General features: G+C 37.3%; 685 protein-coding genes, 34 tRNA genes, 18 rRNA genes, 1 other RNA gene, 5 pseudogenes, 8 riboswitches and 3 other annotated features (1 of these 754 cut by a window edge). Of the genes and pseudogenes, 561 read left to right on the top strand and 182 right to left on the bottom strand.

Annotated features, from left to right (window positions below):
* The first annotated feature begins 444 nt into the window (after nucleotides 1-444).
* The 11 genes from rpmH to DCE79_RS18345 all read left to right on the top strand — a co-directional run bounded on the left by rpmH (nucleotide 445) and on the right by DCE79_RS18345 (nucleotide 10,943).
* Nucleotides 445-579, top strand: a complete 135-nt coding sequence (gene rpmH, locus DCE79_RS18395; RefSeq protein ID WP_008408389.1) for a 50S ribosomal protein L34 — start codon at nucleotides 445-447, stop codon at nucleotides 577-579.
* 95 nt (nucleotides 580-674) lie between these two features.
* Entirely contained in the window at nucleotides 675-1,016 is a 342-nt protein-coding gene (gene rnpA, locus DCE79_RS18390) for a ribonuclease P protein component (RefSeq protein ID WP_108714386.1), read from the top strand.
* Between the two features lie 167 nt (nucleotides 1,017-1,183).
* Nucleotides 1,184-1,963 carry a membrane protein insertase YidC gene (gene yidC / locus DCE79_RS18385; protein ID WP_108714385.1) on the top strand — a complete coding sequence of 260 codons (780 nt, stop codon included), beginning with the start codon at nucleotides 1,184-1,186 and terminating at the stop codon, nucleotides 1,961-1,963.
* Entirely contained in the window at nucleotides 1,964-2,725 is a 762-nt protein-coding gene (jag, locus tag DCE79_RS18380) for an RNA-binding cell elongation regulator Jag/EloR (protein ID WP_108714384.1), read from the top strand.
* Nucleotides 2,726-2,917: 192 nt separating this feature from the next.
* A complete protein-coding gene (mnmE, locus tag DCE79_RS18375) occupies nucleotides 2,918-4,303 on the top strand; it encodes a tRNA uridine-5-carboxymethylaminomethyl(34) synthesis GTPase MnmE (RefSeq protein ID WP_108714383.1) in 1,386 nt (461 codons plus the stop codon).
* A gap of 85 nt (nucleotides 4,304-4,388) precedes the next feature.
* A complete protein-coding gene (mnmG, locus tag DCE79_RS18370; RefSeq protein ID WP_108714382.1) occupies nucleotides 4,389-6,287 on the top strand; it encodes a tRNA uridine-5-carboxymethylaminomethyl(34) synthesis enzyme MnmG in 1,899 nt (632 codons plus the stop codon).
* Between the two features lie 185 nt (nucleotides 6,288-6,472).
* A complete protein-coding gene (gene rsmG / locus DCE79_RS18365; protein WP_108714381.1) occupies nucleotides 6,473-7,189 on the top strand; it encodes a 16S rRNA (guanine(527)-N(7))-methyltransferase RsmG in 717 nt (238 codons plus the stop codon).
* 180 nt (nucleotides 7,190-7,369) lie between these two features.
* Complete coding sequence (gene noc / locus DCE79_RS18360) at nucleotides 7,370-8,281, top strand: nucleoid occlusion protein (protein ID WP_108714380.1); 912 nt, start codon at nucleotides 7,370-7,372, stop codon at nucleotides 8,279-8,281.
* A gap of 213 nt (nucleotides 8,282-8,494) precedes the next feature.
* Complete coding sequence (locus DCE79_RS18355) at nucleotides 8,495-9,256, top strand: ParA family protein (RefSeq protein ID WP_108714379.1); 762 nt, start codon at nucleotides 8,495-8,497, stop codon at nucleotides 9,254-9,256.
* Nucleotides 9,249-10,094 (top strand): ParB/RepB/Spo0J family partition protein, encoded by an 846-nt coding sequence (locus DCE79_RS18350; protein ID WP_108714378.1) that lies wholly within the window; start codon nucleotides 9,249-9,251, stop codon nucleotides 10,092-10,094. Before DCE79_RS18355 ends, DCE79_RS18350 begins: the two co-directional genes overlap by 8 nt.
* Nucleotides 10,095-10,235: 141 nt before the next feature.
* Nucleotides 10,236-10,943: a DUF554 domain-containing protein gene (locus DCE79_RS18345; protein WP_108714377.1), complete on the top strand. Its 708-nt coding sequence runs from the start codon at nucleotides 10,236-10,238 to the stop codon at nucleotides 10,941-10,943.
* Here DCE79_RS18345 and yyaC read toward each other — a convergent pair.
* Nucleotides 10,860-11,483 (bottom strand): spore protease YyaC, encoded by a 624-nt coding sequence (yyaC, locus tag DCE79_RS18340; protein ID WP_108714376.1) that lies wholly within the window; start codon nucleotides 11,481-11,483, stop codon nucleotides 10,860-10,862. The two genes, DCE79_RS18345 and yyaC, sit on opposite strands and share 84 nt — an antisense overlap.
* A 113-nt stretch (nucleotides 11,484-11,596) precedes the next feature.
* Between yyaC and DCE79_RS18335 the strand changes: the two genes are divergently transcribed.
* The 3 genes from DCE79_RS18335 to ychF all read left to right on the top strand — a co-directional run bounded on the left by DCE79_RS18335 (nucleotide 11,597) and on the right by ychF (nucleotide 13,892).
* Nucleotides 11,597-12,490, top strand: coding sequence for a mechanosensitive ion channel family protein (locus DCE79_RS18335; RefSeq protein WP_234417296.1), 894 nt, complete (start codon nucleotides 11,597-11,599; stop codon nucleotides 12,488-12,490).
* A gap of 3 nt (nucleotides 12,491-12,493) precedes the next feature.
* Nucleotides 12,494-12,691: a DUF951 domain-containing protein gene (locus DCE79_RS18330; protein WP_108714537.1), complete on the top strand. Its 198-nt coding sequence runs from the start codon at nucleotides 12,494-12,496 to the stop codon at nucleotides 12,689-12,691.
* A gap of 100 nt (nucleotides 12,692-12,791) precedes the next feature.
* Nucleotides 12,792-13,892, top strand: a complete 1,101-nt coding sequence (gene ychF, locus DCE79_RS18325) for a redox-regulated ATPase YchF (protein ID WP_108714374.1) — start codon at nucleotides 12,792-12,794, stop codon at nucleotides 13,890-13,892.
* 160 nt (nucleotides 13,893-14,052) lie between these two features.
* Here the strand turns inward: ychF and DCE79_RS18320 are convergent, their stop codons facing one another.
* On the bottom strand, nucleotides 14,053-14,592 hold the full coding sequence (locus tag DCE79_RS18320; protein ID WP_108714373.1) for a DUF3267 domain-containing protein: 540 nt from the start codon (nucleotides 14,590-14,592) through the stop codon (nucleotides 14,053-14,055).
* Between the two features lie 201 nt (nucleotides 14,593-14,793).
* Between DCE79_RS18320 and rpsF the strand changes: the two genes are divergently transcribed.
* From rpsF to DCE79_RS18225, 19 genes are all read left to right on the top strand, one after another.
* On the top strand, nucleotides 14,794-15,084 hold the full coding sequence (rpsF, locus tag DCE79_RS18315) for a 30S ribosomal protein S6 (protein WP_108714372.1): 291 nt from the start codon (nucleotides 14,794-14,796) through the stop codon (nucleotides 15,082-15,084).
* Nucleotides 15,085-15,124: 40 nt separating this feature from the next.
* On the top strand, nucleotides 15,125-15,685 hold the full coding sequence (gene ssb / locus DCE79_RS18310; RefSeq protein WP_108714371.1) for a single-stranded DNA-binding protein: 561 nt from the start codon (nucleotides 15,125-15,127) through the stop codon (nucleotides 15,683-15,685).
* A 43-nt stretch (nucleotides 15,686-15,728) separates the two neighbouring features.
* Nucleotides 15,729-15,968: a 30S ribosomal protein S18 gene (gene rpsR, locus DCE79_RS18305; protein WP_199912349.1), complete on the top strand. Its 240-nt coding sequence runs from the start codon at nucleotides 15,729-15,731 to the stop codon at nucleotides 15,966-15,968.
* 244 nt (nucleotides 15,969-16,212) lie between these two features.
* Nucleotides 16,213-17,160 (top strand): YybS family protein, encoded by a 948-nt coding sequence (locus DCE79_RS18300; RefSeq protein ID WP_108714369.1) that lies wholly within the window; start codon nucleotides 16,213-16,215, stop codon nucleotides 17,158-17,160.
* 13 nt (nucleotides 17,161-17,173) lie between these two features.
* Nucleotides 17,174-19,147, top strand: coding sequence for a DHH family phosphoesterase (locus DCE79_RS18295; protein ID WP_108714368.1), 1,974 nt, complete (start codon nucleotides 17,174-17,176; stop codon nucleotides 19,145-19,147).
* Nucleotides 19,144-19,590 (top strand): 50S ribosomal protein L9, encoded by a 447-nt coding sequence (gene rplI / locus DCE79_RS18290; RefSeq protein ID WP_108714367.1) that lies wholly within the window; start codon nucleotides 19,144-19,146, stop codon nucleotides 19,588-19,590. Before DCE79_RS18295 ends, rplI begins: the two co-directional genes overlap by 4 nt.
* A 12-nt stretch (nucleotides 19,591-19,602) precedes the next feature.
* On the top strand, nucleotides 19,603-20,955 hold the full coding sequence (gene dnaB / locus DCE79_RS18285; protein ID WP_108714366.1) for a replicative DNA helicase: 1,353 nt from the start codon (nucleotides 19,603-19,605) through the stop codon (nucleotides 20,953-20,955).
* A gap of 250 nt (nucleotides 20,956-21,205) precedes the next feature.
* Complete coding sequence (locus DCE79_RS18280) at nucleotides 21,206-22,492, top strand: adenylosuccinate synthase (protein WP_108714365.1); 1,287 nt, start codon at nucleotides 21,206-21,208, stop codon at nucleotides 22,490-22,492.
* A gap of 340 nt (nucleotides 22,493-22,832) precedes the next feature.
* Nucleotides 22,833-24,299 (top strand): M23 family metallopeptidase, encoded by a 1,467-nt coding sequence (locus DCE79_RS18275; protein WP_108714364.1) that lies wholly within the window; start codon nucleotides 22,833-22,835, stop codon nucleotides 24,297-24,299.
* Nucleotides 24,300-24,501: 202 nt separating this feature from the next.
* Nucleotides 24,502-25,212: a response regulator YycF gene (gene yycF, locus DCE79_RS18270; protein WP_108714363.1), complete on the top strand. Its 711-nt coding sequence runs from the start codon at nucleotides 24,502-24,504 to the stop codon at nucleotides 25,210-25,212.
* Nucleotides 25,213-25,217: 5 nt separating this feature from the next.
* Nucleotides 25,218-27,053 (top strand): cell wall metabolism sensor histidine kinase WalK, encoded by a 1,836-nt coding sequence (walK, locus tag DCE79_RS18265; RefSeq protein WP_108714362.1) that lies wholly within the window; start codon nucleotides 25,218-25,220, stop codon nucleotides 27,051-27,053.
* Nucleotides 27,050-28,384 (top strand): YycH family regulatory protein, encoded by a 1,335-nt coding sequence (locus tag DCE79_RS18260; RefSeq protein WP_108714361.1) that lies wholly within the window; start codon nucleotides 27,050-27,052, stop codon nucleotides 28,382-28,384. The genes walK and DCE79_RS18260 overlap by 4 nt, the downstream gene beginning before the upstream one ends.
* Nucleotides 28,371-29,198 carry a two-component system regulatory protein YycI gene (locus DCE79_RS18255; RefSeq protein ID WP_108714360.1) on the top strand — a complete coding sequence of 276 codons (828 nt, stop codon included), beginning with the start codon at nucleotides 28,371-28,373 and terminating at the stop codon, nucleotides 29,196-29,198. Before DCE79_RS18260 ends, DCE79_RS18255 begins: the two co-directional genes overlap by 14 nt.
* A gap of 12 nt (nucleotides 29,199-29,210) precedes the next feature.
* Complete coding sequence (locus tag DCE79_RS18250) at nucleotides 29,211-29,999, top strand: MBL fold metallo-hydrolase (RefSeq protein WP_108714359.1); 789 nt, start codon at nucleotides 29,211-29,213, stop codon at nucleotides 29,997-29,999.
* A 161-nt stretch (nucleotides 30,000-30,160) separates the two neighbouring features.
* The gene (locus DCE79_RS18245) at nucleotides 30,161-31,450 is read left to right on the top strand and encodes a S1C family serine protease (RefSeq protein WP_108714358.1); all 1,290 of its coding nucleotides are present in this window, start codon (nucleotides 30,161-30,163) and stop codon (nucleotides 31,448-31,450) included.
* Between the two features lie 161 nt (nucleotides 31,451-31,611).
* Nucleotides 31,612-31,776 (top strand): CxxH/CxxC protein, encoded by a 165-nt coding sequence (locus DCE79_RS18240; protein ID WP_108714357.1) that lies wholly within the window; start codon nucleotides 31,612-31,614, stop codon nucleotides 31,774-31,776.
* A 90-nt stretch (nucleotides 31,777-31,866) separates the two neighbouring features.
* Nucleotides 31,867-32,346 carry a 23S rRNA (pseudouridine(1915)-N(3))-methyltransferase RlmH gene (gene rlmH / locus DCE79_RS18235; RefSeq protein WP_108714356.1) on the top strand — a complete coding sequence of 160 codons (480 nt, stop codon included), beginning with the start codon at nucleotides 31,867-31,869 and terminating at the stop codon, nucleotides 32,344-32,346.
* Nucleotides 32,347-32,768: 422 nt separating this feature from the next.
* Nucleotides 32,769-33,071, top strand: a complete 303-nt coding sequence (locus tag DCE79_RS18230) for a DUF4212 domain-containing protein (RefSeq protein WP_108714355.1) — start codon at nucleotides 32,769-32,771, stop codon at nucleotides 33,069-33,071.
* A gap of 16 nt (nucleotides 33,072-33,087) precedes the next feature.
* Nucleotides 33,088-34,764, top strand: a complete 1,677-nt coding sequence (locus DCE79_RS18225; RefSeq protein ID WP_108714354.1) for a sodium:solute symporter family protein — start codon at nucleotides 33,088-33,090, stop codon at nucleotides 34,762-34,764.
* A 447-nt stretch (nucleotides 34,765-35,211) separates the two neighbouring features.
* Here DCE79_RS18225 and DCE79_RS18220 read toward each other — a convergent pair whose 3' ends face one another.
* Both DCE79_RS18220 and DCE79_RS18215 read right to left on the bottom strand, forming a co-directional pair.
* Nucleotides 35,212-35,919 (bottom strand): class I SAM-dependent methyltransferase, encoded by a 708-nt coding sequence (locus tag DCE79_RS18220; protein WP_108714536.1) that lies wholly within the window; start codon nucleotides 35,917-35,919, stop codon nucleotides 35,212-35,214.
* A gap of 182 nt (nucleotides 35,920-36,101) precedes the next feature.
* Nucleotides 36,102-36,758 (bottom strand): TVP38/TMEM64 family protein, encoded by a 657-nt coding sequence (locus DCE79_RS18215; RefSeq protein ID WP_108714353.1) that lies wholly within the window; start codon nucleotides 36,756-36,758, stop codon nucleotides 36,102-36,104.
* A 291-nt stretch (nucleotides 36,759-37,049) separates the two neighbouring features.
* Between DCE79_RS18215 and DCE79_RS18210 the strand changes: the two genes are divergently transcribed.
* A complete protein-coding gene (locus tag DCE79_RS18210) occupies nucleotides 37,050-37,586 on the top strand; it encodes an ECF transporter S component (RefSeq protein ID WP_108714352.1) in 537 nt (178 codons plus the stop codon).
* A 226-nt stretch (nucleotides 37,587-37,812) separates the two neighbouring features.
* Here DCE79_RS18210 and DCE79_RS18205 read toward each other — a convergent pair whose 3' ends face one another.
* The gene (locus DCE79_RS18205) at nucleotides 37,813-38,955 is read right to left on the bottom strand and encodes a YhgE/Pip domain-containing protein (RefSeq protein ID WP_108714351.1); all 1,143 of its coding nucleotides are present in this window, start codon (nucleotides 38,953-38,955) and stop codon (nucleotides 37,813-37,815) included.
* Nucleotides 38,956-39,084: 129 nt separating this feature from the next.
* On the opposite strand from DCE79_RS18205, the gene DCE79_RS18200 reads away from it, so the two are divergent.
* The 3 genes from DCE79_RS18200 (at nucleotide 39,085) to DCE79_RS18190 (ending at nucleotide 41,523) form a co-directional block, all read left to right on the top strand.
* Nucleotides 39,085-39,678, top strand: a complete 594-nt coding sequence (locus tag DCE79_RS18200; RefSeq protein WP_108714350.1) for a TetR/AcrR family transcriptional regulator — start codon at nucleotides 39,085-39,087, stop codon at nucleotides 39,676-39,678.
* 212 nt (nucleotides 39,679-39,890) lie between these two features.
* The gene (locus DCE79_RS18195) at nucleotides 39,891-40,973 is read left to right on the top strand and encodes a type III polyketide synthase (RefSeq protein ID WP_168214689.1); all 1,083 of its coding nucleotides are present in this window, start codon (nucleotides 39,891-39,893) and stop codon (nucleotides 40,971-40,973) included.
* Nucleotide 40,974: 1 nt separating this feature from the next.
* A complete protein-coding gene (locus DCE79_RS18190; RefSeq protein WP_108714349.1) occupies nucleotides 40,975-41,523 on the top strand; it encodes an isoprenylcysteine carboxyl methyltransferase family protein in 549 nt (182 codons plus the stop codon).
* Between the two features lie 30 nt (nucleotides 41,524-41,553).
* Here DCE79_RS18190 and DCE79_RS18185 read toward each other — a convergent pair whose 3' ends face one another.
* The 6 genes from DCE79_RS18185 to DCE79_RS18165 all read right to left on the bottom strand — a co-directional run bounded on the left by DCE79_RS18185 (nucleotide 41,554) and on the right by DCE79_RS18165 (nucleotide 46,404).
* Entirely contained in the window at nucleotides 41,554-42,669 is a 1,116-nt protein-coding gene (locus DCE79_RS18185; RefSeq protein WP_108714348.1) for an ABC transporter permease, read from the bottom strand.
* Nucleotides 42,666-43,547, bottom strand: coding sequence for an ABC transporter ATP-binding protein (locus DCE79_RS18180; RefSeq protein WP_108714347.1), 882 nt, complete (start codon nucleotides 43,545-43,547; stop codon nucleotides 42,666-42,668). Before DCE79_RS18180 ends, DCE79_RS18185 begins: the two co-directional genes overlap by 4 nt.
* On the bottom strand, nucleotides 43,544-44,785 hold the full coding sequence (locus tag DCE79_RS18175) for an ABC transporter permease subunit (protein WP_135841905.1): 1,242 nt from the start codon (nucleotides 44,783-44,785) through the stop codon (nucleotides 43,544-43,546). Before DCE79_RS18175 ends, DCE79_RS18180 begins: the two co-directional genes overlap by 4 nt.
* A 141-nt stretch (nucleotides 44,786-44,926) precedes the next feature.
* Nucleotides 44,927-45,250 carry a hypothetical protein gene (locus DCE79_RS18170; protein WP_108714345.1) on the bottom strand — a complete coding sequence of 108 codons (324 nt, stop codon included), beginning with the start codon at nucleotides 45,248-45,250 and terminating at the stop codon, nucleotides 44,927-44,929.
* Nucleotides 45,251-45,364: 114 nt separating this feature from the next.
* Nucleotides 45,365-45,523, bottom strand: coding sequence for a hypothetical protein (locus DCE79_RS18575; protein ID WP_159083124.1), 159 nt, complete (start codon nucleotides 45,521-45,523; stop codon nucleotides 45,365-45,367).
* Nucleotides 45,520-46,404: a helix-turn-helix domain-containing protein gene (locus DCE79_RS18165; protein ID WP_108714344.1), complete on the bottom strand. Its 885-nt coding sequence runs from the start codon at nucleotides 46,402-46,404 to the stop codon at nucleotides 45,520-45,522. Before DCE79_RS18165 ends, DCE79_RS18575 begins: the two co-directional genes overlap by 4 nt.
* A 223-nt stretch (nucleotides 46,405-46,627) precedes the next feature.
* Here DCE79_RS18165 and DCE79_RS18160 point away from each other — a divergent pair, with 223 nt between their 5' ends.
* Nucleotides 46,628-47,149, top strand: a complete 522-nt coding sequence (locus DCE79_RS18160; protein WP_108714343.1) for a hypothetical protein — start codon at nucleotides 46,628-46,630, stop codon at nucleotides 47,147-47,149.
* Nucleotides 47,150-47,244: 95 nt separating this feature from the next.
* A complete protein-coding gene (locus tag DCE79_RS18155) occupies nucleotides 47,245-47,901 on the top strand; it encodes a peptidylprolyl isomerase (protein ID WP_108714342.1) in 657 nt (218 codons plus the stop codon).
* 70 nt (nucleotides 47,902-47,971) lie between these two features.
* Here the strand turns inward: DCE79_RS18155 and DCE79_RS18150 are convergent, their stop codons facing one another.
* On the bottom strand, nucleotides 47,972-48,715 hold the full coding sequence (locus DCE79_RS18150) for a DUF2268 domain-containing putative Zn-dependent protease (RefSeq protein ID WP_108714341.1): 744 nt from the start codon (nucleotides 48,713-48,715) through the stop codon (nucleotides 47,972-47,974).
* Between the two features lie 105 nt (nucleotides 48,716-48,820).
* Here DCE79_RS18150 and DCE79_RS18145 point away from each other — a divergent pair, with 105 nt between their 5' ends.
* The gene (locus DCE79_RS18145) at nucleotides 48,821-49,072 is read left to right on the top strand and encodes a hypothetical protein (RefSeq protein WP_108714340.1); all 252 of its coding nucleotides are present in this window, start codon (nucleotides 48,821-48,823) and stop codon (nucleotides 49,070-49,072) included.
* A 64-nt stretch (nucleotides 49,073-49,136) separates the two neighbouring features.
* Here DCE79_RS18145 and DCE79_RS18140 read toward each other — a convergent pair whose 3' ends face one another.
* Nucleotides 49,137-49,988, bottom strand: coding sequence for a DegV family protein (locus tag DCE79_RS18140; RefSeq protein ID WP_108714339.1), 852 nt, complete (start codon nucleotides 49,986-49,988; stop codon nucleotides 49,137-49,139).
* A gap of 205 nt (nucleotides 49,989-50,193) precedes the next feature.
* Here DCE79_RS18140 and DCE79_RS18135 point away from each other — a divergent pair, with 205 nt between their 5' ends.
* From DCE79_RS18135 to DCE79_RS18090, 10 genes and pseudogenes are all read left to right on the top strand, one after another.
* Nucleotides 50,194-50,748, top strand: coding sequence for a cupin domain-containing protein (locus DCE79_RS18135; RefSeq protein WP_234417295.1), 555 nt, complete (start codon nucleotides 50,194-50,196; stop codon nucleotides 50,746-50,748).
* 296 nt (nucleotides 50,749-51,044) lie between these two features.
* Nucleotides 51,045-52,529 carry a malate:quinone oxidoreductase gene (locus DCE79_RS18130; protein WP_108714337.1) on the top strand — a complete coding sequence of 495 codons (1,485 nt, stop codon included), beginning with the start codon at nucleotides 51,045-51,047 and terminating at the stop codon, nucleotides 52,527-52,529.
* Between the two features lie 155 nt (nucleotides 52,530-52,684).
* A complete protein-coding gene (locus DCE79_RS18125) occupies nucleotides 52,685-53,155 on the top strand; it encodes a methylated-DNA--[protein]-cysteine S-methyltransferase (protein WP_108714336.1) in 471 nt (156 codons plus the stop codon).
* 167 nt (nucleotides 53,156-53,322) lie between these two features.
* On the top strand, nucleotides 53,323-53,922 hold the full coding sequence (locus DCE79_RS18120; RefSeq protein ID WP_108714335.1) for a class I SAM-dependent methyltransferase: 600 nt from the start codon (nucleotides 53,323-53,325) through the stop codon (nucleotides 53,920-53,922).
* A 257-nt stretch (nucleotides 53,923-54,179) separates the two neighbouring features.
* Entirely contained in the window at nucleotides 54,180-55,388 is a 1,209-nt protein-coding gene (locus DCE79_RS18115; RefSeq protein ID WP_108714334.1) for an ABC transporter substrate-binding protein, read from the top strand.
* A gap of 95 nt (nucleotides 55,389-55,483) precedes the next feature.
* On the top strand, nucleotides 55,484-56,359 hold the full coding sequence (locus DCE79_RS18110) for a branched-chain amino acid ABC transporter permease (protein WP_108714333.1): 876 nt from the start codon (nucleotides 55,484-55,486) through the stop codon (nucleotides 56,357-56,359).
* Nucleotides 56,360-56,368: 9 nt separating this feature from the next.
* On the top strand, nucleotides 56,369-57,307 hold the full coding sequence (locus tag DCE79_RS18105) for a branched-chain amino acid ABC transporter permease (RefSeq protein ID WP_108714332.1): 939 nt from the start codon (nucleotides 56,369-56,371) through the stop codon (nucleotides 57,305-57,307).
* Nucleotides 57,304-58,077: an ABC transporter ATP-binding protein gene (locus DCE79_RS18100; RefSeq protein WP_108714331.1), complete on the top strand. Its 774-nt coding sequence runs from the start codon at nucleotides 57,304-57,306 to the stop codon at nucleotides 58,075-58,077. Before DCE79_RS18105 ends, DCE79_RS18100 begins: the two co-directional genes overlap by 4 nt.
* 1 nt (nucleotide 58,078) lies before the next feature.
* Nucleotides 58,079-58,786, top strand: a complete 708-nt coding sequence (locus DCE79_RS18095) for an ABC transporter ATP-binding protein (RefSeq protein ID WP_108714330.1) — start codon at nucleotides 58,079-58,081, stop codon at nucleotides 58,784-58,786.
* A 119-nt stretch (nucleotides 58,787-58,905) separates the two neighbouring features.
* A pseudogene (locus DCE79_RS18090) lies at nucleotides 58,906-59,155 on the top strand (cupin domain-containing protein); the annotation flags it as partial.
* A 190-nt stretch (nucleotides 59,156-59,345) separates the two neighbouring features.
* Here the strand turns inward: DCE79_RS18090 and rluF are convergent.
* Complete coding sequence (rluF, locus tag DCE79_RS18085; protein WP_108714534.1) at nucleotides 59,346-60,050, bottom strand: 23S rRNA pseudouridine(2604) synthase RluF; 705 nt, start codon at nucleotides 60,048-60,050, stop codon at nucleotides 59,346-59,348.
* A gap of 281 nt (nucleotides 60,051-60,331) precedes the next feature.
* Between rluF and adh the strand changes: the two genes are divergently transcribed.
* From adh to DCE79_RS18065, 4 genes are all read left to right on the top strand, one after another.
* Nucleotides 60,332-61,876: an aldehyde dehydrogenase gene (gene adh / locus DCE79_RS18080; RefSeq protein WP_108714329.1), complete on the top strand. Its 1,545-nt coding sequence runs from the start codon at nucleotides 60,332-60,334 to the stop codon at nucleotides 61,874-61,876.
* 17 nt (nucleotides 61,877-61,893) lie between these two features.
* Entirely contained in the window at nucleotides 61,894-62,250 is a 357-nt protein-coding gene (locus DCE79_RS18075) for a DUF779 domain-containing protein (RefSeq protein ID WP_108714328.1), read from the top strand.
* Between the two features lie 250 nt (nucleotides 62,251-62,500).
* Nucleotides 62,501-63,928 carry an aldehyde dehydrogenase family protein gene (locus DCE79_RS18070; protein ID WP_108714533.1) on the top strand — a complete coding sequence of 476 codons (1,428 nt, stop codon included), beginning with the start codon at nucleotides 62,501-62,503 and terminating at the stop codon, nucleotides 63,926-63,928.
* A 59-nt stretch (nucleotides 63,929-63,987) separates the two neighbouring features.
* Complete coding sequence (locus DCE79_RS18065; RefSeq protein ID WP_108714327.1) at nucleotides 63,988-64,476, top strand: acyl-CoA thioesterase; 489 nt, start codon at nucleotides 63,988-63,990, stop codon at nucleotides 64,474-64,476.
* Nucleotides 64,477-64,530: 54 nt separating this feature from the next.
* Here DCE79_RS18065 and DCE79_RS18060 read toward each other — a convergent pair whose 3' ends face one another.
* Nucleotides 64,531-65,844 carry a globin-coupled sensor protein gene (locus DCE79_RS18060; RefSeq protein WP_108714326.1) on the bottom strand — a complete coding sequence of 438 codons (1,314 nt, stop codon included), beginning with the start codon at nucleotides 65,842-65,844 and terminating at the stop codon, nucleotides 64,531-64,533.
* Nucleotides 65,845-66,021: 177 nt separating this feature from the next.
* On the opposite strand from DCE79_RS18060, the gene DCE79_RS18055 reads away from it, so the two are divergent.
* The 7 genes from DCE79_RS18055 to radA all read left to right on the top strand — a co-directional run bounded on the left by DCE79_RS18055 (nucleotide 66,022) and on the right by radA (nucleotide 73,004).
* Entirely contained in the window at nucleotides 66,022-66,234 is a 213-nt protein-coding gene (locus DCE79_RS18055) for an acyltransferase (protein WP_108714325.1), read from the top strand.
* 205 nt (nucleotides 66,235-66,439) lie between these two features.
* Complete coding sequence (locus DCE79_RS18050) at nucleotides 66,440-66,745, top strand: magnetosome magnetite crystal formation protein family (RefSeq protein WP_108714324.1); 306 nt, start codon at nucleotides 66,440-66,442, stop codon at nucleotides 66,743-66,745.
* 196 nt (nucleotides 66,746-66,941) lie between these two features.
* Nucleotides 66,942-67,406 carry a CtsR family transcriptional regulator gene (locus DCE79_RS18045; RefSeq protein ID WP_108714323.1) on the top strand — a complete coding sequence of 155 codons (465 nt, stop codon included), beginning with the start codon at nucleotides 66,942-66,944 and terminating at the stop codon, nucleotides 67,404-67,406.
* 13 nt (nucleotides 67,407-67,419) lie between these two features.
* Nucleotides 67,420-67,962 (top strand): UvrB/UvrC motif-containing protein, encoded by a 543-nt coding sequence (locus DCE79_RS18040; protein ID WP_108714322.1) that lies wholly within the window; start codon nucleotides 67,420-67,422, stop codon nucleotides 67,960-67,962.
* Nucleotides 67,959-69,053: a protein-arginine kinase McsB gene (locus tag DCE79_RS18035; protein WP_108714321.1), complete on the top strand. Its 1,095-nt coding sequence runs from the start codon at nucleotides 67,959-67,961 to the stop codon at nucleotides 69,051-69,053. Before DCE79_RS18040 ends, DCE79_RS18035 begins: the two co-directional genes overlap by 4 nt.
* A complete protein-coding gene (locus DCE79_RS18030; RefSeq protein ID WP_108714320.1) occupies nucleotides 69,053-71,497 on the top strand; it encodes an ATP-dependent Clp protease ATP-binding subunit in 2,445 nt (814 codons plus the stop codon). The genes DCE79_RS18035 and DCE79_RS18030 overlap by 1 nt, the downstream gene beginning before the upstream one ends.
* Nucleotides 71,498-71,630: 133 nt before the next feature.
* Nucleotides 71,631-73,004, top strand: a complete 1,374-nt coding sequence (gene radA / locus DCE79_RS18025) for a DNA repair protein RadA (RefSeq protein WP_108714319.1) — start codon at nucleotides 71,631-71,633, stop codon at nucleotides 73,002-73,004.
* A gap of 102 nt (nucleotides 73,005-73,106) precedes the next feature.
* Here radA and DCE79_RS18020 read toward each other — a convergent pair.
* Nucleotides 73,107-73,429 (bottom strand): annotated as a pseudogene (locus DCE79_RS18020) (hypothetical protein); the annotation flags it as partial.
* Nucleotides 73,430-73,749: 320 nt separating this feature from the next.
* Between DCE79_RS18020 and DCE79_RS18015 the strand changes: the two are divergent.
* The 25 genes from DCE79_RS18015 to DCE79_RS17895 all read left to right on the top strand — a co-directional run bounded on the left by DCE79_RS18015 (nucleotide 73,750) and on the right by DCE79_RS17895 (nucleotide 101,498).
* Nucleotides 73,750-74,826: a PIN/TRAM domain-containing protein gene (locus DCE79_RS18015; RefSeq protein WP_108714318.1), complete on the top strand. Its 1,077-nt coding sequence runs from the start codon at nucleotides 73,750-73,752 to the stop codon at nucleotides 74,824-74,826.
* A 13-nt stretch (nucleotides 74,827-74,839) separates the two neighbouring features.
* Nucleotides 74,840-75,529: a 2-C-methyl-D-erythritol 4-phosphate cytidylyltransferase gene (gene ispD / locus DCE79_RS18010; RefSeq protein ID WP_108714317.1), complete on the top strand. Its 690-nt coding sequence runs from the start codon at nucleotides 74,840-74,842 to the stop codon at nucleotides 75,527-75,529.
* A 132-nt stretch (nucleotides 75,530-75,661) separates the two neighbouring features.
* Entirely contained in the window at nucleotides 75,662-76,138 is a 477-nt protein-coding gene (ispF, locus tag DCE79_RS18005) for a 2-C-methyl-D-erythritol 2,4-cyclodiphosphate synthase (protein WP_108714316.1), read from the top strand.
* A 121-nt stretch (nucleotides 76,139-76,259) separates the two neighbouring features.
* A complete protein-coding gene (gltX, locus tag DCE79_RS18000; protein WP_108714315.1) occupies nucleotides 76,260-77,720 on the top strand; it encodes a glutamate--tRNA ligase in 1,461 nt (486 codons plus the stop codon).
* Between the two features lie 61 nt (nucleotides 77,721-77,781).
* Nucleotides 77,782-78,007 (top strand) — a binding site (T-box leader).
* Nucleotides 78,008-78,108: 101 nt separating this feature from the next.
* Nucleotides 78,109-79,512, top strand: coding sequence for a cysteine--tRNA ligase (gene cysS / locus DCE79_RS17995; protein ID WP_108714314.1), 1,404 nt, complete (start codon nucleotides 78,109-78,111; stop codon nucleotides 79,510-79,512).
* Nucleotides 79,513-79,929, top strand: a complete 417-nt coding sequence (locus tag DCE79_RS17990; protein WP_108714313.1) for a Mini-ribonuclease 3 — start codon at nucleotides 79,513-79,515, stop codon at nucleotides 79,927-79,929. It abuts the gene before it with no gap.
* 1 nt (nucleotide 79,930) lies between these two features.
* Nucleotides 79,931-80,785, top strand: a complete 855-nt coding sequence (gene rlmB, locus DCE79_RS17985; protein ID WP_108714312.1) for a 23S rRNA (guanosine(2251)-2'-O)-methyltransferase RlmB — start codon at nucleotides 79,931-79,933, stop codon at nucleotides 80,783-80,785.
* A gap of 4 nt (nucleotides 80,786-80,789) precedes the next feature.
* Complete coding sequence (locus DCE79_RS17980) at nucleotides 80,790-81,302, top strand: NYN domain-containing protein (protein ID WP_108714311.1); 513 nt, start codon at nucleotides 80,790-80,792, stop codon at nucleotides 81,300-81,302.
* Between the two features lie 70 nt (nucleotides 81,303-81,372).
* Entirely contained in the window at nucleotides 81,373-82,020 is a 648-nt protein-coding gene (sigH, locus tag DCE79_RS17975; RefSeq protein WP_108714310.1) for an RNA polymerase sporulation sigma factor SigH, read from the top strand.
* A 78-nt stretch (nucleotides 82,021-82,098) separates the two neighbouring features.
* A complete protein-coding gene (rpmG, locus tag DCE79_RS17970) occupies nucleotides 82,099-82,245 on the top strand; it encodes a 50S ribosomal protein L33 (RefSeq protein WP_108714309.1) in 147 nt (48 codons plus the stop codon).
* Nucleotides 82,246-82,286: 41 nt separating this feature from the next.
* Nucleotides 82,287-82,472 (top strand): preprotein translocase subunit SecE, encoded by a 186-nt coding sequence (gene secE / locus DCE79_RS17965; RefSeq protein ID WP_108714308.1) that lies wholly within the window; start codon nucleotides 82,287-82,289, stop codon nucleotides 82,470-82,472.
* A gap of 180 nt (nucleotides 82,473-82,652) precedes the next feature.
* Complete coding sequence (nusG, locus tag DCE79_RS17960; protein ID WP_108714307.1) at nucleotides 82,653-83,192, top strand: transcription termination/antitermination protein NusG; 540 nt, start codon at nucleotides 82,653-82,655, stop codon at nucleotides 83,190-83,192.
* A 181-nt stretch (nucleotides 83,193-83,373) separates the two neighbouring features.
* Nucleotides 83,374-83,799 carry a 50S ribosomal protein L11 gene (gene rplK, locus DCE79_RS17955; protein WP_042478596.1) on the top strand — a complete coding sequence of 142 codons (426 nt, stop codon included), beginning with the start codon at nucleotides 83,374-83,376 and terminating at the stop codon, nucleotides 83,797-83,799.
* Nucleotides 83,800-83,932: 133 nt separating this feature from the next.
* Complete coding sequence (gene rplA, locus DCE79_RS17950; protein WP_108714305.1) at nucleotides 83,933-84,631, top strand: 50S ribosomal protein L1; 699 nt, start codon at nucleotides 83,933-83,935, stop codon at nucleotides 84,629-84,631.
* A 74-nt stretch (nucleotides 84,632-84,705) separates the two neighbouring features.
* Nucleotides 84,706-84,849: a sequence feature (ribosomal protein L10 leader region), on the top strand.
* A gap of 32 nt (nucleotides 84,850-84,881) precedes the next feature.
* A complete protein-coding gene (gene rplJ, locus DCE79_RS17945; protein WP_108714304.1) occupies nucleotides 84,882-85,382 on the top strand; it encodes a 50S ribosomal protein L10 in 501 nt (166 codons plus the stop codon).
* Nucleotides 85,383-85,455: 73 nt separating this feature from the next.
* Nucleotides 85,456-85,815 (top strand): 50S ribosomal protein L7/L12, encoded by a 360-nt coding sequence (gene rplL, locus DCE79_RS17940; RefSeq protein WP_108714303.1) that lies wholly within the window; start codon nucleotides 85,456-85,458, stop codon nucleotides 85,813-85,815.
* Between the two features lie 115 nt (nucleotides 85,816-85,930).
* Complete coding sequence (locus tag DCE79_RS17935) at nucleotides 85,931-86,533, top strand: class I SAM-dependent methyltransferase (RefSeq protein ID WP_108714302.1); 603 nt, start codon at nucleotides 85,931-85,933, stop codon at nucleotides 86,531-86,533.
* Between the two features lie 249 nt (nucleotides 86,534-86,782).
* Complete coding sequence (gene rpoB / locus DCE79_RS17930; protein ID WP_199912289.1) at nucleotides 86,783-90,349, top strand: DNA-directed RNA polymerase subunit beta; 3,567 nt, start codon at nucleotides 86,783-86,785, stop codon at nucleotides 90,347-90,349.
* Nucleotides 90,350-90,510: 161 nt separating this feature from the next.
* Entirely contained in the window at nucleotides 90,511-94,191 is a 3,681-nt protein-coding gene (gene rpoC, locus DCE79_RS17925) for a DNA-directed RNA polymerase subunit beta' (protein WP_108714300.1), read from the top strand.
* 181 nt (nucleotides 94,192-94,372) lie between these two features.
* A complete protein-coding gene (locus tag DCE79_RS17920) occupies nucleotides 94,373-94,624 on the top strand; it encodes a ribosomal L7Ae/L30e/S12e/Gadd45 family protein (protein ID WP_108714299.1) in 252 nt (83 codons plus the stop codon).
* Between the two features lie 101 nt (nucleotides 94,625-94,725).
* Complete coding sequence (rpsL, locus tag DCE79_RS17915) at nucleotides 94,726-95,145, top strand: 30S ribosomal protein S12 (RefSeq protein ID WP_108714298.1); 420 nt, start codon at nucleotides 94,726-94,728, stop codon at nucleotides 95,143-95,145.
* 41 nt (nucleotides 95,146-95,186) lie between these two features.
* A complete protein-coding gene (rpsG, locus tag DCE79_RS17910; RefSeq protein WP_108714297.1) occupies nucleotides 95,187-95,657 on the top strand; it encodes a 30S ribosomal protein S7 in 471 nt (156 codons plus the stop codon).
* A gap of 77 nt (nucleotides 95,658-95,734) precedes the next feature.
* The gene (fusA, locus tag DCE79_RS17905) at nucleotides 95,735-97,816 is read left to right on the top strand and encodes an elongation factor G (RefSeq protein WP_108714296.1); all 2,082 of its coding nucleotides are present in this window, start codon (nucleotides 95,735-95,737) and stop codon (nucleotides 97,814-97,816) included.
* 135 nt (nucleotides 97,817-97,951) lie between these two features.
* Complete coding sequence (tuf, locus tag DCE79_RS17900; RefSeq protein ID WP_108714295.1) at nucleotides 97,952-99,139, top strand: elongation factor Tu; 1,188 nt, start codon at nucleotides 97,952-97,954, stop codon at nucleotides 99,137-99,139.
* Nucleotides 99,140-99,320: 181 nt separating this feature from the next.
* The gene (locus DCE79_RS17895; protein ID WP_108714294.1) at nucleotides 99,321-101,498 is read left to right on the top strand and encodes a malate synthase G; all 2,178 of its coding nucleotides are present in this window, start codon (nucleotides 99,321-99,323) and stop codon (nucleotides 101,496-101,498) included.
* Between the two features lie 77 nt (nucleotides 101,499-101,575).
* Here DCE79_RS17895 and DCE79_RS17890 read toward each other — a convergent pair whose 3' ends face one another.
* The gene (locus tag DCE79_RS17890; protein WP_108714293.1) at nucleotides 101,576-102,463 is read right to left on the bottom strand and encodes a LysR family transcriptional regulator; all 888 of its coding nucleotides are present in this window, start codon (nucleotides 102,461-102,463) and stop codon (nucleotides 101,576-101,578) included.
* Between the two features lie 101 nt (nucleotides 102,464-102,564).
* Here DCE79_RS17890 and DCE79_RS17885 point away from each other — a divergent pair, with 101 nt between their 5' ends.
* From DCE79_RS17885 to rpsI, 40 genes are all read left to right on the top strand, one after another.
* Nucleotides 102,565-103,245 carry a response regulator transcription factor gene (locus DCE79_RS17885; protein ID WP_108714292.1) on the top strand — a complete coding sequence of 227 codons (681 nt, stop codon included), beginning with the start codon at nucleotides 102,565-102,567 and terminating at the stop codon, nucleotides 103,243-103,245.
* Nucleotides 103,242-104,210: a sensor histidine kinase gene (locus tag DCE79_RS17880; RefSeq protein ID WP_108714291.1), complete on the top strand. Its 969-nt coding sequence runs from the start codon at nucleotides 103,242-103,244 to the stop codon at nucleotides 104,208-104,210. The genes DCE79_RS17885 and DCE79_RS17880 overlap by 4 nt, the downstream gene beginning before the upstream one ends.
* A 114-nt stretch (nucleotides 104,211-104,324) precedes the next feature.
* Nucleotides 104,325-105,086, top strand: coding sequence for an ABC transporter ATP-binding protein (locus tag DCE79_RS17875; RefSeq protein ID WP_108714290.1), 762 nt, complete (start codon nucleotides 104,325-104,327; stop codon nucleotides 105,084-105,086).
* 31 nt (nucleotides 105,087-105,117) lie between these two features.
* Nucleotides 105,118-107,058: an ABC transporter permease gene (locus tag DCE79_RS17870; RefSeq protein WP_234417293.1), complete on the top strand. Its 1,941-nt coding sequence runs from the start codon at nucleotides 105,118-105,120 to the stop codon at nucleotides 107,056-107,058.
* Between the two features lie 126 nt (nucleotides 107,059-107,184).
* A complete protein-coding gene (locus DCE79_RS17865) occupies nucleotides 107,185-108,504 on the top strand; it encodes a Na+/H+ antiporter family protein (RefSeq protein ID WP_108714288.1) in 1,320 nt (439 codons plus the stop codon).
* A gap of 375 nt (nucleotides 108,505-108,879) precedes the next feature.
* Complete coding sequence (gene rpsJ / locus DCE79_RS17860) at nucleotides 108,880-109,188, top strand: 30S ribosomal protein S10 (protein ID WP_008406970.1); 309 nt, start codon at nucleotides 108,880-108,882, stop codon at nucleotides 109,186-109,188.
* Between the two features lie 51 nt (nucleotides 109,189-109,239).
* Complete coding sequence (gene rplC / locus DCE79_RS17855) at nucleotides 109,240-109,869, top strand: 50S ribosomal protein L3 (protein WP_108714287.1); 630 nt, start codon at nucleotides 109,240-109,242, stop codon at nucleotides 109,867-109,869.
* Between the two features lie 27 nt (nucleotides 109,870-109,896).
* On the top strand, nucleotides 109,897-110,520 hold the full coding sequence (gene rplD, locus DCE79_RS17850; protein WP_108714286.1) for a 50S ribosomal protein L4: 624 nt from the start codon (nucleotides 109,897-109,899) through the stop codon (nucleotides 110,518-110,520).
* Nucleotides 110,520-110,804, top strand: coding sequence for a 50S ribosomal protein L23 (gene rplW, locus DCE79_RS17845; RefSeq protein WP_008406966.1), 285 nt, complete (start codon nucleotides 110,520-110,522; stop codon nucleotides 110,802-110,804). Before rplD ends, rplW begins: the two co-directional genes overlap by 1 nt.
* A 39-nt stretch (nucleotides 110,805-110,843) precedes the next feature.
* Nucleotides 110,844-111,674, top strand: coding sequence for a 50S ribosomal protein L2 (gene rplB, locus DCE79_RS17840; protein ID WP_108714285.1), 831 nt, complete (start codon nucleotides 110,844-110,846; stop codon nucleotides 111,672-111,674).
* 60 nt (nucleotides 111,675-111,734) lie between these two features.
* On the top strand, nucleotides 111,735-112,013 hold the full coding sequence (gene rpsS, locus DCE79_RS17835) for a 30S ribosomal protein S19 (protein WP_108714284.1): 279 nt from the start codon (nucleotides 111,735-111,737) through the stop codon (nucleotides 112,011-112,013).
* A 22-nt stretch (nucleotides 112,014-112,035) separates the two neighbouring features.
* Entirely contained in the window at nucleotides 112,036-112,380 is a 345-nt protein-coding gene (gene rplV, locus DCE79_RS17830; protein ID WP_108714283.1) for a 50S ribosomal protein L22, read from the top strand.
* A gap of 3 nt (nucleotides 112,381-112,383) precedes the next feature.
* A complete protein-coding gene (gene rpsC, locus DCE79_RS17825; RefSeq protein ID WP_108714282.1) occupies nucleotides 112,384-113,040 on the top strand; it encodes a 30S ribosomal protein S3 in 657 nt (218 codons plus the stop codon).
* 1 nt (nucleotide 113,041) lies between these two features.
* Complete coding sequence (rplP, locus tag DCE79_RS17820; protein ID WP_108714281.1) at nucleotides 113,042-113,476, top strand: 50S ribosomal protein L16; 435 nt, start codon at nucleotides 113,042-113,044, stop codon at nucleotides 113,474-113,476.
* Nucleotides 113,466-113,666: a 50S ribosomal protein L29 gene (rpmC, locus tag DCE79_RS17815; RefSeq protein ID WP_108714280.1), complete on the top strand. Its 201-nt coding sequence runs from the start codon at nucleotides 113,466-113,468 to the stop codon at nucleotides 113,664-113,666. The genes rplP and rpmC overlap by 11 nt, the downstream gene beginning before the upstream one ends.
* Nucleotides 113,667-113,684: 18 nt before the next feature.
* Nucleotides 113,685-113,948 (top strand): 30S ribosomal protein S17, encoded by a 264-nt coding sequence (rpsQ, locus tag DCE79_RS17810; protein WP_108714279.1) that lies wholly within the window; start codon nucleotides 113,685-113,687, stop codon nucleotides 113,946-113,948.
* 47 nt (nucleotides 113,949-113,995) lie between these two features.
* On the top strand, nucleotides 113,996-114,364 hold the full coding sequence (gene rplN, locus DCE79_RS17805; RefSeq protein WP_108714278.1) for a 50S ribosomal protein L14: 369 nt from the start codon (nucleotides 113,996-113,998) through the stop codon (nucleotides 114,362-114,364).
* Between the two features lie 37 nt (nucleotides 114,365-114,401).
* Nucleotides 114,402-114,710 carry a 50S ribosomal protein L24 gene (rplX, locus tag DCE79_RS17800; RefSeq protein ID WP_108714277.1) on the top strand — a complete coding sequence of 103 codons (309 nt, stop codon included), beginning with the start codon at nucleotides 114,402-114,404 and terminating at the stop codon, nucleotides 114,708-114,710.
* A gap of 28 nt (nucleotides 114,711-114,738) precedes the next feature.
* On the top strand, nucleotides 114,739-115,278 hold the full coding sequence (rplE, locus tag DCE79_RS17795; RefSeq protein ID WP_108714276.1) for a 50S ribosomal protein L5: 540 nt from the start codon (nucleotides 114,739-114,741) through the stop codon (nucleotides 115,276-115,278).
* Between the two features lie 23 nt (nucleotides 115,279-115,301).
* Nucleotides 115,302-115,487, top strand: coding sequence for a type Z 30S ribosomal protein S14 (locus DCE79_RS17790; RefSeq protein WP_108714275.1), 186 nt, complete (start codon nucleotides 115,302-115,304; stop codon nucleotides 115,485-115,487).
* A gap of 30 nt (nucleotides 115,488-115,517) precedes the next feature.
* Nucleotides 115,518-115,916 carry a 30S ribosomal protein S8 gene (rpsH, locus tag DCE79_RS17785; RefSeq protein WP_108714274.1) on the top strand — a complete coding sequence of 133 codons (399 nt, stop codon included), beginning with the start codon at nucleotides 115,518-115,520 and terminating at the stop codon, nucleotides 115,914-115,916.
* A 31-nt stretch (nucleotides 115,917-115,947) separates the two neighbouring features.
* On the top strand, nucleotides 115,948-116,487 hold the full coding sequence (rplF, locus tag DCE79_RS17780; protein WP_108714273.1) for a 50S ribosomal protein L6: 540 nt from the start codon (nucleotides 115,948-115,950) through the stop codon (nucleotides 116,485-116,487).
* 41 nt (nucleotides 116,488-116,528) lie between these two features.
* Nucleotides 116,529-116,888, top strand: coding sequence for a 50S ribosomal protein L18 (rplR, locus tag DCE79_RS17775; protein WP_108714272.1), 360 nt, complete (start codon nucleotides 116,529-116,531; stop codon nucleotides 116,886-116,888).
* A 21-nt stretch (nucleotides 116,889-116,909) separates the two neighbouring features.
* Nucleotides 116,910-117,410, top strand: coding sequence for a 30S ribosomal protein S5 (gene rpsE / locus DCE79_RS17770; RefSeq protein ID WP_108714271.1), 501 nt, complete (start codon nucleotides 116,910-116,912; stop codon nucleotides 117,408-117,410).
* Between the two features lie 13 nt (nucleotides 117,411-117,423).
* Nucleotides 117,424-117,603 (top strand): 50S ribosomal protein L30, encoded by a 180-nt coding sequence (gene rpmD, locus DCE79_RS17765; protein ID WP_108714270.1) that lies wholly within the window; start codon nucleotides 117,424-117,426, stop codon nucleotides 117,601-117,603.
* 32 nt (nucleotides 117,604-117,635) lie between these two features.
* Nucleotides 117,636-118,076: a 50S ribosomal protein L15 gene (rplO, locus tag DCE79_RS17760; RefSeq protein ID WP_108714269.1), complete on the top strand. Its 441-nt coding sequence runs from the start codon at nucleotides 117,636-117,638 to the stop codon at nucleotides 118,074-118,076.
* Nucleotides 118,076-119,371, top strand: coding sequence for a preprotein translocase subunit SecY (gene secY, locus DCE79_RS17755; RefSeq protein WP_108714268.1), 1,296 nt, complete (start codon nucleotides 118,076-118,078; stop codon nucleotides 119,369-119,371). The genes rplO and secY overlap by 1 nt, the downstream gene beginning before the upstream one ends.
* 61 nt (nucleotides 119,372-119,432) lie before the next feature.
* Entirely contained in the window at nucleotides 119,433-120,086 is a 654-nt protein-coding gene (locus DCE79_RS17750) for an adenylate kinase (RefSeq protein ID WP_108714267.1), read from the top strand.
* Between the two features lie 422 nt (nucleotides 120,087-120,508).
* Nucleotides 120,509-120,727, top strand: coding sequence for a translation initiation factor IF-1 (infA, locus tag DCE79_RS17745; protein ID WP_016839390.1), 219 nt, complete (start codon nucleotides 120,509-120,511; stop codon nucleotides 120,725-120,727).
* Nucleotides 120,728-120,764: 37 nt separating this feature from the next.
* On the top strand, nucleotides 120,765-120,878 hold the full coding sequence (rpmJ, locus tag DCE79_RS17740) for a 50S ribosomal protein L36 (protein WP_000868344.1): 114 nt from the start codon (nucleotides 120,765-120,767) through the stop codon (nucleotides 120,876-120,878).
* A 24-nt stretch (nucleotides 120,879-120,902) separates the two neighbouring features.
* Nucleotides 120,903-121,268, top strand: a complete 366-nt coding sequence (gene rpsM / locus DCE79_RS17735) for a 30S ribosomal protein S13 (RefSeq protein WP_108714266.1) — start codon at nucleotides 120,903-120,905, stop codon at nucleotides 121,266-121,268.
* A gap of 26 nt (nucleotides 121,269-121,294) precedes the next feature.
* The gene (gene rpsK / locus DCE79_RS17730) at nucleotides 121,295-121,684 is read left to right on the top strand and encodes a 30S ribosomal protein S11 (protein ID WP_108714265.1); all 390 of its coding nucleotides are present in this window, start codon (nucleotides 121,295-121,297) and stop codon (nucleotides 121,682-121,684) included.
* 143 nt (nucleotides 121,685-121,827) lie between these two features.
* Nucleotides 121,828-122,772: a DNA-directed RNA polymerase subunit alpha gene (locus DCE79_RS17725; RefSeq protein ID WP_108714264.1), complete on the top strand. Its 945-nt coding sequence runs from the start codon at nucleotides 121,828-121,830 to the stop codon at nucleotides 122,770-122,772.
* Between the two features lie 55 nt (nucleotides 122,773-122,827).
* The gene (rplQ, locus tag DCE79_RS17720) at nucleotides 122,828-123,205 is read left to right on the top strand and encodes a 50S ribosomal protein L17 (RefSeq protein ID WP_108714263.1); all 378 of its coding nucleotides are present in this window, start codon (nucleotides 122,828-122,830) and stop codon (nucleotides 123,203-123,205) included.
* A gap of 533 nt (nucleotides 123,206-123,738) precedes the next feature.
* Nucleotides 123,739-124,584, top strand: a complete 846-nt coding sequence (locus DCE79_RS17715) for an energy-coupling factor ABC transporter ATP-binding protein (RefSeq protein ID WP_108714532.1) — start codon at nucleotides 123,739-123,741, stop codon at nucleotides 124,582-124,584.
* Entirely contained in the window at nucleotides 124,560-125,432 is an 873-nt protein-coding gene (locus DCE79_RS17710) for an energy-coupling factor ABC transporter ATP-binding protein (protein WP_108714262.1), read from the top strand. Before DCE79_RS17715 ends, DCE79_RS17710 begins: the two co-directional genes overlap by 25 nt.
* The gene (locus DCE79_RS17705) at nucleotides 125,429-126,226 is read left to right on the top strand and encodes an energy-coupling factor transporter transmembrane component T family protein (RefSeq protein WP_108714261.1); all 798 of its coding nucleotides are present in this window, start codon (nucleotides 125,429-125,431) and stop codon (nucleotides 126,224-126,226) included. Before DCE79_RS17710 ends, DCE79_RS17705 begins: the two co-directional genes overlap by 4 nt.
* 17 nt (nucleotides 126,227-126,243) lie before the next feature.
* Complete coding sequence (gene truA / locus DCE79_RS17700) at nucleotides 126,244-126,984, top strand: tRNA pseudouridine(38-40) synthase TruA (RefSeq protein WP_108714260.1); 741 nt, start codon at nucleotides 126,244-126,246, stop codon at nucleotides 126,982-126,984.
* 237 nt (nucleotides 126,985-127,221) lie between these two features.
* Nucleotides 127,222-127,659, top strand: a complete 438-nt coding sequence (gene rplM, locus DCE79_RS17695; RefSeq protein WP_108714259.1) for a 50S ribosomal protein L13 — start codon at nucleotides 127,222-127,224, stop codon at nucleotides 127,657-127,659.
* A gap of 29 nt (nucleotides 127,660-127,688) precedes the next feature.
* Nucleotides 127,689-128,081: a 30S ribosomal protein S9 gene (rpsI, locus tag DCE79_RS17690; RefSeq protein ID WP_108714258.1), complete on the top strand. Its 393-nt coding sequence runs from the start codon at nucleotides 127,689-127,691 to the stop codon at nucleotides 128,079-128,081.
* Nucleotides 128,082-128,153: 72 nt separating this feature from the next.
* On the opposite strand, the gene DCE79_RS17685 is transcribed toward rpsI, so the two are convergent.
* Complete coding sequence (locus DCE79_RS17685; RefSeq protein WP_108714257.1) at nucleotides 128,154-129,200, bottom strand: C45 family autoproteolytic acyltransferase/hydrolase; 1,047 nt, start codon at nucleotides 129,198-129,200, stop codon at nucleotides 128,154-128,156.
* 170 nt (nucleotides 129,201-129,370) lie between these two features.
* On the opposite strand from DCE79_RS17685, the gene DCE79_RS17680 reads away from it, so the two are divergent.
* The 5 genes from DCE79_RS17680 (at nucleotide 129,371) to DCE79_RS17660 (ending at nucleotide 135,125) form a co-directional block, all read left to right on the top strand.
* Complete coding sequence (locus tag DCE79_RS17680) at nucleotides 129,371-129,655, top strand: 2-keto-3-deoxygluconate kinase (RefSeq protein WP_108714256.1); 285 nt, start codon at nucleotides 129,371-129,373, stop codon at nucleotides 129,653-129,655.
* Nucleotides 129,656-129,688: 33 nt separating this feature from the next.
* A complete protein-coding gene (locus tag DCE79_RS17675; protein WP_108714255.1) occupies nucleotides 129,689-131,428 on the top strand; it encodes an ABC transporter ATP-binding protein in 1,740 nt (579 codons plus the stop codon).
* A gap of 22 nt (nucleotides 131,429-131,450) precedes the next feature.
* Complete coding sequence (locus DCE79_RS17670; RefSeq protein WP_199912346.1) at nucleotides 131,451-133,226, top strand: ABC transporter ATP-binding protein; 1,776 nt, start codon at nucleotides 131,451-131,453, stop codon at nucleotides 133,224-133,226.
* Between the two features lie 56 nt (nucleotides 133,227-133,282).
* Complete coding sequence (locus DCE79_RS17665) at nucleotides 133,283-133,996, top strand: N-acetylmuramoyl-L-alanine amidase (RefSeq protein ID WP_108714253.1); 714 nt, start codon at nucleotides 133,283-133,285, stop codon at nucleotides 133,994-133,996.
* 73 nt (nucleotides 133,997-134,069) lie between these two features.
* Nucleotides 134,070-135,125, top strand: a complete 1,056-nt coding sequence (locus DCE79_RS17660) for a P-loop NTPase (protein WP_108714252.1) — start codon at nucleotides 134,070-134,072, stop codon at nucleotides 135,123-135,125.
* A gap of 40 nt (nucleotides 135,126-135,165) precedes the next feature.
* Here the strand turns inward: DCE79_RS17660 and gerD are convergent, their stop codons facing one another.
* Nucleotides 135,166-135,777 (bottom strand): spore germination lipoprotein GerD, encoded by a 612-nt coding sequence (gene gerD, locus DCE79_RS17655; RefSeq protein ID WP_108714251.1) that lies wholly within the window; start codon nucleotides 135,775-135,777, stop codon nucleotides 135,166-135,168.
* A 146-nt stretch (nucleotides 135,778-135,923) separates the two neighbouring features.
* Here gerD and DCE79_RS17650 point away from each other — a divergent pair, with 146 nt between their 5' ends.
* Nucleotides 135,924-136,604: a KinB-signaling pathway activation protein gene (locus DCE79_RS17650; RefSeq protein ID WP_108714250.1), complete on the top strand. Its 681-nt coding sequence runs from the start codon at nucleotides 135,924-135,926 to the stop codon at nucleotides 136,602-136,604.
* A gap of 77 nt (nucleotides 136,605-136,681) precedes the next feature.
* Here DCE79_RS17650 and DCE79_RS17645 read toward each other — a convergent pair whose 3' ends face one another.
* Entirely contained in the window at nucleotides 136,682-137,326 is a 645-nt protein-coding gene (locus tag DCE79_RS17645; RefSeq protein ID WP_108714249.1) for a polysaccharide deacetylase family protein, read from the bottom strand.
* Between the two features lie 259 nt (nucleotides 137,327-137,585).
* On the opposite strand from DCE79_RS17645, the gene DCE79_RS17640 reads away from it, so the two are divergent.
* The 19 genes from DCE79_RS17640 to DCE79_RS17550 all read left to right on the top strand — a co-directional run bounded on the left by DCE79_RS17640 (nucleotide 137,586) and on the right by DCE79_RS17550 (nucleotide 154,779).
* A 16S ribosomal RNA gene (locus tag DCE79_RS17640) occupies nucleotides 137,586-139,138 on the top strand.
* Nucleotides 139,139-139,460: 322 nt separating this feature from the next.
* A 23S ribosomal RNA gene (locus DCE79_RS17635) occupies nucleotides 139,461-142,388 on the top strand.
* Between the two features lie 124 nt (nucleotides 142,389-142,512).
* A 5S ribosomal RNA gene (rrf, locus tag DCE79_RS17630) occupies nucleotides 142,513-142,628 on the top strand.
* The 16S, 23S and 5S rRNA genes sit together here, the layout of an rRNA operon.
* Nucleotides 142,629-143,471: 843 nt before the next feature.
* A tRNA-Asn gene (locus DCE79_RS17625) sits at nucleotides 143,472-143,547 on the top strand.
* 119 nt (nucleotides 143,548-143,666) lie between these two features.
* A tRNA-Glu gene (locus tag DCE79_RS17620) sits at nucleotides 143,667-143,741 on the top strand.
* A gap of 47 nt (nucleotides 143,742-143,788) precedes the next feature.
* Nucleotides 143,789-143,864: transfer RNA gene (locus DCE79_RS17615), tRNA-Val, on the top strand.
* Nucleotides 143,865-143,892: 28 nt separating this feature from the next.
* Nucleotides 143,893-143,976, top strand: a tRNA-Tyr gene (locus DCE79_RS17610).
* A gap of 13 nt (nucleotides 143,977-143,989) precedes the next feature.
* Nucleotides 143,990-144,064, top strand: a tRNA-Gln gene (locus DCE79_RS17605).
* A 14-nt stretch (nucleotides 144,065-144,078) separates the two neighbouring features.
* A tRNA-Lys gene (locus DCE79_RS17600) sits at nucleotides 144,079-144,151 on the top strand.
* A gap of 197 nt (nucleotides 144,152-144,348) precedes the next feature.
* Nucleotides 144,349-145,254, top strand: a complete 906-nt coding sequence (gene rocF / locus DCE79_RS17595; RefSeq protein WP_108714248.1) for an arginase — start codon at nucleotides 144,349-144,351, stop codon at nucleotides 145,252-145,254.
* Between the two features lie 155 nt (nucleotides 145,255-145,409).
* A complete protein-coding gene (gene sigW / locus DCE79_RS17590) occupies nucleotides 145,410-145,973 on the top strand; it encodes an RNA polymerase sigma factor SigW (protein WP_108714247.1) in 564 nt (187 codons plus the stop codon).
* 13 nt (nucleotides 145,974-145,986) lie between these two features.
* The gene (locus DCE79_RS17585) at nucleotides 145,987-146,598 is read left to right on the top strand and encodes a zf-HC2 domain-containing protein (protein WP_108714246.1); all 612 of its coding nucleotides are present in this window, start codon (nucleotides 145,987-145,989) and stop codon (nucleotides 146,596-146,598) included.
* Between the two features lie 238 nt (nucleotides 146,599-146,836).
* Nucleotides 146,837-147,673 (top strand): diadenylate cyclase CdaA, encoded by an 837-nt coding sequence (gene cdaA, locus DCE79_RS17580; protein WP_108714245.1) that lies wholly within the window; start codon nucleotides 146,837-146,839, stop codon nucleotides 147,671-147,673.
* Nucleotides 147,666-148,676, top strand: a complete 1,011-nt coding sequence (locus DCE79_RS17575) for a CdaR family protein (protein WP_108714244.1) — start codon at nucleotides 147,666-147,668, stop codon at nucleotides 148,674-148,676. Before cdaA ends, DCE79_RS17575 begins: the two co-directional genes overlap by 8 nt.
* A 93-nt stretch (nucleotides 148,677-148,769) precedes the next feature.
* Nucleotides 148,770-150,122, top strand: coding sequence for a phosphoglucosamine mutase (gene glmM / locus DCE79_RS17570; RefSeq protein ID WP_108714243.1), 1,353 nt, complete (start codon nucleotides 148,770-148,772; stop codon nucleotides 150,120-150,122).
* Nucleotides 150,123-150,267: 145 nt separating this feature from the next.
* Entirely contained in the window at nucleotides 150,268-150,792 is a 525-nt protein-coding gene (locus DCE79_RS17565; protein WP_108714242.1) for a type 1 glutamine amidotransferase domain-containing protein, read from the top strand.
* Between the two features lie 599 nt (nucleotides 150,793-151,391).
* Nucleotides 151,392-153,191: a glutamine--fructose-6-phosphate transaminase (isomerizing) gene (gene glmS / locus DCE79_RS17560; RefSeq protein ID WP_108714241.1), complete on the top strand. Its 1,800-nt coding sequence runs from the start codon at nucleotides 151,392-151,394 to the stop codon at nucleotides 153,189-153,191.
* 159 nt (nucleotides 153,192-153,350) lie between these two features.
* Nucleotides 153,351-153,848: a hypothetical protein gene (locus DCE79_RS17555; RefSeq protein WP_159083123.1), complete on the top strand. Its 498-nt coding sequence runs from the start codon at nucleotides 153,351-153,353 to the stop codon at nucleotides 153,846-153,848.
* A gap of 154 nt (nucleotides 153,849-154,002) precedes the next feature.
* Nucleotides 154,003-154,779, top strand: a complete 777-nt coding sequence (locus DCE79_RS17550; protein WP_108714239.1) for a GNAT family N-acetyltransferase — start codon at nucleotides 154,003-154,005, stop codon at nucleotides 154,777-154,779.
* Nucleotides 154,780-154,864: 85 nt separating this feature from the next.
* Here DCE79_RS17550 and DCE79_RS17545 read toward each other — a convergent pair whose 3' ends face one another.
* From DCE79_RS17545 to DCE79_RS17510, 8 genes are all read right to left on the bottom strand, one after another.
* Nucleotides 154,865-155,827: a threonine ammonia-lyase gene (locus DCE79_RS17545; RefSeq protein ID WP_108714238.1), complete on the bottom strand. Its 963-nt coding sequence runs from the start codon at nucleotides 155,825-155,827 to the stop codon at nucleotides 154,865-154,867.
* A gap of 11 nt (nucleotides 155,828-155,838) precedes the next feature.
* The gene (locus DCE79_RS17540) at nucleotides 155,839-156,303 is read right to left on the bottom strand and encodes a RidA family protein (protein ID WP_108714237.1); all 465 of its coding nucleotides are present in this window, start codon (nucleotides 156,301-156,303) and stop codon (nucleotides 155,839-155,841) included.
* Between the two features lie 90 nt (nucleotides 156,304-156,393).
* Nucleotides 156,394-156,912, bottom strand: coding sequence for an NUDIX hydrolase (locus DCE79_RS17535; protein ID WP_108714236.1), 519 nt, complete (start codon nucleotides 156,910-156,912; stop codon nucleotides 156,394-156,396).
* Complete coding sequence (locus tag DCE79_RS17530; RefSeq protein WP_234417292.1) at nucleotides 156,890-157,480, bottom strand: GNAT family N-acetyltransferase; 591 nt, start codon at nucleotides 157,478-157,480, stop codon at nucleotides 156,890-156,892. The genes DCE79_RS17535 and DCE79_RS17530 overlap by 23 nt, the downstream gene beginning before the upstream one ends.
* 295 nt (nucleotides 157,481-157,775) lie before the next feature.
* Complete coding sequence (locus tag DCE79_RS17525) at nucleotides 157,776-158,483, bottom strand: ABC transporter permease (protein ID WP_108714234.1); 708 nt, start codon at nucleotides 158,481-158,483, stop codon at nucleotides 157,776-157,778.
* A complete protein-coding gene (locus DCE79_RS17520; protein WP_108714233.1) occupies nucleotides 158,480-159,325 on the bottom strand; it encodes an ABC transporter ATP-binding protein in 846 nt (281 codons plus the stop codon). Before DCE79_RS17520 ends, DCE79_RS17525 begins: the two co-directional genes overlap by 4 nt.
* 139 nt (nucleotides 159,326-159,464) lie before the next feature.
* Nucleotides 159,465-160,394, bottom strand: a complete 930-nt coding sequence (locus DCE79_RS17515) for a LytTR family transcriptional regulator DNA-binding domain-containing protein (protein WP_108714232.1) — start codon at nucleotides 160,392-160,394, stop codon at nucleotides 159,465-159,467.
* A gap of 453 nt (nucleotides 160,395-160,847) precedes the next feature.
* Nucleotides 160,848-161,138, bottom strand: a complete 291-nt coding sequence (locus tag DCE79_RS17510; protein ID WP_108714231.1) for a hypothetical protein — start codon at nucleotides 161,136-161,138, stop codon at nucleotides 160,848-160,850.
* Between the two features lie 330 nt (nucleotides 161,139-161,468).
* Here DCE79_RS17510 and DCE79_RS17505 point away from each other — a divergent pair, with 330 nt between their 5' ends.
* Both DCE79_RS17505 and DCE79_RS17500 read left to right on the top strand, forming a co-directional pair.
* Nucleotides 161,469-162,332, top strand: a complete 864-nt coding sequence (locus DCE79_RS17505; RefSeq protein ID WP_108714230.1) for a helix-turn-helix domain-containing protein — start codon at nucleotides 161,469-161,471, stop codon at nucleotides 162,330-162,332.
* A gap of 284 nt (nucleotides 162,333-162,616) precedes the next feature.
* A complete protein-coding gene (locus DCE79_RS17500; RefSeq protein ID WP_108714229.1) occupies nucleotides 162,617-163,357 on the top strand; it encodes a hypothetical protein in 741 nt (246 codons plus the stop codon).
* 59 nt (nucleotides 163,358-163,416) lie between these two features.
* Here DCE79_RS17500 and DCE79_RS17495 read toward each other — a convergent pair whose 3' ends face one another.
* Together DCE79_RS17495 and DCE79_RS17490 are read right to left on the bottom strand one after the other, a co-directional pair.
* Nucleotides 163,417-163,956: a GNAT family N-acetyltransferase gene (locus tag DCE79_RS17495; protein WP_108714228.1), complete on the bottom strand. Its 540-nt coding sequence runs from the start codon at nucleotides 163,954-163,956 to the stop codon at nucleotides 163,417-163,419.
* Between the two features lie 160 nt (nucleotides 163,957-164,116).
* Nucleotides 164,117-164,569, bottom strand: a complete 453-nt coding sequence (locus tag DCE79_RS17490) for an NUDIX hydrolase (protein ID WP_108714227.1) — start codon at nucleotides 164,567-164,569, stop codon at nucleotides 164,117-164,119.
* Nucleotides 164,570-164,683: 114 nt separating this feature from the next.
* Between DCE79_RS17490 and DCE79_RS17485 the strand changes: the two genes are divergently transcribed.
* Nucleotides 164,684-165,178: a tetratricopeptide repeat protein gene (locus DCE79_RS17485; protein ID WP_108714226.1), complete on the top strand. Its 495-nt coding sequence runs from the start codon at nucleotides 164,684-164,686 to the stop codon at nucleotides 165,176-165,178.
* 52 nt (nucleotides 165,179-165,230) lie between these two features.
* Here the strand turns inward: DCE79_RS17485 and DCE79_RS17480 are convergent, their stop codons facing one another.
* Nucleotides 165,231-165,767, bottom strand: a complete 537-nt coding sequence (locus DCE79_RS17480) for a ribonuclease FAU-1 family protein (protein ID WP_108714225.1) — start codon at nucleotides 165,765-165,767, stop codon at nucleotides 165,231-165,233.
* A 77-nt stretch (nucleotides 165,768-165,844) separates the two neighbouring features.
* Between DCE79_RS17480 and DCE79_RS17475 the strand changes: the two genes are divergently transcribed.
* The 8 genes from DCE79_RS17475 to DCE79_RS17440 all read left to right on the top strand — a co-directional run bounded on the left by DCE79_RS17475 (nucleotide 165,845) and on the right by DCE79_RS17440 (nucleotide 170,877).
* Nucleotides 165,845-166,405, top strand: coding sequence for a GNAT family N-acetyltransferase (locus DCE79_RS17475; protein WP_108714224.1), 561 nt, complete (start codon nucleotides 165,845-165,847; stop codon nucleotides 166,403-166,405).
* Between the two features lie 23 nt (nucleotides 166,406-166,428).
* Complete coding sequence (locus DCE79_RS17470) at nucleotides 166,429-166,938, top strand: GNAT family N-acetyltransferase (protein WP_108714223.1); 510 nt, start codon at nucleotides 166,429-166,431, stop codon at nucleotides 166,936-166,938.
* A 97-nt stretch (nucleotides 166,939-167,035) separates the two neighbouring features.
* Nucleotides 167,036-167,575: a GNAT family N-acetyltransferase gene (locus DCE79_RS17465; RefSeq protein ID WP_108714222.1), complete on the top strand. Its 540-nt coding sequence runs from the start codon at nucleotides 167,036-167,038 to the stop codon at nucleotides 167,573-167,575.
* Between the two features lie 80 nt (nucleotides 167,576-167,655).
* Entirely contained in the window at nucleotides 167,656-168,045 is a 390-nt protein-coding gene (locus tag DCE79_RS17460; RefSeq protein ID WP_108714221.1) for an NUDIX hydrolase, read from the top strand.
* Nucleotides 168,046-168,096: 51 nt separating this feature from the next.
* Complete coding sequence (locus tag DCE79_RS17455) at nucleotides 168,097-168,567, top strand: DinB family protein (protein WP_108714220.1); 471 nt, start codon at nucleotides 168,097-168,099, stop codon at nucleotides 168,565-168,567.
* Nucleotides 168,568-168,609: 42 nt separating this feature from the next.
* Nucleotides 168,610-169,374, top strand: coding sequence for a phosphotransferase (locus tag DCE79_RS17450; RefSeq protein WP_108714219.1), 765 nt, complete (start codon nucleotides 168,610-168,612; stop codon nucleotides 169,372-169,374).
* 145 nt (nucleotides 169,375-169,519) lie between these two features.
* Nucleotides 169,520-169,840, top strand: a complete 321-nt coding sequence (locus DCE79_RS17445) for a PadR family transcriptional regulator (protein WP_108714218.1) — start codon at nucleotides 169,520-169,522, stop codon at nucleotides 169,838-169,840.
* Nucleotides 169,837-170,877 (top strand): DUF4097 family beta strand repeat-containing protein, encoded by a 1,041-nt coding sequence (locus DCE79_RS17440; RefSeq protein WP_108714217.1) that lies wholly within the window; start codon nucleotides 169,837-169,839, stop codon nucleotides 170,875-170,877. Before DCE79_RS17445 ends, DCE79_RS17440 begins: the two co-directional genes overlap by 4 nt.
* A gap of 162 nt (nucleotides 170,878-171,039) precedes the next feature.
* On the opposite strand, the gene DCE79_RS17435 is transcribed toward DCE79_RS17440, so the two are convergent.
* Nucleotides 171,040-171,441: a PH domain-containing protein gene (locus tag DCE79_RS17435; protein WP_234417291.1), complete on the bottom strand. Its 402-nt coding sequence runs from the start codon at nucleotides 171,439-171,441 to the stop codon at nucleotides 171,040-171,042.
* Nucleotides 171,442-171,553: 112 nt separating this feature from the next.
* Nucleotides 171,554-172,768, bottom strand: a complete 1,215-nt coding sequence (locus DCE79_RS17430) for an NAD(P)/FAD-dependent oxidoreductase (protein WP_108714216.1) — start codon at nucleotides 172,766-172,768, stop codon at nucleotides 171,554-171,556.
* 125 nt (nucleotides 172,769-172,893) lie between these two features.
* Between DCE79_RS17430 and DCE79_RS17425 the strand changes: the two genes are divergently transcribed.
* The 8 genes and pseudogenes from DCE79_RS17425 (at nucleotide 172,894) to DCE79_RS17395 (ending at nucleotide 178,823) form a co-directional block, all read left to right on the top strand.
* Nucleotides 172,894-173,547, top strand: coding sequence for a phospholipid phosphatase (locus DCE79_RS17425; RefSeq protein WP_108714215.1), 654 nt, complete (start codon nucleotides 172,894-172,896; stop codon nucleotides 173,545-173,547).
* 130 nt (nucleotides 173,548-173,677) lie between these two features.
* Nucleotides 173,678-174,034: a DUF4429 domain-containing protein gene (locus tag DCE79_RS17420; RefSeq protein WP_108714214.1), complete on the top strand. Its 357-nt coding sequence runs from the start codon at nucleotides 173,678-173,680 to the stop codon at nucleotides 174,032-174,034.
* Between the two features lie 136 nt (nucleotides 174,035-174,170).
* Nucleotides 174,171-174,308 (top strand): RNA polymerase sigma factor, encoded by a 138-nt coding sequence (locus DCE79_RS18820; protein ID WP_234417290.1) that lies wholly within the window; start codon nucleotides 174,171-174,173, stop codon nucleotides 174,306-174,308.
* 15 nt (nucleotides 174,309-174,323) lie between these two features.
* Nucleotides 174,324-174,683: pseudogene (locus DCE79_RS17415) on the top strand (sigma-70 family RNA polymerase sigma factor); the annotation flags it as partial.
* Nucleotides 174,676-175,806 (top strand): hypothetical protein, encoded by a 1,131-nt coding sequence (locus DCE79_RS17410; protein ID WP_108714213.1) that lies wholly within the window; start codon nucleotides 174,676-174,678, stop codon nucleotides 175,804-175,806. The pseudogene DCE79_RS17415 and the gene DCE79_RS17410, both read left to right, overlap by 8 nt.
* A gap of 120 nt (nucleotides 175,807-175,926) precedes the next feature.
* Nucleotides 175,927-176,556, top strand: a complete 630-nt coding sequence (locus DCE79_RS17405) for a nitroreductase family protein (RefSeq protein ID WP_108714212.1) — start codon at nucleotides 175,927-175,929, stop codon at nucleotides 176,554-176,556.
* A 167-nt stretch (nucleotides 176,557-176,723) separates the two neighbouring features.
* Nucleotides 176,724-176,882 (top strand): TetR/AcrR family transcriptional regulator C-terminal domain-containing protein, encoded by a 159-nt coding sequence (locus DCE79_RS17400; protein ID WP_199912288.1) that lies wholly within the window; start codon nucleotides 176,724-176,726, stop codon nucleotides 176,880-176,882.
* A gap of 318 nt (nucleotides 176,883-177,200) precedes the next feature.
* On the top strand, nucleotides 177,201-178,823 hold the full coding sequence (locus DCE79_RS17395) for an NlpC/P60 family protein (RefSeq protein ID WP_108714211.1): 1,623 nt from the start codon (nucleotides 177,201-177,203) through the stop codon (nucleotides 178,821-178,823).
* 83 nt (nucleotides 178,824-178,906) lie between these two features.
* Here the strand turns inward: DCE79_RS17395 and DCE79_RS17390 are convergent, their stop codons facing one another.
* The 4 genes from DCE79_RS17390 to DCE79_RS17375 are packed head-to-tail and all read right to left on the bottom strand — an operon-like array spanning nucleotide 178,907 to nucleotide 182,665.
* Nucleotides 178,907-180,106 (bottom strand): M20 family metallopeptidase, encoded by a 1,200-nt coding sequence (locus DCE79_RS17390; protein ID WP_108714210.1) that lies wholly within the window; start codon nucleotides 180,104-180,106, stop codon nucleotides 178,907-178,909.
* A gap of 13 nt (nucleotides 180,107-180,119) precedes the next feature.
* Nucleotides 180,120-180,974 carry a MetQ/NlpA family ABC transporter substrate-binding protein gene (locus DCE79_RS17385; RefSeq protein WP_108714209.1) on the bottom strand — a complete coding sequence of 285 codons (855 nt, stop codon included), beginning with the start codon at nucleotides 180,972-180,974 and terminating at the stop codon, nucleotides 180,120-180,122.
* Between the two features lie 13 nt (nucleotides 180,975-180,987).
* Nucleotides 180,988-181,650 (bottom strand): methionine ABC transporter permease, encoded by a 663-nt coding sequence (locus tag DCE79_RS17380; RefSeq protein ID WP_108714208.1) that lies wholly within the window; start codon nucleotides 181,648-181,650, stop codon nucleotides 180,988-180,990.
* On the bottom strand, nucleotides 181,640-182,665 hold the full coding sequence (locus DCE79_RS17375) for a methionine ABC transporter ATP-binding protein (RefSeq protein ID WP_108714207.1): 1,026 nt from the start codon (nucleotides 182,663-182,665) through the stop codon (nucleotides 181,640-181,642). Before DCE79_RS17375 ends, DCE79_RS17380 begins: the two co-directional genes overlap by 11 nt.
* Before the next feature lie 107 nt (nucleotides 182,666-182,772).
* Nucleotides 182,773-182,873, bottom strand: a riboswitch (SAM riboswitch).
* 224 nt (nucleotides 182,874-183,097) lie between these two features.
* On the opposite strand from DCE79_RS17375, the gene DCE79_RS17370 reads away from it, so the two are divergent.
* A complete protein-coding gene (locus tag DCE79_RS17370; RefSeq protein WP_108714206.1) occupies nucleotides 183,098-183,502 on the top strand; it encodes a DUF948 domain-containing protein in 405 nt (134 codons plus the stop codon).
* A 53-nt stretch (nucleotides 183,503-183,555) separates the two neighbouring features.
* Here DCE79_RS17370 and DCE79_RS17365 read toward each other — a convergent pair whose 3' ends face one another.
* Both DCE79_RS17365 and DCE79_RS17360 read right to left on the bottom strand, forming a co-directional pair.
* Nucleotides 183,556-183,825, bottom strand: coding sequence for a GNAT family N-acetyltransferase (locus DCE79_RS17365; protein ID WP_108714205.1), 270 nt, complete (start codon nucleotides 183,823-183,825; stop codon nucleotides 183,556-183,558).
* Nucleotides 183,813-184,052: a (4Fe-4S)-binding protein gene (locus DCE79_RS17360; RefSeq protein ID WP_369916789.1), complete on the bottom strand. Its 240-nt coding sequence runs from the start codon at nucleotides 184,050-184,052 to the stop codon at nucleotides 183,813-183,815. The genes DCE79_RS17365 and DCE79_RS17360 overlap by 13 nt, the downstream gene beginning before the upstream one ends.
* 398 nt (nucleotides 184,053-184,450) lie before the next feature.
* Here DCE79_RS17360 and DCE79_RS18880 point away from each other — a divergent pair, with 398 nt between their 5' ends.
* The 4 genes from DCE79_RS18880 (at nucleotide 184,451) to ahpF (ending at nucleotide 187,622) form a co-directional block, all read left to right on the top strand.
* Nucleotides 184,451-184,573 (top strand): hypothetical protein, encoded by a 123-nt coding sequence (locus DCE79_RS18880; RefSeq protein ID WP_255417957.1) that lies wholly within the window; start codon nucleotides 184,451-184,453, stop codon nucleotides 184,571-184,573.
* A gap of 15 nt (nucleotides 184,574-184,588) precedes the next feature.
* The gene (locus DCE79_RS18875; protein ID WP_255417956.1) at nucleotides 184,589-184,711 is read left to right on the top strand and encodes a hypothetical protein; all 123 of its coding nucleotides are present in this window, start codon (nucleotides 184,589-184,591) and stop codon (nucleotides 184,709-184,711) included.
* A gap of 564 nt (nucleotides 184,712-185,275) precedes the next feature.
* Nucleotides 185,276-185,839 (top strand): alkyl hydroperoxide reductase subunit C, encoded by a 564-nt coding sequence (ahpC, locus tag DCE79_RS17355; protein ID WP_108714204.1) that lies wholly within the window; start codon nucleotides 185,276-185,278, stop codon nucleotides 185,837-185,839.
* A gap of 229 nt (nucleotides 185,840-186,068) precedes the next feature.
* Nucleotides 186,069-187,622, top strand: coding sequence for an alkyl hydroperoxide reductase subunit F (gene ahpF, locus DCE79_RS17350; RefSeq protein ID WP_108714203.1), 1,554 nt, complete (start codon nucleotides 186,069-186,071; stop codon nucleotides 187,620-187,622).
* 94 nt (nucleotides 187,623-187,716) lie between these two features.
* Here ahpF and DCE79_RS17345 read toward each other — a convergent pair whose 3' ends face one another.
* Complete coding sequence (locus tag DCE79_RS17345; protein WP_108714202.1) at nucleotides 187,717-187,896, bottom strand: hypothetical protein; 180 nt, start codon at nucleotides 187,894-187,896, stop codon at nucleotides 187,717-187,719.
* Between the two features lie 158 nt (nucleotides 187,897-188,054).
* Nucleotides 188,055-188,239: riboswitch (cobalamin riboswitch) on the bottom strand.
* 216 nt (nucleotides 188,240-188,455) lie between these two features.
* Nucleotides 188,456-188,638: riboswitch (cobalamin riboswitch) on the bottom strand.
* Nucleotides 188,639-188,785: 147 nt separating this feature from the next.
* Here DCE79_RS17345 and DCE79_RS17340 point away from each other — a divergent pair.
* A complete protein-coding gene (locus tag DCE79_RS17340; RefSeq protein ID WP_108714201.1) occupies nucleotides 188,786-188,992 on the top strand; it encodes a hypothetical protein in 207 nt (68 codons plus the stop codon).
* Between the two features lie 275 nt (nucleotides 188,993-189,267).
* Here the strand turns inward: DCE79_RS17340 and DCE79_RS17335 are convergent, their stop codons facing one another.
* Nucleotides 189,268-190,140, bottom strand: a complete 873-nt coding sequence (locus DCE79_RS17335; protein WP_108714200.1) for a MerR family transcriptional regulator — start codon at nucleotides 190,138-190,140, stop codon at nucleotides 189,268-189,270.
* Between the two features lie 192 nt (nucleotides 190,141-190,332).
* Between DCE79_RS17335 and DCE79_RS17330 the strand changes: the two genes are divergently transcribed.
* The gene (locus DCE79_RS17330; protein WP_108714199.1) at nucleotides 190,333-192,531 is read left to right on the top strand and encodes an MMPL family transporter; all 2,199 of its coding nucleotides are present in this window, start codon (nucleotides 190,333-190,335) and stop codon (nucleotides 192,529-192,531) included.
* Nucleotides 192,532-192,606: 75 nt separating this feature from the next.
* Here the strand turns inward: DCE79_RS17330 and DCE79_RS17325 are convergent, their stop codons facing one another.
* On the bottom strand, nucleotides 192,607-194,346 hold the full coding sequence (locus DCE79_RS17325) for an ABC transporter ATP-binding protein (RefSeq protein ID WP_108714198.1): 1,740 nt from the start codon (nucleotides 194,344-194,346) through the stop codon (nucleotides 192,607-192,609).
* The gene (locus DCE79_RS17320; RefSeq protein WP_108714197.1) at nucleotides 194,343-196,085 is read right to left on the bottom strand and encodes an ABC transporter ATP-binding protein; all 1,743 of its coding nucleotides are present in this window, start codon (nucleotides 196,083-196,085) and stop codon (nucleotides 194,343-194,345) included. Before DCE79_RS17320 ends, DCE79_RS17325 begins: the two co-directional genes overlap by 4 nt.
* 540 nt (nucleotides 196,086-196,625) lie before the next feature.
* On the opposite strand from DCE79_RS17320, the gene DCE79_RS17315 reads away from it, so the two are divergent.
* The 6 genes from DCE79_RS17315 (at nucleotide 196,626) to DCE79_RS17290 (ending at nucleotide 201,235) form a co-directional block, all read left to right on the top strand.
* Nucleotides 196,626-197,195 carry a nucleoside/nucleotide kinase family protein gene (locus DCE79_RS17315; protein ID WP_108714196.1) on the top strand — a complete coding sequence of 190 codons (570 nt, stop codon included), beginning with the start codon at nucleotides 196,626-196,628 and terminating at the stop codon, nucleotides 197,193-197,195.
* Nucleotides 197,196-197,312: 117 nt separating this feature from the next.
* Nucleotides 197,313-197,789, top strand: coding sequence for a fructose-2,6-bisphosphatase (locus DCE79_RS17310; protein WP_108714195.1), 477 nt, complete (start codon nucleotides 197,313-197,315; stop codon nucleotides 197,787-197,789).
* 17 nt (nucleotides 197,790-197,806) lie between these two features.
* Nucleotides 197,807-199,387, top strand: coding sequence for an amidohydrolase (locus DCE79_RS17305; RefSeq protein WP_108714194.1), 1,581 nt, complete (start codon nucleotides 197,807-197,809; stop codon nucleotides 199,385-199,387).
* 30 nt (nucleotides 199,388-199,417) lie between these two features.
* Nucleotides 199,418-199,927, top strand: a complete 510-nt coding sequence (locus tag DCE79_RS17300) for a DNA-deoxyinosine glycosylase (RefSeq protein WP_108714193.1) — start codon at nucleotides 199,418-199,420, stop codon at nucleotides 199,925-199,927.
* 77 nt (nucleotides 199,928-200,004) lie between these two features.
* Nucleotides 200,005-200,475: a DinB family protein gene (locus tag DCE79_RS17295; protein WP_108714192.1), complete on the top strand. Its 471-nt coding sequence runs from the start codon at nucleotides 200,005-200,007 to the stop codon at nucleotides 200,473-200,475.
* A gap of 82 nt (nucleotides 200,476-200,557) precedes the next feature.
* Nucleotides 200,558-201,235 carry a DUF554 domain-containing protein gene (locus DCE79_RS17290; protein WP_108714191.1) on the top strand — a complete coding sequence of 226 codons (678 nt, stop codon included), beginning with the start codon at nucleotides 200,558-200,560 and terminating at the stop codon, nucleotides 201,233-201,235.
* Between the two features lie 38 nt (nucleotides 201,236-201,273).
* On the opposite strand, the gene DCE79_RS17285 is transcribed toward DCE79_RS17290, so the two are convergent.
* Nucleotides 201,274-202,044 carry a TSUP family transporter gene (locus DCE79_RS17285; protein WP_108714190.1) on the bottom strand — a complete coding sequence of 257 codons (771 nt, stop codon included), beginning with the start codon at nucleotides 202,042-202,044 and terminating at the stop codon, nucleotides 201,274-201,276.
* Nucleotides 202,045-202,186: 142 nt separating this feature from the next.
* Here DCE79_RS17285 and DCE79_RS17280 point away from each other — a divergent pair, with 142 nt between their 5' ends.
* The 7 genes from DCE79_RS17280 to DCE79_RS17250 all read left to right on the top strand — a co-directional run bounded on the left by DCE79_RS17280 (nucleotide 202,187) and on the right by DCE79_RS17250 (nucleotide 207,914).
* Complete coding sequence (locus DCE79_RS17280) at nucleotides 202,187-202,894, top strand: YjjG family noncanonical pyrimidine nucleotidase (RefSeq protein WP_108714530.1); 708 nt, start codon at nucleotides 202,187-202,189, stop codon at nucleotides 202,892-202,894.
* A 139-nt stretch (nucleotides 202,895-203,033) separates the two neighbouring features.
* Complete coding sequence (locus DCE79_RS17275) at nucleotides 203,034-203,705, top strand: nuclease-related domain-containing protein (protein ID WP_108714189.1); 672 nt, start codon at nucleotides 203,034-203,036, stop codon at nucleotides 203,703-203,705.
* A 152-nt stretch (nucleotides 203,706-203,857) separates the two neighbouring features.
* Complete coding sequence (locus DCE79_RS17270; RefSeq protein WP_234417289.1) at nucleotides 203,858-204,817, top strand: polysaccharide deacetylase family protein; 960 nt, start codon at nucleotides 203,858-203,860, stop codon at nucleotides 204,815-204,817.
* 95 nt (nucleotides 204,818-204,912) lie between these two features.
* Nucleotides 204,913-205,752 carry a putative RNA methyltransferase gene (locus tag DCE79_RS17265; protein ID WP_108714188.1) on the top strand — a complete coding sequence of 280 codons (840 nt, stop codon included), beginning with the start codon at nucleotides 204,913-204,915 and terminating at the stop codon, nucleotides 205,750-205,752.
* A 3-nt stretch (nucleotides 205,753-205,755) separates the two neighbouring features.
* On the top strand, nucleotides 205,756-206,640 hold the full coding sequence (locus DCE79_RS17260) for an NAD-dependent epimerase/dehydratase family protein (protein WP_108714187.1): 885 nt from the start codon (nucleotides 205,756-205,758) through the stop codon (nucleotides 206,638-206,640).
* A gap of 70 nt (nucleotides 206,641-206,710) precedes the next feature.
* Nucleotides 206,711-207,313: a lysophospholipid acyltransferase family protein gene (locus DCE79_RS17255; RefSeq protein WP_108714186.1), complete on the top strand. Its 603-nt coding sequence runs from the start codon at nucleotides 206,711-206,713 to the stop codon at nucleotides 207,311-207,313.
* Nucleotides 207,314-207,455: 142 nt separating this feature from the next.
* A complete protein-coding gene (locus DCE79_RS17250) occupies nucleotides 207,456-207,914 on the top strand; it encodes a low molecular weight protein-tyrosine-phosphatase (protein ID WP_108714185.1) in 459 nt (152 codons plus the stop codon).
* A 43-nt stretch (nucleotides 207,915-207,957) separates the two neighbouring features.
* Here DCE79_RS17250 and DCE79_RS17245 read toward each other — a convergent pair whose 3' ends face one another.
* Entirely contained in the window at nucleotides 207,958-209,304 is a 1,347-nt protein-coding gene (locus DCE79_RS17245) for a hypothetical protein (RefSeq protein WP_108714184.1), read from the bottom strand.
* Nucleotides 209,297-209,815, bottom strand: coding sequence for a sigma-70 family RNA polymerase sigma factor (locus DCE79_RS17240; protein WP_108714183.1), 519 nt, complete (start codon nucleotides 209,813-209,815; stop codon nucleotides 209,297-209,299). Before DCE79_RS17240 ends, DCE79_RS17245 begins: the two co-directional genes overlap by 8 nt.
* Before the next feature lie 218 nt (nucleotides 209,816-210,033).
* On the opposite strand from DCE79_RS17240, the gene DCE79_RS17235 reads away from it, so the two are divergent.
* The 8 genes from DCE79_RS17235 to DCE79_RS17200 all read left to right on the top strand — a co-directional run bounded on the left by DCE79_RS17235 (nucleotide 210,034) and on the right by DCE79_RS17200 (nucleotide 218,752).
* Complete coding sequence (locus DCE79_RS17235; protein ID WP_108714182.1) at nucleotides 210,034-210,891, top strand: KPN_02809 family neutral zinc metallopeptidase; 858 nt, start codon at nucleotides 210,034-210,036, stop codon at nucleotides 210,889-210,891.
* Between the two features lie 166 nt (nucleotides 210,892-211,057).
* Nucleotides 211,058-211,777 (top strand): YebC/PmpR family DNA-binding transcriptional regulator, encoded by a 720-nt coding sequence (locus DCE79_RS17230; RefSeq protein WP_108714181.1) that lies wholly within the window; start codon nucleotides 211,058-211,060, stop codon nucleotides 211,775-211,777.
* A 136-nt stretch (nucleotides 211,778-211,913) separates the two neighbouring features.
* Nucleotides 211,914-212,999 (top strand): methyl-accepting chemotaxis protein, encoded by a 1,086-nt coding sequence (locus DCE79_RS17225; protein WP_234417288.1) that lies wholly within the window; start codon nucleotides 211,914-211,916, stop codon nucleotides 212,997-212,999.
* A gap of 164 nt (nucleotides 213,000-213,163) precedes the next feature.
* Nucleotides 213,164-214,903 (top strand): methyl-accepting chemotaxis protein, encoded by a 1,740-nt coding sequence (locus tag DCE79_RS17220; RefSeq protein WP_108714179.1) that lies wholly within the window; start codon nucleotides 213,164-213,166, stop codon nucleotides 214,901-214,903.
* 121 nt (nucleotides 214,904-215,024) lie between these two features.
* Nucleotides 215,025-216,722 (top strand): M3 family oligoendopeptidase, encoded by a 1,698-nt coding sequence (locus DCE79_RS17215; protein ID WP_108714178.1) that lies wholly within the window; start codon nucleotides 215,025-215,027, stop codon nucleotides 216,720-216,722.
* 145 nt (nucleotides 216,723-216,867) lie between these two features.
* Nucleotides 216,868-217,947 carry an AI-2E family transporter gene (locus tag DCE79_RS17210; protein ID WP_108714177.1) on the top strand — a complete coding sequence of 360 codons (1,080 nt, stop codon included), beginning with the start codon at nucleotides 216,868-216,870 and terminating at the stop codon, nucleotides 217,945-217,947.
* A gap of 98 nt (nucleotides 217,948-218,045) precedes the next feature.
* Nucleotides 218,046-218,510 (top strand): hypothetical protein, encoded by a 465-nt coding sequence (locus tag DCE79_RS17205; RefSeq protein ID WP_108714176.1) that lies wholly within the window; start codon nucleotides 218,046-218,048, stop codon nucleotides 218,508-218,510.
* 20 nt (nucleotides 218,511-218,530) lie between these two features.
* Nucleotides 218,531-218,752 (top strand): hypothetical protein, encoded by a 222-nt coding sequence (locus DCE79_RS17200; RefSeq protein ID WP_108714175.1) that lies wholly within the window; start codon nucleotides 218,531-218,533, stop codon nucleotides 218,750-218,752.
* 110 nt (nucleotides 218,753-218,862) lie between these two features.
* On the opposite strand, the gene DCE79_RS17195 is transcribed toward DCE79_RS17200, so the two are convergent.
* The 3 genes from DCE79_RS17195 to DCE79_RS17185 form a co-directional block, all read right to left on the bottom strand.
* On the bottom strand, nucleotides 218,863-219,879 hold the full coding sequence (locus DCE79_RS17195; protein WP_108714174.1) for an inorganic phosphate transporter: 1,017 nt from the start codon (nucleotides 219,877-219,879) through the stop codon (nucleotides 218,863-218,865).
* 19 nt (nucleotides 219,880-219,898) lie between these two features.
* On the bottom strand, nucleotides 219,899-220,519 hold the full coding sequence (locus tag DCE79_RS17190) for a DUF47 domain-containing protein (RefSeq protein WP_108714173.1): 621 nt from the start codon (nucleotides 220,517-220,519) through the stop codon (nucleotides 219,899-219,901).
* A gap of 201 nt (nucleotides 220,520-220,720) precedes the next feature.
* Nucleotides 220,721-221,884 carry a class I SAM-dependent methyltransferase gene (locus DCE79_RS17185; protein ID WP_108714172.1) on the bottom strand — a complete coding sequence of 388 codons (1,164 nt, stop codon included), beginning with the start codon at nucleotides 221,882-221,884 and terminating at the stop codon, nucleotides 220,721-220,723.
* A 143-nt stretch (nucleotides 221,885-222,027) separates the two neighbouring features.
* Between DCE79_RS17185 and hflX the strand changes: the two genes are divergently transcribed.
* The 10 genes from hflX (at nucleotide 222,028) to DCE79_RS17135 (ending at nucleotide 232,671) form a co-directional block, all read left to right on the top strand.
* Entirely contained in the window at nucleotides 222,028-223,314 is a 1,287-nt protein-coding gene (gene hflX, locus DCE79_RS17180) for a GTPase HflX (RefSeq protein WP_108714171.1), read from the top strand.
* A 254-nt stretch (nucleotides 223,315-223,568) separates the two neighbouring features.
* Nucleotides 223,569-225,053, top strand: a complete 1,485-nt coding sequence (locus tag DCE79_RS17175; RefSeq protein ID WP_108714170.1) for a peptide MFS transporter — start codon at nucleotides 223,569-223,571, stop codon at nucleotides 225,051-225,053.
* A 260-nt stretch (nucleotides 225,054-225,313) separates the two neighbouring features.
* Complete coding sequence (locus DCE79_RS17170; protein ID WP_234417287.1) at nucleotides 225,314-226,192, top strand: GNAT family N-acetyltransferase; 879 nt, start codon at nucleotides 225,314-225,316, stop codon at nucleotides 226,190-226,192.
* A 70-nt stretch (nucleotides 226,193-226,262) separates the two neighbouring features.
* Nucleotides 226,263-227,372, top strand: a complete 1,110-nt coding sequence (menC, locus tag DCE79_RS17165; RefSeq protein WP_108714168.1) for an o-succinylbenzoate synthase — start codon at nucleotides 226,263-226,265, stop codon at nucleotides 227,370-227,372.
* Between the two features lie 241 nt (nucleotides 227,373-227,613).
* Nucleotides 227,614-228,570 carry an ABC transporter permease gene (locus DCE79_RS17160; protein ID WP_108714167.1) on the top strand — a complete coding sequence of 319 codons (957 nt, stop codon included), beginning with the start codon at nucleotides 227,614-227,616 and terminating at the stop codon, nucleotides 228,568-228,570.
* Nucleotides 228,557-229,513, top strand: coding sequence for an iron chelate uptake ABC transporter family permease subunit (locus tag DCE79_RS17155; protein ID WP_108714166.1), 957 nt, complete (start codon nucleotides 228,557-228,559; stop codon nucleotides 229,511-229,513). The genes DCE79_RS17160 and DCE79_RS17155 overlap by 14 nt, the downstream gene beginning before the upstream one ends.
* Nucleotides 229,510-230,277 carry an iron ABC transporter ATP-binding protein gene (locus DCE79_RS17150; protein ID WP_108714165.1) on the top strand — a complete coding sequence of 256 codons (768 nt, stop codon included), beginning with the start codon at nucleotides 229,510-229,512 and terminating at the stop codon, nucleotides 230,275-230,277. The genes DCE79_RS17155 and DCE79_RS17150 overlap by 4 nt, the downstream gene beginning before the upstream one ends.
* Before the next feature lie 178 nt (nucleotides 230,278-230,455).
* Complete coding sequence (locus DCE79_RS17145) at nucleotides 230,456-231,505, top strand: siderophore ABC transporter substrate-binding protein (RefSeq protein ID WP_108714164.1); 1,050 nt, start codon at nucleotides 230,456-230,458, stop codon at nucleotides 231,503-231,505.
* Nucleotides 231,506-231,636: 131 nt separating this feature from the next.
* Nucleotides 231,637-231,969: an antibiotic biosynthesis monooxygenase family protein gene (locus DCE79_RS17140; RefSeq protein ID WP_108714163.1), complete on the top strand. Its 333-nt coding sequence runs from the start codon at nucleotides 231,637-231,639 to the stop codon at nucleotides 231,967-231,969.
* Between the two features lie 90 nt (nucleotides 231,970-232,059).
* Nucleotides 232,060-232,671, top strand: coding sequence for a phosphatase PAP2 family protein (locus DCE79_RS17135; protein WP_369916788.1), 612 nt, complete (start codon nucleotides 232,060-232,062; stop codon nucleotides 232,669-232,671).
* A 74-nt stretch (nucleotides 232,672-232,745) separates the two neighbouring features.
* On the opposite strand, the gene DCE79_RS17130 is transcribed toward DCE79_RS17135, so the two are convergent.
* The 3 genes from DCE79_RS17130 to thrC all read right to left on the bottom strand — a co-directional run bounded on the left by DCE79_RS17130 (nucleotide 232,746) and on the right by thrC (nucleotide 235,467).
* Complete coding sequence (locus tag DCE79_RS17130) at nucleotides 232,746-233,393, bottom strand: NAD(P)-dependent oxidoreductase (RefSeq protein ID WP_108714161.1); 648 nt, start codon at nucleotides 233,391-233,393, stop codon at nucleotides 232,746-232,748.
* Between the two features lie 119 nt (nucleotides 233,394-233,512).
* Nucleotides 233,513-234,412, bottom strand: coding sequence for a homoserine kinase (gene thrB / locus DCE79_RS17125; protein ID WP_108714160.1), 900 nt, complete (start codon nucleotides 234,410-234,412; stop codon nucleotides 233,513-233,515).
* Nucleotides 234,409-235,467 (bottom strand): threonine synthase, encoded by a 1,059-nt coding sequence (gene thrC / locus DCE79_RS17120; RefSeq protein WP_108714159.1) that lies wholly within the window; start codon nucleotides 235,465-235,467, stop codon nucleotides 234,409-234,411. Before thrC ends, thrB begins: the two co-directional genes overlap by 4 nt.
* 213 nt (nucleotides 235,468-235,680) lie before the next feature.
* Between thrC and DCE79_RS17115 the strand changes: the two genes are divergently transcribed.
* On the top strand, nucleotides 235,681-236,913 hold the full coding sequence (locus DCE79_RS17115; protein ID WP_108714158.1) for an MFS transporter: 1,233 nt from the start codon (nucleotides 235,681-235,683) through the stop codon (nucleotides 236,911-236,913).
* Between the two features lie 330 nt (nucleotides 236,914-237,243).
* Entirely contained in the window at nucleotides 237,244-238,092 is an 849-nt protein-coding gene (locus tag DCE79_RS17110) for a MurR/RpiR family transcriptional regulator (RefSeq protein WP_108714157.1), read from the top strand.
* A 51-nt stretch (nucleotides 238,093-238,143) separates the two neighbouring features.
* Here DCE79_RS17110 and DCE79_RS17105 read toward each other — a convergent pair whose 3' ends face one another.
* Complete coding sequence (locus DCE79_RS17105) at nucleotides 238,144-238,929, bottom strand: GNAT family N-acetyltransferase (protein WP_108714156.1); 786 nt, start codon at nucleotides 238,927-238,929, stop codon at nucleotides 238,144-238,146.
* A 180-nt stretch (nucleotides 238,930-239,109) separates the two neighbouring features.
* Between DCE79_RS17105 and DCE79_RS17100 the strand changes: the two genes are divergently transcribed.
* Entirely contained in the window at nucleotides 239,110-240,036 is a 927-nt protein-coding gene (locus DCE79_RS17100; RefSeq protein WP_108714155.1) for a manganese-dependent inorganic pyrophosphatase, read from the top strand.
* Nucleotides 240,037-240,058: 22 nt separating this feature from the next.
* Here the strand turns inward: DCE79_RS17100 and DCE79_RS17095 are convergent, their stop codons facing one another.
* A complete protein-coding gene (locus DCE79_RS17095) occupies nucleotides 240,059-241,432 on the bottom strand; it encodes an FAD-dependent oxidoreductase (protein WP_108714154.1) in 1,374 nt (457 codons plus the stop codon).
* A gap of 117 nt (nucleotides 241,433-241,549) precedes the next feature.
* Between DCE79_RS17095 and DCE79_RS17090 the strand changes: the two genes are divergently transcribed.
* Nucleotides 241,550-242,254, top strand: coding sequence for a DsbA family oxidoreductase (locus DCE79_RS17090; RefSeq protein ID WP_108714153.1), 705 nt, complete (start codon nucleotides 241,550-241,552; stop codon nucleotides 242,252-242,254).
* 146 nt (nucleotides 242,255-242,400) lie between these two features.
* On the top strand, nucleotides 242,401-243,039 hold the full coding sequence (locus DCE79_RS17085) for an FMN-dependent NADH-azoreductase (RefSeq protein ID WP_108714152.1): 639 nt from the start codon (nucleotides 242,401-242,403) through the stop codon (nucleotides 243,037-243,039).
* Nucleotides 243,040-243,093: 54 nt separating this feature from the next.
* Here the strand turns inward: DCE79_RS17085 and DCE79_RS17080 are convergent, their stop codons facing one another.
* Nucleotides 243,094-243,618 carry a YceI family protein gene (locus tag DCE79_RS17080; protein ID WP_108714151.1) on the bottom strand — a complete coding sequence of 175 codons (525 nt, stop codon included), beginning with the start codon at nucleotides 243,616-243,618 and terminating at the stop codon, nucleotides 243,094-243,096.
* 183 nt (nucleotides 243,619-243,801) lie between these two features.
* On the opposite strand from DCE79_RS17080, the gene DCE79_RS17075 reads away from it, so the two are divergent.
* The 12 genes from DCE79_RS17075 to DCE79_RS17020 all read left to right on the top strand — a co-directional run bounded on the left by DCE79_RS17075 (nucleotide 243,802) and on the right by DCE79_RS17020 (nucleotide 255,000).
* The gene (locus DCE79_RS17075; protein WP_108714150.1) at nucleotides 243,802-244,107 is read left to right on the top strand and encodes a winged helix-turn-helix transcriptional regulator; all 306 of its coding nucleotides are present in this window, start codon (nucleotides 243,802-243,804) and stop codon (nucleotides 244,105-244,107) included.
* An 83-nt stretch (nucleotides 244,108-244,190) separates the two neighbouring features.
* On the top strand, nucleotides 244,191-245,102 hold the full coding sequence (gene murB, locus DCE79_RS17070; protein ID WP_108714528.1) for a UDP-N-acetylmuramate dehydrogenase: 912 nt from the start codon (nucleotides 244,191-244,193) through the stop codon (nucleotides 245,100-245,102).
* Nucleotides 245,103-245,180: 78 nt separating this feature from the next.
* Nucleotides 245,181-245,939: an exodeoxyribonuclease III gene (locus tag DCE79_RS17065; RefSeq protein WP_108714149.1), complete on the top strand. Its 759-nt coding sequence runs from the start codon at nucleotides 245,181-245,183 to the stop codon at nucleotides 245,937-245,939.
* A 92-nt stretch (nucleotides 245,940-246,031) separates the two neighbouring features.
* On the top strand, nucleotides 246,032-248,419 hold the full coding sequence (locus tag DCE79_RS17060; protein ID WP_108714148.1) for a penicillin acylase family protein: 2,388 nt from the start codon (nucleotides 246,032-246,034) through the stop codon (nucleotides 248,417-248,419).
* Between the two features lie 120 nt (nucleotides 248,420-248,539).
* A complete protein-coding gene (locus DCE79_RS17055; RefSeq protein ID WP_108714147.1) occupies nucleotides 248,540-248,884 on the top strand; it encodes an ArsR/SmtB family transcription factor in 345 nt (114 codons plus the stop codon).
* A gap of 5 nt (nucleotides 248,885-248,889) precedes the next feature.
* Entirely contained in the window at nucleotides 248,890-251,037 is a 2,148-nt protein-coding gene (locus DCE79_RS17050) for a heavy metal translocating P-type ATPase (RefSeq protein ID WP_108714146.1), read from the top strand.
* A 135-nt stretch (nucleotides 251,038-251,172) separates the two neighbouring features.
* Entirely contained in the window at nucleotides 251,173-251,451 is a 279-nt protein-coding gene (locus DCE79_RS17045; protein WP_108714145.1) for a late competence development ComFB family protein, read from the top strand.
* Between the two features lie 155 nt (nucleotides 251,452-251,606).
* Nucleotides 251,607-252,026: a transcriptional regulator MntR gene (gene mntR / locus DCE79_RS17040; protein WP_108714144.1), complete on the top strand. Its 420-nt coding sequence runs from the start codon at nucleotides 251,607-251,609 to the stop codon at nucleotides 252,024-252,026.
* Nucleotides 252,027-252,052: 26 nt separating this feature from the next.
* Nucleotides 252,053-252,910, top strand: a complete 858-nt coding sequence (locus DCE79_RS17035) for a CvfB family protein (protein WP_108714143.1) — start codon at nucleotides 252,053-252,055, stop codon at nucleotides 252,908-252,910.
* 156 nt (nucleotides 252,911-253,066) lie between these two features.
* The gene (locus DCE79_RS17030) at nucleotides 253,067-253,984 is read left to right on the top strand and encodes a DUF1002 domain-containing protein (RefSeq protein WP_108714142.1); all 918 of its coding nucleotides are present in this window, start codon (nucleotides 253,067-253,069) and stop codon (nucleotides 253,982-253,984) included.
* A 96-nt stretch (nucleotides 253,985-254,080) separates the two neighbouring features.
* Entirely contained in the window at nucleotides 254,081-254,362 is a 282-nt protein-coding gene (locus DCE79_RS17025) for a GNAT family N-acetyltransferase (RefSeq protein WP_108714141.1), read from the top strand.
* A gap of 317 nt (nucleotides 254,363-254,679) precedes the next feature.
* Nucleotides 254,680-255,000: a 3-oxoacyl-ACP reductase gene (locus tag DCE79_RS17020; RefSeq protein ID WP_108714140.1), complete on the top strand. Its 321-nt coding sequence runs from the start codon at nucleotides 254,680-254,682 to the stop codon at nucleotides 254,998-255,000.
* Nucleotides 255,001-255,058: 58 nt separating this feature from the next.
* On the opposite strand, the gene DCE79_RS17015 is transcribed toward DCE79_RS17020, so the two are convergent.
* The gene (locus DCE79_RS17015; protein WP_108714139.1) at nucleotides 255,059-256,579 is read right to left on the bottom strand and encodes a succinyl-CoA:acetate CoA-transferase ScpC; all 1,521 of its coding nucleotides are present in this window, start codon (nucleotides 256,577-256,579) and stop codon (nucleotides 255,059-255,061) included.
* 350 nt (nucleotides 256,580-256,929) lie between these two features.
* Complete coding sequence (locus DCE79_RS17010; protein ID WP_108714138.1) at nucleotides 256,930-257,580, bottom strand: LytTR family DNA-binding domain-containing protein; 651 nt, start codon at nucleotides 257,578-257,580, stop codon at nucleotides 256,930-256,932.
* Nucleotides 257,581-258,096: 516 nt separating this feature from the next.
* On the opposite strand from DCE79_RS17010, the gene DCE79_RS17005 reads away from it, so the two are divergent.
* The 3 genes from DCE79_RS17005 (at nucleotide 258,097) to DCE79_RS16995 (ending at nucleotide 260,312) form a co-directional block, all read left to right on the top strand.
* Nucleotides 258,097-258,891, top strand: a complete 795-nt coding sequence (locus DCE79_RS17005) for a helix-turn-helix transcriptional regulator (RefSeq protein ID WP_108714137.1) — start codon at nucleotides 258,097-258,099, stop codon at nucleotides 258,889-258,891.
* Between the two features lie 239 nt (nucleotides 258,892-259,130).
* Nucleotides 259,131-259,385 (top strand): hypothetical protein, encoded by a 255-nt coding sequence (locus DCE79_RS17000; RefSeq protein WP_108714136.1) that lies wholly within the window; start codon nucleotides 259,131-259,133, stop codon nucleotides 259,383-259,385.
* 51 nt (nucleotides 259,386-259,436) lie between these two features.
* A complete protein-coding gene (locus DCE79_RS16995) occupies nucleotides 259,437-260,312 on the top strand; it encodes a M15 family metallopeptidase (RefSeq protein ID WP_108714135.1) in 876 nt (291 codons plus the stop codon).
* Between the two features lie 50 nt (nucleotides 260,313-260,362).
* On the opposite strand, the gene cls is transcribed toward DCE79_RS16995, so the two are convergent.
* Together cls and DCE79_RS16985 are read right to left on the bottom strand one after the other, a co-directional pair.
* Complete coding sequence (cls, locus tag DCE79_RS16990; protein ID WP_199912344.1) at nucleotides 260,363-261,778, bottom strand: cardiolipin synthase; 1,416 nt, start codon at nucleotides 261,776-261,778, stop codon at nucleotides 260,363-260,365.
* Nucleotides 261,779-261,925: 147 nt separating this feature from the next.
* Nucleotides 261,926-262,729, bottom strand: coding sequence for a YwqG family protein (locus DCE79_RS16985; RefSeq protein WP_108714133.1), 804 nt, complete (start codon nucleotides 262,727-262,729; stop codon nucleotides 261,926-261,928).
* Nucleotides 262,730-263,229: 500 nt separating this feature from the next.
* On the opposite strand from DCE79_RS16985, the gene DCE79_RS18675 reads away from it, so the two are divergent.
* Nucleotides 263,230-263,367, top strand: a complete 138-nt coding sequence (locus DCE79_RS18675; RefSeq protein ID WP_168214699.1) for an Lmo0850 family protein — start codon at nucleotides 263,230-263,232, stop codon at nucleotides 263,365-263,367.
* A 44-nt stretch (nucleotides 263,368-263,411) separates the two neighbouring features.
* On the opposite strand, the gene DCE79_RS16980 is transcribed toward DCE79_RS18675, so the two are convergent.
* The gene (locus DCE79_RS16980; protein ID WP_108714132.1) at nucleotides 263,412-264,599 is read right to left on the bottom strand and encodes an FtsW/RodA/SpoVE family cell cycle protein; all 1,188 of its coding nucleotides are present in this window, start codon (nucleotides 264,597-264,599) and stop codon (nucleotides 263,412-263,414) included.
* A gap of 240 nt (nucleotides 264,600-264,839) precedes the next feature.
* On the opposite strand from DCE79_RS16980, the gene DCE79_RS16975 reads away from it, so the two are divergent.
* The 7 genes from DCE79_RS16975 to DCE79_RS16945 all read left to right on the top strand — a co-directional run bounded on the left by DCE79_RS16975 (nucleotide 264,840) and on the right by DCE79_RS16945 (nucleotide 273,031).
* Nucleotides 264,840-265,589: a hypothetical protein gene (locus tag DCE79_RS16975; RefSeq protein WP_108714131.1), complete on the top strand. Its 750-nt coding sequence runs from the start codon at nucleotides 264,840-264,842 to the stop codon at nucleotides 265,587-265,589.
* 110 nt (nucleotides 265,590-265,699) lie between these two features.
* Nucleotides 265,700-266,773 (top strand): D-alanine--D-alanine ligase, encoded by a 1,074-nt coding sequence (locus tag DCE79_RS16970; RefSeq protein ID WP_108714130.1) that lies wholly within the window; start codon nucleotides 265,700-265,702, stop codon nucleotides 266,771-266,773.
* Between the two features lie 12 nt (nucleotides 266,774-266,785).
* Nucleotides 266,786-268,156, top strand: coding sequence for a UDP-N-acetylmuramoyl-tripeptide--D-alanyl-D-alanine ligase (gene murF / locus DCE79_RS16965; protein ID WP_108714129.1), 1,371 nt, complete (start codon nucleotides 266,786-266,788; stop codon nucleotides 268,154-268,156).
* Nucleotides 268,157-268,261: 105 nt separating this feature from the next.
* Nucleotides 268,262-268,960, top strand: a complete 699-nt coding sequence (locus tag DCE79_RS16960; protein WP_108714128.1) for an alpha/beta hydrolase — start codon at nucleotides 268,262-268,264, stop codon at nucleotides 268,958-268,960.
* Between the two features lie 362 nt (nucleotides 268,961-269,322).
* Nucleotides 269,323-270,894 carry a degradosome RNA helicase CshA gene (locus DCE79_RS16955; RefSeq protein ID WP_108714127.1) on the top strand — a complete coding sequence of 524 codons (1,572 nt, stop codon included), beginning with the start codon at nucleotides 269,323-269,325 and terminating at the stop codon, nucleotides 270,892-270,894.
* A gap of 195 nt (nucleotides 270,895-271,089) precedes the next feature.
* Nucleotides 271,090-271,569, top strand: coding sequence for a PH domain-containing protein (locus DCE79_RS16950; protein WP_108714126.1), 480 nt, complete (start codon nucleotides 271,090-271,092; stop codon nucleotides 271,567-271,569).
* The gene (locus DCE79_RS16945) at nucleotides 271,562-273,031 is read left to right on the top strand and encodes a PH domain-containing protein (protein ID WP_108714125.1); all 1,470 of its coding nucleotides are present in this window, start codon (nucleotides 271,562-271,564) and stop codon (nucleotides 273,029-273,031) included. Before DCE79_RS16950 ends, DCE79_RS16945 begins: the two co-directional genes overlap by 8 nt.
* A 37-nt stretch (nucleotides 273,032-273,068) precedes the next feature.
* On the opposite strand, the gene DCE79_RS16940 is transcribed toward DCE79_RS16945, so the two are convergent.
* On the bottom strand, nucleotides 273,069-273,692 hold the full coding sequence (locus DCE79_RS16940; RefSeq protein WP_108714124.1) for a rhomboid family intramembrane serine protease: 624 nt from the start codon (nucleotides 273,690-273,692) through the stop codon (nucleotides 273,069-273,071).
* Nucleotides 273,693-273,783: 91 nt separating this feature from the next.
* Between DCE79_RS16940 and acpS the strand changes: the two genes are divergently transcribed.
* From acpS to DCE79_RS16795, 29 genes are all read left to right on the top strand, one after another.
* Nucleotides 273,784-274,137, top strand: a complete 354-nt coding sequence (acpS, locus tag DCE79_RS16935) for a holo-ACP synthase (protein ID WP_108714123.1) — start codon at nucleotides 273,784-273,786, stop codon at nucleotides 274,135-274,137.
* A gap of 66 nt (nucleotides 274,138-274,203) precedes the next feature.
* The gene (locus DCE79_RS16930) at nucleotides 274,204-275,205 is read left to right on the top strand and encodes a LolA family protein (RefSeq protein ID WP_108714122.1); all 1,002 of its coding nucleotides are present in this window, start codon (nucleotides 274,204-274,206) and stop codon (nucleotides 275,203-275,205) included.
* Between the two features lie 44 nt (nucleotides 275,206-275,249).
* Nucleotides 275,250-276,371, top strand: a complete 1,122-nt coding sequence (alr, locus tag DCE79_RS16925; RefSeq protein ID WP_108714121.1) for an alanine racemase — start codon at nucleotides 275,250-275,252, stop codon at nucleotides 276,369-276,371.
* 159 nt (nucleotides 276,372-276,530) lie between these two features.
* The gene (locus DCE79_RS16920) at nucleotides 276,531-276,821 is read left to right on the top strand and encodes a transcriptional regulator (protein WP_108714120.1); all 291 of its coding nucleotides are present in this window, start codon (nucleotides 276,531-276,533) and stop codon (nucleotides 276,819-276,821) included.
* 4 nt (nucleotides 276,822-276,825) lie between these two features.
* Complete coding sequence (locus DCE79_RS16915; RefSeq protein ID WP_108714119.1) at nucleotides 276,826-277,176, top strand: type II toxin-antitoxin system PemK/MazF family toxin; 351 nt, start codon at nucleotides 276,826-276,828, stop codon at nucleotides 277,174-277,176.
* A 321-nt stretch (nucleotides 277,177-277,497) separates the two neighbouring features.
* The gene (locus DCE79_RS16910) at nucleotides 277,498-277,896 is read left to right on the top strand and encodes an anti-sigma regulatory factor (protein ID WP_108714118.1); all 399 of its coding nucleotides are present in this window, start codon (nucleotides 277,498-277,500) and stop codon (nucleotides 277,894-277,896) included.
* Nucleotides 277,897-277,911: 15 nt separating this feature from the next.
* Nucleotides 277,912-278,907, top strand: coding sequence for a PP2C family protein-serine/threonine phosphatase (locus DCE79_RS16905; RefSeq protein WP_108714117.1), 996 nt, complete (start codon nucleotides 277,912-277,914; stop codon nucleotides 278,905-278,907).
* Between the two features lie 70 nt (nucleotides 278,908-278,977).
* Entirely contained in the window at nucleotides 278,978-279,310 is a 333-nt protein-coding gene (locus DCE79_RS16900; RefSeq protein WP_108714116.1) for an STAS domain-containing protein, read from the top strand.
* The gene (rsbW, locus tag DCE79_RS16895; RefSeq protein WP_108714115.1) at nucleotides 279,310-279,780 is read left to right on the top strand and encodes an anti-sigma B factor RsbW; all 471 of its coding nucleotides are present in this window, start codon (nucleotides 279,310-279,312) and stop codon (nucleotides 279,778-279,780) included. Before DCE79_RS16900 ends, rsbW begins: the two co-directional genes overlap by 1 nt.
* On the top strand, nucleotides 279,758-280,543 hold the full coding sequence (gene sigB / locus DCE79_RS16890) for an RNA polymerase sigma factor SigB (RefSeq protein ID WP_108714114.1): 786 nt from the start codon (nucleotides 279,758-279,760) through the stop codon (nucleotides 280,541-280,543). The genes rsbW and sigB overlap by 23 nt, the downstream gene beginning before the upstream one ends.
* A 119-nt stretch (nucleotides 280,544-280,662) precedes the next feature.
* Nucleotides 280,663-282,834, top strand: a complete 2,172-nt coding sequence (locus DCE79_RS16885; RefSeq protein ID WP_108714113.1) for a Tex family protein — start codon at nucleotides 280,663-280,665, stop codon at nucleotides 282,832-282,834.
* Between the two features lie 77 nt (nucleotides 282,835-282,911).
* A complete protein-coding gene (locus DCE79_RS16880) occupies nucleotides 282,912-283,382 on the top strand; it encodes a SprT family protein (protein ID WP_108714112.1) in 471 nt (156 codons plus the stop codon).
* A gap of 195 nt (nucleotides 283,383-283,577) precedes the next feature.
* Nucleotides 283,578-283,653 (top strand) — tRNA-Asn (locus tag DCE79_RS16875).
* Between the two features lie 6 nt (nucleotides 283,654-283,659).
* Nucleotides 283,660-283,734 (top strand) — tRNA-Glu (locus DCE79_RS16870).
* Nucleotides 283,735-283,758: 24 nt separating this feature from the next.
* Nucleotides 283,759-283,834, top strand: a tRNA-Asp gene (locus tag DCE79_RS16865).
* 4 nt (nucleotides 283,835-283,838) lie between these two features.
* Nucleotides 283,839-283,913 (top strand) — tRNA-Gln (locus DCE79_RS16860).
* 5 nt (nucleotides 283,914-283,918) lie between these two features.
* Nucleotides 283,919-283,994: transfer RNA gene (locus DCE79_RS16855), tRNA-Lys, on the top strand.
* 53 nt (nucleotides 283,995-284,047) lie between these two features.
* A tRNA-Leu gene (locus DCE79_RS16850) sits at nucleotides 284,048-284,133 on the top strand.
* Nucleotides 284,134-284,152: 19 nt separating this feature from the next.
* A tRNA-Gly gene (locus DCE79_RS16845) sits at nucleotides 284,153-284,226 on the top strand.
* A gap of 189 nt (nucleotides 284,227-284,415) precedes the next feature.
* A 16S ribosomal RNA gene (locus DCE79_RS16840) occupies nucleotides 284,416-285,971 on the top strand.
* 322 nt (nucleotides 285,972-286,293) lie between these two features.
* Nucleotides 286,294-289,221 (top strand): 23S ribosomal RNA (locus DCE79_RS16835).
* Between the two features lie 145 nt (nucleotides 289,222-289,366).
* Nucleotides 289,367-289,482, top strand: a 5S ribosomal RNA gene (gene rrf / locus DCE79_RS16830).
* A 190-nt stretch (nucleotides 289,483-289,672) separates the two neighbouring features.
* Nucleotides 289,673-289,748: transfer RNA gene (locus DCE79_RS16825), tRNA-Asp, on the top strand.
* A gap of 205 nt (nucleotides 289,749-289,953) precedes the next feature.
* Nucleotides 289,954-290,292 (top strand): hypothetical protein, encoded by a 339-nt coding sequence (locus DCE79_RS16820; protein WP_108714111.1) that lies wholly within the window; start codon nucleotides 289,954-289,956, stop codon nucleotides 290,290-290,292.
* 180 nt (nucleotides 290,293-290,472) lie between these two features.
* On the top strand, nucleotides 290,473-290,925 hold the full coding sequence (gene tsaE / locus DCE79_RS16815) for a tRNA (adenosine(37)-N6)-threonylcarbamoyltransferase complex ATPase subunit type 1 TsaE (protein WP_108714110.1): 453 nt from the start codon (nucleotides 290,473-290,475) through the stop codon (nucleotides 290,923-290,925).
* Nucleotides 290,922-291,626 carry a tRNA (adenosine(37)-N6)-threonylcarbamoyltransferase complex dimerization subunit type 1 TsaB gene (gene tsaB / locus DCE79_RS16810; protein WP_108714109.1) on the top strand — a complete coding sequence of 235 codons (705 nt, stop codon included), beginning with the start codon at nucleotides 290,922-290,924 and terminating at the stop codon, nucleotides 291,624-291,626. The genes tsaE and tsaB overlap by 4 nt, the downstream gene beginning before the upstream one ends.
* Nucleotides 291,626-292,069, top strand: a complete 444-nt coding sequence (gene rimI, locus DCE79_RS16805; protein ID WP_108714108.1) for a ribosomal protein S18-alanine N-acetyltransferase — start codon at nucleotides 291,626-291,628, stop codon at nucleotides 292,067-292,069. Before tsaB ends, rimI begins: the two co-directional genes overlap by 1 nt.
* Nucleotides 292,069-293,082, top strand: a complete 1,014-nt coding sequence (gene tsaD, locus DCE79_RS16800; RefSeq protein WP_108714107.1) for a tRNA (adenosine(37)-N6)-threonylcarbamoyltransferase complex transferase subunit TsaD — start codon at nucleotides 292,069-292,071, stop codon at nucleotides 293,080-293,082. Before rimI ends, tsaD begins: the two co-directional genes overlap by 1 nt.
* 570 nt (nucleotides 293,083-293,652) lie before the next feature.
* Nucleotides 293,653-294,039 (top strand): hypothetical protein, encoded by a 387-nt coding sequence (locus DCE79_RS16795; protein WP_108714106.1) that lies wholly within the window; start codon nucleotides 293,653-293,655, stop codon nucleotides 294,037-294,039.
* 41 nt (nucleotides 294,040-294,080) lie between these two features.
* On the opposite strand, the gene DCE79_RS16790 is transcribed toward DCE79_RS16795, so the two are convergent.
* Nucleotides 294,081-296,018 (bottom strand): ABC-F family ATP-binding cassette domain-containing protein, encoded by a 1,938-nt coding sequence (locus DCE79_RS16790; RefSeq protein ID WP_108714105.1) that lies wholly within the window; start codon nucleotides 296,016-296,018, stop codon nucleotides 294,081-294,083.
* A 129-nt stretch (nucleotides 296,019-296,147) separates the two neighbouring features.
* On the opposite strand from DCE79_RS16790, the gene DCE79_RS16785 reads away from it, so the two are divergent.
* From DCE79_RS16785 to tatC, 3 genes are all read left to right on the top strand, one after another.
* The gene (locus tag DCE79_RS16785) at nucleotides 296,148-296,780 is read left to right on the top strand and encodes a redox-sensing transcriptional repressor Rex (RefSeq protein WP_108714104.1); all 633 of its coding nucleotides are present in this window, start codon (nucleotides 296,148-296,150) and stop codon (nucleotides 296,778-296,780) included.
* 83 nt (nucleotides 296,781-296,863) lie between these two features.
* Nucleotides 296,864-297,091 carry a twin-arginine translocase TatA/TatE family subunit gene (locus DCE79_RS16780; RefSeq protein ID WP_108714103.1) on the top strand — a complete coding sequence of 76 codons (228 nt, stop codon included), beginning with the start codon at nucleotides 296,864-296,866 and terminating at the stop codon, nucleotides 297,089-297,091.
* A gap of 17 nt (nucleotides 297,092-297,108) precedes the next feature.
* Nucleotides 297,109-297,930 carry a twin-arginine translocase subunit TatC gene (tatC, locus tag DCE79_RS16775; RefSeq protein ID WP_108714102.1) on the top strand — a complete coding sequence of 274 codons (822 nt, stop codon included), beginning with the start codon at nucleotides 297,109-297,111 and terminating at the stop codon, nucleotides 297,928-297,930.
* Nucleotides 297,931-298,009: 79 nt separating this feature from the next.
* Here tatC and DCE79_RS16770 read toward each other — a convergent pair whose 3' ends face one another.
* Complete coding sequence (locus tag DCE79_RS16770; RefSeq protein WP_234417286.1) at nucleotides 298,010-298,654, bottom strand: CPBP family intramembrane glutamic endopeptidase; 645 nt, start codon at nucleotides 298,652-298,654, stop codon at nucleotides 298,010-298,012.
* A 272-nt stretch (nucleotides 298,655-298,926) separates the two neighbouring features.
* Here DCE79_RS16770 and groES point away from each other — a divergent pair, with 272 nt between their 5' ends.
* Together groES and groL are read left to right on the top strand one after the other, a co-directional pair.
* A complete protein-coding gene (groES, locus tag DCE79_RS16765; RefSeq protein WP_108714100.1) occupies nucleotides 298,927-299,211 on the top strand; it encodes a co-chaperone GroES in 285 nt (94 codons plus the stop codon).
* A gap of 118 nt (nucleotides 299,212-299,329) precedes the next feature.
* A complete protein-coding gene (gene groL, locus DCE79_RS16760) occupies nucleotides 299,330-300,961 on the top strand; it encodes a chaperonin GroEL (RefSeq protein WP_108714099.1) in 1,632 nt (543 codons plus the stop codon).
* Nucleotides 300,962-301,043: 82 nt separating this feature from the next.
* On the opposite strand, the gene DCE79_RS16755 is transcribed toward groL, so the two are convergent.
* Both DCE79_RS16755 and DCE79_RS19005 read right to left on the bottom strand, forming a co-directional pair.
* Entirely contained in the window at nucleotides 301,044-302,255 is a 1,212-nt protein-coding gene (locus tag DCE79_RS16755; RefSeq protein ID WP_108714098.1) for a site-specific integrase, read from the bottom strand.
* A 293-nt stretch (nucleotides 302,256-302,548) separates the two neighbouring features.
* Nucleotides 302,549-302,764: a recombinase family protein gene (locus DCE79_RS19005; protein ID WP_369916822.1), complete on the bottom strand. Its 216-nt coding sequence runs from the start codon at nucleotides 302,762-302,764 to the stop codon at nucleotides 302,549-302,551.
* A gap of 203 nt (nucleotides 302,765-302,967) precedes the next feature.
* On the opposite strand from DCE79_RS19005, the gene DCE79_RS16745 reads away from it, so the two are divergent.
* Nucleotides 302,968-303,432 carry a hypothetical protein gene (locus DCE79_RS16745; protein WP_108714097.1) on the top strand — a complete coding sequence of 155 codons (465 nt, stop codon included), beginning with the start codon at nucleotides 302,968-302,970 and terminating at the stop codon, nucleotides 303,430-303,432.
* Between the two features lie 460 nt (nucleotides 303,433-303,892).
* Here DCE79_RS16745 and DCE79_RS16740 read toward each other — a convergent pair whose 3' ends face one another.
* The 6 genes from DCE79_RS16740 to DCE79_RS16720 form a co-directional block, all read right to left on the bottom strand.
* Complete coding sequence (locus DCE79_RS16740) at nucleotides 303,893-305,107, bottom strand: site-specific integrase (RefSeq protein ID WP_108714096.1); 1,215 nt, start codon at nucleotides 305,105-305,107, stop codon at nucleotides 303,893-303,895.
* Between the two features lie 23 nt (nucleotides 305,108-305,130).
* Entirely contained in the window at nucleotides 305,131-305,349 is a 219-nt protein-coding gene (locus tag DCE79_RS16735; RefSeq protein WP_108714095.1) for a helix-turn-helix domain-containing protein, read from the bottom strand.
* Between the two features lie 381 nt (nucleotides 305,350-305,730).
* Entirely contained in the window at nucleotides 305,731-307,206 is a 1,476-nt protein-coding gene (locus tag DCE79_RS16730) for a recombinase family protein (protein ID WP_108714094.1), read from the bottom strand.
* Nucleotides 307,206-308,570, bottom strand: a complete 1,365-nt coding sequence (locus tag DCE79_RS16725) for a recombinase family protein (RefSeq protein ID WP_108714093.1) — start codon at nucleotides 308,568-308,570, stop codon at nucleotides 307,206-307,208. The genes DCE79_RS16730 and DCE79_RS16725 overlap by 1 nt, the downstream gene beginning before the upstream one ends.
* Before the next feature lie 2 nt (nucleotides 308,571-308,572).
* On the bottom strand, nucleotides 308,573-308,734 hold the full coding sequence (locus tag DCE79_RS18570; protein ID WP_159083122.1) for a hypothetical protein: 162 nt from the start codon (nucleotides 308,732-308,734) through the stop codon (nucleotides 308,573-308,575).
* A gap of 431 nt (nucleotides 308,735-309,165) precedes the next feature.
* The gene (locus DCE79_RS16720; protein ID WP_108714092.1) at nucleotides 309,166-309,939 is read right to left on the bottom strand and encodes a hypothetical protein; all 774 of its coding nucleotides are present in this window, start codon (nucleotides 309,937-309,939) and stop codon (nucleotides 309,166-309,168) included.
* A gap of 483 nt (nucleotides 309,940-310,422) precedes the next feature.
* Between DCE79_RS16720 and DCE79_RS16715 the strand changes: the two genes are divergently transcribed.
* The 5 genes from DCE79_RS16715 (at nucleotide 310,423) to DCE79_RS16695 (ending at nucleotide 314,993) form a co-directional block, all read left to right on the top strand.
* Complete coding sequence (locus DCE79_RS16715) at nucleotides 310,423-310,605, top strand: hypothetical protein (RefSeq protein WP_108714091.1); 183 nt, start codon at nucleotides 310,423-310,425, stop codon at nucleotides 310,603-310,605.
* Between the two features lie 72 nt (nucleotides 310,606-310,677).
* Nucleotides 310,678-310,902, top strand: a complete 225-nt coding sequence (locus tag DCE79_RS16710) for a DUF2188 domain-containing protein (protein WP_369916821.1) — start codon at nucleotides 310,678-310,680, stop codon at nucleotides 310,900-310,902.
* A 6-nt stretch (nucleotides 310,903-310,908) separates the two neighbouring features.
* Nucleotides 310,909-311,166, top strand: coding sequence for a DUF1883 domain-containing protein (locus tag DCE79_RS16705; RefSeq protein WP_108714089.1), 258 nt, complete (start codon nucleotides 310,909-310,911; stop codon nucleotides 311,164-311,166).
* Between the two features lie 59 nt (nucleotides 311,167-311,225).
* Nucleotides 311,226-312,272 carry a CHAT domain-containing protein gene (locus DCE79_RS18810; RefSeq protein WP_234417284.1) on the top strand — a complete coding sequence of 349 codons (1,047 nt, stop codon included), beginning with the start codon at nucleotides 311,226-311,228 and terminating at the stop codon, nucleotides 312,270-312,272.
* Nucleotides 312,273-312,893: 621 nt separating this feature from the next.
* Nucleotides 312,894-314,993 carry a hypothetical protein gene (locus DCE79_RS16695; protein WP_108714087.1) on the top strand — a complete coding sequence of 700 codons (2,100 nt, stop codon included), beginning with the start codon at nucleotides 312,894-312,896 and terminating at the stop codon, nucleotides 314,991-314,993.
* 760 nt (nucleotides 314,994-315,753) lie between these two features.
* Here the strand turns inward: DCE79_RS16695 and DCE79_RS18905 are convergent.
* Complete coding sequence (locus DCE79_RS18905; protein ID WP_304598429.1) at nucleotides 315,754-316,185, bottom strand: alpha/beta-type small acid-soluble spore protein; 432 nt, start codon at nucleotides 316,183-316,185, stop codon at nucleotides 315,754-315,756.
* Between the two features lie 555 nt (nucleotides 316,186-316,740).
* Between DCE79_RS18905 and DCE79_RS16685 the strand changes: the two genes are divergently transcribed.
* Complete coding sequence (locus tag DCE79_RS16685) at nucleotides 316,741-318,126, top strand: S-layer homology domain-containing protein (RefSeq protein ID WP_108714086.1); 1,386 nt, start codon at nucleotides 316,741-316,743, stop codon at nucleotides 318,124-318,126.
* Nucleotides 318,127-318,223: 97 nt separating this feature from the next.
* On the opposite strand, the gene DCE79_RS16680 is transcribed toward DCE79_RS16685, so the two are convergent.
* Entirely contained in the window at nucleotides 318,224-318,970 is a 747-nt protein-coding gene (locus DCE79_RS16680) for an alpha/beta hydrolase (RefSeq protein WP_108714085.1), read from the bottom strand.
* Between the two features lie 196 nt (nucleotides 318,971-319,166).
* Between DCE79_RS16680 and DCE79_RS16675 the strand changes: the two genes are divergently transcribed.
* From DCE79_RS16675 to DCE79_RS16625, 11 genes are all read left to right on the top strand, one after another.
* The gene (locus tag DCE79_RS16675) at nucleotides 319,167-320,069 is read left to right on the top strand and encodes a LysR family transcriptional regulator (protein ID WP_108714084.1); all 903 of its coding nucleotides are present in this window, start codon (nucleotides 319,167-319,169) and stop codon (nucleotides 320,067-320,069) included.
* Nucleotides 320,070-320,080: 11 nt separating this feature from the next.
* Nucleotides 320,081-320,926 (top strand): tetratricopeptide repeat protein, encoded by an 846-nt coding sequence (locus DCE79_RS16670; protein ID WP_108714083.1) that lies wholly within the window; start codon nucleotides 320,081-320,083, stop codon nucleotides 320,924-320,926.
* 10 nt (nucleotides 320,927-320,936) lie between these two features.
* Nucleotides 320,937-321,665, top strand: a complete 729-nt coding sequence (locus tag DCE79_RS16665) for an alpha/beta hydrolase (RefSeq protein WP_108714082.1) — start codon at nucleotides 320,937-320,939, stop codon at nucleotides 321,663-321,665.
* 593 nt (nucleotides 321,666-322,258) lie between these two features.
* On the top strand, nucleotides 322,259-323,554 hold the full coding sequence (locus DCE79_RS16660; RefSeq protein WP_108714081.1) for a globin-coupled sensor protein: 1,296 nt from the start codon (nucleotides 322,259-322,261) through the stop codon (nucleotides 323,552-323,554).
* A gap of 143 nt (nucleotides 323,555-323,697) precedes the next feature.
* Nucleotides 323,698-325,083 carry a protoporphyrinogen oxidase gene (hemG, locus tag DCE79_RS16655; RefSeq protein ID WP_108714080.1) on the top strand — a complete coding sequence of 462 codons (1,386 nt, stop codon included), beginning with the start codon at nucleotides 323,698-323,700 and terminating at the stop codon, nucleotides 325,081-325,083.
* Nucleotides 325,084-325,169: 86 nt separating this feature from the next.
* Nucleotides 325,170-325,269: riboswitch (SAM riboswitch) on the top strand.
* 101 nt (nucleotides 325,270-325,370) lie between these two features.
* Nucleotides 325,371-327,215, top strand: coding sequence for a bifunctional homocysteine S-methyltransferase/methylenetetrahydrofolate reductase (locus DCE79_RS16650; protein ID WP_108714079.1), 1,845 nt, complete (start codon nucleotides 325,371-325,373; stop codon nucleotides 327,213-327,215).
* A complete protein-coding gene (metH, locus tag DCE79_RS16645; protein WP_108714078.1) occupies nucleotides 327,208-330,639 on the top strand; it encodes a methionine synthase in 3,432 nt (1,143 codons plus the stop codon). The genes DCE79_RS16650 and metH overlap by 8 nt, the downstream gene beginning before the upstream one ends.
* Before the next feature lie 60 nt (nucleotides 330,640-330,699).
* A complete protein-coding gene (locus DCE79_RS16640; RefSeq protein WP_108714077.1) occupies nucleotides 330,700-331,215 on the top strand; it encodes a GNAT family N-acetyltransferase in 516 nt (171 codons plus the stop codon).
* A 125-nt stretch (nucleotides 331,216-331,340) separates the two neighbouring features.
* Nucleotides 331,341-332,381 (top strand): Delta(5) desaturase DesA, encoded by a 1,041-nt coding sequence (locus tag DCE79_RS16635; protein WP_108714076.1) that lies wholly within the window; start codon nucleotides 331,341-331,343, stop codon nucleotides 332,379-332,381.
* Between the two features lie 87 nt (nucleotides 332,382-332,468).
* Nucleotides 332,469-333,605 carry a sensor histidine kinase gene (locus tag DCE79_RS16630; protein ID WP_199912286.1) on the top strand — a complete coding sequence of 379 codons (1,137 nt, stop codon included), beginning with the start codon at nucleotides 332,469-332,471 and terminating at the stop codon, nucleotides 333,603-333,605.
* 1 nt (nucleotide 333,606) lies between these two features.
* On the top strand, nucleotides 333,607-334,212 hold the full coding sequence (locus tag DCE79_RS16625; protein ID WP_108714074.1) for a response regulator transcription factor: 606 nt from the start codon (nucleotides 333,607-333,609) through the stop codon (nucleotides 334,210-334,212).
* Between the two features lie 84 nt (nucleotides 334,213-334,296).
* Here the strand turns inward: DCE79_RS16625 and DCE79_RS16620 are convergent, their stop codons facing one another.
* The 3 genes from DCE79_RS16620 to DCE79_RS16610 form a co-directional block, all read right to left on the bottom strand.
* Nucleotides 334,297-335,268, bottom strand: coding sequence for a proline dehydrogenase family protein (locus tag DCE79_RS16620; protein WP_108714073.1), 972 nt, complete (start codon nucleotides 335,266-335,268; stop codon nucleotides 334,297-334,299).
* Nucleotides 335,269-335,576: 308 nt separating this feature from the next.
* A complete protein-coding gene (locus DCE79_RS16615) occupies nucleotides 335,577-336,884 on the bottom strand; it encodes an ammonium transporter (protein WP_108714072.1) in 1,308 nt (435 codons plus the stop codon).
* A 31-nt stretch (nucleotides 336,885-336,915) separates the two neighbouring features.
* Nucleotides 336,916-337,257, bottom strand: a complete 342-nt coding sequence (locus DCE79_RS16610) for a P-II family nitrogen regulator (RefSeq protein WP_108714071.1) — start codon at nucleotides 337,255-337,257, stop codon at nucleotides 336,916-336,918.
* Nucleotides 337,258-337,538: 281 nt separating this feature from the next.
* Between DCE79_RS16610 and DCE79_RS16605 the strand changes: the two genes are divergently transcribed.
* The 31 genes from DCE79_RS16605 (at nucleotide 337,539) to purD (ending at nucleotide 379,034) form a co-directional block, all read left to right on the top strand.
* On the top strand, nucleotides 337,539-339,008 hold the full coding sequence (locus DCE79_RS16605) for a nicotinate phosphoribosyltransferase (RefSeq protein WP_108714070.1): 1,470 nt from the start codon (nucleotides 337,539-337,541) through the stop codon (nucleotides 339,006-339,008).
* A gap of 12 nt (nucleotides 339,009-339,020) precedes the next feature.
* Nucleotides 339,021-339,848 carry an ammonia-dependent NAD(+) synthetase gene (gene nadE, locus DCE79_RS16600; RefSeq protein ID WP_108714069.1) on the top strand — a complete coding sequence of 276 codons (828 nt, stop codon included), beginning with the start codon at nucleotides 339,021-339,023 and terminating at the stop codon, nucleotides 339,846-339,848.
* Between the two features lie 176 nt (nucleotides 339,849-340,024).
* Nucleotides 340,025-340,363: a hypothetical protein gene (locus DCE79_RS16595; RefSeq protein ID WP_108714068.1), complete on the top strand. Its 339-nt coding sequence runs from the start codon at nucleotides 340,025-340,027 to the stop codon at nucleotides 340,361-340,363.
* Nucleotides 340,364-340,501: 138 nt separating this feature from the next.
* A complete protein-coding gene (locus DCE79_RS16590; protein WP_108714067.1) occupies nucleotides 340,502-341,446 on the top strand; it encodes an AAA family ATPase in 945 nt (314 codons plus the stop codon).
* On the top strand, nucleotides 341,443-342,615 hold the full coding sequence (locus tag DCE79_RS16585; protein ID WP_108714066.1) for a DUF58 domain-containing protein: 1,173 nt from the start codon (nucleotides 341,443-341,445) through the stop codon (nucleotides 342,613-342,615). The genes DCE79_RS16590 and DCE79_RS16585 overlap by 4 nt, the downstream gene beginning before the upstream one ends.
* Complete coding sequence (locus tag DCE79_RS16580; RefSeq protein WP_108714065.1) at nucleotides 342,615-344,759, top strand: DUF4129 domain-containing transglutaminase family protein; 2,145 nt, start codon at nucleotides 342,615-342,617, stop codon at nucleotides 344,757-344,759. The genes DCE79_RS16585 and DCE79_RS16580 overlap by 1 nt, the downstream gene beginning before the upstream one ends.
* 28 nt (nucleotides 344,760-344,787) lie before the next feature.
* A riboswitch (purine riboswitch) is annotated at nucleotides 344,788-344,889 on the top strand.
* A gap of 115 nt (nucleotides 344,890-345,004) precedes the next feature.
* On the top strand, nucleotides 345,005-346,558 hold the full coding sequence (guaA, locus tag DCE79_RS16575; RefSeq protein WP_108714525.1) for a glutamine-hydrolyzing GMP synthase: 1,554 nt from the start codon (nucleotides 345,005-345,007) through the stop codon (nucleotides 346,556-346,558).
* A 368-nt stretch (nucleotides 346,559-346,926) separates the two neighbouring features.
* Nucleotides 346,927-347,076, top strand: a complete 150-nt coding sequence (locus DCE79_RS18670; protein ID WP_108714064.1) for a hypothetical protein — start codon at nucleotides 346,927-346,929, stop codon at nucleotides 347,074-347,076.
* A 424-nt stretch (nucleotides 347,077-347,500) separates the two neighbouring features.
* A riboswitch (purine riboswitch) is annotated at nucleotides 347,501-347,602 on the top strand.
* 142 nt (nucleotides 347,603-347,744) lie between these two features.
* Entirely contained in the window at nucleotides 347,745-349,079 is a 1,335-nt protein-coding gene (locus DCE79_RS16565; protein ID WP_108714063.1) for an NCS2 family permease, read from the top strand.
* A 617-nt stretch (nucleotides 349,080-349,696) separates the two neighbouring features.
* A 16S ribosomal RNA gene (locus DCE79_RS16560) occupies nucleotides 349,697-351,249 on the top strand.
* A gap of 230 nt (nucleotides 351,250-351,479) precedes the next feature.
* Nucleotides 351,480-354,407 (top strand): 23S ribosomal RNA (locus DCE79_RS16555).
* A 124-nt stretch (nucleotides 354,408-354,531) separates the two neighbouring features.
* A 5S ribosomal RNA gene (gene rrf / locus DCE79_RS16550) occupies nucleotides 354,532-354,647 on the top strand.
* 230 nt (nucleotides 354,648-354,877) lie between these two features.
* Nucleotides 354,878-356,430, top strand: a 16S ribosomal RNA gene (locus DCE79_RS16545).
* A gap of 230 nt (nucleotides 356,431-356,660) precedes the next feature.
* Nucleotides 356,661-359,588, top strand: a 23S ribosomal RNA gene (locus DCE79_RS16540).
* A gap of 145 nt (nucleotides 359,589-359,733) precedes the next feature.
* Nucleotides 359,734-359,849 (top strand): 5S ribosomal RNA (rrf, locus tag DCE79_RS16535).
* 230 nt (nucleotides 359,850-360,079) lie between these two features.
* A 16S ribosomal RNA gene (locus DCE79_RS16530) occupies nucleotides 360,080-361,632 on the top strand.
* Nucleotides 361,633-361,862: 230 nt separating this feature from the next.
* Nucleotides 361,863-364,790, top strand: a 23S ribosomal RNA gene (locus tag DCE79_RS16525).
* A 145-nt stretch (nucleotides 364,791-364,935) separates the two neighbouring features.
* Nucleotides 364,936-365,051 (top strand): 5S ribosomal RNA (rrf, locus tag DCE79_RS16520).
* 237 nt (nucleotides 365,052-365,288) lie between these two features.
* On the top strand, nucleotides 365,289-365,477 hold the full coding sequence (locus DCE79_RS16515; protein WP_108714062.1) for an NETI motif-containing protein: 189 nt from the start codon (nucleotides 365,289-365,291) through the stop codon (nucleotides 365,475-365,477).
* A 98-nt stretch (nucleotides 365,478-365,575) separates the two neighbouring features.
* Nucleotides 365,576-365,675, top strand: a riboswitch (purine riboswitch).
* Nucleotides 365,676-365,840: 165 nt separating this feature from the next.
* Nucleotides 365,841-366,329 carry a 5-(carboxyamino)imidazole ribonucleotide mutase gene (purE, locus tag DCE79_RS16510; RefSeq protein ID WP_108714061.1) on the top strand — a complete coding sequence of 163 codons (489 nt, stop codon included), beginning with the start codon at nucleotides 365,841-365,843 and terminating at the stop codon, nucleotides 366,327-366,329.
* Nucleotides 366,326-367,465 (top strand): 5-(carboxyamino)imidazole ribonucleotide synthase, encoded by a 1,140-nt coding sequence (gene purK, locus DCE79_RS16505; protein ID WP_108714060.1) that lies wholly within the window; start codon nucleotides 366,326-366,328, stop codon nucleotides 367,463-367,465. The genes purE and purK overlap by 4 nt, the downstream gene beginning before the upstream one ends.
* Nucleotides 367,466-368,767: an adenylosuccinate lyase gene (purB, locus tag DCE79_RS16500; protein WP_108714059.1), complete on the top strand. Its 1,302-nt coding sequence runs from the start codon at nucleotides 367,466-367,468 to the stop codon at nucleotides 368,765-368,767. It begins immediately after the preceding gene.
* Between the two features lie 67 nt (nucleotides 368,768-368,834).
* A complete protein-coding gene (gene purC, locus DCE79_RS16495) occupies nucleotides 368,835-369,545 on the top strand; it encodes a phosphoribosylaminoimidazolesuccinocarboxamide synthase (protein WP_108714058.1) in 711 nt (236 codons plus the stop codon).
* Nucleotides 369,546-369,548: 3 nt separating this feature from the next.
* Nucleotides 369,549-369,794, top strand: coding sequence for a phosphoribosylformylglycinamidine synthase subunit PurS (gene purS / locus DCE79_RS16490; RefSeq protein WP_108714057.1), 246 nt, complete (start codon nucleotides 369,549-369,551; stop codon nucleotides 369,792-369,794).
* Nucleotides 369,795-369,797: 3 nt separating this feature from the next.
* Nucleotides 369,798-370,481 (top strand): phosphoribosylformylglycinamidine synthase subunit PurQ, encoded by a 684-nt coding sequence (purQ, locus tag DCE79_RS16485; protein WP_108714056.1) that lies wholly within the window; start codon nucleotides 369,798-369,800, stop codon nucleotides 370,479-370,481.
* The gene (gene purL / locus DCE79_RS16480; RefSeq protein ID WP_108714055.1) at nucleotides 370,468-372,699 is read left to right on the top strand and encodes a phosphoribosylformylglycinamidine synthase subunit PurL; all 2,232 of its coding nucleotides are present in this window, start codon (nucleotides 370,468-370,470) and stop codon (nucleotides 372,697-372,699) included. Before purQ ends, purL begins: the two co-directional genes overlap by 14 nt.
* Complete coding sequence (gene purF / locus DCE79_RS16475) at nucleotides 372,675-374,093, top strand: amidophosphoribosyltransferase (RefSeq protein WP_108714054.1); 1,419 nt, start codon at nucleotides 372,675-372,677, stop codon at nucleotides 374,091-374,093. The genes purL and purF overlap by 25 nt, the downstream gene beginning before the upstream one ends.
* Nucleotides 374,094-374,123: 30 nt before the next feature.
* Nucleotides 374,124-375,179 (top strand): phosphoribosylformylglycinamidine cyclo-ligase, encoded by a 1,056-nt coding sequence (gene purM / locus DCE79_RS16470; protein WP_108714053.1) that lies wholly within the window; start codon nucleotides 374,124-374,126, stop codon nucleotides 375,177-375,179.
* Nucleotides 375,179-375,745 (top strand): phosphoribosylglycinamide formyltransferase, encoded by a 567-nt coding sequence (gene purN / locus DCE79_RS16465; RefSeq protein ID WP_108714052.1) that lies wholly within the window; start codon nucleotides 375,179-375,181, stop codon nucleotides 375,743-375,745. The genes purM and purN overlap by 1 nt, the downstream gene beginning before the upstream one ends.
* A 66-nt stretch (nucleotides 375,746-375,811) precedes the next feature.
* A complete protein-coding gene (purH, locus tag DCE79_RS16460; protein ID WP_108714051.1) occupies nucleotides 375,812-377,347 on the top strand; it encodes a bifunctional phosphoribosylaminoimidazolecarboxamide formyltransferase/IMP cyclohydrolase in 1,536 nt (511 codons plus the stop codon).
* Between the two features lie 436 nt (nucleotides 377,348-377,783).
* Entirely contained in the window at nucleotides 377,784-379,034 is a 1,251-nt protein-coding gene (gene purD / locus DCE79_RS16455; protein ID WP_108714050.1) for a phosphoribosylamine--glycine ligase, read from the top strand.
* A 72-nt stretch (nucleotides 379,035-379,106) separates the two neighbouring features.
* Here purD and DCE79_RS16450 read toward each other — a convergent pair whose 3' ends face one another.
* From DCE79_RS16450 to DCE79_RS16435, 4 genes are all read right to left on the bottom strand, one after another.
* A complete protein-coding gene (locus tag DCE79_RS16450; protein ID WP_108714049.1) occupies nucleotides 379,107-379,943 on the bottom strand; it encodes a multidrug ABC transporter ATPase in 837 nt (278 codons plus the stop codon).
* Nucleotides 379,940-380,242, bottom strand: a complete 303-nt coding sequence (locus DCE79_RS16445) for a hypothetical protein (RefSeq protein ID WP_108714048.1) — start codon at nucleotides 380,240-380,242, stop codon at nucleotides 379,940-379,942. Before DCE79_RS16445 ends, DCE79_RS16450 begins: the two co-directional genes overlap by 4 nt.
* A gap of 2 nt (nucleotides 380,243-380,244) precedes the next feature.
* On the bottom strand, nucleotides 380,245-380,811 hold the full coding sequence (locus tag DCE79_RS16440) for a hypothetical protein (RefSeq protein ID WP_108714047.1): 567 nt from the start codon (nucleotides 380,809-380,811) through the stop codon (nucleotides 380,245-380,247).
* A 127-nt stretch (nucleotides 380,812-380,938) separates the two neighbouring features.
* Complete coding sequence (locus DCE79_RS16435; RefSeq protein ID WP_108714046.1) at nucleotides 380,939-381,574, bottom strand: BMQ_0737 family morphogenetic spore coat protein; 636 nt, start codon at nucleotides 381,572-381,574, stop codon at nucleotides 380,939-380,941.
* A gap of 241 nt (nucleotides 381,575-381,815) precedes the next feature.
* Between DCE79_RS16435 and DCE79_RS16430 the strand changes: the two genes are divergently transcribed.
* The 12 genes from DCE79_RS16430 (at nucleotide 381,816) to gatB (ending at nucleotide 396,774) form a co-directional block, all read left to right on the top strand.
* A complete protein-coding gene (locus tag DCE79_RS16430; protein ID WP_108714045.1) occupies nucleotides 381,816-382,772 on the top strand; it encodes a hypothetical protein in 957 nt (318 codons plus the stop codon).
* 173 nt (nucleotides 382,773-382,945) lie between these two features.
* A complete protein-coding gene (locus DCE79_RS16425) occupies nucleotides 382,946-383,566 on the top strand; it encodes an exosporium glycoprotein BclB-related protein (RefSeq protein ID WP_108714524.1) in 621 nt (206 codons plus the stop codon).
* A 267-nt stretch (nucleotides 383,567-383,833) separates the two neighbouring features.
* Nucleotides 383,834-385,564 (top strand): adenine deaminase C-terminal domain-containing protein, encoded by a 1,731-nt coding sequence (locus tag DCE79_RS16420; protein WP_108714044.1) that lies wholly within the window; start codon nucleotides 383,834-383,836, stop codon nucleotides 385,562-385,564.
* A gap of 26 nt (nucleotides 385,565-385,590) precedes the next feature.
* On the top strand, nucleotides 385,591-386,646 hold the full coding sequence (locus DCE79_RS16415; protein ID WP_108714043.1) for a DUF3048 domain-containing protein: 1,056 nt from the start codon (nucleotides 385,591-385,593) through the stop codon (nucleotides 386,644-386,646).
* A 19-nt stretch (nucleotides 386,647-386,665) separates the two neighbouring features.
* On the top strand, nucleotides 386,666-386,980 hold the full coding sequence (locus tag DCE79_RS16410; RefSeq protein WP_108714523.1) for a YerC/YecD family TrpR-related protein: 315 nt from the start codon (nucleotides 386,666-386,668) through the stop codon (nucleotides 386,978-386,980).
* 159 nt (nucleotides 386,981-387,139) lie between these two features.
* Complete coding sequence (locus tag DCE79_RS16405; RefSeq protein ID WP_108714042.1) at nucleotides 387,140-387,832, top strand: heptaprenylglyceryl phosphate synthase; 693 nt, start codon at nucleotides 387,140-387,142, stop codon at nucleotides 387,830-387,832.
* Between the two features lie 47 nt (nucleotides 387,833-387,879).
* Nucleotides 387,880-390,141 (top strand): DNA helicase PcrA, encoded by a 2,262-nt coding sequence (gene pcrA, locus DCE79_RS16400; RefSeq protein ID WP_108714041.1) that lies wholly within the window; start codon nucleotides 387,880-387,882, stop codon nucleotides 390,139-390,141.
* Between the two features lie 13 nt (nucleotides 390,142-390,154).
* Entirely contained in the window at nucleotides 390,155-392,152 is a 1,998-nt protein-coding gene (gene ligA, locus DCE79_RS16395; protein WP_108714040.1) for an NAD-dependent DNA ligase LigA, read from the top strand.
* A gap of 18 nt (nucleotides 392,153-392,170) precedes the next feature.
* Nucleotides 392,171-393,346: a CamS family sex pheromone protein gene (locus DCE79_RS16390; protein WP_108714039.1), complete on the top strand. Its 1,176-nt coding sequence runs from the start codon at nucleotides 392,171-392,173 to the stop codon at nucleotides 393,344-393,346.
* A gap of 196 nt (nucleotides 393,347-393,542) precedes the next feature.
* Nucleotides 393,543-393,833 (top strand): Asp-tRNA(Asn)/Glu-tRNA(Gln) amidotransferase subunit GatC, encoded by a 291-nt coding sequence (gene gatC / locus DCE79_RS16385; RefSeq protein ID WP_108714038.1) that lies wholly within the window; start codon nucleotides 393,543-393,545, stop codon nucleotides 393,831-393,833.
* 24 nt (nucleotides 393,834-393,857) lie between these two features.
* Nucleotides 393,858-395,321 carry an Asp-tRNA(Asn)/Glu-tRNA(Gln) amidotransferase subunit GatA gene (gene gatA / locus DCE79_RS16380; protein WP_108714037.1) on the top strand — a complete coding sequence of 488 codons (1,464 nt, stop codon included), beginning with the start codon at nucleotides 393,858-393,860 and terminating at the stop codon, nucleotides 395,319-395,321.
* Between the two features lies 1 nt (nucleotide 395,322).
* Nucleotides 395,323-396,774 carry an Asp-tRNA(Asn)/Glu-tRNA(Gln) amidotransferase subunit GatB gene (gene gatB / locus DCE79_RS16375; protein ID WP_108714036.1) on the top strand — a complete coding sequence of 484 codons (1,452 nt, stop codon included), beginning with the start codon at nucleotides 395,323-395,325 and terminating at the stop codon, nucleotides 396,772-396,774.
* A 195-nt stretch (nucleotides 396,775-396,969) separates the two neighbouring features.
* On the opposite strand, the gene putP is transcribed toward gatB, so the two are convergent.
* From putP to DCE79_RS16360, 3 genes are all read right to left on the bottom strand, one after another.
* Nucleotides 396,970-398,457 (bottom strand): sodium/proline symporter PutP, encoded by a 1,488-nt coding sequence (gene putP, locus DCE79_RS16370; protein ID WP_108714035.1) that lies wholly within the window; start codon nucleotides 398,455-398,457, stop codon nucleotides 396,970-396,972.
* A 107-nt stretch (nucleotides 398,458-398,564) separates the two neighbouring features.
* Nucleotides 398,565-399,539, bottom strand: coding sequence for a proline dehydrogenase family protein (locus tag DCE79_RS16365; protein WP_108714034.1), 975 nt, complete (start codon nucleotides 399,537-399,539; stop codon nucleotides 398,565-398,567).
* A 318-nt stretch (nucleotides 399,540-399,857) separates the two neighbouring features.
* A complete protein-coding gene (locus DCE79_RS16360) occupies nucleotides 399,858-401,153 on the bottom strand; it encodes an AAA-type ATPase lid domain-containing protein (RefSeq protein WP_108714033.1) in 1,296 nt (431 codons plus the stop codon).
* A gap of 167 nt (nucleotides 401,154-401,320) precedes the next feature.
* Between DCE79_RS16360 and pruA the strand changes: the two genes are divergently transcribed.
* A complete protein-coding gene (gene pruA, locus DCE79_RS16355; protein WP_108714032.1) occupies nucleotides 401,321-402,865 on the top strand; it encodes an L-glutamate gamma-semialdehyde dehydrogenase in 1,545 nt (514 codons plus the stop codon).
* Nucleotides 402,866-402,956: 91 nt separating this feature from the next.
* On the opposite strand, the gene DCE79_RS16350 is transcribed toward pruA, so the two are convergent.
* The 5 genes from DCE79_RS16350 to DCE79_RS16330 all read right to left on the bottom strand — a co-directional run bounded on the left by DCE79_RS16350 (nucleotide 402,957) and on the right by DCE79_RS16330 (nucleotide 408,555).
* Nucleotides 402,957-403,865, bottom strand: a complete 909-nt coding sequence (locus DCE79_RS16350) for an ABC transporter ATP-binding protein (RefSeq protein ID WP_108714522.1) — start codon at nucleotides 403,863-403,865, stop codon at nucleotides 402,957-402,959.
* A gap of 7 nt (nucleotides 403,866-403,872) precedes the next feature.
* On the bottom strand, nucleotides 403,873-404,919 hold the full coding sequence (locus tag DCE79_RS16345; RefSeq protein ID WP_108714031.1) for an ABC transporter ATP-binding protein: 1,047 nt from the start codon (nucleotides 404,917-404,919) through the stop codon (nucleotides 403,873-403,875).
* A 15-nt stretch (nucleotides 404,920-404,934) separates the two neighbouring features.
* A complete protein-coding gene (locus DCE79_RS16340; RefSeq protein WP_108714030.1) occupies nucleotides 404,935-405,867 on the bottom strand; it encodes an ABC transporter permease in 933 nt (310 codons plus the stop codon).
* Nucleotides 405,867-406,796 (bottom strand): ABC transporter permease, encoded by a 930-nt coding sequence (locus DCE79_RS16335; protein ID WP_108714029.1) that lies wholly within the window; start codon nucleotides 406,794-406,796, stop codon nucleotides 405,867-405,869. The genes DCE79_RS16340 and DCE79_RS16335 overlap by 1 nt, the downstream gene beginning before the upstream one ends.
* 139 nt (nucleotides 406,797-406,935) lie before the next feature.
* Nucleotides 406,936-408,555: a peptide ABC transporter substrate-binding protein gene (locus DCE79_RS16330; RefSeq protein ID WP_108714028.1), complete on the bottom strand. Its 1,620-nt coding sequence runs from the start codon at nucleotides 408,553-408,555 to the stop codon at nucleotides 406,936-406,938.
* Nucleotides 408,556-408,912: 357 nt separating this feature from the next.
* On the opposite strand from DCE79_RS16330, the gene DCE79_RS16325 reads away from it, so the two are divergent.
* From DCE79_RS16325 to DCE79_RS16310, 4 genes are all read left to right on the top strand, one after another.
* Nucleotides 408,913-409,470, top strand: coding sequence for a thioredoxin family protein (locus tag DCE79_RS16325; protein WP_108714027.1), 558 nt, complete (start codon nucleotides 408,913-408,915; stop codon nucleotides 409,468-409,470).
* 181 nt (nucleotides 409,471-409,651) lie between these two features.
* Nucleotides 409,652-410,578: a diacylglycerol kinase gene (locus tag DCE79_RS16320; RefSeq protein ID WP_108714026.1), complete on the top strand. Its 927-nt coding sequence runs from the start codon at nucleotides 409,652-409,654 to the stop codon at nucleotides 410,576-410,578.
* A gap of 125 nt (nucleotides 410,579-410,703) precedes the next feature.
* Nucleotides 410,704-412,047: a cytochrome ubiquinol oxidase subunit I gene (locus DCE79_RS16315; RefSeq protein WP_108714025.1), complete on the top strand. Its 1,344-nt coding sequence runs from the start codon at nucleotides 410,704-410,706 to the stop codon at nucleotides 412,045-412,047.
* On the top strand, nucleotides 412,044-413,069 hold the full coding sequence (locus DCE79_RS16310) for a cytochrome d ubiquinol oxidase subunit II (RefSeq protein ID WP_108714024.1): 1,026 nt from the start codon (nucleotides 412,044-412,046) through the stop codon (nucleotides 413,067-413,069). Before DCE79_RS16315 ends, DCE79_RS16310 begins: the two co-directional genes overlap by 4 nt.
* A 249-nt stretch (nucleotides 413,070-413,318) precedes the next feature.
* On the opposite strand, the gene DCE79_RS16305 is transcribed toward DCE79_RS16310, so the two are convergent.
* Entirely contained in the window at nucleotides 413,319-415,004 is a 1,686-nt protein-coding gene (locus tag DCE79_RS16305) for a methyl-accepting chemotaxis protein (protein ID WP_108714023.1), read from the bottom strand.
* A gap of 189 nt (nucleotides 415,005-415,193) precedes the next feature.
* Between DCE79_RS16305 and rlmD (DCE79_RS16300) the strand changes: the two genes are divergently transcribed.
* The 4 genes from rlmD (DCE79_RS16300) to DCE79_RS16285 all read left to right on the top strand — a co-directional run bounded on the left by rlmD (DCE79_RS16300) (nucleotide 415,194) and on the right by DCE79_RS16285 (nucleotide 420,737).
* Entirely contained in the window at nucleotides 415,194-416,558 is a 1,365-nt protein-coding gene (gene rlmD, locus DCE79_RS16300; protein WP_108714022.1) for a 23S rRNA (uracil(1939)-C(5))-methyltransferase RlmD, read from the top strand.
* A gap of 360 nt (nucleotides 416,559-416,918) precedes the next feature.
* Nucleotides 416,919-417,440 carry a hypothetical protein gene (locus DCE79_RS16295; protein WP_199912285.1) on the top strand — a complete coding sequence of 174 codons (522 nt, stop codon included), beginning with the start codon at nucleotides 416,919-416,921 and terminating at the stop codon, nucleotides 417,438-417,440.
* Between the two features lie 5 nt (nucleotides 417,441-417,445).
* Nucleotides 417,446-418,264 carry a hypothetical protein gene (locus tag DCE79_RS16290; RefSeq protein WP_108714021.1) on the top strand — a complete coding sequence of 273 codons (819 nt, stop codon included), beginning with the start codon at nucleotides 417,446-417,448 and terminating at the stop codon, nucleotides 418,262-418,264.
* A 697-nt stretch (nucleotides 418,265-418,961) separates the two neighbouring features.
* Nucleotides 418,962-420,737 carry an ATP-dependent nuclease gene (locus DCE79_RS16285; protein ID WP_108714020.1) on the top strand — a complete coding sequence of 592 codons (1,776 nt, stop codon included), beginning with the start codon at nucleotides 418,962-418,964 and terminating at the stop codon, nucleotides 420,735-420,737.
* Nucleotides 420,738-420,894: 157 nt separating this feature from the next.
* On the opposite strand, the gene DCE79_RS16280 is transcribed toward DCE79_RS16285, so the two are convergent.
* A complete protein-coding gene (locus DCE79_RS16280) occupies nucleotides 420,895-421,026 on the bottom strand; it encodes a zinc-binding dehydrogenase (protein ID WP_369916820.1) in 132 nt (43 codons plus the stop codon).
* Nucleotides 421,027-421,083: 57 nt separating this feature from the next.
* Here DCE79_RS16280 and DCE79_RS16275 point away from each other — a divergent pair.
* A protein-coding gene (locus DCE79_RS16275; RefSeq protein ID WP_234417283.1) for an IS3 family transposase occupies nucleotides 421,084-422,633 on the top strand; the annotation gives its coding sequence in 2 pieces (ribosomal slippage) (nucleotides 421,084-421,558 and nucleotides 421,558-422,633; 1,551 coding nt in all).
* A 52-nt stretch (nucleotides 422,634-422,685) separates the two neighbouring features.
* On the opposite strand, the gene DCE79_RS16270 is transcribed toward DCE79_RS16275, so the two are convergent.
* From DCE79_RS16270 to DCE79_RS18900, 3 genes are all read right to left on the bottom strand, one after another.
* Nucleotides 422,686-423,663: an NAD(P)-dependent alcohol dehydrogenase gene (locus tag DCE79_RS16270; protein ID WP_108714019.1), complete on the bottom strand. Its 978-nt coding sequence runs from the start codon at nucleotides 423,661-423,663 to the stop codon at nucleotides 422,686-422,688.
* A 220-nt stretch (nucleotides 423,664-423,883) separates the two neighbouring features.
* On the bottom strand, nucleotides 423,884-424,471 hold the full coding sequence (locus DCE79_RS16265) for a Crp/Fnr family transcriptional regulator (RefSeq protein WP_108714018.1): 588 nt from the start codon (nucleotides 424,469-424,471) through the stop codon (nucleotides 423,884-423,886).
* 525 nt (nucleotides 424,472-424,996) lie between these two features.
* Nucleotides 424,997-425,836 (bottom strand): methyl-accepting chemotaxis protein, encoded by an 840-nt coding sequence (locus DCE79_RS18900; protein WP_108714017.1) that lies wholly within the window; start codon nucleotides 425,834-425,836, stop codon nucleotides 424,997-424,999.
* A gap of 155 nt (nucleotides 425,837-425,991) precedes the next feature.
* Between DCE79_RS18900 and DCE79_RS16255 the strand changes: the two genes are divergently transcribed.
* Both DCE79_RS16255 and DCE79_RS18565 read left to right on the top strand, forming a co-directional pair.
* Complete coding sequence (locus DCE79_RS16255; RefSeq protein WP_108714016.1) at nucleotides 425,992-426,735, top strand: SDR family NAD(P)-dependent oxidoreductase; 744 nt, start codon at nucleotides 425,992-425,994, stop codon at nucleotides 426,733-426,735.
* A gap of 56 nt (nucleotides 426,736-426,791) precedes the next feature.
* Complete coding sequence (locus DCE79_RS18565; protein ID WP_159083121.1) at nucleotides 426,792-426,944, top strand: hypothetical protein; 153 nt, start codon at nucleotides 426,792-426,794, stop codon at nucleotides 426,942-426,944.
* Between the two features lie 127 nt (nucleotides 426,945-427,071).
* Here DCE79_RS18565 and DCE79_RS16250 read toward each other — a convergent pair whose 3' ends face one another.
* Entirely contained in the window at nucleotides 427,072-428,016 is a 945-nt protein-coding gene (locus DCE79_RS16250; RefSeq protein WP_108714015.1) for a DMT family transporter, read from the bottom strand.
* Nucleotides 428,017-428,105: 89 nt separating this feature from the next.
* Between DCE79_RS16250 and DCE79_RS16245 the strand changes: the two genes are divergently transcribed.
* From DCE79_RS16245 to DCE79_RS18560, 3 genes are all read left to right on the top strand, one after another.
* The gene (locus DCE79_RS16245) at nucleotides 428,106-429,014 is read left to right on the top strand and encodes a LysR family transcriptional regulator (protein WP_369916786.1); all 909 of its coding nucleotides are present in this window, start codon (nucleotides 428,106-428,108) and stop codon (nucleotides 429,012-429,014) included.
* A 175-nt stretch (nucleotides 429,015-429,189) separates the two neighbouring features.
* Nucleotides 429,190-429,261: transfer RNA gene (locus DCE79_RS16240), tRNA-Asn, on the top strand.
* Between the two features lie 126 nt (nucleotides 429,262-429,387).
* The gene (locus DCE79_RS18560; protein WP_159083120.1) at nucleotides 429,388-429,654 is read left to right on the top strand and encodes a hypothetical protein; all 267 of its coding nucleotides are present in this window, start codon (nucleotides 429,388-429,390) and stop codon (nucleotides 429,652-429,654) included.
* 379 nt (nucleotides 429,655-430,033) lie between these two features.
* Here DCE79_RS18560 and DCE79_RS16230 read toward each other — a convergent pair whose 3' ends face one another.
* Complete coding sequence (locus DCE79_RS16230) at nucleotides 430,034-430,663, bottom strand: nitroreductase family protein (RefSeq protein WP_108714013.1); 630 nt, start codon at nucleotides 430,661-430,663, stop codon at nucleotides 430,034-430,036.
* A 122-nt stretch (nucleotides 430,664-430,785) separates the two neighbouring features.
* On the bottom strand, nucleotides 430,786-431,472 hold the full coding sequence (locus tag DCE79_RS16225; RefSeq protein ID WP_108714012.1) for a type 1 glutamine amidotransferase domain-containing protein: 687 nt from the start codon (nucleotides 431,470-431,472) through the stop codon (nucleotides 430,786-430,788).
* A 74-nt stretch (nucleotides 431,473-431,546) separates the two neighbouring features.
* Here DCE79_RS16225 and DCE79_RS16220 point away from each other — a divergent pair, with 74 nt between their 5' ends.
* From DCE79_RS16220 to DCE79_RS16210, 3 genes are all read left to right on the top strand, one after another.
* Entirely contained in the window at nucleotides 431,547-431,891 is a 345-nt protein-coding gene (locus DCE79_RS16220; RefSeq protein ID WP_108714011.1) for a MerR family transcriptional regulator, read from the top strand.
* Between the two features lie 363 nt (nucleotides 431,892-432,254).
* The gene (locus tag DCE79_RS16215; protein WP_108714010.1) at nucleotides 432,255-433,625 is read left to right on the top strand and encodes an FAD-binding oxidoreductase; all 1,371 of its coding nucleotides are present in this window, start codon (nucleotides 432,255-432,257) and stop codon (nucleotides 433,623-433,625) included.
* 213 nt (nucleotides 433,626-433,838) lie between these two features.
* Nucleotides 433,839-434,336, top strand: coding sequence for a hypothetical protein (locus DCE79_RS16210; RefSeq protein ID WP_108714009.1), 498 nt, complete (start codon nucleotides 433,839-433,841; stop codon nucleotides 434,334-434,336).
* 386 nt (nucleotides 434,337-434,722) lie between these two features.
* On the opposite strand, the gene DCE79_RS16200 is transcribed toward DCE79_RS16210, so the two are convergent.
* Nucleotides 434,723-436,063: an amidohydrolase family protein gene (locus DCE79_RS16200; RefSeq protein ID WP_108714007.1), complete on the bottom strand. Its 1,341-nt coding sequence runs from the start codon at nucleotides 436,061-436,063 to the stop codon at nucleotides 434,723-434,725.
* Nucleotides 436,064-436,367: 304 nt separating this feature from the next.
* Here DCE79_RS16200 and DCE79_RS16195 point away from each other — a divergent pair, with 304 nt between their 5' ends.
* Nucleotides 436,368-437,204, top strand: a complete 837-nt coding sequence (locus DCE79_RS16195) for a hypothetical protein (protein ID WP_108714006.1) — start codon at nucleotides 436,368-436,370, stop codon at nucleotides 437,202-437,204.
* A gap of 185 nt (nucleotides 437,205-437,389) precedes the next feature.
* Here the strand turns inward: DCE79_RS16195 and DCE79_RS16190 are convergent, their stop codons facing one another.
* Entirely contained in the window at nucleotides 437,390-437,641 is a 252-nt protein-coding gene (locus tag DCE79_RS16190) for a hypothetical protein (RefSeq protein WP_108714005.1), read from the bottom strand.
* A gap of 259 nt (nucleotides 437,642-437,900) precedes the next feature.
* On the opposite strand from DCE79_RS16190, the pseudogene DCE79_RS18795 reads away from it, so the two are divergent.
* The 6 genes and pseudogenes from DCE79_RS18795 to DCE79_RS16160 form a co-directional block, all read left to right on the top strand.
* Nucleotides 437,901-438,038: pseudogene (locus DCE79_RS18795) on the top strand (cytochrome P450); the annotation flags it as partial.
* A 158-nt stretch (nucleotides 438,039-438,196) separates the two neighbouring features.
* Nucleotides 438,197-438,886, top strand: a complete 690-nt coding sequence (locus DCE79_RS16180) for a response regulator transcription factor (RefSeq protein WP_108714004.1) — start codon at nucleotides 438,197-438,199, stop codon at nucleotides 438,884-438,886.
* Complete coding sequence (locus DCE79_RS16175) at nucleotides 438,883-440,151, top strand: HAMP domain-containing sensor histidine kinase (protein WP_108714003.1); 1,269 nt, start codon at nucleotides 438,883-438,885, stop codon at nucleotides 440,149-440,151. The genes DCE79_RS16180 and DCE79_RS16175 overlap by 4 nt, the downstream gene beginning before the upstream one ends.
* Before the next feature lie 138 nt (nucleotides 440,152-440,289).
* The gene (locus DCE79_RS16170) at nucleotides 440,290-441,051 is read left to right on the top strand and encodes an ABC transporter ATP-binding protein (RefSeq protein ID WP_108714002.1); all 762 of its coding nucleotides are present in this window, start codon (nucleotides 440,290-440,292) and stop codon (nucleotides 441,049-441,051) included.
* Nucleotides 441,052-441,061: 10 nt separating this feature from the next.
* On the top strand, nucleotides 441,062-443,398 hold the full coding sequence (locus DCE79_RS16165) for an ABC transporter permease (RefSeq protein ID WP_108714519.1): 2,337 nt from the start codon (nucleotides 441,062-441,064) through the stop codon (nucleotides 443,396-443,398).
* Nucleotides 443,399-443,524: 126 nt separating this feature from the next.
* Nucleotides 443,525-443,701, top strand: a pseudogene (locus DCE79_RS16160) (cytochrome P450); the annotation flags it as partial.
* 302 nt (nucleotides 443,702-444,003) lie between these two features.
* On the opposite strand, the gene DCE79_RS16155 reads toward DCE79_RS16160, so the two are convergent.
* The 3 genes from DCE79_RS16155 to DCE79_RS16145 are packed head-to-tail and all read right to left on the bottom strand — an operon-like array spanning nucleotide 444,004 to nucleotide 447,873.
* Nucleotides 444,004-445,272 carry a Ger(x)C family spore germination protein gene (locus tag DCE79_RS16155; RefSeq protein WP_108714001.1) on the bottom strand — a complete coding sequence of 423 codons (1,269 nt, stop codon included), beginning with the start codon at nucleotides 445,270-445,272 and terminating at the stop codon, nucleotides 444,004-444,006.
* Entirely contained in the window at nucleotides 445,265-446,368 is a 1,104-nt protein-coding gene (locus DCE79_RS16150; RefSeq protein WP_108714000.1) for a GerAB/ArcD/ProY family transporter, read from the bottom strand. The genes DCE79_RS16155 and DCE79_RS16150 overlap by 8 nt, the downstream gene beginning before the upstream one ends.
* Nucleotides 446,365-447,873 carry a spore germination protein gene (locus DCE79_RS16145; RefSeq protein WP_108713999.1) on the bottom strand — a complete coding sequence of 503 codons (1,509 nt, stop codon included), beginning with the start codon at nucleotides 447,871-447,873 and terminating at the stop codon, nucleotides 446,365-446,367. Before DCE79_RS16145 ends, DCE79_RS16150 begins: the two co-directional genes overlap by 4 nt.
* Before the next feature lie 217 nt (nucleotides 447,874-448,090).
* Here DCE79_RS16145 and DCE79_RS16140 point away from each other — a divergent pair, with 217 nt between their 5' ends.
* The 4 genes from DCE79_RS16140 (at nucleotide 448,091) to DCE79_RS16125 (ending at nucleotide 452,347) form a co-directional block, all read left to right on the top strand.
* Nucleotides 448,091-448,894, top strand: coding sequence for a VanW family protein (locus DCE79_RS16140; protein ID WP_108713998.1), 804 nt, complete (start codon nucleotides 448,091-448,093; stop codon nucleotides 448,892-448,894).
* Nucleotides 448,895-449,123: 229 nt separating this feature from the next.
* Complete coding sequence (locus DCE79_RS16135) at nucleotides 449,124-450,029, top strand: NAD(P)/FAD-dependent oxidoreductase (RefSeq protein ID WP_108713997.1); 906 nt, start codon at nucleotides 449,124-449,126, stop codon at nucleotides 450,027-450,029.
* 156 nt (nucleotides 450,030-450,185) lie between these two features.
* Complete coding sequence (locus DCE79_RS16130) at nucleotides 450,186-451,301, top strand: TolB-like translocation protein (RefSeq protein WP_108713996.1); 1,116 nt, start codon at nucleotides 450,186-450,188, stop codon at nucleotides 451,299-451,301.
* A 194-nt stretch (nucleotides 451,302-451,495) separates the two neighbouring features.
* Entirely contained in the window at nucleotides 451,496-452,347 is an 852-nt protein-coding gene (locus DCE79_RS16125; RefSeq protein ID WP_108713995.1) for a DegV family protein, read from the top strand.
* A 299-nt stretch (nucleotides 452,348-452,646) separates the two neighbouring features.
* Here the strand turns inward: DCE79_RS16125 and DCE79_RS16120 are convergent, their stop codons facing one another.
* Entirely contained in the window at nucleotides 452,647-452,847 is a 201-nt protein-coding gene (locus DCE79_RS16120; RefSeq protein ID WP_108712406.1) for a cold-shock protein, read from the bottom strand.
* A 299-nt stretch (nucleotides 452,848-453,146) separates the two neighbouring features.
* Nucleotides 453,147-454,175, bottom strand: a complete 1,029-nt coding sequence (gene splB / locus DCE79_RS16115) for a spore photoproduct lyase (RefSeq protein ID WP_108713994.1) — start codon at nucleotides 454,173-454,175, stop codon at nucleotides 453,147-453,149.
* Nucleotides 454,176-455,062: 887 nt separating this feature from the next.
* Here splB and DCE79_RS16110 point away from each other — a divergent pair.
* Complete coding sequence (locus DCE79_RS16110) at nucleotides 455,063-455,917, top strand: malate synthase (protein WP_108713993.1); 855 nt, start codon at nucleotides 455,063-455,065, stop codon at nucleotides 455,915-455,917.
* 248 nt (nucleotides 455,918-456,165) lie between these two features.
* Complete coding sequence (locus DCE79_RS16105) at nucleotides 456,166-457,134, top strand: tRNA dihydrouridine synthase (RefSeq protein ID WP_108713992.1); 969 nt, start codon at nucleotides 456,166-456,168, stop codon at nucleotides 457,132-457,134.
* Nucleotides 457,135-457,316: 182 nt separating this feature from the next.
* Here the strand turns inward: DCE79_RS16105 and DCE79_RS16100 are convergent, their stop codons facing one another.
* Nucleotides 457,317-457,943 carry a cupin domain-containing protein gene (locus DCE79_RS16100; protein WP_108713991.1) on the bottom strand — a complete coding sequence of 209 codons (627 nt, stop codon included), beginning with the start codon at nucleotides 457,941-457,943 and terminating at the stop codon, nucleotides 457,317-457,319.
* A 176-nt stretch (nucleotides 457,944-458,119) separates the two neighbouring features.
* Here DCE79_RS16100 and DCE79_RS16095 point away from each other — a divergent pair, with 176 nt between their 5' ends.
* The 3 genes from DCE79_RS16095 to DCE79_RS16085 all read left to right on the top strand — a co-directional run bounded on the left by DCE79_RS16095 (nucleotide 458,120) and on the right by DCE79_RS16085 (nucleotide 460,228).
* Complete coding sequence (locus DCE79_RS16095) at nucleotides 458,120-459,400, top strand: MFS transporter (RefSeq protein WP_108713990.1); 1,281 nt, start codon at nucleotides 458,120-458,122, stop codon at nucleotides 459,398-459,400.
* Nucleotides 459,401-459,720: 320 nt separating this feature from the next.
* A complete protein-coding gene (locus tag DCE79_RS16090) occupies nucleotides 459,721-459,960 on the top strand; it encodes a hypothetical protein (protein ID WP_108713989.1) in 240 nt (79 codons plus the stop codon).
* A 31-nt stretch (nucleotides 459,961-459,991) separates the two neighbouring features.
* Nucleotides 459,992-460,228 carry a small acid-soluble spore protein Tlp gene (locus DCE79_RS16085; RefSeq protein ID WP_108713988.1) on the top strand — a complete coding sequence of 79 codons (237 nt, stop codon included), beginning with the start codon at nucleotides 459,992-459,994 and terminating at the stop codon, nucleotides 460,226-460,228.
* Between the two features lie 144 nt (nucleotides 460,229-460,372).
* Here the strand turns inward: DCE79_RS16085 and DCE79_RS16080 are convergent, their stop codons facing one another.
* On the bottom strand, nucleotides 460,373-460,603 hold the full coding sequence (locus DCE79_RS16080; RefSeq protein WP_108713987.1) for a DUF1540 domain-containing protein: 231 nt from the start codon (nucleotides 460,601-460,603) through the stop codon (nucleotides 460,373-460,375).
* 216 nt (nucleotides 460,604-460,819) lie between these two features.
* Between DCE79_RS16080 and DCE79_RS16075 the strand changes: the two genes are divergently transcribed.
* The 3 genes from DCE79_RS16075 (at nucleotide 460,820) to DCE79_RS16065 (ending at nucleotide 463,346) form a co-directional block, all read left to right on the top strand.
* A complete protein-coding gene (locus tag DCE79_RS16075) occupies nucleotides 460,820-461,386 on the top strand; it encodes a DUF4256 domain-containing protein (RefSeq protein WP_108713986.1) in 567 nt (188 codons plus the stop codon).
* A 98-nt stretch (nucleotides 461,387-461,484) separates the two neighbouring features.
* On the top strand, nucleotides 461,485-461,637 hold the full coding sequence (locus DCE79_RS16070) for a YpzG family protein (RefSeq protein WP_108713985.1): 153 nt from the start codon (nucleotides 461,485-461,487) through the stop codon (nucleotides 461,635-461,637).
* Between the two features lie 161 nt (nucleotides 461,638-461,798).
* Complete coding sequence (locus tag DCE79_RS16065; protein WP_108713984.1) at nucleotides 461,799-463,346, top strand: catalase; 1,548 nt, start codon at nucleotides 461,799-461,801, stop codon at nucleotides 463,344-463,346.
* A 43-nt stretch (nucleotides 463,347-463,389) separates the two neighbouring features.
* Here DCE79_RS16065 and DCE79_RS16060 read toward each other — a convergent pair whose 3' ends face one another.
* From DCE79_RS16060 to DCE79_RS16040, 5 genes are all read right to left on the bottom strand, one after another.
* Entirely contained in the window at nucleotides 463,390-464,295 is a 906-nt protein-coding gene (locus tag DCE79_RS16060) for an ABC transporter ATP-binding protein (protein ID WP_108713983.1), read from the bottom strand.
* Nucleotides 464,295-465,341 (bottom strand): ABC transporter ATP-binding protein, encoded by a 1,047-nt coding sequence (locus DCE79_RS16055; RefSeq protein WP_108713982.1) that lies wholly within the window; start codon nucleotides 465,339-465,341, stop codon nucleotides 464,295-464,297. Before DCE79_RS16055 ends, DCE79_RS16060 begins: the two co-directional genes overlap by 1 nt.
* Nucleotides 465,342-465,356: 15 nt before the next feature.
* On the bottom strand, nucleotides 465,357-466,292 hold the full coding sequence (locus DCE79_RS16050) for an ABC transporter permease (RefSeq protein WP_108713981.1): 936 nt from the start codon (nucleotides 466,290-466,292) through the stop codon (nucleotides 465,357-465,359).
* Nucleotides 466,292-467,221 carry an ABC transporter permease gene (locus DCE79_RS16045; protein ID WP_108713980.1) on the bottom strand — a complete coding sequence of 310 codons (930 nt, stop codon included), beginning with the start codon at nucleotides 467,219-467,221 and terminating at the stop codon, nucleotides 466,292-466,294. Before DCE79_RS16045 ends, DCE79_RS16050 begins: the two co-directional genes overlap by 1 nt.
* 127 nt (nucleotides 467,222-467,348) lie before the next feature.
* Nucleotides 467,349-469,019 (bottom strand): peptide ABC transporter substrate-binding protein, encoded by a 1,671-nt coding sequence (locus tag DCE79_RS16040; RefSeq protein ID WP_108713979.1) that lies wholly within the window; start codon nucleotides 469,017-469,019, stop codon nucleotides 467,349-467,351.
* Between the two features lie 458 nt (nucleotides 469,020-469,477).
* Between DCE79_RS16040 and DCE79_RS16035 the strand changes: the two genes are divergently transcribed.
* The 3 genes from DCE79_RS16035 (at nucleotide 469,478) to DCE79_RS16025 (ending at nucleotide 473,032) form a co-directional block, all read left to right on the top strand.
* Entirely contained in the window at nucleotides 469,478-469,996 is a 519-nt protein-coding gene (locus DCE79_RS16035) for a YehS family protein (protein WP_108713978.1), read from the top strand.
* Nucleotides 469,997-470,188: 192 nt separating this feature from the next.
* Nucleotides 470,189-471,085 (top strand): radical SAM/SPASM domain-containing protein, encoded by an 897-nt coding sequence (locus DCE79_RS16030; RefSeq protein WP_108713977.1) that lies wholly within the window; start codon nucleotides 470,189-470,191, stop codon nucleotides 471,083-471,085.
* 198 nt (nucleotides 471,086-471,283) lie between these two features.
* A complete protein-coding gene (locus DCE79_RS16025; RefSeq protein ID WP_108713976.1) occupies nucleotides 471,284-473,032 on the top strand; it encodes a methyl-accepting chemotaxis protein in 1,749 nt (582 codons plus the stop codon).
* Nucleotides 473,033-473,074: 42 nt separating this feature from the next.
* On the opposite strand, the gene DCE79_RS16020 is transcribed toward DCE79_RS16025, so the two are convergent.
* Complete coding sequence (locus DCE79_RS16020; protein WP_234417282.1) at nucleotides 473,075-473,572, bottom strand: metallophosphoesterase; 498 nt, start codon at nucleotides 473,570-473,572, stop codon at nucleotides 473,075-473,077.
* A gap of 320 nt (nucleotides 473,573-473,892) precedes the next feature.
* Here DCE79_RS16020 and DCE79_RS16015 point away from each other — a divergent pair, with 320 nt between their 5' ends.
* From DCE79_RS16015 to DCE79_RS15990, 6 genes are all read left to right on the top strand, one after another.
* Entirely contained in the window at nucleotides 473,893-475,029 is a 1,137-nt protein-coding gene (locus DCE79_RS16015; RefSeq protein WP_168214688.1) for an acyl-CoA dehydrogenase family protein, read from the top strand.
* A 27-nt stretch (nucleotides 475,030-475,056) separates the two neighbouring features.
* Nucleotides 475,057-476,238: an acetyl-CoA C-acetyltransferase gene (locus tag DCE79_RS16010; RefSeq protein ID WP_108713974.1), complete on the top strand. Its 1,182-nt coding sequence runs from the start codon at nucleotides 475,057-475,059 to the stop codon at nucleotides 476,236-476,238.
* 1,546 nt (nucleotides 476,239-477,784) lie between these two features.
* Nucleotides 477,785-479,020, top strand: a complete 1,236-nt coding sequence (locus DCE79_RS16005) for a DEAD/DEAH box helicase (RefSeq protein ID WP_108713973.1) — start codon at nucleotides 477,785-477,787, stop codon at nucleotides 479,018-479,020.
* A 3-nt stretch (nucleotides 479,021-479,023) separates the two neighbouring features.
* Nucleotides 479,024-480,253, top strand: coding sequence for an aminopeptidase (locus DCE79_RS16000; protein WP_108713972.1), 1,230 nt, complete (start codon nucleotides 479,024-479,026; stop codon nucleotides 480,251-480,253).
* A 162-nt stretch (nucleotides 480,254-480,415) separates the two neighbouring features.
* Nucleotides 480,416-481,579 carry an exonuclease SbcCD subunit D gene (locus tag DCE79_RS15995; RefSeq protein ID WP_108713971.1) on the top strand — a complete coding sequence of 388 codons (1,164 nt, stop codon included), beginning with the start codon at nucleotides 480,416-480,418 and terminating at the stop codon, nucleotides 481,577-481,579.
* 1 nt (nucleotide 481,580) lies between these two features.
* Nucleotides 481,581-484,634: an AAA family ATPase gene (locus tag DCE79_RS15990; RefSeq protein ID WP_108713970.1), complete on the top strand. Its 3,054-nt coding sequence runs from the start codon at nucleotides 481,581-481,583 to the stop codon at nucleotides 484,632-484,634.
* 241 nt (nucleotides 484,635-484,875) lie between these two features.
* Here DCE79_RS15990 and DCE79_RS15985 read toward each other — a convergent pair whose 3' ends face one another.
* Nucleotides 484,876-485,214, bottom strand: a complete 339-nt coding sequence (locus tag DCE79_RS15985; protein ID WP_159083119.1) for a magnetosome magnetite crystal formation protein family — start codon at nucleotides 485,212-485,214, stop codon at nucleotides 484,876-484,878.
* Nucleotides 485,215-485,345: 131 nt separating this feature from the next.
* Nucleotides 485,346-485,454: riboswitch (TPP riboswitch) on the top strand.
* 94 nt (nucleotides 485,455-485,548) lie between these two features.
* Between DCE79_RS15985 and thiT the strand changes: the two genes are divergently transcribed.
* The 4 genes from thiT (at nucleotide 485,549) to DCE79_RS15965 (ending at nucleotide 488,887) form a co-directional block, all read left to right on the top strand.
* Nucleotides 485,549-486,112 (top strand): energy-coupled thiamine transporter ThiT, encoded by a 564-nt coding sequence (gene thiT, locus DCE79_RS15980; RefSeq protein ID WP_108713968.1) that lies wholly within the window; start codon nucleotides 485,549-485,551, stop codon nucleotides 486,110-486,112.
* Between the two features lie 384 nt (nucleotides 486,113-486,496).
* Nucleotides 486,497-487,249, top strand: coding sequence for a type I methionyl aminopeptidase (map, locus tag DCE79_RS15975; RefSeq protein ID WP_108713967.1), 753 nt, complete (start codon nucleotides 486,497-486,499; stop codon nucleotides 487,247-487,249).
* Between the two features lie 170 nt (nucleotides 487,250-487,419).
* On the top strand, nucleotides 487,420-488,250 hold the full coding sequence (locus DCE79_RS15970; protein ID WP_108713966.1) for a polyphosphate kinase 2 family protein: 831 nt from the start codon (nucleotides 487,420-487,422) through the stop codon (nucleotides 488,248-488,250).
* A 79-nt stretch (nucleotides 488,251-488,329) separates the two neighbouring features.
* Complete coding sequence (locus tag DCE79_RS15965; RefSeq protein ID WP_108714518.1) at nucleotides 488,330-488,887, top strand: GNAT family N-acetyltransferase; 558 nt, start codon at nucleotides 488,330-488,332, stop codon at nucleotides 488,885-488,887.
* A gap of 53 nt (nucleotides 488,888-488,940) precedes the next feature.
* Here DCE79_RS15965 and DCE79_RS15960 read toward each other — a convergent pair whose 3' ends face one another.
* The 3 genes from DCE79_RS15960 to DCE79_RS15950 all read right to left on the bottom strand — a co-directional run bounded on the left by DCE79_RS15960 (nucleotide 488,941) and on the right by DCE79_RS15950 (nucleotide 491,321).
* Nucleotides 488,941-489,516 (bottom strand): beta-class carbonic anhydrase, encoded by a 576-nt coding sequence (locus DCE79_RS15960; RefSeq protein WP_108713965.1) that lies wholly within the window; start codon nucleotides 489,514-489,516, stop codon nucleotides 488,941-488,943.
* A 229-nt stretch (nucleotides 489,517-489,745) separates the two neighbouring features.
* Nucleotides 489,746-489,946: a hypothetical protein gene (locus DCE79_RS15955; protein ID WP_108713964.1), complete on the bottom strand. Its 201-nt coding sequence runs from the start codon at nucleotides 489,944-489,946 to the stop codon at nucleotides 489,746-489,748.
* 139 nt (nucleotides 489,947-490,085) lie between these two features.
* Nucleotides 490,086-491,321, bottom strand: coding sequence for an aminopeptidase (locus DCE79_RS15950; RefSeq protein ID WP_108713963.1), 1,236 nt, complete (start codon nucleotides 491,319-491,321; stop codon nucleotides 490,086-490,088).
* A 196-nt stretch (nucleotides 491,322-491,517) separates the two neighbouring features.
* On the opposite strand from DCE79_RS15950, the gene motA reads away from it, so the two are divergent.
* The 4 genes from motA to DCE79_RS15930 all read left to right on the top strand — a co-directional run bounded on the left by motA (nucleotide 491,518) and on the right by DCE79_RS15930 (nucleotide 495,243).
* The gene (gene motA, locus DCE79_RS15945) at nucleotides 491,518-492,318 is read left to right on the top strand and encodes a flagellar motor stator protein MotA (RefSeq protein WP_108713962.1); all 801 of its coding nucleotides are present in this window, start codon (nucleotides 491,518-491,520) and stop codon (nucleotides 492,316-492,318) included.
* Complete coding sequence (motB, locus tag DCE79_RS15940) at nucleotides 492,302-493,066, top strand: flagellar motor protein MotB (RefSeq protein WP_108713961.1); 765 nt, start codon at nucleotides 492,302-492,304, stop codon at nucleotides 493,064-493,066. Before motA ends, motB begins: the two co-directional genes overlap by 17 nt.
* Before the next feature lie 180 nt (nucleotides 493,067-493,246).
* Nucleotides 493,247-494,338, top strand: a complete 1,092-nt coding sequence (locus DCE79_RS15935; protein ID WP_108713960.1) for a carbohydrate kinase — start codon at nucleotides 493,247-493,249, stop codon at nucleotides 494,336-494,338.
* Nucleotides 494,335-495,243, top strand: a complete 909-nt coding sequence (locus DCE79_RS15930) for a pseudouridine-5'-phosphate glycosidase (RefSeq protein WP_108713959.1) — start codon at nucleotides 494,335-494,337, stop codon at nucleotides 495,241-495,243. Before DCE79_RS15935 ends, DCE79_RS15930 begins: the two co-directional genes overlap by 4 nt.
* A gap of 77 nt (nucleotides 495,244-495,320) precedes the next feature.
* On the opposite strand, the gene DCE79_RS15925 is transcribed toward DCE79_RS15930, so the two are convergent.
* Nucleotides 495,321-495,542: a DUF1128 domain-containing protein gene (locus DCE79_RS15925; protein ID WP_108713958.1), complete on the bottom strand. Its 222-nt coding sequence runs from the start codon at nucleotides 495,540-495,542 to the stop codon at nucleotides 495,321-495,323.
* Nucleotides 495,543-495,780: 238 nt separating this feature from the next.
* Between DCE79_RS15925 and DCE79_RS15920 the strand changes: the two genes are divergently transcribed.
* Nucleotides 495,781-496,110 (top strand): YtxH domain-containing protein, encoded by a 330-nt coding sequence (locus DCE79_RS15920; protein WP_108713957.1) that lies wholly within the window; start codon nucleotides 495,781-495,783, stop codon nucleotides 496,108-496,110.
* Nucleotides 496,111-496,134: 24 nt separating this feature from the next.
* Nucleotides 496,135-497,070: a YihY/virulence factor BrkB family protein gene (locus DCE79_RS15915; protein ID WP_108713956.1), complete on the top strand. Its 936-nt coding sequence runs from the start codon at nucleotides 496,135-496,137 to the stop codon at nucleotides 497,068-497,070.
* Between the two features lie 70 nt (nucleotides 497,071-497,140).
* Here the strand turns inward: DCE79_RS15915 and DCE79_RS15910 are convergent, their stop codons facing one another.
* Complete coding sequence (locus DCE79_RS15910; RefSeq protein WP_108713955.1) at nucleotides 497,141-499,045, bottom strand: heavy metal translocating P-type ATPase; 1,905 nt, start codon at nucleotides 499,043-499,045, stop codon at nucleotides 497,141-497,143.
* Nucleotides 499,046-499,255: 210 nt separating this feature from the next.
* On the opposite strand from DCE79_RS15910, the gene DCE79_RS15905 reads away from it, so the two are divergent.
* Entirely contained in the window at nucleotides 499,256-500,638 is a 1,383-nt protein-coding gene (locus DCE79_RS15905; protein WP_108713954.1) for an L-cystine transporter, read from the top strand.
* A gap of 613 nt (nucleotides 500,639-501,251) precedes the next feature.
* Here the strand turns inward: DCE79_RS15905 and DCE79_RS15895 are convergent.
* Nucleotides 501,252-502,790 (bottom strand): fumarate hydratase, encoded by a 1,539-nt coding sequence (locus DCE79_RS15895; RefSeq protein WP_108713952.1) that lies wholly within the window; start codon nucleotides 502,788-502,790, stop codon nucleotides 501,252-501,254.
* Between the two features lie 258 nt (nucleotides 502,791-503,048).
* Entirely contained in the window at nucleotides 503,049-503,237 is a 189-nt protein-coding gene (locus DCE79_RS15890; protein ID WP_108713951.1) for an SE1561 family protein, read from the bottom strand.
* 456 nt (nucleotides 503,238-503,693) lie between these two features.
* Here DCE79_RS15890 and DCE79_RS15885 point away from each other — a divergent pair, with 456 nt between their 5' ends.
* Nucleotides 503,694-504,854, top strand: a complete 1,161-nt coding sequence (locus tag DCE79_RS15885) for an MFS transporter (protein WP_108713950.1) — start codon at nucleotides 503,694-503,696, stop codon at nucleotides 504,852-504,854.
* Nucleotides 504,855-504,873: 19 nt separating this feature from the next.
* Here DCE79_RS15885 and DCE79_RS15880 read toward each other — a convergent pair whose 3' ends face one another.
* The 5 genes from DCE79_RS15880 to DCE79_RS15860 form a co-directional block, all read right to left on the bottom strand.
* A complete protein-coding gene (locus tag DCE79_RS15880; protein ID WP_108713949.1) occupies nucleotides 504,874-505,110 on the bottom strand; it encodes a carboxypeptidase in 237 nt (78 codons plus the stop codon).
* A gap of 99 nt (nucleotides 505,111-505,209) precedes the next feature.
* Entirely contained in the window at nucleotides 505,210-506,265 is a 1,056-nt protein-coding gene (locus DCE79_RS15875) for a 2,3-butanediol dehydrogenase (RefSeq protein WP_108713948.1), read from the bottom strand.
* A gap of 240 nt (nucleotides 506,266-506,505) precedes the next feature.
* The gene (rlmD, locus tag DCE79_RS15870; protein ID WP_108714517.1) at nucleotides 506,506-507,867 is read right to left on the bottom strand and encodes a 23S rRNA (uracil(1939)-C(5))-methyltransferase RlmD; all 1,362 of its coding nucleotides are present in this window, start codon (nucleotides 507,865-507,867) and stop codon (nucleotides 506,506-506,508) included.
* 139 nt (nucleotides 507,868-508,006) lie between these two features.
* Nucleotides 508,007-508,795 (bottom strand): polysaccharide deacetylase family protein, encoded by a 789-nt coding sequence (locus tag DCE79_RS15865; protein WP_108713947.1) that lies wholly within the window; start codon nucleotides 508,793-508,795, stop codon nucleotides 508,007-508,009.
* Nucleotides 508,796-508,846: 51 nt separating this feature from the next.
* Nucleotides 508,847-509,749 (bottom strand): TIGR01777 family oxidoreductase, encoded by a 903-nt coding sequence (locus DCE79_RS15860; RefSeq protein ID WP_108713946.1) that lies wholly within the window; start codon nucleotides 509,747-509,749, stop codon nucleotides 508,847-508,849.
* A gap of 106 nt (nucleotides 509,750-509,855) precedes the next feature.
* Here DCE79_RS15860 and recX point away from each other — a divergent pair, with 106 nt between their 5' ends.
* From recX to DCE79_RS15845, 3 genes are read left to right on the top strand one after another with little or no spacing between them, the layout of a single operon-like run.
* A complete protein-coding gene (gene recX, locus DCE79_RS15855; protein WP_108713945.1) occupies nucleotides 509,856-510,665 on the top strand; it encodes a recombination regulator RecX in 810 nt (269 codons plus the stop codon).
* The gene (locus DCE79_RS15850; RefSeq protein WP_108713944.1) at nucleotides 510,658-510,987 is read left to right on the top strand and encodes a YfhH family protein; all 330 of its coding nucleotides are present in this window, start codon (nucleotides 510,658-510,660) and stop codon (nucleotides 510,985-510,987) included. Before recX ends, DCE79_RS15850 begins: the two co-directional genes overlap by 8 nt.
* Nucleotide 510,988: 1 nt before the next feature.
* A complete protein-coding gene (locus tag DCE79_RS15845) occupies nucleotides 510,989-511,258 on the top strand; it encodes a YfhJ family protein (protein WP_108713943.1) in 270 nt (89 codons plus the stop codon).
* Nucleotides 511,259-511,307: 49 nt separating this feature from the next.
* Here DCE79_RS15845 and DCE79_RS15840 read toward each other — a convergent pair whose 3' ends face one another.
* Entirely contained in the window at nucleotides 511,308-512,297 is a 990-nt protein-coding gene (locus tag DCE79_RS15840; RefSeq protein WP_108713942.1) for a metal-dependent hydrolase, read from the bottom strand.
* 115 nt (nucleotides 512,298-512,412) lie between these two features.
* Between DCE79_RS15840 and mutY the strand changes: the two genes are divergently transcribed.
* The 14 genes from mutY to DCE79_RS15770 all read left to right on the top strand — a co-directional run bounded on the left by mutY (nucleotide 512,413) and on the right by DCE79_RS15770 (nucleotide 528,234).
* Complete coding sequence (gene mutY / locus DCE79_RS15835) at nucleotides 512,413-513,468, top strand: A/G-specific adenine glycosylase (RefSeq protein WP_108713941.1); 1,056 nt, start codon at nucleotides 512,413-512,415, stop codon at nucleotides 513,466-513,468.
* A gap of 82 nt (nucleotides 513,469-513,550) precedes the next feature.
* The gene (locus DCE79_RS15830) at nucleotides 513,551-513,775 is read left to right on the top strand and encodes a hypothetical protein (RefSeq protein ID WP_108713940.1); all 225 of its coding nucleotides are present in this window, start codon (nucleotides 513,551-513,553) and stop codon (nucleotides 513,773-513,775) included.
* A gap of 206 nt (nucleotides 513,776-513,981) precedes the next feature.
* Nucleotides 513,982-514,530 carry a nucleoside tri-diphosphate phosphatase gene (locus DCE79_RS15825; RefSeq protein ID WP_108713939.1) on the top strand — a complete coding sequence of 183 codons (549 nt, stop codon included), beginning with the start codon at nucleotides 513,982-513,984 and terminating at the stop codon, nucleotides 514,528-514,530.
* A 172-nt stretch (nucleotides 514,531-514,702) separates the two neighbouring features.
* Nucleotides 514,703-516,427 carry an ABC transporter ATP-binding protein gene (locus DCE79_RS15820; protein WP_199912283.1) on the top strand — a complete coding sequence of 575 codons (1,725 nt, stop codon included), beginning with the start codon at nucleotides 514,703-514,705 and terminating at the stop codon, nucleotides 516,425-516,427.
* 282 nt (nucleotides 516,428-516,709) lie between these two features.
* On the top strand, nucleotides 516,710-517,699 hold the full coding sequence (locus tag DCE79_RS15815) for an ABC transporter ATP-binding protein (protein ID WP_108713937.1): 990 nt from the start codon (nucleotides 516,710-516,712) through the stop codon (nucleotides 517,697-517,699).
* Nucleotides 517,696-518,679, top strand: coding sequence for an ABC transporter ATP-binding protein (locus DCE79_RS15810; protein WP_108713936.1), 984 nt, complete (start codon nucleotides 517,696-517,698; stop codon nucleotides 518,677-518,679). Before DCE79_RS15815 ends, DCE79_RS15810 begins: the two co-directional genes overlap by 4 nt.
* A 30-nt stretch (nucleotides 518,680-518,709) precedes the next feature.
* Nucleotides 518,710-520,302 carry an ABC transporter substrate-binding protein gene (locus DCE79_RS15805; RefSeq protein ID WP_108713935.1) on the top strand — a complete coding sequence of 531 codons (1,593 nt, stop codon included), beginning with the start codon at nucleotides 518,710-518,712 and terminating at the stop codon, nucleotides 520,300-520,302.
* Between the two features lie 73 nt (nucleotides 520,303-520,375).
* Nucleotides 520,376-521,380 (top strand): ABC transporter permease, encoded by a 1,005-nt coding sequence (locus DCE79_RS15800; RefSeq protein ID WP_108713934.1) that lies wholly within the window; start codon nucleotides 520,376-520,378, stop codon nucleotides 521,378-521,380.
* A 16-nt stretch (nucleotides 521,381-521,396) separates the two neighbouring features.
* The gene (locus DCE79_RS15795) at nucleotides 521,397-522,284 is read left to right on the top strand and encodes an ABC transporter permease (RefSeq protein ID WP_108713933.1); all 888 of its coding nucleotides are present in this window, start codon (nucleotides 521,397-521,399) and stop codon (nucleotides 522,282-522,284) included.
* A gap of 264 nt (nucleotides 522,285-522,548) precedes the next feature.
* Nucleotides 522,549-523,565 (top strand): ABC transporter ATP-binding protein, encoded by a 1,017-nt coding sequence (locus DCE79_RS15790; protein WP_108713932.1) that lies wholly within the window; start codon nucleotides 522,549-522,551, stop codon nucleotides 523,563-523,565.
* Nucleotides 523,540-524,520 (top strand): ABC transporter ATP-binding protein, encoded by a 981-nt coding sequence (locus DCE79_RS15785; RefSeq protein WP_108713931.1) that lies wholly within the window; start codon nucleotides 523,540-523,542, stop codon nucleotides 524,518-524,520. The genes DCE79_RS15790 and DCE79_RS15785 overlap by 26 nt, the downstream gene beginning before the upstream one ends.
* A 31-nt stretch (nucleotides 524,521-524,551) precedes the next feature.
* The gene (locus DCE79_RS15780) at nucleotides 524,552-526,195 is read left to right on the top strand and encodes an ABC transporter substrate-binding protein (protein WP_108713930.1); all 1,644 of its coding nucleotides are present in this window, start codon (nucleotides 524,552-524,554) and stop codon (nucleotides 526,193-526,195) included.
* A 124-nt stretch (nucleotides 526,196-526,319) separates the two neighbouring features.
* Nucleotides 526,320-527,324: an ABC transporter permease gene (locus DCE79_RS15775; RefSeq protein WP_108713929.1), complete on the top strand. Its 1,005-nt coding sequence runs from the start codon at nucleotides 526,320-526,322 to the stop codon at nucleotides 527,322-527,324.
* Nucleotides 527,325-527,340: 16 nt separating this feature from the next.
* Nucleotides 527,341-528,234 carry an ABC transporter permease gene (locus DCE79_RS15770; RefSeq protein WP_108713928.1) on the top strand — a complete coding sequence of 298 codons (894 nt, stop codon included), beginning with the start codon at nucleotides 527,341-527,343 and terminating at the stop codon, nucleotides 528,232-528,234.
* 41 nt (nucleotides 528,235-528,275) lie between these two features.
* Here the strand turns inward: DCE79_RS15770 and DCE79_RS15765 are convergent, their stop codons facing one another.
* Together DCE79_RS15765 and DCE79_RS15760 are read right to left on the bottom strand one after the other, a co-directional pair.
* Complete coding sequence (locus DCE79_RS15765; RefSeq protein WP_108713927.1) at nucleotides 528,276-529,358, bottom strand: FUSC family protein; 1,083 nt, start codon at nucleotides 529,356-529,358, stop codon at nucleotides 528,276-528,278.
* Nucleotides 529,359-529,431: 73 nt separating this feature from the next.
* Nucleotides 529,432-530,718 carry a glutamate-1-semialdehyde 2,1-aminomutase gene (locus tag DCE79_RS15760; RefSeq protein WP_108713926.1) on the bottom strand — a complete coding sequence of 429 codons (1,287 nt, stop codon included), beginning with the start codon at nucleotides 530,716-530,718 and terminating at the stop codon, nucleotides 529,432-529,434.
* Nucleotides 530,719-530,851: 133 nt separating this feature from the next.
* Here DCE79_RS15760 and bcp point away from each other — a divergent pair, with 133 nt between their 5' ends.
* From bcp to perR, 3 genes are all read left to right on the top strand, one after another.
* The gene (gene bcp, locus DCE79_RS15755; protein ID WP_108713925.1) at nucleotides 530,852-531,319 is read left to right on the top strand and encodes a thioredoxin-dependent thiol peroxidase; all 468 of its coding nucleotides are present in this window, start codon (nucleotides 530,852-530,854) and stop codon (nucleotides 531,317-531,319) included.
* 25 nt (nucleotides 531,320-531,344) lie between these two features.
* Nucleotides 531,345-532,292 (top strand): D-2-hydroxyacid dehydrogenase, encoded by a 948-nt coding sequence (locus DCE79_RS15750; RefSeq protein WP_108713924.1) that lies wholly within the window; start codon nucleotides 531,345-531,347, stop codon nucleotides 532,290-532,292.
* Between the two features lie 176 nt (nucleotides 532,293-532,468).
* Nucleotides 532,469-532,915 carry a peroxide-responsive transcriptional repressor PerR gene (perR, locus tag DCE79_RS15745; protein ID WP_108713923.1) on the top strand — a complete coding sequence of 149 codons (447 nt, stop codon included), beginning with the start codon at nucleotides 532,469-532,471 and terminating at the stop codon, nucleotides 532,913-532,915.
* Nucleotides 532,916-532,996: 81 nt separating this feature from the next.
* On the opposite strand, the gene DCE79_RS15740 is transcribed toward perR, so the two are convergent.
* Complete coding sequence (locus DCE79_RS15740; RefSeq protein WP_108713922.1) at nucleotides 532,997-533,344, bottom strand: YgzB family protein; 348 nt, start codon at nucleotides 533,342-533,344, stop codon at nucleotides 532,997-532,999.
* 267 nt (nucleotides 533,345-533,611) lie between these two features.
* On the opposite strand from DCE79_RS15740, the gene DCE79_RS15735 reads away from it, so the two are divergent.
* The 26 genes from DCE79_RS15735 to DCE79_RS15605 all read left to right on the top strand — a co-directional run bounded on the left by DCE79_RS15735 (nucleotide 533,612) and on the right by DCE79_RS15605 (nucleotide 545,599).
* Entirely contained in the window at nucleotides 533,612-534,505 is an 894-nt protein-coding gene (locus tag DCE79_RS15735; protein WP_108713921.1) for a nucleotidyltransferase-like protein, read from the top strand.
* 342 nt (nucleotides 534,506-534,847) lie between these two features.
* Nucleotides 534,848-536,400: ribosomal RNA gene (locus DCE79_RS15730) — 16S ribosomal RNA — on the top strand.
* A gap of 96 nt (nucleotides 536,401-536,496) precedes the next feature.
* Nucleotides 536,497-536,573: transfer RNA gene (locus tag DCE79_RS15725), tRNA-Ile, on the top strand.
* A 35-nt stretch (nucleotides 536,574-536,608) separates the two neighbouring features.
* A tRNA-Ala gene (locus DCE79_RS15720) sits at nucleotides 536,609-536,684 on the top strand.
* A 231-nt stretch (nucleotides 536,685-536,915) separates the two neighbouring features.
* Nucleotides 536,916-539,843 (top strand): 23S ribosomal RNA (locus DCE79_RS15715).
* A gap of 135 nt (nucleotides 539,844-539,978) precedes the next feature.
* Nucleotides 539,979-540,094, top strand: a 5S ribosomal RNA gene (gene rrf, locus DCE79_RS15710).
* 14 nt (nucleotides 540,095-540,108) lie between these two features.
* Nucleotides 540,109-540,184 (top strand) — tRNA-Asn (locus DCE79_RS15705).
* 10 nt (nucleotides 540,185-540,194) lie between these two features.
* Nucleotides 540,195-540,286, top strand: a tRNA-Ser gene (locus DCE79_RS15700).
* Between the two features lie 17 nt (nucleotides 540,287-540,303).
* Nucleotides 540,304-540,378, top strand: a tRNA-Glu gene (locus tag DCE79_RS15695).
* A 23-nt stretch (nucleotides 540,379-540,401) separates the two neighbouring features.
* A tRNA-Val gene (locus DCE79_RS15690) sits at nucleotides 540,402-540,477 on the top strand.
* A 22-nt stretch (nucleotides 540,478-540,499) separates the two neighbouring features.
* Nucleotides 540,500-540,574: transfer RNA gene (locus DCE79_RS15685), tRNA-Met, on the top strand.
* 4 nt (nucleotides 540,575-540,578) lie between these two features.
* Nucleotides 540,579-540,654: transfer RNA gene (locus DCE79_RS15680), tRNA-Asp, on the top strand.
* A gap of 21 nt (nucleotides 540,655-540,675) precedes the next feature.
* Nucleotides 540,676-540,751 (top strand) — tRNA-Phe (locus DCE79_RS15675).
* Nucleotides 540,752-540,774: 23 nt separating this feature from the next.
* Nucleotides 540,775-540,850: transfer RNA gene (locus DCE79_RS15670), tRNA-Thr, on the top strand.
* Nucleotides 540,851-540,856: 6 nt separating this feature from the next.
* Nucleotides 540,857-540,940, top strand: a tRNA-Tyr gene (locus DCE79_RS15665).
* Nucleotides 540,941-540,947: 7 nt separating this feature from the next.
* Nucleotides 540,948-541,021, top strand: a tRNA-Trp gene (locus DCE79_RS15660).
* Between the two features lie 28 nt (nucleotides 541,022-541,049).
* Nucleotides 541,050-541,125 (top strand) — tRNA-His (locus DCE79_RS15655).
* Nucleotides 541,126-541,170: 45 nt separating this feature from the next.
* Nucleotides 541,171-541,246: transfer RNA gene (locus DCE79_RS15650), tRNA-His, on the top strand.
* A 23-nt stretch (nucleotides 541,247-541,269) separates the two neighbouring features.
* Nucleotides 541,270-541,344 (top strand) — tRNA-Gln (locus tag DCE79_RS15645).
* A gap of 11 nt (nucleotides 541,345-541,355) precedes the next feature.
* Nucleotides 541,356-541,430 (top strand) — tRNA-Gly (locus tag DCE79_RS15640).
* Between the two features lie 6 nt (nucleotides 541,431-541,436).
* Nucleotides 541,437-541,510 (top strand) — tRNA-Cys (locus tag DCE79_RS15635).
* 49 nt (nucleotides 541,511-541,559) lie between these two features.
* Nucleotides 541,560-541,641: transfer RNA gene (locus tag DCE79_RS15630), tRNA-Leu, on the top strand.
* A gap of 540 nt (nucleotides 541,642-542,181) precedes the next feature.
* A complete protein-coding gene (locus DCE79_RS15625) occupies nucleotides 542,182-542,499 on the top strand; it encodes a hypothetical protein (protein ID WP_108713920.1) in 318 nt (105 codons plus the stop codon).
* A gap of 90 nt (nucleotides 542,500-542,589) precedes the next feature.
* Nucleotides 542,590-542,955: a hypothetical protein gene (locus DCE79_RS15620; RefSeq protein ID WP_108713919.1), complete on the top strand. Its 366-nt coding sequence runs from the start codon at nucleotides 542,590-542,592 to the stop codon at nucleotides 542,953-542,955.
* Nucleotides 542,956-543,768: 813 nt separating this feature from the next.
* The gene (gene nagB / locus DCE79_RS15610; RefSeq protein ID WP_108713917.1) at nucleotides 543,769-544,500 is read left to right on the top strand and encodes a glucosamine-6-phosphate deaminase; all 732 of its coding nucleotides are present in this window, start codon (nucleotides 543,769-543,771) and stop codon (nucleotides 544,498-544,500) included.
* A 187-nt stretch (nucleotides 544,501-544,687) separates the two neighbouring features.
* Nucleotides 544,688-545,599 (top strand): S66 peptidase family protein, encoded by a 912-nt coding sequence (locus DCE79_RS15605; RefSeq protein ID WP_108714516.1) that lies wholly within the window; start codon nucleotides 544,688-544,690, stop codon nucleotides 545,597-545,599.
* Between the two features lie 151 nt (nucleotides 545,600-545,750).
* Here the strand turns inward: DCE79_RS15605 and DCE79_RS15600 are convergent, their stop codons facing one another.
* Complete coding sequence (locus tag DCE79_RS15600) at nucleotides 545,751-546,440, bottom strand: B3/B4 domain-containing protein (protein ID WP_108713916.1); 690 nt, start codon at nucleotides 546,438-546,440, stop codon at nucleotides 545,751-545,753.
* Between the two features lie 229 nt (nucleotides 546,441-546,669).
* Between DCE79_RS15600 and queG the strand changes: the two genes are divergently transcribed.
* Nucleotides 546,670-547,803: a tRNA epoxyqueuosine(34) reductase QueG gene (gene queG, locus DCE79_RS15595; RefSeq protein ID WP_108713915.1), complete on the top strand. Its 1,134-nt coding sequence runs from the start codon at nucleotides 546,670-546,672 to the stop codon at nucleotides 547,801-547,803.
* 98 nt (nucleotides 547,804-547,901) lie between these two features.
* Nucleotides 547,902-548,375, top strand: a complete 474-nt coding sequence (gene trmL / locus DCE79_RS15590) for a tRNA (uridine(34)/cytosine(34)/5-carboxymethylaminomethyluridine(34)-2'-O)-methyltransferase TrmL (RefSeq protein ID WP_108714515.1) — start codon at nucleotides 547,902-547,904, stop codon at nucleotides 548,373-548,375.
* Nucleotides 548,376-548,429: 54 nt separating this feature from the next.
* Here trmL and DCE79_RS15585 read toward each other — a convergent pair whose 3' ends face one another.
* Nucleotides 548,430-549,317, bottom strand: coding sequence for a VOC family protein (locus DCE79_RS15585; RefSeq protein ID WP_108713914.1), 888 nt, complete (start codon nucleotides 549,315-549,317; stop codon nucleotides 548,430-548,432).
* 372 nt (nucleotides 549,318-549,689) lie between these two features.
* Between DCE79_RS15585 and DCE79_RS15580 the strand changes: the two genes are divergently transcribed.
* Nucleotides 549,690-549,866: a hypothetical protein gene (locus DCE79_RS15580; RefSeq protein WP_108713913.1), complete on the top strand. Its 177-nt coding sequence runs from the start codon at nucleotides 549,690-549,692 to the stop codon at nucleotides 549,864-549,866.
* A 43-nt stretch (nucleotides 549,867-549,909) separates the two neighbouring features.
* Here the strand turns inward: DCE79_RS15580 and DCE79_RS15575 are convergent, their stop codons facing one another.
* The gene (locus tag DCE79_RS15575) at nucleotides 549,910-551,529 is read right to left on the bottom strand and encodes a long-chain fatty acid--CoA ligase (protein ID WP_108713912.1); all 1,620 of its coding nucleotides are present in this window, start codon (nucleotides 551,527-551,529) and stop codon (nucleotides 549,910-549,912) included.
* Between the two features lie 243 nt (nucleotides 551,530-551,772).
* Between DCE79_RS15575 and DCE79_RS15570 the strand changes: the two genes are divergently transcribed.
* Both DCE79_RS15570 and DCE79_RS15565 read left to right on the top strand, forming a co-directional pair.
* Nucleotides 551,773-552,603 (top strand): aldo/keto reductase, encoded by an 831-nt coding sequence (locus tag DCE79_RS15570; RefSeq protein WP_108713911.1) that lies wholly within the window; start codon nucleotides 551,773-551,775, stop codon nucleotides 552,601-552,603.
* A 29-nt stretch (nucleotides 552,604-552,632) separates the two neighbouring features.
* Nucleotides 552,633-553,178 carry an acyl dehydratase gene (locus DCE79_RS15565; RefSeq protein ID WP_108713910.1) on the top strand — a complete coding sequence of 182 codons (546 nt, stop codon included), beginning with the start codon at nucleotides 552,633-552,635 and terminating at the stop codon, nucleotides 553,176-553,178.
* A 46-nt stretch (nucleotides 553,179-553,224) separates the two neighbouring features.
* On the opposite strand, the gene DCE79_RS15560 is transcribed toward DCE79_RS15565, so the two are convergent.
* The 3 genes from DCE79_RS15560 to DCE79_RS15550 are packed head-to-tail and all read right to left on the bottom strand — an operon-like array spanning nucleotide 553,225 to nucleotide 555,020.
* Nucleotides 553,225-554,064: an RluA family pseudouridine synthase gene (locus tag DCE79_RS15560; RefSeq protein ID WP_108713909.1), complete on the bottom strand. Its 840-nt coding sequence runs from the start codon at nucleotides 554,062-554,064 to the stop codon at nucleotides 553,225-553,227.
* Between the two features lie 59 nt (nucleotides 554,065-554,123).
* The gene (locus DCE79_RS15555; RefSeq protein ID WP_108713908.1) at nucleotides 554,124-554,594 is read right to left on the bottom strand and encodes a thioredoxin family protein; all 471 of its coding nucleotides are present in this window, start codon (nucleotides 554,592-554,594) and stop codon (nucleotides 554,124-554,126) included.
* On the bottom strand, nucleotides 554,595-555,020 hold the full coding sequence (locus DCE79_RS15550; protein ID WP_108713907.1) for a disulfide oxidoreductase: 426 nt from the start codon (nucleotides 555,018-555,020) through the stop codon (nucleotides 554,595-554,597).
* A gap of 130 nt (nucleotides 555,021-555,150) precedes the next feature.
* Here DCE79_RS15550 and DCE79_RS15545 point away from each other — a divergent pair, with 130 nt between their 5' ends.
* The 3 genes from DCE79_RS15545 to DCE79_RS15535 all read left to right on the top strand — a co-directional run bounded on the left by DCE79_RS15545 (nucleotide 555,151) and on the right by DCE79_RS15535 (nucleotide 558,598).
* A complete protein-coding gene (locus tag DCE79_RS15545) occupies nucleotides 555,151-556,692 on the top strand; it encodes a carbon-nitrogen hydrolase family protein (protein WP_108713906.1) in 1,542 nt (513 codons plus the stop codon).
* A 133-nt stretch (nucleotides 556,693-556,825) separates the two neighbouring features.
* Nucleotides 556,826-557,938 (top strand): GAF domain-containing sensor histidine kinase, encoded by a 1,113-nt coding sequence (locus DCE79_RS15540; protein WP_108713905.1) that lies wholly within the window; start codon nucleotides 556,826-556,828, stop codon nucleotides 557,936-557,938.
* 12 nt (nucleotides 557,939-557,950) lie between these two features.
* Nucleotides 557,951-558,598 carry a response regulator gene (locus tag DCE79_RS15535; RefSeq protein WP_108713904.1) on the top strand — a complete coding sequence of 216 codons (648 nt, stop codon included), beginning with the start codon at nucleotides 557,951-557,953 and terminating at the stop codon, nucleotides 558,596-558,598.
* A gap of 97 nt (nucleotides 558,599-558,695) precedes the next feature.
* On the opposite strand, the gene DCE79_RS15530 is transcribed toward DCE79_RS15535, so the two are convergent.
* Both DCE79_RS15530 and DCE79_RS15525 read right to left on the bottom strand, forming a co-directional pair.
* Nucleotides 558,696-560,006 carry a hemolysin family protein gene (locus DCE79_RS15530; RefSeq protein WP_199912338.1) on the bottom strand — a complete coding sequence of 437 codons (1,311 nt, stop codon included), beginning with the start codon at nucleotides 560,004-560,006 and terminating at the stop codon, nucleotides 558,696-558,698.
* A 500-nt stretch (nucleotides 560,007-560,506) separates the two neighbouring features.
* Complete coding sequence (locus DCE79_RS15525) at nucleotides 560,507-560,716, bottom strand: YheE family protein (RefSeq protein ID WP_108713902.1); 210 nt, start codon at nucleotides 560,714-560,716, stop codon at nucleotides 560,507-560,509.
* Nucleotides 560,717-560,824: 108 nt separating this feature from the next.
* Here DCE79_RS15525 and DCE79_RS15520 point away from each other — a divergent pair, with 108 nt between their 5' ends.
* Complete coding sequence (locus DCE79_RS15520; protein ID WP_108713901.1) at nucleotides 560,825-561,970, top strand: DUF445 domain-containing protein; 1,146 nt, start codon at nucleotides 560,825-560,827, stop codon at nucleotides 561,968-561,970.
* 23 nt (nucleotides 561,971-561,993) lie between these two features.
* Complete coding sequence (locus DCE79_RS15515; protein WP_108713900.1) at nucleotides 561,994-562,338, top strand: YlbF family regulator; 345 nt, start codon at nucleotides 561,994-561,996, stop codon at nucleotides 562,336-562,338.
* Nucleotides 562,339-562,373: 35 nt separating this feature from the next.
* Here the strand turns inward: DCE79_RS15515 and DCE79_RS15510 are convergent, their stop codons facing one another.
* Nucleotides 562,374-562,748 carry a hypothetical protein gene (locus DCE79_RS15510; protein WP_108713899.1) on the bottom strand — a complete coding sequence of 125 codons (375 nt, stop codon included), beginning with the start codon at nucleotides 562,746-562,748 and terminating at the stop codon, nucleotides 562,374-562,376.
* Nucleotides 562,749-563,211: 463 nt separating this feature from the next.
* Here DCE79_RS15510 and DCE79_RS15505 point away from each other — a divergent pair, with 463 nt between their 5' ends.
* From DCE79_RS15505 to DCE79_RS15495, 3 genes are all read left to right on the top strand, one after another.
* Nucleotides 563,212-563,478 carry a DUF3006 domain-containing protein gene (locus tag DCE79_RS15505; protein ID WP_234417280.1) on the top strand — a complete coding sequence of 89 codons (267 nt, stop codon included), beginning with the start codon at nucleotides 563,212-563,214 and terminating at the stop codon, nucleotides 563,476-563,478.
* A gap of 153 nt (nucleotides 563,479-563,631) precedes the next feature.
* Complete coding sequence (locus DCE79_RS15500; RefSeq protein WP_108713897.1) at nucleotides 563,632-564,420, top strand: HAD family hydrolase; 789 nt, start codon at nucleotides 563,632-563,634, stop codon at nucleotides 564,418-564,420.
* Between the two features lie 134 nt (nucleotides 564,421-564,554).
* On the top strand, nucleotides 564,555-564,929 hold the full coding sequence (locus DCE79_RS15495) for a DNA polymerase III subunit delta (RefSeq protein WP_108713896.1): 375 nt from the start codon (nucleotides 564,555-564,557) through the stop codon (nucleotides 564,927-564,929).
* Between the two features lie 35 nt (nucleotides 564,930-564,964).
* On the opposite strand, the gene DCE79_RS15490 is transcribed toward DCE79_RS15495, so the two are convergent.
* Together DCE79_RS15490 and serA are read right to left on the bottom strand one after the other, a co-directional pair.
* The gene (locus DCE79_RS15490) at nucleotides 564,965-566,224 is read right to left on the bottom strand and encodes a polysaccharide deacetylase family protein (RefSeq protein WP_108713895.1); all 1,260 of its coding nucleotides are present in this window, start codon (nucleotides 566,222-566,224) and stop codon (nucleotides 564,965-564,967) included.
* 228 nt (nucleotides 566,225-566,452) lie between these two features.
* Nucleotides 566,453-568,075, bottom strand: a complete 1,623-nt coding sequence (gene serA, locus DCE79_RS15485; protein WP_168214704.1) for a phosphoglycerate dehydrogenase — start codon at nucleotides 568,073-568,075, stop codon at nucleotides 566,453-566,455.
* 79 nt (nucleotides 568,076-568,154) lie between these two features.
* Nucleotides 568,155-568,399: a binding site (T-box leader), on the bottom strand.
* A gap of 375 nt (nucleotides 568,400-568,774) precedes the next feature.
* Here serA and DCE79_RS15480 point away from each other — a divergent pair.
* The 3 genes from DCE79_RS15480 to DCE79_RS15470 all read left to right on the top strand — a co-directional run bounded on the left by DCE79_RS15480 (nucleotide 568,775) and on the right by DCE79_RS15470 (nucleotide 572,643).
* Nucleotides 568,775-570,421 carry an FAD-binding dehydrogenase gene (locus tag DCE79_RS15480; RefSeq protein ID WP_108713893.1) on the top strand — a complete coding sequence of 549 codons (1,647 nt, stop codon included), beginning with the start codon at nucleotides 568,775-568,777 and terminating at the stop codon, nucleotides 570,419-570,421.
* 57 nt (nucleotides 570,422-570,478) lie between these two features.
* A complete protein-coding gene (locus tag DCE79_RS15475; protein ID WP_108713892.1) occupies nucleotides 570,479-571,261 on the top strand; it encodes an enoyl-CoA hydratase in 783 nt (260 codons plus the stop codon).
* A gap of 212 nt (nucleotides 571,262-571,473) precedes the next feature.
* Nucleotides 571,474-572,643, top strand: coding sequence for a hypothetical protein (locus DCE79_RS15470; RefSeq protein ID WP_108713891.1), 1,170 nt, complete (start codon nucleotides 571,474-571,476; stop codon nucleotides 572,641-572,643).
* Nucleotides 572,644-572,717: 74 nt separating this feature from the next.
* On the opposite strand, the gene DCE79_RS15465 is transcribed toward DCE79_RS15470, so the two are convergent.
* Nucleotides 572,718-572,903 carry a YhzD family protein gene (locus DCE79_RS15465; protein ID WP_108713890.1) on the bottom strand — a complete coding sequence of 62 codons (186 nt, stop codon included), beginning with the start codon at nucleotides 572,901-572,903 and terminating at the stop codon, nucleotides 572,718-572,720.
* 194 nt (nucleotides 572,904-573,097) lie between these two features.
* Between DCE79_RS15465 and yhaM the strand changes: the two genes are divergently transcribed.
* Nucleotides 573,098-574,036, top strand: a complete 939-nt coding sequence (yhaM, locus tag DCE79_RS15460; RefSeq protein ID WP_108713889.1) for a 3'-5' exoribonuclease YhaM — start codon at nucleotides 573,098-573,100, stop codon at nucleotides 574,034-574,036.
* A gap of 97 nt (nucleotides 574,037-574,133) precedes the next feature.
* Here yhaM and DCE79_RS15455 read toward each other — a convergent pair whose 3' ends face one another.
* Both DCE79_RS15455 and serC read right to left on the bottom strand, forming a co-directional pair.
* A complete protein-coding gene (locus tag DCE79_RS15455) occupies nucleotides 574,134-575,390 on the bottom strand; it encodes an MFS transporter (protein WP_108713888.1) in 1,257 nt (418 codons plus the stop codon).
* Between the two features lie 90 nt (nucleotides 575,391-575,480).
* Nucleotides 575,481-576,578, bottom strand: a complete 1,098-nt coding sequence (serC, locus tag DCE79_RS15450) for a 3-phosphoserine/phosphohydroxythreonine transaminase (RefSeq protein ID WP_108713887.1) — start codon at nucleotides 576,576-576,578, stop codon at nucleotides 575,481-575,483.
* A 299-nt stretch (nucleotides 576,579-576,877) separates the two neighbouring features.
* Here serC and DCE79_RS15445 point away from each other — a divergent pair, with 299 nt between their 5' ends.
* Both DCE79_RS15445 and DCE79_RS15440 read left to right on the top strand, forming a co-directional pair.
* On the top strand, nucleotides 576,878-577,648 hold the full coding sequence (locus DCE79_RS15445) for a formate/nitrite transporter family protein (protein ID WP_159083118.1): 771 nt from the start codon (nucleotides 576,878-576,880) through the stop codon (nucleotides 577,646-577,648).
* A gap of 120 nt (nucleotides 577,649-577,768) precedes the next feature.
* Entirely contained in the window at nucleotides 577,769-578,107 is a 339-nt protein-coding gene (locus DCE79_RS15440; RefSeq protein ID WP_108713885.1) for a zinc ribbon domain-containing protein YjdM, read from the top strand.
* A gap of 55 nt (nucleotides 578,108-578,162) precedes the next feature.
* Here DCE79_RS15440 and DCE79_RS15435 read toward each other — a convergent pair whose 3' ends face one another.
* Complete coding sequence (locus tag DCE79_RS15435) at nucleotides 578,163-579,038, bottom strand: peptidylprolyl isomerase (protein ID WP_108713884.1); 876 nt, start codon at nucleotides 579,036-579,038, stop codon at nucleotides 578,163-578,165.
* Nucleotides 579,039-579,180: 142 nt separating this feature from the next.
* On the opposite strand from DCE79_RS15435, the gene DCE79_RS15430 reads away from it, so the two are divergent.
* Nucleotides 579,181-579,300, top strand: a complete 120-nt coding sequence (locus tag DCE79_RS15430) for a YjcZ family sporulation protein (protein ID WP_108713883.1) — start codon at nucleotides 579,181-579,183, stop codon at nucleotides 579,298-579,300.
* A gap of 102 nt (nucleotides 579,301-579,402) precedes the next feature.
* On the opposite strand, the gene DCE79_RS15425 is transcribed toward DCE79_RS15430, so the two are convergent.
* The 6 genes from DCE79_RS15425 to DCE79_RS15400 form a co-directional block, all read right to left on the bottom strand.
* Nucleotides 579,403-579,588: a hypothetical protein gene (locus DCE79_RS15425; protein ID WP_108713882.1), complete on the bottom strand. Its 186-nt coding sequence runs from the start codon at nucleotides 579,586-579,588 to the stop codon at nucleotides 579,403-579,405.
* Nucleotides 579,589-579,624: 36 nt separating this feature from the next.
* Entirely contained in the window at nucleotides 579,625-580,173 is a 549-nt protein-coding gene (locus DCE79_RS15420; RefSeq protein WP_234417279.1) for a DUF3267 domain-containing protein, read from the bottom strand.
* A 182-nt stretch (nucleotides 580,174-580,355) separates the two neighbouring features.
* Nucleotides 580,356-580,919: an HTH-type transcriptional regulator Hpr gene (locus DCE79_RS15415; protein WP_199912337.1), complete on the bottom strand. Its 564-nt coding sequence runs from the start codon at nucleotides 580,917-580,919 to the stop codon at nucleotides 580,356-580,358.
* A 183-nt stretch (nucleotides 580,920-581,102) separates the two neighbouring features.
* Nucleotides 581,103-581,471 carry a YtxH domain-containing protein gene (locus DCE79_RS15410; protein ID WP_108713879.1) on the bottom strand — a complete coding sequence of 123 codons (369 nt, stop codon included), beginning with the start codon at nucleotides 581,469-581,471 and terminating at the stop codon, nucleotides 581,103-581,105.
* 184 nt (nucleotides 581,472-581,655) lie between these two features.
* Entirely contained in the window at nucleotides 581,656-582,189 is a 534-nt protein-coding gene (locus DCE79_RS15405; protein ID WP_108713878.1) for a tryptophan transporter, read from the bottom strand.
* Between the two features lie 137 nt (nucleotides 582,190-582,326).
* Complete coding sequence (locus DCE79_RS15400; RefSeq protein ID WP_108713877.1) at nucleotides 582,327-582,746, bottom strand: HIT family protein; 420 nt, start codon at nucleotides 582,744-582,746, stop codon at nucleotides 582,327-582,329.
* Nucleotides 582,747-582,924: 178 nt separating this feature from the next.
* On the opposite strand from DCE79_RS15400, the gene DCE79_RS15395 reads away from it, so the two are divergent.
* Entirely contained in the window at nucleotides 582,925-583,674 is a 750-nt protein-coding gene (locus tag DCE79_RS15395; RefSeq protein ID WP_108713876.1) for an ABC transporter ATP-binding protein, read from the top strand.
* Nucleotides 583,658-584,836 (top strand): ABC transporter permease, encoded by a 1,179-nt coding sequence (locus tag DCE79_RS15390; RefSeq protein WP_108713875.1) that lies wholly within the window; start codon nucleotides 583,658-583,660, stop codon nucleotides 584,834-584,836. The genes DCE79_RS15395 and DCE79_RS15390 overlap by 17 nt, the downstream gene beginning before the upstream one ends.
* Before the next feature lie 76 nt (nucleotides 584,837-584,912).
* Here DCE79_RS15390 and DCE79_RS15385 read toward each other — a convergent pair whose 3' ends face one another.
* From DCE79_RS15385 to DCE79_RS15375, 3 genes are all read right to left on the bottom strand, one after another.
* Nucleotides 584,913-585,440, bottom strand: coding sequence for a chromate transporter (locus tag DCE79_RS15385; RefSeq protein ID WP_108713874.1), 528 nt, complete (start codon nucleotides 585,438-585,440; stop codon nucleotides 584,913-584,915).
* Nucleotides 585,437-585,988: a chromate transporter gene (locus DCE79_RS15380; protein WP_108713873.1), complete on the bottom strand. Its 552-nt coding sequence runs from the start codon at nucleotides 585,986-585,988 to the stop codon at nucleotides 585,437-585,439. The genes DCE79_RS15385 and DCE79_RS15380 overlap by 4 nt, the downstream gene beginning before the upstream one ends.
* A 77-nt stretch (nucleotides 585,989-586,065) precedes the next feature.
* Entirely contained in the window at nucleotides 586,066-586,572 is a 507-nt protein-coding gene (locus DCE79_RS15375; protein WP_108713872.1) for an antibiotic biosynthesis monooxygenase family protein, read from the bottom strand.
* 210 nt (nucleotides 586,573-586,782) lie between these two features.
* Between DCE79_RS15375 and hemE the strand changes: the two genes are divergently transcribed.
* The 9 genes from hemE to DCE79_RS15330 all read left to right on the top strand — a co-directional run bounded on the left by hemE (nucleotide 586,783) and on the right by DCE79_RS15330 (nucleotide 597,277).
* The gene (hemE, locus tag DCE79_RS15370; protein WP_108713871.1) at nucleotides 586,783-587,835 is read left to right on the top strand and encodes a uroporphyrinogen decarboxylase; all 1,053 of its coding nucleotides are present in this window, start codon (nucleotides 586,783-586,785) and stop codon (nucleotides 587,833-587,835) included.
* A gap of 64 nt (nucleotides 587,836-587,899) precedes the next feature.
* Nucleotides 587,900-588,832, top strand: coding sequence for a ferrochelatase (gene hemH, locus DCE79_RS15365; protein WP_108713870.1), 933 nt, complete (start codon nucleotides 587,900-587,902; stop codon nucleotides 588,830-588,832).
* A gap of 14 nt (nucleotides 588,833-588,846) precedes the next feature.
* Nucleotides 588,847-590,280 carry a protoporphyrinogen oxidase gene (gene hemY, locus DCE79_RS15360; RefSeq protein WP_199912281.1) on the top strand — a complete coding sequence of 478 codons (1,434 nt, stop codon included), beginning with the start codon at nucleotides 588,847-588,849 and terminating at the stop codon, nucleotides 590,278-590,280.
* A 158-nt stretch (nucleotides 590,281-590,438) separates the two neighbouring features.
* Nucleotides 590,439-591,392 (top strand): YncE family protein, encoded by a 954-nt coding sequence (locus DCE79_RS15355; RefSeq protein WP_108713868.1) that lies wholly within the window; start codon nucleotides 590,439-590,441, stop codon nucleotides 591,390-591,392.
* Between the two features lie 3 nt (nucleotides 591,393-591,395).
* A complete protein-coding gene (locus DCE79_RS15350) occupies nucleotides 591,396-592,088 on the top strand; it encodes a response regulator transcription factor (RefSeq protein WP_108713867.1) in 693 nt (230 codons plus the stop codon).
* Nucleotides 592,085-593,479, top strand: coding sequence for a sensor histidine kinase (locus DCE79_RS15345; protein WP_108713866.1), 1,395 nt, complete (start codon nucleotides 592,085-592,087; stop codon nucleotides 593,477-593,479). Before DCE79_RS15350 ends, DCE79_RS15345 begins: the two co-directional genes overlap by 4 nt.
* Nucleotides 593,476-593,997: a FixH family protein gene (locus DCE79_RS15340; RefSeq protein ID WP_108713865.1), complete on the top strand. Its 522-nt coding sequence runs from the start codon at nucleotides 593,476-593,478 to the stop codon at nucleotides 593,995-593,997. Before DCE79_RS15345 ends, DCE79_RS15340 begins: the two co-directional genes overlap by 4 nt.
* Before the next feature lie 429 nt (nucleotides 593,998-594,426).
* Complete coding sequence (locus DCE79_RS15335) at nucleotides 594,427-595,002, top strand: TetR/AcrR family transcriptional regulator (protein WP_108713864.1); 576 nt, start codon at nucleotides 594,427-594,429, stop codon at nucleotides 595,000-595,002.
* Between the two features lie 85 nt (nucleotides 595,003-595,087).
* Nucleotides 595,088-597,277 carry a YhgE/Pip domain-containing protein gene (locus tag DCE79_RS15330; protein ID WP_108713863.1) on the top strand — a complete coding sequence of 730 codons (2,190 nt, stop codon included), beginning with the start codon at nucleotides 595,088-595,090 and terminating at the stop codon, nucleotides 597,275-597,277.
* A gap of 168 nt (nucleotides 597,278-597,445) precedes the next feature.
* Here DCE79_RS15330 and yhfH read toward each other — a convergent pair whose 3' ends face one another.
* Nucleotides 597,446-597,571, bottom strand: a complete 126-nt coding sequence (gene yhfH / locus DCE79_RS15325; RefSeq protein ID WP_108713862.1) for a protein YhfH — start codon at nucleotides 597,569-597,571, stop codon at nucleotides 597,446-597,448.
* 141 nt (nucleotides 597,572-597,712) lie between these two features.
* Here yhfH and DCE79_RS15320 point away from each other — a divergent pair, with 141 nt between their 5' ends.
* The 9 genes from DCE79_RS15320 (at nucleotide 597,713) to DCE79_RS15280 (ending at nucleotide 608,351) form a co-directional block, all read left to right on the top strand.
* Nucleotides 597,713-598,705, top strand: coding sequence for a lipoate--protein ligase (locus tag DCE79_RS15320; RefSeq protein ID WP_108713861.1), 993 nt, complete (start codon nucleotides 597,713-597,715; stop codon nucleotides 598,703-598,705).
* Nucleotides 598,706-598,865: 160 nt separating this feature from the next.
* Nucleotides 598,866-599,570, top strand: coding sequence for a response regulator transcription factor (locus DCE79_RS15315; protein ID WP_108713860.1), 705 nt, complete (start codon nucleotides 598,866-598,868; stop codon nucleotides 599,568-599,570).
* Nucleotides 599,570-600,553, top strand: coding sequence for a sensor histidine kinase (locus DCE79_RS15310; RefSeq protein WP_108713859.1), 984 nt, complete (start codon nucleotides 599,570-599,572; stop codon nucleotides 600,551-600,553). Before DCE79_RS15315 ends, DCE79_RS15310 begins: the two co-directional genes overlap by 1 nt.
* A 10-nt stretch (nucleotides 600,554-600,563) precedes the next feature.
* A complete protein-coding gene (locus tag DCE79_RS15305) occupies nucleotides 600,564-600,974 on the top strand; it encodes a hypothetical protein (protein ID WP_108713858.1) in 411 nt (136 codons plus the stop codon).
* Between the two features lie 25 nt (nucleotides 600,975-600,999).
* Nucleotides 601,000-601,773, top strand: coding sequence for an ABC transporter ATP-binding protein (locus DCE79_RS15300; RefSeq protein ID WP_108713857.1), 774 nt, complete (start codon nucleotides 601,000-601,002; stop codon nucleotides 601,771-601,773).
* A complete protein-coding gene (locus DCE79_RS15295) occupies nucleotides 601,745-603,679 on the top strand; it encodes an FtsX-like permease family protein (RefSeq protein WP_108713856.1) in 1,935 nt (644 codons plus the stop codon). The genes DCE79_RS15300 and DCE79_RS15295 overlap by 29 nt, the downstream gene beginning before the upstream one ends.
* Before the next feature lie 148 nt (nucleotides 603,680-603,827).
* The gene (locus DCE79_RS15290) at nucleotides 603,828-605,378 is read left to right on the top strand and encodes a fatty acid--CoA ligase family protein (RefSeq protein WP_108713855.1); all 1,551 of its coding nucleotides are present in this window, start codon (nucleotides 603,828-603,830) and stop codon (nucleotides 605,376-605,378) included.
* A 147-nt stretch (nucleotides 605,379-605,525) separates the two neighbouring features.
* The gene (locus DCE79_RS15285; RefSeq protein ID WP_108713854.1) at nucleotides 605,526-607,499 is read left to right on the top strand and encodes an alpha/beta hydrolase family protein; all 1,974 of its coding nucleotides are present in this window, start codon (nucleotides 605,526-605,528) and stop codon (nucleotides 607,497-607,499) included.
* A 210-nt stretch (nucleotides 607,500-607,709) separates the two neighbouring features.
* Complete coding sequence (locus DCE79_RS15280) at nucleotides 607,710-608,351, top strand: VTT domain-containing protein (RefSeq protein ID WP_108713853.1); 642 nt, start codon at nucleotides 607,710-607,712, stop codon at nucleotides 608,349-608,351.
* A gap of 51 nt (nucleotides 608,352-608,402) precedes the next feature.
* On the opposite strand, the gene DCE79_RS15275 is transcribed toward DCE79_RS15280, so the two are convergent.
* A complete protein-coding gene (locus DCE79_RS15275; protein ID WP_108713852.1) occupies nucleotides 608,403-609,179 on the bottom strand; it encodes an enoyl-CoA hydratase-related protein in 777 nt (258 codons plus the stop codon).
* 135 nt (nucleotides 609,180-609,314) lie between these two features.
* On the opposite strand from DCE79_RS15275, the gene DCE79_RS15270 reads away from it, so the two are divergent.
* The 21 genes from DCE79_RS15270 to DCE79_RS15170 all read left to right on the top strand — a co-directional run bounded on the left by DCE79_RS15270 (nucleotide 609,315) and on the right by DCE79_RS15170 (nucleotide 629,341).
* Nucleotides 609,315-610,553, top strand: coding sequence for an EAL and HDOD domain-containing protein (locus DCE79_RS15270; RefSeq protein ID WP_108713851.1), 1,239 nt, complete (start codon nucleotides 609,315-609,317; stop codon nucleotides 610,551-610,553).
* Between the two features lie 84 nt (nucleotides 610,554-610,637).
* A complete protein-coding gene (locus DCE79_RS15265) occupies nucleotides 610,638-611,501 on the top strand; it encodes a YitT family protein (RefSeq protein WP_108713850.1) in 864 nt (287 codons plus the stop codon).
* Between the two features lie 51 nt (nucleotides 611,502-611,552).
* Nucleotides 611,553-611,870 carry a cytochrome c551 gene (cccB, locus tag DCE79_RS15260; protein ID WP_108713849.1) on the top strand — a complete coding sequence of 106 codons (318 nt, stop codon included), beginning with the start codon at nucleotides 611,553-611,555 and terminating at the stop codon, nucleotides 611,868-611,870.
* A 145-nt stretch (nucleotides 611,871-612,015) separates the two neighbouring features.
* Complete coding sequence (gene hprK, locus DCE79_RS15255) at nucleotides 612,016-612,954, top strand: HPr(Ser) kinase/phosphatase (RefSeq protein WP_108713848.1); 939 nt, start codon at nucleotides 612,016-612,018, stop codon at nucleotides 612,952-612,954.
* 29 nt (nucleotides 612,955-612,983) lie between these two features.
* Nucleotides 612,984-613,850, top strand: a complete 867-nt coding sequence (lgt, locus tag DCE79_RS15250; RefSeq protein ID WP_108713847.1) for a prolipoprotein diacylglyceryl transferase — start codon at nucleotides 612,984-612,986, stop codon at nucleotides 613,848-613,850.
* 56 nt (nucleotides 613,851-613,906) lie between these two features.
* Complete coding sequence (gene ppaX, locus DCE79_RS15245) at nucleotides 613,907-614,548, top strand: pyrophosphatase PpaX (protein ID WP_108713846.1); 642 nt, start codon at nucleotides 613,907-613,909, stop codon at nucleotides 614,546-614,548.
* Nucleotides 614,549-614,550: 2 nt separating this feature from the next.
* Nucleotides 614,551-615,084 carry an acyltransferase gene (locus tag DCE79_RS15240; protein ID WP_108713845.1) on the top strand — a complete coding sequence of 178 codons (534 nt, stop codon included), beginning with the start codon at nucleotides 614,551-614,553 and terminating at the stop codon, nucleotides 615,082-615,084.
* Between the two features lie 1,919 nt (nucleotides 615,085-617,003).
* Nucleotides 617,004-618,164, top strand: coding sequence for an ATP phosphoribosyltransferase regulatory subunit (locus DCE79_RS15235; protein WP_108713844.1), 1,161 nt, complete (start codon nucleotides 617,004-617,006; stop codon nucleotides 618,162-618,164).
* A gap of 2 nt (nucleotides 618,165-618,166) precedes the next feature.
* Nucleotides 618,167-618,790 (top strand): ATP phosphoribosyltransferase, encoded by a 624-nt coding sequence (gene hisG, locus DCE79_RS15230; RefSeq protein WP_108713843.1) that lies wholly within the window; start codon nucleotides 618,167-618,169, stop codon nucleotides 618,788-618,790.
* Nucleotides 618,791-618,805: 15 nt separating this feature from the next.
* A complete protein-coding gene (gene hisD / locus DCE79_RS15225) occupies nucleotides 618,806-620,089 on the top strand; it encodes a histidinol dehydrogenase (protein ID WP_108713842.1) in 1,284 nt (427 codons plus the stop codon).
* Entirely contained in the window at nucleotides 620,089-620,679 is a 591-nt protein-coding gene (hisB, locus tag DCE79_RS15220; protein WP_108713841.1) for an imidazoleglycerol-phosphate dehydratase HisB, read from the top strand. Before hisD ends, hisB begins: the two co-directional genes overlap by 1 nt.
* Nucleotides 620,676-621,296 (top strand): imidazole glycerol phosphate synthase subunit HisH, encoded by a 621-nt coding sequence (gene hisH, locus DCE79_RS15215; RefSeq protein WP_108713840.1) that lies wholly within the window; start codon nucleotides 620,676-620,678, stop codon nucleotides 621,294-621,296. The genes hisB and hisH overlap by 4 nt, the downstream gene beginning before the upstream one ends.
* A complete protein-coding gene (hisF, locus tag DCE79_RS15210; RefSeq protein WP_108713839.1) occupies nucleotides 621,290-622,048 on the top strand; it encodes an imidazole glycerol phosphate synthase subunit HisF in 759 nt (252 codons plus the stop codon). Before hisH ends, hisF begins: the two co-directional genes overlap by 7 nt.
* On the top strand, nucleotides 622,045-622,668 hold the full coding sequence (gene hisIE / locus DCE79_RS15205; protein WP_108713838.1) for a bifunctional phosphoribosyl-AMP cyclohydrolase/phosphoribosyl-ATP diphosphatase HisIE: 624 nt from the start codon (nucleotides 622,045-622,047) through the stop codon (nucleotides 622,666-622,668). The genes hisF and hisIE overlap by 4 nt, the downstream gene beginning before the upstream one ends.
* A 164-nt stretch (nucleotides 622,669-622,832) precedes the next feature.
* A complete protein-coding gene (locus DCE79_RS15200) occupies nucleotides 622,833-624,353 on the top strand; it encodes a tetratricopeptide repeat protein (protein WP_108713837.1) in 1,521 nt (506 codons plus the stop codon).
* Between the two features lie 76 nt (nucleotides 624,354-624,429).
* Nucleotides 624,430-625,377 carry a thioredoxin-disulfide reductase gene (trxB, locus tag DCE79_RS15195; RefSeq protein WP_108713836.1) on the top strand — a complete coding sequence of 316 codons (948 nt, stop codon included), beginning with the start codon at nucleotides 624,430-624,432 and terminating at the stop codon, nucleotides 625,375-625,377.
* Between the two features lie 252 nt (nucleotides 625,378-625,629).
* Nucleotides 625,630-626,097 carry an NUDIX domain-containing protein gene (locus tag DCE79_RS15190; protein ID WP_108713835.1) on the top strand — a complete coding sequence of 156 codons (468 nt, stop codon included), beginning with the start codon at nucleotides 625,630-625,632 and terminating at the stop codon, nucleotides 626,095-626,097.
* 19 nt (nucleotides 626,098-626,116) lie between these two features.
* On the top strand, nucleotides 626,117-626,998 hold the full coding sequence (gene rapZ / locus DCE79_RS15185) for an RNase adapter RapZ (RefSeq protein ID WP_108713834.1): 882 nt from the start codon (nucleotides 626,117-626,119) through the stop codon (nucleotides 626,996-626,998).
* 4 nt (nucleotides 626,999-627,002) lie between these two features.
* A complete protein-coding gene (gene yvcK / locus DCE79_RS15180) occupies nucleotides 627,003-627,974 on the top strand; it encodes a gluconeogenesis factor YvcK family protein (protein ID WP_108713833.1) in 972 nt (323 codons plus the stop codon).
* Between the two features lie 52 nt (nucleotides 627,975-628,026).
* Nucleotides 628,027-628,974 carry a DNA-binding protein WhiA gene (whiA, locus tag DCE79_RS15175; protein ID WP_108713832.1) on the top strand — a complete coding sequence of 316 codons (948 nt, stop codon included), beginning with the start codon at nucleotides 628,027-628,029 and terminating at the stop codon, nucleotides 628,972-628,974.
* A gap of 109 nt (nucleotides 628,975-629,083) precedes the next feature.
* Complete coding sequence (locus tag DCE79_RS15170; RefSeq protein WP_108713831.1) at nucleotides 629,084-629,341, top strand: HPr family phosphocarrier protein; 258 nt, start codon at nucleotides 629,084-629,086, stop codon at nucleotides 629,339-629,341.
* A gap of 3,320 nt (nucleotides 629,342-632,661) precedes the next feature.
* Here the strand turns inward: DCE79_RS15170 and clpP are convergent.
* A complete protein-coding gene (clpP, locus tag DCE79_RS15165) occupies nucleotides 632,662-633,255 on the bottom strand; it encodes an ATP-dependent Clp endopeptidase proteolytic subunit ClpP (RefSeq protein ID WP_108713830.1) in 594 nt (197 codons plus the stop codon).
* 233 nt (nucleotides 633,256-633,488) lie between these two features.
* Between clpP and DCE79_RS15160 the strand changes: the two genes are divergently transcribed.
* From DCE79_RS15160 to DCE79_RS15125, 8 genes are all read left to right on the top strand, one after another.
* A tRNA-Arg gene (locus DCE79_RS15160) sits at nucleotides 633,489-633,563 on the top strand.
* Nucleotides 633,564-634,374: 811 nt separating this feature from the next.
* Nucleotides 634,375-635,076, top strand: a complete 702-nt coding sequence (locus tag DCE79_RS15155; protein WP_108713829.1) for an amino acid ABC transporter permease — start codon at nucleotides 634,375-634,377, stop codon at nucleotides 635,074-635,076.
* Nucleotides 635,077-635,799 (top strand): amino acid ABC transporter ATP-binding protein, encoded by a 723-nt coding sequence (locus DCE79_RS15150; RefSeq protein WP_108713828.1) that lies wholly within the window; start codon nucleotides 635,077-635,079, stop codon nucleotides 635,797-635,799.
* A gap of 151 nt (nucleotides 635,800-635,950) precedes the next feature.
* Nucleotides 635,951-636,736, top strand: a complete 786-nt coding sequence (locus tag DCE79_RS15145; RefSeq protein ID WP_108714514.1) for a basic amino acid ABC transporter substrate-binding protein — start codon at nucleotides 635,951-635,953, stop codon at nucleotides 636,734-636,736.
* A 230-nt stretch (nucleotides 636,737-636,966) separates the two neighbouring features.
* Complete coding sequence (locus DCE79_RS15140; RefSeq protein WP_108713827.1) at nucleotides 636,967-637,707, top strand: gluconate 2-dehydrogenase subunit 3 family protein; 741 nt, start codon at nucleotides 636,967-636,969, stop codon at nucleotides 637,705-637,707.
* Nucleotides 637,708-637,724: 17 nt separating this feature from the next.
* Complete coding sequence (locus DCE79_RS15135; protein WP_108713826.1) at nucleotides 637,725-639,449, top strand: GMC family oxidoreductase; 1,725 nt, start codon at nucleotides 637,725-637,727, stop codon at nucleotides 639,447-639,449.
* A 30-nt stretch (nucleotides 639,450-639,479) separates the two neighbouring features.
* Nucleotides 639,480-639,671 carry a twin-arginine translocase TatA/TatE family subunit gene (gene tatA, locus DCE79_RS15130; RefSeq protein WP_108713825.1) on the top strand — a complete coding sequence of 64 codons (192 nt, stop codon included), beginning with the start codon at nucleotides 639,480-639,482 and terminating at the stop codon, nucleotides 639,669-639,671.
* Between the two features lie 218 nt (nucleotides 639,672-639,889).
* Nucleotides 639,890-640,357: a nucleotide-binding protein gene (locus tag DCE79_RS15125; RefSeq protein WP_108713824.1), complete on the top strand. Its 468-nt coding sequence runs from the start codon at nucleotides 639,890-639,892 to the stop codon at nucleotides 640,355-640,357.
* A gap of 341 nt (nucleotides 640,358-640,698) precedes the next feature.
* Here DCE79_RS15125 and DCE79_RS15120 read toward each other — a convergent pair whose 3' ends face one another.
* Nucleotides 640,699-641,946, bottom strand: a complete 1,248-nt coding sequence (locus DCE79_RS15120) for a Zn-dependent hydrolase (RefSeq protein ID WP_108713823.1) — start codon at nucleotides 641,944-641,946, stop codon at nucleotides 640,699-640,701.
* A 131-nt stretch (nucleotides 641,947-642,077) separates the two neighbouring features.
* On the opposite strand from DCE79_RS15120, the gene DCE79_RS15115 reads away from it, so the two are divergent.
* From DCE79_RS15115 to DCE79_RS15080, 8 genes are all read left to right on the top strand, one after another.
* Entirely contained in the window at nucleotides 642,078-643,613 is a 1,536-nt protein-coding gene (locus DCE79_RS15115; protein ID WP_108713822.1) for a PucR family transcriptional regulator, read from the top strand.
* 624 nt (nucleotides 643,614-644,237) lie between these two features.
* Complete coding sequence (locus DCE79_RS15110) at nucleotides 644,238-645,593, top strand: aspartate aminotransferase family protein (protein WP_108713821.1); 1,356 nt, start codon at nucleotides 644,238-644,240, stop codon at nucleotides 645,591-645,593.
* A 17-nt stretch (nucleotides 645,594-645,610) separates the two neighbouring features.
* Nucleotides 645,611-647,128, top strand: a complete 1,518-nt coding sequence (locus tag DCE79_RS15105) for a CoA-acylating methylmalonate-semialdehyde dehydrogenase (RefSeq protein WP_108713820.1) — start codon at nucleotides 645,611-645,613, stop codon at nucleotides 647,126-647,128.
* A 352-nt stretch (nucleotides 647,129-647,480) separates the two neighbouring features.
* Nucleotides 647,481-648,878, top strand: coding sequence for a dihydropyrimidinase (gene hydA / locus DCE79_RS15100; protein ID WP_108713819.1), 1,398 nt, complete (start codon nucleotides 647,481-647,483; stop codon nucleotides 648,876-648,878).
* Between the two features lie 59 nt (nucleotides 648,879-648,937).
* The gene (locus DCE79_RS15095; RefSeq protein ID WP_108714513.1) at nucleotides 648,938-650,275 is read left to right on the top strand and encodes an NAD(P)-dependent oxidoreductase; all 1,338 of its coding nucleotides are present in this window, start codon (nucleotides 648,938-648,940) and stop codon (nucleotides 650,273-650,275) included.
* Nucleotides 650,276-650,286: 11 nt separating this feature from the next.
* Nucleotides 650,287-651,570, top strand: coding sequence for an NAD-dependent dihydropyrimidine dehydrogenase subunit PreA (gene preA, locus DCE79_RS15090; RefSeq protein WP_108713818.1), 1,284 nt, complete (start codon nucleotides 650,287-650,289; stop codon nucleotides 651,568-651,570).
* A 36-nt stretch (nucleotides 651,571-651,606) separates the two neighbouring features.
* Nucleotides 651,607-653,088, top strand: coding sequence for an NCS1 family transporter (locus tag DCE79_RS15085; protein ID WP_108713817.1), 1,482 nt, complete (start codon nucleotides 651,607-651,609; stop codon nucleotides 653,086-653,088).
* A 20-nt stretch (nucleotides 653,089-653,108) separates the two neighbouring features.
* A complete protein-coding gene (locus DCE79_RS15080) occupies nucleotides 653,109-653,321 on the top strand; it encodes a hypothetical protein (RefSeq protein WP_108713816.1) in 213 nt (70 codons plus the stop codon).
* A gap of 218 nt (nucleotides 653,322-653,539) precedes the next feature.
* Here DCE79_RS15080 and DCE79_RS15075 read toward each other — a convergent pair whose 3' ends face one another.
* The gene (locus DCE79_RS15075) at nucleotides 653,540-654,151 is read right to left on the bottom strand and encodes a spore coat protein (protein WP_108713815.1); all 612 of its coding nucleotides are present in this window, start codon (nucleotides 654,149-654,151) and stop codon (nucleotides 653,540-653,542) included.
* A gap of 100 nt (nucleotides 654,152-654,251) precedes the next feature.
* Between DCE79_RS15075 and DCE79_RS15070 the strand changes: the two genes are divergently transcribed.
* The 16 genes from DCE79_RS15070 to ssrA all read left to right on the top strand — a co-directional run bounded on the left by DCE79_RS15070 (nucleotide 654,252) and on the right by ssrA (nucleotide 670,795).
* Nucleotides 654,252-654,839, top strand: coding sequence for a LemA family protein (locus tag DCE79_RS15070; RefSeq protein WP_108713814.1), 588 nt, complete (start codon nucleotides 654,252-654,254; stop codon nucleotides 654,837-654,839).
* The gene (locus DCE79_RS15065) at nucleotides 654,839-655,630 is read left to right on the top strand and encodes a TPM domain-containing protein (protein ID WP_168214697.1); all 792 of its coding nucleotides are present in this window, start codon (nucleotides 654,839-654,841) and stop codon (nucleotides 655,628-655,630) included. Before DCE79_RS15070 ends, DCE79_RS15065 begins: the two co-directional genes overlap by 1 nt.
* A 116-nt stretch (nucleotides 655,631-655,746) precedes the next feature.
* A complete protein-coding gene (locus tag DCE79_RS15060) occupies nucleotides 655,747-655,980 on the top strand; it encodes a glutaredoxin family protein (RefSeq protein WP_108713813.1) in 234 nt (77 codons plus the stop codon).
* A 165-nt stretch (nucleotides 655,981-656,145) separates the two neighbouring features.
* On the top strand, nucleotides 656,146-657,180 hold the full coding sequence (locus DCE79_RS15055; RefSeq protein ID WP_108713812.1) for a sugar-binding transcriptional regulator: 1,035 nt from the start codon (nucleotides 656,146-656,148) through the stop codon (nucleotides 657,178-657,180).
* A gap of 62 nt (nucleotides 657,181-657,242) precedes the next feature.
* Nucleotides 657,243-658,256, top strand: a complete 1,014-nt coding sequence (gene gap / locus DCE79_RS15050; RefSeq protein ID WP_108713811.1) for a type I glyceraldehyde-3-phosphate dehydrogenase — start codon at nucleotides 657,243-657,245, stop codon at nucleotides 658,254-658,256.
* Between the two features lie 269 nt (nucleotides 658,257-658,525).
* The gene (gene pgk, locus DCE79_RS15045) at nucleotides 658,526-659,710 is read left to right on the top strand and encodes a phosphoglycerate kinase (RefSeq protein WP_108713810.1); all 1,185 of its coding nucleotides are present in this window, start codon (nucleotides 658,526-658,528) and stop codon (nucleotides 659,708-659,710) included.
* Between the two features lie 17 nt (nucleotides 659,711-659,727).
* Nucleotides 659,728-660,489 carry a triose-phosphate isomerase gene (gene tpiA / locus DCE79_RS15040; RefSeq protein WP_108713809.1) on the top strand — a complete coding sequence of 254 codons (762 nt, stop codon included), beginning with the start codon at nucleotides 659,728-659,730 and terminating at the stop codon, nucleotides 660,487-660,489.
* Nucleotides 660,482-662,023: a 2,3-bisphosphoglycerate-independent phosphoglycerate mutase gene (gene gpmI, locus DCE79_RS15035; protein WP_108713808.1), complete on the top strand. Its 1,542-nt coding sequence runs from the start codon at nucleotides 660,482-660,484 to the stop codon at nucleotides 662,021-662,023. The genes tpiA and gpmI overlap by 8 nt, the downstream gene beginning before the upstream one ends.
* A gap of 78 nt (nucleotides 662,024-662,101) precedes the next feature.
* Nucleotides 662,102-663,397: a phosphopyruvate hydratase gene (gene eno, locus DCE79_RS15030; RefSeq protein WP_108713807.1), complete on the top strand. Its 1,296-nt coding sequence runs from the start codon at nucleotides 662,102-662,104 to the stop codon at nucleotides 663,395-663,397.
* Between the two features lie 631 nt (nucleotides 663,398-664,028).
* Nucleotides 664,029-664,460, top strand: a complete 432-nt coding sequence (locus tag DCE79_RS15025) for a hypothetical protein (protein ID WP_108713806.1) — start codon at nucleotides 664,029-664,031, stop codon at nucleotides 664,458-664,460.
* Between the two features lie 1,035 nt (nucleotides 664,461-665,495).
* Nucleotides 665,496-665,723, top strand: coding sequence for a preprotein translocase subunit SecG (secG, locus tag DCE79_RS15020; protein ID WP_108713805.1), 228 nt, complete (start codon nucleotides 665,496-665,498; stop codon nucleotides 665,721-665,723).
* Nucleotides 665,724-665,878: 155 nt separating this feature from the next.
* A complete protein-coding gene (locus tag DCE79_RS15015) occupies nucleotides 665,879-666,625 on the top strand; it encodes an alpha/beta hydrolase (protein WP_108713804.1) in 747 nt (248 codons plus the stop codon).
* Between the two features lie 40 nt (nucleotides 666,626-666,665).
* Entirely contained in the window at nucleotides 666,666-669,083 is a 2,418-nt protein-coding gene (gene rnr, locus DCE79_RS15010) for a ribonuclease R (protein ID WP_108713803.1), read from the top strand.
* 141 nt (nucleotides 669,084-669,224) lie between these two features.
* A complete protein-coding gene (gene smpB / locus DCE79_RS15005; RefSeq protein WP_108713802.1) occupies nucleotides 669,225-669,689 on the top strand; it encodes an SsrA-binding protein SmpB in 465 nt (154 codons plus the stop codon).
* A 215-nt stretch (nucleotides 669,690-669,904) separates the two neighbouring features.
* Nucleotides 669,905-670,270 carry a helix-turn-helix domain-containing protein gene (locus DCE79_RS15000; protein ID WP_108713801.1) on the top strand — a complete coding sequence of 122 codons (366 nt, stop codon included), beginning with the start codon at nucleotides 669,905-669,907 and terminating at the stop codon, nucleotides 670,268-670,270.
* A 168-nt stretch (nucleotides 670,271-670,438) separates the two neighbouring features.
* Nucleotides 670,439-670,795, top strand: a transfer-messenger RNA (tmRNA) gene (gene ssrA / locus DCE79_RS14995).
* Nucleotides 670,796-670,927: 132 nt separating this feature from the next.
* Here ssrA and DCE79_RS14990 read toward each other — a convergent pair.
* Nucleotides 670,928-672,064, bottom strand: a complete 1,137-nt coding sequence (locus tag DCE79_RS14990; RefSeq protein WP_199912280.1) for a site-specific integrase — start codon at nucleotides 672,062-672,064, stop codon at nucleotides 670,928-670,930.
* Between the two features lie 389 nt (nucleotides 672,065-672,453).
* On the opposite strand from DCE79_RS14990, the gene DCE79_RS14985 reads away from it, so the two are divergent.
* Together DCE79_RS14985 and DCE79_RS14980 are read left to right on the top strand one after the other, a co-directional pair.
* On the top strand, nucleotides 672,454-672,873 hold the full coding sequence (locus DCE79_RS14985) for a nucleoside 2-deoxyribosyltransferase (RefSeq protein ID WP_108713800.1): 420 nt from the start codon (nucleotides 672,454-672,456) through the stop codon (nucleotides 672,871-672,873).
* 160 nt (nucleotides 672,874-673,033) lie between these two features.
* Nucleotides 673,034-673,231 (top strand): ATPase, encoded by a 198-nt coding sequence (locus DCE79_RS14980; protein WP_108713799.1) that lies wholly within the window; start codon nucleotides 673,034-673,036, stop codon nucleotides 673,229-673,231.
* Between the two features lie 355 nt (nucleotides 673,232-673,586).
* Here DCE79_RS14980 and DCE79_RS14975 read toward each other — a convergent pair whose 3' ends face one another.
* Complete coding sequence (locus tag DCE79_RS14975; protein WP_108713798.1) at nucleotides 673,587-673,748, bottom strand: tyrosine-type recombinase/integrase; 162 nt, start codon at nucleotides 673,746-673,748, stop codon at nucleotides 673,587-673,589.
* A gap of 228 nt (nucleotides 673,749-673,976) precedes the next feature.
* Between DCE79_RS14975 and DCE79_RS18870 the strand changes: the two genes are divergently transcribed.
* The 5 genes from DCE79_RS18870 to DCE79_RS14950 all read left to right on the top strand — a co-directional run bounded on the left by DCE79_RS18870 (nucleotide 673,977) and on the right by DCE79_RS14950 (nucleotide 677,932).
* On the top strand, nucleotides 673,977-674,099 hold the full coding sequence (locus tag DCE79_RS18870) for a hypothetical protein (RefSeq protein ID WP_016994791.1): 123 nt from the start codon (nucleotides 673,977-673,979) through the stop codon (nucleotides 674,097-674,099).
* Nucleotides 674,100-674,273: 174 nt separating this feature from the next.
* A complete protein-coding gene (locus tag DCE79_RS14970) occupies nucleotides 674,274-674,615 on the top strand; it encodes a hypothetical protein (RefSeq protein WP_108713797.1) in 342 nt (113 codons plus the stop codon).
* 214 nt (nucleotides 674,616-674,829) lie between these two features.
* Nucleotides 674,830-675,111 (top strand): hypothetical protein, encoded by a 282-nt coding sequence (locus DCE79_RS14965; protein ID WP_108713796.1) that lies wholly within the window; start codon nucleotides 674,830-674,832, stop codon nucleotides 675,109-675,111.
* 819 nt (nucleotides 675,112-675,930) lie between these two features.
* Nucleotides 675,931-677,064: a zinc-ribbon domain-containing protein gene (locus tag DCE79_RS14955; RefSeq protein WP_108713794.1), complete on the top strand. Its 1,134-nt coding sequence runs from the start codon at nucleotides 675,931-675,933 to the stop codon at nucleotides 677,062-677,064.
* 301 nt (nucleotides 677,065-677,365) lie between these two features.
* Nucleotides 677,366-677,932 (top strand): recombinase family protein, encoded by a 567-nt coding sequence (locus tag DCE79_RS14950; RefSeq protein WP_108714510.1) that lies wholly within the window; start codon nucleotides 677,366-677,368, stop codon nucleotides 677,930-677,932.
* Between the two features lie 290 nt (nucleotides 677,933-678,222).
* Here the strand turns inward: DCE79_RS14950 and DCE79_RS14945 are convergent, their stop codons facing one another.
* Both DCE79_RS14945 and DCE79_RS14940 read right to left on the bottom strand, forming a co-directional pair.
* Nucleotides 678,223-679,392, bottom strand: coding sequence for a tyrosine-type recombinase/integrase (locus tag DCE79_RS14945; protein WP_108713793.1), 1,170 nt, complete (start codon nucleotides 679,390-679,392; stop codon nucleotides 678,223-678,225).
* A 27-nt stretch (nucleotides 679,393-679,419) separates the two neighbouring features.
* Entirely contained in the window at nucleotides 679,420-679,806 is a 387-nt protein-coding gene (locus tag DCE79_RS14940; protein ID WP_108713792.1) for a helix-turn-helix domain-containing protein, read from the bottom strand.
* A 2,936-nt stretch (nucleotides 679,807-682,742) separates the two neighbouring features.
* Between DCE79_RS14940 and DCE79_RS14935 the strand changes: the two genes are divergently transcribed.
* From DCE79_RS14935 to DCE79_RS14880, 12 genes are all read left to right on the top strand, one after another.
* Entirely contained in the window at nucleotides 682,743-682,991 is a 249-nt protein-coding gene (locus DCE79_RS14935; RefSeq protein ID WP_234417278.1) for a TIGR04540 family protein, read from the top strand.
* 28 nt (nucleotides 682,992-683,019) lie between these two features.
* Complete coding sequence (locus DCE79_RS14930) at nucleotides 683,020-683,634, top strand: DUF1819 family protein (protein ID WP_108713790.1); 615 nt, start codon at nucleotides 683,020-683,022, stop codon at nucleotides 683,632-683,634.
* Nucleotides 683,627-684,193 (top strand): DUF1788 domain-containing protein, encoded by a 567-nt coding sequence (locus DCE79_RS14925; RefSeq protein WP_108713789.1) that lies wholly within the window; start codon nucleotides 683,627-683,629, stop codon nucleotides 684,191-684,193. The genes DCE79_RS14930 and DCE79_RS14925 overlap by 8 nt, the downstream gene beginning before the upstream one ends.
* An 18-nt stretch (nucleotides 684,194-684,211) precedes the next feature.
* Nucleotides 684,212-687,787, top strand: coding sequence for a BREX system P-loop protein BrxC (gene brxC, locus DCE79_RS14920; RefSeq protein ID WP_108713788.1), 3,576 nt, complete (start codon nucleotides 684,212-684,214; stop codon nucleotides 687,785-687,787).
* 13 nt (nucleotides 687,788-687,800) lie between these two features.
* Nucleotides 687,801-691,277, top strand: coding sequence for a BREX-1 system adenine-specific DNA-methyltransferase PglX (gene pglX, locus DCE79_RS14915; RefSeq protein WP_108713787.1), 3,477 nt, complete (start codon nucleotides 687,801-687,803; stop codon nucleotides 691,275-691,277).
* Between the two features lie 51 nt (nucleotides 691,278-691,328).
* The gene (locus DCE79_RS14910; RefSeq protein ID WP_135841908.1) at nucleotides 691,329-692,123 is read left to right on the top strand and encodes a DUF2971 domain-containing protein; all 795 of its coding nucleotides are present in this window, start codon (nucleotides 691,329-691,331) and stop codon (nucleotides 692,121-692,123) included.
* Between the two features lie 126 nt (nucleotides 692,124-692,249).
* Entirely contained in the window at nucleotides 692,250-693,086 is an 837-nt protein-coding gene (locus DCE79_RS14905) for an abortive infection family protein (RefSeq protein ID WP_108713785.1), read from the top strand.
* A 96-nt stretch (nucleotides 693,087-693,182) separates the two neighbouring features.
* On the top strand, nucleotides 693,183-695,741 hold the full coding sequence (gene pglZ / locus DCE79_RS14900; protein WP_108713784.1) for a BREX-1 system phosphatase PglZ type A: 2,559 nt from the start codon (nucleotides 693,183-693,185) through the stop codon (nucleotides 695,739-695,741).
* A gap of 15 nt (nucleotides 695,742-695,756) precedes the next feature.
* A complete protein-coding gene (gene brxL / locus DCE79_RS14895; protein ID WP_108713783.1) occupies nucleotides 695,757-697,802 on the top strand; it encodes a protease Lon-related BREX system protein BrxL in 2,046 nt (681 codons plus the stop codon).
* 123 nt (nucleotides 697,803-697,925) lie between these two features.
* On the top strand, nucleotides 697,926-699,695 hold the full coding sequence (locus DCE79_RS14890; protein ID WP_108713782.1) for a DUF262 domain-containing protein: 1,770 nt from the start codon (nucleotides 697,926-697,928) through the stop codon (nucleotides 699,693-699,695).
* Nucleotides 699,696-700,219: 524 nt separating this feature from the next.
* Nucleotides 700,220-701,143, top strand: a complete 924-nt coding sequence (locus DCE79_RS14885; protein ID WP_108713781.1) for a hypothetical protein — start codon at nucleotides 700,220-700,222, stop codon at nucleotides 701,141-701,143.
* 171 nt (nucleotides 701,144-701,314) lie between these two features.
* Nucleotides 701,315-703,885 carry a toll/interleukin-1 receptor domain-containing protein gene (locus tag DCE79_RS14880; protein ID WP_108713780.1) on the top strand — a complete coding sequence of 857 codons (2,571 nt, stop codon included), beginning with the start codon at nucleotides 701,315-701,317 and terminating at the stop codon, nucleotides 703,883-703,885.
* Nucleotides 703,886-704,639: 754 nt separating this feature from the next.
* Here DCE79_RS14880 and DCE79_RS14875 read toward each other — a convergent pair.
* The 4 genes from DCE79_RS14875 to DCE79_RS14860 form a co-directional block, all read right to left on the bottom strand.
* Entirely contained in the window at nucleotides 704,640-705,797 is a 1,158-nt protein-coding gene (locus tag DCE79_RS14875) for a tetratricopeptide repeat protein (RefSeq protein ID WP_108713779.1), read from the bottom strand.
* A gap of 304 nt (nucleotides 705,798-706,101) precedes the next feature.
* Complete coding sequence (locus DCE79_RS14870; RefSeq protein WP_108713778.1) at nucleotides 706,102-707,133, bottom strand: dipeptide epimerase; 1,032 nt, start codon at nucleotides 707,131-707,133, stop codon at nucleotides 706,102-706,104.
* Nucleotides 707,134-707,148: 15 nt separating this feature from the next.
* Nucleotides 707,149-708,309 carry a DUF819 family protein gene (locus DCE79_RS14865; protein ID WP_108713777.1) on the bottom strand — a complete coding sequence of 387 codons (1,161 nt, stop codon included), beginning with the start codon at nucleotides 708,307-708,309 and terminating at the stop codon, nucleotides 707,149-707,151.
* Between the two features lie 98 nt (nucleotides 708,310-708,407).
* On the bottom strand, nucleotides 708,408-708,734 hold the full coding sequence (locus DCE79_RS14860; protein WP_108713776.1) for a DUF3870 domain-containing protein: 327 nt from the start codon (nucleotides 708,732-708,734) through the stop codon (nucleotides 708,408-708,410).
* Nucleotides 708,735-709,123: 389 nt separating this feature from the next.
* On the opposite strand from DCE79_RS14860, the gene DCE79_RS14855 reads away from it, so the two are divergent.
* The 4 genes from DCE79_RS14855 (at nucleotide 709,124) to nadX (ending at nucleotide 714,574) form a co-directional block, all read left to right on the top strand.
* Nucleotides 709,124-709,525 (top strand): MFS transporter permease, encoded by a 402-nt coding sequence (locus DCE79_RS14855; protein ID WP_108713775.1) that lies wholly within the window; start codon nucleotides 709,124-709,126, stop codon nucleotides 709,523-709,525.
* A 283-nt stretch (nucleotides 709,526-709,808) separates the two neighbouring features.
* Nucleotides 709,809-712,037 carry a YcdB/YcdC domain-containing protein gene (locus tag DCE79_RS14850; RefSeq protein ID WP_108713774.1) on the top strand — a complete coding sequence of 743 codons (2,229 nt, stop codon included), beginning with the start codon at nucleotides 709,809-709,811 and terminating at the stop codon, nucleotides 712,035-712,037.
* Between the two features lie 363 nt (nucleotides 712,038-712,400).
* Nucleotides 712,401-713,627 (top strand): Fic family protein, encoded by a 1,227-nt coding sequence (locus tag DCE79_RS14845; protein ID WP_108713773.1) that lies wholly within the window; start codon nucleotides 712,401-712,403, stop codon nucleotides 713,625-713,627.
* A gap of 167 nt (nucleotides 713,628-713,794) precedes the next feature.
* On the top strand, nucleotides 713,795-714,574 hold the full coding sequence (gene nadX, locus DCE79_RS14840) for an aspartate dehydrogenase (RefSeq protein WP_108713772.1): 780 nt from the start codon (nucleotides 713,795-713,797) through the stop codon (nucleotides 714,572-714,574).
* 120 nt (nucleotides 714,575-714,694) lie between these two features.
* Here nadX and DCE79_RS14835 read toward each other — a convergent pair whose 3' ends face one another.
* The 4 genes from DCE79_RS14835 to selD form a co-directional block, all read right to left on the bottom strand.
* Nucleotides 714,695-716,485, bottom strand: coding sequence for a sensor domain-containing diguanylate cyclase (locus DCE79_RS14835; RefSeq protein WP_108713771.1), 1,791 nt, complete (start codon nucleotides 716,483-716,485; stop codon nucleotides 714,695-714,697).
* Nucleotides 716,486-716,700: 215 nt separating this feature from the next.
* On the bottom strand, nucleotides 716,701-716,901 hold the full coding sequence (locus tag DCE79_RS14830) for an alpha/beta-type small acid-soluble spore protein (RefSeq protein ID WP_108713770.1): 201 nt from the start codon (nucleotides 716,899-716,901) through the stop codon (nucleotides 716,701-716,703).
* 164 nt (nucleotides 716,902-717,065) lie between these two features.
* On the bottom strand, nucleotides 717,066-718,115 hold the full coding sequence (gene mnmH, locus DCE79_RS14825; protein ID WP_108713769.1) for a tRNA 2-selenouridine(34) synthase MnmH: 1,050 nt from the start codon (nucleotides 718,113-718,115) through the stop codon (nucleotides 717,066-717,068).
* 103 nt (nucleotides 718,116-718,218) lie between these two features.
* Nucleotides 718,219-719,268 (bottom strand): selenide, water dikinase SelD, encoded by a 1,050-nt coding sequence (gene selD / locus DCE79_RS14820; protein ID WP_108713768.1) that lies wholly within the window; start codon nucleotides 719,266-719,268, stop codon nucleotides 718,219-718,221.
* Between the two features lie 164 nt (nucleotides 719,269-719,432).
* On the opposite strand from selD, the gene DCE79_RS14815 reads away from it, so the two are divergent.
* Nucleotides 719,433-720,494: a permease gene (locus DCE79_RS14815; protein ID WP_108713767.1), complete on the top strand. Its 1,062-nt coding sequence runs from the start codon at nucleotides 719,433-719,435 to the stop codon at nucleotides 720,492-720,494.
* 117 nt (nucleotides 720,495-720,611) lie between these two features.
* On the opposite strand, the gene DCE79_RS14810 is transcribed toward DCE79_RS14815, so the two are convergent.
* From DCE79_RS14810 to DCE79_RS14785, 6 genes are all read right to left on the bottom strand, one after another.
* The gene (locus DCE79_RS14810; RefSeq protein WP_108713766.1) at nucleotides 720,612-721,127 is read right to left on the bottom strand and encodes a peroxiredoxin family protein; all 516 of its coding nucleotides are present in this window, start codon (nucleotides 721,125-721,127) and stop codon (nucleotides 720,612-720,614) included.
* Complete coding sequence (locus DCE79_RS14805; protein ID WP_108713765.1) at nucleotides 721,124-721,810, bottom strand: ABC transporter ATP-binding protein; 687 nt, start codon at nucleotides 721,808-721,810, stop codon at nucleotides 721,124-721,126. Before DCE79_RS14805 ends, DCE79_RS14810 begins: the two co-directional genes overlap by 4 nt.
* Nucleotides 721,807-722,607: an ABC transporter permease gene (locus DCE79_RS14800; RefSeq protein ID WP_108714509.1), complete on the bottom strand. Its 801-nt coding sequence runs from the start codon at nucleotides 722,605-722,607 to the stop codon at nucleotides 721,807-721,809. Before DCE79_RS14800 ends, DCE79_RS14805 begins: the two co-directional genes overlap by 4 nt.
* 8 nt (nucleotides 722,608-722,615) lie before the next feature.
* Nucleotides 722,616-723,074 (bottom strand): nitrous oxide reductase accessory protein NosL, encoded by a 459-nt coding sequence (locus DCE79_RS14795; protein ID WP_108713764.1) that lies wholly within the window; start codon nucleotides 723,072-723,074, stop codon nucleotides 722,616-722,618.
* The gene (locus tag DCE79_RS14790; RefSeq protein ID WP_159083117.1) at nucleotides 723,071-724,348 is read right to left on the bottom strand and encodes a right-handed parallel beta-helix repeat-containing protein; all 1,278 of its coding nucleotides are present in this window, start codon (nucleotides 724,346-724,348) and stop codon (nucleotides 723,071-723,073) included. The genes DCE79_RS14795 and DCE79_RS14790 overlap by 4 nt, the downstream gene beginning before the upstream one ends.
* Before the next feature lie 63 nt (nucleotides 724,349-724,411).
* Entirely contained in the window at nucleotides 724,412-725,062 is a 651-nt protein-coding gene (locus DCE79_RS14785; protein WP_108713762.1) for a nitrous oxide reductase accessory protein NosL, read from the bottom strand.
* 265 nt (nucleotides 725,063-725,327) lie between these two features.
* Here DCE79_RS14785 and DCE79_RS14780 point away from each other — a divergent pair, with 265 nt between their 5' ends.
* Both DCE79_RS14780 and DCE79_RS14775 read left to right on the top strand, forming a co-directional pair.
* Nucleotides 725,328-725,630, top strand: a complete 303-nt coding sequence (locus tag DCE79_RS14780; RefSeq protein WP_108713761.1) for an excinuclease — start codon at nucleotides 725,328-725,330, stop codon at nucleotides 725,628-725,630.
* Nucleotides 725,631-726,126: 496 nt separating this feature from the next.
* Nucleotides 726,127-726,738: a hypothetical protein gene (locus DCE79_RS14775; protein WP_159083116.1), complete on the top strand. Its 612-nt coding sequence runs from the start codon at nucleotides 726,127-726,129 to the stop codon at nucleotides 726,736-726,738.
* A gap of 99 nt (nucleotides 726,739-726,837) precedes the next feature.
* Here the strand turns inward: DCE79_RS14775 and DCE79_RS14770 are convergent, their stop codons facing one another.
* Nucleotides 726,838-727,197 carry a CotD family spore coat protein gene (locus tag DCE79_RS14770; protein ID WP_369916785.1) on the bottom strand — a complete coding sequence of 120 codons (360 nt, stop codon included), beginning with the start codon at nucleotides 727,195-727,197 and terminating at the stop codon, nucleotides 726,838-726,840.
* Between the two features lie 368 nt (nucleotides 727,198-727,565).
* Here DCE79_RS14770 and DCE79_RS14765 point away from each other — a divergent pair, with 368 nt between their 5' ends.
* The 5 genes from DCE79_RS14765 (at nucleotide 727,566) to DCE79_RS14745 (ending at nucleotide 732,214) form a co-directional block, all read left to right on the top strand.
* On the top strand, nucleotides 727,566-727,943 hold the full coding sequence (locus DCE79_RS14765) for a GntR family transcriptional regulator (protein WP_108713759.1): 378 nt from the start codon (nucleotides 727,566-727,568) through the stop codon (nucleotides 727,941-727,943).
* Nucleotides 727,936-728,625 carry an ABC transporter ATP-binding protein gene (locus tag DCE79_RS14760; protein WP_108713758.1) on the top strand — a complete coding sequence of 230 codons (690 nt, stop codon included), beginning with the start codon at nucleotides 727,936-727,938 and terminating at the stop codon, nucleotides 728,623-728,625. The genes DCE79_RS14765 and DCE79_RS14760 overlap by 8 nt, the downstream gene beginning before the upstream one ends.
* A gap of 140 nt (nucleotides 728,626-728,765) precedes the next feature.
* Nucleotides 728,766-729,446: a hypothetical protein gene (locus DCE79_RS14755; protein ID WP_234417277.1), complete on the top strand. Its 681-nt coding sequence runs from the start codon at nucleotides 728,766-728,768 to the stop codon at nucleotides 729,444-729,446.
* 14 nt (nucleotides 729,447-729,460) lie between these two features.
* A complete protein-coding gene (locus DCE79_RS14750; protein WP_108713756.1) occupies nucleotides 729,461-730,627 on the top strand; it encodes a hypothetical protein in 1,167 nt (388 codons plus the stop codon).
* Nucleotides 730,628-731,077: 450 nt separating this feature from the next.
* Nucleotides 731,078-732,214 carry a PP2C family protein-serine/threonine phosphatase gene (locus tag DCE79_RS14745; protein ID WP_108713755.1) on the top strand — a complete coding sequence of 379 codons (1,137 nt, stop codon included), beginning with the start codon at nucleotides 731,078-731,080 and terminating at the stop codon, nucleotides 732,212-732,214.
* Between the two features lie 259 nt (nucleotides 732,215-732,473).
* Here the strand turns inward: DCE79_RS14745 and DCE79_RS14740 are convergent, their stop codons facing one another.
* The 6 genes from DCE79_RS14740 to DCE79_RS14715 all read right to left on the bottom strand — a co-directional run bounded on the left by DCE79_RS14740 (nucleotide 732,474) and on the right by DCE79_RS14715 (nucleotide 738,496).
* Nucleotides 732,474-733,289 (bottom strand): CheR family methyltransferase, encoded by an 816-nt coding sequence (locus DCE79_RS14740; RefSeq protein WP_108713754.1) that lies wholly within the window; start codon nucleotides 733,287-733,289, stop codon nucleotides 732,474-732,476.
* Complete coding sequence (locus DCE79_RS14735) at nucleotides 733,282-735,987, bottom strand: ATP-binding protein (RefSeq protein WP_108713753.1); 2,706 nt, start codon at nucleotides 735,985-735,987, stop codon at nucleotides 733,282-733,284. The genes DCE79_RS14740 and DCE79_RS14735 overlap by 8 nt, the downstream gene beginning before the upstream one ends.
* Nucleotides 735,988-736,145: 158 nt before the next feature.
* A complete protein-coding gene (locus DCE79_RS14730; RefSeq protein WP_108713752.1) occupies nucleotides 736,146-736,715 on the bottom strand; it encodes a manganese catalase family protein in 570 nt (189 codons plus the stop codon).
* A gap of 29 nt (nucleotides 736,716-736,744) precedes the next feature.
* Complete coding sequence (locus DCE79_RS14725; RefSeq protein WP_108713751.1) at nucleotides 736,745-737,008, bottom strand: spore coat protein CotJB; 264 nt, start codon at nucleotides 737,006-737,008, stop codon at nucleotides 736,745-736,747.
* Complete coding sequence (locus DCE79_RS14720) at nucleotides 737,001-737,228, bottom strand: spore coat associated protein CotJA (protein WP_108713750.1); 228 nt, start codon at nucleotides 737,226-737,228, stop codon at nucleotides 737,001-737,003. The genes DCE79_RS14725 and DCE79_RS14720 overlap by 8 nt, the downstream gene beginning before the upstream one ends.
* A 95-nt stretch (nucleotides 737,229-737,323) precedes the next feature.
* Nucleotides 737,324-738,496, bottom strand: coding sequence for an endonuclease Q family protein (locus tag DCE79_RS14715; RefSeq protein WP_108713749.1), 1,173 nt, complete (start codon nucleotides 738,494-738,496; stop codon nucleotides 737,324-737,326).
* A 183-nt stretch (nucleotides 738,497-738,679) separates the two neighbouring features.
* Between DCE79_RS14715 and DCE79_RS14710 the strand changes: the two genes are divergently transcribed.
* Nucleotides 738,680-738,967: a hypothetical protein gene (locus DCE79_RS14710; protein ID WP_108713748.1), complete on the top strand. Its 288-nt coding sequence runs from the start codon at nucleotides 738,680-738,682 to the stop codon at nucleotides 738,965-738,967.
* Nucleotides 738,968-739,121: 154 nt separating this feature from the next.
* Nucleotides 739,122-739,509, top strand: partial view of a type VII toxin-antitoxin system MntA family adenylyltransferase antitoxin gene (locus DCE79_RS14705; RefSeq protein ID WP_108713747.1) — the 5' portion only. It continues 23 nt past the right edge of the window; the window shows 388 of its 411 coding nt (coding positions 1-388); it begins with the start codon at nucleotides 739,122-739,124; the stop codon falls past the right edge of the window.

The raw sequence follows: 739,509 nt of genomic DNA, 5'->3' as shown, positions 1-739,509 counted from the left end.
ATTAGAGTACGGTGGACATCTTTGTCCACAGATTATTAACAGTTGTGGATAATTTATTTCCCGAAAAAGAATTCCACAAAGTAAAACACAGTTATCGTATCAAAAAAAGTTAGGTTTTTCAATACTTAAACGATCTTATCCACATAAAGTTGAGTTATACACGTCAAAGTTGTCCACAGGGCGTGTGTTTGTGAAAAAGTTGTAGATAAGTGTTGTGGATAAAAAATTTTCAAAAAAAACTATTCACATGTTTAACAGAGCAATGAAATGAAATTGTGGATAAGTAGGAATGTCGCGTTTTTGATTTAAAATAGATAGGAAAAAGGAATGTTTGAAAGAAAAAATAACAGACCCATTGACAAAGAGGTAATTTTATTTATATAATGTCATGGTCTGTATGTAGAAATAGATATAGTAACACTTGAATTCAGGAGGTGTATATAAATGAAACGTACGTACCAACCTAAAAAACGTAAGCACAGCAAAGTACACGGTTTCCGCGCTCGCATGAGCACTAAAAACGGCCGCAACGTATTAGCTCGTCGTCGTAAAAAAGGAAGAAAAGTATTATCAGCATAAGTCCACTGAGCCACATCAGTGGTCTTTTTTTTCTTTTATGTAGTGAACGAAGCAAAAAAAGTACCAATGATTAGATGGAGCAGGTGAATGGATCAATGAATAAACGCCAACGTATTAAAAAAAATGAAGATTTTCAAAAGGTGTTTAAAAGGGGTAAGTCATTTGCGAATCGCCAATTTGTTGTTTATTGTTTAAAAAATGATCAACATGAAGCGTTTCGTATTGGCTTATCAGTGAGTAAAAAAGTTGGAAACGCGGTTACTCGTGTACGAGTGAAGCGTTATATTCGCCAAGCTTTTCTAGAGTTAAAAGATGAAGTAAGACAAGATATGGACTATGTTATCATCGCCCGAACACAGGCGGCCACATTAGATTTTCATGAAACGAAAAAGAGCTTGCAGCATGTATTAAAAGTTGCAAGAGTTTATAAAGGATAAAATAAATTCAACATAACTATAAAAGTTTACAGGTAACAAATTGTTCGATAGTTTGAAATAAAGAAAGAAGAAAATTCGAATTATCGAAACAATTTGTAGTGTAGAAATGGATACACATGGTAAACTGTTGTCATAAATTGAATAGGTGTTCTCTAGGAGGAAGAAGGTTGAAGAAGAAACATTGGATTATGCTGATGCTTGTTTCAGTAGTATTGCTACTTTCAGGTTGTTCGGAATTTAAAGAGCCAATTTCATCTGAAAGTGAAGGCTTTTGGAATGAATATATCGTTTGGCCATTAGTATCTTTTATCAAGCTTTTTGCTGATATGTTTGAAGGAAATGAAGCAAACTATGCATTTGCGATTATTATTGTTACGATTATTATTCGTTTAGTCATTTTACCTTTAACAATTAAGCAAGTTAAAAGCTCAAAAAAAATGCAAGAAATTCAGCCAAAATTAAAAGAGCTTCAAGCAAAATATAGCTCTAAAGATGCGGCAACTCAACAAAAATACCAGCAAGAAATGATGCAGTTAATGTCAGGTTCTGGTGTTAATCCATTAGCTGGATGTTTACCAATCTTTATTCAAATGCCGATTTTAATTGGTTTCTATCATGCTATTAGCCGCATGAATGTATCACCAGCATTTGAGTTAGGAACATTTTTATCGTTCCACTTAGCAGAGCCAAGTATCGTATTTGCAGTTATCGCGGGTCTTATTCAGTACGTAGTATTAATGACAGGTCCAGCAGTTGATAACCCACAAATGAAAATCATGATGTATATCATGCCATTATCGATTATTGGTTTCGGTAGTTTCTTACCAGCTGCGTTATCATTATATTGGATTGTCGGAAATATTGTTTCTGTATGTCAAAACCTTGCAATTTATAAACCTTGGAATAAAAATAAACCGGATGCTACCGATGCAGGAGGAGCGAAATAAGTGAAACAAACTACGCAAATAGGCGCAACAGTAGAAGAAGCGATCTCATTAGCGTTACAAAAGCTTGGCCATTCTCGTGAACAAGTTGATGTGGAAGTTTTACAAGAAGGTAAAAAAGGATTTTTAGGTTTCGGTACACGTAAAGCAGAAGTTCGTGTGACGGTAAAAGAAATTGTTCAACAAGTGAATGAACAACCATTTGAACAATCAGTTCCTGCAATGGAAGCGCTGGTTGTTGAAGCGGTTTTCGTGGATGAGCCTATTTTAACGAATGAAGATCAACCAATTCACCAAGAGCAACTAACACAGGTTGACCCGATTGAAGAAGCAAAATTGTATTTAACAAGTATTGCTTTAGAAATGGGTATTACAGATTTAGTAATTGACCATACGACAGATGGAAAAAATGTGGCTTTCAAACTTTCGAGCGAAAAAGCAGCACTATTAATTGGAAAGCGCGGTTATACATTAAACGCACTGCAACAATTAACACAGCTTATGCTCAATAAAACAGCAAAATCTTTTATGATTTTACAAATGGATGTAGAAGATTATCGTGAACGACGTCAAATTGCTTTAGAACAACTGGCAGCTCGTATGGCAGATAAAGCAATTCGTACGCGAAAAACAGTTACATTTGAACCAATGGCTTCTTATGAACGAAAAATTATTCATAATGCATTAGCAAATCGACTAGATATCGAAACGTATTCAGAAGGTATTGAACCGAATCGTTATTTAGTCATAGAGCCAGTAAGATAATCTATTTATTATTACAGACATAGTAAGCGACCTATTCATTTGGATAGGTCGCTTTTTATTCGTTTAGTATGCCTTTTGAAAAGTCGACATTACTTTAGATTTTACTGAAAATATGGTAATCTAAATCGTTAGAGAGTATAGAACGGTTGTGATTTATCCACATGTGGATAACACTGAAATAGGAGGATATAGATGGAATTTGATACGATTGCTGCGATATCCACACCAATGGGAGAAGGAGCTATTGCCATTGTTCGTTTAAGCGGAGATGAAGCAGTAGCAATTGCAGATAAAATATTTAAATCACCAACGAATAAAAAATTAACAGAAGTCGCGACGCATACAATTAACTATGGACATTTAATTGATCCTAAAACAGATGAAATTGTAGAAGAAGTCATGTTGTCGCTAATGCGCGGTCCAAAAACTTTTACTCGTGAAGATGTAGTAGAGATTAATTGTCACGGGGGGATTGTATCTGTCAATCGCGTTTTACAGCTTGTTTTACGTTCTGGAGCACGTTTAGCAGAGCCTGGAGAGTTTACGAAGCGTGCGTTTTTAAATGGACGTATTGATCTTTCACAAGCAGAAGCGGTAATGGATTTAATTCGTGCGAAAACAGATCGTGCGATGAATGTTGCGCTTGGTCAAATGGATGGGAAACTTTCAAGATTAATTGCATCTTTACGCCAAGCATTATTAGAGACTTTAGCGCAAGTAGAAGTTAATATAGATTATCCAGAATATGATGATGTGGAAGAAATGACGATACCAGTACTATTAGAAAAATGTGGCTGGGTTCGTGAAGAAATCATCAAATTATTACAAACTTCTTCACAAGGTAAAATTTTACGTGAGGGATTATCAACAGTTATTTTAGGACGCCCAAATGTAGGGAAATCGTCGCTTTTAAATAGTTTAGTACAAGAAAATAAAGCAATTGTTACAGATGTCGCAGGAACAACACGTGATATCATTGAAGAGTATGTAAATGTTCGTGGTGTGCCACTACGTTTAGTTGATACAGCTGGGATTCGAGAAACAGAGGATATCGTTGAGCGAATCGGTGTAGAACGTTCACGTGAAGCGTTAAAAGGTGCAGATTTAATCTTACTTGTTTTAAACTATGGTGAAGAATTAGTAGTAGAAGACGAACGCTTATTTGAGACGATTCAAGCGATGGATTACATTGTAGTTGTGAATAAGACAGATATCGAGCGTAAAATTGATTTAAATCGTGTCCATGAATTAGCGGGCAAACATCGTGTTGTAACAACGTCTTTAGTAAAAGAAGAGGGCGTTATTGAGCTTGAAGAAGCAATTGCTGCCTTATTCTTTGAAGGACAAGTAGAGGCAAATGATTTAACCTATGTTTCAAATGCACGTCATATTGCGTTATTACATCAAGCACAGGACGTGATTGAAGAGGCACTAGCGGCAGCAGAATCTGGTGTACCTGTAGACATGATTCAAATTGATGTGACACGCACATGGGAGATTCTTGGTGAAATTATTGGAGATACGGTGCAGGAAAGCTTAATTAATCAGCTCTTCTCACAATTCTGTTTAGGAAAATAATATATAATTGCTTTTTCATTCTAGTTCATCTTTATCAAGTTGGACTAGAATGAATAGATCGGTAAATCAGAAAGGATGAAAATACATGCCAACACAATATGAGGCAGGTAATTATGATGTAATTGTTGTCGGTTCTGGTCATGCCGGAGTTGAAGCCGCATATGCAGCTGCAAAAACTGGCGCAAAAACATTAATGCTCACAATCAACTTAGAATTAATTGCGTTTATGCCATGTAATCCATCTGTCGGAGGTCCTGCAAAAGGGATTGTAGTTCGTGAAATCGACGCATTAGGTGGACTTATGGGACGCGCAATTGATAAAACATATATTCAAATGCGTATGCTTAATACAGCGAAAGGTCCTGCGGTACGTGCATTACGCGCGCAAGCTGATAAACAGTTATACCAACGTGAAATGAAACGCTTATTAGAAGACGAACCAAATCTTCAAATTCGCCAAGCTATGGTGGAAGAATTAATTATTGAAGATGAAGAAGTAAAAGGTGTTATTACACAAGTTGGCGCCATTTACCGTGCGAATGCAGTTGTTTTAACGACTGGTACATTTTTACGCGGTGAAATCATTATTGGGGACTTAAAATACTCATCAGGTCCAAATAACCAACAGCCATCGATTAAATTAGCGGATAACTTAAAAGACTTAGGGTTTAATATGGTGCGCTTTAAAACTGGTACACCACCACGAGTGAATAGCCGTACGATTGATTATTCAAAAACTGAAATTCAACCTGGTGATGAAGAGCCACATGCATTTAGTTTTGAAACAACGGAATTTATTACAGATCAGCTTCCTTGCTGGTTAACATATACAAGTGAAAAAACACATGAAATTATTAATGAAAACTTACACCTTTCTCCGATGTTCTCTGGAATGATTAAAGGGACAGGTCCACGTTATTGCCCATCAATTGAGGATAAAATTACGCGCTTCGCTGATAAGCCGCGCCATCAAATTTTCCTTGAGCCAGAAGGTCGCGATACGCAAGAAGTTTACGTACAAGGATTCTCAACATCGCTTCCTGAACACGTACAACGTAAAATGGTTGCCTCAATTCCAGGATTAGAAAATGCTGAAATTATGCGTGCTGGCTATGCGATTGAATATGATGCCATTGTGCCAACGCAATTATGGCCAACACTTGAAACAAAGGCGATTAAAGGTCTTTATACTGCAGGTCAATTAAACGGGACTTCAGGTTATGAAGAAGCTGCTGGTCAAGGGTTAATGGCAGGTATGAATGCAGGCTTAAAAGTGCTAGGAAAAGAAGAAGTCATTCTTTCTCGTTCGGATGCCTATATTGGTGTATTAATCGATGACCTAGTAACGAAAGGTACAAACGAGCCGTACCGATTACTTACATCTCGTGCAGAATATCGCTTATTATTACGTCATGATAATGCTGATTTACGTGTAACAGACGTAGGTTACAAAGTGGGGTTAATTTCAGAAGAACGCTATGCGCGCTTTACGAAAAAACGCCAGCAAGTAGAAAATGAAATTGCACGTTTACGTGCAATTATCGTGAAACCAAACGAAAAAACACAAGAAACGGTACGCTCTGTAGGTGGTGCTGAACTAAAAGATGGTATTCGTGCTTCTGATTTTGTAAAACGTACAGAAATGACATATGACTTAGTTGCAAGTTTAATTGAACCAACAGAAGAGTCATTAAGTGAAGAAGTACGTGAACAAGTTGAAATCCAATTAAAATACGAAGGTTATATTCAAAAAGCTCTTCAACAAGTAGAAAAAATGAAAAAATTAGAGGATAAGAAAATCCCTGAAAATATTGATTATGATGCAATTGGTAGCTTAGCTTCTGAGGCATTGCAAAAATTGAAAAAAGTACGACCACTTTCAATTGCACAAGCATCACGTATTTCAGGTGTAAACCCTGCGGATATTTCAATTTTACTTGTCTATATTGAGCAAGGGAGAATCGCAAAAGTAAGTACCAATTAATACTGATGAGCGTCTTTTGAACAGTAAAGGCGCTCGTTCTTTTGACTTCTTTCAGCGGGTGTTTGGATGCACGCTGAAAGAAGCCAAAGCCTCTAACTGACCCACGTCCTGTGGGCCTAAGCGCAAAGCCAAATTTGGACGCAATTATGATTTGCGTAATTGATCTAGTAAAAAGGAGCGTTTTTATGAACGAAAAGCAGTTTATTGAAGCATTGAAGCAAAAGGGCATTGAGCTTTCAGAACAGCAAATCGCACAGTTTAAAAAATATTTTGAGCTATTAGTTGAGTGGAATGAAAAAATGAATTTAACAGCGATAACGGATTTGGAAGGTGTTTATTTAAAACACTTCTACGATTCAATCAGTGCATCATTTTACTTTGATTTTACAAAAGTAACACGAGTATGTGATGTTGGTGCTGGCGCAGGGTTCCCAAGTATTCCAATTAAAATTTGCTTCCCACATTTACAAATTACAATTGTTGATTCATTAAATAAACGTATTACATTTTTAAATCATTTAACGAATGAATTACAATTAGAAAATATGAATTTTGTGCATGCACGTGCAGAGGAATTCGGCCAAAATGCGGCTTATCGTGAAAAGTTTGATGTTGTGACAGCACGCGCGGTCGCTCGTCTTTCAGTCCTTTCTGAGCTATGTATCCCTCTTGCCAAAGAAGGCGGCTATTTTGTTGCGTTAAAAGCAGCAGCTGGGGCAGAAGAGATGAAGGATGCAGCAAAAGCCATTTCAACTTTAGGTGCAAAATTAAAAGAAGAATTTTCGTTCCATTTACCAGTAGAGGAAAGTGAACGCTCACTTTATGTTTTTGATAAAATAAAAACAACACCCAAGAAATATCCACGTAAACCAGGTGTTCCAAATAAAACACCCATTAAATAAGCAAATTTTCTTCTAGATAAAAACATAAATTATGAAATGTTTTCGTCTTTTGATGCATACATATTTATATTTATGTCTCTTTTATAAAATAACTGTTCAATCAACACTGTACATTTATGAGTGAATCATAAATAATATTTAATATGAGCTAGATAGTTTCTTAAAGGTGGTGCCACACGGATGAAAAGTACTTTTTCGCGTTTTTTCGGAGGCGGTGTAAAGCAAGAACAGGAGCAAGAACAAGAGCCAGAAGTGAAAAGTGAAGTAGAAGTAATGGAGAATATCTCAATGACTTCAGAAGAAGTAGTTAAAATTCCAATAGATAAAATCATTCCGAACCGTTATCAGCCACGTACAGTTTTTGATGATGAGAAGATTGAAGAATTAGCAAGAACGATTCATACGCACGGTATAATCCAACCAATTGTCATTCGTCCAATGAGTGATGGCTCTGGGAATTTTGAGATAATTGCGGGTGAACGTCGATACCGTGCGATGAAATCTCTACAATGGAAAGATGTTCCAGCAATTGTGCGTCATTTAAATGATCGTGAGACAGCTTCTATCGCATTGATTGAAAATCTTCAACGTGAAGAGTTAACCGCAATTGAAGAAGCACTTGCCTATCAGCAATTACTGGAGATGCACTCGCTCACACAAGAGGCACTTGCACAACGACTTGGAAAAGGACAATCAACAGTTGCGAATAAACTGCGATTATTAAAGCTTCCGCAATTTGTACAAGAAGCGATTTTAAGTCGTGAAATTACTGAACGTCATGCACGTGCACTAATTGCGATTAAAGATGAGCAACTGCAGCTGCAATTAATTGCAGCAACTAAGGAATATGATTGGAACGTAAGACAGCTTGAACAACAAATTCAATTAATTCTAAATCCAGAAGAGCCAGAAGTGAAAAAGCGTAAATCGAGCCGAAAAGCGATAAGTAAAGATGTTCGAATTGCCTTAAATACGATTAAGCAGTCACTGACAATGGTGACAAAAAGCGGAATCCATGTGAAAACAGAGGAAGAAGATACAGAGGATTACTATCAAATCACTGTAAAAATTCCGAAAAATAATAAAAAATAATTACCTGTAAAAACAAGGATTTATATACCTTCTATGCAATTAAAGCGTAGAAGGTTTTTTTGTCGGATTGAAAGAAGTTGAATTTTCATGCAACGTTTAGAGAGATTTTTTGATAAACTTAAAGTAGATTAAAGAAAACAGTAGAATATTTTTAAATCTTTTTGTGTTAATGATGATTCAACCTAAATTGAAGTGATGAAAGCAGGTGCGAATTTGGGACGTATTATAGCGATTACCAATCAAAAAGGTGGCGTTGGAAAAACAACGACATCCGTGAATTTAAGTGCATGTTTAGCTTTTTTAGGAAAGAAGGTCTTATTAATCGATATTGATCCACAAGGAAATGCCACGAGTGGTCTTGGGGTTCGAAAAGGTGATTTAGAAAGCTGTATTTATGATGTCATAATTAATGACGAAGATATTAAAGAGGTTATTCAACAAACGAATGTAGAAAACTTGTACATTGTACCAGCTACAATCTCATTGGCTGGTGCTGAAATTGAACTTGTTTCTACGATTTCACGTGAAGTTCGATTGAAAAAAGCATTACAAGAAGTGAAAAATAACTTTGATTTTATTATTATTGATTGTCCGCCATCTTTAGGATTATTGACGATTAATGCGTTGACTGCTGCGGATGCCTTAATCATCCCCGTACAGTGTGAATATTATGCGTTAGAAGGACTGAGTCAATTATTATCGACAGTCCGCCTCGTTCAAAAACATTTGAATAAAGAGTTAATGATTGATGGTGTGTTATTGACGATGCTTGATGCACGGACGAATTTAGGTATTCAAGTTATTGATGAAGTAAAACGTTATTTCCAGGATAAAGTATATCGTTCAATTATTCCGCGTAATGTCCGTTTAAGTGAGGCACCAAGCCATGGTAAGCCGATTATTTTGTATGATCCAAAGTCGCGCGGCGCTGAATTATATTTAGAGTTTGCAAGGGAAGTGATTAAAAATGGTTAAAGGATTAGGAAAAGGTATTGACGCTTTATTTCGTGAAGAGGCAGTACATAAAGAGGATCAAGTACAACAAATTGCGGTTGCCAAAATAATCGCTAACCCTTTTCAACCACGTAAAATTTTTGATGAAACAGCTATCGAAGAGTTATCGGCATCCATAAAGGAACACGGTATTATTCAACCGATTGTCGTTCGAAAAAAAGATAAGAAGTATGAAATCGTTGCAGGTGAACGACGCTACCGTGCAGCAAAACAGGCGGGTTTAACAGAAGTACCAGTTATCGTGAAAGATTTTGATGAGCAACAGATGATGGAAGTAGCGATTTTAGAAAACTTACAGCGTGAAGATTTAACGCCAATTGAAGAAGCAGAAGCATATAGTAATCTAATTAATAAGTTGAATTTCACACAAGATGATTTAGCAAAGCGTTTAGGGAAAAGTCGCCCACATATCGCGAATTTAATTCGATTACTACAATTGCCTGAGGATGTCCGTGAGCTTGTAAACAATGGAGAACTTTCAATGGGGCATGGTCGAGCACTACTTGGCTTAAAGAACAAGCGTCGCATTCCAGAAGTCGCAAATAAAGTAATGAGAGATCATTTAAATGTCCGCCAGCTTGAAAAATACATTCAAGATGTCAATGAAGAAGTTTCACGTGAAACAAAGAAAACAAAAAAAGATATTCACGTGCAAGCGACAGAATCTCAGCTACGTGAATATTTTGGAACACAAGTTCAAATTAAAAAAGCAAAGAATAAAGGGAAAATCGAAATTGAATTTTATTCGGAAGATGATTTATACCGCATTTTAGAAATTTTAAATATTGAGGAACAATAGGTGCATCGTTTAGGATGCCCTTTTTTACTATTTTCTGTGTTTTTATAAAGGAAGAATAGTTATTCTGTTTGCTAAAAGAGCGTGTTAAAATCAGTAGTATTATTTAAATCGCTTGCATAGTTAAAGAAAGAGGATGTCTTCATGGTATTACTTGGCTCATTTTTAAATGCATTATTCATTGTAATCGGAGCATTGTTAGGACGATTATTTAAAAATATACCAGAATCAATGCAACAAACGGTCATGTCGATTATTGGTTTAGTCGTAGCAGTTCTAGGTATCCAAATGGGAATAACAAGCAGTAACTTTATCATTATTGTTAGTAGCTTAGTAATTGGTACAGTCATTGGTGAATGGTTAGATTTAGAAGGTAAATTTAATCGTTTTGGTAAATGGATTGAGTCATTATTCGGTAAAAAAGCAAAGCAAGGCACGATAGCTGAAGGTTTTGTTACAGCAACTCTTATTTTTGTTATTGGTTCGATGGCAATTATCGGTGCACTAGATAGCGGACTTCGTAATGACCACGATGTGTTAATAACAAAAGGCATTATTGATGGCTTTTTAGCGATTATTTTGGCTTCTACTTTGGGAATTGGGGTATTGCTGTCAGCCGTAGTCGTCTTTTTATATCAAGGTGCAATTGCGCTATTTGCTGGTGTAATTAGTACGTATATTCCACAAGAAGCACTTGATTTATTTATAACTGAAATGACTGCAACAGGTGGTGTGATGATTTTAGCGATTGGTTTAAATATTACAGGATTAACGAAAATCCGCGTAGCCAATTTGCTGCCGGCGATTGTAATGGTCGGTATAATCGTTACGATTCTGTTTTCCTTTCAGTAAATGACGTTGCCATGCAAGTATTAAAGCACGTACGATTTTGTCACTCATTGAATACGTAACATGTAATCTCGTATTTTGTAAAACAGATGCCTCCATAAAACCACCAACATTTACAATGCCTTTAATCGATAAATTTCCGATAGGTGGCAATTGCTTTTTGACAGCCTTCCCAGGATGAAGTGGGCCTTGCTGGATTAAAATCGATCCAATGGCATTCACATCTCCTAAACAAGCATCAACAGCAACGATAAATGGGCTTTGAATTTCATTTTTTAATTGATCATGCCTTTCAATGATGTTTAGAGCATGAAGTGGCTGCTCTAAAGTACCCAAAACACGGAATGGAAACGAAAAGGTGTGTTGCAGTTGGCTACCGATAATGGGACCCAGGGCATCACCTGTGGAACGATCGGTACCAATGCAGCAAAATACGAGCGCATCATGCTGAAAGGGGATTAGGTCTAAAAAGAGACTACTTAGTTCCCAAACAGCGCTCGTTTGTTCATAGTGAATAGAATAACAGGATTGCGTATTATTCATTACAATTCAACTCCTTTAATAATGTAAGTAGATTACTCGAGAAATGTGGTAAAGTGCGCTATATTTATGCAGTATATTCAATTTGAAAGTTCGTTATACAAGAGGTGGAAATTTTGGAAGATAATTTAAGTAGTATCGCAACGACCGATATAAAGGGAATAGCTCGTTATACGTCAAAACTTTGGGATTACGTCACAAGCGTGAAATTTTGGGATATGATCTTTATTGCATCAGTTAAAATCTTAGCTATTTTAGTTATTTCTTATTTAGTTGTATTGATAGGTAAGAAAGTAATTCATCGTGTACTGATGTTACGCGTTCGAGACAATGAACGTCGTCAAATTACGATTGTAAAATTGCTTCAAAGTGTACTTAGCTATTTAGTTTACTTCTCGGCTATTATGGGGATTTTATCGGCTATTAATATACAAGTGGTTGGGTTACTTGCTGGGGCTGGGATTGCTTCAGTAGCCATCGCCTTTGGTGCACAAAGTTTAGTGAAGGATGTTATTACAGGATTTTTCATTATTTTAGAGGATCAATTTAGTGTTGGAGATTATGTAAAAATCAACACGGCTGAAGGAACTGTTATGGAAATTGGCCTGCGTACGACGAAAATTAAGGGGAGTACAGGGGAACAGTTTGTTTTACCAAATGGTACTATAACAGAAGTTATTAACTACTCGATTAATAATTCAAAAGCAATGATTGATATGCAAGTATCACTTGATGCAAATATTGAAAAAGTACAGAAGATTATTCAAGATTATTTAGATACATTGCCTTCATTATATGAAGAATTAGTAAATCCACCGTTATTTTTAGGTGTAACTAATACAACAAGTACAGAAGCAACGATCCGTATTACTGTTGAAACATTACCACTTCAGCAATATGCGATTTCTCGCATTATCCGAAAAGACGTAATCGATATTTTAACTCGAAGTGGTATTCCTTTAGCAGTACCAAAAATGATGTTCTATGAAAGAGATCAAGGGGGCGAATAGTTGATGGAAACAAAACAATATCTATTAAACGATGTTGTGGAAATGAAAAAACAACATCCTTGCGGCACAAATGAGTGGAAAATTATTCGACTTGGTGCAGATATTCGCATTAAATGTGAAGGCTGTGGACATAGTGTGCTGATTCCACGTCGTGAATTTGATAAGAAAATGAAAAAGGTGCTTCGATCAACAGAAGTGTAAATAAAAGTGGAGTTAGACTTTTATGCGAGTAATCAATATAATAGACAAGGTTATAGAATTTCAGAAAAAAATGCACTGAACATAGAAAGGTTGTGTCAAAATGGCATTAACAGCTGGTATCGTTGGTTTACCAAACGTCGGAAAATCAACTTTATTTAACGCAATTACAAAAGCAGGCGCACTTGCTGCCAACTATCCATTCGCAACAATTGAACCAAACGTAGGTAGCGTAACAGTTCCTGATGAGCGTTTAGATAAATTAACAGAGTTAGTAACTCCAAAGAAAACAGTTCCAACTACATTCGAATTCACAGACATTGCAGGGATCGTAAAAGGTGCCTCTACTGGTGAAGGTTTAGGAAATAAATTCTTATCTCACATCCGTGAAGTAGATGCAATTTGCCAAGTTGTACGCTGTTTTGAAGACGAGAATATCACACATGTTGCAGGTACAGTAGACCCAATCGACGATATCGAAGTCATTAACCTCGAGCTAATTTTAGCGGATATGGAATCTGTTGATAAACGTATCGCACGTGTTGTTAAAATGGCAAAACAAAAAGATAAAGAAGCAATGGTTGAAGAACCAATCTTAGTGAAGATTAAAGAAGCGTTAGAAGCTGAAAAACCTGCTCGTTCTGTTGATTTATCTGAAGACGAGAAAAAAGCAATTAAAGGTCTACACCTTTTAACAATTAAACCAATGCTTTATGTAGCAAATGTTTCAGAGGATGAAGTAGCAGATCCATCTGATAATGAGCATGTAAAAAAAGTTAGAGAATACGCAGCTGCAGAAGGTGCGCAAGTTATTACTATCTGTGCAAAAATTGAAGAAGAAATTTCTGAGTTAGATGATGATGAGAAAAAAGAATTCTTAAATGAATTAGGTATTCCTGAATCAGGCTTAGATCAATTAATTAAAGCGTCATACAGCCTACTTGGTTTAGCTACTTACTTCACTGCTGGTGTACAAGAAGTACGTGCTTGGACATTCCGTAAAGGGATGAAAGCACCTCAATGTGCAGGTATTATCCATACTGATTTCGAGCGCGGTTTCATCCGTGCAGAAACAGTTTCATTCGATGATTTAGTTGCATACGGTTCAAAACCAGCGGCTAAAGAAGCAGGACGTTTACGCCTTGAAGGTAAAGAATACGTAGTACAAGACGGCGATGTAATGGAATTCTTATTCAACGTTTAAAGTGAAACTTCAATCCGTGGTGCCGTATCTTCCACGGATTGTTAGCCTTTACGAATCGGACTTTTACAGGTATTCGATAGAGATCAACTACCTGTTACTGCTGGAAAAAAATAAAATCGATTTACTTTGGCGAATAGATCGCTCGAGTAAATCGATTTTTTTATTGAATATAAACATATAATTTGGGCTCTTTTGGATCATCTTTTACGGTTGCGTCATTTGGAAATTTTTTGAGTTCTTTGTACATATAAAAGTCACCAATTGCTCCAGCAATAAGTAAAGCGCCTAATATAACGAGTGTGAAATTATCGATTGAAAAGCCAATGATTGTTGGAATGACACCCGTTGTCCAAAATGGCAGTAACAAAGCCTTTTTCATGGCTGCATTTTTTAATGGTTTTTTCGTTGTGGCATAAGCAACTCCGAGTTGGAAGTTCACTCCATAATCAAGCTCCTTATATTTAACTTTACCAAATAACATAAAGCCGATTAAATGAAACACCTCATGCAGTATAATAAGGATACAATAGCCAATGAATACAAGTAATAGATCCCAAAGTGAAAAGTTTGCTTTAAAGCGTTGATGAATAAGTGCGTTACTTAGGATAAAAAGAATGAGTAGTAAAATTGTAAAAATAATATTGTCACGGGCTAATTTTTTCATGTTAAGTGCAATGGTAATCGGTATATTTGTTTCCATAGGCTACCTCCCGTTTATCTAATAAATCGTTTCTATCTATTAATGATTATAACAAAAGATGAGTAAATATTATAAGGTGAAGCTAGTTGCGTGGAATAGTTAATTGTGATACAATTCATTGATGTGAGTAATAGAAGTTACTTACTCCTTGCTCCCTACTTTGTTAGGAGAGCCCAAGTCCATAAGGAGGTGCAAACACAAATGAGAAAGTATGAAGTAATGTACGTAATCCGCCCAAACATTGAGGAAGATGCGAAAAAAGCTTTAGTAGAGCGTTTTAACGAAATCTTCACTTCAAATGGTGCAGAAATCGTAGAAGCAAAAGAGTGGGGTAAACGTCGTTTAGCTTACGAAATCAACGACTTCCGCGAAGGTTTCTACCAAATCGTGAAAGTTAACGCTGAAACTGCTGCTATCAACGAATTCACTCGTTTAGCTAACATCAGCGAAGACATCATCCGTCACATCGCAGTTCGCGAAGATGACAAATAATTTTTAAATTACAAATGCTGAAAAAAAGGAGGGTGTACTGATGATTAACCGTGTTGTATTAGTCGGAAGACTTACAAAGGATCCAGAGCTTCGTTATACACCGAGTGGCGTTCCAATGGCACGTTTTACAATTGCTGTAAATCGTACTTTTTCGAACCAATCGGGTGAACGCGAAGCAGATTTCATAGGTTGTATTGCTTGGAGAAAACAAGCTGAAAACTTAGCGAACTTCATGAAAAAAGGAAGTTTGATTGGTGTAGAGGGTCGTATTCAAACAGGTAGCTATGAAGGACAAGATGGGAAGCGTGTATATACGACAGATGTTGTTGCAGATGCTGTGCAGTTCTTAGAACCACGCGGAGGAGCAGGCACATCTCAAGGTATGCCAAACCAACAGTATGGTGGTGGACAAAATTATGGTGGGCAACCGTCATATAATAATCAACCAAACCAACAATTTGGGGGAGCACAACCACAGGAATCTTTTGGTTCTAATCAACAACCACCTCAAAATCAGCAAAATTATACACGTGTAGATGAAGATCCATTTGCGAATAGCAAAGGACCTATTGAAGTGTCTGAGGACGATTTACCGTTCTAAGCCTTCAATCATCTACTTATTAAAAATTAAAAGGAGGAACACGATAATGGCACCACGTCGCGGAGGCCGCAAACGCCGTAAAGTTTGCTACTTCACTTCAAACAACATTACGCACATCGACTACAAAGATGTAGATTTATTAAAAAAATTCATCTCTGAGCGCGGTAAAATTTTACCACGTCGCGTAACAGGTACTTCAGCTAAATACCAACGTAAACTTACAACTGCTATCAAAGTTTCACGTATTATGGCTTTATTACCATTCGTTGCAGAAGATAAATAAGAATTGGTTATTCAAAACCGATAAAAACGTACAAAATCTCTATGTAGATTTTGTACGTTTTTTTATTATAGATTTTAATGGCATTAAGGTGACGCTAGTTTGTTTGCCTATACAAAAATGGTACAATAGAATGGTGAGAAAAGTTTATTGTCGAAGAAAAAATAATTCGGTTGAATCGACAGATGAAAGAATAGCACATCATGTGTAACATGTTTTTGTAACAATAGATAAGGAAGGTTTCTCAATGCAAAATAATCAATCAAGGAACGTAGCACATGGGGCAATGATGGTTGCACTATTTACAGTATTAATGGCCATTGTTTTCTATGTACCAGTGGTGAATATCATTGCGATGCTTTTTGCACCATTACCTATTATTTGGTACAGTGCGACCCATGATAGAAAGTCTTCATTATTAGTGGCAATTATCGCCGTCATCGTTACTTTTTTTGTTGGTGGTTTACTCATCTTACCAGCCTCATTAATTTTTGCAGCGGCCGGTGTCATGATTGGTGATGCTCTCTTCAATAAGAAAAGTAAAGTTTATATGTTTTTATCTACAAGCGTTGTACTTTTAATTACATTTGCTATTCAATATGTAGCGTCTGTTCGTTTATTAGAAATTGATTTTATTAAAGAATCACTTGATTTAATGAGATCAAGCTACATAGATTCAATAAAAATAGCTGAAAAAATGTCAGGGCAAAATACATCGAAAGAAGTTATGGATAATATAAATAGCATGCTCGATACGCTTGAAACGACCATTCCTGCTTCTATTACGATGGCTGTATTATTATTATCATTAGTATTAATTACGGTAAATTTACCACTTTTAAAGCGTTTTAAAGTAGATGTGCCTAAGTTTGCAAAGTTTAGTGAATTACGCTTACCGCGAGCTGTCCTATGGTATTACTTAATTGCATTAACCATTAATTTATTTGTACAACCAGAGGCAGGTTCATCATTCGCAATGGCCATGTTAAATATCTCCATGATTTTATGGGTATTGTTAACAATACAAGGGATTTCGTTTATCCATTTTGCACTTGATGCATATAAACAACCAAGATTCCTTAAAGTATTATGTACATTAATTGCGATTCCGTTATATTCATTTGTAATTTTAATAGGTATTATTGATTTGGGCTTTAATGCCCGAGGATTTATTCAAGAAAAGAGTCAAAAATGAGGAGCTGATTAAAATGGGGATTTTTCGTAAAAGACCAATTCGTTATCCACTTTTAGCACTATTCATACTCGGAATAGTAGCAGCTATCCTTATTATGAATTGGAATGTATGGATCGGAATTGCCTATATTTTAGTTTTTGCATGCATCATTTATTATACGCTGAAGATAGAAGTAGTTACTTATTCAGAAACAGAAAAATATATTGAATCTTTGTCCTATCGCATGGAAAATGTAGGGGAAGAAGCTTTTTTAGAAATGCCTTTTGGGATTTTGATTATGAATGAAAAGTTTATGGTAGACTGGGCGAATCCGTTCATGTTGAAAGTATTAAAGGCTGAATCGTTAATTGGTCATGAAATTTATGCACTTTCAGAGGATTTACATGTATTTGTTAATCAAGATCAAAAAAACGAAATGACTTTAACCATCCATAATCGAAAATATCATGTATTTTATAAAAAGGAAGAAAGATTATTATACTTCTTTGATATAACGAAACAAGTGGAAATTGAAACAAAATATTTTGCCGATCGTACAGTACTAGGAATTTTATTCATTGATAATTATGATGAAATTACATCTGGTATGGATGACCAGGCACGCAGTTTAACAAATACAATGGTTACGTCCATTGTTAATGAATGGGCTGCCCATTACGATATGTACGCTAAGCGCTTTGCATCGGATCGCTTTGTCATTGTATTAAATGAATCAATTTTAGAACAACTTGAGCAAAAGCGTTTCTCCATTTTAGATGTGATGCGTGAACGAACGATGCAAAAGAATCTTTCGTTAACGTTAAGTATTGGGGTTGGTGCAGGTTCACAGTCATTATTAGAGCTTGGCCAGCTAGCTCAGTCGAGTCTTGACTTAGTATTAGGACGTGGAGGCGACCAAGTAGCAATTAAACAAGCGGATGGGAAAATTCGATTTTACGGAGGCAAAACAAATCCGGTTGAAAAACGAACGAGAGTACGTGCGCGTGTCATCTCGCATGCACTGCGTGATTTAATTCAAGATAGTGATCGTGTCTTTGTTATGGGACATAAAAATCCAGATATGGACTCTATTGGAGCGTCAGTAGGGGTACGTAAAATGGCCGCGATGAATGGAGTAGAAGGGTATATTGTTGTAAACTTTAATGAAGTTCGTGGCAGTGTCGGTCGATTAATGAAAGAGTTGGAAGATAAAACGGACTTTTATGATCGCTTCATTACACCTGAAGATGCGCTATCAAAAATGACTTCAAAATCATTAGTAGTTATTGTCGATACACATAAACCAAGTCTTGTTATTGACGACCGTTTGTTGAGTAAAACCGATAAAGTCATTGTGATTGACCACCACCGACGCGGGGAAGAATTTATTTCAAATCCTACACTTGTTTATATGGAGCCGTATGCTTCATCTACAGCAGAGCTAGTGACCGAGTTATTAGAATATCAGCCTAAAAATGAAAAGGTTGTCACGCTAGAAGCAACAGCACTTTTATCTGGTATTATAGTGGATACAAAAAGCTTTACATTACGAACAGGTTCTCGAACATTTGAGGCAGCTTCCTATTTACGTACATTAGGTGCCGATACCGTTCTTATTCAACGGTTATTAAAAGAAGATGTTGATACGTATGTTGCCCGTTCAAAAATAATACAAACGATACAATTTCCTCACAAAGGAATTGCAGTTGCAAACGGCGAAGATTCAAAAATATATGATTCTGTATTAATTGCACAAACAGCAGATATTTTACTGACACTAAAAGATGTTGGGGCTTCGTTTGTTATTGCACATCGTAGTGATGGGTTAATTGGAATTAGTGCACGTAGCTTAGGTGAAATCAATGTACAGCTCGTTATGGAAAAGCTTGGTGGTGGTGGGCATTTAACAAATGCGGCAGCACAAATCGAAGCAGGTTCGATTGACGAAGCTAGAAAATATTTAAATCAAGCAATTACTGAAGTAGTCGAAGGGAGTAAGGAATCATGAAAGTAGTATTTCTAAAAGATGTTAAAGGCTCAGCTAAAAAAGGTGATATTAAAGAAGTGGCAGAAGGATACGGCCGTAACTTTTTAATTAAAAATGGTTTTGCAAAAGAAGCAAATAACCAAGCAATAAGCGAATTACAAGGTCAAAAACGCTTAGAAGAAAAAAATACAGCGGCTGAATTACAAGCAGCAAAAGATTTAAAAGAACAATTAGAAGCAATCACAGTCGAAGTGAAAGCAAAATCAGGTGAAGGTGGCCGCCTATTTGGTTCAGTATCAACGAAGCAAATTGCGGACGCATTACAAAAGAAACATGGCTTTAAAGTCGACAAACGTAAAATGGAATGCAACGACGGAATCCGTTCACTGGGCTTTTCAAACGTTCCTGTAAAGTTACACCATAAAGTAAAGGCTACTTTAAAAGTACATGTAATTGAAGAATAAGGAGCGACAACGATGAACGAATCCATGATGGACCGCGTTCCTCCACATAATAATGAAGCCGAGCAATCGGTCATTGGCGCGATTTTCCTTGATCCACAAGCACTTATAACAGCATCTGAAATTGTTATTGCTGATGATTTTTATCATATTGCACATCAAAAGATTTTCCAAACGATGCTGAATTTAAGCGATAAAGGAAATGCGATAGATGTTGTCACTGTTACAGAAGAGTTATCAGCAAAGAAAGAGTTAGAAGATGTTGGAGGGCTTAGTTATTTAACGGAGCTTGCCAGTGCTGTTCCAACGGCTGCAAATATTGCACATTATGCAAAAATTGTGGAGGAAAAGGCACTTTTACGCAGACTGATTCGTGTTGCATCAAAAATTGCAGACGATGGGTATACGCGTGAAGACGAAGTAGAAATACTTTTAGCAGAAGCTGAAAAGAAAATGTTAGAAGTTTCTAACCGAAAAAATGCGGGAGACTTTAAGCACGTAAAAGATGTATTAGTTCAAACATTTGATAATATTGAGCAATTGCAATCACGTGACGGTGATGTGACAGGTATTCCAACAGGATTCCGAGATTTAGATAAGATGACAGCTGGGTTTCAACGTAATGATTTAATCATTGTTGCAGCCCGTCCATCCGTTGGTAAAACAGCTTTTGCACTGAATGTTGCACAAAGTGTAGCAGTAAAGGCTCGTGAAAATGTAGCCATCTTCTCACTGGAGATGGGTGCAGACCAACTTGTCATGCGTATGTTATGTGCTGAAGGGAATATTGATGCACAACGCTTACGTACAGGGGCATTAGAACCGGAAGATTGGAGCAAGCTGACCATGGCAATGGGAAGTTTATCAAATTCAGGTATTTATATTGATGACTCACCGGGCGTTCGTATGACGGATATTCGTGCAAAATGTAGACGACTAGCAAAAGAGCAAGGATTAGGAATGATTCTAATCGATTACTTACAGCTTATTTTAGGTAGTGGGAAACCAGGCGAAAACCGTCAGCAAGAAGTATCGGAAATTTCACGTTCGTTAAAAGGGTTAGCACGTGAATTAAAAGTACCTGTAATTGCCTTATCACAGCTTTCACGTGGTGTAGAGCAGCGCCAAGATAAGCGTCCGATGATGAGTGACTTACGTGAATCTGGTTCGATTGAGCAAGATGCTGATATCGTTGCCTTTTTATACCGTGATGACTACTACGATAAAGAATCGGAAAGCAAAGATATTATCGAAATTATCATTGCTAAGCAACGTAACGGTCCAACTGGTACGGTAAGTTTAGCCTTCCGAAAAGAGTATAATAAATTTTTAAATTTAGAATTTACCCCGCCACCTCGAGAAGAATAGCAATTAAACACGAACGATTTTTGAATCAATTTCAAAGATGTTCGTGTTTTTTGTTGACTTTTCTCTTTCAAAATTGTTAAAATGTTCATGGTTCATCGTAGAGGAGCTGTTTACAATCATTTTGAAATAGGTCCTTTGCGATGAAAAGACATAATCGCACGTTTTTTTAATTAATTTCAAAAGGAATAGAGAAAGTATCCTGTTGAGTTAGAAGGCTTAAAAGGGTATTTATCGTCGGAGGTGCTCAAATATGACAGCAGTAGTTGTAGTAGGTACACAGTGGGGAGACGAAGGAAAAGGGAAAATTACAGATTTCCTTTCTAAAAAAGCAGATGCCATTGCTCGTTTTGCAGGTGGAGATAACGCAGGTCACACGATTAAAATTGGCGAAGAAACATATAAGCTGCATTTAATTCCATCAGGTATTTTTTATTCAGATAAATTATCTGTAATTGGTAATGGTGTAGTCATTAATCCAAAATCAATCGTGACAGAGCTGAAGGGTTTACAAGCAAGAGGTGTGGATACATCAAATTTACGTATTTCAAACCGTGCACATGTGATTTTACCTTATCATATCCATCAAGACATCGTGGATGAAGCAAGCCGTGGCGATCAAAAAATTGGTACCACAGCAAAAGGCATTGGACCATGTTATCAAGATAAAGTAGGTCGAATTGGTATTCGTATAGCAGATTTATTGGATAAACCAACTTTTGAAAAAAAATTAAGTGCAAATTTAGAATTGAAAAATCGTCTTTTTACAAAGTTTTATGAAGTAGAGGGCCTAAATTTTGAAGATATTTTTGAAGAATATTATGCTTATGGTCAAGAAATTGCGAAGTATGTAACTGACACATCAAAGGTATTAAATGATGTAATTGATGAAGGCGGAAAGGTATTATTTGAAGGGGCACAAGGTATTATGCTAGATGTCGATCAAGGTACGTATCCATTCGTAACGTCTTCTAATCCAGTAGCAGGCGGAATTGCGATTGGATCAGGTGTTGGTCCAAATGTTGTTGAGCGTGTTGTTGGCGTGTGTAAAGCGTATACATCTCGTGTAGGGGACGGGCCATTCCCTTCAGAATTGCTTGATGAAATTGGTCATCAAATTCGTGAAGTAGGTCGCGAATATGGTACAACAACAGGACGTCCTCGTCGTGTGGGTTGGTTTGATGCAGTTGTCGTTCGTCACTCTCGTCGTGTGTCAGGAATTACAGATCTAGCACTTAACTCAATTGACGTATTATCAGGTCTTGAAACGGTTAAAATCTGTACTGCCTACAACTACAATGGTGAAGTAATCACAGAGTACCCAGCAAACTTAGAAATTATTGAAAAATGTGAGCCGATTTATGAAGAGCTACCAGGTTGGTCAGAAGATATTACAAGTATCCGTACATTAGAAGAACTCCCTGAAAATGCACGTAACTATGTGAATCGCGTTGTCGAACTAACAGGGATTAACTTAATGACATTCTCTGTAGGGCCAGCACGTGAGCAAACGAATATTGTGAATGATATTTGGGTATAAACCCATTATTAAAATTAAAAAAACAGAAGTATTGAATCTCAATACTTCTGTTTTTTTGTATGTAATTTCCCTCTCTATTGTAACCAAAAAAGAGAGGGAAATTACATTATTAAGCATAAAAAAACTAGAAATTGAATATAAAAAAAGAAAGTAGTACATGATAATGCTAGTAATAGTAAATATAACAATATTTTATAAAATAATACAATTTGATTACAAAAAGTAGCAAGTAGTTCATTTGAAACAAGAAATATGTTACATTAGCGTAGTGTGAATTTTAAATTAAAAGAATACTACACTTTTTTAAATAGATAAGATATTTTTTGGAAGGGGCTATATCATGAGTTCGAATAGCAACAAAATGGACTTGAAAAGTAAATTAAGTCTAAAGAGTCTTCACAATGGTAAATTACGATTAGCAACTATCTTTGCAGTAATTGTTTCGGCAGCGACATTCAATCTAGGTTTCGCTGAAGAAACAAATAAAGAGGAATTTAAAAAGATTTTTCACGTATATGTAGCAAACAATTATATGGGCGCTGTTGCAGATGAAGCAGCTGTTCAACAAATCGTTGACCAAAAAGAGCAAGCAGCAAGTGCGCAGTTTCAAAATTTAACCATCAGTGCAGAGACGGATATTAACATTATCCCTGAACAAGTATTTGAAGTAGATACAAATGAGCAATCAACATTAACGAAACTTCAAGAGACCATCACAGTTCAAGCGCAAGCCTATTCATTGAAAGTTGGAGACACTGTCATCGCATCACTGAAGGATCAGAATGATTTTGAAGCTGTAATTGATGGATTAAAGCTTCAATATGTTTCTCAAAGTCAATTAGCTGAATTAAAAGCAAGAACTTCTGAATCTCCTTTACCCGAATTAAAAGAAAAAGAAACACGATTGAAAGAAGTCCAATTGTCTGCAGATATTACAGGTGAACAGATTACAATTGACCCATCAGAGGTCATTACCGTTCAAGAAGCAATTCAAATGTTAAAAACAGGATCACATGAAACAGAAAGTTATGTTGTACAAGCTGGAGATGTGTTAGGTTCTATCGCCAATACACACGGCTTAACAACCGCACAATTATTACAGCTAAATCCTTCTATAACAGCTACTTCAGTTCTTCAAATTGGTCAGCAACTGAATATGACTGTAGAAAAACCTTTTGTTTCAGTAAAAGCAATCTATGAGAAAAAGACATTAGAGGAAATTGATTTCGTTAAAGTTGTAGAAGAGGACGAAACCATGCTTAAAGGCGAACACATCGTAAAACAAGAGGGTGCAAAAGGTAAAAAAGAAGCAACGTATGTATATATTGAAGAAAATGGAAAGCGTACATCAATTGTTGAAACCAATGAAAATGTACTTGTTGCTCCGGAAGATTTTGTTGTTGTAATCGGTACGAAAGTCATTCCATCTGTTGGTACAGGATCATTTGCATGGCCAGTAAACGGTGGGCATATTTCAAGTCAAATGGGGCATCGCTGGGGACGTACACATGAAGGAATTGATATTGCACGCCCTTCGGATTATACGATTAAAGCATCAGATAATGGTATTGTAAAAACAGCAGGAAAACACGCTACTTATGGAAACTATATTGTAATAGATCATAATAATGGTTATGAAACTGTTTATGCCCATTTATCAAAAATTGGCGTATCAGTCGGACAAGTAGTCGAACAAGGTACCGCGATTGGTGTAATGGGTTCAACAGGACGTTCAACAGGGACTCACTTGCATTTTGAAGTTCATAAAAACGGCTCAGTAATGAACCCGTTATCCTATTTAAATTAATCAAATTAGTGGGCAGACCAAGTTTATTTGGGCTGCCCATTTTTAATAGTTTAAGGTGAGACATAGATATTTCCCAGAAAATAATTGCGTGCAAATAGCTGTCTAATGCAACGAAACCTAAACCATGTTAGAGTATTAAGTAGATATAAAGAAAATAATCCGTTGATTTATATAGAATTCTAAATGAAATGAGGAAAGAATTATGGATAAAACGATTTTAGTTGTTGACGATGAAAAGCCAATTGCAGATATTTTACAGTTCAACTTAATTAAAGAAGGATACCGCGTGATTTGTGCCTATGATGGTGACGAGGCCCTTCAAAAAGTAGAAGAAGAACAGCCAGATTTAATGCTTTTAGACATTATGTTACCCAAGCGTGATGGTATGGAAGTATGCCGTGAAATACGCAAAAAATACGATTTTCCGATTATTATGCTGACAGCAAAAGGTTCTGAAATTGATAAAGTACTAGGGCTTGAAATGGGTGCAGATGATTATGTGACGAAGCCATTTAGTACGCGTGAGTTAATCGCTCGTGTGAAAGCAAATATGCGTCGATTAAATGTGCCAGCACAAGTTGAAGAAGCGCAAATTGAAACAAACGATATTGAGGTTGGTTCTTTAATCATTCAGCCAGATGCGTATTTAGTATTAAAACGTGATGAATCGATTGAATTAACGCATCGTGAGTTTGAATTAATTCATTATTTAGCGAAGCATATCGGTCAAGTAATGACGCGTGAACACTTATTACAAACGGTGTGGGGCTATGATTATTTCGGTGATGTGCGTACAGTAGATGTAACGATTCGCCGTTTACGTGAAAAAATTGAGGATAATCCAAGTCATCCGTTATGGATCGTGACAAGACGAGGAGTGGGCTATTACTTACGAAATCCTGAACAGGAGTAGAATCTATGCAGAAGGTAAGTTTTTTTAAATCGATCCATGTAAAGCTTGTACTCATTTACATGCTACTGATTATTATAGCTCTTCAAATAATAGGTATTTATTTTTCGAAGCAGTTAGAAGAAAATTTAAAGACGAGTTTCCAAGACTCAATTTTACAACGTATTGAATTAGTTAATTACAGTATACGTGAAGAAATGTTGAAGAAACTGGATGATTCAGCATACGAAATTGAAACGAGTTTGAGTGTTATTTTGAAGGAGTTTTCAAAAGAGGATATCAATGAAATTATCGTTATTAATAATCATAATCGAATTTTAGCCACTTCAGAAGACGAGAACCAATCACTTATTGGACACCGTGCAAATTATGAAATTATTCGTAAGGCGATTTCTTCAGAAACTTTACAGGATTCAATTTCTTTAGATAGTGAATCTGGGAAGCGCGTCTGGGTGTTAGCCGCACCAATTCGAGATACGGTTGGACCAAATGGAGAAATTTTAGGTGCCATTTATATTGAGTCCAATATAGAAAAAGTGTACGAGCAATTAAATGAAATTAACCGTATTTTCGCAGCAGGTATTGCGGTGTCTTTAGTTATTACAATTATTTTAGGGATTTTAGTTGCACGTACAATTACGCGTCCTATTTCAGATATGCGTAAGCAAGCACAGGCAATGTCAAAAGGAAACTATTCACGAAAAGTACGTGTGTATAGTACAGATGAAATCGGTCAACTGGCGATTGCGTTCAACCACTTAACCAATCGTTTACAAGAGGCACAATCGACGACAGAAGCCGAACGACGCAAGTTGGCTAGTGTATTAAGTAATATGACAGATGGTGTTATTGCAACGGACCGAAAAGGCAAAATTATTTTAATTAATGACCCAGCACTTAGCTTACTTCATGAAACGAGAGAATCAACATTAAATCGACCAATTGCATCGCTACTTGGTTTGGATCAAGAATATAGCTTTGAAGATTTGATTCATATGAAGGATTCGGTTAATTTGGATTTCAGTATGAATGATGCACCTTATGTGTTACGTGCAAACTTCTCTGTTATTCAGAAAGAAACGGGCTTTGTGAATGGGTTAATTACAGTGCTTCATGATATTACTGAACAGGAAAAAATTGATATGGAGCGACGAGAATTCGTAGCCAATGTATCGCATGAATTACGTACACCCCTTACAACAATGCGCAGTTATTTAGAAGCATTAGCTGATGGGGCATGGCGTGATGAAAATATTGCCCCAACGTTTTTAAATGTTACACAAACGGAAACTGAGCGCATGATTCGTCTTGTAAATGATTTATTGCAGCTATCAAAAATGGATAGCCAGGAATATGAATTAAGCATGGAATTTGTAGAATTCAATAAATTTTTCACACGTATAATTGATCGCTTTGAAATGTCAAAATCACAAAGTGTAGAATTTATTCGTTTATTGCCAGAAACAAGTTACTTTGTTGAAATTGATACCGATAAGCTGACACAAGTAATCGATAATATTATTTCAAATGCAATGAAATATTCGCCAGATGGTGGGAATATTCGATTTGGCTTTACTGTGCATGATAATATGCTACGCGTAATGATTTCAGATGATGGTATGGGGATTCCGAAAGAAAATGTCGGAAGGATTTTCGATCGTTTCTATCGTGTTGACCGTGCACGTGCTCGTTCTATGGGTGGTACAGGGTTAGGTCTTGCGATTGCGCGTGAAATGATTGAAGCACATGGCGGCAAGATTTGGGCAGAGAGTGAGGAAGGATATGGTACAACGATCTTCTTCACACTACCTTATGAACTTGATGAGACGGGGGATTGGGAATGAAATATATCGAACAAACGAAATCATTTCTATTAACATTCCTCGTTTTATTAAGTGTTACTCTAACGCTAATGATTTGGAGCTATAAGCCAGATTATGAATTGATTGAGGAATCAAAAGTAGAGGAAATCCTGATCGGTGAAACGAAGGAGTTAAAGGATGTTTTGAAGCCGTACCGTGCACTGTTTCGTCAGAACGATGAATATTATGGCACCGTATCAACCAATGTTATTAATAGCATTTATGATCAATTATCCACGATTCATACAAGCCAATTAAATTTAATTAATAGTGATTTAACAGATGCAGAAATAAATGAAATTTTGCGCATGAATAACCAAGTAACATTATTTTTTAATGAGGAAATACCAATTCAAATATTTGCGAACTTATTATCGATTAGTGATAAGGAAGTACCCGATGCAAGCTTTACACGACTGCTAGTGGATTGGTCAGGTATTGAAGCAAATGATCAAGTGCAATTGCTATTTTTAAATACGGAAAAACGAACTTTATTCCGTGCATCAGCGGATGTTCCGAATACGAAGCGCTTTTTAGCAGAAGTTACGGAGCCTGCTAAAACCTACAGCCCTTATACGGAAGTTGAGCGGGATTCGCTACTTTCACTTTATGTGACGCAAGATCCACTTAAGTCTACTAAATATACGTATTTCATCGATGAGACACATACAGATAAATTTAAAAATTTACTTTTCAGTGATCCAAATATTGTGAAAGGTAATATAGAAAGTGCACAATCAGAAAAGTATACAGATGGTACGTCATTAATGACAGTAGATAAGCAAAACCGAATTTTTAATTATGTGTATCCGCCAGCGGAAAGTATCGCACTGATTCCATCAGAGCGCCTATTATCGGATAGCTTTGACTTTGTGAATGATCATGGTGGATTTACAGTAGATTATCGCCTATCTACAATGAATATTGGAAAGCATATGACGGAGTATCAAATGTTTTTACATGGTTATCCAATTTATAGCAACATGACAATGACACGTATTGTAACAACGTGGGGAGAAAATCGTATTTTCCGTTATCGTCGCCCTTATTATTCAATTGAATCAAATGCGGATATTCCGAGTGAGCGGACTGTTAAACAATTATCATCTGGAACAGAAGTGATTGCAGGTCTTCAAAATGATAGTGAATCTTCATTTGAAGATATCGATGATCTCGTTGTTGGCTATTATTTAACACAAGATTTAGAGAAGGATCTCTTTTTATTAGAGCCAAGTTGGTTCATCATTTCAAATAATTCATGGACGCGCATTTTACCCGAGCATTTAGGGGGTATTGATAATGGATTGGAATAGAACAAAGACCATTTTTATTTGGGTATTTTTAATATTGAACATCTTTTTATACACACAATACTTAGAGAGTTATAATGAAGGAGAGAAGATTGAAGTTTTAGGAGAAAAAACGAAAATCGAATCTCAGTTGAAGGAAGATAATATTACGTATATTTCCTTACCTAACAACAACGACACGGCTTCTTATTACTCAGGACAAATTAAAAATTTCCAACCTTCTGAAGTACCCTATTTTGCAAATCAAAAGGCCACTATTGAAAATGACAGTAAGCTTGTTGTCACGATGGATAAGCCAGTGAAATTACAGGAAAACGGGTCTCGCGATCAATATACGGAATTTGTTTATAGCTATGTAAACAAAGGAGATTCGTATACGTTATGGAAATTGGATGAAGAAAAGCGTGAAGCAATATTTTTTCAAAAGGTTAACAACTTAACGCTTTATTATAATATGCGTGGCTATGTGAAAATTTATTGGAATGAAGACGGTCGTGTATATGCTTATGAGCAAACAATACTTGAAAAACACGAAAAATTAGAGAAACAAAAAACGTTAATGACACCGCTTCAAGTATTGCAAATTTTATATAGCAATAATCTATTAAAGCCAGATTCTCAAATATTAAAAATGAATCTAGGCTATTCTACAATTGTTCAATTAACACAAACACAAGTATTTGCCCCGACATGGGAAGTACGAGTTAACACAGCAGATAAAACAGAAGAGGTTCATTTTGTAAATGCAGTCGATGGAAAAATCGTCGATATTCAAAATGACTTAACCGAAGTTAAGGAAGAGGATCTCGAAAAGTAAGGAGTTTAAACGATGCGATTTAGCGTTTTAGCAAGTGGGAGTACTGGTAACGCGGTCTATGTTGAAAATGATCAGCATTCATTTTTAGTAGATGTCGGCTTAAGCGGGAAAAAGATGGAACAGCTGTTTGCTAACATTGATCGTGATATGAAAAATTTATCAGGCATTTTAGTAACACATGAGCATAGTGACCATATCAAAGGTTTAGGTGTTGTGGCGAGAAAATATAAGATCCCAATCTTTGCAAATGCAAAAACATGGGATGCGATGGAAGGTCATATCGGCAATATTCCGACTGATTTACGTTACCATTTCGACATGGAAACGGTTAAAACATTTGGTGGAATTGATATTCAATCATTTGCGGTATCACATGACGCGGTGGACCCAATGTTTTATACATTCAATGAAGATGGCCGCAAGCTTGCTGTTATTACCGATACAGGCTATGTAAGCGACCGAATGAAAGGATATATTGCCGCAGCGGATTCTTATGTATTTGAAAGTAATCATGATGTGAGCATGCTTCAAATGGGAAGATATCCATGGAGCATTAAACGCCGTATTTTATCTGATGTCGGTCACGTGTCAAATGAAGATGCAGCCGTTGCAATGAGCGATGTTGTGGCCGAAAAGCCAACACAAATCTACTTGTCCCATTTAAGTAAGGATAATAATATGAAAGAATTGGCGCGTATGAGTGTCACACAAACTTTAGAGTCTTGTGGCATCATTACAGGAGAATTCTTGCACTTACATGATACCGATGCAGAAGAGCCTACAGCGCTGGTGACAATTTAAAAAAGGGTATAAGAACTTTGCTAACTATAAAGCAAAGTTCTTTTTTTGTTGAAATTATAAAAAATTAAGTGATTTTTTAACGATGTTTTAAATGATTTTCATCTAATTTTAATGTTTTATGTGTATTCTAACAGTAAGAAAAGAATGAAAGGATGATGAATATGAGTTACTCTCCTGAAGATGAAAAAAAATCAGAGCAAGATCAACGCATGTTGGAATTTGAGGATCGTTTAAAACGTGAAGAAGAAGAAAAGCAAAAACGTCAAAATAAAAAGAATAAAGGTGGCAGTAAATTCGGTTACTTTATAACGGGATTAAGTGGTGTGATTGTAGGGGCATTATTATTGTGGCTGTTGTTACCATCCTTAGCAGACCAGCTACCAGGAGCTAATCAAGTATCGAGTAGTTCAAATCATTCAACAGGCTCAACGATTAGTCAAACGGCTACAGAAGTGACAACGGATGTCACAACCGCTGTGGAAAAGGCATCGAGCGCAGTTGTTGGAATTACAAACATACAAGAAGTAACAACAAACTTCTGGAACCAAAGCGCAGGTAAAGAACAACCGGTTGGTAGTGGTTCTGGTGTTGTTTACAAAGTAGATGGAGATCGTGCCTTTATCATTACGAATCATCACGTAGTCGAAGACGCAAAACAAATTGAAGTCACATTAGATGATGGCTCTAAAGCGGAGGCACAGCTAGTAGGTAGTGATATTTGGACAGACTTAGCCGTTATCTCGATTTCTAGTAAAGGAATTGATACGGTTGCACAGTTTGGTGATTCGGAAGTTTTAAAACAAGGTGAAACCGTGATTGCAATCGGGAATCCTTTAGGATTAGATTTTTATGGCTCAGTAACGACAGGTGTTATTTCAGGGAAAGATCGTTCGGTACCAGTAGATTTAAATGAAGATGGTGTAGAAGATTGGTCAACAGATGTACTACAAACAGATGCTGCGATTAACGCAGGTAATTCAGGTGGTGCACTTATTAATATCGCCGGTGAACTGGTTGGTATTAACTCAATGAAAATTGCAGAGTCTTCAGTTGAAGGGTTAGGATTTGCTATTCCAATCAATTCGGCGATTCCAGTAATCGAAGAATTAGAACAAAGTGGACAAGTACAACGTCCAACAATGGGTGTTTCATTGGTAGATTTATCAGAAGTGCCATCGTATTATCAACAACAAAATTTACAAATACCAGATGAAGTAACAAGTGGTGTTGTCATTTCACAAGTTGTTCGTGGGTCAGCAGCAGAAAAAGCAGGCTTACAACAATATGATGTCATTGTAGAAATGGATGGCAAAAAAATTGAAAATGCCATTGATCTTCGTAAACATTTATACAATGAAACAGAAATTGGTGATACACTTCAAATGAAGGTTTATCGACAAGGCCAATTAGTAGAAGCACATTTAGAGTTAGTACAAAACGCGGAATTATAGACTGTGGATAACTGAATGGCATTTAAAAATTAAGCACAACGGGTAGAGAAGAATAGGGCTTCTTTTCTACTCGTTTTCTGTTTGTTACAATGAATTGTGGATAACATCTTATAAATTGTGCATAAGTTTGTGGAAATTTCAGAAAAGAAAGAAGGATTAAAATGAAAAAATTTAGCTGTGAAACCCATATAGACCACGCTTTAGATGTGCATGTTGCAGAGACTGGAGATTTTCCAATGATGGATTTATTAACGGAAGAACAAAAGTTATCCACAGTTTGTTCTTATTGTGAAGAACAAGCAACATATATTGTATCAAGTAAATAACTTTACACAATATATGGGATTTACCTGTGGATATGTGTATAACATTTGTGGATAACTTGTTTGTAAATGGAATGTAAAGGTGGATAAGTTGTGAATATAACGGTTGTTTCGGTTGGAAAATTAAAAGAAAAGTATTTGAAAATGGGCATTGATGAATATGTAAAGCGTTTAGGTGGCTATGCAAAAGTAGATTTAATCGAAGTGCCTGATGAAAAAGCGCCTGAGCAATTAAGCGAGGCGGATATGGATATCGTCAAACGTAAAGAAGGGGAACGTATCCTTGCAAAAATTAATGACGGAACATATGTGATCGCCCTGGCGTTAGACGGTAAGATGAAGACCAGTGAAGAGATGGCTGCCGATTTAGATGCACTTATGACGTATGGGAAAAGTAAGATTGCCTTTGTTATTGGTGGTTCACTTGGGTTGCACGAAGATGTACTAAAACGCGCGGATGAAAAATTATGCTTTGGTAAGATGACATTACCACATCAGTTAATGAAGCTTGTGTTAGTAGAACAAATTTATCGTAGTTTCCGTATTATTAAAGGAGAACCGTATCATAAATAAACGCGGTTTTTATAAGAACCACCTAAAACGTTGAATTGCCATCGTTTTAGGTGGTTTTAATTTTATCAATCGTTGTTACATAGATGCTTGTCTAATTTAGTAAACCCTTCAAATCTCTTCGGAATCAATCGACGAGGAATTTTTTTATTTCATAGTCGTTTTATCTTGATTATTTCCAACATACATTAAAAAAACGTTGAGATTTTAGGAGGTGTTTAGTTGCTTCTGATATTTATCTTATTTACTATTTTCTGTCTTGTATATGCGCTAATAAAAAAACGTTTCATTGCGCTCACCTTTCCTGTGGCTGCACTAATTATTTTAATGATTGTCAAGGTAGTTTTGGTACCGCTTCCTTTAAAGGAAACGTTTCAGTTTATTTTTGATTTGAGGTAAATAATTTATGAAGAAAGGTGGTCCGTATGAAGAAGATTGATAAAAAAGTTGCTGATGCTTATTTCCGTGAGAAAAATAGGTACATGCTTGTTTATTTTGCTCTTTGGTTTCTTGTGTCTTATGTTGTGGTAGCGTTTGCAGACTCATTAACTGAATTTCAGTTATTGGGATTCCCATTCCACTATTTTATGGGAGCAATTGGAGCATTATTTACTTTCATTGTTTTACTGTTTGTTAATGCGATTGTCGGGGACAAAATTGATAAAAAATATGGGATTGATGATGAACGAAATAAAGAAATAGGTTCAAAAAATATGATGGAGCACTAATGGAAGGAGGCTGAATATGGATAGTCAATTTCTAGTATCACTGGTGATTATATTATGTACATTTGCTTTATATATTTGGATTGCCGTATATAATACGGCTAAGCAAACATCTGATTTCTATGTTGCTGGTCGTGGAATACCTCCTATTTTTAATGGGATGGCAATCGGGGCAGACTGGATGAGTGCAGCATCCTTTATCGGAATGGCTGGTACAATCATGTTACTGGGCTATGATGGATTAGCCTATATTATGGGGTGGACTGGCGGTTACTTATTTTTGACAATATTACTTGCACCTCAGCTTCGTAAATTCGGTCGCTTTACTGTACCTGAATTTATCGGAGACCGTTTTAATAGTAAGGCAGCTCTAATAATAGCTGCTATCTGTACAATTATTATAAGCTTCACGTATTCAATTGGACAGCTATCAGGTTCTGGTGTAGTAATCGGACGTCTCTTTGAAATTGATGCTAAAATAGGAACACTTATCGGTGTTGTGTTAATTGCATTTTATGCAGCATTCGGTGGGATGAAAGGTATTACTTGGACACAAGTAGCACAATATATTATTTTAATTATCGCCTATTTAGTACCTGTTATTTTTATGTCATTACATTTAACTAGTAATCCTTTACCGTGGATTTCCTATGGTGAAGTTTTAACAAAAATGGGAGAACTCGACCGAGAACTCGGAATTTCGGAATATTTTGCACCCTTTACAAACGGAACTAAGTGGCAGTTCTTAGCACTTATGTTTACATTAATGTGTGGTACAGCTGGACTTCCACATGTTATTGTACGTTTTTATACGGTAGGTACTATGAAGGCGGCTCGTTGGTCAGGTGCATGGGCATTAGTTTTTATCGGACTTTTATATTTTAGTGCACCAGCTTATGCAGCCTTTGCTCGTTTTATTTTAATGACGGAAGTCGCTGGTAGAAAAATTGCTGAGTTACCTGCGTGGACTCAATCATGGATTGATACAGGAAAATTAGGAATCGCCGATACGAATGGTGATGGCATTCTTCAATGGCTTGAACTTAAAATCGCCAACGATATTGTCGTAATGGCTACGCCTGAAATCGCAAATCTAGGTGTATTTGTTATTGGACTAGTGGCTGCAGGTGCAATGGCGGCTGCGCTATCTACAGCTGGTGGCTTAATGATTTCGATTTCTTCATCGTTTGCACATGATATTTATTACCGCATCATCAATCCACAAGCATCTGAAAAAAAACGCTTACTTGTAGGTCGTATTTCCATTGTCGTTGCAACACTACTAGCAGGACTTATTGCACTAAACCCACCTGGTGCCATTACACAAATCGTTGCATGGGCATTTGCGCTTGCTACCGGTACTTTCTTCCCTGCGCTCGTACTAGGAGTCTGGTGGAAACGTGCAAATGCAAAAGGAACTATGGCGGGCATGCTTGTTGGTTTAGCTGTGACACTTCTTTACATTTTTGGTGCGAAGTATGGTCACTTTACGATATTAGGTATTATCGATACAGGCGCTGGTGTTTTCGGGGCGATCGCTGCCTTCGCTACTAATATAATTGTGTCACTCTCAACACGTGCCCCTTCCCAAGAACTTCAGGACGCGGTTATAAACCTACGTTATCCAGAACAAATGGTTTATAAAGACGGTGAAGTTTATTTAATTGAAGATTCATCGAAAGATACAACGAATTAAGAGGGGGCAGTTTAATCCCCTTTTTTACAGAATTACTGGAATTTCAAAATGCCGAAACGTAGATTTAACAACGTTTCGGCATTTTTTCCTGCGTTAATTAATAGCCTTAAGAAACTTTATGGAAACAAAAAAAAGCAGCATCTCACGAGGAGATGCTGCGGTAGAATTCTTTGTTCCTAAAGAACTCTAGGGTTTGGCACCCAATAATGCTGATTTCGCAATCTTAAATGACCATTATTCGGTGTCAACAAGTATTAATGTTGTTTCTACTTATTCAATATAGCATAGTTATCTGTGAAATCCTAAATAATTATGTATTCTGTGTATAATCTTATTACGGGAAATCGTCCTATTACTAAAATAGAAACAAGGGTATTCAACATTGATTGAATATCCTTGTTCTAATATAACCGTATTATCTTTTCATCGGTTTAACTAACGCTCAACTTATTTTGTACATGAATAAATTCGAGAGTCCAAATAATTTAGATACTTAAAGGTCATCTCCAAATGTTTTTCCATGACTTCGTAAAATTCAGGCTCAATATCGTCTGAGAAGTGGTAATCAGGTTCTGAATCAGTAGATGTATCTTTTCGTATATGAACATGTTCAAAACCGGCCTGATTCAATAAGGCCACCCAATCTTTTTTCGTATTAAGGGAATCAAAACCATAGAATTGTTTGATTTCCTGTTCCTCTTTTTCTGTTAGTCGCTGAATCATCGTTAGTTCAATTGCAATGAACCGACCACCATTCTTTAATAACCGAAAGATTTCGTTAAGGGCTATAGGTTTATTTACAAAAGAAAGGACAGATTCAGAAATAATAAAATCAAAATGACGATCCGGTAACGGGATTTTTTCTATTGAGCCTTGAATTATTTTTACGGGTAAGTGATTTTTTTTCATTCTCCTTGTGGCCTTTGCCACCATTGTTGGGTTGACATCTATGCCAGTTACTTTTGCATCGTATCTATTAGCTAAATAAGCAGCAGTTTGGCCAGTACCACACCCTACATCTAAAATTTCAGAAGAATGATTAATGTTCTCCGACTTGAATATTTTCTTTGTTAAGTTAAGACCACCAGGGTGTGCACCGCCAATCCCAAACTTAGATAAGAATTCTAGATACTTGGAATTGTGAATTAGGATCACCTTCTTTATATGGTTTTTTATCCAGGCATTCGCATTCGTTGCATGAGAGCATCTAACAGAATCCAATACGCTGCTTATGTATAATATGAATTAAAAAAAGTAAGGTTCGAGAACGTGCTAAACTTTATCTCAAAGTAAGTGTGGTTAGTTGATTAATAAAAAAGAAGAACCCAAAACATTACTTACAATGTTTTGGGTGTTTTACATTTTTTCAGAAAGCGGATTACAAAAATGATGAGTAGAATGCCAATAATGACAAGGAATAGAAATTGATTGTGGTTTGAAATACTTAATACACTGAAAGAAGCTGAAGCTAAAACCAAACCATAAATCATATTACCAAGAGTGGTTGCAGAGACGAAGTGTGAAAGTTTCATCGAGCTTAATCCAGAAACAATATTGATTAAGTTGGTTGGTAGAAACGGTAAGATGCGTCCAGATAGAACAAATAAGAAGCCGTTTTTCTCGACTTTTTGTTCATATTTTTGCATTTTAGTTGATGAAAAAAGATTAGGGAAGAGATAACGAATGGATAAGAAAATAACTGTACTTCCAACAACACTACAAAAGCAGCTATATAAATAACCTTTCCAAAAGCCAAATAGTGCAATGTTAATCGTAATAACAAGAATGAGTGGAATAAAAGTAAAAAGGTTTTGCAACGACATGAGCACCAACATAATGAGTAACACTAAAATCATATTGTGGTGAGCAATAGTTAAGATTGTTTCGGGCGATAAGTCTGAAATTCGAATTCCACTTTTATAAAGGATTAGTAAAATACTAAGAATACAGGCAATATAGCAAACTCCACGAAAAAGTAATGTACGTTTCTTCATATAAGACTCCTAATTTAATTGTTTATAAAAATTGAGTGCGTTAAATATTATAGATGTTCTAATAAAAAGATGTAAGGTATATGACTTACGAATGGAAAATGTGGGACATGTAGAAGAATGAATGTAAATAGAGAAAAGGGATTGTTGCTAATACAGAATTAAATAACGAGTCCTGAAGCATTTGCAATGCAAGTTATTAATCTGACCCTTCCAAATTAACGGAAATTGATACTTTGTTTATTGTCAGAGTATTGCTAATATGAGGTACATCTTAATAAAGGAGTGTTCCTCATGCAAACATCAAGCTTCACAAGCACAAGTAAAAAAACGTTTGACTTGATTCTAACAAGCATGCTCATTTCTCTTGTCTTTATCGCTACTTTTTTTATTAATATCCGTTTACCGATTGCTGCGAATGGTGGGCTCGTTCATCTGGGATCCGCGATGTTATTTATCGTATCTATATTATTTGGTCCAAAAAAAGGGGCAATAGCAGGAGCATTTGGAATGGCTCTTTTTGATTTAGTTTCTGGCTGGACATTATGGGCACCCTTTACGTTTATTGCTCGTGGACTCCAAGGCTACATTGTTGGTAAGATTGCTTGGTCTTATCACCATAATGGAAAGAGCTTAGTATATAACATACTAGCGACAATAAGCTCTATTCCATTTATGCTTCTTGGTTACTATGTTTGCGAACGTATTTTATATAATAGCTGGCTCATTCCTTTTGCCTCAATTCCAGGAAATTTAGTCCAAAATTGCGTCGGCATCTTCATTGCCTTACTCGTATGTAGCTTTTTAAAAAAGCTATCTATTTTCCAATGAAAAATAAGAGATTAGGTTATAATTGCTAATCTCCTCGATATTTCAACTAGCACCATTTCCACAACGTTAACTACATCATCGGTAAGTTTTCTATAAGTAGGGAGCTTGACTGACCTCATTTTACAAAAGAGGTCGATTTTTTATTTTAATTTTTTGATACACATAATAAAAAGGCTGCCGAAAAATCAGATGTGCATCTGACTTTTCGGACAGTCTGTTTCATGCATTAATTGTTTTTGGCACGTACTGGTTTGAAAATAGAAAGTAGTAAAATGACTAAACCAGCGATACCGATTCCTAAAATCGTGTTGAATGAGCCACCAGTATAGAAGCCACTACCGAAGTAGAAGATTTCACGCAACCCTTCAGAAGCGAAACGAAGCGGTACCCATGGACGGATGAAGTTTACGAAGAAACTTGGAAGCATTTCTTGTGGCGTCATTAGAACACCCATACCTAGAAGCATAACAACCATGAATAATGTAATGGCTGGTTTACCAATCCATGCAGTAATGGCTGATACAAGTAAGAAGAAACAGAACGCTGCAAACGATACAAAGGACGCAACTAGTAAATAGCTTGGCATGTTAATACCAGCGAGCTGTGCAAGTGTTGCCACCGTAAAACCTGAGAATAGGGCGATAATAATACCAAATAAAATTTGGCCACCCATTAGGCGTAATGTTTGTTTACGTGTTAGCATCTCTCTTTTAAGTATGCTTGATGATGCTAAGAATACAATGAAACCACCGATTAAGGCGCCAACCCAAGCAGGCACGGCCATTAATGTCGGTGCACTACCATTAGCTGTAGCCGTTGTAATGGCATTGAATACTTTTTCTTCGGAAACGATTGGGTGTACTAGCACGGATGCTTTGTTCGCATCGATTTGCTCATCGCCCATTTGCTCTACAAAGTTTGTAGAATATTGATTGCTAATCTGTGTAATTAAACCGTTTAAAGCAGTTTTTGCAAAGTTTGCACCTGTCATGTTAAAGCCTTGGTTAATATAGACTTTTAAAGTTGCAGGTGTGTTGTTTGTCATGGCATTTTGCACGGCATCATTATAACCCTCTGGAATAACTAATGCTGCGTAATATTCTTTATCAGCAAATAAATCTTCAATATCTGCTTCTTTTTCATTTGTAAAAGTTAACATCGGTTCTTCCCCGTCGATACCTTTACTCATTTGTTCAATTGCAGTTTTTACAGCGTCAACATGGTCGCCCTCATCACTCGTAATAAGTGCAACTGGTAGATTTTTTACCTTTGGATCCCCTTGAGCGAATAAGTTCAGCGAGAATAGAGCAATAATTAATATAACAGCGATGGGAGCAGCCCATGCTAATTTTTCTTTAAATAATCTCATGTGGTTTTCATCCTCTCTCAATTTTCAACATATTGTTTAGTAGTACTTGTATATCTTATAACTTGAGCGTATAGTAAAGCAATAAACAAAAGCAAACAGTGTGTTGATTTTTGACGTGGGGTGATAGTTATGAGTATTTATACAGAAAAAAATCGGAAAACAAAACGACTTATTCAAATGTCCTTTCTGAAAATTTTAGAAAATAAGCCGTTTGAAGCGATTACCGTAGGAGACATTACAAAATTTGCAAAAATTAATCGCGGGACATTTTATTTACATTATAAAGATAAGTTTGATTTGCTGGATCAAGTAGAGCAGCAACTATTTGAAGATGTAGGAAACCATATTGATGAGTTGCAAACACATTATTCATCTACACAGACGTTTGAAAAAGGGCAAGAGCAATTAGCAGCCACATTATTTAGCTCGATTAAAATGCATGCACCCTTATTAAAAATCTTTTTAAGTGACCGCGGTAGAGCAGGCTTTCACCTTCGATTTCGAGATGCCTTTTCAGAAAAAGTGCGCGTTAATTTAGAAAAAAATGAAAACCTCATGGCGAATTTAAAAGTCCCAATTGAATACTTTTTATCCTTCATCACTTCTGCTTTTTTAGGATTAATTGAACAATGGGTTCAAAATGGGTTAGATAAAACCCCTGAAGAAATGACCAATCTATATATCGATATTATTTCCTTTATCAAAAGAGATAACGGAGCATAGGTTTAAAAATTCACAAAAGGCTATGCGGATATTATTTTATCCGTATAGCCCTTTTATTATTCCCTTTTAAAATTTTGCATGACTTGAAATGTTTTTAGCAATTGAAAGCAGTTGGATTCAAAGTAAAAGTCCCAAAACGCAGTACTTCGTGTATATTTCACTTACTTTATCAATACATTGAAAGAAAGTAATAAGCACAAGGAGAAATGATTATTCCTAAAATCGCTTCGGTTGGTACATATACGCCACCTTACCCATTGGCACAGTCTAATATTGAACAATTGACGAAAGAACTCTTTCAACACAAAATGCCAAGATTAGAACGGCTATTAAAAGTGTTTGAAAATGGTGAAATTGAAACACGTAATTTCTGCGTTCCACCAGATTGGTATCGTGAGGACCATACTTTTGAAGAACGCAATGAACTTTATATTCAGTTAGCTACGACGTATAGTGTGGAAGTAATTGAAAGATGTTTAACCAATCGTACTTTTTTACAAAATGATATCTCAACAGAAGATATTGACGCTATACTTTTCGTCAGTAGTACCGGTATTTCAACCCCAAGCATTGATGCACGCATTATGAATAGATTACCTTTTTCTGATCAAATTGTCCGGATACCAATCTGGGGACTTGGTTGTGCTGGAGGAGCAGCTGGTATTAGTAGAGCCAATGACTATTGCAAAGCCTATCCAAATGCTAAAGTCCTGGTAGTGTGTGTGGAGCTTTGTAGCTTAACATTTCAAAAAGATGATTATACAAAAAGTAACTTAGTCGGGACATCCTTATTTGCAGATGGCGCGGCTTGTGTGCTTGTTTGTGGGGATCATGTGGAGCACGAACAGCATATGACTATACCACACATCCTTGGTAGCGGATCAAAGTGGATGCCGAATTCCGAAAATGTGATGGGGTGGAATGTGAAAAATAGCGGATTACATGTAGTATTTTCAAAGAGTATTCCTAGCATCATTTCAAATTGGCTTGGGCCCTTTATTCATGAATTTCTAAGTACCTATAAGATTTTACCAGAGCAAATTGAAAATTTTGTTGCACACCCTGGTGGGAAAAAAGTGTTAAATGCTTATGAGGAGGCCTTGCAATTAACAAAAAATCATACGACTGTTTCACGTGAAATATTAAAAGCTCATGGCAATATGTCTTCTCCAACGGTTCTATATGTTTTAGAACAATTTATGTTAAAGAAAAATGAATCAAATACGTTTGGTTTATTAGTGGCGCTTGGTCCTGGTTTTAGTGGGGAAGCTGTGTTATTAGAATGGAGGGAGTAAGGTGCTTTTTTATTTCCTTTTAGTTTTCGTTATGATTCAAAGGCTCATAGAACTTCTCATCGCGAAAAGAAATGAAAAAACGCTGCTTGCAAAAGGAGCTTATGAAGTAGGAGCAACGCATTATCCATGGATGATTTCGTTACATGTAAGCTTTTTTATAAGCCTTTTTATAGAAGTTATTTATTTTAAATCCATTCTTACACCACTTTATCTATTGCTGGTTGTATTTATACTTTTACAACTGTTAAGGGTATGGTGCTTAGTATCACTGGGTCCATTCTGGAATACAAAAATAATAATTTTACCAGGTGCAAATGTCGTCATGAAAGGCCCATACGCATATATCCGACATCCCAATTATTTAGTTGTTTGTCTTGAAATTGCTGTACTGCCATTAATGTTTCAAGCCTACTTTACAGCTATTTGTTTTACAATTTTAAATTTCATCATACTTTCCGTTCGGATTCCAGTGGAGGAAAATGCGTTAAAAGAAGCGACAAACTATGCTGAATTTATTGAACGCAATGTAAACGAGAAAAAGCATAGTTGAGTTTAAAGTACACCTCAACTATGCGTATCACTACATCGTTCGCACAAAACGTATGCGCAAAAGGGAAATTATATAGCACAGGAATGCTGCGGCTAGTGTTACACCAATGCCTTTATACCAATCGTAACCTACTTTATGAATTGTTTCTTTCGCTAAAACATATTCAAATGGGTTGAGCCACTCTATGTTCGAAAATGATAATTGAGCAAATAAGGCATACCCGCCAATTAATAGAATAAGAATGGTTAGCAGCGAAACGATTGTGTTCTTGAATAGTAAGCTAACAATTAAACAAAGGGAAATGACAAATAGTATGATCACTGTCACGGAAGTAAGTGCAGCAATACCATAATCAGTAATTGTCATAAAGCTAAATATCCCGTTTTCTTCAATTAGTATAGGATATAAAAACGTTCCTTGTTTTCCGAAAAGTAGAGCGACACCCCAAGCAGTAACTAGACTACATAGAGTTACTACACCATAAATGATTACAGCACTCCAGAATTTGCTACGTATGATGGCGCTTTTTTTCAAAGGCTGTGTATATAAAAATTGGATGCTACGTTGCTCAAATTCCGTCGTTAAACTATCACCCACAAGGATTAGTACAACGGCAATTATCCCGAAGTTAACAATAATATCAATAATTTGCTTCATAAAATTAGGAAGCGCTGTACTGTATGTTTCATGCTCTGGTGCAATATTTGTCGCGATATGTTTGGTATTGTATGCTAAAGTTCTCTTAATGTCCTCACTGAGATATGAAAATTCTCCACCCATTGCCTTGTAATCCTGGAGCTGTGCTAAAAAAAGATTTTCTATTCTTAATTCTTGTTGCCAATCACCTGCATGAAATGCTTTACGCATATCAAAAAGTGTATTGATGATTTCCTCCATTCGAATGATTTTTCCCTTGGCTACTTCATCCTTAGGGTTATTTTCAATAGTTAACTCAAGCTGACTTATATTCTTTTGACCTTCGCGCATCGCTGAAAGAATATGCTCTTCTCGTTCTTGTTGAATCGTTGCTTGAAAAATATGATTTCGTAAAAATAGGGCACTGATGCAGAGGATAAGGAATACTATTATATAGAGAAATCGTTTACCGAAGATGATTTTTTTGAGTTCAAATTGAAATAGTCTCATCTCCACAACTCACTTTCAAACAGCTCCATATAACGTCGTTCTGCTCCAATTTTGTAGTTTTCAATTTTGTTAATTTGAATTTCATTTTGATTGAGGGCATCGATAATGGCTTGAAGCACTACCTTAGTTTCTTCAAATAAAATCGACTGATCTTCCACTGTATAATCAAATGTTTGGTCTGACAGGATTTCCTTAGCTTTTTCGATATTAGAAACCGTAAGTTTATAATGACTTGTTGAATAATTCTCTAACGACTCTTTTAAAAGCTGGCCATCTTTCATAAAGTAGATTGTATTAGTCAGTTTATCGATTTCATCTAAATTATGCGAAGAAATAATAATGGTCGTTCCTTTAGCGTGTAAATCTAGTAAAATATTTCGCATATGGATGGCACTTGTTGGATCTAGACCATTAACAGGTTCATCCAATAATAAGAGCTTTGGTCTATTTATAATGGCCATCGCAAGTAAGAGGTGCTGCTTCATACCGAGAGAATAGCTGCGTACACGTTTTTTTAAATAGCTATCCATTCCTACATAAACAGCTATTTCCTTCACACGTGAGAGAGGAATTCTTTGTATATGACATATAAACTTTAAATGATCATAGCCTGTTAAGTCTCCATATAAAATACGATTATCTTGTAAATAAGAAACTTCATAAAATAGAGAAGCATCAGTATGCTTTTTCCCAAGAATCGTCACTTGACCTTCTTGAAAGGGTAGCAGGTTCATCAGGCAGTTCATCATGGTTGTTTTCCCAGAACCATTTGGACCGACTAAGGCGATAATTTGAGGTGTATCGATTTGAATATTGATACCACTGAGTACTAATTGCTTTTTATATTTTTTTATTAATCCATTTACTTCGATAATCATCTAATCCCCCCTTGTTTGAGCTTCGATAGGACAAATGTAAATAGTAGAATGATGACACTACCTACAAATAATGTGAGCATCCCCGTTTCATAAGAAATAGCAAATTGGTCATGACGAACCGCATATTCATTGGAGACAACTTCAAAAACATTAACATAATGAAAGGGAACCCATTGTGTATAGGTGAACGTAAGCGACTGATTGATTATTTGGATTCCTACAAAAATTGTCATAATGGTCAAACCAAGTGCAATAATGGCACGGTTTGTTAGTACTGAAAATAAAAATAATAAACTATAGCTAAATAGTAAAAACATGAGGAATAAACTGAAGCTTTTTAATAAAAACAACCCCATTCCGATAAATGATAAATGATTATTTTCCCCATAAATTAGTACAGGATAGTACCAATCGCCACCATTATTGAAAGTAATCCCCAATAGCATGGCAAGTCCCCAAACAAGGGCAAGTAGCATAATAGAAATAACCATTACTGCAATAAGCTTCACCATTAAAATTTGATAACGTTTAATAGGCTGTGTCCATAAAAATTGAATCGGACCATTTCGACCGTAGCCTTCTTTTGTAACAAGATCACTGAAAAGAAATAGGAAGTACACAATTCCTATGAGTGAGAGACCGTAAGCAAATAATTCATAGGAAAAATATAATCCTGTTGAAGAATGTTTGTTAGAGGATGTTAAAACAAAGTTCTCTACAATCGCATCAGAAAACTCTTCATCATAAGTTGTCATCCATGAAAATGTGTGAATAGGAAATACAGGCTCGACAACATACTTTTGCATCCAAGCATATTTTTCTCCAAGTGAGATCGTAGTATAGGGGGTTGGCCACATATAAGTATTGTATGATTGCTGTAGGAGTTCCCCGTTAGCTATTTGGACTGCGTATTCGTGATTTTTGGTTAGTAGAGAAAAGTAAGCTGACCAATCTTGCTGCTCAAGTGCATTCAAAATTAAGTAATCCGTAGCTAACATTTCATTATATAGACCAACCTCTTTTTCAAGATTCACTCCTGGCTCCTTGATACCTGCTTCTATTTTTTTATTCAACTCCGCAATATGCTGCTCGGTTGTATAAATAGAATCTTGTTGCTTTGTTATTTCGGTATCAATAGAAGTTGTATTTGCATAAATGTATACATAAAAAGCTAGTACAACAACTACTAAAACCATTAACAACCACATAAAATAACTAGAGCGCCATAACTTCTTCATTTCAAATTGGATAAGTCTGATCAATTTCCCACCTCCATAGAAAAATCTTCTATCAAATAAGTAACTTAATAGGAGTGAATAGATTAACCAAAATAAAAAATAGCCAGCAGCGGTAGACAACCTGCTCCTGGCTGTTTTCTATTATTCAGTTTCAGCGATGCTAGTAGGTAAAGTACAATTACTAGAGCATGTAACAGTTCCTGAATAGTACGCTAAGGTGTTTGTCCCATCATTTTGATAACTTGTTCTAGTTAAAGTACCCACCCAGTTACCTTCTCTATAAATATACGTATTACTAGGTATAACTATTCCCGGCAAAGTGACTAATTTTGTTACAAATTTCGAGTATGCTTGTGTTTCGACCAAATCTGTCTGACTTGGTGTAGCAGAAGTAGTAAGTGGTACGGTCATTACAAGACTTAATGCTAAACTGGTTGCTGCAAAAATAGATAACTTTCTTTTCATAAATATAGCCTCCTAGTTTTTAATCGTGTATGAAGAATATACACCTACTATTTTCTATATTTTTTAGAAAGTTCCTTCTTAAATTATTAATATATTAATTTTTTTATAAATAAATTAATAATTGTGGATATCTTTAATATCGTCATCACCTAAAGGGACAATATAGCCTGCGGTAAATTGGTCTTCATTAGCTGAAATGAGTGTGTTACCTGTCACTATAATTGAGCAAATAAAACTGATAGATAGTAAGAATACCTTTACTGTTTGTTTCATTGGAAATCCTCCTCATTTTCTTCTTGTTTAGTAAGTAATTTATTAATTACTTTAATGTTTTCTATTTTCCCTTCTAATTCAAATAAAGTTTTTGCTTGATTTAGAGCGATGCTTCCTTGATACCAATCATTCGCTTTAATATAAATGCGTCCTTTTTGGAATAGCAACTCGCCAAGTAAATAAAGCGATTCTTGTTGGATGGCCATTTGAATAGCTGATTCACAATAAAGTAAGGCTTCTTCATATTTTTCATCGTATAAATGAACGCGCGAGAGGCCGAAATATACTTTTTTGATAATATTCGTATCTATTTCTTTCATTTGTTTAATAAGCTCAAGACAATCTTCATATTCTTCTAATGCAAGGGCATAGTTATTTTGATTAAAATGAATTATCGCGCGGCTGTTTCGAATTGAGATAGGCAACGTACTATTCGAATTTAAAGGGATACTAAGCGCTTTTTCGAATATTTTAAGGGCGTAAAAGGCATCTTTAGTAAGCTCCCATTCATAAATTCCTTGATGCCAATATAAAAAAACCAATTCTTCAGAAGATAAATTTGATTTTTTTTCTAATTCAGCCTCTACTAGAATTTTTACAGAAGAATAGTCATATTGTGCGACTAACTTCCTTATTAATTGGTGCATATGATTTTGATTGTCTAATAGTTTTGTAGAAGGCTTTAAGTCTTTGAAAAAGTCATTGATATCGATTGATAAGCGCGTAGCTAATTCATATAAGACGATACTTGACGGGACGGATTCTCCTTTCTCAAAGTGGCTAATCATAGCTTGAGTACAAATTCCTTCTGCTAATTGTTGTTGTGTTAGCCCACGTTGTTTTCTTGAATTTTTTAATGTACTTCCAATTCCATTTTTCAACTATTTTCATCCTTTAATGAGTAATATGAATCCTTACATTTGTACTAGTTCTATATTTTCTATAAAAACCCTTCAATTCTTATAAAAATATAAGTAAATTTATATTAATTGAATATTTTATAACTTTATGTATAATCGTAGTAATATTGTTGTTTATTTACTTATTATTTTGTGAGGATTTATTCGTTACTTTGGCGGAGCATATTAGAGGGGAGGATGAAGTATGAAGCGTGTTTTATTGGGATTAGCTTTACTTTTTGTAATAAGTGGCTGTGCAAATGAGGAAGGTAAGAAAGAGAGACCATTAGAAGAAATAAGTGCTTTTTATGAAATGTCTGTAGAGCCCCGAGATGTGTATATTCAAACACAAGATACTTTATTTCAAGCTTACCATGATCGTTATTGTTGGAATGAAGATTTAGAGGTCTGTCATAAAATAGAGCCACGACATCCGAAAGATAGCACAATCGAAAATGGTCAGTATATCTATATGGGCCAAGTGAAGTTAGGAGAAAGTGTGAAAATTAGTTATGATTCTAGCAATTATAACAATAAGCCAAAAGCAGATCGTTTTGAACTCCTATATTATCAGGAAGATGAGATCGTTCCAGTTGAAGTTGAAAACGGAACTTTTGTAGTACCTGATATAAAAGGTCCTCAATATTATGTGTATAAAGCGACGACGGACAATGACTATAAAGGAATTGCCTATTATCCGTTTATACTAAATGCACAAGAAGATTAAATTGGTATGAGAATGATACGTTTCCTTCTTTTGTTTGGGTATTTTTGTTAAAATATAAGTAAATTATTTTTTGATGAAGAAGGGGACAGAAACGTATGTTTTTACGTAAGAAAAGTTTAGTAAGTGTGCTTATTTTAGCGATGGTTGTCGCTCTGTTAGCAGCATGCGGTAATGAAAATTCATCTGAAGATGAGAATCAATCTTCAAATGTAGATTATGCTTCACAAGTGACGGAAAACCCGATTGTGACAATTACAATGGAAAACGATGAGAAAATAATTGTTGAGTTAGAGCCAAAGGTAGCGCCAAACACGGTAGCAAACTTTATCGCCCTTGTTAAGGATGGTTTTTACGATGGGCTAATTTTCCACCGTGTCATTCCTGGTTTCATGGTACAAGGTGGAGATCCTGATGGGACAGGGATGGGTGGTCCAGATTATTCGATCAAAGGCGAGTTTTCTTCAAATGGCTTTGAAAATACATTAGCTCATGAGCGTGGGGTACTTTCAATGGCACGTTCAAAAGATCCAGATTCTGCAGGATCACAATTCTTTATCATGGTAGAGGAAGCAACGCATTTAGATGGGGATTATGCTGCCTTTGGTAAAGTGATTGAAGGCATGGATGTAGTGGACAAAGTGGTTGCAGTTGAGCGCGATGGTAGCGATAAGCCACTAGAAGAACAAAAAATGAAAACGGTTGAAGTAGATACGAAAGGCTTTGATTATCCAGAGCCAGTCGTTCAAAAATAAAAGATAGAACTCCTTATGCGCTAAAGAATATTAGCTCAAAGGAGTCTTTTTTTGAGCAACGATTTATTAATTAAATGTGGTTAAATCCCGCCCCATCAAGAATAGCTTCTGCTTTTATTTGCAGGAGTTCTTTTAGATCAAAGGGTCCACATTTCTCCTTAAAAGCTTGAATGATTCGGTACCCCGTACAATAGCCAATCCATGGAGGTAAACCTAATTGAGCATCTCCAAATAAAAAGGGCTGGTGATAAGGCAATCCTTTTTGATCGAGCACATGAATAAAGTGAGACTGCCAATAATCCCTTACTTCATCTAGGGAATAACGTTCTGTCCATGGACTTAATGCATCCTTTCCAAATAGATTTTCCACCGCGTCCTCAGCGAGCCCTTCCATTATAAGGGAATCGACCAATGTGGGTGGTTCAGCTACATATAATCTGCGACAGATATGATGATATTCATGTGAAAAAAGCGCATGTAATTCTTTAACTAATAATTGCGCTGAAATGAAAAGACAGATGCCGTTCTTATAGGCGATGCCATTTTTAACAAAGCCAGTTTTAATAGGAAAAATATAAACAGGAATAGTAGGGCCTTGCCATGCAAGTTGTAATTCCTTGAACTGTTGGTCGATTAATTGCCAAGCATTAAATGGTAAAGATAGCTTACCTTTTTGAAGTAAGCCTTGTTGTACCAGCTCATATTGTATAGCTTCTGGTGCTACATGCGGAAAAATAGGTTGAACAAGTTCACAAGCAAGACTTTCTCTATTTTTGTCTTCTTCAAAAAGATGCTTTGTATGAATAATAGCCATCATCTCCCCCCTCTTTATAATGTATGAACTAGACGATGCGCTCGTATGTGCAAAAGTTTTGAACATATAGTAGTTACACCGTTTACAGTAAAGGGGGGATAAGTGATGAACCAAAACGAAGCATATAACTTATGTTGTCAGTATCAGGGGAAGCGAGTAAGGATTACCGACAATCAAGGTAATACACATGTTGGACGTATTACAAAAGTAGATAATCGCCAGGTCTGGTTAATGCCAGATAATAATATGGGTGGGCATGGGATTGGTTTTTGGGGATTTGGTGCTCCAGGATTTGGATATGGAATTGCATTAGGCGCAATTACAGGCATTGCATTAGCTTCACTCTTTTTCTGGTAATTGTTTAAAGTAAAAGAGAGTCTTGTTGATTCGACATCAACAGGACCCTCTTTTTTGTGAAAATTTATTTGTTGTCATTTGTAAAGTAAATACCAATTGTTCCTCGACCTACATGTGCGCCAATTACTGCACCAATTGTTGTATATTCAATGGCTTTTGGTTTAAGTTGTTCTTCAATTACTGCTTTCACTTCGTACAATAATTCTTCATCATTACTATGTGAAAGACCAACCGTTTTATTTGTAAAATCGCCACCACGCTCTTTCATAAGTTCAATCATGCGTTTAATTGCCTTTTTAAAGCCACGTGTTTTTTCTAATGGTACGAGTTTACCGTCTTCCATATTTAAAATCGGTTTAATATTGAGTAATCCGCCTACAATGGCACTCGACTTAGAAACACGTCCGCCTTTAGCTAAATGATTCAAATCACCAACTGTAAATAGATGCTCCATAGATGATGCCATGTTTGTTAATGTTTGTACGGCTTCATCAAACCCAATCTCGAATTTTCTTAGTTTAACAGCCTCTCTTGCTACGAGACCTTGACCAAATGAGGCACACTTTGTATCAATAATTGCTAATTTTAAGTTAGGATAACTTTCAAGCAATTGATTTTTCGCCATAATAGCAGTTTGGCAAGTTCCAGAAAGTCCAGATGAAAAGGCAATATAAATCCCTTCCTCGCCTGATTTTGCTAACTCCTCAAATGCAGTTAAAAATATTTCTAATGAAACTTGTGATGTTTTTGGTAAATCACCTTCTGCAATAGCAGCATATACTTGATCCGTTGATATACCAATGATGTCATCATACTCATTTCCTTTAATTAGCACACGTAGTGGAAATAAATGAACATCTTCTTTTTCAAAAAAGTCTTTCGGTAAATCAGAACCACTATCAGTATAAATTCGCATAAACATCCCCCTTAATCCATTCAGTATTAATTTTATCGTGAATTTCTTAGTTGAACTAATTACAATTGTCATGTTTTTGAAATAATGTTTCTATCACTACCAAAAACCTTATAGTAATTAACTTCTATTATTCTTACAAAATATCCTGTATTTTTACGATAGTATTATTTAATATTATATGAAAAGGGGAAAAGGGGCAAAGATGATGAAGCGAACGGTAGTCAATCAAGTAACTGGAGAGCAAATTACATTTTTAGAAACAGCGCAAGAAACAAATGGAGAGCATCTTTTAATTGAAGTAGCATTACCACCTCAAGGAGATGGACCACCATTACATCTTCATGACGAGTTTGAAGAGGAATTTGAAGTAGTTTCTGGTAAGTTGACGGTGACTTTAGGAAAAGAGCAACATATTTTACAGCAAGGAGATCGACGCTTAGTCACATTAAATACTGTACATACATTTACGAATAATTATGATGAGCCAGTTGTATTCCGCGTCCGATTAACACCACCAAGCGAATTTGAACAGTCTGTGCGCATTCATTATGGCTTAATGGATGATGGACTTGTTGATGCAAAGGGAAATCCGAAAGATTTGGCACATACTGCACTAATCTTATCAATGCAAAATACTCTTGTAGCAGGAATTCCACTATGGATACAACGTAAACTATTCAAATTTATTGTCAATCGCGCACATAAGAAGAATCGTTATAAAGCGTTAGAAAAGTATACAGGAAAAGTTATTACTAAATAAATGATTTGATTTGTTTATAATCGGGAACAATAAATAACGAGAAGTCTAACGCAAAACATATTCTCGATAGATAAAAAATGCTCATAATTGTATCTTTATTACTCGTTAAATACATTATTTTTAATCACGTAATGTGAAGCAATTTGTATATATTTTAATCTTTTCACAATTGTGTTACACTACACTAAGGTAATAAATGATACAGGATGAGTAGGATTTTCTTTACTAGATGTCGATAGTAAAGGGAGCGCTTACACGATCACTGCAAATCTTAATATATATAAGGGAAGGTAAGTATGAGTAACAATCATATCAAATCAGACGTTATCTTAATCGGTGCCGGAATCATGAGTGCTACTTTAGGTACAATGCTTAAGGAATTAGCACCAGATTGGAAAATCACAGTTTTCGAAAATTTAGCAAAAGCTGGTGAAGAAAGCTCTCACGAATTAAACAATGCCGGAACAGGGCATGCCGCTTTATGTGAGCTTAACTATACAAGCGAAAAAAAAGACGGAACAATTGATATTACAAAAGCAATCAATGTAAATACTCAGTTCCAAGATTCATTACAATTTTGGTCATACCTTGTAAATAACAAGCATATTGAAAACCCACAAAATTTCATTATGCCTTTACCACACATGAGTATGGTACAAGGTGCTAAAAACGTTGCGTATCTTAAAAAACGTCATGCTGCAATGACAGCTAATCCATTATTTGAAGGAATGGAATTCTCTGATGATCCAGAAACACTAAAACAATGGATTCCACTTATTATGAATGACCGTCAATCAACTGAACCAATCGCGGCTACAAAAATTGATTCAGGTACAGACGTAAACTTCGGTGCGTTAACTCGTACATTAATTTCAAATTTAGAATCTCGTGACGCGGATGTGAACTACAACCACAACGTACGTGATGTTAAACGTTTAAAAGATGGTACTTGGGAAGTAAAAGTACATGATAAAGAAAGTGGTAAAGTAGAATATCACAATGCGAAGTTTATATTCTTAGGTGCTGGTGGTGGTAGCCTTGAGTTACTACAAAAATCAGGTATTCCTGAAAGTAAACATGTCGGTGGATTCCCGATTTCTGGTTTATTCTTAGTTTGTAAAAACGACGAAGTAATCGCACAACACCACGCAAAAGTATATGGGAAAGCGGCAGTTGGTGCACCACCAATGTCAGTACCTCACTTAGATACTCGTTATATTGATGGCAAAAAATCATTATTATTCGGACCATTTGCAGGCTTCTCTCCGAAGTTCTTAAAAACGGGTTCATATATGGATTTATTTGCGTCAATTAAGACACACAACTTATTTACACTACTTGCTTGTGGTGCAAAAAACATGGACTTAACATCTTATTTAGTAAGTCAATTAGTATTATCAAAAGAAAAACGCGTAGAAGAATTACGTCAATTTATTCCAACAGCAAAAAGCGAAGATTGGGATGTTACAATTGCTGGTCAACGTGTACAAGTAATTAAAGATACAAAAGCTGGTAAAGGTACATTACAATTTGGTACAGAAGTTATTACTGGACAAGACGGTTCAATCGCTGCATTACTTGGTGCATCTCCAGGTGCTTCAACAGCCGTTTCTGTTATGCTAAAAATAATTCCTAAATGTTTCCCTGAGGAAATGAAAGTTTGGGAACCTAAACTTAAGGAAATGATTCCTGGTTACGGTAAAAATTTAGTAGAAAACCCAGAATTACTTAAAGAAATTAAAGCGACAACTTCAGAAGCGTTAGGTCTACACAAAAACTAATTTTTATTATATAGAAGAACCTTTAATCACTCGTTGATTGAAGGTTCTTTTTTGTAGATAAGAACGTATAAATTTTCAATGAAATCTACATATGAAAAGACATAAAGTATGATAAAGGGTTATAGTAAGTAAAATTCCAGTAGGAGGATTCAAAAATGCAACTAGTAGATTATCACTCACCATTAGGCATTATTGAGATAAAGGGCAATAAATTAGGAATTTATTCTGTATTATTCGTAGAGCGTGAGCAAGTAAAATATATGAAAAAACCCGATACAGCTACTCCCTTACTAGAATGTTTCACACAGTTAGATGAATATTTTAAAGGGGAACGCTTTACGTTTTCGGTGCCGTTTATTTTTGAAGGTACTGTATTTCAACAAGCGGTGTGGCGAGCTTTGACAACCATTTCTTATGGGAAAACGGCATCCTACAAAGAAATTGCAATACTTGTAGGAAATGAAAAGGCAGTGCGTGCAGTAGGAACGACCAATGGAAAAAATTTAATAAGTATTATTGTTCCGTGTCACCGAATTATTGGCATAAACGGCAAATTAACCGGCTATGCAGGTGGCTTGTGGAGAAAAGAATGGCTATTAAATCATGAAAAAAGCAATGTAAAATAGCACTGCATTTTAATAAGCAGAGTTGCGGAAAATTTCTATATCTGGTGCATTGCTTTTCAAATACAAATGGGTGTATAAAAAGATTGAAAAATACTACTTTGTAGTGAATGCTTACGAAGCAGTTATTTTTTTGAGTGTAATTTATAAATGAGAGTAGTGGAAATCTGTTGAATGAACAACAATATGAAAAACTTTTAAATATTAATACATCAGGATTCCAATATGGATTCCCAAAACTCGTTCAATACCATCGTTATGAACCAACACCATATAGTGGCCTGGATCAATTATTCGAGGTTTATGAACTCCCTGAAAATCCGCATTTTCTTGATATTGGCTGCGGTAAAGGACGTGTACCGATTTATATTCATCATCGATTTGATATCCCAGCTACAGGAATTGAAATGGATCAAAAATTTTTTATTGAAGCCGAACATAATGCAGAGCACTATTTACAAAAGACAGGAAAAAAACATTCACCTTTGCAATTTATTAATGATTTAGCTGAAAATTACTGCATTACGGAAAATGACAATGTGTTTTTCTTCTTTAACCCCTTTTCTGTTCACGTATTTCGTGCGTTTGTGAACCATATTTTTGATTCCATTGAAAAATACCCTCGTATAGTGGATCTCCTACTCTATTATCCATCTCCACAATATATAGATTTTCTTCAAAATGAGCTGGTCTTACAATGCTATTTAGAAGTGAACTTGCTACATGAAAAAAATGAAAATGAACGTATTATCGTCTTTCGAATCTCCTAGCTGATGAATTAAATTTACAACATACTAATAAGTATTTGATTGTAAATTTAATTTACTCAGAATATACATAATTTACAGAAAAATCACACTAGACTAATAATAATGTATCTATTACAATACAGAAGTTGGAATAAATGAGAATAAATACTTTTATTTGTTTTATTCGGAAAATTTTAAATTTAGATTGTGGTAAGGGAATTAATTGAGTATAATTATCAGAAATATCAAACATTTCGAATTAGCAGGGGGACGCAATTATGGAAAAGCACAACAAAATGAAAAAATATGGATCTTTATTTATGGCTACGGCACTACTTACAGGTGCTTTAGCGGGGTGTAATTCAGATGACGATTCTAGTTCTTCAGGTTCAGGAAACTCAGTATCGGGTGATGAAATCAAAATCGGTGCAAACTTAGAGTTATCAGGAGCTGTTGCAACTTACGGGGCTTCTATTAATGACGGTGCGAAATTAGCAATTGAAGAGATTAATGCAGCGGGTGGCGTTGATGGTAAAAAAATTAAGTATATTCCAGTAGATAATAAATCAGAAACAGCAGAGGCAACTTCTGCGGCGATTCGTTTAGCAGAGCAAGAAAAAGTAGTAGCCATGTTAGCGCCAGCAACTTCAGGTAACTCGGTTGCAACTGTTCAACTTGCAAACAAACATAAAGTACCAATGGTAACAGGTTCAGGTACAGCACCAAACGTTACAGTAAACGATGATGGTTCAATCAATGAATATGCGTTCCGTACATGCTTCATTGATCCATTCCAAGGGACAGTAGCTGCAAACTTTGCATCAAATGAATTAGGTGCGAAAAATGTAGCCATTTATGCAGATAACGCATCAGATTATGCAAAAGGGTTAGCAAAATCATTTAAAGAAACGATTGAAGCAAACGGCGGGACTGTTGTAATTGAAGAAGCGTATGTTGCAAAAGATGTAGACTTCAAATCAACATTAACAAATATTAAAGGTAAAAATCCAGACTTCATCTTCATTCCAGGTTACTACGAAGAAGTTGGTCTAATTGTTAAGCAAGCACGTGATTTAGGTATTAATGTACCATTAATGGGTGCGGACGGTTGGGATTCCCCAACTTTAGTTGAGCTAGCAGGGGCAGATGCACTGAATAACACATTTATCACGAACCACTATTCATCTGAAGATCCAGATGCAACGATTCAAAAATTCGTGGAAGCATTTAAGGCAGAATATAATGAAGCACCAAATGCATTCCACGCTTTAGGTTATGATTCTATCTACTTTATCGTAGATGCAATCAAACGTGTCGATGGTGATATTACCGGTGAATCCATTCAAAAAGCTTTAGCTGCAACAAAAGATTTAAGCCTAATTACAGGTACATTCACAGTTGATGAAAACCACAACCCAGTAAAATCAGCTACGGTTTTAGAATTCGTAGATGGTAAACAACAGTTCAACTCTAAAGTTAATCCTTAATTTTTTATGAGTAAGGGGGGCGAACTAGCCCTCCTTTTTTTTAGTCGATAAGAAAAAGGATTAAACGATAGTAGACGAAAGAAGGAGTGAATGAGATGGAGTGGATACAGCAACTGGTTAATGGTATTTCACTTGGTAGTATTTATGCGTTAATCGCACTCGGCTATACGATGGTTTACGGCATTATTAAGCTGATTAACTTCGCACATGGTGATGTCTTTATGCTCGGTGCGTTTATTGGCTTTTATGCAATTGCACGTTGGGAAATGAATGTATTTTTAGCCCTTATTTTAGCGATGATTCTTTGTGCAGTAATCGGTGTGATTATAGAACGTGTTGCTTATAAACGTTTACGAAGTGCGACGCGTATTGCGGCGTTAATTACAGCAATCGGGGTTTCATTATTAATTGAATATACGGTAATTTTCTTCAGAGGACCTTCACCAAGTGTATATCCTGAAGTTATTTCAAAGAAAAACTTTGAAGTTTTTGGTGCACAAATTAGTATGCAAGCAATCTTAATTTTATCGATTTCTATTGTCTTAATGCTGTTATTACAATTCATTGTTCATAAAACAAAAATCGGTAAAGCAATGCGTGCAGTTTCGCATGATGCAGATGCAGCGCGCCTAATGGGCATTAACGTAGATAATACAATTTCTGCAACATTTGCTATTGGATCAGCATTAGCGGGTGCAGCGGGTGTTATCTTCGGTATTTATTACACGCGAATTGACCCATTAATGGGCGTTATGCCAGGGATCAAAGCATTTATCGCAGCCGTTCTTGGTGGGATTGGGATTATTCCAGGTGCAATGGTTGGCGGTTTGTTACTAGGTGTTGTAGAAACAGTTGTATCGGCACTAGGTTATTCATTATGGCGCGATGCAGCGGCATTCATTATTTTAATTTTGATACTAATATTACGTCCAGCGGGTATTTTCGGTAAAAATACGCGCGAGAAAGTGTAGGTGAACAGCATGAAAAAATCTAAAGTATTTTGGGGTTATATCATCTTAGCACTAGTTATTTATGCTGCCATTCAACTTTTTATTAATACGGGTGTCATCGGATATTACTATCAAAACATGTTAATTATGATGTGTATTAATATTATGCTAGCTGTTAGTTTACATGTTGTTATCGGAATTACGGGGCAATTCTCTATTGGGCATGCTGGATTTTTAGCTGTTGGTGCGTATATTTCAGCAATTTGTACAATGAAACTGGGAATGCCGTTCATTACAGCAATTTTAATCGGTGCTGTAGTTGCCGCACTTGCGGGTCTTTTAGTAGGTATTCCTTCATTAAGGCTAAAAGGAGATTATTTAGCGATTGCGACGTTAGGTTTTGCCGAAATCATTCGAATCCTTTTCGTCAATATTGATTACGCAGGTGGTGCAGCAGGACTTCAAGTAACACAACAATCGACATGGACTTACGCCTTCTTTGGTGTATTTATTACGATCTTAGTCATTTCTAACTTTACAAATTCGCGTCATGGCCGCGCATGTATTTCAATTCGAGAGGATGAAATTGCGGCGGACTCGATGGGGATTAATACAACCTATTATAAAGTACTTGCATTTGCGATTGGTTCTTTCTTTGCAGGTGTGGCAGGGGCCATTTATTCGCATAATATTTACTTAATTCAACCGACAGGCTTTGGATTCTTAAAATCATTTGATATTTTAATCTTTGTTGTATTAGGCGGTTTAGGAAGTCTTTCAGGTTCAGTAATTGCAGCCGTATTATTAACGATTGTATCGACGTACTTACAAGGATTCCCAGAAACACGTATGATTATTTACTCGTTAATTTTAATTTTAATTATGCTTTATCGACCAACAGGGCTATTAGGAACAAAAGAAATAACAGAATTCTTCAAGTTCGGTAAAAAAGGAGGTACGCGTGTATGAGTACGCTTCTTAAAGTAGAAAATTTAGGCATCCAATTCGGCGGATTAAAGGCTGTTCAAAGTGTCGAACTTTATATGAACCAAGGCGAGTTAATCGGCTTAATTGGTCCTAATGGTGCGGGGAAAACAACGACATTTAATATGTTAACAGGTGTATATGCCCCAACAGAAGGGACGATTCAGTTTGACGGGAAGTCAATTGGTGGTTTAGATCCATATAAAGTAACACGACAAGGGATTAGCCGTACTTTCCAAAACATCCGTTTATTTAAAGAACTTTCGGTACTGGATAATGTAAAAGTAGCCAACCACGGATTAGCGAAGCATAGTTTATTCTCAAGTATTTTACGACTCCCTAGCCACTTTGTGGGTGAAGCGAAAATGGAAGAGGAGTCATTGGCATTTTTAAAAATTTTTGGATTAGATGTCTATCGTGATGAGCTTGCCAAAAACTTACCTTATGGGATGCAACGTCGCTTAGAAATCGCACGCGCACTAGCTGCGGCTCCAAAGTTACTTCTTTTAGACGAACCAGCAGCGGGGATGAACCCGCAAGAAACAAAGGATTTAATGGAACTGATTGCGTTTATTCGTAAAGAGTTCGACTTAACAATTTTACTGATTGAACATGATATGAGTTTGGTTATGGGAATTTGTGAACGTATTTATGTACTGGATCACGGGCAATTAATTGCGGACGGGACACCAGAAGATATTCGTTCGAATCCAAAAGTAATTGAAGCATATCTTGGTGAGGAGGTTACAGAATAATATGCTAATAGTTAATGACATCGATGTATACTACGGCAATATCCAAGCATTAAAAGGAATCTCCTTAGAAGTTAATGAAGGTGAAATTGTAACGTTAATCGGAGCAAATGGTGCTGGGAAAAGTACATTATTAAAAACAATCTCAGGGTTACTGAAACCAAAGCGTGGTTCGATTGAATATTTAGGGTCGGCAATTGATGGCAAAGCTGCGCAATCAATCGTAAAAGCGGGAATTTCTCATGTACCTGAGGGGCGTCGTGTTTTCGCCAATATGACGGTAGAAGAAAACCTAGAATTAGGTGCCTATTTACGAAATGACCGGGATGGCATAAAAAAAGATATGGACCATGTGTATGAATTATTTCCACGTCTTTTTGAACGCCGCAAACAGCTTTCTGGTACTTTATCTGGCGGAGAACAGCAAATGCTCGCAATGGGGCGTGCATTGATGGCTAAGCCGAAATTGATTATAATGGATGAACCATCGATGGGTCTTGCCCCATTAATGGTAAAAAACATTTTCAATATTATCAAAATGGTCAATGGAGAAGGTACAACCGTATTGCTGGTCGAGCAAAATGCGAATATGGCGCTTTCGGTTGCACATCGCGCCTACGTTTTAGAAACAGGGAAAATTGTACTTTCTGGTTCAGCAAAAGAACTGCAAGAAAGTGATGAAGTAAAGGCTGCTTATTTAGGCGGACTATAAAAGAAAGGAGATTTCTTGTAAGTGAAAACTTATGAGAATCTCCTTTTTAGTTTAAGGGAGAGACGTTAATGCAATCGATTGAAAAATTAATTGAACAAATGCAATTGCAACCACATCCAGAAGGCGGGTTTTATCGTTCTTCGTTACGAGCAGAGGATTCGTTAACTTTAGCGCGTGGTGAGCGACCACTAGAAAAATACGATTTTTGGTTCCTCTGTTGAAATTGAAAATACATTTGGATTAGTTGGCTGTATGGTAGCACCAGGCTTTGACTTTGTCGACTTTGAATTGTTTACACAAAAGGAGTTACTCACAAAGTACCCACAGCATGAAGAAATTATTAAAAAAATGGCGTACAAGCAAATTTAAAAAGGTGTCCTTGTAAATTCGTTTACAAGGACACCTTTTTTCATTACAAAACAATGGCTTCTTCGTTTGGATATTTAAACTTTAGTGGGATTTTATGAAGCAATTGCTTTGAAATAGTCACAACTTCGAGCAGTTGTTGTTTTCATCGTTTATATTCCTCACCCTCTGCTGTTAAGAGGCTAAGCTGTACTTATTGCTTTGGTGTATAGTTCAGAAGTTTAAAGAGTTCGTTTAATTCTTTTTCTGTTAAATCGCGCCATTGTCCAACCTTTAAATTACCAATATGAATGTTCATAATACGAATGCGTTGTAGTCGCTTGACGGAATAACCGAGTGCAGCACACATACGACGAATTTGACGATTTAGCCCTTGTTCTAAAGTAATTTTAAATACTTGGGAAGAAATTTTTTCAACGCGACATGGCAATGTTTTTGTATCTAATATTTCTACCCCTGAGCGCATTTCATGAAGGAAATCTTCAGTAATCGGTTCATCTACTTGAACGATGTATTCCTTTTCATGATGATTTTCTGCACGTAAAATTTCGTTAACGATATCCCCGTCATTCGTTAACAGTAATAGTCCTTCTGAGTCTTTGTCGAGACGTCCAATATGGAAAATACGTAATGGATGATTCACGAAATCCACAACGTTTCCTGGAATATGCTGTTCGGTTGTACTCGTAATGCCAACGGGTTTGTTTAGTACAATGTAAACGAGTTGTTGCTCTCTTTGTACGAGTTTACCATCAACGTAAACCTCGTCGCCTTCTTTCACTTGACTACCATTTGTAGCAAGTACACCGTTAATAGTAATACGGCCTTCCTCTACCCACTTATCTGCACCGCGACGTGAGACGATGCCTGTTTCTGCTAAAAATTTATTTATACGCATAATTTTCTCACCTACTAATAGAATATCTTCAGTATACAATATTTCACGCATAAATTCGCTTTCCATCATTTTTAAATCACCATAGAAGTTTTACTAATTATAGTAAAATATAATAATATAAAAATTCAGAAAAATGAAGTTTTAAATTGTAATTAATAGATTTATCTGACAATATAGTAAGGGAGGATACCTTTTAGTAGGATACATTTTTCAGCTTGAATCAGTCACGACCTTATAAAAAAGGTATGGTCAAAATATTGATGCAAAGGGGAGCAATTTCAATGACGGGAGCAATTTCAACGATAGGAGTTTACCAAAATCCAAACACAGAGGGTGCAGTAGTAAACTTTAAGGAACGTTATGACAATTTTATCGGTGGCAAATGGACAGCACCTGTAAAAGGAGAGTATTTTGACAATGTAACGCCTGTAACGGGGAAAGTATTTACACAAGTGGCACGTTCGACTGAAGAGGATATTGAATTAGCGCTTGACGCAGCACATGCGGTAAAGGATGTTTGGGGGAAAACTTCCGCAACAGAGCGCAGTAATATTTTACTAAAAATCGCTGATCGTATGGAACAAAACTTAGAAATGTTAGCGGTTGCAGAAACATGGGACAACGGGAAGGCAGTTCGTGAAACATTAAACGCTGATTTACCGTTAGCAATTGATCATTTCCGCTATTTTGCAGGGGTATTACGTGCACAAGAAGGCGCACTAAGCCAAATTGATGACAACACAGTAGCGTACCATTTCCATGAGCCAATTGGTGTTGTTGGACAAATTATTCCGTGGAACTTCCCGCTACTAATGGCAGTTTGGAAGCTTGCACCAGCACTTGCAGCAGGAAACTGTGTTGTATTAAAGCCAGCGGAGCAAACACCTGCATCGATTCTAGTATTTGCTGAACTAGTGGAGGATTTATTACCACCAGGTGTATTAAACATTGTGAATGGCTTCGGCTTAGAAGCAGGAAAACCGTTAGCATCGAGTCCACGTATTGGGAAAATTGCCTTTACAGGGGAAACAACGACAGGGCGCTTAATTATGCAATATGCATCACAAAATTTAATTCCTGTAACGTTAGAGCTAGGCGGAAAATCACCGAACATTTTCTTTGAAGATATTATGGATGCAGATGATGCATTTTTAGATAAAGCAGTAGAAGGTTTTGTATTATTTGCACTGAATCAAGGGGAAGTTTGTACTTGTCCATCTCGGGCGCTAATTCAAGAATCAATTTACGACGAATTTATGGAACGCGTATTAAAACGTGTTGAAGCCATTCAAATTGGCAATCCGCTTGATCCAAATACGATGATGGGTGCGCAAGCCTCGTCTGAACAAATGGAAAAAATTCTCTCTTACTTACAAATCGGAAAAGAAGAAGGCGCTGAATGTCTAATTGGTGGCGAGGAAAATGACCTTGGTGGTGATTATGCTGAGGGCTACTACATTAAGCCAACTGTATTTAAAGGACATAATAAAATGCGCATTTTCCAAGAAGAAATTTTTGGTCCAGTTGTAGCGGTGACAACATTTAAAACGAAAGAAGAAGCACTAGAAATTGCCAATGACACATTATATGGTTTAGGTTCTGGTGTTTGGACGCGCGATATGAATACGGCGTATCGTTTCGGACGTGGTATTGAAGCGGGGCGTGTTTGGACAAACTGCTATCATGCCTACCCAGCACATGCGGCGTTCGGTGGCTATAAAATGAGTGGTATCGGACGTGAAAACCATAAAATGATGTTGAATCATTACCAACAAACGAAAAACTTATTAGTGAGCTACGACGAAAACCGCTTAGGCTTCTTCTAAGAGAGGAGGTGCTTGCCTTGGTTGAAAGAGTTGTTGCAACTGATGCAGCACTACAGTTAATGGAGAAGTTAAAGGCACGTCATGGTCCACTAATGTTTCATCAGTCTGGTGGTTGCTGTGATGGTTCCTCACCGATGTGTTACCCAGATGGGGATTTGATCGTAGGTAATCAGGATATCTTACTTGGGAATCTTGGTGGAAGTCCATTTTATATGCACAAAAACCAATACGATTATTGGAAACATACGCAAATTATTATTGATGTTGTCGATGGTCGTGGCGGGATGTTTTCGTTAGAGGGTGTGGAAGGGAAACGCTTTTTATCCCGTTCACGTGCCTTTACAAAAGAGGAACTTGAGCAGCTTCACCTATAAATTTAGAGCACGAAAAAGGGCTAGGCTTTTTCGTGCTTTTTTGTTGCTCTTTTTCATCGCAAAAATTTAGGCGTATAATAACTTTAAGAGCATGGGAAAATGGGTAAATTAACTTTAGCGCATCAATTCAACTAAATAGGAATAGATTTTTTCTTTTTTAGTGGGCGTTTCTATTCAAATACCATTTTCACGTGAAACATTTATTGGAATTCAATTAAACAATTTTATGAATTGGGTAGGAGTGATGAAAGTGAAAGAAACACAATTATGGATTAATGGTCGTTGGGAAAGCACAAAAGAAAGTACAGAACTTACATCACCATATACAGGAGAAATCCTTGCGAATGTAGCAAAGGCAACAACGACGGATGTAGAACGTGCGATTGAAGGCGCACATGAAGCATTTCAAACATTTAAAAATACAACAGCATATGAACGTGCTGAAATTTTATATAACGTCGTCGCAATTATGCGTGATCGTAAACAGGAACTTGCCGAAATTTTAGCTCTGGAAGCAGCAAAACCTCTTTCGGCTGGATTAGGAGAAATTGATCGTACGATTGCAACATATCAATTTGCCGCAGAGGCAGCGAAGCAAGTAACAGGAGAAACGATTCCGATGGATGCTGCACCTGGTGTTAGTGACCGTATTGGGTATACGAAGCGTATTCCGTTAGGCGTTGTTTCAGCGATTACACCGTTCAACTTCCCATTCAACTTAGTCGCGCACAAGTTAGGGCCAGCATTTGCAGTAGGGAATACCGTTGTATTAAAACCAGCAACACAAACACCACTTAGTTCACTGGTGATGGCTGAAATTTTTAAAGAAGCTGGTTTACCAGATGGCGCCCTTCAAATTGTCACAGGGAGCGGTAGTGAATTAAGTGACATGCTTGTTACACATCCGCTCGTGAAAAAAGTAACATTTACAGGGAGTGGTGCTGTCGGATTAAAATTGAAAGAAAAAGTAGGCTTACGCAAAATTACGTTAGAGCTTGGTTCGAATGCAGCTCTTATTGTAGAGCCAACGACACCGCTTGAGAAAATTATGAAACGTTGTGTTGGAGGTGCATTTGGTTTTGCGGGACAAGTGTGTATCTCACTTCAGCGCATTTATGTCCACCAATCGATTTATGATACATTTATAAAACGATTCACAGAAGAAACAAATCGTTTAGTTGTAGGTGATCCCATGGATGAAAAAACCGATGTCAGTGCGATGATTAATCCTGGTGAAGTAACGCGTATCAAAGCGTGGATTGAAGAAGCAAAAAAAGAAGGTGCGGTTGTTGCAACGGGTGCTGAATTTACAGAGCGCACATGTTCCCCAACTGTTATGACAAATGTAAAGCCTGATATGAAAATTGTTTGCGAAGAAACATTTGCACCAATTGTTTCGATTGTACCTTATGACACATTAGACGAAGCGATTAGCTATGTAAACGATTCACAGCTTGGATTAAATGCGGGAATTTACACGAATGTTTTAACAGATGCGATGAAAGCAGCAGAATTACTTGAAGCAGGCGCCGTTATTATTAATGATATTCCAACATTCCGTGTAGATAATATGCCGTATGGTGGCGTGAAAATGAGCGGCTACGGAAAAGAAGGCATTAAATATGCGATTGAAGAAATGACGGATTTAAAACTTATTACGATGAAGTTAAACTTTTAAACTAGCGAATCATAGTCCAAGATAGTAACATGAAAAGTAGATTAGAAAGGGGAATAAGGATGCAAAAAACCTTACCAATGAGTTTTTCGAGATCTATTCAAACACGATTAGTATTACCGCCAGATACGAACCACCACCAATCGATTTTTGGTGGGAAAGTTTTAGCATATATTGATGAAATTGCGGCGATTGCAGCGATGAAGCATTCTCAAGGAGAAGTCGTGACGGCTTCATTTGATTCTGTAGATTTTGTATCTCCAGCTTATGCGGGTGATATAATTGAGCTAGAAGCAGTTGTGACAGGGACTGGGCGTACTTCGATGGAAGTATATGTCCGAGTGGTCACACGCAATGTTAAAAACAGCACCAAAAAGTTAACGACGGAATCATTTGTTACGATGGTTGCCATTGACGATGAAGGAAAGCCAAGAGAAGTAGCAAGTATTGAGGCAGAGACCGATTTTGAACGCCATTTATTTGAAACAGGCCCACTTCGTCAAGAACATCGTAAAGCAAAACGTGCCTTATCGAAAAATCGAAGAGGATGAATAATAAGAGGGCTGTCCGCTAATAGGACAGCCCTCTTATAGTTTGAAAAAGGATTAATCATGTAGTTCATGAACTATTCGTAACAATGAATCTGAAGAAGTGGATACGAGACCTGTTGTATCGGTTAAAGCCGTAATTACAGACGAGATAGTATGAATATCTTCATTTGTATTTTCGTACTGTGTTTTAATCCCCGAAACGGCTTCAGCAATAGAAATGAATGAATCGGCTAAGCTTTTTTGCGTATCTACGCTCATTTTTACTTGTTCATCCACACTTACTACAGATTCGGACATTTGACTAATATTCAGTTCAGTCTCTTTAATTAAGTGCGAAACATTTTGTACAGCTGTTTTTGTTTCCTCGGCGAGTTTTCGTACCTCATCTGCCACTACGGCAAAGCCTTTACCGTGTTCACCTGCACGTGCTGCCTCAATCGATGCATTTAAGGCAAGTAAGTTTGTTTGATCAGCAATACCCGTTACAAGCCCTACAATTTCTGCAATTTTTTTAGAAGATTGACTTAGTGTATCCATCGAAGATTCCAATATACCAACACGATCTGAAATCGTCGTCATTAACGATGTTTGGGTGACTAAATGTGTGGTACCAGTCAATGATTTTTCTTCGGTCTCTGCAACTAATTGTAAACCTTGCTTTGTATTAATCGCAATTTCTTCGGATTGTCCAGCGATTTCTTGCAGGGATGCATTCGTTTGATCGCTAATGCCATTTAGCTCTTTTGCGGTAGTTTGAATGCGGTCAATTAATTTCATTTTAACCGTTTCATGCACTAAACGGATGCGTTCTTCTTCTTTTTCATAAGCTTCGATAACAAGCTGCTGTTCAAAGTTAATAATTTTTGAGAACGCATTAATCGCGCGGCTCATATCTCGAGCTGGCATATCAACCGTTTCGATAAACTCAATAAATGTCGTCATTAGCGACTGGAATGAGGCAAGATACCATTTTGATTTTAAACCGATGCGCACATGTGTGTGTGCAATATGTTTTCGTTCTTCAATATACGCAGAATCAATATGGCATTTAAAAATGTCTCCCAAATGTTTAGATAAAGTAATTTTTAATCGCTCAATTTGCGTTGTACTTTTTATAATTTGAACTAACTCCGTACTTAAACTGATGGCTCCATAAAACTGCTCTACCATAATCGGAATAAGTTCAACTGAGTAAGGCTCAAGTTGTTTAATAATCGCTAAGTCTTCAGTTGTTAATTTTAAAAGCTGTAATTGTTTATGAAGATCTGGATAATTTGAAATATCTAAGAAGACATCTTTAGAATACGCTGTGGGATCTAAAAATGGTTGATTTGTTGATTTTGTTGATTTAGAAAACCAAGTACCCATTACATTGCCTCGTTTCATCAATTTTTCACATATAGATATAGTACTATTTTTCGTTTGAATAATCAGTATTATTTCGATATAAAATTGTAAAAATGACGATATTTGTATTTTGTTTTTATGCGATGTATCATAGAAATAAGGATAAATAGATTATTTTCTAGTAAAGGACGTTGTGTAATGAAATTTCATAAAGGTCGATTAAAATTTGTATTACCATTAGCACTTGGGGTAGGAATTGCTTCTTATATTATGCTTGCCAATAATTATCAAGAAGTGCCTGATCGTGATCGTTTATTCATTGTCATTGGTGCGGCAGTTTTAACAGGAATTCTATCTTACTTCTTATTCCCTCAAAGCGGAGACAATCCTGATGATAGAGGACCTTACTAAATTCATACATAGTTTTAAAAATCTCGATTACTAAAATCGGGATTTTTTTATGGATTAGAAAGTTTACGTTTTTCAAGCAAGTCCACATAAAATAAGACATCATTTCGAACGATTTGGTGCAAAATATATTTTTAAATTTAATAATGAATCTTTTATAAACTGTATACGTATATAAATTAACGAAAATAAAGTGAGGATGATTTTAATGGAATCTAAATGGTCAAAAGTGATTATTCATGCAAGTGCATTTTTTGCCCCTTGTTTAGTGCCGATTCTATTTTTCTTAATAAGTTCTGATGATGAGGTAAAACGTACGTCGATTCAAGCGTTGCTATTCCAAATTGTATTTGGTATTTTAATTGCGATTGCAGGTATTTTATCGCTCCTTTTAGTGGGATTACCATTCTTATTAGTATTCTTAGCAATCTTCTGGATTGCCCCAATTATCGGGATTGTCAAAGCGTTATCAGATCAAAATTGGAATTACCCAATCGTTGGACGTTGGGTATAATGTGGCACGGAGCAGTGAAGTCTATTTATTAGGCTTTGCTGCTTTTTTTTTACTAAATTAAACTAGATAAAAGGTATTTTTAGGCGTTTTTTAGGGGAAAGGTTAATAGGAGCTATGATTTGCATTTCAATTTTTATGTATTGTATAGTTAAGTCAAAGATAGTCAAAGTCAGTTGTTTGTGAGGTGAGAGACAGCATGAGTAATATATCTGACATTATTGAAGGGTATTTGAAAGAAGTTATTGAATTAGATGGTCAAGGTCTTATTGAGATTAAGCGTAATGAACTCGCTAAGCAATTTTCATGTGCCCCGTCGCAAATCAATTACGTCATTAATACACGATTCACGACAGAGCATGGTTATTTTGTTGAAAGTAAGCGTGGCGGTGGTGGCTATATTCGAATTTTGCGCGTAACGATTCATTCGAAAAAAAATCTATTAGATGAGATGGAAAAACAAGTTGGAGAATCCATCGCGCAAATGAATGCAGAACGAATTATTTTCCGCCTTTTAGACGAAGATATACTAACTGAGCGTGAAGTAATAATTATGAAAGCAGCAATGGACCGAGCAACACTACAGCTCCCCTTACCATTACGTGATCAAATTAGGGCACGTATTATGCAAGCAATGTTAAAAACCATTTCTTTTGAAAAGTAGAGGTGTACTAAAGATGATTTGTGAACATTGTAAACAAAGACATGCGAATGTTACGGTGACACAAGTTCAAAATGGGCAAAAGTTCGAACGCCATTATTGCGAAGAATGTGCACAGCAATTTCATCCATTTCAATTTGAAACAAGTGAAGAGGCTGCTTCACTTCAACAGTTCGTTTCAAACTGGTTTAACTTTTTCCCTTCGACAACGAAGAAAGAAAGAACGGCTAATACGGAACGTGAAAATTTAACTTGCCCATCATGCGGCTTTACGTACCGTCACTTTTTAAAGCAAGGTAAATTTGGCTGCGAACATTGTTACGAAACATTTAGCACACAATTACCACCGTTACTTGAAAAAATTCAAGCAGGCACAAAGCATGTTGGATTTGTTGAAGAAGCACCATCAAAAGAAAAGGTTGAACAAAAAATAACGAAGCTTCGAGAACAAATAAAAGAAGCCATTCATGTAGAAAATTTTGAAGAGGCAGCGAAAATCCGGGATGAAATACGTATGCTAGAAAATAAAATTCATCAAACAGGGAGGGAACAAGCATGAACATCGAGCATTTTTTAACGAATGCCAATCCGCGCTGGATGCAAAGCGAAGACAGGTCAGATATTGTCATGAGCACACGCATTCGACTTGCTCGAAATATTGCAGGTGTTCGTTTCCCAATCAGTTTTACAGAAGAAGATGCGCATAGTATTGAAAATAGAATGATGAATGCACTTCTACAGATAGAAGATAATCCATATTATTTTTCATATTTTCCAATAAAGGATATGCCACTTTTGCAACGTCAAATTTTAGTAGAAAAGCATTTAATTAGTCCCAATTTAGCAAGCAGGAAAAAAATAGGGTCATTTTTTTTAACCGAAGATGAATCCGTTAGCATATTAGTAAATGAAGAAGATCACATTCGAATTCAATATTTAACAAATGGCATGAACTTACAAAGAGCGTATGAGGAAGCTCGAAAAGTGGACCGCTTTATTAGCAAACAAATCGAGTATGCCTATCAAGAACGCTATGGTTATTTAACAAGCTGCCCAACAAATGTTGGTACGGGTTTACGTGCATCAGTTATGCTCCATTTACCAATCCTCACCCTAACGAAACAAATGAATTCGTTAATTCAAATGATGACGCGATTAGGAATGGTCGTTCGGGGTATATATGGGGAAGGAAGTGAAAATTTAGGGAATGTTTACCAAATCTCTAACCAAATCACTTTAGGGAAATCAGAGCCTGAAATATTGCAGGAACTGAGTGATGTTGTAGAGCAAATTATTCAAAAAGAACAGCTTGCTCGAACAAAGTTACTTACTCGAGCCCCTTCAAATTTAGAGGATCGCTTAAGTCGATCACTCGGAACATTAAAATATGCAAAAATTTTATCAAGTGAAGAAGCAGCAAGCTGTTTATCCAATGTACGCCTTGGGGTAAGTTTAGAGTTACTAGAACCGATTTCTCAAAATCAGCTCAATGAATGTATGCTGCTCATGCAGCCTGGATTTATACAGCAATTTGCTGGTACTACACTGCAACCAGCAGAGCGCGATATGTATCGTGCAAAACTTTTACAAGATAAGTTAAATGAATCCAATGAAACGGTAAACAATGGGGATAAGGGAGAGGATTACTAATGATGTTTAATCGATTTACTCAACGTGCACAAAAGGTGTTACAACTCGCACAAGAAGAGGCAATTCGCCTGAAGCATAAAGAAATTGGCACAGAACATATTTTACTTGGTTTAATTCGTGAAGGCGGCGGAATCGCAGCTAAAGCACTAGAAGCGATTAATATTAGCCCACAAATGATTGAATCGGGTATTGAAGAGCTTGTTGGTAAAGGGACAGAAGAAGTCGGTCCAATTGTTCATTACACACCACGAGCAAAAAAAGTAATCGAACTTTCATTAGATGAATCACGTAAACTAGGGCATGCTTATGTCGGTACAGAACATATACTACTTGCGTTAATTCGTGAAGGTGAAGGCGTAGCAGCACGTGTATTAGCGAATACAGGTGTTAGCATTAATAAAGCACGCCAACAAGTATTGCTATTATTAGGAAATAATGATAATAATCCAAACAGTACGGCCTCAATGAATCAAACGGTAAATACACCAACACTAGACAGCTTAGCACGTGATTTAACAGCGGTAGCCCGTGAAGGTTCATTAGACCCTGTAATCGGTCGTTCAAAAGAAATTACACGGGTTGTGGAAGTATTATCACGTCGTACAAAAAATAACCCTGTATTGATCGGGGAGCCAGGTGTTGGTAAAACAGCAATTGCAGAAGGGTTAGCCCAACAAATCATTAACAATGAAGTACCTGAAACTCTACGTGATAAACGCGTTATGACCCTTGATATGGGTACGGTTGTAGCTGGAACAAAATACCGAGGTGAATTCGAAGACCGCCTGAAAAAAGTGATGGATGAAATTCGCCAAGCAGGGAATATTATTTTATTCATTGATGAACTTCATACATTAATTGGTGCAGGTGGAGCTGAGGGTGCAATTGATGCATCGAATATTTTAAAACCGTCATTAGCACGCGGTGAATTACAGTGTATCGGTGCTACAACTTTAGATGAATACCGTAAATATATCGAAAAAGATGCCGCGTTAGAGCGTCGTTTCCAACCGATTCAAGTAGATGAGCCAACTGTAGATGAGACGATTCAAATTATTAAAGGCTTACGTGACCGTTATGAAGCACATCACCGTGTGAAAATTTCAGATGAAGCGGTAGAAGCGGCAGCAAAATTATCAGACCGTTATATTTCAGACCGTTTCTTACCAGATAAAGCGATTGATTTAATCGATGAGGCGGGCTCAAAAGTACGCTTACGTTCTTACACAGTACCACCAAATTTAAAAGAGTTAGAAGATAAATTAGAAGGTATCAAATCTGAAAAGAATGCAGCGGTTTCAAGTCAGGAATTTGAAAAAGCAGCAGCCTTACGTGATTCAGAACAAAAATTAAAAACTGAGCTAGAACAGCTGAAAAAAGAGTGGAAAGAAAAGCAAGGAAAGGAAGAATCTACAGTATGTGTAGATGACATCGCACAAGTTGTCGCAATGTGGACGGGAATTCCTGTTTCTAAAATTGCACAAGAAGAGTCAGCGAAACTATTACAACTTGAAACAGAATTACACAAACGTGTTGTTGGTCAAGGTGAAGCAGTCGAAGCAATCTCTCGTGCAATCCGTCGTGCGCGTGCGGGACTAAAAGATCCAAAACGTCCGATTGGTTCATTTATTTTCCTTGGTCCAACAGGGGTTGGTAAAACAGAGCTTGCTCGAGCGCTAGCAGAAGTCATGTTTGGCGATGAAGAAGCCATGATCCGCGTTGACATGTCAGAGTACATGGAAAAACATTCGACTTCCCGTTTAGTAGGTTCACCTCCAGGCTATGTAGGCTTTGATGATGGTGGTCAATTAACAGAAAAAGTTCGTCGCAAACCATACTCAGTGGTTCTGTTAGATGAAATTGAAAAAGCACATCCAGATGTGTTCAATATTCTCTTACAAGTATTAGAAGACGGGCGTTTAACAGATTCAAAAGGGCGCGTTGTCGACTTCCGTAATACGGTCGTAATTATGACATCAAATGTTGGTGCAGATGCACTTAAATTCCAAAAGCATGTTGGTTTTGGTGCAGGCGATGCAGCTTCAAAAAATAAGAACATGAAGAGTACGATGTTAGAAGAGTTGAAAAAAGCATTCCGTCCAGAGTTCTTAAACCGTATCGATGAAATGATTGTGTTCCATTCATTAGAAAAAGAGCACTTAAAGGAAATCGTTTCATTGATGGTGGGCTCTCTAACAAAACGCTTAAAAGAACAAGATATTGAGCTGAAATTAACAGATACAGCCCTTGAAAAAATTGCGGATGAAGGCTACGATCCACAATACGGAGCACGTCCATTACGTCGTTCGCTGCAAAAGCACGTGGAAGATCGTTTATCAGAAGAGCTATTAAAAGGCACATTGGATAAATCACGAACAGTAGTCCTTGATTATGTAAATGATGAGTTCATCGTTCGTACAGAAGAAAAGATACTACAAAACTAATCAAAAATATGCGAGGTGGGACATTTCCTACCTCGTTTTTTCATGCGTAAAAAGAAATTTTAGGTGGAATAGTATGTGTTTTTAGTCGTTTCCTGTACAATAATAGGAACAAACATTCGAAGGGGTTAACGAAATGGCGAAGAAAAAATCGAAGTTTATGTGTAGTAGCTGTGGCTATGAAGCGGCAAAATGGATGGGGCGCTGTCCAGGCTGTGGCGAATGGAATACGATGAATGAAGAAATAGAAATCATTTCAAAGGGAGTTCGCGGAGCATTCCAACATTCTACAACGACAACAAAGGCGACACCAATTATTAATGTGGAAGTGCAAGAGGAAACACGTATTGTTACGCAAATGGGTGAATTTAACCGTGTACTTGGTGGTGGGATTGTACCAGGTTCACTTGTGTTAATTGGTGGGGATCCTGGGATTGGGAAATCGACATTACTTTTACAGATTTCTGCGCTTTTATCAAACCAAGGAAAACGAGTCCTCTATATTTCAGGGGAGGAATCAGTACGCCAAACAAAGTTACGCGCGGAACGTTTAGGCGTGAAATCTCCGGAGCTTTACATATACTCTGAAACGAATTTAGAGTTTTTAAATCAAACAATTGAAGAAGTTCAACCGAAATTTGTGATTGTCGATTCCATTCAAACTGTTCATCACCCAGAAGTCACAAGTGCACCAGGAAGTGTGTCACAAGTGCGTGAATGTACCGCAGAATTAATGCGCATTGCGAAAACGAAAAACATTGCGATTTTCTTAGTTGGTCACGTAACAAAAGAAGGGCAAATTGCAGGTCCGCGTATTTTAGAACATATGGTGGATACCGTGCTTTATTTTGAAGGCGAGCGTCATCATAATCACCGTATTTTAAGAAGTCAAAAAAACCGTTTTGGTTCAACAAATGAAATTGCGATTTTTGAAATGCTACAAGGTGGATTGAAAGAAGTATTAAATCCGTCTGAGCTATTTTTACAGGAGCGTTCACAAGGGGCACCTGGCTCAACGGTTGTAGCATCCATGGAAGGAACACGTCCAATTCTAGTAGAAATCCAATCTCTTGTGACACCAACCAGTTTTAATTATCCAAAGCGTATGGCAACAGGAGTCGATCAAAACCGTGTGCAATTGTTAATGGCTGTGCTTGAAAAACGTATGGGAATGATGCTACAAGCGCAAGATGCTTATATTAAAGTTGCAGGCGGTGTGAAATTAGATGAACCTGCCATTGATTTAGCGGTGTTAACGAGCATTGTTTCAAGCTTTAAAGACCAGGCTGTTCGTCCGACGGATTGTTTTATTGGTGAGGTTGGTTTAACGGGAGAGGTACGCCGTGTATCGCGTATTGAACAACGTGTACAAGAAGCAGCAAAATTAGGGTTTAAGCGTGCGATTATTCCTGCGTCAAATATCGGAGGATGGGATTTCCCTGAAGGAATTCAAATCGTTGGTGTCGAAACAATTAGTGATGCTTTACGATCTTCATTTCAAGATTTATAACAATAAATAAGCTGTCCGGAAAATCCTTTCGGGACAGCTCATTTGCGACGAGAATGATGAGAATTTATGCTAACCACCGCCTTAAGCGGATAATATCTTAAATTAATTTTTTACTGTTGAACATTTCTTTTCAAAGGCTTCTTTTGTAAAAATACCAAAGGGCTTTCCAATTGGTAAGAATGTAAAGTCTAAGTGTTTGTTTAATACGTTGCACCTGCACCGTAAAGTGACAGAAGCGCAATAATTAATTCAGAGTATGCGGCAAGTAAATGCATACCATGTGCCAAGATTCCAAATGAACTTAGCGATAAACCGATGAATAAAAAATCAATCATCAAGAAAATGAAGAATAAAACTTTATTCGTTTCTGCTGCGCCAATCGTCATAAATAGGGTAAAGATTAAGTACCCTAAATACACAACACCTTTTAGATGAGTTCAAAACGTATTCTCCTATCTTGCGATTCATTTTTCTGTTATATGTGGATAATATACTAAAATAACCAACCGAACTATAGGATGATATAATTCGGAAGGAACTCTGTCATTACTGTAAAGATATGATGTAAATTTAACAAAAAAATTTATGTGACGATAGGAATATTTTTAGAGGGAATTTTATTGAAATAGCATATTTTATTCTAATACAGTTAAAATCGCTGTTTTTGTTTGCGATGTAAGCTTGAGGTTTGTGCGTCGCATGAATTGCATATTGGATGTATAATTAATCATAGGAGGTGATGTGTATGTTAAAGAGAGTAATTCAAGTAGCATTCTTATTTATCGGGGGAGCATTAGGTCTCATTTTCTTACCGCCATTATACGAATTTATGAATTTATCAACCCATCCATGGCTTAATAATCCATATTTTAGCGTTGTAATAGGTGCTGCTTTATTGTTTGTTTTATCGTTTGCATTATCGGACTATTTTGTAAAACTAATTAATTGGTTAGAAGAAGTGTTATTTAAACTTCCTGCCGCCGATTTATTATTTGGTACATTCGGTTTAATTGTTGGGCTTAGTGTAGCGACGTTAGCAAGTGTAGCGATTAACCAAATGAATATCCCCGTTGTGACTGCTGTTGTACCGGCAATTTTATCAATCGTGTTAGGTTATTTAGGATTCCGATTAGGGTTTAGTAAGCGTGATGAACTACTTCAAATATTTTCGGGAAAATCTACTTCCAAAAAGCGTTTAACGGACGTAGTAGGGAAAGATACATCTGAGCACCATAAATTACTTGATACGAGCGTTATTATTGATGGGCGTATTGCAGATATTTCGGCAACCGGTTTTGTAGAAGGTATTCTGGTAGTTCCACAATTTGTGTTAACTGAATTACAGCATATTGCGGATTCTTCGGATACATTAAAGCGTACACGTGGTCGCAGAGGGTTAGATATTTTAAAACGCCTGCAAGATGAACGCGCATCAAAAGTGTTAATTACGGAAATTGATTTTGAGGATGTTGCAGAAGTCGATTTAAAATTAGTGCGTTTAGCGAAAAAAATGGATGCACAAATTTTAACGAATGACTTTAACTTAAATAAAGTTTGTGAATTACACCGTGTTCAAGTATTGAACATTAATGATTTAGCGAATGCTGTGAAGCCTGTCGTGATTCCAGGAGAAGACATGCAAGTTGTCGTGATTAAAGATGGGAAAGAGCATAATCAAGGCGTAGCCTATTTAGATGACGGTACGATGATCGTTGTAGAAGGTGGCCGTAGCTATATCGGTCAGGCAATTACTGTGACCGTAACAAGTGTGCTGCAAACATCGGCAGGTCGCATGATTTTTGCGAAGCCAAAAGAAGGTTAGGAAGTGAACCATTTTGCATTATGAAGTCGTTTTGCCGGCAGCAGGTAGCGGAAAGCGTATGGGTGCTGGGCAAAATAAATTATTTTTACTGTTAGCACAAAAACCAATTTTAATGCATACCTTACTGGTTTTTGAACAAGATGAAAATTGTACAGGCATTTGGTTAGCCGTTAAAGATGAAGAACGTCCTTATATCGAATCTTTAATACAACAGTATCAAATCTCAAAAGTAAAAGGATTGCCTACAGGTGGTGCCGAGCGTCAGCATTCCGTACATTCTTGTATTAAAGAAATGAACGCCGTAGAAGTTGTACTCGTTCATGATGCAGCACGTCCGTTTATAACGGTACCGACAATTTCAGAACTTACGAAAGTAGCTTATGAAAAAGGTGCGGCTATTGCGGGTGTTCGAGCAAAGGATACGATGAAAATTGTGCATAATGGACTGATTAAAGAAACCGTTGATCGTGATTCGTTATGGATGATTCAAACACCACAAGCGTTCCGATTCGACTTATTAGCAGAAGCTGAGGACGTTGCTGAAAAAGTAGGTTTTCTAGGAACCGACGAAGCAATGCTAGTCGAACGTTTAGGATATGATATTCACATGGTTGAAAGCAGCTACGAAAATGTCAAAATGACGACACAAGAAGATTTAATTTTTGGTGAAGCCATTTTAAACCGACGCCAAACAATCATCTAAATGAAAATGCCTTGAAAAATGTTAAAGTTTTTCAAGGCATTTTTATTAGAAGTTGATTATACTAAGAATAACTAGATTAACAAAAGGTAGGTGAAGGCTAGTTTACCTGTTAAGGGTAGCTAGTGAATTATAATGTTTCGAATTGGACAAGGCTTTGACGTTCATGAATTTGCAGAAGGACGTCCACTAATTTTAGGTGGAATTACAATCCCGCATGAGCGCGGACTTTTAGGACACTCAGATGCGGATGTATTATTACATACCGTTACAGACGCTGCATTAGGCGCAATTGGTGAAGGTGACATTGGTCGTCACTTCCCAGATACAGATCCAGAATGGAAAGATGCGGATTCAGCGAAGTTACTTGCATACATTTGGAAAATGGTTGAAGCACGCGGCTATAAATTAGGTAATGTGGATTGCACAATTATGGCCCAACGTCCGAAGATGGCACCGTATATTGAGGCAATGCGCAATCGTATCGCTGAATTATTAAATGCAGACCCATCACAAGTGAATGTGAAGGCAACAACAACTGAAAAACTGGGCTTTGTTGGTCGTGAAGAAGGGATTGCCTCAATGGCAACAATTCTTTTAGTAAAAGCCTAATTTGTTCGGCGTGTGTCAAATTTCGGCACACGCCACTTTTATTTAATAACTGCAAGTGGTAAAATGAACGGAGTTAAAAGGGGTCGAGTATACTTGACACTTAAATTTAGGAGGCAATATTATGACGAAACCAGTTCGCGTTCGTTATGCACCATCGCCAACAGGTTTTTTACACATTGGTGGCGCACGTACAGCTTTATTCAACTATTTATATGCAAAACATCACAACGGTACTTTCGTAGTACGCATTGAAGATACAGATATCGAACGTAACGTAGAGGGCGGCGAAGCTTCTCAATTAGATAACTTACGCTGGTTAGGAATTATTCCAGATGAATCGATTGATATCGGTGGTCCATATGCACCTTACCGTCAAATGGAACGTTTAGATATTTATAAAGAGCACGCTGAAAAAATGTTAGAACAAGGGCACGCTTATAAATGTTTCTGTTCTTCAGAAGAATTAGAAGCATCTCGTGAAGCACAAAAAGCTCGAGGCGTAGCAGCACCAACTTATGATGGTAAATGCCGTCACTTAACTGCAGAAGAAGTAGCTGAAAAAGAAGCTGCTGGTATCCCGCACACAATTCGTATGCGTGTTCCAGAAAATGTTACTTATAGCTTTACTGACTTAGTACGCGGTGATGTATCATTCGAATCAAAAGACGTTGGTGACTGGGTACTTGTTAAAGCAAATGGTATCCCTACTTACAACTATGCCGTAGTATTAGATGACCATTTCATGGAAATGACACATGTATTCCGTGGGGAAGAGCATTTATCAAATACACCAAAACAAATGATGGTATTCGACGCATTTGGTTGGGAATATCCACGCTTTGGTCATATGACATTAATCGTTAATGAAGACCGCAAAAAATTATCGAAACGTGACGAATCGATTATTCAATTCGTAGCGCAATATAAAGATCTTGGTTATTTACCAGAAGCAATGTTCAACTTCTTCGGGTTACTTGGCTGGTCTCCTGAAGGTGAAGAAGAGATTTTCTCACATGACGAGTTCGTTAAGTTATTTGATGAAAAACGTTTATCAAAATCACCATCAATGTTTGATAAAACAAAGCTTACTTGGATGAACAACCAATATATCAAAAAATTATCACCTGAAGATGTAGTAGCTCTAGCTTTACCACATTTACAAAAAGCAGGATTACTCCCTGCAGAATTAACAGCAGAACAACATGCATGGGTTTCTGAATTAATCAGCCTTTTCCACGAGCAAATGAGCTTCGGTGCTGAAATCGTTGAACTTACTGCCCAATTCTTCAATGATGAAGTTTCATATGATGAAGAAGCAAAAGAAGTGTTAGCTGGTGAAACAGTACCTCAAGTTATGGCTGCATTTAAAGTACAATTAGAAAACTTAGAGTCATTTGATGCTGCTTCAATTAAAGCGGCGATTAAAGCGGTTCAAAAGGAAACAGGCGTAAAAGGTAAAAACTTATTTATGCCAATTCGTGTAGCTATCATGGGTGAAATGCACGGCCCAGAATTACCAAACTCAATTTCTTTAATTGGTAAAGCAAAAGCAATCGCTCGCGTAGAGCAATTTGCAAACTAATAGCCAAATAAATTGATTTTTCAGAAATTAACTGTAAAATGAATATACATTGTATATAGCGGAAATCACGTTGAGAAGGAGAAGTACGTGGCGCATACCTATTAGAGAGGATCATCATCGTCTGAAAGTGATCTAGGTCAAGGCAAAGCAGAAATGCACCTTTGAGTATTTAATTGAAATTTTAAGTAGGTTAAATCGACTTGTCCTCGTTAACGGACTCTTTAAGCGGAAGGGGTCTATCGTACTTCTTCAACCAGAGTGGAACCGCGCTAATATGCGTCTCTGTCACTAATTTTAGTGATGGGGGCGTTTTTTATTTTTGATGAAATAGAAAAATAATTGAACAATTTCAAAAGGAAATGACAAGTTTAAAAAAGGAGCAATTACAATGAGCATTCAAATTTTCAACTCATTATCGAGACAAAAAGAGCCCTTCGTTCCAATAGAAGAAGGAAAGGTGAAAATGTATGTATGTGGACCTACTGTTTACAATTACATTCATATTGGGAACTCACGCCCTGTTATCGTTTATGATACAGTACGCCGTTATTTACAATACGCGGGTTACGAAGTCAAATTCGTTTCGAACTTCACAGACGTAGATGATAAAATTATTAAAGCAGCAAATGAGTTAGGTGAAGAAACGTCGGCATTAACAGATCGTTTCATTGCAGCTTACTTTGAGGATATTACAGCTTTAGGATGCAAAAAAGCCGATGCACATCCACGCGTTACAGAACATATGGATGATATTATCGAATTTATTCAAGTGCTAATCGACAAAGGATATGCATATGAATCACAAGGCGATGTTTACTACCGTACACGTAAATTCAATGGATACGGCAAATTAAGTCATCAATCGATTGATGATTTAAAGGTAGGGGCACGTATTGAAGCGGGTGAGAAAAAAGAAGATCCGTTAGATTTCGCATTATGGAAAGCAGCAAAACCAGGTGAAGTAAAATGGGCTACTTCATGGGGAGAAGGGCGTCCAGGCTGGCATATTGAATGTTCAGTAATGGCACGTGAACATTTAGGGGATACAATTGATATTCACGCAGGCGGTCAAGATTTAACATTCCCTCACCATGAAAACGAAATTGCGCAATCTGAAGCACATAATGATAAAACATTCGCGCGTTATTGGATGCATAACGGGTATATCAATATCGACAACGAAAAAATGTCGAAATCACTAGGTAACTTTATTTTAGTGCATGATATTCGTCAGCAAATCGATCCGCAAGTATTACGCTTCTTCATGCTTTCTGTCCATTACCGTCATCCAATTAACTTTGCGCAAGATCTAGTAGAAGCAGCAAAAAATGGTCTAGACCGAATTCGTACTTCTTACGCCAATGTCGAACACCGTATCGTATCATCTGCTGGATTAGCTGAAGGTAGTGCAGAATGGTTAGAAAAAATTGCGCAAATCAAAGTTGATTTTGAAGAGGCGATGAATGACGACTTCAATACAGCGAATGCCATTTCAGCATTGTTTGAATTATCACGTATTGCAAATGTTTATTTAAACGAAGCAAATACGGACAAAGAAGTATTACAAGCCATTTTAAATACGTTTGATGTAATCGGAAATGTATTAGGGATTCAAGCGAAAGTCGAAGCTGGCTTACTTGATGAAGAGATTGAAGCGTTAATTGAAGAGCGAATTGCTGCACGCAAAAACCGTGATTTCGCACGTTCAGATGAAATTCGTGACCAGCTATTAAGCATGGATATCGTTTTAGAAGATACTCGTCAAGGAACACGTTGGAAACGAGGACAATAAATGCAAAATTTAACACCACATGATGTAATACAGATTAATGCATTAGCACTTGCCTATATGGGCGATGCGGTACTTGAGCAAAGAATTCGTGAACATTTAATTTTATCAGGAAGAGCGAAGCCGAATACACTTCATAAAGAAGCGACAAGCTACGTTTCAGCGAAGGCACAGTCGATGATTGTGCATCGCATGATGGATGAAAATTTTTTGACAGAGGAAGAACTTGCTACATTCCGCAGAGGTCGAAATGCGAAGTCAGGCTCAGTCCCTAAAAATACAGATGTACGCACGTATCGAAATAGTTCAGGTTTTGAGGCGGTGTTAGGTAGTCTCTTTTTAATCGGGGAACAAGGTCGTGCAGATGAAATAATTGACTACGCAATACAAATCGTAGAACAGTCAAAAGGAGTGTCATAAAATGGCCGAAAGAACACAACGCGATCGTAAACAACAAGGTCGAAAATTCCAAGAGCGTAAAACGCATGAAATAAAACCTCAGCCACAGGTGGAGCAAGTGGAACAATCAGAGGAAACTACGAATGAAATGATTGCTGGTAAAAATCCAGTATTAGAAGCATTACGTGCAGGACGAGAAATCAATAAACTTTGGATTGCAGAAGGTGTAAAAAAATCAGGGGTCCAAGAGTTAATTGATTTAGCTAAAGAGCGCGGGGTACTTGTTCAGTTCGTACCGAAGCAAAAAATTGATAAATTAGCTGATAATCACCAAGGAATTGTAGCAGCAGTAGCGGCTTATGATTATGCAGAGCTAGATGATTTATTTAATGTAGCACAAGCAAAAAATGAAGATCCGTTTTTTATTATTTTAGATGAATTAGAAGATCCACATAATTTAGGTTCAATTATGCGTACAGCAGATGCCATTGGTGTGCACGGCATTATTATTCCAAAGCGTCGCGCGGTTGGCTTAACGGCGGTTGTTGCAAAAGCATCAACAGGTGCCATTGAACACGTGCCAGTTGTACGTGTGACGAATTTAGCACAAACGGTTGATGAATTAAAAGAGCGTGGTGTATGGATTGCGGGGACGGATGCAAAAGGTTCTCAGGATTATCGCAAAATGGATGCAACATTACCGCTTGCATTAATTATTGGTAGTGAAGGTAAAGGGATGAGTCGTCTATTAAAAGATAAATGTGATTTCTTATATAACTTACCGATGATTGGTCATGTTACATCATTGAACGCTTCAGTAGCAGCAGCGTTACTAATGTACGAAGTGTACCGTAAACGCCAAGAAGCTAACGGATGAGGTTATGCAAAATATTTTGCTAGTAGACGGCTACAATATGATTGGTGCGTGGAGCGAGCTTCGTCCATTGCGCGAACCACATTTCGAGGATGCGCGAGATCGCTTAATCGAAAGAATGGCCGAATATAAAGCACATACAGGGTGGCGCGTCATTGTTGTTTTTGACGCGCATCTTGTGCCAGGTACAGAGCAACTTTATATTCAACATGCGGTGGAAGTTATTTATACACGCAAAAATGAAATAGCAGACGAACGTATTGAAAAATTATCGACCGAATTAAAGGGACGAAAGGTTCAAATTTATGTAGCTACTTCAGATATGACCGAGCAAAATGTTGTATTTGGTCATGGTGCATTGCGTAAATCAGCGCGCGAGCTTGAAATCGAAATGCAAATTATTCAATCAAAAATTTCCTCAAAAGTGAAAGAAGCAAAAGACGAAAAGCCTGCCTCAAGGATAAAGTTATCTAAAGAGGTGGAGTTGCAATTTGAAAAGTGGCGAAGAGGGCTCAAATAATAATTTGCCCGTTATTTCCAATTAAGTTATACTGTTCCTAATGATTCTGGCGTAGCTGAGGTGATTTTCATTGCTTAAAAGTGAGAAGATACAAGTCATACAGCAGTTTGAAAGTTTAACAGATGAAGAACTTGTGGAGCAAGTGCATCAAGGCAATGCGGATGCGTTGGATTTTTTGATTTCAAAATATCGACTCTTTGTTAAAGCAAAAGCGAGATCCTATTTTTTAATCGGTGCGGATAAAGAAGATATCATCCAAGAAGGCATGATTGGTTTGTATAAAGCCATACGTGATTTTAAAGAGGATAAGCTTGCTTCATTCCGTGCGTTTGCGGAATTATGTATTACAAGACAGATTATTACAGCCATTAAAACAGCAACACGTCAAAAGCACATCCCACTTAATTCGTATGTTTCGTTAGATAAACCAATTTATGATGAAGAATCGGAACGTACGCTCATGGATGTCATTACAAGTCCGGTCTCAGATGATCCGGAATATTTGATGATTAATCGTGAAGACTACATCCATCTTGAAAAAAAGATGGGGGAAGTGTTGAGTGAGCTAGAACAACAGGTATTAATTCGCTATTTAGAAGGACAATCCTATAACGAAATTTCAAAAGAACTCAATCGTCACGTGAAATCAATAGACAATGCTTTGCAGCGTGTAAAGCGAAAATTAGAGCGTCACATTGAATTAAAAGAAATGACGTAAACACTGTTACCCTTTATTGACAGTAAGAAAATTAGGTGTTAGTCTTGAAATGATAAAGTGCCGAAAAGGTGATAATCAATGGCTAAAAAAGTCGTTTTAAGTTGCGAAAAATGCGGTTCAAGAAACTATAATGTCCCTCAAAAACAAGGTACAACAGAACGTCTTGAATTAAAGAAATTTTGTTCGCATTGCAATGAACATACAATGCATAAACAAACGTTATAAATGAAACATAGATAAACATGTTGTACGGAGGTTAGGTAAAGATGAGTAAAGTATCAAACTTTTTACATGAAGTCGGCTCGGAAATGCGTAAAACAAGTTGGCCAAAAAGTAAAGAGCTAACGAAGTATACGGTAGTAGTTGTTTCAACAGTTATCGTGATGGCGTTATTCTTTACAGTAGTAGATTTAGGAGTATCAGAATTATTCCGCTGGTTCTTGTCTTTATAAGTTGTATCATGTTAATATTTCGAAATAGCCCGTCCATGCCATATAACGGGTTTTTTCATTTGTTTTAAAATTTATAGTTTGTTCGCTTGAAGAAATAGATGCAATAATTTTTGTGAATAGGGAATAAAAAACCTAACACAATCAATGTAAAGGAGGGACGGACGATTTAGTCCTACCTATATGGAAAAAAATTGGTATGTAGTTCATACGTATTCAGGTTACGAAAACCGAGTGAAAGCAAATCTTGAAAAACGCGTTGAGACAATGGGGATGCAAGATAAAATTTTCCGTGTTATCGTTGCAGAACATGAAGAAATCGATGTAAAAGAAGACGGTAAGAAAAAAGTGGTAATGCGTAAAGTATTCCCAGGTTACGTTTTAGTCGAATTAATTATGACAGACGATGCTTGGTATGTTGTACGTAATACACCAGGTGTTACTGGATTCCTCGGTTCTTCAGGCGGTGGCGTAAAACCAACACCATTATTAGCAGAAGAAGCAGATCGTTTATTAGAACAAATGGGTATGAACGAACAGCAACTTGGTGAAGTAGAAATTTCAGTTGGAGAAGTTGTAGAAGTGTTAGAAGGACCTTTTGCACATTTCCAAGGTCGCGTAGAAGAAATCGATATCGACAATGCAAAATTAAAAGTTCTTGTTGATATGTTCGGTCGCGAAACTGTTATGGAGCTTGATTTTGCTCAAGTTCAAAAAATATAGAATTATTTTTACTTGATTAAGCAATTTAAAAATGTTATCATTTCAAAGGTCAGACTGTCATCAGTTTGATTCGACAGATGACACTATTTAGTTTTAATGTTATCGGCTTAGCTGACGAACAGATATTTGAGTGGGAGGGGCAACCCTATTACCACATCACGGACTTAAGGAGGTGTGTCTCGTGGCTAAAAAAGTTATTAAAGTTGTAAAACTTCAAATCCCTGCTGGTAAAGCAAACCCAGCGCCACCAGTTGGTCCTGCATTAGGTCAAGCAGGTGTTAATATCATGGGATTCTGTAAAGAATTTAACGCGCGTACTGCTGATCAAGCTGGTCTTATTATTCCGGTTGAAATTTCAGTATTCGAAGACCGTTCATTCACTTTCATTACTAAAACTCCACCTGCAGCAGTATTACTTAAAGTAGCAGCTGGTATCCAATCTGGATCTGGTGAACCAAACCGTAAGAAAGTTGCAACGGTTAAACGTGATAAAGTTCGCGAAATCGCTGAACAAAAAATGCCAGACCTTAACGCTGCTTCAGTTGAAGCTGCTATGTTAATGGTCGAAGGTACTGCACGAAGCATGGGTATTGTTATCGAAGACTAATAACCATCTTCACACTTGATGATGTTTTTGTTTTTGGAAGGTTGCTGCACTCGGATACTTAGTTTGATGAGTGCGCAACCTTTATTCGTGGGAGGTCAAATCCGTTAATACCACAATCAAGGAGGAAATTAAAATGGCTAAAAAAGGTAAAAAAATGCAAGATGCAGTTAAATTAATCGATCGCTCAGCTCTATATTCTGTAGAAGAAGCAGTAGCTTTAGCACAAAAAACATCTACAGTTAACTTTGATGCAACTGTAGAAGTAGCATTCAAATTAAGCATTGATACTCGTAAAAATGACCAACAAATCCGTGGTGCAGTAGTATTACCACACGGTACTGGTAAAACTCAACGTGTATTAGTTTTCGCTAAAGGCGATAAAATTAAAGAAGCAGAAGCTGCTGGTGCTGATTATGTAGGCGATGCAGAATATATCCAAAAAATCCAACAAGGTTGGTTTGATTTCGATGTAATCGTTGCAACTCCAGACATGATGGGTGAAGTTGGTAAACTTGGTCGTGTATTAGGACCTAAAGGTTTAATGCCAAACCCTAAAACTGGTACAGTTACTTTCGACGTAACTAAAGCTATCGAAGAAATTAAAGCTGGTAAAGTAGAATACCGTGCTGAAAAGTCTGGTATCATCCACGCTCCAATCGGTAAAGTTTCTTTCGATACAGCAAAATTAGCAGAAAACTTCTTAGCTGTATTTGAAGTAATTCAAAAAGCTAAACCGGCTTCATCAAAAGGTATTTACATGAAGTCTGTAAATATTACAACTACAATGGGCCCAGCTGTTAAAGTTGACGCTGCTAACGTATCAGTTAAATAATTAATTCCGGTTTTAAAACCGTTAAATTAAATTAGTTGACAACACACCGCTTACTTGGTAAGATGGATGCTGTTGTGAATCATCCATTTGTACCGTAGACAGTAGGAGTGACTTGTCACTTAATGATCCTACCGAGGACATCGGAATTCGGATTCTTTTTAAGATGATGACTTTCAGCCTCTATGTCTAGTAGACTTAGAGGCTTTTCTTTTGTCGGTATAAATGACTCATTCTAATAGGAGGTGTCATCATGAACAAAGCAATCGAAACAAAATCAGTAAAAGTTCAAGAAATCGTTGCTAAATTCGAAGCTGCTGCTTCAGTTGTAGTAGTTGACTACCGTGGTTTAACAGTTGCTCAAGTAACTGAATTACGTAAACAATTACGTGAAGCTGGCGTTGAGTTCAAAGTTTACAAAAATACTTTAACTCGTCGTGCTGCTGAATCTGTAGGTTTTGAAGGTATCAATGAATTTTTAACTGGTCCAAATGCTATCGCATTCTCTAACGAGGACGTAGTAGCTCCAGCTAAAATTATCAACGACTTCGCTAAGAAAAACGAAGCTCTTGAAATCAAAGCTGGTATTATCGAAGGTACAATCGCATCTGTTGAAGATGTTAAAGCACTTGCAGAACTTCCATCTCGCGAAGGTCTATTATCAATGCTTTTATCTGTACTTCAAGCTCCAGTGCGCAACTTCGCACTTGCAACAAAAGCTGTTGCAGAGCAAAAAGAAGAACAAGGCGCGTAATTTTCGCATCTTAACTTCATCAATCAGGCAATTTGCCTAAAAAAAATAAAACATTCCATAGGAGGAAATTAAAATGAATAAAGAGCAAATCTTAGAAGCTATCAAAGCTATGACAGTTCTAGAATTAAACGATTTAGTAAAAGCAATCGAAGACGAATTCGGTGTAACAGCTGCTGCTCCAGTAGCGGTAGTTGCTGGCGGTGCTGCTGCAGCTGAAGAAAAAACTGAATTTGATGTAATCTTAACTTCTGCTGGTCAAGAAAAAATCAAAGTAATCAAAGCGGTTCGTGAAATCACTGGATTAGGTTTAAAAGAAGCTAAAGAGGTTGTTGACAACGCTCCTAAAGCTCTTAAAGAAGGCGTTTCTAAAGATGATGCAGAAGCATTCAAAGCTAAACTTGAAGAAGTTGGCGCTTCAGTAGAAGTTAAATAATTTTAGTTTAACTTTGCCAGCTAAGCATCATGCTTAGCTTTATAAGGAAAGCTCGTCACAAATTTTGCGGCGAGCTTTTCTTTATTTAAAATTTTTTAGGAGGCGTGTCTGTCGCATGTCTGAACATTATTACTCAAATAAGCCTCAAGCAGAAAGTAAACCGCGCCAATGGAAATTTACTTTATTAGGGAATACATTTACGTTTGAAACGGATGCAGGTGTATTTAGTAAAAGCGAAGTAGATTTTGGTTCCCGTGTGTTAATTGATGCTTTTGAAATGCCTGAAGTAGAAGGTGTTTTACTAGATGTAGGTTGTGGGTACGGACCAATCGGCTTGTCGATTGCGAAGGATAATCCAGAGCGCGAAGTGTTAATGATGGATATTAATACGCGTGCGATTGCTTTGTCACAAAAGAACGCACAACTAAACGGGGTTCAAAATGTACGTATTTTTGAAAGTGATGGATTAAGCGCTGTAGAAGTTGGTACGAAAGCTGCTGCTATTTTGACGAATCCACCAATTCGTGCTGGGAAAGATACGATTTTCAGATTTTACGACGGTGCATATGATTTGTTAGTTGAAAATGGCGAGTTGTGGGTAGTTATACAGAAGAAACAAGGTGCACCATCAACAATGAGTCATTTAGAAGCAATGTTTTCGGAAGTTGATGTTGTTGAGAAGAAAAAAGGGTATTGGATCATACGTGCAAAAAAATAAGTAAGATTCGCTCGGAATATTGACTTGACAAATTGACTATGATAACATAATAAAATGCAAAATTATTATTTTGAAGAAGTATGCCCATTTGCATGACTAATTTAATTTTACGGGTATGCTAACTAGAAATAAATTTAGTTAAGTTTAACCGAAAATGAGTTCTTAAGAAAGACTCGTTTTCTTTTTGTCTTTCGAAATCATACACTATTTGTAGGGTTTTGCAAAGACCTATTATCGCTTTATTGAGGGGTGAATGAGTTGACAGGTCAACTAGTTCAGTACGGACAACACCGCCAGCGTAGAAGCTTTGCGCGTATTAGCGAGGTGCTGGAACTTCCGAATTTAATCGAAATCCAAACAGCATCTTATGAGTGGTTCCTTGAAGAAGGGTTGCGCGAGATGTTCCACGACATTTCTCCAATCGAAGACTTTACAGGTAATCTTTCATTAGAATTCGTCGACTATGCCTTAGGAGATCCTAAGTATGATGTTGATGAATGCAAAGAACGCGACGTAACTTACGCTGCACCATTACGTGTAAAAGTACGTTTACACAACAAAGAAACAAACGAAGTAAAAGAGCAAGACGTCTTTATGGGTGATTTCCCATTAATGACGGAAACAGGCACGTTTATTATTAACGGTGCTGAGCGCGTTATCGTTTCTCAGTTAGTTCGTTCTCCAAGTGTATACTTCCACGAAAAAACGGATAAAAACGGTAAAAAAGGCTTTGGCGCAACAGTTATTCCTAACCGTGGTGCATGGCTTGAATATGAAACAGATGCAAAAGATGTCGTTTACGTACGTATCGACCGCACGCGTAAATTACCAGTAACGGTTCTTTTACGTGCATTAGGTTTCGGTTCAGACCAAGAAATTTTAGATATCATTGGCGACAATGAATATTTACGTAAAACGCTTGAAAAAGATAACACAGAAAGCACTGATAAAGCGCTTCTTGAAATCTATGAGCGTCTACGCCCAGGTGAACCACCAACAGTTGAATCAGCGAAGAACTTATTATATTCTCGCTTCTTTGACGCAAAACGCTATGATTTAGCGAATGTTGGTCGTTACAAAATGAACAAAAAGCTTCACATCAAAAATCGTTTATTCAACCAAACGATTGCTGAAACAATTGTTAATCCTGAAACAGGAGAAATCGTTGTAGAAGCAGGTACATTATTAGATCGTCGTAACTTAGATAAGTTAATTCCTGTCTTAGAACAAGGTGCAGGCTTCCGTAAGTTACAACAAGTTGGTGGCGTATTAGAAGACGAAATCACAATTCAATCGATTAAAATCTTTGCACCAAATGATGAAGCTCAAAAAGAAATCAATGTTATTTCAAATGCTTACATTGATGAAGAAGTGAAAAACATTACACCAGCTGACGTGTTAGCTTCTGTATCGTACTTCTTCAACTTACTTTACGATGTAGGTAACACGGATGATATTGACCATTTAGGTAACCGTCGTTTACGTTCTGTTGGTGAGTTATTACAAAACCAATTCCGTATCGGTTTATCTCGTATGGAACGTGTTGTACGTGAACGTATGTCTATCAATGACACAGCGTCAATCGTACCTCAACAATTAATCAATATTCGTCCAGTTATTGCATCTATTAAAGAATTCTTTGGTAGTTCTCAATTATCTCAATTCATGGACCAAACAAACCCATTAGCAGAATTAACGCACAAACGTCGTCTATCTGCATTAGGGCCTGGTGGTTTGACTCGTGAGCGCGCAGGTATGGAAGTACGTGACGTCCACTACTCTCACTATGGTCGTATGTGTCCAATCGAGACACCAGAGGGACCAAACATTGGTCTGATTAACTCTTTATCTTCATTTGCAAAAGTGAACAAATTCGGTTTCATTGAAACACCATATCGTCGTGTTGATCCAGAAACTGGTGTAATAACAGCTGACATTCATTACTTAACTGCTGATGAAGAAGACAACTATGTAGTAGCGCAAGCGAACTCAGAACTAACTTCAGAGCGTACATTCGCTAAGGAAGAGGTTGTAGGACGTTTCCGTGGTGATAACACTGTATTTAGCAGAGAGCGTATCGACTACATGGACGTATCGCCTAAACAAGTAGTATCTGCAGCGACAGCATGTATCCCGTTCTTAGAAAACGATGACTCTAACCGTGCCCTAATGGGAGCGAACATGCAACGTCAAGCAGTTCCATTACTATATCCAAACGCACCGTTTGTAGGTACTGGTATGGAACATGTAGATGCCCGTGATTCAGGTGCTGCAGTAGTAGCGAAATATGATGGTATCGTTGAGCATGTGGAAGCACGTTCAATTCGTGTACGTCGTATTGAAACTATTGATGGTAAAGAAGTTAAGGGTGACTTAACGAATTATAAATTACAAAAATTCATTCGTTCTAACCAAGGTACTTCATATAACCAACGTCCAATCGTAAAAATTGGCGACCGTGTAAAACCTCGTGATATTTTAGCTGATGGTCCTTCGATGGAGCGTGGCGAATTAGCACTTGGTCAAAACGTACTTGTTGCGTTCATGACATGGGACGGCTATAACTACGAGGATGCTGTAATTATGAGTGAACGCCTTGTAAAAGACGATGTATATACATCTGTTCATATTGAAGAATATGAATCAGAGTCTCGTGATACTAAGCTTGGACCTGAAGAAATCACTCGTGACATTCCAAACGTAGGTGAAGATGCACTTCGTAACCTAGACGATCGCGGAATTATCCGTATCGGTGCGGAAGTACGTGACGGAGATATTTTAGTAGGTAAAGTTACGCCTAAAGGGGTTACTGAGTTAACTGCTGAGGAACGTTTATTACATGCTATCTTCGGTGAAAAAGCACGCGAAGTACGTGACACGTCATTACGTGTACCACACGGCGCTGGCGGTATCATCTTAGATGTAAAAGTATTCAACCGTGAAGACGGTGACGAATTACCACCAGGTGTTAACCAGTTAGTTCGTGCTTATATTGTTCAAAAACGTAAAATTCGCGTTGGGGACAAAATGGCCGGACGTCACGGTAACAAAGGGGTAATCTCACGTATCTTACCAGAAGAAGATATGCCATTCATGCCAGACGGCACACCGGTAGATATCATGCTTAACCCACTTGGGGTACCTTCTCGTATGAACATCGGACAAGTTTTAGAGCTTCACTTAGGTATGGCTGCACGTTATTTAGGCGTACACATGGCTACACCAGTATTTGATGGCGCGAACGAAAATGATGTTTGGGAAACAATGGAAGAAGCTGGTATGAACCGTGATGGTAAAACAATTCTTTATGATGGACGCTCAGGTGAAGCATTTGATAGCCGTGTTTCTGTAGGTGTCATGTATATGATTAAACTTGCCCACATGGTTGATGATAAACTTCACGCACGTTCAACAGGTCCTTACTCATTAGTAACGCAACAACCGCTTGGTGGTAAAGCACAATTCGGTGGACAACGTTTCGGTGAGATGGAAGTATGGGCACTTGAAGCATACGGTGCTGCTTACACGTTACAAGAGATTTTAACTGTAAAATCAGATGACGTTGTAGGTCGTGTGAAAACATATGAAGCAATCGTAAAAGGTGAAAGTGTACCAGAACCAGGTGTACCAGAATCATTTAAAGTACTAATTAAAGAACTTCAATCATTAGGTATGGATGTTAAGATGCTAACTATCAACGACGAGGAAGTAGAACTTCGCGACCTTGACGATGAAGAAGAAGTAACAGCACCAGCTCCTGAAACGGATGCAAAACCTTCTGGTGATAAAGAAGACCCAGTAGAATCATTTGAATAATTTCAAATTGAATCGGGCAGGTATATGCCCTGCCCGATTCTTCTTTCTATAAATAACGATTTATAAAGCAAATTTCATTATGGCCTAGTATGAAATTTTGCTATTGCTGAGCTACAAAGTAAAGTCGCTTAAGGACTTATAACTAAAGGGAGGTAGGCTCCTTGATAGATGTTAATGAATTTGAATATATGAAAATTGGTTTAGCTTCTCCAGACAAGATTCGTTCTTGGTCATACGGCGAAGTAAAAAAACCAGAAACAATTAATTACCGTACATTAAAACCAGAAAAAGATGGTCTATTCTGTGAACGTATTTTCGGACCAACAAAAGACTGGGAATGTCACTGTGGTAAATACAAACGTGTACGTTATAAAGGTGTCGTTTGTGACCGTTGTGGTGTAGAAGTTACACGCTCAAAAGTACGTCGTGAACGTCAAGGACACATCGAGCTTGCAGCACCTGTATCACATATTTGGTACTTTAAAGGTATTCCAAGCCGTATGGGTCTAATTTTAGACATGTCTCCACGTGCATTAGAAGAAGTAATTTACTTCGCTTCTTATGTAGTAGTTGATCCAGGTCAAACTTCTTTAGGTTTCAAAGATCTTCTTTCAGAAAAAGAATATCGCGCTTATCGTGAAAAATACGGTAACGGATTTGAAGCTGCAATGGGTGCAGAAGCAATCAAAAGTCTTTTAGAAAAAATCAATCTAGAAGAAGAAACGCACACATTAAAAGAAGAATTAAAATCTGCACAAGGTCAACGCCGCACACGTGCGATTAAACGTTTAGAAGTAGTAGAATCATTCCGTAACTCAGGTAACAAACCAGAGTGGATGATTTTAGATGTACTGCCAGTAATTCCACCGGAGCTTCGTCCAATGGTGCAATTAGATGGTGGTCGTTTTGCGACTTCAGACTTAAATGACCTATACCGTCGTGTTATCAACCGTAACAACCGTTTAAAACGTTTACTTGACCTTGGTGCACCGAGCATCATCGTTCAAAACGAAAAACGTATGTTACAAGAAGCGGTTGATGCATTAATCGATAATGGTCGTCGTGGCCGTCCTGTAACAGGTCCTGGTAACCGTCCGTTAAAATCTCTTTCACACATGTTGAAAGGTAAACAAGGTCGTTTCCGTCAAAACTTACTTGGTAAACGTGTAGATTATTCTGGTCGTTCGGTTATCGTCGTAGGTCCAAACTTAAAAATGTATCAATGTGGTCTTCCAAAAGAAATGGCAATCGAACTATTTAAACCTTTCGTAATGAAAGAATTAGTAGAACGTGGCCTTGCTCATAACATTAAGAGTGCAAAACGTAAAATTGAACGTATGCACAATGAAGTTTGGGATGTATTAGAAGACGTAATTCGTGAGCATCCGGTATTACTTAACCGTGCACCGACGCTTCACCGTCTTGGTATCCAAGCATTCGAACCTACATTAGTAGAAGGTCGTGCAATTCGTCTTCATCCATTAGTATGTACAGCTTATAACGCTGACTTTGATGGTGACCAAATGGCAGTTCACGTTCCATTATCAGCAGAAGCGCAAGCTGAAGCTCGCCTACTTATGTTAGCAGCACAAAACATCCTGAACCCGAAAGATGGTAAACCAGTAGTAACTCCATCTCAAGATATGGTATTAGGTAACTATTACTTAACTCTTGAACGTGAAGGCGTACGTGGTGAAGGTTCTATCTTTAATGACTCAGACGAAGTGTTAGTTGCATACCAAAATGGTCATGTTCACTTACACACTCGTATTGCGATTAAAGCTTCTTCATTAAATAAAAAATCATTTACTGAAGAACAAAACAAAATGTTCCTATTAACAACAGCTGGTAAAGTAATTTTCAATGAAATCTTACCAAGCTCATTCCCTTACATTAATGAGCCAACAACGTTTAACTTAGAACAAAAAACACCTGAGAAATACTTCGTAAACTTAACAATTGACGAAGAATTACGAAAAGAAATCGAAGCTACAGAAGGCTATGCTGAATTATCAGAAGCTGAACAAGTGGAAGCACAACGTCGTGCTGTATTAACGAAGCACTTCACGAATGCGCCGGTAGTAGATCCTTTCCGTAAAAAATTCTTAGGAAATATCATTGCAGAAGTATTTAAAGAGTTCCACATTACGGAAACTTCTAAAATGCTTGACCGTATGAAAAACTTAGGTTTCAAATATTCTACTCGTGCAGGTATTACTGTAGGTGTTTCTGATATCGTAGTATTACCAGATAAAGGCGTTATCTTAGAAGAAGCACAAAATAAAGTAGATAAAGTAATGGTTCAATTCCGTCGTGGTTTAATCACAGAAGAAGAACGTTACAACCGTGTTATTAACGTATGGACTGCTGCCAAGGATGAAATCCAAGGCAAACTGATGAAATCATTGAAGAAAACAAACCCAATCTTCATGATGTCTGACTCTGGTGCCCGTGGTAACGCATCTAACTTTACACAGTTAGCTGGTATGCGTGGTCTGATGGCCAACCCAGCTGGTCGTATCATCGAGTTACCAATCAAGTCTTCATTCCGTGAAGGTTTAACAGTATTAGAGTACTTCATCTCTACACATGGTGCGCGTAAAGGTCTTGCCGATACAGCACTTAAAACGGCCGATTCAGGTTACTTAACTCGTCGTTTAGTAGACGTAGCACAAGATGTTATCGTTCGTGAAGACGACTGTGGCACTGACCGCGGTTTATTAATCGGTTCATTAATGGAAGGCAACGAATTAATCGAAGCGTTAGACGAACGTATTGTTGGTCGTTACGTGAAGAAAACAGTTCGTCACCCAGAAACTGGAGCGGTTATTGTAGAACGTGATGGTTTAGTTACACAAGATGTTGCGCGTCTAATTGCAGAAGCAGGCATTGAAGAAATAACAATCCGTTCAGCATTCACATGTAATACAAAACATGGTGTATGTAAAAAATGTTATGGTATGAACTTAGCTACAGGTGATGAGGTAGAAGTTGGTGAAGCAGTAGGTATTATTGCTGCACAATCTATCGGTGAACCAGGTACACAGTTAACAATGCGTACATTCCATACAGGTGGGGTAGCAGGTAACGATATTACACAAGGTCTTCCACGTATTCAAGAGATTTTCGAAGCACGTAACCCGAAAGGTCAAGCAGTGATCTCTGAAATTTCAGGTAACGTAATCGAAATCGAAGAAATTCGTGAAGGTCTAAAAGAAGTTACAATTCAAGGTGACGTGGAAACTCGTAAATACCAAGCACCATACAATGCACGCTTAAAAGTAGTTGAAGGCGATGCAATTGTAGCAGGTCAAACATTATCTGAAGGTTCGATCGATCCTAAACAATTATTAAAAGTTAAAGACGTATCGACAGTTCAAGAATATTTATTAAAAGAAGTACAAAAAGTATACCGTATGCAAGGGGTAGAAATTGGGGATAAACACATCGAAGTAATGGTTCGCCAAATGCTTCGTAAAGTTCGTGTAATCGAAGCTGGTGATACTGAATTATTACCAGGTTCATTATTAGATATTCACCAATTCTCTGAGGCAAACAAAGAAGCTGTTCTTAGTGGTAAAACACCAGCAACTTGTCGCCCAGTAATCCTTGGTATTACAAAAGCTTCTCTTGAAACTGAATCATTCTTATCTGCTGCATCATTCCAAGAAACAACTCGTGTGTTAACGGATGCTGCAATTAAAGGTAAACGTGATGAACTTCTAGGTCTGAAAGAAAACGTAATTATTGGTAAACTAGTTCCAGCAGGTACTGGTATGCAACGTTACCGTCAAATCCGTATGGACCAAGATAAAAAAGAAGAAGTAACTACAGCTGAATAATAAAGTCATTCAATAATAAGAATTCCGGTGGAGAGTATTCTCTACCGGAGTTTTTCTAAGAATTTCACTTTAAAAAAATCAACCAGCATTCTTTCGTAAGATATTGGTTGACAGTGTAACTTTAGAATGATAATATATTGAAGGTTGATAGTTAACTGTCTGTACTTAGGAGGATATGAAAATGTCTTACGATCAAGTAAAACAGGCTAGTCAAACAATCATAGGTATAAAGCAAGCAGTGAAAGCAATGCATGCTGGACAAGTAACCGCTCTTTTTGTCGCAATTGATGCTGACAATTGGGTAACCGATCCGGCCATTCTTCTCGCGAAAGAAATTGGTGTACCAGTTTATCACGTCGATTCTAAGAAAGAACTTGGTAAAGCTTGCGGCATTCATGTTGGAGCTGCGGTAGTTGCGATTACTGCGATGTAGTTTTTGTGTAAAAATACACAAAGACTTTGTTTTTACCCAAAAAATGAACCACCTGGATGTGTGGTATTGAAACAAGGAAAAAATGAAGGGAGGACATATCGATGCCTACAATTAATCAATTAGTACGTAAGCCTCGTCAATCTAAAATCACGAAATCAAAATCTCCAGCGTTAAACAAAGGATATAACTCATTTAAGAAATCTTTAACTGACGTTAAATCTCCACAAAAACGCGGAGTTTGTACTCGTGTTGGTACGATGACGCCACGTAAACCAAACTCAGCTTTACGTAAATATGCTCGTGTACGCTTAACTAACCAACTTGAGGTTACTGCGTATATCCCAGGTGAAGGTCACAACTTACAAGAACATAGTGTTGTTCTTATCCGTGGCGGACGCGTAAAAGACTTAGCGGGTGTTCGTTACCATATCGTACGTGGTGCTCTTGATACAGCTGGTGTAACTGGCCGTTTACAATCACGTTCTAAATACGGAACAAAACGCCCTAAAGAAAAAAAATAATTTAAATATAAATAGACCACTATTTGAAAGGAGGAAAACACATGCCTCGTAAAGGTCCTGTTTCCAAACGTGACGTGTTACCAGATCCAATTTATAATTCGAAACTAGTAACTCGTTTAATTAACAAAATGATGATTGATGGTAAAAGAGGTACTTCTCAAAAGATTTTATACGGAGCTTTCGAATTAGTTCAAGAGCGTTCTGGCCAAAATCCTATCGAAGTATTTGAAGCTGCATTAAACAACATTATGCCAGTATTAGAAGTACGTGCTCGCCGTGTTGGTGGTTCTAACTACCAAGTACCGGTTGAAGTTCGTCCTGAACGCCGTACAACTTTAGGTTTACGTTACCTAGTTAACTATTCTCGTCTTCGTGGTGAAAAAACTATGGAAGAACGCTTAGCTAACGAAATCTTAGATGCATCTAACAACACTGGTGCTTCAGTTAAGAAACGTGAAGATATGCACAAAATGGCAGAAGCGAACAAAGCATTCGCTCACTATCGTTGGTAATTTGATCTATGCTCTAGCTTGCTAGAGCTTAGATTTTTACTTATATAGTTAACCCAATATGGAAGGAGAAATTTCCTATGAAACGCGAATTCTCTCTAGAGAATACACGTAATATTGGGATCATGGCTCACATTGATGCTGGTAAAACAACAACAACTGAGCGTATCCTTTATTACACTGGTAAGATCCACAAAATCGGTGAAACTCATGAAGGCGCTTCTCAAATGGACTGGATGGAGCAAGAACAAGAACGTGGTATCACGATCACTTCTGCTGCAACTACAGCTCAATGGGATGGTCACCGAATCAACATCATCGATACACCTGGACACGTAGACTTCACTGTAGAAGTAGAACGTTCATTACGTGTACTTGATGGAGCTGTAACAGTATTAGATGCTCAATCTGGTGTTGAGCCTCAAACTGAAACAGTATGGCGTCAAGCTACTACTTACGGAGTTCCACGTATCGTATTCATCAACAAGATGGATAAAATGGGTGCGGACTTCTTATATTCTGTAGGAACTTTACACGATCGCTTACAAGCTAACGCTCACCCAATTCAATTACCAATTGGTGCTGAAGACGATTTCTCAGCAATCATTGACTTAGTTGAAATGGATGTAACATACTATGATAACGAAGAAGGTACTGCTGTACGTGCTGGTGAGCCAATTCCTGAGTCTCACAAAGCACAAGCAGAAGAATACCGTGAAAAATTAATCGAAGCTATCGCTGACGTTAATGAAGATATCATGGAAAAATACTTTGCAGGTGAAGAAATTACTAATGAAGAGCTTAAAGCGGCTATCCGTAAAGCTACAATCGCAGTAGAATTCTACCCTGTATTATGTGGTACTGCATTTAAACACAAAGGTGTTCGTAAAATGTTAGATGCTGCAGTTGCTTACTTACCAGCTCCAACAGACGTTCCTTCTATTAATGGTACTGATGTTGATGGCGATGAGGAAATCATCCGTCATTCTTCTGATGAAGAGCCGTTCTCAGCTCTTGCATTCAAAGTAATGACTGACCCATTCGTAGGTAAATTAACATTCTTCCGTGTGTATTCAGGTACATTAGAATCTGGTTCATACGTACAAAACTCTTCTAAAGGTAAACGTGAACGTGTAGGTCGTATCCTACAAATGCACGCTAACTCTCGTGAAGAGATTCCTAAAGTATTTGCTGGGGATATTGCAGCAGCTGTAGGTCTTAAAGATACTACTACTGGTGATACTCTATGTGACGAGAAAAACCTTGTTATCTTAGAATCAATGGATTTCCCAGAACCAGTAATCTCTCTTTCTGTAGAACCAAAATCTAAAGCAGACCAAGATAAAATGGGTCAAGCTTTACAAAAACTACAAGAAGAAGATCCAACTTTCCGTGCTCACACAGACACAGAAACTGGACAAACAATCATCTCTGGTATGGGTGAGTTACACTTAGACATCCTAGTTGACCGTATGAAACGTGAATTTAAAGTAGAAGCAAACGTTGGTGCTCCAATGGTATCTTACCGTGAAACATTCCGTGGCTCTGCAAAAGTTCAAGGTAAATTCACTCGTCAATCTGGTGGTCGCGGTCAATACGGTGACGTAACGATCGAGTTCTCTCCAAACGAAGAGGGTAAAGGTTTCGAATTCGAAAACGCTATCGTTGGTGGTGTTGTACCTCGTGAATACATTCCTGCTGTAGAAGCTGGTTTACGTGATTCTTTAGATCGCGGTGTAGTAGCTGGTTACCCACTTATCGACATTAAAGCAAAATTAGTATTCGGTTCTTACCATGACGTTGACTCAAATGAGATGGCGTTTAAAATTGCTGCATCTATGGCATTAAAAGAAGCTGCGAAACGTTGTAACGCAGTTATTTTAGAACCAATGATGAAAGTAGACGTTGTAATTCCAGAAGAATATCTTGGTGATATCATGGGTAACATTACTGCTCGTCGCGGTCGCGTAGAGGGTATGGAAGCTCGCGGTAACTCTCAAGTGGTACGTTCTATGGTTCCACTATCTGAAATGTTCGGATATGCAACTACTCTACGTTCTGCAACTCAAGGTCGCGGTGTATTCTCAATGACATTTGATCATTATGAAGAAGTTCCAAAATCAATTGCAGAAGACATCATCAAAAAAAATAAAGGTGAATAATTGAAATTTCACCTTGCATCAAGTATAAATAATTTGTAAGCTATGATTGCAGGACTACAGATGGGCCCATTTGTAGTCAGCAATTTTAGTATAAATTTTAAAAATAAAACATAATCCCTGAGGAGGCATTTTCTAATGGCTAAAGAAAAATTTGACCGTTCTAAAACGCATGCTAACATTGGTACAATCGGACACGTTGACCATGGTAAAACAACTTTAACTGCTGCAATCGCAACAGTATTATCAAAAGCAATGGGTGGCGAAGCTAAATCTTACGCTGACATTGACAACGCTCCAGAAGAAAAAGAACGTGGTATTACAATCAATACTTCTCACGTTGAATATGAAACAGCAACTCGTCACTATGCACACGTTGACTGCCCTGGACACGCCGATTATGTTAAAAACATGATCACTGGTGCTGCTCAAATGGACGGCGGTATCTTAGTAGTATCTGCTGCTGATGGCCCAATGCCACAAACTCGTGAGCATATCTTACTTTCTAAACAAGTAGGTGTTCCTTACTTAGTAGTATTCATGAACAAATGTGATATGGTTGATGACGAAGAATTATTAGAATTAGTAGAAATGGAAATCCGTGACTTACTAACTGAATATGACTTCCCAGGCGACGACCTACCAGTAATCAAAGGTTCAGCTCTTAAAGCATTAGAAGGCGAACCAGAATGGGAAGCTAAAGTTATCGAATTAATGGACGCTGTAGATTCTTACATCCCAACTCCAGAACGTCAAACTGACAAACCATTCATGATGCCAGTAGAGGATGTATTCTCTATCACTGGTCGTGGTACAGTAGCAACTGGCCGTGTTGAACGTGGTCAAGTTAAAGTTGGGGACGTAGTAGAAATCGTTGGTATCAGCGAAGAAGCTAAACAAACAACTGTAACTGGTGTTGAAATGTTCCGTAAATTATTAGACTATGCTGAAGCTGGTGACAACATCGGTGCATTACTACGTGGTGTTGCTCGTGAAGATATCCAACGTGGTCAAGTATTAGCTAAACCAGGTACAATCACTCCACACACAAACTTCAAAGCTGAAGTTTATGTATTATCAAAAGAAGAGGGTGGACGTCATACTCCATTCTTCTCTAACTACCGTCCTCAGTTCTACTTCCGTACAACTGATGTAACAGGTATCTGTATGTTACCAGAAGGCGTAGAAATGGTTATGCCTGGCGATAACATCGAAATGACTGTTGAATTAATCGCTCCAATCGCTATCGAAGAAGGTACTAAGTTCTCTATCCGTGAGGGTGGACGTACTGTTGGTGCTGGCGTAGTAGCAACTATCCAAAAATAATTTTAGCTTATAGCTAATGTTTTATTCACCTCGTAGGGACGCTTGCGGGGTGTTTTTTTGCGTTCTATTATAGTTAAAAGGCATAATGTTTATTCGATATATGTATTATATTTATAGTACCTCCTTCAAGTATAATCTTCCTTAAGAACAGGGGATTTGTTCACTTAAAGGGGGATTTTTTATGACGAATTACATGCAAGTTGGAAATTTACAAGTTGCTGAGCAGTTAGCAGATTTTATTAATAATCATGTATTACCTGACAGTGGTGTAGAGCAGGAATCTTTTTGGGTAGGTTTTGATCAGTTAGTTCATGATTTGGCACCGAAAAATAAAGCCTTACTTGCTCACCGTGATACGTTGCAACTAGCAATTCATAATTGGCATAAAGAAAATAAGGGGAATTATGAATTTGCGAGTTATAAATCGTTTTTAGAGGAAATCGGATATTTAGAGCCAAAAGTAGAAGCTTTTCAAGTGGAAACTGAAAATGTTGATGAGGAAGTTGCGTTCCAAGCAGGACCTCAATTAGTAGTGCCAGTGAGTAATGCACGCTATGCAATTAATGCTGCAAATGCACGTTGGGGAAGCTTATATGATGCACTTTATGGAACAGATGTAATTAGTGACGAAAATGGTGCAGAAGCAGGAAAAGGGTATAATCCATTGCGTGGAAGTAAAGTTATCGACTACTCAAAAAATTTCTTGGATCAAGCAATACCCTTAAATGGTGCTTCGCATAAAGAAGTAACACAATACACAGTAGTGGAAGGTTCTTTACAAGTGATATTAGCGAATGGTGAAATGACAAAGCTTGTGAAAGTAGATAAATTTGTTGGCTACCAAGGAACTTCAGAGGCTCCTTCAGCATTATTATTAAAAAACAATGACATTCATATTGAAATTCAGATTGATCGCAATCATCCAATTGGAAAAGATGATGCTGCAGGTGTTAAAGATGTGTATTTAGAGTCAGCAATTACGACGATAATGGACTGTGAAGATTCTGTAGCAGCTGTTGATGCAGAAGATAAAGTAGAAGTTTACTCAAATTGGTTAGGGTTGATGAAAGGTAATTTAGTCGCGACGTTTGAAAAAGGGTCAAAAATGATGACGCGTACATTAAATCCAGATCGTATTTATACAGGTGCTAAAGGTGAGACTGTTACATTAAACGGACGTTCACTCATGTTCATTCGTAATGTGGGACACTTAATGACGAATCCCGCTATTTTAGATAAGGATGGGAACGAAATTCCTGAAGGGATCTTGGATGGTGTTGTGACGAGCTTAATTGCAAAGCATGAAATTTTAGGGAATAGCCACTTTAAAAATTCACAAAAAGGCTCGGTTTATATCGTTAAACCGAAAATGCATGGTTCTAAAGAAGTAGCCTTTGCAAATGAGTTGTTTGAGCGTGTGGAAGAGTTGATTGGCTTAGAGCGCTATACTTTAAAAATTGGGGTTATGGATGAAGAACGTCGTACTTCGCTTAACTTAAAAGCATGTATTCAGGAAGTAAAAAATCGTATTGTATTTATAAACACAGGTTTCTTAGATCGTACGGGTGATGAAATTCATACGTCGATGGAAGCGGGGCCAATGATTCGAAAAGGTGAAATGAAAACATCTACTTGGTTAACGGCGTATGAAAAATCAAATGTAGTAGTAGGTTTAGCAGCTGGATTACAAGGACGCGCACAAATCGGTAAAGGGATGTGGGCAATGCCAGATTTAATGGCTGAAATGCTCAAGCAAAAGGTTGGCCATCCAAAAGCTGGTGCCAATACGGCTTGGGTACCATCTCCAACAGCTGCGACGCTACATGCAATGCATTATCATGAAGTAAATGTCAAAGAGATTCAACAGGGCATTTCAAGCTCTGAAGATTTAACGGATGCCATTTTAGAATTACCTGTCGCACAAAATGCAGATTGGACTCCAAAGGAAATTCAAAATGAATTGGATAACAATGCGCAAGGTATTCTAGGTTATGTTGTGCGCTGGGTAGAACACGGGGTAGGCTGTTCGAAAGTGCCTGATATTAATAATATCGGCTTAATGGAGGATCGTGCGACATTGCGTATTTCTAGTCAACATGTAGCAAACTGGTTACATCATGGTATTTGTACAAAAGAACAAGTACAAGAGACGATGGAACGTATGGCGAAAGTTGTAGATAGTCAAAATGCGGATGATCCAGAATATAGTCCAATGACTGCGAATTTTGAGGAATCTGTTGCCTTCCAAGCGGCATGTGATCTAGTTTTCAAAGGTTACGAGCAGCCAAGTGGTTATACAGAGCCGATTTTACACAAAAAACGTTTAGAAGTGAAAGCTAAGCAAAAAGTAAACGCATAATTAAAACGCCTTGTCAGTATAAAAGCTGGCTAGGCGTTTTTTTAGTTCAGTACTAAAAGTAAGGGAATGCGCTCTTCTTATTGTAAAACAAACTGATGTGCAAGTTGAATGAACTCCCGCACTGAGTAAGGTAAGTATTTATTTTTCTTCCATGTAATACCAAGTTCTAAATGAATTTCTTCCTCTGTGAATGGAATGCACTTAATAGATTCATACGGGATTTTTTCAGCAATTTTTTGCGGTAGCAACGCGATTCCGAGTTTTGCCTGTACCATTTCGATGAATAAATCTTTCTGCGTTGTTTCGCAGGCAATGGTTGGATAAAAATTATGCTTTTTACATTCCTCAATAATGCGATCAAACAAAATAAAGTCTTTGCGGTATATGATGAATGCTTCATTTGCTAAATCGCCCATTGAAATGGTTTGCTTTTGAGCAAGTGGATGGCTCTCATGCACAATTAGCTGCAATGGGTCTTTTAAAAAGCGTATTGTTTCTAAATTTTCATTAGTCGATGTCACACTGCAAACAAGGCCAATATCGAGTTCGCCTGTTTCGATTTCTTCACGAATTCGCTTTGTGCCGACTTCTGTTAATAATATTTCGATATATGGATTGTGCTCTTTATAGACACTAATAAGTCTCGAAAAAAATTCAGCACCGACAATTGGTGGAATACCGATGCGGATTTGTCCCTTTTTTAGTTGCATTAAATCAGTTAATTCAGAGCGTAAGTTTTGGAATGATTCGAGTACTTGCATTGAATTAATGAGTACAGCTTGGCCTGCATCAGTTAGCTCAAGCTGTTTTGATGAACGGTAAAATAAGGGTACACCGAGTTCAGCTTCGAAATTTTGAATCGCTTTACTAATCGATGGCTGTGAAACATGTAAAGTAGTGGCAGCCTTTGTGAAACTCAGTTGTTTTGCAACTTCTACAAAATACTCTATTTGACGAATGTCCATATCTTCACCCCGCTACTTTAATTGCTTTGATTATAGCAAAGTTTATACAGCTTAGAATATAGTGTATTTTGTATAATAGTGAGTAAGGAGTGTGAGCGTGTATGAAAGTACTGTTAATAGAAGATGATACATCGATTTTTTCACTAATAAAAGAGCGTTTTCAACAGTGGAGTATTGAAGTAGTAGGGCCAGAAAATTTTCAACATGTATTAGCATCATTTGAAAGGGAAGAGCCCCAACTGGTGTTGATTGATATTCAGTTACCAGCTTTCGATGGTTTTCATTGGTGTCGTGAAATTCGTGCGAAATCGAATGTTCCAATACTATTTTTATCGTCGCGTGACCACCCAATGGATATGGTGATGGCGATGCAAATGGGAGCTGATGATTTTGTACAAAAGCCATTTCATATGGAAGTGTTAATCGCGAAAGTGCAAGCTATGTTACGTCGAACGTATGATTATCAAGAATCGGTCCAAAGCGATTACGAAACCTGGTGCGGTGCAGAAATAAACTATGACCGAGCCGTTGTACAATTCAATGATGTGCAAGTTGAATTAACCAAAAATGAGTTATTTATTTTGAAAGTGCTTGTAAAGACGAAGGGACAAATTGTGTCGCGTGACGAATTGATGCGTAAGCTTTGGGACGATGAACGCTTCGTGAATGATAATACACTAACTGTGAATGTCAATCGTTTGCGTCAACGCTTAGAGGATATTGGTTTAGTCGATGTTATTGTGACCAAAAAAAGGCTCGGTTATATGGCGGTGAGCGAATGATTTGCTTATTTTTGAAGCAGTACAGAAGTTGGTTGTTTTTTTTAATCACCTTGCAGCTACTTATGAACTTAATCGTATATGTAGATAAAGGCTTTCAAGTCGTTTCGCTACTTTATATGAACTGTGTATGGGTTGTCGCAATGAGTCTATTTTTACTATGGCGGTATCTAAAAGATGCGAAGATGATGAATATTTATGTACTAGAAGAAGAAAATTATGTGCAGGCGGTGCAAGCTGATTATGAACAACGACTTTCTTCTAATACAGAAGAGTTACAACAACAGAAGCTAATGTTACTTGAGCGTCAAGATGAGCTATTAGCGTGGGTGCATGAGATGAAGTCACCTATGACTGCACTACAGCTATTAACTGAGCAAATTGAAGATGGCGATATGAAGGAACGTTTTGAAGCAGAATGGCTCCGTTTATATTTACTACTTGATCAGCAGCTTCATGCAACACGTCTTATGACCATTGCGCAAGATAATCGAATGGAACAAGTAGCGTTAAAAAAAGTGCTTGTTCAGGAAATTAAAGCATTACGTAGCTGGTGCTTTGATAAAAAACTTTCGATTGAACTTGATAATGTCGATAGGATTGTCATCACGGATCGTAAATGGCTAGCGTTTATCGTACGTCAAGTGCTATCAAATGCGGTGAAGTATAGTGCTGTTGAAGGTGAGATAAAGTTATTTACGCAGTTTGACAATGATCAGCTAGTACTCGTCATAGAAGATAACGGCGTAGGGATTAAAAAAGAAGATTTACCGCGTGTGTTTCGCAAATCGTATACGGGTACGATCGGCCGTGAAACTAGCGCAGCGACAGGTATGGGGCTCTATTTAGCAAAGCAAGCTGCAGATTCTCTTAATATTAAGCTTATTATTGAATCGACGGAAACTATTGGAACGAATGTTAAAGTGCTATTCCCAAAATCAAATCAATATTATCAAACGCTCGCGTAAGTGACAACATCGTCACTTTGCGGGCGTTTTTTGTCATGTAAATCAAACGATTTTGTTGTTAATAGTGGGTACAATAAAGAGAACAAAAGAGATAATTAGAGAGGCTGATTGGAAATGAGTATTTTAACCGCACGTAAAGTGAAAAAAATATATGGAAAACGAGCACTTGCACAGGAAGTGTTAAAGGGCGTTGATTTAGAAGTAGAAAAGGGCGAATTCGTAGGCATTATGGGTCCTTCAGGTTCTGGGAAAACAACATTACTAAATGTGTTATGTTCTATTGATCAAGTAACAGATGGTCTTGTTGAAATTAATGGGCAAAAATTACAAGGCATGAAGGAACGAGCACTCGCAAAATTTCGACGTGACGAACTGGGGTTTATCTTTCAAGACTATAATTTATTAGACACATTAACAGTGAAGGAAAATATTTTATTGCCACTTTCATTAAGTACGATTCCAAAAGCAGCAGCGGAGAAGCGTTTGCAGGAGCTTGTAAAAGTTCTGGGTATTTACGATATTTTAGCGAAATATCCAAATGAAATTTCAGGTGGACAAAAGCAGCGTACGTCTGCAGCTCGTGCACTCATTTCGAATCCATCACTCGTATTTGCTGATGAGCCAACAGGAGCACTGGATTCAAAAGCAGCAACCGCTTTGCTAAATAATTTATCGGAAATAAATGAAGAAAAGAAAGTAACGATAATGATGGTGACGCATGATGCAGTAGCGGCAAGCTTCTGTTCACGTGTACTGTTTTTAAAGGATGGGCAAATTTATACTGAGCTTTATAAAGGTGATAAGTCGCGTACGGATTTCTTCCAACAAATTTTAAGTACGCAAAGTGTTTTAGGCGGTGAGCAAGGTGAAGCTTAGTCAGCTCGTGTTTAAAAGCATGCAGAAAAACATGAAACATTACTATTTATACTTTTTTGCGCTTATTTTCAGCGTAACTTTGTTTTTCTCGTTTGTGACATTGCAATATAATGAATCTATTATTGAGGCGACTAAAGCGAGTGGTACGGCATCGAGTGGATTTGAAGCAGCTTCGTATATGCTATATTTCATTGTGCTGTTCTTTGTACTGTACGCTAATCACTTATTTATTAAGCGTCGTAGCAAGGAAATTGGCTTGTACCAATTAATCGGGATGACAAAGGGACTTGTGACACGTTTAATTGCCTTAGAAAATATTTTATTGTTTATTGGTGCTGTAAGTATTGGCATGGTCTTAGGACTGTTAAGCTCACGTTTATTTGCAATGATTTTGTTGAAGTTATTAAAATTTGATGTGATTGTTACGATGACCTTTAGTAAGGTAGCGATTGTAAATACATTAATAGTATTTGGTCTTTTATTGGTCATTATTTTAGTGCAAATGGCATTTATGGTACGTAAGTCGACGCTATTAGCATTATTTACTGCATCGAACCAAGCGGACGAGCGTGTAAAGCGATTTAGTGCATTCCACATGATCATGGGTGCATTTGGTTTGGCGTTAATAGGCTATGGCTATTATGCTAGTATGAATTTATTTACGGGGAAAACGACAAACTTATTTTTAAGTATGATTGTTATTTTAGCGACGACGATCGGTGGAACCTATTTTGTGTTCCGTTATTCAGTAGCATTTGTTTTGAATTTATTCCGTATGAGTAAAAAGGGACATTTGAATTTATCAGACGTATTAGCGTTAACACCGATTATGCACCGCATGAAAGGCAACGCAAAATCACTAACATTGATTACTGTACTAACGGCGGTATCACTTACGATTACGACACTTTCGTATATTAGTTACTATTCAGCAGGTACTTCAGCGGAGAATCAAGTGCCAGCAGATTATATCGCTGTAGATGGACGTGAACAGGTATTTGTTGATGCATTAGGACAACAAGATATTGATTTTGAAAAAAAAACATTTCACTTAACAAGTGCACAAGTTGATATGGCAGCTATTTTTTCAGAAGAAGCGATAGGTATGCTAAGTGATGATACATTGGCAGATGTCGTAATGGTTTCGCTATCTGATTATCAGCAGCTTGACCCGGATGCACAACTTGCTGAGGGAGAAGCAATTATTACAGGGTATGGCGGATTTCAATCCAATATTATGCCGTTAAAAGCGCCATTTGATTTGACGTTTTTACATCAACAACATGAATTCCCATTGCATATTAAAGAAGTAAACGACACGACATTTATAGCTTGGAAAATTACAGCGGGTGGATTTGTTGCCATTGTAAAGGATACAGTTTTTGAACAGCTGCAAGCATTAAATGAAGAGAATACGGTTGGTTATACTACTAAAGAGCAAACGTCGATTAATTTAATTGATGCAGACGACAAAACGTATAAACAAGTAGAAAAACTATATAGAGACACTGGTGCCAATATTTTAGTTCAATCAGAGGCTGATGGAAAAGTGAGGGAAATGAGTTCTAAGCAATCAATGATTGAAGATAATTTAAATTTATATGGCACATTGATTTTTACGACAGCATTTTTAGGTTTGGCATTTCTACTGGCGACAGGTAGTATTTTATACTTTAAACAAATGTCTGAAGCGGATGAAGAGGCAAGTTCCTATACAGTGCTACGTAAAATTGGCTTCACGGAGCAGGAAATTTTGCGCGGCATTATGTTCAAACAATTATTTAATTTTGGTGTACCGCTACTAATTGGCCTACTTCATAGCTACTTTGCGGTTAAGTCAGGTTGGTTCCTATTTGGTACTGAGCTCCTCACACCCCTAATTATTACGATGTCATTATACGTAGTGATGTATGTGGTATTTGCAGCATTAACGATTAATTATTACAAAAAAATTATTAAACAAGCTTTATAAACCCCTAAAACCGTCAATTTTTTCTTGATTGACGGTTTTAATTCGTCTGATTTCGTTGACTCAAGCGCTAATTTCTTGTAACTTTAACACATTAGTAATTTAGCACACGAAAGTGAAGTGAGAGATATGAATGCAGTTTTAGTAGCAGTTGGCATTATGCTTATTTTAAGTTTACTGCGTATTAACGTCGTTTTATCGCTAACAATTGGAGCCATTGTTGGTGGCCTTGCTGGTGGTTTAAATATAATGGATACAATTCAAGCATTTGTTGATGGTCTTGGTGGAGGCGCAACAATTGCACTTAGTTATGGGTTACTTGGTGGCTTTGCATTAGCAATCTCGCGAACAGGGATTCCTGAAGTATTAGTTAAAGCTATTTTAAAGTTAGTACAACGTGAAGGGGATTCACAAAAGAAAGGCTTAGCAAAAGCGCTTATCTTTTTAGTATTACTAGCACTTGCCATTATGTCTCAAAACTTAGTGCCCGTGCATATTGCATTTATTCCATTAATTGTACCTCCTATGATTAAGCTAATGAATATGCTAGAAATTGATCGTCGCTTAATCGCATGTATTTTAACATTTGGCTTAGTAATGCCTTATATGTTCTTACCTTTTGGTTTTGGCTTAATTTATCAAGACATAGTGGTCACACAGATGGGCATAGCGGGCGTTGACGTTACAATGAGTGATGTTCCTAAGGCAATGGCTATCGTTGCTTTAGGGATGGCTGTAGGGCTTCTGGGAGCGTTTTTTGCATATCGTAAGCCTCGTAAGTATGAAAACATAGAAGTGGCAACGTCAAACGAACAAGAAAAAGAAGTGAAAACACGTAATCTCATTTTTGCTGCGATTGCGTTAGTTGCTTCATTGGCCGTTCAAATTCCGACGGATTCAATGATTATTGGTTCAATTGTCGGAATTGCTATTTTATATATAACCGGTGCATTAAAAATAAAAGAAGCCGATCAAGTGCTATCTGACGGTATGCGTATGATGGCGTTCGTAGGATTTGTTATGATTTCAGCCAATGGATTTTCAGCTGTTATTAACGCAACAGGAGACGTTAAACCGCTTGTGGCGAATGCAATGGATATATTCGGTGGTAATGTAAGTGTGGCAGTGTTCATTATGTTAGTAGTAGGTTTAATCGTTACGATGGGTATTGGTTCTTCTTTCGCAACCATTCCAATTATTGCAGCAATCTTTGTTCCTTTAGGTGTAGAACTTGGTTTAAGTGATTTAGCGATTATTTGTTTAATCGGTACAGCGGGTGTTCTTGGAGATGCAGGTTCTCCAGCATCAGACTCAACGCTCGGACCAACATCAGGCTTAAATGTCGATGGACAACACAATCATATCTGGGATACATGCGTACCAACATTCCTTTTTTATAACATTCCGCAAATCCTTTTTGGATGGCTTGCAGTGGTTTTCTTCCTATAATATAGTCGTCACTCTCAGTGAAAAGAGAGTGACGTTTTTTTGTAACTATAGGAAATTAGGGAATCTAATTTTTCTGAATATTTTATCTAAAAAGGTTTTATTTCTTTTCGGTTGCTTTCAAGCTAATAGTCTTATATACTAGAAAACGGCTCAAAAAGAGCGAACGTATTAAAATAAAGAATTAAACATTATTAAAAAAAGAATTTTGCTAAAACACTTGCGATTTTCTTTTTTATTGTATATAATGTTGAATGTTGGTCTTTGACTGCGATGAAACGAGAGGTTGCCGACACACCCGGCCGCTTTGCCATGGCGGTGTGTAGGAGAAATTTTCGTGGAGAATGTCTAGAAAATAGGCGAGAAGGAGGGAAAGTAATGGCAAAACAAAAAATTCGTATTCGTTTAAAAGCGTATGATCACCGTATCCTTGATCAATCTGCTGAGAAAATCGTTGAAACTGCGAAACGTTCAGGTGCTGGTGTATCGGGTCCGATCCCACTACCTACTGAAAGATCTGTATACACGATCTTACGTGCGGTTCACAAATACAAAGATTCTCGTGAGCAATTTGAAATGCGCACACATAAACGTCTTATCGACATCGTTAACCCGACACCACAAACTGTCGACGCGTTAATGAAGCTTGATTTACCATCTGGCGTTGATATCGAAATCAAACTTTAATGGTAAAAAACAAATATAAACATTTTTTAAAATTTACAGGAGGTGTGACAAATGACTAAAGGAATCTTAGGTAGAAAAATTGGTATGACTCAAGTTTTCGCTGAAAACGGAGATCTTATCCCAGTAACAGTAATCGAAGCTACTCCAAACGTAGTTTTACAAAAGAAAACTGTTGAAACTGACGGCTACGAAGCAATCCAAGTTGGTTTCGAAGACAAGCGCGTTAAGCTTTCTAACAAACCTGAACAAGGCCACGTAGCGAAAGCAAGCACGGCTCCTAAGCGCTTCATCCGTGAGTTCCGCAACTTAGAAGTTGCTTCTTACGAAGTTGGTCAAGAAGTCAAGGTAGAAGTATTCGCAGAAGGCGATGTAATTGATGTAACAGGTATTACTAAAGGTAAAGGTTTCCAAGGTGTAATTAAACGCCATGGTCAATCTCGTGGTCCTATGGCCCACGGTTCTCGTTACCACCGTCGTCCTGGTTCAATGGGTCCAGTTGCTCCGAACCGCGTATTTAAACAAAAGAAATTACCTGGTCAAATGGGTGGTACTGTTGTAACAATTCAAAACCTTGAGATCGTTAAGGTTGATGTTGAACGTAACCTACTATTAGTAAAAGGTAATGTTCCTGGTTCTAAAAAAGCATTAGTAACAGTTAAATCTGCTATTAAATCAAAATAATTCTCTTAAAGAAAGGAGGAAACAGGAATGACAAAGGTTTCAGTACTTAGTCAAACAGGTGCTTCAGTTGGCGAAATCGAATTAAACGATGCGATTTTCGGAATCGAGCCAAACGAAGCTGTATTATTCGACGCAATTGTTGCTCAACGCGCATCTTTACGTCAAGGTAATCACAAAGTTAAAAACCGTTCAGAAGTTGCTGGTGGTGGTCGTAAGCCATGGCGTCAAAAAGGAACTGGTCGTGCTCGTCAAGGTTCGATCCGCTCTCCGCAATGGCGTGGTGGTGGTGTTGTATTCGGTCCTACACAACGTAGTTACGCATACAAACTACCTAAGAAAGTTCGTCGTTTAGCACTTAAATCTGCTTTATCTGCTAAAGTATTAGAACAAAACTTCGTAGTACTTGATGCATTAACATTAAATGCACCAAAAACTAAAGATTTCAAAGCAGTATTAACTGCATTAGAAATCAGCAAAAAAGCATTATTCGTAACTGCTGAAGTTAACGAAAATGTAGCTTTATCTGCTCGTAACATCCCTGGTGTTACAGTGTTAACAGCTGAAGGAATCAACGTATTAGACCTATTAGGTCACGATAAAGTTGTTTTCACTCAAGACGCTGTGAAAAAAGTTGAGGAGGTGCTTGGATAATGGAAGCACGTGATATTTTAAAACGTCCAGTCATTACTGAGCGTTCTTCAGAAATTATGGCAGAGAAAAAGTATACTTTTGAAGTAGACACTCGCGCTAACAAAACTCAAGTTAAAGACGCAGTAGAAGAAATCTTCGGCGTTAAAGTTGAGAAAGTAAACGTAATGAACTACAAAGGTAAGTTTAAACGCGTTGGTAAATTCGGTGGATACACTAACAAACGTCGTAAAGCGATTGTTAAATTAACTGCTGATTCTAAAGAAATCGAATTATTCGAAATCTAATTTTAATATAACTCAACCCTAAAGAAGGAGGGAAAACAAATGGCGATTAAAAAGTATAAGCCAACCTCAGCTGGTCGTCGTAACATGACATCATCTGATTTTGCCGAAATCACTACTAATAAACCTGAAAAGTCTTTATTAGAGTCAACTAAACGCAAAGCTGGTCGTAACAACCAGGGTAAAATTACTGTTCGTCATCACGGTGGTGGTCACAAGAAACAATACCGTGTTATCGACTTTAAACGTCTTAAAGATGGCATTCCAGGACGCGTTGCTACAATTGAGTACGATCCAAACCGTTCTGCGAACATCGCATTAATTAACTATGCTGACGGTGAAAAACGTTATATCCTAGCTCCAAAAGGTCTTGAAGTAGGTCAAATGATCGTTTCAGGTCCAGAAGTGGACATCAAAGTGGGTAACGCTTTACCATTAGCTAACATTCCAATGGGTACTACAATCCATAACATCGAAATGAAACCTGGTAAAGGTGGACAATTAGTACGTTCAGCTGGTACTTCTGCACAAGTATTAGGCCGTGAAGGTAAATATGTAATCGTTCGCTTACAATCTGGTGAAGTACGTTTAATCCTTGCTACTTGCCGTGCTACAATCGGTCAAGTTGGTAATGAACAACACGAACTTATCCACATTGGTAAAGCAGGTCGTAATCGTTGGTTAGGTAAACGCCCAACAGTTCGTGGTTCTGTAATGAACCCTAACGATCACCCACACGGTGGTGGTGAAGGACGTTCTCCAATCGGACGTAAATCTCCAATGACACCATGGGGCAAACCAGCTCTTGGTTACAAAACTCGTAACAAGAAAAATAAATCATCTAAATTTATTATTCGCGGACGTAAAAAATAATGTGTTAAAACTACGGTTCCATAGGCGAACCGTGGTGGTATCACGGAGGGAGGTTCCTAAATGGGTCGCAGCATGAAAAAAGGCCCTTTTGCAGACGATCACCTTATGAAAAAGGTGGAAGCGCAAGAGGCTTCTGAAAAGAAACAAGTAATTAAAACTTGGTCTCGCCGTTCTACGATTTTCCCTAACTTCATCGGTTTAACAATCGCTGTATATGACGGACGTAAACACGTTCCTGTATACGTAACTGAAGATATGGTAGGTCATAAACTAGGTGAGTTTGCACCAACACGTACTTACAAAGGTCACGGTGCAGATGACAAGAAAACAAGACGCTAATTTTGAGAGGAGGTAAATCCTAATGACACAAGCTAAAGCTATCGCTCGTACAGTTCGTATCGCTCCTCGTAAAGTTCGTCTAGTAGTAGACTTAATTCGAGGAAAGCAAATCGGTGAAGCAGTTGCAATTTTACGTCATACTCCAAAAGCGGCGTCTCCAGTCGTTGAGAAAGTATTAAAATCTGCAGTTGCTAACGCTGAACATAACTACGAGTTAGATATGAACAACTTAGTTGTATCTGAAATCTTTGTTGATGAAGGTCCAACATTAAAACGTTTCCGTCCGCGTGCACAAGGTCGTGCATCGGCAATTAACAAACGTACAAGCCACATTACAATCGTGGTATCTGAGAAGAAGGAGGGATAATCCGTGGGTCAAAAAGTACATCCAATAGGACTACGTGTTGGTATTATTCGTGACTGGGAGTCAAAGTGGTTCGCTGAAAAAGACTACGCAGATCTTTTACACGAAGATATCAAAGTTCGTAAATATATCGAAACTCAACTTAAAGATGCATCTGTATCTAAAGTAGAAATCGAACGCGCAGCAAATCGCGTAAATGTTACAATTCACACTGCTAAACCAGGTATGGTAATCGGTAAAGGTGGTACGGAAGTCGAAAACTTACGTAAATACTTATCTGATGTAACTGGTAAACGTGTACACATCAATATTATTGAAATTAAACGTGCTGATTTAGATGCTCGTCTAGTAGCAGAAAATATCGCTCGTCAACTTGAGAACCGCGCATCATTCCGTCGTGCTCAAAAACAAGCAATCCAACGCACAATGCGTTCGGGTGCTAAAGGTATTAAAACACAAGTATCTGGTCGTTTAGGTGGCGCTGATATCGCGCGTGCTGAACACTATAGTGAAGGAACTGTCCCACTTCATACATTACGTGCTGACATTGATTATGCACATGCTGAAGCGGATACAACTTACGGTAAACTAGGCGTTAAAGTTTGGATCTACCGTGGCGAAGTTCTTCCAACTAAAAAGAACTCTGTGGAAGGAGGCAAATAATATGTTATTACCTAAACGCGTAAAATATCGTCGTGAACACCGTGGTAACATGCGTGGTGAAGCGAAAGGCGGTAAAGAAGTATCTTTCGGTGAGTTTGGCTTACAAGCTACAACAGCATCTTGGATTACTAACCGTCAAATCGAAGCAGCACGTATCGCAATGACTCGTTACATGAAACGTGGCGGTAAAGTTTGGATTAAAATCTTCCCACATAAGCCTTACACGAAAAAGCCTCTAGAAGTCCGCATGGGTTCTGGTAAAGGTTCTCCTGAAGGTTGGGTAGCAGTAGTAAAACCAGGAAAAGTAATGTTCGAAATCGCTGGTGTATCTGAAGAGATCGCACGTGAAGCACTTCGTTTAGCATCACACAAACTTCCTGTGAAAACTAAAATTGTAAAACGTCAAGAAACTGGTGGTGAATCTAATGAAAGCTAATGATATCCGTGACCTTGCGAATTCAGAAATCGAATTAAAAGTGAAATCACTGAAAGAAGAGCTTTTCAACCTTCGCTTCCAATTGGCGACTGGTCAATTAGAAAACACAGCTCGCATCCGTGAAGTTCGCAAAGCGATCGCACGTATGAAAACTGTGATTCGTGAAAGAGAAATCAGTGCAAATAACTGATAAAGGAGGGTTCTAAGTATGACTGAGCGCAATCAACGCAAAGTTTACACAGGCCGCGTTGTTTCAGACAAAATGGATAAAACAATTTCTGTTTTAATCGAAACACATAAAAAGCATGCGCTTTATGGCAAACGTGTAAAATACTCTAAAAAGTTTAAGGCTCATGATGAGCTAAACACTGCGAAAATCGGTGATATCGTACGTATCATGGAAACTCGCCCGCTATCAGCTACTAAGCGCTTCCGTTTAGTTGAAGTTGTAGAAAAAGCGGTTATTATTTAATAACACATTTCGGAATAAAATATAATTTCCGAGGGGAGGTAACCTAAGTGATTCAACAAGAAAGTCGTATGAAAGTTGCTGACAACTCAGGTGCACGTGAAGTTTTAACAATTAAAGTACTTGGTGGTTCTGGACGTAAAACTGCTAACATCGGTGATGTCGTTGTTTGTACCGTTAAGAAAGCAACACCAGGTGGCGTTGTCAAAAAAGGTGACGTTGTTAAGGCTGTTATCGTTCGCACTAAAACAGGTGCTCGTCGTAAAGACGGTACTTACATCAAATTTGACGAGAATGCTTGCGTAATCATCAAAGATGATAAATCACCACGCGGAACTCGTATTTTCGGACCAGTTGCACGTGAATTACGTGATGGCAACTTCATGAAAATCGTTTCTCTAGCTCCAGAAGTTCTTTAATTTCATGACAGTACCAATCAAGGAGGTGCGACACAAAATGCATGTTAAAAAGGGCGATAAAGTAAAAGTAATTACTGGTAAAGACAAAGGTAAAGAAGGCGTTATCTTAGCTGCTTTCCCAAAACAAGACCGCGTTCTTGTTGAAGGGGTAAACATCGTTAAGAAACACGTTAAACCTAACCAATTGAACCCACAAGGTGGTATTGTATCTCAAGAAGCTGCAATCCACATTTCGAACGTAATGCTAATCGATCCTAAATCTGGCGAGCCGACTCGTGTAGGTTTTGAGATCAAAGATGGCAATAAAGTTCGTGTTGCAAAAAAATCCGGTGTAGTAATCGACTAACAAGTAAACTAAGAAGGGAGGTACACACATGAGCCGCCTAAAAGAAAAATATTTAAACGAAGTATCATCTGCTCTTATGAGCAAATTCGAATATAAATCAGTTATGCAAATCCCTAAAGTAGACAAAATCGTAATCAACATGGGTGTTGGTGACGCTGTTCAAAACTCTAAGGCTTTAGATGTAGCTGTTGAAGAATTAACAATTATCACTGGTCAAAAACCAGTTGTAACAAAAGCAAAAAAATCAATCGCTGGTTTCCGTCTTCGTGAAGGTCAAGCAATCGGTGCTAAAGTTACATTACGCGGTGAGCGTATGTATGAATTCTTGGATAAATTAATCGCTATCGCACTTCCACGTGTACGTGACTTCCGTGGTGTTTCTAAAAAAGCATTCGATGGTCGCGGTAACTACACTTTAGGTGTTAAAGAACAATTAATTTTCCCTGAAATTGATTACGATAAAGTTTCAAAAGTACGCGGTATGGACATCGTTATCGTAACTACTGCGAATTCTGACGAAGAAGCTCGCGAGTTATTAACACAGTTCGGTATGCCGTTCCAAAAGTAATTTAAACAAGGAGGGCGAAAAACTTGGCTAAAAAATCTATGGTTGTTAAACAACAACGCACGCAAAAGTTCAAAGTACAAGAATATACACGTTGTGAACGCTGTGGCCGTCCACACTCTGTATACCGCAAATTTAAACTTTGCCGTATTTGTTTCCGTGAACTTGCATATAAGGGACAAATTCCTGGCGTTAAAAAAGCCAGCTGGTAATCCCCTAATTTGGGAAGGAGGTAAATTTTCATGACAATGACTGATCCAATTGCAGACATGCTTACACGCATTCGTAATGCAAACATGGTACGTCACGAGAAGTTAGAAGTTCCTGCTTCTAACGTAAAGAAAGAGATCGCTGAAATTTTAAAGCGTGAAGGTTTCGTACGTGATGTTGAATATGTAGAAGACGACAAGCAAGGTATCATCCGTATTTTCTTAAAATATGGTAAAGATAACGAGCGCGTAATTACTGGTCTTAAACGTATCTCAAAACCAGGTTTACGTGTATATGCTAAAACAACTGAAGTACCAAAAGTATTAAATGGTCTTGGTATCGCTTTAGTATCAACTTCAAATGGCTTATTAACTGACAAAGAAGCTCGCGCTAAACAAGTTGGCGGAGAAATCTTAGCATACATTTGGTAATTAGTAAGAAAAGAACGGAGGTGCAATATAAATGTCTCGCGTAGGTAAAAAAAGTATCGAGGTACCTGCTAACGTAACTGTAGTAGTCGCTGAAGGCAACTTAGTTACTGTTAAAGGTCCAAAAGGCGAATTAACTCGTCAATTTAATCAAGATATGAAAATCGAACAAGAAGGCAACATGCTTTCAGTTGTTCGTCCTTCTGATTCGAAAGAACACCGTACTAACCACGGTACAACTCGTGCGTTATTAGCTAACATGGTAACTGGTGTTTCTGAAGGTTTCTCTCGCTCTCTAGAACTTATTGGTGTAGGTTACCGTGCTCAATTACAAGGCAAAAAGCTTGTATTGAACGTAGGTTTCTCTCACCCAGTTGAGTTTACACCTGAAGAAGGTTTAGAGGTTGAAGTTCCTTCAAACACTAAAATCATCGTTAAAGGTATTTCTAAAGAGCGTGTTGGTGCATTAGCATCTAACATCCGCGACGTACGTCCGCCAGAGCCTTATAAAGGTAAAGGTATTCGTTACGAAGGTGAATTCGTTCGCCGTAAAGAAGGTAAAACAGGTAAATAATGCGGCCTAAAACCGCATCAATCTAGAAAGGAGTGACCTCTGTGATTACGAAACAAGACAAAAATCAAGTTCGTAAAAAACGTCATGGGCGTGTTCGTTCTAAAATTTCGGGTACTGCACAACGTCCTCGTTTAAACGTATTCCGTTCTAATAAGAACATTTATGCACAACTAATCGACGATGTAGCTGGTGTAACTTTAGTTTCTGCTAATACTCAAGAAAAAGATTTCAAAGAGTTAGTATCAAACATTGAAGCTGCTACTAAAATCGGTGAAACAATCGCTAAACGCGCTGCTGAAAAAAATATTACTACTGTGGTATTTGACCGTAGCGGTTACTTATATCATGGTCGTGTGAAAGCTTTAGCTGAAGCTGCACGTGAAAACGGCTTAGAATTTTAATAAGAAGGAGGGACATACTTCATGAGTCGCATTGACGCAAACAAATTAGAACTTGAAGAACGCGTTGTTACAATTAACCGTGTTGCTAAAGTTGTTAAAGGTGGTCGTCGCTTCCGCTTCACTGCATTAGTTGTAGTTGGAGATAAAAATGGTCATGTAGGTTTCGGTACTGGTAAAGCCCAAGAGGTTCCAGACGCAATCCGCAAAGCTGTTGAAGACGCGAAGAAAAACTTAATCGAAGTACCACGCGTGGGTGGAACTACTCCACACTTAGTGCAAGGTCGCTTCGGTGCAGGTTCAATCTTAATCAAACCTGCAGCTCCTGGTACAGGAGTTATCGCTGGTGGTCCAGTACGTGCCGTACTAGAACTAGCGGGTATTACTGATATTCTTTCAAAATCTCTTGGTTCAAGCACACCAATTAACATGGTGCGCGCAACTGTAGCAGGTTTAACTGAATTAAAACGCGCAGAAGATGTAGCAAAACTACGCGGTAAATCAGTGGAAGAGTTATTAGGATAAGGGGGGAATTATAATGACTAAATTACAAATCACCCTTACAAAATCTGTGATCGGTACTAAACCAAACCAACGTAAAGTTGTTGAGGCATTAGGATTACGTAAATTAAATCAAACTGTGGAACAAGCAGATAATGCTGCTATCCGTGGTATGTTAACAAAAGTAGCTCACTTAGTTACAGTTGAAGAAATTTAATTTCACATTATTGAACAAGGAGGTGCTCTCATATGAAACTTCATGAGTTAAAACCAGCAGAAGGATCGCGTAAAGTACGCAATCGCGTAGGTCGTGGTATCGGTTCTGGTAATGGTAAAACTGCAGGTAGAGGTACTAAAGGTCAAAATTCTCGTTCTGGCGGCGGTGTTCGCCCTGGATTCGAGGGTGGTCAAAACCCTTTATTCCGTCGTTTACCTAAACGTGGCTTTACGAACATTAACCGTAAAGAATACGCTATCTTAAATATTGATGCGTTAAACCGTTTCGAAGAAGGTGCAGAAGTAACACCTGCATTATTATTAGAAACTGGTATCGTGAGCAATGAAAAAGCTGGAATCAAAATTCTAGGTCATGGTACTGTAAACGTTAAGCTTACAGTCAAAGCTCACAAATTCTCTGCTTCTGCTAAAGAAGCAATTGAAAACGCTGGCGGAACTACTGAGGTGATTTAATGTTTCAGACAATCTCTAACTTTATGCGCGTTCGAGATATACGAAATAAAATCATCTTCACATTATTAATGTTAATCGTTTTTCGTATCGGGACATTCATCCCGGTACCTAACGTTAACGCAGATGTATTAAAGGCAACTGATGAGTTTAACTTAGTAGGTTTCCTTAATACGTTTGGCGGTGGTGCATTGAAAAACTTCTCGATCTTCGCGATGGGGATTATGCCTTACATCACAGCCTCAATCATTACGCAGTTATTGCAAATGGACGTTGTACCAAAGTTTGCCGAATGGTCTAAACAGGGTGATGTTGGCCGACGTAAGTTAGCTCAATTCACTCGTTATTTCACGATTGTTCTAGCATTTATTCAATCTTTCGCTATGTCATTTGGGTTTAACCAAATGTACGGCGGATCATTGATTGCAGATACTAGTATTCAATCGTATTTAACAATTGCTGTTGTTTTAACAGCAGGTACAGCATTCCTATTGTGGTTAGCTGAACAAGTTACTGCTTATGGTGTTGGTAATGGTATTTCTATTATTATCTTCGCTGGGATCGTCGCTGCGTTTCCTAATGCAGTAAATCAAATTTATGCACAACAAATTGAGGGAGCAGGAGATCAACTTTTCATTAAGATTGTCATCCTAGCTTTATTAGTTTTAGTGCTACTTGCAGTTATTATTGGGGTTATTTACATTCAACAAGCGTTACGTAAAATCCCTATTCAATACGCAAAACGAGTTGCTGGTAATTCGCCTAAGATTGGTGCACAACAAACTCACTTACCTTTAAAAGTAAATGCTGCAGGGGTTATTCCGGTAATCTTCGCGGTAGCGTTTATTGTAACACCACAAACTTTAGCGACATTCTTTGGTGATAATAACGTAACATCATTCATCTCAAACACTTTTGATTATACAAAACCAGTAGGGATGTTAATTTATGTTGTATTAATTATTGCTTTTGCATATTTCTACGCATTCATTCAAGTGAATCCGGAAAATGTGGCTGATAACTTGAAAAAGCAAGGTGCCTACATCCCGGGTATTCGCCCAGGTAATGACACTCAAGCTTACTTAACAAAAGTCCTTTATCGACTAACATTTGTTGGTTCTCTATTCTTAGTAGTTATTGCTGTAATGCCGATTTTATTCATTAACTTCATGAACCTGCCAGCTTCGGCTCAAATCGGGGGAACAAGTATGATTATCGTAGTTGGTGTTGCACTAGAAACGATGAAGCAATTAGAGTCTCAATTAGTGAAACGTCATTATAAAGGCTTTATGAAATAATGCAGGTTTGGGAGACAATTTTGTTTCCTGACCCGCGTAGTTTATAAGGGGGAGCATTCTTATGAATATCGTTTTAATGGGTCTACCAGGTGCTGGTAAAGGTACTCAAGCTGACAAAATTGTTGAGAAGTACGCAATCCCTCATATTTCTACGGGTGACATGTTCCGTGCAGCTATTAAAGAAGGCACAGAATTAGGTATACAAGCAAAATCGTTTATGGATCAAGGTGCTTTGGTTCCTGATGAAGTAACGATTGGTATTGTTCGTGAGCGTCTTTCACAAAAAGATTGCGAAAAAGGATTCTTATTAGATGGATTCCCACGTACAGTTCCTCAAGCTGAAGCTTTAGATAGCATCCTTGAAGAACTAGGTCGTCCAGTTGAATATACAATTAATGTTCAAGTCGAAAAAGAAGAATTGATCGCACGCTTAAGTGGTCGTCGCATTTGTAAAACATGTGGCTCTTCTTATCACTTAGTTTTCAATCCTCCTATAGAGGAAGGAAAATGTGATAAAGATGGTGGCGAGTTATACACACGTGCGGATGATAATCCTGAAACGGTTGCAAATCGCCTGGAAGTAAATATGAACCAAGCGCAACCTTTACTTGATTTCTATGAAGCAAAGGGTGTACTTACAAATATTAATGGACAGCAAGAAATTTCCAAAGTATTTGCTGATCTTGATGCTCTTTTACAGGGCAACCGCAGCTGATATCCGTCTGGACGCTAGACAGCTTCCGCGGTAGTCAATGCGGAGGCAACAACGAAACATAATTTTTTGAGAGTTGCAAAAGCATATAGTACCCGCTATATACTGCAAAGGTTGAGCACTTCACTGTGTGATGACATCTTTTCAAGGTATAATGGGTTTCGTGGAAGCATCTGTGTAACGGGTATGAATCTCTCATCCAAGACATTCCGGCTATCGTGTTAACATAAGGGATACAGTTCCATTAATTAGATACTGTATATTCCATGGATTGTGTGAAGCGAAACCAGACGAGCGTCTTATTGAACATCTCTCATGCAATCCAAAACATATGTTGAAACGAGTTGCTTCTTATTTAGGAGAAAACAGTTGCAAGAGCTCACATGAGTTTTTTGAGAATTAACATATAGAAGGGAGTCGAGAAGATGGCGAAAGACGATGTAATTGAAGTCGAAGGGACAGTTGTTGAGACTTTGCCAAACGCGATGTTTAAGGTAGAATTAGAAAATGGGCACACTGTGCTTGCACACGTATCTGGAAAGATTCGTATGCACTTTATCCGTATCCTACCTGGAGATAAGGTTACTATTGAGTTATCTCCTTATGATTTAACTCGCGGTCGTATCACATACCGTTTTAAATAATCTTTTGCACTCCGGACTATTAAGGAGGTTAGGTTAGATGAAAGTGAGACCATCTGTGAAACCGATCTGCGAAAAATGTAAAGTAATTCGCCGACGCGGTAAAGTAATGGTAATCTGTGAAAATCCTAAACACAAACAAAAACAAGGATAATTAATCAAGGAGGTGCACTAACGAATGGCACGTATTGCTGGTGTTGACATTCCTCGCGATAAACGCGTTGTAATTTCATTAACTTACATTTACGGTATTGGTAAAACGACTTCTCAAAAAGTATTAGCAGCTGCTGGTATTGACGAAAGCATCCGCGTTAAAGACTTAACAGAAGATCAATTAAATCAAATCCGTGAACAATTAGATTCATACAAAACAGAAGGTGACCTACGTCGTGAAATTTCTTTAAACATCAAACGTTTAATGGAAATCTCTTCATTACGCGGTATCCGTCACCGTCGTGGTTTACCTGTTCGTGGTCAAAATACGAAGAACAATGCGCGTACGCGTAAAGGTCCTCGTAAAACTGTAGCGAACAAGAAAAAATAATTAAGTAAAGGAGGTTCCTTCTTAACATGGCTCGTAAACAACAAACTCGTAAACGTCGTGTGAAAAAAAATATCGAATCTGGTATTGCTCACATCCGTTCTACATTCAACAATACAATCGTAACGATCACTGATATGCAAGGTAACGCATTATCTTGGTCTTCAGCTGGTGCTTTAGGTTTCCGTGGTTCACGTAAATCTACTCCATTCGCAGCTCAAATGGCTGCTGAAGCAGCTGCAAAAACTTCTATGGAACATGGTATTAAAACTTTAGAAGTTACAGTAAAAGGTCCTGGTTCTGGTCGTGAAGCTGCAATTCGTGCACTTCAAGCTGCTGGTTTAGAAGTAACTGCTATTAAAGACGTTACTCCAGTTCCTCATAACGGTTGCCGTCCGCCAAAACGTCGTCGCGTGTAATAGGTGCTGCTTAGAGGTATAACACTTCTAGGTACATCATGTTTCTTGTACATTTGTCTTGTGCATTATTAAATCTAACTTAGATTGACAACTATGATGGTATAAACCTATACATTAGATGTTTTGAAGGAGGGTAAATTGGAATGATCGAAATTGAAAAACCAAAGATTGAAACAGTGGAGATTAGCGAAGATGCTAAATATGGCAAATTTGTTGTAGAACCGCTTGAGCGCGGATATGGTAACACTTTGGGAAATTCACTACGTCGTATCCTTCTGTCTTCATTACCTGGAGCTGCTGTAACGTCAATTCAAATTGACGGCGTACTACATGAATTCTCAACAGTAGAAGGCGTTGTAGAAGATGTTGCTTCAATTATCTTAAACGTGAAAAAGCTAGCTTTAAAAATCTACTCTGACGAAGAAAAAGTCATTGAGATTGACATAAAAGGTGACGGAACGGTTACTGCTGCTGACATTACACATGACAGTGATGTAGAAATTTTAAACCCAGAACTGTATATCGCAACAATCGCTAAAAATGGTCACCTACGTATGCGTATGTACGCACAACGTGGTCGTGGTTATACTCCTGCTGATCAAAACAAACGTGAGGATCTTCCTATCGGCGTGATCCCGATCGACTCTATTTACACTCCAGTTTCACGCGTCAACTTCCAAGTAGAGAATACTCGTGTTGGACAAAATTCTGACTACGACAAGTTATCACTTGATGTATGGACAGATGGAAGCATCGGTCCTAAAGAGGCGATTTCACTTGGAGCGAAAATTTTAACTGAACACTTAAATATCTTTGTAGGCATGACTAATGAGGCACAAACTGCTGAAATTATGGTCGAAAAAGAAGAAGATCAAAAAGAAAAAGTATTAGAGATGACTATCGAAGAACTTGATCTTTCTGTTCGTTCTTACAACTGCTTAAAGCGCGCTGGTATCAATACGGTATTAGAGTTAGCTAACAAGTCAGAAGACGACATGATGAAGGTACGTAACCTTGGTCGCAAGTCTTTAGAAGAAGTTAAGCATAAGTTAGAAGAGCTTGGTTTAGGATTACGTAAAGAAGACTAAGCGAAAACTTATAAAATATAGCTAGATCAGATACATTTAAAGGAGGGAAACGTCCATGGGTTACAGAAAACTTGGTCGTACAAGTTCTCAACGTAAGGCATTACTACGTGACTTAGCTACTGATTTAATTATCAACGAGCGCATCGAAACTACTGAAGCGCGCGCTAAAGAAACTCGTAAAGCTGTTGAAAAAATGATTACTTTAGGTAAACGCGGTGATTTACACGCACGTCGTCAAGCGGCTGCATTCATCCGTCGTGAGCTAGTAACAGTTGGAGAAGGCGAAGAAGAAAAAACTGTTTTCGCACTTCAAAAATTATTTGACGATATTGCACCGCGTTATGCAGAGCGTCAAGGTGGTTACACTCGTATTCTTAAAGTAGGTCCTCGTCGTGGAGACGGCGCACCAGTAGTAATTATCGAATTAGTTTAATTCTAAGCGACAATGAAATGGGTAGAGGGGTGTCCGGTTCACCGGTTGAACCCGCACCCCTCTTTTTTAGTTTTTTTCGCCAGTGTTAAACACTAGTTGAAAAAATTCAAGCCTTGCAAATATCATAGATTTTGCTGAGGTATAATTTATTTAACGATTTATACGACAATAAATAAGCTGAGCGTTATGATGAGCGGAGCATTTATGCTGGCGTCTCGTTTAGCTCTCCGCACCTCATTCAACAAATAGTGGGCTTGAGCACCCATCTATTTTGTAAATGTAATGACAAGCGCATTTCTCTGAATGAGGTGCGCGCTTTTTTATTTAATGGAATTAGGGTTGAGCCCCTAAATTCCTACATACATATGCAAACATAAAGTACGTTTAAATAGGTGACCTCATCCGTCAGACTTGTTTGAAAACGTGCTTTATTTTTATATATGTTGATATAATTTCCCAGGAAAAGCTAGCAACACGTGAAGAAAACGTGTAAGTTATGTGTAGAGCAGAGATAGAGAGGAGTAAAGATGAGCGTGACTGAAATTTTATCATTTAATGATGTAACTTTTTCATATACACCAGACGAACCAACAGCATATAAAGCAGTGCAAAATGTGACATTCTCGATTAATAAAGGAGAATGGATTGCAATTGTTGGTCATAATGGTTCTGGAAAATCAACAATGGCGAAATTGATGAGCGGTTTATTATTCCCAGAGCAAGGTGAAGTACGTATAAAGCGAGATGTACTAACAGAAGAGAATTTATGGGAAATTCGCTCACAAATAGGAATGGTATTTCAAAATCCAGATAATCAATTTGTAGGGGCTACTGTGCAAGACGATGTTGCATTTTCATTGGAAAACAACGGTGTTCCATATGAAGAAATGGTAAAGCGTGTGCAAGAGGCATTACGACAAGTGAAGATGGAAAGCTTCTTAAATCATGAACCACACCATTTATCAGGTGGACAAAAGCAACGAGTAGCGATTGCTGGCGCTTTAGCGATGCACCCTCAAATTTTAATATTAGATGAAGCGACTTCGATGCTTGATCCACAAGGGCGAGACGAAGTACTTAAGATTGTACAGGCACTACGTGAACAAATCGGCTTAACGGTTTTATCAATTACGCATGATTTAGAAGAAGCACTTTTAGCAGACCGTGTAATTTTTATGAATGATGGGAAGAAGTATGCAGAAGGGACACCATCAGAAATTTTCGCGTTAGGGGACCAGTTAACCGAATTTGGTTTAGATCTACCTTTTGCTATGAAAATGACACGACTCTTACAAGCGCAAGGTGTTCAGCTGGTAGGCCAACATATGACAGAAGAAGAGCTGGTGAATGATTTATGGACATCCAACTTCAACAAGTAAGTTATGCTTACTCAAAAGGGACACCATTTGAAAAATACGCACTACATGATGTAGATTTATCGGTAAAGAGTGGTACATACCAAGCAATTATTGGTCATACGGGATCAGGTAAATCGACGATATTACAACATTTCAACGGACTTTTAAAACCTACAAGCGGTACTGTGAAAATTGGTGACCGAATGATTGTAGCAAATAAAAAGGCAAAAGAGTTAAAGCCTATCCGTCAAAAGGTTGGCATAGTATTTCAGTTTCCTGAGCATCAGCTGTTTGAAGAAACGGTGTTAAAGGATATTATGTTTGGTCCGATGAACTTTGGAGTTTCGGAAGAATTAGCAGAAAAACGTGCGCGTGAACTGATTACACTTGTTGGGTTACCTGACAGTGTATTAGAAAAGTCACCGTTTGATTTATCAGGTGGACAAATGCGTCGTGTTGCGATTGCAGGTGTACTCGCAATGGAGCCAGAAGTTATCGTACTAGATGAACCAACGGCTGGACTAGATCCGCGAGGGCAAAAGGAAATTATGGACTTGTTTTATGATTTACATCAAAAACGAGGACTAACAACCATTCTAGTCACGCATAGTATGGAAGATGCAGCACGTTATGCGGATAAAATAGCCATTATGCATGAGGGCCGTTGTGTATTAACAGGAGAGCCACGCGAATTGTTTACAGATATAGAGACATTGTCAAACTATCGTTTAGAGCCTCCGCGCATCGTACGCTTCCAACAAAAAATCGAAAAAATGATGAATAAAAAGCTATCCAAAATTTGCTTAACTGAAGAAGAGCTGGCAATCGAACTGGGTCAAGCTATCCGAGAGGGGCGTGAAGACCAATGATGGAGAAAATGATTTTCGGTCGCTTCATCCCTGGTAATTCGTTCGTTCATAAATTAGATCCACGTTCGAAGTTATTATTCGTTTTTACGTTTATTGTCATTGTCTTTTTAGCGAATAATATCACGACCTATGCGGTACTATTAGTATTCACATTACTTATTATTATGCTATCTCGCATCCGTTTATATTTTTTAATCAATGGATTAAAGCCAGTTATTTTCTTAATGGCGTTTACACTCATTCTGCATTTGTTGATGACAAAAGAAGGCGCAGTTCTTTTAGATCTTGGTTTTATGAAAATTTATGAAGAAGGTTTGCGACAAGGTATTTTCATTTCCGTACGTTTTTTAGTGCTCGTATTTATGACATCGATTTTAACATTAACAACGTCTTCGATTTCGATTACGGATGGGTTAGAAACATTATTAAATCCATTTAAAAAATTAAAACTCCCTGTACATGAATTGGCATTAATGATGTCGATTGCACTTCGTTTTATTCCAACGTTAATGGACGAAACGGATAAAATTATGAAAGCACAAATGGCACGTGGCTCGGATTTGAGTGCAGGTCCATTGAAAGATCGCTTAAAGGCGGTAGTCCCGCTTTTAGTCCCGCTATTTATTAGCGCATTTAAACGTGCTGAGGATTTAGCAACAGCGATGGAAGTACGTGGTTACCGTGGTGGTGAGGGGCGTACGAGATATCGTCAGCTGAATTGGACAATGAAAGACACACTAAGCTTATTCATTTTAGTACTTATTGCGGGTGTACTGTGGATGTTACGTAGTTAAAAGGAGTAAGTATAGACATGACAAGATTAAAAGCGACGATTAGTTATGATGGTACGCTGTTTGCTGGTTATCAGGTACAGCCTGGTGAGCGTACGGTCCAACTTGAAATTGAAAAAGTGCTTGAAACCATGCATAAGGGTGCCCACGTGAAAATTACAGCGAGTGGTCGTACCGACGCGCGTGTCCATGCCACAGGGCAATCGATTCATTTTGATACGCCGCTCGCGATTCCTGCTGACAGATATATGAAGGCATTGAATGTACAGCTTCCACGTGATATTCGCGTGTTACATGTTGAGGAAGTGGCGGATGATTTTCACGCACGTTTTAATGTGACGGGGAAACGCTATCGTTATATTTGGGATTGTAGCGCAGTACAAAGCCCGTTTCGACGTCATTATGCAGTGGAAACGAATGGTTTGAAACCAAATGTTGAAGCGATGGAGAAAGCGGCTGAAGCGATTATTGGAACACATGACTTTAGTTGTTTTTGCGCGGCAAATACGAGTGTTGTTGATAAGATACGCACCGTGCATGAGTTACAACTTGAGTGGCACGGTGAAGAGCTACATATGGCCATTGCAGGAACGGGCTTCCTATATAATATGGTACGTATTATTGCAGGTACACTTTGGGAAGTTGGAACAGGGAAGCGTGAAGCATCTTCATTAGCTGCGACAATCATTTCTAAAGACCGCGGACAAGCGGGGAAAACAGCATCGGCACATGGGCTATATTTAGAAAAAGTATTTTATTAAATTCCAAAAATATTTTTTAAAAAGTTTCGTAATAAAGAGATATTTACAGTGAAAAAGGCAATGTGAATAGGGTTAACAACCTTTCCAGGCGTTCAATTAAATATCTTGACTTTAAACGAGATACATTATATGATGATGTATGGTATTTTCATTACCACCACAAGATAAGCCCCGAAAACTTATAAGTGTATATAATGAAAAATAACGGTAATCTATATCGATTAGGAGGATACAAACATGCGTACAACTTTCATGGCTAAAGGTCACGAAGTAGAGCGTAAATGGTTAGTAGTAGACGCAGAAGGCCAAACTTTAGGTCGTTTAGCTTCTGAAGTAGCTGCTATCTTACGCGGTAAAAATAAACCAACATTCACACCGAACGTTGACACTGGTGATCATGTGATCATCATTAATGCAGAAAAGATCGAGTTAACAGGTAATAAATTACAAAAGAAATTATACCGTCACCATACTCAATTCTCTGGTGGTTTAAAAACTCGTACTGCTGCAACAATGAAAGAAAAATACCCGACTCAAATGCTTGAATTAGCAATTAAAGGGATGCTTCCAAAGAACTCTTTAGGTCGTCAAATGTTCACTAAACTGAACGTTTATGCTGGCGCTGAACATCCACACGCTGCACAAAAACCAGAAGCTTACGAGCTACGCGGTTAATTAATAAATTATAATAGGAGGAAATAACTTTGGCACAAGTACAATACATCGGCACAGGTCGCCGTAAAAGCTCAACTGCCCGCGTACGTTTAGTACCAGGCGAAGGTAACATTGTAATCAACAACCGTGAAATCGGTGATTACTTACCATACGAAACTTTACACTTAATCATCAACCAACCATTAGTAGCTACTGAAACAAAAGGCTCTTATGATGTTCACGTTAACGTAAACGGTGGTGGATTCACAGGTCAAGCTGGCGCAATCCGTCATGGTATCGCTCGTGCATTATTACAAGTTGATCCAGACTTCCGTGCTGCTTTAAAAGCTGCAGGTCTATTAACTCGTGATTCTCGCATGAAAGAACGTAAAAAACCAGGTTTACGCGGCGCTCGTCGTGCACCTCAGTTCTCAAAACGTTAATCTTCGGATTCAACTATATTTGCAGAATACAAAACTCTTTCCCAGGAATATTTCTGGGAAAGAGTTTTTTGTTTACATAGATATTTCATTTGCGAAGCCGCTGTTCGCAGCGAGACGTCCTTTTATTTTTGTGAAGGTGAAGTCCGTTCCTTGTAGCCAATTATTAAAATCAATGACCAATGGAAGGGCATCCCCGCCAAGTACAAATAGTGATTTTAGCTGCTCAGGTAAGTAACCAGCTGTATGAAGCGTGCCATCCCATGCACCGTATTTTGTAGCAAATACGCCGTTATCGGAGCTGTTCATTAATTGAAAGGCTTCTTTAAGGCCAAGTGTGTGGGATTGCGCGGTCATAATAACGTCTTCACGCGCTTTCGAATCCTCCATGCGGTAACGATTTTCTTCTTTTAAAATATGAAAATGGTTCGTACAAGCAGCTGCAGATCTTATTTCCACACGGCGTGGAGAGGCTTCGACTGCAAGGGCTTCACGAGATGAATCAAGTAATACATAGTTGAACGAATGTTTATGCGGAAGTTCCTTCAATAAGGAAACTGCTTCAGAAACATTGGCACAACTTTCTAAAACGATGCGACCGATCATATTGCATACAAAGCCGTCTTCACTGTTTTTTGTATTGACGAAATTATAGCCCATGACGAGACCCTTTTCGTTCATGCCATCCATTCGGCCCGTTACTTGCATGGTTGGCCCCATTGTTGCATAGCCTTCATCGGTAGGGGCATAGAACACATAACGACCGTCGTAGCTAAATGGATCATTATCATAATTTCTAATCATATAATCTTGGCCCGTTACAATTGAGCAACCGCTCTTTGGATAGGCAGCATAATAGCCTCCAAAATGAAGGTACGCCTGCTGTTCAGTTAACTGTAACCCATCTGCCAAACCTTGAATTTCTTCAATAATACTTGGTGCGTAGTTGGTTAATAAGGCTTTCACTTGTGGTACATCAACAACAAACTTTCTCTTAAGGCGTAGATAGAGAGCCTCTCGGTTTTGGAATAATGCGGATCCCATCAGCGCTTCAGCTTGTTTTAACCCAAATGCATAATGCGACCCACGAAATTGTATTACTTCACTTGTAACTTTTTTCATAAAGACACCCTTTGCTTACATCGTTTAATTCATACTAGCGATTTTTCAGAAGTAAGTACAATAAAAAAACAGTACTAATGTTCAATCTTACTATGGCTTATAAGAAAAAATCTCGTATTATTGTATACAAAGGTATACAATTGTATTCGATAGATGTGAGGTGAACGGAAATGAGAGAAGAAGGACGAGATAGACATCACGAGAAAGATGGAGAACATGGTGAGCATAGAAGAAGAGGTGCTCAAACTTTCCGTCGTGGGCGTGCATTAGAATTTTACCGTCAACTTGTTACAAAGCGCGATACATTAAAAAAACAATTAGAGTCATCAGAACTGCAATCGATTCATCCAGTGATCGCAGGGGAGTTAAAAGCAACGGAAGCCATTATGGATGAGTTTGTTGTGTTATTTCGATTAGATGAGTTAGTGGAAGAACCAGAGAAAGAAGCAGAGTAATTTTGAAAACGACGAGGAAGTGAATCTTTTAGTATGCAGGCAGTATGGAAATTATCAAAGTATGTGAAGCCGTATTTATTATTTGCAATTATTGCACCCGTTATGATGGTACTCGAAGTAAGTATGGACTTAGTGCAACCTACAATCTTACAACATATTATCGATAAAGGGATTGCAGAGAGTGATACGACGTATATCTTAAAAATGTTCGGATTGATGTTAGCAACATCATTTATTGGATTAATCGGAGGTGTAGGCTGTTCGATTTATGCGTCGCGTACAGCGGTCAATGTTTCGACAGACCTTCGCCATGATTTATATGAAACGATTACGTATTTTTCAAATAGAAGTAAAGATAAATTTACACTTGGTAAACTCGTTACAAATTTAACGAGCGATATTGAAATGCTTCAGCGTGCGTTAACGATGCTGCTGAAAGTTTTTGTGCGTGGTCCAATGATGTTTGTCGGTGCAATTGTCATTGTATTTTTAACGGCGCGTGAACTATTTCCAATTTTATTGGTCGTTGTGCCGATTCTGGCATTTTGTATGTATTATTTCACGATGCTTTCAGGCAAGCTGTTTCATAAAGTGCAGCGTGTCGTTGACCAAGTGAATACGAAAGTCCAAGAAAACTTAGCGGGGATCCGCGTCATTAAAGCATACAATCGTAAAAATCATCAAATTGAGCAATTTACAGATGTGAATACCCAATTAATGAAGCGTAACATGACAGCCGATCAAATTATTGGCGTGTTGGGACCTTTGACAATGTTCGTCGTCAATTTAGGGATTGTCGCGGCACTTTGGATGGGTGCTATTAAAGTAGACAATAATACGCTTCAAGTCGGTGTCATTTTGGCATTTATTAACTATTTAATGATGGTCATGCAAGGGTTAATGAGTTCATCGAATGTGCTCATTCAATTAGCGCGTGCGATTCCGAGTGCTGGGCGTATTGTGGAAGTGTTAGAAGAAACGACAGAACTAACAAACCCAACAACACCTGAAGTAAAAGATATAAAGGGGAGTGTCACATTTGAAAATGTAAACTTCTCTTATATTGAAGGAACGGAAGCTGTATTGAAAAATTTAAACTTCCATGTCAATGCTGGTGAAACCATAGGAATTATCGGGATGACTGGCAGCGGGAAGTCTTCTTTAGTAAAAATGATTCCGCGACTATTCGACGTAGATAGCGGTGTTATCAAAATTGATGGGGTTCCAATTCAACAGTATGACTTAGAACAACTACGACAATCGATTGGTTATGCACCACAAAAGGCGACATTATTTTCTAAAACAATTGCTGAAAATATTCGCTACGGGGATGATGCAGCAACAGATAGCCAATTACTTGAAGCCTTACAAGCAGCGAGTGCGGCAGAATTTGTTGAGAAGTTGCCAGCAGGTGTTGAACATGAATTAACACAAGGTGCGACCAACTTATCAGGAGGACAAAAGCAACGTCTTGCAATGGCACGGGCATTTATTCGTAAGCCACAAATTTTAATATTAGATGATGTAACGAGCGCGGTTGATAGTATTTCAGAAAAAAATATTCAACGTGCAATCGATAAAGAGTTCCAGCATGCAACGAAATTCATCGTATCATCGAAAATTTCTTCGATTCGTCATGCAAATCAAATCCTCGTGATGGATGATGGACGAATTGTTGCACAAGGAACCCATGACCAATTATTAAAAATAAGTCTGCTTTATAAAGAAATGGCAAAAACACAGGCAGAAAAAGGGGTGACGTTAAGTGAGTAATCAACAAGCACCACGCCCTCCAATGGGGCATCCAGGTGGAAGATTTAACGGCGGCCCTATTGTGAAGCCAAAAAACCAAAAACAAACACTCCTAAGAATTTGGAGTTATTTACGTGTTCAAAAACTAGAACTTAGTAGTGTTGTACTCTTCGTTATTATTAGTACATTACTAAGTTTAGTAGGACCGTTTTTAATCGGGAAAACGATTGATGACTATATTGTAAAGTTTGATGTATCTGGTGCGATTCGTATGGCGCTAATTTTAGCGGGTGTATATATCGCCTCTTCATTACTGACATGGCTTCAAACATTTGTGATGATTCGCGTATCACAAAAGACGATTCGTCGTGTTCGCCAACAACTATTTGAGCAGTATCAATCATTGCCATTATCGTTCTATGATAAAAAACAGCAAGGCGATTTAATGAGCCGTATGACAAATGACGTGGAAAACTTAAATGCGGCATTGTCGCAAAGTGTTATTCAAATCGTCTCGTCCTTTTTAACGATTGTCGGTACAGCATTTGCCCTGTTTTATTTAGACTGGCGTTTAGCGCTTGTGACATTAATTGTTATTCCATTAATCGTTTGGGCAACAAAGCAAATTATTAAACGAAGTAGTGTGAACTATAAAGCGCGCCAACGTGATTTAGGTCAGTTAAATGGTTATATCGAAGAAACGATATCGAATGCTGATATTATTACACTGTTCGGTAAAGAGACAAAGACGATGGAAGAATTCAATGAAGCCAATGAAAGATTACGTAGCTCTGCGATGCGTGCAGATACGATTTCAGGCTTCATGGGACCAATCAATAACTTTATGAATAATTTAGGGTTAAGTTTGGTTATTGGTGTCGGGGCAATCATGGCGGTTACAAGTGGACTATCTATTGGGGTTATTGCCTCATTTGTCACGTATACGCGCCAATTTTTCCGCCCGATTAATCAGCTGTCAAACTTACTCAACACTTTCCAGTCAGCAATTGCCGGTTCAGAACGTGTATTTGAAATTTTAGATGAGGCACGAGAAGTAGCGGATGTGGAACAGGCAAAAGCAAAAAATAAACTTTCTGGTGATGTCACATTTGAAGGTGTTGAGTTTGCGTACGAACCAGGAAAGCCTGTACTGCGCGGAATTGACTTCCATGCAAAAGCTGGAGAAACCATTGCGATTGTAGGGCCAACTGGATCAGGGAAAACGACGATTATTCAACTATTAACGCGTTTTTATGATACAACGGGTGGACGCATTTTACTTGATGGTGAGCCCATTGAACAGTATAAAATGACAAATGTACGTGATCATGTGGGGGTTGTATTGCAGGATACGTATTTATTCTCGGGAACGGTACGAGAAAATATCCGATTTGGAAAGTTGACGGCAACGGATGAAGAAGTCGAAAAGGCAGCCAAAATTGCCTATGCACATAACTTCATTAAGTATTTACCGGATAGCTACGATACGGTACTGACAAGTGGGGGCTTGAATTTAAGTCAAGGACAGCGCCAATTAATTGCGATTGCTCGTGCGATATTGGAAGATCCAGATATTTTAATTTTGGATGAGGCTACGTCAAGCGTGGATACGATGACTGAAGTTCACATTCAAAAGGGCTTAAATAACTTAATGCAGGGCCGTACAAGCTTTGTCATTGCGCACCGTTTAAAAACGATCGAAAATGCAGATCAAATCCTTGTTTTAAAAGATGGACAAATTTTAGAACAAGGAAATCATGAGAGTTTAATGAATCATGACGGCTTTTATGCAACATTGCAGCGTCAGCTAATGGCTTAAACTGTGAATAAACCACCGCTCCTTTGCGTATAGTAGGCAAAAAGGGCGGTGTTTTTTTGCGACGTTGGCTAGCACTTATATTTGTGATTTTTTGTTCGATGATGGTCGTAGTATACGAAACGAGCGCATCCGATAAACGATTCTTTTTACCAGAGCCATTAGGTGGCGTGAAAATTGTATTGGATGCTGGACATGGAGGACAAGATGGTGGCGCATCAAACGGAGATGTCATTGAAAAAGATATTACGCTCGCGATTACGAAAAAGGTGGCACGGCAATTAACGCGTTTAGGTGCAGAGGTAATTTTAACACGCTCAACAGATGGCGATGTATTAAGTGAACATGCACCGAGTGAACAGTTTTCTACGAATCGGGAACGCAAAAAGCAGGATATCTTTTTACGAGAAGCACTTGTGAAGAAACATGAACCGGATTTATTTATTACCATTCATGCAAATGCGATTCCGAATAGTAAATGGCGAGGGGCGCAAGTGTTTTATCATGAAAGTGGACATCCGAATGGTGAAAATTTAGCTAAGGCAATTCAACAGACGATCCGAGAGACAATGGAAAATACGGACCGTGAAGCATTATCGATTAAACAAATATACTTATTAAAGAAGGTTGAAGTACCAGCCGCGTTAGTAGAGACTGGATTTATTAGTAATGAAGAAGAGCGGAAATTACTTGCAACAGATAGCTATCAAGACAAAATGGCGTTTGCGATTGCACGGGGTATTGAAAATTTTATCAATGTAAAAATCGATTAGGCATCCTATAATAGCAATACGAAACGATTATGATATACTAACTATGGATATTTCATTTAGGGGAGTGTTTGATGTGTTAAACGAGCAACAAGTTCTAGAACTAGTAGGTCAATTACAAGATCCGTTTTTACATAAATCATTAGCAGAAACAAAAGGTGTAACAAACGTTTCGATTAAAGCAGAAAAAGGTCATGTCAGTGTTCGTATTGCAATCGCTAAAACAAATACGCCTGAACAAATGACACTTCAAATGAAAATTGTTGAAGTGCTAAAAGAAAATGGCGCCGCTTCAGTTGGTATTCGTTTCGAAGAGTTATCTCAAGATGTATTACAATCATTCCGTGGACAAGCTACTGAAGCGGAAGCTCAAGATATTTTATCACCATTATCAACCGTGAAATTCATTTCGATCGCATCTGGTAAAGGTGGCGTAGGTAAATCTACGGTTTCAGTAAACATGGCAGTTGCATTAGCACGCCTTGGTAAAAAAGTAGGTTTAATCGATGCTGATATTTATGGTTTCTCTGTCCCTGACATGATGGGCGTTACAGAAATGCCAGTTGTCAAAGAAGATCGCATTTATCCGGTAGAACGTCTAGGGGTAAAAGTAATTTCAATGGGCTTCTTCGTTGAAAACAACGCACCAATCGTATGGCGTGGTCCAATGCTTGGTAAAGTATTAGATCAATTCTTCCGAGACGTGGAGTGGGGCGAATTAGATTATCTTCTATTAGATTTACCTCCAGGCACAGGTGACATAGCACTAGACATTCACCAAATGTTACCGGCATCAAAAGAAATCATTATAACAACACCTCACCCAACAGCAGCATTTGTTGCAGCACGTGCAGGTGCAATGGCATTACAAACAAACCATGAAATTTTAGGTGTTATCGAAAATATGGCATGGTATGAAAATAAAGCAGGCGAAAAAGAGTATTTGTTCGGTCAAGGTGGCGGTCCTAAATTAGCCGATGAATTACGTACGAAACTTTTAGGCCAAATTCCATTAGGTCAACCAGATTGGACGGACGAAGATTTCGCGCCATCTATTTATGCAGCTGACCACACAACAGGTAAAATTTATTTACAACTCGCAGAGCAAGTGATTGCGGAATTAGATAAATAAGCAAGACGAAACACGCCATTGTCGGACAATGGCGTGTTTTTTATTGGGAGCTTTTTTCCTTGCTGTCTTCTTGTTTTTTTGATTCTTCCCCAGATTCTTTTTCAGAACCCTTGCCAGATGACGAAGCTTCCCCGCTTTTTTTAATCAACTCTTGCCATTTGGTTTGTAAAAGTGGATTTTCAATTGTCTCCATAACGGTTTTTTCAATTTCTTTTCGCATTGTTGTCCCTTTTAAAATGGTTTCTAACTGTTTTTGCATTTCAGGTTGGTTAAAAAAAGAAATTAAATCTTCTTGGTACGAAGCGTCATTCATAAGATCCTTCATAAGATCCTGTTGTTGCTTTTTCATGCTCTTCGCAAAGGATTCTTTAAACTTCGGGTCTTCAAAGGTTTTAATCCAAAATTCACTGGCTTCATCAGATAGGAGTGTTTCCTCCGTCGCCTTTTTCACTTCCTCTGTATCTAAAACAAGCAATTCACGAAAACTCTTTTCCTCAAAAAGCTGCCGAATCGCCTTTTTTCCGTCATCCGTTTGTACAGCATCAACCATAATTTTTTTAACTTCGTCATAAGAAAGCGTCGTTGTTTTGGCATCACTACAGCTGGCTAAAAATAAAAGAGAAAAGATAAGCCAAATCGCGCGCGACTTCATTGAATCAGTCCTTTCTATACTAAAGCGCTTTCGTTTATTGTTCACAATTTTATAAAAAGTATGTAACAACTTTGGCAGAAGGTCGCTTTTTTTAAGTTCACTTGATAAAATATACAAGTATATTAAAAATTGGGGGACAATTAGTCGTGACAATAAGAAACTGGGTTAAATTCGCTTTTTGGGCGTTATTAATCGGTGGTATCGTAAATGCAGTAGCTTCGTTAATTATTCGTTGGGACTTTTACCAACCATATTTAGTGAACGGAGAAATTGTTGAATTTTTAGCTGCGGTTGTATGGAATATTGTTTTAGGGATGACAATGAGTGTAATGGCACAAGCTGGCTTTTTTGCTTATTTAACGATACACCAAGTTGGCGTAAATGTTTTTAAATCTTTAACACTTTGGAATTGGGTGCAAACAGTATTAATTATCATCGTGCTTGTGGATATAATTGTTTTCCGATTCGCTCCGGGTGCAGATAAAGCGACAGATTGGATTGTTTACGGATTTTTATTAGTTGTATTAGTTGGTTCGGCAATTGCCACAGCTATTAAAAAAATCAAGATGACACAAAAACCACATGTACTTGTTTCAACCATTTTCTTTATGATTGTAATCACATCATTGGAATGGATTATTGCATTAATGGGAAGACAAGCTAATATTGATATCTATGTTGCGTTATTATTATTCCCACTTGTTGCGGTAAATGCATACCAAATTTTAATGCTGCCAAAATATAATTCACAATCAGAAGCAGATCGAAAAAAATTAGAAGAACGTCGTAAAGCGCGTAAAGAATTAGCGAAAACAGCGAAAGCATAATAAGTAATGGCCGTCCAAAGGGAAATACTTTTTGGACGGCCATTTTATTAATTTTATTGTTATAGGTAGTTCAATTTTTAAGGATATCGCTTTGTTGAAATTTTATAACCGAATATATTTTCTTCTATAGAGAGAAACGGATGCTGTTGTATAAATTCATTAATAGATTCAAAAGAAATACTTTGTCCTCGATGTAATGGAATACTAATAAATTCACCATCTGATAATTGTAAGCTTGGCGCGGTAATAGATATAGAGGGAGCGATTGTATTAATCCCGTGGTCATGTAATGTCTTTTGAAGTGCAGGTGTTACATTATAATCTGTTGTTGCAAACCAAAGAGGTAATTGATTGAATGCACTTTGAAACTGTGCGAGTTGTTTTTCTAGTAAAGTGCTATCTTCATACTGTTCATTTGGTGAACCGAGGAGACCGACTTCGATATTTTTTTCGATTAGTTGTTTTACTATTTCTGGACTTCTCATCATCCAATCGTTTTCTATTAGAAATAGCGGATAAGGCTCGTGAAGAGTGGCAATCCATTCTGCTAATCCTTGATGTGAATAGCTAAGTTCAACGATTAAACTATAGCCATAATGACCTTTTGTGATGATGGTAGGCGCTTCAGTCAATTGAAATGTAGAAATAATACTGTTTTTTTCTTCGAAGTAGAAAAGGACCAAAAATACACATAAAACTAGTGACACCAACGTTTTGAACATATTATAATACCCACTTCCCAATAGATTTAAACGCAAATAATGAACTTCTATAAAAAAACTTATGAAAAAGTGTTGACGGATATAACAATGCGGTGGTATTATAAGTAAGTCGCCAAGAGATATTGCGACAAACGAAATAAAATGAACCTTGAAAACTGAACAAGCAACGTTAATGAAACAAAGCTTCTTAAATGAAGCAAAAATAGATATCAACTTTTAGTTGATACGCTAGCAAAGCAAATGAGCTTTCAAACTAACTATTATGGAGAGTTTGATCCTGGCTCAGGACGAACGCTGGCGGCATGCCTAATACATGCAAGTCGAGCGAATGACGAAGAAGCTTGCTTCTTCTGATTTAGCGGCGGACGGGTGAGTAACACGTGGGTAACCTACCTTACAGATTGGGATAACTTCGGGAAACCGGAGCTAATACCGAATAATATTTTTCTCCTCATGGAGAGTTATTGAAAGACGGTTTCGGCTGTCACTGTAAGATGGGCCCGCGGCGCATTAGCTAGTTGGTGAGGTAACGGCTCACCAAGGCAACGATGCGTAGCCGACCTGAGAGGGTGATCGGCCACACTGGGACTGAGACACGGCCCAGACTCCTACGGGAGGCAGCAGTAGGGAATCTTCCACAATGGGCGAAAGCCTGATGGAGCAATGCCGCGTGAGTGAAGAAGGATTTCGGTTCGTAAAACTCTGTTGCAAGGGAAGAACAAGTAGCGTAGTAACTGGCGCTACCTTGACGGTACCTTGTTAGAAAGCCACGGCTAACTACGTGCCAGCAGCCGCGGTAATACGTAGGTGGCAAGCGTTGTCCGGAATTATTGGGCGTAAAGCGCGCGCAGGTGGTTCCTTAAGTCTGATGTGAAAGCCCACGGCTCAACCGTGGAGGGTCATTGGAAACTGGGGAACTTGAGTGCAGAAGAGGATAGTGGAATTCCAAGTGTAGCGGTGAAATGCGTAGAGATTTGGAGGAACACCAGTGGCGAAGGCGACTATCTGGTCTGTAACTGACACTGAGGCGCGAAAGCGTGGGGAGCAAACAGGATTAGATACCCTGGTAGTCCACGCCGTAAACGATGAGTGCTAAGTGTTGGGGGGTTTCCGCCCCTCAGTGCTGCAGCTAACGCATTAAGCACTCCGCCTGGGGAGTACGGTCGCAAGACTGAAACTCAAAGGAATTGACGGGGGCCCGCACAAGCGGTGGAGCATGTGGTTTAATTCGAAGCAACGCGAAGAACCTTACCAGGTCTTGACATCCCATTGACCACTGTAGAGATACAGTTTTCCCTTCGGGGACAACGGTGACAGGTGGTGCATGGTTGTCGTCAGCTCGTGTCGTGAGATGTTGGGTTAAGTCCCGCAACGAGCGCAACCCTTGTTCTTAGTTGCCATCATTTAGTTGGGCACTCTAAGGAGACTGCCGGTGATAAACCGGAGGAAGGTGGGGATGACGTCAAATCATCATGCCCCTTATGACCTGGGCTACACACGTGCTACAATGGACGATACAAACGGTTGCCAACCCGCGAGGGGGAGCTAATCCGATAAAATCGTTCTCAGTTCGGATTGTAGGCTGCAACTCGCCTACATGAAGCCGGAATCGCTAGTAATCGTGGATCAGCATGCCACGGTGAATACGTTCCCGGGCCTTGTACACACCGCCCGTCACACCACGAGAGTTTGTAACACCCGAAGTCGGTGAGGTAACCCTTGTGGAGCCAGCCGCCGAAGGTGGGATAGATGATTGGGGTGAAGTCGTAACAAGGTAGCCGTATCGGAAGGTGCGGCTGGATCACCTCCTTTCTAAGGATTTTTCGGAATCATTCCTTCGGGGAATGAAACATTAACGTTTGCTGTTCAGTTTTGAAGGTTCATCGAAAGATGAAAAACTTCAAAAAAATATTTGCTCCTGTGGCTAGCGCTATTGTCGCAAAGCTGCATGAAGTAAATTCAGCGAAACTTATTCACGATGTGATTGAAGTTAGCTGCTTTGTTCTTTGAAAACTGGATAAAACGACATTGAAAGCAATAAACAAATTTTCTATTAGTAATAATAGATCACAAACGTCAAGTAATTGACGTGCAAACTTAAATCTTGAACTTGTTCAAGTTTAACTAAACTTTTGGTTAAGTTAATAAGGGCGCACGGTGGATGCCTTGGCACTAGGAGTCGATGAAGGACGGCACTAACACCGATATGCCTCGGGGAGCTGTAAGTAAGCTTTGATCCGGGGATTTCCGAATGGGGGAACCCACTATCTTTAATCGGATAGTATCTACACGTGAATTCATAGCGTGATGAGGACAGACGCAGAGAACTGAAACATCTAAGTACCTGCAGGAACAGAAAGAAAATTCGATTCCCTGAGTAGCGGCGAGCGAAACGGGAAGAGCCCAAACCAAAGAGCTTGCTCTTTGGGGTTGTAGGACATTCTATACGGAGTTACAAAAGAATGAGCTAGACGAAGCGACTTGGAAAGGTCCGCGAAACAAGGTAAAAGCCCTGTAGTCAAAAGTTCATTCCCTCCAGAGTGTATCCTGAGTACGGCGGAACACGTGAAATTCCGTCGGAATCTGGGAGGACCATCTCCCAAGGCTAAATACTACCTAGTGACCGATAGTGAACCAGTACCGTGAGGGAAAGGTGAAAAGCACCCCGGAAGGGGAGTGAAATAGATCCTGAAACCGTGTGCCTACAAGTAGTTAGAGCCCGTTAATGGGTGATAGCGTGCCTTTTGTAGAATGAACCGGCGAGTTACGATTACGTGCGAGGTTAAGTTGAGAAGACGGAGCCGCAGCGAAAGCGAGTCTGAATAGGGCGAATTAGTACGTGGTCGTAGACCCGAAACCAGGTGATCTACCCATGTCCAGGGTGAAGGTGAGGTAACACTTACTGGAGGCCCGAACCCACGCATGTTGAAAAATGCGGGGATGAGGTGTGGGTAGCGGAGAAATTCCAATCGAACCTGGAGATAGCTGGTTCTCTCCGAAATAGCTTTAGGGCTAGCCTCGTGATTGAGAATACTGGAGGTAGAGCACTGTTTGGACTAGGGGCCCATCTCGGGTTACCGAATTCAGACAAACTCCGAATGCCAGATATTTATACACGGGAGTCAGACTGCGAGTGATAAGATCCGTAGTCAAAAGGGAAACAGCCCAGACCACCAGCTAAGGTCCCAAAGTAATCGTTAAGTGGAAAAGGATGTGGCGTTGCTTAGACAACCAGGATGTTGGCTTAGAAGCAGCCATCATTTAAAGAGTGCGTAATAGCTCACTGGTCGAGTGACACTGCGCCGAAAATGTATCGGGGCTAAACGATTCACCGAAGCTGTGGATGCATCCGTATGGATGCGTGGTAGGAGAGCGTTCTAAGGGCGTTGAAGTCAGACCGGAAGGACTGGTGGAGCGCTTAGAAGTGAGAATGCCGGTATGAGTAGCGAAACATGGGTGAGAATCCCATGCACCGTATGACTAAGGTTTCCTGAGGAAGGCTCGTCCGCTCAGGGTTAGTCGGGACCTAAGCCGAGGCCGATAGGCGTAGGCGATGGACAACAGGTTGATATTCCTGTACCACCTCCTCACCGTTTGAGAAATGGGGGGACGCAGTAGGATAGGGTAAGCAGAGCGTTGGTTGTCTCTGTTCAAGCAGTAAGGCGTGTATGTAGGCAAATCCGCATACTTTAACGTTGAGCTGTGATGACGAGCTCGTATGAGCGAAGTTCCTGATTTCACGCTGCCAAGAAAAGCCTCTATCGAGGTGAGAGGTGCCCGTACCGCAAACCGACACAGGTAGTCGAGGAGAGAATCCTAAGGTGTGCGAGAGAACTCTCGTTAAGGAACTCGGCAAAATGACCCCGTAACTTCGGGAGAAGGGGTGCTCTTTAAGGTGAATAGCCATGAAGAGCCGCAGTGAATAGGCCCAGGCGACTGTTTAGCAAAAACACAGGTCTCTGCAAAACCGTAAGGTGACGTATAGGGGCTGACGCCTGCCCGGTGCTGGAAGGTTAAGAGGAGTGGTTAGCGCAAGCGAAGCTGCGAATTGAAGCCCCAGTAAACGGCGGCCGTAACTATAACGGTCCTAAGGTAGCGAAATTCCTTGTCGGGTAAGTTCCGACCCGCACGAAAGGCGTAACGATCTGGGCACTGTCTCAACGAGAGACTCGGTGAAATTATAGTACCTGTGAAGATGCAGGTTACCCGCGACAGGACGGAAAGACCCCGTGGAGCTTTACTGTAGCCTGATATTGAATTTTGGTACAACTTGTACAGGATAGGTAGGAGCCAGAGATTCCGGAGCGCCAGCTTCGGAGGAGGCGTCAGTGGGATACTACCCTGGTTGTATTGAACTTCTAACCCATACCCCTTAGCGGGGTAGGAGACAGTGTCAGGCGGACAGTTTGACTGGGGCGGTCGCCTCCTAAAGAGTAACGGAGGCGCCCAAAGGTTCCCTCAGAATGGTTGGAAATCATTCGAAGAGTGTAAAGGCATAAGGGAGCTTGACTGCGAGACCTACAAGTCGAGCAGGGTCGAAAGACGGGCTTAGTGATCCGGTGGTTCCGCATGGAAGGGCCATCGCTCAACGGATAAAAGCTACCCCGGGGATAACAGGCTTATCTCCCCCAAGAGTCCACATCGACGGGGAGGTTTGGCACCTCGATGTCGGCTCATCGCATCCTGGGGCTGTAGTCGGTCCCAAGGGTTGGGCTGTTCGCCCATTAAAGCGGTACGCGAGCTGGGTTCAGAACGTCGTGAGACAGTTCGGTCCCTATCCGTCGTGGGCGTAGGAAATTTGAGAGGAGCTGTCCTTAGTACGAGAGGACCGGGATGGACACACCGCTGGTGTACCAGTTGTTCTGCCAAGAGCATCGCTGGGTAGCTATGTGTGGACGGGATAAGTGCTGAAAGCATCTAAGCATGAAGCCCCCCTCAAGATGAGATTTCCCATTACGCAAGTAAGTAAGACCCCTGAAAGACGATCAGGTAGATAGGTTCGAGGTGGAAGTGTGGTGACACATGGAGCTGACGAATACTAATCGGTCGAGGACTTAACCACATTTTATTGCACAACTCAATGAAACGTTTATCCAGTTTTGAAAGAACAATTCTTTCTAAAAGGAACGTCTACTAAGAACGTCACGTCCTGTGACAACGTAGACGCCAGTACATCCGTGTACAAGTGAAGTGATGATGGCAAAGAGGTCACACCTGTTCCCATACCGAACACAGAAGTTAAGCTCTTTAGCGCCGATGGTAGTTGGGGGTTTCCCCCTGTGAGAGTAGGACGTCGCTTCGCTCAAGAAGTCGCTGCTGATTCAGTCAGTAGTGGCTTTTTTATTTTTTCTAAAAGTTTATTGTACATAATGTAGTTTAAATAGATATCTAAGAAGAAGTTAACGATTATAAAATCGGTGGCTTCTTTTTATTATGAAAAATTTGAAACATTTATGAAAATCTAAATAAGCAGTGGTACTGAATTGAAATTAAGGAATGAAAAAGGCAGAAAAGAATACTGTATGTAACAAGCGCTGAATTCGGGTTGTTATACGTTGAATAACGAAGAATCATATAAAACAACCTACTCCATCAATAGAACAAATAGAGAGGTGATGGGAAGATCCTGGTATGTATAAGGATCTTGTTAATTCAAAGTGATTGATTAGTCGTTAAAATAGCTTTGTAAAGACCATAAGAACTAACTTAATGACTATCATGCATACAGAAATGGTTTATCGATAAAGACAACGGAGAACTCCAATAAGAGCTTATAAGCTTAAAAGGTTAGCAGAGGTTTTATCTATGCTATACAATGGATTCCATCTATTCCATTTAATAAACGTGATATTAATGGAAATATTGTTAATTAGAAAAGGAAAAATTAATATCATATGCGTATGTTGAAGATGAAAAAGGGTTACTATACAGTAAGTAAGGCGCTTTATGTATCTTTAATTGTAGTTACTTCATTGATTACATTAGTAGGAGTAAATGCATATATCTTCTCGTTTAATTTAAATAATCTAAAAATATTGAAATGTTTTTAAACTATTTAAAAAAATCGCTTGTATAAATTTAAAACCTTGCTATAATAAAAAATGTACTAAAGAGAAGCACTCAAGTACATACATAATAATAGCGTTCCGAAGTAGCTCAGTTGGTAGAGCATCCGGCTGTTAACCGGCAGGTCGCAGGTTCGAGTCCTGCCTTCGGAGCCATTTTTTTTTGCTTTTTTATAAAGAAGAATATTTTTCTGAAAAAGTTTTAAAAAAGGGTTGCACTGCTATAAAAATGATGATATTATAAATATTGTCTTAAAGAGAACGTCATTATAAATGGCCCGTTGGTCAAGCGGTTAAGACACCGCCCTTTCACGGCGGTAACACGAGTTCGATTCTCGTACGGGTCACCATTTTTATTAAGGCTACATAAAAGAATATTGATAACACTTGTTAGTATGGAGGATTAGCTCAGCTGGGAGAGCACCTGCCTTACAAGCAGGGGGTCGGCGGTTCGAGCCCGTCATCCTCCACCATCTATTTTTAACAGTGTTATATTGTGTCGGAGAGGTAGCGAAGTGGCTAAACGCGGCGGACTGTAAATCCGCTCCTTAGGGTTCGGCGGTTCGAACCCGCCCCTCTCCACCATCTTTTAAATGTTTGGGGTATAGCCAAGCGGTAAGGCAACGGATTTTGATTCCGTCATGCCCTGGTTCGAATCCAGGTTCCCCAGCCATTTTTTCTTTTTATGAGCCATTAGCTCAGTTGGTAGAGCATCTGACTTTTAATCAGAGGGTCGTAGGTTCGAATCCTACATGGCTCACTTTTATTTAAATATACGAAGTGCACTTAAATATAAAAATCCAATCCTTTACTTAATGAAAATTAGGTAAAGGATTTTTTGCGTTTAAAAAGGAAAATCCATGCTGAATCTCGAAATTTCAATAGAGTGAGAATTATGAGCTGAGAAGAGCTGAGCCTGTATGAAACATAATAAGCAGATCTAAGGGGATGACAAACATGGAAAATAAATATGTTTCAATTATTGGGGTACCATGTGATTATGGACAACAACGACGAGGGGTGGACATGGGGCCAAGTGCGATTCGTTATGCAGGATTGCAAGCTAGATTAGCGGCGCTTGGCTACGATGTAGAAGACGAAGGCAATATTCAAGTATTAGATCCAGCTGTTACCGAACAACAAGATGAGAAGCTCCTTAATTTAGATGAGGTTGTTAATGTAAGTACCGCATTAGCAGAGAAGGTTCAGGCTGTTTTACAAAAGCAGCGAATGCCACTTGTTTTAGGGGGCGATCATAGTATCGCGATTGGGACGCTAGCAGGGCTGTCGACAAGATATGAAAATATGGGTGTGATTTGGTTTGATGCACATGCCGATTTAAATACACCAGATACGACACCGTCAGGCAATATTCATGGGATGCCACTTGCAACAAGTCTGGGCCTTGGTCATGAGCGTTTAACGTCAATTTTACATATGGCGCCAAAAATTAAACAGGAGAACATTGTTATTATTGGTGGACGTTCGATAGATGAAGGAGAAAGAGCATTAATTAAAGAGTGTGGGATTAAAATATATACAATGCATGAGATTGACCGCTTAGGGATGACACATGTAATGGAAGAAACCATGAAATATTTCCGTGCACGACAAATTGATGGTTTGCATTTATCGCTGGATTTAGATGCGTTAGATCCACTATACACTCCTGGAGTGGGGACTCCCGTAGCTGGAGGAATTACGTATCGTGAAAGTCATTTAGCTATGGAAATGATTCAAGAGTCAGGATTACTGACATCTACTGAATTTGTTGAGGTGAATCCGATTTTAGATGAGCTTAATAAAACAGCAGACGTGGCAGTTGCGCTGATAGGATCATTATTTGGTGAAACTTTGGTATGAATATTCGGAAAATACCCAATCAAGCAGAAAAAATTTTGCTATAATGATAGTACGTATTTAACGATGGTTAAAAAGAATTTATTTATTTAAAACGAAACCTTTTTAAAACCCATACGTAAATATAGAACAGCTAAAAAGGTGGAGAGGAAAGACAAATGGATGCGTTAGTGAATAAAAGAATAAAACAAGTGCTTAAAGGTGATCAAAACGCATATGCCGATATTGTTAACCTCTACCAGCACAAGCTGTACCAGGTGTGTTACCGTATGCTTGGCAACAAACAAGAAGCTGAAGATATTGCACAAGAGGCTTTTATTCGTGCATATATTAATCTTCATTCGTACGACCAAAAACGAAAATTTTCGACTTGGCTCTATCGGATTGCGACGAATCTATGTATCGACCGCATTCGAAAAAAGAAGCCAGATTATTATTTAGATGCAGAAGTTGCGGGTACAGAGGGGTTAGATATGTATTCACAAATCGCTGCAGACGAACAGCTTCCAGAAGAGGCTGTAGAACAAATGGAGCTTCAAGATCGTATTCAGTATGAAATTAGTCGCTTGCCTGATAAATATCGTTCGGTAATCGTTTTAAAATATATTGAGGAATTATCACTTCAAGAGATTAGTGAAATTTTAGATATGCCACTCGGTACTGTGAAAACACGTATCCATCGTGGACGAGAAGCTTTACGCAAGCAGTTAAACAATTTATAGGAGGACGATACGCATGAATACGTGTGCATCACAATTCGTGGATTATATGCACGAATATTTAGATGGTGATATAAGTCGAGAGCATGAGCAAACACTTAAACGACATTTACAAACATGTTCAAATTGCCAACAACATATGCATGAATTAAGTGACACGGTTGCGTTTATCAAAAGTGCAGCACATATTACCGCCCCTCCTAGCTTCGAGGATCAAGTAATAAGTCGGTTACCAAAACGTAAAAGTTCTGCTGGGATTAAACAGTGGTTCCGTCAGCATCCGATGTTAGTGGCAGCAGCTGTATTTTGTTTGTTTATGAGTGCTGCATTACTCGGAAGCTACCCGAATGACGATCAATTTTCTGTAACGAAACAACCGAATCTTGTAGTGGATGGTCAAACAGTAACAGTACCAGCTGGAGAGGTTATCAAAGGGGATATTGTTGTGAAAAATGGAGATATTGTCATTGAAGGAGAAGTGGATGGCAATGTAACAGTGATTAACGGCAATTATATGGCATCAACGGCAGTTGTGACAGGACAAGTGCATGAAATAGATGAGGCGTTTGGATGGCTTTGGTACAAAATTAAAAAAAGCTTTAATGAAGTCGTTGGATTGTTTCAATAGTCCGAAACTTTTACTGGAAAATGACGTTCTATTAAAGAAGGCAAAGTCTACTCGCTGGAGTAGACTTTTTCCTTTGGGGAATAAAAAAGCATAATTTTCAAGGGAATTGACATTAGAGAAGCCATAATTTCGCGCTGTTTAGTGCGTAATTTGTTTTTTTAAAGGAAGTTAATCTCCAGACTGAATTGTGCTATACTAAAACTAATATGGATTAGCTATTAAAAGTGGGGGATGCCACGTGCAATTAATGGAACAATTTACAGATATTACTGCTGTAAATCTTATTTTTAAGCTGCTAGATGTACTGCTCGTTTGGTACGTCATTTATAAAGCATTGACCCTCATTAAAGGAACGAAAGCCGTTCAATTATTGAAAGGGTTATTAATTATTGTTTTAGCAAAATTTGCAACGTATGTGTTTGGATTAGATACGCTTGATTGGCTATTACAAGAAGTCATTGATTGGGGATTCTTGGCCATCATCATTATTTTCCAACCTGAGATACGTCGAGCACTCGAACAAATTGGGCGAGGAAAGCTTTTCCAACGTACTATAAACCAACAAGATGATGAACAAACACGTTTAGTAGAGGCAATGAAAAAATCAGTAAGCTACATGGCCAAACGTCGTATTGGTGCGCTTATTTCAATTGAAAAAGAAACTGGACTCAATGAATACGTGGAAACGGGTATTAAAATGGAGTCTCACATTACTTCTGAATTAATGATTAATATCTTTATTCCGAATACGCCACTTCATGATGGCGCGGTCATTATCCAAAAAAATAAAATTTCTGCTTCGGCATGTTATCTACCATTATCGGAAAGTGCCTTTATTTCGAAAGAGTTAGGAACACGTCACCGAGCTGCACTTGGTTTAAGTGAAGTAACGGATGCCATTACGGTTGTTGTATCTGAAGAAACAGGTGCAATCAGTATTACAGCAAACGGCAATTTACACCGTAATCTTTCTATTCAAGAATTTGAAGAATTACTTCGCAAAATGTGGTTTGGTCCTGAACAAGATTCTAACTTAGCTTCTAAGTGGAATTGGGGAGGGAAGAAGAATGGATAAGTTATTTGATAGTCCATGGATGCTACGTTTAACGGCATTGTTTTTAGCAGCAGCCTTATTTTTATACGTTCAAACAGAAGAAAAACGTGAAAATGAAAATGGCGCGTCTACAGAAACAGATGTCATCACAAATGTACCACTAGAGGTGTATTATGATGAAGATAATTTGTTTGTAACGGGTTTACCTGAAACGGTCGATGTCAAAATTTCTGGACCGCCTGCAATTGTATTAAAAACGAAGCTTGAAAAGGATTTCAAAGTATTTGTCGATTTAAACGCATTGTTAATTGGAGAGCATAGCGTTACAATACAGTCTGAAAACTTTTCTGAAAAACTAAATGTATCGATTGAGCCAAGAACAGTCAATGTGGAGATAGAAGAAAAGATTACTGAAGAGTTTCGTATAGAGCCAGAGATGAATAAACGTCTCGTGGCAGAAGATTTCATAATTAATTCTATGATTGCTAATCCGAGTCGCGTAACGATTACAGGAGCAAAAAGTGTCATTGATAGTATTAGCTACGTAAAAGCGACGATTACTGGTGATAAAGGAATCAATAAATCATTTGATCAAGAAGCTACTGTAAAAGTATTAGATAGAGATTTAAATAAACTAGATGTGCGTGTTAGCCCAGAGAAAGTAAAAGTAAAAGTAGAAATTAATGAATATAGTCGAGAGCTCCCGATTACAATAAAGGAAATAGGGAAAGTAAAAGATGGGGTAACGATTGAACACTTATCAGTCGAGCCTTCAAAAATCACAATTTATGGTCCTAAAGCGACAATTGATGTACTTGAGAATGTCGTTGTTGAGGTAGATGTCTCAACAATTACAGAATCAGGTTCTTATGATTTTGCAGTCGCTTTACCAACAGGTGCAACAAAATTATCACAAGAAAAAGTTATTATTCATGCAGATGCATATAGTGAGCCTGTTGATACAGAGGATACGGATAATGAAGTAGAGTCGGATTCGAATATCAACGACTCAGAGGGAAACTAAATCGCATTAACAAAAACATGAACATACATCCGTGAAGATTGCGGAATATTAACAAATGTATGGGATGTCAAGCGTTGAAGGAGAGAATAAGTAATGGGTAAATATTTCGGAACAGATGGCGTCCGCGGTGTCGCTAACAGTGAGCTAACACCAGAGTTCGCGTTCAAACTAGGTCGTATAGGTGGGTACGTGTTAACGAAGGATGCAAAAGATCGCCCGAAAGTATTAATTGGACGTGATACACGTATTTCTGGAGAAATGTTAGAAGGTGCACTAGTTGCAGGTCTTCTTTCAATCGGTGCGGAGGTTATGCGCTTAGGTGTGATTAGTACACCGGGTGTAGCTTATCTTTCACGCGTGATGAATGCAGAAGCGGGTGTTATGATTTCAGCATCACACAATCCTGTCGCAGACAACGGCATTAAATTTTTCGGACCAGATGGCTTTAAATTAACAGATGCACAAGAAGCAGAAATTGAAAGCTACATTGATGCAGAAGAAGACACATTACCACGCCCAGTCGGAGGCGCAATCGGATCTGTATCGGATTACTTCGAGGGTGGTCAAAAATATATTTCTTATTTAAAACAAACAGTAGATGAAGATTTCGTAGGTTTACATGTCGCGTTAGACTGTGCTCACGGTGCAACTTCTTCATTAGCAACACATTTATTTGCAGATTTAGAGGCGGATATTTCAACAATGGGTGCTTCACCAGATGGCTTAAACATTAATGCAGGCGTTGGTTCAACACATCCTGAGAAGCTAGCAGCATTTGTAGTAGAACGCAGTGCAAATGTAGGTCTTGCATTTGATGGTGACGGGGACCGTTTAATCGCAGTAGATGAAAACGGTACGATTGTTGATGGTGACCAAATTATGTTCATTATCGGTAAGCATTTAAACGCAAAAGGTCGTCTAAATAAAAACACAGTTGTTTCAACTGTAATGAGTAATATGGGCTTCTACAAAGCGTTAGAAGAAAATGAAATGACAAGTGTGAAAACAGCCGTGGGTGACCGTTATGTTGTCGAAGAAATGCGTACAAATGGTTATAACGTAGGTGGCGAGCAATCAGGTCACATCGTATTCTTAGATTACAATACAACAGGTGACGGTTTACTAACAGGTATTCAATTAGTAAGCATCATGAAAGCGACAGGCAAAAAACTTTCAGAGCTTGCAGCAGAAATGACAATCTTCCCACAACGTCTAATTAACGTGCGTGTGACAGATAAGCATGCTGTAACACAAAATGAGCACGTTGCTGCGGTAATTGCAGAAGTAGAGGCAGAAATGGCTAATGAGGGTCGCGTATTAGTACGTCCTTCTGGTACAGAGCCTTTAGTGCGTGTCATGGTAGAAGCAGCGACTGAAGAAGCATGCGAAACTTATGTTCACCGCATTGCTGATGTTGTAAAAGCAGAAATGGGTTTAGCTGAATAAAACGTATAGTTTAATGAAACGCTAGGAGCAGATAGTATAATCTGTTTCTGGCGTTTTTTTATTTTTAAACACTACAGATGTTTTACTCTCAATAATTTGGGGAATCAAACTATTGTACCTTAAAAAGACGAAGGAGTGTTTTACATTGGCAAAAATTGCGACATTGATTACAGACAAATTTGAAGATGTGGAATTCACAAGTCCAAAAGAGGCATTAGAAGCTGCAGGACATACACTTGTGACCATTGACAAAGAAGGAAACAAAACGGTGACAGGTAAGCGCGGAGAAGCGACAGTGAAGATTGATAAGGGTGTTGCAGATGTGAACCCAAAAGATTTTGATGCGTTATTTATTCCAGGTGGATTTTCACCAGACATACTGCGAGATGATGACCGGGTTGTGGCATTTACAAAGCATTTCATGGATGAGATGAAACCGGTATTTGCAATTTGTCATGGACCACAGCTATTAATTACAGCGAAGTCTTTAGAAGGCCGTGATACAACGGGTTATAAATCGATTAAAGTGGATTTAGAATATGCTGGTGCGAAATTCCATGATGAAGAAGTATTTGTTTGTCAGGAACAGTTAGTAACAAGTCGTACACCAGATGATTTACCAGCATTCAACCGAGAAATTGTGAAATTATTAAAGGACAAGAGACTTTAATACAAACGACTCCATATGATAATAACAACCCATTAAAGGGAATTTTCCAAAAAGTGCCCCGTTTTTATCGATGAAGCGGGGCATTTTTTTACTTGAAACGTTTTTAAATTAGCGTTTGATTGACGGATGAAATGGTTTTATGTATGATGAAATTGCTTATGAAAACAATAGATTCATAAGTGGCGTCAAAAAGGAGGAAAGTAGACGCAAAAAACAAATCGGAAAACAATTATAGCGCCTGAGCTAAGGAAATTGAGCGGAAAAACAATCCTTAGTTGACGAGGTGGAGGATTATCGAAAATTCGGCGGATACCTCCCAATCGCACATGCCCGATTGTATGTTTCATTTTTAAAACAGAGAAGTAATTCTTTGCACAGAAAAATGAAAAGGCATCAAAACTAAAAAATTATGAAAAGCTACATCACCTTTATAATAGAGGCTTTAAACGGTTGTGATTTATTTACTAAACGAGAGTAAATAGCTGCACCCACTTTAAAGTTTCCTAAAATTGCGAAACAGGCAAAAAAGGGCGATTTTGTAGTCTACTTTTGCATTGTCTAAAGTAGTGTGATGTGAGCTAACAATCGGAGGAAAAAATATGTGTGGAATTGTAGGATATAACGGCGTATTAGACGCAAAGGAAATTTTATTAAAAGGGTTAGAAAAATTAGAGTACCGCGGTTATGATTCAGCGGGTATTGCTGTACACAATGAAGAAGGCGTAACGATCTTCAAAGAAAAAGGCCGTATTGCGGATTTACGTAAAGCAGTAAATGATGACGTAGAAGCAGCAGTAGGGATTGGACATACACGTTGGGCAACTCATGGTGTACCAAACCGCTTAAATGCGCACCCGCATACAAGTGCTTCAGGTCGTTTTACTTTAGTGCATAACGGTGTAATTGAAAACTATCACTTATTACAAAAAGCTTATTTAAAAGGCATTCAAATGGCCTCAGATACAGATACAGAAGTAATCGTACAGCTTGTTGAGTTATTCTCAAAAAATGGTTTAACAACAGTTGAAGCATTCCGTAAAACATTGTCATTATTACACGGTTCTTACGCATTAGCATTACTTGATAGCGAAGACGTAGAAACTATTTATGTGGCAAAAAACAAATCACCATTACTAGTAGGTGTTGGCGAAGACTTCAACGTTATCGCTTCAGATGCGATGGCAATGTTACAAGTAACAGATCAATTTATCGAATTACACGATAAAGAGGTTGTCCTAGTACGTAAAGATAAAGTAGAAATTTCAACATTAGATGGCCGTGTAATTGAACGTGCACCATTCAAAGCTGAGCTAGATGCGTCTGATATTGAAAAAGGCACATACCCTCACTACATGTTAAAAGAAATGGATGAGCAACCAACTGTTATCCGTAAAATTATTCAAGCTTATGGAAAAGGCGATGACGTAACCATTGATGCGGACATTTTAAAAGCCATTTCAGAAGCCGATCGTTTATATATTATCGCAGCAGGTACGAGTTATCATGCCGGCTTAATCGGTAAACAATATTTCGAAAAAATTGCTGGTATCCCTGTAGAGGTTCACATTTCAAGTGAGTTCGGCTACAACATGCCATTACTATCGAAAAAACCATTATTCATCTTCATTTCACAATCAGGTGAAACTGCGGATAGTCGCCAAGTATTAGTGAAAATTAAAGAGCTAGGCTACCAATCATTAACTGTAACGAACGCACAAGGCTCTACGCTTTCTCGTGAAGCAGATTACACATTACTATTACATGCTGGTCCAGAAATCGCCGTAGCTTCTACAAAAGCTTATGTGGCACAAATTGCCGTACTTGCAGTGGCAGCGTATGCAGTAGCGAAAGAAACAGGTGTAGCACTTAATTTTGACTTAAAACAAGAGCTAGCAATTGTAGCGAACGGTATCCAAACAATCATCGACTCAAAAGTTGACTTGGAACAAATCGCAGAAGATTACTTGAAAATCGCACGCAACGCATTCTTCATCGGCCGTAATATGGACTTCTGTGTATCTCTAGAAGGTGCATTAAAATTAAAAGAAATCTCATATATCCAAGCGGAAGGATTCGCGGGTGGTGAGTTAAAACACGGTACAATCGCGTTAATCGAAGAAGGTACGCCAGTATTCGCATTAGCAACTCAAAAAGCGGTAGCCCTTAACATTCGCGGTAACGTGAAAGAAGTCGTAGCGCGCGGTGCCAACGCTTGCATCATCGCAATGGAAGGCATGGAGGAAGAAGGCGATCGCCTAGTAATCCCTCACGTACATGAGTTATTAACGCCACTTGTATCTGTTGTGCCATTACAGCTAATCAGCTACTATGCGGCACTTCACCGCCGTTGTGATGTGGATAAACCGAGAAATTTAGCCAAATCAGTAACTGTTGAGTAATAGTGTAATAGAGTTTTAATGTAATATATTGTAAATTAATCCCCTCTAGGATATTGTGTTCTAGAGGGGATTTTTTTATTATCATAGACCAAATATATAGTATTTAAAAAGCTATATCATAACGTATCGTCTCTGATGCTTAATAGAATAGGAAAATAAATGTTAATGAAATTTAACAAAGAAAGAGTGGTAAAAGTGTACAACAAGAACTATTTAATTCTTATTCTATTTGCATTAGTAGTTGGTATTTGTTTTGTGCTAACTTCATGTAATTTTATAGAAGGTACACCTGAGGGATACAAACTTCCAATTGCGAAATATGAGACATTAGATTCTGACCACTTTTCGGTTACTATCGAATTTTTTGAAGAAGATAATGGAAATGAAAAAGAGGAGAAATATGCAACAGTAGTCATTCACCAGTATTCTGAATCGATCATTTCGCTTCCAGTCGATGCAATTATTCCATTTCAAATTCAGGGAACCAACGTAAAGGGAGAGGCACAGTTGGATATTCTTACAACGATAAAAGTTCCGGAAATAAATTCAGTTGAACTACAAAACCTACTAGAGAATGAAGAACCGATGATAGTTGTGCTCGAAGATTATGAGGAAGTAAATTTGATTTACAGAACGCCTCGAGTACCGAGTCAATGACAAAAATGATGGACTTCAATGTGTAAGTTTAATTTGAACTGTAAAATGGTGAATTCTAGAATTTACATTCCAAGAGGGATTTTTTAGATTCATGTGTAATTAAAACAAGTAGAAGGATATTTTCATTTTATTTCAACTCAAAAGGAGCCCAACAATGGATAAAAACAAATTAATTTCACTGTTCCACAAAGAACTTCGACATGAGGCCCAAACACTTGGATACATAAGAGAGGAAACCGAACATGTCGTGCGTCACGTTTCAAAATTTGGTGACTCGGGGTTTATTATTGCTTCTAATGTAAACGCAGATAACGCAAGAGAAGTGATTCAAAATGAGTTGAACTACTTTAGTAATCTTAAGCAGAATTTTGAGTGGAAAGTATATAACTACGATCAGCCTGAAAATTTGAAAGACCTACTTGAACAGCAAGGTTTTACAGATGGGGATCCAGAAGCGTTAATGGTCATGGAAATAACGAATGAGCATCCTTTGCTAACAAATAACCTGCACACTGATGTAAGAGAAATAACGGAAGAACAAGGTATTCAAGATATTGTGGCGCTAGAAGATGCGATTTGGGATGAATCTCATGCGGAGCTTGGCAATAAACTTTGGAGAGACAAACAAAGTAATCCAGATTCATTATACATTTATGGGATTTATGAAGAGGGGCAGCTTGTTAGCGCGGCTTGGATGTACATAGAGGAAAATTCTTCGTTTACAAGTCTTTGGGGAGGTTCAACGTTGCCATCGTTTAGAGGGAAAGGTTATTACACGAAACTACTAGCTGCCCGTGCACAAAAGGCATACGAAAAGGGACATCCTTTCTTAACTGTTGATGCCAGCCCAATGAGCAAACCTATTCTAGAAAAGTGTGGTTTTGCCTGTCTTGCTTATTCTTATGGATACCAGTCACCTACTATTGAATGAGAAAGACTGCATCGGGTACACTTACAAATTAATCAAAGCTGCCTAAGAAATCTCAAATTCCTAGGCAACTTTCTATTTCAAAAAATTATTTCCTCGCAGTATCCACAATAAACTCCTGCACTTTATCAATATCCACATTACCACCAGAAATTACTGACACAATATTTTTGCCATGTAGATTCAGCTTATTAAACATCGCTGCGGCAATTGTTGTCGCGCTTGATGGTTCGATGAGTTGTTTTGTGCGTTCTAAAACAAAGCTAAAGGCATAACGGATTTCGTCTTCTGTAACAAGAACAAGGTCATCTAAATAGTTCATTAAGACAGGGAATGTTAAGTCACCAGGTTGGTTCGTGCGAAGTCCATCCGCAATTGTATTAGTAGCAGGGATGGCTGTAATCTTCCTTTGTTGCATGGACAAATATGTATCGTTCGCAATGGCTGGTTCTACACCGATAACTTTAATTTTGGGATTCGTTTCTTTGATTGTTGTAAGGATTCCTGAAATCAGTCCGCCGCCACCGATTGGGACAATAATCGCATCTATATGATCGAGCTGCTCTAAAATTTCAAGACCGATTGTTCCTTGACCTGCCATGATGAATGGGTCGTCATAAGGTGGAATATAGATCCCGTTTTCCTGTTCGGCGATTTGCTGTGCTCTTGGCAAGCGTTCTCCCGAAGTTGTGCCACACATTTCTACTTTGCCATTGTAGCCTACGATAGCATTCACTTTACACATACTCACATTTTCAGGAACAACAATTGTTGCTGGCACCCCGTACTTATTGGCAACATAGGCAACAGCTTGTCCGTGATTGCCTGATGAAGCTGTTGTGACATGCTTGGCACCATTTTCAATCGCATGGATTGCCATATTACTCGCACCTCGAATTTTAAAGGAACCTGTTTTCTGTAAGTGCTCGGATTTTAAAAATAGTTTGTTGCCGCAAATGGTTGAGAGTTGTTCGGACTTTAAAAGTGGTGTTGTATAAACTGTATTTTGAATTCGTTGTCTTGCTTCTTGAACGTCTTTTAAGGAAATCATATGTTGCACTCCTATTCTTTAACGGCAATAATAAAATCAATCTCCACGGGTGTGTTGCTTGGCAGTGTTGCAACACCAACTGCTGTGCGTGCATGACGGCCTTTTTCTTCGAAGATTTTTTCGAGTAATGCAGAAGCTGCATCTAGCACTTTCGATGGTTCATAAAAGTCCGGTGCTGTCTGAATGTAGCCAGTTACTTTTAAAACTTGTTCGACGTTATCCAGTGAACCAATCGATTGTTTTAAAGAGCTAAGTCCCTTTAACACACAATACTCAGCTAGTTCCTGCGCTTGCTCAATCGTCACACCTTGCCCAACTTTCCCAGGATAGGGGATCTCTCCATTTATTCTTGGAACTTGACCGCTAATATAGGCCACTCCTTGATGAATGGTTACAGGAACATAATGATACAAAGGGGCAGTCGCATCTGGCAATTCTAAGCTTAAGTCTTTCAATCGCTGTTCAATGCCACTCATTTGTAAAACTCCTCTCAAGCTGACTATTTTAACCTTCTATTAGTTTAAGAAAGTAAGCGAAAAATCCTTCTTTATAAGAGGTCACCCAGTTTATAATCGAATCGATCCATAACCTCTTCTTCCTTCAAAAAGAAACTGAATAATACTTTCATAGTAAGGAATAAATGTCCCATCTTCTATCATCTTTAAAATTTCCTCCTGAGTTGCCCATTTCACTGCTTGTACTTCTTCTTGCTGTAATGTTAGTGAATTCAAATCAACGTCAGAGTCAATCAAATAATAATCATCAAACCCGTTTTGGAAGTTCATCGTAAATCGGGGGCGCATGTTTTCAAAGTTATATTGAAGACCAAGCTCCTCAGATAATTCCCTCGAAGCAGCCTGCTGACTCGTATCGCCAGCAACCGCGCTACCGCCACACGTGAGATCCCAAAGATTCGACCACCCATGTTTAAAAGGCTGACGCTGCTGAATGAGCATTTCTCCTTTTGAATTAAAAATACAAACATGCACGACCACGTGAAAATCGTTTGGCTCCATTGCGTCACCACGTGTAATTTGTTTATCTAATTTTTTGCGATCTTGATCATAGACATCCCATTTTTCCATTATGTATCCTCCTCATTTCTTGTGCGATTTGCTTTTTAAAATCCTCTCGCAAAACCGCATAAATTTTCAAATCATGATACGCGCCTTTTGCAAAGATTCCTTTACGCAGTGTTCCTTCATAGGTCATTCCTACTTTTTGCATTACGCGCTCAGAGCCGATATTTTCTGCAAAGCAGCGCGCGTAAATGCGTTCTAAATGTAATTCCTTAAAGCCAAAATTAATTAGTTCCTGTGTAGCCTCGCTCACAATGCCTTTGCCCCAATAGTTATCCGATATCGTATAGCCAATTTCGGCAATGCGAGCTGTCCTATCTAAAGTTACAAAATCAATCGTACCAACAAATGTACCCGATTCTTTTAGCGTAATAGCCCAAGCTAAATAGCCCTCTAGGTATTTTTTATTCATGAGTTTTAAAAATTGTTTTGTTTGGCGAAGCGAGGTGTGTGTATCCCAAAGTACATATTTTGTGACCTCATCCTTCGAAGCATATTCAAACATCGCCTTTGCATCTAAAATATGAAGCTCACGTAATCGCAGTCGCTCAGTTTCTAAAATAGGTAAAACCATTGTCATCACCTCAATTTACGAATTGATTTATTTGAAATATCAGACTATTGTTGGGTTCAAATTATAACCATCGCTCTAGATTAAGTCAATCTATTTAAAAGTAGTATGCAAGTTTAAAAAACATGATTTCCACGGGCAGAGAAACGCATAGACTCCACAAAATCAAAGAAGCATGCATTCAAAAATGAATGAGGGCTATAACTTTTCATAAAGGAAATGGACAAATTTAATAAATAAAATATCAGGCACATGAGAAACTATTTTACTCATGTGCCTAATATTTTTAGAGAAATGATTAGTCCATCAAGCGCTTTTTATAAAGGATAACGGAAATGATTGTTACAGCAATTGTCCAAATAAGCATAATGCCTAAGCTTTCAAACGTATCGGAAAGTTTATAATTTGTCTGCATGAGGTCAAGTAAATTCGCTAATTGCGCACTCGGGAAATATTCTAAAATAGCTAAGAATGGAAAACGGTCTTCAAACATAATTCCAAATTGACTCGCAGTAAAGATGATCAATACAGGGAATACGGCTAAAGAAGCTTCCATGACTGATTTTGAAAACAGCCCGCAAATTGTACCTAATGCAGTGTACAAAATAATCGATAATATAACAGCTACAATAAATACAGCATAATTGTCAGGCGTATAGCCCAAAATATAGACAGTGACAGCAAGAATAAAAGCTGATAATACAAAAACTAAAGCACTTTTTCCTAAAAGCACATCAAAAATACTAGCGGGTGTCATCATTAAAGAACGTAGGGTATTTTTTTCTTTTTCTTCAGCAATTAGACATGCCTGAACAAAGCTTGTTAACATGGCAAATGAAAAATTAAGTACGAATGCTGTCATAAAAGTTTGTGTAGGATCATCACTGCGATAAAGTAAGGCAAATAATATCGGGAAAAATAATATGATGGAAATCGCATAGTTTCTTGAAAATTCCTTATAGTCCTTTAAAAAAATTGCTTGAATTCTTTTGTATGAAATGTTCATGATAATTCACTCCCTGTTAGCTTCATAAATATATCCCCTAAGCTTGGTTCACTTGTCTTAATGGAGTCGAGCTGATTTGTTGCGAGCCAATGCGAAATTTGAGTTCCTGACCGTTCATCCATCGATAATTCATGAATTTTTCCATCTTTCAATTCCACATGAATCACACCATCTCGATACTGTTTTTTTAACTCTTGTGGTGCTCCGATTGCTTGAATTTCACCTTTGTGCAAAATCGCGACTCTGTCACAAAGTGTTTCGGCTTCTGTCATATCATGAGTCGTTAAAAAAATTGTTGTACCACGATCATTTAAATAACGTAAGCCTTTGTAAATATGCGCCGTATTCATAGGATCTAGCGCAGAGGTCGGCTCATCTAAAAATAGCAATTCTGGTTCATGGATAATTGCACATGCAAGTGTCACACGTTGTCGCATTCCTTTAGATAGTTGATTGACACGTTTTTTTCGATCTTCTTTTAAATTTACAAAGTCCAATACCTTATCGACTGAACTTTTTGGGAGTTCGTACAATTGACGGAAAACTTCTAGATTTTCCTCAATCGTTAAACGATCATATAAGCCACTATTATCTGTTAAAATACCGAAGCGGTTTTTTTGTTTGGCAGTCTGCATTTGTTTGGCTGGTGAACCAAGTACCATTGCTTGCCCAACTGTTTGTTCTAGTTGAGCTGTCAAAATTTTAATGAGGGTCGTTTTTCCTGAGCCACTAGGACCAAGAAAGCCAAAAATCTCACCCTTTGGAATTGTAAAAGAAACATTCGATAACGCCTCTTTTTTATCGAAGCGCTTTTTAATATTTTGAACAGAAATCACGTTCATCTTCATCACTCCTTCAAGTTGTTACACTGAGTGTAAAAGAAGAAATGAACAAAGACTGCTGTTTTCCGTTGAATTGTACCTATTTTCCGTTGAACTGTACCGAATGGAGGTTCAAGTTGTCGAATTATTTCCTAGGAAATTAAATATTCAATAGGTCTCGTAAATCTTGTAGTTTCGCTCTCGATAAAGGTACAACTGAATCTTTCCCTATATTTAATCGTAAACTATAACTATTTTTCGTCCATGTAATAATTTCTCGTACCTTTTGGAGATTTACAATATAGGAACGATGACATCTAAAGAAACCGTATGATTTTAATCTTTTTTCAAGCTCGGTTAAAGTCAATGCACACGAATAATTTTCCCCACCTACATGAACCAATATTGTCCCTTCAACACTCTCGATATAATCAATTTCAGGTGGATCAAAAAGGATAGTTTTTTCGTTTTTCCTCGTTGAAATTTTTTCTAATTTAAATGGTTGAGGTTCTTCTATAGCTTCTTCTTGATCTTCTGAATCTGCAATATCTAATTGCTTTAAACCTTGCTCATCCAATCGATAGATTTTATGACAAGAAATTAAGGCATCTTCTAAATTAGAAGCTAAAATAACTAATCTTTTCGTTGAAGAAAGTTCGTCTAAAATTCTACTGAAAATTTTTCGATCCGATTCATCAAGATAAAAATAGGGTTCTTCTAGAACGATTGTCGGTTGCTGTGCAAAGTAAACACGTAATTGCTTAATAAAGATTTGCTTTGAATAAGGAATATGTTTAATTCTCGTGTGTTGTATATCCGTTAGTCCAAACTTTTCAATTAAAAAATCAATCTTATGTAAACTCCCAGTAATAGTAGCTAAAAATTTTAAAAGCTCTTTTACTGTATGACGTTCATATTCACCTGTATTTGCATTTGAAATATAAATATAGTCTTGCATTTTTAATTCGGCTAATAAGGATTGCTTTCTTAGCACATCCGTTTGAATGCCGATGATTTCATGTATTTCAGGCTTGAGCTTTAATTCTGGTATTAATGTTTTCCCTTTGTAAAATACTTCTTTAATAATCATAGCTGCCTCCCAATAAATTAGATAATTGTCATAATATTGTAATTATACTAAAGTGAGCATATCAATTGTAGAATTTGTAAATGGTCTCTCGTCAGCAAAACTTAAAGTCAAGAAGTTAACGAGAAAAAAATTACCCATCAAAGTAGTGAGTAAAAGGAGGGGAATGATGAGGGGGGCTTTTTGTCCGAGGAAATTGTATGTTTTTTAGGTTATATCGCACACTTGTTGAATTGGAAGGCAAAGAAAGGACAGCTATTTGATTACTTCGGTGATCATTCAAAGGAACTGTTGTAACAAGTAATCTATGCAATAAGCATCACCTGTTAACGTAACAACGTAATAAGAGCGAAAATTAACGGTCGATGATATTTTCGCGTTTGGTAACGACAGCAATGACCAATGCTTATTTGAGCAGCATTTATATAGTTAATACCACAGATTAAGTTTGTAATACTATGATGTGTGTTTAATAGGAAGATGTTTATTTAGTAGGAAATGAAGTTTTTGGTAATCATTTGAGAAGCTATTAAAAAAGTAGTCAGCTTCTTCTAATGTATCAAAATGATATTGTGCAATTTCTATAGTGTTCTCGATACACTCACTGCCTTCATTTAAAAAAAACTGTACTTCAAAATACCATTTATCAAAAAGTACGGTCACTGTTTTTTTATTGGTCAACCCAATGAAGATTTCAATTTCGATGTAAGGGTTTGAAAAGGGAATTTTTTTATTTATATAATTCATCTCAAGACACCGCCTTTACTAAATTAATCTATAGAGGGAAATTATCATTGATGGAAGAATACTATAAAAAGTAGCACTCTATAATAATCATTGATTATTATAAATAATAAGTGGGATAACTAGGTCATTCAATCTACAAAATATTAGAATACAAATATTTTTTAAGATAAAAATAAAAACCCTATCAATTTTTATATTGATAGGGCAAAATTACGATAAAATTAAAGGAAAGGAATAATAAGGTTGTATGGTAAATCACTTAAGAAAGTAATAACAAATTTAAACATTATCTCACCTCATTTCAAAATAGGATATATAGGAGTAAATCATATGAACCTAGAGAATAAAATTAAATCCATGCGAAAATTAAAGGGTCTTTCACAAAAAGAATTGTGTGATGGAATCTGTTCACAAGGCATGTTAAGTCAAATCGAGAACAATAAACATATTCCCAATATCCAACTCATAACAAAGTTGTGTAATCGACTTGGTATTTCGTTAGATGAACTAAATATACAAACAGTGAATGATCTGGATATAAAGCAAGATTTAAAAGAAAAACTAGCTTCACTTTTTTATCAGCGTAAGTATGAAGAATTATATCAACTGATTAAGTCACATCGGCTGAATACCTATTTTTTCACAAAAACGGATCAACAACTCATTTTGTTTTATGAAGCCCTTTATTATGGTTTCGTAAAAGAAGAACATCATAAATCATATGAAATGCTAGAAAAGTCTTTGTCTTTTACGTTCCATTCAAAAAAGCAGCAACTTACATATAAAGAGATTTTAATCATCAATAACTTGGCAATTATGATGAATAAATTAAATATGTTACAAGATGCGAATGACTATTTTGAATTAATACTTTCAAATGTTGAAGAAAATCAAAAAATTGAAAATGAAGAAAAGTTGACTATCGTATTTTTTAATATTGCCAATGCATATTCTAAAAATGGTAACTATGAAAAGGCATTGGAAATTGCAATAAAAGGGATTGAATGGGCTAATAAACCGAATATTAGTACGCAAATACGTCTGAACTATCTCTATTACGAAAAAGCATATAATGAACAGAAGTTGGGGATTGCTAATTATATGGAATCGTATAAAATCGCCTATTATTTATCAATAAATGCTAACGACGATTTCTTAAAGAAATACATTCAATCCAAGATTATCGTTGACTAGTCTTCTTTTAATAATCTTATTAGTAGAATAATGGTCTATTATCGTAAAATCTATCAATAGAAAATTAGAATTCTAATATATGTGGCGAAAAATTTATGGAGTTTTGGAATAGTGAGGTAGTAGGCTTTAGCTGAGGAACAACAAGAAAGCATGATCCAGCTCGCTTAGTGCCGATTGCTGAAAAGGTCATTAATCTTTTTGTATTTAAACAAATTTCACTTCCAGTTAGTATGAAGGTAAGGTATTAATAAAACTATAGAAGAAAGCAACTAGAAAGGGCAGAAGTGAAAAATACATTAATTCGTGTTATCATCATCTTTTTATTAGGGGTTGGCCTCTATTTTAACTATTACGATCAAGATGAATATGGTCTCGGTCAATTCATAACGAAGTTCATCTTTTTTGCTATAAGTGTGGGGCTTGCCTTCATGATGCCACTTTTAGGTATTGGTCAATTAAAGCTTAAGATAGAGGACACGTTATATGATAAACAGGTCGACAAAAATCTAGATGCCTATAATGTCACTTTACTGAGCAATGCGATTGCGATTCCATTCGGAAGTTTTTTATTAGCAGATATGGGCGATGGTAAATTGTATGTGTATGATGAAAGAGGAAACGTCGTCAATCAGGTAGCAACGCAACAGCTTGCAAAAGACATATCAATGAATTTGCCACTAACGGAAGAGCAAAAGAAAACAACTTATTATGATGGCTATGAATCGCAAAGAGTGGAATATGATGCATTTGAAAAAGTTCATGACAATCAATTTAAGTTTACATACCGCTATGTAACCGCTGAAGTACCAGAAAATTTCAAACCAGATCCAGATATGCCAAGTGATGCAACAGATATTTTGTTTCATTATTTAATTGATTATGTGCCTGCAATTGATTCGAATGGGGATTTTGTATTTGATGTAAGCAATTATCAACAAGCCCCTGATTATCTTAGTAGTTATAAGGCTCCAAGGATAGAATCCATTGTAGCGCCGGCACGTGCAAAGCTAATACAAAACTTATAAATAAAAAATCATCTCCTTAAAGTTGTTAACTAAAAGAGATGATTTTTTATATACTTCAATTATTGATCGAACGCTTCCCATTCTTCACGCAAAATCCCCATACGAATGGAATCATAATAATTGCCTTCGTAATAACGGACCTTTCGAATTCTTGCTTCCATTTGCATGCCGAGCTTTTCGCCAACGCGAATCATTCGTTCGTTGCCTGACCAAGTGGTAAAGCCCACTCGAACTAATGGCATCGTAGAAAATAAATGGTTCACCCATAAATTCATTGCGCGTGTACCAATGCCTTTTCCCCAAGAGCCTGCCTCATGTAGGACAATGCCCATCTCTAGCCATTTCGACGGCTCATGCTCCCAATAATACGAGATAATCCCGCGAACAATACCTGCGACTTCAATAACCCAATAGCTTTCATCGCCAACCCATTTGTCCTTAGATAATAAAAATTCTTCATAAGGTTTTGACTGGTGCGGATAATACGGAGCATCCCACTTTTTCCACTCAGGCTGTTCCTCTTTATAAATGAGTTCCCATAAACGATATAAATCATCTTCTATGATCGGTCGAATTGTTAATTCCTTATCTTTATACATACTAATCCTCTTTTCAATAGTTTTCGTTTTCCTTGAGATTGAAAAGAGAAAATACCGTTTACTTTTCAATCACCTTTGTTACCTGTTTCATGTCAATCATTCCTTTCGATTAAGATAATAGTATTTTATCAGAATATTTGGTTAAAGTGGGTGTTCTATTTTAAAAATCCTCTCGATTTACTAATTGAATAATTTCATTCCCCTTATTTTTATTTACAAGATCCGCTAGTATATCCGGCTTTAACAGATTGACCTTACTTTGCTCCAACCAATATAGCTTTTGGTTAGCTTGATCGACTCCTTCATAAAGCTCCTTATGCGGAATATCTCCTGTATAAACGAATAAAATTTCATGGAAAGGCTTTTTGTAATAAAAGAAATTTTCGATGATAGCAAACAATCGTGCATTTACAAACTGTTCACCCGTTTCCTCTTGAACCTCTCTGATAACAGCCTGTAAACTTGTTTCACCAAATTTCATACGGCCACCAGGAAGTGAAATCGTGCCATCTGGAAATTCACTCACTAATAGTTTGTCTTCATGATCAATCCAAGCAGCAACACGAATATTTAAGTTGCCATCAGGTGTATGTAATGTTAAATCTTGCGACATGATGTACCTCCCATTTTTTTATAGCATTAATTATAGCAAAATTTGGATTGTTATTTGAAAATTATGTTAATATCAATTAAATGATAATTTAATGTTTGGAGGAGATTAAATTCAATGGTAAACGAGAAAGAACAATTATATTTAGCGTTGCAATTAAGAAAGGAAAACAACTTACTTGAGTCGAATCAAATTCTTGTAAAGTTAGCGGAACAAAGTCTCCAAAATGCTTATATCAACTATCAATGTGCATGGAGTTTTGATTGTTTAGGAGAAGAAGCGAAAGCTGTGCCCTACTATGAAAAGGCGATTCAAGGCGGTTTAGCTAAAGAGGATTTGCAGAATGCCTATTTAGGTTTAGGCAGCACGTTTAGAGCGCTGGGTGAATATGAAAAATCCAAGGCAACTTTTACAGAGGCTATTAGAGTATTCCCAAATAATGAGGCGCTTCAAGTTTTCTATGCCATGACTTTATATAATTTAAATGAGCATCAAACTGCGATGGAACTTTTATTAAAGTGCATTGCAAATACTTCGTCAGATTCAAATGTTCAAAAATATAAAGAGGCGCTTCATTTTTACTCAGATAAGCTTGATGAGACTTGGCAATAGGCTTGTCAGATTTGGTGCTAAGCAAGGTATTTATTCGATAAAAGCCTAGCCACTAATCAATGTCCAACAAAAGGTTCCGGTGCAACTTACTTAACGAAAAATAGTTAAATGAATCCGTTTGTATGTGATTTAAAACTTGATTGAATATTTGGTATGCAAAATCAAATTGTTGCTGTGTAATTTCATGATTTTTAAGCGCTTCAAGTAGCTCATCTTTATCCTTTTCAATAATTTCACCTGTTGGTAAAACAATAATATCCAAATAAAGGTCATCCATAAATGGCAGGCCATCTTCAACGCCATTTTGATACGTAATATCGATATACCATTGAATAATTTCACCTTTGTCATCAAACATGGTTGTGATTGCGAAATTTTCATTTAGTGGTAGCTGTTGAAGCCAGGAATAAAGGTTATTTGCAATACAAACTTCCGTATCCAAATATTTTGTTAGAAGAGGATCGGCCACTTCAATCAAGGTTAAAAGTGCTATATAGCCATTAAAGTCTTTATTTTCAATTTCCATTTCTTTGTAATCTCGTTTGATTATTCTTTTCCAATCTTTTCGATGTAAATAACGTCTCTTCAAATCGTTCCACCACTCTCATACATAAATTTTTTATAACACTATATACCATTATATACCATATTAAAAGGGGTGCTTACATGTTTCCAATACTAGGAACTGAAAGATTAATATTAAGAGAAATTCTTCCTGCCGATGTGGATGTTATTTATTCTATTTTTTCAAATGAAGAGGTGACGAAATATTACGGACTGAAAACATTTGAACAATTGGAGCAAGCGGAAAATTTAATCTCTGCATTTACAACGAGTTTTCAAAGTAAAAGGGGAATTCGTTGGGGGATTGAAAGAAAAGGCATTCCAGGTTTAATCGGCACAATCGGCTTTAACTTATGGTCACCAGCGCATAAACGTGCCGAAGTGGGTTATGATATCCATCCTAACTTTTGGCGAGCGGGATATGCTTCTGAAGCCGTTGCTAAAATTACGGAATACGGATTCAAAGAGATGGGCTTGACAAGAATTGGTGCGATTGTTTTTGTGAAAAATGAAGGTTCCAGTCAATTGTTGCTAAAACAAGGATTTGAAAAAGAAGGTATGTTAAAAAATTATATATATCAAAATGATCAGGCTTTTGATGTACATGTCTTTGCGAAGTTTAATGAGGATGATGATCAGAGAAAGATAAAGGGTGATAAATGAAAAAGCTACACAAAGGAGGCAACATGAAAATAAATTCAAAACAAATCTCTTTTAGAAAGTTAAAATTAGAGGACTTTAACGTTGTTTTAAATTGGAATCAAGATGAACGATTTTGTAAAGCGAATGATTGGCCAGAAAATAGAGACAATGATGAATTATTTCAATGGTGGAATTGGTGTGTAACGAAGCAATCAAAGGATTTTATTCGTCTCGGAATTGAATATGAAAATAAGCTTATTGGCTATGTTGATTTAGCAGATATAAAAGATACCAGTGCTGAGATTGGCATTGCAATTGGAGAAAGTAAACTTTGGCATGTTGGAATTGGAACTCAAACGGTAAAAAAATTAATGGATTACGCGATTGAACAATTAGGCATCACCATATTTCATGGGGAGACACATGAAACAAATTATCGTTCAAGGAAAATGATGGAGAAGCTAGGTTTTACGGAAGTAAGCCGTATTGGGAGTGAAATCTACTTAGGCAAGGAAGTGAAATTGCTGCAATATAAATTGTGTTTAAAAGAATAGAAAAGCTGGTGGACTCAATTGCACGCTACAAAAAATCATGATATTCAAGTGATTGAAATTATAGAATGAGGTTGAAAGTGAGGTGAGATATTCAATAATGAAGATTAAGGAGATATTTCAAAAAGATTATCCTAATGGCAAGCAGTTAATATATGAGTATTGTACAGATAGATTTTATAGTGTTTCGCTAAAACAAGGTAATCATAAGTTCACTTTCGAATTTGAAGAAAAGAAACTAGAGAATAAGTTACATAAAAGGCTAGAGAGTAATTTTTTTTCGCATCATGATGCACATTATTTTCAACTAATAAAAAATGATTTTGAAGTAGGTGTATTAGTTTTAACATTTCATAAATGGAACAATACGTTAAGAATTGAAGAATTACATATTCATGAGCAGTATAAACGGCAGGGATATGGACAAGAATTAATTACTTTTTCAAAGGATATGGCTCACAAATATAAAGCCAGATCAATTATGTTAGAAACACAAACATTAAATTATCCTGCCATCAGTTTTTATATGAAAAATGGATTTGAAATAATAGGATTTAATTTAAATAGTTATACAAATGAGGATATAGAGAATGGTGAAGTACGATTGGAAATGGGGTATAAGTGTCTTGACCAAATTTAACACCTTATGTTTTCATATAGCAAAATAGCATCGATTTGTAGACTTGCATCATTTCAAATACGAAAGGAGATCCAAAAAATATGACAGATCGTGGCGCGGTAGTAATAGTAGAAAACGGAAAAGTAGCATTAATTCGTCGTGAAAAAGAGGGGCGAATTTATTATGTGTTTCCTGGTGGTAAGCAAGAAGTTGGTGAAACAATTGAACAATGTGCAAAGCGTGAGGCCTTTGAAGAGCTCGGTGTAGAAGTAGAAGTACATGAGTTACTCACACAAGTTGCTTTCAACGGAACACAGTATTATTTTTCAGCAAAAATAATTGGTGGGGAGTTCGGAACGGGGCAGGGCGAAGAATATATGAGTACAGATAGTGGCACATATTTGCCTGTATGGATGGAGATTGAAGCACTATCTACTAATGAAGTAGTTCCAAGAGAAGTAGTAGAGAAAGTACAGCAGTTATTTGTCTAGTTTTAATTGAATTTACATTACTAATAGTCGTATATAGAAGGGATGGAAAGAATGATTCATTATTGCATGGCTTGTTTGCATCAAATTGAAGTAGCTTTACAAAAAACATTGGAAATGACGAAATACCTTGAGGATAAGGATTTAGAGCTGCGACCAACTGCAACTAAGTTATCTGTAGGTGACCTGCTCAGTCATATTGCGACGATTTGTAAATCAGATTATTATATTTCACTTGGCTATACGAAAGAACAAATGGATGTTATTTATCAAGATTATGAATTTGAAACGCTCGCGGAAATTAGAAGAGAAATTGAAGAAAATTTTTCAGCTTTAAAAAATTCGTACTTGCACTATTCCGAGGCTGAATTACATGAACAAGTTACTTCATATTGGGGTGTAAATTATACACGCTTCGAATGGTTAGTAGAAATAGTTGCACATATTTATCATCACCGCGGTCAACTACATTCTATTTTAACTCATGTGTATGAAAAAGAATTTAATTTACTGATGTTTGAATAAGGAACATTCCTGTTAGAAGTAAAAGAGGGAGGTTATTGTAAATTGAATACAGAAATCATTAAGAACATCGAAAAATTAATCGGTACAGTGAAGGAATGGAATAAACTAGACGAACAGGGCTGGACATCTGAAGTTTATAAAGTGACTACGAATACAGGACAATATCTTTTAAAAAGTTCCGTTGATAGCCGATATCGAGAATGGCTGAAAACTGAGGCAGGTGTGTTGGAGCAATTAAATCGTCATGATGAGATTCCTGTGCCTACATATATAGGCTTTTTTGAAGTTAATAATGCAAGTCATCTATTAATGTCGTTTGAGCCTGGAGTAACGTTGACAACAGCACTAAAATTAACAAATGATGAGCAACAAAGAAAGGCATTAGTAAAAAGTTTTGGTGAATTTCTACATCAATTTCATGAACAGAATCCCGTTGGCATGGAGTTTCAAGGAAATTGGCTAGAGGGGCGTCTTCATAAAGCACAGCAATATGTAGAAAATGGACAATCAGATGGCACATTGGCATTATTACAGAAATTAAAAGCAAATCTACCATCACCAGTTCAGCAAACAATGATTCATGGAGACTGCACCACAGACAATGTTTTAGTTGTTAATGGAAAGGTAGCACAATTTATTGATGTATCAGGAATGGCGATTGGCGATCCAAGATACGATGAAGCATTAGTTATTAGATCGTTTAAAGGAAAGACCAATCTCGAAACGGCGTTTTATTTAGGCTATAAGCGTTATCGACTAGCCGATGAGGAGTTTCGTTACTTTGATGATTTATATGAGTTTTTCTAAAGGAATATTAAGCGGAAAATGCATTAGTAAATGAGCCAATGCATTTTATTTTTTCAGAAAACACAATTATTTTTAGTTCACTACCTTGCAATGAATAATAGTATTTGATACACTACTGTATATAAAATGGTAGTGAGGTAATTTTATGAACCCACAATTTAAAAAAGGTGTGCTGAATTTATGTGTACTAGCCCTCCTAGAAAAGAAGGACATGTATGGATATGAACTCGTGCAGACGATTTCCACACAAATTGAAATTTCGGAAGGGTCTGTGTATCCGCTATTGCGAAGACTTACGAAGGATGGTTTCTTCACAACATACTTGAAGGAATCCACAGAAGGACCGCCGAGAAAATATTATCAAATTACCACGCAAGGCATCGAAGAATTGAACAGTTTAAAAGCAGAATGGGAAAGTTTTAACACGGGTGTAAATACGTTAATTCAAGGGAGCAAATCAAAATGAATGAACAACAATTTTTAGATTTACTTGATAACCGGTTACAAAAGTTACAGCAGCAAGAACGTGCCGATATTCGTCGAGATTTTGAAGAGTACTTCGAAAATGGACGTGCAGAAGGAAAAACAACAGAAGAGATTATTACCGCGCTTGGTAATATTGAAGAACTGGCAGAAGAATTACTAGCTTCTTATGACGAAGCTGATTTTGCGGAAACAGTTTCAATCGTAAAAAATGATGATGTTGTTCCATATTCGAAAGTGAAAGTTGACGTAGATGGGGTGAATTTATCGATTGTCTCAACAGATGCGACGTATGCCATGATTGAAACAAAAGATGCGGACAATTTAACGGAAGCAACGATGGTCATTGAAAATGATACGCTTGTCGTGAAGGCAAAAAGACAAGAGCGTATTCGTCGCTTATGGTTTATAACGATTATAGGAAGTGTAGGCAAAGCGGACGTAGTGATCCATTTACCAAAAAAACAATACGAGCAAATTACGATTGATAATGATAATGGTTCGATAAAAGTATCAGATACACTAGCCAAGAAATTCAATTTAAAATCTGATAATGGTCGTATTTCGACTGATGGCATTCAGGGTGAGAAGCTTGATGCTTACTCGGATAATGGCCGTATCGTTTTAACGAACTCCAATGTGTTGCTTGTAAATGCAGAGTCTAGTAATGGTCGAGTGGTTGCGGAAAATTGTAAAGCAAACCAACTCAAACTAGAATCTGATAATGGAAAAATTCAAATAAAACATGTGGATGGAATGGTTGATGCTCGCTCATGTAATGGTCGAATTGAAGCGCAAATGAATACAGTTAACCATCCGCTAAATTTAGTAACAGATAACGGTGGGATTTTATTAAGTTCAGTTAGTAAGTTGGATAATGTAGAAATTGAAGGTAAAACAAGCTGGGGTTCAGTAACAATTTATAACGACAAAACATCAAGCTATGCACATGGGACAAAAGCAAATCATATCAAACTAAAAACAAGTAACGGAAACATCGCAGTAGAGGAATTAGCGTAAACTTTAAGTCACGCTTGAAGATAAGAATGTAAAAAAACTGGTGTAAAAAACTTTAGTACTGAGTTTTTTGCCCACACATGGAAGGGCAAAAGGAATGCTTCATGGAATAGTGAGCGTAACTAATAATACTTTTCATATAGATGTATCCAGTAATTAATAAAATTATTTAACTAACTTTATATCCGGATTCACATCGAGCAGCTTCTTAACAAACATTTCTTTATCCTTCGGTGAAACGAGCGTCATTTGTGAATGTGGATCAAATAGTATTTCGATACGATCGAGTGACATCGCTGGCGCGGAAAGTGGATTTTTCGTTGGACGTAAACTTGTAATCTGTGCGATTTTGATGCGCTTTTTATAAATACCACCATAAATAATAAGTTCATCGCTGTCGATGACATATTTTGTTCCGAAAACAAGCACCGCTAATAAAATGATAATAAGTACAGTCATAATAATCGTCGCAATATCAGGCTCCGTTATGACAGCGTAAAGCATGACGATTGGTAAAAGGATGAAAATAACCGACATCCAACGATCTATTTTTGATTTGAAAACCAATGAAAACCCTCCAATCGTGAATCATTTACCTTTATTATATATTAAAAAAAGGACCAATACGAAGAAACCGTGAATCCTTCTAAACAAGGACTTCACGGTTTCATTTGTATGATCAATCTCTAAGTCCATATTTCCGGTCAAGCGTGACGATTCGCGCATCATCATTGGTACGATTCATGATTAAATCCGCTAGTATTTTAGAGCCGAGCATACTATAAACGGTTCCATTTCCTCCGAAACCAAGTAGGTAATAATGTTTCGGATTTTCTGAATGCTGACCGATGAAAGGTAAATGGTCTTCGGATTCACCAAAAGTCGCACAATATTTAAAGGATGCTGTAAATGACTCATCTGGTATTAAATCATGTAATTGCTCGAGTAGCTTGTCCGCTATTTTATCGATTTTTTCTTCGTTTTTTTCAGGTTTTGCTTTCTCCTCATCAAGCCCACCAAACACAATTCGATTATCTACCGTCATGCGAAAATAAAGATAAGGGCGTGCGGTTTCCCAAATGAGTGCTTTTTTGTACCAACCCTCAAATTCAGGTTTTGGTTCGGTTACAATCGCATATGAGCGATTAATATCAGCACCTTTCATTTGTCCATATGGTAGACGTTCATAACCAGTCGTATAAATTAATCGCGCGGTAGTGAAATCTCCATTCATCGTGCGAATGACGATATGTGTGCCTGCATCTTCAATAAGATTAGCTAATGTATTTTCGAAAATGTCTAATCCGCGCCCTTTCAATTGTTCTGCTAAACTAACAACAAATTTATAAGGGTTAATTTCGGCATCATTTTCGGTATAAAGAGCAGCGGGTGATTCAAAAGGTAAGCGATTTTGAACAACTAGTTCATTCCAAAACTCCGCAGGAAAACCGTGTTGAACAAGTGCCTCACATTCTTGCTCAAGTTTTTTTACATGACTTTTTTTACTGGCATAGCAAATACTTGGACGACGAATAAAGTCAGCATTGTCTGGTAAGGTAGAAGCAATTTCTTCTAAATAACCGAGTGCCCCATAGCATAATTTATAAAAACGTACAGCGTCTTCTTCGCCGATTAAATCAATGAGCTCATGTAATTGAACATCATTAGAATATTGCAGTAAGCCCGTGTTGGCAGAGGTACTACCAGAGCCAATTTCATTTCTTTCAAGTATCGCAACTTTTAATCCTTCATCTAGTAATGCTTTTGCAGTAAGTATGCCACTCATACCACCACCTACGATAATTGCGTCATAGTGGGGACTGATTTCAGGATTTGTATGGGGAGTTTTTGAAAAAGTAGTTGGCCAAAATAATAATCCGTTGTGTAATTCCATATGCATCCTCCTTAAATGATTTAGTAAACAATTCCCTGTAATGGCGATGTTTAATCGGAAAATCTTTTGGGAATGGGGATAAAGCATATAAGAAGAGTGAACAATTATATAGGGAGGGACGTAGATTGGATCCATATATTTTTGGCGTTTTCGCGATTGCCTACATTTTCACTTTTGTTTGGGGATTGATTAAACATCAGAAAACGGCATCAGCGATTTTATTTTTAGTTATTATTGCACTTATTTACGATAATGGGATTTTAGCGCTAGGGCATGTTATTGGTGAAGGACAATTATTAGAGTATCTAAGCTATGGTCGCTTTTGGCTGCATGCATTATTTACGCCAACATTAATTCTTTTCTCACTTTATATTATGCGAGAAGCGAATATCCGACTTGCTCATAAAAGCTGGGTTGGTTATGTTTTTGGCATTTTAATGATTGTGGCAATAGTCCTACAGTACAGTTTTGATTTAAGTGGCTTAAAGCTGAGCTTACAAGAACCTTACGGAGTACTAAGTTATGCTTCAACGCACAAAGCTTCTGGACCACCACTGATGATTTTACTTGTTATGATGGCACTATTCATCGCAGCTGTGGCACTGGTTTGGAAAAGAAAATGGTGGTGGATGCTAGTTGGTACGATTGTTATGACTGTTGGAAGTGCGATACCGTTTGATATTGAAAGTAATGCGATGACGAATGCGCTTGAATTATTTTTAATCGCAACATTGATGCTAACGGCGATTCATTTTTCAAAACAAGCGAAAAATAAGTAAAATGTTAAGTCTCATAGGCTCAACATTCTTTTTCATTTGTACCCAAAGTAGAAGAGCATCGCTGAAATTAGAATTTCATGATCAAAATCCGTATAATTAAACTAACGACGTTTGAAATGGAGTATAACAGATGAAAACATTTAGTTTTAAATTATACGGTGGCTATAAAGTGAATTTGGATAAAAAGGAACTAACAATCGATTATCAAGGGGAAAAATGGTGGTTCATCACAAGATCGAAGCCACGCACGAAAACCATTGCTTTTGATGATATTGTGCAAGTCGATTATAAGGAATCTGGTATGACGTTTGGTTATATCCGTTTAATTACAAAGGAAAATGCCGGATATCCAAGTAGTACCTACGTAGCGCGAAATGATGAAAATGCCTTTATGGTGGAGAAAGATGAGATTACACAGCTGAACGAAGTGCTTGATTTACTAAAAAAACGTTGTAACACTATCGAATTTAAACATTTAAAAGCTTAGCATTATGCTAGGTTTTTTTATTTGAAAAAAAATTTCATGCACTAATTGGTACATAATGTGTTTTTATAAAGGAAAGAAAAATTTTTCGTCTTTCATCGAGGTAGCTTCGTTTATGTAGAGAGAGGAGGGGGAGCACTTGAAATCTTCGCAGCTTGTTGAGCAGGCGATGCAGGACTATACCGAATTGCTCTATCGCATTGCCTATTATTATGTGAAGGATTCCCATCTAGCAGAGGATATTGTACAAGATGTATTTATGAAATTATATTGTTAGAATTATAAAGAAAAAGGTGAGCTTCGGGCATATTTATCACGTATCACGGCCAATGCCTGTAAAGATTATTTAAAAAGCTGGGCGTATCGTAAAATCCAGTTTACAGAAAAGTTATTTCCGAAAGAACGGGTATTACATAGAGATCGTTTAGTGCGGCAAGAAGAATTAAACGTGCTTGATCAGGCCATTTTAGCATTGCCATTAAAACAGCGTGAGGCGATTGTTTATTATTATTTAGAAAATTTATCGGTAAAAGAAATTGCTGAGCTTTTGGAACGCCCAGAAAGTACCGTGAAATCAAGGCTGAAAAGTGGTAAGGATTTGCTACAGCAAACGCTTCAACAACAGGAATGGGAGGTGCTTTTACATGACTAACTATCGTTTAACGCCACTTCGAGATACTTCGGCAAATAAGGGGCGAATTATCGAGAAGACGAGAAATAATATGCAAACACCTGAACAAAAACCTAAACGTCACTGGATGCCCGCAATGATTACGGCTTGTACCCTAATCATTGCCGTATTTTTAGCAGGCCCTTCTATCTATCAGGCATTATTTAATAAGCAAAACTTTACGATTGAGAAGGTCGTCATTCCAAATGTTCCTTACCCTGTATTGGCTAACGCTATTTATATTGATAAGACGAATGAATTTATTTATAGTGCGGACACGGGAATTTATTCGTTTGATGTGGCAAATAAACAGCAAACCTTATTAATCAAACAACCTAATCAGATCTTTGACTATGCAGTATCAGAAAAATGGCTAATTTGGCCACAGGAAGAAAAAAATGAATTGAAAATCCATTCATTAAATCGTCAAACAAACGAAATCCAAGTTTACGAAACCGATTATTTCTACGGAATCGAGCTTAAAAATGACACATTAATTTTTATGGGGCTAACGAGAATTAATGGCAATTCAAGTGTAGCCACGTATAAAGTATTAAATTTAAACACAGGGCATACAGAAGTACTGAGGGAAATTGGAGACGGAAGCAATAGTAGACCGACAATTGATGGAAGTCTTATCACCATTTCTGAAAGAGTGAAAATGGAAAGCGGTGTCAGCACCAATATTACCGTACAGGATTTTGAACAATTAAACGATATCGGAAACTATATAGTGCCTTATCGATATGTAGAAAATATATCGCTAGTAAACAACAAAGTGTACGGCTATATGTGGAATGATAGGGAGGATGAGCCGGCAATTTTAGGTGTAGTGGATCTAGAAAGTGGTCAGTTCGAAAGGCTCAAAACATCTGTGAGTCTTCATGATTATGCAACGGACGGTGAGCATTTTGCCATCGCAGTTCAAAAAGGTAAAAGTAATACTGTTCAGCTATTTGAAACTAGGGATGGAAAATTAGAACGAATTTCTACCCTACCAAGTATTAAAGAGCGCCTTGTTTTGCCACGATTTACAAAAGAGGGAACGCTGGTCGTGAACGGTGAAGGGCCAGACAAAGCGATGTATTTAATTCGTTTTGAATAATAAAACCAAGTGAAATACTCTACTAAGCATAATTTTATGGGAAACCAACTCCCCCATGCTAAAATGAAGTGCCTAGTTCATTAGGCTACTTTAAATTTAACTAAATGGGAGAGTATATACATGACAACAACAATGACTACTTCAACAAAACAATTAATGCACGAGCGTAAATCTGTGCGTAAATATAAAGCGGGCGTGACAATTCCTCAAGAAACGTTAATGCAATTATTAAAGGATGCTTCTTCAGCGCCATCATCAAGTAACACACAACCTTGGCGTTTCCTTGTTATTCAAGATCAAGAAGTGAAAAAAGAGCTTCGTGCAATCGGTAATAACCAAGAACAAATTGAAACATCATCAGCGATAATCGCAGTATTAGCAGATGTTGAAATGTACAAAAACGCAGAAGAAATTTATAACGCAAACTTCGAGCAAGGCTTTATGCCACGCGAGATTGCGGATATGATGATTGAAAATACATTGAAATTATATAGCGGCTTACCAGCAGAAGTAGTAAGTAATATCGTTCATTTTGATGCGGGTCTTATTTCAATGCAAATCATGCTGTTAGCAAAAGAACTTGGCTACGACACAGTGCCAATGGGCGGCTTTAACAAAGTGAAATTTGCTGAGAAATTCGATTTACCACAAAATGAAATTCCAGTGCTACTAATTGCGATTGGTGAAGCAGCTGAACCAGCGCGTGGCACATCACGTATTGCAGTAGAGAAAATTACAAAATTCATTTAATTTTAATAAGAATTATTTGAACGGATAGTCAGATGTACAAATACGAAAAGAGAGTTGCCCAATTACGAGCAACTCTCTTTTTTCACTCTGTCACTTGTTTTTTATTCGGCATAAATACCGTTAAAATAAATGCTAAAACGGTAAGGAAAAAGAAAATGCATTTGCTTTTGAAAGATGCGATTGTTGTGCGTGAAGAAAAGAAGGATATTATTTCCATCGATATTTTAGCGGCATCTATTATTGGCATTATTATGTGGTGGTTAACAGAAGGTGTCCATTTTAGTTGGGAATATATCGCTGAGCAAATCATTGCAATGAATCGATAAGGGATGAGGCTACTAGATGAAAATAGATGCTAGGAAAAATTCGGACGAATTACATCCCTAGCGTCTTTTTGTACTTAGAAAAGCAAAAATTAATTATTTTTTAGTAATTTATTTTTATTTTTTGTTCCACGTGAAAACAAAAGACCCAAGTGTAGTATATACATATCAGTAAAGTAATAGTTTTTGTTAATTATTAACTTATCGAAATGAATATAATTTATATAATAGTAGAAAGTAAAGTGAAAATAGGGGTATAGTTAAAAAGGTGTTTTTAAGGAAATTCCAATTTTTGATTATATTTGAAGAGGAGAGTGAAAGATGCGAAGGTTATTAATTCAATTTGTGATAATTTGCTTTGTATTAACAGGTATTTCATCGATAGCAAATGCTCAAATGTATACGGACGTACCAGATAATCATCATCTACATAAAGAATTTACGGTTTTAATTAGTAAAGGGGTATTAACAGAGCAGCCAAATGAGGATTTTCGCTTAACTACTGCGATTACACGCTATGAGGCAGCTGAAATGATTGTACGTGCATTAAATGTAACTACTCAGACAAGTACAATCCCTACATATAACGATGTTGATCAGGAAGATCCGCGTATGCCAATTATCGCTACTGTAACAGAATTAGGCATTATGAAAGATATAAACGGTAATTTTAATCCTGATGGACCATTAACACGTGCACAAGCTGCAATATTGCTAGCACAGGCATTCCATCTAGAAGGAAAAGCCATTCAAACATTTAAAGATGTTCCTGTAACAAATAGTGCAGCAGCTCCAATTCAAGCACTTGTTGAAAATGAAATTATTTTTGTCGGTAAACAAGGTGTTTTTAGACCAAATGCAAAGATGATTCGTTCTGACTTCACGACATTTATGGCACGAATTTTAGATCCGACATTGCGTCAAAAAGATCCAGTAAAAGAAGTGGACGATGAAAAAGAGCCAGAACCAATAATAACTCCAACTCCGGGGCCAATTCCAACTCCACAGGAACAACCAAAAAGCTGTGAACGTGAAGTAGGAAAGAAAACATATCAAGTCGATGTTTCGGTTGCAAACTTATGGAACAAACGCAATCAATCTCGAGCAGTGGATCTTCCTTCTACACTAAATCCAGTGAATTACGATAAGTGGATTCCTTCTATGTCACTTAGCCAAAAGAAATGGCTTGTTGGACGTACAGATACACAAGCGTTATTTGGTGATAAGGTGACTGTGATTGCTGAGCAAGGGAACTGGATGCGTGTTGCGTTAAACGATCAATATGTTCCGTATTCAAAAGCGGGCTATCCAGGTTGGGTATCCAAACGTCATATAACGTCTACAACTAAAAATTATGATGATTGTTCAATTGCCATTGTGACAGCTAAAAAAGCAACATTACTGAATAAAGATCAAAAAACTAAATACATTGAAATCAGTTACGCAACGATTTTACCAATCATTAAAGAAGACAACCAGTTTTATCATGTTCAAACACCAAGTACAGGGATTAAGCTGTTAAAAAAATCTGATGCCAAATCATACAAAAAGTATAGCGATGTTCCAAAACCGACTGCTTCGACCATTGTGAATGAGGCAAAGCGCTATTTGAATTTACCGTATTTATGGGCCGGTACTTCCTCTTGGGGCTATGATTGTTCGGGAATTTTATATGCAGTATACCGTGCACACGGTATCATGATTCCACGTGATTCGTTCTATCAAGCAACAGGTGGCAAGGCCGTAGCAAAGAAAGATTTACAGCCAGGGGATTTAGTATTCTTTGCGTATAATGGCGGAACGGGGAAAGTGTACCATGTAGGCTTATACATTGGTAACGGCCAAATGCTTCATGCACCACACTATGCATCGAAAGTAAAAATCGAACCGTTGAACCAAGGCGTATATAAAAAGAATTATTCTGGCGCGCGTCGCTATTTATAAACATGAAAAAGTACAATTTCGTATTACACGAAATTGTACTTTTCTTTTTGTAAAGGAAAGGGGATAATCTTTGTTTTTATTAATTATGCTTTTTCTTTTAAAGCTTGTTGGTGAGCTGCCTTTGCTTCCTCGACTAGTTGAGGGGACTGTAAAAATTCATAGCCAGTTTGCGCTAAAGCGATTGCACCTGTTACGAGTGCCTGATAACCCAAGTCAGAATTGGCCGCTTCACGGAATTCGTTTGTATGGGCAATTAAATCATCTGGTCCAATTTTAATATAGCCGTGTGAAGTAGGAACTTCATAGCTAATATTACCAGCATCAGTTGAACCCAGTGAACGATGACCACGAGGATGTACGTTTTCTCCAAGACTGCTTAATTTACTGGCTAATTGTTGATCGACCACTTCGTTTACAACAAGGTCTTTTACTTCGTTTTGGAAGCGTTCGATTTTTACTGTAGCACCAGTAGCAAGTGCTGCACCTTCTGCAATTTTACGGATTTTGTTTGATATTTCTTCCGTTTTTGGCCAAGAAGGAGCACGGATATAAAATCGTGCAGCTGCATATTCTGGTACGATATTTGGTGCATCCCCACCATGTGTAATAATGCCGTGAATACGTACATCGGATGGTACATGCTGACGAAGCGCGTTAATCCCATTGAATAATTGAATGACTGCATCAAGTGCATTAATCCCTTTATCGGGTGAGCCGGATGCATGTGCTGCTTTTCCGTAAAAATGGAAATCTAATGGATCTACAGCAAGTGATTCATTCGTTACCCCTGTTTTACCAGAAGGGTGGAGCATAAGCGCGACATCGACATCTTTTAAATAGCCGTGGTGAACGAAGCTACCTTTTGCACTACCGTTCGGGCCACCTTCTTCGGCAGGTGTTCCAAGTACAACAATTTTCCCACCGATTTCACTTACGTTTTCCGCTAAGGCAATGGCAGCGGCTGTACTTGTTACACCAATAATATTGTGACCGCAAGCATGGCCAAGACCAGGTAATGCATCATATTCTGCTAAGTATGCAATGGTTGGCCCTGGTTTTTTGCTATCCTTTACGGCATAAAAGCTTGTTTCATGGCCTGCCACAGCTGTTTCTACTTCAAAATTAGCGTCGCGTAATACTTGAACGAGCTGTTCACTGGCGAAGAATTCTTTGTTGCCGATTTCTGGATTCGCATGAATTGCTTTACTTACCGTAATATATTTTTCCTTATTTTGTTGAATTGATTGTGAAATACGTGCACTGCCGTCAACTGTAATTGTCATTTTAAAATCCCCCTTATTTAGAAATCTCTTTTAACTCTTTGAATGTAGTTTGTAATTCATCATTTGATAAAATCGTTATAACTTGGCCACCTTTTGTATCTTCTTTGATGGCTTTTTCAATTTCTTCTGTATGGTAGGCTTCAATAATTTTCTGATATACTTCATTGTCTTTATCTTCTGCACGTGCAGCAATAATGTTGACATATGGGAAGACACTTTCATCCTCACTTAACTCACGGTAAATTGGATCTTCCCCTGGGTTAAGACCAGCTTGACCAGCAATCCCGTTATTAATGATAGCGGCCGTTACATCTGGTAATACGTGTGGTGTTTGTTGAGCTGTCATTGGAATGATGTCTAAGTTTAATTTGTTTGCTGTAATTTTTGTTGGATCCCCAAATAATCCGAAGTCGTCTGCTAGTTCTATAAATCCTGCTGATTCTAATAAACGTAATGCACGTGCTTGGTTTGATGCATCGTCAGGAATGGCAATTTTGTCGCCTTCTTTAATTTCATTGATATCTGTAATTTTTTTTGAATATAACCCAAGTGGTGCAAACACGGTAGAGCCTAATGGAATTAAATCGTTGCCACTTTCATTTGTATAGCTAGCTAAAAATGAAATGTGTTGGAATGCATTTAAATCAACATCGCCATGTGCTAATGCGTTGTTTGGTAAGATGTAGTCTTCAAATTCAACTAATTCAATTTCGATGCCTTCTTTAGCCAATTTTTCTTTTAAGATTGGCCATTGTGCACCATCTGCACCGTTGACACCAATTTTTACTACGCTGCTTTCCTCATCTCCGCAGGCTGCTAAGGTAAATATTGCTAATGCTGTGAATACTAAAAATAATAATTTTTTCATGAATGATTTGCTCCTATCGTCTTAATATTTTTTTTGCTAATGCGTTGCCTAACCATTGTGCAAGTTGTACAAGAATAATTAATATAATGACGGTGACGATCATGACACTTGTATCGAATCGTTGGTAACCGTAAGTGATTGCGATATGACCTAAACCACCTCCACCAACTGTTCCTGCTACTGCTGAAAAGTCGATTAAACTAATTGTGACGAATGTTAAACCTAAAATTAGAGGTCCAAGTGCTTCAGGGATTAACACCGTAAAAATAATTTGAAACGGGCTGGCTCCCATTGCTTTTGCTGCCTCTATAACACCGGGGTCAATACCAATAAGATTTGTTTCCACAATTCGTGCAATCCCAAATGCAGAAGCAATGGTCATTGGAAAGACGGCTGCGGATGTTCCAATTGTGGTCCCCATTACTAAGCGTGTGAGAGGGGATATAGCCACTAAGAAAATAATAAATGGAACAGGTCGAATAATATTAATTAAGATATTTAGTAAGTTAAATGTAATTTTGCTTTCAAGAATATTGTTTTCTCTTGTAACAAATAAAAGTAAACCTAGCGTTATACCAAGAATTGAACCGAAAAGAAGCGTTAAAATGACCATAAAAAGTGTTTCACCTGTTGCTTCTGCAATCCTCGGCCAAAATGTATTCCAATCAACCTTCATTTAATAAAACCTCCTCTACTTCTACAATTTGTGAAAGTTCTTCTATTACATAGTTCACTTGTGCATCATTACCTTTAAATGAAACGAGAAGATTGCCAAACATTTTATTTTGCAATTCTCGTACCGATCCGTAAATGATATTGAACGGTACTTGATGTTTTTGTGTAATTTCAGAAAGTAATGGGTTATGAGTTAATGAGCCTTTAAATAATATTCGGTATAAATGTTGTCCACCAGATTGCTTCCATTCTTTTAAAATGTGTTCGGATGGCATATCTTGATGTACAGATTGGATAAAGCGTTGTGTTGTCGGATGTTGTGGTTGGGTGAAAACGTCGTAGACATTGCCACTTTCAATGACCTGTCCATTTTCCATAACAGCAACACGATTACAAATCGTTTGGATGACATGCATTTCATGTGTAATTAGTAAGACAGTAATCCCGAGTTCTTCATTCACGCGTTTTAATAATCTCAATATATCCGCTGTTGTTTCAGGATCTAGCGCGGAAGTTGCTTCATCGCAAATTAAAATATCAGGGTTTGTAGCAAGTGCACGAGCGATTCCGACTCGCTGCTTTTGTCCGCCTGATAATTGTTCTGGGTAATCCTTTGCTTTTTCAGATAACCCAACAAACTTTAATAATTCTGCAGTTCTTCGCTCAATCTCACTTTTGGATTTGCCTGCAAGTTTTAATGGATAAGCGATATTTCCTGCTACAGTACGCGAGGTCATTAAGTTAAAGTTCTGGAAAATCATTCCGATGTTTCGTCGCAATTGACGAAGCTCTTTTTGAGAAATTTTCGCTAAGTCCGTACCGTTAACGGTAATGGAGCCGGTTGTTGGCTGTTCTAGAGAATTAACTAATCGCAGTAACGTACTTTTTCCTGCGCCACTAAAACCGATAATGCCAAAAATATCTCCTTTATGTACCGTTAAATTTACATTTTTAACAGCGTGCACTTCACGGTCTTTCATTTTGAATGTCTTTGATATATTTGAAAATTCGATCATTTAAAAACCTACTTTCATTCCCTTGCAAAAGTTATTTTTAAAACAAAAAAACCTCTCGTATCATAAAAAATAAGATACGAAAGGTTGAATAGACTTCATCACTTTTGATCTTATCTTCCAAGTTTACACTTGCAGGATTTGGCACAATGCTAAAATAGCTGTTGCCGAGACTTCAAAGGGCCTGTCCCTCCATCTCTCTTGATAAGAAAATATATTCAGTTGCGTTTGATATGTTCTTAATCTTAAATCCAAGTAATTCTATTGTCAATAACTATATTTAAATTTTCAGAAAAAATTTTTTTTAAGATGTTATTATTAAAGTTCATGATGAAACTAATTTGAAGGTAGGAACATGGAACGGATAAATTAGTAAAAATGAGGGTAATTATAATAAAATATAAGATAATAGTTCATTGAAAAGGAGGAATAAAGATGAATCCATGGCTTTTAGCTACCGTTATTATTTTAATCGTTGCAGTCGTTGCTTTAGTTGGATGTATTGCAGTCGTTGTTGTCCCGCTAAAAAATACGATTACAATTATTTTGTCACATGTAGAGGGGATTCAAAAGCAGCTAAACGGAGTTCAAACGCAAACAACGGCACTTACGTCAACGGTGGACCGAATGAAAACGGATATTGACTATAAGAAAACATCGTTTCAAGCTCTTGTCCAATCGGTAAAAGATTCAGGAAATATGTTAAATGAAGTGTCTGAGTCTACACAAAAAGCGACGCTAGCCATTGTGAAGAATGTTCAAAACGATGCACAAAAGCAAGCGGAAGTCGAGCAATGGACGAACATCGCGATGGGCTTTTTAAATCGAAAAGCGCAGTAATAGTAAACAAAAAACGCTTCGTCTAATTATATAATCGACGAAGCGTTTTGGTTTTACTCTAATACATCTTCATAGTTAGGATTTTTGGTGAATTGTGCCTTCGCAAATGGACAAAGTGGAACGATTTTTTTGCCGTTTTCTCGTGCAAACTCAACAAAAGTTTTCACCATTTCTTGTCCAACACCACGACCACGTGCCTCATCGGCAACACCTGTATGATCAATAATGAAAAATTGGTCACTAGACTTAACGAAGGTCATCTCCCCAAGCTCTTTACCATTCTCTGTAGCAATTACACGTTTTTCCTCAATTAAAATTTGCAATGGTTTATCCCTCTTTTCGAATATATTGAAGTGCTCCAGATGACGGCAGCTACTTCATCGGTTGATGCAGCGTCTGCAATAATCCACGGCTTTCGCTTTGTATCAAAAACATTAGGACTCCCACGGACACAATTTCCTGAACGCTCACAAATATCGGTAAAAAATACATCGATATGATCGCCAATGTATTTTCGGTAACCTTCATTTACTAATTGTTCTTCCTTCATAAGTCACCTGCCTCTAAATAGATAGGAATACGTATATTACACATACCCTAAAACGATGTATTTTTAACAAATAAACAAGGTAATGCACCTTATAAATGTAATAATTATCCTTTTGTTTTAAAAGAAAGCGTTTTTATTCTGTACTACAACAGAAGATGCTGTTTAAAGATTTAATTTTCTATTTTGTGTTTTAGACCTCCAAAAAACGAGTGTCACAAAGTGTTCAAAGAAAGCGTTTTAATTATGAATACATTGTGAAAAGCTATCGATTTCACTTTCTTTTTAAAGAAATCGGAGTAGAATGGGATTCAAGTAAGGTGTTATACAACAAGTCGCGAAAGTCATTGGGGAATGAACGATTTTATAATACAGATTTGAAATCAAAGGAGAAATGAAACATGTGGGTAGTAACCGTTTTTAACAGTCAAAATGATATTCGTATGTTCGAATATACAACGAAAAATGAAGCATCTAAAGAATTAGCAAAATATAAAAACGCCGTATTATCATATACAAAATAAAAGGAGCGATAAACCATGTGGGTAGTAACAGTATTCAATAATCCAAATGATATTCGTATGTTCGAATACACAACAAAAAATGAGGCAGCGAACAAATTAGCAAACTATAAAAATGCCGTATTATCATTTACAAACTAAAAACAGTAGCCTGTGCTACTGTTTTTTTGTGTTCTTAATAAGGTGCATAGTGTGCTCCTTTTAATAAGTAATGCAGCAAATAGTGAAGAGCTATTATCCATGGTTGGTGTCTTTAAAACAATTGAATTTGCTATTTGATATGTTAGTAGGACATACAGAAAAATTAGAACATATTTTATGATTTTCTCAATTATTATGTGAACATGTAGATAAGCGAGAAAATATGAAGGTTAAAAAGGAGAGGATTCAACGAAGTGAGAAACTTCTTCTTTTTGTTTTGGGAAAAAGCAATCTTTAAATTTAAAAGTGAAATCCATTGAAGTAGAATAACTTTGCTTTAAACATATAATTATCGTTGTATTGTAGATTTTTTATCTATTCTGTTATAAATATTATTTGAGGTGTCCATAAGTTTTTAGTTGGAGTATTTGTGAACATAGAGGAATATTTGGCTTTGGAAGGTTGACGAAAGTTGAATAATGTAAGATAATTCTAGATGGTAATAATAATTATTTTATAATAATTATAAAGATGATTTACGCATATATAAGGAGGAAATTTAAAATGGCTTTAATCGGTAAAGAAATTGCAGAATTCAATGCAAAAGCATTCCAAAACGGTGAATTCATCGACGTATCTTCAGAAAACTTCAAAGGACAATGGTCAGTAGTATGCTTCTACCCAGCAGACTTCACTTTCGTTTGCCCAACTGAATTAGAAGACTTACAAAACGAATACGCTACATTAAAATCTTTAGGAGTAGAAGTTTACTCAGTATCAACTGACACTCACTTCACTCACAAAGCATGGCACGATTCTTCTGAAAAAATCAGCAAAATCGAGTACATCATGATTGGTGACCCAACGCACACAATCTCTCGAGGCTTCGACGTATTAAACGAAGAAGACGGTTTAGCAGAACGTGGTACATTCATCATCGATCCAGATGGTATTGTACAAGCTTACGAAATCAATGCTGGTGGTATTGGCCGTGACGCTTCAATTTTAGTTAACAAAATTAAAGCAGCTCAATATGTACGTAAAAATCCAGGTGAAGTTTGCCCAGCTAAATGGCAAGAAGGCGGCGAAACTTTAACTCCAAGCTTAGACTTAGTAGGTAAACTATAATTTTAAGTTTGAACGATGTTTCGTTTTAAATAACAACACACAAAGCGGCAAAAACAACCTTCATGGCTTGATTTTTGTCGCTCTATTTTTAATTAGGGAAAATTCAAGGTAAGCTCTCTATCTTTACATATAGATGAAAAGAGGTGAACAGCTTGCTGTATTAGAGAGAGAATGGCTACTTATTTTTTGAAAGTAAACAATAAGCAGTGTTCATGCAGCAGCAAAGACAATGTTAGATAATCAAATTAAAACACAATTACAACAATATTTAACAATGCTTGAAGGGGATCTTGTCCTAAAAGTAAGCGTGGGTGACGATAAAACATCCGGGGATATGTTAGAGCTAGTAGAAGAAATTGAAAAAATGTCTCCACGCATTACCGTGCAACACGCCGTTTTAGATCGTACACCAAGCTTCAGTGTGAATAAAGCGGGCGAAGAATCGGGTGTGGTATTCGCAGGGCTACCACTTGGCCATGAATTCACTTCGCTGGTCTTAGCGTTATTACAAGTTTCAGGTCGTGCACCAAAAGTAGATGCGGCAGTTGTAAAACGTATTCAAGCGATTAAAAAAACGATGAAGTTCGAAACGTACGTAAGCTTAACTTGTCACAACTGCCCAGACGTTGTACAAGCATTAAATATTATGTCTGTATTAAACCCGAACATCTCAAATACGATGATCGAAGGTGGCGCATTCCAAGAAGAAATTCAAGCGCGCGACATTATGGCGGTACCAACAGTATTCTTAAACGGCGAAAACTTTGGTGGCGGTCGTATGGAATTAGAAGATATTTTAACAAAACTTGGTGAAGTATCGGATGGTTCAGAGTTTGAAAATGTTGAACCATTTGACGTATTAGTTGTCGGTGGTGGTCCAGCGGGTTCTGCTGCAGCAATTTACTCAGCACGTAAAGGGATTCGTACAGGTATCGTGGCAGAACGTTTTGGTGGTCAAGTAAACGATACGTTATCGATCGAAAACATTATTGGTACGAAAGCGACTGAAGGTCCAGCATTCGTATCAAGCTTAGAAGCGCATGTATTAGATTACAATGTTGATATCATGAAATCGCAACGCGTAGCGAAAATCGAGAAAAAAGATTTCGTTGAAGTCACATTAGAAAATGGTGCCGTATTAAAAGGGAAAACAGTGATCCTTTCAACAGGAGCACGTTACCGTCAGCTTGGTGCGCCAGGTGAAGAACAGTTCAAAAATAAAGGCGTTGCTTACTGCCCACACTGTGATGGTCCGATTTTTAAAGGAAAAGATGTAGCTGTTATTGGTGGAGGTAACTCAGGTGTTGAAGCGGCAATCGACCTAGCGGGTATTGTCAATCACGTAACGTTAATTCAACGCAGCGAAGAGTTAAAAGCTGATAAAGTGTTACAAGAGCGCGTTCGTAGCTTAAAAAATGTAACAGTTATTACAAATGCACTAACTCAAGAAATTACAGGTACAGATAAAGTAAACGGCTTAACTTACACTGACCGAGTGTCTGGTGAAGAAAAGCATGTTGCGCTAGAAGGTGTCTTCATTCAAATTGGTTTATTACCAAACACTGAGTTCCTACAAGGTGCATTAGAAATGAATGAACGCCATGAAATCGTCATTGATAAACATGGTGCGACTAGCATGCCAGGTGTATTCGCAGCAGGTGACTGCACAGATACCGTGTACAAACAAATCGTCATTTCAATGGGTTCAGGTGCAACAGCAGCACTTGGCGCATTCGATTATATGATTCGTAACGTTCAAAACCGTGAGTTAGTAGAAGCATAAAAGGAACCTTCAATCTTTGGACGTCTTATTGTCCATTATTGTGAGCTAAAAGAATCCGTTGTACGCAATTTGTACAACGGATTTTTATATGTTTTTAAACGAGATCGCCAAAGATTTCAGTATTCACTTTTTGATAAGCTTTCATAATTTGATGTTGGTCTTCTTTATGTTGTGTGATTAAAAATTGGGCGGCAGATTGTAAGTTTCGAGAATCATTTCCTAAAATTTGCTGCATTACTTGTTCTTTTAATAAGGCTTCGTAATTTGTATTCATTATCATTGCTCCTTTTGATTTCAACTATTCATTAAATACATGACATTGAAACCAAATGGAAGGGTATTTTCTGTAGTAAAGAAAATCCTTTCGTTTCGGTTTCGCACAATGAGTATGGTTAGTGTTCATACTCTGCACCTCCTATCCTCGTAGGTATAACGGTTTGTACTTGAAAAGGCAGGTCTCCTGGCTTATCGATTAAACGCACCACACCCTACTATTTTCGGTAATAGTGGTATTTGTGAGGGACTTTCGAGTTACAGTTGCGGGACAGCGACGGATTCACACCGTTCTTCCCTTTTCATCAAACGTTTAAGCTTGAACCTTTTCCGCTAGAATCATAGTGATTCTAAGATAGCTACCTGAAAACCTCATAGGGGAGAGTTAAAGCAAATAGCTATCTTACAAGCACTAGTTTTAAACAACAAAAAAAGCCATCTTCTACAATGGAAGTGGCTTTCAATACGCGAAAATCAAATCAAAAAAGTGCACAAAAATCATGCTCATTGAATGTCGTTTGTCGTACTTCTGTCATCACCACCTATTTCCACGTAGGCACTTGGTGTGTACTGAAATTGGCAGGTCTCCTGGCTTATCGATCAAACGCGCCTTACACCTTCCCGTATTAAAACAGTGGTATTTGTAAGGAACTTTCGAATTACAGTTGCGGGACAGCGACGCATTTTCAACGTACTTCCCTTTTAAGCTTATTTTCATAAGCACCAATTTTTACACGATATGTAGTTGCTATTACTATAACATAAAGCAAAATAAAAAAAATAATATTTTGGCGAAATAGTAGCAGTGGATTTAAGTTTAATCTATTAAAAGTGTATTTTTTTATTTTTTGGGGAATACGTATTAATAGAATGATTTAGGAGGTTTTTTTATGAAGAATGATAAAATTAAACATAAAAAAATGGATAACCCAGATATGCTAAACACGGACAAGGAAAGTATTTTTGATAAAGACGAACAGATGAAATACGTTGATCCGATTCCAGTTGAAGAGTTAAATGATGAAGTGAAAGACGAAAAAAACAAGGATGAAACAAAATCTACTTCAGGCAGTGAACGAAAAAATCAACCAGATTAATAGTTTAAGCGGTTTTGCAAAATTCAACATGCAAAATCGCTTTTTTGTTCTTCGGCACAGTTTAACGGGTTGTCAGGTAAAGTTGTTATCGATGAAACACTGACAACACGAGAAAGTGGATTTATCAATTTATGGCTATCGCGTAATGAAGTGTTTATAATTGAAATAATCTGTAAAATGAAACGGGTAGCAGGGAAGCTAACGACTTTTGATGAAAAGCGCCTTAAAAAATGAAAGGCTGCCTAAAAGATGATTTTAGGTAGCCTAAATTTTTATTAAAAGTTTTCTTTTGGAAAAATATCATGAATGGATTGCGATAGTTTCAAGGCATTCAATTGAAATTGTTTATAATATTTTTCCGAACCAGCACCACCGATGAAAAAGGAAATGTCCCGATGCGCTTGTGCCAATTTTTCGAGGGTGAAAATCGATTGTGCGTGCTCTGTGAACGCTATATCCGTTGAACCTGTCAGTAAGACAATTATTGGCTTTTTCAATGCAATAGTTGACTGGATAGCTGTTGGCGCGGGTGATGGACCGAGCATCGATGTCTGATAGCCGCGCAGCATACATTGGATAAGTAAAATTTGCATCGGAATTTCATGTCTTTCTCCAGGTAGACAGCTTCCTAATACAAGTGGTGCATCTTCAGGCACGAAAAAGTGTCGACGAATATGACTTAAAAAGTCACGAACGGTTTGGCTGCTAATTGCTTCTTGATATTCCCCCCAAGCGTTTTCACACCAAAGTTGCCCGACTTCGTGTAAAAAAGGAATGATAATTTCTTCAATTAGCTTCTCGACACCGAATTTATGAAGTGCTTGCTCAAGCAAATGCAGAATTTCTTGTTCATTTCCCTCTGTCCCAGCCTGAATGAGGGCGTTTCTAGAATGGATAACCGGGTTTACTTCAAGCGAATTTTTTAGTTTCGAATAATGTTCAATCGCTTGTTTAATTGTCATACCGCTATTCGTAAGGGAAGTAAGTCCTATTAAGGTTTGTACTTCATCTTCGCTATACATTCGATAACCATTGTCTAATCTTCGAGGCTGGATAATTTGATAGCGATCTTCCCATTTTCGTATCACCTGTTTGGACAGTCCTGTAATTTCAGCGACTTGTTGGATTGAATAAGATGTGGGATTCAAATTTAAAGCACCTCCTAACGAAATAATTATTAAGTTCTATTCAATCGAAAAAAAAACTACTTGTCAAATGTTTTTCATTTCCTGTACAATGTTTGTATAAGGTTTGAAAAGGGTAAGGATTTTTATAAGATAAAGTTATCTATGGTCAGAGTAGGTAACAAGGCTAGAGATTAACACGGAGGAGGAAATGATATGTCAAAACATCCATTAGAAAAATGGGGTCAAATTATGGGCGGAAAAAATACACGATGGATTGTTGCATCGTTATGGATTATTTTTGCAGTCGTATTTGCTCTTATTTTCCCACAAATTAACAGTGTAGAAAATTATGTGGGTGAAGAAATCCCTGACACGTATACATCCGTACAAGCAGGGGGAATTATTGAAGAGCAATTCTCTTCAAATAGTGGAATTCCGCTATTAATTACTTGGTATAAAGATGCGGGATTAACAGAAGCAGATTTAACAAACATTCAGCAACTATATAAACAATTAGCAGAGGATCCGTTAGATGGCCAACAAACATTGCCACCATTCCACGAGATGCCTGTTCAAGCGTTAATGGGCGCAGTATCGGAAAATGGGAAAGCCATTGTAACACCAGTGTTTTTCTCACCTGATAAAAATAGTGATGTATTAAAAGAAAACTTAGCTAATATTAAAGAAAGAACAGAAGCACAATTTGGTGAAAATCCGTATGAGACAAAATTAGATGATGACGGCTTACATGCACGTTTCTCTGGTCCAGTAGGGATTTCGATCGATGCGACGGACTTATTCAAATCAGCAGACTTCCAATTAATGGTTGCCACTGTCTTGATTATTTTAATCATTTTATTAGTAATATATCGTTCACCAATTTTAGCAATTATTCCACTAGTTGTAGTCGGAATCGCGTATTTAGTTGTGAGTCCATTACTAGGTGCGATGGCTGACCATGGCTGGATTGATAAGGATGCACAGGCAGTAGCCATAATGGTTGTATTACTGTTTGGAGCAGGGACGGATTATTGTATCTTCTTAATCACACGTTATCGTGATGTATTATTAGTCGAAGAAAACAAATTTACAGCTTTGGCAACAGCCGTACGTGAATCGGTAGGGGCCATTATTATGAGTGGCTTAACGGTCGTAATTGGTTTAGCAACATTAGCTTTAGCAGATTACGGTGCATTCCAACGCTTTGCAGTTCCATTTAGCTTTGGTGTACTTGTAACGGGCTTTGCGGTTGTCACATTACTTCCAGCGGTTCTTGGAATTTTAGGCCGAGCAGCGTTTTGGCCATTTGTTCCTCGTACAGTAGAAGCAGAAAAAGTCCATGCAGAAAAGAAAAACAAACCATATAAAGAGCGTAAGCCAAATCACCGATTCATGCGTGCTGTGGGTGAGTTTGTAACATCGAAACCTTGGTTAGTTATCATTGTTGCTGGTGTGATTTTAATTGGTCTTGCGATTACTTCAACAAATATTAAATACAACTATGATTTAATTTCTTCATTCCCAGAGGATATGCCTTCACGTGAAGGGTTTACAATTATTGCTGAAAACTTTACACCAGGTGAATTAGCACCCGTTCAGCTTTTAGTGGATGGAGAAGGTACAGACCTAGACATCACAAAAGAGTTAGAAGCATTACCATATGTAGGTCTTGTGGAAGACATGCGTACAGGAGAAACAAAGAAAAACATTCAACTTTATGAAATCGATTTAGACAAAGACCCTTATTCAAATGCTGCAATGGATGACGTTGAGCAAATGAAAGAAGATGTAAAATCGATTTTAGCTAAGCAAAACTTAGAAAATAATGAGTTTTGGATCGGCGGCGAAACAAGTGCACAGCTTGACCAAAAAGTAGTTCAATTGGGTGATGAAAAACTAATTCAACCAGTAATGATTATTATTATTTTCCTTGTATTGTTAGTGTACTTACGTGCGATTGTCACATCGATTCAAATCATGATTACCGTATTGATTTCATTCTTCTCAGCATTAGGAGCAGGATGGTTAATTATCCATTACGGTTTAGGTCATGAAGCGATGGCAAGTGCGATACCATTGTATAGTTTCGTATTCATTATCGCACTCGGAAATGACTATAACATTTTCATGATCTCGGATATTTGGAAAAATCGTAAGCGCGGTATTCCGCATAAGCAAGCGATTTCAAAAGGGATTGCCTCAACGGGTGCGGTTATTACATCGGCTGGGTTAATTTTGGCAGGTACGTTCTTAGTATTAGCATCATTACCGATTCGTTTATTAGTACAGTTTGGTATTGTAACAGCAGTAGGGGTATTACTCGATACATTCGTTGTACGCCCATTACTTGTACCGGCGCTCATTACGGTGTTTGGTAAATGGTCATATTGGCCGAATAAGAAATTGAAATAATAAAAAGCGTATGGAATTTAAGATTCCATACGCTTTTTTAGTGATTTCGCGCTATTTGGCACGAAATCTATTTTTCTAATGCTGTGTAAGAGAGCCGGATTGTAGGCGGTACATCAATTCATACTTACCACCAAGTGCAACAAGCTCATCGTGATTGCCGTACTCGACAATTTCACCACGGTCTAATACTAAAATTTTGTCTGCGTTTTTAATCGTTGATAAACGGTGGGCGATGATAAATGTTGTACGCCCTCGTTTTAAGACGTCCATCGCATGCTGAATAATTTCCTCTGTTTCTGAGTCAATATTCGATGTCGCTTCATCTAAAATTAAAATCGCAGGGTCAAATGCTAATGCGCGGGCAAATGAAATTAATTGGCGCTGACCAGATGAAAGGGTACTACCTTTTTCAATAACTGGTTCATCTAGGCCTTTTTCAAATTTTGCTAACACACGATCCCCACCAACGGCTTCTAATGCCTTTTCAATCGTCTCACGTGAAATACGTTCATCGTTTAAGCTGACATTTGTTGCGATTGTTCCAGTGAAAAGGTATGGGTCTTGCAATACAATCCCCATATGCTCACGAATTGCTTGACGCGGTAATTTTGTAATATCTTGACCATCAATAATGATGCGCCCTTTTTGTGGATCATAGAAACGGAACAGTAAATTCATAATTGAACTTTTCCCTGAACCTGTATGACCAACAAGTGCAATCGTTTCGCCTTGTTTTGCTTCAAAGTTAATGTCTTTAAGTACGTATTCATCATCTTTATAAGCGAAGGATACATGGTCAAACACGACATTGCCTTTATAGCGGTCGATACGGTCTTTACTTACATCTTCACCATTTTGATCTAACAGTTCAAATACACGAGAACCTGCTACAAGTGAGCGTTCTAACTGCGAGAACTGATTTACAAGGTTTGTAACTGGGTTGAATAAACGTGTAATGTAATCGACAAATGCATACAGCGTACCAGCAGAAACTGCTTCTGGGAGTGTCATTGATTGAGTACCAAAGTAGAACACGAACACTGCAAACATACCTAAACGTAAAATATTGACTAAGTTATGCGATGTTGCTGAATCTAAAATCAGAAGCTTACGGTTGTAATCATAATGCTCATCATTCATCTCATCGAATTCGATCTTCATTTGATCTTCTCGACGGAACGCTTGAATAATGGTCATCCCGTTAATCGATTCGTTAATCATTGCATTAATATCTGCAATTTTTGTACGAATGACATGATTGTATTGCGATGCGTATTTACGATATAAAACCATCCAAACATAAACGATGGGAATAACGAGTAGCGCAAATAAAGCCATCTTCCAATTTAAAATAAATAATGCGATATAAACCCCAGCAATGGTAATGAAGCTGTTCGCAAATTGGGAAAGCACCGTTACATATAGATTACGAATCGCCTCGGTGTCATTGGTAACACGCGCAACAACTTTACCAGCAGGTAAGTTATCGAAGTATTCGATAGGTAGCTTTTGAATATGCCCGAATACGTCTTTACGTAGCTGTTGAATAACATGGTTTGACCCACGTTGTAAGTAAATATTCATTAAATAACGGAACACCGCTGTTAATACAGATAGTAGGAAGAAGATGGCGAGTAAAATCGCAATCGGCTCTACTTTTAGAGTTCCTGGCTCCATATAATGGTCGATAATATACTTAGCAATAAACGGGCTTGCAATATCTGCTGCAACACCGAGTGTTAATAAGAATAATCCGATTAAAATCGGTTTTTTAAATTTTAAAGCGTATAAATACAGTCGTTTCGATGTACTCATTCCGCCACCTCCTCTAGCTGCTGGCGGTCAAATTGCTCTTTGTACCAACCACCTAAATGAAGGAGTTCTTCATGTGTTCCACGTTCCACGATGAAGCCATCGTCAAGTACGATAATTTCATCTGCATGTTGAATACCAGATAAGCGGTGTGTGGAGATAATTGTTGTCTTTCCAGCACGCTCTGTTTGAATGTTTTCGATAATTTTTGATTCTGTTTTCGCATCTACTGCAGATAAAGAATCATCTAAAATTAAGATTTCTGGATTTTTAATAAGCGCACGTGCAATAGATACACGCTGCTTTTGTCCACCTGATAAAGAAACTCCTTTTTCACCAACGAGCGTTTCAATGCCCAGTGGTAAATTCGCTAAATCTTTTTGGAAGTCAGCAAGGCGAATTGCTTCATCAATATCAGCGGGCGATGCCTGTTCTTTTCCGAACAAAATATTTTCACGAATCGTACGAGAAAATAGAACATGGTCTTGTGGTACATAGCCAATCCAGTCTAAAATTTGTTCTTTCGTCATGTTCGCAAGGTCCGTGTCATTAATGACAATTTGACCGTTACCAAGTGGATACTCACGAAGTAACTGACGAATGAATGTTGTCTTCCCAGCACCTGTTTTACCGACGATGCCAAGCGTTTGCCCTTTTTGCAAATTCAATGAAATTTGCTGTAAGTTTTTCATTTGAGATAGTGGATATTTGAACGTGAATTCTGAAAATCCGATTGAGTTTGGTGATGCATATGTTGTTGGTGATGCCGGATTTTGAACGTCTGCTTCGTAATCTAATGTTTCTTGAACACGGTCTAATGAGGCACTACCTTGCTGCATAACGTTAATCAGCTCACCAATAGCGAACATCGGCCAAATGGCTAAACCTAGGTAAACGTTAAACGACACAAGCTGACCAACAGTAAGTTCATGGTTGGAAACAAGCACCGCACCGTAGCCAAGCGCAATGACATAACAAATTCCTGTACCGATTTTTGTGATTGGCATAAATAAACCGTTAATATAGGCAACTTGCATGTTTTTCTCAAAGAGATCTCCGCTCATTTCAGAAAAACGGTCTTCGTCTTTATTTTCTTGCACGTAAGCGCGAATAACACGTGTACCTGCAATTGATTCTAGGACGCTATCGTTCATTTCTCCGAAAGCTCCTTGTGCGGTCATATAGCGTTCGTGCACAATTTTCCCTAAATACTGTATGATGATGGCCATCACAGGAATCGGCAACATCGCAAAAATTGTTAGCTTCCATGAAATGAAGAAGCCCATTGCTAAAATAATCAGTGCCATGAACACGGTTGAATCAATAAGTGTCATAACCCCGAAGCCGGCCGTTAACGTTACCGCATTTAAGTCATTTGTGGCTTTTGCCATAAGGTCACCGGTACGATTTTTTTCGTAAAATGTTGGCGTCATTTTTAAAAATTGCGCCATTAATTTTTTTCGTAAAATACGGTCAAGTGCGATGGCACCACCGAATAATTGATATTGCCAATAGAAGTTCAAAGCATAACTGAAGATTGCTGCGAGCAAGATAAAACCAACATACTTAAATAATTGCGTACTGTCCATTTCACCATTTGTCATGGCATCAATTGCTTCACCTAAAATCCATGGTGGTAACACTTCAATCACACTGGCAAGAATTAGTAACGTAATGGCAAGGGTATATTGTTTACGATACTGTTTAAAAAACCATTTTAATTTTACAAATACATTAAACATACATTAACCTACTTTCTTTCTGGGATGTCTTTGAGCTACCCATCATCATATCGATCCTGTTTTAATAGTTTTCGTTGCATGAGAAAAGTCATAATCATGCCCTCCTAAAATTTTTTTACACTAAATTGGCGGTATCCTTCGTTAGAAAACAATAAAAAAGACACCTATCCGATTTTTCGAAGAGGTGTCAAACGAAAAAGGGCACAGGTACGTCCATACCTGTACTCATTTTAATTACGCGCAATTACATAAATTAAAAATAATTCAGGCTAGGGCAATATGATGTTGTGGGTTGAATTTGTTTTTTTACAATTACAATTGCAATTGGGTTCATCATATTCATAGCCTCCTTTACGTTTTAATTTATTTAGTGTTCCTTAATATTAGTGGAGGAAATTACCATTGTCAATATTTTTTGAAAACATTTTATTTTCCGTCTGCTTGTTTTTTGTGACGAAAAACTAACAGTACTCCAGGATACATTTACGAATTCAAGAAAATATGGTACATTTTTGTGGATTCAAAAGGAGATGAGTACAAATGGGTAAGTTAGTTGTTATTACAGGTTTAGATGGTAGCGGTACGAGTACGGTTGGCGATCAATTACATTTTGAAGATGCAGGTTCATCCTTATTGAAATCACCGCCCTATCCATTTTCATCAAATCGTCATGATATTGATGAAAAGCTTTTCCATCAATCACCAACGGCACATTATTTATATTACTTAGCATCGAATGTTCGTTTAACAGAAGTGATTAACGAAAAAATGGCCGAGCATGACAATAATATTTATTGCATTCGTCATTTTATCGATACGGTTGTTTCGCATCGAGCAAAAGATGTGGATGCAAAATATGAGTACGAAACAGAGCTTTACTCAATCCGTAAACCAGACTACATTTTCTATTTAGATGTGGAAGAAGGCGAACGTCAATTACGTTTAGATGCACGTGGACGCGGCTTTTTAGATGATCAATTAAATGATGAAGCGTTACGCAAACGTTTTGTGGAAGAGTTTAATGCGCTAGAAGGTGAATTTATTCGCATTCAAACGACGAATCGCGAGTTAGAAGAAATTATCGCAGAAATTCAAAGCTATATTAAATAAACAAATCCCTTCTATTGTGATTACCTTTCATAGTGGAAGGGATTTTTTCTCAGAATTTGAAAAGTTTAGTAGTATTCGTTATCGTTAATTTAACAAAATAAAAGGAGCGGGTAGGTTATGAAAAAATTATTTTCGATAGTTCTATTTTTGATGTTGGCACTTGCAGCTTGTGGCACAGAGAAAGAAAAAATAGATAATTCAACGCAAGGAACCGACAATACGCAACAAACAATTATTTTATATAAATCAGATGCGGACGCGGTGCACACAATGCCGTTTGAAGTGCCGCTTGAAGGTAACGAGGGCAATTTAATACCGTTTATTTTTTCAAAAGTAAATGAGTATGATGTGGAACTGCTTGATTACACATTGGAAGACAATGATACGGGCTTAGCATTAAATTTAGGTGGCAACGTATATACGATTCAAGGCTCAACAGGTGCTGGCATGTTTGTTGAAACATTAGCTCGTTCTTATTTCGAGAATTTGAAGGATTTACAGCAAATTACGTTTATTTATGAAGGCTCTTATGAATCAATTTTAGATCATATGAAAATTGGTGAACCATATACAAGACAAGATTTTGATTTGTAGGTTAGGGGATAGGAACGATGAAGCAACTTTGGACAAATGGCACAATTTATACAATGGAAAATGAGACGGCGACAGTGGAAGCTGTACTTGTTGAAAATGGGAAAATCGCCGCAGTAGGCGCAGATGAGCAATTACGCTCCTTAGCAGATGAAGTAATGGATTTACAACAATCGGCGATGTATCCAGGCTTTGTCGATAGTCATCTGCATATAATCGGCCATGGGGATAAGCTACAACGCCTAGACTTAACAGCTGTTCAAAGTGCGGAGCAATTGCTTCAAGTTGTAAAGGACACTGCACAATACTTACAACCAAGGGAATGGTTAATCGGGGATGGCTGGAATGAAAATCAATTTTTAGACGGGCGTATTCCGACAAATATAGAGCTAGATGCCGTTTGTGAAAACCCTGTTATCCTCAATCGTGTTTGTCATCATGTGGTGTTAGCTAATTCAACAGCGATTAAAGCAGGAGGACTTACAAAAGAGGAAGTAGACCCTGAAGGTGGAAAAATAGGCCGGCATAAAAATGGGGCATTGAATGGGTTATTTTATGACCAGGCGACAAAACTTGTAACCTCAGCACTACCAACAGGTGGAACAGCGTACAAGGAAGCATTGAAAAAATCGTTGTCATTAGCAATTGACGATATGTTGAGCTACGGTTTAACGGGTGGACATACGGAGGATATGAGTTATTATGGCTCCTATGAAAATCCATTAACTGCTTTCAATGAAGTAATTGGCACACAGCAAAATTTTCGTGTGCATTTACTGCGCCATCATACGGTGTTTGAACAAATGATGAAGGATCGAGCTTCTTATAAATCACCATTTATAGAAGCGGGTGCAATGAAAATTTTTGCTGACGGTTCTTTCGGTGGTTCAACAGCGGCATTGCTTGAGTCATATGCAAGTGACCCGCAAAACTACGGGCTACTTATTCATACAAATGAACAAATGGAAAGCTATATTCAGCTTGCACGAAAGTATGAAGAAGCCATCGCTGTACATTTAATTGGTGATGCTGCGATTGAACAAGTGCTTACCCTTGTCGAAAAATATCCAGCTCCTAAAGGAAAACGAGATCGTTTCATTCACTGCTGTCTCGTTTCAGAAGACCAATTAGCACGCATGAAAAAATTACCGATTATTTTAGATTTACAGCCTGCTTTTGTACCGTCTGATTTTCCGTGGGTACTTGAAAAACTAGGAACGGAACGTAAAGGACATTTATATGCGTGGAAAACTTTTATCGACGAGGGTTTTATGTGTGCTGCAGGAACAGACGCGCCGATTGAAGCGATTTGCCCGCTAAAAAATATATACGCAGCCGTAGAACGAAAAAAAGTAACAGATACACATGAGGGCTACTTTCCTGAACAGAAATTGTCACGTTATGAAGCAATAAAAATGTATACAGTTGGCAGTGCGCAGGCCATTTGCAAAGAGCATAAGCGCGGCTTGATTAAAGTAGGATACGATGCAGACTTTTCGATTTTTGATCGGGACTTATTGAATGGAACAATCGAACAGATGCTAAAAGCAAAAGTATTGAAAACGGTCGTAGCTGGTAAGGTTGTATTTGAGAGAAAATAATTATGAAAAGATAAAGAAGGGGTTGTACATATGCAACCGATTCAAAACGTGTTACCGCCAATTGTAGATGAAAAAACACAAGTTTTAGTTATTGGATCCATGCCTGGAAAGCAGTCATTAGACAAACAGCAATATTACGGCAACCCGCGTAATCATTTTTGGCCGATTGTCGGACAGCTTTTTGAAACAGAAATACCCAAACACTATGAAGATCGGATTGAGTTACTACGTTCAAAAGGCATTGGTTTATGGGATTCCATTGAAAGCTGTGAACGACAAGGTAGCCTAGATGCAACGATTAAAAATGAAATTCCTAATGATTTCGAAGCTCTTTTCAAACATTTCCCGCAAATTCAGCTCGTGTTATTTAACGGGGGCAAAAGCTTCGACGTGTTTAAAAAGAAGGTTGGGCTATCTCTTTTAGAAGGGCGATATTTTGAAAAAATGCCTTCGACAAGCCCCATTCCAGGAAAGAATATTAAATCGTTTGATGAAAAGGTAGAAGCGTGGAGCATACTAAAAAATTATTTAGAAAAATAATTCGTATAAGTTTTTCTAATAGCGTCTACCAAAAGAGTCCGATATGATAAAGGTATTGAACATAAGGGGGAAATTATATGTATCGAGTAGCAGAAGATTTTGTACAAGACTGGGCAGCGTCATCAAAAGGCGCCCTAAAAGTAATGCAGGCCATTCCAACTGATAAAATGGATGTAGCGATTGTAGAAGGACATAACTCACTAGGCTGGTTAGCTTGGCATTTAGTTAGTGTAGCAGGAGCATTTGGTCAGTTTGCAGGTTTACAAATTCCAGCACCAGGTCCAGACATGCCACAGCCTGAAACAATGGAAGAAATCGCCGGAAAATATGAAATGGTACTAGAAGCTTATAAAAAAGAAGTGGCTACATTAACGAGAGAACAGCTAGAAGAGGAAGTTCCTGCATTTGGTGGTTCAATGAAGCGCGGTGTATTACTAAGCAAGGTTATCCTACACCAAACGCATCACGTTGGTCAGATGACAGTACTATTACGACAAGCAGGTTTAAACGTGCCACCAGTAATGGGTCCAACACAAGAAATGAAATAAATAAATAAAAAGATGCGCTCCGGACTAGTTTCGGAGCTTTTTTGATACGAATTGGGTTTTGTAATAAGGAGAGGAGTCTTCCATGTTTGGAACAATTGTTAACGTCATCTTAATTATCGTTGGAACATTAATTGGGACGTGGTTAAAAAAAGGCATTAAAGAGGAATATCAAAGTGCGCTATTCAATGCGATGGGCTTTGCCGCACTTGCACTTGGTGCCAATGCCATCGTGCAAAACATGCCAAAGAGTGATTATCCTGTCTTATTTATCGTGAGCTTAGCACTTGGCAGTTTTATAGGGGCGGCATTAAATTTAGACGGCAAATTTAATATACTAGTCGGCCGCTTTGGCAATTCGAATTTAAGTAAGGGACTTTCAACGGCTATTTTATTATTTTGTATTGGGACGTTATCGATTTTAGGACCGATTGAAAGTGCACTACATAACAATCATACATATTTATTAACGAATGCTACGCTCGATTTTGTGACAGCCATGGCGTTAGCTGCGACATATGGCATTGGCATTATGTTCGCCGCGGTTGTGTTATTTTTCTGGCAAGGCGGCATTTATTTACTAGCGCAGTATTTAGAACCGTTCTTAACCGATGCACTTATGATAGAAGTATCAATCGTTGGCGGAGTGCTTATTTTTGCATCGGGTTTATCGATTTTAGGCATTAAAGATAGCAAAACGCTCAATATGCTACCGGCTCTTCTCATACCAGTCGCATGGTTTGTTCTACTTTTACTATTTTAAACAAAAATCACTTCGCCCATAAAAGCGAAGTGATTTTTTTATTTAAAGAAATAGTCATAGCCATTTTTCGCAAGTAAAGTCACCGTAACAAGGATGAATAAAATGCGAACATAGCCGCTCCCACGTTTGATTGCAAATTTAGAACCGATGATGGCACCGACAATTTGTGAAGCCCCCATAATGAGTCCATATGTAAAATTGATATGCCCTAAGCAAATAAACATTAAAAGGGCGCCAATATTACTAGAGAAATTTAAAAACTTCGCATTGCCAGCTGCTTTTAAAAAGTCATAGCCAACCATTAAAAATGCAAAGATTAAAAAGGAACCTGTGCCAGGACCTAAAAAGCCATCATAAAAGCCAATGAACGCAATGACGAATAAAAACAATATGTATTTATTTTGAGAGAGCTTTTTAACAGAAGAAATACTGCCCCAATCTTTTTTGAAAATCGTATAAATTGCAACCACAGCTAGCATAACAAGCATAAGCGGTTTTAACAAACTCGGGTCCATTAAATGGACAATATAGGCTCCAATCATTGAACTGAAGAAGGTCAATGGAAAGTATTTTGCGACGGATTTTAGATCGAGTTTACCAGAACGATAAAACGTAATCGTACTCGTTAATGCCCCCATCGTACTCGCCAACTTATTGGTTGCGACAGCTGCAGATGGGCTCAATCCTGTAAATAGAAGCGCTGGAAGAGAAATAAGACCACCACCACCTACGACAGAATCGATAAAAGCAGCTAAAAATCCAAAGCAAATTAAAATAATAATAAGGTGAGGGTCTAAATCAAACCCCATAAAGCAGACCTTCTTTCTATGTAATAATAAAATGCTAACGAAATTAAAATAGAATGTAAATAGAAGAGGTGGAAATAGTTAAACTATTTAAGGGGTTATGCTATGGTAAATGAATGAAACGAGTGGAAACGGAGATTTTATCATGAAGAACTATCAATTTTTATTATTTGATTTAGATGACACATTATTAGACTTTGGCGCGGCAGAAAAATGGGCATTACCTAAATTGTTTGCAGCGCATAAATTTCCTTTAACGCCTGAAATAGAAGATGTCTATCATAAAATCAATTCAGGACTTTGGCAGGCACTTGAAGAGGGGGAAATTACACGAGAACAATTAATGGAAACACGATTTGGCAAAACGTTTGAGCATTTTGGCCGACATGTGAATGGCCGTGAATTAGACGCAGAATACCGCAGTTATTTAGCGGGAAGCAAAGTTTTTGTAGAAGGTGCTCTTGAAGTGATTCAAGCATTATCTCCAAATTACGAGCTCTATATTACATCAAATGGTATATCAGATACGCAAAATAAACGATTGGAAGTAACAGGCCTAGCCCCGTATTTTAAACAAGTATTTGTATCTGAAGATACAGGCTACCAAAAGCCGATGAAACCATTTTTTGACTTTGTTTTTGAACGTATTCCAAATTTTGATCCAACAAAAGCAATGATTATCGGTGATTCGTATAGTGCAGATATTACGGGTGGTGCTGGTGCAGGAATTGATACTTGTTGGTTAAATCCACATAAGAAGCCAAAAAAAGCAGTGCAACCAACATATACGATTGAAAAAATTGCGCAGCTTGTACCGATTTTAAACAATAGCAAAATTAACTTAAAAAAATAAGGGATAATAGTACTTTTTTGATAGACTACTCGATAAGAGAAGGTCGAACGGTTTAACAAAAGTAGTCCATAGGTGTATAGAAAAGACTTACAATCTTTGTTAAAATGATAGGTAACGATGCACGCAAGGAGTGAGCATAATGACACTATTTTTTGTAATTGTGGTGATTGCTATTTTGGGTTATTTTGTGGTGAATATTTATCGTCATGATAATACCGCATTTTATAAATTAACAGGTTACTCGTATTTTGATTTGTGGACAAATAAAAAGGTACGTACGGCACATAATTTAGTAAATGTAATGGATGATGCGAAAGGTTCTCATAAAATGTTAGTTAATCTTCAAGTTCCGGTGAATAATGAGATGCATATGATTGATTCGGTTTTAATACATGAATCAGGCATTTATGTCATTAACGTAAAAGAGAAGACGGGCTGGATTAATGGACGTGAGCAAGATATCCAATGGACAGAGCTACTACATAAAAATCAATCAAGAGTATTTGAAAATCCAATTCACGAAACAAAAAGATTAAGTTATGCAGTGCAAGATCAGCTTCCCGAAATGAACGATAGTATGTTTCATTCGGTCGTTCTTTTTACAAATGATTGTTCGTTTCAACAAGTAGAAATTCATTCAGAGGATGCCGATGTGATAAAAGCGTCTGAAATGAAGCAATGGGTTCATTCTTTAAAGGGAAATCATTTGTCTGAAACAGAAATTCAATCCATTTATGCCGCATTAGAAGGCATGATGAATGTGAAAGGTACGACGTTAACTGTAAATAACCCAGTGACATCGACAAATTAATAGTCAATAAGAAGTAGTGTTAAGAGTTAAATAAGTATCAAATGTGCTCACTATTAAAAAAGTGAGCATTTTTTTATTCCATATTTATAAACTTTTTGATATTCTTCATACGTCTAATAAGTAACGAGTATAGAAGTGTGGAGGTAAGAGAGATGAACAAAAAATCAAAAGGCTTTGGCGTTCTATTAAGTTTCTTATTTTTAATCGGTATAATTTGTTGTCTCGTTGCAGAGTCAGCATTTGCAAGTAATAAGCAAGCCATGACAAGCCCTACATACATAGAACAATTAGCTTTTGGAGAATTTTTAATGCATTTAAATAAGCAAGCACCCATCGAGTCAGCGTGGAATAAACCAGTTTTTGTGCAAAAAAGTGGACTCCCTAATTTAATTCGAAATTGTAATACATATATAGCCGTAAAAGGATTACTAATAAAAGAGGAAGTTGAAAAACCACAGCAGGAACAAACAAAAGTGACACAACCAGCAAAACAACAGAAATACCCACAAGAACAACAACCAGAACAACCTGTTCAGACTGAGCAGCCGGCATCCGTGAAAAAACAAGTTGCGCTAACATTTGATGATGGTCCACATAAAAAAGTAACCGATTTAATTTTAGCTGTGCTGCAAAAGCATAACGCAAAGGCTACCTTTTTCGTACTAGGTCAAAATGTTGCGAGTCTTCCAGATGTGTTACAGCGAGTACATGAACAGGGTCATGAAATTGGTAATCATTCGTGGGGTCACCGCAATTTAACGAAACTAACTGCCGAAGAACTTTCTAAAGAAATGAATGATACGAATGAACAAATTTATAGTGTTATTGGTCAATATCCAACGATATATCGACCACCATTCGGAGCTATCAATGATCAGGTAAGACAAGCGATTCCGATGACTCCTGTATTATGGAATGTGGATACGATGGATTGGCATCATAAAACGCCTGCAAAAACATTAGAAAATGTGAAGCAACAGGCAAAAGATAATACGATTTTGTTAATGCATGATATTTATGAAGAGTCTTATGAAGCATTAGATGCGGTCATCACCTATTTAGAACAGCAAGGTTATGAATTTGTTACAGTGAGCGAACTAGAACAATTGTAGGCAAAACCAGAAGGAATAGTGAAAACTATTTCCTTTTTTTTATTTATTACGAAGTGTGGTACGATACAAACGAACAACAAAAAGGGGAATTCATGATGGGTCTATTATCAAAACGAGCGTTAAGTATTCAACAAATACAACAACATATAGAAATTTTTGCGTGTCCTATTTGTAAAACACAAATGGAGATTAATGAAGAAGGAAAAATGAGCTGCCAATCGAATCATTCGTTTGATGTAGCAAAACAAGGCTATTTATATTTACTAAACCGCCCCGTTCATTCGATGTACGGAAAAGAATTATTCGAGTCACGCCATGCCGTCATTGATTCGGGTATTTACGATCCGATGCAAAAAGCAATTGTCGATGAAATTAAAATGCCATCACCAATTGTACTGGATACAGGTTGCGGAGAGGGTTCACATTTACACCGTATTTGCCAACAAATAGACGGAGTAATCGGAATCGGTGTTGATATTTCAAAAGAGGGCATTGTCGCGGCTGCAAAATTTTATGCCGACGAACTTTGGTGTGTGGGAGATTTAGCAAATAGTCCATACAGCGCGGGTTCATTTGATACGATTTTAAATATTTTATCACCCGCAAACTATGAAGAATTTAAGCGGTTATTGAAGCCGGGTGGGAAAGTACTGAAAATTGTCCCACAAGAAAATTATTTAAAGGAATTACGTGTGCAGGCATTTGCCGATTCAGAAAAAGAAAGCTATACGAACGCCCAAACTGTTGAGCGTTTTAAAGATAGTTTTACCCATACTGAAGTAAAGCGTATTACGTATACGGTACCGCTATCACAGGAGCTCGTTCCAAAATTACTTGAAATGACTCCGATGGGGTGGCATATTGAACATAAAGAAAGCATTCAATTACAACAAATTACGATTGATTTAGATTTATTAATTGGAATGGAGCGTTAACGAATGAAAAAGGTTTTAGTGTTAGGTGGAACGCGCTTTTTTGGGCAAAAATTAGTGGAACGATTACTAGAAGAAAACCATGACGTAACGATTGTAACGCGTGGTAATTCAGAAAACCCATTTGGTGATACAGTTGAACATATTCAAGTAGACCGTAAAGATACAGAAGCCTTTAAACAAGCAGTAGTAGGTCGAAACTTTGACGTTGTGTACGACAATATTTGCTACTCGCCAAATGAAGCAAAGCAGTTTTGTACTATTTTCAATGGATCCATTGGGAAGCTCGTATTTACCTCAACACTATCAACTTATGAAGCAAATGGACAACCGCATGCAGAAGCTGATTTTGATCCGTACACGTATGGCATCATGATGGGGGAAGCTTCGCAATTTACTTACGGGGAAGGTAAGCGTTTAGCAGAGGCGGTCTTTTATAAATTTGCACAGTTCCCCGTTGTTGCAGTTCGTTTCCCGATTGTCATGGGTGAGGACGATTATACGCGTCGACTACATTTCCATGTGGAGCGTATTATAAATGGGGAACCGATTGGATTTGTGAATACGGATGCTGAAATGGGCTTCATCCAAGCAACAGAGGCAGCACGCTTTTTAGCATGGGTAGGAATGAATGAGGTAGAAGGTCCAATTAACGCCGCGGCAAATGGCATTATTTCGTTAAAGGCGCTCATTGCACTCATTGAAGAGAAAACAGAAAAACGCGCGAAAATTGCTTTACTAGGAACAGATGAAATTCGATCGCCATATGCCGTGCCAGCTTCTTGGTATATGACAACCGAAAAAGCACAGCAAGCAGGCTTTACATTTAGTAAGCTCAATGAATGGTTACCCTCATTAGTCGAAGAAGTTGCAAAATCGAGTGCAAAATAGTAGGCGTTGAAGAAGTACATTACTATCGCTTACAATAGAAATAGATTAAACATAAGGTAGGATAAAAAACGTGTATAAATTTATTGCGAATGTTGTAAAAGGAATTCTAGGTGTTAACGGCGCAAAAGCAAAAGTATATGGGCTTGAAAATGTCCCAAAAGAAGGCGGCTTTGTGATTGCATGTACGCATAACGGCTATATTGATATTTTAAATTTAGGTGTATCTATATTACCGCGTGAAATTCATTTCATGGCGAAAAAGCAATTATTCGATATTACAGGCTTAGGCTGGTTAATCAAAAACTTAAATGCTTTCCCAGTAGATCGTGAAAACCCTGGACCAAGTGTCATTAAAGTTCCGCGTCAATTAATTAAAGACGGGAAGATTGTTGGGATTTTCCCAAGTGGTACCCGCAGCTCTGAAAACTCAGAGTTAAAAGCAGGTGCTATAACGATTGCTCAATTATCAAAGGCACAAATTGTACCCGCTGCTTATATCGGACCGAAAAATGCTAAAGGTGTATTTAAACGTCAAAAAGGTTATTTAATTTACGGAAAGCCTTTTATGGTAGAGTCGGGTAAAGAAGGCCGTGATGCATCGGTGCATTTTTTAGAAGAAGAGTTAACGCGATTAACGAAACAACTGAGAGAGATGCATCCAGAAGTGAAATAAAGAAAAAAGCTGTACGGAATATTCCGTGCAGCTTCTTTTAGCGAATAAGAAAGTTTAAATTTTAGGGAAATTCACATAAGTAAGAACATCATATTGCGCTATTTGGTGCAACATGTGTTTTCTACTAATAGGGGGATTACATATGAAGAACGTGTTATTTGTATGCTTAGGTAATATTTGTCGTTCACCAATGGCAGAGGCCGTGATGCGTGATTTAGTAGAAAAGCGTGGGCTAACGAGTGAGATTAAAGTCGATTCTGCTGGTACAAGTAATTATCATATCGGTGAGCCACCTCATAAAGGAACGAAGGCAAAATTACAGGAATTCGGGATTTCAACAGCTGGAATGAAGGCTCGTCAGTTAATGAGTTCAGATTTACAGAACTTTGATTATATCGTGTGTATGGATGCAAGCAATGTGGAAAATACGATTCAAATGTTACGCGCAGAGGGCGATGCGAAGGTGTTTCGTTTTCTTGACCTTACAACACATAAAAAGGATGTTCCAGATCCGTGGTATACAGGTGATTTTCAAGAAACGTATGATTTGTGCTTAGAGGGCTGCGAGGCATTACTTGCGAAAATTGAACAACAATTATAAAAAAGATTTTGCACATGTACTTGTATGTGCAAAATCTTTTTTGTTATTTTAATGTTCCGATGATAGGCTTTGTTGATTTTCCACCACTTTGTAGCCATTGTAAGAGCACCCCAGAATCTTGAGAATCGACATCTGGAATTTTATATTCAATGGTCGCATTATCCAGCCACTTATAAGATAGAATAGGTGTACCAAATATCGTAAAGTCCGTATTCACATGAAGTTTTGTAAAACGCATATCATTTAAATCCACCACATGTAAGGAATCATAGGTGATCGCTTCATTTTCTATTTCACTCTCAGCTGAATAACGGAATGCAAGCAATTGCTTGTTTGGCGAGAGTTGCCAATCTGCTAATTTATAATGGCTACCACCAATGACTTTAATTTTTCCATTAGAGCGTACAACGATTCCCGTTCTATAGTTATGCTCTGAGTTGACGACAAAGATGCCCAGCTCCTTGTCAGAACTGTTATAAATGGCTTCATACGTGACATCATCTGAATTAAATCCGGGCTTATAAATAAATAAAGGATCTAACAGTAGTGAAAATTCCTCGAACGGAAAAGCTTCTATTTTATTTGTTGTCTTGTTGAATACTGGCAGTACACTTGCTGTATTTGTAGGAGATGCATCGTTTATAGAAGTGAGCATCGATGTAATTTGATAGCCATCTTTAAATGTCGTAATTTTACCGATTAAACCGTACTGTTGAGCATAGTAATAGTCGATGGTTGAAGATGGTTCCTTTACTGTTACTTGGATGGTATCGCTAAACTTTTTATAAGGTGTCAAAAACTCAACTGGATAAGTAACCACTTTGTTATTAAACGTTGCACCGTCTTCTATCTGTGCGATTAGAAGAGTGGAAATGGGCTTTAATGCTTTGAGCTTTTCATCTGAAAGGGCTTCACTTTTAGAAATATCTATTTTTTCAAGTACAAGTTCGATTTTGTCTTCTGATACTTTGTAAATTTGGCGCGTTGCGGACCCACCGTTATCGGTTAGAAGCTGAACGTATTCATCATTTAACCAAGTCGTTGTTTCAGTGAAGCCAGCATATTTATTAAAGTCACCGATAAATTTGGCAATGTCTCCATCGTTCTTGAAAAATGATTTAAGATTTAATGAAGCTTGTTCTGCTTGTGTTTCTTGTGTCCCTATTTTTGGTGAAGGAGCAGATGTTAGTTGATTGGAATTAAACGGATATAAAAAGAAAAATATGCTAAGTAAAACAACAAAAGAAGCAAAGGTTACATAATACACTTTGGATGATTTGTTATTAGTTGGCACCTGATGCTTTTGCTGTTCAACATTTTTAATAATTCTTTTTGTTCGATCTTTAGTATCCCCCATTTTTTTGTTTAACTGTCGTTTAACTTCATTCATGCGAAAGCACCTCCCACTCATCTTGCACTAATTGTTCTTTTAATAATTGTCTCGCTCTACGTAAGCGTGTTTTGACCGTGTTATCAGAAAGAGATAGCAACTCGGCTACTTCAAGTACAGATAATTCTTCATAATAATAATGAATCGTGACTTCACGAAGCGTGATTGGCAGAGATAGTACAGCATTTGCAATATCAAGCCGTTCTTGCTGTTCAATGGCATGTGCATGGTCATTTTTACCGCCGAAAAATTGATTGGTCAATGAAAGTTTGCGATACTTCCAACTTTTTAAATAATCTTTGCACTTATTTATCGCAATGCGAACAAGATATGTTTTTAACGAGGCACGCTCTTCAAACTGCTCAAACCTTACGTAATAGGATAAAAATGTATCCTGCACGATATCTTCAGCCACTTGCCAGTCTTTAACGTATAAATAGGCGATACGTAACAAATAATCACTATAGGTTTCCATAATTTCTTTGAAAGCGTGTTCCTCTGAATTCAGCATAAACTGTGCTCCTTTCTTTTATTTTTTGATTAGACGAGGCAACAAGCTCGAACGTTTTGGTAAAAACAAAAAAGTTGTGAAAAGGATCTATTATTTACTATCATAATGAATGGCTGTAGATATACATAATATTTTCCAGTTGGGCGAGTGTTATAATGTCCCAGAAACAGGGTAATTAAATGGCAAAGAGAAGTTATGTAAAGTTGGAGGGAAAACATATGGATGTAAACGGAAGAAGAAAAAGTAGCAATGTAGAAGATCGTCGAGGCATGAGCGCTGGTAAAATAGGGGGCGGCTTGGGCGGTGTTGGGATTATTATTGCCATTATTTTTACATTGTTAAATGGTGGAGACGCTGGAGATGTCATTGGTGAGGTGTCGAAAAGCATCACGCAAAATGGACAAACAACAGAACAATATCAGCCAACTGCAGAGGAAGAGGAATTGGCAGATTTCGTATCGGTAGTATTAGCAGATACAGAAGATGTATGGCAAAAAGTTTTCAAAGCACAAGGTAAGACCTATGCAAATCCAACACTCGTATTATTTACAAATAGCGTAAGTTCTGGCTGTGGGACTGCGAGTGCAGCAGTCGGCCCATTTTATTGTCCAGCAGATCAGAAATTATATATTGATTTAAGCTTTTATAAGGAACTAAAAAATCAATTTAATGCGCCAGGCGATTTTGCAATGGCCTATGTTGTTGCACATGAAGTGGGTCATCACGTACAAACATTGCTAGGTATTTCTCAGCAAGTCCATGCATTAAATGGCAAAGCATCGCAAGAAGAGTATAATGCAGCAACGGTTCGTCTAGAATTGCAGGCGGATTATTTAGCAGGTGTGTGGGCACATCACGTCCAAAATAAAGGGTATTTAGAAGAAGGCGACTTTGAAGAAGCATTAACGGCTGCTAATGCGATTGGTGATGATACACTTCAAATGGAGGCGCAAGGCTATGTCGTACCAGAAAGCTTCACGCACGGTACGAGTGAGCAACGTATGCGCTGGTTTAAAAAAGGTTTTGAACTCGGTACGTTAAATGGTGGTGACACATTTAATGCAGCAAATTTATAAAGTTGAGAGCCTCTAGTTGGAAATAATCTGCTAGAGGCTCAAAAAAATTTTTTACAGAATAATTCACCTTTTTTTAGTCTTTATGTATAATAAATAAGTTAAAAAATATTTTTTCGTTCTATATTTAGAAACGTTACTTTATATAAATTGAAAGTGAGTGAGTTAAATGGGTCGTAAGTGGAATAATATTAAAGAAAAAAAAGCTGGTAAAGATGCAGCTACAAGTCGTATTAATGCAAAATTTGGTCGTGAAATTTATGTGGCAGCAAAATCTGGGGAACCAAATCCAGATTCAAACCGTGCACTAAAAACAGTTTTAGAACGTGCAAAAACATATTCAGTACCAAAACACATCATTGAAAAAGCAATCGACAAAGCTAAAGGCGGCGGCGATGAGCAATTCGACGAGTTACGTTATGAAGGTTTCGGTATTGGCGGTACAATGGTAATCGTTGATGCCTTAACAAACAATGTAAACCGCACAGCTTCAGAAGTACGTGCAGCATTCGGTAAGAATGACGGTAATATGGGCGTAAGTGGTTCAGCTACACATATGTTCCAAAAAACTGCGGTATTTGGTTTCGAAGGTAAAACAGAAGATGAAGTACTAGAAATCTTAATGGAAGCAGATTTAGATATGCGTGACATTATGGATGAAGAAGGCACAATCATCGTTTATGTTGAGCCAGAACAATTTTACGCAACACAAGAGGCATTCAAAGCTTCAGGTGTTGAAGAATTTACTGTTGCAGAGTTAACAATGTTACCATTAACAGAAACACCTTTAACAGGCGACGATGTAGCGAAATTCGAAAAAATGATTGACGCATTAGAAGAGTTAGAAGACGTTCAACGCGTTTACCACAACGCTGATTTAGGCGAATAAGTTTTCCCTACTCATTGATTGATAAAATTGAATTGTATGAAGCCTAGGATTTTTATGAATCCTGGGCTTTTTTATCGATGTTGAAAAGTACGAAGAGTTAGTAAAAAATCCGAGTGAGAATGATACATATTGGAAATTGCGAGAAGAGTTAAATACGTTACGTGAATATAATGGTGTTTTATATGCATACACGTACTTTGTCCCAGAGAAAAATGGGGACATTGAATTTTTAGTAGATGGTATGCCAGTAGATGAAAAAGACGGAGCAGCGGTTTTAGGGGAAGTATCAGGATCAACAAAATATGAGCATATAGAAAAAGTTGTGAATGATGGCAGCTTTGCGACAGATGTATTAAGTAGTGACTACGGGGAATTTGTAATGGAAATCGTTCCAATTAAATCCAGTTCAGGTGAAACAATTGCCTATTTAGACAATATCACAACGATTTCTCAAAGTGGTCAGATGCAGCAGTCTAGTAACAATGAAGTAACGACAGCAATGGGCGAAATGGCTGTAGGTATTCAAAAATTAGCAGACACCTTTAGTGAAATTGCAGAAATTTCAACGGAAATGACGAACTTAGTGGAAGAGGGTTCACAAAATTCAGAGCGCGTTGTCGTACAAATTCAAAATGTTGAAAAGGCTGTTGATCATACTTCGAAACTTGTCGGCGATATGGGCGAGAATTTTCAATCGATTAAAGAGATGGTTGTTGTCATTACAAGCATTGCAGATCAAACGAATTTATTAGCTTTAAACGCAGCAATTGAGGCAGCGCGAGCCGGTGAAGCTGGAAAAGGATTTGCAGTTGTAGCAGATGAGGTTCGTAAATTAGCCGAAATGTCACGCCAATCAGCAGATGAAATTTCTACACATCTTCAAAGATTTTCACAAATTACAGAGCGTGTGTTAGTTGAGATGAACACGACGACTATTGACGTAAAAGATGGCACAAAGGCAGTTGGTGAAATTGGACAGCAATTACATCAGATTTTAAAATCGGTTCATGAAGTAAATAATCGGATTCAGGACGATTCGGCCGTTGTGGAGCAAATGTCTGCTGGGGCTGAAGAAATTTTGGCATCGACAGAAGAAATGAGTGGTTTGGTTAATGAAACATCCGATCGTGCAAACCATTTAGCAAAATCTTCAGATGAGCAAACACAAGCTATCGACGAATTAAAACAAGTTGTAACCGAAATGGCTAAATTTAATATTTAATAAAAAATCACATTATCGATCTTTCGATAGTGTGATTTTTTTTATAGTATGTAGTATATCGGTAGGTTATAATATTGTTAATTTATGTTTCTAAATAGAAAAAACGTACATATTTTAGCTATTATAAGTAAATTGAATAGAATCAGATTTCTACAGGAGGAAATATGAAAGTTTTAAATACGATTAGAGGGAAATTGTTTGTTTTTTCATTTATGTTGTTTTTGATTCCAAGTTTAATTATTGGAACGGCGAGTTATTTCCAAGCGAAGAACGGGATGGATCAGCTAGGCGAAACCATTATTAAAAACAGTGTAGAGTCTTCAATTCAATTAATCGAGGCTACAAATGAGCGTGTAAAATCAGGGGAACTATCATTAGAACAGGCGCAAGAAGCGGTTAAGACTATTTTAATAGGCGAAAAAAATAGCGAGGGTAAGCGTGCACTAACAAATCCAAGTGATTTAGGTGAAAACGGTTACATTTATATTTTAGGTCATGATGGGACGTTACTGGGACATCCATCAAGAGAGGGCGATAGTCTTTGGGAGTCCCAAGATCGTTCAGGAAACTATTATATTCGCGAAGTAAAAGACAAGGCAGAAGCTGGTGGCGGCTTTACCTACTATGAATTCGCATTACCTGGAAAAACGGAAGAAGCGATGAAATTAATCTATTCAGTCGTGGATCCAAATTGGAATTGGATTGTAGCATCGGGTAGTTATCTACAAGATTTTAATGCACCTGCAACATCATTACTAATAGTTATCATCGCAACGGTTGTTGGCTCACTTTTATTAGCAACAATTGCAACGATACTCTTCTCGCGTCATTTAGCACGTCCATTACATCAACTAGCACAAAAAGTTCGTCAAGTTTCAAAAGGAGACTTAACCCTTGAGTTAGAGCTGATGAAAAGGAAAGATGAAATTGGTACTTTAAATGGTGGGTTTAATGAAATGTGCATACAATTAAAAGCATTAATTACAGAAGTCGAACAATCAATTGTCGGTATTCAACAGACGTCGTCAAATTTAACTGCAGTTACGGAAGAAACAAATGCTTATGGCGATGATATAGTAAAATCAGTCAGTGCAGTTGCGGAAGGTGCTTCCATGCAAGCAGCAGATACAGATACGACAAATCGTTCAGTGGTTGAGTTTGCGAAGAAAATTGAACGTTTACATGAAAAAAATAGAGCGATGCTAAGCTCTTCCGACACAATGCAACACTCCAATGCAGAAGGCTTACGTAATTTACTAGTGTTAAGAGGACATTCAAGTGAATCGATTACGCTTATTGAACAAATGCAGACGGTATGTACTTCATTGACGTCAAAAGTAAAAGAAATTGAAGGAATTGTTGGGACGATTACCGCGATTTCAGATCAGACGAATTTACTGGCTCTGAATGCATCAATTGAAGCAGCGCGCGCAGGGGAGCATGGCAAAGGCTTTGCTGTTGTAGCAGATGAAGTACGAAAATTAGCAGATCAAACAACGAGTGCAACGGATTTAGTGCAAACAACATTACGAGGCATTGAATTTGAAACAAACTTAGTAACAACCGAAATGATGAAAACATCGAAAATAGTGATGGAGCAAAATGATGCAGTTGTACAAACGGAACATTCATTTAAAGAAATCGAAAATGCGGTGCAATTAATTAGCGATTCAATCGAAGATGTTTCGGCAACAATTGTTGAATTAAACACATCAAAAACAGTTATTATCGATTCTATAGAAAGAATCTCTCGTGTCAGTGAAGAAAATGCAGCAATGGCAGAAGAAATGACCGCTTCTATTGAGGAACAACAAACTGCAATGGCGGTCGTTACCCACGCATCGACGGATTTAACTGATGAAATCATTGACTTACAGCAAGCCATTAAACGCTTTACGATTTAATAAGGGTAATTTACATTTTTGCAGAGGAAATATTCTGATAATATTTGCAATTTAAGTATAAATCATGAATAATAAAAAGAGAAAGCTTCGGTTTTCGAATTATTTAAGATGAGGTGTAATCATGACGACTTTTAAAGACTTTGAATATAAACGTCCAGATTTAGAGCAAATGAAAAAAGAATCTGTAGAGCTTTTAGAACAATTTAAAGCTGCACAAACAGTAGAAGAACAAAGTGCAGTTATTGAAAAACTAAATGCACAGCGTAATACATTTTCAACGATGGCAAATCTTGTGTATATTCGTGCATCAATTGATACAAACGATGAATTTTACCAAGCAGAGCGTGACTATTTCGACGAAGTGAGCCCTGTTGCTGATGAATTAGTATTTAACTATTACACAGAGCTAGTAAAATCACCATTCCGTCCGCAACTAGAGCAAAAATGGGGTACACAATTATTTGCACTAGCTGAAAACTTATTAAAAGGCTTCTCACCAGATGTTATTGAACTGATGCAACAAGAAAATAAACTTTCATCTGAGTACAGCAAACTTGTAGCTTCAGCACAAATTGAATTTGACGGCAAAACATTAACACTTGCTCAGCTTGGTCCATATAGTGAATCAACTGACCGTGCGATTCGTAAACAAGCACGTGAGACAAGTGCAAATTTCTTTGCTGCGAACAAAGAACAATTTGATACGATTTATGATAAATTAGTAAAACTACGTCATCAAATTGCAACAAAATTAGGCTTCAAAAACTATGTGGAGCTTGGCTATGTGAACATGAACCGCGTGGATTATAATGCGGAAATGGTGGCTAACTTCCGTGAACAAGTACGCGAGTTTATCGTCCCAATGGCGACTAAATTATATGAGCGCCAAGCAGAGCGAATCGGTGTCGAAGAATTCAAGTTTTACGATGAAGGCTTATCATTCTTAACAGGAAATGCTGTTCCTCAAGGTGATCCTGAGTGGATCGTAGCAAACGGGAAGAAAATGTATGAAGAGCTTTCAAAAGAAACAGGAGAGTTCTTCAATTTCATGATTGAACACGATTTAATGGATTTAGTTGCGAAAAAAGGCAAAGAAAGTGGCGGTTATTGTACGTTTATCGAAGACTATAATTCACCATACATTTTCTCAAACTTTAACGGAACATCAGGAGATATCGATGTTTTAACACATGAAGCAGGTCATGCTTTCCAAGTATATTCTAGTCGTGATATTGGTATTCCAGAATATTTATGGCCAACATATGAGTCATGTGAAATTCACTCAATGAGTATGGAATTTTTCACTTGGCCATGGATGGAGCTATTCTTTAAAGATCAAACAGAAAAGTATAAATTCTCGCATTTAAGCAGCGGCCTATTATTCTTACCATATGGTGTAGCGGTTGATGAGTTCCAACATGTTGTGTATGAAAACCCTGAAATGACACCAGCTGAACGTAATGCTGCATGGAAAGAAATTGAAGCGAAGTATTTACCACACCGCGATTATGATGGTCATGAATATTTAGCATCAGGTGCAGTTTGGCAACGTCAAGCGCATATTTATAATAGTCCATTCTATTATATTGATTACACATTAGCACAAATTTGTGCGTTCCAATTCTGGAAACGTTCACGCGAAGATTTTGATGCTGCGTGGAAAGACTATATTCACTTATGTCGCTTAGGTGGCTCTTATTCATTTACAAAGTTAGTTGAAGAAGCTGGCTTAGTCTCACCATTTAAAGACGGATGTGTAGAGTCTGTTATTGGTTCAATTGAAGCGTATTTAAATTCAGTTGACGATAAAAACCTATAATTAAACCGGGATTGTTTTGTAATGTTACATTACAAAACAGTCTCTTTTTTTCTTTTGTATTTTTTTACACTTTATGGCATGCTATAACGTATAGCTTTATAGCAATTTATAAAAGAAAATATAAATTAAGTGAGGAAGTGAATAGATGACAAAAAAGCTTTGGTTTCAAGTGGGTATTGGCGTATTAATTACTTTATTAAGTGTAAAATATTTTATAGAGATTCGTGCAATTTTTAATCCAATTATTATCATTTTCAAAACCATCCTAATACCACTATTACTTGGTGGCGTTCTTTATTATATTACGGAACCGCTTCAACGGTTGTTGGAAAAACGAGGTTTGCCTCGATGGGGAAGTTTAGCGTCAATCTTTTTATTACTTGTTGCTGCTGTAACAGGTTTTCTAATATTGGTTGGATCGCCAATAGCGAACCAAGTGAACAATCTCGTTGATAGCGCTCCTACAATTGCACAGGATATAGAAGACACATTCAATTATGTACTTGAAAACCGTGATAATTTACCACCTCAAGTCGATGAGTTTGTAGAGTCCATTACAAATTCTATTCAAGATATTGCAGTTACAAGTAGTAAATGGCTTGTTTCGTTTGTTAGTGGAGCAGTTTCTGTGACATTTACATTAATATTAGTACCATTTTTCTTTATATTTATGTTGAAGGACCATGAAAAGTTTGCACCTCAAATTTATGATTTGTTTAAAGGGGAGCGTCGTACGTGGGTAAAGAAAACATTAGAAGATATTAATAATGTGTTAAGAAGTTACGTACAAGGACAAGTGCTTATTAGCTTTTTACTAGCTGTGATGATGTATATTGGCTATTTAATTATTGGGCTTGAGTACTCATTATTATTAGCTTTATTCGCTTTCTTAATGAATATGGTTCCATTTATTGGGCCTTGGGTATCACTAGTACCTGCAGTTATAGTAGCCTTAATTTACGATCCAGTTTCAGTTATTTGGGTTTGTGTGATAACATTAGTTGCACAACAAGTGGAAAGTAATTTAATTACTCCAAATGTTATGGGGAAATCTTTAGATATTCACCCACTTACTGTTATTTCGCTCGTTCTTGCAGCGGGTAATATCGCTGGGTTTATCGGGATTATCATAGCAATTCCAACGTATTGTGTCATTAAAGTCATTGTTCAAAACATATATCATGAACGAGAAAGTATTAAAGAAACAGCAACGAAAGAAGTTTAATTTGTGGTGCATATGGACAAGCGTATGCTCCGCCTTTTTTATTTCCTGGGAAAACGGTATACTTAGAACTTAAGAATGAAACATTAAAGGAGCAAACAATGCTAACATTTGAACAAAAACAATTAATTATAGAATCATATCCCCAGCTAACAAAAAAGGAAATTTCACTAAAGCGTATTAACTATCACTTTGAAGCAAGCTTATATGAAAAAACAATCGTGGTTGAAAAGCTTCACCCGAATGGAAACGGCTTTGTTTTTGTAGGCGATTTATTAAAATACGAAAAAGAAGCAAGCGATAAAGGCCTAGTGAATATTCATGATTATGATGAAAAAGCATTACGTACAATCATTGAAGATTCTATTGAGTATTTATCAGAGGAAATCGATGATTCACCAGTTATTGAAACTTGGGTGTCACGTGAAGGTACGACAAAGTTAGAACTGGAGTTTAATAAGCGTGCATGGAATATTTATCACCAAGGAAATTTAGAGGATTCATTCGGTACACGTGACGATGCTGTAGCGTATTTACGTGAAGAAGGTTTCCGACTTTCAAAATAGATGAGTGAGGGAAATGGAGTATGGCACAAGAGCAATCGAAAGAAATGTCTGGCAAGAAAATGGTTAAGATTATTATGGGACTGATCATTACGGCCTCGATCTTAATCGTCATTGTAATTCAATCTTTTTATGTGTTATGGGAACCGAAAGAACGGAAGCAAATTAAGCAAGATGAGAATGAACAGCCGAGCTACTCAAAATCGGCCATGCATCATGCAGATCAAGTGCTTCATTTTTGCTAAGTAAATCGAATCGATTCTGAACTTGTTCAACATGGATTCGACTGACTGTACAACTTCATTAAAAAATCTCCTTTGTAGATAGTAGTTTCTACAAAGGAGATTTTTTTTGGTTAAAAGATTAAATTTAAAATCAAATAAATTATTGCAGACATCACTGCTGAAATGGGGATTGTAATAATCCAAGTGGTAACCATTTTACGAGCAATACCCCAGTTTACGCCTCTTACATTTTGTGCTGCACCAACACCCATGATTGAAGATGAGATAACATGTGTTGTAGAGACAGGTAAGTGAATTAATGTTGCCCCGAAAATAATGGATGCAGAAGCAAGGTCAGCTGCAGCCCCATTTACAGGACGAATTTTCATAATTTTACCACCAACAGTTTTGATGATTTTATAACCACCAATTGATGTACCTAGACCCATTGCAAGGGCACAGGCAAATCGTACCCACATTTGAACATCATCGGATGATTGCCAATTTGCAGCAATTAAGGCCATTGTAATAATACCCATCGCTTTTTGCGCATCGTTTGTTCCGTGCGTAAATGATTGAATTGCAGCCGTGAATATTTGCATAATGCGAAAGCCTTTATTTGTTTTATAAAGGTTTGTATTTTTAAATAACAGCTTCATGATCGTCATCATGATGAAACCTGCACAGATGGCGATAATTGGTGAAGCAAGTAAAGCAATAAGGATTTTTGTGAAACCTGAGTAGTTTAAAACGCCAAAGCCAGAAGCTACAATTGCCGCACCAGCTAGTGAACCAATCAATGTATGCGAAGAACTTGATGGTATACCGAAATACCATGTTGCTAAGTTCCAAATAATCGCAGAAATTAAAGCTGATAAAATAACGACAGAACCGATTAATGGTGCTTCGGGAGTCGATAGAGAAAACGGATCGACGATGTCAGATGCAATCGCTTTTGCAACGCCTACGAATGTAATTGCTCCAAGAAAGTTCATACTAGCAGCCATTAAAACCGCTACTCGAGGTGGTAATGCACGTGTAGAAACAGATGTTGCTATCGCATTTGCCGTATCGTGAAAACCATTAATGAAGTCAAATAATAGTGCGCTCGCAACGACTAATACGGTAATGATTAATAGTGTGTTCATTTAGTAGGGCTCCCCAATATTATGCGTTACGCATAATAATCGTTTCAATTGTATTAGCTACTGTTTGGCAGTAGTCCGCAATTTCTTCAAGTTGTTCGTAGATATCTTTGAATTTAATTAAGCGAATTGGGTCCTTTTCGTTTAAGAATAATTGCTTAATTGATGAGCGTAGTACTTCATCACATTCACGTTCATAGTCTTTTATTAAAATAGCATGTTGTCGCATACCCACAAGATCCTTTTTATTAAGAAGCTTCATTGCTTTAACAATTTCGTCACATGATTTAGCACCGTAAAATAAGAAATTCCGCATTGAATCATCTACTTCTGTTAATGAGAACATTTCAAAATGGGCAATTGTGCCTTCTGTACCATCTAACACATCATCCATACGAATTGCTAATTGTAAAATATCTTCACGTTCAATTGGTGTCATAAATGATTTATTTAACATGACGATTAATTCATGAATTAATTTATCTCCAGCTGTTTCGTATTGTTTCATACGAACGCTAATTTCCTTTAAATCGGCAACTGTTTCGATACGGAAATCATTTGCGTAATGAACAGCTTCTTGCATGTTTTCAGCAATTTTTAAAAGCGCTGCAAAAAATGGATCTTGTTTCTTTGAACTAAACATGAAAAGCCTCCTGAAATTATATAATCAAACTGATTTTTAAAAATTAACCTCACTAATCATAACAAAATCTAAAAAGAATCTATATAAAATTTACTTGTCATGTATCAATCTTTACAATTCTGTAACAAAAGGAATTTTAGTTTAGACAGATAATTTTGGAAAATAAAAAGTGGAATTGAGAGTAAAGTACTATGAAAACTGCTACTCTAGACAATCTTTCAATTCGTTTTCTAAAAAAGGCTTAGCGGATAAAAAGTGCACAAATTCGACATATTTCGCGCGTTGTTCTTCAGTTGGTTTTTTCCCTGTGAAGTACGCACGGATTAAAATATTTTTCGGCGTATTTTCCATGTCGATAAATTCAAGTAACTGCGTTTCGTAGCCTACAAGTGATAAAAGTTCAGCACGAATTGAGTCGGTTGCTAAAGCTGCAAAGCGTTCTTTAATGAGACCATGCTGTGTCATGATCGATAATGCAGGTGCATGCAGTTGGCGATTTAGTTCATGTTGGCAGCAAGGGACACTTAAAATAACTTTGGCTCCCCATTTAACCGCACGAGCTAACGCCATGTCTGTCGCTACATCACATGCATGAAGTGTCACGACCATATCGACTGCAGTTTCTTCATTGTAATCATTAATATCACCAACAAGAAATTCTAAATCATCGTAGTGTAAATCTTGTGCGATGCGGTTACACTCTTCAATAACTTCTTTTTTTAAATCCAGGCCTGTAACACGAATGTTTAAACCCTTCTCTACTTTTAAGTAATGATAAAGAGCAAATGTTAAATAGGATTTCCCTGATCCAAAATCTAAAATACGGATTTGCTTATCTTTTGGTAAATAGGCTAAAGAATCATCGATAAATTCAACAAAACGATTTATTTGCTTAAATTTATCGTATTTTTGTTTTTTAATTTTACCGTCTTCTGCTTGCACACCCAGTCGAACTAAAAAAGGATGAACACGGGATTCATCAAGTAAGTATTGCTTTTTACGATTGTGAGACAATTCAACTTGCTTAGTAGAAGTACTGTTTTCTGTTTTCCATAGCACTTTGTTTTTTTTCGATAGTTGGATTTGAATTTTTTGTTCCGTAAATTCGGCATGAACTTGTCGGAACTGCTCCAATAATTCATCGAGTTGTGTTTTTAATTCCGTTACTGGGATGTTCTTATGTTTTAAAATGCGTTCATATTGATACTCAAGCTGAATCATATAGTCACCACGTAGTTCAATTGGCTTTAGCTTTACACGCTTTAAGTCGTTTGATTTTTGACGAGGCTGACTAATTGTCGCTTGAATTAACGATCCATCATTAAAAAGAGCGAGTAGTTGCTCTTTCATCTGTTCAAATTCCATAAATACCGCCTTTTCTTTTTGAATAATAAAAATTCCCTTTATTTTATCATACTGTGCTTATTCCGAGCGATTGTACAGATTTTTGCTTTATATGTTACGATGTTAGCAATTGACAGACGTTTTATATGTAGGGAGGCAATATCATGAATTCAATAAAAGATGTTGAAGTTTTAATTGAAAAAGGTATTTTAGTTGGCGTAAATTTGCAAAAGGATGATCACTTTGACTATTCAATGGAAGAATTAGCAAATTTAGCGGACGCATTAAATGTAGATGTCGTGGGTAAGGTTACGCAAAATTTAGAGCGTGTTACACCATCACACTATGTTGGAACAGGTAAGATTGAAGAGATAAAAGCGTTTTATGAAGAAACAGATGCGAATATTGTGATTTTCAACGATGAATTATCGCCATCACAAATTCGTAACTTAGAGCGAGATTTGGCGTGTAAAGTAATCGACCGTACGATGCTTATTTTAGATATTTTTAGTCGCCGTGCAAAAACACGAGAAGCACAGTTACAAGTAGAATTAGCTCAATTACAATATATGCTACCACGTCTAGTTGGGCTTCATGCGTCTTTATCACGTCAAGGTGGTGGTACAGGCGGTGGCTTTAAAAACCGTGGTGCTGGGGAAACAAAACTTGAATTAGATCGTCGTAAAATCGAAGACCAAATCGCTAAAATCAAAAAAGATTTAGAAGGCGTGAAGGAACAGCGCGAAACACAACGTAAACAACGTCGAAAAAATGCTGTACCAGTTGTATCAATTGTCGGGTATACCAATGCTGGTAAGTCAACGATAATGAATCAGCTACTTGCTAAAATTGGGCAAGACGAGGCTAAGCAAGTATTTGAAAAAGATATGCTGTTTGCTACACTTGAGACGTCTGTACGTAATATCGAATTAGAAGACAATAAATCATTTTTATTAACAGATACAGTAGGATTTGTTAGTAAACTGCCACACCATTTAGTAAAAGCATTCCGCTCAACATTAGAGGAAGCACGAGAAGCGAACCTTTTATTACATGTTGTCGATGTTTCTAATGAAGAATACCGCTTTATGATGGATGTAACGAACGACACATTAAAATCAATCGATGTAGAAAACATCCCAACAATTTATGTGTATAACAAATCGGATTTAGCAAACTTGGAATATCCGTTAGTAAGTGGGGACAATATTTGGATTTCAGCTAAAGAGGATGCAGGGCTAGATGAACTTGTCAAAATGATCCGCAACCATATTTTCTCGGATTATCAAACATGCGAAATGATTATTCCATATGATCAAGGAGGGGTTGTCTCATATTTGAATGAATATGCAACAATTTTGGCAACATCCTACGAGGAAGATGGAACACTTCTTAAATTAGAAGTAAAGCAAGCGGACTATAAAAAATACGAACACTACGTAGTAAAATAATTGTTAGAGTAAAATGGATTAGGGTAGTTATGTAAGTATAACTTGCGTGACTACTCTTTTTATTGTTAAATTTAAATGTGAATGATAATATTTTATTTAAATTGTTAGAAAATAAACAATATACTCAAAATTATAACATTTTGAAAAGTCATTGATTTTAATGGACTGGTGCGTTAAAGTATAAAATACATTATTCAGACATCTGACATTATGAAATTAATTGTCAGAATATTTATTAATTGGAGGCAATTTCTATGTATTCTAAAGAGGAAATCGTGAAATCTGTTCCCCAGACAGGCTTTGTAGGACAACCTAAAGGGCTATTTACTTTATTCTTTACAGAGTTTTGGGAACGATTTTCATATTATGGTATGCGTGCCATCCTCATCTTCTATATGTACTATGCACTTAAAGATGGTGGGTTAGGTTTAGATCGTACACAAGCAAACATTATCATGTCAATTTACGGATCGTTAATTTACATGTCGGGTATTATTGGTGGTTGGATTTCTGACCGAATTACTGGTACAAGAAAAGCCGTGTTCTACGGTGGTATTTTAATTATGGTGGGTCATATTTTATTGGCACTTCCATTAGGCGTATCAGCACTTTATGCTTCGATGTTCTTCATCATTATTGGTACAGGTTTACTTAAACCAAACGTATCATCAGTTGTCGGGGATTTATACGCAGAAAGTGACCCTCGTCGTGATTCAGGGTTCTCTATTTTCTATATGGGTATCAACATGGGTAGTTTCATCGCACCTTTACTTGTTGGTCTATTCCAAAAAAACTGGGGCTTCCATGCAGGCTTCTCAGTTGCAGCAGTAGGTATGTTCCTTGGTTTACTAGTATTCTGGAAATCACAAAAAAATCTTGGTTTAGCAGGTTCAGTACCTACAAATCCAATGAATGCTGTTGAAAAGAAAAAAGCAGTACGTAACTTTACTGTGGGTGGTTTAATCGTTGTTATTTTAGGAGTCATTGCTTATATGACAGGTAATGCAAACGTTGAAAACTTCTCACTATTAATTACAGCACTAGGTATTTTAATTCCTACAGTATTTATTGCGTTTATGTATCGTAGTCCAAAAACAAATGCAGATGAAAAATCTCGTTTATTAGCATATATTCCGTTATTTATTTGTGCCGTAATGTTCTGGGCTATTGCTGAGCAATCTTCAACAATTCTTGCAACATTTATCGATACACGTACAAACTTAACATTAGGTAGTTTTGATATTCCAGCAGCATGGTTCCAATCATTTAACCCATTATTCATCATTGCAATGGCACCGTTATTCGCGGTTCTTTGGACGAAGTTGGGCGATCGTGGACCATCTACTCCGAAGAAATTTGCAATGGCATTATTCTTCTCAGGGATTTCCTTCATCATTATGATTGCTGCGATTGTATTGACTCCAGAAGATACGTTAGTAAATCCATTATGGGTTGTTTTCTCGATCTTCTTAGTAGTTGTCGGTGAATTATTACTTTCACCAGTTGGTTTATCTGCTACTACAAAATTGGCACCAGCAGCATTCGCTGGTCAAACAATGGCGTTATGGTTCTTAGCTTCTGCAGCAGCACAAGCAATCAACGCACAATTAGTTCGTGTTTATGAACATGTTTCTGAAACTATGTATTTCGGTGTGCTAGGCGGCTTTTCAATTGTCTTAGGTGTGATTATTTTATTAATTTCACCAATCATTTCAAAAGCAATGCGCGGCATTAAATAAGTTATTTCCCCCTATTTATAGAAATTTCTATAAATAGGGGGTTTTTTATTTTTCTAGAAAGGAATAATAAAAGTTAACTACTTGAAATGTTCCGAGTGGTATATAATGGAATTAAATAGTCTTTCTTAATATGGCGAAACGTCCTTTTTATTAAAGCACCCATAGTTTGAGGATGCGGACTATTCCCAGGGTTACATCGTCTGAATAAGTTATCCCTTATAGAATGACTTATCACAGATGAATATGTTTTAACAAAAGTAGTGAACTTAGCATTACAAAAAGTAACGATAGGGGATGGCAAAATTATGTTAGAATTAGTGACGGTAAAGGAATTAACGACGATTGAGCAATTAGAAGAGGCGAGAAAACTAGAACTTGATATTTGGGCAGTAGGGAGTATTCCAGTTCATCAAACGATTGGAACTATTCGTAATGGCGGAATCGTACTAGGGGCCTATTTGAACGATGAACTAATTGGCTTCAATTATAGTTGCCCTGGTTTTAAAGACGAGAAAGTATATTTATATTCACATATGTTAGGTATTAAGCGTAATTATCGTGAGCAAGGTGTTGGGGAGCTTATGAAAATTTACTTAAAAGATATTGCAAGTGAACGAGGATTCCGTAATTGTCGTTGGACATTTGATCCTCTAGAAGCACGCAGTGGGTTTTTGAATTTTTCAAAGCTACGCGGCTACAGTGATACGTATATTCCAAATTGTTATGGTGAAATGGAAGATCCATTTAATCGTGCTTTACCGACCGATCGCCTATATGTAGAGTGGCAATTAGTTGATAACGATTATTTGCGATGGGATTCCAAAGTAGAAGAGTTAATCGAGGAAGCAAAGCCTGTTGTAAAGTGGTCATTAAATACTGTAGGGTTGCCGATGTTAGATGAAGAAAAAAGGTTTCAAGGTGATGAGGCATTGCTAAACGATGCGTATACATTACCTATTCCGACAAATTTCCAAAAAATCAAAGTCGAAAATCCTGCACTAGCAGAAGATTGGCGCTATAAAACGCGTCATATATTGCAATCGATGTTCGAACAAGGCTATAAGATCATCCATTTATCGAAAGAAAATGAGCAGATTTGTCAGTATGTACTAGTAAAACGCTCTTTATTTGCACTTTAAAGCGAGTCGCTTTGCTTTCGCTACAGATACTGCCCGTTATTGCGGGATAAATTAGGAGCAGTTGAATCAAATGAAATTAGTAGAAGTTATAATTCATCAAGTGGAGATGCGGATGAAAACGCCGTTTACAACGAGTTTAGGCTCGATGCAAACTAAACGCTTTTTAGTGATCGAAGCAAAGGATGAAACAGGTGTAGTTGGTTGGGGAGAAGGCGTTGCTTTTGAAGATCCTTCTTATACAGAGGAAACGTTAAAAACGACTCTTCATATGTTGGAAGATTTTTTGATTCCTAAATTACTTGGTCATGAAATAAAGCATCCAGATGAAGTGTACGAGCTGTTTCGACCGATTCGCCGAAATAATATGGCAAAAGCAGCAATTGAAGGCGCGGTATGGGGTATTTTTGCACAACATACGAACCAATCCTTAGCGAAAGCCATTGGTGGCACACGGTCTAAAATCGAAGTGGGGATTAGTATCGGTTTACAGCCAACTGATGAACAGCTTATTCACACAATTCAAAGCTTTTTAGATCAAGGCTATAAGCGGATAAAAGTAAAAATTAAGCCTGGGAAAGATATTGAATTGTTACGCACCATTCGCAAGGCATTTCCGTATGTCCCATTAATGGCGGATGCCAATTCGTCCTACACATTGCATGATTTGGAGCTTTTAAAAAAGCTAGATGAATTCAATTTAATGATGATCGAGCAACCGTTAGCACATGATGATTTAATTGATCATGCGGCGCTGCAAAAAGCGATTCAAACGCCCATTTGCTTGGATGAAAGTATTACATCATTAGACGACACACGTAAAGCAATTCAGCTTGGGAGTTGCGGTGTTATCAATATCAAAATTGCCCGTGTTGGTGGCATTAGTGAAGCAAAGCGTATTCATGATTATTGTGCTGAGCATAATATTGCAGTTTGGTGTGGTGGTATGTTAGAAGCCGGTATTGGTCGTGCACAAAATGTGGCCCTGACAAGCTTAGCAAATTTCACAATGCCAGGAGATACAGCTGCATCGGAGCGTTATTGGTATGAGGATTTAATTACACCAGAAGTAACGGTCGAAGATGGCTATATTAACGTTCCTAAAAAAGTCGGCTTAGGCTACGAAGTGAATCGTAAAGCATTAGAAAAATATAGCGTTCAACAAAAAACGTATCGCTTATAATAAAAAAGTACAAATCAAAAACTGATTTGTACTTTTTTATATGTGATTTCATAACAGATAAAATTATAAATAAGAAATACTTCAGAAAATACATTATTTCGTCAGAATTTTGTACCAATATGTATGTATTTTTAATAGGTGTTTGATTTTCATTATTACCGATTATATAATAATGAAATGAAAGAATGATTCTCATTTTCATTGAGAATAAAAAATATATAAAGAATAGTGGGAAAATGAAATGAGACTTTGGATGCTCGTTGTAGCAACCATCGTATTGTCCTTTATATCACTATTTATCGGTGCAATCGACATTAAGCCGTCTGATTTATTAGACTGGGATTCAGATAAAACACAAATTTTCTTAATGAGTCGAGTGCCGCGATTAATAGCGATCATACTTGCTGGGGCAGGGATGGGTATTTCTGGTTTAATTATGCAAAGCTTAAGTCGTAACAAGTTCGTATCGCCGACAACATCGGGTACACTTGATGCCGCAAAGCTAGGTATTATCGTATCAATGGTATTCTTTACAAATATATCTTATATGGGGAAAATCATCTTTAGTTTTGTTTTTGCTCTTATTGGTATGATGGTCTTCATGCGCCTACTTGAAAGTATTAAATTTAAAGATGTTATCTTCGTACCGCTTATTGGGATTATGTACGGAAATATTATTGGTGCAATTTCAACATTTATCGCTTATGAAGCGGATGTAATGCAAAGTGTAGAGACCTTCTTTTTAGGAAGCTTTACCTTAGTTGTATCAGGACGCTATGAATTACTTTACGTTGCGGTACCTGCTATTTTCCTCGCTTATTTATATGCAAATAAGTTTACAGTTGCAGGGATGGGTGAAGATTTCGCTAAGAACTTAGGATTAAGTTATCGTACGGTTTTAAATCTTGGCTTAGTACTTGTCGCGCTTATTTCAACAACCGTTGTATTAACAGTCGGGGTTATTCCGTTCTTAGGATTAATCGTCCCAAACTTAGTTTCGTTATATTTAGGAGACAATTTACGCAAGACGATTCCACATACGATTTTTTTAGGAGCAGCTTTCCTATTAATGTGTGATATTTTAAGTCGTCTGATTGTTTATCCATTTGAAATTCCAGTAAATACAACAGTTGCGGTAATCGGCAGTGCCATCTTCTTAATTATGTTATTTAGGGGGAAAGCATATGCGAAAAAATAGTACAAAGCTCATTGTTTTAGCAGTGATTGCGATTATTAGTATTTTGTTATTTTCTTTTTATAATATTCAAGGCGGGTTTAGCTATGCCTTTCCGAAGCGTTTAGAACGCGTTGCTGCCATGGTTATTACCGGCACAGCCATTGCTTATGCGACGATTACATTCCAAACCGTTACGCATAACCGATTATTAACACCCTCTATGATGGGTGTAGATTCTATGTATGAAGTAGTGCAAACGATTATTTTCTTCTTTGCAGGTTCGGCATCAGTTTTTGTTGTCAGTCGTTATCTAAACTTTGGATTATCGATTGCGGCGATGGTATTATTCGCGCTGATTTTATACCGCTTTTTATTCCGAGCAGATAAATATCCAATTTTCTTATTGTTACTAGCAGGGATGATTATCGGTACATTACTCGGAAGCTTTGTGACGTTCTTACAAGTTATTATTGATCCAGTCGAATATGAAAGCTTACAATCACGTTTATTTGCAAGCTTTATGAATGTGAAAACAGAGCTATTACTCGTGGCGGTCGTTATTTTAATTGCGTGCTTTATTTATGGTTACCGCTTATTGCGTGACTTAGATGTGATGTCTTTAGGTCGTGAAAACGCCATTAACTTAGGTGTTAATTACGATAAAATTGTATTAAAAGTACTGATTTTATCTTCTGTTTTAATTGCAACATCAACAGCACTTGTTGGTCCGATTACATTTTTAGGTTTAATCGTAGCCAATTTATCTTACCAATTTTTTGCAACCTATAAGCATTCCGTTTTAATTGCGGGAGCGAGTTTAATTAGTATTATTGCACTTGTCGGTGGGCAGTTCTTAGTGCTGCATGTATTCCATTTAAGTACGACACTCAGTGTAATCATTAACTTTATCGGTGGTCTGTACTTTATCTATCTAATACTGAAGGAAAGTAGGAAAGCAGAATGATTGAAATTAAAGGGCTTTCTAAAAGCTTTGGGAAAAAACCAGTTGTTGAAGATGTCACGTTAACGCTCCAATCAAAAGCAATCACATCATTTATCGGTCCTAATGGTGCAGGTAAATCAACATTATTATCAATGGTAAGCCGTTTACTTGATGCAGATACAGGTGAAGTGTTATTAGATCAAAATGATGTCAAAAAAATGAAGTCCAATGAATTTGCGAAGCGTGTTGCGATTTTACGTCAATCTAATCACTTAAATGTACGTTTAACCGTGCGAGAACTTGTATCATTTGGTCGTTATCCTTATTCAAAGGGGCGTCTAACAGCAGAAGATGAACAGCATATTGATCGTGCAATTGAATATATGACGCTTGGCGACATGCAGGATAAGTTTTTAGATGAATTATCAGGTGGACAAAAGCAACGTGCTTTTATTTCAATGGTAATCGCACAAGATACGGAGTACATCTTACTTGATGAGCCGTTGAATAATCTAGACATGAAGCATTCTGTTCAAATTATGAAAATTTTACGCAAACTTGTCGATGAGCTAGGCAAAACGGTTGTTATCGTGTTACATGATATTAACTTTGCGTCTGTTTATTCAGATCGTATTGTAGCGCTAAAAGACGGACGCCTTATAAAAGATGGCCCGACACACGAAATTATTAATTCAGAAGCGCTTCGAGATGTATACGACATGCATATTCCAGTTCAAGAACAAGATGGTTGCCGAATTTGTGTCTACTTTAACTCACATAGCTAATTGAAATGAATGCATGATTTTTCTCGATTATGCATTCATTTTCTAATTTTAATTGAGAATGACTATTGATTTCAATAAAATAATTGACAACATTAGACAGTTGTTTTAGACTAGCATTAGTCAAATGAAAACGATTATCACTATCGATGGTGATATACTTTAGGAGGAAAAGTAAAAAATGAAAAAGTGGAAATTTTTAACGGCAGCAGCATTGACGTTAATGTTAGCAGCATGTGGGTCAGATGAAGAGTCTTCAACAGAAGGTACAAACGATCAAGCAGCAACAGAGCAAGCAACAGAAAATAAAGAAGCAGCTGCAGTAGAAACACCAGCCTTCCCAATGACAGTATCTTCTTTATCACCAGGTAGTGAAACTGAAGACGGTAAATCACTTACTTTTGGTGATGTAACTTTTGAAGAAATGCCTAAAAACATTGTTGTATTCGATTATGGTTTCCTAGATACTCTTGATGCTTTAGGTGTTGAAGGTGTCGTTGGTATCGCTGCAAATGGTGGTAAAGGTAACTTCCCAGAACACTTAAAAGAAAAATACTTAACGGATGCAGTAGCAGATGTTGGTACGTTAAAATCAATCGACTTTGAAAAAGTAGCAGCTACACAACCAGATGCAATCTTTATCTCAGGTCGCCAAGCTTCATACTATGAAGAGTTAAAAGAAATCACACCAAACGTAGTATTCATTGGTTCTGACAACGAGAATTACATTGACGGTGTATTTGAAACAGTCGATTTAGCAGCTCAAATCTTTGGTAAAGAAGAAAAGGCTGAAGAGTTAAAAGCAAACTTACAAACAAAAGTTGATGCTGTAAGTGAAAAAGCTAAAGGCTATGAAAATGCATTAGTAGCAATGTACAATGACAAAAAAATCTCTGGTTTCGATAACGGCCCAGAATCTCGTTTTGCATACGTATATAACGACTTTGGTTTCGTACCAGCAACTACAGATATTAAATCATCATCACACGGTTCTGACTTCTCTTATGAGTCAATCCTTTCTGTAAACCCAGAAGTATTATTAATCATCGACCGTACAGCTTCTGACGTAGAAACAATCAAAGCTGACATCGAAAATGATATCATCAAACAAACTCGTGCTTATAAAGAAGGTAAGATTGTATACTTAGACGGTACGACTTGGTACTTCTCTTCTAACGGTATTACAACTGAAGCTGACAAATTAGATGAAATCTTAAACGAATTAAAATAATTAGAATAACATGGAGGCATGTCTCAATTAGGGGCATGCCTTTTTTAAGGCCATGGTATATATAAGTTGGGACAGCATCATGTGCCATTTAAGGTATCGTGTGACTTTCTAATAAAAGGAGAGAGTAAACAATGTTCGTACAAATTCGTAAATGGACAGTAACAGAAGGTAATTCAGACAAAGTTCTTGAGCGTTTCCGTAAAAAGCCAGATCAAGGCCCATCTAAATTAGAGCAGCGTGAAGGTTTTATCGAGCGTGAGCTTTTAGTAAAAAATGTTCGCCGTGGTGAAGAAGAAGTGATTATGATCATTCGTTGGGAATCTGAAGCAGCTTGGAAAGCTTGGGAAACAAGTCCAGAGCATATTGCAGGACATAAAGCGAAGATTAAAGAACACGGTGGTAAACCACCGAAGCCAGAGTATATTATTTCTATGGAACATGGAAACTACTCAGTTGTAGAATAATAAACGTATCTACTTTGTTTTTAACAAAGTAGATTTTTTTGTTTGAAGCAAGGTATGTTAAGATAATCATAATGTATTTAGAAAGTGGGAATGAACGTGAAAAAATGGGCTTACCCATTAGCAATTATAACTTTTGCTGTTTTTTTAATCATTGTATTTAATTTTAAAACACCAGGCTTTGAAGCGTTTGATGAACGCATTGCATCGGCTTTTCGGGGCAATGACTTTATTATTTTATTTCACTATTTAGGAGAAACGGTTTTTGTTGTACTCGTTGCATTAATCCTTGTATTATTTTTATGGATTCGAAAGCGTAATTATCGAGCAATGCTATTTGTATTAATGACATTAGCTGCAGGAACAACCATTAATCAGCTTATAAAAAATTATGTTGAACGACCAAGACCAGATATCGTCGATCAATTATCGTCATATAGTTTCCCGTCTGGGCATTCACAAATGGGTATCCTTTACTTACTGACGTTAGCTTATTTATTTTCTGAACTGACAGCAAATAAGAAGAAAGCGATGATTGCTTGGATTGTCGCAATTGTGTTGTTTATTTGTATTGGCTTATCAAGAGTTGCAGAAGGTCGCCATTTTGCAACGGATGTTTTAGCAGGTTGGAGTCTCGGATACACGTGGTTTGTTATATGTGTGATTTGGTATGAATCACGAAAATCAAAACGATTGGACTCCTGATTTTTGGGATTTAGTAAATAAAAAAGTGGCTGTGCTGAAAATTTTCATTTTCGGCACAGCCACTTTTTAAATATTTATGATGCGGATGTCACATTTTCAGATGCAACTGTGAAGGTTGTATTTTGATGTTCATTGTTCTCAATTTCATCAAGTATGGCTACCGCAAAGTCTGCATAACTGATGTAACTATTAAATTGTGAATTCACTAAAAGCTTTTCCTCACCAGTTACATAGTGACCAGTACGAGGTCCATCTGAATCAAACACAGCCGACGGAAGGACAAAGATCCAATGAATCGACGAATTTTCTAGATCATTTAAGTTTTGTAATTGTGCCTTAGCGTTAGCGACTAGTTCTTCTGGATAGTCTTCTGTATCCATCAGTCGTTTTGTCTTCTCTCGGTCGATATAAAGGCAGCCAGAGCTTCCTACGACAAATAGTTTTTTTGTAGTGCCTTCCAATAGTGAAATTAAATGTCTTCCAGCTGACACGTGTAAATTTTCTTCCCCTGGTAGTGGGGCAAAGGCGTTGATAATGATATCAAATGGTTCAATTAGCTCTTTTGTTAAATGAAATAAATCACTTTCAATGATTGGCGCATTTTCAACTTGGACAGTTGCTTTATTTTTAACAATCGCTGTTACATCTATGTTGCGCATAATCGCCTCTCGTAAAATATGTGTTCCTGCTTTTCCAGCAGCTCCAATTACTGCAATTTTCATATACATACCCCTTTCTAACAGTAGATCTATTAATATACCCAAAAACGGAGAAAAGTATGCCTATTACCAGAAAATAAAAAAGCGAGTCCTTTCTTTTAATTAGAATGGACTCGCGAAAACTAATATTGTGTCACCCTAGAACCAGTTGGATCTGCTTGTGTTAACACAAGCTTGTGTTCAGAAAATTGACTATTCATTTCAATCACGAAGTGTTCTGCAATATGGGTTGGCACAATCGAGATTAAAGTGGGACCTGCACCACTTAATGCGGTACCATATGCACCTGCATTTTTTGCTGCATGATGAATTTCTTCATAGTTAGGGATTAATGTTGCGCGGAACGGCTCATGAAATAGATCGCTTTCCATGTATCTTCCGATGCGTTCATAATCTTTGGCAATGAGTGACGCTGCGAGCATATTAGCATTGGCACTGGCACGTACCGCATAACCACGATCAAACTTTTCAGGTAATACGCCACGTGACTCGGCGGTTTTTAATTCTACATTTGGTATGAATACGACAAATGAAGCATCTACTTCTGGAATATGTAACGTATCGACAATACCTTGTTCATCCATTGAAGAAATCGTTAATCCGCCCAATACAGAAGCCGTCGCATTATCTGGATGGCCTTCAATTTGAGAGGAAAGATTTAATTTATCTTGTGTTGATAAATTTAAATCACCTAAAATATTGGCAAGTTCAATGGCTGCGACAATAGCTGCTGCGCTACTGCCAAGTCCACGAGCAAGTGGTAATTCACTTGTCATTTTGACTTTGCATGGACGTAATGTCACATTAAACTGCTGTGCAACTTGTTGCGCGATTTTATAAATCAAATGCGTTTCTACAGTAGTGTCAGCAGGGACATTTTCTCCGAGATGTACAAATTCCCAAGTGTCTTGCAAAGTTACTTCTAATGTTAAGTAAAGTGATAGTCCGAGCCCAATCGAGTCAAATCCAGGTCCTAAATTTGCCGTACTGCCAGGGACTTTGATTTGCCATTTTGTACTCATAGACTGAAAACACCCTCGATGTATTGGCGAATTTCTTGTTCATCATTTTGAAGCGAGACAAGGTCAACCGTTGAAACATTCATCGCTGTGTCAGGATCCTTTAAGCCATTACCAGTAAACACTGTAACAACACGGCTTCCAGGAGTAATCTTTCCAGCCTTTACGGATTTAATGACACCAGCTAGAGAAGCAGCAGAGCCGGGTTCAACGAAAATACCTTCTTTACCTGCAATTAATTGGTATGCGGCTAAAATTTCCTCATCAGTTACAGAGTCAATGATGCCACCTGATTCATCACGAGCTGCTTCTGCAAATTTCCAACTTGCAGGATTTCCGATACGAATTGCTGTTGCAACTGTTTCTGGGTTAGCAATTGGTTCGCCTTTCACAATAGCAGCAGAGCCTTCTGCTTCAAAGCCATACATTTTTGGCAATCCACTTTGTTTAGCCTCGTTGTATTCTTTAAAACCTTTCCAATATGCTGTAATATTCCCAGCATTGCCTACAGGGATACATAAATAATCTGGTGCTTGTCCAAGTTGGTCTACAATTTCAAAAGCTGCTGTTTTTTGTCCTTCAATGCGGTATGGGTTTACTGAGTTAACAAGTGCGATTGGTGTTGTTTCACCAATTTTACGAACAATATTTAAAGCATCATCAAAGTTGCCATTAATTTCAATAATTTTAGCTCCATACATACAAGCTTGAGCTAATTTACCAAGTGCTACTTTTCCTTTAGGAATCACGACGATTGACTCAATTCCTGCGCGTGCGGCATAGGCTGCAGCAGCTGCTGAAGTATTCCCTGTAGAAGCACAGATCACGACTTTAGAGCCTTCTTCAATTGCTTTTGCTACGGCAAAAACCATACCACGGTCTTTAAATGAGCCTGTTGGATTGGCTCCTTCAATTTTTCCGTATAATTCAATCCCTAGTTCTTTTGATAAGTTTACTAAAGGAATTAATGGCGTGTTCCCTTCATTTAATGAAAGCGCTGGTGTATTTTCTGTAACGGGTAAGTAGTGTTTATATTCTTCAATAAGACCTTTCCACATAGACAAGTTAGCTCCTTCTGTTCACGCTAGGTGAACATTTGTTTTTATATACAAGACATTTTAACTCTAAGGATAGTCTATTTCAATAGAAAAAGATAAATTGTCAAAACTATTGGATAAATTAAATAATAGTTGTCACTTTTAAGAAACAAATGTATGATAGGGATTATTGTTATGTCATGTGTAAAGACAGATGAAAGGCGGAAAGGTAAAATGGGGGAAAACAAAGAACAAGTGCAGCCTCTATCTCGCAATAAATTATTAGGCGTTGCAGGAGTTGGATGGATGTTTGATGCAATGGATGTCGGCATTCTATCCTTTGTTATTGCTGCACTTGCAGTAGATTGGGGATTAACTAGTAGTCAGATGGGGTGGATTGGTAGTGTTAACTCCATAGGGATGGCAGTAGGTGCACTCCTTTTTGGTGTTCTCGCTGACAAAATAGGGCGTAAACAAATATTTATGTGGACGTTACTATTGTTTTCCGTAGCTAGTGGAATCTCAGCGTTTACCACAACTTTAGCTGCGTTTTTAGTACTGCGTTTCTTTGTAGGGATGGGGCTCGGTGGTGAACTTCCAGTAGCTTCTACATTAGTTTCTGAAAGTGTAAAAGCAGAAGAGCGTGGACGAGTGGTAGTGTTATTAGAAAGCTTTTGGGCAGGAGGATGGCTGATTGCCGCAATCCTTTCTTATTTTGTTATTCCAGCGGATTTTTGGCCGATTGAGGGATGGCGTGTTGCGTTACTACTTACAGCGATACCAGCGTTTTATGCTATTTATATTCGTATGAAATTACCTGATTCACCACAGTTTGCTGTAAAAATAGAATCAAAGAAACGTTCTATTTTTCAAAATATGAGCGAAGTATGGTCGAAGAAATATGCACGATCTACGTTAATGCTATGGATTTTATGGTTTGCTGTTGTGTTCTCTTATTATGGCATGTTTTTATGGTTACCGAGTGTTATGGTAGGGAAAGGCTTTGATTTAATTTCAAGCTTTAAATACGTTTTAATTATGACATTAGCGCAATTGCCTGGTTATTTTACTGCGGCCTGGTTTATTGAAAAGTTTGGTCGAAAGTTTGTGTTAGTTACGTATTTATTAGGAACAGCTGCTAGTGCCTATGTCTTTGGTGGCGCGGATACAATTACAACATTATTAATCTCTGGAATGCTTCTTTCTTTCTTTAATTTAGGGGCATGGGGAGCATTGTATGCATATACACCTGAACAATATCCAGCCGTTGTCCGTGGAACTGGCGCAGGTATGGCCGCAGCTGTGGGGCGTATTGGTGGGGTTTTTGGGCCATTATTAGTCGGATCAATGCTAACAAAAGGGTATGATATTAGCCATGTATTTACGATATTCTGTGTAGCTATTGTCATTGGTGTAATAGCAGTTATTTTATTAGGAAAAGAAACAAAACAAACCGAATTACAATAATAATAGAAAATGGGGCTACTTAAAAGGTTAACTACTTTTTAAGTAGCCTTTTTTAGTCAATATTTATACAGTATGAAAGATATAATTCAAAGAATGTCATGTACATGTAATAATAAATCCTTCTTTTTATTGTTAAATATTACAAAAACATGTCAATTAACTATGAAAAGTAAGCCATTCTTTAGTTAACTAAAGTTTTTTCTGAAAACTCGTTGAATTCTATTAATATTCATGATAATGTTTTTTTATTATAGAATTTATTGAACGAGAAAATGAGATTGTATGAAAGACATTTATATAGATAGGCTAAAAAAGGGGAGAGGTTGTAAAATGAGTATTTGTGATGATATTAAAAGGAAATATGTCCGTTTATCAAAGGGGCAGCGTAAGGTCGCTCAGTTTGTTATCGATAATCCAACTGTAATCGCGACACAAATTGCTTCTGAAGTAGGTAGACTTGCAGATGTGAGCGAATCGACCGTTATTCGTTTCTGTTATGCGATGGATTATTCGGGATTTAGTGAATTGCAGGATAAACTGAGAGCTTATTTAATTGATAAAGGTGAAATAGCAGCGGAAAAAAAACAAATATCTACAAAACGACTTAAAAATCAATTTGGTGCTGAAATTGTTAAACAAGACATCGCGGGAATTTCAAAAACATTTAATGAATTAAATGAACAGGATATTCAAGAAGTGATTCTCGAATTACATCATTCGAATAGAATTCATATTTTAGGATTCAGACAATCTGCGCCGGCTGCATTTTGGATGTATAATAATTTATCCATGTTCCGTGAACAAGTGTTTTTCGTTCAGCATGAAGCAGAAACAATTGCTCAACAGCTTGCAATGATGGATGAAGATTCCTTATTATTTGTAATTTCTTTGGATGATGAATATGAGGATGTATTAACTACTGTTGAAATTGCGAAGAGAAAAAATGTAAAAATAGTTGCGATTCGAGATAAAGCATTAAAAAATAGGGTAGAGCCCGCAAAATCTGTACTTTTAGTGCCTTCCGCTCAAGAAGGTGGCGCGACATGTACGATTGCTATTTTCTCTTTATTACATCTATTAGTGGAAGCTATGGTCAACCAAAATCCGCAAAACTATCATGCATTTCGTCAAAAAAACGAATGGACGACAGCGGATTCAAATTTAATCGCTATAGGATAAAAAATCGTAAAGGCCACTAAGGACCTTTACGATTTTTTTTATAAGAGCGTATTAAATAATTTTACTAAACTGCATTTCGTCGATAAATTGATCGTCTAATAAAAATGCTTTTTCACGTTTTCCTTCGAATGTGAAGTCCACTTTTTTGAAAAGGGTAAGAGCAGGTTCATTATGTACCATAACATTTGCTTCAAGACGTGAAATATTATTCACGTGTGCCCATTTTTCACTTTCTGCTAAAAGTGCAGTTGCTAAGCCTTGCTTTTGGAAGGGCTCAAGAACCGCAACACGTACACCGGCAATATGCTTAATTTTAGATGCTTCATTTCCGACTAATTGTGCATAGCCTGCAAATTGTCCGTTGTAAATGCAAAGTAACACAGTACTTGTTTTTTGTTTACGCCAATCTGTGATATTTTTACGTACTTGCTGAACTGTTAAACCTTGTTCATCTGGTGTGAAATAACCAAAGTTTGTTTGGGCTAAAATTTCTTCTTGTAAATTAATGAAACCACGTGCATCATTTGCTTCAATTGGGCGAATGATATAAGCGTTTTTTGGTTTCTGATTCGGCATGTCTTCTTCTTGTGAACATGAAAATGTAACTGATATGCCTAAGTTCACATGGATAACTTGGTAATTATAATTTGTCCAAGCAAAATAATGTGTTGAAGGCGCCTTTGTCTTTTTCCACCAGCTCAAGTTTAAAAATGCGGCATTCGGAAGCTCATGTCCCATAATATTTTGAATCTCTTGGTATGTTAACGTAAATGTATTTTGTTTAGAATTTTCGAAAAACTGTGCTAATGGAATATACTTCTTTTCCATTTTTTTCATTTTCAAGCCTCATTTCTTTTATTTCAAATGCCTTTAGGGCGTATCTATCAAAAATAGCATAAAATTAATAATTTTTATAGTTTTTTTGAAAGATTTTTACAAGAAAACTTCTATTTTTCTCGATTCCATCGATGTGTTAAAATAAAAAGCGAAAAAGCATTTCATATAGGAGGCTCAATAATGAGTAAAACATTAATTTTTGGACATAAAAATCCTGATACAGATACAATCACTTCAGCAATCGTTTATGCTTACTTAAAACAACAATTAGGTGCAGATGTTGAAGCAGTACGCCTTGGAGAAGTAAATAACGAAACACAATTTGCTTTAGACAAATTCGGTTTCGTTGCACCACGCTTCATTACAAATGTAAAAGACGAAGCACAACAAGTAATCCTTGTGGACCATAACGAATTTCAACAATCAGCAGATGGTGTTGAAGAAGTAAAAATCACAGAAGTAATCGACCACCACCGTATTGCCAACTTCCAAACAGCGGATCCGTTGTATTTCCGTGCCGAGCCAGTAGGTTGTACAGCAACGATTTTAAACAAAATCTTTAAAGAAAATGACGTGAAGATTCCAGCAAACATCGCTGGTTTAATGTTATCAGCTATCGTTTCAGATACATTACTTTTCAAATCACCAACATGCACAGAGCAAGATGTAAAAGCAGGTGCGGAATTAGCTACTATTGCTGGTGTGGATGCAGACGTATACGGTTTAGCTATGTTAAAAGCAGGTGCAGATCTTTCAGATAAATCATTAGAAGATTTATTATCTTTAGATGCAAAAGGTTTTGAATTTGGTTCTTATAAAGCCACTGTCGCACAAGTAAACGCAGTAGATATCGAAGACGTACTTGGTCGCCAAACAGAACTTGAAAACTTATTAAATAAAAATGTTGCAGATAACGGTTTAGATTTATTCTTCTTCGTTGTGACAGATATTATAAACAATGATTCGACTGCAGTAGCAGCAGGTCAAGTGGCTGAAGCTGCAGCTAAAGCTTTCGGTGCAGAAATCGTAAACGGTCGCATCAGCTTACCAGGGGTTGTATCTCGTAAAAAACAAATCGTTCCTGTGTTAACAGAAGGATTAAAATAATAATAAAAATCCGGTACTCATTTCATGAGTCACCGGATTTTTTTATTTCTAATGGATACACTGCAGGACCCTCGATTACAAGTCCCTTTTCGTTATAGCGTGAGCCATGACAAGGACAATCCCATGTTTGATCGGCCTCATTCCAGCGTGTTTTACAGCCGAGATGCGTACAACGTGGTGCCTCTGAACGCGATACGTACCCTTTAATAAACTCTTTACTAATAAAGCCCCCTGTTTGCAGCATAAAATAAATTTGCCGTCCAAAGCTTGAGCGTGTCGGTGAATAAAGCATAGCAGCGGGATGTGTTATTTTTTGGATTAAATCGCGAAGTATCTCACCTGCCACAAGTGAAGAAGATATTCCCCATTTATTAAAACCAGTAGCGATATACAAACTATCATCCTTTTTAGACAATTGTCCGATATAGGGAATTTGATTGGAAGTCATAACGTCTTGCGCACTCCAACTAAATTCAGGTTCTGGTAGTTCGAAGTTGTGTAATTCTGAGTGAAGAGTTTCATAATACGATTGGGTATGTTCAACTGTACCAGCAAGATGAGAACGTCCTCCATAAAGAAAGTAAGGTTGTTGATCAACTATCGCTGTTCGAATAGTACGACTTTGTTCATCAATGCTTAAATATTGTCCTTCTAATAGCTGGGAACATTTCGTAGCGGTTAAATAAGAACGATCGATTTGAAGCTTCACACTATATAAATTACGAATCGATTCAATAGGATAATGAGTGCAAAGAACAAGTTTTTTATAATGAATCGTATACCCTTGATTTGTCGTTACAGAGTTTTTAGCAGGTTGAATAGTTGTGATTCTCGTATTTAAGAAAATTTGAGCCCCGTATTTTTTAGCAAGCTGTGCAAAGTGATGGGTGAATTCAATTGGATCAATCTGTCCTTCATTTTTCATACCTAAAGCAAATTCAATCGGAATTTCGAGTTCAATTTCATTTGTTGCGACAAGTGGAATGCCAATTTTTTTATACGATTCTGCCTCTTTTTGAAGTTGCTCCTTACCTTTTGCGGTATTGGTATACAAAAAAGAAGTGGCACGTGAAAAGCTTTTAGGGTTTGTTTCAAGTGCGCGTTCGATAGCTTTTTCATTTGCTTCGTAATACAGTTTTCCTTGATCCGTGGACATACCTGTATAAATCGGACCGTGTTGTGCGGTTAATTTCCCTGTAGAGTAGGCAGTTGTGCCATGTGCTAAATCTCGTAATGCTTCAACTAATACAACTTGAAAACCTAATTTTGCGAGTAAGTAAGCTGTATAAATCCCGCTTAAACCACCACCAATAATGCAAATCTCACAAGTTGTATGTTGTTTTAATGTTGGAGCGGAAATGGATTCATTATTTTTAAGCCATAATGATTGTTTCAATGCATCACCTTTTTATTTTTCATAATGGGAAAGTTGTACGAATTTTATTCAACGAGTTTTTTACATTGTGCATTTTTCAATTGCTCGTTACAATACATGGCAAGGAGCGTGATTGAATTGAAAATTGAAGTATGGTCAGATTATGTATGTCCTTTTTGTTATATTGGTAAAAAACAATTAGAACTTGCACTTAAAGAAACAGGGTATGATGCGGTGATTGAAGTGGAATATAAAAGCTATTTATTAGATCCAACAACCCCTGTTGACGCAGTAGGGTCTGTCTATGAAGACTTACAAAAGAAATATCGTATTTCATTAGAAGAAGTAAAAAACATGACGGCAAATGTAGCAGCACGTGCAAAAGAAGTAGGGCTCGATTACAATTTCGACGACATGAAAAGTGCCAATACGGTAAAAGCACATCGTTTAGCGAAGTGGGCAGAAACAGAAGGTAAAGGGAAAGTATTCACAGAACGCGTATTAAAAGCTTACTTTTTAGAAGGTGCAGCGATTGGTCAAACCGATGTCTTACTATCATTAGTAGATGAAGTAGGCTTATCCCGTGATGTAGCAATTAAAATTATTGAAAGTAATCAATTTACGATGGAAGTCGAGCAAGATATTGCAGTTGCACAACAACTAGGTGTGCGCGGTGTACCATTCTTTGTTATTGATAATAAGTACGGCATTTCTGGAGCGCAACCAAAAGAAGTATTTGAAAATACTATTGAAAAAGCTGCACAAGAAGCAGGCTTACGTAAACCGCTTAGCATGCAAGGTGGAAGCGGGATAACTTGCACAGATGATTCATGTGAACTTTAATTTCAGCCTAAAGTCTGAGAGTTGTTGTGTTGCTTTTTTACAATAATTCTTTTATTATATAAAAGTACCTCGAATTTGAGATATATAAAATAAAGATAAATATTAGCAAAATAAATAATAGTAGATATATAAGGGGATTTATAAAAATGACAAACGTATTAGTAGTAAAAGCAAACAACCGTCCAGACGGCGTATCAACAAAAATGTATGAAACTTTCATGGCAGAAATCGCAACAGTTGAAGGTGTAAACGTATCAACTTTTGATGTATTCGAAGAAAAAATGCCGTACTTCGGTCAAGATTTATTCAACGCTTTTGGCAAATTACAAGAAGGCAAAGAATTAGCAGAAATCGAAGCAGCTTCATTAGCAGCTATGAACAAAGCGCGCGAAGCATTAACTGCTGCAGAAGTTGTTGTATTCGCATTCCCATTATGGAACCAAACAATTCCAGCAGCATTACAATCATTCATCGATTACACTTACGGTGCTGGTTACTCATTCAAATATAATGAACAAGGTCAATTAGTTAGCTTAATGACTGATAAAAAATACATCGTGTTAAATGCTCGTGGTGGTGACTACTCTAGCCCAGAAATGAACGCTATGGAAATGGCTGTTAACTACATGAATAATGTAATTGGTGGTGTTTATGGTATGGAAAAATTAGAAGAAGTTATTATCGAAGGTCACGCAGCAGCTCGTGATAATGCTGGAGCAATCATTGCTTCAGGCTTAGAAAAAGTAAAAGTAGCAGCACAAAAATTAGCAAAAGTTACTGCATAATATAAAGACAATTAAAACAGGGTCACTCGATTATTCGAGTGACCCTGTTTTTTATTAAATTGGATTTAGCTGTAATTCTACGTTGATTTTAACATTCTCGTCGATTAGTAATCCGCCTTTTTCAAGTGTGGCGTTATAAGTTAAGTTAAATTCTTTGCGGTTAATCAAAGTTGAACAAGAAAATCCAAAAGCATCTGTATTCCATGGACTCTTTGCGTGCCCTAAATAAGTTACTTCGAAATCGACAGGCTTAGTAATATCTTTAATGGTTAAATCGCCGCGTAACTTAAATTTATTATCAAATTCTTCAATTGATTTTTTTTCGAAAATGATTTTAGGATAACGATCTGCATTAAAAAAATCTGCAGAAACTAAATGGTGATCTCTATAAACGTCACGCGTATTAACACTAGCCACATCCAGTTCAAATCGAATAGCTGAATTTTTAAAGGTCTCAATTTGTTCAGCTTCAATTTGAGCAGAAAAAGATTCGAACGCGCCATTCACTTTAGTAATCATCATATGTTTGATTGAGAAATTAATCGATGAATGTAACAAATCAACTGCGTATGTTGTCATATTTCTCCCTCCTGCAATAGTAAATAATTCATTACTTCTATCATAAAATAGTTGGATATTTATTACAATGTGATTTTGCAAGTAAGCTACTTACTTTTCGTAATTTGTGTGAAGTGGTAAAATAGAAATTATAGATGATGAACTAAGAATTCTGGAAAGAAATTTTAAATAGAGGTGGAAAAAGTGAAAGAAACAGCATTATGCCCACGTTTATCCAAAGCAATGGAACTTGTAGGGAAAAGATGGACAGCATTAATTATTTATCAATTATTAGAAGGACCTCAGCGCTTTAATGCGATTGAATCCGCTTTGCCGATTAGTGGGAGACTACTTTCAGAGCGATTAAAGGAATTGGAAAAAGAAGGGATTGTTGAACGTACTGTTTTTTCAGAAGTACCAATTCGCGTTGAATATAATTTAACAGACAAAGGCTATTCTTTAGAGCAAACGGTTAGAGAAATCGAAAAATGGGCTAAAACTTGGCTTTAATCACAGGGTTTTACTTGTAAAAAGTACAGTAAAAACAGATACTAAAGAGGTATGGAGCTTTACAAGAAAGGAAAATGGCTTTTATGACAATTCAACAGTGGGAAAAGGATCTAGCACAGTGGATTCCTACACATAATATTAAAGTAAATGAATCATTAAAAAAATATACTATGACGAAGCTTGGCGGGAAAGCTGACGTTTTCGTGTTACCTGAAACAGAAGAACAAGCAGCAGCTGTAGTGAAGTATGCATCTTTAAATAACATTCCACTATTAATGCTAGGAAATGGTTCGAATATGGTTGTGCGTGATGGTGGTGTGCGCGGTATTGTACTAACTTTCGCATTCCTAAATGAAATTCGAGTAGATGGCAATGTTGCCTATGCACAAAGTGGTGCACTAATTAAAGAAGTATCAAAACAAGTCGCAGCACAAAGTTTAAGTGGCTTTGAATTTGCTTGTGGGATTCCAGGCTCAATCGGTGGTGCGATGGCGATGAATGCGGGCGCTTATGGTGGGGAAATTAAAGATATCGTAACTTCTTGCACGGTATTAACACCTGAAGGCGAAATGCTTACTTTATCTAATGAAGAATTAGAGCTATCGTATCGTAAAAGTATCATTTCAAAAAATGGCTATTATGTACTTTCAGCAACATTCCAATTAGCAAAAGGTGACCAACAGCAAATTGATGGGAAAATTGCGGATTTAACATATCAACGCGAGTCCAAACAACCGCTTGAATATCCATCAGCCGGTAGTGTATTTAAACGACCACCTGGGTATTTCGCAGGTAAACTGATTCAAGATAGTGAACTGCAAGGAAAAGGCGTTGGTGGTGCGGAAGTTTCAACGAAGCACGCGGGCTTTATTGTCAATAAAGACAATGCCACAGCGAAGGATTACATCCAAACAATTCAAATGGTTCAACGTGTAGTAAAAGAAAAATTTGATGTTGAATTAGAGATGGAAGTTAAAATCGTCGGTGAAGACTAAAACACATAAGTGTCTTTCGAAAATTCGAAGGGCACTTATTTTCATTTAAAAGTAAATACATAGTGAGGAGCAGGGATGATGAAATTTATTTCATGGAATGTAAACGGAATTCGGGCTTGTGTGAATAAAGGATTTTTAGATTATTTTCATCAAATAGATGCTGATTTCTTCTGTATTCAAGAAACGAAATGCCAAACAGGACAGATTGATTTACAACTAGATGGTTATTATCAATACTGGAATGATGCTGTGAAAAAGGGTTATTCAGGAACGGCCATTTTCACAAAGCATGAACCGCTTTCGGTACGATACGGAATAGATGAAGAAGTGGCAAAAGATGAAGGGCGTATCATTACATTAGAATATGAAAAATTTTATTTAGTCAATGTTTATACGCCTAATGCCAAGCGTGATTTAACACGTCTAGCAGAGCGCCTGTTATGGGAAAATCGCATGCGTCAATATTTAGTGGCATTAGATGCGGAAAAACCTGTCATCTATTGTGGGGACTTGAACGTAGCTCACGAAGAACTAGACTTAAAAAATGCGAAATCAAATAAAGGCAATTCAGGCTTTACAGCAGAAGAGCGCGGTAAGATGACCGATTTATTAGTGAGTGGATTTACAGACACATTCCGTTATACGCATGTTGGTGAAACGGACCATTTCACTTGGTGGTCGTATATGAATAAAGTTCGTGAGCGAAATATTGGTTGGCGTATTGATTATTTCATCATGTCAAACCGCCTATTAGATCATTTAGAGCAAGCAGCGATTCACGCAAATGTTTTAGGAAGCGATCATTGTCCAATTGAACTAGAACTGACATCGTTGTAATCGCAGTCAAACTAAAATAGCAGGAATTACCAAAGATGTATCGAACTAGTTGAGATACATCTTTTTGTAATTAAACGAACTGAGGTGGAGATATGGCGCAACAAAAGGCAAGAACAAAAGGGCGTAAAATCACCAGTGTTGTCATTTGGATATTAGCAATTCTTATCATTTTAGGCGGTCTTGCTATAGCGGGATTACAATTCTTTTTATCAAATTCAAAGCCCGTAATTGAAGGGGAAACAACCGTATCGATTCTAGACGCAGATGTATCCGTAACGAGAGATGAAGTAGGCGTTCCACATATTTCTGCAAAATCAGATGCAGACCTTTACCGAGCTCAAGGTTATGTGCAAGCACAGGACCGATTATTTCAAATGGATTTAGCACGCCGTCAAGCAAGTGGTATGCTCGCAGAAGTAGTAGGAGCTGCCGCAGTGGATACGGATAAATATTTCCGTACATTTAGCTTACGTCAAGCAGCTGAACTTTCATGGCAGGATTATGATGCTGATTCGCAGCAAATTTTGCAATGGTTTGCCGATGGAGTGAATGCCTTTATTGATGAAGTGAAAGGAACAAGCAAGCTTTCTTATGAATTTAAGCTTCTTGGCTATAAACCAGAACCATGGACGCCGATCGATTCGTTAGTTATTGGAAAATATATGGCGTACGATTTAGGTGGCAACTGGAATCAACAAGCATTCCGATCGTGGGCATTGCAGAACTATTCAAAAGAACAAGCAGAAGAGCTGTTTGTCGATTATCCAGAAAATGCGAAATCAATTATTGAAGCAAATTTAAATTTATCAACCAATATCGCCTCAACTTTTACAGCCGATTATTTACCACCTGAATTTAATGGTAGTAATAACTGGGTCATTGGCGGAGAGTTAACGAAATCAGGAAAACCATTATTAGCAGATGATCCACATTTAGGGTTGAGCTCACCATCTGTCTGGTACCAAATGCATCTGCAATCACCTGAACAAAATGTGAGTGGTGTTATTTTTGCAGGGATTCCAGGTATTATTTTAGGGCATAATGATGAAATTGCATGGGGCGTAACGAATGTAAATCCAGACGTCCAAGATTTATATATAGAAATACCAAACCCAGAAAATCCCCATCAATTTAAATATGATGGAAACTGGGAAGATGCAACGGTTCGACAAGAGACGATTCAAGTAAAAGATGAAGAACCGATTGATTTTGAGGTCATTGAAACACGTCACGGACCAATTATTTCGAACATCATTACAAAAGATACCGAAGTAAAAGAGCAGTTTGCAATGCAGTGGACAGCATTGCAATCTACACAAGAATTAAAAGCGGTATTAGGCTTTAATAAATCGAAAAACTGGGAAGAATTTGATAAGGCACTAAAGGATTTCAAAGCACCCGCTCAAAACTTCGTATTTGCTTCAAAGGATGGGACGATCGCCTATAAAGCAAATGGATTAGTGCCAATTCGCAAACAAGGAACAGGTGCATTACCAGTACCCGGGGATTCTTCAGCGTATGGATGGGAAAGCTATATTCCATTTGACGAATTACCGACTGTTATGAATCCAAAAGAAGGCTATATCGCGACAGCAAATAATGAAGTAGTAGGGGATGAATACCCGTACCACCTTTCGAATTTATGGGCACAGCCATATCGTTATGAACGTATTGTTGAAATGATTGAAACAGCGGATTCAAAGCTAACAATAGATGATATGAAAGCAATGCAAATGGATCAGAAAAATTTGCATGCAGTAGAATTTTTACCGAACTTACTCCAAACGATAAAGGCACAAGATACGAATGGTGAATATAAAGACGTTATCGCGCTCCTTGAATCATGGAATTACGTTGATGCGAAAGATCAAGGTGCACCACTTGTCTATCATTTCCTTATTGAGACGATAGAAAATGATTTGTTTAAAGAGGCCATGCCCGAAGATATTTATAAATTGATGGCAGGAAAATCGCTTATTACCGATCAATTATTACGTGATGCATATGCAGGAAAACCAGGCGTTTGGATTACAAATGCAGGTGGACTAGATCAGCTAGTCTATACAGCGTTTGAAAAATCAATTGATAAAATTGAGGATAGCTTTGGTGAGAACGTTTCGAAATGGCAGTGGGGAAGCTACAATCAGCTTCTATTTAAACACCCATTAGCAAGTGCATCCGAACTTTTAGCCACATTCTTAAACCCTAAGCAGTTGCCAGTAGGTGGTTCAAGCGTTACGGTTCAAGCTGCTGCTGAAGATGGCAACGGGAATGTAACGCACGGCGCATCATGGCGCTTTGTCGTGGATGTCGATAATCTTTCTGCGGCACAGCATATTGTAGGGCCAGGCTTAAGTGGACATATAAAATCAAAATGGTATGACAACCAAGTACAAGATTGGATCGATGGGGACTATCACATAACATATACAGATGGCTCATTAAACAAACAGTACAAATTAAAATTAAAAGCACAATAAATAAAAAGGCAATTTCTCGAGGTGTAGAGAAATTGCCTTTTTCATTCAAACGATCATTTGAATGTTTTGCTCGAATACGCTATACTACATTCAAATGAAGGTTTGATTGTAGGGTGTAAGATGATGAAAGAAGTTTGTGAAGTAACCAAAATAAATGAACAAGCCGTCGATCATGTCAAACAACAGATGCCAGAGCTATCAGGGGTGGCGCAATTTTTAAAAGCATTGGCAGATGAAACACGTTTAAAAATTATGTATGCTTTAACGATTGAAAAAAGGCTTTGTGTATGTGATGTTGCAGCAATAATCGGATCAAGTACAGCAACAGCATCACATCATTTACGTTATTTAAAAGAGCATGGGTTAGCTAAGTCTACGCGTGAAGGAAAGTTAATGTATTATTCATTAGCAGATGATCATGTGTACCAAATTGTAACGATGGCGTATGAACATTCAAAGGAGTGAGCAGCATGGTGCAAAAAACAGAACAATACCGCTTAGAAAATTTATCATGTGCCAATTGTGCCACTAAATTTGAACGAAATGTACGAGGTATTGAAACCGTAGAGGATGTACAGCTAAACTTTGGTGCTGCTAAATTAACGGTTATGGGTGACGTAACGGTTGAGCAATTGGAACAGGCGGGAGCCTTTGATGGTATTAAAGTATCTTTAGCAAAAGACAGAAAAATTGTAAAAAGGGAACCATTTTATAAACAAAAAGAAAATCAATTAGCACTGTTTTCGCTATTATTTGTTATCGCGGGCTTTATTAGTAGTATTTCTTTAGGTGAAGGTCATGTTGTAGTAAAAGGTCTTTATGCAATTGCCATCCTTGTAGGAGGCTATTCCATATTTATTACTGGAATAAAAAACTTACTGCATTTTGATTTTGATATGAAAACGTTAATGACCATCGCAATTATGGGCGCGGCAATTATCGGTGAATGGCAAGAAGCGGCAATTGTCGTATTTTTATTTGCTGTTAGTGAAGTATTAGAAGCGTATTCAATGAGTAAAGCACGCCAATCGATTTCTCAATTGATTGATATCACACCTTCTCATGCGTTCATTAAACGAGCACATGGTGAGCATTTTCATGAGATGGAAGTTACAACAGATGCGATTCAAGTCGGCGATACGTTACTTGTGAAGCCTGGACAGAAAATCGCGATGGATGGTGTTGTGACTTCAGGCACATCAACGGTGAACCAAGCGGCCATAACTGGTGAATCGATTCCAGTGACGAAAACAGAAGGAGATATCGTTTTTGCTGGTACGTTAAACGAAAATGGTTCACTCGAAGTAACTGTAACAAAGCGTGTGGAAGATTCGACGATTGCGAAAATTATCCATTTAGTAGAAGAAGCACAAGCAGAAAAAGCCCCATCTCAAAAATTTGTTGATCGATTTGCCAAATACTATACACCGGCTATTATGATCGTTGCACTTTTTGTTGCACTTGTACCGGGGTTTATTACAGGTGACTGGTCGCACTGGGTGTATCAAGGGTTAGCGGTACTTGTAGTGGGCTGTCCGTGTGCCTTAGTCATTTCTACTCCAGTTGCGATTGTTACAGCAATCGGGAATGCTGCAAGACAAGGCGTACTTATAAAAGGCGGTGCGCATTTAGAAGAATTAAGTCGAATTCAAGCAGTAGCGTTCGATAAAACGGGTACATTAACAAAAGGCCAACCAGAAGTAATGGTTATTAAGGCAATAGGTGAACACGATGAAAAACAATTACTCGCACAAATTGCAGCTGTAGAAAAAAAGTCACAACATCCATTAGCACGGGCCATCTTATCAAAAGCATTTGATGAAAAGATTCATATTCCAAGTGCAGAAAACTTCCAGTCTGTAACAGGAAAAGGCGCATATGCGACAGTGAATAACGAAACGATTTATGTCGGTAGCATATCTTGGATTCAATCATTCGTATCGGTTTCGGATCAATTGCTGCAAGAGGTAGAACAATTGGCTTCTAATGGCCAATCTGTTATTGCTGCTGCAAATGAAGAACAGGTAGTAGGCATACTAGCAATTACCGACCAAATACGCCAAGAAAGTAAGGCTGTTATCAAGGCACTACATGATGTTAACGTACAACATACCGTAATGTTAACGGGAGACGCTAAGCCTACTGCTGACAAAATCGCAAAGCAATTAATGATTGATGATGTACGTGCTCAATTATTACCAGAACAAAAACTGCAAGCGATGAAGCAATTACAACAACAATATGGTTCAGTTGCTATGGTAGGGGATGGAGTAAATGATGCACCCGCATTAGCTGCTGCAAATATCGGGATTGCAATGGGCGGAGCTGGAACAGATGCGGCACTTGAAACGGCTCAAATTGTATTTATGAATGATGATTTAACCAAATTGCCATATACGATGAAGCTAAGCAAAAAAACATTAAAAGTGATTCAACAAAACATTATTTTTGCATTAGGCCTAAAGTTAGTTGCCCTATTATTGGTAATCCCAGGTTGGTTAACACTATGGATTGCTATTTTTGCGGATATGGGTGCAACATTAATAGTTATAATGAATTCTTTGAGATTGTTGAAAATTCATAAAGAAAATCAAGGTAGTCTTAAACTCACGAAATAATGTAATGAAATAGGTAATATTGTACCAAAATATAAGAAGATAGGCATTTCATATTCAGTGGATATTGAGTTATTGAACATTCCATTATATTATTAAGGATAGAAAAGAATTTTAAAATGAGGCGAATGGTTATAAATGTCGAATGTTAAATTAGTGAATGTAACGGAGGAGATTGTTCGGGGTCTTGTGGGATTTCTACTACATGGAGTAGAATATCAAACGTTTTGTCATTGTGAACAATGTGAAATGGACGTCAATGCAATTGCATTAAATGCTTTGCCTACGAAGTACGTAGCATCTGACAAATCGAGAGATGCTGTTTTTAATCAATTAAATACGCCAGAAAGCATTGAAGAAATTAACAAACAAATTATTCGAGCGCTTCATGCGGTTAGTCGAAATCCAAATCATTGAAAATCAAGGATGCCAAATTTTAATTTTTTGGTATCCTTTTTGTTTTTTGAAATGCCATAAAAATTCAATTCAATAGCCTGTGCCGTTTTCAGTTAACTTTTTGTACAGTATTGTAGTAAACTGAAAGTAGCATTTTGAAAGAGAGGGAACAGTTTATGCCAACACCTAGTATGGAGGATCACATCGAACAAATTTATTTACTTATTGATAATAAAGGATATGCTCGTGTGTCTGATATCGCGGAAGCTTTATCTGTTCTACCTTCCTCAGTTACAAAAATGGTTCAAAAATTGGATAAAGATGGCTATTTAGTCTATGAAAAATATAGAGGCTTAACATTGACGCCAAAAGGGCAAAAGTTAGGAAAGCGACTTGTTCAGCGTCATGAGTTGTTAGAACAACTTTTACGATTAATTGGGGTCGATGAGGAACGTATTTATAACGATGTTGAGGGAATTGAACATCATTTAAGTTGGAATTCAATTGACCGTATTGCGGATCTTGTTCAGCTTTTAGAAGAGCAGCCTGAACTGACAAGGAAGCTAGAAGAAATGAAATCAAATCATAGTATGTAATGATTAACAAGAAAAAGGAGAATAACATGAATCAATTAATGAAATCAGGACAAGTTGTTGACTTAACGGTATTAGAAGAACAAGGATCGCGTTATATTTTAACAAATGGGGAATTAGAAATTCCTTTAAATGCATCAGATGTAGAAGAAACGCTAACAATTGGTGAGCATGTTAAAGTGTTTTTATATACAGACCGTCGAGGTGAACTACAGGCTACAACGATGGTTCCGCATATTACAGAAGCTGACTATGGTTGGGCACGTGTACTAAAAGTGACAAAAGAAGGCGCGTTCTGTGATATTGGTACCTCGCGTGAAATATTAGTCCGTGCAGAGGATTTACCAGTGATTGAAGAAGTGTGGCCTGAAGCAGGGGATTACTTGTACATGACATTACGTACAGATCGTAATGGTGATTTATTTGGTCGCTTAATTACAGAAGAAAAAGTAAATGATATGTATGAAGGCGCAGAAGAAGATATGTTCAACAAAAACATTACTGCACGCGCATACCGTTTATTACCTGTAGGGTCATTTTTACTTGGTGTAGAAACACCACATCGTATTTTTGTTCACGAATCTGAGATGAAAGCAGAGCCACGTTTAGGTCAAGATGTACAAGTTCGTATTATCGATGTAAAAGAAGATGGCTCGTTAAATGGCTCATTATTACCACGTAAACATGAGCGTTTAGGCGATGATGCAGATAAAATCCTAGCGTACTTAGAAAGTGTTGACGGTAAAATGCCATTTGGCGATAAATCAACACCGGAAGAAGTTCAAGAAATGTTTGGCATGAGTAAAGGTGCCTTCAAACGTGCACTAGGAACATTAATGAAAGCACGAAAAATTATGCAAAAAGATGGTTGGACAGAACTTGTTTAATCAAAAAAGCGACTTTTAAAGTAAGATGAGCGAAGGGTGAAAGTGAAAGCTTGAAACCTTTTGCTTTTTTTATACGTACTATTATATGAATGTATAGCTTTTTTACACGTAATAGGTAAAGATGGTATTGTACATTTGTAAAGGGGGCATTTTAACATGAAACAAAAATGGATATCATTTGTTGCGACAATTGTATTAATGGCATCGGTAGTATTACCGATGAATGCATTTGCAGCAACAGCGGAACAAAAAAATCCGATCAATGAAAAACTAGGTGTACCAATCGTCGTGTACGGCAGTAATTTATCTGCGGATGAAAAGGAAATTGTCAAAACTGCGTTACGAGTTGATAAAGAGACAGAAGTCGATGAAATTACAATTTCAGGACAAGATTTAGCGAAGTATATTAAAGATAGTAACCCAAATGCACGAATGTTCTCTTCGGCTAAAATTATGCGCCAAGATGAAGGGAAAGGCTTAACAATAAGCATCGTTACACCAGACAATATTACACAGGTAACTTCTGAAATGTATGCAAGTGCCATGTTAACAGCCGGTATTGAAGATGCCATTGTAGAAATTGCAGCGCCGAAACCAGTAACAGGTCACTCTGCGTTGGTAGGAATTTATAAAGCATATGAAGTAAAAACTGGGGAAACATTAGATATCGAGCGTACAGATGTGGCAAATGATGAATTATCTGTTGCGACTTCGCTTGCAGAATCTGCAGGTGTTTCGGATGCTCAAGTAGCAGAATTATTAACGCAAATTAAAAAATCAATTGCTGAAAACAAACCAGAATCAAGAGAAGAAGTACAAAAAATTGTAGAAGACCAATTAGCTAAATTCCAAATTAACCTAAGTGATAAAGACCGTCAATTGTTAGTAGATTTGATGGACCGCATTAGTAATTTAAATATTGATTTTAGCAAGTTATCTTCTCAATTATCTGATTTAAGTTCAAAATTCGAAGAAAAATTTGGTGCTATTTTAGAAGATGAAGGCTTCTGGCAAAGTGTCAAAAACTTCTTCACGAATTTGATTGATACGGTTTCATCATGGTTTTCAAAATAATAGTATCGAGTAAAGGCTTCCTTTTTAGGAGGCTTTTTATTTTTTTAAATGCAAAAGATTATGCTATATTGAAAATACAAAGAGGGAGGGAAATGTATGGAGTTTACGTACAACGATAAAGGAAACAATCAAGGTGCATTTGAGTGCATTTTAAATGGGGAGCGCGTTGCAGAAATTACATGGCTACTACGTGAGGATGTCATGAACATGGATCATACGTATGTTTCGGATGTGCTAAGAGGGCAAGGGGTAGCCCAAAAGTTATTAAATGCAGCGGCAGATTATGCGCGAGAAAACAATTACAAAATGAATGCCATTTGCTCATATGTCGTATCGGCATTTGAAAAAAGTGATGTATACGATGATATAAAAGCATAAAAAGTGAAAGAAGCTCATCGGAAAACTTCAATTCCGATGAGCCTCTTTTTCTTTTGTAAAATTTAAATAGCAACGAATAGAGAAATAATTGCAGTCAGAATAGAAGCGACACCAATAAGAGCGATAATCTCTGTCCATTCATAGCGGATTTCTTTATTTTGTAACATAAGCAACACTCCTTTTGTTTTGTGGTATCATAATCCTCTTTTATATAATTTATCCAAAAAGTGAATAGTTTAATCTTAAATTCATGAGTTTCAAAAAATATTTTTCGGGTAAATTATATACATATGAAGTAAATTGGGAGGGATTATACGATGGCAAAATTAAAAGGCAAAGGTGTCGTAGTAGCAGGTCTATTAGCAGGAGCTGCATCATTTTTAAGTAAAAAGGAAAATCGTGATAAAGCAATGGAATATATTAATGGGGCTAAAACGAAGGCAACCAATACAGTTAATGAACAAAGATCAAACTTTCAAGGAGGATTAGCTAACATGGAAGTGGGTGATGAAATAGGTGATGTTGCAGCCGACATTGCTGAAACTGCTGCTAATCCACAACAAGTTGACGAGAACAAGTTTATAAGTGAAGGTGGTGCACAAAAAACCATTAATGATTACAATCATCAACAACAATAATAAAAGGCCATGAAATCGTCCGTTTTGAACGATTTCATGGCCTTTTTAATTTATAAAATTAAGCTTTTGTAATTTCTTTTTTCATTGTTTTGTTTTTAGCAAGATTTACGTGCCAAGAAAGAGCTTCCTCTAAGAGATGAGGAGTTTGCGCGCCACCAGTTGCTTCAACAGCACGGTTGTAGTAATCCCATAATTGTTCTTTGAAATCTGGGTGTACACAGTTTTCAATGATTAAAGGTACACGTTCTTTTGGAGCTAAGCCACGTAAGTCAGCAATACCTTGTTCAGTTACGATTACATCTACATCGTGTTCAGTGTGGTCTACGTGAGAAACCATTGGTACGATTGAAGAAATCGCGCCACCTTTAGCATATGATTTTGTTACGAAGATACCAAGACGAGCGTTACGTGCGAAATCACCAGAACCGCCGATACCGTTCATCATTTTTGTACCTGAAACGTGTGTAGAGTTTACGTTACCATAGATGTCTAACTCAAGAGCTGTGTTGATAGAGATTAAACCTAAACGACGGATAAGCTCTGGGTGGTTAGAGATTTCTTGTGGACGTAATAAAATTTTATCAGCATACTTCTCTAAGTTGCCGTAGACTTTTTTCTGTAATTCCTCAGTTAAAGTAATAGAAGTTGCAGCGGCGAATTTAACTTTACCAGCGTCGATTAAGTTGAATACTGCATCTTGTAATACTTCAGAAGAGACAACTAGGTTTTCGAATTCTGAGTTTGCAAAGCCGTCTAATACAGCGTTTGCTACAGAACCTACACCAGATTGTAATGGCATTAATTCATTTGTTAAACGACCTGCTTTGATTTCAGAGCGGAAGAAGTCTAAAAGAATATTTGCCATATTTTGTGTTTCCTCATCTGGAGGAACGATTAATGAAGGAGCATCTAGCTCTTCAGAAATAACGATTGCTTGGATTTTAGCTGGATCAACTTTAATACCTTTTGTACCGATACGTTGTTCAGCGTTTGTGATTGGTAAAGGTTCACGTTTACCTTGCTCGCCTGGAACATAGATATCGTGAATACCGATTAATGATTCTGGGTGAGCAATGTTTAACTCAATGATAATGTTTTCAGCGTATTCAGCGAAGATAGGTGAGTTACCAACAGAAGTTGTTGGAATGATTTCGCCATCTTCAGTAATAGCTACTGCTTCGATGATCGCATGTTTGATAGGACCAATAATACCTTGACGTACTAACTCAGCATTGTGAGAAAGATGCGCATCAACATATTTGATTTCGCCTTTATTAATTAAACCACGCATTACTGAATCGCCTTGGAAAGGACCGCGTTTGTTAATAACACCAGCAGCTGCTAAGTGATTATCAACTTCAGGACCTAAAGAAGCCCCTGTATATACATCAATTTTAAATTTTTCATTTTGAGCGCGTTCTACTAAAGCCATAGGAACGACTTTTGCATCTCCAGCGCGAGTAAAGCCTGACATACCTACTACACTACCGTCTTCGATTAAAGCAGCAGCTTCTTGTGCAGACATTACTTTATCTGCTAATTGTTTTAAACCTAAACGTTTCTCAACTCGTGGATCCATTATAAAAATCCTCCCTTAAAAAAATTTTGATGGTTAAGAGCGAACAGGAAATATTAGAATTTTCTGTTTTTTTCACCAGCGAATGAACTGGCAGTTGTCTTAATAATATCATCAAATTGTCACATTTTCTTCACAGAAAGCATAAAAGCGCTTAAATATTGAAATTAAGAGAAAAAAGACGGGATTTCGACAATAAAATGTTATTTAATAGAAAATATTAAGAGTAGAACTTAGCAGATTTATGCAATAGCGATAAAAAATGAGGGAAAAAAGATTAATTGGAATTGTTGGATTTGTACGGAGTTAAAACAAAAGCGACTTGCTTTTAAGCAAGTCGCTAGCATTATTTATTAGAAACCTAGAGAACGACGGAAGTAACTAGCATAACGTTGGCTGACAGGAATGCGTGTACCGTCTTTCATAATTAATAAGAATGTTGAATGTGAATCTGGTTGAATTTCTTCAATAAAATCGATATTAACGATGTATGAACGATGGCATCGAATAAATGAGTCAGGTGCAAGGAATAACTCTAAATCGCTTAAATTTAGGCGGTGATAACCTTCACGGTGCATCGTTTTTACGAATGTTTTTCGTAATTGTGTTTCAAGATAAATGACTTGATTATGTTTAATTGGGTACCAGCAGTCGTCAATTTTAACAGTAATGTAGTTTGTTAAAAATGGTGATGGCTTTTGTGGGAAAATAGCAGTAATGGCACCTTTTGTTTCTCCTTCTTCGATTAGAGGGATGCTCATGCCGTAGTATGGTACACCAAATACATCAGATTCGATATAAGAATTGATCTTTTGGCCATACGTAAGTGCTTTGTAAGCAGCTGAACCTTCTTTAATTGGATCACCTGGTTTAATTTTTAAATCTACCTTTTTACTAGGTTGGTAGTATAAATACTCGTTTGTATCTGAAATTGCGATTGACGTATTTTCTGGGAAGAATTCTTTAATGACTTCCATAATTTCTTCGATTTGTTTTGGATCCACTCTCTAACACCTCTTTATAAGCATTTTATACAATTATGAACCATTTTACTACATATTTAAAGAATTTAGGTCGGGAAGATTTTATTTATTATAAAATAAATAAAATATTTTTCAAAATATGTTTTTTTACAAAAAAGTCAAATGGATAATAGTTACAAAAAGTGTGTTAGTAAATGCGTTTTTTGCGTGTTTCTTCAATTAAAATTTGTCTATTTTTCTAAAAAAGGGCATTAAAGTGAGTTCTTTGAACTATGCCTATTGTTAAAATTAGGTTGAAAGCAAAACTCAAAATATGGTAATATTCACTATAGTTACTAATAAATCGAATAATTATATGCAAAACATAGTATTGTATTATGAAAAATGTTGAAATAATGAATCATGACTTCATCCAAATGAATTATATAAATATAAGTATAAAGGTTTTATTAATTAATACTTTGTATAATATAGCAAATTTTTGTGTTGCTTTTGCAAATAACAGAATGTCTATTCTGAAGAAAGATGGGATAATCTATGCAACTACATCAGCATTCAATTTCGGAAACGATTTCAAAACGATATTTCCAAGAAATCGATAATATTAATCAGTATGCAGGGATTGAAGATTTTTTTGTATTAGAGTCAAAACTTCTATTTGAGGTGTATCATTTAGAAGCAACGAAGGCAAAAAAGACGCTCCATGAAATTATTGATATTTTATCGGCTCGTTTTGGTAAACAAGTAATTAAAGTAGTACGTCATTATTTTATCATTTTGTCATCGATTGTTGCTCGTAAGTTATTAGATAATCAAGTACCTTCGAAAAAAGCATTTGCCTTTAATTTAGCCTGTGCAGACATGGTAGAAAACAAAATGAAAGACGCGGAGTTCTTACAATTTGCTGATGACTTAATTGATTTTTATGTGTACTTTATCGCAGATCGAAAGCAACCAACATTCCGTCATCAAACCGTAAATAAAGTTATTATGTATATTAATGATGAACTGGAAAATGATTTGACGGTAGAGAGCATTGCAGCAAACTTTCATATTAGTACGAGCCATTTATCTCGAATCTTCCGTGAACATGTAGGCATCACATTAGTAGAGTACTTAAATGTTCGTCGTGTGGAGGAATCTCAATACTACCTACGTCATACAAATAAGAGCATTACATCAATTTCTGAACAGTTCCATTTTTGTAACCAAAGCTACTTTACACGTATTTTCAAAAAATATACGGGGGTTACACCAAAGCATTTCCGTGATGAGTTGCACCATGAATTTTTCCGTTTTGAAATGATGGAATCTGAATATGAAAATGTATAATTCAACTAGCAAATAACTCTGTTCTTAAATTTCTGAATAAAATGAAAAATATAATAAGAACTCTACATGACAAAGTTGATTGGAAACGTTAAGACGTATCAATTAGCAAATAAGTAATGTAGGGTTTTTTATTTATGAAATGTAAAGCAAGCTTGCTATTTTTAGTTTTAGTAAAAGTGCGTTATACTTCAAATTAGTTAAATAAAATTTAAGAAGTAGGATGAGTTAAGGGGATAGCAATGAAAAAAAACGGAAAAGTGATTTCACTAATATTAGTAGCGGCAGCAAGTTTTTCAGCTTTGTATTTTATCGTAAAACAAAATATAGATGCAGCGGTTCTATCTATGACCATTATGTTCACATTAACGAACTTTTTCAGAGCACGTACGTTTAAAGAACAGGGTCATGCAAAAGAGTCAAAATGGATGCGAACAATGGCCATTATTTTTGCGATTTTATCTGTTGTCGTATTAGGTATCATGATTGCTGGCTAATACATATAAAAGCATATATAACTAAAGATTTTAAAAAGAAGGCGAAACATAATGAATTCTAAATCGAAAAAAAGAAGTCCTATCGTTCTTATTGCATCGATTTCAGCGTTACTTATAGTGGCAATTTGTGGGGCAGTGTATTACAAATATGTAGTAGTAGAAGATCCTATTGCACAGCAAGAAAATTCAGAGGAACAACTAGCTACAGAACTTGATTCAAAAGATGAACAAACGACAGAGCCTGATTCAACCGATGAACAATCTGATCCACATCAAGCGTCTACAAGTGATAAAGCGGAACAACCTACTTCATCGACCCAAACTGAAAAACCAGACACATCAACGAATGAACCAAAAGACCAAGTTGAATTACTAAATGGTTATGTTGTGGGACAACAACCAGCAACTGAGCCTACATATGTAAATGGTATTCTTATCGTAAATAAAAAGAATCCATTACCACCAACGTACAATAAAGGGGAGGACCCTAAAGCAAAAGCAGCTTTTGAAAAAATGGCGGCCGCTGCAAAAAATGAAGGTTTTGAATTAGTCCCATTTAGTGGCTTCCGTTCTTATGAATATCAAACAACACTTTACGACCGTTATGTAAATCGAGATGGTAAGGATGCAGCAGATCGTTATAGTGCCCGACCAGGATACTCGGAGCATCAATCCGGACTTGCTTTTGATATCGGTGAAAAAGGACGAGAAGATTTATGGTTAACAAGTGCATTCGGTGAATCACCTGCTGGAAAATGGCTTGTAGAAAATGCCCATAAATACGGCTTCATTTTACGTTATCCCGAAGGAAAAGAAGATGTAACAGGCTTTATGTATGAGTCTTGGCACTTCCGTTATTTAGAAGGGGACACAGCGGCGAAAGTTTATGAAGCGGGTGTCACATTAGAAGAATATTTAGGGGTTTAATAATAAAGGCAGAGAATTAGGGGACACCTACAATTCTCTGCCTTTTACTTTTATAAGATTGGTGAAAGTAATCGGGATATTGATTCTTTAAACTTAATAACATTTCCGCGAGCTTCGTAGAGTTCTCTTGTTAATTCTGAGCAGTCTAAAATATCGCGTTCAAAAATTTCTGCTAATCGATGTGCAAGTTCTTCGTTATAGATAAGTGCATTTACTTCAAAGTTTAAGCTAAAGCTACGCACATCAATATTAGCAGTACCAACTGAAGCGACTTCATCATCGACGACGATCGTTTTGGCATGAATAAAGCCTTTTTCATAATGATATACTTTTGCTCCTGCTTCTACGAATTGACCGACATAGGAGTATGTAGCCCAAAAAACAAACATGTGATCAGGTTTATTTGGAATCATGATACGCACGTCTACACCTGATAAGGATGCTAAACGAATCGCGTCAAAAAATGACTCGTCGGGAATGAAATAAGGAGATTGAATATAAATATATTTTTTGGCATTCGCAATTAAGCTCAAATAATTATATTTAATAACTTCCCATTCAGTATCTGGCCCACTAGAAATGATTTGAAGTGCCGCATTCCCCTTTTGAGGGATAATCGGGAAATAACGCTCTGCATAACGAATATCGTTTTTGGCACTAGCTTGATTCCAGTCAAGGATAAAGCGTGTTTGTAAAGGATGTACGGCGCTTCCTTCGATTCGTAAGTGTGTGTCACGCCAGTAGCCAAAACGATCAGATAGCCCAATATATTCGTCCCCGACATTAAAGCCGCCGATGTAGCCAATACGCCCATCAACCACGACAATCTTACGATGATTTCGGAAGTTTAAACGTGGATTAATAAGCGGGAGTATCGATGGGAAAAATACTTCAACCTCTCCGCCTAATTCTATAAGCTCCTTGAAATGTCGTTTCCTAACGCCACGAGAGCCCATTTCATCATACAGAATTCGAACCTTTACACCTTGTTTCACTTTCCGCATGAGTGCATTCATAATCCGTTGACCTAAATTATCGGGCTTAAAAATATAATACTGAATATGAATATGATTTTTTGCATTCAAAATATCTTGAATAAGTGCCTCAAATTTATCGCTACCATCATCAAAAATTTTCACAGCATTGTCTTGTGTTAATACCGCATTATTTGTCTTTAAATTCATATAAATGAGATGGTTATAATTTTTCATATGTTCTGAACGAAATTCAAGTTGTTCTTTCTCAATCGCCTCAATTTGATAGCTAACAAGCTTTTCAATACCAATATCTTTTTGACCATCCCAGCGAAATAAATGTTTTTTTCTAAGCTGACGCCCTAACAGTAAATATAGGAAAAACCCTACAAATGGTAAGAAAAACAGTACGAGTAGCCAAGCCCACGTAGAAGATGGTTTTTTGCGCTCTAAAAAAATGACCGCTATTGCAAATACGATATTAACGAGCATGGTTAAAGGCAATAAAATATAACTTTCAATAAATGTGCTCAAAAAGTTCACCTACTTTCACTGTTTTTCACTATTATAGCGTATTATTTGTATTCAAAAAAAGAAACACTCAAACAATAGCTGTCGAGTGCTTGGAAAAAAGTGGAATCATTCGTATTCTTCTACATGAAAATAAATATCCGAAAAATCAAGCTGCGCCAATTTTTTAGAGTTAATGAAAAAGCTAATAATCCCACTATCGCCCCACATAATCCCTTGCTCGTCATTTGAAACAATTTGAAGTAATAACGTATCATATCGCTGTAAGAAGGGTGATCCTTTTCTAAAGTCCTTATGAATAAAATAAGGATAGCCGCCAACTTTATGTTCTGCAGCCAGATAGATTTCTAAATAGACATCCTGAAATGATCGCTCATCTAACGTAATAGAAGCATTCATTAATTCGTTCTCAAAGTAGTTTTCCAAGCGGTAGTCAGTGGCAGACACTGGTTCAAATTGGGTTCTGATAACCAATTTCATCTCATGCCGCATCGGGAAATGCTCGAAATTCACTCCGTTTAAATAAGTGAAGTCCTGTACAGGATGAAGATAATCTTCACTTAGTGGAATATATTGCACTTTGAAATAACAATTTTCAGAGCAATATTTTACTTGTTCATAGCATCGTTGTGAAATGTAAAATTGTAAAATCCCTTCTTTTGGAAAGGGTTGTGCTAATTGAAATTCTGAAAAGTTAAGTTGCGCCAGAAATAACATATAATTATTATTTATGTCTTTAGGATGCTCCATTTTATCGAGTACTAACGGAAGTCCAGCAAATTTACTTTCATGTAAATAACAAGACTGTTGAATAGGATTTAATAATGCCGCTTGTTCAGCGGAATTCGTTAAGTTTGAATGGAAAATGCTTAATTCTTTTGGAATATAAATATTTTTATCGTAATTATTCATAAAGTTTCCTCCGATGAAGTAACATTCATTTGAACTTATTGTAAAAGAATATGCCTAAGTAAGACGTTCATACATGCTGTTTTAACTTCATAAAATGTTTGTGATATTACAATATTTCCACTTGTAATTTTTGCTAAACATGCTTAAAATTTATTTGCAAAACATTTTAACTATGAATATAGTGGGAAATGATAAATTTGATGTTTTTTTGTAGTACCAGTTGGGGAAAACGCAATTTATCATAAAATTCCTGGGTGATTATTTTTCATTGCAAATAAAAAAATAAATTATGCATGAAATATCCTGAAAAAATGGTTTAAATTATTATTGAAGTGGATACTATTAATTAATGAAGCAGTTCCTTTTGTAACAAAATTGCAAAACAATCAACAATCGATTCATGGTAACATATAGAAGTAAAAGGTCTGACCTCTATGATGAAACTCATATTAAATAAATTCGTTATATAGATTACTAAGGAAAGTTTGAGGTGTAAGGGAATGGCGAAAGAGATTGATTTAAAACGTATTGTTTCAAACTTATCAAAAATAGGTGTTACGGCGACAGTTACGAAATCGCGTCTCGAGCTTTTAAAAGTATTAACACCACCGAAGCAAACTCCACAAGCACAAAACTAATGAAATTTAAAACGCCCGTTGCTAATTTTGCAACGGGCGTTTTTTTATTCATCTTCTGGATCGTTCGATGTGAACATATACGTGCGGTAATGGAATTTCATGCTAAATACAAGTCCAATTGCGAGCGCATTCCCCATTAACGAACTACCACCATAACTTATGAACGGTAGAGGGATGCCGGTAATAGGTAATAGTTGAATCGTCATCCCAATATTTTCAAATACGTGGAATGTAATCATCGCGATAATCCCTGCACAAACATATGTACAAAATGGATCTTTTATAAGAAGCGTCATTTTTGTTAAATGAAAAATTAATAAGAAATATAAACAAATAACTGCACTAGCTCCAATAAAACCCCATTCTTCACCGATTACAGCAAATATAAAATCGGTATGGTTTTCGGCAACATACACTTCACGTCCCATAAATCCTTTACCAAAAATCTCACCTGAACCAATGGCATTTAGTGAAGTAATTAAATGGTATCCATCCGAAGTTGCATATGAATAAGGATCAAGCCACGAGTAAATACGTGCAAATTGATAAGGTTGGAAGCCAAATGTGTTTTCAAGGAAGTCCTGCATGTATAAGGCCATCCATAAAAGTGAACCGCCAATGACAGCTGTTCCCCCAACTAAGGGTAAAAGGATTTTCCATGATACACCAGCAACGATAACTAATGCGACGGTAATCGCGATAAATACTAAAGATGAACCAAGGTCTGGCTGTAACATGATAAAGCCTAAGGGAATAACTAGGATGACGCCAAGTTTACCAAGTAACATTAAGTCAGTCTTTACGGTTTTGTTTTGAAATTGTTCATTATGCTTACTAATTAAGTAAGCGGCGGCAAGTATGAAGAAGGTTTTCATAAACTCCGCTGGCTGAAGATTCCCGATAGGTGTTTTAAACCAACTTTTTGCCCCGTTTAACTCAACGGTTAACGTTCCTGTAGGGAGGACAACTAGTGCAACTAGTAACAGTATTCCGAATCCATATAGTGGCCAAGCCATCCTTTTAATTTGGTCTGGATCAAAATACATGACAAATGCGACAATAATTGCAAAAATGACATAGCCACGAAGTTGAAGTGGTACATAATTTAGTCCGTATTGCCCCGATGTTTGAGCCGAAGCGATAGCTAGTAAACTGACACCGAGAAAAGCACATAAAATAATCGCAAGTGACCAGTCGAATCGTTTATTAAAATTATGATTATTAGAATCCATTCATTTCACCTTATCGTTAAAATTTTCTATTAAACACGTGCAAATTCTGATACTTTGTAATAGGCAACGAGTTAAAAGAAGCGGTTTTTTTCGCTTGTCTAACTTTATCATACTCTATGAAAAAATACTTTAGTAAGCTCGTAGCAAAAGAAGTGACGAAACCGCGTATAAAATGTTTCAAAATTACACAATAAGTCATATAATAATCATATTATTCATGTTAAAAGGAGCGTGTATGTCGTGGCGAAGAAAATGAAAGCAGCAGAAGATTTTATGCATCACTTATATATACATATGAATGATGTTGAACATTTTGTTATATACAGTGGGCTTACATTGAAGCAATTTTTAACTTCAGTGGAATCTGTGAAAAATGTTTTACTTTTAAAGCACGACTATGAAGATGGCGCCTTTAATATGCATACACAATTCGACTTTGTAAGCAGTGAAGATACACGTGACTTTATAAAAAAGGATAACGATTTAAAGCATGATTTGTGCTGGGTTGATTTTACATCTGAAAAAAATGTTAATGCGTTAACGCCCTTGGAACAAGCAGAACTACTTTATTTTAGTCATAAAAGGGAACCGTTAGCGACTCCGTTTTTTAGTAAATTACAAAATCGTTATGCATACTATTCTTCGGTTTCAGATAAAATGACGAAAGTTTATTATCGTTTTATTGGCGACTCGGAAATTCTTGTTTCAAATTTATTTAATCAAATGATTAAGGAAAAAGAAGGAGCCGGAAGTTTTTGGAGAAGGAAAAGTAAAAATAATTCGCCAATGATTGATCCTTCAACAATGCGATTATATAGACCTTTTGTGAAGGAAGGCGCGTTACTCTCACTTTATAAGTTAGATAAACCAAATGGACAGTACGGGATTGAAGTAAGAACTTTATCAGATTACGATTTCCCAGATGAAGTTTGGGATGATTTACAGGAAATTTTAAAACTTGGCTATGATGAATTAATACAAATTAGCTAACACTCACAGCATCTAGGCGGTGAGTGTTTTTATAACGGAAATGGGTACGTTTTTAGTAAAGAGAGTATTCGTGATACACTAAGTATAGTGAAAAAATGGAGGTCAAAAAAATGAAAAAAAGAATCGGTTTATTATATGGAGGAAAGTCTGCGGAGCACGAAGTATCGCTTTCAACTGCAAAGGCAGTAACGCAAGCTTTAGATTTTAATGATTATGATGTAACGCCGATCTTTATTACGTTAGACGGAGAATGGCGCGTTGGACCTCAGTTAACAGAAGCTGCGCAATCAATTGAACAATTACAATTTGAATCTACTTCAGCTCAAACTGAAAATAATATAACTCAATTTATCGAAGCACATATGAACAATCCATTTGACGTGATTTTCCCGTTATTACACGGTACAAACGGAGAAGATGGAACTGTTCAAGGATTTTTAGAAGTATTAAATGTCCCGTACGTTGGCAACGGTGTGATTGGTTCAGCTGCTGGTATGGATAAAGTAGTCATGAAGCAACTGTTTGAAATGGCAGGCCTACCACAAGTTCCTTACGCCTATTTCATCCGCAGTGAATGGGAAAAAAATGAGGCACAATTAACAAAACAATGCGAAGAAACATTAGGTTATCCAATGTTCGTAAAACCTGCAAACTTAGGCTCAAGCGTTGGGATTAGTAAAGCATCGAATGCAGCAGAACTTAAAAAAGCAGTACAATTTGCGCTTCAATATGACCGTAAAATCGTCGTAGAGCAAGGTATTATTGCACGGGAAATTGAACTAGGTGTACTCGGTAATGACGATCCAAAAGTGTCAGTTGCCGGTGAAATCAAACCAATGACAGATTTTTACGATTATGAATCAAAATATAAAGATGGCTCCACTGCGTTAATTATTCCAGTAGAACTTCCAGAACAAGTTTATGCGGACTTAGTCGATATGGCGAAAAAAGCATTTAAATCTATTGATGGTGCTGGTTTAGTACGTGCGGACTTCTTTGTTACAGCAAACGATGAAATTTACATCAATGAAGTTAACACAATGCCAGGATTTACACCGGTAAGTATGTACCCGTTATTGTGGCAACATACGAATTTACCGTATCCACAATTAATTAAAAAATTATTAAGCTTAGCTGTCGAACGTCATGCGGAAAAACAAAAGCTTCAATACAATAAAGATTGAGTGGGATAACTAGTGAAAAAAAATTTAAAACAATTAGCAGCGTGGTTGCAAATTGAAAATCAAAAATTTGAAGATACTGTGGTAACTGGTATTTCAATTGATACACGTACGATAAAACAAGGGGATCTGTTCATTCCATTCCGAGGCGAAGCAGTAAATGGTCACCGATTTGTAGAGCGAGCTTTTGAAAAAGGGGCAACTGCTTCTTTATGGATGAAGGATGAACCAAATCCGCCTGAGCATCTTCCACTTATTTTTATCGATGACCCAGAAGAAGCGCTTCAGCAAATGGCGATTGCTTATCGTAAAGAACATAAAGCAACGTTTATCGGTGTAACAGGCTCAAATGGTAAAACTTCATCAAAGGACATTTTAGCAGGCACACTAAGTCCTTACTTTAAAGTGCAAAAAACAATCGGAAACTTTAACAATCAGTTGGGGTTACCGATTACGATTTTGCAGTTAGATGAGGATACAGAAATATCTGTGCTTGAAATGGGTATGAGTGGTTTTGGAGAAATTGAATTTTTAACAAAATTAGCGCGTCCGCATTATGCCATCATCACCAATATTGGTGAGGCACATATGCAAGATTTAGGTTCTCGTGAAGGGATTGCAAAGGCGAAATTTGAAATTATTCAAGGCCTATCAGAAGAAGGTATTCTTTTCTTCGATGGAGATGAGCCATTACTTCAAAACCTAGTTGCGAAAACACCGAACTTAAAAACACAGTCATTTGGTTTTACAGCAGGGCAAAATTTAATCGCCTCAAATATTGTTGCGACTGCGCAAGGGAGTAGCTTCCACGTTGAAGGAGAGATTGAAGGGGACTTTTTCATTTCGGTATTAGGTGAGCACCAAGTGAAAAATACGTTAAATACGCTGCTTGTCAGTAAAGCAATTGGCTTAACAGATGAGCAAATTCGCTCGTCTTTAAAACAAGTTGTCTTAACGGATATGCGTATGCAACTCATTCCTGTGGGTGATTTACTATTTATAAACGATGCGTATAATGCAGCCCCAACTTCGATGCGTGCGGCGATTCAATTCGTTCAGCAAACGACAATTCGCTCTGAAAAATGGCTCGTTCTTGGCGATATGCTAGAGCTTGGTGATGACGAACAGCATTTCCACGAAGAAATTGCAACACATATTGATGCGCAAAAAATTGATACGGTTTGCTTATACGGTCCACGTATGAAATGGCTATATGATAAATTGCAAGCAAAAATGGATGCTACAAAACTTGTCTATTCCGAACAAAGTTATGCACCAATTCTTGAAAAAATTAAAAAAGATGCATCTGCGCAAACGATTATATTAGTAAAAGGTTCGCGCGGTATGCAATTAGAAACAGTAATTAAAGGGATCGAGTTAGCGTAAAGCTGGCTTGATGCCTTTTTCTTTTATCGTTGAATGACTATCAAGTAAAATAAATAACAAGGAAATTTTTCACTGGTTGTAGATTCTATGAAATGGGTGGATTATATGAAAACGGGCGTACTCTTTTTACATGGATTTTCTGGGGGACCTTATGAAGTGCAGCCATTCGCAGATTATATAAAAGAACAAACCGACTGGACAATCTCCATTCCAACATTTTCTGGTCACGGAGTAGCGGAGCATTTAATGATGAAGGGCTATAAAGCGGAACACTGGATGATGGAGGCGGAAATTGCCTATCGTAAACTCGCAAAGCAAGTGGATGAAGTGATTGTCGTTGGCTTTTCAATGGGTGGCGTGATTGCCATGTATTTAGCAATTCGTTATAAAGTAAAGAAGCTCGTATTACTAAGCGCTGCAGCAAAATATGTAAGCCCTAGTCAATTAGTAAAAGATATTCGTTTTATGGCGAATGATGCGATACATAAAAAATTGCAGGACAATGAATTATTCGCACGTTATAAATTTAAATTTAAAAATGTACCGCTAAGTGCAACGATAGAATTTATGAAGGTTGTTCAAAAAACAGCACCGTATATTTCGAATATTAATTGTCCAACATTCATCGTTCAAGGCTTACTGGATGGCATTGTACCGAGCACTACAGGGCCATTTTTATTCGATCAAATTGGGTCAAAAGAAAAGTATATGTATATTTCGAAATATGGGAAGCATCATATTTGTTATAGCGATGACAGTGATCAATGGTTCGATGAAGTGTATCGATTTTTAAGGAATGAATGACAATGTTTGACGATTTCATATAAGCATTATCATTGCATACCGTTACAACCCGTGTTAGACTAGTGAAAGCAATGGATACATTTTGTGCGAAGGCTCTTCAGACAATTTTGATGAAGAGTGCTTTTTTTTGATAACGGTTTTATTCTATTTTGAACATATATTTCAATTAAGAAACTGTAGAATTGAACCGCTCGGCAATGACCGGGCTTTCCTTTTCATATAAGAGACTCTGCAAAAGATACAGCAGAGATAATTTTTTAAGTAACGGAAACGTTCCATATACAATGGCTCGAAATTTGCCGCCATTTCATCTGAAAATGTAACCATTTGTCAACTTATAAGTAAAAAGGAGATTGAAGAGTTTGACAAATTTTTCAGAATTAAATATTAGTGAATCTACATTACGTTCAATTAAACGTATGGGATTTGAAGAAGCAACACCAATCCAAGAAGGTACAGTTAAGTTTGCAATGGATGGCCGTGACGTATTAGGTCAGGCGCAAACTGGTACAGGTAAAACAGCTGCATTTGGTATTCCTTTAATCGAGAAAATTGATCCAAAAAACCCAAATATCCAAGCTTTAGTAATTGCCCCAACTCGTGAATTAGCAATCCAAGTTTCAGAAGAACTTTATAAATTAGGCTTTGATAAACGCGTAAAATTATTATCAGTTTATGGTGGTCAAGAAATCGGTCGTCAAATCCGTGCTCTTAAAAACCATCCACAAATTATTGTTGGGACACCAGGTCGTATTCAAGACCATATTAACCGTCGTACATTACGCTTAGATGAAGTTCAAACTTTAGTATTAGACGAAGCAGATGAAATGTTAAACATGGGCTTCATTGATGACATTAACGCGATTTTAGAAAACGTGCCATCAACTCGTCAAACATTATTATTCTCTGCAACAATGCCTCCAGCAATCCGTAAAATTGCTGAGACATTCATGAAGAACCCAGAAATCGTTAAAATTAAAACGAAAGAATTAACAATGGAAAACATCGAACAATTCTACGTGAAAGCAACTGATCGTGAAAAATTCGATGCATTATCTCGTTTATTAGACTCTCAAAAACCAGAATTAGCAATCATCTTCGGCCGTACAAAACGCCGTGTTGATGAGCTTTCTCAAGCTTTAGGTTTACGTGGTTTCATAGCTGAAGGTATCCATGGTGATTTATCTCAAGCAAAACGTATTTCTGTATTACGTCAATTCAAAGAAGGTAAAATTGACATCCTAATCGCAACTGATGTTGCTGCTCGTGGGTTAGATATCTCAGGTGTAACACATGTTTTCAACTTCGATATTCCACAAGATCCTGAGTCTTATGTTCACCGTATCGGTCGTACAGGTCGTGCAGGTAAATCTGGTATTGCTGTAACATTCGTAACACCTCGTGAAATGGGTTACTTACGTATCGTAGAAGAAACTACGAAAAAACGTATGACTCCTTTACGTCCACCATCATCTGAAGAAGCTTTAGTTGGCTTACAAGAAGATGCGATGAAATCATTAGTGCAATTAGTACAAAACAATGACTTAGGTAACTATCGTGAATTAGCAGCTCAGTTATTAGAAAATAACGAAGCGTTAGATTTAGTTGCTGCAGCATTAAAATCAATCACTAAAGAACCTGATGCTACACCAGTATCATTATCTGAAGAACGTCCACTTCCAATGCGTCGTAGTGGTAATGGCGGAGGCGGCGGAGGCCGTGGCCGTGGTGGTAATGATCGTGGTCGTGGAGGCCGTGGTGGTGACCGTCGTAGTGGTAATGGCGGTGGTGGAGATCGTCGTCGTGAAGGTAGCGCAAGCCGTAGTGGTAGCGCAAGCCGTGATGGAGGTCGCCGTGAAGGTGGTGCCCGTCGCGAAGGTGGAAGCCCAGCTCCAAGTCGTGACCGTCGTCCTCGTCAACGTCGCGAAGACTAATATTTCAATTCAAACACCAACGAAGAATTCTTCGTTGGTGTTTTTTTATGGATAAGAAAGTATAAATTTTAAAGAAATCTACATATAAAAAGAAATAATTTGGCGGAAACCCTTTTTTTCTACTCGAAAAAAAGAGAAAATGAAACAAAATAGCTATCCAATCGTATACGATAAGAGGAGAAAGAGGTGGAATGTGTGAGAGAGCAACCAAAGTATCAGTTACCAAAAAAAGCACAAATTGTTTGGCGTTTATACGGAATCATTCAAACCATTATTTTAGCTATTGTCGCAGCAGGTGTAGTTTTTGTAACGAAAAGATTTGATTGGCCAGAGTGGATTATGTGGGTATCAATTGGCGTAGTAATCCTTTCTATAATTTGTTCGATTGTTATTTTTCCAAGCATTCGTTGGAAAATTTGGCGTTATGAAGTACGTGAGCAAGAAATTGAAATTCAAAGTGGATTATTTGTCGTGACGCGTACACTTATTCCAATGGTACGCGTGCAACATGTAGATACGGAACAGGGTCCCATATTAAAAAAATACAATATCGCGAATATCTCCATTTCTTCGGCTGCAACCGTACATACGATTCCAATGTTAGAGCTTGAAGAAGCAGATCTGTTAAGGATGAAAATTTCAGAACTAGCAAGGGTGGCGGAAGAAGATGTCTAATGAAAAAAAGAAACTTCATCCAGTTACCGCCATTATTAACGTAGTTAAAGCGTTAAAGGATTTGCTTTTTCCTATCATTATTATTTTAGTAGCCAATGGTTTTAACTTGAATTTTGATTACAAAGATGAAAACTTTTTTAGTGAGATGGTTCCGCTACTTATCCTTGTAGTTGTCGTAGTTTGGACTATGGTCAATGGGTTAATTAAATGGATAACCTTTTCGTATTGGTTTGAAGATCGTGAATTACGTGTTGAATATGGACTGTTTGTAAAGAAGAAGCGATACATTCCATTTGAAAGAATTCAAAATCTAAATTATAAAGAAGGAATTTTCCATCGTTTCTTTAAGCTAGTTCAAGTGCAAGTTGAAACAGCAGGTAGCAAAAATGGAAAGCCTGAAGCAGAATTAACAGCTGTAACAAGAGAAGCAGCTGATGAAATTGAAATTCAAATGAAGCGAGCGAAGGAACAGGGAGTAGTGGAAGAAGATTCACAAATACAGAATACAGTGGAAGCGTCTTCTACTCCTATTCATAAAATGAAAATTCCTGAATTATTATTACTAGCAACAACTTCAAGTGGGATTGGTGTAGTATTAGCTGGGGTATTCGCAGTGATCTCACAATTTGCGGAGTTTATTCCATTTGATCGTATTTATGATGAAATGGCGTTTTTACTGAAATATAGCTTTATTGTAATCGCGATCTTAATTGCTATGGGGCTGCTATTAACATGGATCATTTCAGTGGGAATTACCTGCTTAAATTATTATAATTTTACTGTCACGAAGGAGCAGGAACGCCTTATTATTACGCGGGGGTTAATTGAAAAAAAGCGTGTGACGATTCCACTGCATCGCGTGCAAGCAATTAAAATTGTTGAAAATCCATTGCAGCAACTATTTGGCTTAGCATCTGTCGCAGTAGAAAGCGCGGGTGGTGGTTTTAGTGGAGAAGCGGATAAAAAAATTATTTTATTCCCACTTATTGCAAAAAAAGAAGCGATACAGCCGTTAATGGCTCTTTTTCCAGATTATGAATTTACGATGGCACCATCCGTTCAACCACCAAAAAAGGCACAGCGATTTTTCTATCGTATGGATTTTTTATGGGTAACCCCAACAATTGCAGCATTATCTTATTTCCTTTACCCATATGGGCTACTGTCACTGCTATTAGTTATTCTAATTTTATTGCTGGGCAAATGGCAGTTTAAAACAACGGGTTATTCGATAAAAGGTCAACAGTTAACCATTGTATCGCGTTCCATCAGTCGTGTTACATTTTTCGCAATGAAAAATCGAATTCAAGTAACAAAAGGGAGCCAAACTTATTTTCAAAAGCGTAAAGAAATTGGTTCTGCGAAAATCGTGGTCATGTCTGGTATGACAGGTGCTTCTGCAACGGTCCGTCATATAGATCGCCAAGAAATTGAAAAAATTTTAAAATGGTATGAACGATAAAAGGACCGCTCTCAAATTGATGAGAGCCGTCCTTTCATTATTTTACGCGTTTAATTTGTTTTTTTCGCCAACGTAGCATATTTTTGGGATTGAAATAAACAATACCTAAAATAAACCCTGCTACAAGACCACCTAAATGCGCGGCAATATTTATGTTTGGTGTTACGAAGGACATAATGACACTAATGACAATTAAAGGCAAAATAATTTGTTTCAGCTGTGGGAATAAGTTACGTGTATAGTAAACAAGTGCAGCGAACGCACCAAAAATACCGTAAATTGCACCGCTAGCCCCAACACTTGCATAGTAAGGATCTTGCGTTAGGTAGGTTGCAGCCTCTCCGAAGATACCCGCTAAAAAGTAAATCGTTAAAAAGCGTATTTTTCCTGCGATTTTCTCGAGCTCAGGTCCAAATAAAAAGAGCGAGAACATATTAAAAAGCACATGTGTAAATCCAGCATGAATGAACATAGATGTAATAATACGCCACCATTCACCAGCAGCGATTAATGCATTTACACTCATGCCTGCATAAATAAGGTCTTCTCCAAAGCCGGGAATTAATGTCAGTAAATAAATAATAAGATTGAGCGCAATAATTGACGATACTACTGGATATAACGTAATGTATTGTTTAAAATTTTCTCTACGAATGAACATATTTCACCTCAATTAAGTCTTATACAACTATACAACACTATTTATTAATTATACATTGGAATAACAGTCAATTGGAAGGAGGAGCCTCTAAATGATTAAAGGAATTGGACTAGATTTAGTCGAATTAGCTCGAATAGAAAAGATGATAACGCGATCGGAAAAATTTCAGCAAAGGATTTTAACATTGCGCGAGCTCGCAATCTTTGAAACACTTTCACCGTCTCGAAAGGTTGAATTTTTAGCAGGACGATTTGCTGCAAAAGAAGCGTATTCAAAGGCAAATGGTACGGGCATTGGAGAAGGGTGCGAGCTGCATCAGATTGAAATTTTAAAAGACGAGATTGGGAAACCAATTCTTTACTTTAATGGTATGCGCGTAAATGGTTTTATTTCGATTACACATACGCATACTACGGCAGCTGCACAAGTAATCTTAATGAACTAATACATACATGTCGAAAGTTTTTCATATGTTGTTTTATCTGATTGGACAAAAAGAAAGGATGAAACATTGAAATTCCGAATGCTCATTGTAGTAGTAGCTAGTTGCTTAATGTTAGTTGCTTGTGGAAAAGCGACACAGAAGGAAGTTATTCAGGAAGTAAGTGAAAAGTGGAGTGAAGCAAAGGGCTATGAACTAAATGCAACGATGGAAGTTCGAACGGGTGCAGAACCACGAATGTATGACGTTAATGTATGGCATACAAAACCAGACTTTTATCGCGTTACAGTCAATACACAAGGCGATCAAGAGAAACAAATGATTGTTCGCAATGAGGAAGGGGTATTTGTTGTCACACCAGCATTAAGAAAAACGCATAAATTCCAAAGTGACTGGCCAAAACAAAATAGCCAAGCCTATTTAATTGGTGCTTTAGCAGAAGACTTGTTAGCCGATAATGCGGCTGTCATGTCAGAAGATGAAGAAAATTATCTATTTGAATTAGCAACGCGCAATGTAGAAAAAACAGCATTGCCAGTACAACAAATTGCTATTAACAAAAAAACGATGCTGCCAACAAAGGTAAGTGTTCTTGACGAATCCCTTAATGAACAAATTATTATTACCTTTAAGGATATTAAACTAGGCGTTCAACATAAGGCAACGGAGTATGCTGTAGAAAAATTCTCGGATGATGAAGAAAAGCAGACAACAAGTGCCGATAAAGAAAACACAGAGTTTAAAACGTACTATCCAACGATTGACTGGACGCATACAAAACTAACAGATGAATTTGAAGTACAAGAAAATGGTAAGAACCGCATCATTTTAACGTATGAGGGGGAGAAACCATTTACGTTTATGCAGCAACCGATTACTTACGATGAAATGACACTACCTGTTTTTGCACCAGGTGACCCAGCTGATTTAGGCTTTACGATTGGAGCAGTAACAGATCATTCCATTCAATGGGATCAAGATGGTATGTCCTTTTTTGTTGCATCAACGACCTTATCTAAAGAAGAGTTAATGGAAGTTGCTGCGAGTGTACAAGAAAGTAGTATGAAGTAATTTACAATTTTTGGTTTAAAATAAAAAGAAGAGGGTAATAGAACATGGAGAATCATATAAACTACCGACCAACAAAAGCCGTCATCGATCTACAAGCGATCAAACATAACATCATTTCACTACGCAAGCATCTTCAACCAAATGTCCAAATTATAGCTGTAGTAAAGGCCAATGCGTATGGACATGGGGATGTAAAAGTAGCAAGAGCGGCCATTGAAGCCGGAGCAACAATGCTAGCAGTAGCAACACCAGATGAAGCGGTACATATGAGAGCACATTTTAAAGAAATCGACATTTTAGTATTAGGAGCAATCCCTCTTTCTTTTATCGGTTATGCAGCCGAGGAAAATATTTCTCTTACTGTTTTTTCCTCAGAGTGGGTAGAGCAAGCAAAATTCTTATTACCTAATTCAAAACAAGTGAAAGTTCACTTGAAAATTGATTCGGGAATGGGACGTATCGGCGTAACGACAAAGGATGAACTACTTGACGTATATGAAGCACTTTCTAATACGACTGGATTTATGATAGATGGTATTTTTACACATTTTGCTACGGCTGATGAAGAAGATACTTTGTACTTTGACAAGCAAGTTTATATATTCAAGGAATTACTCGAGAGTTTGCCTACAAAGCCAAGACTTGTCCATGTGGCAAATACGGCAACAGCATTAGTAAAGGATTCATCTTTGCAATTTGATGCGGTTCGATATGGTATTTCAATGTACGGGTTATTACCATCTGCTTACGTTGGTGAACAACTACCGTTTTCATTAAAGCCTGCATTTTCTTTAGAAACGGAATTAGTTCATGTGAAAGAGTTGAAAGCAGGGCAATCAGTAGGTTATGGTGCGACCTTTACTACACAAAAAGACTGTTATGTCGGAACCATTCCAATCGGCTATGCAGATGGGATGATTCGTAAACTTAGTGGTCAAGAAGTTTTAGTAAACGGAAAACGTGCACAAATTATCGGTAGAATTTGTATGGATCAAAGTATGATTTTATTGCCGGAAGCATATAATATTGGAGAACGAGTCGTGTTAATCGGTCGCCAATTCGATGATGAAATTACACTTGATGATTGGGCAACAAAATTAGAAACAATTAATTATGAAGTACCATGTGTAATTACCTCTCGCGTACCAAGATTATATAAAGAATAGTGTTTTCTATAAGGAAAAAGTAACATCATTACAAGTAATTCTACGATATTCTACATTTCATAGCGGAAATTGTCAGTTTTTTTAATTTCTTGTCTTTTCATTAGTATCTATCAATGTTAAAATGAATTGGAAATGGGATGTTCGTTGGAGGTGCTTGTTTTGTACGTAAAAGAAGTAGAAATTTTAGATGAAGAAGTAATTATTGAGTTACCAAATGAATTAATGGCGCAAATGGAAAGAAAATTTGGACCAAGTACGAAAGGTAATGGAAATATTACGTACTTAGCTGCTCGAGAATATACAAAGCATATGCAACCAAATCAAATACGGGAAGCTTTAATGAAAGGCTATGTGGAAATGTCGCAAATTAATCTGACAATTTGCAGTGAGTGCTTGCATGCAGAATATGAAGCGGAACATATGGTGGAGCGTCTCGTAAGCGGGGGATGACAACTTGATTGTAAAACGTGGAGACGTTTTTTTTGCTGACCTATCACCTGTTATAGGTTCGGAACAGGGTGGTACTAGACCTGTTCTTATAATTCAAAATGATATCGGAAATCGTTTTAGTCCTACTGTTATCATTGCTGCAATTACAGCGCAAATTCAAAAAGCAAAATTACCAACACATGTTGAAATCGATGCTAAGAAGTACGGTTTCGAACGCGATTCGGTAATTTTGCTTGAACAATTGCGTACAATTGATAAATCACGATTAACAGATCGGATAACACAGCTAGATGCAAAATTAATGCAAGAAGTCGATATTGCACTTGGCATTAGTTTAGGACTTGTTAAATTTTAATACATAGGAAAACATCGGAATAATTTATTTCGGTGTTTTTTCGTATCTATTGAAAGAACGGTAAAAATCAAATTAAATTTGTTAAAAGCGTTCTAAAATAAATTTCACATTACGATTGATTATTCGTGTAAAAGAAATGGTATTGATTTACAATGATTGAGAGAAGCATTTTTTGCTTTTATTCGTAAAATAAGATGATTTATAGAGAAAAAACGAAATAAGAGAGTTTTATTATCCATTTTATATTATAATTTATTAATAATTCGAAAAATATACGCTAGCATAATAACAATGAAATGACAGACAGATGGGGGCGCTATAATGAATGCGAAATCTACCGTGGAAATTATAACAGAATGGGATATTGTAGCTGCACGCCAATTAGGACGTAACGAAGCGAAAGCTATTGGGTTTGGCGCGGTAGACCAAGCTCGAATTACGACAGCGATAAGTGAACTTGCGAGAAATATATATTTATATGCGCGCGCGGGGGAAATATCCATAGAACGTATGCATGAAGACGGTAAAGTTGGTATACGAATTACGGCAATAGATAAAGGCCCAGGAATCAGCAATTTGAAAAAAGTAATGGAAGATGGCTACTCAACATCTGGTGGGTTAGGTGCAGGCTTACCTGGTGTCAAAAGACTGATGGATGAAATGAAAATTCACTCTTCAGTAGAAAATGGAACCGCAGTAATTGTCGAAAAATGGATTTAGCAGGAAGTGGATGAATTGAAAGAACTACAAATTCAATATAAAAAAATTCTATCTGATTATTTAGAGAATCAAACAGAGCGAAATTTATATATAGGGCAAAACTTTATTCGTCAATTGATTCAGAAAAAAGTAACGCCAGAAGAAGTTATTAGTATTCACAAATACGCAATTGAACAAATATATCCAAATATTCAACCTGAAATTTCACATAGCTATGATTTTTTAATTGAGGTAATGGTTCACTTCGGTCTGACAGTTAAGGAACATCAAAGTTTGTTAGAGCAACAAGAGGAATTACGAATAGAAATGAACGTTGCAACGAAAATTCAGAATATGCTGTTAAAAACAACTCTCCCAAAAGTAAGTCAAGTGGATGTCGGTATGGTATCAATTCCGATTCGGAAAATGAATGGGGATTACGTTCATTTTTTAAATGATGAACAACATCACGTAAGTGTCGCTGTAACGGATGTCGTGGGAAAAGGCGTACCAGCAGCCATTTGTATGTCGATGGTGAAATACGGTTTGGATACGTTAGAATATGCAAATAGCAATCCATCGTACGTCTTAGAAGTATTAAATCGTATTATTGAAAAAAGTGTTGATGATAGCATGTTCGTTTCGATGTTTTATGGGACGTATGATATTGGGAAAAATATATTTACATATGGTTCAGCAGGGCATGAGCCAGCCATTTATTATTGTGCACGTGAACATGCATTTTATGATTTAGAATCAAAAGGCTTATTATTGGGTGTTATGCCAGAAGTGAAATATCCACAATTTGAAATTCAACTAGAGGAAAATGACTTTATTTTAATGGTTACAGATGGTGTAACAGATTTTAGAAAGCAAGGAGAGCTAGATCCACGCGATGTTATTAAAAATTTATCATTAAGTTACAGTCATTTAAGTGCACAAGAAATGTGTGAAGAAATGTATGCTTATTTGAAGGCATTACCAGATTTTGATTTAGAGGATGATTTTACAGTAGTAATCTTTAAAAAATAATTTTTAGATTTTGGTTTAACCTTGCGCAAATTTGGGAACAAAATAAGTTTATAGATGGAGGTGTCTTTTAATGAATGTTAATGTGCAATTTAGAGAAGACGGAAACGTATTAAGGGGTTATATTGAAGGTGAAATTGATACTTTTACTGCACCAATTTTACGAGAAGAACTTGAAACAGTGCGTATTGTAGAAGGTAGAATGATTGAATTGGATTTATCAAAAGTCAACTATATGGACAGTACGGGTTTAGGAATCTTTGTAGCTTTTTATAAAAAGGTAGCGCGTGAAAATGCACCATTTAAATTAGTAGGTTTATCTAGCCGTCTAGTAAGATTATTTGAAATTACAGGTTTGAGTGAATTGATGAGTATTGAGACCGAAGAAGAGTTGGAGTTGAAATGATGAAAGCATTTGATTATATCGAAATTCGGGTTCCTGCAAAGCCGCAATATGTGAGTGTAATTCGTTTAATGGTCTCAGGTTTAGGGGTACGTGTTGGATTTTCATATGATGAAATTGAAGATTTAAAAATTGCGACAAGTGAAGCTGTTACGAATGTTGTTCATCATGCTTATAGAGGGAATGATGAAGGTGAAGTCGTGATTGGCTGTGCGTTATACGATGACAAAATTGAAATTATGGTAGCAGACTATGGTGTAAGCTTCAATTTTGAAGAAATTAAATCAAAAATAGGTCCATATCATGAAGATGAAAATGTCGCGTTATTACGTGAAGGCGGACTGGGACTTTATTTAATGGAGACATTAATGGATGAAGTAAAGTTAAACAATGAAGGCGGGGTTACTGTTTTCATGACTAAGTATGTCTCGAGAGAGCAGGTGAAGGGGAATGTCGAAAGAATCACTACCTAAAAATTCATCAAAAGAAGAGGTATTAAACTGGATCGCAGAATATCAAGAGCATGAAAGTGACGAGGCTCAGACAAATTTAGTTTTGCGTTATCAACAGTTAGTAGAGTCAATTGCTCGTAAATATTCACATGGTAAATCTTATTATGATGATATTGTACAAGTAGGTATGCTTGGATTATTAGGCGCGATTCGACGATTTGACCCTTCTTTTGGAAGAAGTTTTGAAGCATTTGCGGTCCCGACAATCGTTGGGGAAATTAAACGTTTTTTACGTGATAAAACGTGGGATGTTCATGTTCCAAGACGTATTAAAGAGCTGGGGCCTCGAATTAAGGCGGCAGTTGAAGCATTAACAACGGAATACCAACGCTCTCCGTCCATTAGTGAAATTGCTAGTTACTTAGAAGTGCAGGATGAAGAAGTACTAGAAGCAATGGAAATGGGACGTAGTTATCAAGCGTTATCAATGGATCATTCCATTGAATCTGATTCAGATGGCAGCACGGTAACACTATTTGATGTTGTCGGAAAAGAAGATGACGGTTTTGAATCGACAAATCGTAGTATGATTGTTGCAGATGCAATGAGCGTTTTAAATGAGCGTGAACGCCAAATTATTCAATTAACTTATTTAGATCAGTTAAGCCAAAAAGAAGCTGGAGAACGACTGGGCATTTCTCAAATGCACGTATCTCGTATTCAGCGGAAAGCAATCAAGATATTACAAGATACCATTATTGCGAGTGGTGGCGTTACACTATAATTATGGGAGTCTACTAAATATGTGGACTCTTTTTTTATGGTTAAAAGTGCGAGTTTTCAAGAGAATCTAAAGATTGATAGTGGTAAACTATGAAGTAATTAAATAAAAGGAGTGGCACAATGGAACAAAAGCAAATGCTACAAATGATTGCGAACGACGTTAAGATACAATCAAAACAAGTACAAGCAGTTATTCAACTTTTAGAAGAAGGTAATACCGTACCATTTATTGCACGTTACCGAAAAGAAATGACGGGATCTCTTGATGAAGTCCAAATTAAAGCTGTGGAAGACCGTTACCACTACATACAACAACTCGAAACAAGAAAAGAAGAGGTACTTCGCTTAATTGAGGAGCAAGGAAAGTTAACCGAGGAACTTACTATAGCTATTCAAGCGGCTACAGTGCTACAACGTGTCGAAGATTTATACCGACCATATAAGCAAAAACGTCGTACGAAAGCAACGATTGCAAAAGAGCGTGGGTTAGAACCGTTAGCAGACAAACTTTTACAATATACAAAACAATCTGTTGAACAATTAGCCATGCCGTTTATTAACGAAGAACAGGGTGTCGCAACTGCTGAAGATGCTTTGGCTGGTGCACGCGATATTTTAGCAGAACGATTTGCAGATGATGCTGCCGTGCGGGAAAAATTACGTACGCTATCTTGGCGTGAAGGAAAATTAGTTACAGCGGTTAAAAACGCCGAAAAAGATGAGAAGCAAGTATTCGAAATGTACTATGAATACGAAGAGCCGGTACATCGAATGGCACCACACCGTACATTAGCGGTAAATCGTGGAGAAAAAGAAGATATTTTACGTGTATCGATTGATGTGCCGGTTGATAAAGCAACGACACAAATGGAATTTCACTTTATTCCAAGAAATTTTGTTGGTCCATCGGTTGAAGAAGTGAAGTTAGCGATTGCTGATAGCTATAAGCGCTTAATTAAACCTTCTATTGAAAATGAATTACGCTCAGAATTAACGGCAAAAGGTGAAGCACAAGCGATTCATATTTTCTCAGAGAATTTACGTAATTTATTATTACAGCCACCGATGCGCGGAAAAGTCGTATTAGGTGTGGACCCAGCATACCGTACAGGTTGTAAGTTAGCAGTCGTCGATGAAACAGGGAAAATGATTGAAATTGGTGTCATTTATCCACATACAACATCAGATCCATCGAAAGCAAAAGCGACGTTCAAAACATTATTAAAAAAATACCCGGTTAGCATTATCGCAATTGGAAACGGAACAGCTTCGCGAGAGACCGAACAGTTTGTTGCAGAAGTATTAAAAGAAGTAGACCAACAAGTAGCCTATGTCATTGTTAGTGAAGCGGGTGCATCAGTTTATTCTGCTTCTGAAACTGCACGAGCAGAATTCCCAGATTTACAAGTTGAACAGCGTAGCGCAGTATCAATCGCACGACGCTTACAAGATCCATTATCCGAACTGGTGAAAATCGATCCAAAAGCTGTAGGTGTTGGTCAATATCAACATGACGTTTCACAAAAGCAATTAGCTGAATCATTAACATTCATTGTAGAAACAGCGGTAAACCAAGTAGGGGTTAATGTAAATACAGCATCAGCATCGTTGTTACAATACGTTTCAGGTTTATCAAAGACGGTAGCTGAAAATATCGTAATAATGCGAAGTGAAAATGGACAATTTACGTCACGCGCTCAATTGAAAAAAATACCTCGTCTAGGCGCGAAAACATATGAGCAAGCAATCGGATTTTTACGCATTCCTGAAGCAAAAAATCCATTAGACGCAACAGGGATTCACCCAGAAAGCTATAAATTAGCAGAGGCCATTTTAGAAGCTGCGGATCTAACGAAAAAAGACGTAGGCACATCAAAAGCAGAAGCAGTAATTAGTCAGTTAAGTTTAACGGCATTAAGTGAAAACCTTAATGTGGGCGAAGTAACACTAAAAGATATTGTTGATACATTAATGAAACCTTCGCGTGACCCTCGTGATGCGTTCCCTCAACCATTATTAAAGACGGATGTTTTGAAAATGGACGATTTACAGGTTGGAATGGAGCTTCAAGGGACTGTTCGTAACGTCGTTGATTTCGGCGCTTTTGTTGACATCGGCGTAAAGCAAGATGGTCTAGTACACATTTCTAAATTACAAAGAGGCCGTGTGAAGCATCCGCTAGACGTTGTTTCACTCGGAGATATCGTAACAGTATGGGTAGAAAAAGTAGAATCAAATAAAGGACGTATTTCATTAACGATGCTTCCTCCTGCTCTCCAAGAAAACGTGTAAAGAAAATAGAAATCCTTTATAATAAAAGCGCACAGAATGTTGTGCGCTTTTATTATGCTATAAAGGTGGTTTGATTGATGACGGATGAGCAGGCACAAAAATTAGTAGAAGAACTTTCGTTAGAATATTTCCATCGCCCATTCCTTCACCGTGCTTACTTTAATAGCCGTTTGAAAACAACAGGTGGCCGATATATGTTACAAAGCCACGATATTCAATTAAATAAAACAATGTACGAACATTTTGGAATAGAAGAATTGCGAGGAATTATCTTACACGAATTATGTCATTACCATTTACATCTTTTAGGGAAAGGTTATAAACATCGGGATTCGGATTTTAGGGAACTGTTATTAAATGTGGGTGCACCAAGATTTTGCTCTCGAATTGAGACTCCAGAAAAAAAGGTGAAGCAAAAAACTATACACTATTATAAATGTATGGACTGTGGGCAACTTTATAAAAGAAAGAAACGTATGGATACAACAAAGTATTGTTGTAGTGTTTGTAAAGGGAAAATTATTTTTTTTGAGAGTAAAGTATTATAATGTTTTAATTGAAGGCATTTCGGACAAATGAATTAATACGTTTATAAATCAAACTAAAATAGATAATAGTTTTTTGGTTATATAATAGAAAGAAAAAATATCGCGAAAAACTTTCAAAAAAAGTATTGACGAATCTGAAAGGTCTCTCTATAATAGTAAAAGTCGACAAGATAACGACGACGAAATAAATGTTATTCCGAAGTAGCTCAGTTGGTAGAGCATCCGGCTGTTAACCGGCAGGTCGTAGGTTCGAGTCCTACCTTCGGAGCCATACAGTGGCCCGTTGGTCAAGCGGTTAAGACACCGCCCTTTCACGGCGGTAACACGAGTTCGATTCTCGTACGGGTCACCATTTAATTTCATAGTTTTTACTTATGGTCCCGTGGTGTAGCGGTTAACATGCCTGCCTGTCACGCAGGAGATCGCCGGTTCGATCCCGGTCGGGACCGCCATTTTTGGGGTATAGCCAAGCGGTAAGGCAACGGATTTTGATTCCGTCATGCCCTGGTTCGAATCCAGGTTCCCCAGCCATTTCCGAGCCATTAGCTCAGTTGGTAGAGCATCTGACTTTTAATCAGAGGGTCGAAGGTTCGAGTCCTTCATGGCTCACCAGTTTTATATTGACAAATTTTATTGATATTGTATAATAAAAAAAGTCGAATAAAGTGGTCGTGGCGGAATGGCAGACGCGCTAGGTTGAGGGCCTAGTGGGGGCAACCCCGTGGAGGTTCAAGTCCTCTCGGCCGCACCAAAATAACCTCAAAATATATGCGGGTGTAGTTTAATGGTAAAACCTCAGCCTTCCAAGCTGATGTCGTGAGTTCGATTCTCATCACCCGCTCCATTTTAAAAAAACTTGTTGACATATCTATTGATACAAGTTATACTTAAATAACTGTCGCGAGTGACAGTGTCATGAACCTTGAAAACTGAACAAGCAACGTTAATGAAACAAAGCTTCTTAAATGAAGCAAAAATAGATATCAACTTTTAGTTGATACGCTAGCAAAGCAAATGAGCTTTCAAACTAACTATTATGGAGAGTTTGATCCTGGCTCAGGACGAACGCTGGCGGCATGCCTAATACATGCAAGTCGAGCGGACGAACTTTTGGTGCTTGCACCAAATTTTCGTTAGCGGCGGACGGGTGAGTAACACGTGGGTAACCTACCCTACAGACTGGGATAACTTCGGGAAACCGAGGCTAATACCGGATAATACTTGGAACTACATAGTTCCTTGTTGAAAGATGGTTTTGCTATCACTGTAAGATGGGCCCGCGGCGCATTAGCTAGTTGGTGAGGTAACGGCTCACCAAGGCAACGATGCGTAGCCGACCTGAGAGGGTGATCGGCCACACTGGGACTGAGACACGGCCCAGACTCCTACGGGAGGCAGCAGTAGGGAATCTTCCACAATGGGCGAAAGCCTGATGGAGCAATGCCGCGTGAGTGAAGAAGGATTTCGGTTCGTAAAACTCTGTTGCAAGGGAAGAACAAGTAGCGTAGTAACTGGCGCTACCTTGACGGTACCTTGTTAGAAAGCCACGGCTAACTACGTGCCAGCAGCCGCGGTAATACGTAGGTGGCAAGCGTTGTCCGGAATTATTGGGCGTAAAGCGCGCGCAGGTGGTTCCTTAAGTCTGATGTGAAAGCCCACGGCTCAACCGTGGAGGGTCATTGGAAACTGGGGAACTTGAGTGCAGAAGAGGATAGTGGAATTCCAAGTGTAGCGGTGAAATGCGTAGAGATTTGGAGGAACACCAGTGGCGAAGGCGACTATCTGGTCTGTAACTGACACTGAGGCGCGAAAGCGTGGGGAGCAAACAGGATTAGATACCCTGGTAGTCCACGCCGTAAACGATGAGTGCTAAGTGTTGGGGGGTTTCCGCCCCTCAGTGCTGCAGCTAACGCATTAAGCACTCCGCCTGGGGAGTACGGTCGCAAGACTGAAACTCAAAGGAATTGACGGGGGCCCGCACAAGCGGTGGAGCATGTGGTTTAATTCGAAGCAACGCGAAGAACCTTACCAGGTCTTGACATCCCATTGACCACTGTAGAGATACAGTTTTCCCTTCGGGGACAACGGTGACAGGTGGTGCATGGTTGTCGTCAGCTCGTGTCGTGAGATGTTGGGTTAAGTCCCGCAACGAGCGCAACCCTTGTTCTTAGTTGCCATCATTTAGTTGGGCACTCTAAGGAGACTGCCGGTGATAAACCGGAGGAAGGTGGGGATGACGTCAAATCATCATGCCCCTTATGACCTGGGCTACACACGTGCTACAATGGACGATACAAACGGTTGCCAACCCGCGAGGGGGAGCTAATCCGATAAAATCGTTCTCAGTTCGGATTGTAGGCTGCAACTCGCCTACATGAAGCCGGAATCGCTAGTAATCGTGGATCAGCATGCCACGGTGAATACGTTCCCGGGCCTTGTACACACCGCCCGTCACACCACGAGAGTTTGTAACACCCGAAGTCGGTGAGGTAACCCTTGTGGAGCCAGCCGCCGAAGGTGGGATAGATGATTGGGGTGAAGTCGTAACAAGGTAGCCGTATCGGAAGGTGCGGCTGGATCACCTCCTTTCTAAGGATTTTTCGGAATCATTCCTTCGGGGAATGAAACATTAACGTTTGCTGTTCAGTTTTGAAGGTTCATCGAAAGATGAAAAACTTCAAAAAAATATTTGCTTCTTACGCTAGCGCTATTGTCGCAAAGCTGCATGAAGTAAATTCAGCGAAACTTATTCACGATGTGATTGAAGTTAGCTGCTTTGTTCTTTGAAAACTGGATAAAACGACATTGAAAGCAATAAACAAATTTTCTATTAGTAATAATAGATCACAAACGTCAAGTAATTGACGTGCAAACTTAAATCTTGAACTTGTTCAAGTTTAACTAAACTTTTGGTTAAGTTAATAAGGGCGCACGGTGGATGCCTTGGCACTAGGAGTCGATGAAGGACGGCACTAACACCGATATGCCTCGGGGAGCTGTAAGTAAGCTTTGATCCGGGGATTTCCGAATGGGGGAACCCACTATCTTTAATCGGATAGTATCTACACGTGAATTCATAGCGTGATGAGGACAGACGCAGAGAACTGAAACATCTAAGTACCTGCAGGAACAGAAAGAAAATTCGATTCCCTGAGTAGCGGCGAGCGAAACGGGAAGAGCCCAAACCAAAGAGCTTGCTCTTTGGGGTTGTAGGACATTCTATACGGAGTTACAAAAGAATGAGCTAGACGAAGCGACTTGGAAAGGTCCGCGAAACAAGGTAAAAGCCCTGTAGTCAAAAGTTCATTCCCTCCAGAGTGTATCCTGAGTACGGCGGAACACGTGAAATTCCGTCGGAATCTGGGAGGACCATCTCCCAAGGCTAAATACTACCTAGTGACCGATAGTGAACCAGTACCGTGAGGGAAAGGTGAAAAGCACCCCGGAAGGGGAGTGAAATAGATCCTGAAACCGTGTGCCTACAAGTAGTTAGAGCCCGTTAATGGGTGATAGCGTGCCTTTTGTAGAATGAACCGGCGAGTTACGATTACGTGCGAGGTTAAGTTGAGAAGACGGAGCCGCAGCGAAAGCGAGTCTGAATAGGGCGAATTAGTACGTGGTCGTAGACCCGAAACCAGGTGATCTACCCATGTCCAGGGTGAAGGTGAGGTAACACTTACTGGAGGCCCGAACCCACGCATGTTGAAAAATGCGGGGATGAGGTGTGGGTAGCGGAGAAATTCCAATCGAACCTGGAGATAGCTGGTTCTCTCCGAAATAGCTTTAGGGCTAGCCTCGTGATTGAGAATACTGGAGGTAGAGCACTGTTTGGACTAGGGGCCCATCTCGGGTTACCGAATTCAGACAAACTCCGAATGCCAGATATTTATACACGGGAGTCAGACTGCGAGTGATAAGATCCGTAGTCAAAAGGGAAACAGCCCAGACCACCAGCTAAGGTCCCAAAGTAATCGTTAAGTGGAAAAGGATGTGGCGTTGCTTAGACAACCAGGATGTTGGCTTAGAAGCAGCCATCATTTAAAGAGTGCGTAATAGCTCACTGGTCGAGTGACACTGCGCCGAAAATGTATCGGGGCTAAACGATTCACCGAAGCTGTGGATGCATCCGTATGGATGCGTGGTAGGAGAGCGTTCTAAGGGCGTTGAAGTCAGACCGGAAGGACTGGTGGAGCGCTTAGAAGTGAGAATGCCGGTATGAGTAGCGAAACATGGGTGAGAATCCCATGCACCGTATGACTAAGGTTTCCTGAGGAAGGCTCGTCCGCTCAGGGTTAGTCGGGACCTAAGCCGAGGCCGATAGGCGTAGGCGATGGACAACAGGTTGATATTCCTGTACCACCTCCTCACCGTTTGAGAAATGGGGGGACGCAGTAGGATAGGGTAAGCAGAGCGTTGGTTGTCTCTGTTCAAGCAGTAAGGCGTGTATGTAGGCAAATCCGCATACTTTAACGTTGAGCTGTGATGACGAGCTCGTATGAGCGAAGTTCCTGATTTCACGCTGCCAAGAAAAGCCTCTATCGAGGTGAGAGGTGCCCGTACCGCAAACCGACACAGGTAGTCGAGGAGAGAATCCTAAGGTGTGCGAGAGAACTCTCGTTAAGGAACTCGGCAAAATGACCCCGTAACTTCGGGAGAAGGGGTGCTCTTTAAGGTGAATAGCCATGAAGAGCCGCAGTGAATAGGCCCAGGCGACTGTTTAGCAAAAACACAGGTCTCTGCAAAACCGTAAGGTGACGTATAGGGGCTGACGCCTGCCCGGTGCTGGAAGGTTAAGAGGAGTGGTTAGCGCAAGCGAAGCTGCGAATTGAAGCCCCAGTAAACGGCGGCCGTAACTATAACGGTCCTAAGGTAGCGAAATTCCTTGTCGGGTAAGTTCCGACCCGCACGAAAGGCGTAACGATCTGGGCACTGTCTCAACGAGAGACTCGGTGAAATTATAGTACCTGTGAAGATGCAGGTTACCCGCGACAGGACGGAAAGACCCCGTGGAGCTTTACTGTAGCCTGATATTGAATTTTGGTACAACTTGTACAGGATAGGTAGGAGCCAGAGATTCCGGAGCGCCAGCTTCGGAGGAGGCGTCAGTGGGATACTACCCTGGTTGTATTGAACTTCTAACCCATACCCCTTAGCGGGGTAGGAGACAGTGTCAGGCGGACAGTTTGACTGGGGCGGTCGCCTCCTAAAGAGTAACGGAGGCGCCCAAAGGTTCCCTCAGAATGGTTGGAAATCATTCGAAGAGTGTAAAGGCATAAGGGAGCTTGACTGCGAGACCTACAAGTCGAGCAGGGTCGAAAGACGGGCTTAGTGATCCGGTGGTTCCGCATGGAAGGGCCATCGCTCAACGGATAAAAGCTACCCCGGGGATAACAGGCTTATCTCCCCCAAGAGTCCACATCGACGGGGAGGTTTGGCACCTCGATGTCGGCTCATCGCATCCTGGGGCTGTAGTCGGTCCCAAGGGTTGGGCTGTTCGCCCATTAAAGCGGTACGCGAGCTGGGTTCAGAACGTCGTGAGACAGTTCGGTCCCTATCCGTCGTGGGCGTAGGAAATTTGAGAGGAGCTGTCCTTAGTACGAGAGGACCGGGATGGACACACCGCTGGTGTACCAGTTGTTCTGCCAAGAGCATCGCTGGGTAGCTATGTGTGGACGGGATAAGTGCTGAAAGCATCTAAGCATGAAGCCCCCCTCAAGATGAGATTTCCCATTACGCAAGTAAGTAAGACCCCTGAAAGACGATCAGGTAGATAGGTTCGAGGTGGAAGTGTGGTGACACATGGAGCTGACGAATACTAATCGGTCGAGGACTTAACCACATTTTATTGCATAACTCAATGAAACGTTTATCCAGTTTTGAAAGAACAATTCTTTCTACATATACACGGATGTTCTTTAAAAGGAACGTCTACTAAGAGCGCCACGTCCTGTGGCAAAGTAGACGCCATGACATCCATGTCAAAGTGAAGTGATGATGGCAAAGAGGTCACACCTGTTCCCATACCGAACACAGAAGTTAAGCTCTTTAGCGCCGATGGTAGTTGGGGGTTTCCCCCTGTGAGAGTAGGACGTCGCTTCGCAAAGTTAAACCACTGAGAAATCAGTGGTTTTTTTGTGCATACACTAAATTTAACTTAACTTAACTTAACTTTAAGAAATGGGGATAATTAAAAGCTGGGTGAGAATTTCCATCGAATGTTTTATTAAGAAAATAATATTGTCATTATAAAAATTTTTTGTTATAATTATCAAGGTTCAAGAATAATAAATGGTCCCGTGGTGTAGCGGTTAACATGCCTGCCTGTCACGCAGGAGATCGCCGGTTCGATCCCGGTCGGGACCGCCATTTTAATATGAAGTATTCAGTGATTCGTAAGTATACGGATTGCTTTTTTGTTTTTATAGAATAATTATTATAGATTGAACAAACAATCTTACATATGTTTTGAACAAACACCTTCAGGGAAAAGTTTCATATATAAGTAAGGGCATCGTTGTTTACTATTAGGCACCTGATGTTACTTTCTAATGTTTCTTATGGGGGAATGCTGATGAATAAAAAAAGATTGTTTGTTTATCTAATTATTTATCTCGTTTTCTTTTTATTTTTGGTTGTTACTTCGTATGATAATAAGGTATTAGAAATCGAAGAAAAAAATCAATATACTTGGCAAAAATATATGAATGAAGATGAATATAATCAACTTCAGAAAGATATGTCATATATAGATGTCGTCCGAATTGTTGGTGGAGCGGGCAAAGAAATTAAAAGCGATGTTTATGAATGGAACGATGAAATATTATTAACTAGGGGATATCAGATTCAATTTGAAAATGATCGATTAGTAAAAAAAGAAATAAAGGAACGACGAGGAAATTCGATGCGTTAACTGAGAAGGGCTTGACTGAAAGTAATTATTCAGTTGAGCCCTTTGTGAGTGTAATGGCATATTTTAATGGAATAACCAAATGGACATGATGAAGTTGTTTTGAAGTGATACATTTTGAACAATTGCTTCACTTCAAGTAAACTAGAGGTAATGGACTTTTTGGCGGAAGGAAGCAACTATATGATTTTTGAAAAGCAAATTAACGCATTAGAAGAAACACAAGCACTTGCAATGCGTTTGGCTGCATTAGTGGAGCCACAATATGTCATTACACTTGAGGGTGATTTAGGGGCTGGAAAAACGACATTTACGCAAAGCTTTGCAAAAGGGTTAGGCATTAAGCGTACAGTCAACAGTCCAACATTTACGATTATGAAGCAATATGAGGGACGACTTCCGTTAAACCATTTAGATGTCTATCGCTTAGAAAATAGTGATGAGGATTTAGGTTGGGATGAAATCTTTTACGGCGATGCGGTTACAGTTGTGGAGTGGGCGCACTTAATTGAAGCGGATTTACCAACTGAGCGTTTAGCAATTGAGATTACCCGTATTGACGATCAGAAAAGAAAATTTGTATTTAAACCAATGGGCACAAAATATGTCCATCTGTGTGAGGAGCTAGTAAAATGATTTGGTTAGGAATTGAAACAGCAAATGCACCGCTTTCTGTAGCAGTTGTGAATGATGGAAAAATAGTTGCAGAAGTTGTACAAAATATAAAATTAACACATTCAGTTGGTGCGATGCCAGCGATTGAAGAAGTAATAAAAAAGGCAGGAATTGAGGCATCTCAAATTGATGCAATTGCCGTATCTAAGGGACCTGGTTCATACACAGGTGTTCGAATTGGCGTAACATTAGCGAAAACACTTGCTTGGTCATTGCAAAAGCCTTTAGTAGGTGTATCCAGCGTAAAAGCATTAGCTGCGAATGCTCGTATTGCAAATATTACTATTTGTGCGTTATTTGATGCACGTCGTCAAAATGTCTATGCTGGTGTTTATGAAGGTGGAACGTTAAATACATTAATTGAAGATTATCATGACCATATTGATGGCTTATTAGAAAAGTTAAAGGCATTAGACAGTAAGGTATTATTTATTGGTACTGATGTATCATTGTATTATGAGAAGATCAAAGAAGTTCTTGGTGAAAATGCTTTACGTGTCCCATCTACACTAGATCTACCGCGTGCTTCAGAGTTAATCGCAATTGCTGAAAAAGAGGAGCTACCATCTATTGATGCTACGCATAATTTAGTGCCCGAATATCGTCGTTTAGCTGAGGCTGAGGCTAATTGGATTAAAGAACAGAAGAAGGAGCGTCTGTAATGGTTGTTTATCGTAAAATGACAATTGCCGATGTAGAATCGGTGCATGCAATCGAACTAGCAACTTTCCCAACGCCCTGGACATTAGATTCTTTCTACTATGAAATGACAGAAAATCAATTTTCTCATTATTTAGTAGCAGAAGATGAAACGGGTAAAATTATTGGCTTTTGCGGCGTTTGGCTTGTCATCGATGCGGCACAAATTACAAATGTGGCGGTTGTAGAATCTGTTCGTGGGCAAGGTATTGGTGAAGGCTTAATGCGTGAGGCGCTACGTGTTTCAAAGGAAGCCAATATGGACGTTATGAGCTTAGAAGTACGTGTAACAAATACAGTAGCACAGAATTTATATCGCAAGCTTGGTTTCCAAGATGGTGGCATCCGTAAAAGCTACTATACAGACAATCAAGAAGATGCGTTAGTCATGTGGGTGAATTTATAATGGATAACTATATATTAGCAATAGAAACAAGCTGTGATGAAACGGCCGCAGCGGTCATTAAAAATGGGACAGAAATCATTTCAAATGTAGTCTCGTCACAAATTGAGAGTCATAAGCGTTTTGGTGGAGTCGTACCTGAAATCGCATCTCGTCATCACGTAGAGCAAGTGACAATCGTTTTAGAAGAAGCATTAAAAGAAGCGAATATGACACCAAAGGAATTAACAGCAGTTGCTGTAACAGAAGGTCCTGGTCTTGTAGGAGCGCTATTAATCGGCATTAACGCAGCAAAAGCATTTGCATTTGTAAATGGGTTACCACTGGTAGGAACACATCATATAGCAGGACATATTTATGCGAACAATTTAGTGCAGCCAATGGAATTTCCATTACTAGCCCTTGTCGTATCAGGGGGACATACAGAGCTTGTATTAATGCGTGACCACGGTTCATTTGAAGTCATTGGAGAAACGCGTGATGATGCAGCAGGAGAAGCGTATGATAAAGTTGCACGTGTGTTAAATATGCCGTATCCAGGTGGTCCTCATATTGACCGTCTTGCACATGAGGCAACAGAAGCGGTGACCTTCCCACGCGTTTGGTTAGAAGAAGGTTCATATGATTTTAGCTTTAGTGGGTTAAAATCAGCGGTTATTAATTACAAGCATAATATGGACCAACGCGGTGAGGAAATTATTCCACAGCAAGTTGCAAAAGGTTTCCAAGATAGTGTTGTGGAAGTATTAACAGGCAAAACTTTGCGTGCTGCACGTGAATATGGGGTAAAACAAGTTATTGCAGCAGGCGGTGTGTCAGCTAATAAAGGATTACGTACGTCTCTAGAGGTGGCTTTCAAAGAAGAGGGAATACCTTTTTATGTACCACCCCTAAAATTATGTACTGATAATGCAGCCATGATTGGGGCTGCAGCTTATCAAATGTATGAAGCGGGTATTCGTGGCGATTTAGCGATGAATGGCCGACCGGGTATGGAGCTAAAAAGCTGGAAATAATATTGAACAATAATGCATGAGCAAATGGAGGAGAAATATCCATTTGTTTATGCATTTTTTTTTTTTTTTATGTGAGGAAAATATAATGGTGATAAATCGATGTATTAGAATAATAAAACGAGGTCGAAATAAGTAGTTTATGATAAAAAATTCTTTTTAATAACAATTTTTTAGTTAATGAAAAACTTTTCTGAAAAATTATCCACAGAAAACATAAATTACCCCCAAAAAAATGTGCGAACATGCGTACTTATACACAAAGTGTGGATAACCTGTGGAAAACATGTGATTTATCTATATATAGTAGCTAGTTTTACACAGAAAGGACTATGAAAAATAAATTTCAATTGTGGATAATGTGGAAAACTATGTTGATATGTTGATATCACTGCATTTGTTTTGTGAATAACATTGTGGAGATTTCTGTAGAAAAATTGTATATTGACCAACATATATGACGAAAATAGTCGAAAGAGGTTTGAAGTTCTTAATATTATGGAATAGTAATCTTTAATGTGTGAATTCCATATAAGGATGGAAACTTAAAAGGATGCATTAGGAGGAAAATCGATGAGTTATTTAAAAGAACGAAACAAAATGATCGGTCTTTTAGTTGGTGGACTAATTTTCACTATTGTTGTGCTGTATGGATTAAGTATTACAGGAAACGGCTATTTTATCGCGTCATTTAGTGGCTTATTCATCGTACTTGCACTAATTTGTTATCCACTTGCGATTGTTTACGGGCATAGTCAAATTGTTGATGTTTTTCAAAGCATTCGAATAGGTGCGCGTCAGCCATTTCGAGCAAAGACAACTAATTCACCATTTAACCCTTTGTTTACTGTGATAAATTTTATTATGGCGTTATTTACAGTCATTTTCTTTGGATGGATTTACGGGGCATATACGGCGTATCAAAAATTACAAATGATGAAAAGCTTCCATATAAAATAAAAGGAGAACGTTGTGCATCAAGCCAACGTCCTCCTTTTGCTTTATAACTGTTCAAGTGCTTCGTTTAATTCAAGCCACTCGAGTTCAAATGCCTCGTGCTGTTCTTTCGTTTCATTTAATTCAGTTTGGATTGCTAAAGCTTTTTCATGATCAGAGAAAATGTCAGGGTCACATAGTTGTGCTTCCAACTGAGTAATAGATTCATCTAAAGTGCTCATATTTTTCTCGATTTCTTCAATGGCGCGGCGAATTTGGCGTTCGCGTTTTTTCGCATCTTTATCAATCATGGAAGTAGATTTCGTTTGAGGTGCGTCTATTGACTTCGCTTCCGTTGCAGCAGCTTTCATCGCAGCTAGCTCCTCAAGTTCCTGTTTCTTCTCAACATAGTAATCATAGTCTCCTAAGTATTCGAAAGAGCCTGTACCTGAAAGCTCGACTACTTTTGTTGCGATGCGGTTAATAAAGTAACGGTCATGCGAAACGAATAAAAGAGTACCCGGATAATCGATTAGCGCATTTTCTAAAATTTCCTTACTGTCTAAATCTAAATGGTTTGTCGGCTCATCCAGTACGAGGAAGTTCGATTTTTGCATCATCAGTTTTGCTAGTGCAAGACGTGCTTTTTCGCCACCTGATAATGAATTGACGGTTTTTGAAACATCATCGCCACTAAATAAGAAACGTCCTAAAATATTGCGAATATCTTTTTCGTTCATCGACGGCCATTCATCCCAAAGTTCGCTTAACACGGGCTTGTTGGAATGTAACTTGGCTTGTTCTTGATCGTAGTAGCCAATTTGGACATTTGTCCCGTAACGAATTTCTCCGTTTAAAGCTTCTAAATCCTTCACCACTGTTTTAAGTAACGTCGATTTACCGACACCGTTTGGACCAACTAAAGCGATACGATCTTCACGGAACACACGTAATTCAATATTATTAGAGATTTCCTTGTTTGGATAGCCAATTGCCAGTTCATCAATGGAAAGTACGTCATTACCGCTTTGACGGTCAATCGTGAAACCAAAGTTTGCGCTTTTTTCATCGCCATCAGGAGAATCCATCCAGTCTGTTTTTTCTAATACTTTGCGGCGAGACTGTGCCATTTTTGTTGTCGATGCGCGCGCTAAGTTCTTTTGAACAAAGGTTTCAAGCTTGGCTTTCTCGTCCATTTGACGTTCAAACATTTTCATGTCACGTTCATAGTTTTTTGCTTTTTCATCTAAATAGCCACTGTAGTTCCCAACATATTTTGAAACTTTTGTGCGCGACACCTCATAAACGATTGAAACGACTTGGTCTAAGAAGTAACGGTCATGAGAAACGATTAAAATTGCGCCATCATAGCCCTTCAAATAGCTTTCTAACCAAGATAATGTTTCGATATCTAAATGGTTCGTCGGCTCGTCCAAAATAAGTAAATCTGGTTTTGAGAGTAAAAGCTTGGCTAAAGCCAGACGCGTACGTTGACCGCCTGAAAGGGACTGAATTGGCTTAGTATAGTCTTCAGGGAAAAACTGCATGCCATGTAAGACAGAGCGTGTATCTGCTTCGTATTGATAGCCCCCAGCCTCTTTAAAGTCATGCTGTAATTGGTCATACTCTGCCATCACACGTGCATATTGTTCACTATTTTCATATATGATTGGATCGGCCATCTGCTGTTCTAAATGACGGAGCTTCTTTTCTTGCTGATGAAGTGCACTGAAAATTGTCATCATTTCGTCCCAAATGGAAAGCTGCGAATCAATGCCAGCATGTTGCTCCAAATAACCGATACGTACATCTTTTGGAATAATAATTTCGCCAGAATCATAGCTCATTTGCCCAGCAATAATTTTTAATAATGTCGATTTCCCAGCACCATTGCGTCCTACTAACGCAACACGATCACGGTGCTGAACTTCTAATTTTACACCGCTCAAAATTTCGTCGGTAATAAAAGATTTATATAATTGATTTACTTGTAATACAATCATTTTTACACCTCTGTTTCTTCCTATTAGTTTAATGGATGAAACAGACACGTGCAACGATGGATACTTTACTTGTTGCTACTTGTTTAGTAAGATTAAAACGATTTCCAAATGTATGTAGGAGGAGAATGTGTGAAACCAGAAACAAAAATTCCACAAGCAACAACAAAAAGACTTCCTCTGTATTATCGATTTTTGAAAAACTTTGCAACTGAAGGTAAGAAACGAATTTCATCACAGGAATTAAGTGATGCGATGAAAATAGATTCTGCAACAATACGTCGTGATTTTTCTTATTTTGGCGCACTCGGTAAAAAAGGGTATGGGTATGATGTGCAGTACTTACTTGAATTTTTCCGACAAACGTTAGATCAAGATGAAGCGATGAATGTCGCTTTAATTGGGGTTGGAAACTTAGGAAATGGCTTACTAAAATACAACTTCCAAAAAAATCATAACACGCGAATTGTTGTCGCATTCGACACGAAGGCACCGGTTGAGGGAACAGTCATTAGTGATATTCCTGTATTTCATCCAGATCGTTTAGAGGAAATGTATGAGGAGTTTGGCGCGGAGTTAGCCATACTAACAGTGCCATCACGATCTGCACAAATGATGACAGACCGCTTAGTGAAGATGAATGCAAAAGGAATATTAAATTTCACGCCAGTGCGTTTATCTGTTCCAGATTCACTAAAGGTGATGAATATTGATTTATCGGTCGAATTGCAGGCACTTATCTACTTAGTACGAAATTCAGATTAGTAACAAATTGTTCACATTACTATAAATGGTAAATTCCCGTTAATTACTGTAAAATGTACATAATAATAGAGGAGGTGGCTAAAATGGTTGTGCATTTAAATGCGATTGGACCTACAAGCCTAATTATCATCGGATTGATTGCGTTATTAATATTCGGACCGAAAAAATTACCATCTTTAGGCCGCGCAATGGGAACAACTTTACGTGAGTTCCGTAGTGCTACAAAAGGTTTAACGGATGACGATGATGATATCGATTCGAAAAAAGCAGTTATTGAACATAAAGATAACGAAAAAAACGACATGAAGTAAATTAAGGATGTCTTAGTATGAATCCAAGTGAATTAAGTGTAATGGAACATGTAGAGGAGCTTCGAAAACGTCTCTTTTTTGTAGCGATATTTTTTGTGCTCGCTCTATTTGTCGGCTTTTATACGGCAAAGCCAATTATTCGACATATACAATTTAGTGACAATGCTAAAAATATTACGATGAATGCATTTAGTGTTTCCGATCCATTAACGGTCTATTTACAAGTGACTTTTATTGTTGCGGCCATAATTGTATCTCCGATTTTACTGTATCAGCTATGGGCATTTATAACGCCAGGCTTACATGAAACAGAGCGTAAAGCAACATTAAAATACATACCATATGCATTTGTACTCGGCATTGGTGGAATGGCATTTGCGTACTTTGTTTTATTTCCGTTTGTTATGCGATTTATGATTGGGTTAGCGGATGATTTAAGTATTACGCAAACGATCGGAATTAATGAATATTTCACGTTTTTATTTAAATTAATCATTCCGTTTGGACTTTTATTCCAATTACCTGTCGTCACATTATTTGTGGCGAGGCTCGGAATATTAAACCCAGCATTAATGGTGAAATTCCGTAAATATGCGTATTTCGTATTGATTGTTATTTCCGTATTACTTGCACCACCGGATTTAGTATCGAACATTATTATTGCGATTCCACTCTTTATTTTGTATGAAGCGAGTATTATAATTTCCCGTTTTGGTTACCGAAAATATGAGGCTGCAGAAGCGGCACGTATTCAGGAAGAGGAAGAGCACGAGCAAAATTTACAAGTAGAAGAATTACTTGAACAACAACGACGCCAAATCGAACAAATGAATCAATAAACGAAACGCTGTCTTCTAATGAAGATAGCGTTTTTTGATGTAAAAAAACCTCGCTAATTAATTAGCGAGGGGAAAAATGCTACATTTGAAATTTATCGGCATTCATTTGGACGAATGTAACAAAACCATTTAGTAGCATATGGGCGATAATTGGGGTAATGATTCGTTTCGTTCTATTGTAAAGAAATGCGAAAATCATTCCGCAAATTGTATACAGTAAAATATGTGTGAAATCTAAATGGATTGCAGCAAATACGATGGCACTAATAATACTGGCAATCCAGAAGTTATAACTTTGGATAATCGAACCGAAAATAACACGGCGGAATACAAGTTCTTCTAAAATGGGGCCAAAAAATACCGTCGCCACAATCATGATCGGCGCTACCTTTGTGACATCCATGATATCTTGTGTATTTTCAGAGCCCATGTCAATGCCAAGTACAAGCTCGATGTATGACCCAATCGTTTGTCCGAGAAACACGAGGAAGAAACCGATGACACCCCAGCCAATGGAAGCACCAATAGATGCTTTTTCTCCGTTAAAGATATTCCAAAACTGCTTATTCCGTGAAATTAAAAGCAAGCTCACCATAAATGCAATAGCAAATGATATGGTAGACCACCATGCAGAAAGTTTAATTAGTTGTTCTCTTTCTGTTGGTGCAGAAATATATTGTAAGATGAACTCTTTTAAGTCAGGAATCAAAATGAGAATAAGCACGGATAACTGACATATGATATAAGTAAGTAAAACATAAAATGCGGTTCTCTGTGTTTTGAACTTGGGTGATGAAGTTGACGTCACGTGTAATTACCTTCTTTCTATAGTTACGATAAAAACATACTTTCTTATATTGTAGTGGAAATTGGAAATAAAACAAAATTTTTTAGTGTTGTGACTTGCAAAAAAATAGGGAATTCATTAAACTAGTACTTATGTTAGCACTCTTTGTTATAGAGTGCTAAAAAGAAAAATTTTAGGAGGTTGTTCACTTGTTAAGACCATTAGGAGATCGCATCATTATTGAGCTTGTTGAGGTAGAGGAAAAAACTGCTTTCGGTATTGTATTACCTGACTCAGCAAAGGAAAAACCACAAACTGGTAAAGTTGTGGCAGTAGGTACAGGTCGTGTTCTTGACAACGGCACTCATGCCCCGCTTGACGTAAAAGTAGGCGACGAAATCATCTTCTCTAAATTCTCTGGTACAGAAGTGAAGTACGATGGCGTAGAATACTTAATTTTACGTGAAAGCGACGTACTAGCTATTATCGGGTAATCCAAAACTTTAAAACCAAATTGCAGTCAGCGTATACATAGGAAATTTTGCTGGCTGCCTATCTTATGACTATTAACAAATAAAAAATATATCGTAAAAATTAGGAGGAAAATGAATTATGGCAAAAGATATTAAATTCTCAGAAGAAGCACGCTCATTAATGGCGGCTGGTGTAGATAAATTAGCAAACGCTGTAAAAGTAACATTAGGACCTAAAGGACGTAACGTCGTTTTAGAAAAAAAATTCGGTTCACCTTTAATTACAAATGATGGTGTATCTATCGCGAAAGAAATCGAATTAGAAAATGCTTTTGAAAACATGGGTGCTAAATTAGTAGCGGAAGTAGCTTCTAAAACAAATGAAATCGCGGGTGACGGTACAACAACTGCAACCGTATTAGCACAAGCTATGATTCGTGAAGGCTTAAAAAACGTAACAGCTGGTGCTAATCCAGTAGGTATCCGTAAAGGTATGGATAAAGCAGTAGCAGCAGCTTTAACCGAATTACAAGCAATTTCTCGTCCAGTAGAAAATAAAGAATCAATCGCACAAGTAGCATCAATCTCTTCAGGTGATGAAGAAATCGGAAGCTACATTGCAGACGCTATGGAGCGCGTAGGCAACGACGGCGTAATTACAATTGAAGAATCTAAAGGGTTTACAACTGAACTGGATGTAGTAGAAGGTATGCAATTTGATCGTGGTTATGCATCACACTACATGGTAACAGACACAGATAAAATGGAAGCGGTTCTTGATAACCCATACATTTTAATTACAGATAAAAAAATTGCGAGCATTCAAGAAATCTTACCAGTATTAGAACAAGTGGTTCAACAAGGTCGTCCTATCTTAATCATCGCTGAAGATGTTGAGGGTGAAGCGTTAGCAACACTTGTTGTGAATAAATTACGTGGTACATTCAACGCGGTAGCAGTAAAAGCACCAGGCTTTGGTGACCGTCGTAAAGCAATGTTAGAAGATATTGCGATTCTTACAGGTGGTCAAGTTATCACACAAGATCTTGGGTTGGATTTAAAAACAGCTGACTTAACTTCTTTAGGTCGCGCCGTGAAAGTTATCGTATCTAAAGATAATACAACAATCGTAGAAGGCGCTGGTAATACAGACGCAGTAGCAGGACGTGTGAACCAAATTCGTGCCCAGCTTGCGGAAACAACTTCAGAATTCGATAAAGAAAAATTACAAGAGCGCTTAGCGAAATTAGCAGGCGGTGTAGCAGTGATTAAAGTAGGTGCTGCAACGGAAACTGAATTAAAAGAGCGTAAATTACGTATTGAAGATGCATTAAACTCTACACGCGCGGCAGTAGAGGAAGGCATCGTATCAGGCGGTGGTACAGCCCTTCTTAACGTATACGGCGCAGTATCAAACATTTTAGATACAGTAGAAGGCGATGTAGCAACAGGCGTGAAGATCATCTTACGTGCATTAGAAGAGCCAGTTCGTCAAATTGCTGAAAACGCAGGTCTTGAAGGTTCAATCATCGTGGACCGCTTAAAACGTGAAGAAATCGGTATCGGCTTCAACGCAGCAACAGGCGAATGGGTAAACATGATTGATGCTGGTGTAGTTGACCCTGCTAAAGTAACTCGCTCAGCATTACAAAACGCTGCATCTGTAGCTGCTCTATTCTTAACAACAGAAGCAGTAGTAGCAGATATCCCAGAAGCAGGCGGCGGTATGCCAGATATGGGTGGCATGGGCGGCATGCCAGGAATGATGTAATAAGCCTGTCAAACCCTTGATATAGCTGGGTTTGTATGTAAGGTGAAAGTGATTTGCTAACATTTTGCTAACATTATAGCAATTAATCGAAGCGTCTCATGAGTTGTGCAAACTTATGGGATGCTTCTTTTTTCATTTCTTTCGTAATATGCAGGTAAATGTTTTTGGTGATTTGATCATCAGCGTGGCCGAGTCTGTCCATAATCTGTTCGAGTGCTACACCTGCCTCTGCCAATAGTGACGTATGTGTATGTCGCAGGGAGTGCGGTGTTAAGTCTGTATTCAAATCGGCCAGAGCTAGTAACCTAGCCATCCGGAGTTGTACCATTTTGATGACCATTGGGTAACCGGGATGACGCGTTGTTTTAGCAAAAATGAAGTCTTGTTGAATATAGACATCACCCAATTGGAGTATTATCCTTTCTTGATTTTCTTTGTGTTGACGTAACGCGCGGATCACAACCTCATCCACGACGATTTTTCTTCTAGAGGTTTTCGTTTTGGGTGTAACTAATTGAAACTGTACCGAATTATTATTGGGATTGTAATACGTTTTCGTTATTCGGATTGTCTGTTGTTCAAAATCAACATCTTGCCATTTAAGAGCAACGAGTTCACCTACACGAATGCCTGTATAGGAAAGAACAAGAAACATTAAGTAATCGAGTTCCAGTCCGTGTAGCTGTGCGGTTTTTAAGAACAATGCCAACTCTTCCTTTTCCAAATACTTAGGGATTTCCTCTACCTCTAATTGCTCAATCGATTTTTTATCTTTTTTCAGATAGGCAAACTCAGTAGGGTCTTTCTTAATCAGCTCAAATTCTAATGCTTTTCGGAAAATCATCCTCCCTGTTCGATGTATTCCTCCCCTAGTACTATCAGAATAGCCTTGGTCCTTTAAATGGTTTAGCGCATCTTGATAGTGTTTTCTGGTAATGTCTTTAAGTTTCAAATGTGCAAAATAGAGCATTAACTTTGAAATTTCATGCAGTCTGACGCGTATGGTTCCGGGTTTCACTTCATTTACTTCTTTGTAAATGGAGAGCCATTCTTTTGCAAAAGCACTAAACGTTTGATCTGACTCCTCGATATACGTCTCGTGGTTTAGCTCATGCAAAAGAGTTGTAGCTGCTTGAATAGCGTCCTCTTTAGAATTAAAACCACTCCGTACCTTTTGCTTCCGTTTCCCAGTCATCGGATCTACGCCAATATCAATCGTAAAAGCCCATTTGGAACCACAAGTACATTTTTTCTTCTTGCATGTGCAACCCCTCTTGTAATAATGTCCTTTCATTTCATTGAATGACCTCGCTTTCTACCTTATTCGTCTTACAACATGCATTATCTCCATTTAAAAAGTTAAGAATGCATGGAAATTAGAAAGACGAGTAATTTGCAGAACAATGAGTACTAAGTTTATTAGCCATATTCATCAACGGTTCATATTTTGGGAATAAAGGTCTTTTATACACTGTTATTAAACGATGCTAGAAACGTAAAAAGCAGACGATTTAGAAGCGCGATAATGCACTTTTAAATTGTCTGCTTTTACAATGATTTCTCGAATGAACCGAGCTATAAGTTTATTTAGTTAATGTTTTTTTTAGTGTCATCTAAAGTGATGAAATGGATTCGATTCGCAATCATTGCATCCTTAAATCCATATAAAAACGCACTATTACGAGAAATACGAGAGAACTCTTTAGCGACGATTACATCAAATATCTTTTCTTGTGCATCTTTAATTAAACGTTGAATACCTGCACGATTTGAATCAGAGCCAGATTCTTCATCTGTATATATATCGTATAATTCCCAGCCCTTCTCATTAACATAGTTTTTGAATAAATTATTTATCTTGGCCCAATCTTAACAGAGTTTTAAAAAGTATACAAAACAAACCTAATAAACGTTAAATTGCTTCTCTGACAATTATTCCTCTTTCTAATTAGCATTGCATAAATTTATCTTGTAAGGGGAAAATGTTTAGAAAAAGGAGAAGTAAAATGAAAAATAATAAACATCGACTATTTATATTACTAACCTTGACACTTATTTTTTCCATTACTTACCTAAATTTAAGCAGTAAGGGTTCGGCAGAAAATATACTGAAGCCAATTGACATTAATATTGAACAAGTTGAAGTAAGAGACTTAAAAAATCAAGATACAAATGAAGGTGAAGGCAAAGTTGTTTTTAGTCTTAAAACTGACTTTGTTAGTTTAACAAATTTCTTAGGCATAACAGAGGAAGAATACTTTAAGCTGAAAAAAAATTACAGTATGCTTGAAATTGCTGAGAAGCAAAACATTAGTAAAGACGAGTTATTTAATTACTTAGTTAGTAAACACTTTGAAGCTTTAGATGCTCATTATAAAGAAGGGAAAATAGAGCTTTCGTTTATAATGAATTATATCCTTCGTTTGAAAGAGGACACTGAATTTGTTATGAATGCAAAATCAATAAAATAAATTAAAATTTAATACTCGAATGAGTAAGTTTAAAACCAGCGTTTTATATAGACGGAGAAATAAATGTACTATATTTTTACTTACTAACTAACAATGGCGTTGATATTCAAGGAGGATTTAACGCTTTTTGTTTTTTATTCGTTCGTGCCTTAAGAGGGCATTGTTTATCAGCTTTTTATGTTAGCTTTAGTTGAACAACGCTCTTCAACAAAACGGGCGCGATTGTTGAAGAAGCGTCTCTACTTTCATTAAAGATTTATGCAATATAAATCTTAATACCGTTTCCAAATGAAAGCTTGGTAATAAATAAAAAAGGTACAAACTTTAGTGTTGTACCTTTTTCTATTGAAGAGTATATATTTAAGTGCTATTTATAAATTTTAATTCAAAAGAGATACTTGAAATACTTTATTTTAGCTTCTGTCTTGAGATTATTAAAGAGTTTTTCATAAAAAAAAAACTAAGCCGAAATATTATTCATTAAATTACTGAATTTAATTGCAGCTGCACTCTTCCGAACAGATGTAATATGCAAATAAATATTTCGTGTCGTTGCATCATCTTGATGGCCTAAACGCTCCATTATTTCGTCTAAATCGACACCAGCTTCTGCTAAAAGAGATGTATGTGTATGACGTAGTGAGTGCGGTGTTACTTTAAGATTTAAGGCAGTCAACTTTAATAACCGTTTCATTCTATTTTCTATAAGTTTAATTAAAATAGGGTATCCAGGATATTTGTTCGTATTTGCGAATATAAACTGTTCATCGTCATAACTATCGCCCAAATGTTTAATAAGCTGCTGTTGCTCTTTGTAATGCGTTTTAAATAGGCTCATTATAAATTCATCCACGACTATAGTACGGCGAGATTTTTTTGTTTTAGGAGGAAGAAGTTTATATTTCTTCGTATTGTTTTTTGGATTATAGCAGGTTTTCGTAATACTAATCGTATTGTTAGTGAAATCTATATTCCTCCATTTCAAAGCGACTAACTCACCGATCCTCATTCCTGTATAACTCAAAGTGAAAAAGATTAATATATCAAGATATAACCCTTTTTCTTTCACGGTTTTTAGGAATATAGCAAGCTCGTCCTTTTCAAAGTAAATAGGTAATTCATCTTCATCCATTTCAATAATTTCTTGCTGTTCACGTTGTACATAAGCATCTGCTGTAGGATTAACTTTAATAAATTGTTTACTTGCAGCGAGTTTAAACAGCATTTTAGCCGTAAAGTGAATACCATTGAGCGTACTTTTGCTATATCCTTTTTGTGTTAAATCATCAATAGCGTCCTGGTAAAGATCTTTTGAAATGTCTTTAAGAGATGCATAGGTAAAATAAGGTAGCAGTTTATGAATATAATACTTTCTTAATCGAAGTGTACTTTCTTTTGGGTTTACCTTTTTCGTATATTCAAGCAACCATGTATCAATGAAATCTTTAAATGGAATACCGGACTCAGAAAAGTAAGTTCCATGATTAATCTCATTAATTAAGGAAGTGACTGCAATTTCTGCCTCTTCTTTGGTTTTAAAGCCACTTAAAGTTTTTTGCTGTCGTTTACCTGTCTGCAGATTCTTCCCAATGTCGATGACAACAGACCAAGTTTTATCGCATGTGCAATTTTTTGTTACGCATTTACAACCTCGTTTTTTAAAATGACCTTTCATAATTATCTAATCTCCCTTATGAGTTAATTTTGTTTTTTATCTGTAATCCATGTTTGTAAATCGGATTTTAATACGCGTTTAGAAGCACCGATTTCAAAATTAGGAATACCACCATCTGCTGGATTTAGTTGAAACAGTTCATAAATTCTCCGACGCGAGATGCCTAAAAATAGAGCAATGTGCTGCGCGCTTAAAATGTCGGGTAGTGATTCCCATGTTAAATAAGCTTTTGTGTTTTTCATTTCAAACAAATCCTTTCAAAATACAATGAGTTATTAATAATTTGAATAAAAAAACCGCAACAGAAATAGATCACATAAAAATGTGAACCAAATCTCGTTACGGTTTTCGTTTATAGAGAATTATTCAATTAGTGTTAATCATTATATCTGCATTTTTTGATATTCGAAGAGCGATTTTAAATTAAAATGAAATTTTTCGGTTTTGGAACCAGTATTTAAATTATATATTCGGTTTTCTAACCACTATAGTATCCTAAAGTGGTCAGAAAACCGATTAAACTTTAGCTAAAGCCTTTGAAATAAAGGGCTTTACTAAATGTGAGTTTTCAAATTTATGAAGACTATTTTATTATTTCGGTTTTCTAACCAGTAGCTTAGAAATTAATTCGGTTTTTCAACCAGAAAGTTTTCTAATGCAACAAAAGGTGTTAAACGAAAATCAATTGTTAAATCACAATCTTTTTGGAAATCAATTTGAATCTTATTGATGAAGCTAAGACTAAAAATTCTTCTTTCGGTATTCGATAAATTATAAATATGACTTTGTAAAAGCATATCGAGTGTTTTATTAAATCCGCTATCATTCAACAGCTCATCGATAGTATTAATTAAAGAATTGTATTCATCTTTTTTTGTTTTAAAATACAGAATTGATTCATTAAAAGAATTCATTAAAGCTTCTTTATTCGGATTATTACTTTGCTGTAGAAGTCCGAGCTTTTCATGGTGAGCTTTTAATTGATGAATTACAGTTTCTTTTAATTCATGGAATTTTATCTGCCAACTATATAACTGTTCATAAGCATTTTTAATTAGTTTTTCTTTTTGAGTACTAATACCATTTGTAAGTTCATGAAACACTGCTTCATGAACGATTTCGATATTAACACTCTCTTTGCATGAGGCACACTTGTAAACTAAGTATTGTTTACTCTTTCCTCGTGGGGAATTATCTTTTGCTACTAAAGTAGAGCAACAATTTTTACATTCTAATAAATCGCGGAAATAAAATGGTGTATCCATTTTTCCATACTTTTTCTTGAGTTCCAAGCTTTGTTTACTAAGATGCAACATAGTTGGTCCAACAATAGACTTGTGAGTGTTTGTAAAAGTAAAAACCTCTTTATTGCTATGCCATTGTAAAATACCATCATAAGCAGGGTTATTTAATATATAACTGATCGTGCTGCCATGCCAAGTAGTTATTTTCTTCGTAACGATATTAGCGTTATTTAAATAAGTTGCAATTGTTTGATGTGAATGTCCCCAAATGGCGAGGTAGTAAATTAATAAAACTACGCGAAAGTCTTTATTAGGGACTAAATTACCTTCCACTATTTCATAGCCTGTCGGTATTCTTGAACCAGGTCGAGATAGGTTTTTTTCTTTTAAAATCTCAGATTGAGTATCTTTAGCACGAACAGATTTTATTTGAGACTCTTCATTTGCAAAAACGAATTTAGCTTGGACTAATGGATTATTTGGATCCCATTCTCCTTCAGTTTGTGTGCTATAAAATTTAACATGTGGAAACTGCTCTTTGATATGTGAGTAAACAGAAAAATAAAAATCTGTAATCTGTCGAGTTAAACGAGATTCCTCATAGAAACATAAGGCCTCAGCCCCATTTTGTATTTGTTCAATAACTTGTTGCATACCTTTACGAGATTCAATCTTTTTAGAGTAGGCACTAGTTGATTCATCAATACACCATCTTACAATTTCAAGATTGTTACGCTCAGCAAACATTAAAATTTGTGCTTTTTGTATCTCGATGGAATGATTACCTTTTTGCTTCTCATCTGAAAAACGTATATAGGCTACAGTTTTGTAAGCAGTAATATTATTATTTAACATTAAGTTACTCCGTTTTCTGTTGCTGTAAGAAATAATGTAATTGAGGTGAAATCATGTCCAACATGAATATCTTCTACAAGTAATGTAGCTATATTTATTAAATCTTCAGTACTTAAAGTTAAATTGAATGAATTTAAATAATCTGTTAAGGTTTTTATTTCTTCAATTAAGTTGTCTATCATTGTAATTTCATCTAATGTTATTGAAATTGAGTTTTTTAATAAATCGAGTGTTGCTAAAGATTTATCGTATCGTGCATCTACAGAATCGAATGATGAAGTTAAATCTAATAGAGCATTTTGGTAATTATTTTTTAGTTGCTTTAATTGTTGTTCTAACGCTACTTTTTCGCCTTTTAAAGTATTAACTGCAATTTTACGTAAATGAGAGTGTTTAAATTTTAGTAACTCTTCATGTAAAGTTAGTGAAATTTGCTGATTATATTCTACAATTGAGATTTCTACTTTCTTATGACCGTTACTGCAATAAATTTGACCGGAATCTAAAGGATGCTGTCGTTTCACTTTCATTGTATTTTTACAATAGTCGCATTTTGGTAACTTGTACATTAGTGTAGGTGTTAGGTTTAAGGCATTATTAAAGTCTTTTAAATACGTATCAATGATGCTATTTACTTTTTTGAAAGAGCTTAAATCTGTTAAAGGTTCTACATGTGATAACTTTTGAAACAACTCATTTTTCTGGAAGTAACCAGCGTAAAAAGAATTTGTTAATACCTTTATTTTCTGCTCAAACTTAAATGGATGTTTTTCAATCAAAAAATCGATAAACATCTCTGCCGATGTAATACTAGCAGCTTTTTCAAATAATGAACGAACCACATCAGCTTTTTCAGGGTTAGCAGTATAAGTGACTAAGCCTTCGTTCTTATTACGTATATAACCAAAAATATTAGAAGGATATTGCTTACGAACATCATCTGTACGACTTTTAATGCTATTACCTTCCATTTGTGCGAAGATACCATAAAATGATTCTAATGCTAGGTTATTTGAAAATGGTGGTTCATCCGAAGCTGTAAAAATTACTTCAAGATTATAATTAATAAATAATTTTGCTAGCTCAGAATACTCATAAAAGTTTCGCGCAAGTCTGTCTCGTTTATAAACAATTACTTTGTGTGCTTTGTCAGCTTTAATTTGTTTTATTAGCTTATTTAATCCTTTTCTATCATACATAGATAGTTTTGTTGCTGATACATCATGATCATCGATAAATTGAACTTCACTTGAATCGATATTTTCACGTTCTAAATACTGTTTTGCGAGACTAATTTGCATTGAAAGACTTTGCGCTGCAGAACTAACTCGACTGTAAACAATAATATATTCTTCTTTACTCATATCTACTCCTCGCTTTTCATTAATAACAGATGGAGTTTTGTAATATCTTTACCGATAATTTCTTGAATTAATATCGATTCGATATACTTCTCAATCCACATAGCAGATTCTCTAGAAAGTTCGTTTGAGTAACTAACCTTCACAACTCTACAAAGCTTAGACATATCAATTCCTCCCTTCAATGGTTTTACAAAACAATTCCCATAAATAGGAGGAAATATACATTTAAATGTCTAAAGTTAGTTGTATGCCGACTGAATATTTTTTCTTACTGCTATTACGCTTCCAATAAACTTTTCTAGGTGAATAAAATGCGAATTTATACTTCTTGATGTTCTTGTTCATAAAGATAGAGCTGGATAAAAATTTGAATTACAGTCTCAGAGATATCTTCATTAGTTTTTGCTAACAAAGCCTCCTTGAAATTATTATTATCCAAGCACAAACCCTCCTTTCTAAAAAAAGTGTAAATATAATAGCTTTGATTTCTATTCGTTCTAACAGGACTAAAGACTTATTTGTTAGTGTTAGAATTTAAAAAGTATGAGAATATATAAAAAAGATGTTGAACCCAGGGGATCAACATCTTTTATTATTACTTGAATTTCGCAAAGTACCTTTGCTCTGCTTCATAACGGATCTTTTGTTGTGCGGGTATGCAAATAGTTAGAAGAGCCAGGAATATAGAAAATAACCCTATTGCATTTGAAAAGTTAATAAAGGTGCATCGCTGTATGAACATCTGTATTTGATTGAATAACTCCCATTTTGAGAAATCAGCTAGTTTAAATGCTAGTAGACATAAGAATGTATAGTAACCGTAAATCGTTAAATTTATTCCATAGTGGAGTAATAGATACGCTATTTGCTTATCAACCGATAAAAAAGGTGCTAAATTTATTAATTTCACTTCTGCTGAGTTTTCTTTATCCCCGTGTGTCGGAAACATTTTCTTTAATCTCAAGTAGAAGATGTATTTTATTGACATGCTCAAACTTAAAAATCCAATAATGCAAAAAAATATTACAGAAATAATTGCCAGCATGTTTTGAAAAATTATGTGGTCGTTTATCATTTGCAGAAAAGATATAACAATAATCATTAAAAAAAATTGAGCGATATATAGAACCATTAAAACACAATATTTTGTTTTATAATTAGAAGTTCCACGTCTAATAGAGAAAAAAATGATTTGAACAATAGATACTAACATAAAGGCTAGTAAGAAATAGATTTTGATATCCCCTATGGTGTAAGGAACAGAGATAAAAATTAATAAAATGGTTTGTAGAAAAACTAAATAAAGTTCATAGCTAGATAGGTAATTTACTTTTGCTAAATTCATGGCATTTAAATTCATGAGTTTCAATTTTTATAACACTCCTAACAGACTATTTTCGCAACATATAGATTTATTTGTAAAAACATAACACAATATATTGTGTTGTGTACCTTGATTTTTCTGTAATATTCTATTAAAATGGATTATAATACCAATAAGAATGCATGTTCGAACTATTTTCTTGCATTTTGAAAACAAGGTAATTATAATCCGAATTACGTCTTTAATATTCAGAAAATATTTTTTAGTTTAAATTATTAGTCATTGAATTATCTCAAGATGAAAGGAGTAGTGCAATGGGTGATGAAAATAAAAAAAACTGTAGATGGACTCCTTGCAGGGAACCAACTACAGTTTAAGGTTCAGAAGTAAATTCTACTTCCGTTCACATCGCTTTTGCAGAAGCGATAGTAGATAAAATAACATTAAAATTATCTGAACTTTAACATATTTTGGTCTCAACTGCAAGGAATTGATAGGAATTTATCATAACTTGAGGAGAGGATCATTATGGAAAAAACAATAAAAATTTGTCGCCCTTATATTACAGTTAAAGGTGTTCGGAAATACGCTAAAGATCAAGGTCTTAAAGCCTTTTGTTGGGATGTATCTATAGAAAAACATCAAGCTTTCCTTGAGGAAAAAGCACAAGAAAAGCAAAAATCTGAACCAAATAAAGTCGATAAAAAGTAGCAAATAATTATCATATGAGCTAATTGTGGACGGTTAGTTCTTTTTAAACTGTTAGATTAAAAGGAGCTGAGTATTTTGGGTAAGAATCAACACGTAACACCTAAAGATGGTATGTGGCAAGTTAAAGGCGCTGGTAATTCACGCGCAACTAGTATCCATCAAACACAACAACAAGCAATTAAAGCAGCGCAGAGTATTGCTAAAAATCAAAAAAGTGAGCTGTTCATTCATAATCGTGAAGGCCAAATTCGTGAAAGAAATAGTTATGGCAATGACCCATATCCACCGAAGGGGTGATAAATTATGCAATTTTTACACAAACGAATGTTTCTTCGAGAAGGACAAAGAGTTCGAGTAACATTAAATCGGCCGGCGAATGTAAAATTTATGAGTGATAGTAATTTTAGTAATTATAGAAATGGGCGTAAACATAGTTATTTTTATGGACAAGTGATTAATAATACTGTAATAATACCTGCATCCTCAACAGGTATGTGGAATATTACAATAGATTTAGGACTTGCAGGTGGATCGATACGACATTCTATTGAAATTATTTAATTGAAACTTATAAAAGGTTATAGATTCGTAGTGTATAACCTATTATCTATAAGAAATGGGTGAATGATTTGCCAACGTCTTCGACTATCGCTAATACCGTTTTAAGGAAAAAGAAAGAATTATCTAAATTACAATCAGATAAAGCTTCAGAAATAAAAAAAGTTGCTGATTTAGAAAAGAAAATTACTTTTGCGAGAAAGAGTATTCTAAGAACCAAAAATAGCTCAACAATTCAATCTAAAACACGGGAAATAGAAAGGTATAATACTCAATTAAGTAAAGTAAGTCAAAAAATTTCAGGTATTGAAAAAAAGATAGCTCAGAAATCTACTGAAATATCTGCTGAAGAAAGTAAATTACATCGTGAAGAATCGAGGGAAATAAAAAAAAGAATGGAATTTGAAAAAAAACAGCTTTCTGAAATTGAGAATATGCAAGTTTCTATTTCTAAGCATGAACAGCTCCATCATCAAACTCAAACGGAAATAGCTGAGCTAAAAAATATACCTGAAAAGATTACGGTACTATTTATAGCGTCTAATCCATTAGATTCACATCCTTTAAGATTAGATGAAGAAGCTAGAGAAATAGAAACTAAAATTAGACAATCTGAATATAGGAATTCTATAGAGTTTGTAACAAAATGGGCAGCTAGACCATTAGATATTCTACAGGGAATAAATGAAATAAATCCTACTATAATTCATTTTAGTGGGCATGGTTCAGATGAAGATCAATTAGTTTTACAAGACAACGCAGGTAATGCAAAGTTTGTTTCTAAAGAAGCTATTGTTCAATCGATGGTTACTACTTCCGATGATATAAAATTGGTTTTCTTTAATACTTGTTTCTCATATAATCAGGCTTACTCAGTTACAGAATATTTAGATGCTGCGATAGGAATGAATACATCTATAGGAGATGAAGCGGCTAGAGTATTTTCTGCTCAATTTTATTCAGCTTTAGGGTTTGGCTACTCGGTAGAAAAAGCATTTAAACAAGCAAAAGCAGCGTTAATGCTAGAAGGAATTGAAGAAGAAAATACACCTGAGTTATATGGTAAAGAAGGAATTGATTTGAAAAAGTTGATTTTAGTAAAACCATAAAACATTGAAAAAAGGATCTTCTTGATAAGGCAGGATGGCATATGGTATTCAGATGTATTAATAGCTATTAAGTGGCGCGATGACTCAACTAAACCGTAGACGATGAATAAGAAATAGGCTCTAAATGTGTCTTTGAAATATCTAATTTAATATTGATACACATAAAAAACAGACGGTTTAGGAGTGTGATAATTCACCTTTAATTGACCGTCTGTTTTTATTGTTATTTTAGATTTAAAAAATCTTTAGGAAAATTAAAAATTATTACTCACTAAAACTTTAAATTTTTGGAAGCTATATAGAGCTATTGTTTAATACATAAAATGGTGGAATTAGCATTAGAGGTTAGCTTTTTGCATCGATTCATCTCACCAGTAGACGAGAATATTAGATTTAATATGCTATTACATAAATTTCGGAGAGTTCTTGGTTGGAGGATAAGAAAAACAAAAAATATCGATAATTTTAGGTTATTTAAAAATTATAGAAGGTTATAAAAATACAAAATTTAAATGTGGTAAAATTAAATGGAACTATTTTTGGAAATTAATTTTTTGGTTGTAATCACTAAACTAAAAATATCAAGATAGAAGTTATATTTGATGAGAGGGGAAATAAGAAATGAATGAATTTGAACTTCAAGCGGTATCTACTAGTATAGAAAAGGCTTTTAAATCATTACAAAAGAGTGGACGACCTGATATACAAGAAAATGGAAAAAGTATTGTAAAGGATTTATATGTTGATTTATTTAATGATGATTATGTATTAAGACAAGCAAAGGATGAAAACCACACTTTATTTTTAGGGAGAAGGGGTACTGGGAAATCGACAATTTTTATGTCGGCAGAAAAGGAAATTGATAGTACAAAAAATCTTTTTTCTGTATACATAAATCTTCAGACTTGTATAGAAGAATTAGAATCAATAGATACAACAGATAAACTAAAAGAAATCCTTCAAAAGGATATGATGTATAAGAACTTTCTAACAGCAATATTTGAAAAAATGAAAGAAAAGTGTACTAGTTTATTCTCATCAAAGAGAGTCTTTAATGAATTATTCTCTAAAATAGAAAATGGGGAGTATATTGACCCGGAGTTCAGAAGAAAGATTGAAACAGTAAAAAAACAATTAGAACAAACAAATAAGAAAGTTGCAGTAGACACAAATCTAGAGGAAGTAATAAGTGGTTCATTACTACAAGGGAATGGGGAATATGAAAAAATAAAGAGTGATGAAATAACTGAAACTTTCACTAAGAATGAAATTAGAATTTTTTCTGTACATAACATACTAAAAGAATTTACAAAAATATTAAAGTCAAAAGGTAAAGATAAAGTTTATTTATTTTTAGATGATTTTAGTGAATTAAGTAAAGAAAATCAAAAAGTAATTGTAGATTCACTTATAGCACCAATTATAAGTTCTTACAATGATTCTTTCGTAATTAAGTTAGCAGGTTATCCTACAAGAACATATTTAGGGAATATAGATAGTACTAAACTACCTGTTATTTCACTTGATTTTTACGATGCATTTGGTCCTCTATCTTCTACGTATGATAAGGTGGAAAGTACTACAATTAATTATGTACAAAGAACTTTAGAGAAAAGATTAAAATATTATGTGAATCAAGATATAGAATTAGATGATATTTTTGATACCGGTACAGAAAGTTTAAATGAATATCTTACAATGCTATTTTACATATCATCAGGTATACCGAGAGCATTAGGATTTATCTTGAATTATTGCATGTTAAGTAGTATTTCGAAGGGGAAAAAAATTCAGATTGTAGATTTGGAAAATGCTTCATTAAGTTACTTTAATAGAAATATTCTGCCGGATTTTAAGAATGATATAAGATATAAGCAATCATTTTATGATGATGAAGAAGGAATGATTACACAACTAATTCAAAATAAATTTGCTGATGAGATTGTCGAAACCCAGTACCAAACTAAGAGGGATATAGTTAAACTTTATACAAATAATAAATCAAAATTAAAAAAAATATTTATAGATACCATTGAAAGTAAAAGTCGCGCTACCTCTGCTTTATGGGTTCCAACTTCACATTTTAGTATAAGAACTAATAACGATAAGTTATTAAAGACTTTAGAGTTGTATTTTATTGTGACAAAATTTAATGAAGGAAGTCCTAAAGAAGCTGATGGATCAAAGATTTCTTATTTCGGTTTAAACTATGGTTTTTGCATGGAAAAGAAAATAGACTATGGGAGACCTAAACTTAGAAATAGATATGATTATTGGAGACAACCAGAATTTGATTTAGATGAATTTATTAATAATTTTTTCCGGAAAAGTAAAACCAATATATGTGAAAAATGTTCTTATGAGTTTGATGATCAAGATTTAATAATAATAGAGAAACATGGAAGATGTGTTAACTGTGGTCAAAAAATTACTCTTAGGGCTAAAGATGAGTATGTTAGTTTACAAAAAGAACTTCAAGAAAAATGGAAAAATGAATCCCTTCCAGATGTTTGTATGAATATTTTAAGAACTTTGTTTAATGAAAATTCACCAATGACAGCTAAACAATTGGGCGATGTATTAGATAAACACCATTTGGCAATAACAAAGGCTATTGAAAAAATAACTACAGATGAGACAAAATATATTTCTTATTACACTAATGGAAAAAGATATTACTCAATTACTGAGAAAGCTTTGAAAAAATTTTTTAATCAATAAAATTGCATATTAAATGGAGTTGGTAAATTGGTAATAAAAATAATGAAGTAAATAATAAGGTTTTTGAAATCACTGATAAGTATAAGGCTGCTGCGTTGGATTAAGCAAATTAGTTGGTGAGGCTATTAAGCAATCACCTTTATTAAGAGTAATTATTCATCGAAATATCAGCCACAATTAACATTCTGTAAAAGAAGCGAAGCACTTGTTGTAATTAGAGTAAATAATCTAGAATAAAATCTTCGATTGAAGTACGGAAGAAGAAAGCAGAGGTGCATGCTAACATTTTGCTAACGCAATCTGATGAAAAAAGATTAATTATCATGAAAGATGTTACAGTTATGATTTCCATAAACCTTGATTTACCGCACTTTTGGAACACATCGTGATAGATATTACACACTTTCACCTTACGCCAGGAATGATGTAGGCCCGCACGATGCGGGTCAGTCAAGCGTTGCCACACGATGTGGCGAGTTTAGCTTGACTTCCTTTATACATGGACGTGGTGACAAAGGCGTTGCGACAGGACGTCGCGGTTTTAGCCTTTGAACCTTAGTTCGATCTCGGTCATGCGGGCGTTGCCACACGATGTGGCGATCTTAGCCCGCGTTTCTTATACTCAAACCCTTGATAAACAAGCGTTTGTATGTAAGGTGAAAGTGATTTGCTAACATTGTAAGAAAAAAGAAGCGTCTCATGAGTTGAATAAACTTGTGAGACGCTTCTTTTATTTCTTTTGTGATTCACTTAATAAAAGTTACTTATAAAAGTTATTCTTTTGGGAATTATAATGAAAATGGGCTGGCAAAAAATCCCCACTGTACTGTTCAGGCCAAGGAAGCATAAGTTGCTTTTTCATAACTTGTTCTCTTTTTACGAGTATAGGTACTAATTCTCGTTGCGACATTTGAACTAATTGCATTTTTCCTAATTCAATTAGCCTCTTGGTCATTTCACCACCGATTTTACCATTCATTCTAGAAGGTAATTCACCTTTATCAATCAAATCGTAGTTCTCAATTCCGAATTCTGCTGCTATTTCTAATTTCATTTGTTGCAGTTTATTTTGTATCTGGGTCATAATCGCACCTCCCTTTCCATTAATATAAGCAGGTTTTAAAAAAATATCCTCAGCTAGTATATGAGATAAATGAATAACTTTAACAATGGAAATTTGATACGATGACATGATCAAATTATTCCATTTTAGTTTGCCACCTGAATTAAGTTCGATAGCTAATTCATTTGGTATCTACAATATTAATTTCATCCACTAAATCCTAAACTGAATCTAAACAGCGTACAATGACAGCCTCTTCATTGTTGATAAAAGCTGAACAAACAATAAAACCACTTCCCGAGCTTTTGAATATTAAATAGAAAGTCACAAACTATGTCAAAAAACCATCGATAAATAAAGGTATACCATGTTTATTGTACCTATTTTTCGAGAATGCTCCCTAAATCGGTTATACAAATATACTTATTTTAATAAGCATTTAAGAGGTGTGTCGTATAGAATATAAAGGATTTTATAAAGAAATTTATAATCCAAATAGTGTGCGTGACTTAGATATAGAGGGATTGATGGGGAAAATAAAATTTATTCATGGATAGGTGTTATATTAATATAGTTAAGGAAATAGAATCAAATGGCCTAAAAGTTACAAATATATTGTATTTTGTCTTTTATAATAAGATACTCTATAATTATGAACTAGTTTCACAAATAGGGGGGAATTGGATGAAAAAGTTTAGCGTTTTTGCAACATTATTATTAGTTTTACAAGTAGTGTTGCCGTTTTCAACAAATGTTCAAGCAGAGACAACAGAGGAACAACTAAATTATTTAGCACTTGGGGACTCGTTGGCAGCTGGTATGAATGAAAATCATGAAATTGGTTATGGTTATGCAGATTTTATTGCATTACAGTATACAGACGAAGTGAATCAAATTCAGTTCAATAAAGGATTTTCATTCCCAGGTTATACGACAGTGAACGTATTAAATGACATTCAAGCGGATGTAACGAAAAATATTTATGATTTAGATGGACCTTCACAAACTACAACGACAATTCATAAAGCGATTAAACAAGCAGATTTAATTTCGCTTAGTGTTGGTGCAAATGATGTTTTAAAATATGTGAATCGCTCAGAATCAGGACAATTTACTTTTGATTTGCCAGCTGTTTTACAAACAATTCAAACGGTATCAGCAAATTATGAGAAAATTTTTGCTGAAATCAAAAAAATAAATCCAGATGCTGATGTTATCGTTATGGGGCTATATAATCCATATCCATACTTACAAGATGCAGCAATTCAAACACAACTTAATACATTAGTTTCAACGATGAATAATGCCATTAAAGCCGTTGTTGAAAAAAATGAGGGTGTTTTCTCAGAGGTAGCAGATATTATCGCAAGTAATCATTTAGAATACTTACCAAATCCAAATAATGTGCATTTGGGTGAGGCAGGCTATGAAGTGGTTGCCGAAAAAATGATGCTAGATTATGTAACTGCATTTTTAAATGATATTGATTATGATTTTGAGGATATCGTACCAGAAGAAGACATCGATTTTGATTACTTCCCAGATATCTCAAAACATTGGGCACGAGAATATATTATTGCAGCGTATGATTTAGGAATTTTAAAAGGCTATGATGACGGAACATTTAAGCCAAGTGTAAGTATGTCACGTGTACAAGTGGTTTCAGTACTTGCCCGTGCGTTTGACTTAAAAGCTACAACGTCAGCACCATTCAAAGACATTAGTCAATACGATCAACAAACACAAATCGAAGTGGCAGCAGCCTATGAAGCGGGACTAATTAAAGAAAACGGTGGTTCGTTCAATCCTAAAGGTGAATTAACACGTGCTCAATTGGCATTAATGTTACTACGCTTATCCAATAATTTAACGGGAGAAGAATATACGCCAACAGCTTCAATGCCATTTAAAGATATGGCAAAATATGATGACGAAACAAAAACAGCAGTAAACTTTTTGTATGAAAGTGGTATTGTTGAAGGAACAAGTGCAACAACATTTGCTCCAGCAGATAAGGTAACACGTGCGCAATTAGCAAAAATTATTATGTTAGCCTTATCTGAGCAATAATATAAAAATAAAACGAGCGTTGAATGGACGGGGATCCATTCAACGCTCGTTTATTATATCATTGCAAAAACGGGGGTTTTTGCAAAGGGACACACGATTAGTCGTTCCATTTTAAGCCTTCAAAGAAACGATAAATTTCTTCAAATACTAATTCACGCTCTTTCCCTAATGTTAAAATATGGCCAGAGTTAATGAAGGTTTTCACTGACCTGATACGGGAATTAACAGAGTTATAAATTAGGTCTGCACTTTCGCAATAATAGTCATCATCTTCTAATCCACGTAAAATATGTACGGGTGTTTGGATGACATTTAATTTTTCGCTTGTATCGTTTATTAGACTTTGTAAATAATTTAATGAAGGCATTTTAACAAGCTCCGCAATTTTTGAGCGACTATCAACTGATTCATCGTATGTACCAGCTAATTTTTTATAGTTAATTGCATAATCGACGATACGATTTTGCAAGCTATCTGTATTTTTTGACATGGCAGGAGCAGACATGGGAACAATTGCCTTTGTTGGACGTTCTTCACCAAGTTTTAATGAGAAGATTCCACCAAGAGAAACACCAGCCACCGCGATTTCTTCATAACCACGGTTACGAAGTTCATCATAGCCCTCGATAACACTATTCCACCAATCAATTGGACTGGATTGAATCAATAAATCAGGACCACCACCGTGGCCTTTATATAATGGTGCATGTACAGTGTAATTACGATCAGCTAAGTATTTCCCTAAACGTTTTACATCATTTGTGTTACCAGTAAAACCGTGTAGTAATAAAACAGCACGTTTTCCAGCTTCGATTGTAAAAGGTTTCGGCGCGATGAGTTTCATTGTCTGTTAGACCCCTTTGTGAAGTTAATTATGTCAAATTTATAAATTTTTATAAAAATCTATTGTAATTTCAAAAGTAATTTGATATGAAAACTTGTTGCTACCGACTATTATAAAAGGTATAAATGTATAAGTACAATTTATTATTTCTATTGTTTTGATTACAAAAAGTTATTAATGATGTGAGGTATAAAAAATGGAGATTGAACAACTACACTATTTCAAAATCGTTGCTACGATGCAACATATGACACGTGCGGCGGAAGTTTTGTCGATTTCCCAACCGGCGTTAAGTAAGTCAATTTCGAACATTGAGCACGTTTTGGGTGTTCCATTATTTGATCGTGAAGGGCGTTCCATTTATTTAAATCGCTTTGGCCAACTTTTTTTGCAAAGCGTCAACATTATTTTAGACGAATATGAACGAATTAAAGAAGAATTTGAAGATATTATTAAACCAGGTTCAGGAGAAGTATCGTTTGGATTTATTCATACACTTGGTATGGAGATGGTTCCTGAACTCATAGCTACAACATCGAAAATCTTCCCAAATATGCAATTTTCCTTAACTCAAGCGACATCATTAAATTTATTAAAGCGCTTAGAAGAGGGCGCTATTGATTTATGCTTATCGCAAAAAATCGAATCCAAGGTCATTGAAATCGTGACAGAAGAGCTCTTTGTTGAAGAACTTTTTGTTATTGTACCAAATACCCATCCGCTTGCAAAAAGAAAGACAATTCGTTTGGAGGAAATTAAGTCAGAGCCCTTTATCGCGATTAAAAAAGGGAATTCGCTACGTCAATTAGTGGATGAATTTTTCCTAAATGAAGGAATAGAACTCAATACAACATTTGCGGCAGAAGAAATGCATACAGTTGCAGGCTTCGTAAGTGCAGGTATGGGGGTATCACTCATTCCAAATATTAAAGGATTAGATGATTATAAAGTAAAACGGTTGAAAGTGGATCCACCTTGTTATCGTTCTGTTGGGGTTTCATGGGCAAAAAATCGTTATTTACCTCCTGCAGCAATGGAATTCAAACAATACTTAGTGGACTATTTTCAAAATCGAAAAAATCAGACGAATGAAAGCTAGGAGGACTAATAATGGATGAACAACAGTTTGAACGTTTCGTACAAGAGGTGGCACCATTAGAAAGTGTCACGTACTGGCTCACACAATTTGAACAGGCAAAAAGCAAACAAATTCAAGCAATGATAAATGTCGCATTATTATACAAGCAACACAAGAACTATGATGAAATGTATGCATTGTTAGACGAAGCCACTTTAATGGAAGATCCGTATGCATTTTATGAATTAGCCAATTGTTATTTTGAATCGCTCGGTAACAGGGGGAACGAACAACTAGCATTTGAACTTTACGAACGTGCCGCTTTATTAGATCATGCGGATGCAATGAATAATCTCGCAGATATGTATTTTAATGGCGAGGGTACAGAAGTAGATGAACGAAAAGCATTTGAGTGGTTTACAAAAGCAGCTCATGTGGGAGTTGCTGAGGCAAAGTACACGTTAGGGATTATGTACGAACAAGGCATAGGGACAGAACAAAGTGATGAATTCGCGCTACAACATTATGAACAATCCGCAATAGAAGGTTATGCGGAGGCGATGTATCGAATGGGTATGATTTATTTTACGGGGGAGCTTGGACAAAAGCAAAATACAGTACACGCATTTGATTGGTTTTTAAAGGCTGCGGAACAATTTCATGTAGATGCTATTTTTAATGTGGCCTATTGTTATGAAATGGGTGAAGGTACCACACAGAATGAGGAAAATGCGATTCATTATTATAAACAAGCTTCGATGCTCGGAGATTATGAGGCAAGCAATAAATTAGCTGGAATTTATGAACTACGTAAGAGCGAACAAGCAAATAAGTGGCGAAAAAAAGCTATAGAACAATTTAATAATGAAGAAATGTGAGGGAACGTGAATGAAAAGATTTTTTAAATGGTTTGCAATTAGCTTACTTTGTTTAGTCACTGTTAGTGTAGCAGGCATGTATATTTGGTCACAGCAAACGCTTGCGCCAACTAACGAGTTAACTAGTCAAATTAATATAGAAGAAATTGTCGATGACGAAGGGAATGTCATTTTACTACCAAATGATGAAATAAAGGCGGGAATCGTTTTATATCCTGGAGCAAAAGTAGAAAATACTGCGTATAGTTATTACGGGAAAAAGTTGGCGGATGCAGGTTATGCTGTGTTCATTCCCAAGTTACGTCTGAATTTCGCCATTATGGATCAAGATGCAGCAGCAAACTTTATCGAGCACTATCCAGAAATCAAAACTTGGTATGTAGGCGGCCATTCGTTAGGCGGTGTAGCAGCGTCATCATTTGCGAATGAAAATGCATCCGTGAAAGGTTTAATTTTACTGGCTTCTTATCCAAGCAATGGAACAAATCTATCAGACGAATCACTTAATGTTATTTCAATATATAGTGAAAAAGATGGACTCACAGAAATATCTGATATAGAAAATTCAAAAAGTAGGTTACCTTTGACTGCAAAGTATGTAGAAATAACGGGTGGTAATCACGCTCAATTTGGAATTTATGGGGAACAAAAAGGGGATAAACAAGCGGATATATCCGCTTTAGACCAACAAAATAAAATGGTTGAAGAGACATTACTTTGGTTGGAAAATAACGGTTAATTTAGAATGGATTAAGAAGGTTTAAAATAATTTATGAATAGGAATTATATTGTTATAAGAGATGAATAGGGAGGAAAGGTTATTATGTTCATGTTACGGTCAACCTCATTAGAGGGGGAAATGATTATATTAATGAAGAAAGTTTCGGGATTATAATAGTAAGACATATTATAATTTACTTTTTTTGTAAAATATTTTATACTATTAATAGGTATTTTTTTTGAATATTTCATCATATAGTTTTTGTAGCTTTTGGTTTAGGTGTTAATTAAATACATGAAAAACAAAGATATTTCTATTAGGAATAGACTAGGTTCAAGGAGACAAAAGTAGTACGAAAGCATAAGTTCTTTTGATTCTTAGTACCGCGAGTTTCATTCAGAGGAATGCTTCTTTATAATAGAAATGTTGATAAAAAAATGGTGAACAAGATATTTAGTGACATAAACGTGTTAGCTAAATAGCAACTAAGACATCTTAGGCAATCGCAAATTTTGTATTACAAGATTACTATATTTTTAACTACTAACTTAGTATATCTAAATTATTCAACTTATAAAAGGAAGAGCAATACGAATAAGGCGAGGTTGAGCATGTTTTTTAAAAAAAAGGAAGATACTAATCAAGAAATATCGATTCAGGATGTAAAGGTAAGACTTGAATATTCAGAGGGATCATCGATAAAAAAACAAATTAAAATGTTAAATTTAACAGAACAAGATTTAAAATATTTAAAAGTATTTAAACCGCATGTGGACCAAAATATTGACCAAATTGTGGATACTTTTTATCGTAATTTAGGAATGGAAGCTAGCTTAATTCAAATTATTAACGAGCACAGTTCAGTGGATCGTTTAAAAGTTACATTGAAACGTCATATTTGTGAAATGTTTGACGGACAAATTGATGAAGTATATTTTATGAAACGCAAAAAAATTGCAAAAGTTCATGTTCATATTGGATTAAAAACAAAATGGTATATCGGTGCGTTCCAAAGTCTATTAATTGATTTTATTCGTATAATAAAGACGGAAATTCCAAATGTTGAACAGCGTTTTAATACAATTGAAGCGATTTCGAAAATTATAAATTTCGAGCAGCAAGTAGTTTTAGAAGAGTATGAAGATGTTGTGGATCGTATGAAAGAAAAGCTAGAAGGAGAAAAAAATAGTGTAAGTAATTTAATTATCGAATCTTCTTCTAATTTAGCTGCCATTTCCGAAGAGACAAACGCTTCGTTCCAACTACTAACGGATCAGTCTGATATTATGCTTTCTTATGCGAAAAAAGCAATTGAGCTTTCAGATGTTGCGACGGATCAGGCAAATAATGGTAAAGTTCAAATCCGGCAGCAAGCCATTAGCATGGATGCGATTCAAGATTCCGTTGTCGTTATTTCAGAGGAAATTGACAAACTAGCGGAAATTTCAAAAGAGATGGAATTGACGATGGGGATTGTAACAAATATCGCCAACCAAACGAATTTGTTAGCGTTAAATGCAGCTATTGAAGCGGCCCGTGCTGGAGAAGCGGGAAAAGGCTTTGGGGTTGTTGCCGGTGAAGTAAGGAAGTTATCAGAGCAAACGAAGCAATCGGCGATTAATGTTGAAGAGCTCCTTCAAAATACCAATATGCGTACGACAAAACTACTTGAATCATTAAAAGAAATTAAAGAATCGGTTCAAATAGGTGAGTCAAGTATGAAGGGTACAGAAGAACAGTTCTCAGCCATTCTAGAATCGATGGTTGAAACGAAAGAACAAAATAATTTAGTAGAACAAGAAGTAGAGCAAATCGGTTTAACCATAGGAGAACTTGGTCGTGCATTTGATGAAGTCACACATGCAGCCGATACATTAGCTACGGTTTCACAAAACTTAGAAAACTAAATGTAATAAAAAATTAGGGTATTTTATGCTCTAATTTTTTTGCTTTCTTTCGTTATAAATTTGTAATATCCTTCAGGTTCAAATCGATTAAAAAAAGATTATACTAAAAGTAGAGATTACTGAACGAAGTGGGAGATGGACAGATGAAAACAGTAGTAGTTGTAGGCGGCGGTATTACAGGTCTTTGCACAATGCATTATTTAAAACGCCTAATGAGTGAAAAGCAGATTGACGCGCGACTTGTATTGGTGGAAAAAAATAGTTATTTAGGTGGGAAGCTTCATTCGGAGCATGCAGCAGGCTTTATTATGGAAACAGGCGCAGATTCAATGGTAGCTCGTCATCCGAGTGTTTTAGAACTTGTGAAGGAACTTGATTTTGAATCGCAGCTTGTTTATAACGAAACTGGAATTTCTTATATTCATACGAATAATGAATTACATGCGATTCCAGCAGGTTCAACATTTGGCATTCCTATGAGTGTAGAGTCCTTACAATCAAGCACACTGATTTCAGAAGAAGGGAAAAAACGTGCGCTACAAGATTTAGAATTGCCAAATACGAATTTTACTAAAGAAAGCTCGATTGGCACATTTTTAGAATTCTTTTTAGGTGAAGAAATTGTCAAAAAACAAATTGCACCCGTATTAGCTGGTGTTTATTCAGGGGATTTATATCAATTAAGCTTAGCTTCAACATTGCCTTATTTAGTGGATTATAAAAACAATTACGGTTCGATTATTAAGGGCTTTGAAGCAAACCGCGCACAATTTGAAAAAGCAGCAAATAAAAAATTCATTTCATTCCAAAACGGGTTATCGGCGATTATCGATCGCTTAGAAGAGATGTTGCCAGAAGTAGAAATCAAAAAAAATACTGAAACGAAGCAAATTAACAAGCAAGGTGCGCAATATGAAGTTGTGCTACAAGATGAAACGATTTTAGCGGATGTTGTCGTACTTGCTGTGCCAAATGAAACGGTGAAAAAAGTAGTAGATGATGAACAGCTAGAGCAACAATTCCAAAAATTCACGACAGCATCAGCGATTACAATGTATGTAGGTTTTGACGTGCCAGACAGTGTCTTACCTGCAGATGGAACAGGCTTTATCGTTTCACATAATAGCGATTTAGTATGTAATGCCTCAACATGGACAAGCCGTAAATGGAAGCATACATCTGCTGAAGGAAATTTACTCGTACGATTATTTTATAAAAACATTAACCCGCGTTACGAAGAGCTTGCCGCGATGAATGAGGAAGAACTGACTAAAGTCGCCCTAGAAGATATTCGATTAAGCCTAGGTATTCAAGCAGAGCCAATCGTTGTCAATGTAACAAAATGGATCAATCAAATGCCGCGCTATGACTTAGCACACAATGAGGCATTAAGTGTTGTGGTAAAAGACTTAGAAGCACGTTATCCGAATTTATTATTAGCAGGCTGCTCTTATTTTGGGGTCGGCATTGGGGCATGTATTGAAAATGGAAAAAATACGGCACAACAAATTATTAGTCGAATTCAGTAAAGAAATGCTTCATTCTGTTAAAGGGTATTGACGTTCGTTGTGGTTAACGATATGATTCTTTTAATTATTTGAATAATTCATAAAATTTCTTATCAAGAGAAGTCGAGGGACTGGCCCAGTGAAACTTCAGCAACCAACGTAAGTCAGGTGCTAAATCCAGTTGGCAAGTAGCCAAACAGATGAGAGGGAACTTAAATTTACAATAGTGAACCTTCTTTTATTTTTAAAAGAAGGTTTTTTTATATCTTCAGAAGTCTGAAAATACTGTGAATAATGGAGTGAGAGCAATGGGTTTACTAGAGGAGTTAAAAACGCGCGTATTAACGGCAGATGGTGCAATTGGAACATTGTTATATTCTTACGGATTAGATTATTGTCATGAGGAAATGAACATTATCCGCCCGGAAATTGTTGAGAAAATTCATGGTGAATACATTGCTGCTGGTGCAGACATTATTCAAACGAATACATACGGGGCCAATGCCATTAAGCTCGCTCGTTATGGCTATGAGGGGCGTGTGGCAGAATTCAATTCAGCGGCTCTAGAAATTGCGAAGCGCGCTGCAACACCAGGTGGTCAATTCGTTTTAGCAACAATCGGAGGGATTCGTGGCGTTCGTAAAAGCGAAGCGACGTTAGAAGAAATTTTAGCTGCCTTTAGGGAACAAGCGGAAACACTGTTAGCAGGTGCGCCTGATGGATTTTTATTAGAAACGTATTATGACTTTGAAGAAATTTCTCATTGCGTAAATTTACTTCGGACGTTAACAGACTTGCCGATTATTGCGCAAGTGACGATGCAAGAACCAGGAGTATTACAAAACGGGATGTCATTAAATGAAGCACTACAAGATTTAGAACGGCTTGGTGCCGATATCGTCGGAAGTAACTGTCGCTTAGGCCCCTTCCATACAATTCAAGCATTTGAAACGGTAAATCTTCCAAAGACTGCGTACTTATCCGCTTATCCGAATGCATCGTTACTTGATGTAGAGGATGGACGCGTTGTCTATGAGTCAGAAACCGATTATTTTGCCCGTGCTGCCGTTGAATTAGTAAACCAAGGTGTGCGCTTAATCGGAGGCTGCTGTGGGACGACACCAAAGCATATTGCAGCGGTAAAACAGCGTTTGGTGAATATCGTGCCCATCGAAACGAAGGAATTAAAACCAGGGCGTACGGAATTTGTGCGTGTTGCAGAGCCCCGCAAGCAAGAGCCATTACATGTAAAAGCGAAGCGTGAACGTTCGGTTATTGTGGAACTGGATACACCACGCCATTTAGAAATTGAAGGCTTTGTAGAAGGTGCAAAAAAATTAGCAAGTGCAGGCGCGGACGTGATTATGATGGCTGATAATTCGCTTGCCTCACCGCGCATTAGTAATATTGCGATGGCTGCCATTTTAAAAGAGCACGGGATTCGTTCGCTGCCCCATTTGACATGCCGCGATCGAAATTTAATCGGATTGCAATCACACTTGATGGGGCTCAATGCACTCGAATTGCATGACATTTTAGTGGTAACCGGTGACCCGACAAAGGTGGGGGATTTCCCTGGTGCGACGAGTGTGTATGATGTGTCATCAATGGAGCTGATTACATTAGTGAAGCAGTTAAATGAAGGCGGATCCTTTACGGGAAAGACGTTACGAAAGCAAGCAAACTTTTCAGTAGCAGCTGCATTTAACCCAAACGTTCGTGTGCTTGATCGTGCAGTGGCTAGACTTGAAAAGAAAATTGAACATGGGGCAGACTATTTTATTTCACAGCCTGTGTATTCAAAAGAAAAAATTGTTGAAATTTATGAGGCAACCAAGCATTTGGAGACGCCCATTTATATAGGAATTATGCCACTGACGTCTTCTCGTAGTGCCGAGTTTTTACACCATGAAGTACCAGGTATTAAATTATCAGATGAGGTTTTAGCGCGAATGGCTGCTTGTGGAGAAGATAAGGAAGTTGCAACAAAGGAAGGCATCAAAATTGCCAAAGAGTTACTGGATACTGCGTGTCAGTATTTCAATGGGATTTACTTAATCACACCATTTTTACGTTACGATATGACGCTTGAATTAATGGATTACGTTAACCAATTCGATGCTAACAATAAAGGAGTTCAGTCAAATGCTTAATCATCCAATTCATGAGCAATTACAAAAAAGAATACTAATCATCGATGGTGCCATGGGGACGATGCTTCAAAATGAAAATTTAACCTATGAGGATTTTGGTGGAGAACCATTAGATGGTTGTAATGAAAATTTAGTCTTAACACGTCCAGACGTTTTAGAGAAAATTCACCGCGCGTATTTAGAGGCTGGTGCAGACATTATTTGTACAAATACATTTGGCGGAACACCGCTTGTATTAAATGAATATGATTTAGGTGAAAAGGCAGTTGAAATTAATCAGCGTGCCGTTGAACTTGCACTGGCTGCTGCAAAAGAATTTTCAACTCCAGAATGGCCACGCTTTGTTGCGGGTGCCATGGGACCGACGACTAAAACCTTATCCGTCACAGGTGGTATTACATTTGAAGAACTTGAACAAAATTTTTATGTGCAAGCTAAGGCCTTAGTAGAAGCAGGAGCGGATTTACTTCTTCTTGAAACATCCCAAGATATGCTAAATGTAAAGGCGGGAACGCTTGCAATTCGCCGCGCATTTGATGAAGTTGGAAAAGAGCTGCCTGTTATGATTTCAGGAACGATTGAACCGATGGGCACAACGCTTGCTGGACAATCCATTGAAGCGTTTTATATTTCAATTGAGCATATTCAACCGTTATCAGTTGGCTTAAATTGTGCGACAGGGCCGGAATTTATGACCGATCATATCCGTTCATTAGCAGAACTTTCAAATGGTTATATTAGTTGTTACCCGAATGCAGGCTTACCTGATGAGGAAGGCTGCTATCACGAAACACCAGAATCATTATCGAAAAAGCTAACGGGCTTTGCGGAAAAAGGATGGTTAAATATAGTAGGAGGTTGCTGCGGGACAACACCTGCGCATATCGCGGCGATTCGAGAAGCACTTGCAGAAGTTGCGCCACGTAAGCCCAAACAAAATACACATGGTCATGTCGTATCAGGGATTGAGCCCCTTCAATATGATGATTCCATGCGCCCGTTATTTATCGGCGAACGTACGAATGTGATCGGCTCACGCAAATTTAAAAACTTAATTATTGATGGCAAGTTTGAAGAGGCTGCTGAAATTGCACGTGCTCAAGTGAAAAACGGTGCGCATGTCATCGATATTTGTTTAGCGAATCCAGACCGCGATGAAGTAGAAGATATGAAAAACTTCATGCAGGAAGTCGTGAAAAAAGTAAAAGTACCACTCGTGATTGACTCAACAGATGAGCAAGTAATGGAAACTGCGTTAAAGTTCTCACAAGGAAAAGCAATTATCAACTCGATTAACCTAGAAGATGGGGAAGAGCGTTTTGATGCGGTGATGCCACTTGTGAAAAAGTACGGGGCAGCACTTGTTGTCGGAACGATTGACGAGATTGGTATGGCGGTTACGCGTGAGAAAAAATTAGAAGTCGCCAAGCGTTCGTATCAATTACTAACCGAAAAATGGGGCATGTCTCCAGAAGATATTATCTTTGATCCACTAATGTTCCCAGTCGGTACAGGGGACGAGCAATACATCGGCGCGGCAGAAGAAACCATTGAAGGTATTCGTTTAATTAAAGAACAGTTACCAGGCTGTTTAACGGTGCTTGGGGTAAGCAATGTATCATTCGGGTTACCTCCAGTAGGACGAGAAGTGTTGAATGCAGTGTATTTATATCACTGTACACAAGCAGGGCTAGACTACGCGATTGTGAATACTGAAAAATTAGAGCGCTACGCCTCGATTCCGGAAGAGGAAATTAAACTTGCAAATGATTTAATTTTTAATACAAGTGATGAAACACTTGCGGTATTTACGGACTTTTATCGTGGTAAAAAGAAGGATGCAGTTGAAAAAAAACTCCCTGCAACGGTGGAAGAGCGTTTAGCGTATTATATTTTAGAAGGCACAAAAGAAGGTCTTATTGACGATTTAAATAAAGCGCTAGAAACTTTCGACACACCACTGGAAATCATTAATGGCCCGTTAATGGAAGGAATGGCTGAGGTCGGTCGCTTATTTAATGCCAATCAGCTAATTGTTGCCGAAGTGTTGCAAAGTGCGGGTGTCATGAAAGCGGCAGTTGCACATTTAGAACAGTTTATGGAAAAAGGCGAATCCAGTTCAAGTAAAGGAACAATGGTATTAGCGACAGTGAAAGGCGACGTGCATGACATCGGCAAAAACTTAGTCGATATTATTTTAAGTAATAATGGGTATCGCGTTGTAGACTTAGGCATTAAAGTAACGCCAGCCCAATTAATCGAAGCGATTCGTAAAGAGAAGCCAGATTTCATCGGGTTATCAGGATTACTCGTGAAATCGGCACAACAAATGGTCATCACGGCACAAGACTTTAAGGAAGCAGGTATTGATGTGCCAATTTTTGTAGGGGGTGCCGCATTATCACGCCGCTTTACAGAAACAAAAATTGCAGATCAGTATGATGGACCGGTTATTTATTCAAAAGATGCGATGCAAGGATTAGAGCAGGCGAATCGTTTAATGAACCCAAAAGAGCGTGATCAGCTTTTGCATGAACTTCAAGAATCTCGAGAAAAGCGTATCGAATCCGATGCAAAACGCGCGGCTCGTCCAGTGGTTGAAGTAAGCGAAAAACCAGTCCGAACAGTAGGAGATGCACCGGTAATCACGCCGAAGGATTTAGCCCGCCATATTAAACGGAATTACTCAATTGCGCATTTGCACCCCTATGTAAATATGCGTACATTAATCGGACATCATTTAGGCTTGAAAGGCAATTTAGAGCAGCTACTCGCTGATCAAGATGGACGTGCAGTACAGCTAAGTGAATTAGTAACCGAGTATTTAAGTGGAGACACGTTAAAAGCATCAGGCATGTATCAATTTTTCCCTGCACAAGCAGATGGAGACGATGTAGTCATTTACAGCCCAGAAGATCAAAAAACAGAAATTAAACGTTTCACATTCCCGCGCCAGCAAGTAGCACCATTCCTTTGTTTGGCGGACTTCTTAAAGCCAGTTGATAGTGGGAAAATGGACTATGTTGCACTAATGCTCGTATCAGCAGGTTACGGTGTCAGCGAAAAAGCGCGCCAATTAAAAGAAGCAGGGAAGTTTTTAGAAAGCCATGCACTACAAGCAACTGCGCTCGAACTTGCCGAAGGTTTTGCTGAACGTATTCACCAAGAAATTCGTGACCAGTGGGGCTTCCCAGATGCGACAGATTTCACGATGCGCGACCGCTTTGCAGCGAAATACCAGGGGCAGCGCTTTAGCTTTGGCTATCCAGCGTGTCCAAATTTAGAGGATCAAGAAAAGTTATTTGACCTCTTGAAGCCAGAAGATATCGGTGTACAATTGACAGAAGGCTTTATGATGGAACCAGAAGCAAGTGTATCAGCGATTGTTTTTGCACATCCGGATGCACGTTACTTTAATGTGTAATAAAATTGAGCCGTCTTACCAAATAGGTAAGGCGGCTTTCTATCCTGAGGAGGAACTGGAATGATTCGACAAGCAACTGCAGCCGATGTAGAAATGATTTTAGAAATTTTTAACGACAATATAGTAAATTCTACAGCGATTTATATGTATAAGGAGCAAACCTTAGAGCAACGTATGGCATGGTTTGAAGCGAAAAAACAAGCTGGTGAACCGTTATTTGTTTATGAAGAGAACGGGGAAGTGGCAGGCTACGCAACATATGGTTCATTCCGTCCCTACCCTGCGTTTCATTACACGGTAGAACATTCAGTTTATGTGCATAAAAATCATTACAAAAAGGGTATCGCAAGTAAACTAATGTATGAACTAATCGACTATGCACGTACACATGACGTAAAAACGATGGTCGCTTGCATCGACAAAGAAAATGAAGCGAGTCTTTACATTCATGAAAAATTAGGCTTTACATACAGCGGTACGATACGAAATGCGGGTTATAAATTTGATCGGTGGTTAGATTTAGTATTTTATCAACTAGATTTAGAAGGACCAAAAAATCCGCAAGAAAATGAGTAGTATAACAAATTGTCACCTGGTCATATGACATCTGTCATAAAAAAGTTATGATGTTTGAGCATTTTTCTAAATCCTCAAATTGATTACGATAAACGTAACGATTTTGAGGAAAGAGGGATTTCATCATGGCTAAAACCGATGCAGAAAAAACAAAGCAACTACGTAAAGATATTGCGCCGTTTGCAAAATCTGAAACACGAGCTAGTATTCAACAATTATTAAATACTGTAGTACCATTATTACTAATTTGGGGAGCTGGCTACGCTCTACTACAAGTTTCACCATGGCTAACAGCATTATGTAGTGTCATTGCTTCAGGATTTGTTGTACGTACGTTTATTATTTTCCATGACTGTACACACGGTTCATTTTTCAAAAGTAAAAAAGCAAACGATATTACTGGCTTCATTACTGGGATTTTCGCGTCATTCCCATACGAAAAATGGAAACGTGAGCATACGATTCACCATGCAACAAGTTCGAACTTGGATAAGCGTGGAATAGGCGATATCGAAATGTTAACAGTAGAAGAATATCTCGAAAAATCAAAATTAGCGCGTTTAGGGTACCGTTTATATCGTAATCCCCTTGTTATGTTTGGATTAGGGCCACTTTATATGGTGCTTGTATTAAACCGCTTCAATCGTAATGATGCAAAACGCAAAGAGCGCATGAACACGTATATGACAAATATCGCATTACTTGTTATTTGTACGACGTTAATTATTAGTTTTGGTTGGACGACGTTTTTATTAGTACATGCATTAACACTTTTCATCGCAGGTTCATTAGGAATTTGGTTATTCTACATACAACATACGTATGAAGATTCATATTTTGAAGTGAATTCTGAATGGGATTATGTGAAGGCTGCAGTAGAAGGTAGTTCTTATTATAAATTACCGAAATTGTTACAATGGGTGACAGGTAATATCGGTTTCCACCACGTGCATCATTTAGCACCACGCGTACCGAACTATAAATTAGAAGATGCACATGAATCGATTAAGCCACTGCAAAAGGCAACAACTATTACGATTAAGACAAGTTTAGAATCGATTCGTTATAAATTATATGATCCAGAAAATTACCGCTTTGTTACATTTAAAGAAGCGGCACAAGCAGAATTTAAACGTGTACAACAAAAAACATCTTTAGCAAAATAAAAGTAAATAAAATTGGAGGTACCTCATTTTTCAACTTGAGGTACCTATTTTGTTATAATAGAAAGAAAAAAGAGAATTGAGGCTGTTATGCAAACTTGGTATAGTATTATCCCAAAAAGCCCGATGTTAAGTATTTATATTTGGATAATTTTTTGTGTTTTACCGTTTTTCTTTATTATCCACTCGTTCACATTGTGGCAAATACTTGTTGGAGTTGTATTGATTTTATTTTATTTTTTATGCCATTATTTTTCGTTCAAATCGAAAAGTGGCTTGAGATATATGTGGATTAGCTTTCAAATGGTAGTGAACATTGTGATGACACTATTTTTTGGCTATGTATATTTATCATTGTTTACTGCATTTTTTATTGGTAATATTAGGCAATCTGTCGGATTCTATATTATGTATGGCTTACATATTGGCTTTACTGTGATATCAATTGTTGGTGGGTATTTCATTTACCTTGATCTCTATTTAACGCAAACACCATTCATTATTATTAATATGCTAGGTGTTGTGCTTCTACCGTTTACGTTGTATTCGAGAACGAAACGTGAAAATTTAGAAGGTGAATTAGAAACGGCTCGAGAACGTATTTCGGAGCTGACGGTTTTTGAAGAACGCCAACGTATTGCACGTGATTTGCATGATACACTTGGTCAAAAATTATCGATGATTGGCCTGAAAAGTGATTTAGCAGCGCGCTTGGTGGAAAAGAATCCACAGCAAGCCATTTTGGAAATTAAAGACATTCGTCAAACAGCAAGTGTTGCGTTGAAGGAAGTACGTGAACTTGTTGCGGATATGCGGACCGTTCGCATTGAAGAAGAGCTATACCGTATAGAGCAAATTTTAAAAGCGGCACAAATTAAATTGCGTTTAAATGGGGATTTATCGCAAATTAAAATGCCAACATTAGCAGAAAATGTCATTAGTATGTGTTTGAAAGAAGTTGTAACGAACATTGTCAAACATAGTCAAGCTACACTTTGTAGAATTACGTTTTATCAAAGTGAGGATGAATTTAAAGTGACGATTTTAGATAATGGGAAAGGCTTTGAACGTTTGCAATTATATGAAGGTGGTAACGGTTTAAAAGGAATGCAAGAGCGCGTCGAATTTTTAAATGGATTAATTGAAATTGAAAGTGAATTGGGTGAGGGGACAACGGTGATGATGACTATACCGTTAGCGATTACTCATCAAAAAGGAGAGAAATGACATGATTCGAATCGTCATAGCAGAAGATCAGGGGATGCTACTAGGTGCGATGAAATCGTTACTGAGCATGGAGGATGACATAGAAGTTATCGGTCTTGCAAAAAACGGAGAAGAAGCAGTAGAAATGGTCAATGAATTGCAACCAGATGTTTGCATTATGGATATTGAAATGCCGATTAAAACAGGCCTTGATGCAGCGGAAGAACTGCGCGGAAGTGACTGTAAGATTATTATTTTAACAACATTTGCGCGTCCTGGTTATTTTGAACGTGCGCGTAAAGCAGGTGTGCGTGGTTATTTATTAAAAGACAGCCCGATTGAAGAGCTGGTGAATTCGATTCGTATTATTATGGATGGTCGTCGCATTTATGCACCAGAGCTTGTGGATTTTGTGTATGAAGAAGATAGTGAAAATCCGTTAACAGACCGTGAAAGTCAAGTGTTGGAACTTGTTTCTGAAGGGAAAACGACGAAAGAAATTGCCGCAGAATTATTTTTATCAGCAGGAACCGTACGTAATTACATTTCAACAATTTTAGATAAGCTCGGTGTAGGAAATCGTATCGAAGCGATTGCTCGTTTTAAAGAAAAAGGATGGAACAAATAAAAGTATCCCTCGTTTTGCTCGGCGATTAAAGGCCAGCATAGCGAGGGATTTTTTAGTGAATAAGAAAGTATAATTTTTCTGATATCACTTTTTCTTTGTTAAACGGCCAAGTATAAATGCACCTGCTGCAACGGCTAGTACCGTGTTTGTTTTCTTCGTAAACACTTGCTTTGTCACAAGGTTTAAGTTTTGTGGACGTTCTGCTAAGCGACGCATGAAGTAGCCATACCAATCCTTACCGTAAGGAACATACACACAAACTTGATAGCCTTCATGTGCTAATTCAAGCTGTAAATCTTTTCGGAAGCCATAAAGCATTTGAAATTCGAATTTTTCTTTTGGAATGTTGTACTTCTCAACGAAATATTTCACATGCTTAATAATATTATGGTCATGCGTTGCGATGGATGTGAAGTGACCATGTGATAAATGGTATTCAATGAGCTCAAGAAAATTAACATCAACATCTAATTTATCTTGAAATGCAATTTCTTCAGACTCTTTGTAAGCGCCTTTTACAATGCGTAAACGCGTATCTTTAAATTGCTCGATATCACTTTTTGCACGATGGAAATACGCCTGGATCACTGTACCCACATTATCGAAAGATTTCAGAAGTTCTTCTAACATATCAAATGTAGGTTGTAATCGATTGTGATTTTCCATATCAAAGTTGACGAAAATCCCGTATTCATTTGCACGTTCAACAATTTCACGTACGTTGTCATAGCAAAAGTCGATGTCAATATCTAACCCAAGTTGAGATGGCTTTAATGAAACATGTGCCTCCACACCTTCTGCATGAATTGCTTCAATCATTCTTAAAATTTCTTCTTTTGCTTTTGTAGCCTCAGCTTCATCAGATACGAATTCACTTAAATTGTCGACGGTACAAGAGATCCCTTGTAAATTTAATTGTTTAATATTTTCCATCATTTCTTGGATGCTTGTACCTGCCACAACGCTTCCGGCACCGAGTTTTACACCGTATTGTTGTGCAGCGTTACTTAATGTTTGGTTTTCAGATAAAGAAATGAAAAAATCACGTAATGCCATAAAAACATCTCCTTGTTTCTGTTGAAATAGAAAAAATTCAATCCTCTAAAATGACGAGAGAGGAATTAAAAAAATTATACCATAACCCGTTTTCATGCTACTGTAATGACTTCACTCAATTTTTCATTAGCATAAGCTAAATTTTAAGGAATGCACAATAAGAAAAAGATCTCGTTCAACATGTGGGGGAAGAACGAGATCTTTTTCTATTCATAATTATATTTTGAAAGAATGATTCAAGAACATGTTAGGGGGCATGTTCTGCCTTTAGCTATAGGGGTAACTAAAGGAATTCGGGAACCCAAAAGTTAAACTTGTTTCTCTTGTATATTACTAGCACTCGGCGCTTTACCTAAATTCGTTAAGCGTTGTGCAAAGCTATCATTCGATTTGGTTACACCTTTGAACATATCTTGCATTTCATATGCATAAGCACCATGTTCTGCGATATCTAAACCTTCTACTTCTTCTTCGTATGCAACACGTAAAGGGATGAATACTTTGATGATATAAGTCGCGATTCCTACTGTACTAGCAGTCCAAATAATGACAGCTGCTACACCTAGTGCTTGCACACCGAGTAATGTTGCACCATGACCGTATATTAAACCGCCACCAGTTTTATCGAATAAACCAACTGCTAATGTGCCCCAAATACCGCAAACACCGTGAACAGCGATGGCACCAACAGGATCATCAACACGTAATTTATGTTCGATGAAACGCACGGCTTCAACTAAAATGATACCGCCGACAGCACCTGCGACAATAGCGAATCCGATATTTAAGTTTAAAGCACCAGCAGTAATACTAACTAAACCGGCTAATGCGCCATTTAGTGTTAAAGAACCATCAATAAATCCGTAACGTAAGCGTGTATAGAATGCTGTTGCAATAACACCACCAGAGGCAGCTAAAAATGTATTCGCAATAACACCAGGCACTGAAGCTGGATCAGCAGCTAATGTTGAAGCACCGTTGAAACCATACCAACCTAACCAAAGAATGAATACACCTAATGCACCAAGAGGAATTGAATGACCAGGGATAACGTTAACTACGGCTTTTGTGTACTTGCCGACACGAGGACCGACCATTGCTGCAACAACTAATGCACCAACCGCTCCTGTTAAGTGAACGACAGTAGAACCTGCGAAATCAGTGAAGCCTAATGCTGTCAACCAACCATCACCTTGCCAGATCCAGTGGCCAACGACTGGGTAAACGAATAATGTCATCGCTACAACTATAACCATGTAAGCCATAATGTTTGTACGTTCTGCAACGGCACCTGAAATAATTGTTGCGCATGTTGCTGCGAACATAGCCTGGAATACGAAGAATGCGATATCGTTAACGCCTATAAGTGCGAAACCAGAAGTACCGATAAATCCACCGGCACTGTCACCAAACATGATGGCGTAGCCTGCTACGTAATAAACAATTCCTCCGATTGAAATCGTTAAAATATTTTTCATTAAAATGCTGACTGCATTTTTTGAACGCGTAAAGCCAGCCTCTACCATTGCAAATCCCGCGTGCATAAAGAATACGAAGAATGCACCGAGCATTACCCAAACTAAATTGATTGAAAGTTCCAATGCTTCATTTGTCATTAAAGTTTCCTCCTTTTATGTTAAATTTTGATTAATCAATGGCAATGGAGCCAAGTTCTTTTGTACGAATGCGAATTGCTTGTTCTACGGGGTAGATGAAGATTTTTCCGTCTCCCACTTCACCTGTAGAAGCTTCACGTAATAATACATCGATAATCGGTTGAACTTTGGCGTTGTCTACAACCATCTCAAGCTTCAGTTTTTGTGAAAATTCCATAGAATACGAGTTCCCTCGGAATAAACCGATTCGACCTTCTTGACGACCTGCGCCTGCAACTTCCGAAATGCTCAAACCATCAATTCCTTCAAGAGCCAAACCTTCACGAACTTTTGCGAACACCTCAGGACGAATGATTGCCTCGATTTTTTTCATGTTCAACAACTCCTTGTGTTATGTTATCTAACATGATAAAACGAATTTTCAAATAAATCAATCCTTTATGTAAGAAAAACTAACATGTATTTTCGATTGATTTCATCGAATTGTGAGATGAACTGTTGTGGCGAGCTTTAGATTGGCAAAATGAAGCGTTGGGGTGTTTGTTTTATGTGAATAAATGGTACATATAAGAAAAAACGATGCTCCGTGCATCGAAATAGTTTTAAGATAGTGTATACTATGACTAATTATGTTTTGGAAGAAGGGGAACTAATATGAAGGAAAAGTATGTAGATGATAGCTTAGCTTTGCATACCGATTTATATCAAATTAATATGGCGGAAAGTTATTGGGCTGACGGGATTCACAACCGAAAAGCAGTCTTTGAGCTATATTTTAGAAAATTACCATTCGGCAATGGCTATGCGGTATTTGCAGGTTTAGAACGCATGTTAGATTATTTAAAAGACTTTAGGTTTAGTGAAACGGATATTGCTTATTTGCGGGATGAATTGCAATATGAAGAAGATTTTATTGAATACTTAAAGGAAATTCGTTTTACAGGTACGATGTATTCGATGATTGAAGGGGAGCTTGTTTTTGCGAATGAGCCAATCGTCCGAATTGAAGCGCCGCTTGTTGAAGCACAATTAATTGAAACAGCACTTTTAAATATCGTGAATTATCAAACGTTAATCGCAACGAAAGCAAGTCGTATTAAACAAGTTGTGCATGATGAAGTCGCGATGGAATTTGGTACACGACGTGCGCAAGAAATGGATGCGGCGATTTGGGGAGCACGTGCAGCAGTTATTGGTGGCTTTGAATCGACATCAAACGTTCGCGCGGGAAAGTTATTTAACATCCCTGTTTCAGGTACGCATGCACATGCATTAGTACAAGCCTACAAAAATGATTATGATGCGTTCCATTCTTATGCAAAACGTCATAAAGATTGTGTATTTTTAGTAGATACGTACAACACATTAAAATCGGGTGTACCAACTGCGATTAAAGTAGCAAAAGAGCTTGGAGATAAAATTAACTTTATCGGCATTCGCCTGGATAGTGGGGATATTGCCTTCTTATCAAAAGAGGCGCGTCGCATGTTAGACGAAGCGGGATTCCCAGATGCGAAAGTCGTTGTTTCGAATGATTTAGATGAATACACGATTTTAAACTTAAAAGCGCAAGGAGCACGTGTTGATTCGTGGGGAATCGGTACGAAGCTCATTACTGCTTATGATCAACCTGCATTAGGTGCGGTTTACAAAATGGTTTCCATTGAGAACGAACACGGGGAAATGGAAGACACAATTAAAATTTCTGCTAACGCTGAAAAGGTAACAACGCCAGGTCTTAAAAAGCTTTACCGAATTATTAATAATAGAAACGGTAAATCTGAAGGGGACTACATTGCAATGGCTGACGAAAATCCAGCGTCGCAAAATCTTCTAAAAATGTTCCACCCAGTGCATACATTCGTTTCGAAATACGTAACGGACTTTAAAGCAAAAGAGCTGCACCAAAAAGTGATTGATCAAGGCGAAGTAGTCTATGGAAATCCATCCGTACAAGAAATTCGCCAATATGCTACGGAAAATTTGGGTTTACTATGGGATGAATACAAGCGTTCATTAAACCCAGAAGAATACCCGGTTGATTTAAGTCAAAAATGCTGGGATAACAAAATGCGCAATATTAAAGAAGTGCGTGATATGGTAACACAACTCGAACAACAATAAGGAGTGTTGACGGTGTCCACGTTGCAACGACAAATAATAGAAGAATTAAAGGTTTTACCGACAATTGATGTTGAACAAGAAATTCGTAAAACGATTGATTTTTTAAAAGAATATGCCAAAAAACACACATTTTTAAAGGGTTTTGTTTTAGGGATTAGTGGTGGACAAGATTCAACGCTAACGGGCAAACTGACACAAATGGCTGTTGCTGAACTAAACGAAGAAGCTGGCGAGCAGAAGTATTCGTTTTGGGCAGTGCGTTTGCCTTATGGTGTACAGACAGATGAACAAGATTGCCAAGATGCATTAGATTATATTAACCCAACGAAAATCTATACAGTTAATATTAAAGAAGCAGTGGATGCGAGTGTTAATGCACTTTCTACTGCAGGTATTGAACTGAGTGATTTTGCAAAAGGAAACGAAAAAGCACGTGAACGAATGAAAGTGCAATTTTCGATTGCAGCAATGAACGGCGGGGTTGTTTTAGGTACAGATCACGCGGCAGAAGCAATTACTGGTTTTTATACGAAATTTGGTGATGGAGGAGCAGATTTAACACCGATTTTCCGTTTAAATAAACGTCAAGGTCGCCAAATTTTAAAACAGTTAAATTGCCCTGCCCATTTATATGAAAAAACACCAACTGCAGACTTAGAAGAAGATCGTCCTTCTTTACCAGATGAAGCCGCATTAGGTCTGACATATGAGCAAATAGATGATTATTTAGAGGGCAAAAAAATTCCTGAACAAGCGCGTAAAACACTAGAAAGTCATTATATTCGTTCGATGCACAAACGTCATCTACCGATTACAATTTTCGATGCGTTCTGGAAATGATTTTAAAAACCGTGTTGTGCTGAGTGCAACACGGTTTTTTTAGGTATTAATACCTTATTTTTGTTAGGAATGTCTCGCGATGATTTAATGAACAGTTCCTAGGGGCTTAAAATTATTAAACTTTTTGTGAAGTTGTCGATATATATACCTAAGAAGATGATTAGGGAGGGGAGAAGGTGAGAACTTCACGCGTTTCGGGGACTACGAGTAGTATTTATCGCAATAAGTCACGTGCACTTTTATCGGACACCCATTTTGCAGATGCTATTAATAGCGGGATGCAAGATTTTTATAGAGATCCCCGCGAACAACTTCAACAGAATAATAAGAAGAAGAAAAAAGCTTTACCAAAAGCCAAAAAGCTTGTGCAAAATAAAGCACGACTAATCGTGAAGGGAATCCAATTTAATGGAGATTCTGTTACAACGTTAAATCAACTAATTCAAAGTTCAACAAAAGCAAATAAACAAAATAAACTACAACGGCGAATTACGACATACCGTACGTCAATTTAAATCACCTAACCTCGAAAAGAAGTTAGGTGATTTTGTTTTTTACATATAGTGGGAAGTGAAACAGTTGTGCTCGCATATGGTTTTCGTTATGCTTAAACTAAGTGAAATACATATTGAAATCAGCTAGGGGGATGAACGATGAATGAACATATCGAAAAAATTATCAGAAATATCGAAAAAGTTATGATTGGTAAAAGAGAAATTGCTGAGTTAAGTATTGTGTCGTTACTTGCGGGAGGACATGTTTTATTAGAGGATGTTCCAGGCGTAGGGAAAACGATGATGGTACGTGCGCTTTCCAAATCTCTTGGTACAAGCTTTAAACGAATTCAATTTACACCGGATTTACTACCGTCAGATGTTATCGGTGTATCTGTTTACAATCCGAAAACATTGCAATTTGAATTTCGTCCAGGTCCAATCGTCGGTAATATTGTGCTAGCTGATGAGATTAACCGTACATCGCCTAAAACACAGTCAGCACTTCTTGAAAGTATGGAAGAAGGATCGATCACAGTGGATGGTGATACCATTCTGCTTCCTAAGCCATTTTTTGTTATGGCAACGCAAAATCCGATTGAGTACGAAGGAACGTATCCACTACCGGAAGCTCAATTAGATCGTTTTTTACTAAAAATTAAAATGGGTTATCCAACGAAAGCGGAAGAAATCGAAGTATTGCGCCGCGCAGAAAAATCACTGCCCATTGAACAAATTAGTGCAGTACTAAGCATTGAACAGCTCATCGAATTACAACGTCAAGTAAAGGAAATCCATGTAGAAGATAATATTAAAGAATATATTGTATCGATTGCTCAAAATACACGTCATCACGACAAAGTGTATTTAGGTGTCAGCCCGCGTGCATCTATCGCGTTAATGCGTGCTTCACAAGCATATGCCTTTATACAAGGGAGAAGCTATGTCATCCCGGATGATGTTCAATATTTAGCGAAATTTGTTTTTGGTCACCGCATTATTTTAAAACCAGAGGCGCGTTATGAAGGAATGACGGAAGAAAAAGTGATTGAACAAGTGTTACGTCATATTCATGTGCCAGTGAAAAGGTATGTTGCTGAATGAACCAAATAAGAGACTTCTTTTTTCATAGTGGTCGCCTTGTTACGGTCGTTATCCTGCTGGTTTTTACATTTAGCTATGCAATGTTTCAAGGTGGTTTTGTAAGTTGGTTTGTCTTTTTTATAATTTTACCGTTTTCGTTATACTCCATTTTATTAGCACTTTTACCAATTCATTTTAAAGAAATAGCGCGTACCCTATCAAAGAGTCATATAGAGCGTGGAGATTCCGTATTTGTAACAGTGACATTTCGCAACACAGGCTGGATTCCACTCATATTTTTAACGGTTCGTGAATTGGCGATGGAAGAAGACTTATATGAAGCGGCGAAGGGTCAGATGAGTAAGTTGTTTTTAGTTGGTTGGAAACGAGAATTCGAATGGACTTACGAATTAAAACAGTTACAACGCGGAGAGCATTATTTTCGCGGGTTAGAATTTGTTTGTACAGACTTTTTCGGGTGGACGATACGAAAGACGACAATAGAGAAGCCACAATTATTTCTCGTTTATCCGAAAGTCTATAAAGTCAATTCAATCCCAATGCGTATGCAATATGAACAAGGTGCTGCCATGACACAGTATTCGTTAATTAAAGATACAACGATGGCAACAGGGGTGCGTGAATATGTACCAGGGGATCGCTTTTCTTGGATTCATTGGAAATCATTTGCGAAAAATGGAGAATTACGTACAAAAGAATTTGAGGATCGTCAAACACAAAATACGTTTGTTCTCATTGACCGAGCTGTCCAAAAAAACTTTGAGCAAGTTGTTGATTATACGGCTTCCTACATTCAAAAAATGGTAAAAGAGCGGGGTGAGGTTTCGTTTTTAAGTACGGGGGTTGACCGTTATTTTGTGCCGATTATTAAAACGGATAGCCAGTTCGAAACAGTGATGCAACATTTGGTGACAGTGCAGCCAGATGCTCAGTTTAATGTCGACCGCCTATTATACGAAGAACAAAAAATAATGAATCGCTCAGTTGTTGTCATTATTACTGGAGAATTGATGCCGGAGTTAGTAGAAGTGTTACATACTAGTACAAGCTTCGCAAACAAGGTGCTGTGCTTTGTTGTTGGCCAACAGACGGAGCAAGTAAAGCATCATCAAATTCATTATGTGGCTGACGAATGGTTGAGTGGAATGGTTTCGGAGGTGAGGCATTGATGAAACGGAGCATTTCTGAAATTATTGAGCAAGTTATTCTTTATTTTATGATCTTTTTGATTTTACGAGAATGGTTTATACCGATCATGATGCTTACAAAAACGGGCTATTTTTCATTATTTTTACTATTCATGCTCATTTGTTTAGTCATTGGGTTATGTAGATGGCCCATTTTCATTTCGTGGCCAATTAAACTGCTGTATATAACATGGTTTATTGTTAGTATTTACAGCGATGCCACATTGACGACACGCCAATTTTTAACGAATGAGCTAAAATACAATGTCGAGGTATTGCTAGCTGGTGATTGGATTTTAGTGAGTGATCCGCTTCGAACAAGTCTATTTTTCATTTTAATATGGATGCTTATTTACTTGATTCAGTATTGGGTAACGGTCCGCTTAACAATCTATTATTTCCTAGTGTTAACAGTGTTCTTTATCGCAACGCTGGATACGTTTACTAAATATGATGGTACGATGGCAATTATTAAAGTCATGATTATAGGGCTTATTATGACATCAATGCTGTTTATAAAACGGCTTATGCAAGCGACAAATACGCAAAAAGACTGGACAAGCTATTTGCGCTACCTGACACCGATTATTGTCATTGTAACTGTCGTTGGGGTAGCAGCAACAATGTTACCAAAAGCAGAACCGCAATGGCCAGATCCTGTTCCGTATTTAAAAAATTGGTCAGGAAATGGTGGGAGTTCAGGAAATTCTGTTTCAACGGTTGGTTATGGGGATAATGATGAAACCCTTGGGGGCCCATTTGTTGGAGATAGTACTGTTGTTTACGAAATTAAAACCCCGTCGCGTCAATATTGGCGCGTTGAAACAAAGGATTATTATACATCAAAAGGTTGGGTTCATTCAGACAGTCAAGCAGATGAACTGTTCCGTTCGAGACAAACTGTACCATTTTCAATTTTTCCAGGAATGGTTGAAGAACAGGCAATCGAAGTGAAAGCATTACAAGAACATAAATTTTTACTTCAAGCCTACGGAACAACCAATTATCGATTAACACCAGAAATGCTCTTGAAATATAGTTACCTTAATGAAAAGGTGATACCGGTTGAGGACGACGAAGTAACGAAAGTCGCGCTTGATGAGTATTCGTTTATTTTCCGTCAACCAGAATATAGTTATACCCAATTGAAAGAAGTGACAACATCAACAGAGGATGATGGCCGCTATTTACAGCTACCTGAACAATTGCCAAGTCGTGTTATAGATTTAGCACATGAAATAGCGGATTCCTATGAGAGTGTATATGACAAAGCGCGTGCGATAGAGGATTATTTTAAACGTAGTGGTTTTAAATATGAAACGACAGACGTGCAAGTGCCAGCGAGCGGTGAAGATTATGTCGATCAGTTTTTATTTGAAACAAAGCTAGGTTATTGCGATAACTTCTCGACATCAATGGTCGTGTTACTGCGTTCGGTTGGGATACAGTCACGTTGGGTGAAAGGTTTTGCTAGCGGGGAACGTGTATTAACAGAAGAAGGTATCTACACATATGAAGTAACGAATAATGATGCGCACTCTTGGGTAGAGTCCTATATCGATGGAATTGGCTGGATGCCATTTGAACCGACAATTGGCTTCAGTAATCCACAAAATATTGATTATGATATTGATGTATCTGATTTACAGGAAGAACAATTACCAGAGTTAGAGGAACAACCGAAACCGGAACTTGAAGATCAGCAAAAACAAAATGAGTCTGCTGGTGGTGCTGTAAGTAAGTTTAATTTATCTAAATTAAAATGGGTACTTTATGTATTGGGCGTTGTGCTTATTATTGCGGTATTTATTCTTTGGAAAAAGCGCGGCAAATGGCAACCAAAGCTCGTTGTACAGATGAATCGCTCTAAATTAAATGATCCGAAAAACTTTGAAGATGGTTATTTGGTGTTATTAAAACAATTAGAACGTATTTATTTGAAACGCGGGACAGATGAGACATTGCAGCAATTTGCGAAGCGCGTTGATAAACAGTTAAATACAGCAAAAATGACTGAACTGACGGTTATATATGAGCAAGTTATTTATGCGGGAAATAAGCTAAATTATGATACGACAGAAGTGAAAGAAAGTTGGGAATATTTAATCAATCGCACTATCAGTTGATTTTAAGTATCGTAAAGAGTAAAATTTAGAAAATAAATAAAAGTGCCTTCATATAAGTCTGGTAATACGGTCCAGATGTATCTACTAAGTTACCTTAAATAACTTATCTATGACGGTGGGTTTTGTTATATCCTTAATGGGATAGGTATACCCACTTGTAAAAGATGATATATGAACGCGTAGAAAGCTTTTTCCTACGCGTTTTTTTTCTTAATATAGGCCGCAAAAAACTAGAAGAGGTGGAAATTGTGTCAACTCCTTTATTAAAAGAGCAAGAAAAGATTGTTGTTCTTGACTTTGGTAGTCAGTTTAACCAATTAATTACGCGTCGTATTCGTGAATTCGGTGTATTCTCTGAATTACATCCACATACAATTACTGCAGAAGAAATCAAAGAGATGAATGCAGCAGGTATCGTCTTCTCAGGCGGTCCAAACTCAGTTTATGATGACTCTGCTTTCAAAGTAGATCCAGCTATTTTTGAATTAGGTTTACCAATCTTAGGCATTTGCTATGGTATGCAGCTTATGGCACATACGCATGGTGGTAAAGTTGAAGGTGCGGAAACGCGTGAGTACGGTAAAGCAGAAATCAACGTTACAACTGAAAATAAATTATTTGCTGAATTACCAAAAGAACAAATCGTATGGATGAGTCACGGCGACCACGTTACAGCTGTTCCAGAAGGTTTCGAAGTAATTGCAACTAGCCCAGCTTGCCCAATCGCTGCTATGGCAAACGTTGAGAAGAAATTCTATGCTGTACAATTCCACCCAGAGGTTCGTCACTCGGTTTACGGGAACGACTTACTGAAAAACTTCGTAATGAATGTTTGTGAAGCTAAAGGCGACTGGTCTATGGCAAATTTCATCGACATTGAAATCGCGAAAATCCGTGAATTAGTTGGCGACAAAAAAGTTCTTTGTGCATTATCAGGCGGCGTTGACTCTTCAGTAGTTGCTGTTTTAATTCACAAAGCAATTGGTGATCAATTAACTTGTATGTTCGTAGACCACAACTTAAACCGTAAAGGTGAAGTTGAACAAGTAATGAAAACTTTCACAGAAGATTTCGATATGAACTTAATCAAAATCGATGCACGTGAACGTTTTATGAGTAAACTTGCAGGTGTTTCTGATCCAGAGAAAAAACGTAAAATTATCGGTAACGAATTCATCTACGTTTTTGATGAAGAGGCCTCTAAATTACAAGGTATGGATTTCTTAGCACAAGGTACGCTTTACACAGATATTATTGAATCTGGTACAGCAACTGCGCAAACAATCAAATCTCACCATAACGTAGGTGGGTTACCTGAAGATATGCAGTTCAAATTAATTGAACCGCTTAAAACATTATTCAAAGACGAAGTACGTGCTTTAGGTCTTGAGCTTGGCTTAGATGAAAAAATCGTATGGCGTCAACCGTTCCCAGGTCCAGGATTAGGTATCCGTGTTCTTGGTGCGGTAACAGAAGAAAAATTAGAAATCGTTCGTGAAGCAGATTTCATCTTACGTGACGAAATCGCAAAAGCAGGCCTTGACCGTGATATTTGGCAATACTTCGCAGTACTTCCAGACATCCGTTCTGTAGGTGTAATGGGTGATGGCCGTACGTACGACTACGCAATCGGTATCCGCGGCGTAACATCAATCGACGGTATGACTTCTGACTGGGCACGCATTCCTTATGACGTATTAGAAAAAATCTCTGTACGTATTGTTAACGAAGTAAAACACGTTAACCGCGTACTGTATGATATTACTTCTAAGCCACCAGCAACGATTGAGTGGGAATAAAATTATTTCGAGTGCTGTATAGATTGAAATAATTTCTGCGACGAAAGGCGATAGCTAACGGAGCATAGATCCCTAGATTAAAAGCCATCTCATTTTTGAGGTGGCTTTTTTATGTATATATTATTAAAAAAGCGAAGAGTGACAGCCCAAGGAAGTTGATGTTTGTAGCGAAAGCAAAGCGACAGCCCCAGGAGGTCGAAAAGATATGTATAATGTATGCTATTTGATGATGAATTATTTTGCTAAGTTGTTACTGTTTTTACTGACTATTTGCGAGGTAAGCAGTACACTAATAAGGTTTAATTCAGTAAAATAAGGTATATTATATTTGTTGAATAGATTCTCTTTAAGACAAGTAGGTGAATAAAGTGGGAAAATATCAATTGGATACTAAAGGTAAGGTAGCTGTGACAAAGTATCATGAAAAAAACAAACCTAACAAATTTGATAAAAAGCAGCAACTTGAAAAAATACGTGCGGAGTATTTGAAAAAGAAGCAAGAACAAACAGATAAATAGTATGAATGAAAAAATAGGAAGACTAAAATCTCCCTATTTTTTTATTCAATAAATATACTGTAACTTGAATATTTAAAGAGGATTAAAGTGGAATTATTAACGGGATAGGATATCTATCTCGTTTTTTATTACTATATGAGCGGAGTCTTTCTAGAATTCTAGTATTGAATATACGGTATATAAATGCACCATCAATCATTATAAATCATAAATTAATCAACTGTTTGCAATAGTTGATTGAGAGGTTAGGTGCCTGATACTGGTTGTTTTTTTCTCGTTGTTGTAATGCGATATATAAGTTGAAAACCACTAAGAAAAGCAGAATGTAACACATTTATGAACATTATCACGAACTTTATTGATAAAAAAATAAAAAATGTTCGTAAATAGGGTTGAAATTTGAAAATTGAAATGATATATTACAAACATAAATTAAATATGTCGTCGTATAATGTCGGGAATAAGGCCCGTGAGTTTCTACCGAATCACCGTAAATGATTCGACTACGATTTATAAATAGATTTCAATATTTTTACAATAGAGTATTGAATTTGTTTTGCCTTAAATCGTAGACATGCAGCCCAGTAGCTTTGCGTGTCTTTTTTACTTTTAAAGGGTCGATTTTGCTCAAAATGTTGTAAGACGACAACATGGAGGATTATTTCATTATGAAAAAGTATTTCGAGTTTGATAAACTTGGAACAAACTACCGCCGCGAGATTTTAGGTGGTTTAACTACATTCTTAGCGATGGCTTACATCCTAGTTGTAAACCCAAATATGTTAACATTATCGGATATTCCAGATTTACCAGATGCGCTTCGCATGGATTACGACGCAGTATTCGTAGCAACAGCTGTTTCTGCGGCGATTGGATGTTTCGTTATGGGTCTTATTGCAAGATACCCATTAGCATTAGCTCCAGGGCTTGGTTTAAACGCATTCTTTGCTTATACAGTAGTATTAACACATGGTTCTCCATGGACGCACGCTTTAGCTGCAGTATTCGTTTCAGGTGTATTCTTCTTATTATTAACTGTTACTGGTTTACGCGAAAAATTAATTAACGCGATTCCAATGGAACTTAAAATTGCGGTAGGTGCAGGTATCGGTTTATTCGTAGCACTTATCGGTTTAAAAAATGCAGGTATTATCGTTGCTAGTGATGCAACAGTAATTGGATTAGGTGATTTACATAATTCACAAGTATTATTAGCGCTATTCGGTATCGTAATTACAATCGTATTCTTAGTTCGTGGTATGAAAGCCGGCGTATTCATCGGTATGGCTATTACGGCAATCGTTGGTATGATCTTTGGTTTAGTTGATTTACCATCTCAAATCATGTCGGCACCACCAAGTGTTGAACCGACTTTCGGTAAATTATTCTCAGCATTCTCAGATCCAGAGTTCTACTCTTTAACAATGTTATCGGTTATTCTTTCATTCTTATTTGTAGATTTCTTTGATAACGCAGGTACATTAATGGCCGTTGCAAACCAAGCGGGCTTTGTAAAAGACAACAAATTACCACGTGCAGGTAAAGCGTTAATCTCAGATTCGATCGCTTCTATTTCAGGTTCAATCTTTGGTACTTCTACAGTAACTTCTTATGTAGAATCTTCAGCAGGTGTTGGAGCAGGCGCACGTACTGGTTTCGCTTCACTCATTACGGGTATCTGTTTCTTGTTAGCATTATTCTTCTCACCAGTATTAAGTGTAGTAACAAACGCAGTAACTGCACCAGCGTTAATCGTTGTAGGTATTTTGATGGTTTCATCATTAGGTGAAATCGAATGGAATAAATTCGAAGTAGCTGTACCAGCATTCTTCACAATGATCATGATGCCATTAACATCATCTATCGCAACTGGTCTTGCAGTAGGGTTCGTATTCTATCCATTAACAATGGTGTTAAAAGGTAAAGCGAAAGAAGTAAACCCAATCATGTACATCTTTGCGGTTATCTTCTTAATCTACTTATTTACAGTAGGTTCAATGTAATAAGTCTTAAAAATCAGCCAGACCTAAACACAGGTCTGGCTTTTTTGTATAGCTTTAAATTTAGAAGGATATAAATAGGGGTGTATAAAAATTTTCTAAAAGTAGATCGAAGACATTAGAAAATGAAGTAGTAAAACCGTTTTATCTAAATATATTTATTGAGCACCGAAAGAATCGGGATACATTTTTTGAATTAAACTTTTAAGATATGGTTAAAATAGTCAGTGTAAGTAACAGATTCAATAGAAGGGAACAATAATAAGAAGATAAGGCGTGTTTTCATTGAATATGACCTGCAATAGGAAAAGAAATAATAGGGGAATTAAATTGTTTTGATCTGACAAGTAAAAGGACTTTACATTATATATAATAGGAAGAAACTCAAATCAAACTATTCTATTAAAGTCTGAATATTTTTGTTTTTAATAAAGGGTTGTGTAATTTATCATATGGGTGTATATTTAAAAACGTTGAAGCGAGACAAACGCAGAAAACGACATGAACCTTGAAAACTGAACAAGCAACGTTAATGAAACAAAGCTTCTTAAATGAAGCAAAAAATAGATATCAACTTTTAGTTGATACGCTAGCAAAGCAAATGAGCTTTCAAACTAACTATTATGGAGAGTTTGATCCTGGCTCAGGACGAACGCTGGCGGCATGCCTAATACATGCAAGTCGAGCGAATGACGAAGAAGCTTGCTTCTTCTGATTTAGCGGCGGACGGGTGAGTAACACGTGGGTAACCTACCTTACAGATTGGGATAACTTCGGGAAACCGGAGCTAATACCGAATAATATTTTTCTCCTCATGGAGAGTTATTGAAAGACGGTTTCGGCTGTCACTGTAAGATGGGCCCGCGGCGCATTAGCTAGTTGGTGAGGTAACGGCTCACCAAGGCAACGATGCGTAGCCGACCTGAGAGGGTGATCGGCCACACTGGGACTGAGACACGGCCCAGACTCCTACGGGAGGCAGCAGTAGGGAATCTTCCACAATGGGCGAAAGCCTGATGGAGCAATGCCGCGTGAGTGAAGAAGGATTTCGGTTCGTAAAACTCTGTTGCAAGGGAAGAACAAGTAGCGTAGTAACTGGCGCTACCTTGACGGTACCTTGTTAGAAAGCCACGGCTAACTACGTGCCAGCAGCCGCGGTAATACGTAGGTGGCAAGCGTTGTCCGGAATTATTGGGCGTAAAGCGCGCGCAGGTGGTTCCTTAAGTCTGATGTGAAAGCCCACGGCTCAACCGTGGAGGGTCATTGGAAACTGGGGAACTTGAGTGCAGAAGAGGATAGTGGAATTCCAAGTGTAGCGGTGAAATGCGTAGAGATTTGGAGGAACACCAGTGGCGAAGGCGACTATCTGGTCTGTAACTGACACTGAGGCGCGAAAGCGTGGGGAGCAAACAGGATTAGATACCCTGGTAGTCCACGCCGTAAACGATGAGTGCTAAGTGTTGGGGGGTTTCCGCCCCTCAGTGCTGCAGCTAACGCATTAAGCACTCCGCCTGGGGAGTACGGTCGCAAGACTGAAACTCAAAGGAATTGACGGGGGCCCGCACAAGCGGTGGAGCATGTGGTTTAATTCGAAGCAACGCGAAGAACCTTACCAGGTCTTGACATCCCATTGACCACTGTAGAGATACAGTTTTCCCTTCGGGGACAACGGTGACAGGTGGTGCATGGTTGTCGTCAGCTCGTGTCGTGAGATGTTGGGTTAAGTCCCGCAACGAGCGCAACCCTTGTTCTTAGTTGCCATCATTTAGTTGGGCACTCTAAGGAGACTGCCGGTGATAAACCGGAGGAAGGTGGGGATGACGTCAAATCATCATGCCCCTTATGACCTGGGCTACACACGTGCTACAATGGACGATACAAACGGTTGCCAACCCGCGAGGGGGAGCTAATCCGATAAAATCGTTCTCAGTTCGGATTGTAGGCTGCAACTCGCCTACATGAAGCCGGAATCGCTAGTAATCGTGGATCAGCATGCCACGGTGAATACGTTCCCGGGCCTTGTACACACCGCCCGTCACACCACGAGAGTTTGTAACACCCGAAGTCGGTGAGGTAACCCTTGTGGAGCCAGCCGCCGAAGGTGGGATAGATGATTGGGGTGAAGTCGTAACAAGGTAGCCGTATCGGAAGGTGCGGCTGGATCACCTCCTTTCTAAGGATTTTTCGGAATCATTCCTTCGGGGAATGAAACATTAACGTTTGCTGTTCAGTTTTGAAGGTTCATCGAAAGATGAAAAACTTCAAAACTTGTTCTTTGAAAACTGGATAAAACGACATTGAAAGCAATAAACAAATTTTCTATTAGTAATAATAGATCACAAACGTCAAGTAATTGACGTGCAAACTTAAATCTTGAACTTGTTCAAGTTTAACTAAACTTTTGGTTAAGTTAATAAGGGCGCACGGTGGATGCCTTGGCACTAGGAGTCGATGAAGGACGGCACTAACACCGATATGCCTCGGGGAGCTGTAAGTAAGCTTTGATCCGGGGATTTCCGAATGGGGGAACCCACTATCTTTAATCGGATAGTATCTACACGTGAATTCATAGCGTGATGAGGACAGACGCAGAGAACTGAAACATCTAAGTACCTGCAGGAACAGAAAGAAAATTCGATTCCCTGAGTAGCGGCGAGCGAAACGGGAAGAGCCCAAACCAAAGAGCTTGCTCTTTGGGGTTGTAGGACATTCTATACGGAGTTACAAAAGAATGAGCTAGACGAAGCGACTTGGAAAGGTCCGCGAAACAAGGTAAAAGCCCTGTAGTCAAAAGTTCATTCCCTCCAGAGTGTATCCTGAGTACGGCGGAACACGTGAAATTCCGTCGGAATCTGGGAGGACCATCTCCCAAGGCTAAATACTACCTAGTGACCGATAGTGAACCAGTACCGTGAGGGAAAGGTGAAAAGCACCCCGGAAGGGGAGTGAAATAGATCCTGAAACCGTGTGCCTACAAGTAGTTAGAGCCCGTTAATGGGTGATAGCGTGCCTTTTGTAGAATGAACCGGCGAGTTACGATTACGTGCGAGGTTAAGTTGAGAAGACGGAGCCGCAGCGAAAGCGAGTCTGAATAGGGCGAATTAGTACGTGGTCGTAGACCCGAAACCAGGTGATCTACCCATGTCCAGGGTGAAGGTGAGGTAACACTTACTGGAGGCCCGAACCCACGCATGTTGAAAAATGCGGGGATGAGGTGTGGGTAGCGGAGAAATTCCAATCGAACCTGGAGATAGCTGGTTCTCTCCGAAATAGCTTTAGGGCTAGCCTCGTGATTGAGAATACTGGAGGTAGAGCACTGTTTGGACTAGGGGCCCATCTCGGGTTACCGAATTCAGACAAACTCCGAATGCCAGATATTTATACACGGGAGTCAGACTGCGAGTGATAAGATCCGTAGTCAAAAGGGAAACAGCCCAGACCACCAGCTAAGGTCCCAAAGTAATCGTTAAGTGGAAAAGGATGTGGCGTTGCTTAGACAACCAGGATGTTGGCTTAGAAGCAGCCATCATTTAAAGAGTGCGTAATAGCTCACTGGTCGAGTGACACTGCGCCGAAAATGTATCGGGGCTAAACGATTCACCGAAGCTGTGGATGCATCCGTATGGATGCGTGGTAGGAGAGCGTTCTAAGGGCGTTGAAGTCAGACCGGAAGGACTGGTCGAGCGCTTAGAAGTGAGAATGCCGGTATGAGTAGCGAAACATGGGTGAGAATCCCATGCACCGTATGACTAAGGTTTCCTGAGGAAGGCTCGTCCGCTCAGGGTTAGTCGGGACCTAAGCCGAGGCCGATAGGCGTAGGCGATGGACAACAGGTTGATATTCCTGTACCACCTCCTCACCGTTTGAGAAATGGGGGGACGCAGTAGGATAGGGTAAGCAGAGCGTTGGTTGTCTCTGTTCAAGCAGTAAGGCGTGTATGTAGGCAAATCCGCATACTATAACGTTGAGCTGTGATGACGAGCTCGTATGAGCGAAGTTCCTGATTTCACGCTGCCAAGAAAAGCCTCTATCGAGGTGAGAGGTGCCCGTACCGCAAACCGACACAGGTAGTCGAGGAGAGAATCCTAAGGTGTGCGAGAGAACTCTCGTTAAGGAACTCGGCAAAATGACCCCGTAACTTCGGGAGAAGGGGTGCTCTTTAAGGTGAATAGCCATGAAGAGCCGCAGTGAATAGGCCCAGGCGACTGTTTAGCAAAAACACAGGTCTCTGCAAAACCGTAAGGTGACGTATAGGGGCTGACGCCTGCCCGGTGCTGGAAGGTTAAGAGGAGTGGTTAGCGCAAGCGAAGCTGCGAATTGAAGCCCCAGTAAACGGCGGCCGTAACTATAACGGTCCTAAGGTAGCGAAATTCCTTGTCGGGTAAGTTCCGACCCGCACGAAAGGCGTAACGATCTGGGCACTGTCTCAACGAGAGACTCGGTGAAATTATAGTACCTGTGAAGATGCAGGTTACCCGCGACAGGACGGAAAGACCCCGTGGAGCTTTACTGTAGCCTGATATTGAATTTTGGTACAACTTGTACAGGATAGGTAGGAGCCAGAGATTCCGGAGCGCCAGCTTCGGAGGAGGCGTCAGTGGGATACTACCCTGGTTGTATTGAACTTCTAACCCATACCCCTTAGCGGGGTAGGAGACAGTGTCAGGCGGACAGTTTGACTGGGGCGGTCGCCTCCTAAAGAGTAACGGAGGCGCCCAAAGGTTCCCTCAGAATGGTTGGAAATCATTCGAAGAGTGTAAAGGCATAAGGGAGCTTGACTGCGAGACCTACAAGTCGAGCAGGGTCGAAAGACGGGCTTAGTGATCCGGTGGTTCCGCATGGAAGGGCCATCGCTCAACGGATAAAAGCTACCCCGGGGATAACAGGCTTATCTCCCCCAAGAGTCCACATCGACGGGGAGGTTTGGCACCTCGATGTCGGCTCATCGCATCCTGGGGCTGTAGTCGGTCCCAAGGGTTGGGCTGTTCGCCCATTAAAGCGGTACGCGAGCTGGGTTCAGAACGTCGTGAGACAGTTCGGTCCCTATCCGTCGTGGGCGTAGGAAATTTGAGAGGAGCTGTCCTTAGTACGAGAGGACCGGGATGGACACACCGCTGGTGTACCAGTTGTTCTGCCAAGAGCATCGCTGGGTAGCTATGTGTGGACGGGATAAGTGCTGAAAGCATCTAAGCATGAAGCCCCCCTCAAGATGAGATTTCCCATTACGCAAGTAAGTAAGACCCCTGAAAGACGATCAGGTAGATAGGTTCGAGGTGGAAGTGTGGTGACACATGGAGCTGACGAATACTAATCGGTCGAGGACTTAACCACATTTTATTGCATAACTCAATGAAACGTTTATCCAGTTTTGAAAGAACAATTCTTTCTAAAAGGAACGTCTACTAAGAACGTCACATCCTGTGACAACGTAGACGCCAGTACATCCGTGTACAAGTGAAGTGATGATGGCAAAGAGGTCACACCTGTTCCCATACCGAACACAGAAGTTAAGCTCTTTAGCGCCGATGGTAGTTGGGGGTTTCCCCCTGTGAGAGTAGGACGTCGCTTCGCTTAAATTAAATCGCTGAAACAATGGCAGATTTATTTAAATTATTTTATTAAAAGTGTTGACAAGACACTTTGAAAATGATAAGATATAAAAGTTGTCGCTTATGACAACAACATGAACCTTGAAAACTGAACAAGCAACGTTAATGAAACAAAGCTTCTTAAATGAAGCAAAAATAGATATCAACTTTTAGTTGATACGCTAGCAAAGCAAATGAGCTTTCAAACTAACTATTATGGAGAGTTTGATCCTGGCTCAGGACGAACGCTGGCGGCATGCCTAATACATGCAAGTCGAGCGAATGACGAAGAAGCTTGCTTCTTCTGATTTAGCGGCGGACGGGTGAGTAACACGTGGGTAACCTACCTTACAGATTGGGATAACTTCGGGAAACCGGAGCTAATACCGAATAATATTTTTCTCCTCATGGAGAGTTATTGAAAGACGGTTTCGGCTGTCACTGTAAGATGGGCCCGCGGCGCATTAGCTAGTTGGTGAGGTAACGGCTCACCAAGGCAACGATGCGTAGCCGACCTGAGAGGGTGATCGGCCACACTGGGACTGAGACACGGCCCAGACTCCTACGGGAGGCAGCAGTAGGGAATCTTCCACAATGGGCGAAAGCCTGATGGAGCAATGCCGCGTGAGTGAAGAAGGATTTCGGTTCGTAAAACTCTGTTGCAAGGGAAGAACAAGTAGCGTAGTAACTGGCGCTACCTTGACGGTACCTTGTTAGAAAGCCACGGCTAACTACGTGCCAGCAGCCGCGGTAATACGTAGGTGGCAAGCGTTGTCCGGAATTATTGGGCGTAAAGCGCGCGCAGGTGGTTCCTTAAGTCTGATGTGAAAGCCCACGGCTCAACCGTGGAGGGTCATTGGAAACTGGGGAACTTGAGTGCAGAAGAGGATAGTGGAATTCCAAGTGTAGCGGTGAAATGCGTAGAGATTTGGAGGAACACCAGTGGCGAAGGCGACTATCTGGTCTGTAACTGACACTGAGGCGCGAAAGCGTGGGGAGCAAACAGGATTAGATACCCTGGTAGTCCACGCCGTAAACGATGAGTGCTAAGTGTTGGGGGGTTTCCGCCCCTCAGTGCTGCAGCTAACGCATTAAGCACTCCGCCTGGGGAGTACGGTCGCAAGACTGAAACTCAAAGGAATTGACGGGGGCCCGCACAAGCGGTGGAGCATGTGGTTTAATTCGAAGCAACGCGAAGAACCTTACCAGGTCTTGACATCCCATTGACCACTGTAGAGATACAGTTTTCCCTTCGGGGACAACGGTGACAGGTGGTGCATGGTTGTCGTCAGCTCGTGTCGTGAGATGTTGGGTTAAGTCCCGCAACGAGCGCAACCCTTGTTCTTAGTTGCCATCATTTAGTTGGGCACTCTAAGGAGACTGCCGGTGATAAACCGGAGGAAGGTGGGGATGACGTCAAATCATCATGCCCCTTATGACCTGGGCTACACACGTGCTACAATGGACGATACAAACGGTTGCCAACCCGCGAGGGGGAGCTAATCCGATAAAATCGTTCTCAGTTCGGATTGTAGGCTGCAACTCGCCTACATGAAGCCGGAATCGCTAGTAATCGTGGATCAGCATGCCACGGTGAATACGTTCCCGGGCCTTGTACACACCGCCCGTCACACCACGAGAGTTTGTAACACCCGAAGTCGGTGAGGTAACCCTTGTGGAGCCAGCCGCCGAAGGTGGGATAGATGATTGGGGTGAAGTCGTAACAAGGTAGCCGTATCGGAAGGTGCGGCTGGATCACCTCCTTTCTAAGGATTTTTCGGAATCATTCCTTCGGGGAATGAAACATTAACGTTTGCTGTTCAGTTTTGAAGGTTCATCGAAAGATGAAAAACTTCAAAACTTGTTCTTTGAAAACTGGATAAAACGACATTGAAAGCAATAAACAAATTTTCTATTAGTAATAATAGATCACAAACGTCAAGTAATTGACGTGCAAACTTAAATCTTGAACTTGTTCAAGTTTAACTAAACTTTTGGTTAAGTTAATAAGGGCGCACGGTGGATGCCTTGGCACTAGGAGTCGATGAAGGACGGCACTAACACCGATATGCCTCGGGGAGCTGTAAGTAAGCTTTGATCCGGGGATTTCCGAATGGGGGAACCCACTATCTTTAATCGGATAGTATCTACACGTGAATTCATAGCGTGATGAGGACAGACGCAGAGAACTGAAACATCTAAGTACCTGCAGGAACAGAAAGAAAATTCGATTCCCTGAGTAGCGGCGAGCGAAACGGGAAGAGCCCAAACCAAAGAGCTTGCTCTTTGGGGTTGTAGGACATTCTATACGGAGTTACAAAAGAATGAGCTAGACGAAGCGACTTGGAAAGGTCCGCGAAACAAGGTAAAAGCCCTGTAGTCAAAAGTTCATTCCCTCCAGAGTGTATCCTGAGTACGGCGGAACACGTGAAATTCCGTCGGAATCTGGGAGGACCATCTCCCAAGGCTAAATACTACCTAGTGACCGATAGTGAACCAGTACCGTGAGGGAAAGGTGAAAAGCACCCCGGAAGGGGAGTGAAATAGATCCTGAAACCGTGTGCCTACAAGTAGTTAGAGCCCGTTAATGGGTGATAGCGTGCCTTTTGTAGAATGAACCGGCGAGTTACGATTACGTGCGAGGTTAAGTTGAGAAGACGGAGCCGCAGCGAAAGCGAGTCTGAATAGGGCGAATTAGTACGTGGTCGTAGACCCGAAACCAGGTGATCTACCCATGTCCAGGGTGAAGGTGAGGTAACACTTACTGGAGGCCCGAACCCACGCATGTTGAAAAATGCGGGGATGAGGTGTGGGTAGCGGAGAAATTCCAATCGAACCTGGAGATAGCTGGTTCTCTCCGAAATAGCTTTAGGGCTAGCCTCGTGATTGAGAATACTGGAGGTAGAGCACTGTTTGGACTAGGGGCCCATCTCGGGTTACCGAATTCAGACAAACTCCGAATGCCAGATATTTATACACGGGAGTCAGACTGCGAGTGATAAGATCCGTAGTCAAAAGGGAAACAGCCCAGACCACCAGCTAAGGTCCCAAAGTAATCGTTAAGTGGAAAAGGATGTGGCGTTGCTTAGACAACCAGGATGTTGGCTTAGAAGCAGCCATCATTTAAAGAGTGCGTAATAGCTCACTGGTCGAGTGACACTGCGCCGAAAATGTATCGGGGCTAAACGATTCACCGAAGCTGTGGATGCATCCGTATGGATGCGTGGTAGGAGAGCGTTCTAAGGGCGTTGAAGTCAGACCGGAAGGACTGGTGGAGCGCTTAGAAGTGAGAATGCCGGTATGAGTAGCGAAACATGGGTGAGAATCCCATGCACCGTATGACTAAGGTTTCCTGAGGAAGGCTCGTCCGCTCAGGGTTAGTCGGGACCTAAGCCGAGGCCGATAGGCGTAGGCGATGGACAACAGGTTGATATTCCTGTACCACCTCCTCACCGTTTGAGAAATGGGGGGACGCAGTAGGATAGGGTAAGCAGAGCGTTGGTTGTCTCTGTTCAAGCAGTAAGGCGTGTATGTAGGCAAATCCGCATACTATAACGTTGAGCTGTGATGACGAGCTCGTATGAGCGAAGTTCCTGATTTCACGCTGCCAAGAAAAGCCTCTATCGAGGTGAGAGGTGCCCGTACCGCAAACCGACACAGGTAGTCGAGGAGAGAATCCTAAGGTGTGCGAGAGAACTCTCGTTAAGGAACTCGGCAAAATGACCCCGTAACTTCGGGAGAAGGGGTGCTCTTTAAGGTGAATAGCCATGAAGAGCCGCAGTGAATAGGCCCAGGCGACTGTTTAGCAAAAACACAGGTCTCTGCAAAACCGTAAGGTGACGTATAGGGGCTGACGCCTGCCCGGTGCTGGAAGGTTAAGAGGAGTGGTTAGCGCAAGCGAAGCTGCGAATTGAAGCCCCAGTAAACGGCGGCCGTAACTATAACGGTCCTAAGGTAGCGAAATTCCTTGTCGGGTAAGTTCCGACCCGCACGAAAGGCGTAACGATCTGGGCACTGTCTCAACGAGAGACTCGGTGAAATTATAGTACCTGTGAAGATGCAGGTTACCCGCGACAGGACGGAAAGACCCCGTGGAGCTTTACTGTAGCCTGATATTGAATTTTGGTACAACTTGTACAGGATAGGTAGGAGCCAGAGATTCCGGAGCGCCAGCTTCGGAGGAGGCGTCAGTGGGATACTACCCTGGTTGTATTGAACTTCTAACCCATACCCCTTAGCGGGGTAGGAGACAGTGTCAGGCGGACAGTTTGACTGGGGCGGTCGCCTCCTAAAGAGTAACGGAGGCGCCCAAAGGTTCCCTCAGAATGGTTGGAAATCATTCGAAGAGTGTAAAGGCATAAGGGAGCTTGACTGCGAGACCTACAAGTCGAGCAGGGTCGAAAGACGGGCTTAGTGATCCGGTGGTTCCGCATGGAAGGGCCATCGCTCAACGGATAAAAGCTACCCCGGGGATAACAGGCTTATCTCCCCCAAGAGTCCACATCGACGGGGAGGTTTGGCACCTCGATGTCGGCTCATCGCATCCTGGGGCTGTAGTCGGTCCCAAGGGTTGGGCTGTTCGCCCATTAAAGCGGTACGCGAGCTGGGTTCAGAACGTCGTGAGACAGTTCGGTCCCTATCCGTCGTGGGCGTAGGAAATTTGAGAGGAGCTGTCCTTAGTACGAGAGGACCGGGATGGACACACCGCTGGTGTACCAGTTGTTCTGCCAAGAGCATCGCTGGGTAGCTATGTGTGGACGGGATAAGTGCTGAAAGCATCTAAGCATGAAGCCCCCCTCAAGATGAGATTTCCCATTACGCAAGTAAGTAAGACCCCTGAAAGACGATCAGGTAGATAGGTTCGAGGTGGAAGTGTGGTGACACATGGAGCTGACGAATACTAATCGGTCGAGGACTTAACCACATTTTATTGCACAACTCAATGAAACGTTTATCCAGTTTTGAAAGAACAATTCTTTCTACATATACACGGATGTTCTTTAAAAGGAACGTCTACTAAGAACGCCACGTCCTGTGGCAAAGTAGACGCCATGACATCCATGTCAAAGTGAAGTGATGATGGCAAAGAGGTCACACCTGTTCCCATACCGAACACAGAAGTTAAGCTCTTTAGCGCCGATGGTAGTTGGGGGTTTCCCCCTGTGAGAGTAGGACGTCGCTTCGCTTAAATTAAATCGCTGAAACAATGGCAGATTTATTTAAATTATTTTATTAAAAGTGTTGACAAGACACTTTGAAAATGATAAGATATAAAAGTTGTCGCTTATGACAACAACATGAACCTTGAAAACTGAACAAGCAACGTTAATGAAACAAAGCTTCTTAAATGAAGCAAAAATAGATATCAACTTTTAGTTGATACGCTAGCAAAGCAAATGAGCTTTCAAACTAACTATTATGGAGAGTTTGATCCTGGCTCAGGACGAACGCTGGCGGCATGCCTAATACATGCAAGTCGAGCGAATGACGAAGAAGCTTGCTTCTTCTGATTTAGCGGCGGACGGGTGAGTAACACGTGGGTAACCTACCTTACAGATTGGGATAACTTCGGGAAACCGGAGCTAATACCGAATAATATTTTTCTCCTCATGGAGAGTTATTGAAAGACGGTTTCGGCTGTCACTGTAAGATGGGCCCGCGGCGCATTAGCTAGTTGGTGAGGTAACGGCTCACCAAGGCAACGATGCGTAGCCGACCTGAGAGGGTGATCGGCCACACTGGGACTGAGACACGGCCCAGACTCCTACGGGAGGCAGCAGTAGGGAATCTTCCACAATGGGCGAAAGCCTGATGGAGCAATGCCGCGTGAGTGAAGAAGGATTTCGGTTCGTAAAACTCTGTTGCAAGGGAAGAACAAGTAGCGTAGTAACTGGCGCTACCTTGACGGTACCTTGTTAGAAAGCCACGGCTAACTACGTGCCAGCAGCCGCGGTAATACGTAGGTGGCAAGCGTTGTCCGGAATTATTGGGCGTAAAGCGCGCGCAGGTGGTTCCTTAAGTCTGATGTGAAAGCCCACGGCTCAACCGTGGAGGGTCATTGGAAACTGGGGAACTTGAGTGCAGAAGAGGATAGTGGAATTCCAAGTGTAGCGGTGAAATGCGTAGAGATTTGGAGGAACACCAGTGGCGAAGGCGACTATCTGGTCTGTAACTGACACTGAGGCGCGAAAGCGTGGGGAGCAAACAGGATTAGATACCCTGGTAGTCCACGCCGTAAACGATGAGTGCTAAGTGTTGGGGGGTTTCCGCCCCTCAGTGCTGCAGCTAACGCATTAAGCACTCCGCCTGGGGAGTACGGTCGCAAGACTGAAACTCAAAGGAATTGACGGGGGCCCGCACAAGCGGTGGAGCATGTGGTTTAATTCGAAGCAACGCGAAGAACCTTACCAGGTCTTGACATCCCATTGACCACTGTAGAGATACAGTTTTCCCTTCGGGGACAACGGTGACAGGTGGTGCATGGTTGTCGTCAGCTCGTGTCGTGAGATGTTGGGTTAAGTCCCGCAACGAGCGCAACCCTTGTTCTTAGTTGCCATCATTTAGTTGGGCACTCTAAGGAGACTGCCGGTGATAAACCGGAGGAAGGTGGGGATGACGTCAAATCATCATGCCCCTTATGACCTGGGCTACACACGTGCTACAATGGACGATACAAACGGTTGCCAACCCGCGAGGGGGAGCTAATCCGATAAAATCGTTCTCAGTTCGGATTGTAGGCTGCAACTCGCCTACATGAAGCCGGAATCGCTAGTAATCGTGGATCAGCATGCCACGGTGAATACGTTCCCGGGCCTTGTACACACCGCCCGTCACACCACGAGAGTTTGTAACACCCGAAGTCGGTGAGGTAACCCTTGTGGAGCCAGCCGCCGAAGGTGGGATAGATGATTGGGGTGAAGTCGTAACAAGGTAGCCGTATCGGAAGGTGCGGCTGGATCACCTCCTTTCTAAGGATTTTTCGGAATCATTCCTTCGGGGAATGAAACATTAACGTTTGCTGTTCAGTTTTGAAGGTTCATCGAAAGATGAAAAACTTCAAAACTTGTTCTTTGAAAACTGGATAAAACGACATTGAAAGCAATAAACAAATTTTCTATTAGTAATAATAGATCACAAACGTCAAGTAATTGACGTGCAAACTTAAATCTTGAACTTGTTCAAGTTTAACTAAACTTTTGGTTAAGTTAATAAGGGCGCACGGTGGATGCCTTGGCACTAGGAGTCGATGAAGGACGGCACTAACACCGATATGCCTCGGGGAGCTGTAAGTAAGCTTTGATCCGGGGATTTCCGAATGGGGGAACCCACTATCTTTAATCGGATAGTATCTACACGTGAATTCATAGCGTGATGAGGACAGACGCAGAGAACTGAAACATCTAAGTACCTGCAGGAACAGAAAGAAAATTCGATTCCCTGAGTAGCGGCGAGCGAAACGGGAAGAGCCCAAACCAAAGAGCTTGCTCTTTGGGGTTGTAGGACATTCTATACGGAGTTACAAAAGAATGAGCTAGACGAAGCGACTTGGAAAGGTCCGCGAAACAAGGTAAAAGCCCTGTAGTCAAAAGTTCATTCCCTCCAGAGTGTATCCTGAGTACGGCGGAACACGTGAAATTCCGTCGGAATCTGGGAGGACCATCTCCCAAGGCTAAATACTACCTAGTGACCGATAGTGAACCAGTACCGTGAGGGAAAGGTGAAAAGCACCCCGGAAGGGGAGTGAAATAGATCCTGAAACCGTGTGCCTACAAGTAGTTAGAGCCCGTTAATGGGTGATAGCGTGCCTTTTGTAGAATGAACCGGCGAGTTACGATTACGTGCGAGGTTAAGTTGAGAAGACGGAGCCGCAGCGAAAGCGAGTCTGAATAGGGCGAATTAGTACGTGGTCGTAGACCCGAAACCAGGTGATCTACCCATGTCCAGGGTGAAGGTGAGGTAACACTTACTGGAGGCCCGAACCCACGCATGTTGAAAAATGCGGGGATGAGGTGTGGGTAGCGGAGAAATTCCAATCGAACCTGGAGATAGCTGGTTCTCTCCGAAATAGCTTTAGGGCTAGCCTCGTGATTGAGAATACTGGAGGTAGAGCACTGTTTGGACTAGGGGCCCATCTCGGGTTACCGAATTCAGACAAACTCCGAATGCCAGATATTTATACACGGGAGTCAGACTGCGAGTGATAAGATCCGTAGTCAAAAGGGAAACAGCCCAGACCACCAGCTAAGGTCCCAAAGTAATCGTTAAGTGGAAAAGGATGTGGCGTTGCTTAGACAACCAGGATGTTGGCTTAGAAGCAGCCATCATTTAAAGAGTGCGTAATAGCTCACTGGTCGAGTGACACTGCGCCGAAAATGTATCGGGGCTAAACGATTCACCGAAGCTGTGGATGCATCCGTATGGATGCGTGGTAGGAGAGCGTTCTAAGGGCGTTGAAGTCAGACCGGAAGGACTGGTGGAGCGCTTAGAAGTGAGAATGCCGGTATGAGTAGCGAAACATGGGTGAGAATCCCATGCACCGTATGACTAAGGTTTCCTGAGGAAGGCTCGTCCGCTCAGGGTTAGTCGGGACCTAAGCCGAGGCCGATAGGCGTAGGCGATGGACAACAGGTTGATATTCCTGTACCACCTCCTCACCGTTTGAGAAATGGGGGGACGCAGTAGGATAGGGTAAGCAGAGCGTTGGTTGTCTCTGTTCAAGCAGTAAGGCGTGTATGTAGGCAAATCCGCATACTATAACGTTGAGCTGTGATGACGAGCTCGTATGAGCGAAGTTCCTGATTTCACGCTGCCAAGAAAAGCCTCTATCGAGGTGAGAGGTGCCCGTACCGCAAACCGACACAGGTAGTCGAGGAGAGAATCCTAAGGTGTGCGAGAGAACTCTCGTTAAGGAACTCGGCAAAATGACCCCGTAACTTCGGGAGAAGGGGTGCTCTTTAAGGTGAATAGCCATGAAGAGCCGCAGTGAATAGGCCCAGGCGACTGTTTAGCAAAAACACAGGTCTCTGCAAAACCGTAAGGTGACGTATAGGGGCTGACGCCTGCCCGGTGCTGGAAGGTTAAGAGGAGTGGTTAGCGCAAGCGAAGCTGCGAATTGAAGCCCCAGTAAACGGCGGCCGTAACTATAACGGTCCTAAGGTAGCGAAATTCCTTGTCGGGTAAGTTCCGACCCGCACGAAAGGCGTAACGATCTGGGCACTGTCTCAACGAGAGACTCGGTGAAATTATAGTACCTGTGAAGATGCAGGTTACCCGCGACAGGACGGAAAGACCCCGTGGAGCTTTACTGTAGCCTGATATTGAATTTTGGTACAACTTGTACAGGATAGGTAGGAGCCAGAGATTCCGGAGCGCCAGCTTCGGAGGAGGCGTCAGTGGGATACTACCCTGGTTGTATTGAACTTCTAACCCATACCCCTTAGCGGGGTAGGAGACAGTGTCAGGCGGACAGTTTGACTGGGGCGGTCGCCTCCTAAAGAGTAACGGAGGCGCCCAAAGGTTCCCTCAGAATGGTTGGAAATCATTCGAAGAGTGTAAAGGCATAAGGGAGCTTGACTGCGAGACCTACAAGTCGAGCAGGGTCGAAAGACGGGCTTAGTGATCCGGTGGTTCCGCATGGAAGGGCCATCGCTCAACGGATAAAAGCTACCCCGGGGATAACAGGCTTATCTCCCCCAAGAGTCCACATCGACGGGGAGGTTTGGCACCTCGATGTCGGCTCATCGCATCCTGGGGCTGTAGTCGGTCCCAAGGGTTGGGCTGTTCGCCCATTAAAGCGGTACGCGAGCTGGGTTCAGAACGTCGTGAGACAGTTCGGTCCCTATCCGTCGTGGGCGTAGGAAATTTGAGAGGAGCTGTCCTTAGTACGAGAGGACCGGGATGGACACACCGCTGGTGTACCAGTTGTTCTGCCAAGAGCATCGCTGGGTAGCTATGTGTGGACGGGATAAGTGCTGAAAGCATCTAAGCATGAAGCCCCCCTCAAGATGAGATTTCCCATTACGCAAGTAAGTAAGACCCCTGAAAGACGATCAGGTAGATAGGTTCGAGGTGGAAGTGTGGTGACACATGGAGCTGACGAATACTAATCGGTCGAGGACTTAACCACATTTTATTGCATAACTCAATGAAACGTTTATCCAGTTTTGAAAGAACAATTCTTTCTACATATACACGGATGTTCTTTAAAAGGAACGTCTACTAAGAACGCCACGTCCTGTGGCAAAGTAGACGCCATGACATCCATGTCAAAGTGAAGTGATGATGGCAAAGAGGTCACACCTGTTCCCATACCGAACACAGAAGTTAAGCTCTTTAGCGCCGATGGTAGTTGGGGGTTTCCCCCTGTGAGAGTAGGACGTCGCTTCGCAAAGTTAAACCACTGAGAAATCAGTGGTTTTTTTATTTGTCTTGATTGTTCTACATGAGGGATTGGCAATAAAATTTTCTTGATGCAGAGTTTATAGTAGTAGATTTAGTTATGTTAATTTTTAATTGTATTAAATTTGTGACAAATCGTTCACAAATTAAGACCTTTCAATTAGAAAGCTACTAGGGATACATGTTATAGTAAAAGCGATATTTTGAAACTGGAAGGATGACCATTTTGACCAAAAAGCAAGTATGGTATGAAGTACAAGAAAATGAAACAATCGAGCAATGTCTAGAACGAATGAGACAGGATGGATACATGCCATTTGGACGCAGAGAGGAACCAATTTTTGAGGAAATTAATGGGGAACCCGTTGTTCTACGTCAAAAAATTCAATTTAAAGGCATATTGATAGAAGAATAATAAATTTAATAGTTAAAAACCGAACATTAATCTTTCGCTAAATTTTATTGTTCGCATTTTACCGTTGCTTTTCTTCAAAAGCCTTGTTAAAATGTGAACAGGTAAAACATTTAATCCCACATATATGCTAGAGGATATGGCTCTAGTGTCTCTACCCAGAACCTTAAATTCTGGACTATGCGGGAAAGCAACTTTTGGTACGATATGAAAAGGGTGTGGAACGGGATGCTTTCATCTGCATATTCTTTTAACATGAGTCCTCAAGTAAACTGCTTTCTTACGCATAGAGAGTAGTTTATTTGAGGTTTTTTTCATTAATTAAATTAGACAAAATGGAGAAAATGTTTAAAAGGAGCGAAATTCATGAATCCAAAGATTGGCGTTATTATGGGAAGTTCAAGTGATTGGGAAACGATGAAGCATGCTTGCGATATTTTAGATGAACTACAAGTACCTTATGAAAAGAAAGTGGTTTCTGCACATCGTACACCAGATTTGATGTTTGAATATGCAGAAGCTGCGCGTTCACGTGGCATTCAAGTAATCATTGCAGGTGCAGGTGGAGCTGCTCATTTACCAGGAATGGTTGCTGCAAAGACGACATTACCAGTAATCGGCGTTCCTGTTCAATCACGCGCATTAAATGGTCTTGATTCTTTGTTATCAATCGTACAAATGCCTGGTGGTGTTCCAGTAGCAACTGTGGCAATCGGTAAAGCAGGAGCGACAAACGCTGGTTTACTAGCAGCTCAAATTTTAGGTGCCTTTGAAACGGAGATTGCGGCAAAGCTTGATGCGCGTCGTGAGGCGACAAAACAACAAGTTTTGGAAAGCACAGGTGACCTAACGTGACGAAAATGATTTATCCTGGGCAAACAATTGGAATTATTGGTGGTGGGCAACTAGGTCGTATGATGGCCGTTGCTGCTAAAGAAGCGGGCTATAAAATTGCAGTGTTAGAGCCAACAATGGATTCACCTTGTGGACAAGTCGCAGATATACGTATTGTTGCACCTTATGACGATGAGGCGGCATTGGAAGAATTAGCAGAAGTAAGTGATGTTATAACTTATGAATTTGAAAATATAGATTATGAGGGCTTAAAACGTCTTACTCAAATCGCCTATGTCCCACAAGGCGCAGAACTTGTACGTATTACACAAAATCGTGTAACAGAAAAAGCAATGATTGTTGAAGCAGGTTGTCCAGTAGCGCCGTATATTGTGGCAGATACATATGAACAGCTTATAGAAGATGTGAAAGAAATTGGTTTCCCGTGCATCGTGAAAACGGCCCGTGGTGGATACGATGGTAAGGGTCAGCAATTACTAAAAGGCGAAGAGGACTTCTTACTGGCAAAAGGTTTATTTGAACATTCACAATGTATCGTAGAAGGTTTTGTTCCATTTACGAAAGAAATTTCAGTCATCGTTCAGCGTAATGGACATGGTGAAACATATTGCTTACCCGTGGGAGAGAATATTCATGTAAATCACATTTTACATGAAACGATTGTTCCTGCTCGTATCGAAAGTGCTACAGCAGCATTAGCAGAAGAGGCGGCAATGAAAGTTGCAGACCATTTACAGCTTATCGGCACGCTAGCAGTTGAAATGTTCGTTTTAGAAGATGATAGCATTGTTATAAACGAATGTGCACCACGACCACATAACTCGGGTCATTACTCGATTGAGGCGTGCAATATTTCACAGTTTACGCAGCATATTCGTGCAGTATGTGGGTGGCCATTACGTAAACCTAAGCTATGGGCGCCATCTATCATGGTCAATGTGCTTGGTCAGCATGTCGTATCACTAACAAATTCTATTTCTAAATATCCTGATTGGTCTGTTCACCTATATGGCAAATCAGAAGCAAAAGTAAATCGTAAAATGGGTCATGTCACAATGATGACCGACGATTTATCAACAACATTAAATCAAATAGAAAATTCTGGCATTTGGTCAGAGCAAAAGGAGCGCAAATAGATGATTGAACGCTATACTCGTCCTGAAATGGGTGCCATTTGGACAGAAGAAAATAAATACCGTGCTTGGCTTGAAGTAGAGATTTTAGCTTGTGAAGCATGGGCTGAAATTGGTGAAATTCCAAAAGAAGATGTCGCTAAATTACGCGCGAATGCAGATTTTGATATTAATCGTATTTATGAAATTGAAAAAGAAACACGTCATGACGTGGTAGCATTCACACGTGCAGTGTCAGAAACACCAGCACTTGGTGAAGAACGTAAATGGGTACATTATGGCTTAACTTCAACAGACGTTGTTGATACAGCCCTTTCTTACTTAATCAAGCAAGCGAATGATATTTTACGCAAAGACTTAACGAAGTTTTTAGCGATCATTGCAGAAAGAGCTAAAGAGCACAAAAATACAGTTTGTATGGGGCGTACGCATGGTGTTCATGCAGAACCAACAACATTTGGTTTAAAGCTTGCATTATGGCACGAAGAAATGAAGCGTAACATTGAACGTTTCGAAGCCGCTGCAACAGTAATTGAAACAGGTAAAATGAGTGGTGCTGTTGGTACGTATGCCAATATCGATCCACGTGTAGAAGCTTATGTATGTGAACACCTTGGTTTAGCTGCTGCACCGATTTCAACACAAACATTGCAACGTGACCGTCATGCACAATACTTCTCAACGTTAGCATTAATCGCAACTTCTATTGAAAAGTTTGCAACAGAAGTGCGAGGCTTACAAAAGTCAGAAACGCGTGAAGTAGAAGAAGGCTTTGCAAAAGGTCAAAAAGGTTCATCTGCAATGCCGCATAAACGTAATCCAATTGGCTCTGAAAATATGGTAGGTATGGCAAGACTCATGCGCGGCTATATGTTAACCGCTTATGAAAACGTGGCATTATGGCATGAACGTGATATTTCACATTCATCAGCAGAACGCGTTATTATTCCTGATGCAACGATTACTCTGAATTACATGTTAAATCGTTTCGGTCGAATTATTGAAAACTTATCTGTATTCCCTGAAAATATGAAACGCAATATGGAGCGTACTTTTGGACTTATTTATTCGCAACGCATCCTACTTGCCCTTATTGATAAAGGGCTAGTTCGTGAAGAGGCATACGATACGGTTCAACCATTAACAGCACGTTCATGGGATGAGCAAATTCAGTTCCGTCCTTTAGTAGAAGCAAGTGAAAAAATTACTTCTTACCTTTCACCAGAAGAAATTAACGATTGCTTCGATTACAATTACCATCTTCAAAACGTCGATTTCATCTTTGAACGTTTAGGCCTTAACTAATCAACAAAGTCCATAGGGTTTCTCACCCTATGGACGATTAACTACTAACTTTTTGGAGGAGTACGTCATGAACAAAGGTCAACTTTTGTATGAGGGAAAAGCGAAACGACTCTATCAAACAGAGGATGCAGAAATTCTGTTTGTAGAATATAAAGACAGTGCAACAGCATTTAACGGAGAGAAAAAAGCCGAAATTGCTGGTAAAGGAAATTTAAATAACCAAATTACGACGTTAATTTTCGAAAGATTGCAAGCAAACGGAATTGCGTCACATTTCGTGAAACGCCTTTCTGATAATGAGCAGCTTGTACGAAAAGTTGACATTATACCAATCGAAGTTGTAACACGTAATATCGCTGCAGGAAGCCTGGCAAAACGCTTAGGCTTAGAAGAAGGTACACCACTTAAACGCACAATCGTTGAATTTTATTATAAAGACGATGCGCTAGGTGACCCAATGATTACTACTGAGCATATTGATGTGTTAGATATCGCCACAGCTAAAGAAGTACAAGATTTGTATGACTTGGCATTACAGGTAAATGAAGTGCTACGTCCAATCTTTGCTGAAGTTGGCGTAACGCTAGTTGATTTTAAATTGGAATTTGGTCGTGACAATGAAGGAAATGTGCTCCTTGCAGATGAAATTTCCCCTGATACTTGTCGTCTATGGGACGCTAAGACAAACCAAAAGCTTGATAAAGATGTATTCCGCCGTGATCTAGGCAATTTAACTGAAGTGTACGAAATTATTTTACACAAACTTGGAGGCAAATAAGTCATGAAGAAAGTTAAAATTTACGTAACATTAAAAGAGAGTATTTTAGATCCACAAGGTTCAGCAGTACAAGGTTCATTACAGAAAATCGGTTATGGTGAAGTAGCAGACGTACGTATCGGTAAATATTTAGAAGTAGAAATCGCTGATACAGAGCGTGATGTTGAGACAATCGTGAAAGAAATGTGTGAAAAAGTATTAACGAACACGGTGATTGAAAAGTACCGTTACGAAATCGAGGAGGCTTAATCCATGAAATTTGCAGTACTCGTTTTCCCAGGGTCTAACTGTGATGTCGACATGTATCATGCCATCAAAGACGAACTTGGTGAAGAAGTAGAATACGTTTGGCACACAGAGGATAGCTTAGAAGGTTTTGACGGCGCATTAGTACCAGGTGGTTTCTCTTATGGTGACTACTTACGCTGTGGTGCAATGGCCAACCAATCAAATATTATGACGGCTTTAAAAGAGTTTGCTGCTACAGGCAAACCCGTGTTAGGTGTTTGTAACGGGTTCCAAATTTTAACCGAAGCAGGTTTACTTCCAGGAGCGCTTCTGCGTAATAAAAACTTAAAATTTATGTGTCGTACAGTTCAGTTAAAAGTTGAAAACAATAACACATTATTTACAAACCAGTACGAAGCTGGCCAAGTAATTAATATTCCAATTGCTCATGGTGAAGGAAATTACTACTGTGATGAGGAGACACTTACAATATTAAAGGCGAATAATCAAATCGCATTTACATATGAAGGTGAAAATCCGAACGGTTCTTTAGAAGATATTGCTGGTATTACAAATGAGCAAGGAAATGTCCTAGGGATGATGCCTCACCCAGAGCGTGCAGCTAACGAAATCGTTGGTGGTGCAGACGGTCTTAAACTATTTAAATCAATCGTTAAGCAGTGGAGGGAACAACATGTCAACAACTAAATTTGAGCCATCACCAGAGCAGATTAAAGAAAAACGTCTTTATGCAGATATGGGGATGTCAGATGCAGAGTTTGATTTAGCTATTGAGAAGTTAGGTCGTATTCCAAACTGGACAGAAACAGGTCTATTTTCGGTCATGTGGTCAGAACACTGCTCTTATAAAAAATCAAAACCGGTATTGCGTAAATTCCCAACAAAAGGCCCTCAAGTACTACAAGGTCCTGGTGAAGGTGCGGGTATCGTTGACATTGGTGATGAGCAAGCGGTTGTATTCAAAATGGAATCACATAACCACCCTTCAGCAATTGAGCCTTATCAAGGGGCAGCAACTGGTGTTGGTGGTATTATCCGCGACGTATTCTCAATGGGGGCACGTCCAATTGCGATGTTAAATTCACTACGTTTTGGTGAGTTAAAATCAGCGCGCGGCAAATACTTATTCGAAGAAGTTGTAGCAGGTATTGCAGGTTACGGAAACTGTATCGGGATTCCAACGGTAGGTGGCGAAATTCAGTTTGATCCTTGCTACGAAGGAAATCCACTTGTAAATGCGATGTGTGTTGGTTTAATCGACCATAAAGACATTCAAAAAGGAATTGCTGCTGGTGTAGGAAACACAGTGATGTACGTTGGTGCAAAGACAGGTCGTGACGGCATTCACGGTGCGACATTCTCATCTGAAGAATTATCAGAAGATACGGAAGAATCACGCTCTGCCGTACAAGTTGGGGACCCATTCATGGAAAAACTTCTTCTTGAAGCTTGCTTAGAAGTAGTGAAATCCGATGCACTTGTTGGGATTCAAGACATGGGCGCGGCTGGTCTTACTTCATCTTCAGCAGAAATGGCTTCAAAAGCTGGTACTGGTGTTGAGATGAACTTAGATTTAATTCCACAGCGTGAAACGAATATGTCCGCTTATGAAATGATGTTATCTGAATCACAAGAGCGCATGCTAATCGTTGTGAAAGCAGGTCGTGAAGATGAGATTAAAGCCATCTTCGAAAAATATGACTTAGATGCAGTTGCAGTAGGCCACGTGACAGACGACAAAATGCTACGTCTTATCCACAACGGTGAAGTCGTAGCCGAAATTCTTGCGGATGCACTTGCAGAAGATGCACCTGTTTACAATATGCCAGATGCTGAACCAGCTTACTTTGCTACGTTCCAAGCAATGGAAAATGTAGAGCCAGTTATTGAAGATTATAAAGAAACATTAACTTCACTTTTAAAAGCGCCAACAATTGCTTCAAAAGAGTGGGTTTACGATCAATATGATTATCAAGTGCGTACAAATACAGTTGTCGCACCAGGCTCTGACGCGGCGGTACTTCGTGTACGTGGTACAAATAAAGGATTAGCGATGACAACAGATTGTAACTCTCGCTACATCTACTTAGATCCAACAACGGGTGGTAAAATCGCTGTGGCTGAAGCAGCTCGTAACATCGTATGTTCGGGTGGACAACCACTTGCCATTACAGACTGCTTAAACTTCGGGAATCCAGAAAAACCAGAAATCTTCTGGCAAATTCAAAAATCAGCGGATGGTATTTCTGAAGCTTGCCTTGCACTTGATGCACCAGTAATCGGTGGTAACGTGTCAATGTATAACGAACGTTCTGGTGAAGCAGTTTACCCAACACCAACAATTGGTATGGTTGGTTTAGTAAAAGACTTAGCGCATGTAACAACGCAAGAAGTAAAAGCTGCAGGCGATGTTGTTTACTTAATCGGTGAGACGAAAACAGAATTCGGTGGCTCTGAATTACAAAAATTAATCGATGGTAAAATTTCAGGTCAAGCACCTTCAATTGATTTAACGGTTGAAGCGGCTCGTCAAAAGTCGATTTTGGAAGCAATTCAAGCAGGACTTGTACAATCTGCACATGATGTATCGGAAGGCGGCGTAGCAGTTGCCTTAGCTGAAAAAACGTTCTCAGCAAAAGGCCTAGGTATTGAAGCTACGATTGCAGGCTCAGCGGTAACGGCATTATTCGCTGAATCACAATCTCGCTTTATCTTAACCGTAAAAGTAGAAAACGAAGCTGCGTTTGAAAGCCTAGTAAAAGATGCACAAAAAATCGGTACAGTAACAGAAGACGCAAAACTAACAATTAACGGTGAAACTGGCGTACTTGTTGAAGGTACAGTGGAGGAATTCCATTCTGCTTGGAAAGGAGCTATCCCATGCTTGCTGAAATCAGAGGCTTAAATGAAGAATGTGGCGTATTTGGCATTTGGGGTAACCAAGATGCAGCCCACTTAAGTTATTACGGCTTACATGCGTTGCAACATCGCGGACAGGAGGGAGCTGGTATCGTCACAACAGACGGTACGGAGCTTCACGCTGTCCGAGGTGAAGGACTTGTAAATGACGTTTTTAATGAAGATAAATTACGGAAAGTAACAGGTCACGCTGCGATCGCCCATGTACGATACGCAACAGCGGGTGGTAAAGGGCTTGAAAATGTTCAACCACTTCTATTCCGTTCATCAACAGGTTCGTTAGCGATTGCGCATAACGGGAACTTAGTGAACGCGACTCATTTAAAACAATTTTTAGAGCGCTCTGGTAGCATTTTTAATTCAACATCGGATACAGAAGTTGTGATCCACTTAATTAAAAAATCTAAGCATTCACCATTCCGTTCAAAAGTAAAAGAAGCTCTCTCTTTATTAAAAGGTGCATTCTCGATCATCTTATTAACGAATGATCAAATGATTGTTGCTCGCGACCGTAATGGCTTACGTCCGTTATCACTTGGTAAAATGGGGGATGCCTATGTAGTGGCTTCTGAAACTTGTGCCTTTGATTTAATCGGTGCTGAGTATATTCGTGAAATAGAGCCAGGTGAACTATTAATCATTTCGAATAATGGTCTTGAAGTAGATAGCTACGTTGAAAAGGACAAACGTACGATGTGTGCAATGGAATACGTATACTTCGCACGTCCAGATTCAAATATCGACGGCATCAATATTCACATGGCCCGTAAACGCATGGGGAAAGAGCTTGCGCGTGAATGTGCACATATCGAAGCAGACGTTGTAACAGGTGTACCAGATTCATCGATTTCTGCAGCAATTGGCTTTTCTGAGGAAAGCGGGATTCCGTACGAACTAGGTTTAATTAAAAACCGTTATGTGGGTCGTACATTCATCCAGCCTACGCAAGAATTACGCGAACGCGGCGTAAAAATGAAGTTATCACCTGTTGTACAAGTCGTAAAGGGCAAGCGTGTTGTGATGGTGGATGACTCGATCGTGCGCGGTACAACATCTAAACGTATTGTTCGTATGTTAAAAGAAGCGGGTGCAGCAGAAGTACATGTGGTGATTTCTTCTCCACCAATGACAGATCCGTGCTATTACGGGATTGATACCTCAACACATGAAGAACTTATTGCATCGAGCCACAGTGTGGAAGATATACGAGTAGCAATTGAGGCGGATTCCTTAACCTTTTTATCAGTAGAAGGAATGGTACATGCAACAGACCGTCCGTTTGAAGATGAAAATGGTGGACTTTGTATGGCATGCTTCACAGGAAAATATCCAACAGAAATTTTCCCAGACACAGTATTACCACATGAAAAAGATTGTTAATCGGTTTATCTAGGGAGGAACAAGTACATTATGTCAAAAGCATATGAACAAGCGGGCGTTAATATTGAAGCAGGTTATGAAGCGGTAAAACGTATGAAATCACATGTTGAAAGAACGAATCGTTTAGGTGTGATGGGTACATTTGGTGGCTTTGGTGGCATGTTCGATTTGTCTGCACTGAACTTAAAGGAACCTGTTCTTATTTCAGGTACAGATGGTGTTGGGACGAAATTAAAACTAGCATTTATGGTAGATAAGCATGACACAATTGGTGTTGACTGTGTTGCTATGTGTGTGAATGATATCGTGGCACAAGGCGCAGAACCACTTTATTTCTTAGACTATGTGGCAGTTGGAAAAGCAGAACCTGCTAAAATCGAACAAATCGTAAAAGGTGTAGCAGATGGTTGTGTACAGTCTGGTGCTGCTTTAATCGGTGGAGAGACAGCGGAAATGCCGGGTCTTTATGAAGAAGACGAGTATGACTTAGCTGGTTTTGCAGTAGGTGCTTGTGAAAAAGCAGACATTATTACAGGTGAAAAAATTGTAGAAGGTGACGTACTTGTTGGTCTTGCTTCAAGTGGTGTTCACTCAAATGGCTATTCATTAGTGCGTAAAATCGTATTTGCAGATAACGATTATGCCGTAGATGCAGTGGTAGAAGGTTATGAAGATCTTGGTCCAATCGGTGAGGCACTTTTAGTTCCTACAAAGCTTTACGCAAAACCAGTGTTAGCGGCACTTAAAGCAGCAGACGTTCATGGTTGTGCACATGTAACGGGTGGCGGATTTTATGAAAACTTACCACGTATGATGCCAAAAGGCTTAGCAACTGAAATTGATATGGGTTCTTGGCCAGTGTTACGCGTATTTGATTTCTTAAAAGAAAAGGGTGCGCTTGCTGACAAAGATTTATATAACGTGTTTAACATGGGAATCGGTTTTGTAATGGCTGTACCTGCAAGTGAAGTGGACAAAGTTGTCGCTGCAGTAGAAGCTGAAGGTGAAAAAGCTTATACAATTGGTCGTGTTATTAAAGGTGAAGGTGTACTGTTCAATGGTGAGTATGACGGGAGTCTAGTGTAATGACGACTAAAATTGCCGTATTTGCTTCTGGTAGCGGAAGTAACTTTCAAGCGATTCAAGAAGCAATCGAGCGCGGTGAACTAAATGCGAGTATCGAGCTTGTTATAACAGACAAGCCGGGTGCTTACGTTGTGACGCGTGCTGGAAATTTCGGTATCGAAGTGTTAGAGTTAGCTCCGAAATCATTTGAAACAAAAGCCGCTTATGAAGCAAAAATCGTCGAAGCGTTACAAGAAAAACAAATTGAATGGGTTATTCTAGCAGGGTATATGCTCCTTATCGGTGATACGCTACTTTCTGCATATGAGAGCCGCATTATTAATATTCACCCATCTTTACTTCCTTCATTCCCAGGAAAAGACGCGATTGGTCAAGCGATTAATCATGGTGTTAAACTTACAGGCGTCACTGTTCACTATGTGGATGCAGGAATGGATACAGGAAAAATTATCGCGCAAGGAGCTGTTGATGTAGTCGATGGCGACCGCGAGAAAACAGAACAGCGTATACATATATTAGAGCATGCGCTATATACGAAAACATTACAGCAATTGTTTACAAAATAATTCGCATGAGCCGCTCTAAAGAGGGCATGGCTCACCGAAAAATGAACATAATTGGAGGACCTAATCGTGACGAAACGTGCACTTATTAGTGTTTCAGATAAAAATGGAATTTTAGAGTTTGCAAAAGAATTAGTAGCACTTGGCTATGAAGTACTTTCAACTGGTGGTACAAAAAAATTATTACAAGATAATAATGTACCGGTTACAGCGGTAGATGAAGTAACGAAGTTCCCAGAAATTTTAGATGGCCGTGTTAAAACATTAAACCCAATGATTCACGGGGGCCTACTTGGTAAATTCGATGAACCTTCTCACGTTGCACAAATGGAAGAGCACGGCATTGAGCCAATCGAAATCGTATGTGTGAACCTTTATCCATTCGTAGAAACAATTTCAAAACCAGATGTTTCTTGGGACGATGCGATTGAAAACATCGACATCGGTGGGCCAACAATGCTACGTTCAGCAGCTAAAAACCATGATTATGTAACAGTAATCGTGGATGCTAGTGACTACACTTCTGTACTAGATGAATTAAAAGCAGATGGTAAAACTACATTAGAAACACGTCGTCGTTTAGCAGCGAAAGTATTCCGCCATACAGCAGCATACGATTCATACATTTCCAATCACTTATCAAATGCAATCGGTGAAGAGTTCCCGGAAAACTTAACATTAACGTATGAATTAAAACAAACATTACGCTACGGTGAAAACCCTCACCAAAAAGCAGCGTTCTACGCAAAACGTTTAGGCTCTGACTTCTCAATCGCCTATGCGACGCAACTTCACGGTAAAGAATTATCGTACAACAATATTCAAGATGCGAACGCAGCACTTCAAATTGTAAAAGAATTCGAAATGCCAGCTGCCGTAGCAGTAAAACATATGAACCCATGTGGTGTTGGTACAGGCTTCTCGATTGAAGAAGCATTCGACAAAGCGTATGAGGCAGATTCAACTTCTATTTTTGGAGGCATTATCGCACTTAATATGGAAGTTGATGCATCGACTGCAACAAAATTAAGTGGGATTTTCTTGGAAATTATTATCGCACCTTCATTTACTGATGAAGCGCTAGAAATTTTAACGAAGAAAAAAAATATCCGCTTAATGACAATTGATTTCAAGCAAGCAAAACAAGATCAATTTAATGTGGTATCAGTTGAAGGTGGCTTACTTGTTCAAGAGCCAGACCGTTATAAATTTGGTAACGCAGACATTAAAGTCGTAACGGACCGCGAACCAACAAAAGAAGAGTGGGAAGCATTACAACTTGGATGGGCTGTTGTAAAGCACGTAAAATCAAATGCCATCGTTGTTACAGATAAGCAAATGACTTTAGGGGTTGGTGCTGGGCAAATGAACCGTGTCGGCGCGGCAAAAATTGCATTTGAGCAGGCAGGCGAGAAAGCTCATGGCGCTGCATTAGCTTCAGATGCATTCTTCCCAATGGGTGATACGGTAGAAGCAGCTGCTAAAGCGGGCATCAAAGCCATTATCCAACCAGGCGGCTCGATTAAAGACCAAGAATCAATCGACGCAGCAAATAAATACGGTATCGCCATGGTATTTACGGGTGTACGTCACTTCAAACATTAAGTTGTAGATATCACAGTCCTTTAGGTTAAAACAGTGGTTTTCTTCATGGAAAAACGTTATAATAGAATAAAGTTTCGCTAATGTTCTGGCCGGACGTTAGCAGAAGCGTTTGCAAATGCTTTATTTAGTTCTTCTTTCTGGCCGGAAGAGAAGTAAATAAAACAGAAGATAGACCTTGGCCGGGTCCTCTTCGTAAAAAACAATTGTTTAAAAGCATCAACTTTGGTCGGGGGATGCCACTTAGACAACCACATATTAATAGAAGGAAATACTGTACTACTTTTGGTCGGGTAGCATAGTGTAGCCCCTATTAATAAAAACGCTCGCCTATAATTGGCGGGCGTTTTTTTATACAGTTTTCACCCTTTAGCACGTTGATTTCCGTTATATAAATAATATGAATTTAAACTATTTTATTTTAAAGGAGACGCTAATGATGAATATTTTAGTAATCGGTAGTGGTGGTCGTGAGCATGCAATCGCCAAACAATTTAACAACGCTCCATCTATACAAAGGGTTTTTGTGGCACCAGGAAATGACGGGATGAAGCAAGACGCTGAAATCGTAGCAATTGACGCACTAGATTTCGCAAAGCTTGCTGAGTTTGCAAAAGAAAATGACATTGCCCTAACATTCGTAGGTCCTGAACAACCGCTCGCTGAAGGGATTGTGGATTATTTTAATGAGCAAGACTTAGTTATTTTCGGTCCAACAAAGGCCGCAGCACAAATCGAAGGCTCCAAATCGTATGCAAAAGAAATTATGAATAAATACGGCATTCCAACAGCTGCACATGAAACATTTACAGAGGCAGATAAGGCCGTTGCTTACATTAAAGAACAAGGTGCACCTATTGTTATTAAAGCGGATGGGTTAGCTGCTGGTAAAGGTGTCATCGTTGCCATGACGGAAGTTGAAGCGATTGAAGCGGTAGAAGATATGATCGGAAATCAACGTTTTGGTGATTCCTCTTCTCTCGTAGTCGTGGAAGAGTTCCTAGATGGTGAAGAATTCAGCTTTATGTCATTCGTACATAAAGGTCAGATTTATCCGATGGTGATTGCGCAAGATCATAAGCGTGCGTATGACGGAGATAAGGGGCCAAACACAGGGGGGATGGGTGCATATTCACCAGTGCCACAAATTTCTGAAGATGTTGTAAAAGTTGCTTACGACACAATTGTTGAATCAACTGTAAAAGCGATGGATGCTGAAGGTGTATCGTTTACAGGGATTTTATATGCAGGCGTAATCTTAACGGCAAAAGGTCCGAAAGTTATTGAATTTAACGCGCGTTTTGGCGACCCAGAAACACAAGTCGTGTTACCACGCATGGCCTCAGATTTTGGTGAATTTATGATGAGCTTAATGACAGAAAAGCCGTTTGATTTACAGTGGAAAAAAGAAGCTGTGCTAGGCGTTGTCGTTGCAGCAGAAGGTTATCCAGGTGATGTTGAAAAGGGCAATGCACTACCAGATCTAACAGACATTGAATTACCGGTATATCATGCGGGAACAAAATTTGTGGATGGTCAGTTTGTAGGTAATGGTGGCCGCGTCATTTTAGTTGCAGCAGAGGCTAGCACTTTAAAAGAAGCACAGCAAAAAGTGTATGCGGAATTAGCGAAAAAAGAGTGGTCGAATTTCTTCTTCCGTCAAGATATCGGCTGGAGAACATTCAAATAACTAACTAAATTTCGAAGAGGCGATACGCATAGGCGTGTCGTCTTTTTTTCAATAAACGTATCGTACTTTAATTTACTTATTATCAATTTCGTTAGTGAGTTGAATTAATTTATGCTCTAAATCATCTAAAATACGTAATTTTTCATCTAACTGATTTTCGAAATTTAGGGATTGAGAGAACATTTTTTGAATTTGATTATCTAAATGGGCTAGTATTTTGGGATTCAAACTAGAAAAGTCATCAATGGATGGAGCAGGTTTAAATTGGTGCTGTTCTTTTAGTTCATCAATTTCAATCATAAGTATATCTATTTTATTACTTTTATTTTTAACTTCCTTTAGTAGGTAGCCATTAATCTCAGTAGTTTCGAGGTTATTTTTTAATAACTCTTCTTTTATAGTAGACAAGTGCTGCTCAGTTGTTTGAATGAAATTACGTAAGGTATTGTCGATATTTTTGACAGACTGTATTAGATTTTTTTCGATTTTTTCAGACCAGTGTAATTTAGAGGCAGTCAATTCATGGTGGGCTTCTTTAATTGCTTTGGTTAACTTGCTATTTTCCTTTTGGAGGCCATTTTTACTCTTCACCAATGTTTCAATAGAAGCAACCTGCTTTATTCTCTGAGTTTCACGAAATTGAATATCCTCGTGGAGAGTATTCATTTCTTTTTCGAAGGATTTCTTCAATTTCATTAGTTCCAACGAAAGTTCTTTTTTCTGATTTGCTAATTGACTATTTTCATGTTCAAGACTATTTATTAGTGACTCATAATCATTTTTTTTGAGTGTAGAAATTTCATTTTGGTATTTTGCGATTTCTGATTTTAAAAATAGGATCATTTGTTGTAATTGAAATGTATCCTTGTTTTTAATGCTTTCATTCTCTATATGTATCCCTCCTATCACGTAACTTCTTTTAATAAATTGATAATAGCTTTAAATTCCTTTTCGGTATCATTGATTACTTGGGTAAGTTGCTCTATGGCCTTTAATTCAAGCTCTTCATTAACTATGGGGGGGATTTCACTTTTTGTACCTGAAAATAGATAGTCTAATAATAAATTCAACGAGCTCTTTTCTAAAAAGATAAAGCTATTATTATTTTCTTCTTGAGGGTTTTCTTTTACATTGGAAAAATGTCCTTTTGCAAATTGTCTAAGGATCTTTTCTATTGGTAATGCTTCCTCTTCTTCAAAGGGTTTCATAGCTATACCTCCTGTTCAAGATTGATGACACTCAGATTAATAGGATTGATGATAGCAATCCCATCTTGTAATTGATCACAATAGGTAAACCCAGTAATACTGCCCGCGTAAGAATCTTTTGGTGACCATCTGATTTGAAAATTTGAAAATGAAATAGTTTCATTCGGTTCAATCGACGTTTTACCTATTGGTTTAAGCCAAAACTCATTTTTAATTTTAGTATCCATTATGCGCATCCACTCGTTAGGACCTGTTGATTTCGGTTTGAAATGTTCATGAACATATCTTCCTGAAAAATTAAATAGAGAATCTTCGGGTAGCTTAATGCAAATATAGGGGTTTATTATTGGCTCGCTACCAATATTGTAAACATGATAAGAGCCTAGGCATAAGCTCTCTTGTTCTAGGTTATGGGAGATATTAAAAGTTGAGGTGAAATAGCTAATTACGTTTGTAGTTTTGGGGATATGTAGCTTTTCTATGAGTTCTTTGATTTCGTGGATATAGGATTTGGTTTGCTTTTGAAGCGTATTAATTTTTGCTTCCAGATGATTTTGGCCCGTTGACAATCGTATTGCCTCCTTCAATGAAATTATTACATGATAATGTAAATCCAGATTTATGTAAGCAAAATAAAGAAAGGGAAATTCCCTTTCCTTATTTTATGTCCTTTAAGTTAGGGTTAGCACAGAATTGCTACGGAAAAACGACAGAACAATTATTAGGTCGACTTGCTGGTGGGCAAGTAATTGGTAAATCTGCTCTTGGTTCACAGTAATCTGCTAAAAATTCGACAGTAACTGGGAATGTAGACTGAATACTTTGGCAAACTGCTACAGAAAGCGATAAATTCCCGAATGTGACTGTGTTGTTAAGATTATTTGTTATTGTACCTGACGAGCATACGAAACAATCAAGATCTGTGTACGTAACATCTACATTTGTTCCCTTTGGTGCACACATTACGACATGTTCGCAGCGTGAAATTGCAATCGGGTTACTGTTATAAACCGCTCCAGTTGGTAATGTGATACAAATTGTCACGTTGAAGTTCTTTTGAATCGTGAGTTGTTGTAAACATACCGATGTTCCATCAACCGTAAAAGTACGATTTTCACGATTCATAATAACAACAGGATTATCTACAGCTGGAACTACCTGACATGTAACGGTTGCTCCTGTAAAATCTGTAACTTCTGGCGGTAAACTTGGAAAAGTAATTGGATTAGTTGTAGAAAATTCAAACGACATATCCTTTACAACCCAATCGTATACCTTTTCAACATTGATACAAATTAGCTCTTGTACCTGAGATGGTGTATGTTCTTGCATGTTATTGACACCTCCATATAATTTTATCTTTCGTTTGTATAGTATGATGTTCGAACACAAGTGCATAGGCTAAGAGATAGTTTTGTTGAGGGATTTGTACAACTTAGTCAACATAAGAAAAATGATAGTTGGAGGCCGATTCTAGCGGATTTATGAATGAATATTGCCACTAATCGCGGGGTGTAACAGAAAGCAGCCATCTTCAATAAAATAAGGATGTGACTGAAAGGAGTGAATTGTAATGGAAGATTCTACATCTAATACGCTTCAAGAAATCGAAAAGTTAAAAAACAAAATTTCGGCATATAGAGATACATTAATGACCTTAAAAATGGGGACTTCTTTGGAAGATTATCTGATTATGCAGAATGAATTTGATGTATTGAAATCGCAAATATCCTATATAGAAGGTCTAACCCATACGATGGATGAAAAACAAAATACACAAAATGAAGTATATGAGGAACAAATGAAACAATTTTCTCTTCAAATAGCCGCACTTAATAAAACCGTCGAGGATATGAATCAAGAGATTTTGTCGATATCAAATAAATTAGCTATTAATAAAAGTGTAGAAATTGCAGGGAAAAATATTTCTGCTATACGCGAAGAGATCCAGGCCAATAAATCTAACAGTAAATTGCCACGCGTTAATGACGAAATACTTGTTAATAATCAAGCGTCTACAGTCTCTAATCAGCCATCGTATATGCAGTTGCGAAATTTAACTAGGCAAGTTTTTCAACCACAAAAAAACATAGAAAACTTAGATCCTATTGAACATACTGAATATAAAGGAACTAATAAAGATCGCTATTTTCAATCCATAAATACACATCCAAAGCATATATACAATGGTTTATATAAAAATGTGTTAGGAAAAACGCCTCTTCGCTTTAAAAATACTGATGAAAATCAAGATATCTCAACAAATAACTCTGAAAAAGGAATTATATCTCCTACTATTGATCGTGCACCCGGAAATGTAAATACCCCTTCCCTTAATCCTATTGAACCTCAAAATCAAAGCCTTGATGAGTCTAATGTGCAGGAAGCAAGTTACCATGATTCTGCAATAGAAGTGCAAACTCAAAGTCAACCTGCTGTGATGCCCATAGAAAAGATAAACACAGAGATTGAAGATGCCGAAAGCAAAAAACAGAAGAATTCCTTATTTTTCAACTTTTTCCGTAAATGATAAATAGTCTATTACCTAGATTATTAATCACCCGTATAACTTTATATATATTCTTCTAAAATCATCCTGACAATGAGGGTGATTTTATTTTTATACGAGTTGATTGCCCTTCAATTCTATTTTTAAGTGAATAGAATACGAAAGAAGGGAGGTGAAAAAGTATGTGTAATTGTATGAATAGAGGATGCAGTGGTTGTTCTGGTCATGTGCGCTGTGGGAATCCATGTTTTTCATTAGGTCCATTTAGAGCAGGTAATTCTGTATGTCCTCCTATTAATACGGGTTCCATTATTCCATTTTCTTCAGGTACTTCAGTAGTCACGCTTACAACAGGTGCTACTGGCGCCATTGCCACTGTAACTGCCATCGGTTTTGGTACAGCTGTACCTGGTATTACACCTGCTGCAGATGGTACAATCACTTTACCAGCTTTACCAGCTGTAACAACAGAAGCTTTCAATGTTCCACGCGCAGGAACTATCACAGCAATTTCGGCAACATTTACAGAAACAACTGAGGTAACATTAGCACCTGCTGGTAGTACAGCTACAATCACTGCCCGAATTTACCGTGCTCCTGCTGGAAGTAGTGTATTTACTCCAACAAATGCATTTGTAAATTTAACACCAACCGTTACAGGCACTGTAGTGGCAGGTACGACTTATCAAGGCACGACAAGTGCAAACGTCCCAGTGTTAGCTGGCGATCGTTTACTCATGGTATTCTCTGTTGCAGGAACAGCAGCAGCTTTAACGCTTACAGGTTCTGCAACTGCAGGTATTACAATTTCTTAAATCTTAAAATCAAAGTGGTAACGGAATTTTTCTTTACCATTTTTTATGTTTACTACATGTATAACAATTTGGTGATGAAAGGCTATTCTGCAGGGCAAATTTGCAGAGTAGTCTTTTTGTAATTTTTTCCTTTAATACTTTGCTTTATTAAAGTGCTATGTTACGATGAAAATATGTTCGGAAATATCTGATATTATATAAATTTAATAAAAATTGTGTGAATATGATAAATCATACAATTCAATTTGAAGGGAGCGGTTTTTTAAAATGCCAGAAATTAAATGGAAGATTAATAATATTCGTGAGCAAGTAAGTATAATTGATGGACATGCAGCTCCTGATATGGTGCTACAAAATGCAAAATACTTACACAGTATATTGAAACAATGGGTGACAGGGAACATTTGGATCTCAGGTGAACGGATCGTGTATGCTGGAAAAGAAATGCCTCTTAATATAGAAGGAACTGAAGTAGTGGACCTTGTCGGAAAAACAGTTGTCCCAGGTTATATCGAGCCGCATGTGCATCCATTTCAGTTGTATAATCCCCACAGTTTTGCCGAGTTTAGCGCACAATCGGGTACGACGACGTTTATCTCAGATAATATGACGTTTGTTTCATTATTTGAAAATAAGAAAGCGTTTACTTTCCTAGATGAGTTAAGTGAGTTACCATTCTCGTTCTATTGGTGGGCACGCTTCGATTCGCAAACAGAACTTGAAAATGAAGGAGAACTCTATTCAAATGCATCTGTTCTGGAATGGTTAGATCGCCAAGACGTTTTGCTCGGTGGCGAATTAACAGGCTGGCCGAGATTAATGCGCGGTGATGATCAAATGTTGTACTGGATTCAAGCGGCAAAACATAAAGGAAAGAAAATAGAAGCACATTTACCTGGTGCCTCTGAAAAAACATTAACGAAGATGCGTCTTTTCGGTGCAGATGGAGACCATGAATCGATGACAATTGAAGATATTGAAATGCGTTTATTGCATGGCTATGCAGTAACACTACGCTATTCTTCGATTCGTCCAGATTTACCACAGCTGTTAAAAGATGTCGTAGATAAGGGCTATCCAATTTTTGATCACCTTATGATGACAACAGATGGTTCAACACCAAGTTTCCATGAAGACGGGGTTATAGATAAATGTATTCGAGCGGCACTAGAATCAGGTGTGAGTCCAATTGATGCTTATAATATGGCGTCATACAACGTAGCACGTTATTACAATATGACGAATTTACATGGACTAATTGCGACTGGACGTTATGCAAATATTAATATTTTAACAGACGAATATTCACCAACACCTGAAGCAGTATTATCAAAAGGCGTTTGGTTAAAGCGGAACAATGAAGACCAAAAGGCACTACCAGCTGTTGATTTTTCGGTGTTTGGCCAATTAAATATTGACTATGACTTATATGAATCCGATTTCCAATTTTCTATGCCAATCGGAATTGAAATGGTTAATGACGTGATTACAAAACCATATAGCGTGAAAAATTTTGGGCATAATAATGTGTTATTAACTGATAACGATGAAAGCTACTTAATGCTTGTTGATCGTAACGGAAAATGGCGTATTAATACGATGATTAAAGGTTTTTCATCAAAAGTAAAAGGCTTTGCTTCTTCGTATTCGAATACAGGCGACATTATTTTAATTGGGAAAACGATGAAGGATATGAAGCATGCTTTTGAAGAACTAAAGAAAATGAATGGCGGAATTATACTTGTAGAAGATGGGCAAGTCGTTTCATCGATTCCATTAACAATAGCAGGATCACTTTATGATGGTACGGTAGATGAGTTAATCCCACTTGAAGTGGCGTTAAAGGCTGCCTTGAAAGAACGTGGTTATCATCATACGGATGCGATTTATACATTATTATTTTTACAATCTACACATTTACCATATATTCGTATTACGACAAGAGGTATCTTTGACGTTATGAAAAACACAGTAATGTTACCAGCTGTAATGCGGTAGTCCAAAAACAAAGGGGAGACATCTTGATGAAACGAAAGCTATTTATTTCAGCGATTTTAAGTGCAGCCATCGTTGCAGGTTGCTCGGATAAGGAACAAGTAGAAGAACCAGTTGTTGATGTGGAGGAAGGACAAGGGGAAGAAAATATCATCGTAGCAGAAGCAGGGGAATTACCGTTTGTTGCACCATTTACAGGAGAGCATATAGCAGAAGAGGTGACGATGCGCCCTGTTTTAGTTACGATTAATAACCATCCACAAGCTCGTCCACAATCAGGACTTGCAGGGGCAGATGTTGTATATGAAATGCTTGCAGAAGGTGACGTGACAAGGTTTTTGGCCTTGTACCAATCTGAGCTACCAGAAACGATTGGACCAATCCGTAGTGCACGAGATTATTTTATCGATATTGCAAAAGGATTAGATGCATTTTACATCGCGCATGGCTATAGCCCAGAAGCAAAATCGATGCTTGATAAAAAAGTTGTGGATCATATGAACGGTATGCAATATGATGGCACGTATTTCAAGCGTTCTTCAGAGCGAAAAGCCCCACATAATTCGTATACGACAGGTGAAAATGTGCTAGCGGGTGCAGAAAAAGTGGGAACTTCATTACTTTATCAGAAAAAAGTGTCGTACCCATTTTATGATGACGCAGATAGTGTTAAAATAGGGATACAAGCTAATGAAGTAGCGATCACGTATAGTAATAGTGGTTCATACAATAGTCACTATGTTTACGATGCACAAACGAATCGCTATACTAGATTTTCAGCAAATGTACAAACAGAGGATTATGTAACGAAGCAGCCAATCGAATTAGCCAATATTTTATTTTTTGAAATGCCACACCGTATAATTGATAGTGAAGGTCGACGTGATATTACGATTACAGGTGGCGGAAATGCATATGTTTTCCAAGCGGGAACGATGCGTGAAGTCAAATGGAAGAATGCAGATGGGTTGTTAATAGCTGTGGAAGAAGATGGATCAGAAGTGAAGTTAGTACCAGGAAAAACATGGATTCATTTTGTTCCGACATCACCAGGATTAGCATCGTCTGTTACATATTTAGAATAGAGAGGAAATGGTGAGCTATATGCAAATTGAAAAGATTCGCGGTCATCAAACAGAGCAATTATTTAAAGCAGTCCTAGAATTAAAAGATATTGAGGAATGCTATAAATTTTTTGATGATTTATGCACAATCAGTGAAATTCAGTCATTAGCACAGCGTTTTGAAGTTGCGCATTTACTACGTTTAAAGAAAACGTATGAAACAATTAAAAAAGAAACAGGTGCTTCAACAGCAACTATTTCGCGCGTTCGCCGTTGCTTTGATTATGGGAATGATACGTACGATGAGATGTTAGGACGTCTCTATCCAGAAGAAAAGCCATTCACATCAAAGTAATAACGCTCACCGTTCAACTAAACAAAGAGCCATATATAAAAGACTGGGCAAATTCATTCGCTCAGTCTTTTAATATTTTAACGAATTTCGTTATACTGATGAAAGAGTAACTTAAAATACAAAGAAAAAATTAAAATAGATGAATAGGTGGAAATGAGTATGGATTATTTAAACTGGCGCCATGTATTTAAGCTAGACCCTGCAAAGGAAATTTCAGAAGAAGCATTAGAGCAAATTTGTGAATCAGGTACCGACGTTATTTTAGTTGGCGGTACGGATGATGTGACTCTTGATGGTGTGTTAGATTTATTAGTACGTGTGAGACGTTTTTCAGTGCCAATCGCGCTTGAAATTTCAAATTTAGAAAGTGTCACACCAGGCTATGATTACTACTTTATCCCTTCTGTGTTAAATAGTACGGATACAAAATGGGTGAAGGATCTGCATCATGAAGCGATTAAAGAATACGGGGATATTTTAATTTGGGAAGAACTTGTTGCAGAAGGGTATTGTATATTGAATCCAGATTGCAAAGTGGCCCAGGTGACAAGTGCAAAAACGGACCTTTCAGAGGAGGATGTCGTTGCGTACGCGCGTATGGCTGAAAATTACTTCAAACTGCCTATCTTTTATTTAGAATATAGCGGCACGTATGGGGATGTAGAAATGGTAAAAGCAACTGCAGAAGTTTTAGATCATACGAAGCTATTTTACGGTGGTGGCATTACGTCTGTAGAGCAAGCAAAAGAAATGGCGACATATGCGGATACGGTAATTGTCGGTAACATTATTTATGACGACTTAAAAGCGGCATTAAAAACAGTAAATGCAGTGAAAAATATAGATAAATAGTCTATAATTTAAGAACAAACGTTCTCTTTAGATAGGAAGGTGCAAAAATGGAGCACATAGCAAAAAATTTACTAGTAGGTATGAACCCCCAGCAAGCAGAAGCAGTGAAAACAACAGAAGGCCCGCTATTGATTATGGCAGGTGCTGGCTCAGGAAAAACGCGTGTATTAACGCACCGTATTGCGTATTTGGTCGTAGAACGTCAAGTATATCCATCAAAAATTTTGGCGATTACCTTTACAAACAAGGCAGCACGTGAAATGCGCGAGCGTATTGACGGTATTTTAGGAAATGGCACAACAGAAAGCATGTGGGTATCAACATTTCACTCGATGTGTGTCCGTATTTTACGTCGTAATATCGATCGTATCGGATTCTCAAAAAGTTTTTCGATTTTAGATAGCTCAGACCAGTTAACGGTTGTTAAAAATATTTTAAAGCAAGACAATATTGACCCGAAAAAATATGATCCACGTGCGATTTTAAATACAATTAGTTCAGCAAAAAATGAATGTATTACTGTGAAGGAATTTGAAGCAAGTATGAACCCGCACAATCCATTTGAAAAGATTGTCGCACAAGTATATAACGGCTATCAAAAGCGCTTAAAGCAAAACCAAAGTTTAGACTTTGATGACCTAATTATGCTAACAATTCGTCTGTTTGAGGAAGCACCAGATGTATTAGAATTTTATCAAAATAAGTTCCAATACATTCATGTGGATGAATACCAAGATACGAACAAAACCCAGTATATATTAGTACAAATGTTGGCGAAAAAGTTCCGTAATATTTGTGTTGTAGGGGATTCAGATCAGTCGATTTATCGCTGGCGCGGCGCGGATATTACGAATATTTTATCATTTGAAAAAGATTATAAAGATGCCAAAGTGATCATGCTTGAGCAAAACTATCGTTCGACAAAACGTATTTTACAAGCAGCAAATAGCGTCATTGAAAATAATAAAAATCGCTACAAAAAGGTACTACGAACTGACAATGCTGAAGGCGAAAAAATTCAGCTTTATAAAGCAGGCAATGAGCAAGATGAAGCGCAATATGTTGTGCGTACGATTCAAAAGTTAATGAAAGAGGAAGATTATAAACTTGATGATTTTGCGATTCTTTATCGTACAAATGCCCAATCTCGTGTGATGGAGGATGTACTTGTTAAATCGAATATGAACTACCAAATCGTTGGTGGTACAAAGTTCTATGATCGTAAAGAAATTAAGGACTTACTCGCGTATTTACGTTTAATTTCAAATAATGACGATGACTTATCATTAGCACGTATTATTAATGAGCCGAAACGGGCAATTGGTGCGACATCGTTTGATAAAATGCTTGCTTACGCAATTGAGCAGGATCGTTCGATTTTCGATGCAATGAGCGAATTAGTATTCATGGGCTTAACAGGCAAAGCAGCTGCTTCTGCAGAACGTTTTTATACGATGATTCGTTCATTAAGTGAGCGTAAAGATGCGCTTTCAGTTACAGAAATTGTAGAAGAAGTACTTGAAAAATCAGGCTACCGTCAAATGCTAAAAGCAGAAAAATCAATTGAAGCCGAAAGCCGTTTAGAAAATATTGAAGAGTTTTTAACGGTTACACAAGCATTTGAAGCCCGTAGTGAGGACCAGTCACTTGTCGCGTTCTTAACCGACTTAGCACTTGTAGCTGATATTGATTCTTTAGATGAAGAAGAAAAGGCAAAAGGCACAATTATTTTAATGACGATGCACTCCGCAAAAGGGTTAGAGTTCCCAGTTGTATTCATTTTAGGTTTAGAGGAAAATTTATTCCCACACTCGCGTTCACTTGAAAGTGAAGAGGAAATGGCAGAAGAACGTCGCTTAATGTATGTTGGGGCAACGCGAGCAGAGCAACGTCTGTACTTAACATGTGCCGGCTCACGTACGATTTTCGGTCGTACAGGCTATAATGCGCCATCACGCTTTTTACGTGAAATCGATGAGGATGTGCTTGAGCAAGTATCAAAAGCAATCTCAAATTCATACCGAAATGAATCGTTACCATTTACGTCAAATCGCTATGATCGTATGCCGAAAAAACGTTCTTTAGGTGAAGTAAGTGCACCAGCATCACAAATTTCTCGTTTGGAAGCAACAGGTGGCAATCAGTTCTCTTGGAAAATAGGCGACAAAGCATCACATGGCAAGTGGGGTATTGGGATGGTTGTTAGCGTAAAAGGGGAAGGCGACAATATGGAACTTGATATTGCATTCCCAGCACCAACAGGTATTAAACGATTACTAGCGAAATTTGCGCCGATTACGAAAGCTTAGGAGGAGTACGATTATGAATGAAATCGAACAAAGAATTGCAGAGTTAAACAAGCTTCTCCATGAGTATGGTTATGCCTATTATGTGCAGGATAAACCGGTAGTAGAAGATAGTGTGTATGACCAATTATTACACGAATTAATCGCATTAGAAGAAGAGAATCCTGCGTTTATTTATCCGGATTCTCCAACGCAGCGTGTCGGTGGTGCGGTGTTAGAAGGCTTCCAAAAAGTAACGCATGAAACGGCGATGCTAAGTCTTTCAAATGCCTTCAATGAAGAAGAGTTACGCGATTTTGACCGCAAAATCAACCAAGCTATTGGTGATGACTATGCTTATGTTTGTGAGTTGAAAATTGATGGATTGGCCATTTCTTTAAAGTATGAAAATGGTGTCTTCATACAAGGTGCAACGCGTGGGGACGGTAAGATTGGTGAAGATATTACGATGAACTTAAAAACGATTCGTGCCATTCCACTTCGTTTAAAAGAACCACTAACAATTGAAGTACGCGGCGAAGCGTATATGCCGAAAAAATCATTTAATAAATTAAATGAACGTCGTGCTGAAAAAGGGGAAGAACTTTTTGCAAACCCGCGTAATGCAGCGGCAGGGTCCCTTCGTCAATTAGATCCTAAAATTGCAGCGAGTCGTAATCTATCGACATTTATTTATGCAATTGGCGGCGACGGTGAATCGTACGGTATCGATGGTCATTGGGAAATGCTTGCATATTTAGAACAGCTAGGCTTTCCATCAAATAAAGAACGTGAGTATTGTGAAACAATTGAGGACGTTTTAGCGTTTATAGAGAAGTGGACAGAAGCAAGACCAAATTTAGCTTATGAAATTGACGGTATCGTCATTAAAGTAAACCGCTATGCTCATCAAGATGAACTTGGTTTTACTGCAAAATCACCTCGATGGTCAATTGCCTATAAGTTCCCAGCAGAAGAAGTGGTAACGAAGCTCATCGACATTGAATTAACAGTCGGTCGAACAGGTGTCATTACGCCAACTGCCATTTTAACACCGGTGCTCGTTGCGGGGTCTACTGTAAGCCGCGCATCGCTTCATAACGAAGATTTAATTCGTGAAAAGGATATTCGATTAAACGATACGGTCATTGTTCGTAAAGCAGGAGATGTCATCCCACAAATCGTCGGTGTGTTACTAGAACAACGCCCAGACGATGCAGTACCTTATCAAATGCCAACGCATTGTCCAGCTTGTAACGAAGAGGTTGTCCGTATTGAAAGTGATGTTGCTCTGAGATGTGTCAATCCTCTTTGCCCAGCACAAATTGCAGAAGGTGTGAAGCACTTTGTATCTCGTAATGCGATGAATATTGATGGTTTAGGTGAAAAAGTGGTAGAGCAACTTTTACGCGAAAACTACATTCAAGATGTTTCTAATCTTTATGAATTAACTGTAGAAATGCTTGTTAATTTAGAGCGAATGGGAGAAAAATCGGCGACTAATTTAGTTGAAGCACTAGAAAAATCAAAAGACAATTCCTTAGAGCGCTTATTATTCGGATTAGGCATTCGTCACGTTGGTGAAAAAGCTGCAAAAATTTTAGCGGAGCATTTTGAAACCATGGATGCATTCATGTTAGCAACGGAAGAGCAGCTAAAAGAAATTCATGAAATTGGAGACAAAATGGCAGAGTCCATCGTCGCATATTTTGCGAATGAAAAAAGTCAAATTCTCATACAACGTCTAAAAGATTTCGGTATTAATATGACCTATAAAGGGAAAAAAGTGGTAGTTGAAGTTGGTGCGAATCCGTTTGCTGGAAAAACGATTGTCCTTACAGGAAAACTTCAACAATTGACACGTAGCGAAGCAAAGGTCAAAATAGAACAGTTAGGTGGTACGGTAGCGGGAAGTGTCAGTAAAAAAACAGACCTCGTTATCGTAGGAGAAGATGCCGGCTCGAAGCTTGAAAAAGCACAAAGTTTAGGAATTGAAATTTGGGATGAACTTCGCCTAATCGAACAATTACTATAGTAAAGGGGACTTGTTCTCATGAAACAATACCGTTGGATACCAGCGATGATTGCTGCATTAATGCTATCAGCGTGTACACCAAGTATGATACCAGATACAGAGTTAACGCAGGAATCTGAATCGGCAGAAAAAGTGGAAACAACAATTATTCCAAACATGCAGATTAGCGACAATTATTATAAAACGCTTATTCCTTATAAAGAAAGTGCAAGTCGTGGCTTAGTCGTGTCCAATATTTTTACGAAATACGATATGAAAGAAGCGGAAACGGGCTTAATGCGTATTTCTCAAAATCATTTTGATACGGGAAAATACTATTTCCAAGAAGGCCAATATTTAGATGAAGAGACATTGAAATATTGGTTAGCACGACCTAACCAAACGGAAGATAAAGGACCTGAGTACCAAGGGTTAAATCCTTCAAGTATCGATGAAAAAACGGGCGAAGAAATGGACCCTGCAGTGAAGGCGACTGAAGCGCCTGTTTATTTATCACATATCATTGAGCAAAACTATTTAACAAAAACAGACGACAATAAAGTGAAACTAGCGGGTGTATCAATTGGGCTTGCTTTAAACTCCGTCTATTATTATCAAAAAGAGCAGTACGGGGAATTTTATGAGCAAAAGGTATCAGAAGACAAGCTTGAAGCAGAAGGTAAAAAAATTGCACAAGAAGTCGTAAATCGTTTGCGTGCACGTTCGGAATTAGCAGAGGTACCAATCGTTATCGCGTTATTTAAACAAGAAGAACGTAATTCGATTGTTCCAGGAACGTATATGGCCTACAATTTTGTAGATAAGAATACGACAGCTATCGATGATTGGGATGAGATTAGTGAAAAATATGTGAAGTTCCCGATGAGTTCACCGGATGACAGTTACCGTGAAATGAATACAGACTTCATGAACTTCCAACAAGATGTAGATAAATATTTTTCAAACTTCACGAGCGTATTTGCTACTGGCTTCTATCAAAACAAAAAAATTCAAAAGCTTGATATTGAAATTCCAATTCAATTTTATGGAACAGCTGAAATCACAGGCTTTACGCAGTATATAACGGGTCTTATGTTAACCCATCTGCCCCTTGATTTAACTATTACGGTAAGCATTACGTCGGTCAACGGACCAGAAGTGTTAATCGTTAAAAAACCAAATGAAGATGAGCCATTCGTTCATATTTACGAATAAGTAATGTTAAATACCATGCTAAAAATTGGCATGGTATTTTTACGTATCAAGCACTTTCATAATTTAATACGTTAATTTGGTGGAATTCATTAGGTGCTTTGTGCAGATTGCTATAAATTTAAGCAAAGTTATGATTTTTATAAGGAAAAATGGTATGATAATGGGCATGGTTTATTCGATTTTGGAGGTGTAGAAAATGGCAAAATTAACAAAAGAAGAAGTTAAGCATGTAGCACACTTAGCTCGCCTTGCTATTACAGAAGAAGAGGCAGAAAAGTTTGCTGACCAACTAGGTAAAATCACTGATTTCGCAGAGCAGTTAAATGAATTAGATACAACAAATGTTGAACCGACTTCACATGTATTACCTTTAGTAAACGTTCTTCGCGAAGACGTAGCAAAAGAAGGCTTACCTCGTGAAAAAGTAATGTTAAACGTAAAAGAACAAGAAGCTGGTCAAATTAAAGTACCATCAATCATGGAATAATAAGTATTAGGAGGAACAAAACGCATGACAGTATTTGAGCGCACATCAGCACAATTACAAGAGAGCTTAAAAAACGGCGAACTTACAATCGCTGACTTAACAAGTGAAGCATTTGCACGCGTTGAAAAGCTAGAAGGCGATGTACAAGCTTTCTTAGCTTTAAATAAAGAACAAGCAACTGCTCGTGCAGCAGAGCTAGATCAAGTTCCTTTCGAGGAGCGCGGCCCACTATTCGGTATGCCGATTGGGGTTAAAGATAATATCGTAACTGAAGGTTTAGAAACAACTTGTGCTTCTAAAATCTTAGAAGGCTTCATGCCAATTTACGATGCAACAATTGTGAAAAAACTTCGTGATGCGGGTATGGTAACAATCGGTAAATTAAACATGGATGAATTTGCAATGGGTTCTTCAAACGAAAACTCAGCGTATAAAACAACAAAAAATCCATGGAACCTTAACCACGTACCAGGTGGTTCTTCAGGTGCATCTGCAGCAGCAGTAGCAGCTGGTGAAGTACCATTCTCACTAGGTTCTGATACAGGTGGTTCAATCCGTCAACCAGCAGCTTACTGTGGTGTTGTAGGGATGAAACCTACATACGGCCGTGTATCTCGTTTTGGTTTAGTTGCATTCGCATCTTCTCTAGACCAAATTGGACCAATTACACGTAATGTAACAGATAACGCATTATTACTTGAAGCCATCTCGGGCGTAGATGAAATGGATTCTACTTCTGCAGATATGCCTGTACCAAACTACGCGGCAGCACTTAATGGCGACATTAAAGGTCTTCGCGTCGCTGTACCTAAAGAGTTTTTAGGTGAGGGCGTTGGTGAAGCCGCTAAAAAGTCTGTACTTGAAGCATTAGAAGTATTAAAAGCGCAAGGTGCGACAGTTGAAGAAGTATCTCTTCCACACTCTAAATACGCATTAGCAGCTTACTACATTCTTTCATCTTCAGAAGCTTCTTCTAACCTTTCTCGTTTCGATGGTATTCGCTACGGTTACCGTACAGACAACGCGAAAAACTTATTAGAGCTTTACAAACAATCTCGTGCTGAAGGTTTCGGTGATGAAGTTAAACGTCGTATCATGCTTGGTACTTACTCATTATCAGCAGGTACGTATGATGCGTACTACAAAAAAGCGCAACAAGCACGTACATTAATCAAAGCTGATTATGACAAAGTATTCGAAAACTATGACGTAATCGTTGGACCTACAGCGCCAACACCAGCATTCGCAATTGGTGCAAACATTGAAGATCCAATGACAATGTACGCAAACGATATTTTAACAATTCCTATCAACTTAGCAGGTGTACCAGCCATCTCAATTCCATGTGGTTTTGAAAACGGGTTACCACTAGGCTTACAAATTATCGGTAAACACTTCGATGAAGAAACAATTTACCGTGTTGCTTACGCTTACGAGCAACAAACAGATTTCAACACACAAACTCCAGCATTATGGGAGGTAAAATAAGATGAACTTTGAAACAGTCATTGGTTTAGAAATTCACGTTGAATTAAAAACAAAATCAAAAATTTTCTCGGCTTCTCCTAACCACTTCGGTGCAGAGCCAAACACAAATACATCAGTAATTGACCTTGGTTACCCAGGTGTTTTACCAGTATTAAATAAAGAGGTTGTTAACTATGCAATGCGTGCAGCACTTGCATTAAATATGGAAATCGAACAAGAAACAAAGTTCGACCGTAAAAACTACTTCTATCCGGATAATCCGAAAGCTTACCAAATTTCACAATTCGATAAGCCAATTGGTAAACATGGCTGGGTTGAAATTGAAATTCCGGCAAAAGGTGAAACACCAGGCTACAAAAAGAAAATCGGTATTACTCGTCTTCACATGGAAGAAGATGCGGGTAAATTAACACACGCAGATGGCTATTCTTTAGTTGATTTAAACCGTCAAGGTACACCACTTGTTGAAATCGTTTCTGAGCCAGATATCCGCACACCGGATGAAGCGTATGCTTACCTTGAAAAAGTAAAATCAATTATTCAATATTCAGGTGTATCGGATGTACGTATGGAAGAGGGATCACTTCGTTGTGATGCCAACATTTCTATTCGTCCATACGGTCAAGAAGAATTTGGTACAAAAGCAGAGCTTAAAAACTTGAACTCATTCAACTTTGTACGTCGTGGTTTAGAGCACGAAGAAGTTCGCCAAGCAGAAGTGTTAATGGCTGGTGGCGAAATCGAGCAAGAAACGCGTCGTTTTGATGAAAAAACAGGTAAAACAATTCTTATGCGTGTTAAAGAAGGTACGGATGATTACCGTTACTTCCCTGAGCCAGACTTAGTACGTCTTTCTATTTCTGATGAGTGGGTTGAACGTATTCGTCAGTCAATTCCTGAATTACCAGACGCTCGTAAAGCACGTTACGAGTCTGAGTTAGGCTTAACTCCTTATGATGCTTTAATACTTGTAAACAACAAAGACATCTCTGATTTCTTTGATGCAACAGTTACAGCTGGTGCAGATGCGAAGTTAGCTGCAAACTGGTTAATGGGTGACATTTCTGCATACTTAAACGCAGAGCAAAAGGATTTAAAAGATACAACATTAACACCAGAAAACTTAGCTGGTATGATCAAGTTAATTTCTGACGGTACAATTTCTTCTAAAATTGCGAAAAAAGTATTCACTGAGTTAGTTGTTAACGGCGGTGAAGCTGCGAAAATCGTGAAAGAAAAAGGCTTAGTCCAAATTTCTGATCCGGAAGTAATCCGTGGTTTCGTAAACGGTGTATTAGATGCAGATACGAATGCAAAATCTGTAGCTGACTTCTTAGGCGGCAACGAACGTGCGATTAAAGCACTTTTAGGCCAAATTATGAAGGCTTCTAAAGGACAAGCAAATCCACAATTAACAAATAAAATTCTTATGGAAGAAATTAATAAACGTTAATTTTTCTTATAAGATGATAGAGAGCGGCAGTCTATTTTATAGGCTGTCGCTTTTGTTTTGGATTAGAAATTTTTGGTGGTATTAAAGTTGGAATCGTTATGTAAGAAATTTAAGCCTATCTTTATGCTATTTAAAACTTTAAATCTAGTAAAAAAAATCAACCACAAGATTAAACTTGTGGTTGATGAGAAAGGATTAGTTACTTTCTTCTTTTAAAATACGCTGTGTTTCATCAAACTCTTTTTCAATTTCTGCGTTTGGTTTGTATGTAACGATACTTACTATAACCGCAACAACTAAACATGCGATAAATCCAGGAACGATTTCGTAAAGCGAGCTTGATAAGCTTTCAGTTTTCCCCCAAACGAACGCTACAACCGCACCAGCAACCATCCCTGCAAGTGCCCCGTAGTTTGTTAGTTTGCGCCAGAATAACGAAAGTAAAATGATTGGACCAAATGCAGCACCAAAGCCAGCCCAAGCAAATGCTACAAGACCTAAAATTGTACTCTCAGGGTTCCAAGCAACAATTGCTGCGAAAATAGAGACAACTAATACTGCAAGACGCCCCATGAATACGTAATGTTTGTCTGTGCCGTCTTTTTTGAATAATGCTTTATACATATCTTCGATTAAGGCTGAAGATGTAACGATTAATTGAGATGAAATTGTACTCATAACAGCAGCTAAAATCGCCGCTAATGCAATCCCCGCAATGAATGGGTGGAATAAAATTTGGCTCATCACGATAAAAATTGTTTCGGCGTCTTTAATCTGACCACCATTTTGTTGGAAGTAAGCAACCCCGACAAGAGCCGTTGCAAGTGCACCGAGTAAACTGAAGATCATCCAGCCAATTCCGATACGACGTGCATTTTTTGTTTCTTTAACCGATGTAATCGCCATGAAACGCACGATAATATGGGGTTGACCGAAGTAACCTAGCCCCCAAGCAACTGAAGAAATAATCGCTGCTGCTGAAGCAGTCGCTGGTAATAAGCTAAACATGTCAGGATCTACTTGTTTAATCGAGTCAATTGTTTCACCGAAGCCACCTGTTAGAAAAATCCCTACTACAGGAACGGCAATCAATGTAACTAACATGATTAAACCTTGAATTACGTCTGTATAACTAACTGCTAAGAAGCCACCAAATAATGTGTAAGCAACAACTACAGCGGATACAACGAGTAAACCTGTGTGATAATCTAAACCAAATGAACTTTCAAAGAATTTACCACCCGATACCATTCCGGATGAGACATAGAATGTAAAGAATACTAAAATGATAATTCCAGATGCGATACGTAATAATTTTGTGTTGTCACGTAAACGATTGTCTAAATAACTTGGAATCGTGATTGAATCTTTTGTTACTTGTGTGTAGACACGTAGACGTGGCGCTACTAATAACCAGTTTAAATAAGCCCCAATTGTTAAACCAATTGCAATCCACGCTTCAACTAAACCAGATAAATAAATAGCACCTGGTAATCCCATTAATAACCAACCGGACATATCTGCAGCGCCAGCACTTAGCGCGGTAACTGTGGCACCCAAACCACGGCCACCTAACATGTAATCTGTTAAACTACTCGTTTTACGGAAGGCATACCATCCAATTGCTAGCATAGCGATCATATAAAGGACGATTGCTAACAATTGCCAACTGTTATCTGACATAAACATTTCCCCCTTGTATAAAGTTATCTATTTTTTGCTAAGTTTAGCATGGAGATTTAACACCTCACAACGCAAAAAATCTTAGCACCTTACCCCTTTGGTAGTAATTATTTTTTCGATTTTGTTAATCGACCAGCTAAAAACGCACCAGCTGCAACAGCTAAAATCGTGTTCGTTTTTTTATTAAATACTTGCTTTGTCACAAGTGAAATATTTTGGGGACGCTCTGCTAAACGGCGCATAAAGTAGCCGTACCAATCATGACCAAATGGCACGTATACGCAGAAGTTATAGCCTTCTTTAGCAAGGCTTAATTGCATATCTTTACGGAAGCCATAAAGCATTTGGAACTCGAATTTATCATACGAAATATTGTGTTTTTTCACGAACTGCTTTACATGATTAATTATATTATGATCATGTGTCGCGATTGATGTAAATTTACCATTTAGTAAATGATATTCGATTTGCTCGATATACTTACGGTCGATTTCTTCTTTTGTTTGATAAGCAACTGATTCGTCTTCTTTGTAGGCACCCTTAACTAGGCGTAAACGATAGTCTTTAAAGCGTTCTACATTTTCATCTGACTCGAAGAAGTATGCTTGAATAACTGTTCCAACATTACCGTATGCCGCATTTAATGATTCTAAAAGGTCAAATGATGGATGTAAACGTTCATAGTTTTCCATGTCGAAATTAACAAAAATTTGATACTCGTTTGCTAATGCAACGATTTCTTTTAAGTTTTCATAGCAAAAATCATAATCAATATCTAAACCTAATTGAGAGGGCTTTAAAGAAATATGCGCATCTAAATTTTCCGCGTGAATACGTTCAATCACCGCTAAAATTTGTTCCTTAGCTTCTAATGCAGCAGATTTTTCGAAAACAAATTCCCCTAAATTATCAACGGTACAAGAGATGCCGTTTGCGTTTAATTCTTTAATGCTTTGTACAACCTCGTCGATATTTGTACCTGCAACGACAGTTTGCGCCCCCATTTTAAAACCGTATTTTTGGGCAACAGAATTTAATGTTTGGTTTTCAGAAAGTGCGATAAAAAAATCTTTTAATGACATTTTGGATACTCCTCCTGGATAGAAAAATTATTTTGTTCATATTGAGGTGAGTATAAATCAAAAAAATAAAAATGGAAATAGAATTTAAGTGTTTAAGTGATTGGGAAAAGAAAAAAACGAGGAGTACCAATAGTTTGGGAACGAAAAAATTTTATTGAAATATCTTTTTAATGTTATTTTATTTCTTGAAAAAGTGTAAATTTTAATAGGTGCATCGAAATAATGCAGGGGCATATAAAAAAATAAAAGCCCTAATAATAGGGCTTTTAACATTCGAAAATGTAATGGTATTTTCCAATTTTAATTTTGAACAGTACATTATTTACGTTTTAAACGATACTGTAAGCCTTGGCGATGAATGTTTAAGGCCTTCGCAGTTTTTGAAATATTGCCGCCGTTAAGTTGTAGGGCATGGCTAATATAATGATCTTCGACTTTTCGCATATACTCATCAAGTGGCTGCAGTTCTTGTTGTGTAAAATCGAAAAGATTTTGTACTTCAAGGGAAACAGGCTCGGCTTGTTTTAATTTCCACTTGAAGTAAGCGGGAATGAGCGATAAATCAACATATTTTTCATTCGTTAAAAGTACACTAATATCATCTAGCAGTACTTCGAGTTCTTTTAAATTGCCAGGCCAATCATATGAGCGGAAAATTTCTGCCACTTCAGGTGCTAGTCCTCTTACAGACACGCCAAAATTATTGCGGCGTCGTGCAAAATAATCATCAACGAATGGCATAATATCTTCCTTACGATCCCGTAATGCAGGAACTTGAATGGTTAAGTTTGAAAATAAATAATATAAGTTCTTTGAAAGACGACCTTGCTGGATTAAATCGATTGGATCCTCTCCAATACTTGCGATGAATACGTGATTACGGTCATTGTGCATTTCTAGTAACGCAATAATTTTTTCCTGGGCAGCGCTTGATAAAAATTCAATTCGCTCAGCAAAAAAGGTGTAATTTTTTTCTTCGGCAATGTATTTTTCGATTTGTGTTAATAGCGTATCTTCATTACGACGACAAATGAGCGTAATGAAGCGTTCATTTTTTTCTAATAATTCGTGATGAATGCCTTCTGCAATCATATCTTTACCAGTGCCAGATTCTCCGACAAGCATAACAGGAATGCGACCGAGTGCAGCAATTTTAGCTTGTTGAATGACCTGCTTCATCGATTTTGAAACGGCAGTAATAATATCAAAAGTAAGTGGGGCACCGTAACGACTAAGTGGCCGATCCATTAAAAATTCCTGTTGTGTTACATCCCGTGACAATTGAATCGCAATTTTTGTTCCGTCACTTAGAGTGTAAGGGTAATAATCATTAATCATCGTTACTTCTTCACCACGTGCGTTCCAAAATGTTTGTTTTACATGTTTAAAGCTTTGAGCCGAAGCTAATACCTTTTGCAGCATATTTTGCTCGAGATTAAAATCAAGTGATTGTGAAATGAATCGCTGCGATACTTGTTCAAGTGTTTCACCTGACAATTCACGCATCTTTTTGTTGTAGACGATGACTCGTCCAAATTCATCTATGGCACAAAGCCCGGTATCTATTTTTTCAATCATCAGTTCAAAAACACTAGAGATATCTAGCTGTTTCATGAGATAACCCCCTTCATTTTATTGTATCATGGACATATCGTTAGTTAGATAATTTTTGAATTAAAGAAAAAAATATTGATTTAAGCAATATAATATTGCATAATTCGATTTAAGGGAAATATTAAAATGCAAAATTTTATTGCACTTATTATCGGAGGTAATGATAAATGATTAACTACAAACACGAACCATTTACAGATTTCTCGGTAGAAGCAAATAAACAAGCGTATTTAGATGCATTAGCAAAAGTCGAGTCACAATTAGGCACAGAATATCCATTAATCATTGGTGGCGAGCGTATTACAACGGACGAAAAAATCGTCTCTTACAATCCAGCAAAGAAGACAGAAGTCATTGGTTCTGTATCAAAAGCGTCACAAGAGTTAGCTGAAAAAGCGATGCAAGAAGCAGATAAAGCATTCCAATCTTGGAAAAAAGTAAAGCCAGAAGTACGTGCTGACGTATTATTCAAAGCGGCAACAATTATTCGTCGTCGTAAGCATGAGTTTTCTGCTTGGTTAACAAAAGAAGCAGGTAAGCCATGGAATGAGGCAGATGCAGATACAGCAGAAGCAATCGACTTTTTAGAATACTACGGTCGTCAAATGCTAGAGATGAAAGACGGACGTAAAGTAGAAAGCCGTCCAAACGAATTTAATCGTTATGATTACATTCCACTTGGAATTGGTATTGTCATTTCACCATGGAACTTCCCGTTCGCTATTATGGCGGGGACAACGGTAGCGGCTGTTGTAACAGGGAACACGGTATTATTAAAACCAGCTTCAACAACACCAGTTGTCGCTTATAAATTTATTGAAGTATTAGAAGAAGCAGGCTTACCAAAAGGTGTCGTAAACTATGTACCAGGTAGTGGTGCTGAAGTAGGGGACTATTTAGTAGATCACCCGAAAACACGCTTCATTAGCTTCACTGGCTCTCGTGATGTTGGCTTACGTATTAACGAACGCGCATCAAAATTAAATGATGGTCAAATTTGGATTAAACGCGTTATCGCTGAAATGGGCGGTAAAGACACAATCGTAGTCGACAAGGAAGCTGACTTAGAATTAGCGGCACAATCAATCGTAAAATCAGCATTCGGCTTCTCAGGTCAAAAATGTTCAGCATGTTCACGTGTTGTCATTGTAAAAGATGTGTATGACCAAGTAGTAGCACGCGTTGAAGAATTAACAAATGCTTTAACAATCGGTGATCCTGTAGATAATGCTAACTTTATGGCGACAGTTATCGATGCTGCGGCATTTAAGAAAATTAACGATTATATTGAAATCGGTAAACAAGAAGGTCGCCTAGTTTCTGGCGGTACTTCAGATGATTCAGTAGGCTATTTCGTTAATCCAACTGTATTTGCAGATGTTGCTCCAGAAGCACGTATTATGAAAGAAGAAATTTTTGGACCAGTCGTAGCAATTGCAAAAGCAGATAACTTTGAAGATGCAATTGCGATTGCAAACAACACAGAATACGGATTAACTGGTGCAGTTATTACATCAAACCGTATGAATCAAGAATATGCACGTGAAGAATTCCATGTAGGAAACCTTTACTTCAACCGCGGCTGTACAGGTGCAATCGTTGGTTACCAACCATTTGGTGGCTTCAACATGTCAGGTACAGACTCAAAAGCAGGCGGACCAGATTACTTAACTTTACACATGCAAGCAAAAACGACATCAGAAGCGTTCTAATTTTTTCAACTACTACGATTTTGTTAGAACTCCTTTTTGATATAAAAACTCCTTCACAAATATTTTGTGAAGGAGTTTTGTCTTTGTTTAATTACTTAACCCATTCCTTAACTTGTGCTTCCGTTCCGAAAACGAAGTGGTTAGGACGTGCTTCAATTACTATTGCAGCTGGATCATGATCGACATGTTTGTACGGGATACGTACACGACTTTTCTCATACTCAGGGTTTGGCTGAGGGACAGCTGAAAGTAGAGACTTCGTATAAGGGTGAACAGGATTATTATAAATTTCATCCGCTGAACCAAGTTCTAAGATTTTCCCACGGTACATAACCGCGATACGGTCTGAAATGTATTTAACCATTGATAAGTCATGCGCAATGAATAAATACGTTAAACCACGTTCCTTTTGAAGTTGCTTTAATAAGTTAACAACTTGCGCTTGGATGGAAACATCAAGTGCAGAAATCGGCTCATCTGCAATGATGAAACTTGGGTCTAAACTTAGTGCACGTGCGATGCCGATACGTTGGCGTTGGCCACCAGAAAATTCGTGGGCATAACGGTTCGCATGTTCGCGTGTTAAACCAACTGCTTCAAGTAATTCACTAATGCGCTCTTGGCGTTCTTTTTTATTTTTATAAAGACCATGAATTTCAAAGCCTTCTGCAATTAGTTCCCCAGCAGTCATACGAGGGTTTAATGACGCGTATGGATCTTGGAAAATCATTTGCATTTCACGGTTAAACTGCATTAATTCTTTACGTGATTTTAACTCGGAAATATTTTGACCTTTAAACGTGATTTGACCTTCAGTAATGTCATAAAGGCGGATAATTGAACGACCAGTTGTTGATTTACCACAACCAGATTCGCCAACTAAACCTAAAGTTTCGCCTTCATATACATCAAAAGAAATACCATCAATCGCTTTAATCGGTTGTTTAGCTGAACCGAAATATTGTTTTAAGCCTTTAACTTCTAAAATTTTATTTGCCATATTCATATTATTTGACCTCCTGTTGATAGCCATTAATACGGCGGGCTACCGCATCAGGAAGTGGCATTTTTGGTGCATCAGGATGCAGTAACCACGTTTTTGCAAAGTGTGTATCTGATACTTGAAACATAGGTGGTTCCATTTCAAAGTCGATTTTCATTGCGTACGCATTACGGGCAGCAAATGCATCGCCTTTTGGTGGATCGATTAAGTTTGGTGGAGAACCAGGGATTGCCGTAAGTAACTCATCCGTTGAGTTGTTTAAGTCTGGCATTGAACCAAGTAAGCCCCAAGTGTAAGGGTGTTGTGGATTGTAGAAAATATCTTCTACCGTACCGTACTCAACAATTTGCCCTGCATACATTACCGCAACACGGTCTGCTACGTTTGCAACAACACCTAGGTCGTGGGTAATGAAGATAATCGATGTATTTGATTTCTTTTGAAGGTCTTTCATTAACTCTAAAATTTGAGCTTGAATTGTTACGTCAAGCGCAGTTGTCGGTTCGTCAGCAATTAATAGCTTTGGATCCGCAGCAAGTGCGATGGCGATTACAACACGTTGGCGCATCCCACCAGATAATTCATGAGGATAAGCTTTATAACGTTTTTCAGGGAACGGAATCCCTACTTGATCAAGAAGCTCAATCGCACGTTTTTTAGCATCATCACGAGATGTTGCTTTGTTATGTTTTACAATTACCTCTGTAATTTGTTTACCGATACGCATTGTAGGGTTCAGGGCTGTCATTGGATCTTGGAAAATCATCGCAATATCATTCCCGCGAACTTTCATCATTTGTTTTTCAGTTAAAGGAATGATGTCACGTCCATTGAATTTAATCTCACCACCTGCATAAATACCAGGTGGCTCGGGGATTAATTTCATTAGGGCATTACTCGTTACAGATTTACCAGAACCTGATTCCCCAACGATGGCTAATGTTTCGCCTTCGAATAATTCAAAGCTAACTCCACGTACGGCTTGTACGACACCAGCGTACGTTTTGAAATTAATACGTAAGTCATTTACTTCTAATACTTTTTTCTTCATCTTCGTACACGCTCCTTATTTACGTAATTTCGGATCAAGTGCGTCACGTAAGCCGTCACCAACTGCATTAAATGCGAAAATTGTAATCGAGATTAAAGCTGCAGGGAACAGTAATCGCCATGGGGCAGATTGAATTGCTTTGAACCCTTCAGAGGCCATTGTCCCCCAACTTGCTAAAGGAGCCTGAACTCCTAAACCTAAATAGCTTAAGAAACTTTCCGTGAAAATTGCACTTGGAATTGTCATGGTCATTGTTACTAAAATTGCACCCATCGCATTTGGAATTAAGTGACGTTTAATAATGTGCCATTGGTTTGCACCTAATGTACGAGCAGCTAAAACATACTCTTGGTTTTTAATTTTTAGTACTTCACTTCGCACGATACGCGCCATGTTTACCCAACCTGTAATCGAAAGGGCAATAATCATTGGAACTAAACCAGGTTCCATAACAACTAAAAGAATGATTACGACTAATAAGTAAGGAATCGCCGTTAATACATCCGCAATACGCATCATAATGTTATCAACGCGACCGCCCGAAAGACCTGCGATACTACCCCATAGCACACCGATGATTAAATCGATGACCGCGGCAGTAATCCCGATAAATAATGAAATTCGAGCACCTTCCCAAGCACGAACGAAAATATCACGCGCAAGGTCATCTGTACCAAACCAGTTCGTACCAGATGGGACAGAGTTATATAGACCGACATTTTGATCATATTTAAATGAAGAGAAAACCGGTGCAAAAATGGCCATCAATGCGATGACTACTAATAGAACTAAACCAATAACAGCTAATTTGTTATGAGAGAAGCGATAAAATACTTCTTTCCAATAGGACACTTGTTTTTTTGAAAGAGAGTCTGTATTTTCTGAACGACCGACAATTTCGAACATCTCAGGTGACACTTTTGGAATTTGCTTTTCGTTTTGAGCCATTATTTTTTCGCTCCTTTCAATTTAATACGTGGATCAATGACACTGTATAAAATATCTACGATTAATACAGCTACTAATAAAATTAATGAATAGAATACGGTTGTTCCCATAATAACTGTGTAGTCACGGTTCGTAATACTTGTTACGAAGTGGCGACCAAGTCCAGGTACCGCAAAAATTTGTTCGATTACGAAACTACCTGTAATAACCCCCGCAAATAATGGGCCTAAGTATGTAACGACAGGAAGTAAAGCGTTACGTAGAGAGTGCTTGAAAACGATTTTCCATTTACCAAGACCTTTTGCACGTGCAAGTTTCACATATTCACTGTTGTTTTGCTCAAGCATACTTGAACGAGTTAACTTCGCGATAAAACCTGCATGTGTAACAGCAATTGCAATTGCCGGTAATAATGTATAGCTAAAACCTTTCCAACCACTTACTGGGAACCATCCGGCTCTAAATGATAAATAATATTGAAGCAAGCCCGCTAAGATAAATGAAGGAACCGAAATCCCTAATATTGCGATAATTGTTGATAAATAATCTGGCCATTTGTTGTGATACAGTGCTGAAATAACACCAAGTAAAATACCAAGACCAATCGCTAAAATCATAGCCTCAATACCTAAAGCTAGTGAAACTGGGAAGCTTTCAGAGATAATATCATTTGTTGAACGTCCTTTATACTTCATCGATTCACCAAAATCGAATGTAATTGTATCCAATAAGTAATCCTTATACTGAATATACCAAGGATTGTCTAAGCCATATTTGGCATTTAATTGTTCTTCAATGGCAGGTGGTAATTCACGTTCACTTGCGAATGGGCTACCGGGAGCTAACTGCATTAAGAAGAATGTTGCTGTAATAATTAAGTACATTGCTATCACGATATAAACTAAGCGTTTCAAGATAAAATTTAACAATGTCCCAGCCTCCTTTTTGTACTATTTTGAATATTCTCATAGAGAATGAAAGGCTGCTTGAAACATGGGTATGTTTCAGCAGCCTTTCATAAATCGGTTCTTCACTTATATAAGAAGTGTTTTCCCAAAATAAGATTTACTATTTTACGTCAACGTATTTAAGGTTGATGTTACCTAAAGCATCTGGAACCATGTTTTCAATTGAATCAGATTCGATGAAAAGATTTGTATTGTAGTAGATTGGTGCTACCGGCATATCGTCCATAATTACAGCTTCAGCAGCTAATAATTTTTCAGTACGTTTTGTAGGATCTGTTTCAACAACAGACTCGTTTAATAGTTTTGTATATTCATCACTAGACCAACCTGTTTGGTTATTACCGTTGGCAGCTGAGTTGTACATTTCTAAGAATGAGTATGCGTCGTTGTAGTCAGCGCCCCATCCAAGACGACCAATTTGGAAGTCACCATTAGATATTTTGTCTAAGTATACTTGCCATTCAGCATTATCAAGTTTTACTGAAATACCTAATTTATCAGTCCAACCTTGTTGAATAAATTGTGCAATTGCTGAGTGAGCTTCTGAAGTGTTGTAAGAAACTTTTACTTCTAAGTCAGCAGCGCTAGCTATGCCTAATTCTTTAAGACCAGCGTCTAAATATTTTTTCGCTTGCTCATAGTCCGCATCTTTAAAGTAACCGTCATCCTCGCTAAATCCATCTACTGAGTTTGGAACCATGCCTAATGCTGGTTCTTGTTCGCCTTTAACGATGTTTTTGATTAATCCTTCACGGTCGATTGCAAGTGCTAATGCTTTACGGATATTTTCGTTTTGCATCACAGGATCTTTCGTGTTGAATTTATACCAGTAAATACCGGCTTGGTTAGATACGTTTAACTTATCTTCTGATTTTAAGCGGTCGATAGCATCAAGAGAAATTGAACCGTATGGAGCACCTAAGTAGTCGACTTCTCCAGCATCATACATTGTCATTTGAGTAGTTTCAGACTCAACCATTGCTATATTTACTGTATCGATGTTTACATTTTTAGCATCCCAATAAGTTTCACTTTTCTCTAATACGATGTCACCTGAGTGATTCCAAGTAGCTAGTGTATAAGCACCGTTACCTACATAAGAATCAGCTTCTGCATACCAAGTTGGGTTTGCTTCAGCGTTTGCTTTGTTAATAGGGAAGAATGTTTTAAATGCTGTTAACTCTAAGAAATAAGGAGTTGGCGCGTTTAATGTTACTTCTAATGTTTTTTCATCAATTGCTTTAACGCCCACTTCTTCAGCAGTGCCTGCACCCGTGTTATAGCTTTCCGCACCTTTAATTGGGTAAAGGATTGTTGAATATTCAGAAGCGTTTTCAGGATTTAATGCCCATTTCCAAGCATATTCAAAATCTTGAGCTGTTACATTATCTCCGTTTGACCATTGTGCATCACGTAATGTAAACGTATACGTTAATAAGTCATCAGAAACAACATAGTCTTTAGCAGCGGCTAATACGGGTTCACCGTCGACCATTGTTGTTAAACCTTCAAAAGCACTTTCAATAATCGCACCAGAAGTTGTATCTGAAGCTAATTGTGGATGTAATGAAGGTGGCTCAGATGGAATTAATAAGTTTAATTCTTTTTCGCCATCACCCGTTGATGCTGTGTTTTTTTCCTCGTCTCCACCACATGCTGCTAAAATTGCAGATAATGAAAGAGCTGTTGCAGTTAATACGACTTTTTTATTACGTTTCATTAATAAACCCCCTATAAAAATCATGTAAATTAAATTTTCTGATAATAATTTGATGCGTTAATCTAATATATCAGAATATTGTTGATAAATATAGACTACATTCTAAAAAAAGCAAAAAACCTAATAAATAAGATAAGTGTGAATTTTCTTAAATTATTAATAAATCTATAAATTGTTTTGTGAAATAATAACTATGCCTTTTTTTGTTACTTAATAACAAATATTTCTCGCTAACACTCTTTGTTTTGAAAATTCTGAATATATTAATGTGTTAACAATTTTGACACATTTAACTTTCAATTTTCCAAAATTACATGCAAAATAGAAAGAGAGAAAAAAGAAAGGGTGGTAATTCAATTGAAAACAGAACAACACTATTTTGAGGAAAGTACTTTAATGAAAGATTATATGGACGGAATGTCTCAAATGAAGGATCAAAGCTTTGCGGTCTATGAAGGTTTTAATGTTCCGCAAGAGGATGCGTTTATAGAAAGACTAAAAAAAGCAAATGTGCATATTTTAGCAATCACCGAAGACTGGTGTGGAGATGCAATGGTCAACAACCCAGTCATCCGTAAAATTGCAGAAGCAGCGAATGTGGAAATACGTACAGCCTTACGCGATGCAGATACAGATTTAATCGATCGTTATTTAACAAATGGAGGCCGTGCTATTCCAATGTATTTAGTATTAAACGAATCAGGTGAGGTCATTACAACTTGGGGACCACGTGCACCGCAATTACAACAGCTTGTTATGGACTTACGTGCGGGCTTGCCTGCTAAAGAAGATCCAACATTTGAACAAGCGCAAGCAGCTGTATATGAAAATATGCGTAAACAATATGCAGAAAATCCAGTGCTATGGAATTATGTGTATGAAGATTTTAAAAAGAAAGTTTCTGAGGCTATTTAATTTACTGAAAAAATCTAATAGACACTACTTAAGGTTCTTACTATATAATATAGTAGGAACTTTTTTTTCAAAAATACGTATTTAATATTAATTGGTTAGATAGTATAAAGTTGCATTACAAAAACATTCAACAGTATACTTTTAACAGAGTAAAAAATTTAAATAGCAGGAAGAGATGCGAATGAAAAGAGCGAGAATAATATACAATCCTACATCTGGTCGAGAAGCTTTTAAAAAGCAGTTACCAGAAGTACTTGAAAAATTAGAAATAGCTGGCTATGAAGCGTCATGTCACGCAACAACTGGTGAAGGTGATGCAACAACAGCTGCAATTGAAGCTGTTCGTCGTGAGTTCGATATTGTGATTGCCGTTGGTGGAGATGGTACATTAAATGAAGTCGTTGCGGGGATTAGCCAATGTGAAAATAGACCGAAGTTAGGGCTTATTCCGATGGGTACGACAAATGATTTTGCGCGCGCGATGCACATTCCTCGTAAAGTTGAAGAAGCACTTGAAATTATTTTGGCAGGAAAGTCAATTCCAGTCGATGTTGGGCTAGTAAATGATGAACGCTATTTTATTAATATAGCTGCAGGTGGGCGAATTACGGAGTTGACGTATGAAGTACCAAGCAAGATGAAAACAATGCTTGGTCAATTGGCCTATTATTTAAAGGCCATCGAAATGATTCCTTCTATTAAATCTACGCATATGAAGATAGAAATGGATGGGGAAACTTTCGACGACAACGCCATGATGTTCTTCTGTGGGTTAACAAACTCAGTGGGTGGATTTGAAAAAATTGCACCAGATGCATCGATCAATGATGGCTTATTTACGGTGATGGTTTTAAAGGAATGTAATATTGGCGATTTTATACGAATTGCTTCACTTGCACTACGCGGAGAACATTTAAATGATGAACGTGTAGTTTACCGTAAAGCAAGCCATGTTGTTATCACTTCAGAAGAAGAGGTTCATTTGAATTTAGATGGTGAATACGGTGGCGATGTTCCAGCGACATTCCAAAACTTAAAACGCCATATTGAAGTTTTTGCACCAGTAGCACAACTGGGAGAACTGAATACGATGGAAAAAGAAATATAAACTTTGATGAGCTTGTAGGGAATCCTTACGAGCTTTTTTTTATGCTTTTAAAAAGAAGAGCGTTCGAATTAAGGATAGATGGGTATAGTAATTAATGAAAAACCTACGTATGGGAGGCCTAAAAAGTGATTAATGAATCTGCTGTATATTGGAGTCGAATTTTAATGGAAGTCACGCTATCATTCCATATTGTTTATGCAACAATTGGGGTTGGCGTTCCAATTATGATTATGATTGCCCAATGGATTGGAATTCGAAATAACGATGAACATTATATTTTAATGGCAAGGCGTTGGGCAAGAGGATTCGTCATAACGGTAGCTGTTGGGGTTGTTACAGGAACAATTATAGGATTACAACTCTCCTTATTATGGCCAAACTTTATGCAAACAGCTGGACAATTAATTGCACTTCCGTTGTTTATGGAGACTTTTGCTTTTTTCTTTGAAGCCATTTTTTTAGGTATTTATTTATATACATGGGATCGCTTTGAAAATCAGAAAAAGCATATGTTGCTGCTAATACCAGTAGCCATAGGAGCTTCGATGTCAGCTGTATTTATTACCATCGTGAATGCTTTTATGAATGCACCACAGGGTTTTGATATTGTGGATGGTCAAATAATTAATATTCAACCATTAGTTGCAATGTTCAATCCAGCGATGCCGACAAAAGTGGCACATGTTTTGGTAACAGCCTATATGACATGTGCATTTTTATTAGCTTCGATTGCAGCATACCGCTTGTTACGTGGTTCCAACCATATTTATCATAAAAAAGCGCTTTATTTACTAATGAAAATCGGTTTTATTTTTACGGCCGCTACGATACTTATAGGGGATTTTTCTGGTAAGTATTTAGCAGAATATCAACCAGAAAAGTTAGCTGCTGCGGAATGGCATTTTGAAACTAGTGAAAATGCATCTCTAGTGTTATTTGGTTTATTAGACGATGGCGAAGTAAAGTATGCACTGAAAGTTCCATATGCCCTTAGTATTCTAGCGTATAGTAATCCAAAAGCTGAAGTAATCGGACTTGATCAATTTCCGATTGATGAGCATCCACCGTTAAGTATTCATTATTTATTCAACATAATGGTTATCATTGGAATGTTTATGTTTGCCGTATCACTACTTTATTTACTCGCAATATGGCGAAGATGGTCATTTGTCCGTTCAAAATGGTTCCGCGCAGGAATTGTAGCAGGTGGACCTTTATCGATAGTAGCAATTGAAACGGGCTGGTGGTTAGCAGAAGTTGGCCGTCAACCATGGGTGATGCGCGGTATTATGCGTACGGAGCAGGGGGCAACTACGAGTAGCTATGTGGATGTTATGCTCATTTTATTTTCAATTCTTTACTTTATTTTGGCGGTAGGTAGTATTGTTACACTGCATCGTATGTTCAAAAATAATCCAATAGTCAAAGAGCTTGCAGCAAGAAACGCGAAGGGGGATGACGTAGTATGACATTACAATTGATTGGTATTTGTGTACTATGGTCTTTTCTATTTGGTTATGTGATTATCGCCTCAATTGATTTTGGTGCTGGATTTTATAATGCATATAGCGTGTTAACCAATCGATCCGACGTGTTAAGTGATATCATCAAACGTTATTTATCCCCCGTTTGGGAAGTAACGAATGTATTTCTCGTATTTTTCTTTGTAGGGATTGTTGGTTTTTTCCCACAAACCGCCTATTATTACGGCACCATCTTACTCGTGCCAGTTAGTATTTCACTCATTTTATTATCCATTCGTGGTGCGTATTATGCATTTGAATCTTATGGGGTAACAGGACATAAAGGCTATGCAACGGCTTATGGGATAGCAGGGCTATTTATTCCTGCGTCATTATCGGTTGTATTAACAATTTCAGAGGGTGGCTTTGTTGAGCTTGTTGGAAATGTGCCCAAATTAAATTACAAAGCTTTATTTGTGAGTCCGCTCACTTGGAGTATTGTGGTGCTAAGTATCGTTGCGGTTCTATATATTTCTGCAGTATTTTTAACGTGGTATGCACGTAAAGCAAATGATGAAATTGCAGCAAATTTAATGCGGAAATATGGGCTTATTTGGACGATACCCCTTGCAATTGCAGCAGGGGGAATATTGTTTGAATTTCGCGGACATAACCCATTTCGTTTTGAAAAAGTTGTCGATGTATGGTGGCTATTTGCCATCTCGGGATTATTATTTTTAATTACGACAGGGCTCTTATGGACGAAGAAAAAATATGGCTTAATGGTCATATTATTGTTTACACAGTTTGCCTTTGCCTTTTTTGCATACGGAATATCGCATTATCCTTATTTACTGTATCCTTACTTATCCATCAATGACAGTTTTACAAATAATGAGATGGCAATTGCCTTAATTATTGCTTTTGGACTGGGCGCGTTACTCCTCATCCCGTCTCTGTATTTATTATTTAAGCTATTTGTATTCAACAAAGACTATGTACGTGGTGCACATGATGACCATGCTTAGGAGGATGATTGAATGATACCGTTTTTAATTTTCTTTGCACCATTTTTAGTCGTAGTAATCTCATTAGTATTAGCATTTTATGTAGCACCGAAAGATAAAAATAGCAGCAGACAATAATAAAGGGCTTGTTCGGAAAGTGATTTCTGAACAAGCCCTTTGCGCCGAGGATGGTGAGAATTTATTCTGACCACCGCCTTAAGCGGTTAATAAATATAGGAGAAGGATACTTTTCGAAAAGCCCTTTGAAATTTATAGCGTAAAGCGGTGCATGCTATTTTGGAGCTCTTTAGATTGCTCTGCTAATCGGTGAGATAAGCTTTCAATTTGCTTTACAACATCCACTTGCGAAGATGTTGCCAAGGCAACTTTTTCAACATTATCTGTTGTTTGCTCTGTACCAAATGAAATTTCAGTTACAGAGGCAGTCACTTCTTCAGCACTTGCAGAAATTTCTTGAGCAGTCGCGGAAATTTGCTCTACACGTTCACTCATTGCAAAAATATTATCAGAAATATGATGGAATGACTGACCTGCACGATCGATAACGACTACGCCTTGTTGTGCACAATGTAAGCTATTTTCTACGGCATCACTAACATTTTTTGAGTTTTCTTGAATGGTTTCTGTTAGTACGACAATTTCATTGGCAGATTGCTTCGATTGCTCAGCTAACTTACGTACCTCATCTGCTACGACAGCGAAACCTTTACCATGTTCACCTGCTCGGGCGGCTTCAATAGCGGCGTTTAATGCAAGTAAATTCGTTTGGTCAGCAATAGCGGTAATCGCATTTGTAATCAAGCTAATTTGCTCTGACTGTTCGATTAATACATTTGTTAAATTGGAAATCATTTTTGTAGATTGATGCATTGTATTCATTTGTTGTTTCGCTTCATCAACTATCTGTACACCTTCACTTGCTGAATGTGCCAACATGATAGCACCGTTATGTAGCTCGTTAGTAGATTGTGCAATGGCGCTAATACCGTGAGAGGTTTCGTCTACAGCTACAGCACTTTCACTCGCTCCAGTTGCCATCGCTTCAGACATTTGCGCGGTATGCTGAATTAGTTTTTGAATTTGAGCCGTTTCTTTAGAAATAACACCACTGTTTTTCTGCAATAGATTTGACGAATTACTTAATTCATTCGAGTTATGTTGAATACTAAGTAATAATTCTTCGAAATTTCGATGTAATGTAATAAACGCCCTTGAAAGCTGGCCAATTTCATCTTTAGATTTAACCGCTTTATGTTCAATCTTTAAATTACCATTCGCCATTTGCTCCAAATCTCCCACAATAATTTGAAGGGGATTTGTGATGCCACGTTTTGTGAAAATTATGTAAAACGTGATGATAGCAACGGTAACTATAATGAAAACAATGGACACAATTGTAGCCAATGTAATCATAGCTTTTGTCCGATGTACAATTTTATCGAGTTGCGCATTTTCAATTTCTTCGATATTCGTTGTAAGCTCATGTGTAAAATTACTTGTATAACTGTAATCACCATTAATAGCAGAAAGCGCTGTCGAAATATCACGACTTTGAACGGCTACCACAACTTTTTCAATCTGCTGCTGAATTATTTCAGATTGATCTTTTAAATTTGATATAGGATTTGTTGCTTCTTTTAACATGTTTTCCTTTTGAACTTCGCTAATTAAAGTGACTAGATTATTCGTGTGTTCATTAAGGGCATCTAAATTTTTCTGTGAAGGGTCACTTGTATAGGCACGTGCGTTGATCCCTTGTGACAGTAAATTTTGTTCAATATCATTTACACGCTGGATTTGTGCCATTTGGACATCAACTGCTTTTGAAACTTCATCGCCTATACGAAAGAATTGTATAGTAGCGAAGCCTATTGATAAAAGTAGGAAAAATCCAATGGTAAGAAATCCAATATTAAGCTTATTACGAACTGACATAGACTTTCCTCCTTTGAATTATTGGAAAATTTAATGTATTGATTCCTCCATTATATAGGTATTGAACTTGGATGACTATATAAATAATAGAAATAGAAGTTTCAGAAAAGGAAGAAAATTGTTTGTCTTGGTGCATTTTAATGAGGACATGTTACAATATAGTGATTGAAATGAGGGGACGAATTTAACATGACTGCACCGATTAAAAAAAATGATCGTACAACTGTTTATATAGAAGATTTAACACATGATGGTAATGGCGTTGCAAAAATTGACGGCTATCCATTATTTATTCAAGGCGTACTTCCTGGGGAGACAGCAGAAGTACATGTCTTAAAAACATTAAAAAACTACGGCTTTGCAAAAGTGGTAGATATCCTAGAAAAATCACCAGATCGTGTAGATGCAACCTGTGAATATTTTGACCAGTGCGGGGGCTGTCAATTGCAGCATCTCTCATATGAAGGTCAATTAAAATGGAAACAAAACATGGTTGAGAATGCAATGAAGAGATTAGGTAAAATCGACGCACCCGTGCATCCAGTAAAAGGTATGGAAGAGCCGTGGCAGTACCGCAATAAATCACAAATTCCATTTGCACAAAATGAAGAAGGCGATGCAGTGGCAGGTTTCTACAAAACAAAATCACATGCCATTGTGGATATGAATCGTTGTCTAATTCAAACTGGTGAAGCAGATACAATGATGGGTAAATTAAAGGATGAGTTAGCATTATTACGTGTTCGTCCATATGATGAAAAGTCCCATCAAGGCATGCTACGTCATGTTGTTGTCCGTAAAGGTCGTGCTACTGGAGAAGTGATGATCGTACTTGTCACAAAATCAAAAAAATTCCCACAAGTAGATGCGGTAATCGAAAAAATCCGTGAACTTGTTCCAAATGTGACATCCATTGTACAAAACGTAAACAGCGAAAAAACCAATGTTATTTTCGGCGACGAAACAATTACGCTTTGGGGTAACGATACGATCGAAGATACAATTGGCGACGTACGCTTTGAAATTTCAGCACGTTCGTTCTATCAAATAAACCCAATCCAAACAGAAGTGCTTTACAAACAAGCACTAGACTATGCACAGCTACAAGGTGATGAGCGTGTAATTGATGCGTATTGTGGTATCGGATCAATTTCGTTATTTTTAGCTCAAAAAGCAGGACAAGTAATGGGTGTAGAAATCGTACCAGAAGCAATTGAAGATGCGAAACGTAACGCGGAGTTAAACGGCTTAACGAATACGTATTTCGAAGCAGGCCCAGCAGAGGAAGTCATTCCACGCTGGTACGCAGAAGGTAAAGAAGCTGACGTATTAGTAGTTGACCCACCGCGCAAAGGCTGCGATGAGGCACTACTAAATACAATTATCGAGCAAAAACCGAAACGTGTTGTATACGTTTCATGTAATCCAGCAACATTAGCACGCGATCTTCGCATTTTAGAAGATGGTGGCTATAAAACACAGGAAGTACAGCCAGTTGATATGTTCCCACATACGACACATTGTGAAGCGGTCGCTTGGTTGGAGTTGGTTTGATAGAATAAATATAGCTGTGCGAAGAATCCAACTAGTAAAGGGATTTTCGCTCAGCTTTTTGTTTGTGACTTTGGAATTGTAGTTAATTATCTAGGTTGTTCTTATATCTGGTGCAGATTATTCGGCGTACAACTATCCCATTGTTGTTCTTGATTTTTTATGAAGGATAGCTATTATCAAACGTTCGGCTTTAGCCTTACTAATATACTGACATAGTTTCATTATAAGTGTAAATAAATTTGCGTAATTACATTATTTTACTTATAATTTCATGTAAGAAGGGGGTTGTTAATCATAAATCTTTTTTATAGATTATTTCTTACCTTCAACTCTACATCACTAATAATTGTGATATATCTTGTGAAAGAACAATTAACAATACAATGGCATAATAAACTATCCTTTGTACCGGATTTTGTCTCGTATGCCCTGTATTTTTGTTTGCCAATAACTTTTACTTTTATAAGTCTCCTTTTAGCTAAGTTATTAGCTAAGGATAGTCTTGAGAAAACTGAAAAAAGAATAAAGAAAGAAAATGGGAAAGAACAAACTATTGAAATATCTAAAATAATTGAAGTGGAACAAGCGAATAACGCTTTTTTACCAAGTTATCTTGGCTATTTCTTTGTAGCGCTTAGTATAACTAATTTTGAAACCTTGACTTTTATTTTCTTAATACTGTTTTTATTCACATTCTTTTCTCAAACCCATTATTTTAATCCATTATTTTTGTTGCTCGGATACCATTTCTATTATTTGACAACAGTTAATAGAACTAAAATATTTTTAATTACTCGAAAGTCTCTTAAAAATCCTAATGATATTAACTTGCCGAAATTGAGAAGAATTAATGATTTTACTTTTATTGACTTGGGGAGATGAAACATATGAATTATTTAGTTGCTAGTACCAAAGGAAAAGAAGGGAAAATTTATAGGGTTTTATCTGGTAAAGTTTTTGAATTGCCAGAATACTTAGATAACCCTAAAAGATACAATTCTGACTATAAATTAGAAGATGATGAATGGTTTTATATACCCAAATTTTCAAATGAGGACTACTGTATAGAGTTTCTAAAACGGGATTTTATCTCTACTGATTATGATCAAATGGGGACTATTGACATTAAGGATTTACTTTTCTTATGCTCATACCAAGAAGGCGTCTATTTTTTTCAAAAAATCACACCATCATTAATTGTTAATAAAAAGTGGTTTAAGATTGGTGAACCAGTAATCGAAAATCAATCGCCTATAATAGTTATTAATGAAATTCCCGATGCTGTTTATGTAGAGTCAGAGGACACGCTTTATTTTAAGAATATATCATCGCTTACCTCGATTTTTAAGGGCATAATAGAACTTTATAAGGAAGCCACACAACAAGAAACAGAAGATTTTTTAAAAAGTGAATTTATTGAACTAGCAGATGGTTATCATGCTTTACAAGTAAAAACAGCAAATAGAAAAAGAATAGCACTAGCTATGGAAACAATTAGAGGATTTTCAAGAAGGGAGAAAAGTACAATCTATTCTTACATAAAAGATTATTGTAGCGAAAAGCTCTCCTTCGATGAAAAAGAGTCGAAATTTAATATAAAGAATGAAGATGAACTAAAACATTTACTATGGGGGATTGAACAACGGTACTATACTACACCAGTTGGGAATGAAAAAATGGTAGCAAACTCTGTATCTAAGGTGTAAAAAACGTAACAATCATTTTTATCAATGGATGTAGCATAAAAAAATCACTTTAAACATATGTAGGTTGAACGATTAAATGTTTAAGACAGTCCTAATTAAAAGATAAATGATACTATAGTCTATAGGTGTTTGTAATAATTATCTAATAATGCTAAGTGGAATATATGAAATACCTTAATACACATCTGCTTATAAGTGTTTACATTTTGCTAACGTAATCCCATAACAAACGGTAAATCCAAGTTAAAGATATTACGCACTTTCATCTTACGGTCAGCATGATGTTATATTGGCTTTTTGAATTTCAAAATTTTTGTGTAATTGACAATCTAACCTTTCGAGTAAACTATCATAATCTTCTTTTTCGTAGAAGAAACATGCACCGGGTGCACAAACAAAACCCACCAGCATCCATGTGTTACCACATACACTAGACACATTGTGAAATGGTTACTTGATTGGAATTAGTTTGATTTAATAATTATTAAGAAATGGCTATGCCGAAAATCTAGATTATATTGGGATTTTCGGCATGGCTTTTTGAATTGTAGATGATTGTCGGAGTTGTTTTTCCACCCGGTGTAGGTCATCCAAATAAATAATTTCCAACATTTACAAATTATTGTTAGTGAGGAATAATTAATTGTAGAGTAACATCTAGATTAAACATCATTTCATAGCAAAGGGGAAATATTAAATGAAGTTGATGAAGTTATTAATTACTAATTTCAGATCAATTGGCGGTAATGATGAAACTCCGGGTGTAGTAATTGATATGGAGGATACAAATGTAATTAATTTGATTGGGCAGAATAATGTGGGGAAATCATCTATATTACATGCATATGATTATTTTGTTACTACTTCGATAAATGCTTTAAATGATGATTTTTATAATGGCTTAGATAACAAAATTATTATTGAAGCTTGGATTAAAGCCGAGGGAACAGACGATGAAAATCACCGTGCCATGACAAATTCAATGGATAAAAATAAAATAGGCCGATTTAGGAAAGTATGGAGCGAAGTCGGAAAGTCCGCTGAGAAGTTTACTTGGAATGTAACAACGAAAGAATGGGATAAAGGTGGGGCAGGAGGATTCGATACAATATTACAAAATGCTTGCCCAACACCAATCTGGTTACGAGGATTAGATAGTGCCGAGGCAATATTAGAAACGGTAAATAAATTAATAAAAGAAAAAGTGATATCAAAGGTAACTGAGCTACCAATTTACACTCAATTAAATAGCAATTTAGAGGTACTAAGGAATGAAATACGTGAACATGAATATACGATTAAGTTACAAGATAGATTAGATGGATTACTAAAAGATACATTTCCAAACATGAATTTAGAATTGGTAAACAAGGAAAAGGCGAGTATTGAAAAGAAAGTTGGTGACTTTGTAGATACCGAAGTACAAATAACTAACAATAATACTTTTGCTGTAGGTATGGAAAATCACGGTCATGGTGTTAGAAGACAATTTTTATTTAATGCTATGAGAGAATTAAATGATGTAATGGTTGAATTAAGTAAAACTAAAGCTCAAAGAAAGAATGATGGGATACTTGACACCTTAGGGGTTCAAACTGAACAAGTAGAAAATAAATCAAGTATACTTTTAATTGAAGAGCCAGAGTTATTTTTACACCCTCAATCAATAAGAGCATTTACTAATACATTATATAATTTGGCAGAAGGTTCAAAATTTCAAATAATGACTGCAACTCATTCGCCAATATTAGTAGATTTAAGTAAAAATCATACAACACTAATAAGAGTTATAATGACAGATAAGGGAACTAAGGCTCATCAAGTTAAAAGTAATATATTTGAATCTGATGAGAAGGAAACTTTAAAAATGCTCAACACATTTAATCCTTATGTATGCGAAGCATTCTTTGCTGACAAAGTTATTTTAGTTGAGGGAGATACAGAGGCTATAGTGTTCAGAGAAATATTAAAAGGTTTTGTTGAAAATAGAACATTGAAATTAGCAGAATCCCCTTTAATTGTTAATTGTGGTTCGAAGATGAACATTCCAGCATTCCAAAAGGTCTTAGAGCATTTTGAGATAAAATATTTTGTCGTACATGATCTAGATGACGAAAAAACTGTATCTGGAAAGACTTCAGCAGCATGGACTATGAATACAAAAATTGATCAATGCATTGCAAGTTTTAACTCAATATCGGAGAAGAGTGCTAGTAGATTTATAATGGAAAAGAATTTCGAAGAAGCACATGGCTATTCTTATGATTCAACGTTAGGAAAACCATTATCGGCATTTAAATTAGCCCAAAGTTGGGACTTAAATGATGGAGCCATACCTGCTGTAAAAGCCATGAAAGAAGCTTTAGAAATATTAGCAGATAAAGAAACGCAAATTACCCATTTAGATAGTACATCAGAAATTGTGGAAGGAATGAAATCTATAAGTGAAGGTGAATCTACCGCATCTATCTAATATTTTGTGTCATCATCAACACTCACCACATTGTGAAGCGGTCGCTTGGTTGGAGTTAGTATAATAGTGAAGTAAAAAGCAGACGGTTTAGAAGTGTTGGTATCGCACTTCTAGTTTACCGTCTGCTTTTTCTTTATGGATGAAGTAAGGCACTCTATTATAAAGTAATCACCACTTTCCCTTGAGCGTGACCTTCCTGAAAATATTTGAATGCTTCCGTTATTTCACTTAACTTAAATCGTTTATCAATTATTGGTTTTACTTTTCCGCTCTCCCCCTCTGTTAGGATAGATGTCGTACCGAGCTAACGTGATATGATTAAGTAAAAACACGGAGGTCGAGACGAATGGAACTAAGAAGAGGACGATACACAGCTGAACAAAAGCAGGCGATTATTGCACGAATGATGCCTCCACAAAATGAATCGGTACCGAAACTAAGCGCAGAAACGGGCGTTACAGATGTAACACTATATAAATGGCGCAAGGAAGCACGTGCGACTGGCGAAGTTACCCCAGGTAACAACCAAATAAGTGATAAGTGGAGCAGTCAGGATAAGTTTTTAGTCGTAATGGAAACATTCGCAATGAATGAAGTGGAACTCGCAGAATATTGTCGTAGAAAAGGCTTGTACCGAGAACAGATTGAAGCATGGAAAGAGGTTTGCCTTCAGGCAAATGGTCAAGTATTTGATCAAGCGAAACAATTAAATGGTCAGCTCAAAGAAGAACAGCAGCGTTCAAAAGCATTAGAAAAAGATTTACAGAAGAAAGAAAAGGCACTCGCAGAAGCAGCGGCATTACTCTTACTTCGAAAAAAGGCCCAAGCGATTTGGGGGGACGAAGAGGAAGAATGACCTGCCCGTCAAATCGCAAACTAGCGGTAGAGCTGATTCAAGAAGCGAATCAAAATGGGGCGCGATTGGCGAAAGCATGTGAAGAACTGCATATTAGTGTACGAACGTATGAACGTTGGGTAAAGGGCGGCGAAATTCAGTTAGATCAACGCCCGAAAGCCAAGCGACCTGTACCCAAAAATAAGCTGTCGGAAGAAGAACGAACAGAAATTTTAACGGTTGTGAAGCAAGATGAATTCGCTGATTTACCTCCAACTCAGATTGTCCCGAAGCTAGCCGATCAAGGCACATATATTGCCTCAGAATCAACATTTTATCGTGTATTACGTGAAGAAAACATGCAAAATCACCGAGGCTTCAGTCAAAAGCCAACAAAACGTACACCAGAAAGCCATCTTGCGGTAGCACCGAATCAAGTGTGGACATGGGATATTACGTGGTTGGCCGGACCTGTGAAAGGCATGTATTACCGCCTTTATTTAATTATCGATTTATTTAGCCGTAAGGTTGTAGGCTGGGAAGTTTGGGAAACAGAAGAAGCGAAATATGCGGAGCAGTTAGTACAAAAAGCGGTTCTGAATGAAAGGATTCAAGGCGCACCATTAGTGTTACATTCTGATAATGGTAGCCCGATGAAAGCTTCGACATTTCAAGGTTTTCTGGAGAAAATGGGCATACAAAGTTCGTATTCTAGGCCACGTGTGAGTAACGATAACCCGTTTTCAGAAGCGATGTTTCGGACGTTAAAATATCGTCCAAATTTCCCTCGAAAAGGCTTTAAAACAATTGAGGAAGCAAGAAAATGGGCGTTGGAATTTGTTTGTTGGTATAACGAAGTGCATTTGCATAGTGCGTTAAATTTTGTGACATCTGTGCAGTGTCATACGGGTGAGCATCATAAAGTTCTAGCAAATAGAAAACTAGTTTACGAGAAATCGAAGCAGAAGAATCCCGAACGTTGGACAGGAGCAACACGTAATTGGTCAGCGCATAAAGAAGTAGCACTGAATCCAATGAAAGAAAAAATCATGTCAGAATAACCCCCTTTTCCTGTTAATCTTCAATGGAAGAAGCTTTTCCTTCCATTGAAGATTAACAGGCGATCAAGCAAAGCGCGATAGCTTCGATTGATATGGGGATTCTGAACACAATAAATATGAGTTTAGTAGAAAAATAAAGTAACTTGATGCGACAACTATATTGACAGACACCGCTCTCAAGTAACTCTTTTACATCATTTAAGTCTTTTTGATTTGCTCTTTGTAACAGGCTACGCATTTTCTTTCTTCCAGTCATTGAAATTAAAGGTCCAAGAAATAATGTTTGATAAAGTTGAGACTCGGAACCTCCTACGTGAACAAAATTTCCATTTGGCTTTAGTATACGTTTATAAGCTGAAATGGAATTAGAACCATTCACGCCAAGAACCAAATCATAACATTCCTTTTGTTGTGAAAAATCCTCTTTTATATAATCAATGATATGGTCGGCTCCTATCGAACGCACTATTTCTACATTTCTTGTACTACATACGCCCGTTACTTCAGCACCGAATGATTTAGCAATTTGTACCGCAAAAGTTCCAACGCCTCCAGATGCGCCATAAATTAATACTTTATGCCCCGATTTAATTTCACCTTTATCACGTAGTCCTTGTAAGGCAGTCACGCCTGCCATAGGAGACGCAGCAGCTTCCTCAAAGGAGGTATTGGTTGGCTTTAAGGCTAAAGCATATTCGGGGGCCGTTACATATTCAGCAAAACCACCCCAGCCACAACCAGAAAGGTCACCAAATACTTCATCGCCTACTTTAAATAGCTTAACGTTTTCCCCAACAGCTTCAACTGTACCAGCTATGTCACCTCCTGGAATTGAGTATTTTGGTTTCGTTAGTCCAAAGGCAAAACGGGCTAAGAAGGGTTTACCTTTCAAAAGAACTAGGTTGCCAAAGTTTAAAGATGCTGAATGAACCTTAACTAATACTTGATTCTCGGTAGGAAAAGGTTTTTTTACCTCCTTTAATTCAAGTACATCAGGTGAACCATATTTATCACAAACTATTGCCTTCATAAAAATCCCCTCCAAATGTTAATATCTTTGATTAAATTTAATAATAACAAGGAGATAAAAACCGTTCATTGACTTAAGTTAACTTCTAGATACTTTATAAATTTTTTTAGTTGTAATCACAAAAGTTAAGGGTGATATATGGTTCAATGATGTTTGGTGAGTCAGTCTTCGGTGCGTAGTTGCTACTGTGAAGCAGGATAATTGTGGGATGAAATCTATTTTATAATTTATTTTTTTTAATTCGTTTTTTTATTCTACTTAACGATTCAGGAGTAATGCCTAGATAACTCGCCAATTGATGTTGTGGTACACGGTCAATTAACTCGGGGCGTTTCCTTAAAACGGATTCGTATCGTTCTTCTGGAGAAGAACCAATAAATTGACCGAATTGTTCTTGTATTTCACCAATGTTTATTTCCATCATTTTGCGCACCATTATTTCAAGTTGTGGGTATTTGTTAAACATCGTATTTTCAGAATCAACATCACCAACAACTAATATGCAATCTTCAACACACACGAATGAATACTTAGATAAGTCATCTTGAGTCTTTTCGTTGATAATTGGAATAGCTTGATCTTCAGTAAAAAAATTTGATGTTACTTCTTTACCTGATTCATCTATAAAAAACTGCCTAACGCACCCCATTAATACGAAATAACATTTAATAGCAGAAAGTTCTCCTTGTCTAAGAAGATATTGTCCTTTTTTATATTCATCAATTCGTAAACTTTCATAGATTGCCCGCTGTTCATCTTCACTCATTAAAGTAAAGTCAGACATATATTTTAATAGTATATCCTTCATATATTCTCTCCCTTTCTAATTAAGGCAATTGAAATGTTTCATAATCATTTCAATACCTTTATACATTTCATCTTTATTAGATATAAACAATCAAAATAGCATCTCTTTTACTATTCAACTAACGGGATGCTTTAGTAAAGAAAGGATTTATAATAAAGCATATAAAAATTAATCTAATAACATTCCAAAATAAAAATTTATGCATACTAAAAAGGGCTAGGTTCTACAATTGTAGGACCTAGCCAATCACTTAAACCCACCAGCACTCATGTGTTGCCGCATACACTCCACTCATTGTGAAGCGGTTGCTTGGTTGGAGTTAGTATAATGTAAAAAAAGAAAACGACTTTCATTTGTGAAAGTCGTTTTTTAAAAGATAAGAAAGTATAACTTTTTTGCATTTTAGCAGTGTCTATGCTAAAGCGCCAGCCCATCGCACCATTCGGTCTATCCGTGCAAAAGTGGTGGAGCGTTTACTTTTGCGTTGGGCCCTCCAATGTCGGTCGGGGCTAAGAGAGCGCTTTTCTAATTTTTTAACATTTCTTTCATGTAGCTAACTAGTTCTTTACTTTTATTATCTAACAGTTCGATTTCGTTAACAACTTCAACTGTAACAACGGATTGTTCTTCAGAGGCAGCAGAAACTTCTTTAGTTCCATTATTTAATTTATTTAAGTTATCTCGAATTTTATTTAGCGATTGACTAATCGTCCCAACAGCTTCCTTAGTATGTAGAGAAAGTTTACGGATTTCATCGGCTACAACGCCAAATCCTTTTCCAGCTTCTCCAGAACGAGCTGCTTCAATTGCAGCATTAAGTCCTAATAAGTTTGTTTGATTTGAAATTCCTTCAATTAACTTAACAACTTCCCCAATTTGCTTTGAATGTTCATAAGATGTATTAGCCTGCTCATTGATATCTGAGCTTGTAGCAGTAAGTTCTTCTGATTGAGCTGCTAAACGTTGCATATTGTCATGGATATTTTGAATGATTTCATTTAGTTGAACTAATTCACTATCAATTTTTGCTTCATGATCAAGTGATCTTGAGTAAGTAATCATTCCAACAACTTCATTCGTTTCAAAATCTCGAATCGGAAGAATCTTCGTAGTTACAGGTACGCCGAATAGTTCGGGTGGAAGAATCATTGAGATTTTTTCTCCTTTTAATGCTCGTATGTACGTATCATCTCCAGGAACAATTGCAGAATCGCCAACTTTAATTGGTAATGGTAGGGTATCCGACGGAGAAACATAAATATACTTTTCAGTATCAACAACAGCTAAGGCAGTAGAAATTCCAAGTATTTCTTTAATAACAGGGGCTATATTAACAAATGCTTGTAAAGTACTATTCAAAATCATACAATCCCTTCATGTTTTCAGAGTTTAGTGTTGAAACTTAAAATTAGCTACTTTATTTTTTCCTTTTTATTTGTAAAATAATAGATGTTCTGTTAGTTTATTATATAAAATGATTTACATTTTGTAAATTAGGATATTTAGAGGAGGATATTTAGATGCGATTACAAGGGAAAGTAGCGATTATTACAGGTGCAGCAAACGGTATGGGTGCTGCTGAAGCGAAAATATTTGCAAAAGAAGGTGCTAAAGTTGTAGCAACTGACGTAAATGAAGAAAAGTTAATAGAGCTTGCTGAAGAAATTAAAGCGGCAGGTGGCGAAGTATTAGCGATAAAACATAACGTTGCATCGGAAGAAGAATGGAAAGCTGTTGTGTCAAAAGCAGTCGAAACGTTCGGTAAAGTAGACGTGTTAGTTAATAATGCAGGTGTTGCCATTAACAAAAATTTCGCAACAATGGAAATGGATGAGTGGAATTGGGTCATGGACATTAACCTAAACGGTTGTGTTTTAGGTATGAAGTATGCGATTCCTGAAATGCAAAAAGCGGGCGGTGGCTCAGTTATTAATATTTCATCAATCGGTGGAATTGTAGGAATGGCTGGTTCAAGCCCTTACACAGCTGCTAAAGGCGCATTACGTGCGTTGTCGAAATCAGCTGCAGTAGAATACGGGAAAGATAAAATTCGTGTTAACTCTGTACACCCAGGAATTATTGTAACACCAATGACTGCCCCAACGATGGAAGCGGGTATGCCATTCTATGAGATGCATACACAATTACCGTATATGGGGGAACCAGAAGATGTAGCATACGGTGTGTTATTCTTAGCATCAGATGAATCCCGCTTTATGACAGGTGCTGAACTAGTGATTGATGGTGGATGGACAGCGCTATAATTTTGTTTTATTACATAAGTATTTTCATGATACTTTGATAATAGTGGGTGATAATAATGAAGTTAGATCCACGACAAGTAAAATCGAAAGAAAAATTACATGATGCATATTTGTCATTGTTAATTGAAGGACATGTCCAACTATCAATTCAGCAAGTATGTACTAAAGCTCAGAAAAAGAAAACTCAGATACAAATGAAAGAAGAATGAATTCCAGGTGGTGGAAATCGTTCTTTTTTCTTGTTGCTTTAAAATTAAAGCTGGCCAAAAATTTGTGGAAGTGAGTTGCCCCATTTGGATAGGAAAGATTAAATTTCGCAACAAAGGACACTCAAAGTTACACTTTAGACCCGTCAACTGAATGATTGAATCTTTTCCCCATAAATGGCTTCTTGAAATTGAACTGAGCAGCTAATACACCTATCAAAATAAGAATTGCCCCTATGTATCCTTTTGCTGGAAGTATTTCACCGATGAAAATAAACGCAAATAACGCTGCAAAAACGGGTTCCAATGAAAAGATAAGACCTGTGTGCGTTGGAGTGGTATGCTTTTGTGCTACAGCTTGGCCGATAAATCCAATCGCACTGCAAAGGATACTTAATGCCAGGATGGATACCCATGCTTCAGTATTGCCTGGAAGATGAGGTTTTTCGAAAATTAGTGAGAATAGTAGTCCCCATGCCCCTGCAAATCCCAGTTGTAAAATTCCAAGCGTGATCGAGTCAACATTTTTCGTCAACTTATCTGTAACGATAATCTGGATTGCATAAAATATTGCACCCAAAATCACTAGATAGTCTCCGGAATTAATTTTTAATTCAGTATTTAATGTTAAAAGAGCAATACCTGTAATAGAGAAGCATACGCCCAAAATCACTTTTTTTCCTGGTTTTTTTCTAAAAAATATCGCTAATAACAATGGGACAAAGACGACAGATAGACTAAATAGAAATCCAGCATTTGAAATAGACGTGAATTTTAATCCAATCGTGACAACTGACATTAATAAAAAAAGAAGTGTCCCTAATATAAATCCATAAAAAATCGTTTTACTATCAATGCGAATTAAACGCTTATAAAATATAGCTCCAGCTAAAATAAAGGCAATGCCAAAACGTAGTGCTATCAAGTTAAACCCTTCAAAAGAATCGAGACCCATCTTCATAAACAAATAAGATGAACCCCAACACATAGTTACAATCAGCATCATAAAATTTGCCTTTAATTGAGTGTCTGATCCTATACGGTTTATTATTTCAGAAAGTTTATTGCCATTCATTTTTGATCTCCTAACCTATTACAAATAGAATTTTTTTAAGTATAATTGTAAAATCAGTATAAGAAAAATGAATGTTTCTAAAGTTTTACATGAATAATTTTCAAGTAAAAGGAGTGATCAAACTGTCTCTTGTTAAGTATGAGATATTTAGTACTGTTGTGGAATTGGGGAGCCTTACGAGAGCAAGTGAAACACTTGGTTTAAGTCAATCTGCCGTGAGTCATGCCATTACTAGCCTTGAGTCAGAATGGGGATTTTCTATCCTCAAACGTGGACGCTCAGGTATCCATTTGACCAGTAATGGGGAGCACGTTTTAAAATACATACGCGAAATTCTAAAGTGGAACGAAGAAATGATTCAAGAAATAGCGAATATCAATGGACTTGAAATTGGTACAGTACGCATTGGAACGATTTCAAGTGTGTCCATTCACTGGCTGCCTGAAATCATGAAAATGTTTACTGAGTGTTATCCCTCTATCGAGATCAAACTCCTAGAGGGGGATTATGATGATGTCGAGTATTGGATATCAACTGGTTTGGTTGATATTGGTTTCGTGTCTCTACCAACTTCGAAACATCTTGAAGCGATCCCCTTAAAAAAGGATAGATTGCTCTGTGTTCTTTCAGATGAACACCCTCTTGCGGATCAGAATGAGATTAGTTTTGTAAGCATTAAAGAGGACCCTTTAATCAAGTCGAAAAAGGGGAGTGATAACGATCTAATACGAATATTAAAAGAACATAATATTACCCCTAATATAAAATTTGAACTGACAGATGACCAAGCAATTATTTCAATGGTTGCAAATGGTATGGGAATTAGTATACTACCTGAAATGGTTTTGCATCGGGTTCCAACGAACGTTCGAACGATTAAGTTAGAGGGAGAAAATTTCCGAACAATTGGCATTGCTTCTACTAATTTTAAAACCCTTGCTCCAGCTACGAAAAAGTTCATTGAATACCTGAAATCGCCACCATTTAATAAAATTTGAATTGCTGGTTACTTCAAATAAAAGAGTAGCTTTAGTACATTTCGGAGAATCATTCCATTCTAATTAGTATTATGTTCTTTAACTTATACAAAAGTAGAAGTAAACAAAAAAATAGTATAAATTGATTTTTGATTGGCTATTATAATCGAGTACGAAATAAAGGCCATATAATCTTTCCGAAGTAGCTCAGTGGTAGAGCAATCGGCTGTTAACCGATTGGTCGTAGGTTCGAGTCCTACCTTCGGAGTTTAATCGAATTGAATTTCCATATCATGTTTGGAAACTTACATTTTCCAAATATTAAAATTACAAATATCGAGTATTCTCCTTAACCGTTTTGGGCATTCTAATTTGGTGAAGGAGGTGGACAGTCATGGAAAATAAAAACAATAACAATAACAATAACAATAACAATAACAATAACAATAACAATGAGCTAAACAACAATCGCAATCGCAATCGCAACAACAACAACAACCAAAATAATAATGGAACTGAGTTTGGCGAAGATCTCAACTTTGACAATTTAAATGAGCAAAATTTGAATAACAACAATAATAATAATGAGCGAAACAACAATCGCAATCGCAACAACAACAACAACAACAACAACAACAACAACCAAAAAAACAACAACTAGTAGCAGTAATTTAGATAGCTAATACAGTCATTCCTAAAGTTAAATTTAGGGGTGACTGTATTTACTTGCTGTTTCTCCTGCTTCATATTTACCAAACCACCTTTTATACAACAATCGGGCGTGTTTGAAATAAGAATCAGAAAATAGGCTCGATTCCATTTAAATAGGAACCGAGCAAATAATTAAACCCATCAATGTGTAGCCACAAACACTCTATACATTGTGAAGCAGTCGCTTGGTTGGAGTTAGATAGAAAGAAGTACAATAAAAAAGCTGTGTCAAAAATCTACGTTGTAGGAGATTTTAGCACAGCTTTTTTACGGTTAAAAATGATGATGCATTAAATGATTTATTTTTTTATCAGATGTAATCAATTTTCTTATTTAGAAAAACGAATAATTTGTTCGAATGGTAAGCGTGATGAATTACGTGCTGGTACTGCAGCTTTTCCGATAGCAATTAAAATCATCGGTAATTCGTTTGCAGGAAGCTCGTATTTTTTAGCGAAAGCTACTTTATCAAAGCCACCCATAATTACTGTTTCATAGCCCATGTCTTTCGCTAAAAGTACGATTTGCATAGAAATTAAACCGACATCTAAATGTGCAATATTTGTGCGTTCAATTTCAGAAAAATTACTATATGCAGATTCAGAATTTGAAATCATCATATCAGCAATATCGCGCGGCATATAGCCTAGTTCAACATTTAAATCATTAATTTGTTTCGCATTTTTATACATTTCATTGTCGCCTAAAACAGCAATAATTGCTGATGATGTTTCAATTTGTGCTTGATTAAAACCAGCAATACGCAATTCTTTCTTTTGTTCTTGATCATCGATAACAAGAAAGCGCCAAGGTTGTAAGTTACTTGATGATGGAGCTGATGTTGCTTGCTCTAGGATATGTTGGATTGTTTCGCGCGGAATTGTAACACCAGGCTCATATTTACGCACTGATTTACGTTCATCCATTAATTTTTCTAAAGCTGTTTTTTGTTGTAGCATATTTACCATCCTCTATTATTTTAGTAATCTATATTCTGCTTTTGCTCATCAATTTAAAAATAGAGCGAACTTTGTATTAGCTCTGTAAGAGTTATTTAAACGTAATTTTACATAAGCAAAGATTAAAGTGATTTTAATAATTTAATTACATCTTTGGCAACTGCGCCACCTGATGCGGGATTTTGTCCTGTAACGATACGATTATCAGTTACAGTGAATACTGACCAATCAGCATCTTTTACGTAATTAGCCCCTTTACGAACAAGTTCATCTTCAGTTAAAAATGGAACGACTTTATCTAGTCCAACAGCAATTTCTTCTGTGTTAGTAAAACCAGTCACTTTAGTATTTTTAATTAAATATTCACCGTCGCCATTTTTAATATTTAATAATCCAACAACACCATGACAAACAGCAGAAACAACGCCACCGTTAGCGTGAATAGTACTTGCAATGTTTTGTAGGTTTTCATCTTCTGCGAAATCCCACATAACTCCATGACCACCTGCATAATAGATAGCATCATAATCATTCGGGTTAATAGAGTCAGCCGGCAAAGTAGTGCTTAGTTTGTTTAAGAAATCAGCATTTGCGTAATATTTCCAATCTAATTCGGTCATTTGATCAGCTTGTAAACTGTGTGGGTCAAGTGGCGTATGACCACCTTTAGGGCTCACATAATCAATTTGATACCCTTCTTTTTCCATTTCATCTGCAAAGTGAACAGCTTCCCCTAACCATAATCCTGTTGCACGTTGTAAATTGGGATATTTAGAAATATTCGTTACTACTAATAAGATCTTTTTCATTATGAAATCTCCTTAAAGTTTGATACTATCAAGCTTAAAGGTTAAACCATACTTTAAGTCAAGGAGGACACATCGTGTATACAATTCAACAAGCGAGCCTCTTAATTGAAATTCCTGCAAGTTCAATTCGATACTATGAAAAAATAGATTTAATTCCACCAGTAAAAAGAAATGAACAAGAGCATCGAATATTTGATGAACAAGACATTGAACTTTTAAAATTAATTAAATGTTTTCGAAATCTAGGCATGTCAATTGAGGATATAAGAGAAAATATTTCAACGCTGAGTTTAGAACAGGAAGAGATTAATACGCAAGCTATATTAATTCAGCACAAGAAAAAATTAGAAGAGCAAATTGATGTTTTAAATTCTTTTATTAGTGAAATTGATCAGAAAATTATTATTAAATCATTGTGAAGCGGTCACTTGGTAGAGGGGAATACCAACCCAACTAAAAAGTGAACTGTTCTCAGGGTAAGCCCGAAATATAAAAAAATGTGCACTTTTCCGATACGTACGACATATGGCCATCTATCTGAATTTTTTATCGGATAAGATGGCTATTTTGTTTTCGCAGAGGCATTCAACGATTGGTTTTGTTTCTTGCTGACGAGCTTGCACGTCCTCTTCTGGAGAAAGAGGTTTGACTGAATGAGTGACTTTTTTCTCTAAATTTACTTGAAGTTTATATTCTAATAAACAGAGTCGTATTTGCTGATCTGTTCACATATATATACCTGATGTTCCTTTAAGGAAATCAAAAATTGAATGAGGTGTCGAATGAGTATTCAGCAATACGAGCAAGCGTTACAAGGGAAGTTACTATTACCGACAAACGAACTGTATGAAGAGAAATGCCAAATTTTCAACTCCGCGGTCCAGTCAAAACCTGCAGCCATCATTGTCTGCGAAACGGAACAGGATGTAGTGGAGGCCGTAAATTATGCAAATGCAAGAGGATTAACGATTGCGATCAAAGGTGGTGGACACCATTTAGCAGGGTTTGCCATAGCAGAAGGTAGTGTGGCAATCGATATGTCAGCGATGAAAACAATGACGATAAATGAAGAAACGAAAACCGTAGAAGCGGAAGCTGGCGTAAAGGCAGGGGAACTAACAGCTGAAGTGCAAAAGTACGGTTTAGCCGTACCACTCGGAACCGCTTCAAACCCAGGCGCATTTGGTGTCGCGCTAAGTGGTGGAATTGGCTATTTACGCGGTGTGTATGGCTTAGCTTGCGACAATATTATCGGCGCTACCATTGTGACAGCAGATGGAGAAATTTTAACAGTAGATGAATATTCACACCCAGATCTTTTATGGGCACTGCGCGGTGGTGGCGGAAACTTCGGTGTTGTAACGAAGCTGGTATTCCAAGCGTATGAAATCGGCACGGAGGTATTTGCATTAGATTTAATGTATGACTACGCGGATGCAAAAGAGGTGTTCATCAAGGCACAACGCTTTGTAGAGGCCGCACCAAATGAAAGTGTGGCGGTCAACTTTACGGTGACGATTTTACCTCCAGTACCATTTTTACCAGAAGCACTACACTTCAAAAAAGTCATTATGGTGTTAGGTATGTATGCAGGTGTGAAAGAGGAAGGCGAAGCAGCTATGCAACCATTACGCGAGCTAGCAAAGCCAATCGTGGACTATTCCGCGATTATGCCGTATACCACACTACAGCAAAAGCTTGACCCGATGATTCCACCAAGCGTCAACTGTTACGGCACTGCCTTATACTTCGATAAATTAGAAGGCGAAGCGTTACAGAAGTTTTTAAGCTTTATGGATGCACCACCATCACCTGGGATTTTAGGGCAAGTATGGTCACTCGGTGGCAAGATGAACGAAATGACAGCGGAAACATCACCATTTGCGATGCGTGATGCGGGCTGGGCAGTAATAGTGGACGTGATGGCAATGGACGACGACGATGTAGTATGTGAAACGTGGATTAACGATTTATATGATGGATTACGCCCATACGCGCATAAAAAAGCATCTTACTTAAATTCTATTAATCCTACAGAAACTGCAACTGAGGATGCGTTTGCTGAGAATTACGTGCGTTTACAACAAGTGAAAGCGCAATATGACCCGACAAACGTATTTTGTCATAATCATAATATTAAAGTGGAGAAGTAATTAAATAGTGTAAGGGTCTGTCTGAAAGTTTGTTTTCAGATAGGCCCTTATTTATAGTGCAAGGAACAAAACTCTCGATCTAAATATAGAATGGTATATCCGTTATTATGTAAATTAAATGTGTTATGAAATTCAATTTTATAAAGATTTCGAGTATAGATAAGTATAGGCTATTTGTATATAATTTCCTTAATGGATGTGGGGGATTATTGAATGACTAAGAAAAAATGGATTTCAATTATTGCAACAGTTGTTGTACTTTTTGTAGCAATTTTATTTGTTAGAGGCACCTTTTTTCAAGAAGAGACGACTCTTCTTGAAGTAGCTAAAAATTCAACTTATTTTGAAGAAGATAAGCCATTTTTAGCTGAAAGTATTATATCAGGGTATATGACTTACAGATATAAAGAGGAAAGTGCTGGTACGGAAATATCTGAATCAGATGCACAAGATATTATAGATTTATTAGCAACTACTAAAGTAAAAAAAACATTAAAGAGTATTGCTGATGTTGATTCTGGAATGTACATACTTGCCTTAGATAATAATGGTTATACAATGAGCTATGATTTAGCCATAGATTTTTTATTGAAGGAAAATAAAGATAATGAAATTTTAATAACAACAAATTATAGTGATGAAGTTTATATATTGGAGGATTCAAATTTTTATAATAAACTTGTTGAAATACTGAAAAAGGCCCCCCTCTGATTTAGAATAAAATGTACTCTATCAGATAGCAACTATTTCACGGAAAAATCAGCGCAAAAACGTGTAGCAAAACAAAAAGCAGATGAAATGGTCAAAGCCATCATTTTAAAGGCGTATTATTTCCGAGGAAGCAAAAAAGGAGCACGCCAAATTAAAATGACGCTTCAAAATCAATACTTGATCACGTACAACTTGAAGCGTATTCGCCGTATTATCGTATGGCGAAAGCAACGAAAGAGCACAGAACGTGTCAAAATACCTTACAACTTCACTTTAAACAAGGTGTAGTTCCCAACCAGTGTTACAGAAAAAGATTAATAAAAAAGGCTTGATTCCACTAATGGAACAAGCCTATATGAGTCAGTTTTACTTTAGGGTTAATCTCATTAAATTTTTAATTCTCCTAATGATTCCCACTGTTCCGTGAATTTAGCCATTGATTTCTCCACTTCTTCTTCATTTGGAACATGGCTTAGTATTTCCTCTTGTGTATAAGCTTTACCGCCTTTTACAATCGTATGAATCTCTTGTGTATGTTTAATGTTCTCTAATGGATTGTCGTTTAAAATAACTAAATCAGCAATAGCTCCTTCTCTAATTACACCAATCCCATCCAGATTAATAGATTTTGCCGCATTTACTGTCGCTGCTTGTAAAGCTTCCAATTCAGTAAAGCCAATCTCCACAAATATTTCGAGTTCACGGTGTAAAACCATACCTGGGTAAGTATATAATAAGCCAGGCGTATCCGTTCCAGCAACTACTGTTCCACCCATATCATAGTAAATTTTAGCTATGGCTTTCTGTAAGTTTTGTGTTTTAGCATTATATTTTTTTATTGAGTCTACATGTTCCACTTGTTGATTCCAATATTGCATAATGTAATCTATATTTGAAGCGGATTCTATGACAATATTTTTAGGAGACCAAAATTCAGGATAATTGATAGATTGATCGTAAATAACCATTGTTGGACATAGTTTTACATTGTAACCCAACATTTTCTCACAAAGTTCCTTTATTTTTTCTTGATCTGGGTTTACCCAATCGATATGACTCCATTCCTCTTGGTCTACAAATAGATTCCACCCTTTATACATCTCTTGTGCAAAACCGGATGCATGTTCAATCCAATCAACCCCTAGCTCAGCTGCATCTAAAGCAGTTAATTCTTTTGAATTCACCAAATCAATAGCAACTTCCAAGTTGTACTTCTTCGCCTCATCTACAGCTGCTGACATAACCTCTCTTTTGATCCATCCATACAATTTAACAAACTTTGCGCCCACTTCTACTTGTCTACGAACTTCTTTTCTGGCCTCTTCCGGATCGTCGGTTACGAGAGCCCCATAGCTAGTTGGACCCCATTGACCAGGTGTTCCGTCAATCATTCTATCTGATGCGTATACTCGTGGTGTTGGTGCATCGTCAGGTTTCTCAATTAAGTTTTTTAGTAAAAGGACATTACCGGCAGTATTTCGCACAGTCGTAACCCCTGATGCAACGAAATGGGGAGCAAATCGCTCATTGATATGACAATGCATATCGATTAGACCTGGGATAATATATTTACCTTCAGCATCAACTATATCTACACCTTGTGGTAACACGTCATCACTTTTAAATATTCTTTTTACCATATTTCTCTCTACTTCAATTGAGCCTACATAAGAACCGCCATTTTCAACATCAATAATTGTTCCATTTTTAATAATAAAATTGCGCATTTTTACCTCCTGTATTTTCTATTTTCAGTATTAGGAAGAGTTAGGGCATGATGTGTTCTGTGTTGGGATTTATTGGTATAACTCTTTGTGTTTATTTTACAATTAAGTTTAACAAAACTAAAGAAGTTACTCGGAAAAATTATGGATAGGATAAGATAACCAACAATCAGTACTATGTTTAATGAGTTGCCCGAATGGTAGAATAAAATAGACAAATTAGGATTTGTCGGGTTAAATAAATCATAGAAAAACATAAGCCTTTTGGGATTACTTTCGAATAAGGTTTTATTTAGAGGAGAAAAACGTGGAAAAAGTTAAAAAATATTTTGGAGAATTTAATATGACCTGGCCGAGGGTTATTCTTTTGGCTATTATTACAGCAGTATATACTGCGCTTATCAATCAGGTGTCGTTTTTGAAAGATACCTCATTTCAGGACATCGCCATTTATGCGGACTGCTGGATTCTTTTTGCCGTATTCATTGTTGTTAACTGTAAGAAGTGGTTGGAAGCCGCGCTTAAATGTTTCGTGTTCTTCCTTGTCAGCCAGCCCCTCATATATTTGATTGAGGTTCCGTTTTACGGATACGGTTGGGACATATTCCGCTATTATGATTACTGGTTTAAAATCACACTTCTGACCTTGCCAGGTGCCGTGATTGCATTCCAACTTAAAAAGAAAAACTGGCTCAGCGTTGTAGTTTTATCCGTGGCAACAGGTTATCTTTCTGCTGCTAGCGTCCGTTATTTCAGAGCTGCAATGGCAAATTTTCCTAATCATTTGCTCAGCGCTATATTTTGCATTGCTCTGGCCGTTTTCTTTGTTTTTGTTTTGCTGGATAAGAAAAAGCATCGCATCGCGGCTCTTACTGTTATAGTTGCAGTTGTTATTGCATTTGTTTCCTTCACTGGAATAGACAAGTCAAAGGAAATATTACTTGACGAGGGAAGTTGGAATTACTCGCTGGAGGATGAGTCCGTTGTCGTTGTGGAGATTACAGAAGGAAACCATGTCACGCTGACTGCAAAGCATGATGGCAATACTTCCATCCGCTTTGAAAGTGATGAAGGTACCGAAATAAACTACTATGTTACGGTAAGCGGTGGTAGCATTTGGATTAACCTTCTTGATGAAAGCTGAGCTTTTACTCCAAGCTCAGCACTCATCACATTGTGAAGCGGTCGCTTGATTGAAGTTAGTCTAATAGTGAAGTAAAAAGAGACGGTTTAGAAGTGTGGGTATCACACATCTAATTGCCATCTGCTTTTTATTTATGGATGAAGCAAGGTGAGCACCCCGTTATCCTATAGAAAATTAAGATTAACTTATTTCCTCTTATTCTTACCGAGTTTCTCATTTCCACGTTTAAAGTTACCCGTAATTTTCGCTAACAGTAACTGTACTTCTAATATATTATTTTCAACTGCTTTAATTCTCGCTATAAGACGCTCAGCCTCCTTATCCTTTACAACTTTAATCTGTTTACCTCTGTAATTGATTGTAACTGTTCCATTTTTCATTATTTGATAAGTGAATGGTTCCTCACCTAATCTGTTTCGTTTATCTATTTCGCTCACTACACCAACCCCCTAATTACTTTGGTTTCATATTATATTCAAATAAATTAGCAAAAATCCAAAATTACAGCAGTTGAAATACGTTATTGAAGTTTCATGAAGTCGTTCGATAAGTAAGGCGGCGCATTGGAAGGTTTCAGTTATATAGACAATTATGAGGTTCATTTGCACCTAAAGGGGACATTAGTACAAATCATTAGAATAAATAAGGGATGAATGAGAAATAATAGAACTAGCTCAAAAAAATGGAGTTGATTCTATGTCAAATGCAGGTGAAATGCCTCGAGAAGAAGGGATAGACCATAGTTTAAGCCTTATAAGAGAAGGATATAGGTATATCTTGAATAAACGTCGCAGTTTCAATTCTGACATTTTCGAAACCCGATTACTTGGAAAGAATCTTTCTGGAATATAATGTCGTCACGATTAACTGCGTCACCTTGAGTCTTTCATTATTCTAAATATATCCAAAATTCATACTTTAATATTCCATTTAATGTATAATGTAAATATCCTATTAAACAAGTAGGAAAGTCTTTTTCCAGGAGATTTACGATGAAAATAGATTGTTTAATTGTTGATGATGAAATTGCTTTAGCTGAAACAACTTGTGAATATTTTAATATGTTTGAAGTCAAAACGGCGTTTGTGACAAGTGCGGAGGAGTGCGAGCTTTTTTTTGAGGAACATGAACCATCATTGATTCTACTAGACATCAATCTCGGTAATGAATCGGGGTTTGACTTGTGTAAAAAGTTGCGTAAAATAACGCAGATTCCAATCTTGTTTGTAAGTGCTCGTTCCAGCGATGACGATGTTCTAATTGCGCTTAACATAGGTGGCGATGATTACATACAAAAGCCATATACATTAAGTGTTTTATTAGCGAAAGTAAAAGCAGTTCTCAAAAGATATGGTAACGATTCTAGCAACCAACAAGAAGTTTTAGAATTTGGACAGATTCAAATTGATACGAATCTTCATCGTGTTCGAGTAAATGGTATAGATATTCAACTAAAAACGATGGAATATAAACTTTTGTATTATTTGGCAAAAAATAAAAATCGCATTATCACAAAAGATGAATTGTTTCAAAATGTATGGAAAGATTCCTTTGTAGGGGATGGGACCCTAAATGTACATATCCGTCATTTACGGGAGAAAATTGAGCGTAATCCAAAGAACCCGCTATTTATAAAAACTGTATGGGGAACGGGATATGTTTTAGAGGATACCAACCAATGAGAATAAAATTACTAATTGTCATGATTTTGTTTCTTTTTACTGCAGGAATAACTTTCTCAATAATCATAATTAGTAATAAAAATATTTCAAAAGTAGATCTTGTGGCCATAAATGATGTGGTTAAGACTGCCGAAAAAAATTGGGGGCAAATTAGTGAAGAAACTTTTCACAACAGCAGCGCCATAAAACAACCATTTTCTATTATAGATCACTCGGGAAACCTGATATACCAAACATCAGGCAATCATTTTAACAATATATACGATGCTATAAAAAATAGAGACACAGTTATAGATCTGAAACAAAATAACGAGATTGTAGGGAAAATAATTATTCGTAATAACGAACAAGAAATAGTAGAACAAATGAAAAATGAACTGGTTACATCTATAAGTTTGATTTTTGGTCTATTAATGATTATTAGTATTCTTTACATTACGTTTATTTATAAAACGTTATTGGAACCGTTCCAGCAACTGCAATATTTTGCAGTGAATGTGGCTAGAGGCAATCTAGAGATCCCTTTAAATATGGACAAGAACAATTACTTTGGTGCGTTTACGGAGAGTTTTGACTTATTGCGTGAAGAACTGGGGCGTGCACGTCAAAGAGAGTATGAATCTAACCGTAGTAAAAAAGAGCTTGTTGCCACATTAAGTCATGATATTAAGACGCCTGTTGCTTCAATTAAAGCGGTAAGCGAATTAATGCTTATGCAGGCAAAAGACGATAAGGTGATTAAACAAGTGAATACGATTTATTCGAAAGCAGAGCAAATAAACTTACTTGTAACAGATATGTTTCACGCCACTTTAGAAGAACTGCAACAGTTAAAATTAGCGGTAACCGAAGAATCGAGCGAAGTACTTGTTGATATGATTGAGAATGTCAATTTTGATCAGCAAATCGTCTATGATTCAATGCCACAATGTATTATTTTAATGGATCCCGTACGTATGCAGCAGGTAATAGACAATATTATCAGTAATTCATATAAATATGCAGGAACAAAAATCACGATTAAGTCTCGAATTAATCAGGGATATCTTGAACTTCACATCATAGACTACGGACCCAAAATTAGTGCAGAAGAATTACCCCTATTGTTCAATAAATATTATCGTGGGAAAAATGTTGAAGGCAAGAATGGGTCTGGCCTAGGTCTCTATATATCGAAGTACTTTATGGAAAATATGGGCGGCCAAATTAGCTGTTACATTCGAGATAATGGTTTTACGGTAGTTTTGAAAATTAAGCATGCATAATAATTAAGAATTAGTTAAGAATTGCACAAAGATTTAATAAGGATTCCATTTGTATGATAAGACTGTAATCTTCATTACGGTCTTTTTTCTTTTGGTTGGAAATACAATGATGAGCTTAATAAGGAGAGTGCTAAAAACATGACGAACACAATTATTAAAACCGAGAAGTTATGTAAAACCTTTTCGAGCGATGGAATTCAACAGCATGTATTAAAAAATCTAGATATCAGTTTAATGGAAGGAGATTTTACAGTCATAATGGGCAGTTCGGGATCTGGGAAATCCACTTTACTTTATGCAATTAGCGGAATGGATAAACCGACATTAGGCGAAATCGATTTTGGTGGGAAAAATTTATCGAAATTAAACAATGATCAACTGGCGATATTTAGAAGAAAGAATTGTGGCTTTGTATTTCAACAAATTTATTTATTAGACAATATGAGTGTACTCGATAATGTATTGGCAAGTGGTCTTTTAGTAAATAAAGATAAACGTGAACTTGTTAAAAATGTAAAAGAGCTCTTAAAACGAGTAGGAATCAATGAAAACTCATGGTCTAAATTTCCAACACAACTTTCTGGTGGTGAGGCACAACGAGTTGGGATTGTTAGAGCATTAATTAACAATCCGAGAATACTATTTGCTGATGAACCAACCGGTGCATTAAACTCGGCATCTAGTGATAGTGTTTTAGATGTATTCACAAATGTAAACCGTCATGGGCAAAGTATGGTCATCGTAACACATGATATTAAAACTGCACTGCGCGGAAATCGAATTTTATATTTGCGAGATGGAGTTATTTACGGTGATTTGCAGTTAGGTGCTTACGAGGAGAAAGAGAATATGGAGCGTCATGAAAAGCTTAGGGCCTTCCTTGCAGAGATGGGGTGGTAAGGTGAAAATCATGAATCTAGCTCTTGCTAATATTAGAAAAAGTAAGTCTGCAACAGCTTCTTTATTTATATTTATTTTAGTTGCTGCGCTACTTCTGAATATAGGTCTAATGGTTATTACTCAAGTAAGTGCATTTTTTGATAGTAAAGTAGAACAATTAAAAGATCCTCATGTAATAACAATGATGGAATATGCAAGTTATAACTCGAACTATGAAGAATTCATAGCGAATTATCCTGGAGTAACAGAGACAGAAACTGAAGAGATTATCATTATGAACATTGCAAAATTTAATTTTGGCAATAGTGAATTAGCTAGTAATGCCACTATTTTTAATGCAGATCATAATCGTAGTATCGGAGCGTTGAAGTTGATTGAAAAGCTAAATACTTCGAGTGCTAATGATATTTTTATTCCATATAGTTTTAAAACAAATGGTGGTTATAAGTTAGGTGAAAACTTTACTATTCACTATCAAGAAAAGGAATACGATTATCGAATTGCTGGGTTCTTTGAAACAACAATGATGGGTACGACTAGTGTTGGAATTTTAAAATTTATGTTACCAGAAACTGCCTACCTAGCATTAGCAGAGAAACTTGACAATGTATCAAAAGGTTTGATTATATCTGCAGTGATGGAAGACAAAACACAATCAACAAATTTACTAAGTGATTTTACTAAGGAGTTTCCTCAATCAACAGTAAGTGAAAAGAATTCATATATTTGGGGATTAGACATTGAAATGGTAAAAAATGTAAACACGTTAACCGTTAACATCGTGGCTATAATATTAGTAGCTTTTGCAACCATTATTGTGCTTGTATCACTAATTGTCATTAAGTACCGTGTATCAAATAGTATTGAAGACGGGATGACGAATATAGGAACACTTAAAGCAATTGGTTATACAAGTAGGCAAATTCTTTCATCCATTATCTTACAGTTTACTTTGATTGCTTTTAGTGCAAGTGTAGTGGGGATTGTATTGTCATATTGTCTGATGCCTTTGATTGGAGGTATTATTTCATCTTTATCCGGATTATTATGGATTCAAAGCTTTGATATGATTGTTAACTTAATCAGTATTTTCTTTGTGACAATATGTGTTGTAATCGTAACTTTCGTATCTGCCTTTCGTATACGAAAAGTTCAACCTGTTGAGGCACTTCGAGGCGGCATTCACACCCACAGTTTTAGAAAAAATTACTTTCCATTGGAAAATACGAGAGGTGGACTGCATTTCTTACTTGGTATTAAATCGATGCTCTCAAATGCAAAACAGAACATTATGATATTTTTAATTATGATCGCTTTAACATTCGCTTCTGTATTTTCAGTGGTGCTTTACTATAACATTGCATCAGACAAAACCGCATTTGTTAACTTATTCGGCGCGGAACCGTCAAATGTGATGGTATCTATTAAGTCAGATGTAGAGCCAAGGGAACTTTTAAGTCAAATAAAAAAAATGGATCAAGTAAGAAAAGTAAATATATTTGATCTTATTACAACAAAAATTGATGGCCAAACCGTATATACTAATATTACTGATAATTATAACAACTTGGAGAATGATACCGTATACGAAGGTCGTCAGCCAAAACATGAAAATGAAATATCCATCTCCTGGGTTGTATCCAATCAAATTGATAAAGGAATTGGGGATATGGTTGATGTAGAATATGGGACTGAAACAGTTAGTTTTCTAGTGACGGGCCTTAGTCAATCAATTGGTAATTTAGGACAGACGGCTTCATTAACAATGGAAGGTATGAATCAATTACAATCAGATTATAAAGGTACTACACTTCATGTATATTTAGATGGAATATCGAACAAAGACTTTATCAAGAATGTTCAGGAACAGTACGGAAGTTTTATAGTTGATACATTAGATATCGATGAAAATATAGAAAGCCAAACAATTATTTATATCACTGCAATATTTGCAGTGATGCTGATGGTTTTGACAATTAATGTTCTGGTCGTTGTAATAATTCTATATCTAGTCGTTACAACGATGATTACAAAGCGTAAAAAAGAATTTGGCGTAATGAAAGCAATAGGCTATTCAACGTTCCAACTGATGAATCAAATATCGATCAGTTTTCTACCTGTAATCATTGCAGGCGTTGGAATTGGTGGTGGATTAGGGCTATTTTTTACTAATCCTATGCTTTCCTTATTACTTTCAAGTGTAGGGGTTAAACGTTTGGAATTTATCATTCATTTACCAATTATTCTAATGCTTTGTGTAGGCATCCTTTTTTTAGCCTACATTGTCTCAATACTCGTATCCATAAAAATTAAGAAAATTACTGCTTACAGTTTAATTACAGAATAGAATGATTCGAACGGGACAATTATGAGGTTCATTTGCACCTAAAGGGGACATTAGTACAAATCATTAGAATAAATAAGGAATGAATGAGAAATAATAGAACTAGCTCAAAAAAATGGAGTTGATTCTATGTCAAATGCAGGTGAAATGCCTCGAGAAGAAGGGATAGACCATAGTTTAAGCCTTATAAGAGAAGGATATAGGTATATCTTGAATAAACGTAGCAGTTTCAATTCTGATATTTTCGAAACCCGATTACTTGGAAAGAAAGCAATCTGTATGGGAGGTAAAGAGGCTGCTGAACTAGCAAAATTGAAATTGAAAATGTAAAGCTTAGAATGTAGGTTCATTTAGCATTCTTGTTAATAGAAAAGTGCCAAAAGTCGATTGAGGAGCAATCGACTTTTTCAGTATGGCCAAAAAGCTTTCGTATGCACAATTCATCAATCCAAATTATTTCTTTTCCATGGGGGATTCGTATTCTTATGGGAAATTTTATTGATTTTATAAACAGTAAATGGAATGACAAACGATAAAACTGTACATATCACCATTGTTACATTAGTAAGGTGGTCGATTAAAATATTCCACATATATAAATACCTCCCTTAATGCGATTTAAGAATATTTCCAGGCTTTTCGATTGTTACATTGACATCAATATTCACATCACTCTTTGAAAAATAAGCTTGACCGTCTTCCCAATCATCTTTGACTTTTGACCATAAAGGATAATGGTATTTATAAAGATGTGTATTTATCCCAAGTAAATCTGTTTGCACATCGTTTTGCAAAATAGAAACCGTATTTGTAGTCATTTGAGTAATCTGTTTTTCCAATGCTTTTTTTAACTCTTTATAGTGAGACTCGTTCATGATATCAAGGGAACCATATTGCTCTGCAATGCCTGCTTCAACATTAATTGTAATATGGAATTTTAAATGATTTTTATCCTTATTTTTTAGTGAAATTTTACTTTTAACTTTTAATATTTCAAACGTAATATCATGATTATTAAATTTAATATTCAACGTACCCGTTTGATCTTTAGAATTGATGAAATTAACTCCTTTAGCGTCATCACTAGTTAACATACCAACGACCTTGTTTTTCTTCCCGTTATAAATTGAAAGACCGGTATAATTGATGGTTGATGTATTTACGATATTTAATATAGGAATGGCAAAACTTTTTTTGGATAGAAGTAAAGCTTGTATATCGCCAACTATTAGTGGTTGAGCTATTTCCAAATTCGACTTGTTTTCTAATAGCTTGGAAATATACATACCAGGGATTTTCTCGTTTTCAGGGAGAACGTATAGGTAATCCCCCGCATGATCTTTTGTAATCGCAACTTTTACACTACGTAACATATCCTTTTCACGAAGGAAAATATCCATTAAATCCTCAAATAAACCCTCTTCTGTTGCTACTGCCTCAGAAAATAGGACAACATTTAAATGCGTCACATTTGTGATTCGCCCTGCTTGTTTAATCATATCTCGATTCATTTCAATAATTGTATTGCCAGTTTGAGATAAATTTCGAAAGGCCGGCATTGAATTACCACTATTTTGACCCTGCACTAAGCCAGAGGGCACAATAAGTTGCTGTGTTAATTGAAACTTACTATTTTTATCTTGACCATAATCTTCATTAAGGTGTTGATTAATTATTTTTTCGTCTTGTTGTAATCGCGTTTCGCCTACTATTTGCGGTTGAGCGCGTTCATCAATATCCATCTTGCTAGAACTATCTGCCATATCGATTGCAATACCGGATACAAACCCTCTTTCTTCAACCTCAATTTTATCCCAACAAGCAGCAAGAAGTAGCGGACTTAATAAAAGAATAATAAATCCTATATTTTTAATCATTCGTCTTCACACCCTTGACTAATAACATAATTCCAAGAAGAAATATAACAAAAACTAAAAAGCCTATCTGTATGTATGCCATATATTTTGCTATTTGATTGACTGCAATATAATTTGTCGGCAACATAGCTAAAAAGGTGATAACAGGAGACAAGATAAAAATAATTGTCATTTTATTAGCATTTTTAAAAATTAAATTTAGTAGCAGTACAGCAATATCAAAGGCCATTAAGCTGGTTGTAAATACAATGAGCGTCCAAATAATAAATAAAATTGAATCAAAGCGCTCAATAAAGTTTCCAGGATTTGATACTGTTTTTGATAACTCAAATACCGGATAGTAGAGATTATTTGTAACTGCATTCCCAAAAACACCGATGCACACAATAAAAATAATGATATAAAAGAAAAATGGCCATAAAATTCCTAACATAGTCATCTTAGGTGTCTGCTGAGGTTTTTTTACGAGCGAAATATAAAATAATACAATACCAAAACCTAAAAAGGCATGTAAACTAGATGTCGTTCCTTGAACAATCCCTTTTAAATCTGACTCAAAGATAGGCAGTAAATTTTCAAGTTTCATTGCTCCAAGAGGAAAGAAGATCAGTAATAATAACCCACCGATAACAAAGGGAAAAAAAAGAATATTAAGACGAAAAATAGCGGCACGAGAACCGCTAACAGCATAAACGACTACGAGAATAAACGCTAAACAAACAACTTCAATCGGTGTACGATCAAATAAATATTCATGGGATAATGTTGCGATTTCTCTAATTTGAAAGGCAGAAATGGCGATATATTGTGCGATAAAGAGAATGCTCAAAATAATGGCAACTGGTTTTGAAACTAAATAAGATGCAAAGGAAAGAAATGATTGATTTGGAAAGGAACTTGCAATTTTTGCAAGTAGCCACCCAAAAACAATGGCAATAAGTCCACCAAATAAAATGGTAAGCCATCCATCCGCTGATACTGTATTTTCGGCAATATAACGTGGCAAAAATAAAATGGTAACACTAATAATATTTGAGGCCACGGCAAACATAATGTCTTTATCGTTAATAAATTCAGCTTCTTTATAAAGTGTCATGGCTTACCCTTTCCTCCATTATTCTTTTGTTCTTTATCCTCGTCAGGTTCTAAAAATGGTTGAGGCTGACGCTTTACAAGTGTAGTAATGGGAGCGCGGATGATCACATTTTTTAAATCCCATAAGTAATTGGGTGCAAAAGGTGCTGAATAAGGGATTCCGATACTTTTTAAATTTGCCAAGTGAATGTGAATCATTATAAAGACAAGGATAATTCCATACAATCCAAGCATCGTAGCGGCAAAAATAGCGCCAAAACGTATGACTCTAAGCCCTATGGATAGACTGTAATTTGGAAGTGTAAATGCTGAAATTGCTGTTAGAGAAATGGCAATTACCATTAAAGGGGTTACAATACCAGCTTGTACGGCAATTTCACCAATAACAATACCACCCACAATCCCAATAGTCTGACCAATCTTACTAGGTAATCTTGTTCCAGCTTCCTGCAATATTTCATAAAATAACGCGATTATCAATGCTTCGATTAAGGAAGGAAAAGGCACACTCTCTCTTGAGGAAGCAATTGTAAATAAAAGCTGTGTCGGAATTAATTCCGGGTGATAGGATACGAGTGCTACATAAAGTGCTGGTAAAAAAAGTGTCATATAGAAAGAAACAAAGCGCAAAAGACGTAGTAACGTACTTATTAACCATCGTTGATTATAATCTTCAATTGATTTAAGGGAATCCCCAATAGTGATTGGCATGAGGAGAGCAAAAGGTGAACCTTCTACGATAATGCAAATTTTCCCTTTCGTTAAATTATAGGCGACTCTGTCAGGCCTCTCTGTATCAAGTATTTGTGGAAAGGGCGATAAATTACTATCTTCAATCCATTGTTCAATAAATCCAGAATCCGGGGCAAAATCAATCTCCATGGTTTTTAATCGGCGAACGACCTCATCTACAATTTCGGGTTTAGCTCGTCCTTCAATATGGCAAATAGCAATATTTTGATTAGATTGTTTCCCAATTTTCATTGTATTAATGCGAAGATTTGGATCCTTAACTTCTCGTCGTATAAGTGCAAGATTAAATTTTAAGCTCTCGACAAAGCCTGATCTAGAGCCACGTATTACAGATTCAGACTGTGGTTCCTCGATCGAACGAAATTCGCCACCACTTGTCCCTAACAGTATCGCTTGGTTGCATTCATTTAATAGAACAGCCGTATCGCCCTCTAATAAGGCTTTAATAATCTGATTAATATTTTTCGATTTTTTAATTTCGGTCAGTGCAATCATTTCTTCGTAAACCGTATCAAACATGGAAGTTTTAGGTTCTTTTTTGTTCAACTCAAGGATTCTTAAGATATTGTTATTTACTTGGTCCTCATTTACAATTCCCTTTAAATAAATCATGACAAATTTATTTTCAATAATTCCAATACTACTTTCTCGAATAATTAAATCTGCGGGGTTTCCAAGTATTTTTTTTATGATTTCTACATTAATCTCCAAACTGTTCTCAAGATTGCTTTGTTCATTTGAAAGATTACTCATTTTTTTAACTCCTGTTCAAATACTGACCTCTTTATTATTTTCTCTCAACAGTATGAAATTAATACACTAATTGGAAAGTAAAATAAAAGTATTTGGTTTTATAGTTCCAGGATCTAAAGGTATTTTTGACGAATGAGTTGTACTAATAAAGAGAAGCGTTGAATAATGATAAGTACACGCTCCATTTCTTTGTTTTTCAAGTGAGGGAGGAAAATAATTGAGATTATCTGAACTTCATCCAATCTTCTACCGCGCACGAATTCAACAGAAAAGACTTTTTCGATTTTTAGCAAATTTACAGGAAAGAAAACGGTTTGCAACGCATAAAGAATTATCAACAACATTCTCTTATACTTGTAAAAAGCACCAATCATTGTTAAGAAGAAAATTGGGAAATAGCGACCCTAAATTACAAGAAAATAAGATAATAAATTTAAAGACTGCTGCGAGTGAAATGGACGGAGTAATTATTAAACCTGGTGAAACCTTTTCTTTTTGGCAACTGGTGGGTAAAACTACTGAAGTAAGAGGCTATATTGAGGGCATGCAGCTCTCAATGGGAGAAGTGAAGACGGGAATTGGCGGTGGAATTTGTCAGTTAGCGAATTTACTATATTGGATGACGCTGCACACATCCCTTGTTGTTACGGAAAGGCATCATCATAGTTTTGACCCATTTCCTGACTCGGGACGAACTCTTCCATTTGGTAGTGGTGCGAGTGTTTTTTACAATTACATAGATTTACGATTTTATAATCCGACCTCTAGATCTTTTCAAATAAAAGTTTGGGTAACTGATAAACATTTGAAAGGTGCCATATTCTCCAATGAAGAAATGCCCTACTCCTATCATATTGAGGAAAGACAACATCAATTTTTAAAACAGAATGGGAAAAACTATCGCCAGAATGGGATTTGGAGAAAGACTATCGATAAAAAAACGGGGCAAATGATAAAAGAAGAGCTGCTAATTAAAAACTTTTCAGAAGTGAAGTATCCTATACCGGAGGAATTAAACTGAATAATTGGATATGAAAAAGGACCATTTTACGATAAAGTGGTCTTTTTAATTTGACTAGCTTATTTATTCTCAAATGATCTTAGCTTTTTTTAGTATAAGTGATGCAATCTGTATAGCGGATACTCCAAGGCTTTTGGTTCAAAATAAATAAGATGGAGCATAAAGGGTTTATTTATAAACTTCTTTTCCAAAATAACAAAATAAAAGCCAAATCAAGGGGTAGGTAAAAATGGATGTTTTTGATTGCATCGTTATAGGTGGAGGCCCATCTGGGTTAAGTGCCAGTTTAACTTTAGGGAGGGCAAGGAGAAATATTGCGTTATTTGACGATGGAACGAATAGGAATAGAGTAACGCAAGAGTCACATGGTTTTATTACTCGAGATGGGATAAAACCACAAGAGTTTAAAGAAATAGGGTTAAAAGAGTTGGAGAATTATCCATCCATATCATATTTTAATACAACAATTACGGAAATAAATAAGGATATAAGTAATGATAAATTTATTATCAAAACAGCTAATGGTCAGGAATTTGTTGCAGAAAAGATTATATTAGCTACCGGTATTCGAGAGGTGTTTTCTATACCAAGTATTAGAAATTTTTATGGAAAAAGTCTATTTAGCTGCCCGTATTGCGATGGCTGGGAGCAAAGGGATAAGCCATTAGTTGTTATTGCAGAAAAAGAAGAGCATGTATTGCATCTGGCTAAATTGATTTATACCTGGTCGCAGGATTTAGTTGTCCTAACAAATGGACTTGAACTATCTAAAGAAGGCGTTACAGAGTTACAAAAACGCAGCATCAGAATTATATCAGAGCCGATAAAAAATTTAATAGGTAATGACGGATATCTACAAAAAATTGAGTTTGTAACAGGAGAAACCATCTCAAGATCAGGTGGATTTGTTGCGCCATCCTATTACCGCCCTAATCAATTTGCTGAGAAGCTTGGCTGTAAAGTTCATGGAAATGGAAAGGTTATAACAGATGGTGTTGGTAGATCAACCCAAAAAAATATATATATTGCGGGAGAAACTGAAAAGTCCAAACCCACCTCATTAATGATTTCAGCTGCCAAGGGCAATAAAGCTGCAGTTTCCGTAAATACTGATCTAACTATGGAACGTTTTTGATTCCTTAATAATCCTTTTTGCCTTTTACACAAAAACCCCGAATAGGTCCACTCTTTTTAAGTGTCCGTTATTCGGGGTTCAGTTTGACCCAAGTAAAATTAATTAATTAGTAGTAAGAGATATTAGATTTTTTTACATAAGGTAAAAGACAAGGGAGTGATTCAAATAAAAAAAGTTGGGATCTGTAAAATTGTTATGTTCTTATTAGTCTTATTGTCTCTTTCTGCTTGCAGTATGTTGCGGGAAGAAATTAGTACAGAGATTGAAAAGCCAGGTGATGACATTATTGATAGTGAAAACGAAAGCACCGAAGCCGACTTAGACTTTATTTCCATCGAAAAAATTGAAACATATGAGGGCATGGAAATTACCGACTGGATCGATGAACAGACCGTTGTCCTTGCAAAGGAAAACGAAGGACTTGAAAAAATGACGCTTTTCGAGAATACTGAGTACTACCCTAGGAGCATTTATGTGTACAACTTGGGCACCAAAGAATTTAAAAAGATAAAAGCCCAAAAAGGAGCATTTCTTGGTGGAGCGACTTTGTCTACAGATAAAAAACATCTATTATATTATGAATACGCTATGGGGGATGTAGCTTATTATCTGATGAGTTTAGAGGACGAGGAGCAATCTTCTGTGCCGGAGGATAGTATTGGTATCGCTTATACAGCTGAGTGGACTGATGAACAATATGTAATTGGTGTTTCCTATAGTGGTGGAGCATATATGGCTGACACGGTAGGTAATCTAACTCAAATTGATGAGCTTCAGGAAGAACAATTGTTCACAGTTCATAAAATCCAGGGAAAAATCTATTATATAACTACAGATAGCCCATCCTATCAGGTGTATATGCTGGATCCGATGACCAAAGAAAAAAAGAATCTGCAATTAGAAAATGTGAATGGAATCACAATCTCGCCGGATGGAAAGCAAATACTGGTTAATCAAGTAACAGGGTCTACGAAAAGGCTAATAATTGCTGATGCCGATGGAACAATACAAAGTACAATTGCTGAAGGTTCTGAAGTGACTGGAGCTTCATGGTCTCCCAATCAGCAAATGATTGCATTTCAACTAATTTCTAATATAAATGGTGGAGATAGTAGTGGACTATACCTATATGATGTCTCGACTGGTAAATCCATGCAAGTCATTAAAGGTACAGTGTATGGCGAAATCAGATGGAGCCCTTCAGGTAAAAAAATTGTCGTTTCAGAACTGAATGAAAGAAACTATAACAGCAGTATCATATATATAAAATAGAAGGAAAACTAGATGCTTCTGTTAGAGAAAAAATCCTTATACAAGAGTTGTCTATTTTAATAGGGAGATTTCACTTAGAAAAATAATTTTTTGTAAATACTACAACATGTATTTCCCGTTTATGGTGTATATTTAGAATGACTTAAAATATATATGTAAGCAGTAATGACTGCATTAGTTGAAAGGGATGTACAATGAGCAAGATTGTTTTATCTACAGAAAGTGTAGCCGACTTACCAAAAGACTTTATTGAAAAGTATCAAATTCAAATCATACCGATGCATGTCATCATGGATGGAAAAGATTATTTAGAGAGCGAGCTTTCTGTAGAGGAAGTTTTTGATTATTATAATCATACTAAAAAAATCCCATCTACAACATCTACGAATGCACATGAATATCATAGTTTATTTACAGGGATTAGGAATAAATTTCCTGATAGCATTATTATTCACTTGGGATATACGTCAAGATCTTCGGGTTCCTTTCAAAGTGCGTTAATTGCAGCGCAAGATTTCGAAAATCTATTCCTAGTGGATACGCTAAATGTTACAGGTGGATTGGCTACAATTGTGATGTATGCGGCTAAATTACTTGAAGAAGATCCTTCTATTGACCATGTTCAGCTGATTGAAAAAATAGAATTCATTGCGTCTAAAACAAGGTTTTCTTTCATTCCCAATAGTTTAGAGTTTTTAAGAGCGGGCGGACGGGTGAGTAACGTTGCTTTTATTGGCGGGACGCTTTTAAAAATAAAGCCATGCATCGAATTAAAAGAAGGAAAGCTCGTTCCAACTAAAAAATATCATGGGAATATGAGATATGTCGCGGAAAAACTTATGCAAGATTACTTAAACCAATATGATATTGATAGAAAACAGCTAAATTTAATCTATTCTATCGGACTTAATGAAACTATAAAAAGAAATATGGAGAAAATCGCAAAGGATAAAGGCTTTGAAAAGGTAGAGTGGATACAAGGGGGTCCAACGATTTCTACCCATGCTGGACCTGGATGTTTTGGGATTTCGGGAATAGAACGATAGAAATGATTTTGAAAAAGTATCTTTGTTATCTAAATACAGGTCACTTGGATAAATTAGTTTAATCTATGAAAAATAGCCGTGTCGTTAAATCTGATTGTGGTCAGATTTTGCGGCACGGCTTTTTATTTGTGAATAATGTAGAGTTATTAGGAATTAGAAGTAGCAACTAATGCTGATTTTGAATTGGAGTTAATTATCTGTATTGTTTTGGCGCCTGGTGCCGTTCAATTATAAAATCCCATGAAAAAAAGAGGCATCCTAATGAAAGGATGCCTCTTTTTATGGTTACATCATTAAAATTAAAGTTTTACGATGTTTGTAGCTTGTGGGCCACGTTGACCATCTTCAACTTCGAATTCAACTTTTTGACCTTCGTCTAAAGATTTGAAACCGTCGCCTTGGATTGCTGAGAAGTGAGCGAATACGTCGTTTCCGCCTTCAACTTCGATAAAACCAAAACCTTTTTCTGCGTTAAACCATTTTACTGTACCTTGTGTCATTTAAATGACCTCCGTTATTCGTATTTAATAAGATCACATTTCCTATAAAGAAAAGATTCACATATTACAAAAAGTACCAACTAAAACACATATACTCTTTGTAATAGGTGAATTTATTGTTGTTGTTATTGTCTTGTAAATGTCTTATTGAATATAGTATATAACAGAAAATAACATTTGTCTAGTGCAAAAATAAAATTCTTCTCCAAAGCAGACGGGCAGTGAGATCGCCCGTCTATTTTTTATTTTAAAATTCTTCAATAACCACATAAATGGAAAGTCAATAATATCTTATGTGCTCACGTAAAATACTCGAGTTTCGCATTTGGAAAGAATTTTTCCATATAGCTGTATAACTGTACTTTCATTTCATCCTCTTCTTCTTTTTGATAAATGTATTTTCCGATTCCATACTTTCCCCATTTAATACGCCTTGAAGATTCATCTAACTCTAATTTAGTCTTCGGATAGTTTTTCTCAATGACGTTTTTTGCAGCCTTTGTAAATCGGTGCTGAATGAATTCAAATGTGATATCTTCTCGTGCATCCCTCGGTAACTCCGCATCAAGACGCTCAAACATATGATAGTACCCATCCTGCCAACCTTCATGAAGATAAATCGGTGCTACGATAAAACCAAGTGGATAACCAGCTCTTGCTACTTTCCCAGCTGCTTCAATACGCTTTGCTAAAGGTGAAGTACCTGGCTCTAAATTTTTAATGACGTAATCTGCATTAATACTAAATCGAAATCTTGTGTGGCCGTTATGATTAGCATCGAGCAAATGATCGACATGATGAAATTTTGTTACAAACCTTAATCTTCCTAATTCCGTTTGGCCAAAATGTTCAATTGCCCTTTTCAATGAATGCGTTAAATGGTCTATCCCAACAATATCAGATGTACAAGCTGCTTCAAATCGCGTAATCTCAGGAGCACGTTCTTCTATATAATGATCTGCCACTTCTAAAATTTCATCGACATTCACATATGTACGAAGATACGGTTTACTCCCCATCGTTGTTTGTAAATAACAATAATGACAATGCCCCATACATCCTGTCGCAAGAGGAATGGCATATTCTGCGGATGGTTTGGACGTGTCAAACTTTAATGTCTTGCGAATGCCCACGACGAGCGTAGATTTTGCGATACGATACTTTTGCAAATCATTGTCTCCAGGTAAATTCCGTATCTGATTATGTGAGGTTGTATAACGAATCTCGATACCTAGCCCTTCAAACTTTTCTTTCAGTTCTATACCTAACGGATACTCCAAGGCTTTTGGCTCAAAATAAACAAGCTGGGGTATAAAGGGTTTATTCATGAGTTTCTCCAGGATTGATGATATGAAGATTTTGAATAAAAATAAAAGTAATATTTCCTAATATTGCTAACATGTCATCACCTTCTTTTCGTATTTAATATTAGCTTATTTAATGAAGGAAAATTTATGATGTGGAAAATTGTGTAGTTGTTCTTTGCAAATAATACTTTGATATAAAAATCATTAAAGGGTACATCTTGCAAAAAAAATGCCCGGAATTTTATAGTTCAAATTCCGGGCTTGATTATCACTTACTTAAATTCCTCCATGACACACTGCCTCGCTTTCACATTGAATCTTAAGATTTCCCTAAGAAAACTCTGCTTTAGCTTCATTCAGTTTTGATGGTCCTTTTGAGATTGATGATTCGCACTCATCGGGTTAACCCTCCTAGTCATTTGGATTGGAAGTGAAATCTATAATAGTATGGGTCATTTTTTATTTTTTATACATTAAATATTATTTTTGTAATCAAAAAAAAAAATACCTTTAAGAACGTTCTTCATGTGTTGATTTTTCCCGATTTTGCACACATTAAAGTTAGACGCAACCAATTGCCGAAAACCTTTATTTTATAGTGATTATAACGTATCACGAATAATAAAACTTTCATTTTACATCACTGCAAAATATATTGTCAACAATAAAGTTGTGTTTGTTCAAAAAAAATGTTATGATAAGCTTATAATTGTTTTTTTGAATCGTATTTTCGAATTCCACTGTATCTTTTGCAGATAGAATTAAGGATACGTTTTTTTAATATCCTTATTTAAAAGGACAGAAAAAATTAAACAGTTGTGTAAGCCTTAAAGGAAGTTAGTTGAATGATTTATCAATTTGCTATCCAAAAGTAACGGAGTTTTTATTCCATGAGGAGGATTAGAAGAATGAATCTAATCAATAAGAAAGTTACACACAAGCTTTTTGGTACAGGTAGTATAGTTAAACATAATGATTCTAGTATTGAAATACATTTCGCAACAGAAAGTAAAAAGTTTGTTTTCCCTGATGTATTTGGAACGCATCTTAAACTACATGATAAAAGCGATGCCAATTCACTTGAAAAAATGATACAAAAAAATGAAATAGAGCGTAAGGAAGAAGAAGTTAAGAAGGAAGAGGAGAAAAAACTCCAACGAATTAATGAAGAACTTCACTTGCAACATGAAAAACTTATGAAAAACCATAAACTTCATCCCGAATCACAAATGGTTTTTTGGTGTGATAAAGAAGAACAAAGTAGTGCCTTTTCAGAGTGGAAGGTTTTTGCTGGCGTTTCGAAAAGCGGTAATAATAAAGGAAAGCCAAGCAAACCCGTACGCTTGCATCAAAATAGTGCTGTGTTGTTAACATCAGTAGATCCTGACATGCCTGAAAAAGAAAGACGCATCTTAGGTGTCTATATGGTGGAGGAAGGATTTATCGGTAAGCTTTGTGAAGACGGATATATTCCTGCTCATTCAAAATACAGAATCCAACTTACAGAAGAAGAATCGAATAAGATTCTTTTCTGGGAATATTACGTAAATGAAAAATTCACCCATAAAATGACATGGAATACAGGTAAACACCGTTATTTCGATAATTCTTGGATGGCTCAAATTTTGTTAGATATCGTTTCATTAAAGACTGACCCAGAGGAACGAGAGCTGGCACAACAATTTTTCAAATATTTTTGCAAAATGAATCAAATTACAGCCCAAGAGTTAACAAAGCCTAATGGCGCATTAATGCGTAATTAGACGTTAGCCTAAAGCTATTAAGAATGATAAAAAAACGAATTCCCGATGGTGGAATTCGTTTTTTTTTTGAACCATTTGCTCTTATTTTCAATGGTTAAATGAAAATTTAGTGGAATCCGAAGTTGTGTGAAGAAAAATTAAAAGAGCTAGGTTATACTATAATAATGATTAAAAGTAAGAGCATGTTACTTTTGCATTTTGGGATAAGTAGTTGTCTTACCCATTAATGAAAGGATTTGAATATTACTATGGCAAATAATTTTTGGCAGGACTTACCAAAGCCATTTTTTGTACTAGCACCAATGGAAGATGTGACGGATCTTGTATTTCGTCATGTCGTCGCAGAAGCAGGAAGACCAGATGTATTTTTTACGGAGTTTACAAACTCAGATAGCTATTGTCACCCAGAAGGTATTAAAAGTGTGCGTGGGCGTTTATCTTTTACAGAAGATGAGCAGCCGCTTGTTGCACATATTTGGGGAGATAACCCTGAGTATTTCCGTAAAATGAGTATTGGGATGGCGGAACTAGGCTTTAAAGGCATTGATCTTAATATGGGCTGTCCTGTACCGAATGTAGCACAAAGAGGGAAAGGTAGTGGCTTAATTTTACGACCAGAAGTGGCAGCAGAACTAATTGAAGCAGCCAAAGCGGGCGGATTACCTGTCAGTGTAAAAACGCGACTAGGTTATAAAGAAGTCGATGAGTGGAAAGAGTGGCTGACACATATTTTAAAACAAGATATCGCCAACCTTTCGATTCATTTACGTACAAGAAAAGAAATGAGTGCGGTTGATGCGCATTGGGATTTGATTCCAGAAATTAAAAAATTACGAGATGAAATTGCACCGAATACGTTATTAACTATTAATGGCGACATTCCTGACCGTGCAAAGGGCTTAGAACTTGCTGAAAAATACGGTATTGACGGGGTTATGATTGGGCGCGGTATTTTTAAAAATCCGTTTGCTTTTGAAAAAGAGCCAAAAGAGCATAGTCCAAAAGAATATCTTGATCTTTTAAAATTACAATTGGACCTACAAGACAAGTACGCAGAAATATTGCCACGCGCAATGTCTGGACTTCATCGCTTTTTCAAAATTTATGTTAAAGGATTCCGTGGTGCAGGCGAATTAAGAAATCAATTGATGAATACAAAGTCAACGGATGAAGTGCGTACATTGCTCGATCAATTTGAATTAGACAATGTTGAGTGATGACATATAAATAATGGGCTAACAACTTAAATCTTGTCAAATCCACTTACCACAGTGCTAGGTTGTAGCTTAGATAAAAATGAAAGCATCAAATTCAGAAAGAGCTGTTTAACTCTTTTTTGAATTTGATGCTTTTTATTATGCGTCATTTTAGTAAAGGCTAACCAAATCTTCCTTTAGTCTCAATAGTGCAGGTACTGAGGAACATAATTAAATTGCTGATAATGTGGCCATTGATAATTTTGATTTATATATGGATGAGGCGCACATTCTACTACTTTGTTGCAATCCACAGGGGGACCAATAAATGTGGAAGGCTTAACTGGTGCAATGGCTTGCTTCCATAGATTTTCATCCATGCAATACGTATGAGCCATGATTGATGCAGGTGTAAATTTTAAAATATCAGAGCCTGAAATTACTTCTGGCGTTGGCGCATTAAAAATGGCTAATAGGTGCGTGTTATCAGCAGTTGCTACGATATAATGCCACCAGCCTTGTGGAATATTTGCCACTTGCCCAGGGGTAATCGGAAAATCGAGAAGTTGTTTTGTGAATGGATTTAGGATTGAGACAACAACAGCGCCCGCGATACAATAGATTAACTCGGCCGCATTTTGGTGATAGTGCGGTTCTATGACATTATTAGCACTTAGGGAAATATCTAAGAGTGATACCTGATCCAGTGTATTTAATTGTTGTACACCTAATACGTTAATAAAGTTGTTGCTATCTTTTTGGAATAGCGGACTCTTATTTACATCAAATGTGAATTGAGCAGATGGAGATGTGTAATCCAAAGAGGACATATAATTTTTTCACCTCGATACATTATTGATAACAAATCTTCTAGGTAGGTTATGCACTTACAACTTGTTCGGTGTACATCGTTAGTAAACGTTAAATAGCAAATTACTTTAATCAATTGGTCTTTACCGTTAGCAAAATTTCATATATAGAGTAAAAGGTTATAGGAGTCGAGAGATTGGATAAACAAAATAGCAAATATAGATGGGTTGTATTTGTTTCTGTAATGCTTACGTATTTGTTAATGGCGAGTCAACGAACAGCTCCGGGATTGATTACGGACCAAGTGATGAGGGATTTTAATGTAACGGCATCTACGATTGGATTTCTGGCAAGTATACAATTTTTTATATACACGGGTTTGCAAATTCCTATGGGGATTTTGGCTGACCGTTTTGGGCCCAATTATTTTCTGATTGTCGGGGCCACTCTAACAGGGATTGGAACAATTATTTACAGTCTTGGTACGCATGAGTTTGTCTTATTCTTTGCCAGAATGCTGACGGGGATGGGGGATGCGACCATCTGGGTTAACCTTGTGTTGATTTTGGGCGGATGGTTTAGCACAAAGGAATTTGTTCGATTAATTGGTCTGGCCGGCATGACAGGAAGTTTAGGATTTCTTTTGGCAACCGTCCCTTTCTCTGCATGGATTGACTTACTTGGTTGGAGAGGCGCATTTTTTTCAGCGGGATTTTTATTATGCTTATGTGGCATTTTGCTTTATTTTGTCCTCTTAAAAAAACCAAAACAAATTTTTCACAATGAGCCGGACGTTGTAACCAATAATGGCGAGCGTGAAAAAACATCAGTTTTACTACGAAGAATATTTTCAAGTTGGCAAGCGTGGAGTTTATTCTTTTGTCATTTTGGTGTTGTTGGGGCGTATGTTGGATTTATCAGTTCGTGGGCAGTGCCTTACGGAATTAGTGTGTATGGAATGACACGTTCGGATGCGAGCGGGTTGGTTATGATTGGTCTAGTGGGCGCATTGATTGGAGCTCCTCTAACTAGTTGGATTTCAAGTCGATTAGAAACGATTAAACGCCCCTATGTTGTGGTGCAATTAATTGTTTTATTCTGCTGGTCTTGCTTCCTCTTATTTAAGGCGCACCCACCATACGTCTTATTACTAATACTTTTCTTTATCATTGGCTATGGATATGGGGCAAGTGCATTAACTTTCGCTGCCGTTCGTCAATCTTTTAAAATAACAGAATCAGGTATCGTATCGGGGTTTGCAAATACGGGTGGATTTCTAAGTGCGGTGTTGCTACCAATTATTTTTGGAAATATACTGGATCATTTTCAGTCCCCCACAAGCAGTATCACTGAAGGTTACTACTACAGTTTCATCACGCCCGTGATTTTCTCCATCATTGGATTGATTGGAGCAAGTTGTTTTAAGGAAAAGCGACAGGACGCCAAAGAAATGTCCAAACAACCTAAAAGTAGTTAATAAAACGTAAGGTGGTATGTGCCACCATCATTTTCCCACCGATCTATATCGCAGTCATCATGAATCCAGTTGTCAGATATTTCTTCGGCATTTGGAAGTAGACATATTCTTGCCACTGAAATCCTCCTCATCTAAAAAAAGTTATTTTATACAGCCGCTTTTTTACAAATCTTTCATATCTATTTTATGCAATGTATATGGTTTAGTTAATAGTCGAGATGAAGTTGAAGTTCAAACGATCGTTACTTACATATAGCTACTGTTTTTATTACATAACCTTCATAACTTCGTGCATCCTATAGCTAAGAGGAGGTGTGTGAATGGAAGAAAAAAAGTTTACGGAAGCTGGGACAGATATTGATGAAGTGAAGCGATTAAATGCAGCTTCTGGTCTTTCTTATAACGATGCAAAAGCGTTACTCGCACAAGAATCTGAAGTTCAAACGGTCGATGAAATTCCGCTTAAACCACTAAAGGAAAAGTTAGAAGTAGACAGTAATGCCTACAAATTAAATCAAATACCTGGCAGTATCAATTTAGATCGTAACAGTCTAAGGTAAAATTCAAAATTCACTCATCTAGGAGGTTAACATGTCTAATTCAAGTAAAGGGAAACCAAATGACAACTCGAGTAATGTCGACCGAATACGCGATATTATTAAAAACACTGAAGGCAATCTTATGGACGCCGAATTTAGCAAGGAATTCGTAAATCCTGTGCAGCGTGAAATTATAAGAGAAAAAAACGAGCGACGCAAATACTCAATAGAAGAACTTAAAGAAGAAATAAAAGAAGAAGTTACAAAAGGCAAAAGAGGGAAAGCATAGGCAATGATTAATTAGTAAAGGAAAAATAAATACAAATGTTATAATTCACAGAAGTAACGCTGATTTAGCGAATACTTCTGTGAATTAATTAAGGTAATTCAAGGTAATCCACTTTTCGCATGATTTGGCGCGAAATGTGCTTTTTTAAGGACGATGAGCCTTATCTTTTTTGGATATGAACGTCTTACAGCACGTATCTGTTGAGTGTGCGGCTTTCCCTTTTACCTCATGAAAAAAATCAGAAGCAAACTCTGTCAGATCATTTTTGTTGGTTTGATCATTCATATTGATTTCAATCTTTTCGGCGCCACAAACATTCCCCTTTGCATGAAAAAAACAGTTGGACACAGTACATTTTACCTCTAAAGTGGGCATAGCTTTCCTCCTCTTTGATTTGATTAATCCTGAAAAATACAGAAAAAGGCGATAATCAATAATTGCCCTTTTTATATTCTTCAAATTTTATTTTGTCCAATTGGCGGATTTTTATTTTCAAACGAATGAATCTCCTTTTCTAAGCTTTATGTTGACGAAATACTAGCTGTTTCGTTAATTTAAAGACAAGAATTCAATTGGAAAAGGAGAATAATAATGCTTAAAAGTAAAACGGTAACAGAAGAACAACTTGCACAATTATTACAGACCTTAAAACAAAGATTTGAAAAAAACATGAATCGACATGAAGGAATACAGTGGGAGCAAGTACTGGAAAAGCTGGAAGAATGTCCAGAAAAGTTATGGTCACTTCAGCAAATGGAAGAAACAGAAGGTGAGCCAGATGTAATTGGTGTTGATGCAAATACAGGCGGCTATCTATTCATGGACTGTTCTGCAGAGAGTCCAAAGGGAAGAAGAAGTATTTGTTATGACCGAGAAGCATTAGATGCAAGAAAAAATAATAAGCCTGCAACAAGTGCGATGGATGTAGTGAAAGAAATGGGAATTGAATTAGCTACGGAGGCACAATATCGTGCGCTTCAAGAGTTAGGTGAATTTGATCTGAAAACATCAAGTTGGATTGCTACTCCTGACAACATTCGAAAGCTTGGTGGCGCATTATTCTGCGATCGCCGCTATGATACCGTATTTGTTTATCATAATGGTGCGGATTCGTACTACGGGGCAAGAGGTTTTCGTGGGGTATTCGTGTTAAATTAGTTGATTGGTTTAGCTAATTTCCTGAATAGAAAACGTAATATGCACAATACTAGGATTGATTTCATTTATTAACGCTGATGATTAGGAGGCGGAAGCAGATGGGTAAAGATCCAAAGTCAATTCAAAAGTCTGAAAAAATCCACCAAAACTGGACAAGTGAAAAGCATCAAAAAGCTCAACAAAACGGCGAAACAGAAATTACGCTTCATAACCGTATTTTGAGAACTGAAGCAAAAGCGAGACAGTTTTAAGCATCCGTTACAATAATTGAAATCAAGAAAAGGGAAGGTCTCTAAGTAGAGATTCTTCCTTTTTATTTGTTTGAAATCAAAAAAATAATCCATTTGAAAATGAATTCCTAACGTATAAAATTCCATTATATTTCCAATGCTTCACAAAAGGAGTGAGCAGTATGGAAGATAAAACATTAACGAATCGACAAGGACATCCAATTACAAATAACCAACAGCTAAGATCAGTTGGAAATCGTGGTCCTGCGACACTAGAAAATTACGATTTTATTGAGAAGATTAGTCATTTTGACCGAGAACGAATTCCAGAACGTGTTGTACATGCGAGAGGCGCAGGGGCACACGGTTTTTTTGAAGCTTATGGAATGGTAGGGGATGAACCAATTTCAAAGTATACAAGGGCGAAGTTGTTTCAACAAAAAGGAAAACAGACACCTGTTTTTGTTCGCCTTTCGAGCGTCATTCACGGTGGACATTCTCCTGAAACATTACGCGATCCACGTGGCTTTGCGGTGAAGTTTTATACTGAGGATGGGAACTGGGATTTAGTCGGCAATAATTTAAAAATCTTTTTTATCCGGGATGCGATGAAGTTTCCTGATATGATTCATGCATTTAAGCCTGATCCACTTACGAATCGGCAAGATGCAGAACGCTTTTTTGATTTTTGCGCGGCGTCTCCTGAAAGCTTTCATATGGTAACCCTTATTTATTCGCCATGGGGGATTCCCGCGAATTATCGCATGATGCAAGGCTCAGGGGTTAATACGTATAGATGGGTGAATGCAGAAGGAAAAGGTGTGCTCATAAAATACCATTGGGAGCCGAAGCAAGGCATTCGCAATTTAACACAACAGCAAGCAGAAGAAATTCAAGGAAAAAATTTCAACCATGCGACACAGGATTTACATGATGCAATTGAACAAGGGGAATATCCAGAGTGGGAGTTATTTGTGCAAATCATGGAAGACGGACCACATCCAGAGCTTGATTTTGACCCGTTAGATGACACAAAGCTTTGGCCAGAGGAATTATTCCCATGGAAGGCAGTCGGTAAAATGACGCTTAATAAAAATCCTGAAGATTATTTTACAGAGGTAGAGCAGGTTGCATTTGGGACAGGGGTTCTCGTGGATGGACTTGATTTTTCAGATGATAAAATGCTACAAGGACGAACTTTCAGCTATTCGGATACCCAGCGTTATCGTGTTGGACCAAACTATTTACAGTTGCCAATCAATGCGCCGAAAAAGTATGTGGCAACGAATCAACGTGGTGGACAAATGCAATACAAAGTCGATACGCATGAAAATCCACATATTAATTATGAACCTTCCTTATTAGGTGGTTTGAAAGAAGCAAAGCAAGTTGGAAAAGAACATACCCCCTTTGTCGAAGGGCATCTCGTTCGTGCACCACTTGATCGAACGAATGATACGAAGCAAGCTGGAGAGACCTATCGTAATTTTGAAAAATGGGAGCAGGATGATTTAATCCTGAATTTAACAACCGATTTAGCAAAGTGTGCTCCAGTTATCCAAGAAACGATTATTCGCTATGCCGAACAAGCAGATGCAGAATACGGACGCCGCTTACGTGATAATTTACACGCAACGAATAATCCAGATTCGGGCCCACTCGGCAATGCAAAAAACGATGAAGCTGTGCAGCAAGCAATTGAAAATAGTAAGGAAACAGGTCCGTTATAATAAAAATGCCGAGCATCCAATTTGGATGTTCGGCAATTCATTTTTACAACCACTTAGAAAGTTGCTCTTTTGTAGCTAATACAAAGTGGCCAGGGCGTGCTTCTAAAACTTGTACATTTTCTGATGTTTCTTCATGTGTGTATGGAATACGTACACGTTTTCGCTCATACTCTGGGTTTGGCTGAGGTACAGCTGAAAGTAAAGATTTCGTATATGGGTGAATAGGGTGATTATAAATCTCATCCGCAGCCCCTAGCTCTAATATTTTTCCGCGATACATTACCGCAATTCGGTCAGAAATATATTTCACCATTGATAGGTCATGAGCAATAAATAAATAGGTTAGTCCACGTTCTTTTTGAAGTTGCTTTAATAAGTTAACAACTTGTGCTTGAATCGATACATCAAGTGCAGAAATTGGCTCGTCGGCAATGATAAAGCTTGGATCTAAGCTAAGTGCACGGGCAATTCCGATACGTTGACGCTGACCGCCTGAAAATTCATGTGCATAACGGTTTGCGTGCTCACGGTTTAAACCAACCGATTCTAGCAGCTCCCCAATTTTTTCTCGACGCTCTTTTTTGTTTTTATAAAGGCCGTGGATATCAAAACTTTCCGCAATAATTTCGCCAGCCGTCATACGCGGATTTAACGATGCGTATGGATCTTGGAATATCATTTGCATATCACGGTTAAACTTCAGCGCTTCTTTACGAGAAGAATAAGAATTTACGTTTTTCCCGTTAAATAAAATCTCGCCGTCAGTAATATCATAAAGGCGAATAATAGAACGCCCAGTAGTCGATTTACCACAACCTGATTCACCTACAAGTCCAAGTGTTTCACCTTCATAAATATCAAAGCTGATGCCATCAACCGCTTTAATCGGTGCTTTATCAGTACCAAAATGTTGTTTTAATCCTTTGACTTCTAAAATCTTTTTACGCATTATGCCTCGCCTCCTTTTGCGGATTCAATACGGCGAGCAACCACTTCTGGCAGTGGAATATTTGGCGCATTCGGATGAAGTAACCACGTTTTCGCAAAATGCGTCTCAGAAATTTGGAACATTGGTGGTTCTTCTTCAAAATCAATTGCTAAAGCTAGCTCGTTTCGAGGAGCAAAAGCACAGCCCTTAGGTGGATTGATTAAATTTGGAGGTGAACCAGGAATGGCACGTAATAGCTCATCTGTTGAGTTGTTTAAGTCAGGCATTGAACCTAGTAAGCCCCAAGTGTAAGGGTGTTGCGGGTTGTAGAATATATCCTCTACAGTGCCATACTCAACGATTTGGCCAGCATACATAACTGCAACACGATCAGCTACATTCGCTACAACACCTAAGTCATGTGTAATGAAAATAATTGACGTATTTGAATTTCTTTGAATTTCCTTCATTAACTCTAAAATTTGTGCTTGAATCGTTACATCAAGTGCTGTTGTTGGTTCATCTGCGATTAATAGCTTTGGATCTGCAGCAAGTGCAATCGCAATAACAACACGTTGGCGCATCCCTCCAGATAGCTCATGCGGATAAGAACTATAACGTTTTTCAGGATGTGGAATACCTACCTGATTTAGTAATTCAATTGAGCGAGTTTTGGCTTCGCCTCTAGAAGAAACTTTTTTGTGCTTTAATAAAACTTCCATAATTTGTTTGCCAATACGCATCGTTGGATTTAATGCCGTCATGGGATCTTGGAAAATCATTGCAATTTCATTGCCACGAATAGATAACATTTCTCTTTCAGAAAGAGGAATGATATCGCGACCATTAAATTTAATTTCGCCCCCAGCATAAATACCAGGTGGCTCGGGAATTAGCTTCATTAAAGCGTTGCTTGTAACACTTTTACCTGAGCCTGATTCGCCAACGATTGCGAGCGTTTCACCTTCAAATAATTCAAAATTTACGCCTCGTACGGCCTGTACAATACCGGCGTACGTTTTGAAATGAATACGTAAATCATTAACTTCTAAAATTTTCTTTTTCATATCGTACACCCTTTTCTATTTACGTAATTTAGGATCTAATGCATCGCGAAGTCCATCTCCAACAGCGTTAAATGCAAAAATCGTTAACGAAATGAAGAGGGCTGGGAAGATTAAACGCCAAGGTGCAGATTGAATGGCCTTATTACCTTCTGAAGCCATCGTACCCCAACTTGCCATCGGTTGTTGCACCCCTAAACCAATATAACTTAAGAATGATTCTGTAAAGATAGCACCAGGAATCGTTAATGTCATTGTTACTAAAATAACACCCAACGCATTCGGAATTAAATGGCGTTTAATTAAATGCCAACTATTCGCACCTAATGTTCGAGAAGCTAAAACGAATTCACGACTTTTAATTGAAAGAACTTCTGCACGAACGATACGTGCCATATTTACCCAACCAGTAATGGATAAGGCAATAATCATTGGAACTAAACCTTTTTCCATAACAACTAATAAGATAATTACAACTAGCATGTAAGGAATTGCAGTTAAAACATCGGCAATACGCATCATAATGTTATCGACACGTCCACCTAATAATCCAGAAATACTTCCCCAAAGAACGCCGATGATTAAATCGATAACTGCGGCAGCAATACCGATGAATAATGAAATTCTTGCCCCTTGCCATACACGAACGAATAAATCACGTGCAAGGTCATCTGTTCCAAACCAGTGTGTAGCAGAAGGCGCGGAATTGTATAGTCCCGTACTTTCTTCATAGTTCCAAGAAGAAAACATTGGTGCAAGTATGGCCATTACTCCAATCAATACTAAAATAACGAGCCCAATAATCGCTAGCTTGTTATGGGAAAAGCGATATATAACCTCTTGCCAAAATGAAACTTGTTTTTTATTGAGAGAATCTGCTTCTTGTGTACGTGCCCCAACAACTTTAAAACGTTCAGGAGCAATGTTGTCAATATTTGAATTGTGCTGTGTCATTATTTTTTTGCTCCTTTCAGTTTGATACGAGGGTCAATAAAGCTGTATAAAATATCTACGATTAATACAGCAAGCAATAAAATAATTGAATAGAAAACGGTTACACCCATAATGGTCGTATAGTCACGGTTCGTAATTGACTGTACGAAGTGACGTCCGATACCAGGGATAGCGAAAATCTGTTCAATAATGAAACTACCTGTTAATACGCCGGCTGTTAAAGGTCCTAAATATGTGATAACTGGCAACAAAGCATTGCGAAGGGAGTGTTTGAATACGACTGTCCACTTACCAATACCTTTTGCTCGTGCAAGTTTTACATACTCACTATTATTTTGTTCTAACATACTAGAACGAGTAAGTTTTGCAATGAACCCAACATGTGTTAGGGCAATAGCAGTTGCAGGTAAAACTGTGTAAATAAAGCCTTTCCAACCTGTTACAGGGAACCATCCGAGTTTAAGTGAAAAGAATAATTGTAAGAGCCCGGCAAGGATGAATGAAGGTACAGAAATACCTAAAATGGCAATTACAGTCGACACATAGTCAGGAACTTTGTTGTGATAAAGTGCAGAAATAACACCTAACAGAACACCTAATCCTATTGCTAAAACCATAGCTTCTAATCCTAATACTAATGACACAGGGAACCCTTCTGAAATCATGGCATTTACTGTACGACCTTTATATTTCATTGATTCACCAAAATCAAATGTAAGTGTAGATACTAAATAATCTTTGTATTGAATATACCAAGGATTATCGAGGCCGTATTTCGCATTCAGTTGCTGTTCAATTGCTACTGGAAGTTGACGTTCACTAGCGAATGGGCTACCTGGTGCTAACTTCATTAAGAAGAATGTGGCTGTAACGATGATGAATAGAGCCACAATAATGTAAAGTACTCGCTTTAATATGTAGTTTAGCATTGGACAGACCTCCTTTTTGATTATTTTGAATTTTCGGTAATATTATGAAAGGCTGCTCCAAATCACAAGGATTTATGAGCAGCCTTTCGTGTAAAACTACACAAAAAATACGTATGTGTTATGAAAATTATTTGTTGATATCAACGTTTTTAAGTGAAATGTTACCTAAGCCATCAGGAACCATACCTGATACATAATCTTTAGAGATATAAAGATTCGTATAGAAGTAAATTGGAGCAACAGGCATTTCATCCATCATAATTGCTTCAGCTTCTAATAATGTTGCAATACGTTTAGCTGGATCTGTTTCAATAACTGATTGTTTTAATAATGCAGTATAATCCTTATTTTCCCAACCAGTATCATTGTTACCATTTGCAGCAGTGTTGTACATTTCTAAGAATGTGTAAGAATCGTTATAGTCAGCGATCCAACCCATACGACCTACTTGGTAATCTAAGTTAGAAAGTTTGTCTAAATACACTTGCCATTCAGCGTTATCAAGCTTAACTTTGATACCTAATTCTTTTGTCCAACCTTGTTGAATGAATTGTGCAATCGCAGCGTGAGCTTCTGAAGTATTGTGCGAAACCGTAATTTCTAATTCAGATGGATCTGATAAACCTAATTCTTTTAAACCTTTAGTTAAATATTCTTTTGCAGTTGCGTAATCAGCATCTTTGAAGTAACCTTCATCATTGCCGAAACCTTCTACTGCGTTAGGAACGATACCTAAAGCCGGCTCTTGCTCACCTTTAGTGATGTTTTTGATTAAACCTGCACGGTCGATAGATAATGCTAATGCTTTACGGATGTTTACGTTACTGATAACTTTGTCCGTAGTATTGAATTTGTACCAATAGATACCTGAGTACGGTTCTACATTTAATGAACCTTCAGACTTTAAGCGGTCAATAGCATCTAAAGCGATTGAACCGAAGTTTGTGCCTAAGAAGTCAATTTCATCATTATCAAACATGTTCATTTGAGAAGATTCTGCTTCTACGATAGCGATGTTAACAGTGTCGATTTTAACATTTTCTGCATCCCAATAAGAATCAGATTTTGTTAATACTAAGTTACCACTGTGAACCCACTCAGATAATGTGTACGCACCGTTAGAAACGATTGAATCTGCTTCTGCAAACCAGTTAGCATTTGCTTCTTGTGTAGCACGGTGAACTGGGTACATTGTTTTGAAAGCTGTTAATTCTAAGAAGTATGGTGTTGGAACTTCTAATGTAACTTCGATTGTTTTTTCATCAATTACTTTAATACCTAAATCATCAACTGATCCTGAGCCTAAGTTATAAGCTTCAGCGCCTTTGATTGCGTATAAAATCGATGCATATTCAGAAGCATTAACTGGATCTAATGCCCATTTCCAAGAATAAGCGAAGTCTTCAGCAGTTACTGGGTCTCCGTTCGTCCATTTCGCATCACGTAATTTGAATGTATACGTTAATAGATCGTCAGAAACATCATAGCTTTCAGCTGCAGCTTCTGTAGCTACTCCGTTTTCCATTGTCATTAAACCTTCAAAAATGTTTTGAATAACAGTAGCTGAAGTAGTGTCTGTAGCTAAACCAGGGTGTAATGACGGTGGCTCAGACCCAAATAATAAATTAAGCTCTTTAGGTTCTGAAGTTGTATCTGTACTCTCTGTAGTACCTTCAGTGCCTGTTTCTGTAGTACCTTCAGAAGTATCGTCTTTCTTGCTGTCATCTTCACCACATGCTGCTAGTACCACAGAAAGTACAAGCACCATCATAAGTGTAAGAAACTTGTTAAATTTCATTGTCAAACCTCCGATTTCTTTTAAAAAATTCTGAAAATTGTAACGCATATAAACTATATCAAATACAAAAGTAATAATAAATAGAATTTTTGTATTTTGTAAGAAAAAAATAACCTATTCGAGCATTAATGTTATTTATATGATTTTATTCTAAATGTGTTTTTTGGAAATGACTATTGTGAAAAGGCAGATTTTAGTATTTCAAAATAATTTATACCATATAAATCTAGGGATAGTATTGTATATTAATAGTATTTGTTATTGAAAATTCTGAAAATAAAGTTATTTTGAGAGAGTAGCTTTAACGGTTGTTAGTGGATTTTCAGGACATGGTTAGATGTCAAAAAGTTATTTATACTTATGTGACAAAGAAAGATAATAAAATACGAAGTGACAAGCTAACATTCCACCTCCAACCTCTGTTATAATATTTTTAGCAAACATTGTTGGAGGTTATGATGGATAATAATGATATTTTAATCCGCGTGCGTTATGCACTAGATTTAAAAAATAGAGAAATGATTGAAATTTTTAAGCTTGGTGGCATTCGTGTATCACCCGAAGAAATGCCAAAGTACTTGATTAAATCACTTGAAAAAGATGAAGAAGTACCCGCAGATTATGATCAAATTAAAGTGAATAACAAAAACTTAGAGTCGTTCTTTAATGGACTTATTACATTTAAACGTGGACCGATGCCAAAAAAAGAAGGGCAAGCCGTACCAGTTCAAGAAAAGGCAGATCATATAAATAATATGGTTTTAAAAAAATTGAAAGTTGCTTGTCAGCTAACAACTGAAGAAATGCTTGATGTATTAGATGATGGTGGTATTGCCGTATCTAAAGGCGAGCTTGGTGCTATCATGCGTAAACCAGGACATCGCAATTATAAAGAGTGTGGCGATAATTTTGCACGTAAGTTTTTAAAAGGCTTATCAATTCGATACAGAAGTAATGAGATTAGGACGTCTAAATAGGCGTCCTATTTTTTTAGTGGATAAGAAAGTATAGATTTCTATGGGTATGCTATTCATTTACGATTAAAAGGCATCCCATTCCTATTATGAAATGAAATTTGATACAATGAACAGTATTGTTTAACTTCTAACAGTTTGTTAATGAAGTTAAGTCTCCAGTGGATATAGTTAAAAAGGAATGGTGAAAGAACATTGAAAACATTTAAAAAGGTATATATTGAAATTACGAGCGTTTGCAATTTAGCCTGTAGTTTTTGCCCGCCAACAGAGCGTGCAAAAGGATTAATAAAAGTAGAGCAATTCGCCAATATTTTAGATGAAATTAGTGGTTACACAAAATATATTTATTTACACGTAAAAGGCGAGCCGTTATTGCATCCTCGAATTGGCCAGCTACTTGATATTGCACATGAAAAAGGATTTAAAGTAAACATTACAACGAACGGTACATTAATTAAGAAAAATCGCGAGAAGTTACTTGGAAAACCGGCGCTTCGTCAAATTAATTTTTCACTTCACAGTTTTGATGGACATGAAGGTTCTGAAAATCGCGAAAAGTATTTAGGTGATATTTTAGACTTTGTACGTGATGTGCGTGAACAGAATGTACTTATTTCTTATCGCTTATGGAACTTACAACGTACGAATATTTCAGAAGATGCGAATCGTAGAAACCGAGAAACATTAGAAATTCTCGAAAAAGAATATGATTTAGATTACGAAATTCAAGAGCGTGTCGAGATGGGTAAAGGCGTAAAAATAGCCAAAAATATCTATTTAAATCAAGATCATGAATTCCGTTGGCCAAGCTTGCTTGAAAAAGCTGACGAAGGAAAAGGTTTTTGCCATGCATTGCGTACACATGCAGCCATTTTAGTTGATGGTTCGGTTGTACCTTGTTGTTTAGATGGAGAAGGTGTCATTAACCTTGGTAATGTCCATGAACAAAAATTCGGTGACATTATTGAAAGCAATCGTGCCAAAAATTTAGTAGATGGCTTTTCACGTCGAGAAGCTGTAGAAGAATTATGCAAAAAATGTGGGTTCCGCCAAAAGTTTGGCATGGATTCCGAGTTACCAGAAGTATAAAATAAAGGAAAAAGTAAGAAAAAATTCAATTATAAGCATAGATATAAAATGAGAATATAGTATTATATGAAGAGATATGATTCAAATTTCTGCGTATTGATATTAGATAAGTATATTATATCCAATAAAGTGACACGTAAGCGGAGATTTATTGAGTAAATTAGTTACTATTATGTGTGAGTAAGGGGATATATAGCTATGTTTGGTAAAAGTAAAATTCAAAATTATGAGTATTTTGGTCAACTTACAGATTCAGATATTGAAACAAACGAACGCTTTAAAGAAAAACTAGACTTTTTAGCACTAAGTAAAGTTCGACGTCAATCTGTTTCATTATTAAATAAAATTTATAGTGAAAACCGCAATGAAATTTTAGATAATTTCTATACACGATTATTAGCAATTCCAGAATTCAAAGAGATTATTGTCTCGAACTCTAGTGTTGAACGATTAAAGGTAACATTTGACCACCATTTCTCTAGCCTTTTCCAAGATGAATTGAATATTGAATACGTATTTAAACGTCGTCGTATTGCTTATACACATGCGCGTATAGGTGTTTTACCAAACTGGATGATTTCTGCCTATACATTAATTAACCAATTGATCATTCCTCTCATTGCAAAACAATGTGGTCGTGATTATAAACAAATGTTGGATACATTACTTGCTTACGATAGTTTAGTAACACTTGATCTCCAAATTATTGTTGAAACCTATATTGAGATTCAAGGTGGTTCAGTAGTAAATGGGTTAGGTGAAATTATTAAATATAATACGCAGTTAGATCAAATTAAAGAACTAATTCAATTCCAAGAAGTGCAACATAATGATGTCAAGTTAGCGAGTGATTTAATGCTTGATCTTGATTCAAGTATTGAGGAAATTGCAGCTTCTGTTGGAGATATTTCTGAACATACGCAAGTTTCATTAACAGAATTAAATAATGATTTATCATCATTACAACAAGTTTCTACAATCTTACAAAATACAGACGAAGGTCAACATGCGGTTCGTCAAAATGTAGCCAATTTAGTAGAACGTGTACATAGTGTATCTAAAGTGATGGAGCTAATTCAAGGTATCGCAGACCAAACCAATTTACTTGCACTTAATGCTTCCATCGAGGCAGCACGTGCTGGTGAATCTGGTAAAGGCTTCGCGGTTGTTGCAGAAGAAGTTCGTAAATTAGCTGATGATACAAAGCGTTCAGTTCAATCGATAGATACCGATATTAAAGAGTTATTACATATTACAGAAAATATTGATGACTTAACGAAAAAATCAACAGAAGAATTACACGTAGGTGTTTCCGATGTTATTCAAATTACCAATACATTATCAGAGCTTAATAACACACTTCAAACACAAGGTGCACGTTTTGAAGAAATCGCTTCAACGACAAGACATCAAGCAGAATCGGCTTCTGAAATAGCTGAGCGTAACCGCAGCATGACGGAAAGTACCATTCGTAGCCAAGAGATTGCGTTTGAAACAGGGACAGCGATTTATTCATTAAGTAAAATGATTGATAACTACCGTTCTAAAACGATTTCGAAAAACTTTATCATCTCACAAGAAGATATTATTGAAGTTGCTATTACGGACCACTTATTATGGCGTTGGAAAATTTATAACTTATTATTAGGATTCGAAGATATTACAAGCTTAAATATTGAATCACCTCGTGACTCAAATTTAGGTCAGTGGTATTACGATAAAGGTCATGAACTTTTAGGGGATGAAAAGGTGTACCGTGAATTAGAAGCACCGTTCTTAAAAGTATATGATATTGCCAAAAAAGCGGTTGGTGCCCATACAGCAGGTGACAAGGAATCAGCGGAAAAATACTTAGATGAGCTAACAGAAGTATCAAAAATTGTCATCGAAAAATTACAGCAATTACAAGACATTTTAGTTCAATCAAAACAACAATACATGAAATAACATAAAGGCTAGGTCGTGAATTTTCTCACGTCCTAGCCTTTTTTATGCATGCATAAATGTAACTGTCATAGCGTCACTGTCATATAAACACCATTCTTTATTATCAACAACAGCCCCAACATTAATTTGGTAGCTTCTTTGTCCAATAGCTAACGGAATATTATAAGGAACTTTTTGCCTGATGCCATCCGCATAAATGGCAGCTTCGTGACTATGACCAAAAAATAATAACGGCGTTTTAATAGGAGGAAAAGTGGGCTGAAATGATTCATCCCAATCGATTTGATGCCCATGAATGAGTGTGGCATGATCAATATTTTTCTCAAGTTCATATTGTAAAAAACGCTGGTCTCCCGTAACAAGAGCAATACGTTCTTCTTGATTTCCAATGATTGAAGGGAATGTTAATAAGTCTAAAAATTTTTCTTCAATAATGGCTGCATCCTTCAATTTCGCATTTCGAGTTGTCTTCGCCTTTTTCTTGCTAATGGTGCATTCAAATAAATCGCCTAAACCGATAATTTCAGCCGTTGGAGCCACCGTGCTTATATGGCTTAAAACTTTTTTCGTTTTTTTTATAATGTGAGTGTAAATCACTCAAAATCGCGTACTGCAAAAAATTCACCACCATAATTAATTTAAATAACTGAAAAAGTGATTTTTTCTATTCCATATGTTAACGGATTTTTTTCGAAATTCCTAATAATTTTTCTTTAAAAAGCAGGTTCTTTTTCTATAAAATAACAAATTACTTCATATTTTGTAATAATGATTCTCGAAAAACCGTTGTTTCCATTTTTTATGACTGATACAATTTAAATATATTAATTTTCTGAAAATTAAGGGGTGGCAATTTGGAAATGTACACAGAGGAACATTCTATGTTTCGGAAAGCTTTGCGGAAAATGTTAGATAAAGAAGCGTACCCATATTTTGACCAATGGGAAAGGGACCGCGATATTCCGCACGATTTTTGGTTGAAGTTAGGCGAAAATGGCTTTTTATGTCCAATGGTAAGTGAGGAATATGGTGGACTGGGCTTAGACTTTGGTTATGCGGCTATTTTAACAGAGGAGTTAGAACGAGTCGGTGCAGGTTTAGCGAGTGGCATTGCGCTACATTCAGATATTGTGACACCCTATATTGAAGCATATGGCACAAAAGCGCAAAAAGAAAAATGGCTTCCTAAAAGTGTATCGGGGGAATTTATTTCAGCGATTGCAATGACTGAACCTGGTGCTGGCTCCGATTTAGCAGGTATTCAAACGACTGCTATACGCGATGGGGGTTATTTCATTTTAAATGGCGAAAAAACGTTTATTACGAATGGTATTCATGCTGACTTAGTCGTCGTTGTATGTAAAACAAATCCGCAAGCAACACCAGCTTATAAAGGCATTAGCTTAATCGTAGTTGAGGCAGGAACACCTGGTTTTAAACGTGGGAAAAAGCTAGATAAAATTGGGATGCATAGTGCTGACACGGGAGAACTCATTTTTGAAGATGCACGCGTACCTGTAGAAAATTTAATCGGTGAAGAAAATCGTGGTTTTTATTATTTAATGGAGAAATTACAGCAAGAGCGTATTATTGTCGCACTTGAAACGCAAATCGAAGCGGAGTGTAGCTTTGATTTAACGGTGAATTATGTGAAGGAACGCAAAGCTTTTGGGAGTCGTATCGCAGATTTTCAAAACACTCAATTTAAGTTAGCTGAAATGGCCACAGAAATTGAGATTGGTCGTACATATGTAGATTCACTTGTTGCAAAACATATCGCAGGCAAAGAAATCGTAAAAGAAGTATCGATGGCAAAATGGTGGATTAGTGAAATGGCCAAGCGTGTTGTAGCAGAATGTCTACAGCTTCATGGTGGCTACGGTTATATGGAAGAATATGAAATTGCGCGACGCTATCGTGATATACCAGTTGCTGCGATTTATGCGGGGACAACGGAAATCATGAAGGGGATTATTGCTAAGCAAGTCTTAAAATAAATCATTTTTACAAAGGGGATTGGGAAAATGAAAAATGTATATATTATTGACGGTGCACGAACGGCTTTCACTGCGTTTGGTGGGCCTTTTACAACGATGGATGCGGTACAATTAGGAACAAAAACAGCAATTGAAGCATTAAAGCGTTCGAATGTTCAACCAGAGCAAGTCGATCACGTTATTTATGGTGGTGTCATTGCAACAGGTACAAACTCGGCTTATTTAGCGCGTCATATCGGACTTTATGCAGGGGTACCAAAGGAAATCCCTGCGCTTACATTAAATCGCTTATGTGGTTCAGGTATGCAATCCGTTGTTTCTGCTGCACAAATGATTCAGCTTGGCGAAGGGGAAGTCGTGCTAGCAGGTGGTGCAGAAAATATGTCACAGGCACCATACTCAAATTTTGAGCAACGGTTTACAACTGCAAAGATGGGGAATTTTCAGTTTGTTGATATGCTCCAGGCGACATTAACGGATCAATATACTGGTAGTGGCATGGGATTAACAGCAGAAAAATTAGCAGAGCAATATACTATTTCACGCGAGGAGCAGGACGAGTTTGCAATTCTTTCAAATGATCGCGCGGCCGCTGCAAGAGAACAAGGAAAATTTGCAAAAGAAATTGTACCTGTTGTTGTGAGTACCAGAAAAGGTGAACTCATCATAGATAGAGATGAGCATATTAAAGAAGGAAATACGCTAGAAAACTTAGGGAAATTACGTCCTGCATTTAAAAAGGATGGGACGGTAACAGCAGCGAACGCATCAGGCATTAATGATGGTGCAGCATCGGTCATTGTGGCGAGTGAAGATTTTGTGAATAGCAATGATTCAAAACCAATCGCACGAATCGTTTCATGGGGGATTTGTGGCGTTGATCCGACGGTTATGGGGATTGGACCAGCACCAGCAATTCGCCAAGCGCTTGAACGTGCAAATCTAACAAGAGAAGACATCGATTTATTTGAAATTAATGAAGCATTCGCCGCTCAATATATTGCTGTAGAAAAAGAGATAGGTTTAGACCGTGAAAAAACAAATGTCAATGGTGGTGCGATTGCACTTGGCCATCCAGTAGGCGCAAGTGGAACACGGATTATTTTATCAGCAGCTTACGAGCTACAACGTCGTAATGGAAAGTACGCAGTCGCAAGTCTTTGCATCGGCGGAGGCCAAGGGATTGCACTAATTATAGAGCGTGTGTAATATCTAATCGATATGTTTTGCAATATCAAAGCATTTTAATATATTGGATATTTAGGGATAGTCATTCGGCGGGCGCAGCACACATTCACAAAGCCTCTTTGCAGAGTCTTTGCGAATGTTCTTTGTGCTGTGTGTAAGGCCCACCGATATAAGGTGTATCGTTACCTACCTTTTTAAATACCGTAGGCGCTATGCTATCGCAAGGCGCAGGTCTTTCTATAATATAGGGTGAACCGCTTCGCAATATCAAAGCATTCCCCTCTAAAATAGTGGGTATTTGGGGATAGTCATTCGGCGGGCGCAGCACACATTCACAAAGCCTCTTTGCAAGAGTCTTTTGCAAATGTTCTTTGTGCTGTGTGAATGGCCCACCGAAATAAGGTGTATCGTTACGAACCTTTTTAAATACAGCGAGGCGCTATGCTATCGCAAGGCGCCGGGCTTCTATACTATTGGGTAAAACATTTTTCAATATCAAAGCATTTTCCCCTCTAAAATAGTGGATATTTGGGGATAGTCATTCGGCGGGCGCAGCACACATTCACAAAGCCTCTTTGCAAGAGTCTTTTGCGAATGTTCTTTGTGCTGTGTGAAAGGCCCGCCGAAATAAGGTGTATCGTTACGAACCTTTTTAAATATCGTAGGCGCTATGCTACGCAAGGCGCCGGTCTTCTATTATAGATAGCTACCATTCTTATGTAACCAGTTAAAGAGATTGTCACTGCATTTCAATTGCTTTATTTAGCAAATCCGCTTTATTTAAAAGAACGGCGCCTTTGCTCGCAACAGCGCCTTACCTCTTTAAATAAATTTAATAGACTAGCCTTATTTGGCGGGCATTGCATAAAGCGCAAAGATGAGTCGTACAGATTTGTGCAACAAAGCTGTGCGATTCATGCGCTTAGCCCGCCAAAACTCGTACACCTTCTTTAGCCTCTATAATTAAAACAAGACTAGCTATGACAAATCCCTTGCCCCACTATGTTTAGCAAATCCGCTTTATTTAAACAAATGGCGCCTTTGCTCGCAACAGCGCCTAACTTTTTTAATATAAATTTAATAGACTATGCTTTATTTGGCGGGCCTTGCATAAAGCGCAAAGATGAGTCGTACAGATTTGTGCAACAAAGCTGTGCGATTCATGCGCTTAGCCCGCCAAAACTCGTACACCTTCCTTAGCCTCTATAATTAAAACAAGACTAGCTATGATAAATCCCTTGCCCCACTATGTTTAGCAAATCCGCTTTATTTAAACAAATGGCGCCTTTGCTTGCAACAGCGCCTTACCTCTTTAAATAAATTTAATAGACTATGCTTTATTTGGCGGGCCTTGCATAAAGCGCAAAGATGAGTCGTACAGATTTATGCAACAAAGCTGTGCGATTCATGCGCTTAGCCCGCCAAAACCGCATACACCTCCATAGCCTCTATGACTAGCTTTGAAAATACCCTTGTAAAGATAATTTCACACCTCAATTCGAATAAAACGTAAATAAACATGGGAATATGGTACACTAAAGCCAATGAACTAAAGGTGGTCAAAAACATGACAGTAATTAACTTATTAAATGAAACATTACAAAATAAATGGTCATTCGAATCAACAATGAAAATTCAAGACGAAATGATTCCTGCAATGCTTGAAGGGAAAGATATCGTCGCAGAATCTCCAACAGGCTCAGGAAAAACGCTTGCATACACATTACCAATTTTAAATAAAGTGGATGGCAATAAAAAACAAACACAAGCTTTAATCGTAGCCCCTTCACAAGAATTAGCCATGCAAATCGTTGAAGTAATTCGTGATTGGACAGCAGGTACAGACATTACCGTACAACAATTAATCGGTGGCGCAAACTCAGCACGCCAAATCGAGAAATTAAAGAAAAAGCCAACAATCGTTGTAGGTACACCAGGTAGACTTAATGAATTAGCAAACCAAGGAAAATTAAAATTAAAAGATATCGAAACAGTTGTTTTAGATGAGTGCGATCAATTACTTAGCCGCGAATACCGCGTTGTTGTAAAATCATTTATCGAGAAGGCTGCACATGGACGTCAAGTAGTGGTTGTTTCAGCAACGATTACAGAAGAAATTCAATTAGTGGCAGAGCGTTTAATGTTTGAACCGATTATGATTACAATCAAGCCTGAAGATATTGAAAAATCATTAGGTAAAATCGTACATTCATTTGTTAAAGTGGATGAGCGTGATAAAACAGATTTATTACGCCGTTTAGCGAATATTGAAGGTATGAGCGGTTTGGCCTTCGTCAACAATATCGACCAAGTATTAATGAAGCAAAACAAATTATCGTATAAAGATGCGCCAATCGTTGCACTTCACTCAGAAATGAGAAAAGATGAGCGTAAAAAAGCATTAGATGCATTCCGTAACGGGGAAGCTCGTGTATTAATCGCAACAGATATTGCTGCACGTGGTTTAGATATTTCTGGTTTAACACATGTTATACATGTTGATGTTCCGCGTACAGTTGAGCAGTATACGCACCGTTCAGGACGTACTGGTCGTGCGGGAGCTGACGGAGAAGTGTTAACATTACTTTCTTATAAAGACGAAAAAACGTATAAAAAATGGGTACGTGATTTATCTCAAAAAGCAGTGCAAAAAATTTGGGCTAAAGGTGAGTTAGTTGAAGGCAATTCAAAAACTATTTCAGCTGCCAAAGAAGAGCCTAAAAAAGCAACTGAGAAAAAAACGTACAAATCAAAATCTGGTAATAAAGGTGTAACATTCAGTAAATCCAAAAAGGGGAAATAATAAATGACATTCCAAGAAAAGTTAGAGCAATTTGCAGAATTAGCAGTAAAAATTGGTGTAAACATTCAAAAGGGACAATATTTATTAATTAATACTTCGACAGAGACATTGGAATTCACACGAATCGTTGTTAAAAAAGCGTATGAGGCTGGTGCTAGCCGAGTACATGTGAACTTAACGGATGCAAGCTTTGAACGTGATTACTATGAAAATGTATCAATTGAGGAGACAGCAAACTTTCCAAAATGGACAGTGGCACAGCGTGAGGAATTAATCGAACGTAAAGGGGCACTTCTTTGGATCGATGCAGAAAATCCAGATTTACTTTCAGGTATCAATGTTGACGTGATTAGTGCGCAGCAAAAAGCAGCAGGTACAGCATTAGTAAACTACCGTAAAGCAGTAATGAATGACCAAATCGCTTGGTCAATCATCGCTGTACCATCGCCAAAATGGGCAGCAAAAGTATTCCCGAACTTACCAGCAGAAGAACAAGTGTCAGCATTATGGGATGCAATTTTTAAAACGGTACGAATCGGTGAGGGCGATGCTGTGACAAAATGGCAAGCACATATAGAAAATTTACACACTCGTGCTGCTCAATTAAACACGAAAAAATATGCGAAGTTACATTACACAGGCCCTGGTACGGACCTAACGATTGAATTACCAGACAAGCACTTATGGAAAAGTGGTAGTAGTAAAGCACCTGAAGGCACAACATTTATCGCTAATATGCCAACAGAAGAAGTGTTTACATTACCAGCAAAATTTGGTGTAAACGGCTATGTATCAAACACTAAGCCACTTGTTTATAAAGGTAATATTATCGATGGCTTCAAGCTCACATTTGAAAAAGGTAAAATTGTAAAAGCAGAAGCAGAAGTAGGCAGTGATTTATTACAACAATTAATCGTTTCAGATGAAGGCTCATCATATTTAGGTGAAGTGGCATTAGTTCCACACGAATCACCAATTTCTTCATCAAATATTTTATATTACAATACATTATTTGATGAAAACGCATCAAACCACTTAGCAATTGGTGAAGCTTATCCAACATGCTATGAAGGCGGTAAAGAGTTAGAAAAAGGTCAACTAGAAGCACTAGGCATTAATACGTCGATTACGCACGAAGATTTTATGATTGGTAGCGCGAAAATGGATATTGATGGTATTTTAGCAGACGGAACTGTAGAACCAATTTTCCGTAAAGGAAACTGGGCATTTTAATTAATAAAATGAACGAACAAAAAAGAGTATTGCAATAAGTGTTCACTTGTTGCAGCTCTTTTACTTCGTTAAAATCACAATGCGCGAATGCTTGTTCGTGTGTTGTGGTTTTTTTTTAGTAGGTCGTGTACACTATGGTTAATTGAGATAGGAGGCGTTTTCATGAAAATTTTTCATACAGCAGATTGGCATTTAGGAAAGCTTGTACAAGGTGTTTCGATGACAGCAGATCAGCAACATGTTTTGCAACAATTTATCGAAGAAATAAAAAAAGAAAAACCAGATGTCGTCATTATTGCAGGGGATCTATATGATCGCTCTGTACCGCCGACAGATGCAATTCAATTATTAAATCGAACATTGAAGCAAATATTAATTGATGAAAAAACACCAATCGTTGCAATTGCTGGAAATCATGATAGCGCCACACGTTTAAATTTTGGTAGTGATTTGATGAAAGCTAGTGGTCTACATATGGTGGGGCACTTAGATAAAATAATTGAGCCTGTCATATTACATGATGAACACGGAGAAGTGCGCTTTTATTTAGTACCGTTTGCAGAACCATCTACGGTTCGTGCAATTTATGAAGATGAAACGATTACAACACATGAAGCGGCAATGGCTAAAATTATTGAACAAATGAAAGCAAACCTAGATGATACAAAGCGTAATATAATCGTCGGACACGCCTTTATAACGAAAGACGGCATGCCAGAGCAAAATACGAGTGATTCTGAACGTAAATTGACGATTGGTGGAACGGAATGTATTAATTCAGCATTGTTTGAGCCTTTTTGCTATACCGCATTAGGACATCTTCATCAAGCGCATTTTGTGGGGAATGAAACCATTCAATATGCCGGTTCACCCTTGAAATATTCAGAATCTGAAGTAACACATAAAAAAGGTTTTTTAATTGTGGATCTGGATGAAACAGGGAACGTTAAGCTTGAAAAAAGGTTATTAACACCGATTCGAGAAATGCGTATCGTAACGGGCACATTAGATGAAATCCAACAACACCCTCGCAATGAAGACTATGTATTTGTGAAATTATCCGATGAGAGTTATGTAAAAGGTGCTGTTGAATTAGTACGTACTGTTTATCCAAATGCATTGCATATCGAACGCACAGCCGTTTATCGTCAAATTGAACAACAAACGACAACGATGAGCCGTGTACAAATGGATGACTCGGAACTATTTGAATTGTTTTATATCGAAATGACAGGTCAAACACTTAGTGATGAAACAAAAGCGATTTATACGGAAGTATTACAACAATTAGCTGATAGCGAACGTGAAATGCAGGAGGTGAAGTAACGTGAAGCCATTAAAATTAACGATGACCGCATTTGGGCCATACAAAGATAAAGAAGTTATTGATTTTACTCAGTTACATGAGCATGGTATTTTTGTTGTTTCAGGTTCTACTGGTGCGGGGAAAACGACTATTTTCGATGCGATTACGTTTGCTCTTTACGATACAGGTAGCGGGGAAGACCGTGAAAAATCATCCTTTTTACGCAGTGATTTTGCTGACGATACAGTGGATACAGAGGTTGAATTGATTTTTGAAGTGCGCAACCGTTTATACCGTATTTTGCGTAAATTTGGACATGATGGTGCAAATGCAAAACGTGAATTTTATGATATTACAGGTGGAATCAATGAGCCAGCTGTTGAAAAATTTCAAGTAAAGCTCGTACAGTCCAAAGTAGAGGAACTCATTGGCCTGACACAATCGCAATTCAACCAAATTGTGATGCTGCCACAAGGGGAGTTCCAAAAGTTACTTACTTCTGAATCCAAGCATAAAGAAGAGATTTTTCGTAAAATATTTAAAACTGAACGCTTTACAAAAATGGTGGAAATTTTGCGGGATAAAAAGCGGATATCTGAAAAAATGTTCGATCAAGCAAAATCACAGCAGGAGCATTTAATTTTTGACATTAAATCACGTTTACCTGAACGTGAATCAGAGCTATTTTTAATTATTAATAGTGATGTTATTAACATGTACCAGGTAGAACAGGCGTTAACCATTGAACAGCAGTATTATGAACAGCAATCTACGCAATTACATGAAAGCTATGAACAGTTAAAGCAAAAATTAAAAGTTCAAAATGACTCATATAGTGAGCAAAAGCAATTAAATGAGCGAATTGAAAAATTCCAACAGCGCCAATTACAGCTTGCTGAATTAAAACAGCAACAATTGTTCTTTGATAACCAACAACAGCGTATTGAGCTAGCAATGAAAGCTAATTTAATTGAACCAATAGAACGTGAATATATAAAGGCACAAGAACAGAATAAATTAGCCAAGGTAGCACTTGAAAAGGCCTCTTTCGAAAATAGCGAGGCATTACAGCAGTTACAAATGGCAAAGTCTGCAGATGATGAGCAACGACAAAATGAACCATTACTTGCAACGTATACAAAAAATATTTCCCAACTTGAGCAAATTGTCCCTGTCTATCAGTCAATCACACAACTACGAACTAATGTAGCAACATTATTGAAAGAGCAACAAAAAGGTGAGTTGCTATTTAACCAGCTTACTGAAGAAGAAAAAACACTGAAAGCTCAGCATAAAACACAATTAAACGCTGTGAAGCAATTAATGGAAGAAATTACTCAATATCAAACAATTCATGAGCAACATGCACAATTTACTAAAAAAGCAGAGCTTGTTCAAGAAACGCTTCAATACGAAGTTAGCGTTCATGACTTAACACTTGAATCCCAAAGTAAAAAGCAAAAAGCAGATGAAGCTCAACAAGCTTTAGCAAAAGTAGAAGCGCAAATACGTATTAATCAAGCGGCATTTATAGCAGCGACCTTACATGATGGAGAAGCTTGCCCAGTATGTGGTAGCTTTGAGCATCCAGCCATCCATAATAAAGAGACAGCCGATGTAGAAGAACATTTAGTAGAAGAACTTCGTAAAGAATCCCAACTCGCGATGCAAAATTACTATCAAGTCCATTCAAAATTAGAAATGGATGTAGCGACACTCCAAATAAAGCAAAGCCAACTTGTAAAAGATGAATTGTCGATAGAACAGCTTGCGTTTTATGTAGAACGTCGCGATGAATTGGCACAGGACTTACAACAAATAAAACAACAGCAACAGCAATTATTGCAAGAAAAGCAAAAGTCTGAAGCAATGACGCAACAGTTGGAAATTGTCGAAGCAAGGCTTGAAAAAGGACGCAATTATGTAACAGAAATTAATACGAAGGTTGCACAAGAAAAAGGGAAGTTAGAGCAAAGTGAAAAATCACTAATGCCTCAGTTTGAAACTGTCGAACAGGTGCAACAAGCGCTTTTACAGGAACAACAAAAGTATCATTTATTAAAGCAACAAATCGAAACGGCAGCACATCGCCTCCAACAAACACAGTTAGATGAAAAAACGAGTGCTGTTAATTTACAGCATGCAACAAGTCGTGTGCAAGAGCAGCAACAGCATGAAAATACATCATTTGAACTGTTTGAAACAGCTTTAGTAAATGCAGATTTTGACGTAGAAAGTTACCGACGTGCGCTATTAGATACAACTGAACAGCAAAAAATTCGCCAAGCAATTGAGCAATTTAAACAAAGCTTGCATACAGTAACGGTTCAAATTGCAGAAGATACACCGCAACTTGAAAACAAAGTGCTCATTGATTTAACTTCTTGGCAACAACAAATTAATGAGTTAGATGAACAAGTTGAAAAACATTATGCAGATTACAAACTAGCAGAATCTTACGTCGCACAATGTCAGTCAACAGCGCAAAATTTAGCACAAGTTGCGGAACAAATTGAAGATTATAAATCAAAATTAATGCAAGTAGAACATATATATGATTTAATTCGTGGTCAAAATGAAGCGAAAATTTCCTTTGAACGCTTTGCACAAATTGGCTATTTAGAAAAAGTAACGCATGCAGCAAACGAGCGTCTTCGCATTTTATCGAATGGGCAATATTTCTTGAAATCAACAGGTAGAAAAGAAGGTAATGCACAAAGTGGGCTAAGTATTGATGTATTTGATAGCAATACAGGTCAAACACGTGACGTGAAAACTTTATCAGGTGGTGAGAAATTTAATGCCTCATTAGCTCTTGCTTTAGGGATGGCTGACGTTATTCAAAGTGTACAAGGCAGTGTGCATATTGATACGATGTTTATCGATGAAGGCTTTGGAACCTTGGATGAAGAAGCGTTACGTAGAGCAATTGATATCTTAATTGACTTGCAGCAAAGCGGACGATTAATCGGTGTCATTTCCCATGTAGCAGAATTGAAAGCGGCCATGCCTGCCATATTACAAGTTCACAAACTTAAAGAGGGACATAGTAAAACAGAGATTATCGTGAAATAAGAAAAAAGGAACTTCTGAAAGACTACTCAGAAGTTCCTTTTTCAGTTATCTCTTAGGCGAGCGTGGGGAACTAGTTACTTTTGCTGTGGATTTGCTAGCAAGTACTTTTTTTATGATTGGATATACAATCGGTCCGTATTTAATTGCTGTTTTAATAATTTTACTAAAATTCATGTCTCCCACTCCTTAATGCATCACAATTGTATTAAAAATATACCCATTAACTAAGCTTTGGTAAACATTAGCGTAATACTTTAATAGCTTGAATTAAATTCCAAATGCCAATAATCACTGTCGCGATAATAAAAAGTACCAACGTAATCAAAAATGTACCAGTAAAAATATCTCCTACGTAAAGCTCTCCGTATATACTCGATTCGACCGAAAACGCAGAAATGATAAAGACAATGGCAAAAATAATACCGAAAATGATAGGAATAAGATGAGAGATAAAAGCGCGCTTTGCATGATGTTTTACAAATGGCTCCTTCGTTACAAAAAAGACAATTAACGAAAAAATAAATGGAGCAAAATAATAGCTCAAATAACTAATGGCACTTAATCCTTTTGATTGGTCCACAATAAATCACTCCTTTTTCTCTTATACGAGTTGATTTATAAAGAAGTTTCAAATTTAACGGCGAACTTTTTAGGGTTGAAAGTTTTAAAAAAATTCGATACAATGGGCATGTTCAAACAATAATAATTTAGATGTACCACAAGGGGGGCCGAGTTAGTCGGCTGAGATTGCGCACGAATTTGCGCTGACTCTTTGAACCTGTAAGTTAACACTTGCGTAGGGATGTGGATAGAAACCGACTATGATGCGATGGTCAGGCTTTTGTCCTGATGATCGTTTTTTGCGTTCTATTCCTTCTTTATCTTCGGCATCGAAAAAAGAGAGGAGCATTGTTATGAACAAAAAAAGGTTATTAATGATGGTAGAAATTGCAATATTTGCTGCTATCGGTCTAGTATTAGACCAATTTTCATTTAAAATGTGGGCACAAGGCGGATCCATTAGCTTTGTCATGGTGCCAATTATTTTAATGGCGATTCGATGGGGCTTATCGGCAGGCCTTGCAACTGGATTTATCATTGGTGTATTACAAATGATGTTTGGCGCATTTATTGTACACTGGCTACAAGCAATTCTTGATTATGGACTCGCATTTACAGTTGTTGGTTTAGCTGCAATTGTACGTAGACCTTTACTACAAGCAACGGAAGCACTTAATAAAAAGAAAATGACCTTTTACATTGTATTGGGCACATTAATCGGTGGTGTACTCCGTTTTATATGCCATTTATTAGCGGGCGTTGTGTTCTTTAAAGAATACGCTGGCGATGACAATGTATGGGCATATTCAATTATTTATAATAGCTCATTTATGTTGCCAGCAACAATTATTACAGTAGTTATCGCTGTACTATTATTTACATCCGCACCTCGATTATTACAAACAGTAAAAAAATAGATAGAGTGCTGCTTAAAAGTAACAGAACTTTTAGGCGGCCCTTTTTACGTTAATATGTCTCCCTTTAGCAGTTTTATCTTTATTAGCCCCGAAAGTAGCAAAAGGATATAAAGTGCATATGGTAAATAATGATATGGTGGAATTTTGCAATGTTTTTGAATGATTACATATACTAAATGTAATATCAGGGACATTGAATTTAAAGTGCTAAATCCGATTGTATACATCGTAACAAATGGATTGTATTTTAACGTCTTTTTTGTTACATCCACTAAAAATCCCCAAGTAAATCGGTGAATTGAAAAGCCTTCAACCCTTACAACATTTTTTAATTGTGATATAGTTAATTATAGATTTTGTTAATAATGAGGAAGGAAGTTTAACATGATTGTTACAACTCAAGAAGAAATTCAAGCATTTAAAAAAATCGGCCGTATTTGTGCTGAAATCCGTGAAGCGATGAAAGAGGCGACGGTTCCAGGCGTTACGACGAAAGAATTAGATGAAATTGCGGGTCGCATGTTTGCTGAGGCAGGAGCTATTTCAGGTCCAAAAGGGGAGTATGATTTCCCTGGCTATACATGTATTTCAGTAAACCATGAAGTTGCCCACGGTATGCCAGGCAGCAAAGTGATTCATGAAGGAGACCTAGTAAATATCGACGTATCAGGTTCTTTAGACGGTTACTTTGCAGATACAGGTATTTCATTCGTAGTCGGTGAAGGCTATGAAGACAAAGAAAAACTTTGTGCCGTAGCAAAATCTTCTTTTGATCGTGCAATGACAAAAGTAAAAGCCGGTTCAAAATTAAACCAAATCGGTAAAGCAGTAGAACGTGAAGCGCATGCAAATGACTTAAAAGTTATTATGAATTTAACAGGCCACGGTTTAGGTAAATCCCTACATGATTCACCAGACCATGTGTTAAACTATTATGATGCTTGGGATACAACAATCATGAAGGAAGGTATGGTTTTAGCAGTAGAACCATTCATTTCAGCAAAAGCAGAACACATCATTGAATCAGGTGACGGTTGGACATTTGTAACACCAGACAAATCATTAGTAGCACAAATTGAGCATTCAATTATTGTCACAAAAGGTAAACCAATTATTTTAACTTCATTAGAAGACTAATACATCAATCGTGGGATCATGTTTACATGGTCACCACGATTTTTTTTATTATTTTTCAAAAAAAGGCATATAGTATCAAGTAGCTTACAATAATGGTCAAACATAAATTACCATTTCCATACAATTTAAAGTAAAATAGGGAGTAATTAATTGTAGAGAGGATGCATGATATGAAGAAATTAAAAGACTTGGACTTATCGTTGGAATTAGACAAAAAAATGTATAAAAAGAAATTAAAAGTATTACAATACGAAATGCTAAATGCCCAACAATTTCTATTTAATAATAAAATTGGATTAATTTTGGTATTTGAAGGTATGGATGCAGCAGGTAAAGGGGGAGCAATTAAGCGTTTAACAGAGCACATTGACCCACGTGGTTTAATGGTAACGCCGATTTCTGCACCGCAGCCACACGAAAAGCGCTACCATTACATGCACCGCTTCTGGAGAAAGCTACCTCAACACGGACAAATAGCTGTTTTCGATCGTTCTTGGTACGGCCGTGTTTTAGTAGAACGTATTGAAGGTTTCGCAAAAGAAGAAGAATGGAAACGCGCTTACAATGAAATTAATGATTTCGAACAGCAATTAACAGACGGAGATTATATAGTCATTAAGTTCTGGATTCATATTGATTCAGAAGAGCAGTTAAAACGCTTTAATGACCGTGCTGCTGATCCATATAAATCGTGGAAATTAACAGATGAAGATTGGCGTAACCGTGATAAATTTGATTTATACGGGGAAGCGGCAGACGAAATGTTCGAGAAAACCGATACAGAGAATGCACCATGGTGTTTAATTCCAGGAAATGACAAATTATATGCGCGCGTACAAGTGTTAAAAGAAGCCATTGCGCATATCGAAAAAGAAGTAGCTCGTCGCGGACTACAGCTAACAAATGTTTTTGAAAATCAAGCATTAGAAGAAGCAGCTACAGATGAAGAAAAGGTCGAAGTAAAGGTTACTAAAAAATCGAATAAGAAAAAATCAAAATAACAAGTTATGTTTCTTGGCTTATTGTAGGTGAATGAAAATGAAAGGGTTATTGAAGCTTTTTCAAAAAAAGGAGGATCCAATGGTTCGACTTATTGGGCAACAATGTTCATTATGTACGTTTACACCAGCGGATGCAAAAGCACTTGCAAAGTTACTTTTAGACAATAAATTTTTCTGGTCGATCCATGAGCCACTACATCGTGATGAATTTTATACAGAAGAAACACAGCGTCAAAAGATTTTAGAAGGCTTACAATTACTACAAGCAAATCGAGAATTTTCATTCGGAATATATGATAATCCAACACAGCAATTAATCGGATACATTTCGCTGTACTCGATAAAACGATTACCGTATTCAAGTGGTTTTGTTGGTTATTCAATCGATCAAAATTTTCTTGGGCGCGGGATTGCAACTGAATCCGTACAGCTCCTATTAAAGTTTGCTTTTCAAACATTAAATCTTCACCGTATTGAAGCATATGTGGCACCTCAAAATCTAGCTTCTGTAAAAGTATTAGAGAAGTCTGGCTTCACACAAGAAGGATTGTTAAAGGAGTTATTATTTATTAATGGTGCATGGGTAGACCACTATATGTATGCCATTTTGAAAAATGAATTTTACGGACAATTATAAAAAGGGGTGAAGAAGCTTATTATAGAAGCCTCTTCACCCATTTTTTATAAGGATTATTTATTATCTGAAATTTCATTGCCATTTGTAACTAAATCAAGTTGCCCTGTTCCTGGGTCAATAACTAGACCATGTACAGGTACGCCAGTTGGAATTAATGGATGGCGACGAATTAAGTCGACACTTTTTTGTACGCTCGTTTTGACATCGCCAAAGCCACGTAACCATTCTTTTAAATCCATTCCAGCAAAATTGATCACATCAAGTGTTTCTTGCTTAATACCACGCTCAAGCATGTGTCCAATCATAAGATTAGGGTCTACAGCACTCATACCACAATCATAGTGACCAATTACATAAATTTCATCTGCCTGTAATTCATACACAGCGACAAGTAAGCTACGCATAATGCCTCCAAATGGATGATTGACGATAGCACCAGCACTTTTAACAACTTTTACGTCCCCATTACGTAAGTTCAGTGCTTTTGGTAATAATTCAACTAGTCTTGTATCCATACAAGTTAAAATGACAATTTTTTTGTCAGGATATTTAGTTGTTATATAGCTTTCGTATTGCTTTTCAGAAACGAATTGTTCATTAAACTTTAAAATTTCTTGTAATGAAGTCATGTAATTTACCCCTTTCGTTACTAAATCTATTTTAGAATATTACTTAGAGAATTCAAACTAATTAGCATATTTAAATGAAATCACTATGAAAATAAGGAGAACTAATGATTCAAACAAGCATAATGTGAACTTCAGTTAGCAGGGGCATCTCCTGCTAATGGAAAGTTTAAACTAAACAGATTATTAAGAGACAAAAAAACAACCGCTAAATTTTAGCGGTTGTGAAAAATTAGTGATGATGGTGTCCATCTTTTGATTTTTCGTTTGGCGCGAACGCCGCTGCTTTTGAATCAATTACAACAGAATCATGAGAATGTAAACCCGCGCGTAAATAGTGTATGAACATTGCTAAACATACAAGAATTACGATTGAGAATCCGAAAACTAATGTGTAGTAATCAGACGCAAATGGATGATGGTGATCAAACATTGTAATAACTCCTCTCTATTAAGTAATAAGAATCATTAAACAATTATAACCTATCATTTTGGAACATTGTAGGGCAATTTGTGTAAAAAAGGAAGAAAGATTGGAAAATATGGCGACAAATTGAAATCTGATGATTGATTTAGAACGCCCAGTTTCCTTTAAGGAATACAGGTTCTGATTTTTCATCATCTGTAATACCGTCAATATTCATTTCATCCGAACCAATCATAAAGTCAACATGTGTAATACTTTGGTTTAAGCCATTCGCTAAAAGCTCTTCACGTGACATCGTTTTGCCACCTTCTAAGCAAAATGCATATGCACTACCAATTGCTAAATGGTTAGATGCATTTTCATCGAATAATGTATTGTAGAATAAAATATTTGATTGTGAAATAGGTGAATGGAATGGTACAAGTGCTACTTCACCTAAATAATGAGAGCCTTCATCAGTTGCCACTAATTTTTTTAATACATCTTCACCTTGCTCTGCTTCAACATTCACGATACGACCATTTTTAAATGTAATTTTAAAATTGTCGATAATGTTACCACCATAGCTTAATGGTTTGGTACTAGATACATACCCGTTTACACCATCTTTATGCGGGACAGTGAAAACTTCTTCAGTTGGCATATTGGCCATGAATTCATCGCCTTTTTCATTGACACTGCCCGCACCACACCATAAATGTCCTTTTGGTAATTCGATTGTTAAATCTGTACCAGGTGCAGTGTAATGAAGTTTTGCATAGCTCTTTTCATTTAAATAATCTACTTTTTCATGTAAGTTATTATTGTGATCTGCCCAAGCCTGTACAGGATCTTCTAAATCAGAACGTGTTGCTTTGAAGATAGCATCCCAAAGTGCCGTTACTTGTTCTTCTTCAGGAAGATTTGAGAATACTTTATTAGCCCACTTTTTAGATGGTGCAGCGATAACCGTCCAACTAATTTTATCTGATTGTACGTATTGGCGGTATTTATTCAATGCAGTACCAGCTGCTTTTTGGAACGCTGCAATGCGATTAGAATCGATACCAGAAAGTAAATCAGGGCTTTGAGAGACGATACTCATAAATGCAGCACCCTGCTCTGCTAGCCATTCACGCTCTTGAATTTTCCAAGGTGGGAAGAAATCAAACGAATCTTCTGGAGCTAATTCATAGCGAGTACGTGTTACTTGATCATCTGTGTAATCGACAAAAACATTTTTTGCACCACTTTCGTATGCAATTTTTGTAACAATTTGTACAAATGGTGCCGATTCGATTGAAGCAGCGATGTATAAGTATTGATTAGGTTGGATATTTACACCGATTTTTACTGCTAATTCGGCATATTTTGTTAAATTTCTTTCAAATTTCAAGTTCATTTGAATCATTCCTCCAATTATTGTCTGAAAAAAATGGACATTTTTGATACATTATAATCAAAATTAGTGAAAAGAACAGAAAAATCCAATAATGCATCGAAAAAAAAATAAATGCCATTATACTAGTGTATAGGAAGTTAATAAAAAGTTAAATAGACCGAAATAAGAAAAGACAGAGTAATTGGAGGTACTACATATGGATATTTCATCAGTTGTTGGGATAATTATTGCGTTCGCTGCACTTTTAACCGGGATGGTTTTAAAGGGTGTATCGTTATCAGCATTAGCTAACCCTGCCGCAATTCTAATCATTATCTTTGGTACGATTGCCGCAGTAACAATTGCATTCCCGATGAAGGAATTAAAACGAGTTCCAAAGCTTTTTAAAATTTTATTCACAGAAACAAAATTAGCAAGCGATATTGATTTAATAAAAATGTTTTCACAATGGGCGGATTTAGCTCGTCGTGAAGGTTTATTAGCGCTTGAGAGTAAAGCTTCAGAAATTGAAGATCCATTTTTAAAAAATGGTTTGACACTTGCAATCGATGGTCAAAATGCAGACTACATTCGTGATGTATTAACGGAAGAAGTTGAAGCAATGGAAGATCGTCATACAAGTGGAGCTGGTATATTTACACAAGCAGGTACATATGCCCCAACTTTAGGGGTACTCGGTGCGGTAATTGGTCTAATCGCAGCATTAGGAAATATGTCTGATATCGATAAACTAGGACATGCAATTTCTGCAGCCTTTGTAGCAACATTACTTGGTATCTTCACGGGTTATGTATTATGGCATCCATTCGCCAACAAACTTAAACGTAAATCTTCTGTAGAAGTAAAACAAAAGCAAATGATGATTGAAGGGATTTTATCTGTACTTGAAGGTGAAGCTCCTCGAGTAATCGAGCAAAAATTAGCTTCTTACTTACCAATGGAAGAGCGTAAGCAAATTACGGAAAGCGGGGCGGGTGGCCTTGGCAAAGAAGCATAAAAGACATAAAAAGCATGAGGAACACACTGACGAATCTTGGTTAGTTCCTTACGCGGATATTTTAACGTTATTATTAGCCCTATTCATCGTATTGTTTGCTTCGAGTACGGTCGATCAAGCGAAATTAGAAAAAATGTCTTCTGTATTTAATGAAGTCTTTACTAGTGGTACCGGAGTTATGGACAACCCCGCTGTTATTCAAACACCAAACGGTTCAGAAACGAATGTGCAATCAGGGGCTTCAAAGTATATGCAAGACCAACAAGCATTACAGCAAGCACAAAATCGTGTGGACGAATTTATTGCAGTAAATGAGCTTGAAAAGCAATTTGAAACGAAAATGACGGATGAAGGTTTATTAATTACCATTCGTGATAGTGTGTTATTTAATATGGGGGAAGCAAATGTAAAGTCAGAGTATAAGTCGATTGCAGATGAATTATCTCAGCTTTTAATGTTTGATCCACCTCGTAATATTGTAATTACAGGTCATTCAGATAATGTACCAATTAAAACAAAAGATTTTGATTCAAACTGGGATTTATCTGTAATGCGTGCCGTGAACTTTATGAAAGAGGTCATTGGAAGTAACGCCGAATTAGATTCTAAATACTTTAGTGTAAAAGGTTATGGTGAATTTAGCCCGATTGCTTCAAATGATACTGAAGAAGGTCGTGCAAAGAACCGTCGAGTTGAAGTACTTGTACAACCTCGTATTAGTGAAGATGGAAAAGTAATTACAGAATAATTAAAGGGCTTCATAAAAAGTTTTATACTTTTTATGAAGCCCTTTTCTATTTCGAAAGGACATACTTCTATTTGAGTTCGAATATTTCATTTCCACTTACCATGATTTTCAAATTACTTTTGACTTATCCAAAACAAAAGTTTATAATTTAAAACAAATGTTTGATTCGAGGTGAGACTATTGAATGAAAAAGAAAAATTAGTCTTCAAATTGATTAAGGAAAATCCATTTTTATCGCAGCAAGAAATGGCAGAGCAGCTAGGAATGTCTAGACCTGCACTTGCCAATATCATTTCTGCATTAATAAAGCGTGGTGAAATTTTGGGACGTGCATATGTATTACCAGAGAAAAATCAGATTATCACAATTGGTGGTGCAAACGTCGATCGGAAATTTTCAATTGAAGGAAATGTACAATTAGGTACATCGAATCCTGCAAAAGTATCTGAAAGTGTAGGAGGCGTGGCTCGAAATATAGCCGAAAACTTAGGACGCTTAGGAAACCGTATTTCATTAATTACAACACTTGGTGATGATCATGACGGGCGATTAATTGAACAATCAAGCAAGGCTTATATGAATTTTGATTTAGTTGAAAAGTTAAAAGGTAATACAACGGGTTCGTATACAGCTGTACTTGATGATCATGGTGAACTGGTAGTGGCGATGGCGAATATGTCCATTTACAGTAAATTGTCACCAATGATTCTAAAAAAGCATGAAGTAATTTTGCAAAATGCCAGCTGCTTAATTATTGATTTAAACTGCTCAGCAGAAACGGTTCAATACGTAAAAGACTTTGCATATCAGCGTGAAGTACCACTTGTTATTGTGCCTGTATCTTCACCGAAAATGATGAATATGCCATCGGATTTACACGGTGTCGATTACTTGATCTGCAATCGTGATGAAGCTGAAACTTATTTGAATGTAAAGCTTGAAACGTATGGTCACTATGAGAAAGCAGTAAAAGCCTTATTAGAAAAAGGTGCTAAGTACGCATTGCTAACATTAGGAGAACATGGTGTTATGGTAGGTCATGCAGGTAAAGTAACTCACTTTAAGGCTGTCTTGACGAATAATATTGTTGACGTTACAGGTGCAGGAGATGCGTTTGTGAGTGCCTTTTTACATGGTGTTTTAAATAATGAAGAGCTAGAAGAAGCAGTGCAGCTTGCTTTAGTAAGTGCAACAAAAACATTACAGTCAGACAAAACAGTCCGTGAAGACTTAACAAAAGAAAATTTAGCAAATTGGAGGAATTTACAATGAAACAATATTTATCATATTCACAAGAGGTATTAGAAGCAAAAGAGAAAGGCTTACCAATCGTAGCATTAGAATCTACAATTATTTCACACGGTATGCCGTACCCACAAAACGTACAAACTGCTCGTGAAGTTGAACAGATTATTCGTGATGGCGGCGCTGTTCCTGCAACAATCGCTTTAATCGATGGTCAAATCAAAATCGGTTTATCAGATGAAGAATTAGAAATGTTCGGTAACGCTCAAGGTGTAGCAAAAGCAAGCCGCCGTGACCTTGGCTACTTATTAGCAACAAAAAAAATTGGTGCAACGACTGTAGCTGCTACAATGATTTGTGCTGAATTAGCAGGTATCGAGTTATTCGTAACAGGTGGTATCGGTGGGGTTCACCGTGGTGCTGAAACAACAATGGACATTTCAGCTGACTTAGAAGAATTATCGATGACAAACGTAGCAGTAATATGTGCTGGTGCAAAATCAATTTTAGATATCGGTTTAACTTTAGAATACTTAGAAACAAAAGGTGTTCCAGTAATCGGTTATGGTACAGACTCATTACCAGCATTCTATACACGTGAAAGTGATTTTAACGTAAATTTCCGTGCTGACTCTCCAGAAGAAACTGCAGCTATTTTACGTGCTAAATGGGATTTAGGGTTACGCGGAGGTGCGTTAGTAGCAAATCCAATTCCTGTTGAAGATTCAATGGAAGCAAGCTTCATTAATGGCATTATCGAAAGTGCTTTAAAAGAAGCAGCAGAACAAGGCGTTGCAGGTAAAAATGTAACTCCATTCTTATTAGGTAAAGTGAAAGAACTAACAGAAGGTAAATCATTAGTAGCGAACATCGCACTTGTTAAAAACAATGCTCGTGTAGGTGCTAAAATCGCTGTAGAATTACAAAAATAATTGTTATTTCCTAGGGAATAATAGCGAATAAAAAAGGAAGTTCACTGATTTATTTAAACGGTGAACTTCCTTTTCCATTATTTACGTAGTGTTCCTAACTCAGCAACAATTGCATTCATTTCGCTGGGACTGAATGAATCACGTTTCATAACCATTTCATATAAATATTGTAGATCTTCATATTTATCGCCATTAAATGCATCAGCTTGCATTGCATCACCATTTACCATACGAAGCTTTTCTTTAATTTGCTCAATCATATAAATCACATTTTCTAGTGATGGAGTGGATAAGTCCATTTTTTTAACCTACCTTTCAAAGTATACGGAAATATCATTTCATGTCGGTAAGTTCTTGTCAATACCTTAACTTCTTTCAACAACTACAAAGGGAAATTAAGACGAAAGTTTCGCTGAAGTGTAATTGATTAGTTCATCTACTTTCAAAAAGATGGAAGATTAGCTAAAATGAAATTAGATTTAGTTTTATCGCAATTTTTTATGGGAATATAAAACTAGTACAGGAGGAGAGATTATAATGAAAAGTAAATTACTACCTTTTATTGCAATTGGGGCGATTGTTGGAGCAGCGATAAGTATGTTGGACAAACAAACACGTGAGCATACTGTAGAAACAACGAAAAAAGCAAAAGATACAGTAAGTTATTATGCTGAAAACCGAGATGAGTTATTGGCTCTAGTTGAATCCAAAGTAGAGCAGGCACAAGGTATATATGGAAAAGTTAATGACAATGTACAAGCACTTATGCAAAATGGTAATGATATTAAGTCATTACCAAGTACCATTCAAAGTTTAGTGTCTGAAACAGTTGAGGCCTTTTCGAAAAAGGATGATTCCATCGGCTAATAACCTCATAAAGGTGGTGGCTATATGAATAAAAAACAAGTGAAAAGTGAAAAACTGGCACTAATTAAATCTTATATAGCACCCGATCCCTCATCGATTAATATGTTAACGACGAAAGGATTTATTCAAGATTTAATCCATCGCACGAAAACTGTAGACATGTCAGGAATGGGTGCACAGCTGGCTTATTTCTTTTTACTATCCTTTTTCCCAATGCTTATTTTTATGGTGACATTGTTACCGTATTTAAATTTAGAGCAAGGGCAAATATTCGATTTCATGAGTGATATTATGCCAGAAGAAGTGTATGGCTTGATAGAGGGTACACTGACAGACGTGTTAAATAAGCAAAATGGTGGCTTACTTTCTATCGGTATTTTAGGGACAATTTGGTCAGCTTCTAAAGGCGTGGACGCATTGATGAAAGCGTTAAATCGTGCATATGATGTTGAAAGGAAAGCAGGCATTTTAAATCGGATTTGGTCTTTAATTTTTACAATTTCTTTAGTCGCGGTTATTTTAATTGCGCTTGTATTGCCCATCTTTGGTCATCAAATAGGCAATGTCATATTTAGTTATATCGGTGTAGAGAAATCGTTTGAAATAATTTGGACTTCTGTTCGTTGGATTATACCACCAGTACTTATATTAATTGTATTAACGGTGATGTACTGGATCGTCCCGAATACAGATCCACGTCTAACGATTATTAGTGTATTCCCTGGGGCTTCTTTTGCGATGGTCGGATGGCTAGCGCTAACGTACGGGTTCTCATTTTATATTAATAACTTCGGAAATTACAGTGCGACCTACGGAAGTATCGGGGGTGTCATTATATTAATGTTATGGCTGTATTTTACAGGCATGATATTAATATTTGGAGGGCTCTTAAATGCAAGCTTCCAAAAATGGCAACTTGCCAAAAAGAGTAATAAATCACGGAAATCACCTGTATTTTAATACGAAAAAGCCGCTTCTTTAGGAGCGGCTTTTTGTTATCTCTTATGAAATGCCAATATAAGCTTTCACTTTATACATTTTTACTTAACATACGTAACCCGTTTAAAATGACTAAAATCGTACTTCCTTCATGACCGATGACACCAAATGGTAGGCTAATCGCTTGGAAGAAATTTGAGATAATTAATAAGGCGATAACCGATAATGAAAAGATGACATTTTGCTTTACAATACGCTGCATTTTTCGAGAAAGCTTTATGGCGTATGCAATTTTAGAAAGATCATTTTTCATTAATACGACATCCGCTGTTTCAAGAGCTACATCTGTCCCGCCACCCATTGCAATTCCAACAGATGCAGTGGCAAGTGCAGGAGCGTCATTAATCCCATCTCCAACCATACCAACATGTTCATAAGTAGTTTTATAAGCTTCAATATGTGTTACTTTTGTTTCAGGAAGACATTCAGCTACATAGTTTGTCACACCAGCTTCTTTGGCAATGGCTTTAGCAGTTGTCTCATTGTCACCTGTTAACATCGTAACATCGATGCCAAGTTGTTTTAGTTCAGCTACCGCTTTTTTTGCTTCTTCACGTACAACATCTTTCATCGCAACAAGTGCAGCAATTCCTTCATTGTCTTTTAAAAAGATAACGGTTTTTCCTTCATTCGCAAGTTTTTTTAGAGCACCATTTGCAAATATATCAGCATTTTCTTTTCCAACAAAATCAGGTTTACCAACTATATACTGTTGTTCATTAACGTTAGCTTTCAAACCGTATCCTGGAATATCTTCTATTAAGATGTTTCTTGGGTACACATTATTTTGTTCTTTTGCATAGTGTGTAATGGCTTGTGCTAGGGGGTGATTTGATTGTGCTTCAATCCCAGCAATAACCGCTAAAGTTTCATCCTTGTTTAATCCATCGCGAACGATAAAATCTGTTACAACCGGAGTACCTTGTGTTAATGTTCCTGTTTTATCGACAGCTAACACTCGAAGGATACTTAAATGTTCTAAATGCATGCCACCTTTTACTAAAATCCCGTTTCTTGCACCATTCGAAATCGTAGAAAGGGTTGCTGGCATAATCGCAGCAACAAGTGCACAAGGTGAAGCAACAACAAGAAGTACCATGGCACGATAAAATGTAGTCGTCCAATCCCATCCAAGTAAATAGTGCGGAAGGAATAACATGAGGGCAACGAAAAGTAAAACACCTTTTACATAGGCACCTTCAAAGCGTTCGATAAATTGTTGAGAAGGCGATTTTTCACTTTGTGCCGATTGAACAAGTGTAATGATTTTTTGGAACAATGTCTCAGAGCTAGGTTTTGTAACATTAATAGTTAAAACACCATTTAAATTCACTGTTCCTGCAAATACTTCATCGCCGCTATTTTTTGTGACAGGCATGGATTCACCAGTGATAGCCGCTTCGTCTACTGTAGAAATTCCTTTGAAAATCACACCATCAGCTGGAATACGTTCGCCAGGTTTCACTAAAATGTGATCATCTATTTTTAAATCATTTACATTAACTTTAATAGGTTCAAATCCCCCGCGTATTAACCAGGCTTCTTCGGGCTGTAATTCCATTAATGAAGAGATTTCACGGTGACTTTTATTCATAGCATAGGTTTCAAGTGCGCCACTAAGTGCAAATATAAAGATTAAGACCGCACCTTCAGTCCAATAACCGATAATTGCTGAACCTACTGCTGCTAAGATCATTAGAATTTCTACATTTAATGATTTATTTTTAAATGTATCGAGTATGCCTTCCTTTGCTTTCGCATAGCCACCGATAATAAAGGCGGAAAGGTAGGCGATAATCGCGGATGTCATTAGACCTGTAGATTCCATGCGCCACGCTAGCAGGATAATTATGCCTGAAACAAGTGCTGCTATTAATTCTTTATGTTCTTTTATTTTCTCATTTAATGATAAGTTTTCTCGATTAGATTTACTCATAAGTACCTCCTTGATAATGAATATCATTGTTAATTCAACTGATAATGAATTTCATTTATTTTATAACAATTTCTAATTTATAATTATTATAATCTAGGTTGATGATTTTGTAAATAACAAGAAATCAATAAAAATCTTAATCCCTACTTGACTAATAAGAATTATAGGTTAATATAGGATATACAATTTAAATTATTGGAGGAGTTAACTTTGAATTTCATAGTGCTACTTAATGTCGTTGTATTGGCATTACTTATTGCGTTTTTATATTTCTTAAAAACTAAGCATGTTAAATTTTCTAACCGCGTGTTTATTGCGTTAGGTTTAGGGGTTTTACTAGGCATAGTTTTACAATTAATCTACGGGGTTGAATCAGATAATCTGATTGAAACTGTACCTTGGTATAACATTGTTGGTTCAGGTTACGTGAAATTATTACAAATGATTTCAATGCCATTAGTATTTATCTCAATTCTAGCTGCATTCACTAAAGTAACGATTGGTAAAAACTTTGGTAAATCGGCAGCAATTATTTTAGCTGTATTAATCGGTACTACAGCTGTAGCAGCTAGTTTAGGTATTACATCTGCACTTGTATTTGATTTAGATGCAACTCAAATTATGCAAGGTGATAATGAAATTGCACGTGGTGAAGCAATGGTAGAAAAATCTGCCACAGTAACAACTTTACCTGATCAAATTTTAGAAATGTTCCCAGCAAACCCATTTTCTGATTTAACAGGTGCACGTGCAACATCAACAATTGGTGTTGTTATTTTCGCAGCATTCCTTGGATTTAGCTTTTTAACACTTCGTCGTAAAGAGGAAGAAACAGCAACAAACGTGAAAAAAGGAATCGATGCGCTATACGGTTTAATTATGGGCGTTGTACGTATCATTTTACGTTTAACTCCATATGGTGTGTTAGCAATTATGGCTCGTACTGTTGCAACATCTGACTTAGGTGCCATATTAGACTTAGGTGAATTTGTCATTGCTTCATATGTAGCATTAATTGTCATGTTCTTAATTCATTTAGTAATCGTTGCATTAACTGGTTTAAGCCCATTAACATATGTGAAAAAAGTGGCGGAAGTATTACTATTCGCGTTCACATCTCGTTCTAGTGCGGGTGCTTTACCACTTAATATTCAAACACAAACAAAACGTTTAGGTGTGCCAGATGGTATCGCAAACTTTGCAGGTTCGTTTGGTTTATCAATCGGTCAAAATGGATGTGCGGGTATATATCCTGCTATGTTAGCGGTTATGATTGCACCAACTGTAGGGATTAACCCATTATCACCAGGCTTCATTGCCACATTAATTTTAATCGTAGCAATCAGTTCATTTGGCGTAGCTGGTGTTGGTGGTGGTGCGACTTTCGCAGCAATCATCGTATTATCAGCAATGGACTTACCAATTGCATTAGCAGGTATTTTAATTTCAGTAGAGCCGTTAATCGACATGGGTCGTACAGCACTTAATGTAAGTGGATCTATGGTTTCTGGTGTTGTAGCAAGTCGCGCAACTCATGAGTTGGATACAGAAATTTATAACCAACCAGCGGATAAAGCACCTTTAGTTCAATAATAATTAATAGAAAAATAGAAGCAGCACAACGAGTAATTTCGTTTGTGCTGCTTTTTTTATTGTTAAGGAAATTATAAATGCGGAGCTTTTCGAACCCTCCTACGAAAGTGGTGGAGCATTTACTTTCTTGTCGGGTCCTCCAAAGCTTGTCGGGGCTGAACGGGCGCTTTACCGCTTTTGTTCGTTTCATATGTCAATTTATGACGCATGCTATAACTTGCGACGGCAAATAGCCATAACATTAGACAAATAAACCAATAGACGTATAGGAAAGTAACATAAGGTGCTACGCAAAGGACATAAACGGTATAAATGAGTGCGATTAAAAAGCTCCGTATGTATTGATATTTTGTACTAACATGAATTTGAAATCCGATTAATAGAGCATTAATAACAATCTTCAAAAAATATATCATGCAATCTCTCCTTTTTTTCATCATAACAATTGGAAAAATGATGCGCAATAATAAAGTGAAACTAACAATCAATTGGGTCTTGTATTGGGAAGGCCGCAAGCAACCATCCGAAAAGAGCAGCAATAAGAAATTGCAGAAGCATAAAAAAGCGACTCATTCCAAGTTAATTGGAGTGAGTCGCTTTTATTAAGTGAAAATTAGTATACGCGTTCAGCGTGAGAAGCTAATTTTTCTAATGAAGATTTTTCTACATCAGCGTGTAAAGAGTTCCCGTGAGAGTCCATTGTTACAACAGCTGTGAAGTCTTCAACAGTTAAGTGCCACATTGCTTCAGGAATACCGAATTCGATTAAGTCTACACCGTCTACTGATTTAATGCAGTCAGCGTAGTATTGAGCCGCACCACCGATAGCGTTTAAGTAAACACCACCGTGTTCGCCTAAAGCTTTCAGTGTTTTTGGTCCCATACCGCCTTTACCCATAACCGCGCGGATACCAAATTTTTTCATGATGTCGCCTTGGTACGGTTCTTCACGAATTGAAGTTGTTGGACCAGCAGCTTTAACAACCCAGTTGCCTGCTTCGTCTTTCGCCATTACTGGACCACAGTGGTAAATAATTTGACCATCTAAGTCTACTGGAGCTTCAACGCCTTCACCGATTAAGTGATGATGAATTGCGTCACGACCAGTATACATACGACCAGAAATTTTAACTACGTCACCTACGTTAAGTGAACGAATTTTTTCTTCTGTAATTGGTGCAACTAATTCAACAACCTTGTTTTTAGAGTTGTCTTGTTTTTCTTCGTTACGGAAAGTGATTTTTTCACCTTCTTGGTAGTGCCATTTGATGATTTCACCGTTTTCTGGATTGATATCAATTGCCATACGACGGTAAGCCCAACAATTGTACGCTACAGATACGAAGAATGATGCAGGTAAGCGGTCCATTACACCGATTTTACAGCCTAGTAATGTAGCTTCACCACCGAAGCCCATTGTACCAATACCGAATGTATTAGCAGTTTCAACAACGTATTGTTCTAATTTAGCTAAGTCTTCGATAGGGTTTACATCTTCTACATGACGGAATAATTGTTCTTTTGCAAGATCATATCCAGAAGAGCGGTCGCCACCGATACCTACACCGATGAAACCAGCTGAACAGCCTTGACCTTGTGCTTGCCATACAGAGTGTAAGATACATTTACGGATACCGTCTAAGTCACGACCAGCGCGGCCTAAACCTTCAAGTTCTGCAGGAAGTGAGTATTGGATATTTTTGTTTTCACAGCCGCCACCTTTAAGGATTAGCTTAATTGTGATGTAGTCGTTTTCCCATTGTTCAAACTTCACGACCGGTAAACCAGCACCGATGTTGTTGCCAGAGTTTTTACCAGTTAATGAATCAACTGAGTTTGGACGTAATTTCGCATCACCAGTAGCTGCAGCGATTGCAGTTTGGATTGCTTTTTTAATTTCGATCTGGTTTACGCCAACTGGAGTATATACTTTAAATGTTGGTAGACCAGTATCTTGACAGATTGGAGATACATTATCTTCCGCCATGACGATATTTGTTGTAATTGTGCCTAATGTCATTGCTGCACGAGTACCAGCGTTTTCGGATTGCTTCGCGGCTTTAATCGCACGACGAACATCTTTTGGTAAGTTTGTAGAAGTCTCTGTAATTAAGTTATAAAGACTTTTTTCTAAAGTTTCTAAGTATGCCATCTTATTTTTCCCCCCAGAAAAAATATAGTTATTTTTGCATCGATAAGGTATTTATCGACATAAGTAAGGACATCATTTCCCGCTATTGGGCGTAAAATGTATCTTTGTAAAATCATCTTACATTATAACTCTTTTAATGTAGAAAAAAAAGAGCGCTTACAAGTAACAAAAACGAAAAACCTATAAAAAGAAATCAAAAGCACAAAAGTAGTAATAATAAAAAAAGCAATGCTCCTAATCGAGCAATGCTTTTGGATATTATTTGTTTTCTTCGCGAGCTTGGAATTGATCCATTTTTTCTTCTAAATCGTCCATCATTTGAATTAAACGATCGATATCTTCTAGTTCAGTTGTTTCTGGATCGATAGCATCTAAAACCTGAAGGAAGATTTCTAAGCGTTCTTTTAAATAAGTCACTTGTTGTTCTTTGTTTGTAATGGGATTCATTATAAGCGATTCTCCTTTTGGCTTGCATACGTTTATTATACTATGTTCTTTTTAAAAAGTTAATCGACAACTTACGGACCAAATGGATTAGATCTTATTATTTCGATTATAAAAAGAAGGGAAATATATAGAACTTAATAATTATTTTATATTTCTTTATATTTAGAATATTTACAAAATTGATGGAATGTGATAAATTTAGTTTACATTAAATTTAAGGAGATGGTCGGAAAAACAATGTGTAGATAAACTCACGAAAAGGAGGAAGTTTAAACGTTTTTCGGCAAATCTGCCGGGATGTTAGTTTATGCAAATTTTAATGGAATTAAGTGAAATTTAAAGCCCTAGTTAACTTTTAGAGATAAAGTTGGCTAGGGCTTTTAAATATGCAAAATATTTAACAAACTATAGATTTGCTATGATACGATGTAACTTATGAATTAAAGGAGATAGATGATGAGTTACAATCAACGAAGATTTTTAATTTTAGTTATTATCGTATCGATATCAGGTTTTTCACAAGGGATGCTGTTACCACTCATTTCCGTTATTTTTGAAAGAGATGGTGTATCCTCTATATTAAATGGCATGAATGCAACTGGACTTTATATTGGGACATTACTCATCTCACCATTTATTGAGCAGCCACTGCGTAAGTATGGTTATAAGCCGATTATTATACTTGGTGGGGCGGTAGTATTTGTTTCACTATTTTTATTTCCATTATGGAAAAGTGTCATGTTTTGGTTTGTGTTACGTATGTTAATCGGGATTGGTGACCACGCACTCCATTTTGCAACACAAACATGGATTACATCAGCAACGCCCGCGCATAAGCTAGGTAGAAGCATGTCGATTTACGGCATCTCGTTTGGTTTAGGCTTTGCTGTTGGCCCGTTATTTGTACAGCTAATAAAAATATCTGAAAGCTTGCCATTCATTGTTTCTTCAGCGCTTTGTTTAGTCGCATGGTCGCTTGTGTTTTTTGTGAAAAATGAAAAACCAGAAGCACTAGTAGGTGATGCCAATGAAACGGGCTTTACACGTTATAAATTGGCAATCAAATACGGATGGGTCGCATTTTTACCACCGTTTGTTTACGGATTTTTAGAATCTTCCTTAAATGCATTATTTCCTGTATATGCTTTACGTAAATCGTTTGATCTAGAGTTTGTGTCGGTCATTTTGGCGGCATTTTCTGTAGGTGCGATTGCGATGCAGTTTCCACTTGGAACGCTAGGTGATAAAATCGGACGGCGAAAAGTCATTACCGGAGGCCTCATTTTGGGCAGTGTATTTTTCTTCATAGGGAATCTGCTTGAGTACTCCCAAATACTTGTTGCGGTCATTTTCTTAATCGGAGGTATGTGCGTAGGTTCGATGTTCTCGTTAGGAATTACATATATGGCGGATTTAACGCCAAAACAACTACTACCAACTGGAAATTTACTGTGTGGAATTTTCTTTAGTTTAGGTAGTTTAAGTGGCCCGCTTTTAGGTGGATTGTATTTAGATGTATTTCCTGACAATGGCTTCTTAGTTTTAGTTTCACTGATGCTACTAGCTGTCGGACTCATTGTCCTGTTAAGTGGAAAAAATAGAAAATTAATAGCGTAAGAAAAAGCAGATGTTCAATTTAGTTTGAACGTCTGCTTTTTGCTGAAAAGAATACGATTGTGGTTACAATCATTGATAAAATTATGTATATGAATACGTTTAAGTAGTTCACACCACCGAATGTAACGGCTGCTTGTAACGAACTCACTGAAGTTGTTGAACTGTCAGTTTCACTCGCAAAAATTAATCCACCTAACCATGAAAGCCCGAAATAACAAATGATAAAAGTAACTGCTACAAAAAGAAAGTTTTTCATGTTTATGCCTCCTAGCCTTTCTATCATACATGAAAATTAGTACCAATTGGAAATGAAAAAAGCTTACGAATCGATTTGGATTCGCAAGCTTTTGAAATCTTATTTAGAAGCAACTAAGATTTTAATTTGGTTTTTGTCATTTACTAATGTTTCGAAGCCTTCTGTTACAACTTCATCTAATGTAATGCGTTTAGTAACAAGCTTGTCAGCAGGGAAGTAACCTTGTGTCATTAAGTGCATAACTGCAGGGAAAATATCACGGTATGCGATAATTCCTTTTACGCTACGCTCTGATAACACGATATTGTTTGGCTGAATCGAAGCTTCTTTTTCCCAAATCGAAACGATAATCGTTTCACCTTCAAATGAAGTAGAATCGATTGCTTGTTTTAATACAACGGGTACACCAGTAACTTCGAATGCTACGTCCGCACCACCATTTGTTAATTGTTGAATTTTACCGACAACATCTGCTTCTTGTGCAGGGTTAATAATAGCTGTCGCGCCAAGTTCTAATGCTTTTGCACCGCGCTCTTTTGATAATTCAACTGCATAAATTTCAGAAGCACCGGCAACCTTTAATGCTTCGATTACTAATAATCCAATTGGGCCTACACCGAATACAACCGCTTTGTCACCAGCTTTTAATTTACTCATACGTACAGCATGTAAAGCAACGGCTGCTGGCTCTACTAATGCGCCTTGTTCTAATGATAGACTTTCTGGCATTTTGTGAACCCAACGCTCATCAACTACTGTAAATTCAGAGAATCCACCACCACCACCAGATAAACCGTGGAATCCTAAATGCTTACAAATATTATACTTTCCTTTTTTACATGCAGCGCATTCACCGCAAGCTAAAATCGGCTCAACAACGACTTGATCTCCTACTTTTACAGAAGAAACACCTTCACCAATTTCTACTACTGTACCTGAAAACTCATGACCCATAACTATAGGGGCAATATCTTTACTCACTGGATGTGGTGCATCTACTGGTACGAAGATTGGTCCAGCAATATATTCATGTAGATCGCTACCACAAATACCTGTCCATGCCACTTCAATTTTTACACGACCAGCTGTTACTTGTGGTTCTTCGATTTGTTCTACTCGAATATCTTTTGCTTTATACCAACGTGCTGCTTTCATTAAAATCACTCCAAATTAAGTATTAACTACAGTGTAGTAGTTATTTCCATTTTATAATAAGAAAGTAAATTATTTTTTGGAGATAATGTTAAATATACAGTAATGATTTTAAGAATTCTTTTCAGAATGGTTGCAATTTATTGCACTTTAAGCTTATCTCGACTTTATGCAAAGTTGATATTTATAAAAAAACACCCTCATTGATGAATAAAAATTCATACAATGAAGATGCAACAATAATTATTTTTTAAGCGTTAACTTCACAACACACTCAATTTGAGCTGTTTGTGGGAACATATCTACAGGTTGAATGTATTCAACTTTGTATGCTTTTGATAAATCTTGTAAGTCACGAGCTAAAGTCGATGGGTTACAAGAAGTATATACGAAACGTTTTGGCTTAATTTTTAATACCGTTCTAATGAAACCAGGCTCTAAGCCAGTACGCGGTGGATCTACGCAAATAACATCGGGGCGGTAATCTTCTTTTGACCAACGGAATAACCATTTATCTGCTGAGCCTGGGAAGAAACGAACATGTTGTAAGTTGGCATTATTACGTGCATTATACTTCGCATCGGCAATTGCCTCATCAACATTATCCATGCCTCGAACTTCACGTGCACCATCAGCTAGCCACATACCAATTGTCCCAACACCACAATAAGCGTCGACAACTTCTTCTTTCCCAGTAAGCGCGGCAGCTTTTTTAATTTCATCATATAAATGAATCGTTTGCTCAGGATTTAATTGGAAGAATGCACGTGTTGATAAATCAAATGCAAACTCGCCTAATTTTTCATGAATCGCTTCTTTACCATCTAATACGAATGTTTCATCACCGAAAATTAATGAAGTTTTATCACGGTTCACGTTTTGTGTAATTGAAACGATAGATGGGTCGATTTTTTTAATACGCTCGATTAATTCAGCTTTATGTGGTAATTCATTGCGTGTTGTGACAAGACAAACTTGTGTTTCACCAGAATTGACCCCTGTACGAACGACAATTGTACGTACTAAGCCGTTTAAGTTTTTTCCATCATAAATGGTAATATTTAATTTTTGTAATACTTTACGCGTACCCACTGTGATTTTTGATGTAAGTGGGTGCTGCACTAAGCAGTCATTAATGTTTAATAATTCATTTGTACCTTCAGCAAAAAGGCCAGCATATACACGTTTGCCTTCTTTACGTACTTGGAATTGTGATTTGTTGCGATAGTTCCAAGGATTGTCCATGCCTATTGTTGGACGAATTTCAGCAGTTGCGGCAATATCTTTTGCATACTTTTCAAAAGCTTGCACGACAATGTCACGTTTATTGATGAGCTGTGCTTCATACGTCATATGTTGTAATTGGCAACCACCACATTCTGCATATACTTGGCAAGGTGCCTCTTGACGAAATTCGCTTGCTTTACGAATGTTTAAAATTTCAGCTTCTGCGAATTTATTCTCTACTTTTGTTAATTTAACGGTTACTTCTTCTCCAGGAATGGCTCCTTTTACGAAAACGACATTGCGCTTATAAAATCCAACGCCCTCACCGTTAATCCCAAGGCGCTTTATCGTTAACGGGAACTTTTGCCCGACTTCCATTATTACATCACTCAAGTTTACACGTCCTTTAAATACAAAACTCACACTAAAGATTAGTGCGAGTTGCTAAGTTTTTCTTTATCCTTTCATTATAACGGACAAACGAGGGAAAGAAAAGAATCGGGATTTTTTTGAAATGCTAGGGGACGGTGATATCCACATTCTTCAGTACTAAATCATCGAGTGATTGAAACGAATAGCCTTGTTTTTTAGCGTCTTGAATGAATTTTGGAAGTGCTTCTGCATTATCTTGTGCGACTGTATGCATTAAAACAATAGCGCCTGGATGCAGTTGTTGCATGAGTGCATTATAGGCATATTCGTAACCTCTACGTTCATCTTTTAGCCAATCTTTAAATGCAATGGACCAAAAAATATGACGGTAGCCATTCGTTTGACCTACTTTCAACAATTCTTCGTTGAAAATCCCTTCTGGTGGGCGCGCATAAAAGGTGCGTTCGATACCAGTTAATTCATGAAGTTTGTTGTCAAATTGTTTCCATTCTTTTTCCATTTCATTTGTCGAGAGCCGCGCCATATTCGGATGTCCGTAAGAATGATTGCCAATAATATGACCATCAGCAATCATTGTTTTTACTAAATCAGTCGCGCTCGTTAAATAATGACCTGTTAAGAAAAAGGTTGCGGGAACTTGTTCATCACGGAGCGTTTTTAAAATGCTTTCAGTAAAGCCATTTTCGTAACCGTTATCAAATGTTAAATAAACAATTTTTTGTTCGGCAGTATCTTTATAAATCGCTCCGTACTTATTTAAAAGGCCTTCAAGTGGTTCACCAATTTCAACAGTTTCCCCATCGCGACTCGGTTTGAATCCCCAATGGAATTCTTCGGCACGTGCAATGGTCATAAACGATATAAAAGTAGCCATAATAACTAAGAAAACACCGACTACATGCTGTTTATACATAAAAAAAGCAACCTCCTTTTCACGTAGGTTGCGTTAAATAAATAATTTTATTCAGCTTTTATATAAGTCGCGAATCGCATCTTGAATAGATACGAATTGAAATTCGTAATTTGCATTCATTAATTTTTCAGGTAGCACATGCTGACCTTCTAATACGAGAACACTTTGTTCACCCAGTGCAAGCTTTAACATAGCAGCTGGAACGGGGAACCAGTGAGGTCGATGAAGTGCTGTCCCAATCGCTTTACCGAAACTTTTCATGCGTTTAACGTTTGGTGTTGTAAAATTAACCGGACCAGATAGTTCTTCATTTTCAATTACAAATAATAAAGCACGTGCGACATCGTCAACATGAATCCAACTTATCCACTGAGCTCCTGAACCAATCGTACCACCAACACCTAATTTATAAGGCAATACCATCATTGGTAGGGCACCTTCATCTTTTGCTAAAATAACGCCAAAGCGTGTGAGACAAGTGCGAATGCCAAGTTTTTCTGCTTCAACTGCATGTTGTTCCCATTGTTGTACGACCGTCCCTAAAAAATCATGTGCTTTTTCAGGAGATTGTTCCGTATAAATAGCTGTCTCAGAAATAGGATAAATACCAACAGCACTCGCATTAATAAAGACGCGCGGTTTCTGTTGTAAAGCATGAAATATACGTAATACTTCATCCGTTGAATCCATCCGACTTGCGTAAATTTTTTCTTTTTGCTTTTCTGTCCATCGTCCATCATTTAACGACACACCCGCTAAATTGACAAACGCATCTAACGATTCTAATTGGAGTTCTGGTTTAGCATCATCTTTTAACCATTGTATGTATCGAATACCCCTAGCCTCATGACTTTCACCGCGTGTTAAAATAATCACTTCATGACCAGTAGCTAACAAAAGCTCACTAAATTTACGTCCCACCATACCTGTCCCACCTGAAATGGCAATTTTCATACGAAATCCCTCCTTGTGAAATATAGTATCTTCAGTATACCGTTCAATGAAAGTCAAAGTAAAAAGATGTATACTGAAAGGTAATGGAATAAAGCGAGGTGTAACTATGCAAGTCATTACGAAAATTGCACGTCAAAAAAACAATAAAGAGCGCTACAATATTTATCTAAACGAACAATATGCTTTTCCAGTAGATGAAGGTACCCTTATAAAATTCGGCTTGCAAAAAGGCAAAGTACTTGAGCAAATCGAAATAGATGAAATACAATATGAAGATGAAATCGCCAAGGCATTTAATAAAGCACTAGGTTTCTTAAGCTTTCAAATGCGTAGTGAGCATGAAGTGAAAACAAAGCTTCTGCAAGCAGGGCATGGTGAAGCAGTTGTACAAGAAGCGCTATATAAATTAACGAACTTAGGCTTTTTAAATGATGAAAGCTTTTCAAAGGCATTACTGGAAACTAGAAAGCGCACGGCCAAAAAGGGTCCAGCTGCCATTAGACAAGATTTAAAGCAAAAAGGAATCGATAAAGGCTTACAAGAGCAAGTACTCGAAACCTTTAGCCATGATGAGCAGTTGAAGCTCGCGATGGAATTGGCAGAAAAAGCAGTCCGATCGAGTCAAAATAAAACACCCTCACAGGTGAAACAAAAAATACAAGATGTATTGCTACGTAAAGGATATTCGTTTGCAGTTGCAAAGGAAATACTAGAGAAAATTAAGCTAGAACGTCAAGAAGATGAGTGGCCGGCACTAATCGAAAGCCAGGGTGAAAAAGTTTGGCGTAAATATGCTTCAAAGTTTACAAGCTCTGGACTGCATCAAAAAGTAAAGCAAGCTCTTTATCAAAAGGGATTTCCAATAGCAGTAATTAATGATTTTATCGAACAGAAGGAGCAAGAACAAAATGAATGAAGTAACTTATAGCGCTATGACAGAACAAGAATTACGTCAAGAAATTGCGAACTTACGTGAAAGAGCACGCAAATCAGAACAGCTAGGTATCGTTAACGAATACGCAGTTTATGAACGCAAAGCCTTATTAGCAGAAGCTTATTTAGTAGATTTATCAACAATTATTCCAGGTGAAATGTACCGTATTACGGGTTCACCAGGCGATTTTTTCCAAGTGGATTATTTAAAAGGGCGTTTTGCATGGGGGCACCGTTTAGGCTCAGATCGTTTTGAAGAAGCATTACCTGTTTCAATTTTACGACCAATGAAGGAAGGGAAGTAATATGGAAACATTATACGAAAAGTTAACGCAGCAATTGGTAGAAAAAAATCCTGAATTACCGATTGGACGCGCTCGAACTTGGGTGGAGCTATTATGCAGTGACTTCGAATCGACTTCAGCTAAAGCTGGAATGGATTACCGAGGCGCAGAATATACAGCAAAATTAGTGAGCCAATTAATCGAAAGCTACGGGGATAAGCTACATTTATTTGCGGCGAAGAACCCGAAATATGCGCACTTATTAAATGATAGTGAAGATACAGTAAACTAAAAAATAAGGCTGTACTGGAAGTGGCAACTAACAGTACAGCCTATTTCATTTATTCATTTCCTGCACCAATTTGTAATTTTTTTTGAAGCTTTTCTTCTGTAAAGATCCAACCAGTATAAGAATTTACAATTTGTAAGTTATCGTCTAAGTGAGCGACTGCAACGAATGGATAACGATCCTTACTACGATAACGTAAATCGATTAAGCGCAGCTCCATTAAGCCGTTCTCAAGTTCAGCAATTTCCCAACGATGAAGAGGAGAGAACGATAAAAAGGCATCAAGGTTTGGATCTTTTAAGGCCTTTTCAACAAGTTTGGTTTTAGGAATCGGTTCGATTTTGAACTTGTCATAAATGTTAACCGATCTTCCATAAGCACGACCGACATAAAAATGCGTTTTGGACTTTGCGGCGATTTTCCATTGAAAGAAGTTTATTGTCGGAGCCACGATGACAAATTCTTCGTCTTGTAGCTCTTTATGAACAGCTGCCTTTATCGCCTTTTGTAATGCAAAACGTACCACATAATAAAAAGCAATGATTATATACATGATACTAAATATAAGTACTGGATCTGCACCAAACGCCCATAATAAAATACCGACGCAATGCATTCCAAAAATAAACGGATCAAATGTATTAATGACACCGAGCGCCACCCATTTTTTCGAAAATGGACGAAGTGCTTGTGTACCATAGGCATTAAAAATATCAACAAATACATGTAGAAAAACAGCAAGTTGTGTCCATAACCATAAATGGAAAACATCCGTAGTGGATAAGAATAGTGATAATACGCCTGTAATCAATAATGGCCATAAAAGGACTGCGGGAATAGAGTGTGTAATGCCACGATGATGACGAATATATACAGCATTATTACGAAGCTTTAAAATGGTATCAGCGTCAGGTGCTTGCGAACCAATAATTGCACCTGCCATAACAGCTGTAAAAGTGATTGGATGACTTGCTACGACAGGATCAGCAAGTGCCAATCCACCTAAAGCAATTCCCATAACGAAATGTGTGCCTGAATCCAAATTTATCATCCCCTCGTTAGTGGAACCGTTATAGAACGGAAATATTTAACAATGGTTCTTATCTTTATAATATACCCTTTTTCAAGGAAATAAAATCGAATTTTTGGAGGACATTGTGAACTACCAATATACAAAACAATTTCGAAAAGCACTAATCGACTGGTTTAAACAAGAACAACGTGATTTGCCGTGGCGTCACACGAAAGAGCCTTATAAAATTTGGGTGTCTGAAGTGATGTTACAGCAAACAAGAGTGGATACTGTTATCCCTTATTACAACCGTTTTATAGAAAAGTACCCGACAGCGGAAAACTTAGCCTATGCATCAGAAGAAGAACTTTTAAAAATGTGGGAAGGTCTCGGATATTATTCCCGTGCGCGCAATTTACAAGCAGGCGTAAGAGAAGTCGTCGAAACGTACGGCGGAAAAGTACCAGACAATCGCGTAGATATTTCAAAACTAAAAGGTGTAGGACCTTATACAGCTGGTGCAATATTAAGTATTGCATACGGAAAACCCGAGCATGCTGTAGATGGAAATGTTATGCGTGTATTAAGTCGTGTATTAAACATCGACGCCGATATCTCCTTACCGAAAACAAAGAAAATTTTTGAGGATGCTGTGACTGAATTAATCGATTTAAATAACACATCCGCATTTAACCAAGGATTAATGGAGCTAGGCGCGGTTATTTGTACACCGACTTCACCAAAATGCTTACTATGTCCTGTACGTGATTATTGCACAGCCTTTCAAGAGGGCGATCCATCAACATTACCGGTGAAATCAAAAAAAGTGAAAACAAAAAGTATCGAGTATGATGTGTTTGTTGTACGTGATCCATCCGGCCGATTTTTAATGGAGAAGCGCTCAAGCGCAGGGCTTCTTGCTAATATGTGGCAGTTTATTATGGTGGAACGTTTAGAAGGCGAGGACAGCTTGTCAAAACTTGAAAAGCAATATGGACTTGTTTTAGACAAACAATTAGCTGTACCAATTGTTGATTTTAAACATGTGTTTTCCCATTTAAAGTGGCAAATTGAAAGTCATTTAGTCGATTGTAAGAGTGAAGGAACATTACCTGAAGATGCTGCATTTCTCACAAAAGAACAAATCAATCTATTACCAATGCCCGTACCCATGTTAAAAATTTGGGACAAACTAAAATAAAACGATTTTAAAACTTTTCTCAAAATCTCATGCATATTTCATTTCATCTCAGTCCAAAATAATGGTCATGGAGGTGATATTGATGAGACAAAATCAAAACAACCAGAACAACCAGAACAACCAAAATAAGCAAAACAACCAGAACAAGCAAAACAATCCATTCTCGAAAAACCAACAGCAAAATAATAATGAAGAGTTTGCTCAGGAGCTAAACTTCAATGAAGTAGAGCAACAAAAACAAAAACAAAAACGCGATCAAGAACAACAAAATATGCAATTTGCAAAACGTAATAATAACAACTTTTAAGGCGTTGACATGAAAGTTGTATAGCATATTTTATGGAAAAGCACATTCATATGAATGTGCTTTTTTCTTTTTGTCAAAAAATTGCGGATTTTTTTCAAACAATATTGAAAATAATAGCATTCGAACTACAAGTTTTGCTAAAGCATTGTTATAATACAATAAAGACCGCTAGAATTTTTAGCTATGACGAAAAGGTGGGGCTTCAGATGGCATTACCGATTGAGGGAGAAACGATACAAATACATAGTTACAAGCACAATGGTAGTATCCACCGTGTCTGGCAAGAAACGATGGTTTTAAAGGCGACTAAAAATATCATTATCGGTGCGAATGAAAAAACACTCGTAACGGAATCAGATGGACGAACTTGGTTGACTAGAGAACCTTCTATTTGTTATTTCCATGCAGAGCTTTGGTTCAATATTATTTGTATGCTAAGAGAAGACGGTGTTTACTACTATTGTAATATCAGCTCTCCTTTTGCCTTTGATAATAATTGCTTAAAGTACATCGACTACGATTTAGATGTAAAAGTGTTCCCAGATATGAGTTACACATTACTAGACGAAGATGAATACGAGCAGCACAAAAAAGAAATGAATTATCCGGAAGTGATTGATAAAATCTTAAAACGCAATGTGAAAACGTTAATAAGTTGGATTGAACAACGACGTGGACCATTTGCACCTGACTTTATTCAATCCTGGACAAACCGTTATGAGTTAATAAGCGAAATTCAAGCAAATAAAGAGTAAGGAAAACACAAGCGAGCGTGAAAAATGTTCGCTTGTGTTTTTCTTTTCGTTTCGTGGTAAAGATATATAAGCGTACCTACCATTAGAAAATAAAAAATTATGATATGATAGTGGCTGTTGCAAAATTGACTGAAGGGGGAAGTGTTTTGCATTGAATAGTATTAAAAGATATATGCGTTTTGTAAAACCATATAAGTTTTTACTTTTTTTAACGATTATTATCGGGATTATGAAATTTGCGATTCCATTGTTTTTACCATGGCTTTTGCAAGTGATTTTAGATGATGTGTTATTAAGTGAAGTATTAACAAAACAAGAAAAAACAGATAAATTGTTTACGTGGATTGGAATCGCGCTTGTCGTGTTCTTTATTATTCGTCCACCAATTGAATATTACCGCCAATACTTTGCACAAAATTTAAGTAATAATATTTTATTTGATATTCGTAAAGAATTGTACGGACACCTACAAAAATTAAGTTTAAAGTATTATGCGAATACACGTGCTGGAGAGGTTATTTCACGTGTTATTAACGATGTTGAGCAAACGAAAAACTTTGTTATGACAGGACTTATGAATTTATGGTTAGACCTTGCAACGATTTTAATCGTGATCGGCATAATGTTTTCGATGGATGTAAAACTGACAATTGTTTCGCTCATTGCGCTACCGTTTTATGCAATTAGCGTGAAGTTTTTCTTCGGTAAATTACGAAGCCTAACACGTGAACGCTCGCAAGCACTTGCTGGTGTACAAAGCTACTTACATGAACGTGTTGCAGGTATGAGCATTATCAAGAGCTTTACACTTGAAAAGCATGAACAGCAAATTTTCGACGAAACAAATGGAGAGTTTTTAGATAAAGCATTGGCGCACTCGCGCTGGAATGCCAAGTCCTTTGCTGTTGTGAATACAATTACAGATATGGCACCATTAATCGTTATTGGTTTCGCTGGCTATCAATATTTAAATGGGGATCTTTCAATTGGTGTGATGGTCGCGTTTTATGCATATATTGAACGACTTTATGGACCATTACGTCGATTAGTAAGTTCATCGACAACGTTAACTCAATCGATTGCATCGATGGACCGTATGTTTGAATTAATGGATGAAAAATATGACGTACAAAATAAAGAAAATGCGATTGATTTACCACTAGCAAAAGGAAAATTACAATTTGACCACGTTTCATTTCAATATGAGGACAATGGTAAGACGATTTTAAATAACGTCGATTTTACCATTGAACCAGGACAAACTGTAGCATTTGTCGGGATGAGTGGTGGAGGAAAATCGACCATAGTCAGTTTAATTCCACGATTTTATGATGTAACTACAGGTGCAGTGAATATTGATAATATCAATATTAAAGATGTAACGATTCATTCATTGCGCTCACAAATTGGGATTGTTCTACAAGACAATATTTTATTTAGTGATTCAGTGAAACAAAATATTTTAATGGGGAATCCTAGTGCAACGGATGAACAAATTATTGCTGCAGCAAAAGCAGCAAATGCACATGATTTCATAATGAACTTACCTGAGGGCTATAACACAAAGGTAGGCGAGCGCGGTGTGAAATTATCGGGTGGTCAAAAGCAGCGTGTTGCGATTGCACGAGTATTCTTGAAAAACCCGCCAATTTTAGTACTAGATGAGGCTACTTCAGCATTAGATTTGGAAAGTGAAGCATTGATTCAAGATTCGCTAGATCGCTTAGCACATGACAGAACAACAATTGTCATTGCACATAGACTTTCTACAATTACGCATGCAGACAAAATTTTTGTCATTGAATACGGAAAAATTGTAGAGTCGGGCAATCACGCTCAATTGATGCAACAAGAAGGGGTCTATTATAACCTTTTCCAAGTGCAACATTTAGACTAAAGCAAAAAAAATTTAACACATAATAAATTAAAAATAAAAAACTGTTTACGTTTGAAAAATCAAACATAAACAGTTTTTTTTATATTTAAATAGCGAGAAAGGTATTTTACGCAAAATAAATACAAACGAAAATAGTATACAAAAAAGGTAAAAATGAACAAAAATTAACAATTTAACTAACTTTCTGTAGTTTATTATTATTCTGAATATTGTAAATTGCATTTTATTAGTATATTATTATGACTATTCTAAAATCTATTGTCAGAAAAAGGAGAGAGCTAGATGACACGCAATGTACTTCTTGAAGTGAAAGGTTTAGAGACAACCTTTTTCACAGACGATGGCGCAGTAAGAGCGATTGACAATGTTAGTTTTAATATTCGGGAAGGTGAAATTCTTGGGATTGTAGGAGAATCAGGTTGTGGTAAAAGTGTAACTTCTCTATCGATTATGGGATTAGTACCAAGCCCTCCTGGAAAAATAACAGGCGGCGAAATTTTGTTGCGTGATCGAGACTTAACAAAATTAACAGATAAGGAGATGCGAACAGTACGTGGGAAAGATGTTGCGATGATTTTCCAAGAGCTCATGACTTCTCTTAATCCCTTATTTACGATTGGAAATCAATTATCTGAAGCGATTCGTATACATAATAAATCTTGGTCGAAAAAACAAATCCGTGCACGTGCCATTGAAATTATGAAGCTTGTAGGTTTACCTCGAGCAGAGGAATTAATCGATGAATACCCACACCAGTTATCAGGCGGTATGCGTCAACGAGTCATGATTGCGATGGCATTGGTATGTGACCCGAAAGTATTAATAGCAGACGAACCAACAACAGCGCTCGATGTAACAATCCAAGCACAAATTTTAAAATTAATGCGTGATTTAAATGAACGATTAAATACGGCCATTATGTTAATCACCCACGATTTAGGGGTTGTTGCAGAAACATGTGAACGTGTTGTCGTTATGTACGCAGGTCAAGTTGTTGAAGAAGCACCAGTTAATGAAATTTTCAAAAATCCACAGCATCCATATACGCAAGGTTTAATCCAATCCGTACCAGATATGCGTTTTAAAAAGGATAGTCTATATTCAATTCCTGGTAGCGTACCTAAGCCTGGTTCCATCTCGCATGGGTGTCGTTTTGCACCACGCTGTCAATTTGCGACTGCACGCTGTAAAGAAGAGAATGTAGCGTTATATGATGTTTCAGCGACACACAAAACACGCTGCTTCTTAGCGGAGGAGGCTGCACAATCATGACGGAAAAAGTGCTATTAAAAGTAGAAAATTTAAAAAAATATTTTCCAATTTATTCGGGCGTATTGTCTCGAGTGACAGGTAATGTAAAGGCGGTAGACAATGTTTCTTTTGAAGTATTTGAAGGGGAAACATTAGGGATTGTTGGGGAATCGGGTTGTGGTAAATCGACAACAGGCCGCGTACTTATGCGACTAACGAATCCAACAGAAGGAACAATCCATTTTGATGGTACAGATTTAACAGCTTTATCCGATGAAGCAATGCGTAAAATGCGCCGTGATATTCAAATGGTATTCCAAGATCCGTATGCATCGTTAAATCCAAGACATACGATTGGAAAAATTTTAGAAGAACCGTTAATCGTACATGGAATTGGCGATTCTGCTGAACGCAAAAAGAAAGTACTCGATTATTTAAAAATCGTTGGACTGAGTGAATATCATGCAAAACGTTATCCACACCAATTTAGTGGTGGTCAACGTCAACGTATCGGTATTGCAAGAGCGCTTATGACGAATCCAAAGCTGATTATAGCGGATGAACCGGTATCTGCGCTGGATGTTTCAATTCAGGCACAAGTACTGAATTTAATGAAACAGCTTCAAGAAGATTTAGGGCTAACGTATATCTTTATTGCCCATGATTTAGGGGTTGTACGCCATATTAGTGACCGTGTAGGCGTGATGTATTTAGGACGTATGGTAGAACTTTCAACAAGTGAATCACTTTATGAAAAACCATTACATCCATATACACAAGCATTACTTTCAGCGGTTCCAATTCCTGATCCAGAGTATAAAGGAAATCAAATGTTATTAACGGGTGATATTCCGAGCCCATCGAATCCTCCAACAGGATGTACCTTCCATACACGTTGTCCATTTGCAACAGAAGCGTGTAAAAGAGTAGCACCCGTATTAAGAGAAATTAAACCTGGTCATTCTGTAGCTTGTCATTTATACGATGAACAAGCGCAATGATATAAATTAAAGAAATTAGGAGGTTTTTCAGTGATGAAAAACAAGTTTTGGTCATTAGGGCTTACGTTATTACTTGTTATCTCAGTTCTTGCAGCGTGTGGTGGAGACGACTCAGCTGATAAAGGTGAAGATAATGGCAAAGCAAAAGATCAAGTTTTAGTATTTGGCCGCGGTGGCGACTCAGTATCACTTGATAGTGCAGCAGTTACAGACGGCGAATCAATTAAAGTTACACAAAACATTTTTGAAACTTTACTTAACTTCAATGAAGAAGATACAACTGTAAAAGCAGGTCTTGCAAAAGAGTGGGAAGTTTCTGAAGACGGCTTAACTTATACATTCCATTTACAAGATGGTATCAAATTCCATGATGGTACTGATTTTAATGCAGAAGCTGTTGTGAAAAACTTTACACGTTGGAGTGCAGGTGCTGAAGAAGACTTCGCTTACTATACTTCAATGTTCAAAGCAGAAGGACAAGATATCATTTCTTCTGTAGAAGCAACAGACGCTTCAACTGTTGTGATGACGTTAACTCGTCCACAAGCACCATTCTTAAAAAATATCGCAATGGCTGCATTTGGTATCGCATCACCTACAGCATTCGAAGCGAATCCAGATACATTTGGTGACAATCCAGTTGGTACTGGTCCATTCAAATTCGTTGAATGGAAACGCAATGATTCAATTACATTAGTGAAAAATGAAAACTATTGGCAAGATGGTTTACCAAAACTTGATAAAGTTATTTTCCGTGCAATTCCAGATAACTCTACTCGTTTAAACGCACTTGTTACTGGTGAAATCGATTTAGCAGACGGTATTAATCCATCAGATGCATCTCAAATCGAAGGAAATGCAGATTTACAATTAATCGAACGTCCATCAATGAATGTTGGTTACTTAGGTTTAACAACAAATCGTGCACCATTTGATAACAAATTAGTACGTCAAGCAGTAAACTACGCAATCGATAAACAATCGATCGTTGATGCATTCTTTGAAGGTCGTGCAGATGTGGCGAAAAACCCAATGCCATCTTCAGTTTCAGGTTATAACGATGACTTAGTAGATTATGATTACAACCCAGAAAAAGCAAAAGAATTATTAGCACAAGCTGGTTATGACGGCAAAGAAATCGAATTATGGGCAATGCCTGTAGCACGTCCATACATGCCAGACGGTCAAAAAATTGCAGAAGCGATTCAAAAGAACTTAGCAGACGTTGGTATGCCATCTAAAATCGTGACATACGAATGGGCTACGTATATTGACAAAGCTTCTAAAGGGGAAGCAGATGCATATCTTTTAGGTTGGACAGGCGACAACGGTGATGCAGACAACTTCCTATATGCATTATTAGACCAAGATAATATTGGTGCAAACAACTATTCTTACTACTCAAACGATGAGCTACACAAATTATTAATTACTGCTCAATCTGAAGTAGATGAAGAAATACGTAATGATCTTTACAAACAAGCACAAGAAATCATTAAAGATGACGCTCCATGGGTTAACTTAGCACACTCTACACCATTATTAGGTGCAGCTAAATTTGTAACTGGTTACGTTCCACACCCAACTGGTTCAGAATCTTTAGAAAATGTTTCAGTTCAATAGTTTTTAAGTGAAGGAAGGAAGGTTTCTTGCCTGACCTTCCTTTCCAATTATTTTTAATGGAGAGGTGAAGACAATGCTTCACTACATAGGGAAAAGACTTTTACATTTAATACCGGTACTACTTGGGATGACATTTGTTGTCTTCTTAATCATCCGCGCGATTCCTGGGAATCCTGCACAAGTTATTTTAGGTCAGCAAGCTACAGCAGAAGCAGTAGCGGCATTAAATGCAAAATTAGGTCTAGATAATCCTTGGTATGTGCAATATTTTGATTATTTAAAAGGTCTACTAACTGGGGATCTAGGTGAATCTTTACGAACAAAACAGGCAATTTCGAGTGAGGTTTGGCCTTACTTAGCAGCAACATTTGAACTTGCGTTTTTTGCGATTATTATAGCGGTTATTGTCGGTATGAACGCAGGGATTATTTCAGCTTGGTTCCAAAATTCTTGGTTTGATTATGTGGCAATGATTATTGCATTAATCGGTGTATCGGTGCCAATTTTCTGGCTAGGTTTAATGGAACAATGGGTTTTCAGTATTAACTTAGGCTGGCTTCCAACTTCAGGACGTGATGAAGTTCGCGACCCGATTATGGCGATTACACACTTTAATTTAATTGATACGTTAATTCAAGGAAGAATGGATCAATTTATTGTCGCGCTAAAACATTTAATTTTACCAGGTATCGCATTAGCAACCATTCCAATGGCAATTATTGCGCGTATGACTCGTTCTTCAATGCTAGAAGTAATGCGTTCAGATTATGTACGTACAGCACGTGCAAAGGGACAAAAAATGTTTGTTGTTGTTTATAAACATGCATTGAAAAACGCATTAATTCCAGTATTAACAATTATCGGCTTACAACTTGGTTCCCTTCTAGGTGGTGCCATTTTAACAGAGACAATTTTCAGTTGGCCGGGAATTGGTCGATACATTTACGAAGCAATTGGCTATCGTGACTATACGGTAATTCAATCGGGTATTCTAATCGTTGCGTTCATATTTGTAATGATCAATTTACTTGTCGATATTTTATATTCTGTCATCGATTCACGTATTAAATACGACTAGAAGGAGGAGAACAGACATGTCAGAATTAGCAGCAAAAGCAAAAAGCACACAATCCGAAAAAGTTGCTGGTCCATGGAAAGAAGCGTGGCGAAACTTTAAAAAAAATAAAGCTGCCGTGTTTGGAGCAGTTATTGTTGTGTTCTTTATTATTTTAGCAACTGTTGGTCCATTTGTTGCTCCATACGGAATGAATGACCAAGCGTTAGCGGACCGTTTATTATCTCCTTCTAGTAAGCACTGGTTTGGAACAGATGATTTAGGACGTGATATATTCTCACGTATATTATATGGAGCTAGTATTTCGTTAATCGTTGGTTTTTCGGCGGTAATCTTATCTGTCATTGCAGGTAGTTTCTTAGGAGTTATTGCTGGTTATTACGGACGTTGGGTAGACACAATCATTTCACGTGTTTTTGATATTATGCTAGCGTTTCCAAGTATTTTGCTTGCGATTGCAGTTGTATCAATTTTAGGTCCATCACTTCAAAATGCATTACTCGCGATTGCAATTATTAATGTCCCAACTTTTGGACGACTCATTCGTTCTCGCGTATTAATGATTAAAGAAGAAGAATACATATTAGCGGCAAAAGCCATTGGGATGAAAAATGCGCGTATTTTATGGAAACATATTTTACCAAACTCCATGACACCCGTTATTGTTCAAGGGACACTAGCGATTGCGACAGCGATTATTGAAGCTGCTTCACTTGGCTTCTTAGGTCTTGGCGCACAAGCACCTCAGGCAGAGTGGGGAAAAATGTTAGCGGATGCGCGTATTTTCTTTATTAACGCACCATGGGCAATGATTTTCCCAGGAATCGCGATCATGTTGACGGTTGTTGGCTTCAACTTAATGGGTGACGGTTTGCGTGATGCGCTAGATCCAAAAATGAAAAACTAATTTATACTTCAATTGTATACGTAAAGAAAAAAGGGTTATCTCTTATCTGAAAGTTTAGATAAGAGATAACCTTTTTTTGTTTAGATGAACATATAAACTTATACCTCACTTTAATACATTAATATTTTAAAAGAGAGGATTATAGAAAAAAGTAGTTTAATCAAGCATGCATATACATATTTTACAATAATGTTGTAAATTACCAATGTGTATAATAAAATATGTTAAAATACTTTTAATTTTCTGATAATAAGAGGTGGTCGTGTGAGTCGAAAAGCCATTCTTGAAGTAAAAGAGCTTGAAACAACCTTTTTTACCGATAGTGGAAATGTAGCAGCTGTGGATCGAATTAGCTTTTCAATTCATGAAGGAGAAGTTCTTGCGATAGTAGGAGAATCAGGTTGTGGAAAAAGTGTAACATCATTATCCATTATGGGGTTAGTACCAAGTCCACCTGGAAAAATTACAAACGGTGAAGTTTTATTAAAAGGAGAAGATATTTCAAAGTTTAGTGACAAGCAAATGCGTAAAATTCGAGGGAATGATATTGCGATGATTTTCCAAGAACCGATGACGTCACTAAATCCACTGTTTACGATTGGAAATCAATTAGTAGAAGCGATTTCAATTCATCATCCGAAATGGTCCAAAAAGGAAGCAAAAAACCGAGCAATTGAAATGATGAAGCTAGTAGGATTACCTCGTGCAGAGGAGCTCATAAAAGATTATCCACATCAATTGTCTGGAGGGATGCGTCAGCGTGTCATGATTGCGATGGCACTCGTTTGTAACCCAAAAGTTTTAATTGCGGATGAACCAACAACCGCACTAGATGTAACGATTCAAGCCCAAATTTTAAAATTAATACGTGAATTAAATGAACGTCTTAATACAGCGGTACTTTTGATTACTCACGATTTAGGGGTAGTGGCAGAAACATGTGAACGTGTCATTGTTATGTATGCTGGTCAAATTGTTGAAGAAGCACCAGTCAATGAAATCTTCAAAAACCCACAGCATCCATATACAAAAGGTCTCATTCAATCTGTACCTGACATGCGTTTTAAAAAGGATTCACTTTATTCAATTCCTGGCAATGTTCCGAAGCCAGGTTCCATTACGACGGGTTGTCGTTTTGCACCACGTTGTGAATTTGCATTTGAACGATGCATGATGGAAAATCCACCGCTCTATGAAACATCTTCATCGCATCAAGGGCGATGTTTCTTACTTGATGTAGAAGGGAGTCCTGCATATGTCGAAAGTGCTGTTAAAAGTTGAAAATTTAAAAAAGTATTTTCCAATTCGTCAGGGCATGTTTTCTCGTCATGTAGGAGATGTGAAAGCAGTAGATGATGTGTCATTTGAGTTATTTGAAGGAGAAACGCTTGGCATTGTTGGCGAATCTGGTTGTGGTAAATCAACAACAGGTCGTGCCATTATGCGACTTCATGAACCTACAGATGGTTCAGTTACATTCAATGGTATGGAATTGACGAAGCTAAATTCAGAACAACTGCGTAAAGCGCGTCGGGACATTCAAATGGTATTCCAAGATCCATATGCTTCGTTAAATCCTAGACACACCGTCGAAAAAATATTAGAAGAACCACTCATCGTGCATGGGATAGGGAATGCTAAAGAACGTAAAAAGAAAGTACATGAATATTTAGAAATTGTCGGGTTAAGTGCCTATCATGCGAAGCGTTATCCACACCAATTTAGTGGGGGGCAACGTCAACGAATTGGTATCGCAAGAGCACTCATGACGAATCCGAAACTTATTATTGCGGATGAACCTGTTTCAGCTCTCGATGTTTCCATTCAAGCACAAGTTTTAAATTTAATGCAAAAGTTGCAGGAAGACTTAAAGCTTACTTATATTTTTATCGCTCATGATTTAGGGGTAGTTCGTCATATTAGTGACCGCGTAGGTGTGATGTATTTAGGTAGATTAGTAGAACTAGCTGAAAGTGAATCTTTGTATAGCGAGCCTTTACATCCATATACACAGGCATTGTTATCGGCGGTTCCAATACCAGACCCAGAATTTGAGCGTGATCAGCTTCTTTTAATGGGGGATATACCAAGTCCATCAAATCCACCGCCCGGGTGTACATTCCATACGCGCTGTCCACTTGCGATGGAGCGTTGTAAAATAGCTGTTCCGCAGTTACAGGAAGTGAAATCAGGTCATTCTGTTGCGTGTCATTTATATAATGAGGCGCAGCAATGATAATAGATTACTAATTAATAGGGGGTATTTTATGAAGAAAGGCAAAAAGTATTTACTAGGTTTCGTGATGCTTTTAACAATGACATTATTTTTAGCAGCGTGTAACTCTGATGATGAAGACTCGTCGACTGGTTCGAATACAGATTCAGGCACGACAAATACAGATTCAGGTACGACAGATGATTCAAGTTCTTCAACACCTCAAGTGTTAGTATTTGGACGTGGTGCAGATTCAGTATCACTTGATCCAGGTATCGTAACAGACGGTGAATCATTTAAAGTTACGCAAAATTTATTTGAAACATTACTAAACTTCGGAGAGAAAGATACAACGATCAACCCAGGTTTAGCAAAAGAATGGAAAGTAAGTGACGATGGTTTAACTTACACATTCCAATTACAAGAAGGGGTAAAATTCCACGATGGTACGGACTTTAACGCCGATTCGGTAATTAAAAACGTTAATCGTTGGAAAGGTGGAACAGAGGACGACTTCTACTACTTCAACTCAATGTTTAAAGCAGAAGGCGAAGACATTATTAAAGAAGTAACAGCTGATGGAGATTACACAGTTGTATTCACACTTTCACGTCCACAAGCTCCATTCCTAAAAAACTTAGCGATGAGCCCATTCGGTATCGCTTCACCAACAGAGTTTGAAAAAACTGGTGATAAATTTGGTGATAATCCAGTAGGTACAGGTCCATTCAAATTTACAGAGTGGAAACGTAATGACTCAATTACAATTGAAAAATTCGCTGACTACTGGCAAGATGGTTTACCAAAATTAGATAAAGTTATTTTCCGTTCAATTCCTGATAACTCTGCTCGTCTAAATGAATTAATGGCAGGAAATATTGATTTAGCAGATGGTGTTAATCCATCGGATGGTAAAATGGTAGAAGGAAATTCAGAATTACAATTAATCGAGCGTCCATCGATGAATATCGGTTACTTAGGTTTAACAAATACACGTGCACCATTTGACAACAAATTAGTTCGTCAAGCAGTGAACTATGCGATTGATAAACAAGCTATTGTTGATGCATTCTTTGAAGGACGCGCAGAAGTTGCAGTAAACCCAATGCCATCTTCAATTAGCGGTTATAACGATGCATTATCGCCGTACCCATATGATCCAGCAAAAGCAAAATCTTTATTAGCTGAAGCTGGTTATGATGGTAAGGAAATTGAATTATGGGCAATGCCAGTTCCACGTCCATATATGCCAGACGGTGCAAAAGTGGCAGAAGTTATTCAAAAGAATTTAGAAGATGTTGGTATGAAGTCTAAGATCGTTACATTTGAGTGGGCAACATATTTAGAAAAGGCAAAAAATGGTGAAGCAGATGCATTCATGCTTGGTTGGACCGGGGACAACGGGGATGCGGATAACTTCATCTACACATTATTAGATAAAGACAATATTGGGTCAAATAACTATGCATTTTACTCAAATGATGAAGTACATGACTTATTAATTAAGGCTCAATCTGAAACAGATGAAAATGTACGTAATGATTTATACAAAAAAGCACAAGAAATTATTCATGATGATGCGCCGTGGGTACCACTTGCTCACTCAACGCCTCTTCTTGCAGCTAAAGCTGGTGTGAAAGGGTTTGTACCACATCCGACTGGCTCTGATAAATTAGATAAAGTTTCAATGGAATAGTTTTCTTATAGATATCACAAATTCGGATGCACTTATGCCGAGGTATAAGTGATTAAAAAGGGGAGGTAAAACGCCTCTCCCTTTTTAATTTTTTCTTAATACAAACGTAAAAGGGGTGAAGATCATGCTTCACTACATTGGCAAACGTCTACTACATTTAATACCAGTATTACTTGGAATGTCTTTTATTGTATTTTTTATTATTCGAGCGATACCAGGGGATCCTGCGCAAGTAATTTTAGGACAGCAAGCTACGGCAGAATCTATTGCTGCACTTCGTAACAAGCTTGGTCTTGATAATCCATGGTATGTGCAATATTTTGAATATCTAAAAGGTATTTTTACTGGTAATTTAGGAGAATCATTGAGAACAAGGCAACCAATTTTCACAGAGGTTTGGCCATATTTAGCGGCGACATTTGAACTAGCGTTTTTTGCAATTTTCTTAGCCGTTATTCTCGGTGTCAATGCAGGAATTATTTCAGCATGGTTCCAAAATTCTTGGTTTGATTATTTAGCAATGGTGATCGCATTAATCGGTGTCTCAATGCCAATTTTCTGGCTAGGTCTAATGGAACAATGGGTTTTTGGTATAAATTTAGGTTGGTTACCAACGTCAGGTCGTGAAGAAGTACGTGATCCAGTATCGGCAATTACCAACCTTTATTTAATTGATACGTTGTTGCAAGGTCGATTTGACCAATTTGTAGTTGTGTTTAAGCATTTATTATTACCAGGTTTGGCACTTGCAACGATTCCAACAGCGATAATTGCGCGAATGACGCGTGCATCGATGTTAGAAGTAATGCGAGCAGATTATGTACGAACTGCACGTGCAAAAGGTCAAAAAATGTTTGTTGTTATTTATAAACATGCATTAAAAAATGCATTAATACCAGTATTGACGGTTATTGGTTTACAAACAGGGATGTTATTAGGTGGGGCCATTTTAACTGAAACGATATTTAGTTGGCCAGGCATCGGTCGCTACATATATGAAGCGATTGGATTCCGTGATTATCCGGTTATTCAATCAGGAATTTTAATTGTAGCCTTTTTATTCGTTATGATAAATTTGATCGTAGACATTTTATACACAGTCATTGACTCACGGATAAAGTACAACTAGGAAGGAGGCGCATAAGATGACTGAATTCGTGCAAAAGCCATCTCTAATGATTGAAAAAGAAGAAAAAGTAAATGGACCATGGAAAGAAGCATGGTATAGTTTTAAAAAGAGTAAATCGGCTTTAGTTGGTAGTGTAATAGTTATATTCTTTGTTATTCTTGCAATTGTGGGTCCACTTATTGCACCACAAGGGATTAACGAGCAAAACTTAAGTCTCCGCTTGCAGCCTCCATCCACTGAATTTTGGTTTGGGACAGATGACTTAGGTCGCGATATTCTTTCGAGAATTTTACATGGCGCTCGAATCTCGTTAACTGTTGGTCTATCTGCAGTACTAATTTCAGCTGTTGTAGGTAGTTTTTTAGGAATTATTGCAGGCTATTATGGACGCTTTGTAGATACGATTATCTCACGCATTTTTGATATTATGCTGGCATTCCCAAGTATTTTATTGGCAATCGCGGTTGTATCAATTTTGGGACCATCTTTACGTAATGCGTTAATAGCGATTGCAATTATTAATATTCCAAGCTTCGGACGACTCATTCGTTCGCGTGTATTGAGTATAAAAGAAGAAGAATATATCCATGCTGCAAAAGCAATTGGAATGAAAAATTCGCGGATTTTATGGAAACATATTTTACCGAACTCCATGACACCTGTGATTGTACAGGGGACATTGGCAATTGCAACAGCGATTATTGAAGCTGCAGCATTAGGGTTTCTTGGTCTTGGAGCAGAAGCACCACAACCAGAGTGGGGTAAAATGCTAGCTGATGCACGAATGTTTTTACTAAATGCACCGTGGGCAATGATATTCCCTGGTTTAGCGATTATGCTTACTGTAATTGGCTTTAACTTAATGGGAGACGGTTTGCGTGATGCGCTTGATCCAAAGATGAAAAACTAAAAAATGAGGGAGTACAGGATATCAACTGTGCCCCTCATTTTTTAATAGAAATCTGATTCTAAATCGAGATTTTTTTCGTTACTATGATAGCTTCGGTAAGAAACGATGAGTGTATCTAAATGCTCAAGGTTTTCCTCGTAATCTAAAATACGCGATAAGATATAAAGTAAATGATAGCTTGAAAATTGCTCATCCTCTTGAGCAACGGCAATTTGCTTAATGAATTGTTCCATTAATTCGCCACCTTGCAAGTACTCCTCATTACGTGTCCATTTCGAATGCTCTGGTCTTAATTTACCTGTGTATTTTAATAGTAGCTGCTCGTGATATGTGAGTAAAAAATCCAATCGTTCTTGAATAATTATTTGAAATTGTTTTGGTAATTTCGCGAGTTCATTCTCATGTTTATGTAAACGCATGAGCAATTCTAAACTTTTTTTCGAAGTGGTAATCATTTGACGATAGACAACAAGTTTTCGAGCCTTTACATGCTTTTGATTTTTAAAATAATTACGTTCTTCTTTAAATAGGCCATACATCGTTTCAAGCTTTTTTAATCGAGAGTTTAATTTATTGATCGCCATTTTAGTAGATGTATGCTCACTTGCTTGACGAACTGCTAATCTCGTCCAACGAATAATATCATCCTGTAAAGAATTAATATCTTTGAATAATCTTACTTCGTATTTAGGTGGTAAAAATAACAGATTAACGATAAATGCTGCAAATACTCCAAGCATCACAGTTCCAAAACGGATAATACCAAACTTTAAAAATTCATCACCAGGTACACCTAAGATGACGATAACGGTTACTAGTGCTAATGAAATCGATTTTTCTAATTTCAATTTCATCATCAGACCAAGCACGATAATGGCAGCTAACCCGATGGAAACAATGTGGTGACCGAATACAAGTCCAAAAATGACAGCGATCGTTGCACCGATTAAGTTTCCTTGTATTTGCTCAATAATAGTAAGATAAGAGCGGTAAATGGATGGCTGAATGGCAAATACTGCTGCAATTCCCGCAAATAAAGGGGAAGGGGCATGGACTAATTCAGCTAAAAATAAGGCAAATACAATGGCGACACCGGTTTTTAATACGCGTGCACCTAATTTCATATAAAGGTTTTTCCCTTCTTGTAAGATGTTAAAAGAAGACTGCTATCTATTTTATAGCAGTCTATTTATTTGATTATAAATTAGAGAATGCATAATCGACAGCTTTTAATGTTTCTAGTACATCATCTTCTGTATGCTCTGTAGTTAAGAACCATGCTTCATATTTTGAAGGAGCTAAGTTCACACCTTGAGAAAGCATTAATTTAAAGAAACGACCGAATTTTTCGCCGTCCGTATTTTCAGCTTGCTCATAGTTTTCTACTTTTTCATCTGTGAAATATACAGCGAATGCACCTTTTAAACGGTTCAGTGTAATGGGTACACCATATTTTTTCGCAGAAGCTAAAATTCCTTCTTCTAAGAGTGCTCCTAAACGATCCATTTCTTCATAAACACCTGGTTGAGCCAATACTTCTAAACATGCGATACCCGCTTGCATACTTGCGGGGTTACCAGCCATTGTACCAGCTTGGTATGCAGGTCCAATAGGGGCAACAGTTTCCATAACTTCTTTACGTCCACCATAAGCACCGATTGGTAAACCACCACCGATAACTTTACCCATTGCCACTAAATCTGGTGTTAAGCCAAGCATAGTGTGCGCGGCACCATAATGGAAGCGAAATGCTGTAATAACTTCATCGTGAATGGTTAATGCACCGTACTCTTTTGCTAATGCGTGTACATGTTCTAAGAAACCTTTATTCGGCTCAACGATACCGAAGTTCCCAACAATTGGCTCAATTAAAATTGCGGCAATTTGATTGCCCCATTTTTCCATCGTTAATGTAAATTCTTCTTTATTATTAAACGATACTGTTATGACTTCGGTTGCAACGGCTTCTGGAACACCAGCAGAGTCTGGAGAACCTAAAGTAGCAGGACCAGAACCAGCAGCTACAAGTACTTGGTCGAAGTGACCGTGGTAGCAACCAGCAAATTTAATGATTTTTGTACGACCTGTAAATGCACGTGCTACACGTACAGTTGTCATAACAGCTTCTGTACCAGAGTTATTGAAGCGTACTTTATCTAATGTAGGAATCGCTTCTTTTAACATTTTTGCAAATTTTACTTCATGTTCTGTTGGTGTACCAAAAAGTACGCCTGTTTCAGCCGCATGGGCAATTGCTTTTGCGATATGTGGGTGACCATGACCCGTTACAATTGGGCCGTAAGCTGCTAAATAATCGATGTAACGATTACCATCAACATCCCAAAAGTATGCGCCTTTACCGCGTGCCATGACAACAGGTGCACCGCCGCCAACTGCTTTATAAGAACGAGAAGGGCTATTTACACCACCGACAATATGCTTTAGGGCTTCTTCATGAAGCTGTTTAGATTTTGAATGATTCATATATTCCTCCAAGTGGGTTGTATTGAATATTTTACCTTCTATTGTAATATGTAATGAAGTGGAACGCCAAAGAATTTGAAACAACGCGCAATGTTATGTACGATAAAAAGAAAATTGGGGAGTGAATTACGAAATGACATTAGAAAACAAACAGGCGCCATTATTCGTACTACAAAATGAGATTGGGGAAACCGTTTCTTTAAAGGATTACAAAGGAAAGAACGTCATTCTTTATTTTTATCCGAAAGATTTAACACCGGGTTGCACGACAGAAGCGTGTGATTTCCGAGATCACTATGAGGATTTTTCAAATTTAAATGCTGTTATTTTAGGCGTGAGCCTAGATGACGCAAATAAACATACGAAATTTATTGAAAAGCACGGCTTGCCATTTTCATTATTAGTGGATGCAAATCACGAAGTAGCGGAGCAATACGGTGTATGGACTTTAAAGAAAAATTTTGGCAAAGAATATATGGGTATTGAACGCACAACATTTTTAATTAATGAGCAAGGTATTGTAGAAAAAGAATGGCGTAAAGTACGTGTAAAAAATCATATTGAAGATGTGTTAAACTATTTAAAAAATCGCACAAATTAAAGTCGTGCGAAAAAGGGGAGTCAATATGGTCACGATTTATTTTACTTTTGAGCCGCGCGAAGATTTAAAGCAGCCGCTTATTGCAGAGTTTCCGCAAGCAGATTTTGAATTTGATACAAAGTTAGACCCAATAAAATTACAGGGTGCGGATATATTAGTTACATATGGTGAGGATTTAAAAGAGCAGCATCTAGACGTTGCGGAAAAACTGCAATGGATTTTTGTCGCTTCAGCTGGAGTTGAGAAAATGCCAGCTGAAGCTATTGCAAAGCGCGGTATTTTAGTTTCAAACGTGCGCGGTATTCATAAAAAACCAATGACTGAATCGATTTTGGCACATATTTTAGCTTACAAACGTGCATTGCCATTCATATACGAACAGCAAAAGAAAAAAGAATGGAATAAAAAAGCGAGACTATCTGAGTTAAATGGTAGTACAGCACTCATCATTGGACCAGGTGCAATTGGAGGAGAAATCGGACGTATCTTACAAGCGTTTGACGTATACACAATTGGTTGTAACCGTTCAGGTGAGGATGCACCGTTTATGAATGAAACGTATGCTTTAGAACAATTAATGGAGCAATTGCCAAAAGCAGATATCGTTATTTCCATGCTACCATCAACAAACGATACAAAGTATTTACTAACGCGCGCACATTTTGAAGCAATGAAGGATACTGCAATGTTCATGAATTTTGGGCGCGGTAACTTAGTAGATACAGATGTACTTACCCAAGTATTAAAAGATAAGTTGATTGAATATGCTGTATTAGATGTCTACGAAATCGAGCCATTACCAAAAGACAGTCCATTATGGGAGTTAGATAATTTGGCCATTTCACCGCATTTTTCAAGTCATTCTTCACGTTATGTGGAACGCAGTTTAGACATTTTTAAGCCAAATCTACATAAATGGTTAAATGGGGAACATGATTTAGAAAATAAAATGAATATTTTACGAGGATACTAATTGAGAATTCAGGTCAGTAAAATTAACATTTAGACCTCATATTTTCAATTAGCTATCCATTTAAATGACTTTTAATTCAAATAGCATAAGCAATTGTTGACAAGTTGCGGATAAATTCGATACACTATTTATAACAATTATAAATTAATAATATGTATGAAAAGAGGTGCATGAGGATGTCTGAATTGCATTTAAAAGATGCGCTAGACACGTTAAAGACTACTGGTGTAAGAATTACTCCTCAGCGTCATGCGATTTTAGAATATTTAATTCAATGTATGAAACACCCAACAGCTGATGAAATTTACAAAGCACTTGGTGATAAATTCCCAAATATGAGTGTGGCGACAGTATATAATAACTTACGTGTATTCCGTGAAGTGGGCTTAGTAAAAGAGTTAACGTATGGTGATGCAGCAAGCCGTTTCGATTTCGTAACAGGGGATCACTATCATATGATTTGTGAGAGCTGCGGTAAGATTGTTGACTTCCATTACCCAGGATTAAATGAAGTAGAGCAATTCGCTTCACATGTGACTGGCTTTGAAGTAAATTCGCACCGTTTAGAAGTGTACGGAACTTGTCCTGACTGTATTACAGTTGGTTCAAAAAAAGTACAATAACATTCGAACCTAGTAACAAATTCGTTACTAGGTTTTTTTATGTAAAAAACGCACACCCTTATGTGGATGTGCGTTAAGTGATTATTGTTTTTTACTATTATAAGATTGATCGAATTCTTCACCTTCTAAATTCGGGTCCATCGTAAGTGGTTCGTTGCAATACATACATAAATCTACGCGACCTAACACTTTCGTCCATTTCCCGCATCCAGGACAAACAACTTGTACAGCACGAGTTGATAACAAACCAATCCAACCATAGACAACCGTACTGCCAATAATACAAAGAAGGCCGACTGTCATAAAGATTAAGACTAATACTTGATTTTCTCTGAAGAAGATTGCGCCATACATAATAACAAATCCAATAAAAACAAGCGCAAGTGCGAATGAACGAATTTTATTAATTTTATTGCTATATTTTTTCATTTAGTTTGCCTCCCAATCTAAATTATACTATAACATAAATTGGATTTAATTTTGAATATGTGAAAGAATTTGGATATTATTCTAATGATCTTCATGTAATCAACTTATGATTTTAAAAAGGTTTATATCGTTTTAGTGTCGAATAAGGTAGAGAAATTCATGAAATCGATGAATTTGCGGATAATGAAGACTAGTTAATTTGTATTAGAGCATTTACAATGAATTATAAAATAATTAATAGTAGCGAAAAAATTCAGGGGGAACATTATGGAACACATTTTAAGACCGATTTATCAAGAACGTGCAAGTCAGCCAGATACATTAGGGGTTATTTTAATTAATAAGCGGGAGCATGAACTTACTTTGACAGATACATTCGATGCTGTTCTTCTTATTATAGTAAAAGATGCAGAAGCACCAATATATTCTAAACACTATACATATGGTGAGTCGAAGATGGTTATGCACATCGTAACTGAAAAACGTTTACGTAAATGGATTTTCATAGGTTCTAATAAGCGATTAGTAAATTGGTTATTTAATGGCAGGATTATGTTTGACCGCAATGAGTTTCTTTTTAAATTACGCTCAGAGTTACAAGAATTCCCGTTCTTTGGTCGAAAGTTAAAAACAGGTATTCAATTTTCAAAATTAATTCGTAGTTATTTAGAAGGCAAAGAGTTATTTGAAAGTGGTGATTATTTAGATGCATATAATCATGTGATTGCATCTCTTCATCATTTAGGTCGCTTATCAGTTATTGATAGTGGTAACTATCCAGAAGTAACAGTATGGGCACAAGTAAAAAGAAATGACCCAGCCATTTATAAACTATATGAAGAACTAATTATGAGTAATGAAAGTTTAGAAAAGCGTTTAGAACTATTATTTTTAGCAGGAGAGTTTTTAATTAATTCAAGAACAAATGATGGTGCACAACATATTTTAGAAACGATGCTAGCTCAACCAACTTGGACAATTCAAGAACTTCATGATCAACCAGAACTAAGCTACTATTCAACGGAACTAGAAGTTTTTGTTGAATACTTAATTGAAAAAGGTCTTATACTTGTGGAAACGGTAATAGCGAAGAATGAGGCTATATTCCATCGTAACTATTATATTGATAGACAATTTGTTGAAAGAGAATATGGATTATAGTATATTATTTCAGAGCGTTTCATAACGCTCTGAAAATGATTTTTAAAAAAGTGTTGACGTTTATGTGTATAGTATTGTAATATATTAAATGTCGCTAAGACGTAAACGAAATAACAACTTCTAAATTGTTAGAATAGCTCAAATAACTTTTTTAAAAAAGTTATTGACAAAGAAAAACAAAGATGTTAAATTAGAGAAGTCGCAAAAACGACACACGAAATCAAATGAACCTTGAAAACTGAACAAGCAACGTTAATGAAACAAAGCTTCTTAAATGAAGCAAAAATAGATATCAACTTTTAGTTGATACGCTAGCAAAGCAAATGAGCTTTCAAACTAACTATTATGGAGAGTTTGATCCTGGCTCAGGACGAACGCTGGCGGCATGCCTAATACATGCAAGTCGAGCGAATGACGAAGAAGCTTGCTTCTTTTGATTTAGCGGCGGACGGGTGAGTAACACGTGGGTAACCTACCTTACAGATTGGGATAACTTCGGGAAACCGGAGCTAATACCGAATAATATTTTTCTCCTCATGGAGAGTTATTGAAAGACGGTTTCGGCTGTCACTGTAAGATGGGCCCGCGGCGCATTAGCTAGTTGGTGAGGTAACGGCTCACCAAGGCAACGATGCGTAGCCGACCTGAGAGGGTGATCGGCCACACTGGGACTGAGACACGGCCCAGACTCCTACGGGAGGCAGCAGTAGGGAATCTTCCACAATGGGCGAAAGCCTGATGGAGCAATGCCGCGTGAGTGAAGAAGGATTTCGGTTCGTAAAACTCTGTTGCAAGGGAAGAACAAGTAGCGTAGTAACTGGCGCTACCTTGACGGTACCTTGTTAGAAAGCCACGGCTAACTACGTGCCAGCAGCCGCGGTAATACGTAGGTGGCAAGCGTTGTCCGGAATTATTGGGCGTAAAGCGCGCGCAGGTGGTTCCTTAAGTCTGATGTGAAAGCCCACGGCTCAACCGTGGAGGGTCATTGGAAACTGGGGAACTTGAGTGCAGAAGAGGATAGTGGAATTCCAAGTGTAGCGGTGAAATGCGTAGAGATTTGGAGGAACACCAGTGGCGAAGGCGACTATCTGGTCTGTAACTGACACTGAGGCGCGAAAGCGTGGGGAGCAAACAGGATTAGATACCCTGGTAGTCCACGCCGTAAACGATGAGTGCTAAGTGTTGGGGGGTTTCCGCCCCTCAGTGCTGCAGCTAACGCATTAAGCACTCCGCCTGGGGAGTACGGTCGCAAGACTGAAACTCAAAGGAATTGACGGGGGCCCGCACAAGCGGTGGAGCATGTGGTTTAATTCGAAGCAACGCGAAGAACCTTACCAGGTCTTGACATCCCATTGACCACTGTAGAGATACAGTTTTCCCTTCGGGGACAACGGTGACAGGTGGTGCATGGTTGTCGTCAGCTCGTGTCGTGAGATGTTGGGTTAAGTCCCGCAACGAGCGCAACCCTTGTTCTTAGTTGCCATCATTTAGTTGGGCACTCTAAGGAGACTGCCGGTGATAAACCGGAGGAAGGTGGGGATGACGTCAAATCATCATGCCCCTTATGACCTGGGCTACACACGTGCTACAATGGACGATACAAACGGTTGCCAACCCGCGAGGGGGAGCTAATCCGATAAAATCGTTCTCAGTTCGGATTGTAGGCTGCAACTCGCCTACATGAAGCCGGAATCGCTAGTAATCGTGGATCAGCATGCCACGGTGAATACGTTCCCGGGCCTTGTACACACCGCCCGTCACACCACGAGAGTTTGTAACACCCGAAGTCGGTGAGGTAACCCTTGTGGAGCCAGCCGCCGAAGGTGGGATAGATGATTGGGGTGAAGTCGTAACAAGGTAGCCGTATCGGAAGGTGCGGCTGGATCACCTCCTTTCTAAGGATTTTTCGGAATCATTCCTTCGGGGAATGAAACATTAACGTTTGCTGTTCAGTTTTGAAGGTTTATGAAACAAATTTATATCTTCTAAGAGGGCCTATAGCTCAGCTGGTTAGAGCGCACGCCTGATAAGCGTGAGGTCGATGGTTCGAGTCCATTTAGGCCCACCATATAAATTATTTTATATACCTCTTATACAAACATTGGGGCCTTAGCTCAGCTGGGAGAGCGCCTGCCTTGCACGCAGGAGGTCAGCGGTTCGATCCCGCTAGGCTCCACCAATAAAATATTTGTTCCTTACACTAGCGCTATTGTCGCAAAGCTGTATGAAGCAAATTCAGCGAAGCTTATTCACGATGTGATTGAAGTCAGCTGCTTTGTTCTTTGAAAACTGGATAAAACGACATTGAAAGCAATAAACAAATTTTCTATTAGTAATGATAGATCACAAACGTCAAGTAATTGACGTGCAAACTTAAATCTTGAACTTGTTCAAGTTTAACTAAACTTTTGGTTAAGTTAATAAGGGCGCACGGTGGATGCCTTGGCACTAGGAGTCGATGAAGGACGGCACTAACACCGATATGCCTCGGGGAGCTGTAAGTAAGCTTTGATCCGGGGATTTCCGAATGGGGGAACCCACTATCTTTAATCGGATAGTATCTACACGTGAATTCATAGCGTGATGAGGACAGACGCAGAGAACTGAAACATCTAAGTACCTGCAGGAACAGAAAGAAAATTCGATTCCCTGAGTAGCGGCGAGCGAAACGGGAAGAGCCCAAACCAAAGAGCTTGCTCTTTGGGGTTGTAGGACATTCTATACGGAGTTACAAAAGAATGAGCTAGACGAAGCGACTTGGAAAGGTCCGCGAAACAAGGTAAAAGCCCTGTAGTCAAAAGTTCATTCCCTCCAGAGTGTATCCTGAGTACGGCGGAACACGTGAAATTCCGTCGGAATCTGGGAGGACCATCTCCCAAGGCTAAATACTACCTAGTGACCGATAGTGAACCAGTACCGTGAGGGAAAGGTGAAAAGCACCCCGGAAGGGGAGTGAAATAGATCCTGAAACCGTGTGCCTACAAGTAGTTAGAGCCCGTTAATGGGTGATAGCGTGCCTTTTGTAGAATGAACCGGCGAGTTACGATTACGTGCGAGGTTAAGTTGAGAAGACGGAGCCGCAGCGAAAGCGAGTCTGAATAGGGCGAATTAGTACGTGGTCGTAGACCCGAAACCAGGTGATCTACCCATGTCCAGGGTGAAGGTGAGGTAACACTTACTGGAGGCCCGAACCCACGCATGTTGAAAAATGCGGGGATGAGGTGTGGGTAGCGGAGAAATTCCAATCGAACCTGGAGATAGCTGGTTCTCTCCGAAATAGCTTTAGGGCTAGCCTCGTGATTGAGAATACTGGAGGTAGAGCACTGTTTGGACTAGGGGCCCATCTCGGGTTACCGAATTCAGACAAACTCCGAATGCCAGATATTTATACACGGGAGTCAGACTGCGAGTGATAAGATCCGTAGTCAAAAGGGAAACAGCCCAGACCACCAGCTAAGGTCCCAAAGTAATCGTTAAGTGGAAAAGGATGTGGCGTTGCTTAGACAACCAGGATGTTGGCTTAGAAGCAGCCATCATTTAAAGAGTGCGTAATAGCTCACTGGTCGAGTGACACTGCGCCGAAAATGTATCGGGGCTAAACGATTCACCGAAGCTGTGGATGCATCCGTATGGATGCGTGGTAGGAGAGCGTTCTAAGGGCGTTGAAGTCAGACCGGAAGGACTGGTGGAGCGCTTAGAAGTGAGAATGCCGGTATGAGTAGCGAAACATGGGTGAGAATCCCATGCACCGTATGACTAAGGTTTCCTGAGGAAGGCTCGTCCGCTCAGGGTTAGTCGGGACCTAAGCCGAGGCCGATAGGCGTAGGCGATGGACAACAGGTTGATATTCCTGTACCACCTCCTCACCGTTTGAGAAATGGGGGGACGCAGTAGGATAGGGTAAGCAGAGCGTTGGTTGTCTCTGTTCAAGCAGTAAGGCGTGTATGTAGGCAAATCCGCATACTTTAACGTTGAGCTGTGATGACGAGCTCGTATGAGCGAAGTTCCTGATTTCACGCTGCCAAGAAAAGCCTCTATCGAGGTGAGAGGTGCCCGTACCGCAAACCGACACAGGTAGTCGAGGAGAGAATCCTAAGGTGTGCGAGAGAACTCTCGTTAAGGAACTCGGCAAAATGACCCCGTAACTTCGGGAGAAGGGGTGCTCTTTAAGGTGAATAGCCATGAAGAGCCGCAGTGAATAGGCCCAGGCGACTGTTTAGCAAAAACACAGGTCTCTGCAAAACCGTAAGGTGACGTATAGGGGCTGACGCCTGCCCGGTGCTGGAAGGTTAAGAGGAGTGGTTAGCGCAAGCGAAGCTGCGAATTGAAGCCCCAGTAAACGGCGGCCGTAACTATAACGGTCCTAAGGTAGCGAAATTCCTTGTCGGGTAAGTTCCGACCCGCACGAAAGGCGTAACGATCTGGGCACTGTCTCAACGAGAGACTCGGTGAAATTATAGTACCTGTGAAGATGCAGGTTACCCGCGACAGGACGGAAAGACCCCGTGGAGCTTTACTGTAGCCTGATATTGAATTTTGGTACAACTTGTACAGGATAGGTAGGAGCCAGAGATTCCGGAGCGCCAGCTTCGGAGGAGGCGTCAGTGGGATACTACCCTGGTTGTATTGAACTTCTAACCCATACCCCTTAGCGGGGTAGGAGACAGTGTCAGGCGGACAGTTTGACTGGGGCGGTCGCCTCCTAAAGAGTAACGGAGGCGCCCAAAGGTTCCCTCAGAATGGTTGGAAATCATTCGAAGAGTGTAAAGGCATAAGGGAGCTTGACTGCGAGACCTACAAGTCGAGCAGGGTCGAAAGACGGGCTTAGTGATCCGGTGGTTCCGCATGGAAGGGCCATCGCTCAACGGATAAAAGCTACCCCGGGGATAACAGGCTTATCTCCCCCAAGAGTCCACATCGACGGGGAGGTTTGGCACCTCGATGTCGGCTCATCGCATCCTGGGGCTGTAGTCGGTCCCAAGGGTTGGGCTGTTCGCCCATTAAAGCGGTACGCGAGCTGGGTTCAGAACGTCGTGAGACAGTTCGGTCCCTATCCGTCGTGGGCGTAGGAAATTTGAGAGGAGCTGTCCTTAGTACGAGAGGACCGGGATGGACACACCGCTGGTGTACCAGTTGTTCTGCCAAGAGCATCGCTGGGTAGCTATGTGTGGACGGGATAAGTGCTGAAAGCATCTAAGCATGAAGCCCCCCTCAAGATGAGATTTCCCATTACGCAAGTAAGTAAGACCCCTGAAAGACGATCAGGTAGATAGGTTCGAGGTGGAAGTGTGGTGACACATGGAGCTGACGAATACTAATCGGTCGAGGACTTAACCACATTTTATTGCATAACTCAATGAAACGTTTATCCAGTTTTGAAAGAACAAAAGATGAATAAAATCATCAAAAATTCATTAAAAACACTTGACGTTAATGTAAAGTGTGATATAATTAATTGTGTCTTTCAAAAAGGTCTAGTGATGATGGCAAAGAGGTCACACCCGTTCCCATACCGAACACGGAAGTTAAGCTCTTTAGCGCCGATGGTAGTTGGGGGTTTCCCCCTGTGAGAGTAGGACGTCGCTAGGCTTACATAAAATTATTCCGAAGTAGCTCAGTTGGTAGAGCATCCGGCTGTTAACCGGCAGGTCGCAGGTTCGAGTCCTGCCTTCGGAGCCATCTAAATCTTGGAGAGTTGTCCGAGAGGCCGAAGGAGCACGATTGGAAATCGTGTATGCGGGTAAAACTGCATCAAGGGTTCAAATCCCTTACTCTCCGCCAGCCAAACTTTAAAAAATGGCCCGTTGGTCAAGCGGTTAAGACACCGCCCTTTCACGGCGGTAACACGAGTTCGATTCTCGTACGGGTCACCATTTACATTTATGAAGTCCAGCATGGAGGATTAGCTCAGCTGGGAGAGCACCTGCCTTACAAGCAGGGGGTCGGCGGTTCGAGCCCGTCATCCTCCACCATTAATTAACTTAATAATATTGTCGCGGGGTGGAGCAGTGGTAGCTCGTCGGGCTCATAACCCGAAGGTCACAGGTTCAAGTCCTGTCCCCGCAACCAAAATGGTCCCGTGGTGTAGCGGTTAACATGCCTGCCTGTCACGCAGGAGATCGCCGGTTCGATCCCGGTCGGGACCGCCATTTTATAAATAATACATATATGGGTCAGTAGCTCAGTTGGTAGAGCATTAGATTGAAGCTCTAAGTGTCGGCGGTTCGATTCCGTCCTGACCCACCATATAAATATAAAAGATAATTTTTGCCGGTGTAGCTCAGTTGGTAGAGCAACTGACTTGTAATCAGTAGGTCGAGGGTTCGACTCCTTTCGCCGGCACCATTACCTGGAGGGGTAGCGAAGTGGCTAAACGCGGCGGACTGTAAATCCGCTCCTTAGGGTTCGGCGGTTCGAACCCGCCCCCCTCCACCATCTTTATAGGGGCATAGTTTAAAGGTAGAACTACGGTCTCCAAAACCGTCAGTGTGGGTTCAATTCCTACTGCCCCTGCCAATTCTAATTAAACAAAATAATAATAATGGCGGTTGTGGCGAAGTGGTTAACGCACCGGATTGTGATTCCGGCACTCGTGGGTTCAATTCCCATCAGTCGCCCCATCTTTTATTTACGTTTAAGAGGTAAAATTAAATTATAATATATTGGCGGTTGTGGCGAAGTGGTTAACGCACCGGATTGTGATTCCGGCATTCGTGGGTTCAATTCCCATCAGTCGCCCCATTTATATATAATACTTAAAATTTTGGGGTATAGCCAAGCGGTAAGGCAACGGATTTTGATTCCGTCATGCCCTGGTTCGAATCCAGGTTCCCCAGCCATTTTTTATTTTGCGGAAGTAGTTCAGTGGTAGAACACCACCTTGCCAAGGTGGGGGTCGCGAGTTCGAACCTCGTCTTCCGCTCCAAAATACGGCGGCATAGCCAAGTGGTAAGGCACAGGTCTGCAACACCTCTACCACCGGTTCAAATCCGGTTGCCGCCTCCATTTTTTATCTAATCGGTTAAACCGGTTTTTTTTTACCTTTTTTTATTTTGCCGATATGGCGGAATTGGCAGACGCGCCGGACTCAAAATCCGGTTCCTTCGGGAGTACCAGTTCGACCCTGGTTATCGGTATCTGATTTAAGGTTTAACTGTCATAAACCTTATTACATCAAGACTTCTAGTATTTATACTAGGAGTCTTTTTTGTATTTATAGACTTAAAGCACTTTAATGATGAATCCGATAAGTAGAATCCTATGCGGAGGTATATTAATGGCTAAAAGAAGAAGTATAAATTTAACTAATGAAGAATTAAATTTAATTAGTTTTTTTTAATTAGATATATATTAATTGAAATTCTTAATGCTAAGATATGTGACTTAGTATTAAGAGACCTAAAGACTCCAGCATAACGCCTTTCGTGGCTTTTCCTTTGTACTCATTTCAGCCTTATTGTAATTCAATTATAAAATAATAAATTTTATATAGTATTAGTTAAAGAGAACCGTATCATAAGTAAGTGCGGTTTATAAAAAAAACAACTTCATGCCCATTCCCACTACATCTTAAATAAAAGTTGGTTTACGTTGTTAGTGTCGGATACACAAGATACTAGGTAATATCATTTTGGAATATGGTATAGTTAAATATTGGATGAAGGAGGTGTGGTAAGATGAAAGGTTGTTTAGTTTCCATAATAGGAATAATAGGATTAGGATTAGGTGTTGCTGTTTCGTTATTTGCGCATGCGATTGCATCAGGTATTCAATCAAATGAATTAAGTGAACAAGGAAATATCTCATTATTTTGGGTAGCTATTGGTTTTGTAGGGTTATTATTCATTTCAAAAAAACCAAAGTTTGGTGGGATTCTTCTTATTTTAAGTGGGTTAGTAGTAGGTTCTTTAATGCAGCCGATTGGCTATATAGCTACGGTACCTTTAGTGCTTGCAGGGATAATTGGTATGATTGGCAATAAAAAAGTTGCTTAGGAGGAATTATTAATAGGTTGTTTAAAAGGATTATTAAAGCTGATTATGGTTATAGTTATAGGTGGTTTATCATTTCTTTTAATAATTGGAATGTTTGTAAATAGTTTAAGAGACGGTGGTACAACCAATAATATTGAAGGCGGTATATTTCAGGATTCAAATGAAGTATTAAATATTTTGAATGAGGATCTATTAGGCATTAGTCAAAAGAGCCAGGACGAAATATTTATAGTTGTTGAACGTTATTCGAATACATATGGAACACAATCACTATCACCAGAAGAACAGCAATTATTTGATGAAATAGGAAGATTAGTGATTTATTACGGAGAATATTATAGTTCCTCTGGGAGTAATGAATATTCTCAAATGAACTATTCCCGTGATATGTATGGAAAATTCCTGGAGCAGCGACAAGTGTTGAAGCAGCAATTCGGATTAAAGTATACTCAGTAGTGAGTGATTCAAGAGCGAACATTTAGAAATAGTCTTAAACCGAATATATAGGTAACGCTGAACCGTATCGTAAGTAAATGCATCAATTAATATTTAATAAAAACTATTTATTACATTAAGCCTTTTTATTTTCTAGATGAATCCCTAAGAATGAAATTACTATTATAAAATAAACATTTTATGGTTTACATTTTAAATCACCACGATAGAAGAATATCGAGGTGATTTTATAATGGAAAAAAACATTTATAAACAGAGCGAAAGAAAATTTCTGAAGCTCTTAAAGGTAGAAAACTCGGAAAGAATGCTAGATCAGCGGAAAGAAGAATCGATTCTATTTTATCGAAAATATTTACAATTAATCATAATAGTTACTAATCATGTTCGGAAAAATTGGACAGCGAAGAATCCTTGAGAAATCAAGGGTTCTTTTTTTATTGGAAAAATGTATTTCAATCAAGTGAATTTTATTATAAAAAGTAGAAACTTATACATGCAAAATATAGCTTGTTCATTAAACTTCCTTTAAAATTAATATCATTGTGGAACTTATTGTATTTAACGGTATATATTTGGCTCTCCGCCATAAGTTAGGGATGACAAAACTTGATAGAAAAACGAGTTGATTGAGAATGGAGGGAAGGCGACTCCTGCAGGAAAAGCACGAGCGGAAAATCCATTTTTTGTGCCGCCGTAAGAGGCACAAAAAATTAGTTGGAGCCGTGCCCGCGGAAAGCGTCCGTACCGGAATGGAAATCAACCCCATGTTACGGTGATGAACCATCTATTTATATTTAGAGAGAAGGGATTACAATGAATGCAGTCGGAAATTTTAAATGGATTGAAGCTGTGAATTATGAAGAAATGAGTAGATTCGCTGCAGAGATTTTTATAGAACAGTTAAAAGAAAAGAGTACAACAGTTTTGGGGATGGCAACGGGTGGAACGCCTGAAGGTTTCTATAAAGAACTAGTAAGCGCATATGAAGCTGGTGAAATTTCATTCGCTGAGGCGAAGTCGTTTAATTTGGATGAGTATGTGGGAATTCGACCTACCAATAGGGCGAGTTATCATTACTATATGAATCATCATTTGTTCAATCATATTGATATGGAACGTGAACATATTTATATACCTTCAGGGTGTACAGATGATTTAAAAAAGGCTGTTATACACTATGATGAATTAATTGAGCAAGCAGGGAATATTGACATTCAGCTACTCGGGATTGGGATGAATGGTCATATAGGATTTAATGAGCCTGGAACATCTTTCGCGCACGGAACAAATGTTGTAACGCTAACTGAGTCAACGCGTGAAGCAAATAAAATTTATTTTGATTCCATGGTAGATGTACCGACACATGCGATTACAATGGGAATTAAAACGATTATGAATGCTAAAAAAATCGTACTATTAATATCAGGAGCTTCAAAGCAAGAAGCATTTGATCAGTTACGTAGTGGTGAAGTTACAGAGGGTTTCCCCGCAAGTGCTTTATTAAATCACAATGATGTTACGGTTATTTATACAGGTGTTAAATAGAGAAAAGGAGTACTCATGCAACGAGTACTCCTTTTTACATGGCATTTTACTTCCTGATCGTAGAATTACTTGTGCAAGTAATAGCTGTAGAGAGAATTTCATAGGAGCTGTTTAGGAGTATTCACAATGCACGTTACATAAAACGCTATGATACAATAGCGACAGTAGTAAAAGGAGGTAATATATGATGAAAATACGTCCAGCAAGATTACAAACGGGCGATACCGTAGGACTTGTTTCTTTAAGTAGTCCAATTAATATAGAGGCGCTTGGGGACAAATTAGCGCTATTAGATGAGCTAGGCTTACATTATAAACTTGGTCAAACCATTCAAGCGTATGAGGGTTATTTAGCAGGTACAGATGAGGAACGTTTAGCAGACTTCCATCAAATGGTTCAAGATTCGGAAGTGAAAGCCATCTTCTTGGTAAAAGGCGGTTACGGAATCTCACGCTTACTTGATAAAATTAGTTATCCATTGCTTGAAGATAATCCGAAGATTGTTTGGGGTTTTTCGGATGTGACAGCTTTACATATACCGGTTAATGAATACTCAAATATTGTGACCTTTCACGGTCCAATGTTATCTAGCCCAAATGGTGAATTAGATGAGTTATCGAAAAAGATGTTCCAACAATTATTTGTGCCAATGGAAATTGAATACGCAGAACATATTTCTCCACTCCATACAATCGTTCCAGGAGTTGTTCGTGGCGAGGTGACAGGCGGCAATTTAAATCGTATTGTGAGCACGCTAGGCACGAAGTTTGAAATCGATATGCGAAATAAAGTGGTGCTACTTGAGGACATTGGGGAATCTATTGAACAAATTGATGCAATGATGAATCAATTACGCTTATCTAGAAAATTAGAGCATGCTGCAGGATTTATTATTGGTGACTTTAACATGCCAGATGCAACGTATACCAAACAGGATGCACTGAAGGTCATTGAAAGTTATTTAAAACCATTAAATAAGCCCTCATTGGCAGGCTTTAAAATCGGTCACTGTGAGCCAAACATCGCCATTCCACTTGGAGTAGATGTTATTTTGGATACCAATGAGAAAAGTCTTAGAATCTTACCAGGTGTAGAATAATTTTTTAATTTACAAAAGGTTGTCATGTGAGTGTTTTCTTACATGACAACCTTTTATTTGTGCTTATAGTTAGTATGTTATTTCTCTCAATCGGCTTATTAATTGCTGCGGGGATATTATTTAAAGGAAATGATTCGCATCCACTCACTCCTTAAAAGGCTATTTTACGATTGTTTTCTGTAAGGAGTGCGATGTTAAAATCCCCACCACTAATTTGTGTAAACATTTTACCAGAACTTTTAAGTAATTGTTTGCATTCACTTTCACCTAATGACGGACGTAAATAAAAGATATGCAGTGCTTCTGTTGTGTTTTCAGATGTAGCTGTGCGCATTGAATCAACAAACGGGCTACCAAATGCACCGAGTGAATCTTTTGAATGAATGATGTTTTCAAGGGAATTGTGACGGCCATTTAATCCCTCATAACCTGTTTCATTAGTGCCAATTGCTATTTCAATATCGCCTTTAATGCTCGCAACATCATAAATCCCAATTGGAATTTCATATTGCAGTGAAAAGAAATTGTTTAAATCGACTGCTGAGTGGAATGGTGTTAAATAATTTTGCTTCGCGATACGTCGCATTAAGCTTTCGGCCGAGTGACGATAACGGTTAGGATCTGCGCCAAATGCTTTCCATAACTGACGCCATTCTTTAATTCCCACGCGTTCGGTTACTGGTGTTTCTTGTAACTCTAAATATAAGTTTTCTTGGTAAAGTTGTGTACGACCTTTAATCATTTGAGGAGATTCTGAGACAATAATTTTGTTATAATGGATAAGGCCAATTTTAAATTGGTTATTAACTGAGAAAAGTGAATCATTCATTGAAATGTTCATATAAATCACCAACTTGTTTTTATTTTGCATATTGCATTGAAGGATAACTATAAAATGCAATGTCTTACACGTCTAGACTAAAGTGCCAGCCCCTCGATCGTTTCGATCCCTCGTGCGAAAGTGGTAGAGCATTTACTTTCGCGTCGGGCTCTCCAACGGTTATCGGGGCTAAACGGGCACTTTAGTGCTTTTGTTATTAAAATTGTACCATTTGTTAGGAGCGAGTGAAATGAAAGTTGATCAGCTACAGGCTGAATTAATCGAATATGCGCAATCAATTGGTGTTGATAAAATTGGTTTTACAACATCTGCACCATTTCACGAATTAAAAAACCGATTGCGCCGTCAACAAGAGCTCGGGTATCAATCAGGATTTGAAGAGTCTGATGTTGAATTACGTACAGAGCCGTTAAAATTATTAGATAATGCGGAAAGTATTGTTGCAATTGCTGTTGCTTACCCATCACGTATGCAAGATGCGCCACAAGGAAAGAAGGGGGAGCGCCGAGGGATTTTCTGCCGCGCTTCTTGGGGCGTCGATTATCATACGGCAGTACGTGAACGCTTGCAACTACTTGAAGCTTGGTTAGCTGAGCGTGTGCCAGATGTAAAGGTGAAATCAATGGTTGATACGGGGGAGCTAGTTGACCGAGCTGTGGCGGAGCGTGCGGGGATTGGCTGGAGCGGTAAAAACTGTTCCATTATTACACCGGAATTCGGATCCTATGTATATTTAGGTGAAATCATGACGAATATCCCGTTTGCACCAGATACACCGATGGAAGACGGTTGTGGGGACTGCAATCTTTGTATGGATGTTTGTCCTACTGGTGCGATTGTTGCACCAGGCCAGTTAAACTCGCAACGCTGCATTGCCTTTTTAACACAGACAAAAGGTTTTTTACCAGATGAATTCCGCGCCAAAATCGGTAATCGCTTATACGGCTGCGATACATGTCAAACCGTTTGTCCGAAAAATAAAGGTAAGTTAAACTGGATACATGATGAATTTACGCCAGACCCAGAACTTGCAAAGCCATTATTACAACCGCTGTTATCAATTTCTAATAAAGAATTTAAAGCAAAATTCGGTCATGTGTCTGGCTCTTGGCGTGGGAAAAAACCGATTCAGCGCAATGCTATTTTAGCGCTTGCCCATTTTAAAGAAGAAGCGGCAATGCCTGATTTAATCGACGTTTTACAAAAAGACGAACGTCCAGTTTTACGAGGTACGGCTGCTTGGGCAATTGGAAAAATTGGTGCAGAAAATGCACAGGAAGTTTTAATTACTGCAAAGGCGAAAGAACAAGATGAAGAAGTGTTAGCTGAAATTGAAAAAGGGCTCGCATTTCTAAGTCGATAAGAAAGTATTACTTTTTTTCGACATAAGTAAGACCACCTATTGCGCTATTTAACGCAACATGTGTCTTTCTAAACATTTAAGAGAGAAGGATTATGAAAGTGCCAAATCATATTGTTTTATATCAACCAGAAATTCCAGCAAATACAGGGAATATTGCCCGTACTTGTGCTGGTACAAATACATCGCTCCATTTAATTCGTCCGTTAGGTTTTTCTACAGACGATAAAATGTTAAAGCGTGCGGGTCTTGATTATTGGGAGTATGTTAATGTTGTTTATCACGATTCATTAGAAGATTTCCTTGAGTATAGTAAGGGCGGGGATATTTATTTAATTGAAACGTATAGTGATGAGCCGTTTACAACTCATGATTTTAGTGACACGTCGCGTGACATGTATTTCATGTTTGGCCGTGAAACTACAGGCTTACCGAAAGACTTTGCCCAGGAACGCGCGGACATGTGCTTACGTATACCACAAAGTGATCATGTGCGTTCATTAAATTTATCGAACACGGCGGCAATCGTAATTTACGAAGCGCTTCGCCAACAAAATTATCCAGGGTTAAAATAATAATAGGCATGGTGCACAGACTATCTGTGTTCCATGCCTTTCGTATTTTATTAATTAATTTCCGTCTACTGTGAATACGATGCGTAAGCCACTTGGATCAACTGTTGAGAATAGTTGTTTACCACCGTGAGAAGGAGCTTCTTTGAATGTTTCAATTGGATAGCCGTTTAATTGTAAGTTATTTTTAACTGTTTCAGCGTAGTCTAAATCTTTTAATACTACAGTGAATGATTTTAAACCGACCATATCGTCAGTTGGTACGTGACCATTTGCGCTATTCCACGTATTTAAGCCGAAATGGTGATGGTATTTACCTGTTGAAACGAATAAGGCTTGTGCACCGTAACGTGTGACAACCGTATAATCTAGTACATTTGTATAAAATTCTTCTGATTTGGCAAGGTTTGCAACAGAAAGATGAACGTGTCCCATTACAGTTCCTTCAGGTAAGCCGTCCCATTTACCATCCGCAGCTGCTAAGATTGGTTGGAAGTTTAATTGTTCAGTTACCATGTTTACTTGCTCACCCTCGAACCAAGTCCACTCTGATTCATCGCGGTCAATGTAAATTTCAATACCGTTACCATCGGGATCATTTAAATATAATGCTTCAGATACGTCATGATCGGCAGCGCCTAAACGTACATTTAAATTGACAAAGTGTTGCACGATGTTTCCTAAGTCCTTGCGAGAGGGTAATAGTAAAGCAAGATGGTAAAGGCCAGTAAAGCCAGGTTTTAATGGTTGTGCGTTTTGCACTTCTACTAAAGACACTAGGCTCGTTTTCCCATCGGTTGTTAAATAGGCGGCTTTGTCTGTTTGTTCTAGCACTTTAAAGCCAATAATTGTTGTGTAGTATTCGATTGATTGTGCTAAGTTGGATACTTTTAGTTGGACATGAGATGTATATAAATTTGGTTTTTTATGAAAATGCGTTGCCATGGAATGAATTGCTCCTTTTGATTGGTTATTTTTTATAATCAACTTACTTTATGTAACTAATATAATGGCAATGAAATAAAAAGTCAAACAAAAAAGACAATCACAAATGAATGCGATTGCCTTTAAAGAGAAAGCTAATCAAATTAGTTTTCTTTTGAGAATGGTTTGCTATCATAACCAGCAGTGAAAATAGCTGTTAAAAATGATACGCAAACAGCAAGAATTAATAGTAATCTCATGGAAGTATCCTCCTCATGTTTCTAATTATTTCTTTCAACAGTATAGCACAAATTATGGGCATGGGTACTTAATTTTATGACAGAAATGGTTCAAAAATGGAAAGTTAATAACACTAAAAATGGAGGTAATGATATGACGAAAAGAGACGAAATTGTAAATGGTAATATGGCAAATTCATTAGAGGAATTAAAGCTATTAGGTAAACAGATGGAAAATATGCGGGATGAGCAGCAATTAGATGAAACAAACCGAATTGCCGATCCACAACAATTTGATGATGAAGAATTAGATGAAGCTGAGAAAGAATAAGAAGAGGGCAAGCTCGATTCAAATTGAGCTTGCCCTGTATTCATTAGCTTGTTGGAATTTGGTAATCCTTTAATTCTTCACGTAGTTTTGCTTTTAAGAACTTTCCAACCGATGTTTTAGGAATCTCATCTAAGAATACAACATCATCTGGTAGCCACCATTTTGCGAAATCTTTTTCTAGTGAAGCAATCAATTCTTCTTTTGATACAATTACACCCTCTTTTAATACGACACAAGCGAGAGGACGCTCCTGCCATTTTGGATGTGGTACAGCAATCACAGCTGCTTCGGCCACTGCTGAATGTGACATCAGTGCGTTTTCTAAATCAACAGATGAAATCCATTCACCCCCTGATTTAATAAGATCTTTCGTACGGTCAGTAATTTTAATATAGCCTTCTTTTGTTAATACCGCGATATCTCCTGTATAAAGCCAACCATCACGGAACGCTTCATTTGTACGATCATCTTTATAGTATTCAGAAGCAATCCAAGGACCGCGAATGCGAAGTTCACCCATTGTTTCACCATCCCAAGGAACGGGACCATTTTCATTTACCACTTCTGTATCAATTAGTGACGCTGTAAGACCCTGTGTCACACGTAAATCTAATAATTCATTGGCATCATACTCTTCCAGCATTTGCGTTGTTGGATGCGACATACTAACAAGTGGCGACGTTTCAGTCATCCCGTATGCATTGATATATGGTACGCCTAATTTTTCGTTAAATGCTTGGATTAATCCTTTAGGAGAAGCCGAGCCACCTGAGATAATTAATCGAATCGATGATAAGTCGCGCGGTTGCTTTTCTTGCTCAGCAAGCACGCCCATCCAAATCGTTGGTACACCAGCAGAAGATGTTACTTTTTCTTGTTCCATTAAATCAAGTAAAAGAGCAGGCGTAAACATCGGCCCAGGCAGTACTAGCGTTGCGCCGAAATTGAGCGCAGCAAATGGGAAGCCCCATGCATTTACGTGGAACATCGGCACAATCGGAAGCGCAACGTCACTTTCATTTAGTCCAAATGATTCTGCCAGACCGAGCGCTATACTGTGTAACACGATACTGCGGTGTGTATATACAACCCCTTTTGGCATGCCTGTTGTTGCTGATGTATAGCACATGCCTGCTTCCATATTTTCATCTAAATCATCTGGAAATGCGAAGTGCTCATCCGCTTCTTGTAGTAATTGCTCATAGCTATGCACATTTGGAAAACTTGATGTTGGTGCGACTGGATCATCACTCATGACGATAATATGCTTCACTGATTTTAAGTGTACTAATGCCGGTTCTACTAATGGGAAAAGATCCCCGTCTATTAATAAAATTTCATCTTCTGCGTGATTAATAATATAAATAATATGTTCAGGTGCAAGGCGAATATTAATCGTGTGTAAGATTGCACCGCTACATGGAATCGCAAAGTACGCCTCTAAATGGCGATGATGATTCCATGCAAATGTACCGACTTTCGTACCGCGTGTCATGCCAAGTTTTGTTAACGCATCGGCTAATTTTCGTGTACGTTTTGCATAGTCTTTAAAGGGAATGCGATGTGTTTTTGTGGGGCTTGTTCGAGAAATGATTTGTTTGTTGGGAAAATAACGTTCCGCGCGTTTTAAAAATCCTGTCAAAATTAACTGTGTATCCATCATAGTCAATCAGCTCCTATACGAAAATTTAAAAATTAACGTGGTGTGCTCGTGCTGTTGAAAGAATTTTCTGTTAATTTATTATACTAAAGATAATGTCTGGAATCTAGAAAACATTCATTTTATTTTTTACATTTTTTTGAAACTTATTTAGTAATGATTACGTATAACGAAGTAACAGGCTAAATCAATAGGTGTGAATATTCAATGATATAATAAAAATAATATTAGAATGAGGTGGGAAATATGAATTTACAAACTACGAAAACATTAACAAATGGTGTAGAAATGCCCTGCGTTGGTTTAGGGGTTTATAAAATGACAAATCGTGATGAAACTTTGCAAGCCATTTCAACAGCCCTTGATTTAGGGTATCGCGCGGTAGATACAGCAGCACTTTATTACAACGAAGAAGAGGTTGGAGAAGCAATTCGTCATTCATCCGTACGACGTGAAGATATTTTTGTCACTACGAAAGTCTGGAATAGTGATCAAGGCTACGACAATACATTACGAGCATTTGAAACATCCCTAAAAAAGTTAAATATGGATTATGTGGACCTTTATTTAACACATTGGCCAGTGGAAGGGAAATTTACAGATACGTACCGTGCCATTGAACGATTATATGATGAAAAATTAATTCGCGTGCCAGGTGTATCTAATCACCATGAACATCATTTAAAAGAAATCATAGCGAGTTGCAATATCGCACCAATGGTCAACCAAATTGAACTACATCCTTATTTAAGTCAGGCGCCATTACGAGCATTTTGCGCGGAACAAAATATCGCGGTAACAGCCTGGTCACCACTTGGCCGCGGGAATGTGTTAAATGATAAAACGATTATGAATATTGCTAAAGAGTATGATGTAACGCCAGCACAAATCATTTTACGTTGGCACTTGCAAAATGATGTAATTGTCATTCCAAAATCCGTAACACCAACACGTATTAAAGAAAATAGCGAACTGTTTCATTTTGAATTAACAAAAGAAACAATGGAACAGCTAAATGATTTGAATTGTAACGAGCGTTTCGGACAAAATCCAGATAACTTTAAATTCGATTTTTAATATTATTTCACTTTGAGGAGGGAAAAATTATGTTTAAAAGACTTTCACCGGGTTTACTTTTTTCAATGGCTGCGCTTGCGGCTGCACTATTGACACCGCTTGTGGTGCTATTTTATCCAATATTCCACGTACAAACATTTTTATATGATGCATCCGCATTTGTACTTTTTCCAAGTGGAATCAATTTTATGCTTGTTTCTATTGCGTGTGTTGTAGTGATATTGTTCTGTATTTTATTAGCTTATAAACGAAATGTATTAACATACATCGCTTCTGTGCTTTTAATTGGGGGAAGTATAGGGATGTTGTATATGGCGACATTAAGTTATGTGAAAATTAATGATGAGCAAATTGTACAGCAGCATTTATTTGATGAACAAATTGTTCGTTGGGATGATGTGAACGAAGTTGTACTGGAGTATGTCATTGGAGATGTTGGTGAATATATTTTTACCGCAAATGATGGTAAGCAAATTATTATTCCTGAAACAGGACAATTTAATTCAGAAGCAAAAAGTAAAATTTATCAATTAACGAGTCAATATAATGTGAGATTTATTGAGCGTGAAAAGTAAAAAAAGAGTGAGTCCATTATATTTTAGTGGGCTCACTCTTTTTGCTTTATTGGTCTTTTACAACAATATATTCATTTAAAAATGGGTGTTCAAATGCCAATTGAATGGCATGTAGTGCATAATCACCAGAATCTGTTATACGCGCCCCATACATTGTATCCCCAACAATTGGGTGACCTAAATGCGCCATGTGCACACGAATTTGGTGTGTACGACCTGTTTCAAGGACAACATGGACAACACAAGTACCTTGGTAGCGATTCACAACTTCATAATGCGTAATAGCACTTTGTCCTTGACCATCTGGTGTCACAACGCGGCGTGTATTATGGTGACGGTCTTTTCCAATGGGTGCTTTAATTGTACCGCCATCTGTACGAATATTACCTTGTACTTCAGCAGCGTACGTACGGACAATTGATTTTTCTTCAATCATACGGTCAAAAATTGATTTTGCGATAGGATGCTTTGCAACAAGTAGTAAACCGTCTGTTCCTGAATCTAAACGGTGTACATGCTCTGCATAATGGCCACCGTTATCGATTACGTGGCGCATTACATGGTTCATACATGTATCACGGTCTCCTGGATCATTTGGATGAGTGGCCATCCATTTTGGCTTCGCTACGATTAAGCAGTGCTCATCTTCATAACGAATTTTCACTTCGCACTCTGGTGTAGGATCGTAGTTTGAAGCAGGTACTTCAAAAGCAAAGTGGATTTTTGTTCCTTTATCTAAAGGCTCTTTCCATAAGACCGGTTCGCCGTTTAATGTAACGGCCTTTGCCATACGTAGTTCATGGACGATTTTTTTTCCTAATCGCCATTTTGTACGTAGCAGTTCTTCAACGGTAAGACCGTTTTGGTTAATTGTATAAGTGAACATATTTTTCCTCCAAATGAAAAATCGTGCCCATGACTGAACACGATTTTAACGTCGATATCTTATTTTAACACAACATCGTTAAAGAATTGACGAGTTGCTTCTTCTGATGCATCGCCTACTAATCGATTTACTTCTTTACCATCTTTAAAGTAAATCATTGTTGGTGTCGCTTCGATACCATAAGTATTCCACGCATCTTCAAATTCTAAAACATTTAATTGGTCAATCTGAATATTTAAGTCATCCGCGATTGGCATTAATTTTGGTGTGTAGGCTTTGCAGTGTGAACATTCTGGACTGAAGAAATAGCCGACAACGCCTTCACCTGACGCGATTTCTTCTGCTAACGCATCTGGTAGAATAATATTTTGATAATTTTCATCATCTAATAAATCAATAGTGGATTGTTTTAAACTTTCGGTACCATAGGGGTTACCTTCTAATTTGTTTTTATTGGACATATTTGTTAGTAAGATAATCGCTGCAAATAATACAACAATAATAACACCAACGATAGCTAGCTTTTTCAATTACTTTTCCTCCTTTAAAACCTTAAGCATATAAATACTAATGATTGCAATTAATATAAAAGCAATAAGTGCTAAAAATGGAATGGTGATAAATCCAAACCAGTTAATATATTCTCCAGTACACGGAACGCGTCCACATGCTGGTGCAGAATCTTGTAGGAAAGTGAGTTTTTGTAAGCCGTAGTGATATAAAGACGTTAAAGCGCCAATAATAGAGAATACAGCAGTTGTTAAAGCAATCTTCGCATTTTTTTGTATGTAAGAAACAGTTGTCATAATGACGATTGGGTACATCAATATACGTTGGTACCAACAAAGCGTACACGGTTCATAACCACGTATTTCAGAAAAATAAAGTGATCCGAACGTTGCCATTAAAGAAACGACCCAAGTCATAAGTAAGGCATTTTCAAGCTTTTTTGACATAAATCTACCTCTTAATTTCAGAATTTAACTTCACTTGATTATAGTTTGAATTCGAGAAAAAGTAAATTATTTACGTTTAATGGATACCTATAAAAGGAAATGTTTAGTAGTAAGTAAAGGGGGAGCATTTATGAGTGATGCATTAGATATTTCAAAATTTGAAAAACCAATGATTCTTCGAAATATGACGACAGAAGATATCGAAGCAATTTTAGAAATCCAACGACTTTCATTTCCAGGAATGGAACCTTGGGAACTAGCGCATTTATATAGTCATTTATCCATTTTTCCGGAGGGGCAAATTGTTGCTGAGCTAGACGGGGAAGTGATTGGTTCTTGTTCAAGCCTACGTATTAACTTCGATGAATACGATGATCGGCACACGTGGAATGACATTACAGCAAATGGTTTTATTACAAATCATGATCCGAATGGCTATAACTTGTACGGTATTGAAGTGATGGTACACCCACAATATCGTCGTATGAAGGTCGGACAACGTTTATATGATGCGCGAAAGGATTTGGCTCGTTCACTTAATTTGAAATCGATTATTATCGGGGGGCGGATTCCAAATTTTCATGTACATTCTACTGAGATGAGTCCGCGTGAGTACGTCGATGCAGTGAGCCGTCATAAAATTTATGATCCTGTGTTAACGTTCCAAATGATGAACGGTTTTATATTAATGCGTATTAATCCAAACTATTTACCAGATGATGTAGCATCAGGAAAGTATGCGACACTGATGGAATGGAACAATGTCGATTACAAACCGCATTCAAAACGTCATTTTAAAACGAGTTATCCGGTGCGTATTTGCGTTGTGCAATATATGATGCGTGCGATTGAGTCGTTTGAGGATTTCGCAAAGCAATGTGAGTATTTTGTCGATGTAGGCTCAGATGCCGCTTCAGATTTTGTCGTGTTTCCTGAGATTTTCACGACACAACTAATGAGCTTTTTAAATGAAAAGTCACCTTCACAAGCAGTTCGGAAATTGACGGAATTTACACCAAAATACATTGAGCTGTTCACAAATTTAGCGGTGCGTTATAACGTCAATATTATTGGTGGCTCACACTTTGTCGAGGAAGAGGACGAAGAAATTTATAACATTGCTTATTTATTTAGACGAGACGGAACAATTGAAAAGCAATATAAGGTGCATATTACACCAAACGAACGAAAATGGTGGGGTATAAGTAGTGGCGATAAAGTCGAGGTGTTTGATACGGACTGTGGTAAGATTGCGATTCAAATCTGCTACGATATTGAGTTTCCAGAGCTTGCGCGTATCGCAACAGATATGGGGGCAAATATTATTTTTACACCGTTTTGTACAGAAGATAGACAAGGCTACCTGCGTGTCCGATATTGCGCTCAAGCACGAGCAGTTGAAAATCAAATTTATACAGTTATTTCAGGGACAGTCGGTAATTTGCCTGAAACCGAAAACATGGATATTCAGTACGCACAATCGGGTATATTCGCACCAAATGACTTTGAATTTGCACGCGACGGGATTGTTGGTGAAACGAGTCCAAACGTAGAAATGGTTTTAATCGGAGACGTAGATTTAGAAATCCTGCGCCGTCAACGACAAGATGGAACGGTCAAACATTTAAAAGATCGTCGTCATGATGTGTATCGTGTGGATTATTTAAAATAATTTTATAAAATCCTGCACTTTTAAATAGTAGCAGGATTTTTTTCATTCAAAAGTATGAGACATATAGCGATGCGAACATATTTCATGAAGTGGTATGATAAAGAAAAGTGTAAGTAGTAAAGGACGATTCACTATGACAAAAGACCATTCGAATATCGCAATTTTAAAAGAAATTGCCGAATTATTAAATGAAGAAACCGAAATGATTCCAATGTTAAATGGCGCATTATCCAAATTTTTAAGCGGAACTAAATTCGAGACGGGCTGGGTTTTCTTTATCGATGAAAAAGGGAAATCGGAGCTTGTCGTCAAACAAAACTTACCTGATGCACTTAGTCACAATGATTGCCAGCATTTAAAGCGAGGGGGCTGTTGGTGTGTATCGCGCTTCCGCAATGATGAATTAACGAAAGCATCCAATATTATTGAATGTCAGCGTATAGAAAGTGCGATAGAAGCAAATGTAGGTGACAATAATGAAATTACCCATCATGCAACTGTGCCGTTACAATCAGGGCAAGAGCGCTTTGGTTTACTAAACGTGGCATCAAGAAATAGGATTCGCTTTACTGACGAAGAATTGGATTTATTAGAATCGGTTGCCTTTCAAATGGGATCTGCAATAAAGCGTATTTACCTGACGAATGAACAGCAGGAAATCGCGCTTGTACAAGAGAGAAACCGTTTAGCACGTGACCTTCATGATTCTGTAAATCAGCTATTATTCTCCGTTACACTCACAGCACGAGCAGGAATTGAGATGAGTGAACAAGAAGAAATTAAAGAAACCTTCAAAGAGATTCAACAGTTAACGCAAGGAGCATTAACCGAAATGCGTGCACTAATTTGGCAGCTTCGACCAAGAGGATTGGAAAGCGGCCTCATTGAAGCGATTAAAGTATATGCAGAAATGTTGAATTTAAAATTAACAGTGAATGTGTCAGGCGTTATTCAATTTCCTTCGCGCGTGGAGGAAACACTGTTTCGAATCACCCAAGAAGCGCTTAATAATGTGCGCAAACATTCAGGTGTATCGACTGCAAAAATCTATATTAATGTGACAGCTACTGATATTTTGCTTGTCATCAAAGATGCAGGGCGCGGGTTTAACATGGAAGCACATAATGATATACCATCAATGGGGATCCAATCAATTAAGGATCGTGCACACGCAGTTGGTGGAGCGGCAGATTGGGTAAGTGAAATAGGAAAAGGAACCGAGTTATTAATTCGTTTACCGTATTAGGGGGAATACAAAATGATTCGTGTATTAATTGCAGATGATCATCATGTGGTACGTCGAGGTTTATTGTTCTTTTTAAAAACGCAGAAAGATATCGAAGTTGTTGGTGAGGCTAAAAATGGATTAGAAGCGGTGGCACTTGTTGAAAAGCTTTTACCAGACATTGTATTGATGGATTTAGTCATGCCTGAAATGGACGGTATTCAGGCAACGAAAAAAATTAAAAAGAAGTGGCCAGAAATTCAAGTTCTAATGCTAACAAGCTTTTCAGATAAAGACCATGTATTACCAGCGATAGAAGCAGGCGCATCAGGTTATCAATTAAAAGACATTGAGCCAGATGATTTAGTAGAATCGATTCGCCAAATCATGCGTGGTGAACATACGATTCATCCAGAGGCAACATCACAGTTAGAAGAAGGATTAAGGGAAGAAGGAAATAAACCACATATCATCAATCCGTTAACGCCTCGCGAGCAAGATGTATTAGCAGAGCTGACAAAAGGAAAGAGCAACCGTGAAATTGCGTCATCTTTATATGTAACAGAGAAGACGGTCAAAACTCACATTTCAAATATTTTCACAAAGCTTCATGTGCAAGATCGAACGCAAGCCGCTCTATATGCAGTAAAGCATAATTTGACAGAAGGTAGTGGGAAATAAAAAACAGCAGGCTGCTTTTTAGATGATGTCTAACAAGCAGCCTGCTGTTTTACGTAAAAACGACACCCCTCATTATGAAAAGGAGTGTCGTAACCAATTAATCTTGCGGTTCTTCTTGTAATTCTGACTCTGGAAGTTTTGTCACTTCTAGATATAAAATGTGGTGACCATCTAATTCTGTAACTTTAAATTGATAGCCTTGTTCTTCAATGGTATCGCCCTCTTCAACATCAAAGTGTTGCGTCATGAACCAACCACCGATTGTATCGATATCTTCATCTTCAATGTCAGTCCCTAAAATATCATTAATTTCTTGTAATAACATTTTAGAATCGAAAATGTAGTGGTCTTCTGAAATTTCTTGAACTTCAGGAACTTCATCATCATCAAATTCATCTTGGATATCCCCTACGATTTCTTCGATAATGTCTTCAATTGTTACTAAACCAGACGTACCGCCGTATTCATCCATTAAGATCGCCATATGAATGCGTTCACTTTGGATTTTTAATAATAATTCACTAATTTGAATTGTTTCAATTACGCGAATAACGGGCTGCATATATTCCTCTACTTTGTTCTCTCCATTTGCAGGATCTTTAATATAAGCAGTTAACAAATGCTTCATGTTAACAAGACCGATAACATGGTCTTTATCTCCATCTGTTACAGGATAACGAGTATATTGCTCAATTCCCATAACTTCAAAAACTTCGCGAAGCGTTTGATCTTTTTCAATACTAGTAATTTCAGTTCGAGGTACCATAATCTCCTTCGCAATACGCTCAGAAAATTCAAAGATGCTGTTTACGTATTCGTATTCAGATGAGTTGATTTCTCCACCTTTGTAACTGTCTGATAAAATAATGCGAAGCTCTTCTTCAGAGTGTGCTGCTTCTGTCTCAGAAATCGATTTAAAGCCAAATAGGCCAGCTATGAGACGTGCAGAGCTATTTAATACACGGATGAAAATATACATTACGTTATGGAATGTAATGATAGCTCCAGATAAGTTTAAAGTGATTTCTTCCGCTTTATGAATAGCAAGAGTTTTCGGTACTAATTCCCCTACGACAACGTGTACAAATGTTACGAATGAGAATGCAAGAATAAATGAAAGAACTGATGTAACACTACCACTTAATCCGATAAGTTCGAAAAGTGGATGGAGAATAATTTCGAATGTCGGTTCTCCAAGCCAACCAAGTCCAAGAGAAGTAATCGTAATCCCAAGCTGACAAGCAGATAAATACTCATCGAGATTCGTTAAAACTTTTCTAGCACGAATGGCCTTTTTGTTACCTTCAGCTACAAGCTGATCGATCTTTGTTGTTCTTACTTTAACTATTGCAAACTCGGTTGCAACGAAAAATGCCGTGGCGGCAATTAGGGCAGCAAATGCTACCAGCCGAATGGTTAACCCACCTATGTCTACGTCCAAATATATTCCTTACTTACAGCACAAATGAGCGGGGCAAGTAAAGAGTACACCTCCTAAAAAAAATTTAATACTTCTATGATAAAATATTTACGTTAAAAAAACAAATTATGTAATTGGGGAACAAAAAAAATTTGCTGAGTTATATCGAACATTTCTACCTTGGACGAAAATAATAAACTACTATGTAAATATCATTATTTTTTTTATTATCCTTTCGAAATTAGTATTAGGAAAAGAATGGATAAAAAATAGTAGTGAAATAACAATTTTTGAAATATTGAAATATTAATTAGTGTATGGTACTGTAAAATGGTAGATAATGATAAATTCAATATTGAATAGAGGGGAAAACCCGCCAGTTTAACCTCTATCCAAAGAAATGTTGATTTGTGATTAGCTCGGACGCGCATAAAAAGAGCATCTCTGTTTGTGAGATGCTCTTTTAATTTACCCTATAGAGTTAGGTTCTATTCATAAACATGGAACAGCATTAATTCGTGAATCATTTTTTCTACGTTTGAACGACTTTCTTCATTTGGAGCTGCACCGATAAATTGAATACGTCCATCTTTATAATACTCTGCAGCGTAACGCTGATTTTGATAGAAGAAACTAACTGACCAGCCTGGAATTTGGCTGTTGTCAAATAGAGATTTGTAGCTGAAATGTTGAATCATGAAATTCCCCTCCCTATTCAATCGTACAAGAAAGTAGCACATTGTTGCAATTCTTCTTTTATTTTATTAATAATAGGGAAATAGAACTTAATAAGAAAGAGTGAGATTATGAGCGAATTTATTTCGTTATTATTATTGCTAGGCGTTGTCGGAGCAGTTGTTGGAGCTGCGACGAACTATATGGCGATTAAAATGTTATTTAGACCGTACAAGCCAATATATTTTTATAAATGGCGCTTGCCACTAACACCAGGACTCATCCCAAAACGTCGTGGGGATTTAGCGATTCAGCTTGGCAAAACGGTATCGGAATATTTATTAACTCCAGATACGATTAAAAAGAAATTTTTATCACCAGAAGTGCGCGCAAGTGTTTTAACATTTGCACAACAAAAAATCACGCAGGAAGTATTTACGAATGACAAAACAATCAATGATTGGCTTCATTTAGCAGGATTTGAGGAACTGCCACAAACAATTGAAAACAAAGTGGATGAAGTGATAGCAAGTCAATTTGCTTCGGTGAAAAACACACTGTCAACAAAAGCAATTCGCGAGTTATTACCTCAAGATTTAGTGCCAGTATTAGATCGGAAAATTGAAGATGCAGTCGTTCAAATTTTACAAAAAGGTGAAGATTACTTTTTATCACCTGAAGGTACAATGACAATTAAAAATATGCTAGATGATTTTTTATCGTCAAAAGGTTCATTTGGCGGCATGATTCAAATGTTTTTAGGAGATTCCAATTCACTCGTTGACAAAGTGCAACGTGAGTTAGTGAAGTTTTTACAAGCTCCAGGTACAGCAGGTCTTTTAAATCGTATTTTTAGCTCAGAATGGGAAAAAATTAAAAATCGTCCTGCAATGGACTTTATGAATGACGTGAATTTTGATACGATTGAAAGCAGTGTCCAAGCTTACGCAAAACGTGAATTGGCGTTGGAAACACGCTTAGATAAAACCATAAATGATTATTGGCCACAAGGAAATATGTGGACAACTAATGAGTTAATACCAAAAGTAGTCGATAAATTATTTATTGCAGCTGAAGGTAAAATTGAAGATGTATTAAAACGATTAAATTTAGCTGATGTTGTTCGTGAGCAAGTGGATTCATTCCCTATTGCCAAGCTAGAAGAATTAGTTTTAGGAATCATTAGTAAAGAACTCAAGTTAATCACTTGGCTAGGTGGGATTATTGGGGGTCTTGTTGGGATCATCCAAGCGATTATTGTCTTAATGACAAATTAAAATGAAGAAAGCAGGCAGGAAAAATGATTAATATTTATGAGGATTTAAATAAGTTACAAGCAACTTTACGTAAAACAGATGAGTTTGCTAATTTACAAAAGGCAGTGGATGAGGTTCGTGCGGATGAGCAAGCCAAAGTATTATTTACAAACTTCCGTGATATTCAAATGAAGCTGCAACAAAAACAAGTTGCTGGTGAAGATCTAACGGAAGAAGAATATGGATATCTTCAAAAAACAGCACAATTAGCACAGCAAGATGTAAAAATTCTAGCTATGCTTGAGGCGGAAATGGCTTTAAGTACTGTTATTGAAGAAGTAAACCGTGTCATCACACAACCGATTCAATCATTATATGATGGACTATAAAAAAGAGGGGCCACACAATTTGTGTGACCCTTTTTTTATGATAACTTTGCTTCGTATTTCGGATACTTTTGCATGTAGGTACGCATGCATTCTGTGAATTTTTTATTTTCAGAAGCTCGCTGTGCAATTTGCATTTCATCGATATACAGCAAACTGTAATTAAAGTGTTTTACAAAGAAATTTTGAACATTTTCATATAAATTATTTAATGAAATAGCCCCGAATAATTCATCGCGATCAATTAAAAAAATTAAATCACAAGTCGTTGAATGATTAACATGTTGGACCGCAATCGTAATGTAAAAAGTACGTTCGTCACAGCGAGATAAGTCAAAGTTCTGCACATTAATCGACAATCGATTTAAGATGTTTGTAAATTGAAAGGATGCCTTCTTATTAACTAGATTCATACTTACACCTCCAAATATAATTGATAATTATCCAAATGATAAAATATTCTGTTATTTAAATCCAATGTTTGTTGGAAAATACATTAAAATGTAAAATTATATAGTGAAAACTATGAGTTACTTCTACCTTCTATATACAGTATAAGTAATAAAGGTTAAAATTTGGTTAAACAATTTGAAATAGCTTAATTTTTTAATTGAAATAAGATGACTGGTTAATCCATCTCATTTTTTGATGAAATAATATTAATTTTGGACGAATTATATAAAACGTAACTATTTATAAAGGACTAATTATTTTTGATGAGTAAAAATAATTAGTCTTTTCTTGTGTGTTTTTAATTTCATCATTGCTTATTGCGCTATTGTTGTAAACTGATGGCGATACTTATGGAATGGACGCACCAAAGTGGACAGGTATTGGGGCAACGAGCTCGATTACATTGTGCTGCACAATTACTGAATGCGAAAGGGGAAATGGTTAGTGAGTTACCATAACTACACGTTAGATCGATTTGATGGCGAATATGCCATATTTTTAAAACGTCCAGAAGAAACTGAACAATTACTTATCCATCGTTCTGATATAGTCGTACCCGTAAAGGAAGGTGATATCGTTCGTATTGAGGATAATGGTATCACGTATAATATGAACGTATTACACGAAGAAACAAATGCTCAAAAAGCGCGTATCCAACAACTGATGAAGCAACTCCGTGAGAAAAAGTAAAGATTGATAAAAGACCTCGCTATTTTGATGGAAATCTTAAAAAGCGAGGTTTTGTTTTGTTGAAAACCACTAAAATTTTAGAAAAATCAGAACACTAGTGTTTTGTTATGCTAAAATAAAGCTGCAATGAAATGAATTTTAGGAGCGTATAAAATGGCGATCAAGACAATTATTTTCGATTTAGATGACACATTACTATTTGATCAAAAATCAGTAAAAACTGCTTTTGAAAAAACGTGTGAATTTGCGAGTACACAAAAAAACATAGATGCTAAGACGTTTGAAGAAGCAGTACGTAAAGCGGCAAGAACACTTTACGAAGGCTATGATACATATGATTACACAGTATTAATCGGAATTAATCCATTTGAGGGGCTTTGGGGAACATTCGATGACCCAACTCCACAATTTCAAAGGATGAAAGAAATTGTACCAGGCTATCGTGCCGCAGCTTGGACAAATGGGTTACAGGCACTTGGTGTGGAGGATGCTACATTTGGCGCGGAGCTAGGGGAACGCTTTGTAGAAGAACGCAAAAAAGCGCCTTTTTTCTATGAGGATACATTTGCTGTATTAGATGCGTTAAAAGGAAAATACCAGCTTGTACTACTAACAAATGGTGCACCGAGCTTACAAAATTTAAAATTAGAAATTACACCTGAAATCGTACCTTATTTTGATCATATTGTTATTTCTGGTGACTTTGGAATTGGAAAACCTGCCGCATCGATTTTTGAATATGTGATGGAAAAGGCCCAAGTAACGAAAGAAAATGGCATAATGGTTGGCGATAATTTAATGACTGATATTTTAGGATCTTCTCGAGTAGGGATGCGTAATGTATGGATTAACCGTGAAAACAAACCACAACATCCGGATGTAACCCCTACATTTGAAGTTACTTCTTTAACTGAGTTTTTAGCACTTCTAAAATCACTGTAAGCGACTCGATTTAAAAAACGTACAAGAACTTTTTGTACGTTTTTTAAATTGTCAAAAACATTCACATTAATATAGAGAATTTTCTAACAATTCATGTTAAAATAGCATTATTAATAAGTTAGGAGGTTTTGGTAATGGAAGAAGAGACAAATGGTTGTTGCGAAAATTGTGGGCGCTCCACGGAAGTTGTTGAAATTGAAACAGTTGTCTTAAATAATCATATAGCACAATTATGCTTAGCATGTACACATGTATTGACATTACCGAAAAATGAATCTCGCTTTTTACAGCTCGTTCGAAAAAAAGGTAGGAAAGAATCCAACAAAGAAATGCAAAAAGCACACAAAGTATTATCATTATTTTTAGCTTTGGGTACGTTATTTTTAGTAATGATTGCTGCAGCTGGTGTTTCACAAGGATTAGATTTTGCTACATGGCTTGAAGTAAACAGTCATTATGAAATCGCTACTGAATATGTATCATTTGTTGAAATTAATAATTACGATTAAAAAAGTTCCACTTCAGATGCGAAGCGGAACTTTTCTTATTTTTGTAGTAGTTCTGAAACAGTTACAAATTCATAACCTTGCTTTTGTAGTGTTGAAAGTACGGAATCTAAAGCGTCGGCTGTTGTTTGATGAATGTCGTGCATTAAGATGATGCTGCCGTTTTTAGCATTTGCTTTTACGATTTGTAATGTTTTGGTTGGATTGTGATGCTTCCAATCAAGAGTATCGATTGTCCATAATACATTGGGTACCTTCAGCTGACCTTTTACATTATTGTTATAAGCCCCGTACGGTGGTCTGAAAACGGTTGTATTATGACCAATGACTGCTTTTACTTCTGCATCTGTTGATTGAATTTGTGATTGGATTTGTTTCACTGATAATGTCGTTAATTTAACATGATTAAATGTATGATTACCAATTTCATGCCCCGCAGCAGACACTTCTTTTAGTACCTTTGGATTTTTTTTCACTGAATCCCCAACTACGAAAAATGTTGCCTTCGCATCATACTTTTTCAATGTTTTTAAAATTTGCTGTGTCACTTTTGGATGAGGGCCATCATCAAATGTTAATGCCACTCTTTTAGTTGATGCAGCAGGCTTTGGAATGGTCGTTTTTTTGGGAACGGCAGTTGAGGGGATGTATTTCAAGCCACTACCATGAACATATCCTGCCACTTCATTTGTTATGACGAACACCCAATCATTTAATTTTGTAAGCATCGTTACCGTTGTTCCATTAGCTAAATGGCCAACTTGTGAGCTAGAAGAGCTAGCAGTGTGCATAACGTTTAACCCATTTGGTTCTTTAACAATTCTTGCTTGGACTGTAGGTTTAACGAGTAATTGTTTTTGAACATAGCCTGATAATTCCCCATATTGAATGAAAGTATAGCCATAAGAATCTATGACATAGGCCTTTACAATACTATTGATTGGAACATTTCCTAAAACTTCACTTTGTTGTGTGTTTGAAACACGGACAATCGGATCGTTTTTGGATTGAACGAGTAAATACTGTGCTTCTATATTTTTTAATTTTGAACTTTCTATAAGTCCAATTTGAGATTGATAATTTACTTTAGTCCAACCATTTGACTTAGATAGCACCGTAACAATGCTATTTGGGGATAAAGAAGCAATTTCATACTGCAAGTTTTCGTCAAAAATAATAATGTCAGTTGTTGTTATTTGGACAGTAGGATTCAATTCAGCACTTGCATAAGTTGAGAATGAAACAAATGCAATGGCCGTAACAAATAGGATTGTAAAACGAAGTATTGTTTTTCTCATATAATAACCCCTTTGAAGTAAAATGGATAAAAGTAGTAAAAATTTGATCACTTTTTAAGTATACAATTCCTTTGATAAAAATTAAATAATCTTCACTATAAATCCTTAATTAGAACTATATGGAAATTGGAAGACTACAATAATACATATGTTTGTACTAGGGAAAAATGAACAATTGCAGAAAAATCCCCTTAGTAAATTGAAGATTACCAAGGGGAGTGTAAATAATTATAGAGAAATAGATTTTACTTCATCGATATTTTCAAGTTGCGCCACAAAGATTAAATCTTCTGTCGTTACTTCATTATCTACTGCTAACATCATTACAGCCGAACCGCCGACGTGATCACGACCAACTTGCATTGTTGCGATATTAATTTCTTTTTCAGCTAATTTTGTCGCTACACGACCGATTGAACCAGGTTTATCTTGGTTTTTAATGTATAGTAAGTTACCGTTTGGAATGACATCTACTACGAAGCCTTCTACTTTTACAATACGTGCACCAAGACCGTTTAATAATGTACCTGCTACAAGATGTTTTTCTGTTTCAGTTACGATTTCAACCGTAATTAAGTTCGTGAAGCCTTTTGCTGTTGTTGTTTTATGTTCGTTAATTTTAATGCCGATACGTTCTGCTAAATAGCGCGCATTCACATCGTTTACGTGTGAGCCATGATTTGTTGACAACAAGCCCTTAATTGCGTTGGCAGTTAATGGACGAACATCAAAGTTTGCCACTTCACCTGCGTAAGAAATATTTAATTCTTGAATGTTTTCTTCTGTTACTTGGATTAAGAATTTACCTAGTTTTTCTGCCAAAGCGAAGAACGGCTCTACTTCAGCAAGTTTTTCTTTTGGAATTGAAGGCATGTTCACAGGATTTGTTACTGTGCCTGTTTTAAAGAATTTTATAATGTCATTTGAAACGTCAACTGCTACTGACTCTTGTGCTTCCACAGTAGAGGCACCTAAGTGTGGCGTGGCAATGACTTGTGGTAATGTTAGTAATTTATGATCAGTTGCAGGCTCTTGGATGAACACGTCCAGTGCCGCACCTGCGACTTTACCGTCTACGATCGCATCATATAAATCATCTTCGTTAATAATGCCACCACGTGCACAGTTAATAATGCGTACGCCTTCTTTCATAATGGCAAAGCGTTCTTTACTAATCAGGTTCTTCGTTTCTGGAAGTAATGGTGTGTGTACTGTGATAAAATCAGCAGCCGCACATACGTCGTCTACCGTCCCTTTTGTTACGCCAAGCTCATTCGCACGTTCTTCTGATAAAAACGGATCATAAGCGATAACATTCATACGTTGACCTTTCGCACGATATGCTACTTCTGCACCGATACGTCCCATACCGATAACACCTAACGTTTTATTTTTCAGCTCAACACCCACATAAGACTTACGATCCCATTTACCATTTTTAAGTGTGTTAAACGCTTGTGGAATATAGCGAGCAAGTGAAGTCATCATCGCAATCGTGTGCTCAGCAGCAGAGTTTGTGTTTCCATCAGGTGCGTTGACAACGATAATGCCGTGTTCAGTTGCTGCATTTAAGTCAATATTATCAACCCCAACACCTGCACGTCCGATTATTTTCAAGCTTTTCGCCGCTTCAATCACTTCACGCGTTACAGTCGTTTGAGAACGAACAAGAAGTACTTCTACATCAGCAATTTTTGAAATTAATTGTTCTGGTGTTAGGCCTGTATCGATAATAATATTTAAATCTAATTCCGTTTCTTCACGTAATGGGAAAATACCATCATCGCTTAGTGGATCTGCAATAAATACGTTAATAGCTTTTGTTGCTTTTTCGATTACTTCTGTTGCCATAATTAAATTCGCTCCCTTTTTAACTGTCCGTTAGTTGGTTTATTCAAAATAAAAAGCCTTCCGTCCCTCACATGTTACTGTAAGGGGCGAAAGGCTATAATTTACAAATCGCGGTACCACCCTTATTCGTTGACGCAATATTCTAAAAAATGATTGCGCAACCTTATCTATATGCGTAACGTGCATGGGACGGAATAACCTACTTGGAATTTTCAGTTAGTCTATTCAAGAGTGGAACTCATTCGATATATACACTGGTTTACACCAACCACCAGCTCTCTTTGCTATACAAATCGAAAAGCATGTCTCTATCACAATAGTTTTTCGTGATTAAATTTGTTAACATCATAAACCCGATTGTTCACCTTTGTCAACGGAATTTTCTGTTTATTTCATTTTATTTCGCTTATTTACTCAAGACAAACCTTTAATACGAACTATTATAGGTTATAATCCATTGATTGTTCGCTTTTAAGGGAAGAGAATGTAAGCGCTAACCATGTTGATTTGTCTGAATTTAATTGAATTTACAGAAAATTATTCAGACCTCATATTAATTAAGATATTCGCTTTTATTTTTCTGACATAATTTTGTCACGTTATAAAAAAATCGGTTTCATCTTTGGCTAAGTTATGGAAGGGGAAATGTAGATTTGCACGAATGTTACATGTAGAGGGTCAAAAAAGGGGGATGAAATAATGCATTATGATGTCATCGTGATTGGAGCTGGATTAGCTGGTTTAACGGCTACATGTGAATTAATAGATGCGGGTAAAAAGGTGTTGCTTGTAGATCAAGAACCGGAGAATTCAATTGGTGGGCAAGCATTTTGGTCATTCGGAGGCTTATTTTTAGTTGATTCACCAGAACAACGCCGAATGGGCATTAAAGATAATAAAGAACTGGCCTGGCAAGATTGGTGCGGTGCAGCTGGTTTTGATCGTTTAGAAGATGAAGATAGTTGGGGCTATAAATGGGCAAAAGCCTATGTAGACTTTGCTGCTAGTGAAAAATACAATTGGCTAAAATCAAACGGTATTCAATTTTTTCCTGTAGTCGGTTGGGCTGAAAGAGGAGGAGCATTAGCGGGTGGTCATGGTAATTCAGTACCTCGATTTCATATCGTTTGGGGGACAGGGCCTGGGTTAGTAGAGCCATTTGTCAACAAAGTTTTAACTGCGGTAGAGGCGGGACAGATAGACTTTAAGCCGCGTCATCAGGTCACTGAACTCATGACAAAAAAAGGTTCTGTTATTGGAATTCGCGGAAATGTATTAGAGAATAGTGTGATTCGCCGAGGGGAGGCAAGTTCTCGCGAAGCAATCGGAGCTTTTGAATATAAAGCAGATGCAGTCGTAGTAGCTAGTGGTGGTATCGGAGCCAATTTAGACCTTGTAAAGAAAAATTGGCCTGCACGCTTAGGAAATCCACCGCAAAACATGGTCGCGGGTGTACCAGCTTATGTTGATGGAAAAATGTTGGAAATTGCAGAACAAGCGGGTGGCCGTGTTGTGAATCGTGACCGTATGTGGCATTACACAGAAGGGTTACGTAACTGGGATCCAATTTGGAAAAATCACGGCATTCGAATTTTACCGGGTCCTTCATCGATGTGGTTTGATGCAAAAGGCAATCGTTTCGCAGCACCGAACTTCCCAGGATTTGATACATTAAGTACATTAGAAGCCATTCAAAAATCAGGCTATGATTATTCATGGTTTATTTTAACCGAGAAAATTATAGAGAAGGAATTTGCTTTATCGGGCTCTGAGCAAAATCCAGATTTAACAAATAAAAGCGTGGCAGATATTTTAAAGCGTGTGTTACCAGGACCACCAGCACCAGTACAAGCATTCAAAGAGCACGGAGAGGATTTTGTCATCGCAGAAGGATTAAAAGAACTAGTTGATGGTATGAATCAGTTAGTAGGGAATGATTTGCTTGATTTTATGCATATAAAAGAGCAAGTTTTAGCGAGAGATCGTGAAATTGAAAATTCATTTTCAAAAGATGCACAAGTGACAGCGATACATGGTGCACGTAATTATTTAGGTGACAAATTAATTCGTGCCGCAAAGCCTCATAAAATTTTGGATCCAGCTGCAGGTCCGCTTATTGCCGTGCGACTCAATATTTTAACGCGCAAAACATTAGGTGGCTTACAAACGAATTTGAATGGACAAGTATTAAATGATTTTGGCGATCCGATTGATGGGTTGTTTGCCGCAGGAGAGGTGAGTGGATTTGGCGGTGGTGGAGTCCATGGCTATCGTTCACTAGAGGGAACCTTTGTTGGAGGCTGCCTATTTTCTGGGCGGCAGGTCGGAAAATATTTGAGTAAATAGAGGAAATGTAGCATCTAATGTCGAAATGAATGATTATTCATTAAAAGGGGTGTCTATATGAATTTTGAAACAATAAAATTAGAAATTGCTGATCGTAAAGCGACGTTATTATTAAATCGTCCACATGCGATGAATGCAATGGATTTCACAATGATGCGCGAATTAGCTGAATGCTTTGAGGCATTACATAACGAGACTGATGTTCAGATTCTTGTTATTAAAGGGGAAGGGAAAGTATTTTCAGCAGGTGGCGACGTAAAAATGATGGCAGCTTCTGAGGATTTTTCCGATTTTGGAACAGTTATGGGCGATATTGCACGTTTAGTAAAAGCTTATTATACGTTACCAATGATTACGATTGCGCAAATTCACGGTGCATCTGCTGGATTAGGCTTTAGTTTGGCCCTTGGTTCAGACATCATTGTTGCGGAAGAGTCAAGCAAACTAGCGATGAACTTTATTGGTATTGGGCTGATTCCAGATGGGGCTGGGCATTTCTTCATGAAGCAACGTCTTGGTACAGTAAAGGCGAAGCAAATGATTTGGGAAGGGAAAGTTCTAAATGGTGAAGAAGCACTTGCACTAAGTCTAATCGATTATAATGTACCCGACGGCGCAGCTGCTGTAACAGTGGATCAATTAGTAGGGAAATTATTAGCTTCACCAATTTTAGCGATGATTGAAACAAAGCAAATTTTACACAATGCCAATTTACCTGAACTAGATCGTATTCTAGAAGGTGAATCAGCGGGACAAGTAAAAATGCGTCAAACAAAAGATCACTTCGAAGGAATTAAAGCCTTTGTCGAAAAGCGAGCACCACAATTCACAGGTAAATAATCGAGATAAAGGGAGCTGAACAACGGCTCTCTTTTTTCATGTTTTGCCTAGCTACAGCGCCGTACTAGTACATGCAAAAGTTCTCTTTTATCGAAAATCTTAATAGAACGAAACTAGCATTATCAATGATTAAAATATAAATCTAAAAATTCTGTACAACATCCATGAATCCCATTATGATAATGGAGGACTTACATACAGGAGGTAACTTCGTGGAACAACTTTTGCTTTCGAAAAAACATCGGCAAGTATTACATAACGCATACTGTCCAACCGTTGAAAAAACAATAGCAATCTGTGAAGGAATACTAGATCAATTAGACAAAGAACAAATAAGATATTTAGAAGTACCATTCGATCAATTTGATGAAGTGTACGCCCATTTCATGGAAAATGAAGTAATTAAAAAAGGTGCCTTCACTTACTTACAAATTCGTCATATCGCACAAGCTGGAAACATTCATCATCTTCAAATGGATGAGCAAGGGATGATTACATTTAACGAAGAAACAATCGGGATGAGTACAGCAATCTCATTTGCACAAAGTAAATGGAATGGGGCAATACGTGAGGATGCCGTTGAAAATGCTGTTATTACAGGCCTATCAGTTGTCGGTGAATCGTTTGCCGAGGAAGTAATTGAAGAGCAAATTCAATTAGTTAATATAGTAGAGCATATCCAGTTGGATGAAGGAATCGTTGGGGCAATTAGACAAAATGGTGCGAAAGTAGCCGTGAAAAAAATGGCTGGGAGTGCAACGAAAAAAGCGATGTATAGTTCAATTGCTGCAAAAAAAGCCATAACATTACTCAACGCAAATGTTGTAACGGGTGCCATTGTAACAGGAGTGATGAGTAGTGTGGACGTTGTTCGTGCGATTAAAGGGGAAATGTCTCCAGCTCAGCTTTTTAAAAATATATCAAAAACAGCAGCAAGTGTTGCTGGGAGTATAATCGGTTTAATAATCGGTGGCGGGATTGGGTTTACCATTCCACATGTAAGTACGGCGGTTATTAGTTTAATTGGTGGGATTATTGGACTTATATTAGGTAGTGTGGTCACTAAGAAAGTTGTAAAAAAAGTGCTAGATTTAATTATTAAAGACGATGCCGTAAAAATGCTCGAAATTTTTAATGCTGAACTTGCAAAATTAACAGAACACTATTTATTAAATGAGCAAGAACTTCATCAAGTATTACATGATTTCAATGAAATTTATAATATGCCAGAAGAATTACGCAATATGTATGCATCAGACGATCAAGAGGCATTTGCAAAAAATATGATTGAGAAGGAATTAGATCGTATTGTACGACTGCGTATGTATTTACAAGTGCCTACAAATCATGAATTATATGAAGTGATTAAACGTATTGCCTAAAGAACCTTCAATCAAGTTATTTTGGGATAAAAAAGAGGTGCCGATTAATTTGGCACCTCTTTTGCGTATGTACATTAAACGTGGAATAAAATTAATTTACCTGAATTATTGACTAAACGATGTGTCTTTTCAGCGATGCCTTTGTCTTCGATGCTCTTTTGGCCCTCGATTTTTGCAGCTTCATCGTTTTCAAAAGTCCATACTTCATCGAATAAAGTTTCCCCTGTTTTTTCAAATGCAGTAAAACGATAATTCTCCATTAAAACCACCCTTTGTAAGCAAGATATATCTATTATACAAGAAATAGTTTGATAATTCACGAAACTACACATTCTTATTTTAAAAAAAATTAAATTTATGACATGTTCATGAACGCATAAGATGTCTTTTTATCGGAAAATGGACGTAGGCGTGTTACAATATATAGTAATAGAGTATAAAGGAGCGATTGCTTGTGAATGGAATTACAAAACTCCAACCTGGAGATCAGGTAGACCAGTTTTTATTAATTAAAGAGGCGAAAAAAGGAGTAACGACAGTAGGTAAGCCATTTATGTCACTACTACTACAAGATAGAAGTGGAGATGTTGAGGCAAAGCTTTGGGATACAAACGAAGAACATGAAAATTTATATCGTGCACAAGTAATTGTAAAAGTTGGCGGAGAGATTCATGATTACCGAGGTAAAAATCAATTACGCGTCAAACAAATTCGTCCCGTTCGAGAAGATGAAGGCGTACAAATTAGCGATTTATTACCTACATCGGCGATTCCTAAAGAAGAATTAATGGAATCATTAAACGAATTTTTCTTCCAAATTAAAAATCCAAACATTTCACGTATTACACGTCATATTATTAAAAAGCATCAAGAAAGCTTAATGATTTTCCCAGCAGCAACGAAAAATCACCATGACTACGCATCGGGGTTAATTGACCATGTCGTATCCATGCTGAAATTAAGTAGTGCCATTTGTGATTTATATCCAACGTTAAATCGCGATCTTTTATACGCGGGTGTTATTTTACATGATATCGGGAAAGTCATCGAATTAAGTGGTCCAGTTGGTACGATGTATACAGTCGAAGGAAACTTACTTGGTCATATTTCGATTATGGTCAACGAAATTGGCTTTGCAGCAGCAGAATTAAAAATTGAAGGTGAAGAAGTGATGTTACTTCAACACTTAGTGTTATCTCACCACGGGAAAGAAGAGTGGGGTAGCCCGAAAAAGCCAATGATTCAGGAAGCAGAAATGTTACATTATATTGATAATATTGATGCAAAAATGAACATGTTAACACGTGCATTAGATAAAACACAACCGGGTGAATTTACAGAGCGTTTATTCCCATTGGATAACCGTTCATTCTATAAACCAACATTCGAATAAAATAAACGGCTTGAATCCTATGAAAGTAAGGATTCAAGCCGTTTTTTGTTTTTAGTCGATAGAAAATCTAACTTTCTCATCGACATAAGTAAGAACATCATGTTGCGCTAGTTGGTGCAACAGGTGTCTTTTTAATTAATATAACAAACAGACTTGCAAGTAAGCAAAAGCCACCTGCTAATAAAAATGCCATTTTGTAAGAACCAAAGGCCTCATAGAAAACACCACCATAATAGGCAGCTACCCCTGCACCGACTTGGTGAAAGGCAACCATCCAGCCATACATCATCGCACTTTTTTCTAAGCCGAAGCGTTGGCGCGTTAAGCCGATTGTGGGTGGAACGGTAGCAATCCAATCAAGTCCATAAAAGATTGCAAAAATCATCAACCACATATATGATCCAGAAGCTAGAGCGAAAGGTAATGCAACTAGCGAAAGCCCACGAAGCGAGTAATACCAAAATAATAGCCACCGATTATCAATACGGTCGGATAACCACCCAGAAAGCGTTGTTCCTATTAAATCAAAAATCCCCATAAAAGAAAGCATCGCAGCAGCAGTTACAACAGGAATACCAAAGCTAATACAGTATGAAATGAAATGAGTCCCAATTAAACCACTTGTCGATAAACCGCAAATAAAGAAACTTCCCGCTAATAACCAGAATTCTTTCGCTTTTAAGCCTTCCAACAATGCCAGAAAAGCCATTGAAAAAGGATTACCTACAGTGGATTTTACAGGCTCAACTAGTTCATCCCTTCCGTAAGGGGCAAGTCCTTTATCAGCCGGAAAATTGCGCATAAATAGTGCGATCAGTACAATCATGCAAATACTTAATACAAAAATTAATAAAATGGCCATTTTCCATGAATAGTGATCAACTAATTTAGCAAGAACAGGTAGTAAAATAAGCTGACCCGTTGCAGTTGCTGCCGTTAAAATCCCAATAGCTAAACCACGTCGTTTTACAAACCAACGATTTGCCACTTGCGTACTTAGAACGGTTAAAAATAAACTCGAACCAATCCCCATCATAACGCCCCAAATAAGTACAAGCTGCCACTCTTTTTGCATAATAAATGTACAAGCTAGTGCAGCTGCAAGTAGCGTCATTGAAATAAGCATCACACGTTTTAAACCGTATTTTTCAACAAAAGCTGCCATAAATGGACCTGAAAAACCATATAAAAATAAACTAATGGCAAAGGCAAAGGATATGGACGGGCGACTCCAACCAAAATCTTGTTCAAATGGTTCAATAAATACCCCAGCAGAGGAGCGGATAATCCCTGCGACAATAATGGCTATAAATGTTACCGCTAAAATATTCCAGCTATAATGCCATTTTTTCATTCAGTTCCCCCTTATTAAAAAAATCAGAAAAATACATCTCACACTAAAAAGTACGAGATGATATTTTGAAGCATATAATTTTAGTTGGGTTTATTGATTGTCTTGCTGGAATTTCATCATGAAGTTAGCAAGTGCTTGGCATGTTTCTACTGGTACAGCATTGTAAGCAGATGCGCGGCAGCCACCAACAGAACGGTGACCATTTAAACCGACGAAGCCAGCTTCGTTTGCTTCAGCTAGGAATTTCTTCTCTAATTCTTCATCTGCCACACGGAATGTAATGTTCATTAATGAACGAGAATCTTCTGTAGCATGTCCGTAGTAGAAGCCATTTGAATGGTCAATCACATCATAGATGAATTTTGCTTTTTCTTCATTTTGTTTTTCGATTGCTTGTAAACCACCTTGTGCTTCGACCCATTTTAATACTTCGCCTAACATATAAATGCCAAATGTAGGTGGCGTATTATATAAAGAATTATTTTTCGAATATGTCTCGTATTTCAACATAGTTGGAATGTTAGGATTTGCTTTTTCAAGGAAATCTTTGCGAATAATAACAACTGTGACACCAGAAGGGCCTAAGTTCTTTTGTGCCCCTGCATAAATCATCGCAAATTTAGAAACATCCACTTTCTTCGATAAAATATCAGAAGACATATCTGCGATTAAAGGAATATCGCCAGTAGTCGGGAATGTTTTCCACTGTGTACCGAAGATTGTATTATTTGAAGTTAAATGAATATAAGCCGCTTCTTCGTCAATTTCAATCTCTGAAACTGTAGGAATATTTTTATAGTTATTGTTTTTTGAACTTGCCGCTTCTACAGGTGTACCGAAAAGTTTCGCTTCTTTGAACGCTTTTTCTGACCAAGCGCCTGTTTGGATATAGCTTGCTGTTTGGCCTTCTTTAAGGAAGTTCATTGGAATCATAGTAAATTGAAGACTAGCGCCCCCTTGAAGAAATAGGACTTCGTAGTTTTTAGGGATTTCGAATAGCATACGTAAACGTGCAATGGCTTCGTTATGTACTTCTTCAAATGTTGCACTGCGATGACTAAGCTCCATTACAGACATACCTGTGCCTTTAAAATCAACAAGTTCTGCTTGTGCCTTTTGTAAAACTTCTAATGGTAATGCAGATGGACCAGCATTAAAGTTAAATGCGCGTTTCGTCGTTACTGTCATTGAAAAACACTCCTTGTGTAATAAAAATGAATACCTAAATTGATAATATACTCTTTTAATAGAAATGTGGGAAAATTCGTGAAATTATTTCGAGAAAAAACATAAAAGAGAAGAAAGAATGTTAAATAGACGAATTTTTGTAAAATATTAAATCTTAATGTTCGGTTTTTAACTATGATTTAGGGGTTTTATAGTTAAAATGTATGTTTTTTAGACGAAGGGACATTCCATTGTTAGCTTACAACATATCATTTTACTGTTATAATCTAGGTGATAATGATAGGAATGAGGGAATCAAGTTGAATGAGACAATACAAGCCATCGCTTCCATGGCTGAAAAAAAGGCAAAGCTCATAAATAGTAGTATTGCCCGCTATTTAATGCTCGCATTTTATGGGGGGCTATTTATTGGATTTGGGATGCTGACATTTATCGTCATTGGTGGTCTACTAACACCGGCGGAAGTACCGACAATGAAAATACTTCAGGGTGCATCTTTTGGTATCGCACTATGCATGGTGACTTTAGGGGGCGTTGATTTATTTACAGGTAATAATTTAGTGATGACCATTGGCGCGCTTGAAAAAAGAACGACTGTGCGTGATTTAGTAAAAGTATGGACTATTGGTTATGCAGGAAATTTTGTGGGCGCAGTTGTTTGTGCGTGGTTCTTTTTTATGACTGGCTATGTCGTAGGTGACTTGGCTGCATATGTTGAGAAGGTGACGATATTAAAAATGTCTGCGACAACAACAGAACTATTATTTAGAGGCATACTATGTAACATATTAGTTTGTTTAGCTGTTTGGTGTGGGTACCGTGTTAAAAATGAAGTAGCAAAAATTTTACTTATTTTTTGCTGTATCTATCCATTTATTTTATCTGGTTTTGAGCATAGTATCGCGAACATGATGTTATTTTCACTTGCGATGATGATTCCTCATAATGAAATCATTTCTATCAGTGGGGCTATACATAATTTAATTCCTGTGACAATTGGTAATATCCTTGGTGGTGCAGTCGTTTTAGGACTTGGGCTATGGCTGACAAAAGCACAAAAGAGTGAATGATAAGACGTTTTGTAGAAATTACTGTTACTTTTGTAGAAATCATTGGATATAATAAGCATCTCCTTGTTTGCGTTGCTAATTTATGACAGTATTAAAGTATAAATAAGGGGAGGTTTTTAAATGGAACAACTACCAAATTGCCCACAGTGTGGATCTGAATATACATACGAAGACGGGCAAAATTTTATTTGTCCAGAATGTGCACATGAATGGACACAAGCAGCAGAAGCTATTGAAGAGGATGGTTTAGTTGTTCGTGATGCAAATGGCAATCTTTTAGCAGATGGTGATGCAGTAACAGTGATTAAGGATTTAAAAGTAAAAGGAAGTTCTTCAACACTAAAAATTGGTACACGTGTAAAAAACATTCGCTTAGTGGAAGGGGACCATAACATTGATTGCAAAATCGATGGCTTTGGTGCGATGAAACTAAAATCAGAATTCGTAAAGAAAAATTAAAAATGCGAAGTCCTCACAAAAGGGGACTTCGCATTTTTTATTGTTAAGTTCTTGATTATTTATCAGATTTTTTTTCTGATTTGTCTTCAGATAAATAGCCAGAAAATGCACCTTTTAAATCAGCATCTTTAACTTCAATTTTTGCTTCTTTAAGTAATTGGGCCATTTTTGTATCCCAGTCACCTTTAGTTGCTTTAATTGCTTCAGTAATTTCTTCTTTTTTATCTTCAAGTGTTCCGTAATCTTTAACATCACGTGTATCTAAAACTTGAATAATGTGGTAACCATAATCAGTTTTAACGGGCTCACTAATTTCATTTTTTTCTAATGCGTATGCAGCATCGTTGAATTCAGGAACCATTGTACCAACTGTAAACCAACCAAGATCTCCACCTTTTTCGGCAGAACCTGTATCAGTAGAATTTTCTTTAGCTAATTTTGCGAAGTCTTCACCAGCTTTAAGTTTTTTAACTAATTCTTTTGCTAATGCTTCATCTTCAACTAAGATATGACGAGCGTTCAATTCTTTAGAAGCTTGGTCATAGTAGTGTTGGATTTCTTCGTCTGTTACTTCAACATCAGCTACTGCTTTTTGTTGTAAAAGGCTGAAACGAATATTCGTTTTTAAAGTATCTTCAGTTAACTTACTTTCAGCTAATGCAGCCTCGTAACCTTCACCATATTGTTCTTTAACGCCTTTTAATTCTTCTGCTACTTCTTCATCTGTAACTTTGTATTTATCGTTTAAGATTTTTTCGATTACTACTTGTTGTAATAATTGATCACCAGCGATGTCTTTTACTGTGTTATAAAATTCTTCTTGCGTAATATCGCCAACGTTCGTTGAAACAACAACTTCATCTCCAGGATTACTACATGCAGCTAAACCAAGTGAAGCCGCAACTGTTAATGCGAAAAGAGTTTTTTTCATTTTTATATACGCTCCTAACTAATCTTTAATGCAATTGTAACTATAACATAAACGATTTAAAAACAAAATGGTTGCGCTATAGAATTGCCTAAGTTTTACAAATTCGAGTGCATACGATAGATGAGAGAAGGGAGGTGGCAGTATGAGTGGTGGCGGTAGCTATAACGGCGGCAGCGGCGGTTACGGTAATGGTTCAGGCTTTGCGTTATTAGTAGTATTATTCATCTTATTAATTATCGTTGGTGCAGCATTTATTTATTAAGTAGAAACATATGATAATGTTTCTCTGTGCCTATGAAAAAAGTGGTGTAAGTTCATTCAGAACTTTACACCACTTTTTGTGATTTTAAACAGTAGGACTACGCTATACGGCGAATAAAACCTCTACATATAAACTTACAAGTAAAATTGTAATGAGTACATTTATCGTTCGGAAAATTTTAGGCTGTTTTTCTTCAGGAATTTCACGTCGCATACAAAGTGCGGCAGTCATACGATTGATTTGGAATAAGTATATTACTGAGAATAGAATTACAATAAGTAGTAGCAAGACTATTCCTCCTCTCTAAAACATCATTGTCATTCATTAAATATCGAGCGGTACTAAAATCTCATAGCCTCTTGGCGTTTCTTCAATTATAGCATTGTTTGGTGCAGACATTAAATTTTTCACATATAAAAAATCCATTAAACAAATACTACAATGTAGTGCTAGTAATGCACTAAAATAATGGGCATACACTGGAAAATTAAACCCTCCCCAAATAATGAGAGAGTTCATCACAAAAAAGGGTGTAACTAAAGCAATCATATAGGTTTGTTTCGGGATGCTATGTTGAAGACGCATATGGACGATTGGTACAAAAAGATATTGAATTTTAAAACGAAAAACAAGTGATTTTCGATGTTTTAACAATGCAATATAATGTAATGCTTTGTGTAATGGATACACAAAAGGAATGACTAAAAGAAGCAACCATAAATAACGGTCAATATGTCTCCCCGTAAATTGAAAGCTAAATGTAATATATGAAAAACAAAATACTAATACGAAAATAATTGTTGCTAATAAAAAAAGACGTGTCGTACCGTATTCGCGTTCAATATTAATTGTTTTCCAGCAGTGCACAAACATCCTCCTAAATAAAAAATAAGCTTAAATTATATCAGCTTTATCGGACTTCTATTACTATGTTTTTTCCATTCTGTGATAAAAGTTAAACCTATAAAAAATACTATAAATGATTTTTGATAAAATAAAAAGAAGTGAGCTTGCGCAAAACATTTTGCGAGGCACACTCCTTCGTAAATTTTGAATTATGGTGTTGGCGTTGATGATGGTTTACCAGCTTCATCAATTGTTTCTTTGAAGTTTTGGAATGAACGTTCAAAAATTTCGATGAAATCATCACCATAAATATTTCGAATAACAGCCATCACATCTAAAAATTCAGGGAAGCGACCATATAATTCTTTTAATGGTAATGAGCCCTGTAAAATTGTATGTTCAGTATCATGATAGTGTTCGTACATGCGTAAGATTAAATCAGAGCCTGCATTTGTAAGCTCTACATATGTATTACGCTTGTCCTCATCACGTTTTGAGAAAGTTAGTAATCCACGCTCTTCTAACTTTTTTGAAAAATTGAAGGCTGTTGATACATGCATGACACCAAATTTAGCTACATCAGAAATCGAGGCGCCCTTTAAATGATACGAAATCCATAAAATGTGGTGTTCATTAATGTTTAAATCAAACGGCTTAATCCAAGTTTGCCAATCTTTTTCAATAGCTTTCCAAAGTGCTTTGGATAGTTGTGCAACACGTTGGCTAAATAACATAGCCTCTCTTTGTGAGTATAAATCTTCTGTCAAAACAATCACCTTCTTCTTTCATTAAGCATTATAAAAATATTATAGCAATAAAAGAAAAAACTTTAAAGTTAGAAAAATCAAAAAAATAAATGTTGATTTAAAAGTGCTAAAAAAAGGTATAATTAGGATTTAATTTACTGTAATCGAAAATACTTTGGGTATAAACAACTATAGGTGAATGGCTATTCATTATGCGTTATTTTTATCTGAAGGTATATTTTTCTCGATTTCCTTTATAGAATTCTGTAAACTTTCAATTTCTTGTTTTAATTTTAATGTTTCTGGTTCAATTTCCTGTTTGAAAGTTGTTAAATTGCCCTTCAATTCATTTATTATACTAGGTATATTATTTTGAGCTTCAGCTTTTAATGTTGAAATGGAAGCTTTTACTTTTTGCAATTCAGATTTGACATCGTGAAGACTAAGTTTTGCTTTTGCTGTACTAGAAGAAATAGTTTGGCGTAGTTGTTCGCCCGATTGTGGGGCTGAAAATAAAACGACAGCTGCACCGCTAATTACGCCCGTTGTTAATCCTAAAAGAAATGATTTTGCTTTCATAATGGATCATCCTTTCTCAATTCGATTTAATTGTTTCTAAAATCCATTTCCAAATTCTACATCTATTAAACCACGAATTATGAAAATGAAAAAGGTATAGCTGGTCAAGCGTCATATGTTGTTAGAAGTGAAAAGAGGATGCAACATAAGTTTATACTTACGATGCATCCTCTTGAATGACGAATTATGCTTGTGATAAAGATGTTTTGAAATTTGAACGCTTTAGTAATTTTGTAATGATAGGGTAGATGATGAAAAACGCTACAGCATTAAATGCTACGGCAGGTAATACAACGCCTGTAAACAAAATAGCAAACGGTGCACCTACATCTGTACCCATTGCAAATAATGCAATTGATAAGAAAATGACACCTGAAATGAGTGTGCCAACTCCAACAATAATCGTTGAAACTACCATATTTGAAGTTAATTTTTTTAGGATGAATACAAGTCCTAAAAAGATAAAAGCTGTTACAAATTTATCGACAATATTCGGAATTAAACCTGCAGGGAATGTAGTGAACAGTCCTGAAAGTACACCAGCACTTAAGCCAAGTAAAAAAGTTTCTTTCAATGTAGGAAAAAGTAAAATACCGATAAACATCATCGTTAATATGAAGTCTGGCTTCATCCCTTGTACAAATCCTGGTACAACAACGTATAACGCTGTACCTATACCAATTAAAAGCGCCATTAAAACTAAATTTTTTGTATTCATCTGTCTCGTCTCCTCTAACTTTTCTAAGCTATTTTTTCGTTCTCCTAATGTGCACTCATTGCCATTAGCGAAAACTTAACCAAATTGTACGTGGATTGTGTTGAAATTGCAATAGCGTAAAATAAAAGAACTCGGAATTATAAGTTTTCTTTAATTTGATCTGCAATTGTTGTTAATAATTCTGTTGGAAACTCGTCTTGACGAGAATTCCATTCCACTTTTAATCCGTCTGTTTCATCGTAGCGTGGTACTAAATGTAAGTGATAGTGGAACACAGATTGCCCTGCTGCCGCACCGTTGTTGTTAATTGTGTTCATGCCCACTGGATTGAAGGCTGCTTTAATGGCGTTGGCTACTTTTGGTGCAGCTGCATATAAATTACGAGCCACATCCTCTGGCATTTCGAATAGATCTTTGCAATGTGTTTTGGGAATTAGTAATGTGTGGCCCTTTGTTAATGGCATAATGTCCATGAAAGCAAATACATGTTCATCCTCATACACCTTTAAACTTGGAATTTGACCATCGATAATTTTGCAAAATAAGCAATCACTCATTTATTTCTGCCACCTCTCAAAATATTTTCTCTATTTTACCATAGCTACGTTTGATTTTTTGCGGGAATTCCCGAAAATCTTTCGTGATTCAAAGAAATAGAGGAAGGGATGGGGAAATTCAGTGTCATTATTTTTAAGCTTTTGTTAAACTAAATTTTAGAAAAAGGGAGTGACGACTTTGACAATTTTACAAGTACAACATGTAACGGGTGGTTATACGCGAAAGCCTGTTATTCAAGATTTATCTTTTGAAATTAATAAAGGAGAGCTTGTTGGTCTAATTGGACTAAACGGGGCGGGGAAAAGTACAACGATTAAACACATTATTGGAACACTTCTACCACGAGCAGGTGAAATTCGTTTAAACGGTGTTACGTTAAAGGAAAATATGGACGCATACCGCTCAAGCTTTTCATACATTCCTGAAACGCCTGTATTATATGAAGAATTAACATTAAAAGAGCATTTAGAATTAACGGCAATGGCTTATGGGTTAGATGAAAAAACGCTGGCGAGTCGTTCAGGAAGTTTATTAAAAGAATTCCGCATGGAGAAGCGTTTAAACTGGTTTCCTTCACATTTTTCAAAAGGAATGCGTCAAAAAGTAATGATTATGTGTGCATTTCTAGTTGACCCAGCGCTTTATATTATTGATGAACCATTTGTAGGACTAGATCCACTTGGTATTCAGTCATTACTTGATCAAATGGATGAAAAAAAACGTGCGGGTGCTTCAATTTTAATGTCGACGCATATTTTATCAACAGCTGAAAAACATTGTGACCGCATTATTTTATTACATGAAGGTCGTGTACGCGCGCAAGGTACGATGGCTGATTTACGCCAAGCGTTCAATATGCAAGATGCCACGCTAGATGACTTGTATATTGCGATGACAAAGGAGCAAGACAATGAACAACATGTATAATGTTTGGGCAAAACGCTTTGAACACTATATGGGCGAAGTGATGAAATATATGCGCTTCGTATTTACAGGGCATATTGCAATTGTTTTAGTGTTTATTATAGGGGCTGGTGGTTATCAATATAGTGAATGGCTTAAAGTTGTTGAGCCTAATTTTCCAGCAGAATGGATGATTGCTGTCATTATTGGCGCTGTTGTGACATTTAGTAGTCCGGTGACGTTATTAAAAGAGCCTGACCAAGTGTACTTATTGCCGTTAGAAAGCCAAATGAAGAATTATTTTAAAAAGGCATTAAATTGGACATTTTGGTCGCAATTATTACTGCCTGTCATTTTATTTATTGTGACGATTCCTTTATTAAAAGAAGTGACCGATTTATCAGTAACGGCCATTTGGTCTGTTGTGTTATTCATCATTGTATTGAAATTTATCCATGTACGTGGGGAATTTCATTACCGTTATGTAAGCAGGGGGCATTCTATAGCGCTTGACCGCATTGTGCGAATGGTCGTATCAATCATTGCGATGTATTTTGTTTTAACAGATGGTTTATTTGGAATCGTATTTTTAGTTATGCTTGCATACTATGCGTTTACATTACGTAAAAAAACGAAAAATCAGCCTGTACCGTACGAGCACTTTATTGCGCTTGAACAAAATCGAATGATGCGTTTTTACCGCTTTGCCAATTACTTCACGGAAGTGCCTCATTTGAAAGGTTCGATTAAACGCCGAGCATGGTTAGATGTAGTATATAAAGGTATTCCATTTAAAAAACAAAGTACGCAAGCTTATCTTGTATACCGTACTTTTATTCGTACAGATGATCATTTTTATTTGTGGGTTCGTTTAACAGCGATTTCAGCAGTTATTGCGATATTCGTGGCGATTCCATTTGTAACGTGGATTGTCGTAGCAGCACTTGCGTTTGCAACAACACTACAATTAAAGTATGCACTCATGTCTACAGGTGAATTTCGTATGGATATGCTGTATCCAATTCCGCGTGAAACGAGAAAACAAGCAGTTGTTAAATTGCTACGTTCTTTAAGTGTTGTACAAGCGATAATCGTAACACTTTGTGCAATCGCACAGCCACAATTTTACGTTGTTCCTTTTATCATCATCATTGTAAGTGAAGTAACAATAAGAACGTCAAAATAAAATGGAGTAGTTAGCGTCAATGCTAACTACCCCATTTTTTTCTTGGATGGTATCGTAATAGCTAGATAGTGTAAATCTACAAAAGAAAGCCGCCAATCAATAAGCCAGCAAGGATAACGAGTGCAGGATGGATCTTAAATTTTTCAAGTGCTAAGTAACTACCGATAACTACAACAATCGTTGGTAGTAATTTATTTACGTCATAGGATGTTTGTAAAAAGTCAAAAGTTAATGAAAGTAATAATACAGCAATTGCTGGTAATACAAAGCTTGATAATCGTTTGACGCGCGGTGAATTCCGATATTTATAAAGTAAGTTTAGTAATATAAGCATTAAAACAAGGGACGGAGCGATCGTTGCAAATAAGGCAATCGCACTTCCTGCAATACCTGCCACTTCAAAACCAATATAACCCGCCATTTTTGTTGCAATTGGACCAGGTAGTGAATTGGCGAGTGCGAGTAACTCACTAAATTCTGCTTTTGTCATCCAGCCGTATTTGGAAACGACTTCATGCTCGATTAATGGAATGGCAGAAGGTCCGCCTCCGTAAGCAAGTATGTTTGGAAAGAAAAATGATAAGAATAAGTGTACATAGATCATGAAGCCTTTCCTCCCTTAACTGGGAGCGCTAAAGCAAGAATTAGTAATACAGCAATAACAATACCAGGATGAATATGTAAAATAATAATCGCAATAAAGCTAATGACAAAAATAATACTTGCCGTTTTCATTCCGAGAGAGACTTTGGATTTTTTTATGAAATCCCATGTCAAAACGCCCATCATGACAGCTACGACGGGAATAACACCGTGCGTCATACTACTTACGAAATTGGATTCACTAAATTGTTTTAATGAACTAAGTAAAAGGATCATTAATAGTACAGTAGGGAGTACAGTCGCGATAAGGGCATTAATAAGCCCTATCCAACCACCCACACGATAACCCACATAACCTGCTAATTTCGTTGCAATAGGACCGGGTAATGTATTCCCAATGGAAATCACATCTGAAAATTCTTCATCGGTCATCCATTGATAATTTTTTACAACTTCTTTATGTACAAGGGGAATGGTTGCGGGACCTCCCCCAAAGCCGAGAATGCCTGATCTAAAAAAAGCGATGAAAAGTTGAAGTTGCTTTGTCAAAGTCACACCTCCTAAAGGAAAATTAAAGTTTAAAATACGAGGAGCTATTCCTATTTCAGAATAGCTCCGTACAAGCATTATTCTTTTGGTGAGGCGCTATATGTCGTAATATAAGAGGATGAATCAAATATGGACTGCATAGTTGAAGCGGTTCCTTCTAAAACGGGTGCGATGGAAGATTGATAGTTTCCGCTACTTTTCCATGCTTCAAATGATGCTGGACCCCCCCATTGAATAATGAGTAAATATATTTCAGCTTTTACTGGGCGTAATAATCGGTAGGCGATTACGCCATCATTCGTTTTTAATGTTGAGCTGATTTCTAGAGCCTTTTTCTCGAAAACAGGACGTTCATCTGACATAATAGACATATTGTAAATAGTGAAATAATATTTTTGTTCGAAAGTTCCTTTACTATCGAGTACTTCGAATTTGCGAGGGACTGCAAAAATCGATTTTTTTTCTGTTTCGTGCAAAACGATGGAATTACCATTACCATGTAATAAAATAAGCGGTTCTTTTTCATTTTTTGCGATTAATTTTTCCATATAATCAGGTGTTCCTGAAGTTACATAAAAATTCATGGACTTCGCCTCCTTTAACTCTATTATTTCCATTTATAATGATGTTCAAGCCATTTGTCAAAAAGATCTCTACAGAAGGGACAATTTTATGACATTTTCTTTAGAAATCTATACAATACGAAGCGAACGGTTTATAGTCGATAATGGATATCAATGACGTTTTTAAAGATTTGAAAAAATAATGAATTTTTTGAGGGGTCGAATTCAAACATGACGAAATTTAATGATACATTATTACGTGCAGCTCGCGGTGAGCAAGTAGAACATACACCAGTTTGGTTTATGCGCCAAGCAGGTCGTTCACAACCAGAATATCGTGAAATTAAACAAAACCATTCTTTAGAAGAAATTACAATGAAACCGGAATTATGTGCGTATGTAACACGCCTACCAGTTGAACAATATAATGTAGATGCAGCAATTTTATATAAAGACATCGTGACACCGTTACCGGGAATTGGTGTAGACGTGAAAATTAAAGCAGGCGTTGGCCCTGTTATTTCAAACCCAATTCGTTCAGTAGCAGATGTTGAAAAATTAGGTGAGTTCAATGCAAAAGAACATACACCTTACGTATTAGAAACAATTAAAATTTTAACTGAAGAGCAATTAAATGTGCCTCTAATCGGTTTTGGTGGTGCACCATTTACGCTAGCGAGCTACATGATTGAAGGTGGCCCAAGTAAAAATTACGCCAAAACAAAATCATTTATGGTATCAGAGCCAAAAGCCTGGTTTGCTTTAATGGACAAATTAGGAGATATGATTATTGCTGACATTTCAGCTCAAGTTGAAGCTGGTGCAAAAGCAATCCAAATTTTTGATTCTTGGGTTGGTGCATTAAGCGTAGAAGATTATCGTATTTTTATTAAACCAACAATGACACGCATTTTTGGTGAACTTCGCCATTTAAACGTACCTCTAATTCAATTTGGAGTAGGAGCATCTCACTTAGTCAATGAGTGGCATGACCTACCAATCGACGTAGTGGGCTTAGATTGGCGTCTACCAATCCGTGAAGCTGAAGCGCGCGGTATTACAAAAGCAGTACAAGGAAACTTGGACCCGACATTATTATTAGCCGATTGGTCGATTATCGAAGCACGTGCAAAAGATATTGTTGATCAAGGTTTAGCACATAATAACGGTCATATTTTTAACTTAGGTCATGGGGTATTCCCAGAAGTAGATCCAGCGGTGTTAAAACGTTTAACAGCATTTGTACATGAATATAGTCGTGAGCAAATTGCGAAACGCGGGTAATTGTCACAATTTCTACCGGAAAATTCGTTAAATCTGAGTTAAAAATTTCTAGAGGTGATAAAACATGAAAGAAGTACGTGGTTTATTAGTAATGGCATATGGTACGCCATACAAAGAAGAAGATATTGAACGTTATTATACACATATTCGTCATGGACGTAAGCCAAGTCAAGAACATATTGATGATTTAGCAGCGCGTTACCGTGCAATTGGTGGACTTTCACCACTCGCAAAAATGACGCAAGCACAAGCTGAAGCTCTATGCGCTCGTTTAAATGAAGTACAAGACGAAGTAGAGTATAAATTATTTATCGGGTTAAAACATATCGAACCATTCGTAGAAGATGCAGTAGAAGAAATGGTAAAAGAAGGAATAACAGAGGCTGTATCTATCGTATTAGCACCTCACTTCTCTACGTTCTCTATTAAGTCATACAATGGGCGAGCAAAAGAAACGGCTGAAAAATTAGGTGGCACATTAACTATTACTTCGGTGGAAGCTTGGTACGATCAACCAAAATTCATCGAGTTCTGGAAAGATGCTGTAAATGGCGAGCTAGCAAAAATGTCTGCTGAAGAACGTGCAAACTGCTGCTTAATCGTATCAAATCACTCATTACCAGAAAAAATTAAATTAGCAGGCGATCCATACGAAGACCAATTAATGGAAACAGCTCGTTTAATTGAACAAGCTTCTGATATTGAAAATATTGCAGTAGGCTGGCAATCTGCTGGTCAAACACCAGAGCCATGGTTAGGACCAGATGTGCAAGATTTAACAAAAGAATTATTCGAACAAAAAGGATATAAAGCATTTATTTATACACCTGTTGGCTTCGTAACAGAACATTTAGAAGTTCTTTATGATAACGACTATGAGTGTAAAGTTGTATGTGATGAAATTGGCGTAAGCTACTATCGTCCGAGCATGCCAAACACGCATCCTTTGTTTATTGATGTTATGGTTGATGCCATTAATAAAAAATTAGCGAATTAATAAAGAAAGTGATGATGATGGTGACTTTAAAAAGGAGAAAGGTTGTTATCGTTGGCGGTGGAATTACTGGCTTAACGACGGCATACTATTTACAACAAAAGGCGAAGACGCAAAATGAACCATTAGAAATCGTGTTAATTGAAGCGTCTCTGCGTATAGGTGGAAAAATCCATACAGTTCGCAAAGATGGGTTTATCATCGAACGTGGTCCTGAATCGTTTTTTGATACAGGTAGCAGTATCCGAAGTCTGGCGCGTGATTTAAATATCGAACATAAGATGATTCAAAATAATAATGGTCGGACATTCATAGCAGTCGGTAGCAATCTACACCCTATTCCGAGTAATATTTTACTCGGAGGGTCACCTAAAATCTTATCATTTATGACCTCAAATGTGCTTTCTTTAAGTGGTAAAGTTCGCGCGGCTGGAGATTTGATTTTACCGAAATTGCCTCATGATACAGATGAACCGATTAGTGATTTTTTTCGTCGACGTTTCGGTAAAGAAGTAGTAGAAAATCTTGTAGAGCCTGTTTTGGCAGGTACATTTGCAGGTGACGTTGATCATGTAAGTATGAAATCGATGTTCCCGCAATTTTACCAGTTAGAGAAAGAGTATCGTAGTTTATTAATAGGCATGAAGAAGACTGGTAAAGGAATCTACGTAATGGTAGATACTCCAGGTGAGATTCATTATGAATCGTTTGAAAATGGTCTTGAAACGTTAATCGAAGCGCTAGAAAATGCTTTGACGGATGTGACGATTATCAAAGGAATGAAAGTGGATTCGATTGAAAATCAAAATGATAGTACAAATCAACTCTATTTAAATGATGGAAGTTCCATGCAAGCAGATAAGCTGATTGTTACGACACCGTTTAACGTAGCAAAAAAAATGTTCCAGGATTCTGAAGTGATGCCTCTATTGCCAAAAATGAATTATGCAACGATTGCTACAGTCACAATGGCGTTTAAAAAAGGGCAAATGAAAAAATATGCAGATGCTTTAAATTTCTTCGTGTCACGTAATAGTGATTTTGCAATTACAACATGTACGTGGAGCAGTCGAAAATGGGATAATGCGGCACCAGAAAATCATGACTTACTTCGTGTATACATTGGACGCGTTGGAGATGAATCGATTGTCGAACTTTCAGATAGTGAAATTGAAAAAATTGTGTTGCAAGATTTACAGAGAGCTGTTGGTCTTGATGCGTCACCAATTTTTACAGTTGTTGCAAGATGGAAGGAATCGATGCCACAATATACGATTGGTCATGAAGCTCGTTTAGCAACGATGAAGGATCAATTTTATAAAGAATTTCCGAATGTTATTCTTGCTGGAAGTTCCTATGAAGGAATTGGGATGCCAGACTGTGTAACACAAGGGAAAGAGGCTGCAAAACGAGTATGGGCACAACTTCACAAATGTGAAGTAAATGCTTAATCATTTTAATAAGATATTGAACGAAAACGCTGTAGTAAAAGTGAAAGCTTTTAGTGCGGCGTTTTTGTTTGGTATTAGAAATTGTCACAAAATTTACGTAATGGTTTCATGCAAATTTCACACTTTTTTTGTACGCTAATAAACGAGGTGTAAGAGAGATGAAAACAATTCGAATCATTTTTTTAGGTATGTTCCTGCTTGTCGTAGCTGGATGTTCAGATGAGCACTTTGAAGCAATCGACCCACATCTATCATTTGTTGCAACTGTCAATATTTTGGAACCATCGCTTACATTTTATGATCAAGCAGCAAAGCAAATCGCTAACTGGTCTTTAAAAAAATCATATACAGGCGCGAGTTTAGTGGGAAATGATGCTGTACTTTTATACGGTCATCAACTTACAGAGGCAGATTTATATGAACTTTCTTCAGGAAAAATATTAAAAATAATTGAAACAGGCATTGGTGTGACCAACACTTTATATGATGAGGCATCCGAGAGAATTTTTATAACAAATAGTAAAACCAATGAGTTATCAAGTTATACAATGAATGGAAAGCTTCAGAAAAAAGTGAAATTAGGAAATTATCCAATGTCGATGACTGTTCGTGATGATAAACTATATGTAATTAACTATAAGGACACCATACTTTCAATTGTATCTACAGAAAAATTGCAGAAACTTGAACAATGGTCTATTCCAAAATCATCCCATGGTCTTTTTATTTCACCAGAAACAAACGAGATTTGGATCGGGGGTCACGGTGAAGGCAGTAGCCCAAATGAAGCAGTGCATGTGTATAATTTAATGACAGGAAAGCATAAATCTGAAATTATAACCCCACTCATGCCAGTTGGCTTTGCACAGCATAACGAAGATGTCACGATTGTTAGTCATGGTGCAAATATGATTTATGATGTACAACTAGACGGAACGATTAATTGGCAGCAAGAAATTGGCGCGAATCCCTTTGCAGTCGCGTATTTAAGAAATCAGCTTGTTGTCGCGGGTTATGATGATCAGGTCATTTACTTTTTAGAAAATGGGCACATACAGCATCAAGTAAAATCAGGAAAAGGCCCGTTCCAATTGCTTGTGAGGGAGGGGTAAATAATGACGACAATATTAATTGTAGATGATGAAGAAAATATGCGTCAGCTTATTGAATTGATTTTAGTGAAATCAGGCTTTAACACCGTTCATGCAGAAAATGGCATACAGGCGTACCACATCATGACACAACAAAAAATCGACTTAGTATTATTAGACGTTATGATGCCTGGCGAGGATGGCTTTATTGTATGTGAAGCGATTCAAGCAATTGCGAAAATACCCGTCATATTTTTAACGGCGCTTGATGCAAGTACGGATAAAGTAAAGGGCTTAACACTAGGTGGAGATGATTACATCGTAAAACCGTTTGCAGCAGATGAATTAGTTGCTCGAATTCATGCAGTACTACGCCGAGTTGGGCATATGACAGAACAGAAACCAACACATTATTTAGAACACGGAGCTATAAAAATCGATGAAGTGGCTAGAAAGGTGTATATAGGCGATGAAATTGTACTATTAACATTAAAAGAATTTGAACTTCTACATCTTTTTATGCAACACCCAAACAATGTCTATTCTCGTGAACAATTGCTAGAACGTATTTGGAATTTAAATTATGCAGGCGGTACGCGAACCGTAGATACCCATATTAAAACATTGCGCATTAAATTAGGTAAGAAATCGAAAGCAGCAAGCGATTCCATCCAAACTGTATGGGGAATTGGCTACCGTTTTGAAACGAGCGCATGAAAAAACTATCATCTAAATTATGGTTACTCATCGTACTGTTTTTATCTATGACTGTCTTCTTTATGTACATATTCACAAATTTTCTTTATGAACAACTTTATGTTGAGGATACGAAGGCTTCAATGATCGAAATCGGTGAAAAGCTGCAAACGAAGTACAAGGGTGGCAAAGTGACCGATGAGTTGATTTACGAGATTGAACAATACGCGGATTATGCAAATGTCGAAATTTTTGCCGTGAGAAATCCACGTGAACTTAGTGCCTGTGTTCCATTTGAAATCGACTACGATACACTCATCGGACCAGATGAACGACAGCGATTAATTGCAGGGAAAAAGATTACCAAAATCGGCTATGAACAACGATTTGAACGCCAAATTATTTCGGTAATCTTGCCATTTACAGATCAAAATCGTTTAGAGGGCATTTTATATTTGTATTTTCCGTTAGCAAAAATTTCAGAGCTTGCAAAAGAAGAAGTGCTTTTACTCATCACTGGCGCCATCATGTTTTTAATTATTGCTGCATTTTTCGTTTACCAAGGGATGCGTAAGATTTTGCAGCCCCTTGCAAATTTACAGCAAGCTGTTAATCAAATGGCTAATGGGGATTATCAGACGAGAGTAGATGTCACCTCCAAAGATGAAATTGGTTCATTATCATCTGCCTTTAATCAAATGGCTCATTCTATCCAGCAAGAAGACGAAGCACAAAAGTCATTTTTAGCAACGGTTTCGCATGAACTACGCACACCAATTAGCTATGTCAAAGGCTATAGTGAAGCGATTCAAAGTGGAATAATTGAAGAAGATAAACGCGATGAAGCAATACAGCTTATTGCGCGAGAGTCTGCAAGAATGGAGCGCTTAACGAATGAGTTAATGCAACTTGCAAGAAAAGAGGAAGCATTACATACGAATGAAGCGGAACCACTTGTATTAGCAGAAACCATTCGCGATGCACTATCATTAGTCGAGCAAAAGGTGGCTTTAAAAAGTATTCAGTTAATCCTGCAATTAGAAGAAGAACTAATCGTAATAGGTGATGAGCAAAAATTGAAGCAGGTATTTATTAATGTATTAGAAAATGCCATTCACTACTCTTCTGAAGGCGGATGCATAACGATTGATTCGAAAACATTAAATAACGAAGCACAAATACTTATTTCAGATGAAGGTATCGGCATTCCTGTTGAAGATTTACCTCATATTACAAAGCGCTTTTATCGCGTAAACAAGGCGCGCAGTAGATTGGATGGGGGAAGTGGGCTTGGTTTATCAATTGTTGAGCAAATTGTGAAGCAACATAAAGGTAGTTTAAAAATAAAAAGTATCGTAGAAAAGGGAACGCAAGTGGAGATAATGTTCCCAATAATGGAGGAATTAGAATGAAAAAGTGGCTTTATAGTGCAGTAGCAACATCGTTTTTATTATTTGGTTGTGGAGATGAAGAAGTAGAGGTGGATACATTAGATAACGGTATCATGCCAGCAGAAGTTATTGTAGAAATTCAAACAGCAGAGCAATTAGCTGTCGGTGAACCGATACAATTAGCGGCAAAAGTAACACAAAATGATGATGCCGTGAATGATGCCGATGAAGTGAAATTTGAAGTTTGGGAATCAGGTCTACGTGATGATGGAGAAATGCTTGAAGGGACATTAACAAAAGACGGTATTTATGTTGTAGATTATACGTTTGATCATGATGGTGTCTATTATATGTTCGCACATACTACAGCACGTGGATTACATGTGATGCCAAAACAAAAGTTAGTTGTCGGTAATCCCGATATGGACAAGGTACTAGAAGATACAAGCTCACATTCAATGGAGCATAGTTCTGATGATAAAGACAATAACGAGCAAGAACATCAAGAGGAAAAAAAAGAAGAAGACCATAATCATTAATCTTTAGTGGGCTCATCACCATAAGTTGGGGATGACATAATTTAAGGATTCAAAGTGATTCCTTTTTAATCTAGTCCGTTCTGCTACGCTTCGGGGCACTCTATTTTGGAATAAAATTTTTTTCTAATAAGGTGTTTTAGATAAGGCTTAGCCCGCCAATAGCTAGACAAACTGATAAAACAATAATCAACCCCATGTTACGGTGATGAACCCTTTAGTGTTGCAAAAATTGTTAAAAAGCGTATAATAAATGACCAGATGACCGAAATGGTATTTTGGTCATTTTGCATCCAGGCAAATGCGCCAGCCCCTCGAGCATTTCAGTCACGCCTTCGGAAAGTGGTAGAACATTTACTTTCTTGTTGGGCCTTCCAATGTTTGCTGGAGCTTAATGGAGCTTTTGCGGTTCTGAGTTTAGGGGGTAAGTTTATGGATCGTCGACAAGAAATATTATTAGCTGCTACGAAGTCATTCTCGTTATTTGGTTATAAGGCGACAACAATCGAACAGGTTGCCAAAATTGCAAATGTCGGCAAAGGCACTATTTATACTTTTTTCTCAAACAAAGAGGAATTGTTCCAAGAGGTCGTCATAAATTTAATTGAAGAAATGAAAAGAGAAACAGACAAATCAATTAATCCGAATGTGAGCTTTATGAAAAATGCACATATGTCTTTAATGAAAATGCTTCAATTTAGAGAACGACATATGCTATTCGCTAAACTAGTTGAAGAGGAAAAAGCATTACGAACACCTGAAGTAAAACAAATGCTCCTTAAAATTGAGGGCGAAATTATTTCTTATGTTTCAAAGCGTATTCGAAATGGCATTGAAAAGGATGAAGTTAAACAGTGTAATCCAGAACATGTTGCATATCTATTATTCAAAGCGTATATTGCATTTATCGTAGATTGGCAGTTGACACATAATGTACCACTAAACGAACAAGAAATTTTATCGTTATTTAACGAAACGATTTTTAGCGGGTTAGCTAAAAAAAAGTAACTTCACTTCAATGAAAGTGGAATTCTTTTTACAGTAAAATGACCAAATGACGTTTTTGGTCAATAAGTCTAATAGGGGGTATAACATGATAAAAGCAGAATGGCTTAAAATTTTAAAAACGAAAAAAATGCTTATTTCAGTCATTGCAATTTTGTTTGTACCAGTCATGTATTGCGGGATGTTTTTATGGGCGTTTTGGGATCCATATGATAAGCTCGAAAACATGCCAATTGCGTTAGTCAATGAAGACACAGGCGCAGTGATGGACGGCGAAACGATGGAACTAGGCGATATGCTCGTCGATAAATTAATTGATACGAAACAGTTTAAATTCGAAGAGGTAAGTGCAGAAGATGCTGACAAAGGATTAAATAATTTAAATTACTATATTATTATTAAAATCCCAGAAAACTTCTCTGAACATGCGACAACATTGTTAGATGACTCACCACAAAAATTAAAAATAGAGTACATTCCAAATGAAGGCTATAACTTCATCGGTGCTCAAATTGGTGAAACAGCTATTGGTCGTGTGCAAGCAGAAGTAAATAAACAAGTATCTGCGACATATGCTGAAAAATTATTTGATTCGATTACAAAATTAGGTGACGGCTATAATGAAGCAGCAGATGGTGCAGGTCAATTAGATGATGGTGCGAAAAAAATTGCAACTGGTGCTGAAGATTTAAAAGGCTATTTAGAGCAATTAGCATCTAGCACAATTGAATTATCTGACGGAACTGACACGTTAACTGCTGGTGCAAAAACTGCAGCAACAGGAGCAGGTGAATTAGCAACTGGTGTTACAACGATTGCGGATGGCGCGGGTCAATTAGCAGCAGGAGCACAAACAGCAGCAACTGGTGCTGACACGTTAAAACAAGGTATTACAAGTTATACACAAGGTGTTAGTCAAGTTGCAAACGGTCAAAAAGAATTAACAGCTGGTCAAGCAAGCTTAGCTGAAAATTTATCTTTATTAGCACAAGGTACAGCCGATATTGATGATAAAATTAAAGCATTAGCGGACGGTTCAGCGAATGTTGCTGGTGGGATGGATCAGCTAGAAGCGCAATTGCAAGCAATTATTCCAATGCTACCTGAAGAAAATCAAACAGCATTAAAAACAGCATTAGCTCAGCTTCAAGCAGGAAGCCAACAAGTAAGCGGTGGTTTATCACAGCTACATGAAGGAACAAATGGTTTGGATGATAAAATTGCTGCGCTTAGTGAAGGTGCTAGTAAATTAAACGCAGGTCAGCAACAAGTAGCTACAGGTGTTACTCAGTTAAATGGCAATTCTACAAAATTAGTCGACGGGGCCGCATCATTAGCTTCAGGTAATACGTTATTAGCAAATAAATTAAATGAACTAAGTACTGGGGCAACGAAAGCATCAGCAGGTGCCAATGAATTAGCATCTGGTTTAAATGCACTAGTTGATGGTTCAAATAAATTAAATGACGGTACATCATTATTAGCTGAAAAATCTGGTGAGCTTGCGGAAGGTTCTACTACATTAGTAGACGGTACAAAAGAGTTAACAGATGGTACAGCCACATTATCTGGAAAATTATCAGAAGCAAGTGAACAAGTAAATGTGAATCCAACTGAAAATACGTATGATATGGTTGGTCAACCAGTTGAAGTAGATAAAACTGTTGTAAACCATGTACCAAACTATGGTACAGGATTTTCTCCATACTTTATTTCTTTAGGGTTATTTGTAGGGGCATTATTAGTAACAATCGTATTCCCATTGGTAGAGCCTGTGATTATTCCGAAAAACGGGTCAAGCTGGTTCTTCAGTAAATTATCAGTTTTAATTGGTGTTGGATTGATTCAATCATTATTAACGATTCTTATTATGATTGGTGTTCTCGGCCTAGAAGTACAAAGCATGCCAAAGTTCATCTTAATGACAATCTTTACAAGCTTTGCATATTTAGCAATTATTCAACTGCTTGTATCAATTTTCGGTGACCCAGGACGCTTTATCGCGATTATTTTATTGATTCTTCAATTAACAACAAGTGCAGGTACATTCCCACTTGAGTTACTGCCAGATAAATTACAATTCTTTAATAGCTTTTTACCGATGACATTCTCTGTTCAAGGTTTTAAAGCAGCAATTTCTACAGGAGATTCATCATTCTTTATGTTTAACGCGAGCATTTTAGGTGCATTTTTCTTCGGTGCTTTAGTAATTACATTTGGTTACTTTACACTGTTATACAAAAAGCACTACTCAAAGTATGATGTAGAAGCTAAGTAAAAATAAACGCCTGAGTTTGATTTTAAATCAGACTCAGGCGTTTTTTGTATTGTACAAAAGAAAAACCAAGGTCCTTGAGCGAGGGCCTTGGCGTTGTAAGCTTTTATAGGTTCATCTTATCTAAGATGAAGGTTATTTGTGTACAGCTAGATAAAAATAATATAAGAATTAAAGAGAGTTGCATTTTTCACAATCGTTGCTGTAGCACTCGCTTTGTTCTTCAATTTTGTCACCGCATTGCACGCAAATTTTGTCTGGTAAGTTTTTGAAAAATTCGACTACATTTTCTAACATTGTGTCTGCCTCCTTTAACTAAACTGTTATATTACTTATCTTTATATTTTGTATTGTATTATAACAGTTGTAATTCGTCAACACAAAACACAAAATTTAAGTTAAAATAAATATGGATAATTTGTGAAGGAGTGAAGGTTCTTGTATTTTATCGATAATAAAGGGATTACAGATCCACGCATTAACTTAGCAATTGAAGAGTATGTATTAAAAAACATGGATATCGAAAAGGATGATTTTTTACTGTTCTATATTAATCAACCATCGATTATCATTGGAAAAAACCAAAACACAATTGAAGAAATTAACACCGATTATGTAGAAGAAAAGGATGTTATTGTTGTACGTCGTCTTTCAGGTGGAGGCGCAGTTTACCACGATTTAAACAATTTAAATTTCAGTTTCCTAACGAAAGATGATGGAGACAGCTTCCACAACTACAAAAAGTTCACGCAACCTGTTGTAGATGCACTTGCTAAGTTAGGAGTTAACTCAGAACTTTCGGGACGCAATGATATTTTAGCTGAAGGGAAAAAGGTATCGGGGAACGCGCAATACTCAACGCGTGGCCGCATGTTCAGCCATGGTACGTTAATGTTCAATTTAGATATTGATGCAGTTGTTAATTCATTAAAAGTAAAACAAGACAAAATCGAGTCAAAAGGCATTAAATCGGTTCGTTCACGTGTAGCGAATATTATTGATTTCCTACCTGAGAAAATTACGGTAGAACAGTTCCGTATGGAGATTTTAAAATCGATTTTCGGTGGCGAAGAAAACATTCAATACTATGAGTTATCAGAAGAGGATTGGGCGAACATCCATGAAATTTCGGAAAACCGTTACCAACAGTGGGAATGGAATTACGGAAAATCACCGCGTTTCAACATTCAAAAAACGAAACGTTTCCCATCTGGTAGTATTGATATCCGCTTAGAAGTGAACAAAGGCATTATTGAAGAAGTGACAATTTTTGGGGACTTCTTCGGTGTCGGTGATGTAGAAGAAATCGAACAACTTTTAATTGGAACAAAATATGATCGTACGGATATCGGAGAAAAATTACATGACATCGACATTTCAAAATATTTCGGTGGCGTTACAGATGAAGATTTTTTACATTTAATTTACTAATATGTAAATTTAATGAATTAAAGAGAAGGCTCCTATTTTCGGGACCTTCTCTTTTTTGTTACAATAAAGTAGAACTTAATCAGTGGGGGTTTCATCCCAAAGGAATACGGGATAAACTATGATAGATGTACATGGCACGCTCATAAAGGAGGTCGTTCATATGGAAAAGCATCGAATTTTTATAGTAGAAGATGATCAAAAAATTGCATCGCTACTAGCGGATACTTTACGTAAGTATCAGTATGATGTAGAAACAATTCGAGATTTTGATTTATTAGTGGAACAATGCCTAGCGTTTTCACCACATATTATTTTATTAGATATTAATTTACCTTCTTATGATGGTTATTATTGGTGTCGAAAATTACGACAATTTACGAAGTGTCCGATTTTATTTATTTCAGCACGTTCTGGAGAGATGGACCAAATTTTTGCATTAGAAAATGGTGGCGATGATTTTATTACAAAACCATTCAATTATGAAATTGTTTTAGCGAAAATTCGCAGCCACTTGCGTCGTACATATGGTGAATATTCAGTAAGACAAGAGGAAAGAACCATAACGAATGGGCAGCTCACACTATACTTAGAGCGCATGGAATTACAATTAAAAGATTTAATTGTACCATTGCAAAAAAAAGAGTGTATCATTTTAGGCTTATTAATGGGCCAAGCACCAAAAGTGGTTTCACGCGATCAATTGTTAGAAGAACTATGGGACGATCAAGCATTTGTTGATGAAAATACGCTCAATGTTAATATGACGCGTGTTCGTAGAAAATTAGCGGATTACGGTGTTGTATCGGGGATTGAAACGGTTAGAGGAGCAGGCTATCGCTTCTTATTAAGTGCGGAGGAAATGTAATGGCCATTAAATTATTTATTAAGGAGCATGTGTCATACATTATTTTTCAAATAGTGCTGACAGTGTTTTTAATTGCACTTTTTTGGTTAGATGGATTTCGCGATATGGATACAGCAAGTTATGCCATAGTAATTAGTGTGCTACTGATTACATCGTTTTTAGTAGTGCGCTACATGCTAAGAAGACGCTATTTAGCAAAAATTATCGAGCTCCCAACAACGATGGAAGATGCATTACAAAAGAATGCGAAAACATCGGAATATGCGACAACAGAGCGTTATTTAAATCAGCTCTATAAACTATATCAACATGAAGTACAAAGTTTGTATGCGACTCAATCGAGACAGTATAAATTTATGAATCAATGGGTACATCAAATGAAAACGCCAGTTTCGGTTTTAGAGCTGTTGTTGCAGCAGGAAGAACAGCTCGATAAAAAGAGTGTCCAAGAAGAAGTAGAGCGATTAAAGCGTGGACTTGAAATGGTCTTAATGAATGCACGATTAGAAAATTTTGCAGATGATATGCAAATTGTTAAAGTACCTTTAAAGTCTGTTGTTACAGCAACAGTAAATGAAAATAAGCGTCTATTTATTACCAATCGTGTATTTCCTGATGTGCAAATTGATGATGATTTAATCGTTATGAGTGATTCAAAATGGTTAACTTTTTTAATAGAACAATTTATTACGAACGCAGTGAAATATACATTTGAACCAAATAAAAAAATCTACATTTCAACAAAAATTATCGATCATCGTATTCATTTAACGATACGTGATGAAGGGATCGGTATACCAAAATCAGACTTATCTCGTGTGACAAAAGCATTTTTTACAGGTGAAAATGGTCGTAAAACAGGCGAATCTACGGGAATGGGTTTATATATCGCAAAAGAAATATGTAATCAGCTGGGGCATCAACTTGTCGTTACATCAGAAGTAGGGCATGGCACGAAAATTGAAGTGATTTTCCAATCCTAGGAGGAGCATTATGCTAAAAATTGAAGAGTGGTTATTAGCGGTCGATTTAGAACATACAAAAATGGCGTTTGAATTTAATAGCTATCGTTGCATTAGTGATGAATGTATAAATTTTGTAAAAGCATGTAAAGAGAAGATGGATCCGGTCGTGTTAGATTTTGCTGAACAGCTAGGAATCGATCTTTCAAAGCCTAGTCAGCTCCATAATCATCTCGTCAATAATGATTCAGCGGTTATGTATTCGGGAAAATATCATATTGTAGGAGAAGTAATTGAGGGAGAATACGATGCTTGGGATATTGTACTAGGACAACATTGCTTTTCTTTAACCAATGAATTTGACATGGTGCCGATTGTTATGGAAGGTCCAGTCATTGAAATTAGCTTCGAAGTTGTTTTGCCATGGGTGCTAGAAAAATAAGTGTAAGTAATTGAGGGATAAAAAAATGGCGATTTTGCAAATACATGAAGTGACAAAAGTATATGAAGGAAAAGTGACGAAACGTGCGTTAAATCAATTAAGCTTTGAAGTTGAAGAAGGCGAGTTTGTTGCGATTATGGGGCCGTCTGGAAGTGGTAAGACTACACTACTAAACATGGTATCAATGATTGATAGTCCAACTTCTGGCGAGATTATTTTTAATGGTACGAAGCCACAAATGTTAAATAGTGAAGAACTTGCTTATTTTCGACGCCGTCAATTAGGTTTTGTCTTTCAAGACTTCAATTTACTACCGATGTTGTCAGTAGAGGAAAATATTATATTGCCCTTAACACTAGATGAACAACCGATTGCTGTAATGGAAGAACGTTTAAAGTTCTTGAGTGAAAAGCTCGACATCATGCAAATTTTACAAAAGCGTCCCAATGAAATTTCAGGTGGACAAGCGCAACGCACAGCCATTGCACGGGCACTAATTCATAGACCGATGATTGTATTAGCAGACGAACCAACAGGAAATCTTGATTCCAACGCATCGCGTGAAGTGCTTGAGCTTTTAGGGAATATTAACAAACAAAATGGAACGACAATTGTGATGGTTACACATGATCCCATTGCGGCAAGCTATTGTGACCGTGTGCTTTTTATAAAAGATGGTGAATTTTTCAATGAAATTTATAAAGATGACCGTCGCCAAACATTTTTCCAACGCATTTTAAATGTACTAAGCTTATTAGGGGGACATGTCGGTGACTTTTCTTCAATTCGCTTACCGTAACGTTTTCCGTAACTTTCGAAATTATGCTGCCTTTTTTATGGCAAGCTTTCTGTCTGTATTTGTATTTTTCATCTATTCTATGTTAATGTTCCATCCAGAAATTGAGCGTGGCTTTTTAGGTGAAGTATCGATTGCAGGTATGGTGTTTGCTGAAATTATTCTTGTACTATTTTCTTGGTTTTTTATATTTTATTCGATGCGTGCTTTTTTAGAGGTACGTACAAAAGAATTTGCAATTTTACTTCATTTAGGGATGGATCGTCATCAGCTTGGAAAACTAATCATCATTGAAACGATGACAATTGGCTTTTTATCAAGCATAGCAGGGATTATTTTTGGGTTTGCCTTTTCGAAATTTTTCTTTATGATTGTCCGTGAAATTTTGAATTTAGATAATTTACCCTTGTACTTATCGTGGAAACCATTCGTGTTGACGTTGTTCGTCTATTTAAGTGCGTTCATCGTTATTTCAACAATTAGTATTATGTTCACGCCAAATATTAAAATTCGCGATTTACTAAAAGGTCCAAGTACGATTGAAGTAGAGGATTCATATTCAAAGCGATTTGCTGTATTAGGTATTGTGCTTATTCTAGCTGGCTACGGGTTAACGCTATTTACAACGAAAACTTCGATTTTTAACTATACATTACTAATTCCGATTTTCGTGATATTTGGGACGTATTATTTCTTTAGCGATACGACCCTTTTTATCATTGACCGTATTAAAGGAAAAAAGCATATGTATTGGAAGCGCTCAAGAATGTTGTCTGTTGCAGAACTTATCCATATTTTACGCGTGAACTCGCGCATGTTTTTCATTGTGACACTTGTTTCAACATTAGCGTTTTTAACGGTTGGGATCTTATCGGCGATGTCATCGTATACGTCTCAATATGACAAGCTAAACCCGATTGGCCTGATTTATAAAGGGATTGTCGATAATCCCTATGAAGACGCCCATATTTTAGCGTTATTAGAAGAGCTAGAGGAAAGTGGATTGAGCTACCATATGACCCGCTTTTCCGTTATTCGACAAACATCATCGTACACATCAAACCCTGTAGAGGTATTTCGAGAAACGGATATCAACCATTTACTCTATTCGTATAAATATCCGCTTGTCAGTTTAGATAGTGGCGAATCGATGTTTATTCCTTATTCGGAGGATTCGATTAAAAAGCTTGAAAAAACAAAAGTAGAAACCGAATTAATAGAAAACAATATAAAACTGACAATTAATAGTGTGTATCCGAAAATGTTCTTCCCTTCTGCAATTGTTAGTAGTAATGCCATTATTATCAGTGATGAGGATTACAAAAAATTAGTGAATGATTTTGAGTTATCACCTGACGTGGAGCCAGGCTATCACTTGTTTACATTCGATATTCCCAACTGGACAGAAACTGAAAATATTGGGGTAGATATTTACCAAATGGTAGCGAAAGACTACGTCAAAAATAATGACTATACATTGCCATTTTATTTTGAAAATGCAGGGTTAAATTATTCTTATATATTAGCTACGTATTCTTTATTAACACTTGTCGGTATTTTAGTCGTCGCTGTCTTTTTACTTGCTTCTGGAAGTTTTGTTTATTTTAAATTGTATGCATCACTTGACCGAGAGAAGAAACAATTTGATATGCTAAAACGAATCGGCCTGACAGATAAAGAAATGAAGCGACTGATTACGCGAAACTTAGTTATTCAATTTTTCTTACCATGGGGACTAGCCTTTGTACATAGCGCATTTGCGTTCTACGTCGTGCAAACGGTTTTACATGATGTAATGAATTTATCGATTGTAAAGGAAGTTGTTGTTTCCTTTTCAATCTTTGCCATCATTCAAATTGGTTACTTTTTCTTAATCCGCTGGCGTTATATTTCACATATGCGCTCGTGAATAAAGATGCTTTAAAGTAGAAAAAAACGTCATATTCAACTGAATTTATGCATGAATAACAATTTTAATATTGTTTTATTAATATACTTATTTTATAATGTTAATAAAGTGAATATTTGTTCATTTACGCATAAAGGGGATGGGTGTATTGAATTTAGTTGAAAAAGTAAGACAACAGGCTTTCGAACAACCAGAAAAAACAGCGTATTATTTTTTAGGTAAAGGCACGTCGTATGGGGAACTTGAACAGGCAATTGCTCGTTTTGCGGCAGCACTTGAGGATTTAGGTGTACAAAAAGGCGATCACGTCGCATTTTTACTAGGAAATACACCACATTTTATTATTTCATTGTACGCGTCAATGCGTATTGGGGCAGTTGCAATTCCAATTAACCCCATTTATACACCAGATGAAATTTCATACATTATCAAAAACGGTGATGTAAAAGTAGTTATTGCGCTCGATTTACTTTTACCGCTTGTGGAAGCAGGGGTGCAAGGATTCCCACAAGTGACAAATTACATCGTGTGCGAAACGACACCAGATGTTGCGGAAAAGTATGCAGCATTAAGTGACAATGCGAAAGCAAAAACAAAATTATTCACGCAAGTATTAGCTGCGACTAATCGGACAGTAGATCCAGTTGAAGTAGCAGCAGATGATACAGCGATTATTTTATATACATCTGGTACAACGGGACATCCAAAAGGCGCCATGCTGACACACCAAAATTTATATTCAAATGCACGTGATATTGGCGATTATTTAAAAATGACCACAGAAGACCGTATCATTACTACATTGCCAGTATTCCATGTATTCGCATTAACGGTGGTTGTCAATGCGCCATTAACGAAGGGTGCGACGATTTTATTAGCACCGCGCTTTAGCCCAGGCGAAATTTTTGATTTAGCCGCTACTTATAAGGCGACGGTATTTGCTGGTGTGCCAACCATGTTCAACTTCCTTTATCAATATGAAGGTGGTAATGTTGAGGCGTTTTCAAGCTTACGTGTAGCAATTTCAGGTGGCTCTTCTTTACCAGTTTCGCTATTACATAACTTTGAACAAAAGTTTAATGTACGCGTATCGGAAGGCTATGGTTTATCGGAGGCATCACCCGTAACATGCTTTAACCCAATCGATCGTGAGCGAAAAGCAGGTTCAATCGGTCCATCAATTATTAATGTTGAAAATAAAGTAGTGGATGAATATGGCGTAGAAGTGCCAGTTGGTGAAGTAGGAGAATTAATCGTACGCGGACCAAATGTCATGAAAGGCTATTATAAATTACCAATCGAAACAGAAATGGCGATTCGTGATGGTTGGTTATATACAGGCGATTTAGCGAGAAAGGATGAAGAAGATTACTTCTACATTGTGGATCGTAAAAAGGATTTAATCATCGTTGGTGGCTATAATGTCTACCCTCGTGAGGTAGAAGAAGTTTTATTCTCACATAAGGGTATTATTGAAGCGGCAGTAGTCGGTGTTCCAGACACGGACTTCGGTGAAGCAGTACATGCTTACGTCGTATTAAAAGATCAAAGCTTAACAGTAGAAGACATTAGAGCCTACTGTGTGAAGCACATCGTAAAATATAAAGTGCCAACTGTTATTGAGATTTTAGAGGAGCTTCCAAAAAACACAACAGGAAAAATCCTACGTCGCTCACTAAGACCGACAACAAAAAGCTAATCTAGAACAAAGACACCTATTGCCAGTCAGTAGGTGTTTTTGCTATTAGTAAAAGAAATAGTTATCAAAAAACAAAATTTTGAAATTTCAAACAAAAGGTGATAGACTGATTATTACGAAATTCGAAATAATAAAGAGGTGCTCAATATGACAAAGTACATAACAAAAGAAAGCTTATTTGAACTACAATCGATCACAAACCCAGTTCTATCACCAAATGAACAAGAAGCCTTGTTCGTACGCACACAAATAAATGAAAAAGAAAACAACTACGAAGCGCATTTATTCCACGTTGATTTAACAACTGAAGAAGTAACACAATGGACATTTGGTAATGACCGCATTTCCAACCCACAATGGTCACCCGATGGCAAACAAGTGGCCTTTTTATCGAACCGCAAAGAAAAGAACCAACTGTATATCGTAAATCGCCGCGGTGGAGAAGCACAGGCAATGACGACTCTACCAAACGGTGTAAATTCGTATTTATGGAGCCCTTGCGGTGAAAAAATTTGGCTGACAAGCTCTGTTAAATCAGGTTTAACGATTACAGAAGAGCAAGAAAAGGATGATAAAAAATTTCCAAAAGCTTATGTAGTCGATAAAATGAAATATAAAGCTGATCGTGTTGGTTTATTACCACAAGAAAGCTACTCACAAATTGCATCGATTGAATTAGCAACAAAAGAAGTAACAACATTCACAGAAGGCGACTATTCACATTCACTACAAGGGATTTCACATGATGGAAAAACTCTTGTAATCAGCGTGAACCGTGTAGAAAATACAGACGATGTATTCCGCATGCCGCTTTATTTAGTAGATGTTGAGACTGAAGAAGAAACACTTTTAATTGAGGAAGATGGCTATTACGGTGGCGCAGAATTTTCATTTGATGATCGCTATATTGCATTTGGTGGCTCAGATCAAACGTTCAAAAATGCAACACATGGACATCTTTACATTTACGATACAGAAACAAAACAAACGCAAAATTTAACGGAAATGTTTGATCTACCTGTAGGAGATTATGCAGTTGGTGACACGCAACAAAATGCAGTAGCACCTGAAGTGGCGTGGACTGAAACTAATGATTTATACTTCCAAGTTTCCACTGAAGGAGATATTCGTTTATATTACGCAACGCTAGAAGGTGCAGTGTATCCAGCTTCACCAGAAAATGAGCATGTATACGGCTATGCAATATTCAAAAATGGTAATCGTGCGTTAATGACAGTTTCGAATCCAACCTTCGTTGGTGAATTAGTTGATTTTGATATTACAACAGGTGAACGTAAACAGCTCACTTCATTTAATGAAAAGTTTTTACAAGAGACAACAATTTCCACACCAGAGACAATTATTTATCCATCAAAGGATGGCACAAAGGTTCATGGCTGGATCATGAAGCCTGCTAATTATGTGGAAGGTGAAAAATATCCTTTAGTTGTAGAAGTACATGGAGGTCCACATACACTTTATGCGAATACATTTTTCCATGAAATGCAGTTGTTAGCGGCACAAGGGTACGGTGTATTATACGTGAATCCACGTGGTAGTCACGGCTATAGTCAAGAGTTTGTTGACGCGATGCGCGGTGATTATGGTGGCATTGATTATGAGGACATCATGTCGGGGGTCGATTATGCGCTTGAAAATTATGCATGGATTGATGAAACACGTTTAGGTATTACGGGTGGTAGTTACGGTGGTTTTATGACGAACTGGGCTGTTGGGCATACGAATCGCTTCAAGGCTGCAGTAACACAGCGCTCAATTTCAAATTGGATTAGTTTTTACGGTGTATCTGACATCGGATACTACTTCACAGAATGGCAAATTTTAGCGGACATGAATGATACCGAAAAGTTATGGCAACACTCACCGCTTAAATATGCAGCAAATGTTGAAACTCCTTTACTTATTTTGCATAGCGAACGTGATTTCCGTTGTCCAATCGAACAAGCAGAGCAGTTTTACATTACATTAAAACGTATGGGTAAAGAAGTTGGCTTCGTGCGCTTCCCAGAAAGTGATCACAACTTATCACGTACAGGTATTCCGAGCCTACGTTTAGAACGATTGGAACAAATTACTGGCTGGTTTAAAAAATATTTATAAATTATAAGAAAGAAGAGGCTCCTTACAAAAAGGGCCTCTTTTTTGTTAAAAATTTATATGAATTGTAAAGGTTTTGTAAATTTATAGAAGCTTGCAACATATGAGCATTTTGTTCGTCATTAACATGTATAATTAAGTAGGAATGAACAGCTATCATTATCTTAGTGTGTTAAAATTAAAAATAAATTCAAATTGAAAGAGAGAAAAAATATGTCAATAATTACTGGGTTGATTGATTTTATTTTGCATATTGATGATCATCTCGTTGATATTATTCAGCAGTTTGGTCATTGGTCATATGGAATTTTATTTAGTATTGTATTCGTAGAAACAGGCATCGTGATTATGCCGTTTTTACCAGGGGATTCCTTATTATTTGCAGGGGGTACATTAGCTGCTTTAGGTGCGTTTAATTTACCGCTATTACTACTTATATTCTTCACTGCTGCCGTCCTTGGTGATACCGCCAATTATCATATTGGCCATAAAGTGGGGATGTCGATTCCAGAAGATAGCTTTTTAGGTCGTTTTATTAATCGTGAGCGCTTAGAAATGGCGCAACGTTTCTTCAATAAGCATGGTGGTAAAACGATTGTGATTGCGCGCTTTATGCCATTCATTCGTACATTTATTCCGTTCGTAGCGGGTGCTAGTAAAATGCATTATAGATATTTCCTTCTTTATAATGTGATTGGTGCGTTTTTATGGGTAATGGCTTGTACATTACTAGGCTACTTCTTCGGAAATATTCCAATTGTTAAAGATAATTTCTCGACGGTATTAATTCTTATTATTTTAATTTCTGTACTACCAGCACTTATCGGTTTACTTAAATCTAAAAAGAAAAAATAAACTGTAGGGGCCTCGCTAATGTAAAATAGCGAGGCCCCTTTTTATTGAAACTTATTTTCCTTTAAACTGTGGACGACGTTTTTCTGCGAATGCATTTAGTGCCTCAATTCGATCTTCAGTAGGAATTGTCAGCTCATAGGCTTTTCGTTCAATTTGCAGACCTGTTTGAATATCGGTCTTCATCCCTTGCTTGACAGCGAATTTTGCTTGTTGCAAGGCAATCGGTGCATTTTGTAAAATGGCTGCTGCAAATTCAGCAGTTGTTTCATGTAATGTTTCAAGTGGTGCAATCTTTGTGAGAAGGCCATATTGCAGTGCTTCTGCAGCGGTCATTCGCTTGGCAGTTAAAATAAGTTCCAATGCCTTTGCTTCACCGATTAAACGCGGCAAACGTTGCGTTCCACCAGCACCAGGAATAATTCCAAGACCTGTTTCGGTAAGACCAAGTGTAATATGTTCTGCTGCAATACGGAAATCACAAGCAAGTGCAAGTTCCATCCCACCTCCAAAAGCATAGCCGTTCAGCACACAAATTGTAGGCTGAGGTAATTGTTCAATCATCGTAAATACTTCACCGAAACGATTTAAATTACGTTTTACAAGTGTATCAGGCAATGTTTTTCGTTCTTTTAAATCAGCTCCAACAGAAAAAGCCTTTTCCCCAGCGCCCGTAATAATAACAAGACGGATATCCGGATGAATTTGAATGGATTCCATTACTTTTCGTAGCTGTTCTAGCATTTCAAAATTAAAAGCATTCAACATTTCTGGACGATCTAATGTAACATAAGCGATAAAATCTCTTTGTTCGTATTTAACAAAATCCACATTTATTACCTCCCTATTTTGTTTGTCAATTGTATAGTACAATGTAATCAAATATAATTACAACATATGGAATGTTTGGAAACTGAAAATGGTGAAAATTATCGAGTAGATTATAAGAAGAATTGGGGAACTACTATGGAAATTTTTATTGGACGACAGCCTATATTCAACGTTGAAGAAGAAGTAGTAGCATACGAGTTGTTATATCGTAATAATATGAACAATGCATTCCCAGATATTGATTCGGATTCAGCAACATTAGATGTAATTATCAATTCCTTTTTATCCATTGGTATTAATGAAGTGGCAAATGGGAGACCTTCATTCGTCAATTTTACTGAAAACCTAATTCTGAGTGAATCCTTTGATTTTATAGATCCAACAGCATTGGTAATTGAAGTATTAGAAGATGTTCCGATTACAAATGCCCTTATTGATCGCTTAAAGATTTTAAAAAGTCGTGGTTTTAAAATTGCGTTGGATGATTTCGTCTTGAATGAAGAAGTATTAATATATGATGAATTATTTAGCTATATTGATTACATCAAAGTCGATTTTTTATTGACGCCGGTATTAGAACGTATGGAAATTGAAAATAAAATTAAATCTCAATTTCCGTCGATCAAATTACTTGCGGAAAAGGTTGAAACACGGGATGAATTTGAACTAGCAAAGCATACAGGCTATTCTCTATTCCAAGGCTACTTTTTTGAAGAACCTCAAATTATTAAGTCAACCGATATTCCAGCAAACTTATTGCAGTATTTTCAAATTATCATTCTTTTAAGAAATGAAGAATTAAGTATCGATTTATTAGCAGAAAGTATGGAACGTGAAATTTCACTATCTTATAAATTGTTACAGTTGATTAATAACTCAGCAAAACGCACAAAGTCAAAGGTACGCTCAATTAAACAAGCCATATTGCTACTAGGATTAACGGAACTACGCAAGTGGATCTATTTATTAGCTATGCGTGAGTCAGATGAACAAAGTAATAACGATGTGTTTAAAGAATTGATGTATTCATCATTATTCCGTGCAAAAGTATGTGAAAAATTGGCACGTCGAAACAACAAGGACAACTATTCAGAATACTTTTTAGTTGGGTTATTTTCATTAATTGATTCACTACTGCAACGTCCAATGAATACGATCCTAAGTAAGCTTCCATTATCGGAAACGCTTCTCGAAACAATAAGTGGTGAGATGACAGAAATGACACCATACTTACAAATGAGTATTGCATTAAATAAATTAGAGTGGGATCAGATTGAGCCACTTACTGAAAAATTCACAATTTCTCATCAAGAATTAATCGAAATTAATGAGGAAGTTATTTTATGGGTTGAAGATGCATTAATTGTATCCTAACTTCGCTTCATTTTAATGAAGTTCTCATTTTTAAATGGTTTTGCTATAATTCAATGGAATTTCCTAAAAAAAGTGAGGATGTATATGAAAGAAAATGTGTATAATTCACAGAATTCAGTAAAAAATGTGATTAATGAATATTTATTTGTCATTATAGGTGCCGCGATTATTGCACTTGGATTTAATTTATTTTTATTTCCAAACCAAATAGCATCTGGTGGTGTAAGTGGGATTAGTACAATTTTACACGGAGTATTTGGTTGGAATGCAGGGCTTGTTCAATATGCATTTAATATTCCGTTATTTATTGCAGGTGTGTTGGTTTTAGGAAAGAAATTTGGCTTTAAATCATTAGTGGGAACTCTAGCGTTGCCATTTTTTGTACTACTAACAGCAAGTTGGGATGCGTGGACATTAAATCCCTTACTTGGCGCCATTTTTGGAGGAATTGTTGTTGGTTTTGGTATTGGACTTGTGTTTAAAGGGAATGCTTCTACAGGTGGTACGGATTTACTTGCACAAATTATTACAAAGTATACAGGGCTAACATTAGGGACGAGTGTATTATTAATCGATGGAATCATCGCGGTTAGTGCTGCCGTTGTATTTGATTTAGAAAAAGGACTTTATGCACTAATAGGTTTATATGTTACGACGAAAACCATTGATATCGTACAACTTGGCTTTAGTCAGTCAAAAATGGTTTATATCATTACCCAGCATGAAAATGAAGTTCGTGACGCCATTTATAAAGAGGTGAATCGTGGTGTGACAAAATTACCCGCAGTCGGTGGTTATACGGGTGAAGAGCGTCCTGTATTGATGGTTGTTGTCTATCAAACTGAGTTCACAAAGCTGAAACAAGTGCTGAAAAGTGTTGACCCATATGCGTTTGTCATTGTTTCTGATGCATATGAAGTATTGGGCGAAGGTTTCAAACGAGTATAAATTCGGTATAATAGGTAAGGAAATAGAAATTCATTTTTGGAGGGGTTCAGAATGAAGAAAAGCGTTTTAACATTAGTATTTGGTTCGGCATTATTTTTAGCAGCTTGTGGTGGCGGCGATGATAAGTCATCATCATCTGGAGAAACAACAAAACCTGATGGCGAAAAATTAGTACAACAAACATGTACAACTTGTCATGGTGGTAATTTGCAAGGTGCAAGTGGACCAGCATTAGAGAAAATTGGAGCTAAATACTCAGAACAAGAGATCAAAGAAATTATTTTAAATGGTAATGGTGGGATGCCAGGTGGCTTATTGAAAGACGATGACGCAGATGCCGCTGCAGCTTACTTAGCTGGATTAAAATAATGCTTTAATAATAATACGATGAAGTGCAATAGACACTTCATCGTATTTTTATTTTACTGAAAAATTTGAGCCCTTTGGTATAGGATTGGTAGTTTACATGATAAAATACAAACTAGATACATTGATGATAGGGGCGTGATAATTTATGATTCAAGTAATTACGAAAGATGTACAAGAGAAATTTAATTTGCAGCTCGTAAGTGGAGAAGAAGGCATTGGCCGTTACATTACGACAAGTGATATTTCACGTCCAGGTCTCGAAATGGCTGGATACTTTACACATTACCCTGCAAATCGGGTACAGCTTCTTGGAAAAACAGAACTTTCGTTTTTTGAGATGCTTCCGCAAGAGGAAAAAAGGTCACGTATGAAGCAACTTTGTTCTGAGCAAACACCTGTAATCATTATTTCACGTGATATGAAAGTTCCTCAAGAATTAATCGATGCATCTAATGAAAACCATGTGCCTGTTCTGGTTACGCCATTAACGACAACAAGGTTTTCGAGTAGATTAACGAACTTTTTAGAAAGCAAGCTTGCACCAACAACAGCGATGCATGGGGTTCTTGTAGATGTATACGGAATCGGTGTATTAATCATGGGGAAAAGCGGTGTCGGTAAAAGCGAAACAGCGCTGGAACTTGTCAAAAAAGGACATCGCTTAGTGGCAGATGATAGTGTAGAAATCCGTCAAGAGGGCGAAAACATGTTAATTGGTAGCCCGCCGCCACTGTTAGAGCATTTACTTGAAATTCGGGGTATTGGGATTATTGATATTATGACGTTATTTGGTGCGAGTGCCGTTCGTCGGTATAAACGCATCACATTAATTGTTGAATTAGAAAATTGGGATCCTGATAAGTTCTATGATCGTCTAGGTTTAGATGAGGAAAAAATGAAAATCATTGATACAGAAGTAACGAAGCTTACCATTCCTGTTCAACCAGGGCGAAATGTTTCGGTTATCATCGAAGTAGCCGCGATGAATTATCGTTTGAAAAAAATGGGTGTCAACGCAGCTGAGGAATTCGCACGTCGATTAGATGATATGCTTGTCGTAAACGACGATTTTGATGATTTTTGATTAATATGGATTGATGAAGGGAGAATACTATGTTAGGAATTTTAATGGCAATTAATCCGGTAGCCATTCACCTAGGATCACTTTCTGTAAGATGGTACGGTATAATGATTGGAGCAGGAATTGTTATTGGTTACTTTTTAGCACAAAAAGAATCTGTGAGACGTGGGTTCCATGACGAATTTTTCGCAGACTTACTTATTTGGGCTGTGCCAATCGCAATTTTATCAGCACGTGTATACTATGTGGCAATGAAGTGGGATTTTTACAGCCAGCATCCAGGAAGAATAATTGAAATTTGGAATGGTGGTATTGCGATTCACGGCGCCTTAATAGGTTCATTTATTACCGCATACATATTTACAAGAAAGCGCAAAGTGAGCTTTTTACAAATCGCGGATATTGCTGCACCAAGTATTTTAGTTGGGCAAATCGTAGGGCGTTGGGGCAACTTTATGAATCAAGAAGCTTACGGTGGACCTGTGTCTCGAGGATTTTTAGAAAACTTATTTTTACCAAACTGGTTAATTGAACAAATGTATATTAAAGAAGAAAGTACGTATGTGCATCCAACATTTTTATACGAATCGTTATGGAATGTAGTAGGGCTTATCATCTTATTATTTGCTCGTAAATGGAATTGGCGACGCGGAGAAATGTTCTTCTTCTATTTAATTTGGTATTCATTCGGACGATTCTTTATCGAAGGTATGCGTACGGACAGTTTATATTTAATAGGTGATTTACGTTCGGCACAGGTCGTTTCGATTCTCGGCATTGCCATTGGAATTATCGCGATTGTGTATCGCCGTTTAAACGTCAAACCAGTTATTCATTACTTAGATCCGCAACCAACAGTGTCTTCAAAGAAAAAGCAACAAACAAATAAAAAGAAATAACTGTATGAAGCCGTTTGCATTTTGCGAGCGGCTTTTTAGAAGAAAGAGGGATTTAGATGAAAACAAAGGCATTATTATTCGACTTTGATGGAACTTTACTTGATACGAACGATTTAATCATTCAAACATTTATGCATATTCTTGACGAAAGATTTCCTGGGCAATATTCGACACAAGATTGCTTGAAATTCATCGGTCCGTCATTAAAGCAAACATTTGACGAAATCACACCTGGTGAAACGGATGCAATGATTACGAAATATAAAGAATGGAATACCATTCATCATGACGAATTAGTTAAAGGTTATGATGCAGTAGCAGAGACATTAGAAGCGTTACATAGTGAAGGAATTAAATTAGCAATTGTTTCAACGAAGAGTCGAGAAGGATTAACGCGCGGCTTAAATGTGCTTGGTGTGGCTCATTTATTCGAAGCAATTATAGGATTTGATGAAGTAACGCATGTTAAGCCACATCCAGAGCCAGTGTTATTAGCATTAGATAAATTAGGTGTAAAAAAAGAAGAAGCCATCATGATTGGTGACAACTCACATGATATTGAAGGCGGAAAAAACGCAGGTGTTCGAACTGCAGGAGTTGCTTGGTCTGCAAAAGGTGAAAGCTATTTACAACAATTTAAACCAGATTATATGCTACATCATATGCGTGATTTACTTGGAATTGTGAAAGGGGATTAACGATGAGAAGAACTGAACGCTATCGTGTTCAAGGAGCAAACTCACTGTGGAATGTATATCAAACAGTTTCATTTTGGAAAATTATGAAGTGCTTCATTGTTATTCAAATTGGACGGATTACACCATTTATGTCGGTGAAAAATTGGCTGTATCGTACTTTTTTAAAGATGAAAATCGGCAAACAGGCATCCCTTGCATTAATGGTTATGCCGGATTCAATGTTCCCAGAACGAATTTCTGTTGGAGACAATACGATCATCGGCTTTAATACGACTATTTTAGCGCATGAGTATCTAATTGAGGAATATCGTCTAGGTGATGTCGAGATTGGCAGTTGCGTGATGATTGGCGCGAATACGACGATTTTACCGGGTGTTAAAATCGGAGACGGTGCGATTGTATCTGCAGCAACACTTGTTCACCGCGATGTACCAGCTGGCGCAATGGCAGGCGGCAATCCAATGCGCATCATCTTTACAGCAGAACAAATGGCTGAACGTAAAAAGAACGATATTCCCATTTGGCATAACGAATAATAAAGAAAAGCAAATTCTCAAATAAGGGATTTTGCTTTTTATTTTTGTAATGAATCGGTTTATCCTTTTGCTTATATTCAGGTGCTGATGAATCCTTTTTATATAGTAGGTAAGATTGTATCAAAGTGGGTTCGGCTACTAATGGAGAGGTTATTCAAGCATAGTCATTTTGGCAGGTTCTTCGCACGCAAGCCGCACAGTCATGTTGCACATGTCTGTGCGACTCGCCTTTGTGCTTCGTGAAAGACCTGCCAATATTTAGTGTATCCATTTTCCTTTTGCTTGTATTCACGGGCTGGCGCTGTGCAGGGGCAAGGCGCCAGTCTTTTTATATAGATAATCATTCCTATGCAGTTGGTTAGAGGGTTTATCACAGTCTATTTATTTAACATCTAAATACTGTGAACTCATTTATCTAGAGTATTAGTAGATAAGGCAATCCTACCATTATAGAATATGAAGACATTGACTACTATTGAACCCTATCCATATATTCATCCCTTTATAAACTGTGACAGTCCCTTTCACACTTAATTCAACGGACTCGCTATAAAAGTAAACGGCGCCTTTGCTCGTCAACAGCGCCGCACCCGAATACAAGCAAAAGTAGAATGGACTATCCTTTGATTTGGCAGGCCTAGCATACCGCAACAGTATCAGTAGTAGGGACACGTACCACGTGACCCTGCTGCTGATATGCGGTCGCCTGCCAAAATATGAAACACCTTTATAGATTATTTATTTTAATAGCTCTGACAATCTCCTTGCTCTACTAAATTCAACGGACTCGCTTCAAAGAAAAACGGCGCCTTTGCTCGTCAACAGCGCCGCCCCTGAATACATGCAAAAGTAGAATGGATTACACTTTGATTTGGCAGGCCTAGCCAAAGGCGCAAAGAAGAGTCGTACAGATATGTGCAACATATCTTTGCGACTCTGGGCGCCCAGCCTGCCAAAACCCAATACACTTTAATAACATCTCTCTTAGAAAATGATTAAGCTCTGACAATCCCTTCAACCCACAAAGTTTAACGGATTCACTTCATAGAAAAACTGCGCCTTTGCTCGTCAACAGCGCCGCCCCTGAATACATGTAAAAGTAGAATGGATTACACTTTGATTTGGCAGGCCTAGCCAAAGGCGCAAAGAAGAATCGTACAGATATGTGCAACATATCTTAGCGACTCTGGGCGCCCAGCCTGCCAAAACCCGATACCCTTTCATAACATCTCTATTAGAAGATGACTAGCTCTGACAATCCCTTCAACCCACAAAATTCAACGGACTCGCTTTAAAAGTAAACGGCGCCTTTGCTCGTCAACAGCGCCGCCCCTGAATTCAAGTAAAAGTAGAATGGATTACACTTTGATTTGGCAGGCCTAGCCAAAGGCGCAAAGAAGAGTCGTACAGATATGTGCAACATATCTTAGCGACTCTGGGCGCCCAGCCTGCCAAAACCCGATACACTTTAATAACATCTCTATTAGAAAATATTAAGCTCTGACAATCCCTTCAACCCACAAAATTCAACGGACTCGCTTCAAAGAAAAATGGCTCCTTTGCTCGTCAACAGCGCCCCCCTGAATACATGTAAAAGTAGAATGGGTTACACTTTGATTTGGTGGTAAGCCTGCCATACCCCAAACACTTTCATCCCCTCTTTATTAGAAGATGATTAGCTCTGACAACCCTCTATTTTCTAATTAAAGAACATATCCACAAATACGCAAATTAATCATGTATAATCGAATGATATATCAGAAAATTTAGATATAAATAATATTGCAAGAATACATTGACTACTCTAAATAGTAGGGGTAAAATACTTTCATACTCTAGTAATTCATCACTCTAGTTCGTTGAAGTGGAATTACGGTTCTCGGAATACCAAACAATGAAAAAGTTTAGGATGTGTCAAAATGTCATCGATTAAAATGTTCGAAAAACCTCTTGGGATGCGCGATACATTTCCCAATATCTATGAAAAACTTGAATTAATCCGCTCAACTGGCCGTGACCTATTACGCGCTCGTGGCTACGAATTTATTAAAACACCATCTGTCGAATATTACGATACAATCGGAAAAGCATCGGCTATTTCAGATGCACGTCTTTTTAAATTAGTTGATAGCCAAGGCAATACACTTGTTCTACGACCAGATATGACAACGCCGATTGCACGTGTGGCTACATCAAAATTACTAAAAGAAAAAATTCCACAACGATTAGCTTACTTTGCCAATGTCTTTCGTGCACAGCAACGTGAGGGTGGTCGACCAGCAGAGTTTGATCAAATGGGGATTGAATTGATTGGGGATACATCGGTTTTTGCAGATGCTGAAGTGATTATGACGGCGATTGATTTAGTGAAAGCCTATAATATTACTGATTTTAAAGTAACGATTGGACATGCGGGTGTACTGAGCTGCATATTAAAAGACTATACAGAAAGCACAGAACAAGCTGCGCAATTAAATGAACTACTTGTTCAACGTAATTTTGTTGGCTTTGAAGAAGCGGTTATTAATTTTGATTTACCGAAAACAAAATCAAATGCATTACTTGCTTATATCGAAGAAGCGATTAGCTTTCCTTCTATTGAAACAGTTGAAAAATATGTACGTAAAAATGATGCGCTTGAATATATGCGTAATTTAGCGGAAATATTAGATGCGGCTGGATATGAACGGTACATCGCTTTTGATTTCACTCTAGCAAGTCATATGAGCTATTACACAGGGATGTTATTTGAAGTATTTGCTTCAGGCAGTGGCTTCCCATTAGGAAATGGTGGCCGTTATGATGGCTTGCTAACACATTTCGGTTCAAATTTTGGAGCAACAGGCTTTGGGTTGCGCGTGGATCGTGTATTTGAAGCAATGCCAAAAATCGAAGTGGAAAGCGATGAAGTACTAGTTCTGTTTGTAGCAGATCGATTCTCGGATGCGTTAATGCAAGCAAACTTTTTACGCGAGCAAGGCAAGCAAGTTACGTTCCAGGCATACGACGGTATCGAAAACGTCGATGCATTAAAAGCGCAATTTAAAGTGGTCAATGAATTTCAGCAAGGGGAGGCGTAGGCATGACACCATTAACAATTGCGATGCCAAAAGGGCGAATTTTTGAAGAAGCCTATGAAATGTTAATCGAGGCTGGCTTCAACCTTCCTGAAGAAGTAGAAATGTCACGGAAATTGATGATTGAAATTCCAGAAGAGGAAATTCGATTTATTTTAGCAAAACCGATGGATGTACCTGTTTACGTTGAGCATGGCGTTGCAGATATTGGCATTGCGGGTAAGGATGTATTACTTGAACAACGTCGTACGGTCCATGAGCTACTGGATTTAAAAATTAGTGATTGCTATATTGCATCAGCTGGTTTGCCAAATACTATGATGAATGAAATTGCACCTCGTATTGCGACGAAATATCCGAATATTGCGATGAAATATTATAAAGGCATTGGTGAGCAAGTTGAAATTATCGAATTGAACGGTTCGATTGAGTTAGCACCGATGATTGGCTTAGCAGATCGTATTGTTGATATTGTATCGACGGGACGTACATTAAAGGAAAATGGCTTAGTGGAATATGAACGTATCGCCGAAGTGTCATCACGCTTAATTGCTAACCCAGTAAGTTATCGAATGAAAAGCGAGCGAATTCAAGATTTAGTAACACGCTTAAAAAAATGTGTGAAATAAAGTGAGGCTTCTTGTATGAAAATTACACCGTTAACGAAAGACATTTCATTAAAACGTCAATTAGAACAAGGTAATGAAGAACAGTTAAAAACGGTTCGACAAGTTATTGCTGATGTCCGTGCAAATGGGGATGCGGCAATCAAGCAATATAGTGAAAAATGGGATGGTTTTGCACCAGAGAATTTACGTGTATACAAAGAAGAAATTGAGCATGCCGTTAATAATTTTGACCCGCAACTATATGCCGATTTAAAAGAGGCAGCTGTCAATATACGTCTATATCATAATGTACAAAAGCGAGAAGGATTCCAGTTACCATTAGCGAATGGTTCTTATCTTGGTCAACGTATTACAGCGCTTGATGCAGTCGGTCTTTATGTACCTGGTGGTTCAGCGGCATATCCTTCATCTGTCTTAATGAATGTTATTCCTGCACAAGTAGCGGGAGTTAAACGTATTGTTATTACCTCACCTGCGGGTAACGATGGTAAACTACCTGATGCTGTATTAGTGGCCGCACATATTTTAGGTGTTACAGAAATTTATAAAGTTGGTGGTGCGCAAGCGATTGCGGCACTTGCATACGGAACAGAAACGATTGCACCAGTTGATAAAATTACAGGACCAGGCAATATTTTCGTTGCACTCGCAAAACGAGAAGTGTTTGGTGAAGTAGCGATTGATATGATTGCGGGTCCATCAGAAATTTGTGTATTAGCAGACGATTCAGCGTATGCAGACGAGATTGCGGCAGATCTATTATCGCAAGCGGAGCATGATGCATTAGCTTGTGCCGTGTTAATTACAACGAGTGATGATTTAGCTGACGCCGTAGCAGAGCAAGTAGAAATTCAATTGTCAAAATTACCTCGTGAAGCGATTGCACGTAAAGCGATTGAAAACTTCGGTCATATTTATGTAGCAGAATCGATGGCAGAAGCGGCACGTGCAGTTAACTCATTAGCACCCGAGCATTTAGAGGTTGTGACGGAAAATGCTGAGCAAGTTTCAAAAATGATTACACATGCAGGTGCCATCTTTATTGGACGTTATAGCTCAGAGCCTGTAGGGGATTATTTTGCAGGTACAAATCACGTTTTACCAACAAACTCAACAGCGCGTTTTGCAAGTGGCTTGAATGTCGATGATTTTATTAAGCGCACGAGCGTTGTTTATTATAGCGAAAAAACTTGGCAACAAAATGCACCGAAAATTGCACGACTTGCACGCTTAGAAGGCTTAGAGGGCCATGCAAGAGCGGTAGAATCACGTGGCTGGGATAAAGGAGAAGAAGACTAATGCGTTTTGCAAAAATCGAACGTAACACAAATGAAACGAAAATCGAAGTAGAACTTAACTTAGACGGTTCAGGTCAAGCGGAAATTAAAACAGGTGTGGGCTTTATGGACCATATGCTAGATCTTTTCATTAAACACGGATTATTTGACGGTAAAATCGTTGCAAATGGCGACACATGGATTGATGACCACCATACAACAGAAGATATCGGTATCGTGTTAGGACAAGTTTTCCGTGAAGCGTTAGGCGATAAAAAGGGCATTAAACGTTACGGCAATGCTTTTGTACCAATGGATGATGCATTAGCGCAAGTTGTAGTTGATTGTTCAAACCGCCCGCATTTAGAATATCGTATCGAACCAACATTAAATGCAAAAGTCGGCACATTTGATACAGAATTGGTGCATGAATTTTTATGGAAGTTTGCGCTAGAAGCACGTATTAATCTTCACGTTATCGTTCCTTATGGTCACAATACGCATCACATTATTGAAGCCGTATTTAAAGCATTAGCACGAGCATTAGATGATGCGATTCAAATTGATCCGCGCGTGAAAGGTGTGCCATCAACGAAGGGGCTGTTAACGTGAAGATTGGTGTAATTGACTACGGCATGGGCAATTTGTTTAGCGTTGAGCAAGCGTTAAAGCATCTAGATGCTGAAGTCGTTGTGACGAGTGATAAAGCGGAACTAGAAACAGCAGATGCACTTATCTTACCAGGTGTTGGTGCCTTTCCGGATGCGATGAAGCGTTTAGCAGAAACAGGACTTATTCCATTTATTCAGGCTACGAAAAAGCCGTTACTAGGTATTTGCTTAGGGATGCAGTTGCTTTTTGAAGAAAGTGATGAAGTCGCAAAAACAAAAGGGTTAGGCATCTTCAGTGGCCGCATCAAGCGTTTTGAAGGCGTATCTCGTATTCCTCACATGGGCTGGAATGACCTAGAATTAAAGCAAACTCCTGAATGGGTAGACGAGCAAGGCTTACCCGAAGCTCGCTACGTATATTTTGTACACTCATTTTATGCGAGCAACATGAACCCATCACAACTCGTTGCTTCTGCTGATTATGAAGAGGTTGAAGTACCGGGAATTGTGGCTAAGGATAATTTCACAGGAATGCAGTTCCATCCCGAAAAATCTGGCCAGTTCGGTGTCTATTTACTAGCATCTTGGGCGAAGGGAGTTAGGGAAACGGTATGTTAACAAAACGAATTATTCCATGCTTAGATGTAAAAGAAGGCCGCGTTGTCAAAGGGGTTCAATTTGTTGAACTTCGCGATGCGGGTGATCCTGTAGAGCTAGCCAAGTTTTATGATGAGCAAGGCGCGGACGAGTTAGTGTTTTTAGATATTTCTGCCTCACATGAAGGACGCGAAACGATGGTTGATGTCGTTCGTCAAACTGCTGCAAGCTTAGCCATTCCATTTACAGTGGGAGGCGGGATTCGCACACTAGATGATATGAAGCGCATTTTACGTGCAGGGGCAGACAAAGTTTCAGTCAACACATCCGCATTAGAACGACCTGAGCTAATTAAAGAAGGTTCCGATTATTTCGGGGCACAGTGTATTGTTTGTGCGATTGATGCACGCTTTTCAGAAGAAGACGGCACATGGATGGTTTATACACATGGCGGTCGAAATAAGACAATGTGGAAAGCAGTTGACTGGGCGAAGGAAGCTGTACGATTAGGTGCAGGTGAAATTTTACTGACGTCCATGAACAAAGACGGAGAAAAGTCTGGCTTTGATTTAAACTTAACAAAAGCAGTACGTGAGGCCGTTACGGTGCCAGTCATTGCAAGTGGCGGTGCGGGAAATGCCGAGCACTTTAGGGAAGTATTACAAGATGTAAATACAGATGCGGCACTTGCTGCAAGTATTTTTCACTATAAAGAAACAAGTGTAGCAGAAGTAAAAAGCTACTTAAACGAAAAAGGGGTCCTAGTACGATGAACGTAAAATTTAATGAGCAAGGGTTAATCCCTGCAGTTATCCAAGATGCACAAACAAAAGAAGTATTAACAGTAGCCTATATGAATGAGGAATCTCTACAAAAAACAATTGAAACAAATGAAACATGGTTTTACTCACGTTCACGTAACGAACTTTGGCATAAAGGTGCAACAAGCGGAAACACACAACAAGTCGTATCCATTAAAGCAGATTGTGATCAGGACGCATTAGTTATCGAAGTACTTCCAGCGGGTCCAGCATGTCACAATGGTACAACATCTTGCTTTACGGAAAACTTAGTTGAAAATACACGACCGGGTTCAGTGGCAATTTTACCAGAACTAGTAGAAGTCATTAAACAACGTGAAATCGATATGCCAGAAGGCGCTTATACAACGTATTTATTCGATAAAGGAATCGATAAAATTTGTAAAAAAGTCGGTGAAGAAGCGACAGAAGTAGTCATCGGCGCGAAAAACCGTGACAAAGAAGAAGTGAAATGGGAATCAGCAGATTTACTTTATCACTTACTCGTGTTACTTCAAGAACAAAAAGTGAATGTGTATGAAGTGTTAGAAGTACTTCAAAAACGTCATGAAGGTAAAAAGCCACAAAAGTAATTCATAACATTTTACTACTTTGGCATTCAAATTTACGACATGTTAGTTAGATATGCTATAATAAAGAACAATTGCGTAAGGAACGACATTGAGCTCGTTCCTTATTTCTTTGTTTAGAATTATAAATCGAACAGAAATTACTTTCTAGTCTCGGAGGAATTTGATTGGAGAATAAACGTTTAAAAACAACAACGAATATCGTGTCGTTTGTTCCAAATAGTGATTATTATTATAATAAAACATTAAAAGCGATGGACCGTGGCGAAATGGACAAAGCTTATAAATATATAAAACGTGCAGCAGACCTAAGCCAAGACGATGCACATGTGTTACTACAATATGGCGTATTAGAAATGGAATTACAAAATTTTGACCATGCATATGAGCTGATTCATACTGCATATAGCTTAGAGCCAAATGAGTCAGAAATAGTGTTCATGTTAGCAGAAGTGTCGGGTTGTATCGGCCATATTGCTGATGCACAAAAATATGCAGCAAAATATTTAGAAATGGAACCAGATGGCGCTTATATAGAAGATGCTGAGGAAATTTTAGATTATGCTGATTTTGTTGCGGATGATATAGAAGATATAGATGAATTAGACGCATCTAAAATCGTTATACAAGAAAAGGCAAGACGCCTAATGGAAAAGGGAAATTTTCCGGCAGCCATTGAGATATTAGAAAAAACGATTGAGGAATTTCCAGACCTTTGGAATGCGTATAATAACTTGGCTCTCGCTTATTTTTATGTGGGCGAAGCAGAGCAAGCACGTGCGCTATTACATGAGGTGTTGCGTAAAAACAAGGGCAACCTGCATGCACTTTGTAATTTAACGGTATTTGCTTATTACGAAAAGAATACAGTTGAGCTAGAACAAATGTTGAATTTACTAAAAAAAATTCAACCTTTTGAATGGGATAATCGTTACAAACTTGGTGCGACATTTGCACTTGTTGGTCAATATGGGGAAGCGTATAAATGGCTTCGTTCGATGTATAAAAGAGGCTATGAAGGAGATACAGGCTTTTATTTTTGGCTTGCACAATCCGCTTATTTTACTGGGCAAGTGGCATATGCACAAGAAATGTGGAAAATTTTATTGCAGCTTGATCCTCTAAAAGAAGGATTGGAACCATGGGCAAATGGAGACGTTTCCAAGAATCGGAATTCCGCAGAAAACCACCGCGATTTTATATTGCGACAATTAGCGGATGAAAACGAATCAAGCCGCATATTCGGTTTGTTTTTACTGAAACGTTCTGCGCATAAGCAAGAGATTGTTGCGCATCCTACTCTTTTAAATGTGGAAAAGTTCTCTGTACTCGAAAAGTTAAGTTTAGCGTATGCGCTGGACTATGATTTTAACGAAAAAGATCCGGCAGAAAAAAACTTCTTACGCTTTATGTACGTTGCAGAAAAAATTGTGGAGACCAATGATTCCATTTCTCTTGAAGTCGCACAAATGTTAAGTACGTGGTTTGCGTTAGCAGAATTGGCATATCGCAAGGGCTATGCGTTTAAAAATAGTTGTGCTTTAGCGGCTGCACTAGAATATTCATTCCATACGGCGTTAGAAAATAAAGTGACCAAAAAAGAACTTGCACAAAAGTATGATATTTCCGTGTCAACACTTACAAAATATAATGATGAACTGTATCTTTTTGTACCAATAGAAGAATAGGCAGTAAATTTGTATTTATGAGTGTCATCTTATACGATGAACATATAGAAAGCTGTATGCTAGAGGAGGATTTTTCATGTCAGAAGAAAAGATTTATGATGCTATAATTATCGGTGCAGGTCCAGCAGGGATGACTGCAGCTGTTTATACATCTCGTGCAAACTTATCAACATTAATGATCGAACGTGGGATTCCTGGTGGTCAAATGGCAAGCACAGAAGCTGTAGAAAACTACCCAGGTTTTGATACGATTTTAGGGCCTGAGCTTTCGACTAAAATGTTCGAACATGCTAAAAAATTCGGTGCAGAATATGCATATGGCGATGTATCAGAAATTGTTGATGGTGAAGATTATAAAACCATTATTTCAGGTAAAAAACAATACAAAACACGCACAATCATTATTGCATCAGGTGCAGAATATAAAAAAGTAGGCGTACCAGGTGAAACAGAACTTGGCGGTCGCGGTGTTAGTTATTGCGCAGTTTGTGATGGCGCATTCTTCAAACAAAAGAATTTAGTCGTTATCGGTGGTGGGGATTCAGCAGTTGAGGAAGGGATTTACTTAACTCGTTTTGCTGACAAAGTAACAATCGTACACCGTCGTGACAAATTACGTGCTCAAAAAATCATTCAAGATCGTGCATTTGCAAATGAAAAAATTGATTTCATTTGGAATACAACAATTAAAGAAATCCATGAAGTTGACGGCAAAGTAGGAAAAGTAACATTAGCTTCTACTGTAGATGGTACAGAATCTGAAGTACCAACAGATGGCGTATTCATTTATGTTGGTACACTTCCATTAACAGCACCATTCGCTTCACTTAACATTTTAAATGAATCAGGCTATATCGTAACGAATGAAAACATGGAAACAGCTGTACCGGGTATTTATGCAGCTGGTGACGTGCGTGAAAAAATGCTTCGTCAAATCGTTACAGCAACGGGTGACGGTAGTATTGCCGCACAATCTGCACAACATTTTGTAGAAGAATTAAAACAAAAGATCGGTCAAGCATAATAACATAATTCTTTAACATGAATGTAATCGAATTGTTACAAAATAAGGGTAAACTGAACTTGTAATTGTTTTATTCCCCTTATATTCTAATTTAGTCTTTAGGTTGTTTTTTGCGTCTAGACGCAAAGGCAACCTCTTTTTGTTATGAAAAAGTTAAAAAATGGATTATCTAAGGCACGCTTACTTTTACAGACGTACGTTCTACAAGGTATAATGGGATTATGCTTAAATGGGAGAATTGAGGTGTTATTGATGCAACGCATTACGAATTTATTAGCTATTAAAGATGGGAAAGTATTATTGCTACAAAAACCAAGAAGAGGTTGGTTTGTTGCGCCAGGTGGCAAAATGGAATTAGGAGAGTCCATTTATGAATCTGCTGTACGCGAATTCCAAGAAGAAACAAACCTAACACCAAAAAATGTCCATTTAAAAGGGACTTATACAATGGTTATTAAAAATGGGGACAAAGTTGTCGATGAATGGATGCTTTATACATTTGTCGCAACAGATGTTGAAGGAATTCCATTTGTAGAAACACGCGAAGGCATTCTAGGCTGGCATCCAATAGAAAGTATAAATGAATTGCCAATGGCTGCAGGAGATCGAACAAATTTATTGTTCGCCGCATTAAATAAAGGGATGCAATATGGTACATTTGAGTATACAGAGGATTTTGAGTTAATTAGCGAAAAAATCCAAAATTCGGTCGCACAATAATATGAGGAGATGAACATACGTGGGTAGTTCAAGCCATACGCATGAGTTAGTTATTATTACAGGGATGTCGGGAGCAGGAAAGACAGTTGCTGTTCGAAGTTTTGAAGATTTAGGGTACTACTGTGTAGACAATTTACCACCTGAACTTTTGACAACTTTTTTAGCATTAATGAAAGACTCTGAGAAGAAAATTTCACGTATCGCAGTTGTGATGGATTTACGTGGACGAGAATTTTTTGATTCACTTATTGAATCACTTGATGCTTTGTTAGATGAAGAGGATATTTTACCACGTATTTTATTTTTAGACTCTGATGATGCAACGCTTGTTCGACGTTATAAAGAATCACGACGCTCACACCCACTCGCTCCTCAAGGACTACCACTTGAAGGAATTCAGCTTGAGCGCGAACTACTATCTGAATTAAAGGGACGCGCGAAAACAGTAGTGAATACATCAAAGTTAAAACCAATTGAATTACGTGAACGCATTACGAAAGAATTTACAAATATGAGTATTTCAACATTTTCAGTGAATGTGATGTCTTTTGGTTTTAAACATGGTATTCCGATTGATGCCGATTTAGTATTCGACGTACGCTTCTTAAAAAATCCATATTATATAGAAGAATTGCGCCATAAAACGGGCTTACAAACTGAAGTATCTTCCTATGTTTTGGCAACTGAAGAAACACAGCAGTTAATCACGAAGTTAACAGATTTGTTAGCTTTCATGATCCCGCATTATCGCAAAGAAGGAAAGTCACAACTTGTGATAGCATTTGGCTGTACAGGAGGTCAACACCGTTCTGTTACGTTAGCCGAGTATTTCGGAAAATTATTAGGAAATACCGAGCAAGTTGTCATAACTCATCGAGATATCAATCACAGGAAGGATTGATGGAATGAAAAAAAAGAAAACACGTATTGTCGTTATCGGTGGCGGAACAGGGCTATCGACGATTTTACGTGGCTTAAAGCAACATCCATTTGACATTACAGCCATTGTGACTGTTGCAGATGATGGAGGTTCTTCAGGCCGCCTACGTGATGACTATGATATTCCTCCACCAGGAGATGTGCGAAATGTAATTGCTGCTCTGTCGGACGTTGAGCCGCTAGTAGAGCAAATGTTTCAATACCGTTTCACACAATCCAACCAATTAGGTGGACATTCGTTAGGTAACTTAATGTTAACGGCACTGACGGATATTACAGGGGATTTTAATCATGCGATTTCTGAAATGAGTAAGGTTTTTAATGTTCATGGAAAAGTAGTGCCTGCTGCCAATAAGAAGGTTACCTTACATGCGGAACTTGTGGATGGTACGATGATTACAGGTGAGTCCAATATTCCGTTAGCTCAAACACCGATAAAGCGTGTCTATTTAGAGCCAGAGCATTTAAAGCCCCTGCCAGCTGCGATTCATGCAATTGAACGCGCGGATTATATATTAATTGGACCTGGTAGTTTGTATACAAGTATTATTCCGAACCTGCTCGTAAAAGGAATTGGGCAAGCGGTTGCCCGTGCAAAAGGTGAAAAAATTTATATTGCCAATTTAATGACACAACGTGGTGAGACGATTCACTATTCAGCGTCTCAACATATTGAAGCGATTCATATGCATGTCGGACAGCCATTTATTGAATCGATACTTATTAATGCAACACAATTTCCTTCTTCAATTCATGAAATTTATCGTGAGGAAAATGCAGAGCCAGTCTTGATTGATTTTGAGAAACTTGAAGAGATGGGCATTAAGATTATTCAAAAGGAAATTGCCCGCATTCATAAGGGTGTTGTCAGACATGATGCAAAAAATTTAGCCGATTGGTTATGTGAATATACACAACAAAAGCAACCATTAACGTAATAGTTCAGTAAGCTAAGAACTACATAGTTTGCTAGGAAAGGGGGAACACATTATGTCATTTGCATCAGAAACAAAGAAGGAATTGACACAAGTTGAAGCGGATGACGCCAGTTTAAAGGCTGAAGTGTCCGCACTTATTCGAATGAATGGGAGTTTAAGCTTTGCGAATCGTCAAATAAGCTTAGATGTTCAAACTGAAAATGCTGCCATTGCAAGGCGTTTATATACGATTGTCAAAAAAATGTATCCATATACTGTTGAATTATTAGTTCGAAAAAAAATGCGATTGAAAAAAAATAATGTGTATATCTGCCGTATTCGTGAAGGTGCGCGTGAAATATTAGCCGATTTAGAAATTGTATCAAATTCATTTGAGTTTAATCATATAATTTCAGCGTCAATTATTCCGAAAAAAAATCAACGACGTGCTTATTTACGAGGCGCGTTTTTAGCAGGGGGTTCTGTCAATAACCCAGAAACTTCTTCGTATCACTTAGAAGTGTATTCTTTATATAAGGAGCACGGAGAAGCGTTGGCAGAGCTGATGAATCATTTTGATCTTAACGCGAAGACGATTGAACGTAAAAAAGGGTTTGTCACCTACTTAAAGGAAGCTGAAAAAATATCAGATTTCTTAAATTTAGTAGGTGCTACATCAGCAATGCTAAAATTTGAAGATGTTCGTATTTTACGAGATATGCGTAACAGCGTAAACCGAATCGTTAACTGTGAAACAGCGAATTTAAATAAAACTATCGGGGCAGCATTACGCCAAGTGGATAATATCCGTTACATCGACAATGCAATTGGCTTAGATCAGCTACCTGATAAGTTACGTGAAATTGCTCGACTTCGTGTTGAATACCAAGATGTTACTCTAAAAGAGCTTGGTGATATGGTTTCAACAGGCGTTGTAAGTAAATCAGGCGTCAATCACCGTCTGCGTAAAATTGACGAAATTGCAGATGCACTTCGTCGTGGTGACAATATTATAAAATAAAAATTGGTAACGATTTCATAAATCGAGCATTCTATTATTGTTCTTTTCGGTTAATTTCGATAAGATGGAATAAATAGCGAGGAACGGTTGTGAAAGGGAGTATTTCAAAATGATCGAAAAACAAGTAGAAGTAAAATTGAAATCTGGTTTGCAAGCGAGACAAGCTGCATTGTTTGTCCAAGAAGCAAACCGTTATAAAGCGGATGTCTTTTTACAAAAAGAGGCAAAAAAAGTGAATGCAAAATCCATCATGGGCATCATGAGCTTAGCAGTAGCAAAAGGTACGTTTATTACGTTAAGTGCTGAAGGTCATGATGAAGAAAAAGCAATCAACGCTTTACAAGCATTAATCGAAAAAGCAAACTAATTTCAAAGCACAGTCCATTTGAAGCAATTCAACCCGGGCTGTGCTTTTTGTTTACATCGAAAGTGTCATCCATTGAATTTTGTGGGTTGAAAGGATTGTCAGAACTTAATCATTTTCTAATAGAGATGTTATTAAAGTGTATCGGCAGGCTGGGCGCCCAGAGTCGCAAAGATATGTTGCACATATCTGTACGACTCTTCTTTGCGCCTTGTGCTAGGCCTGCCAAATCAAAGGATAGTCCATTCTACTTTTACATGTATTCGGGGGCGGCGCTGTTGACGAGCAAAGGCGCCGTTTACTTTTAAAGCGAGTCCGTTGAATTTTATGGGTTGAAGGGATTGTCAGAGCTAGTCATCTTCTAATAGAGATGTAATTAAAGTGTATCGGGTTTTGGCAGGCTGGGCGCCCAGAGTCGCAAAGATATGTTGCACATATCTGTACGACTCTTCTTTGCGCCTTGTGCTAGGCCTGCCAAATCATAGGCTAATCCATTCTACTTTTGCTTGTATTCAGGGGCGGCGCTGTTGACGAGCAAAGGCGCCGGTTTTCTTTAAAGCGAGTCCGTTGAATTTGGTAGAGCAAGGGGATTGTCAGAGCTAGTCAAATTCTAATAAATGTTCTATTAAGGTGTTTCGTATTTTGGCAGGCGACCGCATATCAGCAGCAGGGTCACGTGGTACGTGTCCCTACTACTAATACTGTTGCGGTATGCTAGGCCTGCCAAATCAAAGGATAGTCCATTCTACTTTGATTTGAATTCGGGGGTGGCGCTGTTGACGAGCAAAGGCGCCGTTTTTCTTTAAAGCGAGTCCGTTGAATTTGGTAGAGCAAGGGGATTGTCAGAGCTAGTCAAATTCTAATAAATGTTCTATTAAGGTGTTTCGTATTTTGGCAGGCAACCGCATATCAGCAGCAGGGTCACGTGGTACGTGTCCCTACTACTGATACTGTTGCGGTATGCTAGGCCTGCCAAATCAAAGGATAGTCCATTCTACTTTTACATGTATTCAGGGGCGGCGCTGTTGACGAGCAAAGGCGCCGTTTTTCTTTAAAGCGAGTCCGTTGAATTTGGTAGAGCAAGGGGATTGTCAGAGCTAGTCAAATTCTAATAAATATTCTATTAAGGTGTCTCGTATATTGGCAGGCAACCGCATATCAGCAGCAGGGTCACGTGGTACGTGTCCCTACTACTGATACTGTTGCGGTATGCTAGGCCTGCCAAATCAAAGGTTTAATCCATTCTACTTTTGCATGTATTCAGGGGCGGCGCTGTTGACGAGCAAAGGCGCCGTTTTTCTTTAAAGCGAGTCCGTTGAATTTGGTAGAGCAAGGGGATTGTCAGAGCTAGTCAAATTCTAATAAATGTTCTATTAAGGTGTTTCGTATTTTGGCAGGCGACCGCATATCAGTAGGCCTGCCAAATCAATGGAGAGTCCATTCTACTTTTACTTGAATTCAGGGGCGGCGCTGTTGGCGAGCAAAGGCGCCGTTTACTTTTAAAGCGAGTGCGTTGAATTTATGGGTTGAAGGGATTGTCAGAGCTAGTCATCTTCTAATAGAGATGTAATTAAAGTATATCGGGTTTTGGCAGGCTGGGCGCCCAGAGTCGCAAAGATATGTTGCACATATCTGTACGACTCTTCTTTGCGCCTTGGGCTAGGCCTGCCAAATCAAAGTGTAATCCATTCTGTTTTTGCATGTATTCGGGTGCGGCGCTGTTGACGAGCAAAGGCGCCGTTTTTCTTTAAAGCGAGTCCGTTGAATTTGATAGAGCAAGGGGATTGTTAGAGCTAGTCAAATTCTAATAAATGTTCTATTAAGGTGTTTCGTATTTTGGCAGGCGACCGCATATCAGCAGCAGGGTCACGTGGTACGTGTCCCTACTACTGATACTGTTGCGGTATGCTAGGCCTGCCAAATCAAAGGATAGTCCATTCTACTTTTACTTGAATTCGGGGGTGGCGCTGTTGGCGAGCAAAGGCGCCGTTTACTTTTAAAACGAGTCCGTTAAATTTTATGGGTTGAAGGGATTGTCAGAGCTAGTCATCTTCTAATAGAGATGTAATTAAAGTGTATCGGGTTTTGGCAGGCTGGGCGCCCAGAGTCGCATAGATATGTTGCACATATCTGTACGACTCTTCTTTGCGCCTTGGGCTAGGCCTGCCAAATCAAAGTGTAATCCATTCTACTTTTGCTTGTATTCAGGGGCGGCGCTGTTGACGAGCAAAGGCGCCGTTTTTCTTTAAAGCGAGTCCGTTGAATTTGGTGGGTTGAAGGTATTGTCAGAGCTAGTCATCTTCTAATAGAGATGTTATGAAAGTGTATCGTATATTGGCAGGCTGGGCGCCCAGAGTCGCAAAGATATGTTGCACATATCTTTACGACTCTTCTTTGCGCCTTGGGCTAGGCCTGCCAAATCGAAGTGTAATCCATTATGCCTTTGCATGTATTCAGGGGCGGCGCTGTTGGCGAGCAAAGGCGCCGTTTACTTTTAAAGCGAGTCCGTTGAGTTAAGTGTGAAAGGGACTGTCACAGATTCTCTTTTTGTAAAGGGATGAATATATGGATAGATAGGGTTCAATAGTTGTCAAAGCCTTCAAATTCTATAATGGCTAGATAAATGAGTTCACAGTATTTAGATGTTTTAAATAAATACATTGTGATTTCCCCTACTTTATAAAAAGGGTTCACCCTATTAGAAGACTGGCGCCTACCACTGTAAGCGCCAGCACGTGAATACAAGCAAAAGGAAAATGGATACACCCTTATATTGGCAGGTCTTTCACGAAGCACAAAGGCGAGTCGTACAGGCATGTGCAACATGGCTGTGCGGCTTGCGTGCGAAGAACCTGCCAAAAAGACTACACCTGAATAACCTTTTCATTAGAAGACCGAAAGAGGCTTTGTGAATGTGTGCTGCACCCGTCCAAACGAAACACCCGAGTCACCCCTATAACAAAGGATGAATTCACTATGATAAACCCTACTGTATAAAAAGATTCACCCAATAAAAAGACTGGCGCCTACCACTGTAAGCGCCAGCACGTGAATACAAGTAAAGGGAAAATGGATACACCAAATATTGGCGGGTCTTTAAACTCCTTCTATATAGTCTATTAAATTGTGACTGTCGCTTCGCTTTCGTCACAAAGATAATGTCACAACAAACGGATTGTGACATTATCTTGCCTGTGCGGCTTGCGTGCGAAGAACCTGCCAAATGACTATGCCCGAATCATCTCTTCATTAAAAAATGGATTCATTTACATAAATAAAAAAAGCATGTAGAAAATGAATTTCTACATGCCTTTGAAAAAATATTATTTTTTTTGTGGGCTACGATCGTAAATTTTATCGATTAAACCATACGCTTTTGCTTGCTCAGCACTCATGAAGTTATCACGGTCTGTGTCGCGAGCTAATGTTTCGTAATCTTGACCAGAATTTTCAGCCATGATACGGTTTAATTTTTCACGTAAGTATAAAATACGACGTGCTGCAATTTCGATTTCAGTCGCTTGACCTTGTGCGCCACCAAGTGGTTGGTGAATCATTACTTCTGCATTTGGTAAAGCAATACGTTTACCTTTTGCACCAGCAGAAAGTAAGAATGCGCCCATTGAAGCAGCCATACCAATACAAATTGTTGATACATCTGGTTTGATGAAGTTCATTGTATCGTAGATGGCCATACCAGAAGTAATCGAACCACCTGGAGAGTTGATGTAAAGGTGAATATCTTTTTCTGGATCTTCAGCTTCTAAAAATAAAAGCTGTGCAACGATTGAGTTGGCAACATTGTCATCGATTGCGCTACCTAATAAAATGATGCGGTCTTTTAATAAACGTGAATAAATGTCATAAGCACGTTCACCGCGGTTTGTTTGTTCAATAACTGTAGGAATTAAGTTCATTGAAAAAATCCTCCCTTTGTTAGAGCCTATATTCGTATACTTATGCTGAAATTGGAAAGTACTTCAGCTGTAAACCTATAATACACGTATTAGTCAAGGATGGTCAAATATAAACTCTGATATTCAAGGTTGAAAAATGTGTTGTTTATTCTGTATAATGGGTAAGTCGCTTAAATAAGTAAGAAGTTCATATGAAGGTATGTTTGTATAGTTTATTTAATATACTTTATAACGTCCTCGTAGTGTAATGGATAACACGCAAGATTCCGATTCTTGTAATGGGGGTTCGATTCCCCCCGAGGGCACCATAATTTTAAACGACACGACAAATTCAACAATAGATTTTAATGGTATGCCACATCTACCTCACACGGTATTTTATACACTTTTTTACTCCACACTTATAATTTTCCCATTCTTTTACAAAATAAACCAAATAAATTGTACTTAAGCTTTCAAAACTAAATATTTCTTTATTTTATGAGAGAATTATAAGAAATAATACTTGATAAATGACGTGAGAATTAGTAAATTAATAAATGTTGTAATTTATTGCGAACTGCGTCGAGAGTTCTTTTTTAGGAATGAAAATCGATTGCATGTTTTGCCTATAAAATCATGTCCTTTGATGGGCACCATTTTACTGTCTTAATATATTTATATACCAATTGTAGAAGTAGTAATACGTACTATTGTCTACAATGGGAAATGAAGTTATATTGGGGTAAAAAGAATCACTGTACCGTTTCTTTTTACCCCAAAGTCATTTCTTGTGAAATCTAAAATAATAAATTCAAGAGTACTACACGTATGGAAATGACGGGTAGTGCTTTTTTTGTGCATAAATATTCGATTACATCTTTTGGTAATCTGCTTATTTATGAATAATTATTAATAAAAACATGAAAAATACGCTAATTAGTAAATAAAAATTCACTATTATGAAATAATAATCATTATTTAGAAAATTAAATCTTGTATATTAAATGCGAAATTAATATAATGAAATAAGCTAATAGTAATTCAGTTAAGCTTTTATATCTTGAAGCCCTTTAATACTTTAGTATAGTAAATTGGAATTTTATAAAGAAATAAAAATAAATGATTGGAGGGTTTCAGATGGAGATTTTTGATTTTTTTCATTGGGAAATGATCTGGAACTACCGTGAACTGTATGCAAAAGGCTTACTCGTAACAATTGGATTAACAGCATGTGGTTATATTGGTGGGATTATTTTGGGTCTATTTTTAGGATTAGGCCAAGTTTCACAGAAAAAGTGGATCTACTGGCCAGCTAAAATTTACGTAGACTTATTTCGTGGAACGCCAATGCTGGTGCAATTACTATTAATACATTTAGCGGTCATTCCGACTATTTTCGGACATGGTTTGGGCTGGTGGATATCTGGGATTGTTGGACTAATCTTAAATAGTGCGGCATACAATGCAGAAATTTTCCGTGCAGGGATTCAGTCCATTGATAAAGGGCAAATGGAAGCAGCACGCTCACTTGGTTTAACACATTCCCAAGCGATGCGTAAAGTCATTTTGCCACAAGCATTTCGTCGCATGATTCCTCCGTTAGGTAATGAGTTTATCGCCCTATTAAAGGACTCATCACTAGTTACGATTATTGCTGGGGCAGACATTTTATATGTAAGTAAAATTGTAGCAGGTACATATTATCGATTTTGGGAGCCGTATTTATTCGCAGCATTCCTTTATTTAATCTTAACGTATTCGGCCTCAAAGGTTATTACGCTTATTGAAAGAAAAGTCGATATCAATTACAACCCAAGAAAGAAAAAGGAGCGTGCTTAAATGATTAAGGTTGAAAATTTACATAAGCATTTTGGCAAGCTCGAAGTGTTAAAAGGAATTGATTACGAAATTCATGAAAAGGAAGTTGTCTGTGTTATCGGTCCGTCGGGTTCAGGTAAAAGTACATTCCTTCGTTGCATGAATTTACTAGAAGAAGTAACAGATGGTGCCATTTACATTGAAGGCGTCAAGATTAATGATCCAAAATCAAATATTAATGATATCCGTACAGAAGTAGGCATGGTGTTCCAACAATTTAACCTGTTTCCGCATATGTCGGTCATCGATAATATTACAATGGCCCCGATGCAAATTCGTAAATTAAATAAAGCAAATGCAAAAAAGCTTGCAATAGAATTATTAGAAAAAGTGGGTTTGCGTGAAAAAGCGGATAATTACCCGCAACAGCTTTCAGGTGGCCAGCAGCAACGTGTTGCTATAGCTCGAGCACTTGCGATGAAGCCGAAAATTATGTTATTTGACGAGCCTACTTCAGCCCTTGATCCAGAAATGGTAAAAGAGGTTTTAGACGTAATGAAAAACCTGGCAAAAGAAGGGATGACGATGGTTGTTGTCACACATGAAATGGGCTTTGCACGTGAAGTAGGCGATCGTGTATTGTTTATGGATGGTGGCTATATCGTTGAACAAGGACATCCAGAAGATCTTTTCGGTAACCCACAAAGTGAGCGTACAAAAGCCTTTTTAGGAAAAGTATTATAACGAACGAAGAAAGACGGTCTTACGGAAGAGGTAAATGAGTGAGATTGTCCTTTCATATAGTAGGAATTCCGAATATTGAAATTTAATATTGTATTTTTATTAGTTAATATGTATAATTATAAAAAGTTAAACAGAGGGGGATTTATGAATGATGAAAAAAAATAATGTATTTATGTTAATGCTTGTATTGGCATTATCGGTAGTTTTAGCTGCATGTGGTACGTCGGAGGACAATACTTCAGGTGCTGAAGGCGACAAAGGCTTTTCAAAATTATCAGTTGGTACAGAAGCCACATTCGCACCATTTGAATCGATGACTGACAAGGGTGAAATCGTTGGGATAGATGTAGATGTCATGAATGCAATCGGTGCAGAAGTGGATGCTGAAGTTGAATTTAAAAATGTAGGTTGGGAGCCAGTATTCCAACAAGTAACGAATAAAGAATTAGACTTAGGGGCATCTGGTATTACAATTACAGAAGAGCGTAAAAAGACATTTGATTTTACAGATCCATACTATGAAGCAACATTAATGATTGTTGTAAAAGAAGATTCACCGATTAAAACATTAGATGAATTAAAAGACAAAAAAATATCTGTACAAATAAATACAACAGGTCATGAAGCTGCAAAAGATTTACAAGGAATTACGAGCACAAATATTTTAGCATATGAGAATCAACCTATTGCATTCCAAGAAGTAATTAATGGAACAGCAGCGGCTTCTATTGGTGACAATGCCGTTGTGTTAGAATACTTAAAAAACAATCCGAAATCTGGTTTAAAAGCAATTGAATCAGATCAGTTTGAAAAAGAGTATTACGGATTTATGGTGAAAAAAGGAAACAAAGAATTACTTGATCTTTTAAACGAAGGTCTTAAGAAAATTAAAGAAAACGGGAAGTTAGAAGAAATTACTGGTCAAAAAATCGATTAATTGACAGTATATTTCCAATAAACATCTTAATAGTGACTAGAAAAAATCCGTCTTGCACAAATTTGCAGGACGGATTTTTTTGTTGATTTTACAAGGTCAAATGAATAGAAAGAAAAAATAGATGAATATTTAATGCAAACAATAGAAATAATGGATAAAAAGGTATTCATTCACTGCTGAAATGAATGATTATTTTTATTAAGTAAGAGATTAAAAATAGGAGGGAAATTATGGACGAGGGAAAAGAAAAGATTTTAGATAAAAAGTCGTCGAGACGTTCATTTTTAAAGAATTCTGGTATTGCAGTGGGAGGGCTAGTACTAGGTGGTACGTTAGGGTCTCTTTTCACAAATAAAAACGGAACTCAAGGACCAGTCACTACAACGCAGAATGGAGGACAACCTGATTTTACAGAAGCCTTACAGTTCTTTCGCCGCACATCCGATTTCGATACGATTGCCGCTGCAATGGATGTGATTTATCCAGAAGATTCAAACGGTCCTGGTGCAATCGCCCTTAATGCACCTTACTTCTTAGACAAACAATTGGCAGGTCAATGGGGTACGAATACGTATGAATATCGAAAAGAGCCATTCCAAGAGGGCCATACACCATTAACGAATGGGGCTATTTTTATCGAAGGTGCGCGGAAGCTTAAAGAACTTGCAAAAAGCGAGTATGATGCGAGTAGTTTTACGGAATTAGACGAAGAACAAAAAATTGCGATTTTACAAAAGCTTGAAGCGGGTGAAGTTGAAATGAATTTAATCTCCTCTTCTGCATTTTTCGGTTTATTGCGGAATGTAACTTTACAAGGATGCTTCTGTGATCCTTTATACGGAGGGAACAAAAATATGGATGGCTGGAAAATGAAAGAGTTCCCAGGTGCACAAATGTCATACCTTGCGTATGCACAATCAGATGAGTTCCTAGTCATCGATCCAATTTCCGTAGGTGGACATAAACATTAAAGGGTAGGGGGAAAATAATGGTTACAGTATTACCAAAAGTAGATGTTGTGACAACTGGAATGGGATGGGCAGGTGGAATTGTTGCTGCCGAGTTAACAAAAGCTGGTTACAATGTTGTTGGGTTAGAACGCGGAGAAGAACGATCGGTTGAAGATTTTTTACTTTGTCATGACGAGTATAAATACAATATTCGTAAAGACTTAATGCAAAAATTAAATAAAGATACACTAACATTTCGTAACACGAGAAAAGATGAGGCACGTCCTGTAAGAAGTGAAAGTGATTTAGTTCTTGGTACAGGCACAGGTGGCGGTGGTACACACTGGGGTGCTCAAGCCTACCGTTACTTCCCGTATGATTTTGAAATTCGTAGTAAAACGATTGAACGTTATGGAGCAGGTAAAATCCCTGACAATATGCTTATACAAGATTGGGGGATTACTTACGAAGAAATTGAACCATACTATACAAAATTTGAACAAATGGCTGGTATTTCGGGGGAAGAAGATCCTTTAGCCGGTCCTCGTTCGGCACCGTATCCGACACCGCCATTATTAATGGCACCGCAACTACAGATGTTTCATGATGCAGCTGACCGTTTAGGTTATCACCCATACCGAGTACCCGCAGGAAATGTATCTGAAGTGTATACAAATCCGGATGGTGAAACATTAAATGCCTGTCAATATTGCTCATTCTGTGGGAGCTATGGTTGTGAATACGGTGCTAAATCAGATCCGATCGTGACAGTTATTCCAACTGCCAAAAAGACAGGAAAGTTTGAATTACGAACACATGCGTTGGTGACACGTATTTTAAAGAATGGTAATAAAGTTGTAGGTGTTCGTTATCGCGACATTCGAACAGGTGAAGAATTTGATCAACTAGCGGATGTAGTCGCACTAACGAGCTATATTTTTAATAATGTGAGGTTACTGCTTCTATCTAAAATTGGTCAACCTTATGACCCAGATACAGGTAAAGGAATTATTGGTAAGAACTATACGGATCACCATACCATTTTAGGTGCCACTGGTTACTTTGAAGAAAAGAAATTCAACAATTTCATAGGTACAGGCGCATGGGGTTCTGCTTACAATGATTTCAATGCTGATAATTTTGATCATACGAATGTTGACTTTATTCATGGTGGTCAAATTGAAATGCACTTATTAGGAAATGAGCCAATCACGAACAATCCAGTTCCTCCTGATACGCCGTCATGGGGGAAAGAGTTTAAAGATAAATCAATCTATTACTACAATAGAACTTTATCGGTGGTATCGCAGCGTGCATTTTTACCTTATAAAGATAACTACTTAAGTTTAGATCCTGTTTATAAAGATGACTATGGAGATCCGTTACTTCGTGTCACATTTGATTATCATGAGATGGATTTTAAACGTCATGAATTTTTGTCTGACAAATGTGTAAAGCAATTAGAAGAAATGGGGGCAGATCTTGTTGTGCCTCACCCAATGCAAGAGCATTTCAGTGGTCGCTTTACATTCCAACATGATGGGGGTGGTGCTATTATGGGTTCGAGTCCAAAAAACTCGGCCGTCAATAACTATTCACAAATGTGGGATTACGAAAACTTATTTGTATGTGGATCTTCGGCATTTCCGCATTTCGGACCGATGAACCCAACACCGACAATGGGTGCATTAACTTATCGTGCGACAGAAGGTATGATGGCATTCTTAAAAAATGGTGGCGGTTTAGTCATTCAGCCAAAATAATCATACGACATATGGAAAGGAGTACTTTCTATGCCCAGTATTGGTGTACCAGGATTAATCATTATATTGGTGATTGCTTTAATTTTATTTGGACCAGCAAAATTACCTCAATTAGGAAAAGCTGTTGGTGAAACATTACGTGAATTTAAATCGTCTACCCGTGATTTGATGGAAGATGATGAACAGAAAAAGACCGGAAAAGATGATAAGGAGAAAAAGTAAATACAAAGTTGGGTGACTCATAAATGTTGAGTCACCCTGTTTTTAATTCCAATAATAACCAAAAACCACCCCACCAATTGCTGATGCACGCCGGTAGAAAACAAATTAAACGACGCACGGTAATACTTTAATAAGGAGATACATATTGTAAAAAGAGGATACAGTAGCTGGCCATGTTGATTGCTAGATGAATATTTCGTTTGAAATGGAGGTCTTTTATGGTTGAAGTTAAAGGGGCATTTCAAAATTGGAGGAAAAAGGTAGATAAAAAAGTCAGTACACTTAGTAGCAAAACGTCACTTGCTGTTGATCGATCTAAAGTACGAAAACAAATTGGTGTGTTAGAAGACGAAATAAAGTTTCTCAAACAAGAAATTGGGGAAATCGTCAATATGAATCGAAATAATCTGTTTTCGATTACTATGGTAAACTATCAACTTACTCAAATTGAGACAAAAGAAAAGGCTATCGCGCGGCTAGAACTGGAAATTGAAGAATTAAGTGAACGCGGCAAATTAGTCGGCGTTGAAGAAGCAGTGGTTAGGGAATCTGATGAAAAAAATTCATTAGTAGAAGAAGTAAATCAAGACATACTGTCTACACAAACCTATTGTTGTAGTAACTGTAACGAGCATTATGATGAACCTAAAATGTTTTGTGAGAAGTGTGGGAATAGTATGGGGTAATTTGAACTTAGGGTCTAAATATAAATGGAACTAAAAATAGAATATGAAAAAAGCGATTTCCGTTAGATGGAAATCGCTTTTTTAATACTTTCGGTAGCATAAAGTAGTAATCCCTATCATTTATAAAACGAGTGACGCGAAGCGCAGGGGGCGACTCCTTGGGGGATTAAGCGTGCGCGGAATATCCACTTGTTGCTTGCCGCCTTAGAGGCAAGCAACAAGTTAGATGGAGCCACGCCCCCAGGAAAGCGTCCCCCGTAGCGTAGCAGAACGGACTAGATTAAAAAGGAATCACTTTGAATCCTAAAATTTTGCCATCCCCAACTTATGGTGATGATCCATTAATTTACACTAACGGAATTTGTTGAAGGAATGGTACTTTTAGCAATTTTTAATACGGCATTGACAAGTACATCAGCACCCTTTGAACACTCTTCATATGATGTATATTCATCTTCACGATGACTGTAACCTTTTGCACTAGGCACGAAAATCATTGTAGAAGGAATATACCCTGCGATAAATTGCGCATCATGACCCGCTCCACTAAACATTTGATAGCTGGAGTAACCTAATTCATCTGTACTTGCCATTACGGCATTAATCACTTCAGGTGCAAAATAAACTGTCTCACGGCTCCATAATTTAGTGTAGCTAAGCTGACAATTCTCAATTTCTTTTGGTAAGTCAAAAATGATTTGTTCTACTTGTTTAATGACTGCAGGGTCTTGATGGCGGGATTCAAATGAGAATGTTACAGTGTTTGGAATTACTGTATGAATATTTGGATATGCGTTAATACGTCCAATCGTATAAACAAGATCATCTGGAAGTTGTTTTAATTTGTTTTGTAAGATCGATATAATCTGCATGGTAGCAAACATACTATCTTTTCGCATGGAAATAGGGGTTGTACCTGCATGATTGGATTCCCCAGTTAATGTGATATCATAACATACCATTCCAAGAACACCTTCAACAACACCAATTTCCTTATTGTAATGCTCAAGAACAGGACCTTGTTCAATATGAAGTTCCAAGTATGCATGTGCCTCAGTTAAACGATTAGTTTCTTCGCCCTTATAACCACTCTTTTCTAATGCTTCTTCAAATGTTATCCCTTCTCGATCTGTTGAAGTGAACATTTTTGCTTTTTCAAATTTTCCTGAAAGTACCCCAGAGGCCATTAGTGAAGGTTCAAAGCGTGCGCCTTCCTCATTTGTAAAGTTAACGATAGTTAAAGGATGATTAAGTTCAATATTTGCATCGATAATTGTTTCTACTGCTTCCAAGGCGGTTAACACACCGAGTACGCCGTCAAAGCGCCCACCTTTTATAACTGAATCCAAATGTGAACCCATCACAATAGGTGAATTGTCCGTTTTACATGGAAGTGTTGCATACATTGTACCCATGTCATCAACGGTTACCACCATTCCAAGGTTTTTGCAAATGGCATTAAATTTGTCGCGAGCAATAATGTCTTCTTCAGAAAGACTTAATCGTGTGACGCCATTATTTTCTGTAGCCCCAATTTGACTAAATAACTCTATATATTTTTTTAGTCGTTCTCGATTTGTTTTTAACATAGTGTAACCTCCTTTTTAAAGTCAGAAATACAGTTATACTATATCACTCGTTTAAAACATATTTATATATACGGATTGTAAAATATTGCAATAATCGTATGGACAATATGTCAATTGGGGAGGAAACACTTATGTTAACGGTTCAAGAAGTATTAAATCGAAAACATTTTGAAGTTGCAAAAGTAGTCGCAGGTAAAATGGGATTAAGCCATGTCATTAAATGGATTCATATAATGGAAGTTACTGATGTAAAACAATTAATAAAAGGCAATGAGTTGATACTTACCACTGGCGTTATTTTAAAAGATAATGAAAAAGGTTTTCTTCAATTTGTCCAACAACTTAGTGATTTAGATGTGGCAGGTCTTTGTGTTGAGTTAGGAATGTATATTGAAATCATCCCCGACAGCGTTATTAATTTAGCAAATAAATTGGATTTTCCTCTTATTGTTTTCGAACAAGTTGTCCCTTTTATCGAGATTACACAGGATTTACATACCGGAATTATTCATCAACAATACGATATTTTAAAACAGCTTGAAGATTATTCTCAAAAAATAAATAGGTATGCTTTAAAGGTAAATGACAAAGTAAAAATTCTTCAATACATGCAAAAATATTTAAATGTAAATGTATTTTTTGATGTGAACAAAAGGACAAGCATAGCAATACCAGATAAAAAAATTGAAAACCTCAAAGATTATATCAACGGATTGAATAGTAAATATACTGCGTGTAATGAATTGAATTTATTTGATCATGTGTATGGCACGGTATACATTTATTGTGAAAAAAGGGAAATTAATAATTTAGACATTCTAATTTTGGACAGAACGGTAGTGACCTTGTCTCAATTTGTATTAAGAGACTTATTTATAGAAGAAAAGCTTGAAAGTGAGCACCGAAAATTTTTTGAGAAGTGGTTGGAAGGTCAAAATAGCAACGAAGAAATGATTTATTTTATAGAAGAGATTGATCCAAAACTAACCCAAAATGGTTGGATGGTAATGCTTCATCAGTTAAGAAGAGAAAATATTAAAAAGGATTTAACGAATTATAAAATTAATTTGCGTCAGTCCTTAAAAAAAGAAGGTTTTTATACATTTATTGTGGAGCAATCGCAATATTTAATTTTCATCTTAGGTGATCTACTTCAAGAAAATACGTATAAAGAGCGTATGAAACGTGCGATGTATGAAATTATTAATCAATATAGACTTGATACATTAATTGCAGTAGGAAAATATGTGTACCACTATAATGAGATACAAGAAAGCTATCAAACCGCACAAGATTCATTACAAATCCGTCTGAAGAACATGGAACTTTCCTATTTTTATGATGACCTGACACTTTATCATATGGTGAAAGTGCTACAAAATAATCAAATACTTATGCATATGGCGAATGAAAAAGTAGAAAAACTTAGTCTTTATGATCGAAAACATAACAGCAACTTAATGCAAACCTTGACTATGTATTTACAATGTAATGGATTAAAAAAGGAAACGGCAGAAAAATTATTTATTGTCCGTCAAACCCTTTACCATCGTCTTGAAAAAATTGAACAGATCATTGGAAGTGATTTTATGAATTATGAAAATCGTTTATGCCTTGAGATTATGCTTTTGATGACGAGCCAAAATTTAATAAGTATGGAAAAATGATGGCTCATCACCATAAGTTGGGGATGACATAATTTTAGGATTCAAAGTGATTCCTTTTTAATCTAGTCCGTTCTGCTACGCTACGGGGGACGCTTTCCTGGGGGCGTGGCTCCATCTAACTTGTTACTTGCCTCTACGGCGGCAAGCAACAAGTGGATATTCCGCGCACGCTTAATCCCCAAGGGGTCGCCCCCTGCGCTTCGCGGCACTCTATTTTGGAATACCATGGCATTCACTTTCATTTCAATGACGAAATAGGATTCAAAATTCACTTAGAATAGAGGATAAACTTGATCAATCCCCGCCGCCTCGCGATAGCGCAAGCGGCATTATCAGACGCATTTAACTGGGTAAAATGTACAACACTTTGTATTGGCGGGCCTCGCATGCGGCATTAAAGACAGTAGTATGGACACGTACCACGTGGCCATAATGCGGTCATGCCGTAGCCCGCCAATAGCTAGACAAACTGATAAAACAATAATCAACCCCATGTTACGGTGATGAACCAAAATGATCTAAATGTGAAATAAGTGTATTTAATTGTTTTACACAATGTATAGTGCCCTAACAGTCCGGATAAGAGAAAATAGAGGTAAGGTTGGAAAACTAGGAGGAATGTTCATGAGCAAATCAGTGGATTATAACTGGAAAGCAAATGATGAAAAATACGTATGGCATTCGATGAAACCGTATAACCCAGATGCAACTTTTATTGTTGAACAAGCAGAAGGTGCATGGCTGACGGATATTGATGGAAACAAATATTTAGATGCAATGGCAGGTTTGTGGTGTACAAATATCGGTTACGGGCGTAAAGAAATTGCAGAAGTAGCCTATGATCAAATGATAAAAAATTCATATACACCGCTGTCTTATGGACATACTCCATCTATTTTGTTAAGCGAAAAAATTAGTGAATTACTAGGCGATGAATATGTAGTGTTTTATTCGAACAGTGGGTCTGAAGCAAATGAAGTGGCTTTTAAAATTGTTCGTCAATATTACCAACAAAAAGGTGAAACAAATCGCTATAAAATTATATCACGTTACCGTGCCTATCACGGGAATACGATGGGGTCTCTTGCTGCAACGGGTCAAGCACAACGTAAATATAAATATGAGCCACTTGCACCGGGATTCTTACATGTTCCGCCACCAGATCAATATCGATATCCCGAGGAAATGCAACATGAAGATCCGACGACCTTACCTAGTGTAAAAGCGATTGATCAAATGATAACTTGGGAAATGTCAGAAACAGTTGCTGCGGTTATTATGGAACCAATCATTACCGGTGGCGGTGTAATCGTACCAAATGATTCATATATGGAGGGCGTTAAAGAGGTATGTGAAAAGCACGGTACGTTACTAATTGTTGATGAAGTAATTTGTGGTTTTGGTCGTACAGGTAAAGCCTTTGGATTCCAAAACTATGGGATTAAGCCAGATATCGTGACGATGGCAAAAGGATTAACAAGTGCATATATGCCATTATCAGCTACTGCGGTACGTAGAGAAATATATGAACAATTCACTGATAATGGTGACTATGAGTTTTTACGTCATGTAAATACTTTTGGTGGTTCTCCAGTAGCTTGTGCAGTAGCACTAAAAAACATTGAAATTATGGAACGTGAAAATTTATTTGAGCATTCAGCAATAGTAGGCGCAGAGCTCATGCGATCTTTAGAAGAAAGTTTAAGTGATCATCCGTTAGTAGGTAACATTCGCGGTAAAGGGTTATTACTTGGAATTGAACTAGTGGAAGATAAAGAGACTAAAAATCCTCTAGATATTCAAAAAGTAAATGCTGTCATTTCCTATTGTAAAGAAAAAGGATTAATTATAGGGAAAAATGGTGTTACAGTGGCGAATTACAATAACGTTTTAACATTATCTCCACCACTGACAATTACGTTTGAAGAGATGGACTTTATAGCAAATACCGTCATCGAAGCAGTGAACAGTATTAAGTAAAAGGAGGAGATTTGAATATGGCAGAAGCAGTTTTAGTAAAAAAATTAACGCATTTCATTAATGGACAATTAGTAGAAGGAAAAAGTGGTAATTATGCAAATGTTTATAATCCATCAACGGGTCAAGTGATTGCGGAAGTACCACATGCAACAGCAGAAGAAACTCGTGAAGCAATTGCAGCTGCTAAAGAAGCATTCCCTGCTTGGCGGGATGTATCAGTTGCGAAACGAGCAGAAGTATTAATGCGTTTTCGTCACCTGTTAACAGAAAATATGGATGAATTAATGACTATTATTTGTACAGAAAGCGGAAAAACGTTAGAAGACGCGCGTGGAGAAGTAACTCGTGCACTAGAGTCAGTTGATTTAGCAATTGGCGCACCTCACTTAATAAAGGGAGAATACTCTGTAAATGTTGGCGGTCAAATTAATGCATATTCAGCAAAATATCCTTTAGGTGTTGTTGCTGCAATTTCACCATTTAATTTTCCTATTATGGTACCGTTAGCGCAAACATCAATGGCCGTTGCGGTCGGAAATGCTGTTATTTTAAAGGCTTCTGAAAAAGTCCCGATGACTTCTCTTTATGTAAGTGAATTGTGGAAAAAAGCCGGTCTACCAGATGGCATTTGGACGGTAGTAAATGGTAGTAAAGAGGCAGTAAATGAACTACTAGAAAATCCGACTATACAGGCAATTTCATTTGTAGGGTCAACTCCTGTAGCAAAATATATTTACGAGACGGGATCTAAACATGGGAAGCGTGTAACAGCTCTTGGCGGTGGTAAAAACAATATGGTTGTCATGCCAGATGCAGATTTAGAGCAAGTGGCAAATGCATTCATTGGTGCAGCATATGGTGCGGCTTCACAACGTTGTATGGCTATTTCTACTATTATGCCGGTTGGAGAAGAGACAGCAAATAAATTAGTAGAAATTTTAAAAGATAAGATTAGTAAATTAAAAGTTGGAAGTTACACAGAAGAAGGAACAGATTTTGGTCCGGTCATTTCAAAAGAATCAAAAGAGATTATTTTAAAGGCAATTGACCAAGCTGAACAACAAGGGGCAACAGTAGTAAATGATGGACGTACATTGAATATTGCTAAAAATTTAAATGGTTTCTTTGTTGGCCCTACTTTATTAGATAATGTTACAGCGGATATGGATATTTTCGAACAAGAAGTATTCGGTCCAGCTCGAAATGTGGTGCGCGTAGAGTCTCTAACCGCAGCAATTGATTTAATTAACTCTCAAGAATTGGCTAACGGTGTAACCATTTTTACAAATGATGGTGCTGCAGCGCGCAAGTTTACGACTGAAATTGATGTAGGTATGGTAGGTGTTAACGTACCAATACCAATTCCAGTAGGGTATCATAACTTTGCCGGTTTCAAAGGCTCTCGTTTTGGTGAAGGTCATATGTTTGGCCCAGATCAAGCTCGGTTCTACACGAAAACGAAAACTGTTTCGGAGCGTTGGCCTGAAGTGACAGAAAAGACAAACTCGACATTTGCATTCCCTAGCAATAATTAAATAGATAGAGAAGGAGCTGGCTTTGTTATTACATCTTGTATAGGTAATAATGAACCTGGCTCCTTTATTTATAGTTTTTTGTGCACTAAAAAATTATTTTAATAGTGTTTATTCTAGCCAAATAGGTTATGAGATTGTAATTTATTTCATATTTTAAATTACAGACAAGATATGCGTTCCACTAGATTTAAAAATAGACATCAATCTAAGTTCGTCATTCTAGAGAATAGACTTGTATCATTTTACTAGGATAGTTACAACTTTAATAGTTTGAATTTTTTGTATTTTGATAGCGTTTTATCAATCCTTAAGAAGGATTTTGATAAATAAATTGTGAACAGGAGGAATAGCTATGAAGAAGATTATATCTGGGGGAACAATTGTAACAGCTGCAGATACGTATAAAGCAGATTTGCTAATTGAAGATGGGATTATTAAACAAATTGCTTCGAGTATTCAAGAGGCAGATGCAGAGCTTATTGATGCATCAGGAAAACTATTATTCCCTGGAGGAATTGATCCACATACTCACCTAGACATGCCCTTTAATAATACAGTTACAGATGATGATTGGGAGACAGGAACCATTGCAGCAGCATTTGGTGGAACGACGACAATTATTGATTTCTGTATTAGTGCTGGATCTCCAACATTAATGGATGCGATTGATACATGGCATAGTAAATCAAAAGACAAAGCAGTTATTGACTACGGTTTCCATCTAATGATTGGTGATTTAAATGAACAACGTTTAAAAGAATTACCAGAAGCGCTAGAAAAAGGTGGTATTAGTTCGATCAAAGTGTTTTTAGCTTATGCAAAAGAATTTCAAGCATCAGATCGTACATTATTCCAGGCGTTTAAAGTGGGAAAAGAACTTGGTGCAACGGTTATGGTGCACTGTGAAAATGGTTCCGTTATTGATGAGCTTGTTGAGGAAGCAAAAGCAAATGGTAATACAGCACCAATTTATCATGCATTAACTCGCCCACCAGAAGTTGAAGGAGAAGCAACAAAACGTGCGATTGAACTGGCTCATTTAGCAGGAGCGAAACTTTATGTTGTACATGTAACATGTAAAGAAGCTGTTGATGAAATTATTTCAGCTCGCAATAAAGGCTACAATGTTTTAGGTGAAACGTGTCCCCCATATTTAGTATTAGACCAAACGGCATTAGAAAAACCAAATTTTGAAGGTGCAAAATATGTCTGGTCTCCCCCTTTACGTCCTAAAGAACACCAAGAGGTATTATGGAATGCATTAAAAGCAAAGCAATTACAAACGATTGGTTCAGATCAATGTTCCTTCAGTTTCAATGGCAAAAAATCATTAGGGAAAGATGATTTCTCGAAAATTCCAAACGGGGGACCATTTATCGAAGATCGCTTCTCTGTTTTATATTCAGAAGGGGTAGAAAAAGGACGTATTTCAGTAAATGAATTCGTGGATATGATTTCTACTCAGTCTGCAAAGATTTTTGGATTGTTCCCACAAAAAGGAACGATTGCTATTGGTTCCGATGCAGATATCGTATTATTTGATCCAACTGTAAAACGGACAATTTCAGTGGAAACACATCATATGAATGTGGACTATAACGCATTTGAAGGTTTGGAAGTAACAGGCGAACCGACTAGCGTTTTAGTACGTGGTGAATATGTCATTAAAGATAAAGCGTTTGTAGGGAAGCTAGGTAGCGGTAAGTATATTCGACGCGAAGTAAAAAACACAGCTAAAGTAACTATATAAATAGTAAATCAACTAGACAAGTAATAACAAATCGTACTGGAAAGAGGGTTGTTATGAAAATGAAAATTGATTTAGCAAAAAACTTTGAAGAAATGTTTGGTGGTCTAACAACATACACAGCAACTGTAGAAGCGAATCGCTGTTTATATTGCTATGATGCACCTTGTATTCAAGCATGTCCAACGAGTATTAATATTCCAAGCTTTATAAAGAAAATTGCTACGAAGAATATGAAGGGCTCTGCTCGTGTCATTATGGAATCAAATCCAGTAGGAGCAAGTTGTGCACGTGTTTGTCCAACGATTGAGCTTTGTGAGGGAGCATGTGTTTTAAATAGCGAAGAGAAACCAATTCAAATCGGTCATTTACAACGATATGCAACGGATTGGCTACGTGAATCAAATGTAAATTTATTTACTCCACAGCCAGCGAACGGCAAGAAAATTGCGATTATTGGAAGCGGACCTGCAGGATTATCTGCTGCGCGAGAATTGGCATTATTAGGCTATGGTGTGACAATTTACGAAGCAGATGAAAAAGCGGGGGGCTTAAATTACTACGGAATCGTTTCATTCCGCTTACCACAAGATGTCGTGGAGTGGGAAGTACAACAAGTACAAAAACTTGGCGTTGAAATAAAAACGAGCACAAAAATAGGAGAAGATGTTCTAGTTGATGATCTCCTTGCCAATTTCGATCGTATCATCGTAGCGGTTGGAATGGGGAAAGTACCAATGCTAGGCATTGAAGGTGAAAATTTAGAAGGGGTATATGATGCGATTGATTTTGTAAAAGAATCAAAAGCTACGTTTACTGATAAGGTACAAGGTAAAAAGGTAGTTGTAATCGGCGCTGGTAATACGGCAATCGACGCAGCGACATGTTCAGTTCGATTGAATGCAGAGAAAGTTCAGATTGTTTACCGCCGTACATCTAAAGAAATGACAGCATATGACTTTGAATATGATTTTGCCAAGCAAGACGGTGTTGAATTTAGGTGGTTATCGTTACCTAAGCGAATCATTGGGGATGAAAACGGCAAAGTAATTGGTATGGAATGTATGAAAATGGAGTTAACTGGAACGGAAAATGGAAAAGGTACTTTGACTGAAATTCCTGGTTCTGAATTTGTCATTGAAACGGATGCCGTCATTCGAGCAATTGGTCAATCAAAACATTCCGAGCTAGTTGAACACTTAGGCTTAGCAAATACTCGTGGGGTAATTGATGTAGATATGAACAGTTTAAAGACATCGAATCCGAAGATTTATGCTTGTGGTGATGTTATTTATGGAAATGGCTACGGAGAAGCAACGGTAGTGTCTGCGGCGCAACAAGGAAAAGATTCAGCGTACGCAATTCATAATGAACTTAATGTAACTTCAGATATTGCATAGGGGGTATTCAAATGGCAGATTTAAGTATAAATTTTGCTGGTATAAAGTCACCAAATCCTTTTTGGTTAGCATCAGCACCACCAACAAACTCGGGCTATCAAGTTCAAAGAGCATTTGAAGCAGGCTGGGGGGGCGCGGTTTGGAAGACGTTAGGGGATCCAATTTTAAACGTTTCTTCCCGTTTTGCAGCAGTTAGTTTTAATGGGCAAAAGGTTGCAGGGTTTAACAATATTGAGTTAATCACAGATCGTCCGTTAGAAGTAAATTTAAAAGAGATTTATGAAACGAAGAAACGATTCCCAAATCATGCGATTATCGCCTCGATAATGGTAGAACCAAAAGCGGAAAAGTGGCATGAAATCGTCAAAAAACTTCAAGATGTTGGAATAGATGGATATGAATTGAATTTTGGTTGTCCCCATGGAATGGCTGAGCGCGGAATGGGGTCAGCTTCGGGTCAAGTTCCAGAACTAGTAGAAAAGCAGACCTATTGGGCGAAAGAGTATGCACAAGTACCTGTAATTGTAAAACTAACTCCTAATATTACTGATATTACTGTGACAGCTGAAGCTGCCGTACGAGGTGGTGCTGACGCAATTAGTATGATTAACACAATTAATAGTTTGGCTGGCGTTGATTTAAATTCTTGGAATACAATCCCGCATGTTGGAAACAAGGGTGCTCATGGTGGTTATTGTGGTCCAGCAGTTAAACCGATTGCACTGAATATGGTTGGTGAGTGTGCTAGAAATCCGTATATAAATGTACCGATTTCAGGAATTGGTGGGATTTCAAACTGGCAAGATGCGGCTGAATTTATATTAATGGGTTCTACAAGCGTACAAATTTGTACAGCAGCAATGCATCATGGGTTTAGCATTGTAGAAGATATGAATGATGGATTAAGCAATTATTTAGATGAAAAAGGTTTATCTTCGGTGATGGATTTAGTAGGAAAAACAGTACCGAAATATTCTGATTGGGGCGATTTAGATTTAAATTACAAAGTTGTAGCAGAGATCAATAATGACATTTGTATTAACTGTAATAAGTGTCACATTGCATGCGAAGATACTGCACATCAATGTATAGACTTATATTCAGAGAATGGGCGTCCAATGCTAAAGGTTCGTGAAGAGGACTGTGTAGGTTGTAATTTATGTTCGATTGTATGTCCAGCAGAAGGTGCAATTACGATGAAAGAATTAGCTCATACGCAACCACCAATGACATGGAACGAAAGGCAGTCATTAATTACGGGATTCGCTACTACTGGTTCAAGTACTGTCCGTTAATTGGTCTTGTGAAATCTAATAAGATGAGGTGTAGCTATGTCGAATTCAAAAAGTTCAAGTAATAATTATTTGAAATCTCCAGATTTACTTCCTGTCACATACGAGAATCGTAGTATCGGGATGGTTGGTTTTGGCGTAATTTGGGTAGGAATGGCCATTGTATTAGCTGCATTTGCTATAGGTGCAGGTGGAATTATTAATTTAAGTATGCCGATGTTAATACTTGCAACATTAGTAGGGTCTATTTTAATTGGTATCTTCATGGTAGTTATTGGTGATATCGGTGTAGAACACGGCTTATCGTTTCCTGTATATATGCGTGCCCCATTCGGAACAATTGGTACACATTTACCATCATTTGCACGTGCATTTACAGCTTCTTGTTGGTTTGGTATTAATACGTATTTCGGCTCTTTAGCAATTAATGGAATTTTAAACATTATGATTGGTTTTGACAATTGGTTTGTGTGTTTCCTTGTATTTGCGGGGTTACAACTATTAAACGTATCGTTAGGAATTAAATCAATCGAGCGTTTCGCAGATTTTGCTGCACCAATTATCATTTTTATTTCAATTTGGATGTACTTACAATTATCTGCTGAAGCAAAAGAACAGGGGAAAGCGGTATGGTCTTGGGTAGAAGCACCGCAAACTGGTTTTGAACAGTTTACTGCATTTATGATAGTTGCAATGGCGATCATGGGCTTCTGGGCTACTTTAGCTGCGGATATGCCAACACTTTCACGTCACTTAAAAGCACCGAAACATGAACGTAACTGGTTCAAACGAAATAAATCACAGTTATTAGGTTCACTTATTGTTCAACCTATTTTTAATACATTAATGATTGTTATTGGTGCGGTATGTTACATGGCAACTGGTTCAGGTGACCCAATAAACGCACTTCAACAAGCTGCAGGTGGTATTGTCCTGGTTGTGCTATTATCGATGATCGTATTAGCTCAATGGTCCACTAATACTTCTGCAAATGTAATCCCGGCAGCCACAATTTTTTCGAATATCGGAGGACCAAAAATACCTTTCTGGGTTGGAGTAGTGTTTGCCGGGATTGTCGGTACAGCTGTTCAACCGTGGAGCTTATTCGATGTTTTAAATAGCGTGTTACTCATTGTTGGTGGAATTTTATCTTCTATTGTAGGTATTTTATTTGCTGATTATTATTTACTTCGTAAGAGACGAGTAAATGTAAAAGATTTATATGAGGTAAATGGACAGTATCGTTATTTAAAGGGTGTCAATTTAGCTGGAATTATTGCTTGGATTATTGGTGGATTAATCGCTAACATTTGGCCGGCGTATTCATCGTTAATCGGCTTCGCTGTAGGGGCAGCAATTTACTATGTGTTAGCAAAATTCTGGTGGTTTAAGAAGTATCCACAAGCAGAAATTCTTAATCCAAGTGATGAAGAATATTTAGGTATTACAGCTGGACGCAGTTGGGAAATTGAAGTGGAGGCAGAACCGATTGGTGTTCCAACATCGGTTTCTACAGATTAAAATGTAAACGAGGTGTTCATATGTCAGAATATCAGTTTGTAAAAGAAGAAATTCAGCAAATTGATCAACTACTAGCTGAGAACTATACTTTTAAAAGTATAAATGAAAATTTAGAGGGAGCTTTTGTTACTTTCATCAATGTAGAAAATAACGAAGAGCGTTTGTTGCATATTAAAATGGCAGATAGTCGAAAATACTTTTCTTATAAATTACAAGAACAGTTAAATGAGTAGTATTAGAATTTGATGGAGGCTGGGATAAAAACCACCCCAATAATGAAAGGCCCCGGAAATTTTACTGACCGTAAATATTTCCGGGGCTTTGGTTATTTCTGTTTGCAAATAATAAAATCTTGCCAACAGCATACTTTAAATGTATTCCTTAATATTTCAAAAATAGTGAATACATTTTTGCTTTTGTTACGTACATACTAATGAAGCCGCTTTTGAAATTAGTTCGGCATGTTTTTTGCTTGCTGTGCCTGTCCATACATATTAAGCATTAAGTTCATATCTGCTTGTGCAAATTGCGGTACTTGATAAATGCCTTTTTTGTTTTGGTACAGGGATAGTTCAAAAGCCATTTCGATACAGTTTGGCACAGAGTCTTGAAGGACGCGTCGTACAACTGGGTTTGTGGATTCTAATGCAGCCGTTGTTTTTCCAGTGGCCCCAGTTTTGTGACAGCCGAGCATAAAGCCGGAAATGATGGCATCATTCAGCTCATTGGCTGATTGGATTGGTTTTTTAGGTTCACCCGGTGTTAAACCGTAATTAGTATCATTCCCGATTTGCATTTTGTAGGAACGTGTCGGATGTGTTGGATCTTGTCCCGTTTTATAAACTTCCATCGTTATATTATATTCGTCGAGCATGAATGCATATTGACGGTCTAAAATGGATAATAGTTCTTGATCTTGTACTTTGTCACGAAGTAGTACGAATTGATTTAAACCTGCAATCATTGCGCTTAATACTTCATGAACATCAAGTAGCTCATGTGCACCGTGATTCATCGAAAGTGGCATCGAATTGTCTTGAGATTGGGATGATTGGGTAAACATTATATAACCTCCATAATAAAATTTCGTACACCTTTATTGTGGCAAATGAAAATTAATTTATGCATGATTATTATGGGAATTGAAGAAAGGGGAATTTTGAATGAAAAATGAAAAAGGAAGTGCACTAATTATTGTGATAGCAATTATCGCAGTAATTGGAATCGCAGCAATGCTTGTTATTCCAAAATACAATAATTTAGTAACAGGTGAAGAAAAAGTAGATTCTGCTTGGGCGCAAGTGGAAAATCAATTGCAACGTCGATTTGATTTAATTCCAAACTTAGTGAATACAGTAAAAGGATATGCAAAACATGAGGAAGAAGTATTCACGCAAATTGCAGAAGCAAGAACAAAATATGGTGGGGCCGATACTGTAGAAGAAACGGCAGAAGCGAGTAATGATTTATCATCTGCCTTATCACGTTTATTAGTAATTGTTGAAAATTATCCAGAGCTAAAGGCGGATGTTCAGTTCACGCGTTTAATGGATGAACTAGCAGGTACTGAAAACCGTTTAGCCGTAGCGCGCAAAGATTATAATGACACCGTTCAAACATTTAATAATAATGTACGCCGCTTCCCAGGGAACTTAATCGCAGGGATGTTCGGCTTTGAGAAAAAGGATTACTTTGAAATTAAAGACGGTGTAGAAGAATCGCCAACAGTTGACTTTGGGAGTGATGATTAATGCGCATCAAGCTGTTGCTGCTTGTAATGTTTTCGTTACTAGCTTTACCACTTCAAACCATTGCAGCGGCCATTCCAGAAAAACCAGCGTATAATTCGTATGTTTATGATTTCGAAAATGTCATTTCAGACGATGTCGAACAACAACTTATTCAATCAGCAAAAGCATTAGAGGGTTCAACTGGAAATGTGATTGTGATGATGACGATTGATACAATCGGAGGATTAGATCCGTATGAATTTGGGACAGAAACGATGCGAGCTTGGGGAATTGGGGACGAACAACGCGATAACGGCATGCTTATTTTTGCCACAACGGATCAAGGCCCAGGAAAAAATGACATTTGGGTAACAGTTGGTGATGGTCTTGAAGGCGATTATCCGGATGGTTTGCTAGGTAGTATGATCGATACGTATATGATGCCGTATTTAGTGAACGGTGATTATACAAATGCCTTTGCTAATATTTTTTCGCAGTTCTATGAAGAAATGGGAGGTCAGGCAGGTGGTGCTGATTTAGTGAAACCCGTTTCAACGGATGATGAGGAAGGGCTTCCAATAGGTATTATTATTCTCGTTGTTATCATTTATATTATCGTCACGAAATTTGGTGGCGGCGGTCCAGGTAATCGTCGACGCACTGCACGCCGTGTGTATCGAAACGGTGGCTTCCCAGGAGGTTTCGGTGGCGGATTTGGAGGCGGTTTCGGTGGTGGTGGCGGATCATCAGGTGGATTTGGAGGCTTCGGCGGCGGCGGATCATCAGGTGGCGGAGCAGGTAGGAATTTTTAATTTAGAAATCGAAAACATCCTATAAGTTTAGATGCTTATGGGATGTTTTTTTGATGGTAAATATTTGAGTGAATTTCTATAATGGAATTACGCAAATAATAGAAGGGAAGAACTAAATGAACATCAAATTTTATTCTCGCCCAAACTGCGAGCTATGTATGGAAGGCTTACAAATTTTAAAAATCGTTCAAGAAGATCTTCCATTTGAAATCGATCAATATAATATTGAAGACAATGATGTACTGCATGAAAAGTATATGCTCATGATTCCAGTTGTGGAGTTTAAGGATGAAGTCATTCAATACGGACGCCTGGATTATCCAACATTGTTTGAGGCGCTGAGTAAGTAATTACGAGCGCCTTAGCAAAAGATATGGAACATTAATCCAGAAATTTGTTGCAAATAAATACTATTCATTTTATAATGAAGCTACAAATTATTTTTTTATTCCGAGTGGGACTAAAAATAATTTATTGGGACAAAATATGTCCAACAATAATGAGTAGGTGGTATTTTGGACAACGTTTCGTTTTTTGAAGCAGAACGCAAACTAGTGCCTGAAATCGATACTTTTTTTAAAAAGCGATTTCGTGTGTTACAAGCGTTAGCGACATTTGGCCCAATTGGTAGGAGAGCTTTAGCAGAACAATTACACGTGACAGAGCGAGACATTCGCAATGAAACGACCGTTTTAAGCGAACAACAACTGATTATTGTGCAGCAAAAAGGCATGTTTTGTACTGAACAAGGGTATGAAGTATTAGAACAACTGTATTCATTGTTCCGAGAATTATCAGGCTTAGCGGCAAAAGAGCAACAACTTACGCAACACTTTAATATTGAACGCGTTATTATCGTTCCAGGAAATGTAGAAATGGATTTGACAGTGAGACATCAGCTCGGCAAAGAAGCGGCTAGTATTTTAATCGAAAGCGCACAAGGGAAAGATAAAATTGCGGTGACTGGTGGTAGTACCGTTGCAGCAATCGGTGAATTTTTATCGGCGATTCCACCATTAAATCGTGCGAACTTTATAGCAGCGCGTGGAGGTATGGGCGATGAAATGACGTTCCAAGCAAACACGTTAGTCGCAAAATTTGCTCAAAAATGTGAAGCAACGTATCGAACGTTATTTTTACCAGAGCATTTAAGCGAGCAAGCCTATAAAGCGATGAAGCAAGAGCCGATGATTGAAGAAATGATGGCACTTTACGAACAAGTCAATATCGTCATTCATGGGATAGGCGCAGCACAGGAAATGGCAGTACGTCGTAATAGTACTGAGCAAGAACAACATTCACTTGAAGAAAAAGGTGCAGTTGGGGAAGCGTTTGGCTATTATTTTAACGAAGCGGGTGACATCGTTCATCATATTCGGACGATTGGTATTCAGCTCGAACAGGTAAAAAAAGCACAAACGATACTTGCTATCGCAGCAGGTGCCAATAAAGCAAATGCGATTCAAGCGTATTTTAAAAATGCCGCGAAGCAAACTACTTTAATTACTGATGAGCAAACGGCAAATGAAATTATTTCAAATTTAACTTAGTTTTTAAAAGTATCATAAAATATGCATACTGTTTAAATAAATAATTTATTGGAGGAATTAACATGGCATTAAAATTAGCAATTAACGGATTTGGTCGTATCGGACGTTTAGTGTTCCGTGAGGCAATGAAGCACGAGGAATTTGAAGTAGTTGCAGTAAATGACTTAACAGACGCTGGTCAGCTAGCACATTTATTGAAATATGATTCAGTTCATGGTGTGTACGATGCAGATGTAAAAGCAGAAGATGATGCATTTATCGTAAATGGAAAACGAATTCAAGTGTATTCAGAAAAAGATCCAGCGAAATTACCATGGGGTGAACTTGGCGTAGATGTAGTACTTGAATGTACTGGCAAATGGCGTTCAATGGAAGAAGTTTCAAAACATATTGAAGCCGGCGCGAAAAAAGCGATCCTTTCAGCTCCAGCAAAAGGCGATATGCCAACTTACGTAATGGGTGTTAACCATACAGAGTATGATCCATCTGAATCAGTTATTTCAAATGCATCATGTACGACAAACTGTTTAGCGCCGTTTGCAAAAGTATTAGACGAAAAATTCGGCATTAAACGTGGTATGATGACAACAATTCACTCATACACAAATGATCAACGTATCCTTGATTTCCCGCACTCTGACCCACGTCGTGCACGTGCTGGCGCGGTATCAATGATTCCAACAACTACAGGTGCAGCGGTTGCTGTATCAAAAGTATTACCACAATTAAAAGGCAAATTAGATGGTTTCTCAATGCGCGTTCCAACACCGAACGTATCATGTGTAGACTTAGTTGTAGAACTAAACACTGATGTAACAGTTGATTCGATCAACGCAGCATTTAAAGAAGCGTCTGAAGGCGAATTAAAAGGTATTCTAGCATATAACGAATTACCATTAGTATCAATCGATTATAATGGTAATCCATCTTCTTCAACAATTGATGGCTTATCAACAATGGTTATGGAAGGTCGTATGGCGAAAGTAGTTTCTTGGTATGACAATGAAATCGGCTACTCAACTCGTTTAATGGACTTAGCATTATATATCGCAGCACAAGGTATTAAAGTAAAATAATTAATTGTGACATACTTTTTTCGAATAATAGAAAAAGTGTGACATATTGATGGCTGTTCGTCATAAAAAGTATAGCCTTTAATTACAGTAAACCTTATAATATATTAGGGTAAAAGAGCGGAAGGGAATTACCCATCCGCTCTTTTTTTACAATATAATAATTTAAGGGCAACACAAGACAGCTCAAGCGAATTTTGATACTATTTGAACTAGCAACGATACTATCCACATAATAATTAATTGGTCTAATAATAAGGGGGATTTTCTTTATGTTTTTAAAGAAGTCAATGAACGATGTAGAAGTGCAAGGTAAACGCGTATTTGTACGTGTTGATTTTAATGTTCCAATGGAGGAAGGCCGTATTACTGACGAAACACGTATTCGTGCCGCAATTCCTACAATCGAACAATTAGTGAACGCGGGTGCAAAGGTTATCTTAGCTTCTCACCTTGGACGTCCAAAAGGCGAAGTAAACGAAGACATGCGCTTAACAGCAGTAGGTACTCGCCTAGCACAATTACTAAACAAACCTGTAACAAAATTAGATGAATCAATCGGTGAAGCCGTTGAAACGGTAGTCAACAACATGCAAGAAGGCGACATCGTACTACTTGAAAATGTTCGCTTCCATAAAGGTGAAGAGAAAAACGACGAAGCATTAGCTAAAGAATTTGCCAAACTAGCGGATCTTTACGTAAATGATGCATTCGGCGCAGCTCACCGTGCACATGCTACAACAGAAGGTATCACGAAATTCGTACCAGCTGTATCCGGCTTACTTATGGAAAAAGAATTAGATGTATTAGGGAAAGCATTATCAAACCCAGAACGTCCATTCACTGCCATTATCGGTGGTGCAAAAGTAAAAGATAAAATCGGTGTTATCGAAAACTTACTTGATAAAGTCGATCACCTAATTATCGGTGGTGGCTTAGTATTCACATTCGTAAAAGCAATGGGTCACGATATCGGTAAGTCGCTATTAGAAGAAGATAAAATCGAATTAGCAAAAAGCTTCATCGAGCAAGCAAAAACAAAGGGCGTTCAGTTACATATGCCAGTTGATGCAGTTGTAGCGAGCGAGTTTTCAAAAGATGCTGAAACAAAAGTAGTGGCAATCGATGCAATCCCTTCAGACTGGATGGGACTTGATATCGGACCAAAAACAGCAGCCAACTATGCAGAAGTGATCAAAGCGTCAAAATTAATCATTTGGAATGGACCAATGGGTGTATTCGAAATGGAAAAATTCGCAAACGGTACAAAAACGGTAGCAGATGCCATGGCAACAACAGCAGGTTACACAATTATCGGTGGTGGGGATTCAGCTGCAGCAGTTGAAAAATTCGAAGTTGCATCACAAATGAACCACATTTCAACAGGTGGCGGTGCTTCATTAGAATTAATGGAAGGCAAAGAATTACCAGGTATCGTAGCGTTAAATGATAAATAAAATCGGAGGTATTTTGAATGCGTAAACCAATCGTAGCAGGAAACTGGAAAATGTATAAAACATTTGATGAGGCGGTTGATTTTGTTGAAGAAATTCAACAAGCGATTCCATCTTCAGACAAAGTAGATGCTGTTGTTTGTTCACCAGCACTTTACTTACCAACATTAGTCGTTGCGGCAGAAGACTCGTCTTTGGCAATCGGCGCACAAAACATGCACTTTGAAGATGAAGGCGCATTTACAGGCGAAATTAGCCCAGCCATGCTTTCAAATATTCAGGTAGATTACGTGATTTTAGGTCACTCTGAGCGTCGTGAACTCTTCAACGAAACAGACGAAGCAGTAAATAAAAAAGTACGCGCGGCATTAACACATGGCATCGTGCCAATCATTTGCTGCGGCGAAACATTAGAAGAGCGTGAAGCAGGTTCTACAGAACGCAAAGTAGCAGGACAAATTACAAAAGCTTTAGAAGGCTTTGCAGCTGCTGAAGTGGAACATATGGTCATTGCTTATGAACCGATTTGGGCAATTGGCACAGGTAAAACAGCAACGGCTGATGATGCCAATGCAGTTTGTGGTGCAATTCGTGCAGTAGTTGAGAAGTTATATGGGAAAGAAACAGCTGATAAAGTACGTATTCAATACGGCGGCAGCGTGAAACCAGAAAATATCGAAGAATTACTTACTAAAGAACATATTGATGGCGCATTAGTTGGAGGAGCAAGCTTACAAGTAGCATCATTCATGAAATTATTGGAGGCGGCAGCAAATGCCTAAACAACCAGTTGCATTAATTATTTTAGACGGTTTTGCCTTCCGCGATGAAGTAAAAGGTAATGCCGTAGCGCAAAGCTATAAACCAAATTTTGATCGTTATTACAATGCATATCCGCATGCAACATTAGTGGCGAGTGGTGAAGCGGTAGGTCTACCAGAAGGTCAAATGGGGAACTCTGAAGTGGGACACTTAAATATTGGTGCAGGTCGTGTTGTGTATCAAAGCTTAACACGCATTCATAAATCAATACGTGAAGGGGACTTCTTCCGTAACGAACAATTTTTAGCGGCAATTGAGCATGCAAAAGCGCATGGTTCCAAGCTTCATTTAATGGGCTTACTTTCAGATGGCGGTGTACACAGTCATTATGAACACCTATTTGCGCTATTAAAACTAGCGAAAGCAAATGGTTTAGAGCAAGTTTATGTACATGGTTTTTTAGATGGTCGTGATGTTGGTCCAACAACAGCACTTGGTTACATTTTAGAAACAGAAAAACAAATGCAAGAAATAGGTATTGGTAAATTTGCATCCATTCATGGTCGCTATTATGCAATGGACCGTGATCGTCGCTGGGAACGCGTACAATTAACGTATAACGCATTAGTAAATGGTATTGGCCAAACAGCAGCGACAGCTACAGCTGGTATCCAAGCTTCATATGACCGCGATGTAGCGGATGAATTCGTCATTCCGTTTGTACTTACTGAACAAGGTGCTCCAGTTGCGACGATAGACACGAATGATGCTGTTATCTTCTTCAACTTCCGTCCAGACCGAGCGATTCAGCTTTCGACGGTGTTAACAAATGATCATTGTGAAGGACTACAATTATCTGAAAAGCACCCAACGAATTTGAAATTTGTATCATTCACACATTACAGTGATGATGTAAATGCGCAAGTGGCGTTTCAATCCGATAACTTAGTGAATACGATTGGTGAAGTTGTTTCGAAAGCAGGAAAAACGCAATTACGTATCGCAGAAACTGAAAAGTATCCACATGTAACCTTCTTTATGAGCGGTGGTCGTGAGGAAAAATTTGCTGGGGAAGAACGAATTTTAATCGCTTCACCAAAAGTTGCAACCTATGATCTAAAACCTGAGATGAGTGCTTATGAAGTGACAGATGCCCTAGTAAAAGGAATTGAAGCAGATAAATATGATGCCATCATTTTAAATTTTGCAAATCCTGATATGGTTGGTCACTCTGGTATGCTTTTACCTACGATTAAAGCGATTGAAGCAGTAGATGTGTGTTTAGGTCGTGTAGTGGATACGATTTTAGCAAAAGGTGGTCATGCGATTATTACGGCAGACCACGGGAACTCAGATGAAGTTGTCACATTAGACGATCAGCCGATGACGGCACACACAACGAACCCAGTACCAGTCATTGTAACAAAGTCCGGTGTTACGCTTTATGAAGATGGTATTTTAGCCGATTTAGCGCCAACGATGTTAGATCTATTAACAATTGAACAACCTGTTGAAATGACAGGGAAATCGTTAATTATCCCGAACGAAAACTAATTTCGCGCGGTTAATTATATCGCTTGTACTTTTGTTTACAAGCACCTAATAAATTTACGTACAGAGGAGATTTTTATTATGCCATTCATTACTCAAGTATATGCTCGTGAAGTGTTAGACTCTCGCGGTAACCCAACAGTAGAAGTTGAAGTATTCACAGAATCAGGTGCATTTGGTCGCGCTATCGTGCCATCTGGTGCATCAACTGGTGAATATGAAGCAGTAGAATTACGTGATGGAGACAAAGGTCGTTACTTAGGTAAAGGTGTTGAAAAAGCGGTAGATAACGTAAATACAGTTATCGCTGAAGAATTAGAAGGTCAATATTCTGTATTAGACCAAGTTGTAATTGACCAAGCATTAATCGAGCTTGACGGTACAGACAACAAAGGTAAATTAGGTGCAAACGCAATCCTTGGTGTATCAATGGCAGTAGCGCACGCAGCAGCTGATTATTTAGATATTCCTTTATACCAATACTTAGGCGGTTTCAACTCGAAACAATTACCAGTACCAATGATGAACATCATCAATGGTGGTGAACATGCTGATAACAACGTAGACGTTCAAGAATTCATGGTTATGCCAGTAGGTGCAAAATCATTTAAAGAAGCATTACGTATGGGCGCAGAAATTTTCCATAACTTAAAAGCTGTATTAAAAGGCAAAGGCTACAACACAGCTGTAGGTGATGAAGGTGGTTTCGCACCAAACCTTGGTTCAAATGAAGAAGCGATTACAATCATTCTTGAAGCAATCGAAAAAGCAGGCTACAAACCAGGTGAAGAAGTGAAGTTAGCAATGGATGTTGCTTCTTCTGAACTTTATGATGATGCAAAAGGTAAATACGTATTAGCTGGTGAAGGCGTAGAAAAAACTTCTGAAGAAATGGTAGCTTGGTACGAAGAGTTAACTGCTAAGTACCCAATCATTTCAATCGAAGACGGCTTAGATGAAAACGACTGGGCTGGTCATAAATTATTAACGGAACGCATTGGTGACCGCGTACAATTAGTAGGGGACGACCTATTTGTAACAAACACTTCTAAATTATCTCGTGGTATTAAAGAAGGCGTTGGTAATGCAATTCTTATTAAAGTAAACCAAATTGGTACACTTACAGAAACTTTCGATGCAATTGAAATGGCAAAACGCGCTGGTTACACGGCTGTTATCTCTCACCGTTCAGGCGAATCAGAAGATAACACAATTGCTGACATCGCAGTAGCAACAAATGCAGGTCAAATCAAAACAGGTGCACCATCTCGTACAGACCGCGTTGCGAAGTATAACCAATTACTACGTATCGAAGATCAGTTAGGCGATACTGCACGTTTTGAAGGTCTTAAATCGTTCTATAACTTAAATAAATAATTGCAACATTTTTAGTGGAGCACTCAATTAGGATAACAATTCCCAATTGAGTGCTTTTTTGTGACATTCTTTTGAGGAGAGGGTGTATCCTGTGTGGAAGTTAAAATACTGGAAGGTATGTTAGTTATGTGAGTGGTGAGAAGATAGAAAGTTGTAGTTCTAGGGAAGTCGTGAGTAAGTAAAAGGGCAAAAGAGAATGTTTGAATGCTGCTGTGAGGTTAGGAAACTGGTGTGTGAAAAATGTAGATAAGATGTTTAATGAGAAAGGAAAGTTTAATCTGTCTGTATTTTTAATATTCTAACAATAACTATAAAATGGAAAACAATAAAGGTCAATAGGTTTGTGGAAATTAATTGGAAATTGTAGTTTTAAGGCAGATTGAGTTTATTTTAGGTGAATGGTGGTTTGAAGAAATAGAGGGATATAATGGAACTTACGACTCATATTTTAGACAAAATAAAGTAAATAATAGACTATTCTTCATTCAATTAAAGTGATTAAAAGGTAAATTCAATCGAAAATCTCTCGGAAATGTCGTTATTCCTTGGAATTTGTTTTGAAAAATCATTTCCAAGTTTCACGATAATCTTATATAGTTAATGAAAAGGAAAAAATAGGGTGGTGCATAAGATGGAGGAAAAATCACAGCAACTAGTGAAGAAAACCAAAAAGGCAATTCGTAAAATGAAGAAGCGAGAAAATATTAGCAAAAAGAAAAAGTTACTACCGATACCACAAAAACTAGAGTATATCGTGAATGATGAAATGGAAAGTGTCCTTATTAAAGGAGAATTCACAAAGCTAAACAGTCACTCAGCAGACAACAAAATGTATCTTCGTTTCAAGCTCAGTGGCCAGCAAGATTTTCCGACGTTTGGCTATCAGGCAAAAATCCCTGTACAATCATCGGCACAATTCCAATTTGAAATTGCACAGGCTGCACTATTGGATGAAGATGAAATTTCCATTCAATTATTTAATGACCAAGGACAAGCTTCAGAAACTTTCACTTGTCGTTATGTAAAAAAAGAAATGAAAGTAACAGAAGCGTTAGTTCACTAGAAAGCCAATTAAACACAACGATAATTTAAACAAAAACAAGCATGGCACTCTATAATTGAGTAGCCATGCTTGTTTTTGTTTATAAATTAAATTTCACCAAAGGCGTGCATGTTTGAAACGATGGTACCACTTGCATTAGCTGCCAAGCGTGATGTCAGTGAATGTCGATTTAATACGTTTGAGTGATTGTTTAATAAAGATAAGATTTGGGTGTATCGTTTGGGCGGGCTAAGCACAAAGTCACCTAGATCCGTTGCACGTATCTATGCGACTTTTCTTCGTGCTTTGTGTAAGGCCCGCCCATATAAAGTGTATCTTTTCAAACTTTTTTAAAATAAGGTAAGGCGCTATGCTAACGCAAGGCGCCTGTCTTTTTATATGGAGAATCGTTTTTATATGGATTTAATCATCTATTTATATAAAAGCAAAACCGTGATAATCTCTTTTTCCACCAAATCTAATGGAATCGCTTTATTACACGAAAGGCGCCTTTGCTTGCAACAGCGCCTCACTTTTTTAAAAGACCTTTAATGGACTATGCTATGATTGGCGGTCACTACCAAGGCGCAAAGAAGAGTCGTACAGATATGTGCAACATATCTTTGCGACTCTGGGCGCCCAGCCCGCCAAAACCTGATACACTTTCATGACCTTTTTTATTAGAAGATGACTAGCTATTATAATCCCTTTGCTCCATCAAATATAATAGATTCGCTTTATTAGACGAAAGGCGCCTTTGCTTGCAACAGCGCCTCACTTTTTTAAAAGACATTTATTGGACTATGCTGCGATTGGCGGGTCACTACCAAGGCGCAAAGAAGAGTCGTACAGATATGTGCAACATATCTTTGCGACTCTGGGCGCCCAACCCGCCAAACCAAGTACACTTTCAAAGCCTCTTTATCAAGAAAAACACTCTTAACAAATACTAGATTCACAAAAAATGGATGCACTTTGCCAAGAAACATTGTCAGATTTCTCAGGCTTTGTTATACTAGTAGGTATTGTGACGTCCAAGTCTAGGAGGTGGAGCAAATGCATACGTTATTTACAGTTTTACTTTTAATCGTAGCTTTAGCCTTAATCGCTGTTGTATTATTACAATCAGGTAAAAGTGCTGGTTTATCAGGTGCCATCTCTGGTGGAGCTGAGCAACTATTCGGTAAACAGAAAGCTCGCGGGATGGATCTAGTATTACACCGCACAACGATTGTACTTTCTGTTGCATTCTTCGTTTTAGCATTAGCTATTACTAAATTCTAATCGAATGAACTCAAACGCCTAACCGAGCATTTTTGCCAGGTTAGGCTTTTTCTTTTAGTAAAGGCAAAAAGACAGTATAATAGAAGAAATTGAAAGTTTTAGCGATTCGGTGGTGTGTTCGAATCGTATTTTTCATATTGATTGGAGTAATTACGATGAAAAAGGCATTGTCTTCACCGTTTTTCTTTGAGGCAGGACCAAGAGCGGTCTTATTATTACATGGTTTTACAGGGAGCTCAGCAGATGTTCGTATGCTAGGCAGGTTTCTAGAAAAGCATGGCTACACATCATTAGCCCCACATTATAAAGGACATGGTGTATCACCAGAACAATTAATTGACACGAATCCCGAAGATTGGTGGCAAGACGTTATAAATGGGTATAATACATTGAAAGAAGCAGGCTATGAAGAAATCGCGGTTGCCGGTCTTTCATTAGGCGGCGTTTTTTCATTGAAATTAGCGCTCAATCAACCTGTTAAAGGTGTCGTCACAATGTGTTCACCAATGACGATGCGTACGACAGATATTATGTTCGAAGGCGTCATTGACTATGCAAAACAATACAAAAAACAAGAAGGTAAAAGTGAACAGGAAATTGAATTAGAGATTGAAGCGATTAAAGCGCAAGGAATGGCATCACTGCCACAGTTGCAGCAACTTATTCACGAGGTAAGACAGATGATCGACTTACTTTACGCGCCGATTTTAATTATACAATCGCGTAACGATAAAGTGATCAACCCAGATTCAGCCACTATTATTTATGAAAGCGTCGAATCACTCGATAAAACACTTAGTTGGTATGAAGCGTCTGGACACGTCATTACACTCGATAAAGAAAGAGATCAGCTTCATGAAGAAGTTCATACGTTTTTAAATACATTAGATTGGTTAATCTAATGAAAGAATATAAATTTTTCTGTTCAAAGGAGGTAAATAAATGACTCAACAAAATGATTTACAACAACGCATCCTGGAATTTATGAAGGATGATGATTATAAACCGATGACCGTATCTGAAGTTGAAGAAGCGTTTAAATTAGAGGAAGCGGATGATTTCCGTGAGCTTGTAAAAACGCTTGTTAAAATGGAAGCACTAGGGTTAATCGTACGTTCACGTTCAAATCGTTACGGTTTACCAGAGCGCATGAACTTACTACGCGGTCGTTTTATCGGTAACGCAAAAGGTTTTGGTTTCGTTGCGCCAGAAGAACAAGGGATGGATGATGTATTTATTCCACCGTATGAGATTAATGGTGCGCTAAACGGCGATACCGTATTAGTACGCATTTTAAAAGAATCATCAGGTGACCGTCGTGAAGGTACGATCACTAAAATTGTTGAACGTAGCAAAACGACATTTGTCGGCACATACCAAGCAAATAAAGGCTTTGGTTTTGTGGTAACAGATGATAAAAAACTGAATTTAGATATCTTTATCGCAAAAGATGATTCTCTTGGTGCTGTGGATGGTCATAAAGTAGTCGTAGAAGTAACGCACTGGCCAGATGAAACAAAATCGGCATCAGGGATAGTTACTAAAATTTTAGGACATAAAAACGATCCAGGTGTGGACATTTTATCAATCCTTTATAAATACGATATTCCACCTGAATTCCCAGAAGAAGTGGTGCAAGCTGCTACGGATGTTCCAGATGAAATTTTTGAAAAGGATTTAGTCGGACGTCGTGATTTACGCGATGAAGTCATCGTCACAATTGATGGTGCAGATGCAAAAGATTTAGATGATGCCGTTACTGTTGTAAAAAATGCAGACGGAACATATAAATTAGGTGTACACATTGCAGACGTAAGTTATTACGTAACACAAGGTTCTGTTATCGATACAGAAGCTTATGAGCGTGCGACTTCTGTGTATTTAACAGACCGCGTTATTCCGATGATTCCACATCGCCTGTCTAACGGGATTTGCTCATTAAATCCACAAGTAGACCGTTTAACATTATCATGTGAAATGACTCTTGATGGTGCAGGACAAGTTGTGAAGCATGAGATTTTCCAAAGTGTTATCAAAACGACAGAACGAATGACGTATACGGATGTTTATAAAATTTTAGAGCATGAAGATGAAAATCCAGAGTTAATGGAGCGCTATGAAAAGTTAGTGCCGATGTTCCATGATATGAAGGATTTAGCGCAAATCTTACGCAGCAAACGTATGGGACGCGGGGCCATTGATTTTGATTTTAAAGAATCAAAAGTGTTAGTCAATGAAGAAGGCTGGCCAACTGATATCGTATTACGCGAACGTACTGTAGCTGAGCGTATCATCGAAGAATTCATGCTAGCGGCGAACGAAACAATAGCTGAGCATTTCCACCGAATGCAAGTACCGTTCATTTACCGTATTCACGAAGATCCAAAACCAGAGAAATTACAACGTTTCTTCGAGTTTGTAACGAATTTCGGAATTGTTATTAAAGGTTCAGGAAGCTCGGTACATCCAAAAGCATTACAGGAAATTATTAAATCGATTGAAGGCTTACCAGAAGAGCCAGTTATTTCAACGATGTTACTACGTTCTATGCAGCAAGCGAAATATTATGCGGAATCTTTAGGACACTTTGGTTTATCGACAGAGTTTTATACGCATTTCACGTCACCAATTCGTCGTTACCCAGATTTAATCGTACACCGTTTAATTCGTACGTACTTAATTAATGGAGATACGTCGAAGGAAACTGTTTCTCAGTGGGGTCAAGTGATGGATGAAATTGCAGAACATACATCAACTCGTGAACGTCGCTCGGTTGAAGCAGAACGTGATACGGATGCACTGAAAAAAGCGCAATACATGTCCGATAAAATTGGTGAAGAGTTTGTTGGGATTATTTCATCGATTACGAACTTCGGTATTTTCGTGGAGCTTGAAAATACGGTAGAGGGTCTAATTCATATTTCGAATATGACGGATGACTATTACCGCTTTGAAGACCGTCATATGATGATGATTGGGGAACGTACGGGTCGTCAATTCCGTATCGGAGATGAAGTGAAAATTCGAGTGGCCAATGTAGTCATCGAAGAATCTTCTGTAGATTTTGAATTTGTTGATATGGTTAGCAATGGGCGCCCATCACGTAGACAAACATCAAAAGTCATCTATGCAGGACGTAAAGAAGGTAGCAAAAAAGAGCGCACTGGTGAAAAACGTGATAGTGATCGTCGTAAACCTCGTGGCGGCAGTAAAGAACGCCCAGCTAAAGAGAAAAAACGTAGCGACTCAAATGACCGTGACCCACGTGGCCGCCGTAAAGATGGTAAAGCAGGCGACAAGCCTAAGTTTTACGAGAGCATCGCAAAAGGCAAAAAGAAAAAGAATAAAAAGAAGAAATAACTATGTGAAGCTGTAGGGTTTTTGGTGGATCGATTACAAAAAGCTTCAAGGAAATCCACATAAGAAAAGATATCATTTCACGCACTACGCGTGAAATGTGTTTTTCTACCTACAGCTTCCTTGCAAATAGAGGTGTTGACGATGGCAAAAGGTACAGGGAAAGTATTAGCTCAAAATAAAAAAGCAAACCACGATTACTTCATTGAGGAAACAATTGAAGCGGGAATGGTGCTAACAGGTACAGAAATTAAATCTGTTCGAGATGCCCACGTGCAATTGAAGGAATCGTATGTAAGTATTCGCGATGGAGAAGCATGGATTCGCAATATGCATATTTCACCGTTTGACCAAGGGAACCGTTTCAATCACGATCCACTACGTGAGCGAAAACTGTTGCTACATAAAAAGCAAATTAGCGAACTGATTGGCGCGGTTAAGCGTGATGGCTATACGATTGTGCCGTTAAAAATTTATATTAAAGACGGTTACGCAAAGCTATTAATCGGCTTAGCAAAAGGTAAAAAAGATTACGATAAACGTAATGATTTGAAGAAAAAAGAAGCGAAACGTGATATGGAACGTGCTTTCAAAGATCGCCAGCAATAATCTAATAGTTGACTACGAGTGCAATAAATTTGCGCTCGTTTTTTTGTTGAGAAATTATAAATTCCTCGTACTGGATTACTTTTGAAATAAAAGGTGCTTAAGCGCTTTTGCTATTTTGATAAGTAATGGGTGTTTTTGATAGAAAATCGTGTTTTATGAATGAATTTTCTGTTTTATTGAGGTACAATGGAATGCGTGGAAGGGGATTGCGATAAATGGGAGAATTACACAATGCCGAATTAGCGAATAAAGTCATGTTTATTATTAAAAAAAATTTAAATCGTGAGAAATGCTTACTTGAGGTAGACAGCGTTTTTTCGGAAGACTACCCTAATTATAAAGGTGTTTTTAAAGAGCAAATAGGTATGTCGTTAAAAAACTATATGAACAGGGCTCGTATGAGTGAAGCGGAAAAACTATTAGAAACAACAACTTTAGATTTAAAAGAAGTGGCAAAAGCTGTTGGGATCAATGGCTATTTTGAATTTACACAGCTATTTAAACGATTAATGGGTGTAACCCCAAGTGGCTACCGCAATCAAATGTTTAAGGTGCACGTTTCACCTACTGATAATGGGTAATTGTGGAGTTGAAATCGTTCGCAGATATTGAATTGAGCTTATTTACTTGCGAAACAACCGTTTTTGGCATATAATTTAATTTACTAGCCAGTGTATACCTACTCATACGGTATACGTTTATGAGCAACTTGTTTTGCTCAACCGAAACTTTTCTCGGGTATTCTACTCGGGGACGTTACGGATTCGACAGGGGTGGTTCAAGCTCTGGTCGCGCGTCGGAGGTCTCGTCTTCGTCATCAACGGAAGTTATATAATAACTGGCAAACAACAAAACTTAGCTTTCGCAGCGTAAGCTCGTAAGCGCTCTGTCTATCCATCGCCCATGTGGATAATCGCAGGGCCTAACTTAAGTGGGATACGGTCGGTGGTGCCACTTGAGTCACCGACAAGAGATTTCCAAGTTAGCGTACAAGACGCCTGTTTACCGGCATAATGTTACGCGAATTGCAAATAGGTAGACTACACGCGTAGAAGCCGGCGTATTGGAGCTTCTGGACGCGGGTTCGAATCCCGCCGTCTCCATTTTTATATTTTCTAGAGTTGTCTAGAGTGGTCAAAACCCTTGTATATCAAGGGTTTTTTCTATTTTTATTGTACTGAGTTTTCTGGGCTTTTTATCGAAAACTGGCTAAAAATCTGGCTACTTTTGGGTCAAATTTATGAGTTTAAGTACGTCACAAACTTATTAATTGTGTCGTTTTTTGCACGCTTTGATAGGTGCGTATATATGTTGAGCGTTGTTTGCACATCTGTGTGACCTAATCGTTCTTGTACTTCTTTGACACTTGCACCCGCTTCGAAAAGTAAAGAGCAATGGACATGACGAAATGAATGGACATGTGTATAAGGCAAGCTGTAATTGTCGATGATTTTCATGAGCCACTTTCTAGGAATTGTTTGTTGCAATAAGTCATTTTGTTCGTTTGTAAACATTAATTGACTTTGGTCATTCGCATTTGGAAATTTAACTTGCTGAATCTTTTTCCATTCAGATAAGATGCTGCACGTTTCATCATCGATTAAAAGCTGGCGTATCGTATTGGTTTTCGTTGATTTAATATAAAGCTTGTTATTTTTACCTCTTGAAAGAGCTTTTGTAATGAGCAGTTCCTTTGTATCGAAATTTATATCTGCCCAGGTTAATGCAAGAGCCTCCCCTTTACGGATACCTGAAAAAGCAAGCAGGTAGTAAAATGCGGTTATTTGAGCGTTACCATATTGCTTTAAGCATTGAAGAAATTCAATTAGCTGCTCTTTTGAATAATAGTTGATCTCGGTATCTAATACAGCAGAGGTTTTGATTTTTGGAAGATCCACTAGCTTGAATGGATTAGAACTGATGTACTCACGCTTAATAGCGAAATCAATTACTTTAGAAGCGTAAGTTTTAACCATTCGAAATCTTTTTAGTTTCAAGGAACAGTCATCAACAAAGCCTTGGCAGATTGCTACACTTAATTTCTCAATGCGGTAATGACCTAATGCAGGTAGAATGTGATTCTTGAAAATTCCTATTGTTTTGACAAAGGTGCTTTCTTCGACCGTTCTTTCGTAGTGTTGAATCCAGACATTATATAGATCCTCGTATGTTTCAGTTATAGGCTTCTTATATTCCCCTTTACTAACTTCGACTCTTAATTGAGCTAAAGTGAGACTAGCCTCTTTTTTTGTTAGAAAACCGCGTCTAGTAACATGAATTTGTTTGCCTGTTTGATTATCTATTCCTAAATAAAGCTTAAACATGTAGTAGGTCTTGCCATCTTTTTTTGTATATGATTTAATAGGGTCTTTCATTAAAATGCCTCCTAGAACCATACAGGGAAACTAGGGATACAGTTAATTTTAATGTTAACTGTATTGTTAGTATAGCTGATAAAAGATGTTCTACCAATTAATGAGTGTCCTCAGTTTTCATTTAGAATTTCAGAAATGGTAATAAATAAAAAAGCATTTAAACTCGAACAAGAGGTTTATTGTTATAATTGTCGAATTTAATAATTATAATTTGTGGAATTTAAGGATTTATAATGAGACATAATGTTAAAGGTGCGTGTAAAATTTATGCTTTCGTGCAATAAGTATTTCAAGAATGTTCCCAAACAACGCTTTGGGAACATATAGTAAGGAATGCAATATGATAAAATTTTCACTATAAAAGTTAATTAAAAGGAGTACTAAACGAAATGAAATTTTATATTGCGTCATCTTTTAGTAATAAACAAGCGGTAAGAAAGGTTTCAGAGGAACTAAAAAGTAAAGGCTTTATTCATACATATGATTGGACAAAGAATGAGCGAGCATCATCATTTGAGCAATTGTCTAAATTAGGGAACCTTGAAAAAGATGCAGTGATGGAAGCTGATTTTATGATTGTTTTATTACCAGCAGGTAAAGGAAGTCATATTGAGTTTGGTATTGCTCTAGGACAAGGAAAACCCATTTACCTTTATTCTTCGGATGAAGCAGTAAATAACTTTGATACAACAAGTACCTTTTATCATTTACCACAAGTAAAAGTTGTTGTAGGTACGATAAATGATTTAATACAAACCATTTTATTGGACAAACAAAATATATCAAATTCACGTATGCTGCATAAATAATTTATCTCTATACAAAAAACGTTCCCAAATGACACTTAGGGAACCAATGCCCTCTATTCAGTTGGATAGGTGGGTATTTTATTTAATACCATAATTTTGAAACTATCATTGTAATATTTCGTATAGAGTAAAGAAGAAAGATTAAATTAGGGGTGAAATTATGAATAAAACTGTTTGGATTTCTGTAGTGTTAGGGTTTGCAACAATGGCGGTACTCTATCTGATTGGCTTTATTGCCAATATAGATATTCTGATTTTTAAGGTTACAAATTCAAGTACCGAAATTGCTTTTCTACCAATCATCATTGGCTTAATTGTTATACTTATTAGTGGACGAATGATGAAGTCCACTAATTAAAAAGGGTTTATATAATATACAATAGGAACTTAATAAACGTTCCCAAATCAAAGTTTGGGGGCATAAGAAAAATCCGTAAACGCTGTTACATCAACGTTTACGGATTTTTCTATGGAACATTGTTTATACGTGATTTTATGCACGTTTCTACAAACTCAGTTCCAGCAACAGTTTGAGGGTGTTTTGGGGTATGCTACGTCGCTCAGGTTGTTGCATAAAACAACGCATAATCTTAACGTTCTAAATACACGTTTTTCTGACACTATCCCAGAAAGAACAAGTGCCAAAATACAATCAAATGTACTTTGGCATGAATTGAGATTTAGTTAACGATCATTTATACAGTTTGATTAAATCACTTTACTAATATATTGCCTAATTCAGGGATGCAATAACTATACGTATCTATCGTTGTTGTTATATCTGTGTGACCTAAGAAGTGTTGGATAAATTTAATATCTTTTGTTTGGTAATACATGCGAGTAGCACAAGTAAAATATTTACTCCACATTTTCATAAAAGTCCCCTAACAATAGTTTGGTAATCAAATTAAATAAAAAGCGGCTAAGACTTAGTGAAGATCTTAGCTGCTGAATCAAAAGTTCTCTATGTCTTATTTAAGCAACGTTATTTAATATTAAAATGAATTGATTATGCAACTTAATAGTAATCTAAATATGTTAAAATTAATCCAAACTTGTCTTAAAGAAGAATTTTAATGAAAAGCTATACAGGAGGGGCAAACGTGGGCTTAAAACGTACAACAAAAAGAAAATCTACACAGCCTCACACCAAAGTAACTAATCATGGATTTGACAAAACGATTAAGAAAATTGATAAGGCAATTGCTCTGCTTGAACGAAAATAGCTAAATTAGTAAGCTTCGAAATTAGGTAAAATAAAAGAGATTAAAAAACCGCTTTTCCTGTTTGTCCTATAGAGGATGTTTAAAATATTCGACTATCTAGTTTATTTACCTACCGATTGAATATCGCAATTCAAAGCGTGTGGAATAATACACACTATGAAAGGAGCGATTCTTTTGCAAGCACAGCAAATTAAGCACGATTTAGCAGTAGCATTACAAGACGAATTCAATACACATAACCTGTACAAGCATGTTGCTCAGACGATACGAACGCTACTAGACGCTCAGCTAGATGAAAAACAATATGTAGAATGCCACTTTAATGATTACATGGTGAAAGCTGGCGTATTAGATTGTTACGAAAATAAAGTACTCTCTATGATTGTTCTTGTATTTCGAGAAAATATTAACGGTGAAATATTGATTCAACTAAATATCGTTGGAAATTGGTTAATCTTGTACAATCAGCTTTCAAATGCAATGATTGAGATTATTGATTGGCGAAAAATAGAGTAGATGCATATTTTGCATCTCTTTTTTTGCTCAAAATGGGTAGGGTGGATTTACTTCATGAGTAAATAGTAGAGGTGTATGCTGCTGTTTAAGCAATAGTATAAAGTTACTTTCTAAACAATTAAAAACTTGTCTTATGGTGTATTAGAGAATGTCGCAGTACATCATTTTATAATATTATAGAGGAAATATTAGATATTATGAAGAGGATTATATTATGAAAGAAGAAACAAGTGACATGTTATTATATATTGCATCAGACTTTTATTCGAGTATGCAACAAACCGCCAGATGCCTAGCCTACTTTTTTATCGTTTTCTATGTTCCGTATGTGCTTGCTCATTGGGTGATGGTAATATATGCACAGGTTGATCCGCTACAATTCATGCACGTATATGCTTATACGGTGACGCTGGCATTTCCATTAATGATTATCGTATCGCATTACATTCCAATGGAGCTAAATTTTGAAACGATGCAATTTGAGGTCGTTGACTAAATGGCTCTCGGTTAAATCGAGAATTTACTTTATAAACAAACATATCCATCTGAATTCATCTCATGCTTATTGATCATATAAGGTCGGTAAGCTTTTTTTATGATTAAATACTTTCCCCCTTCATTTTACATGTGTATTACTCGTTAGGACATTAGTATTGTAGAATCGTGAGGTGTATAGCTGTTGGTAAGGGCGAAGCAATGATGATAGCTATATGTTTTTCAATTCTTATCGTAACTGTAATTGCAATGTTATTTGCTTTTACTAAAAAAAATAAACCGCCCTCGCCCGCAAAGCTGAGTAGTGGTTTATTTTTTACTTTTTACTCGCTAATCGCCTTTGAATCGATTCTGCTTATTGCTAAGATTGCTTGGTGTACCACCACTAAACAGTCTAATTTATTATCAATTCACACCAAATTATAGCATGATTTTCGATTTTCTCTATACGATTTGAATTGAATTATTAATTTTGATGTTCTCAAGTAAGTGTGATTTATCCCCAGTAAAATGTATGTTAAGTAACATTTTACTATGCCTTTTAAACGTGAATTATGCCCGCAAAGGATCTGTATAAAGCCTACCAATAAACTTGCTGTCTCGATAATCTTATCTACAAGAATGGTCTAGTATTTCGGTTGTGATATGGCCCAAATTTCAAGTACGAAATTCAATTAACATAGTTAATTAAAAAAAGTGTAAAAAATAATTGACTGAAAATGTATTTTTTTATAAAAAAATGAGCATAATAAAACTTTTTGTATAAAATTTAAATTTCTTTAACATAATGCCCTTATAGAAAAATAAGGAGTGGTTAAAATTGAGTAATGATTTAGGAACAAAAGGGAAAATGTTATCATTATGGGCGGCTGAAAAAAACAAAAAAGTTGCTGGGAGAAGTTTTAATACTGTTACAGTAAAGGATAAATACAATGCATTCTGGACATGTGATTTCAATAATCCTAATTGTCTATTTACAGTAAAATCACCAGAGAAAGTTTATCAAACTATAGTAAGGGGTGGGGTTGTCTGTCAATTTTGCAAAGGTACAAATATAGAAGTAAGTGTTCAAACAAAAGCTAACCCTGAACATATCGATAAATATTGGCACAAGGAAAGAAATAGTGCAATGGGTTACATCCCTTCTACTAAAGCTGCAACTTCTAATGAGTACATTTATGTAAAATGTGAGGAACATCATTGGGGAATATACGAAGAACAAAAACAAAGGTGTGCTGATTTTACGTATGGTCGTATTGCGTGCCCACAGTGTAACGGTAAACAAGCAACATTAGAAAACAATCTCAAAATTAAGTATCCAGTTTACGCTAAAGAGTTACATCCTATGTTCAATCCTGCATTGATATTACCTGGCTCTACAACAAAATATCCGTTTTGGTGCAGCCGTTGTGTGGATTATTATTTAAAAGAAGTACGACACAGAACTGCACATAACCAAGGATGTCCAATCCATAATTCTTCTCATAATTCTTCAAAAAGTGAAAAATTATTAAGATTAATATTAAATGAAATTATTGGTGATTTTGCTAAGAAATATCTTGATATAAAGTGGAAAAGTGGACGTCGTATAGAAATAGATTTATTAGAAAGGTCCTTACTTATAGGCATTGAATTTGATGGTAATTATCACAAAAAAAGAGAACAAGTAGAAAGAGACCAAACTAAAAATGACTTGTTAAATAAACACCATAAAACTATAGGCATGTCATTATTTATAAGAATACGCGAAAAAGGATTACCTGAATTACAATATCACGAAAATCAAGAACTAATTATTTGTGGAAAACATAGGGATAGCTTTAAATTTCTAATACCTGCTATCCAACAATTAATTACATTAATTAATAATCGGATGCAGTTAAATATAAAATCTTACTCGGATACCGAACTTTTAATTTTAATAAAAAAGTACCTACCATTAATAAATAATTAGGTTGAAATAGCGGATGTTTTGTAGCTGAATAGGGCTATAAGAGTTGTTAAATATATATTTTATCCCTATTTGTTATTATCTTCTAAGAATATTTCCAACAAAATAAATGCGAAAAATAAGTTTCGAACATGTTGGAAAAAATAGACTGTAAAATCATCTATAAAACCATCGTTTAGTAGACGATTTGAAGACGGAGCTTGAATTAACGTTTAGGCTTCATTTTTTTATTGTATTTGTCTATAAACTCGTCTATTATTAGATGTATATAAAACGTATAAGTTTGTAGAAAGTGGTGTCGAAAATAGGACGAGTAATAGGATATTGTCGTGTTAGTACGGAAGATCAAAATTTAGATATGCAGGAGCAAGCGATTGAAAAGTATGCTAAAGAAAATGGATTAGAACTAATCATGTATGTAGAAAAGATTTCTAGTCGTAAAGTAGAAAGACAAGAACTTGAACATGCGATGAAAGCCGCAACTAATGGAGATTTGTTTGTTGTGTATAAATTAGACCGTTTAGCTAGAAGTACGAAAGAGTTATTTACATTAACAGGTGAATTAAATGAGAAGGGCGTAGAGTTTGTTTCAATTAATGATGCATTTGATACAACTACTCCAACAGGTAAAGCAATGTTTGGTATGTTAGCTGTATTTGCTGAATTTGAAAGGGACATTATTCAGCAAAGGACAAAAGCTGGATTAGAAAGTGCTAGAAAACGTGGGCGTATTGGAGGCAGACCAGCAATTGATGATAAAGTAAAGAAGCATGTACGAGCTTTGTTTGAAGCAGGAGAAAGTGCTACAGATATTGCAAAAGAGTATGGGATTGGAAGGGCAACAGTTTATAAAATTATTAAAAATATTTAAAGGTAAATTAGGAGGGAACTTGTATTAATGATTTGAGAACGTACTGCATGACATCACTTCTAAACCACCAGTAATAAGTGAGTGAAGATAATTAATAACAATCTAAAAAGCCTGGTAAAGCCTTATCTAATAAGGTTTCTGCCAAGCTTTTTTATAATTAATGTATAAAAAAAGGGATTAGTTTTAAGTATTTCTTTACTTATTGTGAAAATCTGTTTAAAGATAGAGAAAGAAAAAGTGCCAAAATACGAATGTACTTTGGCACGAATTGAGATTCAATTAACTTTCATTTATGCAGCTCGATTAAATGACTTTACTAATATACTGCCTATTTCGGGAATGCAATGAATATACGTATCTACCGTTGTTGTCATGTCTGTGTGACCTAAGAAATGTTGAATGAACTTTATATCTTTCGTTTGATAATAGATGCGAGTAGCACAACTGTGACGTAATCCATGAACTGAAACAAGCTTTAGTCCGTGTTGAGTTTGGAACTTTTTTAACCAGGTATTTAACTTGGTGTTATTATAAAAAGTATTTTTATTGTTTGGGAAGATAAACTGCTTATCGCCTTGATGCTCAAGACTTTGCCACTTTAATTGCTCTGCTTGGAGCTCCTGCCATTTTAATAGTGCTTGGAAAGTTTCCTCATCAATATCAAGTGTTCTTTCTAAAAAGTTCTTCGTAGCTTTAATATAAGGCTTATTAAATTCATCTGTACCAATGGCTTGATGAATATGGATTTTTTTATTTTGAAAATCAATATCTTGCCATTGCAGTGCAAGAAGCTCTCCTTTGCGTAAGCCTAAATTTACAAGCAAGAGGAAACTTGCAATTTTTGAAATATCATCTGTTGTTTTTAGCTTTTGAATAAATAAATCTATTTCATCTGATGTATAGAACAATTTATCACCTTGTGCATTGTCTCTCTTTCTTTCTTCTTTTTTTTCCCATGATCGTAAACCATCAAGTTTAAGGGGATTTTTCGGAATGTAATCGTTATATTTAGCTTGTTCTAAGCATTTATTTAGTTCGATTGCTACCTTTGACGGTTTTTGTAATTTTTCTTTCCATACTTCAAAAGACCGCAAAGTATCTTGGTAAGAAATATTTTTAAGCTTTAAATCTCCGTAAAAAGGTAGGATGTGGTTTTTGAAAATCCCTTTAATTTTCCCTAAAGTACTTTTTTCGAGGGAACAATTTTGAAGGTATTCTTCATAGTAAGAATGATAGAATTGCTCAAATGTTAGGTTTGGATTATCAGTATCATTTCGTTGTAGCATTTCCGCTTGTTTTTGAGCATAAAAAGCTTTTGCTTCAGTTTTTGTTTTAAAACCACGCTTTGTAATGTCGATTTGCTTTTTCGTATAAGGATCGATACCCCCATACATTTTCACCATATAATGAGGAACGCCTCTTTTCATATATTCTTTAACTGCTTTGTCCATTGTTGTCATTAGAATGATCTCCTTTTGTGTTATCCATTATTTTTTATGCTGTACATTTTTTAAAAAGTGAGTGATTTCCGTTTTGGAGAATCGCTTGCTGCGACCAATTGAATTACCTTTAAGTCCTTGATCAATAAGCTTTTGTAAACTTTTATAGGAAATTCCGATATAATCGCAAGTTTCCTGAACGTTCAGCCATTCTTTAGCTGCATGCTCATTAGGCTGTCCAATTGTTTCACCAAGTTTTTTCTCAAAGATTTTTTCAAGGTTTTTATCAGGAGAAAATCCAAGCTTTTTTCCAAGGTAAGAATCAAGCTTTGTATCAAGGATTGATTCAATGTTTTTTTCAAGGATTTTTTCAAAGTTTTGTGTAATTAAGCTTTCAATTTTTTCTTCGATTGATTTTTCAATAGTTAGTTCCATTTGTTTGTTCCTCCGTAATAGTTAGTAATTGTTATTAAGTCAATAAAGAATTGATACCCCATGCTATACACTTGCAGAAATGAATATTCATAAAAAAGTGTCGGACACATCGAATTAATGGTTATGAGATGTGAAGCTAGCTGAAGTATTAATACCCCATGCTACAAATTTGCAGAAATGAATATTCATAAAAAGGTGTCGGATACATCAAATTAATGGTTATGAGATGTGAAGCTAGCTGAAGTGTTAATACCCCATGCTACAAATTTGCAGAAACGAATATTCATAAAAAAGTGTCGAACACATCTGATTGTCGGTTATAAGATGTGAAGCCAGCTGAAGTATTAATACTCTAAGCTATACACTTGCAGAAATGAATATTCTCAAAAAAGTGTTGGACACATCGAATTAATGGTTATGAGATGTGAAGCTAGCTGAAGTATTAATACCCCATGCTACAAATTTGCAGAAATGAATATTCATAAAAAAGTGTCGGATACATAGAAACAGCTATTCATCAGCATTCTATTTTTAGATTTGAGGAGAAGGATTGCAGGGAGATGTTCATTTTGTATTTAAGGGTGGAACCGACACAAAATATCATATTAAGTATAAGAAAATCGACTCTAAATGATTTGAAGTGATGAAAGTAATTCTTAAATCTTAGGGAAAGACTTGCATCTATTGAGGTCTAAATACCAATTTCTTTTAATTAACAGTGTTTTTTATACCGTGATACGTGCTAATAAACGAAATGGTATTAGCGGGCTTGGAGCGAATGTAATCTGTAAAGATCGCTTGTAGTGATTCGACAACAAGCAGGTTTACTTACGCACGAATGTAAGCCAATACCTGCTTCTAGTTCGAAGGAGGAAGCGAGTACGTGCACATATATAGGGATTTGTTGTAGACAGTTGTCACATTATTAGACGCAGTTGAGGCATTCTTGCCGTAAAGCCAATTAAATTCTAAGCCAATAAATTCAAACAAACAGGGAATATAAAAGAATTCAAATCAGCAGATACATTTGAGATTTAAATGCCTTTTTCTTTTTAATTGATAGTGTTTGGGTTTTCCATGATACGTGCCATTAAACGAAATGGCATAAGCGTGCTCGGAGCGAGAGTAATCCTTAAAGCACGCTTGTAGTAGTACGATAACAGGTAGGTTTACGCACGGACGTATGTACAGTGATACCTGCCCCTAGTTCGAAGAGAAAACGAGTGTATACACACATATAGGAATTTGTTGTACAGAGTTGTCACATTCTGGACACAATTATAAAGTACTAGCCGATACATAGAGCCAATTAAATTATAAGCCCATAATATTAAACAAATAGGGGCTATAAGAGTATTCAGATCAGCAGCTACATTTGAGGTTTAAATGCCTTTTCTTTTTAATTAAAAGTGTTTTGATATTCCATGATGCGTGTTAGTAAATGAAATGGCATAAGTGTGCTCGGAGCGAGAGTAATCCGTAAAGCTCGCTTGTAGTAATGCGATAACAGGTAGGTTTACGCACGGACGTATGTAAACCAAAACCTGCCTCTAGTTCGAAGAGGAAAACAAGTGCGTGCACACATATAGGAATTTGTTGTACAGAGTTGTCACATTTTGGACACACTTTAGACACAATCCCAATCAGAAAGGGGGCTATAAGAGTATTTAGGTCAGCAGCTACATTTGAGATGTAAATGCCTTTTTCATTTTAACTAACAGTGTTTTGATTTTATGCTGCCAAATAGTTGTATAACATTTATACAGCTTATATCGAAAAAACATAGGGTGTTTCTCGGATATTAATGCCACATTTATATGGGAAAGGACATAAGTTATACAACATTTATATAACTTATATACAACTGTTATATAAGTTTAAAGGGAAATTAAGAGGAAGAAAATGACCGGAAAAACTACAATTAGATTCTTCCAATGAAAAAGGCAAAAGTTATATAACATTTATACAACACTTATATAACTTATAAATAACTGTTATATAAGTTTAAGGGAATTTAAAAGGATGAGAATGATTGAAAAAACTATAATTGGATTCTTCCAATGAAAAAGGCAAAAGTTATATAACATTTATACAACACTTATATAACTTATATACAACTGTTATATAAGTCTGAAGAAAATTCAATAGGAAGAGAATGACCGAAAAAACTACAATTAGATTCTTCCAATAAAAAAGCTCATACAGAGCAAAATAAGGCAAAAAAGTTATATAACACTTATATAACTTATGCCAAAAACAATATAAGTTATATAACATTTATACAACTTATATCAAAGAACCATAGAGGTTTCTTGAATATTCAACCTACATTTATAAAAATAGATGAATTATTGTTGGAAGGAATTGACTAGAAAAACTATCGAATAATTATTCCATTAAAAATGGGTGTAATATCGATGGAAGGGTTCGACTAAAAAAACTATTATTTGATTCTTCCAAAGATTTCAGCCTAATTAGAGCCTAAAATTCGAAAAAAAAGATAAAAAAATCCCGAAAAAAATTTGAAAAAAATTTTAAACTTTTTTATCAGAAATTCTTTATTACCAAGGGTTGAAGGGCATAATTACTTCGGCAATATCCCCCTAACCAATCGCTTACACGTAGGGAAATATTGAATTACTGAACTTGCTGCCATGCCTGAAGTTAAAACAGAAAAGTAGCAATGATTGCTTGCCAATTTTAGTGGAGTTAAGTTGGTGGATCTGCAAAAATAATTAAACCATACACTTGCTTGTATTTTGTAGAAGTTAATGTTTTGTAATTTCATAGCTTGCTGATTCAATGCATGTAATGAACATAATAATTGAGATGTTCTAAACTTATGGTAATATATTTTCGTTTTGTACTTGAAGTAACCCTTTAATGAGAATAAAGTAAGAATAAGATATAGATATTGTACTAATAATGTAATTGAGGTGTTTCAGTTGGTTGTAAAACGTTTTTATCGTACACAACGTGATTTAGCAAAGGCTATAAATGAATTAGTAGATGCTTATTGGCAAGAGGCGGTAACTGAAGAAGAACTTATTTCAGATGTACATAGTATGTATTTAAATAACTCTGACAAGCTAATGAAGGATGGGGTTTTTACAAAAATTGTTCAGCAGCAATGTGGAAAAAGAAGACTTTCATTAATTAAGAAAATTGTGGAAATTGATAAGTGAAATAGTCTTGTAAGAGAGTGAGGAATGAATGACAATGGATATAGAATATTCTTCTGTCTTAACAGGTGCTGGATTTATGCTTTACGAGGTGAAGCAAGTAGCAATATTAAAGCAACAAGGTTATTCGGATAAAGAAATTGGATATAAAGTTTTAGAGGAAAACATTTTTCAATATGAAAAGCTATCAAGTGTTAAAAGAGCAATGCCGTATATTTTAAAGCGAGTGGACTTACTAGACGAATTACTACTGCAATTATTGATTGATGAACCGTATGAGGTGGGGAAAGTGATCAACCTTTATGCCATCATGAAATTTGATCGTCTTTTTTATGAATTCATGCAGGAAGTCGTAGCTGAAAAGTTAAACAACAATGATTATTTCCTTGATAAGGTCGATGTGAATGTATTTTTTGCGGCAAAGATGGAGCAAAGTGAATTTATGGCTGGTTGGTCGGGTACAACAGTAGCGAAACTTAAACAGGTGTTCAAAAAAATCTTGTTAAATGCAGGTCTACTAAAAGATTTAAAATCCAATGAGTTAAACCGTTTGTATATCGATGAGCGTATAAAAATTCATCTGAATCATCTTGGTGATGCTAAGTATGTACAAGCAATGGGAGAAGCAGGGGGCTATCATGGTTAATTTTAATGAGCGACTGGACAAAATTATTCCAAAGCTAAAGGAAGACAAGTTTATTGAAGGTAGAGGTCTAGGCAACGAAATTAGCTTCTATGTATTTGATTACGAACCTGTTTATGAGCTTGAAATGAGAGATTATATACAGCACATCAAAAAAGAGTTCGACTATGATGGCTCAACACGCCAAATTTTAGAGGTCGATTTATATAAAACACTTCTTGAAATAGCAAAAGATAAAAAGATAGATAAACGTATTTTTCAAATGGAAGAAAAGCAAGGCAAGGAAATGCTGTTTAAAGCAATGACGACCTTTGCGAAGCCTGAAATCTTCCTAAATAAGATCAAAGAAAAATTAGACGAACATAATGTGATTTTCCTTACAGGTGTAGGGAAGGTGTATCCGTTCGTTCGTTCTCATAACATTTTGAACAACCTACAAGAAATTTTAGATAAAACACCAGTTGTTATGTTTTTCCCAGGTCAATATGATGGGCAATCCTTACAGCTATTTAGCAAATTTAAAGATGACAACTATTACCGAGCATTTCGATTAATTGATTAGCACAGGGAGGCTATATAGATGATTTTAAAGGACATGTTTTTAAAGAGTATTGAGCGTGATATCCGTGGTGTTATTAAAGTAGCACAAACGAATGATAAGGATATTTTTAACGAGTTAGATGAGTATGTAGTGACACAAGAATTACATAAGCATTTTTCGAAGTTTTATGATAACTACCAACGAGGAATTGTTGGGGAAACAGATAAGATGGGTGTTTGGATTAGTGGGTTCTTTGGTTCAGGTAAATCACATTTCTTAAAGATTTTAGCGTATCTATTAGAAAATCGTATGGTAGAAAATGAATACCCTGTAAATTTATTTGCAGAAAAGATTAAAGATCCTCTTGTGTATGCCAACATGAAAAAAGCAGCAGATATTGAAACAGAAGTTGTTTTATTCAATATTGATTCAAAAAGTTCTTTAGATAACAAATCAAAAGAAGATGCGATTTTACGTGTGTTTATGAAAGTGTTTTATGAGCATCGTGGTTATTACGGAGATATTCCAGGTGTTGCTGAAATGGAGAAATATCTTGATAGACAAGGACAATTTGAAGCATTCAAGCAGGAGTTCCAATTGCTTGTAGGCGAAAGCTGGGAAGAACGCCGCAGCACGTTCTATTTTGATCAAGACTTTGTTATTGAAGCTTTAGGAAAAGTGATTAACCTTTCAGAAGCGTCTGCACGCAAATGGATTGAAGAAAAAGTAGATGATTTTAAAATGGATATTCAAACATTTGCTAAGGATGTGAAGGAATATATAGATTCAAAGGGTCCAAATTTCCATTTAGTATTTTTAGTAGATGAAATTGGTCAATATATTGGCGACAACCGTAATTTAATGCTTAATTTGCAAACGCTAACAGAAGATTTAGGTACCTATGCTGAAGGAAAAGTATGGGTTATGGTTACTTCTCAGGAAAGCATTGATTCGATCATTAAAGTAAAAGGTGATGACTTCTCACGTATTCAAGGACGTTTTGATACTCGTTTGTCCTTATCTTCGATTTCAGTCGATGAAGTAATTAAAAAACGTATTTTAGAGAAGTTTCCGCATGTAACAGATAAATTAAAGGCCATTTATCCAGAGAAAAGTGCAATATTAAAAAATCTAATTAGCTTCCGTGAAAGCACAGCTGATTTAAGAGGCTATGATAACGAACAAGAATATGCGGAAGTGTATCCATTTATTCCGTATCAATTTAAACTACTTCAAAACGTATTCGAGCAAGTACGTAAGCATGGCTCATCAGGTAAGCATTTATCTGAAGGTGAACGTTCAATGCTATCCGCCTTTAAGGAAGCTGCACTTTATTACAAAGAAGCAGAAGAAGGTACTTTAATTCCGTTTTATGCATTTTATGACACGATTAAAGAATTTTTAAACCCAGCGATTTCACGTGTAATCGAAGGGTCAAAAGAAAATCCAGCGTTAAAAGATGATGAATTTAATATCGATTTATTAAAAGTCCTATTCATGATTAAGTACGTGAAAGAGCTGCCAGCTACGATTGATAATATCGCAACATTGATGGTAACAAACATCGACGAAGACAAGTTAAAGTTAAAAGAAAAAATTAAATCATCACTTCGTAAACTGATTACCGAAACATTAATTCAGAAAAACGGTGACTACTATGTGTTCTTAACAGATGATGAGCAAGATATTAACCGTGAAATTAAGCAAGTGACTATCGATGAGGATGTATTAAAACGTGAGTTAGCAAATACGATATTCCTCGACCTTTATGATGAAAAACGTTTCAATTATTCGAAACACTATTCCTTCTCATTCAATCAAAAGATGGATGAAAAAAATTATGGCAACCAAACGGCGATAATTGGCGTGCAAATTATTTCTCCATTATCGGATGATTATCAAAAATCACAGCAGGAGCTAATGCTGCTTACATCTGGCAGTGGAGAAATGCTTATTAAGTTAGGTGCAAATGATTCTTATGTAGAAGAAATGGAAGAAGCCTTAAAAATTGAGGACTATCGTAAAAAGAAAAATCCGTTACAGCAACCAGAAAACATTCAAAACATTTTAAATAATAAGCAGGTCGAAGTAAAGGACCGTAAACGCCGAGTAAGAGATTTACTAACAGAGGCAATTAAGGATGCAGAGTTCTACATTTACGGAGAAAAGGTAGAAATTAAAGGCTCTTCTGTAAAAGAAAAAATCAATGCTGCATTTAAAGTACTAGTAGATAACGTCTTTATTAAATTAGGCTATATTCAAGAGCATTTAGATAGCGAAAAAGATTTAGTTGCTTTGTTAAATACGGATAACGGTCAATTGTCTTTGGATGATTCCGTTGTGGCAAAGCCTAATCAAGAAGCAAAGCGTGAAGTATTTGAATTTGTTGATTTGCAAGAGCAGCTTAAAAAACAGATTACAGTAAAGAAAATATATGAACGTTATCAAGGTAAAACGTATGGATGGAAGCTGTTAGATATCGCTGCACTTATTGCTGAGTTGCTAATAGAGCAACGCATCCGTATTCGCTACAATTCTGAATATATTGAGCCAGCAAAAGATACAAATAAAATCATAACAGCTTTAGTCAAGTCGTCAGAGTCAGAAAAAGCGATTGTTGTCAAACGTACTAAAGTAGATGAAGCATTAATTCGAACTGCTAAAAGTATTTGTAAGGACGTGTTTAATACAACGAACTTAGCAGATGATGAGGATGGCTTACTAAAAGACATTCAGGGCTTAATAGATACGCAAATCAGTGAAATTAAAGGCTACAAGGCTCGTTATGAAGGACGTAAATATCCAGGGATGAGCCTATTAAATAAAGGGCTAGAGTATTTCCAGCAGTTTGATGCCAAATTAGATAGCGTTTCCTTCTTTGAAAAGCTAAAAGAGCTAGAGGATAACTTGTTAGATTGGGAAGAGGACATTGCTTATGTAAAGAGCTTCTTTGAAACGAATCAAAAAGAATTATTTGAAAAAGGCTTAGCGGCATTTAAAAAATACGAGGAAAATAAATCGTACCTATTTGGTGAAGAAATTGAGCAGCCAATGCAGCAGCTACAGGTGATATTGAATGATCCGATTCCATATACGAAAATTAAAGAAATTCCAGAGCTAACAAATGCTCTAAATATCATATTTAATAAAGTATTAGCAGAAAAAATCGCCTTTGCAAAAGAAAAAGTGCAACTAGATTACGATGAGGTATCACTATTATCCCGACAATATGGCGTATCTACTGAAACAAAGCAAAAGGTTGAAGCTTATTTTATTAAGCTATTAGCTGATATTGCAGCATTTGCAGACATTTATAAGGTGGATGCAACGATTTCTCAAAGTGCTAGCTTGAAGGACAGAATGAGCCGCATCATCAATCAAGATATAGCACAGGAAGCAAAGCGTAAAGCAGAGCAGCAGCCTATAATCGGTGGAGAATCAAATGTCCCACCAGTAGAAGAACCAGTTGTTCAAAAAGAATCTGTAAAAGTGACGAAATTAGTTCCAATGAAAACACTTGCGACGGAACAGGATGTGGATCAATATATTTCAACGCTTTCTGCAAAATTAAAGCAAATTATCAAATCAAATAAACAAATTGAGTTTATTGAGTAAAGGATGTTGAGCAATGAATAAATCGGCTTTAAAGAGCTTTGCAACAGAAGCACGCCTCGAACTACTTGAAAAAATTCAGCTACAAGCACGAAAGCTAGGAATTACGCCTGATGCGATTCAACAAGCATCATTAGAAAGCTCGGATGCCATCTATATTGATAGCAAACAGCTTTTAGATGTTGAACGTAAACAACGTAATAAATTAATTGCACGTATTAACGAAATTGGCTATGACCGCGTCATGGAAGAGGCTGCTTATACATGGTTTAACCGCTTCATCGCACTGCGTTATATGGAAGTGAATGATTACTTACCAACAAAGGTACGTGTACTTTCTTCAGTGAATCCAGATAGTACAGAGCCAGATATGTTTAAAGAAGCATTGAATTTGGATTTACCGATTGATAAAGAGCTTGTGTATAACTTGAAAATTGAAAACGAAATGGATGAGCTTTTCAAATATCTAATCAAAATACATTGCAATGATCTGAATCGCTATATGCCGTTTATGTTTGAGACGATTGAAGGGTATACGGAAGTATTATTTCCTGAAGGTCTTCTAGGAACAGATACATTTGTACGAAAAATGACAGATGTATGTGCTATTCCAGAAGAAGATTGGACAAAGGTTGAAATAGTTGGTTGGTTGTATCAATTTTACAATACCGAATTAAATGAAATTGTATATGATGGTGAAATGTCAAAAAAGCGAGTACCGAAAGAGTTATTACCTGCTGCAACGCAACTATTTACTCCAGAATGGGCAGTTAAATATATGGTAGAAAATTCTTTAGGAAGGTATTGGTTAGAGAAAAACCCAGACCCTATATTGCAAGAAGGATTTCAATATTATCTTCAGCAACATGAAACAGAATCAAATTTCGATTTAGTTGGAGATTTAGCTAGTGCCTCTATAAATCTCGAACATATAAAAGTTATAGATCCTTGTATGGGAAGTGGCCATATTCTTGTATATGCGTTCGATGTTTTAATGAAAATATATGAATCAAAAGGGTACGTTCCAAGAGAAGCAGCAAGTTTAATTTTGAAAAATAATCTATTTGGACTAGAAATAGATGATAGAGCTTATCAAATAGCTTGCTTTGCAGTTATGATGAAAGCTAGAAAATATAATAGACGCATTTTTAGAGAAAATATAGAGTTAAATTTATGTACAATTGTTGATAGTAATGTGCTGGTAAACGAAGATTTTTCACGAATTATAGATGAAAAACAGTTAGATAAAGTTAATTATCTAGTAAAGGTATTTGAAAATGCTAAAGAATATGGTTCTATTTTGAACCTTGAATATGATAATTATGATGAACTAGCAACATTTATAACACAATTAGGGACTAGTGATAATTATGATATCTTTAATTATCAAAAAATTAGTGACATGCAAGTTTTGTTACCAAAGTTAATTAAGCAAGCAAAAATTATGTCACAAAAATACGAAATAGTTATCACGAATCCACCTTATTTAGGTAGTTCAAGAATGAGTCCTTTATTGGATAATTATGTGAAAGAGTATTATCCAGAAACTAAGTCTGATTTATCTATCGTTATGTTTGAGAAATCACTTAAAAGCTATTTACAAACAGATGGTTATATATCTTTTATTACTACAACTTCTTGGATGTTCTTGAAAAGCTTTGAAAAATTTAGATCTGAACTATTAAAAAATGTTGCATTTACTTCTCTTGTTGATTTTGGTACAGAGTTGTTTGATGGGAAAGTAGGACATAATCCCATTGTTTCATGGATTAATAAAAAATCGGCTCCTAGAAACAAAATGATAGCCGTTAGATTAGTAGACTACTGCTATAGCAAACGTTATCAAAAGGAAACGGAGTTTTTTAATTTAGCAAACCGAAGCTATCCTAACCCGAAGAGCTTCGGTAAAATTATAGGTAGTCCGATAGCATATTGGTTTACAAACAATATTTTTGATATTTTTGCGGATAACAGTAATATCGGAAAAGTTTCATATGTGAAAAAAGGTATGTTTACGGGAGATAATAATAAATTTATTCGTTTTTGGTATGAGACTAGTGTAAATTCTATTGGATTTAATTTAAAATCATTAGAATCAGCATTTGAAAGTAAGAAAAAATGGTTCCCTACGAAAAAAGGGGGGGGATACAGAAAATGGTACGGAAATGATACTGAGATAGTAGCAATGGATAAGAGTAGTTATGAAGAGATAGAAAATGCTAAAGGTCATAGGTCTCCCATGCTTTATTTTAAACCTTCTATTAGTTGGAGTAGTGTTACATCAGGTGATTTTTCTTGTAGGTATTCAGATTATGGATATATTAATAATACAGCTAGTATGTCACTTTTTTACAAAGAAATGGATATAGAAATTCTTCTTGCAATATTAAATTCTAAATTAGTTTTTCCCTTTTTAAATCAATTGAGTCCTACTTTAAATTATACTGCAGGGGACATAGAGAGAATACCGTTAATTGAAATTGACCGATATAATAAAGAAATAATAAAGAAAATTGTTACTGAAAATTTAAGAATCTCCAAAAAAGATTGGGATGCTTTTGAAAATTCATGGGATTTTAAAAAGCATTCTTTATTGAATAGTGAATCGATACAATTAGCATATGAAAAGTGGGAAAATGACTGTGAAAATAGATTTCATCAATTAAAAGAAAATGAAGAATTGTTGAATAAATTACTTATTGAACTTTATGAGCTACAGGATGAACTTTCACCAAATGTGGCAGAAAGAGATGTAACAATTAGCAAAGCCAATTTAGAAAAGGATATTAAAAGCTTTATTTCTTACGCAGTTGGTTGTTTTTTAGGGCGTTATTCGCTTAAAGAAGAAGGGTTGATTTATGCTGGTGGGAATTTTGATGTGACTCGATATAAAGCGGATATGGTGGATGAAGATAATATTATTCCAGTCTTATCGGGAGCTCATTTTAAAGATGATATTGTGTCAAAGTTTATTGATTTTATTCGGGTTGTATATAATATAGAGATAATTGAAGAAAACCTTAACTTTGTAGCGGATGCTCTTGGACGAAAGAAAAATGAAACGGCACAAGAAACGATTCGTCGTTATTTCTTAAATGATTTCTACAAAGACCATATCCAAACTTACAAAAAACGCCCTATCTATTGGCTCTTCACATCAGGCAAAGAAAAAGCGTTTAACTGTTTAATTTACATGCATCGCTATGATAAAACAACCTTATCTCGTATCCGTACCGACTATGTACATGAGGTACAAAATCGAATGGATGCAGAGAGAACGGATTTATTGAATATCATTAATGGTGATTCAACTGTTAAAGAAATTGCAGCTGCAAAGAAAGAATTAAAATCGCTAGAAAAGAAAATTGATGAATTGAAAAAATATGATGAGTTATTGCATCATATGGCAGATCAGCAAATTGAGATTGATTTAGATGAAGGTGTGAAGCATAATTATGAGCTGTTTAAAGGGTTAGTAGCTCCTATTAAATAGTGTTGAAAAAGGTGTGATATTTTGAGGAACTCGTTTGATAAAAATAAATTTATGCAGTTAATTTACGAGGATAAATTCGATGCGGCGAATGAATTAAAAAATGCAGCTATTCCTAATAGATTATACAAATATTTTCCTTTATTTGATGAGTATAGAAATAAATATGAAGAAGAAAATTTGAAGAGAATCAATTCTTTGTTGGAAGGGCAAATTTGGGTATCGAAATATGATATGTTGAATGATCCATTTGAATATAAAATGTTGTATTTAGATAAGGAGAAAATTGAAAAACATGATTGGCCAGTGGAAATGTTGGATGACTTTTTAGAAGGCATTAAAAAGTTCTCACTAACTACTTGTTTTTCTGGAGAAACAGAGAATAACATGCCTATGTGGGCACATTATGCTAATAATCACAAGGGATACTGCGTAAGTTATAGAGTGACAAAGCCAGAGCTTATAACGCCCGTATTTTATGAACCTAAACGAGTGGGGATTGCATCTGTAGCAATTAATTTGCTTTCAGCGTTTCATAATAAAGATGAAGAAAAGATGCTTAAATATTCAACCCTATACAATTTGTCTCTTTGTTGTAAACATTCACTTTGGGAATATGAAAATGAATATAGATTAGTTTATCTTAGTTATAATTCAAATAACGGTCAATTGATTTCCTTAGAAGAAATAGGATTAGAAGTTGAAAGTATATTTATTGGACATAAAACAGAACCTTTGCAATATGAAAGTTTGTTAAAAATAGGGAAATCTCTTGGTTGTAATGTATATCAGATGCTATTTGAAGAAAATTCGGAGGATTTTAAGTTAGTGCCACGAAAATTACATTAAAACAATTAGTGACGCGTTATTGCATCATACAGATATGTAGAATCAATCGGTTAAACTAAACGTAAACAGAAGGGTATACTGTATTGGTATATCCTTCTCTTATATTCCAAAAAATGAGGGTGAAGTATGGCAAATTTAACTTTAAGGGAAATAAGATTATTTGAAGATTTATTAGGCATGGGTAGTGGTTATGTTCTGGATTTTAGTAATAATTCATTTGCTCGTTTTGTTATGGAGGCTATAAATATAGATATTTACGGAGGTCCAGGTTATACAGAATATTGTTCAAAAGCAAATAAGTTGAGGCAAATCTGGCAAAATGAACAAGACAGTATTGTTGGTAAACTAATGGAAGACTTGTTAGATTATTATATTGATCAACATATAGCTAAAGAGGTTGAACCTATGGACAAAGAACAATCTCTGATTCAAGAATTGAATGGTGTAATTAAACGGCTTCAAGGAAATACAGCCACAATAAATCTTCCTTTAAGATTAGAGGATACATTAAAAACTTTATTAGACGATATTCAAGGCTCTTTATCTAAAAATAAACCTGCATTAGTTTTAGACCGCTTACATACGTTTGCAGTAAAATATTTGAGAGATTTATGTGCAAAATATGGTATTGCTACTGAGGGTCCGAATGGAAAGAAGATCGCACTGCATGGATTAGCAGGGAAATTAAAAAAGCAATATGAAAATAGTGGCATAATTTCGTCTAAATTTGCGTTAATTGCAATTCAAAGTAATATTGCACTATTTGATAGTTATAACGAAATTAGAAATGAGAAAAGCTATGCACATGATAATCCAATATTAAATGATATAGAAGCGGATTTTGTCGTTAGAGCGATGGCAAATGTACTCACATTTTTAGATAAAATTGAGTTGAAAATTCAGCATGAAAAATCGAATGAAATTTTTCAACTAGATAATTTGGACATGGAGCTTCCGTTTTAAAAAAACATATTCTATATACTTGATTCCTTACAAGCCTCTAAAATTAGAAGAGGCTTTTTTGAGTTTTCGGCTATAATATAAGATGAGGTGATTCATTTGAATATTGAACAAATAGAATCTGCATTACAGGATGCATTTAGTGAGCCGTTGAAAAGTGGCGAGCAGCGTAAAATTATATTCTGGGTAGATAAGGATCAAGAATTTATTGATGAAATTGATCAAATGACAATAGATGGTGTACACATACAGAAATTAACGAATAACAATCAATTTTATTTGAAGCATTTATTAGAGGAAAAGGACACGCAATCGCATTATTTGATTTATACGAATTTGGAATTGAATTCGGAAGAAAATTGGTTGTACGATATTGTGCTTTATTCGAAAACGTTTTTTGCGGATCGTATTTCATTAATTATTAGTGACTTATATATTGACCCATCGTTGCGAATGATTATTAAGAAATATGAAAAGTTCTTCAACAATAAAGACCGCTTCAAGAAGTTTCAGGCTTTTGGTTTGGCGAACTATACAGAAGAATCGATTGAGCTTGCGATTATGAGCGTTCTTTGTGGTATTAAAACACCAGACTTTGAATCGGTCTTAAAAACGGTGTTAATGGATACGCTAGAAAATACTGGAAATAAATACATCGCACAGATGGAGAAATTCTTTGATTTAGCAGCTTTTTGGAAACATGTAGAGGAGCTTTATGGCTATGAGCGTGAAGTAAAGACCTTGAAAACATTATTTATTCATTTGACGGTTACGGCTCTTAGTCATGCAATGAAAGAGGAATATTTAGGTGGATTAAAGGATTTTATAGCGGTTCGTAATCGTACGAATTCATTAGTATTCATCGACCATTGGCGACACCATAAAACGGATTACGCTGTATTTGATGAGTACGCAGCTGGAATTGAGCAAGAAGTGAAATTAGCAAGTATCATTCAATCGATTCCTGTTGAAGAATTCAAGCAAGCAGATATTTTCCCCTATTTTGATAAGGCAATCATTATTAAAATTGCGAATAGCTTGTTAGAGAATTTAGAGGACTTTGAAAATTATACAAAGCTAATTAAGCTGCGTAGAGCGAAGCATTATTATGAGCAATTCACATTTGTTTATGAGGCATTGTATTATACCGTAAAAATGCATGAGTTTTACAAGGAGCATAAGCAGGGGCTTATGCAGGGTGAACCAATTGCGATACATGAGGCGTATGTAAAAGAGTATTACGTTATGGATATGTATTACCGTAAATTTTATGTTGCATTTGATGAGGACAGTAATAATGAATTGCTCAAAAAATTGAAATCACTAGTAGAAAATCTTTATACGAATTGGTTTGTGGCAGAGCTAAGTACGAATTGGTCACAGGCTGTGAAAGCTGAGATGACAGAGGATTGGTCATTGCCAGGCGTGAGAAGTCAACAAAGCTTTTATTCGTCAATTATTGCTCCGCATATCCGTAAAGGCGAGCGAGTGTTTGTTATTATTTCAGATGCGATGCGTTATGAAGTCGGCGTAGAATTAGCAGAAAGACTGAATGCAGAAACAATAGGTGATTGCGATGTAAGTACACTACTCTCTGTAGTACCTTCTGTAACAAAATTAGGTATGGCTGCATTGCTTCCGCACAATAAGCTTGATTTTGATGCTGCTGGTCGTGTGACGATTGATGGTAAGGACTCATCTGGTTTAGAAAATCGTAAAAGAATACTTGAATCGTATGTAGAAGATAGTATTGCAGTGCATTTTCAAGATGTGTTAGATATGAATAAGGCAGGACGTAGAGAAGCCTTTAAAGGGAAGAAGCTCATTTACTTCTACCATGACACAATTGATGCAATGGGTGACAAAGCCTCAACGGAAATTTATACGTTTAATGCAGTTGAAAAAGCGTTAAATCAATTATCTGCCTTAATAAAGGTTATACGTGATGATTTAAGTGGTTCAAATGTTTATATTACAGCGGATCATGGTTTCTTGTATCAACGTGAAGAACTACCTGAAAGTGATAAATTGGCGAAGGAAAAGATGGATGTAATCGAAGTAAAACGCCGTCACATTTTGTCGAAAGAGCAGCGTGAATTAGATGGACAAATTGCAGTGGATTTATCTGCTATTGTTCAAAATGAAGAAGCATTAACCGTTTATTTACCAAATGGAACGATTCGTAATCGCTTGCAAGGTGCAGGGGTGAATTTTGTACATGGTGGAGCGAGCTTACAGGAAGTGGTTGTTCCCTTACTAACATTTAAAAATAAACGTGCTGGTCAAAAAGGTGTACAAGTGATTCAAAAAGTGGATATTAAGTTAACGAATACGACACGTAAAATTACAAACAGTATCTTTAACTTAGAGTTTTTCCAAACTGAAAAAGTAGAAGACAAACTGATTCCTCGCACTGTTTTAATTTATATGACGGATGATGAAGGAAACGTATTATCCAATGAAGAAACATTAATCGGGGATCGTACATCTGATAAGCCTGAAGAACGTACATTTAAATTGCAATTTGCATTAAAAAGCATTACGTATGACCGTGCTAAAACCTATTATTTGAATATAAAAGATGTAGAAACGGGTGTCGTAATCGAGAAAATACCGTTTTCAATTAACTTAGGCATTGTAAGTGATTTTGACTTTTAGTAAAGAGGTGTGAACATGGACGAGGTTTCGACACTAAATTTAGATAAAAAATTAAATGAACATTTTGCTGGGCGAGTCGTGCGTAAAGATTTAACAAAGCTTATTAAAGAAGGGGCAAACGTACCTGTTTATGTATTGGAGTACCTATTAGGCATGTATGCAGCTACAGATGATGAGGAAAGCATTCGTGAGGGTGTTGATCGAGTGAAGAAAATCTTGACTGAAAATTTTGTACGACCAGATGAAGCGGAGAAGATTAAATCAAGAATTCGAGAGCTTGGTCAATATTCCATTATTGATAAGGTAACGGTTGCTTTAAATCCTAAGATTGATACGTATGAAGCAGAGTTTTCAAATTTAGGACTAAAAGGTGTCCCAGTTCCACCAAGCTACGTGAAAGAGTTTGATAAGCTGCTAGTAGGCGGTATTTGGTGTATGGTGAAAATCGATTACTTCTTTGATGAGGAAGTACGTAACACAAATCCGTTCAGCGTAAGTAATTTAAAGCCAATTCAAATGCCGAATATGGATATTACAGAAGTGTTTGAAGGACGTAAGCAGTTTACAAAGGATGAATGGATAGATGTGTTAATTCGTTCAACAGGTATGGAGCCAACGCAGCTTGAAGACCGTGTAAAATGGCATTTATTATTACGCTTAGTACCTTTAGTGGAAAATAACTATAATATGTGTGAATTAGGACCACGTGGTACAGGTAAATCTCATGTATATAAAGAAATTTCACCGAACTCTATATTAGTATCTGGCGGTCAGTCAACGGTTGCCAACCTTTTTTATAATATGTCTACACGCAAAGTAGGCTTGGTCGGTATGTGGGATTGTGTCGCATTTGATGAAGTAGCTGGCATCCGCTTTAAAGATAAAGATGGTATTCAAATAATGAAAGACTATATGGCATCTGGATCATTTGCACGTGGTAAAGAAGAAAAAAATGCATCCGCATCGATGGTGTTTGTCGGCAATATAAATCAAAGTGTAGATGTTCTTTTGAAAACATCTCATTTATTTGCCCCATTCCCTCCTGAAATGGCGAACGACACGGCTTTCTTCGACCGAATGCACTATTATATGCCAGGCTGGGAAATTCCTAAAATGCGTCCAGAATTCTTTACGGATCGTTATGGTTTTATCGTAGATTATGTTGCTGAATTTTTCCGTGAAATGCGAAAGCGTTCCTTTGCGGATTCAATTGACCGTTATTTTAAATTAGGTAATAACTTAAATCAGCGTGATACGATTGCCGTACGTAAAACCGTATCTGGATTAGTGAAGCTACTATATCCACAAGGTGAATATACACGTGAGGATATTGAAGAAGTACTGAAATATGCTTTAGAAGGACGCCGCAGAGTAAAAGAACAGCTGAAGAAAATTGGCGGCATGGAATTCTATGATGTGATGTTTTCTTATTTGGATAAAGAAACGATGCAAGAAGAGCATGTTGCTGTTCCTGAGCAAGGTGGAGGAAAGCTTATTCCAGAAGGTATGTTAAGACCTGGACACGTCTATGTTGTAGGTCAGGCAGTAACAGGCATGATAGGTGTCTATAAATTAGAAAACCAAATTGTCAGTGGCACAGGGAAGTTTGATAAAGCTGGTATAGGCTCTAATAGAGAAGTAAAAGAAAGCCTGGATACAGCATTCCGTTATTTTACTGCAAATAGTAAGAGTGTCAGCAGTTCGATTAGTACCAAGACGAAGGATTATTTAATGCATCTTACAGACTTACAGGGCATCGGATTAACTGCTCAGGTTGCAATTGCAGAATTAATTGGTCTTTGTTCAGGAGCTTTAGATAAACCTGTGCAGGACGGTCTTGTGATTGTTGGAAATATGACAGTAGGTGGAACAATTTCTAAAGTAGAAGAATTAGCTAATATCCTTCAGGTTTGTGTTGATGCAGGTGCAAAGAAAATTCTGCTACCAGCACCAGCAGCAGGTGATTTCTTTACAGTACCAGCAGATTTAATTGTAAAAGTTCAACCGATTTTCTATTTAGATCCGATAGATGCGGTTTATAAGGCATTAGGGGTCAGTTGATTAGTTTTAAGTATTGGTTTATATTTTGTGATTTTTATTTTGTGATTTTTATGTGTAAGTAGTAGAGAATTCCATAAATTTTTATTTAGTCTTATTGTGGTGAAACAGAGAGGGGAATGGGTATTGGCAACGACAATAGAAGTGAACAAACAAAGTGTTAAACAATTATTAGAAACAGGCAAAGTTAATAAGTTCATTATCCCCGAATATCAACGTCCATATGCCTGGTCAGATGAACAAATTCAAACACTCTTTGAGGACTTAGTAGAGTATACAGAAAATAATAATGAGAGTACTTATTTTCTTGGAACAATTGTTTCTTTCGAAAATGAAAGTAACGAACAAGAAATTATAGATGGTCAACAGCGAATCACTTCTTTGTTTATATTACTTCGTGCACTATATTCTAAACTAAATTCAATGACAGAAACAAAAGAAGTTAAAAATTTCAAGGGGCAAATTGAATCTGCATTATGGGAACAGGATGAATTAACTGCTGAGGTTGATTTCGAAAAAACGCTTATTGAATCCAGGGTAATGAGAGATGAAGGAAATGAAACCTTCGCCAAAATTCTTATCAGTGGCACTATTGAAGACGGTGCAAGAGATAACTATTCGTTAAACTACAAATTATTTACAGAGCTAATAGAGAAATATGCTACTAATGAGCCAGAGTTGTTTTTCTGGTTCATCCGTAATGTTTTGAACAAGGCAATTTTATTACCAATTACGGCAGATTCACAGGATACAGCGTTAACCATTTTCTCAACTCTGAACGATAGAGGATTAGCTTTATCTGATGCAGATATTTTTAAAGCAAAGATATACAATCACTTGGATACTGATGGGAAAGCAGATTTTATTGAACAATGGAAAAAACTTGATGATGAAGCTACAAATGCAAATGAAAGCATTCAAAAGCTGTTTTATTATTATATGTTCTATTTGAGAGCATTAGAAAACGATAGAAATACAACAACACCAGGAATAAGGAAATACTATTCAAGAAATAATTTTGAGCAGTTATATAAGAGCGACGTGATGAAAAACCTGACTACGGTGCTTAACTTATGGATTGTAGTCAATAATCGTGTAGAAATTGAAGATGAAGACTGGTCAAAAAATATTGAAATTAAACAAGTACTGGATATTTTAACTTCCTATCCAAATGAATTTTGGAAGTACCCAGTCGTTATATATTATCTTAAATATCATGAAACGGAAGAGTTCGAAGTACAATTTTTGAAGTTTCTTAAAAAATTACTTGCAGTTTTGGCGGGGAGGTATATAGTTACTCCAACTATTAATGCTGTAAAGAGAGGAATTTTAAATTTAAACTCTGAAATTATTAAATCTTCAAATCCTATATTTGATTTTTCAAAAGTAAATGAACAGGAATTAAAAGAGAAGATTAAGCTTGCTCACCGTAATACTGTTCGTATGATATTGAAGATTCTTGCTTATCAAAATCAGAAGGATCTACTTCCTGAAAGATGGGAAATAGAGCATATCTTGCCTCAAAAATGGCAAACAAATTATTTTCCAAGTAACTCAGATAGCGAAGTACAAGAATTAGTAGAACATATTGGAAATAAAATTCCATTTGAGAAAAAACTAAATATTATTGCTGGAAATGGATATTTTAAAAAGAAGCAACAAAGCTATGAAAAATCAAAAGTCCAGCTGTTACTTAATCTTTCTAAAAAGCATAATGATTGGGGTTTAAATGAAATTCGAGAGAGGGACATTAGGATTTCTGATGAGCTATTAATCATACTAAATGATTGGGGATTAAATCAATCTAGTACACCTGCTCAGGAAGAAACCCCTCCAGTTCCAACGGCTGAAGAATTAAAGTTAATTGAAGAGTTGAAAAGAAAAGGTTTAATTTAGTGCTGCGGACTAATTTTGTAAATTAGAATATTGGTTAAAAATCATGTTTTGATATATGGTGTGCCCTTTTTCTAGAGTTATGTTGGCATATTAAATATCATTACTGATGACGTATATTCAATTTATCTAACGTATAAGATTTCCAACGAGATTAGCGGTCAGAAAATTCTATTCATAAACTATATTAGATTCCTATCCTACATCGTACATGGTGTAGGATTTTTTTATTGCTCATTTTTTCAGGAAATAAAATTGCCTTGCTTCCACTAATCTATAATTTTCTTCAATCACTCCGTTTTCCCTCTCTTAAAATGTTAGCTAAATAACATTAAAAATAAATTTAGGTGTAAAACATGACTTTTTGGAATAGTTTCTCTCGGAAATTTGTAGAATGAAAAGTTGCTTGAAATATAAGCAGCTAAAAGAAATAAATAAGCGGAGGATTTAGTACCAGGAAAACGGGAATCTGTTGATATACCTATGATAAATAGAAAATCAGTTTCTTTAAAGGAGGATAAATAAATATGATTCATACAGCTGAGTTATCAATAAAACTAGATAATGAACATTTACGATTTAGAGAAAATCATTATGGCAAGGAACCAATAAACCAAATTTTACACAGGTATATGATTAAAGGTATTAGTATCGTAGAATTTTCGAATAAGCCAATTGCATTTTGCAAGTTGGTAATAGATATTCCTCTGATTTTGAACAGAGGTAATGTGGAAGAGAATGATTATGAGCAAGTTGAACGTTATATTAAAGGAGCATTGAGTATCGTTTACGGTGATAAGCAACTATTCGATCAGCATAATCTTAGTAGGATTGATTATCGATTTGATATTGAGGTTTCAAATGAAAACATTAGGAGAATTTACTTAGAATTATTCAGGAAGTTAAAAAAGAAAAAGGGTCACTTGAAAAAAAGGATTTATTTGACGTCACAATATCATCAATGTAAAAGTCTTCACATTATCTTCTATGATAAGGAACAAGAACGTAGAGACAAAAATGAATCTGTCGAAATGTGGGAAAGAGGGGTGATGAGATTTGAAGTGTGCGTTGAAAGAAATCATCTGAAGTATAAAAAGTATAAAAAAGGTGAGCCAAGGTCTTTAAAGGATTATTTCAAGAAAGAGAAGTATGCTGAATATATGAACAGCTACATGTTGAACATTTGCCCTACTGGTGATTTCTATTCTTATCCAAAGTTGGAAGTAATGATTGCTACGCTGGATTTATCAACTAGAGAAAAAATGAAAATGAAAGAATTTGTGAAATGTGTTTCTAAAGGAAGCTTAGACACAGTAGCTGAAAAATATTCAGCTAGAACATATAGAAAGTATTTGAAGTTGTTTAATGAGCATGGAATAAATCCGATCACAATCCCACCTAAGTACAAGTTGGATTATTTAGAAAGTCTGGTAAAGCAAGCGGTTTTATGAATAGGTAGAATTTCCACAGTAAAACGCAAAAATCCCATCGCCTAGTATGTACTAAGCGATGGGATTTTTGGTTTGCTATTAGCGTGGTCTTTTGAAATATTCAACAGATTGAGTGCGGTTTATCAAGTGAAATGCTTCAGAAGTAATATAGGGATTTGATTTTTTGAGGAAATAAATTACAATTGTACTATTATACGATTTATTAAGGAGGAGTTTTTTATTTTTAAAGCATTCTTATCGCATACAAATTCAGATAAAGAATTTGTTGAAAAAGTCGCTGGAAAATTAGGTCGAGAAAGAGTTGTATTTGATAAATATATATTTCCTGAAGGGGAAGATTTTAGAGATTCTATAATGAAATACTTAAAAGAATCGGACTTATTTGTTTTATTTGCGAGTAAGGAGTCTTTAAAAGCAAACTGGGTAAAATATGAAATTGATAATGCTGAGATGTTGTTAATAGAGGAAAAATTAAAAAAAGGTCTAGTTTTTTTAATAGGTGATGATATAAGTCATAGTCAATTGCCTAAGTGGTGTCAGAAAAGCTTAGTTAAAAGAATTTCAAAACATAATTTGGTCGCAGATATTATTGAGGAAAAGTTGTTGGAGATTAACCCTAAATATTCCGATGTTTATATAGGGAGAGGAATAGAAAAAGAAAAATTCACTGATCATTTGTTTAAATCTAAAATAAAACATCAAGTATTAGTCTTTTACGGATTAAATGGTATTGGTAGAAGAACATTTGCTAAAGATATTATGCATAATATTTATAATTTAAAATTAGGAAGAGGTTTTAATATTGAACCTGCAGATGAGTTAGTGAATTTATATTTAAATGTTATGGATGAGGTAAATGGATTTACTTCAAAAGCAGATTATAAGAATCACATAGATGCTTTTAGACAAATTTCTTTGGATGAACGAGTTAATGAAATCGTAAATTTGTTAAAAGTTTATTCTGAAAATAGAATTTCGCCATGTTTAATCGATAACGGTGGGCTTATGGATAGTAGCGGGAGATATAAAGAAGAATATTTAAAACTAATGAAAAAAATAAATGAAACGTCAAATTTATATTTAACGATTATTCAAACTAGAAATCCATATTATATTGATGAATTTTCTGATAATGATAAATTATTTTTTGTTACTTATTTAACAAAATTAAACGATTCCGCTATGAATGGTTTATTAAGTACATATTTAAATAATTTGGAGATCCGATATGATAACCAAGACATAGTAGAATTCACCCAATATTTAGATGGATATCCGCCAGCAGCTCAGTTCGCTCGAAATAGTATAAATACATATGGGCTAGATGTAGCATTAGCTGATAAAACTATGTTAAGTGAATTTAAAGCAAAAAAGTTTAAAGAATACTTAAATAAAGTTGTTAGCAATAATCAAATTAAAATTAAGCTTTTGAGAGTCTGTGAAGCTTTACCACCATTAAAATATGTGGATATAATGAATATTTGTTTAGATAGTAATGAAAGTATTAAAAGAGAATTCCAAGATTTAATTGACGAAAGTGTGCTTACTGTAGATCTACAAAATAATACTTATACCTTAGCTACCCCTCTTAGAGAAGCAGTTAGAAGAAATTGGGGAGCATTAAGTAAAAAGGAGTTTGAAGATATTGCTACAAAATTAAAAGATATTTATTGGGATGAAGAAAAAATCCCTACTAATGATATATTGGATACTTTAATTTTTTGTTTATTAAGATCTGGGAATAATAAGGAGTTAGCTGAATTCACAGATGTATTATTTCCATCTACAATAATGAAGGCAGCCTCAAGTGCATACATCAATAGGGAATGGAATACTGTAATAAATTTATGTAGAAAAGCTTTGGCTTTAAATAACGAATTAGATAGTGCTAGAATACTGTTGTTTAAATCATTGGTACGTGAAAATGAAAATTCTGATTTAATATTAGCAGAACTAAGCAATCGTAAGCATCCGGAATATTATCCTTTAAGAGCTTTTCGAGATTTGAAAAGAAGGAGGTACAATGATGCGTTGAAAAATTATAATTTAGCTTTAGCTAGAGGTTATCATACTATAGCTGTATATAGAGAAATAGCAGAATGTTACTACAGACTTGATGATTATGAAAATGCGTCTATGTATATTGAAAAAGCTATAGAAAAAGATAAAATGCCAAATGGTTTTATATTAGACTTAGCAGCTAAAATTGCTATTGAAAAATTAGAATTTGATAAAGCTCAAGAATATATAAATAAACTAGAGATTGTAGATACAATAGAAAATGTATATCATAGAAAAGCTTCTTTACTTTCCAAACAACTTAATTATACTCAAGCAATTAAATATGCAAATTTGGCTTGTAAAAGACAGCCACCGCTTCCTGAAACATTTTTAAATAAGGCATTTATTTTAACGCAATTAGAGCAGTATGAAGAAGCAAACAGCACCCTCTTGGAATTTAAAAGTTTATTTAAATCGCATGAAAAACGAGATTTTTATAATGAATTGATGTGTCTAGTTAAATTAAATATTGCAGGTTGGGAAGAAGCAGAGATATTTTATGAGAAATTATCCTCTAATTCACTTTATGCCAATTACCTAAAGTTTATTATTCTTGTATCTAAATCAGAGGATCTTAATCTAAGTTTAGTTGAGAGATTAAATTATAAAAAAGAAATTGAGCAACTTAAGTCTGAAGGTATGGAAGAATTTAATGAGCAGAACTTATTCATTAAAGATTAAATATTTTTAAGAAGAGTTTAATTTTTATGAAAAAGTGAATTCTATTTATGACGTCACCTCTTTAGTAACAATTGCCTGGTACTCACAAAATTCGATTACCTAGAAATTTTGATTTGATAGGTGTTTTTTAGATCAGAGTTAAAATTGTGCATGGTGCTGTTTAAAAAACTGTTTTCGAATGAAAGACATGAACTGAAGTTTTATTAATGCATAATTAAACTGGTTCAGGATGATTAATAATTTTGTTGATTTGGAAAAGTTGAATTATAAAAAGATTATGGCATTCGGATAGTCTTTAAGTTTTAGACCATAAATCTTTGAACATTTTTACCAGACAATAAAAAGAAGCTAGTTTCCCTGTATGGTGATTTATAATACGGTGTTGACACGTCAGGTCATAATCTGGTCAATAAAAATTATAAGTGTCTGGAAACGTTGATACAACTAGGTTTATAAGTGATGTGTTCAAATCCCCGCCGTCTCCATACATATTCAAAAAAAACACCCGAAACCTTTTGATTTTGCGAAAAAATGTAAAAACTAGAGCATTTTTAATCTGAAGGGTAATAAATATTGTAGATAAAAAAGGAATTCCTAAGAATTGCAGTTAATTGTCGGAATAGTGTTTACACCTGGTGCATTATTCGGCGGCTTTTGTTCATTTATCGACAAGTGCCTCCTCCTATAAATCAACCATTAAATTTTGAATTTGAGAATAGTCCTCGTGTGAAATTTTGTCTGGTGTTTATTTCCTTTATTCAACCCTCTTACGCCACTGTGTGTTACGACCATGTCCAACCATTTCAATAACATCATTTTTTCGTAGTTCGTTTACAACGCGAGTAATTGTTGCTGCACTTACGTTAGGGCAGGCATTTTGAATATCGGCTTTAGTGAATAAGCTTTGTTGTGCATCAATAAAGGCCTGTACCTGCTGACTTTTCGTACTCTTTTGTTGTGGCTTTTTCTCTTGTATAGTTTCTTTTAATTCTAATGCGCGCTCACCCATAAATAGTTCAGCTAATGAGTAAAACGAAGTTATGTCTTCTGATGATAATTCCAGCCATGCAGGGAGCCCTTCTGATTCTAAATCAATCGTACTGCCAGCAGCAATTAGCTGTTGCTGTGTTGGCAGGGCTGGATATTTATTTTTTGATTCGGTTGCAGCGATAAAGCTTGTACATATGCCATGTGATAATAATTCTCTTAAATAAGTTGCCTCTACACATGTATAAGTGTGTGCCGCAATCATCATATGATGTAGGTGGTGAATTGCTTGCTGATAATCTCTAATCGACATGAGGAGATTTGCGATTGAAAGATGTGATTCAATTTGGTTTGGATCTAATTCAATTGATTTTTCAAAGGCAGCCATCGCAAGCTCTGGTCTGGAGCCTGTCAAATAAAGATTACCAAGCTTATTCCATAAGAAGCCACTTTTAGGAGAAGTTGAAATTAATCGTAGTAGATGCTCCTCTCCATCTGTCGCATATTTTGGTGAAGTGCCATCAAAAAGTTGTATTTCCCCAAAATGTACAGGCAAATCCTCGTCAGGTGCCAATAAAGCACTGATGCCTAAAAAATAAAGCTCTGATGAATCTTCCCATTGTCCTCCCGTATTACAATGTTTGCAACGGAAATAGCCAGTCAATTGCTGTGAATTGTTTTGCCCCTTGTCAGAAATGTCGATTGCCAAAATGCCTATATTGTATTTTCCAGATTGACCACAGTGTTTGCAGGTCATCATCATTTCATTTTTTTCATAAGGCGTACCGATTTTTTTGATTTGATCAACAATGGATTTGACATAGGTTCCTCCTAAATGCTTGAAGGTTGGTGATGTGGGAATGTCATTACTTGTTTTGTTCGTTAAAGCTTGAATAAGTTTCGGGTTTATTTGTTTTCCGGCCATAATAGGTCCTCCACAGGTTTGTTTTATTTAGGATATCAAAATTTAAGACGGACGTGTAGTAGAAGCGCGGGTTACAAGAAATATGGTTTGAATGAAGAAGATTTGGTATTCCTTTTTATAGGTGCCAGGCACTTACACATTTGAAGTTTTTTTACGAAGAAAATTAAAACGAAAACGAATTGTTTGTGCACCCGGTGGAGGAAGTTCTTTTCTCATTATAAACAAAAGTACCCTATAAGAAGGACTTTTTTCAAAGTGTCCATCCTATAGGGTACATTTATGAGCTATTCGGAAATTTATCTTGTTAACAAATTTCAACTAACTGGCCAACATATTTTAAATGTGTTGGTTCGGTAGAGAGCCATAATGGTGCATCTAAATCGAAGTAATGAATATTTGGGTGTGCTGCTGCGACTTGGGCAGCGGCTGCGACAGAAATTGAAGACTCCATCATGCTGCCGATCATGCAGCGAATACCTTTTGCCTCAGCAAGGCTTGCGATTTTCATTGCTTCAGCAATTCCGCCACATTTCATCAGTTTAATATTGACTAAATCAATATAGTTCCCCTCAATCAACTTAATTGCATCTTGGACAGAAAACATACTTTCATCTGCCATAATAGGGGTTATTACATGATTCCGTACATATTTTAAACCTTCCCAATCCGCTGCTTTTACAGGCTGTTCTATAAATTCAATAGGGTATTGTTTTTGCTCGAATTGTTGAATAATGCTAATTGCTTCCTTTGGTGTCCAGCCTTGGTTTGCATCTAGACGTAAGACAATATGCGCTGGAATGGCAGCTAAAATAGCATCGATGCGTTCAATATCTAATGCTGGGTTATCGCCAACCTTAACTTTTAGAATTGTATAGCCTTGAGTGACGGCTGTCTTTGCATCTTGCTGCATTTTTTCGATTGTGTCTACGCCGATCGTCATACAAGTTTTTAGTTGTTTAGTGCCACCTAAATAGTTTGAAACAGATATTCCTAATACATTACAGTATGCATTATGCAAGGCAATATCTGCAGCAGCTTTAGCACTTGTATTATTTACACAGCATTGTTGTACAATTTGTAGCACTTCATTGAATTGTAGAATGTTTTTGCCAATCAAATTTTGACGTATTGGGCCAAGTAAAGCGGCTTCAATACTTTCTCGACTATCACCTGTAATGACGTAGGTTGGAGCAGCTGCACCGATCCCCACTATACCGTCAGTTAATATAACTTTTACGACGATGTTTTCAATTTCATTAACTGTACGAAGCGCCGTTTTAAAAGGTGTTTTTAAAGGAATAATTTCCGTTGCTATTTGTAAGTCTTCGATTATCATAGTTTTACATCTCCTTTAGAATAGCGACAAAATTTTGGCGATAGCCATACCGAAATAAGTGCCGAGGAATGACCCCATTAAGGCCATAATAACGCCGACTGGAATTAATGCTTTATTGTAGGCAGCTGCTAGCATAGGAGCTGAAGCCATACCGCCGATGTTTGCTAAGCTGGCAATACCTAGCGTAAATAAATCTAATTTGAAAAGCTTTGCTAATGCAAGCATGATTACTAAGTGAATGCCCATAATTAAGAAACCAGATATAATGTAGATTGGCGCTTGTGCAATATTTGAAAAATCAGAGTGAGAAGCAATTAAAGCTATAATGATATAGAGCATGACATTCGAAACATCGAATGTACCAGGAATTCGTGATAGTGGTGTTAAAGCCAAAATTAAGCCTAAAACGGAAGCAATCATAATTGTCCACGTTGTTCCGTTAATGATATCGCCGATTACTGGTAGTTGACCGCCGATAAAGCTAGATAAAGACGACACTAACAAACCGATTCCGAGTAAATATAAAATATGTTCGAATTTTGCGCCTTGTTCGTCTGTAATGTTATCTGTATTAATATCGATTGAATTCATATAGCTAGTATCTGCTTTTGTCCATTTATTAAAGCGGTCTGCGAATGGTACTAACCAGAACATGAACATAACCCAAACAGCGTAGTTAATAGTATCCATCATAAGAATATAGCCAAAAATAGTTTCGGGAACGTCTAAAATACTTTGTAACGCAACCATATTAGCCGATCCACCTGTCCAGCTTCCTGCTAGAGCACCGAATGCCTTCCATGTATCCTCTACATAAAATGACTTCAATAATGCATATACAAGAACAAAACCAGCACTAATACTAATGACAGCAACTGTAAATGAGCCTAAAATTTTGGGACCGAGCTTTGCGACAACCCGAATATCGCATTTTAACAACATTAAAAATAGTAGAGCAGGTAGGAGTGCCCATCTTACATTGCTATAAGCTGCTTCGGTTGATTCATTTGATTCGAATAAACCAAATGTTTGCATTAAAGCGGCGCCTATATAAATTAGGACAATACCAGGAATAAATTTCATAAACTTTGTTTTTCCGAATTTCTTTTCTACAAATACCATTACTGCTGCTAGTGCAACTAAAACACTAATATACATAAAGCCATCTTGAATCATTACATCTAACTCCTTTCAAATCATGATTTAGGGGTAATTACCATGCTTTGAAGCAAATAAAAAAATCCAGTTTACTTTTAAAGTAAACTGGATTTTACCTATGACATAGTAGGTAAAGCAGTGATTTGATTATATTTTCGTTGAACATCTTTAAACGCAACAATGAGAGCCTTCTGTGAAGATCCATGATAACGATTTTGGAGATGTTCGATGATTTGGTCATCGTGAATAGAACGATTCACCATTATTGAAGCGATGAATTTTACTGTTAATTGAACTGTAGCGGAACAATCGACTTCAACAATGATACCATTCGAACGATCAATTGCGATTCCTAAAAAGAACTGATTATATTGTTTTGAAATAGGATTATTTTGAGAAACTTGCGCATCTCCTATAATATAAATGATTTGATCATGGAACATGTTATTGCATACCCCTTAAAAGTTTTATAGGCAAATATAGCGATAGGTGACCCAAACTATATTTATATAAAAGTACTTTAATTGATTATAACAGTTTATCGAATTTTCTTTCAATAGTTTTTGAAAATAATAATCTAGCGTGATGATGTAAATGCTTATTTAGAGGCATTTTATGTTGGATAAGGTATAGATTTTCTAATTTATTGAAACTGTGTGCACTCGGTACAGAAAAGTGCAGGAAATTCAGAAGCAAAATACATACTTAAAATTACAATAACATTAAAAAATCAACACTGTGTTGAATTTTGTGCATTGCTACATCCACTTATTTGTTTTAAAGTAGAAACATGCAATGAACAACGTGTTCAATTTTGAGGAGGAAGCAAACAATGAGTAAATTATCAAAAATGTTAATGGCAGTTGCCAGTGTAATAATTGTTGGGTTAGTAGGGAAAGCATTTATTTTAGATGAGTCGGTGAAAAGTTATTTAGTGACATTCTTTTTCGTTGGCGCAGGATTAGCGTTATTACGTTTATTTATTAACGCGATGATTGGTAAAATGAAAGGGAAATCTATTGTTGTAAAAGTAGGATTCTTCGCTGCGCTTTTAGGTGTGGGGGTACCATTCCAAAGTTGGTTCCGTACAGAAGTGATTTTCTCGATGAGTAAAGCATTTATTGTGCCAAGTATTTCAGTGATGGTGGCAAGTGTAGTGTTGATGACGATTGTGTATGGCATCATTGGAAAACGAATTGAAGCAGCACGTGTAGAGGAGCTTCAATTAAATTAAAATAAGAAAATGGACATCACTCTTTAAAAGTGATGTCCATTTTTTTATAGATACCAGGCACTTACACAAATACAGCCAAGCAATGAACCAATCGCACCCACTACTTGAAGATTAAAATGGGTGGAAAGCATACTTCATTAACCTAGATGCATATACTTAACCATTTGCATGAGCTTTCTCGTGATATGGATAATTATTGTAAATACGAAACCTTTTATTTCCAAATTACGTATAATGAAAGTGTAAACAATTGTTTTACGAAAAAGTGGTAGGGGGATGAAGAATGGTAACTTTTAAAAAGGCAAGTGTATTGTTATCTGCAACAGCACTATCTGTTGGATTATTAGCACCAATGGCAAGCGCTTCAACGTTTGGAAATGAGCGTATGGAGACATTGCCAATTCAAGTCGCACAAACGAATACAACGGTAACAAAAGCTGATTTAATGAAGCGTTTTCGAGCGCTATTTCCAAGTGAGTTTCCAAATGTAACCGAAAAAGATTTTCGTATGGGGACAGGCTACTCACATCCTAAAGATACTTCGGAACGTTATGAACTCAATTTTTCAAAGAACATTGATAATCAATATGTATATGGAAGCTTTATATTCGTTGGGGAAACGTTAGAGTTAGAACAATTTCATTATCAACCAATAACTTCAAAAGATGTATTGTTCCCAGCAAAATATTCAAAAGGCGAAGCGCAAAAAGTGGCGGACAAGTTTATGGGGAAATTCGACAAGGCTGAAGAATATGAGCTTGTACCAAATGAAATCAATTATTATTCATCTTCTATTTTAACGCAACCGATTCAATACTCATTTACGTATATGAAGAAAAAGTCGGGTGTATCGATTTCGGATCAATCTATTAATATAAGTGTATTAGGGGATGGCACAGTAGCATCTTATTATAAAACACAAAGTGGAAAAGATAATTTTACGTATGATGACCCGTCCAAGGTACAAAGTGAATCCGTCATTGCCAACCGTTTACAAGATGCATTAAAAGCGCAATTGTCATACAGGGTTGAAACGGATTATAAAACAGGGAAAAACACAGTAAAGCTTGTTTACCAACCGAATAGCGAGGTTACATCAGGTGTACATGCTCTAACGGGGGACTGGCTAACAACGGAGGGGCTGTCTTCAACGGTACCAAATCAAACGATTACACCAATTGTGACGAAGCCATTAGCACCAAAACAGCCGAATTTAACATCAGAGCAGGTACAAGCGTTGGCGCAGAAGTTACTTGCAACAGATCTAAAGGGTGTCAAATTAACGATTGAGTCTGTCGAAGAAACAACAACGGAAACGGGTAAGGCCGTATACAATATTCAATATATGTATCAGTACAGAAATGGTGGAACAGGTACAGTATTAGTGATTGATAAAGCAACAGGGGAAATTATTAATTATAGTAATATTAAAAATAACCTCGAAGTAGAAGAGGTTGACAGTAATACAAAAGCAGAGTTAACACGTCAACAGGCATTAGAAAAGGCGGTTGCACATGTGAAAGAATGGCTCCCTTCTTATGCGCATCAGTATGCATTACCAGTAAATGAAGGCTCGTACGAAAAATATAATGACAGTTATAACTTTATGTTCCCACGTATTGTAAATGGTTTAACGGTAGTAGGAGACCAAATCTCAGTAAGTGTCGATGCCAAAACAGGGGATTTAACAAGTTTGCATGTGAACGCGTATGATAATATCGAGTGGCCAGCAGCAACAGATATTTTGACGCAACAAGAAGCAACTAAGTTGTTGGGAAGCCAGTTAAAGGTGAAGTTACAATATGTAAACCATTCAAAAGTGGAGAATGAGAAACATTATAGCTTAGCTTATCAACCTGTATTCAAAGAGGGCTCGTCTGCTGTCATTGATGCCAAAACAGGGGAATGGTTAGATGCTTATGGTATGGCGAGCTCAGATAAACCGACAATCGAGCATCCAACAGCTGCGGAGGAATTAAATTATTTAATTCATGCAGGTATTTTAGAGGCAGATGAAAAATTCAATCCCGATGCGGCCGTTACAAAAGAGACAGCGCTAAAAGTTTTACTGAATTCTGTAACATATATGTATTATAATTCTAGATTAAATGAATATGAAACGACAAATCAATCGTTTACGGATATTGCGCCAGATCATGCTATATATCAATTTGTAAACCGTGGATTAAAAATGGGTATGCTTGATACGTCTAATGGAACGTTTAATGCGACTGCAACCCTTTCAAAACAGGAACTAGCAAAATGGGTAACGGGTACGCTGAAGCTAAGTAAAGCAGCAAAACTTAGTGAAATATATGAGTTAAATTACAGTGATGCTGCACAAGTAGATAAGGAACTACGTGGCTATGTTGCACTTGCTTATGCAATGGGATTACTGGAAGCAGAAAATAATCAGCTGAAGCCAAAAAGTGAAGTAACGTATGCACAATTAGCACAAGTGACAATTCGTTTAGCCCATAAAATGAATGAATATCAGATTGACAACTATTAATAAGTAGATGGGCGAGCAAAGCGCCTAATAAAGTGAAACTTTGATTGGTAGGGGTTTTCTTAATCCCACACTTAGCTGTCTCATTTCATTTGCCACATCTTGCCCTCTTCCAAGATCACGACGAAGGGTCAAATGATCAAATACAAATGGAACAATTGCAGTTGTTTGGAGAAGAATAATGTTGTTGAAATGAAACGCAAAGGTCCCCGAGGCTTTTGTGTTTTATTTAATTACGATTAATGTTTTTGGGGGTTCAATTTATTAAATTTCAAAAATAAAGCATAATCTCATTGTAAAACGGATATATTATAATTATACTTTTAAAAAAGTGTGATTTTTTAAAAATAGAATGGTTGTGAATGCATGTACGAAAAACTTTCTAAGCTTTTTTATAAGTTAAGCTCAGCTGAGTGCAATGAAGAGTATGAGAAAAGATTGAATGATTATGGCGCTTATAAAACGAATCTGACAATTAAAGGTTTTAGAAAAGGGCAGTTGACGAAGGATGAGTTTGAACTATTTTATGTGAATGTACCGAGTCTCATGAAGTTAAACAATGAGGTACTAATCAATAGCTCGAAGATTACATCGTTAGTGAATCTACTACCAAAATTTGTCGTGCGTCCGTATTTTAATAAACTGATTATTAATGAAGCGCAGAGTACGAATGAAATTGAAGGCATTAAAAGTACAAAGCGAGAGTTGAGTGAGGCATTACAGGAGCTTGAAAAATCAGAGCCAAAAAACAAAAAGTTTACTGGCTTAATGAAAACATATTTGCATATAGAAAATATAAAGCCTTTTGAAAAGCTTGAAGATATTAGAACGCTCTATGATGAGCTTGTATCTGAAGAAATCTCGAGTACTGATAAACCAGACGGAGTGCTGTTCAGAAAAGAATACGTTGAAATCAATGACGGCAATTCTACTACGCACATCGGTGTGAGTGGTGAGGACAATATTTCATTACACCTTAACAGCCTTATCAATTACTTAAAGTCTGAAGATCAACCTGAACTTTATAAATATATGGTGGCACATTATTTTTATGAATATATTCATCCATTTTATGATGGTAACGGACGGACAGGGCGACTAGTTGTTGGGAGTTATTTAGCTAGATATTTAGAAAAATATTCGGCTATTACGTTCTCGTATGCAGTAAATAAAAATAAAAGTGTGTACTATAAAGCATTAGAGGAAATCCCTTTCCCCACGAATAAGGGAGAAGTAACATTTTATTTAATCGATATGTTAAAGTTGCTTTCCGATGGGCAAAAGGGAATTATTGAGGACCTAGAAATCAACTTTATGAAGCTTGATAAAATCGAGCGCTATTTAAAAGAGTTAGATACGATTACAAAAGAAGCTAAAAATGTATTATATATTTTAATTACTATTAATGTGTTTGTGAGTGAAGATATTCAACTGAAACTACAGGAGCTAGCAGGACTTTCACAATTATCGAGATACAAGTTAGAAAAAGTATTCGTAGAATTAGAGGCCCTTCATTATATTGAACTAGTAGGGAAAAATCCAAAGTCCTATAAAGTAACAGATGCTTGTTTAGAGGGAATCCTGCCTATATAAATTAGAGCCTGAAATATATCCTCGTGAAATTGTATATGCGATTGTGAAGTGATTGAAATTGTTTGGTGATTTACTGAGGGATAATGATGGATTTTTATAAATCGTAGTGAATTGTGTGTGCACCCGGTGCAGGATATTTCGGCAGCTATGAAAAGGGAGGAATCCGCATGAACATAGGACTAATCGGCGCAGGAGCAATTTCCCGATTTTTATTAGATGAAATTAACCAAAAGCAGTTGAAGGCGTTTCGGATTCAAAGTGTTTTTGTGAGAGATAAAGAGAAATATTGTTCATTAGAAGAGGCGTATGGGGTACAGCTGTATACAGACTTGAACGAATTTTTAAATTCAGAAATCGATATTGTCGTGGAGGCAGCGGATATTGAGGCAGTAAAAAACTTAATCCCGACGGTAATTGAGCGAAAGGATGTCGTGTTGATAAGTGTTGGTGCGCTTGCGGATACGGAAGTTTTGACTGAGCTTTTAGAAGTGGCTGAACAAAGAGGCAATCAACTGTATTTACCATCTGGTGCAATTGGGGGATTGGATTTATTGCAAAACGCGAACGCACTTGGTACTGTGACATACGTTTCATTGACTACTAGAAAGCCAGCTAGTTCTTTAATAAAAGAACAGATTGACGAAGCACAGGTTGTATTTGAAGGGAAGGCAACCGATGCTATTAAACAATTCCCCAAAAATATGAATGTCTCGATTGTCCTAGCACTTGCAGGGATTGGCTTTGATAAAACGAAGGTGTCTTTAGTGGCAGATCCGCATATCTCGCAAAACATACATGAGATTCAACTACTCGGCGACTTTGGGGAAGCTACGTTGACGATTAAAAATAATCCGCTTCCAGCAAATCCGAAAACGAGTTATTTAGCTGCGATGAGTATTTTAGGGACATTACAGCGGATACATGGGCGTCTATTAATCGGACGATAGATGTTGGTGTGAAGAGCATATATCAATGTAATGAAAAGTCGTGTAGCTCGTTGAAGGACAAGCTACACGACTTTTGAGATTAAATGATTTAAATTGCTGTGAATTGTCTCGATTTCTGCTCTAGTTCACAAACTGATTTCGACCATTATTTTTAGCGATGTATAATCGCTCATCTGCTACTGTGACAAATTGTTTTTTCGACTCAAACGGAGCAGTTGCATTCATGACACAGCCGCCAACGCTTATTGTCGCAAAGCCAAGTGGATGCTGGATGTGCTCGAAATGCTGTGCAGCAACTGCTTCTACAATTGTTTCGCCTAGCTGTTTAAGTTGTATTTCACCAGCATTCGGATAAATAATCGCGAATTCCTCGCCACCATAGCGTGCAAAGAATGCCTCTTGCGGCAGCTGCTTATCGATTACTTCAACGACACGCTGCAGTAATGCATCTCCCATAATGTGACCATAATAATCGTTATAGTGCTTAAAAACGTCTAAATCTATTAATAAAAGCGATAAATCCTTTTTAGTTTGCAATGCCTGCTTAAAATAAAATTCGAGCTGATGATCAAATGAATAGCGGTTAGCGATGCCCGTTAAAGCATCTTTTGTCGCTAGCTGTTGTAATCGTTCATTGGCCTTCTCGAGTTGTGTTGTACGCTCTTTAATTTTTAAATCAAGCGAGCTATTAATCGCTAAAATTTCAGCTTTTAAACGCTGCTCCTCTTTTTGTTTTTGTGCATATTGCCAGCTAACCCCAAAGCACACGAGCATTACATACATTGCTTGGCTATGTTGTACAAGCAATGAACTATTTATTCCTTTTTGTACGACAATCAAATCATGAATGGCTGCCATGAAAATGACAAGACTTCCGACAAAATGGACGGCTAGCTCCAGTGTAAATGTTTCGTCTGTTATGGATACTTTTATAAATATGTATAGTAAAAGTAGTAAAAAAAGCACGAATGTAAAGATAAATGTTTGTTGAAAAACAAGCGGTTCTGTAAAAATAATTAGTAGAAGCTGAATTGCTAAAACGGCTTGTACGAGCCAAAGCCATTTTTTTAATAGTGATGACGAGAATAAAAGTGCAAAAAAAGTAATCGCAATACTAGCCGCTAAAATTGCGCAAGCAGATTCAATTTTTACACCAACTTGCCACGGTACATCGAAAATGGTAATCGAATAAAGAAATGGTCTTGAAAATACTGAACGAAGGGCAATAATAAAGCTAAGCAATGCAAACAAAATCGTTTTTTTATTGCGATTGTTAAAAAATCCTAATAAAAATGAAAAAATACTCGCTACAAAAATCATACCGTTGATGAAAAAGTGGAAGATAATCGAAGTATCATGCTGATTAACAAGCTCGGAAAATTGCCCGATATAAAGCGGTTTTGTGAAGCCACCACGCAGCGAATAAAAATTAGATAGCTGCAATGTTATATACACTTCTTCGTCTGTATTATGTATTTGCCCAATTCTTGGTGCGTTTTCTGGAACTTGTTGCTGCTTCGTTGTGCCAACTACGCCATTTTTCGCTACTAGTTGATTACCAACATACAATTTATAGCTACCGTATTGATAGGGCACATAGACCGCCCAATTTTCGCCATCCGTTATACTTGGTAGTTTCACCTTTGCTACATAAGTGCCATACATTTCTATAGAAGGAAAGTGTTCTTTAAATTTATGAGGAAATGAAATTGGTTCCCCGGTACTATAAGCTTTGGCAGCTTGTTTGGGCTCAAGTAATTGTTTTTCAAAAAACTCCCATTGTATAGAATTGTCAATCTCATCGATAGGTTGTCCATATTGGTCCCCGATAAACGAAAAGTTCCCAATTGCTGCAAGTAGCACAAATAATACAAGTGCCACAATAAATAGTTTGAGTGTATTTTTTTTCACATTTAATCCCCTAAGTCTTTCATATTACTATAATTATATAGTATTTTGGGATATTATCTTTTGGTAATTGTTTGAAGTATGTAAAAATGGAGAGTTTTTAACTATCAATGGAAATATGGAAATTTTAGGAGATCATAGTGCACAAAGTATTTAAGTTGGAATATGAAACATTATAAAGGGTAGAGAATAATTCTCTACCCTTATTTTATTTAATTTTATTGTTTACCTTTTAATTGATTTTGCGCCATTTCAACTAGACGTTTTGTAATTTCTCCGCCTACAGAACCGTTTGCACGAGAAGATGATTCTCTTTCAAGTTGCACACCAAATTCTTTTGCAATTTCGTACTTCATTTGATCAAGTGCTTGTCGTGCGCCGGGTACGTTAAGCTTATTTGAACTATTATTTGAAGCCATCCTTCTCACCTCCTTGTACCAATAGCATGATTCCAGATTAGTTTTTCATACGGTGCTAAAGGAGGTAAATAATTCATTCAATGCATAGTTCTAAATGGTAATAGTTAATATTCCCTGTAATGATATTATGGCTAAAATTTTAATTAACTCCACTAAACTGTAACTTACTGCAAGTCACTATGCTTTTTTGTACTAATTAGTTTGCGAATATAGTCAATTGCTTCATCTGTTGTATTTACCTTAATTGTGATTTTTTGATCTTCAGGAAACTGCTCAGCTGAATGATTATATAGAGGGTCATAATAATATTCAAGTAAAAGTCTTACTGCTGAAGAATAGTCTCCTGATTTTAAATCCATTTCAATTTTATTGGCAATTGGCGTATGAATTCTTCTTTTAACTCTTATAAAGGCTTCTAAACATTCTTCCTCGTGATCCCAAGGCTGATAATCCTCTAAAATATGCTTAACTCTCTCTTCTACTGGCAATTCGATAAACAATTGAAGTCCGTGATTCTTTTTCTCTAAAACAAAATCAGGAATTACAACTCTACCGATTCTTTTACTTTCACCTTCTAGGAAAACGAATGGTGATTTTTGTACGCGTTTAATATTTTCATAAAGTAAGGCATCAAACCTTTTTTGATTACTTGGCTCCAAACCAATTTGACCAAAGACAGACCCTCTATGGTTCGCCATACCTTCAAGATCTAAAGTTGGATACCCTTCATCATTTAGATGGTGTAAGATTATTGTTTTCCCTGTGCCAGTATATCCATTTAATACATAGGCTTTTGGTTTCAATTCTAACGATTCGAGCTGATTTACTACCCAATTACGATAGGTTCTATAGCCTCCCTCCAAACGGAAAACTTTAATACCCATTAAAGAAAGAACGGTAGCTGTAGTTCTACTACGCATTCCTCCACGCCAACAAAAAACTGCCTTTTTCCCTTCTAGCTCAGCAAACTGTTTTACGAAACGGGGTAATTTAGCCGAGGCAATTTCCAGACCGCGTTCTTTTGCTGCATCCACACTTACTTGTTTATAAATTGTTCCGACTTCTGCTCTTTCTTCATCATTAAAAAACGGTATATTCATACTACCAGGAATGGTTGCATCTTTATATTCAGATGGAGAACGCACATCAATTAATGTGAGTTTATTTTTATCTTTTAATGAAAGTAATTCTTCTATTGAAATATCCTGGAACAAAATGTTTCCACCTCTTTTGCATGTGTAAAAAAACGTTAAAGTTTCTTTGAAAGTTCGATTAAAAAAATCGGCAAATTAGCCGATTTAGTTTTACATCGATAAATTAAACTACGAAAATATGTCCTGAATTCTCTTCTGTTACTTCTCCAATTATTGCCGCTTCTACCCCAGCCTTTTGTAAATCGGATAACAAGCTATTCGCTTCTTCACCTGCAACTGAGATCAAAAGTCCGCCTGATGTAACCGCATCGCATAATATCCATTGATCGATCTGGTCCATTGTTTCAGGGAAGGTAACGTCTCCTTTAAGGTGGTTATAATTATTTTTTGTACCACCAGGAATAGCACCTTTTTCAGCTATCTCTCTAACCCTAGGTAGTACCGGTACTTGGCTACTATAGATTCGAAGTCCTGTATGGCTTCCTTTGGCCATCTCTGAAGCATGTCCAAGTAAACCAAAACCAGTCACATCCGTACAAGCATGGACATCGTAGGAATCCGCCGTTTCAGAGGCTGTTTTATTTAATGTTGTCATTACCTTTGTCAATTGTGCAATTTCTTTCTCTGTTAAAAAATCACGTTTAATGGATGTAGTTAAAATACCTACACCAATTGGTTTAGTCAAAATAAGTTTATCTCCAGGTTTTGCACCTGCGTTTGTACGAATCTTATCAGGATGAATAGTACCGGTAACAGCAAGACCAAATTTTGGTTCTTTATCATCAATTGAGTGGCCACCAACAAGAGTAACTCCTGCTTCTTTTAACTTATCTCCTGCACCACGTAAGATATCCGTTAAAATTTGCTTGTCCAATGTTGCTATTGGAAAAGCAACAATATTTAGTGCAGTTAACGGTTTTCCGCCCATCGCATAAATATCACTGATAGCATTTGCTGCAGCAACTTGTCCGAAAGAATAAGGATCGTCCACAATTGGTGTGAAGAAATCTACGGTTTGAACTATTGCTAAGTCATCACTTAAACGATAAACACCTGCATCATCACTAGTATCTAAACCTACTAATAAATCTGGGTTTGGAGAAGCAGGTGGTAAATTTCGTAAAACTTCTGTCAAGTCTGCAGGACCAATTTTACACCCACAACCTCCTTTTGATGATAATGATGTAAGTTTTATATTATTTGAATTTGTCATATTAAAACAACTACCTTTCTATGCGTTATTTTTTATTATAAAACTTTATAGTAATAAATGATATTCACGGTTCTTAAAAGGTTAAATAAACTTTTGTAAAAAAACAGTATTTTTATGATATAATATTATGTCTTTGAAAATTATTTATTATTTAGGAGGTTACCATGTCGGACTTTAAAACTACACTTCATCCGGAGCGCTCTACAAAGAGAAAGACGTTCTGGTTTATTGCTTTATTTTTATTAATCGCTGCTGCTGGATTACTTTATGTTAAATGGTTACCTTATTATCAAAAGGGAATCGTAGCTGCTGATACACACTCTATTGGCTCTTCTATATTAGGAGACCTTTCAAATATAACTTTTTCCTGGGAATCAGCTTGGGATTATGCAAAAGTTTATTTCTTATCTGTTTGGAAGGCAGCTGTACTTGGTATACTGCTTGGTTCTTTAATACAAGTATTATTACCAACTCAATGGCTTCTTAAAATGCTAGGGAAAACAACATTTGGTAGTACTGCCATTGCCGGACTTGCTGCTATACCTGGCATGATGTGTACTTGTTGTGCTGCACCTTTAGTCGTAGGTCTTCGTAAAAAAAATGTCTCAGTTGGAGCAGCTTTAGCCTTTTGGATTGGGAATCCTATCATTAATCCTGCGACGCTTGTCTTTATGACATTTGTTTTATCATGGAAATTCACATTGATTCGTTTAGTATTTGGCCTTATTTTAACTTTTGGTGTAAGTTACTTAGCCAATCGTTTTGTTAAAAATGATACTTCTTTTGACATTGATCAAATAATAAAAGACGAAGAATCTACTGGTAATTTTTTATCTAGATGGTTAAAAACTATAGGAAGTATGCTTCTTTATATAGTTCCTACTTACATTTTATCTGTTTTACTTTTAGGTGCAGCCCGTGTTTGGCTATTCCCTCAATTAGGTGAAACAACTGCAACCGGTCTAGTGGGAATTATTATTTTTGCGATAGTTGGTATGCTTTTCGTTATTCCTACTGCTGCTGAGATTCCAATTATCCAAACATTTATGTCATTAGGTCTTGGTGGCGGCCCTGCAGCAGCACTGTTAATTACATTACCTGCAATCAGTCTTCCATCATTATTGTTAGTGGCAAAATCATTCCCTAAGAAAGTGCTATTTTTCGTAATTTCTTCGGTTGTGTTACTCGGAATCGTTAGTGGACTTGTTGGAATGCTATTCTTATAGTTTTCATACAAGTATATAGATCGAGTATTATTACAATGTGTGTGCACCCGGTGCAAACATTTATCATTAATATTTCTAAAAAACCTATCTTGCATACAAAATGCAAGATAGGTTTTTTTATAAAGATGGTTGTATATATTTCTCCAATAGCTCTTCTTCCACTGGTCCTACTATTTCTTGCTCTATTTCGCCGTTTCGATTCAAGATAATGGTCATCGGAATGGAAAAAGCTCCATACATCGTACTAATATCACCTGATGCGTCTAGCAAAATAGGGAAGGTTAAATCATATTGATCGACGAATTTTTTTACAGCTACTTCGCTATCCTTACTTGTGACATTGATCGCTAAAATCTCCACATCCGTTTGATATTTTTCATAGAAAGACTGTAAATGAGGCATTTCAATGTTACATGGTTCACACCAAGATGCCCAAAAGTTTAAAATAACAACTTTTCCTTGTACAGATGAAAGTGACATTTCTTTGCCTGTAAGGGTTGGTAAAGAGAAATCTGTCGCTTGCATTGTACGAATAGGCTCGCGATCCTTTGATTCCTGAAACGTATCCATTAATTCGAAACCTACAAAAATCACAACAACCACGACCAATATTCCAGTTAACCACTTCTTCATAAGCTAAGCTCTTGTTTCGTCATTTGAAGCCATAACTGTTCAAGTGTTGTACAATTTCCTTCTTGTAACAATTGTTTGATTCCACCCGTAGCTAAAATGCGTCCGTGATGAATCAAAATCACTTGATCGGCGATTTCTTCAGCAAAGCTCAAAAGGTGAGTAGAGAATAGTACAATTTGATTATTCGCACGTTCTTCTTCTAACATCCTCTTTAAATTAGCAATCCAATAAGGGTCGAGGCCATTTGTTGGTTCATCTAAAATATAAAGCGTACTATCTCCCATCAAGCTTTGCGCTAAATTTAAACGCTGGCGCATGCCTTTAGAAAATTGACCTACCTTTAATTTTTTCGCTTCCAGTAAACCCACTTTTTCTAATAAATCACTTTGTCTTATAGGAGATTCTTTTTTCAAACCCCCAAGAAATCGAATAATTTCCTCCGCTGTTAACGTATCAGGAAAATCAATATCATCTGGCATATAGCGTACATCCTGAGTTTCTCGTATGATTTGACCACTATCTGGTTTTAATAAGTTCGTTAAAATATTAATAATCGTACTTTTCCCTGCACCATTTGAACCGACTAATGCTGTAATATGTCCTGGTTTTAAGTCAAAGCTTACATCAAAGATGCCACGACCCGCTTTAAATGATTTTGTTACATTTTGAAGTTGTACTGTCATACGCGTTTACCTCTTATCTTTAACATCACTGTTGCACTCACTAATGAAAAGGCTATCCATAAACCTGAAATAATGATAAAGAACAAAAAGCCTAGTGGCGATGCGTAGAATTTCGACACACCATAAAAGGCTGGACCTAAAACAGCCGTTTGTTCAGAAAAAAAAAAATAACCATAGCGAATCCATTCAAGTGGATTGATATGAATCGATAAAATGACAATCTTTTGTAAAAAATTTTCTGACGTCATTGTACCGATAGCCATGACCATATAAGACCACAGCAAGCTTACAACAGACCAAACTCCTAAACCTATTGCAAGTGCATGTAATCGGCTTTTTGCTATGCTCCCAACAAGTACACTTACGGCATTAAATATAAATAATATTAGCAGGGTAATGCCTATTGCAAATAACGGCAATTTTATACCACCAAAGAAGCTACCGACTAAAAAGGCAACAGCAAAAACAAATAGGATAATTCCTGCAAAGACAAGACATAATGCCATATATTTCGTAACGACATAGCTTCCCATTTTAAGTGGATAAGTTCTTAACAAGCCGAGCCAGCCGGATTCTTTATCACTAGCAATATTCATACTACCAATGGTTAGCATAAATAACGGTAGTAAAAATAATAATATATTTAATAATGATGCTGTTTGACGTGTAAAGCCGTTTGTATCTGGAAGTGCTAAATGTTGAATCATTAAAATCGCTGTAAATATAATTGCAAAAAGAACCGTTACAATTTGTATCCAGCGACTACGTAATAGCTGCTTACATTCGAGTAAGATCATTTGGGTACTCATTCGTGTTCATGAACTCCCCAATTAAAAGTTAATAATTTATCATACGGTATAATTTCACCTGGTTGTTCTTTCGTATATTGCTCTGCTTCCTCTGTCGATGCGAAAGCAAGTACGCCGTAATTCATCGGTGTCCAATAATCTTTAGAATAAACATAGCTTGCATCTTTAATATTCAGCCATTTTGTAGAAGACGTATCTCGAATATACGCAGCCCCAATTTCTTCTTCTCCATTTTGTTTGATATAGTCCATTAAACAGCCTAAGTCGTCAAAAACGACAATATCACTATTTTTTAATACAGCTTGTGCTGCAAAATCAACGCTTGTTACACTCATATTACAGATGTAGCATACATCCGTTTCTGGATTAATTGCTCGGGGTTCATAGGTTTTGTCGCCGCACGCCCCTAATAGACAAATAATGAAGAGGAGGCCGCTCCATTTTAATGATTTCATATTAATTTTCTCCTTACTATAATCATGACAAGCAGTACAACGATACTACCGATGAACTGCCATCCATTCATTGAAAAGTTAGTGTTCATAGTTTTTTTCATCACAATAGGCTGATCATCAATGATAACAAGCGAATTACTATCTATAACTTCTGTATCCATCATATTTAACGTTACAACGCTTGGAGATTCAATAAAGTATTGATAAACAGGCTTTCGCACCATCCATTGGCCAAAGGAATTCGTTGCAATATAGTGGGTATCACCTATACCGTCGCCATCATAATCCTTGCCTGTATAGTCATCATAGTAATTATGGTGTAGCGTAACACCTTCATTATCCGTTCTTACCGATAAGATGTTGCCGTAAAACTCATTATCTTGAATACTTAATGTACCGGAACGTTTTGCTTGTATCACTGTGCCATTTGCTGAAAAAGAATTATTTTTAATCACCATTTTACGTGTGTTTTCAATAGACATCGCAACTGTATTTTCATTTAACGCATTGTTACTGAAATCTACTTTTTCTACGTCATACGTGTATACACCTAAACTATTAAGTGAGTTATTTTTTTCAACCATATTATTCATAATCGAAACATGATTCGCAACCATAATCATAAATCCTGTCATATTGGCTTTTACATCATTATGCTCTAATGTCACATTGTCGCTGTACATCATATGAACAGCATAGCGGCCATCTGTAATTCGATTCTCCGTAAGCGAAATATTATCCACGTGCTCTATATAAAAACCGTCCATTACACTAGAAATATCACACCCTGTTGCTTGAAAATTAGCAGAATTAAAAATGGCAATAGCGTGTCCTTTTGTTGAAAAATGGCCATCCTGCCCGGAAATCGCTATATTGTCAAACGTTATATCCGTACCGTTAGAGATTTGAATACCAGCAGTCCCTTGTTCAATCTTAATGTTTTTTAATGTGAGTTTATTAATATCCGTTGCAACAATGCCTACATCTTCTGCCTGTAACACTACGTTTTCAATGACCACATTTTCAGTATTCGTGATTGTTAATGCTGTTTTTAAAGAAGCAATACGCGTTCCTTCAACCCCTTTAATGGTGATGGGCTTTGAAATGGAAATAGAACCTCGGTAGGAACGTTTCTCTAAAACAAGCGTGCCCCCAGGTTCTGTCGCATCGATTAGTTTCTGTAAAGCACTTTTCTCACCAGTTTTGATGTGGGGTTTTTGTGAAGGGATTGGTGCCTCCTCATGATGATTATGTGCAAATGCTTGAAAAGGCAACGCGAATAAGGCTATGCACAAAAATAAGGGCCATACATACCATATGTGTTTGATTTTCATATCTTATTCATGACTATCCTCTGATGAGTTGTCTTCTCCCATATTCATGTCCATATCGGATTCAGAATGATTTTCTTCGCTTGAGTGGTTATGACTTTTTTCATGCTTTTTCTTATGGCGTTCGATGCCTTCTTTTCGAACTTGGTCTAATGGGGTAATGGTAGCCACTTTATGTTCAGCAATGTATGCATCCGCACCATCCTGATATTTAAAGAAAATATAACCCCAGTTCATAGGCGATTTTAAATCCGTTTTTACAACAATGGCATCTTCTACATTGAACCAATTTAATGTGTTATAATCGCGAACAAATTTCTCGTTTTGAATATTATGGACATACTCATCATTCAATAAACAACCGATGTCGTCGTAAAATACAACGGATCCATCTGCTTTAACAGCTTGTGCAGCAAATACTCCAAGTTCATGATCTTTTGTATACACTTTCATATTACACATAGAGCATTCGGTTTCCTCAGTTGGTTCTTGCAGCCGCGCATCTACTACCCAGACTTTTTCTGCAGTTTTTGAAGCTTTCTCTTGTTGGTCGGCTACATGTTGTTCAGCTTCTTGCTTATCTGTTTCGGTAACTTTTTCATTACCACAGGCATATAAAGCTAAAGCGAGAGGTACTGCAAATAATACTTTTTTCATAAGTAATCCTCCATATTTGATGAGTTTATGAGTATATTACTTCTTGAATGTGAAATAAATATGAAGTAAGTATGATAATTTATTGACGTTGGAATTTAATTTAATAAGGTCAATCATTAGCTTATAGAATTGGTTTATCCAATTCTTTTTCATTTATTCAAATAGTCGTTGGGTATAAGGGAATAAATTCGATTCTACATCTTTTGCCTAAACACCTCCAACCAATTATAATAAAGCGATATTCGAATTTTGAAGGAGTTTTTTGATGAATACACGCTATAAAATTACACGTCTTGATAAAGAGGGAAATCCAACGTTAAGCTTAGAGGAATGCCAAAACTTCTTTAAAGCAAAATCAGATTTCGAGTACAATGATTCATTTGGTTCGAGCAAGGACGGTGTGCATATGAAGATTAAAGGTCACTTTTTCATGTGGCAAGTGGAAAATGTACAAATTCCATTTCGTTTTTTCGAGGGTGAAATCTATGTTGCCATTTCACATCCAGCTATTTTAGATAAAACAATGGAAATTGCTCGCGGTTTAGAAGCGAATTATGTTGAAGGATAAAATAAAAAGTAATAGAGGTTCTCTCACCATTCTAATGCTGGGAAGCCTCATTTTTTGTAAATAAACATTCATGCAAAGTAGAAAAGTCGTGCATCTCGTTGAAAGACGAGGTACACGACTTTTTTTAGCTTTAAGTTGTGAAAGTTGAAATTAGATGAATTCTAGTGAAAAGTCGGAATTGTTTTTACACCTAGTGCAGGTATTAAAATGGAACCATAAATATAGGTTTTGCATGTTTTTTATGCATTATTGTCGATAACGTTCTATAGTATTAAAGTTGTGGTATCATTTGGAATTGTATGGTTATTAATGATTAAGGATATTACATTATTTTATAAGAAAGATTATATTTGGATGGACATATTTTGTCTATGTTAATTTGTATAATTTACCTTAGTAAAGTAAAGGCTTAGAAATTCTATTTGCAGGGATTGGGGGTTCACTTGGCAATCTTCAAACATTGCTTACTTCGGGGCAGGAAAATTCAGCGAAGCAAATGATGGCGCTAGAGGAAAAAGTAGATGAAGGCAATAAAGTTATCGAGAGTGTTTCGATTTTAGCGATTAAAGAAATTCAAGCAATCGTTCAATTTACTGAAGAACTAATTTCTATCCAAAATATGATGCCAAATGAGTTATCTGCTTTACAAGATGCTATTACACAAAACCAGCAAGACCTGGTAAATCATACGCGTAATATTGAAGATTATATGAATGATTTGAAAAATGTAACAGAATCACATTATGAGCAATCGGTGACAACACATGAAAGCGTTGTTGAAAAAATTAGAGAAGAATTTGATAAAGTTTCTACAATGGTAAATCAGGAAACGTCATTGTTAGTGCAACAAGCTTCAACATCAAATGAACATGCTCAAAAGCAATTAAATAACGCAACGGATTTATTGACGAATAGTAAAAACTTAAATTCAGAGCTTGAAAAAATGAATAAGCTAAATAATGATACTGTAAATAATCAATTAAAAGAATTACGTGATATTAGTTCCGCGTTATTACAAGGAATCGCACAGCTGACAAATTCTCAAAGTGTAGAACGAAAACAACTATTAGCCATTCAAAAGAACCTCATTAACAAATACGCTAAGTAATAGCGATACAAATGGAAACGCAAAAGCTAAAATCAGCTTTTGCGTTTATTTGTATTCAAATTGCTCAAGATGAATCATTTGTGCATTGCGAGCGAAGTATTACCAGCCTCTGCGTTTTGAACAGCCACAACCAGATCCATGTCTGCTTCCACTTACGTTTGGTCTAAAGGGTGTTTCACACATTGTATTCGTTTCGTAGCATTCATTTACTACGGACTGAGTATGTGGAAAATAATGCTGATTATTAATATGCTGTTGATTAACTGTAGTTAAATGCGATGGATGGTAGTGTGGTACGACTGTGTTTGTAACATTTCTTTGAACAAATTGTTGCGTTGGTGATACTTGGGGCTGCCCGAATTGAGTAGGGGCTGTTTGCATTGGGAGTTCCTGGGCAAAGTTCATAGGATTTTGACCGCGGTTCCCATCAAATGAGTTAAACCAATTTCTATTAACCATTTGCGTCCTCCGTTCTTAGTAGTAGTGTTTCTATTCTAACTTATGTAAGGGAACCTAGAAGAACTATTTACATGCCTAATATTGCACAACATAATCTGATGAATTACACCATATTTTTATCGTAGATGATTTTTCTAATAGACGTTTATCCAGGGTATAAATTTTATATGACCCAAACTGGAAGTGAAATGAATATAATTTCCAAAAATTTGTTGACAACCAAAATGTATTAAGTGCATAATACACTAAACGGTGTATGAAGTGCTTAATACATTTTTTTATGCATAGTGTATTAAGTGATTAATACGCGAATTATTTTTTGCATATTGTGTACTAACTCATTAATACAGGAAAGGAGTTGAAAAAGAGTGGATGTAAAATTTAATAACCGTGATCCTGTCTATGTGCAGGTCATTCGTCATTTTAAGGAACAAATTGCGAAAGGTTTTTTTGCGCCGGGACATGTAATCCCATCAAGACGAGAGCTGGCAAATCAGCTCAAAATCAACCCGAATACGGTACAACGTGCTTATAAGGAAATGGAGGAGCAGCAATTGATTTATACAGAGGGAAATATGCCGAGTTGTATTACGAAAGATGAAGCGGTCTTAAAAAGTGTACGCGAAGAATTAATTAGTGAAGCAGTGCAAGTTTTTATAAGCTCGATCAAATCAATTAATGCGCCATTACCAGAAGTAATCGAGCTCGTGCAAAAAAAGTATGAGGAGGATGAGCGACGTGATTGAAGTGAAAAATGTCTTTAAAAAATACAAAAGAAAACAAGTGTTAAAAGATATGAGCTTCACCGCTGAAAAAGGGCAAATTACGTGTTTAATCGGGATTAATGGTGCAGGGAAAACGACCATTATGAAGTCGATTATGGCACTGACGCCGATTGATAGTGGTGAGATTTTAATAGACGGCCAAAAAATAAACAAAGATGCTTACGATAAAATTACGTACATTCCAGATCGTTTAACGATGTTACCAAGCTATACGATCGCTGAAGCATTTGAATTTATGGATGACTTTTATAAAACGTGGAATGAACAACGTGCAACTGAGCTTCTTAAATTTTTTAAGCTTGCGCCGAATGAAAAAATTTCGAGCCTGTCAAAAGGAAATGCAGCAAAGGTCAACCTACTGCTTGGTTTAGCACTTGATGTGGACTACATTCTGATGGATGAACCATTTTCTGGCATCGACATGTTCTCACGTGAGCAAATTGCTGAAGTCTTTACAAGTCATTTAATCGAAAATCGTGGCGTGATTATTACAACACACGAAATCAACGATATTGAGCATTTAATCGATAAGGCTGTTCTTATTGGAAATGGTACGGTTTTACAGGAAATGGATGTGGAACATGTACGTGAAGTGGAAGGAAAATCAGTCGTTGATGTCATGAGGGAGGTGTATATAGGGTGAATAATTATTTGAAACTTGTCAATTTTGAGGTTAGGCGCTTTTTGAAAATTTTTGTTTTTCTTATTTCTGCTGTCGTAATAACGCAAATTATAGGGGTCATCATTTCTTCAAACGCCTTTTTGGATAATATGAAAATATTGATGCGACAACAAAAGCTTACAGAAAGTGAATATATACATCAATACAGTGGATATTCATTACACAATTTTCTAAATACAGGATTCTTCCAAATTTCGGTAATATTTGCTGCAACCGTGTTAGTCATTTACGTATTTTTCATTTGGTACCGTGATTGGTTTGGGAAGTCATCCTTTATCTACCGTTTATTAATGCTACCAACTGAACGACGTAATGTATACTTCGCAAAGCTGACGGCCATTTTACTCTTTGTCCTTTGTTTAGTTGGTGTGCAGGTTGTGTTACTTGAAGTTGCGCAACAAATTATTCAGTGGATTGTACCCGAGCAACTACGAGTCAATCATGACGTAATAGCTATTTATTCTTATGAAATTTTAACATGGTTGTATCCAAAAACTCCTTTACAATTTGTACTCATCTACGGGCTAGGGATTACAATTGTAGCAGTTGTTTTCACAGCCATTTTATTTGAACGAAGCTACCATTTAAAAGGCATTTTCCTTGCAGCGTTCTATATCGCCGTTTCAGTTGCGGTTATAATCACTCCGTTTATTATTGAAAGCAATATTAATTATTTTTACGAAAAGGAAATCATCATGATGACAATTGTATGCAGTTTTTTAACGTTTGCCGCAGCCATTTTCATGGCCGACCACTTATTAAAACGGAAAATTAACGTATAGAGGAGGGAAAATTGATGAAAAAATATTGGCAATTACTAGTAATGGGGCTCGTTATCGTCGCTACAATAAGCGTCCACTATATACAAGTGGCAAACGCTACAAAGTTAGAGTCTGACTTTTCTTTTGAAAAAATTTCTGGCGATGAAAAATACCTGGATCCGCTTGTAATCGAGGCAAATTACTATAATAACTATGACTATAGTACAGTTCTTTTCTCAAAGGATAAGACTACTAAAGTAGAACGTTCATTTTACCAGCAAGTACCTTTTAAATTCCAAAAGCTAGTTGATAATCATAAAAGTTTCATGCGCGGGAAAGCATATAATGTAAATAATTTCTATGAAGATGAAGCACAACTCATTTATGTTAAGGAGCCAGATCAAATTTTGAGTTTAGGAAAAGATGACAAAATTACTTATATCATCGATGTTTTGAACAAAAAAGATAATACGTCTGATGAGTTTCCTGTCCAACTTGAGCTAAATAAGAATTTTGACTGGAATTCAATTAACAATGTCGCTGTTGTTAATAATGAGTTAAAGCTGATAACAACCAATGTGCAACATAACGGGATTCAGGAAATGCATCTTGTTCAGATTGATTTGAATAAACAGCAACTTCTAAGTGATACCATTTTAAATAGCACGAGCGATGATGAAATTACTAGGAAGAGTATTGGATTTTATAATGACTATTATAATTTAGCTCAAGAAAAGTATGCCGTTTATACAATTAATACGTATGATACTAAGGTAGAGGAACACAAATACATTTCTCAGCAGCACAACGTATTAAATATCGAAACAAATGAATTGATGCCAATTGACTTACCTACAGGCATTGTTGGTAATATCCAAAGTGGCATTGTAGACAATGGCTATTTTGTCATTTCGAATATAGAAGATACAGATATGGTACTTTACCGATATAATATCGCGCAGCAACAATGGCTTGAACCAGTTTCTTTACCTATGCCATTCAAAACATTAGAAAAAACTTTAAATTTTGCTCAAGCAATGAATGGTAAATTGTATACTATGAACGAAGTCGAAAAGGGTTATTTACTACAAATTATAGCTATTGAAGAAGGGAAATTAGTATATAGCGGGCTTATTCCAAAAAATGCAGATACCCAAAATTACCATATTTCCGTAAATTCTATCTATGAAAAGAGTGAATGATAGCTAACAATCAGCTAAAAGGATTTGAAAATGGAGAATTTTATTTTGTCCGTTATTACTTTAGTTAGCTTACTATTAATGTTAACGATTTTGGTACATGGAAAATATTATATCCATAATTTTCTTACTATTTTAGTGATAGTGACTGTGGGTTTATATGGTTTGATATTTTTCAATACCCAAAAAGACAAATAACGGAGTGCCTTAAATAAATCGACCATTCAGTAGTTTGGTTGATAGCAACTCTACGCTCCGTTTGATGGCTTGTTTTATCAATATATTTAATTGTGAAAGCTAAAACTTTAGGAATAGAGTTTTAGCTTTTTATATTTAATAGATTTCGACGGCCTTCTCTATTTGATGCATAGTATTTCAATTTTCTGTATAATTACAGTGTACGACTAGAATATGTTGCTATATTAAATGAACAGAGAGAGAAAAGGTGATAGGATGACCATTCTTCTAGTAGACGATAACAGAGTGAATCTCTTCGTTATTGAAAAAATCTTGAAAAGTGATGGTTATGATGATTTTGTCTCGTTACAATCTGCAAAAGCACTATTTGAATATTTGGATCCGTCTAACGCGCCTAAATGCTATGAAGTGGATGTCATTTTACTAGATGTCATGATGCCAGAGATGGATGGGATTGAAGCGTGTCGTATTTTAAAACAAAATCCACAATTAAGAGATATTCAAGTTATTTTTGTAACGGCGTTAGAAGATAAAGCAAAATTGTCTGAAGCTTTAGATGTCGGGGGCATTGATTACATAACAAAACCTATTAATAAAGTAGAATTATTAGCTCGTTTGCGGGTTGCACAGCGATTAAAAGCGGAACTCGATTGGCATACCAATCATGAGAAAAAGATACAACTTGAGATGAATTTAGCAGCACGCGTACAACAAAGCTTATTAAGTCCTATTGTACAGCAACCGAATATTACTATTTCGGCTTCCTATTTACCGTCTTCTAATTTAGCGGGAGATTTATACTTTTGGGATAAGTTAGATGAGCATCGTTATGCGGTCATGTTATTAGATATGATGGGGCATGGTGTATCGGCATCGTTAGTGTGCATGTATATTTCCTCTGTTTTGCGAGGGGCGATTAAGAAACTAACGGACCCTGCGTTAGTCATGGCAGAACTCAATCGTTATATGAACTTACTACAAAATGAACAAGAAAACTTACTGTATTACTTTACGGGTGTTTACTTTATTATTGATACGCAACAAAAAACATTAGAATATGTTAATGCAGGCCATCCAACGGGGTATGCGCTTGTTGATGAGCATCAAACCGTGCCCATTACACAAACGAGTTATGCGATAGGGTTTGTTGAGGATATTAAAATTGAGAAAAAGATTATTCATTATGATTCTTCAATCCAAATTGTCTTGTTTACAGATGGTGTATTAGAAGCGATGGGGCCATGTGAGTTTACAGCAGAGAAAGAGCTTTGTGCGATTGCGAGTAAAACGTGGGCAAATGATCTACCACCAATCGACTTTTTAGTAAAGCAGGACTTACAACAAGATCAGCCAGATGATATGTGCGTAGTATTACTCCAAGCGCGGAGTTAACAATGCGGCTCTACCTATACAAAAAAATCATTTTTCTCGAGTGAGGAAAATGATTTTTTTGTTGTTAAGGAAATTATAGATTTCCGCATTGTGGATACCTATTACAAAAGTTTCATCTACGTCTAGGCTAAAGCGCCAGTCCCTCGAGCTTTTCGATCCCGCCGTCGAAAGTGGTGAATCATTTACTTTCTAGTCGTGCTCGTAAACCGCTTGTCGGGGCTTAGAGGGCGCTTTAGCGCTTTTGTTCTTGTGCCTGTCTCTATAGTTTCTTTTGATAAATTCGTTCGGTTGCGTTGACGATATGGTACTTCGATGCTAACGGTGAAAATTGTAATGTTTCCTTATCACCTAAACCTAAAAAACCATGCTGCGCCAAGCTATCATAAAATAAGTGATGGACATTATGTTGAAGTTCAGGTGTGAAATAAATAAGCACATTGCGGCAAATAATAATATCAAACTCTTGAAACGATTGATCGGTCGCTAAATTATGTTGCGCAAATATAATATTTTCACGTAAATAAGAATGGAAGGAAGCATAGCAATCATCGGTTTTATAATATTGCGAAAAGCTTTCTGTGCCGCCAGCTAAAATATAATTTTTCGTATAGGCTTGCATTTTATGAAGCGGAAAAGCTCCTTGTTGTGCCTTTTTTAGTACGTTTTCATTCATATCAGTTGCATACATCACCGTTTTTTCAAGTAGACCTTCTTCTTGTAATAAGATTGCCATCGAGTATACTTCTTCCCCCGTAGCACAGCCCGCATGCCATACTCGTAATTTATCTAGTTGCTGGAACTGAGGCACGACCTGTTGACGGAATACTTTAAAGAAAGAAGGATCTCGAAACATCTCGGTCACATTGATGGAAAAGTCATTGAGAAGCATGTTTAATAGCTGTTCATCATAAATAATTCCTTCTGTTAAGCGAGAAATGGTCGGGAAATTATTAATACGCATTCGATGTTCAACCCGTCGTAAGATCGATTGTTGATTATACTTACGGAAATCGAAGCCTGATAATGTAAACACTGCCTCTAGTAGTAAACGTATTTCTAATTGTTTTTTATCCATTCAGTAAATGTTCCCCACTTGTCAGCCATACCGTTAATACGGAAAATAATTGTTCTAAATTTAATGGCTTACTAATATAATCGGATGCACCGGCTTTAAAGGCGCGGTCGCGATCTTGCTTCATCGCCTTTGCTGTGAGCGCAATAATCGGCAATTCGGTTAATTGTAAATCCTCTCGAATACGCTCCATCGTTTCATAACCATCCATTTCAGGCATCATTATGTCCATTAAAACCGCGTCTATGTGTGGGGTAGTTTGTAAAATATTTAAGCATTCTATACCATTAGTAGCTTCTATTATATGAACACCTTTTTGTTCGAGCGCTTGTCGTAAAGCATAAATATTTCGATAATCATCATCGACTATTAAAATATGTTTGTCCTTAAATACCGTTTTATTTTCATCTACTGGAACGAAGGTAGATGAATCAGTAATGGCTACTTCCTGTTCGGTAAGCGTCAATTGCTGTACATTTCCTTCTGGTAAGCTTGGTAAATAGATTGTAAACGTACTACCATGATCTTCGCTACTTGATAAAGTAATCCAACCACCTAACAGTTTTGTCACTTCTCGGCAAATGGATAACCCTAAGCCTGTCCCACCATATTTGCGAACTGTGGCCCCATCCGCTTGTTGGAATGACTCGAAAACAATCGATTGTTTCTCTGTTGGAATACCAATTCCGGTATCAGTCACACTAATAGCTAGCCATGTATCACTAAATTGTTGCATAGAAGGGGTTACTTCTGGTTGTGCGACCTTCACATTTACTGAACCTTTTTCAGTAAACTTCAAAGCATTTGATAGTAAATTATTTAAAATTTGTTGGAAGCGTTTCACATCGGTATGGAAAATTGCAGCCGTATCCTCTGTGACCTCGACAGTTAATTGGAGATCTTTTTTCTGAGCAATTGGTAAAAATAGATTATGGATATGTTGTGGAATTTCAAAAACATCCATTTCGCTAAACCATAAATCCATTTTTCCGGCTTCTACTTTTGATAAATCTAAAATATCGTTAATGAGATTTAGTAAATCCTCACCTGAATCATGAATGACTCTCGCATATTCAAGTTCATCTTCAGCTAAATGCTGTTCAAGATTTTCAGCGAGCATCTCAGATAAAATTAAAATACTGTTGAGTGGTGTTCGTAATTCATGTGACATATTTGCTAAAAACTCGGATTTATAATTAGAGCTTTGGCGTAGTTGTTCGGCGCTTTGTTGAAGCTCAATTTGTGTTTTTTCAAGCGCAAGAGATTTTTGCTCGGCATCACGTGTACGATCTTCTAATCTTTCATTAATCGTTGTTAGTTCCTCTGTCTGCATTTTCAATTCTTCAGACTGTGTTTGAAGCTCTTCTGATTGGACTTGTAATTCTTCAGTCATCGCTTGTGATTCATTTAAAAGACGAATAATTTCCATTCGTCCAATAATGCTATTAATAGTGGTACCTAAATGGACGACAACTTCTTTAAGTAATGCTCGATGTTGTTCGCTATATTGTTTTAAAGAGGCTAGTTCTAAAACCCCGATAACTTCTTTTCCAAATAATATGGGCACAATAATCCCATTAGCTATTGGAATATTCCCTATAGCTGTTTCGAGATAATGAAAGCTATTTTCATTGTTTTCATAAGTTAAAATGCGCTTTTCTTTCACACTTTGACCGATAAATCCTTGACCAGCTGTAATGCTTTGGATCCCGACATTTTCACCTGTTTCGGCAAAAGAAGCAATTTTATTAAACAGTGAGTGATTTCGTATATCTTGAATATAAAATGCCCCGTAGACTGAATGGGTATGCGTTGTTAATGAATTTAGTAAAACCTCACCTAATTCATCCAGCGTATCGACACCTTGATAGGCTGTCACAATTTCGGCCAAACTCGTTTGGAACCATTGGCGCTTTTCCATTGTTGTGAGAAGAGTGTTCGTTGCATTCACTAAGTCTTTTACTTCATCATTCGTTTTGGCGACAATCCGTTTACGTTTTTTGCCTTTTGAATCATTCATTTCAAGGATGGCAGATGTTACTTCATTAATAGAGCCTGTTATTTTACGTGAGATAAGCGTGAACACGATAATCGTCACTATCGCAATTAAAGATAAAATAGCAAAAAGATCGAATGTTAAAGATGTATTTTTATCATTTAGTTCCGTTGTATATTCCTGGATAGCAGCTGTTTCTGAGTTGCGGAACGTTGAAAACTTTTCTTGTAATGAGCTAATCGCTGCACTGCTTTGCTCTCCATCAAACATGGCGAGTATTTGTTCACGATCATTACTTAAAATGGCTTCGTATAAAGGATCTCCATTCGTTTTAAGCCAATCGGTAATACTTGTATGTAAGTTGTCAAGCTGATTTTGACCACTTGATAAATCTTGCACAACATTATCTAATTCATCAAAGGTCGATTCCCATGTTGCTAACTCTTGATAATATTTTTCTAAATAGCGCTTTTCATCGGTAATTAAATAACGATGTAACGAAGATTCCATATTTAGAATTTGACGTTCTACTTTGTTTGATAAGGTACGCATATTGGAATCATATTTTATGATGCTATTTCGTTCTTGTTGAAGACTCGTAATTTGGTTATTGAGGACAATCGCTGCTACAACTAAACAGCAAATTAAAATAATATAACCGCTTGTTATTTTAAAACCGATGCCTAATTTTCGTTGTTTAATCATCTTTCTCCTACCTTTACTAGAAATCTTTCTAGTTAGTATACTATAACTTGGATTGCTTGCACGAATTTGGCATATCAAATGAGGAAAACGAATTTGAAACGCAAGAGCAGTTAATCTGCTTTTGCGTTTTTTGAAATTGAAGATATTAGAGGGGGGGATTAAAATACTTTCTTAGTATCGCGGTCGTCTTTTAAGATTTCAACGGCCTCTCTAAAGCGAAGGGAGTGGACAATTTCTCGTTCTCGCAAAAAGATTAAGCTATCATTTAAATCCTTATCATCTGACATATCTATTATCCATTGATAGGTTGCACGTGCTTTTTCTTCAGCGGCAATATCCTCGTACAAATCGGCAATTGGATCTCCTTTTGCTTGTATATAGGCAGCAGTAAAGGGAACTCCTGCTGCATTATTATAAAATAATGCATGATCGTGATTGACGAAATGTTCACCTAGGCCAGCTTCTTGTAATTGCTGAGGTGTTGCATCTTTTGTCAGTTTGTATATCATGGTCGCAATCATCTCGAGATGGGAAAATTCCTCAGTGGCTATGTCTGTTAATAGCCCCACAACTTTGTCTGGAATGGTGTACCGCTGATTCATATATCTTAATGCTGCAGCTAATTCCCCGTCGGCACCACCGTATTGTTCAGTTAAATACTTGGCTAGCATAGGGTTACACGTACTTACCTTCACTGGATATTGAAGTTTTTTTTCATAATACCACACAATCTGTTCCTCCTAACAAATGTAGGTTTTTAAACTTGCCAGGGCCAGGGTGTGTCAACCCAATTAAACGGATAATTCGAATAACTCCTTCCAAAATTCATTAAGGGGCCGAATTTACTTTCATATAGTAACTTTAAATTCATGCTTTTTTCGGTAGAGTCGTTGAATTGCTTAATGGCTTCAAAATCATTGGGATGCGTGTCTAAGTAAAGGTTTAACTCCACAATAACAAAATCGATTGCTTGAATTTCTTCAAGGAGCTGATAAAAATCTGGGGGCATTACTTTACTCACGATGTTCCACTCCTTTTTGCGGGTTTGGATAGGGACTAAAAAGTTGAGGCCACAATGTACCGTGCATTAATGCTTCTTTAGCAGTTTGAAATTGAGGTAATCCGCTAGGCTGAAACCCTATATAAAGTTGTGGGGGTGTAGCATAGCTTTTGATTTCGATAGGGGGGCAAGGATCATTAGGACTAATGTACGGTCTCCAATATTTGTATTGAGTAAACACAAAATCCTCCTTTCTACTTTGGTGTACATCATTCAAATTTATGTGAGGAGGGTGGGGATTATTTCAAAAACCCCACATATTATTCACAATATTTATTAGTCCACATCGATTTTCCCATACACACCGCCTCCACCAACAGTAATCCCTAATTGGCCTGTTCTTGCTAAGTCGATCGTCGTCGCTAGCTTTTCAGGTAGGACTGCTTTTAGTTCAACAACGGATGCTTTATGCAATATATTCATTTCCGTGCCAAAAGCATGTATTAGCTTATCGATGGTTTTCGGTCCAATACCTGGAATGAAATCGAGAGGTACTTGGTGAATATAGGGCGGTCTTTGTACAACTTGTAATGGTGCATCGGATAATTCACGAATTCTTTTGGCGACCCCTTTAATAAGATGTTCTTTCCCGCAATAAGGACAGCGCGTATGGCCAGCTTCTGTTATTTGTTCGCCACAATTGGCGCAAACCGTTTCATGATATTTGCCAAGCAGTGGATTTAACCCGTAATTTGCTACGATTGTTCGACCTTCTTGTTGATGGAGGACTTTTTTCAATTCTTCAAAATTGGCATCAGCTAGTTTCATTTTTTGATATTCACGTGCAAGTTTGCCGAGAGAATGGGCATCGGAATTCGTAACGAAGGTATAAGGTGCTAATTCACTCATCCCTTTCACCAAATCGGTATCCGAACTTAAACCAAGTTCAATGGCATCGATCATGCTTGGGTCAAAAACTTCACTTAAACTTTTATTAACTCCTCTGCCAAAAAGACTTTTAAACGGTGTAAACACATGGGCAGGGATGAACAAACCGTTTAGTTCATGCACTTTTTGCTGCAGCGTGCGCCCATCACAATATATGCGCTGCGAACTTAAGTGAATGTTCTTTTGAAGGGTACTCATCCAATTCGAGAAGTCTTTCATCTTTTTGATTGTTGGCATATAGCAAAGGACATGAATTGGCCCATGACAGTGTTCATCATAGATTTCGATTTCAGAACCCATTAGGAGTGTTGTGTTCTCGAAACGCACACCGCCTTCCATCAGCTCTTCTGCCTTTCCTTCACGAATGAGCTGCTCAATTTCTTCGATCACTTCAGGGGAATGACAATCGATAATGCCGATTAAATCTAACCCTTTTCTAGAAGTAGCTGTTTCCAATATATTTTTAAGCGTTAAATTTTTACTACCCGTAATTTTCACTGCTCGTCCCTTTTCCGTTCGACCAATATGTATATGTAAATCCGCATAAATTTCTTTTAACATACCGTACACATCCTTAAAAAGTTTTCTTATACAGAGAATACCCTGAATTAGGAGCTTTATTGCAAGGAAAGCGTATTTTTAGAACGCTTATTATTTTCAAAGGTCATGACGCATACTTTCCTGGATATTTTACAAACTATGGTCTGAAGAACACTATTTAATTGCGGAAGGGAAGATGCATAAATGACGAAACCAAAGCATTCAGGAGGACCAACTTGGAAAAAGGATCATCCCAGCACGTTGTTAAGTAACTCCGTTGGAAAGGCTGATAATGCCGTGAAGCAAGTGATGTCCCACCCAGAGGAAATCGCACTGGAGCATGCGTTCAATTCGATCACGCATGCAGAAAATGCACTCGGAAATGCAGAGCAACGTGGAGAACATATGGATACAGTCGAGCAAAACAAGAACCATATCACGAACATGAAGCATCAATTGCAAGATATCCAAGAGATCGTGGAAGATCAATAAGACCAAAACTGCCGCATAGTTTAGATGAATAGCAAATCCCACTATCGTCAAGGTAGTGGGATTTTTACGATTGCTATTTGAACTGTTTTTTGTAAGGACTATAAGTGCGCTTTCTAAAATATCCGTTTATAATAAATGAAAGGTGGTGATACGCATGCTTGAAATAGAAGTCAAAAAGAAAATCGTTGAAAAGCTAACACAACAAGTAAATCCAGACTTTATTATTTTGTTTGGTTCTTTTGCAAAAGGAACGACACATGAAGAGAGTGATGTTGACCTTGCATATTTTACTGACAAGCAGCTATCATCTTATGAACGATTTGAACTAGCTGGTGAACTTGCTCTTTTAATTGGACGAGAAGTGGATTTAGTCGATATTAAGCAAATCGATACCGTTTTCACCATGCAAATTTTTGAGCAAGGCATACCGATTTACATTCGCAATGAAAATGAGTATATACGTCAAAAAATGCGCGCGTATAGTATGTATGCTACATTAAGCGAGCAACGTGCAAAGGTCATTGATGCGATTAAGGAAAGAG

Origin of the sequence: Lysinibacillus sp. 2017, assembly GCF_003073375.1 — a bacterium.
Lineage (GTDB): Bacteria > Bacillota > Bacilli > Bacillales_A > Planococcaceae > Solibacillus.
This window is presented reverse-complemented; position numbering and strand designations above follow the sequence as displayed.

Bases quoted from the DNA above. Each gene is read 5' to 3' on its own strand.
- DCE79_RS16670 (WP_108714083.1), top strand. From the start codon at position 320,081: ATGGATGAACAACAGTTTGAACGTTTCGTACAAGAGGTGGCACCATTA.
- rplB (WP_108714285.1), top strand. From the start codon at position 110,844: ATGGCGATTAAAAAGTATAAGCCAACCTCAGCTGGTCGTCGTAACATG.
- DCE79_RS16435 (WP_108714046.1), bottom strand. From the start codon at position 381,574: ATGCAAGAACATACACCATCTCAGGTACAAGAGCTAATTTGTATCAAT.
- DCE79_RS17210 (WP_108714177.1), top strand. From the start codon at position 216,868: ATGACAAAAAAGCTTTGGTTTCAAGTGGGTATTGGCGTATTAATTACT.
- DCE79_RS16180 (WP_108714004.1), top strand. From the start codon at position 438,197: ATGAAAATAGATTGTTTAATTGTTGATGATGAAATTGCTTTAGCTGAA.
- rplA (WP_108714305.1), top strand. From the start codon at position 83,933: ATGGCTAAAAAAGGTAAAAAAATGCAAGATGCAGTTAAATTAATCGAT.
- DCE79_RS18275 (WP_108714364.1), top strand. From the start codon at position 22,833: ATGAGTTCGAATAGCAACAAAATGGACTTGAAAAGTAAATTAAGTCTA.
- DCE79_RS14745 (WP_108713755.1), top strand. From the start codon at position 731,078: ATGACCATTCTTCTAGTAGACGATAACAGAGTGAATCTCTTCGTTATT.
- DCE79_RS15575 (WP_108713912.1), bottom strand. From the start codon at position 551,529: ATGATGGATACACAGTTAATTTTGACAGGATTTTTAAAACGCGCGGAA.
- DCE79_RS16050 (WP_108713981.1), bottom strand. From the start codon at position 466,292: ATGACACAGCACAATTCAAATATTGACAACATTGCTCCTGAACGTTTT.
- putP (WP_108714035.1), bottom strand. From the start codon at position 398,457: ATGTCAGATAACAGTTGGCAATTGTTAGCAATCGTCCTTTATATGATC.
- DCE79_RS18015 (WP_108714318.1), top strand. From the start codon at position 73,750: ATGTTAAAGAGAGTAATTCAAGTAGCATTCTTATTTATCGGGGGAGCA.
- DCE79_RS15810 (WP_108713936.1), top strand. From the start codon at position 517,696: ATGACGGAAAAAGTGCTATTAAAAGTAGAAAATTTAAAAAAATATTTT.
- rpsF (WP_108714372.1), top strand. From the start codon at position 14,794: ATGAGAAAGTATGAAGTAATGTACGTAATCCGCCCAAACATTGAGGAA.
- DCE79_RS15095 (WP_108714513.1), top strand. From the start codon at position 648,938: ATGAAAATTGATTTAGCAAAAAACTTTGAAGAAATGTTTGGTGGTCTA.
- DCE79_RS17320 (WP_108714197.1), bottom strand. From the start codon at position 196,085: ATGTTTAATGTATTTGTAAAATTAAAATGGTTTTTTAAACAGTATCGT.
- pcrA (WP_108714041.1), top strand. From the start codon at position 387,880: ATGGAGCACATAGCAAAAAATTTACTAGTAGGTATGAACCCCCAGCAA.
- DCE79_RS16420 (WP_108714044.1), top strand. From the start codon at position 383,834: ATGCCAGAAATTAAATGGAAGATTAATAATATTCGTGAGCAAGTAAGT.
- tsaD (WP_108714107.1), top strand. From the start codon at position 292,069: ATGGATAACTATATATTAGCAATAGAAACAAGCTGTGATGAAACGGCC.
- murB (WP_108714528.1), top strand. From the start codon at position 244,191: ATGACAATTCAACAGTGGGAAAAGGATCTAGCACAGTGGATTCCTACA.
- DCE79_RS16910 (WP_108714118.1), top strand. From the start codon at position 277,498: ATGAATGCGAAATCTACCGTGGAAATTATAACAGAATGGGATATTGTA.
- DCE79_RS16045 (WP_108713980.1), bottom strand. From the start codon at position 467,221: ATGCTAAACTACATATTAAAGCGAGTACTTTACATTATTGTGGCTCTA.
- DCE79_RS16255 (WP_108714016.1), top strand. From the start codon at position 425,992: ATGCGATTACAAGGGAAAGTAGCGATTATTACAGGTGCAGCAAACGGT.
- DCE79_RS16795 (WP_108714106.1), top strand. From the start codon at position 293,653: ATGAGTTATTTAAAAGAACGAAACAAAATGATCGGTCTTTTAGTTGGT.
- DCE79_RS15955 (WP_108713964.1), bottom strand. From the start codon at position 489,946: ATGTTTGATCACCATCATCCATTTGCGTCTGATTACTACACATTAGTT.
- rpsJ (WP_008406970.1), top strand. From the start codon at position 108,880: ATGGCAAAACAAAAAATTCGTATTCGTTTAAAAGCGTATGATCACCGT.
- tpiA (WP_108713809.1), top strand. From the start codon at position 659,728: ATGCGTAAACCAATCGTAGCAGGAAACTGGAAAATGTATAAAACATTT.
- DCE79_RS16210 (WP_108714009.1), top strand. From the start codon at position 433,839: ATGACTAAGAAAAAATGGATTTCAATTATTGCAACAGTTGTTGTACTT.
- DCE79_RS17000 (WP_108714136.1), top strand. From the start codon at position 259,131: ATGAAAAAAAACGGAAAAGTGATTTCACTAATATTAGTAGCGGCAGCA.
- DCE79_RS17585 (WP_108714246.1), top strand. From the start codon at position 145,987: ATGAATACGTGTGCATCACAATTCGTGGATTATATGCACGAATATTTA.
- DCE79_RS16340 (WP_108714030.1), bottom strand. From the start codon at position 405,867: ATGGCTCAAAACGAAAAGCAAATTCCAAAAGTGTCACCTGAGATGTTC.
- DCE79_RS16090 (WP_108713989.1), top strand. From the start codon at position 459,721: ATGGAAGAAAAAAAGTTTACGGAAGCTGGGACAGATATTGATGAAGTG.
- DCE79_RS16640 (WP_108714077.1), top strand. From the start codon at position 330,700: ATGATTCGACAAGCAACTGCAGCCGATGTAGAAATGATTTTAGAAATT.
- DCE79_RS16580 (WP_108714065.1), top strand. From the start codon at position 342,615: ATGAAACGGAGCATTTCTGAAATTATTGAGCAAGTTATTCTTTATTTT.
- DCE79_RS17410 (WP_108714213.1), top strand. From the start codon at position 174,676: ATGACTAACTATCGTTTAACGCCACTTCGAGATACTTCGGCAAATAAG.
- DCE79_RS15510 (WP_108713899.1), bottom strand. From the start codon at position 562,748: ATGAATCTAGTTAATAAGAAGGCATCCTTTCAATTTACAAACATCTTA.
- rplQ (WP_108714263.1), top strand. From the start codon at position 122,828: ATGGGTTACAGAAAACTTGGTCGTACAAGTTCTCAACGTAAGGCATTA.
- rplI (WP_108714367.1), top strand. From the start codon at position 19,144: ATGAAAGTAGTATTTCTAAAAGATGTTAAAGGCTCAGCTAAAAAAGGT.
- DCE79_RS15565 (WP_108713910.1), top strand. From the start codon at position 552,633: ATGTTTAAAAGACTTTCACCGGGTTTACTTTTTTCAATGGCTGCGCTT.
- DCE79_RS15440 (WP_108713885.1), top strand. From the start codon at position 577,769: ATGGAACAACTACCAAATTGCCCACAGTGTGGATCTGAATATACATAC.
- DCE79_RS16065 (WP_108713984.1), top strand. From the start codon at position 461,799: ATGGAAGATAAAACATTAACGAATCGACAAGGACATCCAATTACAAAT.
- DCE79_RS16135 (WP_108713997.1), top strand. From the start codon at position 449,124: ATGGATGTTTTTGATTGCATCGTTATAGGTGGAGGCCCATCTGGGTTA.
- DCE79_RS15120 (WP_108713823.1), bottom strand. From the start codon at position 641,946: ATGTTAAAAACAAATCGAGAACGACTAAAAAAATATATAGAGTTATTT.
- DCE79_RS17230 (WP_108714181.1), top strand. From the start codon at position 211,058: ATGGGTCGTAAGTGGAATAATATTAAAGAAAAAAAAGCTGGTAAAGAT.
- gpmI (WP_108713808.1), top strand. From the start codon at position 660,482: ATGCCTAAACAACCAGTTGCATTAATTATTTTAGACGGTTTTGCCTTC.
- DCE79_RS15925 (WP_108713958.1), bottom strand. From the start codon at position 495,542: ATGGACTTATCCACTCCATCACTAGAAAATGTGATTTATATGATTGAG.
- rpsM (WP_108714266.1), top strand. From the start codon at position 120,903: ATGGCACGTATTGCTGGTGTTGACATTCCTCGCGATAAACGCGTTGTA.
- DCE79_RS15170 (WP_108713831.1), top strand. From the start codon at position 629,084: ATGATCGAAAAACAAGTAGAAGTAAAATTGAAATCTGGTTTGCAAGCG.
- DCE79_RS14845 (WP_108713773.1), top strand. From the start codon at position 712,401: ATGTACGAAAAACTTTCTAAGCTTTTTTATAAGTTAAGCTCAGCTGAG.
- DCE79_RS15780 (WP_108713930.1), top strand. From the start codon at position 524,552: ATGAAGAAAGGCAAAAAGTATTTACTAGGTTTCGTGATGCTTTTAACA.
- ispF (WP_108714316.1), top strand. From the start codon at position 75,662: ATGTTTCGAATTGGACAAGGCTTTGACGTTCATGAATTTGCAGAAGGA.
- DCE79_RS16025 (WP_108713976.1), top strand. From the start codon at position 471,284: ATGTTTGGTAAAAGTAAAATTCAAAATTATGAGTATTTTGGTCAACTT.
- DCE79_RS17060 (WP_108714148.1), top strand. From the start codon at position 246,032: ATGGCGCAACAAAAGGCAAGAACAAAAGGGCGTAAAATCACCAGTGTT.
- DCE79_RS16590 (WP_108714067.1), top strand. From the start codon at position 340,502: ATGAATGAACATATCGAAAAAATTATCAGAAATATCGAAAAAGTTATG.
- pruA (WP_108714032.1), top strand. From the start codon at position 401,321: ATGATTAACTACAAACACGAACCATTTACAGATTTCTCGGTAGAAGCA.
- DCE79_RS15525 (WP_108713902.1), bottom strand. From the start codon at position 560,716: ATGATTCAACATTTCAGCTACAAATCTCTATTTGACAACAGCCAAATT.
- DCE79_RS16665 (WP_108714082.1), top strand. From the start codon at position 320,937: ATGAAAAGATTTTTTAAATGGTTTGCAATTAGCTTACTTTGTTTAGTC.
- pglX (WP_108713787.1), top strand. From the start codon at position 687,801: ATGAATAAATCGGCTTTAAAGAGCTTTGCAACAGAAGCACGCCTCGAA.
- DCE79_RS16705 (WP_108714089.1), top strand. From the start codon at position 310,909: ATGCAATTTTTACACAAACGAATGTTTCTTCGAGAAGGACAAAGAGTT.
- glmM (WP_108714243.1), top strand. From the start codon at position 148,770: ATGGGTAAATATTTCGGAACAGATGGCGTCCGCGGTGTCGCTAACAGT.
- DCE79_RS18140 (WP_108714339.1), bottom strand. From the start codon at position 49,988: ATGCGAATTTATACTGATAGTGGTTCTGATTTACCGAAAGACTTTTTT.
- DCE79_RS15000 (WP_108713801.1), top strand. From the start codon at position 669,905: ATGGGAGAATTACACAATGCCGAATTAGCGAATAAAGTCATGTTTATT.
- DCE79_RS18115 (WP_108714334.1), top strand. From the start codon at position 54,180: ATGGAAAAGCACAACAAAATGAAAAAATATGGATCTTTATTTATGGCT.
- DCE79_RS15960 (WP_108713965.1), bottom strand. From the start codon at position 489,516: ATGACTTCATTACAAGAAATTTTAAAGTTTAATGAACAATTCGTTTCT.
- DCE79_RS18210 (WP_108714352.1), top strand. From the start codon at position 37,050: ATGCAAACATCAAGCTTCACAAGCACAAGTAAAAAAACGTTTGACTTG.
- DCE79_RS17250 (WP_108714185.1), top strand. From the start codon at position 207,456: ATGAAGAACGTGTTATTTGTATGCTTAGGTAATATTTGTCGTTCACCA.
- sigW (WP_108714247.1), top strand. From the start codon at position 145,410: ATGGATGCGTTAGTGAATAAAAGAATAAAACAAGTGCTTAAAGGTGAT.
- DCE79_RS15820 (WP_199912283.1), top strand. From the start codon at position 514,703: ATGCGTTTTGTAAAACCATATAAGTTTTTACTTTTTTTAACGATTATT.
- DCE79_RS14980 (WP_108713799.1), top strand. From the start codon at position 673,034: ATGAATAAAACTGTTTGGATTTCTGTAGTGTTAGGGTTTGCAACAATG.
- DCE79_RS15535 (WP_108713904.1), top strand. From the start codon at position 557,951: ATGATTCGTGTATTAATTGCAGATGATCATCATGTGGTACGTCGAGGT.
- DCE79_RS16735 (WP_108714095.1), bottom strand. From the start codon at position 305,349: ATGAAAAACACAAAAGCTTATTTAACATGGGAATCACTACCCGACATT.
- DCE79_RS16585 (WP_108714066.1), top strand. From the start codon at position 341,443: ATGAACCAAATAAGAGACTTCTTTTTTCATAGTGGTCGCCTTGTTACG.
- DCE79_RS17240 (WP_108714183.1), bottom strand. From the start codon at position 209,815: ATGCTGAATTCAGAGGAACACGCTTTCAAAGAAATTATGGAAACCTAT.
- DCE79_RS17155 (WP_108714166.1), top strand. From the start codon at position 228,557: ATGCGAAAAAATAGTACAAAGCTCATTGTTTTAGCAGTGATTGCGATT.
- DCE79_RS16170 (WP_108714002.1), top strand. From the start codon at position 440,290: ATGACGAACACAATTATTAAAACCGAGAAGTTATGTAAAACCTTTTCG.
- DCE79_RS17270 (WP_234417289.1), top strand. From the start codon at position 203,858: ATGAACAAAAAATCAAAAGGCTTTGGCGTTCTATTAAGTTTCTTATTT.
- DCE79_RS14770 (WP_369916785.1), bottom strand. From the start codon at position 727,197: ATGGTTAATAGAAATTGGTTTAACTCATTTGATGGGAACCGCGGTCAA.
- DCE79_RS15305 (WP_108713858.1), top strand. From the start codon at position 600,564: ATGCTAAAAATTGAAGAGTGGTTATTAGCGGTCGATTTAGAACATACA.
- DCE79_RS18200 (WP_108714350.1), top strand. From the start codon at position 39,085: ATGAGTATTTATACAGAAAAAAATCGGAAAACAAAACGACTTATTCAA.
- purM (WP_108714053.1), top strand. From the start codon at position 374,124: ATGTCAAAAGCATATGAACAAGCGGGCGTTAATATTGAAGCAGGTTAT.
- DCE79_RS17575 (WP_108714244.1), top strand. From the start codon at position 147,666: ATGGATAAGTTATTTGATAGTCCATGGATGCTACGTTTAACGGCATTG.
- DCE79_RS18035 (WP_108714321.1), top strand. From the start codon at position 67,959: ATGAACATCGAGCATTTTTTAACGAATGCCAATCCGCGCTGGATGCAA.
- preA (WP_108713818.1), top strand. From the start codon at position 650,287: ATGGCAGATTTAAGTATAAATTTTGCTGGTATAAAGTCACCAAATCCT.
- DCE79_RS16200 (WP_108714007.1), bottom strand. From the start codon at position 436,063: ATGCGCAATTTTATTATTAAAAATGGAACAATTATTGATGTTGAAAAT.
- secY (WP_108714268.1), top strand. From the start codon at position 118,076: ATGTTTCAGACAATCTCTAACTTTATGCGCGTTCGAGATATACGAAAT.
- DCE79_RS17420 (WP_108714214.1), top strand. From the start codon at position 173,678: ATGAAAACATTTAGTTTTAAATTATACGGTGGCTATAAAGTGAATTTG.
- DCE79_RS17175 (WP_108714170.1), top strand. From the start codon at position 223,569: ATGTATTCTAAAGAGGAAATCGTGAAATCTGTTCCCCAGACAGGCTTT.
- DCE79_RS18050 (WP_108714324.1), top strand. From the start codon at position 66,440: ATGGAATCTAAATGGTCAAAAGTGATTATTCATGCAAGTGCATTTTTT.
- brxL (WP_108713783.1), top strand. From the start codon at position 695,757: ATGGACGAGGTTTCGACACTAAATTTAGATAAAAAATTAAATGAACAT.
- fusA (WP_108714296.1), top strand. From the start codon at position 95,735: ATGAAACGCGAATTCTCTCTAGAGAATACACGTAATATTGGGATCATG.
- DCE79_RS16945 (WP_108714125.1), top strand. From the start codon at position 271,562: ATGTCTAATGAAAAAAAGAAACTTCATCCAGTTACCGCCATTATTAAC.
- DCE79_RS17670 (WP_199912346.1), top strand. From the start codon at position 131,451: ATGGGGCATCCAGGTGGAAGATTTAACGGCGGCCCTATTGTGAAGCCA.
- rsmG (WP_108714381.1), top strand. From the start codon at position 6,473: ATGAACGAAAAGCAGTTTATTGAAGCATTGAAGCAAAAGGGCATTGAG.
- DCE79_RS17135 (WP_369916788.1), top strand. From the start codon at position 232,060: ATGAACGTGAAAAAATGGGCTTACCCATTAGCAATTATAACTTTTGCT.
- DCE79_RS14875 (WP_108713779.1), bottom strand. From the start codon at position 705,797: ATGGCCGGAAAACAAATAAACCCGAAACTTATTCAAGCTTTAACGAAC.
- rpsQ (WP_108714279.1), top strand. From the start codon at position 113,685: ATGACTGAGCGCAATCAACGCAAAGTTTACACAGGCCGCGTTGTTTCA.
- DCE79_RS16040 (WP_108713979.1), bottom strand. From the start codon at position 469,019: ATGAAATTTAACAAGTTTCTTACACTTATGATGGTGCTTGTACTTTCT.
- rpmH (WP_008408389.1), top strand. From the start codon at position 445: ATGAAACGTACGTACCAACCTAAAAAACGTAAGCACAGCAAAGTACAC.
- DCE79_RS18170 (WP_108714345.1), bottom strand. From the start codon at position 45,250: ATGAAAAGAAAGTTATCTATTTTTGCAGCAACCAGTTTAGCATTAAGT.
- gerD (WP_108714251.1), bottom strand. From the start codon at position 135,777: ATGAAGTCGCGCGCGATTTGGCTTATCTTTTCTCTTTTATTTTTAGCC.
- DCE79_RS15475 (WP_108713892.1), top strand. From the start codon at position 570,479: ATGAATTTTGAAACAATAAAATTAGAAATTGCTGATCGTAAAGCGACG.
- purF (WP_108714054.1), top strand. From the start codon at position 372,675: ATGCTTGCTGAAATCAGAGGCTTAAATGAAGAATGTGGCGTATTTGGC.
- DCE79_RS15480 (WP_108713893.1), top strand. From the start codon at position 568,775: ATGCATTATGATGTCATCGTGATTGGAGCTGGATTAGCTGGTTTAACG.
- DCE79_RS16630 (WP_199912286.1), top strand. From the start codon at position 332,469: ATGCAAACTTGGTATAGTATTATCCCAAAAAGCCCGATGTTAAGTATT.
- DCE79_RS18055 (WP_108714325.1), top strand. From the start codon at position 66,022: ATGAAATTTCATAAAGGTCGATTAAAATTTGTATTACCATTAGCACTT.
- DCE79_RS16010 (WP_108713974.1), top strand. From the start codon at position 475,057: ATGAAAAATGTATATATTATTGACGGTGCACGAACGGCTTTCACTGCG.
- DCE79_RS17870 (WP_234417293.1), top strand. From the start codon at position 105,118: ATGAAACATTACTATTTATACTTTTTTGCGCTTATTTTCAGCGTAACT.
- infA (WP_016839390.1), top strand. From the start codon at position 120,509: ATGGCGAAAGACGATGTAATTGAAGTCGAAGGGACAGTTGTTGAGACT.
- DCE79_RS15605 (WP_108714516.1), top strand. From the start codon at position 544,688: ATGAAAATACGTCCAGCAAGATTACAAACGGGCGATACCGTAGGACTT.
- serC (WP_108713887.1), bottom strand. From the start codon at position 576,578: ATGACAGTAACGACGAAACGCGCATTTAACTTTAATGCTGGTCCATCT.
- ssb (WP_108714371.1), top strand. From the start codon at position 15,125: ATGATTAACCGTGTTGTATTAGTCGGAAGACTTACAAAGGATCCAGAG.
- DCE79_RS18230 (WP_108714355.1), top strand. From the start codon at position 32,769: ATGAAGAAGATTGATAAAAAAGTTGCTGATGCTTATTTCCGTGAGAAA.
- DCE79_RS17205 (WP_108714176.1), top strand. From the start codon at position 218,046: ATGCTAACATTTGAACAAAAACAATTAATTATAGAATCATATCCCCAG.
- rplL (WP_108714303.1), top strand. From the start codon at position 85,456: ATGAATAAAGAGCAAATCTTAGAAGCTATCAAAGCTATGACAGTTCTA.
- rpsL (WP_108714298.1), top strand. From the start codon at position 94,726: ATGCCTACAATTAATCAATTAGTACGTAAGCCTCGTCAATCTAAAATC.
- DCE79_RS15875 (WP_108713948.1), bottom strand. From the start codon at position 506,265: ATGAAAGCAGCACGTTGGTATAAAGCAAAAGATATTCGAGTAGAACAA.
- DCE79_RS15335 (WP_108713864.1), top strand. From the start codon at position 594,427: ATGGATCGTCGACAAGAAATATTATTAGCTGCTACGAAGTCATTCTCG.
- DCE79_RS14925 (WP_108713789.1), top strand. From the start codon at position 683,627: ATGGTTAATTTTAATGAGCGACTGGACAAAATTATTCCAAAGCTAAAG.
- DCE79_RS18675 (WP_168214699.1), top strand. From the start codon at position 263,230: ATGGCGAAAGAGATTGATTTAAAACGTATTGTTTCAAACTTATCAAAA.
- radA (WP_108714319.1), top strand. From the start codon at position 71,631: ATGGCGAAGAAAAAATCGAAGTTTATGTGTAGTAGCTGTGGCTATGAA.
- DCE79_RS17515 (WP_108714232.1), bottom strand. From the start codon at position 160,394: ATGATTATTAAAGAAGTATTTTACAAAGGGAAAACATTAATACCAGAA.
- DCE79_RS14850 (WP_108713774.1), top strand. From the start codon at position 709,809: ATGGTAACTTTTAAAAAGGCAAGTGTATTGTTATCTGCAACAGCACTA.
- DCE79_RS16245 (WP_369916786.1), top strand. From the start codon at position 428,106: ATGAATAATTTTCAAGTAAAAGGAGTGATCAAACTGTCTCTTGTTAAG.
- DCE79_RS17510 (WP_108714231.1), bottom strand. From the start codon at position 161,138: ATGAATTATATAAATAAAAAAATTCCCTTTTCAAACCCTTACATCGAA.
- DCE79_RS15795 (WP_108713933.1), top strand. From the start codon at position 521,397: ATGTCAGAATTAGCAGCAAAAGCAAAAAGCACACAATCCGAAAAAGTT.
- DCE79_RS18175 (WP_135841905.1), bottom strand. From the start codon at position 44,785: ATGAAGAAGTTATGGCGCTCTAGTTATTTTATGTGGTTGTTAATGGTT.
- cccB (WP_108713849.1), top strand. From the start codon at position 611,553: ATGAAGAAAAGCGTTTTAACATTAGTATTTGGTTCGGCATTATTTTTA.
- DCE79_RS15600 (WP_108713916.1), bottom strand. From the start codon at position 546,440: ATGAACATTTCAATGAATGATTCACTTTTCTCAGTTAATAACCAATTT.
- DCE79_RS17080 (WP_108714151.1), bottom strand. From the start codon at position 243,618: ATGACAACATACGCAGTTGATTTGTTACATTCATCGATTAATTTCTCA.
- secE (WP_108714308.1), top strand. From the start codon at position 82,287: ATGAGTAAAGTATCAAACTTTTTACATGAAGTCGGCTCGGAAATGCGT.
- DCE79_RS17055 (WP_108714147.1), top strand. From the start codon at position 248,540: ATGATGAAAGAAGTTTGTGAAGTAACCAAAATAAATGAACAAGCCGTC.
- thiT (WP_108713968.1), top strand. From the start codon at position 485,549: ATGAACAAAAAAAGGTTATTAATGATGGTAGAAATTGCAATATTTGCT.
- DCE79_RS17275 (WP_108714189.1), top strand. From the start codon at position 203,034: ATGACACTATTTTTTGTAATTGTGGTGATTGCTATTTTGGGTTATTTT.
- DCE79_RS18330 (WP_108714537.1), top strand. From the start codon at position 12,494: ATGGAAACAAAACAATATCTATTAAACGATGTTGTGGAAATGAAAAAA.
- DCE79_RS17535 (WP_108714236.1), bottom strand. From the start codon at position 156,912: ATGGAAAAATGGGATGTCTATGATCAAGATCGCAAAAAATTAGATAAA.
- DCE79_RS16215 (WP_108714010.1), top strand. From the start codon at position 432,255: ATGAGTATTCAGCAATACGAGCAAGCGTTACAAGGGAAGTTACTATTA.
- DCE79_RS16780 (WP_108714103.1), top strand. From the start codon at position 296,864: ATGGTTGTGCATTTAAATGCGATTGGACCTACAAGCCTAATTATCATC.
- purL (WP_108714055.1), top strand. From the start codon at position 370,468: ATGTCAACAACTAAATTTGAGCCATCACCAGAGCAGATTAAAGAAAAA.
- DCE79_RS17220 (WP_108714179.1), top strand. From the start codon at position 213,164: ATGAAAGTTTTAAATACGATTAGAGGGAAATTGTTTGTTTTTTCATTT.
- rplM (WP_108714259.1), top strand. From the start codon at position 127,222: ATGCGTACAACTTTCATGGCTAAAGGTCACGAAGTAGAGCGTAAATGG.
- groL (WP_108714099.1), top strand. From the start codon at position 299,330: ATGGCAAAAGATATTAAATTCTCAGAAGAAGCACGCTCATTAATGGCG.
- rpsH (WP_108714274.1), top strand. From the start codon at position 115,518: ATGACAATGACTGATCCAATTGCAGACATGCTTACACGCATTCGTAAT.
- DCE79_RS17890 (WP_108714293.1), bottom strand. From the start codon at position 102,463: ATGGACATTCGTCAAATAGAGTATTTTGTAGAAGTTGCAAAACAACTG.
- dnaB (WP_108714366.1), top strand. From the start codon at position 19,603: ATGAACGAATCCATGATGGACCGCGTTCCTCCACATAATAATGAAGCC.
- DCE79_RS18065 (WP_108714327.1), top strand. From the start codon at position 63,988: ATGCAAAAAACCTTACCAATGAGTTTTTCGAGATCTATTCAAACACGA.
- tsaB (WP_108714109.1), top strand. From the start codon at position 290,922: ATGATTTGGTTAGGAATTGAAACAGCAAATGCACCGCTTTCTGTAGCA.
- DCE79_RS18130 (WP_108714337.1), top strand. From the start codon at position 51,045: ATGAGTAACAATCATATCAAATCAGACGTTATCTTAATCGGTGCCGGA.
- DCE79_RS15495 (WP_108713896.1), top strand. From the start codon at position 564,555: ATGGAAGAAGAGACAAATGGTTGTTGCGAAAATTGTGGGCGCTCCACG.
- hisF (WP_108713839.1), top strand. From the start codon at position 621,290: ATGTTAACAAAACGAATTATTCCATGCTTAGATGTAAAAGAAGGCCGC.
- DCE79_RS18145 (WP_108714340.1), top strand. From the start codon at position 48,821: ATGAACCAAAACGAAGCATATAACTTATGTTGTCAGTATCAGGGGAAG.
- pgk (WP_108713810.1), top strand. From the start codon at position 658,526: ATGTTTTTAAAGAAGTCAATGAACGATGTAGAAGTGCAAGGTAAACGC.
- DCE79_RS16790 (WP_108714105.1), bottom strand. From the start codon at position 296,018: ATGATTGTATTACAAGTAAATCAATTATATAAATCTTTTATTACCGAC.
- DCE79_RS15080 (WP_108713816.1), top strand. From the start codon at position 653,109: ATGTCAGAATATCAGTTTGTAAAAGAAGAAATTCAGCAAATTGATCAA.
- DCE79_RS15110 (WP_108713821.1), top strand. From the start codon at position 644,238: ATGAGCAAATCAGTGGATTATAACTGGAAAGCAAATGATGAAAAATAC.
- DCE79_RS16005 (WP_108713973.1), top strand. From the start codon at position 477,785: ATGACAGTAATTAACTTATTAAATGAAACATTACAAAATAAATGGTCA.
- DCE79_RS16080 (WP_108713987.1), bottom strand. From the start codon at position 460,603: ATGCCCACTTTAGAGGTAAAATGTACTGTGTCCAACTGTTTTTTTCAT.
- motA (WP_108713962.1), top strand. From the start codon at position 491,518: ATGGATATTTCATCAGTTGTTGGGATAATTATTGCGTTCGCTGCACTT.
- rpsK (WP_108714265.1), top strand. From the start codon at position 121,295: ATGGCTCGTAAACAACAAACTCGTAAACGTCGTGTGAAAAAAAATATC.
- DCE79_RS18250 (WP_108714359.1), top strand. From the start codon at position 29,211: ATGCGATTTAGCGTTTTAGCAAGTGGGAGTACTGGTAACGCGGTCTAT.
- hisD (WP_108713842.1), top strand. From the start codon at position 618,806: ATGAAAATTACACCGTTAACGAAAGACATTTCATTAAAACGTCAATTA.
- purS (WP_108714057.1), top strand. From the start codon at position 369,549: ATGAAGAAAGTTAAAATTTACGTAACATTAAAAGAGAGTATTTTAGAT.
- DCE79_RS14775 (WP_159083116.1), top strand. From the start codon at position 726,127: ATGATGGCGCTAGAGGAAAAAGTAGATGAAGGCAATAAAGTTATCGAG.
- DCE79_RS14905 (WP_108713785.1), top strand. From the start codon at position 692,250: ATGGCAAATTTAACTTTAAGGGAAATAAGATTATTTGAAGATTTATTA.
- tatA (WP_108713825.1), top strand. From the start codon at position 639,480: ATGCCCAGTATTGGTGTACCAGGATTAATCATTATATTGGTGATTGCT.
- DCE79_RS17245 (WP_108714184.1), bottom strand. From the start codon at position 209,304: ATGAATGAAGTTAAACGACAGTTAAACAAAAAAATGGGGGATACTAAA.
- selD (WP_108713768.1), bottom strand. From the start codon at position 719,268: ATGACAAATTCAAATAATATAAAACTTACATCATTATCATCAAAAGGA.
- DCE79_RS15150 (WP_108713828.1), top strand. From the start codon at position 635,077: ATGATTAAGGTTGAAAATTTACATAAGCATTTTGGCAAGCTCGAAGTG.
- mnmG (WP_108714382.1), top strand. From the start codon at position 4,389: ATGCCAACACAATATGAGGCAGGTAATTATGATGTAATTGTTGTCGGT.
- DCE79_RS17555 (WP_159083123.1), top strand. From the start codon at position 153,351: ATGTTAATGAAATTTAACAAAGAAAGAGTGGTAAAAGTGTACAACAAG.
- DCE79_RS15920 (WP_108713957.1), top strand. From the start codon at position 495,781: ATGAAAAGTAAATTACTACCTTTTATTGCAATTGGGGCGATTGTTGGA.
- DCE79_RS16290 (WP_108714021.1), top strand. From the start codon at position 417,446: ATGAATTATTTAGTTGCTAGTACCAAAGGAAAAGAAGGGAAAATTTAT.
- DCE79_RS16365 (WP_108714034.1), bottom strand. From the start codon at position 399,539: ATGTCATTAAAAGATTTTTTTATCGCACTTTCTGAAAACCAAACATTA.
- DCE79_RS18900 (WP_108714017.1), bottom strand. From the start codon at position 425,836: ATGATTTTGAATAGTACTTTACAAGCATTTGTTAATATAGCCCCTGTT.
- DCE79_RS18215 (WP_108714353.1), bottom strand. From the start codon at position 36,758: ATGAAGAAACGTACATTACTTTTTCGTGGAGTTTGCTATATTGCCTGT.
- DCE79_RS14785 (WP_108713762.1), bottom strand. From the start codon at position 725,062: ATGAAAAAAGTATTATTTGCAGTACCTCTCGCTTTAGCTTTATATGCC.
- DCE79_RS15620 (WP_108713919.1), top strand. From the start codon at position 542,590: ATGTTTGTAAATAGTTTAAGAGACGGTGGTACAACCAATAATATTGAA.
- hemY (WP_199912281.1), top strand. From the start codon at position 588,847: ATGATGGTGACTTTAAAAAGGAGAAAGGTTGTTATCGTTGGCGGTGGA.
- DCE79_RS16410 (WP_108714523.1), top strand. From the start codon at position 386,666: ATGCAAATTGAAAAGATTCGCGGTCATCAAACAGAGCAATTATTTAAA.
- DCE79_RS16055 (WP_108713982.1), bottom strand. From the start codon at position 465,341: ATGAAAAAGAAAATTTTAGAAGTTAATGATTTACGTATTCATTTCAAA.
- alr (WP_108714121.1), top strand. From the start codon at position 275,250: ATGGAGAATCATATAAACTACCGACCAACAAAAGCCGTCATCGATCTA.
- queG (WP_108713915.1), top strand. From the start codon at position 546,670: ATGAAAGTTGATCAGCTACAGGCTGAATTAATCGAATATGCGCAATCA.
- purD (WP_108714050.1), top strand. From the start codon at position 377,784: ATGAATATTTTAGTAATCGGTAGTGGTGGTCGTGAGCATGCAATCGCC.
- DCE79_RS15880 (WP_108713949.1), bottom strand. From the start codon at position 505,110: ATGAAAAACTTTCTTTTTGTAGCAGTTACTTTTATCATTTGTTATTTC.
- DCE79_RS16105 (WP_108713992.1), top strand. From the start codon at position 456,166: ATGGCAAATAATTTTTGGCAGGACTTACCAAAGCCATTTTTTGTACTA.
- yhfH (WP_108713862.1), bottom strand. From the start codon at position 597,571: ATGTTAGAAAATGTAGTCGAATTTTTCAAAAACTTACCAGACAAAATT.
- DCE79_RS17685 (WP_108714257.1), bottom strand. From the start codon at position 129,200: ATGAAAAAAGTTACAAGTGAAGTAATACAATTTCGTGGGTCGCATTAT.
- DCE79_RS17215 (WP_108714178.1), top strand. From the start codon at position 215,025: ATGACGACTTTTAAAGACTTTGAATATAAACGTCCAGATTTAGAGCAA.
- rpmJ (WP_000868344.1), top strand. From the start codon at position 120,765: ATGAAAGTGAGACCATCTGTGAAACCGATCTGCGAAAAATGTAAAGTA.
- DCE79_RS15435 (WP_108713884.1), bottom strand. From the start codon at position 579,038: ATGAAAAAAACTCTTTTCGCATTAACAGTTGCGGCTTCACTTGGTTTA.
- DCE79_RS17490 (WP_108714227.1), bottom strand. From the start codon at position 164,569: ATGTCGCAAGATTTAACATTACATACACCTGATGGCAACTTAAATATT.
- clpP (WP_108713830.1), bottom strand. From the start codon at position 633,255: ATGAACTTAATTCCTACAGTTATTGAACAAACAAACCGCGGTGAACGT.
- DCE79_RS15235 (WP_108713844.1), top strand. From the start codon at position 617,004: ATGTCATCGATTAAAATGTTCGAAAAACCTCTTGGGATGCGCGATACA.
- DCE79_RS18205 (WP_108714351.1), bottom strand. From the start codon at position 38,955: ATGAGATTATTTAAAGAAAAATTAGCATGGGCTGCTCCCATCGCTGTT.
- DCE79_RS17345 (WP_108714202.1), bottom strand. From the start codon at position 187,896: ATGAATACAAATTACGAAGCCTTATTAAAAGAACAAGTAATGCAGCAA.
- DCE79_RS15770 (WP_108713928.1), top strand. From the start codon at position 527,341: ATGACTGAATTCGTGCAAAAGCCATCTCTAATGATTGAAAAAGAAGAA.
- DCE79_RS18040 (WP_108714322.1), top strand. From the start codon at position 67,420: ATGATTTGTGAACATTGTAAACAAAGACATGCGAATGTTACGGTGACA.
- DCE79_RS17290 (WP_108714191.1), top strand. From the start codon at position 200,558: ATGTTTGGAACAATTGTTAACGTCATCTTAATTATCGTTGGAACATTA.
- DCE79_RS17445 (WP_108714218.1), top strand. From the start codon at position 169,520: ATGAACCCACAATTTAAAAAAGGTGTGCTGAATTTATGTGTACTAGCC.
- DCE79_RS18100 (WP_108714331.1), top strand. From the start codon at position 57,304: ATGAGTACGCTTCTTAAAGTAGAAAATTTAGGCATCCAATTCGGCGGA.
- adh (WP_108714329.1), top strand. From the start codon at position 60,332: ATGACGGGAGCAATTTCAACGATAGGAGTTTACCAAAATCCAAACACA.
- DCE79_RS16730 (WP_108714094.1), bottom strand. From the start codon at position 307,206: ATGTTAAATAATAATATTACTGCTTACAAAACTGTAGCCTATATACGT.
- DCE79_RS17195 (WP_108714174.1), bottom strand. From the start codon at position 219,879: ATGAACACACTATTAATCATTACCGTATTAGTCGTTGCGAGCGCACTA.
- DCE79_RS15950 (WP_108713963.1), bottom strand. From the start codon at position 491,321: ATGAACTTGAAATTTGAAAGAAATTTAACAAAATATGCCGAATTAGCA.
- metH (WP_108714078.1), top strand. From the start codon at position 327,208: ATGCTTAATCATCCAATTCATGAGCAATTACAAAAAAGAATACTAATC.
- DCE79_RS17920 (WP_108714299.1), top strand. From the start codon at position 94,373: ATGTCTTACGATCAAGTAAAACAGGCTAGTCAAACAATCATAGGTATA.
- DCE79_RS15070 (WP_108713814.1), top strand. From the start codon at position 654,252: ATGAAAAATGAAAAAGGAAGTGCACTAATTATTGTGATAGCAATTATC.
- DCE79_RS14800 (WP_108714509.1), bottom strand. From the start codon at position 722,607: ATGATCTTACTCGAATGTAAGCAGCTATTACGTAGTCGCTGGATACAA.
- DCE79_RS17675 (WP_108714255.1), top strand. From the start codon at position 129,689: ATGCAGGCAGTATGGAAATTATCAAAGTATGTGAAGCCGTATTTATTA.
- hemE (WP_108713871.1), top strand. From the start codon at position 586,783: ATGACGAAATTTAATGATACATTATTACGTGCAGCTCGCGGTGAGCAA.
- DCE79_RS16060 (WP_108713983.1), bottom strand. From the start codon at position 464,295: ATGCGTAAAAAGATTTTAGAAGTCAAAGGATTAAAACAACATTTTGGT.
- DCE79_RS17105 (WP_108714156.1), bottom strand. From the start codon at position 238,929: ATGAAAAAAATGGAAAAGAAGTATATTCCATTAGCACAGTTTTTCGAA.
- yvcK (WP_108713833.1), top strand. From the start codon at position 627,003: ATGAAAAAAAAGAAAACACGTATTGTCGTTATCGGTGGCGGAACAGGG.
- DCE79_RS17680 (WP_108714256.1), top strand. From the start codon at position 129,371: ATGAGAGAAGAAGGACGAGATAGACATCACGAGAAAGATGGAGAACAT.
- DCE79_RS15930 (WP_108713959.1), top strand. From the start codon at position 494,335: ATGAAACAATATTTATCATATTCACAAGAGGTATTAGAAGCAAAAGAG.
- DCE79_RS14865 (WP_108713777.1), bottom strand. From the start codon at position 708,309: ATGATTCAAGATGGCTTTATGTATATTAGTGTTTTAGTTGCACTAGCA.
- DCE79_RS17330 (WP_108714199.1), top strand. From the start codon at position 190,333: ATGTCAAAACATCCATTAGAAAAATGGGGTCAAATTATGGGCGGAAAA.
- serA (WP_168214704.1), bottom strand. From the start codon at position 568,075: ATGGCAACAGAAGTAATCGAAAAAGCAACAAAAGCTATTAACGTATTT.
- DCE79_RS15190 (WP_108713835.1), top strand. From the start codon at position 625,630: ATGCAACGCATTACGAATTTATTAGCTATTAAAGATGGGAAAGTATTA.
- DCE79_RS18565 (WP_159083121.1), top strand. From the start codon at position 426,792: ATGAAGTTAGATCCACGACAAGTAAAATCGAAAGAAAAATTACATGAT.
- DCE79_RS16725 (WP_108714093.1), bottom strand. From the start codon at position 308,570: ATGAGTAAAGAAGAATATATTATTGTTTACAGTCGAGTTAGTTCTGCA.
- hisG (WP_108713843.1), top strand. From the start codon at position 618,167: ATGACACCATTAACAATTGCGATGCCAAAAGGGCGAATTTTTGAAGAA.
- rplF (WP_108714273.1), top strand. From the start codon at position 115,948: ATGTCTCGCGTAGGTAAAAAAAGTATCGAGGTACCTGCTAACGTAACT.
- DCE79_RS18905 (WP_304598429.1), bottom strand. From the start codon at position 316,185: ATGTCATCGTATCAAATTTCCATTGTTAAAGTTATTCATTTATCTCAT.
- DCE79_RS18300 (WP_108714369.1), top strand. From the start codon at position 16,213: ATGCAAAATAATCAATCAAGGAACGTAGCACATGGGGCAATGATGGTT.
- DCE79_RS16715 (WP_108714091.1), top strand. From the start codon at position 310,423: ATGGAAAAAACAATAAAAATTTGTCGCCCTTATATTACAGTTAAAGGT.
- DCE79_RS17375 (WP_108714207.1), bottom strand. From the start codon at position 182,665: ATGATCGAATTTTCAAATATATCAAAGACATTCAAAATGAAAGACCGT.
- hisIE (WP_108713838.1), top strand. From the start codon at position 622,045: ATGAACGTAAAATTTAATGAGCAAGGGTTAATCCCTGCAGTTATCCAA.
- DCE79_RS14870 (WP_108713778.1), bottom strand. From the start codon at position 707,133: ATGATAATCGAAGACTTACAAATAGCAACGGAAATTATTCCTTTAAAA.
- DCE79_RS14735 (WP_108713753.1), bottom strand. From the start codon at position 735,987: ATGATTAAACAACGAAAATTAGGCATCGGTTTTAAAATAACAAGCGGT.
- DCE79_RS15830 (WP_108713940.1), top strand. From the start codon at position 513,551: ATGAGACAAAATCAAAACAACCAGAACAACCAGAACAACCAAAATAAG.
- DCE79_RS15400 (WP_108713877.1), bottom strand. From the start codon at position 582,746: ATGAGTGATTGCTTATTTTGCAAAATTATCGATGGTCAAATTCCAAGT.
- DCE79_RS16685 (WP_108714086.1), top strand. From the start codon at position 316,741: ATGAAAAAGTTTAGCGTTTTTGCAACATTATTATTAGTTTTACAAGTA.
- purB (WP_108714059.1), top strand. From the start codon at position 367,466: ATGATTGAACGCTATACTCGTCCTGAAATGGGTGCCATTTGGACAGAA.
- DCE79_RS17150 (WP_108714165.1), top strand. From the start codon at position 229,510: ATGATTGAAATTAAAGGGCTTTCTAAAAGCTTTGGGAAAAAACCAGTT.
- rimI (WP_108714108.1), top strand. From the start codon at position 291,626: ATGGTTGTTTATCGTAAAATGACAATTGCCGATGTAGAATCGGTGCAT.
- DCE79_RS15140 (WP_108713827.1), top strand. From the start codon at position 636,967: ATGGACGAGGGAAAAGAAAAGATTTTAGATAAAAAGTCGTCGAGACGT.
- bcp (WP_108713925.1), top strand. From the start codon at position 530,852: ATGACATTAGAAAACAAACAGGCGCCATTATTCGTACTACAAAATGAG.
- DCE79_RS14940 (WP_108713792.1), bottom strand. From the start codon at position 679,806: ATGGAACTAACTATTGAAAAATCAATCGAAGAAAAAATTGAAAGCTTA.
- DCE79_RS17035 (WP_108714143.1), top strand. From the start codon at position 252,053: ATGAATCAATTAATGAAATCAGGACAAGTTGTTGACTTAACGGTATTA.
- DCE79_RS15885 (WP_108713950.1), top strand. From the start codon at position 503,694: ATGAGTTACAATCAACGAAGATTTTTAATTTTAGTTATTATCGTATCG.
- gatB (WP_108714036.1), top strand. From the start codon at position 395,323: ATGAACTTTGAAACAGTCATTGGTTTAGAAATTCACGTTGAATTAAAA.
- DCE79_RS16660 (WP_108714081.1), top strand. From the start codon at position 322,259: ATGTTTTTTAAAAAAAAGGAAGATACTAATCAAGAAATATCGATTCAG.
- DCE79_RS18245 (WP_108714358.1), top strand. From the start codon at position 30,161: ATGAGTTACTCTCCTGAAGATGAAAAAAAATCAGAGCAAGATCAACGC.
- rnr (WP_108713803.1), top strand. From the start codon at position 666,666: ATGACTCAACAAAATGATTTACAACAACGCATCCTGGAATTTATGAAG.
- DCE79_RS18570 (WP_159083122.1), bottom strand. From the start codon at position 308,734: ATGTCTAAGCTTTGTAGAGTTGTGAAGGTTAGTTACTCAAACGAACTT.
- DCE79_RS15300 (WP_108713857.1), top strand. From the start codon at position 601,000: ATGGCGATTTTGCAAATACATGAAGTGACAAAAGTATATGAAGGAAAA.
- DCE79_RS18880 (WP_255417957.1), top strand. From the start codon at position 184,451: ATGTGGGTAGTAACCGTTTTTAACAGTCAAAATGATATTCGTATGTTC.
- DCE79_RS16230 (WP_108714013.1), bottom strand. From the start codon at position 430,663: ATGCTACAACAAAAAACAGCTTTAGAAAAATTAATGGATGAACGTAAA.
- DCE79_RS15560 (WP_108713909.1), bottom strand. From the start codon at position 554,064: ATGTTCACTTATACAATTAACCAAAACGGTCTTACCGTTGAAGAACTG.
- DCE79_RS18110 (WP_108714333.1), top strand. From the start codon at position 55,484: ATGGAGTGGATACAGCAACTGGTTAATGGTATTTCACTTGGTAGTATT.
- DCE79_RS18280 (WP_108714365.1), top strand. From the start codon at position 21,206: ATGACAGCAGTAGTTGTAGTAGGTACACAGTGGGGAGACGAAGGAAAA.
- rsbW (WP_108714115.1), top strand. From the start codon at position 279,310: ATGAAAGCATTTGATTATATCGAAATTCGGGTTCCTGCAAAGCCGCAA.
- nagB (WP_108713917.1), top strand. From the start codon at position 543,769: ATGAATGCAGTCGGAAATTTTAAATGGATTGAAGCTGTGAATTATGAA.
- purE (WP_108714061.1), top strand. From the start codon at position 365,841: ATGAATCCAAAGATTGGCGTTATTATGGGAAGTTCAAGTGATTGGGAA.
- DCE79_RS17140 (WP_108714163.1), top strand. From the start codon at position 231,637: ATGTTCGTACAAATTCGTAAATGGACAGTAACAGAAGGTAATTCAGAC.
- noc (WP_108714380.1), top strand. From the start codon at position 7,370: ATGAAAAGTACTTTTTCGCGTTTTTTCGGAGGCGGTGTAAAGCAAGAA.
- DCE79_RS14930 (WP_108713790.1), top strand. From the start codon at position 683,020: ATGACAATGGATATAGAATATTCTTCTGTCTTAACAGGTGCTGGATTT.
- DCE79_RS16285 (WP_108714020.1), top strand. From the start codon at position 418,962: ATGAAGTTGATGAAGTTATTAATTACTAATTTCAGATCAATTGGCGGT.
- DCE79_RS17315 (WP_108714196.1), top strand. From the start codon at position 196,626: ATGGGTAAGTTAGTTGTTATTACAGGTTTAGATGGTAGCGGTACGAGT.
- DCE79_RS17325 (WP_108714198.1), bottom strand. From the start codon at position 194,346: ATGAGTACATCGAAACGACTGTATTTATACGCTTTAAAATTTAAAAAA.
- DCE79_RS17015 (WP_108714139.1), bottom strand. From the start codon at position 256,579: ATGGATCCACGAGTTGAGAAACGTTTAGGTTTAAAACAATTAGCAGAT.
- nusG (WP_108714307.1), top strand. From the start codon at position 82,653: ATGGAAAAAAATTGGTATGTAGTTCATACGTATTCAGGTTACGAAAAC.
- rpsE (WP_108714271.1), top strand. From the start codon at position 116,910: ATGAGTCGCATTGACGCAAACAAATTAGAACTTGAAGAACGCGTTGTT.
- DCE79_RS15315 (WP_108713860.1), top strand. From the start codon at position 598,866: ATGGAAAAGCATCGAATTTTTATAGTAGAAGATGATCAAAAAATTGCA.
- DCE79_RS17025 (WP_108714141.1), top strand. From the start codon at position 254,081: ATGGAGTTTACGTACAACGATAAAGGAAACAATCAAGGTGCATTTGAG.
- DCE79_RS17235 (WP_108714182.1), top strand. From the start codon at position 210,034: ATGGATGTAAACGGAAGAAGAAAAAGTAGCAATGTAGAAGATCGTCGA.
- DCE79_RS17370 (WP_108714206.1), top strand. From the start codon at position 183,098: ATGAATCCATGGCTTTTAGCTACCGTTATTATTTTAATCGTTGCAGTC.
- DCE79_RS16175 (WP_108714003.1), top strand. From the start codon at position 438,883: ATGAGAATAAAATTACTAATTGTCATGATTTTGTTTCTTTTTACTGCA.
- rplW (WP_008406966.1), top strand. From the start codon at position 110,520: ATGGAAGCACGTGATATTTTAAAACGTCCAGTCATTACTGAGCGTTCT.
- DCE79_RS16405 (WP_108714042.1), top strand. From the start codon at position 387,140: ATGGATTATTTAAACTGGCGCCATGTATTTAAGCTAGACCCTGCAAAG.
- DCE79_RS16155 (WP_108714001.1), bottom strand. From the start codon at position 445,272: ATGATTAAAAATATAGGATTTATTATTCTTTTATTAAGTCCGCTACTT.
- mntR (WP_108714144.1), top strand. From the start codon at position 251,607: ATGCCAACACCTAGTATGGAGGATCACATCGAACAAATTTATTTACTT.
- DCE79_RS16605 (WP_108714070.1), top strand. From the start codon at position 337,539: ATGAAGGAAAAGTATGTAGATGATAGCTTAGCTTTGCATACCGATTTA.
- DCE79_RS16425 (WP_108714524.1), top strand. From the start codon at position 382,946: ATGAATAGAGGATGCAGTGGTTGTTCTGGTCATGTGCGCTGTGGGAAT.
- ahpC (WP_108714204.1), top strand. From the start codon at position 185,276: ATGGCTTTAATCGGTAAAGAAATTGCAGAATTCAATGCAAAAGCATTC.
- DCE79_RS16680 (WP_108714085.1), bottom strand. From the start codon at position 318,970: ATGAAACTCATCGCGCCGAAACCTTTTACAATCGAAGCTGGAAAACGT.
- rpmG (WP_108714309.1), top strand. From the start codon at position 82,099: ATGGCTAAAAAAGTCGTTTTAAGTTGCGAAAAATGCGGTTCAAGAAAC.
- DCE79_RS17110 (WP_108714157.1), top strand. From the start codon at position 237,244: ATGAGTATTTGTGATGATATTAAAAGGAAATATGTCCGTTTATCAAAG.
- DCE79_RS15085 (WP_108713817.1), top strand. From the start codon at position 651,607: ATGTCGAATTCAAAAAGTTCAAGTAATAATTATTTGAAATCTCCAGAT.
- DCE79_RS17520 (WP_108714233.1), bottom strand. From the start codon at position 159,325: ATGAACGTGATTTCTGTTCAAAATATTAAAAAGCGCTTCGATAAAAAA.
- DCE79_RS16350 (WP_108714522.1), bottom strand. From the start codon at position 403,865: ATGGCAAATAAAATTTTAGAAGTTAAAGGCTTAAAACAATATTTCGGT.
- DCE79_RS15915 (WP_108713956.1), top strand. From the start codon at position 496,135: ATGAATAAAAAACAAGTGAAAAGTGAAAAACTGGCACTAATTAAATCT.
- DCE79_RS17645 (WP_108714249.1), bottom strand. From the start codon at position 137,326: ATGTTCAAAACGTTGGTGTCACTAGTTTTATGTGTATTTTTGGTCCTT.
- DCE79_RS15135 (WP_108713826.1), top strand. From the start codon at position 637,725: ATGGTTACAGTATTACCAAAAGTAGATGTTGTGACAACTGGAATGGGA.
- DCE79_RS16085 (WP_108713988.1), top strand. From the start codon at position 459,992: ATGTCTAATTCAAGTAAAGGGAAACCAAATGACAACTCGAGTAATGTC.
- DCE79_RS16145 (WP_108713999.1), bottom strand. From the start codon at position 447,873: ATGAGTAATCTTTCAAATGAACAAAGCAATCTTGAGAACAGTTTGGAG.
- DCE79_RS16225 (WP_108714012.1), bottom strand. From the start codon at position 431,472: ATGAAAAAGATCTTATTAGTAGTAACGAATATTTCTAAATATCCCAAT.
- DCE79_RS16120 (WP_108712406.1), bottom strand. From the start codon at position 452,847: ATGACACAAGGTACAGTAAAATGGTTTAACGCAGAAAAAGGTTTTGGT.
- DCE79_RS17550 (WP_108714239.1), top strand. From the start codon at position 154,003: ATGGATAAAAACAAATTAATTTCACTGTTCCACAAAGAACTTCGACAT.
- DCE79_RS16000 (WP_108713972.1), top strand. From the start codon at position 479,024: ATGACATTCCAAGAAAAGTTAGAGCAATTTGCAGAATTAGCAGTAAAA.
- DCE79_RS18240 (WP_108714357.1), top strand. From the start codon at position 31,612: ATGAAAAAATTTAGCTGTGAAACCCATATAGACCACGCTTTAGATGTG.
- DCE79_RS15505 (WP_234417280.1), top strand. From the start codon at position 563,212: ATGCGAAAGGGGAAATGGTTAGTGAGTTACCATAACTACACGTTAGAT.
- DCE79_RS14855 (WP_108713775.1), top strand. From the start codon at position 709,124: ATGAGTAAATTATCAAAAATGTTAATGGCAGTTGCCAGTGTAATAATT.
- tsaE (WP_108714110.1), top strand. From the start codon at position 290,473: ATGATTTTTGAAAAGCAAATTAACGCATTAGAAGAAACACAAGCACTT.
- DCE79_RS18060 (WP_108714326.1), bottom strand. From the start codon at position 65,844: ATGGGTACTTGGTTTTCTAAATCAACAAAATCAACAAATCAACCATTT.
- DCE79_RS16390 (WP_108714039.1), top strand. From the start codon at position 392,171: ATGAAACAATACCGTTGGATACCAGCGATGATTGCTGCATTAATGCTA.
- DCE79_RS17300 (WP_108714193.1), top strand. From the start codon at position 199,418: ATGCAACCGATTCAAAACGTGTTACCGCCAATTGTAGATGAAAAAACA.
- DCE79_RS14965 (WP_108713796.1), top strand. From the start codon at position 674,830: ATGAAAGAAGAAACAAGTGACATGTTATTATATATTGCATCAGACTTT.
- ligA (WP_108714040.1), top strand. From the start codon at position 390,155: ATGAATGAAATCGAACAAAGAATTGCAGAGTTAAACAAGCTTCTCCAT.
- DCE79_RS18185 (WP_108714348.1), bottom strand. From the start codon at position 42,669: ATGAGACTATTTCAATTTGAACTCAAAAAAATCATCTTCGGTAAACGA.
- DCE79_RS15015 (WP_108713804.1), top strand. From the start codon at position 665,879: ATGAAAAAGGCATTGTCTTCACCGTTTTTCTTTGAGGCAGGACCAAGA.
- DCE79_RS17710 (WP_108714262.1), top strand. From the start codon at position 124,560: ATGGACATCCAACTTCAACAAGTAAGTTATGCTTACTCAAAAGGGACA.
- DCE79_RS17485 (WP_108714226.1), top strand. From the start codon at position 164,684: ATGGTAAACGAGAAAGAACAATTATATTTAGCGTTGCAATTAAGAAAG.
- secG (WP_108713805.1), top strand. From the start codon at position 665,496: ATGCATACGTTATTTACAGTTTTACTTTTAATCGTAGCTTTAGCCTTA.
- sigB (WP_108714114.1), top strand. From the start codon at position 279,758: ATGTCGAAAGAATCACTACCTAAAAATTCATCAAAAGAAGAGGTATTA.
- DCE79_RS16310 (WP_108714024.1), top strand. From the start codon at position 412,044: ATGACATTACAATTGATTGGTATTTGTGTACTATGGTCTTTTCTATTT.
- DCE79_RS14945 (WP_108713793.1), bottom strand. From the start codon at position 679,392: ATGACAACAATGGACAAAGCAGTTAAAGAATATATGAAAAGAGGCGTT.
- DCE79_RS16635 (WP_108714076.1), top strand. From the start codon at position 331,341: ATGGCTAAAACCGATGCAGAAAAAACAAAGCAACTACGTAAAGATATT.
- DCE79_RS16320 (WP_108714026.1), top strand. From the start codon at position 409,652: ATGAAAAGAGCGAGAATAATATACAATCCTACATCTGGTCGAGAAGCT.
- DCE79_RS15550 (WP_108713907.1), bottom strand. From the start codon at position 555,020: ATGTCAAAAAAGCTTGAAAATGCCTTACTTATGACTTGGGTCGTTTCT.
- DCE79_RS17725 (WP_108714264.1), top strand. From the start codon at position 121,828: ATGATCGAAATTGAAAAACCAAAGATTGAAACAGTGGAGATTAGCGAA.
- DCE79_RS16270 (WP_108714019.1), bottom strand. From the start codon at position 423,663: ATGAAGGCAATAGTTTGTGATAAATATGGTTCACCTGATGTACTTGAA.
- acpS (WP_108714123.1), top strand. From the start codon at position 273,784: ATGATTAAAGGAATTGGACTAGATTTAGTCGAATTAGCTCGAATAGAA.
- DCE79_RS17260 (WP_108714187.1), top strand. From the start codon at position 205,756: ATGAAAAAGGTTTTAGTGTTAGGTGGAACGCGCTTTTTTGGGCAAAAA.
- DCE79_RS15750 (WP_108713924.1), top strand. From the start codon at position 531,345: ATGGTCACGATTTATTTTACTTTTGAGCCGCGCGAAGATTTAAAGCAG.
- hemH (WP_108713870.1), top strand. From the start codon at position 587,900: ATGAAAGAAGTACGTGGTTTATTAGTAATGGCATATGGTACGCCATAC.
- DCE79_RS15800 (WP_108713934.1), top strand. From the start codon at position 520,376: ATGCTTCACTACATAGGGAAAAGACTTTTACATTTAATACCGGTACTA.
- DCE79_RS17540 (WP_108714237.1), bottom strand. From the start codon at position 156,303: ATGAGTGGCATTGAACAGCGATTGAAAGACTTAAGCTTAGAATTGCCA.
- DCE79_RS17065 (WP_108714149.1), top strand. From the start codon at position 245,181: ATGAAATTTATTTCATGGAATGTAAACGGAATTCGGGCTTGTGTGAAT.
- smpB (WP_108713802.1), top strand. From the start codon at position 669,225: ATGGCAAAAGGTACAGGGAAAGTATTAGCTCAAAATAAAAAAGCAAAC.
- rpsG (WP_108714297.1), top strand. From the start codon at position 95,187: ATGCCTCGTAAAGGTCCTGTTTCCAAACGTGACGTGTTACCAGATCCA.
- hydA (WP_108713819.1), top strand. From the start codon at position 647,481: ATGAAGAAGATTATATCTGGGGGAACAATTGTAACAGCTGCAGATACG.
- DCE79_RS15105 (WP_108713820.1), top strand. From the start codon at position 645,611: ATGGCAGAAGCAGTTTTAGTAAAAAAATTAACGCATTTCATTAATGGA.
- DCE79_RS16940 (WP_108714124.1), bottom strand. From the start codon at position 273,692: ATGTTCATTCGTAGAGAAAATTTTAAACAATACATTACGTTATATCCA.
- DCE79_RS18875 (WP_255417956.1), top strand. From the start codon at position 184,589: ATGTGGGTAGTAACAGTATTCAATAATCCAAATGATATTCGTATGTTC.
- splB (WP_108713994.1), bottom strand. From the start codon at position 454,175: ATGAATAAACCCTTTATACCCCAGCTTGTTTATTTTGAGCCAAAAGCC.
- DCE79_RS15625 (WP_108713920.1), top strand. From the start codon at position 542,182: ATGAAAGGTTGTTTAGTTTCCATAATAGGAATAATAGGATTAGGATTA.
- DCE79_RS17115 (WP_108714158.1), top strand. From the start codon at position 235,681: ATGGGGGAAAACAAAGAACAAGTGCAGCCTCTATCTCGCAATAAATTA.
- rlmD (WP_108714517.1), bottom strand. From the start codon at position 507,867: ATGGAAGTCGGGCAAAAGTTCCCGTTAACGATAAAGCGCCTTGGGATT.
- DCE79_RS18160 (WP_108714343.1), top strand. From the start codon at position 46,628: ATGAAGCGTGTTTTATTGGGATTAGCTTTACTTTTTGTAATAAGTGGC.
- DCE79_RS18260 (WP_108714361.1), top strand. From the start codon at position 27,050: ATGAAATATATCGAACAAACGAAATCATTTCTATTAACATTCCTCGTT.
- rpsS (WP_108714284.1), top strand. From the start codon at position 111,735: ATGGGTCGCAGCATGAAAAAAGGCCCTTTTGCAGACGATCACCTTATG.
- DCE79_RS17160 (WP_108714167.1), top strand. From the start codon at position 227,614: ATGAGACTTTGGATGCTCGTTGTAGCAACCATCGTATTGTCCTTTATA.
- rplD (WP_108714286.1), top strand. From the start codon at position 109,897: ATGACAAAGGTTTCAGTACTTAGTCAAACAGGTGCTTCAGTTGGCGAA.
- DCE79_RS17265 (WP_108714188.1), top strand. From the start codon at position 204,913: ATGGGTCTATTATCAAAACGAGCGTTAAGTATTCAACAAATACAACAA.
- DCE79_RS17545 (WP_108714238.1), bottom strand. From the start codon at position 155,827: ATGATTTCCTTAAAAGACGTTCAAGAAGCAAGACAACGAATTCAAAAT.
- DCE79_RS15280 (WP_108713853.1), top strand. From the start codon at position 607,710: ATGTCAATAATTACTGGGTTGATTGATTTTATTTTGCATATTGATGAT.
- DCE79_RS16695 (WP_108714087.1), top strand. From the start codon at position 312,894: ATGAATGAATTTGAACTTCAAGCGGTATCTACTAGTATAGAAAAGGCT.
- DCE79_RS15785 (WP_108713931.1), top strand. From the start codon at position 523,540: ATGTCGAAAGTGCTGTTAAAAGTTGAAAATTTAAAAAAGTATTTTCCA.
- DCE79_RS15760 (WP_108713926.1), bottom strand. From the start codon at position 530,718: ATGAATCATTCAAAATCTAAACAGCTTCATGAAGAAGCCCTAAAGCAT.
- DCE79_RS16625 (WP_108714074.1), top strand. From the start codon at position 333,607: ATGATTCGAATCGTCATAGCAGAAGATCAGGGGATGCTACTAGGTGCG.
- DCE79_RS15155 (WP_108713829.1), top strand. From the start codon at position 634,375: ATGGAGATTTTTGATTTTTTTCATTGGGAAATGATCTGGAACTACCGT.
- rplP (WP_108714281.1), top strand. From the start codon at position 113,042: ATGTTATTACCTAAACGCGTAAAATATCGTCGTGAACACCGTGGTAAC.
- DCE79_RS15860 (WP_108713946.1), bottom strand. From the start codon at position 509,749: ATGAAAATTGCCATTTCAGGTGGGACAGGTATGGTGGGACGTAAATTT.
- DCE79_RS16165 (WP_108714519.1), top strand. From the start codon at position 441,062: ATGAATCTAGCTCTTGCTAATATTAGAAAAAGTAAGTCTGCAACAGCT.
- DCE79_RS17050 (WP_108714146.1), top strand. From the start codon at position 248,890: ATGGTGCAAAAAACAGAACAATACCGCTTAGAAAATTTATCATGTGCC.
- DCE79_RS17030 (WP_108714142.1), top strand. From the start codon at position 253,067: ATGAAACAAAAATGGATATCATTTGTTGCGACAATTGTATTAATGGCA.
- DCE79_RS18575 (WP_159083124.1), bottom strand. From the start codon at position 45,523: ATGAAACAAACAGTAAAGGTATTCTTACTATCTATCAGTTTTATTTGC.
- DCE79_RS15970 (WP_108713966.1), top strand. From the start codon at position 487,420: ATGAAGAAATTAAAAGACTTGGACTTATCGTTGGAATTAGACAAAAAA.
- DCE79_RS17990 (WP_108714313.1), top strand. From the start codon at position 79,513: ATGCAAAATTTAACACCACATGATGTAATACAGATTAATGCATTAGCA.
- DCE79_RS18345 (WP_108714377.1), top strand. From the start codon at position 10,236: ATGGTATTACTTGGCTCATTTTTAAATGCATTATTCATTGTAATCGGA.
- brxC (WP_108713788.1), top strand. From the start codon at position 684,212: ATGATTTTAAAGGACATGTTTTTAAAGAGTATTGAGCGTGATATCCGT.
- DCE79_RS16880 (WP_108714112.1), top strand. From the start codon at position 282,912: ATGACGGATGAGCAGGCACAAAAATTAGTAGAAGAACTTTCGTTAGAA.
- DCE79_RS15515 (WP_108713900.1), top strand. From the start codon at position 561,994: ATGATTAATATTTATGAGGATTTAAATAAGTTACAAGCAACTTTACGT.
- DCE79_RS14990 (WP_199912280.1), bottom strand. From the start codon at position 672,064: ATGAAAGACCCTATTAAATCATATACAAAAAAAGATGGCAAGACCTAC.
- DCE79_RS17005 (WP_108714137.1), top strand. From the start codon at position 258,097: ATGCAACTACATCAGCATTCAATTTCGGAAACGATTTCAAAACGATAT.
- DCE79_RS16360 (WP_108714033.1), bottom strand. From the start codon at position 401,153: ATGAAACAGCTAGATATCTCTAGTGTTTTTGAACTGATGATTGAAAAA.
- DCE79_RS17895 (WP_108714294.1), top strand. From the start codon at position 99,321: ATGACGAATTACATGCAAGTTGGAAATTTACAAGTTGCTGAGCAGTTA.
- thrC (WP_108714159.1), bottom strand. From the start codon at position 235,467: ATGTGGAAAGGTCTTATTGAAGAATATAAACACTACTTACCCGTTACA.
- rnpA (WP_108714386.1), top strand. From the start codon at position 675: ATGAATAAACGCCAACGTATTAAAAAAAATGAAGATTTTCAAAAGGTG.
- DCE79_RS18295 (WP_108714368.1), top strand. From the start codon at position 17,174: ATGGGGATTTTTCGTAAAAGACCAATTCGTTATCCACTTTTAGCACTA.
- DCE79_RS16740 (WP_108714096.1), bottom strand. From the start codon at position 305,107: ATGAAAGGTCATTTTAAAAAACGAGGTTGTAAATGCGTAACAAAAAAT.
- DCE79_RS15340 (WP_108713865.1), top strand. From the start codon at position 593,476: ATGAAAAAGTGGCTTTATAGTGCAGTAGCAACATCGTTTTTATTATTT.
- thrB (WP_108714160.1), bottom strand. From the start codon at position 234,412: ATGAGTACAAAATGGCAAATCAAAGTCCCTGGCAGTACGGCAAATTTA.
- DCE79_RS15345 (WP_108713866.1), top strand. From the start codon at position 592,085: ATGAAAAAACTATCATCTAAATTATGGTTACTCATCGTACTGTTTTTA.
- tatC (WP_108714102.1), top strand. From the start codon at position 297,109: ATGAATCCAAGTGAATTAAGTGTAATGGAACATGTAGAGGAGCTTCGA.
- yycF (WP_108714363.1), top strand. From the start codon at position 24,502: ATGGATAAAACGATTTTAGTTGTTGACGATGAAAAGCCAATTGCAGAT.
- DCE79_RS16330 (WP_108714028.1), bottom strand. From the start codon at position 408,555: ATGAAACGTAATAAAAAAGTCGTATTAACTGCAACAGCTCTTTCATTA.
- DCE79_RS15265 (WP_108713850.1), top strand. From the start codon at position 610,638: ATGAAAGAAAATGTGTATAATTCACAGAATTCAGTAAAAAATGTGATT.
- rplE (WP_108714276.1), top strand. From the start codon at position 114,739: ATGAGCCGCCTAAAAGAAAAATATTTAAACGAAGTATCATCTGCTCTT.
- rlmB (WP_108714312.1), top strand. From the start codon at position 79,931: ATGGCCGAAAGAACACAACGCGATCGTAAACAACAAGGTCGAAAATTC.
- DCE79_RS16250 (WP_108714015.1), bottom strand. From the start codon at position 428,016: ATGAATGGCAATAAACTTTCTGAAATAATAAACCGTATAGGATCAGAC.
- rpmC (WP_108714280.1), top strand. From the start codon at position 113,466: ATGAAAGCTAATGATATCCGTGACCTTGCGAATTCAGAAATCGAATTA.
- DCE79_RS15895 (WP_108713952.1), bottom strand. From the start codon at position 502,790: ATGGCATACTTAGAAACTTTAGAAAAAAGTCTTTATAACTTAATTACA.
- DCE79_RS15910 (WP_108713955.1), bottom strand. From the start codon at position 499,045: ATGAGTAAATCTAATCGAGAAAACTTATCATTAAATGAGAAAATAAAA.
- DCE79_RS15845 (WP_108713943.1), top strand. From the start codon at position 510,989: ATGGAAACATTATACGAAAAGTTAACGCAGCAATTGGTAGAAAAAAAT.
- DCE79_RS15500 (WP_108713897.1), top strand. From the start codon at position 563,632: ATGGCGATCAAGACAATTATTTTCGATTTAGATGACACATTACTATTT.
- DCE79_RS16305 (WP_108714023.1), bottom strand. From the start codon at position 415,004: ATGTCAGTTCGTAATAAGCTTAATATTGGATTTCTTACCATTGGATTT.
- DCE79_RS17875 (WP_108714290.1), top strand. From the start codon at position 104,325: ATGAGTATTTTAACCGCACGTAAAGTGAAAAAAATATATGGAAAACGA.
- DCE79_RS16565 (WP_108714063.1), top strand. From the start codon at position 347,745: ATGAAAAAGTATTTCGAGTTTGATAAACTTGGAACAAACTACCGCCGC.
- DCE79_RS14885 (WP_108713781.1), top strand. From the start codon at position 700,220: ATGATTCATACAGCTGAGTTATCAATAAAACTAGATAATGAACATTTA.
- cls (WP_199912344.1), bottom strand. From the start codon at position 261,778: ATGCTCGTTAATATCGTATTTGCAATAGCGGTCATTTTTTTAGAGCGC.
- DCE79_RS16015 (WP_168214688.1), top strand. From the start codon at position 473,893: ATGTACACAGAGGAACATTCTATGTTTCGGAAAGCTTTGCGGAAAATG.
- DCE79_RS15520 (WP_108713901.1), top strand. From the start codon at position 560,825: ATGAGCGAATTTATTTCGTTATTATTATTGCTAGGCGTTGTCGGAGCA.
- DCE79_RS14830 (WP_108713770.1), bottom strand. From the start codon at position 716,901: ATGGCTTCAAATAATAGTTCAAATAAGCTTAACGTACCCGGCGCACGA.
- DCE79_RS16100 (WP_108713991.1), bottom strand. From the start codon at position 457,943: ATGTCCTCTTTGGATTACACATCTCCATCTGCTCAATTCACATTTGAT.
- rocF (WP_108714248.1), top strand. From the start codon at position 144,349: ATGGAAAATAAATATGTTTCAATTATTGGGGTACCATGTGATTATGGA.
- DCE79_RS16675 (WP_108714084.1), top strand. From the start codon at position 319,167: ATGGAGATTGAACAACTACACTATTTCAAAATCGTTGCTACGATGCAA.
- DCE79_RS17020 (WP_108714140.1), top strand. From the start codon at position 254,680: ATGGCAAAATTAAAAGGCAAAGGTGTCGTAGTAGCAGGTCTATTAGCA.
- DCE79_RS15405 (WP_108713878.1), bottom strand. From the start codon at position 582,189: ATGAATACAAAAAATTTAGTTTTAATGGCGCTTTTAATTGGTATAGGT.
- DCE79_RS17145 (WP_108714164.1), top strand. From the start codon at position 230,456: ATGAAAAAGTGGAAATTTTTAACGGCAGCAGCATTGACGTTAATGTTA.
- DCE79_RS15145 (WP_108714514.1), top strand. From the start codon at position 635,951: ATGAAAAAAAATAATGTATTTATGTTAATGCTTGTATTGGCATTATCG.
- DCE79_RS15390 (WP_108713875.1), top strand. From the start codon at position 583,658: ATGAACAACATGTATAATGTTTGGGCAAAACGCTTTGAACACTATATG.
- DCE79_RS17190 (WP_108714173.1), bottom strand. From the start codon at position 220,519: ATGTTTAGTTCAAAGAAACAAGATCCATTTTTTGCAGCGCTTTTAAAA.
- DCE79_RS17310 (WP_108714195.1), top strand. From the start codon at position 197,313: ATGAAAAAATTATTTTCGATAGTTCTATTTTTGATGTTGGCACTTGCA.
- DCE79_RS16035 (WP_108713978.1), top strand. From the start codon at position 469,478: ATGGATAATAATGATATTTTAATCCGCGTGCGTTATGCACTAGATTTA.
- purN (WP_108714052.1), top strand. From the start codon at position 375,179: ATGACGACTAAAATTGCCGTATTTGCTTCTGGTAGCGGAAGTAACTTT.
- DCE79_RS18155 (WP_108714342.1), top strand. From the start codon at position 47,245: ATGTTTTTACGTAAGAAAAGTTTAGTAAGTGTGCTTATTTTAGCGATG.
- recX (WP_108713945.1), top strand. From the start codon at position 509,856: ATGCAAGTCATTACGAAAATTGCACGTCAAAAAAACAATAAAGAGCGC.
- DCE79_RS17525 (WP_108714234.1), bottom strand. From the start codon at position 158,483: ATGAACATTTCATACAAAAGAATTCAAGCAATTTTTTTAAAGGACTAT.
- DCE79_RS18030 (WP_108714320.1), top strand. From the start codon at position 69,053: ATGATGTTTAATCGATTTACTCAACGTGCACAAAAGGTGTTACAACTC.
- DCE79_RS15570 (WP_108713911.1), top strand. From the start codon at position 551,773: ATGAATTTACAAACTACGAAAACATTAACAAATGGTGTAGAAATGCCC.
- DCE79_RS18350 (WP_108714378.1), top strand. From the start codon at position 9,249: ATGGTTAAAGGATTAGGAAAAGGTATTGACGCTTTATTTCGTGAAGAG.
- DCE79_RS15310 (WP_108713859.1), top strand. From the start codon at position 599,570: ATGGCCATTAAATTATTTATTAAGGAGCATGTGTCATACATTATTTTT.
- DCE79_RS18560 (WP_159083120.1), top strand. From the start codon at position 429,388: ATGGAAAATAAAAACAATAACAATAACAATAACAATAACAATAACAAT.
- DCE79_RS17295 (WP_108714192.1), top strand. From the start codon at position 200,005: ATGTATCGAGTAGCAGAAGATTTTGTACAAGACTGGGCAGCGTCATCA.
- DCE79_RS16620 (WP_108714073.1), bottom strand. From the start codon at position 335,268: ATGGCATTACGTGATTTTTTCATTTCTTTATCTGAAAACCAAACATTA.
- whiA (WP_108713832.1), top strand. From the start codon at position 628,027: ATGTCATTTGCATCAGAAACAAAGAAGGAATTGACACAAGTTGAAGCG.
- menC (WP_108714168.1), top strand. From the start codon at position 226,263: ATGAAATTAGTAGAAGTTATAATTCATCAAGTGGAGATGCGGATGAAA.
- DCE79_RS18150 (WP_108714341.1), bottom strand. From the start codon at position 48,715: ATGGCTATTATTCATACAAAGCATCTTTTTGAAGAAGACAAAAATAGA.
- DCE79_RS17130 (WP_108714161.1), bottom strand. From the start codon at position 233,393: ATGAAAATTGCAGTAATTGGAGCTGCTGGAAAAGCAGGAACACATATT.
- walK (WP_108714362.1), top strand. From the start codon at position 25,218: ATGCAGAAGGTAAGTTTTTTTAAATCGATCCATGTAAAGCTTGTACTC.
- DCE79_RS18320 (WP_108714373.1), bottom strand. From the start codon at position 14,592: ATGGAAACAAATATACCGATTACCATTGCACTTAACATGAAAAAATTA.
- DCE79_RS15740 (WP_108713922.1), bottom strand. From the start codon at position 533,344: ATGAAAAAATATAGCAATAAAATTAATAAAATTCGTTCATTCGCACTT.
- DCE79_RS17470 (WP_108714223.1), top strand. From the start codon at position 166,429: ATGAAAATAAATTCAAAACAAATCTCTTTTAGAAAGTTAAAATTAGAG.
- DCE79_RS16415 (WP_108714043.1), top strand. From the start codon at position 385,591: ATGAAACGAAAGCTATTTATTTCAGCGATTTTAAGTGCAGCCATCGTT.
- DCE79_RS16070 (WP_108713985.1), top strand. From the start codon at position 461,485: ATGGGTAAAGATCCAAAGTCAATTCAAAAGTCTGAAAAAATCCACCAA.
- DCE79_RS17380 (WP_108714208.1), bottom strand. From the start codon at position 181,650: ATGAAGGTTGATTGGAATACATTTTGGCCGAGGATTGCAGAAGCAACA.
- DCE79_RS17475 (WP_108714224.1), top strand. From the start codon at position 165,845: ATGTTTCCAATACTAGGAACTGAAAGATTAATATTAAGAGAAATTCTT.
- hisB (WP_108713841.1), top strand. From the start codon at position 620,089: ATGCGTTTTGCAAAAATCGAACGTAACACAAATGAAACGAAAATCGAA.
- DCE79_RS15060 (WP_108713813.1), top strand. From the start codon at position 655,747: ATGAACATCAAATTTTATTCTCGCCCAAACTGCGAGCTATGTATGGAA.
- gatC (WP_108714038.1), top strand. From the start codon at position 393,543: ATGGCAAAATTAACAAAAGAAGAAGTTAAGCATGTAGCACACTTAGCT.
- DCE79_RS15285 (WP_108713854.1), top strand. From the start codon at position 605,526: ATGACAAAGTACATAACAAAAGAAAGCTTATTTGAACTACAATCGATC.
- perR (WP_108713923.1), top strand. From the start codon at position 532,469: ATGTCTGAATTGCATTTAAAAGATGCGCTAGACACGTTAAAGACTACT.
- DCE79_RS15540 (WP_108713905.1), top strand. From the start codon at position 556,826: ATGACAAAAGACCATTCGAATATCGCAATTTTAAAAGAAATTGCCGAA.
- gap (WP_108713811.1), top strand. From the start codon at position 657,243: ATGGCATTAAAATTAGCAATTAACGGATTTGGTCGTATCGGACGTTTA.
- DCE79_RS15490 (WP_108713895.1), bottom strand. From the start codon at position 566,224: ATGAGAAAAACAATACTTCGTTTTACAATCCTATTTGTTACGGCCATT.
- DCE79_RS17865 (WP_108714288.1), top strand. From the start codon at position 107,185: ATGAATGCAGTTTTAGTAGCAGTTGGCATTATGCTTATTTTAAGTTTA.
- DCE79_RS16650 (WP_108714079.1), top strand. From the start codon at position 325,371: ATGGGTTTACTAGAGGAGTTAAAAACGCGCGTATTAACGGCAGATGGT.
- DCE79_RS16985 (WP_108714133.1), bottom strand. From the start codon at position 262,729: ATGAATAATTACGATAAAAATATTTATATTCCAAAAGAATTAAGCATT.
- DCE79_RS17045 (WP_108714145.1), top strand. From the start codon at position 251,173: ATGTCGAATGTTAAATTAGTGAATGTAACGGAGGAGATTGTTCGGGGT.
- trxB (WP_108713836.1), top strand. From the start codon at position 624,430: ATGTCAGAAGAAAAGATTTATGATGCTATAATTATCGGTGCAGGTCCA.
- DCE79_RS16075 (WP_108713986.1), top strand. From the start codon at position 460,820: ATGCTTAAAAGTAAAACGGTAACAGAAGAACAACTTGCACAATTATTA.
- DCE79_RS17705 (WP_108714261.1), top strand. From the start codon at position 125,429: ATGATGGAGAAAATGATTTTCGGTCGCTTCATCCCTGGTAATTCGTTC.
- DCE79_RS16745 (WP_108714097.1), top strand. From the start codon at position 302,968: ATGAAAAATAATAAACATCGACTATTTATATTACTAACCTTGACACTT.
- DCE79_RS17440 (WP_108714217.1), top strand. From the start codon at position 169,837: ATGAATGAACAACAATTTTTAGATTTACTTGATAACCGGTTACAAAAG.
- DCE79_RS15330 (WP_108713863.1), top strand. From the start codon at position 595,088: ATGATAAAAGCAGAATGGCTTAAAATTTTAAAAACGAAAAAAATGCTT.
- DCE79_RS15385 (WP_108713874.1), bottom strand. From the start codon at position 585,440: ATGATCTATGTACACTTATTCTTATCATTTTTCTTTCCAAACATACTT.
- DCE79_RS16345 (WP_108714031.1), bottom strand. From the start codon at position 404,919: ATGAAGAAAAAAGTATTAGAAGTAAATGACTTACGTATTAATTTCAAA.
- DCE79_RS17340 (WP_108714201.1), top strand. From the start codon at position 188,786: ATGAAGAATGATAAAATTAAACATAAAAAAATGGATAACCCAGATATG.
- DCE79_RS17430 (WP_108714216.1), bottom strand. From the start codon at position 172,768: ATGGAATTACACAACGGATTATTATTTTGGCCAACTACTTTTTCAAAA.
- rplV (WP_108714283.1), top strand. From the start codon at position 112,036: ATGACACAAGCTAAAGCTATCGCTCGTACAGTTCGTATCGCTCCTCGT.
- DCE79_RS16755 (WP_108714098.1), bottom strand. From the start codon at position 302,255: ATGAAAGGACATTATTACAAGAGGGGTTGCACATGCAAGAAGAAAAAA.
- DCE79_RS17935 (WP_108714302.1), top strand. From the start codon at position 85,931: ATGTCTGAACATTATTACTCAAATAAGCCTCAAGCAGAAAGTAAACCG.
- DCE79_RS14750 (WP_108713756.1), top strand. From the start codon at position 729,461: ATGAAAAAATATTGGCAATTACTAGTAATGGGGCTCGTTATCGTCGCT.
- DCE79_RS17980 (WP_108714311.1), top strand. From the start codon at position 80,790: ATGCAAAATATTTTGCTAGTAGACGGCTACAATATGATTGGTGCGTGG.
- DCE79_RS14975 (WP_108713798.1), bottom strand. From the start codon at position 673,748: ATGAAAATGTGGAGTAAATATTTTACTTGTGCTACTCGCATGTATTAC.
- DCE79_RS15995 (WP_108713971.1), top strand. From the start codon at position 480,416: ATGAAAATTTTTCATACAGCAGATTGGCATTTAGGAAAGCTTGTACAA.
- DCE79_RS14985 (WP_108713800.1), top strand. From the start codon at position 672,454: ATGAAATTTTATATTGCGTCATCTTTTAGTAATAAACAAGCGGTAAGA.
- DCE79_RS18135 (WP_234417295.1), top strand. From the start codon at position 50,194: ATGAAGCGAACGGTAGTCAATCAAGTAACTGGAGAGCAAATTACATTT.
- nadX (WP_108713772.1), top strand. From the start codon at position 713,795: ATGAACATAGGACTAATCGGCGCAGGAGCAATTTCCCGATTTTTATTA.
- DCE79_RS15850 (WP_108713944.1), top strand. From the start codon at position 510,658: ATGAATGAAGTAACTTATAGCGCTATGACAGAACAAGAATTACGTCAA.
- DCE79_RS15465 (WP_108713890.1), bottom strand. From the start codon at position 572,903: ATGGAGAATTATCGTTTTACTGCATTTGAAAAAACAGGGGAAACTTTA.
- DCE79_RS15765 (WP_108713927.1), bottom strand. From the start codon at position 529,358: ATGAAATTAGGTGCACGCGTATTAAAAACCGGTGTCGCCATTGTATTT.
- yyaC (WP_108714376.1), bottom strand. From the start codon at position 11,483: ATGAATAATACGCAATCCTGTTATTCTATTCACTATGAACAAACGAGC.
- DCE79_RS16125 (WP_108713995.1), top strand. From the start codon at position 451,496: ATGAGCAAGATTGTTTTATCTACAGAAAGTGTAGCCGACTTACCAAAA.
- glmS (WP_108714241.1), top strand. From the start codon at position 151,392: ATGTGTGGAATTGTAGGATATAACGGCGTATTAGACGCAAAGGAAATT.
- DCE79_RS15375 (WP_108713872.1), bottom strand. From the start codon at position 586,572: ATGAATTTTTATGTAACTTCAGGAACACCTGATTATATGGAAAAATTA.
- DCE79_RS15115 (WP_108713822.1), top strand. From the start codon at position 642,078: ATGTTAACGGTTCAAGAAGTATTAAATCGAAAACATTTTGAAGTTGCA.
- DCE79_RS16430 (WP_108714045.1), top strand. From the start codon at position 381,816: ATGGAAGATTCTACATCTAATACGCTTCAAGAAATCGAAAAGTTAAAA.
- DCE79_RS14805 (WP_108713765.1), bottom strand. From the start codon at position 721,810: ATGACAGTACAACTTCAAAATGTAACAAAATCATTTAAAGCGGGTCGT.
- mnmE (WP_108714383.1), top strand. From the start codon at position 2,918: ATGGAATTTGATACGATTGCTGCGATATCCACACCAATGGGAGAAGGA.
- DCE79_RS15545 (WP_108713906.1), top strand. From the start codon at position 555,151: ATGAGTGATGCATTAGATATTTCAAAATTTGAAAAACCAATGATTCTT.
- DCE79_RS17305 (WP_108714194.1), top strand. From the start codon at position 197,807: ATGAAGCAACTTTGGACAAATGGCACAATTTATACAATGGAAAATGAG.
- DCE79_RS15580 (WP_108713913.1), top strand. From the start codon at position 549,690: ATGACGAAAAGAGACGAAATTGTAAATGGTAATATGGCAAATTCATTA.
- DCE79_RS15735 (WP_108713921.1), top strand. From the start codon at position 533,612: ATGGAACACATTTTAAGACCGATTTATCAAGAACGTGCAAGTCAGCCA.
- ppaX (WP_108713846.1), top strand. From the start codon at position 613,907: ATGAAAACAAAGGCATTATTATTCGACTTTGATGGAACTTTACTTGAT.
- DCE79_RS16900 (WP_108714116.1), top strand. From the start codon at position 278,978: ATGAATGTTAATGTGCAATTTAGAGAAGACGGAAACGTATTAAGGGGT.
- gatA (WP_108714037.1), top strand. From the start codon at position 393,858: ATGACAGTATTTGAGCGCACATCAGCACAATTACAAGAGAGCTTAAAA.
- gltX (WP_108714315.1), top strand. From the start codon at position 76,260: ATGACGAAACCAGTTCGCGTTCGTTATGCACCATCGCCAACAGGTTTT.
- rplJ (WP_108714304.1), top strand. From the start codon at position 84,882: ATGAACAAAGCAATCGAAACAAAATCAGTAAAAGTTCAAGAAATCGTT.
- DCE79_RS17460 (WP_108714221.1), top strand. From the start codon at position 167,656: ATGACAGATCGTGGCGCGGTAGTAATAGTAGAAAACGGAAAAGTAGCA.
- rplO (WP_108714269.1), top strand. From the start codon at position 117,636: ATGAAACTTCATGAGTTAAAACCAGCAGAAGGATCGCGTAAAGTACGC.
- DCE79_RS17200 (WP_108714175.1), top strand. From the start codon at position 218,531: ATGGCACAAGAGCAATCGAAAGAAATGTCTGGCAAGAAAATGGTTAAG.
- DCE79_RS17385 (WP_108714209.1), bottom strand. From the start codon at position 180,974: ATGAAAAAATTATTATTTTTAGTATTCACAGCATTAGCAATATTTACC.
- DCE79_RS15965 (WP_108714518.1), top strand. From the start codon at position 488,330: ATGGTTCGACTTATTGGGCAACAATGTTCATTATGTACGTTTACACCA.
- purC (WP_108714058.1), top strand. From the start codon at position 368,835: ATGAACAAAGGTCAACTTTTGTATGAGGGAAAAGCGAAACGACTCTAT.
- rplC (WP_108714287.1), top strand. From the start codon at position 109,240: ATGACTAAAGGAATCTTAGGTAGAAAAATTGGTATGACTCAAGTTTTC.
- DCE79_RS14910 (WP_135841908.1), top strand. From the start codon at position 691,329: ATGCAGTTAATTTACGAGGATAAATTCGATGCGGCGAATGAATTAAAA.
- DCE79_RS16970 (WP_108714130.1), top strand. From the start codon at position 265,700: ATGAAAAAAAGAATCGGTTTATTATATGGAGGAAAGTCTGCGGAGCAC.
- rlmD (WP_108714022.1), top strand. From the start codon at position 415,194: ATGACTGCACCGATTAAAAAAAATGATCGTACAACTGTTTATATAGAA.
- DCE79_RS17885 (WP_108714292.1), top strand. From the start codon at position 102,565: ATGAAAGTACTGTTAATAGAAGATGATACATCGATTTTTTCACTAATA.
- DCE79_RS14815 (WP_108713767.1), top strand. From the start codon at position 719,433: ATGTCGGACTTTAAAACTACACTTCATCCGGAGCGCTCTACAAAGAGA.
- DCE79_RS17185 (WP_108714172.1), bottom strand. From the start codon at position 221,884: ATGGAATTTGAACAGATGAAAGAGCAACTACTCGCTCTTTTTAATGAT.
- DCE79_RS15065 (WP_168214697.1), top strand. From the start codon at position 654,839: ATGCGCATCAAGCTGTTGCTGCTTGTAATGTTTTCGTTACTAGCTTTA.
- hflX (WP_108714171.1), top strand. From the start codon at position 222,028: ATGAATTCAATAAAAGATGTTGAAGTTTTAATTGAAAAAGGTATTTTA.
- DCE79_RS17465 (WP_108714222.1), top strand. From the start codon at position 167,036: ATGAAGATTAAGGAGATATTTCAAAAAGATTATCCTAATGGCAAGCAG.
- rpmD (WP_108714270.1), top strand. From the start codon at position 117,424: ATGACTAAATTACAAATCACCCTTACAAAATCTGTGATCGGTACTAAA.
- DCE79_RS18255 (WP_108714360.1), top strand. From the start codon at position 28,371: ATGGATTGGAATAGAACAAAGACCATTTTTATTTGGGTATTTTTAATA.
- tuf (WP_108714295.1), top strand. From the start codon at position 97,952: ATGGCTAAAGAAAAATTTGACCGTTCTAAAACGCATGCTAACATTGGT.
- DCE79_RS16615 (WP_108714072.1), bottom strand. From the start codon at position 336,884: ATGACAAATGAAGCATTGGAACTTTCAATCAATTTAGTTTGGGTAATG.
- DCE79_RS16110 (WP_108713993.1), top strand. From the start codon at position 455,063: ATGAATCTAATCAATAAGAAAGTTACACACAAGCTTTTTGGTACAGGT.
- DCE79_RS18180 (WP_108714347.1), bottom strand. From the start codon at position 43,547: ATGATTATCGAAGTAAATGGATTAATAAAAAAATATAAAAAGCAATTA.
- DCE79_RS15240 (WP_108713845.1), top strand. From the start codon at position 614,551: ATGAGAAGAACTGAACGCTATCGTGTTCAAGGAGCAAACTCACTGTGG.
- DCE79_RS18045 (WP_108714323.1), top strand. From the start codon at position 66,942: ATGAGTAATATATCTGACATTATTGAAGGGTATTTGAAAGAAGTTATT.
- DCE79_RS15585 (WP_108713914.1), bottom strand. From the start codon at position 549,317: ATGGCAACGCATTTTCATAAAAAACCAAATTTATATACATCTCATGTC.
- DCE79_RS15865 (WP_108713947.1), bottom strand. From the start codon at position 508,795: ATGTATAAACAGCATGTAGTCGGTGTTTTCTTAGTTATTATGGCTACT.
- DCE79_RS17085 (WP_108714152.1), top strand. From the start codon at position 242,401: ATGACAAACGTATTAGTAGTAAAAGCAAACAACCGTCCAGACGGCGTA.
- DCE79_RS15430 (WP_108713883.1), top strand. From the start codon at position 579,181: ATGAGTGGTGGCGGTAGCTATAACGGCGGCAGCGGCGGTTACGGTAAT.
- DCE79_RS15125 (WP_108713824.1), top strand. From the start codon at position 639,890: ATGGTTGAAGTTAAAGGGGCATTTCAAAATTGGAGGAAAAAGGTAGAT.
- cysS (WP_108714314.1), top strand. From the start codon at position 78,109: ATGAGCATTCAAATTTTCAACTCATTATCGAGACAAAAAGAGCCCTTC.
- map (WP_108713967.1), top strand. From the start codon at position 486,497: ATGATTGTTACAACTCAAGAAGAAATTCAAGCATTTAAAAAAATCGGC.
- DCE79_RS16445 (WP_108714048.1), bottom strand. From the start codon at position 380,242: ATGAAACCCTTTGAAGAAGAGGAAGCATTACCAATAGAAAAGATCCTT.
- DCE79_RS17455 (WP_108714220.1), top strand. From the start codon at position 168,097: ATGATTCATTATTGCATGGCTTGTTTGCATCAAATTGAAGTAGCTTTA.
- ychF (WP_108714374.1), top strand. From the start codon at position 12,792: ATGGCATTAACAGCTGGTATCGTTGGTTTACCAAACGTCGGAAAATCA.
- DCE79_RS15455 (WP_108713888.1), bottom strand. From the start codon at position 575,390: ATGAAAAAATGGCATTATAGCTGGAATATTTTAGCGGTAACATTTATA.
- DCE79_RS14710 (WP_108713748.1), top strand. From the start codon at position 738,680: ATGACGAAACCAAAGCATTCAGGAGGACCAACTTGGAAAAAGGATCAT.
- DCE79_RS16150 (WP_108714000.1), bottom strand. From the start codon at position 446,368: ATGACACTTTATAAAGAAGCTGAATTTATTAACGATAAAGACATTATG.
- DCE79_RS17530 (WP_234417292.1), bottom strand. From the start codon at position 157,480: ATGGTTTTACCTATTTTAGAAACTGAGCGACTGCGATTACGTGAGCTT.
- hemG (WP_108714080.1), top strand. From the start codon at position 323,698: ATGAAAACAGTAGTAGTTGTAGGCGGCGGTATTACAGGTCTTTGCACA.
- rluF (WP_108714534.1), bottom strand. From the start codon at position 60,050: ATGCGTATAAATAAATTTTTAGCAGAAACAGGCATCGTCTCACGTCGC.
- DCE79_RS17505 (WP_108714230.1), top strand. From the start codon at position 161,469: ATGAACCTAGAGAATAAAATTAAATCCATGCGAAAATTAAAGGGTCTT.
- DCE79_RS14740 (WP_108713754.1), bottom strand. From the start codon at position 733,289: ATGGATAAAAAACAATTAGAAATACGTTTACTACTAGAGGCAGTGTTT.
- DCE79_RS15350 (WP_108713867.1), top strand. From the start codon at position 591,396: ATGACGACAATATTAATTGTAGATGATGAAGAAAATATGCGTCAGCTT.
- DCE79_RS17880 (WP_108714291.1), top strand. From the start codon at position 103,242: ATGATTTGCTTATTTTTGAAGCAGTACAGAAGTTGGTTGTTTTTTTTA.
- DCE79_RS17750 (WP_108714267.1), top strand. From the start codon at position 119,433: ATGAATATCGTTTTAATGGGTCTACCAGGTGCTGGTAAAGGTACTCAA.
- DCE79_RS14780 (WP_108713761.1), top strand. From the start codon at position 725,328: ATGAATACACGCTATAAAATTACACGTCTTGATAAAGAGGGAAATCCA.
- DCE79_RS15025 (WP_108713806.1), top strand. From the start codon at position 664,029: ATGGAGGAAAAATCACAGCAACTAGTGAAGAAAACCAAAAAGGCAATT.
- DCE79_RS17360 (WP_369916789.1), bottom strand. From the start codon at position 184,052: ATGAAGGAAGAACAATTAGTAAATGAAGGTTACCGAAAATACATTGGC.
- DCE79_RS17405 (WP_108714212.1), top strand. From the start codon at position 175,927: ATGACAACAACAATGACTACTTCAACAAAACAATTAATGCACGAGCGT.
- DCE79_RS16960 (WP_108714128.1), top strand. From the start codon at position 268,262: ATGAAAACGGGCGTACTCTTTTTACATGGATTTTCTGGGGGACCTTAT.
- rplX (WP_108714277.1), top strand. From the start codon at position 114,402: ATGCATGTTAAAAAGGGCGATAAAGTAAAAGTAATTACTGGTAAAGAC.
- DCE79_RS15890 (WP_108713951.1), bottom strand. From the start codon at position 503,237: ATGAATCCCATTACAAACAAAGAACAACAAGTGACTTATTTAAAAGAA.
- DCE79_RS17100 (WP_108714155.1), top strand. From the start codon at position 239,110: ATGAGTAAAACATTAATTTTTGGACATAAAAATCCTGATACAGATACA.
- DCE79_RS14755 (WP_234417277.1), top strand. From the start codon at position 728,766: ATGCGACAACAAAAGCTTACAGAAAGTGAATATATACATCAATACAGT.
- DCE79_RS17285 (WP_108714190.1), bottom strand. From the start codon at position 202,044: ATGGGGTTTGATTTAGACCCTCACCTTATTATTATTTTAATTTGCTTT.
- DCE79_RS18105 (WP_108714332.1), top strand. From the start codon at position 56,369: ATGAAAAAATCTAAAGTATTTTGGGGTTATATCATCTTAGCACTAGTT.
- ahpF (WP_108714203.1), top strand. From the start codon at position 186,069: ATGTTAGATAATCAAATTAAAACACAATTACAACAATATTTAACAATG.
- purQ (WP_108714056.1), top strand. From the start codon at position 369,798: ATGAAATTTGCAGTACTCGTTTTCCCAGGGTCTAACTGTGATGTCGAC.
- DCE79_RS16980 (WP_108714132.1), bottom strand. From the start codon at position 264,599: ATGGATTCTAATAATCATAATTTTAATAAACGATTCGACTGGTCACTT.
- hprK (WP_108713848.1), top strand. From the start codon at position 612,016: ATGATTCAAGTAATTACGAAAGATGTACAAGAGAAATTTAATTTGCAG.
- DCE79_RS16265 (WP_108714018.1), bottom strand. From the start codon at position 424,471: ATGAAGGATATACTATTAAAATATATGTCTGACTTTACTTTAATGAGT.
- DCE79_RS17390 (WP_108714210.1), bottom strand. From the start codon at position 180,106: ATGACAATTACAGTTGACGGCAGTGCACGTATTTCACAATCAATTCAA.
- DCE79_RS16820 (WP_108714111.1), top strand. From the start codon at position 289,954: ATGAATAAAAAAAGATTGTTTGTTTATCTAATTATTTATCTCGTTTTC.
- truA (WP_108714260.1), top strand. From the start codon at position 126,244: ATGACAAGATTAAAAGCGACGATTAGTTATGATGGTACGCTGTTTGCT.
- DCE79_RS15410 (WP_108713879.1), bottom strand. From the start codon at position 581,471: ATGAAAGCAAAATCATTTCTTTTAGGATTAACAACGGGCGTAATTAGC.
- DCE79_RS15815 (WP_108713937.1), top strand. From the start codon at position 516,710: ATGACACGCAATGTACTTCTTGAAGTGAAAGGTTTAGAGACAACCTTT.
- DCE79_RS15270 (WP_108713851.1), top strand. From the start codon at position 609,315: ATGGAAATTTTTATTGGACGACAGCCTATATTCAACGTTGAAGAAGAA.
- DCE79_RS17495 (WP_108714228.1), bottom strand. From the start codon at position 163,956: ATGTATAAAGATAAGGAATTAACAATTCGACCGATCATAGAAGATGAT.
- DCE79_RS18095 (WP_108714330.1), top strand. From the start codon at position 58,079: ATGCTAATAGTTAATGACATCGATGTATACTACGGCAATATCCAAGCA.
- DCE79_RS18225 (WP_108714354.1), top strand. From the start codon at position 33,088: ATGGATAGTCAATTTCTAGTATCACTGGTGATTATATTATGTACATTT.
- DCE79_RS14810 (WP_108713766.1), bottom strand. From the start codon at position 721,127: ATGAAGAAGTGGTTAACTGGAATATTGGTCGTGGTTGTTGTGATTTTT.
- DCE79_RS16610 (WP_108714071.1), bottom strand. From the start codon at position 337,257: ATGAAAAAAATCGAGGCAATCATTCGTCCTGAGGTGTTCGCAAAAGTT.
- DCE79_RS15775 (WP_108713929.1), top strand. From the start codon at position 526,320: ATGCTTCACTACATTGGCAAACGTCTACTACATTTAATACCAGTATTA.
- DCE79_RS15075 (WP_108713815.1), bottom strand. From the start codon at position 654,151: ATGTTTACCCAATCATCCCAATCTCAAGACAATTCGATGCCACTTTCG.
- eno (WP_108713807.1), top strand. From the start codon at position 662,102: ATGCCATTCATTACTCAAGTATATGCTCGTGAAGTGTTAGACTCTCGC.
- DCE79_RS17280 (WP_108714530.1), top strand. From the start codon at position 202,187: ATGAAGAACTATCAATTTTTATTATTTGATTTAGATGACACATTATTA.
- DCE79_RS15420 (WP_234417279.1), bottom strand. From the start codon at position 580,173: ATGTTTGTGCACTGCTGGAAAACAATTAATATTGAACGCGAATACGGT.
- DCE79_RS18125 (WP_108714336.1), top strand. From the start codon at position 52,685: ATGCAACTAGTAGATTATCACTCACCATTAGGCATTATTGAGATAAAG.
- DCE79_RS16885 (WP_108714113.1), top strand. From the start codon at position 280,663: ATGGAACAAAAGCAAATGCTACAAATGATTGCGAACGACGTTAAGATA.
- DCE79_RS16995 (WP_108714135.1), top strand. From the start codon at position 259,437: ATGAATTCTAAATCGAAAAAAAGAAGTCCTATCGTTCTTATTGCATCG.
- DCE79_RS14715 (WP_108713749.1), bottom strand. From the start codon at position 738,496: ATGTTAAAAGAAATTTATGCGGATTTACATATACATATTGGTCGAACG.
- DCE79_RS15825 (WP_108713939.1), top strand. From the start codon at position 513,982: ATGGCATTACCGATTGAGGGAGAAACGATACAAATACATAGTTACAAG.
- DCE79_RS15355 (WP_108713868.1), top strand. From the start codon at position 590,439: ATGAAAACAATTCGAATCATTTTTTTAGGTATGTTCCTGCTTGTCGTA.
- DCE79_RS14795 (WP_108713764.1), bottom strand. From the start codon at position 723,074: ATGAAATCATTAAAATGGAGCGGCCTCCTCTTCATTATTTGTCTATTA.
- DCE79_RS14860 (WP_108713776.1), bottom strand. From the start codon at position 708,734: ATGTTCCATGATCAAATCATTTATATTATAGGAGATGCGCAAGTTTCT.
- lgt (WP_108713847.1), top strand. From the start codon at position 612,984: ATGTTAGGAATTTTAATGGCAATTAATCCGGTAGCCATTCACCTAGGA.
- DCE79_RS17395 (WP_108714211.1), top strand. From the start codon at position 177,201: ATGCGAAGGTTATTAATTCAATTTGTGATAATTTGCTTTGTATTAACA.